General features: G+C 71.4%; 684 protein-coding genes, 1 tRNA gene, 3 pseudogenes and 2 riboswitches. Of the genes and pseudogenes, 315 read left to right on the forward strand and 373 right to left on the reverse strand.

What is annotated here, in order from left to right; all coding sequences use genetic code 11:
• Positions 1-18 precede the first annotated feature (18 nt).
• Together KBX46_RS00005 and KBX46_RS00010 are read right to left on the reverse strand one after the other, a co-directional pair.
• Positions 19-624, reverse strand: a complete 606-nt coding sequence (locus KBX46_RS00005; protein ID WP_210789394.1) for a DNA-binding response regulator — start codon at positions 622-624, stop codon at positions 19-21.
• The gene (locus tag KBX46_RS00010; protein WP_210789398.1) at positions 621-1,772 is read right to left on the reverse strand and encodes a histidine kinase; all 1,152 of its coding nucleotides are present in this window, start codon (positions 1,770-1,772) and stop codon (positions 621-623) included. The genes KBX46_RS00005 and KBX46_RS00010 overlap by 4 nt, the downstream gene beginning before the upstream one ends.
• Positions 1,773-1,904: 132 nt before the next feature.
• Between KBX46_RS00010 and KBX46_RS00015 the strand changes: the two genes are divergently transcribed.
• Together KBX46_RS00015 and KBX46_RS00020 are read left to right on the forward strand one after the other, a co-directional pair.
• The gene (locus KBX46_RS00015; RefSeq protein WP_247666771.1) at positions 1,905-2,777 is read left to right on the forward strand and encodes a hypothetical protein; all 873 of its coding nucleotides are present in this window, start codon (positions 1,905-1,907) and stop codon (positions 2,775-2,777) included.
• 186 nt (positions 2,778-2,963) lie between these two features.
• The gene (locus KBX46_RS00020) at positions 2,964-4,709 is read left to right on the forward strand and encodes a DEAD/DEAH box helicase (RefSeq protein WP_088948303.1); all 1,746 of its coding nucleotides are present in this window, start codon (positions 2,964-2,966) and stop codon (positions 4,707-4,709) included.
• 71 nt (positions 4,710-4,780) lie between these two features.
• Here the strand turns inward: KBX46_RS00020 and KBX46_RS00025 are convergent, their stop codons facing one another.
• The 4 genes from KBX46_RS00025 to KBX46_RS00040 all read right to left on the reverse strand — a co-directional run bounded on the left by KBX46_RS00025 (position 4,781) and on the right by KBX46_RS00040 (position 9,475).
• A complete protein-coding gene (locus KBX46_RS00025; protein ID WP_088948304.1) occupies positions 4,781-5,185 on the reverse strand; it encodes a DoxX family protein in 405 nt (134 codons plus the stop codon).
• A 133-nt stretch (positions 5,186-5,318) separates the two neighbouring features.
• Positions 5,319-7,649 carry an endopeptidase La gene (lon, locus tag KBX46_RS00030; RefSeq protein WP_210789401.1) on the reverse strand — a complete coding sequence of 777 codons (2,331 nt, stop codon included), beginning with the start codon at positions 7,647-7,649 and terminating at the stop codon, positions 5,319-5,321.
• Positions 7,650-7,790: 141 nt separating this feature from the next.
• Positions 7,791-8,660 (reverse strand): manganese catalase family protein, encoded by an 870-nt coding sequence (locus tag KBX46_RS00035; RefSeq protein WP_210789404.1) that lies wholly within the window; start codon positions 8,658-8,660, stop codon positions 7,791-7,793.
• Positions 8,661-8,743: 83 nt separating this feature from the next.
• Positions 8,744-9,475: a sensor histidine kinase KdpD gene (locus KBX46_RS00040; RefSeq protein ID WP_210789407.1), complete on the reverse strand. Its 732-nt coding sequence runs from the start codon at positions 9,473-9,475 to the stop codon at positions 8,744-8,746.
• 83 nt (positions 9,476-9,558) lie between these two features.
• Between KBX46_RS00040 and KBX46_RS00045 the strand changes: the two genes are divergently transcribed.
• Together KBX46_RS00045 and KBX46_RS00050 are read left to right on the forward strand one after the other, a co-directional pair.
• Positions 9,559-10,182 (forward strand): response regulator transcription factor, encoded by a 624-nt coding sequence (locus KBX46_RS00045; RefSeq protein ID WP_247666772.1) that lies wholly within the window; start codon positions 9,559-9,561, stop codon positions 10,180-10,182.
• A gap of 145 nt (positions 10,183-10,327) precedes the next feature.
• Positions 10,328-10,675 carry an Lsr2 family protein gene (locus KBX46_RS00050; RefSeq protein ID WP_088948309.1) on the forward strand — a complete coding sequence of 116 codons (348 nt, stop codon included), beginning with the start codon at positions 10,328-10,330 and terminating at the stop codon, positions 10,673-10,675.
• Between the two features lie 92 nt (positions 10,676-10,767).
• On the opposite strand, the gene KBX46_RS00055 is transcribed toward KBX46_RS00050, so the two are convergent.
• From KBX46_RS00055 to KBX46_RS00065, 3 genes are all read right to left on the reverse strand, one after another.
• The gene (locus tag KBX46_RS00055; RefSeq protein WP_210789413.1) at positions 10,768-12,027 is read right to left on the reverse strand and encodes a hypothetical protein; all 1,260 of its coding nucleotides are present in this window, start codon (positions 12,025-12,027) and stop codon (positions 10,768-10,770) included.
• A 294-nt stretch (positions 12,028-12,321) separates the two neighbouring features.
• The gene (locus KBX46_RS00060) at positions 12,322-13,203 is read right to left on the reverse strand and encodes a hypothetical protein (protein ID WP_210789416.1); all 882 of its coding nucleotides are present in this window, start codon (positions 13,201-13,203) and stop codon (positions 12,322-12,324) included.
• Positions 13,204-13,306: 103 nt separating this feature from the next.
• Positions 13,307-14,179 (reverse strand): phytanoyl-CoA dioxygenase family protein, encoded by an 873-nt coding sequence (locus KBX46_RS00065; protein WP_210789419.1) that lies wholly within the window; start codon positions 14,177-14,179, stop codon positions 13,307-13,309.
• Positions 14,180-14,359: 180 nt separating this feature from the next.
• On the opposite strand from KBX46_RS00065, the gene KBX46_RS00070 reads away from it, so the two are divergent.
• From KBX46_RS00070 to KBX46_RS00080, 3 genes are read left to right on the forward strand one after another with little or no spacing between them, the layout of a single operon-like run.
• Positions 14,360-15,496 carry an Asp23/Gls24 family envelope stress response protein gene (locus KBX46_RS00070; protein WP_210789422.1) on the forward strand — a complete coding sequence of 379 codons (1,137 nt, stop codon included), beginning with the start codon at positions 14,360-14,362 and terminating at the stop codon, positions 15,494-15,496.
• Positions 15,493-16,077 (forward strand): hypothetical protein, encoded by a 585-nt coding sequence (locus KBX46_RS00075; protein ID WP_210789424.1) that lies wholly within the window; start codon positions 15,493-15,495, stop codon positions 16,075-16,077. The genes KBX46_RS00070 and KBX46_RS00075 overlap by 4 nt, the downstream gene beginning before the upstream one ends.
• Positions 16,078-16,113: 36 nt before the next feature.
• Positions 16,114-16,839, forward strand: a complete 726-nt coding sequence (locus tag KBX46_RS00080) for a helical backbone metal receptor (protein WP_210789427.1) — start codon at positions 16,114-16,116, stop codon at positions 16,837-16,839.
• A 48-nt stretch (positions 16,840-16,887) separates the two neighbouring features.
• Here the strand turns inward: KBX46_RS00080 and KBX46_RS00085 are convergent, their stop codons facing one another.
• Positions 16,888-17,847, reverse strand: a complete 960-nt coding sequence (locus KBX46_RS00085) for a TerC/Alx family metal homeostasis membrane protein (RefSeq protein ID WP_210789436.1) — start codon at positions 17,845-17,847, stop codon at positions 16,888-16,890.
• A 263-nt stretch (positions 17,848-18,110) separates the two neighbouring features.
• Here KBX46_RS00085 and KBX46_RS00090 point away from each other — a divergent pair, with 263 nt between their 5' ends.
• Positions 18,111-18,503, forward strand: coding sequence for an FKBP-type peptidyl-prolyl cis-trans isomerase (locus KBX46_RS00090; RefSeq protein WP_088948315.1), 393 nt, complete (start codon positions 18,111-18,113; stop codon positions 18,501-18,503).
• Positions 18,504-18,558: 55 nt separating this feature from the next.
• Here KBX46_RS00090 and KBX46_RS00095 read toward each other — a convergent pair whose 3' ends face one another.
• Positions 18,559-18,945: an STAS domain-containing protein gene (locus tag KBX46_RS00095; protein WP_210789438.1), complete on the reverse strand. Its 387-nt coding sequence runs from the start codon at positions 18,943-18,945 to the stop codon at positions 18,559-18,561.
• Positions 18,946-19,128: 183 nt separating this feature from the next.
• On the opposite strand from KBX46_RS00095, the gene KBX46_RS00100 reads away from it, so the two are divergent.
• Positions 19,129-20,145, forward strand: coding sequence for an SMP-30/gluconolactonase/LRE family protein (locus tag KBX46_RS00100; protein WP_210789440.1), 1,017 nt, complete (start codon positions 19,129-19,131; stop codon positions 20,143-20,145).
• Between the two features lie 108 nt (positions 20,146-20,253).
• On the opposite strand, the gene KBX46_RS00105 is transcribed toward KBX46_RS00100, so the two are convergent.
• On the reverse strand, positions 20,254-21,504 hold the full coding sequence (locus tag KBX46_RS00105; RefSeq protein WP_371410013.1) for an Ig-like domain-containing protein: 1,251 nt from the start codon (positions 21,502-21,504) through the stop codon (positions 20,254-20,256).
• 866 nt (positions 21,505-22,370) lie between these two features.
• Between KBX46_RS00105 and KBX46_RS00110 the strand changes: the two genes are divergently transcribed.
• Together KBX46_RS00110 and KBX46_RS00115 are read left to right on the forward strand one after the other, a co-directional pair.
• A complete protein-coding gene (locus KBX46_RS00110; protein ID WP_210789444.1) occupies positions 22,371-23,327 on the forward strand; it encodes a sugar phosphate isomerase/epimerase in 957 nt (318 codons plus the stop codon).
• 22 nt (positions 23,328-23,349) lie between these two features.
• Positions 23,350-25,449, forward strand: coding sequence for a PQQ-dependent sugar dehydrogenase (locus KBX46_RS00115; RefSeq protein WP_210789446.1), 2,100 nt, complete (start codon positions 23,350-23,352; stop codon positions 25,447-25,449).
• A 118-nt stretch (positions 25,450-25,567) separates the two neighbouring features.
• Here the strand turns inward: KBX46_RS00115 and KBX46_RS00120 are convergent, their stop codons facing one another.
• The 4 genes from KBX46_RS00120 to pdhA all read right to left on the reverse strand — a co-directional run bounded on the left by KBX46_RS00120 (position 25,568) and on the right by pdhA (position 30,950).
• Positions 25,568-27,247, reverse strand: a complete 1,680-nt coding sequence (locus tag KBX46_RS00120) for a right-handed parallel beta-helix repeat-containing protein (protein WP_231927402.1) — start codon at positions 27,245-27,247, stop codon at positions 25,568-25,570.
• 162 nt (positions 27,248-27,409) lie between these two features.
• Positions 27,410-28,774 carry a dihydrolipoamide acetyltransferase family protein gene (locus KBX46_RS00125; protein ID WP_210789451.1) on the reverse strand — a complete coding sequence of 455 codons (1,365 nt, stop codon included), beginning with the start codon at positions 28,772-28,774 and terminating at the stop codon, positions 27,410-27,412.
• Positions 28,771-29,787: an alpha-ketoacid dehydrogenase subunit beta gene (locus KBX46_RS00130; RefSeq protein ID WP_199177261.1), complete on the reverse strand. Its 1,017-nt coding sequence runs from the start codon at positions 29,785-29,787 to the stop codon at positions 28,771-28,773. Before KBX46_RS00130 ends, KBX46_RS00125 begins: the two co-directional genes overlap by 4 nt.
• The gene (gene pdhA / locus KBX46_RS00135; protein ID WP_088948323.1) at positions 29,784-30,950 is read right to left on the reverse strand and encodes a pyruvate dehydrogenase (acetyl-transferring) E1 component subunit alpha; all 1,167 of its coding nucleotides are present in this window, start codon (positions 30,948-30,950) and stop codon (positions 29,784-29,786) included. Before pdhA ends, KBX46_RS00130 begins: the two co-directional genes overlap by 4 nt.
• A 106-nt stretch (positions 30,951-31,056) precedes the next feature.
• On the opposite strand from pdhA, the gene KBX46_RS00140 reads away from it, so the two are divergent.
• The gene (locus tag KBX46_RS00140; RefSeq protein WP_210789452.1) at positions 31,057-31,563 is read left to right on the forward strand and encodes an Lrp/AsnC family transcriptional regulator; all 507 of its coding nucleotides are present in this window, start codon (positions 31,057-31,059) and stop codon (positions 31,561-31,563) included.
• A gap of 4 nt (positions 31,564-31,567) precedes the next feature.
• Here KBX46_RS00140 and KBX46_RS00145 read toward each other — a convergent pair.
• The 3 genes and pseudogenes from KBX46_RS00145 to KBX46_RS00155 all read right to left on the reverse strand — a co-directional run.
• Positions 31,568-31,702 (reverse strand): annotated as a pseudogene (locus KBX46_RS00145) (ATP-dependent DNA ligase); the annotation flags it as partial.
• Positions 31,703-31,723: 21 nt separating this feature from the next.
• Entirely contained in the window at positions 31,724-32,050 is a 327-nt protein-coding gene (locus KBX46_RS00150) for a hypothetical protein (RefSeq protein WP_088948325.1), read from the reverse strand.
• Between the two features lie 198 nt (positions 32,051-32,248).
• On the reverse strand, positions 32,249-33,271 hold the full coding sequence (locus tag KBX46_RS00155; RefSeq protein ID WP_210790770.1) for a DNA polymerase domain-containing protein: 1,023 nt from the start codon (positions 33,269-33,271) through the stop codon (positions 32,249-32,251).
• Positions 33,272-33,329: 58 nt separating this feature from the next.
• On the opposite strand from KBX46_RS00155, the gene KBX46_RS00160 reads away from it, so the two are divergent.
• From KBX46_RS00160 to KBX46_RS00170, 3 genes are all read left to right on the forward strand, one after another.
• Positions 33,330-34,058 (forward strand): histidine phosphatase family protein, encoded by a 729-nt coding sequence (locus KBX46_RS00160; RefSeq protein WP_210789454.1) that lies wholly within the window; start codon positions 33,330-33,332, stop codon positions 34,056-34,058.
• On the forward strand, positions 34,042-34,911 hold the full coding sequence (locus KBX46_RS00165) for an NAD(P)H-hydrate dehydratase (RefSeq protein ID WP_088948327.1): 870 nt from the start codon (positions 34,042-34,044) through the stop codon (positions 34,909-34,911). The genes KBX46_RS00160 and KBX46_RS00165 overlap by 17 nt, the downstream gene beginning before the upstream one ends.
• 80 nt (positions 34,912-34,991) lie before the next feature.
• Complete coding sequence (locus KBX46_RS00170) at positions 34,992-35,492, forward strand: hemerythrin domain-containing protein (protein ID WP_099853849.1); 501 nt, start codon at positions 34,992-34,994, stop codon at positions 35,490-35,492.
• A 58-nt stretch (positions 35,493-35,550) separates the two neighbouring features.
• On the opposite strand, the gene KBX46_RS00175 is transcribed toward KBX46_RS00170, so the two are convergent.
• Positions 35,551-36,357 (reverse strand): SDR family oxidoreductase, encoded by an 807-nt coding sequence (locus tag KBX46_RS00175; RefSeq protein ID WP_210789456.1) that lies wholly within the window; start codon positions 36,355-36,357, stop codon positions 35,551-35,553.
• A 147-nt stretch (positions 36,358-36,504) separates the two neighbouring features.
• Positions 36,505-36,594, forward strand: a riboswitch (ZMP/ZTP riboswitch).
• Positions 36,595-36,613: 19 nt separating this feature from the next.
• Between KBX46_RS00175 and KBX46_RS00180 the strand changes: the two genes are divergently transcribed.
• Positions 36,614-38,050, forward strand: a complete 1,437-nt coding sequence (locus KBX46_RS00180) for a glycine hydroxymethyltransferase (RefSeq protein ID WP_099853853.1) — start codon at positions 36,614-36,616, stop codon at positions 38,048-38,050.
• Between the two features lie 133 nt (positions 38,051-38,183).
• On the opposite strand, the gene KBX46_RS00185 is transcribed toward KBX46_RS00180, so the two are convergent.
• The 6 genes from KBX46_RS00185 to KBX46_RS00210 form a co-directional block, all read right to left on the reverse strand.
• Entirely contained in the window at positions 38,184-38,444 is a 261-nt protein-coding gene (locus KBX46_RS00185) for a hypothetical protein (protein ID WP_088948331.1), read from the reverse strand.
• A gap of 67 nt (positions 38,445-38,511) precedes the next feature.
• Positions 38,512-39,840, reverse strand: coding sequence for an aminotransferase class I/II-fold pyridoxal phosphate-dependent enzyme (locus KBX46_RS00190; protein WP_210789459.1), 1,329 nt, complete (start codon positions 39,838-39,840; stop codon positions 38,512-38,514).
• 3 nt (positions 39,841-39,843) lie between these two features.
• Entirely contained in the window at positions 39,844-40,947 is a 1,104-nt protein-coding gene (locus KBX46_RS00195) for an alpha-hydroxy acid oxidase (protein ID WP_210789462.1), read from the reverse strand.
• Complete coding sequence (locus KBX46_RS00200; RefSeq protein WP_210789465.1) at positions 40,940-41,926, reverse strand: alpha/beta hydrolase; 987 nt, start codon at positions 41,924-41,926, stop codon at positions 40,940-40,942. The genes KBX46_RS00195 and KBX46_RS00200 overlap by 8 nt, the downstream gene beginning before the upstream one ends.
• A gap of 7 nt (positions 41,927-41,933) precedes the next feature.
• On the reverse strand, positions 41,934-43,145 hold the full coding sequence (locus KBX46_RS00205; protein ID WP_210789467.1) for a cytochrome P450: 1,212 nt from the start codon (positions 43,143-43,145) through the stop codon (positions 41,934-41,936).
• Positions 43,146-43,209: 64 nt separating this feature from the next.
• Positions 43,210-44,487, reverse strand: a complete 1,278-nt coding sequence (locus KBX46_RS00210) for an SGNH/GDSL hydrolase family protein (RefSeq protein ID WP_210790772.1) — start codon at positions 44,485-44,487, stop codon at positions 43,210-43,212.
• Positions 44,488-44,791: 304 nt separating this feature from the next.
• On the opposite strand from KBX46_RS00210, the gene KBX46_RS00215 reads away from it, so the two are divergent.
• From KBX46_RS00215 to KBX46_RS00230, 4 genes are all read left to right on the forward strand, one after another.
• Complete coding sequence (locus KBX46_RS00215) at positions 44,792-46,345, forward strand: AMP-binding protein (protein ID WP_210789470.1); 1,554 nt, start codon at positions 44,792-44,794, stop codon at positions 46,343-46,345.
• Positions 46,342-47,565, forward strand: a complete 1,224-nt coding sequence (locus KBX46_RS00220) for an MFS transporter (RefSeq protein WP_210789473.1) — start codon at positions 46,342-46,344, stop codon at positions 47,563-47,565. Before KBX46_RS00215 ends, KBX46_RS00220 begins: the two co-directional genes overlap by 4 nt.
• Before the next feature lie 54 nt (positions 47,566-47,619).
• On the forward strand, positions 47,620-48,024 hold the full coding sequence (locus tag KBX46_RS00225) for an MmcQ/YjbR family DNA-binding protein (protein WP_210789476.1): 405 nt from the start codon (positions 47,620-47,622) through the stop codon (positions 48,022-48,024).
• A 191-nt stretch (positions 48,025-48,215) separates the two neighbouring features.
• The gene (locus tag KBX46_RS00230; RefSeq protein WP_210789480.1) at positions 48,216-48,893 is read left to right on the forward strand and encodes an SGNH/GDSL hydrolase family protein; all 678 of its coding nucleotides are present in this window, start codon (positions 48,216-48,218) and stop codon (positions 48,891-48,893) included.
• 135 nt (positions 48,894-49,028) lie between these two features.
• On the opposite strand, the gene KBX46_RS00235 is transcribed toward KBX46_RS00230, so the two are convergent.
• The 12 genes from KBX46_RS00235 to KBX46_RS00290 form a co-directional block, all read right to left on the reverse strand.
• Positions 49,029-50,387: a hypothetical protein gene (locus KBX46_RS00235; RefSeq protein ID WP_210789482.1), complete on the reverse strand. Its 1,359-nt coding sequence runs from the start codon at positions 50,385-50,387 to the stop codon at positions 49,029-49,031.
• Positions 50,384-51,352, reverse strand: a complete 969-nt coding sequence (locus tag KBX46_RS00240) for an alpha-ketoacid dehydrogenase subunit beta (protein ID WP_210789484.1) — start codon at positions 51,350-51,352, stop codon at positions 50,384-50,386. Before KBX46_RS00240 ends, KBX46_RS00235 begins: the two co-directional genes overlap by 4 nt.
• Positions 51,353-51,407: 55 nt before the next feature.
• Complete coding sequence (locus KBX46_RS00245; RefSeq protein ID WP_210789489.1) at positions 51,408-52,379, reverse strand: thiamine pyrophosphate-dependent dehydrogenase E1 component subunit alpha; 972 nt, start codon at positions 52,377-52,379, stop codon at positions 51,408-51,410.
• Entirely contained in the window at positions 52,376-53,167 is a 792-nt protein-coding gene (locus tag KBX46_RS00250; RefSeq protein WP_088948342.1) for a DUF3050 domain-containing protein, read from the reverse strand. Before KBX46_RS00250 ends, KBX46_RS00245 begins: the two co-directional genes overlap by 4 nt.
• A 1-nt stretch (position 53,168) precedes the next feature.
• Positions 53,169-54,098 carry a phytanoyl-CoA dioxygenase family protein gene (locus tag KBX46_RS00255; RefSeq protein ID WP_210789492.1) on the reverse strand — a complete coding sequence of 310 codons (930 nt, stop codon included), beginning with the start codon at positions 54,096-54,098 and terminating at the stop codon, positions 53,169-53,171.
• Complete coding sequence (hppD, locus tag KBX46_RS00260) at positions 54,095-55,186, reverse strand: 4-hydroxyphenylpyruvate dioxygenase (RefSeq protein WP_210789495.1); 1,092 nt, start codon at positions 55,184-55,186, stop codon at positions 54,095-54,097. Before hppD ends, KBX46_RS00255 begins: the two co-directional genes overlap by 4 nt.
• Before the next feature lie 74 nt (positions 55,187-55,260).
• Positions 55,261-56,499, reverse strand: coding sequence for a beta-ketoacyl synthase (locus KBX46_RS00265; RefSeq protein WP_088948345.1), 1,239 nt, complete (start codon positions 56,497-56,499; stop codon positions 55,261-55,263).
• Positions 56,500-56,551: 52 nt separating this feature from the next.
• Positions 56,552-58,168 (reverse strand): class I adenylate-forming enzyme family protein, encoded by a 1,617-nt coding sequence (locus tag KBX46_RS00270; RefSeq protein ID WP_210789497.1) that lies wholly within the window; start codon positions 58,166-58,168, stop codon positions 56,552-56,554.
• The gene (locus tag KBX46_RS00275) at positions 58,165-58,656 is read right to left on the reverse strand and encodes a beta-ketoacyl synthase chain length factor (protein WP_210790774.1); all 492 of its coding nucleotides are present in this window, start codon (positions 58,654-58,656) and stop codon (positions 58,165-58,167) included. Before KBX46_RS00275 ends, KBX46_RS00270 begins: the two co-directional genes overlap by 4 nt.
• An 80-nt stretch (positions 58,657-58,736) precedes the next feature.
• Entirely contained in the window at positions 58,737-59,846 is a 1,110-nt protein-coding gene (locus KBX46_RS00280; protein ID WP_210789499.1) for a beta-ketoacyl synthase, read from the reverse strand.
• Positions 59,839-60,084 carry a hypothetical protein gene (locus KBX46_RS00285; protein WP_088948349.1) on the reverse strand — a complete coding sequence of 82 codons (246 nt, stop codon included), beginning with the start codon at positions 60,082-60,084 and terminating at the stop codon, positions 59,839-59,841. Before KBX46_RS00285 ends, KBX46_RS00280 begins: the two co-directional genes overlap by 8 nt.
• On the reverse strand, positions 60,084-60,350 hold the full coding sequence (locus KBX46_RS00290; protein ID WP_088948350.1) for an acyl carrier protein: 267 nt from the start codon (positions 60,348-60,350) through the stop codon (positions 60,084-60,086). The genes KBX46_RS00285 and KBX46_RS00290 overlap by 1 nt, the downstream gene beginning before the upstream one ends.
• Before the next feature lie 15 nt (positions 60,351-60,365).
• On the opposite strand from KBX46_RS00290, the gene KBX46_RS00295 reads away from it, so the two are divergent.
• Positions 60,366-61,121 (forward strand): 4'-phosphopantetheinyl transferase superfamily protein, encoded by a 756-nt coding sequence (locus tag KBX46_RS00295; protein ID WP_210789501.1) that lies wholly within the window; start codon positions 60,366-60,368, stop codon positions 61,119-61,121.
• Here the strand turns inward: KBX46_RS00295 and KBX46_RS00300 are convergent.
• From KBX46_RS00300 to KBX46_RS00345, 10 genes are all read right to left on the reverse strand, one after another.
• Positions 61,016-62,365 (reverse strand): class I adenylate-forming enzyme family protein, encoded by a 1,350-nt coding sequence (locus tag KBX46_RS00300; RefSeq protein WP_210789504.1) that lies wholly within the window; start codon positions 62,363-62,365, stop codon positions 61,016-61,018. The two genes, KBX46_RS00295 and KBX46_RS00300, sit on opposite strands and share 106 nt — an antisense overlap.
• A gap of 666 nt (positions 62,366-63,031) precedes the next feature.
• Positions 63,032-63,349 carry an antibiotic biosynthesis monooxygenase gene (locus KBX46_RS00305; protein WP_088948353.1) on the reverse strand — a complete coding sequence of 106 codons (318 nt, stop codon included), beginning with the start codon at positions 63,347-63,349 and terminating at the stop codon, positions 63,032-63,034.
• Positions 63,346-64,596, reverse strand: coding sequence for a beta-ketoacyl synthase N-terminal-like domain-containing protein (locus KBX46_RS00310; protein ID WP_210790776.1), 1,251 nt, complete (start codon positions 64,594-64,596; stop codon positions 63,346-63,348). Before KBX46_RS00310 ends, KBX46_RS00305 begins: the two co-directional genes overlap by 4 nt.
• A gap of 38 nt (positions 64,597-64,634) precedes the next feature.
• Positions 64,635-65,909, reverse strand: coding sequence for a beta-ketoacyl synthase (locus KBX46_RS00315; RefSeq protein ID WP_210789506.1), 1,275 nt, complete (start codon positions 65,907-65,909; stop codon positions 64,635-64,637).
• A complete protein-coding gene (locus KBX46_RS00320) occupies positions 65,906-66,310 on the reverse strand; it encodes a cupin domain-containing protein (RefSeq protein WP_088948355.1) in 405 nt (134 codons plus the stop codon). The genes KBX46_RS00315 and KBX46_RS00320 overlap by 4 nt, the downstream gene beginning before the upstream one ends.
• A complete protein-coding gene (locus KBX46_RS00325) occupies positions 66,303-67,058 on the reverse strand; it encodes an SRPBCC family protein (protein ID WP_088948356.1) in 756 nt (251 codons plus the stop codon). The genes KBX46_RS00320 and KBX46_RS00325 overlap by 8 nt, the downstream gene beginning before the upstream one ends.
• Positions 67,055-68,497 carry an acetyl/propionyl/methylcrotonyl-CoA carboxylase subunit alpha gene (locus tag KBX46_RS00330; RefSeq protein ID WP_210789509.1) on the reverse strand — a complete coding sequence of 481 codons (1,443 nt, stop codon included), beginning with the start codon at positions 68,495-68,497 and terminating at the stop codon, positions 67,055-67,057. The genes KBX46_RS00325 and KBX46_RS00330 overlap by 4 nt, the downstream gene beginning before the upstream one ends.
• Positions 68,498-68,516: 19 nt before the next feature.
• Entirely contained in the window at positions 68,517-69,050 is a 534-nt protein-coding gene (accB, locus tag KBX46_RS00335) for an acetyl-CoA carboxylase biotin carboxyl carrier protein (protein WP_210789512.1), read from the reverse strand.
• Positions 69,047-70,825: an acetyl-CoA carboxylase carboxyltransferase subunit alpha gene (locus KBX46_RS00340; RefSeq protein WP_210789515.1), complete on the reverse strand. Its 1,779-nt coding sequence runs from the start codon at positions 70,823-70,825 to the stop codon at positions 69,047-69,049. The genes accB and KBX46_RS00340 overlap by 4 nt, the downstream gene beginning before the upstream one ends.
• On the reverse strand, positions 70,822-71,160 hold the full coding sequence (locus KBX46_RS00345) for a TcmI family type II polyketide cyclase (protein WP_088948360.1): 339 nt from the start codon (positions 71,158-71,160) through the stop codon (positions 70,822-70,824). Before KBX46_RS00345 ends, KBX46_RS00340 begins: the two co-directional genes overlap by 4 nt.
• 435 nt (positions 71,161-71,595) lie before the next feature.
• Here KBX46_RS00345 and KBX46_RS00350 point away from each other — a divergent pair, with 435 nt between their 5' ends.
• From KBX46_RS00350 to KBX46_RS00370, 5 genes and pseudogenes are all read left to right on the forward strand, one after another.
• Positions 71,596-72,393, forward strand: a complete 798-nt coding sequence (locus tag KBX46_RS00350; RefSeq protein ID WP_210789517.1) for a BTAD domain-containing putative transcriptional regulator — start codon at positions 71,596-71,598, stop codon at positions 72,391-72,393.
• Between the two features lie 90 nt (positions 72,394-72,483).
• Positions 72,484-72,813, forward strand: a pseudogene (locus KBX46_RS00355) (TcmI family type II polyketide cyclase); the annotation flags it as partial.
• A gap of 139 nt (positions 72,814-72,952) precedes the next feature.
• A complete protein-coding gene (locus tag KBX46_RS00360; protein WP_210789526.1) occupies positions 72,953-74,302 on the forward strand; it encodes an NAD(P)/FAD-dependent oxidoreductase in 1,350 nt (449 codons plus the stop codon).
• Positions 74,303-74,643: 341 nt separating this feature from the next.
• Entirely contained in the window at positions 74,644-75,753 is a 1,110-nt protein-coding gene (locus KBX46_RS00365) for a hypothetical protein (protein WP_308159322.1), read from the forward strand.
• Between the two features lie 307 nt (positions 75,754-76,060).
• On the forward strand, positions 76,061-77,269 hold the full coding sequence (locus KBX46_RS00370; RefSeq protein WP_210789532.1) for a low temperature requirement protein A: 1,209 nt from the start codon (positions 76,061-76,063) through the stop codon (positions 77,267-77,269).
• Between the two features lie 30 nt (positions 77,270-77,299).
• Here KBX46_RS00370 and KBX46_RS33050 read toward each other — a convergent pair whose 3' ends face one another.
• Positions 77,300-78,055: an Asp/Glu racemase gene (locus tag KBX46_RS33050; protein WP_308159323.1), complete on the reverse strand. Its 756-nt coding sequence runs from the start codon at positions 78,053-78,055 to the stop codon at positions 77,300-77,302.
• Positions 78,052-78,879 carry a hypothetical protein gene (locus KBX46_RS00380; RefSeq protein WP_088948364.1) on the reverse strand — a complete coding sequence of 276 codons (828 nt, stop codon included), beginning with the start codon at positions 78,877-78,879 and terminating at the stop codon, positions 78,052-78,054. The genes KBX46_RS33050 and KBX46_RS00380 overlap by 4 nt, the downstream gene beginning before the upstream one ends.
• 253 nt (positions 78,880-79,132) lie before the next feature.
• Here KBX46_RS00380 and KBX46_RS00385 point away from each other — a divergent pair, with 253 nt between their 5' ends.
• Complete coding sequence (locus tag KBX46_RS00385) at positions 79,133-79,339, forward strand: hypothetical protein (RefSeq protein WP_007460667.1); 207 nt, start codon at positions 79,133-79,135, stop codon at positions 79,337-79,339.
• A 67-nt stretch (positions 79,340-79,406) separates the two neighbouring features.
• Here the strand turns inward: KBX46_RS00385 and KBX46_RS00390 are convergent, their stop codons facing one another.
• Positions 79,407-79,859 (reverse strand): hypothetical protein, encoded by a 453-nt coding sequence (locus KBX46_RS00390; RefSeq protein ID WP_210789535.1) that lies wholly within the window; start codon positions 79,857-79,859, stop codon positions 79,407-79,409.
• Between the two features lie 500 nt (positions 79,860-80,359).
• Between KBX46_RS00390 and KBX46_RS00395 the strand changes: the two genes are divergently transcribed.
• Positions 80,360-81,319, forward strand: a complete 960-nt coding sequence (locus KBX46_RS00395) for a TIGR03557 family F420-dependent LLM class oxidoreductase (protein WP_088948367.1) — start codon at positions 80,360-80,362, stop codon at positions 81,317-81,319.
• 148 nt (positions 81,320-81,467) lie between these two features.
• Here KBX46_RS00395 and KBX46_RS00400 read toward each other — a convergent pair whose 3' ends face one another.
• The 5 genes from KBX46_RS00400 to KBX46_RS00420 form a co-directional block, all read right to left on the reverse strand.
• The gene (locus KBX46_RS00400) at positions 81,468-82,985 is read right to left on the reverse strand and encodes a hypothetical protein (RefSeq protein WP_088948368.1); all 1,518 of its coding nucleotides are present in this window, start codon (positions 82,983-82,985) and stop codon (positions 81,468-81,470) included.
• Between the two features lie 173 nt (positions 82,986-83,158).
• The gene (locus tag KBX46_RS00405) at positions 83,159-85,255 is read right to left on the reverse strand and encodes an APC family permease (RefSeq protein WP_210789538.1); all 2,097 of its coding nucleotides are present in this window, start codon (positions 85,253-85,255) and stop codon (positions 83,159-83,161) included.
• Positions 85,256-85,342: 87 nt separating this feature from the next.
• Positions 85,343-85,744, reverse strand: a complete 402-nt coding sequence (locus KBX46_RS00410) for a hypothetical protein (RefSeq protein ID WP_210789540.1) — start codon at positions 85,742-85,744, stop codon at positions 85,343-85,345.
• A gap of 367 nt (positions 85,745-86,111) precedes the next feature.
• Positions 86,112-86,882, reverse strand: a complete 771-nt coding sequence (locus KBX46_RS00415) for a DUF5995 family protein (RefSeq protein ID WP_099857509.1) — start codon at positions 86,880-86,882, stop codon at positions 86,112-86,114.
• A gap of 136 nt (positions 86,883-87,018) precedes the next feature.
• Positions 87,019-89,913 carry a LuxR family transcriptional regulator gene (locus KBX46_RS00420; protein ID WP_210789542.1) on the reverse strand — a complete coding sequence of 965 codons (2,895 nt, stop codon included), beginning with the start codon at positions 89,911-89,913 and terminating at the stop codon, positions 87,019-87,021.
• 194 nt (positions 89,914-90,107) lie between these two features.
• On the opposite strand from KBX46_RS00420, the gene KBX46_RS00425 reads away from it, so the two are divergent.
• Entirely contained in the window at positions 90,108-92,408 is a 2,301-nt protein-coding gene (locus KBX46_RS00425; protein WP_210789544.1) for an adenylate/guanylate cyclase domain-containing protein, read from the forward strand.
• A gap of 109 nt (positions 92,409-92,517) precedes the next feature.
• On the opposite strand, the gene KBX46_RS00430 is transcribed toward KBX46_RS00425, so the two are convergent.
• The 6 genes from KBX46_RS00430 to paaK form a co-directional block, all read right to left on the reverse strand.
• On the reverse strand, positions 92,518-93,063 hold the full coding sequence (locus KBX46_RS00430; RefSeq protein ID WP_210789547.1) for a YciI family protein: 546 nt from the start codon (positions 93,061-93,063) through the stop codon (positions 92,518-92,520).
• A gap of 58 nt (positions 93,064-93,121) precedes the next feature.
• Positions 93,122-93,940 carry a class I SAM-dependent methyltransferase gene (locus tag KBX46_RS00435; protein WP_210789549.1) on the reverse strand — a complete coding sequence of 273 codons (819 nt, stop codon included), beginning with the start codon at positions 93,938-93,940 and terminating at the stop codon, positions 93,122-93,124.
• Between the two features lie 101 nt (positions 93,941-94,041).
• A complete protein-coding gene (locus KBX46_RS00440; RefSeq protein ID WP_210789551.1) occupies positions 94,042-94,656 on the reverse strand; it encodes a hypothetical protein in 615 nt (204 codons plus the stop codon).
• An 84-nt stretch (positions 94,657-94,740) separates the two neighbouring features.
• Positions 94,741-95,307, reverse strand: a complete 567-nt coding sequence (locus tag KBX46_RS00445; protein ID WP_210789553.1) for a dienelactone hydrolase family protein — start codon at positions 95,305-95,307, stop codon at positions 94,741-94,743.
• A gap of 55 nt (positions 95,308-95,362) precedes the next feature.
• Positions 95,363-96,469, reverse strand: coding sequence for a nucleotide disphospho-sugar-binding domain-containing protein (locus KBX46_RS00450; RefSeq protein ID WP_210789560.1), 1,107 nt, complete (start codon positions 96,467-96,469; stop codon positions 95,363-95,365).
• Positions 96,470-96,610: 141 nt separating this feature from the next.
• Positions 96,611-97,918, reverse strand: coding sequence for a phenylacetate--CoA ligase PaaK (gene paaK, locus KBX46_RS00455; RefSeq protein ID WP_210789563.1), 1,308 nt, complete (start codon positions 97,916-97,918; stop codon positions 96,611-96,613).
• 278 nt (positions 97,919-98,196) lie between these two features.
• On the opposite strand from paaK, the gene KBX46_RS00460 reads away from it, so the two are divergent.
• The 6 genes from KBX46_RS00460 (at position 98,197) to KBX46_RS00485 (ending at position 103,268) form a co-directional block, all read left to right on the forward strand.
• Positions 98,197-98,955, forward strand: coding sequence for a trans-aconitate 2-methyltransferase (locus tag KBX46_RS00460; protein WP_210789565.1), 759 nt, complete (start codon positions 98,197-98,199; stop codon positions 98,953-98,955).
• A gap of 32 nt (positions 98,956-98,987) precedes the next feature.
• Complete coding sequence (locus KBX46_RS00465; protein ID WP_210789567.1) at positions 98,988-99,464, forward strand: CrcB family protein; 477 nt, start codon at positions 98,988-98,990, stop codon at positions 99,462-99,464.
• Positions 99,461-99,823, forward strand: coding sequence for a fluoride efflux transporter CrcB (gene crcB, locus KBX46_RS00470; RefSeq protein WP_210789571.1), 363 nt, complete (start codon positions 99,461-99,463; stop codon positions 99,821-99,823). Before KBX46_RS00465 ends, crcB begins: the two co-directional genes overlap by 4 nt.
• A gap of 90 nt (positions 99,824-99,913) precedes the next feature.
• Positions 99,914-100,438 carry a PadR family transcriptional regulator gene (locus KBX46_RS00475; protein WP_099853936.1) on the forward strand — a complete coding sequence of 175 codons (525 nt, stop codon included), beginning with the start codon at positions 99,914-99,916 and terminating at the stop codon, positions 100,436-100,438.
• Complete coding sequence (locus KBX46_RS00480; RefSeq protein ID WP_210789574.1) at positions 100,435-101,115, forward strand: ABC transporter ATP-binding protein; 681 nt, start codon at positions 100,435-100,437, stop codon at positions 101,113-101,115. The genes KBX46_RS00475 and KBX46_RS00480 overlap by 4 nt, the downstream gene beginning before the upstream one ends.
• Positions 101,112-103,268: an FtsX-like permease family protein gene (locus KBX46_RS00485; RefSeq protein WP_210789576.1), complete on the forward strand. Its 2,157-nt coding sequence runs from the start codon at positions 101,112-101,114 to the stop codon at positions 103,266-103,268. Before KBX46_RS00480 ends, KBX46_RS00485 begins: the two co-directional genes overlap by 4 nt.
• On the opposite strand, the gene cobA is transcribed toward KBX46_RS00485, so the two are convergent.
• The 14 genes from cobA to KBX46_RS00555 all read right to left on the reverse strand — a co-directional run bounded on the left by cobA (position 103,269) and on the right by KBX46_RS00555 (position 120,392).
• Entirely contained in the window at positions 103,269-104,933 is a 1,665-nt protein-coding gene (gene cobA, locus KBX46_RS00490; RefSeq protein ID WP_210789579.1) for a uroporphyrinogen-III C-methyltransferase, read from the reverse strand.
• Entirely contained in the window at positions 104,930-105,526 is a 597-nt protein-coding gene (locus KBX46_RS00495; protein ID WP_210789582.1) for a precorrin-8X methylmutase, read from the reverse strand. Before KBX46_RS00495 ends, cobA begins: the two co-directional genes overlap by 4 nt.
• The gene (locus KBX46_RS33055; RefSeq protein WP_308159324.1) at positions 105,523-105,774 is read right to left on the reverse strand and encodes a 4Fe-4S dicluster domain-containing protein; all 252 of its coding nucleotides are present in this window, start codon (positions 105,772-105,774) and stop codon (positions 105,523-105,525) included. The genes KBX46_RS00495 and KBX46_RS33055 overlap by 4 nt, the downstream gene beginning before the upstream one ends.
• On the reverse strand, positions 105,762-107,489 hold the full coding sequence (cobJ, locus tag KBX46_RS00505; protein ID WP_210789584.1) for a precorrin-3B C(17)-methyltransferase: 1,728 nt from the start codon (positions 107,487-107,489) through the stop codon (positions 105,762-105,764). Before cobJ ends, KBX46_RS33055 begins: the two co-directional genes overlap by 13 nt.
• A complete protein-coding gene (gene cbiE / locus KBX46_RS00510) occupies positions 107,486-108,748 on the reverse strand; it encodes a precorrin-6y C5,15-methyltransferase (decarboxylating) subunit CbiE (protein WP_374224921.1) in 1,263 nt (420 codons plus the stop codon). The genes cobJ and cbiE overlap by 4 nt, the downstream gene beginning before the upstream one ends.
• Positions 108,736-109,887: a cobalt-precorrin-5B (C(1))-methyltransferase gene (locus KBX46_RS00515; protein ID WP_210789589.1), complete on the reverse strand. Its 1,152-nt coding sequence runs from the start codon at positions 109,885-109,887 to the stop codon at positions 108,736-108,738. Before KBX46_RS00515 ends, cbiE begins: the two co-directional genes overlap by 13 nt.
• Entirely contained in the window at positions 109,884-110,729 is an 846-nt protein-coding gene (cobM, locus tag KBX46_RS00520; protein WP_210789593.1) for a precorrin-4 C(11)-methyltransferase, read from the reverse strand. The genes KBX46_RS00515 and cobM overlap by 4 nt, the downstream gene beginning before the upstream one ends.
• Positions 110,726-111,505, reverse strand: coding sequence for a precorrin-2 C(20)-methyltransferase (gene cobI, locus KBX46_RS00525; protein WP_210789602.1), 780 nt, complete (start codon positions 111,503-111,505; stop codon positions 110,726-110,728). The genes cobM and cobI overlap by 4 nt, the downstream gene beginning before the upstream one ends.
• Positions 111,502-112,863 (reverse strand): cobyrinate a,c-diamide synthase, encoded by a 1,362-nt coding sequence (locus tag KBX46_RS00530; RefSeq protein ID WP_210789609.1) that lies wholly within the window; start codon positions 112,861-112,863, stop codon positions 111,502-111,504. Before KBX46_RS00530 ends, cobI begins: the two co-directional genes overlap by 4 nt.
• A complete protein-coding gene (gene cobO / locus KBX46_RS00535; protein ID WP_088951783.1) occupies positions 112,860-113,471 on the reverse strand; it encodes a cob(I)yrinic acid a,c-diamide adenosyltransferase in 612 nt (203 codons plus the stop codon). The genes KBX46_RS00530 and cobO overlap by 4 nt, the downstream gene beginning before the upstream one ends.
• Positions 113,472-113,526: 55 nt before the next feature.
• Positions 113,527-115,740 carry a magnesium chelatase subunit D family protein gene (locus KBX46_RS32975; protein WP_374224922.1) on the reverse strand — a complete coding sequence of 738 codons (2,214 nt, stop codon included), beginning with the start codon at positions 115,738-115,740 and terminating at the stop codon, positions 113,527-113,529.
• Positions 115,737-119,405 (reverse strand): cobaltochelatase subunit CobN, encoded by a 3,669-nt coding sequence (gene cobN, locus KBX46_RS00545; protein ID WP_210789610.1) that lies wholly within the window; start codon positions 119,403-119,405, stop codon positions 115,737-115,739. Before cobN ends, KBX46_RS32975 begins: the two co-directional genes overlap by 4 nt.
• Before the next feature lie 138 nt (positions 119,406-119,543).
• Entirely contained in the window at positions 119,544-119,693 is a 150-nt protein-coding gene (locus KBX46_RS00550) for a hypothetical protein (protein ID WP_210789613.1), read from the reverse strand.
• Between the two features lie 47 nt (positions 119,694-119,740).
• Positions 119,741-119,870, reverse strand: a riboswitch (cobalamin riboswitch).
• Positions 119,871-120,116: 246 nt separating this feature from the next.
• Positions 120,117-120,392: a hypothetical protein gene (locus tag KBX46_RS00555; protein WP_210789615.1), complete on the reverse strand. Its 276-nt coding sequence runs from the start codon at positions 120,390-120,392 to the stop codon at positions 120,117-120,119.
• Positions 120,393-120,546: 154 nt separating this feature from the next.
• Between KBX46_RS00555 and KBX46_RS00560 the strand changes: the two genes are divergently transcribed.
• Positions 120,547-121,440 carry a DUF5919 domain-containing protein gene (locus tag KBX46_RS00560; RefSeq protein WP_210789618.1) on the forward strand — a complete coding sequence of 298 codons (894 nt, stop codon included), beginning with the start codon at positions 120,547-120,549 and terminating at the stop codon, positions 121,438-121,440.
• The gene (locus tag KBX46_RS00565) at positions 121,437-122,243 is read left to right on the forward strand and encodes an inositol monophosphatase family protein (RefSeq protein WP_210789621.1); all 807 of its coding nucleotides are present in this window, start codon (positions 121,437-121,439) and stop codon (positions 122,241-122,243) included. The genes KBX46_RS00560 and KBX46_RS00565 overlap by 4 nt, the downstream gene beginning before the upstream one ends.
• Positions 122,244-122,296: 53 nt before the next feature.
• Here KBX46_RS00565 and KBX46_RS00570 read toward each other — a convergent pair whose 3' ends face one another.
• Positions 122,297-123,259: a hypothetical protein gene (locus KBX46_RS00570; RefSeq protein WP_210789625.1), complete on the reverse strand. Its 963-nt coding sequence runs from the start codon at positions 123,257-123,259 to the stop codon at positions 122,297-122,299.
• 8 nt (positions 123,260-123,267) lie between these two features.
• Complete coding sequence (locus KBX46_RS00575; protein ID WP_210789627.1) at positions 123,268-123,615, reverse strand: PadR family transcriptional regulator; 348 nt, start codon at positions 123,613-123,615, stop codon at positions 123,268-123,270.
• Between the two features lie 217 nt (positions 123,616-123,832).
• Between KBX46_RS00575 and KBX46_RS00580 the strand changes: the two genes are divergently transcribed.
• Positions 123,833-124,549, forward strand: a complete 717-nt coding sequence (locus KBX46_RS00580) for an MBL fold metallo-hydrolase (RefSeq protein WP_210789628.1) — start codon at positions 123,833-123,835, stop codon at positions 124,547-124,549.
• A 68-nt stretch (positions 124,550-124,617) separates the two neighbouring features.
• Here KBX46_RS00580 and KBX46_RS00585 read toward each other — a convergent pair whose 3' ends face one another.
• Complete coding sequence (locus KBX46_RS00585; RefSeq protein ID WP_210789630.1) at positions 124,618-125,577, reverse strand: helix-turn-helix transcriptional regulator; 960 nt, start codon at positions 125,575-125,577, stop codon at positions 124,618-124,620.
• A 59-nt stretch (positions 125,578-125,636) separates the two neighbouring features.
• On the opposite strand from KBX46_RS00585, the gene KBX46_RS00590 reads away from it, so the two are divergent.
• Positions 125,637-126,920, forward strand: a complete 1,284-nt coding sequence (locus KBX46_RS00590; RefSeq protein ID WP_210789632.1) for an MFS transporter — start codon at positions 125,637-125,639, stop codon at positions 126,918-126,920.
• 3 nt (positions 126,921-126,923) lie between these two features.
• Here the strand turns inward: KBX46_RS00590 and KBX46_RS00595 are convergent, their stop codons facing one another.
• Positions 126,924-127,259: a hypothetical protein gene (locus tag KBX46_RS00595; protein WP_179779303.1), complete on the reverse strand. Its 336-nt coding sequence runs from the start codon at positions 127,257-127,259 to the stop codon at positions 126,924-126,926.
• A 255-nt stretch (positions 127,260-127,514) separates the two neighbouring features.
• Here KBX46_RS00595 and KBX46_RS00600 point away from each other — a divergent pair, with 255 nt between their 5' ends.
• Together KBX46_RS00600 and KBX46_RS00605 are read left to right on the forward strand one after the other, a co-directional pair.
• Complete coding sequence (locus KBX46_RS00600) at positions 127,515-127,970, forward strand: RNA polymerase sigma factor (protein ID WP_374224923.1); 456 nt, start codon at positions 127,515-127,517, stop codon at positions 127,968-127,970.
• On the forward strand, positions 127,963-128,673 hold the full coding sequence (locus KBX46_RS00605; RefSeq protein ID WP_210789634.1) for a hypothetical protein: 711 nt from the start codon (positions 127,963-127,965) through the stop codon (positions 128,671-128,673). Before KBX46_RS00600 ends, KBX46_RS00605 begins: the two co-directional genes overlap by 8 nt.
• On the opposite strand, the gene KBX46_RS32255 is transcribed toward KBX46_RS00605, so the two are convergent.
• Positions 128,670-129,002 carry a hypothetical protein gene (locus tag KBX46_RS32255; RefSeq protein WP_247666775.1) on the reverse strand — a complete coding sequence of 111 codons (333 nt, stop codon included), beginning with the start codon at positions 129,000-129,002 and terminating at the stop codon, positions 128,670-128,672. The two genes, KBX46_RS00605 and KBX46_RS32255, sit on opposite strands and share 4 nt — an antisense overlap.
• Before the next feature lies 1 nt (position 129,003).
• Here KBX46_RS32255 and KBX46_RS32260 point away from each other — a divergent pair, with 1 nt between their 5' ends.
• Together KBX46_RS32260 and KBX46_RS00615 are read left to right on the forward strand one after the other, a co-directional pair.
• Positions 129,004-129,285 (forward strand): hypothetical protein, encoded by a 282-nt coding sequence (locus tag KBX46_RS32260; RefSeq protein WP_247666776.1) that lies wholly within the window; start codon positions 129,004-129,006, stop codon positions 129,283-129,285.
• A 33-nt stretch (positions 129,286-129,318) separates the two neighbouring features.
• Positions 129,319-129,987 carry a hypothetical protein gene (locus KBX46_RS00615; RefSeq protein ID WP_210789638.1) on the forward strand — a complete coding sequence of 223 codons (669 nt, stop codon included), beginning with the start codon at positions 129,319-129,321 and terminating at the stop codon, positions 129,985-129,987.
• Positions 129,988-130,129: 142 nt separating this feature from the next.
• Here the strand turns inward: KBX46_RS00615 and KBX46_RS00620 are convergent, their stop codons facing one another.
• Both KBX46_RS00620 and KBX46_RS00625 read right to left on the reverse strand, forming a co-directional pair.
• Positions 130,130-131,026 (reverse strand): aldo/keto reductase, encoded by an 897-nt coding sequence (locus KBX46_RS00620; RefSeq protein WP_210789641.1) that lies wholly within the window; start codon positions 131,024-131,026, stop codon positions 130,130-130,132.
• A gap of 73 nt (positions 131,027-131,099) precedes the next feature.
• Positions 131,100-132,362, reverse strand: coding sequence for an MFS transporter (locus KBX46_RS00625; protein WP_210789643.1), 1,263 nt, complete (start codon positions 132,360-132,362; stop codon positions 131,100-131,102).
• A 160-nt stretch (positions 132,363-132,522) separates the two neighbouring features.
• Between KBX46_RS00625 and KBX46_RS00630 the strand changes: the two genes are divergently transcribed.
• Positions 132,523-133,515: a LacI family DNA-binding transcriptional regulator gene (locus KBX46_RS00630; protein ID WP_088948400.1), complete on the forward strand. Its 993-nt coding sequence runs from the start codon at positions 132,523-132,525 to the stop codon at positions 133,513-133,515.
• Between the two features lie 87 nt (positions 133,516-133,602).
• A complete protein-coding gene (locus tag KBX46_RS00635; RefSeq protein WP_210789645.1) occupies positions 133,603-134,301 on the forward strand; it encodes an alpha/beta hydrolase in 699 nt (232 codons plus the stop codon).
• A gap of 42 nt (positions 134,302-134,343) precedes the next feature.
• On the opposite strand, the gene KBX46_RS00640 is transcribed toward KBX46_RS00635, so the two are convergent.
• Positions 134,344-135,468 carry an aromatic acid exporter family protein gene (locus KBX46_RS00640; protein WP_210789648.1) on the reverse strand — a complete coding sequence of 375 codons (1,125 nt, stop codon included), beginning with the start codon at positions 135,466-135,468 and terminating at the stop codon, positions 134,344-134,346.
• Between the two features lie 356 nt (positions 135,469-135,824).
• A complete protein-coding gene (locus KBX46_RS00645) occupies positions 135,825-136,292 on the reverse strand; it encodes an NUDIX domain-containing protein (RefSeq protein WP_210789651.1) in 468 nt (155 codons plus the stop codon).
• A 170-nt stretch (positions 136,293-136,462) separates the two neighbouring features.
• On the opposite strand from KBX46_RS00645, the gene KBX46_RS00650 reads away from it, so the two are divergent.
• The 16 genes from KBX46_RS00650 (at position 136,463) to KBX46_RS00725 (ending at position 150,926) form a co-directional block, all read left to right on the forward strand.
• On the forward strand, positions 136,463-137,251 hold the full coding sequence (locus KBX46_RS00650; protein ID WP_210789654.1) for a DUF3153 domain-containing protein: 789 nt from the start codon (positions 136,463-136,465) through the stop codon (positions 137,249-137,251).
• A gap of 146 nt (positions 137,252-137,397) precedes the next feature.
• Complete coding sequence (locus tag KBX46_RS00655; protein WP_210789656.1) at positions 137,398-137,742, forward strand: hypothetical protein; 345 nt, start codon at positions 137,398-137,400, stop codon at positions 137,740-137,742.
• Between the two features lie 10 nt (positions 137,743-137,752).
• A complete protein-coding gene (locus tag KBX46_RS00660) occupies positions 137,753-138,361 on the forward strand; it encodes a glycine zipper family protein (protein ID WP_141909605.1) in 609 nt (202 codons plus the stop codon).
• The gene (locus tag KBX46_RS00665) at positions 138,358-139,056 is read left to right on the forward strand and encodes a carboxypeptidase regulatory-like domain-containing protein (RefSeq protein WP_210789659.1); all 699 of its coding nucleotides are present in this window, start codon (positions 138,358-138,360) and stop codon (positions 139,054-139,056) included. The genes KBX46_RS00660 and KBX46_RS00665 overlap by 4 nt, the downstream gene beginning before the upstream one ends.
• Positions 139,057-139,079: 23 nt before the next feature.
• A complete protein-coding gene (locus KBX46_RS00670) occupies positions 139,080-140,339 on the forward strand; it encodes a phage tail sheath subtilisin-like domain-containing protein (protein WP_088948410.1) in 1,260 nt (419 codons plus the stop codon).
• A gap of 1 nt (position 140,340) precedes the next feature.
• Entirely contained in the window at positions 140,341-140,823 is a 483-nt protein-coding gene (locus KBX46_RS00675) for a phage tail protein (protein WP_030327509.1), read from the forward strand.
• Complete coding sequence (locus KBX46_RS00680) at positions 140,798-142,351, forward strand: hypothetical protein (RefSeq protein ID WP_210789662.1); 1,554 nt, start codon at positions 140,798-140,800, stop codon at positions 142,349-142,351. Before KBX46_RS00675 ends, KBX46_RS00680 begins: the two co-directional genes overlap by 26 nt.
• On the forward strand, positions 142,351-143,232 hold the full coding sequence (locus KBX46_RS00685; RefSeq protein ID WP_210789664.1) for a hypothetical protein: 882 nt from the start codon (positions 142,351-142,353) through the stop codon (positions 143,230-143,232). Before KBX46_RS00680 ends, KBX46_RS00685 begins: the two co-directional genes overlap by 1 nt.
• Complete coding sequence (locus tag KBX46_RS00690; RefSeq protein WP_210789667.1) at positions 143,229-144,821, forward strand: contractile injection system protein, VgrG/Pvc8 family; 1,593 nt, start codon at positions 143,229-143,231, stop codon at positions 144,819-144,821. Before KBX46_RS00685 ends, KBX46_RS00690 begins: the two co-directional genes overlap by 4 nt.
• Positions 144,821-145,159: a hypothetical protein gene (locus KBX46_RS00695; protein WP_210789669.1), complete on the forward strand. Its 339-nt coding sequence runs from the start codon at positions 144,821-144,823 to the stop codon at positions 145,157-145,159. The genes KBX46_RS00690 and KBX46_RS00695 overlap by 1 nt, the downstream gene beginning before the upstream one ends.
• Positions 145,156-145,590 (forward strand): GPW/gp25 family protein, encoded by a 435-nt coding sequence (locus KBX46_RS00700; protein ID WP_210789671.1) that lies wholly within the window; start codon positions 145,156-145,158, stop codon positions 145,588-145,590. Before KBX46_RS00695 ends, KBX46_RS00700 begins: the two co-directional genes overlap by 4 nt.
• On the forward strand, positions 145,587-148,229 hold the full coding sequence (locus KBX46_RS00705) for a putative baseplate assembly protein (protein WP_210789673.1): 2,643 nt from the start codon (positions 145,587-145,589) through the stop codon (positions 148,227-148,229). The genes KBX46_RS00700 and KBX46_RS00705 overlap by 4 nt, the downstream gene beginning before the upstream one ends.
• Positions 148,210-148,725: a phage tail protein gene (locus KBX46_RS00710; RefSeq protein WP_088948417.1), complete on the forward strand. Its 516-nt coding sequence runs from the start codon at positions 148,210-148,212 to the stop codon at positions 148,723-148,725. The genes KBX46_RS00705 and KBX46_RS00710 overlap by 20 nt, the downstream gene beginning before the upstream one ends.
• On the forward strand, positions 148,722-149,651 hold the full coding sequence (locus KBX46_RS00715) for a hypothetical protein (RefSeq protein WP_088948418.1): 930 nt from the start codon (positions 148,722-148,724) through the stop codon (positions 149,649-149,651). The genes KBX46_RS00710 and KBX46_RS00715 overlap by 4 nt, the downstream gene beginning before the upstream one ends.
• Positions 149,648-150,109, forward strand: a complete 462-nt coding sequence (locus tag KBX46_RS00720; protein WP_088948419.1) for a hypothetical protein — start codon at positions 149,648-149,650, stop codon at positions 150,107-150,109. The genes KBX46_RS00715 and KBX46_RS00720 overlap by 4 nt, the downstream gene beginning before the upstream one ends.
• 31 nt (positions 150,110-150,140) lie before the next feature.
• The gene (locus KBX46_RS00725) at positions 150,141-150,926 is read left to right on the forward strand and encodes a hypothetical protein (RefSeq protein ID WP_210789675.1); all 786 of its coding nucleotides are present in this window, start codon (positions 150,141-150,143) and stop codon (positions 150,924-150,926) included.
• Positions 150,927-150,977: 51 nt separating this feature from the next.
• Here the strand turns inward: KBX46_RS00725 and KBX46_RS00730 are convergent, their stop codons facing one another.
• The 6 genes from KBX46_RS00730 to KBX46_RS00755 are packed head-to-tail and all read right to left on the reverse strand — an operon-like array spanning position 150,978 to position 156,999.
• Positions 150,978-151,955, reverse strand: coding sequence for a PmoA family protein (locus KBX46_RS00730; RefSeq protein ID WP_210789677.1), 978 nt, complete (start codon positions 151,953-151,955; stop codon positions 150,978-150,980).
• Positions 151,952-152,602, reverse strand: coding sequence for a hypothetical protein (locus tag KBX46_RS00735; protein WP_210789680.1), 651 nt, complete (start codon positions 152,600-152,602; stop codon positions 151,952-151,954). The genes KBX46_RS00730 and KBX46_RS00735 overlap by 4 nt, the downstream gene beginning before the upstream one ends.
• The gene (locus KBX46_RS00740) at positions 152,586-153,485 is read right to left on the reverse strand and encodes a carbohydrate ABC transporter permease (protein WP_247666777.1); all 900 of its coding nucleotides are present in this window, start codon (positions 153,483-153,485) and stop codon (positions 152,586-152,588) included. The genes KBX46_RS00735 and KBX46_RS00740 overlap by 17 nt, the downstream gene beginning before the upstream one ends.
• Positions 153,485-154,468 (reverse strand): carbohydrate ABC transporter permease, encoded by a 984-nt coding sequence (locus KBX46_RS00745; protein ID WP_141909619.1) that lies wholly within the window; start codon positions 154,466-154,468, stop codon positions 153,485-153,487. The genes KBX46_RS00740 and KBX46_RS00745 overlap by 1 nt, the downstream gene beginning before the upstream one ends.
• Before the next feature lie 31 nt (positions 154,469-154,499).
• The gene (locus KBX46_RS00750) at positions 154,500-155,849 is read right to left on the reverse strand and encodes an ABC transporter substrate-binding protein (RefSeq protein WP_210789683.1); all 1,350 of its coding nucleotides are present in this window, start codon (positions 155,847-155,849) and stop codon (positions 154,500-154,502) included.
• Positions 155,850-155,868: 19 nt separating this feature from the next.
• Positions 155,869-156,999 (reverse strand): LacI family DNA-binding transcriptional regulator, encoded by a 1,131-nt coding sequence (locus tag KBX46_RS00755; RefSeq protein ID WP_210789685.1) that lies wholly within the window; start codon positions 156,997-156,999, stop codon positions 155,869-155,871.
• 237 nt (positions 157,000-157,236) lie between these two features.
• Between KBX46_RS00755 and KBX46_RS00760 the strand changes: the two genes are divergently transcribed.
• From KBX46_RS00760 to KBX46_RS00795, 8 genes are all read left to right on the forward strand, one after another.
• Positions 157,237-158,565 (forward strand): Gfo/Idh/MocA family protein, encoded by a 1,329-nt coding sequence (locus KBX46_RS00760; RefSeq protein ID WP_210789688.1) that lies wholly within the window; start codon positions 157,237-157,239, stop codon positions 158,563-158,565.
• 24 nt (positions 158,566-158,589) lie between these two features.
• Positions 158,590-160,023 (forward strand): glucuronate isomerase, encoded by a 1,434-nt coding sequence (gene uxaC / locus KBX46_RS00765; protein WP_210789691.1) that lies wholly within the window; start codon positions 158,590-158,592, stop codon positions 160,021-160,023.
• Positions 160,020-161,324, forward strand: coding sequence for an enolase C-terminal domain-like protein (locus KBX46_RS00770; RefSeq protein ID WP_210789694.1), 1,305 nt, complete (start codon positions 160,020-160,022; stop codon positions 161,322-161,324). The genes uxaC and KBX46_RS00770 overlap by 4 nt, the downstream gene beginning before the upstream one ends.
• Positions 161,315-162,808 (forward strand): mannitol dehydrogenase family protein, encoded by a 1,494-nt coding sequence (locus KBX46_RS00775; protein WP_210789697.1) that lies wholly within the window; start codon positions 161,315-161,317, stop codon positions 162,806-162,808. Before KBX46_RS00770 ends, KBX46_RS00775 begins: the two co-directional genes overlap by 10 nt.
• An 18-nt stretch (positions 162,809-162,826) precedes the next feature.
• Entirely contained in the window at positions 162,827-164,038 is a 1,212-nt protein-coding gene (locus KBX46_RS00780) for a Gfo/Idh/MocA family oxidoreductase (RefSeq protein ID WP_308159325.1), read from the forward strand.
• A 110-nt stretch (positions 164,039-164,148) separates the two neighbouring features.
• The gene (locus tag KBX46_RS00785) at positions 164,149-165,504 is read left to right on the forward strand and encodes a polysaccharide lyase family 1 protein (protein ID WP_210789700.1); all 1,356 of its coding nucleotides are present in this window, start codon (positions 164,149-164,151) and stop codon (positions 165,502-165,504) included.
• 82 nt (positions 165,505-165,586) lie between these two features.
• Positions 165,587-166,312 (forward strand): HD domain-containing protein, encoded by a 726-nt coding sequence (locus tag KBX46_RS00790; RefSeq protein ID WP_210789702.1) that lies wholly within the window; start codon positions 165,587-165,589, stop codon positions 166,310-166,312.
• Positions 166,313-166,497: 185 nt separating this feature from the next.
• Positions 166,498-167,991, forward strand: a complete 1,494-nt coding sequence (locus KBX46_RS00795; protein WP_210789704.1) for an FAD-binding oxidoreductase — start codon at positions 166,498-166,500, stop codon at positions 167,989-167,991.
• A 283-nt stretch (positions 167,992-168,274) separates the two neighbouring features.
• Here KBX46_RS00795 and KBX46_RS00800 read toward each other — a convergent pair whose 3' ends face one another.
• The 17 genes from KBX46_RS00800 to KBX46_RS00880 form a co-directional block, all read right to left on the reverse strand.
• Entirely contained in the window at positions 168,275-169,039 is a 765-nt protein-coding gene (locus KBX46_RS00800; protein WP_210789706.1) for a BTAD domain-containing putative transcriptional regulator, read from the reverse strand.
• A gap of 136 nt (positions 169,040-169,175) precedes the next feature.
• The gene (locus KBX46_RS00805; RefSeq protein ID WP_088948433.1) at positions 169,176-170,303 is read right to left on the reverse strand and encodes a hypothetical protein; all 1,128 of its coding nucleotides are present in this window, start codon (positions 170,301-170,303) and stop codon (positions 169,176-169,178) included.
• A gap of 13 nt (positions 170,304-170,316) precedes the next feature.
• A complete protein-coding gene (locus KBX46_RS00810; protein ID WP_210789708.1) occupies positions 170,317-172,662 on the reverse strand; it encodes a hypothetical protein in 2,346 nt (781 codons plus the stop codon).
• Positions 172,663-172,673: 11 nt separating this feature from the next.
• Positions 172,674-174,110, reverse strand: a complete 1,437-nt coding sequence (locus KBX46_RS00815) for a baseplate J/gp47 family protein (protein WP_210789710.1) — start codon at positions 174,108-174,110, stop codon at positions 172,674-172,676.
• Entirely contained in the window at positions 174,103-174,606 is a 504-nt protein-coding gene (locus KBX46_RS00820) for a hypothetical protein (protein WP_088948436.1), read from the reverse strand. The genes KBX46_RS00815 and KBX46_RS00820 overlap by 8 nt, the downstream gene beginning before the upstream one ends.
• Position 174,607: 1 nt before the next feature.
• Complete coding sequence (locus KBX46_RS00825) at positions 174,608-174,931, reverse strand: hypothetical protein (protein ID WP_210789712.1); 324 nt, start codon at positions 174,929-174,931, stop codon at positions 174,608-174,610.
• Between the two features lie 10 nt (positions 174,932-174,941).
• The gene (locus KBX46_RS00830; RefSeq protein ID WP_210789714.1) at positions 174,942-176,969 is read right to left on the reverse strand and encodes a hypothetical protein; all 2,028 of its coding nucleotides are present in this window, start codon (positions 176,967-176,969) and stop codon (positions 174,942-174,944) included.
• Positions 176,966-177,613, reverse strand: coding sequence for a hypothetical protein (locus tag KBX46_RS00835; protein WP_210789716.1), 648 nt, complete (start codon positions 177,611-177,613; stop codon positions 176,966-176,968). Before KBX46_RS00835 ends, KBX46_RS00830 begins: the two co-directional genes overlap by 4 nt.
• Positions 177,613-178,113: a hypothetical protein gene (locus tag KBX46_RS00840; RefSeq protein WP_053659787.1), complete on the reverse strand. Its 501-nt coding sequence runs from the start codon at positions 178,111-178,113 to the stop codon at positions 177,613-177,615. Before KBX46_RS00840 ends, KBX46_RS00835 begins: the two co-directional genes overlap by 1 nt.
• Before the next feature lie 2 nt (positions 178,114-178,115).
• Positions 178,116-179,600 (reverse strand): hypothetical protein, encoded by a 1,485-nt coding sequence (locus KBX46_RS00845; RefSeq protein ID WP_210789718.1) that lies wholly within the window; start codon positions 179,598-179,600, stop codon positions 178,116-178,118.
• Positions 179,597-182,815 carry a hypothetical protein gene (locus tag KBX46_RS00850; protein WP_210789721.1) on the reverse strand — a complete coding sequence of 1,073 codons (3,219 nt, stop codon included), beginning with the start codon at positions 182,813-182,815 and terminating at the stop codon, positions 179,597-179,599. Before KBX46_RS00850 ends, KBX46_RS00845 begins: the two co-directional genes overlap by 4 nt.
• 2 nt (positions 182,816-182,817) lie before the next feature.
• Positions 182,818-183,072, reverse strand: a complete 255-nt coding sequence (locus KBX46_RS00855; protein ID WP_088948443.1) for a hypothetical protein — start codon at positions 183,070-183,072, stop codon at positions 182,818-182,820.
• A gap of 46 nt (positions 183,073-183,118) precedes the next feature.
• A complete protein-coding gene (locus tag KBX46_RS00860; RefSeq protein ID WP_099854053.1) occupies positions 183,119-183,547 on the reverse strand; it encodes a hypothetical protein in 429 nt (142 codons plus the stop codon).
• A gap of 17 nt (positions 183,548-183,564) precedes the next feature.
• Positions 183,565-184,734 (reverse strand): hypothetical protein, encoded by a 1,170-nt coding sequence (locus tag KBX46_RS00865; RefSeq protein ID WP_088948445.1) that lies wholly within the window; start codon positions 184,732-184,734, stop codon positions 183,565-183,567.
• 39 nt (positions 184,735-184,773) lie between these two features.
• Positions 184,774-185,715, reverse strand: a complete 942-nt coding sequence (locus KBX46_RS00870) for a hypothetical protein (protein WP_210789723.1) — start codon at positions 185,713-185,715, stop codon at positions 184,774-184,776.
• Between the two features lie 322 nt (positions 185,716-186,037).
• Positions 186,038-186,409 carry a barstar family protein gene (locus KBX46_RS00875; protein ID WP_210789726.1) on the reverse strand — a complete coding sequence of 124 codons (372 nt, stop codon included), beginning with the start codon at positions 186,407-186,409 and terminating at the stop codon, positions 186,038-186,040.
• A gap of 73 nt (positions 186,410-186,482) precedes the next feature.
• The gene (locus KBX46_RS00880) at positions 186,483-186,932 is read right to left on the reverse strand and encodes a ribonuclease domain-containing protein (RefSeq protein WP_308159326.1); all 450 of its coding nucleotides are present in this window, start codon (positions 186,930-186,932) and stop codon (positions 186,483-186,485) included.
• 226 nt (positions 186,933-187,158) lie between these two features.
• Here KBX46_RS00880 and KBX46_RS00885 point away from each other — a divergent pair, with 226 nt between their 5' ends.
• From KBX46_RS00885 to KBX46_RS00900, 4 genes are all read left to right on the forward strand, one after another.
• Complete coding sequence (locus KBX46_RS00885; RefSeq protein ID WP_210789730.1) at positions 187,159-187,980, forward strand: hypothetical protein; 822 nt, start codon at positions 187,159-187,161, stop codon at positions 187,978-187,980.
• A gap of 76 nt (positions 187,981-188,056) precedes the next feature.
• Positions 188,057-188,320 (forward strand): hypothetical protein, encoded by a 264-nt coding sequence (locus KBX46_RS00890; protein WP_247666778.1) that lies wholly within the window; start codon positions 188,057-188,059, stop codon positions 188,318-188,320.
• 28 nt (positions 188,321-188,348) lie between these two features.
• Positions 188,349-188,636 (forward strand): hypothetical protein, encoded by a 288-nt coding sequence (locus KBX46_RS00895; RefSeq protein WP_210789733.1) that lies wholly within the window; start codon positions 188,349-188,351, stop codon positions 188,634-188,636.
• A 16-nt stretch (positions 188,637-188,652) separates the two neighbouring features.
• Positions 188,653-189,303 (forward strand): hypothetical protein, encoded by a 651-nt coding sequence (locus tag KBX46_RS00900; protein WP_210789736.1) that lies wholly within the window; start codon positions 188,653-188,655, stop codon positions 189,301-189,303.
• On the opposite strand, the gene KBX46_RS00905 is transcribed toward KBX46_RS00900, so the two are convergent.
• The 7 genes from KBX46_RS00905 to KBX46_RS00935 all read right to left on the reverse strand — a co-directional run bounded on the left by KBX46_RS00905 (position 189,300) and on the right by KBX46_RS00935 (position 195,990).
• Positions 189,300-190,319 (reverse strand): hypothetical protein, encoded by a 1,020-nt coding sequence (locus KBX46_RS00905; protein WP_210789739.1) that lies wholly within the window; start codon positions 190,317-190,319, stop codon positions 189,300-189,302. The genes KBX46_RS00900 and KBX46_RS00905 overlap by 4 nt on opposite strands.
• Positions 190,320-190,855: 536 nt before the next feature.
• Positions 190,856-191,092, reverse strand: a complete 237-nt coding sequence (locus KBX46_RS00910) for a hypothetical protein (protein ID WP_210789741.1) — start codon at positions 191,090-191,092, stop codon at positions 190,856-190,858.
• Between the two features lie 85 nt (positions 191,093-191,177).
• Positions 191,178-191,819 (reverse strand): hypothetical protein, encoded by a 642-nt coding sequence (locus KBX46_RS00915; protein WP_210789745.1) that lies wholly within the window; start codon positions 191,817-191,819, stop codon positions 191,178-191,180.
• A gap of 80 nt (positions 191,820-191,899) precedes the next feature.
• On the reverse strand, positions 191,900-192,241 hold the full coding sequence (locus KBX46_RS33060; RefSeq protein WP_210789747.1) for a DUF3024 domain-containing protein: 342 nt from the start codon (positions 192,239-192,241) through the stop codon (positions 191,900-191,902).
• Entirely contained in the window at positions 192,238-193,215 is a 978-nt protein-coding gene (locus KBX46_RS00925; RefSeq protein ID WP_210789750.1) for an endonuclease domain-containing protein, read from the reverse strand. The genes KBX46_RS33060 and KBX46_RS00925 overlap by 4 nt, the downstream gene beginning before the upstream one ends.
• A 190-nt stretch (positions 193,216-193,405) precedes the next feature.
• The gene (locus tag KBX46_RS00930) at positions 193,406-195,031 is read right to left on the reverse strand and encodes an ABC transporter permease (RefSeq protein WP_210789752.1); all 1,626 of its coding nucleotides are present in this window, start codon (positions 195,029-195,031) and stop codon (positions 193,406-193,408) included.
• The gene (locus KBX46_RS00935) at positions 195,028-195,990 is read right to left on the reverse strand and encodes an ABC transporter ATP-binding protein (protein WP_210789755.1); all 963 of its coding nucleotides are present in this window, start codon (positions 195,988-195,990) and stop codon (positions 195,028-195,030) included. The genes KBX46_RS00930 and KBX46_RS00935 overlap by 4 nt, the downstream gene beginning before the upstream one ends.
• Before the next feature lie 109 nt (positions 195,991-196,099).
• On the opposite strand from KBX46_RS00935, the gene KBX46_RS00940 reads away from it, so the two are divergent.
• Positions 196,100-196,921: a TetR family transcriptional regulator gene (locus KBX46_RS00940; protein ID WP_210789757.1), complete on the forward strand. Its 822-nt coding sequence runs from the start codon at positions 196,100-196,102 to the stop codon at positions 196,919-196,921.
• A gap of 45 nt (positions 196,922-196,966) precedes the next feature.
• On the opposite strand, the gene KBX46_RS00945 is transcribed toward KBX46_RS00940, so the two are convergent.
• Positions 196,967-198,745 (reverse strand): ABC transporter ATP-binding protein, encoded by a 1,779-nt coding sequence (locus KBX46_RS00945; RefSeq protein ID WP_210790794.1) that lies wholly within the window; start codon positions 198,743-198,745, stop codon positions 196,967-196,969.
• Between the two features lie 99 nt (positions 198,746-198,844).
• Here KBX46_RS00945 and KBX46_RS00950 point away from each other — a divergent pair, with 99 nt between their 5' ends.
• Both KBX46_RS00950 and KBX46_RS00955 read left to right on the forward strand, forming a co-directional pair.
• Positions 198,845-199,276, forward strand: a complete 432-nt coding sequence (locus KBX46_RS00950; protein ID WP_088948460.1) for a MarR family winged helix-turn-helix transcriptional regulator — start codon at positions 198,845-198,847, stop codon at positions 199,274-199,276.
• Positions 199,277-199,387: 111 nt separating this feature from the next.
• Positions 199,388-201,172 carry an N-acetylglutaminylglutamine amidotransferase gene (locus tag KBX46_RS00955; protein WP_210789759.1) on the forward strand — a complete coding sequence of 595 codons (1,785 nt, stop codon included), beginning with the start codon at positions 199,388-199,390 and terminating at the stop codon, positions 201,170-201,172.
• A 10-nt stretch (positions 201,173-201,182) separates the two neighbouring features.
• Here the strand turns inward: KBX46_RS00955 and KBX46_RS00960 are convergent, their stop codons facing one another.
• The 3 genes from KBX46_RS00960 to KBX46_RS00970 form a co-directional block, all read right to left on the reverse strand.
• Positions 201,183-202,316 carry a glutamate--cysteine ligase gene (locus KBX46_RS00960; protein WP_210789762.1) on the reverse strand — a complete coding sequence of 378 codons (1,134 nt, stop codon included), beginning with the start codon at positions 202,314-202,316 and terminating at the stop codon, positions 201,183-201,185.
• A 68-nt stretch (positions 202,317-202,384) separates the two neighbouring features.
• Positions 202,385-203,593, reverse strand: a complete 1,209-nt coding sequence (locus KBX46_RS00965) for an RNA polymerase sigma factor (RefSeq protein WP_210789765.1) — start codon at positions 203,591-203,593, stop codon at positions 202,385-202,387.
• Positions 203,594-203,595: 2 nt separating this feature from the next.
• Positions 203,596-203,952 carry a YciI family protein gene (locus tag KBX46_RS00970; RefSeq protein ID WP_210789769.1) on the reverse strand — a complete coding sequence of 119 codons (357 nt, stop codon included), beginning with the start codon at positions 203,950-203,952 and terminating at the stop codon, positions 203,596-203,598.
• A 291-nt stretch (positions 203,953-204,243) separates the two neighbouring features.
• Between KBX46_RS00970 and KBX46_RS00975 the strand changes: the two genes are divergently transcribed.
• Positions 204,244-205,566: a flavin monoamine oxidase family protein gene (locus KBX46_RS00975; protein WP_374224924.1), complete on the forward strand. Its 1,323-nt coding sequence runs from the start codon at positions 204,244-204,246 to the stop codon at positions 205,564-205,566.
• A 109-nt stretch (positions 205,567-205,675) separates the two neighbouring features.
• On the opposite strand, the gene KBX46_RS00980 is transcribed toward KBX46_RS00975, so the two are convergent.
• Both KBX46_RS00980 and KBX46_RS00985 read right to left on the reverse strand, forming a co-directional pair.
• Positions 205,676-208,312: a discoidin domain-containing protein gene (locus KBX46_RS00980; RefSeq protein WP_210789775.1), complete on the reverse strand. Its 2,637-nt coding sequence runs from the start codon at positions 208,310-208,312 to the stop codon at positions 205,676-205,678.
• A 230-nt stretch (positions 208,313-208,542) separates the two neighbouring features.
• Positions 208,543-209,742 carry an ROK family transcriptional regulator gene (locus KBX46_RS00985; protein WP_210789778.1) on the reverse strand — a complete coding sequence of 400 codons (1,200 nt, stop codon included), beginning with the start codon at positions 209,740-209,742 and terminating at the stop codon, positions 208,543-208,545.
• Between the two features lie 238 nt (positions 209,743-209,980).
• Between KBX46_RS00985 and KBX46_RS00990 the strand changes: the two genes are divergently transcribed.
• From KBX46_RS00990 to KBX46_RS01010, 5 genes are all read left to right on the forward strand, one after another.
• The gene (locus KBX46_RS00990; RefSeq protein ID WP_088948467.1) at positions 209,981-211,279 is read left to right on the forward strand and encodes an ABC transporter substrate-binding protein; all 1,299 of its coding nucleotides are present in this window, start codon (positions 209,981-209,983) and stop codon (positions 211,277-211,279) included.
• A 70-nt stretch (positions 211,280-211,349) separates the two neighbouring features.
• Positions 211,350-212,333, forward strand: coding sequence for a carbohydrate ABC transporter permease (locus KBX46_RS00995; protein WP_210789783.1), 984 nt, complete (start codon positions 211,350-211,352; stop codon positions 212,331-212,333).
• Positions 212,326-213,165: a carbohydrate ABC transporter permease gene (locus tag KBX46_RS01000; protein WP_088948469.1), complete on the forward strand. Its 840-nt coding sequence runs from the start codon at positions 212,326-212,328 to the stop codon at positions 213,163-213,165. Before KBX46_RS00995 ends, KBX46_RS01000 begins: the two co-directional genes overlap by 8 nt.
• 29 nt (positions 213,166-213,194) lie before the next feature.
• A complete protein-coding gene (locus KBX46_RS01005) occupies positions 213,195-214,571 on the forward strand; it encodes a GH1 family beta-glucosidase (RefSeq protein WP_210789785.1) in 1,377 nt (458 codons plus the stop codon).
• 105 nt (positions 214,572-214,676) lie between these two features.
• Complete coding sequence (locus KBX46_RS01010; protein WP_210789788.1) at positions 214,677-215,345, forward strand: TMEM175 family protein; 669 nt, start codon at positions 214,677-214,679, stop codon at positions 215,343-215,345.
• Here KBX46_RS01010 and KBX46_RS01015 read toward each other — a convergent pair.
• A complete protein-coding gene (locus KBX46_RS01015) occupies positions 215,332-215,919 on the reverse strand; it encodes an NTP transferase domain-containing protein (RefSeq protein ID WP_210789791.1) in 588 nt (195 codons plus the stop codon). The genes KBX46_RS01010 and KBX46_RS01015 overlap by 14 nt on opposite strands.
• Before the next feature lie 65 nt (positions 215,920-215,984).
• Between KBX46_RS01015 and KBX46_RS01020 the strand changes: the two genes are divergently transcribed.
• From KBX46_RS01020 to KBX46_RS01055, 8 genes are all read left to right on the forward strand, one after another.
• Positions 215,985-216,536 carry a 2Fe-2S iron-sulfur cluster-binding protein gene (locus tag KBX46_RS01020; protein WP_374224925.1) on the forward strand — a complete coding sequence of 184 codons (552 nt, stop codon included), beginning with the start codon at positions 215,985-215,987 and terminating at the stop codon, positions 216,534-216,536.
• Positions 216,533-217,516 (forward strand): xanthine dehydrogenase family protein subunit M, encoded by a 984-nt coding sequence (locus tag KBX46_RS32980; protein WP_210789794.1) that lies wholly within the window; start codon positions 216,533-216,535, stop codon positions 217,514-217,516. Before KBX46_RS01020 ends, KBX46_RS32980 begins: the two co-directional genes overlap by 4 nt.
• Positions 217,513-219,603, forward strand: coding sequence for a xanthine dehydrogenase family protein molybdopterin-binding subunit (locus KBX46_RS01030; RefSeq protein ID WP_210789797.1), 2,091 nt, complete (start codon positions 217,513-217,515; stop codon positions 219,601-219,603). Before KBX46_RS32980 ends, KBX46_RS01030 begins: the two co-directional genes overlap by 4 nt.
• A gap of 34 nt (positions 219,604-219,637) precedes the next feature.
• Positions 219,638-220,003, forward strand: coding sequence for a helix-turn-helix transcriptional regulator (locus tag KBX46_RS01035; RefSeq protein WP_210789800.1), 366 nt, complete (start codon positions 219,638-219,640; stop codon positions 220,001-220,003).
• Positions 220,003-220,644: an SRPBCC family protein gene (locus KBX46_RS01040; protein WP_141909660.1), complete on the forward strand. Its 642-nt coding sequence runs from the start codon at positions 220,003-220,005 to the stop codon at positions 220,642-220,644. The genes KBX46_RS01035 and KBX46_RS01040 overlap by 1 nt, the downstream gene beginning before the upstream one ends.
• Before the next feature lie 52 nt (positions 220,645-220,696).
• Positions 220,697-221,206 (forward strand): NUDIX domain-containing protein, encoded by a 510-nt coding sequence (locus tag KBX46_RS01045; protein ID WP_210789802.1) that lies wholly within the window; start codon positions 220,697-220,699, stop codon positions 221,204-221,206.
• A 53-nt stretch (positions 221,207-221,259) separates the two neighbouring features.
• Positions 221,260-221,697, forward strand: coding sequence for a hypothetical protein (locus KBX46_RS01050; protein ID WP_210789804.1), 438 nt, complete (start codon positions 221,260-221,262; stop codon positions 221,695-221,697).
• 110 nt (positions 221,698-221,807) lie between these two features.
• Positions 221,808-222,617: an SAM-dependent methyltransferase gene (locus tag KBX46_RS01055; RefSeq protein ID WP_210789806.1), complete on the forward strand. Its 810-nt coding sequence runs from the start codon at positions 221,808-221,810 to the stop codon at positions 222,615-222,617.
• A gap of 84 nt (positions 222,618-222,701) precedes the next feature.
• On the opposite strand, the gene KBX46_RS32985 is transcribed toward KBX46_RS01055, so the two are convergent.
• On the reverse strand, positions 222,702-224,147 hold the full coding sequence (locus KBX46_RS32985; RefSeq protein WP_210789808.1) for an ATP-binding protein: 1,446 nt from the start codon (positions 224,145-224,147) through the stop codon (positions 222,702-222,704).
• Positions 224,144-225,802, reverse strand: coding sequence for an FAD-dependent oxidoreductase (locus KBX46_RS01065; protein WP_210789810.1), 1,659 nt, complete (start codon positions 225,800-225,802; stop codon positions 224,144-224,146). The genes KBX46_RS32985 and KBX46_RS01065 overlap by 4 nt, the downstream gene beginning before the upstream one ends.
• A 182-nt stretch (positions 225,803-225,984) precedes the next feature.
• Here KBX46_RS01065 and KBX46_RS01070 point away from each other — a divergent pair, with 182 nt between their 5' ends.
• Together KBX46_RS01070 and smpB are read left to right on the forward strand one after the other, a co-directional pair.
• The gene (locus KBX46_RS01070; protein ID WP_247666780.1) at positions 225,985-228,210 is read left to right on the forward strand and encodes a hypothetical protein; all 2,226 of its coding nucleotides are present in this window, start codon (positions 225,985-225,987) and stop codon (positions 228,208-228,210) included.
• 25 nt (positions 228,211-228,235) lie between these two features.
• Positions 228,236-228,727 (forward strand): SsrA-binding protein SmpB, encoded by a 492-nt coding sequence (gene smpB, locus KBX46_RS01075; RefSeq protein ID WP_088948483.1) that lies wholly within the window; start codon positions 228,236-228,238, stop codon positions 228,725-228,727.
• Between the two features lie 15 nt (positions 228,728-228,742).
• Here smpB and KBX46_RS01080 read toward each other — a convergent pair whose 3' ends face one another.
• A complete protein-coding gene (locus KBX46_RS01080; RefSeq protein ID WP_210789814.1) occupies positions 228,743-229,609 on the reverse strand; it encodes an aldo/keto reductase family oxidoreductase in 867 nt (288 codons plus the stop codon).
• Between the two features lie 139 nt (positions 229,610-229,748).
• Here KBX46_RS01080 and KBX46_RS01085 point away from each other — a divergent pair, with 139 nt between their 5' ends.
• The 7 genes from KBX46_RS01085 (at position 229,749) to KBX46_RS01115 (ending at position 234,887) form a co-directional block, all read left to right on the forward strand.
• Positions 229,749-230,192, forward strand: a complete 444-nt coding sequence (locus KBX46_RS01085) for a helix-turn-helix domain-containing protein (protein ID WP_210789816.1) — start codon at positions 229,749-229,751, stop codon at positions 230,190-230,192.
• A gap of 134 nt (positions 230,193-230,326) precedes the next feature.
• Positions 230,327-230,749, forward strand: coding sequence for a molybdopterin-binding protein (locus KBX46_RS01090; RefSeq protein ID WP_088948486.1), 423 nt, complete (start codon positions 230,327-230,329; stop codon positions 230,747-230,749).
• Positions 230,746-231,531 (forward strand): molybdate ABC transporter substrate-binding protein, encoded by a 786-nt coding sequence (gene modA / locus KBX46_RS01095; protein ID WP_210789819.1) that lies wholly within the window; start codon positions 230,746-230,748, stop codon positions 231,529-231,531. The genes KBX46_RS01090 and modA overlap by 4 nt, the downstream gene beginning before the upstream one ends.
• Complete coding sequence (locus tag KBX46_RS01100; RefSeq protein ID WP_099854125.1) at positions 231,528-232,343, forward strand: ABC transporter permease; 816 nt, start codon at positions 231,528-231,530, stop codon at positions 232,341-232,343. Before modA ends, KBX46_RS01100 begins: the two co-directional genes overlap by 4 nt.
• Complete coding sequence (locus KBX46_RS01105; protein WP_210789822.1) at positions 232,340-233,407, forward strand: ABC transporter ATP-binding protein; 1,068 nt, start codon at positions 232,340-232,342, stop codon at positions 233,405-233,407. The genes KBX46_RS01100 and KBX46_RS01105 overlap by 4 nt, the downstream gene beginning before the upstream one ends.
• A gap of 153 nt (positions 233,408-233,560) precedes the next feature.
• A complete protein-coding gene (locus KBX46_RS01110) occupies positions 233,561-234,139 on the forward strand; it encodes a dihydrofolate reductase family protein (RefSeq protein WP_088948490.1) in 579 nt (192 codons plus the stop codon).
• 73 nt (positions 234,140-234,212) lie between these two features.
• Entirely contained in the window at positions 234,213-234,887 is a 675-nt protein-coding gene (locus KBX46_RS01115) for a cytidylate kinase family protein (RefSeq protein WP_210789824.1), read from the forward strand.
• Between the two features lie 68 nt (positions 234,888-234,955).
• On the opposite strand, the gene KBX46_RS01120 is transcribed toward KBX46_RS01115, so the two are convergent.
• From KBX46_RS01120 to KBX46_RS01135, 4 genes are all read right to left on the reverse strand, one after another.
• On the reverse strand, positions 234,956-235,369 hold the full coding sequence (locus KBX46_RS01120) for a type II toxin-antitoxin system Phd/YefM family antitoxin (RefSeq protein WP_210789826.1): 414 nt from the start codon (positions 235,367-235,369) through the stop codon (positions 234,956-234,958).
• Between the two features lie 39 nt (positions 235,370-235,408).
• The gene (locus KBX46_RS01125; RefSeq protein ID WP_099854131.1) at positions 235,409-235,981 is read right to left on the reverse strand and encodes a GNAT family N-acetyltransferase; all 573 of its coding nucleotides are present in this window, start codon (positions 235,979-235,981) and stop codon (positions 235,409-235,411) included.
• An 80-nt stretch (positions 235,982-236,061) separates the two neighbouring features.
• On the reverse strand, positions 236,062-236,502 hold the full coding sequence (locus KBX46_RS01130; protein ID WP_210789829.1) for a hypothetical protein: 441 nt from the start codon (positions 236,500-236,502) through the stop codon (positions 236,062-236,064).
• Between the two features lie 33 nt (positions 236,503-236,535).
• The gene (locus KBX46_RS01135; RefSeq protein ID WP_308159327.1) at positions 236,536-237,846 is read right to left on the reverse strand and encodes a hypothetical protein; all 1,311 of its coding nucleotides are present in this window, start codon (positions 237,844-237,846) and stop codon (positions 236,536-236,538) included.
• Positions 237,847-237,941: 95 nt separating this feature from the next.
• Here KBX46_RS01135 and KBX46_RS01140 point away from each other — a divergent pair, with 95 nt between their 5' ends.
• Complete coding sequence (locus KBX46_RS01140) at positions 237,942-239,501, forward strand: NAD(P)/FAD-dependent oxidoreductase (protein ID WP_210789832.1); 1,560 nt, start codon at positions 237,942-237,944, stop codon at positions 239,499-239,501.
• Positions 239,502-239,550: 49 nt separating this feature from the next.
• Here the strand turns inward: KBX46_RS01140 and KBX46_RS01145 are convergent, their stop codons facing one another.
• Positions 239,551-240,048 (reverse strand): YcxB family protein, encoded by a 498-nt coding sequence (locus KBX46_RS01145; protein ID WP_210789834.1) that lies wholly within the window; start codon positions 240,046-240,048, stop codon positions 239,551-239,553.
• A 131-nt stretch (positions 240,049-240,179) separates the two neighbouring features.
• Between KBX46_RS01145 and KBX46_RS01150 the strand changes: the two genes are divergently transcribed.
• Together KBX46_RS01150 and KBX46_RS01155 are read left to right on the forward strand one after the other, a co-directional pair.
• Positions 240,180-240,713: a DUF6817 domain-containing protein gene (locus KBX46_RS01150; protein ID WP_210789837.1), complete on the forward strand. Its 534-nt coding sequence runs from the start codon at positions 240,180-240,182 to the stop codon at positions 240,711-240,713.
• A gap of 80 nt (positions 240,714-240,793) precedes the next feature.
• Positions 240,794-241,165, forward strand: a complete 372-nt coding sequence (locus KBX46_RS01155) for a pantetheine-phosphate adenylyltransferase (protein ID WP_374224926.1) — start codon at positions 240,794-240,796, stop codon at positions 241,163-241,165.
• A 28-nt stretch (positions 241,166-241,193) separates the two neighbouring features.
• On the opposite strand, the gene KBX46_RS01160 is transcribed toward KBX46_RS01155, so the two are convergent.
• The 4 genes from KBX46_RS01160 to KBX46_RS01170 all read right to left on the reverse strand — a co-directional run bounded on the left by KBX46_RS01160 (position 241,194) and on the right by KBX46_RS01170 (position 244,980).
• Positions 241,194-242,009, reverse strand: a complete 816-nt coding sequence (locus KBX46_RS01160; protein WP_210789843.1) for a hypothetical protein — start codon at positions 242,007-242,009, stop codon at positions 241,194-241,196.
• A 97-nt stretch (positions 242,010-242,106) separates the two neighbouring features.
• Positions 242,107-242,331, reverse strand: a complete 225-nt coding sequence (locus KBX46_RS32280; protein WP_307871316.1) for a TetR/AcrR family transcriptional regulator C-terminal domain-containing protein — start codon at positions 242,329-242,331, stop codon at positions 242,107-242,109.
• Between the two features lie 114 nt (positions 242,332-242,445).
• Positions 242,446-244,284, reverse strand: a complete 1,839-nt coding sequence (locus KBX46_RS01165; protein ID WP_210789845.1) for a HEAT repeat domain-containing protein — start codon at positions 244,282-244,284, stop codon at positions 242,446-242,448.
• A gap of 87 nt (positions 244,285-244,371) precedes the next feature.
• A complete protein-coding gene (locus tag KBX46_RS01170; protein ID WP_210789847.1) occupies positions 244,372-244,980 on the reverse strand; it encodes a hypothetical protein in 609 nt (202 codons plus the stop codon).
• 122 nt (positions 244,981-245,102) lie between these two features.
• On the opposite strand from KBX46_RS01170, the gene KBX46_RS01175 reads away from it, so the two are divergent.
• Positions 245,103-245,486, forward strand: a complete 384-nt coding sequence (locus KBX46_RS01175) for a hypothetical protein (RefSeq protein ID WP_247666781.1) — start codon at positions 245,103-245,105, stop codon at positions 245,484-245,486.
• A gap of 5 nt (positions 245,487-245,491) precedes the next feature.
• Here KBX46_RS01175 and KBX46_RS01180 read toward each other — a convergent pair whose 3' ends face one another.
• Positions 245,492-247,006 carry a hypothetical protein gene (locus KBX46_RS01180; protein ID WP_247666782.1) on the reverse strand — a complete coding sequence of 505 codons (1,515 nt, stop codon included), beginning with the start codon at positions 247,004-247,006 and terminating at the stop codon, positions 245,492-245,494.
• Between the two features lie 76 nt (positions 247,007-247,082).
• Positions 247,083-247,928, reverse strand: a complete 846-nt coding sequence (locus KBX46_RS01185; RefSeq protein WP_307871317.1) for an SAM-dependent methyltransferase — start codon at positions 247,926-247,928, stop codon at positions 247,083-247,085.
• Positions 247,929-248,165: 237 nt separating this feature from the next.
• Here KBX46_RS01185 and KBX46_RS01190 point away from each other — a divergent pair, with 237 nt between their 5' ends.
• The 5 genes from KBX46_RS01190 (at position 248,166) to KBX46_RS01210 (ending at position 253,392) form a co-directional block, all read left to right on the forward strand.
• Positions 248,166-251,630: a ThuA domain-containing protein gene (locus tag KBX46_RS01190; RefSeq protein ID WP_210789851.1), complete on the forward strand. Its 3,465-nt coding sequence runs from the start codon at positions 248,166-248,168 to the stop codon at positions 251,628-251,630.
• A 69-nt stretch (positions 251,631-251,699) separates the two neighbouring features.
• On the forward strand, positions 251,700-252,020 hold the full coding sequence (locus KBX46_RS01195; RefSeq protein WP_210789853.1) for a hypothetical protein: 321 nt from the start codon (positions 251,700-251,702) through the stop codon (positions 252,018-252,020).
• 20 nt (positions 252,021-252,040) lie between these two features.
• Complete coding sequence (locus KBX46_RS01200) at positions 252,041-252,376, forward strand: HEAT repeat domain-containing protein (RefSeq protein WP_308159328.1); 336 nt, start codon at positions 252,041-252,043, stop codon at positions 252,374-252,376.
• A 97-nt stretch (positions 252,377-252,473) separates the two neighbouring features.
• Complete coding sequence (locus KBX46_RS01205) at positions 252,474-252,980, forward strand: GNAT family N-acetyltransferase (protein ID WP_210789856.1); 507 nt, start codon at positions 252,474-252,476, stop codon at positions 252,978-252,980.
• A 67-nt stretch (positions 252,981-253,047) separates the two neighbouring features.
• Positions 253,048-253,392 (forward strand): cupin domain-containing protein, encoded by a 345-nt coding sequence (locus KBX46_RS01210; RefSeq protein WP_210789858.1) that lies wholly within the window; start codon positions 253,048-253,050, stop codon positions 253,390-253,392.
• 120 nt (positions 253,393-253,512) lie between these two features.
• Here the strand turns inward: KBX46_RS01210 and KBX46_RS01215 are convergent.
• Positions 253,513-253,665: pseudogene (locus tag KBX46_RS01215) on the reverse strand (GNAT family N-acetyltransferase); the annotation flags it as partial.
• A gap of 99 nt (positions 253,666-253,764) precedes the next feature.
• On the opposite strand from KBX46_RS01215, the gene KBX46_RS01220 reads away from it, so the two are divergent.
• Both KBX46_RS01220 and KBX46_RS01225 read left to right on the forward strand, forming a co-directional pair.
• On the forward strand, positions 253,765-254,202 hold the full coding sequence (locus tag KBX46_RS01220) for a MarR family winged helix-turn-helix transcriptional regulator (protein WP_210789860.1): 438 nt from the start codon (positions 253,765-253,767) through the stop codon (positions 254,200-254,202).
• Entirely contained in the window at positions 254,189-254,710 is a 522-nt protein-coding gene (locus KBX46_RS01225; RefSeq protein WP_210789862.1) for a hypothetical protein, read from the forward strand. Before KBX46_RS01220 ends, KBX46_RS01225 begins: the two co-directional genes overlap by 14 nt.
• Here KBX46_RS01225 and KBX46_RS01230 read toward each other — a convergent pair.
• The 8 genes from KBX46_RS01230 to KBX46_RS01265 form a co-directional block, all read right to left on the reverse strand.
• Positions 254,707-255,891, reverse strand: a complete 1,185-nt coding sequence (locus KBX46_RS01230) for a hypothetical protein (RefSeq protein ID WP_210789864.1) — start codon at positions 255,889-255,891, stop codon at positions 254,707-254,709. The two genes, KBX46_RS01225 and KBX46_RS01230, sit on opposite strands and share 4 nt — an antisense overlap.
• Complete coding sequence (locus KBX46_RS01235) at positions 255,884-256,720, reverse strand: sugar phosphate isomerase/epimerase (protein WP_088951792.1); 837 nt, start codon at positions 256,718-256,720, stop codon at positions 255,884-255,886. Before KBX46_RS01235 ends, KBX46_RS01230 begins: the two co-directional genes overlap by 8 nt.
• 20 nt (positions 256,721-256,740) lie before the next feature.
• Positions 256,741-257,892 carry a dihydrodipicolinate synthase family protein gene (locus tag KBX46_RS01240; RefSeq protein ID WP_210789865.1) on the reverse strand — a complete coding sequence of 384 codons (1,152 nt, stop codon included), beginning with the start codon at positions 257,890-257,892 and terminating at the stop codon, positions 256,741-256,743.
• Positions 257,889-259,040 (reverse strand): Gfo/Idh/MocA family protein, encoded by a 1,152-nt coding sequence (locus tag KBX46_RS01245; RefSeq protein WP_210789867.1) that lies wholly within the window; start codon positions 259,038-259,040, stop codon positions 257,889-257,891. The genes KBX46_RS01240 and KBX46_RS01245 overlap by 4 nt, the downstream gene beginning before the upstream one ends.
• Positions 259,041-259,078: 38 nt before the next feature.
• Entirely contained in the window at positions 259,079-259,834 is a 756-nt protein-coding gene (locus KBX46_RS01250) for an ABC transporter ATP-binding protein (protein WP_247666864.1), read from the reverse strand.
• 43 nt (positions 259,835-259,877) lie between these two features.
• Positions 259,878-260,882, reverse strand: a complete 1,005-nt coding sequence (locus KBX46_RS01255) for an ABC transporter substrate-binding protein (protein ID WP_088948509.1) — start codon at positions 260,880-260,882, stop codon at positions 259,878-259,880.
• Between the two features lie 23 nt (positions 260,883-260,905).
• On the reverse strand, positions 260,906-261,877 hold the full coding sequence (locus KBX46_RS01260) for an ABC transporter permease (RefSeq protein ID WP_210789869.1): 972 nt from the start codon (positions 261,875-261,877) through the stop codon (positions 260,906-260,908).
• Positions 261,878-262,042: 165 nt separating this feature from the next.
• Positions 262,043-262,759, reverse strand: coding sequence for a cupin domain-containing protein (locus KBX46_RS01265; RefSeq protein WP_210789871.1), 717 nt, complete (start codon positions 262,757-262,759; stop codon positions 262,043-262,045).
• Between the two features lie 123 nt (positions 262,760-262,882).
• On the opposite strand from KBX46_RS01265, the gene KBX46_RS01270 reads away from it, so the two are divergent.
• Positions 262,883-263,956 carry a LacI family DNA-binding transcriptional regulator gene (locus KBX46_RS01270; RefSeq protein WP_210789873.1) on the forward strand — a complete coding sequence of 358 codons (1,074 nt, stop codon included), beginning with the start codon at positions 262,883-262,885 and terminating at the stop codon, positions 263,954-263,956.
• Positions 263,953-264,966, forward strand: coding sequence for a phosphotransferase (locus KBX46_RS01275; RefSeq protein ID WP_210789876.1), 1,014 nt, complete (start codon positions 263,953-263,955; stop codon positions 264,964-264,966). The genes KBX46_RS01270 and KBX46_RS01275 overlap by 4 nt, the downstream gene beginning before the upstream one ends.
• 51 nt (positions 264,967-265,017) lie before the next feature.
• Here KBX46_RS01275 and KBX46_RS01280 read toward each other — a convergent pair whose 3' ends face one another.
• The gene (locus tag KBX46_RS01280; protein ID WP_099854172.1) at positions 265,018-265,680 is read right to left on the reverse strand and encodes a fasciclin domain-containing protein; all 663 of its coding nucleotides are present in this window, start codon (positions 265,678-265,680) and stop codon (positions 265,018-265,020) included.
• 132 nt (positions 265,681-265,812) lie between these two features.
• On the opposite strand from KBX46_RS01280, the gene KBX46_RS01285 reads away from it, so the two are divergent.
• The gene (locus tag KBX46_RS01285) at positions 265,813-266,298 is read left to right on the forward strand and encodes a GNAT family N-acetyltransferase (protein ID WP_088948515.1); all 486 of its coding nucleotides are present in this window, start codon (positions 265,813-265,815) and stop codon (positions 266,296-266,298) included.
• A gap of 281 nt (positions 266,299-266,579) precedes the next feature.
• Here KBX46_RS01285 and KBX46_RS01290 read toward each other — a convergent pair whose 3' ends face one another.
• Positions 266,580-267,884, reverse strand: a complete 1,305-nt coding sequence (locus KBX46_RS01290) for an MFS transporter (RefSeq protein ID WP_210789878.1) — start codon at positions 267,882-267,884, stop codon at positions 266,580-266,582.
• Between the two features lie 105 nt (positions 267,885-267,989).
• Positions 267,990-268,550: an NADPH-dependent FMN reductase gene (locus KBX46_RS01295; protein ID WP_088948517.1), complete on the reverse strand. Its 561-nt coding sequence runs from the start codon at positions 268,548-268,550 to the stop codon at positions 267,990-267,992.
• Between the two features lie 138 nt (positions 268,551-268,688).
• Here KBX46_RS01295 and KBX46_RS01300 point away from each other — a divergent pair, with 138 nt between their 5' ends.
• The gene (locus KBX46_RS01300; RefSeq protein ID WP_210789881.1) at positions 268,689-269,162 is read left to right on the forward strand and encodes a MarR family winged helix-turn-helix transcriptional regulator; all 474 of its coding nucleotides are present in this window, start codon (positions 268,689-268,691) and stop codon (positions 269,160-269,162) included.
• A 10-nt stretch (positions 269,163-269,172) separates the two neighbouring features.
• Here KBX46_RS01300 and KBX46_RS01305 read toward each other — a convergent pair whose 3' ends face one another.
• The 6 genes from KBX46_RS01305 to KBX46_RS01330 all read right to left on the reverse strand — a co-directional run bounded on the left by KBX46_RS01305 (position 269,173) and on the right by KBX46_RS01330 (position 275,810).
• Positions 269,173-271,017 (reverse strand): IucA/IucC family siderophore biosynthesis protein, encoded by a 1,845-nt coding sequence (locus KBX46_RS01305; protein ID WP_210789884.1) that lies wholly within the window; start codon positions 271,015-271,017, stop codon positions 269,173-269,175.
• Positions 271,014-271,607, reverse strand: coding sequence for a GNAT family N-acetyltransferase (locus KBX46_RS01310; RefSeq protein WP_210789887.1), 594 nt, complete (start codon positions 271,605-271,607; stop codon positions 271,014-271,016). The genes KBX46_RS01305 and KBX46_RS01310 overlap by 4 nt, the downstream gene beginning before the upstream one ends.
• On the reverse strand, positions 271,604-272,881 hold the full coding sequence (locus tag KBX46_RS01315; RefSeq protein ID WP_210790803.1) for a lysine N(6)-hydroxylase/L-ornithine N(5)-oxygenase family protein: 1,278 nt from the start codon (positions 272,879-272,881) through the stop codon (positions 271,604-271,606). Before KBX46_RS01315 ends, KBX46_RS01310 begins: the two co-directional genes overlap by 4 nt.
• A 35-nt stretch (positions 272,882-272,916) precedes the next feature.
• Positions 272,917-274,455, reverse strand: coding sequence for an aspartate aminotransferase family protein (locus KBX46_RS01320; protein WP_210789890.1), 1,539 nt, complete (start codon positions 274,453-274,455; stop codon positions 272,917-272,919).
• Positions 274,456-274,552: 97 nt separating this feature from the next.
• A complete protein-coding gene (locus KBX46_RS01325; protein WP_210789893.1) occupies positions 274,553-274,774 on the reverse strand; it encodes a hypothetical protein in 222 nt (73 codons plus the stop codon).
• Between the two features lie 4 nt (positions 274,775-274,778).
• Positions 274,779-275,810: an ABC transporter substrate-binding protein gene (locus KBX46_RS01330; RefSeq protein ID WP_210789897.1), complete on the reverse strand. Its 1,032-nt coding sequence runs from the start codon at positions 275,808-275,810 to the stop codon at positions 274,779-274,781.
• A gap of 236 nt (positions 275,811-276,046) precedes the next feature.
• Here KBX46_RS01330 and KBX46_RS01335 point away from each other — a divergent pair, with 236 nt between their 5' ends.
• The 4 genes from KBX46_RS01335 to KBX46_RS01350 are packed head-to-tail and all read left to right on the forward strand — an operon-like array spanning position 276,047 to position 281,068.
• Positions 276,047-276,997: an iron chelate uptake ABC transporter family permease subunit gene (locus KBX46_RS01335; protein ID WP_088948522.1), complete on the forward strand. Its 951-nt coding sequence runs from the start codon at positions 276,047-276,049 to the stop codon at positions 276,995-276,997.
• The gene (locus KBX46_RS01340) at positions 276,994-278,022 is read left to right on the forward strand and encodes an iron chelate uptake ABC transporter family permease subunit (protein ID WP_210789900.1); all 1,029 of its coding nucleotides are present in this window, start codon (positions 276,994-276,996) and stop codon (positions 278,020-278,022) included. Before KBX46_RS01335 ends, KBX46_RS01340 begins: the two co-directional genes overlap by 4 nt.
• Positions 278,023-278,051: 29 nt before the next feature.
• A complete protein-coding gene (locus KBX46_RS01345; protein ID WP_141909701.1) occupies positions 278,052-278,876 on the forward strand; it encodes an ABC transporter ATP-binding protein in 825 nt (274 codons plus the stop codon).
• On the forward strand, positions 278,873-281,068 hold the full coding sequence (locus KBX46_RS01350) for a penicillin acylase family protein (RefSeq protein ID WP_210789903.1): 2,196 nt from the start codon (positions 278,873-278,875) through the stop codon (positions 281,066-281,068). The genes KBX46_RS01345 and KBX46_RS01350 overlap by 4 nt, the downstream gene beginning before the upstream one ends.
• Positions 281,069-281,101: 33 nt before the next feature.
• Here KBX46_RS01350 and KBX46_RS01355 read toward each other — a convergent pair whose 3' ends face one another.
• The 3 genes from KBX46_RS01355 to KBX46_RS01365 all read right to left on the reverse strand — a co-directional run bounded on the left by KBX46_RS01355 (position 281,102) and on the right by KBX46_RS01365 (position 283,757).
• Positions 281,102-281,719: a bifunctional 4-hydroxy-2-oxoglutarate aldolase/2-dehydro-3-deoxy-phosphogluconate aldolase gene (locus KBX46_RS01355; RefSeq protein WP_210789908.1), complete on the reverse strand. Its 618-nt coding sequence runs from the start codon at positions 281,717-281,719 to the stop codon at positions 281,102-281,104.
• 63 nt (positions 281,720-281,782) lie between these two features.
• The gene (locus KBX46_RS01360) at positions 281,783-282,808 is read right to left on the reverse strand and encodes a sugar kinase (RefSeq protein ID WP_210789911.1); all 1,026 of its coding nucleotides are present in this window, start codon (positions 282,806-282,808) and stop codon (positions 281,783-281,785) included.
• Between the two features lie 85 nt (positions 282,809-282,893).
• A complete protein-coding gene (locus KBX46_RS01365) occupies positions 282,894-283,757 on the reverse strand; it encodes a S1 family peptidase (protein ID WP_210789914.1) in 864 nt (287 codons plus the stop codon).
• A gap of 169 nt (positions 283,758-283,926) precedes the next feature.
• Here KBX46_RS01365 and KBX46_RS01370 point away from each other — a divergent pair, with 169 nt between their 5' ends.
• Positions 283,927-285,111, forward strand: a complete 1,185-nt coding sequence (locus KBX46_RS01370; RefSeq protein WP_210789917.1) for a low temperature requirement protein A — start codon at positions 283,927-283,929, stop codon at positions 285,109-285,111.
• 11 nt (positions 285,112-285,122) lie between these two features.
• Here the strand turns inward: KBX46_RS01370 and KBX46_RS01375 are convergent, their stop codons facing one another.
• Positions 285,123-285,695 (reverse strand): nucleosidase, encoded by a 573-nt coding sequence (locus KBX46_RS01375; RefSeq protein ID WP_088948530.1) that lies wholly within the window; start codon positions 285,693-285,695, stop codon positions 285,123-285,125.
• Between the two features lie 151 nt (positions 285,696-285,846).
• On the opposite strand from KBX46_RS01375, the gene KBX46_RS01380 reads away from it, so the two are divergent.
• Positions 285,847-286,281, forward strand: coding sequence for a Rieske (2Fe-2S) protein (locus tag KBX46_RS01380; protein WP_308159329.1), 435 nt, complete (start codon positions 285,847-285,849; stop codon positions 286,279-286,281).
• 7 nt (positions 286,282-286,288) lie between these two features.
• Here KBX46_RS01380 and KBX46_RS01385 read toward each other — a convergent pair whose 3' ends face one another.
• From KBX46_RS01385 to KBX46_RS01440, 12 genes are all read right to left on the reverse strand, one after another.
• Positions 286,289-288,994, reverse strand: a complete 2,706-nt coding sequence (locus tag KBX46_RS01385; RefSeq protein ID WP_210789920.1) for an Hsp70 family protein — start codon at positions 288,992-288,994, stop codon at positions 286,289-286,291.
• 104 nt (positions 288,995-289,098) lie between these two features.
• The gene (locus KBX46_RS01390; protein ID WP_210789922.1) at positions 289,099-289,557 is read right to left on the reverse strand and encodes a GNAT family N-acetyltransferase; all 459 of its coding nucleotides are present in this window, start codon (positions 289,555-289,557) and stop codon (positions 289,099-289,101) included.
• A gap of 10 nt (positions 289,558-289,567) precedes the next feature.
• Positions 289,568-290,119 (reverse strand): DinB family protein, encoded by a 552-nt coding sequence (locus KBX46_RS01395; protein WP_210789925.1) that lies wholly within the window; start codon positions 290,117-290,119, stop codon positions 289,568-289,570.
• Between the two features lie 146 nt (positions 290,120-290,265).
• On the reverse strand, positions 290,266-290,976 hold the full coding sequence (locus KBX46_RS01400; RefSeq protein ID WP_210789926.1) for a dihydrofolate reductase family protein: 711 nt from the start codon (positions 290,974-290,976) through the stop codon (positions 290,266-290,268).
• Positions 290,973-291,656: a GTP cyclohydrolase II gene (gene ribA, locus KBX46_RS01405; RefSeq protein WP_088948534.1), complete on the reverse strand. Its 684-nt coding sequence runs from the start codon at positions 291,654-291,656 to the stop codon at positions 290,973-290,975. The genes KBX46_RS01400 and ribA overlap by 4 nt, the downstream gene beginning before the upstream one ends.
• 57 nt (positions 291,657-291,713) lie before the next feature.
• On the reverse strand, positions 291,714-292,652 hold the full coding sequence (locus tag KBX46_RS01410; RefSeq protein WP_141909709.1) for a lysylphosphatidylglycerol synthase transmembrane domain-containing protein: 939 nt from the start codon (positions 292,650-292,652) through the stop codon (positions 291,714-291,716).
• 66 nt (positions 292,653-292,718) lie between these two features.
• On the reverse strand, positions 292,719-293,537 hold the full coding sequence (locus KBX46_RS01415) for a class I SAM-dependent methyltransferase (protein WP_210789929.1): 819 nt from the start codon (positions 293,535-293,537) through the stop codon (positions 292,719-292,721).
• On the reverse strand, positions 293,534-294,616 hold the full coding sequence (locus tag KBX46_RS01420; RefSeq protein ID WP_308159330.1) for a glycosyltransferase family 4 protein: 1,083 nt from the start codon (positions 294,614-294,616) through the stop codon (positions 293,534-293,536). Before KBX46_RS01420 ends, KBX46_RS01415 begins: the two co-directional genes overlap by 4 nt.
• Positions 294,613-295,011, reverse strand: coding sequence for a 6-carboxytetrahydropterin synthase (locus tag KBX46_RS01425; protein WP_088948537.1), 399 nt, complete (start codon positions 295,009-295,011; stop codon positions 294,613-294,615). Before KBX46_RS01425 ends, KBX46_RS01420 begins: the two co-directional genes overlap by 4 nt.
• Before the next feature lie 2 nt (positions 295,012-295,013).
• Entirely contained in the window at positions 295,014-295,997 is a 984-nt protein-coding gene (locus KBX46_RS01430) for a zinc-binding alcohol dehydrogenase (protein WP_088948538.1), read from the reverse strand.
• 138 nt (positions 295,998-296,135) lie between these two features.
• The gene (locus KBX46_RS01435; protein ID WP_210789932.1) at positions 296,136-297,116 is read right to left on the reverse strand and encodes a DUF2804 domain-containing protein; all 981 of its coding nucleotides are present in this window, start codon (positions 297,114-297,116) and stop codon (positions 296,136-296,138) included.
• 219 nt (positions 297,117-297,335) lie between these two features.
• Positions 297,336-298,304, reverse strand: a complete 969-nt coding sequence (locus KBX46_RS01440; protein ID WP_210789934.1) for an NADP-dependent oxidoreductase — start codon at positions 298,302-298,304, stop codon at positions 297,336-297,338.
• Positions 298,305-298,395: 91 nt separating this feature from the next.
• On the opposite strand from KBX46_RS01440, the gene KBX46_RS01445 reads away from it, so the two are divergent.
• On the forward strand, positions 298,396-298,995 hold the full coding sequence (locus tag KBX46_RS01445; RefSeq protein WP_210789937.1) for a TetR/AcrR family transcriptional regulator: 600 nt from the start codon (positions 298,396-298,398) through the stop codon (positions 298,993-298,995).
• A gap of 530 nt (positions 298,996-299,525) precedes the next feature.
• Entirely contained in the window at positions 299,526-300,851 is a 1,326-nt protein-coding gene (locus tag KBX46_RS01450) for a hypothetical protein (protein ID WP_210789940.1), read from the forward strand.
• A gap of 61 nt (positions 300,852-300,912) precedes the next feature.
• On the opposite strand, the gene KBX46_RS01455 is transcribed toward KBX46_RS01450, so the two are convergent.
• Complete coding sequence (locus KBX46_RS01455; protein ID WP_210789943.1) at positions 300,913-302,736, reverse strand: beta-galactosidase; 1,824 nt, start codon at positions 302,734-302,736, stop codon at positions 300,913-300,915.
• Positions 302,737-302,854: 118 nt separating this feature from the next.
• On the opposite strand from KBX46_RS01455, the gene KBX46_RS01460 reads away from it, so the two are divergent.
• From KBX46_RS01460 to KBX46_RS01485, 6 genes are all read left to right on the forward strand, one after another.
• Positions 302,855-303,832 (forward strand): LacI family DNA-binding transcriptional regulator, encoded by a 978-nt coding sequence (locus tag KBX46_RS01460; RefSeq protein ID WP_231927417.1) that lies wholly within the window; start codon positions 302,855-302,857, stop codon positions 303,830-303,832.
• 153 nt (positions 303,833-303,985) lie between these two features.
• Positions 303,986-305,308, forward strand: a complete 1,323-nt coding sequence (locus KBX46_RS01465; RefSeq protein ID WP_088948545.1) for a carbohydrate ABC transporter substrate-binding protein — start codon at positions 303,986-303,988, stop codon at positions 305,306-305,308.
• A gap of 70 nt (positions 305,309-305,378) precedes the next feature.
• Positions 305,379-306,353, forward strand: coding sequence for a sugar ABC transporter permease (locus KBX46_RS01470; protein WP_307871320.1), 975 nt, complete (start codon positions 305,379-305,381; stop codon positions 306,351-306,353).
• Positions 306,354-306,364: 11 nt separating this feature from the next.
• Positions 306,365-307,243 (forward strand): carbohydrate ABC transporter permease, encoded by an 879-nt coding sequence (locus KBX46_RS01475; RefSeq protein WP_088948546.1) that lies wholly within the window; start codon positions 306,365-306,367, stop codon positions 307,241-307,243.
• A 19-nt stretch (positions 307,244-307,262) separates the two neighbouring features.
• Positions 307,263-307,442 (forward strand): hypothetical protein, encoded by a 180-nt coding sequence (locus KBX46_RS01480; protein ID WP_099854229.1) that lies wholly within the window; start codon positions 307,263-307,265, stop codon positions 307,440-307,442.
• 153 nt (positions 307,443-307,595) lie between these two features.
• Positions 307,596-309,563, forward strand: coding sequence for a discoidin domain-containing protein (locus KBX46_RS01485; RefSeq protein WP_210789945.1), 1,968 nt, complete (start codon positions 307,596-307,598; stop codon positions 309,561-309,563).
• Between the two features lie 47 nt (positions 309,564-309,610).
• On the opposite strand, the gene KBX46_RS01490 is transcribed toward KBX46_RS01485, so the two are convergent.
• From KBX46_RS01490 to KBX46_RS01500, 3 genes are read right to left on the reverse strand one after another with little or no spacing between them, the layout of a single operon-like run.
• A complete protein-coding gene (locus KBX46_RS01490) occupies positions 309,611-311,350 on the reverse strand; it encodes a multicopper oxidase family protein (protein WP_210789947.1) in 1,740 nt (579 codons plus the stop codon).
• Positions 311,347-311,799 carry a DUF6220 domain-containing protein gene (locus KBX46_RS01495; RefSeq protein ID WP_210789948.1) on the reverse strand — a complete coding sequence of 151 codons (453 nt, stop codon included), beginning with the start codon at positions 311,797-311,799 and terminating at the stop codon, positions 311,347-311,349. The genes KBX46_RS01490 and KBX46_RS01495 overlap by 4 nt, the downstream gene beginning before the upstream one ends.
• A 9-nt stretch (positions 311,800-311,808) precedes the next feature.
• A complete protein-coding gene (locus KBX46_RS01500) occupies positions 311,809-312,798 on the reverse strand; it encodes a carboxymuconolactone decarboxylase family protein (RefSeq protein ID WP_210789950.1) in 990 nt (329 codons plus the stop codon).
• A 143-nt stretch (positions 312,799-312,941) separates the two neighbouring features.
• On the opposite strand from KBX46_RS01500, the gene KBX46_RS01505 reads away from it, so the two are divergent.
• Positions 312,942-314,072, forward strand: a complete 1,131-nt coding sequence (locus tag KBX46_RS01505) for a sensor histidine kinase (RefSeq protein WP_210789952.1) — start codon at positions 312,942-312,944, stop codon at positions 314,070-314,072.
• Positions 314,069-314,731 carry a response regulator transcription factor gene (locus KBX46_RS01510; protein WP_210789955.1) on the forward strand — a complete coding sequence of 221 codons (663 nt, stop codon included), beginning with the start codon at positions 314,069-314,071 and terminating at the stop codon, positions 314,729-314,731. Before KBX46_RS01505 ends, KBX46_RS01510 begins: the two co-directional genes overlap by 4 nt.
• A 73-nt stretch (positions 314,732-314,804) precedes the next feature.
• Here KBX46_RS01510 and KBX46_RS01515 read toward each other — a convergent pair whose 3' ends face one another.
• Positions 314,805-315,389, reverse strand: coding sequence for a helix-turn-helix domain-containing protein (locus KBX46_RS01515; RefSeq protein ID WP_141909729.1), 585 nt, complete (start codon positions 315,387-315,389; stop codon positions 314,805-314,807).
• Positions 315,390-315,459: 70 nt separating this feature from the next.
• On the opposite strand from KBX46_RS01515, the gene KBX46_RS01520 reads away from it, so the two are divergent.
• The 3 genes from KBX46_RS01520 (at position 315,460) to KBX46_RS01530 (ending at position 320,482) form a co-directional block, all read left to right on the forward strand.
• Positions 315,460-317,040 (forward strand): FAD-dependent oxidoreductase, encoded by a 1,581-nt coding sequence (locus tag KBX46_RS01520; protein ID WP_374224936.1) that lies wholly within the window; start codon positions 315,460-315,462, stop codon positions 317,038-317,040.
• Positions 317,041-317,320: 280 nt separating this feature from the next.
• Positions 317,321-318,904: a DivIVA domain-containing protein gene (locus tag KBX46_RS01525; protein WP_210789961.1), complete on the forward strand. Its 1,584-nt coding sequence runs from the start codon at positions 317,321-317,323 to the stop codon at positions 318,902-318,904.
• A 183-nt stretch (positions 318,905-319,087) separates the two neighbouring features.
• On the forward strand, positions 319,088-320,482 hold the full coding sequence (locus KBX46_RS01530; RefSeq protein ID WP_210789965.1) for an FAD-dependent oxidoreductase: 1,395 nt from the start codon (positions 319,088-319,090) through the stop codon (positions 320,480-320,482).
• Between the two features lie 27 nt (positions 320,483-320,509).
• Here KBX46_RS01530 and KBX46_RS01535 read toward each other — a convergent pair whose 3' ends face one another.
• Genes KBX46_RS01535 through KBX46_RS32825 form a run of 3 tightly spaced genes read right to left on the reverse strand, consistent with a single transcriptional unit; the run spans position 320,510 to position 323,130 of the window.
• Positions 320,510-321,277: a nucleotidyltransferase domain-containing protein gene (locus KBX46_RS01535; RefSeq protein ID WP_210789967.1), complete on the reverse strand. Its 768-nt coding sequence runs from the start codon at positions 321,275-321,277 to the stop codon at positions 320,510-320,512.
• Positions 321,278-321,313: 36 nt separating this feature from the next.
• Positions 321,314-322,654: a hypothetical protein gene (locus KBX46_RS01540; protein WP_210789971.1), complete on the reverse strand. Its 1,341-nt coding sequence runs from the start codon at positions 322,652-322,654 to the stop codon at positions 321,314-321,316.
• A gap of 5 nt (positions 322,655-322,659) precedes the next feature.
• Positions 322,660-323,130 (reverse strand): hypothetical protein, encoded by a 471-nt coding sequence (locus tag KBX46_RS32825; protein WP_210789973.1) that lies wholly within the window; start codon positions 323,128-323,130, stop codon positions 322,660-322,662.
• 123 nt (positions 323,131-323,253) lie between these two features.
• On the opposite strand from KBX46_RS32825, the gene KBX46_RS01550 reads away from it, so the two are divergent.
• Both KBX46_RS01550 and KBX46_RS01555 read left to right on the forward strand, forming a co-directional pair.
• Complete coding sequence (locus tag KBX46_RS01550; protein WP_210789976.1) at positions 323,254-324,096, forward strand: copper resistance protein CopC; 843 nt, start codon at positions 323,254-323,256, stop codon at positions 324,094-324,096.
• 245 nt (positions 324,097-324,341) lie between these two features.
• Positions 324,342-326,747, forward strand: a complete 2,406-nt coding sequence (locus KBX46_RS01555) for a ricin-type beta-trefoil lectin domain protein (RefSeq protein WP_210789985.1) — start codon at positions 324,342-324,344, stop codon at positions 326,745-326,747.
• Positions 326,748-326,861: 114 nt separating this feature from the next.
• Here the strand turns inward: KBX46_RS01555 and KBX46_RS01560 are convergent, their stop codons facing one another.
• Entirely contained in the window at positions 326,862-327,248 is a 387-nt protein-coding gene (locus tag KBX46_RS01560) for a DUF2267 domain-containing protein (RefSeq protein WP_210789987.1), read from the reverse strand.
• Between the two features lie 179 nt (positions 327,249-327,427).
• Here KBX46_RS01560 and KBX46_RS01565 point away from each other — a divergent pair, with 179 nt between their 5' ends.
• From KBX46_RS01565 to KBX46_RS01575, 3 genes are all read left to right on the forward strand, one after another.
• Positions 327,428-327,760: a nuclear transport factor 2 family protein gene (locus tag KBX46_RS01565; RefSeq protein ID WP_141909737.1), complete on the forward strand. Its 333-nt coding sequence runs from the start codon at positions 327,428-327,430 to the stop codon at positions 327,758-327,760.
• Positions 327,761-327,926: 166 nt separating this feature from the next.
• On the forward strand, positions 327,927-328,427 hold the full coding sequence (locus KBX46_RS01570; protein WP_247666784.1) for an ATP-binding protein: 501 nt from the start codon (positions 327,927-327,929) through the stop codon (positions 328,425-328,427).
• A 112-nt stretch (positions 328,428-328,539) separates the two neighbouring features.
• The gene (locus KBX46_RS01575; RefSeq protein ID WP_088948564.1) at positions 328,540-328,917 is read left to right on the forward strand and encodes a nuclear transport factor 2 family protein; all 378 of its coding nucleotides are present in this window, start codon (positions 328,540-328,542) and stop codon (positions 328,915-328,917) included.
• A 6-nt stretch (positions 328,918-328,923) separates the two neighbouring features.
• On the opposite strand, the gene KBX46_RS01580 is transcribed toward KBX46_RS01575, so the two are convergent.
• The 4 genes from KBX46_RS01580 to KBX46_RS01595 form a co-directional block, all read right to left on the reverse strand.
• Positions 328,924-329,445 carry an SUKH-4 family immunity protein gene (locus KBX46_RS01580; protein WP_141909738.1) on the reverse strand — a complete coding sequence of 174 codons (522 nt, stop codon included), beginning with the start codon at positions 329,443-329,445 and terminating at the stop codon, positions 328,924-328,926.
• A 199-nt stretch (positions 329,446-329,644) separates the two neighbouring features.
• Positions 329,645-330,115, reverse strand: coding sequence for a molybdenum cofactor biosysynthesis protein (locus KBX46_RS01585; protein ID WP_210789989.1), 471 nt, complete (start codon positions 330,113-330,115; stop codon positions 329,645-329,647).
• A 101-nt stretch (positions 330,116-330,216) separates the two neighbouring features.
• Positions 330,217-332,319 carry a PQQ-dependent sugar dehydrogenase gene (locus tag KBX46_RS01590; protein WP_308159331.1) on the reverse strand — a complete coding sequence of 701 codons (2,103 nt, stop codon included), beginning with the start codon at positions 332,317-332,319 and terminating at the stop codon, positions 330,217-330,219.
• A gap of 37 nt (positions 332,320-332,356) precedes the next feature.
• Positions 332,357-333,304: a LamG-like jellyroll fold domain-containing protein gene (locus KBX46_RS01595; RefSeq protein ID WP_210789991.1), complete on the reverse strand. Its 948-nt coding sequence runs from the start codon at positions 333,302-333,304 to the stop codon at positions 332,357-332,359.
• A 109-nt stretch (positions 333,305-333,413) separates the two neighbouring features.
• Between KBX46_RS01595 and KBX46_RS01600 the strand changes: the two genes are divergently transcribed.
• Entirely contained in the window at positions 333,414-334,472 is a 1,059-nt protein-coding gene (locus tag KBX46_RS01600; RefSeq protein WP_231927422.1) for a LacI family DNA-binding transcriptional regulator, read from the forward strand.
• A 41-nt stretch (positions 334,473-334,513) separates the two neighbouring features.
• On the opposite strand, the gene urtE is transcribed toward KBX46_RS01600, so the two are convergent.
• From urtE to KBX46_RS01630, 6 genes are all read right to left on the reverse strand, one after another.
• Positions 334,514-335,206: an urea ABC transporter ATP-binding subunit UrtE gene (gene urtE / locus KBX46_RS01605; protein ID WP_088948569.1), complete on the reverse strand. Its 693-nt coding sequence runs from the start codon at positions 335,204-335,206 to the stop codon at positions 334,514-334,516.
• Positions 335,206-335,982, reverse strand: a complete 777-nt coding sequence (gene urtD / locus KBX46_RS01610) for an urea ABC transporter ATP-binding protein UrtD (protein ID WP_088948570.1) — start codon at positions 335,980-335,982, stop codon at positions 335,206-335,208. The genes urtE and urtD overlap by 1 nt, the downstream gene beginning before the upstream one ends.
• Positions 335,979-337,166, reverse strand: a complete 1,188-nt coding sequence (gene urtC / locus KBX46_RS01615) for an urea ABC transporter permease subunit UrtC (RefSeq protein WP_210789994.1) — start codon at positions 337,164-337,166, stop codon at positions 335,979-335,981. Before urtC ends, urtD begins: the two co-directional genes overlap by 4 nt.
• A complete protein-coding gene (gene urtB / locus KBX46_RS01620; RefSeq protein WP_088948572.1) occupies positions 337,163-338,050 on the reverse strand; it encodes an urea ABC transporter permease subunit UrtB in 888 nt (295 codons plus the stop codon). Before urtB ends, urtC begins: the two co-directional genes overlap by 4 nt.
• 75 nt (positions 338,051-338,125) lie before the next feature.
• Entirely contained in the window at positions 338,126-339,370 is a 1,245-nt protein-coding gene (gene urtA, locus KBX46_RS01625; RefSeq protein ID WP_088948573.1) for an urea ABC transporter substrate-binding protein, read from the reverse strand.
• A gap of 422 nt (positions 339,371-339,792) precedes the next feature.
• Positions 339,793-340,875 (reverse strand): substrate-binding domain-containing protein, encoded by a 1,083-nt coding sequence (locus KBX46_RS01630; RefSeq protein WP_088948574.1) that lies wholly within the window; start codon positions 340,873-340,875, stop codon positions 339,793-339,795.
• A gap of 95 nt (positions 340,876-340,970) precedes the next feature.
• Here KBX46_RS01630 and KBX46_RS01635 point away from each other — a divergent pair, with 95 nt between their 5' ends.
• Positions 340,971-341,429 (forward strand): MarR family winged helix-turn-helix transcriptional regulator, encoded by a 459-nt coding sequence (locus KBX46_RS01635; protein WP_210789997.1) that lies wholly within the window; start codon positions 340,971-340,973, stop codon positions 341,427-341,429.
• Between the two features lie 6 nt (positions 341,430-341,435).
• Here KBX46_RS01635 and KBX46_RS01640 read toward each other — a convergent pair whose 3' ends face one another.
• The 7 genes from KBX46_RS01640 to KBX46_RS01670 form a co-directional block, all read right to left on the reverse strand.
• A complete protein-coding gene (locus tag KBX46_RS01640; RefSeq protein ID WP_210790000.1) occupies positions 341,436-341,810 on the reverse strand; it encodes a cupin domain-containing protein in 375 nt (124 codons plus the stop codon).
• 142 nt (positions 341,811-341,952) lie between these two features.
• On the reverse strand, positions 341,953-342,669 hold the full coding sequence (locus KBX46_RS01645; protein WP_210790003.1) for an urease accessory protein UreD: 717 nt from the start codon (positions 342,667-342,669) through the stop codon (positions 341,953-341,955).
• The gene (gene ureG, locus KBX46_RS01650) at positions 342,669-343,451 is read right to left on the reverse strand and encodes an urease accessory protein UreG (RefSeq protein WP_374223651.1); all 783 of its coding nucleotides are present in this window, start codon (positions 343,449-343,451) and stop codon (positions 342,669-342,671) included. Before ureG ends, KBX46_RS01645 begins: the two co-directional genes overlap by 1 nt.
• Positions 343,441-344,157 carry an urease accessory protein UreF gene (locus KBX46_RS01655; RefSeq protein ID WP_210790006.1) on the reverse strand — a complete coding sequence of 239 codons (717 nt, stop codon included), beginning with the start codon at positions 344,155-344,157 and terminating at the stop codon, positions 343,441-343,443. The genes ureG and KBX46_RS01655 overlap by 11 nt, the downstream gene beginning before the upstream one ends.
• The gene (locus tag KBX46_RS01660) at positions 344,157-345,860 is read right to left on the reverse strand and encodes an urease subunit alpha (RefSeq protein WP_210790013.1); all 1,704 of its coding nucleotides are present in this window, start codon (positions 345,858-345,860) and stop codon (positions 344,157-344,159) included. Before KBX46_RS01660 ends, KBX46_RS01655 begins: the two co-directional genes overlap by 1 nt.
• Positions 345,857-346,192, reverse strand: a complete 336-nt coding sequence (locus tag KBX46_RS01665) for an urease subunit beta (RefSeq protein WP_210790020.1) — start codon at positions 346,190-346,192, stop codon at positions 345,857-345,859. Before KBX46_RS01665 ends, KBX46_RS01660 begins: the two co-directional genes overlap by 4 nt.
• Positions 346,189-346,491, reverse strand: a complete 303-nt coding sequence (locus KBX46_RS01670) for an urease subunit gamma (RefSeq protein WP_088948581.1) — start codon at positions 346,489-346,491, stop codon at positions 346,189-346,191. Before KBX46_RS01670 ends, KBX46_RS01665 begins: the two co-directional genes overlap by 4 nt.
• A 325-nt stretch (positions 346,492-346,816) precedes the next feature.
• On the opposite strand from KBX46_RS01670, the gene KBX46_RS01675 reads away from it, so the two are divergent.
• Positions 346,817-347,221 carry a hypothetical protein gene (locus KBX46_RS01675; RefSeq protein WP_210790021.1) on the forward strand — a complete coding sequence of 135 codons (405 nt, stop codon included), beginning with the start codon at positions 346,817-346,819 and terminating at the stop codon, positions 347,219-347,221.
• A gap of 78 nt (positions 347,222-347,299) precedes the next feature.
• Here the strand turns inward: KBX46_RS01675 and KBX46_RS01680 are convergent, their stop codons facing one another.
• The gene (locus tag KBX46_RS01680) at positions 347,300-348,481 is read right to left on the reverse strand and encodes an LLM class flavin-dependent oxidoreductase (RefSeq protein WP_210790023.1); all 1,182 of its coding nucleotides are present in this window, start codon (positions 348,479-348,481) and stop codon (positions 347,300-347,302) included.
• A 190-nt stretch (positions 348,482-348,671) separates the two neighbouring features.
• Between KBX46_RS01680 and KBX46_RS01685 the strand changes: the two genes are divergently transcribed.
• From KBX46_RS01685 to KBX46_RS01710, 6 genes are read left to right on the forward strand one after another with little or no spacing between them, the layout of a single operon-like run.
• Positions 348,672-349,649, forward strand: a complete 978-nt coding sequence (locus KBX46_RS01685; RefSeq protein WP_210790026.1) for an aliphatic sulfonate ABC transporter substrate-binding protein — start codon at positions 348,672-348,674, stop codon at positions 349,647-349,649.
• Positions 349,646-350,479 carry an ABC transporter permease gene (locus tag KBX46_RS01690; RefSeq protein WP_210790029.1) on the forward strand — a complete coding sequence of 278 codons (834 nt, stop codon included), beginning with the start codon at positions 349,646-349,648 and terminating at the stop codon, positions 350,477-350,479. The genes KBX46_RS01685 and KBX46_RS01690 overlap by 4 nt, the downstream gene beginning before the upstream one ends.
• Positions 350,452-351,183, forward strand: a complete 732-nt coding sequence (locus tag KBX46_RS01695) for an ABC transporter ATP-binding protein (protein WP_210790032.1) — start codon at positions 350,452-350,454, stop codon at positions 351,181-351,183. Before KBX46_RS01690 ends, KBX46_RS01695 begins: the two co-directional genes overlap by 28 nt.
• A 14-nt stretch (positions 351,184-351,197) precedes the next feature.
• Positions 351,198-352,604 (forward strand): selenium-binding family protein, encoded by a 1,407-nt coding sequence (locus tag KBX46_RS01700; RefSeq protein WP_210790034.1) that lies wholly within the window; start codon positions 351,198-351,200, stop codon positions 352,602-352,604.
• Positions 352,601-353,230, forward strand: a complete 630-nt coding sequence (locus KBX46_RS01705; protein ID WP_210790036.1) for a hypothetical protein — start codon at positions 352,601-352,603, stop codon at positions 353,228-353,230. Before KBX46_RS01700 ends, KBX46_RS01705 begins: the two co-directional genes overlap by 4 nt.
• A 43-nt stretch (positions 353,231-353,273) precedes the next feature.
• Positions 353,274-354,290 (forward strand): methyltransferase, encoded by a 1,017-nt coding sequence (locus KBX46_RS01710; protein ID WP_210790038.1) that lies wholly within the window; start codon positions 353,274-353,276, stop codon positions 354,288-354,290.
• Positions 354,291-354,379: 89 nt separating this feature from the next.
• Here the strand turns inward: KBX46_RS01710 and KBX46_RS01715 are convergent, their stop codons facing one another.
• The gene (locus tag KBX46_RS01715) at positions 354,380-355,231 is read right to left on the reverse strand and encodes an alpha/beta fold hydrolase (protein ID WP_088948591.1); all 852 of its coding nucleotides are present in this window, start codon (positions 355,229-355,231) and stop codon (positions 354,380-354,382) included.
• A gap of 167 nt (positions 355,232-355,398) precedes the next feature.
• Between KBX46_RS01715 and KBX46_RS01720 the strand changes: the two genes are divergently transcribed.
• Together KBX46_RS01720 and KBX46_RS01725 are read left to right on the forward strand one after the other, a co-directional pair.
• Complete coding sequence (locus tag KBX46_RS01720; protein WP_210790040.1) at positions 355,399-355,719, forward strand: hypothetical protein; 321 nt, start codon at positions 355,399-355,401, stop codon at positions 355,717-355,719.
• On the forward strand, positions 355,713-356,000 hold the full coding sequence (locus KBX46_RS01725; protein WP_247666785.1) for a hypothetical protein: 288 nt from the start codon (positions 355,713-355,715) through the stop codon (positions 355,998-356,000). The genes KBX46_RS01720 and KBX46_RS01725 overlap by 7 nt, the downstream gene beginning before the upstream one ends.
• Positions 356,001-356,411: 411 nt before the next feature.
• On the opposite strand, the gene KBX46_RS01730 is transcribed toward KBX46_RS01725, so the two are convergent.
• The 4 genes from KBX46_RS01730 to KBX46_RS01745 all read right to left on the reverse strand — a co-directional run bounded on the left by KBX46_RS01730 (position 356,412) and on the right by KBX46_RS01745 (position 362,600).
• Entirely contained in the window at positions 356,412-358,799 is a 2,388-nt protein-coding gene (locus KBX46_RS01730) for a discoidin domain-containing protein (RefSeq protein ID WP_210790043.1), read from the reverse strand.
• 124 nt (positions 358,800-358,923) lie between these two features.
• Complete coding sequence (locus KBX46_RS01735; protein WP_210790045.1) at positions 358,924-359,976, reverse strand: NAD-dependent epimerase/dehydratase family protein; 1,053 nt, start codon at positions 359,974-359,976, stop codon at positions 358,924-358,926.
• Between the two features lie 245 nt (positions 359,977-360,221).
• Positions 360,222-362,075, reverse strand: coding sequence for an adenylyl cyclase (locus KBX46_RS01740; protein WP_210790047.1), 1,854 nt, complete (start codon positions 362,073-362,075; stop codon positions 360,222-360,224).
• Positions 362,076-362,327: 252 nt separating this feature from the next.
• On the reverse strand, positions 362,328-362,600 hold the full coding sequence (locus KBX46_RS01745) for a GlsB/YeaQ/YmgE family stress response membrane protein (protein WP_210790049.1): 273 nt from the start codon (positions 362,598-362,600) through the stop codon (positions 362,328-362,330).
• A gap of 121 nt (positions 362,601-362,721) precedes the next feature.
• Between KBX46_RS01745 and KBX46_RS01750 the strand changes: the two genes are divergently transcribed.
• Complete coding sequence (locus KBX46_RS01750) at positions 362,722-365,763, forward strand: BTAD domain-containing putative transcriptional regulator (RefSeq protein WP_247666786.1); 3,042 nt, start codon at positions 362,722-362,724, stop codon at positions 365,761-365,763.
• Positions 365,764-365,768: 5 nt separating this feature from the next.
• On the opposite strand, the gene KBX46_RS01755 is transcribed toward KBX46_RS01750, so the two are convergent.
• From KBX46_RS01755 to KBX46_RS01780, 6 genes are all read right to left on the reverse strand, one after another.
• Positions 365,769-366,323: a dihydrofolate reductase family protein gene (locus KBX46_RS01755; protein WP_210790051.1), complete on the reverse strand. Its 555-nt coding sequence runs from the start codon at positions 366,321-366,323 to the stop codon at positions 365,769-365,771.
• A 73-nt stretch (positions 366,324-366,396) separates the two neighbouring features.
• Entirely contained in the window at positions 366,397-366,975 is a 579-nt protein-coding gene (locus KBX46_RS01760) for a hypothetical protein (protein WP_210790053.1), read from the reverse strand.
• Positions 366,976-366,992: 17 nt separating this feature from the next.
• Positions 366,993-368,837: a prolyl oligopeptidase family serine peptidase gene (locus tag KBX46_RS01765; protein WP_210790056.1), complete on the reverse strand. Its 1,845-nt coding sequence runs from the start codon at positions 368,835-368,837 to the stop codon at positions 366,993-366,995.
• On the reverse strand, positions 368,838-370,616 hold the full coding sequence (locus tag KBX46_RS01770) for an N-acetylglutaminylglutamine amidotransferase (RefSeq protein ID WP_210790058.1): 1,779 nt from the start codon (positions 370,614-370,616) through the stop codon (positions 368,838-368,840).
• Between the two features lie 99 nt (positions 370,617-370,715).
• The gene (locus KBX46_RS01775; protein WP_210790060.1) at positions 370,716-373,385 is read right to left on the reverse strand and encodes a carboxylate--amine ligase/circularly permuted type 2 ATP-grasp protein; all 2,670 of its coding nucleotides are present in this window, start codon (positions 373,383-373,385) and stop codon (positions 370,716-370,718) included.
• A gap of 233 nt (positions 373,386-373,618) precedes the next feature.
• Positions 373,619-374,983: a cellulase family glycosylhydrolase gene (locus tag KBX46_RS01780; RefSeq protein WP_210790063.1), complete on the reverse strand. Its 1,365-nt coding sequence runs from the start codon at positions 374,981-374,983 to the stop codon at positions 373,619-373,621.
• 164 nt (positions 374,984-375,147) lie between these two features.
• Between KBX46_RS01780 and KBX46_RS01785 the strand changes: the two genes are divergently transcribed.
• Positions 375,148-376,125 carry an aldo/keto reductase gene (locus KBX46_RS01785; RefSeq protein WP_210790065.1) on the forward strand — a complete coding sequence of 326 codons (978 nt, stop codon included), beginning with the start codon at positions 375,148-375,150 and terminating at the stop codon, positions 376,123-376,125.
• Between the two features lie 22 nt (positions 376,126-376,147).
• Here KBX46_RS01785 and KBX46_RS01790 read toward each other — a convergent pair whose 3' ends face one another.
• Genes KBX46_RS01790 through KBX46_RS01800 form a run of 3 tightly spaced genes read right to left on the reverse strand, consistent with a single transcriptional unit; the run spans position 376,148 to position 379,228 of the window.
• Positions 376,148-376,891 (reverse strand): YqjF family protein, encoded by a 744-nt coding sequence (locus KBX46_RS01790; protein ID WP_210790068.1) that lies wholly within the window; start codon positions 376,889-376,891, stop codon positions 376,148-376,150.
• A 37-nt stretch (positions 376,892-376,928) separates the two neighbouring features.
• Complete coding sequence (locus tag KBX46_RS01795; protein ID WP_210790069.1) at positions 376,929-378,098, reverse strand: winged helix DNA-binding domain-containing protein; 1,170 nt, start codon at positions 378,096-378,098, stop codon at positions 376,929-376,931.
• Positions 378,095-379,228, reverse strand: a complete 1,134-nt coding sequence (locus KBX46_RS01800; RefSeq protein ID WP_210790071.1) for an epoxide hydrolase family protein — start codon at positions 379,226-379,228, stop codon at positions 378,095-378,097. The genes KBX46_RS01795 and KBX46_RS01800 overlap by 4 nt, the downstream gene beginning before the upstream one ends.
• Before the next feature lie 62 nt (positions 379,229-379,290).
• On the opposite strand from KBX46_RS01800, the gene KBX46_RS01805 reads away from it, so the two are divergent.
• The 4 genes from KBX46_RS01805 to KBX46_RS01820 all read left to right on the forward strand — a co-directional run bounded on the left by KBX46_RS01805 (position 379,291) and on the right by KBX46_RS01820 (position 382,857).
• A complete protein-coding gene (locus KBX46_RS01805) occupies positions 379,291-380,259 on the forward strand; it encodes a YafY family protein (RefSeq protein ID WP_210790073.1) in 969 nt (322 codons plus the stop codon).
• 94 nt (positions 380,260-380,353) lie between these two features.
• Positions 380,354-381,277, forward strand: coding sequence for an RNA polymerase sigma factor (locus KBX46_RS01810; protein ID WP_210790075.1), 924 nt, complete (start codon positions 380,354-380,356; stop codon positions 381,275-381,277).
• A gap of 113 nt (positions 381,278-381,390) precedes the next feature.
• Positions 381,391-382,275 (forward strand): alpha/beta fold hydrolase, encoded by an 885-nt coding sequence (locus KBX46_RS01815; protein ID WP_210790078.1) that lies wholly within the window; start codon positions 381,391-381,393, stop codon positions 382,273-382,275.
• Between the two features lie 120 nt (positions 382,276-382,395).
• Complete coding sequence (locus tag KBX46_RS01820; protein WP_099854338.1) at positions 382,396-382,857, forward strand: DUF5709 domain-containing protein; 462 nt, start codon at positions 382,396-382,398, stop codon at positions 382,855-382,857.
• A 60-nt stretch (positions 382,858-382,917) separates the two neighbouring features.
• On the opposite strand, the gene KBX46_RS01825 is transcribed toward KBX46_RS01820, so the two are convergent.
• From KBX46_RS01825 to KBX46_RS01850, 6 genes are all read right to left on the reverse strand, one after another.
• Complete coding sequence (locus KBX46_RS01825) at positions 382,918-384,498, reverse strand: DHA2 family efflux MFS transporter permease subunit (protein ID WP_210790081.1); 1,581 nt, start codon at positions 384,496-384,498, stop codon at positions 382,918-382,920.
• 180 nt (positions 384,499-384,678) lie between these two features.
• Positions 384,679-384,816: a hypothetical protein gene (locus KBX46_RS01830; RefSeq protein WP_210790085.1), complete on the reverse strand. Its 138-nt coding sequence runs from the start codon at positions 384,814-384,816 to the stop codon at positions 384,679-384,681.
• A gap of 367 nt (positions 384,817-385,183) precedes the next feature.
• Positions 385,184-386,434, reverse strand: a complete 1,251-nt coding sequence (locus KBX46_RS01835; protein ID WP_210790088.1) for an HNH endonuclease signature motif containing protein — start codon at positions 386,432-386,434, stop codon at positions 385,184-385,186.
• Between the two features lie 882 nt (positions 386,435-387,316).
• Entirely contained in the window at positions 387,317-387,892 is a 576-nt protein-coding gene (locus KBX46_RS01840) for a DinB family protein (protein ID WP_210790090.1), read from the reverse strand.
• A gap of 79 nt (positions 387,893-387,971) precedes the next feature.
• Positions 387,972-388,775 (reverse strand): IclR family transcriptional regulator C-terminal domain-containing protein, encoded by an 804-nt coding sequence (locus tag KBX46_RS01845; protein WP_088948609.1) that lies wholly within the window; start codon positions 388,773-388,775, stop codon positions 387,972-387,974.
• A 3-nt stretch (positions 388,776-388,778) separates the two neighbouring features.
• Positions 388,779-390,215, reverse strand: coding sequence for an amidohydrolase family protein (locus KBX46_RS01850; protein WP_210790092.1), 1,437 nt, complete (start codon positions 390,213-390,215; stop codon positions 388,779-388,781).
• A gap of 197 nt (positions 390,216-390,412) precedes the next feature.
• Between KBX46_RS01850 and KBX46_RS01855 the strand changes: the two genes are divergently transcribed.
• The 7 genes from KBX46_RS01855 to KBX46_RS01885 all read left to right on the forward strand — a co-directional run bounded on the left by KBX46_RS01855 (position 390,413) and on the right by KBX46_RS01885 (position 397,031).
• A complete protein-coding gene (locus tag KBX46_RS01855; RefSeq protein ID WP_210790094.1) occupies positions 390,413-391,549 on the forward strand; it encodes a CaiB/BaiF CoA-transferase family protein in 1,137 nt (378 codons plus the stop codon).
• Entirely contained in the window at positions 391,534-392,304 is a 771-nt protein-coding gene (locus tag KBX46_RS01860; protein ID WP_088951811.1) for a citryl-CoA lyase, read from the forward strand. The genes KBX46_RS01855 and KBX46_RS01860 overlap by 16 nt, the downstream gene beginning before the upstream one ends.
• 30 nt (positions 392,305-392,334) lie before the next feature.
• Positions 392,335-393,201, forward strand: a complete 867-nt coding sequence (locus KBX46_RS01865) for an extradiol ring-cleavage dioxygenase (RefSeq protein WP_088948612.1) — start codon at positions 392,335-392,337, stop codon at positions 393,199-393,201.
• Positions 393,198-393,560, forward strand: coding sequence for a hypothetical protein (locus KBX46_RS01870; protein WP_088948613.1), 363 nt, complete (start codon positions 393,198-393,200; stop codon positions 393,558-393,560). Before KBX46_RS01865 ends, KBX46_RS01870 begins: the two co-directional genes overlap by 4 nt.
• On the forward strand, positions 393,557-394,522 hold the full coding sequence (locus KBX46_RS01875; RefSeq protein ID WP_210790096.1) for a zinc-binding alcohol dehydrogenase family protein: 966 nt from the start codon (positions 393,557-393,559) through the stop codon (positions 394,520-394,522). The genes KBX46_RS01870 and KBX46_RS01875 overlap by 4 nt, the downstream gene beginning before the upstream one ends.
• Before the next feature lie 84 nt (positions 394,523-394,606).
• Positions 394,607-396,031, forward strand: a complete 1,425-nt coding sequence (locus KBX46_RS01880; protein WP_210790098.1) for an aldehyde dehydrogenase family protein — start codon at positions 394,607-394,609, stop codon at positions 396,029-396,031.
• A 166-nt stretch (positions 396,032-396,197) separates the two neighbouring features.
• On the forward strand, positions 396,198-397,031 hold the full coding sequence (locus KBX46_RS01885) for a helix-turn-helix transcriptional regulator (RefSeq protein WP_210790100.1): 834 nt from the start codon (positions 396,198-396,200) through the stop codon (positions 397,029-397,031).
• Here KBX46_RS01885 and KBX46_RS01890 read toward each other — a convergent pair.
• Entirely contained in the window at positions 397,009-397,842 is an 834-nt protein-coding gene (locus tag KBX46_RS01890) for an AraC family transcriptional regulator (RefSeq protein WP_210790103.1), read from the reverse strand. The genes KBX46_RS01885 and KBX46_RS01890 overlap by 23 nt on opposite strands.
• 50 nt (positions 397,843-397,892) lie before the next feature.
• Between KBX46_RS01890 and KBX46_RS01895 the strand changes: the two genes are divergently transcribed.
• The gene (locus tag KBX46_RS01895; protein WP_210790106.1) at positions 397,893-398,315 is read left to right on the forward strand and encodes a DUF2000 domain-containing protein; all 423 of its coding nucleotides are present in this window, start codon (positions 397,893-397,895) and stop codon (positions 398,313-398,315) included.
• A gap of 57 nt (positions 398,316-398,372) precedes the next feature.
• Here the strand turns inward: KBX46_RS01895 and KBX46_RS01900 are convergent, their stop codons facing one another.
• Both KBX46_RS01900 and KBX46_RS01905 read right to left on the reverse strand, forming a co-directional pair.
• Positions 398,373-400,904, reverse strand: a complete 2,532-nt coding sequence (locus tag KBX46_RS01900; RefSeq protein ID WP_210790109.1) for an FtsX-like permease family protein — start codon at positions 400,902-400,904, stop codon at positions 398,373-398,375.
• Positions 400,901-401,659 (reverse strand): ABC transporter ATP-binding protein, encoded by a 759-nt coding sequence (locus tag KBX46_RS01905; RefSeq protein ID WP_141909790.1) that lies wholly within the window; start codon positions 401,657-401,659, stop codon positions 400,901-400,903. The genes KBX46_RS01900 and KBX46_RS01905 overlap by 4 nt, the downstream gene beginning before the upstream one ends.
• Positions 401,660-401,805: 146 nt before the next feature.
• On the opposite strand from KBX46_RS01905, the gene KBX46_RS01910 reads away from it, so the two are divergent.
• The 3 genes from KBX46_RS01910 (at position 401,806) to sthA (ending at position 405,189) form a co-directional block, all read left to right on the forward strand.
• Positions 401,806-403,008: a sensor histidine kinase gene (locus KBX46_RS01910; protein WP_210790112.1), complete on the forward strand. Its 1,203-nt coding sequence runs from the start codon at positions 401,806-401,808 to the stop codon at positions 403,006-403,008.
• A complete protein-coding gene (locus tag KBX46_RS01915) occupies positions 403,005-403,643 on the forward strand; it encodes a response regulator transcription factor (protein WP_210790114.1) in 639 nt (212 codons plus the stop codon). The genes KBX46_RS01910 and KBX46_RS01915 overlap by 4 nt, the downstream gene beginning before the upstream one ends.
• A gap of 142 nt (positions 403,644-403,785) precedes the next feature.
• Positions 403,786-405,189 carry a Si-specific NAD(P)(+) transhydrogenase gene (gene sthA, locus KBX46_RS01920; protein WP_088948621.1) on the forward strand — a complete coding sequence of 468 codons (1,404 nt, stop codon included), beginning with the start codon at positions 403,786-403,788 and terminating at the stop codon, positions 405,187-405,189.
• On the opposite strand, the gene KBX46_RS01925 is transcribed toward sthA, so the two are convergent.
• Positions 405,186-405,593 (reverse strand): MerR family transcriptional regulator, encoded by a 408-nt coding sequence (locus tag KBX46_RS01925; protein WP_197699650.1) that lies wholly within the window; start codon positions 405,591-405,593, stop codon positions 405,186-405,188. The two genes, sthA and KBX46_RS01925, sit on opposite strands and share 4 nt — an antisense overlap.
• On the opposite strand from KBX46_RS01925, the gene KBX46_RS01930 reads away from it, so the two are divergent.
• Positions 405,580-406,317, forward strand: coding sequence for a methyltransferase domain-containing protein (locus KBX46_RS01930; RefSeq protein ID WP_308159332.1), 738 nt, complete (start codon positions 405,580-405,582; stop codon positions 406,315-406,317). The two genes, KBX46_RS01925 and KBX46_RS01930, sit on opposite strands and share 14 nt — an antisense overlap.
• Before the next feature lie 100 nt (positions 406,318-406,417).
• Positions 406,418-406,861: a hypothetical protein gene (locus tag KBX46_RS01935; protein ID WP_210790116.1), complete on the forward strand. Its 444-nt coding sequence runs from the start codon at positions 406,418-406,420 to the stop codon at positions 406,859-406,861.
• 140 nt (positions 406,862-407,001) lie between these two features.
• Here KBX46_RS01935 and KBX46_RS01940 read toward each other — a convergent pair whose 3' ends face one another.
• The 9 genes from KBX46_RS01940 to KBX46_RS01980 all read right to left on the reverse strand — a co-directional run bounded on the left by KBX46_RS01940 (position 407,002) and on the right by KBX46_RS01980 (position 419,177).
• Positions 407,002-408,384, reverse strand: coding sequence for an endo-1,4-beta-xylanase (locus KBX46_RS01940; RefSeq protein WP_141909794.1), 1,383 nt, complete (start codon positions 408,382-408,384; stop codon positions 407,002-407,004).
• A gap of 37 nt (positions 408,385-408,421) precedes the next feature.
• Positions 408,422-409,762, reverse strand: a complete 1,341-nt coding sequence (locus tag KBX46_RS01945; protein WP_210790117.1) for a PHB depolymerase family esterase — start codon at positions 409,760-409,762, stop codon at positions 408,422-408,424.
• 306 nt (positions 409,763-410,068) lie between these two features.
• Positions 410,069-412,204, reverse strand: a complete 2,136-nt coding sequence (locus tag KBX46_RS01950) for an alpha-glucuronidase (protein ID WP_308159333.1) — start codon at positions 412,202-412,204, stop codon at positions 410,069-410,071.
• Positions 412,201-412,398, reverse strand: coding sequence for a beta-galactosidase (locus KBX46_RS01955; RefSeq protein WP_210790119.1), 198 nt, complete (start codon positions 412,396-412,398; stop codon positions 412,201-412,203). The genes KBX46_RS01950 and KBX46_RS01955 overlap by 4 nt, the downstream gene beginning before the upstream one ends.
• Positions 412,395-413,084: a DUF624 domain-containing protein gene (locus tag KBX46_RS01960; RefSeq protein WP_210790121.1), complete on the reverse strand. Its 690-nt coding sequence runs from the start codon at positions 413,082-413,084 to the stop codon at positions 412,395-412,397. Before KBX46_RS01960 ends, KBX46_RS01955 begins: the two co-directional genes overlap by 4 nt.
• Before the next feature lie 117 nt (positions 413,085-413,201).
• On the reverse strand, positions 413,202-414,839 hold the full coding sequence (locus KBX46_RS01965) for an extracellular solute-binding protein (RefSeq protein ID WP_210790123.1): 1,638 nt from the start codon (positions 414,837-414,839) through the stop codon (positions 413,202-413,204).
• A gap of 55 nt (positions 414,840-414,894) precedes the next feature.
• Positions 414,895-415,806: a carbohydrate ABC transporter permease gene (locus KBX46_RS01970; RefSeq protein WP_088951816.1), complete on the reverse strand. Its 912-nt coding sequence runs from the start codon at positions 415,804-415,806 to the stop codon at positions 414,895-414,897.
• Positions 415,803-416,792, reverse strand: coding sequence for a sugar ABC transporter permease (locus tag KBX46_RS01975; RefSeq protein ID WP_210790125.1), 990 nt, complete (start codon positions 416,790-416,792; stop codon positions 415,803-415,805). Before KBX46_RS01975 ends, KBX46_RS01970 begins: the two co-directional genes overlap by 4 nt.
• Before the next feature lie 9 nt (positions 416,793-416,801).
• The gene (locus KBX46_RS01980) at positions 416,802-419,177 is read right to left on the reverse strand and encodes a glycoside hydrolase family 3 N-terminal domain-containing protein (RefSeq protein WP_210790128.1); all 2,376 of its coding nucleotides are present in this window, start codon (positions 419,175-419,177) and stop codon (positions 416,802-416,804) included.
• Between the two features lie 318 nt (positions 419,178-419,495).
• Between KBX46_RS01980 and KBX46_RS01985 the strand changes: the two genes are divergently transcribed.
• The 3 genes from KBX46_RS01985 (at position 419,496) to KBX46_RS01995 (ending at position 422,907) form a co-directional block, all read left to right on the forward strand.
• Positions 419,496-420,533 carry a LacI family DNA-binding transcriptional regulator gene (locus KBX46_RS01985; protein ID WP_210790130.1) on the forward strand — a complete coding sequence of 346 codons (1,038 nt, stop codon included), beginning with the start codon at positions 419,496-419,498 and terminating at the stop codon, positions 420,531-420,533.
• A gap of 22 nt (positions 420,534-420,555) precedes the next feature.
• The gene (locus KBX46_RS01990; protein WP_308159334.1) at positions 420,556-421,545 is read left to right on the forward strand and encodes an acetylxylan esterase; all 990 of its coding nucleotides are present in this window, start codon (positions 420,556-420,558) and stop codon (positions 421,543-421,545) included.
• 225 nt (positions 421,546-421,770) lie between these two features.
• Positions 421,771-422,907, forward strand: a complete 1,137-nt coding sequence (locus KBX46_RS01995) for a cellulose binding domain-containing protein (protein WP_210790133.1) — start codon at positions 421,771-421,773, stop codon at positions 422,905-422,907.
• A 219-nt stretch (positions 422,908-423,126) separates the two neighbouring features.
• Here the strand turns inward: KBX46_RS01995 and KBX46_RS02000 are convergent, their stop codons facing one another.
• From KBX46_RS02000 to KBX46_RS02055, 12 genes are all read right to left on the reverse strand, one after another.
• Positions 423,127-424,494, reverse strand: coding sequence for an endo-1,4-beta-xylanase (locus KBX46_RS02000; protein ID WP_210790136.1), 1,368 nt, complete (start codon positions 424,492-424,494; stop codon positions 423,127-423,129).
• Between the two features lie 375 nt (positions 424,495-424,869).
• Positions 424,870-425,334 carry a MaoC family dehydratase gene (locus tag KBX46_RS02005; RefSeq protein ID WP_210790139.1) on the reverse strand — a complete coding sequence of 155 codons (465 nt, stop codon included), beginning with the start codon at positions 425,332-425,334 and terminating at the stop codon, positions 424,870-424,872.
• A 17-nt stretch (positions 425,335-425,351) separates the two neighbouring features.
• Positions 425,352-426,500: an acyl-CoA dehydrogenase family protein gene (locus KBX46_RS02010; protein ID WP_210790143.1), complete on the reverse strand. Its 1,149-nt coding sequence runs from the start codon at positions 426,498-426,500 to the stop codon at positions 425,352-425,354.
• Between the two features lie 46 nt (positions 426,501-426,546).
• Complete coding sequence (locus KBX46_RS02015) at positions 426,547-429,369, reverse strand: AAA family ATPase (protein WP_210790146.1); 2,823 nt, start codon at positions 429,367-429,369, stop codon at positions 426,547-426,549.
• A 64-nt stretch (positions 429,370-429,433) separates the two neighbouring features.
• Positions 429,434-430,045 (reverse strand): TetR/AcrR family transcriptional regulator, encoded by a 612-nt coding sequence (locus tag KBX46_RS02020; RefSeq protein ID WP_088948637.1) that lies wholly within the window; start codon positions 430,043-430,045, stop codon positions 429,434-429,436.
• Positions 430,046-430,139: 94 nt separating this feature from the next.
• Positions 430,140-430,907 (reverse strand): SDR family oxidoreductase, encoded by a 768-nt coding sequence (locus tag KBX46_RS02025; protein WP_210790148.1) that lies wholly within the window; start codon positions 430,905-430,907, stop codon positions 430,140-430,142.
• A gap of 145 nt (positions 430,908-431,052) precedes the next feature.
• A complete protein-coding gene (locus KBX46_RS02030) occupies positions 431,053-432,339 on the reverse strand; it encodes an ABC transporter substrate-binding protein (RefSeq protein ID WP_088951818.1) in 1,287 nt (428 codons plus the stop codon).
• Positions 432,340-432,422: 83 nt separating this feature from the next.
• A complete protein-coding gene (locus KBX46_RS02035) occupies positions 432,423-433,520 on the reverse strand; it encodes a branched-chain amino acid ABC transporter permease (protein ID WP_210790151.1) in 1,098 nt (365 codons plus the stop codon).
• Positions 433,517-434,395, reverse strand: a complete 879-nt coding sequence (locus KBX46_RS02040) for a branched-chain amino acid ABC transporter permease (RefSeq protein WP_210790154.1) — start codon at positions 434,393-434,395, stop codon at positions 433,517-433,519. Before KBX46_RS02040 ends, KBX46_RS02035 begins: the two co-directional genes overlap by 4 nt.
• A 30-nt stretch (positions 434,396-434,425) precedes the next feature.
• Positions 434,426-435,157, reverse strand: a complete 732-nt coding sequence (locus KBX46_RS02045) for an ABC transporter ATP-binding protein (RefSeq protein WP_307871351.1) — start codon at positions 435,155-435,157, stop codon at positions 434,426-434,428.
• Positions 435,154-435,939: an ABC transporter ATP-binding protein gene (locus tag KBX46_RS02050; protein WP_088948641.1), complete on the reverse strand. Its 786-nt coding sequence runs from the start codon at positions 435,937-435,939 to the stop codon at positions 435,154-435,156. The genes KBX46_RS02045 and KBX46_RS02050 overlap by 4 nt, the downstream gene beginning before the upstream one ends.
• 136 nt (positions 435,940-436,075) lie before the next feature.
• Complete coding sequence (locus tag KBX46_RS02055) at positions 436,076-436,975, reverse strand: alpha/beta hydrolase (protein WP_210790157.1); 900 nt, start codon at positions 436,973-436,975, stop codon at positions 436,076-436,078.
• A gap of 183 nt (positions 436,976-437,158) precedes the next feature.
• On the opposite strand from KBX46_RS02055, the gene KBX46_RS02060 reads away from it, so the two are divergent.
• Positions 437,159-439,420, forward strand: coding sequence for a catalase (locus tag KBX46_RS02060; protein ID WP_210790159.1), 2,262 nt, complete (start codon positions 437,159-437,161; stop codon positions 439,418-439,420).
• A 471-nt stretch (positions 439,421-439,891) separates the two neighbouring features.
• On the forward strand, positions 439,892-440,284 hold the full coding sequence (locus KBX46_RS02065; protein WP_210790162.1) for a hypothetical protein: 393 nt from the start codon (positions 439,892-439,894) through the stop codon (positions 440,282-440,284).
• 74 nt (positions 440,285-440,358) lie between these two features.
• Here the strand turns inward: KBX46_RS02065 and KBX46_RS02070 are convergent, their stop codons facing one another.
• Both KBX46_RS02070 and KBX46_RS02075 read right to left on the reverse strand, forming a co-directional pair.
• On the reverse strand, positions 440,359-441,243 hold the full coding sequence (locus KBX46_RS02070) for a S41 family peptidase (protein ID WP_210790165.1): 885 nt from the start codon (positions 441,241-441,243) through the stop codon (positions 440,359-440,361).
• A 58-nt stretch (positions 441,244-441,301) separates the two neighbouring features.
• On the reverse strand, positions 441,302-442,174 hold the full coding sequence (locus KBX46_RS02075; RefSeq protein WP_088948646.1) for an LLM class F420-dependent oxidoreductase: 873 nt from the start codon (positions 442,172-442,174) through the stop codon (positions 441,302-441,304).
• A gap of 149 nt (positions 442,175-442,323) precedes the next feature.
• On the opposite strand from KBX46_RS02075, the gene KBX46_RS02080 reads away from it, so the two are divergent.
• From KBX46_RS02080 to KBX46_RS02090, 3 genes are read left to right on the forward strand one after another with little or no spacing between them, the layout of a single operon-like run.
• Entirely contained in the window at positions 442,324-443,403 is a 1,080-nt protein-coding gene (locus KBX46_RS02080; protein ID WP_308159335.1) for an acyltransferase, read from the forward strand.
• Positions 443,400-444,542 carry an alanine racemase gene (gene alr, locus KBX46_RS02085; RefSeq protein WP_210790168.1) on the forward strand — a complete coding sequence of 381 codons (1,143 nt, stop codon included), beginning with the start codon at positions 443,400-443,402 and terminating at the stop codon, positions 444,540-444,542. The genes KBX46_RS02080 and alr overlap by 4 nt, the downstream gene beginning before the upstream one ends.
• Entirely contained in the window at positions 444,539-445,558 is a 1,020-nt protein-coding gene (locus KBX46_RS02090; RefSeq protein WP_210790170.1) for a D-alanine--D-alanine ligase family protein, read from the forward strand. Before alr ends, KBX46_RS02090 begins: the two co-directional genes overlap by 4 nt.
• 18 nt (positions 445,559-445,576) lie before the next feature.
• Here the strand turns inward: KBX46_RS02090 and KBX46_RS02095 are convergent, their stop codons facing one another.
• From KBX46_RS02095 to KBX46_RS02110, 4 genes are read right to left on the reverse strand one after another with little or no spacing between them, the layout of a single operon-like run.
• Positions 445,577-446,080, reverse strand: coding sequence for a hypothetical protein (locus tag KBX46_RS02095; protein WP_307871353.1), 504 nt, complete (start codon positions 446,078-446,080; stop codon positions 445,577-445,579).
• Positions 446,077-447,537, reverse strand: coding sequence for a HAMP domain-containing sensor histidine kinase (locus tag KBX46_RS02100; protein WP_210790173.1), 1,461 nt, complete (start codon positions 447,535-447,537; stop codon positions 446,077-446,079). The genes KBX46_RS02095 and KBX46_RS02100 overlap by 4 nt, the downstream gene beginning before the upstream one ends.
• On the reverse strand, positions 447,534-448,229 hold the full coding sequence (locus KBX46_RS02105) for a response regulator transcription factor (protein ID WP_088948651.1): 696 nt from the start codon (positions 448,227-448,229) through the stop codon (positions 447,534-447,536). Before KBX46_RS02105 ends, KBX46_RS02100 begins: the two co-directional genes overlap by 4 nt.
• Before the next feature lie 16 nt (positions 448,230-448,245).
• Positions 448,246-449,229, reverse strand: coding sequence for a phosphatase PAP2 family protein (locus KBX46_RS02110; protein ID WP_210790176.1), 984 nt, complete (start codon positions 449,227-449,229; stop codon positions 448,246-448,248).
• Positions 449,230-449,497: 268 nt separating this feature from the next.
• Here KBX46_RS02110 and KBX46_RS02115 point away from each other — a divergent pair, with 268 nt between their 5' ends.
• Positions 449,498-450,004: a winged helix-turn-helix domain-containing protein gene (locus KBX46_RS02115; protein WP_141909820.1), complete on the forward strand. Its 507-nt coding sequence runs from the start codon at positions 449,498-449,500 to the stop codon at positions 450,002-450,004.
• 42 nt (positions 450,005-450,046) lie between these two features.
• Here KBX46_RS02115 and KBX46_RS02120 read toward each other — a convergent pair whose 3' ends face one another.
• Positions 450,047-451,147 carry a low specificity L-threonine aldolase gene (locus KBX46_RS02120; protein WP_210790178.1) on the reverse strand — a complete coding sequence of 367 codons (1,101 nt, stop codon included), beginning with the start codon at positions 451,145-451,147 and terminating at the stop codon, positions 450,047-450,049.
• A 148-nt stretch (positions 451,148-451,295) separates the two neighbouring features.
• Positions 451,296-455,621 carry a S8 family serine peptidase gene (locus tag KBX46_RS02125; protein WP_247666787.1) on the reverse strand — a complete coding sequence of 1,442 codons (4,326 nt, stop codon included), beginning with the start codon at positions 455,619-455,621 and terminating at the stop codon, positions 451,296-451,298.
• A gap of 285 nt (positions 455,622-455,906) precedes the next feature.
• On the opposite strand from KBX46_RS02125, the gene KBX46_RS02130 reads away from it, so the two are divergent.
• Positions 455,907-456,482, forward strand: a complete 576-nt coding sequence (locus KBX46_RS02130; RefSeq protein WP_141909823.1) for a winged helix-turn-helix domain-containing protein — start codon at positions 455,907-455,909, stop codon at positions 456,480-456,482.
• Between the two features lie 37 nt (positions 456,483-456,519).
• Here KBX46_RS02130 and KBX46_RS02135 read toward each other — a convergent pair whose 3' ends face one another.
• Positions 456,520-457,410 carry a diiron oxygenase gene (locus KBX46_RS02135; protein ID WP_210790183.1) on the reverse strand — a complete coding sequence of 297 codons (891 nt, stop codon included), beginning with the start codon at positions 457,408-457,410 and terminating at the stop codon, positions 456,520-456,522.
• A 48-nt stretch (positions 457,411-457,458) separates the two neighbouring features.
• Here KBX46_RS02135 and KBX46_RS02140 point away from each other — a divergent pair, with 48 nt between their 5' ends.
• From KBX46_RS02140 to KBX46_RS02175, 8 genes are all read left to right on the forward strand, one after another.
• Positions 457,459-458,187 (forward strand): TetR family transcriptional regulator, encoded by a 729-nt coding sequence (locus KBX46_RS02140; RefSeq protein WP_210790186.1) that lies wholly within the window; start codon positions 457,459-457,461, stop codon positions 458,185-458,187.
• The gene (locus KBX46_RS02145; protein ID WP_088948659.1) at positions 458,184-458,483 is read left to right on the forward strand and encodes a DUF4873 domain-containing protein; all 300 of its coding nucleotides are present in this window, start codon (positions 458,184-458,186) and stop codon (positions 458,481-458,483) included. Before KBX46_RS02140 ends, KBX46_RS02145 begins: the two co-directional genes overlap by 4 nt.
• Positions 458,484-459,977 (forward strand): NAD(P)/FAD-dependent oxidoreductase, encoded by a 1,494-nt coding sequence (locus KBX46_RS02150; protein ID WP_210790199.1) that lies wholly within the window; start codon positions 458,484-458,486, stop codon positions 459,975-459,977.
• On the forward strand, positions 459,967-460,839 hold the full coding sequence (locus KBX46_RS02155) for an SDR family oxidoreductase (protein ID WP_210790202.1): 873 nt from the start codon (positions 459,967-459,969) through the stop codon (positions 460,837-460,839). Before KBX46_RS02150 ends, KBX46_RS02155 begins: the two co-directional genes overlap by 11 nt.
• Positions 460,836-461,696, forward strand: coding sequence for an alpha/beta fold hydrolase (locus KBX46_RS02160; RefSeq protein ID WP_210790205.1), 861 nt, complete (start codon positions 460,836-460,838; stop codon positions 461,694-461,696). The genes KBX46_RS02155 and KBX46_RS02160 overlap by 4 nt, the downstream gene beginning before the upstream one ends.
• A 41-nt stretch (positions 461,697-461,737) precedes the next feature.
• Entirely contained in the window at positions 461,738-462,358 is a 621-nt protein-coding gene (locus KBX46_RS02165) for a TetR family transcriptional regulator (RefSeq protein WP_210790208.1), read from the forward strand.
• Positions 462,359-462,431: 73 nt separating this feature from the next.
• A complete protein-coding gene (locus KBX46_RS02170; RefSeq protein ID WP_088948664.1) occupies positions 462,432-464,012 on the forward strand; it encodes an MDR family MFS transporter in 1,581 nt (526 codons plus the stop codon).
• Between the two features lie 247 nt (positions 464,013-464,259).
• Positions 464,260-465,819, forward strand: coding sequence for an OFA family MFS transporter (locus KBX46_RS02175; RefSeq protein ID WP_088948665.1), 1,560 nt, complete (start codon positions 464,260-464,262; stop codon positions 465,817-465,819).
• A 78-nt stretch (positions 465,820-465,897) separates the two neighbouring features.
• Here KBX46_RS02175 and nrfD read toward each other — a convergent pair whose 3' ends face one another.
• The 4 genes from nrfD to KBX46_RS02195 form a co-directional block, all read right to left on the reverse strand.
• A complete protein-coding gene (gene nrfD, locus KBX46_RS02180; RefSeq protein WP_210790219.1) occupies positions 465,898-466,959 on the reverse strand; it encodes an NrfD/PsrC family molybdoenzyme membrane anchor subunit in 1,062 nt (353 codons plus the stop codon).
• On the reverse strand, positions 466,956-467,999 hold the full coding sequence (locus KBX46_RS02185) for a 4Fe-4S dicluster domain-containing protein (RefSeq protein WP_210790221.1): 1,044 nt from the start codon (positions 467,997-467,999) through the stop codon (positions 466,956-466,958). Before KBX46_RS02185 ends, nrfD begins: the two co-directional genes overlap by 4 nt.
• Positions 468,000-468,002: 3 nt before the next feature.
• Positions 468,003-471,278, reverse strand: a complete 3,276-nt coding sequence (gene fdh, locus KBX46_RS02190) for a formate dehydrogenase (protein ID WP_210790223.1) — start codon at positions 471,276-471,278, stop codon at positions 468,003-468,005.
• Between the two features lie 145 nt (positions 471,279-471,423).
• Entirely contained in the window at positions 471,424-472,221 is a 798-nt protein-coding gene (locus KBX46_RS02195; protein ID WP_210790225.1) for a PrsW family intramembrane metalloprotease, read from the reverse strand.
• A gap of 199 nt (positions 472,222-472,420) precedes the next feature.
• Here KBX46_RS02195 and KBX46_RS02200 point away from each other — a divergent pair, with 199 nt between their 5' ends.
• Positions 472,421-473,035: a permease-like cell division protein FtsX gene (locus KBX46_RS02200; protein ID WP_210790228.1), complete on the forward strand. Its 615-nt coding sequence runs from the start codon at positions 472,421-472,423 to the stop codon at positions 473,033-473,035.
• Positions 473,036-473,054: 19 nt separating this feature from the next.
• Here the strand turns inward: KBX46_RS02200 and KBX46_RS02205 are convergent, their stop codons facing one another.
• A complete protein-coding gene (locus tag KBX46_RS02205) occupies positions 473,055-473,474 on the reverse strand; it encodes an ASCH domain-containing protein (protein ID WP_210790231.1) in 420 nt (139 codons plus the stop codon).
• Positions 473,475-473,551: 77 nt separating this feature from the next.
• Here KBX46_RS02205 and KBX46_RS02210 point away from each other — a divergent pair, with 77 nt between their 5' ends.
• Positions 473,552-473,950, forward strand: coding sequence for an NUDIX domain-containing protein (locus KBX46_RS02210; protein ID WP_210790233.1), 399 nt, complete (start codon positions 473,552-473,554; stop codon positions 473,948-473,950).
• 2 nt (positions 473,951-473,952) lie between these two features.
• Here KBX46_RS02210 and KBX46_RS02215 read toward each other — a convergent pair whose 3' ends face one another.
• Positions 473,953-475,026: an XdhC family protein gene (locus tag KBX46_RS02215; RefSeq protein WP_210790235.1), complete on the reverse strand. Its 1,074-nt coding sequence runs from the start codon at positions 475,024-475,026 to the stop codon at positions 473,953-473,955.
• A gap of 118 nt (positions 475,027-475,144) precedes the next feature.
• Here KBX46_RS02215 and KBX46_RS02220 point away from each other — a divergent pair, with 118 nt between their 5' ends.
• Genes KBX46_RS02220 through KBX46_RS02255 form a run of 8 tightly spaced genes read left to right on the forward strand, consistent with a single transcriptional unit; the run spans position 475,145 to position 483,399 of the window.
• On the forward strand, positions 475,145-476,017 hold the full coding sequence (locus KBX46_RS02220; RefSeq protein WP_210790238.1) for a xanthine dehydrogenase family protein subunit M: 873 nt from the start codon (positions 475,145-475,147) through the stop codon (positions 476,015-476,017).
• A gap of 2 nt (positions 476,018-476,019) precedes the next feature.
• Complete coding sequence (locus tag KBX46_RS02225) at positions 476,020-476,568, forward strand: (2Fe-2S)-binding protein (protein WP_088948676.1); 549 nt, start codon at positions 476,020-476,022, stop codon at positions 476,566-476,568.
• Entirely contained in the window at positions 476,565-478,955 is a 2,391-nt protein-coding gene (locus tag KBX46_RS02230; protein WP_099854472.1) for an aerobic carbon-monoxide dehydrogenase large subunit, read from the forward strand. The genes KBX46_RS02225 and KBX46_RS02230 overlap by 4 nt, the downstream gene beginning before the upstream one ends.
• 10 nt (positions 478,956-478,965) lie before the next feature.
• The gene (locus KBX46_RS02235; protein WP_210790240.1) at positions 478,966-479,832 is read left to right on the forward strand and encodes an XdhC family protein; all 867 of its coding nucleotides are present in this window, start codon (positions 478,966-478,968) and stop codon (positions 479,830-479,832) included.
• 3 nt (positions 479,833-479,835) lie between these two features.
• Entirely contained in the window at positions 479,836-480,411 is a 576-nt protein-coding gene (locus KBX46_RS02240; RefSeq protein WP_210790243.1) for an NTP transferase domain-containing protein, read from the forward strand.
• Positions 480,408-481,277, forward strand: a complete 870-nt coding sequence (locus KBX46_RS02245) for a MoxR family ATPase (RefSeq protein WP_210790245.1) — start codon at positions 480,408-480,410, stop codon at positions 481,275-481,277. The genes KBX46_RS02240 and KBX46_RS02245 overlap by 4 nt, the downstream gene beginning before the upstream one ends.
• Positions 481,274-482,164, forward strand: coding sequence for an SRPBCC family protein (locus KBX46_RS02250; protein WP_210790248.1), 891 nt, complete (start codon positions 481,274-481,276; stop codon positions 482,162-482,164). The genes KBX46_RS02245 and KBX46_RS02250 overlap by 4 nt, the downstream gene beginning before the upstream one ends.
• Positions 482,161-483,399, forward strand: coding sequence for a VWA domain-containing protein (locus KBX46_RS02255; protein ID WP_210790251.1), 1,239 nt, complete (start codon positions 482,161-482,163; stop codon positions 483,397-483,399). Before KBX46_RS02250 ends, KBX46_RS02255 begins: the two co-directional genes overlap by 4 nt.
• Here the strand turns inward: KBX46_RS02255 and KBX46_RS02260 are convergent.
• Positions 483,324-484,280: a LysR family transcriptional regulator gene (locus KBX46_RS02260; protein WP_088948683.1), complete on the reverse strand. Its 957-nt coding sequence runs from the start codon at positions 484,278-484,280 to the stop codon at positions 483,324-483,326. The genes KBX46_RS02255 and KBX46_RS02260 overlap by 76 nt on opposite strands.
• A gap of 283 nt (positions 484,281-484,563) precedes the next feature.
• Here KBX46_RS02260 and KBX46_RS02265 point away from each other — a divergent pair.
• A tRNA-OTHER gene (locus tag KBX46_RS02265) sits at positions 484,564-484,626 on the forward strand.
• Between the two features lie 551 nt (positions 484,627-485,177).
• The gene (locus tag KBX46_RS02270) at positions 485,178-486,719 is read left to right on the forward strand and encodes a TROVE domain-containing protein (RefSeq protein WP_308159336.1); all 1,542 of its coding nucleotides are present in this window, start codon (positions 485,178-485,180) and stop codon (positions 486,717-486,719) included.
• A gap of 45 nt (positions 486,720-486,764) precedes the next feature.
• Here the strand turns inward: KBX46_RS02270 and KBX46_RS02275 are convergent, their stop codons facing one another.
• The 4 genes from KBX46_RS02275 to KBX46_RS02290 form a co-directional block, all read right to left on the reverse strand.
• Entirely contained in the window at positions 486,765-487,586 is an 822-nt protein-coding gene (locus tag KBX46_RS02275; protein ID WP_210790255.1) for an FkbM family methyltransferase, read from the reverse strand.
• 44 nt (positions 487,587-487,630) lie between these two features.
• Positions 487,631-489,289, reverse strand: coding sequence for a sulfatase-like hydrolase/transferase (locus KBX46_RS02280; RefSeq protein WP_247666788.1), 1,659 nt, complete (start codon positions 489,287-489,289; stop codon positions 487,631-487,633).
• A 98-nt stretch (positions 489,290-489,387) separates the two neighbouring features.
• Positions 489,388-490,257: a CDP-alcohol phosphatidyltransferase family protein gene (locus KBX46_RS02285; RefSeq protein WP_210790261.1), complete on the reverse strand. Its 870-nt coding sequence runs from the start codon at positions 490,255-490,257 to the stop codon at positions 489,388-489,390.
• Between the two features lie 186 nt (positions 490,258-490,443).
• A complete protein-coding gene (locus tag KBX46_RS02290) occupies positions 490,444-491,262 on the reverse strand; it encodes a helix-turn-helix domain-containing protein (protein ID WP_210790263.1) in 819 nt (272 codons plus the stop codon).
• 114 nt (positions 491,263-491,376) lie between these two features.
• On the opposite strand from KBX46_RS02290, the gene KBX46_RS02295 reads away from it, so the two are divergent.
• Positions 491,377-491,721 (forward strand): DUF1330 domain-containing protein, encoded by a 345-nt coding sequence (locus tag KBX46_RS02295; protein WP_210790267.1) that lies wholly within the window; start codon positions 491,377-491,379, stop codon positions 491,719-491,721.
• An 8-nt stretch (positions 491,722-491,729) separates the two neighbouring features.
• Here KBX46_RS02295 and map read toward each other — a convergent pair whose 3' ends face one another.
• The gene (map, locus tag KBX46_RS02300) at positions 491,730-492,503 is read right to left on the reverse strand and encodes a type I methionyl aminopeptidase (RefSeq protein WP_210790270.1); all 774 of its coding nucleotides are present in this window, start codon (positions 492,501-492,503) and stop codon (positions 491,730-491,732) included.
• 65 nt (positions 492,504-492,568) lie between these two features.
• Between map and KBX46_RS02305 the strand changes: the two genes are divergently transcribed.
• A complete protein-coding gene (locus KBX46_RS02305; protein ID WP_088948691.1) occupies positions 492,569-492,871 on the forward strand; it encodes a helix-turn-helix domain-containing protein in 303 nt (100 codons plus the stop codon).
• A gap of 119 nt (positions 492,872-492,990) precedes the next feature.
• Here the strand turns inward: KBX46_RS02305 and KBX46_RS02310 are convergent, their stop codons facing one another.
• Positions 492,991-493,743, reverse strand: a complete 753-nt coding sequence (locus KBX46_RS02310; RefSeq protein WP_210790273.1) for a glyoxalase — start codon at positions 493,741-493,743, stop codon at positions 492,991-492,993.
• Positions 493,744-493,911: 168 nt separating this feature from the next.
• Here KBX46_RS02310 and KBX46_RS02315 point away from each other — a divergent pair, with 168 nt between their 5' ends.
• From KBX46_RS02315 to KBX46_RS02330, 4 genes are read left to right on the forward strand one after another with little or no spacing between them, the layout of a single operon-like run.
• Positions 493,912-494,838, forward strand: a complete 927-nt coding sequence (locus tag KBX46_RS02315; RefSeq protein ID WP_210790275.1) for a hypothetical protein — start codon at positions 493,912-493,914, stop codon at positions 494,836-494,838.
• The gene (locus tag KBX46_RS02320; protein ID WP_210790278.1) at positions 494,835-495,287 is read left to right on the forward strand and encodes an ABA4-like family protein; all 453 of its coding nucleotides are present in this window, start codon (positions 494,835-494,837) and stop codon (positions 495,285-495,287) included. The genes KBX46_RS02315 and KBX46_RS02320 overlap by 4 nt, the downstream gene beginning before the upstream one ends.
• A gap of 4 nt (positions 495,288-495,291) precedes the next feature.
• Positions 495,292-496,572, forward strand: coding sequence for a histidine kinase (locus KBX46_RS02325; RefSeq protein WP_210790282.1), 1,281 nt, complete (start codon positions 495,292-495,294; stop codon positions 496,570-496,572).
• Positions 496,569-497,195, forward strand: coding sequence for a response regulator transcription factor (locus KBX46_RS02330; RefSeq protein ID WP_210790286.1), 627 nt, complete (start codon positions 496,569-496,571; stop codon positions 497,193-497,195). Before KBX46_RS02325 ends, KBX46_RS02330 begins: the two co-directional genes overlap by 4 nt.
• A gap of 2 nt (positions 497,196-497,197) precedes the next feature.
• Here the strand turns inward: KBX46_RS02330 and KBX46_RS02335 are convergent, their stop codons facing one another.
• On the reverse strand, positions 497,198-497,914 hold the full coding sequence (locus KBX46_RS02335) for a YoaK family protein (protein ID WP_210790289.1): 717 nt from the start codon (positions 497,912-497,914) through the stop codon (positions 497,198-497,200).
• Positions 497,915-497,984: 70 nt separating this feature from the next.
• Here KBX46_RS02335 and KBX46_RS02340 point away from each other — a divergent pair, with 70 nt between their 5' ends.
• Positions 497,985-498,665, forward strand: coding sequence for a GntR family transcriptional regulator (locus tag KBX46_RS02340; RefSeq protein WP_172862048.1), 681 nt, complete (start codon positions 497,985-497,987; stop codon positions 498,663-498,665).
• Here the strand turns inward: KBX46_RS02340 and KBX46_RS02345 are convergent.
• The 8 genes from KBX46_RS02345 to nhaA all read right to left on the reverse strand — a co-directional run bounded on the left by KBX46_RS02345 (position 498,662) and on the right by nhaA (position 509,385).
• A complete protein-coding gene (locus KBX46_RS02345) occupies positions 498,662-500,452 on the reverse strand; it encodes a gamma-glutamyltransferase family protein (RefSeq protein WP_210790293.1) in 1,791 nt (596 codons plus the stop codon). The two genes, KBX46_RS02340 and KBX46_RS02345, sit on opposite strands and share 4 nt — an antisense overlap.
• Complete coding sequence (locus KBX46_RS02350; protein WP_088948700.1) at positions 500,449-501,450, reverse strand: ABC transporter ATP-binding protein; 1,002 nt, start codon at positions 501,448-501,450, stop codon at positions 500,449-500,451. The genes KBX46_RS02345 and KBX46_RS02350 overlap by 4 nt, the downstream gene beginning before the upstream one ends.
• On the reverse strand, positions 501,447-502,466 hold the full coding sequence (locus tag KBX46_RS02355; protein WP_210790295.1) for an ABC transporter ATP-binding protein: 1,020 nt from the start codon (positions 502,464-502,466) through the stop codon (positions 501,447-501,449). The genes KBX46_RS02350 and KBX46_RS02355 overlap by 4 nt, the downstream gene beginning before the upstream one ends.
• On the reverse strand, positions 502,463-503,347 hold the full coding sequence (locus KBX46_RS02360) for an ABC transporter permease (protein WP_088948702.1): 885 nt from the start codon (positions 503,345-503,347) through the stop codon (positions 502,463-502,465). The genes KBX46_RS02355 and KBX46_RS02360 overlap by 4 nt, the downstream gene beginning before the upstream one ends.
• The gene (locus KBX46_RS02365; protein WP_088948703.1) at positions 503,344-504,300 is read right to left on the reverse strand and encodes an ABC transporter permease; all 957 of its coding nucleotides are present in this window, start codon (positions 504,298-504,300) and stop codon (positions 503,344-503,346) included. The genes KBX46_RS02360 and KBX46_RS02365 overlap by 4 nt, the downstream gene beginning before the upstream one ends.
• A gap of 6 nt (positions 504,301-504,306) precedes the next feature.
• Complete coding sequence (locus KBX46_RS02370) at positions 504,307-505,980, reverse strand: ABC transporter substrate-binding protein (RefSeq protein WP_210790297.1); 1,674 nt, start codon at positions 505,978-505,980, stop codon at positions 504,307-504,309.
• A gap of 147 nt (positions 505,981-506,127) precedes the next feature.
• Positions 506,128-507,327 (reverse strand): MFS transporter, encoded by a 1,200-nt coding sequence (locus tag KBX46_RS02375; RefSeq protein WP_210790300.1) that lies wholly within the window; start codon positions 507,325-507,327, stop codon positions 506,128-506,130.
• A gap of 123 nt (positions 507,328-507,450) precedes the next feature.
• The gene (gene nhaA, locus KBX46_RS02380; RefSeq protein WP_210790304.1) at positions 507,451-509,385 is read right to left on the reverse strand and encodes a Na+/H+ antiporter NhaA; all 1,935 of its coding nucleotides are present in this window, start codon (positions 509,383-509,385) and stop codon (positions 507,451-507,453) included.
• Positions 509,386-509,556: 171 nt separating this feature from the next.
• On the opposite strand from nhaA, the gene KBX46_RS02385 reads away from it, so the two are divergent.
• The 5 genes from KBX46_RS02385 to KBX46_RS02405 all read left to right on the forward strand — a co-directional run bounded on the left by KBX46_RS02385 (position 509,557) and on the right by KBX46_RS02405 (position 512,430).
• Entirely contained in the window at positions 509,557-509,955 is a 399-nt protein-coding gene (locus KBX46_RS02385; RefSeq protein WP_088951823.1) for a hypothetical protein, read from the forward strand.
• Positions 509,942-510,286, forward strand: coding sequence for a type VII secretion target (locus tag KBX46_RS02390; protein WP_210790305.1), 345 nt, complete (start codon positions 509,942-509,944; stop codon positions 510,284-510,286). The genes KBX46_RS02385 and KBX46_RS02390 overlap by 14 nt, the downstream gene beginning before the upstream one ends.
• Complete coding sequence (locus tag KBX46_RS33065; protein ID WP_210790308.1) at positions 510,283-511,476, forward strand: WXG100 family type VII secretion target; 1,194 nt, start codon at positions 510,283-510,285, stop codon at positions 511,474-511,476. Before KBX46_RS02390 ends, KBX46_RS33065 begins: the two co-directional genes overlap by 4 nt.
• On the forward strand, positions 511,476-511,820 hold the full coding sequence (locus KBX46_RS02400) for a hypothetical protein (RefSeq protein ID WP_210790313.1): 345 nt from the start codon (positions 511,476-511,478) through the stop codon (positions 511,818-511,820). The genes KBX46_RS33065 and KBX46_RS02400 overlap by 1 nt, the downstream gene beginning before the upstream one ends.
• 94 nt (positions 511,821-511,914) lie before the next feature.
• Positions 511,915-512,430 (forward strand): Uma2 family endonuclease, encoded by a 516-nt coding sequence (locus KBX46_RS02405; protein ID WP_308159337.1) that lies wholly within the window; start codon positions 511,915-511,917, stop codon positions 512,428-512,430.
• 75 nt (positions 512,431-512,505) lie between these two features.
• On the opposite strand, the gene KBX46_RS02410 is transcribed toward KBX46_RS02405, so the two are convergent.
• From KBX46_RS02410 to KBX46_RS02435, 6 genes are all read right to left on the reverse strand, one after another.
• Positions 512,506-518,481: a DUF4011 domain-containing protein gene (locus KBX46_RS02410; RefSeq protein ID WP_210790319.1), complete on the reverse strand. Its 5,976-nt coding sequence runs from the start codon at positions 518,479-518,481 to the stop codon at positions 512,506-512,508.
• Positions 518,482-518,567: 86 nt separating this feature from the next.
• Positions 518,568-519,032: a hypothetical protein gene (locus KBX46_RS02415; RefSeq protein ID WP_308159338.1), complete on the reverse strand. Its 465-nt coding sequence runs from the start codon at positions 519,030-519,032 to the stop codon at positions 518,568-518,570.
• Between the two features lie 2 nt (positions 519,033-519,034).
• The gene (locus KBX46_RS02420) at positions 519,035-519,490 is read right to left on the reverse strand and encodes a hypothetical protein (RefSeq protein WP_141909864.1); all 456 of its coding nucleotides are present in this window, start codon (positions 519,488-519,490) and stop codon (positions 519,035-519,037) included.
• A 94-nt stretch (positions 519,491-519,584) separates the two neighbouring features.
• The gene (locus tag KBX46_RS02425; protein ID WP_210790322.1) at positions 519,585-520,073 is read right to left on the reverse strand and encodes a hypothetical protein; all 489 of its coding nucleotides are present in this window, start codon (positions 520,071-520,073) and stop codon (positions 519,585-519,587) included.
• A gap of 4 nt (positions 520,074-520,077) precedes the next feature.
• Complete coding sequence (locus tag KBX46_RS02430; RefSeq protein ID WP_210790325.1) at positions 520,078-520,389, reverse strand: WXG100 family type VII secretion target; 312 nt, start codon at positions 520,387-520,389, stop codon at positions 520,078-520,080.
• Entirely contained in the window at positions 520,386-520,811 is a 426-nt protein-coding gene (locus KBX46_RS02435; protein WP_210790330.1) for a hypothetical protein, read from the reverse strand. The genes KBX46_RS02430 and KBX46_RS02435 overlap by 4 nt, the downstream gene beginning before the upstream one ends.
• A gap of 124 nt (positions 520,812-520,935) precedes the next feature.
• Here KBX46_RS02435 and KBX46_RS02440 point away from each other — a divergent pair, with 124 nt between their 5' ends.
• The 6 genes from KBX46_RS02440 (at position 520,936) to KBX46_RS02465 (ending at position 527,028) form a co-directional block, all read left to right on the forward strand.
• Complete coding sequence (locus tag KBX46_RS02440; protein ID WP_210790332.1) at positions 520,936-521,115, forward strand: DUF397 domain-containing protein; 180 nt, start codon at positions 520,936-520,938, stop codon at positions 521,113-521,115.
• A gap of 73 nt (positions 521,116-521,188) precedes the next feature.
• Positions 521,189-521,524, forward strand: coding sequence for a nucleotide pyrophosphohydrolase (locus tag KBX46_RS02445; protein WP_141909869.1), 336 nt, complete (start codon positions 521,189-521,191; stop codon positions 521,522-521,524).
• 212 nt (positions 521,525-521,736) lie between these two features.
• Positions 521,737-523,572 (forward strand): DUF2075 domain-containing protein, encoded by a 1,836-nt coding sequence (locus tag KBX46_RS02450; RefSeq protein WP_308159339.1) that lies wholly within the window; start codon positions 521,737-521,739, stop codon positions 523,570-523,572.
• A 239-nt stretch (positions 523,573-523,811) separates the two neighbouring features.
• Positions 523,812-524,288, forward strand: a complete 477-nt coding sequence (locus KBX46_RS02455; RefSeq protein ID WP_210790337.1) for a hypothetical protein — start codon at positions 523,812-523,814, stop codon at positions 524,286-524,288.
• A 40-nt stretch (positions 524,289-524,328) separates the two neighbouring features.
• On the forward strand, positions 524,329-526,131 hold the full coding sequence (locus tag KBX46_RS02460; RefSeq protein WP_210790340.1) for a glycoside hydrolase family 15 protein: 1,803 nt from the start codon (positions 524,329-524,331) through the stop codon (positions 526,129-526,131).
• 60 nt (positions 526,132-526,191) lie between these two features.
• On the forward strand, positions 526,192-527,028 hold the full coding sequence (locus KBX46_RS02465; protein WP_210790343.1) for an aldo/keto reductase: 837 nt from the start codon (positions 526,192-526,194) through the stop codon (positions 527,026-527,028).
• A gap of 157 nt (positions 527,029-527,185) precedes the next feature.
• Here the strand turns inward: KBX46_RS02465 and KBX46_RS02470 are convergent, their stop codons facing one another.
• Positions 527,186-528,103, reverse strand: a complete 918-nt coding sequence (locus KBX46_RS02470) for an AraC family transcriptional regulator (RefSeq protein ID WP_210790346.1) — start codon at positions 528,101-528,103, stop codon at positions 527,186-527,188.
• Positions 528,104-528,205: 102 nt separating this feature from the next.
• Here KBX46_RS02470 and KBX46_RS02475 point away from each other — a divergent pair, with 102 nt between their 5' ends.
• The 4 genes from KBX46_RS02475 to KBX46_RS02490 all read left to right on the forward strand — a co-directional run bounded on the left by KBX46_RS02475 (position 528,206) and on the right by KBX46_RS02490 (position 531,593).
• Positions 528,206-529,036, forward strand: a complete 831-nt coding sequence (locus KBX46_RS02475) for an NAD(P)H-binding protein (RefSeq protein WP_088951826.1) — start codon at positions 528,206-528,208, stop codon at positions 529,034-529,036.
• Positions 529,037-529,132: 96 nt separating this feature from the next.
• Positions 529,133-530,173 carry an SEC-C metal-binding domain-containing protein gene (locus tag KBX46_RS33070; RefSeq protein ID WP_210790349.1) on the forward strand — a complete coding sequence of 347 codons (1,041 nt, stop codon included), beginning with the start codon at positions 529,133-529,135 and terminating at the stop codon, positions 530,171-530,173.
• 45 nt (positions 530,174-530,218) lie between these two features.
• The gene (locus KBX46_RS02485; protein ID WP_210790352.1) at positions 530,219-530,968 is read left to right on the forward strand and encodes a hypothetical protein; all 750 of its coding nucleotides are present in this window, start codon (positions 530,219-530,221) and stop codon (positions 530,966-530,968) included.
• Between the two features lie 124 nt (positions 530,969-531,092).
• Positions 531,093-531,593, forward strand: a complete 501-nt coding sequence (locus KBX46_RS02490) for a DUF2231 domain-containing protein (protein WP_210790354.1) — start codon at positions 531,093-531,095, stop codon at positions 531,591-531,593.
• Between the two features lie 88 nt (positions 531,594-531,681).
• Here the strand turns inward: KBX46_RS02490 and KBX46_RS02495 are convergent, their stop codons facing one another.
• Positions 531,682-535,026, reverse strand: coding sequence for a S8 family peptidase (locus KBX46_RS02495; protein WP_210790357.1), 3,345 nt, complete (start codon positions 535,024-535,026; stop codon positions 531,682-531,684).
• Between the two features lie 241 nt (positions 535,027-535,267).
• On the opposite strand from KBX46_RS02495, the gene KBX46_RS02500 reads away from it, so the two are divergent.
• The 4 genes from KBX46_RS02500 to KBX46_RS02515 all read left to right on the forward strand — a co-directional run bounded on the left by KBX46_RS02500 (position 535,268) and on the right by KBX46_RS02515 (position 540,160).
• Positions 535,268-537,151 (forward strand): Xaa-Pro dipeptidyl-peptidase, encoded by a 1,884-nt coding sequence (locus KBX46_RS02500; protein ID WP_210790360.1) that lies wholly within the window; start codon positions 535,268-535,270, stop codon positions 537,149-537,151.
• Between the two features lie 520 nt (positions 537,152-537,671).
• Positions 537,672-538,331: a C39 family peptidase gene (locus KBX46_RS02505; RefSeq protein WP_210790363.1), complete on the forward strand. Its 660-nt coding sequence runs from the start codon at positions 537,672-537,674 to the stop codon at positions 538,329-538,331.
• A 244-nt stretch (positions 538,332-538,575) separates the two neighbouring features.
• Positions 538,576-539,469 carry a DUF1996 domain-containing protein gene (locus tag KBX46_RS02510; RefSeq protein ID WP_088948754.1) on the forward strand — a complete coding sequence of 298 codons (894 nt, stop codon included), beginning with the start codon at positions 538,576-538,578 and terminating at the stop codon, positions 539,467-539,469.
• Between the two features lie 73 nt (positions 539,470-539,542).
• Positions 539,543-540,160, forward strand: coding sequence for a DUF305 domain-containing protein (locus tag KBX46_RS02515; protein ID WP_210790366.1), 618 nt, complete (start codon positions 539,543-539,545; stop codon positions 540,158-540,160).
• Between the two features lie 21 nt (positions 540,161-540,181).
• Here KBX46_RS02515 and KBX46_RS02520 read toward each other — a convergent pair whose 3' ends face one another.
• Positions 540,182-540,916: an alpha/beta fold hydrolase gene (locus KBX46_RS02520; RefSeq protein WP_210790369.1), complete on the reverse strand. Its 735-nt coding sequence runs from the start codon at positions 540,914-540,916 to the stop codon at positions 540,182-540,184.
• Positions 540,909-541,541 carry a TetR/AcrR family transcriptional regulator gene (locus tag KBX46_RS02525; protein ID WP_210790373.1) on the reverse strand — a complete coding sequence of 211 codons (633 nt, stop codon included), beginning with the start codon at positions 541,539-541,541 and terminating at the stop codon, positions 540,909-540,911. The genes KBX46_RS02520 and KBX46_RS02525 overlap by 8 nt, the downstream gene beginning before the upstream one ends.
• 138 nt (positions 541,542-541,679) lie before the next feature.
• On the opposite strand from KBX46_RS02525, the gene KBX46_RS02530 reads away from it, so the two are divergent.
• Complete coding sequence (locus KBX46_RS02530; RefSeq protein WP_141909882.1) at positions 541,680-542,783, forward strand: aldo/keto reductase; 1,104 nt, start codon at positions 541,680-541,682, stop codon at positions 542,781-542,783.
• Here the strand turns inward: KBX46_RS02530 and KBX46_RS02535 are convergent.
• The 3 genes from KBX46_RS02535 to KBX46_RS02545 all read right to left on the reverse strand — a co-directional run bounded on the left by KBX46_RS02535 (position 542,738) and on the right by KBX46_RS02545 (position 546,055).
• Positions 542,738-543,727 carry a carboxylesterase gene (locus KBX46_RS02535; protein ID WP_210790376.1) on the reverse strand — a complete coding sequence of 330 codons (990 nt, stop codon included), beginning with the start codon at positions 543,725-543,727 and terminating at the stop codon, positions 542,738-542,740. The genes KBX46_RS02530 and KBX46_RS02535 overlap by 46 nt on opposite strands.
• A 76-nt stretch (positions 543,728-543,803) precedes the next feature.
• Complete coding sequence (locus KBX46_RS02540; RefSeq protein ID WP_210790378.1) at positions 543,804-544,700, reverse strand: acetyltransferase; 897 nt, start codon at positions 544,698-544,700, stop codon at positions 543,804-543,806.
• 158 nt (positions 544,701-544,858) lie between these two features.
• Positions 544,859-546,055: a low temperature requirement protein A gene (locus KBX46_RS02545; protein WP_210790381.1), complete on the reverse strand. Its 1,197-nt coding sequence runs from the start codon at positions 546,053-546,055 to the stop codon at positions 544,859-544,861.
• 476 nt (positions 546,056-546,531) lie between these two features.
• Between KBX46_RS02545 and KBX46_RS02550 the strand changes: the two genes are divergently transcribed.
• Positions 546,532-547,476, forward strand: coding sequence for a glycoside hydrolase family protein (locus KBX46_RS02550; protein WP_308159341.1), 945 nt, complete (start codon positions 546,532-546,534; stop codon positions 547,474-547,476).
• 1 nt (position 547,477) lies between these two features.
• On the opposite strand, the gene KBX46_RS02555 is transcribed toward KBX46_RS02550, so the two are convergent.
• Both KBX46_RS02555 and KBX46_RS02560 read right to left on the reverse strand, forming a co-directional pair.
• Entirely contained in the window at positions 547,478-548,371 is an 894-nt protein-coding gene (locus KBX46_RS02555) for an NAD(P)-dependent oxidoreductase (protein WP_210790385.1), read from the reverse strand.
• Between the two features lie 278 nt (positions 548,372-548,649).
• Complete coding sequence (locus KBX46_RS02560) at positions 548,650-548,811, reverse strand: hypothetical protein (protein WP_210790387.1); 162 nt, start codon at positions 548,809-548,811, stop codon at positions 548,650-548,652.
• Here KBX46_RS02560 and KBX46_RS02565 point away from each other — a divergent pair.
• The 4 genes from KBX46_RS02565 (at position 548,801) to KBX46_RS02580 (ending at position 552,562) form a co-directional block, all read left to right on the forward strand.
• Positions 548,801-550,981: a hypothetical protein gene (locus KBX46_RS02565; RefSeq protein ID WP_210790389.1), complete on the forward strand. Its 2,181-nt coding sequence runs from the start codon at positions 548,801-548,803 to the stop codon at positions 550,979-550,981. The two genes, KBX46_RS02560 and KBX46_RS02565, sit on opposite strands and share 11 nt — an antisense overlap.
• Positions 550,982-551,058: 77 nt before the next feature.
• On the forward strand, positions 551,059-551,799 hold the full coding sequence (locus tag KBX46_RS02570) for a hypothetical protein (protein WP_210790392.1): 741 nt from the start codon (positions 551,059-551,061) through the stop codon (positions 551,797-551,799).
• Between the two features lie 34 nt (positions 551,800-551,833).
• On the forward strand, positions 551,834-552,064 hold the full coding sequence (locus tag KBX46_RS02575; protein WP_088948765.1) for a hypothetical protein: 231 nt from the start codon (positions 551,834-551,836) through the stop codon (positions 552,062-552,064).
• Between the two features lie 78 nt (positions 552,065-552,142).
• Positions 552,143-552,562, forward strand: coding sequence for a PPOX class F420-dependent oxidoreductase (locus KBX46_RS02580; RefSeq protein ID WP_210790394.1), 420 nt, complete (start codon positions 552,143-552,145; stop codon positions 552,560-552,562).
• A gap of 51 nt (positions 552,563-552,613) precedes the next feature.
• Here KBX46_RS02580 and KBX46_RS02585 read toward each other — a convergent pair whose 3' ends face one another.
• Positions 552,614-553,495 carry a bile acid:sodium symporter family protein gene (locus KBX46_RS02585; RefSeq protein ID WP_210790397.1) on the reverse strand — a complete coding sequence of 294 codons (882 nt, stop codon included), beginning with the start codon at positions 553,493-553,495 and terminating at the stop codon, positions 552,614-552,616.
• A gap of 145 nt (positions 553,496-553,640) precedes the next feature.
• On the opposite strand from KBX46_RS02585, the gene KBX46_RS02590 reads away from it, so the two are divergent.
• Positions 553,641-554,984, forward strand: a complete 1,344-nt coding sequence (locus KBX46_RS02590) for a glycoside hydrolase family 18 protein (protein ID WP_210790400.1) — start codon at positions 553,641-553,643, stop codon at positions 554,982-554,984.
• 26 nt (positions 554,985-555,010) lie between these two features.
• Here the strand turns inward: KBX46_RS02590 and KBX46_RS02595 are convergent, their stop codons facing one another.
• Positions 555,011-555,391: a hypothetical protein gene (locus KBX46_RS02595; RefSeq protein ID WP_088948769.1), complete on the reverse strand. Its 381-nt coding sequence runs from the start codon at positions 555,389-555,391 to the stop codon at positions 555,011-555,013.
• A 166-nt stretch (positions 555,392-555,557) separates the two neighbouring features.
• On the opposite strand from KBX46_RS02595, the gene KBX46_RS02600 reads away from it, so the two are divergent.
• Entirely contained in the window at positions 555,558-558,359 is a 2,802-nt protein-coding gene (locus tag KBX46_RS02600; RefSeq protein WP_210790403.1) for a M14 family zinc carboxypeptidase, read from the forward strand.
• A 73-nt stretch (positions 558,360-558,432) separates the two neighbouring features.
• Here KBX46_RS02600 and KBX46_RS02605 read toward each other — a convergent pair whose 3' ends face one another.
• The 3 genes from KBX46_RS02605 to KBX46_RS02615 form a co-directional block, all read right to left on the reverse strand.
• A complete protein-coding gene (locus tag KBX46_RS02605) occupies positions 558,433-558,858 on the reverse strand; it encodes a hypothetical protein (protein ID WP_088948771.1) in 426 nt (141 codons plus the stop codon).
• A gap of 60 nt (positions 558,859-558,918) precedes the next feature.
• The gene (locus tag KBX46_RS02610; protein WP_210790406.1) at positions 558,919-561,084 is read right to left on the reverse strand and encodes a hypothetical protein; all 2,166 of its coding nucleotides are present in this window, start codon (positions 561,082-561,084) and stop codon (positions 558,919-558,921) included.
• Between the two features lie 291 nt (positions 561,085-561,375).
• Positions 561,376-563,442, reverse strand: coding sequence for a cellulose binding domain-containing protein (locus KBX46_RS02615; RefSeq protein ID WP_210790408.1), 2,067 nt, complete (start codon positions 563,440-563,442; stop codon positions 561,376-561,378).
• 369 nt (positions 563,443-563,811) lie between these two features.
• Between KBX46_RS02615 and KBX46_RS02620 the strand changes: the two genes are divergently transcribed.
• Positions 563,812-565,146: a PHB depolymerase family esterase gene (locus tag KBX46_RS02620; protein ID WP_210790411.1), complete on the forward strand. Its 1,335-nt coding sequence runs from the start codon at positions 563,812-563,814 to the stop codon at positions 565,144-565,146.
• 7 nt (positions 565,147-565,153) lie between these two features.
• Here KBX46_RS02620 and KBX46_RS02625 read toward each other — a convergent pair whose 3' ends face one another.
• The gene (locus KBX46_RS02625; protein ID WP_210790414.1) at positions 565,154-565,522 is read right to left on the reverse strand and encodes a hypothetical protein; all 369 of its coding nucleotides are present in this window, start codon (positions 565,520-565,522) and stop codon (positions 565,154-565,156) included.
• A 162-nt stretch (positions 565,523-565,684) separates the two neighbouring features.
• On the opposite strand from KBX46_RS02625, the gene KBX46_RS02630 reads away from it, so the two are divergent.
• Positions 565,685-566,392: a vancomycin high temperature exclusion protein gene (locus tag KBX46_RS02630; protein WP_210790417.1), complete on the forward strand. Its 708-nt coding sequence runs from the start codon at positions 565,685-565,687 to the stop codon at positions 566,390-566,392.
• Positions 566,393-566,398: 6 nt separating this feature from the next.
• On the opposite strand, the gene KBX46_RS02635 is transcribed toward KBX46_RS02630, so the two are convergent.
• From KBX46_RS02635 to KBX46_RS02650, 4 genes are read right to left on the reverse strand one after another with little or no spacing between them, the layout of a single operon-like run.
• Entirely contained in the window at positions 566,399-567,442 is a 1,044-nt protein-coding gene (locus KBX46_RS02635; RefSeq protein ID WP_088948778.1) for a LacI family DNA-binding transcriptional regulator, read from the reverse strand.
• A gap of 53 nt (positions 567,443-567,495) precedes the next feature.
• Positions 567,496-568,332, reverse strand: a complete 837-nt coding sequence (locus KBX46_RS02640) for a carbohydrate ABC transporter permease (RefSeq protein WP_088948779.1) — start codon at positions 568,330-568,332, stop codon at positions 567,496-567,498.
• Positions 568,329-569,327, reverse strand: coding sequence for a carbohydrate ABC transporter permease (locus KBX46_RS02645; RefSeq protein ID WP_210790421.1), 999 nt, complete (start codon positions 569,325-569,327; stop codon positions 568,329-568,331). Before KBX46_RS02645 ends, KBX46_RS02640 begins: the two co-directional genes overlap by 4 nt.
• A gap of 52 nt (positions 569,328-569,379) precedes the next feature.
• Positions 569,380-570,675: an extracellular solute-binding protein gene (locus tag KBX46_RS02650; protein WP_088948781.1), complete on the reverse strand. Its 1,296-nt coding sequence runs from the start codon at positions 570,673-570,675 to the stop codon at positions 569,380-569,382.
• Between the two features lie 252 nt (positions 570,676-570,927).
• Between KBX46_RS02650 and KBX46_RS02655 the strand changes: the two genes are divergently transcribed.
• The gene (locus KBX46_RS02655) at positions 570,928-572,553 is read left to right on the forward strand and encodes a glycoside hydrolase family 43 protein (protein ID WP_088948782.1); all 1,626 of its coding nucleotides are present in this window, start codon (positions 570,928-570,930) and stop codon (positions 572,551-572,553) included.
• A 48-nt stretch (positions 572,554-572,601) separates the two neighbouring features.
• Here KBX46_RS02655 and KBX46_RS02660 read toward each other — a convergent pair whose 3' ends face one another.
• Entirely contained in the window at positions 572,602-573,216 is a 615-nt protein-coding gene (locus tag KBX46_RS02660) for a hypothetical protein (protein WP_210790423.1), read from the reverse strand.
• A 280-nt stretch (positions 573,217-573,496) separates the two neighbouring features.
• On the opposite strand from KBX46_RS02660, the gene KBX46_RS02665 reads away from it, so the two are divergent.
• The 5 genes from KBX46_RS02665 (at position 573,497) to KBX46_RS02685 (ending at position 577,591) form a co-directional block, all read left to right on the forward strand.
• Entirely contained in the window at positions 573,497-574,699 is a 1,203-nt protein-coding gene (locus KBX46_RS02665; RefSeq protein WP_210790426.1) for a chitosanase, read from the forward strand.
• Positions 574,700-574,936: 237 nt separating this feature from the next.
• The gene (locus KBX46_RS02670) at positions 574,937-575,329 is read left to right on the forward strand and encodes a MerR family transcriptional regulator (RefSeq protein WP_088948784.1); all 393 of its coding nucleotides are present in this window, start codon (positions 574,937-574,939) and stop codon (positions 575,327-575,329) included.
• A complete protein-coding gene (gene trxA / locus KBX46_RS02675) occupies positions 575,299-575,646 on the forward strand; it encodes a thioredoxin (RefSeq protein ID WP_141909903.1) in 348 nt (115 codons plus the stop codon). Before KBX46_RS02670 ends, trxA begins: the two co-directional genes overlap by 31 nt.
• A 138-nt stretch (positions 575,647-575,784) precedes the next feature.
• A complete protein-coding gene (locus tag KBX46_RS02680) occupies positions 575,785-576,288 on the forward strand; it encodes an HAD domain-containing protein (RefSeq protein ID WP_088951830.1) in 504 nt (167 codons plus the stop codon).
• A gap of 52 nt (positions 576,289-576,340) precedes the next feature.
• Entirely contained in the window at positions 576,341-577,591 is a 1,251-nt protein-coding gene (locus tag KBX46_RS02685) for an HNH endonuclease signature motif containing protein (RefSeq protein WP_210790428.1), read from the forward strand.
• Positions 577,592-577,750: 159 nt separating this feature from the next.
• Here KBX46_RS02685 and KBX46_RS02690 read toward each other — a convergent pair whose 3' ends face one another.
• The 3 genes from KBX46_RS02690 to KBX46_RS02700 form a co-directional block, all read right to left on the reverse strand.
• Complete coding sequence (locus KBX46_RS02690) at positions 577,751-579,019, reverse strand: MFS transporter (RefSeq protein ID WP_308159342.1); 1,269 nt, start codon at positions 579,017-579,019, stop codon at positions 577,751-577,753.
• A 61-nt stretch (positions 579,020-579,080) separates the two neighbouring features.
• Complete coding sequence (locus tag KBX46_RS02695) at positions 579,081-579,947, reverse strand: oxidoreductase (protein ID WP_247666794.1); 867 nt, start codon at positions 579,945-579,947, stop codon at positions 579,081-579,083.
• Between the two features lie 478 nt (positions 579,948-580,425).
• Entirely contained in the window at positions 580,426-580,770 is a 345-nt protein-coding gene (locus KBX46_RS02700; protein ID WP_210790434.1) for a hypothetical protein, read from the reverse strand.
• Between the two features lie 289 nt (positions 580,771-581,059).
• Between KBX46_RS02700 and KBX46_RS02705 the strand changes: the two genes are divergently transcribed.
• The 3 genes from KBX46_RS02705 (at position 581,060) to KBX46_RS02715 (ending at position 584,342) form a co-directional block, all read left to right on the forward strand.
• Positions 581,060-581,584: a YfbM family protein gene (locus KBX46_RS02705; RefSeq protein ID WP_210790836.1), complete on the forward strand. Its 525-nt coding sequence runs from the start codon at positions 581,060-581,062 to the stop codon at positions 581,582-581,584.
• Positions 581,585-581,768: 184 nt separating this feature from the next.
• Positions 581,769-582,398, forward strand: coding sequence for a hypothetical protein (locus KBX46_RS02710; RefSeq protein ID WP_210790437.1), 630 nt, complete (start codon positions 581,769-581,771; stop codon positions 582,396-582,398).
• A 51-nt stretch (positions 582,399-582,449) separates the two neighbouring features.
• A complete protein-coding gene (locus tag KBX46_RS02715; protein ID WP_210790440.1) occupies positions 582,450-584,342 on the forward strand; it encodes an ABC transporter ATP-binding protein in 1,893 nt (630 codons plus the stop codon).
• 72 nt (positions 584,343-584,414) lie between these two features.
• Here KBX46_RS02715 and KBX46_RS02720 read toward each other — a convergent pair whose 3' ends face one another.
• From KBX46_RS02720 to KBX46_RS02735, 4 genes are all read right to left on the reverse strand, one after another.
• Positions 584,415-584,948 (reverse strand): PepSY domain-containing protein, encoded by a 534-nt coding sequence (locus tag KBX46_RS02720; protein ID WP_210790459.1) that lies wholly within the window; start codon positions 584,946-584,948, stop codon positions 584,415-584,417.
• A 106-nt stretch (positions 584,949-585,054) separates the two neighbouring features.
• Positions 585,055-585,609: a DUF5872 domain-containing protein gene (locus tag KBX46_RS02725; protein WP_088948790.1), complete on the reverse strand. Its 555-nt coding sequence runs from the start codon at positions 585,607-585,609 to the stop codon at positions 585,055-585,057.
• A 28-nt stretch (positions 585,610-585,637) separates the two neighbouring features.
• Positions 585,638-586,924, reverse strand: coding sequence for a HAMP domain-containing sensor histidine kinase (locus KBX46_RS02730; RefSeq protein ID WP_210790461.1), 1,287 nt, complete (start codon positions 586,922-586,924; stop codon positions 585,638-585,640).
• Positions 586,921-587,616 carry a response regulator transcription factor gene (locus tag KBX46_RS02735; RefSeq protein ID WP_210790463.1) on the reverse strand — a complete coding sequence of 232 codons (696 nt, stop codon included), beginning with the start codon at positions 587,614-587,616 and terminating at the stop codon, positions 586,921-586,923. The genes KBX46_RS02730 and KBX46_RS02735 overlap by 4 nt, the downstream gene beginning before the upstream one ends.
• 102 nt (positions 587,617-587,718) lie before the next feature.
• Between KBX46_RS02735 and KBX46_RS02740 the strand changes: the two genes are divergently transcribed.
• Positions 587,719-588,183 carry a septum formation initiator gene (locus KBX46_RS02740; RefSeq protein ID WP_088948793.1) on the forward strand — a complete coding sequence of 155 codons (465 nt, stop codon included), beginning with the start codon at positions 587,719-587,721 and terminating at the stop codon, positions 588,181-588,183.
• A 36-nt stretch (positions 588,184-588,219) separates the two neighbouring features.
• Here KBX46_RS02740 and KBX46_RS02745 read toward each other — a convergent pair whose 3' ends face one another.
• Positions 588,220-588,672 (reverse strand): MarR family winged helix-turn-helix transcriptional regulator, encoded by a 453-nt coding sequence (locus KBX46_RS02745; protein ID WP_210790465.1) that lies wholly within the window; start codon positions 588,670-588,672, stop codon positions 588,220-588,222.
• Between the two features lie 118 nt (positions 588,673-588,790).
• Between KBX46_RS02745 and KBX46_RS02750 the strand changes: the two genes are divergently transcribed.
• Complete coding sequence (locus tag KBX46_RS02750) at positions 588,791-589,087, forward strand: hypothetical protein (RefSeq protein ID WP_210790468.1); 297 nt, start codon at positions 588,791-588,793, stop codon at positions 589,085-589,087.
• Between the two features lie 13 nt (positions 589,088-589,100).
• Here KBX46_RS02750 and KBX46_RS02755 read toward each other — a convergent pair whose 3' ends face one another.
• Together KBX46_RS02755 and KBX46_RS02760 are read right to left on the reverse strand one after the other, a co-directional pair.
• On the reverse strand, positions 589,101-589,382 hold the full coding sequence (locus KBX46_RS02755; RefSeq protein ID WP_210790471.1) for a hypothetical protein: 282 nt from the start codon (positions 589,380-589,382) through the stop codon (positions 589,101-589,103).
• 145 nt (positions 589,383-589,527) lie between these two features.
• Positions 589,528-593,469: a ThuA domain-containing protein gene (locus tag KBX46_RS02760; protein WP_210790474.1), complete on the reverse strand. Its 3,942-nt coding sequence runs from the start codon at positions 593,467-593,469 to the stop codon at positions 589,528-589,530.
• 395 nt (positions 593,470-593,864) lie between these two features.
• On the opposite strand from KBX46_RS02760, the gene KBX46_RS02765 reads away from it, so the two are divergent.
• The gene (locus tag KBX46_RS02765; protein ID WP_210790477.1) at positions 593,865-594,167 is read left to right on the forward strand and encodes a DUF1540 domain-containing protein; all 303 of its coding nucleotides are present in this window, start codon (positions 593,865-593,867) and stop codon (positions 594,165-594,167) included.
• Positions 594,168-594,248: 81 nt separating this feature from the next.
• Here the strand turns inward: KBX46_RS02765 and KBX46_RS02770 are convergent, their stop codons facing one another.
• The 3 genes from KBX46_RS02770 to KBX46_RS02780 form a co-directional block, all read right to left on the reverse strand.
• Positions 594,249-595,709 (reverse strand): hypothetical protein, encoded by a 1,461-nt coding sequence (locus tag KBX46_RS02770; RefSeq protein ID WP_210790480.1) that lies wholly within the window; start codon positions 595,707-595,709, stop codon positions 594,249-594,251.
• Positions 595,706-597,562: a dynamin family protein gene (locus tag KBX46_RS02775; RefSeq protein WP_210790838.1), complete on the reverse strand. Its 1,857-nt coding sequence runs from the start codon at positions 597,560-597,562 to the stop codon at positions 595,706-595,708. The genes KBX46_RS02770 and KBX46_RS02775 overlap by 4 nt, the downstream gene beginning before the upstream one ends.
• Before the next feature lie 115 nt (positions 597,563-597,677).
• Positions 597,678-598,562: an IniB N-terminal domain-containing protein gene (locus KBX46_RS02780; RefSeq protein ID WP_210790483.1), complete on the reverse strand. Its 885-nt coding sequence runs from the start codon at positions 598,560-598,562 to the stop codon at positions 597,678-597,680.
• A gap of 297 nt (positions 598,563-598,859) precedes the next feature.
• Here KBX46_RS02780 and KBX46_RS02785 point away from each other — a divergent pair, with 297 nt between their 5' ends.
• The 6 genes from KBX46_RS02785 to KBX46_RS02810 all read left to right on the forward strand — a co-directional run bounded on the left by KBX46_RS02785 (position 598,860) and on the right by KBX46_RS02810 (position 606,280).
• Positions 598,860-600,125, forward strand: coding sequence for an Hsp70 family protein (locus KBX46_RS02785; protein WP_210790486.1), 1,266 nt, complete (start codon positions 598,860-598,862; stop codon positions 600,123-600,125).
• A gap of 5 nt (positions 600,126-600,130) precedes the next feature.
• On the forward strand, positions 600,131-602,695 hold the full coding sequence (locus tag KBX46_RS02790; protein WP_210790489.1) for a LuxR family transcriptional regulator: 2,565 nt from the start codon (positions 600,131-600,133) through the stop codon (positions 602,693-602,695).
• Between the two features lie 43 nt (positions 602,696-602,738).
• Complete coding sequence (locus KBX46_RS02795) at positions 602,739-604,661, forward strand: nitrate- and nitrite sensing domain-containing protein (RefSeq protein ID WP_210790492.1); 1,923 nt, start codon at positions 602,739-602,741, stop codon at positions 604,659-604,661.
• Complete coding sequence (locus tag KBX46_RS02800) at positions 604,658-605,107, forward strand: roadblock/LC7 domain-containing protein (protein ID WP_210790495.1); 450 nt, start codon at positions 604,658-604,660, stop codon at positions 605,105-605,107. The genes KBX46_RS02795 and KBX46_RS02800 overlap by 4 nt, the downstream gene beginning before the upstream one ends.
• Positions 605,085-605,465: a DUF742 domain-containing protein gene (locus KBX46_RS02805; protein ID WP_099854725.1), complete on the forward strand. Its 381-nt coding sequence runs from the start codon at positions 605,085-605,087 to the stop codon at positions 605,463-605,465. The genes KBX46_RS02800 and KBX46_RS02805 overlap by 23 nt, the downstream gene beginning before the upstream one ends.
• Before the next feature lie 74 nt (positions 605,466-605,539).
• On the forward strand, positions 605,540-606,280 hold the full coding sequence (locus KBX46_RS02810) for a cellulose binding domain-containing protein (protein ID WP_210790498.1): 741 nt from the start codon (positions 605,540-605,542) through the stop codon (positions 606,278-606,280).
• A gap of 10 nt (positions 606,281-606,290) precedes the next feature.
• Here the strand turns inward: KBX46_RS02810 and KBX46_RS02815 are convergent, their stop codons facing one another.
• The 4 genes from KBX46_RS02815 to KBX46_RS02830 all read right to left on the reverse strand — a co-directional run bounded on the left by KBX46_RS02815 (position 606,291) and on the right by KBX46_RS02830 (position 609,603).
• Complete coding sequence (locus KBX46_RS02815; protein ID WP_210790501.1) at positions 606,291-606,878, reverse strand: hypothetical protein; 588 nt, start codon at positions 606,876-606,878, stop codon at positions 606,291-606,293.
• Between the two features lie 123 nt (positions 606,879-607,001).
• Complete coding sequence (locus KBX46_RS02820) at positions 607,002-607,565, reverse strand: GerMN domain-containing protein (RefSeq protein ID WP_210790511.1); 564 nt, start codon at positions 607,563-607,565, stop codon at positions 607,002-607,004.
• Positions 607,562-608,917, reverse strand: a complete 1,356-nt coding sequence (locus KBX46_RS02825; RefSeq protein ID WP_210790513.1) for a cell wall metabolism sensor histidine kinase WalK — start codon at positions 608,915-608,917, stop codon at positions 607,562-607,564. Before KBX46_RS02825 ends, KBX46_RS02820 begins: the two co-directional genes overlap by 4 nt.
• A complete protein-coding gene (locus KBX46_RS02830) occupies positions 608,914-609,603 on the reverse strand; it encodes a response regulator transcription factor (RefSeq protein WP_210790515.1) in 690 nt (229 codons plus the stop codon). The genes KBX46_RS02825 and KBX46_RS02830 overlap by 4 nt, the downstream gene beginning before the upstream one ends.
• Before the next feature lie 152 nt (positions 609,604-609,755).
• Between KBX46_RS02830 and KBX46_RS02835 the strand changes: the two genes are divergently transcribed.
• From KBX46_RS02835 to helR, 4 genes are all read left to right on the forward strand, one after another.
• Positions 609,756-610,124 (forward strand): STAS domain-containing protein, encoded by a 369-nt coding sequence (locus KBX46_RS02835; protein ID WP_210790518.1) that lies wholly within the window; start codon positions 609,756-609,758, stop codon positions 610,122-610,124.
• Complete coding sequence (locus tag KBX46_RS02840; protein ID WP_210790522.1) at positions 610,121-610,717, forward strand: STAS domain-containing protein; 597 nt, start codon at positions 610,121-610,123, stop codon at positions 610,715-610,717. Before KBX46_RS02835 ends, KBX46_RS02840 begins: the two co-directional genes overlap by 4 nt.
• Before the next feature lie 74 nt (positions 610,718-610,791).
• Positions 610,792-611,172 carry a YccF domain-containing protein gene (locus KBX46_RS02845; protein ID WP_210790523.1) on the forward strand — a complete coding sequence of 127 codons (381 nt, stop codon included), beginning with the start codon at positions 610,792-610,794 and terminating at the stop codon, positions 611,170-611,172.
• A gap of 153 nt (positions 611,173-611,325) precedes the next feature.
• The gene (gene helR / locus KBX46_RS02850) at positions 611,326-613,455 is read left to right on the forward strand and encodes an RNA polymerase recycling motor ATPase HelR (protein ID WP_308159343.1); all 2,130 of its coding nucleotides are present in this window, start codon (positions 611,326-611,328) and stop codon (positions 613,453-613,455) included.
• Between the two features lie 76 nt (positions 613,456-613,531).
• Here the strand turns inward: helR and KBX46_RS02855 are convergent, their stop codons facing one another.
• Both KBX46_RS02855 and KBX46_RS32305 read right to left on the reverse strand, forming a co-directional pair.
• Complete coding sequence (locus tag KBX46_RS02855) at positions 613,532-615,604, reverse strand: PQQ-dependent sugar dehydrogenase (protein ID WP_088948814.1); 2,073 nt, start codon at positions 615,602-615,604, stop codon at positions 613,532-613,534.
• Between the two features lie 122 nt (positions 615,605-615,726).
• Positions 615,727-615,867, reverse strand: coding sequence for an RNA polymerase sigma factor (locus KBX46_RS32305; RefSeq protein ID WP_247666796.1), 141 nt, complete (start codon positions 615,865-615,867; stop codon positions 615,727-615,729).
• Between the two features lie 12 nt (positions 615,868-615,879).
• Between KBX46_RS32305 and KBX46_RS32310 the strand changes: the two genes are divergently transcribed.
• Positions 615,880-616,158, forward strand: a complete 279-nt coding sequence (locus KBX46_RS32310; RefSeq protein ID WP_247666797.1) for a hypothetical protein — start codon at positions 615,880-615,882, stop codon at positions 616,156-616,158.
• Here KBX46_RS32310 and KBX46_RS02865 read toward each other — a convergent pair.
• On the reverse strand, positions 616,155-616,859 hold the full coding sequence (locus tag KBX46_RS02865) for a hypothetical protein (protein WP_210790531.1): 705 nt from the start codon (positions 616,857-616,859) through the stop codon (positions 616,155-616,157). The genes KBX46_RS32310 and KBX46_RS02865 overlap by 4 nt on opposite strands.
• A 195-nt stretch (positions 616,860-617,054) precedes the next feature.
• Between KBX46_RS02865 and KBX46_RS02870 the strand changes: the two genes are divergently transcribed.
• Positions 617,055-617,852, forward strand: coding sequence for an SAM-dependent methyltransferase (locus tag KBX46_RS02870; protein ID WP_210790534.1), 798 nt, complete (start codon positions 617,055-617,057; stop codon positions 617,850-617,852).
• Positions 617,853-617,907: 55 nt separating this feature from the next.
• On the opposite strand, the gene KBX46_RS02875 is transcribed toward KBX46_RS02870, so the two are convergent.
• Positions 617,908-618,630 (reverse strand): cellulose binding domain-containing protein, encoded by a 723-nt coding sequence (locus KBX46_RS02875; protein ID WP_210790537.1) that lies wholly within the window; start codon positions 618,628-618,630, stop codon positions 617,908-617,910.
• A gap of 216 nt (positions 618,631-618,846) precedes the next feature.
• A complete protein-coding gene (locus tag KBX46_RS02880) occupies positions 618,847-619,944 on the reverse strand; it encodes a winged helix DNA-binding domain-containing protein (RefSeq protein WP_210790540.1) in 1,098 nt (365 codons plus the stop codon).
• Positions 619,945-620,263: 319 nt separating this feature from the next.
• Between KBX46_RS02880 and KBX46_RS02885 the strand changes: the two genes are divergently transcribed.
• On the forward strand, positions 620,264-625,726 hold the full coding sequence (locus tag KBX46_RS02885; protein WP_210790543.1) for a carboxyl transferase domain-containing protein: 5,463 nt from the start codon (positions 620,264-620,266) through the stop codon (positions 625,724-625,726).
• 29 nt (positions 625,727-625,755) lie between these two features.
• Here the strand turns inward: KBX46_RS02885 and KBX46_RS02890 are convergent, their stop codons facing one another.
• From KBX46_RS02890 to KBX46_RS02930, 9 genes are all read right to left on the reverse strand, one after another.
• Complete coding sequence (locus KBX46_RS02890; RefSeq protein WP_307871367.1) at positions 625,756-626,334, reverse strand: sigma-70 family RNA polymerase sigma factor; 579 nt, start codon at positions 626,332-626,334, stop codon at positions 625,756-625,758.
• Positions 626,335-626,530: 196 nt separating this feature from the next.
• Positions 626,531-628,381 carry an ABC transporter ATP-binding protein gene (locus KBX46_RS02895; protein WP_247666798.1) on the reverse strand — a complete coding sequence of 617 codons (1,851 nt, stop codon included), beginning with the start codon at positions 628,379-628,381 and terminating at the stop codon, positions 626,531-626,533.
• Positions 628,378-630,084, reverse strand: coding sequence for an ABC transporter ATP-binding protein (locus KBX46_RS02900; protein WP_210790548.1), 1,707 nt, complete (start codon positions 630,082-630,084; stop codon positions 628,378-628,380). The genes KBX46_RS02895 and KBX46_RS02900 overlap by 4 nt, the downstream gene beginning before the upstream one ends.
• 32 nt (positions 630,085-630,116) lie before the next feature.
• Positions 630,117-630,689, reverse strand: a complete 573-nt coding sequence (locus KBX46_RS02905; RefSeq protein WP_210790552.1) for a gluconokinase — start codon at positions 630,687-630,689, stop codon at positions 630,117-630,119.
• Positions 630,679-631,908 (reverse strand): D-mannonate dehydratase ManD, encoded by a 1,230-nt coding sequence (manD, locus tag KBX46_RS02910; RefSeq protein WP_088948824.1) that lies wholly within the window; start codon positions 631,906-631,908, stop codon positions 630,679-630,681. Before manD ends, KBX46_RS02905 begins: the two co-directional genes overlap by 11 nt.
• A 36-nt stretch (positions 631,909-631,944) precedes the next feature.
• Entirely contained in the window at positions 631,945-633,093 is a 1,149-nt protein-coding gene (gene dgoD / locus KBX46_RS02915; protein WP_210790554.1) for a galactonate dehydratase, read from the reverse strand.
• Between the two features lie 7 nt (positions 633,094-633,100).
• Positions 633,101-633,916, reverse strand: coding sequence for a carbohydrate ABC transporter permease (locus KBX46_RS02920; protein WP_088948826.1), 816 nt, complete (start codon positions 633,914-633,916; stop codon positions 633,101-633,103).
• The gene (locus KBX46_RS02925) at positions 633,913-634,863 is read right to left on the reverse strand and encodes a carbohydrate ABC transporter permease (protein WP_088948827.1); all 951 of its coding nucleotides are present in this window, start codon (positions 634,861-634,863) and stop codon (positions 633,913-633,915) included. Before KBX46_RS02925 ends, KBX46_RS02920 begins: the two co-directional genes overlap by 4 nt.
• A 74-nt stretch (positions 634,864-634,937) precedes the next feature.
• The gene (locus KBX46_RS02930; protein ID WP_307871366.1) at positions 634,938-636,224 is read right to left on the reverse strand and encodes a sugar ABC transporter substrate-binding protein; all 1,287 of its coding nucleotides are present in this window, start codon (positions 636,222-636,224) and stop codon (positions 634,938-634,940) included.
• Between the two features lie 135 nt (positions 636,225-636,359).
• Between KBX46_RS02930 and KBX46_RS02935 the strand changes: the two genes are divergently transcribed.
• Entirely contained in the window at positions 636,360-637,145 is a 786-nt protein-coding gene (locus KBX46_RS02935) for a FadR/GntR family transcriptional regulator (protein WP_088948829.1), read from the forward strand.
• Positions 637,146-637,254: 109 nt separating this feature from the next.
• On the opposite strand, the gene KBX46_RS02940 is transcribed toward KBX46_RS02935, so the two are convergent.
• From KBX46_RS02940 to KBX46_RS02990, 11 genes are all read right to left on the reverse strand, one after another.
• Positions 637,255-638,037 carry a hypothetical protein gene (locus KBX46_RS02940; protein ID WP_210790557.1) on the reverse strand — a complete coding sequence of 261 codons (783 nt, stop codon included), beginning with the start codon at positions 638,035-638,037 and terminating at the stop codon, positions 637,255-637,257.
• A gap of 138 nt (positions 638,038-638,175) precedes the next feature.
• Positions 638,176-638,973, reverse strand: a complete 798-nt coding sequence (locus KBX46_RS02945) for an SDR family NAD(P)-dependent oxidoreductase (protein WP_210790560.1) — start codon at positions 638,971-638,973, stop codon at positions 638,176-638,178.
• An 81-nt stretch (positions 638,974-639,054) separates the two neighbouring features.
• The gene (locus KBX46_RS02950; protein ID WP_210790563.1) at positions 639,055-640,359 is read right to left on the reverse strand and encodes an L-fuconate dehydratase; all 1,305 of its coding nucleotides are present in this window, start codon (positions 640,357-640,359) and stop codon (positions 639,055-639,057) included.
• On the reverse strand, positions 640,359-641,198 hold the full coding sequence (locus KBX46_RS02955) for a fumarylacetoacetate hydrolase family protein (protein ID WP_088948833.1): 840 nt from the start codon (positions 641,196-641,198) through the stop codon (positions 640,359-640,361). The genes KBX46_RS02950 and KBX46_RS02955 overlap by 1 nt, the downstream gene beginning before the upstream one ends.
• The gene (locus KBX46_RS02960) at positions 641,195-642,037 is read right to left on the reverse strand and encodes an amidohydrolase (RefSeq protein ID WP_210790566.1); all 843 of its coding nucleotides are present in this window, start codon (positions 642,035-642,037) and stop codon (positions 641,195-641,197) included. Before KBX46_RS02960 ends, KBX46_RS02955 begins: the two co-directional genes overlap by 4 nt.
• A complete protein-coding gene (locus KBX46_RS02965) occupies positions 642,034-643,011 on the reverse strand; it encodes an aldo/keto reductase (RefSeq protein WP_210790569.1) in 978 nt (325 codons plus the stop codon). Before KBX46_RS02965 ends, KBX46_RS02960 begins: the two co-directional genes overlap by 4 nt.
• On the reverse strand, positions 643,008-644,540 hold the full coding sequence (locus KBX46_RS02970) for a sugar ABC transporter ATP-binding protein (RefSeq protein ID WP_210790579.1): 1,533 nt from the start codon (positions 644,538-644,540) through the stop codon (positions 643,008-643,010). The genes KBX46_RS02965 and KBX46_RS02970 overlap by 4 nt, the downstream gene beginning before the upstream one ends.
• The gene (locus KBX46_RS02975) at positions 644,537-645,487 is read right to left on the reverse strand and encodes an ABC transporter permease (RefSeq protein WP_141909944.1); all 951 of its coding nucleotides are present in this window, start codon (positions 645,485-645,487) and stop codon (positions 644,537-644,539) included. The genes KBX46_RS02970 and KBX46_RS02975 overlap by 4 nt, the downstream gene beginning before the upstream one ends.
• Positions 645,484-646,557, reverse strand: coding sequence for an ABC transporter permease (locus tag KBX46_RS02980; protein WP_088948838.1), 1,074 nt, complete (start codon positions 646,555-646,557; stop codon positions 645,484-645,486). Before KBX46_RS02980 ends, KBX46_RS02975 begins: the two co-directional genes overlap by 4 nt.
• Positions 646,554-647,642, reverse strand: a complete 1,089-nt coding sequence (locus tag KBX46_RS02985) for a mandelate racemase/muconate lactonizing enzyme family protein (protein ID WP_210790582.1) — start codon at positions 647,640-647,642, stop codon at positions 646,554-646,556. The genes KBX46_RS02980 and KBX46_RS02985 overlap by 4 nt, the downstream gene beginning before the upstream one ends.
• Complete coding sequence (locus KBX46_RS02990) at positions 647,642-648,691, reverse strand: substrate-binding domain-containing protein (RefSeq protein WP_197699539.1); 1,050 nt, start codon at positions 648,689-648,691, stop codon at positions 647,642-647,644. The genes KBX46_RS02985 and KBX46_RS02990 overlap by 1 nt, the downstream gene beginning before the upstream one ends.
• A 123-nt stretch (positions 648,692-648,814) precedes the next feature.
• Here KBX46_RS02990 and KBX46_RS02995 point away from each other — a divergent pair, with 123 nt between their 5' ends.
• The 4 genes from KBX46_RS02995 to KBX46_RS03010 are packed head-to-tail and all read left to right on the forward strand — an operon-like array spanning position 648,815 to position 652,322.
• Positions 648,815-649,534, forward strand: coding sequence for a GntR family transcriptional regulator (locus KBX46_RS02995; protein WP_210790584.1), 720 nt, complete (start codon positions 648,815-648,817; stop codon positions 649,532-649,534).
• Between the two features lie 30 nt (positions 649,535-649,564).
• The gene (locus KBX46_RS03000) at positions 649,565-650,275 is read left to right on the forward strand and encodes a (Fe-S)-binding protein (protein ID WP_088948842.1); all 711 of its coding nucleotides are present in this window, start codon (positions 649,565-649,567) and stop codon (positions 650,273-650,275) included.
• Complete coding sequence (locus tag KBX46_RS03005) at positions 650,272-651,717, forward strand: LutB/LldF family L-lactate oxidation iron-sulfur protein (RefSeq protein WP_141909947.1); 1,446 nt, start codon at positions 650,272-650,274, stop codon at positions 651,715-651,717. The genes KBX46_RS03000 and KBX46_RS03005 overlap by 4 nt, the downstream gene beginning before the upstream one ends.
• Entirely contained in the window at positions 651,714-652,322 is a 609-nt protein-coding gene (locus KBX46_RS03010; protein WP_308159345.1) for an LUD domain-containing protein, read from the forward strand. The genes KBX46_RS03005 and KBX46_RS03010 overlap by 4 nt, the downstream gene beginning before the upstream one ends.
• Here KBX46_RS03010 and lspA read toward each other — a convergent pair.
• A complete protein-coding gene (gene lspA, locus KBX46_RS03015; RefSeq protein ID WP_210790612.1) occupies positions 652,311-652,811 on the reverse strand; it encodes a signal peptidase II in 501 nt (166 codons plus the stop codon). The genes KBX46_RS03010 and lspA overlap by 12 nt on opposite strands.
• A 92-nt stretch (positions 652,812-652,903) precedes the next feature.
• Here lspA and KBX46_RS03020 point away from each other — a divergent pair, with 92 nt between their 5' ends.
• The gene (locus KBX46_RS03020; RefSeq protein WP_210790615.1) at positions 652,904-654,832 is read left to right on the forward strand and encodes a copper resistance protein CopC; all 1,929 of its coding nucleotides are present in this window, start codon (positions 652,904-652,906) and stop codon (positions 654,830-654,832) included.
• Positions 654,833-654,893: 61 nt separating this feature from the next.
• Positions 654,894-655,037 (forward strand): hypothetical protein, encoded by a 144-nt coding sequence (locus KBX46_RS03025; RefSeq protein WP_210790617.1) that lies wholly within the window; start codon positions 654,894-654,896, stop codon positions 655,035-655,037.
• 23 nt (positions 655,038-655,060) lie between these two features.
• Here KBX46_RS03025 and KBX46_RS03030 read toward each other — a convergent pair whose 3' ends face one another.
• Both KBX46_RS03030 and KBX46_RS03035 read right to left on the reverse strand, forming a co-directional pair.
• Positions 655,061-656,194, reverse strand: a complete 1,134-nt coding sequence (locus KBX46_RS03030; RefSeq protein WP_099854819.1) for a cupin domain-containing protein — start codon at positions 656,192-656,194, stop codon at positions 655,061-655,063.
• Positions 656,195-656,207: 13 nt separating this feature from the next.
• The gene (locus tag KBX46_RS03035; RefSeq protein ID WP_210790620.1) at positions 656,208-656,561 is read right to left on the reverse strand and encodes a hypothetical protein; all 354 of its coding nucleotides are present in this window, start codon (positions 656,559-656,561) and stop codon (positions 656,208-656,210) included.
• A gap of 199 nt (positions 656,562-656,760) precedes the next feature.
• Between KBX46_RS03035 and KBX46_RS03040 the strand changes: the two genes are divergently transcribed.
• Positions 656,761-658,362 (forward strand): helix-turn-helix transcriptional regulator, encoded by a 1,602-nt coding sequence (locus tag KBX46_RS03040; protein WP_210790622.1) that lies wholly within the window; start codon positions 656,761-656,763, stop codon positions 658,360-658,362.
• A gap of 47 nt (positions 658,363-658,409) precedes the next feature.
• Here the strand turns inward: KBX46_RS03040 and KBX46_RS03045 are convergent, their stop codons facing one another.
• Positions 658,410-659,420, reverse strand: coding sequence for an aldo/keto reductase (locus KBX46_RS03045; protein WP_210790625.1), 1,011 nt, complete (start codon positions 659,418-659,420; stop codon positions 658,410-658,412).
• Positions 659,421-659,536: 116 nt separating this feature from the next.
• Between KBX46_RS03045 and KBX46_RS33075 the strand changes: the two genes are divergently transcribed.
• Entirely contained in the window at positions 659,537-660,145 is a 609-nt protein-coding gene (locus tag KBX46_RS33075; protein ID WP_088948863.1) for a TetR/AcrR family transcriptional regulator, read from the forward strand.
• Between the two features lie 30 nt (positions 660,146-660,175).
• Here the strand turns inward: KBX46_RS33075 and KBX46_RS03055 are convergent, their stop codons facing one another.
• Together KBX46_RS03055 and KBX46_RS03060 are read right to left on the reverse strand one after the other, a co-directional pair.
• Positions 660,176-660,805, reverse strand: coding sequence for a VOC family protein (locus tag KBX46_RS03055; RefSeq protein ID WP_141909955.1), 630 nt, complete (start codon positions 660,803-660,805; stop codon positions 660,176-660,178).
• Positions 660,806-660,930: 125 nt separating this feature from the next.
• A complete protein-coding gene (locus tag KBX46_RS03060; RefSeq protein WP_247666800.1) occupies positions 660,931-661,410 on the reverse strand; it encodes a MarR family winged helix-turn-helix transcriptional regulator in 480 nt (159 codons plus the stop codon).
• An 86-nt stretch (positions 661,411-661,496) separates the two neighbouring features.
• Between KBX46_RS03060 and KBX46_RS03065 the strand changes: the two genes are divergently transcribed.
• Positions 661,497-662,342: an SDR family oxidoreductase gene (locus KBX46_RS03065; protein ID WP_210790627.1), complete on the forward strand. Its 846-nt coding sequence runs from the start codon at positions 661,497-661,499 to the stop codon at positions 662,340-662,342.
• Positions 662,343-662,449: 107 nt separating this feature from the next.
• Here the strand turns inward: KBX46_RS03065 and KBX46_RS03070 are convergent, their stop codons facing one another.
• Entirely contained in the window at positions 662,450-663,484 is a 1,035-nt protein-coding gene (locus KBX46_RS03070; RefSeq protein ID WP_210790630.1) for a GlxA family transcriptional regulator, read from the reverse strand.
• 110 nt (positions 663,485-663,594) lie between these two features.
• On the opposite strand from KBX46_RS03070, the gene KBX46_RS03075 reads away from it, so the two are divergent.
• Positions 663,595-664,233 (forward strand): HD domain-containing protein, encoded by a 639-nt coding sequence (locus KBX46_RS03075; protein WP_088948865.1) that lies wholly within the window; start codon positions 663,595-663,597, stop codon positions 664,231-664,233.
• An 11-nt stretch (positions 664,234-664,244) separates the two neighbouring features.
• Here the strand turns inward: KBX46_RS03075 and KBX46_RS03080 are convergent, their stop codons facing one another.
• Together KBX46_RS03080 and KBX46_RS03085 are read right to left on the reverse strand one after the other, a co-directional pair.
• A complete protein-coding gene (locus KBX46_RS03080; protein ID WP_210790632.1) occupies positions 664,245-665,129 on the reverse strand; it encodes a pyridoxal-phosphate dependent enzyme in 885 nt (294 codons plus the stop codon).
• A gap of 64 nt (positions 665,130-665,193) precedes the next feature.
• Positions 665,194-665,727: a hypothetical protein gene (locus tag KBX46_RS03085; RefSeq protein ID WP_088948867.1), complete on the reverse strand. Its 534-nt coding sequence runs from the start codon at positions 665,725-665,727 to the stop codon at positions 665,194-665,196.
• A gap of 329 nt (positions 665,728-666,056) precedes the next feature.
• Here KBX46_RS03085 and KBX46_RS03090 point away from each other — a divergent pair, with 329 nt between their 5' ends.
• Together KBX46_RS03090 and KBX46_RS03095 are read left to right on the forward strand one after the other, a co-directional pair.
• The gene (locus KBX46_RS03090; RefSeq protein WP_088948868.1) at positions 666,057-667,271 is read left to right on the forward strand and encodes a hypothetical protein; all 1,215 of its coding nucleotides are present in this window, start codon (positions 666,057-666,059) and stop codon (positions 667,269-667,271) included.
• Positions 667,264-667,845, forward strand: a complete 582-nt coding sequence (locus tag KBX46_RS03095) for a hemerythrin domain-containing protein (protein ID WP_210790635.1) — start codon at positions 667,264-667,266, stop codon at positions 667,843-667,845. The genes KBX46_RS03090 and KBX46_RS03095 overlap by 8 nt, the downstream gene beginning before the upstream one ends.
• A gap of 104 nt (positions 667,846-667,949) precedes the next feature.
• Here the strand turns inward: KBX46_RS03095 and KBX46_RS03100 are convergent, their stop codons facing one another.
• Positions 667,950-668,663 carry a GAF and ANTAR domain-containing protein gene (locus tag KBX46_RS03100; protein ID WP_088948870.1) on the reverse strand — a complete coding sequence of 238 codons (714 nt, stop codon included), beginning with the start codon at positions 668,661-668,663 and terminating at the stop codon, positions 667,950-667,952.
• 207 nt (positions 668,664-668,870) lie between these two features.
• A complete protein-coding gene (locus KBX46_RS03105) occupies positions 668,871-669,998 on the reverse strand; it encodes a DUF4185 domain-containing protein (protein WP_210790637.1) in 1,128 nt (375 codons plus the stop codon).
• A gap of 230 nt (positions 669,999-670,228) precedes the next feature.
• On the opposite strand from KBX46_RS03105, the gene KBX46_RS03110 reads away from it, so the two are divergent.
• The 5 genes from KBX46_RS03110 (at position 670,229) to KBX46_RS03130 (ending at position 677,122) form a co-directional block, all read left to right on the forward strand.
• Positions 670,229-671,671: a VCBS repeat-containing protein gene (locus KBX46_RS03110; protein WP_210790639.1), complete on the forward strand. Its 1,443-nt coding sequence runs from the start codon at positions 670,229-670,231 to the stop codon at positions 671,669-671,671.
• A gap of 19 nt (positions 671,672-671,690) precedes the next feature.
• Positions 671,691-673,742, forward strand: coding sequence for an N-acetylmuramoyl-L-alanine amidase (locus KBX46_RS03115; protein ID WP_210790651.1), 2,052 nt, complete (start codon positions 671,691-671,693; stop codon positions 673,740-673,742).
• Positions 673,743-673,761: 19 nt separating this feature from the next.
• Positions 673,762-675,279 carry an FG-GAP-like repeat-containing protein gene (locus KBX46_RS03120; RefSeq protein WP_374224931.1) on the forward strand — a complete coding sequence of 506 codons (1,518 nt, stop codon included), beginning with the start codon at positions 673,762-673,764 and terminating at the stop codon, positions 675,277-675,279.
• A 15-nt stretch (positions 675,280-675,294) separates the two neighbouring features.
• Positions 675,295-676,287, forward strand: coding sequence for an alpha/beta hydrolase family protein (locus KBX46_RS03125; RefSeq protein ID WP_210790654.1), 993 nt, complete (start codon positions 675,295-675,297; stop codon positions 676,285-676,287).
• Between the two features lie 124 nt (positions 676,288-676,411).
• Complete coding sequence (locus KBX46_RS03130) at positions 676,412-677,122, forward strand: DNA alkylation repair protein (RefSeq protein WP_210790666.1); 711 nt, start codon at positions 676,412-676,414, stop codon at positions 677,120-677,122.
• A gap of 9 nt (positions 677,123-677,131) precedes the next feature.
• Here the strand turns inward: KBX46_RS03130 and KBX46_RS03135 are convergent, their stop codons facing one another.
• The gene (locus tag KBX46_RS03135; protein WP_210790669.1) at positions 677,132-679,408 is read right to left on the reverse strand and encodes an LLM class flavin-dependent oxidoreductase; all 2,277 of its coding nucleotides are present in this window, start codon (positions 679,406-679,408) and stop codon (positions 677,132-677,134) included.
• Between the two features lie 144 nt (positions 679,409-679,552).
• Between KBX46_RS03135 and KBX46_RS03140 the strand changes: the two genes are divergently transcribed.
• Positions 679,553-680,080, forward strand: a complete 528-nt coding sequence (locus KBX46_RS03140) for a MarR family winged helix-turn-helix transcriptional regulator (RefSeq protein ID WP_210790671.1) — start codon at positions 679,553-679,555, stop codon at positions 680,078-680,080.
• Positions 680,081-680,228: 148 nt separating this feature from the next.
• Positions 680,229-681,164, forward strand: a complete 936-nt coding sequence (locus KBX46_RS03145; RefSeq protein WP_210790673.1) for a hypothetical protein — start codon at positions 680,229-680,231, stop codon at positions 681,162-681,164.
• Positions 681,165-681,290: 126 nt separating this feature from the next.
• Here the strand turns inward: KBX46_RS03145 and KBX46_RS03150 are convergent, their stop codons facing one another.
• Positions 681,291-682,013 (reverse strand): alpha/beta fold hydrolase, encoded by a 723-nt coding sequence (locus KBX46_RS03150; RefSeq protein WP_247666801.1) that lies wholly within the window; start codon positions 682,011-682,013, stop codon positions 681,291-681,293.
• A gap of 323 nt (positions 682,014-682,336) precedes the next feature.
• On the opposite strand from KBX46_RS03150, the gene KBX46_RS03155 reads away from it, so the two are divergent.
• The 3 genes from KBX46_RS03155 (at position 682,337) to KBX46_RS03165 (ending at position 685,058) form a co-directional block, all read left to right on the forward strand.
• A complete protein-coding gene (locus tag KBX46_RS03155) occupies positions 682,337-683,287 on the forward strand; it encodes an NADP-dependent oxidoreductase (RefSeq protein WP_210790678.1) in 951 nt (316 codons plus the stop codon).
• 140 nt (positions 683,288-683,427) lie between these two features.
• Positions 683,428-683,844 carry a YciI family protein gene (locus tag KBX46_RS03160; RefSeq protein ID WP_210790681.1) on the forward strand — a complete coding sequence of 139 codons (417 nt, stop codon included), beginning with the start codon at positions 683,428-683,430 and terminating at the stop codon, positions 683,842-683,844.
• Entirely contained in the window at positions 683,844-685,058 is a 1,215-nt protein-coding gene (locus KBX46_RS03165; protein WP_210790683.1) for an RNA polymerase sigma factor, read from the forward strand. The genes KBX46_RS03160 and KBX46_RS03165 overlap by 1 nt, the downstream gene beginning before the upstream one ends.
• Before the next feature lie 25 nt (positions 685,059-685,083).
• Here KBX46_RS03165 and KBX46_RS03170 read toward each other — a convergent pair whose 3' ends face one another.
• The gene (locus KBX46_RS03170) at positions 685,084-685,392 is read right to left on the reverse strand and encodes a hypothetical protein (protein ID WP_210790685.1); all 309 of its coding nucleotides are present in this window, start codon (positions 685,390-685,392) and stop codon (positions 685,084-685,086) included.
• Between the two features lie 372 nt (positions 685,393-685,764).
• Positions 685,765-686,976 (reverse strand): MFS transporter, encoded by a 1,212-nt coding sequence (locus tag KBX46_RS03175; protein ID WP_210790686.1) that lies wholly within the window; start codon positions 686,974-686,976, stop codon positions 685,765-685,767.
• Positions 686,977-687,021: 45 nt separating this feature from the next.
• Here KBX46_RS03175 and KBX46_RS03180 point away from each other — a divergent pair, with 45 nt between their 5' ends.
• Together KBX46_RS03180 and KBX46_RS03185 are read left to right on the forward strand one after the other, a co-directional pair.
• Entirely contained in the window at positions 687,022-687,567 is a 546-nt protein-coding gene (locus KBX46_RS03180) for an ABATE domain-containing protein (protein WP_210790689.1), read from the forward strand.
• A gap of 122 nt (positions 687,568-687,689) precedes the next feature.
• Positions 687,690-689,144: an alkaline phosphatase PhoX gene (locus tag KBX46_RS03185; protein WP_210790691.1), complete on the forward strand. Its 1,455-nt coding sequence runs from the start codon at positions 687,690-687,692 to the stop codon at positions 689,142-689,144.
• Between the two features lie 63 nt (positions 689,145-689,207).
• Here KBX46_RS03185 and KBX46_RS03190 read toward each other — a convergent pair whose 3' ends face one another.
• The 3 genes from KBX46_RS03190 to KBX46_RS03200 form a co-directional block, all read right to left on the reverse strand.
• Positions 689,208-690,935 carry an IlvD/Edd family dehydratase gene (locus tag KBX46_RS03190; RefSeq protein WP_099854871.1) on the reverse strand — a complete coding sequence of 576 codons (1,728 nt, stop codon included), beginning with the start codon at positions 690,933-690,935 and terminating at the stop codon, positions 689,208-689,210.
• Between the two features lie 103 nt (positions 690,936-691,038).
• A complete protein-coding gene (locus KBX46_RS03195; RefSeq protein ID WP_210790692.1) occupies positions 691,039-692,556 on the reverse strand; it encodes an aldehyde dehydrogenase (NADP(+)) in 1,518 nt (505 codons plus the stop codon).
• Entirely contained in the window at positions 692,553-693,764 is a 1,212-nt protein-coding gene (locus KBX46_RS03200) for a fumarylacetoacetate hydrolase family protein (protein ID WP_210790694.1), read from the reverse strand. The genes KBX46_RS03195 and KBX46_RS03200 overlap by 4 nt, the downstream gene beginning before the upstream one ends.
• A 127-nt stretch (positions 693,765-693,891) precedes the next feature.
• Between KBX46_RS03200 and KBX46_RS03205 the strand changes: the two genes are divergently transcribed.
• Both KBX46_RS03205 and KBX46_RS03210 read left to right on the forward strand, forming a co-directional pair.
• On the forward strand, positions 693,892-694,803 hold the full coding sequence (locus tag KBX46_RS03205; protein WP_210790697.1) for an IclR family transcriptional regulator: 912 nt from the start codon (positions 693,892-693,894) through the stop codon (positions 694,801-694,803).
• Between the two features lie 47 nt (positions 694,804-694,850).
• Positions 694,851-695,795 (forward strand): acyltransferase domain-containing protein, encoded by a 945-nt coding sequence (locus KBX46_RS03210; RefSeq protein ID WP_210790699.1) that lies wholly within the window; start codon positions 694,851-694,853, stop codon positions 695,793-695,795.
• Between the two features lie 58 nt (positions 695,796-695,853).
• On the opposite strand, the gene KBX46_RS03215 is transcribed toward KBX46_RS03210, so the two are convergent.
• Entirely contained in the window at positions 695,854-696,372 is a 519-nt protein-coding gene (locus KBX46_RS03215; RefSeq protein ID WP_210790701.1) for a CGNR zinc finger domain-containing protein, read from the reverse strand.
• A gap of 110 nt (positions 696,373-696,482) precedes the next feature.
• Between KBX46_RS03215 and KBX46_RS03220 the strand changes: the two genes are divergently transcribed.
• From KBX46_RS03220 to KBX46_RS03255, 8 genes are all read left to right on the forward strand, one after another.
• A complete protein-coding gene (locus KBX46_RS03220) occupies positions 696,483-697,166 on the forward strand; it encodes a pyridoxamine 5'-phosphate oxidase family protein (protein WP_210790703.1) in 684 nt (227 codons plus the stop codon).
• Complete coding sequence (locus KBX46_RS03225; protein ID WP_210790705.1) at positions 697,156-697,638, forward strand: nuclear transport factor 2 family protein; 483 nt, start codon at positions 697,156-697,158, stop codon at positions 697,636-697,638. The genes KBX46_RS03220 and KBX46_RS03225 overlap by 11 nt, the downstream gene beginning before the upstream one ends.
• Before the next feature lie 38 nt (positions 697,639-697,676).
• Positions 697,677-698,432, forward strand: a complete 756-nt coding sequence (locus tag KBX46_RS03230; protein ID WP_210790707.1) for an MBL fold metallo-hydrolase — start codon at positions 697,677-697,679, stop codon at positions 698,430-698,432.
• An 80-nt stretch (positions 698,433-698,512) separates the two neighbouring features.
• Complete coding sequence (locus tag KBX46_RS03235; RefSeq protein ID WP_210790709.1) at positions 698,513-700,054, forward strand: phenylacetate--CoA ligase family protein; 1,542 nt, start codon at positions 698,513-698,515, stop codon at positions 700,052-700,054.
• Positions 700,051-700,497 carry a DUF4188 domain-containing protein gene (locus KBX46_RS03240; RefSeq protein ID WP_099854883.1) on the forward strand — a complete coding sequence of 149 codons (447 nt, stop codon included), beginning with the start codon at positions 700,051-700,053 and terminating at the stop codon, positions 700,495-700,497. The genes KBX46_RS03235 and KBX46_RS03240 overlap by 4 nt, the downstream gene beginning before the upstream one ends.
• Positions 700,494-701,579, forward strand: coding sequence for a hypothetical protein (locus KBX46_RS03245; RefSeq protein WP_210790711.1), 1,086 nt, complete (start codon positions 700,494-700,496; stop codon positions 701,577-701,579). Before KBX46_RS03240 ends, KBX46_RS03245 begins: the two co-directional genes overlap by 4 nt.
• Positions 701,576-702,469, forward strand: coding sequence for a hypothetical protein (locus KBX46_RS03250; protein ID WP_210790713.1), 894 nt, complete (start codon positions 701,576-701,578; stop codon positions 702,467-702,469). The genes KBX46_RS03245 and KBX46_RS03250 overlap by 4 nt, the downstream gene beginning before the upstream one ends.
• A 98-nt stretch (positions 702,470-702,567) precedes the next feature.
• Complete coding sequence (locus KBX46_RS03255; protein WP_210790715.1) at positions 702,568-703,572, forward strand: hypothetical protein; 1,005 nt, start codon at positions 702,568-702,570, stop codon at positions 703,570-703,572.
• 27 nt (positions 703,573-703,599) lie between these two features.
• Here KBX46_RS03255 and KBX46_RS03260 read toward each other — a convergent pair whose 3' ends face one another.
• Together KBX46_RS03260 and KBX46_RS03265 are read right to left on the reverse strand one after the other, a co-directional pair.
• Positions 703,600-704,034 carry a VOC family protein gene (locus KBX46_RS03260; RefSeq protein ID WP_210790717.1) on the reverse strand — a complete coding sequence of 145 codons (435 nt, stop codon included), beginning with the start codon at positions 704,032-704,034 and terminating at the stop codon, positions 703,600-703,602.
• Between the two features lie 721 nt (positions 704,035-704,755).
• Positions 704,756-704,965, reverse strand: coding sequence for a hypothetical protein (locus tag KBX46_RS03265; protein ID WP_210790719.1), 210 nt, complete (start codon positions 704,963-704,965; stop codon positions 704,756-704,758).
• Positions 704,966-705,059: 94 nt separating this feature from the next.
• Here KBX46_RS03265 and KBX46_RS03270 point away from each other — a divergent pair, with 94 nt between their 5' ends.
• The 5 genes from KBX46_RS03270 to KBX46_RS03290 all read left to right on the forward strand — a co-directional run bounded on the left by KBX46_RS03270 (position 705,060) and on the right by KBX46_RS03290 (position 708,933).
• A complete protein-coding gene (locus KBX46_RS03270) occupies positions 705,060-705,341 on the forward strand; it encodes a hypothetical protein (protein ID WP_210790721.1) in 282 nt (93 codons plus the stop codon).
• 83 nt (positions 705,342-705,424) lie between these two features.
• The gene (locus tag KBX46_RS03275; protein ID WP_210790722.1) at positions 705,425-706,663 is read left to right on the forward strand and encodes an MFS transporter; all 1,239 of its coding nucleotides are present in this window, start codon (positions 705,425-705,427) and stop codon (positions 706,661-706,663) included.
• A gap of 148 nt (positions 706,664-706,811) precedes the next feature.
• On the forward strand, positions 706,812-707,168 hold the full coding sequence (locus tag KBX46_RS03280) for a YciI family protein (RefSeq protein WP_210790724.1): 357 nt from the start codon (positions 706,812-706,814) through the stop codon (positions 707,166-707,168).
• On the forward strand, positions 707,165-708,430 hold the full coding sequence (locus KBX46_RS03285; protein ID WP_247666802.1) for an RNA polymerase sigma factor: 1,266 nt from the start codon (positions 707,165-707,167) through the stop codon (positions 708,428-708,430). The genes KBX46_RS03280 and KBX46_RS03285 overlap by 4 nt, the downstream gene beginning before the upstream one ends.
• Positions 708,427-708,933 carry an SRPBCC domain-containing protein gene (locus tag KBX46_RS03290; protein ID WP_210790726.1) on the forward strand — a complete coding sequence of 169 codons (507 nt, stop codon included), beginning with the start codon at positions 708,427-708,429 and terminating at the stop codon, positions 708,931-708,933. The genes KBX46_RS03285 and KBX46_RS03290 overlap by 4 nt, the downstream gene beginning before the upstream one ends.
• Positions 708,934-708,946: 13 nt before the next feature.
• Here KBX46_RS03290 and KBX46_RS03295 read toward each other — a convergent pair whose 3' ends face one another.
• Positions 708,947-709,162, reverse strand: coding sequence for a DNA-binding protein (locus KBX46_RS03295; RefSeq protein ID WP_307871467.1), 216 nt, complete (start codon positions 709,160-709,162; stop codon positions 708,947-708,949).
• Positions 709,163-709,202: 40 nt separating this feature from the next.
• Positions 709,203-709,595 (reverse strand): nuclear transport factor 2 family protein, encoded by a 393-nt coding sequence (locus KBX46_RS03300; RefSeq protein ID WP_088948906.1) that lies wholly within the window; start codon positions 709,593-709,595, stop codon positions 709,203-709,205.
• 157 nt (positions 709,596-709,752) lie between these two features.
• Between KBX46_RS03300 and KBX46_RS03305 the strand changes: the two genes are divergently transcribed.
• From KBX46_RS03305 to KBX46_RS03315, 3 genes are all read left to right on the forward strand, one after another.
• The gene (locus KBX46_RS03305; RefSeq protein ID WP_210790853.1) at positions 709,753-710,394 is read left to right on the forward strand and encodes a DNA alkylation repair protein; all 642 of its coding nucleotides are present in this window, start codon (positions 709,753-709,755) and stop codon (positions 710,392-710,394) included.
• A 158-nt stretch (positions 710,395-710,552) separates the two neighbouring features.
• Positions 710,553-711,491, forward strand: coding sequence for a phosphotransferase family protein (locus KBX46_RS03310; protein ID WP_210790728.1), 939 nt, complete (start codon positions 710,553-710,555; stop codon positions 711,489-711,491).
• An 86-nt stretch (positions 711,492-711,577) separates the two neighbouring features.
• A complete protein-coding gene (locus KBX46_RS03315; RefSeq protein ID WP_088948908.1) occupies positions 711,578-712,168 on the forward strand; it encodes a DinB family protein in 591 nt (196 codons plus the stop codon).
• A gap of 88 nt (positions 712,169-712,256) precedes the next feature.
• Here the strand turns inward: KBX46_RS03315 and KBX46_RS03320 are convergent, their stop codons facing one another.
• A complete protein-coding gene (locus KBX46_RS03320; protein ID WP_210790730.1) occupies positions 712,257-714,290 on the reverse strand; it encodes a hypothetical protein in 2,034 nt (677 codons plus the stop codon).
• 162 nt (positions 714,291-714,452) lie between these two features.
• Between KBX46_RS03320 and KBX46_RS03325 the strand changes: the two genes are divergently transcribed.
• Positions 714,453-714,893 carry a hypothetical protein gene (locus KBX46_RS03325; RefSeq protein WP_088948909.1) on the forward strand — a complete coding sequence of 147 codons (441 nt, stop codon included), beginning with the start codon at positions 714,453-714,455 and terminating at the stop codon, positions 714,891-714,893.
• Positions 714,894-715,022: 129 nt separating this feature from the next.
• Here KBX46_RS03325 and KBX46_RS03330 read toward each other — a convergent pair whose 3' ends face one another.
• Positions 715,023-715,310, reverse strand: a complete 288-nt coding sequence (locus KBX46_RS03330) for a hypothetical protein (protein ID WP_218906239.1) — start codon at positions 715,308-715,310, stop codon at positions 715,023-715,025.
• A gap of 51 nt (positions 715,311-715,361) precedes the next feature.
• Between KBX46_RS03330 and KBX46_RS03335 the strand changes: the two genes are divergently transcribed.
• The 4 genes from KBX46_RS03335 to KBX46_RS03350 all read left to right on the forward strand — a co-directional run bounded on the left by KBX46_RS03335 (position 715,362) and on the right by KBX46_RS03350 (position 719,811).
• Positions 715,362-715,868 carry a hypothetical protein gene (locus KBX46_RS03335; protein ID WP_210790732.1) on the forward strand — a complete coding sequence of 169 codons (507 nt, stop codon included), beginning with the start codon at positions 715,362-715,364 and terminating at the stop codon, positions 715,866-715,868.
• 326 nt (positions 715,869-716,194) lie between these two features.
• Complete coding sequence (locus tag KBX46_RS03340; protein ID WP_308159350.1) at positions 716,195-717,613, forward strand: family 43 glycosylhydrolase; 1,419 nt, start codon at positions 716,195-716,197, stop codon at positions 717,611-717,613.
• A 36-nt stretch (positions 717,614-717,649) separates the two neighbouring features.
• On the forward strand, positions 717,650-719,299 hold the full coding sequence (locus tag KBX46_RS03345) for an RICIN domain-containing protein (protein WP_210790736.1): 1,650 nt from the start codon (positions 717,650-717,652) through the stop codon (positions 719,297-719,299).
• Positions 719,300-719,457: 158 nt separating this feature from the next.
• Positions 719,458-719,811 carry a VOC family protein gene (locus KBX46_RS03350; protein WP_185755333.1) on the forward strand — a complete coding sequence of 118 codons (354 nt, stop codon included), beginning with the start codon at positions 719,458-719,460 and terminating at the stop codon, positions 719,809-719,811.
• Between the two features lie 75 nt (positions 719,812-719,886).
• On the opposite strand, the gene KBX46_RS03355 is transcribed toward KBX46_RS03350, so the two are convergent.
• The gene (locus KBX46_RS03355; protein ID WP_088948913.1) at positions 719,887-721,167 is read right to left on the reverse strand and encodes a GAF domain-containing protein; all 1,281 of its coding nucleotides are present in this window, start codon (positions 721,165-721,167) and stop codon (positions 719,887-719,889) included.
• A 244-nt stretch (positions 721,168-721,411) separates the two neighbouring features.
• Between KBX46_RS03355 and KBX46_RS03360 the strand changes: the two genes are divergently transcribed.
• Positions 721,412-722,293: a fructosamine kinase family protein gene (locus tag KBX46_RS03360; RefSeq protein ID WP_210790738.1), complete on the forward strand. Its 882-nt coding sequence runs from the start codon at positions 721,412-721,414 to the stop codon at positions 722,291-722,293.
• Between the two features lie 57 nt (positions 722,294-722,350).
• Here the strand turns inward: KBX46_RS03360 and KBX46_RS03365 are convergent, their stop codons facing one another.
• A complete protein-coding gene (locus tag KBX46_RS03365) occupies positions 722,351-722,539 on the reverse strand; it encodes a hypothetical protein (protein WP_210790740.1) in 189 nt (62 codons plus the stop codon).
• A gap of 159 nt (positions 722,540-722,698) precedes the next feature.
• Here KBX46_RS03365 and KBX46_RS32835 point away from each other — a divergent pair, with 159 nt between their 5' ends.
• Positions 722,699-722,830, forward strand: coding sequence for a hypothetical protein (locus KBX46_RS32835; protein WP_256439946.1), 132 nt, complete (start codon positions 722,699-722,701; stop codon positions 722,828-722,830).
• Between the two features lie 45 nt (positions 722,831-722,875).
• Here KBX46_RS32835 and KBX46_RS03370 read toward each other — a convergent pair whose 3' ends face one another.
• A complete protein-coding gene (locus KBX46_RS03370; RefSeq protein WP_210790743.1) occupies positions 722,876-723,754 on the reverse strand; it encodes a helix-turn-helix transcriptional regulator in 879 nt (292 codons plus the stop codon).
• Between the two features lie 247 nt (positions 723,755-724,001).
• Between KBX46_RS03370 and KBX46_RS03375 the strand changes: the two genes are divergently transcribed.
• Together KBX46_RS03375 and KBX46_RS03380 are read left to right on the forward strand one after the other, a co-directional pair.
• Complete coding sequence (locus tag KBX46_RS03375) at positions 724,002-724,886, forward strand: aldo/keto reductase (RefSeq protein WP_210790745.1); 885 nt, start codon at positions 724,002-724,004, stop codon at positions 724,884-724,886.
• An 80-nt stretch (positions 724,887-724,966) separates the two neighbouring features.
• Complete coding sequence (locus tag KBX46_RS03380; protein ID WP_210790752.1) at positions 724,967-725,950, forward strand: aldo/keto reductase; 984 nt, start codon at positions 724,967-724,969, stop codon at positions 725,948-725,950.
• Between the two features lie 135 nt (positions 725,951-726,085).
• On the opposite strand, the gene KBX46_RS03385 is transcribed toward KBX46_RS03380, so the two are convergent.
• Entirely contained in the window at positions 726,086-727,324 is a 1,239-nt protein-coding gene (locus KBX46_RS03385; protein ID WP_210790754.1) for a cellulose-binding domain-containing protein, read from the reverse strand.
• Between the two features lie 365 nt (positions 727,325-727,689).
• On the opposite strand from KBX46_RS03385, the gene KBX46_RS03390 reads away from it, so the two are divergent.
• Complete coding sequence (locus KBX46_RS03390) at positions 727,690-728,712, forward strand: zinc-dependent alcohol dehydrogenase family protein (protein WP_210790756.1); 1,023 nt, start codon at positions 727,690-727,692, stop codon at positions 728,710-728,712.
• Positions 728,713-728,781: 69 nt separating this feature from the next.
• Here the strand turns inward: KBX46_RS03390 and KBX46_RS03395 are convergent, their stop codons facing one another.
• Positions 728,782-731,262, reverse strand: coding sequence for a M14 family metallopeptidase (locus tag KBX46_RS03395; RefSeq protein WP_210790758.1), 2,481 nt, complete (start codon positions 731,260-731,262; stop codon positions 728,782-728,784).
• Between the two features lie 358 nt (positions 731,263-731,620).
• Here KBX46_RS03395 and KBX46_RS03400 point away from each other — a divergent pair, with 358 nt between their 5' ends.
• Complete coding sequence (locus KBX46_RS03400) at positions 731,621-732,706, forward strand: hypothetical protein (protein WP_210790760.1); 1,086 nt, start codon at positions 731,621-731,623, stop codon at positions 732,704-732,706.
• An 80-nt stretch (positions 732,707-732,786) separates the two neighbouring features.
• On the opposite strand, the gene KBX46_RS03405 is transcribed toward KBX46_RS03400, so the two are convergent.
• Positions 732,787-733,131: a DUF1801 domain-containing protein gene (locus KBX46_RS03405; RefSeq protein WP_088951848.1), complete on the reverse strand. Its 345-nt coding sequence runs from the start codon at positions 733,129-733,131 to the stop codon at positions 732,787-732,789.
• A 244-nt stretch (positions 733,132-733,375) separates the two neighbouring features.
• Between KBX46_RS03405 and KBX46_RS03410 the strand changes: the two genes are divergently transcribed.
• On the forward strand, positions 733,376-734,611 hold the full coding sequence (locus KBX46_RS03410; protein ID WP_308159351.1) for an MFS transporter: 1,236 nt from the start codon (positions 733,376-733,378) through the stop codon (positions 734,609-734,611).
• Between the two features lie 32 nt (positions 734,612-734,643).
• On the opposite strand, the gene KBX46_RS03415 is transcribed toward KBX46_RS03410, so the two are convergent.
• Complete coding sequence (locus KBX46_RS03415) at positions 734,644-735,555, reverse strand: GNAT family N-acetyltransferase (RefSeq protein WP_210790764.1); 912 nt, start codon at positions 735,553-735,555, stop codon at positions 734,644-734,646.
• A 70-nt stretch (positions 735,556-735,625) separates the two neighbouring features.
• Between KBX46_RS03415 and KBX46_RS03420 the strand changes: the two genes are divergently transcribed.
• Entirely contained in the window at positions 735,626-736,144 is a 519-nt protein-coding gene (locus tag KBX46_RS03420; RefSeq protein WP_210790766.1) for a polyketide cyclase, read from the forward strand.
• The last annotated feature ends 201 nt before the right edge of the window (positions 736,145-736,345 follow it).

Genomic DNA, 736,345 nt, shown 5'->3' on the forward strand with positions numbered 1-736,345 from the left:
GGTGGGGGGTGGGCTCCGTTAGAGCCAGCCGTTGTTTCGGGCGGTGCGGACGGCTTCGGCGCGGTCGGTCGCGCCTAGTTTCTGTACGGCGGCGGAGAGGTGGTTGCGGACGGTGCCGGTGGACAGGTGCACCCGGCGGGCGATCACCGCGACCGGCGCGCCGACCTCCGCCAGCCGTAGCGTCTCCAGCTCCCGCGGCGTCAGCGGGCACGCCGGCAGGGTCAACGCGTCGGCGGCGAGCGACGGGTCGACGTACCGTCCGCCGGCGTGCACCCGGCGGATCACGTCGGCGAGCGCGCCACCGGGCGAGCCCTTGGGCACGAAACCGCGCGCGCCGGCGGTCAGTGCATGACGCAGGTGCCCCGGGCGGCCGTGCCCGGTCAGCACGACCACCGCGCACTCAGGACGGACGCGAGCCAGCTCGGCGGCCACCGCAATGCCGTCCAGGCCGGGCATCTCCAGGTCCACCACCGCCACGTCCGGGTGGTGCGCGAGCGTCGCGGTGACCGCCGTGGGTCCGTCGGCGGCCTGGGCCACCACGTCGATGTCCGGTTCGAGGCCGAGCAGCGCGGCGACCGCGACCCGGATCAGGTCCTCGTCGTCGGCGAGCAGGACACGGATCACGACGGCACCGGCACTGTCGCCTCCAGGGTGAACACCCTGTCCTCCCGGCGGACCCGCAGCTCTCCCCCGACCGCGGCCAGCCGGTCGGCCAGGCCGCGCAGGCCGTGGCTGTGCTCGTCCGGGCCGCTGTCGTCGGCCCCGTCGTTGGCGATGGTCATCCTGGCCCCGTTCTCGTCCCGGTCGATGTGGATCCGGCACCACTCGGCCCGGCTGTGCCGCAGCACGTTGGTGCCCGCCTCGCGCAGCACCGCCGCCAGTTCGGTGGCGGCCGGCTGAGGCAGGTCGACGTGTGGCGGCACCGTGCAGCGCACCCCGCAGGAGCGCAGCACGTCTGCCACCGCGGTCAGTTGCTCGCCGAGGTCGACGGCCCGGTAGCCGTGCACGCTCTCGCGGACCTCGGTGAGCGCGGACGCGGCCAACCGTTGCACCTCGGCGGCCTCCCGCCCGGCCCGCTCCGGGTCGACCGGTGCGAGCCGCGCGGCGAGTTCGGCCTTCAGCGCGATCACGGTGAGGCTGTGCCCCAGCAGGTCGTGCACGTCACGGGCGAAGCGCAGCCGTTCCTCGGCGGCGGCCAGCCGGGCCTGGGCGGCCTGACCCTGCCGAGCCTCCACCAGCAGGTCCCAGAACCAGACCTGGAACCAGTTGACCGCTGCCACGCCCACCCCGATGCCACCGGTCACGGCCAGGGACCGCCCCACGGACCCGCCGGTCCACCAGGCCACCGCCGCCGACACGAGCAGCGCGCCGGCGGTGACCGCCAGCGCGCCCGGGAGGCGGACCAGCAAGGGGGCCATCCCGACCAGGGAGGCCCCGATCCACGCCCAGGTCGGCCAGGTCCCGGCCGCGACCGGGGCCACCAACGGCACGGTCAGCGCCGCCACGACGACCAGGCCGAGCTGGGCGCGACGTCGCCACCGTTGCGCGAGCCAGGGGGTCACCGCCGCGTACAGCACAGCGGTCTGGCTGGCCGCGAAGAGGAGGATCCCGACCGCGCCGAGCGCGACGCGGCCGGGGGACGGCTCCCGGGTCAGGCCGGCCGTGGGCAGCAGGACAGTCGCCCACACGCCGGTGGCCAGCGACAGCAGCGTCGCCCGCCGGGCCCGGTGCAGCCGGCGGTCCGCCCGGGGGGTCACCGCCTCGCTCGCCACGCACCGATCCTAGGACCGCCCGGCGCCCGGTCCACCCGTGCGAGATGTCACGGTTGGACCGTGCGATCCGCACGGGTTTCCGGTGACGGACGAGCCTGCCCACCGCGCCGGGACACCGGCAGTGTCAACGGCATGGAAAACACACGGGTGTACGCGGACAGCATGGTCGTACCGTCGCCTGCGCCGATGCCGGCAGCGCCCGGCACCGGCACGCGGCGGCTGTGGTGGCATCTCGCCGAGATGGCGCTGGCGATGGTCGTCGGGATGCTGCTGCTCGGGCCCCTGTGGGACGCGGCCGGCGCCCCGCTCGGGATCACCGGGACGCTGGACCGGCCGGACGTCGCCGCGCTGGTGATGGCCACGAACATGACGGTCGGAATGACGGTGTGGATGCGCTACCGGGCGCACCACTGGCGTGGGGTCGTCGAGATGGCCGCGGCGATGTACGTGCCGTTCCTGTTGGTGCTCGTACCGTTCTGGGCCGGCCGGCTCGATGGCGACGCCCTGATGCTCGGCGGTCACCTGCTGATGGTGCCGGCGATGGTGCTGGTGGCGGTGCGCCATCGGCACGAGACGCCGGTGTCGGTACGCCGGCACCCGACCATGGTGGCGCTGGCCCACCGCTGGCCGACTGGGCTGGCGCTGCTGGTGACGGTGGACATGTGGGTCGAGCCGAGGGTGCTCAACCCGTGGACGATGCTGGTGCTGCCCGGCGGGTACCTGCTGATCGGCGTGGTCCGACGCACCCTGCGCGGGCCGGGCGTGCTCGCCACCCAACTGGTCGGCCTGGTCGTCTGGGTCGCGCTGACGCTGGTCGCGGTCGCGGTGGGGGGTCAGACGGCCGCGTGGCTGGTGGCGCTCGGTTGGCTGGCGCACGCCGGGTGGGACCTGGCCCACCACCGCACCGGCCGGGTGGTGCCGCGCGGGTACGCCGAGTGGTGCGGCGTGTTCGACACGACACTGGCGGGCACCATGATCCTGGCGATCCTGACCGGCGCCGTCTGACGGCTCCGCCCGCCGGGCCGAACGGGCAGGATCTGCACAGGAACGGTGAAACTGCTGCCTCAGACGTCGCGGAGGCAGCAGTTTCAGCGTTGCTGCGCCGATCCTGTGGGGGTGTCCCGGGGCGCTGATCGCGCTCTTGTGGCGGTCGGCGCAGCGGCTTGGACGGCGTAATGAAAGGCTTGGCACATGAGTTCCGCACCTGCACAGCACGACGCACCGATCGACGCACCGATTGACGCCGCCCCCGCCGGCGCCGAAGAGGTGTACGCCTTCACCGAGCTCGGGCTGCGTCCCGAGCTGCTGGGCGCGCTGTCCGCCCTCGGCTACGAGGAGCCGACCCCGATCCAGCGGGAGGCGATCCCACCACTGCTGGAGGGCCGGGACCTGCTGGGCCAGGCGGCCACCGGCACCGGCAAGACGGCGGCGTTCGCGCTCCCGCTGCTGAACCTCATGACGGCGCACCGCCAGGGCGGTGACCCGGTGGCGCTGGTGTTGGTGCCGACCCGTGAGCTGGCGGTGCAGGTCTCCGAGGCGTTCCACCGCTACGGCAAGGACCTGGGCGCCCGGGTGCTGCCGATCTACGGTGGGCAGCCGATCGGGCGGCAGCTGCGGGCACTGGACAGCGGTGTCGACGTGGTGGTGGCCACCCCCGGGCGGGCCCTCGACCACATCGCCCGGGGCACGTTGCGCCTGGGCGGGCTCGCCACGGTGGTGCTCGACGAGGCCGACGAGATGCTCGACATGGGCTTCGCCGAGGACATCGAGGCGATCCTGGAGCACGCTCCGGCCGAGCGCCAGACTGTGCTCTTCTCGGCCACCATGCCGTCGCGCATCGACGGGATGGCCCGGCAGCACCTGCGCGAGCCGGTCCGGATCGAGATCGGTCGGGAGCCGACGGTCGCGGGCGAGGCGCCGCGGGTGCGGCAGAGCGCATACATCGTGACCCGCGCCCACAAGCCGGCCGCGTTGGGCCGGGTGCTGGACGTGGAGTCGCCCACCGCGGCGATCGTGTTCTGCCGCAGCCGGGAAGAGGTCGACCGGCTGACCGAGACGATGAACGGCCGGGGCTACCGCTCCGAGGCGCTGCACGGCGGCATGAGCCAGGAGCAGCGCGACCGGGTGATGGGCCGACTGCGGGCGGGCACCGCCGACCTGCTGGTGGCCACCGACGTGGCGGCCCGTGGGCTGGACATCGAGCAGCTCTCCCACGTCGTCAACTACGACGTGCCGTCCGCCCCGGAGTCGTACGTGCACCGGATCGGCCGGGTGGGTCGGGCCGGCCGCGAGGGCGTGGCGATCACCCTCGCCGAGCCGCGTGAGCACCGGATGCTCAAGACCATCGAGCGGGTGACCGGCCAGCGGATCACCATCGACAAGATCCCCACAGTGGCCGACATGCGGACCCGCCGGTTGGAGCTGACCCAGGCGGCGCTGCGGGAGAGCCTGCTCGAGGACGACCTCGACCCGTTCCGGGTCATCGTGGAGACGCTGACCGACGAGTTCGACCTGATGGAGGTCGCCCTCGCCGCCGTGAAGCTGGCCCACGAGGTGACGTCGCCGGGCTCCGACGACGAGGAGGAGATCCCGCAGGTCCCGGTACGCGGTCCCCGCGAGGGTCGACCGGAGACCGGCGGCCGGGGCGGCGACCGGCGGGGCGGGGGCCGGCCGCGCTCCGGCGGCGGCAACACCGTCCAGGTCTTCGTCGGCCTGGGCCGGCGCGCCGGGGTGCGCCCGCAGGACCTGGTCGGCGCGATCACCGGGGAAACGGGGATCCGTGGTCGGGACATCGGCTCGATCGAGATCGCCGACCGGTTCTCGCTGGTGGAGGTGCCGCAGGGGGTGGCCGACGAGGTGATCTCCGGTTTGCGCCAGAGCACGATCAAGGGCCGTAAGGCCACAGTGCGCCGCGACCGCGGGGGCGACGAGCGCTGAGCACGCCACCGGCGACCGCCGGAGCACGCCGCCGGCGACCGCCGAGGTACGACGGTCGCCGGCGCTGCGGATCAGAAGGAGTACGGCCCGAACCGGCCCCACGCCACCACGGCGGCGAGCACGAGCAGCACCGCGCAGGTGATCGCGCCTTGCAGCTCCGTACGACGTTGCTCCGCCGTGTCCTGCTTCTTCCTGTCGCGCAGGTGCACGAGGACGCCGCCGATCATGACGATGACCAGCCCGGTGGCGGCGAGCGGGGTGAGCACTGTGGCGATGCCGGTGAGTGGGGGCAGCACCAGCCCGAGGGCGGCCAGCAGCTCGACGGCACCGAGCGCCTTGACCTGGGTCGGCGGGACCGGGTCCACCCACCGCATCATCTCGCGCAGCTTGTCCTTGGGCTGGGTCAGCTTGGCGAAGCCGGCGCCGGCGAAGACTACGGCGAGCAGGATCTGGATGATCCAGAGCACCACGTTCACGGGGGTTCCTCCAGTGGGACGCCTCGCGGCGAAGAGGTAGTTGAAGATTCAAGCGAGACAGTAGACCTCTCCCCGCGTACGCAGAGGACCCCCGCCGTCTTCACAGACGGCGGGGGTCCTTGTGTTCGGAGCGTCAGGCCGCGAAGAGCGCCGGACCGTCCAGCGTCTTGACGTCGGCCGGGCGCAACGCCAGGGCGAGCACGTCGGCCACGTCGGCCAGGGTGTGCACGGTCAGCGCCTCGCGCACCTCGGTCGGCAGGTCGTCCAGGTCGGGCTCGTTGCGCGCCGGGATGATCACCTCAGTGAGGCCGGCCCGGTGCGCGGCGAGCAGTTTCTGCTTCACCCCGCCGATCGGCAGCACCCGACCGGACAGTGTCACCTCGCCGGTCATCCCGAACTCGGGGCGGACCGGGCGGCCGGTGACCAGCGAGGCCAGGGCCGTCACCATGGTGATGCCGGCGCTCGGGCCGTCCTTGGGCACCGCGCCCGCCGGGAAGTGGACGTGGATCCGGCGTCCGGCGAGGACGTTGGGGTCGATGCCGAACCGACGCCCGTTGGAGCGCAGGTACGACAGGGCGATGTGCGCCGACTCCTTCATCACGTCGCCGAGCTGGCCGGTCAGGGTCAGCCCCGGCTCGCCCTCCATGCTGGTCGCCTCGATGAAGAGCACGTCCCCACCGGCGCCGGTGACGGCGAGGCCGGTTGCCACGCCGGGCACGGCGGTGCGCTCGGCCGACTCCGGGGTGAACTTCGGTCGCCCCAGGTAACGGGTGAGGTTGTCGGTGTCGACGCGTACCGGCGACGGGTCGGTCGCCAGCGTCACCGCCACCTTGCGCAGGATCTTGGCGAGGCCACGTTCGAGCTGCCGGACACCGGCCTCCCGGGTGTACTCCCCCGCGATCAGCGCCAACGCCTCGTCGGCGATCTCCACCTCGTCGGCGGTCAGCCCGGCCCGCTCCCGCTGCCGGGGCAGCAGGTGGTCACGGGCGATGGCGACCTTCTCGTCCTCGGTGTAGCCGTCCAGCATGACCAGTTCCATCCGGTCCAGCAGCGGGCCGGGGATGGACTCCACCACGTTGGCGGTGGCCAGGAACAGCACGTCGGACAGGTCGAGGTCGACCTCCAGGTAGTGATCCCGGAAGGTGTGGTTCTGCGCCGGGTCGAGCACCTCCAGCAGGGCGGCGGCCGGGTCACCGGCGTAGCCGGCGGCCAGCTTGTCCACCTCGTCGAGGAGCACGACCGGGTTCATCGAGCCGGCCTCGCGCAGCGCGCGGACGATCCGACCGGGCAGCGCGCCGACGTAGGTGCGCCGGTGACCGCGGATCTCCGCCTCGTCGCGGACGCCACCGAGCGACACCCGGACGAAGTTACGCCCGAGCGCGCGCGCCACGGACTCGCCGAGGCTGGTCTTGCCGACCCCGGGAGGGCCGGCGAGGGCGAGCACCGCGCCGGAGCCGCGACCGCCGACCACGCCGAGGTTGCGCTCGGCACGACGGTTGCGCACGGCCAGGTACTCCAGGATGCGGTCCTTCACGTCGGCCAGGCCGGCGTGGTCGGCGTCGAGCACCGCCCGGGCCGCGGCCAGGTCGGTGTTGTCCTCGGTACGCGTGCCCCACGGCATTTCGAGCACGGTGTCCAGCCAGGTGCGGATCCAGCCCGCCTCAGGGGAGGCGTCGCTGGCCCGCTCCAGCTTGCCAACCTCGCGCATGGCCGCCTCGCGGACCTTCTCCGGCAGCTCGGCGGACTCGACCCGGGAGCGGTAGTCGGCTGAGCCGTCCGGCTCGTCCTCACCCAGCTCCTTACGGATCGCGGCGAGCTGCTGGCGCAGCAGGAACTCCCGCTGGGACTTCTCCAGCCCCTCGCGGACGTCACTGTTGATCTGCTCGGTGACCTCCTGCTCGGCCAGGTAGTCCTTCACCCAGCCGACCAGCAGCTCCAGCCGGGCGGTCACGTCCGGCGCGGTGAGCAGTTCGGTCTTCTGGTCCAGGGTCAGCCAGGGCGCGTAGCCGGCCGAGTCGGCGAGCTCGGACAGGTCGGTCATCCGCTCCACCGCGTCGATGACCTGCCAGGCACCCCGCTGCTGGAGCACGGAGGTCACCAGGGCGCGGTACTCGCGGGCGAGTTCCCGGGCGCGGCCGGCGGGAGCGGGTTCGTCGAGTTCGGAGGCCTCGACCCAGAGTGCGGCGCCGGGGCCGGGCACGCCGGAGCCGATCCGGGCCCGGGACAGGCCACGGATGACGGCGGCGGGCTCACCCTCGGGCAGCCGGCCGACCTTCTCGATGGTGGCGACCACGCCGACCGGGCCGTACTCGCCGTCGATGCGCGGCACGGCCAGCAGCTTGCGGTCGCCGGTGGCCCGGGCGGCGTCGATCGCGGCCTGGGTGGTCGGGTCGAGGGTCACCGGGATGACCATGCCGGGCAGCAGCACGGCGTCGGTCAGGGGAAGTACCGGAAGAGTTGCCATCGAACACCTGCTATCACGTTGAGTTGAGCGTGTCTGGCTCAAGTAACAAAGCGTTCCCCTTGTTCCGCTCTGTGACCCAGACCACTCTTCCGGCCGGTCCGTCGGGCCGCCCGAAACCGGCGGGCGACCCGACCGGACACGTCAGGTGAGCTTGCTCTTGACCGTGTTCACGACCGAGCCGGCCACACCCGGATTGGTGCCGTACAACCGCGGGTCCCCCGGCGGCAGCACCGGCTCCGGGGCGTTCGCCCGCGGGGCGTCGTCGTACCGGAACTCGCCCTTGCCATCCGGCGAGGGCCCGGACGCCCAGCGTCCCTCGGAGGAGTCGGTGCCCGAGGAGAAGCCCAGGTAGGTGTAGCCGTACTCCTCGGTGAACTCGCCGGAGTCCGGGAACGCCTCCGGCACCGGCATGTCCTCCAGGCCGTCCTCCTTGAGCTGCTCGATCGCCGCCAGCCACATGTTCTGGTGCATCGTGTCGCGGGCCAACAGGAAGCGCAGCATCTGCTTGACGCCCGGGTCGTCCGTCATGTTGAACAACCGGGCGACCTGGAGCCGACCCTGCGCCTCCGCCGTGACGTTGAGCTGGAAGTCAGCCAGCAGGTTGCCGCTGGCGGTGACGAACGAGCCGTTCCAGGGCACCCCGTTGGAGTCGGCGGGCAACGCCCCGCCACCACCATGGATGAAGTGCGCCGGGTTCGACCCCGCGAAGGTCGCCGCGCCCCCCGGATCCTCCGCGATCCCCTCGGTCATCGACAGCGGTGCGCTGTCCAGCAGCCGGGTGATCATCGTGACGATCATCTCGACGTGGCCCATCTCCTCGGTGCCGACGTCGAGCAGCAGGTCCTTGTACTTGCCGGGCAGCCGGCAGTTCCACCCCTGGAACAGGTACTGGTTGGCGACGGTCATCTCACCCCACTTGCCGCCCAGCACCTCCTGCAGGCGGCGGGCGAACGCGGCGTCCGGGCCGTCCGGCTTGGCTTCGAACTGCAGATCCTTCACATGGCTGAACATCTGACCCCCTCATGACGGGAACTGGTAGAGAGTGCCGTTCCCGCCTCGGTGACCCGACCGGGCCAACCCATGTCCCGGTGGGGTCAGCGCAGCGGGTGAACCGTCGGCAGCAGCACCTCCAGCGCCACGCCGCGCGGTCGCAGTCGGTGCACCCGCAGCGCTCCCCCGTCCGGCACGAGGAGTTGCCGCACGATCCACAGCCCCAGCCCGGACATCCCCACCGCCGGCGCCGGGCGGCGCAACGCGGACAGCAACGCGTCGTCGACCCGCCCCTCGTCGGTGACCAGGACGCTCAGGCCAGGCCCACGCACTGTGGCGTACAGCCCCACCTGCCCGTCCGGTGGCCCGTGCCGCAGCGCGTTCTCCACCAGGTTGACCAGCACCTGGCGGGTCCGTCCGGCCGGCACCGGGCAGGCGCCCGCCCGCCGGGTGGCCCGCGCACGCCGCCGACCGGCCGGCACCAACGCGGCGGCCTCGCGCAGGATGCCCGCCAGCGGGACGGCCGGCTCCGGCTGTGGAGCCAGCGCCAGCGCGCCGGTGCCGGCGGTCGCGTCGCGCAGCAGGCTCTGCAGGTGGACGGCCTGGTCGCGGGCCAACTCGCTGATCGCCCGCCGGTCGGCGCCGCTGAGCTCTCGCTGCTCGTCGGCCAGCGCGCGGGTCAGCGAGGTCAGGGTGCTGATCGGCGTACGAAACTCGTGGCACAACACCCGCAGCAGCAACTCCGAATCCGCCACCGGTGGTCGCATCTCGCCTGGAGTTGGCTCGATCCGGCGCAACCCTCGCAGCAGGCCCTGCAGACCGTGGCGTGCGCGCATCCACCCGACTCCCCTCGTTCGGTGCGTACCCGCATGATCGGTACCCGCTGGGGAACGGCGCAGACATGCCGGGAGCCTCCACCATGCGACTTGTCGTCGTGGACGATCACCCCCTCTTCGTCCGCGGCCTCGAACTGCTGCTCCCCATCACCACCGACGGCCGCGCCGAGGTGGTCGCCTCGACCGGCGACGCCGCAGCCGCCGCGGCGCTGGTCAGCCAGTGGCACCCCGATCTGGCCCTGGTCGACCTGCACATGCCCCCACCGGGAGGCATCCGGGCGGTGGGCGCGATCCGGCGGACCACCCCACGGGTACGGGTGGTCGCGATGTCCGGATCCGCCGACCCGGCCCCGGCGCTGGAGGCGCTGCGGGCCGGCGCCGAGGGGTTCCTGCCGAAGACCAGCGAACCGGAGGAACTGCTGCCCCCGCTGCTGGCCGTCCTCAAGGGGTGGGCGGTGCTGCCGGCCGAACTGCTGCACGCCATGCTGAGGCCGACCCGCGCCGCGGCGGTCGACCTGGACGGCGAGGAACGTCGGCTGCTGCGGGCGATCGCCGCCGGCCGCAACACCATCGAGATCGCCGACGAACTGCACGTCTCGGAGCGGACGGTGAAACGAATGACGGCCGCGTTGCTGCGCAAGTTGCGGGTGTCCAACCGGACGGAGGCAGCCGCCCTCGCCGGGCACGCCGGCCTCCTCGACGAATGAGACCGCTTCAGCGCGCGCGATTCACGGTTTTGCTCGGTAACAGAATCGCGACGCGCCGAATGAATGGGACGCATATTGTTGCGGATTACCGGGGTGATAGGTCAGACTTTGGACACATCCCGCCGCACACAGGGAGTAATCGGCAATGGCGAGAAAAGTAATCACGGTCCTGACCGACGACCTCGACGGTGGGAAGGCAGACCGGACGGTCGAGTTCAGTCTCGACGGCGTGGCCTACACGATCGACGTCTCGGACGAGAATGCCGGTGTCCTGCGCAAGGCTTTGGACCCGTACATCAATGCGGGTCGGCGGATCGGGCGTGGCCCGGTGGAGAGCGCCCGCACAGTCCGACGGCCGGGGCGACCCGCCGGCGCGGGAATGGATCGGGAGCAGAACCGAGCCATCCGGGAATGGGCCGTCAAGAACGGCTACAAGATTTCCGAACGAGGCCGGATCCCGGTCGAGGTCGTCGAGGCTTACAAGAGCCGCTGACGCAGGAGTTGCCGATGGGGCCACGCCGGAAACGGCGTGGCCCCATCGGTTTGTCCGGGCACCGAAACGACGCGGCGGCCGGTCACGCTGAATCAGTTGACGGTGATCCGCACCGAGTCGAACGCGGGCGTCTGGTTGGCCCGCTCCATCATCGGCAGGCGGTGCGAACCGTCGCCGGCCCAGACGGAGCACTGTGCCGTACCCGACTCCGGCAGGCCCGGGATCTGGATGGTCACCTCGTCAGGCTGGGCGCCACCGCGGCCGTCCTCGGTCGCGACGAAGAACGCGGGCACCTCCTGCGGCTCCGGCGGAGCGGTCAGGCTGTCCAGCATCCGGCATGCGGTGTGGAAGTGGCCCCGGACCAGGCCCTGGGCGTTGAGCAGCGAGCTCTCCACGTAGTAACCACCCTGACCGGCGGCGAGGAAGCGGTCCCGGACCAGGTTGCGGGTGCTGACCCGCAGGGTGAAGGCCTGGTTCTGGCCGACCTGCTGGGGGAACTGGGTGATCAGCAGTGACGGGTTGTTCGCGGCGGCGCCGACCTCACCGAACTCGGTGCTCACGCAGCGGTTGCCGTTCTGGAAGCCGTTGTGCGGCTGGAGCTGGCTCTCGTCACAGTCGTTGGCCAGCACGCCGAGCCCGGCGCCGGGGGCCGTGCCACCGTTGTTCCCGCCGTTGTTGCCACCGGGAGTGGTGGTGGGGCTGGTGGTGGGGGTGCCGCCACCGTTGTTGCCGCCGGAGTTGTTGGTCGGCTGCACCTGGCACTCGGCGAGCTGCGCGAGACCCTGCGGCCGGGGACCGACCCGGTCGATGGCCGTCGTGATCCGGTCCAGCACCGCGCGCCGCTTGCCGGCCAGCGGTTGGAGGATCGCGCTACGGATGAACGCCTCACCCTTGTTGCCCTCGGCGGCCAACCGGCGGTCCGCCTCGGCGATCTGGGCCTGCAACTGGGCGAGGTTGCGGTCCACCTCGGCCCGCGCCCGGTCCGGCACCTGCGGCAGTTTGGCCGCCACGTCCGGGCAGGCAATGGCTGTGCCGGTGCCCACCGTGCCGTCCTTACCGTCCTCACACTCGGGGACCGACTGCTGTCCGTCACCCCAGTGATTACGCACCCACCGACCGTTCTGCCAGGTGCGGCTGGTCGAACCGCCGCCCGTCGGCGCGGTCGCGCCCGGGCTCGGTTCCACGCACTGCCCAGCAGCCGGGCGCGGCTTATTTGTCCGCCGGTCCTGGGCCGACGAAATCTGGGTCACGGCGACGACTCCGCCGAAGACCGCGAGCGTGCCGACAACGGCCAGCAGACGCTTGCTCCGCGCGTTGCCGGATGACCGGCCCGCCCGTGTGGACCTGCGCATCGAATTGTTCTCCTTCTCGATCCGGTAGTGGATTCCTGGCCTCGGCGGACCGACGGATGTCAGATGGCACGCCACGGCGGCGAGCACCGTGACCTACCCGGTAATGCGTCGATGGCCGACGATGCCCTTTCCACACCGTCCCCCGGGTCCCGACGACGCGGATGGGAGATCCTGTTCATTCGCGCAGGAGTACGGGTGGGCGACGGGGAAGGTTCAACCGGCGCACAGGAAATTGCCACGACCCGGCATCGAGCCGACGCGGAGCGGAAAATCAGCAGGTGGAACGGGTGCCGATCAGTCGGCGCAGAGGTGGTCGAAGGCGAACCCGCCCACCAGTTCGTGGCGGCGCCCGCTCAGCGCGACGATCTGCGCGGTCAACTCGGCGCGCGGCACCAGGTCCGAGGCGACGTTCTCCCGCAGCCGTTCCCCGACGGCGACCGTGGCGAGATCCTCGGCCAACCGGGCCGCGTCGATGCCGCAGGAGAAGCGGTGCTCGGTCACCGAGACCCGCTCGACGAGGCACGCGTCGGGGCGGACCTGCACCCAACTCCACCCCTGCGCCGGCCCGTCCACCCAGCGCACGTGCAGCCCTCGCACGATCGGGTCGGCCACCCGCCCGGCCACGTACGCCTCGACGGCCGCCGCCCGGGTCAGCGCGCCGAGGTCGTTGACCGGTCCGGTACGGCCGTCGGGCAGCCGACCGAGGATGTCCCGGAAACTCACCGGGGCCGGGTCGTCCCCGGCAGCGGTCACGCCGGCGCCTCCCGCGGCGTAGGCGCGCGCGTCGATCACGTACTCCACCAGGCGGCGGCCATGCTCGGCCGCCCGCAACGTCGGCGACCCGATCCGCAGCACCGGCAGGCCGACGGCGGCGCTCACCGCGTCCTTCAGCCGCTCGACGCGCTGCTCGGCAGAGCCGGCGGGCGCGACGGGGCCGATCTCCACGGCGACGATCGCCCGGCCGGTGTCGGCCGCGTAGACCACGAAGTCGAAGCTGGCGCGGCTGGCCGAACTCCACTGGCTGCCGGTGACACCGGGCGGGCGGCCCTGGACCAGGTCACTGAGCCGGCGCCCCGGGTAGACCCGGTGGCCGGCGCGGGTGAGCAGCGGGTCGCGCCCATACTCGGCGGGCACCGCCCGCAGCCAGCCGCGGTCGTCGCTGCCGATGCTCGTCATCTGCCTGATCCATCCGCCGGTCGGTCGAGCCGGGCCGAGTCTAGGTGGTCGATCATGACCTGCACCTCGGCGGTGCGGCCGGTCCGGCGTACCCGGCCGACCGTTACTCGGCGGCGCCCATCACCAGGCCCTCGATGGTGTGCTTCTGCCGGATCGGCTCCAGCCGGTCCACGACCGGGCAGGGCAGGTGCTCCCGGACCAACGGCGGCAGGCTCTCCCAGTAGCCGCGGGTGACGGCCATGTCGTGGTGGGCGGCGTTTCCCGCTCCCGGGGCGTCGACGCCGAGCACCAGCACGGGGCGGGCGGACCGGGAGACGTTCGGGGTGCCGCGGTGGATGGTCAGCGCCGAGCGGGCCGAGATGTCCCCGCGCTGCGGGTACTTGCGCACCGCCCGCTGCTGGTAGCGCGGGTAGCGCTCCCGTGGCGGGAACATCTCGTGGTCGAAGTCGGCGCCGTGGTCCCACTGGGTGCCCGGGGCGATCTCGAACGGCCCCATCTCCTCCACCGTGTCGACGGTGGTCAGATTGAACGCCAACGAGGTGAGGCGCCGCTGCCTGCGGGTCTCCTCCGGCATCGGGAAGTCCCGGTGCCACGGTTGCATGGCAGCGCCGGGGAAGGGAATGTCGAAGCCCAGCTCGACGATCTCGTACTCCGGGCCCAGGACCGCCTGGCAGACCGACACCACCCAGGGCTGGGTGACCAGGTCGACGAAGCCCCGCAGCTGCTCCGGATGGATCTCCACGTACCAGCGCTGCGGGCCTCGTCCGACGGCACCGTCGGGCCGGGAGCGCGCCTCGTCGAACGCGGCGGCGACATCCTCGCCGACCTGGTCCACCCACGCCACGTCGAAGGCGCCCCGGCAGGCCGTGATGCCGTCGCGGTAGAGGTCGCCGAGCGCCTCGACCGGCACCTCGTCCGGGGCGACGGACGTGGGGTGGGCGGGCGACGCCGCTGGTGGGGCCGGGGAGACGCGCATCGGGGGCTCCTGGGGGTCGAAGCGTGGATTACAACGTTGTAGAAGCGTGTCAAGAACCAACAACCGGTGCCAGCGCTCGAGGCGAACGTGTGACGCAGGTCACGTCGAAGTCGTGTTCCACGGGTGCGCGGCGGGTGTATTCAGCCGGGTCGCCGGTAGCGGACCGGCCGGGAGGTCAGCATGTCGCGACAACAGCTCGGCACCCCCGCCGGGAGCGGTCTGGCCGCTGGCCAGCGTCAGGATGACCCGCGTCGCGTCCGCCGGCCCCGACTGGCCGGTGACCCGACCATCCGCCGGCGCCCTCGCGCTGATCGCGCGGGCCGACACCACCGGCTTCCTTCGCGGCCCGTCGCCATCCGCCCGACCGTCGGCACCACAGGGACCACACGCGTCATCCGGACCAGCAGCCCCACCACGCCTGCCGACGCGGGCCGGTATCCGACCAGTCGACGTCGTGCCGGGCCGGACCGCGGTGAGCCGGGCACCGTCACGGCGGCGGACGTCGCACGGATCGCGGTCGAAGCGGCCCGCCGGGTGTCCGGCGTGACCGGCGCCCACCCGACCGCCGTGCGTCTGGGCGGCGGGTCCGTGGGGCTCGACCTGCACCTGGTCACCTCGTACGGGCACAGCGTGCCCGCCGTGGCCGAGGCGGTCCGGGTGGCGGTCTCCGAGCGGGTGGCCGCCGGAACCGGCGTCGGCGTCACCGCGGTGACCATCACTGTGGACGACCTGCTCGTCCCCGGGGTGGACAGCGCTGAGGCAGGGCGGCCCGTCCGGCGGCCGGAGGCCGACATGCCGACGATCAACCGGGCCGCCACGGTGCTGCTGGCCGTCGCCCTGCTCGCCGGTGGTGTGCTGCTGGCCGTACAGGCGCTGCTGGTCACGCTGGGTCGCCCGGCGTCGCTGCTCGCGCGCACCGGCTGGTACGACGCGCTGACCAGCACTCGTTGGCACGACCTGGAGGTTCGCGCCGTGGCCGGCGGGGCCGTACTGCTGGGCCTGGTGATCCTGGCCGCCCAGCTGCGACGCTGGACACCGGCCCGGCTGCGGATCGACGAGCGGGACGGCTGGCACCTGCGGCGGCGGTGCCTGGAACGCCGGTTGACCGAGGCGGCCGCGACCGTGCCGGGTGTACGCCAAGCACGGGTGCGCATCCGGCGGGACGGTGACCAGTGGCGCCCCCGGGTGCGAGCCACCGGCGACCCGGCGGCCCGTTCGGAGGTCGAGTTCGCGGTGAGCCAGGAGCTGCGGCAGCTCGCCTCGCATCGTGTCGGCCGGATCGAGATCCGGCTGCTGCCCCGCCGGCGGCCGGCATGACGGACGCCGCCCACCGGCTGCTGTGGACCGTCGTCGCGCTGCTGCTGGTGGCGCTCGGAGCGACAGCTTTGGGGGCCAGCCTCGGCGCGCTGCCCGGCAGCGACCCGGGTGCGCCGCTGCTCGGGGCGGGGTTGCTGGACGCGTGGCGAGTGGCCGCGCCGTGGAGCACAGTGGCCGCGGCGGTCGCCGGAGCGCTGACTGCCCTCACCGGGCAGCGCCTGTTGGGCCGTGAGCTACGTCGGCCCCGCCAGGCACTGCACGGCATGCTGAGCCACCCCGGACGCCACCCGGGACGCACCCGCCTGGCTACCGACGTGCTCGTCGACGCACTGGAGCGCGACCTGACCGGCGACCCCGGGGTGCGCCGGGCCCGGGTGGTGCTCACCGGCATACCGGGACGTCCCGACGTGTGGATCCGGGTGGATATGGCGGCCGACGCCCGGGCCGACGCCATACGCGAGCACGTCGACGCCGCGGTCCGCCGGTTCGCGACGACCGCCGGCTGCACACCTGCGCACCTCGACGTGACCGCCCGCATCGAGCCCCGCCGGCCCGGACCGGGGTTGCCACGACGGGCATGATCGGTGCCGGGACCGGTGGCGGACGGAGGTGCGCGGGTGCGGGTGGTGTCGTTGGTGCCGTCACTGACCGAGGCGGTGGCGGTGACAGTGCCGGGAGTTCTGGTCGGGGCCACGGACTGGTGCAGCCACCCAGCCGGGCTCGACGTCGCCCGGGTCGGCGGCAGCAAGTACCCGGACCTGGACCGGGTGCGCGCCCTGCGGCCGGATCTGGTGCTGCTGAACGTGGAGGAGAACCGCCGCGACGACGCGGAAGCGCTGCGGGCGGCCGGCGTGCCGGTGCGGGTCACCTATCCGCGTACGGTCGCGGGCGCTCTGACCGAGCTGGGCGAGCTGCTCGCCGAGCTGGGGGCGCCGACCGAGCCGGCCTGGCTGCGCGACGCCCGGCGGGCGTGGGCCGAGCCGCCCCGGCTGGCCCCGCCCCGCCGGGCGGTGGTGCCGTTGTGGCGTCGGCCGTGGGTGGTGCTCGGCGGCGACACGTTCGCCGGTGACGTGCTGCGTCGGCTCGGTGTGGTCAACACCTACGACGAGCATCCCGAGCGCTATCCCCGTCCCACGCTTGCCGAGCTGCGCGAGCGGGAGCCTGAGCTGGTAGTGCTGCCCGACGAGCCGTACCGGTTCACGGCCGACGACGGGCCCGAAGCGTTCCCCGGCGTACCGTGCGCCCTGCTCTCCGGTCGGCACCTCACCTGGTACGGCCCCTCGCTGGTCGAGGCGCCCGCCCTGCTGGCCGAGCAGTTGTCCCGCCCGGTCGTGGTGGGCTGACCCGACGCGGGCCGGCGGCTCAACCGCCGGCTCCGGCGGCCTGGCGCCTCAGCGGCCGTTTCCGGGACGCCGCGCGGCCGGGATGCTGGCGCCGATGGAGACCGCCAGGGTCAGCACCACCACCGCGAGGGTCAACCAGACCGGCAGTTTGCCCACCGGCGTCTCAGCGAGGATGAGCTTCAGCCCCGCGAAGGCCAGCAGCAGTGCGAGCCCGTACCGCAGGTAACCGAAGTGTCGCAGCAGGCCGGCGAGGCAGAAGTAGAGGCTGCGCAGACCCAGGACGGCGAACGCGGTGGCCGTCCAGACCAGGAACGTGTTGGTGGTGATGGCGAGGATCGCCGCCACCGAGTCGATGGCGAACACCACGTCGGTGGCCTCGATCGCGACGAGGGCCACCAGCAGCAGCGTCGCCACCCGCCGGCCGGCGACCCGGGCGGTGAACCGGTCGCCGTGGTAGCGGGCGTCGGTGGGCACCAGCCGACGGAACAACCGGACCACGACGTTGCGGTCCGGGTCGACGTCCGGCTTTCCGCGTACGGCCAGCCGCCAACCGGTCCAGATCAGGAAGGCACCCAGCACGAACCCGGCCCAAGCGAGCCGGTCCAGCAGCTCGGCACCGGCGAAGATGAACAGCAGTCGGAAGAGAAGCGCCCCCACGACGCCCCAGAACAGCACCTTGTGCTGGTAGCCGGGCGGCACCTGGAAGTAGCCGAAGAGCAGGGCGAAGACGAAGACGTTGTCCACCGAGAGCGCCTTCTCCAACAGGTAACCGGAGAAGTAGGCGATGGCCGGGTCGCCGCCGAGGCCCCACCACACGACCAACCCGAACAGCAGGCCCGCGCCGATCCAGACGGCGCTCCACAGGATTGCCTCGCGCAGCTCGATGACGTGGTTGTCCCGGTGCAGGAGCACGTCCACGGTGAGCATCACCGCGATCACCGCGCTGACCGCCGCCCAGGCCCACAGCGGGACCGTGACCGTCGCCTCAGCCACCGACGCCCTCCGCATCGACCACGGTGCACCGCCCGCACCCCGCCGGCCGGCCGCTCCCGAGCCTAGGCGAACAGCCGGCCCTACGTCGGTGGTCGGTCGAAGTCCGGCGCCTCTGGTCGTACCGTCGAGGGGTTCGTCGTGGCCGTCGGCCCTGCCACCGGCGGCGCGGCGCGGTGGGCGATCGAGCAGGTGGCGGGTCCGCCGCACATCGGTGAGGGGCGATCCGGCAGGATCGACGGTGACCGGACACATCACCCAACACGGCAGGAGATCCCCGCATGAACCAGGCAGCAGGCGCCCGATCGGGCAAGCCCGAGGTGGGTCCGATCGAGGGTGCACCGCCGGCCGACCTCGTGATCGAGGACATCACCGTGGGCGACGGCCCGCAGGCCGAGGCAGGCCAGCTGGTCAGCGTGCACTACGTCGGGGTGTCGCACTCCACCGGCGGCGAGTTCGACTCGTCGTGGAACCGGGGTGAGGCGTTCGAGTTTCCGCTCGGCGGCGGTCAGGTCATCGCAGGTTGGGACCGGGGCGTCGTGGGCATGCGTGTCGGCGGCCGCCGCCGCCTGACCATCCCGCCGCACCTCGGGTACGGCGACCGGGGCGCGGCCGGCGTCATCGCGCCGGGCGAGACGCTGATCTTCATCGTCGACCTGCTCGGCGTGCGCTGACCGATTGTCCGGGGGTCGCCGGCTCACGCCGGCGGCCCTCGCGCCGCGCCTCGGGTCAGGCGACCAGCTGCAGGTGCGCGGTCGCGGGAAGCGGGCGGCGCGCCGCCTCGACCACCCGGGCCGGCTCCAGGATCGGCATCACGCGGTGCAGACCGGTCGCGCGCAGCACCCGCGCCACCACCGGGCTCGGGTCGACCAGGACCAGCTCGCCGCGGCGAGCCCGCACGCGCAGATGCGCGGCGAGCAGGGTGCGGATGCCGGCGGCGGAGAGCAGCCGCAGCTCGGACAGGTCCAACTGGAGGACCGGACGAGGCGGCGCGGACCACAGCGCGGAACGGAACGCCGCGACCGTGGCGATGTCGACCTCGCCGGCCACCCGCATGAGGACCATCCGGTCACCCACGCTGACCTGCACGTCGAGCCGGTCGCTGTGCTCTTCCATGCCCTGAAATCTAGCCCCCACCCCCGACAGTTTCGCCCCTCCGCGGAGTGATTCCGGGTACGCCCAGGGTCATACCCCGAGGTGCTGCCCATCCCCCTCAGGGTGGAGCCGGGGGGCGACCGTCGGCACGCCGCGCGAGCGGCGAAACGGGGACGGCCGACAGCGGCGGTGGAGAATAGGCGGATGCTGATCCCCCGGCCCCGGCCGCCCCGGCTGATCCGTCCCGTCCGCGAGCCGGCAACCGTCCCTCCGGCACTGACCGGGGCGTGGGCTCCCACCGACCGCCGGCTCGACCAGGCCGAGGTGCTGCCCCTCCCCGACGGCGCCGTCGGGCCCGAGGACGTGCTCATCGACCGCACCGGGCGGGTGATCAGCGGCGACGAGGAGGGTCGACTCTGGTGGTGGCCGGTCGACGCGCCGGCCGGCACCCGACCCCGGCTGCTGGCCGAGACCGGTGGCCGGCCGCTCGGCATCGAGCTGGACCCGTCCGGCGAGGCCCTGGTGGTCTGCGACGCGTACCGGGGGTTGCTGCGGGTCACGCCCGACGGCACGGTACGCGAACTGACCGGGACCACACATCCGGTGCACCTGGCCAACAACGCGACGGTGGGCCGCGACGGCACCATCTACTTCACCGACAGCTCCGACCGGTTCCCGGTGTCGCACTGGAAACGGGACCTGCTGGAGCACCGCCCCAACGGCCGGGTGCTGGCCTACCACCCGGGCAGCGGTCGCACCGAGGTGGTGGCCGACGGGTTGTACTTCCCCAACGGGATCGCGCTGACCCCGGACGAGTCGGCCCTGATGCTGGTGGAGACCAGCACCCACCGTCTGCTGCGCGTGGAGTTGGGCGGCGGTGTGCGGGTCCTGGCCGACCTGCCCGCGTACCCGGACAATCTCGCCGCGGTGGGCGACGGGACGTACTGGATCGCGCTGCCCAGCCCACGGGTGCCGATCGCCGAACGGTTGCTGCCGCACCCGCGACTGCGCCAGATCGCCGCGCTGCTGCCCGACGCGATGCAGCCACAGCCACGCCGCTACGGGCTGGTCGCGCTGGTCGACGGCGACGGCGGGGTCCGCCGGACGCTGCACGGTCCGAACGGGCACTACCGGATGATCACCGGGGTACGCCAGCACGGCGACTACCTGTGGCTGGGCAGCCTGATCGGGACCGGGGTGGCCCGCGTACCGCTGGGGTGATCGCTCCCACGCCCCTTGTCGGTGCGGCCCTTGCCTCGACGACGTCAAGGCGACGACGGGGCCGGTCCGCCAGGTGGCGGGCCGGCCCCGAAGGCTGGCGGCGGTGACTCAGCGACCGCTGACCGAGGGTGCCGGGGCGGGCGACCCGCCGGCCACCGCTCCCGGGTGCGCCGGGGCGACCGGCGCGGGCTTGAGCCCGGGCGGCACCGGCAGGGCGCTGCCCCGGACGAACTCGTCCCAGCTCACGTTCCACGCGGTCCAGCCGTTGCCCGGCTGCAACTCCACCTCGGTGCCCTTGACGGTGACCAGGTCACCGACCTGGGTCACCCCCATCAACCAGTCCGCCGCGGTGGCGGACACGTTGGCGCAGCCGTGCGAGACGTTGGTGTTGCCCTGGTCCCCCTCCGACCACGGGGCGGAGTGGATGAACTCGCCACCCCAGGTGTAGCGCTGGGCGTCGTCGACGTCGACCACGTACCCGCCGTTGGGCTCACCCCGGGTGTCGAAGGTGGTCCGTTGGTGCTTCTCCATGATCACCATCTTGCCGCTGGAGCTCGGGGTGCTCGGCTTACCCAGGCTGACCGGGATCCGGCGGACCTGCTTGCCGTCGCGCATCACCGTCATCTGCTTGGTGGCGTTGTCGATCTCCAGTGAGACCTGGCGTCCGATCTTGGAGGTCGCGGTCCGCTCGGAGTCGCCGACCCGGTCCTTCCCGATCGGCAGACCCTCCAGGCCGGCCCGCACGCTGATCGTGGTCCCCGGCTTCCAGAAATCGGGTGCCCGGTAATAGACCTGACTTCCGTCCTCGAGCCACGACCAGGTGCCCGGCTGCGGGGGATTCGTCTTCACGAACAACCGCCGCTGGACATCCGCTCTGGCCTCTTTCGGAATTCCCGGGTCGAAGGCGACGGTTACCGGCATCGCCGTGCCGTACGTCCGATTGCCGACGAAATAGAGAGTGCTGGTGATCTGCGGTTTGGCGGATTTCGCCATCGTGGTGAACGTGGTGGTGCGAGTGGTGGTGGCACCGGAGTCGCCGGTGGCGGTCACCTCGGCGGTGTAGGTCCGTCGCGGTTGCAGCGGCGCGCTCGGCACCCAGCCCGAGCCATCCTCGCGCGGCTCGGCGTTGACCTGCTTGCCCTTGTCGTCAGTGAGGCGTACGCCAGTGACCCGGCCGCCCTTGACCACGGTGCCCACCTCGGCGCTGACCGGCACGTCGCGGGTCTTGTCCCCCGGTGTCACGGCGAGCTCCGGCGGGGCGGCGTGCCCCTTGGCCGAACCGGTCGCCGACTCCCGGTTGGCGGTGCACCCACCCAGGACGAGTGGTGCGGCTGCGATGGTTACCGCCAACATCGTCAATCGCCGCCTAGACGTCATGTTCAGTCCCCCCGTTTTTGACTTCCCTCTGTCACATTCTCGCTTCTTCGACAGGGGCATCCACGGCATTCGCAAATAATCGGAGGCGCATTTATCGACGCATTTTCCGCCAATGTTCCGCTTGGCGGATGAGGCGTTCAAGCGACCCGTGTCACGCTCTTTGCTCTGCTTGAGCGACCGCCACACCGGCTGTCCGGATCAGGGCGTCTCGCCTGGCCCGGCCCGGTCCCGCCTGGTCCCGCCTGGGCCCGCCTGGGCCCGCCTGGGCGGAAGTGGCGCGAACGAGGCGTGCGAGGGTCGCACCCGTCATGATCGACTCGGTTTCATGGAAGTCGGGGTATCGGGACGTCCCGGACACCGCGACTTCCATGAACGCGAGTGGATCACACCCTGGGGCGGCGAGGCGCGGCGCGGCGCGACCCGGCGCGAACGACGCGACCCGGCGCGAACGACGCGACCCGGCGCGAACGACGCGACCCGGCGCGACCGGCGCGGCCCGGCGCGGCGCGGCGCGGCGCGGAAGTAGGAGGTCGCGGCAGGCGGCGCACCTCGGGGGCGGACTTTTGTCAGTTGGGGCGAAACTTCTGCCGATCACGACGAAGCTTTGCCTTCGTCCGGAGGCAAGGGTAGGGTCACGATCCAGATAGAGGGTTGCCCATTCGTCGATCAGCTCGCCGCCACCCTGCCGGGTCGCCGCGTTCCGCCCCCGAGGGGTCCGGGCCGCACCCGAGCACCGTCCCTCACCGTCCAGCCGGAGCCAGCCTCCGGCCGGTTCGGCGCGTCCGGGCGACGGCAGCCAGGTCGACTGCCGTAGACGGCATGCCAGCCGTCAGGAAGGGACCACCACCATGGATCAACAGATCAACCAACCGGAGCCGACAGCGGTGTCCGAGCCGGTCAGCCGCCGTGCGGTTCTGCGCGCCGCGACCGTTTCCGCCGCTGCCGTCGGCGCTGCCGGTATGTTCGCCGCTCCGGCCGCCGCCGCGCCCGCCGCGCAGTCCCACGGCCGGCGCCGGGTTCCGGTGGACCGGATCAGCATCCAGCTCTACACGCTGCGCGATCAACTCGCCGCCGACCTGCCCGGCACCCTGGACGCGCTGCGCCGGATCGGCTACCGGCGGGTGGAGCACGCCGGTTTCGTCGGACGCACCGCCGCGCAGTTCCGGGCGGCTCTCGACGAGGCCGGGCTGCGCGCCACCTCCGGGCACACCGGCATCCCGCAGCCGTTCGACGCCGCCACCTGGGAACAAGCCCTCGCCGACGCGAACGTCGTGGGGTGCAGGAAGATCGTCCACCCGTACTTCGGTCGGGACGCGAGCGGCCAGGCGATCCGGGACCCCAACGTCTACCGGGCCCTGGCGCGCGACCTGAACAAGGCCGGCCGGATGGCCGAACGTGCCGGGCTCGACTTCGGCTATCACAACCACCAACTGGAGTTCGTGCCGTTGACCGACGGCTCGACCGGGTTCGACATCCTCACCGGGCAGACCGATCCCCGACTGGTCCACTTCGAGCTCGACCTCTACTGGACCTGGCGGGGTGCGCACGACCCGGTCGACGTGATCCGGGCCAACCGCGGCCGGATCCGTCAGGTGCACGTCAAGGACCTCGACGTCGAGGGCGGTTTCGCCGACCTCGGCGACGGCCTCATCGACTTCGGTCGGATCTTCGCCCACGAGCGCGAGGCCGGCATCGAGGAGTACATCGTGGAGCGCGACGACGCAGGCACCCCGCCACGCTCCCCCGCCGACGCCCTGGACACCGCCCGGGTCGGCTTCGACTATCTCGCTTCACTCCGGTACTGAAAGCATCTCGGGGGACCACTTGATGAACAGGACCGCATTCGCGTCCGCCCTGCTGCTGGTGACGGCCGGCCTGGTCGTACCACCGTCAGCCGCGGCCGCCGCACCGGCCGCACCGCCGGACAGCAGCTTCCAGAAAGTGACACTGAACGACTTCCCGGGCGAGCCGATGAGCCTCGCCGTCCTGCCCGACCTGCGGGTGCTGCACACCTCCCGCACCGGCGAGGTCCGCATCCACGACCCGCGCACCGGGCTGAACACCCTCGCCGCTGACATCCCCGTGTACGAGCACGACGAGGAGGGGCTGCAGGGGGTCGCCATCGACCCGAACTTCGCCCAGAACAAGTGGGTCTACCTCTACTACTCGCCGCCGATGAACACACCGGTTGACGACCCGGCGACGCCCGACGTCAACGAGGGGGACGCGCCGGAGGTCGGCACGGAAGCCGACTGGCAGCGGTTCAAGGGCGCGCTGCGGCTGTCCCGGTTCAAGCTGGACGGGATGAGGCTGAACCTCGCCAGCGAGCAGCAGATCATCGACGTGCCCACCGACCGGGGCATCTGCTGCCACGTCGGCGGCCAGATCGACTTCGACAGCCTGGGCAACCTGTACCTGTCGACCGGTGACGACACCAACCCGTTCGCCTCCGACGGCTACATCCCGATCGACGAGCGGGCCGACCGTAACCCGGCGTACGACGCCCAGCGCACCTCGGCCAACACCAACGACCTGCGCGGCAAGCTGCTGCGTATCAAGGTGAAGGCCGGTGGTGGTTACACGGTGCCGGCCGGCAACCTGTTCAAGCCGGGCACGGCGAAGACCCGCCCGGAGATCTACGCGATGGGGCTGCGCAACGCGTTCCGGTTCGCCGTCGACCGGCGTACCAACGACGTGTACCTGGGCGACTACTCCCCCGACGCCTCCAACCCGAACCCGGAGCGCGGGCCGGCCGGGCACGGCCGCTGGATGCGGATCGACAAGCCGGCGAACTACGGCTGGCCGTACTGCGTCACGCCGACGATCGCCTACCGCGACTACGACTTCGCCACCGGTCAGTCCGGCGCCAAGTTCAACTGCAAGCGCCCGGTCAACGACTCACCCCACAACACGGGCAAGCGGATCCTGCCGCCGGTGGAGCAGCCGGAGGTCTGGTATCCCTCCGCCGCCTCCGGGGAGTTCCCGCAGCTGGGTTCCGGCGGCATCGGCCCGATGGGTGGCCCGGCGTACGACTACGACGGGACCAGCACGTCGCGTACCCGCTGGCCGGCCTACTACGACGGGGTGCCGCTGTTCTACGAGTGGACCCGCGACTACATCAAGGAGTTCCGCCTCGACGAGGACGGTGACGTCACCGACATCCGGCCGGTGGTGCCATCGCTGGTCGTGGACAACCCGATGGACATGGAGTTCGGCCCGGACGGCGCGCTCTACGTGCTGGAGTACGGCGACGGCTACTTCGCCGAGAACCCGGACGCCCAGCTGTCCCGGATCGACTTCGTCCGGGGCAACCGGACGCCGATCCCGAAGATCAGTGGCACCCCGACGGTCGGGCAGGCTCCGCTGACCGTCGCGTTCTCCAGCGCCGGCACCACCGACCCGGACGGTGACAGGCTCAGCTATGCGTGGGACTTCAACGCGGACGGCTCGGTGGACAGCACCGACCCCAACCCGACGTGGACGTTCCAGGAGAACGGCTCGTACACCCCGACGGTGAAGGTGACCGACCGCACCGGGCGCTCCGCCTCGGCGACCCTGCCGCTGGTGGTCGGGCCGACCGCGCCGATCATCGAGTTCGTCGCCCCGGTGGCCGGGCAGCCGTTCCAGTTCGGGCAGACCGTCGCGTACGAGGTGAAGGTCACCGACGACCTGCCGGTGGACTGCTCCCGGGTGAAGGTCACCTACGTGCTCGGGCACGACGAGCACGGGCACCCGCTCTCCACGGCGACCGGGTGCTCCGGGACGATTCCCACCTTCGTGGACGGTGGGCACAGCGGCGCGGACAACCTGACCGCGGTGTTCGTCGCCGAGTACACCGACGCGCCGACCGAGCCGGGTGTGCCGCCGCAGTCGGCCTCGGCCACTGTCGTACTGGACCCGGACCCGGTGGCGGGTCTGGCCGGCTGATCACCTCACGATGACAGCGGCGGCGACCCGAGTGATCCGGTCGCCGCCGCTCCTCGTTCCACCACCGACCGCAGGTCGAGGGCCGTTGCCCGGCTGACCTCCGCCGCCGGGTGGTCGCTCAGGTCCAGTCGCTGTCGACGTGGTTGTCCCGCCAGCGTCCGCCCACCGGCGGGGTGTCGAGCTGCATCCCCTCGTCGGCGTTGCCGGCGAGGTCGTTGTCCTCCACCCGGCTGCCCACGCAACTGCCCCGATCGGTGATCCACAGCCCGTGCGTCTGGGTCTGGTGGTCGTGGTTGTCCCAGATCCGGTTGCCGCGGATGGTCGCCGAGTCGAACGGCGCGTCGATGGTGATGCCGGCCCGCCGCTTCGGCGCGGCAGCCAGTTCGTATCCACATCCCGGTGGCGGGATGTCCCCGCTCCACGCGCTGAACGCGTCCGGGCGGACCGGGGCGAGGGTGAGTTCGTCGCCGGTGTTGCCGGCGACCATGGCGACGGACCGTCCGACCCGCAGCATCTTGCCCCGGTGCCCGTCGTGCGGCCAGTTGGCCGACCGGTCCACCACGGACCGCTCGCCGTAGCGCACGGCATCACCCGTCCCGCCGGTGCCTTCGGCGTACTGTCGCCCGTTGTTGCGGATCCGGTTGTTGAGCACCACCGCGTCGGTCATCTGGTGGTCGACCCGGACCGCGTCCAACCCGTTGCCCCAGATCTCGTTGCTCTCGATCACCACGTCCCGGATCGCGCCCTGGTAGCCGCGCCTGAGGTTGCGCGTGTGATAGCCGTGCTGGCCGTTGCCGCTGATCCGGTTGCCCCGGACGGTGTACGGGCCGGGGGTGTTGCCGATGCTGACCCCGTCGCGCAGGTTGCCGTCGATGACGCAGTCGGTGAGCAGCCCGCCCCGGCCGGCCACCGACGAGGTGCCCTGCGACGACACGTCGAAGCCGGTCTCCAGGTTGCCGGTCATCGTGCAGGCCGAGACGATCAGACCGTCGGCGCCCCAGTCGGAGATGCCGAACCGGTTGCCCTGACTGTGGCAGCCGATGATGCGGTAGCCGCGTGGCGGCTCCCAGTAGTCCTTCTGCAGCTCCAGGAAGATCCCGTTGGTGCCGTTGGCCAGGGCGGTGCAGTTGGCGATGGTCAGCCGCTCCACCGGGCCCCACCCGCCGATGCCGATCCCGATGCCGGCGCCGCCGATCTGCTCGCCGTTGTCGAGGCGACCACAGCCGACCACCACCACGCCGTCGATCAGGGAGTCCTGGAGGAAGTCGCAGCCCAACCCGGTGGCGGCGGTGTGGTGGATGTAGAGGTTGCGGAACACGCCCCGCACCATGTACTGGATACCGAGGCCCTTGGCCAGGTAGCTGTACTCGGCCATCGCGACCCCGGAGCCGTCGATCTGGAAGTCGGAGAAGGTGCAGTCGGCGATGTGCCGGTCCCGGTCGGCGCCGTGCTGCACCGTGGTCCAGAAGGCCAGCGGCGTCGGATCGGCCCGGTTGCCCTCGTTGCTGAGCATGAACCGGGTCGCCGCCGGGCCGGCCCCGATCAAGGAGACACCGCTGCGCCACACCGTCCCCGCGTCCCGGATCGAGTAGATGCCCGGCGGGCAGTAGATGACGCGGGCCCGCCCGTCCGAGGCGTAACCGGCGCCGAGACGTTCCACGAGGGCGGCCAGCGCCGGCTGGTCATTGGTTGCGCCGTCACCGGTCAGCCCGTATTCCAGCGCGTCGCAGTAGAGGGGCGCGCCCGCCGAGGCGGGTCGTCGTACCCGGACCGAGTTCAGTAGCAGCTCGTTCGCCACGGCCACAGGTGGCTCCCTTCGACGCGTGCGGTGCGTTCCGGCGGGGCCGACTTCCCGATGACACGGCCGGGAAACCCCCGGCCCGACGACGCACGCCGGGAAACCCCCGGCCCGGCGACGCACGCCGGGCAACCCCGGACATGGGCCGGGAGGTGTACGCCGTCAGACGGCGGCGATCAGCAACGCCGGGCGCTCCACGCAGTCGGCGACGTGGCGCAGGAAGCCACCGGCCACCCCGCCGTCGCAGACCCGGTGGTCGAAGGTGAGGCTGAGCTGGGTCACCTTGCGCACGGCGAGTTGCCCGTCGACCACCCATGGCTTGTCCACGATCCGCCCGACGCCGAGCAGTGCGGCCTCGGGGTGGTTGATGATCGGCGTGGAGCCGTCGACGCCGAACACCCCGTAGTTGTTCAGCGTGAACGTGCCTCCGGTCAGCCGGGCCGGCGGGAGGCTGCCGGCTCGCGCGGCGGCGGTGGTCGCCGCCAGTTCGGCGGCCAACTCGGCGGTGGTGAGCCGCTGGGCGTCGCGCAGCACCGGCACCAGCAGACCCCGGTCGGTCTGCGCGGCGATGCCGAGATGCACGCCGGCGGACTGGACGATCCGCTGCGCCTCGGTGTCGACCCGGGCGTTGAGCTGCGGGAACCGGCGTAGTCCGCTGAGGCAGATCCGGGCCAGCAGGGCCAGGATGCTCACCGGCGCGTCGGGAGTCGCCGCGTTGATCGCCGCGCGGGTCTCCAGCAGCCCCGTGGCGTCCACGTCGACCCAGATGGTCACCTCGGGGATCTCCCGCCGGCTGCGGGAGAGCTTGTCGGCGATGACCTTGCGTACGCCGGTGAGCGGGATGATGACGTCGCCGTCCCCGGCCGGGGCGAGCGCGACGTGCGGGTCGGGCACGGCGGCGAGCCGGGCTGCGGGCACGGCCAGCGCCGCCTCCACGTCGGCGCGGCGGATCACCCCGCCCGGTCCGGTGCCCCGCACAGTGGCGAGGTCGAGGCCCTGCTCGCGGGCCAGCCGCCGCACGATCGGCGAGATGACCAGGGCGGTCGCCGCGGCTGCGGCGGGATGACCGCCCGTGGTCGGACCGGTGTCGCCAACCACGTCGGACCCGCGAGCGGGACCGGCAGTGGCCGGTTCGGGAGCCAGCGACAGGCGGGGTCGACGCCGGCGCCGGGTGGCACCGCCGTGCCCGGTGCCGTAGCCGATCAGCACGTTGCCGGAGCCGGCCCGCTCCTCCTCGCGGTAGGTGGCGTGCCCGGCCGGCTCGTCGCCGCCGTCCAGGGGCGCGATGGTGATCAGCGGCTGGCCGACGGGGCGTACCTCACCGGCCGCGCCGTGCAGGGTGACGACCCGGCCGGCGTACGGGCAGGGCACGTCCACGACCGCCTTGGCGGTCTCCACCTCGACCACGCTCTGGTCGACGGTGACGATGTCGCCCACGGCGACCCGCCACTCGACGATCTCGGCCTCGCTCAGCCCCTCGCCCAGGTCGGGCAGGAGGAAGACCTGCGTGCGCTCGACGGTGGTCATGCCGCGCTGCCCTGCGCCGCCCAGCGCGGGTCCGGCTGGTCGTCCCACTGCAACCGGGCCACCGCGTCGAGCACCCGGTCCACGCCGGGCAGGTGGGTGTGCTCCAGCATCGGCGCCGGGTACGGGATGTCCAGCCCGGCGACCCGCAGCACCGGGGCGTGCAGCGCGTGGAAGCACCGCTCCTGCACCCGGGCCGCGATCTCCGCGCCGACACCCGCGAAGCCCTGCGCCTCCTGGATCACCACGCACCGGCCGGTCCGCCGGACCGAGGCGGCGATGGTCTCGTCGTCGAACGGCACGATGGTGCGGACGTCGACGACCTCCAGGTCCCAGCCCTCCTCGCGGGCGGCCTCGGCGGCCTCCAGCGCGACCGGCACCGCCGGCCCGTACGCCACCAGGGTCGCGTCGCGTCCCGGCCGACGCACGACGGCCCGCCCGAACGGCTCGGTCCGGGTCGGCAGGGCCGCCTCGGCGCTGCCGAAGTAGAGCTTCTTGGGCTCCATGAAGACCACCGGGTCGGGGTCGTCGATCGCCTCGCGCAGCAGCGAGTACGCGTCCTCGACGGTGGCCGGGGTGACCACCTTCAGCCCGGGGGTGTGCGCGTAGTACGCCTCGGACGAGTCGCAGTGGTGCTCGACCCCGCCGATGCCGCCGGCGTACGGCACCCGGATGACGATGGGCACGCTGAGCTTGCCCCGGGTGCGGTTGCGCAGCTTCGCCACGTGCGAGGCGATCTGCTCGAACGCCGGGTACGCGAACGCGTCGAACTGCATCTCGACGACCGGCCGCAGCCCGGACATGGCCAGGCCCACCGCGAAACCGACGATGCCGGCCTCGGCGAGCGGGGTGTCGAAGCACCGTTTCTCGCCGAAGCGGGCCTGGAGGCCGTCGGTGATCCGGAAGACGCCACCGAGTTGACCGACGTCCTCACCGAAGACGACGACCCGGTCGTCGGCGGCGAGGGCGTCGGCGAGCGCGGTGTTGAGCGCCTTCGCCATGGTGGTGGCCATCAGGCGTCACCCTCCTCGTCGCGAGCGGCGGCCAGCTCGGCGCGGACCTGCTCGCGCTGTTCGATCAGCTGCGGGGTGGGTTCGGCGTAGACGTGGTCGAAGAGGCTCATCGGGTCCACGGTGGGCTGCTCGTTCATCCGGGTCCGCAGGTCCGCCGCGTACGCCTCGGCCTGTTCGGCGACCTCGGCGACCGCCGCGTCATCGAGCACACCACGGGCGCGCAGGTAGGTCTCCAGGCGGGCGACCGGGTCCCGGTCACGCCAGGCGTCGACCTCGGCGCCGTCGCGGTAGCGGCTGGCGTCGTCGGCGTTGGTGTGCGCCTCCATCCGGTAGGTGTGCGCCTCGACGAGGAACGGCCCGTTGCCGGCGCGGGCGTGTGCGACCGCGCGGGTGAGGACGGCGAGCACGGCGACCGGGTCGTTGCCGTCGACCTGCTCGCTGGGTACGCCGTAGCCGACGCCCTTGTAGGCCAGCGACGGCGCGGCGGTCTGCCGGGACAGCGGGACGCTGATCGCGTACCGGTTGTTCTGCACGAAGAAGACCACCGGCGCCTTGAACACGGCCGCGAAGTTGATCCCCTCGTGGAAGTCACCCTCGCTGGTCGCGCCGTCACCGATGAACGCCAGCGCCACCGTGTCGCGCCCCTGGTACGCCTCGCCGTGCGCGAGGCCGGCGGCGTGCACGCACTGGGTGGCGAGTGGGGTGCACTGCGGTGCGGTGTGCACCTCGGTCGGGTCGTAGCCGCAGTGCCAGTCGCCGCGTAGCAGGGTGAGCACCTCGACCGGGTCGATGCCCCGGGCAACCAGCGCCATCGACTCGCGGTAGGTGGGGAAGACCCAGTCGGTGTCGCGGACCGCGAGAACCGCGCCGACCTGGCACGCCTCCTGGCCCCGCGAGGACGGGTAGACGGCCAGCCGGCCCTGCTTGGTCAGGGCGGTCGCCTGGGTGTCGAAGCGGCGGCCGAGCACCATCCGGCGGTACAGCTCGCGCAGCACCTCGACGGGCGGCTCCGGATAGTCGGTGCGGGCCGGCAGCGGCGTGCCGGTCGGGTCGAGCAGGCGGACGGGTTCGGTGTTCGGCAGCAGCGGGCGCGCCGGGTCGGGCGGGGTGGCCGCCCGACGGGTGCGCGGGGATGCCCTGCGGACCGCCTGGGGAGTGGTCGTCACGGCGGAACCTCCTGGGACGTGTGGTGAGCCTATGCTTCCGCCTGTTGGATGATTGACTCAAGATCCACGTAGAAGGCGGGACGGTTGGCATGGGGAGGGACCGGCAGTGAGCCAGGAGACCGCAGACGGCGCGGGCCGGGCGGCGGGATCGGGACGATCGGCCCGAGCCCTGGACGAGGTGGACCGACGGATCCTCGACGAGCTGGTCCGGGACGGTCGAACGTCGGTGCGCACCCTCGCCGAGCGGATCCACATCTCCCGCACCAACGCGTACGCGCGGGTGGAGCGGCTGCTGCGCGACGGGGTGATCACCGGCTTCCGGGCACAGGTGGCACCCGAGGCTGCCGGGCTGGGCACCTCGGCGTACGTCGCGTTGACGATCGAGCAGAACACCTGGCGGGAGGTGTCGGCCGAGCTGGCCCGGGTCCGCTACATCGAACACGCCGCGCTGCTCGGTGGCGACCACGACGTGCTCGCGCTGGTCCGCGCGCCGGACAACGCCGCGCTGCGGGATGTGGTGCTGGGCCGGGTGCAGAGCATCCCGGGGGTGTTGTCCACCCGCACCTGGTTGGTGTTCGAGGAGTTCGACGGGGCCGACAGCCCCTGGGCCTGAGCGCTCAGCGCTCCGGTGGGGCCTCCAGCCCGTCCCGGTCGGCCAGCTCCAGCAACGGCTCCAGCGAGTGCCGGTCGCCGTCCAGGCCGGCGTGCGGGTCGCCACGCTCGGCGAAGCGGGCCGGCATGCTGAGCACGTCGACGGCGAGGTTGCCGCTCGGTCAGGCGATCAGCAGCGCGCCGACCACAATCAGTGGCAGCCCGACGAAGAGGAAGATGCCGACCCCGGTGAGCACCCGCCCGCCGCCGGCAGTCTCGCGCTCCGATGCGGCGCCGAAGATGGCGCGCGGGCCCAGCATGCCGATCCGACTCATCGTCAGGTCACCCGTCACACCGAGGAGCCCGCCCACCACTATCAACGCGATGCCCAGCCGGTTGGTGTACTCGCCGCCGGCGACCGCCACCCAGATCGCTGCCGCGACCGCGACCAGCACCCCGGCGATCACGAACAACAGAAGCGCTTCCCGCAGACCTCGCACGATCGTCACATCGACACATCCCCACCGGTCGCCCCGGACACATTGTTCCGTATCGAACCGTCGTGGCGCTGCCCCCAAGCCGACAACTGTGGCTGGCGCACCGTGCTGGTGGTCGGCCGCTCCCCCTGACCCCGGCGCAGTGTTGCCCGCCGGAGTGGCCGCGCCGCGCGCCTTCGACGGGGGCCGACAGCCCCTGGGCCTGAGCGCTCAGCGCTCCGGTGGGGCCTCCAGCCCGTCCCGGTCGGCCAGCTCCAGCAACGGCTCCAGCGAGTGCCGGTCGCCGTCCAGGCCGGCGTGCGGGTCGCCACGCTCGGCGAAGCGGGCCGGCATGCTGAGCACGTCGAAGTCCTCCGGGCGAGCGTCGTCCAGCTCCGCCCACTCCAGCGGCGCCGACACCAGGGCCTGCGGTGTCGGCCGGATCGAGTACGCCGACGTCACCGTGTGGTCACGGGCCATCTGGTTGTAGTCGATGAAGACCGGCCGGTCGCGTTGGTCGCGCCACCAGGTGGTGGTGACCAGCTCCGGCAACCGGCGTTGCATCTCCCGACCCAGGGCGAGCACCGCCCGGCGACACTCACCGAAGCTCCACCGCGGCTCGATCGACAGGTAGACGTGCAGGCCCCGCCCACCGGTGGTCTTCGGGTAGCCGGTCATCCCCAGCTCGGCGAGGAACGCGTTGACCTCGCGGGCCACCGGCACCACCTGTTCGAAGCCGACGCCGGGCATCGGGTCGAGGTCGATGCGCAGCTGGTCGGGGCGTTCCACGTCGGAGGCGCTGACCGGCCACGGGTGGAAACGCAACGTGCCCAGGTTGGCCGCCCAGATCACCACGGCCAGCTCGCTCGGGGCGATCTCGTCGGCGGTACGGCCACTGGGGAAGGTGATGTGCGCGGTGCGTACCCACTCGGGCGCGCCTGCCGGCAGTCGTTTCTGGTAGAACGCGTCGCCCCGGTTGGTCTGTCGGGTCGCGATCGTCGCGCCCTCGAAGACCCCACGCGGCCAGCGCTCCAGCATCGTCGGCCGGTCCCGCAGGGCACGCAGGATGCCGTCACCGACCGCCAGGAAGTAGTGGACCACGTCCAGCTTGGTCAGCCCCCGCTCCGGGAAGTAGGGCTTGTCGGGGCTGGAGACGCGGACCAGCCGCTCCCCCACCTGGATCTCCTCGGCCGCCGTCGCCACGCCACCGAGGGTACGACCTGCCCCCACGCCGGACGCCCACCGAGCGGACATCGGCATGGCGGATCACCGGACACGGTTACCGTCGGTGGCGCCCGGGTAGGGGTGCCGCATGGCGGAACTGGCAACCCTCTGGATCGTCCGACACGGCGAGAGCACCGCGAACGTCGCGGCGACGCACGCCGAGGCGTCGGGCGCGGAGCTGATCGATCTGACCCACCGCGACGCCGACGTGCCGCTCTCCGCGACCGGCGAGGACCAGGCCCGGGCGACCGGCCGTTGGCTGGCCGAGCTGCCGGAGGCGAAGCGCCCGGACGTGGCGGTGGTGTCGCCGTACCTGCGCGCCGTGCAGACCTCCCGGCTGGCGCTGGCCGGCACCGACATTCCCGTCCACCGCGACGAGCGGCTGCGCGACCGGGAGCTGGGCATCCTCGACGGGCTGACCGGGCACGGGGTGCGGCGGCGGCACCCGGACGAGGCCGACCGTCGGGAGCGGTTGGGCAAGTTCTACTACCGGCCGCCGGGCGGCGAGTCGTGGACGGACGTGGCATTGCGGCTGCGGACGCTGCTGGGCGACCTGCGCCGTGACCACGAGGGTAGCCGGGTGCTGCTCTTCGGCCACGACGCGCTGGTCTTCCTGCTTCGCTATCTGGTGGAGGGGTTGACCGAGGATGAGCTGATGGCGCTCACCCGCCAGGAGGTGATCGCCAACTGTTCGATCACCGAGTGGTCGGCCGACGAGGGCCGACTGGCGCTCACCGCCTTCAACCGTGTCGAGCACCTGCGGCAGCAGGGCGCCCGGCCAACCAAGGAGGACGAGATCCATGCCGAGCCGGTCTGAGGTGAAGGTGATCACGCCGGGGCTGCTGCGGGACTGGGCACTGCCGGTGCCGGCCGGGGGCAAGGAGAGCCGCGGCACCGTGCTGGTCGTCGGCGGCTCCCGTTTCACCCCGGGCGCGGTGCTCCTCGCCGGGGTGGCCGCGTTGCGCGCCGGGGCCGGGGTGCTCCAGCTCGCCGCCGCCGAGTCCACCGCCGCCACGCTGAGCATCGAGGTGCCCGAGGCGCTGGTGGTCGGCTTGCCGGAGACCGCCGACGGCGCGGTCGCCGCCGACCGGGACGGCCAGCTCGGCGAGCTGGTCGCGCAGGCCGACGTGGTGGCCCTCGGCCCCGGGCTGAAGGCGATCGACGAGACCAACCGCCTGCTGAGCCTGGTCCTGGACGCGGCCCGGCCGCAGACGTCACTGGTGCTCGACGCGTACGCGCTCGGTGCCCTCAGCCACGCACCGGACCTGCTGGTCGGCTCGGGCCGGCCCGTGGTGCTCACGCCCAACGTCACCGAGGCCGGTCACCTGCTCGGGCGGGACCCGGGCGACGACCTGGACGCCGAGGCGGCCGAGCTGGCCGTCCGCTACGAGGCGGTCGTCTCGTTGTACGGGCACGTGGCCGCCCCCGACGGGCGGGGCTGGCGGGAGGAGAGCGGCGACGCCGGGCTGGGCACCTCCGGCAGCGGGGACGTGCTCGCCGGGTTGCTGGCGGGGCTGCTGTCCCGGGGAGCCGACCCGGCTCAGGCCGCCTGCTGGGGCTCGTTCGCGCACGCGGTGAGCGGTCAGCGGCTGATCCCCCGCTACGGCCGGATCGGCTTTCTGGCTCGGGAGTTGCTCGACGAGATCCCCCGCACCCTGGCGATGGTCTGAGGCGGTTTCACCTGTTTTCCGCGTTCGGCGTGGGGGTACCGGAACCCCACCAGCCGAGACTTTTCAGGGAGGTCATACCGGTGTCGACCGATGCCATCGTCCTGCTCAAAGAGGACCACAAGGAGATGCGCCGCCTGTTCAAGGCCTTCCAGGATGCCGAGGAGGGGCCTGCGAGCAAGCGGCAGAAGCTGGTCGGGCAGATCATCGAGGCCCTGACCGTGCACACCTACCTCGAGAACGAGGTGATGTACCCGGAGGTCCGCCGGCTGCTGCCCGACCTGGAGGACGACATCCTCGAGTCGTACGAGGAGCACCACGTGGCCGACGTGCTCTGCGCCGAGCTGGCCGCCATGGACGCGGACCACGAGCACTTCAACGCCAAGACGACGGTGCTGATCGAGAACGTGACGCACCACGTCGAGGAGGAGGAAGAAGAGTGGTTCCCCAAGGTCCGCGAGGCCCTGGGTCGTAAGCAGTTGCAGGAGATCGGCGAGAAGATGATCGCGCTGCGGGCGGACGCCCCTCGTACGCCCAGTGACCCGAAGGCGATCAAGAAGGCGATCGACGCGGTGACCGCCTGAGGCGCCTGCTCACACCGAAGGGCCCGGCACGATGCCGGGCCCTTCGTCGTGCACCGGGTCAGTCGCCCGAACCTGGCTCGGCCATCCGACGGTGTTGCTCGGCCTTGAGCTTGTCCGGAATGATCTTGCCGGCAGCGGTCTGCACCTTGTTCATCAGCGAACCCGCGGTGACCGTCTGATCGCCCTTCATCAGCGCCTCGAAGCCCTGCTCGGCGACCTTCGCCGGGTCGTCCTTGGAGCCCGAGCCGACCCGGGTGTCCTCCATGTCGGCCCGATCGAAGAACTCGGTGTCGGTCGGCCCGGGCATCAGCGAGGTCACCGTGACACCGGTGTCCTTCAACTCGTTGCGCAGCGCCTCGGCGAAGGACTGCACGAACGACTTCGAGGCGTTGTACACCGCCTGGAAGGGCCCCGGCATGGTCGAGGCGATCGACGAGGTGAACAGCACCCGGCCGGTGCCCCGCTCGACCATGCCGGGCAGCAACCGCTTCGCCAGGTGCACCGTCGAGCGGACGTTGAGGTCGACGATCTCCAACTCGTCGCGCAGGTCGGTACCGCCGACGAAGGCGCCGCCAGCGCCCCGGCCGGCGTTGAGCGCCAGGGCGTCCACCGGGCGACCGGCGGCGGCGATCGTGGACGCCAACTCCTCCACGCCCTGCTCACGGGCCAGGTCGACACGGACGGGCTGGACCTCCGGGCCTCCGTCGCGGCGCAGCTTCTCGGCCGCCGAGGAGATGCCGTCGTCTTCGGCGACCACGATGAGGTCGAAACCGTGCTCGGCGAACTGCACCGCCAGTTCGTACCCGATTCCGCTGGACGCCCCGGTCACCACGGCGAGCGGCCGGTCGGTGGACGGTGTGGTCATGATGGGTGACTCCTCTCGTGCGGGTGGCGGTCGTACCGGCAGGGGTGACCGCTCCCTACCGTGTGCCCCGACGTCGGCCGCCCAACCCTTCCGACGCGCGGCGTGCGGAGGTCGGCCCGGGACGGCCCCGGCCGGCCCGGTAGGATCGGACCGGGCCGTTACTGGCGCGTGGGGATGGACAACCATCGGGGAGCGGCCCCGTCATGAGGACGTTTGCCGAGCGCCTGGGCCTTCCCGCACGTCTGTTGGAGGTCGCATGTCGCGCAACGCCGAGTCCACCGCATTCCGTAGTGCCCTTGAGGTGATCCGGGCTGTCGAGCCGCGGGTGGCCGACGCCATCGGCGCCGAGCTGACCGACCAGCGGGAGTCGCTCAAGCTCATCGCCAGCGAGAACTACGCCTCCCCGGCGACCCTGCTGGCCATGGGCAACTGGTTCAGTGACAAGTACGCCGAGGGCACCGTCGGCCGCCGCTTCTACGCCGGCTGCCAGAACGTCGACACGGTCGAGGCGCTCGCCGCCGAGCACGCCCGGGAGCTGTTCGGCGCCGCGCACGCGTACGTGCAGCCGCACTCGGGCATCGACGCCAACCTGGTGGCTTTCTGGGCCGTGCTGGCCGACCGGGTGGAGTCCCCCGCCCTGAAGAAGGCGCAGGTCCGCCACGTCAACGACCTCACCGAGGCCGACTGGTTCACGCTTCGCCGTGAGCTGGGCAACCAGCGGATGCTCGGCATGTCGCTGGACGCGGGCGGCCACCTCACCCACGGGTTCCGGCCGAACATCTCCGGCAAGATGTTCGACCAGCGCAGCTACGGCACCGACCCGGCGACCGGTCTGATCGACTACGACCGGGTGGCCGAGGCGGCCCGGGAGTTCAAGCCGCTGATCCTTGTCGGCGGCTACTCGGCGTACCCGCGGAAGGTGAACTTCCGGATCCTGCGGGAGATCGCCGACTCGGTCGGCGCGACCTTCATGGTCGACATGGCGCACTTCGCGGGCCTGGTCGCCGGCAAGGTCTTCACCGGCGACTTCGACCCGGTGCCGCACGCTCACATCGTCACGACCACCACCCACAAGTCGCTGCGCGGCCCGCGCGGCGGCATGGTGCTCTGCCAGCCGGAGCTGGCCGACCAGGTGGACCGGGGCTGCCCGATGGTGCTCGGCGGTCCGCTGCCGCACGTGATGGCCGCGAAGGCGGTCGCCCTCGCGGAGGCACGCCGGCCCGACTTCGCCGACTACGCCCAGCGGATCGTGGACAACGCGCAGGCGCTCGCCGAGGGGCTGCTGCGGCGGGGCGCGAAGCTGGTCACCGGCGGCACCGACAACCACCTGGTGCTGATCGACGTGTCCGGCTACGGGCTCACCGGCCGGCAGGCCGAGCAGGCTCTCCTGGACTCGGGCATCGTCACCAACCGCAACTCGGTCCCGCAGGACCCGAACGGGGCCTGGTACACGTCCGGCATCCGGGTCGGCACGCCCGCCCTGACCACCCGAGGGCTCGGCACCGCCGAGATGGACCAGACCGCGGAGCTGATGCACACCGTGCTGACGCAGACCACCGCCGGCGCCAACGCCGACGGCACCCCGTCGAAGGCGAAGTACACCCTCGACCCCGCTCTGGCCGACAAGGTCGCCCGCCAGGCCACCGACCTGCTGGCCCCGCACCCCCTCTACCCGGCGATCGACCTGACCTGACCTGACCTGACCGGTCCCGGCCGCGTCGATCATGGAGTTGTGGTGCCCGAAACGGGCGGATGTACGGTGTTCGTCCACCACCACAACTCCATGATCGACGACGCGGGTGGGGCTCGGGGGGCATCGCAGGGGGTTAGTTCATGGGGCGCTTCAGGTGGTAGCGGTGGACCTCGGTGCTTCCCTGGACGTTGTTCACGTCCTCGGCGGCGGAGACCAGCTCCCATCCCTCCCGGCCGGCGCGGTTGAGGTGCGCGATGGCGGTGTCACCGAAGGCGGTGATGTCCTTACGGGACCCGTCCGGCGCGTACCAGACGAACGAGACATGGAAATTGCGGCCCTGTCCCTGATAGCGGCGGACGAGCAGGGCGTACTCCCAGGCAACCATGCGGCCTATTATGACCGTCCAACCAGGACGACGGCACGCGGGTCGTCGCGCATTGCCATCCGATGAACGCGCTGTGTCAACCCGCTCGGCGGGCCACCTCGTCGGTGATCAGGGCGGCCAGGCGGTCCAGCCCGACGTCGATCTGTGGTGGTGTCACCGCGCTGACCGACAGTCGCAACGCGCACACCGGCGCGGTGTCGTCGTAGAAGTGCGCCATCGGCGTCCACAGCACCCCGTAGTCGCGGGCCGAACGGTCCAGCAGCGCGTCGTCGACCGGAAACGGCACTGTCACCACCACGAAGAACCCGCCGGCCGGCACCGTCCAGCGCACCGCCGCCGGGCCGCCCGCCCGGCCCGGGAACCGCCGGCGCAGCCCGGTCACCAGATGGCGCAGATTCCGGGTGTACGCGGAACGCTCCCGGGTGTTCGCGGCCACCAGGCTGCACCCGTTCTCCAGCAGCCGGCCGCCGATCACCGCCTGCGCGATCGGTGACGTGTTCACCGTGACCATGCTCTTGATCATGGCGAGCTGGTCCGCGAGCGGGCCGACCCGGCCGTCCGACCCGGCCACCCGCTGGTCGGCGACCACGTAACCGACCCGCGCCCCGGGCAGCACGGTCTTCGCGAACGAGCCGAGGTAGACGACCCGACGCCCGGTGTCCAACGCCTTGAGGGTGGGCGGGCGCGGCCCGTCGGCGGAGTGGAACAGCCCGTACGGGTTGTCCTCCAGCAGCAGCAGGTCCTCCTCGGCGGCCAGCGTGAGCAGCCGTCGCCGGTCCTCCGCCGAGATGCTGACCCCGGACGGGTTGGCGAAGTCCGGCATCACGTAACAGGCACGCGGCCGGAGCCCCGCCGCCCGGGCCCGCCGCACCTGGGCCGACAGGTCGGCCAGGTCCACCCCGGACGGTCCGCCGGCAACCGGCCACACCGGCAGGTCGACCAGCCGGGCCGCCCCGGTCAGCCCGACGTAGGTCGGGGCGACCGCGAGCAGCACATCCTCTGGTCCGGCGCGCAACGCCCGCAGCACCAGGAACATCGCCTCCTGGCAGCCGACGGTCACCACGACGGCCTCCGGGTCGACGGTGATCCCCTCGTCGACCGCGAGGTTGCGGGCGATCAGGTGGTGCACGATGCCCTTGGTCCGGCCGTACTGCAGCAGCAGCCGCCGGGCCTGCTCGGACGAGTGACCCAGGTCGTCGGTGAGGTGCCTGTGGAACGTGTCCAGGTGCCGGTGCACCGCCGCGAGGTCGAAGAACTCCTCGTACGGCCTGCCGGCCGCCAGGGACACGGCAGCCGGGTAACGCTCGGACACCTCGTTGAGGAAGTTCATCGAGGTCAGCGCCGGATCACCCAGCGCGGGGTGCAGGTCCGCGACGGTCAGGTCGACCGGCTCAGTGGCAGTCACCGCTCAGCCCGCATCGAGCGTCCGCAGCGCGGTGGCCGCCGCGGGGTCGGCGCAGCCGGCCAGGGTGAGCGCGTCGGTCAGCTCGGCGGCGAGCAGCGTCAGCGCGTCCCGCGCGCCGCGTTCGCCGCCGGTGGCCAGCGCCCAGAGCAACGGCCGGCCGACCAGCACCCCGGCGGCGCCCAGCGCGAGCGCCCGCAGCACGTCGGTTCCGCTGCGGATGCCGCTGTCCAGCAGCACCTGACAGTCGCCGCCGACCGCGTCGACGACCTCCGGCAACATGGTGACACTGGCCGGCGCGCCGTCGAGTTGCCGGCCGCCATGGTTCGACACGACCAGCGCGTCCGCGCCCACCCGTACCGCCTCGACCGCGTCGCGGGGGTCCAGCACTCCCTTGACCACCAGCGGCAGGTCGACCTGCTCGCGTAGCCAGGCCAGGTCCGCCCAGCGCAGCGCCGGCGCGAACGAGGAGGCGGTGTGCGCGGCGAGCGCGGACACCCCGGGTGCGCCTGCGTGCGCCAGGGCGTCGCGCCCGTCGGGCAGGTTCGCGGCCACCACGTCGTCCGGCAGCCGGAAGGCGTTGCGCAGGTCCCGGGGACGCCGGCCGAGCACCGGGACGTCCACGGTGACCACCAGTGCCCGGCAACCGGCCGCGACGACCCGGGCCAGCAGGTCGCGGACGAGGGCCCGGTCGCGCAGCCAGTAGAGCTGGAACCACACGTCCGCGCCGACAGCGGTGACCTGTTCGAGAGGTGTGCTGCCCAGCGTGCTCGCCAGGTACGGGATCCCGGCCGCGCCGGCCGCCGAGGCGAGACCCAACTCCCCGTCCGGGTGCACCAGGCGCTGGTACGCCATCGGCGCCACCCCGACCGGCATGGCGTACGGGCGGCCGAGCAGCCGGACGCCGAGGTCGACGGTGTCCACCCCGCGCAGCATCCGGGGCAGCACGGCGACCCGGTCCAACGCGCGACGGTTGGCCGACACTGTCACTTCGGACGCGCTGCCGCAGTCGACGTAGTCCCACACGTCCTCCGGCAGCACCGTGCGGGCCCGCTCGGCGTAGTCGGTGAGCGACACGGCCGGCAGGTCGGTCAGCACCGGCTCAACCACCGCGCACCGCCGTGCCCGTCGGGTCGTCCGCCGGGTCGTCACGCCCGGGCGCCAGCCCGAACCGTTCCCGCAGGAACGCCGCCGCGTCGGCCTGCGCCCGCCGGCCGTCGGTGAAGACGCCCGGCATGGCGAAGAAGCCGTGGATCATCCCCGGGTAGTGCCGCACCCGGGTGGGTACGCCGGCGGCGGCCAGTCGCTCGGCGTACCGCTGCCCCTGCGCGCACAGCGGGTCCAGCTCGGCGGTGACCACCAGCGCCGGGGGCAGGCCGGTCAGGTCGTCGGCGAGCAGCGGCGACGCGAGGGGGTCCTGGGCGTGCGCCTCGTCGGTCAGGTAGTGCGTCCGGTACCAGGCCACCGAACGGCTGTTGAACAGCGTCGGGTCTTCGTCGGCCGGGCCGGTGGGCTCGCCGCTCTGGTCGGTGTTCGGATAGACCAGCAGCTGGGCGGCGAGCGTGGGCCCGTGCGCGCGGCTGAGCAGGGTGACCGCGGCGGCCAGGTTCCCGCCGGCGCTGTCCCCGCCCACCGCCAGCCGGTCCGGGTCAACGCCCAGCCGGTCGGCGTGCCCGGCGACCCAGCTGGCGGCCGCGTGGCAGTCGTGCACCGCCGCCGGGAAGGGATGTTCCGGGGCGAGCCGGTAGCCGACGGTGATCACCTGACAGGGCACGGCGTTGGCCAGTCGACGGCAGATACCGTCGGCGGTGTCGATGCTGCCGAGCGTCCACCCGCCGCCGAAGAAGTACAGCAGGGTGGGCAGCGGGCCCGACCCGGCCGGCCGGTACACCCGCAGCGGCAGCTCGCCGGCCGGGCCGAGCATCCGCTCGTCGCGTACCTCGGCCACCGGCTCGACCGCGCCGGAGCCGGCGCGGATCGCGGCCAGGTCCGCGGCGCGCGCCTCGGTCAGCGTCTGCGTGTACAGCGGCGGGGTGCCGGTCGCGGCGCGGGCCGCCCGGTATGCCGCCACCTCCGGGTGCGGGGCCATGTCGCTCCTATCCGCCGGTGCTGACGAGCAGCTTGTCGATGCCGCGCAGGAACAGGCTGCCGCTGTACGTCGGCGTCTCGGTGACGGTCAGCTCGGGGAACCGGGCGAACAGGCGGGGCAGCGCGAGGCGGCCCTCCAGTCGGGACACCGCCGCGCCGAGACAGAAGTGCAGACCCACCCCGAAGGCCAACGACGGCGGGCCGGGTCGGGTCGGGTCGAAGACGTCCGGGTCCGGAAACCGTGCCGGGTCGCGGTTGGCCGCCCCGATGATGATCAGCACGTTGTCGTCCCGGGCGACCGGCACATCACCCAGCACCATGTCGGCTGGCGCGGCACGGGCCAGGAAGTGCACGGGGCTCTCCAACCGCAGCACCTCGTCGACGCAGCCCGCGGTCAGCTTGTCGTCGGTGGGCATCGCCGCGACCGTCTCCGGGTGGGCCAGCAGCAACGGCATCCCGTTGCTGAACATGTAGACGGTGGTGACAAAGCTGGCGTTGAACAGCACGATCAGGTTGCTGACCAGCTCCTCCTCGGTCAGCTCCACCTCACCCGAGTCGAGGGCCTCCACCAGCCCACTCAGCAGGTCGTCCCCGGGCACCCTGCGGCGGTGCGCCAGCAGCTCCCGGTAGAAAACCCGCAGCTCCTCGGCCGCGGTGTTGGCGGCGGCCAGACGTTCCGGGGTCTTCCCGGCGACGTCCAGGAACTCGTCGATCCACTCCACCCGCTCGCGATACCACGCCAACTCCGCCACCGGGATGCCGATGAACTCGGCCATCACCAGCGCCGGGACCGGGTACGCGAAGTCCGCCACGAAGTCCACCACGGCGTTTCCGGCGTCGGCCATCCGGTCCAGCAGCTCGTCGACCACCCGCAGGATCACCGGTTCCAGCGCGCCCAACCGGCGCGGGGTGAAGGTGCGGGAGAACACGTGCCGCATCCGCGTGTGGTCGGGCGGGTTCACGAACATCATCGACGTCTGGAAGGTGCGCAGGATCTCCTGCTCCTGCCAGCCCGGCGGCGGCTGTTTGGTCCACTCCGGATCGCGCAGCAACCCGTCGACGAGGTCGTAGCCGACCGCCACCGCCGCCACCGTGCGGTGCTCGGCCCGGGCCGGGACCGCGCTGACCGGCCCGAGCTTGTGCAGGCCTGCGTACCACGGATACGGGTTCTGTCGGCCCTGCTCGCTGTACAGGCCGGTGAGCAACTCCTGCGCCGTCACGACGTGCTCCTCCCCAGGATGTCGGTGCCGGGGCGGCGAGGATCACCCGCCGCCCCGGCCGGTGTCACAGGCCGAGCAGCCGCAGCGGCACGGCGTTCGCCAGCGCCTGGTTGCCGGCGTCGTTCGGGTGGATGTGGTCACCCGAGTCGTACGCGGGCAGCAGCTGACTGGGTCGCGCCGGGTCGCGCAGCACCCGGTCGAAGTCGAGCAGCCCGTCGAACTCGCGGCTGCCGCGCAGGTACGTGTTCACCGCCTGCCGGGTGGCTTCCTTCTGCGGAGTCCACACGCCGGGCGCCCCGTGCCCCTCGTACGGGGTCAGCGTGGCCACCAGGCTGGTCAGCCCCCGCTGCTGGAGCTGCTGGTTGATCTGCCGCAGGGTGGCGATGATCGCCTCGGGTGAGTCGTTGGACATCCAGATGTCGTTGATGCCCAGGTGGGTGACGACAGTGCGCACCCCGGTCTGGGGAAAGACGTCCTCGTTGAGCCGGGCCGCCGCGTTCGGGCCGAGCTGGTAGTAGCCGGGGTAGTTGCCGTCGCCCGGCTCGGTGCCCTCGTGGTTGAGGCGGTTGCCGGCCAGGCTGAGGTTGAGCACGCCCGGGGTGCGCGGGTCCGGCCGGTCGGCGAGCAGCCGGTCGGAGAGCAGGTCGGGCCAGCGCCGGTTGGCGTTGACGGTGCTGCCGTTGCCGTCACCGATGGAGTCACTGAGCACCACCACCGCGCCCGGGGTGGCCCTGCGCTGCACGTCGATCCCGGAGAGGAAGAACCAGCAGCAGGTGGGGCGGGTGGTGAACCCGGTGCCCTCGGCGGCACCGGTCAGGTCGCCGGCGCCGATGAAGTTGGCCTGCTGCGACTGCCCGTGGAAGGTGGTCGGGCCGGTCGGCGTCGGGAAGTGCACTGTGACCACCAGGTCGCTGTCGTCCGCGACCGGGAACGTCAGCGGGTCGCTGAGCAGCTCCGCGCCCCGGTTCATGGTCGCCGAGGCGTTGCCGGTGAAGGTCAGCGGGCGCACCGAGGCCGGATCGATGTCGGAGAGGTCGTCGGCGGTGGCGGTGTTGGGTCGGGCGACGGTGGCCCGACCGACCGCTACCGCCTGCTCGCCGTAGAGGTTGCTCAGACGGACCCGCAGTGTCGGACCGCCCACCGAGACGTGCACGATCATCCGTACGCTCTGGTCGTTCAGACCGGTGTTGGTCAGCCCGACCGAGTTGCCCCGGGTGACCGCGGTGGCCCAGCTGCCCGCCCACTCGGAGCGGTCCGGTCGGGCGGCGGCGGTCCCGGACGGACCGGCGCTGGCGACGACCGCGGGTGTGCCTGTGACCAGCAGCGCGGCCGCGGCGGCGATGACGTGCCATCTCTTCGGGGTCGACATTGAACCTCCATCGTGTGGCAGCCCAGGGCCGTCCGCTGACGGCGCCCGCCTGGACGATGGTCCAGAAACCTAGCCGCCGCCGCTGACGGGCGTCAATCAACCTGATCGACGCGATCAAATGTCCGGCGGGCCTGTCGGATCGCCCCGTCGGCACGGTTCCGACCAACCGTTACCGGCCTAGGCTCGCAGGCGGCGGGCTCACCGGAGCGCGCGCCACCGTCGCGTCGCCACCGGGCGCTGCCCGGGGACCGCCGCTTTCTCGGATGGGGGCAGTCGGATGACTGACGGACCTGGGCACACCTACGTGGACCGAGTGCTGGATCTCTTCGCCGGCTTCGGTGACCGGGAGGCGCTGGTCGGCGGGGACCGCCGGCTCACCTACACCGAGGCCGCCGCGTTGGTGGGGACGATGGCCGCGACGCTGACCCGGCACGGCGTACGCCCCGGTGCGGCGGTGCTGGTGACAGTGGCGAACGCGGTCGAGGGCCCGTTGCTCCAGCTCGCGCTGCATCTCATCGGCTGCCGGACCATGTGGGTCGCCCCGGTGACCGCGCGCCGGGAGGTCGACGAGTTCATCCGCCTGGCCTGCCCGGACGCCCTCGTCTACGACGCCCGGGACCCGGCCGGTCTCGGCCCGGACCTTGCCGCCGCGCTGCCCGGCACACCGGTGTGCTGTCTCGGCCCGGGGGGTGCCGGCCCGGACCTCACCGCCGACGCCGACGCGGCGGAACTGCCGGCGACCGTGCCGGCGCCGGAGTCGTTCCTGCAGACCAGCGGCACCACCGGCAGCCCCAAGCTGGTGCACCACCGGGAGAGCTTCTACGCGCAGATCCTCACCCTGGCCGCCGACTTCCGCGGCGCCGGGTTCCCCCTGCTGCGGCACCTGTCGCACTCACCGATGTGGTTGGCCAGCGGGCAGATCACCACCCTGTTCAACCTGTTCACCGGCGGGGTGCTGTTCCTGCGCGACGACTGGGACCCGGTGGCCTTCGTGGACACCGTGCAGCGGGAGAGGATCAACTCCACCTTCGTCACCCCGCCGATGCTCTACGAGGTGCTGGACCACCCGGCGCTGGTCGGCGCGGACTTCAGCGCCATGTTCATGTTCAACGTGGGAGCGGGGCCCGCCGCGCCCGCCCGGCTGCGCCAGGCCATCGCGCGGTTCGGCCCGGTGCTGCGCATCGTGTACGGCCTCAGCGAAGCCGTGGTGATCACCGCGCTGCCCGGGTTGACCGATGACCCGGAGCACCCGGAGCGGCTGCGGTCCTGCGGTCGACCCTACGGCGACGTGCGGATCGAGATCCGCGACGACGACGGCACGGTGCTGCCGCCCGGGCGTGACGGCGAGGTGTGGGTGCAGACCCGACTGAGCTTCGCCGGCTACCACGGCCAACCCGAGCTGACCGCGCAGACGCTGGTCGACGGCTGGGTGCGTACCCGCGACATCGGGCACCTCGACGACGACGGTTACCTCTACCTGGTCGACCGCGCGCACGACATGATCGTCACGCACCGGCGGAACTGGGCGATCTTCTGCCGCCCCATCGAGGACGTGCTGGCCGGGCACCCCCAGGTGCGGGCCGCCGCCGTGATCGGCGTACCGGACGACACCGTCGGCGAGGTCCCGTACGCGTACGTCGTGGTCGCCCCGGACGCCACGGTCACCGGCGCGGAGCTGATCGACCTGGTGACCGCGGAACTCAACGAGATGTGGGCGCCGGCCGCTGTGGAGTTCGTCGAGGTGTTGCCGGTGAACCGGTCGGTCAAGGTGGACAAACGGGCGCTGCGCGAGCGGTACGCGGCGCGTCGGGCGGCGGCGGTCGGGGCGTGAACCCCCGCCGGCAACTGGTCGTCCTGGTCGGCGCGGACCTGATCTCCAACCTGGGCACCCGCATCTCGGTGGTGACCATCCCGTGGCTGGTGCTGGTCACCACCGGCAGCCCGACCAAGATGGGTTTGGTCGCGTTCGCCGAGACCCTGCCGTACCTGCTGTCCAGCGCGCTGGGCACACCCTGGGCGGACCGGATCGGCCTGCGCCGCACGTCCATCCTCTGTGACGCCGGCAGCGCGGTGGCCATGGTGGTCGTCGCGCTGACCCCGTGGTTGGGTTTCGGTTCGCTGGTGGCGCTGGTGGCGCTGGCCGGCGCGCTGCGCGGCATCGGGGACCGGGTGAAGCACGTGATGTTCCGGCCGGTCGCCGAGGCCGCCGGGGTGCCGCTGATCCGGCTGACATCGGCGTACGACGGGCTGAGCCGGGTGGTGACCCTCTTCGGCGCCGCCGTGGGCGGCGTGCTGATCGCCGCGTTCGGGGTGACCGAGGCGATCCTCATCGACGCGGCCAGCTTCGGTGTCTGCGCGCTGCTGATCGGTGTCCTGGTCCGGCCACCGGCCGCGCCGGCGAAACCCGCCGAGCCGGAGAGCTACCTGCGCGCGCTGCGTGCGGGATTCGGCTACCTGGGCCGGGACCGGCCGCTGCTCAGCATGCTGCTGGTCATCTCGGCGCTGAACATGGTGGCCAACGCCAGCGTGGCCGTCTACATCCCGGTCTGGGTCGCCCGGGAGCTGCACGGCCCCAGCGGGCTCGGTCTGGTGCTGGCGGCGTTCTCGGCGGGCGCGCTGCTGGGCAACGTGGTCTTCACCGCGCTCGGGCCGAGGCTGCCCCGCCGGCTGACGTTCCTGGTCGGGGCGCTGATCGCCGGCACACCCCGGCTGGTCGCACTGGCGATCAGTGACGAACTGCCGGTGGTGCTCCTGGTGACCTTCCTGTCCGGCATCGGCATAGCGGCGGTCAACCCGCTGCTCGGGGTGGCGCTCTACGAGCGGGTGCCGGCGGAGTTGCAGACCCGGGTGATCGGCATCGCCGGGTCGCTGGCCTTCGTCGGTCTGCCGGTCGGCGCGCTGCTCGGCGGCTGGTCGGTGGACGCGCTGGGTCTCACCCCGGCGCTGCTGACCATGGCGGTGGCGTGCCTGCTGGTCAGCGCGTACCCGCTGCTGACCCGGCCGTCCGAGCCGAGGACACCGACGCGGCCCACCCCCGCCGTCGCGCCCTGACAGTTGGGCTCGCACGAGCACACTGCGGCCCGCTGAGCGCGGTACCGTGTGGACATGCCGAGCTGGGAGGACGTCCGCCGGATCGCGCTCGCTCTGCCGGAGACCACCGAGCGTCCGTCGTACGACGGGTTGCCGGCCTGGCGGGTCCGGGACAAGCCGTTCGTCTGGGAGCGACCGCTGCGCCGCGCGGACCTCGACGCCCTCGGTGACGCCGCGCCCGAGGGCCCGCTGCTCGGCGTACGGGTGGCCGACCTCGGCGTCAAGGAAGCCCTGCTCGCCGACGACCCGTCGGTCTACCTCACCACCCCGCACTTCGACGGGTACCCGGCGGTGCTGGTCCGGCTCGACCGGATCAGCATGTCCGAGTTGACCGAGGTGGTCACCGAGGCGTGGTATTCCCGCGCCCCGAAACGCCTCGCCGCCGCCCACCGCGCCGATCAGGAGCCCACGAACGCCTAGACCGCGTCAGCGGGTGGCCGGGGCGGCGTGTTCGCTGCGGCAGCGGGGGCAGCGCAGGCGCGCTCCGACACCACCGCGCCGACGACGCCAACCCGACAGCGCCGCGAGGTGCTCGGCGGGCGTTGGGTTGATGGCACGGAGGGCGTCGGGCGGGCCTGGCCGGGCGGGCGGTGGTCGGCTAGCGTGCCGGAATGGCATCGACGTTGGCCGAATCGACTGATCCGTACTGCCTGCGTGCCGGCGAGGCCGCCGAGCTGCTGCGCGGGCACCCGTGGCGGCGATTCATCGCACTGGGCGACAGCGTGGTCGAGGGCAGCTGCGAGCCGACGCCCGGCTACTCGGACGTGCAGTGGGCCGACCGGGTCGCCAGCGAACTGGACGCCGCCCGCCCGGGTCTGGCGTACCTCAATCTCGGCCGCAGCGGGCTGCGCGCGCACCAGGTGCGAGCCGAGCAGCTCGCGCCGGCGCTGGCCTTCGCGCCCGACCTGGCGCTGGTGGTCTGCGGTGGCAACGACGCCTTCCGCCCGGCGTACGACGCGGACGCGGTCGACGCGGAGCTGACCGCGATGATCATTGCGCTGCGGGACGTCGGCGCGCACGTGATCACGGTGGGGATGTTCGACGTCTCGTACAGCCCGGCGGTCCCGGAGGCCCTGCGCCCCGGCCTGCGGGAGCGGATGCGCCGCCTGTCCGCGCGCACCGCGCGGCTCGCCGAGCGCCTGGGCACCGTCCACGTGCACCTGACCGATCACCCGCTGACGGCCGACCCGACCCTCTACAGCACCGACGGCCGACACGGCAGCGCCCGCAGCGACGCCATAGCAACGGCCGAAACCCTCCGCGCCCTCTCCCCCCACCGCCGCCCCTGACCGACCCCGCGCCCCCCGGTCCCCACCCGGTGATCAAGAGGTTTCGGTCACGACACGCCAGGTCCGGTGACGCAAACCTCTTGATCACCGGGGCGATCGCGTGGGGGGCGTGGTGGGCGTGGGGGGCGTGGGGGGTCAGTCCTTCAGGAGGACTCCGGTCATCAGGACGCCGTGGGCCAGGTTGAGGACTCCGTCGCAGCCGGGGTAGCCGACCCTCGCCAGGCCGCCGGAGGCGTGCCGGCCGAAGAGGTACGGGGCGAGGGAGTACGGCACCTCTGCCGTCACCGTCTCGCCCGTTTCGATCTGCACGAAGTCCATCGACACCCGGTCGGTCGGCAGGTACTCCTGAAGGATCGCGCCGCCCTGGTCGACGGCGGCCCGTACCCCGTCGGCCCAGTCCGTCGGGGTCAACTCGGGGCCGAGCAGCACGCCGTGCCCTGCGGAACCGTCGGCCGGTTTGGCCACCAGCTTCGCCTGGTCGGCGATCGCCCGGTCGAGCACCGCGGCGGTCAGCGGCACCGTGTACGGCACGTGCCGACGAATCAGCGTCTGGTCGTCGGCGGGCAGAGCGCCCATGTCCTCCCACAGCCACGCAAAGGTGATCTTGTTGCCGAGCAGCCAGGCCGCCGCCGAGACGAACATCGGCAGCGTGCCCGCCGCGAGGGCACCGGCCACCGCGTCCAGGCCGGCGGTCGGGGTGACCCGGTTGGGCACGAACAGCCGGAACAGCGCGTCGACCGGCGCGCCGTCGACCACCAGGCGACTGTCGGCGTCCAGGGTGGCGGTGGAGACCGGGGCGATGACCAGGTCGATGCCGAAGTCCCGGGCCCGTACGGCCAGTGGGTCGAGGATCCGGATGAACGTCTGCGGGTCGTCCAGACCGGGATAGTCGGAGTCGAAGTCCATCAGCAGCGCCACCCGGGCGCCGTCGGGCAACCGCAGCTCCTCGCGGATCGCCACGAACCGTTGGTCGAGCAGTGACGGTGCGGCCCGCGCCGACAGGTCGTCCAGGATGCCCTGGTCCTGGTAGAGCCGCGCGAAGCGCTGGATCACGGTGTCGGCGTCGAAGCCGCCACCGAGGCTGCTGTCGATGTTGTACTCGACGAACTTCGGCACCCCCGCCGAGAAGATCACGTCCGGCCGGTACGCGGCCAGCAGCGCCTCGCTCAGCGGCTCCGACTCGTCCAGCAGGCGGGTCTCCCCCGCCGGTACGTCGAGCAGCCGGCGCAGCTCACCCGCGGTGCCCGCCCGACGACGGCAGGCGTCGAGGATCAGTTGGGCGAGCCGGTCGCAGACCTCGTTCAGCTGCCGCCAGGCGTCGGCGGTCAGGACCGGGGGGCGGGCCAGCCGCCACTTCTTGTTGTAGGTGGCCCGGCCGTGGAAGACCTGCTCCCAGGCCGCCGCCCCACTGGTCACCATGGCTCGTCGGGCCGGCTCCGGCAGGTCGGTCCAGGCTCGGTCGGCCGCCGGCCACGCGTAGTTGGGGTCGATCATGATCCGTCCTTCATGGTCAGGTGGATGGCGGTGGCGAGCTGGTCCCGGGACGGTTGCACGGCCCGGTCCAACGCCGGCGCGAACGGCAGCACCGCCCCGTCCGGGCGGGTGACCCGGCGGGGAGGGGCGAGCAGTCGGACGCGCTCCACCACCGAGGCGATGATCTCGGCGGCCATGCCGCAGGAGCGGTTGGCGTCGTCGAGCACCACGAGCCGCCCGGTGCGCGCCACCGACTCGGTGAGGCCGTCGATGTCGAACGGGTACAGCGTGCGCGGGTCGAACACCTCCACCGAGACCTGGTCGGCCAGCTCCTCGGCCACCGCGAGCGCGTCGTGCACCAGGTGCCCGACCGCGACCACTGTGACGTCGTCGCCGAAGCGGTGGATCCGGCCCCGGCCCAGCGGCACCGGGGTCAGGTCCTCGACGTCCTCCCGCAGGTCCATCGCGCCAGCCGGGGCGAACACCACCACCGGGTCGTCGTGGCGGATCGCGGTGACCAGCAGCCCGTACGCGTCGGCCGGGGTGGCCGGCACGACGGTGACCACGCCGACGTGCGCGAAGAGGCTGTACGGCTGGTCGGAGTGCTGCCCGGCCCAGCCGGTGCGCGAGCCGGAGCCGGGGACCAGGTAGGTGACCGGGACGGCGCACTGCCCACCGGTCATCAGCGGGAACTTGTGGGCGTGGTTGACGATCTGCTCGAAGACCAGGAACAGCAGCGACGGGATCTGGAACTCGATCACCGGCCGCAGCCCGGCCAGCGCCGCGCCGGTGGCGAAGCTGGTGAACGCCTGCTCGGACAGCGGGGTGTCGCGTACCCGCTCGGTCCCGAAGCGCTTGGCCAGGCCGGTGGTCACCATCGACGCCCCGACCTGGACGTCCTCGCCGAGCAGGAACACCGCCTCGTCGCGGGTCAGCTCGTCGGCGAGTGCCCGGGTCAGCGCCCGGCGGTACGACAGTCGGGGCACCTCAGCCACCTCCGGTGCGGACGGTCATTCAGCCACCTCCGGTGCATGCGGTCATTCAGCCACCTCCGGTGCGGGCGGTCATGCCGCTGGCGTACAGGTAGGCCAGGGCATCGGCCGGGTCGGGTTGTGGGCTGGCCAGGGCGAAACGCACGGCCGCGTCGAGGGTTTCCTCGACCTCGGCGTCCACTGCGGCACGGTCGACGTCGGAGAGGCGCTCACCCTGGATACGCACCGGGTCGCGGGCCCGACCCCGGGTCACCTCGTCGGGCGGGCGGTAGTCGAGGCGTACCGCGTGCTCGAAGGTGTGGTGGACGTCGAAGCGGTAGGTACGGGCCTCGATCAGCTCGGGACCGCCGCCGGCGCGCATCCGGTCGACGGCGGCGGCCGCGGCGACGCGTACCGTCTCGGGGTCCTGGCCGTCGACCTGGGCGGCCGGGACGCCGAACGCGGCGGCCCGGCCGGTGATGCTGCCGGCCACCGCGCCGGCGACCGGCATGGTGGTGGCGTAGCCGTTGTTCTCGCAGACGAACAGCACCGGCACCCGCCAGAGCGCGGCCAGGTTGAACGCCTCCAGCAGCATCCCCTCGTTGACCGCGCCGTCGCCGAAGAAGCTCACCCCGACGGTGTCGCGCCCCCGACGGCGGTGGGCCCAGACCGCACCCGTGATGATCGCCCCGGAGGCCCCCACGATGGCGTTGGCGCCGAGCACGCCGAGGCTGAAGTCGGCGGCGTGCATCGAGCCACCCCGCCCGGCGTTGAGGCCGGTGACCCGACCGCACAGCTCGGCGAGCATCCGGGCCGGGTCCGCGCCCCGGGCCAGGACGTGCCCGTGTCCGCGATGGGTGCCGGCGATCACGTCGTCGGCACCCAGGGCGGCGCAGACGCCGGCGGCGATCCCCTCCTGACCGAGGTACGGGTGGATGCCGCCGACGATCTGCCCGCCGTGGACCAGCTCCACCGCCCGTTCCTCGAACCGGCGGATCAGCCGGACCGTGCGGTAGAGCCGGACCGGGTCGGCGTCGGTCACGCCGGTCCCTTGATGGCGGCGAGGATGTCGTCCCACAGTCGGGCCCGGGCGGTGAGGGCGGTGTTGACCGTGTCGGCGCACTCCTGCCACTTGGTGTCGTCGTCGCCGCACAGGTCGGCGAGCATCTGCATGGCCATCGGGGTGTGCTGTTCGCCGTCGACCTCGATGTGCCGCTCCAGGTAGTCGACGAACGTGTGCAGCCGGTTGCTGCGCTCGTTGACCGAGACGACCTGCGTGAACATGTCCGGGATGAGGTCCTCGCGACCGAACGCGAAGGCCGCCGCCTGGCAGTGCACCGGGGTCGACTCGATGATCCGCCAGGTGGTGGCGGCGAACCTCGCCGACGCGGCCGGCACCCCGGCCTCGGTGAGCGCGTCGGTCACCGGCCGGCCGGCGCGCAGCAGGTCGACGAGGGCGTTCACGGCGGTGGTGTCCGCGCCGGCCTCGACCATGCCCTGCACGTACAGCTCGAAGTGGCTGATGTAGCCGCCGCCCAGCTCGTCGCTCTCCTCGACCATGACGATGTCGTTGATGAGGCGGCGGCTGCCGGTCGGGCCGGTCGGGATCCACGGCACGGTGACGCAGGTCAGCTGCCGTTGCAACGACTTCAGCAGCGACATGAAGTCCCAGACCGCGAAGACGTGGTGCTGCATGAAGGTGACCAGCGCCTCATGGGTGTCCAGGTTGGCGTAGAGCGGGTGCTTGACCACCACGTCACGGCGGTCGGTCACCGCCTTTTCCAGCCGTTCGATGCCCGGGTGGGTCCTACCCCAGTCGTAGCGTGACATGTCAGCCTCCCTGTTGGGCGCGGTGGCGCCAGATGACCGGGCAGTAGTCGGGATCCGCGTAGTCGGGCCGCCCCTCGTGGGTGCGGCGGACCAGCACGTCGTGGTTGTACGCGGCGAGCGTGCCGTCGGAGAGCGGATACTCCCGCCAGGCGTTGTCGCCGTCCTGCAGGTGCAGCGAGATCGCCTGTCGGGGGCGACCGCTGCCGTTGGGGCCGCTGCCGTGGTAGGTGCGGCAGTGGTGGAAGCTCACGTGGCCCTTGGGGATCACCATGGGGATCTTGCGGATCTCCGCACCGTTGTACGCGGCGTTCTCGGCCAGCATCTCCTCCAGCTGGCTGCGGTCCCGGTCGGCGAAGTGCCGCACCACCGTGTCGTCGGCGCCGATCTCCTTCCACCGGTGCGAGCCGTCGACCATGGTGATGGTGCCCATCTCCTCCCCACAGTCGTGGAAGGGGATGAACGCGGTGAGCATCTTCTCCGACGACGAGGACGCCCAGTAGTGCTTGTCGAAGTGCCAGGGCACGATGTTGCTCGGCTCACCGTCGATCGGCGGCTTGTAGATCAGCGTGGACTGGAAGACCCGGATCTCGTCGGCCTGGGCGAGCCGGGCCGCCACCGCCCCGACCAGCGGCTTGCGCAGGATCGCGCCCAGCCCGTCGTGCTCGTGGTGGACGTAGTCGTTGTGCCGTTGCACCGGCCCCGACGACGGCTCCCAGTAGGCCAGCTTCGGGGGCCGCACCGGCAACCGCCGGTCCCGCTCACCGTCGTAGTAGCGCTGCGCGGCGGCGGCGAGGGCGTCCACCTCGTCGTCGGTGAACACCTTCTTCGACAGGTACCAGCCGTGCTCGGCGTAGTGCCGCACGTCGTCGTCGGACGGCAGCAGGGCCTGCTCCTCGGCGGTCAGCGTCGGTTCGTAGCCGGTCACGCTCACGCCCCCACCCCCTGTGGTGTGGCCGCCACAGCGGCCAACTCCCGTTCCTTGGCCTCGTAGAGCGCCTTGATGTTGCCGCTGCCGAAGCCCCGCGCGCCGCGCCGCTCGATCAGCTCCAAAAAGAGCGTGCGGCGTACGTGCATCGACTCGGCGAAGATCTGCAACAGCTGGCCGTCGTGGTCGGAGTCGACCAGCACGCCCAGCTCGCGCAGCCGGTCCAGTGGGGCGTCCACCCGACCGACCCGTGCCTCCAGGGAGTCGTAGTAGCTGCCGGGTGTGCCGGCGAAGCGCACCCCGCGCCGGCCCAACGCCTCGACCGCGGTGAGGATGTCGTCGGTGCGCAGCCCCAGGTGCTGCACTCCCCCGCCGGCGTGCTGGTCCAGGAACGCGTCGATCTGCCCCGGCCGCCGGGCCCGGTCCGGTTCCAGCAGCACCACGGTGACCCGCCCGGACGGGCTCTGCACCACCTTGGAGTTCATCCCCTGCCCGTCGACCTCGATGTGTTCCTCGAAGATCTCCGCGAAGTCGAACAGCTTCTCGAAGTGCCGGACCGTCTCGTCGAGCTGACCGGGCGGCACGCAGACCGCCAGGTGGTCGATCTCGGCGAGCACCGGCGGATGACCCTCCCCACCGGACGGTGCCGGTGTGATGACGCCGGGCAGGAACTCGGCCGGGTCGCCGCGGCGTTGCACCAGCCGGTGCCGCACGTCGGCGAAGCCGTCCACCTCGGCGGTCACCACCTCGGCGCTCGCACCGGTGACGGTGGTCGGTGGTGTCACCCCGGTCGCGCCGCGGCCCACCAGCTCGGCGTACGCGGACGCGACGTCGTCGACCTCGACCGCGACGACGGCGATGCCGTCACCGTGGCGCTGGACGTACCTCGCCGCCGGATGCTCGGCACTGAGCCCCGAGGTGAGCAGCAGTCGGATGTCGCCGTGACAGAGCAGCAGCGAGCGCTGCCCTTCCAGCCCGGTCTCCGGGCCACCCTGGCCACAGATCTCGAAGCCGACGGCGGTGCTGAAGTAGAAGGCCGCCTGTCGGGCGTCCCCCACGTAGAGTTCGATGTGGTCGATACCACGGATGTCCATGTCCCCTGAAACCCCTCCCACACGCTTCCCCCCGTGTTGCCGTCCGGGCGCGCCCGCCCGGGATGCCGCGTCGATCACCTCCTCGGCTCGGCGACGCGCGCGAGCAGCAGGCTCACGTTCTGACCGCCGAACCCGAACGAGTTGGTGACCGCGTACTCCGGGTCGGCCTTGCGGGGCGCGCCACGGATGTGGTCCGCCGGGCAGGCCGGGTCCGGGTCGTCGAGGTGGTACGTCGGCGGCAGCAGCCCCCGACCGAGCGCCAGCGCGGTGACCGCCGCCTCCAGGACCCCGGAGGCGCCGAGCAGGTGCCCGGTGAGCGCCTTGGTGGAGCTGACCGGCACCCCGCCGACGCCGAACACGTCGGCGAGGGCGGTGGTCTCCGCGATGTCACCGAGCTTCGTCGCGGTGCCGTGCGCGTTGACGTAGCCGACCGCCGCCGCGGGCACACCGGAGCTGCGCAGCGCGCGCCGGATGCACGCGGCCGCGCCGGCACCGTCCGGGCGGGGTGCGGTCGGGTGGTACGCGTCAGTGGTCGCGCCGTGGCCGGCCACTTCGGCGTACGCGGTGACGCCCCGCGCCGCGGCGTGCTCGGCGCGTTCCAGCACCAGCAGCGCGGCGCCCTCGGCCAGCACGAACCCGCTGCGGGAGGTGTCGAACGGCCGGCTCGCCCGGGCCGGGTCGTCGCCTGCTCTGGCCAGGGCGCGCGCGTTGCCGAAGGTGTCGGCGAAGGTCGGGAACAGCGGTGCCTCGCTGGCCCCGCAGAGCACCACGTCGACCTCTCCGGTGGCGATGAGCCGAACCCCGTCGGCGACCGCCTGGGCACCGGAGGCGCAGGCGGTGCCGACCGACGAGCTGTAGCCGCGGATGCCGTGCGCGATGGCGATCCGCGCCGCCGGCATGTTCGGCAGGATCCCGGTGAGCAGGTACGGGCTGACCGCCGCCCGACCCCGGGCGGCCCGGGCCAGCACCTGCGACTCCAGGGTCGCCATGCCACCGACACCGCCGACGATCACCCCGATCCGGTCGGGGTCGACGTCGCGGCCGACCTCGATGCCGGCGTCGGCGAGCGCGTCGGCGGCGGCGAGGAGTGCGAGCACCACGATCCGGTCCAGCACCCGGGTCTCCGGCCCGGACGCGACGGTGCGCGGGTCGATGTCGGGCAGCAGGCCGGCGACGTCCAACGACTCCCTGACCGGGTGCCCCTCGGGCGGGCGGGTCAGCCCGGAACGGCCGGTGGTCACCGCCTCGAAGGTCTCCTCGACGCCCCGCCCGACCGGGGTGAACAGACCCATCCCCGTGATCAGGGCGGTCACGCCGCCACTCCGCTTCGCTCCGCGCCGGCGCTGAGCTGCCTGATTCGCTCGCTCATGACGCCGCCTCGGTGAGGTAGCGCTCGCGCAGGACCACCTTGCGGACCTTGCCGGTCACCGTGACCGGGATGTCCGCGGAGCGCACCGGCACGACCCGGCGCAGCGTGCCGCCGACGTCCGCGCCCAGTGCGGCGCGGACCCGTTCGGTGCGGTCCTCGGCCTCGTCGGCGCCGGCGGCCAACTCCAGCAGCACGTCGGTGACCACACCGTCGGCCTCGGCGACGATCACCACAGTGCAGTCGGTGACGTCCGGGCAGGCGGCCAGGATGCGCTCCTCGGACAACGCGGTGAACAGGCGTCGGCCGTCACCGGCGTCGACCGAGTCCACCGCCCGGTCCAGGTGGTAGTAGCGCCCCTCGGCGTCGGTGCGGACCAGGTCGCCGGTCAGGTACCAGCCGCGCTGACGGAACCGGTACGTGGTGACCGAGTCGTTCCAGTAGCCACGGAACAGCGACGGCGAGTCGACGCCCAGGAAACCCACCTCGCCGGTCGGCACCGGTTCGCCGTCGGCGTCGAGCACCGCGACCCTGGTGAACTGGTACGGGCGGCCGATGCAGCGGCCGTACCGGTCGGTGTCGGCGCGGTGGGTGATGTGGAACATCGAGTGCCCCATCTCGCTGGAGCCCAGCCCGTCGATGAAGACCGAGCCGGGCACCCGCACCACGCCGTCGCGGGTGACCGTGTCCCGGGAGCCGACCGCGACCAGCCGCCGGATGTGCGGCTCGTGCGAGCAGTCGCCGGTGTTGAACCACAGCCGCACCGAGTCCAGGTCGTACCCGGACAGGTCGAAGCGGGCCAGCTCGGCCCAGGTGACCGAGAAGCCGAACACGCCGTCGGGGTGCCAACGTTGGATCGCGTCGAGCACCCGCTCACCGTCCTGTTCGGACAGCAGCAGCATCTGCGCGGAGTTGCCCAGCGCCTGGTTGACCATCAGCACGGTGGCGGTGTGCGGGGCGGGCAGCGCGTTGAGGATCCGGGTGGTGCCCTGCGCCTGGGGCATGGTGAGCAGGTGCCGGGTCGCGGCGAAGAGGCTGGCGTGCGAGTGCAGCACCGCCTTGGGCACCCCGGTCGTGCCGGAGGTGTGGGTGATCACGATCGGGTCGTCTGGGTGGTGCCGGTAGTGCGCAGGGGCGGCGGACGGGTCACCCGTACCGGCCTGCGCGGGGGTGCCGAGCAGGGGTACGCCCAGATCGTGCCCGGCCAGCAGCGCGGTGTGCGCGTCGTCGGCGAGCACACCGACGCCCCGCAGCCGACGGATGTACTCGGCGGCGATCTCCGGACGGAGCTTGCCGTTCATCAGCGCCGGAATCGCCCCGAGGCGGGCCAGCGCCAGGAAACTGAGCACCATGTCGGCGGCGGCGGTGGCCCAGACGGCGACCGGGTCGCGGGGACGTACCCCGCGCTCGTGCAGCCAGGCCGCACGAGCGGCGACGCGCTCGTCGAGCCGACCTAACGTGAGCGGCTCCTCGGCCGGGTGCCCGTCGACGGCCGTGTCGAAGGTCAACCCGGGGCCGTCCGGGTCGGCGCCGTGTGCAAGCACCCGGGCCAGGACGTTACCCGCGCCCACCTCGGTGTCGGCGGCCAACGCGCCCCGCAGTCCTCGTGTCCTCATGGTCGTCCTTCTCCCCCCAGCAGCACCGCGACCGCCTCGGTCGACGCGTCGGGCGCCTGTTCGATCAGGATCAGCAACACCTCGTCGGCGTCGCCGTCGTACCGCAGCAGGTCCGCCTCGGCGGTGCCGTCGGCGTACGGGTCACCGGTCGGGCTCAGGCAGACCACCGGGCCGCGCAGGCCCCAGCGGGCCGCGAGGTGCCCGGCGACGCTGTTGGGCACCGACTGGAAGAAGAACAGTGGGCCGATCCGCCCGCCGGCCTCCACAGTCGCCCGTACGTGCCCCGCGCTGGTGCGGTCGCCACTGGCGCTGACCAGCACGATCGCGGTCCGCCTCCCCGGGGGCACGCCGGCAACCCCGTACCCGCGCCCCAGACACCGCTCCGCCACCGCCGCCACGACCGGCGCGAACTGCGAGGACACGAACCCGGGGACTCCCGGTGCCGGCCCGTCGTCGCCCGCCTCGGGCCACCGCGCCTGCGCCAACACCCTCGTCCCCCGCTCCGCCGACCCCGCAACGACGGGTGCCGTCTCGGGTTCGTCGGGGCGGACGGTGGACGACCGCCCGGTCATGGCGCGCCGACCAGGAGGGCGGTGTTCGCGCCGCCGAACGCCGCGTTGAGGGTCAGCGCGTGCGTCGTGGTCGTCCGGCGAGGGTGGTCCCTGATGACGTCCAGGGGGCACGCCTCGTCCGGGGCCAGCCAGCCGGCGTTGACCGGCAGTTCGCCCTGCCGCAGCGCGAGCGCGGTGACCACCAGTTCGAGCAACCCGGACGCCTCCAGGGCGTGCCCGTGCACCGCCTTCGTGGAGCTGACCGGGACCTGCGCGGCGTGCGCGCCGAGAACCCTGCGCAGGGCTGCCGCCTCGGCGGCGTCACTCTGTGGGGTGCCGGTGGCGTTGGCGTTGACGTAACCGACGGCCTGCGGCGGCAGCCCGGCCCGGCGCAGCGCGGCGTCGACCGCACGGGCCAGGCCGGCGCCGGTCGGGTCCGGCTGGCACGGATGGAACGCGTCCCCGGCCCGCCCCCAGCCCACCACGGTGGCCAGTGGCTCGACGCCCCGCCGCCGCCCGGCGCTGGATTCCAGCACCACCGCGGCCACGCCGTCGCCGAGCAGCAGCCCGCGTCGGTGGGCGCTGAACGGGCGGACCGCCCCGTCCACCGCGAGGGCCCGGCCGGCGTCGAACAACGCGAACTGGTCCGGCTCCACCAGGTAACCGGCGGCGACCACCACCCGGTCGACGTCACCCCGGGCGATCAGGGTCGCCGCGTCGGCCACCGCTGTGCTCGCCGACACGCAGGCGCTGGTGTAGACCCGGGTGTGCCCCGAGAGCCCACACTCCGCGGCGAGCTGGGCGGCGAGCGCACCCGGGGTGGGGCCCGCTCCCGGTGCCGGTCCGCCGTGCACGGCGAGCAGCAGAGCGCACTGCTCGCGCTGCGCACCGGCCAGGCCGGCCGCGCGGCACGCCGCCTCGATCGCGGCGGCCAACTCGTCGCCGAGCGAACCGACCTCGGGCAGGGTTGCCGCCACGGTGACCCGGCGGGCGGCGGTGTCGAAGCGGCGTACCGCGCCGAACGCCGGCACCCCGGCCAGCACGCCGGCGAGCTGCGCCTCGGCGCCCCGACCAAGGGCACTGACCGCGTGTACGCCGGTGAGCTGGGTGACGCGCGGCTCAGCCATCTGCGGGGGTGGTCAGCGACGCCCGGAACACCGCCAGGGCGTCGTCGACGGTGCGGATGCCGGCCAGCTCGTCGTCGGTGAGGTCGAGCTGGCGGTCGAAGCGTTGCTCGACGAGGTGCACCAGCCAGGCCAGCTCCATCGAGCCGATCCGGTCGGGCACCTCGGCGGCCGGTTTCGTGGTGAGTTCGGCGAGCATCGTCAGCAGGTCAGCTCGCCCCAGGTCGGGCTGACCGTCCATCAGGCTTTGTCGCTCGTCGCCTCGGTCACCCGGTTGGCGACCATGGTGGTGAACTCGCCGACCGTCATCAGGGCCAACTGCTCCGACTCGTCGTCGGCGAACGTCACGCCGTACCGGTCCTCGACCCGGACGGACAGGTCGGCCAGGGCGAGCGACTCCAGGTCGACGCCGGCGGGGCCGAGCGTCGTGTCGTCGTCGAGCCCCTCGACGTCGTAGTTCATGTCGGCGAGCTGCTCGACGACGAAGGCGCGGACCTCGGCTCTCATGGATACCCTCTCTGCGTGGGTCAGCTGACGGCGTCCGGTCGGGACACCGCCTACGTGTGGGTCGGTCGGGATACCGGCGGTCAGCCGGATCCGGCCGCTGAGCTGCTGTGCCAGGCGGGACGCCTGCTGCTGGACCGCCCGAGGGCCGAGTTGGTGCTGACGTACGGCCCGGGTGGGCGGCCGCTCGTCCGGGCCAGCGATGACCCGGCCGGGTCGGTCGGGTTGCCGGTCAGCGTCAGCCGCACCGCCGGGCTGGTGGTGGTCGCCGCCCGCCGTGCCGGCGCAATCGGCGTGGACGTGGAGCGGGTGCGCCCGCTGCCCGCGCTCGCGCTGGCCCGCCGCTGGTTCCCGCCCGCCGAGCTGACCTGGTTGGCCGATCGGCCCGAAGCTGGCCGGGCGGTGGACTTCCTGCGGCTGTGGACTGCGAAGGAGGCGGTCGGCAAGGCGCTCGGGCAGGGCCTGCGCGGCGGCGGACTGCGCCGGGAGATGCCGCCCCCGGGGCTGCCGTGGCGACCGGTGCCCGGTGCCGAGACCCTGTGGGTCGGCCACCCGGAGTTGGGCGGTGACCTCGTCCTGGCGGTCGCGGTGCACGCCACCGGGCAGGTCGACGTCGAGGTGGTGCAGCCGACCGGTCACGGTGCCGTCGAGGTGGTGCAGCGGCCCGGTCACGGGGTGGCCGCCGTGCGCAGCGCGTCGGTCGAGCGGACCAGCTTGCCGGTGGTGGTGCGGGGCAACTGGTCGAGCAGGTGCAGCACCCTGGGCCGCTTGTAGCCGGCCAACCGCTCGGTGAGGAGCTTGTCCAGCGTCTCCTCCGACAGCGGGCCGTCGGGTTGGACGTACGCGGTGATGCCGTCGTCCCACACGACCACCGCCGCGGTGACCCCGGGCAGCTCGGCGACTGTCGCCTCCACCTCGGTCAGGTCGACCTTCATCCCGCCCACGGAAACCTGCGAGTCGAGTCGGCCGCGCACGGTGACCAGGCCGGTGGCGGGGTCGACGGTGCCGGCGTCGCGGGTGTGCAGCCAGCCGTCGGCCCAGCGGGTCGGGTCGCTCAGCCCCACGTACGGCGACGCCGGGCAGGACACCCACAGCTCGCCGTTGGTCTCGCGGACCTCGATGCCGGGCGCCGGGACGATCGACGGTCGGTGCGATCCGTGCAGGTCGGTGCCGATCACACCGACCTCGGTCATCCCGTACATGTTGCCCAGCGGCACGCCGTACCGGTCGGTGAACGCCTGGGCGACCGCGGCCGGCACCAGCTCGCCGCCGGTGGTCATCCGCTTGAGCTGCGGCAGCGGACCGGTGGGTCGGGTGGAGGCGAGCAGTCCGATGTGGAACGGCACGCCCAGCACGGTGGCGGGCGTCGCGCCGGCGCTGATCGCGGCCAGCACGGCGTCGCCGCTGAGCCGCTCCGGTGGCACCAGCTCGACCCCGGCGTGCAGGCCGTAGAGCAGGCCGCCGACCAGGCCGAGCACGTGCACCATCGAGGGCAGCAGGATGATCCGTTCGCCGGGCAGTGCCATCCCGTCGATCCGGGTGTAGCGGTGCACCTCGGCAACCAGGTCGGCGGCAGTGCGGCCGATCACCTTGGACGGTCCGGTGGAGCCGGAGCTGAGCTGGATCACGGCGTGGCCACTGACCGCCGGGCCGTCGGCGTACCGGGAGACGCCCTCGGTGACGTCGACGAAGATCCGCAGCGCGCCGCCGCCGCTGCGGACCGGCGCGACGACCACCTGCGGGGTGAGCCGGACCAGCGCGCGGTCCACCTCGTGATCGGTCAGTCGGTGGTCGAGCAGGATCGCCTGCGCCCCGGCGCGCCAGGTCGCCAGGAGGTTCACCACGTACGCCAGTGACGGCGGCAACCGCAGCGCGGCAGCGCCACCGGGGCGCAGTCCGGCCGCGACGAGACGGTCCTGCGCGGCGGTGACCAGCCGGTGCAGGGTGGCGCGGTCGATCGGCTCGGGCAAACGGAGACAAATGTCTGTCGGGCGGCCGGCGAACAGGACTTCGTCCACCCATCCTGGGTCGGTCGCCGTAGGATCTTCTGTCGTCACTGCCGTTCACCGCCCAGCATGAAATAGGGCAAATATGCCCATGACGTACGCTTGTCGGGGTGCTGCGGGGAACCATACGACGCCCCGCGCGGCCATTGCTAGATGCAAATGGCTGGATCAAAAGAGGCGGCCAGCCGGATTGCCGACAGCCCGTTCGACGGGCAGGATCAGGCGCGTGCCTCGGCAGATCGTCACCGTGGGATGACCCCTCGTACAACCGTCGTGCGGCCCCATCCGGACGGCCGATGGTGCCCCCCGGGTGAGCCCGACGAGGGTTGCGAGTCGCGCCACGCTGGTGGCTGCGCGGCCGCTGTGGGCGATCTCGGCGATGAGGATACGGGCCGGGAGCCCTCACGGTGGGCGGGGACATGACACCAGCCTGCCGCTCTTGCCGGCGACTACCGCCGCACACGCCGCCTCACCCGCGACAGCTGACAATCTTGGACAGTTTCCGTTACCCCGTAACGGAAACTGTCCAAGATCTACCCTGCCAGCTCTCCGTCACGCCGCTACCGACGTCGTCGGCACGGTCAGATCATTGGACGCACCAACGCCTCCGCTCATCGAGCCGTCCAGATACGCCGGCTGGCACAGGTGAGCGCGACCATCTCGGCGGCCCGAGGGCCGTCAGGCGAGCGCCGGCGTCTGCGCGTGGATGTGGAACCGCAGCGAGCGGGCGTCGGTGAAGCACTCCCGCATCGGGCGCACCAGGTCCCGGTGTTCCGGGCTGCGTTCCCAGCTCTCGAAGTCGGCCAGACTCGCCCACTCGCTGGTGATCAACCACTGCTCCGGGTCGGTCGACGAGCGGCACACCTGGTCGACCAGGTGCCCGGGCACGCCGCCGGCCACCAGATGCCGCACCTGCTCGTACGCAGCGAGGAACTGCTCGGTGCGCGGCACCGGCACCCGCACCAGAAAGACCACCCGGGCCCGCTGCTCACTCATGACGCCTCTCCCCTCATCGGTGCGGCACCCCGCAGGACCAGCGCGCTGTTGAACCCGTCGAAGCCCCGCGCGCACACCAGCGCGAGCCTGCTGCGCGGCCGGCGGTGCTCCCGCAGGAAGTCCAGCTCGCACCCGTCGGCCACGTCGTCCGGGCCCGCCGACGCCGGCAGCGTGTCGTGCGCGAAGGCGAGCAGCGCGGTCGCCACGTCCAACGCCGAGCCGCCCTGGTACGCCCGCCCGGTCAGCGACTTCTGGGTGGTCACCGGAGGCGGCCGGTCGGCGAACACCGCCCGCAGCGCCTCGGCCTCGCTGCGGTCGTAGCGGGGCACACCGAGCGCGTCGGGCAGCACCACGTCCACCCCGGCCGCCGCGACGCCCGCCCGGTCCAGGGCCAGCCGCATCGCCCGCGCGTACTGCGCCGGATCGCCGGCACTGTCCGCCGTGGTGTGCGCGGCGTCGTGGGTGGAGCCCCAACCGCTCACCTCGCCGTAGACCCGGGCTCCCCGGGCCAGCGCGTGCCCCAACTCCTCCACCACGAACACCGCTCCCCCCTCCGCCGGCAGGTAGCCGCTGGCCGTGGCGTCGAACGGCCGGTACGCCCGCTCCGGGTCGGCGACGTCGCTGAGCAGCCCGGAGCGCAACTGGCAGGCCAGCGCGTACGGGCTCAGCGGGCACTCGGTGGCCCCGGCGATCACGACCGGAGTGCCCCGGCGCACCGCGCGGGCCGCGTGCGCGAGGCTGTCCAGCCCGCCGGCCGCCTCCGCGACCAACACCCCGCTCGGGCCCTTGAACTGGTGGTGGATGGAGAGCTGCCCGACGCTCGCCGCGTAGAACCAGGCGATCGACTGGTACGCCCCGACCGTCCGCGACGACCCGCCCCACAACCGTTGCAGCTCCCGCTGGCCGAACAGGTTGCCTCCCGACGAGCTGGCCAGGGTCACCGCGTAGCCGTACGGGTCGGGGGCCCGCTCGGGCAGCCCGGCGTCGGCCAACGCCAGCCGGGTGGCGGCGAAGCCGAGGTGCGTCCACCGGTCGGTCTGCACCAGTTGTCGGCTGTCCGCGTAGGAGTCGGCGGTGAAGCCGGGCACCTCCCCGCCGAATCGGGTCGGGTAGCCGGACGGGTCGAACAGCGTGATCGGCCCGGTCCGGCGGGTGCCGGCCAGCACCGTACGCCAGTGGGCGTCCGCGCCGATGCCGCTGGGCGCCACCACACCGATGCCGGTCACCACCGCGCGGGCGGTGCTCACGCCGTCGCGGTGTGGGGCGCCCCGGTGCTGCGCGGTGCTCACGCCGCCACCGTTCCGGGCAGGCGGCGGAACACCATCGCCGACTGGAAGCCGCCGAACCCGCTGCCCACCGAGAGGGCCACGTCCACCGGGACCTCCCGCGCCTCGTTCGGCACGTAGTCCAGGTCGCACTCTGGGTCCCTGGTGCTCCAGTTCGCCGTCGGGGGCACCACGCCGAACTCGATGGCCAACGCGCACGCGGCCATCTCGATCGACCCGATCGCGCCGAGCGAGTGCCCGACCATCGACTTGATCGAGCTGATCGGCACCCGGTACGCGGCCTGGCCCAGCGCCCGCTTGAACGCGGCCGTCTCGTGCCTGTCGTTCTGCCGCGTGCCCGAGCCGTGCGCGCTGATGTAGGAGACCTGCTCGGGCAGGGTCCTGCCCTGCTTGAGCGCGTCGGTGACGGCCAGGCCCATCTCCAGCCCGTCGGGGCGTAGCCCGGTCATGTGGAAGCCGTTGCTGCGGCTGGAATAGCCGGACACCTCGCAGTAGATGTGCGCCCCTCGTCGCAGCGCGTGCCCGGCCTCCTCCAGCACCAGCACCGCCCCACCCTCGGCCAGCACGAACCCGTGCCGGTCGGCGTCGAACGGGCGGGAGGCGTGCGCCGGGTCGTCGTTGTCCGGGCTGGTCGCCTTGATCGCGTCGAACGAGGCGACGGTGACCGGCGAGATCGGCGAGTCGGCAGCCCCGGCCAGCATCACGTCCGCCTCACCGTCCACGATCATCTGGTGGGCGTAGCCGATCGCGTCGATGCCGGAGGTACACCCTGTCGACACGACCTGCGCCGGGCCGTGCAGCCCGTACCGGCAGGCCACGTCGGCGGCGAGGCTGCTGGGCACCAAGGCCTGATAGAGGTACGGGCCGCCGCGCGCCGCGTCGACCAACCAGCGGCTGCCGTGCTCGCTGACCGTGACGTACTCCTGTTCCAGCGCCATCGTCCCGCCCACGGCGGTGCCCAGCACCACCCCCGCCCGGTTCCGCTCGGCGTCGGTCAGCACCAACTGGGCGTCAGCGACCGCCTCCGCGGCGCAGGCCAGCGCGAACTGCACGTACCGGTCGGACCGGCGTCGCTCCGCCTCGGTGAGCCCCGCCGCGACCGGGTCGAAGTCGCACTCCGCCGCGATCTGGGACCGGAACGGCGACGGGTCGAAGAAGCTGATCCGCCGGGTGGCGGTCCGCCCCTCGGTGATGGTCTTCCAGAAGCGATCCCGGCTCGCGCCGCCCGGAGCGACCACCCCGACGCCGGTCACCACAGTGCGACGACCGGTCATGACCCGCCCCGCTGCTCGACCAACTCGGTGTCGACGTGCCCCAACTCGGGGCGGGGGGCGAGCGGGCCCAGGTGGAAGACCACCTCGGCCGGTTCGACGCCGGTGTTGCGCAGTCGGTGCCGCACGTTCACCGGGACGAACAGTCCCTCCCCGGCGGCCAGGAGCGTCGGCTGGTCGTCCAGGTCGACGGTGATCGCGCCACGCACCACGTACAGGAACTCCTCGCTGTACGGGTGGTAGTGCTCGGCGATCCGCTCCCCCGGCGCGAGCGCGGCCACCCCGAGGAAGCCCGAGGTGCTGCCGACGGTGCGGGGGCCGAGCAGCACCCGCAGCTCACCGCCGCGACGCCGGTCGGCAGGTACGTCCCGGGCGGCGATCGGCCGGGTGCTCAGGTCACTCATCGTCGGCCTCCGTCGTCTCGTCGGTGGCCGCCGGGCGACCCTGGTCGGCGCGCTGCCGGGCGATCCGCTCCACCCGGTCCTTGATCACTGCGAGTTGGATGACGCTGTTGGTGTTGATCCGCTCGGTCATCCCGGCGTTGTCGACAGGTGCGGTCGGCTTCATCGCGAAGTCCTGCGTCCAGGTCATCCGGGTGCCGCCGGCCTCCTCGGTGTAGCGCCAGTGGATGCGCATGTACTCGAACGGCCCGGTCTCCACCCGGTGTGCCCGCACCTGGCGGCTCACCGGGTCGGCGGTGCGCTCACTGACCCAGCTCCACGACACCCCGTTCTCGTCGGGGTACATGGTGAGCCGGAACCGCACCGTGTGCCCGTCGCGGTGCAGGATCTCCACCACCGCGTACTCGGTGAACAGCTCCGTCCAGTTCGCCACGTCGTTGGTGACCTCCCAGACCAGCGCGAGCGGCGCGTCGAGGACCACGCTGTTCTCGGTGTGCCCGGGTGGGTCGGCGCGGCGGGTGACCAGGTCGGCCACCGCCGGAATGCTGAGCTGCCCGGCCTGCTCGGGAATGGTCACCTGCCACCGGTCGGCGACGACCGCGGAGAGTTCCAGCAGGGCGAGGGAGTCCATGCCCAGCTCCTCCAGCGACGCGGCGGGCGCCCGGGCCGCGGCGTCGGCGTCCAGCCCGCAGTGCGCCACCAGGATGTCGGTGATCTCGGCGGTCATCGGGCGACCATGGGTGACGGTCATCGGGTCCTCCTGTGGGTTGCGTCGGGCTTTGCGGCGGGCGCGGGGCGCGGGGCGGGGGTGGCCGTCGGCCGTTGCGCGGGCGCGGCACCGGGCACGCCGAGCAGACGGTCGACCAGGCCCGTGGTGTAGCGGCCCTTGCGGAATGCGGCGTCGTCGAGCACCCGCCGGACGAACGGGATGGTGGTGTGCACGCCCGGCCCCGCGATGTCGAACTCGTCGAGGGCGCGCTCCAGCCGGTTGAGGGCCAGCTCCCGGTCGGGCGCCCAGACGATCACCTTCGCCAGCAGCGAGTCGTACCAGGGGCCGACCAGGTAGCCGGCGCTGGCGTGGGTGTCCACCCGGGTGAACGGTCCACCGGGTGGGGTGAAACGCTCCAAGCGGCCGGGAGTGGGAGCGAAACCGCGCTCGGGGTCCTCGGTGTTGACCCGGCACTCCACAGCGACACCGTGCAGGCGGATCTCCTCCTGCCGCCAGCGCAGCGGCACCCCGGCGGCGATGTGCAGCTGCTCGTGCACCAGGTCGATCCCGGTGACCATCTCGGTGACCGGATGCTCCACCTGGATCCGGCAGTTGATCTCCAGGAAGTGGAACCGTTCCTCGGCGTCGACCAGGAACTCCAACGTGCCGGCACCGACGAAGCCGACCTCAAGGGCACCCCGCAGCGCCGTCTCGGCGATGGTGTCAAGAACGGCGGCGGGCAGTGCCGGGGCGGGTGCCTCCTCCACCAGCTTCTGGTGCCGGCGTTGCACCGAACAGTCCCGGGTGCCCAGGTGCACGCCGTTGCCGTGGGAGTCGCAGAGAACCTGCACCTCCACGTGCCGCGCCTCGGTGAGGTACCGCTCGACGTACACCCGGTCGTCGCCGAAGGCGGCCTGGGCGGCGGCCCGGGTCCGGGTGTAGGCCCGACGCAGCTCGCCCGGGGTGTGCACCACCGTCATCCCCCGGCCACCACCCCCGGCGGCGGCCTTCACGATCACCGGGTAACCGACCGCCTCGGCCACCTCGGCCGCGGCTGCGGCGTTCGGCACCGGCGCGATGCTGCCCGGCGACAGGGGCAGACCGGCGCGGCTCATCAGCGCCCGCGCCGACGACTTGTCGGCCAATGCGGCCATCACCGCCGGCGGCGGGCCGATGAAGACCAACCCGTTGTCCGCGCAGATCTCGGCAAAGTCGGCGTCCTCGGACAGGAACCCGTAGCCCGGGTGCACGGCCTGCGCGCCCACCTGCCGGGCCGCCTCCACTATCGCCGCGGCGTTGAGGTAGCTGCGTCGGCTCGACGCCGGCCCGATCCGGATGGCCTGGTCGGCGAGTCGGACCGCCGCCGAGTCGGCGTCCGCGGCGGAGTAGACCACCGCCGTCCGTACGCCCAACTCCTTGCAGGCGCGCAGCACCCGCAGCGCGATCTCGCCCCGGTTGGCGATCAGGACGGTCTCGAACATGGTCAACAACCCCGCGCCGTCATGCCGGGTCCAGTTCGACCAGCGGCTGGTCGTACTCCACCGGCTGGCCGTCCTCGACGAGGACCGCGACCACCCGGCCGGCGCGGTCGGCGGTCACCTCGTTCATCAGCTTCATCGCCTCGACGATGGCGACCGGCTGGCCCGGGCGGACCAGGTCACCCACCGCGACGAACGGCCTCGCGCCGGGCTCCGGGGAGCGGTAGAAGGTGCCGACGATCGGCGCCCGCACCACGGCGCGCCCGGGCACCGACGGCCGGATCAGCGCCGCCGGTGGGCCGGGTGCCGGCGCGACCGGCAGCGCCGCCGCCTGAACCGGAGCAGGGAGTACGTCCGGTCGGGTCGCCTCTTCGGGGTGCCATTCGATTTCGAGCACCGCCGGCCCGCTGCGCAGCCGGACCCGGCGCACAGGGCCGGCCAGCTCGGCGATCAGGTGCTGTGCCTGCCGGCGCAGCCCGGCCAGTGCCTCCTCGCCGCCCACCTCGGTGTCGTCGGGCGCCTCGACTGTCGACACCGACCCGTCGCCGGCGGTCACCGGACACCTGCCCGGTTGACACCACGGGTCGTCCCGAACCGTCGGAAGCGCTGCCGACGGAGGCGGACCAGCATGGCGGGTGGCACGTCCAGCAGCGGCAGCAGGTTGGCCAGCAGGGCGGCCCGCAACCGGTGGGCGGTCTCCGCCGGGTCGTCGTGCGCGGCGGCCGACGGCTCCGGCACGACCTCGTCGACCACGCCGAGCCGGCACAGGTCGGGCGCGGTCAGTCGCAGCGCGCGAGCGGCCTGCGGCGCCGCGGACCGGTCCGGCCAGAGGATGGCCGCGCAGCCCTCGGGGCTGATCACCGAGTAGACGGCGTTCTCCAGCATCAGCACCCGGTCGGCGACCGCCAACGCCAGGGCGCCGCCGCTGCCGCCCTCTCCCGTGATGACCGCCAGCACAGGAGTGGGCAGCACGGTGAGGGTCAGGATGTTCTCCGCGATGGCCGCTGCCTGGCCCTGCTCCTCGGCGCTCACGCCCGGGTCGGCGCCGGGGGTGTCCACGAGAGTCACCACGGGCAGGCCGAGCCGGGCGGCCAGGCGCATCAGCCGCAACGCCTTGCGGTGCCCGGCCGGGCTGGCCATGCCGAAGTTGCGGGCGACCAGTTCGGCGGTGGTGTGCCCCTTCTGGTGGCCGATGACCATGACGTGCCGGCCGGCCAGCCGGGCCACACCGCCCACGATGGCCGGGCAGTCACCGCCGAGGCGGTCACCGTGCAGTTCCACGAACCCGTCGAAGACCGAGTCGAGGTAGTCCAGTGTGGTCGGTCGAGCGGGGTGACGCGCCATCCGGACGGTGTCCCAGGCGTCGCGTACCGCCGGCGTCTGGCCCGCCCCCGGAGTGGGTGACGGCGCCACGGCCGCCGCCGGGCCCGCTGGCCGCGCCAGGGCGGCATCGTCGTCGGCGAGGCGCTCGTGGCGCGACGCCGGCTCCTGCCGGGGTACGGGCGGGTGGCCGGCACGGGCCGCACGGCCGGCGCGGGTCGCGGCCAGCAGCGCCACCAGCCGCCCGCGCAGCGACCGACGCTGCACCACCATGTCGACCTGTCCGTGCCGGAGCAGGAAGTCGGCGGTCTGGAAACCCTCCGGCAGCGCCCGACCGGTGACCTGACGAATCACCCGGGGGCCGGCGAAGCCCATCCGCGCGCCGCTCTCGGCGAGCACCAGGTCGGTGTTGGTGGCGAACGACGCGGCCACCCCGCCGTAGGTCGGATCGGTGAGGACGCTCACGGTGAGCAGACCCGCTTCCCGCAGCGCGGCGATCGCCTGGCTGACGGTGGCCATCTGCATCAACGACAGCGCGCCCTCCTGCATCCGCGCCCCGCCCGAGGCGGTGACCAGGACGAGCGGGATGCGGTCGTCCAGCGCCCGCTCGGCGGTCCGGGTGATCAGCTCACCCACCGCGCAGCCCAGGCTGCCACCGAGGAAACGGAAGTCCATCACGGCCAGGGCGACCGGGTGCCCGCCGATGGTGGCCGTGGCACAGACGACCGCCTCGGCCAGGCCGGTGCTGGCCCGCGCGGCGGTGAGCCGGTGCGGGTACGGCAGCACGTCGACGAAGTCGATCGGGTCCGCCTCCGGCAGCAGGTCGGACAGGGGGCGCAACGATCCCGGGTCGACGAGTTGGCGCAGCCGTTCCGGTGCGCCGAGTCGGGCGTGCTCCCCGCACTCGGGGCAGACGTCCAGGTTGCGGCGCAACCGTTTGCGGTAGAGCAGGCTCGCGCAGCCCGCGCAGCGGGACCAGAGCTGCTCCTCGCGGCGCGCGATGGCCGTCACGACCGCCGTCCGGGGTCCGGGGCGTCGAAGCGGTAGAAGCACTGCGCCATGGCGTCGCGCGGCGAACGCCAGGTCGGCAGGTACGGCGAGACGTACGGGCGCAGGCGGTCGCTGACCCGGATGAACTCGGGGTGGCCACGGGCGGACTCCACCGCACCCTCCGCCGGCTGCTCGGTTTCGAGCAGGTGCACGTAGAGGTCGTGCAGGCGGTACAGCGAACGGTGCCGGACGCCGACCAGGCGCGGCAGCTCCGTAGCGTCCGACTCGGCGAAGATCTCGGCGACCCGCTCCTCGGCGGTCGGATCCACCTTCGCGACGATCAGCGATCGGTCCATACTGGGCCTCCCCCCACGGCGTCCGGCCGGCGACGGGTCGCCCCCGGACGCGCTGGACGACTGCCCACACGATGCGGCAATCCTCGTCACGGCGGCGTCACCGTGAAGGGATGATCAGCTACGCATGACGGTGACGCTGCGTTGACGCAACCTGTGTATCAGCTATGCGTCGAGCGCGCCCGGGACGACGGATCGATCAGATGTTTGCCCAGTTCAGAACCGATCTCAGGTTGACTGTCGCGAATAGAAGGCCCACGTCGGCGTTGACTCACCGTGACCGCTATTGATAATCTTCACGGTGGTCAGCCCGGCGGCCTCAGCGGGCGGGGCCGCGCCCGGCCCCGCCGTCAGCGGTGAGGTCGACAGTGGCGTCACGGGCAACCGATCCGGGACACAGCAGACAGTCGGGACATGCGTCCCGCAGGGGGTGCCGCCGTGACCGCTGATCCGTCCGTGCCGACCGCCGGAGAACCGCCCGAGGAGGGCGTCTCACTCCACCTGCTCGGCGGCTTCCGCCTGCTGCGCGACGCCGTACCGGTCGTGGTGCCGCGCGGGCTGCAACGGGTGATCGCGCTGATCGGGCTGCGCCCCGGCGCCACCCGCAGCCAGCTCGCGGGGCTGCTCTGGCCCGACGCCTCCGAGGAACGCGCGCTGTCCTCCCTGCGCACGGCGCTGTGGCGACTCCGTCAGGACCCGTGCTGCCCGATGACGATGGCCAGCGACACCGTACGACTCGGCACGGCGGTCCGGCTCGACGTGGACGACCTGGTCGGCACCGCCGCCCGGGTCCGCGACGGCGACGACCCCCGCACCGCCGCCGGGGCGCTCGCCGCCGGACGACACGACCTGCTCCCCGGATGGTACGACGACTGGGTGTTGCTGGACCGGGAGAGACTGCGCCAACTGCGCCTGCACATGCTCGAACAGGTCGCCGGGCACCACCTGACCGCGGGGCGACACGGCGAGGCCCTCGAAGCCGCGCTGGAGGCGATGGCCGCCGAACCGTTACGCGAGACACCGCACCGGCTGGTCGTCCGCATCCACCTCGCCGAGGGCAACGCCTTCGAAGCCGTCCACGCCTTCTACGTCTACCGGGACCTGCTGCGCAGGGAGTTGCGCCTGGAGCCGAGCCCGGCGATGTGCGCCCTGCTCGACGACACGCTCGCCCCGATCCGCCAGGCCAGCCGGGACGCCGTCACCGATCGCCCGTCACCGGCCGGCAGACGTACGTGACGGTGACGTGACAGGCCCTGCGGCACGGTGGGCGCACAGAGCACGTGGCGCCGGTCCGAGGGTCGGAAAGCCACCGGCGGAAGGGGTCCCATGAGTCGTCTACTGATCGTCAGCCGGATCATCCCGGGCGCGGAGGGGCGGGTCGCGCAGATCTTCGCCGAATCCGACGCCACCGAACTGCCCGGTCTGACCGGCGTCACACACCGATCCCTGTACTGCCTGCACGACCTGTGCGTACACCTGCTGGAGACCTCGGACGTCGACCCGGACGCCCTCGCGGCGGCCCGCAACCACCCGCTCTTCCAGCAGGTCAACGAGCGGCTCTCCGCGCACACGTCGCCGTACCTGCCGACCTGGCGCTCCCCCCGCGACGCCATCGCCAGCTGCTTCTACCGGTGGGACGCCACCGACGCGCCCGCCGCGCGCCCGACCAGCGCAGACGCGCCCGCAGCACGCCCAGCCAGCACCGACGCGCCCGCAGCACGCCCAGCCAGCGCCGGCGCTCCCGCAGCGCGCCCGGCCAGCACCGACACACCTGCCGCGCACCCGGCTGGCTGAGATGTCCGCCGCCCCACCACACGTACTGATCATCGGCGCCGGCACCGGCGGACTGTGCCTGGCGCACGGCCTGCGCCGGGCCGGGATCACCGTCGCCGTCTACGAACGGCACCGCGACCGCACCGACGGGCTGCTCGGTTACCGCGTCGGCATCGGCCCGACCGGTAGCCGGGCACTGCGCGAGTGCCTGCCGCCGGAACTGTTCGCCACCTTCCTGGCCACCTGCGCGCGGCCACCGCACTACTTCAACGTGGTCACCCAGGGACTGCGCCAGACCGCGTCGTTCGCGCTACGGCCCAGCGCCGACCCGGTGCACACCGAACACTCGGTGGCCCGGATGGTGCTGCGCCACGTGCTGCTGACCGGCCTGGACGACGTGGTGCACTTCGACAAGACCTTCACCCGGTACGAGCAGCGCGACGACGGCACGGTCACGGCGTACTTCGCCGACGGCACCAGCGCCACCGGCGACCTGCTGGTCGGGGCGGACGGCACACACTCGGCGGTACGCCGGCAGTACCTGCCGCACGCCGTCACCCGCGACGCCGGCACCATCAACATCGCCACCCGCATCCCACTGACCGCACACACCCGCGACCTCGTCCCGGAACGCGTCCGCCAGGGCATCTCACTGATCTTCGGCATCGGCGGGATAATGGGCGTGCTGCACGTCATGGACTTCAAGTGGGACGCCGAACGGGCGATCAAGCCCGGCGTCAGCGACGCGGACGCCGGGCTGCTGCGGCAGTGGCCCGGCCTGTCCGACGACACCACCACCGACAACATCAACCTGATCATCTGGAGTGCCGCCCGCCGGTTCCCCGCCGACGTGATGGAACGACGAGGCGAGGACCTCGTACGGGTCGCCCTGGAACTCACCACCAACTGGCACCCGAACCTGCGGGAGCTGCTCACCCGCGCGGACCCGGCCAGCGTCCTCCCGATCAACGTGTCGACGTCCGAACCGGTGCCTCCCTGGAAGAGCAGCACCGTCACCATGCTCGGGGACGCCATCCACACCATGACCCCCGGTCGCGGTGTCGGCGCGAACACCGCCCTGCGCGACGCCCGCCTGCTCTGCGAGCAGCTCACCCGGGCCACCACCGGAGACAAGACGCTGCTCCAGGCGGTGGCGGACTACGAGGCCGCCATGGCGCCGTACGGCTTCGCGCGGGTCGCCGAATCATTGAACCGCAGCGGCACCAGCGGGGACGACCGGATGTACCGACCGGTGGTGGGCCGGCTCGCGCTGCTCGGGGCACGCGGCTACTTCGGAGTGACCAGCCGGGTGCCGCGACTACGCCGCCGGTTCGTCGACGACTTCCACACCTACGAGGGCGATCAGGACTGACCCGGGCAACAGCCCGTCGACCCGGGTTCGGCGTTCCGCGCCGGGCCCGGGTCTCGTCGTGTCCGTGCTGACCTCGTCGAGTCGCTGGCTTTCGTCGCGGCGCTGGCTTCGTCCGCGTCGCCGGCTCCCGTCGAGCCTGGCTTTTTGTCCTGCTTGAGGCGACGCTGTGTCACTCGGCGGGCACCGGCTGATGTGGCCGGCCGATGCACAACGCCCCTGGCCGATCCTGTCTGTCGCCCGCAATACGCGTGTGCGAAGCTGCGGCGAGTTTTTCTCGTGACTTATCCAACGAGCTGAGAGGGAGGTTCGCCGTGGCGTGGTCTATCGGACACTCGCTGATAGTGGTACTGGCACTGTTGCTGGGACTGGCCGCCGGATGGTTGCTGCGCGGCCGGCGGGGCGTGCAAGGCAACTCGATTGTGGAAGGTGACCCCGTCGCCGGCCTGGCCGTGATCTCCACGCCGACGCCGGCGGCCACCACCGACGAGGTCCAGCCCGCAGCCGCCGTCGACCCGGCCCCGACCGCCGTCGCGGACGAGCCGGTGCCGGTGGACACGGTCAGCGCACCAGCCGCAGTGACCGCTACGGACGGTCCCACCCCGGTTCCCGTCCCGACCGAAACCCCGAGCACTATCGACCCGGCCGACATGGCGCTGACCGAGCCCCCGCCGCCCGTACCGGCCGCCGAGCAGCCCGACCCGGCCGAGCTGCGGTCGGAGCCCGTTGTGGAGTCGACCCCCGAACCGGTCGCGGTCGATGAGCAGCCCGCCCCGGCGGCCGTGGTCGCCCCCCGTAAGCCTGCGGACGACCTCCCGCACGTTGACAGCACGCCGCTCGACAGCACCCCGGCCGACGAGCCGGTCGCGGCCACGCCGGCCGACGATGCGGTCGCGACCGCCCCGGCCGACGAGCCCGTCGCGGCCAGCCCGGCCGACGAGCCCGTCGCCCGGGCCACGGTGGCCGATCCGGCGGAGGCACCGGTGACCACCGACGCGGTGGACGTGGACCCGGTGGACGCTCACCGGGTGGACGCGGAGCCGGCGGACGCGGACGCGGTGCACACCAACGCCGTGAGCACCGACGCTGACGCTGAGTCGGTGCGGGCGCCGGTGGCCACGCCTCCGGTCCGGCCGGCCGTGAGCGCGACCCCTCCGGTCCGTTCGACCGCCGACACCGCGATCAGCACCTACGAGGGCGACCCGACGGGCCCCGCCGACGACTTCCGCCGCATCCAGGGGATCGGCCCGAAGATGGCGGCGGCGTTGCAGGACGCCGGCGTGCGCACGTACGGCCAGCTCGGCGATTTGGACGAGCCGGCACTGCGCGACCTGATCCGTGCCGCCGGTCTGCGCGCCGCGCCTGGGCTGGCCAGCTGGCCGCAGCAGGCCCGTGTGCTCGCCGGAGCTGGTGAGGAGATGGCCGCGGTGTTGCCGAGCAGCAACCAGGCCTGACGCCCGAGACCGAGCCCTCGGCCCACCGTCCAACGCGACGGTAGGCCGGGGGCTCGTCCGTGCGGGTCGAAACACCGCAGGGCCGCACGCCGAACCGACGGACAAGGCGCACGGTGATCGACTCGCCTTGCAGGAAACCGCGCCAACGAACCCGCCCGGACACCCCGACTTACAGGAACCCGAGTCGATCAGCCCCGGTTGGGGGAAGGGCCGGCGAATTCGGGGCCGTGCCGTCGACCGATCGTTACCGTCCGGGGAGGTGGACCGGACGGGTCCGTCGAGTCGACCGGTTCCGCAGGAGAATCCCGTGAACCTCGCCGCGCCGGAGCCCGGGTCACCTGGGCCCCGCCGCCCTCCGGTGCGTGATCCGGCGGCCCCGCGCCGGGTGACACTTCTCGAACTCTTCTTCGACCTTGTGTACGTGGTCGCGTTGGCCCTCATCTCCCGCGGACTGGTCGACCAGCTCGACTGGCACCGGGCAGGTCAGGCACTGATCATGCTGGCCGCCGTCTGGTGGACCTGGGTGATCACCACCCTGGTCACCGACCTGTACAACCCGGAACGCACCGAGATCAAGCTGCTGATCAGCGCCGTGATGTTCGGCGCGCTGCTGATGACCACGGCGATCCCGGAGGCGTTCAAGGACCGCGGGCTCGTCTTCGCCGGCACCTACGTGGCGATCCACCTGGGGCGCGGGCTGTTCCTGATGCCGGCGGTACGCCGAGAACCGCAGACCCAGCGTCGGGCGGTACGCATCTTCATCTGGTTCGCGGTGTCCGCGATCCCGTGGATCGTCGGCGGGTTCGTCAGCGACGACGCCCGGCTGGTGTGCTGGGCCATCGCGCTCGCCATCGACTACATCGGTTTCCGCCTCGCGTACCCGGTGCCCGGGCTCGGGATGGTGCCGGAACCCCAGCGCAACGTGACGGCGGAGCACCTCTCCGAGCGCTACCAGCAGTTCTTCATCATCGCCCTCGGCGACGCGATCCTGATTATCGGCACCATGTTCAGCGCGCAGCACAGCGAGACGGAGAACATCGGCGCGTTCGCCGTGGCGTTCCTGACCACCCTGCTGCTCTGGCGGATCTACGTGCACAAGTCCGGTCAGCTCCTACCGATGGCCATCAAGGGATCGGCGTCGCCGAGCAAGTTCCTGTTCACCGCGCCGTACACCCATCTGTTGATGGTCGCCGGGGTGGTGACCACGGCCTCCGGGTTCCACCTCGTGCTGCTCGAACCGAGCGGCCGGACGCCACCGGCCTGGGCGGCGGTGATCCTCGGCGGTCCGGCACTCTTCCTGGCCGGACGGGCCTCCTTCGAGTACGAGGTGTTCAGCCGGGTGTCGTGGTCCCGCCCCGGCGGGGTGCTGGCGCTGCTCACCATCGCGCCCGCCGTGCTGTACCTGCCACCGGTGTTCGCCTCCCTCGGCGCCCTCCTGGTGCTGGCCGGCGTGGCGTATGCGGACTTCCGACGCAGTTACGGCAAGCCGCCGGAGGCTCCCAGCCCACCGCACTGAACCGGCCCAGCGCACTGAGCCAGCCCACGGTCAGCGGGCCGTCCCGGCCAGCAGGAGGCCGGCGTCCGGCACGTACGGCTCGACGCCCAGACCCGTCAGCAGTTGGTGCACCGTGGCGGTGGCCGCGGTGAGCACCGGGCGGCCGAGGCGGGCCTCCACCTGCGGCACCGCCGCCAACGACGGCAGCTGCACGCAGGCGGAGAGAACCACCGCGTCCACGTCGGTCACGTCCAGCCGGTCGGCCAGCTCCACCAGGCGGGACGTAGGGATGCGTCCCACCGCCACGTTGTCCGGCTCGCTCAGGCTCACCGCGTCGGTCACCTGCACGCCGTGCGCAGCAAGGTAGGCGGCGACGGTCGCGGTCAACGGCGGCAGGTACGGCGCGATCAGGGCCACCCGGCGGGCACCCAACGCCCACAGCCCGGTGACCAACGCGCCCGCGCTGGTCACCACCGGCATGTCGTGCCCGGCACGACCGGCCGCGCGGCCCAACCGCCGCTCGGCCCGCTCGTGCGCCCCGGCGCCCTCGCACATCACCGCCACCAGGCAGGCGTACGCGAGGACGTCGCAGCGGGCGTCGGCCAGTTCGGCGGCGCACCGGACGGCGGAGCGGTTCATCCGGGCCAGTTCGTCGAGGGTCACCTGGCGCAGCCGTACGCGGCTGGAGTGCGTGGTGAAGCGGACCGTCGGGTCGACGATCTCACGTCGGCGCAGCATCGCCGGGATCTCGGTCTCCATAGTGGTGTTCGAACTGGGCACCACCAGGCCGACCCGGTAGTCGCTCACACCAGCGCCCCGGCGTACCCCCGGACCTGCAACCGCTGCCGGGCGGTGCCGCCGAGGCGCACCTGCAGGCCGAGCGGCGCGGCCGCGCGGCGGACGTCGTCGAGGTGCAGCGACCCGTGCCGGTCCACGGTGAGCACGGGCGGCTCCTCCAGCTCACCCTCCGGCGCGTGGAAGGAGAGCAGGGTGACCGAGGTGGTGAGGTAGCCCGGGTACGCCGCGCGGGCCGCCGCCTCGTCCCGGTGCAGGAGCACCACCAGGTCGTCGAGGTGGGCGAAGTCGGCGGCGAGGCCCCCGGCCTTCCAGTGCGCCGGTTCCTCGGCCGTGCCGGTGAGATGGCGGGACCGGTTCGCCGAGGTGATGTAGAGGTGGTCCGACCCGGTCTCGGCGAGCGCCCGCTCGAAGAAGGCGTTGGACGGGCAGGTCAGGCCCGGGGCGATCACCTGGGTGGTTCGTACTCCCTGGTCGACCTGGACGAGGTGCTCGGGGAGCCGTTCCGCCGCCGGGCCCCGGAAGCCGAACGGCCCGGCGCCGTAGAGGGCGTCCATCAACGCCCGCACCCGACCGACCGGCAACCGGGGTGAGATCCGGGTCCAGTCGAACATCCCCGGGATCCGTCCGATCGCGGTGGTGATGCTGCCGACCTGGTGGACCGGACGCCCCTTGGCGAGGTTGACCCGGCCGACGGTGTCCGCGTCGGGACGCGTGACGATGACGTAGAAGTTGGCGAACGCCGCCGCGACGACCGCGCCGCCAGCCAGCGCGCGGGCCGCGACCGCGACGTCCTCGGGGCGGTCGATGTACAGGGGCGGTGACGGGGCGTCCATGAGTCCTCCTCGGCGGGGCGCTGAGGCAGTTCTACGTCCACCGGCCCGTACGACGGCGAGGTCGGTCGGCGATCCGATAGCCGATTCGCGTGACCCGGTGCGGGCGGCCGATGCGCGGGCGGTACTCAACGGCGGACGGCATCGGCCGGACGGACGATCCCCCGGGGGTCGTGGCGGGCAACCGTTAGCCGCGTGACCCGATTGGGTACAACGCCTGCACCTCAGATCCACCACATTCCCCCAGGAGGCAGCGATGCGCGGCACCTCGATACTCGGAGTCATCGTCGTGATCTGGTTGGTGATCGGCGCAATCGCCGGTGGCCAGCGAGGCTATTACAGCGGCGACGACACCAACTGCGCCGAGGCCGGCACCATCCTGGTCACCATCGTGGCCGGGCCCTTGAACTACATCGGCGCCAACCCCAAGGTCGACTGCAAGCTGCCCGAACCCTCTAAGTAGGTAGAACGCACTCCGGCCCGTGCCCCCTGACCGGGGCACGGGCCGGTGCACGTTCGGTAGGAACGGCTCAGTTGTTGTAGACAACCGAGTCGCAGCGGCCGTTGTAGTCCTCGGGCCTCGCGTAGCCCAGGCAGACGAAGACCTCAGTCCAGCGATACGAGGTGCCCGCGCCGGATTCCCACCGCAGCCGCACGCTTCCGGCGTTGCTGGTGTCGTCGACGGCGATCGCACCGGTGTACTGCTGTGCCCAGTAGACGTACACGCGCGCGGCGTACCCGTCGGCCTTCTTGTCGGTGACCGTGTTGGTGCGGTTCGTGTCCAGCCAGGCGTAGCCGGCGCTGTTGACGCAGAGGGTCGCCGTCGCGGTGGCTCCCGCACCGCCCGTCGGGCTCTGCACGTTGCCGGTGCCGGTGAGGCAGCCCTCCGCGTGGGCCGGTGACGCGACGGCGAGGGCGGCGCCGCCCCCGAGGGCAGCCGCCACCGCGAGGGCGCTGGCTCGGCGAGACAGTCGGTTGGTCATTCCCCTACCTCCAGGAGCTCAGTGTCGCGACCGGTCCGGCCGCCAACATCGATCGGGTACCTGTTCCGCCCAGCCGCTGGTCCCCCGTCGCACCGCGGTGGGTCAGGTCGCGCCGAGGTGCACGCGCCCTGTACCGACAGAAGTCTCGGGGCCCGACGGCGACCGACGAAAGAGATGACACCGGTTCCGAACAGGCGATCGATGGTTCGACCTGGTCACCGGCGTGTTCGGAGTTGTTCGACGGACGGTTCGCCCGCCCTCGCGCCGACGTCGTGACGCGCGGGCTCCGAACGCTGATCGACTCGAGTTCCTGAAGTCGCGGTGTCCGAGGCTCGGCGACAGCCCGATTTCCGAAAGCCCGAGTGGATCATGGGCTGCGGATGACCACACACCCCGTAGGCCGTCCTAGGAGGCTGGTTTGCAGGCCTGGGCGGCGTTTGTCGACGCCGAGGGCGGGAAGCCGACCCGGCGTCGACCGGCGGACGGAATCGGAGCGTGCCATGCAGATCGGCTACAAGCTGGCCTCGGAGGGCTACGGCCCCCAGGAGATCATCCGGCAGGCCGTCATGGCCGAGCAGGCCGGTTTCGACTTCGTCGAGATGAGCGACCACTTCCACCCCTGGCTCGACACGCAGGGCCACTCGTCGTTCACCTGGAGCGTGCTCGGCGCCATCGCGGCCAGGACCAGCACGCTACGGCTGGCCACCGGCGTCACCTGCCCGACCGTGCGCTACCACCCGGCGATCATCGCGCAGGCCGCGGCGACCATGGCACTGGTCTCCGACGGGCGGTTCACCCTCGGAGTGGGCGCCGGCGAGCGACTCAACGAGCACGTCGTCGGCCAGGGCTTCCCCAGCGTGCGGGGCCGACACGAACGGCTACGCGAGGCACTGGAAATCATCCGGCTGCTCTGGCAGGGCGGATACCAGTCGTACGAGGGCCGGCACCTGCAACTGGAGGACGCCCGGATCTTCGATCTGCCGGACACCCCACCGGTGATCGCGGTCGCGGCCAGCGGCGAGGCGTCGGCCCGGCTGGCCGCCGAACTCGGCGACGGGTTGTTCGCCACCGAGCCGGAGGCGTCCATCGTCGAGCACTACCGACGCGCGAACGGGTCGGGCCCACGCTACGCCGAGGTTCCGCTGGCCTGGGCCACCGACGAGCAGCAGGCGGTGCAGGCGGTGTTGCAGACCAGCCGGTGGATGGTCACCGGCTGGAAGGTGATGAGCGAGCTGCCGAACCCGGTCAACTTCGACGCGGCCAGCGCGTACGTCGAGGAGAAGCACATCCGCCAACTCTTCGCCATCGGCCCCGACCCGGAACCGCACGTCGCCAAGGTCCGGTCGTACGTCGAAGCCGGCTTCGACCACATCGTGCTGCAAAACGCCGGCCCCGACCCGGACGGCTTCCTCGACTTCTTCGCCGGCGACCTCGCCGGCCGTCTCCGGGCGATGAGCTGACGGCCGCCGCACCTGACACCACGACCGCTCCGAGCGCCGCACGACCCGAGCGGGACGCGCCGAGCCGCCCCGACTGATCGTCGGGGCGGCCGGTTGCGCGGGTCCGCTCAGCGCGGGTCGTGCGCAGGTCTGCTCAGCGCTGATCCGCTCAGCGGAAGCAGTGCGCGATCGGCGCCTGGCTGCCCTCGCAGTTGGTCGGCTCGTTCTCGACGACCACGCTCTCATCGTCGATCTTGACCTGGGCGTGCGAGGCGAAGATTCCACCGGGCTTCACCGTCGACGCGTTGTGGGTGACCTTGCTGGTGTAGATGGCCACCGAACCCGCCGTCGCGTAGATGCCGCCCCCCTTGGAGGCGGCGCCGACGGCCTCGTTGCGGGTCACGTCGCTGCCGCGTACCAGCAGGTTCGCCTTCTCGGCATAGATGCCGGCGCCGAGGCCGTGGGTGGTGTTGCCCTCGACCACGCTGTCGTCGAGTGGCGTCAGGCCCTTCACTGTCGAGATGCCGCCACCGTTGACGGTGGACGTGTTGCCGCGGATGGTCATCGTGCGCATCACCAGCACCGCGTCGGAGTTCGCGGCACCGCCGCCGACCTGCGCGGTGTTGTTCAGCAGCTCGGTGTCGGAGACCTTGGTCCGGGCCGAGAAGCTGGCCAGCCCACCGCCCTGGCTGGCGCTGTTCTGGGTGAACGAGACGCTCTCCACGTCGGCCGCGCCACGGTAGTTGCCGAGCCCGCCGCCGTACCCGTTGGCGCTGTTGCGGTGGAACTCGGATCGCTTCAGCGTCAGCACGCCACCGTTGAGCAGGCCCCCGCCCTTGCCCGCGGCGCCGGATGCGCTGTTGCCGATGAAGGTGGAGTCGGTGACCACCATGTTGCCGTCGTTGAAGATGCCTCCGCCGCCGCCCTCGGGGGACAGCGAGGTGCTCTGGGTGACGGTGACCCGCTCCACCACCGCTGTCGCGCCGTGCACCACGTGCACGCTGCCGCCCTCGATGGCCGAGCGGCCGTTGTGCAGTTCCACGTCGCGCAGGGTCAGCTCGCCGCCGTCGCGGACGGTGAAGAACCGGAACGCGGCGGCCTGGGCGTCCCGGGCGATGGTGGCTCCGGCGCCGTCGATCGTGATGGGCTGGTAGATCACCGGCAGGCCGGCGGTGTCGTCGGCCGGGTTGTGCGGCGGCGCCTCGGCGTCACCGGGGGTCTCCGCGGCGTCGGCCGCTTCCCGTGCGTCGCGGATTCCACCGTCGTACTGGTCGGTCTCGTGGAACGCCTCGGTGAGGGTGTAGCGGCACTTGGGCGCGAGCCGGAGTTCCGCGCCGCCCTCGGCGTTGGCCGTCACCAGCGCCGCCACCAGCTTCGCGGCGTCGCAGGGCACCGACACCACACCGCGCTTGCCGGTGCCCGGGGTGGCCGGACGGCCCCGCTCGGCACCGTCCTTGTCGCGCCCCTCCCCACGCTGGTCGTCGGCCCGGCGGTCGTCGTCGCTTCCGGCCGTCGCGCTCAGTCGGCCCAGACCGGGGAGGGAGAGGGCGCGGTCCGCGGCGGCGGCCACGCCGGCAACGCCGGCCGCTCCCACGACCAGGCTCCCCGCCAGGAAGCCGCTGGCGAGGAACCATCGGGACCGCCGTCTGGGTCGGGTCGCGCGGTCTCCTCCTGGGTACGTGGACATCAAGAATGCCTACCTTCCTGCCTGCCTGCCGTGACCGCGCGCCGATCCGGGCGCGGGGCGCTCGACGTACCGTCGACCACCAGACGTCACGATAAGTCCGCAATACGGACAAGAAGGTGTGAACGTGAATAGTGCCCTTATTCATCTTTGGAACCCACTAAAAGGGCAGCCGCTCACCCGCCGACGTGGATCCCCGGCCGACGCAGCGGGTCCCGCTCGGTCCGACGGATGATCTCCCGTACCACCGGCGGGGTGTCTCCACGGCCGAGGATGAGATAGCGCGCCAGGTGCGCGATCGGACTCCCCTCCGACCACTCGAAGTGCGCGTGCGGACGTACCCCGGTGGCGTCGCGCAGGGCCAGCAGGATCGCGGCGATCGCGTTGGGCGCGGCCGGGCTGCTGGCCCGCAGCACACGAAAGCCCCCCACCTCGATCCCGTGCACCTGCAGCACCTGGCTGAACCCCGACGGGTCGACCACGTCGATCTCCAGGAACAGCACGTCCGCGGCCCCGGGCACCGGGTTCATCCCCCGCTGCGCCCGTTCCTTGACCGTGTACTCCTTCACCGAGCCCTGCTGCCGCTTGTTCGCGATCAGGTGCAGCTGCCCGTCGTGGGCAAGCGACTCGGTGATGAACCGACGGGCCGGCTCATCGAACTCGATCCGCTCGGCACGCAACTCGGTGGTCCGGGTGACCCGGGAGACCAACGAGACCACGATGATGCCGAGGATGAACAGCGCGGAGATGGTGATCCCGTCCGGCTGCTCGACGACGTTCTCCAGCAGCGCGTACAGCAGCACCAGGGTCAGCCCCGTGAAGCCGATCGCGGCGGCGCGCTGGTGCCGTCGGGCCGCCGAGATCGTCACCGCCACCGCGCCGGAGACCATCATCGCCAGGATGCCGGTGGCGTACGCCCCGGCCTGGGCGTTGACGTCGGCCCGGAAGGCGATGGTGATGGCCACGCTGACCACCGTGTAGACGATCACCACCGGGCGCACCGCCCGCGCCCATTCCGGTGCCATTCCGTACGAGGGCAGGTAGCGCGGCACGATGTTGATCAGCCCGGCCATCGCCGAGGCGCCGGCGAACCAGAGGATGAGCACGCTGCTCACGTCGTAGACGGTGCCGAACGCCTCCCCCAGGTAGGTGTGGGCCAGGAACGCCAGCGCCCGCCCGTTCGCAGCGCCACCAGGGCGGAACTCCTCCTCCGGGATGAGCGCCGTGGTCACGAAGGTCGTCGAGATCAGGTACACCGACATGATCAGGGCAGCGGTGGTGAGCAGCCGACGGGTGTTGCGGATCCGGGCGGCGAGTCGGGCCTGCTTGTCCGGACCATCGGCCGAGATCAGGGGCATCATGCTGACCCCGGTCTCGAAACCGGACAGCCCCAGCACCAGCAGCGGGAACGCCAGCACGGCGGTGAGCAGCACACCGCCGGGCCCGCCACCGGTCTCGGTCAACGCGGCGGTCCAGTCCGACACGATGTTCGGGTCGCCGACGATCCGGACCACCGCGACCACGACGATCACCGCGTTGAGCACCAGGAAGACCGCGACCAGCGGGATGGCGACAACCACCGCCTCGCGGAACCCGAGCAGGAACACCCCGCCGAGGATGAGCAAAAGCGCGACGGTCACGACGACCGGCACCAGGGGGCCGTGCAGGGCGTCGGGCAGGTACGGGTTCTCCAGGAGGTGCACTGTGGCGTCGGCCGAGGAGAGGGTGATCGTGATGATCCAGGAGGTCGCCACGAAGCCCAGCAGCACCAGGACGAAGATCTTGCCCCGCCAGAACGGCAGCAGCCGTTCCAGCATGGCCACCGACCCCTGGCCGTGCGGGCTCTCGTGGGCCACCCGCCGGTACATCGGCAGCATGCCGAACAGGGTGAGCGCGACGATCAGGAGGGTCGCCAGCGGGGAGAGCGCGCCGGCCGCCACCGCCGCGATGCCCGGCAGGTACGACAGGGTGGAGAAGTAGTCCACGCCGGTCAGGCACATCACCTGCCACCAGGCGTGCCTGCGCTCCTGCCCCTCGGTCGCCTCCGGGCCGGGTGGCTGCACCTGATGCTGGAAGAGCCACCGGCGCAGTCGGCTCGCCGGCGGCCCCGAACGAACGGGTGTGGGCACGCGTTCGGGCACCACGACGCCGTGCCGGCCGCTCCGGTGCGGGCGGGCCGGGTCGCGGGCCGCCCGCAGCGCCGGGTCCGGCCCGTTCGGCGTGTGCCGGCGTCCACTCCAGCGTCGTGGTTTCGCCCGGTGCTCGTCACCCATCGTCCGTCCCACCCTCACAGGTCCTGATCCGACGGTAGGCGGTGGCCGGGGGTCCGGCCTGCGGAAACGGGGACGTGGACGGCCTGCTCAGGACAGGTCCGGGACGGCGAGCAGCCGGGCCAGCGCCGGCGGGTCGGTGACGGTCATCGTGGCCGCCGGGTGCCGTGGGCGACCGCCGGGTACCAGGGCCGGCACCGGTTCACCGAAGCGCAGACAGATCCCGCCGGCCGTGCTGGTGCCGAAGCTCGCGCCCCCGTCGGCCAACGACAGGTGCGGCCCGATCACCCGCCACCAGCGGTACGGGCCGCTCAACTCGACGGCGGTCACGTTGTCCCGGCGGGTCCGCAGCCGCCACGGCCCGTACCGGATCGTCAGGTCCCGGTCGGTCACGGCCACCCAGGCGGTCGCCGGGCGGACCCCCAGCAGCGCCAGCACCGGGCGGAACGTCGGATCGAAGCGGAACGGAAACCGCGTCGCGGCGTCGGTCATCGCGCACCGGGCCGGGCGGTGGGCCGCGACACCGGGCCACCCGGCCGCAGGGGCCCGGGCCGCGCCGGCCGGGGTCGGGCGGCGGGACGGTGCCGGGCCAGGACGGTCATGGCGCGGGCGTACCCGTTGCGCGCCCGCCGACACCACCTAATCTCGCGCCGTCGCCGCCCTCCCCCACCGCCGGCCGGCACCCCCCCCCGGGCCGGCCGACGGTGGCAGACGGTCGACACCCCCCGGGCCGACCGGCTGTTCTCCCCGGGGGCCGACCGAACGTCGGGCGACCACGCGGGGTGGGTGGAGCTGGTGGGACGCACCCCCGCGCTCCGCCGCCCCCCACGGGGCGGAGCGCGGGGGCCCCCCGTCCCGACTACTGCAGGAACGCCCCGAGGGGCGAGAGCAGCAGCCGGCCGAGCGCCGCGGCGTTGTCGTCCAACCGCATGCGCTCACACTCGCGGGCGTCCGGGTCGTGCCGGCACCGCCAGATCTTCTGCGCGTTACGCCAGGCGACATCGCGGGTGTACTCGACCAGTTCCCCCTGGTACCAGTCGTCGATGTCGCCGTTGAGCATGTCGATGAGCAGCTGCCACCGCTCCAGATAGCCGCGGCGCAGGCCGGGGATCTTGTCCGCGAAGATCTTGTTGATCTCCAGGTAGTCGTGGTGCTGGTCGCTGCCGTCGACCGGCTCCGACTCCAGGTGGTCGAACGTGGTCACCAGGGCGAACGGCAGGTCGAAGTTGATGTGCGCGTTCACCCCGGCCGCCGCCGAGGGCAACGGGCGGGCGTCCGGCCCACGCATCCGCTCGAAGAGACACGACCACGCCTTCGGCGTGCCCGGGCTGGAGTCGGTCCACAGCCGCATCGCGTCGAAATACCGCGCCGCGAACTCGACGTCGAGCCGGGAGAGGAACGCCGGGTCGACGAAGCGGTCGTCGTACAGCCCGTCCAGCACACTGCTGGTGATGGTCAGGTAGAGCCTGTTGAAGTCGGCCAGTGGGCAGCTGGCCTCCAACGGAGGCAACCGCACCAGCATGTCCTGAAGCTTGGTGAGGTGATCGACCACGGCCGGCACGTCCGCGGGATGGTCGGCCAGCAGGTCGACGATGTCCCGGTGCACGGGCCCCCAGACCGGTTCGGTCATCTCTCCTCCATCGTGGTCGGCGGCCTCCCCCGTGCCGTCGTCGACGCGGCCCAGCCTCTCAGCCGACACCCGTGCACCGGATCAGTAGAACGACGTATCCCGGCGCGCGCACGGGCCTACGTACGGCCGGGGTCGATCAGCCCCGGTGGTTGCGCAGCTGGATTGCGCTGGCCTGGACGCGGGTGCGGACCTGGAGCTTGTCGAAGATGTGCGACACGTGCACCCCGATGGTCCGCTCGCTGATGAACAGCCGCTGACCGATCTCCTTGTTGGTCAGCCCCTCGGCGACCAGCGCGAGCACTTCCCGCTCCCGTGCGGTGAGCGCGGCCAACTCGTCGTCGGACTCCTCGGTGGGCGCCCCGCGGGTGGCGCCGTTGGGCTCCCGCTGCTCCAGCGGCACCCGGGCCCGCCCGGCCAGCTCGCGGATCTCCGAGGTCAACGGCACCGCGCCCAGCCCCTGCGCCACTTGGTACGCCTCCCGCAACAGCTTGCCGGCGGTGGCCACCCGGCTGCGACGAGCCAGCAGCGCCTCGGCCTGCCGCAGCCGGGAGTACGCCGCCGGGTAGGGGTGATTGCGTCGGTCCCACTCGGCGGCCGACACGGCCCACAGCTCCGGGTCGCTGCCGTCGAGGCGGCTCACCTCGGCGGCGCAGAGCGCCAGGAAGCCCTCCACCACCGAGCGCACCGGTCGGGCCGCGCCGGCGCTCTTGCGGGCCACCCGGTCGGCGACGTCCCGCAACCGGCGTACGGCGGTCGGGTCCACGTCCACGGTGCGGCTGGCGTGCGCCTCCGCCTCGGCGCGCAGCCCGTGCCAGACCAGGGCGGACAGGATCATCACGTCGTCGGAGCGACTCTCGGTGAGGCCGCGCTGGACCGCCAGCCGCGCCACGTCGTGCCGGCCCTCCCACATGGCCAGCCCGGACCGCAGGGTGAGCAGCGGGATGACGTGGCGCGCCCCACCGCCGGCGAGCAGGGTCGCCACCGCGTCGAGGTCCCGACCGGCGGCCTCGATGTCCCCGTAGCCCACCGAGAGCCGGCACCGGGCGAGCAGCAACTCGACGGCGTCCGCGCCGGAGGGTCGGTGCCGCAGGGCCGCAGCGACCACCTTCTCCGCCTCGGCCCACTGCCCCACCCGGAACAGCCCGTTGATGGCGATGGCCAGCAGCCGGGTGCCCCAGGTGCGGCCCAGCCCCAGCTCGGCCACCCGCTCGGCGCCGCGCCGCGCCACCACCACGCCCTCTTCGAGGATGTTCAGCGGGCCGGTCAGCAGCTCCGCCAGGTGCAGGTAGGCGCAGGCCACGTCCTCGGGTTGGCCGGCGCGCTCGGCGGTGTCGAGGGCGTCGCGCATGACCGCCAGGCCTGCGTCCGGGTCTTCGAGACAGGCGTCGCTGAAGCCCAGCGCCGAGCTGGCCAGCACGACCTCGGTGGCGGAGCCCTCCACGTTCTCGGCCAGCGCCAGCGCCTCGCGTGCCCGCTCGCCGGCGTCGGCGTAGCGGCCCAGGTGCAGCAGCAGCTCGGCCAGGCGCGCGGCCGCGGCGGCGCGGTCGCGCGGGGAACAGTCCGCCGCCTTCAGCGCCCGCTGGTATTCCTCCTCGGCCAGCGCCGAGCGGCCGGCGGCGGCCAGGTAACGGGCCCGACGGATGTGCAGCGCGCAGCTCGGCTCGCCGCCCCGCAGCGCGGCCAATTCCTCCAGCAGGGCCAACGCGCGGGCGTGCTCCCCGCAGTGGTGGGCGGCCTCGGCGGCGTTCTCCAGCAGCTCGACGCGGTCCACCGTCAGCGGGCCCGGGTCGGCGGCCAGTTGCAGCGCCGCCGACCAGTGCCGGTGCGCCTCGGCGTAACCGTGCAGCCGCTCGGCCTCCTGCGCGGCGGCCACCGCCGCCGGCAACGCGCGCGCCGGTTCACCGGCCAGCCGCCAGTGGTGTGCCAGTCGCGCCTGGTGCAGCTCACCCGGCGCGGCGGTCAGCGCCTCGGCGTAGCGGCGGTGCAGCCCGGAACGCTCGGCCGGCAGCAACTCGTGCGCCAGCACCTCGGCGACGAGGCGGTGCCGCAGGCGGTAGCCGTCGTCGGCGCCGACCAGCAGCCGGTGTGCCACAGCGGCGCGGGCCGCGTCGATCAGCTCGTCCTCCGGCAGGCGCAGCACCTGGGCCAGCAGCCAGTGCTGCACCGGCTCGACACCGGCGGACACCGCGTGCACCACCGCGTGCGCGTGCTGGGGCAGCGCGTCGACCCGGTCGAGGAAGATCTCCCGCAGCGTCTCGGACAGACCGTCGCGGCCGTCGCGCAGGTCGCGGGCCAGCTCCTCGATGACGAACGGGTTGCCGCCGCTGCGCTGCCACACCTGCTCGGCCGCCTCGGCGGACAGCGTCCGGCCGACCACGGCGGCGGCGAGCTCCTCGGTGTCGGCCCGGCCCAGCGGCGCCAGGTCGAGCACCCGCACCGTGCGCAGCCGGCGCAGCTCGGTCAGCACCCGGCGCAGCGGGTGCGCGCCCTGCAACGACTCGGCGCGCACCGCCGCCAGCACCGAGAGCTGGAGGTCACCGAGCCCGGCCAACAGATAGAGCAGCAGCTGCCGGGTGCTGCGGTCGACCCACTGCAGGTCGTCGAGGATCAGCACCAGCGGTCGGCCCTCGGCGATCAGGTGCAGCCCGCGTGAGACCCGCTCCAGCAGCGCTCCCGCGCCGTCCGGGCCGGCGGTCTCGTCGGCGAACATCTGCAACAGCCCTCGCACCGCCGAGGAGGTGCGGGCACGCGTGGACAGGTCGGCGTCGAAGCGCCTCAGCGCCTGCAACAGCGGGTGCAGAGGCGACGCGTCGCCGATGTCCAGACAACTGCCGGTGAGCACCACGGCGCCCTGCTCACGCAGCCGGTCGCCGATCTCGCCCAGCAGCCGGGTCTTGCCCACACCGCTCTCGCCGGTCAGGAAGACGGCGGCGGTCTGCCCGAGCGCACCGTCACCGAGCAACGCGGACCGAACCGTCTGCACCAGCTCGGCCCGACCCACGAGCGGTGCGGTGTCCACATCGCTGGCCATGGCACGCAGCCTAATCACAGGGCCCCTCACCGTTCTACGGCCACACGTCGCTTGTGGTACTCCTCGCGTCGACTTTGCGACTAAAGGTTGCGGGTGGCCGACATACGTCGTTCGGCAGATCCCCCGTGAGCCCAGGAGTGCCAATCTCCGGAGGTCATCAGGCATGAGCGGGGAGAAGGGCCGGTGCGATACCCATGACCACCATCATCGTCGACGCGCAGCGGACCTCGACCCCGCACTGGCCGGTGCCCCAGGAGAGACGCACAGTCACTGTGCTCTTCGCCGACATCGTCGGCTCCACGGCGTTGGTGGACCGACTCGACCCGGAGGACGTCCGCGCGCTGCAACGGGCCTACTTCGACACCGTGGCCGGTGTGCTGCACCGCTGGCAGGGGGTGGTGGAGAAGTACGTCGGCGACGCGGTGATGGCGCTCTTCGGCGCCCGGCACTCGGACGGCTTCGACGCGTACCGGGCGGTGCGCGCCGGGCTTGAGATCCAGGCCGCGCTGGACCGCCGCCCGATGGTCGGCGACAGCAGACTGCGGGTCCGCGTCGGTGTCGCCACCGGCGAGGTCGTGGTCGACCTGGGCAGTGCCGTCAGTGGTGGGCACGGCGTGGCCAGCGGCGCGGTGATCACCACCGCAGCCCGCCTGCAGGAGTACGCGCCACCCGGCGCCGTCGCGCTCTGCGCGGCCACCGCCCGGGCCACCGCCGGCCTGATCACCCAGCGTCAGCTGACGCCGGTGTCGGTCGCCGGCCGGGTGCCGCCGATGCCGGTCTGGCACGCCGTCGGTCCGGTCCGTCCGGGCACCGACCGGCACGACGGCCCACTGATCGGTCGCCGCCGCGAGCTGGCCACGATCCGCGACCAGTTGAGCCGGGCCATCCGCGAGCAGGACCCGCGCTGGATCTCCCTGGTCGGCCCCACCGGCAGTGGGCGAAGCCGGCTGCTGCACGAGTTGACCCGTGGGCTGACCACGGTGGACGGGATGCCGGTGCGCTGGTGTGTGGCGACCTGCCAGCCGTACCCCGATCAGGTCATGGCGCCGGCCGCCGAGCTGCTCCGCGGCCTCGCCGGGGTGCGGCACGGCGACGGCCCGGCGGTGGTCCACGACCGGTTGGTGGCCGCCCTGGCGTCGCTGTTTCCGCCGGAGCGCGTCGCGGCGGCGATCCCGGCCCTGCAGCGGTTCCTGACCACCCCGGACGGCTCCTCGGCGGCGCTGGCGGGGGCGGCGATCTGCCGGGACGTCCTGCTGCGTCTGGCCGCGCACCAGCCGCTGATCGTCGCCGTGGACGACGTGGACCGGGCGGCGCCGGCAATGAGCCGTTTCCTGCACGCGCTGTTCAGCACGGCGACGGCGCGCGGATTGCCACTGGCCCTGATCACCCTGCACCAGCCGCAGTGGGCCGACACCCGGCCCAGCCCGGCCCGACGGGTGACGATCGGGCCGCTGGCCACGGTGCAGTCCGGGCGGCTGCTGCGCCACCTGCTCACCCGCGCCGGGCAACCGGTGACCCTCGCCGACCGGCTGCTGCACCTGGTGGGGGGCCGACCCGGGCACGCGGCCGCGTACGTGCGGTCGATCATGGACGGTGCCGACCGGATGACGCTCCCGCTGCCCGAGGCGGTCCGCCGGGCCGTCTGCGCGGAGCTGGACCACCTCGACGGTGAACGGCGGGCGGTGCTGATGGCCGCTGCCACCATCGGCGGTGTGATCTCCGGCGGTGCCGTCGACCGGGCCCTCAGTTGGGCACCCGGCCGGTCCGCGCCGGCCCTACGAGGGTTGGTCGCGGCCGGGCTGCTGCTCCCCCGGCGTGCCGACGGGTACGCGTTCGTCGCGCCCGCGCTGCGCCAGGTCGCCGCCGAACGCTTGCCCCGCGCGTTGCGGGCCGTCTTCGGCCGACGGGCCGCCGAAGCGCCGCCCCTCGACACCGTCCGCCCAGACGCCGCCCTTCCCCGTGACCACGCCGCGGCCGACCGTGCTGGGTCCGGCCGTGCTGCGGCCGAGCGGGCTGGGTCCGACCGCGCTGGGTCCGATCGGGCTGCCGTCAGCGGCTCGGGCGTGCGGCGCGCCGAGGTCGTGCCCCTCGACGTCGTTCGGGCCCGGGACGGCCGCCTCGACGTCGTCCTCGCGGTGCCGCCCTCCGGCCCCACCGACCCGCTGCGCCGAGGCCTCCCCAGCTCGACAATGGCCACCTCACCGACCGCGCCGACCGGCGGAGCCAACCGATCGTTGGGCTTCCGCCGGCTCCGGGCCGTTGCCTCGGCTGGCGACGTGCCTCCGACCCGAGTGTCCGCGACACCGAACAACGCGGGCGGTCACTGGCCTGCGGCCCCCGACCGGTCCCCGGCAACGATCCGCGCGGTGCCTGCCGTGCCGGGGCCGGCCGGACGCACAGCGGCTGCCGCTGTCGGGGCTCCGCCGGACGTGGTGCGCACCGGACCGCGCCCGCCGTTGATCCGCTGGCCGACCGGCCTGGCCGCCTCCGCCTGAGGGACCGGCGTCGTTGACGTTGGCAGCTGAGCAACTCGACACGCCGAGCACCCGTCTGCTGAGCTGCCACTGATCGGCACGACCGTCCCGAGCAGGTCTCGGGAGCGAGTCAGGACGGACGCCCGCCGAACTGCCAGCGGTGCACCTCGACGTCGGCGTACCGGTCCACGGTCAGGATGGCGCGCGCCGCGTCCGGGGTGGGTGCGCGGAGCAGCGCGGCGGTGCCGAGCCAGGTGTCGCCGTCGTCGGACAGCAGCGGCCCGTACGCGATCAGCTCGTCCGGGTCGCGCGGCACGGCCAGGTCGACGGCCGGCCCCGCGCCGAGGCCGAGCACCAGGTACCGGTCACCGCCCGTCCGACCACCGGGGAAGTCCCACATCGTGCGGCCCAGCGTGTTGCGCCACCGGCGCAGCAGCACATCCCGGTACACGCCGGCCTGGTAGTTCGGCTCGTCGAAGGCGAACGCCCGTGCGGCGGCCGGACCGGGCACGTCGACGATGTGCACGCTGCCGGTGGCCGTGTCACCGGACAGTGTCGGGCCTCGGGCGATCATTTCCGCCGCGTACCGGTCCATGTAGGTCCAGTGCTCGGCCAGCAACTCGTCGCGCAACGCGGCCGAGTCGGGCCGGTCGCGGTGATAGCACAGGAACTCCATGCCGCACATTGTCGACGCCGTGCCCGATCCACTGCCGGCCGGGCGCAGGCGAGTCGTCCTACGGCACGGACCCCGAGGCCAGCAGCGCCGCAGTGGGGAGCGCGAGCAGGCCGTCCGGGTCGCGGTAGGGGGCGGTCAGCTCGTCGTACGCGGCACGGATCCGCACGATCATGGCCGCCGGTTGGGTCTCCATCAGCAGGCCCGGCCTGCTTATGCCGTTGGCGGGGCCGCTCCACCACGCCTCGGGGTCGGTGCGATGCGCCCAGGTGATCGTGTCGCAGCGCACGTCGACGAGGCCGGCGGCGTCGAGCAACCCGGCGAACCCCTCGGGGGTACGGGGAAAGTCCCTCTCGGCGTCCACCCTCGGCACCGACGTCGGACGGTCGACCCCGGCGGCGTCGAAGACCTCGCCCCAGAGGCTCTGCGCCTCGGGCGGCGGGGCGGGCCAGATCGTCACCGCGATCCGACCGGCCGGCCGGACGACCCGTCGGAGCTCACCGATCGCGGCCAGCGGGTCACCCACGTGATTGATCACGAAGTTCGCCACGGCCGCGTCGAAGGACCCGGAGGAGAACGGCAGGCTGGGCAGCGCGGCGAGGCGGACCTCCTCGGCGGACGGGACGCGGCTGCGTGCCAACTCCACCATGCTGGGCTCGGCGTCGACGGCCACGACCCTGGCACCGCGAGCGCTCGCCAACCTGGCCACCGTCCCGGAGCCGGTGCCGGCGTCCAACACCCGGGTGCCCGCGCCGACGTTCGCGGCGTCCAACAGCGACGGGGCGGGATGGGCACAGAGCGCGGCGAGGCTGCGGTCGTACGCCGCCGCGCGCCCCGCCCAGCGCGACCGCTCATGATCGTCGAACGCCGTCGTCGTCATCGCCACACCCCGCTCAAGGATCTTGATGTGGCGCCACGATATCGAACAGGGTGCGTCCGGGGCGGCGCGCTCGCACAACCCGCAGGGAACGGCTCAGGGCCTCATCGCTGCGGAGGAATGGCGGCCCTGTCGCCCGCCGAGATCGTCGTCTCGGCGTCGGCGTCGGCGTCGGGCTTGGGGCGAACCCCTCGCCCGACGCTGGCGCGAGGCGGCCGCCACCGGACTTTGTGCCCCGTGACGAGGGGATGGGCCTGCGGTGCGCCGGCGCGGATCTGCTGCTGAAGCAGGTGCAGCGTCGGCCACCACTCGGGGTGGCTCTCCACCACCTCGTCGAGGATCGGGCTGTGTCGCAGCATCTCGGCCGGCCAGTGATGCCACGAGTGGGCGAAGTTGAAGGCGGGCAGCAGCGAGGCCATCTGAAGATTGCACTCGAGCACGTCGCCGAGCAGTTCCGCGAAGGTCAACAGCTTCGGCCGCTCCACGTCGTCTGGCGTGCAGGGCTTCCCGTCGAAGAAGTACGGCCGCGCCGACGGGTCCTGGAGCAGACGTTCGTGCCAGGAGCGAATGAGGTTGTTGACCTCGACAAGCGCGGTAGCCGAACCGATGCCGTTGTTGATGCGGCTCTGCCTGGCCACCTCCCGTGTCTGTAGCGCGGAGAAACACAGCGAGACCGCGACCAGCACCAGACCAACGACGCTCAGGACCGTTTCGTTCACGCCGGCAGCCCTTCGATTGCGAGAGTCCGTCTGTCCTCACGCTACGGTGGCGGCACAACCACTGACCGTGGCTGAACCTGACGCTCAGCAGGCGGCCAGGAAGGCCAGCACCCGCGGCCAGGTCGCCGCGGTGGCGTCCGGGGAGTGCTCGGCCAGGCCCGGGTCGGTGAACAGGTGCCCCACCCCGGGGTAGCGGAAGACCGTCAGGTCGGCAGCGGCGTCGGTGAGCGCCTGCTGCCACTCGTCGACCTCGTCCGGCGCGTCGTACGGGTCGGGGTCGGCGAGGTGCAGCTGCACCGGCAACCCGGCCCGGACCGCGTCGGGCGCGCCGCCGGTGCCGTGCAGCAGGAGCAGACCCGCGGCGTCAGGGCGCTCGGCCAGCAGCGCCCCGGCCACACCGGCGCCCATCGAGAAGCCGGCGAGCACCGTCTCCGGTGGGAGGTCGCGCAGCGCTGCCCGGGCCCGGTCGAGCACCACCTCCTGGCCAATCTTGTCGAGCAGCGCGAAGCCCTCCTCGACGATGTCGGTGGCCGGCACGCCGTACAGGTCGGGGGTGGTGACCTGATGGCCGGCGGCGCCCAACCGGTCGGCGGCGGCGCGCACGGCGGGTCGCAGGCCGTACACGGAATGGAACAGCACGACGTGTCGCATCACGTCATCCTGCCGCAGCCGACCGCGCGCCCGGCGCGGCCACGCGGGGCGAGCCTCAGACGAGTGCCGCCAGGCGCGCGACGAGGTCGGTGGGTGGCGGCATCGCGGCGATCTCCTGGCTGACCTGCCCGGCGGCGACGCGCAGGCCGTCGTCGGTGAGCAGCCGGGTCAGCGCCTGCGCGGTGATGTCCCGGGGGCGCAGGGCCAGGCCGGCGCCCCGACGGGCCACCAGCTCGGCGTTGTGCCGCCGGTCCCCCGGGCCCACTGTGGCCAGTTGGGGCAGGCCGGCGGCGAGGGCTCCGAGGGCGCTGCCCGCCCCGCCGTGGTGGACCAGCGCCGCGCTCGCCGGCAGCGCCTCGTCGAGCGGAATCCAGTCGACCACCCGCACGTTCGCGGGCAGCGACCGCGCCGACCGCTCGTCCGGGCGGACGAGCACGATCTCGGCGTCCACGTCGGCGGCGGCGGCCACCACGGCGGGCATCGGCCCCCGGTCACCGGGGCCGGTCAGGGTGCTGCGGGTGACCAGGATCCGGGGCCGGTCACCCGGCTCGCGCAGCCAGGCCGGCAGCTCGCCACCGCCGACGTAGGACGCGTAGCGCATCGGCCAACCGCCCTGCACGGCCACGCTGGGCGGGGCCACGGCGAGGGCGGCGACGGGTGGCGGCAGCTCACTCAGGCCGTGCCGGCGCAGCGCGCCGCCGAGTCGGGCCACTGTGGCGCCGACCAGGTCCCGGCCGTCGAACAGGGCGTTCTCCTGGCGTACGGCAGGCACGTCGAGCCGCGCGGCGGCCACCGCGCCGGCCACCGCGAACGGTTCGTGCAGCACCAGATCCGGCCGCCACCGGGTGGCAAGCGCGACCACCGGGTCCGTGAGCCGGTCGTTGAGCGCGCCGAACAGCAGGCCGGCGCCCCGGGTGCCTGCGGTGCCGGCCAGCTCGGCACGCGCGATCAGCGGATGGCGGGGGAAGACCCGCAACGCGATCCGGCCGAAGTCGAAGCCCGGTGCGATGTCGTGCACGGGCAGACCGGCGCCGGCGGCGGCCTGGCCACCACCCCCGGTGGCCAGCAGCACGTCGTGGCCGGCGTCGCGCAACGCGACGGCGAGCGGCACCAGCGGAAAGACATGCCCGACCAGGGGCGCGGAGACCACCAGCACACGCATGAGCAGGATCCTATGTCCACGACGCACCGGGAGTCAGGACTCTCGACGCCCTCGACCAACCAGTTGCCCCACAACCGGGGCAGCTCTACAGGAGACAGACCTGCGGCCCGGTCCAGGACGGGACCGGGTGTCGGCCGTGGGTCAGCCGGCCGCCCGCTGGTCGACGATGCGGCGCATCTTGCCCATCGACCGCTCCACGGCGTCCGGGGCGAGCACGTCGACCGCCACGCTCACACCGATGGTGTTCTTCACCAGCTGGACCAGCGTCGCACCGGCCCGTTCGGCGGCGTCCACACCAACCCCGGCCCGTCGTTCCACCCGCACGGTCAGCGTGTCCAACCGGCCCTGCCGATCGAGTACGCACTGGAAGTGCGGCGACAACGGCGGGGTCCGCAGGATCAGCTCCTCGATCTGGGTGGGGAAGATGTTCACCCCGCGCACGATCATCATGTCGTCCGTCCGACCGGTGATCTTCTCGATCCGGCGCATCGGGCGGGCGGTGCCGGGCAGCAGCCGGGTCAGGTCGCGGGTGCGGTAGCGCACGACCGGCATCGCCTCCTTGGTCAGCGAGGTCAGCACCAGCTCACCCCGCTCACCGTCGGGCAGCACGGCCCCGGTGACCGGGTCGATGATCTCGGGGTAGAAGTGGTCCTCCCAGACGTGCAGCCCGTCCTTGGTCTCGACGCACTCGGTGGCCACGCCGGGACCCATCACCTCGGAGAGCCCGTAGATGTCCACCGCGTGGATGTCCAGTCGCTGTTCCATCTCCCGGCGCATGTCCTCGGTCCACGGCTCCGCCCCGAAGATGCCCACCCGCAGCGAGGTGGCGCGCGGGTCGACGCCCTGGCGCTGCATCTCGTCCACGATGGCGAGCATGTAGCTGGGCGTGACCATGATGACCTCAGGTTCGAAGTCGCGGATCAGCATGACCTGACGCTCGGTCATGCCGCCGGAGACCGGGATGACGGTGCAGCCCAGCTCCTCGGCGCCGTAGTGCGCGCCCAGACCCCCGGTGAAGAGCCCGTAGCCGTACGCGACGTGCACCCGGTCGCCGGGACGGCCGCCGGAGGCGCGGATCGACCGGGCCATCAGTCGCGCCCAGGTGCGCAGGTCGTCGCGGGTGTAGCCGACCACCGTCGGTCGGCCGGTGGTGCCGGAGGAGGCGTGCAACCGGGACACCCGCTCCCGGGGGACGGCGAACATGCCGAACGGGTAGTTCTCCCGCAGCTCCGCCTTGCCGGTGAACGGGAAGCGGGCCAGGTCGTCGAGGTCCCGGCAGTCGTCGGGGTGCACCCCGGCCGCGTCGAACGCCCGGCGGTAGTGCGGCACGTTGTCGTACGCGTGCCGCAACGACCAGCGCAGCCGTTCGCGTTGCAGGTCACGCAGCTCGTCGATGCCGGCGCGCTCGATCGGCTCCAGCTCCTCCGCACGAGGGGTGCGGTCCTGCATCGCATGCCTCCTTGGCGCGGCGGTCCCGGTGGGGCTGCGGGTACCGTACGCCGCCGTCGCCCGGTCTGTCGGGGCGGTCAGCGGGCGGCTGGCAGCCGATGCAGGGCGTCGCCGCCCTGGTCGAGACGGCGGCCTGACCCGCTGACACGAGGACGCCGGGCCGGGCGGATGCCCGACCCGGCGTCACCCTGATCATCGCCCTGCCATCCTCTCGCAATTGCAACTTATGTGCAACAAGGTCTGGACAGTACGCCCGAACGGTAACTAGCCTTCCCATCATGAGTCCTTACATCACGGATGCGTGGGCCTGGCAGGAGAGCTGGGACCGTCAGCAGGAGGCCTACCTACCGGACCGGGAACACCGGTTCACCGCCATGCTCGACACCGTCGACGCGGTCCTCGACGGTCGGCCGCCACGAGTGCTCGACCTGGCCGGCGGCACCGGCAGCATCTCGCTGCGCACGCTGGCCCGCTTCCCCGGCGCCGAGGCGACCCTGCTGGATCTCGACCCGGCGCTGCTCGCCATCGCCCGCTCGTCGCTGGCCGACCGGGCCACCATCGTCACGGCCGACCTCGGCACCCCCGACTGGCGCGACGCGCTCCCCCACCGCGAGTACGACGCCGTCCTCACCGCCACCGCCCTGCACTGGCTGCCGGCCGAACGGCTCGGACAGCTCTACGCCGAACTGCGGGACGTGCTGCGACCGGGCGGGGTCTTCGTCAACGCCGACCACATGCCGGACGACAGCCTGCCGGAGCTGACCAAGCGGCTGATGGACCGGGCGAGGGACCGACGCAACGCCCGGTACGCGGCCGGCTCGTTGCTGTCCTGGTCGGACTGGTGGAAGCAGGCCGGGGCGGACCCGGTGCTGGCGCCTCTGGTCACCCAGCGGCAGGACATCTACCCGACCGGGCACAGCCCGGAGTGGAACCCGCCGGTCTCCTGGCACCTCGCCGCGCTCACCGCCGCCGGTTTCAGCGAGGTCGGCACGGTGTGGCGCGGTGGCGCTGACGCCGCGGTGGCGGCAGTTCGCTGACGCCGCCGTCGCCGGCACTACGCTGAAGAGCCGTGCCAGAGCCATCCGAGCCACGTAGCGACCCCGACGTCGACCTGCGCGTCCCCGCCGACCGCCGCGAGCTGACCGTGCGCCCCACGACGGTCCTCGCCGCGATCGCGGCCGGCGGGGTGCTCGGTGCGCTGGCCCGGGCCGGCCTGCAACACACCGCCCCGCACCCGCCGACCGGCTTCGGTTGGGCGACGTTCGCCATCAACACGTCCGGCTGCCTGCTGATCGGCGTGCTGATGGCGGTGCTCGGGCACCTCGGCGGCGGGCACCCCCTGGCTCGCCCATTCCTCGGGGTCGGCGTGCTCGGCGGGTTCACCACGTTCTCCGCCTACGCGGTCGACATCCAGCAGGCACTGGTCGCGGGCGCGCCGGGCACCGCGCTGGCGTACCTGGCGGCGACGGTGCTCGGGGCACTCGTCGCGGTCGCGCTGGGCGACGCCGTCACGGCGTCGCTGCTGAGGCGGCGGGCGGCCCGATGACCGTGCTGCTCATCGCCCTGGGCGCGGCCGTCGGCGCGCCGTTGCGTTACCTCACCGACCGGGCGGTCCAGACCCGGCACGACTCGGCGTTCCCCTGGGGCACGTTCACCGTCAACGTGGTCGGCTCACTGCTGCTCGGCGTGCTCGTCGGGTGGCCGGCCGGCCCGGCGCTCACCGCGCTGCTCGGCACCGGGTTCTGCGGCGCGCTGACCACCTACTCCACCTTCAGCTACGAGACGTTGCGGCTGGCGCAGGGCGGTCACCGGCTCCTCGCGCTGGCCAACGTCGTGGGCAGCGTCGCCGTGGGGCTCGCCGCGGCCGCCGCCGGCTACGCCCTGGCCCGCCTCCTGCTGGGCTGACCTCCGGAAAATGGCGCCCCGACCGGGGGACCCTCCGAGGACACACCGAGGGTATATACGCGAGGTATACCCTCGGTGTATTCTCCTCCCATGAGCGTGCCACTGACCCTTCTCGGCCTCCTCGAACGAGAGCCCAGCCACGGCTACGACCTGAAGCGCGACTACGACGCCTTCTTCGGCCGGGGCAAGCCACTGCCGTTCGGCCAGGTCTACTCCACCCTCAGCCGGCTGGCCCGCGACGGCAAGGTGGTGATCAGCGACGTCGCTCCCGGCTCCGGCCCCGACCGCAAGCGCTACATCATCACCGACGTCGGCGCGACGGAGGTCGAGCAGTGGCTGACCCAGCCGGTCGACCCGGAACCGCACCTGCAGACGGTGCTCTTCGCCAAGGTCGTGCTCGCGCTGATGCTGGACCGGCCGGCCGCCGAATACCTCGACACCCAGCGCAGCGCGCACCTGCACCGGATGCGTGAGCTGACCGAGATCAAGCGCGCCGGCGGCCTGGTCGACGCGCTGCTCGCCGACCACGGTCTCTACCACCTGGAGGCGGACCTCCGGTGGATCGAGATGACCGGCGCCCGGCTGGACGCCCTGCGGAAAGAGGTGCGGCCATGAGCGTCGTGATCGAAGCACGGGACGTGGCGTTCTCCTTCGGCCAGACGCCCGCCCTGCGCGGCGCGAGCGTCGCCGTTGACGCGGGCGAGATTGTCGCCATCATGGGCCCCAGCGGCTCGGGCAAGTCCACCCTGCTGCACTGCCTGGCCGGCATCCTCGTGCCCGACTCCGGCGAGATCCTCTTCGACGGAGCGCGGGTCGACGCCATGGCCGAGACCCAGCGCAGCGGCCTGCGCAGGGACCGCTTCGGCTTCGTGTTCCAGTTCGGCCAGCTCGTCCCCGAGCTGACCGCCGTGGAGAACGTCGCCCTGCCGCTCCTGCTCAGCGGCGTACACCGGAAGCAGGCGCTGCCGAAGGCGAAAGCCTGGTTCGCGCGCCTCGGCCTGGACGGCCTGGAGCAGCGCCGCTCGGGTGAGCTGTCAGGCGGGCAGGCACAACGGGTCGCCCTGGCCCGCGGTCTGGTCGCCGAGCCGCAGGTGCTCTTCGCCGACGAGCCGACCGGCGCGCTCGACTCGCTGACCGGCGAGCAGGTGATGGACCTGCTGGTCGGCGCCGCCCGCGAGCAGGGCACCACTGTCATCCTGGTGACCCACGAACCCCGGATCGCCGCGTACGCCGACCGTGAGGTCATGGTCCGCGACGGGCGCGTGAACGCGCCGGACCGGATCGCCTCATGATCCGCTTCGGGCTCCGCCTCGCTGTGGCCGGCGGTCGGGAGGCGCTCACCCGCCTGCTCGTCATCGCCGCCGCCGTCGCGGTCGGCAGCGGGCTGCTGCTGACCACCCTCGCCGGGGTCAACGCGGTCAACGCCCAGCTCACCCGGTACGCGTCGGTCTATCCCAACGCCTCGACGGGCGGCGATGCCGATCCTCTGTGGTGGTCGACGCGCGAGGACTACTTCCACGGCAAGCAGATCATTCGGATCGACGTTGCCCCGACCGGCCCGGACGCGCCCACCCCGACCGGCGTCCCGAGCACGCCGGGGCCCGGGGAGTACTACGCCTCGCCCGCGTTGCGGAAGCTGCTGGCCGCCCACCCCACCGACCAACTGGCTGACCGTTACCCGGGGCGCGACATCGGCACCGTCGGTCCGGCCGGATTGACCTCACCGGACACCCTGCTCGTCATCCGGGGCGGCAGCCCCGACGAGGTGGCCACATTGCCCCTTGCCAGACAGCTCACCACCGTCGGCGACACTCCCGCGCTGCCCGAGACGACGGTGAACCTCATCCTGAGCGTGATCGCAGGCGGGCTGCTGTTCCCGTTGCTGATCTTCGTCGGCACCGCCACCCGGCTCAACGCGGCCCGCCGGGAGCAGCGCTTCGCCGCGATGCGCCTGGTCGGCGCCACCCCGAAGCAGATCTCGGTGGTCGCGGCGGTGGAGGCGACCACCGCGGCCGTCGTCGGCACCGCCGTCGGCTTCGGCCTGTTCTACGCCTTCCGCGGCCCGATGGCTGGCATCCCGTTCACGGGCATGCCGTTCTTCCCCAGCGACATGTCGCTGGGCGTGCTGGACGCCCTGCTGGTGGCGCTCGGCGTTCCGGCCGGCGCGGCGGTGGCGGCCCAGGTCTCGCTGCGCCGGGTACGGATCTCGCCGCTGGGCGTGACCCGCCGGGTCACTCCCCGCGCCCCGCGGGCGTACCGGCTGATCCCGATCCTGCTCGGTGTCGCCGTGCTGTTCTTCGCCATCGGGTTCCGGCCCCCGACATCCGATGGCCAGGCCGCGGTGTTCCTTCCCGGCCTGCTGCTCATCATGACCGGCCTGATCCTCGCCGGCCCGTGGCTGACGATGGTCGGCGCCCGGGTGATGGCCCGGTTCGCCAACCGCCCCGCCACCCTCATCGCCGCGCGACGCCTCGCCGACAACCCGAAGGCCGGCTTCCGGGCGATCAGCGGCATCATGCTCGCGCTCTTCGTGACGAGCGTGGCCGTCGGCGTGATCACCACGATCGTCGCCAACCGCGGCCCGGCACCGGTCGGCTCGACCGAGGCGGGACAGGTGTCGCTCTACCTTCCTGAGGATGCACCGGCGACGCCTGACTCGCTCTTCACCGACCTACGCTCGATCACCGGCGTGCGGTCCGCGTTCGCGGTGCGCGAGAACCCGGACTGGATGAGCGCCAGCGAGCCCGGCCTGATCGCGTGCGCCGAGATCCCGAGCGCGTACGGCCGGTGCGCCGAGGGCGCCACCGTCGCCGAGGTGGCGACGGGTCTCATCCCCTTCCGGGAGTCGGCGTCGTCCACCAGGGTCTGGCCCGCCGCATCGGTTCCACTCGGCGAACTCCGACAGCTGCCGGTGATGTCGATCCTCGTCGACACTGACGGTTCCGCCGCCACCATCGAGCGCTCGCGCACCGCGCTCGAGACCGCCCTGCCGGCCTTCCGGGTGGCGCCGAACGTGCCCGGTGACTTCGAGTCGGAGTTCGCCAACACGCTGCGCGGCTGGGAACAACTGGCCAACGTCATCATCATCGCCAGCCTCGCGCTCGGCGGGTGCAGCCTCGCGGTCAGCGTGATCGGCGGGCTCACCGAGCGCAGACGCCCGTTCAGCCTGCTGCGTCTCAGCGGCGCGCCGGTGCGGGTCCTGCGTCGGGTGGTGGCGTTGGAGAGCGCCGTGCCGATGCTCGCCGTCGCCGCCGTCGCCATCGGGATGGGCCTCCTCGCCGCCCACCTGTTCCTGCGGGCACAGATGGGCTACACGCTGATCGCGCCGGAGCCACGCTTCTACGTGATCGTCGTCGTCGGGTTGGCCGCCTGCCTCGGTGTCATCGCCTCCACCCTGCCGCTGCTGGAACGGATCACCGGTCCGGAGACCGCCCGCAGCGAGTAGTCAGTCCGTGCGCCCGGTGGTCGCGAGAGCGACCACCGGGCCGAGGACGAAGACGGCGGGCGGACGAATGTCCTCCCGGGTGGCTACCGCGCCGATCTCGTCCAGCCGGGCGGGCACCGACCGCTGGTCGGCCTGCCCGGCGTCCTGCACGGCGAGCACCGGAGTCTCCGGGGCGCGGCCGTGCTCGATCAGCACCGACGCGATCTTGGCGATGGTGTCGACGGCCATCAGCAACACGACGGTGCCCCGGGCCCGCGCCAGCGCCGCCCAGTCGACGAGCGAGTCGGGGTGCCCGGGCGGCAGGTGTCCGGACACGACGGTGACGTCGTGCGCCACGCCGCGGTGCGTCACCGGCACGCCGGCCAGTGCCGGTGCGGCGAAGGCGCTGCTCACCCCGGGGACCACTGTCACCGGCACACCGGCCGCCGTGCAGGCCTGCACCTCCTCGTGGCCGCGTCCGAAGACGTACGGGTCGCCGCCCTTGAGCCGGACCACCCGCCGGCCGGCGCGGGCGTGCGACACCAGGGCCGCGTTGATCGCCTCCTGGGCCATCGACGGGCCACGGGGCACCTTGGCTGCGTCGACCACCAGCACGTCGGGGCGCAGTCCGGCGAGCAGCCCCTGCGGGGCCAACCGGTCGACCACCACCACGTCCGCCGCGTCGAGCAACGCCTTATCGCGTACCGTGATCAGGTCGTCGGGTCCGGGCCCACCGCCGACCACAGCGACCGAGCCGTGGTCGTGAGCGTGCCCGTGGTCGTGCCCGTGGTGATGGTGGTGGCCGACCGGGTCGTCGGGGTGGTCGTGCGGGCGTTGCGGGCGGCCCACCTTGTCGGCGAAGCCGGGCATCAGCACCCGGTACGCGCAGGTGTCGCAGTTCATCCGGATGTCGCCGCCCAGCGCCTCCGCGTAGCGTTCCCGCACCAGATCGGCGAGGGCGTCGCAGTCGCCGATCACCTCGGCCACCCGCACGTCGAGGTCGGGGTGGGCGGCGGCGAACTCCGCCGACTGGGCGACGATCCGGTCCGGCAGCACCCCGGCGAACAGGAAGTACGGCGCGACGACGATCCGCCGCGCGCCGAGGCGGCGCAACCGCTCCAGCACCGCCGGCACCGACGGAGACGCGAGGGAGACGAAGCCGGGCTCGACGCCCGCGTAGCCGCGACCCTCCCAGAGCAGCCGGGCGACCTTCGCGACCTCGGCGTTGGCGTCCGGGTCGGTGGAACCCCGCCCGATCAACGCGACCCACGTGCCGGCCCGGTCGACCGTGTCGGCCAGCCCCGTGCCGGCCGGGTGGGCACCGGCCAGCGCCGCGTCGATGCGCTCTTCGAGGGCCTCGTGCAGCAGCGGGTGCGGGCCGAGTGGGCGGCCGTAGCGGTAGCTCAGCCCGGGGTGACGTTCCTGCTCGCGGGCCATCGCGGCAGGGATGTCGCCCTTGCCGTGTCCGGCGGCGGTGAGCACCAGAGGCAGCGCCACCAGCGCCCGGTGCCCGCGCGCCACGAGCGCGCCGACCGCGTCGGTCAGCGGCGGGCGGGACAGCTCGATGAAGCCGCCCTCGACGTCGCCGACGTCACCGCGACGGCGGACCCGCTCGACGAGAGCGGCGAACTGGTCGACCCCGGCCGCACTGCGCGTACCGTGCCCGACGATGACCAACCCGGTCATGACTTCTCCTCGACGTAGAGCAGGGCGTTGAGGGCGGCGGCGGCAACCGCCGACCCGCCCTTCTCCCCCACGTTGGACACCCCGGGCAGGCCGCTGGCCCGCAGCGCCGCCTTCGACTCGGCGGCACCCACGAAGCCGACCGGCAGGCCGACGACCAGCGCCGGCGCGGCGTCCACTGTGAGTAGTTCGACAAGCGCGGTCGGCGCGCAGCCGACCACCCAGACCGCGCCCGGGCCGACCCGGGTCAGTGCGATCCGCACGGCCGCCGCCGAGCGGGTGATTCCGGCCGAGCGGCCCAGCTCGGCGGCGGCCGGCTCGGCGACCGGGCAGACCAGCTCCAGGCCGGCCCGGGTGATGCCGGCGGCGACCATCGCCACGTCGGTGACCACGGGCGCCCCGGCGCGCAGCGCTGCCAGGCCCGACTCCAGCGCCGCCTCGTCGCAGATCAGCTCGTCGACGTACGCGAGGTCGGCGCTGGCGTGCACCACCCGTTCGGTCATCGCTCGGCAGAGCGGCGACAGGTGCGACAGGTCGACCCGCTCGCGCAGGATGCGGTACGACTCAACCTCGATGGGATGCACCACCCGGCTCATCGGGCTCCTTCGCAGGGGTCGGGCTCGACGACGCGGATCGCGTCAGAGTCAACGACGACGCGGATCGCGTCAGGGTCAGTGACGACGCGGATCGCGTCGACCGGGCAGATCTCCAGGCACTCCAGGCAGCCGGTGCAGCGGTCGGCGCGGACGGTCAGGCCGCCGGGGACGGGCCGGATCGCGTGCGTGGGGCAGGTGAGCAGGCAGGCGCCGCACCCCTGGCAGGCGCCGATCGTCACGATCGCCACCGGTACCCCCGGGGTGTGACCATCCGGCCGGCGACCAGCCTCGTATCGCTGTTGCCGACCACGACGACGCTGTACATGTCGACCGCAGTCGGGTCCACCGTGGTCAGGGTGGCCAGGTGCACCCGCTCGCCGGGGCGGCTGGCGTTGCGTACCACCCCGACCGGGGTGTCCGGTGGCCGGTGCGCGGCGAGGATCCCGAGCGCCTTGCCGAGCTGCCAGTCGCGCGCCCGGCTGCGCGGGTTGTAGAACACCGTCACGAAGTCGCCCTCGGCGGCGGCAGTCACCCGCCGCTCGATGACCTCCCACGGTGTGTGCAGGTCGGACAGACTCACATAGGCGTGGTCGTGGCCGAGGGGCGCGCCGAGCAGTGCCCCGGCGGCGAGCGCGGCGGTCACCCCGGGAACACCCACCACGTCGATCCGCTCGTCGGCGTACTCCAGGGCGGGGCTGGCCATCGCGTACACCCCGGCGTCGCCGGACCCGACCAGCGCGACCGCCCGGCCGGCGACGGCCTCGGCGACGGCGGCACGGGCCCGTTCCTCCTCCGCGCCCAGCCCGCTGGACAGCACCCGGGTGCCCGGGCGGAGCACGTCGCGGACCTGGTCGAGGTACTGGTCCAGGCCGACCACCACGGCCGCGCGCCGCAGCTCGGCCACCGCGCGAGGGGTGCGCAGGTCGGCCGCGCCCGGCCCGAGCCCGACCACGGCGAGCCGGCCGCGCGGCGCGTGCCGGGCCACCGCCACTGTGGCCATCGCCGTCGCGGTCTTTCCCACCAGCAGCGTGGCGTCGTCCGGTCGGCCCGCCGGGCCGAGCAGCGCCGCCGCCTCCGACACGCTCGGCGTGCCGACCGCGGCGCGGACCACCTCGCTGGGATGCGGCACGTCGACGGTGGCCAGCCGCGTCGCCGGCCAGGTCACCAGGGGTACGCCGAGCGCGTCGGCGGTGCTCAGGATGCCCGCCTCGTCGGCTTTGACGTCGGCGCTGGCCAGACAGCGTAGGCTCGCCGGGTCGAGGCCGGCCTCGGCCAGCACCCGGTGCAGCAGCTCCCCCACCTCGGCGGCCGGTACGCCCCGACTCGCGCCCACGCCGGCGACCAGCGACGGTGGCCGCAGCACGGCGGTCCGCTCGTCGAGCGGCACCACCCGGTCGGTGACCAGCAGCCGGTAACCGCCGTCCCCGGCGTCCTCGTCGGTGGTCTGGACGTTCGGGGGCAGGGCGGGCAGCGGCCAGTCGGCGTCGGCGACCAGTCGGACCGGCACGCCGTCCAGGATGGCCCGGGACACCGCGGCGACCGCGCCCTGCACGGGCCAGCCGAGGGTGTCCAGCCCCGGCAGGTCGACCGCGTCGGTGGCGGTGGTGATCACCGGTCGGGCGTCCAGCACCGCGCCGACCTGCTCGGCGAGGTCGTTGCCGCCGCCGGCGTGCCCGCCGAGCAGCGCCACGGCGTGCCGGGCGGCCTCGTCGACGACCACCACGGCCGGGTCGCTGCGCTTGTCGGTGAGCAGCGGCGCGAGGATCCGCACCACCGCGCCGGTGGCCAGGAACGCGACAACCGCGTCGCACTCGGCCCAGGCGCCGCGCAGCGCGTCGGCCGCGCTCTCCCCCTCGACCAGTCGGGCGTGCGGCCAGGCGGTGGCCAGGGTGTCGGCGTGCCGGCGGCCGGCGGCGGTGGCCGCCACCAGACCGATCCGGGCGGGCGGGTTCTGGTCGGTCACGGGCGCTCCCCGGTGAGGACGACCACCGGGTTGGTGGCCGCGAGGCGGATCGACCCGCCGGGCAGGTCGGCGAGGCGGGCGGCGGAGAGCTGACTGCCCTCGACCGTGTAGCCGGCGGCGCGCAGCAGACCTACGGCCGGCGCGACCCGGTCCAGGGCGGCCAGGGTCAGCACCACCCGCTCGGGTTGGCGGGCCACGACGGCGGTGAGGGTGTCGGCGCCGCCACCGCCGACGAAGACCGCGTCGGGTTCGGGCAGGCCGGCCAGCGCCTGCGGGGCTCGACCGGTGACGAGCCGGACGTGCACGGCGTGCGCGGTCGCGTTGGCCCGGATGGTCGCGCCGGCCCCAGGGTCCTGTTCGACGGCGAGCACTGCCGCGCCGAGCAGCGCGCACTCGATGCCGACCGACCCGCTGCCCGCGCCGACGTCCCAGACCAGTCGGCCCAGTCGGGGTCGCAGCCGGGCGACGACGAGGGCACGCACCTCCGACTTGGTGATCATGGAGTCCCGGTGGGCGTACCGGGTCTCCGGCAGTGCCCACCCGCCGGCCGGGGCGGCAGCCGGCTGGTTGTCGGAGCGCATCCCGCCGGGTGCGACCCGATCGGGCGCGGCGTCGGTGGTCGCGACGGGTACGACGTCGGCGATGCTGAGCAGGACGTGCGGGTCGGCCCAGGTCTCGGCGGCGGCCTGCTCGGGGGTCACCTCGCGGATCCGTTCCGCGTCGGTGCCCAGGTGCTCGGCCACCAGCAGGCGGCGGGACCATCCGACCAGGCCGGCGCCCAGCTCGGCCGCACCGGCGCCGGGTGCGGTGAGCACCGCGACCAGCGGCAGCGCGCGGCAGGCGTTCAGGGCCGGTCGCGGGTCACGGCCGTGCGCGGTGACCACGGCGGCGCCGTCCCAGGGCAGGCCTGCGCGGGCGAACGCGGCGGCCACACTGGACACCGCCGGCACCACCCGCAGCGGCAGTCCGGCCGCGCGCAGCCGCCGGACGATGCCGAACAGGCCGGGATCTCCGCTGGCCAGCACGACGGCCGGCACCCCGGCGGCGACGGCCTCGGCCAGCCGGTGCACGGCGGGGGCGAGCGGCCCGAGGGTGACGGTGTCCGCGCCGGGCGGTACGGGCACCGCGGCCAGGTGCCGGGCGGCCCCGACGACCAGCCCGGCGGCGGTCAGCAGCGGCGCGAGCGCCGGGTGCGGTGGGGCGCCGGCGGCGTCCAGCCCGACCACTGTCACGCCGATCGCCGGCGTCATCGGGGCCACCGGCCGGACGAGGCGACGACGTGGGAGCCTGCGAAGTCGACCATCGCCACGTCCACGGTGACCGTCGGCCCGCCGAAGCGCCGCAGCACCTGGCGGACCCGCTGGCAGAGCAGGTCACCGGCCGGGGCGAGCAGCCCGGCGGCCTCCCACAGCTCGTACGCGTGCCGCCCGGTATTGGCCTCGGTAACGGCGGCGACGAGCGACGCGTCGCCACCAGCCTCGGCGGTCACAGCCCCGAGCAGGGACAGGTCCACCTTGGAACGCGTGTAGTGCGTCATCAGCACCCCGGCGGCGAGTTTGGCCAGCTTGCCGGCCATGCCGACGAAGACCACGCCGGTCATGCCGTCCTCCACAGCGGCGGTCACCGCGGCCCCGGTGAAGTCGCCGACCTCGACGAAGCAGACCTCGGGCAGGTCGGGCAGCAGCGCGCGGGCGGCCCGCTCGGTACGCCCACCGGTGCACAGCACCACAGTCGGCTCGCCCTGGGCGGCCATCACGTGCACGGCCTGCACGACGCTGGCCCGCCAGGACGCGGTGGAGAACGGGCGGACGATCCCGGTGGTGCCGAGGATCGAAATGCCGCCGAGGATGCCGAGCCGCCGGTTGGTGGTCTTGCGGGCCATGATCTCGCCCCGGGGCACGCTGATCACCACGCGTACGCCGACCTCGCTGAGGTCGACCACCTCGGCCACCGCGTCGCCGATCATCCGGCGGGGGGTGTCGTTGATGGCCGGGCCGCCGACGGTAAGCCCCAGACCGGGTTTGGTGACGGTGCCGACGCCGGCGCCACCGGCGAGCCGCAGACCGGGGACGTCGGTCCAGTCCACTGTGGCGGTCAGCTCGGCCCCGTGGGTGACGTCCGGGTCGTCGCCGGCGTCCTTGACCACCACCGCCTCGGCGCGCACCGGTGGGGTGCCGGTCACCTCGCAGCGCTCGACCGGGAAGCGCACCCGCCGACCGGCGGGCAGGCCGATCTCCACGTCCGGCTGGATCTCGCCGGTGACCAGCGCGGTGACCGCGGCCTTGGCCGCCGCCGTCGCGCAGGCGCCGGTGGTCCAGCCGGTACGCAGCGCTGTGGGACGCACCTTCGCGGTCCGTGGCAGGTCCGGCTCACGCAGCGGCGGCTCGGCGTACGTCATGGTGTGTGCCCCGGTGTGGCTGTCCCCCCGGTGCGGTCGCCGGCCTGGCGGCGCAGCTCGGCACGGGCGGCCGGCTCGGCCTTGCGGAAGGTGTGGAAGTGCCCGGGGTGGTACAGGTGCGAGCGGGTGCCCTCGGCGGCGAGGGCCGGCCCGACGAGGAACAGGGTGTGCTTCCACAGCTTGTGCTGCTTGACCGTCGCCTCCAGGGTGCCGACAGTGCAGCGCACCACCAGCTCGTCGGGCCAGGTCGCCTGGTACGCGACCACGGCCGGGGTGTCCTCCGGGTAGCCGCCGGCCAGCAGCTCGGCCTGCACCTGCCCGGAACGGGCAGCGGAGAGGAACAGCGCCATCGTGGTGCCGTGCCGGGCGAAGTCCCGCACCCGCTCGCCGGGCGGCATCGGGGTCTTGCCACCCTCCAGGCGGGTGAGGATCACCGACTGGGCCACCTCGGGCACTGTCAGCTCCCGCCCGACGATCGCCGCGACGGCGGTGAACGAGGAGACCCCGGGCACGATCTCCACGGCGAGGCCGAGCGCCCGGCACAGCTCCAGTTGCTCCTGCACCGCGCCCCACAGCGCCGGGTCGCCGGAGTGGATCCGCGCCACGGTCAGCCCCTGCTCGGCGGCACGCTGGTAGAGCGGCAGCACGCCCTCGATGGGCAGCTGCGACGAGTCGATCACCTCCGCGCCGGGGCGGGCGTGGTCGAGCACGTCGGCGTGCACCAGGCTGGCCGCCCAGATCACGATGTCCGCCTCGGCGATCACCCGGGCGGCCCGCACTGTCAGCAGGTCCGCCGCCCCCGGCCCGGCTCCGACGAACCACACCTTGCCGTCGCTGGTCACAGCTTTCCTCCTCGGTGGTCGCGGCGGGCCGGCACCAGCAGCGTCGACAGGTACGGCAGGTCGTGCTGGGCGTCGTCGACCGGGCCGATCCGTTCACCGGGCAGACCCAGGCTGCGCCCGAGCACCGCGTCGGGGAGCCGGCCCTGTCGGCGCAGCTCGGCGAGCAGTTCGGGGTGCCGCCGCCAGCCCTTGTAGGCGACCACGGTGCCCGGCCCGGCGAGGGCGTCGGCGAACAACGCCAGACCCGCGGTGGCGGGCAGCAGGGTCAGCGGTTCGCGTCCCTCACAGAGCGGGGTGCCGCTGCGCGCAGCGAGCTCCTGCATGGCGGTGACGCCCGGAACGGTGGTCACCCGCAGGCCCGGGCGCAGGGCGCGGACGCTCTGCGCCAGGTAACCGAAGGTGGAGTAGATGTTGGGGTCGCCGATGGTGGCGAACGCGAGGGACCGCGCCCCGGCGTCGACCGTCTCGACCACCACCCGGGCGGCGTCGTCCCAGGCGGCCGCCCGGCGGGCGGTCACCCCGCCCCGATCGTCCAGGGCGAACGGCAGTCGGCGCAGCCGGTCCACCGCGACGTGGGACCGCACTGTCGCCTCGGCCCGCCCGGCGTCCGCACCCGCCGTCGTCGCAGCGGCGGTCACCGTGGGTTCGACAGGGTCCGCCATCACGGGTACGAAGACGACGTCGGCCTCGCGCAGCACCCGCACCGCCTTGACGGTGAGCAGTTCCGGGTCGCCGGGGCCGACACCGACCCCGGTCAGCGTGGCGTCGGCGCTCATCGGCACGCCTCGACGAGCCGGCGGGCCGCGTCCGGGTGACCGGCCCAGTGGGTGTGCAGGTAGGAGGCGTGCACCCGACCGCTCACGAAGCCGTGCTCCGCGTCGTTCCAGCGCCACGCCGGCCGGTCGCCGTGCCCCGGGTCGGTGGTGGTGCGGTGGAACTCGTGGCCGCGTACCGGCTCGCCGGCACGGGCCACCGGGGAGTCGGTGACCGCCACGGCCTCGCGGTAGCCGAGGGTGAGCCGGCCGGTCATCCGGGCGGTGAGGTCCAGCCGCCCGCACATCGGTACGTCGTCCAGGGACCGCCCGAGGTAGAGCAGCCCTGCGCACTCGGCCACGATCGGCCCGTCGAAGTCGGCCAGCTCGGCGAGCAGCGTGGTGTTGCCGGCCAGCGCCTGGGCGTACGCCTCGGGGAAGCCGCCGCCGATGACCACCGCGCGGGTGCCGGCGGGCAGTGCCGGGTCGCGCAGCGGGTCGACGGTGAGCACGTCCGCGCCGGCGGCGGCGAGCAGTTCGGTGGTCTCCGCGTACGAGAAGGTGAAGGCCGGACCACCGGCGAGCGCGACCACTGGCCGCTCGGCGCCGGCCGGCCCGCCGACGGCGGTGACCGGGTCCCACGCGGGGGTGGTCAGCGGTGCGGCGGTGCGGGCCAGGTCGAGCACGGCGTCCAGGTCCACTGTGGCTTCGACCAGCTCGGCGAGCGCGGTGACGATCGCCAGGGACTCGGGGGCCCGCTCGGCGACCGGGACCAGCCCGAGGTGCCGGGCCGGCGCGGCCACCTCGGCGGCGCGGGTGACGGCTCCGAGCACCGGTACGCCCACCTCGGCGAGGGCCTCGCGCAGCAGGGTTTCGTGCCGGGGCGAGCCGACGCGGTTGAGGATCACCCCGCCGATGCGCACGGCCGGGTCGAAGGCGGCCATGCCGAGGGTGAGCGCGGCGGCCGAGCGGCCCTGGGCCGTGGTGTCCAACACCAGCAGCACGGGCGCCTCGATCAGCCGGGCGACGTGTGCGGTGGAGGCGTAGTCGCGGCGGCCGACGGCGCCGTCGTGCAAGCCCATGACGCCCTCCACCACGGCGATGTCGGCGGGTGTGGGGACGCTCGCGCCGTGGCGCAGCAGACCGGCGATCCGCTCGACGCCGACCAGGAACGGGTCGAGGTTGCGCCCGGGCCGGCCGGCGGCGAGGGCGTGGTAGCCGGGGTCGATGTAGTCGGGGCCGACCTTGTGCGGGCTGACCGTCAGGCCGCGACGGCGCAGTGCGGCGAGCAGCCCGGTGGCGATGGTCGTCTTGCCGTGGCCGCTGGCCGGTGCGGCGACGACGACCCGGGGCAGCGGCCACGGGTCGGTGGTCGTGGTCACCACTCGATGCCCTTCTGGCCCTTCTGGCCGGCGTCCATCGGGTGCTTGACCTTGGTCAGCTCGGCGACCAGGTCGGCGGCGGCGACCAGGCGCGGGTCGGCGTCCCGTCCGGTGATGACGACGTGCTGGAATCCGGGCCGGTCGGCCAGTGTGGCGACCACCTCGTCGACGTCCACCCAGCCCCACTTCATCGGGTAGGTGAACTCGTCCAGCACGTACAGCCCGTAGCGCTCGGCGGCCAGGTCGCGCTGGATCTGCCGCCAGCCCTCCAGGGCGTCGGCGGCGTGGTCGGCGTCGCCGCCGCGCTGGATCCAGGACCAGCCCTCACCCATCTTGTGCCAGGCGACCGGCGCGCCCTGGCCGGTGCGCTCGTGCACCTCGCCGAGCGCCCGGAAGGCGTTCTCCTCCCCCACCCGCCACTTGGCGCTCTTGACGAACTGGAACACGCCGATCGGCAGACCGGCCGTCCAGGCGCGCAACGCCAGGCCGAAGGCGGCTGTCGACTTTCCCTTCATCTGTCCGGTGTGGACGATCAGCAGCGGTCGGTGCCGTCGCTGCCGGGTCGTCAACCCGTCGGCGGGCACCACGCTCGGTTGTCCCTGTGGCATCAGCACGCTCCCCTTCGGGCGATCCTGCGGTTGCGGTCGGTCATCGGTGCCGTCGTCACGCCGCGACGGGAAGCGCGCTGCCGCGGGTGTCGGGGTGGGTGAGGGCGGCCAGCGGGTGGTGGGGGGCACCCAACTGGGTGGCCAGTCGACGCGCCAGGTTGAGGCGTACCGGGCCGGTCTCGCAGTCGACGACGACGCAGGGTGCACCGGTCGCCGCGAGCACCGCCGCGGCTGCCGCGGCGCGGTCCAGCGGGCGGTTGCCCGCCGTGGCCCGGCCGTCGGTGACGACGAGGACGAGCGGACGCCTCAACGGGTCGCGCAGGCGCTCCACCCGCAGCAGGTCGGCGGCCGCGAGCAGCCCCTCGGCCAGCGGCGTCCGCCCACCGGTGGGCAACTCGGCCAGCCGGGTCGAGGCGGCCAGCACCGACGAGGTGGCCGGCAGCAACGTCTGCGCCTCGGCGCCCCGGAAGGCGATCACCGCGACCTTGTCCCGCCGCTGGTAGGCGTCGGTGAGCAGGGCGAGCACCGCGTCCTTGACGGTGGTCATCCGCTGCCGGGCACCCATCGAGCCGCTGGCGTCCACCACGAACAGCACCAGGTTGCCCTCCCGCCCCTCCCGGACCGCCTCCCGCACGTCGTCCGGGCGCAACCGCAGCGGGCCGCTCAGCCGTCCCCGGGATGCCTGGTGCGGCGCGGCGGCGCGGACTGTCGCCGGCAGGTGCAGCGCCCCGACCCGGCCGGTCGGGACCCGGGCCCCAGTGGTGCGCCCCCGCCCGGTGCGGGCCCGCGAACGCCGGCCCGGCACGCCGTCACCGACACCGGGCGCGGTGAGCACCCGTGCCTTCAGCCCACCCCGGGGTACGGCCACCGACTGCCCGTCGGAGCCGCCGTTGCGCCCCTGGTCCGGGTCGTCTCCACCGTCCGCGGTGTGCCGGTCGCCGGGCTGAGCGTGCCCGCCGGGGTCGTCCGTCGGGCGCTGCGACGAGCCGCCGTCGTCAGCTCCGCTCGGCACCTCGGTCCGCCCGTCCGGGCCGGCGTCACCCTCGGCGGGCGCACTCTCGGCCGGGCCGGGTACACGCTGGTCGACCACGTCGCCGCCGCTCCCCCCACCGTCGGCCGGGCCGCCACCGCCTGATGGGCCGCCACCACCCGGGCCGTCGTCGTCCGGGCCCGGGTCGTCCGGTTCGTCGGGGTGGGCGTCCTGGGCACGCTGCAACGCCTCGTCCAGGCGCTTCTCGTCCAGCCCGGGGGTGTCGAACGGGTCGCGGCGGCGGCGGTGCGGCAGGGCCAGTCGGGCGGCCACCCGGACGTCGTCGATGCTCACCCGGTCCCGGCCGTGCCAGGCGGCGTGGGCCAGCGCGGTACGGGCGGTGACGATGTCGGCGCGCATCCCGTCCACGTCGAACGCGGCGCACACCTCGGCGATCTGCCGCAGCGCGGCGTCCGGAAGTCGTACCCTGGGAAGCCGGCGTCGGGCGTCGGCCACCTGACCGGCGATCTCCGCGTCGGCGTCGGCCCACCGGGCGGCGAAACCGGCCGGGTCGGCGTCGGCGGCGAGCCGGCGGCGGACCACCTCGACTCGGACCTCCGGGTCCCGGCTGGCGCCCACCTCGACCGTGAGCCCGAACCGGTCGAGCAGCTGCGGACGCAGCTCCCCCTCCTCCGGGTTCATCGTGCCGACCAGCAGGAACCGGGCCGCGTGGCTGACCGAGACGCCTTCGCGCTCGACGTGGCTGCGGCCCATCGCCGCCGCGTCCAGCAGCAGGTCCACGAGGTGGTCGTGCAACAGGTTGACCTCGTCGACGTAGAGCACCCCCCGGTGGGCGGCGGCGAGCAGACCCGGCTCGAAGGCGCGTACGCCCTCGCCGAGGGCCTTCTCCAGGTCCAGCGAGCCGACCACCCGGTCCTCGGCGGCGCCGACCGGCAGCTCCACCAGCCGGGCCGGACGCGTCTCGACGGCGGCACCGACCGGATGCGGCCCGTCCGGGCAGCCCGGGTCCGGCTCGGCCGGGTCACAACCGAAGCGGCAGCCGGCGACCCGGCGGACCGGCGGCAGCAGCGCGGCGAGGGCCCGAACGGCTGTGGACTTGGCGGTCCCCTTCTCACCCCGGACCAGCACACCGCCGATCGCCGGGGACACCGCGTTGAGCAGCAGCGCCAGCCGCATGTCGGCCATGCCAAGCACCGCACTGAACGGATAGATCGTCACTGCGCCCTCTTTCGTTCGCGACTGCGGGGCTCGCAAAACCGGCTCACTCCTCGCGCTCACACCCGGTCCTCCAGGTCGCCCTCACTGGCCAGGTACGTGTCGCGCAGCCGGTCCAGGGTGGCCGGCTCGGGTTTGGCCCACAGCCCCCGGTCGGCGGCCTCCAACAGGCGTTCGGTGATGCCCCGCAAAGCCCACGGGTTGGACTGCTCCAGGAACTCGCGGGTGGTGTCGTCGAACAGGTACGCGGCGGCCAGGTGCTCGTACATCCAGTCGTCGACCACGCCGGCGGTGGCGTCGTAGCCGAACAGGTAGTCCACTGTGGCGGCCAGCTCGAACGCGCCCTTGTAGCCGTGCCGGCGCATCGCGGCGATCCATTTCGGGTTGACCACCCGGGCCCGGAACACCCGCCGGGTCTCCTCGCCCAGCGTGCGGGTGCGCACGTCGTGTGGCATCGCCGAGTCACCCACGTACGCCTGCGGTGACGTGCCGGTGAGGTGACGGACCATCGCCACCATCCCGCCGTGGTACTGGAAGTAGTCGTCCGAGTCGACGATGTCGTGCTCGCGGGTGTCCTGGTTCTTCACCGCCACCGCGATCCGGGCGAAGGAGCGTTCCATGTCGGCGCGCGCCTCCCGCCCGTCCAGGCCCCGGCCGTAGGCGTAGCCGCCCCACACCGCGTACACCTCGGCCAGGTCGGCGTCGCTGCGCCAGGTCCGGGCGTCGATCAGGGGCAGCAGGCCCGCGCCGTACGCCCCGGGCTTCGAGCCGAAGATCCGGGCGGTCGCGCGCCGCTCGTCACCGTGCTCGGCGAGGTCCGCGGCGACGTGCGCCCGCAGGTAGTTCTCCTCGTCCGGCTCGTCCAGGGCGGCGACCCGCCGCACGGCATCGTCGAGCAGCGCCACCACGTGCGGAAACGCGTCGCGGAAGAACCCGGAGATGCGCACTGTCACGTCGATGCGCGGCCGGCCCAACTCGGCGGTCGGCACCACCTCGATGCCGGTGACGCGCCGGGACCGCTCGTCCCACACCGGCCGGCAACCCAGCAACGCGAGCACCTCGGCGATGTCGTCGCCCTGGGTGCGCATCGCGCTGGTGCCCCACACGGTCAAACCCACCGAGCGGGGGTACGCGCCGGTGTCGGCGAGGTGCCGGGCGAGCAGCGAGTCCGCGAGGGCCACCCCGACGTCCCAGGCGTTGCGGCTGGGGATGGCCTTGGGGTCCACGGAGTAGAAGTTGCGGCCGGTGGGCAGCACGTTGACCAGGCCCCGGGTGGGTGAACCGGACGGGCCGGGCGGCACGAACCGGCCGTCGAGCGCGCCGAGGGTGTTGGTCAGCTCGTCGGTGGTCCGCCCCAGCCGGGGCACCAGCTCGGTGGCGGCGAAGTGCAGCACGGCGGCGACGTCCGGGATCGGCTGGCCGGTCACCTCCGCGACCACCGCGCCGACGGCCTCGGCGTCCCAGCCGAGCGTCTCCATCCCGATGACCAACCGCCGGGCGAGGGCCTCGATCAGGTCGACGGCGTCGGCGGCGGTGCCGGCCGGCCCGTCCACCACGTCGGTCAGCGCCACCGGGAGGGCGATCCGCTGCCCGGGCGACGCGAGCAGCGCCTGCTCGTCAAGCCCGTACGCGACGGCGAGCGCCTGCCGCAGGCCGGGCAGGGCGCGGGCGCCACCCCAGATCTGGGGGGCGCGCAGCACCGCGAGGACCAGGTTGACCCGGGGTTCACCGGTGGGCGCGTCGGCGAGGATGTGCAGACCGTCACGGATCTGAACGTCCTTGACCTCGCAGAGGTACCCGTCCAGGTGCAGCACGAACTCGTCGAAGTCGTCCTCGTCGGGCATCGCCTCGGCGTGCAGGTCGTGGTGCAACTCGGCGGCGCGTACGAGGTCCCAGATCTGGGCCCGCACGGTGGGCACCTTGGCCGGGTCGAGGGCCTGTACCGTGGCGTACTCGTCGAGCAGTTGTTCCAGTTTGGCCAGGTCGCCGTAGGTCTCGGCGCGGGCCATCGGCGGCACCAGGTGGTCGATCACCACGGCGTGCGCCCGGCGCTTGGCCTGGGTGCCCTCACCGGGGTCGTTGACGATGAACGGGTAGACCAGCGGCAGGTCGGCGAGGACCGCGTCGGGCGCGCAGTCGGCGGCCAAACCGAGGCCCTTGCCGGGCAGCCATTCGAGGGTGCCGTGCTTGCCCATGTGCACCACGGCGTCCGCGCCGAAGCCGCCGTCGGCGACCGGCGCGGCCAGCCAGCGGTACGCGGCCAGATAGTGGTGACTCGGCGGCAGGTCCGGGTCGTGGTAGATGGCGATCGGGTTCTCCCCGAAGCCGCGGGGCGGCTGGATGAGCAGCACCACGTTGCCGAAGCGCAGCCCGGCGAGCACGATGTCGCCGCTCTCGGTGTAGAGCTGGCCGGGCGGCTCACCCCAGTGTTCCCGCATCCGTTCGCGCAGCTCGGTCGGGACCTGGTCGAACCACCGCCGGTACGTCTGCCCCGGTATCCGGGCCTCGGCGGCGGCCAACTGCTCCGGGGTGAGCCATTCCACGTCGTGACCGCCGGCGGCGATCAGCGCGTGGATCAGCGCGTCGCCGTCCTCGGGCGGTGGAGCGTCACCCAGGTCGTAACCCGCCTCGGCGAGTGCGGCGAACAGGCGGACCGCCGAGACCGGGGTGTCCAGCCCGACGGCGTTGCCGACCCGGGAGTGCTTGGTGGGGTACGAGCTGAGGACGACGGCGACCCGCTTGTCGGCGTTGGGCACGTACCGCAGCCGGGCGTGGCGCACGGCGATCCCGGCGACCCGGGCGGCCCGCTCGGCGTCGGCGGCATAGACCGAGAGCCCGTCGGCGTCGATCCGCTTGAACGAGAACGGCACGCTGACGATCCGGCCGTCGAACTCGGGGATGGCCACCTGCATCGCCGCGTCCAGCGGGGACAGTCCGGCGTCGCTGCCGGCCCACTGCTCACGGGTGCTGGTCAGGCAGAGCGCCTGGATGATCGGCACGTCCAGGGCGGCCAGGGCGCCCACGTCCCAGGCGTCCTCGTCGCCGCCCCCGGACGCGTCGGCGGCGACCGCGCCACCGGCCGCGAGCACGGTGACCAGCAGCGCGTCGCAGCGGGCGAAGAGCCCGAGCGGGCCTGCGCCCGTGGTCAGGCCCCGCAGCGAGCCACAGAAGATCGGCAGCGGGTTGCCGCCGGCTTTGTGGACCGCGTCCGCGAGGACGTCGATGAAACCGGTGTTGCCGGCGAGCGCGTGCGCCCGGTAGAAGACGATCCCCACTGTGGGCCGGTCCGGGTCGGCGGGGTGTTCGCCGTGCACGCCGTACGCGGGGGTCGGTGCGGGCGGGGCGAACCCCTCGCCGGTGAGCAGCACCGTGTCGCAGAGGAACCGGGCCAACTGCGCGAGGTTGTCCGGGCCGCCCTCCACCAGGTAGGCCAGCGCCTGGGTGACGACCCCGGACGGCACTGTGGAGATGGCCATCAGCTCCGCGTCGGGCAGCGTCTCGCCGCCCAGCACGACCGTCGGCACGCCGGTGGCGAGCACCGCGGCGAGGCCGTCCGGCCAGGCCTGTCGGCCGCCGAGCAGGCGTACGACGACGAGGTCGACCCCGTCGAGCAGGGCGGGCACCTCGTCGGCGGCGACACGGGCGGGGTTGGCCAGCCGGTAGTCGGCGCCGCTGGCGCGGGCGGCCAGCAGATCGGTGTCGGCGGTGGAGAGCAGCAGGATGCGCACGGCAGGCTCCGGAGAGTGACGCCCTGGCCGCCACGGAGGCGACCTGGACGAAGCGGGTGGGTGCGGCGTCAGCCGGCACGACGGCGCGACCGGCTTGCCGACGCGGGCGTCGGGGCCGGTCAGCGCCGGGCGCTCAGCTCAGCGGACCCGGTGGCCGATGCGGGCGACCTGGAGCACGCCGACGAGGCCGGCCCGGAGCATGCGGGTCCGGCCGGTCGTGGGTGCGGTGCGGTGCCCGCGATGCGGGTCATGACGATGATCGTCGATGAATGAGACGCCGTGCGTCATCGGGTCCTCCTCGGGTGTCCACGCCCTGGGGTACGTCCCGACGGCCGAAGTATCCTGGCTTCCGGATCGACGCTCTCCCCCGGCCTTCCAACCGCAGACACACGGCCGTGACTCACGAGGGGGGATCGCTCCCCGGTGACAGTGGCGGGACCGCGTCGGAATCGCACCGACTTCCTTCACTGCCGTCAGGCCGCGAATGCTGCCACACCGCCGCGCCGCCGGTCAACGCCGACCCCGTCGCCGCCCGGCCATGCTCACGACATTGACCTGGGAAAATATAGGCGCGGGGGTTGCCTGACACACGAGACGGCGAGCTGATTGGCCGGTGACGGAGTGACCCTGCAGAGGGAGCCGAGCGTCTGTGTGTGACTCCCTTTGGAGCTGATGCCGTAGACGATTCAGCACCGACGCGGTCCGCCTGGGTTACTCGTGCTCAGGGCGACGTGGTCGGCGGGCCAGCGACAGCCAGCCGAGAAAACGGACGTGCATTCTTGCGAAATCGGGGCGACCGCCGAGGATGTACAAGTCGTGGATGGCCTCGTTCATGCAAGACGCCAGGTAGAGGGCCAGCGCCAGCGAGTGGCCATAGAACTCGGCGACGAGATCGAGTTGCGCGCGGGAGCACGGCCACGCGGCGGCGCAGTTGCGGCACAGCCAGGCGGGACGCATGGGCAGGTGTGGGCGGGACCGGGGACTCACAACACGACCCTGCTCGCCGCAACCGCCGCCATCCATCAGAGTGGACGATTCCTCGGCGGATAATTTTCTTCCGCCCTCCGGATGTCCTTCCTACGCGGCCATCCGGCGACTGGATAGGCTGGCACTCAACCCTTGAGCAGGAAGGGAGCCATTCGTGAGCGTCCGGACGACTGCCGCGCTTACTATCTCCGACCTGCTGTGGGACGGCACCGACATGCTCGATGCCTTGGCGGCCCGCGACGTCGCTCAGGTGTTCCGGCTCGTCCAGCGGGCCACCCACGCCAGCCAAACCACCCTCGGTGTCGCCACCGGTCTCAGCCAGGCTCAGGTCAGCGAAATCACCAGTGGTGCCCGCCGGGTCAGCAGCATCGACGTCCTCACCCGCATCTGCACCGGCCTGTCGATGCCGCGCCACGCACGCATTACGCTCCTGCTCGGCGAACGCGACCAGATGCCGGCCGAACAGGACGTCAGCGGCCCGCAGGTCGCGAGGACTTCGCGGGACCAGTGCGCCGATGTCACCGCAATCTATTCCAGCCGGTCAGATTTCGTGGCGGAGCTGCCTCCGCACGTCCTCTTCGACAGTGCCACGGACATTCGTGCGTCCGGCCTGTCGCTCAACCTCATCTGTCAGCAGTACGCCGACAACCGCCTCCTGAAACTCCTCGCCGCCGGCACCCGCCTCCGGTGCCTGTTCCTTGATCCGGCCGGTGAGGCGATCAGGCGGCAGGAGCGTGAGGACGACTTTCCGGACGGACACCTAAGCGCTCTCACCGAACTCAACATCCAGAACCTGGCCCACCGCATTCGCGACCGACTCCCCGCAGGCACCCGAGACCACCTCACCATCGGCGTCTACGACGAGTCCGTTCGCGCCAACGTGCTCTTGATCGATGACCGGCTCTGCGTCGTTCAGCACTATCTACCGCGGATGCGCGGCGTCGACTGCCCGACGATGGTCATTGAACGCAGCGCCGGCCCCTCCGGCCTCTACCCGATATTCGACGAGATGTTCAGCTCGCTCTGGAATCGCAGCCGCAAGCTATGACCGACTACGCCCACTTCCTACCGCTCGCACAAGAGGCCGTCGACCTGGCGCACGACCTGATGCGGACACTGCAGCCCGGTGCGCTGACCTACAAGGGTGACCGCGACATGGCCTCCGAGGTGGACTACGCCATCGAGCGAGCGGTTCGCGAGCATCTGGCCGCCAAGGCGCCCGAAATCGGATTCCTCGGCGAGGAGTACGGCAGCAGCGGCGACACCAGCACACTGACCTGGGCACTTGATCCCGTCGACGGCACCGTCAACTTCGTCCACGGCTCACCCCTGTGCGCGATCTCCCTCGGCCTCATCCACGGCACAGACGCAGTCCTCGGTGTCATCGACCTCCCGTTCCTCGAGACCCGTTACCACGCGGCGAAGGGACACGGTGCGTATGCCAACAATCAACGCATTCACGCCAGCCGGATCACCGACCTCAAGGACGCCGTCGTCGCCATCGGCGACTACGCGGTCGGCGACGAGGCCGGCCGGAAGAACACCGAACGACTTGCTATCACCGAGCAGCTCACCCGGCACGTCCAACGGATACGCATGCACGGGTCCGCCGCAATCGACCTGGCGTGGTTGGCCCACGGCAGGATCGACGCGTTCATCATGCTCAACAACAAGCCCTGGGATACCGTCGCGGGCGTCGTGGTCGCACAAGAGGCGGGCGCCCGAGTGGCCGACATCGACGGCACACCCCACACCGTGCACGCAGTCGCTACGATCGGCGGCAACGAGCTGCTCCTACCTCCCGTCCTCACGCTCGTTCAACGAGCACTCGAACGTGCGGGGCCCGAATAGGTTCTGTCCCGCGGATCATGAGGGTCGCTCGTCAGGCCCTTCGGACCTGGTGTTCAGCGCATCAAGGGTTCATCGGGTGGTACCGACCGCACCTCGGGCCGGTGGCGACGGGCGAGGTGATTGACGCCGGCCGTGGTGGCAGCGATCATCGCGATGAGGATTGCCAGTGGTAGCGGCTGACCGTCGAAGTGCTGCATCGCCGTGTTGGAGAGCAGCGGGTCAGGGATGAGCCATCCGGCGATGAAGCTGGTGAGTCCGACGCCGATGATGAGGGCGGGCCGGTGGCGGCGGACTGCGACGGCGGCTCCGGCAGCGGCGATCGCGGCGACGAGGATCCCGGTGACCGCCGGTACGGCGTCGGGGACGTAGACGCCGTGGCGTCCCCATTCTCTGGTGCCTTTCCAGGCGAGGATCCCGAGTGGGACGAGGGCCCACCAGAACAGGCGCGGCCGGGGCGCGGTCCACCGCTCGCGGGCGGCGATCGCGAGCAGGACGAGGGTCAGGACCGGTGGGGCGTACGTGAAGAGTTGTTGGCCGAGGTTGATTCCCATGCCGGCACCGCTGAGCACGTCGGTGACGAACCAACCGACGGTGACCGTCAGGAATATTGCCTGCAGGGTGAGGGCGGTCCGGGTCGCGCCGCACAGCCAGGCGATCAGCGGTGCGAGGGGCAGCAGGCCGAGAACGATTATCTGCGGCCAACTGGCGACGATAGCCGGCATGTCGGTGGCGAGGACGGCGCCGGTGAACAGGTCCAGGGTGTGACCGGCGGGCTCGGTGCCGGCGGCGACGAGCAGGGCACTGAGTCCGGTGGTGAGGGCCGCAGTGGTGACGGGCGTCGTGAGTCGCAGCCGGATCGCCAGAGCGATGATGTTCAGTGTCTCGTGCCGGCTCGGGTGTCGGCGGCCGTGGTCGAGGTCGAGCAGCAGTCCGAGCAGTTCCTCGCCGCGGGCGGCGCGGTGCGTGGCCGGCAGCAGACGCAGCAGCCGTCGATATCGTCGCTCCAGGGTGCTCATTGCCGGGTTCATCCGCTGGTCCCAAGGCGCGGGGCGGTGCGGGCGGCACGCTTGCTGAGGCGCTCCTCGGCGAGCCGGACCGCGGTGGCCATCCGTTGGCTCTCAGCGCGGATAGCGTCTGCCCCCGTGTCGGTCAGTCTGTAGAAGCGGCGTAGCCGGCCCTTCTCCACCTCGTCGTGGTCGGGGGCGATGAGCCCTTGGGTGACGAGGCGGTCGAGGGCCCCGTAAAGGGTGCCGGCGCGTAACCGGATCCTGCCGTCGGTCATCTCGTCGACCTCTGTCACCAGGGCGTAGCCGTGGCGCGGTTGGTCGGCGAGAGCGGAGAGGATCAGGAACGTCTGCTCGCTGATATCCATGCACTATATATATCGTGGTGCGATATATACCGCAACCATTACCCGTGTTGGAGCGGCGGGATCGTCAGTACGACCACCTGGTGCTCGCACTGGCTGCGGCACCAGCGGCGGCGACCAGGGCCGGCCTCGTTCGGCGGGGCGGTGGCACGAGGCTCGGTCACCTAGGATCGGCGATCACTGGGCCAACGTCCGCGCTCGATATCGGAGGTCGATCACCATGGTCGCCCCGCAGTTCAGCCACCTGGCGGGCCGTGTCTGGCTCTGCCCGGGCGACCCGGACCCGGACGCGGTCCAGGCCGGCGTCGCCGTCGTGGCCGACGAGCGCGGCAGTGTGATGATCGACGCCGGGCAGAGCCCCGCGCACGCCCGCGAGATCCAGGCCGCGCTGACTGCCGCCGGGCTGCCGCAGCCACGCTGGCTCGTCTACACCCACCACCACTGGGACCACGTCTGGGGCGCCTGCGCCTGGCCCGGCGTGGAGATCGTCGGGCACGAGACGGCCGTGCCGCTGCTGCGCGCCGAAGCCGCCCGCCCGTGGAGTCACCGCTACCTGGACGAGCAGATCCGCCACAACCCCCGCCTCGGCCCGAGCTTCCGGGCCCGGGCACGCGCGGTGACCTCCTGGGAGGATTTCGCCATCCTGCCGCCGAGCCGGACCTTCGCCGACGTGGACGAGCTGGCGGTCGGAGTCGGGCTACGCCACGTCGGCGGCGGGCACGCACCGGACTCGACCGTCGTGCTGGTGCCCGACTCGGGCGTCATGCTGCTGGGCGACTGCTTCTACCCGCCGCCGGCGCACCTGCGCCGACCCGGAGACGGCCTCGACCTGGGCCTGGTCCGGCGACTGCTCGACGACACCTACCACTGGTACGTGTCCAGCCACGCCGAGCCGATGACGCTCGAGCAGGCCCGCTCAGCCGTCGAGGACGCCTGACCCCGGCGGCAGTACCTCGCCCGGCACGCGGGAGTGCGGGCCCTCTGCGCCGACACGCCGAGCCCTCGTCACGACGACGAGGCTCCGGCCACGAGCGCCCGGGCGGTGTCCGTCCACCAGTAGAGGACTTCCCGGCCCGACCGGCGCTTCTGGAGCAGACCGGCCTCCGTCAGCACGCGCAGGTGGCCACCGACCGTGCCGAGCGGCAGTCCGGTCGCGGCGACCACTGCCGTGGTGCTGACCGGTTCGGCGGCCTGCACCAGAACGCTGCTCCGCGCGTTCCCCAGCAGACGGCGCAGCGGATCCGGTGTGGTGGAGGCCACCCCGGTGAAGATCCCCGTCACCGGGTAGACGATTCCGAAGCGGCCGGGCAACCTCCAGGAGATCCAGCCTCCCCGGCAGTGGGCCGCGAAGAACGTCAACGTCCCGCCCCGTACGTCGGACGGTGGGTAGGGCCGCTCCTCGACCTGCAACCGGCCGTCGCCGAGCCACCGCATGCCCGGCCGCATGTCGTTGACGACCCCGGACCACCCGTCCCTGGCCAGGCGGGAGATCCGGGACACCACATCGGCACGCAGCACCGACTGCCGGCGCGGCCAGTCCGGCTCGATCGTGTGGCGCCAGACCCAGCGCAACAGCGCGGCCGTCCGGCTCGCCAACCCCGAACCGCGTAGTTCCGGGGCCAGCGGGGAGCGCACGTGGGCCAGGTCCTCACGAATTCGGTCGTCCGGCAACGACTCCAGCTCCACGAGCTCGTCGTCCAGCGTCATGTCCGGGCGGGCGGGCGGCACCGTCAGGAAGTCAGCCATCCAGGAGGACGAGATCGCGTGCGCCAGAATGGCCGCGGTCACCGGGTCGCCGTCGAGATAGCCACGGAAGGCATCGACATGCTGGTCCCGCCAGGCCCGGTGCCACGGAAGCGGCTGGGCCCGGCGGAGGATGTTCAGCGCCCCCAACGTCTCGGTGAGCTGTGAGGTGCCGAAACGCGCGTGCGCCATCACTTCGGCGTCGACCAGGAACACCGCCACGTTTCGCCTCCAGTCGAAACTCTAGGGCGGCAGCGCGGATCGCTGCAAGCTCCCTGGCCATGCACAGCGACAGCCAGCCATACGACCCGACGACCATGAGCGCGCGGAACTTCAAGGCCCTGTGGGCCGGTGCCGCGATCACCAACCTCGCTGACGGCGTTGTCAAGCTGGCCCTGCCGCTGGTGGCCGTCTCGATGACGGACTCCCCTGCGCTGGTTGCCGGCGCCACCCTGGCCAACACCCTGCCCTGGTTGTTGTTCTCACTGCCCGCTGGCGCGCTCGCCGACCGGGTGGACCGGCGACGCCTAATCATGATCATGGTCGCCGCGAGAGCCCTGGTCCTCGCCCTGCTCACCGGTGCCATCCTCGCGACCGGGCTCCCGCTGGCCGGCCTGTACGCGGGGGCGCTGCTCCTCGGCACCGCCGAGGTGTTCGCCGACACCACCCGGATGTCGGTGGTGCCGATGGTCGTGCCCCGCACTCGGATGGAGTCCGCGTTCGCGACGTTGACCGCGACCGAGACCGTGGCCAACGAGTTCGTCGGGCCACCTCTGGGCGGTCTGCTGGCCGCCGCCGGACTGGCCGTCGCGCTGGGCGCCGGCGGGGTGGGCTACGCAGGCGCGCTGCTCGCCCTGGCGGTCATGACCGGCCGGTACCGCAGCAACCGTCACCCCGGATCGGCGACGAGCGCGTCCGGCCTCAACAACGACATCTGGGAGGGCGTCCGATACGTGTGGCGGGAACGGGTCCTGCGAACCCTGCTGCTGGTGGCCGGCGCGGCGAGTGGATGCTGGGCGGCTTGGATGGCTGTCATCGTTGTCCATGCGGTCGCACCCGGACCCTTGGGCCTGACCAGCTCGGAGTATGGCCTGCTGATCGGCACGCTGGGAGTGGGCGGCGTCGTGGGAGCCTCCGCCGCTCCCGCTCTCACCCGCCGGCTGGGCCGGCGGGTCGTCCTGGCCGCGTCGATGGCCTGCTTCGCCGCGCTGCTGGCGGCCCCGGCGATCTCCTCGTCCGCCCGGCTGATCGCGGCGACGACCTTCCTGGGTGGCGCCGGCTCCGGCGCGTGGAACGTCACCTACAGCTCGCTGCGCGCGCTCGTCGTGCCCGAGGAGATGATGGGGCGCTACAGCGGGGTGAGCCGCCTGGCCAGTTGGGGAGCGATGCCGCTCGGGGCGCTGGTCGCCGGCCTCACCGCGGAGTTGGTCAGCGTACGGGCGGTCTTCTGGGGCGGAGCGGCTCTCTGCATTCTCGTGCTTGCCGTGACGTTACGAACGGTCACATCGCCCGATTTCCGACGGGTGGAAGCCCGCGCGGCCGCCTCTCAGCGAGCTGCGCCGTGAAGCTCAGCGGGCGTGGCGTTCCGGGTGGGCCCGGCTCCAGGTGCGCATCCGTTCCGGGTAGCCGGTGCGCGCCGCCTCGTACAGCGGCACCGCGTGCTTGCGGGCGATGGACCCCGCCGCCCGCGGCGTGCCGGTACGACGACGGATCCACTCGCCGTCGTGGGCGATCGCCACCACTGTGGTGTCCGTCGCGGTGGTCTCCGGCTCCAGGTAGAACTCCACCCCCCGCCGGCTGGCGACGAACTCCTCCAGCGCCGCGAGATCCTCGCGGGTCGCCTCCCGGTCCAGCTTCGTCGGGGTCGCCTCGGCACCCCGCGACCGGCGGTTGAACCAGCTCATGACCAGCTCCTCTCCTCGACGCCCCTCCAGTGCAGCACCGAATCCTGGCAATACGCTGCACGCCGGATGGGAGACAGCTGGCCCGCGTCAAAAGAGACGGGTGGAACCACCGGGGCGTACGCGGTGTCATGAGTGTGATCCGAACGGAGGCCCCCCCTGGACGACGACGCTCTCGTCACCCGCGCTCGGGCCGGTGACCTGGAGGCGTACGACCTCCTGGTCGCCCGGCACACCGCGTCCGCACACCGGACGGCGGTGCTGCTCGGCGCGGGATCGGACTCCGAGGACGTCATCCAGGAGGCGTTCGTGAAGGCGTACCGCAAGCTGTCCCGTTACCGGGGCGAGTCGTCCTTCCGATCGTGGCTGCTCGCGATCGTCGCCAACGAGACCCGCAACCTGCACCGGTCCCGCGGCCGGCGGGACGGGCTCGTCCTGCGGGCCGCGGCGGCGGACCCGACGGCCGAGATCGCCGAGGACGGGGCGGTCGACGCCGTTCTCGCCGGGGAGCGCCGCGCCTCACTGGTGCAGGCCCTGCGTCAGCTCCCGGTACGCGACCGCGAGGTGATCGTCTGCCGGTTCTTCCTCGACCTCAGCGAGGAGGAGACGGTGGCGGCACTGGGCTGGCCCCGGGGCACTGTGAAATCGCGCACGTCCCGGGCGCTGGCGAAGCTTCGCGGCCTGCTCGACCGGGAGGAGGTCCGGCATGGGTGACCTCGAACGGGAGTTGCGCGACCTCTCCGCCTGGCTGGAGACACCCGACGCGCCGGACGTGACCGCTCGCGTCCGCGTACGCCTCGACAGGCCGGCGCGCCGGTGGCGTCCGCTTGCCGCGGCGGCGCTCGTCGCCGTGGTCGTGGCGGTGGTGCCCCCGACCCGCGCCGCCGTCGCCGACGCTGTCACGGGGCTGCTGCGCTTCGCCGGTGTCAGCATCGCCACCACGCCTGCCCGCACGCTGCCCGGCGGCACGCCGTCGCCGTTGCCCGGCCAGCGGTCCATCACCCTGGACGAGGCCCAACGGGCGGTGCGGTTCCCGATCCGTCAACCCGCGAAGCTGGGCCCACCCGAGCGGGTGCTGGTCGCCGACCCCGACGCCACGGGCACCTGCCGGGTGGCGACGTTGCTCTACGACGGGGGCGCACTGCGCGTCGACGCGTTCGACGGTCGTCTCAATCTGGCCTTCCACAAGGAGGTCACCCCGCCCGGAGCGGACTGGGTCCAGGTCAACGGCGACTTCGCGATCTGGGTGGACGGGCCACACGTGCTGTCGTACGTGGACCGCGCGGGCGAGGTCCGCCAGGAGACCGCCCGACTGGCCGCCTCGACCCTGATCTGGCAGGAGGGCGACGTGAGCTACCGGCTGGAGGGTGCCGTCGGCAAGGCGGAGGCGATCGAGATCGCCCGCTCGCTGCGCTAGGTGTTCCAGGGAACCCGGCGGGCGCGGCCGGTGTCATGACGGTGCGACGAGTCGTCGACGCGTACCGGAAGGGGCGAGATGGGTTCCTGGGGCAGATGGGTGCTGGCATCATCGGTGGTCCTGCTGGCGGGGTGCACGACCACGACCAGTGGCGGGGCAGCCGCGCCGACGAGCTCTGCCGCCAGCACGGCGAGCGCCACGGCCGCCACGGCGAGCGCCGCGACCGGCTGCGCGGCGCGGGTCGAGACGGGGTCGCTGCCGGACTGGGCGGACGCCGGGTTCAGCGGGGACGCCCGGGTCCCGCACGTGTTCGGCGCGAAGGGTGACATCGTGGCGGTGGTGTTCGCCCATCCGCTGCGGCAGCACCGCAAGGACGGGTCGAACAACAAGATCCTGTGGGTGGCCCGGGCCGCCACGACATCGCCCGACCCGAGCGCACCGGCGACCCTGGTGATCACCGCGACGCTCGACGGCACCGACACCCGGGTCACCCGGGAAGTCGCCGGCGGGCCGGGTCCGTCGATCATCGACATGCCCCAGCCCGGTTGCTGGCGCCTCGACCTACGCTGGTCCGGGCACACCGACACGATGGACCTGGTCTACGCACCATGACGTCGTGCCCTGGCGCCGCCTAGGCTGCGGGGCGTGCTGAAGGACGCGAGGGCGGCGGCGGCCCGCAACAACGCCGAATGGTGCGACATCGTCTGCGGCAGCCACGGGCTGGCCGGGCGTACCGACGACGAGGCCTGGTCGGTCCCGCGCCGCTCACCCCCGTGGTATCCGGATGCGGTCACCCTGCGGCCAGGGGTCGACGCCGAGGCCCTGCTGGCGCGTATCGACGCGGGTCCCGGCGCATCGGTGAAGGACAGCTTCGCCGACCTCGACCTGTCCGGACACGGGTTCCGGGTGCTCTTCGACGCCCAGTGGATCCACCGGCCACCGTCGGCACCAGCTGCCGGCACACCGCTGGCCCCGGTCAGCACCCCGGACGAGTTGGCGGCCTGGGCAGCGGCACACGGCGGTGGGGAGCTGTTCCGCCCCGCGCTCCTGACCGATCCCCGGGTACGGGTGCTCGCCCGCCACGACGACAGCGGTGTGATCACCGGCGGCGCGGTGCTCAGTGGCGGCGACGGCGGGTACGGCGTCTCCAACCTGTTCGCCCGCACCGACGACCCCGAGGCCATCTGGTGGGCGGTGTGCGCCACCCTGCCCACCGCATCCCTGGTCGGCTACGAGGAAGCCCCGGACCTACCCCCAGCCCGACAAGCAGGCTTCCACCCGACGGGCCCCCTCCAGATCTGGCTCCACCCCTAACCCCCTCCGGCCCCCCCTTTCACACCGTTGATCATGAAGTTAGCGACATCGACACCGGCGTGTCGCGCCGCTAACTTCATGATCAACGGGGCAGGCCGGGTCGGGGGCAGGTGGAGGGGTCGGGGGCAGGTGGGGGTGGGGGTTAGGCCAGGTTCTTTAGGTCTTCGGGGGTCAGGGTCAGGGCTCCCGCCGCTATGTTCTGCTCCAGGTGGGTGGGGTCTGCGGTGCCGGGGATGGCCAGGACGTGTGGGCCCTGGTGCAGGGTCCAGGCGAGGCGTACCTGATGTGCGGTGACGCCATGGGCGCGGGCGACGGCCTCGACGGCCTCGCCCTGCGCGGCGCTCGCGCCCGCCTCCCGGCCGGTGCCGGCCAGCGCGAAGAACGGCACGTACGCGACGCCCCGTTCACCGCAGGCCCGGACGAACGCGTCCTGCTCGCGGTAGGCGTCCACCCCGTAGTTGTTCTGCACGCACACCACCGGCGCGATGCCCGCCACGTCGTCCAGCTGCTCGGGCCGGACGTTGGAGAGCCCGAGGTGTCGGATCAGCCCGGCGGCACGCAGGTCGGCGAGCGCACCGAACCTCTCCGCCAGCGGCACCGCACCGGGCCCTCGACCGAGGCGCAGGTTCACCACGTCGAGCTGGTCGCGGCCGAGCCGGCGCAGGTTCTCCTCCACCTGGTCACGCAACTGCGCCGGGGTGAGCGCCTCGGTGAAGCCCGCCTCCGGGTCGTACCCGAAACCGACCTTGGTGGCGATGACCAGGTCCTGCGGGTACGGGGCGAGCGCCGCGCGGATCAGCTCGGTGGCGTAGCGGGCCGGGCCGGTGCCGACCCGCAGGGTGCCGCCGGGTGAGACGTAGAAGGCGGCCGTGTCGATGTGGTTGACGCCCAGCTCCACGGCACGGCGCAGCAGGGCGACGGCCCGGTCACGGTCAGGGTTCGCGGTGATCCGCATGGAGCCGAAGCCCATCCGGTGCACGGTGCGGTCGCCCAGGGTCCAGGTGCCCGCCGCGGCGGCGGTGATCTCGTCGGTTGGCATCGGGCGACCCTAACCAGCCCGGGTACGCGGCGCAGTCGGCCGCGCACCCGATACCGCTCGGCGGTGAATGGGGTTAGTTTTTGTGTGCTGACGGAGCCGGTTCGACGGCGTGCGGCGGGCGCAGCACCCGCACCAACAGCAGGGTCGGCAGCAGCAGCAGCGGCACCACCAGCAGCGCGCGCAGGGTGCCGACATCGTCGCCGAGCAGCCCCAGCAGCGGCGGCCCACCCAGGAACGCGGTGTAGCCGATCACCGCGACCACGCTCACCCGCACCGGCGCGTGTGCCTCCTCGTCGGCCGCAGCGCTCATCCCGACCGGGAAGCCCAGCGACGCGCCGAGGCCCCAGAGCGCGACGCCGACGATGGCCACCGGCCCGGAGCCGGCCAGCACGGCCAGGCTGGCACCGACCACGGCGAGCCCGATGGTGCCGCTGAGCACCGGCACCCGACCCCACCGGTCCAGCGCGACGGTGCCCGCGGTGCGCCCGATGGTCATGCCCACGACGAAGACACCGAAGACCGCCGCGCCGGCGGCCTCACTCAGGTCCCGACCGTCCACGAACGCGACCGCCAGCCAGTCGTTGGCGGCGCCCTCGGTGAACGCCGCCACCAGCACGAACAGCCCGATCAGCAGGGTGCGCGGCTCCCGCCAGGCAGCGAGCTGGGCCCGGCGGCGGGCAGCCGGGGTGGCGTCGGCCGGGTCGGCGGCGTGGTCGCCGCCCAACGGCAGGAACGTCCGGGCCGCGAGTGCGGTGCCGATCAGTACGACCACCGCCACCCCGACGAGGTGCGCGCCCACCGACACGTCGAACCGGGCCGCCCCGGCGCCGAGTGCCGCGCCGGCCACCGACCCGAGGCTCCACGCGGCGTGGAAGCGGGGCATGACGGTACGCCTCAGGCGCCGTTCCACCGCCGCGCCCTCGACGTTCATCGCCACGTCACAGGCTCCGGAGCCGTAGCCGAATGCGACCAACCCGAGCGCGACGACGGCGAAGGAGCCGGCCATCGTTGCGCCCAGCCCCGCCACGGTGAGGCCGACCGCGACCAGCACGGTGGCCACTGTCACGGTGCGGGCCGCGCCCAGTCGCTGGGCGAGCAGGCCGGAGGTGGGCATGGCGAGCAGGGCGCCGACGCTCATCGCCAGCAGCAGCAACCCGAGCCGGCCTGCGGAGAGGTCCAACGCCTCGCGGACCGCCGGCACCCGGGAGAACCAACTGCCGACGGCCAGCCCGTTGAGGGTGAAGGTGACCGCCACGCCGTTGCGGGCGAGCAGCACCGCCCGTGACGGCGGCGGTGCGGTGTCCGGGGCAACGGGACGGCTGGTGGGGGCGCTCACGGGGTCAGGTCCTCTTCCTCGGGGTGATCTCCTCGCACGATCGCACACCTGAGAGCGCTACCACCACAACCGGCGACCGCCCCTTACCGACCCGGGACCGGCCGGGGCATGATGTGAGCAGGCGTTTGTCCGACCTCACGGGCCGCCGTGGGAGGCGACGATGACGGCAGCGGCACACCGACCGGCCACTCTCGAGGACGTAGCGCGGGTCGCCGGGGTGTCCCGGTCGACGGCGTCCCGGGTGATCGCCGGCACGGGCTTCGCCTCGCCGGCTGCCCGGGAACTGGTCACAGCGGCCGTCGACCAGCTCGGTTACGTGCCCAACCCGGCAGCCCGGGCGCTGGTCCGCGGCGGCGGTGGCGGCGTACGAATGGTCGTGGCTGTGCTGGGCACCAGCGCGGCGGTGCTGGACGACCCGTACGTGCACCGGGTGGTCGGTTCGGTCGCCCGGGTGTGCACGCCCTCCGGGGTCGGGGTGGCGCTGCACTGGTTGCCGCTCGACGACCCACGAGGCCTCGACCAGCTCGACGATCGCAGCGTGTGCGGGGTGATCCTGGTCAACACCACCGAGGACCTGCTGGAGTCAGTGCCCCGCTCGCTGCGCGGCAGGGTGGTCTCGATCGGCGTCGGCTCGGCGAGCGTGCCGTCGTTCGACGTCGACAACGGCGCCGGCTCCGAGGAGGTGCTGCGCCACCTGTACGCGACGGGTCGCCGCCGGATCGCCATGGTGACGGGCCCCCGGTGGCTGCCCTGCGCGCAGCGCCCCGTTCAGACGTACCGCCGTCTCATGAGCCAGGCCGGCCTGCCGGAGCGGGTGCTTCCCGGCGACTTCACGGCGGCGCGCGGCCGGGTGGCGGCGGGCGTGGCGCTGCGTCAGTGGCCGGACGTCGACGCGATCTACTCGATCAGTGACGACACCGCGCTCGGGGTGATGGCGGGCCTGCGGGACGCCGGTGTGCGGGTGCCCGACGACGTCGCGGTCGCCGGCTTCGACGACATCCCGCTGGCCGGGCTGACCGCCCCGGCGCTGACCACGGCGAGCCACCCGGTGGGGCGGATCGCCGCCGCCGCGGCCACCGCCCTGCTGGACGGACGTCCGTCCGCGCCGGTGACCCTCTTCCCGTCCGCCCTGGTGGCCCGGGCCAGCGCCTGAGTCGACGGCCAGCACCTCGGCGACGGTTAACCCAGGTCGGGGCGGGTAACCGCGTCGGACGTTTTCCTCGACTGCGAGGGGTGGCCTGTGCCCGACTCCGCGCCGCCGTACCGGACCCCGCAGGACCCCCGGCACGGCCGGTTGACCGCCCGCCGCCACGCGCCGGTGGTGCCGGGGCCGACCGGGCTCGTGCCCATGAATGGCCCCGACGGTGACCAGGTGGCGATGGCGTACGCCCCGGAGTCGGCCGCCGACGGATCGGTGTACCGGTTGGTGCTGCTCCTGCACGGTGCGGGCGGCTCGGCGCGGCAGGGGCTGGACCTGCTGCTGCCCGTCGCGGACGAGCACCAGCTGCTGCTGGTCGCCCCGCAGTCGTCGGCGGCCAGCTGGGACCTGATCGCTGGCGGCTTCGGCGCGGACGTGGCGCGGATCGACGGGCTGTTGGCGACCGTCTTCGACCGCTACCCGGTCCAGGAGGTGACGTTCGGTGGGTTCTCCGACGGCGCCTCGTACGCGCTGTCGCTGGGCCTGGCCAACGGCGACCTGGTCGACGCGGTGCTGGCCTTCTCCCCCGGTTTCGCCGCGCCACCGGTCACCCACGGTCACCCCCGGATCTTCATCTCGCACGGCGTCGACGACCGGGTGCTGCCCATCGACGTGTGCAGCCGCCGGCTCGTCCCGCACCTGCGCAGCCGTGGCTACGACGTCACCTACGAGGAGTTCCCCGGCGGTCACGAGATCCCGCCGCCGATCCGCGCTGCCGCCACCACCTGGCTGACCACCTGACCGGGCCGCGGCCAGGAGGCAGGGCGTCGGGCGCGGGCGCGGTCAGATCGCTGGGAGGCCGAGGGCTTCGTCCACCCGGGCGAGGACGGCGGCGTCGTCGTCGGGGTTGACGCCACGTAGCAGGTCGATGGCCGTGGCCCGGACCTGACCGATGATCATCGCCAGTGGGAGGGCCTGCGTCGAGCCGAAGAGCTGCCCGGCGGTGCGCACGGCGGCGAGCGCCGACTCGTCGGCTCGGGTGGCGTGCTGATCGGCGGTCTCGTCCTGCCCCGTCAGGTCGGCGGCGAGGGCAGCGCCGGCCTCGCGGACCGCCTCGGCCAACGACCGCAGTGCCGTGCCCAGTTCGGGTGGCGCCGGGGTGTGCGTCCGGCTGAGTGTCACACCGGCGCGGGCCAGAACCCGGACGTTGCGTACCGCGTAGTCGATCTGCCGGATCGACTCGTCGACCGACTTCAGCCGACCGATGTGCCGACGTCGACGGACGTTGAGCTGCAGCGCCTCGCCGGCGGCGAGCACTCCGTCGCGCAGGCCGTCGACCCGGGCGTCCATCCCCCGGGCCTGCGTCAGCGCGGCGACCGCCGCGGCCTCGTCGCGGTGGTCCAGGGCGTCGGCGATCCCGCCCAGCAGCCCGGCCAACTCGTCGAAGGTTCGCCGAACCTCGGCGACCAGCGGTGCGAGGGGCCGCCGGGCGTCGACCAGCAGACTGGCCGCGAGCGCGACCGCGCCACCGATCAGCGCGTCGACGAAGCGGAACGGCACCAGCGTGCCGTCCGGTGGTGCGACCACCACCAGGTAGAGCGCGGAGACCGCGGCCTGCACCAGCGTCACGCCGGTGGCGCCGAAGGCCACCGCGAGGAGCACGGTGAGCAGGATGACGGTGAAGACCGTCCAGGTGCTGCCGGGGCCGAGCGCCTGCACGACCAGGTCCGCGACGAGCACCCCGGCGGCGACCCCGAGGACGACCTCGACGGCCCGGCGGATGCGCTGGCCCCGGGCCTGACCGAGAACGATCAGCGCTGCGGCCGGCGCGAAGAAGGGCTGCGGGTGCCCGAGCAACCGGGTGGCGAGCAGCCAGGCCACCGTGGCCGCGACGGTTGCCTCCACCACCGGTCGCCAGCCGTGCCGCACACGCCCGCCAGCCGTCCGCAGACCGCTGAACCGCACCATCACCAATCTCCCCTTCACTGCGCCGACCGGATCTGACCGCGACCGGTCGGCACTCCGCCGCCACCCGCCACCGGTCGCCACCAGTTCGCGGCACCGCGCCGCCGGCGCTCGCTCTGGAGCTGATGTCGTGAACGCATCGCGGGCGCCTGATGTCGTAAGCGATTCAGCTCCAGAGCGCCAGCCCACCGCACCACGCCGCCGATCCACAGCACCACAGCCAACCCACGGCGCCTTCAAGACGAACTGGTCACCCTGCCGATCGGGGTCGGTGGACCCTGCAACCGGCTCGTCGTCGCGATGCCGGACGCCGCAACGCGGCTCACCCCGGGCCGGGCCGCCCTGCGCGGCATGGCCCGCTATGCGGACTGGAGCCCTCCGGCGGGTTGAACCGGCCCCGTGACCGCCCGGCCGGTCGTCATCGCGGCGTACTCGGGTGAGGCGAGAAACTGGGTCAGCACCTCGACGGCGCCCGGTGTCCAGGGGCGGCCGTCGAGCACCTCGTCGCCGGAAACGAAGACCATCGCCGCGCCCTCACCGAGCACCACGTCCTCCTGCCGGGCCCGGGTGCGGCCGAGGAAGTAGTGCTTCACCCGACCCAGCTCGGGAAACGGTTGCACGGCGATCGGGCGCAGCGGCCCGTCCGCGCGCAGGCCGGTCTCCTCCCACAGCTCCCGCTCGGCGGCCTGCTCCGGCGTCTCCCCCGGCTCGCCGTGGCCACCGGGCAGACCCCAGACGTCCGGGTGGTGCGGCGCGTTGCTGTCGCGCAGTTGCAGCAGCAGCCGACCGTCGGGGTCCACCAGGAGCACGCACGCGATAACGACCATCCGGTCAGCCTACGGCCGCCGAACAACTGACGTCGCCCCAAAGCTCCAGAATAGTCATTCGGGCTGTCGTCGGGCTCAAACAAATGCGACAGCGCGCCGGTACAATCGGCGACTGCCTTGTGACCGATCGCTGACTGCCGACTGTGAAAGCGATCACACACACTGAGCTCATGAACAGGAGAGTCAACCGCGGTAAGGCACTCCGCGTCGCGGTGTGTCTCATCTTTCTCGCCGCGCTGAGCAGTTGTATGCAGCTCAACATGGGCCTCACCGTCAACGCCAACGACACTGTCGACGGGCAACTGCTGCTGACGGCCGAGAAGTCCGTGCTCAGCGCCCGGAACAAGAACATCACGGCCGCCTTCGCGGAGCTGCGACAGAACATTCCGGCCCTGCCCCCCGGAGAGGAGACCGGGTACGAGGACAGCAAACTCTTCGGCTCCCAGATCAGTTATCGCAAGGCACCGCTGGCGGGGTTCGACACGGAGAGCGTGAAACTGGTCCGGGACGGCGACCTGTATCGCTTCACATTGCCGCTCGACCCGAAGAAATACGGCGGAATGGTTGCGCAGCAGAATCCGCAACAGCAGCAGGCCTTCCTCAAGCTCATGTCGTTCGAGATCTCGGTGACATTTCCCGGCCGGGTGATCGACAGCAATGGCACGGTGAACGGCCGGTCGGTCAGCTGGCGTGTCGACTCCAACCAGGACAAGCCGAGCGAGCTGCGGGCCGTCGCCGAGGCGCCACCCCGAACGTCTGCCTCGCCGGCCGCCGCCGGGGACGACAGCGGGTTCCCGTGGCTGTTGGTCGGCGGCGGCGCGCTCCTACTGCTGCTGCTCGCCGCGGTGGGCGTACTCCTGGTGCGCCGCCGGCAGGCCGCAACGCCGGCAGCGCCCGGCCCGACGCCGCCCGGTCCGACGTCGCCGGGCCCACCCGTCGGCGCCCCGGGGCCCGGCTGATCCACCTGGTGGCCGGCTCAGCCGGCCACGCCCGGCCCCGGCCGCCCCCGAGACGACGGCGACCGGCTCCGGTGTTTCCCACCAGGAGCACCGAACCTCACCACCACCACATCCCGGTCGCATCATCGCAGAAAAGGGGGATCGCCATGAACGATCTCTTCACCTGGGCAGCTCTGGGGACCATCGCCGGCGCGAGCGCCGCCACCCTGCTGGCCACCAACGTCATCGGCGGGCTGCTCGGCCCGAGCGGCGACAAGTTCCGCAAGTGGATCGCCATCGCCATCGCGCTGCTGCTCTCCTACGTGACAGCGGCATTCGCTGACGACGCCGGCGCCGAGAAGTGGGTCATCGCGTTCTTCAACGCCCTGGTCATCTTCTCCGCCGCGCTCGGCGTCAACCAGTTCCCGCCCGGCAACCGGCAGGCGACGCAGCCGTCGCCGACCCAGGTCGCACAGGGTCGTGAGCCCCGAGTCTTCCGTTCCTGGGTTTGAGGGTGACGTCATGGTCTTCGGAATCATCAGCGCGGCGGTCCAGGTCAGTCTTGGCGCCCTGTTCGGTTTCCTCGCCGGTGGCACGATCGGGCTGATGGTGGGCGCCGTCGTGGGCCTGCTGGTCGGCGCGGTCTTCGGCTGGGCGGTGGCGTCCGCCGGGGTGTACGCGCCGGACGCGCGCGGCATCTTCCTCTTCGTCGTCGACCACACCTGGAGCCTGCTCAACACGGTCGTCGGCGCCATCTACCTGGCCGTACACCTGATCTTCGGGCACTCGCTGGACCGGCCCACCTCACAGGGCAGCGGACGGGTCAGCGTGGTGGAGGGGGTCTCGCCCCGCTACGCCACCACCATCGGCACCGTCTGCGCCGGCTCCAGCTCCGGCATCCAGCGGCACGAGGACGTGCACATCTTCCAGGGTCGCCTGCTCGGGCCGCTCTACATCCCCCTCGTCCTGGCGAACTACGTGCTGTTCACCATCGCCCCGGTGTGGCTGCTCTACCACGACCACACCAACGCCCCGATCAACCGCTTCACCCGGTACTTCGAGATCGGCGTCTACCCGCACGTGTGGAACGAGGCCATCGCGTACCGGATCCAGGGGACGCCGCCGCGATGACCACTGACGGGCGCGGACCGATCGAGACGGCCACCGCCGAGCTGGTCGCCTGGGTGACCAGCGCGGCGGGGGAACCGGTCCCGGTCGGCCCGCCCCGCGCATGCGACGACGGGGACGGGCTCACCCTCTGGCCACTGGAGCTGCGCCCGGCCCGGCAGACCCGCTCCAGCGGCGCGGTCCGCGAGCCGTACCGGTTCACGGTCCGTTTCCTGCTCTGCGTGACCGGGCCGGCCGGGTTGCCCCGGCTGGACCGGGTGCTCACCGCCGCGACCAGTGACGGCAGCTATCCGGTCGTCCTGGAGGCCGGTGACCCACCGCTGTGGACGGCGTTCGGTTTGGCACCGCGCCCGGCGCTGCTGATCGACGTACCCGCGCAGGTGGACCACCCGACCCCGGCCGCGCCGCCGGTGCTGCAACCGCTGCGCCTGCGGCAACTGGGGGTGCGTGCCCTCGCCGGCCGGGTGGTCGGTCCCGAGGACCAACCACTGGCGGCGATGCGGGTCGAGCTACCCGGCACCGGGTCCGCCACCCGTACCGACCCCGACGGCCGGTTCCTGATCGTCGGCGTCCCGCACGACCCCGAGCACCCGGCTCCGGTCCGACTCCGGCTGACCGGGCGGGGCCTCGTCCTCACCGCCGACGTCGACCCCACCGAGGCCGACATCGTCATCGTCTGCGCGCCACCGACCCACTGACACCCACCCGCACAGGAGGACCGATGCCCAGCTACTTCTCCCCCGGCATCTATGTCGAGGAGGTCCCGAGCGGTGCCCGACCGATCGGCCCGGCGAGCACCAGCATCGCCGCGTTCGTCGGCATCGCACCGGACCGCTCCGCCCACCTGGGCAAAGCGGTGCCGGTCAACAACTGGACCGAGTTCCTGCGGCTCTTCGCCGGCGGTGAGCGGGTGGAGAGCACCCCGCTGGCCCGGGCGGTCTTCGGCTTCCTGGACAACGGGGGCGCCCGCTGCTGGGTGGTCAACGTGGGCGAGGGCGGCGCGATCACCGGCAGCGGGCAACGCCGTGGCGGTCTGCAACTGCTGGAGGCCGTCGACGAGATCTCCATCATCGCGGCGCCCGGCTTCCACGACGTGGTGTCGCACGAGGCGCTGCTCAGCATGGCCGAGCGCACCCGCACCATGGTCGCGATCTGCGACCCGGCACCGGACATCGACGACATCTCCGCGTTGACAAGGGTCGCCACGCCGTCGTCGGGAAAACCCCCCAAGCCCGCCGAGGGTACGGGCGGCGGCTCGGGCGGTCCCGGTGGCGGCTCGACCCAGCCGGGCGGCTCCGGTGGGCACGAGGGGGCGGCCTACCGGCCCCGGCAGTCCGAGTTCGGGGCCTTCTACTACCCCTGGCTGCGGGTCCGCGACCCGATCAGCGGCGAGTTGGAACTCACCCCGCCGAGCGGGCACCTGGCGGGCATCTGGGCCCGCACCGACGCCCTGCGCGGAGTGCACAAGGCACCGGCCAACGAACCCGTACGCGGCGCCGTCGACCTGGGCTACCTGGTCACCCGACCGGAACACGACGTGCTCAACCCCAAGGGCGTCAACGTGATCCGCTACTTCGCCGGTGAGGGCATCCGGGTCTGGGGTGCCCGTACGCTCGCCGCCGAGGCCAGCGAGTGGCGCTACCTCAACGTGCGGCGACTCAGCATCGCCATCGAACAGGCCATCGCCAACGGCACCCGGTGGATGGTGTTCGAGCCCAACGACTTCACCCTCTGGCGCTCGATCCGGCGTGACATCGGGGCGTTCCTCACCCGGGTGTGGCGCGACGGCGCGCTGCTCGGCCGCAGCCCCGAGGAGGCGTTCTTCGTCAAGTGCGACGAGGAGACCAACCCGCCGGACGTCCGCGACGCCGGCATGGTGATCGCCCACATCGGCATCGCCGTCGTCAAGCCCGCCGAGTTCGTGGTGTTCAAGCTGAGCCAGTGGGCCGGCGGCACCGAGACCGAGACGATCGGAGGCTGACATGCCCACCACCGCCACCCCGCAGCCCGGCGCCCCGGTCGACCCGTACCGGGCATACAACTTCCGGTTGCTCATCAACGGCGTCACCAACGGCCACTTCACCGAGATGACCGGGCTGGAGGTGAACATTCCCGGGCAGCCGTACCGGGAGCACGGCCTCGGTCGGATGCGGATGGTGCCCGGCCAGGCCGAGTACGAGCCGGTGACGCTGCACTTCGGCCTCACCGCCTCCCGCGAGCTGTGGGACTGGGTGAACGCCACCGCGCAGGGCACCCTCAACCGGCGCAACGTCTCGGTGGTGCTGCTCGACTCGGTCGGCACCGCCGAGGTGCTGCGCTGGAACCTGATCGACGCCTGGCCCACCCGGTGGCGTGGCGCGCACCTCAACACCCTCAGCCACGAGATCGCCATCGCCTCGTTGACCTTGCGCTACGAGGGACTGGAGCTGGAGACCGGCGGTGCCACCGCGCCGACACCCGCGTAGCTGGCTGGCTGGCCGGCTGCGCTCGGCCGCCGGGGCGGTGCAGCGCCTCGCCGGCCGGGTCGAGCCCACCGGCCACCTCCCGCAACGGCCGCCCCCGGACGCACCGACGGCCGCGCCACGCCGCTTCGGGGAACCCCCACGGCACTGGCTGGACCTGGTCGCCGCTCACGCCCCCGGTCTGCTCCGCGATCTGGACCTCGACGCGTCCCCGACCGACGGCGGGCAGATCCGGGGCCACGATGATCAGCAGGACGGCCCGGCGACGACCGCCGTGGCCCCGGAGGACGGGCCGGTCCGGTGGGCGGACGAGCCGACCCGGTGGGACACGACGGATCGACCCGGCACGCCCGCCGGGGAGGACACCGGGCGCTCCAACGGCACTGACGGATTCCGCGCCGACGGCACCCGTGGCGGGTTCGGCGACACCGCCGGCACCAGCCGGACCGCCGCGGTCACCCGGCCCGGTGGCCGGGGTTTTCGTGGGCTGTGGTCATCCGGAAGGCCGGGCACCTTCGGCGCACCGGGCGGCGCCGCCACGGCGGACGGCGTCGAACCCGTCGACGGCACTGGACGCGCAGGCATCCACGCAACGGTCGGCGACCTCGGACCGGCGGGCCGACACGACACGGCAGGCCAGCACGGCACCGATGGCACCGCGACCGGCAGCGACGGCAGGGCAATCGGCGTCGGTGGCTCGGCGACCGGCGTCGACGGCACGGCGACCGGGATCGGTGGCACGGCATCCGGCGTCGGCGGACCGCGCACGGTGGACGGAGCCGGCAGGTCGGGCGGATCCCGGTCAGCGGGCGGGACCCGGCCGTCAGACGGCGCGACTGACGGCCTGGCGAGCGGCAGCGCGATCCGCGGCGGCGGTGCGGTCGGCGGCGGTGCTTCCGACGCCGCGGTGCCTCCCGGAGGACCCGGCTGGGGCACGGCCTTCGCGCCCTCGGATCGGCGCGCGCCGGACCGGATGCGGGACGGTTGGCGCCTCGGCTCGCCGTTTCGACGAGGCCCGTCGACCGGGTCGGCCAGACCGTTCGGACCAGCGCCACGGGGTGACACCCCGGCCGTAGGCGGAGACGGGCTGCCCCGAGCGAGCGACCGTCCCCTCGCTCCTGAGGAGTTCCTGGACGGTCTCGATCCCTCCGGCCCCAACTCCACCGACGGCGGCACGGGGTGGGGCGGGCTCGCGGCGGTCGAGGCCGCCGACAACGGTCCGTGGCCGCCGCTACCCGGCGAACGGAGGTGGTCCGAACAGCACGCCGGCCCGCGCCCGGGACAGCACCGCGACCAGCGCGCCGGGCACCCGGGCGGGTGGCGTGACGGCGACTTCGGGGCCGGAGGCGGCGGGTCGACGCGCGATCCGGGTGGCGGAGGGTGGCCGGCGAGCAGGGCGTTCCGGTCGACCGAGCGGACCACCGACCCGTGGCCTGCGCTGCCCGACGACGGAACGTTGTGGACGGTGCCGGGTGACGCCCTGGACGCCGCCCAGCTCGGTCGACTGGACCGGGAACAGGCGGGCGACTGATGGAACGCGTCGCCTTCCTCATCGACTCCTCCGGGGAACGGGTGGACTGCCTGCTCAACCCGGAGACCGTGCAGGTGACCCGGCTCGCCGGCGTACGCCATCGGGGTGTCGCCGGCGGGCAGCTCACCGGGTCCGGGCTGGCTGACGACCCGCTGGTCTTCACCGGCGGGGGCCGCACCGAGCTCGTGCTCGACCTGCTCTTCGACGTCGACTTCGTCCAGGCGCAGGTCCGTCCCGCCGACGTGCGGGTGCTGACCCGTCCCCTGTGGATGCTGGCGGAGAACTCCGCAGCGGAGCACGGGTGGCTGCGACCACCGCTGGTCCGCCTGGTCTGGGGCAAGACGTGGAACGTGCCCGGTGTGATCATCGCGGTGGCGGAGCGGTTCGACGCGTTCACCGGCACCGGATCACCCCGACGCTCCTGGCTGCGGCTGAAGCTGGTCCGGGCCGCCGAGACGGCCGATCAGGCGGAGGCTGTCTTCGCCGAGGAGCTGGCCGCCGCGAGCACCCCGACCGCCGCACCGGGCGGCGCGGTGATCGCCGCCGGCGACGGTGCCGCCGAGCCGGGCCGTTCCGGCGTGCGCTTCGACCTGCTGGCCAACGACGCGCTCGGCTCGCCGCTGCGCTGGCGTCTGCTGGCCGAACACAACCGGATCACCGACCCGCTGTCGGTGCCGGCCGGCACCACGCTCGCCGTGCCACCACCCGGCGCGCCGAGCGGCGGATCGGTGGTGGGTGCGGTGACCGGCGCCGCGCGGGCGCTGGCCGGCGCGGTGGGCGCCGGCGCGTCGTTCGTCGGCGCCTCGATCGCCACCGCGCCCGCCGCCTGGGGCCCGACGGGCCCCACCGCCACCAGCACCAACCCGGGGGGTACGCCGTGACGAGCGTCGCGCCCCGGGCGTTGATCGTCGTGCTCGACGGCGTCGAGCTGGCCGGCGCGGCCCGTCAGCGGATCCGCTCGCTGCGGGTGGCCGCACGGCTCGACCAGCCCACCCAGGCCGAGTTGGTGCTCGCCACCAGCGCCGGGACCGGCGCGTTCGACCCGGCGGTCCGCCCCGGGACGACCCTCGACGTACGGCTGACCGATCACGTCGACGCCCTGTTCGGCGGGGAGGTGACCGCCGTGGAGGTCGAGTACGCCGCCGACGGCGCGGCGGTGCTGCGGCTGCGGGCGTACGACCCGCTGCACCGGTTGCGCAAGCGGCAGGGGTTGCGGGTCTTCACCTCGGTGACCGCCGCCGAGCTGGCCCGGGAGCTGTGCGGCGACGTGGGGCTGGAGGTGACGGCCGAGGTCGACGGCCCACGGCTGGAGCGGCTGATGCAGCACCGGCACAGCGATCTGGACCTGCTGCGCGAGGTGGCCGGTCGGGCCGGGCTGCACCTGGCCGCCGATGGTGACGGGGTCCGGCTGGTCACCCTCGCCGGTTACGGGGAGCCGGTCGCGTTGACCCTCGGCGCGGGCGTGCACACAGTGCGCCTGTCCACCAACGCCGACCAGGCCAGCGGTGCCAGCGTGGCCCTGGGCTGGCACCCGCAGCGGGCCGAGGTGATCAGCCAGCAGGCCGACGACGCGCGCTGCGGTCGACCCGCCGGCGACCGCCCGGACCCGGCCGACGTCGGCGCCGACGGGGTGCGCACCGCCGTCGACCAGCCCGGCCGCAGCGACGACGAGTTGGCGGCGCTGGCCCAGGCGCGACTGGACACCCGGGCGGCGGCGCTGGTCACTGCCGAGGGGGTGGCCGAGGGCGATCCAACGCTGCGGCCGGGCCGGCGGATCGCCCTGACCGGTGTGCCCGACCCGGTCGCCGGGGCGTACGTGCTGACCGAGGTGGTGCACACGGTGGACGGCAACGGGCACCTGACCCGGTTCTCCACAGTGCCGCCGGTCGCCCCACCGAACCCGGCCGGCGGGACTGTGGTCACCCTGGGCACCGTCACCGACGTCGGTGACCCGGACGGGCTGGGCCGGGTCCGCCTGACCCTGCCGGCGTACGGGGACCTGGACGCCGGCTGGCTCGCCGTGCTCTGCCCCGGCGCGGGCCGGGGAAAGGGCCTGGTGGCGCTTCCCGACCCGGACGACACCGTGCTGGTGGTGCTGCCCGGAGGCGAGCCGGCCTCGGGCATCGTGCTGGGTTCGCTGTTCGGCGCCGTCGAGCCGTACGACGCGGGCATCGACGACGGTCGGGCGCGGCGCTGGACGCTACGCACCGCCGGCGGGCAGTCGATCGTCGTCGACGACGTGCAGCGCAGCCTGCGGCTGGCCACCGAGGGCGGCAGCTATCTGGAACTGACCCCCGACCTGGCCACCCTGCACGCCGCGTCCGACCTGGTGATCTCCGCACCCGGCCGGGCCATGGTGGTGCGCGCCCGCAGCGTGGACTTCCTGCACGCCGAGTCGACCGAGGACCCGACGACCGCGGCGAGGCAGGCCCGTTCCCTCGCCCGCGCCCACCACGAAGGAGGCAGCTGATGCGCTGGATCCACAGTGACTCCGTGATCACCTGCGACCACGACGGCCGGGTCGACAACCGGCCCTCGCAGCAGTGGGTGACAGTGACCGCCGTACCCGTGCTCGTGGACGACGACCCGGAGGGCCGCGACATCGTGGCCTGCCCCAACTACGGCCCGACGATCAAGCCGTGCGGCAAGACGCTGAACGTCCGCGTCGGCTACAGCGACTGGCTGCGGGTCGACGGGCACCGAGTGGTGCTGTCACACCTGGAGGGGTTCACCGACGGCACGCCGCCGGGGCTGGTCCACCACACGGTGCGGGACCCGCGCCAGCGGTTCCTGGGGGCGGACCGATGAGGGCCTTCCGCTTCGTCGGCGCCGGCTTCGACGCCGGCCGGAGCGGCGGGTTGGCGCTCACCGCGGCCGGCGGCCTGGCGATGACCGAGGGCGACGAGAGCGTACGGCAGGCGTTGTTCCTGCTCCTGTCGACGACACCCGGCGAGCGGCTGATGCGACCCGGGTACGGCTCCCGGCTGCACCGATTGGTCTTCGCGCCCAACGACGACACCACGGCCGGCCTGGCCATCCACTACGTCCGGCAGGCCATCGCCCGCTGGGAGCCGCGGGTCGAGGTGATCGACGTGGACGCCGGGCCGGACCCGGACGACGCGTGGCGGCTGGTGATCCGACTGGACTACCGGGTGCGGGCCAGCCTGACCCCCGGGCAGCTGGTGTTCTCCATGGATCTGCTCCCGGTCGACGAACCCGCGCAGGGAGGACCCTCATGACGCTGCCCGTGCCGCACCTGGACGATCGCGGCTTTCTCGACCTGGTCACCGAGGCCCGGGAACGGATCCGGCAGTCCTGCCCGGAGTGGACCGACCTGTCGGCGCACGACCCCGGCATGGCGCTGGTGGAGGCGTTCGCGCACCTCACCGAAGTGATGATCTACCGGTTGAACCAGTTGCCGGAGAAGGCGTACGTCTCGTTTCTGAACCTGCTCGGGGTCTCCCGGCACGCGCCCACCGCGGCCTGGGCGGACGTCCGGTTCACCCGCAACGGCACCGACCGCGGCGCGGTGCGGGTCCCGGCCGGTCTGCGGGTCGCGGCGGCCCGGGGCGCCGACCCCCGGCCGGTCGTGTTCGTCACCACCGAACCGGCGCTGCTGCCCGCCGACGAGGAGTCGGTGACGGTCCGGATGCACCACTGCGAACCGGTCGAGGCGGAGCTGCTCGGCGTGGGCACCGGCCAGCCGGGTCAGGTGCTGCGGGCCGCCCACGCTCCGCTGACGCACACCGCCGAGGCGCTGGACCTGCTGCTCGGTGTGGAGGTGCCGTCCGGCACTGTGGAGCTGGGCGCGGCGGCCCGCGAACACGACGGCCGCACGTTCGAGATCTGGCGACCGGTGGACAGCTTCGCCGGGCTCGGGCCGCAGTCCAAGGCGTACCTGGTGGACCGCTGCTCGGGGACCGTCACCTTCGCCCCGGCCCTCGACCTGCGACCCCCCGCCGCGCCCGGCCAGCTCCCGGCGAGCGGGGCGACGGCGGTGACAGTGGCGGCCGTGCCGCCCGCCGGGCGACAGATCCGACTCTGGTACCGCGCCGGCGGCGGGCCCACCGGCAACGTGGCGGCGGGCACCCTGACCAGCCTGCGCGATCCGCTACCCGGCGTACGCGTCGACAACCCCACGCCGGCAGCCGGCGGCCGGGAGATGGAGGCGCTGGAATCGGTGCTGCTGCGCGGCCCGTACGAGTTCTTCGCGCAGCAGCGGGCCGTCACCGCCCGCGATTTCGAGGTGCTCGCCACCAGCTCCGGCGCGGTGGCGAGGGCCCGGGCGTTCACCCGCGCGGCGGTGTACAGCTTCGCCCGGCCCGGCGAGGTCGAGGTGGTGCTGGTCCCGTACGTGCCTGCGACGGCCCGCCCCGGTGGTCGGCTGCCGGTGGCGGTGCTGCGCGAGCACGAGGTGCCCGAGGCGCGGCGTCGGGTCGAGGCGGACCTGGAGGAACGCCGGATGGTCGGGATCCGGTCCCGGGCGACCTGGGCGCGCTTCAAGGCCGTGTCGGTACGGGCCCGGGTGGTGGTCCGGCGCGAGGAGGACGTGGACGCGGTCCGCAGCCGGATCCACGACCGGCTGCACCAGACGTTGAGCCCGCTGCCGACCGCGCTCAACCCGACCGGCTGGCCGTTCGGGGAGCCGCTGCGGGCGTCCAACGTCTACCGGCTGCTGGAGCACGCCGAGCCGGGCGTGCGCTACGTCGAGTCGGTGCGGTTCGTGGTCGACGAGGCGCCCGACGCGGAGGTCCGCGCCCTCGCCGTCGACCAGTACCAGCCCCGCACCTGGTACGCCGGTCGCGGCCCGGTGCTGTTCCGTTCCAGCAACGGCGGCGCGGGGTGGGAGCCGGCCGGCCGCTTCGACGGCGAGACGGTGCTGCGGGTGGCGCCCGCGCCCGCGCCGGTGCGGCCGGGCATCGTCGCGCGCCCCGGCTCGGTGGCCGTGGTGACGCTGCGCGCGTCCGGTGGCTCCCGGGTGCACCTGAGCACCGACCTGGGCGAGACCTGGTCGCTGCTCACCGACCTGGACTCGCGGATCTCCGACGTGGCCTGGCTGGACCGCGACGGCGCCGGCGCGCTGCTGGTGGCCACCGACACCGGCCTGTACGAGGTGTCGTTGCTGCCCGGCGCGGTGCCGTTGCAGATCCTGGTCGACCCGTCGGACGCCGACCGGGGGTTCTACGCGGTGCGCGCGTTCGTCTCGGAGCGCGGCGCGCCGGGTGTGGCGGTGGCGGCGCAGGCCAGTTTCGGGGTCTACCTGTCGACAGCGGGTGGCCGACCCGGCAGCTTCACCCATGTCGGTTTGTCCAACGTGGACAACCGGGTCCTCGCCGTGCAGTACGACGGCCCGGCGACCCTGCTGTGGAGCGGCGCCGGCGAGCCGGACCCGAAGAAGCCCGGCCAGGGATGCCACCGCACCCGGCTGTTCGAGTCCGACGTGAAGTGGCAGAGCATGCAGGCCGGCTGGATCGGCGGCACCTGCCGGGACCTGGCGTTCGCCGGGCCACTGGCGGTGGCGGCCACGCAGAGCGGCGGAGTGCTGCGGTTGGACACCCTGGCCGCGCAGCCGCAGTGGCAGTCGGTGTCGGTCAACTGCGGGCTGCCGCTGCGCGACCGGACCCGCTTCGTACCCGTCGACGCCATCGCCGTGAGCGGCCCGACGGCCGGCGGCGCGGCCGGCGGGCCCGGTGCGGCGGAGCGGCTGATCCTGGCCGGCGGCGAACGCGGCGTCTACCGCAGCGCCGGGGCCGTCGACTGGACGCCCAGCGCCAACCAGGCCACCGCCGACGTGGTGACCGTCCCGGATACCTGGCTGCTCTGCTCCGGCGAGCACGACATCGAGGTGGTGCGCCAGGATGCGACGCTCGGCGATTGAACGGCTGCTGCCCGCCGCCTACCAGCGGGCCTGTGTGCCCGGCAGCGTGCTGTGGACGCTGCTGGACGTGATGGAGGCGCTGCACGCCCCGGACGAGGCGATCCTCGCCGAGGTGGACGCCCTGTTCGACCCGTACCGGGCGCCGGACGGGCTGGTCGTGCGCCTGACGCGGTGGGTGGCGATGGACCACGTGGTGGCCTCGCCCCGGCCGGACACCCCCCTGCCGCTGCCGGTGGGTCGGCTGCGTGACCTGGTGGCCAACGCCGCTCTGCTGGCCCGGTGGCGCGGCACCCCGTACGGAATGCGCAGAGCCCTCGAACTGGCCACCGGGTTGCCGGGCTTCGCGATCGACGAACCCGACGAACAGCCCTTCCACGTCGTGGTGCGGGTGCCGGCGGCCGCCGCCGGCCAGCTCACCGTGATCACCCGCATCGTCGAGGCGGAGAAGCCCGCCTCGACCACCGTCGAGATCGTTCTCGAAGAGGAGTCGTCATGACCACCGAGTGGGCGGTCGTCGCCGCCGCCGAGCAGTTCACCCTCGACCCGCGCAACAGCGGCGAGCTGACATTCACCGTCTCCAACCCGGGCACCGCACCGGACACAGTGGTGTTCGACGTGGCCCCCGGCGACGGCTCCCAGCGGGCGTGGTTCACCGTCGCCGAGCCGCAGCGGGTGGTCCCCGGGCAGGGTTCGGTGTCGTTCCTGGTCAAGCTCGCCGTGCCCGCCGGCACCCCACCCCGGCGCTACGACATGACCGGCTTCGCGTATTCGGCGAACACCGCGCCGGAGGAGAGCTCCCGCTCCAGCGGTCGGGTCACCTACGAGGTGCGGGCGGTCGCGCCGCCACGGCGTACCCCGTGGTTGTGGATCGCCGCGGCGGTGGCGTTGGTGCTGGTGGTGGTGACAGTGGGGGTCGTCCTGCTGACCCGTGACGGCGAGCCGGCCCCCGGCGAGCCGCGGGTGGTCACCGTCGAGGCGGAGAGCCTGGTGGACGCCGCGGTGCTCAAGTCGCCGCAGAACAGCAAGGCGGCAGTGGGTGCGCAGCCCAACTGCTGCGGGGTGACCTGGTCCGGCGACAAGCAGCTGTTCTTCACGGGGCTGGCGATCGGCGATCAGGTCACCGTGACGGTGCAGATCCCGGCCGATGGCACCTGGCGGTTCGCCACGGTACGGACAACGGCCCCCGATTACGCCAACACCGTCTTCACCATCGACGGCAGCCAGGTCGGCGACACGTTCCTCGGCTTCACGCCGAAGGTGCAGAAGACGGAGTTCCTGGACGTCGGAACGATCCGGCTGGCGAGGGGGCCGCACCAGGTCACGCTGCTGGTGATTGGCAAGACACAGGGCACGAACTTCTACTTCGCCGGGGTCGACACCATCCGGTTCACCGAGGTCGTGGCGCAGGCCGTGACGCGATGAGCGGCCGGCAGAAGGCGCTGCTGGGGCTGTTCGCCGTCCTGCTGGTGGCGTTGTTCGTGGTCGCGGTCGGCGCGGGCGGTGGCGACCGGGGTGACCCGGGCGCCCGGCACGGGTTGGTCGACCGGTTGGGTGCGCTGGGCGCCGAGCGTGCCTCGGTGGACCCGGCCACGGTCAGCGCCGACTGCCTTGCCGAGGTCGGCCGGCTGGTCTTCTCCGGCGGTTGCGTGCTGCGGGTCGCCGACCCCGGCGGGTTACGCACCCTGGTGCTGCGTAGCGCGGCGCGGTTCACGGTCGTCGCGCCCGCTCCGGGCGACGCCGACCTGACCATCCGCGACGAGGTGGAGCCGGCACCGGACGGCACCGGCGCGGTGGCGAAGGTCGCCGTGGACCAGGCCACCGAGGTCGGTGTGCGCTGTCCCGGCCTGGGTTCCTGCACGGTCTTCGTGGCCGCATCCTGACCGGCTCGTTCCGATTCAAGAGGAGGCCGCCGTGGGTGACCTGCGCAAGCCGTTCCTGCTGCTGGCCATGCTCGCCATCGTCCTGGCGATCGGCGTGGAGCTGGGCGCCGGGCTGCTGCTCGGCGGCGCCGACGCCGGCGCGGCCCTCGCGGACAGCGCCGGAGCGTTGGACGTCGAACTCGACGACGTGTCCGGGGTCAGCGAGCCGTCCGGTCGGGGCACCGGCTATCTCGCGTTGATCGACGCGGTGGCGGTCTGGAGCACCGGGCTGTTCTGCCTGGCCCTGCTGCTGCCTGAACGCGTCCAGGGCCGGGTGCAGGGCGTCGCCGGCCTGATCTTCTCGATCATCCTGATCATCGTCGGGCTGGTCGCGCTGGTCATCGCGTTCGTCGAGCTGACGATCATGGTGTCGCTGTTCCTGGCCGCCCCGTTCGGCACACTGGCGTACCTGGCCCTGTGGGGGTTCTTCCCGGTCGGCGAGGCGGCGGTGCTGCTCGGGCTGGTGCTGCTGCTCAAGCTCGTCTGGGCCGGGCTGCTGGTGGCAGCCCAGCCGCGATTCCTGCAGAACAAGGGTCTCGTCCTGCTGATCCTCACCACACTGCTGTGCACTGTCGTGCTGGAGTTCCTGCACAACCTGGTGCCGGTGATCCTGGTCAGCATCGTCGACGACGTGGCGGCACTGGTCTTCGCGATCATCGCGATCATCTGGGGGCTGGTGCTGCTGATCGGCTCGATCCCGGCGATCGTCAAGGCCATCCGGGTCACCGCCGCCCTGCCAGCCCGCGCTAGTGCCACCACCCGCCCCTCGCCCCGTTGATCATGAAGTTGTTGCCCTGACACGCCGGGCGGAGTGGCAACAACTTCATGGTCAACGCGCGGTGTTGGCGAGGGCCGCGGCCTGGGCGCGGTTGAGGGTGCCGTCGGCGACCACCACCGCGTGCCGGCCGCGACGGTCGGTGCCGGCCGCGACGGTGACCGGCTCGTCGAACGCGAACGCCACCCCCACACCCGGGTACATGGCGGTCCGCGTGAACCACCGGTCGCCGTCGCCGAGACCGGTGAAGACCAGGGTGTACGCCCCACCGTCCGGCCCGGTGCCGCACAGCGCGACCCAGGGCTGGGCGGAGCCGTTGACCGCCTCCTCCCCCGTCGCCGTGGCGCTGAACACCGACGCCGGGGCGGCCGAGACGGCCCGCCAGAAGAACCCGCCGTATCCGGCGCCGCCGGGGCGGCCGTTGGTGGCCGGGCTACCCAGTCGCACGTCCTGCCGCGCCGGGGCACTCAGCGTGTAGTCCACCTCCAGCCGCCAAGCCGACGCACCGTCGCTCGGGTCAGCGGTGCTCGGTCCGTCGCCGCTCGGGTCACCGCCGCTCGGCCCCTCGCTGGTCAGCGGGACGGCACCGGTCAGCGCTACCGCGGTGAGCTGGCGGTGTTCGGTGAGCAGCACCGCGCCGTGCGGGTCGCGCCACTCCAGCCGGTGGGCCAGACGGTCGGCGGCCCGCTCCGACCAGCGGACGTGCGCGATCCGCCCGTGGTCGTCGCGCCAGGTGTAGCCGACGTCGCGCACGTAGGTGCGCCCACCCCAGAGGTTGGTGCCGTTGACGTCCTGCACGGCCAGGGAGGCCCCGAGGTGCCACACGTGGTCGGCGGGCAGCGCGTCGGTGACCACCGTGCCGCCCAGGGTGCTTACCGGGTGCAGGTACGGCCGGGGTCCGTGCCGCGCGTCCAACGCCGGGTCGAGCACGTACCGGGCCACCTCCGTCCCACCGACCAGCAGCCCGATCTGCTCGTCGGTCGTGGTGGCGTCGGCGGGCCCGGCGGCCCGGGCCGGAGGATCGGCGGTCATGGCAGCTCCGGGTGGGCGGGAACCGGTGCGGCGCCCGTCGCGAACCGCTGACGGCCGGCGACGGCGTGCAGGGCGGCCACTGTGTAACCGGCGAGGATCGGCACCGCGACCGGGGTGACCAGCACCGCGAGCAACCCGGCCAACGCGGTGACGCCGGTGAGCGCGGCCCAGCGGGTGGGCGCGTCGAGGCAGGCGCGGGCGGCGGACCGGGTCGCCGCCCGCCACCGCCCGCCCCCGTTGCCGCCCACCTCGACCACGACCAACCCGGCGTACCCGGCCAGGCCGGCCGCGACCAGTGCCGTCACCAGCAGCGCCGCCGGGCCGCCCGGCACCCGGCCGTTGGCCAGTGCCGCCAGGTCGGCGGCGATGAGCCCGGCCACGGTGAGCGCGAGCAGACTGACCGGCGCGCCGGGCAGCACCGAGCGCCCGAACCGGCGCACTGTCGTCCGCGCCGACGGCCAGCTGCCGGTACGCGTCCAGTCGTGCACCGCCGCGCTGGCCGTGCCGACCGCCGCCGCGGCGGTGACCAGTGGAACCGCCGCCAGCACCAGCAGGATGCCGAGCAGCGCCAGGTCGGCGGCGTCGCGGGCGACGTCGCGCCAGTCCCGCCGCTCGCCGGCCTCCTCGGGTTCAGCCCTTGATGCCACTGGTGTTGATCCCCTCGACGAGCATTCGCTGGAACGCGACGAAGAACAGGAACACCGGCAGCAGCGACAGCACCGACATGGCGAACATCGGCCCCACCGCGCTCTGGCTGGTCGAGTCGATGAACAGCGTCAACGCGACCGGCACCGTGTAGTCCTCCAGTTGGGACAGGAAGACCAGCTGCCGGAAGAAGTCGTTCCAGGTCCAGATGAACGAGAAGATCGCCGTGGTGACCAGCGCCGGGCGGCTCAGCGGCAGGATGATGTGCCGGAAGATGCCGTACGGGCCGGCGCCGTCGATGCGGGCCGCCTCGTCCAGCTCGCGCGGAACGCCGCGCATGAACTGCACCATCAGGAAGACGAAGAACGCCTCGGTGGCCAGGAACTGCGGGATGAGCAGTGGCAGGTAGGGCCAGTCGCCGCCGACCAGCCCCAACGTCCGGAACAGGATGTACTGCGGCACGATCAGGACGTGCTGCGGCAGCAGCAGCGTGCCGATCATGACGGCGAACCACATGCCGCGCAGCCGGAACCGCAGCCGCGCGAAAGCGTACGCGGCCAGCAGGCAGGAGAGCCCGTTGCCGACGACGGTGAGCAGGCTGACCATGGCGCTGTTGAGGAAGAGCCGGCCGAAGCTGACGTCGAAGTTGGACCACCCGGCGGTGTAGTTGCCCGGGGTGAACCGCTCGGGCAGCAGCCCGAGGTTGTTGACGATCTCCTCCTGGGACTTCACCGAGGTCCCGATCATCCAGAACAGCGGGTAGAGCACCACGGCGACGATCGCCACCAGGATGAGCAGCCGCAGCACCGGCCGGCCACCGGGCTTTCGGCGCGCGTTCGGCGGCGCTGTGGTCGGCGCCGCGCTCGTCGGGGTCACCGTCACCATCACCGGTCCTCGCCGTCGGAGTAGTGCACCCAGAACCGTCCGGTGCTGAAAAAGATCGCGGTGATCACCGCGATGGCGAGCAGGAACACCCAGGCCATCGCGGAGGCGTAGCCCATGTCGAGCTCGGTGAAGCCGGTGATGTAGAGGTTCAGCGTGTACATCAGGGTGGAGTCGACCGGGCCGCCGGTGCCGTTGCTGAGCACGAACGCCGCGGTGAAGCCCTGGAAGCCGTTGATGGTCTCCAGCACCAGGTTGAAGAAGATCACCGGAGAGAGCATCGGCAGGGTGACGTTGCGGAACTGGCGGAACCGGCCGGCGCCGTCGACGGAGGCGGCCTCGTACAGCTCGGTGGGCACCTGCTTGAGCCCGGCCAGGAAGATCACCATCGGTGCGCCGAACTGCCAGATAGCCAGCACCATCAACGTCTCAAGGGCCCAGTCCGGGTCGTTGACCCACGGCTTGCCCTGGATGCCGAAGAGGCTCAGCAGTGAGTTGAACGCGCCGTCACGGTTGAACATGTTGACCCAGACGATGGCCAACGCGACGCTGCCGCCAAGCAGCGACGGCAGGTAGAACAGCCCGCGGAACAGGCCCACGCCGCGCCATGCGCGGTTGAGCAGCAGCGCCACACCGAGCGCCGCGGCCAGCTTCAGCGGCACGGCGATCAGCGCGAAGGTCAGTGTCACCCGCACGGCGTGCCAGTACGACGGGTCGGCGGTGAACATCCGTTCGTAGTTGGCCAGCCCCACCCACTGGACCTCGGAGAAGGGGGTGAGGATGTCGTAGTTGGTGAAGCTCAGGTACAGCGACAGCAGCATGGGGACCGCCGTGACACCCATCAAGCCGATGAGCCACGGCGACAGGAAGACGTACCCCGCCAGACCTTCGCTGTGCCGGAAGCGCCCGGGCCCACGCCTTGCGGTGTGGGCCCGAACGGATCCGGGGCCGCGTCGGGTCGGGTCGGGCGCCGTGGTCAACGCCACGAACAGCTCCTCTCCTAGCCTGGTGAGGCGGTCAGGCGATGGCGGACTTGCACGCCTCGATGAACTGGGCGGCGGCCTCGGCGGGGGTGGCCCGGCCGTACTGTGCGTTCTCGGCGGCCTTGATCAGCTCGGACTTGACCTTGCTGTGCCCCTTGATCGGCACCTGCGGCGACTTGCCGAACTTCTGGGTCAGCTCCGCCTCCACGGCGATCGACTGCTTCATCGCCGGGTCAGTGGTGTCGTCGCTGACCACCCGGCGCAGGTCCAGGTTGGACGGCAGGCCGCGGTCGGTGCCGAGCAGCTTGACCGCCTCCTGGTCGTTGTTCAGGAAATTGATCACATCGACCGCGACGTCCTTGTTCTTGCTGCCCTTGAACACCGACCAGTACATCGAGGCCCGGGCCCACTGCGCGCTCGGGTCACCGGGGTAGGCGACCACGCCCAGCTCGTCCTTGGTGTTCTTCTTCAGGTCCGGCATCTGGTTGGCCCACACCCAGGAGGTGGCCGACTTACCGGTGACCACCAGCTGCTTGGTGATGTCGCTGGAGTTGCCCTCGTGGATGACGTCGGCGCTCGGGGTGGCCTTGCGGTCCCGGGCGCCCTTCCACAGGTCGAACCACCTGGTCACGTCCTCGGCGGTGAAGCCCAGCTCGGAGCCCTTGTAGAGGTCCTTGCCCTGCTGCCGAAGCCAGACCCAGAACGCCTTGTAGTCGGCGCTCGGGTCCTGCGTGCCGGGCACCTTGGTCTTGGCGGTGACCTGCTCGGCCCAGGCGATGTGCTCCTCCCACGACATTCCGGTGGTGGGCTCGGGCAGGTTGTTCCTGGTCAGCAGCGTCTTGTTGTAGACCAGGCCCTGGGTGTTCTCCCCGGCGGCCAGACCGGCGAGCTTGCCGTCGACCACGCCGTACTGCCAGAGGCTCTCGGGGAACTTGGAGGTGTCCAGCTTTCCGGACTTCTGGTAGGAGGTCAGGTCGAGCGTGGTGTTGCGGGACGCGTACTCGGCCAGGTAGTTGTCGTCGATCTGGAACAGGTCCGGCGGGTTGCCGCCGGCGGTGAGTGTGGCCAGCTTGTCGAAGTAGCCCTGGTTGGCCTGCCAGGTCTTCTCGAACGTCACGTTCGGGTGCTTCCTGGTGTAGAGCGCGAGGGCGTCCTCGGTCAGCTTGGCCCGGGCGTCGCCGCCCCACCAGAAGATGGAGAGCTTGACCGGGGCGTTCGGGTCGGCCGCGCCGCCGTCGTCGTCTCCGCAGGCGGCGGCTCCGAACATCAGCGGCGCGGCGACCGTCACGGCGAGCAGGCCGCGCAGCAGGCGCCGCCGAGGCAGCGCGGTACGGTGATTGCGCCCGGCAGGCGCGTTAGTGGTGGGGGGCGTTGCGGGGTGCATGTGCGCTCACTCCTCGGCATTAGGAGGCGACGGCGTCACCGGTGGCCGCGGTCGGGATGCCCGGGCCCGCAGGGCAATGCGGGTCCGGGCCAGGCGGCGCGGCCAGGGGACGTGCCGGTCGGGCGTACGGGCCCGGGCCGGTCGAGTCGCGGATGACCAGGTCGGTCTGGAGCATTACCTGTGCGGTGGTACGACGGACGCCGAGCGCCGTGCCGGCACCGAGCCCTCGCGCGCCGCGCGGTGATTCGGTGTCCTGTTGCAGCAGCATGTCGACGGCCGTCCGGCCGGCGGCCCCGGTGGGTGTGGCCACCGTCGTCAGTTTGGGGCGGGTGAGCCGGCTCAGGGCGATGTCGTCGACCCCGACGACGCTCACCTCCTCCGGCACCCGCACCCCGAGCGCGTCCAGCCCCTCGATGAGGCCGATCGCCATCAGGTCGTTGTAGGCGAGCACGGCCGACACACCGCTGCGCCGCACCTGCTCGGCGATGGCGGAGCCGCCGGTCTCGGTGGGCGCGTTCGGGCCGAGCACTGTCAGCTCCGCGCCACCCGCCCGGGCGGCCGTGCCGGCGGCGCGGCGCATCTCCCGGTTGGTCCACGAGCTGCGCGGGCCACCGAGCAACGCGATGCTGCGGTGCCCCAGGCCGATCAGGTGCTCGATCGCCGCCCGGGCACCCTGGCCGACGTCCATCAGCACGCAGGGCAGGCCGGTCACCTGTCGGTTGACGACCACCAGCGGCACCTCACGGCTGAGCTGTTCGATCAGGCTGTTGCTCATCCGAGGACTGCACAGCAGCACCCCGTCCACCTGCTTGGCCAGCGCGTGGACCAGCTCCTCCTCGACGGTCGGATCCTCGTTGGTGTCGGCCACGAAGACGTGGTAGTCGCGGTGCCGGGCCTGACTCTCCGCCGCCTTGATCAGTGGCGGGAAGAACGGGTTCGCGATGTCCGCGATGATCAGCCCGATGTTGTGCGTACGCCCGGTGATCAGCGCCCGGGCGGCCCGGTTGGGCCGGTAGCCCAGATCCTCCGCGCAGGCCAGCACCCGGACCCGGGTCTCCGGGTTGACCAGGTGCGGAGCGGAGAAGGTGCGGGACACGGTGGAGATGTGCACACCGGACGCCCGAGCGACGTCCCGGATGGTGACTGGCACGGCGGCCCCTTCGTCCGATGTGGTGGTGGTCACGTGGGTGTGGCCATTAATGCAAACGGTTGCGCCAGTGTCAACGGTGGATGGTTACGGCTTTGTTGCACCCACACTCCCCTTGGTGACTTGCAGGCCCGCAAACACGGATATTTGCCGCCGATTGCGTCACCCTCGTTGACGCAGTCGGATCGATCGTGATTACTTCACTGCAAACGTTTGCAGGATCACCGGGGAGGCGACCGCATGTCACCGAGAGTCGACGGCCGGGTCCGGTACGCCGTCGTGGGAACCGGCGCCCGGGCGGAGATGTTCGTCCGCGCCCTGGTGCTCGACCACGCCGACACCACCGAGCTGGTCGCGTTCGCCGACGTCAACCAGGCCCGGATGGACGCGCACAACCGCTGGCTGGCCGAGCTGGGCCACCGCCCGGTGCCCACGTACCCGGCGGGTGACTTCGCGGCCATGCTGGACAAGGAGCGGGTCGACGTCGTCCTGGTCACGAGCGTGGACGTCACCCACGACGAGTACGTGGTGGCCGCGCTGCGCGCCGGGCGGGAGGTCGTCACCGAGAAGCCGATGACCGTGGACGCGCCGCGCTGCCGGCGCATCCTGGACGCGGTCACCGAGACCGGCGGTCGGGTGACTGTCGCGTTCAACTACCGCTACAACCCGCTGCACGAACAGGTCCGCCGGCTGCTCGCCGAGGGCGCGGTCGGTGAGATCGGCTCGGTGCACTTCGAGTGGCTGCTCGACGTACGCCACGGCGCCGACTACTTCCGCCGCTGGCACCGCGACAAGGCCACGTCCGGCGGGCTGATGGTGCACAAGGCCAGCCACCACTTCGACCTGGTCAACTGGTGGCTGGCCGCCACCCCCGTCGAGGTGTACGCGGCGGGCCGGCTGTTCTTCTACGGCGAGGACGGCCGCCGGCACGGCTACGCCCGCGACTACGACCGGGCACACGGCTCCCCCGCCGCCGTCGACGACCCGTTCGCGCTGCGACTCGACGCCCACCCCCGGTTGCGTGAGCTGTACCTCGACGCCGAGGCCGAGGACGGCTACCAGCGCGACCGCAACGTGTTCGCCCCCGGCGTCAGCATCGAGGACGACATGGCGGTGCTCGCCCGCTACTCCACCGGCGCCACGATGACCTACCACCTCACCGCCTACGCGCCCTGGGAGGGTTACCGGGTGATGGTCAACGGCAGCCGGGGTCGGCTGGAGCTGGAAGTCACCGAGAACGACTTCGTCGACCGGGGCACCGCCGGAGCCGTCAAGGGCGCCGCCCTGCACGGCACCGAGGCGCCGGCCGAGGGCGGTGGTGCGACCCTCACCCTGCGCCCGTTCTGGCAACCGCCCCGACAGATCCCCGTCGAGGGTCGCAGCCGGCACGGCCACGGTGGCGCGGACGCCCGGATGACCGCTGTGCTCTTCGGGGGTCAACCCGACCCCCTGGAGCGCGCCGCGACCGCCCACGACGGCGCGTTGGCCCTGCTCACCGGCCTGGCGGCCAACCGGTCCTTCGAGACCGGTCAACCGGTCCGGGTCGCCGACCTGCTCACCCCCCGCTGACCTGGAGACGAGGAGCCCATCCCCGTGCCGACGTTCGACCACAACGACCTGCTCCTGCCGCCCGAACCGGGCCAGCGCGCGCTGGCCCGGGAGCTGTACGCCCTCGCAGCGGAGCAGCCCATCATCTCGCCGCACGGGCACGTCGACCCGGCCCTGCTGGCCGAGGACCGACCCTTCCCGGACCCGGCGCAGCTGCTCATCGTGCCCGACCACTACCTGACCCGGATGCTGCTCAGTCAGGGCGTCCCCCCGTCGGACCTGGGTGTGCCCACCCGTGACGGCAGCCCGGTGGAGACCGACGGGCGGGTGATCTGGCGACGCTTCGCCGCGCACTGGCACCTGTTCCGGGGCACCCCCTCGCGGCTCTGGTTGGAGCAGACCTTCCGCACCGTGTTCGGGGTGCACACCCCGCTCGGCCCGGCCACCGCCGACACCCTCTACGACGAGATCGCGGCCCGGCTCGCCGAACCGGACTTCCGGCCCCGGGCGCTGTTCGAGCGGTTCAACATCGAGGTGCTCGCCACCACCGAGTCGCCGCTGGACGACCTCGGCCAGCACGCCAAACTCGCCGCCGACGGCTGGGGCGGGCCGGGCGGCCGGGTCGTCACCACCTTCCGCCCGGACGACGTGGTGGACATGGAGTTCGACGGCTGGTCGACCAACGTGGAGCGGCTTGGTGAGCGGGCCGGCGAGGACACCGGCACGTACGCCGGTTACCTGGCCGCGCTGCGCGCCCGGCGCGCCGCGTTCATCGCCGCCGGCGCGACGTCCTCGGACCACGGCCACCCCACCGCGCGGACGCTGGACCTGACGCCGGCAGAGGCCGAGCGGCTGTACGACCGGGGCCGGCGCGGCGAGGCCGACGCCGCCGACGCCGAGGCGTTCCGGGCGCACATGCTTGTGGAGTTCGCCCGGATGTCACTCGACGACGGCCTGGTCATGCAGCTGCACCCCGGCGCGGTGCGCAACCACAACCGTTGGCTGCACGCCCGGCACGGCCGCGACGTCGGCGGCGACATCCCGCAGGCCACCGAGTACGTACACGCGCTCGCCCCGCTGCTGGAGCGCTACGGCAACGACCCGCGGCTGCGGTTGGTGCTCTACACCCTCGACGAGGACACGTTCACCCGGGAGCTGGCGCCCCTCGCGGGCGGATACGCCGCGCTGCTGCTCGGCGCGCCCTGGTGGTTCCTGGACTCCCCCGAGGTGCTGCGCCGGTTCCGGGAGACGGTCACCGAAACCGCGGGCTTCTACAACACCACCGGGTTCGTCGACGACACCCGGGCGTTCTGCTCCATCCCGGTACGCCACGACGTCGCCCGTCGGGTCGACGCCGGTTTCCTGGCCCGGCTGGTCGCCGAGCACCGGCTGCCGATGGACGAGGCCGCCGAGACCATCGTCGACCTGGCGTACCGGCTGCCCAAGCGGGTCTTCAACTTCGGAAAGGCCGACCAGTGACGGTGACCATCACCTCCGTCGAGGTGCACGACGTGCGGTTCCCGACCGCCGCCCGGGGCGACGGCTCCGACGCGATCAACCGCGGCGACTACTCGGCGACGTACGTGGAGCTGGGCACCGACGCCGGCCCGACCGGCGCGGGGTTCACCTTCACCAACGGCCGGGGCAACGAGATCACCTGCGCGGCGGTCCGCGCGCTCGCCCACCACGTGCGGGGGCGCACGATCGAGGAGATCACGGCCGAGCCGGTCGCGTTCTGGCGCTCGCTCAGCGCCGACGTGCAGCTGCGCTGGCTGGGCCCGGAGAAGGGCGTCATCCACATGGCGACCGGGGCGCTGGTCAACGCGGTGTGGGACCTGCGGGCCACGTTGGCCGGCAAGCCGATGTGGCGGTTCCTCGCCGAGCTGCCCACCGACGAGCTCGTGGCCAGCGTCGACTTCCGGCACATCACCGACGCGATCACCCCGGACGAGGCGGCGGCCATCCTGGACAAGGGATTAATCGGAGGGGATGGCCGGCTCGCGGAACTCAAGCAGAGTGGTTTCGCTTCGTACACCACTTCGGTCGGCTGGCTCGGCTACCCCGACGACAAGGTGCGGGCGCTGACCCGGCAGGCGTACCAGGACGGCTGGCGGGCGATGAAGATGAAGGTCGGCGGCCCGCTCGCCGACGACCTGCGGCGGGCCCGGATCATCCGGGAGGAGATCGGCCCGGACGCGCTGCTGATGATGGACGCCAACCAGGTCTGGGACGTCGACGAGGCGATCACCGCGATGGCCACGCTGGCCGAGGTCGACCCGTACTGGATCGAGGAACCCACCCACGCCGACGACATCCTCGGCCATGCCCGGATCGCCCGGGCGGTGACCGAGTTGACCGGCGGCCGGTGCCGGGTGGCCACCGGTGAGGTGGCCGCCAACCGGGTGATCTTCAAGCAGTTGTTGCAGGCCGACGCGATCGGCGTGATGCAGATCGACGCCTGCCGGGTCGGCGGCGTCAACGAGGTCCTCGCCGAGCTGCTGCTGGCGGCGAAGTTCGGGGTGCCGGTCTGCCCGCACGCCGGCGGTGTGGGCCTCTGCGAGTACGTCCAGCACCTGGCGATCTTCGACTACCTGCGGGTGGGCACCGGCCTGGACGGTCGGATGGTCGAGTACGTCGACCACCTGCACGAGCACTTCGTCGACCCGGTCCGGACCCGCGGTGGCCGCTACCTGCTGCCCGAGCGACCGGGATACAGCGCCACCATGAAGCCGGCGTCGATCGCCGAGTTCCGCTTCCCGGACGGCCCGGCATGGCGGTGACCGTCGGCGCCTCCCGGCTCGGCCTGGGCATGCTGCGCCACCTGCCCGCCGAGGCCCGCCCCCTGATCCGGCCGGGCACCGTGCCGACGGGCATCGTGCACCTCGGCCTGGGGGCGTTCCACCGGGCACACCAGGCCGTCTTCACCGAGGCGGCGGTCGGCGCGGCCGGCGGCGACTGGGGCATCATGGCCGTCGCCCCCCGCAGCACCGCGATGGTCGAGGCGATCGCCGCCCAGGACAACCTGTTCAGCGTCAGCACCCTCTCCGCCGCCGGCAGCGCCACCCGGGTGGTGGGCGCCCTGAGCGGCGTACGGCACGCTCCCCGCGACCCGGACGCCGTGGTGGCGTTGCTCGCCGACCCGGCGGTACGCGTGGTGACCCTGACCGTCACCGAGAAGGCGTACCAACTCGACCCGGTGACCGGTGAGCTGTCCCCGGACCCGGCGCTCGCCGCGGACCTGGCCGGCGGCCGACCACCGACCACGGTGCCGGGGCTGCTGCTGCGCGGGCTGGCCGCGCGGGCCGCCGCGGACGCCGGGCCGGTGGCACTGGTGAGCTGCGACAACCTCCCAGCCAACGGCCGGCGACTGCGCGGAATGCTCGACCAGGCGGTTGGGCGTGCCGACGGGGTGCCCGCCGGGCTGGTCGAGTGGGTGGCCGCGAACGTCAGCTGCCCGGGGACGATGGTGGACCGGATCGTGCCGGCCAGCACCCCGGAGACGATCGAGGCGGCACGGCGGGTGCTCGGCGTGACCGACCTGGCCGCGGTCGCCGCCGAACCGTACGCGCAGTGGGTGATCGAGGACGACTTCCCCGGCGGACGGCCCGGCTGGGAGCACGCCGGGGCGGTGCTCACCGACGACGCCGGCCCGTGGGAGCGGCTGAAACTGCGCACTCTCAACGGCGTGCACTCTGCCATCGCGTACCTCGGTGCGCTGGCCGGTCGGGAGACCATCGCCGAGGCGCTGGAGATCCCGCACCTGGCCGACGTGCTGCGCCGGCTGATCGCCGAGGACGTCGCGGCCAGCTTCACGCCGCCGGACGGGGTCCGGGTGGTCGACTACGGCGAGCAGGTCCTCGCCCGGTTCGGCAACCCGGCGATCCACCACCGCACCCTCCAGGTCGCGTTGGACGGCTCGCAGAAGCTGCCGCAACGCGTCCTGCACACCATCGCCGACCTGCGCGCGGCCGGCCGGTCCGCGCGCTGGGGCGCGCTGGTCGTGGCGTCCTGGTTGCGCTTCGCGCTGGGGTACGCCGACGACGGGCACCCGTTGCCGTTCCAGGACCCCCTCGCCGGGCCGATCCGCGCCGCGCTGGACGCCGGTGCGCAGAGCCCGGCGGGTGCCGTCGACGCGCTCTTCGCGCTGCGCGAGGTCATCCCGGTCGAGGTGGCCGAGGACGACGAGGTCCGCGCCGACGTGATCGCCTGGTTGACCGCGCTGCAACGACACGGCGTCGAGGCCACACTGGCCGGTGCCCGGTGAACGGGCCGACACTGGCCGGTGCGCGGTGAACGGGCCGACACCGGCCGGTCGGTGGTGAGCGGGGTGACGCCGCCCCGGGTGGCGGTGATCGGGGCGAACGGGCACGGCCGGTGGCACCGGCGGGTGATCGCCCCGCTGCACGCCGCCGGCCGGTTGCGGCTGGTCGCCCTGGTCGACGTCCGACCGGTGGAGGACGATCCGGCGGCGCCGGTGCCACCCGGGGTCGAGGTGTTCACCGACCACCGGGCGATGCTCGCCGCCACCCGGCCGGAGGTGGTGGTGATCTGCACGCCGCCGCACACCCACCTGGCGATCGCCCGGGACGCCCTGGCCACCGGCGCGGACCTGCTGTTGGAGAAACCGCCGGTGTTGTCGCTGGCCGAGCACGAGGAGCTGGCCTGGGCGCTGACCGCCGCCGGCCGGGTGGCGCAGGTCGGTTTCCAGGCGCTCGGCTCGGCGGCCCTGACCGCGCTGACCGACGCGCTGGCGGCGGGCCGGCTGGGCACGGTCACCGGCATCTCCACCGTCGCCGCGTGGCAACGGCCGGACGCCTACTACGCCCGCTCCCCGTGGGCCGGTCGGCGAAGCCTCGACGGCCGGCCGGTGCTGGACGGCGCGTTGGCCAACCCGCTCGCGCACGCGGTGATGCAGTGCCTGGCGGTCGCCGAGGCGCTCGGTGGGGCGACGCCCTGGCCGGTGGCGATCGAGGTGGAACGCTACCGGGTCCGCCCGATCGAGGTGGAGGACACCGCCGTGCTGCGGGTCCTGTTCCGCGCCGGTCCGCCGGTGCTGGTGGCGGTGACCCTGGCCGCCGAGGAGTTCGTGGCGGGTGAGGTGGTGGTGACCGGCACGGCGGGTCAGGCGGTGCTGGAGTACCCGACGGACCGCTTGCGGCTGCCCGGGGACGTGGTGACCCGCCGCGTCCCGGGGCGGGTGGGGTTGCTGGAGAACCTGCTGGCGCACCGGGACGACCCGGCGGCGGTGCCGCTGATCGCGCCGCTGGCCCGTACCGCGCCGTTCACCGCGCTGCTGGACGCGCTGCGGGTCGCCCCCGAGCCCCGGCTGCTCGACGGCGACCTGGTGACCGTCGTCGGTGAGGGCGGGGAACGGGTACGCCACCTGCGGGGCGTGGTCGACGTGCTGCGTCGGGCGGCCGAGCGGGGGGCGCTTCCGAGCGAACTGGCGGTGCCGTGGGCGGCGGCGGCGTATCGCGCCGAGTTGACCGGATAGGGGGCCCACGGCAACCGGAGTACAAACGCCGCCCGCACTCGGGGTGGTCACATCGGACACACCCCCGAATATCCGACTGCCCCTCCACCACCAGCGAATGGGAAGAGTCGATGCGCAGAATCCTCACCGGCGTTACGGTGATCGCCCTCCTGCTCGGTGCCAGCCCGGCCGCCGCCGCTGCGCGCCCCGACACCCCGGCCACCGACGGGCTCTCCTGGCTGGCCGGCCATCTCGGACGGCAGACCCTGCCCGAGCGGGACGGCTGGGCGGCCGAGGGCACCGGCACCACCGGCGGTTCGACGGCCGCACCCGACCGGACCCGGGTGGTGCACAGCCGGGCCGAGCTGGTCGTCGCCCTGGGCGGTGACAACGCCAGCAACGCCACCGACGCCACGCCGAAGCTCATCTACGTCGACGGCGCCATCGACGGTTTCGAAGGACCGGAGGGCACCGCGCTGAGCTGTGCCGACCTGGCCGACCCGGCGTACCGGTTGGACGCCTACCTGGCCGCGTACGACCCGGCGGTGTGGGGACGGGTGCCCCCGAGCGGGCCACTGGAAGAGGCCCGGGTGCGTTCGGTGACCAACCAGACCCGGCAGACCCAGATCAACGTCGGCCCGAACACGACGATCGTCGGGCTGCGCGGCGCCCGCCTGACCGGGCTCACCCTCATGATCGACCGGGCGTCGAACGTCATCGTCCGCAACCTGACCCTCGTCGACGCCCGGGACTGCTTCCCCGCCTGGTCACCGACCGACGGCGAGGCCGGCAACTGGAACAGCCAGTACGACCAGATCTCGGTACGCCGCAGCGAGAACGTCTGGGTCGACCACAACACCTTCACCGACGGCGACAACCCGGACAGCGCCCAACCCGTCTACTTCGGACGGCCCTACCAGGTGCACGACGGGTCACTGGACGTCACGCACACCGCCAGCCTCGTCACCGCCTCGTGGAACCGCTTCACCGGGCGGGACAAGCTGCTGCTGATCGGCTCGTCCAACACTGTCGGCCCGGACGTGGGCCGGTTGAAGGTCACTCTGCACCACAACCTCTTCGACGGCGTCCTGCAACGGCTGCCCCGGGTGCGCTTCGGTCAGGTCGACATCTACAACAACCACTACCGGCTCGGCGGGGACGACTTCCAGTACGCGCTGGGCGTCGGTGTCCAGTCGGCGATCTACGCGCAGAACAACTTCTTCACACTGGAAGCGCCGGTCGACCCGGCCGACCTGCTCTACGACTGGGGCGGCACCGCGCTGACCGAGCGGGGGTCCTGGGTGCGCCAGAGTGGCAGCCCGGCCCGGCCGGTCGACCTGCTGGCGGCGTACAACGCGACCCATGACCCGGACCTGGCCGCCGACGCGGGCTGGACGCCCACCCTGCGCCGCGACCCCGTCCTGCCGGCACCACTGGTCCCCCTCCTGGTGGGCCCCCTCGCCGGTGCCGACCGGCTGCCGATCTGACCGCTCGGCGCGCCCGCAACTCGCGGTCGGGTCGGCGACGTAGGGGCCCATCGATGTGGTGAAGATCGGCTATAAGTGACGCATGGACTTCCCGCCGCACCTGGGCAGCATGCCGATGCACGCGATCACCGAGATCCACGGCGAACCGGGCCTGCTGGAACGCTTCCGGTTGGAGGTCCAGCAGTTCGACGACGACGACCGGGAGCGGCTGAACGCCGCGCTGGACCTCGCCGCCGAGCTGCACCGCGACGACCGACGGGTCCGCGAGCCGTACCTGAATCACCTGCTGCGGGTGGCGATCCGGTTGATGCACCACTACCAGGTGCGCGACGTGGAGGTGATCGTCGCCGGCCTGCTGCACGACGCGGTGGAGGACCACCCGGCCGAGCTGGCCGGCGGTGAGCCGGGGGCCGACCCGACCGCTGCGGCGCTGGTCGCGCTCGCCGCGCGGTTCGGGCCGCGGGTGGCCACCCTGGTCGCCGCCGTCACCAACCCGGGGTACGACCCGGAGCGGGACCGCAACGCGCAGTACCGGGAGCACCTGGCGGTCAGCCTGGACCGGGAGCCCTGGGCCCGGGTGATCAAGGTGTCGGACTTCACCGACAATGGCGTGGGGGTGATCCACACGGTCGGGCCGAAGGTCGTCTCGTCGGCCCGGAAGTACCGGCCGCTGGTGCCACTCTTCCGGGACCTGATCGGCCGACCGGACACCCCGTTGTCGCCGGCGGTGAAGCGGCACATCTTCGGCCAGCTCGACCTTGCCGAGGAGCGGTTCAGCGCCATCCTCGACCAGCCCGCCCCGAACTGACGGCCCGTTCCCGAGCTGACCGCCGCCTCTGAGCTGACGGTCGCCGCATCACCCGACCGGGTTCCGCGACAAGTTCTCGGATCTTCGGCGAACCTCTCGCATTACGGTGAGTTTGCGCCAGATGAGAGGCATCAGCCCTCTTGGTCCCGATTTCTGGTGTGACCCCGATCGAGAGGATTCGGACCATGCGCGACCTTTCTCGTCGTGATCTGCTCAAGGCGACGGCCGTCGGCGCCGGAGCGGTCGCTCTTCCAAGCGTGATCGCCGGCAGCTCGGCGATCGCGGCCGACGGTCCCGGGTCGTCCTCCGGCGCCACGTACCCACCGGCGGAACTGACCGGGCGCATCGTCCGCCCCCAGAGCCCGAACTATGCGGAGGCCAGCCTCGGCTGGGACGAGCTGTTCGTGCGCTACCCCCTGGTCATCGTGTTCGCCCAGGAGACCCAGGACGTGGTCAACGCCCTCACCTGGGCGCGGCAACACGACGTCGCACTGCGGGTACGCAGCGGTCGCCACAGCCTCGAAGGCTGGTCGAACGTCGACAACGGCATCGTGATCGACGTCAGCGAGCTGAAGGACGTCCACATCGACGCCACCGCTCGCGTGGCGAAGCTTGGCGCGGGGCTCAACCAGTCGGAGGCGATCACCGCACTCGGGGAGTACGACTTCGCGGCGACGACCGGAACGGAGGGGACCGTCGGCCTGTCCGGCGCGACCCTCGGCGGCGGCTTCGGGTTCCTCACCCGCTATCTCGGCATGGCGTGCGACAACCTGATCGGTGCGGAGATCGTCGTCGCGGCCGGCGCCAACGGCGCGAAGGTGCTCGAGGTGGACCCGTGGAATTACCCGGACCTGCTCTGGGCCCTGCGCGGCGCCGGAAACGGCAACTTCGGGATCGTCACGTCGCTGACCTACAAGGTGGCCCCGCTGAAGAGCGTGGCCTACCTTCAGGCGACCTGGCCGGGCCTCGACAACCTGCACGAGGTCTTCGAAAACTGGCAGCGCACCGCGCCCTTCAGCGACCCCCGCCTCGGCACCCAGGTCGAGGTGCACCCGAACGAGATCCTGCTGTTCGCGGTGCTCGCCGAGGGATCGGAGGCCGAGACGAGGAAACTGCTGGAGCCCATCCTCTCGATCGGCGACCCCGAGGTCACAGTCCAGATCGGCGGCTGGAGCGAAACCTACTCCGGCTTCCAGATCCCGAGCGACGAAGAGCCGGCGAAGTGGAAGTTCTTCTCGCAGTTCACCAGGGAGCCCTTCCCGGCGAAGGCGATCAGTATCGTCCGCGAGTTCATGGAGAACTCCCCGTCGCCGGACAGCAACTTCTTCACCCAGGCCTTCGGGTCCGGAGCCCAACGACAGGAACCCTTCGGCGGCGCGGCCTTCCCGCACCGCGACGCGCTCTTCTACTCCGAGCCCGGCGCGGGCTGGGGCACCCGCGGCGAGCCCGACAGCGATGACGCCATCACCCCGATCGCCCAGACCTGGATCGCCGAGTTCAGCCAGGCGCTGCGGCCCTACGTGGACGGCGCCTACGTCAACGTGCCGAACATCGGCATGGCGGAGTGGGAGGAGGCCTACTGGGGCCGCAACTTCCCACGGCTGCGCAAGATCAAGGCAAAGTACGACCCGCACAACGTCTTCCAGTACGAGCAGAGCATCCCGCCCGCGACGCACTGACCAACCTGACCGGTCAGACCAGCCGGACTGGTAAGACCAGCCGGACTGGCCTGACCAGCGACGCGCGAGGCACACCACCCGCTCGGCTGGATCTCCTCCCACCCCAGCCGCCCCCTTTGCTCTGCACCCATGGACGCACCACTTACAGACCGTGAGCGTCGCATCCGTGGGTGCAGAGCAAAGGACGGATGTCCGGGGGCGCCGGGAGGCCGGCTGGGCGGAGTGTGGGCTGGTGGGACGCCGGTATGGGCCCTGCGGCCGGCCGGTCACGGAAAGGGGACGGTCACCCTGGGTGCAGGCCGGCGCGAACAAGACGCTCCAGCCACGGGGTCGGCGCGACCCCCAACTCGCGGCCCAGGTCGGCGCGGAACAGCTCGAACCGCCGTACCGCCTCGTTGATGTTGCGCTCCGCCAGGTGCACCGCGATCAGCGTGCGGGTGGCGCTCTCCCGCAGCGGCTCCAACTGCACAGCGGTCAACGCCACCTGCACCGCCTCGCTGTACCGGCCCTGCGCGGTGAGCCGCTCGGCGAGCGCCTCCAACGCGTACAGCTGGGTCTGGCGCAACCGTTCCCGCTCGGTCAGCACCCAGTCGTCGTACCAACCGGGCAGCAGCTCACCGGTCGCCAGCGCCGGCACACCGGGGCCGACGTCGACAGGTGACCCGCCGGCCAGCAGGGCGGTGGCCGCCGCGCCCAGGGTGGCCACGTCGCTGGTCACCCCGGCGGCCAGGGCCAGCCGGTCGTCCTCGTCCACCAGGGGTTCGGGAGTCACCCGGTGCAGCCGCCAGAGCATCGTGCGCAGGTTGGCCCGGGCCCGGTCCTCGTGCGAGCCGGGCCAGAGCGTGCCGGCGGCCTCCGAGCGGGCACACCGCTGGCGTACGCCGAGGTAGGCCAGCAGTCGGCGGGCGCCCTGCGGCACCGTCACCACCCGCCCGTCGCGTTCCAACCCGAACCCACCGAGCAGCCGCAACGCGTACCGGGGAGGCCGCCCCGCCTCGATCTCGGGTGCCGCGGTGCGAAGGTCGTGTGTAACCTCGTGAACAGCCATTCCTGCGCCTCTCGCACCCGATCGCCCCGTGGGACTTCACGGTCGGGTGTGGACGATCCCCGCGCCAGCGCAGTGTCGTCACACCGACCCGGCGAGCGGCGTGGATCAACCGTTCGCCGGATCCGGCACCGACCGTTCAGCGCAGCTTGCTCAGCGTCCGGGCGTACCCGGTCCACTCGGCGGCGTCGCCGACGTTCGCGCGCACCTGCGCCTCCTTCATGATGGCGAGCACCTGCTCCGTCGGAGCCTCGGCCAACTTGCCGAGCGTGCTGATCCCGGCGCGGGCCAGCGCTGCCCGGGCCTTGGTCGGCACCCCGCTGAGCATGGCGATGTCGGCGTCGCCGACGTTCTCCAGCTCACCCTCGATGCCGAGCGCGGCGGCGACCGCCGACTGGGCGCCAACGGTGGTCCGGACGATCACCGCCTCCCGCTCGCTCACCTCGCCGAGCATCGCGTCCACGCTCGGGTAGCTGGTGTCCGCCGGCAGCACCTTGAGTACGTCGCGGATCAGTCGGCCGTCGGCCACCTCCTCCTCGCCGAACGCGCGGATGAACTCCGACAACTTCACCTCGCGCGGGAAGCGCTGCCGGACGTCACCGTTCTCGGCGGCGTACCGCTGCAGGTAGGCCGCGCCCCGGACCTTCGGCCCGACGACCACGTCGACGCCGAGGGTCTCCACGGCGGGCAGCACGATGGTGCCGGCCTTGGTCTGCCAGATGCTGACCTTCTTGTCCATGAACATCGTGGTGCCCATGTACTTGCCGAAGTCCAGCGCGCCGATGTAGTTGGGGATCTGCTCGATCGCGTACGGGCCCGGGCTGACCTTGTTCTCGTGCACCGTCGAGTGCAGCCGGTTGATCTCCGCGCGGATCTCGTCGAGCAGCCGCCGCAGGCTGACCCGCATCGCCGCCATGCAGGAGAACGCCTTGGCCAGGTCGGTGCCGAGGTGGTCCAGGTCGTGTTCGATGCGGTGGAACCGCTCGTTGAAGCCCTGCTCCCCCGGGGTCTGCCCGGCCTGCACCACGTCCTCGCCGTCAACCCAGTCGCTGTGGGCGAAGGTGCGCGCGAACGGCGGCGGCGCGCAGCCCGGCTCCACGGCGGGGAACGACTCGGCGTAGCTGAACACCCGCTTCGCGGTGCCCACGTTCTCGTAGATCCAGGATGAGACCAGCACACTGGCGTCCGAGGCCGGAATGCCGTGCTTGGTGAACGCCTCGTACAGCTCGGTGACGGTCACCCCGTCGTAATTGATCTCGCTCGCCATTGTGGTGTCCCTCTCAGAGCTGGTCGTACACGCCGCGGTGCCGGCGCTGCTGGAAGGTGCGGAAGGTCCGGGCCACCGTCGGGCGCAGCGGCTCGGCGGTGCCGTCGGCGTCGAGGTCGACGTGGTCGCGGCGGATGCCGAACGTGTTGATCTCCACGCCGAGCGGGCAGACCCGGGTCAGCGCGTTCATCAGGCGCTCGTACTGCGCCAGGGTCAACGTCACCCCGTCGGGCAGCTCCACCCGGAACTCGTACGGGTCGGTCCGGCCGGTCCGCACGTAGGAGAGCGCCACCACGGCGACCAACCCGGCGTGGGTGGGCCGCAGCGCAGTCCGCGCGCCGACCGCCTTGATCTCCGCGGTGCCACCGCCGAGCCCCACGGTGTACCAGCGGAACCCGGTGGCCCGGCGCTCGGCCAGGTTCAGCCCGGCCTGCGGCAGCCCGATCACGCTGCACACCAGCAGGATCCGGTTGCCCGTCTCGACCAGCGGCAGCGCGGCGGCGAGGTGCTGCTCGCGCAGCAGCCCGACCAGGCGGGCCAGCCGGTCGCCGGCAGCCGGCTGGCCGGCGATCAATGCGCTGGCCAACGCGGCCGGCAGCTCGATGGTCTCCACCAGTTCGTCGGGGAGGCGGTTCAGCGCGGCGACCACCGGGGCCGGGTCCCGTACCGCGGGAAGGCCGGCGGCGGCCAGCACCTGGTCCACCGGCTGCCCGGCCGGCCGGGTCGGCACCGCCGCCCACCGGGTCCGGGCCGCCGCGTCGGTCAGCGGCGTCCACGCCGGCTCCCCCGCGCCGGTCCAGGCTGACGCGGCGGCGACCAGACCGGCGAGGAGCAGCGCGTTGCCGCCCGGGTCGCCCGGCGCGTGGAACTGCGCCTCGACCGGCGTGTCGGCCCCGACCGCGGCGCTCAGCGGCGCGGTCACCGCCAGCCCTCGGGTGGGCAGGTGCGACAGATACATCCTGGTGGTGCTGACCCGGTGTGTCGTCGGCAACCCGCACACCCGCCACAGCCAGGCCAGTTCCCCGTCGGCTGCCACAGTGGGCACGCCCTGCGCACGGGCGGCGGCGATCAGCGCCTCGGCGGTCCGGTCGGCGGTGACCGCTCGGGCGGTGTCCAGCACCCGGTTGCGCAGGTCGGTGGCCTGCGCGGGGGTCGGCCAGCTCACGTCGACGCCGAGGCCCAGCTCGTAGCGGCTGCCACCGGCGTCGTCCTGGGCCCGGGTCACCTGCCAGACGATGGACGAACCGAGCGCCCGGCAGACCCGACCGGCCCGGTCCAGGGCGGCGGCCAGCGGCGGTGCGACGCCGTGCGCGCTGTCGAAGGCGTACGACTGGCGCAGGCTGGCCCGCAGCGCGGTGACCTCGGCCAGCCGACTGGCCGGCAACGCCCGGCCGGCGTGCACTGTGTTGTTCGGCGGGGTGTTCGCGGGCAGCACCAGCCGGTCGCGGCGCAGTTGCGCGAGGAAGTTCGTGCGGTGCTGCGGATCGCCGGCGGCCACCAGCCGGATCGCCACCGCGAACCGGTCGTCGTCCTCGCGCACTGTGAACCGCGCCCCGCCGGGCAGGTCGGCGAAGAGCCCGGTGTTCGGGTCGGTGTCCGTGCCGGGCCCGTTGAGCAGCCGGCGCACCGCACCAGGGGTGGGCAGCAGGAACCGCCGGTAGAGACCGAGCCGGTGGGCGTACGCGGCGTCCGGCTCGCGGGCCGGCGGGGCCAGGCGGCGGGCGTACACCTCACCGGAGGCCGGCTCGTGCACCAGCTCGTCGACGAAGCGGGCCACCCCGATGTCCGCGCCGATCCGGTCCAGCGCGTCGCGGCGGGCGTGCGCGATGGTCCGGTACGCGTGCACCTCCCGGGCCGCGCGGCGCAGCCGGTGCTTCTCGTACGACATCAGGTAGAGCAGCCGGCCCAGGTTGCCCTCCAGCACGGCCAGCTCGATCAACCCGGTGAGCGCGGCACCGGTGACCGCCGTGGCGGCGGCGCCTTCGACGGCCCGCTCGGCCGTCACGGCGACGGGGAACGACGCGACCAACGGCTCGTCGGCGGTGTCCGGGGCGTACGCCGGCACCGACGCCCCGGCGGCCGACCAGGGCGCGAAGACCACCGGCGGCAGCACCCGCTGGCCCGCGCCGCCGGGGTCCACAGTGACGGTCACCCGTACGGTCTCCTCGGCCAGGTCGCGGCGCAGCACGACGGTGAGCAGCGGGTGGCGGCTGGTCCAGTCCACGACGGCGACGCCGGTGCCAACCAGTGGCACCACCACCCGCCGGACGGTGCCCGGGTACGGGCCTTCCAGCTGGTCGACGAGGTTACGTTCGACGGACGGGTCGGCGCCGTCCACGGGTACCCGGATGTCGGTCATCGGTCCCCCGCTCAGACGATCCGGAACGGCCGGGGGTCGTCCCGGTCGACGTAGACAGGCACCTGGTTCGCGGCGAGCACCGCGTTGTCGCCGACCGGCAGCCGCTGCACCCCGTCGCCGGTGGGCGCGCTGCCGGTCACCACCACCGCCGAGTCGGCCGGGAAGCGGACCAGCCGCAGTGCGCGGACGTCCGCGACGCCCGGCTCGTTCATCAGCGTCCAGATCACCTCGGCGGCGCGGACCGGCTCGCCGAAGGGCAGCTCGTCGACGTAGCGGCGCAACCGGGCGTGCAGGCGGGCCCGCAGCTCGGTGGCCGCTGTGGACGCGTTCACCGTCTCCTTCGAGCCGGTGGGCAGGGGCAGGCCCCGGATCACCAGATCGGCCTCGACACCGATGCCCACCTCGTCGGCACGGTCCACGGAGGCGAAGATGCCCACCGGGCGCAGGTCCTCGATGACCGACTCGACTGCGGCGTGCAGCCCGTCGGGGCCGTCCCAGATGGCCGCGGCGGTGGGCGCGACCAGCACCGTGACGTAGTACGGGTTGCCGAGGTCGCGTTCGGTGCTGAAGACCCGCTCGATGAAGTTGAAGTTGCCGAAGATGGACTGGTTGAGGTCCAGCCCACCGCGACCGTCGAAGACCTGCACCTGACGTACGCCGGGCACTGTCGCCACGGCCAGACCGATCGCCTCGGCTGTCCAGATGGAGCGGGGCGCGGCCAGCAGGAGCTGCCGGTAGCGCGCGTCGGGGACCTGCTGTTCGCCCCCGGTCAGCGCGACGGTGTGGGTGATCTCCACCAGTTCCTTGCCGGCGGCCTGCTCGGCGTCGTCCAGGTCGGCCAGCAGGGTGTCGGCCCGGTTCCAGCGGTCGATCTTCTGGCTGGGTTGCGCGGGGTCGAGGTTGTGCGCCGGGCCGGGATAGAACGCGGCGACGGCCGGCACCCGTTCGCCCACGGCGGCGGAGAGCACCACCGTCTCGTCCAGTGCCACGTGGTGCCCGCCGTGTGTGGACAGCCGCGCGCCCCGGGGCAGTGTGAGCTGGGTGCGCCCGGTGGGCAGGGCGGCCTTCAGCTTCAGCTTCACCGTGCCCTTCGCCGGCAGGTACGGGCGGGGTATGCCGAGTTCCTCGCCGAGGCGGGTCAACGCGTCGGCGGTCGCCGACACCACGTACGAGTTGTCGTAGACGGCACCGAGCGCCGCCCACAGTCGGGCGTCCTCCAGCGCGGCCAGTTCCAGGACCTTGCGGAGCACCGCTCCGCTGGTCAGGTCGATGTCGTCGCCGAAGAGCAGCCGGGCGGTGGCCAGCTTCTCGGCGAGCAACCGGGCGAAGGACTTCGGCACGAAGCCGCTCTCGACGATGCCGAAGCCGGTCGAGCCGGTGGCCCGAAGTGCGGCGGCGTCGACGGCCAAGACGTCGGCCAGCTCGGCCGGGAGGGTGGGATCAGACACTGGGCAGCTCCCCGAGATGCACCGAGAGCCGGTCGTCGGTGATGGTTTCGAACTGGACCTGTACCTGGAGGGTGCGGGACGCGCGCAGCGCGGCCTTCGCCGCGTCGTCGGTGCCGTTCGCGCCGAGTCGACCGTCGTCGAGGTTCACGTCGACGATCTTGCGGACGCGGGGGTCGCGGTCGAGCAGCGTGATGATGCCGATGCGCACCTGCTCGCGGATCAGGTTCGGCTCAATCTGCTCGGCGAGGGCGTTGAGACCGTCGAAGCCGAAGGTGGCGTCGAAGACGTTCGAGCCGCGCAGGGTGGTCAGGGCCACCGCGAGGCTCTGGGCCACGTTGTCTGTGCCGGCGACGAGGGCCAGCACCCGGCCGTTCGGGCCGTCGTCGAAGACGATGTCGCGGGCCAGGTCCACGCCGGGCATGGTGGGTTCGAAGGCGAGGCCCCAGCCGAGGTAGCGGCGCTGGGCGGCCTGCCGTTCCCGCTCGGTCCGGTCCATCTCAGACCGCCTTCAGCTTGCTCTGCCCGGCACTGGCGGACAGGCCGGGGGTGCTGCCGTCGGTGGCGCCGCTGAGCGAGTCCAGGGCCACTGCGACGTTGCCGACCTTGAGCTTCCCGGCGGCTCCGGTCGCCGAGGTCACCGTGCTGCACGGCTTGGTGGAGTTGCTGGTGGTGATGGTGCACCCTGCCACCGACTTGCCACTGATGCCGTCCAGCCGGACCACCGGCGCGTGGCTGACAGTCAGCTTGCCCTGCCCGGCCGGGATGACCGCCCCCTGATTGGGGCAGTGCACGTTGCTCGACGTGGTGAGCACGAAAGCCATGTCGCTCTCCTCAGTGGACGTTCATCGCGTTGCTGACCTGGACGTCGACGTCGTCGGCGGCGATGTTGACGGTGCCGCCGCTGATGTTCACCGCGCCGTTGCCCGCGTCCAGGTCGATCTGGGTGGCGGTGATGGTGATGGAGCCGTCCTGCTTCATCACGATCGACGACCCGCCGGCGGCGTGCTCGATGGTGATGCTGTCGGCCTCGTCGGCGCGGGCCGGGCGCTGACCGCGCCCCTGCAACTGGGCCCGACCCACCCGCACGGTCAGCTCACCCAGCTCGATGACCCGGTTGCCGTCGCCGTCGGTGAGGTCGTGCGCCACCTTGCCGTCGTGGTCGGCCGGCACCACCGTGTCGCCGACCGACGAGCGACTGTTGGTGGCCACCCCGACCGGCAGGGACAGCCACCAGTCCCCCGGCTGGGAGACCGGGGCGTGCCCGGTGGGCCAGAGCGCACCCACCTCCACCGGGTCGTCCGGCGCGCCGTTGCGGTAGGCCAGCGCCACCCGGGTGCCCGGGTAGCGGGGCAGGATGAGCCCGCAGCCACCCCAGGCGAACGGGGTCAGGTAGGTCACCCCGGGCAGCGGCGCGGGCTGTTCCCGGCGGACCGGCAGGCGGCGGGCGCCGTTGGGACGGCCGTCGGGGCGGGCCAGCCCCTCCCACACCGTCTCGGTCTGCGCCGGCGGTTCGACCGCGCCGGTGGCGTTGGTGGCCGCCGCGCGTACCTCGCCGATCTCCAGGCCACGCATCTCGCCCCGGGCCGCGCGGGCCGCCCGCCGCACCGCCTCGGCGGCAGCCACCCCGGGCGAGGACGCCGGACCGGCCGGCTCGGCCGCGCCCACGCCGGAGGCGTCACTCCAGCTGTCCCACGCCTGGGCGCCCGAGGTGACCTCGACGCCCTGCACCACGGTGACGAAACCGGCGGTACGCGACAGGGTGTGCCGGGCCGCGCTGAGGTAGAGCAGCTTCGCCCCAGCGCCCAACTCCCCGGTCGACGGGGCGAACGGGGCCGCGAACGAGCCGAGCAGTGCCGCTCCGACGCTGCCCAGCGTGGTGGCCTCGTCCACCGCCGGCGGGTCGAAGCGCACCAGGTCGCCGGGCTTCAGGTCGGGGCGGCCCTTGAGGGTCAGTGTCCACGCCCGACGGCGCGGAGCGGCGGTGCCGCCGGCCTCGGTGGCCGCGTACGGGTCGGTGTCCTGGCTGCCGTTCTCGGTGCAGGCGAGCAGGCCGGTGGCGAGGGTGAGCGGCTTGGGCTCCCCCTCCGGGTAGGGGATCGGCCGCTTGCCGACGTGCACGGTGCCGTCCCGGATCAGCAGCGTCCCCCGCCCGTACGCGTTGAGCGACTGCTGCAACGCGCCGCCGATCCGCTCCAGCGCGGCACGGTGGAGCAGCCCGGCGCCGAAGGCGACCCGCTCGTCGCCGGCCGCCTCGGTGGCGCCCCTGGTCATCGTGCCGTCCGGGTTCGCGCCCCAGGTGGCGATGTCCACTCTGGTCCGCTCGGCGACGGCCCGGATCGCGGCGCTGAAGTTCGCCGCCTCGAACCGCTCGGCGACCCGCTGACCCAGCCGGGCGTACGCCTGCTCGACGAGGGTCAGCTCGGTGTCGTACGTCCGCTCGCCGGTGAGCCGGCGTACCTTCGTCACCCGCAGCACGGCGACCAGCGCCTGGGTCAGCTCGGCCGGGGTCGGCCCGGCGTTGACGCCGACCAGGTTGGTGAAGAAGGCGCCGACCGAGGTGTTGGCGTCGCGCCAGTACAGGTGCAGTTTCGCCACCAGCGGTGGTTGGCCCTCGGCGGTGCGCAACAGGGCGAAGTGCTCGTCGATCAGCCCCTGCACGGTGATCGTGTACGCGCCGGGGCCCAGCCCGTCGGGCAGCGCGGCGTCGATGGCCGCGTAGTAGTCGGCGCTGGACAGTGTGAGCGCCGCGTCCTGGCTCAGCCCGGTCGGGGTCTCCCGGTGGAAGGTCAGGGTCCAACCGGCGTCGTTGCCGACCGCGCCCTGGCGGACCTGACCGGTCTGGAACGGCGTGAGCGTCATCGCAGCACCCTCCGCAGCTTCTTGTCGAGCAGATAGCGGTAGCGCAGCCGGCCGGGGCCCAGCTCGGATTCGACGCGCTGGGCGGGTGGGCGGCGACGCCAGACGAACTCGTTGATCGGTGGCGGCCCGAACTGGTCCGCCGCGCGGTCGGCGCGCCGCCAGGCCAGCGCGATGGACGAGCCGTAGTCGCCGGAGCCGCGTACCGTCCCGGCGTGCAGCAGCCAGCCGAGCACCACCACCTCGACGACGATCGGGGTGGACCCGGCGGCGACCGCCGGGCCGGCGTCGGGGCAGACCCGGCGCAGACCGGCGGCGAGCGGCACCGAACCGAGGATCCGGGTGCCCTGACGGACCACCAGTCGCAGCGGCACCCGCCCGACCAGCGCCGGTGGCGGGGGCACGGCCGGGGGCGCGGGCCGGGGCGCCAGGTCGTCGGCGGAGGTGCTGACCACCGCGAGGGGGTCGGTGTTCAGCCACTGCCGGGCCAGGCCCGTGGGCAGGATCAGCACCGCGTGGACACCGGCGCCCAGCTCGACGCGGTGCGGGAGGCCGGCGGTGAGGCTCTGCCGCACCTCGGTGAACCCGTCGGGCACCTCGACAGGTGTCTCCGGCAGCAGATAGCGGTCGATCGGGAACGGTGGCATCAGTTGCCCAACCCGTCGGCGAGCGCGCCGACTCCGATGCTGGCCACGTCGAGCAGCTTGCCGAGCAGGCTGGGACGGGGCACGTGGACGAGGGTGATGGTGGTGTCCAGGACGTCGCGGCGGGCGGCGGACGCGTTGAAGGTCAGCGACTGCACCTGCATGTCGGTGCGGATGGTCATCGAGGTGACCAGGATCAGTCCACCGAACTTCCCCCCGGAGTACGCGGCGAGGGCGGTGCCGCGTTTGCTCGCCTCGGCCATCGTCTCCAGGGCGAACTTCCAGGCGTAGCGTTCCGCGCCGACGAGGACCCCGGTCAGGGTGATGGTGTCGTCGTGGGTGGCCACGATGGCCTTGTGCGCGGTGGAGCCGATCGGCGGCAGGTGGTAGGTCTGCGCGAGGGAGATGGCGGTGACGGCCCAGAGCGGGATCGGCAGCACCCCGTCGCTGATGATCGCCGACGGCACCGTGCCGTACCGCATGAAGCTGCTGGTGATGGCCATGCTCAGCGCCCTCCGATGGGTGGCAGCGACACCGGCGTACCGGTGGCTTCGACGGCCAGGCCCAGGGCGCGCAGCGCCTGGGTGATCTCGCGGACCTCGCCGGCGGCGCTGGTGACGCGCAGCCGCAGCCGGCGGTCCTCCAGTGCCCGGCTGATCCGCGCGGGCCGGGTGGACGCGGAGCCGCGCCGGTTGATCCGGTCGATCTCGGCTGCGGCGTCCTCCATCCGGGAGATCGCGTCGAGGATCCGCGGGTCGGGGGTGAAACCGGGGTCGTCGCGTTGCAGCCGGGCGATGGCGTCGCGGAAGTCGGAGGCGTCGCGGCGCAGGTTGGTGACGAGGTTGTCGGTGAGCGCGCTGACTCCGCTGACACTCCTGGCCCGGTGCGACTTGTCGTCGATCAGCCACACCCAGCCGTCGTGGCCGATGCCGACCAGGTCGGTGCCGGCGACCTTGACGTTGGCGTCGGGGCCCTTGAGGAACAGCTCGATGCTACTCAGCGAGAACGCGGCGCCGTACTCGCCGAGCACGCCGCGGCCGTAGGTGACCATGTCGTGGCGCAGGTAGGCCCGGAAGCCGGGGCCGTCGTCGGCGCGGCCGCCCCGGTCGCGGAAGCGTCGCCACAGGGTCGCCAGGGCCTCCGGGTTGTGCACGGCCAACTGCTGGGTGAGCCAGATGTCGCCGCTGGCCACCACCGCGCGCAGCTCCGGGTCGGCGATGCGGGCCAGGGCCTCGGTGAGCCGGGCGTCGTTCATGTGCAGGCCCTTGGAGCGGGCCTTGCCGAGTTCACCCACTGCGGTCCGCAGCCGGGCGACGTCGTCGGGGGTGAACCGGCCGCCGAGCCGGGTCTCCAGGTCCGTGACGGCGGCCCGGCTGCCGCTCTCGGTTTCGGCGGCCACCGCCCGCCACAGCGCCTCCGGTTCCAGCTCGGCGGCGCGGCGCAACGCGGCCTGCTGGTCCGCCGGCATGGCCCGGAACGCGTCCTGGACCACTGCGGCGGGCTCGACGTGCCAGCCGGCCGCACTGGTACCGCCGGCGACCTCGAACTCGCGCAGCAGCGAGTCGGCGTACTGGGCTGCGTCGTCGGCCAGCCGCAGCGGCGCGTCCCCGACGATGCCCTCGCGCGGGCGGCTCAGTTCGCGCATCTCGGTGTTGAGCTGGTCGAAGCGCTCGCCGAGCGTCTCCAGCCGCACCCCCTCGGGCAGGGTGCCGCCCTCCAGCACGTGGTCGAGGATCGCGGCGATGTTGTCGCGCAGCACGGCGATGCGTTCCAGCCGGTTGAGCGCGTTGTTCAGGTGCAGGTCGCCGACGTCGTCGACGACGCGGCGGATGAGGTGCTCCAGCAGCCGCCGGGAACGCACGTCACCGGCCTCGCTGTGCGCGGCGATGGTTCGCATGAAGCGTTGCAGTCGTGGGTTGGCGTCGGCGGCGGCGTGCACGGCGGCGGCGTCGAGGAACCGGCCGGCACGGAACCGACGTGGCCCGGTCACGGCCGCACCACCGGGACGCGCGGACCCGCGGCGGCGCCACCGGGCTGTGAGTCCAGCACCATGAGGATGAACCGGGCGCCCTCCGGGCCACCGACAGCGCCGCTGAGCATCGCCTCGCGCTCCACGTACGCGAGCACCGGCTCCATCAGCTTCTGCACGACCCGTTCCAGCACCTCGTTGAGCAGGATCTCGGTGAGGAACCCCTGAAGCAGGTCACGGGACGCGGCTTCGACGATCTGCCGGGTGACCCGGCGTACCACGTACCCTCGGGCGGTGCGCAGCCCGGCGCGGACACCGAAGCGCAGGGCGACCCGGCCTCCGCGCACGGCCGCGCCGCCGATGGTGCCGGCCTCCGGGATCAGCGACAACGCGAGTCCGAGGTACGCGGCGAACAGCTCGACCTCAACCTCGGTGCGGGTGAGCACCAGCTCCGGGTCGAGCATCGATCCGTAGAGGCGCTCGCGCTGGTGCGCGTGTGCCACGTCGACGGCGGCGACGGCCACCCCGACCACGAAGCCCAGCGGCGGGCAGAGCAGCGACAGCGCGATGATCCCCACCATGACGCCGAACGCGCTCAGCGCCTCCCGGCCCAACTCGGTGTGGAACAGGCTGTCGACGCCGGTGGCGTAGTAGAGGTTGCCGCCGAAGAACTCGCCGATCTGCTGGTGGGTGACCAGGTGGATGCCCTGCAGCGCGAACTGTCCTCCGGGGATGGTGGCCGACGGGATGTGCTCGCTGATCCGGCTGGACCGGAACGCGAAGCGGGCGTCGGTGCGGGCACGGCCGAGCATCTCGGTGTTGTTGCGCCGCATGTCCTGCAGCACCCGCCACAGCTCGTCGCGGATCGCCGACCGGTTGCCGGCGAAGCGGGCCAGCACGTCGGGCAGGTCGGTGATCTGCTTGACCAGCGGGTCGATGCCCTCGGCCTCGCCGCGTTGGATGACCAGCGCCTGCTCGATCTCGGCGAGGGTCCAGAGCACCGCGTGCGAGTCGCGGATCCGGGTGGTGCCGTCACGTTCGACGATCTCGCCGGCCGCGCCGGGGCTGCTCAGCGCGGCCTCGGTGGCGAGGAACGCGCTGGAGATGGCGCGGGCGGCCCCGTACCAGGCGGTGGACGGGTTGGCCATGCTCACCGTGGCGAGGGTGCCGCCGCCGACGTCGGTGTGTTCGGCCGTCCACCGGGCGGCCTCGTGGCGGCGCAGCCGCTCGCGCAGGCCCTGGAGTTCGGCGTAGTCGGTGAGCTGGGACACGATCAACCGCTCGAAGATCGGCGCGTACCTGTCGAAGTGGGTGATCCGCGCCTCGATGCCGGTGCGCGAGCTGAGCAGCAGTTGCACGAGCATCGCCTGGCTGCCGACGACGAAGAGCTGCCCGACGGCGTCCTTGACCGCGCCGCTGAGCGCCTGGACGAAGTGCAGGTTCCAGGACGCGGACGTGTCGATCCAGCCGCCCTGGATGCGGGCGAAGTGCTCGGGTTGGCTGTAGCGGCGCATCACCAGTTGGGCGAGGTGATCCAGGCGGGGCACGACCCCGGCCAGGTGGCGCAGGAACTGCACGGCGGGCGAGGCGACCGGCCGGAAGTCCAGCGGGCCGAGCCCTCCGGAACCCTGCGGCACGGGTCGGGTGAACGCCTCGCGCTCCGAGGCGCCGACCAGCAGGCTGATCGCCGCGGCCCGGCCGCGCAGCATGGCGGCGGCCTGGAGGCAGAAGTTCGCCGGGTAGCGGCAGGCCTCGCCCATCTGGAGCCGAAACGCGATGTCGTCCATCAGTCGGCGCAGCTCGTCGCCGTCCGGGCCGAGCGCGGCCAGCTCCGGTTCGCCGTTGAACGGGGCGCAGGCCCGCATCTCGGAGTGTTCGCCGGTGACGGCCGGAAACCGTCGACCCTCGGCGCCGGGCGGGGCGCTGGGGCTGCTCGGGTCGAAGACGAACCCGCCCCGGCGGGCCCCGCCGCTGCCGTCCCCACCGGCGCCACCGCCGCCCGGCCCGGTGCCGGTGCCACCGGTGCCGGTGCCGGTGCCGCCGGGTCCGCTGCCACCGCCGGATCCGCTGCCCGCACCGGACCCGCTTTCACCCACCCCTGAACCGGTGCCGCCGCCCGTGCCGCCGCCGGGGAGCGCGTTCGGGTCCGACGGAGCGGCCGGACGCTGCTCGACGGTGATGGGCAGCAGGTTCGCCGTGCCGGTCCAGTGCAGCGTGGCGTCGGTCTCCGCATTGCCCACCAACAGCACGCTGGCGCCACCGAGGCGGACGATCACCAGGCAGGTCGGCGCCGGCCCGTCGGGCGGACCGACGATCTCGTTGACCCGCCGGAGCACCGCCGCGTCGACGGCCCGTTCGATATGCGCTCGGTACTCTTCCACGCTGGTGGTCTCGGCCCTCGGCCGGGCGATGCGCAACCGCTGCCGGGCGCCCTCGGCCATCTCGTCGTCCACCATGGCGATCAGGGCGGACCGGTCGGTGATCAGACGGCGTTCCACTGTGCCGGGTTGCGGGGTGGGCTGCACCGGCTGGACCTCGAAGTGCGGCTCCGGGTTCAGCACCGTGACCGTCTCACCGAAGGCGTCGAACGTGAAGAAGGACAGCGGCGTGGTGGTCACCATGACCAACCATGTCGGCTGATCGTTGAGGTCGAACACCCGGGCGATAACACCGTTCGGGGTGCCCGACGGCAGGTCACCGTGCTGGCGTGCCGCCTCGCGTTCCAACTCGGCGAAGTGGCTGGCCAGGTACCTGACCGGCCGTAGCAGCCACTGGTAGGTCACCGACGGCGGCTCGTCGCCGTCCACCGGCACCTCGGCGGCGTCCCCACCGTCGTCGTAGGACGGCACCCGGTAGACGGCCAGCAGGTGACGCATCCGCTGCCTGTCGAACACCTCGGCTGCCGGTCGGCTCAGCGGCGCGGCCACCCCGGCCGGAAGCCCCGGGTCCAGCCGCGCCGCCGTGATCACCTCGTCGATGCGCCGGCGTAGCCGGGCCTCGAAGGCCCGCCGGTCGTCCGGGGACACCCGCTCGCCGCCCGCGCCGGTCCAGCGGAACTCCGGCGGGTTGGGGCGTACCTCCAGGTAGCCGCCGCGGGGCGCGACCACCTCGCGGCGGGAGCGTTCCAGCGCGCGGGCCAGGGCCGCGCCGAGCGCGTCGGTCACCGCCGCCGGCCGCTCGGTCACCGACCGGGCGTCCAGCCGGATCCGCACCGGGACGTGCACCGAGATGGCCACCGTCAGACCTGCCCGTCCAGGTGGTCGGCGAGGCGGGCCAGCGCGAGGTCGGCGAGCGCGTCGGCGTCGACCGCGCCGCCGGCCACGACCACCTCGATCTCCACCGGGAAGTGGTACGCGATGACAGCGCGGTCGTCCTCGGCCACCTGCGCGGCCTCCGCCTCGCTGCCGGCCGCCGGCAACACCAACTCACCCGCGTGCACCAGGGCCAGCCCGGTACGGGTGACCCGGGCGGCACGGCCAGCACCGGTCGTCATCTGCTACCTCCGGTTGATCGTTGGCGGGCTGTCACGTCCTGCCCGGTCAGGGCAGCACGGACTGGTCGCCGGTCTTCGGGTCGACGGTGGCGGCCAGGCTGAAGCCGCTGAAGGTCGCGGCCGGGGCGCCGGAGATGGTGGCGGTGGTCGGCGTGGCGCTGGTGATCATGCAGTCACGCAGGACGAAGGACGAGAACGCCCAGTCGTCGCCGGTGTGCTCCAGCAGCGCGATGTCGAACAGGTCGCCGTCGAGGGCCAGCTTGGTGAGCCGGCCGGCGACGTCCCCGATCGCCTTGACGGTCATCGTGAAGTTCATCGACACCGGCGCGTGGATGACACCCAGGTGGGTGACCTCGCACGAGTGCAGGGCCTCGACGTTGAGCGAGAAGGACGGGCTGAACGAGTCGATGGGGCTGATCAGCACCGTCTCGGTGCCCTTGGTGTACTGCACCGCGAGGCGGGTCTTCCACTCCATGGTCTGGTTCCTCCGGGTCAGAACTTGGCCACGAGCGTGACCAGCAGGCGGCTCACGGCCGGGCCGTACGTGACGGTGACGACCAGGTCGACGGTGCGGTCGGCCCGGGCGGCGGTGACGATCGAGGTGTCGGTGGCGGTACGCGCGACCTCGGGGATGGTGAGGATGTCCAGCACCGGGATCTCGATGCGGTAGTCGTCGATCACCGACTGCCGCTTGAGTGGGCCGAGGATGCCGTCGACCTGGGTCTTCAGCAGCGTCATGCCCGGCTTGGTGATCCGCGCGTCGCCGACCAGCCCGATCAGGCCGGCGCGCAGCATGAACTCGATCGCATCGAGGGTGCGCACCAGGTCGACGTGCAGCAGGCTCGCGTCGGAGGTGAACAGCCTCCCGTCGGCGAAGTGCAGGCTCTCCCCGGTGATCAGCGTCGGGTCGATGATCGGCGTGAGGTTGGCCTCGGACAGGCCCTTGATCTCAGCCGGGCTGTACTGCTTGGCCACCGGGATGGCGACCCCGCGGATCTTCTTCAGCACGATGCTGTGGTGCACCGGCAGTCCGGCCACGGCGGCCATCGCGGCGGTGGCCGCGTCACCGTCCGCGCCCCGGGCGGCGATCATCACCATCCGGCTGGTGCTGCTCTTGAGCGGGTTCGCGGCTGTGGTGATGTCCGCGACGTAGGTGGGGCCCTTCTCGGTGGCCGGGTTGACCATGGCGAACCCGAGCCGCCGCTGGCCGGCCGCGGACATCGTCTCCACGTGCGCCTTGAGCGCGTGCAGCCCCGTGGGCGCGCCCGCACCGGCGGGGTTGCCGACGCCCGACTCGTTGGCCAGCGACACCATGGTCACGTCGTCGGCGGCCTCCAGACCGCCGAGCGCGGCGGCGTAGTCGTCGCCGGCGACCTTGACCCCGTACACCTTGGCCGGACGCGGGTCCTGCAGGAACGCCAGCTCCAGGGAGTTGTAGAGGGCGTTGCGCACCACGTTGCCGGCCTGCCGGCGGGCGAAGTTGGTGACCGCGTCGTCGAGAGTCTCGATCCGGACCGGCGTGTTCGCCGGCGCCGAGCCGCCGTCGGCCGTGGCCGGCGCCTTACCCACCACGGCGATGACGCCCGGTGAGCGCTGGGCCAGTGGCGCTGGTGGCGGCACGATCCGGACCTCGATGAACGGGAATGCTGCTGTCGGTGCCACGGGTCCTCCCGGACGAAGTTGCTGTTGCGGTCTGGGGTCTCAGGTCGTCACGGCGGCGAGGCCGATGCCGCTGCGGGCGAGCCACTGGCCGGCCCGGGCGAACCGGGCGGCCCGCTTCTGTGCGTCGGTGCCGGTGTCGCCGCCGGGCCAGCCGTCGTCGTCGAACGTCTCGACGGGGACCACCCAGACAGCGACCACCCGATGTCGTCGCCGGACGTCGTCCGGTGCGGGCACGTCCAGGCCCAACTCCTCGGCGCGGGCCCGCACGAGGCGGGTCTCGACGAGCAGGTCGGCCAGGGAGAAGCCCTGGTCGCGGATCAGCACGGCGGCGGCGAACGGCAGCGGACGCGGGGTCGGTGGGGCGGCTGGCGGCGCCGCGTAGCGCAGCTTCACCGTGGCCCCCGCGGCCTGCCCGCGCATCCGCGTCACCAGGTCGCCGGCGTTCGCCGCGCCGACACCCGCGAGCAACCGGTCCAGGTGCGCGTCGGTGAACGCGGCCGGCTGGTGCAACCCGGCCCGCAGGCGGGCCACCAGCCGGCTCCGGCGCTCGGTCTCCAGTTGCGCCGGGTCGGCCGGCAACGCGCCCAGGTCGGCGACGATCTGCGGATCCACGTCGAAGGCGGGCACCGCCACGTCGAGGTCCTCGACCCGGTCCCGGGCGGCGCTGGTCCGCACCACCAGGCTGCCCCGCCACAACGCGTCGATCCGCAGCGCCGCACCGCCGAGCCCGTGTAGGCGCACCCGCAGCTCGGTGCGGGTGGTGCCACCGGAGCCCAGCCACTCCCCCTCGGCCACCGTGACGGGAGCGGCGGCGAAGCCGAGGGTCAGCTCGTCGAAGACCGCCGCGTACGGTGGCGCGATCGGCATCGCCTCGGTGTCGTACGCGGCCTCGACCAGGTGCGCCAGGGACGCGTCATCGAAGAGCGCGGCGCGGGTGCCCGGATCGGCCAACCGCACCAGCACCCCGTCGACGAAGTCCACCGCACGGCCTCCCCGCTGCCTGCGCCGGTGCACAGTGCCCGGCTCGGCACGAGGATCGCGAAGGGCCCGTCACCGGACCGTCACCGCCACCGTCACCGTGGCCCGCCGCCGCCGCGACTGTCGGAAACTGAGCACCCGCACAGCTCTCCGCAGCCCTTGCCGTCCGTCCTCAACGGCGGCAGGGCGCGGCGCGGCCCGAGGAGGTCCTGCTCATGAGCGTGATACCTCACAGTCATATTGATGCCTCACAGTCATCACGCTCATCCGCGCATGCGCCTCCGACTGCCCCCACCCAGCGTGAGACACCCTCCGCGCGAGCCGGTTAGCGATCGGCGGGCGAAGCTCCGTGCAGGACCACACGGAGAGGATGTGGGGCGCTGGTGGCGAGATCGCCGAACACGGCGAGCAGCAGGGCGTACTGACCGGCCGGCTCGTCAACGAGCAACTCGCCGGCGTCAATGATCAGCAGGGTGAGCGGGCCGGCGTCCAGCCGGTCCCGGAGCACGTCGGCGAGGGCGTCCCAGGTGCTCCCCAGGTGCGCCGGCAGGGCCAGCGCACCGGCCAACGCGGCGAAGAGCGCGGGCCGGGTTCGAGCTGCTCCACCGGACAGCACCACCGCGCCGGGCAGCTCCGGGACGGCGCCGCGACAGACCGTCAACCAGTCGGGCAGCCGACCGTCGTCCTCGTCGTACATCAGGTTTCTCCTGGTCTGGCTTGTGCGACGACGCCGGGGGCCGGCCGGACGCAGCCGGCCGGCCCCCGGTCGGTCAGAGCCGGTAGAAGTCGGTGTAGTGGTTGGGTGAGAACCAGGTGACCCCGGTGCTGCGGTTCACCACGATCCGGTACGCGTCCCGGGCGGCGCCCTGGGTCCGCGGGTAGACGTCGTACTCGTAGTAGGTGGCGTTGGTCGGCAGTTGACCCTCGTAGTTGTAGAACCGGCCGCCGGCGAAGTTGGATTTGCCGCCGCTCCAGGAATACCAGCCGCGGCTGGTCGGGAAGCCCTTGGCGGACCAACCCGAGCGGGCGGTACGGGCGTCCGCACAGCGGCTGACATTGCAGGAGCTGTAGACCGCCGCCGAGGCAGAGTCGGTCAACCGCGGGGCCACCACGGACGGGCCGACCAGCGCGGCGGCGACCATGGTGAGGAGCAGGGCGAGAGTGGTGGTACGCCGGCGGATCGCGCCGAGCGTGGCCAACGGGGACACGAGGGTGGACACAGGCTGCCTCCAGACCATCCAGTCGATCGATCCGCGTCACTGTCGGATCGAGCCCAGTCTCACCGTTGCCGGTCGTCGGCGACAGCCCCGTCGCCCCAACTGCGCCACAATGCTCGGTGAACCCCGCACGACCCTCCGCCCTCGTGGGCCCTGACGGCGTGGCTACGGGCAAATCGGTCATCGGTTGTTAGCGTGAAACGCGGATCCGCGACCGTGGAGGGGTGCCATGACGGACGCCCCCGATGGGAGGCCGAGGCCCGCGGACCAGTGGCGACACCGGGGCGTTCGAGGGCTGACCATCGCCCGCGACGCGAGCGTCCGCGGTTGGCGGTGGTGGGCGCGGCACTGGGATCGACTGGTCGCCGCCCTCCAGGACGAGGCCCCCGTCGGCTCCGGCGCGGCCCCGCCGCTCTCCGGCCCCCTCGTGGAGCAGCGCGACGCGCCCCGGCTGATCGCGGTCCCGGCACGCGGATACGTGTACTCGTTCCACATCCGCGCCACCTTCGCCTGGTCGTCGTCGACGAGCCTGCGCTCCGAGGTACTGAGCTGGTACGTGCAGTACTTCCAGCCCAACGCGATCCAACGGCTGACCCGGCTCGCCGCCGACGCCGCCCGGAATCTGCCGCCGCATCGCGCCGCTGACCTGGAGGTGGCGTTGCGGCAGGCGCTCGCCGACGATCCGGAGTGGTCCTACGAGCGGGGTGACATCGTCATCACCTGCCGCCCCGATGCCGCCGTCCGGCTCGACGAGCGGATCATGCCGGCGCTCCAACCACACGTCGACCGACTGCTCGAACTGGAGTACCAGTTCGACGAGCAGGTGCGCAAAGCCCGGTACGCCGAGGAACTGAGCCGCCAGTGGGCGACGCTCCTGAACACCCACGCCGACGACCAGGACGTCGCCGACGCCCGCGACCACATGCTCACCACGCAGCGGGAAGCCGCCCGCTGGATCACCGAACTCCTACGCCGCCACGCCGAATATCCGGCAGACGCGGTGAGCAGCCCACTGATCCCGCCACAACAGAGCCGCCCCAGCCCCGACTAATCCCGCCCCCTCTCGCACCTTCCGGTCGCGTCAAGATCACTTAATGGTGAGTAGTTGTTTGGGGCTGTCGGCAACGGTGACCGCACGTCCCTCCCCCGGCGACCTGCTCGTCATCGACGGCCGAGCCTCGGTGCAATTCGCTGGGGATCGCACGCTGACTTTCCGCGTCGCCTCGGTGTCGGACCAGCCGACGTACCAAGGCTGGATCTGGTTGACCGGCTACGTCATCAACCGCCGCTGCAACGCGACCGCCAACGTGAGATCTACGTTCAAGCTGCCGGCCTGCGCCCGCCGCCGCGACGCGCCACACCGCATTCGAACTCCGCCGGCACTGCCGTAGCCGACCTTGAGACGGTATGAAGGTGGCCATGGAGTTGACCGTCGAAGTCCAGGCTCCGGACAGCCCTGGCACACGACATGCCGCGGACAGTTCGCGGATAGCCGAACTCGCCGCCGCGATCGCCGCTGTCAGCCGAGAGCTGCCCGCGCAGCTCGATCAGGAGACGGACCCTCCGCAGTGTTGGGACCTGGACGGCCTAGAGGTGACGTTCTGCCTAGATCTGCAAGCCGGGTCCGGGGTCGTGCTGGTCCGCGACGACGACCGCCATGCCGTGGCGGTGAAATGCACATACAAACGTGCGTCCAGATCCTCCTAGGAATCAGTCGAGCATCGTGAAACGGACGCGGCTCTGGGTGGGGATCCTCGGTCTCGTCGCCACCAGCTATCTGATCTTCGATCCGGTGCAGCGGATCGAGCTGGCCTGGGGCAAGCTGACGGAGTTCGGGCCGTACGCCCTCATCGCTCTCGCCGTGGTCAACCTGGGACGGGCGGCCACGCGTTCCGCCTTGGTCTTCATCGGTCCCTTGACCCTGGCCGCGATCGCGGCAGCGCTGGTTCTGCGGCCCGGCATCCGCCTGTCGCATCTGACGAACCTCAGCATCGCGGTTGCGTTCCTCGGCGCGGCCGCCCTGGTGGTGTCCGCGTCCGCCGAGGAGCGGTCCTGGGCCCGCGTGATGTGGACCGGGCGGGTGGCCGCGCCAGCGGCGCTACTCGGGGACCTGCGTGCGGTCGCGGTCCTCGGCGAGGTGCGACTCGACATGCTCGGCTCCGAGCCGGCCGGAAGGCCGGTCCTCACCGCAGTGACGCTCGGCGGTCGAGTGGTGGTCGACGTTCCCCGCGAATGGCGGATCCTCGCCAGGCCGCCAGCCCGTTCGCTGCTCATCGTGCGCGAGTCCGGCCGTCGAGCGGTCGCCGGCGGCGGCCCAGACTTGGAGGTACGGCTGCTCGGGTTGGGCGGTGCGCTCGAGCTCCGCCGCAGCTAGTCGCGCTGCGGGTGGACGTAGCTCAATCGCAACTGTTCCGCTGCCGGGGGCGGCTCCGGCAGCTCGTCGCTGACCTCGAGGAACAACGACAAGGCACGGTTCCGCTCGGCCTCGTGCTGCGGCGTCGCCGGAAGGTCGAGGTGAAGGCCCCGGACCATGTCGAAGCGGTGAAGGTCGTAGGCCACCGACATGGCCAGTCCCTGGCCGCGCGCGGCAGCGATCGCCGCCCGGTACGCGGCCACCGCCAGCAGTACGAGCACACCGGGCACCAGCAGCAGCCAGGTGTCGTTCGCGAACGCGACGAATCCCAAACCACTCATCACCAGGAAGGTGACCGCGAGGTTGGCCGACGCGTCCAGGCTGTCGGTATCAGAGTTGAACTCGTCGGCCACCTTCTGACTGAGGAACGGATAGAGCCTCGGCCACGACCTGAGCGTGTTGAGGGCATAGCGCTCACCCGCCACCCGTTCATTGCGCCGCAGAGCGTTGCCGAGCATCGTGGGGAGCACTGGCTCAGGTCCGGGCGGATACGACAGCAGCGCTGCCACGGCTCGCTCCGCCTGCAGATTGAGCTTTCGCGCCCGCCGTTGTTCACGGATCTGCTGCCTGATCGGCCGCTGGGCAAGATCGGCGTCACTGGGGTCCGGGATATCGGCGTTAGCGGCCCGGCGCAGCCGGTCCCGCCGCTTCGTATGCGCCGCGGTGGCCAGCCGGTAGGGCACGGCGCCCAGACGGCTGCGCCAGTAACCCTCGAGGATGCGAACCAGTCGGATCTGAAAGGGCTGGATCACGGTGGTGAGGGTGATGACCATGAGCGCGAAGACAAGCAGGCCACCCGCGTCGGTCCGGAAGCTAGCCTGCCCGAACGCTCGCAGCGTCAGCGGCGGCCCGGTGTTGGTGAATGCGCCAATCACGACGAGAACCCAGGTGTATGCCACGACGATCGCGTTCGGGAGCAGACCGACGATCAGCAGTCGGCCGAAATTCGCAGCGGTCGACGTGAACAGCGCGCCCAACCACACCGGACCTCACCTCACCCCTTCGCCGAAGGGAGCGGGATGATGCCGTCCATCATGAAGGTGGACGATCGACGCGGGATCGAGGTGCTGCGGATACACCAGCACCCGGTCGCACTCCCCACAGCCGAACGGAGCAACGAAAACCTGGTCCACGCCGGCCGACCGGTGCTGCGGGCAGCGAAGCCCGGAGTCGGCCCCGCTGATCGGGCGGCTTACCCACCGGCACCCTGCAGCCCGACACACATAAACGAACCGCTTGCGTGAGTTACCTTCGCCGCGAAGCTCCAGTCGATGCCCGAACCACGAGAGCAGCAGGCGGGAAATCACCAAGAACAGCGCTACCCATGATCTCACCTGGGTCCCTCCGGAGTGATCCGCTGATGACAGCGAGTGTGCCACCACCGCCTCGGCGGGGAAACGATCCGATCGGCTGACCGAACACCGGCGGACGTGGACATCGCCTGTCATCATCCCGACAGCCTGATTGCTGGCGACAGCAGCAGGCCGGTGCGCCTGCCCTGGGCTTACCCCCGTCAGGCGGTGATCGCACTACGGTGAGCGTTGACGACCCAAGCGTCCGGCAACGCGATCCACTTGTTGTCGCCCACCCGCACGACCGCACCGTCCAGCTTCGGCAGCAACGCTGGATCTTCCGTCGGGCAGAGCAGCCAGACACCCCCCGACACACCGCGCGCCGCGTCAGCCACCTCATGCAGCCGCTCCCATATCGGCTTCGGGCGGGCGTCGACTCGGGCGTGCAGGTGATCCACGAGTGTGCCGCAACGTTGACCGGTCGGGCGTCGAAGCGTCGGGCCAGCTCCTCCCGGGCCAGGTGATACCGGTTGAGGCGTACCGTCAGCGCCCGGAACCCACCCGCAGACCGCGCCCCGGCCAGGCGCTCCTCGGCGCGCATCGCGGCGGCCAGCTCCGGCGACTATGCAGTCCACCGGCTCGGCGTGGCCGTGACCGGCGGACGCCGCTGAATGATCGACACCGAGGACGAGGCCGCGCGGGGCGGCGGCGGAAGCAGGGTAGGGCCGCCTCTTGGCTGGAGAGCGCGGTGACACCCATCTGTCGGGATGCCGCCACATCGCAAGATGCAACGATCCCCCGAGCGAGCCGTTCGACCTGCCAGACCGCGTCCCGCCACACAGCGGCGGCTACGACCGTGGGCTCATCGCCGAGCAGCAGCAGGTTCTCCCAGACGATGGTGCGCCGCGCGTCGGACGTGGCCAGCCGGGCCAGTCCGTCCTCCCGGTCGATCGGGTGGCTGTGCGATCCGGGCCGCAGGTCGGCGGTCATCCGTAGCGCCACCGCGTGACTCTCCTTGAGGGCGTGCGCGTAGTCGACGTACGCGTCGAGCCGGCGCTCGTCCCAGCGGACGCTCTGGCTGCGCCGCCACCGGGCACGGTCGGCGAGCGAGGTGGCGAGGATCGTACCCAGTGTGCCGACCAGTACGCCGAGGAGCGCCGGAAGCTGCGTCAGAAGCGTGCTCACGCCGCCGAGGTTGCCAGCACCGAGCAACCCCGACCCCCCTACCCGACTTCCCCGAGAAAGTCCTCGCCTGGCCGGGCAAGTCAGCCCCAGAAAATGCCGGTTGGGTCGCGGCCTATCTCGTCGAGCAGGATGTTGACGGTGGCGGACTGCGGGGCAGCATCGTAGCGGTGGAAGCGGAGGTCACGGCCTGGATAACACAAGTCCCACGTGCCGGTCTTTTTCGTGTACCGGAGCCGTGCGATCGGCAGGCTCTTCCACTCCGGGCCGGCATTTGCCCCCCACGGCGGCCGTCGTTCGACGATCGTGAGGTGCCGGGCAGACTCCTCACACTCCACCCGCACCTGGTCTCGTACGCCCTTCGGCACCCGCTGATCGCACCACGCCCGCACCTGCGCCACGTCCTGCTCGGGAAGTCCACTCACTGAGCCAGCATCTCATCAGCTCGGAACGTCGCTCCTGCCCGACGGGTTGCCAGGATGTCCAGGGTTTCCTGGCGTACCTGATCGGCCTCGTGCACCAGCCGTCGGTGGGCGAAGCGGACCACCAGGATCCCGATGCTTGCCAACATTGCATCGCGGCGCAGGTCGATCTCACGCTGGCGTGGGTGGCCGTGGGTGGTGGCCCCGTCGAGTTCGATGTTGACCCGCTCCCGCTCGGCGAACATGTCGAGGTACACGGTGCGCCGCCCAAATCGGACCGGCATCTGTCGGCGGAACACCGGCATCCCCGGACCGGTGAACACGTGTTCGTGTCCCCAGATCTCCAGCGGGCTCCGGCAGCCGTCGGCGAGCCTCGTCAGGAGTGTCCGGAACGCCGCCCGGTCTGTCAGCCTCGGTGCGCTCCCCAGGGCCACTCGTAGCCGCTCGGGGGTCGTCAGCCATTCGTTGACCGCCCGGATCACGGGTGCCCGCCGCTCGGCGGGTGGCAATGCCGGCCACGAGTCGACGAGGGCCTGCTCCAGGCGGGTGACCGTCAGGCCCTGCCGCACCACCACGTGCGGCGGTGCGATGAGCAGGCCGCGTCGTCGATGCACGACCACCCCGGGCCGGGTGCGCAGATTGACGGACGTCGGTGTGCTCAGGTGTACGAGGTCGCCCACAGCCGGCGGACGCAGCCCCCATGCGCCGAGCGCGCTGACGTGACTGAGCGCGCCGCGGCCGCCCGCCCAGGCGAGGGCCGCGCGATGACCCAGAGCCGGGTCGAGCCGACTGAGGGCAGGGGCGCCGGGCCGGCCCCCGACGAGGTGTGCCGCCACGAACACCTCGGGCAGCACCCTCACCAACTCGCCGTTACGGCAAGCCGACTCCAACGTCCACGACGGCACCACCTGCCGGGCGGCTCCGAGCGTCACCAGCCCGCCGCCAAGCTCCATCAGATCCCGAAGCACCGAGTTCACACCACGGACCGTTCAGCCTCATCCCAACCCGAGGCAACCACGCCACCTACCCCTCTGTGGACAGCAGGCAACCTGTGGACGGCGACCGGACGCACCCGATCTGTGCTAGCCGAGATGATCGGTGGCAGTGGAGCAGTCCGATGCGCGGCGTGTCGAGCTGCTCAGCTGCCAACGATCAAGGCGAGCAGGCTCAGCTCGGCACGTCGCGGCGGCGGAAGCCGGCCACGCCGACGGCGAGCAGGGCCGCGGCCACCGCCGTCAGCACCACCAGCGGCAGCACCGCCGGGTCGACCGCGGGCACGGACGGCACATGGGTGTACGGCGAGACGTTGAGCGCGGCCTGGGGCAGCTCGAGCACCGCGCCGAGCTGCCCGAGGAGCAGGAAGATCAGCAGGGCTGTCCAGGAGAGCACCACGGACCAGCGGGGCAGCAGCCCGAACAGGGTGGTCACCACCCCGGCGACCACGAGCAGGGCGGGCAGTCGCAGCAGCGCGGCGCCGCCCAGCTCGACAGCCTTGCCGAGCGGGTCGTCGGTGACGAGGCCGTAGCCGAGGCCGGTGGTCACGCCGGCGAGCAGCAGCAACGCGACCGCGCCGAGCGCTGCGGCGAGGACCTGGGTGCCGAGCCAGCGGGTACGGCTGACCGCCGTGGCGAGGGCGGCTTCGAGGACGCCGTCGGTTTCGTCGCCGCGTACCCGGAGCAGGGCCTGCACCACGTACGCGCCGATGGTCAGCGCGAAGAGGCCGAGCATCGCGGCCAGGTACGCGTCGAGGAGGTTGGCTCCGCCGCCCATCGCGTTGATCGCCTCGGCGGCGGCCGGATTCTGGTCGATCATGGCGTTGAACTCGTCGCCGGCGATGCCCATGGAGAAGCCGAGTACGGCCACCCCGACCGCCCAGCCGAGGAGCGTGCCGCGTTGCATCCGCCAGGCCAGCCCGGCGGGGCTGAGCAGCCGTGGCGTGCCGCTCGCCGGTCCGCGTCGGGGCGTGATCAGCCCGGCGCCCAGGTCGCGGCGCTCCGCGAGGGCGTACGCGAGTGCCACACCGCCGAGCAGCAGCGCGACGGGTAGGGCGAGGACCCACCAGCGTTCGCCCTCGAAGGCCCGCACCTGGTTGCCCCAGCCGAGCGGGGAGATCCATGAGGGCCAGGCGCTCTGCACCCGGGTGCCGTCGGCGCTCTGCTCGCCGAGCACGTCGCCGGCGGCGCGCAGCACGAAGGAGAGCCCGACGGTGGCGGCGGCGAGCGCGTTGGCGCCCCGGGAGGTGACGGAGAGCTGGGCGGTGACGGCGGCGATCGCCGTGAAGGCGACCCCGACACCGCCGATCGCGGCGGCTGCGGCGAGGGAGCCGGCCAGCGGTAGGCCGGCGCCGATGAGGGCGAGCGCGAGCAGCCCGGCGGCCAGCACGTTGGCGGCGACGATGACGAGCAGTGCGGCGGTCAGCGGCGCGTACCGGCCGACCACGGAGGCGCCGAGCAGCTCCGCCCGGCCGGTCTCCTCGTTCTGGCGGGTGTGCCGGGTCACCGCGAAGGTGCTCAGCAGGGCGACGATCAGGGCCAGCGTCACGTAGGTTTCGGCGACCACCACCGCGCCGAGCTCGGTGCCGGCGATGGGGCCGTTGAAGGCGCGGGCGACCAGGCTGGACGCCGAGGTGGTGGCGTATCCCTGGCGGGCCGCCTGGTCCGGGTAGATGCCGGCGACGCTGGCCGCGAGGGCGTAGCCGAGCAGGGGTGTGCCGAGGACCCAGATCGCGAGGCGGATCCGGTCGCGGCGCAGCACGAGCCGAGCCAGCAGCGCGGTGTTGGTCAGCGCGCTCACCGGGCACCGGCCTGCGGGGCGCCGGCATCCGAGGCGGCACCGGCATCCGAAACGGCGGGAGCACCGGCGCCGGCGGCGGGGTTGTCGCCGTAGTGGCGCAGGAAGAGCTGCTCCAGGGTCGGTGGGGTGCTGGTGAGGGCGCGGACGCCGAAGCGGATGAGCTGGCCGAGCAGCGCGTCGAGGTGCGCGGGGTCGACCTCCAGGTGGGTACGCCCGTCGACCTCGTGCACGTCGTGCACGCCGGGCAGCGTGTCCAGGCCGGTGACCGGCCGGGCGGTCTCGACGGTCACTGCCGTGCGGGTGAGGTGGCGCAGCTCGGTGAGGGTGCCGGACTCGACGGTGCGGCCCTCGCGGATGATGCTGACCCGGTCGCAGAGGGCCTCGACCTCGGCGAGCACGTGGCTGGAGAGCAGCACTGTGGCGCCGGCCTGCTTGACCCGCCGGACCTCGTCCTGGAACACCGCCTCCATCAGCGGGTCGAGGCCGGAGGTCGGCTCGTCGAGCACGTACAGCTCCACGTTGGAGGCGAAGGCGGCGACGATGGCGACCTTCTGCCGGTTGCCCTTGGAGTACGTGCGGCAGCGGCGGGTCGGATCGAGGTCGAAGCGGTGGAGCAGCTCGTCGCGACGACGCCGGTCGAGGCCGCCGCGCAGCTTGCCGAGCAGGTCGATGGCCTCCCCGCCGGTGAGGTTGGGCCAGAGGTTGACGTCGCCGGGCACGTACGCCAGCCGGCGGTGCAGACGGACCGCGTCGCGCCACGGGTCGGCGCCGAGCACCTGGGCGTCGCCGGAGTCACTGTGGAGCAACCCGAGCAGGATCCGGATGGTAGTGGACTTGCCGGAGCCGTTGGGCCCGAGGAAGCCGTGCACCTCCCCCTGCTCGACCCGCAGATCCAGCCCGTCGAGTGCCCGGATCGCGCCGAACGTCTTGACCAGGTTGCCGATCGAGATGACGGGCATCGCCCCTCCTGCCGTTGGCTGCGTCGACCGACCTCACTGTACTGACCAACGGTCAGTAGAATCAACGGTGATCGTGCCCACCGGTCAGGACGTCGCTAGGCTGGCCGGCATGACCGCCGATCCCGCGGACGACACCCGCACCCGGATCCTGCGCGCCGCGCTCGACCTGTTCGCCGAGCACGGCTACCAACGCACCTCGCTGCGCCAGATCGGCGAGCGGCTGCGGCTGACCAAGACCGCGATCCTGTACCACTTCCCGGCCAAGGAGAACCTGCTCGCCGCCCTGGTCGAGCCGCTGGTGGCCGACCTGGAGGCGCTGCTCGACACGGCGCAGACGCAACCCACCGAGCGGGCCCGGTGGACGGTGCTGGAGGGGTGGGTCGACATCATGCTCGCCCATCGCCGACCGCTCGGCATGCTCTTCCACGACATCGCGCTGATCGGGCGGGGCGACACGTACCACCGGTTGATAGTGATCGCGATGCGGGCCAACGACCTCATCGCGGGACCGGACGCCGGGCGCCGGGAGCGGGTCCGGGCGGTGCAGGCGGTCGCGTCGTGCAGCGATCCGATCGTCTTCTTCACCGACGTGTCCGACGAGGTTCTGCGCGCCGACATGCTCGACGGCGTACGCCGACTGCTGACCGCACCGACCACGGACGCCGCAGGTCCGCCGGAAGCGGACCCGGCGGGCCCGGACGCGGGCCCCACGCACCCGCCGAGCCTGGCCCACGCGAGCCGGCCGGACGCGGCGCCGGGCGGCGGGGCGGCCGCCCGTCGGCGGCGGCCCGGTCGACCGCGGGCGCTGGGTCGGGAGCAGGTCGAGGCGGCCCGGCGGATGCACGCGGCGGGCACCCACTCGGTGGACGCCATCGCCGCCACGTTGGGTGTCTCCCGGGCCACCGTCTACCGCCATCTCGACGGGCAATAATGAGACAGTTTTAGCGACGGTTTCGAGACGGTTGTGAGCGGATGCTCAGGCCGCCAGGGTGGCGTAGCGGCCGTTGCGGTCCAGCAGACTGTCGTGGGTGCCGGCCTCGACGATCCGGCCGTGGTCGAGCACCGCGATCTGGTCGGCGTCGCGCACTGTGGAGAGCCGGTGCGCGATGGTGATGGTCGTCCGCCCCTCGGCCAGCACGTCGAACGCGCGTTGCACGGCACGCTCGGTCTCGGTGTCCAGCGCGCTGGTGGCCTCGTCGAGGACCAGGATGCGGGGGTCGCGTAGCAGCGTGCGGGCGATGGCGAGCCGCTGCTTCTCGCCGCCGGAGAAGCGGTGGCCGCGGGAGCCGACAGTGGTGTCGTACCCGTCGGGCAGCCCGGCGATCAGGTCGTGGATCTGGGCTGCGCGGGCGGCGTCCTCGATCTCGGCGTCGGTGGCGTCCGGTCGGGCGTAGCGCAGGTTCTCCCGGACGGTGGTGTGCAGCAGGTACGTCTCCTGGCTGACCACGCCGACGATCGCGGCCAGGTCGGCCAGTCGCAGGTCGCGCAGGTCGACGCCGTCGATGGTGACCCGGCCGCCGGTCGGGTCGTGCAGCCGGCTGACCAGTCCGGCGAGGGTGCTCTTGCCGGAGCCGGTCTCACCGACCAGGGCGAGGCTGGTGCCGGCGGGCACGTCCAGGGTGATCCCGGCGAGTGCCGCGGTGTCGCTGCCCGGGTAGCCGAAGGTGACGTCCTCCAGACGCAGGTGGCCGCGCACCCGGGCCGGGTCGAGGCGGACCGGCTCGGTGGGGTCGGCCACGTCGACGGGCAGGTCCAGGTATTCGAAGATCCGGGCGAACAGCGCCAGCGACGCGGTGAGCGAGACGCCAACGTTGAGCAGACCCATCAGCGGTCGGAACAGGCCGCCCTGCAGGGCGGTGAACGCCACCAGGGTGCCGATGCTCAGCGTGCCGGCGGTGCCGGGCAGGCCCGCGGCGAGGTAGATGACCGCCGGTACGGCGGCGAAGATGATGCTCATCGAGGCCATCCGCCAACGGCCGGCCAACTCGCTGCGCAGTTCCAGGTCGACCAGGCGGGCCGACGAGGCGGTGAACCGGTCGACCAGAGCGGGACCGGTGCCGAGGGTCTTGGCCAGTTGCACGCCGCTGATCGAGAGCCCCTCCTCGACGGTGACGTTGAGGTCGGCGAGTTCGCGTTGCCGTTCGGCGGTGATCTCGCGGCGCATCCGGGCGACACGGCGGGTCAGCCAGATGGCGGGCGGCAGCACCACGAGCGAGACGAGGGAGAGCTGCCAGGAGAGCGCGACCATGGCGACCGCTGTGGCGACCACAGTGGTGAGGTTGGACGCGACGGCGGTGGCGGTGGAGGTGACCACCGACTGCATGCCACCGATGTCGTTGGTGATCCGGGACTGCACCTCGCCCGTGCGGGTGCGGGTGAAGAAGCCGAGCGACTGGCGCTGGAGGTGACTGAAGACGTCGGTGCGCAGCCGGTGCATGACCTGCTGGCCGACCTGCGTGGAGATCCAGGTCTGTACGACGCCGAGGGCGGAGGTCACCGCGGCCACGGCGACCATGCCGACGACCAGCCAGACCAGCAGGGTCACGTCACCCTGGGGTAGGGCGCTGTCGATCACGGCGCGCAGCAGGAACGGGCTGGCCATCGCGATGATCGAGGAGAGCACGATGATCGCGGTGACGGCGGCGAGCGCGGGACGGTGGGGGGTGAACAGGCGGCCGATGCGACGCAGCGACACCTGGCGGGCCTGCGTCTTCTCTTCGGCGCTGACGGTGTGGTGGCCGCGGTCGCGGCCCATGGGGGTGCGTTCCAAGGGGCACTACCTTCCGGTCAGGGAAACATTACTGAGGTTACCTCAACATGAGGGAACAACCGCATCGGCTGCTACGGTATTCCGGTGATCGAGCACACGTCCGACGGCGCGGACGACGAGAGCCTGGCCGAGACGTTCTGGGCGGTGGCGTCCCGTCTGCGCCGGCAGACCCGGGAGTCGTTGGCGCCCTGGGACATCACCCCCAGCCAGTCCCGGGCGCTCGGTGTCCTGGGCCGGCACGGCGAGGTCCGCCCCGGCACGCTCGCCGAGCACCTGCACATCGCACCCCGCTCGGCGACCGAGGTCGTCGACGACCTCCAGACCCGTGGGCTCGTCGAGCGCCGGCCCGACCCGGCCGACCGACGGGCGACCCTGGTCGCGCTCACCGAGGAGGGCAACCGGGTCAGCGCCGCCATCCGGGCCGCCCGCCGGGCCGAGGCGGACCGCTTCTTCGGCCACCTGGACGACGCCGACCGAGCCGAACTGTCCCGCATCCTGCGCACCCTGCGCGCCTGACACCACGGGTTTACCCACACCGGGCGGGGGTAGCCAGCGGCCCCGTTCGGGGACGAGGTGACAGGAGGACGCTGTGTCGCTGGTGCCACACCTGATCCACCGCCCCGCCTGATGTGCGGGATCAGCGGGGAGGCCCGATTCGACGGTCGCTCCCCCGACGCGGCGGCGGTCACCCGGATGACCGAGGCGATGCGCTCGCGCGGCCCGGACGACGAGGGCCTGCTCACCGACGGCTGGGTGACCCTCGGGCACCGCCGGCTGACCATCATCGATCTGTCCGACGCGGGCGGGCAGCCGATGGTCCGCGACGACCTGGGCCTGGCGCTGGTCTTCAACGGCTGCATCTACAACTACCCCGAGCTGCGCGAGGAACTGCGGAACGCCGGCTACGCCTTCCACTCCACCAGCGACACCGAGGTCATCCTGGTCGCGTACGCGCACTGGGGTGAACGGTTCGTCGACCACCTGGTCGGCATGTTCGCGATCGGCCTGGTCGACCGGCCGCGGCGGCGGCTGATCCTGGCCCGCGACCGGCTCGGCATCAAACCGCTCTACCTGGCCGAGACACCTGGGCGGCTGCGGTTCGCCTCCACCCTGCCCGCGCTGCTGCGGGCCGGTGACGTCGACACCAGCATCGACCCGGTGGCGCTGCACCACTACCTGTCCTGGCACTCCATCGTGCCCGCGCCACGGACGGTGCTGCGCGGTGTGCGCAAGCTGCCGCCGGCCACCCTGCGGGTGATCGAGGCGGACGGGCGCAGCCGCGAGGAGGTGTACTGGCGACCCGACTACGTGCGGGAGCCCGCCGACGCGGGGATGGACGCCGCCGACTGGAAGGCCGCCATCGGAGACGCGCTGCGCGCGGCGGTACGCCGACGGCTGGTCGCCGACGTGCCGGTCGGCGTGCTGCTCTCCGGTGGACTGGACTCCAGCCTGATCGTGGCGCTGCTCGCCGAGGCCGGGCAGCAGCGCCTGCGGACGTTCAGCATCGGCTTCGACAGCCGCGACGGCGAGTCCGGCGACGAGTTCCACTACTCCGACCTGGTGGCCCGCGCGTACGACACCGACCACCAGCGGATCCGGCTGGCCGACGACGACCTGGTGCCCGCCGTACGGCGTGCCGTGCTGGCGATGACCGAGCCGATGGGCAGTCACGACGTGGTCGCCTTCCATCTGCTGTCCGAGCAGGTGGCGCAGCATGTGAAGGTGGCGCAGTCCGGGCAGGGCGCCGACGAGGTGTTCGCCGGCTACGGCTACCACCAGCCACTGGTCGAGGCGCCCCGGCACAGCGCCGCCGAAACGTTCGCCGCCGCGTTCTTCGACCGCGACCACGACGAGCTGCGGGGCATCGTCGGCCCGGCGTACGCGCTTGAGCACGACGCCAGCCGAGAGCTGCTCACCGAACACCTCGCCGCGCCCGGGGCACAGACCGCGCTGGACGCCGTGCTGCGCCTGGACACCCACCTGATGCTCCCCGACGACCCGGTCAAACGGGTGGACAGCATGAGCATGGCGTGGGGGTTGGAGGTGCGTACGCCCTTCCTCGACCAAGACCTGGTCACCCTGGCCGCGCACTGCCCGCCGGAACACAAGGTCGCCCAGAACGGCAAGGGCGTGCTCAAGGAGGTCGCCCGGGAGGTGCTGCCGGCCGAGGTGATCGACCGTCGCAAGGGCTACTTCCCGGTGCCGGCGCTGCGCAACGTGGACGGCCCGGTGCGGCACCTGGTCGCCGAGGCGTTGCAGGCGCCGGCCGCGCGCGAGCGAGGGCTGTTCCGCCCCGAGTACGTGGCACAGCTGCTCGCCGAACCGGACCGGGCCGAGGCGGCGGCCGGCAGCAACAAGCTGTGGCAGCTCGGCCTGCTGGAGCTGTGGCTACAGACCCACGACATCCACTGAACGCCGCCGATCAGCCGGCAGTCGTGCGGGCGGCCAGGTCGTCGACGACGGCGCGCAGGTCACCGGTGCGCTCCAACACCCGACGCTGACGGGTCGCGCCGGTGCCGTCGCGGCGCAGCCGGGCCAGTTGCGCCAACACGTACCCCAGGTCGCCGTGGCGCAGCAGGGCCGGGGCGATCACCGCCATCAACTCGTCGACGAGCGCCCAGGCGGGGCGGGTGCCGCCGGCGCGCAGGTCGATCAGTTCGCCGTCGAGGCCGTCGTGGGCGGCCCGCCAGTGGGCGGCGGCGACCAGACAGTCGCGCACGGGCGGCGCGGTCACCCCGGCGCGTACGTCGTCGGCGAGGGTGGCGACCAGTGACCGGACCAGCGCGGCGACCAGCACCGCGTCGTCCACGTCCGGGCAGACGTCGCCCACCCGGATCTCCACCGTCGGGTAGGCCGACGACGGGCGTGCGTACCAGTAGACCATCGCGGCGTCGAGCATGATGCCGGCGGCGATCAGCTCGTCGACGGTCCGGTCGTAGTCGGCGGCGGAGTCGAAGTACGGCGTCGGGCCGATGCTGGGCCACCGTTCCAGCTGCATGGACCGCCAGCTGGCGTGCCCGGTGTCGTACCCGTCGTGCAGCGGTGAGTTGGTGGTGATCGCCTGCACCACCGGCAGCCACGTCCGCAGGTGGTTGCAGACCTGCACGGCCAGTTCCCGGTCGGGCAGCCCGACGTGGACGTGACAGCCGCACACCGCCGGGTCGTGCGCCACCGGGCCGTACCGGCGCGACATCGCGTGGTAGCGCGGTTCGTCGGGGACCGTCCGGTGCGGCTCGGCCACCGGGGTGGCGCCGATCGCCACCAGCCGTGCCCCGGCTGCCGTGGCGGCCTCGGCGGCGGAGTGGCGCAGCGCCACCAGGTGCGCGCGCAGCTCGCTGAGGTCGGCACAGACCGGGGTGACCATCTCCACCATGCTGTGCCGGAACTCCTGGCGGCTCTGGTCCCGGGCGGAGCCGCGAAGCGCGGACAGCACCTGGTCGGCCACCGGCAGGTTGCGCCCGCTGTCCGGGTCGAGCAGCAGGAACTCCTCCTCGACGCCGAGCGTGAGGGTGGACAGGTCGGGCACGGTGCCGGCGGTCGCCGAACGGTACTTCATGGTTTCTCGCCCTCCACTGCTGCAGCCGGCGCCTCGGTTTCCCGGCCCGGCCCGACGGCAAACGCCGCTCAGGAGGTCGCCAGGGCCGCCGCGCGGGCGGTGAGGAAGGCCCGTTCGGCCGCGTTGTCCGTCAGGGCGACGGCTGTCCGGTACGCCTCGACGGCCTCCGCCTCCCGGCCGAGGCGGGCGAGCAGGTCGGCGCGGACCGCGTGGTGCACGTGGTAGCTGTCCAGGTCGAGCCGATCCACCTCGGCCAGCCCTGCGGCCGGCCCGGCCACCTCGGCGAGCGCGACGGCCCGGTTCAGCGCGACCACCGGGCTGGGGGCGACGACCGTCAGGTGGTCGTACAGCTGGAGGATCTGGCCCCAGTCGGTGTCGGCGCTTCGCGGCGCGGCGCTGTGCACGGCGGCGATCGCGGCCTGGATCTGGTACGGCCCGGGCCGGTCGCGGCGCAGGCAGCGGCGCACCAGCGCCTGCCCCTCGGTGATCAGCTCGGCGTCCCACCGGGCCCGGTCCTGGTTGGGCAGCGCCACCAGCTCACCTGCGGCGTTGGTCCGCGCGTTGCGGCGGGACTCGGTGAGCAGCATCAACGCGAGCAGACCGAGCGCCTCCGGCTCGTCCGGCATCAGCTCGACCAGCAGCCGGGTCAGCCGGATCGCCTCGACGCACAGCTCGGCGCGGACGAGCTGTCGCCCGGCGCTCGCCGTGTACCCCTCGTTGAAGATCAGGTAGAGCACCGCGAGCACCGCGTGCAGCCGGTCGGGCAGGTCGGCGTCGCGGGGCACGCGGTACGGGATCCGGGCGTTGCGGATCTTCGACTTGGCACGGACCAGCCGTTGCGCCATGGTCGCCTCGGGCACCAGGAAGGCCCGGGCGATCTCGGTGGTGCTCAGCCCACCGAGCAGGCGCAGGGTGAGCGCGACCCGGGCCGCCGGGGCGAGCGCCGGATGGCAACAGGTGAAGATCAGACGGAGTCGGTCGTCGCGCACGGGTCCCTCCTCGACGGGTCCGTCGGCGGCGAACAACAGGGCGGCCTGGGCGTGCCGGTCGACCCGGGACGCGTCGCGGCGAAGCCGGTCGATCGCCCGGTTCCGGGCCGTGGTGATGATCCAGCCGGCCGGACTGGGCGGCAGGCCGGTCGTCGGCCAGCGCGCCACCGCGACGACGAAAGCCTCCTGCACGGCCTCCTCGGCGAGGTCGATGTCGCCGAGGAGGCGAACCAGAACGGCGACCGCGCGCCCGTACTCCGCGCGGAACACCGCCTCCACATCCGGCACCGTCAGTCTCCGGCCCCCGCCTGGAAGGGGCGGACCTCGATCGGCAGCGTCGTGGCCAACGCATAGCGGCGGCCCACGTCCAGGGCGGCGTCCAGGTCGGCCACGTCGATGATCGTGATGCCGCCCAGGTACTCCTTGCCCTCGACGAACGGGCCGTCGGTGACCAGGACGTCGCCGTCGCGGGCGCGCAGCACAGTGGCGGTCTCCGGGCCGTGCAGTCCCTGGCCGAAGACCCACGAGCCGGTGGAGACCAACTCGGCGCGCAGCTCACCGAGCTGGCGCATCACCCCGGCCAGAAACTCCGGGTCCGGGGGCAGCTCACCCTGCGGCTGGTGAAGGCTGAGCAGGTACAGCGTCATCGTTCCTCCTCGCGGGGGGCCGGCCCGTCGCCGACCTCTCATCCTCCACACGATCGGCCGGGGCCCGGATCGACAGGCCGGCGGAAAGTTTCTCGGAGGCCGGCCCGGCCCCGGGGTCGGCGTGCCCTTTGCTCTGCACCCACGGATGCGACAGTCGGCGGCCCACCGAGGCGTCGCGTCGGTGGGTGCAGAGCAAAGGACGAAGGACAGGGGTACGGTCCGCCGCGGGCCGCGACCGGTGCCCGGTCGTCGCAACAGCCATGCCGGCGACGGTTGTGGGTAGACCCCGGTGTGGGCGACGGCATGCGGGTGGTCGTGGTCGGCGCCGGTTTCTCCGGTCTCGCGGCCGCGCTGGCGCTGACCCGTGCCGGTGCCCAGGTGCGGGTGTTGGAGGCCCGCGACCGGGTGGGAGGTCGGGTGTTGACCCGCTGGCTGCCCGAACTCACCCAGGTCGACCTGGGCGCGCAGTGGATCGGTCCGACGCAGGACCGGATGTACGCGCTGGTCGCCGAGCACGGGTTGGCCACCTTCGCGTCCGCGGCGGTCGGCGCGCCCACCCTGCTCTGGGCCGGCCAGCGCCGGGCCGAGCCGCCGGCAGACGTCGCCCGGGTGCTCAGCCTGCTCGACGAGTACGCCGCACGACTGGACCCGGCCGCGCCGTGGCGAGCGCCGGAGGCCGCGCAGTGGGACCGGACGATCCTCGGCGGCTGGCTGCGCTCCACGGCCGGTGACGGTGACACCGCCGACTACCTGGGGCGTCTGCTCGCCGGCGGGCTGCTGGCCAGCGGCGCGGACGAGCTGTCGCTGTTGCACCTGCTGTTCTACCTGCGCAGCGCCGGCGGGACCGCGCCCCTGCTGGGGATGGCGGGCGGCGCGCAGCAGGACCGGATCGTGGGCGGGCCGCCGGCGCTGGCCGAGCGGATGGCCGGTGCGCTGCCACCAGGGACGCTGATGTTGGCCGCACCGGTGCGGACCATCGAACAGAACGCTGACGGGGTGACGGCGTGGACCGACACCGGGCGCGTCGACGGCGACGCCCTGGTGGTCGCGCTGGCACCGGCACTGGCGGGCCGGATCCGGTACGCCCCACCGCTGCCCGCCCTCCGGGACGGCCTGACCCAGCGGATGCCGATGGGTTCGGCGCTGAAGGTGCACGCCGTCTACCCGGAACCGTTCTGGCGTGCCGACGGGCTGTCCGGGGTGTCCACCAGCTCCGCCGGTCCGCTCACCGAGACGGTCGACAACTCCACGCCGACCTCGCCGCTCGGGGTGCTCACCGGGTTCAGCTACGCCTCGGACGCCGCTGCGCTGCGCGGGATGTCCCCCGCACAGCGCCGGCGGTGCCTGCTGGACGCGTTCGCCGCCGTGGTCGGGCCACGGGCCGGTGACCCGATGGACCTCGTCGAGTACGACTGGTCGTCCGAAGAGTGGACGCGGGGCTGCTTCTCCGGTGCCCCCACCCCGGGGACCTGGATCGCGTACGGCCCGCATCTGCGGTCGCCGGTGGGGCGGGTGCACTGGGCGGGTACCGAGACGGCGACCCACTGGGCCGGCTATCTGGAGGGCGCGGTGCGGGCCGGTGAACGGGCCGCGGCCGAGGTGCTGGCCGATTGAGCGGCACGACCGAGCCGGCCCGGTCTCGGCGGGACCGGGCCGGCCACGGCCCTGGGTGCTACCCGGGCCGACCCGGTCACGGAGGACCGGGCCAGCGCGGGCGCCCCGGTCAGGGGTAGGTGGTCAGGTACACCTGCTGGTTGGCCGCGTTCGCGGTGCCACCGGCGTTGTTGATCACCCGGTTGATGGTGCCGACACCACCGAGCGAGACGGTGACCATGTTGGTGAAGCGCACGTTCGGGTTGTTGGGCACCTCGAAGGCCCTCTCCTCCACGACGGCGGGGTTCACGTTGAAGTAGCTGTAGCTGCCCAGCCCCCACGCCTGGTGGCTCGTCACCGAATCGGCGACCTTGTACGCGGCGTAGCCCCGGGTCGACCCGTTCATCCAGGCCGCCTGGTTGGGCGGGTCGTACGGCAGCTCGTTCTGGTAGAAGTACGTCCGGCCGCCGTTGCCGTTCCAGATGGTCTGGTACTTCTGGTAGTGCTCGACGAAGAGGCCGTACATGGTGACGTTGTCGCCGTTGACCGTGAGCCCGGTGTCGGCGGTGTTCAGCGTCCACCCGGTGGGTACGCCGCTGGCCGCGTGGTCGGCCCGCCACAGCCACATGTGGTCACCGATCACGTTGTCGCTGTTGACGGTCAACGTGTTGGTGGCCTTGCCGACGTGTGGGCCGCCGATGCGGAAGAACACGTCGTGCAGCGAGGTCGGGTTGCTGGCGTGGCTCGCGGACGAGCCGGACGGCCCGACCTCCATCAGCACCGGCGAGTTCGTCGTGCCGGCCTCGAACATCAGGCCGGCCACCTTGACGCCGTCCACATCGGCCACCCGCATCCCCACGCTGCCGTTGTCGGCCTGGATGGTGGCCAGACCGAGGCCGAGGACGACAGTGTCGGCGCGGTTGACCTGGATCGGTTCGGTGACGTGGTGCACGCCCGGGGTGAAGAGCAGGTGCCGGCCCTGGGCGAGGGCCGCGTTGATGGTGCCCGCGCTGGTGCCCGGCTGGACGACGTAGAACTGCGACAGCGAGATGGACGAGCCGGCCGGGGTCTTGTTGTACCAGCTGGTGCCGGTCGAGTTGGTGCGCAGCGCCGGCACGAAGACCCGGTACTCACCGGTGCCGTCGACGTAGAGGAACGGCTTCTCCCGCACCTGCGGGGTCTGGCCGATGACGGTGTGCGACGGGTTGGGGAAGCTCGGCGCGGGAGCGCCGTTGACGCCCTGGAAGACCATGTTCCACACCGAGCCGGTCCAGCCGTTGCCGAACTCGCTGTTGCGCGAGTACCACTGCTGCTGCGAGCCGGAGACGACCAGGCCGTCGACACGGGTGTCGGCCATCAGGCCGCCGCTGGACCAGCCGTCTCCGCCGTTCCAGAGCTGGATCTGGTTCTGCGCGCCGCGCAGGTGCATCCGTCGGTACGGCGCCGCCTGGGACACCGCCCAGCGCTCCACGGTCTGCCCGGCGGGCAGGGTGACCGACAGGTTCTCGGCGGCCCGCCAGAAGTTCTGCGTGGCGTTGCCGCCGAACCAGAACGCCTCGGTGCGGACGTGACCGTTGAGGTTGACGTCGTCCGGGCTCAGGCCGAGGCCGGCGACCTGGGTGAAGAAGCCGAGGTTGACGTCGGCGGTGTAGGTGCCGGGCTTGAACAGCACCGCGTAGCGCTGCGGGCCGAACTGGTTGGTCTCCTGCTGGGTGAAGAGGGTGTTCAGTCGACTCTGGATGGTCGACGTCGGGGTGCTCGGGTCGAAGACGAACGTGTTCGGCCCGAGGTTCGGGTTGCGCGGGTCGGTCGTGTCGACCGGTGGCTCGCCGGTCCCGCCGCCGGTGGTGTTCACCGCCAGCTCCCACAGCGAGTAGCCGTACGCGGAGCCTCGGGCGGTGCCGTACATCCGCAGGTACCGGCCGCTGCCGCTGACGGTCAGCGACTGCGTGCCGCCGGTGCCCGTGGTGGTCGAGTAGATGGTGGTCCAGGTGGCACCGTCGGCCGAGGTCTGGAGCTGGAACGCCCGGGCGTACGCGGCCTCCCAGGTGAGCACCACCCGGCAGATCGTGCGGGTGCTGCCCAGGTCGACGCGCAGCCACTGCGGGTCACTGGCGGCGCTGGCCCACCGGGTGCCGGTGTTGCCGTCGACCGCAGCGGATGCCGCGAGGCCGGCGTCCTGGGTGGACGAGGCGGTCGCCGGGCTGCCCTGCGCGACGTTGGTGCTGCCGCAGGTGGGCGTGCTGCCGCCGGTCTCGCCGTAGACCTGGAACTCCCAGAGCGAGTAGCCGTAGCCGGTGCCCCGGGCGGTGCCGTTCATCCGCACGTAGCGGCCGGCGCCGGTGACGGTGAGGTTCTGGGTGCCGCCCGTGCCGGCGGTGGTCGAGTAGATCGTTGTCCAGGTGGCGCCGTCGTCGGAGGTCTGGAGCTGGAAGGCGCGTCCGTAGGCGCCCTCCCAGAGCAGGTTCACCTGGCTGATGGTTGCCCGGGCGCCCAGGTCGACCTGGAGCCACTGCGGGTCGCTGAACGCGCTGGCCCAGCGGGTGCCGGTGTTGCCGTCGACCGCGGCGGAGGCCGGGGTGCCGGCGTTCTCGGTGGACGACGCGGTGGCGGGACGGCCCTGGGAGAGCAGGGTGGGTGCGGCCTGCGCGGGTGTGGTGGCACCGGCCGGGGTGAGCGCCGCGACCAGGGCCACGGTGAGCCCGACGATCAGGTGCCGGACGGCCCGTCGGGGACGCGGGCGTGCGGATATTGCACGAGATGTCATGACATCGCCTGTCGATAGGGGGTTACGGATGCCGGACGGGTGGGATCGGGTTGGGCCCCGTGGCGCCGTGGGTGGTGCCAGCGATGGGCGGCGCCGCGGACCGGAGAGCGCTCTCGAGTGAGTGTTGCGGCGAGATTGCGACGGCGTCAAGACATCGATCTATAACACCGTTATTTATCCCGAGCTTCGGGTTTTGTGTAATTTGCCGTCGCCGGCGCCGTCGTTCCGCCTCAGCGGCGGATGCCACCCTCGGTGAGGAAGCGGGCGATCGGCAGGGTGGCGGCGCCCAGCGCCACGGCGTCCACGCCGAGCCGGCACAACTCGATCGACGCCTGCTCGTACGGCTGGCGCAGCGCCTGCCGGCCGGCGGCCTCCCGGACGGCCGACAGCAGGTCGCCCAGCGCCATCGCAGCCCATCCGCCGAGCACCACCCGCTCCGGGTTGAACAGGTTGATCAGGTTGGCCACCCCGGCACCGAGGTAGCCGGCGGTGTCGTCCAGCACCCGCCGGGCGGTGGCCGAGGTCTCGGCGGCGGCGACCAGCGCGGCGATCTGGGACTCCTCGTCCTCGCCGGGCACCGGTCGACCCCGGCGCGCCTCCCGGTAGCGGTCGATGATCGCCTCGGCGCCCACGTACGCCTCCAGGCAGCCGCGCGCGCCGCACCGGCAGGCCCTGCCGCCGTACACGAGGGTGGTGTGCCCCCACTCCCCCGCGCTGCTGGACGCACCCCGGTAGGTGGCGCCGTTGGTCACCACCGACGCGCCGACCCCGGAGCCGACAAGCGCGAAGACGGCGTGCCGGGCGCCCCGGCCGGCGCCGAACCACATCTCGGCCTGGCCGAGGGTCTTGGCGCCGTTGTCGATGTGCAGCGGCAGATTGGTGCCGGCGCCGATCAGACGCTCCAGCGGCACCCGGTCCCAGCCGAGGGCCTGGGCGTGCACGACCGCCTCGGCGCCCTGCTCGACCACGCCCGAGACGCCGATGCCGACGCCGAGCACGTCGCCGGGGGCCACCTGCGCCTGGGCGGTCACCGCGTCGATGCCGGCCACCACGCGCCCGGCCACCAGGTCCGGCTCGGTCCGGGCCGGGTCGAGCGGGTACTCGATGCTGGCCAGCAGGGTCATCGCGAAGTCAAACAGCTCCACCCGGACCCGGGTCTCGCCGACGTCCACGCCGACCACGAAGGCGAACCGGGGTGCGATCCGCAGCAGCATGCTGGGCCGACCGCCGTCGGACTCGGCGGCGCCGGCCTCGGCGACCAGCCCCTCGTCGATCATGTCGGCCACCACGTTGCTGACCGCCGGCTGACTCAGGCCCGTGCTGCGCACCAGGTCCTGCCGGGTGAGAGGGCCGTCGAGGAAGAGCTTGGTCAGCAGGGCAGACCGGTTGCGCAGCCGCACACTGCGGTTGGTGGCACGCGCCAGCTCCACTCGTCACCTCGTTTCCTGTCGGCCGTTCGAGGCGACTGTAACCGCCTCGTGCTTGACGACCCACCGGCCAGCAACTTTAATGACGACATAATTTAAGCCGTGATGTAACTCCCGGGAAGCGCCGACGGACCCCGACGGCGCACCCCCGAACCCTGTCCGCAGCCGACCGCCCGTCGTCCCGACCCCTATCGGCGACGGAGGTCGGCGGACCCCCACCACGCACCGGAAGGGCTGACCCGTGTCGAGACGACACCTCGGGATATTCACCGCCGCCGTACTGGCCGCCGCCTCGCTGACCGCCTGCGGTGGCTCCGGCGACGACTCCGCCGCATCACCCAAGACCCTCACCTACTGGGCCAGCAACCAGGGCGCCAGCCTGGAGGCCGACAAGACGATCCTCCAGCCCGAGCTGGACAAGTTCGAGAAGCAGACCGGGATCAAGGTCACCGTCGAGGTGGTCCCGTGGTCGGACCTGCTCAACCGCCTGCTCGCGGCCGCCGCCTCCGGCAAGGGCCCGGACGTGGTCAACATCGGCAACACCTGGTCGGCCTCGTTGCAGGCCACCGGCGCGTTGGTCGAGTTCGACGACGCCGCCCTGCAGGCCGTCGGCGGCAAGGACCGGATCGTGCCGGCCGCGCTCGCCGCCGCGGGCGCCCCCGGCAAGCCGCCGGCCGCCGTGCCGCTCTACAGCATGGCGTACAGCCTGTACTACAACAAGAAGTCGTTCGCCGACGCCGGCATCACCGCACCGCCGACCACCTGGGAGCAGCTCGCCGAGTACGGCAAGAAGCTGAGCACCGGCGGCAAGTGGGGCCTGGCGATCGAGGGCGCCAACCCGTCGGAGAACGCCCACCACGCGTTCACCTTCAGCCAGCAGTACGGCGGTGAGTGGTTCGACTCGGCCGGCAAGCCGACCTTCGACACCCCGCAGAACGTCTCGGCGATCAAGCGCTACATCGACTTCATGGCCGCCGACAAGATCACCAACCCGAGCAACGCCGAGTACGCGCAGAACCAGTCGGTCTCCGACTTCGCCAACGGCAAGGCCGCCATGCTGCTGTGGCAGTCCGCCGGCTCGAACCTGAAGACGCAGAACATGCCGGCCGACGCGTACGGAGTGGCCCCGGTGCCGTTCCTGGCCAGCCCGCCGCCCGGCGGCAAGAAGGTCAACAGCATGGTCGCCGGGATCAACATGGCGGTCTTCAAGCACACCAAGAACAAGGACGGCGCGCTGAGCTTCGTCAAGTTCATGACCAGCGACGAGGAGCAGACCCTCCTCAACAAGACGTACGGCTCGCTGCCGGCGGTGAAGACCGCGGGCTCCGACCCGGCGTTCAGCGCCACGGAGCAGAAGACCATCCAGGAGACCCTGGTCACCACCGCGGCCCCGCTCCCGCAGGTGCCCGAGGAGAGCACCTTCGAGACCCTGGTCGGCACCGCGATGAAGGAGCTGTTCGCGGACGCGGCCAGCGGCAAGCCGGTCACCGAGGCGTCGGTGAAGGCGAAGCTGACCGACGCGCAGCAGAAGATGCGCTGACCCAGGCGTCACCGGTGGCCGTGGTCGGGCGCTGAGCCCGGCCACGGCCACCGCCTCCGAGAGGACCCCGATGGCAACCAGCACCACCGCGCCGGACGCCGACCGGCGCGAACCCCGGGCCGGGTCACCGGCCCGGAGGCCGGCCCGCCGGCCCCGCCGCTCACTCCTGCCGTACCTGCTGCTCGCACCGGCCATCGTGCTGGAACTCGCCATCCACGTCATCCCGATGGTGGTCGGCGTCTGGATGAGCATGCTGGAGCTGACCCAGTTCCACATTCGCGACTGGTCCACCGCACCCTTCATCGGGTTCGAGAACTACCGGGCGACGCTCGACCTGAACAGCGCCGCCGGCAAGGAACTGCTGCACTCGTTCTGGGTCACCCTGGCCTACAGCGTGCTCTCGGTCGGGTTCGCCTGGCTGCTCGGCATCTCGGCGGCCGTCGTGCTGCAACGGCCCTTCCGGGGGCGGGCGATCCTACGTGCGCTGTTCCTCACCCCGTACGCCCTGCCGGTCTACGCCGCGGTGATCACCTGGAGCTTCCTGCTGCAGCGCGACACCGGCCTGGTCAACCACGTCCTCGTCGACCAGCTCGGGCTGCTGGGCGAGCGGCCGTTCTGGTTGATCGGCGACAACAGCTTCTGGTCGCTGCTGGTGGTGTCGGTGTGGCGCAACTGGCCGTTCGCGTTCCTCTGCCTGATGGCGGGTCTGCAGAACGTGCCGGGCGAGATGTACGAGGCAGCCGCCATCGACGGCGCCGGGTTCTGGCGCCGGCTGCGCTCGGTCACCCTGCCGATGCTGCGGCCGGTGAACCTCGTGCTGCTGCTGGTGCTGTTCCTGTGGACGTTCAACGACTTCAACACCCCGTTCGTGCTCTTCGGCGGCTCCGCGCCGGAGCAGGCCGACCTCATCTCCATCCACATCTACCGCAGCTCCTTCAAGACCTGGGACTTCGGCTCCGGCTCGGCGATGTCCGTGGCGCTGCTGCTGTTCCTGCTGGTCGTCTCGGCCGTGTACCTGCTGATCACCAACCGTCGGAGGGACGACCATGCGTGAGACCGCCGGTGAGCGCTGGGGCCGGCGCATCGTGCTGACCCTGCTCACCCTCTTCGTCGTCATCCCGCTCTACGTGATGGTCACCTCCGCGGCGAAACCGTTGCAGGACGTGCAGAACGGCTTCACCTGGTGGCCCAGCCGACCGACGCTGCAACCGTTCGTGGACATGTGGAGCACCGTCCCGCTGGCCCGTTACCTGGTGAACAGCCTGGTGGTGTCGACCATCGCGGCGGTCTGCTCGGTGGTGGTGGCCATCTTCGCCGCGTTCGCGGTGAGCCGGTACCGGTTCCGCGGCCGGGGAGTCTTCTCGGTGACGGTGCTGTCCACCCAGATGTTCCCCGGCATCCTGTTCCTGCTGCCGCTGTTCCTCATCTACGTCAACCTGGGCAACGCGACCGGCATCGAGCTGTACGCCAGCCGTACCGGCCTGGTGATCACGTACCTGACCTTCTCGTTGCCGTTCTCAATCTGGATGCTGGTCGGCTACTTCGACTCGATTCCTCGCGGGCTGGACGAGGCGGCGCAGGTCGACGGCGCCGGTCCGCTGCGCACCCTGTTCCAGGTGATCCTGCCGGCCGCAGTGCCCGGCGTCGTCGCGGTCACCGTGTACGCGTTCATGACCGCCTGGGGTGAGGTGCTCTTCGCGTCGGTGATGACCGACGAGGGCAGCCGCACCCTGGCCGTCGGCCTCCAGGGCTACTCCACCCAGTTCAACGTCTACTGGAACCAGATCATGGCCGCCTCGCTGGTGGTCAGCATCCCGGTCGTCGTCGGCTTCCTGGCCCTTCAGCGCTACTTCGTCGCCGGCCTCACCGCCGGCGCGGTCAAGTGAGTCATCCAAACCCAGAGGAGATCCGTCCCGTGCCCGACCTGTCCAAGCTGCCACCCGACTTCCTCTGGGGCGTCGCCACGGCGGCGTACCAGATCGAGGGGGCCGTCGACGTCGACGGCCGGGCACCGTCCATCTGGGACACCTTCTCGGCGACCCCCGGCAACGTCGACAACGGCGACACCGGCGCGGTGGCCTGCGACCACTACCACCGGTGGCCCGAGGACTTCGCGTTGCTGCGCCGGCTCGGCGTGGACGCGTACCGTTTCTCGGTGGCCTGGCCCCGGGTGATGCCCGACGGTGTCGGGCGGGTCAACCCCGCCGGGCTGGACTTCTACGACCGGCTCGTCGACACGCTGCTCGCCGACGGGATCCGGCCGTTCGTCACCCTCTATCACTGGGATCTGCCGCAGGCGTTGCAGGACCGGGGCGGTTGGCCGGAGCGGTCCACAGCCGAGGCGTTCGCCGACTACGCGGCGGTGGTGGCCGCCCGCCTCGGTGACCGGGTCAGTGACTGGAACACGGTCAACGAGCCGCTCTGCGTGTGCTGGATCGGGCACCTGGAGGGGCGGATGGCCCCCGGCGAGCGGGACCTCACCCGCGCGGTGCACGCCTCGCACCACGTGCTGCTCGGGCACGGGCTGGCCACCCAGGCGATCCGCGCCAACGCCGCACGGCCGGCCTCGGTGGGCCTGGTGCTCAACCTCAGCCCGATCGAGGCGGCCACCGACCGGCCCGAGGACGTCGCGGCCGCCCGCCGGGCGGACGGGCACGTCAACCGGTGGTGGCTGGACCCGATCCACGGGCGGGGCTACCCCGCCGACATGATCGCCACCTACGGCGTCGAGCCACCGGTACGCGGCGACGACCTCGCGGTGATCGCCACGCCCACCGACTTCCTCGGGGTGAACTACTACTTCCGTCAACTGGTGGTCGACGACCCGACCGGCGCGGCACCGTACGCCCGGCAGGTGCCGGTGCCCGGCTCGGTGGAGACCGCGATGGGCTGGGAGATGTACCCGGCGGGGCTGGAGCGGCTGCTGGTCGACGTGCACGAGGAGTACCGGCCCGGTCGGATCATCGTCACCGAGAGCGGTTCGGCCTGGCCGGACGAGGTCACCGCGGACGGCAGGGTGGAGGACAAGGAGCGCACCGACCACCTGGAGCAGCACTTGGCGGCGTGCGCGTCGGCGGTGGCCCGGGGTGTGCCGCTGGACGGCTACTTCGTCTGGTCGCTGTTGGACAACTTCGAGTGGGCGTACGGCTATGACAAGCGCTTCGGGTTGGTGCACGTCGACTACCCGACCCAGACCCGGACGGTGAAGGCGAGCGGCCTGCGTTACGCCGAGCTGATCCGCGCGCACCAGCGTCTCGCCCGCACGACCGGGACGGCCGCACCGGTGGCCTGATCGGGGGCGGTGCGGTCGGCCGCCCGGGGTAACCCGGGCGGCCGTTCCCGTTCTAATCGGACGAAACCGCCACCTGCCGCCACGCCCGGTGGCTAGCCTGCGGCAATGTCCGCAGCACCCGACGAGGTCGAGCAGCCCGACGCCGGAGCGCGAGTGTCCGGCATCGACCGGATGACGGCGTTCAGCGACGGCGTCTTCGCCATCGTCATCACCCTGCTGGTCATCGAGTTGCGGGTGCCGGAATACCACGAGGGCGAGCTGCTGACCGGCCTGCTCGGCGAGGGTGCCTCCTACCTGGCCTTCGTGGTGTCCTTCGTCTACATCGGGGTGCTCTGGCTCAACCACCACGCGCTGCTGCGGCTGATCCGCGGCACCACGCTCACGCTGAGCTGGATCAACCTCGGCGTGCTCTTCGGCGCGGTGATCATTCCGTTCCCCACCGCGGTGCTGGCGTCGGCGTTCACCCACGGCGACACCGACGACCAACGCGCGGCCGTCGCCCTGTACGCGCTGTCCGCCGCGCTGATGTCGGCCCCCTGGCTGGTGTTCTTCGGCTACCTGCACCGGCACCCGGCGCTGCTGAGGCGTGGGGTCAGTCCCGAGTACGCGCGCACGCAGCGGCTGCGACCGGTCACCGGCCTGGTGCTCTACGGGCTCAGCGGTCTGCTCGGCTGGTTCGTCAACCCGCTGCTGGGCCTGATCGGCGTCATCGTCATGATCACCTATCACGCGGTGACCAGCGAGGGGTTGCCCCGCTGGCTCACCCGTCGGTGAGGGCGCGCAGCCGCAGCAGGTCGGCCGGGGTGTCCACGTCGAGCGGTGCGCCGACGTCGTCGCAGGGCACCTCGACCACCAGGTCCGGCCGGTCGCGCAGCAGGTCGCGGGCACCCCGGTCGCCGACGGCGTACCGGTCCAGCAGCGGCCAGGTCTCCCGAGTCAGGAGCACCGGGTGCCCCGGCCGACCGGCGTAGGTGGCGACCGCGACGAGCGCACCGGCGGCGTACGCGGTCCGCACCCGGCGGACCGCGACCGGGCTGAGCAGCGGCTGGTCGACGAGGACCACGACCGCGGCCGGTACGTCGGCCGGCAGGGAGGCCAGGCCCCGGCGCAGTGAGGATCCCAGCCCTTCGGGCCAGCCGTCGTGTCGGACCCGCACCGCGCCGGGCAGATCGGGCACGTCGTCGGCGCCGGCGCCGAGCACAACGTGCACGGGTGTGCAACCGCCGTCGCGGAGCAGCGTGAACCCGCGCCGCACCAGCGGCACCCCGTCCAGCTCGACCAGCGCCTTCGGACGGCCGTACCGCCGCCCCGCGCCGGCGGCCAGCAGCAGCCCTGCGGTCACCGGCATCACCCCCGTACGAACGGCTTTGCGTTATTCGCCCTCAGATGTACCGACAAAGCTAGTCTGGGCCGGTGCAGGGCGGACCCGAGAACGCGACGACGACCGACGAGCGGCACTCGTCCCGGGTGACGTTCGAGGTCAACGGCTCGTCCCGCGAGGCGACGCTGGACAATCGCACCACGCTGCTGGACGCGCTGCGCGAGCACCTCGACCTGACCGGGGCCAAGAAGGGCTGCGACCACGGCCAGTGCGGCTCCTGCACGGTGCTGCTCGACGGTCGCCGGGTGAAGAGCTGTCTGGTCTTCGCGGTCACACTGGACGGCCGTTCGGTGGTCAGCGTCGAAGGGCTGGCCGGGCCCGACGAGCTGTCCCCGTTGCAGGCCGCGTTCATCGCCCACGACGCGTTCCAGTGCGGCTACTGCACACCCGGGCAGCTCTGCTCCGCCCGCGGCATGCTCGACGAGGTCGCCCGAGGCTGGCCCAGCGCCGTCACCGACGACCTGAGCGCACCAGCCGAGCTGACCGACGCGGAGATCCGGGAACGGATGGCCGGCAACCTGTGCCGGTGTGCCGCGTACCCGCACATCGTCGCGGCCGTGCGCGAGACGGCGGCGTCCTCGTGAGGGCGTTCCGCTACCACCGGCCCGCCGACGTGGCGGAGGCGGTCGCCGTGCTGGCGGCCGAGCCGCAGGCCGCGTACCTGGGCGGCGGCACGAACCTGGTGGACCTGATGAAACTCGGGGTGCAACGCCCCGACGTGCTGGTCGACGTGACCCGGCTCCCGCTGGACACCGTCGAGGAGTTGCCCGACGGCGGGCTGCGGATCGGCGCGACCGTCCGCAACAGCGACCTCGCGGCCCACCCGGTGGTCCGCCGGAACTACCCGGTGCTGGCCCGCGCCCTGCTCGCCGCCGCCTCCGGACAGCTGCGCAACATGGCCACCACCGGCGGCAACCTGTTGCAGCGCACCCGCTGCGTCTACTTCCAGGACACCGGCAAGGCGTGCAACAAGCGTGAACCGGGCAGCGGTTGCGCCGCCCTGCACGGTCAGAACCGCGACCTGGCGGTGCTGGACTGGTCCGAGCAGTGCGTGGCCACCCACCCGTCCGACCTGGCCGTGGCGCTGGCCGCACTCGACACGGTGGTCGAGGTGCACGAGGCCGACGGGCCGCGCGACGTCCCGCTCACCGCCCTGTACCGCTCCCCCGGCACCCACCCGGAACGGGAGACCACCCTGGCCCGGGGCACGCTGATCACCGCCGTCCGGTTGCCACCGCTGCCGGCCGCGCGCCGCTCGACGTACCTCAAGGTGCGCGACCGGGCATCGTTCGCCTTCGCCGCCGGCTCGGTGGCCGCGGTTCTGGACCTCGACGGCGACGTGGTCCGCGACGTCCGGCTGGCGTACGGGGCGGTGGCGCACCGACCGTGGCGGGCGTATCGGGCCGAGGAGGAGCTGCGGGGCCGACCGTTCAGCCCCGAGCTGGCCGCCCGGGCCGCCGACGCGGAGCTGGCCGAGGCCCGCCCGTTGCGGCACAACGGTTTCAAGGTGCCGCTGACCCGGGCCATCACGGTGCGGGCGCTCAGCGAGCTGGCGTCGTCGTGAGCACCGACGCGGTCGGCCACGCGTACCCCCGGTTGGAGGGCCGCGAGAAGGTCACCGGCACGGCCCGCTACGCCGTGGAGTACCCGGTGGACGGGATCACCTACGGCTGGGCGGTGCCGTCGGCGGTGGTACGGGGCCGGATCACCCGGGTCGACACGTCGGAGGCGCTCGCGTCCCCGGGCGTGCTGGCCGTCCTGCACCACGGCAACGCGCCCCGCCTCGCGGCCGGCCCCGAGCCGGAGCTGTGGCTGTTGCAGGATCCGGCGGTGCACTACCGGGGGCAGTTCGTCGCCGTGGTGGTGGCCACCAGCCTGGAGGCGGCCCGCGAGGGCGCCCGGCTGGTCCGGATCGACTACGACGCCGCCCCGCACAGCACGGTGCTCACCGACGACCACCCCGGCCTGTACCAGCCGGACCACGTCAACCCCAGCTATCCGACGGACACCGCCGAGGGTGACTTCGACGCCGGGTACGCGGCAGCCCCGGTGCGGGTGGACGCCACGTACCGCACCCCGGCGTACCACAACAACCCGATGGAGCCGCACGCCACGACGGCGCAGTGGCGCGACGGACGGCTGCTGGTGCACGACTCCAACCAGGGCGCGTCGTCGGTGCGGGGCACCCTCGCCGAGCTGTTCGAGGTGTCCCCGGAGTCGGTGCGGGTCGTCACCGAACACGTCGGTGGCGGTTTCGGCAGCAAGGGGTACGCCAAGGCCGCTGTGGTGCTGACCGCCCTCGCGGCCCGGCACGTGGACCGACCGGTCAAACTGGCGCTGACCCGCCAACAGCTCTTCGGGCCGGTCGGCTACCGCACCCCCACCATCCAGCGGGTCCGCCTCGCCGCCGACGCCGACGGGCGACTCACCGCCATCTGCCACGACGCGATCAGCCAGACGTCGACCATCCGCGAGTTCGCCGAGCAGACGGCCGTCTACACCCGCAGCATGTACGCCGCACCCCACCGCCGCACGACCCACCGGCTGGTCCGCCTCGACGTGCCCACGCCGTTCTGGATGCGCGCCCCCGGCGAGTGCCCCGGCGCGTACGCCCTGGAGTCGGCGATGGACGAGCTGGCCATCGCCGTCGGCATCGACCCGGTGGAGCTGCGCATCCGCAACGACACGGAGGTCGACCCCGACCAGGGGCGGCCGTTCACCAGCCGCAACCTGGTGGCCTGCCTGCGCGAGGGTGCGCAGCGGTTCGGCTGGACGGACCGGGACCCGACGCCCCGCGCCCGGCGCGACGGGCGCTGGCTGATCGGCACTGGGGTGGCCGGGTCGAGCTACCCGGCCCGGGCCAGGCCGTCGTCGGCCAGGGCCACCGCCCGCCCCGACGGGAGCTTCCTGGTCCAGATCAACGCCACCGACATCGGCACCGGCGCCCGGACGGCGATCTGGCAGGTGGCCGCCGACGCGCTCGGGGTGCCACCGGAACGGGTGGAGATCCAGATCGGCGACACCGCTCTGCCGGCCGCGCCGGTGGCCGGGGGCTCGATGGGCACCGCCAGTTGGAGCTGGGCGGTGATCCGGGCCGGTCAGGCGCTGCGCGACAAGCTGCGGGACACCCCGGGCGGCGTACCGACGGACGAGGTGTCCGCCGATGCCGACACCACCGACGAGGTGGGCGGGCAGCCGGCGCTCCCCCGGTACGCGTACGGGGCGCAGTTCGCCGAGGTGAGGGTGGACGCGGACACCGGCGAGGTACGGCTGAACCGGATGCTCGGCGTGTTCGCGGCCGGCCGGGTGGTGAACCCGACGACGGCACGCAGCCAACTCATCGGCGGCATGACGATGGGGCTGTCGATGGCCCTGCACGAGGAGGGACTGCTCGACGAGCGGTACGGCGACTGGGTCAACCACGACCTGGCCACCTATCACATCACCGGCTGCGCGGACGTGGAGTCCATCGAGGCGTACTGGCTCGACGAGCACGACGACGAGCTGAACCCGGCCGGCGTGAAGGGCATCGGTGAGATCGGCATCGTCGGGGCGGCGGCGGCGATCGCCAACGCGGTGCACCACGCCACCGGCGTGCGGGTCAGGGACCTGCCGATCCGGTTGGACAAACTCGTAGGCGCATCAGCCTAGGCTTAAATAAGCGAGTGGTGATATAAAGGTCGTCGTGCACGCCTTCGACGTGCTGGGCGATCCGGTCCGGCGCCGCATCCTGGAGCTGCTCGCCGACGGCGAGCAGACCGCCGGCGCGGTCAGCGCGGTCATCCGCGACGAGTTCGGCATCTCCCAACCTGCCGTGTCCCAGCACCTCAAGGTGTTACGGGACAACGGCTTCGCCACCGTGCGGCCGGAGGGCACCCGGCGGTTGTACGCGGTCGACCCGCGCCCGCTGCGCGAGGTCGACGGCTGGCTGGAGCACTTCCGCCAGTTCTGGACCCCACCCCTGGCGGCACTCGCCACCGAGCTGGCCCGGGGCCGACGCGAGCGTCGGCTGCGTGGGCCCGCCGACCCACCCGACGAGAGGAACACCTGATGTTCGACGCGACCGAGCAGATCAACGCCGTGCAGCGGAAGGTCGGCAGCCGCACCCTGGAGGCCGGTGAGGCTCGGGTGACCACGATCAGCCAGACCTACCAGGCGACCGCCGAGGACCTGTGGGACGCCTGCACCAGCGCCGAGCGCATCCCGCGCTGGTTCCTGCCGATCACCGGTGACCTGCGGCTGGGCGGCACGTACCAGCTCCAGGGCAACGCCGGCGGCACCGTCGAGAGCTGCGAGCCGCCGCGCCGCTTCACCGCCACCTGGGAGATGGGCGGCGAGGTGAGCTGGATCGAGGTGCGGGTCACCCCGGTCGGCGACGAGCGGGCCCGCCTCGACCTGGACCACATCGCGCACGTCGACCAGGACCGGTGGGCCCAGTTCGGGCCGGGCGCGGTCGGTGTCGGCTGGGACCTCGGGCTGCTCGGCCTCGCCTCGCACCTGGCCGGCGACGGCAGCGGGATCACCCCGGAGCAGGGCGCCGAGTGGACCGCCTCCGCCGAGGGACGGCGGGCCATGGAGCTGAGCAGCCACCTGTGGGGTGAGGCAAGCATCGCCGCCGGCACCGACGCCGACGAGGCGAAGGCCGCCGCCGAGCGCACCACCGCCTTCTACACCGGCGCCCCGCAGGCCTGAGCGCGGGCGGCGGCGCGGCAGCAAGAGCGACGACCGGGGTAACGTGCTGCGGATGACCGGCACGCCGTACTCGCACTGCTCCTACTGCGGCGCCGCCTACCCGCCGGCCGCCGGGTGGCCGCGGGTCTGCGCGGCCTGCGGTGAGACGGTCTGGCGCAACCCCCTGCCCGTGGCGGTCGCGGTGCTGCCGGTCCGCACGGCCGAGGGCCTGGGCGTGGTGGTCGTCCGCCGGGACATCGAGCCGGCCCGCGGCCTGCTCGCGCTGCCCGGCGGCTTCATCGAGTACGGCGAGGAGTGGTCCGACGCCCTCGTCCGTGAGCTGCGGGAGGAAACCGGCCTGGTCGCCGCGGCCGAGGACGCGCGACTGTTCGCGGTGCACGGCGCCCCGGCGGGCGGCACGATGATGATCTTCGGGGTGCTGCCCGAGCGAGCGGCCGAGGATCTGCCACCGTCGACGCCGACCGAGGAGGCGACCGAGTGGCTGGTGCTCACCGACCTGGTCGAGCTGGCGTTCTCCACCCACACACGGGTCCTGGCCGAGTTCCTGACCGGCACCCCCTGAGTCACCGACGCTGCGCCGGGTCGTCCGACACGTTCGTGGGGGATGATGAGGACATGGTGCAGGCGTTCGCAGCCCACCCGCCCTGCGCGGTGTGCGGCCGACCCGCGACACACGTCGAACTCGTCGCCCCCGGTGCCAAGCCCGCCGACTGGGCCGACCGCTCGGCGCAGGAACGCGACGTGTTCGACGCCGCCCGACAGCGTCATGGCGACCAGCAGTGGTGGCTGATCTTCTCTGGCATCGAGGCCGGCAATGGCACCGGCGACCCGGTCGATCTGGCGAGAGCGACGCGGATCGCCGCCGCCTTCACCGAGCCGTACCGGTTCGCCGCCGTGACGACTGCCGGCTTCTACGATGACGCTGGCTTCTGCGGCCCCTGCGACGCACCGTACTGCCACCGCCACTGGAACGTCTCCAGCACCGGATACGGCACCTGCCCACACGGCCACGGCAAGAGCCTCGATCCATTCTGGTGGCCCGACGACCTCTGACCGTGGCCGTTGCCGCCATCAAGGGTTACGTCGATCCGCAGTATCAGCGAGCGCCGCCGCGCCGCTAGGCTACGGCCTCGACATCGCATGGCTGGTAAGGGGAGACGGACATGTCGCAGGACCACGCTGAGCAGCCGTTGGGAGGTTCGGCCGCCAAGCTGGACACGACGGTGCCGCACTCGGCACGGGTGTGGAACTACTGGCTCGGCGGTAAGGACAACTTCGCCCCGGATCGCGAGGTCGGCCAACAGGTACGGGCGGTCTTCCCGGAAATCGTCGAGGCGGCCCGGTATTCGCGCGCCTTTCTCGGACGAGCGGTAACGTATCTCGCCGCGGAGGCGGGGATCCGTCAGTTCCTCGACGTCGGTACCGGCCTACCCACGGCCGACAACACCCACGAGGTCGCCCAACGGATCACGCCGCAGGCGCGCGTCGTCTACGTCGACAACGACCCGATGGTTCTCGCGCACGCCCGGGTGCTGCTGACCAGCAGCCAGGAGGGTGCCACCCAGTATGTCGACGCCGACCTGCGCGACCCGGAGAAGATCGTCCAGGACGCTCGGGACACACTGGACTTCGGTGCGCCGATCGCGCTGATGCTGCTGGGCGTCATGGGTCACGTCGAGAAGCCGGCTGAGGCGCGGGCCATCGTCGACGCTCTGGTCTCGTCCCTACCATCGGGCAGCTTTCTGGCGATGTCCGACGGTACGGCTACCAGCGAGCGGGTCATCGAGTCGCATCGGCAGTACAACGAAAGCGGTGCCCTGCCGTACCACCTGCGCGAGGTCGCGGACTTCACGGCGTTCTTCGACGGCCTCGACCTGGTCGAGCCGGGTGTCGTGCCGCTGGGGCACTGGCGGACTGACAGCAGGCCCCCGGCCATGGTGGACGGCTACTGCGGGGTCGCCCGCGTGCTCTGACGCCTCTTCACCCCGTACGCCGTTCGGCGGGTCGCTTGAAGGTTGGTTGCTGGCGTCGGCCATGACCAGTTCCCCGACGCGCCTCTAGGTAGCCTGCGCGTCGCCCGGCACCTCGGTGATCGGCAGCAGGACCCGGAACGTGGTCCGTCCGGGCTCGGTCTCCACCCGAATGTCGCCGTGGTGCTTGTGCACCACGATCCGGTACGAGATGTCCAGCCCCAGGCCGGTGCCCGCGCCGACCGGCTTGGTGGTGAAGAACGGCTCGAAGATGCGCGGACGCACCTCGGGCGGGATACCCGGGCCGGTGTCGGTGACCTCCACCGCCAGCGAGTCACCGACACGTCCGGTGTGGACGGTCAGCACCCCCTTCTCCCCCATTGCGCCCAACGCGTTGTCGATCAGGTTGGTCCACACCTGGTTCAGCTCGGCCGCGTACGCCGGGATGGGCGGGATGCCGCGGTCGTACTCGCGGACCAGCTTGACCTCGGCGGGGATCTTCCCCTTGAACATCACCAGCGTGGCGTCGAGCAGGTCGTGCACGTCCACCACCCGGTGCGGCGCGCGGTCCAGCTGCGAGTACTGCTTGGCGGCGCCCACCAGGCCGGAAATCCGGGTGACCGCGTCACCGATCTCGCGCATCAGCAGCTCGGTGTCCACTGTGTAGGTGAGCCACCGCACCGCCGCCTCCAGGTCGGCGGATCCGACCGCAGCCTTCACCTCCGTCAGCCAGGCCGTGTCGAGCCCGCCCCCGACCAGGATCGGCGCCAGGTCCCAGGCGCCGCCGACGCCGTGCTCCTCCAACCAGTCGGTCAGGGTGTCCTCGGCGTCAGCCGTGGCCATCGGGGTCAACTTGGGCGCGGTGGCGACCCGGGCGACCGCCTCCTCCTGCAACGCGACGAGACCGTGCAGGGCCCTGCCGTCGAGCCGCCCGTCGGCGATCATCGCGAGCTTGTGCCGCATCCCGGCGACCCGGTCGCGCAGCACCGAGGTGGCCCGCACCGCCGCCGCCGCCGGGTTGTTCAGCTCGTGGGTCAGACCCGCCGAGAGCGAACCGAGCGCCAGCAGCCGCTCCCGTTCACCGACGATGGTCTGGGAGTCCCGCATACCGAAGAACAACCCCTCCAACAGGTGCATCGGCATCGGGAACCAGGACCGCAGGGCGTGAGCGAAATCCTCCGCCGGCAACACGAAGAAGTCCGCGTCGGTCACCGCCCGCAGGCTGTTGCGGTAGACCTGGTCGACCTGGTCACCGAGGTACGCCTGGACGGCTCCGCCGTACACGCCGCGCTGGTCGGTGCGGCTGACCTCGACGTCGTCACCACGCACCTGCCGACTCAGCGCCACCGCGCCGCGCACCAACACGAAGAAGCAGGTCGCGGGCTCGCCCTCGGCGTACACGAGGGTGCCACCGGCACGCTGCTCGACCCGGCCGCGCTCGGCCAACCAGTCGAGCTGGCCGTCGTCCAGGGCCTCGAACAGGAACAGGGTACGCAGCTGCTCGGGCGTCAACCGATCAGACTCCATGGTCATTGGGCCTCCAGGTAGCGGTGCACGAGCGAGACGGCCATCGCACCCTCGCCTACGGCCGAGGCGACCCGCTTGACCGACTCGGCGCGCACGTCACCGGCGGCGAACACCCCCGGCACGCTGGTCTCCAGGTGGTACGGGTCGCGCGACAACGACCAGCCCGCCGGCCGTCGTCCGCCGGCGAGCAGATCCGGGCCGGTGACGATGAAGCCGCGCGGGTCGCGGACCAGCACCCCGTCCAGCCAGTCGGTGCGCGGCTCCGCACCGATGAAGATGAACAGCCAGGACGTGTCGACCGAACGGGACTCCCCGGTCCGCGTGTCGCAGAGGGTGAGCCGTTCCAGGTGGTCCTCCCCGGACCCAGCGACCACGGCGGTGTACGGGTGCACGAAGATCCGGTCGATCCGTTCCAACTGGTCGATCAGGTAACGCGACATCGAGGCGGTCAGGTCCGCGCCGCGGATCAGCAGGTGCACCTTCGACGCGTACCGGGAGAAGTGCACCGCCGCCTGCCCGGCGGAGTTGGCCCCGCCGACGATGTAGACCTCCTGCTCGACGCAGCTCGGCGCCTCGGTGGCGGCCGCACCGTAGAACACCCCCCGGCCGGTGAAGTCGGCCAGCCCGGGGGCGTCGAGCACCCGGTACGACACGCCGGTGGCCAGCACCACTGTGTGCGCCGCGATCTCGGTGCCGTCGCCGAAGCGCAGCAGCCGGGCGCCCCCGGCCTCACTGAGACCGACGACCTCCCGGGCACTGAGCAGCTCGGCGCCGAACTTCACCGCCTGCCGCCGGGCCCGGTCGGTCAACTGCGCGCCGGAGACGCCGTCCGGGAAGCCCAGGTAGTTCTCGATCCGGCTGCTCTGCCCGGCCTGACCACCGGTGGCCCGCCGCTCGACGAGCACGGTCCGCAGCCCCTCCGACGCGCCGTACACCGCCGAGCCGAGGCCGGCCGGACCACCGCCGATCACCACCAGGTCGTAGAAGTCGCACGCCGGCACCACTGTCAACCCGGCCAGCGCGGCCAGCTCGGTTTCGTTGGGGGCGATCAGCGCCTTGCCCTCGGGGGTCACCACCAGCGGTACGTCCGCCTCGGTGGCGCCGGCCGCGTCGAGCAGGCGGACGCCCTCCGGGTCGTCCGACAGCAGCCAGCGGTACGGCACCAGGTTGCGGGCGAGGAAGTCGCGGACCTTGAACGACGGCGCCGACCAGCGGTGCCCGACGACCCGGATCTCGGCGCTGGCCGCGTCCGGGGTGACCGCCCACGCCTCCAAGAGCCCGTCCACCACCGGGTACAGCTTCTCCTCCGGCGGATGCCACGGCTTGAGCAGGTAGTGGTCCAGGTCGACCACGTTGATGGCCTCGATCGCGGCGTCGGTGTCCGCGTACGCGGTGAGCAGCACCCGGCGGGCGGCCGGGAAGATGTCCATCGCCGCCTCGAGGAACTCCACCCCGGTCATCTCCGGCATCCGGTGGTCGGCCAGCAGCAGCGCCACCTGTTCGCCGCGCAGTTTGACCTCTCGCAGCGCGTCCAGCGCCTCCGGCCCGGAGGAGGCCCGCAGCACCCGGTAGCGGTCGCCGTAGCGGCGCCGGACGTCCCGGGCCACCGCCCGGGACACCACGGGGTCGTCGTCGACGGTCAGGATCACCGGGTTCGCCATGGCGCCATGAAACCACCTGGCACGGGTCGACCGCACCAATGCGTGAGCTCCACCGCACGGTTGACCGGCCCGGGACCGGGTAAGCCGGTGAGCCGCACGGGCGCCCGAACACCGGCGACCCGCCCGGTTGCCGTGCACACCTCGGGGGGCCCATGGCGGACGCGACACCGACCGGACCGACGATGTCGGGCACGATCGTGGAGCTGCGGGTGCACGGCGTCTCCGGCGCGGGGGCGGACCAGGTGCTGGACCGGCCGTACGTGCACCAGGTCGCTGGGGACCGCAGCGGAGGGTTCTACCGACCGCGCCCCGGTTATCCGGACTCGACGGGGACGGACGGGGTGACGCTGGAGGCGTACCGCTGGAGCGACCTGCCGTCCGGCACGGCCGTGCGGACGCTGTCGTTGGTGTTCCTGTTGCCGTTCATGCTCTGCAACGTGGCGCTCTGGATGCGCCCGGCGAACACCGCTTCGAAGCTCGGCTTCATGGCGCTGTGCCGGGTGCTCGCCCTCACCCTCACCATGCTCTACGTGCTCTCCATCGTCGGGGTGGCGTTGGACCTGGTCGCCTGGCGCTGCATGGACACCCCGTCGTGCCTGGCCGGGCGGAGCTGGCTGTCCTGGCTCGGCGGACGCCCGACCGGGCTGCGCCTGGGTGTGCTGGCGTTGGTGCCGGTCGCCGCCATCGGGTTGGTCTGGTGGCTCGGCGCGCGCCCGGGCCACTCGTTCGACGCGTTCCGGACCCCGTCGACCCCGACCTCGAAGCACCAGTTGAGTGCGGTCGGCCAGTGGGACGGTGAGCCACTGGTGGGTCGGCTGCGCTCGGTCCACGTCGCGGCGGCGTTCGCCACCCTCGACGGCAGCCTGCTGGCCGCCCGTGTCAGCCAGCACCGCTCGTGGGTGATGGTGATCCTGCTGGCGGCCACCGGGGCGGTGCTGCTGACCTGCCTGGTCCTGCTCACCGTGGTGCCGAGCATCGACCGGACCGACCCGGCGCCCCGGGTGGACGCCTTCTTCCGCGGGCTGCGCACGATCGCCTGCGGTGTGACGGTCCTGGTTATCGTTCACGTCGTCATCAGTCCGGCCCCGTGGCCGCAGGACCGTGCGCTGCCGGGTTACGGCGCGATGGTGGCCTGGCTGTTCGTCAGCCAGATGATGCTGGTGACCGCCCTCGCCGCGCTGGTGATCTGGCGGCGGGGCGGCGGGCAGCACGGGGCGCCGCTGCGGGCGTTGGGAGCGCCGGTCTTCGTCACGATCGCGGCCGGACTCGCCGTGGCGTTCTCCGCCGAGCTGGTCTACCGGGTGGCGGACCTGCTTGATCGCGAGGGGACGACCGCGGACGGCCTGGAGACCAGCCCTCCCCTGCCGTACAAGTGGGCGATCTTCGGGTTTTTCATGGCGGTGGTGACCGCCCTGCTGGTGGCGGCTCTGGTCACCAGGCTGACCCGGCGCGGGCGGCGGCTGGCCGCCCAGGCGATCGTGGCCGCCGACTTTCCGCACGCGCCCGCGTCGGCGGCGGACCGGCTGCGTCGGGTCGAGCGGGCTATAGCCCGGGCCCGGTTCACCGAGCGGCTGGAACCGCTCTCCGTGGTGTACGCCGGGCTGGCGGCGCTCGGCCTGTCCACCAGCGTTCTCGGCCTGCTCCAGCTCATGCCGGGCGAGCTGGCGCAGCGCTACGTCGGGGTGCCCGAGGGCATGGTCAACTTCCTGATCGGGTCGGGCAGCTACGCGATCGCCGCGATCCTGCTCGGCCTGGTGATCGGCGGCCTCTTCGCCTACCGCACGGCCGGGTTCCGTCGCTACGTGGGTGTGCTCTGGGACCTGGGCACGTTCTGGCCCCGGGCGGCACACCCGTTCGCGCCGCCCTGTTATGCCGAGCGGGCCGTGCCGGAGTTGGCCAAGCGGATCTCCTACCTGGTGGAACAGGGTCACGGCGTGCTGCTGGCCGGGCACAGCCACGGCTCGGTGCTGCTCGCCGCCACGGTGCTGCAACTGCCCACCCAGATCACCGACCGGGTCGCCCTGCTGACCTACGGGTCGCCACTGGGTCGGTTGTACTCGCGGCTGTTCCCGGCGTACGCCGACGAGCCGGCGCTGCGGGAGATCGGCGAGCGGGTCGGCTGGCGCTGGATCAACCTGTGGCGCGACACCGACCCGATCGGCGGGTGGATCTTCGCCTCCCACCGGCCCGGGGAGGCGGAGACGCTGACCGGGCCGGCGGCGATGGTGGATCGCCGGTTGGTCGACCCGGAGGATGTGGTGCCGGCGCCCAGCGACAGCGTTCCCCCACCGATCCTGGGGCACTGGCCGTGTGAGTCGCAGGATGAATTCGCCGAGTCGGTGCGGGAGCTGACCGGGCGACTGCTCCCGGGGCGGCAAGCGACCGGCGGAGCCGGCCGGCCCGGCTGAGGCAGCGGCCGGATATCGTCGCGGGGTGAGCCCCTCCAAGCAGCCCGAACGCCGGTTGATCGCCTCGAACAAGAAGGCCCGGCACGAGTACACGGTGCTGCGAACGTACGAGGCGGGGATCGTGCTGGTCGGGACCGAGGTGAAGTCGCTGCGCGAGGGGCGGGCCTCGCTGGTGGACGCGTTCGCGCACGAGCGCGACGGTGAGATCGTGCTGTACGGCCTGCACATCGCCGAGTACACCTACGGCACCTGGACCAACCACGCTCCCCGCCGCAACCGCAAGCTGCTGCTGCACCGGGCCGAGATCGACCGGATCCTGGACAAGGTCCGCGAGGGTGGGGTGACCATGGTCCCGCTGTCGATGTACTTCGAGAACGGCTACGCCAAGGTCGAGCTGGCCCTGGCCAAGGGCAAGCGCTCCTACGACAAGCGGCAGACGTTGGCCGAGCGCGACGCCAACCGCGAGATCGCCCGCGAGCTGGGCCGGCACCTCAAGGGTCATCCCCGCCGGCCCTGACCTCCACCCTTCTCGCTAGCGGCCGATCTTGTCCAGCTCAGCGAGGTCGTCGTCGGAGAGTCGCAGTGCGGCGCCCGCGATGTTCTCGCGCAGGTGCGTCGTGGACGAGGTGCCCGGGATCAGCAGGATGTTCGGCGAACGCCGTAGCAGCCAGGCCAGAGCGACCGACATCGGTGCCGCCTCCAGCCGAGCGGCCACGGTCGAGAGCACCGAGGACTGCAGAGGACTGAAGCCGCCGAGAGGAAAGAACGGCACATAGGCGATGCCCTGCTGGGCGAGCGCGTCGATCAGCTCGTCGTCCTGGCGGTGCGCGAGGTTGTACATGTTCTGCACGCACACGATCGGCGCGATGGCCTGCGCCTCGGCGACCTGTTCCGGCGTCGCGTTGCTCACTCCGAGGTGCCGGATCAGGCCCTGCTGCTGAAGGCCGACGAGTGTCTCGAACGCCTCGGCGACCGAACCGGGCTGCGGGCCCGCGGCATCGCCGAGCCGGAGGTTGACAAGGTCGAGCACGTCGAGGCCGAGGGTCTCGAGGTTCTCGTGCACGGACCGGCGCAGGCTCTCCGGGTCACGGGCCGGTGGCCAGCCGCCCTGCTGGTCGCGGTTCGCGCCGACCTTGGTCACGATGTGCAGCGAATCGGGGTACGGGTGCAGCGCTTCCCGGATCAGCTGGTTGGTGACGTGCGGCCCGTAGGCCTCGGAGGTGTCGATGTGGGTGATGCCCAGCTCGACGGCCGCGCGAAGGACGGCGATTGCCCCGCCGTGGTCGGCCGGCGGTCCCATGACCCAGGGGCCGGCCAGCTGCATGGCGCCGTAGCCGAACCGGGTGACCGGCAGGTCTCCCAGCGTCCAGGTGCCGCCGGGAAGGGAGGTGGAGACCATGTTCGTACCTCTGGCTTTCGTGTCGCACTGAGCGGTGCTGGTGCATCGTCTACCTGCTCCACTATCGGGGTGTAACTTCACGGTGGGAAGTAGGCACCTGAAGGTGCGTAACGCCCCCAGCGGCGGGAGGAGCGGTCCGATGACAACGACGACGGCGGCGCGGAAGAGGGATCAGGCCAAGGCGGAATACGACGCCTTCCTGGCGCAGTGTCCGAGCCGCATGCTGCTCGACCGCATCGCGGACAAGTGGGTCACGTTGGTTCTGGCCGCGCTCCGCAGCGACGGTTCGCACCAGTTCGGCGCCGACTGCGCCGGCGAGCCACGGCCGATGCGGTACTCGGAGCTGTCGCGCCTCCTGGCCGGGGTCAGTCAGAAGATGCTGACCCAGACGCTGCGCTCCCTGGAACGCGACGGTCTTGTCACCCGCACCGTGGTGCCGACAGTGCCCGTCACCGTCACCTACGAGCTGACCGACCTCGGTGTCTCCCTGCACGAGGTGATACGCGGCCTCAAGGGCTGGGCCGAAACGCACATGGACGACGTGCTCGCCAACCGCGCGACGTACGACAACCAGGTCGCCTGAGCCGCTCCGCCTCCCCACGACGGAACCACGCAACACCCGGTCGCGCACCTACGGCCGGAGAAGCCCACGGGAGTACGCAGAAACAGCACAGTCCGGCCTTTCGTGCTCGCAGATGCGGCAGCTAGGGTGAGCCGGTGACGATGTTCCGGATCGGTGAGGCGGCCGACCTGCTCGGCGTCAGCAGCGACACCATTCGCCGCTGGGTCGATGCCGGGCGGCTGACGGCCGGGCGCGACGAGCACGGCCACCGGGTGATCGACGGGGTCGACCTGGCCGCGTTCGCCCGCGCCCAGGCCGCCGACCCGGACGCGGGCGCCGAGTTCTCCTCGGCCCGCAACCGGCTGCGCGGCATCGTCGTCGACGTCCGCAAGGACACGGTGATGGCCCAGGTCGACATCCAGGCCGGCCCGTTCCGCGTCGTGTCGCTGATGAGCCGGGAGGCGGTCGACGAGCTCGATCTGCGGGTCGGCTCGATGGCCGTCGCGGTGATCAAGTCGACAACGGTCGTGGTGGAGCGGGCCGCACCCGCCCCGAGCAGGGGAAGGTCGGGCGGATGAGCGCGCGGGCGACGCGTACGGCGATGGCCGTGGTCATGGCGTTGACCGTCGCCGGCTGCGGCGCGGGCGACGACCGGGCCTCCGGCAGCGCCGCGGACGGCCGGGGCACCGGCGCGGTGACGGTGTTCGCGGCCGCCTCGCTGACCGAGTCGTTCCGCCGGATCGGCAAGGACTTCGAGGCCGCCAACCCCGGCAGCACCGTGACCCTCAACGTCGCGGGCAGCTCAGCCCTGGCCAACCAGATCAACCAGGGTGCGCCGGCGGACGTGTTCGCCTCCGCCGCCCCGGCGAACATGGCCACGGTCACCGAGGCGGGCAACGCCGACGGCACGCCGACCACCTTCGCCCGCAACCAGTTGGTCATCGCGGTGCCCCGGGGCAACCCGGGAGGCGTGACCGGGCTGGCCGACCTGAGCAGGCGGGGCGTGAAGGTGGCGCTCTGCGCCAACCAGGTGCCCTGCGGTGCGGCGGCCCGCACCGCCCTGGACACGGCCGGCGTCGCGCTGACTCCGGTCACCCTGGAGCAGGACGTCAAGGGTGCGCTCGCCAAGGTGAAGCTCGGTGAGGTCGACGCGGCCCTGGTCTACCGCACCGACGCGCGAGCGGCGAGCGCCGACGTGACCGGGGTGGAGTTTCCCGAGTCGGCGCGGGCGGTCAACGACTACCCGATCGTCGCGCTGAAGGACGCGCCGAATCCGGCCGGCGCGCGGGCCTTCGTCGCGTACGTCCGCTCGGCGCCGGCGCAGGCGGTCCTCGCCGAGGCCGGTTTCCAGGCGCCATGAGCCAGCTCCTTGAGCACGCCGCGCCCCGACGGCGGGGGCGGGTGCCGATCGCGCTGCTGATCCCCGCCGGGTTGGGGCTGCTCTTCCTCGTCCTGCCGTTGGCCGGGCTGGTGATCCGGGCGCCGTGGACCACGCTGCCGCAGCGGCTCACCGAGCCGGGCGCGCTGACCGCTCTGCGGCTGTCGGTGCAGACCGCGACCCTGGCCACCGTGCTCTGCCTGCTGCTCGGGGTGCCCCTCGCCTGGGTGCTGGCCCGGGTCGAGTTCCCCGGCCGTCGACTGGTCCGCGCGCTGGTCACCGTGCCGCTGGTGCTGCCACCGGTGGTCGGCGGGGTGGCGCTGTTGCTGGTCTTCGGTCGGCGTGGGCTGCTCGGCGGCTGGCTCGACGCCACGTTCGGCATCACCCTGCCGTTCACCACAGCGGGTGTCGTGTTGGCCGAGTCGTTCGTGGCCATGCCGTTCCTGGTCATCGCCGTGGAGGGTGCGCTGCGCGCCGCCGACCACCGCTTCGAGGAGGCCGCCGCGACGCTGGGCGCGAGCCGATGGACCACCTTCACCCATGTCACGCTGCCCCTGGTGGCGCCCGGGTTGGCGGCCGGCGCGGTGCTCTGCTGGGCCCGGGCCCTCGGCGAGTTCGGCGCCACCATCACCTTCGCCGGCAACTATCCCGGGCGTACGCAGACCATGCCGCTGGCCGTCTACCTGGCGTTGGAGACCGACCTGGAGTCCGCGATCGTGCTCAGTCTGGTGCTGCTCGTCGTGTCGGTGGGCATCCTGGTGGCGTTGCGCGACCGGTGGATGAGCAGCGCATGAGCGGTGCACTGCTGGACGCCCGGCTCGTCGTCGACCGGGGCGCCTTCCGGCTCGACGTGCCGCTGCGGGTCGCGCCCGGCGAGGTGGTCGCGTTGCTCGGCCCGAACGGCGCCGGCAAGACCACCGCGCTGCGCGCGCTGGCGGGGCTGCATCCGCTCACCGCCGGTCACGTCACCCTCGACGCCATCGACCTGGACCGCCCGGCGACGCGCGGCTGGGTGCCCACCGAGCGCCGGCCGATCGGTGTGGTCTTCCAGGACTACCTGCTGTTTCCCCATCTCAGCGCACTGGACAACGTGGCCTTCGGGCCTCGCCGGCACGGCGTCGACCGGAAGACCGCCCGGGCCACGGCCCGACACTGGCTCGACCGGGTGGGGCTGGACGCCCAGGCGCACCGCCGCCCCAGACAGCTCTCCGGTGGTCAGGCACAGCGGGTGGCATTGGCTCGCGCGTTGGCCGTCGCGCCATCGCTGCTGCTGCTGGACGAGCCACTCGCCGCGCTGGACGCCCGCACCCGACTGGACACCCGCGCGGAGCTGCACCGCCACCTGTCCGCGCACCCGGGCGCGACGGTGCTGGTCACCCACGACCCGCTGGACGCCCTCGCGCTGGCCGACCGACTGGTCATCGTCGAGGGTGGTCGCGTGGTGCAGGAGGGTGACGGGCCGAGCGTCACCGCCCGCCCGCGCACCGACTACGTCGCCCGACTGGTCGGGCTCAACCTGTACCGGGGCAGGGCCGAAGGGCACGGGGTACGCGTCGCGCCGGATCTGACCCTCACCGTCGCCGACCGGTTGGACGGCGAGGCCTTCGTGGCGTTCCGTCCGGCGGCGGTGGCCCTGCACCCGTCCCGACCGGAGGGCAGCCCGCGCAACACCTGGGCGGGGACGGTGGCCGGCGTCCAGCGGCACGGCGACAACCTCCGGGTGCAGCTGGACGGGCCGATCGGGGTGGCCGCCGACGTCACGCCGGCCGCCGCCGCCCAGTTGCGACTGATTCCCGGTCAGCGGGTCTGGGTGGCGGTCAAGGCGGCCGAGACGCACGCCTACCCGGCCACCGGCTGACCGCCGGGCCACCAGCCCGCCCGGCTCATGAGGACACGGACGAGGAGTCAGCCGCGACGGTGGTGGGCCCGCTGTCGTTTCGTCCAGGACGGCCACCGCGGTCGCCATCTAGCCTGGACCCGGCAGCTCACCCGAGCATGAGGAGACAGCACAATGCGCAACCTGGTCTACACCGGTTTCATGTCGCTGGACGGCGTCGTGGACTCGCCCGGCGGCGGGCCGTCAGAGGAGCACCGCAGCGGTGGGTGGGTGTTCAAGGACCTCGAGTTCGTCCCGGAAGCCTGGTCGCTGAAGGGCGAGGAGCTCGCGGACACGACGGCGTTGATGTTCGGCCGTCGCAGCTACGAGGCGTTCGCGGCGGTCTGGCCCGGCTCCGAGGACCACGCCGACTACAAGGAACTGCCCAAGTACGTCGTGTCGACCTCGCTGTCCGACGACGCCATCGTCGACGGTTGGGGGCCGACCACGATCCTGCGCTCGACGGAGGACGTCGCCGCGCTCAAGGAGGGCGAAGGCGGCGCGATCTTCATCCACGGGAGCGCGGAGCTGGCTCGGCGGCTGTCCGACGCGGGCCTGATCGACCAGTACAACCTGCTCGTCTTCCCCGTGCTGCTCGGTGCCGGCAAGAGCCTGTTCGGCCGGGCCGACCGGGACAAGCACATGCTGACGCTGCGGGAATCGGAGAGCTACCCGAACGGGATCCTCAAGCTGGTCTACGACGTCAAGCGGTGATCCAGGTCGAGGGCGATCGCGCCACCGGCCCGGTCGCGCAGCTGCCGGGCGGTGCCGCCGGAGGAGCGCAGTGATGGAGCGGGGCACGCGTGAGCAGGTGCTCGGCCGGCTGGCCGAGGCCGTCGGGTCCGTCACGGTCGCACACCCGACGCGGGTGGCCGTCGACGGACCGCCCGCAGCCGGCAAGACCACCCTCGCCGACGAGCTGGCCGTCGTCCTGCGAGCACAGGGTCGCGACGTCATCCGGGCGACGATCGACGATTTCCTCTTTCCCCGGGCACAGCGCTATCCGCGTGGCGAGTACTCGGCCGAAGGCTGCTACTTCGACACGCACGACCACGGAGCGCTGAACCGGGTTCTGCTGGATCCGCTCGGGCCGAACGGAGATCGACGCTTCCAACCCGCGGTCTACGACCACACCACGGACGCTGTGCTGGCCCCGCCGGTCACGACTGCCGCAGCCGACGCCGTGCTGCTCTTCGACGGCGTCTTTCTCATGCGCCCGGAACTGATCGACCGGTGGGACCTGCGCGTCTTCGTGTCGACCGCGCTCGAATCGACAGTGGAACGTGCCGTGATCCGGGAGCGTCGGGTGTCGTCACAGGTCGACGTCGAGCGGCGCTGGCGGGAGCGTTACATCCCCGCCCAGCAGCTCTATTTCGCCACCGCCCGTCCGACCGATCACGCCGACATCATCATGCACAACGACGAGCCCCGACGGCCGCTCTGGGAGACCCGGACACGCTGACCGTGCTCCGGGTCCGGATGCCTGCAGACGCCGAACTGCCCGCCGTCAACCGGGCGGCGCGGAGGCGGTCAGTCGGCGAGCAGGTCGTGGTGTGCGGCGCGCAGCCGGGCCAGCGCCGGGTCGCTGCCGGGGACGATCCGGCGATCCAGCTCGGCCCACACCTCGGCCAGCGCCACGCGGACCGCACTCAGCTCGGCGGCGTGCCGCTGGCTGCTGCGTCGGTGCTGCTCGTCGAGGCGCCGGGCCCAGCCGGCGGTGACCGTGGCAAGCCGGTCGGCGTCGGCGCGGGCCTGCGCGGCGCTGCGGGCGGCGGAGGCGGGGACGATCGCGGCGACCGGGCGGGGATCGCCGTCGCGGGTGACGACGGTGACCGCGTCGGTCAGCTCGGCCAGCGCGACGAGCTGGCTGAACCGGGTGCGCGCCTCACGCAGCGGCACGGAACGCGGCGGGTCGGGATGAGGGGTGAGCGCGGGGACGGCCATGGATGCATGGTGTCGCCCGGGTACGACAGATTTGCGTCGTCAGTGGACGGTGGTCGGCGATCCGCTCGCCCCGGCCAGCCACTCGTCGGCCAGCACCGACCAGACTTCGAGGTCGATTCGTCCCTGCGGGCCGGGGATGACCTGGCGCAGCGTGCCGTCCAGGCGCAGGCCGAGTCGACGGGCGAGTGCCTTGCTGCGGGTGTTGTCGGCGTTGGTCCGCCACTCCACCCGCTGGATGCCACGCTCGCGCACCGCCCAGTCGACGATCCGGCGGACCGCCGGCGCCACCATGCCCTTTCCCTCGGCTGCCGGCTCCACCCAGCAGCCGACCTCGCAGACACCCCGGGTCACGTCGAACGACACGAGCATGACCCCGCCGACCAGCGTGCCGCGCCACCACAGCCCCCAGATGCCGCCACTGTCGCTGGCCCACCGGTCGGCGTACCGCTGCAACACGGCACGGGCCGACGCCAGGTCGGTGGCCACGAAGGTCGGCGACACCCAGGGCTGGATGTGCTCCCGGGCCCGGTCGAGATTGGCGAGGAACTCCTCGGCAAGCCAAGGGTCCAGCGGGCGCAGCTCGACCTCCTCGGTCAGCGGCAGGGCGAACACCGGGCCTCCCCGAAGGTGCGCTGGCAACGACGGGTAGCAGACTCGCACAGGGCCGCAGGCCGGCTGCGGGCCGGGGCCGCTCACTCCGGCAGATGGGTACGCAGGGCGGCGAACTGGGCCACTGTCAGGTAGGAGGGGTTGGCGGCCTGCGGTTGACGGAACACCTCCAGGTCGGCGAGTCGGTCATCGGCGCGCAACACCGTGCGGGGCACCCGGTCGCCGGCGGCGAGGATGGGCAGGTCCAGTGGCACCGACCACGGCTGTCCCCCAGCGCCTGGCTCGGCCGCCCCGGTGACCCGTCCGACACCCCACACCCCGTACGGCAGTCGCGCCCGGCTGCCGCTGGCCCAGAAGACCACCGGCTGCCCGGCGCGCATGAGCCGCGCCCGATAGCCGGGGCGTACGCACCAGCTCGTCACCAGTGGCTCGGCGGCGAACCGGGCGGTGAGGTCGACCAGGTCGGCGTTGCCCTTGATCAGCCAGGCACCCAGGTCGTCGAGGCGCACCCGTGGCTCGGTCATCCGCTCATCCTGCCCGGCAGACGGCCACCCCAATCAGATGATCATGTGGGTCCAGTAGCTGAGCCAGAGCACGAACAGGGCGCCCTGCACGACGGCGAGCGTCGCGGTCAGCCACACGTCGACGCTCGCGCGGCGGGCCCAGCGCGCCAGCACCAGAGCCACCGGGAAAGCGGCGAGCAGGTAGCGCAGCAGACTCTTGTACACCGCCGGGCCCATCGACAGGGGCACCAGCACCATGAGTACGCCGTACACCAGGTAGGGCAGCTCCCGGCGGCGGAACCCGGCGACCAGCACCGCCAACACGGCCACCGCGAACCACAGCCGCGCGGCGTCGCGCGGTTCCCCGGCCAGCCCGTGCAGCAGCACCGGCACCGGGTTCTGCACCCTGATTCCCCAGCCGGTCTCCTGGGCGTGCTGGTAGGCGAACCAGTCCCCGCCGCGCCACCGGCAGTACGCCATGAAGGTGAACCAACCGGCGGGCAGCAGCAGCAGCGGCCAGCCGATCCGCAGATAGCCGAGCAGGGCGCGCGGCCCGAGCCGCCAGTCGTGCTGGCGGAGCAGCACCAGGGCCAGCGGCAGCGCCACGAGCAGCCCGACGGAACGGCTCATCGCCAGGAAGTAGCCGAGCACGCCGACCAGCAACCAGCGGCGCCGCTCGGCGTAGTAGAACGCGGCCAGCGCGAGACAGACGAACAGCGACTCGGTCAGCGCCGCCTGGAACAGGAACGCGGTCGGCAGCAGCACCAGATACCGGGTGAACCGGCGGGCCGCGCCCGCGTCGCCGAGCAGGAGTTCGGCCAGCCGGTAGCCGTACCAGAGCGCCAGCAGGAACGCCACGTTGCTGATCACCAGCAGGGCCAGCGCGTTGTCGCCGCCGAGCACCGCGCCGAGGGGCCGGGCCAGGAACGGGTAGAGCAGCGGGAACCCGAAGTCCCGCCACGGCCCGGTCAGCGGCAGCTCGCTCAGCCGCAGGTAGAGCAGAGCGTCCCAGGCGAACCAGAAGGAGATCCACCGGTGCCCGGAGATCTCCCGCTGTTGCGTCCACATCAGCGCCTCGTCCGGCGGTGGTGCCCCGGGAATGCCGTCCCAGGCGTGCAGGGCCAGCAGCCCGAGCAGGGTCAGCACCACCTTCGCGCCGAGGAACAGACCGATGACGTACGCCCAGGGCTCCGGCACCCGGCGAGCCAGGCGGCCCGCGCCGCGGCCGGCCGTGGCCGTGCGGGCGGCCAGCGCCGCCGCGCCGCTGCGCCACCGGTGCATCCGCCCCGCTCCCCCACCTCCGTCGGCCCGCCCGCCGCCGCGCGGGGTGTCGCCCTTCTCGTTGTACGCCGCCGCACGCCGCACCGGAGCGAAAATGAACCACCATCAAGGGTGACATTACGCGCAGAACGGGTACGCGCCGCGCCTCAACCATGACGGTGGGCAGGGAGCGCGGCAGCATGAGCGAGCAGCACGGCACGGTGATCATCGGTGCGGGGCCGGCAGGGCTCACTGCGGCGTACGAGCTGCTGAGACACGGCCTGCCGGTGCAGGTGTTCGAGGCGGACGAGGTGGTCGGCGGGATCAGCCGGACCGTGGAGCGCGACGGGTGGCGGTTCGACATCGGCGGGCACCGGTTCTTCACGAAGGTGCCCCGGGTGGAGTCGTTCTGGCACGAGATCCTGCCCGACGAGGACTTCCTGACCCGACCCCGGATGAGCCGGATCTTCTACCGGGGCGCGCTGTTCAACTACCCGCTCAGCGCCATGAACGCCCTGCGCAACCTGGGGCTGCCCGAGGCGGCCCGCTGCCTCGGTTCGTACGCCCGGGCCCGCCTGCGCCCACCGAAAGATCAGTCGCACTTCGAGGGCTGGGTGTCGGCCCGATTCGGCTGGCGGCTGTACTCGATCTTCTTCAAGACGTACACCGAGAAGGTGTGGGGAATGCCGGCCGACCGGTTGCAGGCCGACTGGGCCGCGCAGCGGATCAAGAACCTGTCGCTGGCCACGGCGATCCGCAACGCGCTGCTGCCCAGCCGCCGGCGCACGGACGTGACCAGCCTGATCGAGGAGTTCCAGTACCCGAAGTACGGGCCGGGGATGATGTGGGAACGCTGCGCCGAGCAGGTCCGCAAGCGTGGCGGACAGCTGTCGACCGGCACCTGGGTGACCGCCGTGCATCGCGACCCGAAGCGACGGCGGGCGATCAGCGTGACGGTCGACGGCGCGGGCGGGCAGCGTACTCAACCGGCCGACGACGTGATCTCGTCGATGCCGATCTCGGAGCTGGTGTCCGCGCTGCGTCCGCCGGCACCGCCGGAGGTGCTGGCCTGCGCCGCCGACCTGCGCTACCGCGACTTCCTGACGGTCGCGCTGGTGGTGCCGGCGGAGTTCTCGTTCCCCGACAACTGGATCTACGTGCACGACCCGGGAGTGCGGGTGGGCCGGATCCAGAACTTCGGCTCCTGGTCGCCGTACCTCGTCAAGGACGGGCGCACCTGCCTCGGGCTGGAGTACTTCGTGTTCGAGGACGACGAGATGTGGCGTACCCCGGATGCCGACCTCGTGGCGTTGGCGACCGCGGAGCTGGAGCGGTTGGGGTTGGTCCGACCCGGTGTGGTGGAGGCCGGCTACGTCGTGCGCATGCCGAAGGCCTACCCGGTGTACGACGAGCGCTACCAGCACAACGTGGACGTCATCCGTGACTGGCTGGCCGAGGCGGTGCCGAACGTGCACCCGGTGGGCCGCAACGGCATGCACCGCTACAACAACCAGGACCACTCGATGCTGACCGCGATGCTCACGGCCGAGAACATCGCCACCGGCAGTACGCATGACGTCTGGTCGGTCAACGTCGAGCAGGACTACCACGAGGAGTCCTCCGGCGGCGACGGTCGACGGGGCACGGGCCGGGACGCGCCGGTGGTGCCCAGCCGGATCATCGCGGCTCCGATCAATGCGCCCGAGGGTGTCGGCGCCGCGGGGAGTGGCGATCGACCCAGGCAGGTGCCGCTGGGCTGACGCCGCCGGACCCTGCGCCGCGCCACACATCGGCGATCCCGACGGCAGTTCAGCGATGGTGAAGCAGGCCTCGCTCGGCCATGTGGGCTCGCAACGTCTCGGCATCCTCGGCCGACATCAACCAGCGTGGGATCACGGTGGCCGGCATCCGGCCGACGTACACGATCCAGAAGTCCGGAGTGTCCCTGACCTGGGCGACCCCGTCCCAGGCGATGCCGCCGGACTCCGAGCCGCTACGCATCATGATGTTGGCATCGGTGATGTCGTAGGCGCCCTCGACGGCATAGCCACTGGAACGGCGTCGGGCGCGCAACCGCACCCAGGGCCAGTAGAGCATCGACAGCACGCCACCCACGATCAGCGTCACCCACAGCGGCGAGATCTGCTCGCCCCACGAGAACCGCCGCGACAGTGCCAGACCGATCGCTCCGATCGCCGCCAGCGTCGCACCGATGTAGCTGAACCTGCGCAGCCGAACACTGGCGAGCGCAGCGGCCACCCGGCCCGGGTAGGCGGGATCGGCGGGGACGTCGAATCGGATGTGCACGTCAGAACGATAGTGCCCCGAACCACGTCCGGGTCTGGCGGACACCGAACGCCGGTGCTGGCCGGGATGCTGTGACATATCGCCCACAGCCAGGGCCACCGAAGCCGACAGCCGGTACCTACAGTCGGGCCATGAGCACCGACGAAGGCGCGCGGGCCTGGCTCCGCCAGCGCGGAGCGGAGCAGATCGCCCATCCCGGTGGCAACCTGTACGCCCACCTGTGTCGGGTCAGCGAACGACTCGCCGCGCTCGGCTGCGGCAGTGACGTGCAGGTCGCGGGCCTCACCCACGCCGTCTACGGCACCGACGGGTTCGACCTCGCCCTGCTCGATCGCGCCGATCGTGCGGTGCTGCGAGACCTCGTCGGCGCCGACGCGGAAGAGCTTGTCTACCTGTACGGCGCCTGCGACCGTGAACGCAGCTGGCGAAAGCTGGCACAGACCGGCCAGGTGTTCGACCGCTTCGTACATCAGGTGCGGACGCCGGATGCGGCTCAACTGCGGTCGCTCGTGGACCTGAGCATCGTCAACGAGTTGGACGTCATTGAGCAGGATCCTGCGGTGGCGGACCGGCACGGTACCTACTTCCGCGACCTGTTCGCCTCCTGGGCCCCACTGGCCTCCGAGGAGGTCATCCGCGATGCGCAGCGGGTCCTGCGGCCGTGACATCGACGGCACACACCCGCGTACCTGTCCGCGCCGTCTACCCCGGCAGCTTTGATCCCTTCACTCCCGGGCATACGAACGTGGTGAACCGGGCACGCGGCCTGTTCGACGAGGTGGTCGTGCTCGTCGCGGTCAACGGCACCAAGCATCCGACGATCAACGAGGAGGAGCGAGCGGCCGCTGTTCGGGCCATCCTGCCGGTGGAGTGGACCTCCGTCACCGTTGTGGCCTGGAGTGGATTGACCTCCGCCTACTGCCGAAGCCACGACGTGGGGGTGATCGTCCGCGGCGTGCGCAACACCACCGACCTTCAGACCGAGTGTCAGCTCGCCGCGATGAACCAGTCGCTGGGCGTCCCCACGGTATTTCTGCCCGCGCGGCCCGAACTGGCCGCGGTGTCCTCCACCGCGGTGCGGGCGCTGGGGCCGTTGCCCCCGTCCACGCGGCCGTAGGCAGCGAGACATCGGCGGACTCCAGGCATCACGGCAGGTGTGTGCAGTGTGCCACCGTGGCGTCGTCCGGGGCCTGAGCGGCGGCGGCACCGAGGCCGTCGGCTTCGGCCTGCCGGACGCGGCGGAGGACACCGGATGGGCCGTCGGCGGCGAGCATTTCCAGGATGCCCGGCCAGTCGGTGAGGCCGTACGGGCTGACGATACGGCTGGCACCGTTGCTGAGCAGCGCGGCACCGTTCAGGTCGGCGAGGGACCGGCTGCCGGTCACCGCCTCCCGGGCCGCGCGCGGGTCGTCCTTGGCGATCCAGTAGCCGCCGACCTGGTTCCGACGGGCCCGCAGCGCCTCGGCGCAGGAGTCGCGGACACGGTCGTACTCCAGGGTTCCCGGTGCAATGCCGTCCAGGGGCGCCGAGCAGTCACGCCGGGCGGTGACCTCACGGTCGTCGGTGATCACCTGAGGGCCGCCGTGGGCCGGGTCGAGGATGAGGAACGAGTCCGCGAGCAGCAGATAGTCAAGGCGGCCCCGGTACGCGCGCACCACCGCGACGGTGGCCTGCGGGCTGCGCGGGTCCCCGATGTCGCAGGTGTCGCCGTGCTCGGCGGCCACCTCGTCGATGGCCGCGGCGAGGACAGCCGTGAGGTCCTGCCCGTCGTCGCGCGACAGGTGGCCGAGCAGTGCTCCGCCGAGCCGCTGCGTGTACCAGGCGACCCCATGGAAGCAGAGTGATTCGGCCCCGGGGATGCCGGCACCGTCGAGCAGGACGACAGCGCCGGTAACCGCGCCGACGAAGTCCTCGTTCGACCGACCGGCCCGACCGGCGCTCGTCGCCAGGCCGACCTGCACTCGTGCGCTCCTGTCTGTGGGCGGGAGTGACTCAGAGGTATATCGCTCGACGACACACGTCGCGTCGGCGAGCCGCCGGCCGCAGAGCGGCGGAGGGTCACGTTCGGGGTCGGCCGGTGATGCCGTCCAGGACGGTGGTCAGGTTGTGGTGGAAGGTCTCCTCGGCATTGAGGTGGGCGCCGTCGATGACGAGTCGGGCCACGGTGGGGTACCTGCCAGTCTTCAACATACGGGTGAGGTAGGGGCCGAGGCTGGCCTGTAAGGCGGCTTCATCGGTGCCGGTGGAGCGGGCGGTGCGCCGGCTGACAGAGCCGGCACGCACAGACTGACAGCGGTCCGCACACCTACGACACCCAGATCACGCAGGGCACGCGACAGCCGCTGCCGGGCAAGGTGGCGCTCGATGGCCGGCGAGGACCCGGATTCACGAGGGCAGTTATTCGGCGATCTTCTGCCGGGCGGCGATGACGGCGGCGTACAGCGCTTCATCCGCGCGCATCTCGGCGTCGGCGCCGCCGCTATTGATCCCGAGTCGGTGCCGGCGTGCCACGAGGCGATCCAACCGGTCGAGTACGGGCCGCGCGTGCGACCCCATCGCGGCGAGGACCCTCAGCGCCTTGCGCCCCCACAGATCGTCGTACAGGTAATCCGGTAGAACCTCCAGCAGTTCAGCGGCTACCGCAGGACCCTCCTGAAGCCATAGTGCGCCGGCCGACGTCAACTGCCCGAAGCCGGGAGCCCGGAACAGGCTCCGCAACTGTTTGTGCTGGCGGGCGGTGAGCCCGCCGTGCTCGGCCAGCCAGGTCAGCAGCGCCGACGCAATCCCATCTCGGCCAGGTCGTTCCGGCCGGCCGGCGAGATACTGCTCGGCCACCGCCCGGTCCAATGTGACTCTGAGAAGGGCAAGTGTCGCACCTTGCGTCGGGTACTGCCGCAGCAGCGCTGCCGCGGCTGCGGCCGCTGGCCCGATCCGTCCCAGAACGTAGAACGCACAGTTCGGGGTGTCGTTCTCGGCCTCTTCGAGTCTGGCAGTAAGTTCCGGCAGCGCGGCAGCAGCAGCCGGACCGAACGCGGCCAGCACCCGCATCGGCAGGGCCGGCGCGCACGAATCCGGCAGCGCGGCCAAGATCTGCCGGGCGGCGGCCACCGGGGCCTGCGGATCAGCGCCCGCCCGAGCAACTGCCTTGAACGCTTCAGTCAGGCGCGGCTCGTCGCTGCCGGAGAGCATCAGCCGTACCAGATGCGGCACCGCCCGGTGGTCGCCGACGCTGCCCAGCGCGGTAGCGGCCACCGCACCGAGCTCAGGATCATCCAGCACTGCCGCGAGCTCGTCCGCGGCGAGACGGGACGCGGTCAATGAAGCCGCCAACGTGTGCAGCGCCGCAGACCGTACATCGGAGATTTCGTCCTGCAGGAGGTCGATCAGCATCGGCGTCACCCGCCCGGGCGCGGCGCGCCACTCACGCATCGCCGCGAGCGCCACCCGTACGCCTTCGAGCCGGACCTGTGGGCTCTCGGACCGGCTCGCCAACCGTTCCGCCCAGGCGTAGCAGTCCTGCTCCCGATCGAGGAGGGTCAGCGCCCGTGCCCAGCGCTCGCCGCCAGTCTGCTCGGTGCGGAATCCTGACCCGTTCAGGACTCCCGCGCAAGGTTCAAGATCGGCACGGATCGCATCGTCCAGCGCCGGCCAAGCCGCCGGGTTGTCCCTGCTGAACACTGCGACGTTGGCCAGTAGCCGGACTGCCGGAACGAGATCCGACCGCAAGCGTTCCAGGATGGCTCTATGGTGCGGGACCTCGTTCCAGGGGATGGCATCCACGAAGGCGATCCGGACGACCGGATCAGTCGAGGCCTCCAACGCCGACATGGCCCGATCAGGTTCAGCGGCGCCCACCAGTAACCTCGCCGCGGTGCGCCGCACCTGCGGATCCCCGTCGTTCAGGGCCGACTCAGCGGCATCTGCTACCAGGAGCCAGTGGGGGTTCCGGAAGCACAGCTCGCACAGCAACTCGAAGATGATCCGCCGGGCCGACAGGCGGTGGTCGGTCGTGAAGGTCAACAGGCGGCGGGTCACCGACCCGTCCCGGTCGGCCTCGACCCAATGCCAGATCTGTGACCGTACATCGCTGCCGGGAACAAGAACATCACCCGAGACGACGCCCGCTTCCAGCCATCCCCAGTCGCCCAACGGCGACACCAGCGCTGGGCCCTTCACTCTGCGAGGCGCGAGGCGCCCTTCCAGTACGTCATGAACCTGATAGTCCCTGACGAGCACTGCGGCACGCAACGCGTATCCGCTTCTCCGCACATCCAGATGTGTGCACCAACAAGTTGTCACGATGAACGGCGGATCTTGACGTATTCAAAGATGGTCGAAGAACCGAGTAGACCACGTCGCATTGGCCGTCGGGCCGAAGACCCATCCGTTCGGCCCGTCGTACGGCGCGGCGAGGATGTGCTCGGGCACGATGAGGTAACCGAGTCCGGCGAGTGCCTGCTCGATCCGTTGCCGGTCGTCGGGGTGCAGGAATGGTTTGTGCTCGCTCGGATTGGAAGCACCATAGGTGGCGAGGTCACCAAACTTGCTCACACTCACGGTCAAGGACAGCGGAATCCGCGTGCGCTTCGTACGACTGCGGCTGGCCTCGGCGGGAATCCAGATGCTGCCGAAACAGGCGGAGTCCTGGGCCAACCCCGAGTCGCACGTACAGCCGTAGGCCTCGCCCAACCGCCCTGCGAGCCGTTCAATCCGGCCCTGGGCCGCAGCGTGGTCGAAGTCCCGTGGCACCTCCAGACCATCACCGTCACCTCGGGCCACCCGCTCGTGCAACGCCGCCCGCATCGGCTCCGGCATGACGCCCTCCACCATGGCCCGGAGAACCGACTCCCGCCCGATGCCGCCCTCCACCGGCGCGACCGGCTCGTCCAGCGCCCGGAGTATCGACCACCAATCCGCGTCCACCATCGTCACGCGTGCACCTTAAGCGGCGGGCTACGGAGCAACCAACCGGTTTGGGCCCGCCGACCCACGACTGACGGGCACCGCGACACCGTTACAGTAGCTGCGGTTCGGGACATGGCGGGAGCGTGGGGATGAGCCTCGATATCTCAGTGTGGATACCGGACGGCGACGCCTACGCCGGTCGGGACGTTGTCGTGGATCCGCCGGGCACCAGCACTGGGGTAGGAGCTGAAGGTCTTCGCTATGAGCTGTGGGGTTCGGCAGCCGTTCGGCGTCTCGGCGCGACGTTCCTGCCGCAACTTGCCGACATCACTGTCGACAACCGTGGGCACCTTCAGGTCTCGCCCGGCCAGCTCGACGCCTTCGAGCAGGAGTGCGTACTCCTGGCAGAGACCGTCGAGCAACTATCCGCCGCGACTGGGTACGACGTAGACCGCATCCTCCATTACCTGGCCAACATGCGGCACGCGGTGGAGCGCGCCAAGGCGATACACGGCGGCATCATCATCTGGTAGCGGCATCAGGTCATCCGGTCCAGGATCTGCCGCATCTGATCGACCGGCAGGGCCGGGTTGGCTGCGGCGGCCTCGGCCAGTTCAGGATCATTGAGAAGCGCGACGATTCGCGGAGCCGGGAGGCGTGGGCTGCCGGCCATCGCCTGCCGCACGGTGACGTCAGGGTCGGTGCCCAACCGGTCGACGAGTTCGGGGTCGGCGTCCGGGTCGAGGGCGACGAGCCGTCGTACCGCCGGGTCGGGGTCGCCGGCGAAGCGGGCCAACCCATCGGTAGGAAACTGCGGAAGCTCACTCAACCGGTCCCGGCCGCAGCAGTGGTACTCGAGGAAAGAGCGCAGCAGCAGTGCTGGCGGTGCAGCCGGGTGGTGCTGGGCGAGCAGGACCCGGACACCCAAGTCGGGGTCGTCGGCCAGGACGGTGACAAGGTCCGCCGGCAACTCGGCGTTGCGGGCCGCCCGGCGGCGCAGCAACGGATTGACCGAACGCGCCCACCGCAGCGCATCGGTTACCTCCGGCGCGCCGCCGTCTGGATAGGGGATCCCCCGGCAGCGCACGTCCGCCGAGCCAAAGTGTCCGTCGCCCGGCGTAGTGGTCACGTCGATGTCGATGCTGGCCCGCTGCGGCTCGGTGAGGCCCGGATGCGTGGAGACCGCGGTTCGGACCTCGACCGCTGAGTCGGTGGCAAGCCTGACAAGCTGGTCGCTGCTCAGGTCGACGCGACCGGTGACTCCCTGCCGGACCGACGGGTCGGGATGGCGCAGCAGCGTCTCGACCACGTCCGGCGGGACACTCGGATTCGTGGCCATCACCCGCAGCGCAGCCGCGTCGCCGGTGGCGAGCACCTGATCGATCAGCGCCCGGGACAGTGGACGCTGCAGCACGTACCAGAATCCGTGAGAGTGCTGGTCCGGTAGATCCGCAGGCTCCATCACCTGCTGGCGGTGCGCGACGGACGCCGAGGCGGTCGCCCGCACCTCGGGTACCTCATCCTCCAGCAGCGCCTGGCGCGACCGCTCGTCCAGCCGGTACAGCGAACCGGCCGCGAACCGGCGCACACCCGACCGAGGGTGCGCGGCGGCCAGCCGAAGCAGACGCGGGTCGTACCCCATAGCGTCGAACAACTCACCGATCAACTCCTCGCGGGTGAACGGCACATCGGAGGGTGGACCGTCAAGCTCGGCCAACAACCTGACCAACACGTCGTCAGGCAGCGATGCCTGACCGGGCCGGCCGAACGCGCGCATTCTGACCCGCCATTCCGGGTCGGCCAGCAGTTGGGTACGCGCCAGAGGGTCGACCTGTGGGTGGGTGGCGAGCGCTCCGCGGACCCGGGGCGAGGGATGGTGCAGCATCGCATCCCGCACCGGCGGCGGCAGCTCGCGGCGGAGCCGTAGCCCCTCGCACACCTGCTCCGGCCACAGATCTACCAGTCGGAGCAGCACGTCGGTGGGCGCTGCAGGGTTCCTCGCCAGCCCGGCCGGCAGAGACGAACACCGATCGAACCATGCGTCGCCGATCATGAAATGCACCCTACGCCGACACCGACTGGATTAAGGGCTTGCCCCGGGTCCGGAAGACCCCAGCCTGTACGACCGGTCAGGGTTTGCGGGCCACCGCGCCGTAGATCGAGGCGTCAGCCAGCGCTGGCCGCTGCTCCGGCGGCACCTGCGGGCGCCACTCGGTGACCGGCACGATGCCCGGCTCGGCCAGCTCCAGGCCGGTGAAGAAGCGGGCGAACTCCGCACGGTCGCGGGGCACGGCGTCCTGCTTCATCCGGCCGGAGGCGAACTCGGCGTACATGCGCTCGACGATCTGGTTGGGGATGTGGTCGGTGGTGAAGTGGGTCAGCGCCAGCCAACTGCCTGACGGCAGCGCGTCGAGCAGCCGGGCGACGTGCTCGTGTGGGCGGTCGTCGTCGGTCAGGAAGTGCGTCACGGCGATCAGCACCAGGCCCACCGGCTGGGACAGGTCAAGTGTGGTGTGCAGTTGCGGGTCGGCGAGGATCTTCTCCGGGTCACGCAGGTCGGCGTCGAGGTAGGCGGTGGCGCCGGCCGGGTCGCTGGTCAACAGCGCCCGAGCGTGGACCAGCACCATCGGGTCGTTGTCGACGTAGACCACCCGGGACTCGGGCACGACAGACTGCGCCACCTCGTGGGTGTTCTCGGCGCTCGGTATGCCGGTGCCGATGTCGAGGAACTGCCGGATGCCGACCTCCTCGGTGAGGAACCGGACGGCCCGGCCGAGGAAGGCCCGGTTCTCCCGGGCAAGGGTGCGTACTCCCGGGTAGACGGCCGCGATCTGGTCCCCGGACTCCCGGTCGACAGCGAAGTTGTCCTTGCCGCCGAGCCAGTAGTTGTAGCGGCGAGCCGGATGCACCACAGTGGTGTCGACCCGGTCGGCACCCCGACCCTCGGATGATTCCGACGTGGATGGCACCGTCACGAGACCTCCCCAGGTCACCCGGCTGCATCGCCGTGTGGCACGACGCACGATCTGACCATGGTAGGTGCTGGACATGCGAGCGAGGGGCCCGTCCGGGCCTCGCCGACCGGCGGCGACACCGTAGGAAACCGCTTACCAGCACGCTATTGACGGTCATCACTGGCTGTCAGTACCGTGATGCGGGCAGCAAGAAAGCGCTTTCCGACCCTCACCGTCCAACAGGGAGCGAGCGCCCCCATGCCCCGACACCTCCGCGCGTTCTGCCTCATCCTGCTCACCATCGCCGCCGTGGTGAGCACCACCACCGCCCTGCCCGCCGAAGCCGCCCCACGCTTCCGGGTGCTGGTCTTCTCCAAGATCACCAACTTCTACCACGACTCGATCCCGGCCGGCATCGCCGCGATCCAGCAGCTCGGCGCCGCCCACAACTTCGAGGTCGTCGCCACCACCGACGCCGCCGCGTTCACCGACGCCAACCTCGCCACGTTCGACGCCCTGGTCTTCAACAACACCAACTCGCTCCCGACCTCGGGCGACCTGCTCAACGCCAGCCAGCGGGCCGCGCTGCAGACGTTCATCCGCAACGGCGGCGGCTGGGCCGGCCTGCACGCCGCCTCGGCGAGCGAGCGTGACTGGCCCTGGTACGAGGGCCTGGTCGGCACGATCTTCGACTACCACCCCGACTTCTCCTCCACCGGCGGCACCTTCCCCGGCCGGGTGAAGGTGCTCGACCGGGCGCACCCCTCCACCCGCAACCTGCCGGAGCTCTGGGAGCAGAGCGAGGAGTGGTACAACTGGCGGACCAACCCGACCGGCAACGTGCACACCCTCGCGCAGATCAAGGTGCGCGACGGGATCAACGGGCTGGACGAGGGCGTCGACCACGCGTACTCCTGGTGTCAGCGCTACGACGGCGGCCGGTCCTGGTTCACCGCCGGCGGGCACGCCAGCTCCCAGTTCAGCAGCGCGACGTTCCTGGAGCACCTGCGCTACGGCATCGAGTGGGCGGCCGGCGCTGTCGCCGGCGACTGCTCGGCCACCAGGACCAGCAACTTCGAGCGGGTGGGGCTGGTCACCGAGAACCTTGCCGACCCCTTCGAGTTGGCCGTCGGCCCGGACCGGAAGGTCTACTACATCCAGCGCACCGGCGCGCTGAAGGTGGTCAACTCCGACACCCTCCAGGTCACCACACTGCTGGACTTCGCCTACACCTCGGCGATGACCGACCAGTCCGACGGGCTGCTCGGGATGACCCTCGACCGCAACTTCGCGAGCAACGGCTGGATCTACCTGCTCTGGTCGGACAAGACCCTCAAACAGCTCAACCTGTCCCGGTTCACTGTCGCCAACAACAGCGTCGCGCTCTCCTCGGAGAAACGCCTGCTGGCCATCCCCACCTACCGGGGCGAGGGTCGGGCCAACTCGCACATGGGCGGTTCGCTGGCCATGGACGCGGCCGGGCGGCTCTACGCGGCGATCGGCGACAACACCGACCCGTTCGCCTCCAGCGGCTACACGCCCGTCGACGAGCGGGCCGGCCGCGCCGCCTGGGACGCCCAGGGCACCGCCGGCAACACCAACGACCTTCGCGGCAAGATCCTGCGGATCACCCCACAGGCCGACGGTACGTACACAGTGCCGAGCGGAAACCTCTTCCCGGCCGGCACCGCGAAGACCCGCCCGGAGATCTACGCGATGGGCATGCGCAACCCGTTCCGGATCACCGTCGAGCCGCAGACCAACGCGGTGCTGGTGGCCGACTACGGCCCGGACGCCCGCACCGCCGATCCCAACCGTGGCCCGGAGGGGACTGTCGAGTTCAACCGGATCACCGGTGCCGGCAACTACGGCTGGCCGTACTGCGTGGGCAACAACATCCCGTTCAACGACTACAACTTCGCCACCAGCACCTCCGGGGCGAAGTTCAACTGCGCCGCGCCGGTCAACAACTCGCCCAACAACACGGGCCTGACCACCCTGCCGGCGTCGAAGTCCGCGCTGGTCTGGTACGCGTACTCGGCCTCCACCCAGTTCCCCGAGGTCGGCACCGGCGGCGGCGGGCCGATGAGCGGCCCGGTCTACGACTACGACCCGGCCAACACCCGCACCACGAAGTTCCCCGAGTACTTCGAGGGCAAGTGGATCACCTATGAGCTGACCCGCAAATGGTTCAAGACGCTGTCGATCCACAAGACGGCGCAGACCTTCAGCAACGCGCGCTTCGGCCCCACCGCCGTGGGTGACCTCCAGTCGATCAACGGGATCTTCGGCAACATGAGCTGGATCCAGCCCTTCGAGGCAGAGTTCGGCCCGGACGGCTCGCTCTACGTCATCGACTTCGGCGAGGGCACCGGCAGCGGGCGCGGCGGCAGCAACGCCGGCGCGGGCATCTACCGCATCGACTACGTCGCCAACGGGCGGCCACCTGCCGTGAAGATCGCCGCCACCCCGGACAGCGGGCGCACCCCACTCGCCGTGACGTTCTCCTCGGCCGGGTCATCCGCCGGTGACGGTTCGGCGCTCAGCTACGCCTGGGACTTCACCAACGACGGCAGCACCGACTCCACAGCGGCCAACCCGAGCCACACCTACTCGACCGCCGGCAGGCACACCGCCCGGCTGACCGTCCGCAACAGCGGCAACGGGTTGACCGCCACCGCGGTCACCGAGGTGGTGGTCGGCAACACCCGGCCCACGGTGACCATCACCGTGCCGGACGGGGGCTTCTTCGACTTCGGCGACAAGATCCCATACACGGTGACCGTCACCGACCCAGAGGAGACCACCATCGACTGCTCGAAGGTCACCGTGCAGACGCAGCTCGGTCACGACTCGCACGCCCATCCGCTGGACGTCTACACCGGCTGCTCGGGGCTGCTCGCCACCGAGGCCGACGCCGGTGACGGGCACGGGCCAGGGCAGAACCTCTACACCGTGGTCACCGCGCAGTACACCGACGGCGGCGCGGCCGGCGGCGTACCGGCACTGACCGGCTCGACCCGGGCCCAGTTGCAGCCCAAGAGCAAGGAGGCCGAGCACTACACCGCCCAGTCCGGCATCATCGTGAACGACCGGGCGACCGCCCGCGCCGGCAAGCGGCTCGGCGAGGTCGACCACAACGACTGGGTGGCGTACGGGCCGGTGGACCTGCGCAACGTCGGCTCGGTGACGCTCGGCGTGACCAACGGCGGGCTCGGCGGCACCATCGAGCTGCGGACCGGCTCCCCCACCGGCACCCTGGTCGGCGCGGCCACCATCGGCTCGACCGGCGGGTGGGACAACCTGATGTCGCCCACCGTCACGCTCACCAACAAACCAGCCGGCACCACCACCCTGTACGCGAAGTTCGTCAACGCCGCCCAGGTCGGTGGCACCCCGGACCTGCTGTCGCTGGACTGGCTGCGGTTCAACGGCGCCGGGGTCAAACAGGAACCGGGCGGGACGCTCTCCCTCACGGCCAACCCGGCCAGCGGCACCGCGCCGCTGACCACCACGCTCACCGCCACCGCGACAGCGCCGTCCGGGCAGAGCATCACCGACTACGCATGGGACTTCGGTGACAACAGCACCATCACGCACGGGGCGACGCTGCGATCGACCGCCCACAGCTATCCCCGCAAGGGGACCTTCACCGCCCGGGTCACGACCACCTACACCAGCGGGGAGACCCGCTCGCTCAACCTGACCATCACGGTCAACTGATGATCGAGCGGTGGCGGGCAGGGATCGACCTGTCCGCCACCGCCGGGCCCAAGGCCAAGAGGGGTCTGCTTGCGAGTCGCCGAGCCTATCGGTCAGCAGGCGCTGCACGTCGGCGACGACCTGCTCGGCATCCCAGATCGCGGTGCGCAGCAACCGTTGCGATGGCGGCTGCCGGTATCCGGCCAGCCCCGCCAACTGCCAGCAGGTCCTGCGCTCGGCCTGCGACAACAAACCAGCCACGACGGCCCGCGCCGCCAGCCGTTGTTCGCTCCAGACCATCCTCGAACACCAACTGCCGCCGGGCAGGGTTACGCTGTGACTCACGGTCACTGCACGATCTTCGGCTTCCTCACACCATCGATGATCATGCAAGGAGCCGCGCTCAATTGAGGCACGGCACCGGAGACGACGTGGCGAACCAGTTCCAGAAAGCTATGCGGTTGATGCGCAGCAACGACGCACAGACCCAGGAGGACGGGTTCCACCAGCTGCGGCCCCACGTCGTGCAGCACCTCGACGAGCTGATCATCGAGTTCAACCGCGAGACTGCCCATGGCCTGCGCTGCTGGTTACTCGAACTGATCGGTGAAGCCCGCGCCGAACAAGCCCTGCCTGTGCTCATCGACCAGCTCCACGGCGACGACGAATCGCTGCGGTTCTGGGCTGTCAGAGGCCTCGAACGGCTCGACACCAAACAAGCACGTCGCGAGCTGTACCAGGCCCGCACTACCGGCTTGATCCCCTGACCCGCGAAGCCAGATCGCGAAGCGTCACTGGAGTACCGGGCCGTGCTTCTGAAGTGCTCGTGTTGGGCCTACTCGCAACGGTGGGTAGCCTGCCGGCATGGCGAAGGTTGTCACCTACCTGGAGATGAATACCGCCAAGGACCTGCGACCTGGGAAGGTGGTGCCGGACCTTTTCCTACGGCGCGTTGACGGTGGCCTGCCGCTCGTGCGTGCCACCACTGCTCAGGTCGGAGGCCCGTACGGGTGGCGGAGTGCATCTCGCACGAATGAAGAGTGGCAGGAGCTGATGCAGTGTCGTCCGCTGCGCCAATACTGGCTCATCGCTCTGAAGGACGAGACCGTGGGGGTCGCAAATTTGGAACCTCAGCCTCACGGAGATGTGGAGATCACCACCTTTGGGCTGATGCCCGAATATGTCGGGAGGGGTCTCGGTGGCCATGCGCTGACGCTGACCATCCGGCAAGCATGGGACAGTGAGGCCGTGGAGTCTCCGGCTGTACGCAGGGTTTGGCTGCACACATGCTCGTTGGACCATCCGAATGCACTACGCAACTATCAGCGACGCGGCTTGACTGCCTATCGCACGGAGGTCGAAGCCGAGTAATAGTCACGCCAACGAACCCGACTCGAAGACGATTCGCCTACTGTCGTTGCCGTACTAGGCTTCCGCCATGCTGATCATCGATGGCGCGGGCCGGTGGACCGCACCCGCCGGGGCCGCCAACGACTGGGTCGAACAGCTGAGAGTGCCGGACCTGTCGGTGGGGACGTACTGCATCCCGGCGGGCGGTTTCGACGCCCAGAGCCCGCACACCGAGGACGAGATCTACGTGGTCACCGCGGGGCGGGCCCGGATCGTGACCCCGGACGGTGCCGCCGAGGTGGGCCCGGGGTCGGTGATCTTCGTGCCGGCTGGCGAGGAGCACCGGTTCGACGAGGTGGCCGAGGACCTGGCGCTGCTGGTGGTGTTCGGCCCGGCGTACGGCTCGCGCGCTCCGGCTCCGCGAGCCGAGTAGGGCGGACGGGTCGCCAGCCCGGAGGTCGACGTCTGTCGTGAGTGGACCCAACGAGTGGGGAGGTGGCCACCCGAGGGCGAGCAGGTAGATGTCCAGGCGTCGGCCTGGCAGCCGCCCCGGTCAGTTGCGGGGCCAGACCTGGACCGGCACGTGCGGGAAGGCCACGGTCAGGAACTGTTCCGTGCGGCGGTCGCGCAACACGCAGTCCGGCCAGGTGTCCAGCACCTCCGGCAGGGTGCGGTGTCCAAGGGCCAGTTGGAGCAGGGCACCCGGTCGCCCTCCATTGTCGTGCCGTGTCTCCCGTGGGTTCAGATACGGGTTCGCCCTCCACAATGGTTGCACGCTCGAACCATCTGGTTGTACCGTCGAACCATGCAGCCTGGCGAGATCGACGCGGCGCAGGAGGCCCTGATGCGGTTCGTCCGCAACTTCGGCCTCCATCAGCCCGACCGGACTCCGTGCGGGCAGCCGCTGCCGGTCTCGGAGGCGCACGCCATGGTGGAGATCGCCCGGGAGGGGCAGATCCGGCAGGTGGAGCTGGCTCGCAGGCTGCGTCTGGAGAAGAGCACCGTCAGCCGCCTGGTCACCAACCTGGTCAACAGGGGCTGGTTGCACCGGGAGACAGCCGAGGGTGACGGTCGTGGCGTTCTGCTTCTGCTGACGGCCGCCGGCACCACTGCCGCCGCCCGGCAGGCCGAGGCCCGCCGGGACCGGCTCACCACCCTGCTCGATCGCGTCCCCGACGACCAGCGCGCGGCAGTGGTGCGTGCGCTCCAGACCCTCGCGGAGGCCACCAATGAACCGTCCTGACCGCCCTCGTGCCCATCGGGCCCTGCTCCTGGCGGTCGTCGCTGCCACCGCGCTCAGCGGCGGCTGCGCCGACGACCCGGCACCGTCGACACCGACGGCCAGCTCCAGCCGACAGGCCGACGTCGCCGAGCGAGGCGCGTCCGTCATGCCGTTCGATCTGGATCGCACCACGCACCGCTTCACCAAGACCGACACCGGTGGCGTGCAGACCGTGGTCGCCGACGACCGCCAGGACACCACCCAGATCACCCTTGTCCAGCGGCATCTGACCGCCGAGGTCGAGCGGTTCCGGCGTGGCGACTTCGGCGATCCCGCCCGCATCCATGGCACCGAAATGCCCGGCCTGGCAGCGCTTCAGGCACACGACGGGCGGATCACCATCGAGTACGCGACCACACCCGACGGCGCACAGGCCACCTACACCACCGACGACGCCGCGCTCCGCGATGCCCTGCACCACTGGTTCGACGCCCAGGTCAGCGACCACGGCGAGCACGCCACCCGCTAGGCGCCACCGTCGGCCGCCCGGGCCGCGTCTCCTCGCCGCCGCCAGAGCACGGTGCACCCCACGGCCAGGGCCAGCCCGAGCAGCGGCGCGACGCCGACCCCGGCGAGCGTGCAGGCCACCGCCAGCAACGCGGCCGGCACCCAACACCAGGCGGGCACGGTCCGCGGCACACGACCGCGCCGACGGGCCGCGGCTTCCACGGCCATCGGCACCACCAGCACCGGCAGCGCGGCGGCCAGGAGCGTCAACCAAGGCAGCACGAGGCGGTCGAAACGCGCCACCGCCAGCACCCCGCCGAGGACCGCGACGACCAGCATCGCCGTACGAGCCGGCACGCGGGGGGCCAGGCCACGGATCGCCAGCGCCCCGGAGTACGTGGTGGTCAACGCGGCGGCGAAGACCGCCACAGCGACGAACAGATTCGCGTACGCGGCCAGCCCCGAGCCGGCGGCCAGCAACGCGACCACGTCGGCCGAGCCGGTCCGCAGCCACAGCCCGGCGCCGGCGATCACCCCGAGCAGCGCGGGCCCGATCAGCAGCCCCACGCACCAGGCCAGGTCCCGCCGCCGGGCGAGGCCGACGCTGAAGTCCGGCGCGCGCAGCGCGAACACCGCCGCGTAGCCGATCAGCGCGGCGGCGTCGGCGAGCCCACCGGCGGCGAGGCGAACCGGCGCACCGGGTGGCGGCAGCACCGTCAGGCACCAGCCGACCAGGACCACCGCGCTGAGCGTGGTGAGCACGGCGACCCGGTTGCCGAGCCGGGCCGGCCCCCAGGAGACGGCCAGCACCGCCACCTCCAGCAGCACCGGCCCGGCCCAGCCCGGCAGGTCCGTCAGGGCGGCCAGGGAGGCCCCGCCGAGCCCGACGTTGAACCCGTTCCAGCCGACCATCGACACGGCCAGCACCGCCGCCAGCAGCAGCCGTGACGTGTTGCCCAGGTAGGCGGGCAGCACCGCGGTCAGCGTTCCACCGTCGCCGAGCGGCCGGCGCAGGCCGATCCGGCCCTGCCCCCAGAGCAGCGCCGTCATCAGCACCCCGCCGACCAGCAGCCCGGCGACCGGCATCGCGCCGCCGTGCCGGGCCGCCATCGCCGCGCCGAGCACCAGCGTGGCGGGCGCGGTGCCGATGCCCAACCACGCGCCGACCGCCGCCGGCCAACGCCGCTCGGCAGTCTCAGACAACGTGGCGCAGGTAGCCGGCTATCGCCGCGTCCAGCACTTCCGCGCCCGGCCGCGCCCACACCTCGGCGGAGAAGACCTCCACCTCGATCGGGCCGCCGTAGCCGGCCGCGTCGACCGCCTCGCGCAACCGGCGCAGCTCGATGCACCCGTCGCCGGGCAGCGCCCGCCCGAGCAGCACCCCCTCGGGCAGCGGTGTCACCCAGTCGCAGACCTGGAACGCGGCGATCCGGGAGCCCGCCCGCGCGATCTGCGCGTACACCGTGTCGTCCCACCAGACGTGGTACGCGTCCACGACCACGCCGACCACCGTCGGGTCGAACCGCTCGGCGATGTCCAGGGCCTGACCGAGGCTGGCGATCACGCAGCGGTCGGCGGCGAACATCGGGTGCAGCGGCTCGATCGCCAGGCGTACGCCGGCGGCCTCGGCGTGCGGGGCCAGCTCACCGATCGCGTCCGCGACCCGCTGCCGGGCACCGTCGATGTCCCTGCTGCCCGGCGGCAGCCCACCGGACACCAGCACCAGCTCCGGGGCGCCCAGCGTGGCCGCCTCCTCGATGGCCAGCAGGTTCTGCGCGCGCCAGTCGTCGGTGGAGAAGAAGCCGCCCCGGCACAGCGAGGTGACGGTGAGACCGGCGTCGCGGACCAGCTTCGCGGACCGGGCCAGCCCATGGTCGGCGACCGGCTCCCGCCACAGCCCGACGCCGGGCACCCCGGCGGCCACGCAGCCGGCCACCACGTCGGGCAGCGGCCACCGCTGGGCGGTCGCCTGGTTGAACGAGAAGCGCGCGAGGCTCTGTGGGCTTGTCGTTCGCGACTGCGGGGCTCGCAGGACCGGCTCACTCCTCGCGCTCACTGCTCCACCCCCGCCACCGTGAACAGCGCCCGGGCGCGGGAGGCGGCCAGGTCGGCGTCCGGCAACAGCCCCGCCGCGTCGGCCAGGGTGAGCAGCGTGGCCAGATGTGCCGGGGACCGGCCGGACTGCGCGCCGCCGACCATGGTGAAGTGGTCCTGGTGCCCGGCAAGCCAGGCCAGGAAGACGATCCCTGTCTTGTAATGCCAGGTCGGGGCCGCGAACAGGTGCCGGGCCAGCGGCACGGTCGGCGCGAAGATCTCGTCGTACGCGGCCAGGTCTCCCCGGTCCAGGGCGGCCAGCGCGGCGGCGGCGGCCGGTGCGATGGCCGCGAACACCCCGAGCAGCGCGTCGGAGTGCCCCACCTCGTCGCCCCGGATCAGCTCCGGGTAGTGGAAGTCGTCACCGGTGTAGAGGCGTACCCCGGCGGGCAGTCTGCGGCGCAACGCGACCTCCCGGCCGGCGTCGAGCAGCGACACCTTGATGCCGTCCACCTTCGACTGATGTGCCTTGATCAGCTCGACGACCGTGTCGGCGGCCAGGTCCAGGTCGACCGCACCCCAGTAGCCGGTCAACGCCGGGTCGAACATCGGGCCCAGCCAGTGCAGCACCACCGGCTCGTCGGCGGCGCTCAGCAGCTCGTCGTACACCCGGAAGTAGTCCTCCGGCCCGCGCGCCGCGGCGGCCAGGTGTCGGCTGCACATCAGCACCGGCCGGGCGCCGGCCGCGCGTACGTCGTCGAGCTGCTCCAGGTACGCGGCGGTGACCGCCGCCAGGGTGGCCGGGCCAGCGGGCAGCTGATCCGTGCCGACCCCCGCGACGATCAACCCGCCCGCCGCGCGGGCCTCGGCGGCACTGCGGCGGATCAGCTCCCGGGTCGCCGGGTAGTCCAACCCCATCCCCCGCTGGGCGGTGTCCATCGCCTCGGCGACCCCCAGCCCGTACGACCACAGGTGCCGCCGGAAGGCGAGGGTGGTGTCCCAGTCCACCGTCGCCGGGGCGCCCGGCACGTTCTCCGCGGTCGGGTCGGCGACGACGTGCGCTGCCGCGTACGCGATCCGGCTGGTCGCCGGCGCGGCCGGACGGGCGAAGCCGCTCCCCCCGGCCAGCCGGTGCCGTCGCGGGCCCGGCAACACCACCTCGGCGGTCATGAGCGCAGCTCCGGCACCTCGATGCGACCACCCTCGCGGGCGGAGCGCAGCCCCAGCTCGGCGAGCTGCACACCGCGTGCGCCGGCCAGGAAGTCCCACCGGAACGGCTCACCGGCCACGACGTGCCGCAGGTACGCCTCCCACTGCACCTTGAAACCGTTGTCGAACTCCTCGTTGTCGGGCACCTCGACCCACTGGGCCCGGAAGTCCTCGGTGGCCGGCAGGTCCGGGTTCCACACCGGCTTCGGGGTGACCGCCCGGTGCTGCACCCGACAGTTGCGCAGGCCGGCGATGGCGCTGCCCTCGGTGCCGTCGACCTGGAACTCCACCAGCTCGTCGCGGTACACCCGCACGGCCCAGGACGAGTTGATCTGCGCGATGATGCCGCCGTCGAGTTCGAAGATCCCGTACGCGGCGTCGTCGGCGGTCGCCTGGTAGACCTGACCGGTCTCGTCGACCCGTTGGGGCACGTGGGTGGCGGTCACGCAGGACACGGCGGTGACCCGGCCGAACAGTTCCTCCAGCACGTAGTGCCAGTGCGGGAACATGTCGGAGGTGATGCCGCCGCCGTCCTCGGTCCGGTAGTTCCACGACGGACGCTGAGCGGGCTGCCAGTCGCCCTCGAAGACCCAGTAGCCGAACTCACCGCGCACCGAGAGGATCTGACCGAAGAAGCCGCCGTCGATGAGGCGCTTGAGCTTGCGCAGGCCGGGCAGGAAGAGCTTGTCCTGCACGACACCGGTGCGTACCCCGGCCGCGTCCGCCGCCCGGGCCAGGTCGAGCGCGGCGGCGGTGTCCTCGGCCAGCGGCTTCTCCGTGTAGATGTGCTTGCCGGCCTCGATGGCCTGCCGGATCGCCTTCTCCCGCTGCTGGGTCACCTGGGCGTCGAAGTAGATCTCGACGTCGTCGCGGGCCAGCGCCGAGGTCAGGTCGGTGGTCCAGTCGGTCAGGCCGTGCCGCTCGGCGAGCTCCCGGAGTTTCGTCTCGTTGCGCCCGACCAGGACTGGCTCCGGCCAGATGGTCGTGCCGTCGGCCAGCGCCACGCCGCCGGATTCGCGGATGGCCAGCAGCGAGCGGACGAGGTGCTGGCGGTAGCCCATCCTTCCGGTCACTCCGTTGACGATGATGCCGATCGACCTGCGGGTCATGGTGTTCCTTCCGTCGTGCTGGTCGTGCCGATCCGCGCTCAGTGGTTGGCGGCCGCGCTGCCGAGCAACCCACGCAGGTCGGTGGCGAGGCGGTCGAAACGGGGGTCCGACATCACCTGCGCGTAGTCGCGGTGCGCCGGCAGCTCGACCGGAAAGGTGCGGATGATCCGGCCGGGCCGGGCGCTCATCACCACGACCCGGGTGCCGAGGAAGACCGCCTCGGCGATGGAGTGGGTGACCAGCACCACAGTGGTGTCGGTCTCCCGCCAGATCCGGTGCAGTTCGGCATTCATCTGCTCGCGGGTCAGCGCGTCCAGGGCGCCGAACGGCTCGTCCATCAGCAGCACCGGTGGGGAGTGCAGCAACGCACGGCAGAGCGCCACCCGCTGCTGCATGCCGCCGGACAACTCGTGCGGCAGGGCCTTCTCGAAGCCGGTCAGGCCGGTCATCTCGATCAGCTCGTCGGCCCGACGGGACGCCTGTGCCCGGTCCATGCCGCGCATCTCGGCCTGGAGCAGGATGTTGGCCCGGGCGCCACGCCACTCCAGCAGCGCGGCCTTCTGGAAGACGAAACCGATCTCCTTCTGTGGGCCGCGTACCGGGCGCTGCAACAGCGACACCGCACCGCTGGTCGGCTTGACCAACCCCGCGACGATCTTCAGCAGGGTGGACTTGCCGCAGCCGGACGGACCGACGATCGTCACGAACTCCCCGGGCTCGATGTCCAGTGAGACGTCGTCCAGCGCGGTGGTCTGCGACCGTCGGGAGGTGAACCGTACGGTCACCCCGGACATCCCGATTGCGGTGCCGGTGGCTGCCGGCGCGGCGGTCACGGCGTCACCCCTGCGCCGCGTACGAGGAGTCCCAGTACGCGTTGGGCGCCCCCGGGTCCTTCAGCTCCGCGTAACGGGACATCAGGTCGATGGTCTCGGTCCACTGGGCCTCGGTGTTCACTCCGGGCGGGCCTTCGGAGCCGAGCAGCGGCAGGTTGAGGGTGAGCTGCTTGGTGAGCACCTCGGGGGCGGGCTCGTTCTCGGCGAGGGCGACCATCGCGCTGACCGCTCCGGCCGGGTCACGTGCGGCGTCGGCCCAGGACTTCTGGGTGGCACGGACGAACTTGCGGGCCAGCTCCGGGTCCTTCTGCAGGGTCTGGGTGTTGGCGATCAGCCCGGTGCCGAGCAGGTTCATGCCGTAGTCGGCGAAGAGCAGCACGTCGACCTTCTTGCCGGTCTTGCTCTCGATGGTCGGCGCTTGGTCGTGGAAGAAGCCCATGATGGCGTCGACCTTGCCCTCGGCCAGGGCGGCGATCTTGCCGGCGGCGTCCACGTTCACGACCTTGACCTCGTCCTTCTTGACGCCGTTCTTCTCCAGCCAGGCCGGGAATGTGGCGTAGAGGGCGTCGCCGGGCGTGCCGCCCACGGTCTTGCCCTTGAGGTCGGCCGGGGTCTTGATGTTCTCCTCGGTGAAGAACTCCACCGAGGACGGGCCCTTCTCCAGGTACGCGCCGAGGCTGCGCACCGGCATCCCACTGGCCACCGACTTGAGCAGCACCGGGCTGTCCGCCCAGCCGAAGTCGGTCTGCTTCTGGGCGACCTGCTTGACCGTGTTGCCCGAGCCGTTGCCGGGCAGGATCTTCAGGTCGATGCCCTCGGCGGAGTAGTAGCCCTTCTGCAGGCCGTAGTAGAACGGCGCGTGCTCGCCGTAGGGCACCCAATTGAGGGTGAGGGTGACCTGTTTGCTGCCGTCGGCGCCGGTCTTGCCGGCGGAGTCGTCCCCACCGCAGCCGGTGGCGGCGAGGAGCAGGGCTGCGGTGGCCAGGATGGTGGTGGCGGTGCGTTTCATCGGTGCCTCCGTGATGGGGTCGGTCAGGAGGTGGTGAGGGACACGCCGGCGCGGCGGCTGGCATGCCACGGGATGAGCAGTGCCTCGGCGATCTCGACCAGGACGAACAGGACGATGCCGATGGCGGACATCAGGATCAGGTCGGCGAACAGCAGCGGGGCGTCGAGGTTGCCGTTGGCCAGCAACAGGACGTAGCCGAGCCCTTCGCTGGCGCCCACGAACTCACCGACCACGGCGCCGACCACCGCGAGGGTGACGGCCACCTTCAGGCCGGCCATCAGGTGCGGCAACGCGTTCGGGAAGCGGATCTTGCGGAAGGTGCGCCACGGCCCCGCGCCCATCGTGGCGGCGAGGTCGAGCAGCTCCGGGTCGGTGGAGCGCAGCCCGGCCACGCCGGAGATGACCACCGGGAAGAACGCGATGAGCACCGCCAGGATGATCTTCGGGGTGAGGCCGAGGCCGAACCAGACCACCAGGAGTGGCGCGATGGCGATCTTCGGGATGACCTGTGCGAACAGGACGATCGGATAGAGCGCCTTGTCGAGGGTGCGGGAGTAGGCGATGGCCACTGCGGTGGCCAGGCCCAGCGCGGCGGCCAGCACGAAGCCGAGCACCGTCTCGTAGAGGGTGACGAGGGTGTGTCGGGCCAGCTCGGACCACTGACCGGTCATCGTCTCCCAGACCTGGGCGGGTGTGGGCACCAGGTAGTTCGGGACGTACTCCTGCGCGGCCACGAACCACCACGCGGCGAAGACGACGGCGAGCACCAGCGCCGGACGCCAGAGCGAGTCGGCGAAGGCCGCCGCCCGGCGACCGAGCGTCGGTCGGGGTGGCCGGCCGCCGGTTCCGGGCGGTCGGCCCGCCACTGTGGACCGGCCCGGATCCTCGGCGGGTGTCGACGTTCCGGAGGCGAGCGAGGCCGCAGCCGCCGGATCACCGCCCGCCGCCTCGGCGGCGGCCTGCCGGCCCGCCGTGTCCAGAGAGTTCTCGGTCACGCGGAACCTCCTCGGGGCCCGGCACGGCACCCGTGGAGGGGGCCGTTCGGCGGATCAGGCAAACGCTTTCCTGGAGCGTAGGCGGCACCCTCACGCCGGGCAAGGCCTTTCCTCGATCTGTTTCCACCGATGCCTGGTGACCCACCGGCTGTCCCGAAGGGACGGTCAGACGGCCGCCGGGTAGGTGTCCAGCAGGCCGCACATGCCGAGCCGACCCCGCTCGACCGGCTCGTCCACCGCGTACACCCCGGCCTCGGCCAGGTGACGGGGGTCGCCTCGCTCCAGGGCGTCGAGCTGGCTGCCGGTGCTGGCGGCGGCCCGGCCCGCGCCGGCCTCCCATCGCTGCCCCCACCCCGCCAGCAGTGGCTGGCGCAGGGCGACCGCGGCGGCGTGGAAGGCGGCCAGCGCCGCAGGCCCGCCGGACCGCAGCGCCTGGAAGCCGGTCACCGCCAGATCCCGCCTGCGGTACGCGGCTCGCACGTCCGCGCCCGGCGCTCCCCCATCGGGTAGCGCGACCGCCGCGGCGTACGCGCCCGGATCGGCCAGCACATCGGGAGGGAAGGTCAGCACCGCGTCGCCGGCCTCGGGCAGGCCGCTGTTCTGCATGAGCACCACGATGCCCAGCCGCCCGGTATTGACCAGACGGTGCACGGTGCCCGGCTCGAACCAGACCACCACCCCCGGCCGCAGGGCTGTCTCCCGGAAGCCGCTGCTCGTCAGGGTCTGCACCGCGCCCTCGCCGTCGGTCACCACGTACCCCTCGGTGCAGCACAGGTGCACGTGCGGCGTGCCGCCGACCAGGCCATCCGGGGCGACGGTGTCGTAGACACGCAGCCGGGAGACCCCGACCCCGCCGGGCAGCGGGGCCGGCCCGTCAGGCATCGAAGGACTCGTCGGCGAAGCGATCGGACATGGCCGGGCCTCCCTGCGGGAAAGGGCTTTCTCTGCGGTACCGTGACGCTAGCCGGCACGGCGAATGCCGTCAACAGACCAAGGGGGCGGGCCATGGCGACTCTGTCCGATGTGGCACGTCGCGCGGGCGTCTCCCCCGCCACCGCCTCCCGCGTCATCAACGGCAGCAGCAAGCCGGTCACCGACGAGCTGCGTGAGCGGGTGCTCGCCGCCGTCGCCGAGTTGCAGTACGTGCCGAACGCCCATGCCCAGCTGCTGGCCCGCTCGCACCGCAGCGCCGTGGGTGTGATCGTGCACGACGTCTCCGACCCGTACTTCGCCGAGATCACCCGTGGGCTGCAACGCGTCGCCACCGACCAGGGGCGGCTGCTGATGATCTGCAACAGCTACCGGGACCCGGACCGTGAGCTGGAGTACGTGGAGCTGCTGCGCGGCCACCAGGTGGCGGCACTGATCCTGGCCGGCTCCGGCTACCACGACGAGGCGTTCACCCGGCAGCTCAACGAGAAGCTCGCCGCGTACGAGGCCACCGGCGGGCGGGTGGCGGTGATCGGCCGGCACGAGCACTCCGGCGACGCGGTGATGCCGGACAACCGGGCCGGCGGTTACCTCGCCGGGCGGGAGCTGTGCGGGCTGGGGCACCGGGCGATCGGGGTGGTCGCCGGCCCGCGGATCCTGACCACCACGACCGACCGGCTGGCCGGCCTCCGGCAGGCCCTCGCCGAGCAGGGCCGCGAGCTGCCGGAACGGCGCATCCGGTACGCGGAGTTCGACCGCGACGGCGGCGCGGAGGCCACTGCCCGACTGCTCGACGCCGACCCGGAGCTGACCGCGATCGTGGCGCTCAACGACTCGATGGCCATTGGCGGGCTCGCCACCCTCCGCGCGCGCGGGCTGGCCGTGCCGCAGCAGATCTCCGTGGTGGGTTTCGACGACATGCCGATCGCCCGGGATGTGACCCCGGCGCTGACCACCGTGCGACTGCCGCTGGTCGACATGGGGGTGCGCGCGATGTCCCTGGTGCTGGGTGCCGGGGCGCCGGCACCACGGGTCGAGGTGCTCCCCGCCGAGCTGGTTCGCCGCGACACCGCAGGTCCCGCCCCGCGTTCCTCCCCCGCCACCGCCGCGTCGGCGCCGCGTGCCCGACGGGGTGACGCGAAGTCGTGACCGGGGCCAGCCCCACCCAGCGTGCCCTCCGGCCGGACGAGGTGGCGTACCTGCTCCGCGCGTCGCTCGGGTCGCACGTCCAGGTCAGGGACTCCGGTCCACTGGACGGCGGCGGGTACGCGACCGTCTGGTGGGCGCTGCTCGACGACGACCGCCGGGTGGTGTTGAAGCTGGCCCCGCCGACCGGGACGCCACTGCTGCGCTACGAGCGCGGGCTCTGCGCGGCCGAGGCCCGCTACTTCCACCTCGTCGCCGAGCGTGCGCCGCAGGTGCCGGTGCCCGAGGTGCTGCACCACGGCACCGACCCGGCGTACGGCGAGTGGTTGGTCACCGCGATGCTGCCCGGCCGGTCGCTGGTCGACCTGGTCGAGGGTGGTGTCGACGACGGCCCGGCGCGATACGACCTCGGGGTCGCCCTCGCCGCGTTGCACCAGGTCACCGGCGACCGGTTCGGGTACGACGACGACCGTCCCGGCGCGTCGACCTGGCGGGCCGCGTTCACGGCGATGCTCGATGCGCTGCTCGCCGACGCGACCGACTGGAACGTCCGGCTTCCGGTCACCCCGGCACGCCTGCACGCGCTGGTGCAGCGGCACGCCGCCGTGCTGGACGAGGTGCGCCGGCCGGCATTGCTGCACTTCGACTGCTGGGACGGCAACGTGCTGGCCGCGCCCGACCCGGACGGCCGGTGGCGGCTGCGTGGCCTGGTGGACGGCGAACGGTTCCTCTATGGCGATCCACTGCTGGACCTGGTCTCGCCACTGCTCTTCCGGCGTGTGGAGGAGGAACCGGAGCATCCCCTGCTGCGTGGCTACCAGGCCACCGCCGCCGAGCCCCTGCTGCTGGACGCCTCCGCGCGCCGCCGGGTGGGTCTCTACCGGCTGCACCTGTACCTGCTGATGACTGTGGAAATGCCCAGCCGCGGCATGACCGTTAGCACCCACGCGGGGCGGCATGCCCGGGTGGCAGGTCTGCTCGACGAGGAGATCGCCGCGCTCGCCTCGGCCTGACGGCCGGCGCGGGTGGCGCCCGACGCGTGGTCGGACGCCACCCGCCCTCGGTCAGGGCAGGTCGATCGGGCGCAGCACCCGGTCCACCGAGTGCGCGATCTGCCGGTTGCCCTTGTTGACGTCGAAGGTGACGACGCGGGCGTCCCGGTCGTTGGTGTCGGCGTCGATCAGGCGCACCTGGCGGAAGAAGTACAGGTAGGTGCGCACGTCGACCTCGACGGTCGAGCCGAGCGCGGTGCTCAGGTCCGTGCCGTCGGCCCGGACCGCCGTCTTGCGATCGATGGTGGCGCCCGGCACCACGTGGTAGAGCAGCACCGATTCGACGGTGTCGATGCCCAGCCCGGCGACGGCGGAGAAGGCCGCGCTCTCGCTCGGCAGCTTCTTCGCCTCCGTGATCTCGCGTACCAACTGCTGGAAGGCCGCATCGGTGGGGATGAACGCGGTCAGTGCGACAGTGCCGTCGGTGAGCACCTTGACCGGCGAGTTCGGCTTGGCCTCCAGCACGGCCAGCACGGCCGCGGTCAGCACGTCGAAGTCCCGCGAGTTGCGGTCGAAGCCGCTGGTGTCCTTCGTGAGCACAGCGGCGAGTGAGGTCGTGCCGAGCGGCTTGGCCTTGCCGGTCGCCTGAGCGGCCGGCACAGCGATGGCCGTGGTGGCCAGCGCGGTGGCCATGGCGCCCACCGCCATCCTGGCGGCGAGTCGTGCGATCTTCATCAGCGGGCCTTTCGTCGAAGCGTCGGATCCGTGACGTCTCGTCACGACCCATGCTTCGCACCGGGACCGCTGCTCGGATGCACCCGGGGATAACCGATTGTCCGGGGCTCGTCGCGGGCTTAACCTCCCCCGGTGCTGATTCGGGAGTTCGTCGACCAGGACTGGTCGCAGGTGTGGCCGATCATCGAGGGGGTGATCGGGGCACAGGAGACCTTCACCTACGACCCGGCGATGACCGCCGAGCAGTCGTACGGCATGTGGGTCGAGGTGGCACCAGGTCGGACGGTCGTGGCGGTGGACGGCGAGCGGGTGCTCGGCACCGCGAAGATGGGCACCAACCGGCCCGGCCCGGGCGCGCACGTGTCGACCGCGAGCTTCATGGTCGCCGCCGACGCGCGGGGCCGGGGCGTGGGGACCGCGCTGTGCCGCGATGCCCTGACCTGGGCCCGCGAGCAGGGGTACGCCGGCATGCAGTTCAACGCAGTGGCGGAGAGCAACCGGTCGGCGGTGGAGTTGTACCGGCGGGAGGGCTTCGCGGTGGTCGGCACGGTGCCGGGCGCGTTCCGCCATCCCGCCCTCGGCCGGGTCGGGCTGCACGTCATGTACCAGGAGTTCTGAGAGGCCGAGTCTCGCGGACGCCCGAACGCGGCTGGCGATGGGATGTGCTGCTCGGTGCCTGTCGAGCTGCCCCATTCGTGGGGCGGGATCTCCCGGTCGGCGGTCGCCTCGGTCCGCGCCCGGCGGGGGCGGCATCCGGGAGAGGGCAGGCGGCCGGCCTGACCATGCGGGCGGGGCCGCGACCATGCGGCGGCTACGGGCGTGGCTGCCCCACTGACGGGGCAGCTCGACAGGCACCGCGGGACATGCCGCCCGGAGCACCGCCCAGGCGCGTTGCCGACTCACGCCGTCGAGGGATGGTCCGCCGGTGGCTGACCGACCCCGCCCCGCACGACTGCGGCAGGCGGACGACGCGGCTCGGAGCCGGCGCGGCGGACCGGGCTGAAGAGGCCACCGACGGCTACCAGCAGGCACCCCGCTCCGGCCGCGAGCGTGACGGCCGCGACGCCGAACCGGGCGGCGGCCCAGGTCAGCACGACTGCGCCAGCCGGACCGAGCGCGTAGTGCGTGCTCCAGAACGCCGACGTGACCCGGCCGAGCAGGTGGTCAGGGGTGATCTCCTGGCGCAGCGACATCGAGCAGATGCCGCCGACGCTGAGGCAGCACAGGTACACGGCGGTCAGCGCGGTGACAGCGGGCACGCTCGTCGCGATGCCGACGCCCGCCACCGCGAACCCGCAGACCGCGTGGGCGCCGATCCACGTCGCGCCGAATCCGCGCCGTCGACGCAGCGGGGCCACCAGCAGCGCGCCGGCGACTGTGCCCAGCGCAGCCAGGCCGAGCACCGTGCCGACGGTGCCCTCGGAGCCGCCGAGGTCGTGAGTGACGTGGTAGATCAGCACGTCGATGAAGCCGTAGGTCAGGAAGATGAACACCGACAGCAGGATGGTCAGCGCGCGTAGGACGGGCTGTCGCCACAGGAACCGCGCCCCGGCCAGGAACTCGGCCAGCGGCCGCTCCCGGGTCACCGTCGCGGCGCCGTCGGCCGGTGCGGACCGCAGTCGGATCATCCACAGTCCCGCCGCGGAGAGCGCGAAACTCGCCGCGTTGACGGCGATGGCGGTCGACGGGCCGAAGCGGGCCGACACCACGCCGGCGAGCAGCGGCCCGAGGACGGCCGCCGCCGCGTACGTCGCCTGCAACCGACCGTTGGCCTCGGTGAGCCGATCACGATCGACGAGGTTGCGGACCGCGGTGACGGCGGCGACCTGGAACACCATGCCGGCGGCCTCGCAGATCGGCAGCACGACGAAGAGCAGCCACACCTGCGGGCCCGCCAGCCACGCCAGCGGCACCAGGCCGTAGAGCACCAGGCGGGTCAGGTCCGCCGCGATCATCAGCGTGCGGCGGTCGTACCGGTCGACCAGAACCCCGCCGAAGATCCCGGCGGCGACGGACGCCGCGCCCGCGACGGCCGTGAGCAGGCCCATCTGCGCCACCGACCCGGTCGCCTGGAGCACCAGCAGCGGCACCGCCAGGTACGCGAACGAGTCGCCGGCCGCCGAGAGCGACTGCGCGACCCAGTACGTGCCGAAGGTGCGGTCCCGCCACAGCGGAGGCCGGTCTGCGCCGGCAGGTCGGCTCATGCGGCCGAGGGTAGTACGCGTCGCCGATCCGGTTGGCCCGCACATGCGGGCACGGCGGCGGCCGCGGGAAGGATCCCGCGGCCGCCGCCGGAAAGCCCGAAACGGTCAGCCCTTGCGCAGCGGAGCGAGCGCGGAGCTCCAGGCGACCACCTGATCGAGCGTGGTGGTCAGCGCGTCCTGCTGGAACTGGTTGGGCTTGAAGGTGCTGAAGTTCTCGAAGTCGGTGAAGAGCGACAGCGCGACCTGCGAACGCACGTCGGCCATCTGGAGCTCACCGGAGATCAGACGCAGGTGCTCCACGGCACGCGCCCCGCCGACCGAGCCGTAGCTGACGAAGCCGACGGCCTTGTTGTTCCACTCGGCGTAGAGGAAGTCGATCGCGTTCTTCAGGGCGCCCGAGGTGGAGTGGTTGTACTCGGGGGTGACGATGATGAACCCGTCGTACGAGGCGATCGTCTCGGCCCAGCGCAGCGTGTGCGGCTGGGAGTACTGACCCATCGAGGGCGGGTACGCCTCGTCGAGGTGCGGCAGCTGGTAGTCGAGCAGGTCGATCAGCTCGTACTCCGCGTCGGAGCGCTGCTTGGCGATCTCCAGCACCCAGCGGGCGACGGCTTCCCCGTTACGCCCCGGACGGGTGCTTCCGAGGATGATCCCGATCCTGGTCATGTGTGGTGCCCTTCCAGAGGTCCTTGCCTGACGGCCAGAACGCTAACCGGTGCTTGATTGGTCAAGCAAATACTCTGGTTATGGTCGTAGTCACACGGAGGGTAACCATTTGCTCAGTCAAACAAGTATGATATGAGGATGTCCAACCCCTCCGCGCCGACGCCGCAACCCCTCAACCCCGACGAGGAGGCCCTGGTCCGCGCTCTGGGCCAGGTGATGCACGTGTTGCCCCGTGCGATCGACGCAGACATGGTCGGTGACCGTCAGTTACCACTCACCGAGTACACCGCCCTGATGAACCTGTCGGAGGCATCGGACCGGCGGATGCGCATGCACGAGCTCGCAGCGCTGTGCCATCTCTCGCTCAGCGGCATGACCCGCACGATCATCCGGTTGGAGACGCAGGGCCTGGTCAAGCGGGAACGGTGCGAGGAGGACGCCCGCGGCTGGAACGCCGTCCTCACCGACGCCGGCTTCGCCCGCCTCCAGGAGTCCTGGCCCAGTCACCTGGCCGCCGTACGCCGCCGGTTCCTCCAGCACTTCGAGGGCTTCGACCTGGCCCAGTTGGCCCGTGCGTTCCAGCGGGCCGGCACGGCGGAGCCGACCCGCTGAGAGCTCGTGGTCAGCGGGTCGGCGCGTGGGCCGCCAGCGGGTTGACGAGGGTGCCGACGAACTGGAGAGCCGCCGACGGGTCGGCCAGATCGACCATCTGCTGGTTGTTGCGTAGCTGGAGCCGGTTGAGGCAGGACAACGTGAACTCCGGGGCGAACAGGTCGTAGTGGCGGACCCGCTCGGCCAGGTGCGGCACCCGGTCGAAGTAGTCGGCCGCGCAGGCCGCGACCGTACGCCAGAAGTCGTCCTCGGCGAGCACGCCGGCCTCGACCAGGACCGCGTTGAGGTGACGCAGGAAGCAGTCCACCACGTCGGTGAAGATGGTCAGCAGCTTGGTGTCGTCGGGCACGTCGACCCGGATCCGCTCCACCTCGGCGGGCAGCTCGACGTCGGCGCTCATCACCGCGATCTCCTCGGCGATGTCCTTGAAGATCACCCGCTCGACCGTGTCGTGCTCGTCGAGGACCAGGATGACGTTCTCGCCGTGCGGCATGAACGCCAGGTCGTGGGCGTAGAAGCTGTGCAGCAGCGGGGTCAGGTAGGCGTCCAGGTAGCGACGCAGCCAGACCTCGGGAGCCAACCCGGACCGGGCGATCAGCTCCGCCGCCAGCGAGCCGCCGTCGTTGTCCACGTGCAGCAGCGCGGCCATGGTGGACAGTCGCCGCCCCGGCGCCAGGTCGGGCACCGGGCTCTCGCGCCACAGGGCGGCCAACATCTTCCGGTACGGGGAGGTGCGGTCGGTCGCCGCCTCGTACTGCCGGTGCCGGTAACCCACAGCGGCCCGTTCCCGGATCATGGTCAGGCCGGTGCCGGTCAGCACCTCGTCGTTCGCGATCAGGTCGGCCAGCCAGTCGTTGATCGCCGGGGTGGCCGCCATGTACGCGGCCGACAACCCCCGCATGAAGCCCATGTTCAGCACCGACAGCGCGGTCTTCACGTAGTGCCGGCTCGGCTCGCTCACGTTGAAGAAGGTGCGGATGGACTGCTGGGCGAGGTACGCGTCCGGCCCGGGGCCGAGGTGCACCAGCCGACGTTCGGCCAGCTCCCCGGCGAAGGTGACCGCCAGCTTGTTCCACCACTGCCACGGGTGCGCGGGGATCAGGTGGTAGTCGGCGAGGTCGAGGCCCAGGTCGGCCATCGTGGCCGCGAACCGGGCTCGGGTCTGCGGGTCCAGCTCGCTCTCGATCAGCGCGTCGTAGTCGAGGTCGGCAGCGCTGCTGAACGTCGAGTGGTCCCGGTGCGCGGCGAGCCACTCCAGGCGTACCGCCTCGGCGGTCTCCGGGGCGTAGCGGTGGTACTCGTCGACGCCGAAGCCGAGCCGGCCGTTGTTGGCCACGAAGCAGGGGTGGCCCTCGGTCATCGACGTCTCGATGGTCTGGAAGTCCGCAGTGGCCAGCTCGGCGGCGGTGGGCGTGGCCTTGGCCAGCTTGTACGCGGTGCCGGCCAGCGTCGAGGTGATCTCCTCCAGGTAGACCGGGAGCACCCGCGCGGAGAGCCCGAGGGTGCCGCGCAGCTCGACGATGAAATCCACCGCGTCGGGTGGCAGCGGCGTGCCGTCGCGGTGCCTGGTGATGCTGTCGGCGTCGATCTGCCAGTGCGCCAGGGCGAGCACCCGCGCGGCGAAGCGGTAGGTGACGGTGCCGTCGTCGCTGCGGACCTCGTAGAACTGCCGGTCGTCGGGGCCCGGCACGGGCTCCGGTGCGAGCAGTCGTTCGTGGGTGAACTCGGCGAGCGCCTTGCGGACCAGCAGCCGGTTGGCCCGGGCCCAGCGCTGCGGGGTGAGGTGCCCGACCGGGTCTCCGGAAGCGGCGTGCCCGGCGGCGGGCGTCTGGGTGGGAACGGCGGTGGCGGTCACGCCGGGGCTCCTTCGGTTCGGGCGGCAGCGGCGGCGAGGTCGGCGGCCTGGAACTGGGCTCGGGTGCAGACGCTGAGCAGCGCGTCCTTCTCGGGCTTGGCGATCGGGCCGACGACCTCGAAGCCGACGGCGGCGTTCAGCGCGTGCACGGCCGTGTTGCGGACGTCCGGCTCGACCACCACCCGTCTGGTCGCGGGGTCGTCGAAGAGCCACGCCATGACGGTGCCGAGGACCGCCCGGGTGAAGCCGTGCACCGGAGTGCCGACGGGCGCGCAGAGGAAGTGCATGCCCACGTCACCGGGTTGGTGGTCGTAGAGGCCGGCCAGCTCGACGTGGGCCGGGTCGTAGCGCTCGGCGAGGAAGGCGGGACTCCCCCGCCACAGCCCGAGGTACGCGTCGTGGTGCGGGTGTTCGGCGATCCGCTGGTACTCCTCGGTCACCCGGGCCAGGTCGGCGTCCTGCATCAGCCAGAACGCCGCCTTCGGGTGGGTCACCCAGGTGTGCAGCAGCGCGGCGTCGGTGTCCAGGTCGAGCGTACGCAGGGCGAACTCGCCGAGCCGATCGTCGGAGCGGGCGAAGACGACGCTCACGACGTCACCCCGAACTCCTGGAAGGTGATGCTCTTCTCGATCGGGTAGTACTCCCGGCCGAGCAGCTCACGGATGATCCAGGAGTTGCGGTAGGGGCCCATGCCCAGGTCCGGTGAGGTGATGCTGTGCGTGTGGGTGCCCGAGTTCTGCAGGAAGATGCCCCGTCCGCTGTGGTCGATGCTGTAGTTGCGGGCCACGTCGAACCGGCCGTGCCCGTCCCAGCGGATCCGGTCACGCACCGGCGTGAGGAACTCCGGCACCCGGTAGTGGTAGCCGGTCGCCAGCACCAACCCCTCGGTACGCACTGTGAAGTCCCGCTCCTGCTCCACCTGACGCAGCCCGAGCGTGTACACCCCGTCCTGGTGGTCGGCCCCGACCAGCTCGGTGTTGGTGAGCAGGCGGGTGTTCACCGGTCCGTCGACGGTGTGCGCGTACAGCAGATCGAAGATCTCGTTGATCAGATCCGCGTTGATCCCCTTGAACAGGCCCTTCTGCTCGGTCTCCAGTCGGTAGCGGGTCGCCTCGGGCAGCGCGTGGAAGTAGTCCACGTAGTCCGGTGAGGTCATCTCCAGCGTCAGCTTGGTGTATTCGAGCGGGAAGAACCGCGGCGAACGGGTCACCCAGTTGAGCTGGTAGCCGTACCGGCCGATGTCACCGAGCAGGTCGTGGTAGATCTCGGCGGCGCTCTGCCCACTGCCCACCACGGTGATGCTGCGCTTGGTGCGCAGCGCCGCCCGGTGCTCCAGGTAACGGGAGTTGTGCGAGGCGTCCCCGGGCAGCGCGGCGACGGCGTCGGGCAGGTACGGCGGGGTGCCGGTGCCGAGCACCAGGTGCCGGGCCGCGTACTCGACGGTCTCTCCGGTGCCGGTGCTGGCCCGCACCACGTACCGGTCGTCGCCGGCGTCGTACTCCACAGTGGTCACGGTCTGACCGAAGCGCACGTTCGGCAGCTTCGCCGCCGCCCACCGGCAGTACGCGTCGTACTCGCTGCGCAGCGGGTAGAAGCTCTCCCGGATGTAGAACGGGTAGAGCCGGCCGATCTCCTTGAGGTAGTTGAGGAAGGAGTACGGCGACGTCGGGTCGGCGAGGCTGACCAGGTCGGCGATGAACGGGGTCTGCAGCCGCGCCGACTCCAGTAGCATGCCGGGGTGCCAGGCGAGGCTCGGGCGGGCCTCCAGGAACACCCCGTCCAGCTCGTCGATCGGCGCCGTGAGGCAGGCCAGGCCCAGGTTGTACGGGCCCAGCCCGATGGCGATGAAGTCGTGGGTGGACATCCGGCCCTCCAGGCCCAGATTGGAGTTCATCGGCATCAGCCGACGTGGCAGGTCAGGCCGGCGGTGACGTGGTCGTGCACGTAGCGGCCGGCGTGGGTGGCGATCAGGTCGAGGACGTGACCGACGTCTTCGACTGTGGTCGCCGGGTTGAGCAGGGTGAACTTCAAGAAGTGCCGGCCGTCGACCCGGGTCCCGGCGACCACGGCGAGGCCGGACGCCGCAAGGGCCTCCCGGGCGTGCAGGTTGGCCGCGTCGGCCAGGTCCCGGCCGGGGCCGGTGGGCAGGTAGCGGAAGACCACAGTGCTCAGCTCGGAGCGGGTCACCACCTCAAAGCGGGGGTCCTCGCTGACCAACTGCCAGGCGTCGGCGGCCCGGTCGACCACCTCGTCGAAGAGCGCGCCGAGCGCGTGCGGGCCCATCACCCGCAGTGTCAGCCAGAGCTTCAGCGCGTCGAAGCGGCGGGTGGTCTGCAGGCTCTTGTCGACCTGGTTGGGGATGCGCTGCTCCACCATCCGGGCCGGGTTGAGGTAGTCGGCGTGGTAGGTGGCGTGCCGCAGCACCCCCCGGTCGCGGACCAGCAGCGCGCTGGAGCTGACCGGCTGGAAGAACGACTTGTGGAAGTCGACGGTCACCGAGTCGGCCCGTTCGATGCCGTCGAGCAGGTGCCGGCGCGTCGGCGAGATCAGCAGACCGCACCCGTACGCGGCGTCCACGTGCAGCCAGACACCGGTCGCCGCGCAGATCCCGGCGAGCTCCGTCAACGGGTCGATGGAGCCGAAGTCGGTGGTGCCGGCGGTGGCGACGACCGCTATCACCACCAGCCCGGCCTGCCGGCAGCGCTCGATCTCCTCGCGGACGGCGGACGCCCGGATCCGTCGCCGGGCGTCGGTGGGCACGGCGATCACGGCGTCCGGGGCGAGGCCGAGCAGTTTGGCCGACTTCTGCACGCTGAAGTGACCGGCCGCGGAGGTGAGCACCCGCAGTCGGGGCAGCAGCTCCGCGCGGGCCGCCGGGCCGACCGCGTCGACGCACGCCTCCTCGCGGGCCAGCAGCAGCGCCTGGAGGTTGGACTGGCTGCCGCCGCTGGTGAAGACGCCGTCCGCGCTGGGGCCGAGGCCGATCCGCTCGGCGGTCCAGTCGATCAGCCGCCGCTCGATGAGGGTCGCCCCGGCGCTCTGGTCCCAGGTGTCCAGGGACGAGTTCACGGCGGTGAGCACCGCCTCGCCGAGCAGCGCCGGGATGGCCACCGGGCAGTTGAGGTGGGCGAGATAGCGGGGGTGGTGGAACCAGACGGCGTCGCGCAGGTAGACGTCCTCCAGCTCGTCCAGCGCGGCGCCGGCGTCGCCCAACGGCCGGTCCAGGTCCACCCGGTCGACCAGGGGGGCCAGCTCGGCAGGCGTGATCCCGGTGACGGGACGGTCCACGGTGGCCACCCGGCGGGCGACGCGGTCGACGCCGTCGGCGATCGCCCGCCGGTACTGCTCGACCGAGCCGTCGTGCAACAGTTGGGCCCGCGCGGCGGCGGGCGCCGGTGACGGCGCGGTGTTCTCGACGGGGTACGTCGGCACGGTCACTCGAAGTCCTTCCACGTTCTGGACGAGGGGCAGCCGGAACCACCCCGGCGCGGCGGTGCGCCTCGGGGTGGTGCTGCCTTTCGGATGGGTTCGCCACTCAGGCCGTGGCGCCGACCAGCGCCTCGGAGCGCAGGTCCTCCTCCGAGAACCCACAGCGCCAGTAGCCGGCGAAGGTCACCCGCCGACGGTCGAAGCCGCGCTCGCCGTCAGGTCCGCACCGCCGAAGGTCACCCGGACCAGCGAGGCGCCGACCCGACGGGCCCGTACGACGTGCGCGGCGAAGATGGAGGGCGACCGGTTCGACGGTGCTCGTACTCATGGCGTCAGCTGACCTTCTTCGCGTTCCGGATGGCGGTGGCGAGGTTTTCCAGCAGCGGCGCGGAGCCGGCGTACGAGAAGCGGGGCACCGCGTCCCAGGCGGTGACCTGGTTGGCCTTGACCGCCGGCAGTTGCTGCCAGGTCGGCTTGGCGGCGAGGTCCTTGGGCTGGAGGGCGGTGCTGCGGTTGTCCAGCAGGATCAGGTCGGCCGGGAACTTGCCGGTGTTCTCCCAGCTCAGCGCCTCGAAATAGTCGCCGGATTCGAGCTTGTTGGGCACCACGATGTCGACGCCCAGCTCGGCGAAGTACATCAGGTCGGTGCTGACCTTCGGGTTGGAGACGTAGAACAGGTCGGGGCTGCCGGAGCAGGCCATCACCTTGATGCCGGGGTTGGCCTTGACCGCCTGCCGGACCGCCTCGGCGGCGGCGTCGAAGCGGGTCTTCGCGTCGGTGACCTTCTTCGCGGACAGGTCCGCGCCGAGCGACTCGGCCAGCGCGGCGTAGCGCTCGATCGGCTTGGTCATCGGCACCCGGGCGGTGGTGATCGCCACACTGGGCGCGAGCGGGAGGATCTTGCTCTTGCTCTCGTCCGGCACGTACCAGAGGGCGTCCGGGTCGTACATGTGGGTGACCAGCAGCTCGGGGCGCAGCGCCGCGTACTTCTCCAGGCTGAACTCGCCCCACACGTTGCCGAGGATCTCGACGCTCTCGACGTTCAGGTCGCCGGCCTGGGGGTCGGCAGTGCCGTCGGCTCGCTTGGTTTCACCGAACACTCCGACGAGCTGCTTGTCGAGACCGAAATCGATCAGTGCCGCCGCCACGCCGGTGAAGGCCACGACGCGGGTCGGGCGGGCTGGGGTATCGACCTTCGTACCGCGGTCGTCGGTGAACGACCAGGGACCACTTCCGTTGCCGGCGGCGGGCTTCGCGGTGTCGTCCTTGCCGCAGGCGGCGAGCAGGGTGGCCAGCGTGGCGGCACCACCGGCGGCCAGCAGGCCACGGCGGGAGAGGCGACGTGCGGACAGGGCATCGGTCATGGTGTTGTCTTTCGATCAAGGGTCTGGCCGGGCTCGACCAGGGCAGCGGGGTTAGGTTAGCCTAACCTCGGTCATTGTCAACAGCGGTTCGCCGTGCCACCACAACTCCGGAGCCCACACTGGACGCCACAGCTACCGTCACCGAGGCGACACCGTCGGTGACGGACAGGAAATCGGCCGGGCCCCCGGCTCGGCGCGGTGCGCGGACGGCCCGCGCCGCCGGCCTGGTCGCCGCCGTGGCGCTGCTCGGGGTGATCGTGGTGCTCAGCATCGCGGTGGGAGCGAAATCCCTCCCGCTCGCCGACGTCTGGTCCGGGTTGCTGCACCGCGACGCCACCGAGTACGCCGTGGTGCACCGGATGCGCCTGCCGCGTACCCTGCTCGGGTTGCTTGCCGGCGCCGCGCTCGGCGTGGCCGGCGCGGTCATGCAGGCCCTCACCCGCAACCCCCTCGCCGACCCCGGGCTGCTCGGCATCAACGCCGGCGCGTCCGCGGCCGTCGCCACCGCCGCCGCGTTCCTGGGCGTCACCGCCATCGGCGGGTACGTCTGGTTCGCGCTGTTCGGCGCGGCCGTGGTGACCGCACTCGTCTACGCCGTCGGCGGCGGGCGTGGCGCCACCCCGGCCCGCCTCGCGCTGGCCGGCGCAGCCCTCAACGCCACCCTCTACTCGTACGTGAGCGCGGTGATGCTGCTGGACACGGCCTCGCTGGACCGCCTGCGGTTCTGGACGGTCGGTTCGCTGGCCAGCGCGGACTCCGCGACGGTGACCCGGGTGCTGCCGTTCATCCTGGTCGGCCTCCTGGTCGCGCTCGGCGCCGCCCGACCGCTGAACGCCCTCGCGCTCGGCGACGACGCCGCACGGGCCCTGGGTGCCCGACCCGGGCTGATCCGCGCCGCCGTGATCGTGGCGGTCACGCTGCTCTGCGGCGCCGCGACCGCCGCCTGCGGCCCGATCGTCTTCGTCGGGCTGCTGGTGCCACACCTGGTACGCGCCCTGACCGGCCCGGACCTGCGCTGGCTGCTGCCGTACTGCGCGGTGCTCGCGCCCGCCCTGCTGCTCGGCGCGGACGTGCTCGGCCGGGTGCTGGGCCGGCCCGGAGAACTCCAGGTCGGCATGGTGACCGCCGTGCTGGGCGGCCCGCTCTTCCTGTGGCTGGTCACCCGCGCGAAGGTGGCCCACCCGTGACAGTTCTGCGTACGTCCTGGGGACTTTCGGTGCGGTTCCGTCCCCGCGCGATGGCCATCGGTCTCGGCGCGGCAGTGCTCGCGGCCGGGTTGGGCCTGGTCGCCCTGGGCAGTGGTGACTATCCGATGGGCCCGACCGACGTGCTGCGCACCCTCGTGGGCGGCGGCACGCCGGCGGAGCAGTTCATCGTGCACGAGCTGCGACTGCCCCGACTGGTCACCGCCCTGCTGGTCGGGGCGGCGCTGTCGCTGGCCGGCACGGTGTTCCAGTCGCTGGTCCGTAACCCGCTGGGCAGCCCGGACATCCTCGGCTTCACCCAGGGCGCGTCGGCCGGCGCGCTGGTCGTGATCGTGCTCGGTGGCAGCAGCCTGGCGCTGGCCGGCGCCGCGGTCGTCGGTGGCCTCGCCACCGGCCTGGTGATCTACGCGCTCGCCTGGCGACGCGGGGTGCACGGGTTCCGGCTCATCCTGGTCGGCATCGGCATTTCCGCGATCCTGACCGGCGTCAACGGCTACCTGCTGACCCGGGCACCGCTGATGGATGCCGCCCGCGCGGTGCTCTGGCTCACCGGCAGCCTGGACGGGCGGGGCTGGGCCAACGCCGGGCCGCTGCTCGTCGTCCTGGTCGTGCTGGCGCCCGTGGTGCTCATCGGATGCGGCACGGCGCTGCGGATGATGGAGTTGGGTGACGACACGGCCAGTGCCCTGGGCGTGCCGGTACGCCGGCTGCTCCTGGTGCTGCTCGCGGCGGCTGTGCTGCTGGTCTCGTTCGCGGCGGCCGCCGCCGGGCCGGTGTCGTTCGTGGCGCTGGTCGCGCCGCACGTGACGAAGCGGCTGACCCGGGCGCCCGGCCCGAATCTGCTGCCGTCGATGGCCGTCGGTGCGGCGCTGCTGGTCGGCGCCGACCTGGTGGCCCAGCGCGCGTTTCCCGGGCACCAGCTTCCGGTCGGTGTGGTGACCGGAGTGATCGGCGGCGGCTATCTGGTCTGGCTGCTGGCGATGGAACGCCGGGCGGGCCGGCTGTGAACACCCGCGACGCCCTCGAAGGAGCACCCATGCACCCCGGCAGTTCCCGGCTCGGCGGCACCGCGCTGACCCTCGCCTACGACCAGCGCACCATCACCGAGAACCTGACCGTCGCTGTACCGGACAACTCGTTCACGGTGATCATCGGGCCGAACGCGTGCGGCAAGTCGACGCTGCTGCGCGCGCTGTCCCGGATGCTGCGCCCGAGCGCCGGCACCGTGCTGCTCGACGGGCGGGACATCCACGACCTGCCGGCCCGCAAGGTGGCCCGCACTCTCGGTCTGCTCCCCCAGTCGTCGATCGCGCCGGACGGGATCACCGCCGCCGAGCTGGTCGCCCGGGGTCGCTACCCCCACCAGGGGCTGCTGCGGCAGTGGTCGCGCGAGGACGAACGGGTGGTCGAGGAGTCGATGGCCGCGACCGGTGTCGACGACCTCGCCGACCGGTCGGTGGACGAGTTGTCCGGCGGGCAACGGCAGCGGGTGTGGATCGCCATGGCGCTGGCCCAGCAGACCCCGCTGCTGCTGCTCGACGAGCCGACCACGTACCTCGACATCGCCCACCAGATCGAGATCCTGGACCTCTGCGCCCGGTTGCACGAGGAGCAGGGGCGCACGCTGGTCGCGGTGCTGCACGACCTGAACCACGCGGCCCGCTACGCCACGCACCTGATCGCCATGCGCGACGGGCGCGTGGTGGCCGCCGGGGAACCGTCGTCGGTGGTCACCGCCGACCTGGTGGCGGAGGTGTTCGGGCTGCCCTGCCGGGTCATCGACGACCCGGAGACCGGCACCCCGCTGGTCGTGCCGGCGGCCCGGCGGCGCGCCACCACCCTCGCCCCGGAGCCGGCGTGAGCGAGCGCGGCGAGCCAACCAGCAAGCACAGCAGCGAGCAGACCGGCAGGCGCGGCGGCGCCCGGCGTTTCCGTGACCCGTGGGGCGTGCCGCACCTGCGTGCCGGCGACCCGCTCGCGTTGGCGGCGGCGCAGGGCCGGGTGACCGCGTACGACCGGGCCTGGCAGATCGAGGTGGAACGGCACCGCGCCCAGGGCACCAGCGCCGCGTTCCTCGGCGTCGACGCGCTCGACTGGGACCGGTTCGCCCGGCAGGTCCGGCTCGACGACACCGCACGCCGCTGCCATGCGGCGCTCGACCCGGCGACCGCCGAGTGGGTGAGCGCGTACGTGGCCGGGGTCAACGACGGTCTCGCCGCCGGGGCGGCCCGCGCGCCGGAGTTCGCCGCCACCGGGCTGACACCGGGCCGGTGGGAGCCGTGGACGCCGCTCGGGGTCTGGTTGGGCCACCACATCCTGTTCGCGGGCTTCCCCGGCAAGCTCTGGCGGGAGCACGTGGCGCGACAGCTCGGCCCGGAGGTGGTGGACGCGTTCGCCACCGACGGGCCGTCCGTCGCCGGCAGCAACGGTTGGCTGCTCGCCGCCGAACGCACCGGCACCGGCGCCGCGCTGCTCGCCGGGGATCCGCACCGGTTCTTCGAGGATCCGGGCGTCTACCAACAGATCCGGCTGGCCTGCCCGGAGTACGACGTGGTCGGGCTGGCGGTGCCCGGTGTGCCGGGCATCGCGCACTTCGGGCACACCGGGGCGGTGGCCTGGGCGATCACCAACGCGATGGCCGACTACCAGGACCTGTACGCCGAGCGGCTGCGCCGGGACGGCGACCAGGTGCAGGCCCTCGGCCCGGAGGGTTGGCGGCCCGCGCACTCCCACCTGGAGACGATCGAGGTGGCCGGGGCGGATCCGGTCGAGGTCGAGGTGGTGGAGACCGACCGAGGTCCGGTGATCGTCGGCGGGCCGGACGACGAGACGGCCATCAGCCTGCGCTACCCGCCCCGGGTCCGCGCGGAGCTGGGCTTCGCGACGCTGCCGGAGTTGCTGCGCGCCCGCACCGTGACCGATGTGGACCACGCGCTGCGGCACTGGGTGGAGCCGGTCAACGTGGTGCAGGCCGCGGACACCGGCGGCGGGCTGTTGCACCGGGTCGCCGGGGCGGTGCCGGTGCGGCATCCGGACAACGGGCAACGGGTGGTCCCCGGGTGGGACGCCGAGCACGCCTGGCAGGGCTGGTACGCGCCGATGCCCCGGGCCACGGTGGTCGGCCGGGCGGTGATGGCCAACGAGCGAGGGTTGGCGGCACCGCTCGGGGTCGAGTTCGCCCCGCCGCACCGGGCGCACCGGATCGCCGAGCTGCTCGACGCCGGTCACGACTGGACGGCCGACGGGCTGGCCGAGGTGCACACCGACACGTACCTGGGCTCGGCCGAGCCCCTGCTGGCGGTGCTGGAAGGGCTGACCGGGCTCGACCCGGCCACCGCGACGCTGCGTGAACGGCTGCGACGCTGGGACCGGCGGATGGCCGCCGACAGCACCGACGCGGCGCGGTTCGCCGTCCTGCGTGCCGCTGTCGTACGTCGGATCGCCGCCCATCCGGCGCTGGCCGCGTTGGCCGAGCCGCCCGCGTACCCGGAGGTGTTCGCGCCCTGGTTGGCGCTGACGCCGCGCGTCGGTTACGCGCTGGAGCACCTGCTCGGAGCGGCGTCGCTGCCCGGCGTGGACGTGGCGGCGCTGGTGCGTGCGGCGGCCGACGAGGTCGCCGGCGCGGCGGAAGACCCGGTGCGCTGGGGCGATCTGCACCGGCTGGCGACGTGGCGGGCGTTGCCCGACCCGGACGCCGGGCCGGGCCCTCGACTCGACGGCGATCACGACTGTGTGCTGGCCACCTCCAGCGTGCCCGGGGTCACCCACTGGTGCTTCCGGGGGCCGACGGCGCGCTTCGTCTGGGACCTGGCCCGACGCGAGGACAGCCGTTGGGTGGTCCCGCTGGGCACCTGTGGCGTGCCTGGCGACGCGCACCACGACGACCAGAGCCCCGCCTGGCTGTCCGGGGAGCTGCTGCCGGTGATCACCGAATGGGATCAGCTCGTCGAGGAGCGGGACGCCCACGATCGGAACGCGGACCGGCCGCCGCCCGGGATGCGCCAGGCAGCGGCCGATCTCGGTGGCGTCAGCGCAGGCCGAACGCCCGGCTGAACGCTGCCATGGCGCAAACCCGCCATCACCGGCTCACCTCGCGGGCACGCCGAGGGTGGTCAGCTCGGCCAACCGGTCCAGCTGCTCCGGGTCGGACAGGGCGGAACCGACCGCCACCACCCGTACGCCGGCTTGCAGGAACGCGCCGGCGTTGCCCGCGTCCAGGCCGCCGGTCGCCACGAACCGCAGCTGCGGCAGCGGACCGGCGACGGCCTTGAACCAGGCGGGCCCGAGAGAGATCGCGGGAAACGCCTTGAGCCAGGTGAGGCCGTGCCGCAGCGCCTGCTGGGCCTCGGTGGGGGTGGCCACACCGGGCAGGTGCGGCAGGCCACGCGCGGCGGCGGCGTCGGCGACCGCGAGGTCCAGGCCGGGCGCGACGGTGAACGCGGCACCCACGTCGGCCGAGGCGGCGACCTGCTCGACGTCGAGCACGGTGCCCGCGCCGACGATCCGCCCGCGCTCGGTGCCCGCCTGGACGGCGGCGCGCAGGGCCGGCACCGCCTCGGTGGTGGCCACCGGAACCTCCACCACGTCGATGCCGAGGTCCCAGGCCCGCTCAGCGAGCCGGACCGTCTCGGCGACCGGCAGGCCGCGCAGGATGGCCATCACCCGGGCACCGCCGAAGATGTGGTCGAAATCCGCTGTGGTCATGGTCCACTCCATCCGAGATCGCGGTGAGTCTGTTGGCTGCTGGCCCGATCGGAAACCGACCACTCAGACCCGAGCTGGCGCGCCGGTCAGATCGAGCGGCGACCAGGCCTCGTCGGGGGCGGCGAGCAGCCTCTCGAACCAGGCCCACGGCGGGACCGGGGCGTTGTCGCCGCTGCTGGTCAACGCCTGCGCCGCGACCAGGTGGCCGAGGCGCAACCGCCGCACGGGATCCAGGTCGCGCAGCAGCCCGGCCAGGTAGCCGGCGGCGAAGGCGTCGCCGGCGCCGACCGGCTCCACCACGGCCACCCGGGGAGCGGGCACGAAGACCGGCTCGGCGTCACGGCACATCGCTGTGGCACCGACCGCGCCGTCCTTGACCACCAGCGTCTCCGGGTCGGGCAACAACCGGCGTACGGCCAGCGGGTCGGTGGTGCCCCACAGCGTTTCCGCCTCGTCCTGGCCCACGAAGACCAGGTCGCAGCGGTTGGCGAGGTCACGCAGCACCGGCGCGGCCTGCTCGGCGGGCCGCAGCCGGGACCGGTGGTTGACGTCGAAGCTGACCAGCGAACCCGCCAGCGGGCGGGCGGTCACCGCGTGCTCGACCAACGCCCGGCAGGACGCGGAGAGCGCCGGGGTGATGCCGGACAGGTGCAGCACACGGGCGCCGGCCAGCCTCGGGTCGGCCAGCGTCTCCGGGGCCATCCGGGAGGCCGCCGACCCGGCCCGGTAGTAGTGCACGGCGGTGCCCTCCGGGCCCGGGTCCTTGACGTACAGACCGGTGGGGGCGGCCGGGTCCACGACGACCTGGTCGACCCGGACGCCAGCGGCGGCGACGTGCCGGACGACGGCCCGACCGAAGGGGTCGTCGCCGACCCGGCTCACCCAGGTCGCCCGGTGCCCCAGCCGGGCCAGGTAACCGGCCACGTTGGACTCCGCGCCACCCACCGAGACGGCGACCCGTTCGGCGTGCTCCAGCGGCTCACCCGGCGCGGGGCAGAGCACCACCATCGTCTCGCCGACCGCGACCACCTCGACCGGCGCAAGGCCGCCCGGGACGGACGCCAGGTCAGGTCGGTGGTCGGTCGGCATGGGCGCACACGTCCTCGCGGCGAGAGTCCTGGGCGCCGCCGAGCCTATGGTGTCCCGCGTGAGCCGGGCAACCCGGTGCCGAGGGTCAGGGCAACGTCAGCCCGTACGCGGCCAGCACCTCCGCGATCGGCTGGTAGTAGGTGGTGCCGCCGGAGGTGCAGTTGCCGCTGCCGCCGGAGAGGATGCCGAGGATGGCGCCGGTGGAGGCCACGTAGAGCGGTCCGCCGCTGTCCCCCGGCTCGGCGCAGATGTTGGTGCGGATCAAGCCGTAGATCACCCCGTTGGAGTAGTTGACGGTCTGGTTCAGACCGGTGACGGTGCCGCACCGCACCCCGGTGGTCACACCGCTGCGACACACCGCCTGACCGACGTACGCGTTGCCGGGACCGTTGATGGGCAGCAGTCCGGGGTAGGTGTAGACCGCGCTCGGATGCGCGATCCGGCCGGTGTAGCGGATCAGCCCGTAGTCGTTGCCGGGGAAGCTGGTGGCGGTGCGGGTGCCCAGCACTGTGGTCTGGGCGCTGTCGGCGTACCAGGTGCTGGCGGTGGTGGTGCAGTGCCCGGCGGTGATGACGTAGTAGGTGCTGCCGCTGCGCACGTTCGCGCCGAGCGAGCAGCGACCGCCGCCACCGCCGTAGATGCCCTGCCCGGCGGCGATCAGCGTGCGCAGGGTTCCGGGTTCGCGGCGCAGCAGCGCGCCGGCCCGGTCGGCCGTCGCCCGCAGCGCCCTCAGCTCGGCGGGGGTCACGGTGTCGTCGACGGTGAGGGTCATCCGGCCGGTGGCGGGGTCGAGGCCCCAGGCGGTGCCGGCGGTGCGTACCCCGGCCAACACGGCCGCCGGATCGGCGGCGGGCGCGGCGGCCCGGTCGGGGACGGCGGCCTGCGCCGCGCCGGGTGCGACGAGCAGGAGGACGGTCAGGACGAGGGCGACGAGCGGGGAGCGGCGCATCCAGGCCTCCGCAGAGATCGAGATAGATGGATGCCGTTCAGCATCGCCCGGCGTCCGACGCGGTGGCAACCTTCGGCCGTCCCCTTCCCCGACCCGCGAGAATCGCCGATCCGGGGACGGGTCGCGCCGACGCCGCCGATAATCCTCGGGAGACGGCGGGAGGCCGGGCATGACCACCGGAGGCACCGCGGCACTGGTACGCCGGCCGGACGGGTCGACCCGGGCCACGCTGCTGGAGTTGCTCTTCGACGTGGTCTTCGTGGCCTCGCTCGCGCTGACCTCGACGCTGCTGGCGGGACACCACTCCTGGTCGCGCGCGGCGATGGTGCTGCTGATGTTGACGGCGATCTGGTGGACCTGGTCGGTCACCTCCACCACGACCGAGTTCTACGACCCGCAGCAGCGGCCGATCCAGCTCATCCTGATGGTCGCCATGGTCGGGTCGGTGGGGATGGCGGCGTCGCTGCCGATGGTCTCCGACGGGCACGCGATGGTCTTCGCGATCTCGTACGTCGGCACGCACGTGATTCGCGGCATCGTCCTGGTCACGTCGTTGCACCGGCAACGACACCGGTCGGCCATGATCCGGGCCACCCGGTTCCTGTTCTGGTTCGTGGTGTCCGGCGTCTTTTGGATCGCCGGCGCGGTGTCCGGCACGGTCAACTGGGGCCTCTGGGCCATCGCCATCACGATCGACCTGGTCTCCGCAGCGGCCCGCTACCCGACTCCCCGGGTCGGTCGGGTGCCTCTCGACCAGTACGAGCGCACCACCGGGCACCTGGGCGAGCGGTACCAGCAGTTCGTCATCCTGGCCCTCGGCGACATCATCCTGGTGCCCACGCTGCAGGTCAGCAAGGGCGAGCTGGCCGGTCTGCGCGTCACCGCACTGTTCGGCGCATTCGCCATGATGCTGCTGCTCTGGCAGGTCTATGTCTTCCGGGCCGGCGAGTTGTTGGAGGCCGGGGCCGGGCCGAAGTCGGGCCGGCCAGCCCGGGTGGCTCCGTACACCCATCTGGTGATGCTGGTCGGCGTGGTCGGCACGGCGGCCTCGTTCGACCTGGTCGTCACCCGGCCGACCGGCACGACGCCGGTGGGGTGGCTCTTACTGATCATGGGTGGCCCGGCGCTGTTCGTGATCGGGCGCATCCTGTTCACCCTGCTGATATCAATGGTCGTGCCGTGGCGGCGAATGTTCTGGCTGCCCCTCCCGCTGCTGGCGCTGCCATGGGCCGGGAGTTGGCCACCGCTGCTGGTCACCGCGGCCGTGGCGCTCGGGCTCGCCGGTCACGTCCTGACTCCCGGAGCGGTCCGGGAGACCACACCGGGCCTGCGGATGCGGCGATCCGACGACTGACCTCCGCCGGGTCAGGCGATGTGTCGGCCGGCCCACTCGGCGAGGTCCCGGGCACACGCGTCCACCGACTCCTTCCAGGTCCGGGCCGCGCCCTCCCCCGCCTCGTCGCTGACCTGCTTGACCACTCGGCACGGCACACCGGCCTGCGCGGCGGCCCACGCCACCGCGTACCCCTCCATGTCGACCAGGTCGGCGCGCTGCGCCAACCGGTCCCGGGCGTCGTCGTCGGCCACGAACGTGTCACCGGTGGCCAGCACCGCGCCCTCGGTGGCCAGCGACAGTGGCGCCCCGTAGGTCTCGCCGGTGAGCGTCCGCAGCAGGTCGGTGTCCAGGTCGTGCTGGAGCACGGTGGCGACCTCGTGGATGCCGGCCCACCCGGGGCGCAACGCCCCGGCCGTGCCCAGGTTGAGCAGCAGGCGCGGTCGCGGCCCGGCGGCCAGCACCGCCGCCACCGCGCTGGCGGCGTTCACCTTGCCCATGCCGGTGAGCAGCACCGGCAGGTCAGGCGGCAGGTAGCGGGCCTCCTCCCCGACGGCGAGCACCACCAGCGGACGATCGGCGCGGACCGTACCCCGAAGATTCACCGGAGCATCGTACGAGCCGGCTCCTCGACCACCAACCGCACCCAGCCACCGCTCAGCGGGGACGCATCGCGCGTTCAGCCGGGTGCGGCAGGCTGAACCGGCGAGCAACCGGGCGACGGCGGTCCGGTCCGCCGACGGAGAGGTGACGACGGTGTACGACGGACAGGAGTTCCTGCGCGACAACCGCTGGTGCCTGAGCCGGCGCGGTCTGCTGACCGGGGCGGGCGCCCTCGGTGCCGCTGGGCTGCTGAGCGCCTGCGGCGCCGGTGACAGCCCGACGGGCGGTACGGCGTCCACTGCGCCCGGCACGGTGCTGGCCCGCACCGGGGACGTTCCGGTCGGTGGCGGCACGGTCGCCGGGGGCCTGCTGGTCGTCCAGCCGGAGGCCGGCACCTTCAAGGCCTACGACGCGACCTGCCCGCACCAGGGCGTCCGCGTCGGCGCACCCCGCGACGGGGTGATCACCTGCCCCGCGCACAACTCGACCTTCTCCGCCGGCGACGGTGCCCGACTGGGCGGCCCCGCCACGAAGGGCCTGACGGAGATCCCGGTCCGCGTCGACGGCACGAGCATCGTGCGCGCCTGACGTTCGGTCAGTCTTCAGCGAAGCGGTAGAGCACGAAGTCCTTCTCCGCGCCGCAGGCGATCACGTGGGTGTTCCACGAACAGGACGCGCTGCGGACGTCCTTCAGCTCGCCCAACTCGTCCACCTCACCGGACTCGGCCCACACACCGGCCAGTACGCGGTTGTCCGCGACCACACTGGGTGCCTTGGCGAAGACCAGCAGGTTGCCCTCGTCCAGCCGGACCGCCACACCGCCCCGGTCGGACAGCACCGGCTTGCCGGAGGCGTCGAAGAGGGTGACGGTCGGGTCCGGGTACTCCCGTTGGGCGAGCAGCCGCTCACCCAACGGGACCAGGTCGGTCACGCCAGGCGCCGACCAGCGGATCGCGGGCTCACCCTCGGTCGCCGCCACCACCTCGGTGCGCGCGGTGTCGTTGTTCGGCACCTGCAACAGGCAGGCCCGCCGCTCGCCGCAGGCCACCAGTCCCTTCGGGCGGTAGTCGTCGTTACCCGCCCGGTGCAGCACCACCGGCGCCGCGTCGGAACCCAGGTCGTACGACAGCAGCTGGTAACCGCCGTCGTTGCCGGCCACGTACAGGCGGTCCTCGTGCGCGACCACCAGGTCGTCCAGGTCGGCGACACTGCCCCAGCGGCGCAGCACCTTGCCGGACGCCATGTCGAGCAGCCGCACCGACCGGTCCGCGCCGACCTGGATGAGCTGCCGCCCCTTGCCCGTCCACGAGTTGCGGGGCGTGCCGTCGAGGAAGGCCGGGCCGCCCGCCGCCTTCGCGGTGCCCACCGGGCGGACCACTGTGCGGCTGCCGTCGAACTGGTCGCGGGGGGTGGGCTGGGCCCACTTCTGAGTGCCGTTGCTCAGGCGCAGGCCGACCAGTTGGGCGGCGGTCCGGTCCACGAGAACCGCCGTGTCGTCGGCGAAGTAGACGTTGTCGTCACCACGGACCGACCGCTGCCAGCGCTGTTCGCCCGTACGCGCGTCGAGCACGGCCAGCGGGCGCGGGGTGCTGTCGCCCGACGCGTCGGCGAGAACCGCGACCGCCCCCGGGACGGCGATGATCGCCTCCCAGTCGTCGGCCCGCGCGTCGGTCTGCTCGCGCCACAGCTCGTCGCCGGTTGCGGTGTCGACGGCCACCACCTCCAGCCGGTCGTCCGGCAGCGGGAACCCGAGGTAGGCCCGGTCGCCGAGCATCGCCGTCCACATGCCGGCCGGCCGCTCGGTCCCGGCCTTGGGCCGGGACAGTTCACGCAACGACCCGAACTCCAGATCCGGGTAGCGGTCACGGGTCAGGTAGATCGTCGCCGCGGCGCCCACCCCGACCAGGGCCAGCACCGCGCCGAGCACCACCCAGCGCGCCCGCCGCCAGCGCGGCCCACCCGCCAGCAGGGTCGGGGCCGCTGCGACCCAACCCGGCCCGGGAGGCGGGCCCGCCGGCGGGGTCGACCCCGGCCAGGGCTGCGACGGTACGACCGGCGCGGCGGCTCCGGCCGGTGCGGGCGGGCTAACGGGGCCCGGCGCGGGCGGGCTCACAGGGCCCGGCGCGGGCGGTGGTCCCGCGTACGCCGGGGCGGGCAGCGGCTTGCGCAGCGGCAGGTCGGTCAGTGCGCCCTCGGCCACCGGCAGCTCCGGCTGGTCCAGCACGGTTGGGGCGACCCCCAGCTCGGCGTGCAGCATCCGGGCCACCAGCGGGATCCGTGACGAGCCGCCGACGAGGAACAGCCCGGCGAGCTGGTCGGGGCTGAGACCGGCCGCGGCGATCACCTCCCGGGCCCGCTCCACCGCCCGACGCAGCAACGGCGTGGCCGCCCGCTCGACGTCCGCCCGGGTCAGCTGGACCGTATCGGCCACCCCCGGCACGGCGACCGGCGCGACAGTGGAGCGGGACAACGTCTCCTTCGCACCCCGTACCTCGTCCCAGAACCGCACCTGGTCGCGGCGCTGCGCCGGGTCCGCCGGCCGGGTCAACCGGGCCCACTGCGCGGCGTGCCGTTCACCGACCAGCTCACCGACCCGCCGCACCAGGGCCGCGTCGAGGTCCAGACCGCCCAGGTCGGGCAGGCCACCGTCGGCGACCACGCTGAAGCCGGAGTCACCCCACGGGTCGGCGCCCTCGTTGCGCAGCACCGCGACGTCGAGCGTGCCGCCACCGAAGTCGAACACCGCGATCGCGCCGCCGACCGGCACCGGACGATGCAGCACCTGCGTGTAGTAGCGGGCGGCGGCCACCGGCTCCCGCAGCAGCCGGGTGCCCGGCGGCGTCGGCCCGGCCAGGGTGTGCTCGGCCACCTGCGGCCACCCCGCCAGCAGCAGGGCGTCGGCGAGCACCTGCCGTCGCGTCGCGTCCCAGGCGGCCGGGCAGGTGAGAACGGCCGGGGGCAGGAAGCCGACGGTGCCCACTGCGGCCCGCGCGACCGACGCCAGCACCGCGGCGAGCAGGTCGGCCGGCGGGTACGAGCGGTCGCCGAGCACAATGGTCGGCTCGTCCACCCGGCGCTTCGGGTTCGCCTCGAACCGGGCCGGGTCCGCCTGCGCCAACCGCCGGGCGTCCCACCCGGTGTGCAGGGTGCCGTCCGGGTCGGCGTACACGGCGGAGGGGCTGAGCGGTTGACCGTCCATCAACAGCGGACGGGTGCGCCCGTCGGGCCAGCGCAGCACTGCGACGGTGTTGGACGTACCAAGGTCGACGCCGAGGGCGAAACCCTCGTGCTGGCCTGCCATCTGCCCGATACCTCCGCCGCGACGAGGGGAACTCGACCCCGCATCGTACGCAGGCCCCGCCGCCGGGCTGATCACTCGGTCAGGGGACGGTCGGGATCGTCCGCTCAGTGCGTGGAACGTTCGCCGACGACCTCCCCGTCGCTGCTCTCCCCGGTGGGGCGAAAGCCGAGCTTCAGGTAGAACTGCTCCGGGCCGTCCGCCCCCGGATGCCACGTCGTGAAGACGCGGTCGTGCCCTCGTCGGCGAGCCTCCGCACGCACGGCGTCCACCGCGAAGCGGCCGTACCCGCGGCCCTGGTGCTCGGCGGCGATGTTCAGCCGCCACAGGCCCGAGCGCAGGTCGTCCGGTCGGGCCGGGTCCCACACGATGTCGAAGAAGCCCATCAGGAAGCCGACGATCTCGTCACCCTCGACGATCAGACGTGGCCACGCGACCTCGGGCTGCGCGTACGCCTCGGCGAGGGACCAGGCGACCGGGGACGAGAACTTCTCCTGGTCCGGCCGCACACTCACCCGGCAGGCGGCTTCGACGTTGTCCGGGGTGATCTGCACGAGTCGCGGCACGCCGGCCACCTTATCCACCGACCCTCTCGTTGGTCGTTTGCACGTCGGCCGCTCGCAGGAGCCGGAGTTGACCGATCTCCGCGACGTTCTTCATCAGCTCGGCGTTGACCCAGCCGATCGTGTGCGTGACCGTGTGGTCGGTTTCGCCCGGCCAGGGGAACGTCGCGTTGCCGTCGAGGTCGGCGTCGCTGAAGTGGTCGAGCAGGCCCAGCCATTCGGTGCGCAGGCCCCGCAGCCACGCGACGCTCGGCTCGCCCGCGCCGGGCCAGACCACGGCCGTGCGCTGGCGCGGTGGCGCACCCCGGAGATGATCCATGGTCACCGTCCACCACCAGCCGATATGCCAGGTGAGCCAGCCGATCGTCGGCGCCGGGACCGGGTCGGGTTCGGTGTCGGCCCAGTCCGGCGTCCAGGTGCCGTCGGCGCTGCGCCGGACCGACCAGCAGTGCGGGGTCGGCTCCCAGAGGAAGTCGTCGGCTTCGAGTCGTTCGAGGTGGTACTCGAACAGCGCCCACGTCAGGTCGAACTGCCAGCGCAGGAGGGCAATGGACGTTACGGACATCCGAGGATTCTGTCGGGGCGCCGGCGTCGCCGTCGACAGATTAAGCACCCACCGGCCCGTGCGGGTGATGACTGTGCGGCATCAAGATGCCGCACAGTCATCACGCTCGCAGCGAGCACCCCGCCGGCGCGGGCCCAGCGCGACGATCAGGAGTCGGCGGCGCAGCGCGCGGAGAGGGCGTAGCGGAGCAGGACCACGTCGCCGATCTGGCGGGCCTCGGCCAGCCGGGCGCGGCGGCCCGGGTGCCAGGGGAAACGACCCTCGCCGACGAACCGGGGCGCCCGCCCGTCGCCGACGAAGAACGGAGCGACCACCAGGTGCAGCTCGTCGGCGAGACCGGCGGCGAGGAACTGGGCGTGCACCGTCCCGCCGCCCTCCACCATCAGCCGCTGCACACCCCGCGCGGCCAGGTCGGTCAACAGCCATCCAGGGTCGACCGGTTCGCCGGCGTCGATGACGGTGGCCAGGTGACCGAGGCGCTCCCGGGTCTTCTCGACCGCGTCGGTGGCGCAGTAGACGAGCCGGGTCGAATCACCGGCGGTGAAGAAGCGGGCGGTCGGGTCGAGATCACCCTGGGCGGTCAGCGTGACCTTGGTGGGTGATTCGGGTTGGCCGGACGCGGCCCGCTCCGCCCGCCGACTCGGCGAGCGCACCAGCAGCCGCGGGTCGTCGCGGCGGACGGTGCCGGCACCGACCAGGATCGCGTCGCAACTGGCCCGGACCGCATCGACCCGGTCCAGGTCGTCGTCGTTGGACAGCAGCAGGCGTTGCTCGGAGGCGTCGTCGATGTAGCCGTCGATCGAGGCCGCGCAGCTGAGCAGCACGTACGGTCGCGGGGGCTCCGGCTGGCAGCTCATCGGGGGCCAGCCCGGTCGGAGGTGCCACTCGTGAGCGCTTCCGCCGCCTCGGCCTCCGCCGCCTTGGCCGCCTTCGCCGCCAGGTAGTCGGCGTTGGCCGGGGAGAGGAACACGCTGGTGGGCACCCGCTCGGCGACGTCCACGCCCAGCTTCGTCAGCTGCTCGGCCTTGTCCGGGTTGCTGCTGAGCAGTCGGATCCGCGGCACGTCCAGCGTGGCCAGCATCTGCGCGGCAGCGGTGTAGTCCCGCTCGTCCTCGCCCCGGCCCAGCGCCACGTTGGCCTGGTAGGTGTCCAGCCCGGCGTCCTGCAACGCGTACGCGTCGAGTTTGGCGTACAGGCCGATGCCGCGACCCTCCTGGCGCAGGTAGAGCAGGAAACCGCCGGCTTCGGTGATCCGCTGCACCGCCTCGCGCAACTGCGGCCCGCAGTCGCAGCGTTGGCTGCCGAACACGTCGCCGGTCAGGCACTCGCTGTGCGGGCGGACCAACGGGGGCTCTCCCCCGGCGGCGAGCCGGTCCAGAGCGCCCGCCCAGTCGCCGAGACCGAGTGCGAGGTGCTCCCGGCCGTCCACCAGCCCCTTGAACGAGAACACCCGGACCGTCGTGGAGTAGCCGTCGGGAAACGTCAATGGCACCGTGACCTGCGTACGGATCGTGGCGACCGGCAATGCTTCGGGCATGGGACTCCTTTGTCCGGCGCCGCCGACGCGCGGCGACGCGTACGTCTCACAACCGACTCAACAGCCGCCGACGGGGGCGGCTTCCCGGGCGGCGGCCGGAACTCGATTGCGCCGGGCCAGCAGCACGGCCGCTCCGGGCAGGCTGGCGACCAGGATCAGTGCACCGTAGACGGTGGCGGTGGCGACGCCCTCGGCCGCGCTCAGGCCGGCCGCGCCGAACACCCACGCGGCCACCCCCTCGCGCGGGCCGAAGCCGGCGACGTTCAACGGCAGGCCCATGGCGAGCAGGGCGAGCAGCGTCAACGGCAGCAGTCGTGACAGCGGGGCGTCCGATCCGGCGGTACGTGCCGCCACCAGGAAGGTGGCCAGGTGACCGGCGACCATCACCGCGGAGGCGATCAGCACGCCGAGCCAGGTGCGCCGGGCCAGCAACCCGGACCGCACGTCCGCCACGGCGGTACGCATCGCCCGCGCCCAGCGCGAGGGGCCGGCGTTCGGCACGGCCCGGGCAAGCAGCACGGTGACCAGCCCGCCCGCGAGCAGCAGCCCGGCGGCGACCGGCAGGTACGGCCGCACCGGGGACGGGAAGGCCGCGAGCACCACCAGCGCGACGCCGACCAGCACCACCTGCCCGGCGGTGCGTTCCCAGACCACCGCGCGGATGCCCCGGCTGACGTCACCGGCGTCCCGGCCGTGGCGGACCGCCCGGTGCACGTCGCCGAGCACACCGCCGGGAAGGGTGGCGTTGAGGAACACGGCCCGGTAGCAGTGCGCCACGGCGGTGGCCAGCGGCAGCCGCACGCCCAGGCCACCGGCGACCAGGCTCCACCGCCACGCCGCGCAGACAGTGGTGAGCACCCCGATGACCAGCGCCGCAGCCAGCGCCGGCGCGTCGATCAGTCGCACCCCGGCGAGGAACGGGCCGGTGCCCACCTGCCACAACAGGACGGCGAGCAGACCCACCCCACCGACCACTCGTGCCCAGGCCCAGAACATCGGCGTCGGCCCTCCCCTTGAAGATCGTCCACTTGCCCTAGTCCACGTACCCAGGGTGAGAACGGTTCATCCGTCGGCGAGGAGGTCAGTGTGTTCGACCAGGACGGTGAGCCGCCCGGCCGCCGCGTCGGCCAGCCGACGCTGGGCGTACGCCTCGGCCGGGCCGGCCAGGTCGGGACGCTCTTCGCAGGCCGCGCCCAGCCAGCCCCGGAACCACTCGGCGGCCAGGTCGGCGTGCTCCGGGCCCAGCCGCCACGGGCTGGGCCGTTCCCGCACGTGCACGCCCCGCCGGGCGAACGCGGCGACGGTGGCGGTGACGGCGTCCGGGCCGAGCAGCCGCCGGCCGTCGACCGTACGCCGTTGGTGGTCGTTGAACGCGGCCTCGACCACCGCGTCCAGTGGATCGGCCGGGGTGAACCGGACCCGCCCGGTCACCGAGAGGGCGAAGAGGGTCGGCCGGCCCACACAGGCGGCCACCACCCGCTCGATCTCCTCGACGCTGAGCATGTCCAGCAGCGCGGACGCGGTGAACAGCGAAGCATCGGCCAGGTCGGCGGCGCTCAGCCGGGTGAGGTCACCGCAGCGGGTGCTCACGGTGACCGGGGCGCCGTCGGAGGCGGTCACCCCGGTCATGCCCTTGGCGGCGCGGGCCAGCAGGTCTGCGTCGCGGTCGTGCAGCACCCAGTGCTGCGGGCCGGGCAGGCGGGGTGCCACCCAGCGGCTCATCGAGCCGGTGCCGCTGCCCAGGTCGTGGATCACCGTCGGGGCGTCACCGGCCAGTCGAGGGCGAACGGCGTCCAGCAGGTCCTCGGCACGCGCCGCCGCGTCGGCCGGCTCCCGCAGTCGCAGCCAGTCGGCGAACGGCAGGGTCTCCTCGACGGTCATCCCGCCACCTCCTCCAGCGCGGCGGCCAGCAACGCGGTGGTCACCGGCCAGTCGGTCAGGGTGTCGCGCCGGGCCAGTGCGGCACGCCGCAGTCGGGCCCGCAGCGGGTCGTCGGTCAGCCAGCGGGTCAACGCGTTGGCCAGCGCGGCGGGGTCGTCCGGGGCGACGAGCAGGCCCGGCCGGTCACCGCCGGGCGCGTGGCCGAGCGCCTCCGGCAACCCGCCGACCTCGGTGGCCAGCACCGGCAGGCCGCGCGCCAGCGCCTCGGTGACGACCATGCCGTACGTCTCGCCCCGCGACGGCAGGACCAGCAGGTCGGCGTCGGCGTACGCGGCGTCCAGCGCCGCTGCGGTCAGCGGACCGACGAGGCGCACCCGCTCGGTGAGGCCGGCGCCCGTGAGCCGTTCCCGCAGCCGCCGGACGAGGTCCGGCTCCCGGGTCAGGGTGCCCGCGCACACCATCGTCCAGCGCAGCCCGACCAGCGTGGACAACGCGTCGACCAGCACGTCGTGCCCCTTGTGCTGGGTGACGGCCGCGACGCAGAGAAGCCGGTCGCCGGTGACCGAGCCGGGTGCCGGCGGTGCCGGCCGCACCCCGGGAGGCGCCGCCCGGATCCGGTCGGCGAGCGCCGGATGGCGCGCCACCAGGTGACGGCGGGTCCACTCGCTGGTGGTGACGACGGCCCGGGCGGTGGTCAGCGCCCGGGCCTCCGCCTCGTCGTCGAACGGCAGGTGCACGAGGACGACCAGGCGCAGCCGGCGGGCATGCGGCACGAGCAGGTCCGGCACTGTCGAGGCAATCAGGCCGTCGAGCAGCACCACGGCGTCGTCGGGCGTGGCGTCGAGCAGCTCGGTCAGCTTCGCCCGGTCGACCGGGTCGGGGGCCGGCCACGCGCCGGGCACCGGGTGCTCGCGCACCGACCAGCCGCGCTCACCGAGCCCCGCGCAGACCCGCCGGTCGTACGTGTTGCCACCGCTGGGAGTGGCCACGTCGTCGATGTCACCGGGCAGGACGACGTGCACCGTGCGGAAGGTCGTGTCCGACCCGCCGGTGGACGCCGTCCGACCGGCATCGATCACAGCGAACGCTCGTAGCTCGCCCAGGCGATGTGCGACTCGTGCAGGGTGACGGTGATGCCGGTGAGGTCACGCGCCCCCGCGCCCAGGTCACCGGCGTGGACCCGCTCGACCAGCCGGTCCGCGATGGTGCGGGCCAGCACCTCGGTGGTCGTGTTCACCCCGGCGAAGGCCGGCTCGTCGTCGAGGTTGCGGTAGGTCAGCTCGCCCAGCACGGCCCGCAGCTGCTCGGTGGCCAGGCCGATGTCGACCACGATTCCGTCGGCGTCCAGGTCGGGCCTGCGGAACGTCGCGTCCACCACGAAGGTGGCTCCGTGCAGACGCTGGGCCGGGCCGAACACGTCGCCCCGGAAACTGTGGGCGATCATCATGTGATCCCGAACGGTCACGCTGAACACTGTCACTCCCCGTCGTCGTAGGTGATGAGGTGGCAGAGCGCGGGCAGGTCGCCCGTGCTCAGTCTGGCAAGCACGTCGGGCAGCTCCGCGAACCGGGACGCACCGGTGATCAGGGCGTCGAAGGCCGGGTCGTCGAGCAGGTCGAGGGCGAGCGCCAGCCGGTCGGCGTAGCTGCGCCGCCCACGCCGGGCGGGCGCGACCATCCCGACCTGACTGCTGCGTACGCTCAACCGGCCGGAGTGGAACGCCCCACCCAGCGACACCTGCACCTGGCGGTCGCCGTACCAGCTCAGCTCGATGACAGTGCCCTCCGGCGCGAGCAGGTCCAGCGAGCGTTGCAGGCCGGCACTGGTGGCGCTGGCGTGCACCACCAGGTCCCGGTCGCCGGTCGCGTCGTCCGGTTGGGCGAACTCGACACCGAGCGCGCCGGCCACCCCGGCCCGCCGGGCGTCGGTGTCGACCAGCTCGACGTGCACGCCAGGAAAACGGGCGAGCAGCGCGGCGACACAGCAGCCCACCATGCCCGCACCCACGACGGTGACCCGGTCGCCGACCAGTGGTGCCGCGTCCCACAGCGCGTTGACGGCGGTCTCCACCGTGCCGGCGAGCACCGCCCGGGCCGGAGGCACCCCGTCCGGCACGGGCACCACGGCGGTGGCCGGCACGACGTACGCACTCTGGTGCGGGTGCAGGCAGAAGACCGTGCGCCCGAGCAGGTCCGGCGGGCCCTGCTCGACCACGCCGACACTGAGATAGCCGTACTTCACCGGGCCGGGGAAGTCACCCTCCTGAAAGGGCGCGCGCATGGCGGCGTGCTGGTCGGCGGGCACCCGGCCGGCGAAGACCAGCGTCTCGGTGCCCCGGCTGACCCCCGAGTACCGGGCTCGGACCAGCACCTCGTCGGGCCCCGGAGCGGGCAGCGTCACAGGCCGGATCTCCGCCGCGCCGGGCTCACGCACCCAGCAGGCGTACGCCTCGCGGTTCACCGTCGCGCACCTCACCTCTTACTCGAGGCCGCACCGAGCGGCCAGGCTTCCGTGCCCCTCCCGGGTTGTCGATCATAAACACGGAGCGGAGGTGTCCACAGTTCGAAGTGGTCCGATGACCGGCTGACCACGCAACTGCTACCAGCGGTTGCGCGCCTCCTCGGCCCAGCCGACGAGCCCGTCGAGGCTCACCTTCGTCCCGTCGTCCGTCTTCGCCCAGCCGGAGAAGTGCCCGAAACACTGGTGGGTCTCGTTCGCGACGACACCCAGGTTGGTGCGGGCAACCTTCTCGTGGAACGGCTGGAACTCGGCCTCGACCCGTTCCCCGCTGATCCGCCACGGGCGAAGCCAGTCCGACCGGTCGTAGGTCCAACGCAGCTCCTCGCCGATCTTGTGCAACCGGCCGTCGACGAAGAGGCCGTTCTCGGTGACCCCTGTGCCGTCAGTCCACTGACCGCCGAGCTGGATCGCCCGTCCCGGTGCCGCACCGGCGGCCCAGTTCCACGTGATCGCGTACGGCCATCTGCCGCGACCGTGGTCCAGCACGGCGAACGCGTCCGGCCCACCGATCTCGTACGTCTGGCCGTGCAGTTCCAGTGTGCCGAGGACAGGGCGGCCGACGTCCTTGACCGTGTACTGGAATCGCGTGGGGCTCCACGGCACGACGACGCCGAGCGACTCGTGGCCGGCCGGCAACGGCACGTCCACCTCCAGGCGTACTCCGGGGGCGCTCGCCGAGATGGCGGTGCCGTCCGGGCGCTGAGCGATCCGGATCGCCAGGCCACCGCCCTGTGCACGAACCTCGCCCACGCCGCTGTGCGGCGGTAGTACCGTCCCGCGAGCCAGCGGCACCACCACGTCGGCCTTCGTCTCGGTGCCGCTTGCCCGGTCGAGCACATAGACGCTGTGCACACCGGCGTAGTCCAGCGACGAGGCGACCAGCCCGATGATGTGCTGCGGCGTCACGATGCCCCAGTACTCCCACCGCTTGGTCCGGCCCCAGCCGCGCAGGTTCGCGGTGTGCAGCGGGCGGCGTGTCCAGCCGACGGCCGCGGGATTGAGCCGCCCGCCCGGTTGGCACAGCTCGACAGGTGAGGACAGTTCGCGTTCGTGGGTCACGAGGTGCACGATAGCCCCGCCACCCTCCCAGGCCCTCGACCACGGGCCGACACTGCGCGCCGGTCGCCGCGGTGGCAAAGGTGAGCGGGGCCTGGCTGTACAGCCAGCCTGACGGATAAGGCGTTCAGGCTGGGTCGAGCGAACTGAACTGGAACAACGCCACCGTGAACCTGACGCTCTCGGCGAACTGCGGCTCCAACCTCCGAATGGCGGTGTGATTCACATGGTGACGACGAGCTTGCCGGTCGTGTGCCGGCGGACGAAGTCGACGCAGGCCTGAGCGCCCTGGTCGAGGGTGTAGCGGCGGCCGATCGTGGCCGGTAGTTCTCCGCGGATTGCCAGTTCACCGACTTCCCGCATCCCACCCAACGCGCCGTCCATGTCCAGCACGAAGTGCAGACCGACGTCGTCGCGGCCGATCCACTCCTGCTGCGGTACCGGGTAGGTGATCGTGAGGAGCCGTCCGCCCGGGCGGATGGCGTCGGCCACTCCGGCAAGGTGGTCACTCGGCAGGGTCAGGTTGAAGGCGACGTCGACGTCGGAGGGGTACCCGGATTCCGCGTAACCGGTGGTCTCATCGGCGCCGAGAGCTCGCAGAATGGCGGCGTCCGTGGCGGTCGCCGTGGCGATCACCCGCGCCTTCGCGGCGGCCAGCAGCGGGATCACGGCGGTTCCGACGCCGCCGGTAGCGCCGACGACCAGGACGGTTTCGCCGGGCTGCACTCTGGCGACGGCCATAAGTGCCCGTGCGGTCAGGCCGACGGTGGGCAGCGCGGCCGCCTGCTCGATGTCGAGGCCAGCTGGGCGATGCGCCAGGAACGGGGTATCGGCCTCGAAGACCGCGTACTCGGCCAGCGAGCCGGTGCTCAGCGACGGCCGGGTCGCACCGACCATCGCCCGCAGCGCCCGCGGCACAGCCTGACCGAAGATCTCGTCGCCCACCTGATAGGCCGTCACGCCAGCGCCAACTTCGCTGACCGTGCCGGCGAAGTCGTTCCCGGGTACGTGCGGAAACCCCAGCGCCACGACGTCGCGGAAGTCCCCGCTGGGCAGCCGGACGTCCGCCGGGTTGATCGAGGCGGCGGCGATCCGGACCTGGATCTGCCCCGGCCCAGGCTGGGGCACCGGCACCTCCCCCACGGTGTATTGCTCGGGCGGCCCGTAGCCGGTCACGACAACTGCCTTCATGCGTTCCTCCATAAACGGACCGGGCGGTCATGTTGTCGGTCGCGAAGCTAGCAATAAACGGACCGCGCGGTCAACTTGTTAGGGTGGCAACGTGACCCCGACCCGCCCGTTGCGTGCCGACGCCGCCCGCAACCGACGGCTGCTACTGGCAGCCGCCGCCGATGAGTTCGCGGCGCGTGGCCTTGACGTCTCGGTCGCCGACATCGCCCGGCGGGCCGGTCTCGGCAAGGGCACTTTGTTCCGTCACTTCGCCACGAAGGATGACCTGCTCGCCGCGATCGTCCTCGATCGGATTGACGCGCTCAACGCCGTGGGCGAACGGTTGCTCGACGCGGCGGACCCGGGTGCCGCGCTGCTGGAGTTCCTCACCGTCGCTGCGGACCAACAACGGCAACGCGACCTGACGTTCCTACAGGAAGCCGGCGAACTGAACGCGGACGTCACCAGGGCCCGCGAGCAGATGTTCCGCTCCGTACACAAGCTTGTCGATCGGGCTCGTGAACACGGCTCCGTGCGGGCCGACGTCACCGGCGCCGACGTCATCCTGCTGATGTGTGCGCCCAACCACGTCACCAGCTACGTGCCGGACGCCTCGCCGGATCTGTGGCAGCGATACCTTGCCATCATCTTCGACGGCCTACGCCCAGAAGGCGCCCACCCGCTGCCCCACCCGCCGCCGCACGCTCTTTGACGCCGTCAAACAGCGTCTGACGAACAGTGCGGGCTCGCCCTCCACGGGGCGGGCGCACTGTTGCATCTCACCGATCGACTTCGGTCGAGGCTGCCTGCGCTGCGCCGAGGCGGTGCGGTGACGGCGCTGGGCCTGGGTCGCGACCCACCCCGGCGATGTTCAGTCTGTCGACCCAGGAGCGAACACTTGACGGACACATCGATGCACCCTAGGTTCATACGACATCAGACATAGGATGTCATAGGATGTGGTGCATGCGGCAGCTTCGGCTGCTCCTGACTTCTTTCCTCCCGATCGTCCCCTTCGCTGCTCGCCCCTAGCTCACTGGTCCAGCGCGGGCGGCCGGCCCGGCTCCACCTGCGGCCACGGCTCCATCGCGAACCCTGCACGAGACCGGCAGGACTCCCTCGTCATCAGCCGCTTCAGCTCCGCCGGGCTGGCGCGGCCCGACGCTGCCGACACCAGTCGTACAGCCACGGACACCGGCGTCCTTGGCGCCCAGGCATCCCCCCTTGAAGGAACAGGACCCCATGAAGCTGTCTGCCCTCGGCCGCATCGCTCTGGCCACAGGCATCGCCGTGCTGACCACCGCCGTGCTCCCCGGCACCCCCGCGGCCGCCGCACCGGTGAAGCGGAAGATCCTCCCCGTTCTGGTGGAGTTCAACGACGCTTCCTTCCAGTTTCCGGACAAGGTGAAGGCGTCCACGCCGGACACCTACTTCGGCGCGAAGAGCGACTCGGCCGCGTCGTACCTGTCGGAGTTGTCGCGTGGGCAGTACACGCTGGTGCCCGCCGTACCGGAGCAGTTCCTCGGCCCGATCAAGCTGGACCTCAGCGCCGCCGGCTGCCCGCAGGGCAAGATCAACCAGTTGACCCGGGAGGAGCTCACCAAGCGCGGCCTGGTCGCGGGCAAGGACTACGAGAGCCTGTCGATCGTCTTCCCGGCACAGAAGACGAACTGCCCCTGGGCCGGCCTCGCCACCCTCCCCGGCCCGACCACCTGGATCAACCTGTACGGCACCGCCAGCGGCATCGACGTGGTCGGCCACGAACTCGGACACAACCTGGGCTTCGGGCACCAGGGTCGCGTCAAGTGCACCGGCGGCAACCTGGGCGCGTGCAAGTCAGGGGGCGCCAGCCACACGACCATCATGGCCGGTGGGTACCGGCCGGCCGGCTTCTCCGCACCGGAGATGATCCGTGCCGGATGGCTCAACGGCGGGGCGTCTCTCAAGGTCACCAAGTCGGGGGTCTACACGCTGCGCTCCCTGCACGGCAAGGGCAGCGGAGTCCGGGCCCTGGACATCGCCCTGGGCGGCGACCGGCTCGTCATCGAGTACCGCCACGCGGCCGGCAACTTCGACGCGAAGCTCGAGGGCGTCCACGCCTACCGTGTCCCCAAGGACTCCTACGGTGCCTCGTCACTCATCGACACCACGACGGCGGACAAGACGGCCACCAACAACGCACCGACGAACGCGGACGCCATCACCAAACTGACGGACAAGGCGAGCAAGCTGTCCGTCGCCGTCGTCTCCTCCGGCGGCGGCCAGGCGAAGGTCAAGGTCGCGCTCAACGGCGATTCGCTCGCGGCCATCGACGCGACCCCCTCGAAGTCCGCGTCCCCGACCCCCAGCCCCACCCCCACCCCCACCCCCAGTGTGAGCGCAAGCGCGAGCACCGGCACGGAAGCCGTGACCGACGGCTCCGAGCCGGTCACCGAGCTCGGCTCCGAGGAGCTCACCGCCGGTGGCGGTCGCTCGACCGTCTTGCCGCTCGCCGCCGGCGGCGGTGCCGCAGTGCTCGCGGTCGGCCTGGGATTCCTGCTGGTGAAGCGTCGTCGCAAGCGCGCCTGAGCGACCTGTCGGGCCCCGGACGACCGCTCGCAGGCGGGCGACCCGGGGCCCGGTCAGACGGTCAGTCGAACTCCTCCACGTACTCCTCGGTGGGGCCCAGCTCAGGATGGTCGCGCAACTCCAGGACCGGGCCGAGCCGGTCGGTCTCCAGTACGACAACCGTGTTCTCGCCGGCGCGCAGCAGTGGCGCGGGGCAGTAGAGCGTCACCTGCGGGCCGATGTCCCAGTAGCGGCCGAGCAGGAATCCGTTGACCCAGACCAGGCCGTGCACCGACCCGGGCAGGGCGAGGAAGGTGTCGGCCGGCTTCTCGATGGACACCGTCGCCACCGCGAAGCCGGCACCGGTGCTGGCGGGTCCGGCAGAGGTGGCGCGGCGCAGGTCGTCCGGTGTCCACTCGGACAGGGCGATCGGCGAGCTGGTCCAGCCGTGCACGATCCGGCGGTCGACGAGCACCGGCCCGAGCAGGCCCTTGTGCTGACCGACCAGCGGGCCGTAGTTGATACGGCCCAGGTTCTCCACCAGGATCTCCAGGCGCACTGCCGCACCGGTGCCGCGAATCGGCAGCTCCGGATGCTCGGAGTCGGCGACACCGATCGGCACACCGTCGACGAGGACGATCGCCCGGTCGCGTACGTCGGTCAGGATGATGACGTGGTCACCCGTGGGGATCCTCGGGTGGGCGGTGAGCAGCACCATCCCGGCGTCCAGGCCGAGCTGCTCGAAGGTGGCCGGTCGTGCACCGGTCGACTCCGGGGTGGGCACGGCACGCACGCCGGCGATCAGGTCGGCGCGGTGGGTCAGCGGCACCTGTGCCGGCGGGAGCACCGGCATCCGCTCGGAAACTCGCAGCTGTCCGGTCGCGCCCAGTGCCGCGCGCATGGCGTGGAACTTGGCGGTCAGCGTGCCGTCCTCGGCGATTGGCGCGTCGGAGTCGTAGCTGGTGATGGTGGGCTGCAGCCGGCCTCGGTCCGCGTTGGCGCCGGCCCACAGGCCGAAGTTGGTGCCTCCGTGCGCCATGTAGAGGCTGACGCTTCCCCCCTCGTCGATGATGGCGTCGAGAGTCTTGACGGCGCTGTCCACCGCGCGGACGTGGTGTCGCTCGCCCCAGTGGTCGAACCAGCCGTTCCAGTACTCGGCGACCACGAACGGTTCGTCGGGCCGGCGCCGGGCGAACAGGCTACGGGCGGCTTCGGGCTTCGAGCCGAGGGTGGCCGCGGCCAGTGTTCCTGGCACCGTTCCGGCGTCGTGCATCAGTTCGGTGGGGCCGTCGGCGGTGAACAGCAGCTCGGTGATGCCGCGGTCGAGCAGGGCCGAGCGAATCCAGCGCAGGTACGCCTCGTCGTCGCCGTAGCTGCCGTACTCGTTCTCGACCTGCACCGCCACGACCGGCCCGCCGGCCTGCGTCTGCTGCCGTGCGATGCGGGGAATCAGCTCGTCGAACCAACGCTCGACCGGCCCGGTGAACGCCGGGTCGGAGCTGCGCAGGACCACGTCGCGGGCGGTTAGCCAGGCTGGCAGGCCACCGTTGGACCACTCCGCGCAGATGTACGGGCCGGGCCGCAGGACGACGTCGAGACCCTCTTCACCGGCGAGCGCGACGAACGCCTCAAGGTCGTGCCAGCCGTCGAAGCGGGGCGCGCGGTCGGCGAGCGGCTGGTGGAAGTTCCACGGCACGTACGTGTCGAGGGTGTTGAGACCGAGGTCGGCCAGCCGCCGGATCCGGTCGCGCCACAGCTCCGGGTGGACCCGGAAGTAGTGCAGGGCGCCGGAGAGGATGCGGTGGGGGACGCCGTGTCGGTGGAGCTGACGGTCGCTCCATCCGAGCGCGGGCGATGGCCTGTTCAACGGTGTCAGTGTGTTGCCCGGCCGGGTCGTCTCGATCATGGCGGAAGCCTATGTTACCCGTGCCATCCGTAACAATGGCGCTAGGATGCCGCCGTACCGGGTTCTCAGGAGGGCGGGGCGGATGACCGAGGCGACAATGCGTGGCAGGCAGCCGAGCATGGCTGACGTGGCACGCGCCGCCGGTGTGTCGGCGCAGACGGTCTCGCGCACGCTGCGCGACTCGCCGAACGTCAACGCGGAGACCCGGCGTCGCGTGCTCAACGCGGTCGAGCAGCTCAAATACCGGTACAACGGCGCTCCCCGACTGCTGTCCTCGGGTCGGAGCTTCACGCTGGGCCTGGTCCTGCTGCAGGCCGGCGGCTACTACTCGCGCTCGGCGGTGACCGCCGGGGTGGAGGCGGCGGCAGGTCAGGCGGGTTACTCGGTGAGCATCGCGACCCTCGCCGAGCTGGACACCGCGTTGATGGAGAAATCCCTGCTCAAGCTCTCCGACCAGGGCGTCGACGGCATCATCATCGCGGTCCCCCTGATCTCCGTGACCCAGCGGATGGAGGACATCACGCGGGACATTCCCACCGTCACGGTGGACGGCTCGCGCACCACCGGGGCGCGGGTGCTGGGCATCGACCAGCACGAGGCGGGGCGCACGGCCACCCAGCACCTGCTGGACGCGGGGCACCGCCAGGTGTGGCACGTGGCCGGGCCGGACGAGTGGATCGAGGCACGGCAGCGTCGGCAGGGCTGGCAGGAGTGCCTGGCGGCCGCCGGGATCGACGCGCCACCAGCGCTGGAGGGCGACTGGTCGCCCGAGTCGGGCTACCGCCAGGGGCAGATCCTCGCGATGATTCCCGAGGTCACCGCCGTCTTCGTCGCCAGTGACGAGATGGCCTTCGGCGTGATCAAGGCGCTGCGGGAGCGCGGGCGGTCGGTGCCGCAGGACGTGTCGATCGTGAGCGTGGACGACATCGAGCTGGCCGCGTACTGCCACCCGCCGCTCACCACCGTTCGGCAGGACTTCTACCGCTCCGGGGCGGCCGCTGTCGCACTCCTGCTCGGCACCGATGAGGACGGCGAAACGCTGACGCCGGCGACCCTGATAGTCCGGGAGTCGACTGCGGCGCCGCGGGCCCGCTGATCGTCACGCCGTCGACACATCGTTCTTGACGGCTCATGTTACGGGTGCCACAGTAACAACGCGCGGCCCGCCCCAGTGATCTAGCGGCCCGCGCCCCCGTGCACGCCGATCACTCCCGCACCGATGTGCGCCCCGCCCCGGAGGACCACCCCCATGTTGAGAAAACCCATCGTCCTTGCTGTCGTCGCGACGACAGCGCTCAGCCTGATCGCGGGCTGTTCCGGAGGCGACGACAACGCCGACGGCAAGAAGACCCTGAAGGTCGCGGCCTTCGAGGGCGGCTACGGCCGGGACATGTACGTCCAGGTCGTCGAGGCGTACAAGGCCAAGCACCCCGATGTGGACGTGCAGCTGCAGCTCTCGAAGACGCTTGAGGACGAGATCAGCCCGAACATGAAGGCCGGCAAGTTCCCGGACGTCGTGGTGCTGCCCCAGGGCCGCAAGGCCGCGCTCGCCGAGACGCTGGTCAAGGACAAGGCGCTGGAGGACCTCACCGGCGTCCTGGACATGACCGTGCCGGGCGAGCAGACCACGGTGCGGGCCAAGCTCGCCGACGGGATCGTCGGCAACCTCAGCACGAACCCGTACAACGACGACAAGACCTACCTGATGCCGATGTACTACGCGCCGACCGGCCTGGTCTACAACAAGGGTCTCTTCGCGCAGAAGGGGTGGCAGGTCCCCACCAGCTGGGACGACATGTTCAAGCTCGGCGACACCGCCAAGGCCGAGGGCATCGCGCTGTTCACCTACCCGACCGCGGGCTACCTCGACTCGTTCTTCTTCGCGCTGCTCGCCGACGTGGGCGGTGACCAGTTCTACAAGGACGCAATGACCTACTCCGACGGCGTCTGGAAGACCGCCCAGGCCCGCCAGGCCCTGGACATCACCGCCAAGCTGCTGAGCTACGCGGCGAAGACCACTGTGGGGTACGCGAACGAGCAGGACTTCACCAAGAACCAGCAGTCGCTCCTCGACAACAAGACGCTGTTCATGCCGAACGGCACGTGGGTCGTCGGTGAGATGAAGGACGCGCCGCGCGCCAACGGGTTCGAGTGGGCGATGGCTCCGCTGCCGGCGGTCACCGCAGGTGGCAAGCGCTATCTGACCACGATCGTCGAGTCGGCCTGGGTTCCGAGCGGAGCCCAGAACAAGGACGCCGCGAAGGACTTCGTCGCGTACCTCTACTCCGACGAGGCCGCCGGCATCTTCGCCAAGTCCAACGCGATCCAGCCGGTCAAGGGCATCGCCTCGACGCTGCCCGCCGAGATCGCCCCGTTCTACCAGCTCTACGAGGACCCGACCGTCACCGCTCTGGTTGGTGGCTTCGCCAGCACCGCGCCGGTCGAGGGCGTGAACATCAAGGGCACGCTCTTCGACACCGCGAACAGCATCATCAGCGGCGACAAGACCGTCGACCAGTGGCAGACCGCGCTGAACGACGCCAGCGAGAAGCTGCGGCAAGCGGGCAAGTGACGCCCCGGCGGCAGCCCGGGACCGGGCTGCCGCCGATCCCCTCCCCCGCGAGAACCAAGGACTGGTCACGGTGACGACGACCCTCACTCCACCACCCACGGGCACCAGCAGGCGTACGCCCAGCAGGTCCCCGGCGTCAGCGCGTGGCTCCGCCGCACGCGGCCGGCGCGGCGACGGTCGGTTCGTCGCCGCCTGCCTGCTGCCGGCGCTGGCACTGTTCGCGCTGTTCATGATCTGGCCGACCGTCAGCGTGTTCCGGATGTCGCTCTACAGCTGGAGCGGCTTCTCGGCGCAGATGCGGTTCGTCGGCCTGGACAACTTCGCCAAGCTCGTCGACGACGAGCAGTTCCTGCGCGCGTTCCAGAACACTGTCGCGCTGCTCGTGGTCGTGACCGTGGTGACGATGGGGATGGGCCTGTTCCTCGCGGCCGTCATGACCCGGCAGAAGCTGCGCGGCCACACCTTCTACCGGTTCGTGCTCTACATCCCGAACGTGCTCTCGGTCGTGGTCATCGCGGCCATCTTCTCGGCCGTATACGACCAGGAGAACGGCCTGCTCAACGGCACACTCCGGCTGCTCTCGCTGGACGGACTGCAACAGGTCTGGCTGGGCGACCAGAAGGTGGTGCTCTATTCGGTCGCGACCGCGATGCTGTGGCAGTCGCTGGGCTACTACATGGTCATCTACATGTCGAGCATGGCGAGCATCCCGGAGGAGTTGTACGAGGCCTCCGCGCTCGACGGCGCCTCGGCCAGCCGGCAGTTCTTCGCCGTCACGCTGCCGCTGATCTGGCAGAACCTGCGCACGACGTTGACCTTCTTCATCCTCAGCGCGGTCAACCTCAGCTTCGTGCTGGTTCGCGCGATGACCGGCGGCGGCCCGGACGGCGCCTCCGAGGTGCTGCTCAGCTACATGTACAAGCAGGCGTACACGAACTCGGCCTACGGCTACGGCATGGCCATCGGCGTGGTGATCTTCGCTTTCTCGTTCCTCGTGTCGCTCCTGGTGAGCCGCGCGACCCGGCGTGAGCCCCTCCAGTTCTAGAGGACAGTCCCATGACCACGATCAACAAATCCGGTCCACGGCCCGGCCGTGGCCTCACCCACCTGCTCGTCGGCGGGATCACGCTGCTCATCGTGATCCCGGTCGCCTGGGTGCTGGTGGCCTCACTCAAACGCAAGAGCGAGTTCTTCGGCAGCCCCTGGACCCTGCCCGAGGGCCTGCACCTGCAGAACTACGTCGACGCGTTCGGCGGTGCGCAGATGGGCCGCTACTTCGCCACGTCGGTCCTGGTCACGCTCCTCGGCCTGGTCTTCGTGCTGGCTGTCTCGGTGCCGGCGGCGTACGTCGTCGCCCGGTACGAGTTCCGCGGCAAGGGCATCGTCGAGGTGGCACTGCTGGCTGGGCTGTTCGTCAACGTCAACTACATCGTCGTGCCGATCTTCCTGATGCTGGTCGACTGGGACCGCGCGCTGGTCGACGTGTTTCCGGACGGGTTCTTCCTCGACAACCCGGCGATGCTCTCGCTGGTCTACGCGGCGACCTCGATCCCGTTCACGATCTATCTGCTGACCGCGTACTTTCGCTCGATTCCAGCGGAGTTCGAGGAGGCGGCGCTGCTGGACGGCGCGTCCCGGTTCCGGATCATGACGCGGGTGATGCTGCCGATGGCCCGGCCGGCGGTCACCACGGTGATCCTGTTCAACTTCCTGGCGTACTGGAACGACTTCGTCATCGCGCTGACCCTGCTGCCCGGCGAGGGCAAGACGTTGCAGGTCGGCCTGCTCAACCTGATGGCCGCGCAGAAGGCGGCCGCGGACCCCGGGCGGCTCTACGCCGGCATGGTCATCGTCATCGTGCCGGTGCTGCTTCTGTACGCGCTGATCCAGCGTCGCCTGATCCAGGGCATGGCTGCCGGCGGCGTCAAGGGCTGAGGCCCGAGAAAGGGATGTCATGAAGGAATCCACGCGTGCCACTCTGCTCATCGTCGCCCGGCTGCTGATCGCGCTCGTCTGCGTCGTCACCGTGGTGGTCGTTCGACCCACGGTCGGATGGGGCAACCTCGCGATCATGCTCGTGGCGCTCGCCGTGCTGATCGGTCTTCTCGCGGACTACAACCGAAAGTTCCGGTGACCCGGACCGGCGCCGGCCGACGAGCCCGCGGTCCCCCGGGCCCGTCGCTGGCCTCACCCCCGGTCGTACGCGCAGGACAGCTCCAAGGAAGTGAACTGCTCCCCACCACCCCCATGGTTAGGACTTCCGATGCGTTTGTTCAGGTCCTCGTTGGTGGCTTTGACCACGCTAGCCACCGCGATACTCGTCGCCGCGCCCCCCGCCGCGGCAGCCGCAACGAACTACTACGTCGACTGCTCCGCGAGCACTTCGGGCAGCGGCACCCAGGCCAGTCCCTGGAACAGCTTCACGCCGGTGAACGCCAGGACGTTCGCCGCCGGAGATCAGATCCTGATCCGGCGAGGCACGACCTGCGCCAACCAGCAACTCTTCCCCAAGGGTTCCGGCGCGGCCGGCGCACCGATCATCATTGACGCGTACGGCAGCGGCGCCAAGCCGGTGCTGGCCGGCAACGGCGCCGTCATCGACGTGGTCAAGCTCTACAACCAGCAGTACTGGGAGATCCGCAACCTGGACATCTCCAACAAGGGGTCGGCGATCGCCACCCGCCGTGGCGTGCACATCATCCGCGAGAACTCCGGCACCGGCACCTACTACCGGGTGACCGGGCTCAGCGTCCACGACGTCAACGGCAACCAGACCAAGAAGGACGACGACGCCAGCGCCGGCATCTTCTTCGAGGTCCTCGGCTACACCACGCAGACGAAGTTCGACGACGTGTTGATCAACAACAACACGATCGCCACCGTCGACCGCTACGGCATCCACTTCTGGACCCGCTGGATGGTCCGACCCGAGCTGGCCAACCCGAACTGCGGCTCCACCTGCGGAAACTGGCTTCCGCAGACCCGGGTCGTCGTACGCGGCAACACGGTCACCGACATCGGCGGCGACGCCATCGACGTGCACCACACCCAGAGCGCCCTGGTCGAGAACAACCGGGTGGACGGCTTCCGGGTCCGCGAGCCAGCGCAGTGCGCCGCCGGCATCTGGGGCTGGAACATCAACGACGCCCTGTTCCAGTTCAACGAGGTCAGCGGTGGCCGGAGCACCTGTGACGGCCAGGGCCTCGACCTGGACGAGGGCAACATCCGCACCATCTACCAGTACAACTACAGCCACGACAACGAGGGCGGCTTCATCCTGCTGTGCAACGGCGGGGGTTCCACCACCAAGGACAACATCGTGCGCTACAACATCAGCCAGAACGACCGCGGCCAGATCTTCGACCTGGTCTGCGGGAAGCTCACCAACACGAAGATCTACAACAACGTCTTCTACGTGGGCGAGGCAGCCCAGATCATCAACAACGGCAACGGCTCAGCCGGCGCCAATGTCGAGTTCTACAACAACATCTTCTACGTGACCACGACCCAGGCCAGCTACAACGCCGGCGCTCTGCTGTTCGACTCGAACGTGTTCTACGGCCAGCACCCGGCCGGCGAGCCCGCCGACTCGAACAAGATCACCGCGGATCCGCTGTTCGTCGCGCCGGGCACCGCCACCTCGATCAGTGACGCCGGTGGCTACCGGCTGCGCACCGGCTCACCGGCACTGGCGAGTGGCCAGGTCATGACCGCCCCGGGCAGCCGCGACTACTTCGGTGGCGCCGTCACCCAGGGATGCCGTCCCGACCGGGGCGCGCACCAGCTGAGCACGGTCTGCGTGCCCAGCGCCGGCGTCATCCCCCGCACCGGCTGGTCGCTGAAGTACACGGACAGCCAGGAGACCGCCGCCGAGAACGGGGCGGCCACCAACGCCTTCGACGGCAACCTCAGCACGATCTGGCACACCAGGTACACCGGCGGCAACGCCCCGATGCCCCACGAGATCCAGATCAATCTCGGTGCGAGCTACTCCGTCTCCGGAATCCGCTACCTGCCCCGGCAGGACAGCGGTGGCGGCGCCGCCAACGGGCGCATCGGCCAGTACGAGGTCTACGTCAGCACTGACGGCGTCAACTGGGGAACGGCCGTGGCCACCGGCACCTTCGCCAACAACGCCAGCCAGAAGGAGGTCCGGTTCACCGCCAAGACCGGGCAGTACCTGCGGCTGCGCGCCCTGAGCGAGGTCAACGGCAACCCGTGGACCACCGCCGCGGAGATCTACGCCCTCAACTGACCGGGCACAAACACCAGGGAGCCTCCGGCATCGCGCCGGAGGCTCCCTCACGAGTACATCAGGTGCAGCGTCATCCCGGCTTCGGCGTGCGCCAGGTTGTGGCAGTGGTTGGCCCACGTGCCGGGGTTGTCGGCCCGGAACGCCACCTCCCACACGTCGCCGGGGCGTACGTCGAAGGAGTCCAACCACAACGGGCTGCCCGTCGCCCGCCGGTCGTTGCGGGACAGCACCAGGACGTGATGGCCGTGCAGATGCCACGGGTGCACGATCTGGGACCGGTTGACGATCGTGAACTTCACGGCGTCACCGAGGCGTACGACCTGCGGTGGGATGTCCGGGTCGGCCGCGCCGTTGACGGTGTGGGCGTATCGCGGGAGCAGTCCCCGCAGGTCCAGGCCGCGGTCGAGAACGAGGGTGAACTCCCTGTCGAACCGGGACCACGGCACCGCGGAAGCGCCGCCGTAGGTGAGCGGATCCAACACCGGCCAGGCGGTGGTGGCCGCCGAGACCGGTCCGGTCGAGTAGACGGCCCGGCCATCGACGAACAGGGCGACCGGCGTGGCGGGCGCGGTGAACACCAGGTCGTAGCGTCCCCCGGCCGGGATCGACACGGCGGTGTCCACGAGCGGGGTCGGGCCGTGCAGGTCGGATCCGTCGATCGCGGCGACCCGGAACGGGGTGCCGGCCAACGCGTACCGGTGCGTCGTGCTGTCGGTGTTGATCAGCCTCAGCCGCACGGGCACCCCCGCCTCCACCGGCTCGGTTCTCGGCTCGGGCAGCGCGACACCGGCCAGGGTGTGCACCGGCACTGTGACGTCGACGCCGGTCACCGCCGTCGGGCGCACCACCAGGACACCGTAGAGGCCCATCCGCACGCCGACGTCGGAGACCGAATGCGTGTGGTACCAGTACGTGCCGACCTGGTCGGCACGGAACCGGTAGACGAACTCCTGCCCGGGCCGGACCGCCGCCTGGGTCACTCCGGGCACCCCGTCCTGGCTGTTCGGCACGTCGTACCCGTGCCAGTGCAGGGTGACGCCCTTGGCGATGTCCCGGTTGCGCAAGGTCACCTCGATGACGTCGCCGACGGTGGCCGTCAGCTCCGGCCCGGGGACCTGCGCGTTGAACGCCCACGCCGCGACGTCCCGGCCGCCCGCCCGCACCGTGGCGGTCGCGGCCGTCAGGGTGAACCGCCTGGTCGGTTCGCCGACGGTCCGCGCATCCCCGTATTCATGATCGTGGGGTACGCCGGGCGCTGCGGTCGGGGCGACGACCAGCCCGGTTCCGGTGACCAGCGCCGCGATCGCCACCCCGAGGGCCGCCCGGGACACCGTCCGGGACGGGCGCGCGCCGAGGGCGAGCCACGAGACCGCCGTTGCCGCCAGCACCCCGGCGACCGCCAGCAGTCCCACACCCGCCGACGCCGGATAGCCGTGCAGCAGCGTCACGAGCAGGGCGCTGCTCTGCGCGTACCCGGCGAAGAGGAGCGGGACCGCGACGGACCGGATGTCACCCGCGGCCCGCAGCAGCCGCGGCCCGGCGACGGCGACCGCCGCGAGCGACAGTGGGGCGGCGATGAGGACCTTCTCCGCCGCGAACCACCAGCCGGTCCGGGCGAGCGCGGTGATCGTGACCGCGCGGGCGAGCGTGGCGAGCAGCGCGAAGGCCGCCAGCCCCAGCGCGAGCGGGCGACGCCGAGCGGCGGACGCCGCGCCACCGCCCAGCCATCCGCCGGCCGCCAAAACCGCGATCACGAGGTCGGCCGCGAGCAGCGAGCCGGTGGTCATGCCGGCTCCCCCTCGAGAGCCGTCACGGGTGCGGCGTCGACCGGTTCCGGTCGGTCCAGCTGTCGCGCTGCCCTCAACACGCCGACCACGACGTGCACAGCGATGATTCCGTTGACCGCGTGCAGCCCGGCGATGGTCAGGCCGAGCGGCGTGCTGGCGCCGGCGGCGTCGGTGGACGCGTTCGCGAGCATGGCGATGAGCGCCTGCACGACGACGAGCCCGACAGGCAGGACCGCCAGTCCGATGATCCGGCCCGGCGCCTTCGCCAGCGCGGCGAACAGGGCGGTGAGCACTGTGAGAACGGGGATGACCGCCATGCCGTTGACGCTGTGCAGGGCGTACGCGCCGTCGCCGGCGGGCTTCGTGAACCCGCCCACGGCGGCGAAGACGAACTGCAGGGCGAACGAGACGAGCAACAGGATGCTGACGATGACGAATGCCTTGCGCATGGTGAGCTCCTAGAGGTGTGCCGAGGTCAGGGCCCGGGCGACGTGATCGGTGGCCGTGATCGCCCCGTACGCGACGAGCCGCACGAGGTCGGCGTCGGCGGGATGGGAGAGCCGCCAGAGGGCCACGTCGCCCACGCTGATCGCGCTGGGTGCGAACGCCGCCAGCAACGCGATCCGGGTCCCGACGCGGTCCGTTCCGGGTACGTCCCGGACCAGGTCGACGGCCCAGTCCGAGGGTCGGGCGGGGTAGCGGCCGTCCTCCCAGCGCACGGTTGCCGTGACGGTCTGGCGCGCCACGTCGCCCAGCAGGTCCCCGCACTGGACGGCGGCGTTCCTCAGGGCCGCGTACGCGACGCCGACCGGGCTCTCCCCCGCCCAGGCCGGTGGTTCCGTCATACCGGCGTCGAGCAGCGGGAGGCTGCGGCCGGGTTGCCTCGGTTCCCGGGCCGTCCTGGCGTAGAGCCGGCCCCCGACCGACCGCACCACTGAGGAGCGTTGCAGGCCGCCGGGCAGCAGATCGGGGTCGAGCAGCGCCGAGACGACCCGGTTGATGAAGTGGAAGACGAGCAGGGTGCCGGTGACCTCGGGGCCGTACCGACTGGTCCAGCCGGCGGCCATCGGGCTGCGGCTCGCCTCCGCCCAGGCGGCGAGCTCGGCGTGCCTCGGCTCGGACGGCGTCCCGCCACGGGCAATGACCTCGGCCACCTCGTGCTCACCCAGCGCGTGCAGCAGCATGACGTGGGCGTCGACGCAGAACCGGCAGCGGTTGGCCCGGGACACCGCCGACGCGACGATCTCGCGGTCGACCCGGGACCCGTCCCCGGCGAGCAGGGCCTCACGCATCAGCGACCAGGTCGCGGCCAGCACCTCCGGCACGGCCGCGAGCGCCTGGAAGGTGGGTGCCGGCCCGAGGAACTCGTCTCTCAGCTGCCGGTAGACCTCGCCGGTCAGACCGGTCGCCGTACTCGCTGGAGCGGGGGTGAAGAAGCGGTATGTCATGGGTTCGATGCTTGACCTGAGGGGTCGGAAAAGCGTCGTGCCACCGCAGGCACTTGGCTGGCCGCCGATACCGCGTCCGCAGTACGCCCACCTACCGCAGGCGGTGGATGCTCGCTGGTGGCGGCCCGTTCTACAGTGCGAGCATGCGTCGCGACCTGCCGTACGCCCTCAGCGGCCTCGCCCTCGGTGGCCTCCTGCTCGGCAATGCCGCGCTCGCGCCGGACGCCGCTCCGGTGCGGGTGGTCGACGTCTTGCTGGTCCTGGTCATGGCGGCGGGCCTGGCGGTATGCCGGCGTCGCCCGGTGGTGGCGTTGGGCGTGGTGACCGCCGCCATGCTGGCCCTGCACGTCCGGGTGCACCCTGGGGTGTCCGCGGCGTTCCCCGTCCTCGGCGTGGCGTACGTCGCCGCCTGGCGGGGGCACCGATCGGCCACCGCTTCGGCCAGTCTGGTCTTCCTCGGCGGCTTCCTGGCCCGCGACATCTCGGTCGCGCCCGCCGACCGGCCCGGGCAGCTGATCGTCGAGCGGACCGCCCTCCTGCTGGGCTGGTTTGTGGCGGCCAACGTCGCCGGGCTCGTCGCCCGGCAGCGTCGGGCGTACCTGGAACAGGTCGAACAACGGGCGATCGAGGCCGAACGCACCCGCGAGGAGATGGCGTTGCGTCGTGCCGGGGAGGAGCGCCTGCGCATCGCCCGGGATCTGCACGACTCGCTGACCCACAGCATCTCCGTGATCAAGGTCCAGGCCGGGATCGCCGTGCACCTGGCCCGCAAGCACGGCGAGGAACCGTCGGCCACGTTGCTGGCGATCCAGGAGGCCAGCGGCGCCGCGATGCGGGAACTGCGCACGACGCTCGACGTTCTCCGCTCCCCCACCGACGGAGACCCCGTCGGACTGGCCCGGGTGGACGAGCTTGCCGAGCGGACCCGGGCGGCCGGCGTACCGGTGCAGGTGACCGTCACCGGTCGGCCCCGGGACTTACCCGCCGAGGTCGACCAGGCCGGGTACCGCGTCGTCCAGGAGGCCCTGACCAACGTGGCCCGCCACGCCGGTCCCGCCACCGCGCAGATCCACGTCGAGTACGCCCCGGCGCAGCTGACCGTCTCGGTCGCCGACGACGGCCAGGCGTCGCCGGACCGGACGACGACACCCGGCGTGGGCCTGCGCGGCATGCGGGAACGGGTGACCGGGCTGGGCGGCACCCTGCGGGCCGCCGCCCGCGACGACCACGGATTCACGGTACGGGCGACGTTCCCCCTGGACGGCCCACCATGATTCGAGTCCTGCTCGTCGACGACCAGGCTCTGATGCGGGCCGGATTCCGGGCACTACTCGACGCCGAGGACGACCTGGAGGTGGTCGGCGAGGCCACCGACGGCACATCGGCCGTCCAACTGTCGCGACGCCTACGGCCGGACGTCGTGCTCATGGACGTGCAGATGCCGGGGCTCGACGGTATCGAGGCCACCCGGCGCATCGCCGCTGATCCCGACCTCGCCGCGGTCCGCGTCCTCATCCTCACCAACTACGGGCTCGACTCCTACGTGTTCGCCGCACTCCGCGCCGGCGCCAGCGGTTTCCTCCTGAAGGACGCCGACCCCGCCGACCTGTTGCAGGCCGTTGCCGTCGTGGCTCGCGGCGACGCGCTACTCGCCCCGGCCGTCACACGTACGCTCATCAGCGAGTTCGTGGCCGGCCCACCGCCGGCCGAGTCAGCGGCCGGACGCGAGGTGCTGACCGCGCGCGAACAGGAGATCGTCGAACTCGTCGCCCGAGGGCTGGGTAACGACGAGATCGCCCTGCGAATGGTGATCAGTCCGTTGACGGCGAAGACGCACGTCAACCGGGCGATGGCGAAGCTGCACTGCCGCGACCGCGCCCAGCTGGTCGTGTGGGCGTACGAGTCGGGGCTGATCACACCGCGTCGCCGGTGATCACCGGTCCGGTGGCGCAGACCATGGTCGCAAGCCCGCTGCCGCCCGGCCTGCCACCAGCGGGGCCAGCGCCTCAGCCCGCGGCGGGTCGGGCGCGAACGTGCAACCGCTCCCCCTGCGGCCCGAAGAGACTGAGGGCCTCGGCCGTGCCGGGGCCGGGGTTGAGGACGAGGTGCGGGACCCGGGTGTCGAACTCGGCCACCTCGCCCGGGGTCAGCATCAGGTCACGGTCGCCGAGCAGCAGGCGCAGTCGGCCGGACAGCACGTACAGCCACTCGTACCCCTCGTGGGCCTGCGGGGTTCGCTCCCCGGCGGACGGATCCGGCGGGAAGATCTGTTTGAACGCCTGCAGGCCGCCCGGTCGGCGGGTCAACGGCAGGAACGTGATGCCGTGGATGACGATCGGTTTGGGGCGTACGCGAGGGTCGCCGGTGGCCGGGGCGTCGACCAGTTCGTCCAGCGCCACCTGGTAGGCGCGGGCCAGCGGGAGCAGCAGCTCCAGGGTGGGCCGGCGGCTGCCGGATTCCAGCCGGGACAGGGTGCTCACCGAGATGCCGGTGAGGTCGGCGAGCTGGGTCAGCGTGATCGCGCGTTGGTTGCGCAGGGCACGCAGCCGGGGGCCGACAGCCGCCAGCGCGGCGGAGTCCTCGTTTGCCATAACGGCAAGGATAGTTGCCACCTGGCCGGGGGCGACGCATGGTGGGCTCAGCCGACAGAGTCAGAGGGAGATACCGGTGGAAGAGACATACGACGTGGTGGTGGTGGGCGGCGGCGCCGCTGGGCTCAGCGGAGCCCTGGCGCTGAGCCGGGCCCGCCGGTCGGTGCTGGTGATCGACTCCGGTGAGCCGCGCAACGCGCCGGCCGACCGGGTGCACAACTACCTGGGCCGGGAGGGGACGCCGCCGGGCGAGCTGCTCGAGGTCGGGCGGGCCGAGGTCGCCGGGTACGGCGGGCAGTTCCACACCGGGCGGGTGGAGGAGGTGACCCGCGACGACGACGGGTTCCGGCTCGGCCTCGACGGCGGGGGTTCGGTGCGCGCCCGTCGGCTGTTGGTGACCACCGGGCTGACCGACGAACTGCCCGACGTGCCCGGTCTGGCCCAGCGGTGGGGACGCGACGTGCTGCACTGCCCGTACTGCCACGGCTGGGAGGTCCGCGACCGGCGGATCGGCATCCTGGCGACCGGACCGTTCGCCGTGCACCAGGCCGAGATGTGGCGACAGTGGAGTGCCAACGTGCTGCTCCTGCTGCACGACGTCCCCGCACCGGACGCGGAGGCCGCCGAGCGGCTCGCCGCCCGGGGCATCGCGGTGGTCCCGGGCCCGATCGCCGAGATCGAGGTGACCGGGGACGCGCTGACCGGCGTACGGCTGGCCGACGGTCGGGTGGTGGCGCTCGACGCGGTGGTGGTCGCGACGCGGCTGACCCCCCGCTCCGGCCTGCTGGTGGGGCTGGGCCTGGCCCCGGAGGAGGTGACGATGGGCGAGCACGTCATCGGCGCCCAGATCCCCGCCGATCCCACCGGCGCGACGAGCGTCCCGGGCGTCTGGGTGGCGGGCAACGTGGCCGACATCCGTGGCCAGGTGATCACGTCCGCCGCGGCCGGCCTCACCGCCGGCGCGGCGATCAACGCCGACCTGATCGCCGAGGAGACCCGGGCTGCGGTCACCGCGTACCGCCAGGTGGTGGCCAGCGCGTTCGAGGAACCGGCGTGGGAGGAGCGCTACCAGTCCCGGCCGTCGGTTTGGAGTGGTCGGCCGAACCCGCAGTTGGTCGCCGAGGTCGCGGACCTGCGCCCGGGGCGCGCGCTGGACGTGGGCAGCGGGGAGGGCGCCGACGCGGTGTGGCTGGCCGAGCGCGGCTGGCAGGTCACGGCGGTGGACATCTCCACCACCGCACTGGACCGGGCCGCCGCGCACGCCGACACCGCCGGCGTCGGTGCTCGGATCGACTTCACGCACGCAGACCTGCGCGACAAGCCCCCCGCCGAGGAGGCGTACGACCTGGTGTCGGCGCAGTTCATGCACCTGCCGCCGGTGCAGCGACAGGAATTGTTCGCCCGGTTGGCCGCGGCGGTGGCGCCGGGCGGAGTTCTGCTGATCGTCGGGCACCACCCGTCGGATCTGTGGACGACGGCACGCCGGATGCACATGCCGGACATGATGTTCACCGCCGAGGACGTGGCCGCCACCCTGGACCCGTCTGACTGGGAGGTGCTGACAGCCGAGGCCCGCCCCCGCGCAGCCACCGACGAGAACGGCCAGCAGATAACAATCCACGACGCGGTGCTCGTAGCGCGCCGCCGCTAGACCGCAGTCGACGCGCGCGAAGCCCACTCCGTCGATCATGGAGTTGTGGTGCCGGAATGGTGCTGGTCCACGACCTTTGTCACCCACCACAACTCCATGATCGACGCGGGCGGGAGGTGAGCGGGGCGTGGGCGGGGGGCCGGCGGGCACTGAGACGTGAGAGGGGGTGGGGCGGGACTTCGCATGAGGTCGGCTCGGCGGTAGCGTTGCGCCACACTGACGGCCCGCGGGGCAGGCGACCGCCGACCCTCACGCCCCCCGATCGTACGGAGGATGGTGCATGTCCATTGGCGCTGAGCCGCGCGCAGGACGCGACGATGCGGCCTCGCGGCCACACTTCGAGCTCACCCTGCGCGGCTACGACAAACGCCAGGTGGACCGACACCTGGAGCAGCTCGACGGTCAGATCGCGATGCTCAGTGGGGAGCATGGGCGTTCCGCCGTTCGGGTCCGTGAACTGACCGCCGAGGTGCAGCGACTGCGTACCGAACTGGCCGACCTTCAGGAGCAACCGGTGCAGGTGGACCGCGCGACGATCCACGATCTGGGGCCGATGGTCGCCGAGATCATGACGCTCGCCGACAAGCAGGCCGCCATGATCATCGAGTCGGCGACCGACCGGGCGAACGAGCTGCGCAGCGAGTCGGAGCGCATCCTCGCCGACACCCGTGAGCGGGCCGCGCAGGCACGCCAGGACCTGGCCGAGGAGTTGGCGACCCGGCGTACCGAGCAGGAGCAGGCGCACGAGGAGCGGCGCACCCTGGCCGAGGCCGAGCTGACCGCGATCCGCGAGCACGCGGAGCAGCTGCGCGCCGACGGTGAGGCCGCCCACGAGCGCGCCCAGCACGAGGCGAAGCGGATCACCGAACAGAGCGCGCAGCAGCTCAACCAGACGCGGGTCGCCGCCGACGCGTTGATGAAGTCGGCGCGCACCCAGATCCAGCAGGAACTCCAGTCGGCCCGCGCGAAGAACCAGCAGGAGATGGCCCAGTGGCAGGCCAACGTGGAGCGCGAGGTCAACGAGCGACGGACCGCCGCGGAGCGGGACATCGCCGAGCAGCAGGCCGCCGCTGAGCAGGAGCTCGCCGAGCAGAGCAACGCGACCGAGCAGCAGATCGCCGCGCTGCTGGCCGAAGCGCAGCAGCACGTGACCGAGCTGCGCAACCGCGCCGACGAGCAGGCCGCCAGCCACCAGCAGCAGCTCACCGCCCTCCAGCAGGAGATCGAGGAGCGTCAGCAGGAGGCCGCCGCGCTGCACACCGAGCTGGAGACCGGCAGTCAGCAGCTCGCCGAGATCCGCGAGGAGGGCGAGACGCTGGAGAACGAGCTGTCGAGGATGCAGCAGCGGCTCAGTGAGGTCCGCCGGGACCTCACCGCCGAGAGCGCCCGGCTGGAGGAGGCCCGACGGGCCGGCGACTCCGCCGAACGGCACGCCAAGGAGGTCCGCGCCCGGGTGCAGCGGGAGGCGAAGCGGGTGGCCGACCTCGCCGCCGCAGCGGTGATGGCCGCGGCCGCCGGGGGTACGGAGACCGCCGAGTACCCGATGGTGGGGTCCCGTTCCGGTTTCGATCGCCCCAGCGCCGACCGCTCCCCCGCCGATCGGGTCGCTGAGGTGCGCAACGAAAGCGACCGGCCTGGTGACGACGAGTCCGCCGCCGATCAGTCCGGGAGTGAGCAGTCCGACGCCGAGCGCTCGCATCGGCCGACCAACCTCGACGAGTCGGTGAACACGCCCACCGACCGCCCGGCGGACGCGCCCACGGACGATGTCGAGCGGATCTTCACCCGGCCCGACGCCCCGACGCCCGTCCCGTTCCTGGCCTTCGGGCAGCCGGTCAGCGAGAACGGCGCCGCCCGGCACTGATGACGGTGACGGTTGTCCCGGGCCCCTGCGATCCCGCACGGCCCGGGACGACCTCGACGGCGGTCGACCCGGGGGGATTCTGGGCCGAACCGGGCCGGCATCTTCCGTGCAGCTGGCAGGCTGGGCTGGCCGCCGCGCACCAGCGGTGGCCGCCGGCCCGCCGGCGACCGAGAGGAGCACCCGGTGACCGACCGACCGGAGGAGTTCGACCTGCTCGTCGTGGGCGGCGGCAAGGCCGGGAAGACGTTGAGCATGGACGTCGCCCGATCCGGACAGCGGGTCGCCATGGTCGAACGCGGCATGATCGGCGGCAGCTGCATCAACGTCGCGTGCATCCCCACGAAGGCGCTGGTGACCAGCGCACGGGCGGCGCGCCTGCTGCGTGACGCGTCCGCGCTCGGCCTGGTGGTGGACGGCGGCGGGGTCGACGTGGACCTGTTGCGCGCGCACAAACAGGACGTCGTCGAGGGGATGGTCGCCGCCAACCGGCAGCAGTTCCTCGACTCCGGTCTGCACCTGGTGATCGGTGAGGCGAGGTTCGTCGGCCCCCGGACCGTACGGGTGTCGCTCGCCGACGGCGGTGAGCGGCTGTTGCGCGGCGACGACGTGGTGATCAACACGGGTACGCGTCCGCATCTGCCCTCGGTGCCCGGGATGGCCGAGGCCGGGGTGCTGACCAGCGACAGCCTGCTGCACCTGGACCGGCTGCCGGGCCGGCTGGTGGTGCTCGGCGGCGGCACCGTCGGGGTGGAGTTCGCGCAGATGTTCGCCTCGTTCGGCAGCGCGGTGACGCTGATCGAGGGCGGCCCGCGACTGCTCACCCGCGAGGACCCAGACGTGAGTGACGCGGTGATGCGCGTCTTCGTCGACGACGGCATCGACGTACGGGTGGGCGTCGCGGTCGCCCGGGTCGACCGTGACGTCGACGGCACGGTCCGGGTGACGCTGGACGACGGCAGCCTGGTGACCGGGGACGACGTGCTGGTGGCGGCCGGCCGGGCACCGGTCACCGACGGGCTCGGCCTGGACGCCGCCGGCGTACGCCTCAGCGAACGGGGCTTCGTGGAGGTCGACGAGCACCTGCGCACCAGCGCCGAGCGGACCTGGGCGGCCGGAGACGTCGCCGGCAGCCCGCAGTTCACCCACGTCTCGCTGGATGACTACCGGATCATCCGGGCGAACCTCGCTGGTGGACAGCGCAGCACCGCCGACCGGTTGATCCCGTACACCGTCTTCACCACCCCGGAGCTGGCCCGGGTAGGGCTCACCGAGACTGAGGCGCGCCGCGCCGGGTACGACGTCCAGGTCGCCCACCTGCCGGTCGCCGCCATCCCCCGGGCGCGCACCCTGCGCCAGACCAAGGGCATGTGGAAGGCGGTCATCGACGCCAGCACCGACCGGATCCTCGGCGCGGCGCTGCTCGGCGCCGAAGCCGGTGAGGTGATCACCTCGGTGCAGTTGGCCATGCTCGCCGGGATGCCGTGGACCGCTCTGCGCGACGCGGTCATCACCCACCCGACCATGACCGAGGGTCTCAACCTGCTCTTCGCCTCGTTGCAGCCCAGCCCGGTCCGCTGACCGTCTTCACGTTGGCGGCCGGTCCGGCTACACGGCGATCTCGTCGCGTACCCGTTGTTGGAAGGCTCGGGCCCGCGCCCCGGTGGGCGGCGGCCCGCCGTGCCGCGCGGCGATCGCCTGGCCGATCACCTCGGCCCGGTCACCGGCGTCGACCAGTCGTTGGCCGGCCGCCACCTTCGCGAGCCAGACGCCGTCGCGGTATCGCACCAGCGACCGGCACGCGCCGAGCACCGCGTCCTCCGTGCCGGGCGCGGGCTGGTCCCCCGGTGGTGTCGGCAGGGCCAGCCACCAGGACAGCGCCTCGATGAGCAGTCGACGTAGGTCGGCCGGGGTGAGGTCGGCGAAAACCTCCCCCGCTGGCGGCCCGAGCAGCGGCAGCCCACTCTGGTGCAGGATGCTGCGGTCCAGCCCGTACCAGAAGCGGCCGTCGGCGGCGGGCCGGTCGGCCGGGTCGAGGGTGCACCGGAAGGGCATGCCGGCACCGGTGTTGATTTCGAGCTCGAAACCGGGTTCCGGGGTGCCCGAGGCGGCCACTGCCCGGTCGTAGGCGACCAGCTCCAGCCCTCGCGCCGGGCAGGGCAGCGCCTCGTGCCGCAGCCGCGCCACCAGCGCCCGTTTGGCGGTGTCGGTGAGCGGACCGGCGCTGACCAGCGCCACGTCCACGTCACTGCGGCCGGCCTGGTACGCGCCGAGCCCCACCGAGCCGGCCGCGTACGCGCCGACCAGGTCGGCCCCGAGGACGTCGCGGGCGGCGGCGACCAGGTCATCGAGGTAGCGCTGAAGATCGGAGTCCACGGGCCATCATGACGCACGGGTCGCAACCAGGCGGGGCTACCCCGCGTAGAGCAGCAGCAGACCGGCGACGGTGTACGCGACCATGAGCGCCAGCAGCGGCAGCTGGCCGGCCACCGGCCGGGCCCGGGGGAACAGGTACAGGGCGCGGTCGTGGGCGAGCAGCGTGCCGAGCAGGTGCCCGAGGATGATGACGGTGATCTGGAGGGTGGCCACCCCGGACGGCGTGACCAGCCCGGTGTGCGGCTCCCAGCCGGCGGTGCCGAGCCAGTTGGCACCGGTGCCCAGCGGGTCGGAGAGCAGCGCGACGGTGCGCTGGCCCTCCAGGATCAGCAGCGAGTAGTAGTGCGCCACCACGTAACCCACCGCGATCGGCACGATCGAGTGGGCGATCTCGCCCGGCACGCCCCGGGCAGCGGTCGGGTCGGAGCGGCCGATGCGCGCGGCGGCTCCGGTGGCGGCGAGGTACGCCACCGCCACGGCGGCGACGACCAGGGTCAGCCCGGCGCTGCCGGTGACCGCCGGGTGCAGGCCGTTCTCCTGGCTGAACCGCAGCCAGCCGGGCGCGTTGGAGAGACTGTCGTACATGGTGGAGCCGAGCAGCACGGTCACCACGGCGACGAGGCCGGGGCGGGGCCGCAGCCCGGCGATCCCGTCGAGCGGGTTGCGCCACACCAGCACGCCGTCGGCTGCCCGGCCGACCGGGGCGAGCTGACCGATCAGGGCGCTGTACGTCTCGAACGGGTCGGCGTGGTCGAACCAGCCGGCGCCGAACACCGTCGCGCCAGCCAGCATGACCACCGCGTACGCGGCGAGCCAGGCGGTGATGACCGGCAGGGTGGCGCGGTCGGGTGCGACCAGTTCCAGCCAGACGAAGCCGAACAGGGTCGCGGCGGCCGGCCACCACCCGACGCCGGCCGGCAGTTCGCGGAGCCCTCGGCGCGGGTCGCGCCGCGCGGCCAGCGCCGCCAGCAGGTGAACGGTGCGCAGCGGGTTGACCGCTCGCCAGACCGGGCCGAGCAGCAGCGACAGCGGCGCCAGCCCGACCCAGAGCAGCACGTAGAGCGCGCCGGCCGTCGGGTTGTCCGCCGTGTCCGGCCCGCCCAGCAGACCCAGGCAGAACCAGGCGGCTGCGAGCAGGCCGAGCACCCGCAGCACCCACCGGAAGGTGGGCGCGTCGACGAGTCGGGCGAGCCATCCCGGCACCGGTCGGCCCCCGGTCGCGTCCCGGTCGAGTCGCGGCTCACGCCAGAGCAGGCCCAGGGCGAGGAACGTGACGACGAGGGTCAGCGCGCCGGCGACGACGAGCTGCGACAGCGTGATCGGCAGGTCCTGGCGACCACCGACGCCGTGTGCCAGCAGCGTGGGAGCGGCGGTCATGTCGCTCAGCGGACGACGAGCTGGAACAGCACCAGCTCGGTCTCGTGCGTCTCCACCTCGAACAGCCCGGTCTTGTCGGCCCGGAACTCCACCAACCCGGGGGTGCCGGCCGGCAGTCGAGCGCCCAGGTCGTAACCGTGCACGTGCAGTTCGTCGGACACGTCGGAGGTGACAGTGATCCGAACCAGCTCGCCCTTACCCACGGTGATTCGTCCGGTGGGCGGATCGACCCGCCGCTTCGCGATCGTCACGGTGATCTGCCGGTCCACGGCCGGGGTGCTGGCGGCGGCGCTCGGGGTGGCGCCGGCCGTCGGGGTCGGCGCGGTGGTGGCGCTCGGCGGCGCGGCGGACGTCGGTGCCGCCGAGGGGGTGGCGACGGAGGGATCGTCGTCCTGGCCGCACCCGACGAGGAGCAGGGCGGTGAGGGCGGCGGCGAGCGCGGCGGTAGTGCGGCCGGCGGGGGTACGGACGGACACGGGCGGACTCCGAACGACGCGAGGGGACGGGTGTCGGGTTGATCGTCGGGGATGAGAACTGTACGTCTTGTTCGGCGGCGGGGATATGACCATGATGAACCAATGCGATCGAGGCTCGTCACTATGCGTCACATCCTGAGCCGCACCCTGGCGGCCCTGGCCGCGACGGTGGTGGTGTCGCTGGTGCTGCCGGTCGCACCGGCGTCCGCGCACGGTCAGTTGGCGACCAGCACCCCGCTGACCGGCACCGTCGTGCGCGAGCCGCTGACACAGTTGGGGTTGTACTTCACCGAGAAACCGGCCTCCAACGCCCACTTCACCGTCACCGGGCCGGACGGGTCGCGAGTGGACAATGGTTGGTCGTTCGGCGAGCCGAAGCGCCTGGACAAGCCGGTCCAGGAGTACTTCATGGTCAACGGTGTGTTCGAGCCGCGGCTCTACCACACCGGCTTCCCGGCCATGGTGACCGTCGCCCACTGGCCGGCGAAGGGTCGCTACACCGCCAGCTATCTCTCTGTCGCCTCGGACGGTGAGGCGGTGCGGGGCAACGTCACCTTCGACTACCAGGGGCCGAGTACGCCAGCGCCAGCCGGTTGGGTGGTGCCCACGGCGGGGCCGGACGCGACACTGCTCGCCCAGGCCGAGGGCGAGGGGTCGGCGAGCCCTGGGGCGACCGGCGGCCCGGCGGACGCCACCGGCGTCCCGGCGAGCGATCCGGCTGGCGCCACGGAAGAGCGGCGGGGCGGCGGGTTCCCGCCCTGGTTGGTCCCGGCCCTGATCGTCGTCGTGGTGTCCGCGATCGTGCTGGTGGCGGCTCGCCGTCGGCCCGCCGCACGGGGAGGCGCCGCCGCGACCCGCCGACCGGTTAGCAGGGCGGGCAAGACGGCCAACGCGGGGAAGGCGGCGAACACGCCTCACAAGCCCGGCAACCGGGCTGGTGGCCGGGCCCGAGGCGGACGGCGATAGGCCGCCAAAACCCGCATACCTGCGCGTACCACCGCGAACTTTCGCACGGACACGAGGAACTTTTGATGCATCGAGGCGAAGCCATGGACACTCCAATCGAAACACCTTAATGTCTCGATCCATCCACCCGGTGTTTCCGCAACGTCACTCGTCGGCGTCGAGGACGTTACGGACCCGGGCCGACGGCCATCCTCACCGCTGCTCCGCGCCGGCCGTCGGACACTCCACCGCCTCTTGGAGGAACGATGGGCACACGCCTGCTACGCCGACTCCACAAACCCGCACTGGGTGCGCTGGCACTCGTCCTCACCGCCGGCCTCTGGGCCGCTCCGGCCACCGCCGCCCCCGCGCAGGAACCGGGTGTCACGCTGCGCGTCTTCGACGTGCAGGTGCCGCTGTCCACGCTCTGCACACTCAAACCCGCGCAGACCCCGAACGTGGACAAGCTGATGTCCACAATCAACTGGACCTCGGCGGCCGACTTCGGCTTCGAGGACAACTTCGTCTCGCAGGTGCTCGGCAACATCACCACCACCCAGGCCGGCAGCTACACGTTCCGGCTCAGCAGCGACGACGGGTCCAAGCTGGCGATCGACAACACCGTGGTGATCGACCACGACGGGTTGCACGGAGCGACCCCACCCAAGGAGGGCACCGTCACCCTCACCGCCGGGCTGCACCCGCTGCGCATCGACCACTTCGAGCGTGGCGGCGGGCAGCAGATCACCCTGGAGTGGAAGACGCCCGGTTCGTCGTCCTTCGTGGTCGTACCGAACTCGGCGCTGAGCACCGACGCCGGCGTCGTCCGGGTGACCGCACCGGGCCGCAAGGAGTGCGAGGGCATCGCCGACACTCCCGGCGACGGCCTGCCGCTGACCGGGGTGCACCCGGGCTACACGCTGACCAACCTGCGGCCCAGCGGCTTCCAGCCGAAGGTCACCGGGATGGACTGGTTGGCCGACGGGCGGCTGGTCGTCTCCACCTGGGGCGGCAGCGACCAGTCCGGCACGTCCCAGGACGGTGAGGTCTGGATCCTCGGTAACACCGGCGGCGCGACCACTCCGGGCGCCGTGACCACCAAGAAGATCGCCGGCGGGCTGAAGGAGCCGATGGGACTGAAGATCGTCGACGGGGTGGTCTACGTCTCGGAGAAGCAGCGGCTGACCCGGCTGGTCAACACCGGCGGCGACGAGGTGGCCGAGCGCCTGGAGACCGTCGCCACCTGGCCGTACGGGGGCAACTTCCACGAGTTCGCGTTCGGCCTGCTCTACCAGGACGGGTTCTTCTACCTGAACCTGTCGGTGTCGATCAACTCCGGCGGCGCCACCACCAACCCGCAGCCCGCCGCCAACCGGGGCAGCACCCTCAAAATCAACAAGGACACCGGCGCGGTCAGCTACGTCGCCGGCGGCCTGCGTACCCCGCACGGTATCGGCTGGGGCCCGGAGGGCGGCATCTTCGTCACCGACAACCAGGGCGGCTGGCTGCCCTCGTCGAAGCTGGTGCACGTCAAGCAGGGGCGGTTCTTCAACCACTACACGAACCCGGCTGGCCCGTTCGACACCAACCCGGTCACCCCGCCGGTGCTCTGGATGCCACAGAACGAGATCGCCAACTCGCCCAGCACCCCGCTGTACCTGACCACCGGCCGCTACGCTGGCCAGTTCGTCATCGGCGACGTGACGTACGGCGGCCTGCAACGGGCGAATGTGGAGAAGATCAACGGCGAATACCAGGGCGCCCTCTTCCGGCTCACCCAGGGCCTGGAGGCGGGCGTCTCCGAGGTGAACGTCGGCCCGGACGGCGCGATCTACGTCGGCGGGCTCGGCGCGGGCGGCAACTGGGGCCAGACCGGGAAGCTGTCGTACGGCCTGCAGAAGCTCACCCCGAACACCGCCACCACGTTCGAGATGCTCGCCATGCGCGCCACCACGACCGGCTTCGAGGTCGAGTACACCCAGCCCGTGTCGACGGCGACCGCCACCGACCTGGCCGCGCGGTACAAGCTCAAGCAGTGGAGGTACGTGGCGACCTCGAACTACGGCGGTCCGAAGATCGACGAGGAGACGCTGACCGTCACCTCGGCCACCCTCTCGTCGGACGGCAAGAAGGTCAGCCTCACGGTGCCCGGACGCAAGGCCGGCAGGGTGGTGCACCTGCGGTCACCGCGCCCGTTCACCTCCACCAGCGGGCAGTCACTGTGGAGCACCGAGGCGTGGTACACGCTCAACTCGATCCCCGGCAGTCCCCCGCCGCCGACCGGTGGGACCATCACCGGCGTCGGTGGCAAGTGCCTGGACGTCGACAACGCGGGCACCGCCGACGGCACGAAGATCCAGCTCTGGACCTGCAACGGCACCACCGCGCAGTCGTGGACGAAGGTCGGCGACACGTACCGGGTGCTGGGCAAGTGCCTGGACGTGGACAACGGCGGCACCGCCAACGGCACGAAGGTGCAGCTCTGGACCTGCAACGGCACCGCCGCGCAGGTCTGGCAGCCGCAGTCCGACGGGTCGATCCGCAACCCGCAGTCCGGCAAGGTCCTGGAGGCCGCCGGCGGTAGCAGCGCCGACCGCACCCAGATCCAGCTCGGCACGTACGCGGGCGGCGCCCACCAGAAGTGGGTGGTCAGTGCCGGGGTAACGGGCTGACGTCGGGCGAGGGGCGTGGTCCGACCTCCGGTCGGGCCGCGCCCGAACCGTGTGGCGCAGGGTCACCGGCGCGCCGGCCGTACGGCGCCAGCGCGGCGGTGAGGCTGCCGTCGGTCAGGGACCGTGCGGCAGCGGCTGCGCCAGCGCGCGGAGATCCGAGGGAAGCTGGGCCAGGGCGTCCTCGAACTCCCGGTGCCCGACCACCCGGTGCATCGTCTGAAGAACCGCCCGAGTGCCCCGCTCTGCGGTTGGACGGTCGATTCCGGCGCGGTCGGCGACCCGGCGGAGGAACTCGTCGTAGCCGAACGCCTCCGGCGGCTCGGCGGCCTTGACCAGCAACGGGCTCAGCTCGTCAGCCAGATGAGGGGCCAACGCGCCCGCCTCACCGCCGCTGAGCCGCTCGGTGAGGGTCCGCAGAACGGCCTCGGTCAGTGGGCGCGCCTGCTCCGGCGGGACGCCCGCCCGTGCCGCGACCTTGTCGACGAACCCCAGCTCGGCCATTCCCCCGCCCTTCGTCTCGGAGATGCGTGGCTACCCGGGCCCGTCGACGGCAAACCCGGCGGGCGCAGCCGGACGGGTCTGATGGTTGCTCCGCGCGGCGCAGTCGGAGTCTCGTACGGTGAGGTCGGACCGGGAACCCGACGGCTGCCCGACGGCGGCCCGTGCCGCAGGAGGAGCAGATGGCCGTCGACCTACCCGACGTGATCGACCGGTACTTCCGGGCCGTCAACGACCGGGACCTGGACGCCTTCGTCGCCTGCTTCGCGGACACCGCGAGCGTCGCCGACGAGGACCGGCTGTACGACGGACGGGCCTCCATCCGGGCGTGGCGGCAGAAGACGATGGATGCCCACTCCTACACGGCCGAGCCAGTACGTGTCACACCACAGGCCGGCGACTCGTACCTGGCTCTCACCCGGGTCTCCGGCGACTTCCCCGGCAGCCCGGTCGAGCTGCGGTACCGGTTCACGCTGCGCGACAACCTGATCGGCGCCCTGGACATCCGCCCGTAGCAGCGGTCGCTGCTCGGCGCCGACGCGGCCCCCTGACCGCCCGGTGCCGGATGCCTGGCCGGTCCGGCGCGCGACGTGATCAACCGCCGAACGGACGAGACGGCCCAGGGGTCGGCGGATGACATGATGTTGCGACAACGGCTGTGGCTACGGAAAAGGGTTGCTGGTGTCCGATGGCGCACGTCGAGGCGAACACGTCCACGGCACCCGGGCGGATCGTGGTGACGCTGACCGGCTGCCCGCGGCCGGAGGGCTGATGCCGGCCGAGCGGCGCGACACCGTGGTCGAGCAGAGCGTCCCCGCCCATGTCACGGACACCATGGCGTACCAGGTGGCGACCGACGTGCGAGCGCTGCGCGCGTTCGTCAGCGCCGGGGCGCTGGCCCGGGGCCTGCCGCCGCATCGGGTGGAGCTGCTGACACTGGCGGTCAGCGAGCTGGCCACCAACACCCTGCAGCACACCACCGGCGGCGGCCGGGTCCTGCTCTGGGCCGAGTCCGGCCAGTTGTTCTGCGACGTCGTCGACCGGGGGCCGGCGCGGGAGTTCGGCCAGGGAATGCCGTCCGCCGACTCGATCCGCGGCCGGGGCTGGCGATCGTGGAGCAGGTGTGCGACGAGGTCGCCGTGCTCACCGGCCCCGGGGAGACCGTCGTACGGATTCGCCTGAGCCTGTGAGCCGGGCGGCGATCCACGCCCGCTCGGGTCGCGTTGCCTGCCACAATGCGGACAGCCCGGGCCGACGGTGACCCCGGGTCGGACCCGACCGGGAGGACGGCACGATGCCGGACAGCGCACGCGAGGCAGAGCTGCTCGATGCCGAGCGCACCCTGCAGGCCGCCCAGAGGGCCGGCGACGTCGACGCTCTCGATCAGCTGCTGGTCGACCAGCTGATCGCCATCGGCCCGGACGGCCGTCCGCACACCAAGCAGGACGACCTGGCCGCGCACCGGGACCGCCGTTCGGTGGTGCAGGAGCTGGTCGAGGAGGAGCTGGACCTGCTCGTCGTGGGGAAGACCGGTGTGACGTTCTTCCTGGGCCGGGTGTCCGGTGTGTTCGAGGGGGCACCGTTCGCCGCTCGCCTGCGTTACACCCGGACCTGGGTCCACGACGACCCGCACGGCTGGCGGGTCCTCGCCGCGCACATCAGCCCGGTCTGACTCAGCTCAGTCCTCGTCCTCGTCGTCGAGCAGGCCCTGCTCGTCGAGGAACGCGAACCACCTGTCGTCCGCCGGGGTCAGGTCGGCGTAGCCCGGGCCGAGCAGGTAGTAGTCCACGAAGGATCCGAGGTCGGGGGCCAGCTCCTCGAACGCGTCGGACATGAACCACTCGGTGCCGTTGGGCGGGAAGTACCAGATCGCTCCCGTGCCACGGTCCATGAAGATCGGCTCGTCGCTGCGGGTGCCCACCACCAGCCAGCCCGCCCGGTCCTCGGGGATGGTGGAGAAGTCCGGCACGTAGTCGAGGTGGTACTGGATTCCGGCGAGGGTCGACGTGGACGCCAGCTCAAGCCGACCCGCCCGCAGGCCGTCGGCCACCAGCAGGAGATCGCGCAGGTCGGCCGGGAGGCTCGCCGGCACGACATCGATGGCGGCGCCCTCGCCGAACTCGGCGTACGCCAGGCTCGCCGGCTGGTCGGCCAGATCGGCTCGCAGCTCCTCGATGAGCTGCCGCAGCTCCGGATGCACTGCACCACCTCTGTTCGGATGAGGTCCTGTCCGGCAAAGCTCCCGGCTGCCCGAAGACCTGCGAGCCGATGTGCGGATTGGTTCTACCACGCGGCAGCTCGCCGGGGCGTCACCTCGCCGAATCCGCCAACCTGGCCGACACCACCTGTCCAAGATCTGATGGTGAGGGCGTCCGGGCCGCTGGCGTCGAGCCCTTTCCTCAGCTGACGACCGCGTCGACCGGGCCGACGCGCAGGGTGCCGTCGTTGAGGGGCGTGCAGCGGATGCCACCGGTGGTGCGCAGCGCCTTCCATGCTCCCGGGCCGACGGTGACGTCCATCCACGCGCAGGGCCGGGCCGCCCGGTTGACCCGCAGGCTGACCGGGCCGTTGCCGGAGTCCAGCACCAGCACCCTGCCGATCAGCTCGTCCACGGCGATCCCGGTGGTGAGGATGTTGCGCCGGACCTCCGCCAGGCCGATGCCGACCGGCAGCGACTCCTGGGCGATGACCGTGACGCTGGCGTCGCGGTGTGCCTGCTGGCCGAAGTACCGGTCGCCGACGATGCCGAGGCCGGCCCGGATCCGGACCACGTCGACCAGCTCACCGGGGGGAGCCGGGGCCGGGCCGTCGGCGGGCCGGCCCAGGAAGCGGTGCACGGGCGAGGCCAGCAACTCGACGATCTCCGGCATGGCTGGAAGTCTACGAAGCGGACCGGGTCGTCCGGGGCAGGTCGACGGATGACCCGGTGGGGACGGCGGCACGTTCGCCCCCGTCCCCACCGCGACACGGCTCAGGCCGGCGTGCCGGTCACGGTCAGGTTCCGTACCCGGCCGACGTTGTCGAACGAGCCGAAGCCCACCCGCCCCGAGCCGAACGTGGTGTCCTTCGCGGTCATCAGCGGGTCCCGGTTTCCGTCGACGTAGACGGCGATCTCACCCGTGGACGGCAGGTGCACCACCCGGACGCGGTGCCAGTCGGCATCGGTGATCGCCGGGTTGGCGCCCCGGGAGCGGCCGTTCCACTGGTGGTCGATGCGCTCCCGGTCGGCGTTGTCGACCTTGAAGATGCCGTTGTGCGGATAGATCGTGTTGTCTGTGGAGAGGTGGGCGTAGTAGAACTCGGTGTCCGAGCGCCAGCCGAAGACGATGATCACGTCGCGGTTGCTGACGTCCACCGGCGTGTCGAGGCGTACCCGGGCGTCGACCTGCACCGACGACCACGCCGGGCCGGCGGTCAGCACGGCGTACTCGAACGGCCGGCGCGGGCCCGGCCGGCTCTCCCCAGCCTCGGCGAGGATGACCTGGTCGCGGGTGAACTGCCACTTCGCCGGGGTCACCGGTGCCCAGTTCGACGCCCCGGCGGTGCGGCGCACTGTGGTGTCGCCGACGTCGCCGCTGGCGAACTCCGTCGTGCCCGTCACCTTCCAGATCTTCCCGTTGGCCTTCGCGACGAGGTAGAGCTCACCGGCGGCGTCGGTGCCGAAGCGCAGGTCCACCCGGTTGGGGTCGCCGGGCGCGCCGGGTCCGGAGAGGTCCCGCATCCGGACCGGACCGCCCGCCGCGTCGAAGAGCGCGAGTTGGTGGATCGGTGCCAGGCCGTGGCCGCGGCGCATCTCGTTCGCCTCGGTGTAGAGCACCCGGCCGTCGACCAGGTCACCGAAGACGTACTTGCCGCGCAGCGCGGGCAGCGTGCGCCCCCGGTAGACGAACCCGCCGGCCACCGCGACACCGACGTCGTCGGTGCAGTTCCAGCCCGGCGCGGGGTCATGGTCGTACGCGGCGACGGGGTAGGTGTAGCCGTACCGGTCGTCGTCGGCGGGCAGCGGGAGCAGCCGGTCGCAGGGGCTGGTGGCGGCCTTGTCGAAGACGAAGGAGCCCTCGCGCTCACTCCAGCCGAAGTTGTCGCCGGCGCGGACCTCGTAGATCGCCTCGACGGCGTGCTCACCGATGTGTCCGAGGTACATCCGGCCGGTCGCCCGGTCCCAGCTGAACCGGTGCGGATCACGGAAACCCACGGCGTAGATCTCGCCGAGCGCGCCGGTCTGGCCGACGAACGGGTTCCGCTGTGGGATGCCGTAGCGCCCGTTGGCGGAGTTGGTGCCCCGGGGGTCGATCCGCAACAGCTTGCCGTGCGGCAGCCCCAGGTTCTGCGGGTCGGTGTTGCGGGCGCCCTGGCCGCCGTCGCCGACGGCGAGGTACAGCAGGCCGTAGTCGCTGTCGTGACGCTTGGCCGTGGGGTTGAAGTTGATCTCCTGGATGCCGTGCACCTGGCCGCCGAAGCCGATGCGCAGCACCTCGCGGTGCGTACCGGCGAAGGTGGCGGCGGTCGGATCGGTCGCCGTCCACTCGGTGATGACCCCGTGGAAGAGCGTGTTGGGCTGGGCGTGGTCGGGTGTGGCGGTCGTCGTGGAGGCCAGCTCGGTGTGGATGGTGTAGAACCGTCCGTTGACGCCGAACTCCGGGTGGAAGGCGACGTAGCCGAAGCCCTGGCCCAGCCCACGACCGGAGAAGAACTGCGGCGCGAACGTCGCCGCCACGTCCAGGTAGACGTGCGGCACGCCGCCCTCGACCAGGTAGAGGTTGCCGTTGAGGTCGGGCACCGCCCGCCGGCCGGAGCCGTCGGGCAACTCCATCACCGTGTTGATCCGCGCGGTCCGCATGAGCCGCGCATCGGTCGGGGCGGGCGTGGGGTACGACTGCGGGAAGCTGGCGTACTCACTGAGGACCAGCCCGATCCGGGACTGGACCGGCATCTCGGGGATCGGGTCGTCAACGGCGTCGGCGGCCCGGGCGGGCGACGCGAGCAGTGTGGACAGGACCAGCACGAGGGCGGTGAGGCCGGCCGTCAGCGCGGGTCGGCGGGCACCTCGGGCGCGGCGGTGGAGGACGAGCACGCGTGTCTCCTTCTCGGTGGGACGGTGCCGAGGGTGGTCAGCGGGCCAGGTGGTGGTACTGCCTCCGCACGTCGCTCGCGGAGACCACGTTGTCGAGGAACATCAGGCCGTCCATGCGGCAGTCGCACGGGTTGCGCTCCAGGGTGTCCTGGGGGAAGCTCCCGCCGATCTTGATGCCGCGCGGGTCGGAGGCGGTGGTGACGTGTGGGCCCGGCCCGGACACCAGCCACGGGTCGTCGGTGCGGGTGTAGAAGCCATCGACCGGCTCGCCGTTGCGGTAGAGGGCGAGGGCGCCGGTGTCGAAGTCGAAGGTGGCGGCGAGGTGCACCCACTCCCCCACGGGCAACAGCTCGCGCCAGTCCTGGTTGGCGGCGAAGGTCTGCGAGTTGCCGCCGTCGAGTCGCCGCCCGAGCGCGACCAGGCGCAGCTCCCCGTCGACGTCGATCAGCTCCAGCAGGGCCCGCACGCCGTGGCCGTCGGAGTCGCCGGTCAGCACCCCGGCCAGCCCGATCGCGTTGTAGCGGTCGGCGGGGTCGGCGGTGGTGGAGTTGGGCAGCGGGCTGTCCATGTTGAGCTTGAACCAGCCCATCACGGTGGTGCCCGCGGTGGCGCTGAAGGCGCGCAGCGTCCGCACCCCGCTGGCCGACCAGGTGCCGGCCTTCCAGTCGTCGTTGCCAGCAACCGCCGGGTCGACCTGCCGGGTCTGCACCGCGTTGCGGCTGCCCCGGTAGGCGCGGTCCGGCACCCGCATCGCGGCACCGCCGTTGATCAGCTCGATCTCGGTGCCGGAGCGGCCCTGGTCGCGTTCCAGCGCCGGATCGCCGGGCACCGGGTGGTCGAAGTCGTACGCGGCGACCAGGTGTGCGCGCAGGGCCGGGTGGACGTCGTGCGAGATGCTCCGATCCGCCTGCGCGGGCGGCGCGGCGGCGCCGGTCAGTGCGCCGATCGCCAGGAGGGAAACGGCCGCTTGGCGGGCCCTGGACATGGCTGTCACCTCGTTTCGCGGCATGACTGATGCCGGTCACGTAAGCGCTTACGTAAGCGCTTACGTACCCTAGGCTCAGATGAATGGCGCTCGCAATAGATCGGGTGACATGGATGTTTCCGGAGGGTTGCGGATGCCCAGGGCCAACCAGCGGCCGCGCCTCGTGGACGTCGCCGAACACGCCGCCGTCTCGCTGGCGACCGCCTCCCGCGCCCTCGCCGGCCGTGAGGGGGTCAGCACCGAGGTGGCCGACCGGATCCGGCAGATCGCCCGTGAGCTGGGCTACGTCGCCAACCCGTACGCCCGCACCCTTGCCGGCGGGGCCAGCTCAACCGTGGGGCTGATCGTCCACCAGGTCGACGACCCGTACTTCGCCGAGATCGCCGCCGGCGTCATCCAGCTCGCCGCCGAGCAGGGGCTGCTGGTGCAGATCTGCCAGTCCGGCCGCGACCCCGGCTACGAGCTGCAACAGCTGCGGCACCTGATCGCCCAGCGGGTCGGCATCGTCCTGATCAGCGGTTCCGGCTACGACGACCCCCGCATGGAGGCCGCCGCCCGCGCCGAGCTGGCCGCCTTCCAGGACCACGGCGGACGGGCCGCCGCCATCGGACGGCACGCGCTCGGCATCGACGCCGTCCTGCCGGACAACGAGGCCGGCGGTCACGCGCTCGCCCAGCACCTGATGGACCTCGGCCATCAACGGATCGCGGTCGCCGCGGGCAGCGCCGGGCTCACCACTGTCGCGGACCGACTGGCCGGCGTGTCGTCGGCCCTGCGGCAGCGCGGGCGGTCCCCGGCCGACCTCGTCGTCGTGCACAGCGACTTCACCCGCGGTGGCGGGCGGGCCGCCGCCGAGCAGATCCTCAACGAGCACCCGGCAACGACGGCGATCATCGCGCTCAACGACGCGATGGCCATGGGTGTGTTGTCGACGTTGCGCTCCCGCCGGGTGCCGGTGCCCGCGCGGATGTCCGTCGTCGGCTTCGACGACGTCTCCGTGGCGGCCGACCTCGCGCCCAGCCTCACCACCATCCGCCTGCCGATGACCGAGATGGGCCGCACGGCGCTCACCCTCGCCCTCAAGCCCCGCTCGACCCGTCCCCGCCGCCGTCCCACCGGGCACCTGCTGGTCGTCCGCGACTCGACCGGGCCCGCGCCGACGACCTGACCGACGACCACGCTGCCCGAAGGGTCAGACGGCTCGGCGGGTCAGACTGCCAGGGCCGCCCGGACGTCCCGTTCCGCAGTGACACCACCGTCCCCCTGCGAGGTGACCCGGCCGGATTCCAGCACCTGGTAGCGGCTCGCCACCCGCAGCGCGAAGCCCAGGTGCTGCTCCACCAGCAGCACGCTGAACCCGGACTGCCGGGTCAGCTCGACGATCCGTTCCTGGATCTCCGCGACCACCGACGGCTGGATGCCCTCGGTCGGCTCGTCGAGCATCAGCAACCTCGGCCGGGTGATCAGCGCACGGGCGATGGCCAATTGCTGGCGCTGACCGCCGGAGAGCAGCCCGGCCCGGCGTCGCAGCAGCGGGCGCAGCGCCGGAAAGAGGTCCAGCACCTCAGCGGTCGCCACCGCGCCGTCGCGCCGACCGTCGGCGACCAGCCGCAGGTTCTCCGCGGCGGTCAGGTGCGGGAAGCACTGTTGACCCTGCGGGACGTACGCCATCCCCCGCGCCACCCGCTCGTGCGGCCCGAGGCGGGTGACGTTCTCGCCGTCCAGCTCGACGGTGCCGGCGCTCGGGCGCAGCAGGCCGGCCGCAACCCGCAGCAATGTGCTCTTGCCAGCGCCGTTGTGCCCGAGGACCGCGGCGACCCCGTCGGGCGGGACCGTGAGGTCGACCCCGTGCAGCACGCGGCTGCGCCCGTACCCGGCGTGCACCCCGCGCAGCGTCAGCATCATGCCTCCAGACCGGTGCGGGCCGACCCGGCGTCGACCGGGTGGCCAAGGTAGACCTCCTGCACACGCGGGTCCGCCTGGACCTGCGCCACCGTTCCCTCGCTGAGCACCCGGCCGGCGTGCAGCACTGTGACGCTGCGCGCGAACCGGCGCAGGAAGTCCATGTCGTGCTCGATCACGACGACTGTGCGGTCCCGGCTCACCGTCTCCAGCAGGACCCCGGTGGCGTCGCGTTCCTCGTGGCTCATGCCGGCGACCGGCTCGTCGAGCAGCAGCAGCCGCGCGTCCTGCACCAGCAGCATCCCGATCTCCAGCCACTGCTTCTGCCCGTGCGCGAGCGTCCCGGCGAGGTGCTCGGCCCGTTCGGCCAGACCGATGGTCTCCAGCGCCGCGGCCACCTCGTCGGGAACGCCGCGACGGCGGCGGGCCAGGGTCGCCCAGCCACGCCGGGCGCCGGCCGCGATGTCGAGGTTCTGCAGTACCGACAGCTCCTCGAAGACCGAGGACGTCTGGAAGGTACGCCCGACGCCCAGCCGGCTGATCCGGTGCACCGGGCGGCCCAGCAGTTCGTCGGCGCCGAAGCGGACCGAGCCGGTGGCCCGGACCAGGCCGGTGATCGCGTCGACCAGCGTGGTCTTGCCGGCGCCGTTCGGCCCGATCAGGAACCGGATGTCACCGGCGGGCACCTCCAGCGAGACGCCGTCGACGGCGGTGAAACCGTCGAAGCTGACCCGCACGTCACGGACGGACAACCCGTCCAGTCGGTCGCCGCTCATGCCGCCGGCACCTCCGTCCGCCCGGCGCGTCGTCGGCCCAGCGACAACCACCCGCGCCGCAGCGGCGGCGCGGCGACGTCGCGGCGGCGGGCCAACGCCCACAGCGACGCCAGGCCGCCGGGAAGGAACGCCACCACGACCACGAAGAGCAACCCCTGGAGGTACGTCCAGGTGCCCGGGAAACGCTCGGAGAGGGCGGTACGCGCCCAGGCCACCGCCACCGCGCCGAGCACCGGCCCGAGCAGCGTGGCCCGACCACCCACCGCGACGCCGATGACAAACTCGATCGACGGGACGATGCCGATCAGCGCGGGCGAGATGATGCCCACCGCGGGCACGAACAGCGCCCCGGCCAGGCCCGCCATCCCGGCCGCGACCACGTACGCGACCAGCTTGACCGAGGCCGGGTCGTAGCCGAGGAACCGGACGCGTTCCTCGCCGTCGCGGACCGCCACCAGCAGCTCGCCGTAGCGGCTGTGGATGAGTTGACGGGTCAGCGCGAGCAGGGCCAGCAGTGTGCCGGCGATGATGAAGTAGACCATCCGCTGGTTGACCGGGTCGTCCAGGTCGTAGCCGAAGAAGCCCTTGATGTCGGTGAGCCCGTTGGTGCCACCCGTGGTGCCCTGCTGGCCGATCAGCAGGATCACCATCGCGGCGGCGAGGGCCTGGCTGAGGATGGCGAAGTACGCGCCGCGCACACGGCGGCGGAACACCAGCGAGCCGAGCCCGAAGGCGACTGCCATCGGCAGCAGCACCGTCGCGGGCAGCGCGAACCACGGGCTGGCGAAGGGCCTCCACCACAGCGGCAGTTCGTCGAGCTGCCCGTACAGCTGCATGAAGTCCGGCATCCCGGCCGGGCCCGCGTCGGCGAGCTTGAGGTGCATGGCCATCGCGTAGCCGCCGAGGCCGAAGAAGACGCCCTGGCCGAGGGTGAGCATGCCGCCCCGGCCCCAGGCGATCCCGATGCCGACCGCGACCATGGCGACGCAGAGGTACTTGGCGAGCAGGGACAGCCGGAAGTCCGACAAGACCAGCGGCGCGACGGCGAACAGCAGCGCCGCGCCGAGTGCGAAGCCGGCCGCCGTCCGCAGTCGCGAGCGGCCCGCGGGCCGGCTCGGCGGTACGGCGCTGACGGGTGCCGGGTCGAGGGCGGTGTCGGGCGGCGCGGGGGTGACGGCTGTCATGCGAGGCTCCTGGTCCGCAGCGTGAACAGACCCTGTGGCCGCCACTGAAGGAACGCGACGATCGCCACGAACACGATCACCTTGGCGACGCTGAGGGTGGTGAGGTATTCCCCGGTGGCCTGGAGCACGCCGAGGGCGAAGGCGACGATCACGCTGCCCTTGAGCTGGCCGATCCCGCCGACCACGACGACCAGGAAGGCGTCGATGATCAGGTTGGTGCCCATGGTCGGGCCGATCGGGCCGAGCAGGGTGAGCGCCACCCCGGCGAGCCCGGCCAGGCCGGAGCCGACGAAGAAGGTGGTCCGGTCGACCCGGGAGGTCGCGATGCCGGACACCGCCGCGAGGTCGCGGTTCTGCACGACCGCGCGGATGCGACGCCCGAGTGGGGTGAGGCGCAGCGCCAGGGTGAGCGCCGCGACGGCGGCCAGCGCCAGGGCCAGGATGAACAGCCGGTTGTTGGCGATGGTCAACCCGCCGGGGAGCGCCACGTTGCCGGTCAGCAGCTCCGGCGCGCGGGTCTGCACGTTCGGGCTGCCGAAGACGTCGCGGGCCAGTTGTTGCAGCATCAGCGACACACCCCAGGTGACCAGCAGGGTGTCCAGTGGTCGGGCGTACAGCCGGCGGATGAGCAGCATCTCCAGCAGCGCGCCCATCGTGCCGGCGACCACGAACGCCACCGGTAGCGCGACGACCAGCGACCAACCGGCCCCGGTGATGCTCTGCTGCAGGACGTAGGTGGTGTACGCCCCGGCCATGATGAACTCACCGTGCGCCATGTTGATCACGTTCATCTGGCCGAAGGTCAGCGCGAGGCCGAGCGCGATGAGCAGCAGCACCGCGCCGATGCTGATGCCGGTGAAGAGTTGACCGAAGAGGACTGTCACGGTGGGTACTCCGAACTGCTGGTCGGGTGGCCCGGGCGGAGCGCGTCGTCGCGCAGCCCGCCCGGGCCGGCGTCGTCAGCTCAGGCCGCTCGCCCACGGATAGGTCTTGAGGTACGGGTCCGGCTGCACCGGCTTGCCGGAGTTCCACACCTCGGTGATCAGACCGTCCGCGCCGATCTTGCCGATCCGGGCGGTCTTGGCGATGTGCTGGGTCTTCCCGTCCACCGTGACCAGGCCCTCTGGCGCGTCGAAGGTGATCCCGTCCGAGGCGGCGCGGACCTTCTCCACGTCGAAGGCGCCGGCCTTCTCGACCATGGCCTTCCAGAGATACACGCCGACGTACGCGGCCTCCATCGGGTCGCTGGTGGGCTTGTCCGCACCGAACTTCGCCTTGTACGCGGCCACGAACTTCGAGTTCGCCGCTCCCGGGGTGGTCTGGTAGTAGTTCCAGGCGGTCAGCTGACCCTCCAGGTACTGGGTGCCGATGCCCTTGACCTCCTCCTCGGCGATCGAGACGGACACCACCGGCATCGCGGCAGCGGTCAGACCGGCGGACTTGTATTCCTTGAAGAAGGCCACGTTGCTGTCGCCGTTGAGTGTGTTGAAGACGGCATCGGCGCCGGACGACTTGACCTTGTTGACGATGGTGCCGAACTCGGTGGATCCGAGTGGGGCGTAATCCTCACCGAGGACCGTCATCCCGTTCGCGGTCGCGTACGCCTTGATGATTTTGTTGGCGGTGCGGGGAAAGACGTAGTCGCTGCCGACCAGATAGACCGACTTCGCACCCTGCGCCTTGAGGTAGTCGAGCCCGGGAACGATCTGCTGGTTGGTGGTCGCACCCGTGTAGAAGATGTAGGGAGACTGTTCGAGGCCTTCGTACTGCACCGGGTAGAACAACAACGCCTTGTTCTTCTCGAACACCGGCTTGACCGCTTTGCGACTGGCCGACGTCCAGCAGCCGAAGACGGCGGCGACCCGGTCCTCGGAGATGAGCTTCTCGGCCTTCTCCGCGAAGGTCGGCCAGTCCGAGGCGCCGTCCTCGCCGACCGGCTGGATCTTCTTGCCGAGGACGCCACCGGCCGCGTTGATCTCCTCGACGGCGAGCATGATGGAGTCGCGGACGGTGACCTCGCTGATCGCCATGGTGCCGGAGAGCGAGTTGAGCAGCCCCACCTTGACGGTGTCGCCGGAGATGTCGGCGGTGACGCCTGTCGCGCCACCCTCGTCGGTGGTCTTGCTGCCGCACGCGGTCATCGCGGCCGCGGCGACCAGGGTCATGGCGCCCGCCAGGATGCGGCGGCCCCGGAATAGTGACATCTACTCTCCCTGCGGTGCACTCAAGTGGCGAAAGGACGGTCGGTGCGGTCCGGTGGAGCTGACGTGGGCGATGCCGAGGTCGACGGGTGGACGCCGCTCAGGGCACCGGTTCGGATATGGGCACCGAAAGCGTCGACCGACGTGATTGCGCTCATGTTTCCCGGCCCTTAATTGGCTGTTTCCGCGCGGTCGATCCGACGCGCACGAAAAACGGCCGGCACCGTTGGGGAGGAAACGGTGCCGGCCGTTCGGAAAGACGCAGATTTGGTGTCACCACAATGGTCGACGGGCAATTCCGTCGATGGTGGGGACACAGTGGTGACATCTGACCCGAGGCCAGATACTTCACGCAGGAAGCATCTTAGGACGGGATCGGGTGGCGCTGTCAAGGGTCCGGGCGGGCCGGCTGGCGGCCCCTGGTCTCAGAGCTGGGCGAGCACGGTGAAGTCGAGCCCGTCGGCCTCGGCCAGATAGATGCGCTGACGGACGTGCCGTTGGCGTAGCAGCAACCGCCCGCGTGGCCCCTGGTAGGCCACCGTGTCAGCGGCCGTCTCGATGGCCCGCACGTCGAGGGTGCGCGCCTGGCCGATCAGCGCGGCGAGCAGCATCACGCCCTCGTAGCAGGACTCCCCGAGGCTGCCCAACGGCGGCGCCTCCACCCCGAAGCGACGGACGAACTCGCCGTGGAAGTCGAGGTTCTCCTGGGTGACCAGCCCGGCGAAGAAGCCCGCCGTGCTGTACAGCCGCCGGGTCGCACCGGCACCGCTGGCGAGCAGCATGTTCTCGTCCATCAGCGTGCTCAGCCGCAGGCACCGCTGATCGAGGCCGGATCGGGCGAACGCCCGGTTGAACCGCACCGCGTCCGCACCGACAAGCAGCATCAGCACCCCGTCGGCGTCACTGTGCTCGATGCGGCGCAGCACCTCGGTGAAGTCGTGCGCGTCCAACGGCAGGAAGTGCAGGCCCACCACCTGCCCACCGCCGCGCAACGCGTACCGCTGGGCCGCCCGCGCGGTACGACGCGGCCACACGTAGTCGTTGCCGACCACGAACCAGCGACGCACCCCCTGCTCTTCGGCGAGCAGCCGCATCGCGGGCCACAGTTGGGCATCCGGCGTCTCGCTGGTCAGGAAGACCCCCTCGGTGCGTTCACCACCCTCGTAGAGTGCGGTGTAGACGTACGGCACCCGGTGCGCGACGCGTGGCGCCAGCGCCTGGCGCACCGACGAGATGTGCCAACCCGTCACCCCCTGCACCGCCCCCACCGACACCAACGCCTCGACCTCGGCGGCCACCTCGGCCGGCGGTGCGCCGCCGTCGACCGGCACCAGCCGCACCTCCCGGCCCAGCACACCACCACATCGGTTGATCTCCTCGACCGCGAGCTGCGCGCACAGCTCGCAGGTGGGGCCGAACATGCCGGCCGGCCCGCGCATCGGGTAGACCAACGCGATGCTGACCACGGCACGGTCGACGGTCAGCCACGGCGGTGCCGGCGCGGACATGAGCACATGATTGCCCGGCCCACGACCGAAGGCCAGGACTCACCACGGACCGGGACACTCGCTACCATGACAGGGCCACCGGACCAGGGAGTTCCATGTCAGACGTGCCCGGGGCGCCAGCCGACCTGCTGCGCTCGCTCACCCGCGCCGAACGGCTGCTCTCTCGCCGGCTGGGCGCTGTCCTGGCCGAGGACGCGCTGAGCATCGAGGCATGGCGGGTGCTCTGCCTGCTCGCCGACGGCCAGGGCCACCCGATGAGCGAGGTGTCCGCCGAGGCGTCGCTGCCTCCCGGCACCCTCACCAAACTGGTCGACCAGCTCGTCGACCGTAACCTCGTCTTCCGCCGGATAGACCCGATGGACCGTCGGCGGATCCGCGCCTACCTCACGGCCCGCGGCCGTCGCGAGCACGATCGCCTCGATGAGCGGGTGCGGGCCAACCTCGCCGAGCTGGGCATGCCACAGGTCGACGATCTGACCGTTCAGCTCGCCGACCTGATCGGTCGTCTCGACCCGGCCCGCCGCCGCGTCGACGCGGTCGGCCCACACCGCTGACGAGGCTCAGTCGACCCTGGTGAGAAGCGGCTTGCCCTTCTCCACGACGTACGTGGCCAGTTCGACGGCGACGCCGTCGCCGACGTTGCGGGCCTGGTGGTGGACGCCGTACGGCACGGTCAGCGCGTCACCGACGTTGCACACCATCGGCGGCTGACCTTCGAGCGTGTACTCCAGAGACCCCTGGAGTACGCAGATGATTTCTTCGCCCGGGTGGAAGTGCTTGAACGGCGGCGAGTCCGGTGTGAACTCCACCCGACTCTGGACGACCTCACGTCCCGGGATGCTGAGGTCGTGCTTCTGGAGATCGACACGCCACAGCCCCGGCGCCGCCTCCACCGCCGTCGGACTGATGCCCTCGGGCCGATCTTTCCCACTCATCACGGCCTCCTGTGAGCCGTCGCGGAACGGCAGTCGCCCCGGTTGGCATGGCCTTCCGAGGATATGGGCCGCAGACCCGTCCCGGGCCGGGATGGGCGAACACGAAAGCCGACGACGTGCCGGGGTCGAGTGGGCGCTCGCGTCACACGGTGAGGCGGGCGCGCAGGGTGTGCGCGTCGGGAGCGGTGGCGGTCCACAGTGTCGCCGGGCCCCCGGCCAACGGCAGTCGGGCGACAGTCCCGTCGACCGCGGCCGGTTCGGCGGGCCGCGACGGGTCGACCACCAGCAGCGAGCCGGTGGCCGGTGCGCCGCCGAGCACCGCGGGGCCGGCCCAGCCGGGTGCGCGCGGCCCCACCGCCAGGGACTGGCGCAGCAGCGGCCGGCCCGCGTAGTCGACCTGCGTGTGCACGACGGCACCGCCCGGCGCCTCGCCGTACCGGCCACAGATCAGCTCGTCGCGCCAGCGCAGGCTCGCCCCGGCGGCCACCGCGACGCGGGACTCGGCGAGGTGCGCGCAGCCGGCCGCCGCGACCAGTTGTTCGGGGAGCCAGTGCAGCGTGGCACCGGCGTGCACCACCGCGGACACCGCCATCCGGGACACCGCGCCTGGCCGTCCCGGCAGGGCGATCGACGCCGCCACTGTGTGCACCCGCACCGCGGCGCCCGGTCCCACTTCGATCTCCAACCGCAGGTCGTCGCCGGCCAGCGGGCCGGCCGCCCCGCCGACGAGGTGCACAGTGGCGACACCACCGTCGGCCGGGGTCTGGCGCAGCAGGAGCGGCGTCTCGCCGTGCAGCTCGACCAGGACCGTGCCACCCCGGCCGTCGGCCCGGGCGACCAGCCGGGCGAGCGCCCGCATCAGACCGGCCCGGCCGGTACGGCGAGCGGGTGCAGGGCCGCGTGGTGGGCCAGCTCGTGCCGGATCCAGTCGGCGACCCGGCTCGCCGTCGGGTCTCCCACGATGGACAGGAAGAGGGTCGGAAGGTCGCCGCGTCGAGCCCGCGCGTCACGGTCCATCACGGCGAGGTCCGCGCCCACCATCGGAGCCAGGTCGGTCTTGTTGATCACGAGGAGGTCGGCGGCGGTGACCCCCGGGCCGCCCTTGCGGGGCACCTTGTCCCCGCCCGCCACGTCGACCACGAAGATCTGCCGGTCGACCAGGCCCCGGCTGAAGGTCGCGGTCAGGTTGTCTCCTCCGCTCTCCACGAGGACCAGGTCCAACGGGCCGACCGCCTCGGCCAGTTCGTCGACGGCGTCCAGATTGGCGCCGATGTCGTCGCGGATCGCGGTGTGCGGGCAGCAGCCGGTCTCCACCGCGCGGATCCGGGCCGGGTCCAGCACCCCGGCCCGCCGCAGGAAGTCGGCGTCCTCGGTGGTGTAGATGTCGTTGGTCACCACGCCGAGCCGCAACTCGTCGGCGAAGGCCCGGCAGAGCGCGGCCACCAGGGCCGTCTTGCCGGAACCGACCGGGCCGCCGATGCCGACCCGCAGAGCACGACCGGCGCGGGCCAGTGGAGGGTGCGGGTCGACCCCCGGCTCGGGATGGGTGTGCGGGACGGTCTCGTCGTGCAACGGGGCGGTCGGTGGTGGCGTGGTCGGGTCGACGGGCGCAGCGCTCGGCACAACAGTCTCAGGACGCAAAGAGACGCACCTCCCAGGTGGCATGGATTTCGGCATGGATGTCGGCGAGTGGAGCGGCGGCGGCCGGCAGCCGCTCCGGTGGGTCGTCGGCGGCGCGGGCCGCGTCGGCAGCCGTGCCGTCGCAGGCGTCGGCCAGGCCGACCAGCAGGGCCTGGACCTGGTACGGGTCGAGGCCGAGCAGGCGTACGCCGGCACTGGCCGCCCCGGTCACCGTCCCGTAGGCGGCGACAGTGGCGGTGTCGAGACGGGACAACCCCGCCGCGGCGCAGAGCAGCCCGAGCACCAGCGGCTGGTGTGCGCCGGCGGGCGTCGTGGGCAGATCGCCGAACGGAGCGTCCGGCCAGATGGCCCGCCCGGCGCGCAGCAGCGCTCGGCCCTGGCGGCGGGAGACGGTTCGCAACGTCGGCGCCGCGGTACGCGCGTCCAGCTCCGCGTCGAGCTGGGCCAGCGTGGTTGCCAGCGTGGCGGTCCCGGCGGATTCGGCCGCGCCGACGGTCCCGGGCACCGCGGCCCGGTGTGCGGCCGCCGCGAACGCCGCACCGACCAGCCCGGCGGTCGCCAACCGTCCGGCCAGGAACGCCTCCAACGAGGCCAGGTCGGTGACCCGGCCGGCGGCGACGGCCGCCTCCAGACCGCCGGAGTGCGCGTGCGCCCCGGCCGGAAAGCGTCCGTCGGCCAGCAGCAACAGCAGGCTCGGCGTGGCCATCAGAACAGGAAGTAGCGCTGGGCCATCGGCAACCGGGTCACCGGGTCCGGCTCGACCACCACACCATCGATCCGCACCGTGAAGGTGTCCGGCTCCACCTCGATGCGCGGCATCGCGTTGTTCTCCGGCAGGTCGGCCTTGCCCCGCGACCGCACGTCGCTCACCGGTACCACCCGGCGTCGCACGTCCAGCCGAAGCCCGGCGTCCAGTGCCGCCGGGGCCACGAACGCCAGGCTGGTGGCGGCCGCCGCGGCACCGTACGCCCCGAACATCGGCCGCGGCAGCATCGGCTGCGGCGTCGGGATCGAGGCGTTCGCGTCACCCATCTGGGCGTACGCGATCATGCCGCCCTTGAGCACCAGGTGCGGTCGTACGCCGAAGAACGCCGGGTCCCAGAGCACCAGGTCGGCGAGCTTGCCGGGTTCGACCGAGCCGACCTCGTGCTCCAGCCCGTTGGCCATCGCCGCGCAGATGGTGTACTTCGCGACGTACCGTCGGGCTCGGTGGTTGTCGGCGTCCCCGTCACCCGGCAGCGCGCCGACCCGCTCCTTCATCACGTGCGCGCTCTGCCAGGTCCGCAGGATCACCTCGCCGACCCGGCCCATCGCCTGCGCGTCGGAGCCGATGATGGAGATCGCGCCGAGGTCGTGCAGCAGATCCTCGGCGGCCATCGTGGACGGTCGGATCCGGCTCTCGGCGAAGGCCAGGTCCTCCGGCACGGACGGGTTGAGGTGGTGGCAGACCATCAACATGTCCAGGTGCTCGGCGAGGGTGTTGGCGGTGTACGGGCGGGTCGGGTTGGTCGACGACGGCAGCACGTTCGGTTCACTGGCCACAGTGATGATGTCCGGTGCGTGCCCGCCGCCAGCACCCTCGGTGTGGTACGAGTGGATCGCCCGTCCGCCGATCGCGCGCAGGGTGTCGGCGACGAACCCGGCCTCGTTGAGCGTGTCGGTGTGGATCGACACCTGGACCCCGGACTGGTCGGCCACCCGCAGGCAGGCGTCGATCGCCGCCGGTGTGGTGCCCCAGTCCTCGTGCAGCTTGAAACCGCCCGCACCGGCGCGCAACTGTTCCCAGAGCGCCTCGCTGGAGACGGTGTTGCCCTTGCCGAGCAGCAACACGTTGACCGGCATGGTGTCCAGCGCCTCGTGCATCCGGGCCAGGTGCCAGCCGTTCGGGGTGACAGTGGTCGCCCGGGTTCCCTCGGCCGGGCCGGTGCCGCCACCCACCAACGTGGTGACGCCGCTGGCCAGGGCCTCGGTGACGATCTGCGGGCAGATGAAGTGCACGTGGGTGTCGACCGCGCCGGCGGTGAGGATCCGCCCGTTGCCGGCGATCACCTCGGTCGACGGGCCGATGACCAGGTCGGGGTGGACGCCGGGCATGGTGTCCGGGTTGCCGGCCCGGCCGAGCGCCACGATGCGCCCGTCGCGCAGCCCCACGTCGGCCTTGACCACTCCCCAGTGGTCGAGCACCACGGCGCCGGTGATGACGGTGTCCAGTGCCCCCTCGGCGCGGGTGGCCCGCGACTGCCCCATCGACTCGCGGATCACCTTCCCGCCGCCGAAGACCGCCTCGTCACCACCGACGCAGTGGTCGGTCTCCACCTCGATGAGCAGGTTGGTGTCGGCCAGCCGGATCCGGTCGCCGGTCGTCGGCCCGTACAGGTCGATGTAGCGGTCCCGCCGCACGGCGCTCACTCCGGTGACCCGTCGGCCGTCGGCGGGTCCAGTGGGCCCGCACACGCGCCACGCAGCCCCGGCACGACGCGCGCGCCGCCGAACGGGACGAGGTCGACGCTGCGGCTGATGCCCGGCTCGAACCGGACCGAGGTGCCCGCCGGCACGGCGAGCCGCTGCCCCCAGGCGACGTCCCGGTCGAACGCCAGGGCCGGGTTGGCCTCGGCGAAGTGGTAGTGCGAGCCCACCTGCACCGGCCGGTCGGCGGTGTTGACCACGAGCAGCGTGGTTACCGGGCGGCCCGCGTTGATCTCGACCGGGCCGGGCGCCGGCAGGATCTCCCCCGGAATCACGGGATCGGGTGGTGCACCGTCACGAGCTTGGTGCCGTCCGGGAACGTCGCCTCCACCTGCACCTCCCTCAGCAGCTCGGGGATGCCGTCCTGGACGTCGTCGCGGCCCAGCACGCTCCGGCCGGCCGACATCAGGTCGACGACGGACCGGCCGTCGCGGGCCCCTTCGAGCAGGAACGCGGTGATCACCGCGACGGCTTCGGGGTAGTTGAGGCGCAGGCCGCGCTCGCGGCGGGCGCGGGCGACATCGGCCGCGACGTGGACGAGCAGGCGGTCCTGCTCATGCGGGCTGAGAAACACGGGCTTCTCCCGGTGGGGTGGGCGTGCCCGGCTCGCCATCGGCCCCGCAGGGGGCCGCACCGGGCAGCAGACACCCGGGGTACGAGCTGGAGTCACACGACCGCCGAGTCCCCGCCGACGGGGCGACCCGGGACTCCACCATCCCGGCCCGCGTGACGGGCAACCGGCAGTGTCTCGGTCGGATGCGGACCGCACCGCCCACCGCTGAGCCGACCGTAGAGGATCACCACCGGCCGGGGCAACAGTCGATCCGGGTTCGCGCCGGCCCACTTCTGGGTGCCGGTGCTCATTCCCCTCGCGTACGACCCCAGGGCATGATCGCCGGATGACGGCGACAAGGGGTACGCGCGCACTGCTCGGTGTTCTGTTCCTGGCGGCGGCCACGGTCGGGACGTGGCTGCTCTGGCTGGGCTGGGACACCGACTACACGGTCGATGCGGAGACCGGCGCGAGCAGCGGCCCGTACGAGGCGTGGCAGGTGGTCGGCTGTGTGCTGACGCTCGTCCTGCTGGCCGCGCTCGCCGCCACGCGACTCAGCCCGTGGCTGGTGGCGACGGTGATGACTGTCGCCTTCACGGCGGCCTGGGGGTGGCAGGCCGCCTCCACCGACGACACCGGCCTGTGGGCCGTCGGGGCGGTGCTGGTGCTGGTCGGGATGGCGGCCGGCAGCACGGCCGTGAGTCTCGTCGCGCGGCGGGTCGGCCGACGCGTCGCCGGCCGACCCAGCTAGCCGCCGCCCCGTCGCCGGCCGGGGCCCGCCCGCTCAGCGGGTCGCGAGGGGTGCCGCCGCTGGCCGGGGCCCGCCCGCTCAGCGGGCCGCGACGGGTGCCGCCGCCGGCCGGGGCACCCCGGCGAAGGGGATGTCGACGTTGTCCGTCGGCCCGGGCTGGCCGTCGGGGTGCCGCCACAGGCCACTGTCGCGCAGGATCGGCAGCACGCCCTCGCCGAACCAGTACGCCTCCTCCAGGTGCGGGTAGCCGGAGAGGATGAACTCGTCGATGCCGAGCGCGTGGTACTCGGCGATCCGGTCGGCGACCTCGCGGTGACTGCCGACCAGCGCGGTGCCGGCCCCGCCCCGGACCAGCCCGACGCCGGCCCACAGGTTGGGCGAGACCTCCAGGCTGTCGCGGGAACCGCCGTGCAGGTCGAGCATCCGGCGCTGCCCCTCGGACTCACTGCGGCGCAGCCCGTCCTGCACCGCCCGGATGTCGGCCTCGTCGACGCCGTTGAGCAGGCGGCGCGCCTGCGCCCACGCCTCATCAGAGGTGTCCCGGGCGATGACGTGCAGCCGGATGCCGAACCGCAGTTCGCGCCCGGCGTCGGCGGCCAGCGCCCGGACCCGGGTCAGCTTGTCGGCGACCTGGGCCGGCGGCTCGCCCCAGGTGAGGTAGACGTCGCTGTGCCGCACCGCCACGGGTAGGGCCGCTGCGGACGAGCCACCGAAGTAGACCGGCGGGACCGGGTCGGGCAGCCGGTGCAGCCGCGCCTGCTCGACGCGCAGGTGGGTGCCGGTGTGGTCGACCGTCTCACCCCGCCACAGCGCGCGCACCACGTGCAGGAACTCGTCGGCCCTCGCGTACCGGGCGTCCTTGTCCAGGAAGTCGCCGTACGCCCGCTGCTCCTGCGACTCGCCCCCGGTGACCACGTTGAGCAGCAGTCGGCCCCGGGACAGCCGCTGGAAGGTCGAGGCCATCTGGGCGGCCAGTGTCGGAGCCAGCAGCCCGGGTCGGAACGCGACCAGGAACTTGAGTCGCTCGGTCACCTCGGTGAGCATTGCGGTGCTCAGCCAGGCGTCCTCGCACCAGGCACCCGTCGGGGTGAGGGCGCCGACGAAGCCGAGCTGCTCGGCGGTGCGGGCGATCTGCCCGAGGTACGCGACGGTGGCCGGGCGGGCGCCTCCGGCAGCGCCGGTCGGTACGCCGTGGCCGCCCCCGACGATGTCCCGGCTGTCGCCGTTGGTGGGCAGGAACCAGTGGAAGGTGAGGGTCATCGCGGCTCTTTCCTCCAGTGCGCGGCGGGTGCGGGTACGGGTGCGCGCACCGCAGGCGGGCACCTCCTGAGGGGTGGGACGATCCCGCCGACAGCCTACCCATAAAACCTATCGGGTTAGTAGGCTACCGGCCACGGCGCCGACACCTGTCGATGCGTCCCGACCCGCATGCCCGACCCGAGGAGCCGCCATGCCCACCCCGCCGACGAGCCGTCCCCCGCATCGCCGCCTCCTGACGGCCGCCCTCACCACAGTGGCGCTGCTCGCCACGGCCGCGGTGAGCGCGTGCGGCGGGTCCGCCGATGCCGGCGGCACCGCCAGCAAACTCCGGATCGGCTACCAGCGCTTCGGCGGGCTGAGCCTGGTCAAGGCGCGCGGCGCGGCGCCGGATGTGGAGTGGTCGCTGTTCGAGAGCGGTCCGGCGCTCACCGAGGCGCTCAAGGCCGGCTCCATCGACATCGGACAGGTCGGCGAGGCACCACCCGTCTTCGCCGCGGCCGGGAAGATCCCGTTCTCCATCATCGGCACCTCGGCGCCGATCCCGCAGGGCGAGGCCGTGCTCGTCAAGGCCGATCGCGGTTACCGCACCTTCGCCGACCTCAAGGGAAAGACGGTGGCCCTGAACAAGGGGTCGAACGTGCACTGGCTGCTCGTCCAGCTGCTCAAGGCCAACAACATGACCCTGAAGGACATCCAGGTCAAGTACCTCAAGCCCGCGGAGGGGCGGCCCGCGTTCGACGGTGGCCAGGTCGACGCCTGGGTCATCTGGGACCCGTACTTCGCGCTGGCCGAGCAGCCGGGGGTCCAGGTGCTCGCCGACGCGACCGGGCTGGCCAGCAACCGCGAGTACGTCCTGGCCGCCCCGGACGCCGTCACGAAGCAGCCGGACGAGATCCGGGCCTTCCTCCAGCGCTACCGCGAGGTGACCGACTGGGGCATCGCCCACCCCGAGGAGCGGGCCAGCACGCTCGCGCCGGAGCTGAAGATCCCGCAGGACGTCACCGGTCGGGCCCTGGCCCGCAGCGCCAGACCCCTCGCCCCCGTCACCCCGGCCATCGGCGACGAACTTCAGGCGATCACCGACAGCTTCATCGCCCTGGATCTCATCCCGGGCCCGGTCGACATCCGGTCCCGGGTCGACAGCCGGTTCAGCGCGGTGTTCCAGTGAGCCGTACGACGCTGGCCGAGGCGCCCGCCGAGATCGCGGCGGCGCCGCCGGTCGCGCCCCGACGTCTTCGGCCGACACGACGGTGGTGGCGGTTGGCCAGCCCGGTGGCACTGGTCCTGGGCTGGGAGCTGGCCTCGCGGACCGGCCTGCTGGCACCGGAGAAGCTGCCCGCGCCGAGTGACGTCCTGGCCACCGGCTGGCGGCTGGGCCGGGACGGAACGCTCGGCGTCCATCTGCTGGACTCCCTCACCCGGGCCGGGGCGGGGCTGTTGATCGGCGGCGTCCTGGCCCTTGCCCTGGGCACCCTGGCCGGGCTGCTGCGGCTCGGTGACGACCTGGTCGACCCGCCGGTGCAGATGGCCCGGATGCTGCCGCACCTCGGGCTGGTCCCGTTGCTGATCATCTGGGTCGGCATCGGTGAGTCACTCAAGATCAGCCTGGTGGCTCTGGGCGCCTTCTTCCCCATCTACTTCAACACCTACGCCGGCATCCGGGACATCGACGAGCGGCTGGTGGAGGCGGCGCGCACCTGCGGTCTGGGGCAAGCCGCCCGACTGCGGCACGTGGTGCTGCCCGGCGCGCTGCCGGCCCTGTTCCTCGGGCTGCGCCTGGCGATCGGGGCGGCCTGGCTCAGCCTGGTCGTCGGCGAGCAGGTCAACGCCCAGACGGGGATCGGTTTTCTGATGATGGAGGCACGGGAGTTCAGCCAGACCGACGTGGTGGTGCTGGGGCTGCTCGTCTACGCACTGCTCGGGCTGATATCCGACAGTGCGTTGCGCGTCCTGGAGAGGAGGATGTTGACATGGCGTCGCGGACTGCGGGCCACCTGAACGACACCGCGCCGGTGCTGACCGCCCACGCGGTGCGCCGGGCGTTCGGGCCGACGGTCGTGCTGGCCGGGGTCGACCTCGCCATCGCACGCGGCGAGGTGGTGGCCCTGCTGGGCGGCAGCGGTTCCGGCAAGAGCACGCTCCTGCGGATTCTCGCCGGGCTCGACGGTGAGGCCAGTGGCACGAGCGTCGTGCACGGCACCGCCGCCGTGGTCTTCCAGGAACACCGGCTGCTGCCCTGGAAGCGGGTGGCGGACAACGTCGGGCTCGGCCTGTCCGGGCCGGACGCCCACGAGCGGATCCGGCGGGCGCTGGCCGAGGTCGGGCTCGCCGATCGGCACCGCGCCTGGCCGGCGGAGCTGTCCGGCGGGCAGGCGCAACGGGTGGCCGTCGCACGAGCACTGGTCCGCGAACCGGACGTGCTGCTGCTCGACGAGCCGTTCGGCGCCCTCGACGCGCTGACCCGCCTGCGGATGCAGATCCTGCTGCGCCGGCTGCGCGCCGAGCACGGCTTCGCGGCCCTGCTGGTCACCCACGACGTGGAGGAGGCGCTGTTGCTCGCCGACCGGATCCTGCTGCTCGACGAGGGCCGCATCGCCGCGCAGCTGCCCGTCGACCTGGCCCCCACCCGTACGCCCGACGACCCGGCCTTCGGCGCGCTGCGCCGCCACCTGCTCGACCGACTCGGCGTTCCCACCACCTGACGAGCGGAGCTGTGATGACCCGCTGGACCCCCGACCCCACGTTCTATCCCTCGCCTCGGGAGGCGGTGACCGCACCGGCCGAGAAGCTCGCCTACGTGGCCGCCTTCGACCGTACGGCCAGCCGCCCGGACGCCATCGTGGTGCTGGACACCGACCCGGACTCCCCCGACTACGGCCGGGTCGTGGGTTGGACCGACCTGCCCTACGTCGGCGACGAGCTGCACCACTTCGGCTGGAACGCGTGCAGCAGCGCGCTCTGTCCGACCGCCCCGCACCCGCACGTCGAGCGGCGCTACCTGATCGTTCCCGGCCTGCGGTCGTCGCGGATCCACGTGGTCGACACCCAACCCGACCCGCGTCAGCCGCAGGTGGTCAAGGTGATCGGCCCGGAGGAGCTGGCGAAGCGCGCCGGCTACTCGCGCCCGCACACAGTGCACTGTGGGCCGGACGGCATCTACCTCTCCGCTCTCGGGGGCGCGGACGGCGCGGAGGGTCCGGGAGGCATCGCCATCCTCGACCACACCACGTTCGAGGTACGCGGGGCGTGGGAGGCCGACCGGGGTCCACAGTTCCTGGCGTACGACCTGTGGTGGCACCTCACCCAGGACGTGCTGGTCACCAGCGAGTGGGGCACTCCGTCGATGATCGAGGACGGCATCATCGGCGAGTTGCTGCTGGGTCGACGCTACGGCCACGCCATCCACTTCTGGGACCTCGCGAAACGTCGGCACGTCCAGCGGGTCGACCTGGGCGATCAATATCAGATGCCGCTGGAGCTGCGCCCGGCGCACGACCCGTCGAAGTCGTACGGGTTCGTCGGGGTGGTGATCAGTGTCGAGGACCTCTCCGCCTCGGTCTGGCTGTGGCACCGCGACGGCGACGCCTGGGCGGTCACCAAGGTGATCGACATTCCGGCCGAGCCGGCGGACCCGGCGGATCTGCCCGACCTGCTCAAGCCGTTCGGGGCGGTGCCGCCACTGGTGACCGACATCGACCTGTCCGTCGACGACCGGTTCCTCTACGTCTCCTGCTGGGGCACCGGAGAGCTGCGCCAGTACGACGTCAGCGACCCGCTGCGTCCCGTACTGACCGGCTCCGTGCATCTCGGTGGGATCGTGCGTCGCACAGCGCACCCGTCCGCGCCGGACGAGGCCCTCGCCGGCGGCCCGCAGATGGTGGAGGTGAGCCGGGACGGGCGGCGGGTCTACGTCAGCAACTCGCTCTACGGCGCGTGGGACGACCAGTTCTACCCCGACGGGGTGGGTGCCTGGCTGGCCAAGCTCGACGTGGACGTCGAGGCCGGTGGGCTCACCCCGGACGAGCGGTTCTTTCCGCACGGGGATGAGTTCCGGGGCCTGCGGGTGCACCAGACCCGGTTGCAGGGCGGGGACGCGTCCTCCGACTCGTACTGCTTTCCGTGAGCGTCTCCACACTGGCGACGCTTGCCGCGCTCGGCGCGTTCCATGGTCTGAACCCGGCGATGGGTTGGCTGTTCGCGGTGGCCCGGGGCCTGCAGGAGCGCAGCCGGACGGCGTTGCTGCGCGCCCTGTCGCCGATCGCGGCCGGGCACCTCGCCTCGGTGGGGATCGTCGCGGCACTGGTCACCGCGACCCGTTCGGTGACGGCGAGCACCGCCCTCGCGGTGGTCGGCGGCGTGCTGCTGGTCGCGTTCGGTTTGTGGCGACTGCTCTCCGAGAGGCACTTCCGCTGGGCGGGGATGCGGCTGTCCGCGGCGCAGCTCGCCGGCTGGTCGTTCCTCATGTCGTCGGCCCACGGCGCGGGGCTGATGCTGTTGCCGGTGCTGGTGGCCGAGCCGGTGCCCGGGGGCCACTCCGGGCACCTGGCCAGCGCGCCGGTGGGTGCCCTGTCCGGGCTCGCCGCCGCCGGCGTGCACACAGTGGCGATGCTCGGCACCGCGCTGGCCATCGCGATTCTGGTCTACCAGGTGCTCGGGGTCGGTGTGCTGCGTCGGGCCTGGTTCAACGTCGACCGGCTCTGGGCCGGGGTGCTGGTCGCCGCCGGATTGGTCACGTTGCTCCGGGCGTGAACCGACCATCGTGGACGGAGCCGATCTGTGGTCTCATGGCGGCATGATCACTCCGACTCCCCTCATGCGTCTGGTGGCCGGTGTGTGGGGGTTCAAGACCCTCGCGGCCGGCGTCGAACTCGGTCTGTTCACCCGGCTCGCCGGGGGTCGGACGATGACCGCCGAGCAGGCCGCCGCCGAGTTCGGGCTGCCGGACCGGCCCGCGGACCTGTTGCTGGCCGCCAGTGCCTCGCTCGGCCTGCTGGAGAAGGCCGGCGACGGTTACCGCAACTCCGAGTTGGCCGAGCAGTTCCTGGTCGAGGGTCGCCCGTACTACTTCGGTGCGCAGATCCGTTACTCCGACCTGCGCACCTATCTGCCCTGGCACCGCATCGGCGAGGCCCTGCGCACGGATCGGCCGTTGACCTGGGACCCGGAGGCACAGCAGTCGATGTTCGACACCGCCGACCCGGAGATGCTGACGCAGTTCTGGGACGCGATGTTCTCCACGTCCAGCTTCACCGCCGCCGCGTTGGCCGACGCGTACGACTTCTCCGCGCACCGCCGCCTGCTCGACGTCGGGGGCGGGGCCGGGGCGTTCCCGATCGAGTTCTGCCGCCGCCTGCCCGAGTTGCGGGCCACCGTCCTGGATCTGCCGCACGTCTGCGTACGGGCACGGGAGCGGATCGCGGAGGCCGGCCTGACCGAGCGGATCGACGCGGTGGGCGGCGACTTCCTCGCCGACCCGGCGCTGCCGGACGGGCACGACGTCATCCTGCTCAGCATGATCCTGCACGACTGGGACGAGCCGACGAACCGGGCGCTGCTGGCCCGGTGCCACGCGGCGCTGCCGCCCGGCGGGGCGATCGTCGTCTGCGAACTCCTGCTCAACGACGAGCGGACCGGGCCGCCGGAGGCCGCACTGATGGGGATGAACATGCTGGTCGAGACCGAGGGTGGCCGCAACTACTCGGGCGCCGAGTACGCCGCCTGGCTCACCGATGCCGGTTTCGTCGACGTGCGTACCGTGCCGTTTGACGCCCCCGGTGCCAACGGCGCTGTGGTGGCCCGGCGGGCCTGACCGACGACGACACCCGGCCCCGGTGCGAACCGTGGGCCGGGTGTCGCGGCGCCTCACGGCGCTGGCGTCCGATCGGCTACCGGTACGGGTCAGGCGCGAGCCTTGACCGGCTGCTTCATGAAGTCCAGGATCGCCTTGTTGACGTCCTCGGCGTGTGTCCACGGGATGCCGTGCGGCGCGCCCTTGAGCGTGACGAGCTTGCCGGTCGGCATCATCGGCCCGAGCCGCTGGCCGGTCACCGGGTAGGGCAGCACCCGGTCCTGGTCACCCTGCACGATCAGCACCGGGATGTCGATCTTCGGCAGGTCGGGGCGGAAGTCCTCCTGCCAGGCGTCCACGCTGTCGTGGGTGCCCTTGGCGGAGGCCATCGCGCCGATCTGCCAGTGCGCCCGGTACGCCTCCTCGCTGACCCGCTTGCCCATGTTCTGGTCCGGGTTGAAGAACGCGTCGCAGAACGACGTCAGGTACGCGAAACGGTCCTTGATGATGGCGTCCTGGAAACCCTTGAAGAGGCTCCGGTCGACACCCTCCGGATTGTCGTTGGCCTTGGCCAGCATGGGTTGCAGCGGGCTGAGCACCACGGCCCGGCTCACGCGCTGGGAGCCGTAGTTGCCCAGGTAGCGAATGACCTCACCGGTGCCCATCGAGTGACCGACGAGGGTCACGTCGCTCAGGTTCAGCTCGGTCATCAGCACGTCCAGGTCCGCCGCGAACGTGTTGTAGTCGTACCCGAAGGTCGGCTGGGCGGAGTTGCCGTAACCGCGCCGATCGTAGGTGATCGTCCGGTATCCGGCGTTGAGCAGCTGGGTGGTCACCTTCTCCCAGGTCGCCCCGTTGAACGGGAAGCCGTGGATCAGCACCACCGGCTTACCGGAACCGTGGTCCTCGTAGTACAGGTCGATGGGCGCGGAGTTTTCCGTTCCCACGGTGATGAAAGGCATGTTTGTCTCCTGCTCCGGTATCGGGCTGTCGGACGTCAGCGCGCTTTCCCGCCGGGTCGGCGGATATGCCGGCCGTCGAAAGCACAGCGACCCCTCCAGCCATCGACAGATATCGACGCTCTCGATAGGGTCGGAGGTAGGAAAGTTTCGGCGTACGGGAGGTGGGCATGCCCCGACGAATCCGCACGACGATCGCCGCGTTGGCCCTCGGGTCAGCAACGGCCGCGCTGAGTGCCACGCCGGCCCACGCCGACCCGGTGGTGCCCCGGCACGCCGTCGTGGTGTGCCAGAGCGCCAGCTTCTACGCCAACTACGACTCCGCCGGCGGCCCCACCGGCCTCAAGCGCACCCTCGCCTACGGCAACAAGATCGGTCACACACCGGGCGCGCACCCGGTCTACAACGGGTGGGCGGCATCGTTCGACTTCGGCCCCAACGACTGGGGCTACCTGCGCGCCGAGTGCATCGGCGGGTACGACTCATGGTGACCCGGCGCCGGACACTCGCCGGTCTGCTCGCCGGGGTTCTCGCCGCGACAGTCGCGCTGCCGGCTTCCGCGCGGGCCGCCAACGGCACGATCGGGCAACGGGAGACGGTTTGCGCGAGCGACCTGTTCGTCCGCACCCAACCCGTCGGCGCCTGGATGGGCACCCTCTACCAGGGTCAGACGTTCCTGGTCGAAGGTCCCCGCAGCGGTGGCTACGTCTACGGCTTCGCCTACGGGCACATCAACCGCCGCGGCTGGGTGCAGGACGGCTGGTTCTGCTGACCCCCTGCCCGTCGGTGGACCAGCCCGCCGGGCTGACCCATGCCCGCTGGGCTGACCTTGCAAGCGGCGGCACGCGCGGCGTCGGCGTCGGCTTGCGCGATGTCGGACCGCCGAGATCAACACGGGTTTGCTGAAATCGGGGTGTCCCCGCCGCGTGGATACCCCGACTTCAAGGAACCCGAGCCGACCATCGCCGACATCCCGACAGGCGGAACGCTTTGACCGGATGCTGGACAGACCGCTCGGTCAGACCGCAGCACCACCCCAAACCCGACGGCCGAACTGCGGAACCGGTCATTGAGAACCCCAGCCGGGCGACAGGAGCGTGACGACCAGAGCACGGACGACCCGAGCACGGACGACCCGAGCCGGACGACTGCCGCTCCCCAGGCGGTCGTCCTGCTCGTCGGCTCAGCTCTGGTAGACCTCCAGGGTCGACAGTTGCCCGGCAGGCCAGCCGGTGTTGCCGGTGACCGTGATGCGCACGTACCGGGTCTGCGCGGCGGTGAAGGCGATGCTCACCTGGTTGCCGGTGGTCGGGTTGAAAGTACGCCCCGCCGAGCCGGCCAGTGTGCTGAAGCTGCCGCCGTCGCTGCTGCCCTGCACGGCCAGGGTCTGCGTGCGGCTGGCCCAGGCGGTGGCCGGGGGCAGCTTGAGCACCACCCGCCCGACCGTGCGCGTCGCACCGAGGTCGACCTGGACCCACTGCGGGAACGCGTTGTTGGCGCTCTCCCAGTAGCTGTTCGGGTCGCCGTCGACCACGTTGCCCGACCCGTAGCTCTGGACGTGGCTGCTCTCGCTGGTGGATCGGCCGCGGGCGAGGTCCGCGTTGGTCGGGGCGTCCGTCGTCACGGTGACCGTGTTGGACGCGCCGGACGTGTTGCCGGCGGCGTCGCGCGCGGTGACCGTGAAGGTGTACGCGGTGGACGGGTTGAGCCCGCTCACGGTCGCCGTGGTGCCCGTGACGGTGGCGACGACAGTGCCGCCCTGGCGCACCTGGTAACCGGTCACGCCGGTGTCGTCGGTCGACGCCGTCCACGCCAGCGACACGCTGGCTGACGTCCGGCCGGTGACCGTCAGGCCGCTCGGCGCGGTCGGCGGGTTGTCCGGTGTGGTGGTGGCCGCGTACACCTCGACCTGGGCGAGTTGGGCGGCCGGCCAGCCGGTGTTGCCGCCGATGCTGAGGCGGACGTAGCGGGCGGTCGTGGTCGGCAGCGTGCGGGTGACGGTGTTGCCGGTCGCCGGGTCGAAGGCGAACCCGGCGGCCGGGGTGATGGTGGCGAAGGAGCTGCCGTCGACGCTGCCCTGCACGGTGATGGTCTGGGTGCGCGCGCCCCATCCGGCGGGCAGCCGTAGCACCAGTCGGTTGACCTGGTGACTGGCGCCGAGGTCGACCTGCCACCAGTGCGGGAAGGCGCCGCCGCTGCTCTCCCAGTAGCTGCCGACGTTCGAGTCCACCGCGTTCGCCGCCGGGAACCCGCCGCCCTGGCTGCTCGCCGAGGTGGGCCGGCCGGCGGCCAGGTTCCCGCCGGTCGGTGGCGGCGTGCCGATCATCGGTGGCGTGGGACGGACCGCGGTGAGCGCCAGCTGCCCTTTGAGCATCCGACCGCCGTCGGCCGTGATCCGCAGGTAGTAGTCGGAGGAGCAGGCCACGCCGTCCTCGTCCAGGGCGCGGATGTTCGCGCCGGCCGGGGTGGTGGCCTGGGTCTCGGAGGTCTTCGCGATCTGGTTGCCCTCGTTGTACTCGTCGTACATGGACACGTAGAGGCCCTGGGAGCCAAGTCGGACCATGTTGTAGATGTGCCGCCAGTAGAAGTCGCCGTGCTTGCGGTGACCACCGGCGAGGTCCCCGGGCATCACGCAGGGCAGGTAGTCGATGCCGCGTGCCGCGCAGTCGGCCATGTCGCCGACGTTGACGTTGTTGTAGTACGAGTCGAGTTCCTCCACGGTCCTGGCCCGGTAGACCATCCACGGCGAGATCGCGTTGAACGCGTGGTAGACGTCGAGGAAGCCCGGACGGGAGTCCTCGATGCCCTGCCGCCACCAGGTGGGCACGCCACCGATGACGTAGCAGCCCTGCGCCTTGAACCAGTTGATGACCTCCAGGCAGGGCCCGGGGGTGAACGGTCGGCTGGGCTCGCTGAAACCGAAGCCCCAGATGCACACGACCGGCTTGCCGTTCTGCCGGGCGTACGCGGAGGACGCGACGTGCGCCGACATCTTCGTCGTCCAGTCGGTCTTGATGTCCGACTGGAAGGTCAACCAGTCGGTGACGTCGTACATGATGTAGAACTTGCGGCCGTAGCGCTCGGCGGCGGAGCGGACCTTCTGCGTCATCGCGTCGCGGGTCGGCCCCTCGTCGCCCGTCGGGTTGAACCGCTGCAACGCGGCGGTGTCGCAGCCATACTCCTGCATCCACCGGAAGTGGGTGTCCACCGTCTGCTGGTCGTAGGAGGAGAACAGGGTGGCCGGCTGGCCGTTGCCCAGGTTGGGGTACGCGGTGGGATAGGTGCGCGTGTACTCGCGCATGTCCGGCCAGGACTCGATGGTGGTGTTGGCGGGCGAGGGCGGCTGGAAACGGTCGCGGCTCCAGTGCCACCAACCGCCGATCGGCGCCGAGTCACCGGGGGCGCTGAACCAGCCCTGGTAGCCGACCGTCACCTTGCCGACCACGTCCCCGGGAGGACTGGCGGCGGAGGCGGGGCTGGCCAGGGTGGTGAGCAGCTCGGTGCTGGAGGCGGCGGCGAGGGCGGACCCCGCCATCACGGACGTGACGAACCTGCGGCGGGAGACCGCCATGACGACCACTCCTTCGGGACGGAAGGCATTGACGGTCATCGTGGCAGCAGCGGATGCCAGCCCGCAAGAGTTAGACTGATCGATGAAATTCCAGATCAGATGACGGGAATTTCACGCTGGGTCATCAGTGGGTCAGTGCCTGGTCCAGGGCGCGCACCGGGGACAGGATCCGGCTGCCGGCCTGCCAACGGCGGGCGTCGCGCACCGTCATCCGTACGCCCTCGGTGAAGCCGAGCTTCGGCCGCCAACCGAGCAGCTCGCGCGCCTTCCTGGTGTCCAGCGCCATGTTGCGCACCTCGCCCGGCCAGGGCAACGGCTCGTAGCGGGCCGTGTCGTCGACACCGGACGCCTCCCGGACGGTGTCGTACACGTCGTTGATGCTCGTCTGCTGGCCGGAACCGATGTTGACCATCCCCACCCCGCTGTGGTGGCAGGCGACGGCCACCGCCTCGGCGACGTCGCTGACGTGGATGAAGTCCCGGGTCTGTGTGCCGTCGTCGTAGATCACCGCCTGGCGGCCACCGAGCAGAGCATCCACCATCAGGGACACGACGCCGTAGTCGCCGCCCTCCTGCCGGGACCCGTAGACGTTGCCGAAGACCATCGACGTGTACGACAGGCCGTGCTGGCGTCCGTACCAGTCGAGATAGTGCACGCCGGCGGCCTTGCTGATGCCGTACGGGTCCACCGGTGCGATCGGGTGGTCCTCGCGGACCGGCAGGTCGTGGGCGGGGACGCTGCCGAAGATGGCGCTGCCGGCCGCATTGACCACCAGTCGTACGCCGCTGCGGGCGCACGCGTCCAGCACGTTGGCGGTGCCGAAGACGTTCACGTCGGCGTCGTACAGCGGTGAGCGGCGACCCACCGGAGCGTTCGCCTGCGCGGCGAGGTGCACCACGACGTCCGGCTGCCACTGGTGGATGACCTCGATGCCCTCCGGCGTACGGATGTCACCGGAGACGACGTCCGCATCGGTCAGACCGCCGCACACGGCGTCCGCCAGATTCTCGAGCCGGCCGGTGGAGAAGTTGTCGAGCACCCGGACCTGGCTGCCCATCAGCATCAGCCGGGCGACCACATGGCTTCCGATGAAGCCGGCACCTCCCGTGACCAGAACACGCCGGGGCGTCAGGTCGTTCGCCGGGTCGACCCCGACGGTAGTAACTGGCAGGTCCACCTGGAACTCCTTGGACGACAGAGCCTGTCGGCCCGCTTCGCACACCAAGACGGCCAGGCACGACAGTAACCCACCAAATAACCACGAAAGAGACTTTTCGCCTAATGCAGCGGAGCGGACATGAGGGTTCGTCGCGGCCACGGTCGGCCGGCAGCGTTCCCGCGCGGATTGGATCCGTTGACCGTTCCACAGCCGACGGGGCCGGAGCCATGCCGGCTCCGGCCCCGTTGGTACACCCGAGACCCTTACGAAGTCGGGTACTGCGCGAGGTAGACCGGCGCGCCCACCTTGGTCATGTCGGCCGCCTCGCCGACGCCGTTGACCACGTGGTCGATCGTGCCGGCGCTGAGGTTGACGGTCATGACGTGGTGCAGCTTCACGCCCGGCCGGTTCGGCACCTCGAAGCCGTTCTCGGTGTGGATCGACGGGTTGTTCTGGTTGAAGACGTACACCCCGCCGCCGTGCAGGGTGTGGTGACGCACCCGGTCACCGACCTTGTACCCGGCCCAGCCCTCGACCGCGCCGTTCATCCAGTCGGCCTGCGTCGGCGGGTCGTACGGCAGCTCGTTCTGGTACAGGATCGTGGTGCCGTGCTCGCCGTTCCAGACCGTGTTGTAGCGCTGGAAGTGCTCGACGAACAGGCCGGTCGCGGTCACGTGGTCGCCGTTGATGACGGCGCCGTAGCGACCGGTGTTCGTGCGCCAGCGGTCGGTGTCACCGTTGACACCCTCGGTGAAGCCCTCGACGCCGTGGTCACCGCGCCAGACCCAGGTGTGGTCGATGAGCACGTTGTCGCTGTTGACCTCCAGCGCGGTGTTCGTCCGGCCGATGTGCGGGCCGCCGACCCGGAAGTACACGTCGGACAGCGTGGTCGGGTTGTGCGGACTGCTGGCGTTGTGGCCGTGCTGGCGGCCCACCCGCAGCAGGACCGGCGACTCGACGAGACCAGCGTCGATCGTGACACCGGCGACGATCACGCCGGGGACACCGGCGACGTCGAGCGGGATGGCGCCGTTAACCGCGGTGAGCGTCGCGTGGCCGATTCCGAGCACCACGGTGCCGGGCCGCCGCACCTCGATGCTGCGGGCGATATCGTACGTGCCGGGGGTGAGCAGCAGGTGCTTCCCGCGCGCGAGTTGGGCGTTGATGACGCGTACCGGGTCGGACGGCTTGGCGACGAAGAAGTCGTCGATCCCGATCGTCCGTCCCGGCGTCATGCCGTCGGCCCAGGAGACTCCCCGGCTGTCGCGCTGCGCGGCGGGAACCCGCACGTTGTAGCGACCCTTGCCGTCGACGAAGAGGTACGGCTTCTCCCGGCTCAGCGGGGTGGTCTCCAGTGTGGTGTACGGCGGGTCGGGGAACGTGGCGTCGTCCGGCGCGCCCTCGACGCCCGCGAAGACCTGGTTCCACACCGCGTTGGACCAGCTGCCGACCTCACTGTTGCGGGTCAGCCACTGCTGTTGCGAGCCGTTGGTGGTGGCCGGCAGCCGCGAGTCGGCGATGAAGCCGCCGCTGGCGAACTGCGGGCCGGCCGTGCAGTAGTCCATCAGCGACAGACCGCCGCCGTTGATGTTCAACCGGCGCATCGACACCGCCTGGGACACCGCCCAGAAGTTCGCCGTCGACCGGCAACCGTCCTGGCCGGAGGCGTTGATGGTGAGCGACAGGTTGGACAGGGTGCGCCAGAAGTTGACCAGCGCGAGGCAGTTGCCGGTGCCGCCGTCGGCCAGGCAACGGTTGTAGACCTCGAGCTTGCCGTTCACCGTGACGTCGGTGGGCGAGGCGCCCAGACCGGACACCTCGGTGTAGTAGCCGACCTTGGCCTGCAACGGCTGCTCGGCCGTGCCGTACGTGCCCGGCTTGAACAGGTAGGCGTGCCGCTCGGTGCCCATCTCGTTGTCGACCTGCCGGGCGTGGGCCGCGTCCAGGGTCTGCTGGATCTCGGCGACCGGCATGCCCGGGTCGAAGATCGTCACGTTGGGGCCGAAGTCCGGTGAGCCGTGGGTCGGGCGACCGGCGGTGGCGGCGGTGCTGGTCACGGTGACGGCGGTGGTCACCAGCAGAGCAAGGGTGAGGGTACGTAGGGACGGGCTTGTCATGTAGTTCGTCCTCTCCGCTGGCCGGAGATGCTTCCGGCGCAGCTGGGGGCGGTGAGAGCGCTCTCTGACCCCTGCCGGCCGGAGGTTGGGCCGGGCCGGAAGGGGGTTGACATCTTTCTACCCGTTAATCCGGCCGCCCGCCATGACCACGGACGGCGAACTTGGTGCCGGTACCGGTCGGTCCATTTCGGAGTCCGGATACGGCGAGGCCCGCCCTCCTGAGGAGGGCGGGCCGGCACGAGGTGTGAGAGGTCAGCGCACCCGGCGCCGGCCGTAGGCACCGGCGACGATCGCCACGCCGACAGCGGCGAAGACGACCTGCAGGATCAGCTCGATCCAGTCGATCCCGCTGGTGTCGTCGACACCGAGGGCACCGGCGACGAGGGTGCCGAGGATCGCCGCGACCACACCGATGAGCAGGGTCAGCCAGATCGGGATGTTCTGCTTGCCCGGCACCACCAGCCGGCCCAGCACGCCGATGATCAGACCGATGATGATGGCGGCGAAGAAGCCGGTAATTTCCACGGGAGTCGTCCTTTGCGAGGGGAATGTCGTCGGCCTTTGATTGCCCCGGGCAACGAGCCGCGAAACACCCTCTGGATCTTCAATCTTGCGGTCGGCTTCAGGCCGCCTTACCGGCGTTAGGATGACCGCCGTGCAGTTCGGGGTGCTCGGGCCGCTCGCCGTGACCACGGACGCCGGCGAGCCGGTGGTGGTGCCCGGCACGAAGGTACGCGCGCTGCTGGCCGACCTGCTGGTCAACCGCAATCAGGTGGTCTCGGCGGACCGCCTCATCGACGATCTGTGGGGCGAGGACTGCCCCGCCAACCCCGCCGGCGCCCTCCAGGTGCGGGTGTCCCAGTTGCGCAAGGCGCTCAACGACGCCGAGCCGGGTGCCCGCGAGCTGGTTGAGTCCCGGCCGCCGGGCTATCTGCTGCGGGTCGACGCGGTCGACGTCGCCCGGTTCGACGAGCTGGCACGGTGCACCGACGTCGAGCGGTTGACCGATGCCCTCGCGTTGTGGCGCGGCGAGGCGTACGCCGACGTGGCCGACGCCGAGTTCGTCCGCGCGGAGGCCACCCGCCTCGCCGAGCAGCGCCTCGCCGTCCACGAACGGTTGGCCGAGGCCCGGCTGGCCCGGGGTGAACACGACCTGGTCGCCGCCGACCTCGCCGAGCTGGTCACCCGGCATCCGCTGCGTGAGGGCCTGCGGGCGGTGCAGCTCCGCGCGTTGTACGCGGCCGGCCGCCAGTCCGAGGCGTTGGACAGCTACGCCGACCTGCGGGAGCGGCTCGCCGAGGAGCTGGGCCTCGACCCCGGCCCCGAGCTGGTCGCCCTGCACCGCAGGATCCTCGAACAGGACGCCGCCCTCAGCGCGCCGCCGAAGGCCGCGGTCATCCGCACCAGCCTTCCCGCCCCGCTCGACGAGCTGGTCGGGCGGGCCGAGGCGCTGGCCGAGTTGAGCGAGCTGCTGTCCCGGCAGCGGTTGGTGACGCTGGTCGGGCCGGGTGGCGTCGGCAAGACCAGACTGGCCGTCGAGACGGCCCGCGTGCAGTCCCTTCCCGACGGAGTCCAGCTGGTCGAGCTGGCCCCGCTGCCCGCCGGTGACGCGCTCGTCGCCGAGCAGGTGCTCGCCGCTCTGGGCAGCTACGAGGCGGCCGGCACGAGCATGTCCCCCGCCGACCGGCTGGTGGCGACCCTGCGGCACCGACACCTGCTGCTCGTGCTGGACAACTGCGAACACGTCATCGACCCGGTCGCCGAGCTGGTCGCCCGGCTGCTGCGCGAGGTGCCCGGGCTGCGGGTGCTGGCCACCAGCAGGGAGCCACTCGGGCTGACCGGTGAACTGCTCTGGGAGGTACCCCCACTGCCCGTGCCGGATGACGGTGACCTGGGCACGGTCCGGCGCTCGGCGGCGGCCCGGTTGTTCGCCGCCCGCGCCGCCGCGCAGCAGCGCGGGTTCCGCCTCGACGGGCAGAGCGCCGCCGCGGTCGCGCAGCTCTGCCGCCGCCTCGACGGCCTGCCGCTCGCGCTGGAGCTGGCCGCGACCCGGGTGCGCGCGCTGGGCGTGCGCGGTGTGGTGGAACGGCTCGACGACCGCTTCCGGCTGCTCACCACCCAGCAGCGGGACGTGCCACCCCGGCAGCGGACGCTGACCGCGGTGATCGGTTGGAGCTGGGACCTCCTCGACGAGACCGACCGGATGGTGCTGGCCCGGCTGGCGGTGTTCCGGGACGGCTGCACCCCGGAGGCCGCCGAGTACGTCTGCGGGACCGACCTGGACACCCTCGCCCGGCTGGTGGACCGGTCGCTGGTGGTGCTCGACGACTCCGGCGCCAACCCGCGCTACCGGCTGCTCGAATCGGTCGCGGCGTTCTGCCTGGACCGACTGACCGACGCCGACGCCGTGCGCACCCGGCACGCCACCTACTACACGGAGCTGGCCGAGCGCGCCGACCCGGAGCTGCGCGGGGCCGACCAGCAGCGGTGGCTGGCGCTGCTGGACGCCGAGATGGCGAACCTGCGATCCGCGCTGGTGCACGGCGGAGGGCTGCGCCTGGCGGTCGCGCTGAGCTGGTACTGGCACCTGCGCGGCCGGCTCACCGAGGCGCGGCGAGCCCTGGCCGTGCCGGGCGACCCGGAACAGGAGACCCGGGCGGCCCCCTGGCGGGTCGGGTTCGCCCTGTCGCAGGGCGAGGCGACCGAGCCGGACGACGTACGCGCCGCGGTGGCCGCCGACCCGGGCGGCCACGCCGCGTGGTTCGCGGCCAACGCGGTGATCGAGCACGGCGACCTGGCCCTGGCGGCGGAGCTGCTGCCCACCGCCACCGTCGACAGGTGGACCGAGGCCGCGGTGCTCACCTCCCTGGCCCACATCGCGCACGCCAACGGTGACCAGGCCACCCTGGAGGACACCGCGACCCGCAGCGCCGCGCTCTTCGCCGACCTCGGCGACCGGTGGGGCCGGCTCCGCGCCACCGAGTGGGTGGGTGGCCTGGCCGACATGCGCGGCGAGCACGAGCGCGCCGCCGCGCTGCACCGCGAGGGGCTGCGCTGGGCCGAGGAGCTGGCGCTGTGGCCGCAGGTCTGCGCAGAGCTGTCCTGGCTGGCCTGGCTCGCCGTGCAGACCCGCGACTACGCCCAGGGTCGGGAGCTGGCCGAACGCGCGTACGCCCTGGCGGTCGAGCAGGGCTCGCCCGGTGCGCTGGTCTTCGCGGAGATGAGCCTCGGGCTGGCCGCCCGCCGCGACGGCAAGCTCGACCTGGCCGTTACCCACCTCAGCCACCTCGCCGACCTGGGCCGGGGCGAGAGTCAACCCGCGCTCTACCTGCCGATGGTCCTGGTGGAGCTGGGCTACGCCCTCGAGCAGGGCGGTGACCCGGATGCCGCGCTGGCCCTGCACATCGAGGCGTTCGAGGCCGCCGAGGCGATGACCACGATGCGCGACGCGGTCGGCCCCCTGGAGGGGATGGCCGCGGCGGTCCGCTCCCCCGAGGTGGCCGCCCGATTGCTGGGCGCCGCTGCCGCTGCCCGACTAGCCACGCAGTCCCCCGCCGCGCCGGCCGAACGCGACGACACCGACCGGACGACCGAACGCCTGCGGGCCGCACTCGGGCCGCAGCGGTTCGACGCGCTGCTCGCCGAGGGCGCGAAGCTGAGCCCGAGCGAGGCCCGGGCTCAGCTCTGATCTGGTCAGGCCGGCGTCTTCGGCGCGTACGAGGCGACGATCACGCCGCTCTTGTGCACCCGGGTGTCGACCAGGTCGAACGAGGCCTTGAAGTCGGTCAGCGGCACCGTCAGGTTGGCGCCGCCCTCCAGCACCGGGTGGATCCAGAACCGGACCTCGTCCACCAGGCCCGCCCGGATCAGCTGCGCGGTGACCGAGCCGAAGCCGTACTGGATGATGTTCCTGCCCTCCTGGGCCTTGAGCGCGCTGACCGCCTCGACCAGGTCGCCCTGGAGCACCTCCGTGTTGTTCCAGGTGGGGTCGGTCAGGGTGGTCGAGGCGACGTACTTCTTGACGTTGTTGAAGTACGCGGCGCCGGTGGTCGGGTCGCTCTCGTCCCTGGTCGGCCAGGCGGCGGACATGCCGTCGTAGGTGGCTCGGCCCATCAGCATCGCGTCGGCCTCGGTGGTCTGCGCCCCGGCGAGGCTGGCGGCCTCCTCGTCGAAGTACGGCATGGTCCACATGGGGTTCTCGATGACGCCGTCGAGGGTGATGTAGGTCGAGTTGATGAGCTTGCGCATCGGGATCTCCTGGTTGTCTGTCGTGCTCTCCGGTGACACCCAGAACTCTGCCAATGCCCGCTTACGATTCGCTTCAGGTGCCCTTACCGGCGTCCCCGGCCGCGCCTGGAGCCGCTTGCGCCAGCGGGTCGGTCAGCGGGATGGGCAGCGCCTGCGTGGCCACCGTGCCGCCGCCGGTCGAGTGCGCCGGCGCGGGGCGATCGCCGGTGCGGCTGTGCAGGCGTCCGTGCCCCGCCGGCCCGGCACGCCGGGTCACCTCGACGGTCACCATCCGCACCGGCAAGGGCGGCACGGTGAAACGCCCGACACCCCACCGCACCCAGATCGGAATCCGGCCGGCGTCCGCCTCCGCGCGCAACTTCTGCACCGTACGGGCCCGGTCGGTGTGGTCGACCTCCACGACGACCGGCGGGCCGTCCGGGCGGGCACACGCCACGTCCAGGACCGAGTGCCGTTGCTCCAGCGGCGGCGGCAACGGCAGCACGCTGGGGGCGCGCCGGTAGACCCGCCAGCCCTGGGCCTCGGCCCACCCCACCACCGAGTCGATCACCCGCGCGGTGACCTCGTCGGCGCTCAGGTCGACGAAGGTCAGGTCCGCCAGAGCGCGACCGAGGTCGGACGCCAACCGCTCGCCCTGCGCCGTGACCTCCACCGGCGCAGGATAACGCCTCAGCCGACGGTGGTCGTGGCCGCGGCGAGGTGCCGGGTCAGCCAGGCGGTGGTGGCCGTACGCGCCGCCTCGGCGTTGGCGCGCTTCAGGAAGTCGTGCCCCTCGCCGGCGAGCACCAGGTGCCCGTGCGGCACGTCCCGGGCGGCGAGGGCCTGCGCCACCTGCGCCGACTCGCCCGCCGGCACGTTGGTGTCGTTGGCGCCGTGGATGAGCATCACCGGCACGTCGAGCCGGTCGAGGTGGGTCATCGGCGAGAGGTCACGCAGCAGTTCCGCGTCGCGCTGCGGGTCGCCGTACTTGCTGACGGCGGCGGCGGCGATCCACGGCTCGGTGCCGGCGTAGAAGGTGTGGAAGTCGGAGATCCCGCACTCGGCGACCCCGGCGGCGAACAGCCCGGGGAAGTTCACCAGCACGGCGAGGACCAGGTAACCACCGTAGGAACGGCCCAGACAGCCGAGCTGGCCGGGCCGGGCGACGCCGCTGTCGACGAGGAAGTCCGCGCAGGCCGCCACGTCGGCGATCGCGCCGTACCGGCCGGCGAGGTTGTCGGCCGCGACGAAGGACCGGCCGAAGCCGGACGAGCCGCGCACGTTCGGCGCGAACACGGCGATGCCCTGCGCGACGAGAGCCTGGAACAACGGGTTGTAGCAGGGACGCTCCTGCGCCTCCGGGCCCCCGTGCAGACTGATGGCGGTCGGCCAGGGACCCGGCCCGACCGGGCGGTAGAGCCAGCCGGAGAGCGGCAACCCGTCGCGGGCACGCAGGTCGACGAGGTGCGGCGCGACCCCGCCGTCGCCGGTACGCGCCACACCGGTGTCCGGCCGCAGCGGGCGCAGCGCCCCGCACGTCGGGTCCACCAGCCAGACCTCCCGAGGCTGCACCGGCCCCTGCGCGGTGACGCAGAGCAGGTCACCGTCGGCGGCGAAGACGGCGTCGTCGAGCACCTCGCCCGGTGCCACCACGGCCCGCTGCACGCCGCTGGCGAGGTCGAGCAGGCTCATCTCACTGCGGCCACCGTAGGTGTTCCACAGCAGCGCGACCCGCCGCCCGTCGGCGCTCGGCACGGCCTGCTCCAACTCGGCGTCCGGTCGTCCGGCGAGCCGGGTCGGCGGCTGCTCCGGTCGGGTCAGGTCGACCCGCAGCAGCGCGGCGAGTTCCGAGAACGCGTCGGTGCGGGCCAGCACGCTGGTCCCGTCCGGGCCGAACCAGCCCTGGTCGGTGCTGCCCTGGCCGGTGTCCGGGAACAGTCGCCGTCGGACGCCTGTCGCCACGTCGAGCAGTTCCAGCCAGCGCGCGTTGCGCGGGCCGCGGCGCAGCAGGGCGATGCCGACGTCCGGAGCGACGTCCAGGAGCGTGAGCAGGTCACCCTCGGCGAGCACCCGCCGGTGCCCGGTGCCCGCGTCGACCAGGACGGCCCGGGCGTGCTCGTCGGTCTCGGTGATCATCAGGACCGCGCCCTCGGGCAGCCAGCCGGCCAACGCGGCGCTGCCACGGCCGAACCCGGCGACCTGGCGGCGTCGTGACCCGTCCGGGCGCAGCACCCACAGCTCGGTGCGGGGAGCGCCGCCGGGGGCGACGACGCAGGCCAGCCACTGCCCGTCCGGGGACCAGCTCAGCGCGAGCACCGGGTCGTCGCCGGTGGGCAGCGCGACAGCCTCGGCGGCGTCGACATCGCGGACCCAGACGCCCGGCGCGCCGGCCCGGTCGGAGAGGAACGCCACCCGGCGACCGTCGGGGGACGGCGCGGGCGCGTGGTCCTCGCCGGGAGGCAGCGGCGGTGCCGGCCGGTGCCCGACGGGTCGGGCCCGCCGGGCGGTGCGCGGCACCTCGGTCCGTACGCTCATCTAAACCCCGATCCGCTGCAACCAGAGCTCCAGCAACCCGAGCTGCCAGAGTGCGTTGGAACCCAGCGTGGTCCGCCGGGCATTGGGCGCGTCCAGCAACTCCTCCAGGTAGTCCTTGCGGAACAGGCCCCGCTCGCGGGCCGGCCGGGCGGTCAGCGCGTCGCGCACGTCGTCGAGCAGCGGGCCGGAGAGGTGCCGGATGGCGGGCACCGGAAAGTAGCCCTTCGGCCGGTCGATCACCGCGTCCGGGACGATGCCCCGGCTCGCCGCCTTCAGCACGCCCTTGCCGCCCTGCGCCAGCTTCATCCCGGGTGGGCAGGCGGCGGCCAGCTCGACGACCTCGTGGTCGAGAAACGGCACCCGGGCTTCCAGCCCCCAGGCCATCGTCATGTTGTCAACCCGTTTGACCGGGTCGTCGACCAGCATCACCAGGCTGTCCTGCCGCAGGGCCGCGTCCAGCGCGGTGTCCGCGCCCGGTGCGGCGAAGTGGGCGGCCACGAACTCCAGGCTCGCGTCGTGGTCGAGCATCCACTCGGGCGCCAGGTGCCCGCCGAGCGCGTCGTGACGACGGTCGAAGAACACCCGGGCGTACGCCTCGACGGCGTCCGCCCTGGCCACGTTGGCCATCGGCGGGTACCAGTCGTAGCCGGCCAGGATCTCGTCGGCGCCCTGCCCGGACTGGACCACCGTGATCCGCTGCGAGACCTCCTCGGACAGCAGGTGGAACGCGACGCAGTCGTGGCTGACCATCGGCTCGCTCATCGCGGCGATGGCGTCGTGCACGGCGGGGACGAACCGGCTCGCGCCGATGCGGATCTGGTGGTGGTCGGTGCCGAAGTGACGGGCCACCAGATCGGAGTAGTGGAACTCGTCCCCGCTCTCCCCCGCCGCCGCCTCGAAGCCGATGCTGAAGGTGGCCAGCCCGGTCTGGCCCTGCTCGGCCAGCAGGGCGACGATCAGGCTGGAGTCGAGGCCGCCGGAGAGCAGCACGCCGACCGGCACGTCGGCGACCATCCGTCGGCGTACGGCGGTGCGCAACGCCGCCATGAGCCGTTCCTGCCACTCGTCGGCGGACATCGGATCGGCCGCGGCCCGGGTGAACTCCGGCCGCCAGTACAGCGTGTCGGTGCTCCGGCCGGATGCGGTGATCACCCGCACGGTCGCCGGTGGGAGCTTGCGCACCCCGGCGAGGATCGTGCGCGGCGGGGGCACCACCGAGTGGAAGCTCATGTAGTGGTGCAGCGCCACCGGGTCGAGGTCGGTGTCCACGTCACCGGCGGCCAGCAACGCCGGCAGGGTGGAGGCGAAGCGGACCCGCCCCGGCCCCTCGGCCAGGTAGAGCGGCTTGATGCCGAGCCGGTCGCGGGCCAGCACGAGGGTGTGCGTGGCCATCTCCACCAGGGCGAATGCGAACATCCCGTAGAACCGTTCGACGCAGGCCGTCCCCCACCGGTGGTACGCCTTGAGGATCACCTCGGTGTCCGAGGTGGACCGGAAGGAGTAACCGGCGGCGATCAGCTCGTCGCGCAGCTCCCGGTAGTTGTAGATGCAGCCGTTGAAGACGACGGCCAGACCCAGCTCGTCGTCGACCATCGGCTGGGCGCCCGCGTCGGAGAGGTCGATGATGCGCAGCCGTCGGTGCACCAGGGCCGCCGGCCCCTGCTGCCACCGGCCCTCACCGTCCGGGCCACGGGAGGCCAGGGCGGGGAGCATCCGCTCGACGGCCGCCATGTCGGGTGGCGTCCCGTCGAAGCGGAACTCACCTCCGATACCGCACATGCCACGCACCTCTGTTCGGCTCGGGTCCGCTCGGGCCGCTGACGGGTCCAGGTTTGGCGGACCGGGTTGCGTCCCGATGACGGGCGGGTCAAGCGTGGGTTACACCGGCGGCCGTTCGTCTCCGCCGAGCAGCCAGGTGTCCTTGGACCCGCCGCCTCGGGACGAGTTGACGATCATGCTGCCGGCCGGCGCGACCCGGGTCAGCGCCACCGGCGCGACCTCGGCGGTGTCGCCGAGGAACACGAAGGCCCGCAGGTCGACGTGACGGGGGGCGAGAGCCGTGCCGTCGAAGACCGGGTGGGTGGTCAACGCGATCATCTCCTGGGCGATCCACCGGTGCGGGGCCGCGAGGATCTGCTCCCGGACGGCGTCCAGCTCCTCCGCCTCGGCCCGGGGGCCGATCACCACCCGGTCGCCGCCGTACCCGTCGACCGGCTTGAGCACCAACTCGTCGAGCCGGTCCAGCACCTCGGCCCGCTGCTCGGGCAGCCCGCACAGGTACGTGGGCACGTCCCCCAGCAGAGCCTTCTCGCCCAGGTAGTACTCGATCAGCCGGGGCACGTACGCGTACAGCGCCTTGTCGTCGCCGACACCGTTGCCCAGCGCGTTGGCCAACGTGAGCCGCCCGGCGTGCACCGCGGCGAGCAGCGGCCAGCCCAGCGGCACCCCGTCGGCGCCCGGCGCGTGCAGCAGCGCCTCCTCGTCCATCCGCAGGTAGATCACGTCCACCTCGCGGCGGCAGCCCTCGCGGACCAGCCGGACCCGGCCGTCCTCCACCAGCAGGTCGTTGGTCTCGGTCAGGGGCACGCCCATCTCGTCGGCGAGCAGCCGGTGCTCGAACCACGCGGGATCACCGGGACCGCTGCTGAGCACCACCACGGCGGGATCGTCGGCAGCCGCAGGCGCGGCGGCGACCAGCGCCCGGTACAGCATCGCCGGTGTCTCGTCGGCGGGCAGCAGATCGGCCGGCACGGGCAGCTCCGGCAGCACCGCCTGTGTCAACCGGCGGTTCTGCACCGCGTAGCCGATGCCGGAGGGCACCCGCAGGTTGTCCTCCAGCACGTACCAGCCGCCATCCGGGTCCCGGACGAGATCGGTGCCGGACACCTGGGCGCGGGTTCCCCGCCGGCCCATCAGCGCCCCGGTCGGGCGCAGACCGGGCGAGGACTCCACCACCCACGCCGGCACCACACCGTCGGCCACCACGGCCCGGTCCGCGTAGACGTCGGCCAGGAACGCGTCGAGGGCGCGGGCGCGCTGCACCAGGCCGGTGCGCAGGGTCCGCCAGTCGGCGGCGGGCACGACGCGCGGCACCAGGTCGACGGGGAAGAGCCGGGTGCTCGCCTCGCCGGCGACACTGAACGTCACACCGCGGGCCCGCTGCTCCTCGTCCCGGTCGTTCTCCCGTTGACGCAGACCGCCGGCGCCGAGGCCGCGCAGGGCGGCCAACAGCGGACGGTACGCGGGCTCCGGCCCGCCGGGCCCGAAGACCTCGTCGGACGAGTCGGTGTACGTGGGAAGGACGGGCAGCGGCGACACTCCGGGCAGTGGCCCCCGGATCCGGCCCCGGGTCTCGTCGAGGAGCAGGTCGACCACGTCGGCCAACCGGCCGCGCCGCTCGTACGCCCGCCGCTGCCGCGCGGCGGAGCTGCCGCGTTCCAGCGCGTGACGGGTCAGCTCGCTGACCTGCTCCCAGTCACCGGTCGCCTCCAACTGCGGACGCAGGTCGGTCACCAGGCGGCGGACCGCCTCGGCGGCCGGCACCGGCCGGGCCGAGCGGGGCAGGTCGAGCAGGTCACCCTCCAGCCCGGACCGGGCCGCCCGCCACACGGCGGCGCGCAACACCGGTGGCCGTACGCCGGTGCGCTCGACCCCGGCGCGCAGCGCCGCGACCTCCCGTCGGACGAGCGCCCGGAACAGGCCGGTGAGCAGGACGATGGTCTCCACGTCGGAGTTGGCGTCGGTGATCCGCAGCTCCACTGTGGGCACGTGGGCCGACGGCCGGACGTCGAAATAGATCATGGCAGGGTCGGTGATGGTCTCGGAGGAGATCAGCTCGGCGACCAGAGCCTCGTGGTCCGCGGCGCTGGTCACCTCGCCCGGGTCCCCCGCCGTGGGCCAGCGTTGCCAGACCAGCGACCGGACGCTGGCGTAACCACTGTCCTGACCCATCCAGTACGGCGAGCTGGTGGAGAGGGCGAGCAGGACCGGCAGCCACGGCTGAACCCGGCGGGTGACGGCCACCGCGAGATCCCGGTCGGACACCCCGACGTGCACCTGCGCGCCGCAGATCAACTGCTCCCGGGCGAGCAGTTGGTATTCGTCGAGCATCCGCCGGTAGCGGGAGGTGGGGGTGACGCTCGAGTCCCCGTCGGCGCGCAGCGGCACCGTACCGGCCGCCACGATGCCCAGCCCGGCCCGGTCCGCGACCCGGACGGCGAGCTGACGCAGCCTGGTCAGCTCGTCGCGGATCTCGTCGAGGGTGCGACAGACCGCGGTGTTGGTCTCCACCACGCTGCGGTGCAGTTCCGCGGTGAACGAGGTCGCCGGCAGCCGGTCGAGCAGTTCCCCGGCCCGGGGCACCAGCTCGCGGGTGTGCAGGTCGACGACGTGGAACTCCTCCTCCACGCCGATCGTGGCCAGGTCCGCCGGGTCACCGTCGTCCAGCGACGCGACCGGGTTGGTGCGGGGCGTGGGCAGCGTCCGGCCGTTGCCGGACCGGCCCATCGACCCGTCGAACGTCGGCACGTTCGTGGTGTTGTCGGCCATGGTCACCCCGGTTCGCGTGTCGGTGGTCTCGGCTGTCCGACGAGCGTTCCCAGGGTTGGTACCGGGGGTGTTTCCAGCGCGTTAAGGTGACGCGCCGTTCTGGCCGGGCTGCTCAGCGACGCGCAGCACGCTCCTGCCGGGTCGAGGGGCATGGTGATGTCGGGGTATCCCGTCGATCCGGATACCCCGACATCAGTGAACGCGTGTCGATCACGGCCTGGGAGCGGCCGGGATCACCTCATGTTGGCGACCACGAACGGCGCGTGGCCGTGCAGGTAGTTGTTCCACCCGCCGGTGACCGGCGCGCCGGGGCTGAGCAGGTTGGTGGTGTCGGTGCCGACGTCGAGCTTCCACGCGGTCCAGGAGATGCCGTTGGTCTTCATCCAGTCGATCCAGGACTGCGCCTCCGGCAGGCAGGATCGGCCGTCCAGGCCACCGTCGGCGTGGCTGGCGCCCCACTCCGTCACGAACAGCGCCAGGCCGGCGCGGATCGCCGCATCGCCCTTGGCCCGCAGCGACGCGCCGTGCGTGCACGAGTAGAAGTGCAGCGTGTACATCAGGTTGGTGCCGGTGACCGGGCTGGCCGCCGCGACGTCCACGTCCTGCGACCAGGTCGGCGTGCCGAGCACGACGATGTTGTCCGGGTCGGCGGCGCGGATCGCGGAGACCACCGCCTGGTGGTACGGCTTGATGACGTTGGTCCAGCTCACCTGCAACGGCTCGTTGTAGGGCTCCCAGATGACGTTGGGCAGGTGACCGTAGCGGCGGGCCAGGTCCCCGAAGAACGCCACCGCCTGGGACTGGTTGTTCTGCGCCTCGTGGGCGTGCCAGTCGACGATCACGTACACACCGGCGGTGACCGCGTTGTTGATGATGGTCTCCACCTGTGCACGCGCCTTGGCCGGGTCACTGAGGTACGCGCCCGCCGGCTCCACGCCCATCGCCGCGCGGATCACCTGGAGGTTCCAGTTGTCCCGCATCCAGGTCAGCGCGGAGAGGTTCTCGGCGTACGGGGCGGTTTCCCAGTTGAGCCACATGCTGCTGATGCCGCGCAGCTGCACCCGTGCGCCGGTCTTGTCGCACATCGTCGTGCCGCAGACCCGCAGCTGCCCGTACCGCTCGACCGGGGTGCCGGTGGTCGGTGGCGGGGTCGTGGGCGGTGGGGTCGTGGGCGGTGGCGTCGTCGGGGGCGGCGTGGTCGGGGGTGGGCCGCCGGCGCACGACGCGCCGTTCACTGTGCAGTTGACCGGGGTGCCGGAGCCGTTGACGAGGAAACCGAACGACGTGGAGGCGCCTGCGGCGAGGGTGCCGTTCCAGGACACGTTGGTGAAGGTGTAACGGCTGCCGGAGGTCGACTGCTGCGCGTTCCACGACTGGCTGACGGTCGAGGAGGACGGCAGGTCGAACTCGACCCGCCAGCTGGTGATCTGTGTGGAGGTGTCGTTGGTGACGGTGATCTGCCCCTGGTAGCCGTTGCCCCAGTTGTTCGTCACGGAGAACACGGCGGTCGCCGCGCTGGCCGGGGTGGCGGTGATGGCCACCCCACCGGCCAGCAGGCCGGCGACGGCCAGGGTCGTGACAAGTCTCAGTGCGCGCATGCGGAACCCGCTTCGGATCGACGGTGGTGGTCTGAGGCGGGGCGGCGCCTTCGCGCACAATATCGATCAACGCCAATGGAAGCAAGGCGGGGGCGTCAGGACCCGAGGCCGCTGAACCCCCGGGGCGGGTGCGGGCCGGCAGCGCTGGTCGTAGCGTGGGGCGCATGCGAACCACCACGCTGGGCAGCGCAGGTCCCGAGGTCGGCGTCATCGGCCTCGGGTGCATGGGCATGAGCCACGGATACGACATCAGCGGCCCCCGCGACGACGACACCTCGATCTCGGTCATCCACCAGGCTCTCGACCTGGGCGCCACCCTGATCGACACGTCCGACGTGTACGGGCCGTACACCAACGAGGAACTGGTCGGGCGGGCGCTGGCCGGCGGCCACCGGGAGCGAGCCGTCCTGGCGACGAAGGTCGGCCTGGTGGCGACCTCCCCCACCGGTGGTCCCGGCAACTCGCCGAAGATCGGCAACAACGGCCGTCCGGAGCACATCCGCGCGGCGATCGACGACAGCCTGCGCCGGCTCGGCACCGACCACGTCGACCTCTACCAGTTGCACCGCGTCGACCCGGAGGTGCCCATCGAGGACTCCTGGGGCGCGATGGCGAAGGTCGTGGCGGCGGGCAAGGCGCGGCAGATCGGGCTGTCCGAGGTGACGGTCGCCCAGATCAAGCGAGCCCAGGCGGTGCACCCGGTGGCGTCGGTGCAGTCCGAGTTGTCGCTGTGGACCCGCGACCCGCTGGCTGAGGTGCTGCCGTACTGCGCCGAGCAGGGCAGCGCCTTCCTGCCGTTCTCCCCGCTCGGTCGCGGTTTCCTCGCCGGCCGGTTCACCTCGTTCGACGACCTGCCCGCCGACGACTTCCGTCGTGGCCTGCCGCGTTTCCAGCAGGACGCGCTGCGCGCCAACCTCGCCATCGTCGCCCGGGTCCGGGAGATCGCGGACCGGGCCGGCGTCACGTCCGCGCAGGTCGCGCTCGCCTGGGTGGTCGCCCAGGGTGACCAGGTCATTCCGATCCCCGGGACCAAGACCCCGAAGTACCTGGCGGACAACTGCGCCGCCGGCGACGTCCGGCTCGGCGCCGAGGACCTGGCCGACCTGGACGCCCTGCCCGCACCCGAGGGCGGTCGCTACTGACAGCCCGGCGGCCCGGCTCCACTCAGCCGGGCCGCCGGACCGCCACGGGCGGGCCGAACCTGACCCCGACACCGGGCGAGTAGAGCACGCTGACCGGCGGGCCGACCGGTGCCGGCAGCCCGGCGGCGGCAATCAGCTCGTCGTCGAGGTGCAGCAACTCGGCCCGGTGCAGCGGCCAGCGCGGGTGCCAGTTCGGCAGGTGCAGCGTGCGCCCGTACGCCCGGGTGTGCAGCCCCCAGCGGGCGGTGACGAAATGCTCAAGGGGCGTCGGGTCGTCGACCTGCTCCCCCACCCGCACCACCATCCGGCTCGTCGTGCCCGCCGGGCCCGGCCAGCGTCGCCGGCACCGGTAGGTGAGGCGGTCACCGTCGCGGTCCATCCGCATCGACGACCAGAGGTACGGCAGCCGCAGCGTCGCCCGCGCCACCAGCACCGGCACCAGGCGGGACGCGTCGAGCGACCGGAACACGACGGCCCGCCGGCCGAGGTCGTCGACCGAGTAGAGCCGGACGTTGGTCTCCCAGAAGGTGCCGAAGTACGGCACACCGGGGCCCCGCCCGAAGCCCAGCCCCACCATCCGGAAGCCGATCAGCCCGACGTGGCTGACGCCGTCCAGCGTGTCCGGACGGGTTCCGGCCGGCAGCAGCGGTGCGACGAGCGTCGGGTCGACGGCCCAGTGCAGGAAGGTGAGGTCCTCCCAGCGCTGGCCGAGGACGGCCCAGGGGAACGACTGCCGGGGCGAGTGGTCGACCGGTTCGGGGTGCACGCTCTCATCCTCGCCCACGTCGTGCGCCGGCGTGGTCTCAGGCGTGCGGACCGACACTGACGGTGCCGATGGTCAGCGACGCCTTGCCGTCCAGGATCTCGCCGACCCGTTCGACCTCCTCCGCCAGCTCCCGTTGCCGGGCGGCGTCGAGTGTCCGCAACGGCTCGACAGTGACGCGGATCGAACGGCCGGAGCGGCGTTGATGCCACACCCCGGCGACCACCCCGTCCACCAGCAGCACCGGATAGTTGCCGGCCTGGCCACCGGCGAGCGCCCGTTCCGCGGCGGCACCGGGGAAGAGCCTTTCGCGGGGGTGGCAGCCGACCGCGTACGCGTCGAAGTAGGGCAGCAGTCGCAGCCCGGACGGCCGGTCGTCGGGGAACCCGGTGTCGTCGGCGGCCACCCAGGCCCGGGTGCCCTCCACTGTCACCTCGGCCAGGTCGAGCGAGTCGAACAGCGACGTCGCCCACCCCGGGGGCACCGCCATCCACCGGGCGAACTGCGCCGGAGTGGCCGGCCCGTACGCGTGCAGGTAACTGCGGACGAGTGCGGCCAGGGCGGCGGGACCGGGCATCGGCGCGAAGTCGGGCAGCCACCGGGCCGGGCTGGTGTACGTGCTGACCCGACCGCGATTCGGGCCGAAGCAGATCACTCCGCCCCGGGTGGCGGCGGTCATCGCGGCGATCCACCGGGGCCATTTGTCCTGGAACGCCTCCATGACCAGGTCACCCGCCCACGGGCCGGTGCGGGCGACGATCTCCTCGGTCAGCTCGGCGGTGGTCAGGTCGGCCTCGGCAACCGCCTCGGCGATGGCTGCGAGGACCTGCTCGGTCTGCCGGGGTGTCAGCAGGACCGCACTGCGCTCCCACGAGGGGGTCGGCAACGCGGTCAGCGCGCCGACCCACATCGGCAGGTCCGCTGCGGCGAGCAGGTGCACGGTGCCGCGCGGCCCACGGGTCTTGACCAGGGTGCGGTCCGTCCACAGTGCCCGGCGCACCAGGGCGCGGGTCGCGCCCGGCACCCGCAGCCCGATGGACAGCTCGGCGGCGGAGGCGATCTGGGCGTGCGCGCCGCAGATCGTCGACACCACGTCGGCGACGCGTGCGGCGTCCGGTGCCGCCTCCGGTGCCGTGTCCGCCGCCGGTGTGCGGAGCCGGTGCCGCCGTAGGCGTCGGGCGGACACCTGCGCCCAGCTCAGGTCGGTCATCGCAGGCCCTTGAAGAACGCGCGGATGTCCGCCGCGTGCGCCAGCGGCTCGTCCATGGCCACGAAGTGGCTGCCCGGGTTGCCCTGCGGCCAGTGGACGATGGTGTTGTCCCGCTCGGCGAGGCGGCGCATCAGCGCGGACCCGCCGCCGTACACACCGGACGGCACCCGCCGCTGGCCGGTGGGCCAGGCGAATCTGCCGTCGGCGGCGACGGTGAGTCGCTCGTACATGGGCCACGACGACGTTCCCGACGTGCCGGTGAACCAGTAGAGGCTCACGTTGGTGAGCAGGTGGTCCCGGTCGATGGCCTGCTCCGGCGTCGGCACCGTCATGGTGAACTCCTTGAACTTCTGCATCATCCAGGCCAGCAGCCCGACCGGCGAGTCGTTCCAGGCGTACGAGAACGTCTGCGGCGCCGCTCGCAGCAGGGCGTGATGGTCCACGCCACCGCTCATCCACTGCTGCATCTGCTCCCACTCGGCGCGTTCCGCCGCGCTCATCTCCGGCACGTCGGCGGCGGTCGGAAAGCCGAACCCACCGTCGATGTGTACGCCGACCACCTGCTCCGGCGCCACCGCCGCCACCCGCGGGGCGACGTACGCACCGAGGTCCCCGCCCTGGGTGCCGTAGCGGTGGTAGCCGAGGTTGGCCATCAGCTCGGCCCACATCCGGGCGAGCCGGTCGATCGTGAACCCGGCCGGCGGCGCCTGCGAGAAACCGTAGCCGGGCACCGACGGCACCACGAGGTGAAACGCCTGCGTGGGGTCCGCGCCGTGGGCGCGCGGGTCGGTCAGCGGGCCGATCAGCTCGGTGAACTCGACCACGGAGTTCGGCCAGCCGTGTGTCAGCAGCAACGGCAGCGCGTCCGGCTCCGGCGAGCGGACGTGCAGCAGGTGCACGTCCAAGCCGTCGATCTCGGTGACGAACTGGGGCAGGTCGTTGAGCCGCGCCTCGTGCGCCCGCCAGTCGTAACCGTTCGCCCAGTGTTCGGTCAGCTCGCGGAGGTAGTCCACCGGCACCCCGCGGCTCCAGCCGGTGCCGGGCAACGAGCGGGGCCACCGGGTGCGGGCGAGCCGGTCACTCAGGTCGTCCAGGTCCGACTGCGGTATGTCGATGCGAAATGGCGTCATGCCGGAAACGCTACGAGCCATATAGGACAGGTTTTGTCACACATCGCTGGCAAGCTGAGGTCATGTCCGACACCCCCGCCCGACTGCTGGGCCTGCTGTCGCTGTTGCAGACGCCGCGCGAGTGGCCCGGCAGCGAACTCGCCACCCGGCTCGGCGTCAGCCTGCGCACCATTCGCCGCGACGTGGAGCGACTGCGCGACCTCGGCTACCCGGTGCAGGCGACGATGGGGGCGATCGGCGGTTACCGCCTGGTGGCCGGCAAGGCGATGCCTCCGCTGTTGCTCGACGACGACGAGGCGGTGGCGATCGCTGTCGGTCTGCGCACCGCCGCCGGTCACGCGGTGGCCGGCATCGAAGAGGCCTCGGTACGGGCGCTGACAAAGCTCGAGCAGGTGCTGCCGTCCCGGCTGCGGCACCGCGTCAGCGCGCTGGGGGCGGCCACCGAACCGCTGCTCACCTGGGCGGGACCGACTGTCGACCCGGCGCACCTGAGCGCGCTGGCCGGCGCCGTCAACAACCGGGAGCAACTGCGGTTCACCTACCGCCGTCGCGACGGCGTGGACACCGAACGGCTCGTCGAGCCGTACAAGCTGGTGTCGGCGGGTCGACGCTGGTATCTGGTGGGCTACGACAACGACCGCGACGACTGGCGGATCTTCCGGGTCGACCGGATCACTGACCTGCGGCACACCCGGACCCGGTTCGCCGCCCGTCAACTGCCGGCGTCGGACGCCGCCTCGTTCATGACGGAGAAGCTGCTTGAGCTGACGCCCGTCTACCGGGCGGTGGTGACGCTGTACGCGCCGGTCGAGCGGATGGCGGGCCCGCTCGGTGGCGCCGGCGTCGATCTGGAGCCGATCGACGCGACCTCCTGCCTGTTGCGCAGCAACGCCGACACGCTGGAGTGGCTGGCGTGGCGCCTGCTGACTCTCGGTTGCGACGTGGAGGTGCACGAGCCGCCGGAGTTGATTGCGCACCTGCGGCAGCTCGGGGTCCGAGCCACCCGCGCCGCCAGCCCATCCACAGCGTAGGACGGCCGCCGAGCCGGGGCATCGGCCCGCCGACCCGCCGTACGCTTGGTCGAGCACAAGCGTACTAAATCGGTCTTTCGGGGAGGAACTGGGCGTGACGCAGAGCGACGCGGAGCTGGTCGCGCAGGCGCAGGCGGGAGACGCGGCGGCACTCGGAGCGCTGCTGGCCCGGCACGAGGCCGAGATGCGGGCCGTCGCGTTGAGCGTCCTCGGTTACGGACCGGACGCCGAGGACGCGGTGCAGGACGCCATGGTGGTGGCGCTGCGTCGCATCGGCGAGGTCCGCGACCCCGCCGCCGTCGGCGCGTGGCTGCGTGCCATCGTCCGCAACAACAGTCGGATGACCGTGCGCGGGCCCAGAGCCGTCCCGGTCGCCGAACCGGAGTGGTTCGCCCGCCCCGCCGACACACCCACCCCTGAGGAAGCACTGGACCGGGGCGCGATGCGCGACTGGGTGTGGCACGCCATCGGGCAGTTGTCCGAGCCGGACCGGCTGGTCACCCTGTTGCGCTACTTCAGCGACGCGTCGTCGTACGAGCAGATCGCGGCCATGTGCGGCGTGCCGGTCGGCACCGTCCGCAGCCGCCTCAGCCACGCCCGCCGCGCGCTCGCCGGCGGCCTCCGCGCGGCGGCGACCGCGGCGCACACCGACGTCACCGCGGCGACCGAATCGCGGTGGCGGGAGGGTCGCGACATGATCGCGACGGCGATGGGCGGCGACTTCGACCGGGTGGTTCGTGAGAGCTGGTGGCCGGACGCCGAGATGGTCGTGCCGGGCGGCCCGCGCGGCGGTCGTGACCTGGCGATCCAGGGCATGAACCGAGACCTGACAGCAGGGGTACGCCAACGGCTGCGCAACGTGGCCGCCAGCGGCGACGTGCTGATCTGGGAGACCGACCTGATCAGCCCGCCCGACGACCCGGAGCACTGCCCACCCGCGGCGCTGTGGTTGCAGGTGCTGCGCGAGGGGCGAGTGCGCCGCCTCACCCTCTTCCACCCCGTCCCGGCGCTGGTCTGAAGAAACTTCCCCGACCGAGCGAACTTTTCCTTCGGCCCGCGCATCTGGTCCGCGTCATGCGCCAGTTGCCGTGCCGGCATCCGCCGCACGGGTCTCGGAACGGGAGATACTTCATGGGTTCCACCAGCCACGACGTCAGCGCCCTCGCACCGGGCGCCCACACCTTCACCGTCGACGGCGTTCGGCAGGTCTACCACGTCGCCGGCACCGGCCCGGTCTGTGTGGCGCACTCCGGCGGCCCCGGCATCGAGTGGGCCTACCTGCGGGCGCCGAGCCTGGAAGAGCACTTCACGATGGTGTACGTCGAGCCGGTCGGCACCGGCGCCTCGGGGCGCCTCGACGACGCCGCCGACTACCGTCTCGACACGTACGTCCGGTTCCTGCACGCCGTCGTCGAGCACCTCGACGCACCCCGGGTCCACCTCCTCGGGCACTCGCACGGCGGTTTCGTCGTCCAGCGCTACGCCCTCGCACACCCGGACCGGGTCGCCGGTCTCGCCCTGTACGACACCTCACCCGTCACCGGCGCCGAGTTCTGGGCCGAGGCGATGGCCGGTCTGGCCGCGTACCCGCAGCGGCACCCGGACCGGCCGGAGGCGACGGCGGTTCCGGCCGCCTTCGGGCAGATCGGCGCGGCGACGGACGACGAGTCGTTGGGGGCCACCCTGCGTGCCGCCCTCCCGGTGTACTTCGCGGACTTCTGGGGCCGACAGGACGAGTTCGTCCCGTTCCAGGCCGCCGTACGCATCTGGTCGGCGCCGGCCGGCGCGCAGGACCCCACGCCCTTCGACGTACGGGACAACCTCGGCGAGATCACCGTGCCCGTCGTGGTGATCGTGGGGGCGTACGACTTCATCTGCGGCCCCCGCTGGGCCGAGCAGGCGCACGCGGGCCTCAAGGACTCACGGCTGGTCGTGCTGGAGCACAGCGGGCACTTCGGGCACATCGAGCAGCCGACGGAGTTCACCGAGGCCGTGGTGGGGCTGCTGAGCCGCTGACCCGGCACCGGCGTCGCAGCCCGAGGTCCGTTCGTCACAGCGGGCAGGCCTCGGGCTGCGCCGGCGTTGGACGGTCATAGGCTGGGCACTTTGGTGCACCGTGACGAAGAGGAGACCGCCGTGAGCCAGACCGAACGGATGGATTCCGTCGACGAGTGGAACGTGGCCGAGGACGACGGGGTCCTGGACGCCTCGGACACCCTGGACGACGACCGCGTCGGCGACCCCCTCGACACCGGCATCGTCGCCGAGGACCACTGGACGGCGGCGAACCGGTTCGGCACCACGCCGGCCGAGGAGCGGGCTGGCGAGTCCCTGGAGCAGTACCTCGCCCAGGAGGTGCCGGACGTCGACCCGTACGCCGAGGGCGGCGACGACGAGGACGAGCTGACCCGCCGGGGCTACGAGGCCGAGGCGCGCGCCGGCCGTCTCGTCGCGTACGACGAGGGCGTCCGCGAGGACGACGAGGCCGAGTCGGTGGCGTGGGACGCCGGGATCGACGCGGGTGCCGCCAGCGCCGAGGAGGCCGCGATCCACGTGGTCGAGGACCCCGACGGCCCCGGCGACGGCCCGCTGCGCTGACGACCGCCCGACAGCGCCGCGCTCACCATCCGTGGATGGTGAGCGCGGCGGGCGGGTTGTTCAGTGGATGACGACGGGCGTCTTGACCAGCTCGCCCTGCGGGTCGTCGAGCTGCGCCGGCTGACGTCGGCGCGGCAGCAGAGCCGCAGGGATGAACGTGAGCACGACCAGCGCGAACGCGACCCAGAACGTGGTGGCGAACGACTTGGCGGCGAAGTCGAGCCCTCGTTCGATGATGGACGGGTCCACCGGCATCTGCTGGAGCAGCTCCGGCCGCTGCTGGGAGGCGATGGCCAGCCCGGCCTCGGTGACCGGCTTGCCGCTCTCGTCCACCAGGCCGGGGATCGGCCGCGAGCCGTTCAGCTCGTTGGTGAGGATCACCGACATCACGGCGGCGCCGACCGACCCGCCGATCTGCTGGAGGATGTTGACCAGGGTGGAGCCGCGAGCCACGTCGTTGGCCGACAACGTCCGCAGCGCCGACGTCATGATCGGCATCATCGTGCCGCCCATGCCCAGGCCCATCACGAACAGCGACCCGCCGAGCAGCCAGTACGAGGTCTGCGGGTCGACCTGGGTGAAGCTGAAGAACCCGACGACGATGAGCCCCAGCGCGAACGGCACGGTGCGGCCGATCGGCACCCGGTCGGCCAACGTGCCGGCGATCGGCATGGTGATCATCGCGCCGATGCCCTGCGGGGCCATCAGCAGACCGGCCGCCAGCGTCGTCTCGCCGCGCACCTGGAGGAAGTAGCTCGGGAACAGCAGGCCGGCGCCCATGAACGCGATGATGAACACGAACAGCGTCAGCGACGCGATGGTCAGGCTGCGGTTGCGGAACAGCCGCAGGTCGAGCAGCGGGTGCCGGGGCTTGAACGAGTAGAGCACGAACGCCACCACCAGCGCGCCACCGACGAGCATCGGGGCCCACACCTTGGCCTCGGTGAAGGTGCCCGCCTCCGGCAGCGACGAGACGCCGTAGAGGAAGAGCGCCAGGCCCGGCGAGAGCATGAGCATGCCGACGAAGTCGAACGACTCGGACGGCTCGGGGGCGTCCTTCGGCAGCGCCATCTGCGCGTAGATCAGTGCGACGACGCCGATCGGCAGGTTGATCAGGAAGATCCAGTGCCAGCTCGCCGTGTCGATCAACCAGCCGCCGAGGATCGGGCCACCGATCGGCCCGAGCAGCATCGGGATGCCGAGGACGGCCATCAGTCGGCCGATCCGGTGCGGCCCCGCCGCGCGGGTCATGATGGTCATGCCCAGCGGCATGAGCATGCCGCCGCCGAGGCCCTGAAGCACGCGGTAGCCGATCAGCTCGCCGATCGTGTCTGCCGTGGCGCACAGACCCGAGCCGATGGTGAACAGGGCCAACGCCACCATGTAGAGGCGTTTGGTGCCGAACCGGTCGGCCGCCCAGCCGCTGAGCGGGATCACGGTGGCCAGGGCCAGGGTGTAGGCGGTCATCGTCCACGCGACGCGGGCGTACGACGCGTCGAACTCGCTCTGGAAGGTGGGCAGCGCCACGCTGACCACCGTCACGTCGAGGATCGACATGATCGCGCCGAGGACGACGACGCCCGCCACCTTGAGCACTGCGGCGTCGAGTTTGTCCGCTGTCGCGACGGATTGCTGTGTCACTGACTCTCCTGAAGTCGATTGAGCCGGCCAATGGTGGGCGGTGGCGGCGATGCCGCGCCGACCAGGCGCGGGGCGCGACGTGCCAGGACGACGACGCGCGCAGGCAGACTAACTGCCGGTTGTGACGATTCGCCGCCGGTTTTCGTGACCGCCGGGCCGCGTATCCGAACGGCCGTCCATTTACAGCCACTCGTCGGGGTGGCGACCAACCGCAGAACCACCGGCCGGACGGGCAGCGGCCCGGATCAGCCCGGCGAAGGCCAGGGATCGGCGGCGCGGCAGCCACGCGATCACCATCGTCACGCTCGGCGCGTCCACCACCGGATCGCGGCGAGTGCGGCACAGCGAGGCACGGCAGCACGGCAGCACGGCAGCACGGCGAGGCACGGCAGCACGGCAGCACGGCGGCCGCGTCGAGGGCAGCCCGGCACGGCGAGGCACGACGAGGCACGGCGAGGCACGACGAGGCACGACGAGGCACGGCGGCACGGCAGCACGGCGGCCGCGTCGAGGGCGGCCCGGCCCTCCACCAGCAGCACCGAGCCCGCCGGGGTCAGGGCGAGCCAGCGAGCGGATCCTGGTCCCGCGCCTCTCCTCGCCTCGGTCGCCGGGTGGAATCAGGACATGCTGTGCTGGCCACCCGGTCGGCCTACTGACCGGGGTGATCGTTATGTGCTCGTGGTGCTCACGTTCGTCGGTGGTAGTGGTTGCGACGGGGTAGTTGTTCGGGGTCGAGCCAGGCCGGTGGGACGAATTCGGGGTGGCCGTCGCCTGCCAGGCGCACGGTCCAGTCGCTGTGGTGCAGGTGCCGGTGATGGTGGCCGCAGAGCAGGACGGCGTTGGCGAGGCTGGTCTGGCCGCCGTCGGCCCAGTGCTCGATGTGGTGTGCGTCGCACCAGCGCGGTGGTCGATCGCAGCCCGGGAAGGCGCAGCCACCGTCCCGCAGCACCAGGGCTCGCCGGAGGGGGCCGGTGATGAGACGGCGTTGCCGGCCGATGTCGAGTGGCTGGCCGGCTCCGCTGAGGACGGCGGGAAGGATGCCGGCGTCGCAGGCGAGTCGGCGCACGGCCTCGGGGGTGAGGTGCAGGCCGGTGTCGAGAGTGCCGCTGCCCAGTTGCCGGGTCAACCCGTCGTAGCTGGTGGTGACGACGACCTGGGCGCAATCGCCGCCGTGCTCGGGCAGCTCGCCGGTGCGCAGGGCGAGGCGGCACACGTCACTGAGGGCGTCGTGCCGGCGCTGCGCGGGAGTGCGCTGGTCATCAGGGCCCGACGGTGCGCTCAGGGGGTTGATGGCGGCGCGGAGCAGCCCGGCGGCCTCGGTGTCGAGGATGCCGGTGAGTCGCAGACGGCCGTCGGTGAGGGTGGAGAGGGTGAGGTGGCGGTCGCGGGTGGCGCGGCGAGCTTCGGCATCCAGGGCGGCTTTGGCCGCGGCGTCGGCGATGTCGGGTGCGACGTGGTCGAGGATGCGGGTGCTGAGTTTGCGGAGAAGGGTGGGGTCGAATTGCCCGGCCCACTCGACGAGCACTCCGAGGGCCTTGTCAGCGGCCTCGGCACCGGCGGCGGTCTGCACGGTGTCGATCGTGTCGGTGATGACCCGGGCCTGCTCCACGGTGATGTGGCCATCGGCCAGTGCGTGGCGTACGCCAGGGTTGCCGGTGTCCAGGACGGCGGCGAGGTCGACGAGGCGGCGAGCGGCCGGGATGGTGAGGCGTAACCGTTCGCGGAGCCAGACCGCGGTGGATGAGGCACCCTGCGTGGTGGCGGTGCCTCGGCCGTCGAGCTCACGGATCAGGGCCAGCTGCACTGCGGCGAGTCGCTGCTCGATGCGGTACGCGGTGTCGAGCGCGGCGATCAGCTCACGCTCGGACAGTGCCCAGATGGCCGTGTCGGCGCAGGCCGCGATGGCATCCTCTGCCTGCGGCAACTCCTCGACCATGACCCAAGCCTAGAACAGGTGTACGACAACTCCAGTCATCATGATCGATTCGCGGCAGACCCGGCCAGGCGGCAAGCCGGCCGAGGAACGGAGACTCCGCGCCGACGGCCCCGCCGCCGTAGGCCGTGCCGACCCGTGGAGGATGCATCCGTGGCTCTGGTCGCGGGCCAACGACGGGATCCTGCAGTGGCGAGCCTGACCGCCCGCTACGCCAACGCGCATCCCTCTACCGGGCCAGCCCGGTCCTCGTCGCCGTCATCATCTGGCTGCCACGACCGGCAGAGGACACGACCGGCAGAGAACTAGGTCCTGTTTCATAGCTCGGGTCGGAGCCATTCGTTGATCGCAACGACGTCGAGGATTTAACAGCGGCGTAGCCACCAAGGATCATCCCCGGGCGTTTGGGGGTCGTGATAAGTACGTTTCAACAGGGCGTCATCCAGACGGTCGACAACGACTCGGAGCTCTCGCGCGGCATGGCCAGGCAGCATGGTGACTGCCTCCTCCAAGCGCAGACGGGCCCAGCCATCGCCACAACAGGAACAGGTGAACTCCGCTTCCCACGGCCTCCACCGACGCTGCCCGCCGTATGAATGAACGCCCCATACGCTGACTGCGGCTGCCACCATGCCCGGCAGCCACCGCTGCCCTTCCAGCAGGCGGACAGCAGCGTTCCCGGGACCGGAGAGTCCAGGAACATCCCGATAACGGGTCCACGGGCTTCGCGTGATCGGTACGGGGCGACGAAGCGATTGAGGCTGCCTACGAGGCACGGCCCCTTCTGTGGAAGGTCACGCCTCAGATCCTCTCACGAAGGTCAACAGGCACTTAGCCGGCCGGAGCGACGCCGCAGCCCTGGTAGCGAACCCTTCTGAAACACGCCTAGTTGCTGCGTTTGCCGGCGTCGAGGGCAGCCTGCTCCACTCGCTGGCGGTGGTCCAACCACCACGACTCGTCGGCGGGGGGCAGGTTGTCGTTGCTGGGCAGCAGCCCGGCCGCGCCGTCGATGAGTTCGCGCACGATGTCAGCGTGGCCGGCGTGCCGTTGGGTTTCCGCGATGACGTGAACCAGGACGTGGTGCAACGTGACCGCTGCGTCACCCCACCACGGCACGCGGCCGACCTCGTCCAGCGCGAGGGCTTCGATGGTGGTGTCGGCGTGGGCGATCGCGCGACGGTACACCCCGACGATCTCCTCGCGGGTCTCATCCGCGGTCGCCCACATGTCGGCATTGGCCTCCGCTCCGTCGCCGACGTACGGCAGCTCCTGGTCGAGCGGTCGGCCGAACACGACGCCGAAGTAGAGGATCTCCATGGCCGCCGCGTGCTTCACCAGACCGAGCAGGTTGGTCCCGGTCGGGGTCAACGGACGCCGAATATCGTATTCACCGAGCCCGTCGAGCTTCCACAGCAGCGTGTCGCGGCCGCCCCTCAAGTAACTGTGCAGGTCTGCCTTCATCGCGGCACTATGGCATCCGGCCGGGTGTCGGCGCCGCCCCGGACGATCCGCCGACCTCATGACCGGCAGGCCAGCGCACCTAGACGGTGACCACCGGCACGGCGGCGGTCAGCGCCCAGTCGTGCCCGATGTCGGCGGCGGCGCGCAGCAGCCTCGGCAGATGCTCTTCCCGCAGGGTCTCCAGCGAGGTCTCGGCCGCGTGCACTGTCACGTTGATGGCGGCGACGACACGTCCGTCGCCGTCGCGTACGCCGGTCGCGACGGACCGGATTCCCGGGGCCAGGTCCTGGTCGGCGAGGGCCCAGCCCTTCGCCCGCACCTCGCGCAGCACGGCGTCGAGGTCGCCCGGGGAGGGCTGCCAGCGTGGTGTGATGCCGGAGCGGGTCGGCTCGGCGAGCACGGCGGCCAGGGTTTCCGGTGGCAGTGCCGCGAGCAGCACCTTTCCCATCGAGGTCGCGGGAGCCGGGAAGCGGGTGCCGATGGTGACGCCGAGCGTCACGATCTTCGGGACGGCCACCCGGGCGACGTAGACGATGTCGCTGCCGTCCAGCTGTGCCATCGAGGTCGACTCGTTGGTCTGCGCGACCAGCTTCTCCATGTGCGGGCGGGCCACGTCCCACATGTTCAGCGCGTTGACGTACGCCATCCCCAGCTCCAGGACGCGCGGGGTGAGGGTGTGGCCACGGCCGACCGCGCGGACGTAGCCCAGCGATTCGAGCGTGATGAGGATGCGCCGGACGGTCGGCCGGGCGAGGCCGGTGGCGGCGGCGATCTCGCTGAGCGTCATCGACGGGCAGGCCGGACGGAAGGAGCGCAGGACGTCGAGGCCACGGGCGAGAGCCTCGATGAAGTCGGGCCCGGCGCCCCTTCCGTTGTCACTCATGTCCTAATGCTTCCATTGCGCCGAGCCGGCGTCCCACTCGGTGTACTGGTAGGGGTTCTCCAGGATCGCGGTCTCGGGGACGTCCGGGTTCATGCCCCGCTGCCACGCCTCCTCCCCCATCGTCTCGCGGAGGTGGTCGATGGTCGACGCCACCGCGGTCCGCGCGGCGGCGAGGTCGACGCCGACGAGGCGACCGTCCTGCTTGACGATTCGCCCACCGACCAGCACGGTGTGCACGTCGCCGCGCTGGGCCTGGAAGACGACGTGACCGTGCGGGTTCAGGATCGGGAACATCACCGGCGACGCGTCGTTCTTGATCAGAACCACGTCGGCCTGTCGGCCGGCGGTGAGGGCGCCGATCGTGGAGTCCATGCCGAGCGCGCGGGCGCCGCCTCGGGTGGCCCACTCGACGACCTGCTCGGCGCGCAGGTGACAGTGGGTGATGGTCTCCTGCTTGCTGTGCGCCTCCAGGTGCTCGCGGGAGCGGTCCGCGCCGAGCGTGCTCCGCATCGCCGAGAAGAGGTCGCCGCTCCACCACACGCTGGTGTCCATCGACAGCGACACAGGGATGTCGTGGTGGCGCAACTGCCAGGTGGGCGGGTAGCCCTGACCGGCGCTCTGCTCGCTCTCGGTGGAGACGGAGATGGAGCCGCCGGTCGCGGCGATCCGGTTGTACGAGTCGTGGGTGAGCGTCGCCGCGTGCACGTAGACCGTCGACGGGGTCATGAACCCGTTCTCGTGCATCAGCCGGATGCCGTCGTCGTTGGTGGCGCCCCAGACTCCGGCGTGGGTGGTCACCGCGGCGCCCAACTCCCGGGCCACCTCGAAGGCGGCCCGCTCCGGGAAGGCCGGGTCGCCGGTGACGTCGAACGCCATCTGGAAGCCGGCCAGCCTGCCGCCGTCGATGCGGCGGCGGTGGAAGTCGCGGAACTCCGGCGAGGTGGCCCACTGCCAGGGCCCCTGCTGGATGTTTCCGTAGGCGAGCACGAACCGTCCGTCGACCGCCTCCAGGGCGTCCACTGCCGCGTCGGCGTGCTCGGGCGTCTGGAGCCCGTGTGACCAGTCGACGGTGGTGGTGACACCCGCGTCGATCGCCTCGATGGCGCCGAGCAGGTTGCCGGCGTAGACGTCCTCGGGACGGAACAGCTTGCCGGATTCGAGGTAGTACCAGACGAAGTACTGGGTCAGGGTCCAGTCGGCGCCGTACCCACGCATGGCGGTCTGCCACATGTGCCGGTGGGTGTCGACCATGCCCGGCATCAGGATGCCGCCGGTGGCGTCGATCTCCAGGGCGTCGTCGGGCGCGGTGAGGCCGACGCCGACCTCCGCGATCCGGTCGCCGACGACCAGCACGTCGGCGCCGGGCAGCACCGTGTGGGCGTCGTCCATGGTGAGAACCAGGCCGTTTCGGAAGACCACCGGCCGGTCGGTTGCGCTCATCGCCACCCATTCCTTTCCGGGGTACGAGGGGAGTCCGGACTCTTGTCCGCTGTGCGGCCAGCCCGAGTGGCGCAAGTGTGGTCCCGGTCACGAGACGTGTCAAGAGCGTGTTTCCGCGCGATGAAGCACCGTTGACAGGCCCCCTGCGGTATCGCAAGCTGTGCGGGCGGACAGGTGTCCGCAGGACGGGCGGAAACATGGTGCAGCAATCGACGGGGCCACTGGCCGGCCTGCTCGTCGCGGACTTCTCCCGGATCCTCGCCGGGCCGTACGCGACGATGCTCCTGGCCGACCTGGGCGCACAGGTGATCAAAGTGGAGAGTCCCGGTGGCGACGACACCCGCACCTGGATGCCGCCCACCCGCGACGGCGTCTCGACGTACTACCTCGGCATCAACCGCAACAAGCGGTCGGTCGCCCTGGATCTCAAGGAGCCGGACGACGTGGCCGCCGCGCAGGAGCTGGCCCGCCGCGCCGACGTGATGATCGAGAACTTCCGGCCGGGCGGCCTCGCCCGGTTCGGCCTCGACTACGACAGCGTCGCCGCGAGCAACAACAGGATCGTGTACGCGAGCATCAGCGGTTTCGGCACCGGCGCGGGTAGGGACTTCCCCGGCTACGACCTGATGGTGCAGGCGATCTCGGGCCTGATGAGCCTCACCGGCGACCCGGACGGCTCGCCGTACCGGGCCGGGATCTCCGTCTTCGACGTCATGGCCGGGCTGCACGCGAACATCGGCATCCTCGCCGCGCTGCGCCACCGTGGCGAGACCGGGCGGGGTCAGCACGTCGAGGTCAACCTGCTCAGCTCGGCGCTGTCCGGGCTGGTCAACCACTCCAGCGGCTACGTCGCCGGCGGCACCGTCCCGTTCCGGATGGGCAACGCGCACCCCAGCCTCTTCCCGTACGAGCCGCTGCCCACCGCCGACGGCGAGCTGATCGTCATCGCCGGCAACGACGGGCAGTTCCGCAAGCTCTGCCAGGTGCTCGACCTGCCCGAGCTGCCCGACGACCCGCGCTTCGGGCGCAACCAGGACCGCACCGCCAACCGTGAGGAGCTCCGACCGCTGCTGGTGCAACGACTCGCCCAGCGGACCAAGGACGAGTGGTTCCGGGACCTGCTCGCCGCGGGCGTCCCCTGTGCGCCGATCAACACCATCGACGGCGGCGTGGCGCTCGCCGAGGAGCTGGGGCTCGACCCGGTCGTGGCCGTCGGTGACGTGCCCGGCGTCCGCAACCCCATCACCTTCTCCGACACCCCGGCGCGCTACGAGCTGCCGCCGCCGGGGCTCGACGAACACGGCGAGGAGATCCGCGCGTGGCTGAAGAACTGAGCTTTCCGACCGGGATCGGCACGTCCGACCCGACGAGCATCTCCCTGCTCGGGCAGGACCTGGCCGGCGATCTGATGGGCGAGGTCGGCTTCGGCGAGCTGGCGTACTGGCTGGTCGCCGGCCGCCGGCCCACCCGGGGTGAGGTGCGGGTCTTCGAGGCGGTGCTGGTGGCGCTCGCCGATCACGGCTTCACCCCGACGGCGATCGCGGCCCGGCTGACGTACCTGTCGGCGCCGGAGTCGTTGCAGGGCGCGCTCGCCGCCGGCCTGCTCGGCGGCGGCTCCCGCTTCCTCGGTGTCACCGAGGACTGTGGACGCTTCCTCGCCGACACCCTCGCGGGGGCCGGTGAGGTGACCGACTACGACGCGCTGGCGCTCGACGCGGTCACCCGGGCCAGGCAGGAGCGCCGACTGGTCCCCGGGCTCGGGCATCCGGTGCACAAGGAGCAGGACCCGCGCACGCCCGTGCTGATCCGGATCGCCACCGAGGAGGGTCTGCACGGCCCGCACCTGCGGCTGTTCGAGGCGATCGGGCGGGTGCACCCGCAGGTGCTCGGCCGGACCCTGCCCCTCAACGGCGCCGGGGTCTGCGGCGCGGCGCTCGCCGACCTCGGGCTCCCCGTCGAGATGCTGCGCGGTTTCGCCCTGCTGGCCCGCGCGGCGGGGCTGCTCGGGCACCTCGCCGAGGAGCGGCGCCGCCCGCTCGGCATGGACATCTACCGCACCGTGGACCGCAACGCCGTCTACGAGCCCTGATCCCCCTCTGCTGCCAGCGAAAGGAGCCCAATGGCCACCGTCGTCGCGGTCATCGCCTCCACCCACCACCCCTTCTACTACCGGGCCAGCACGGCCACCGGCGATGACCGGCCGCCGTTCGCCGACGAGTGGACCAGCAAGATCCTGGCCTTCCGGGAGACGTTGACCCGGGCCCGGCCCGACGTGCTGGTGATGGTCGGCTCCGACCACTTCCACCAGCTCTGGCTGGACAACATGCCGCAGTTCCTGGTCGGCAAGGCACCCTCGTACGACGCGAACTGGTACAACGAGGAACGCGAGTTCGGGCTGCCCCGGATGCTGCTCAAGGGCCAGGAGGACCTGTCCGGGCACATCCTGCGGGCCGGGCTCGACTCCGGTTTCGACCTCGCGTTCAGCAACGAGCTGCGCATCGACCACAGCATCACTTGCCCGATCATCACGCTGCGGCCCGAGGCCGACCTGCCGATCGTGCCGATCTACACGAACATCTTCGCGCCGCCGCTGCCGCAGCCGAAGCGCTTCGTGCAGCTCGGCGAGGCCATCCGGGAGATCGTCGAGTCGTGGCCCTCGCACCTGCGGGTGGCCGTCATCGGCACCGGTCACCTGTCGCTGGAGCTGGGCGGCCCCCGACAGTTCGGCCCGCACGGCCCGGACCCGGAGTTCGACCAGCGGGCCGTCGAGTGGATCGCCAACGGCGACCTGGACGGCTGCCTGCGCGAGGTCACGCTGGACAGCCTGCACTCGCCGGGCAACGCCACCCACGGCTTCATGGACTTCATGCTCATGATGGGCGTGGCCGGGGCCGGCGCGAAGGCCGACTACGTCGACACCCTCGATCTGTTCCACACCATGGAGGCCTACTTCACCTGGTACCCGAACGGAGCGCCGGCGGCATGAGCAAGTACCTGCTGAACAAGTTCCTCTTCATGGTCGACCGGGACCCCGAGCTGGTCGAGCGCTACCGCAGCGAGCCGCGCGAGCTGGTCACCTGGTGGGAGGCAGAGTGCGCCAACACCGTGCTGAACTGCCACACCGGCGAGGCGAGCACCTGGTTGCGCTTCGACGACGTGGAGCGGGAGGCGTTGGCCACCCACGACCACGTGAAGCTGTTCGAGTTGGGGGCACACCCGTTCCTCACCCTGACCCTCTTCATCGCCCTCTTCGAACGGGACAACACCGAGCCGCTGGAATACCAGAAGTCCTACGGCGCACGGCTGGCGCACTTCCCGATGCCCTACCCGGACATCGCGACGTGATCCGCGCGGCAGTGCTCAACGCCTGCGGCACACCGCCGACGATCACCGAGCGGCCGGCGCCCGTGCCGAACGACGGCGAGGTGGCGGTCACCGTCGAGGCCGTGCCGATCACCCCGCTGGACCTGCTCTGCGCCAGCGGCACCAGCTACTTCGGCGCGCCGAGCACCCCGTACGTGCCGGGTGTGCAGGGTCTCGGCCGGCTCGCCGACGGCTCGGCCGTCTGGTTCGGCACGTCGGCCGGGATGAGGTCCGGCGTCGACGGCAGCATGGCGACCACTGTCGCGGTGCCCTCCGCCGACGTGGTGGCGCTGCCGTCCGGCGTACCGCTGACCCTGCTCGCAGCCCTGGGTCTCTCCGCGGTGGCCGCCCACGCGGCGCTGACCCACGGCGGTGGCCTGACCGCCGGCGAGCAGGTCATCGTGCTCGGGGCCGGCGGCGTGGTCGGCCAGGCCGCCGTCCAGCTGGCCCTGCTCGGCGGCGCCCGCCGGGTCATCGCCGTGGCCCGCTCTGCCTCGGCACGGGCCCGCGCCGAGGAGCTCGGCGCGGCGGTCGCCATCCCGCTGCTGCCCGACGACGACGTCGCGTCGATGGCAGACCGACTCCGTGCGGTCGCCGACGGTCCGGTCGACCTCGTCCTCGACCCGGTCTTCGGTGTGCCTGCGGCGGCGGCCCTGCGGGTGCTGCGCCCCGGTGGCCGGCTGGTCAACCTGGGCAGCGCGGCGGGGGCAACCGCGCCGATCGAGTCCGCCGTGCTGCGCGGCGGCTCGCTGCGCCTGGTCGGCTACACCAACAACGGGCTGTCGACCGCGCAACGGGCGGCGGCGCTGGGCGTGGTGGCCGGGCATGCGGCGGCGGGGCGGCTCACCGTCGACCACGAGATCGTGCCGTTCGACTCGGTCGCGGACGCCTGGGCCCGGCAGGACGCCGGCATCGCCGCCGGGCGAATCGTGCTGGCGCTCTGACCGGGCCGGGCCCCAGCCAGGGACCGCGAGACCCTGGATAGAGCGCACCTGGTTGGGGTGCCGGGCCGGTGCGACGGTCGGTCCATGACAACTTCCACCTACGCCGTCACCGGCCACTGGATCGGTGGCGAGACCGTCGTCGGCTCCGCCGGCACCCTTCCCGTCGTGAACCCCGCCACCGGTGAGGTCGTCGCCGAGACCCCGGCCGGCACCGCCGATGACGTCGACAGTGCCGTCGCCGCCGCCCGGGCAGCCTTCCCGGCCTGGGCGGCGACCACGCCGCAGCACCGGGCGGACGTCCTGCGCAGCCTCGGCGCGGGCCTCGCCGCTCGCACGGAGGAGATAGCCCAGGCGATCACCGCCGAGATGGGCTCCCCGATCGGGATGTCCCGGACCGCCCAGGTCGCCTTCCCGGCCGCCGTGGTCGAGTCCATCGCCGGCCTGGCCGACGACTTCGCGTGGACCGAGGAGGTCGGCAACTCGCTGATCGTCCGTGAGCCCATCGGTGTGGTCGGTGCGATCACACCGTGGAACTTCCCGTTGCAGCAGATCGTCTCCAAGCTGGCGCCGGCGCTGCTCGCCGGCAACACGATGGTCTTCAAGCCGTCCGAGAACGCCCCGCTGACCGCGCGCATCCTCGCCGAGGTCGCCGCCGAGGCCGGCGTACCGGCCGGTGTGTTCAACGTCGTCTACGGCACCGGCGCGATCGTCGGGGAGGCGATCTCCGCCCACCCGGACATCGACATGATCTCCTTCACCGGCTCCACCCGGGCCGGGCAGCGGATCTCCTCGGTGGCCGCGGCGACCGTCAAGCGGGTCGCGCTGGAGCTGGGCGGCAAGGGTGCGAACATCATCCTCGACGACGCCGACCTGCCCGCCGCGGTCGAGCGGGGTCTCATGATGGCGTTCAGCAACGGCGGTCAGGTCTGCGGCGCGTGGCCGAGGATGCTGGTGCCCGCCTCCCGCCAGGACGAGGTCGTGGCGTTGGCCGTCGAGGCGGCGAAGCAGTACACCGTCGGCGACCCGAACGACGAGGCCACCCGGATCGGTCCGATGGCCTCCGAGGCACACCGGCAGAAGGTCGTCGGCTACATCGAGCGGGGCAGCGCCGACGGTGCCCGGCTGGTGTTCGGCGGGCCGGACCGGCCGGAGGGCCTGACGAACGGCGCCTACGTCCAGCCGACGATCTTCGCCGACGTCGACCCGTCCTCCGCGATCGCTCAGGAGGAGATCTTCGGGCCGGTGCTGACGATCATCCCGTACGCCGACGAGGAGGAGGCCGTGGCCATCGCCAACGGCACCCCGTACGGCCTGACCAGCGGTGTCTTCGGCGAGCCGGAGCACGCCCTCGCCGTGGCGCGGCGGCTGCGCGTGGGCCAGGTCGACGTGAACGCCGGGCACTGGAACCCGCTCGCGCCGTTCGGCGGCTACAAGCAGTCCGGCAACGGCCGCGAATTCGGCCGCTTCGGCCTGGAGGAGTTCCTGGAGACCAAGTCCATCCAGCGCTGACCGAACCGGACAACCCCCACCCCCGGGACGCACCGGCCCCGGCGTCCCGCTGGCCCGCCTGCCCCAGGATCCCGTGCGATCTTGGGGCAGGCGGAACACCGCCGCCGGGCTCGCCTGTTGCAGTGAAAAGGCCGGCCCCTGCCGGCACGCAGTGATCGGAGACACCGTGGACCGCGCCCAACTGGCCAGTTTCCTGCGCACCCGACGGGAGGCGCTCCAGCCCGAGGACGTGGGGTTGCCCCGGGGGCCGCGTCGGCGTACCGGTGGGCTGCGGCGCGAGGAAGTCGCCACGTTGAGCGGGATGTCCACCGACTACTACAGCCGGTTGGAGCAGCAGCGGGGGCCGCACCCGTCGGAGCAGATGCTCGCCGCCCTGGCCCGTGGCCTGCGGCTCTCCCTGACCGAACGCGACCACCTGTTCCAGCTCGCCGGCCACGCGATCCCCCACCGGGCGGTACGGGCCGACCACGTCAACCCGGGGATGATGCGCATCCTCGACCGGATGCACGACACCCCGGCCCAGGTGGTGAACCACCTCGGCGAGACCCTGGCGCAGACCGCGCCGGCCGTCGCCCTGCTCGGCGACGAGACCCGGTACGCCGGGCTGGCCCGCAGCGCGCACCACCGCTGGTTCATCGACCCGACCGCGCGGCAACTGCATCCGGCGGAGGACCACCGGATGCAGAGCCGCCTGCTCGTGGCGGACCTGCGGGCGTCGTACACCCGTGACGGGCGCGGCTCGCGGGCCGCCGCCCTCGTCGACGACCTGCTGGCCAGGAGCCCGGAGTTCGCGCAGCTGTGGCGCGAGCACCCGGTGCCTACCGGCTACTGCCCGTCGAAGCACTTCCTGCACCCGGAGGTCGGGGCGTTGGAGCTGCACTGCCAGACCCTGGTGGACCCCGACCACTCCCAGACGCTGCTGGTCTTCACCGCCGTGCCCGGCTCGGAGAGCGACGAGAAGCTGCGCCTGCTCGCCGTCATCGGCGGCCAGCTCGTCTGATCCCGGTGACCGGCCCGCCGAGGTAGCGGGCCGGGCTGACGCCCAGGTAACGCCGGAAGTGGCGGGTCAGATGCGCCTGGTCGAAGAATCCGGCAGCGACGGCGGCCTCGGCCGGTCGCTGCCCGGCGAGGAGCAGGCGACGGACCAGCTCGACCCGGCGGCCGGTCAGGTACGAGTGCGGCGGCACGCCGTGCACGTGGGTGAACGTCCGGACCAGGTGGGTCGGGTGGGCGTGCAGCAGCTCGGCGGCCTCGCCCAGCGTGACGCCCTCGACGGTGCGGGCGTCCAGCAGCTCCCGGAGTCGCACCGCGAGGCCGGGTCCGGCCGGCTGGCCCTCGACCGGAGGGCGCTGACGGAGCTGGCCGCGCAGCCGCTCCAGGATGAGCGCGAGCCGACTCTCGGCCTCGAACTCGTCCCCGGGTGCGGCGAGCACCTGGTGCAGGTGATGGATCCGGTCGCGTAGCTGCGGGTCGGCCAGGTCCGGTTCGTCGACCGCCCGGCCGACCAGCTCGGCACCGAGCGCCGAGGTGTCGAGATACAGGACCCGTTTACGGAACCCGCCCGGTGTGGCGGAGCTACCGTCGTGCGGCACGTACGGTGGCAGCAGGGTGACCGACGTGCGCAGCGCACCGTGCCGGTGCCGGTCCAGGTCGAAGCGGACCGCTCCGTCGTCGACGATCAGCAGCGTCCACTCGTCGTGGATGTGTCGGGGATAGGCGTGGTCCACGAAATGGGCGTGGAAGACCTCGGCGACCCCGGCTACCAGGGGTCGCCACGCGTTGACGTGCGAGCCCGCCGGGCGGGTGGCCACGCTAAGAACGTACAAGACCGGTCGGTCTCGGGGCGGGCAGGCTCGACGCCATGACCGAACCGATTCGCTTTCCCACCAAGATCGCTGTGCTGCTCCGTGACGACCTGGCGAGCTGGCAGCGGCTGAACGTCACCGCATTCCTGGTCAGCGGCATCGCGAATGCCCAGCCGGAGCTGCTCGGCGAGGAGTACCGCGACGCGGACGGCACCCGGTACCTGCCGATGTTTCGCCAGCCCGTGCTGGTCTTCGCCGGCGATCGGGCGACGCTGGTCGGCGCGCACTCGCGAGCCCTCTCCCGCGGGCTGCGGCTCGCGGTCTTCACGGCCGACCTGTTCGCCACCGGCAACGACCGGGACAACCGCGCGGCCGTGCAGGCGGTCGGTCGGGAGAAGCTCGACCTGGTGGGCCTGGCGCTGCACGCCCCGCGCAACGTGGCGGACAAGGTGCTCAAGGGCGCGTCGATGCACCCGTGACGCTGACCGTGGCACCACGGGTCGGCGCCCCACTCCGGCGCCGACCCGTGGCGGTGGTCAGCCGTCTGCCCCCAACGCCGCCACCGGGCTGACCCGCGACGCCCGCCGCGCCGGCAGCACTCCGGCCAACGCGGTCAGCACGACCAGCGTCACGAAGAGCCCGACCAGCGGCAGCACCGGCACGGTCAGCGGTGCGTTGATCCCGAGGGCGTGCACCGCCAACCAGGCGTACGGGACGCCGAGCAGCAGACCGATGGTCGCACCGATCACCCCGTACAGGCCGGACTCGACGGTCAACATGGTGCGCAGGCCGGTCCGGGACAGGCCGATCGCCCGCAGCAACCCGGACTCGCGGATCCGCTCCACCACCGACAGCGCGGTGGTGGAACCCACGCCGACGACCGCGATCAGCACGGTAAGGCTGACCAGACCGACAGCGATCCAGACCAGGGTGCGCACCAGGGCGTCGTTGCGGTCCCGTTCGTCGGCGAGCACCACGAGGCCCACCCCGTCGGTGCCGGCGATCGCCTGCCGCAGCGCCCGCACACCGGCGGTCCGACCGTCCTCGCCGGCTCCGGCCGCGTCGGCCAGCAGACCGGTGTACGCCGTGGGAACGCCGAGCCGGTCGAGGTCGCCCCGGTCGGCCAGGATGCCGACGTGCAGGGGGCCTTCGGCGGGGAGGACCGCGGCGACGCGTACGTCCACGGTCCGCCCGCCGAGGGCGAGCGTGGCGGTGTCGCCGACGTGCAGTCCGGCGTCCCGCGCGACCCAACCGGCGAGCACGATCCGACCCGGACCACGATCGGCCAGGGCACCCTGCGCCACGTCCAGGTCCCGGATCGTCGGCAACGCGGCCACGTCCAGGTCGCTCGTCGGGTAACCGGACTCGATGTCGCCGAGCTGATCACCGCCGCGCGTCAGGGTGACGTCGCCGACCCGCCGGTACGGCACCACCCGGGCCAGCGCCCCGTCCGCCGTCTTCGCCTGGGTCACGAGGGCCCCCGGCAGCGTCCCGCCGTTGCTGGTGACCTCGAAGTCGGTCGGCGCGGACAGCGCCACCTCGCGGTCGGCGAGGACCTGAAGCGACGCGCCGCCGATGACCACCCCGGAGATCAGGGTGACGCCGAGCGCGACGACGACGGAGACCGCTGCCGCCCGACGCGGTGCCCCACCGATCCCGCCGACCGACATCCGCCCGAGCGGTCCGAGCTGGCGCAGCGGCCAACCCACCACGGCCAGGACCGGCCGCACCAGCAGCGGCCCGAGGGCCACCAGCGCGAAGAACGCCAGCCCGCCGGACCCGACCAGCAGGAGCAGCGGCATCACAGGGTCGTACGTCGACTGGTCCGGCTCCGGCAACTGGCTGACCGTCACGACGGCGGCCAGCACCGCGCCGACTGCCAGGAGCAGCCCGAACACCAGGCGGAGCACCCCGATGCCGCGCCGGCCGGAGGTGGTGCTCGCCGTCCGCAGTGCCTCCAGCGGGGAGACCCGGGCGGCCGAGAGCGCCGGCGCCAGGACGGCCAGCACGGTGACCACGACGGCACCGATCACCACCACGCCCGCCGTCGCCAGTGGCAGACCCGGCGAGGAGACGGCCATGCCGGAGGCGCGCAGGATGGCCGGCAGCGCGTACCCGAGGGCGAGTGCGCTGGCCACCCCGATGACGCCGGCGACCAGCCCGGTCAGCGCCCCCTCGGCGGTCATCGCCCCCACCAGGGCGCCCCGGTCCGCGCCGACCGCACGCAGCAACGCGAGCTGCCGCATCCGCTGGGCGAAGACGATGCGGAAGGTCGAGGTGACCACCAGCGCCGCCGCGACGACAGCGATCGAGACGAACATGCCGACCAGGATGAAGAGCCTCCCGACCTCCTCGGCCGCCGCGTTGGCCTCCGCCTGGCGCACCTGCGCACCGGTCCGGATCGGCTGGCCGGCGACCGCCGCGACCACCTGTTGGCGGACGGTCTCCGTCGACGTGCCCGGCGCCACCCGCACGTCGACGCGCTCCAGGCCCGTCAGGCGTCCCCAGGACGTCACGACGGTGTCCGGGGCGTACGCGTCGTACCCGGCGTCGGCCGCGCTGTCGACCAACCCGGTCACGGTGAGCCGGGCGGGCGTGGTGAGTTCACCGCCCGTGCCGCTGGTCGTGGCGCCGACCGGCAGCCCGAGCCGCTCGGCGGTTCGCGGGGTGACCGCGATCTCGCCGGGGGCGTCGGGGTAGCTGCCCTCGACGACCCGGACCCTGGTCAGCGGGCCGGTGCCCGGATCGGCCTGGAGGTTCAGGTACCCCTCACCGATGGACACCCCGATCGACACCCGGCTCATCGCCTCGGCCACACCGGGCACGGCGCGGACGCGCTCCAGATCCGCCACAGTGGGTGGCGCGTGGTCGAAGTCGCCGATCACCAGGTCGGTGGCGGCCGGGGTGCCGCTCAGGTTGTCGCGCACGGTCCGTTCGGTGATCTGCTGCACCAGCACGGTGCCGAAGACGACGAAGGACGCGACCAGGATCGCCAGACCGGTCAGGATCAGCCGGCCGGGCCGCCGGGCCGCGGCGCTCGTCTGGGTACGCAGCACTGTCGCCCTCATGCGCGGGCCGCCAGATCACGCAGCGCGTCGGTGACCGAACCCTGGTCCGGCTTGTCGATCTCGCCGGCGATCCGACCGTCGGCGAGCAGCACCACCCGGTCGGCGTACGCGGCGGCGATCGGGTCGTGGGTCACCATGACGACGGTCTGACCGAGGTCGCGCACCGAGTCGCGCAGGATGGTGAGCACCTCCGCGCCGGAGCGGGAGTCGAGGTTGCCGGTCGGCTCGTCGGCGAAGACCACCTCGGGCCGTGCCACCAACGCCCGGGCCAGCGCCACGCGCTGCTGCTGACCGCCGGACAGCTCGCTCGGCCGGTGCTTCAGGCGGTCGCCGAGGCCCAGCAGGTCGACCAGGCGCGCCAGGAGTTCGGCGTCGGGCTGCCGGCCGGCGAGGTCAAGCGGCAGGGTGATGTTCTGCGCGGCGGTCAGCTGCGGCAGCAGGTTGAAGGACTGGAAGACGAACCCGATCCGCTCCCGGCGTACCCGGGTCAGCGTCCGGTCCGACTGGCCGGTCAGCTCCGTGCCGCCGAGCAGGACACGGCCGGAGGTGGCGGTGTCGAGGCCGGCGAGGCAGTGCATCAGGGTCGACTTGCCGGACCCGGACGAACCCATGATCGCGGTGAACTCGGCCCGACCGAAGCCGACCGAGACGCCGTCCAGGGCACGGACCGCGGTGTCCCCGCTGCCGTACACCTTCACCAGGTCGACGGCGGCGACGGCCGCTTGGCTGGTGTCCGGTGGGGCGTGGGTCGTCATTGTTCCTCCAGTGGCTGCGATGTGACCTGGGAAGCCTCGCCGCCACCGACGGGTCGGCGCATCGGCCCGGGGCCGGGTATCGCGGTCGCCGGGTCTGTCTTTCGGCCGATCTGCCACCTCCGTCCGGTTGGCTACGCTGGGTCATCATGAGCGCGCCGGATCTTCGACTGTGGTGGATACGTCTGGCCCAGGCTGCCGGGCTGGTGGCCTTTGGCCTGCTCGCTCTCTTCGACTTCGCGGCCAGCACGGCGGATGACCGCGGCATCGTCGGTCTCCTGCTCCTGCTGGTGCCGATGGGGTTGGCGGTGGCGACGGTGCCACTCTGGCTGCCGGTGCACCGGCCGGGTTCCCGCCGGCTGCCGGTGGCCGCGCTGGCACTGGCCACCGCCTCACTGGCCGTGACCGCGGGGGTGGTGCTCATCTCCGGAGGCGGTGGCATCCTGCCCGCCCGCACCTGGGGGCTCGCCGAGTCGGCGGGGCTGATCGGTGTGGTCTTCGTGGTGAGCCGCTGGGGCGCGCCCCGGCTCGCTCCGTGGGCGGCGGTGGCGGCCGGGCTCGCCGTCGCCGCGATGCCGCTGCGCGTCGGCACCGACAGCCTGCTGGTGATCTTCGGTCTGCTCCAGGTAATCGCCGCGGCGGGCGCCGCCGGGGTGGGGCTCTACCTGCGGATCGTGGCCGCCGGCCGGGAGCGGGCGATCGCGCTGGTCCGGGCCGAGCAGCGTGCCGAGTTCGCCCGCGATCTACACGACTTCATCGCCCACCACGTGACCGGCATCGTGGTGCAGGCGCAGGGCGCCCGGTTCGTCGCCGAACAGGACCCGCAACGCGTCATCATCGCCCTGGAGCAGATCGAGCGGGCCGGTGCGGAGACGATGGCCTCGATGCGGCGGATGGTCGGGATCCTGCGTAACCCGAACGCCCCGCCGGACGCGCCGCTGGCCCCACTGGCCGGGGTGAGCGAGTTGGAGCCACTGGTGACGGGGTTCAACGGGGCAGCGAACGCGCCAGCCCGGCTGCACGTCGACGGCGACCTGGGCGGACTGCCGGTGGAGGTCTCGACCTCGGCGTACCGGGTGGTGATGGAGGGGTTGACCAACACCCGCCAGCACGCGCCGGACGCCCGATCGGTGGACGTGGCAGTGCGACGTACCCCCGACTGGCTTCTGGTCCGGGTGGCCGACGACGGCACCACCGGGCGCACCGCGCCGGCCCGGGGGCACGGCTTCGGTCTGATCGGCCTCACCGAGCGGGTACGCGCCCTCGGTGGCACGATCACCGCCGGACCGGGCGTCGCCGGTGGGTGGGTGCTCGATGCGGCGTTCCCGCTGCGCACGGCGGTGGGGCGGTGATCCGGGTGTTGATCGCCGACGACCAGGCGATGGTCCGGACCGGCTTCGGCATGATCATCGGGTCGCAGTCGGACATGACGGTGGTCGGCGAAGCCGCCGACGGAGTCGCGGCCGTGGAACTGGCCCGGCGGCTGCGCCCGGACGTGGTGCTGCTGGACATCCGGATGCCCCGCCTCGACGGTCTGGAGGCACTGCGGCTGCTCGCGGGGCCGGGCGTCGCCGACCCGATCCGGGTGGTCGTGGTGACCACCTTCGACCTGGACGAGTACGTGCACACCGCGCTGTCCAACGGCGCCTGCGGCTTCCTGCTCAAGGACTCCGGCCCGGCGCTGCTCATCGAGGCGGTCCGCGCGGCCGTGTCCGGTGACGCGCTGATCAGCCCGTCCATCACTGTACGGCTGCTGGAGCACCTCAGCTCTCCCGCTCCGGCCCACGACGACGCCGGGCTGTCACCACGAGAACTCGACGTGGTGAAGCTCGTCGCCCGGGGCCTGACCAACGCCGAGATCGCCGCCCAGCTCTTCATCGCCGTCGGCACGGTCAAGACCCACCTGGCCAGCGTGCAGATGAAGCTCAAGGCCCGCAACCGGGTCGAGATCGCCGCCTGGGCCTGGGAACGACGCCTCGTCGGCTAGAGGCGCGCGATGGCTGGCGGGCCGAATGGGGTTGGGTGGTGACCGAACACCACCCGCCTGGCGGCCTCTGCACGGTGGCGGACGAATAACGCTCGACTCCGGGGTCTGGCGCGCGCCGCGACATATTGCGACGCTAACGCCTGTGTATGACTACGACCTGTTGGTGCTGGGCTCCGGACCCAGCGGTCAGAAGGCCGCGATCGCCGCCGCCAAGCTCGGCAGGCGGGTCGGCATCGTGGACCGCCGCGACATGATCGGTGGGGTGTGCATCAACACCGGCACCGTCCCCTCCAAGACCCTGCGCGAGGCCGTGCTCTACCTGACCGGGCTGAGCCAGCGCGACCTCTACGGCAGCAGCTACCGGGTCAAGGACGAGATCACGGTCAGCGACCTGGCGGCCCGGACGCAGCACGTGATCGCCCGGCAGACCGACGTCATCCGCAATCAACTGGCCCGCAACCGGGTCGCGATGATCACTGGCACCGGGCGCTTCGCGGACGCGCACACGATCTGGGTCGACGGCGGCTCCGGCCGCGAGTCCAGAGTGACCTTCGACAAGATCATTATTGCTGCCGGCACGCGCCCGGCCCGCCCGGACAGCGTCGACTTCGACGACCGGACGATCGTGGACTCCGACGGCGTCATCAACCTCCAGGCCGTGCCCCGCAGCATGGTCGTGGTCGGCGCCGGCGTGATCGGCATGGAGTACGCGTCGATGTTCGCCGCGCTCGGCACCAAGGTGACAGTCGTGGAACGCCGGGACCGGATGCTCGAGTTCTGCGACGAGGAGGTCGTCGAGTCGCTGAAGTACCACCTGCGCGACCTGTCCGTGGCGTTCCGCTTCGGCGAGGAGGTCGCCGCCGTGGAGAAGCACCAGACAGCGGCGCTCTGCATTCTCAAGAGCGGCAAGAAGATCGTCGCGGACACGGTCATGTACTCGGCCGGCCGGCAGGGCCAGACCGACGACCTCGCGCTGGAGGCGGCCGGGCTGGAAGCGGACCGACGCGGCCGGATCGCTGTCGACGCCAACTACCGCACCCCGGTCGACAACATCTACGCCGTCGGCGACGTGATTGGCTTTCCCGCCCTCGCGTCCACCTCGATGGAGCAGGGCCGGTTGGCCGCGCAGCACGCCTGCGGCGAGCCGATCCGGGAGATGCACGGGCTGCAACCGATCGGCATCTACACGATCCCGGAGATCAGCTTCGTCGGGCAGACCGAGGCGCAGCTCACCGACACCTCGACACCGTTCGAGGTCGGCATCGCGCGCTACCGGGAGCTGGCCCGGGGCCAGATCGTGGGCGACTCGTACGGCATGCTGAAACTGCTGGTCTCCCCCGACGACGGCCGACTGCTCGGGGTGCACGTGTTCGGCACCGCCGCCACCGAGATCGTCCACATCGGTCAGGCGGTGATGGGCTGCGGCGGCACGATCGACTACCTGATAGACGCGGTGTTCAACTACCCGACGCTGGCCGAGGCGTACAAGGTCGCCGCCCTGGACGCCTCCAACAAGATCCGCAACATAACCCGCATAGACGGCTAGTCACTGCCCCCGACCTCCACCAGCTCCGCCAACTGGCTGCGGTAGTTCGGGCAGGTCGAGATGTCCTCGTGTGAGCAGTTCAGCCCGGCCTCAAGCAGGTCGAGCGCCGACCGCAGCGCCGCCATCCTGGCCTGGAGCGCGCTGTGGTTGCGGCGCAGCACGTCCTTGCGGGCGGCCGGGTCGCCCGCGGCGAGGAACGCCCGGATGTCCGGCAGCGACAGGCCGGCCTGCTTCGCGCGCAGAATCGAGGCCACCCGGAACAGGTCGTCGCGGGTGTAGCGGCGACGACCGCCGGTGACCCGGGCGGGGCGGAGCAGGCCCACCGACTCCCAGTGCCGCAGTACGTGCGCCGGCAGGCCGAAGTGGTCGGCCACGTCGCCGATCGTCATCGTGCTTGACTTCATGTCGACATTAAGTCCGACCATGGCAAGCATGTCCAGTCTTCTAGCTGTCCTCGATGCCATCGAGAGCGAGCCTGCGGCCGTCAAACTACGTGCCCGTTCCTACGAGTTGCTCGGTGACCTCACTGGCCGAACCGTGGTCGACGCTGGCTGTGGCAGTGGCCGGGCCGTCGCCGAGCTGGCCGAGCGCGGAGCCCACGCGGTCGGCGTCGACCTCGACCCCGTGATGATCGCCGTGGCCCGCAAGCGCTGGCCTGCCGGCGAGTTCCATGTCGGCGACGCCACCGAACTGCCGCTCGAGACCGGATCGGCCAGCTACTACCGGGCGGACAAGGTGTTGCACGTGCTCGACGACCCGGCGCGGGCCGTGGCCGAGGCGCGGCGAGTGCTCGCACCGGGCGGCCGAGCCGTACTGATCGGCCAGGACTCGGACCTGATCGCCATCGACTCGGACGAGCCGGAAACCACCCGCCGGCTGATCCACGCGAAGGCCGACTCGCTCCCGTCGCCGCGCGTTGCCCGGCGGTATCGCAACCTGCTGCTCGACGCCGGCTTCACCGACCCGACCGTCGAGGTGCACACCGCCGTGTTCACCGACGACACCGCGCTGGACCTGGTGAAACGGATCACCGACGAGGAAACCTGGCTCGCCGGGCAGATCGAGCGCGCCCGCGCGAACCGGATCCTCGTCGTCGTGCCGATGTTCATCGTCGCCGCCCAGGCCTGACAGCGAACGGGGGTCGGCCTCGGTGAACTGCTCCTCGACCGATGTCGGTGCTGCCCGCTACCGTGCCGGCACTGTTGACCCGTGGAGGAAAGAGGCAGTGGTGGGCGCATCCGGGTGGAGCTACTTCGTCGAGTACCAGCCAGACCTGGACGCGGCGTTGGACGCCCTGCGGGACAGGGTTTTCGCGGAGGGCGAGTACTGGTGGGCCCGGGGTGAGACCCCCAACTCGGCGAGCGACTATCCGAACCGTCCGGCCACGATGGAGGAGTTGTTCAACGACGAGTGGGTGCAGGAGTCGGGCACCCACTCCATCCTCGACGTCTACCGGGTCCTCAACGAGGGCGAGAGGCCCGACTACGGCACGGTTGAGCCGGTGAGCGCCGCCGAGGCGCTGCGCAATGTCGGCACCGAGCGGCTCACCCGCGAGCACCTGGACGCCGTCAAGGGGCTGGCCGCACGGAGATGGTTCGGCCGCTGCGCGGTCCTGCACGACGGGCAGGGCAAGCCGGAGGAAATCTACTTCTGGGGCTTCTCCGGCGACTAACCAGAGCACCGGCGCACCACGCCCGGTGATCAAGAGGTTTGCGTCGTCTAGCCTGGCGTGTCGTGACGCAAACTTCTTGATCACCGAGGGCTGGGGGCCGGTGCGAGGTTCGGGATCGCCCCGCACCGGCCGGTGGGGCTTTAGCTGGCTGAGCAGGTTGGGGTCAGGGTGCCGGCGGTGCCGTTGGCCTGGAAGCCCCACTCGGTGAACTGGCCGGCGCCGACCTGGCCGTTGTAGGCGACGTTGGTCCAACTCGTCGAGCCCGTGCTACCACTGCGGTTGGCGTTCCAGGCGTTGGTGACCGTCGCGCCGGACGGCAACGCGATGCCGACCGTCCAGCCGTTGATGGCCGACGAGCCGGCCGTCACCTTCACTGTGGCCACGAAGCCACCCGTCCACTGGTTCACCGACACCGTCGCGGTGCATCCGCCCTGCCCCGGAGGCGGGGTCGTGGGCGGGTCGGTCGGCGGATCGGTCGGCGGATCGGTGGGCGGGTCCGTCGGCGTGGTGCCGTTGTTCAGTGCGGCGAGGACCGCGTCGTACGCCGGCTTCTTGGACCCGTTGCTGTTGAACAGCAGTGGCGTCTGCGACGCGCGCCACGAGTCACTGTCACGGATGCCCCACACGGTGATGCCGTTGCAGCGGGGCACCGCGAGGCAGTCCTCCACCACGCTGCGGTAGGTGGCCGCGGATGCGCCCTGGATGTCCAGTTCGGTGATCTGCACGTCCACACCCAGTGCCGCGAAGCTCGACAGGGTGGTGCGGTAGTTGCTCACGTACGGGGAGTCGTTGTTGAAGTGCGACTGGAAACCGACGCAGTCGATCGGCACACCACGGGCCTTGAAGTCGCGGACCATGTTGTACACGCCCTGCGTCTTGGCGTGCGTCCAGTTGTCCGTGTTGTAGTCGTTGTAACAGAGCTTGGCGTTCGGGTCGGCCGCACGCGCAGCCCGGAACGCCGCCTCGATCCAGTCGTTGCCCGTGCGCTGAAGGTTGGAGTCCCGGCGGCCACCGGAGCTGCCGTCCGCGAACGCCTCGTTCACCACGTCCCACGCCACGACCTGACCCCGGAAATGGGTCGCCACCTGCGTCACATGGTTGAGCATCGCCGACCGCAGAGCGGTGCCACTCATGCTCTCCATCCAGCCGGGCTGCTGGGAATGCCATGCCAGCGTGTGACCACGCACGTTCATGCCGCGGCTGCGCGCGTGGTTGACGATCTGGTCCGCCGCCCCGTAGCTGAACTGGCCCTGCTGCGGCTCGGTGGCGTTCATCTTCATTTCGTTCTCGGCCGTCACCATATTGAACTCACGGTTCAATATCGTCGTGTAGGCGCTGTCGGAGAGCTTGAATCCGGCCACGGCCGTACCGAAATAGCGGCCCTTCTCGGCGGCGGACGCGCCGAGCGTGGTCCCGGCGGCGGCGGGTGCCGTCGCGAACAGCGCCATGCCGGCGGCGAGCGCACCCGCGCCGGCCAGCGCGAGCGCGGCTCTCGATGCCGCCTTCCACTTCGTTCTTCTCATCGTGCGACTCCTTCTGTGGTGATGGGGTGGTGGGGAATCAGGACACCGAGCAGACGGCACCGTTCAGGGCGAACGACGAGGGCTTGCCGGTGCCGCCGGCATGGGTGGCCTGGAAGCCGATCTCGACCGACGCGTTCGGGGCGATGGCGGCGTTGTAGGAGACGTTGCGGGCGGTGACCGCACCGCTCGTCGGGGCGTACTGGGCGTTCCAGCCGCTGGTGATGACCTGTCCGCTGGGCAGCGTGAAGGCCAACGCCCACCCGTTCACGGCGGCCGTGCCGGTGTTGGTGATGGTCACGCTCGCGGTGAGCCCGTTGTTCCAGGCGTTGACCGTGTAGCCGACCCGGCAGGCGCCCGCGCTGGGCGGCGGAGTCGTCGGGGGCGGCGTGGTCGGAGGCGGCGTGGTCGGAGGCGGCGTGGTCGGAGGCGGAGTCGTCGGGGGCGGCGTGGTCGGCGGCGTGGTGCCGTCCAGCCCGAAGAAGCGGATCACCTGCGCGGCGTCGACCGGCAGGTTGTGCGAGACACCCTGCATGCTGATCGCCTCGACCGGCGACATCGCGCCGCTGCTGCCGTAGCGGGTGCGGGTGTAGCCGGACTGCGGGGTGTCGGTGAACGTCGGGGTCTGGCTCAGCCCGTGCACGTTGGTCCACTGCTTGACCTGCTCACCGAAGTTCGGGTAGCGCAGCGTCTCGTCGTTGGTGCCGTGCCAGATCTGCATCCGCGGTCGCTGGCCGGTGTAGCCCGGGTACGCCTCGCGGACGAGGTCACCCCACTGCTGTGGGGTCTTGATGAGCTGCCCGTTCGCGCACTGGCTGTTCCACTCGGAGCTGCCGCCGGTGGCGAAACAACCGAACGGCACCCCGGCGAAGGACGCGCCCGCCGCGAACACGTCCGGGTAGACGCCCAGCATGACGTTGGTCATCATCGCCCCGGAGGAGGTGCCGGTGGCGAAGATCCGCGCGGGGTCGGCCGAGTAGCGCTGCCGCACGTACTCGACCATCGACATGAGCCCTACCGGATCGCTGCCACCGCCACGACGTAACGCCTGCGGCGAGTAGACGTCCCAGCACTTGCTGCTGCGGGTGGCCGACGGGTAGATCACGATGAACCCGTACCGGTCCGCGAGGGATGCGTACTGGGTGCCCGAATGGAACGCCGGGCCCGTTCCGGTGCAGTAGTGCATGGCCAGGAGGATCGCCGGCCGGGTCGCCACCCGGTCCGGGACGTAGAGGTGCATCTGCAGGTTGGTGGGGTTGGTGCCGAAGTTGGTCACCTGCGTGAGCGTCGCCGCCGACGCCGGTGTGGGGAACGTCAACGCGGCGGCGGCCAGCGTCACGGCCGCCAGCACGACGCCAAGCGTCCTTGTCTTCAGTGTCATCGTCGCGATCCCTTGCGAAAAAGGCGCGTGGAAGGGGACTTAAGTCGAGGACTGCCCTTCGCCCGACCTTGACCGCGGCTCGCGTGACCATGCCAGCTTCAATCGAGACCACTCGATTGTCAAGAGTTCCGGAAACCTTTCGCCGCAACGCATCCGGCGGCCACCTGCGCTGCGATCGGTATCGACGGGCGTGAGAATCGGCGACTGGTGGCGAGTAATTATCGGGACGTTCTCGAAACGTACCGGGCCTACCGGAGACACCGCGGGAAGGCGCGACCCGATGGCCGCGCCTCTCCGTCGTGCCGATCAGTAGATGGTCCGCCCTCGCTCGTCGGGCACCCCGGATTTGCGGTGGAAGTACGTGTTGATCTGGTCGCGCCACTCGGTGGCACAGCGCACCTGCTCGTCGAGGCGCTCGGCCACCCTCTCGTACACGGCCGGGTCGATCATCCCGTTCAGGGTCTGCCACCGCCGTCGCATCGCCACCACCTCCTCGACACCGGCGAAGTGGGTGTCGTAGATGTGCTGGATGACTGTCGACCCGCTGTGCAGGACGTGCCCGTACGGCACGTGGTGGAAGAAGAGCAGCAGCTCGTCGGGGCAGCTCTGCGGCGACTCGTACACCTGGGCCCAGTACGGCGGGTACTGGCCGGCGAAGCCGGTGCCCGACGCATGGCTGCGGTCCACGCCCACACCGTCGCGGTCGGCGAAGTGGTAGGTGCCCCACCGCGTGTACTCGTACCCGTCGACGCCGGGACCGTAGTGATCCCCCGGGTTGACCATGAAGCCGACGCCCAGCGGCGCTGTGTAGCGCTCGTAGGTGCGCCACGAGTCGTCCATGATCTCGTGCAGGGTCCGCCCCACCAGCTCCGGTTCGGCGGTCGCCGACGGCGGGAAGGTCAGCGCGATCCACTCGTCGAGGACCGCCCGCGGATCCAGTCGCGGATCCCAGGCGAGCCGCCCGAACGTGTACAGGTTGGCCTGCGCCAACGGGTGCCCGGTCCAGAAGAGGTCATCGCCCACGTTGGCGACCGCGACCAGACCACCGCCCGCGCCCGACTCCCCCGCGGCGATGTCGGCGACCGTCCGCCCCCCGGGCCCCCACGGCGCGAACCGCAGCACCTCACCCCACCACGGTCCGAGGTGGCAGACGTGTCGCTGCTGACCGGTGTATTCCTGGGTGACCTGCAACTCCACCGCCAGCCGGGTGGCGGGCATCGCGGCGATCACCGGGGAGACCGGTTCCCGGGTCTGGAAGTCCACCGGCCCGAACTTCACCTGCACGACCACGTTGGTCCGGAAGCGCCCATCGAGCGGGGCGAAGTGGTCGTACGCGGCGCGCGCCCGGTCGGTGGACCGGTCCCGCCAGTCCTGGTGGTGGTTGTAGACGAACGCCCGCCAGTGCACCACTCCCCCGAGCGGGGCCAACGCCTCGGCCAGCACGTTCGCCCCGTCGGCGTGGTCCCGCCCGTAGGTGAACGGGCCGGGCTGCCCCTCCGAGTCGGCCTTCACCACGTAACCGCCGAAGTCCGGGATGCGCTCGTACACCCTCCGGGTGGTCGCCGCCCACCAGACCCGCACCGCCTCGTCCAAGGGGTCGGCGGTGGACAGGCCACCGAGCACCACGGGCGCGGCGAAGGTGATCGACAGGTGCACCCGGATGTTGTACGGCCGCAGCACGTCCGCGATCTCGGCCACGTCGCCGAGCCGGTCGGTGAGCAGCAGCGCCTCCGTCCGGGCCACGTTCACGTTGTTCACCGAGATCGCGTTGACACCGCTCGCGGCCAGCAGCCGCCCGTACTCCCGGACCCGGGCCAGGTCGCCGCGCGGGCGGCCGTCCTGCCAGAAGATCGAACCGCCCGCGTACCCCCGTTCGACCTGGCCCATCACCGGGTGCACGGCCACGTTGTCCCAGTGGTTCAGCATCCGCCGGCGCAGCGCCGGCCGGTGCCGCTCCGGCGGGCGGGCCGGATCGAAGGCCGCCGCGCAGAGCCGGACCACGTGGAACAGCCCGTACAGCAGGCCGGCGGGCGCGTCGGCCAGCACCACTGTCACCTCGCCGTCGCGGGCCAGCAGGAAACCCTCGTCGCCGAGCGGCTCACCGCCGATCCCGGTCAGCGCCGCCTCGGCTGCCGACCGCGCCGCCTGCACCGCCGGGCTGGGCAGCTCGTCGGCACCGCGCAGGGCGAGCACCAGGTCGACGTCGACGTCCCAGGAGGGTGAGTGCCACACCCGTCCGCCGTAGCGCGCACAGGCACGCGAGACCTCGTCCAGGACGGTGTCGACGAGCAGGCCGTCGCCGTGGACGAGGACGCGGCGCGCGCCGAGCGACCGGAACGCCTCCGGGGGCAGCCAGGCCGCGTGGACGTGCGGCTCGCGGGGTTCCATCGGTTCCTCGACGAACATCAGGTGCTCCAGGTGGACGGACTCCTCGGCGTTCACCCGTCCTCCCGCACGACGACGACACCGAACGCCGGCAGGCGCAGGGCCGAACCGGTCAGTTCCCGGTCACCGGTGACCAGGTCGATCCGGGCGCTGTCGAAGAGACGGTGGTCCTGCTTCCACACGTCCTCGGGCCACTGCTCCGGGTTGTAGTCGCCCCCGAAGGGCACCTTGGCGGTGACGGGCAGGCTCATGGGGTGAACTCCTTCCGGATCAGGTGGATCATCGGGTCACTGACGCGCAGGAACGCGAGGATCGCGACCGAGCCGAGCATCGCCAGCACCGCCTCGGAGAAGACCGCCGTGATCCCGGCCCCCGCGGCCAGCAGCAACGCCGTGCCGACGGTGACACCGGGGGTACGCACGAGGAAGTGCACGGCCAGCCGGAGCACGTCCCGGGTGCGGAAGTCGAACAGCGCGGTGATCACCAGGGCGTTGGCCGCGCAGAGCGTCACTCCCCCGGCGAGCAGGACCAGCGGCACGACCCACCAGCCCGCGAGGCCGACGGCACCCCGGTAGGCGAGGTTCAGGGCGAGCACGGTCAGCCACAGCAGCGTCGGCACCCAGACGCGCAGCGTGCCGGACAGGTTCGCCCGGTACCCGCGCCAGAACAGGGCGGCGGGCCGCAGGTCGGTCAGGTCGAGGCGCTGGTGGCGCAGGGCGTACAGGGCGGCGGAGATCGCCGGGCCGACCGGCAGGAGGAACAGCGCGACCAGTGGCAGGTTGCTGGGGTCACGACCCAGCAACAGCAGTGGGAGCAGGCCGGGCACTGTGGTGAGCAGAAGCAGCAACTCGACCACGAGCAGGATGTAGAGCCGGGAGGTGATCCGCGACAGCGGCCCGTCGCCGAACTGTCGCCAGACCTGGGCGGTGCCGCTCACTGTTGCTCCTTCCGGTCGGTCCCGACGACCGGCAGAGCGCGGTGGGTCACGCGCGTCGTACCGGCCGGGAGGTCCGGTCGGGCCGCGGGTGCGCCGCCCGACCGGATCTCCCGCTGATCAGCCGTTGTTCTTCTGGAACCGTTCGTACGCCTTGTTGACCACGTCGATGTACTGCTCGGAGTTCTTGGCCTTCAGCTCGGCCACGTACGCGTCCCACTCGGTGAGGGGCCGCTGGCCCAGAGCGAACTTGAGCGTGTTCTGGGTGACGAAGTCCTTCAACGGGGTCTCCCAGAGCGACACCTGCTCGCGCTCCTCGTCGGTCAACGGGGCGGGCGGGGGCACCACCCTGGGGGGACGGGCGTCCATCACCTTCTGGAACTCCAGCTCCTCCGGGGAGAAGAACCCACGCACCAGGTCTGGGCTGCCACCGTAGGCGAAGACGCCGTTCTGGAAGCCGAAGTCCTTCTGCAGGTGCTTGGGGGCCTTCGGGTTGAGGCCGAGGAAGTCGACTCCGGGGTTGAGCGTGCGCTTGCCGGACGCGTCCTTGGTGAAGGTCGTGCCCTCGATGCCCCAGCGGGCGAACTCCAAGCCGGCGTCGGAATACCACAGCCAGTCGATGAACTGCATCATGGCCACGAAGTTCTTGCTCTCCCGGGCCTTCGAGGAGATCATGATGCCGTTCTCCAGTCGGGGGAACGGGTTGACCTCGCCGGCCGGGCCGATCGGCAGCGGGATCTTGGCCATCTTCGCATTCGGCAGGGTCTTGGCCAGGTCGGGCCGGTGGTTGTTGACCAGCGTCTGCGCGTTGCCGGTGACCACGAAGGACTTGCCGTTGGCGAGCTTCTGGCGTGCCTGGTCGTCGGTCTGGGTGAAGCTCTCCGGGTCGAGCAGGCCCTCGGCGACGAGCTTGTGCAGGAACGTGACCATCTGCCGGTACTGCTCGGACGCCCCGGTGTAGTTGAACTTCTTCGCCGCCGGGTCCCAGGTGGCGTGCTGGTAGTCCCAGCCGGCCTGGGTGCCGTGGGCGGAGCCGAGGATGTTGAGCAGCGCGCCGGTCGGGTTGGGCTTGCTGAAGAGGTCGGAGTACGGGTAGACGTTCGGGTACTTGGCCTTCATCGCCTTGAGCACTGTGTACAAATCGTCCCAGGTCTTCGGGACCGCGAGGTTGAGCTCCTGCATGATGTCGGTGCGCACCAGCACCGTGTAGTCCTGCGTGGGCTTCTCGTGCATGCCGGGCAGCAGGTAGAACTTACCGTCGGACTGCCGCAGGTTGTCGATCTCCGGCTTGAGGTTCCACTTGGCGATCTTGTCCTTGAGGTTGGGCATCAGATCCAGGTAGTCGCTCACCGGGAGGACCGCCCCGGACGACACGAACGCGTTCTCCTGCGGGTGGTACGTCTTCGGGATGATCAGCGGAGCGTCACCGGCGCCGATGAGGAGGCTGCGCTTCTGCTCGTAGTCACTGAGTGGCACGGCGACCGGCTCGATCTTGACGTTGGTCCGCTTGGTCAGCTCGGACCAGAACAGCCAGTCCTCCTTGAGCGGATAGAAGGTGTGGTTGTTGTAGAGCGTGGAGAAGGAGAGCGCCTCGGTGGCCTTGAACTGGTCGCCGACGCCGTAGTTGGCCATCGCGCCGGCCCGGTTCTCGGAGAGGTCCTTCGACTCGCCGGGGTCCTCGGAACAGGCGGTGGTGAGGCTGAGCGCGAGCACACCCGCGGTGGCTATCGCCACCCGGCGCCACGTCTTGTGGAGCATGGCTCGTCCTTTCGGTGGTGGGGGTGAAGGAAGTGATGCGATGCAGCGCCCGGCGTCATCCCTTGACCGCGCCGAGCATCACGCCGGAGACGAAGTACCTCTGGACGAAGGGGTAGACCGCCAGGATGGGCAGAGTGGTGAGCACGATCGTCACGGCCTGGAGCGTGGCCGCGGCCTGCACGACGTCGGCGTCGGCGGCGCCGGACTGCTGTGCATCGGTGGCACCCGCGATGAGGTTGCGCAGGTACACGGTGACCGGCAGCAGATCCTGCTGGTCGATGTAGAGGAACGCGGTGAACCACGAGTTCCAGAACGAGACGGCGTAGAAGAGCACCATCGTCGCGATGATCGCCTTCGACAGCGGCAGCACGATCCGCAGCAGGATGCCGTAGGTGTTCAACCCGTCGACCGCCGCGGCCTCCTCCAACTCGGTCGGCAGGCTTTCGAAGAACGCCTTCATGACCAGCAGGTTGAAGACACTGATGGCGTTGGGGATCACCACGGCCCAGATGGTGTTCTTCATTCCCAGGCTGGTGACCAGCACGTAGTTGGGGATCAGGCCACCGGAGAAGAACATGGTGAAAAGCGCGATGCCGACGAGGACCCCGCGGCCCTTGAGCTGCGGCTTGGACAGCACGTACGCGTAGCACGTGGTCAGCACGATCGAGATGAGCGTGGCGACCACCGTGTACACCAGGGTGTTGCGGTAGTTCGTCCAGAACAGCGAGTCGGACATCACCAGCTTGTACGCGGTCACGTCGAACCCGCGCGGGACGATGCTCACCTTCCCGGCGAGGATGTACGCCTCCTCGCTGAGCGAGCGGGCCACGATGTTGAGGAACGGGTACAGCGTCACGATCACGACGCCGATGAGGACGACCGTGTTGACGATCCGGAAGATCCGGTAGCCCCGGCTGTCCACCGGCCCGCGCGTCTTCGGGGCCTCGCGCTTCGTACCGAGGGTCACCACAGGCTCGTCCCCACCGTGCGACGGGAGATGAGGTTCGCCGAAAGCACCAGGATCAGCCCGATCACCGCCTCGAAGAGACCGATGGCGGCCGCGTAGCTGAAGTTGCTGGACTGGAAGCCCATCCGGAACAGGTAGGTGGAGATCACGTCCGCGGTCGGGTACGTCAGCGGGTTGTAGAGCAGCAGGATCTTCTCGAACCCGACGGCCATGAAGCTGCCGATGTTGAGGATCAACAGGGTCACCATCGTGGGCCGGATGCCCGGCAACGTCACATGCCAGGTCTGCCGCAGCCGGCTGGCTCCGTCGATCCGGGCGGCCTCGTACAGGTCCTCGTCGATGGTGGTGAGGGCGGCGAGGTAGAGGATCGTTCCCCAGCCGACGGTCTGCCAGACCTCGGACGAGACGTAGATGGTGCGGAACCATTCCGCCTGCTGGAGGAACGCCACGGGATCGCCGCCGACGATCCGGACCAGCTGGTTGGCCGTGCCGTCGATCGAGGTCAACTGCATGACCATCGCCGCCACGATCACGATCGACAGGAAGTGCGGCAGGTACGACACCGACTGGACGAACCGCTTGAACCGGCGGGCACGCACCTCGTTGAGCAGCAGCGCCAGCACGATCGGCAGCGGGAAGCAGAACAGCAGGGTCAACGTCCCGAGCACCAGGGTGTTGGTGAAGACCTCCCAGAACGTCGGGTCGGTGAAGAACATCCGGAAGTACCGCAGCCCTACCCAGTACTCGCCGAAGATGCTGCCACCCGGCTTGAAACGACGGAACGCGATGATGTTCCCGAGCATCGGCAGGTAGCGGAAGACCAGGAAGAACAGCAGCGGAAGGATGGCCAGGGAGTAGAGCTGCCAGTCCCGGCGCAGCGCCTGCCGCCAGCTGCGGCGGCGGCGCGGCGAGCGCGGGGCAGGGCTGGGAGCCGCCGCCGAAGGCCGGGGCGGCGCCGGCGGCGGTGGCCGCAAGGTGGATGTCATCCTCGCCTCCTAGACGGACTGCGGAACGGCCACGAGGGGCTCGACCCGCACCGACGTGAACAGCTCCCGGTGGTGGCCGACCTGGCGCTCGGCTCCGGTCAGCAGCAGCGCCAAGGCCGCCGCCACATCACCGCTGGACCGGCCGAACCGCAGCTCGACCTCGCCGGGCTCGACGATCCGCCGACCGGACAGCCCGATGAACGACGCCACGTCGGCCGGTACGCCGAACGTCACGTGCGCCACCTCGCCGGGCTCCAACGGCAGTCGGGTGTAGCCGACCAGGCGGACCACCGGGCGGGTGGTCTGCGCGACCGGGTCGTGCAGGTAGAGCTGGACCACCTCGGTGCCGGCCCGGTCGCCGGTGTTGGCGACAGTGAACCGCACCCGCACCTCGCCGTCGGTCGGCCACGCCGCCGGCTGGTCGTGAGTGCCACCCGCCGGCTCGACAACCGTGGCGTCGGACCAGTCGAAGGTGGTGTAGCTCAGCCCGTGACCGAACGGGTAGGCCGGCGTCGGGTCGATCGAGGACACCTTGTTGCGCCGGCCGAGCGGGGGTGCCAGGTAGGTGCTCGGCAGTCCGCCGGCGTCCCGGGGCACACTCACCGGCAGCCGCCCGGACGGGTTGACCGCGCCGGTGAGCACCTCGGCGAGCGCCTGCCCGCCGAGCTGGCCGAGGAAGAACGCCTGCACGACGGCCGCCGCGGCGCCGAACTCCGGGCCGAGCGCGTAGGGGCGGCCGGTCATCAGCACCAGGACGACCGGGGTGCCGGTGGCGAGGACGGCACGGACCAGGTCGGCCTGCACACCGGGCAGTCGCAGGTCGGCGGCGTCGCACCCTTCGCCGGAGGTGCCCCGACCGAACATCCCCGCCCGGTCGCCGACGGCGAGCACGCACACGTCGGCGGCGGCAGCCGCGGCGACCGCAGCCGGGATGCCCGAGGTGTCCTCACCGGTGATGGTGCAGCCCTGCTCGTGGCTGAGCAGCGGGACGCGTCGGGCCAGCTCGTCGCGCAGCGAGGGGATGTCCAGGCCCAGCCCGAACTCGCTGTGGTGCACGCCGACGTGGTTGGGGAACGAGTAGCAGCCGAGCATGGCCATCGGGTCGTCGGCGACGGGGCCGACCAGGGCGACCCGGTTGCCCACGGGCAACGGGAGGACGCCGGTGTTGCGCAGCAGGACGACGGCCTCCCGGGCGAGGCGTACGGCGACGTCCTGGCTGGCCTCGTCGTCGAGACGCAGCGACGCCACGTCGTCGGGCAGTTCCTGCCAGCCCTCGTCGAGCAGACCGATCTCGATCTTCTGGATCAGCACCCGGCGCAGCGCGCCGTCGATCAACGCCTCGTCGACCTCGCCACGGCGCACGGCCTCCACCAGCGGGGTGCCGAAGGTGTCCACTGTGGGCAGCTCGACGTCGATCCCGGCCCGCAGGGCGAGCCTTGCCGCGTCGGCGGCGCCGTCGGCGACACCGTGCAGGGTCTCCAGGAAGCGTACGGAGAAGTAGTCGGCGACCACGGTGCCGGTGAAGCCCCACTCGTCGCGCAACAGCCCGGTCAGCAGCCCGTGGTCGGCGGCCACGGGCAGGCCGTCGATCTCGGCGTAGGAGTTCATCACCGAGCGGGCGCCGCCGTGGCGCAACGCCATCTCGAACGGCGGCAGGATGACGTCGGCCAACTCCCGGGGCCCCATCGGCACCGGCGCGAGGTTGCGTCCGCCACGGGAGGCGGAGTAACCGGCGAAGTGCTTCAGCGTGGCGACCACGCCGGCCCGCTCCAGGCCCCGCACGTACGCGGCACCGGTCGTCCCCACCAGGTAGGGATCCTCGCCGATCGTCTCCTCGGTGCGGCCCCAGCGGTAGTCGCGGGTGACGTCCAGGACCGGAGCGAGACCCTGGTGTACGCCGGCGGCGCGCATGGACCGTGCGATCCGGTCGGCCATCGCCTCGACCAGGTCGGGGTCGAAGGACGCGCCCCAGCTCAGCGGGGTCGGGTAGACGGTGGCCCGCCACGCGGCGAACCCGGTCAGGCATTCCTCGTGCACCTGCGCCGGGATGCCGAACCGACTGGCGGCCACGATCTGCGCCTGCGAGGCCGCCAGCGACCGGGCGCCGAGCACCGGGTCGACCGGCGCGGTGCCGAAGGGGCGGGTGAGTTGGCCCAGCCCGTGCTGGATGACGGTGCTCCACTGCGGCAGCTCGCTGATCATGTCGGACTGGTGTGGCGCCACACCCTCGCCGGAGGCCTCCGCGCCGACCCACACGCCGACGAGTTGGGCGATCTTCTCCTCCAGCGACATCTTCGGCAGGAGCGCGTCGGCCCGCTCGGCCGGCGTCAGCCGCGGATCGCGCCACGGCGCGGTGTCGCTGTCCCCGGGCAACTGACTACTCATGCCTTGACCCCTCAGCTCCGGACACGTCCCCGTGCCCTCGTGGAACCCGTTCCGTGGCGGACATTTTCACGATCCGAAACTTTCCGGAAATCCGCGCAACCTTTTCGGCAACCTAAGGTCCCCATCGATGTGTGTCAAGAGTCTCAATCGGACGTCCGACGGCCACATCCTGCACACAGTGACTCTGCCGACAGCACTCCGTGGCGCACGCGCCCCGTACGGGCCCACCTACGGTCGGACCGACTGTCGCACCGGCTGGTGTGGCCGACTGATCGTGTTAAGGTCTGCCGAAACTTTCGGATGCTGCTTGAGGTCGCGATGACAGAGCACCGCCCGCTCGACCCACCCGCCTCCACCACCATCGCGACCATCGCCAACGATGTCGGCGTCTCGGTCGCGACGGTGTCCAAGGTCCTCAACGGACGCGGCGATGTCGCTCCCGGCACCAGAGCCCGCGTGGAGGCGAGTCTCGACCGCCACCAGTACCAGCGCCGCGCCCGCCGGCCCTCGCCCGGCGGAGGACGCATCGAACTCGTCTTCCACGAGTTCGACACGGGATGGGCGATGGAGATCCTGCGAGGCGTGGAGGCGGTGACCACCGCGGCCGGCATCGGGTTGTCGGTCGCCCAACTCGACGGCGCGCACCGCCCGCCGGCCCGATGGCTGGAGGCGCTGCTCGCCGACCGGCCGTTGGGCGTGGTGTTCGTCCTCTCCCACCTGGCCGAGGCGCAACAACAGCACCTGCGGCGCCAGGGCATACCGTTCGTCGTCGTCGACACCGACAGCGCGACCTCGGCCTCCGTGCCCACCGTCGGCTCGAACAACTGGAACGGCGGCCTGCTCGCCGCCCGGCACCTGCTGGATCTGGGCCACCGGCGGATCGCCATCATCTCCGGGCCACCCGACGTGCTCTGCAGCCGCGCCCGCGCCGCCGGCTTCCAGTCGGCCCACGAGGAAGCGGGGATAACGGTCGACCGCGAGCTGGTCCGCTACGGCAGTTTCTCCGCCGGCGCCGGGCACGCCCACGGGCTGCAACTGCTACGCCAGCCGTCCCGACCGACGGCGATCTTCGCCGGGTCGGACATCCAGGCCATGGGGGTGCTCCGGGCCGCACGCCAGTGCGGCCTCCGAGTCCCCGAGGACCTTTCGGTGATCGGGTACGACAATCTGCCCGTCTCCGCCTGGACCGACCCGGCTCTCACCACGATCAACCAGCCGTTGCGCGACATGGCTGGCATCGCCACCCAGATGTTGCTCGACCTGACCCGGGGCAACGAGCCAGCGACCAGCCGCATCGACCTGGTGACCGAGTTGGTCGTCCGGGAGAGCACCGCACCCCCCGCCGACCCGCACTGATCCCGGCCCCCTGCGAGGACCCGTGTCTGACTCCGCCTTCATCCCCGACGAACTCCAGCGGTACGCCCCCGAGGTCGCCGAACCCGACGACTTCGACAGGTTCTGGCGGGACACGCTCGCCGAGGCGGCTGCCCGACCGGTGCTCGTCGACGTCCGGCCGGAACCCACCGACCTGCGACTGCTCGACTCGTGGGACATCACGTTCGCGGGCTTCGGCGGTGACCCCGTACGGGCCTGGTACACCCGCCCGGCCGGTCGACCCGAGCCGCTGCCCACCGTGGTCGAGTACGCCGGGTACGGTCGCGGCCGTGGCCTGCCGCACGAGCGGCTGACCTGGCCGGTGGCCGGCTACGCGCACCTGCTGATGGACAACCGGGGTCAGGCGGGTCAGTACGGCGCCGGGGACACCCCCGACCCGCACGGCGCGCCGGGCGGACCCTCGCCGGTCACCTGGGGCATCCACGACCCGCGTGACTACCACTTCCGCCGTCTGATCACCGACGCGGTGCGGGCGGTCGAGGCGGTCCGCGCCCTCCCGGGGGTCGACGTCGACCGGGTCACTGTGGTCGGTAACAGCCAGGGCGGCGGTCTGGCCCTGGCTGTGGCCGGTCTCGTCGCCGACCTGAGCGCGGTGCTGACCACCGCGCCGTTCCTCTGCGACATGCGACGGGCCGTCCAGCTCAGTGAACCCGCGCCGTACGGCGAGATCGCGCGTTACCTGGCCGTGCAGCGGGAGGCCGAGGAGTCCGTGTGGCGCACCCTGTCCTACGTCGACGGTGTGAACTTCGCACGACGCGCGACGGCGCCGGCGCACTTCGGGGTGGGCCGACGCGACACCGTCTGCCCGCCGCGCACGGCCTTTGCCGCCTACAACCACTACGGCGCAGGCAATGGGAGGCCGATCCGGCCGGAGCGGGAGATGCACGTCTACCCGTTCAACGGCCACGAGGGCGGCGAGGCTGTCCACGTCCGGCGGCAGCTGCGCTGGCTCGACTCGGTGCTCCAACCCTGACAGGTGTGGCGGCTCACCGTTGAGCCATAGTCGAGCGTTGATGCATTGCCGATGTTAGCGATAACACGCTATGGTGCGTCGGGCGGAGTGCAGGGCACACTCCCGCCCACCGCCCATCGGTCCGTCGCGCCAGATTCGACGGCCGGCGCCAGGTTCACCGCCACGACCACCAGTGAAGATGTCCGGGTTCCTGGTCGTTGCGCGCACCCCCACCAGGAGCAGCCCATGAGCAGTTCGACCCTCGACCGTCCCGTCCCTCCCCCACCCACCACCGGCGCGACGTCGCGACCTCGCCGGGCTCGCCGGCGGTGGGCCGTCCTGGCCGCCGTCGCCGCCATGGTCGCCGCCGTGCCGATCGCGACCACCCCCGCGAGCGCGGAGTCCAACGGCGGCGTACGCGTGATGCCCCTCGGCGACTCGATCACCGACGGGTTCAACGTTCCCGGCGGTTACCGGATCGAGCTCTGGCAACGGTTCACGACCGGCGGGTACCGCGTCGACTTCGTCGGCTCCCAGTTCAACGGTCCCGCCAGCCTCGGCGACCACGACCACCAGGGCCATTCCGGATGGACGATCGCGCAGATCGACGCCAACGTCGTCAACTGGTTGCGGGCCACGAATCCCCGGACCGTGCTGCTGCACATCGGCACCAACGACATGTACGGCGACACGTCGGGCGCCCCGGGCCGGCTTGCCGCACTAGTCGACAAGATCACCAACAACGCACCGAACGCGGACGTGTTCGTCGCGACGATCGTCCCGAAGTCCGGCGCGGACAACCAGGTCCGGGCGTACAACGCCGCGATTCCCGGGATCGTGCAGACCCGGGCCGCCGCCGGGAAGCGCGTCCACCTGGTCGACATGTACCGCGCATTGACGCTCAGCGACCTGGCCGACGGCGTGCACCCCAACGCCACGGGCTACCGCAAGATGGCCGCGGCCTGGTACGACGCGCTGCGGACCGTGCCCGGCAGCATCGGGGGCGACACACCTCCGACCACCACGCCTCCGACCACCACCCCACCGACCACGCCGCCCGCGTCGGACGCCTGCCGTGTCGCCTACACGGTCAACGCGTGGAACAACGGTCTCACCGCGTCCATCTCCGTGACCAACACGAGCAGCACGCCGGTCAACGGCTGGGCTCTGGCGTTCACGCTCCCGGGCGGGCAGAGCATCACCAGCGGTTGGAACGCCAGCTACACCCCGTCCAGCGGAGCGGTCACCGCCCGCAACGTCTCCTACAACGCGACGATCGCGCCGAACACCTCGGTCGACATCGGTTTCCAGGCGACCCACACAGGCAACGCCGGCCGACCGTCCGCGTTCACCCTCAACGGCACGGCCTGTACGACCGTCTGACACCCGTCGCGGTGCCGGGCAGCAGAGGCTCGGCACCGCGATGGGGAGCGCCCGCCATCGCCGACCCCTGGCGGGCGCTCCCCCGTCGCGCGGCCGACTACGTCGTCCACGTCGCCGTGTCCGCGGGATTGTGGACCTGGACGTCAGCGCTGTCCGCGAGTGCACAGACGACGGGGCGGCGACGGGATCCGTCGCCGCCCCATCAGCGTGTGGTGGTGCTCAGGAGGCGGTGCAGGAGCGCACCACCGGACGGGTCCAGGTGCCGTTGGCCATGGTGGTGAAGCCGAAGACGTTGCCGCTGCCGTTCGACCGCATGGTCATGACGTTGCCGCTGCTGTCCCAGGTCGGGCTGCCGTTCCAGGTGTTGGAGACCTTCTGGGGCGGGGTGACGGCGACCACGACGGTCCAGCTGCTCGCCCCGCTGACGGTCACCTGGCTGTTGAACCGGTCGCCCCATCGAGTGCTGTCCTGCAGCGTCGCGGTGCAACTGCCGCTGGGCGGGGTCGTCGGTGGGGTGGTGGGCGGAGTGGTCGGCGGGTCCGTCGGCGTGGTGCCGTTGTTCAACGCCGCGAGCACGGCGTCGTACGCCGCCTTCTTCTGACCGCTGCTGTTGAACAGCAACGGCGTCTGGGACGCCCGCCACGAGTCACTGTCGCGGATGCCCCACACCGTGACGCCATTGCAGCGGGCCACGGCCAGGCAGTCCTCCACCACACTGCGGTAGGTGGCCGCCGGGGCACCCTGGATGTCCAGCTCGGTGACCTGCACATCCACACCCAGTGCCGCGAAGCTCGACAGCGTGGTGCGGTAGTTGCTCACGTACGGGGAGTCGTTGTTGAAGTGCGACTGGAAACCGACGCAGTCGATCGGCACACCACGAGACTTGAAGTCGCGGACCATGTTGTACACAGCCTGCGTCTTGGCGTGCGTCCAGTTGTCGGTGTTGTAGTCGTTGTAACAGAGCTTCGCACCCGGATCAGCCGCACGCGCGGCCCGGAACGCCGCCTCGATCCAGTCGTTGCCCGTGCGCTGGAGGTTCGAGTTACGACGCGCACCGGAGGTGCCGTCCTCGAACGCCTCGTTCACCACGTCCCACGCCACGACCTGACCACGGAAATGGGTCGCCACCTGCGTCACGTGGTTGAGCATCGCCGACCGCAGCGCGCTGCCACTCATGCTCTCCATCCAGGGCGGCTGCTGCGAGTGCCACGCCAGGGTGTGACCACGCACGCTCATCCCCCGACTCCGCGCGTGGTTCACGATCTGCTCCGCGGCGCCGTAACTGAACCGACCCTGCTGCGGCTCCGTCGCGTCGATCTTCATCTCGTTCTCGGGCGTCACCGAATTGAACTCTCGGTTGAGGATCGTCGTGTAGTTGCCATCCGACAACCTGCTCGCCGCCACCGCCGTACCGAAATACCGGCCCTTCTCCGCAGCAGAAGCGCCAAGAGTCGTCCCGGCGCTCGCCGTGCCGGGCAGGAACGCGGCGCTCGTGGCGGCGAGCAGAGCCGCGGCGGCGAGAACGATCGCCGTACGCGCTCGGGGGCCCGTCCGTGGACGGGTGTCCCCCTGGCACCTTTCGGTCATGTCTCTTCCTTCCGTGAGGCCCGGGGCGGGGCAACTGACGCACCGCTCCGGCGGTGGTGGGTGCCGGGTCGGGACCGCGCACGGAAAAGGCGTCCGGGAAGAGGCGCCAACCCTGGGTCATCGACTCCGGTGGATGAGGAGTATGTCAGCGCCGTTCATCGACGAGCAAGAATTTCCGGAAGTTTAACGAGACATGGACCGCCCCGGTCATCAGACCAAGAGACTGCTGCCCAGGTGGCACCCCATGCCGCAGCACGGGGAGGTCGTGGTGCATCGACCCAGGACGGAGCGAGAGGAACCCGCCGCCGCAAGTTCCGGAACTTGTTCCGCAACGCCTACCCGCCGTACGGGCAGACCGACGTTCCCGCTAGATGATCACCGACCGGCGGCGGGGTAGAGCCGGCTCACGGTCTCGGCCACGCAGACGGGCTTGCCGCCGGTGTCGCTCTCCACGGTGACCGTCGCGACCATCTGCACACCGCCGCTGACCGGCGACACCTCGGCGATGACGACGGTGGCGCGCACGGCGGCGCCGACCCGGACCGGCGCGGGAAAACGCACCTTGTTCAGCCCGTAGTTGACCCCCATGGCCACCCCCTCGACCCGGTAGAGCCGGCCAGCCAGGGCCGGCAGCAGCGACAGGGTCAGGTAGCCGTGGGCGATCGTGCCGCCGAACGGCCCCGCTGCGGCCCGCTCCGGGTCGAGGTGGATCCACTGGTGGTCGTCGGTGGCGTCGGCGAAGAGGTCGACGCGGCTCTGCTCGATGGGCTGCCACGGGCCGGGCCCGATGGTCTCGCCGACAGCGGCGGCCAGCTCTTCGAACGAGCCGAAGACTCTCATGCCGGATCTCCTTGGAGCTAGAAGGCGTTGACGCCGGTGAGCGCGCGTCCGATGAGGAGTTGCTGGATCTGGCTGGTGCCCTCGTAGAGGGTGGCGACCCGGGCGTCGCGCAGGTACTTGCCGACCGGGTACTCGTCGATGTAGCCGTACCCACCGAAGACCTGGACCGCGTTGTTGGCCGCGCGGACGGCGGCCTCGCTGGCGAAGAGCTTGGCCATCGACGCCTCGGTGGCGAACGGCTGGTCGCGGTCGATCAGGTCGGCCACCTGCCACACCAGCAGCCGGGCGGCGGCGGTGTCCACCGCGATGGCGGCGAGGAGTTGCTGGACGAGCTGGTGCCCGGCGATCGGCTTGCCGAACTGGGTTCGCTGCCCGGCGTAGCCGACCGCCGCGTCGAGGCAGCCCTGGGCGATGCCGACGCACCCGGCGGCCACCGACATCCGTCCCTTGGCGAGGGTCGCCAGGGCCAGCCGAAACCCGCCGCCCTCGGCGCCGAGGCGGGCCGCGTCGGGCACGCGCACCTCGTCGAAGCCCAACTCGCCGGTGGCCTGGCCGCGCAGGCCCAGCTTGCCGTGGATCTCGCGTCGGGTCAGCCCCGGGCTGTCGGTGGGCACCAGGAACGCGGTGATGCCCCGGTGCCCGGGACCGCCGGTCCGGGCGAAGACCAGCGCGACGTCGGCGGTGGTGCCATTGGTGATGAACATCTTCGTGCCCGTGAGCAGCCAGTCGTCGCCGTCGCGGACCGCGCGGGTGCGCAGCGCGGCGGCGTCCGAGCCGCTGTCCGGCTCGGTCAGCGCGAAACAGCCGAGGGCGGTGCCGGCGCAGAGCCCGGACAGCCACTCGGCCCGCTGCTCGGCCGACCCGTGGGCGGCAATGGACTTCGCGACCAGGCCGAGGGAGACCGAGACGATGCCGCGCACCGCCGAGTCGCCCCGGCCGAGCTCCTCCAGGACCAGGCAGTACGCGAGGTGGTCGCCACCGGAGCCGCCGTCGGCCTCGGCGATGGTCAGCCCCAGGAAGCCCAGGTCACCGAGCTTGCCGACGATGGCGGGGTCGACCGACTCACGTCGATCCCAGGCGGCCGCGTGCGGCAACAGCTCCCGGTCGGCGAACTCGGCGGCCAGTTGGCGCACCGCCGCCTGCTCGGCGGAGAGAGTGAGCTCCATGACGCTTAAACTAGCGGTGATAGTTTACCGCGTCCAGACCGGACGATCACCGATCCGAGGCCAGCCCGACCTGCCGCTCGGTGGCGAACGCCCGCGCCAGCTCGGTACGCGAGCGGATGCCCAGCCGGTGGAAGACGTTGCGCAGGTGGTGGTCGACCGTACGGGTGGAGAGGAACATCCGGGCCGCGATCTCACGGTTGGTCGCCCCCTCCGCGACCAGCTCGGCGATCTTCAGTTGCTGGCCGGTCAGCAACCGCGCCGCCGGCAGGTCCGGCGGACCGACCGACTCCCCGGCCGCCCGCAGCTCGGTGGTCGCCTGCTCGGCCCAGCGACTCACCCCGAGCAGCGTGAACATCTCACGGGCCTGGTGCAGGTGCGTACGCGCGTCGCGCGGGCGTCGGCTGCGGCGCAGCTCCTGACCGAAGAGCAGCTCGGTGCGGGCACGTTCGAACGTGCCGGCCTCCGTCGGGTGCAGCCGCAGCGCCGTCTGGAACTCCTGCTCGGCCTCGGGACCGCCGCGCGGCGCGAGTAACGCGTGGCACCGGGCGGACAGGGCCCGGCGCAACGGGCTCGCGGTGCTGCTGGCCCACCTGTCGAACACGGCGAGCGCGGCCGTCGCCGCAGGTCGGCAGGGCAGGTGGGCTGCCGCCTCCACCAGGTAGGGGGTGGCCATCACCTGCACGAGAACCTGACCGCGCCCGGTGCCCAGCCGGGCCAGTGACGCCAGCCGGTTCGCGGCCTCGGCGTGCCGGCCGTCGACCAGGTCGAGCACCGCAAGGGCCCACCCGGCAAACGCGTGCGGACGGCTGCCCGGCGTCGGCGTCTCGCCCATCTCGCGGATGCGCCGCAGGCTGGTGTCCCGGTCGGCCCGCACGGCGGCGAGCACGGCGAGCATGCCGAGGTGGACGTTGGCGCAGTTGGCCTGACCGGTGGCACGGGCGACCCGCAGCCCGTCGCGGGAGGTTTCCGCCGCCGCCTCGTGCCGGCCCAACCAGTACTCGGCGACCGCCCGCAACTCCAGCGCCCGGGACAGCATGGACAGCTCACCCCGCTCCCGGGCCAGGGCGACGGCGCGATCGGCGAGCCGGTGTGCCGCGCCGTCCACGGCGACCACCAGGCCGGCCGCCGCGGCACAGCTCAGCGCGGTGGGGGTCAACGCCGACCCGGTCAGTCGGCCACCCAGCACGACGGCGCGACGCAGTGCGGGGCCGGCCCGCTCGTGATCGCCCCGCAGGGTCGCCGCCACCCCGCCGACCAGACTGCCCATCAGCTCCATGGATGGAGGATCGTTCGGCCGCCGCAACGCCGACGCCCGGCGGCCGACCTCGGCGTACCGGTACTGGTCGCCGGCGAAGCAGACCGCCTCGCCGGCCCGTACGAGCCCGGACATCGCCAGCGCGCGGTCGGTGCCGGCCACCGCTCCCGCCGAGGCCAGCAATCTGGCCGACGCGCGGGCGGCGGTGCCGCACCGCAGCTCCAACTCGCCGCGCAGCAGGTCGGCGCGACCCCGGACGGCCGGGTCCCGGTAGACCGCGCGGAGACGGTCGAGCAGGAGCCGGGCCACGTCGGGCTGGCCCCCGGTCCAGGCGTAGTGGGCGGCGGTCAGCAGGCGGGCGGCCGACTGGGTCGGCTGGTCGCTGAGGTCGGCGGCCCAGCGCAGCGCCGCCGAGGCGGTGGCCCAACCGTCGGCGCCGCCGGCTGCCGCCGCTTCCAGCTCGTCGGCGAGGGCGGGGTCGGCACCCGCCGCCGCGGCGGCGAGGTGCATCGCCCGGCGCAGCCGCTGCCCGTCGGCCACCAGCACGCCGGCGAGCAGTCGGTGCGCCGCGCGCCGCTCCGCGAGTGGGGCGCTGGCCGCGATCATCGTGCGCACCAGGGGCTGAGGAAAGGTGACGCCTCGCGGCTCGACGCGGACCAGGCCGGCCACCTCCGCCGGGGCGAGCGCCTCGATCTCGGACCCGGCGACTGCCGCGGCCCGGATCAGCGTGCCCGGCTCGCCGTCCTCGTCGAGCGCCGCGAGCAGCAGCATCCGTCGGGTGTCCGGTGGCAGCCGGTCCAGTCGGGCCCGGTACGCGCGGCCCAGAGCACCGTCCGCCGGTGGCGCGGCGGGTAGCGACTCCTCCCCCCGCCACTGGCCGGGACTGAGCACGTCGACGAGGTCCACCAGGGCCTGCGGGTTGCCGCCGCCGATCGCGGCCAGCGCGGCCACGACCGACTCGGCGGGCCGCTCGGGGAGCCGGTCGCCGCTGCCCCGCTCGATCAACGATCGGAGTCGGTCGGTGAGGACGGCGGCGCTCTCGTGCTCGGTCAGGGCGCGAAGCCGGTGTGCCGGTATCCCGTCGACAGTGGCGGTCACGTCCGCGGTGAGCAGGATGGCGATCGGCAGGTGGCGCAGCCGGCGGGCCACGAAGGCCAGCACCTGGGCGGTCTGCGGGTCACCCCGGTCGACGTCGTCCATCGTGGCGAGCAACGGACGGTCGCGGGCGGCAGCGGTGAGCAACCCGAGCACCGCCATCGACAGCGTCAGCCGGCGGTCGGCCGGGCAGCTCTCGCCGCCCAGCGCGCGCCGCAGCAGTCGACGCTGCTCGTCCGGGAGGACGGTGGCCCGGTCGAGCACGGGGTCGACCAGACGTTGCAGGCCGGCGTACGGCAGGGCGGCCTCCTCGGCTAGCCCGCTCCCGCCGAGCACGGTGCAGCCGTCGGCGTGCCGGTGGGCGTAGCCGACCAGCGCCGTCCGACCCGATCCGGGCTCACCGTGCAGCAGCAGGGCACCGCCGCCGTTGGGCATGCCGTCGAGGAGGCTCCGGACAGACCGGCACTCGTCGTCCCGGCCACGCAGCACGGTTAGTTGCACTCTCGATGCAGTAACCATGCATGTCAGTGTCACTCATCGGAAACCGAATGGAAAGAGGGGGCGATATCGGGCCGGACCGGAGTCAGTCGGCCGCGACCTCCGCCAACAGGGCCCCCACCGTCCGGGTCATCACCGCGCGGGCCTGGTCCACGCCCAGCCCGAGGCCGTAGCGCAGCATCGACCAGGCTGGCCACATGCTCGCGGCGATCAGGGCGTTGAGCAGTTGCTCCCGACCCCGACCAGCCTGGGCCAACTCGGCGGCGAAGAGTTCCTCGACCTCGTCGCGGACCCGGTCGATGTGCTTGAGGCGGTTGCGGTGCAGCTGGTCGGAGACCGGCTCGCGCATCTGCGCGGCACGCGCCGACGGCGTGATGAGCTGGAGCAGCCGGGCCCGCTGCCGGCAGTACGCGTCGACCCGCTTCGCCAGCGGCAACCCGGGCGAGACCGGCCGGTAGGCGGCGTCCTGCTGGCGGAGCACCTCCGCGCCGCTCGCCTCGAAGAGCGTCTCCATGTCCTTGAAGTTGGTCCAGAGCGTCCGCAGCGAGATGCCGGCCCGTTCGGCGATGCGCTCCCCGGTCGGGCGGAGGTCCCCCTCGCCGATGAGCGCGAGATGAGCCTCGACGATGGCCGCGCGGGTGCGCTCGGCCCGGGCGGTACGCCCGTCGACCCGGCTCGCGACCTCGACCCCGTCCATCCGCCCCCGCCCTCTCACCGCCACGGCGCCTCCTGACGCACCGCCGAGTCTAGACAGGCGGTGATCAGCGGTTCCGGGCCGACCGCCGGGGCTGTCATCCGGCTCGACCGGTCAGCGAGACGCCGCCGTCGCAGACGATGGTCTGCCCGGTGATCCAGCTGGCGTCGTCGGAGGCGAGGAAGGCGACAGCGCCCGCCACGTCCTGCGGCAGGCCGAGGCGGCCCAGCGGGTACCGTGCCGCGACCTCGTCCTCGCGACCCTCGTAGAGCGCGGCGGCGAAGCGGGTCTTCACCACGCCGGGTGCGACGGCATTGACCCGGACCGTCGGCCCCAGCTCCACGGCGAGACTGGCGGTGAGGTGGTTGAGCGCGGCTTTGCTCACACCGTAGAAGGCGATGCCGGGCGACGGCGTGAGACCGGCGATCGACGAGACGTTGACCACGCAGCCGCCGCGCTCGGTCATGCCGGCGGCACACACCTCCTGCACCCAGCCGAGTGTGGCGACGACGTTGACGTCCAGGATCTTGCGGGCCGCGGCCGGGTCCAGCCCGATCAGCGGACCGTGCACCGGGTTGATGCCGGTGTTGTTGACCAGCAGGTCCACCGGCCCGAACGCCTCACTGACCTGGCGCACCGCCTGGGCGCGATGCTCAGGGTCGTCGGAACGGCCGGGCACGGCGACGGCGTACGCCGACCCGCCCAGGGCCGCGACCGCCTCGGCGAGCGCCTCGGGATGTCGGGCGGTCAGCCCGACCCGGGCGCCTTCGGCGACGAGGCGTTGGGCGATGGCCAGGCCGATGCCCCGACTGGCGCCCGTCACGATGGCGACCCGTTCCGCGAGCCGACCCGAATATGCATTCACGGTGCAGATAGTAGGAGGACTGATCGGTGTCGGTCAACGTCCCGGACAGCCGGTCACGAGGCCCGGTCACCCGAGCGCGCACAGCCGTCCGACCGGGCGTGGTCACGCGAGACCACGCCCGGTCGGGCGTCGCTGGTGCGGGTGATCAGGAGACGGTCGGCACCCCGTTCGCCGGCGGCGCGGCCGGGGTGGCGGTGTACTCGTTGACCGGCCCGTCCGCCTCGTCGGTCTCGTACGCGGGCCCGAAGTAGGTCTGCACTCCCCCGGTCACCCGGCTCAGCCGCTGGCCGCCGTAGCCGGAGTGGTCCTTGGCGGAGAAGCGCAGCGGCACCAGCCCGGGGCCCTGGAAGCCGCCCTTCTGCACGGCGTCCAGCACCTTCTCCCGGGTGACGTCCTTGCCGGCGGCGAGCAGCACCTGCACGAAGAGGTAGCCGACCGACATGCCGTAGACGGTGTTGCCGTCGAACGGCGCGTCCCCGTTGTGCTCCTTGTTGATCTTCGTGAAGAGCTGCACCCACGGGTTCGCGGTGTCGTTCTGCATCGGCAGGTAGTTGGTGCCGACCATGCCCTCCAGCAGCGGGGCCGCGGCACCGAGCTGCTTGGCCAGAGTCGGGTGGTCGGCGCCGACGTTGGACACCAGCCACTGCGGCTTGAAGCCCAGCCGAGCGGCGGTGCCGACGGACAGCGCGGTGAAGCCGGGCACTGTGGCGAGCACGACGACCTGGCAACCAGCCGCCTTGAACGCGCCGATCTGCGGTGCCACGTTGGTGTTGCTGGTGACGTACGTCTGCTTGACCGCCACGGCCGACGCGCCGAGCACCTTCTCCACGCCGGCCAGGCTGTCCCGGCCGAAGTCGTCGTCCTGCCCGAGGAAGCAGACCTTCTGACCGGCCAGGTTCGTCTTCGCGTAGGTGGCGAGGATCTTGCCCTCCACCGTGTAGTCCGGGTTGAACCCGAACGTGCCGGGATACTTGTCCGGCTGGTCCCAGCTGCGGCTGCCGGAGGCGACGAAGAGGTCCGGGACCCGGTTGGTCTTCAGGAAGTCGAGCACGCCACTGTGCGTCGGTGTGCCGAGGCCGTTGAGGATCGCGAAGACCTTGTCCTGGAGGACGAGCTGACGGACCACCTGCTGGGTGTTCGCCGGGTTGTAGCCGTCGTCCATGACCTTGTAGGTGATCTTCCGACCGTGCACACCGCCGTTGGCGTTGACGTAGTCGAAGTACGCCTTCGTCGCCGGGGAGATCTTCGAGTAGCCGGCCGAGGCCGGCCCGGTGAGCGGCATGTGGGTGCCGACGACGATCTCGGTGTCGGTCACGCCCGGCACCGACGCCGCGCCGGGACCGGAGCCGTCGTCACCACTGCAACCAGCGGCGGCGGCCAACAGGGCAATGGTGCTGGCGATCGCGAGACCACGTTGTGCCAAACGGTGCATGGAGAACACCGACCTTTCTCGGTCCGGTTCGGGGGAACGGTGTGTGTGGTGGAACGCCCGGCCGGGGCCGGGCGCGGAGCAGCTCAGGAACGCCGGGCCCGCAGGCGCCGACCAAGACGGGACAGCAGCCCGTGGATGCCACCGGGTGCGGCGATCATGACCACGATCAGGGTGAGGCCGAAGATCGCCAGCGGCAGATTTCCCTCCAGCCGCTGCGCCACCGCGGGCGAGAGCGTGAGCATCTCGGTCGCGGAGTGGGTGAGGTCGGGCAGCGCGACCAGCAGGACGGCCCCCCAGAGCGCGCCGGTGAGCCGGCCGAGACCGCCGATCACGACGGCCATCAGCAGGAACAGCGACAGGGTCAACGAGAACGCCCCGGGCGAGACGCTCTGCGCGAGCACCGCCAGCAACGCTCCGCCGAGCCCGGCGGTGGCGGCACTGACCACGAATGCGAGGACCTGGGTGCGGGCCACGTGGATGCCGGCGAGGCGGGCAGCCACCTCGTCGTCCCGGACCGCCCGGAAGGTGCGCCCGTAGCGGCTGCGAATGAGGTTGGCCAGCAGCAGCAGCGCGAGCAGGGTGGCCGCACCGGTGACCCAGAGCTGCCACCGCTCGTAGGGGAAGTACGGGCCGAGCGACATCGGCGGTGGCTCCACCGGCACCGACAGCCCCTGCTCACCGTTGAAGACGCCGTCGAAGGTGACGGCCAACGCCGGCACGACGACGGCCACCGCCAGGGTGACCCCGGCCAGGTAGGGACCACGCAGCCGGGCCGCCGCCACGCCGACGACCGCGCCGATCGCGACCGTGCTGACGATCGCCGCGACCAGCGAGAGCGGCAACAGCCAACCGCCGGTCATCCCCCGGTCGGAGAACGCGTTCTGGCACAGCGCGACGGTGTACGCCCCGGTGGCCATCAACGCGCCGTGCCCGAGCGACAGTTGACCGTTGAGGCCGGTGAGGACGGTCAACCCGGCGGTCGCGCAGAGGTAGGCCGCCACGGTGGCGAGCTGGAAGTTGCGGAACGGCTCGACGGCGTAGCTGACCCCGACCAGCAGGAGCCCGACGACGAGCACGATCGCGAGGTGGCGCAGCAGTGTCGAGCCGCGTCGCCGGTCGACGGGTCGACCCGTCTCGACGAGCTGCTGTTTCGGCGGCAGGGCCGCCCTCGTGGCGCTCACACCCGCCTCGCCGCGACCGGGGCGAACAGCCCACCGGGCCGGACCAGCAGCACCGCCAGCAGCAGGACCAGCACCGCAAGCGGCGTGAGGTCACTGCCGGCGTAACCGCTCACGTAGGAGAGCAACAGACCCACCACCAGGCCACCGACCACCGCCCCCGGTGGGCTGTCCAGCCCACCGACCACCGCCGCGGTGAACGCGGAGACGAACACCAGGTCCATCGCGTGCGGGTGCAGGCCCAACTCGGTCGGGATGACCAGCATGGCGGCCAGCGCGCCCACCCCGGAGGCGAGCGCCCACCCGAGGGTCAACATGCCACCGACGTTGACCCCGAGCAGCCGGGACACCTCGGGGGCGAAGGCCGCCGCGCGCATCCGCAACCCCACCGGGGTACGGGCGAACATCCAGGCCAGCCCGCTGACCACCACCCCGATGGTGGCGAAGACGAACAGGTCGTACGGCGACAGCACGGCCAACCCGCCCACGGTGAGAGCGGACCGACTGAACGGCGCCTCGGCGGGGCGGAACTCGTTGCCGTACACCATGCCCAGCACCGCCTGGATCAACAGCACCAGACCGAGCGCGACGATCACGGGGTTGAGGTGTGAGGTGTGGTCGACGTGCCGCATGACGACGCGGTCCACCAGCGCACCGAGCAACAGGCCGGCGACGAGCGCGACCGCGAAGCCCAACCAGTAGGAACCGGTCGCGGCGGAGACGGTGTAGGCGACGTACGCGGCGGCGACGGCCATCGCCCCCTGGGCGAAGTTGACGACCCGCGCCGCCCGCCAGATGAGCACCAGGGCCAGCGCGAACGCGGCGTACACCGCGCCTCGGGACAGGCCGTCGATGGTGAGGAAGACGAAGCGGTCCAACAGTCCTCCCTCCGGGGGACGAGGTGGTGGTCAGAAACCGAGGTACGCGTGGCGCAGGTCGACGTCGTCACGCAGCTTCGCCGCCGGGGCGGCGATCACCACCCGGCCGAGGGACATCACGACGCCCTGGTCGGCGACGGCGAGCGCGCTGCGGACGTTCTGCTCGACCAGCAGCACGGTCAGGCCGGTGCGGTCGCGTAGCTGACGGAGCAGTGCCATCGTCCGGGCGACGACCCGCGGCGCCAGGCCGAGCGACGGCTCGTCGAGCAGCAGCAGCCGGGGCCGGCCGACGAGGGCCCGACCGAGCGCGAGCATCTGCCGTTCACCGCCGGAGAGCTGGTGGCCGAGGTGCTTGCGACGCCGGGCCAGCGGCTCGAAGAGGTCGTAGACCTCGTCGAGGGCGCGCCCGGCGTCGGCCCGGTCGCGTCGCCACAACCCGCCGAGGCGCAGGTTCTCGTCGACCGTCAGTTCGCTGATCACGCCCCGTCCCTCCGGCACGTGCGCCATACCGCGTCGGACGAGCTGCTCCACAGGCGTGCCGCGCAGGTCCTCCCCGGCGAGGAGCACCTGGCCGGCGACCGGGCGGATCATGCCGGAGAGCGCGCGCAGCAGTGTGGTCTTGCCGGCGCCGTTGGCGCCGACGACCGCGGCGATCGTGCCGGCCGGGACAGTGAGGTCGATGGCCTGCAACACGGGCGCGGCACCGTAACCGGCCACCAGCCCGCGCACCACGAGCAGGTCAGGTGTGCTGTCCGCGCTCACGGATAGGCCTCCTCGACGGCGGCGCCGAGGTAGGCGTCCGTCACCGCCGGGTCGTCGCGGATCTCGTCGGGGGTGCCGGCGGCGATCACCCGGCCGAAGTCGAGCACCACGAGCTCGTCGCAGACCGCCATCACCAGGTCCATGTGGTGCTCGACCAGCAGCACCGCACAGGGGTTGTCGTCGCGCCGGGGCAGCTGCCGGACCAGCTCGGCCAGCTCGGCGATGTCGTCGGCACCGAGGCCACCGGCGGGTTCGTCGAGCAGCAGCAGCCGGGGTCGCGCGGCGAGCGCACGGGCCAGGGCGACCCGCTGACGTACGGCGAAGGGCAGTGTGGTCGGTGCGGCCTCGGCATGCCCGGCGATCCCCAGGTCGTCGAGGATGTCCAGGGCGTCGCGGCGCAGTCGGCGCTCGTCGCGGTCGCTGGCCGGCAGCCCGAGCAGCGCCGGGACGAAGCCCGCCCGGGCGGTGTGGGAGGCCCCGGTCATCACGTTCTCCAGCACGGTCAGACCGGCGAAGAGCCCGGTCCCCTGGAGGGTTCGGGCGATGCCGAGCCGGGTCAGCCGGTGCGGCCGTGGCCGCAGCGGTCGACCGTCGAGGGTGAGCGAACCCGTCTCCGGTGCCACGAAGCCGCAGATCACGTTGAACAAGGTGGTCTTGCCGGCGCCGTTGGGCCCGATGACGCCCACCACCCGGTTGGGTGGCACGCGCAGTGAGACGTCGTCGAGGGCGGTGAGGCCGCCGAAACGGACGCCGATGTGGTGCAGTTCGAGGCCGCGCTCCATCACCCATCCCTCTGTCGTGGCGGGTGTTTATTTACACTCGCAGTGTACGTTTCTCGGGTATCGCGTCAAGACCTTCAATACCCGGCCCCACACGCGGACGGGGCGGTCGCCACCGGCGACCGCCCCGCGACCACGGTCAGGCGCTGGGACAGGTGTTGCGGTACTCCTGGATCTGCGAACCGCTCGGGCCGGGGCACAGGAACTGCTCGTAGCGGGTGTCGTCGTCGACGAACCGCTTCAACCAGGCCACCATCTGCCGGGCGGTCGGCGTGTTCGTCGTCTGCGGGAAGAAGTGACTCGCCCCGTTCAGCTCCAGGTACGCCTTCTCGGCCGAGGCCGGGATGCTGTTGTAGAACGGCACCGAGTGCGACGAGACCGGCGCCACGGAGTCGCTCTCCCCGCCGATGATCAGCGTGGGCACCCGCAGCTCGGACCAGCTCTTGTCCAGGTTCCACGGCGCGAGCGGCACCGCGGCCTGCAACGACGGCCGGGACGAGGCCGCCTCCAGGCTGCCCCCGCCACCCATGGAGTGACCGGCCACCGCGAGTCGACTGCTGTCGATCCGGGTACGCACCGAGCTGCGCTCGGTGAGGTAGTCCAGCGCGGCGAGGAGCTGCCGGCCACGGCTGTCCGGCTGGTCCAGCCGGCTGTTGGTCTCGATGCCGATCACCACGAACCCGTGCGAGGCGATCCGCGGTCCGAGCCAGCTGATGCTGGACCAGGAGGCGGTGTAGCCGGGCGAGATGGCGATGGCGCCGAAGGTGCCCTCGCTGGTGCTGGTCGGGTAGTAGATGACGCCGCCGCCGAAGCCGGTGACGCTCAGCGAGGACACGCTCTGTGAGGCCGTGGCGAACGGACCGCGACTGGCCTCCAGGATCGCGGTGGTCGGGGCGGGGCCCCGCTCGTACGGGCTCGCGGCCTGGGCGGCGCCGGACGATCCGGCCAGGACGCCGCCGGCGGCCAGTACGGCGGCCAGCGCGAACCGGGTCGCTCGGGCGGCGACGGAACGGGGACGGGTGGTGGTTGGTGACGACACGTCGGGCACTCCCTAGAGTCGAGGGATATCGACGTGCGTCAGTTTTGGCTTCTCCGCGCATCCACGCATCGGTGAAATCACCAGTCCCGGTGACGGATGCCGCATCCAGTTGTGTTTCGACCCTCTGACCTGGGGTAGCAGGGCAGACGCCTGCCCGACACGCACCACGGAGAGGTTCGTTCAGTGGATTCAAGCAAGCCCGCCGAGGCGGTCAAGAACGTTGTGAAGAGCGCCACGGGGAAGATCGCCGACGCCCTGTCCCCCGATGTTCCCGGCGCACCGGGCAGCGGGACGCCCACCGTCGAGGAGCCGACGACGCCACACGACCCGCTGCCGCCGAAGCCGGAGCAGGGGGCACCGCAGACGCGTACGCCGACCGGCGCCGAGACCGGCGCGCCAGCGATCGCGAACGGTCAGCAGGGCGCCTACCTCACGACCGCGAACGGGGCGCGGCTGCGCGACACCGATCACTCGCTCAAGGCCGGCCCGCGTGGCCCGGTGCTGCTCCAGGACCACCACCTGCGCGAGAAGATCATGCATTTCGACCACGAGCGCATCCCGGAGCGCGTGGTGCACGCCCGGGGCGCCGGTGCACACGGGGTGTTCACCGCGTACGGCACCGCCGAGGCGGTCACCAGGGCCGGCTTCCTCAAGAAGGGGCGCGAAACCGAGGTCTTCGTCCGGTTCTCCACGGTGCTCGGCTCGCGGGGATCGGCCGACACGGTCCGCGACACCCGTGGCTTCGCCACGAAGTTCTACACCGACGAGGGCACCTTCGACCTGGTCGGCAACAACATGCCGGTCTTCTTCATCCAGGACGCGATCAAGTTCCCGGACATCATCCACGCCGGCAAGCCGCACCCGGACCGGGAGATCCCCCAGGCGCAGAGTGCCCACGACACGTTCTGGGACTTCGTGTCGCTGCACACCGAGGCGCAGCACCACGCCATGTGGAACATGTCCGACCGAGGCATTCCGCGTTCGTACCGGACGATGGAAGGCTTCGGCGTGCACACCTTCCGCCTGGTCAACGAGGCCGGCGAGACGGTGCTGGCCAAGTTCCACTGGAAGCCCAAGCTGGGCGTGCACTCCCTGACCTGGGAGGAGGCGCAGATGCTGAACGGCATCGACCCGGACTTCCACCGGCGCGACCTCTACGACGCCATCGAGGCCGGCGCGTACCCGGAGTGGGAGCTCGGCATCCAGGTCTTTCCCGACACCGAGGATGAGACCTTCGCCGGCATCGACCTGCTGGACCCGACGAAGATCGTGCCGGAGGAGCTGGCGGAGGTGCAGCCGATCGGCCGGCTGGTGCTCAACCGGACGCCGACGAACTTCTTCGCCGAGACCGAGCAGGTCGCCTTCCACCTGGGTCACCTGCCGCCGGGCATCGACGTCACGAACGACCCGCTGCTGCAGGGCCGACTCTTCTCGTACCTCGACACGCAGCTGACCCGCCTCGGCGGGCCCAACTTCACGCAGATCCCGATCAACCGCCCGCACGCGGCCGTCAATGACATGCTGCGCGACGGTTTCCACCAGCACGCCGTGCACGCGGGCGTCGCCCCGTATCGGCCGAACTCGCTCGACGGCGGCAACCCGTTCCCCGCGGGGGACGCCGAGAACGCGTTCGTCGACGTGCCGGTCACGGTGGCCCAGGCGCCGAAGGTACGCGCGAACCCGGCCTCGTTCGACGACCACTACAGCCAGGTACGCCTGTTCTGGCTGAGCATGTCGCCGGTCGAGAAGGAGCACATCATCCGGGCGTACACCTTCGAGCTGGGCAAGTGCTACCACCAGGCGATCAAGGAGCGCCAGCTGCAGAGCCTCGCCAACATCGACCCGGTGTTGTGCGAGCAGGTCGCCACCGGTCTGGGCCTGCCCGCCCCGCAGCCCACAGTGCCGCTGGCCGATGTCGCGCCCAGCCCGGCGCTGTCGCAGGTCGGCCGGGAGTGGCCGGCGGACGGGCGGATGGTCGGGATCGTGGTCGACCCCGACGGTGACCTGGACGGCGTCGCCGAGGTGCGCCAGGCCGTGTTCGACGCCGGCATGGTGCCGCTGTTGATCGCCCCGCACGGCGGCATGGTCGGCGGCATGCCGGTCCAGCGCACCTTCGCCACCGGCCGGTCGGTCGAGTTCGACGCGGTCCTGCTGGCGGGAGCGCCAGCACCCGCGCCGGATGCCATCCCGGCCCGTGACGACAAGGCGGGCAGGCCGGGCCCGGCGGCCGTGGACCCCCGCGTGCTGCTCCTCGTCGAGGAGTGCTGGCGGCACGCCAAGGCGATCGGCGCCTGGGGCGCCGGCGTCACCGTGCTGGAGCAGGCCGGGGTGGCCGGCACTCCCGGCATCGTGGCGGCGGGCTCCGGCGCCGAGGCCCTGACGGCGGTGCAGCAGTTGATGGCCGCACACCGGGTGTGGGAACGGTTCCCGGCCTCGGTCGCCTGACCCGTCACCGAGTCGCCTGACCGATCACCGGCGAGGGCTGTCCTCCGCAGTACGGGAGGACAGCCCTCGTCCGTGCTCAGGCTGCGTCGCTGGACGCTCCGAGCACGTCCAGGCAGCGCCCGCCCAGCTGCACACTCCCATCCGGCCTCATCGTCCAGAGCTGGTTGCGGGCCCGGTCGTCCCGGCAGTCCGCGAGCTGGCCGGCCCGGACGGTGTCGGCCGTCGTTTACACAGTGGCGCCGTCGGGCGAGAGCACGGTCGGCTCCACCGTGGGCGGTGGCCGGATGCTGGCAGGCCGTGGTGCCATCCGACAGATACCATCCTGAAACTACCTCAATCGTCATCAGACACAGGTGGACGCCAGCTTCCAATTGATCCGCCGGCCTACGTCGCTTCAGGTGCTTGACGTGTCAATTTTCCGCAGGTAGTTTAAATTCGCATCTACAAGCATCTATCTAAAGCAGGTGAACCGTGCTGTTGAAATCCATCGCCATCGCCGTGGCCGCGTCCGTCGCAGGCGTGCTGGCCGCCGCCCCCACCGCCTCGGCGGCAGCACCCGGAGTGTCGATACAGGGCTGGGGGTCCGGGAACTGCCCGCAGGGCATGCTCTGCATCTGGCCCAACTGGAATCACCCGCCGCAGGGTCCCGTGGAGACGCCGTCTCTGACGACCAACAGCGAGTGGACCGGCAGCATCCAGGGATTCAACTTCTACAACGGCACAGGCCGCGACGCCGTAATATCCGGGTTCACTTTCGGCTCGTCGATTCCCTTCAAAAACTGCGCTCCTGCCGGCGGCACCGGGGGCGACCTGTATATACCGGTCAACGTGACGAAGGTGACCTGGCAGCTGACCCCCTGCTGATCCTCCACTGGGCCTTTCCGAGTACGGACTTGAAAACGCTCAGTGAGCCGACCGCGTGACGGACGCAGCCGCGCCTACGCGCCCGAGATGGCAGTGAGTGCCGTGTCGAGTGCCTGGTCCGCCGGGACCTGCACATCGGGGACCACTCCGACGCCTTCCCAGTTGGTGCCGGTGACGCTGTTGACGGTCCGGGCGGTCGGCACGGTCACGAGGATGTGTTCGGTGACCGCGTGGCGGGCCGTCGGATGCGCGCCGCCACGTGTCGTCTCACCGACGACGACGCTCCGGCCGTGCGCCTGCAGCGTGTACGCCACGTCCTCGCCCCCGGAGAACGTGATCGCGCTGGTGAGCACGTAGACCGGGCGGTCCGTGTAGCGCGGCGCGGGAAGGTGCGCGGTCGTCCAGAACTGGCGGGTGGCGCCGGTGGACCGCTCGTAGAAGTCGTTGAGGTGCACCTGATCGTCGGGGAAGAAGTAGCTGCACCACATCGCGGCTCCCTCGGGTGCTCCACCGGCGCATGCGCGCAGGTCCAGGATGAGCGCGGAGCTGAGGGCGACCAGTTGCATGGCCGCGCCGATCGCCTCGGCGCCTTCGTTCGCGTACGCGATGCGCCGCACGTCGATGAGCCCGACATTCCCGTCCAGGTGCTCGACCCGGCGGATGCCCTGGTTCTCCGCCCGGAGCAGCGCGAGGAAGGCGGCCCGTCCTCCGTCCTCGTCCGCTGGATCCAGCGACTGCGGCTGGTCGGACCACAGCAACCGCAGATGCTTGTCCGGGCACGCCTCTTGAAGGTGAGCGGTCACCGTCTCGCAGAGCGCCGGCCCGGCCAGGCCGTCGTACTCGCCCGCCGCGAGACGGCGCCGGATCGCGGCGTCGATGTCCACGACCTTCGCAGGAAAGACGTACCCTGCCTCGATCCGATCCAGGGCCTGTCCGATGATCTGTTCGTTGGTGAGCACGGCGGGCCACGCTAGACCGCGGACAGCCCCACGACCACCGAATTTCGCGCAGCGGGGATCAGCCGATGTCGGCCAACCGTGGCAGCACCTCGTCGCCGAGCCGCTGGGCGAACTCCACCGGGTGCCGATCCGGCGTGACCTGCACCTCGGTGACCCCGAGCGCGGCGTAGGCAGACACCTCGGCCAGGAACCCGTCGGTGTCGTCCAGTGGCGACCGGTCGGCGACCACCGTCTTCTCGATGGTGTCGTAGTCGCGGCCCTCGGTGGCACAGTGCCCGCGCAGGACATCCAGTTTGCGCGCGACGTCGTCGGTGCCGCCGCGACCGAACAGGTTGCAGGCGTCGGCGTACCGGGCCACCAGCAGGAGGGTCTTCTTCTCGCCCCCGCCACCGATCATGATGGGCGGGTGCGGTCGGCTCAACGGCTGCGGCGAGTTGATGGTCTCGGCGAGCTGGTAGTGCTGTCCGTTGAACGGGCCGTCGTCGGCGCTCCACATCTGCAGGCAGATGCGCAGCGTCTCCTCCAGCCGCTCGAACCGCTCGGCCACCGGAACGACCGGCACGCCGAGCCCGAGCTGCTCCCGCTCGTACCAGGACGCGCCGATGCCGAGGCGGGCCCGGCCGCCGGACAGCACGTCGAGGGTCGACACGGTCTTGGCGAGCAACCCCGGGTAGCGGTACATCACACCGGTGACCAGCACACCCAGCGTCATCCGCTGCGTCTTCGCCGCGACGTAGCCCAGCGTGGTGTACGCCTCCAGCATCGGCTCCTCGGCCGCGAACACCGCGTCCATCTGGAAGAAGTGGTCCATCACAGTGAACGACGCGACACCGGCCTGCTCGGCGGTGGTCGCCGCCTCCGCCAGGGTGGGTGCGATCGCGGCCGGGTCGGCCGGGGTGGAGTAGTTCCAGTAGTGCAGCCCGAGCTTCATGTTCGGCACCTCCGCAACGAGCCTAGTGCTCCTCGGCGTCACCGGCATGCGGCTCGGGGACCCCGCCGACCCGGCCCGCGCGACGTCCATTACCGGTTCATGACAATTCGTGGATCACCTGCGGATATCCGGCTGGCAGCTTCTGCTGGGTGATCCAACAGCTGTCTCCCACCAATCCCAGGCCCGCGGGACTGTCACAGCGGGCGGAGTGGGCCGACGCCGCGAAGGGCGCCTGCATCATTCTCGTCGTCCTGTGGCACGTCGTCGTCAAGGACTACCTGCAGATCGACTGGCACATCGGCGTACCGGTGCCGGGCCTGTGGGGCACGTTGGGTGAGCAGTTCCTGCCGCTGCGGATGCCGTTGTTCTTCACCATCTCCGGCGTCTTCGCGGCGAACGCCGCCCAGCGGCCCTGGCGGGTCGTCGCCCGCAGCCGGATCGCCGGGTTCCTCTACCTGTACGCCGTCTGGCTGCTGATCCACACCGCCATCCTCACCGCTGCCCCGCAGCTGCCGACCGACCGCGCCACCTCTGCCCTCGGCCTGCTGGAGCAGCTCACCATCACGCCGTCCAACCTCTGGTACCTGTACGCCCTGGCGGTGTACTTCACGATCGCCAAGGTGACCCGCCGGGCGCCCCGGGCGCTGGTGCTCGTACCCGCCGCTCTGCTGTCCGCCGTCGCCGCCGCCGGCCTGCTCGACACCCCGGGCAACCGCGCCGGTCTCTACCAGAACCTGGTCTTCTTCCTGGCCGGCCTGTACCTGCGGCCGCAGATCCAGCAGTGGGCCGCCACCGCCAGCCGGCGTCGGCTCGCGCTGACCTCCGGCGCCTATGTCCTCGCGCTCGCCGCGATGGCGGTGGCCGGCGCCCAGCAGTGGTTCGGCGTATGGACGGCCGTCTCGGTGGTGGCGGTCGCCTTCGGTGTGACCGCCGCCGCCCGACTGGCTCACTGGCCGGCGATCAGCAGACCGCTGGCTGGGCTCGGCCGCATCACCCTGCCGATCTACGTCGTCCACATGCCGGTTCTGGCCGTACTGCACCGGCTGTTGCTCGTACCGGTTTCCGGCCTGGGTGGGTCCGCTCAGGGCCTGCTCGTGCTCGGATATCCGATTCTGCTGACCGGTCTGGTGATCGGCCTGAGCCTGGCCGTCCACCGCGGGCTCCTGGCGCTTCGCGCGGGGTGGCTGTTCGCGCTGCCCGGGCCGCGACGGGTGGAGGTGGCCGGATGAGCGCCCTGGCCGAGGCGCTGGTCGACCTGGACGCGGTCGCCAGCAACGTGCGGGCCATCACGTCGGTCACCGGCACCAGCCTGATGGCGGTGGTGAAGGCGGACGGGTTCGGTCACGGCGCGGTGCGGGTGGCCCGTGCCGCGCTCCGCGCCGGCGCCACCTGGCTTGGGGTGACCTCGGTGACCGAGGCGCTGGCCCTGCGCGACGCGGGTGTGACAGCACCCACGTTGAGCTGGCTGCACGGGCCGAACGACGACTTCGGTACCTTGATCAAGAGTGGTGTCGACGTCGGTGTGTCGACGACGACGCACCTGCACGCCGTCGCCGACGCGGTCCACCTGCTCGGCGTGCCGGCGATGGTGCAGCTCAAGGCGGACACCGGCCTGTCCCGCAACGGAGCCGCCGGGGACGACTGGCCCGAGTTGGTCGCCTGGGCCCGCAAGTACGAACGGGAGGGCGGGATCCGGGTGCGCGGCGTGTGGTCCCACCTCGTCGACGCGGACCTGCCCGGCGCTCCCGAGTTGAGCCGACAGGTGGCCACCTTCGAGGAGGCCCTGCGGATCGCGCGGTCGGCCGGTCTCGAACCCGATCTCGTCCACCTGGCCAACTCGGCGGCCGCGCTGTCGGCGCCCCGGACCCGCTTCGACCTCTGCCGGATCGGGATCGCGTTGTACGGAGTCGACCCGTTCGGCGCCACCGGCCCGGGCGAGTTCGGCCTGCACGCCGCGATGACCCTGCGCACGAGCGTGATCAACGTCAAACGGGTGCCCACGGGCACGGGCGTCTCCTACGGGCCGGAACACGTGACCGGGGCGCCGACCACGCTGGCGCTGCTGCCGCTCGGTTACGCCGACGGGCTGCCCCGGGCCGCCGGAGGCCGCGCCGAGGTGTGGCTCGGCGGCCGGCGGTGCCCGATCGTCGGGCGCATCGCCATGGACCAGTGCGTGGTCGACGTCGGCGACCTTCCCGTGGCGATCGGCGACCCGGTCGTGGTGTTCGGTCCCGCCGAGGGTGACCAGAGCCCACCGACGGTCGTCGAGTGGGCCCGCTGGGCGGGCACCAACCCGCACGAGATCTTGACCGGCATCGGGGCCCGGGTGGCCCGCGACCACCTCCACGGAAGGGCACGGACCTCATGACGATCCGACTGGCAGTGCTGTACGGCGGGCAGAGCGGCGAGCACGACGTGTCCTGCCGCTCGGCGGCCAGCATCCTCGCCAACCTGGACCGGAAGCGGTACCAGGTCACCGAGGTGCTCATCGACCGCGACGGCGGGTGGCATGTCGGGGGACGCCCGACGCCGCTGCCTGCGGCGCTGCGTGTCCTGCGCGCCCAGGATGTGGTGTTCCCGGCCCTGCACGGCCCGTACGGCGAGGACGGCACAGTGGCGTCGCTGCTGGAATGGCTCGGCGTGCCGTACGTCGGCAACGGTGTCTTCGCCAGTGCCGCCGGAATGGACAAGGGTGTCACCAAGCGGCTGCTCGCCGCGGAGGGCCTGCGGGTCAGCCCGGGAGTGACACTGCGGCCGGGCGAGGAGCTGTCGCCCGACGACCGGCAACGACTGGACCTGCCGGTCTTCGTCAAGCCGGCTCGCGCCGGGTCCAGCCTGGGCGTCGTCAAGGTGGACGACTGGGCGGGAGTTCCCGCCGCTCTGGAACTGGCCCGACAGGTCGACCCGAAGGTGCTCATCGAGCAGGGGGCCCGGGGGCGGGAGATCGACGTGGCGGTCCTCCAACACCCGGACGGCCGGGTGCAGGCCGGCCCACCGCTGGAGATCCGGGTGACCGGTGCCGGTTTCTTCGACTACGACGCGAAGTACGACGGTGGGGCGGTCTTCGAGATCCCCGCCCCGCTCGACGCGGCCACCACCGAGGTGCTCCAGGACCGCGCGATCCGCGCCTTCCAGGCCCTCGACTGTCGCGGCCTGCTGCGGGTCGACTTCTTCCTGCCCGCCGAGGGGTCGTCGGAGCCCATCGTGAACGAGGTCAACACGTTCCCCGGTTTCACCGCCGCGTCGCAGTTCCCACAGATCTGGCAGAAGGCCGGCATCGGGTTCGCCGCCCTGATCGACATCCTGATCTCCGGCGCGCTGGTCGACCGGGACCGGACCAGCCACAGTGGGTTGCCCCGGCCACGAGCGGCCAACCTGGTCTGAGGCGGTGGCCGTGCCCGCTCACCTGATCGGGCACGGCCGGGGCGGTCGGGCGCCGTCGGACCCGACGATGGTGACCGGGGCGGAGCTGTCCGCGAAACCGTCCTGCTGGGCGGCGTCGACGACAGTGCAGATGATCTGGTCGGCCGCGTCGGCCGACAAGGTCCGCACGGCGGTGGTCGTGCGGACCGTGAGACCACCGGCCGGATCGGCCCCCGACGTCACAGTGACCGGGTCGAGCCCGGCCGGAACGTCGCTGGTGAAACCCTGGCGCCGCTCGTTCTCCTCCGGACCGGCGGCGAGCAGGGCGAGCGTGTCGGCGGGCGACGAGTCCACCTTCACCGGGCGCAGGACGAGCACGAGTTCGCCCCGCGCGAGCAGGTAGAGCCCCGTGCCCTGCGCCGGGCCGCTGACCGCCGGGCGACCCCTGATGACCTCGCTGGGCCGTACCCCACAACCAGGCGCGAGCAGCGCGAGCAGCAGTCCACCGGCGAGCAGCGCGCGGCCCGTCCGCCGGCCGGTCACCGGGCACCTCCGGTGTCCGCCGTGTCCCGGGGCAGGCGAAGCGTGAACACCGCGCCTCCGCCGGCGCCGTTGGCCGCGACGAGGCTCCCCCGCCACTCGCCGTGGCGGTGCAGGCGGGCGTTCTCCCAGGAGATGGCGAGGCCGAGGCCGCTTCCCTCGGAGCGGGTCCGCGCGGTGTCGGCCTTGTAGAAGCGGTCGAAGACGTGCGGCAGCACCTCCGGGTCCAGCCCCGGCCCCTCGTCGGTCACCTCGATCGTGATCCAGTCCCGGTCGGCGTCCAGGCGTACGGACACCGGCTCGGCACCGTGCCGGAAGGCGTTGCCGACCAGGTTGGCGACGATGACGTCGAGCCGACGGGGGTCGATTCGGGCCACCACTCCGGGTGGCAGCTCGGTTCGCACCCGGTCCAGCCAGCCCCGGATCCGCAGGGTCGCGGTCACCGCCGCGGCCACGTCCACGTCGTCCAGGGCGAGCCGAGCGGTGCCGGAGTCGAACCTGCTGACCTCGATGAGGTCGTTGACCAGCTGGGTGAGGTTCTGCGTCTCCTGGCTGACCAGCCGGGCGGCCCGCCCCGCGTCCCCGGGCAGGTGGTCCGCCTCCTCGTCCAGCACGTCGGTGACCGCCGTCATCGCGGCCAACGGCGTACGGAGCTCGTGCGAGACGTCGGCCACGAATCGGCGGGCGTCGGACTCCATCCGCCGCAGCTCACCGACCTGCCGCTCCAGCGTGCCCGCGGTGTCGTTGAAGGTGCGCGCCACGTCCGCCAGCTCGTCGGCTCCCCGAACCGCCAGCCGGGTGCTCAGATCGCCCTCACCGAGGCGGCGCGCCGCCCGGCCGAGGTCGCGGACGGGTCGCAGCACGCCGCGGGCGGACAGCAGGGCCAGCAGGACGGCGAGGATCAGGGACAGGCCGCCCGTCATCCACGCCCGGTTGGCGAGGCGGTCGATGCTCTGCTGCTCGGGCGCGAGGTTGCGCACCGAGTAGACCTCCAGCCCGGAGGCCCGGGACGTGCCGTCGGGCCGGTCGAGCTCCAGCTGGGTGCCGATGAGCAGCCAGGGCTGCCCGTCGAGCGAGACACGTTGCCAGGCGATCCTGCCGTCGCCGACCTCCTGCCGCAGCTCGGGGGTGAGCGGGTCGGCGAAATCGGAGCCGCCCCGCGACCGCATGTCCCGGTAGACGACCACCGCGAAGCCCTCCCGGTCGGAGAGACGCTGGGCCAACAGGTCCAGATCGCCCTGGGTCGGCGGAAGCTGGGCGATCGGGTAGATCTTGGTGATCTGGTCGGTCAGCGACATCACCGCGGCGTCCTGCGCCTGTTGGAGGATGACGGTCCGGGCCTGGAAGTAGCTGCCGCTGGCCACGACCGCCGTCGTGGTCACGCCCAGCAACGCGAACGCCAGGAGCAGCCGGACCCGCAGGCCCGAGACTCGGGCGCCGACCCAGCGCCACGGTGTCACAGCGGCCCGAACCGGTATCCGAAGCCGCGCACGGTCTGGATGAAGACCGGTGCCGACGAGTCAGCCTCGATCTTGGCGCGTACCCGCTGGACGCAGGCGTCCACGAGCCGCGAGTCACCGAGATAGCCGTGTTCCCACACCGCCTCCAGCAGTTGCTGGCGGCTGAGCACCTGACCTGGGGTGTGTGAGAGCTCCAGGAGCAGGCGCAGCTCCGTCGGGGCGAGGCTGACCGGCGCCCCGTCCTTGCTGACCACCAGCGCGGCCCGGTCGATGGTCAGCGCGCCGTGCTGTTCCAGGCCGGCCCGCTCGCCACCGGCACGCCGCGACTCGCCACCGGTCCGCCGGAGCACCGCGCGGATGCGTGCCTCCAGCACCCGGGCCTGCACGGGCTTGACCACGTAGTCGTCGGCGCCGGCCTCCAGGCCCGCCACCACGTCCATGTCGTCGTTGCGGGCGGTCAGCATGATGATCGGCAGGTCGCCGAGCTGCCGGATCCGGCGGCAGACCTCGAAGCCGTCCATGCCGGGCAGCATGAGATCGAGGACGACGACGTCGGCCGAGGTGGTGCGCAGCCGCTCCAGGCCCTGCTCCCCCGTCCCCACGGCGTGCACCGTGTGGCCCTGTCGCGTGAGCGCCAGCTGAAGCCCGTCGCGCACCGTCTGGTGGTCTTCGATCAGCAGGACCTGGGACATGTCGTCAAGTATCCCATCATGAGATCTTTTGGGGTTCGGCCACTGGTTGCGGTGGCCCGCCACGGCGCGCGGAGAGCGGGACCGCGAAATCGGCCGAACGCACCAGGAACACCACCGAACCCACCAGGAACACCGTGGACGCGCCGGCCGCCACGATGGCGACGAGCGCCCCACGCTGCACCGACGCGGCCAGGCCGGGCACGCCGACCACCAGTGCCCAGACCAGCACGACCAGCGCGAGCGCCGCCTCGGCCAACCTGCGCCACAGACCGCCACCGTCGGGCCCGCCGACCCTGTCGTGGTCGCCACGCCAACCGGCCAGCAAGGCCGCGGCCAGGCAGAACAACGCCACACCCAGCAGTAAGCCGCCGAGCGCGTCACTGAACCGGTGCCAGCCCGCGATCATCGTGGCCGCCGCGATCACCGAGACACCTGCCGCGCCCGGCACCACGAGCCAGCGTCGGGCCCACCCGGGCAGGACCAGCATGAACGCCAGCAGCAGTGTCGTCGCCGCCGCGACGTGGCCGCTGGGGAAGCTGTTGTGGGTGGTCGAACTCTCGACCTGGAGGTCCGGGCGGGGCAACGCCGACTTCACCGCACCGGCCACCACCACCGCGCAGAGGACCATGCCCACGCCGACGATGCCCGCCACCAGCCGGCGGCGGAGCACACCCACCAGCAGCATCGCGCCGAGCAGGGCAGCGAGCAGTGTCGGGCTGCCGAACGTGGCCAGCACGGTCTTGGCCGGACCCACCAGGACGGTCTGCTGCTCGTACCCCCCGCCACGCTCCGCCCTCGGTAGGAGCACTCCGTCCAGCCACTGACCGGGGTACGTCCGCACGAAGACGGTGGCGGTGAGGGTCAGGGCGAGCAGACAGCACAGCGCCACCGCGAGCAGCCGGAGACCGAGAGGCGCCGCCGCGTGGGCGTGCGGCAGCGGTCGCGCCGGCTGCGGACCGGGCGTCGACCGCCCGACGGGGTACGACGATCCGATGGACATGCCGACCATGCTCGCCCCGGCAGGTCCGTACGCCGTACTCGAATTGTCTTGGTTCTGTCACAACCGCCCCCGGCGCTTCCGGAAAGCGGATCGTCGGCGGTAGGGCCGGGTGGGCCCGGACGAGGCAGCGGGATTCACATGCCTGCATGCAACGATGTTTTACCCAGCCGAGATCAGCCACCACTAGGGTCAGGACGCCGATCGATGTCTGGTCGACGGTGCAGGACATCCATCCGGAGTGAGTTGGGGAACCGGAAGGGGTTGGGGAATGCAGGAAATTCCAGTCGCCAGCCTGGTCATCGGCATCGCGTCCTCGCCGGCCGAACGCCGACACCTGGCTCGGCTGCTCGGCGGCAGTGACGCCTTTCTGATCGTCTCGAACGTCGACCAGGCCCGAGAGTTCCTCGGGGTGATCGAGGCACCTCCGGTCGCGGCCCCGCAGGCCGTCGCCGTGCTCGCCGAGGTGGCGCCCAGCCCGCAGTCGCCGCCACCGGATCTGGCCGTCGACTCCGACCGCCGGGTGCTGCGGTGGCGCGACCAGGAGATCGACCTGACCCGGTTGGAGCACGACGTCCTGCTCTGCCTGGTGCACGCGCCCGGGCAGATCTGGACCTACGAGCGTCTGCACCTCGAGGTCTGGGGCAACCGGCACCTCGGCCGTAACTCCGACATGCACTCGGTGGTCCGCCGGGTGCGCGGCAAGCTCGCGCGTCTCAACGCCGCGACGACGATCCACTCGGTACGCGGGGTCGGCTTCCGCCTCGCCCCGATCTAGGACGTCGGCGGCCCGCGGGCCCCTCGTTCATCGGCGGGAGGATCAGCGGTCCTGGACGCGGCTGAGGAAGCGTGCGCCGATCTCGGTGACGTCCTCGGTGGTCCAGTCGAGAGCGGGATCGGCGACGGTGATCTCGGTCATCGCCATGCCGGGCACGTCCGTCTCCTGCCAGCCGGCGGCGAACCACACCTTCTCGTCCTCCGCGAGCGCCAGCGCGGCGTCATCGAGCGCCTGCGCCGGATGCGGCAGGAACAGGCGGAATCTCTGGGTGTGCGGAGGCTCCGGGTACACCAACGCGCCGGGCAGGGCGGCGAGCGCCGTGGCGACGGTCCGTGCGTGTCGCACGTACTCGGGGATGCGGGGCAACTCCCGGTCGAGACCGGCGAGCGCGCTCAGGGCGGCCGGCCACTGCTGGAACACCTGACCGCCGTAGCGGTGCCGCCAGACGCGGGCGTAGGAGGCGAGCTGCTCGGTGCCCGCGAGCGCCGCGCCGCTGAGACCGCCGATCGTCTTGTAGAACGAGACGTAGGTGCTGTCGGCGAGGTCGGCGATCTCGCTGAGGGTGTGCGCCAGATAGGGGGTGGATTCCCACAGTCGGGCGCCGTCGAGGTGGAGGCGGGCGCCGATGGAGTGCGCGGCGGCGGACGCGGCGGCGAGTTCGTCCCAGGTGGGGAGGACGAAGCCGGCGTCGCGCAGCGGGAGTTCGATGACGACGCTGCTCACGGGGTCGGCGAGCGCGCTGATCTCGGCGGCGGTGGGGTTTCGGGGTTCGGTGGTCGGCCAGGTGCTGCGCAGCCCGCTCAGGTTGGCGTAGGCATGCCGTTCGTGCACCTCCAGGTGGCCGAGCGGGTGGAGAGCCACCGTCGGGTGTCCGCTGTGCTCGGCGCCGTAACGCAGCGCGACCTGCTGTGCCATCGTGCCGGTCGGGAAGAAGACGGCGGCCTCGGTGCCCAACAGCTCCGCCACGCGTTCCTCCAGCGTGGTGACCGGGCCGTCGCCGTAGAAGTCGGGCTGGCCATCCAGGTCGCCGCCCGCGGCCAGGTCGGCGAGCCGCTCACGCATGGTCGCGGGCCGGCTGCCGGACAGGATTCGGTCGCAGGCGCGCTGGGCGGCCAGCCGACGCTGCCGTGTGTTGTGGGACATCGGCGGATCTTCGCACTTCAGCGCGCGAGGACCAATCAGTTTGCCGACGGCGGGCGAGCGGTGTCGGCCCGCGACGACCCTCCGGACGCGGTCCGGCCCGCCTGGTCGGTGACCAGGCGGGCCGGAGTTGTGCGCTACCGCTCAGACGTCAGCACTTGATGGGCGCCAACGCGAAGTTCTCCACCGTCGGAGCGGCGGTGGCGATCTTCGTCTGACGGGTCTGGGGCTTCCAGCCGTCCTTGGCGACGATCATGGTGAGCGGGTTGTTGCGGCGGTCCATCCAGTAGGCGTACCTGCCCTCGGCATCGGTGGCGAAGGTGTACGACGCCGCCCACGAGTCGACCTGGACGACCGCGCCGGTGAGCGGCGAGGTCGCACCCTGGCAGCTGGTGCCGGTGACCGTACCCATGAGCTTGCCCCAGGTCTTCGGGGGGTTCGCGGTCATGGTCACCGCGACCGGTGCCACCGAGTACGGGGTGTTCTCCGAGATCCCGACCGAGCCGGAGTAGGTGCCCGGCTGGTCCACGTTCGCCGTCATTCCGACGGTGACAGTGACCTTCGCGCCCGGCGCGAGGGTGGCCGACGACTTGTCGATGGTCATCCAGCTGACGTCGGCCGCCGACTCGGCGCACCCCTCGAAGCCCGGAAGCACCTCACTGTTGGCCGCCGCGTTGAAGCTGCCGGACGAACCGCCGATCTTGTAGAAGCCGCACGCCGCACCACCGCGGTAGCGGGCCGTGTTGGCGTTCGGCAGGTTGGACCACGAGCCGGCGGCCGGGTCGAAGGCGAAGCCGGCGTTGCTGATGGCCCCACCCTGCGAGCCACCGACGACGAGCAGCTTGCCGTTGGCGACGGCGTACGAGCTGGCCCAGTTGTCGGCCGGCGCGTCGGCGATCGCCGTCCAGGTGTTGGCACCCGGGTCGAAGGCGTAGCTGGACTTCTGCGAGGCGGAACCGTCGTTGCCGCCGGTGCAGTAGAGGATGCCGTCGATCCCGCCGCAGGAGGCGAAGGCCACCGACTTCGGGTAGTTGGCCATCGTCTCCCACGTGTTCCCGGCCGGGTCGTACCGGACGACGCTGTTCGACATCGGCAGGCACTCCGCGGTGGTGCAGCCACCGACGGCGTACAGCTTGCCGTCGACGACGGCCTGACCGGCCGCGGCCCGTGGCGCCGGGTTGTCGGCCAGCTCCGTCCAGGTGTTGGCCCCCGGGTCGTACGACCAGGTGGCGGAGTCCGGGCCGGCGTCGCCCCAGCCACCGGTAGCGATGATCTTCCCGTCCGCGACACCCACGGTCAGGGCGTTGCGGGCACCCGGAAGGTCGGCGATCGCCGTCCAGGCCTGGGCGGCCGGGTCGTAGGCGTAGGCCTTCGCGGTGGAGGCGCTACCGTCGCCACCACCGAGCGAGTACACCTTGCCGTCCAGGTGCACCACCCGGTTGTCCATGATCGCGGACGGGTAGTTGGCGATGTCGGTCCACGGTGCCGCGTTCGGGCCGACCCCGGCGACGGCGGCCTTGGCGAACTTGCCGGACGCCTTGGCGGCGAACGACGTCGGGGCGTTGAGCCGCTGCTCCGGCGCGCCACTGGCCCCGAGCACCTGTTGCCTGGTGACAGTGGACCCGTCCGCGCGGAGGAGTTCGAACCCGTTGTCCCGCTCGCTGAACTTCACCTCGACCGGCGCGCCGCCGGTGTTGGTCACCGTGAACGTCTTGCTGGCCTTGCCGTTGGGCATCTGGAGCGTCGCGCTCAACTGCGTCGGCGTCACCGACAGTCGACCGGCCGCGAGCTGGAAGTTCGCCACGGTCGCCCAGTCGGCCTCGACGTCGACCTGCTTGGTCTGGCTGACGTAGTTGCCGGCGCTGGCGGTGAACGGGTGCGTGCCGGTCACCGTCGAGTAGATCCAGTAGAAGCCGTCGGCCAGCCCCGGGTCGTCCGGGGTCGCCACGGTGACGGCCTTCTCGGCGGGCCGGTCCTTGCTGGTGACGGTAGCGCCGTTGACGTAGCTGTTGTCGTTCTTGTCGCGGACGTTACCGACGACCAGACCGCCGTCGACCGGCACGCAGGTGACCTGGCTGCCGATCAGCACGTTGTCGACCTCCCACCACCACTCGTACGAGGCGTCGTAGTAGCGGAACCGCACCTGCACCTGCGCCTGGCCGGCCGCCTGCGGGATCGGGATCTCGGTCACCTTCGGTCCCCGGACGTCGGTCTCCTGCCGGAGCAGGTTGGTCCAGGTGGTGCCACCGTCGATGCTCAGATCGACGTCGGCGGTGTCGTCGGCCAGCTGGTTGAAGTCCTGGTTGAACCGGACGACCGGGGCCGTCACACCGGTCAGGTCGACCACCGGGCTGACCAGCGAGGTGTCCTGGCTGCTGCCCGCGCCGTACGCGTCGCTGTCGATCATCGCGAAGTTGCCGGTGCCGCCGGTCAGGTTGCCCCGGTCGCCGTCGTCGGTGAACTTCCAGACCTGACCGCTGCCCGCGTTGTCCACGACGGTCCAGCCGGCCGGCGTGGTCGTGCCGTCGAAGGTCTCGTACTCACCGTCCGAGCCGAACGTGTATCCGGGGGCGGTGGTGCAGGTGGTGGTGTCCACCGGCACGGCGACGTTGGCGGTGACGTTGCCGGAACCGACCACGACCTCCTTGGTGACGGTCTGGTAGCCCGGGTACTGCGACTCGTACTTCAGGGTGTACGTCTGCCCGGCCGGCAGCGAGATGCTGTAACGGCCGTTCGACGGGGTGGTGTAGTCGTAGACGCCGGACACGCCCGTGACGGTCACCTTCGCGTACAACGGCCACCCGTGGCCGGAGCCGTCGGTGACCGCGCCGGTGACGTTGACACTCGGCACCGGCGTCAACGCGACGGTAAGCGTCGTGGTCGCGCCCTTGGTGACCGTCGCCGGCTTCGTGGTGCTGGCGTAGCCGAAGGCCGCCACGGCGACCTGGTAGTCACCGATGGGCAGCTGGGTCGAGAACTTGCCGTCCGCTCCGGTGGTCAGCTCACGGGCGCTCGGGCCGGTGAGGGTGAGGGTCGCGCCGGCGATCGGGGCGCCGGTGGCCGCGTCGGTGACCGTGCCGGCCAGGGTGCCGATGTCGCCGGTCGGAGCGGCGTTGAGCAACGCGAGTGCGTCGAGCCGGCCCTCTCCGTAGACGTTGTTGTCGGCCGCGGTGCCACCGCACTGGTCGTCGGCCTTGTCGACGGCCGCGCCGTTGAGCAGCGCGCGGGTCGCGTCCACGTCACCGATGAGCGACGGGGCCGCCGAGTACAGCAGCGCGATCGCGCCCGCGAGGTGCGGCGCGGCCATCGAGGTGCCGCTGATGCTGCCGTAGGAGTTGCCGGGAATGCTCGACCGGACGTTCACACCGGGGGCCGAGATGTTGGGCTTGATCTCGCCGTTCTGCCCGGTGCCCCGGGCGGAGAAGCCGGCGATGTTGTTGTTGACGTCGTACGCGCCGGTCGAGTAGTTGCTGGCGAGGCTGCCCGGCGAGCCGCTGGTCTGGCATGCCGGTCCGCTGTTGCCGTTGGACCAGACACCGAAGATCCCGGACGCGGTCCAGGCGTTGGTCACGTCCTCCATGAAGGGCTCGTTGGACGGGTCCCGGGTGCCCCAGGAGTTGTTGATGACGTTCGGTCGCTTGCTCGCGTCCGCGTTCTGGCCGTTGAGGTCCAGTGGTTCGAGCATCCACTGACCGGATTCGATCAGAGCGGCGTCGCTGGGGCAGCAACCGTTCGCCGAGATCCACCTGACCCCGGGGGCGACACCGATCTGGTTCGCGCCGTCGGATCCGGCCATGGTGCCCATCGTGTGCGTACCGTGGCCGTCGTCGTCGCAGGGGGCGGTCGCGCAGGTGCCGGCGGCGTCGAACCAGTTGTAGTTGTGGTCGAACGTCCCGTCGCCGTTGTTGCCGCGGTAGGAGTTCACCAGCGCCGGGTGGTCGAACTGGACACCGCTGTCGATGCTCGCGATCGTGATGCCCTCGCCCTTGACGCCGTACTGGGACCAGACGTCGTCGGCGTTGATGTTGGCGACGCCCCACTCGAGGGCGTTCACGGTCTTCTCGTCGGTGCCCTTGGTGGTCTCGGGCACCTTGTAGGCAACCGGGGCGTAGAGGCCCTCGACCTCCGAGTGGCCGGCGAACCTCTGCGCCATCGCGAGCGAGCCGCTGCTCACCTTGATCGCGTTGGTGGCCCAGAAGGTCTGGTACTTCGCGCCCGAGCTGTCGAGGTCGGCCCGAATCTTGCCCTGGCTCGCCGCGGCGGTCTTGCGCAGAGCGTCCGCAACAGCGGTGCCACGCTTCGACCAGTCCTTGATGGCGCTGGCCTTGCTGAGGTCCGCCCGGTCCTTGAACCGGATCCAGAAGTCCCCTTCACTCTTGGCCTGGAGCTGCCTGGCGAGCTCCGGTCGGATCTTGTCGCCGGTCGGGGCGCCCGCCCCCATCCCGCCGCCCGGCGCGGCCTGCGCGCCCGAGCCCATGGTGGCCAAGCATGTCGCGGCGAGGATCGTCGCCGCCCCGGCGCTCACCAGTGATCTGGCTGCGCGCCGCCATTGTGGACGTCTGAACATCGGTGCTGCCTCCCTCAGAACGACCCAGGGTGAAAATGGGCCATGGTGGACCTCCCCCATGCACCGCGCGGGTCACGCCGGTTGCCCGAGTGGACACTATGATCGAGAAGAAAGGACGATCAAGAACTTGCCGTGAGCAACTTGTCGCTAAGAGTTGCCCTGCTGGCGGCGCGCTTGCCAATCATTGTCAGGACCATGACGAGAGTTGGGCAGGGATGCCCATCGATCCCGGGCGGTGCTGTGGCCGAGGACGACGAGGCAACGTTGAACAGGGGTGATCCGGCCGACGAGCCGTTCCCGCTGCTGATCGCGGTGACCTCGTCGCCGGCCGAGCGCATCCGGCTCGCGGAGCGCCTCGACGGCATCGCGCCACTGCTGCTGGTGGCCGACCTCGACGAGCTACGCCGGCTGATCGCCGCCCCGCAGCAGGTGGCCGCCGCCGCGTCCGAGCCGCCGCCGGTCGCCGCCCTGGTGATCGACTCGTCCCGCTCCAGCGCCCGCTGCGGTGATCGCGAAATCGATCTCACCCGCCTGGAACACGACCTGTTGACCTGCCTGATCACCGAGCCGGCCCGGGTCTGGAGCTACGCGGAGTTGCACCGGTCGGTCTGGGGTGACGAGGGGCGCGAACGCAAGGCGGACGTGCAGTCGCTCGTGAAGCGGCTGCGCCGCAAGCTGCACGACCTCGGCACCGGGGCCACCATCGACGTCGTTCGAGGGGTGGGGCTCCGGCTGACCGACCACCAGCAGGCGCGGGTCGAACGGGCCTGACGGCACGAACGCCCCTGCCGCTCCACCGGGCGACGGGTCAGATCAGCCCGGCCCGCGCCCACAGCAGACGCCCCGGCCCGGCCACCAGGCCGACGCCCGCCAGGTTGGCGTGCACCCGCTCCGCCGACCAGCGCAGGGTGGCACGCCAGTGCGGATTGGCGCGGGCAGCGGCACGACCGACCGCCGGTGGGATGCCCACCGCCGCGTACGCGTCGGGATGGACCAGGCGGTTGGCGATCGTGTAGGCGGCGCGACCAACCAACAGCCGGGCGTACGCCATGCCCGCCGGGCCGGTGGCCTCGACGGCGGCGGCCAGTTCCTCACGGGCGAACCGGACGTGTCGCGCCTCCTCGGCCACGTGGATGCGGGAGACCATCCGGATGAGCGGCTGGAGCGACTCGTCCGCCATGATCTCGCGCTGGAACGCGTCGAGGATCTCCTCCGCGATGAGGATCGCGGCGTACATCCGGGGGCCGCTGGCGGTGGCCTTGAGGAAGCGCCCGAGGTGGTGGTCCACGGTGCTCGCGCGGTAGACCGGACAACCCATCGCCTCGATCAGCCGGCCAAACATGATGGAGTGCCGGCACTCGTCGGCGACCTCGGTCAACGCGTACTGGGCCTGCCGACTGGTCGGGTCGGCGCGGTAGTACTCCCGGATCAGCATCTGCATGAGGATCGTCTCGAACCACAGCCCGGCGCTGGCCGCGCTGGCCACCTCGTGCTTGGTGAGCTCGACGCGCTGCTCCTCGCTGAGCTGCTCCCACAGTGGCGTGCCGTAGAGGCTGCTGCGCTGCGGCGGGAGCCAGTAGGCGCCGGGGGTGTGCGAGGCGTCCCAGTCGATTTCGACTGTGGGGTCGTAGCTGGTCCGCAGTGAGGACGTGAGTAGTCGCTCGGCGACCGCCGCACGCCCGGTATCCGCCGCCTCCATGGCTCCTCCATATTGACGTGACGACCGGTAACTGTTACGAGTAGTAGCATGCAATCGCCGCTCACCGATGTCAATGCATCCGACCCGCCGGTCACGCCCCCCGACGGCGGTCCGAAGGCGAAGGGCAACGGCCGCCGGGACCGCTGGGCAGACCATCGTGAGCAACGGCGGCAGGAGTTGGTCGGGGCTGCCGTGCAGGCGCTGCTGCGGCACGGGCCGGACGTCGACATGGAACAGGTCGCCGCCACAGCAGGCGTCAGCAAACCGGTCCTGTACCGCTACTTCGCCGACAAGTCGCAGCTCTGGGTCGCGGTCAGCGAGGTGGTGGCGGCCCGGGTGGTCGACGCCATCGCGCCGGCGATCGAGCAGGTCCGCGAGGAGCGTGACCTGGTCGAGGCGACGATCGACGCGTACCTCGGGGTGATCGAGTCACAGCCCACGCTCTACCGGTTCCTGATGCGACAGTCCGGCCAACCCGGCATCCACCAGGTGGTCGCCGGCACCAGCCGACAGGTGGCCGCCGGGCTGGCCCGGGTGATCGGTGACCGCCTGCGGGCTCTGGGCCTGGACGCCGGCCCGGCGGAGCCGTGGGCGTACGGCCTGGTGGGTTTCGTGCAGGCGGTCGGCGACTGGTGGACCACGCACGGCCAGCCGATCAGCCGGGCCGCTCTCACCGACTACCTGACCGCTCTGCTGTGGAGCGGCATCGAGGGGGTACGGGCCAGCGCCGACCTGCCGCACGAGCTCACCCGCGCCCACGAGCGGATCGTGCCGTGAGCTACCACGGCCCGGCGGGTGTCGAGGGCACCTCGGTCCGGGTGCACCTCAGCGGGCGGTGGGAGCCGGTCGACGGCCGCTTCCACTGGGGTGGGCGGATCGAGCCCGAGCCACGGGTGGCCCACCTGCTGCGCTCCGGCCGACGCGACGTCGAGGTGCGCATCGCCGACCGCGTCCGGGCCGCCCGACTGGCCGAGGTCGACCCGTGGGGCGGCGTACGAATCACCGGCGTGGGCGATCCGCCCTGGCCGCCCGTGGCCGACCCGACTTCCGCGCCCGAGCACACGGAGGAGTGAATGGAGACAGACGTTGCCATCATCGGCGCCGGCTTCGGTGGCCTGGGCGCCGCCATCCGCCTCCAGCGGGCCGGCTTCACCGACTTCCTCGTCTTCGACCGGGGTGAGGACGTCGGCGGCACCTGGCGTGACAACACCTACCCGGGCTGCGCCTGCGACGTCCCGTCGCACCTCTACTCGTTCTCCTTCGCCCCCAACCCCCGCTGGTCGAACACGTTCTCCGGTCAGCCGGAGATCTGGGACTACCTGCGGGGCTGCGTCGACCGCTTCGGGATCCGCCCGAGGTTGCGGTTGCGCCACGAGGTGCACGAGGCGAGGTGGGACGACCAGCGCCAACGCTGGCTGCTGCGCACCTCCGGCGGCGACCACAGCGCCCGCGTCCTGATCTGTGCCGCCGGCCCGCTCAGTGACCCGTCGATCCCAGACCTGCCCGGGATCGACGGGTTCGCCGGCACGGTGTTCCACTCCGCCCGTTGGCGGCACGACCACGACCTGGCCGGCCGGCGCGTCGCGGTGATCGGCACCGGCGCCTCGGCCGTCCAGTTCGTGCCACAGATCCAGCCGACGGTCGAGAAGCTGACGCTCTTCCAGCGCACCCCTGCGTGGATCATGCCGAGGTTGTCGCGCCGGATCAGCGGTGTCGAGCAGGCCGCGTTCCGCACCGTGCCCGGCGCGCAACGGGCCGCCCGGGCAGGGCTCTATCTGGTACGCGAGGGCATGGGCCTGGGCTTCCTGCACCCGGCGGTCAACCGCCTCGCCTCGCGCCTGTCCCTGCGTACGCTGCGGCGTCAGGTCTCCGACCCGCACCTGCGGGACAAGCTCACTCCCCGCTACGCGATGGGCTGCAAGCGGGTGCTGATCTCCAACGACTACTGGCCGTCGCTCACCCGACCGAACGTCGACGTGGTCACCGCCGGCATCGCTCGGATCGTGCCGGACGGCCTCGTCACCGACGACGACGTCCATCACCCGGCGGACACGATCATTTTCGGCACCGGCTTCCACGTCACCGACTCCCCCGTCGTCCGACGCATCCACGGTCGGGGTGGGCGCAGCCTGGCAGATGCGTGGACCCCCAGCATGCACGCGTACCGGGGCACGACCATCGCTGGCTTCCCCAACCTGTTCTTCCTGCTCGGCCCGAACACCGGGCTCGGTCACACCTCCGTGGTGCTGATGATTGAGGCACAGCTGCACCTGGTGCTCGCGGCACTGCGTCACATGCGGGCCAAGGGCATCGGGGCCATCGAGCCCACCGGTGACGCGCAACGACGCTGGACCGAGCGGGTCGATCAGAAGATGACCGGCACCGTGTGGGAGACCGGCTGTCAGAGCTGGTATCTCGACAGCACCGGCCGCAACACCACCATCTGGCCGGGCTTCGCCACCAGCTTCCGGATGCGGCTGCGCCGGTTCCGACCGGCCGACTACCAGGTCGTCACGCCCGGGAACACCCCCAACGACGCGGAACGGGAGCACGCCGATGCGGTATGACCTGGCGGGCAGGACAGTGCTCATCACCGGCGCGGCGCGCGGCATTGGGGCGCAGATGGCCCGCGAGGCGGTCGCGCGGGGCGCCCAGGTCGCCGTCGTTGGTCTGGAGGGCGAGCTGCTCAAGCAGCTCGGTGCCGACCTCGACGCGCACTGGTACGAGTGTGACGTCACCGACCAGGCGGCGTTGGACGCGGCGGTGGCGTCCACTGTCGACCGCTTTGGTGGCATCGACGTTGTCGTGGCCAACGCGGGCATCGCGAACCTCGGCACCGTCGCCGTGGGGCCGGTCGACGCGCTGGTCCGTACCGTCGAGGTGAACCTCTGCGGCGCGATCCGCACGGTCAGCGCGGCGCTGCCGCACGTCACCGCCGCCCGTGGCCACGTTTTGATCATCTCGTCGGCCGCCGCTTTCACGGCGATGCCCGGGATGGCGGCCTACTGCGCGTCCAAGGCGGGTGTGGAGCAGTTCGCCAACGTGCTGCGCCTGGAGACCCGCTCACGCGGCGTCACCGTCGGCACGGCGCATCCGATCTGGATCGACACCGACCTGGTCCGCGACATCCGTGCCGACCTGGCGTCCTTCCGCGCCACGCTGCGCCGGTTGCCGTGGCCGCTGTCCACCGTCGTCCCGGTCGAGCAGTGCGTCGAGGCCCTGCTCCGCGGCATCGAGCGCCGCAAACGCAAGGTGTACGTGCCACGGTCGCTCGCCATGGTGCAGGCGCTGCGGCCGGTGGTGCTGAGCGGCCTATCGGACTCGTTGATCACCCACCTCGGTGGCCAGACCATGGTCGGCCAGATGGAAGACGAGGTACGCCAGCTCGGGCGTTCCTTCGGCAGGACCTCGGTGGGAGGGCAGTCATGAGCATTCATTTCCGACGTGCGGGCAGCGGCGAGCCCCTCCTGCTCATCCACGGCATCGGTCACCGCCATCAGGCGTGGGAGCCGGTGTTCGAGCGGCTCACCGCCCACCACGAGGTGATCGCGCTCGACCTGCCCGGATTCGGGAACTCTCCGGTGCCGGGCACCGGCATGCCCGCCGACATGGCCGCAACCGTGGCCGGGGTCCTGCCGGTCCTGACGGAGTGGGGGCTGGAGCGTCCGCACGTCGCCGGCTACAGCCTCGGTGGGGCGATCGCCCTGGAGCTTGCGGCGACGGGGGCGGCCGCCTCGGCCACCGCCTTCTCCCCCGCCGGTTTCTTCACCCCGGCTGAGCGCCGGCGGGCGCTGGCCATCCTCCGGATGCTGCGGGCCAACTCGTACCTGCCCACCCCGATCATGCGGGTCGCGCTGCGCTCGGCGTACCTACGGGCGTTGTGCTTCGCGCCGCTGATGGCCCGCCCGACCCTGCTGGACGTCGAGCGCGCGCTGGGTGACGCGCTCGCCCTGCGACGGGGGCTCGGCTTCAACGCCGTGGCCCGAGCCGCCCGCGACTATCGCTTCGACTGCCTTCGGCTGTCCGACCCGACGGTGCCGGTGACCATCGGCTGGGGCGACCGCGACCGGATCTTCGGCGTCCACCAGGCCGAGCGCGCCCGGGCGGGCCTGCCGGCGGCACGGGTGGTGACGCTGCCCAGGTGCGGGCACGTCCCGATGAGCGACGACCCGGACCTGGTCGCCGGGCTCATCCTGGAGACCACCGGCGCCGTGCCCCGCACCGAGCGACCGATCCGTCCGGCTCCGACCAGCATCGCGAGTCAGGAAGATCACTTCACACTCTAAAAACTTGCAGGCTGTGCAAGTTCGCTCCTAATCTCGCTCGCGTGACCGACACCGACCAAGCCGCGCCCGGGCGTCGCGACCGCAAGAAGGCGCAGACGCGGGCCGCGCTGACCGCCGCCGCGCTGCGGCTGGTCGCCGAACGCGGCCTGGAGCACGTGACGGTGGAGGAGATCAGCGAGGCCGCGGACGTGTCCTCGCGGACCTTCTTCAACTACTTCACTTGCAAGGACGAGGCACTCACCGACGATCCGGCGCTCGACGGCAACCCGGTCGTGGCGCGTCTGGCGGCCGCCCCTGCGCAGGTGCCGACATTGCAGGCCGTCCGACTGGCCCTCGACGAGGCGATCGACACGATCCAGGCCGACCGGGAGTTGTGGCGGCTGCGGCTGGCGGTCATCACCCAGAACCCCGCGCTGCTGCCCCGGCTGGTGTCCGGCAACATCGCGACGGAGCGAGCGATGGTCTCGGTCATCGCCACCCGCCTCGGCGTAGGCCCCGACCACGGCCTCCCGCCGCTCATCACCGCTGTCACCAGTGCTGCCTTCCACACCGCGATGCTGCGCTGGTCCGCCGGCGACGACACCCGCCCCCTGCGCGACTACGTGGACGAGGCGTTCGCCGCTATCGCCGCCGGGCTGCCGGATCCGCCGTCCCCCTCCTGATAAGCCACTGCCCGCCCCGCCGCACCAGCTGCGGGGCCAGTCACCCCGCCACAAACCCGCCGAGGGAGCGTCAATGACCACCACCGTCCCGCCCGCCGACACCGCCGAGGTCGGCACGCGCATGTCGCGTCGGGAGGTTCTCCAGGCCCTTTCCGGCCTGATGGTCGGCATGTTCGTGTCCATCCTCGCCTCCACGGTGGTGGCGAACGCGCTGCCGCGGATCATCGCGGATCTGAACGGCAGCCAGACCGTCTACACCTGGATCGTCACCAGCGAACTGCTCGCCATGACGGCGACGGTGCCGCTGTGGGGCAAGATGGCCGACCTGTACAGCAAGAAGCTGCTGATCCAACTCTCGCTGGGCCTGTTCGTGGTGGGTTCGCTCATCGCGGGCTTCACGCCGAACGTCGAGGTGCTGCTGCTCAGCCGTGTCGTCCAGGGCATCGGCGCCGGCGGCATGACGGCGCTGGCCACGATCGTCATGGCGGCGATGATCCCTCCCCGTGAGCTGGGCCGCTACGCCGGCATCTTCGGCGCGGTCTTCGGTGTGGGCACCATCGCCGGTCCGCTGATCGGTGGCCTGCTCGTGGACACGTCGTGGCTGGGCTGGCGGTGGTGCTTCCTGATCGGCGTCCCGTTCAGCATCATCTCCATCGCCCTGCTCCAGCGCACCCTGCACCTGCCGGTCATCCGTCGCAAGGCAAAGATCGACTGGCTGGGCGCCCTGCTCATCACCTCTGGTGTCTCCACGCTGCTGATCTGGTCGTCCCTGGCCGGGAACAAGTTCGAGTGGGCCTCCGGCTGGACGGCCCTGATGGTCGTCGGCGGTCTGGTCCTGCTGGCGCTGGCCGTGCTCGTCGAATCTCGCGCCGAGGAGCCGATCGTCCCGCTGGGCATCTTCCGCAACCGCACGGTCTCCCTGGCCACGATCGCCAGCGTGCTGGTCGGTGTCGCGCTGTTCGGCGGCACCGTCTTCCTGTCCCAGTACTTCCAGATCTCGCTGGGCAAGTCGCCCACCGTCGCGGGCCTGATGAGCCTCCCGATGATCTTCGGCCTGCTCGTCTCGTCGACGGTCGCCGGACAGCTCATCACCAAGTACGGCCGGTGGAAGGCATACCTGGTGGCCGGCGCCGCGGTGATGAGCGTCGGGATGCTGCTCCTGGGCACCATCGACGCCAACACCAGCGTCCTCGTGCTGTCGATCTACATGGCTGTGCTGGGCGTCGGCGTCGGCATGCTCATGCAGAACCTCGTGCTGGCCGCACAGAACGACGTACCGGCCCACGAACTCGGCGTCACCACCTCCGTGCTGACGTTCTTCCGCAGCATGGGCGGCGCCATCGGGGTCAGTGCCCTCGGCGCGGTCCTGGCGAACCGCGTGGCCTCGCTGACCGCCGAGCGGCTCGGCCCGGCGGCGACGGCCGGCGGTGGCTCCGCCGAGGTGCCCGACCTGTCCACCCTGCCCGAGCCCGTGCTGCGCATCGTGCAGGATGTGTACGGCATCGCCACCGCGGATCTCTTCCTGGTCGGCGCGCCGTTCGCGCTGCTCGCGCTGATCGTCGTGCTGTTCATCAGGGAGAAGCCGCTGCACACCCTCAGCGGGGAGGAACGACGCGTCCAGGAGGAGGCGGCCGCGAAGGCCGCGATCCACTGAGCGGTACGACAGCAGTCGGGGGCGGGCCGGTGGGCCCGCCCTCGTTCTGTTTCCACCTCCCGCCGCGTTTTTCGGTAATGACGTGGTGTGAACCAGCCGACACGTAACGTGAGGTGAAGCCGGTAATCGGCTGACGCCAGACGTGCGCCGGGCCGCCACTGCGGCGGCGCCGCTCGGCCAACTGCCGGGTCGGGACAGCTCGGCAACGTCGCGGCCTACTCAGCCGCAGGAGGTATGGACGATGCCCATGCTGTCGGTCTTCGATCCCCGGCACACTGTCGCTCCCCCGGGATACAGCCGCTGGCTCATCCCGACCGCGGCACTGGCGGTGCACGTCTGCATCGGCCAGGTCTACGCGACGAGTGTCTACAAGAACTCCCTCATCGCGCACTTCGACACCAGTCAGACGGCGATCGGCGCGATCTTCAGTATCGCCATCGTCATGCTGGGTTCGTCCGCGGCGGTGGGCGGCCGTTGGGTGGAGCGCAACGGGCCACGCCGGGCGATGTTCGTCTCGGCGTGCTTCTGGGCCGTCGGGTTCCTGGTCGGCGCGCTCGGCATCGCGACCCAGCAGCTGTGGCTGCTCTACCTCGGGTACGGCGTCATCGGCGGCATCGGGCTCGGCATCGGTTACATCTCGCCCGTCTCGACCCTGATCAAGTGGTTCCCGGACCGCCCCGGCCTGGCCACCGGTCTGGCCATCATGGGGTTCGGCGGTGGCGCCCTGGTCGCCGGCCCGCTCGCCCGCCAACTGCTCTCCCTCTACGACTCCGGCTACAACCCCAACAACCCGGCCGCCGTGGCGTCGGGCAGTGCCCTCGTGGCGCTCTTCGTCACGTTCGGCATCGGGTATTTCGTGATCATGATGTTCGGCCCGTTCAACGTCCGGGTTCCGGCACCGGACTGGCGGCCCGCCGGGTTCGACCCCGCGACAGTGGCCGCCCGACCTCTGGTGACGACGGCGAGCGTGTCGGCGTCGAACGCCGTGCGTACCCGGTCGTTCTGGTTGCTGTGGATCGTGCTGTTCTGCAACGTCACCGCGGGCATCGGCATCCTGGAGCAGGCAAGCCCGATGATCCAGGACTTCTTCCGGGACAACGGGACCGCCACGACTGTCTCGGTGTCGGCTGCGGCCGGTTTCGTGGGAGTGCTGTCGCTGTTCAACATGGCTGGGCGGTTCGTCTGGTCGACGACGTCCGACCTCATCGGCCGCAAGCCCATCTACATGATCTACCTCGGCGTCGGCATGGTGCTGTACGTGCTGCTCGCCGTGGCCGGCCACTCCGCGACCGCGGTCTTCGTGCTGATCGCCGCCGCGATCATCTCCTTCTACGGCGGTGGCTTCGCCACCATGCCCGCCTACCTGCGTGACCTGTTCGGCACCTTCCAGGTCGGGGCCATCCACGGCCGGATCCTGACCGCCTGGTCGGCCGCGGGTGTCGCCGGCCCGCTGATCGTCAACGGGATCCTCGACACGCAGGGCAAGCCCGGCACCCTCACCGCGGCGGCGTACCGGCCCGCGCTGTTCACCATGGTCGGCATCCTCGCCATCGGGTTCATCGCGAACCTGCTGGTGCGTTCCGTGCCCGAGCGGTTCCACGAACCGGACCGAGGGCCGACCTCGCCCGTGGCGAAGGCGACTGTCACCGAGCCGGTCGCTCTCGGACGGGACAGTCAACCGCCCGCGCCGCCGCGCGTCGGCAGCCAGACCGGGCGACTCTGGTTGTCGTGGCTGCTGGTCGCGGCGCTGCTCGGCTATGGCATCGTCCAGACCGCGATCACCGCCGCGAAGCTGTTCACCGGCTGACGCGCGACGACCAGACCTCTTGCATCACAACGGAAGGCGCCCCTTCACAGGGGCGCCTTCCGTTTCGCCAATCCGCGCTCAGGGCTGGGTGGTCGACCTGAGCCGCTCCCGTTGTGGCACCACCGTGTACTTCGGATCGCGTGCCGACACCCGTCCCGCCTCGAAGACACCGAACCGGGTGGCGACCGACGATGCCACGAGGGCGGCGCCGGAGATCGCCGACAGGACCCGGCTGCGTCGGCTGAGCAGGGCCGTGACGGTGCCCACGGCGAGCAGGGCACGTCCCGCCTTGACCAGCCGGCCGCTGCGGCCGTGCTGGTAGGGCTCGCTGGTGAGGCCCTGCCGCTCCAACTGGTGCCCTCCGCCGAACTCGACGGCCGCGGCGGCCAGGGCGAGTCGTCGCAGTGGGGCGGTCTCCGCGGCCGGTGCCGCGATCAGTCCCACCCCGGACGCGGCGGCGAGCGCGCTGCCGGCGAAGACGAACGGCAGCGACGGGTAGGCGTCGTGCCAGGACGGCACGGCCGTGTCGGCGAGCAGCACCCCGGTGTACGTCGCCAGCGCCGGCGCGGTGGCTGCGGCGGCGAGGCCGGCGACGTTGCCGATGGGCGGTGCGATCCGACGGGCGAGACCGAGCACACCGTGCTGCGGGAGCAGGGGCGCGAGCTCGGCGACCGCGGCCACGCCGGCCAGTGGCCCGAACGCGGCGAGGATCCAGGTGCCGACCGACATCGGCGAGGTCACCTTGGCGACCCGGAGCATGTGATGGAACCGGGCCGGCCGGCCGAGGTCGTGAACCAGCAGGTACGTGCTGGCCGCGACGCCGCCGAGGGCCGTCCAGCGGCCCACCTTGCGCAGCCCGGGTCGTCCGGTCAGTTGGGCGCCCGCGCCGATCAGCGCACTTCCCGCGGCGAGGCCTCCGGTGAACAGGTAGCCGGCGATGTCGTACTTCCACACCGGCGGCTTCAGGACCGGCCGGCCGTAGTAGGAGGCGAAGTCGGCCGGCGGCACCGTGAGCTGCTCACCGTCGCCGCCTCGTCTGCGGGGCTGCCGGTGACGCTTCCCGTCGGGCTGATCGAGGCCGGCCTGGAACTCGCGGAACCGGGCGCCGACCGGCTCGTTCGATGGTGTCTCGTCGGTCATTGCCGCCTACCCAGGAACGCGACCGCCGTGGCGACCGCCATCGTCATCGCCGCGAGACCGGCGCGCTTCCACATGGCCGGCAGGTCGCGGGTGGTCACGATCGGGTCCGGTGGCAGCCCGTACACCTCGGGTTCGTCCAGGAGCAGGAAGAACGCACCGTCCCCACCGACGCCGTCGTTCGGGTCGTGCCCGTACAGGCGGGCCTCCGGCACTCCCTGCTCGTGCAGCTTCGCCACCCGCGTGGCGGCCCGCTCCCGCAACTCGTCCAGAGCCCCGTACTGGATCGACTCCGTCGGGCACGCCTGCGCACACGCTGGCGTCATGCCCGCCCCGAGCCGGTCGTAGCACAGCGTGCACTTCCACGCCCGACCGTCGTCCTTGCGCTGATCGATAACGCCGTACGGACAGGCGGAGATGCAGTAACCGCAGCCGTTGCAGATGTCCTCCTGCACCACCACGGTGCCGAACTCCGTCCGGAACAACGAACCCGTCGGACAGACATCCAGACACGCCGCGTGCGTGCAGTGCTTGCACACGTCCGACATCATCAACCAGCGGAAATCCGTCCGCTCCTCCGCACCCGAACCCCTCCCCGGGGGCTGCGCCCCCGGCATCCCCAGAAACTCCGGACCGCCCGACATGCGGGCGGCCGCTGCGGGCGAGCCGGTGGGCAGTCCGGGGTCCGTGCCGGTGTCGGTGCTGGTACCCGCGCCGACCGCCGCCGTCACAGGGCTGATCGCCGGCCCGTCCGGGTCCCCCTCGAACGCTGGGGTCGCCCAGCCGGCCGAGCGGGGCTGCTCCACGAACGCGACGTGCCGCCACGAGTTCGCGGTCAGCGCGCCCGTGTTGTCGTACGACATGCCCAGCAGGTCGAGCCCACTCTCGGGGACGCCGTTCCACTCCTTGCAGGCCACCTCGCACGCTTTGCAGCCGATGCAGACGCTGGTGTCGGTGAAGAACCCCATCCGCGGCGGCGCGTCCTCGTAGCCGGCGTCCGGTGCAGGGTCCAGCGGCCCGTACAGGGCGTTGGCGTGGGGCATCGGTCAGGCCTCCTGGTCGCTGCTGCTGTCGGCGACATCGGTCGTGACCATCGGCGGGTATCGGTGGACGAGGTTTCCCGACCGCCGCCGGTAGTCGACGACGAGGTCCACCAGGTCCTGTCCTCTGGGGCGTCGTCCGGGCCGGACGTCGCACGTGCCGACCTTGCTTTCCTGAATCAGGACGTTGGGGTCGAGGGTGATGCCGAACAGGTCGTTGGCCGAGTCGCCGGTCACCAGGCCCTCGTAGCCGAAGTGGTAGGGCAGCCAGAGCTGGTGGATGATCCGGCCGTCCACTCGCAGCGGCGTCACCCGGTCGGTCACCAGCACCTTCGCCTCGACCGCCGCCCGGCTGGTGACCAGGTGGGCCCAACCCAGGTGACTCAACCCTCGCAGGGCCGCCAACTCCGGCGACACCTCGACGAACATCTCGGGTTGCAGCTCGGCCAGCGGTGACACCGTCCGGCTCATCCCGCCGGCGGTGTGGTGCTCGGTGAGCCGGCTGACAGTGAACACGTACGGGAACACCTGGCTGTGCTCCTGCGGCGGGCTCGGGTTGAGCGTGTTGATCGGGTGGGTGTAGACCTTGCGGGTCGGGTTGGCCTGCTGTCGGTAGAGCGGGTTGCGCACCGGCGACTCGACCGGCTCGTAGTGGGTGGGCATCGGCCCGTCGAGCACGCCGGTGGGCGCGTACAGCCAGCCCTTGCCGTCGCCCTGAAGGATGAACGGGTCGTCACCGGCGATGCCCGCCACACCCGAGGCGTCGTGCTCCGGTCGGTAGGACGGCGGTTTGGTCTTCTCGAAGTCCGGCACGTCGTAGCCGGTCCACTCGCTCTTGTCCGCGTCCCACCAGACGTAGCGTTTGCGCTCACTCCACGGGTTGCCGTCCGGGTCGGCGGACGCCCGGTTGTAGAGGATGCGCCGGTTCGCCGGCCACGCCCAGCCCCACTCGGGTGCCACCAGGGACTGCTCCGAGCCGGGTTTGCGGCGGGCGGCCTGGTTCACTCCGTCGGCGTACACCCCGGTGTAGATCCAGCACCCGCCGACGGTGGAGCCGTCGTCCTTCATCTCCGTGAATGACGCCAGCGGACGGCCGGTGGCCACGTCGTACCCGTTGATCTCGCGCAGCACCGCCTCGGCGCTCGGCTCGACGGTCGGGCCGTGCGTGGGGTAGTCCCAGGCAAGGTCGAGCAGCGCACGGTCGCGGGGCTTCGTCGACGTCGCCAGCCGTTCCCGGATGACGCGCCCGAGGTGGTAGAAGAACCAGAGCTCCGAGCGGGCGTCGCCTGGCGGCTCGACGGCCTTCTCCCGCCACTGCAACAGGCGCTGCGTCTGGGTGAACGTGCCCTCCTTCTCCACGTGCGAGGCGGCGGGCAGGAAGAACACCTCGGTGCGGCACTCCTCGGGCACGATCTCGCCGGTCTCGATCTCCGGCGCGTTCTTCCAGAACGTGGCGCTCTCGATCTCGAACAGGTCCCGGACCACGAGCCAGTCGAGGTTGGCCATGCCGAGACGCTGCGCCCGGCCGTGCGCCGAACCGACAGCTGGGTTCTGCCCGAGCAGGAAATAGCCCTTGATCTTGCCGTCGATCATGTCGAGCACCTGCTGGTAGGTGCCGTGGTCGCCGGTCATCCGCGGCAGGTAGCCGTAGCAGTAGTCGTTGTCGGCGGTGGCGGCGTCACCCCAGTACGCCTTGAGCAGGTTGACGCCGTAGGTGCGGGCGTTGCCCCAGAAGCCCTTCTGCCCCGGGTGCGCGATGCTGTCCACCCACTTGTCCAGGGTCGGGTGATTGGCGTGGTGCGGCATCGGCAGGTAGCCCGGCAGCAGGTTGAACAGCGTCGGAATGTCGGTGGAACCCTGGATGCTGGCGTGCCCGCGCAGGGCCATCACCCCACCACCCGGGCGGCCCACGTTGCCCAACAGGAGCTGGATGATCGCGCCGGTGCGGATGTACTGCACACCGACGCTGTGCTGCGTCCAGCCCACCGAGTAGACGAGCATGCCGGTCCGGTCCCGGCCGGAGTTCTCCGTCCACGCCCGGGCCAACTCCAGGAACTTGTCCTGCGGGACGCCACAGACCCGTTCCACCATCTCCGGGGTGTAGCGGGCGAAGTGCCGCTTGAGGATCTGGTACACACAGCGCGGGTGCTGCAACGTCTCGTCACGTTCGGTCTCGCCGCCGACCGGCGCGCCGTGCGACTCGTTCTCCAGCCCGGCCGCCGTCTCCCGCTGCGTCTCGCTGTCGCGGGTCGTCTGGTTCTGCGAGTGGCCCTCGTACCGCCAGCTGGCCTGGTCGTAGGTGGCGTTGTCGTCGTTGAAGCCGGAGAAGAGGCCGTGCATGTCCTCGGTGTCGGCGTACTCCTCGGTCACGATCGTCGCGGCGTTGGTGTAGGCGACGACGTACTCCCGGAAGTCCAGCTCGTTGTCCAGGATGTAGCGCACCACCCCGCCGAGCAGCGCGATGTCCGTGCCCGCCCGGATCGGCAGGTACGAGTCAGCCAGCGCGCTGGTGCGGGTGAAACGCGGGTCGACGTGGAAGACCTTCGCACCCCGACGCTTGGCCTCCATCACCCACTGGAAACCCACCGGGTGTGCCTCGGCCATGTTCGAACCCTGGATGACGATGACGTCGGAGTTCGACAGGTCCTGCTGGTACTGGGTGGCGCCGCCACGACCGAAGCTGGTCCCCAGACCGGGGACGGTGGAGGAGTGTCAAATACGGGCCTGGTTCTCGATCTGGAGTGCCCCCATCGCGGTGAACAACTTCTTGATGAGGTAGTTCTCCTCGTTGTCCAGCGTCGCCCCACCTAGGCTGGAGATGCCCAGCGTCCGGTTGAGCGGTCGACCCTCGGCGTCGACGTCCTCCCAGGTCTCGTCCCGGGCGGCCAGGACCCGATCGGCGATCATGTTCAGCGCCGTGTCGAGGTCGAGGTCCTCCCAATCGGTGCCGTACGGCCGGCGGTAGCGGACCTTGGTCTGCCGCAGCGGGCTGGTCACCAGGCTCTTGCTGGCCGAGCCCTTCGGGCAGAGCCGACCCCGCGAGATCGGGCTGTCCGGGTCGCCCTCGATCTGACTGACCTTCCCGTCCTTGACGAACACCCGCTGACCGCAGCCGACGGCGCAGTACGGGCACACCGAGCGGGCCATCGAGTCGGCGGTTTCGGTGCGAGCGGTGAGCGCTCGGGATCCATCGGACTTCGCTGCGGCACCCCGCCCCAACGGGTCGGTGCCGGTGAGCTGGCGGTAGACCGGCCAGCCCTCGATCCAGCTACGCACCCCCATTGCCGCACCTTCCCGACCAAGCACGCCAAATATGAACACTCTGACGTTAGATGAGGTGCCGGTCCGGTCGCAGCGGGATCACCAACAGTCATGCCTCCCCCGGCCTGATCGCGCAGGCCAGGAGAGGCATGAAGTACGGCGATGGTCAGTTCGGTTGGAGCTGACCGACGGGGTGCTCGCCGAAGGTCCGGTAACGGCGCAGCTCCCAGAACAGCCAGCCGATGCTGATGATCGCCAGCACGACGAAGACCAACGAGCCGGAGAACGTGTCCCAGAGGGTGTGCAGGACCACGACACCCAGGAACGTACCGATGAACCCGAAGAGCCGGCCGACGCTCGGGCTGGCCAACAGCGCCCACAACGCGCCGGCGGTGAGCCCGGTCCAGGCGGTGTGACCGGCGGGCGCGGTCAGACCACGGACGAACAGCGTCTGCTCCACCGCGCCGATGTTGCCCTGCGAGCTCAGCAGCGCGCTGAAGGCGTAGCCCATCGTCTCCAGCGCGGCGAACCCCATGCCGGCGGCGATGCCGATGATCAGCCCGTCGGAGGGCACCCGGCGACGACGCTGGGCCACCACCGTGAACAGCAGGACCACCGGGACGATCAGCTTCGCCGACTCCTCGATCAGCGCGACGAACAGCATCGGCAGGGTGCCGAGCCCGCGCAGGGTGTCGTACTCCAGCGTGCCGGCGACCACAGTGCCGATCACACCACCGAAGAACGCCGACGTCACCAGCACCGACGCCGGCACCTGCCATCGCCCGGTGCGAGCCTGCGCGAACGTCAGGAACGTCAGCGGCACCAGCGTCGACCCGAGCAGGATCAACGCCGGTACGAAATTCGGGTTCTTGGTGCTGACCAGGGTCCGCAGCACCGCCAGGTAAAGGATCAGCCCGACGACGAGCACTCCGACCCACGCCCACCGGCGCCAACGATCACCCATACGGCGCAGTCTGGCGGATCCAGGTTACGAAGAACAGCCACGGAGTTGAGATCCTGACGACGACGCAGGGGCACACTGCCTGCGTCTTGATCACCTACGATCTGCCCCCATGCGTCGCATAGCACGGTCCCTGGCACTCACACTCCTGCTGGTCCTGTCCACCTGCGCCTCGAAGCCTGAGGTTGCCGGGGACGTGGCGTTGACCGTCTTCCTGGACAACGACGCGACGGCGACGCAAAGAGAGGCCGTGCAGCAACGGCTCCGGTCGATGCCAAGTGTCGAAGGCGTGGCTCTCGAAACCCGCGAACAGGTGCACGAGCGCTTCAAGGTCGATTTCAAGGACCAACCCGACCTGCTGGCGGACCTCAAGCCGGAGTACGCGCCAGAGCTCGTCCACGCCACTGTCACCGACTCTCTGATCGCCGAAGCGATCGAGGCGGTGATGACCGAGGTCGACGGCGTCGATGAGGTGGCGCTCCGGATCGCCGACGTCGACCCCCGGCCTTCGTGGATCGGGATCATCGTTCGGTTGAAATCCTCGGCGACCAGCGAGCAACGGGCCGCCATCCAGGACGCCGTCCGTGGACTGCCACACGCGAAGTCGGTCGGTTTCGAGGACCGCGACGCCGCGTACGAGCGCCTACGCAAGCGGTGCCAGGGCAAGGGCGACCTCACCGCGCAGCTCAAACCGCCGATGCCGCACGAGTCGTGGCGGTTCGAGCATCCCCTCAACGGCACGGGATCCGGAGTGTCACATCTGATGGACCTCGACGGAGTAGACGGCATCAAACTGGTTCCCGTCGAGATGCTGTAACGCCCTGCATGCCGGCTGGTCAGACGACGTGCGCCAGCCGGAAGCGCTCGGCTACCACCAGGGTGTCGTCGTCGACGGTGAAGCCGGGGTCGCCCAACTCGCTTCGCACCTCAGCGCTGTGCCAGAACGCCTCGTGCCCCGCGCGCCACTGCGCCACCGACTCGTCACCCTCGCCCTCATCCAGGGCGTGTTGCAGGTCGACGTCGCCGAGCCGGACCACCCGTACGTCGGTCAGCTCGATGACCGCGACGCGCCGCCCGTCGGAGTCCACCACGGCGGACAGTTGACCCACCTCGGGCAGCGGCTCGTTCGCGCGCTCGTACCCGATCAGCAGGCCGGTCGTCGAGGTCTTCGCGCCGGAAACGATCGCGGCGACGAGGCTGTCGCGCAGCGGTCCCGGGAACGCGAACTCGGCCAGCGGAAGATCATCGAGTTCCATCAGCGGAGGGTACGCGATCCGGCGTCCCGCGAGGCGACGCCGTCGACAAGCTCGGGGCGACATGGCACGGTCCTCTGGTGGCAACCTATGGCGTCGCTCTCGTGCTGCTGGTCGATCCGTCGGGCGCGGTGCTGCTTCAGCACCGCGATGAGGACGCGCCCGCGTCGCCGGGTCAGTGGAGTCTGCCGGGTGGCCACATCGAGCCCGGTGAGTCACCGGAGGAGGCGGCCCGCCGCGAGCTGCTGGAGGAGACGGGCCTGACAGCGGGTGAACTCCACCCACTGTGGAGCGGCCCGCGCCCGTACGAGCCCGGCTTTCCCCACACCGTCACCGTTCACGTGTTTCGGGGCACCACCACGGCCCGGCAGGAGGACGTGGTTCTCGGTGAGGGGCAGGCCATGGTGTTCGTCCCTCGGGACCAGGTGCTCGACCGTGAGCTGGCGGTCTCCGCGGCGCTGGTCCTGCGCATGATCTAGCGTCAGGTGTGGTGGATCGGGGTCGCCAGGTCGCTGAGCGGCCGGCCCGAGCCGCCCCAGGCCTGCGCGGTGATCTCGGCGGCGATCGCCACGGCCGTCTCCTCGGGTGTCCGCGCACCCAGGTCCAGCCCGATCGGTGAGCAGAGCCGGGCCAGCGCGGTCTCGCTCACGCCTGCCTCGCGGAGCCGGCGCATCCGGTCGTCGTGTGCACGGCGGCTGCCCATCGCGCCGATGTAGCGGGCGGGTGTGCGCAGTGCGACCTGGAGCAGCGGCACGTCGAACTTGGGGTCGTGGGTCAGCACGCAGAGCACCGTGCGGTCGTCGACGGTCGTCGACTCCAGGTACGCGTGCGGCCACTGCACCACGAGGTCGTCCGCGTCCGGAAAGCGCGCGCGGGTGGCGAACACCGGGCGGGCGTCGCAGACCGTGACGTGGTAGCCGAGGAACCTGCCGATCCGGGCCATCGCGGCGGCGAAGTCGATCGCGCCGAAGATGATCATGCGGGGCGGCGGCACGTACGACTGGACGAACACCGCCACGTCGTCGCCACGCTGCTCCCCCCGCCGGCCCAGGTGGATCGTGCCGGTGGCACCGAGGGCGAGCATGCCCCGCGCCTGCCGGGCGGCCGCGTCGTCCAGGTCGGGTGCGCCGAGGCTGCCGGCGATCCGGTCGGGCCAGATCACCAGTTGGGCGTTCTCCACCGATGCGGTGGCGACCGGCCGGCCGTCGGAGATCGCGGCGAGCACCTCGTCGGTCTCGGTCATCGCGACGCCGGGCTGCACCAGGATCTGGATCGTGCCGCCGCAGGTCAGACCGACGTCGAACGCGTCGTCGTCGCTGACACCGAAGGTCTGGGTCTGGGCAGTTCCGGTCTCCAGCGCCGTCCGGCACATCTCGTAGACGGTGCCCTCGACGCAGCCACCGGAGATGCTGCCCAGCACCTCGCCGTGTGCCGAGACGGCCATCGCCGCCCCGGGTTGCCGGGGCGCGGACTGCCAGGTCCGCACGACGGTCGCGACGGCGAACGCGACGCCGGCCGAACGCCAGGTCGTCAGCCCGTCAACGATGTCCCGCATGGCCGCACGATCCGCGAGCCCGGGCCGCACCGTCAACGGCGACCTAAGCAACTGCTTAGGTCGCCGTTGACTTTGGTCACCGTCGGGCAGAGATTTTGCCGGACTGCGGAGGTACGACATGCAGGTGCCGGCACCGTTCGAGTACGAGCGAGCCACCAGTGTGGACCATGCGATCAGCCTTCTGGAGCATCGCGGCGGCACCGCCCGCCTGATCGCCGGCGGGCACAGCCTGCTGCCGATGATGAAGCTCCGGCTGGCCAACTTCGACTATCTGATCGACATCAACGACCTGCACGCCGAGCTGGGCTACGTCGAGACGGGCCCGGACGAGGTTCGCATCGGGGCGCTGACCCGCCACCGGGAGCTGCTCGAATCCCCCGTGCTGGGGGCGGCGTTCCCCATCTTCGCCGACGCCGAACGGGTGATCGCCGACCCGGTGGTGCGCAACCGGGGCACGCTGGGCGGCTCGCTCTGCCAGGCCGACCCGTCCGAGGACCTCTCGGCGGTGTGCACGACCCTGGACGCGCGGTGCGTGATCCGGGGTCCGGGCGGCGCGGAGAGGGTCGTGTCGATGGAGGACTTCCACGTCGGGCCGTACGAGACGGCCGTCGCGGACGACGAGATCCTGGTCGAGATCCGGCTACCCGTGCGGCCCGGCTGCGGCAGCGCGTACGCCAAGGTCGAGCGCCGGGCCGGCGACTGGGCCGTGGTGTCGGCCGGCGCGGCGGTGTGGCTCGTCGGCGGCGCGATCGTCGACGCCCGGGTCGGGCTCGCGGCGGTCGGCCCCAACACGACGGGCATCCCGGAGATCTCGGCCGCGTTGCGCGGGCAGGAACCCTCGGAGGGGCTCTACGAGCAGGCCGGGGCGATCGCGGCGCGCAGCTGCGACCCGGTGACCGACCAGCGCGGCAGCGCGGACTACAAGCGGCATCTGGCCGCCGAGCTGACCAGGCGGACCCTGCGCCGGGCCGTCGAACGGGCGAGGAGCTGAGCATGCAGGTCACCATGACCGTCAACGACGTCGAGGTCACCCGGGAGATCGAGGCCCGGCTGCTGCTGGTGCACTTCCTGCGCGACGTGCTCGGTCTGACCGGCACGCACTGGGGCTGCGACACCAGCAACTGCGGCACCTGCGTGGTCTGGTTGGACGGCGAGCCGGTGAAGTCGTGCACAGTGCTCGCGGCGATGGCCGGCGGCCACCAGGTGCGTACCGTCGAGGGTCTCGCCAAGGGCGCCGAGCTGGACCCGATCCAGCAGGGTTTCATGCAGTGCCACGGTCTCCAGTGCGGCTTCTGCACGCCGGGGATGATGATGACCGCGCGGGCGCTGCTCGACCGCAACCCCGACCCGAGTGAGACGGAGATCCGGGAGGCGATCTCGGGTCAGATCTGCCGGTGCACGGGTTACGCCACCATCGTCCGCTCGGTCCGCTGGGCCGCCGTGGCCGAGGCGCAGGCCGCGGCCCAGGTCACCGAGACCACCGAATCGACCGAGGCCGGCGAGATCGACAACGCCGGCCAGCCCGCGGAGGCCGTCGCATGACCACCGTGCACGAGCGCGTGGACACGTTCCACGACAACGACCAGAAACCCGTCGGGTACGGCCGGATGCTGCGCAAGGAGGACCCGCGCTTCCTGCGGGGTCGCGGCCGGTACGTCGACGACGTCCAACTGCCCGGCATGCTGCACCTCGCGATCCTCCGGTCGCCGGTGGCGCACGCCCGCATCGTCAGCATCGACACGAGCGCCGCCGAGGCGTCGCCCGGGGTGAAGGCGGTGGTGACCGGGGCTGCCCTGGCTGCGCAGAACCTGGCCTGGATGCCGACCCTCTCCAACGACGTGCAGGCCGTCCTCGCCACCGACAAGGTGCGTTTCCAGGGCCAGGAGGTCGCGTTCGTCGTCGCCGAGGACCGGTACGCGGCCCGCGACGCGCTGGAGCTGATCGACGTCGAGTACGACGTCCTCGACCCGGTGATCGACGCACGTCGAGCGTTGGAGCCGGACGCCCCGCTGATCCGCGACGACCTGGACGGCAAGACGAACAACCACTGCTTCGACTGGGAGACCGGCGACGAGGCGGCCACCGAGGCGGTCTTCGCCCGCGCCGACGTCGTGGTCAGCCAGGACCTCGTCTACCCCCGGGTGCACCCGGCGCCCATGGAGACGTGCGGGGCGGTCGCCGACTACGACGCCGTCGACGGCAAGCTGCGGCTCTGGTCGACCACCCAGGCGCCGCACGCGCACCGCACCCTCTACGCCATCGTGGCGGGCCTGCCCGAGCACAAGATCCAGGTGATCGCGCCGGACATCGGCGGCGGGTTCGGCAACAAGGTGCCGATCTACCCCGGGTACGTCTGCGCGATCGTCGCCTCGATCGTCACCGGCAAGCCGGTGAAGTGGATGGAGGACCGCTCGGAGAACCTGATCAGCACCGGTTTCGCCCGCGACTACATCATGCGCGGGGAGATCGCGGCGACCCGCGACGGTCGGATCCTCGGCATCCGCACCAACGTGCTGGCCGACCACGGCGCGTTCAACGGCACCGCCGCCCCGGTGAAGTACCCGGCCGGCTTCTTCGGGGTGTTCACCGGCAGCTACGACATCGAGGCCGCGTACTGCAAGATGACGGCGGTCTTCACCAACAAGGCGCCCGGCGGTGTCGCGTACGCGTGCTCGTTCCGGATCACCGAGGCGGTCTACCTGGTCGAGCGGATCGTCGACTGCCTCGCCGACGAACTCGGCATGGACCCGGCCGAGCTGCGGCTGAAGAACTTCATCCAGCCGGAGCAGTTCCCGTACACGACGAAGACCGGCTGGGTGTACGACTCGGGCAACTACGAGCCGACGATGCGGCTGGCGATGGAGATGGCCGGCTACGACGAGTTGCGCCGCGAGCAGGCGGAGAAGCGGGCCCGGGGCGAGCTGATGGGCATCGGCATCGCGTTCTTCACCGAGGCCGTCGGCGCCGGGCCGCGCAAGGACATGGACATTCTCGGGCTGGGCATGGCCGACGGCTGCGAGCTGCGCGTCCACCCGACCGGAAAGGCCGTGGTACGCCTCAGCGTCCAGTCGCAGGGTCAGGGGCACGAGACGACGTTCGCGCAGATCGTCGCCGAGGAGATCGGGATTCCACCGGCGGACATCGAGGTGCTGCACGGCGACACCGACAACACCCCGTTCGGCCTCGGCACGTACGGCAGCCGGTCGACGCCCGTCTCGGGCGCCGCTGCGGCCCTGGTGGCCCGGAAGGTCCGCGACAAGGCGCGGATCATCGCCTCGGGGATGCTGGAGGTGTCGGTGGCCGACCTGGAGTGGGAGAAGGGCGCGTTCCACGTCGCGGGCGACCCGGGCAGGTCCGTCACCATCCAGGACATCGCCATGCGCGCGCACGGCGCGGGTGACCTGCCCGAGGGCATCGAGGGTGGGTTGGAGGCGCAGATCTGCTACAACCCGTCGAACCTGACCTACCCGCACGGCGCGTACATCTGCGTGGTGGACATCGACCCCGGCACCGCGCAGGTGAAGGTCCGACGGTTCATCGCGGTCGACGACTGCGGCACCCGGATCAACCCGATGATCATCGAGGGGCAGGTGCACGGCGGGCTGACCGACGGGGTCGGCATGGCCCTGATGGAGATGATCGCGTTCGACGAGGACGGCAACTGCCTCGGTGCGTCCCTGATGGACTATCTGATCCCGACGTCACTGGAGGTGCCCGACTGGGAGACGGGGTTCACCGTGACGCCGTCGCCACACCACCCGATCGGCGCGAAGGGCGTGGGCGAGTCCGCGACGGTGGGATCGCCACCCGCGATCGTCAACGCGGTCATCGACGCCCTGAAGCCCTTCGGCGTACGCCATGCCGACATGCCGCTGACGCCGTCGCGGGTCTGGGACGCGATGCGCGGCCAGGCCCGGCCGCCGATCTGAGGGAGCCGAGATGACCACCATCGCGGAGCGCGCCCGGGAGCTGACCGACACCCGGGAGCCGTTCGTCCACGCCACAGTGGTCCGCGCTCAGGACCCGACGTCGGCCCGGCCGGGCGACGCCGCGGTGATCCGGTCCGACGGCTCGATCGAGGGCTTCGTGGGTGGGGTGTGCGCCGAGAGTTCGGTGCGCGCGGCGGCGCTCGACACCCTGCGCGACGGGACCGCCCTGCTGCTGCGGGTGCTGCCGGAGGGCGCGGTCCCGTTCCCGGACACGCCGGGGGCGCGGGTGGTGGTCAACCCGTGCCACTCCGGTGGGGCGATCGAGGTCTTCCTCCGACCGATGCTGCCGGCGCCGGCTCTGCGTGTCGTCGGCAGCACGCCGATCAGCGCGGCGGTGGCCAACCTCGCCGCGTTCCTCGACTTCGACGTCGTCACGGCCGACGACTGCACCGGCTGCACCGCTGTCGTCGTGGCCGGGTTGGGCAAGGGCGAGCAGGAGGCGATCCGGGCCGCGCTGGACGCCGGCGTCGGGTTCATCGCGCTGGTGGCCAGCGGCAGGCGCGGCGCGGCCCTGCTCGACGAGCTGGGGTTGACCGACGCGGAGCGTGCCCGCGTCCACTCGCCGGCGGGTGTGGACATCGGCGCGCGTACGCCGGCCGAGATCGCCCTGTCGATCATGGCTGAGGTGGTCCGGGCGATCCGGGTGGACGGGTTGGCCCCGGCCTCCGGCGCGCCGGCCGCTCGACCCCAGCAGGCCGTCGACCCGGTGTGTGGGATGACAGTGCTGGTCGGGCCGGAGACGCCGCATGCGCGGGTCGACGGGCAGGACTTCTGGTTCTGCTGCGCCGGCTGCCTCGCGAGTTACACGGCGGCGTAGCCCGTGTTCCTGACCGGCCTGGTGCTCGCCGCGGGCGCGTCGGTGCGCCTCGGCGAGGCGAAGCAACTGCTGCCGTACCGGGGGCGGACGCTGCTCGACGCCACTCTCGACCTGGCCCGCTCGTGCGGCTTCGACCAGCTGCTCGTCACACTGGGCGGCGCGGCGAGCGGCATCCGCGACCGGGTCGACCTGACCGGGTGCCAGGTCGTGGAGAACCCGGCGTTCAGCACAGGCTGCGGGTCGTCGGTCAGCACGGCCGCGCGGGCGGTGGACCCGCGCGCCGACGCGCTCGTGTTGCTCCTCGGTGACCAGCCCGGCGTCCGCGCCGCTGACGTCCGCCGGATCGCCGAGGCGGCCACCCCGCTGGCCGTCTGCCGGTACGCGAACGGGCTGGGCCACCCGTTCCGCTTCGGCCGGGCTGTCCTTCCCGAGCTGTACGACCTGCACGGCGACAAGGCCGTCTGGAAGCTGCTGCACTCCGGCCGCCACCCGGTGACCGAGGTGCCCGTAGACGGGCCGGTGCCGATCGACGTGGACACCCGGGCGGACTACGAGCGCCTGCTGGCGGGCGAGGCATGAGGGACGCCCTGGCCGTGCGGCACCGCCTCGACGCCGTCGACTACCTGGTCGACGACGGCCTGGCGATGGCCCTGTTCCTCGCGTTGCGCCTCGGTCGGCCACTGCTGCTGGAGGGTGAGCCGGGTGTCGGCAAGACCGCCGCCGCCAAGGCGTTGGCCCGCGCGCTGGAAACGCCGCTGATCCGGTTGCAGTGCTACGAGGGGCTGACCGCGAGCGAGGCGCTCTACGAGTGGAACTACCAGCGACAACTGCTGGCGATCCGGCTCGCCGAGGCACAACAGGCGCGGCTCACCGACGCGGACCTGTTCAGCGCCGAGTTCCTCCAGGAACGGCCGATCCTGCGGGCCGTACGCCACCGGGGGCCGGTCCCACCGGTGCTGCTGATCGACGAGATCGACCGGGCCGACGACGAGTTCGAGGCACTGCTGTTCGAGTTCCTCGGCGAGGCCGGCATCACGATCCCCGAGCTCGGCACGTTCACCGCCCGTACGCCGCCGGTCGTGGTGCTCACCTCCAACCGCAGCCGGGAGCTGCACGACGCGTTGCGTCGCCGCTGTCTGTACCACTGGATCGACTTTCCGGAGCCGGCCCGCGCCGTCGAGATCGTCCGCCGTGGCGTGCCGGGCGCCACCGAGCCGCTGATCCAGACGGCCGTCCAGTTCGTCGGCGGCGTACGCGGCCGCGAGTTGGAGAAGCCGCCCGGGATGGCGGAGACCATCGACTGGGTGGCCGCGCTGTCCGTGCTGGGCGTCGCCGGTCTCGCCGCCGACGACGTCGCGCTGACCATCGGCACCCTCGCCAAGACCCCCGACGACCGCGCCGTGGTCGCCGCCGCGCTCGGCGCCTACCAGGAGAGCCAGCTATGAAGATCACGAACGAGTTCGCGGTCGCTGTCCCGATCGACGAGGCGTGGGCGGTGCTCACCGATCTGGAGGGGATCGCGCCGTGCCTGCCGGGCGCCCAGTTGACCGGCGTCGACGGTGACGTCTACCGGGGCAGGGTGAAGGTCAAGGTCGGGCCGGTGATCTCGGAGTTCGCGGGTACCGCCCGGTTCGTCGAGAAGGACGACTCCGCCTACCGCGGGGTGATCGACGCGAAGGGCCGCGACGCCCGGTCGACGGGGAACGCGTCCGCGCTGGTCACCGCCCACCTACGGCCGGACGGCGACCGGACGCTGGTCAGCGTGGACACCGACCTGAAGATCGCCGGCAAGCTGGCCCAGTTCGGCAGCGGCATGATCAAGGAGGTGTCGGGCAAGTTGGTGGCCCAGTTCGTCGCCAACCTGGAGGCCAAGCTCGCGGCCGACCACTCGACCCCGGCCGTGCCGGCAGCACGCGCGGACTCCGAGCCCGTCGCGCCGTCGTCCGTAGCGCCCGAGGCGCTTCCCGCCGCGTCCGCGACAGCGGTCGCCACCACACCCAGGACCGCCGCCGTCGCGCCGTCACCGATCGAGCCGTCACCAGCCTCTTCGACGGCGGCGTCGTCGCCGAACTCGCCGTCGCTGCCGTCGGCCCCGGCGGCGTCGTCGGCATCGTCATCGTCATCGCCGTCAGCGTCGTCGGCATCGTCATCGTCGTCGTCGTCGACTGTCGAGTCACCCGACGGCTCCACCCGCGTGGCGGTGGCTGCCGAGCCGGAGGCGCTCGACCTGCTCAGCATCGCCGGCGGTTCGATCACCAAGCGCCTCGTACCCGTCGTCGTCGGTCTCGTCGCCGTGGGCGCGGTGATCGCCTGGCTGGCCTCGCGCCGGTGAGCCCGGGCGTGCTGCGCGGGGTCGACCGGGCCGCGTTCGCGGTGGCGCTCGCCGGCCGGCTGCGACGAGCCGGCGTCCCGGCCGGCCTCACCGACGTCGACGACTTCGTCCGGGCGCTCGCCGCCAGCCCACCCGACTCGATGTCGTCGCTCTACTGGACTGCCCGGATCTGCCTGGTCCGACGGCACGCCGACCTCGCCGCGTTCGACCGGGTCTTCGCGGCGATCTTCGCGGACCCCCCACCGCTGCCCCGGCCGTCGCGGTCCGCGTCCCCGCCTGACGCTCACGACGATGTGTACGTGCGTGTGCCCGCCGACACCGACGACTCGGATTCCGGCGGTGGCCTGCCGTGGGCGACGCTGCCGCCGGCCGTGGCGGAGACACCGGCACACGACACAGCGCTGCTGCTGCCCGAGCGGCGCCCCAGCGCCCTCAGCGGGCTCGCCGACCGCCCGTTCGACGCACTCGACAGCGCACAGGTCGCACAACTCGGCGACGCCCTGCGCGCTGCCGTCGCCGGCTGGCCGACCCGGCGTACCCGGCGGTTCGCCATCGGCGCGGCCGGTGCCCGGGTCGCGCTGCGGCCCACCATCGCCCGGGCCCGCCGCACCGGGTGGGAACCCGTCGAGGTCGTCCGCGAGCGACCGGTGCGACGGCCACGCCGGGTCGTGCTGCTCTGCGACGTCAGCGAGTCGATGCGGGCGCAGGCGACCGCGTACCTGCATCTGATGCGGGCGTTCGCGGTGGTCGCCGACGCGGAGGTCTTCGCGTTCGCGACGACGCTGACCCGGCTCACCGTGGTGCTGCGACACACGTCGGCGGCCGAGGCGGTCGCGCAGGCCAGCGCCGCCGTGACCGACCGGTACGGGGGCACCCGGATCGCCACGAACCTGCGCTCCCTGCTCACCTCCCACCACGCGGACGCCGTACGCGGGGCGGTGGTGGTGATCGGGTCGGACGGCTGGGACAGCGACCCGCCGGACGAACTGGCGGCCGTGATGGCCCGGCTGAGCCGCCGCGCGTACCGGATCGTCTGGTTGAATCCCCGCGCCGGCGCACCCGGCTTCACCCCCCGGGTCGGCGGCATGGCCGCCGCCCTCCCCTACTGCGACCGGATGCTGCCCGCCGGCACCTTCCAGGACCTGCTGGTCGTCGCCCGTCAACTCCAGAGCGTCACGTGCACCGACGGCCGGAAGTGGCCGACGCTGACGCCCGCGCCGCGCATCATCGCCTGAATCGCCCTCGGCGTCGACGAGAAGCGCGACAGCTCGTCGGCGGCCGACATCGCGTCGGGGGTGGCGAGCACCTGCGAATGCCACACCGCCTCCATCGTCGCGTTTGGTCCCGCCACCTGCGCGAGATGCCCCTGCCGGACGTCCGGCGCGACGGTGAAAGCGAGGGCCGGCGAGACGCCCTTGCCCCGCTTGGCCTCCCCCAGCGCCGCCGCGTGGCTCTGGAAGATCTGCTGCCGCTCGTCCGGCACGGCGAGGCGACGCAGCATCGCCGGCACCCCACCCAGATCCGTGGTGGCGGACGGCCCGAGCAGCCAGGTCTGCTCCCGCAGTTGCCCGGGGGACGCCGGCACACCGGCCAGCGGGTGCTCCGGGCCGACGACGAGGACGAGGCGGTAGTTCATCACCGGTCGGCTGGCCGTGGCGCTGTCGACCACCGGCGGTTGCGGGCCGATCGCGATGTCCACGGCGCGAGCCAGCAGCAGCGACCCGAAGGCACCCGGGCTGCGTACGCTCAGCTCGACGTCGAGATCGGCGGCCCGCTTGGCGAAGAGCTCGATAAGACCCGGCGCGGCGAACTCGGCGAACAGGCTCGACGCGGCGACCCGCAGCAGCCGCCGGCCACGCGTCGCGGCGCTCACCTCCCGGATCGTACGGTCCTGAAGGCCCAGCAGCTCCGCGGCGCGACTGGCCAGCCGCAGCCCACCAGGGGTGAAGGCGAGGCCACCCGCCGTCCGGGAGAAGAGCTTGTCGCCGAACTCCCTGCGCAACTGGGCGATGTGGAGCGACACGGCCGACTCGGAGACCTGCAGCTCCGCGGCGGCCTGCTTGACGGACCCCAGCCGGACCACCGCGACGTACGCGCGCAGCTGCGTCGGGGTCATCGGTGTCACCCACCTCCCGCGCGATCGCGTGGCTCGGCTCTCCGTCGAGACGAACCCCGATCATGCCCCGGTGACGTGTCCCACCGCCATCAGTGATTCACCCGAACGACGTGCTCGTCGTCGACGATCGGGGGCTCGACGCGGCGCGGGGCCCTCGCTGCGGTCGGGCTTGCCGCCCCGGCGGTGGGGTGAACGAACCCGTCCGGAGCCAGCGGAGGCCGCCAGGGCGCCGAAACAGCTTGTCCACGCGTCGGTGCGGGCCTATCGTCGTCAGGCGCCTTCCGGTGCGCAGGCAACGGCTACTTCCGCTCTCAACGGGGAGACGTGGGTTCGAATCCCACCGCCACCTTGGGTGGCGTCGACCAGCGGCCCAGGTCACCTTGGCCCGCAAGGGCCGGTCGCCGTCGCCGCTTCGATCTCGGGAGGCGCGCTCACGCCGCACGCCCGGTGCGACGGACACGGCTACTTCTTTGGCGAAGGCCCGGCAAGGGCCCGCGGTTCGAACCCGCGAAAACCGTGTCCACTTTTGATCTCGGGCGTGCGGCGTGACCAGGCGGGCACCACTGCCCTCCCGATCACAAGATCGCAAACTCCGTTGCCCGGCCGTCGGCGCCACCGCTAGCGTCATGACCGCACTTCCCGGTGCGCAGGTGACGGTTACATCTGGAGGGGTTCCGACCTCGGTGAAGGACCATCCGTCGCCGACCTCGATCTCGGGAAGCGCGACGACACCACACACCCGGTGCGCAGGCAACGGTTACTTCAGGGGTCCGCAGATGGGGGTTCGAGTCCTCCGCCACCTTCGGGTGAATAGTTCAACGGACAGAACGGCGGACTAGTCCGTGGCCGATTTTGATCTCGGGTGTGCGGTGGGGTGGCGTTTCCGAGCTGATTGACGTGGGGGACGTCATGGCCAAGTTCAACATCAAGCTGCGCAAGGGCCGCCAGCAGCCGGCGACCGCCCAGGGCGCGCCCGGCTTCGCCCGTGAGCCGCGCGTCGAACTCTTCCTGCTCGGTGTCTCCATCATGGTCGGCGAGGACACCTTCTACGAGGGCGCCACGGACCGGGACGCTCGCTTCCGAGACCTGGTCGCCACCGTCGCCGTAGCTGACCCGGACTGGTTCGCTCGCTTCGTACCGTGGCTTCGGTCCGTCGCCATGCTGCGCTCGGCGTCCGTGGTGGCGGCTGTCGAGGGCGCTCGCGCCCAGGTTGCCGCCCAGATTCCGGGTTCGCGGGCAGTCGTGGACGCCGCGTTGCAGCGTGCGGACGAGCCCGCAGAGGCTCTGGCGTACTGGCTGGCTCGCCATGGGCGGGCACTACCCAAGCCGGTGAAGCGGGGCATCGCCGACGCGGCGGTCCGGCTGTACACCGAGCGGAGTCTGCTCAAGTACGACTCCGTCGGCAGCCAGGTGCGCTTTGGCGATGTCATCGACCTGACGCACCCCACCGCGAAGGACGAGCGGCAGGGCGACCTGTTCCGGCACGCGCTGGATCGGCGGCACCGGCGGGACAACCCGCTGCCGGCGTCGCTCGGGATGCTGGCGGCCCGGGACGCGCTCATGGCGTTGCCCGTCGAGCAGCGCAGGGAGGTCACCGATCCGGCGGTGCTGGGCGCGGCCGGCATGACGTGGGAGGCCCTGGCGGGCTGGCGACAGAGCGCAATGGACGCCTCGGCATGGGAGTCCGTCATCCCGACCATGGGCTATTTGGCGTTGCTGCGCAACCTGCGCAACTTCGACCAGGTCGGGGTCAGCGACACCGTGGCGGAGACGGTGGCGGCCAAGCTCTCCGATCCGGGCCAGGTTGCCGCCTCTCGGGTGCTGCCGATGCGCTTCCTTTCGGCGTACAACGCGGCACCGAGTCTGCGGTGGGCGTACCCGCTGGAGAAGGCCTTGCAGCATGCCCTGGCCAACGTGCCTGCTCTGGGCGGGCGGACCCTCATCCTCATCGACACGTCGGGCTCGATGCAGAGCCCGTTCAGCAAGGACGGCACGCTGCTCTGCTGGGACGGCGCCACGGTGTTCGGCCTGGCGCTGGCCGCCCGGGCGCGGGCGGCCACGGTGGTGTCGTTCTCCAATGACAGTCGGGTGTTTCCGTCGTTGGCGGGCGAGTCGGTGCTCGCGGCGGTGCGGCGGTTCAAGGACGACGGCTACTTCTTCGGCATGGGCACCGACACCGAGAAGGCGGTGCGCAAGCACTACGACCGGCACGACCGGGTGGTCATCCTCACCGATGAGCAGGCCCATTGGCACAACGCGGCGGACGTGGCCGCAGCGGTGCCCGCTGAGGTTCCCGTGTACACCTGGAACCTGGCCGGATACCGGGTCGGGCACACGCCGACCGCAGCGAACCGGCACACCTTCGGCGGGTTGTCCGACGCCGCGTTCGCGATGATCCCGCTCATCGAGGATGGCGTTAACGAGCGGTGGCCCTTCTGAACGTCGGGACGCCGTGACGGCTCCTTTCCGGTACGCGGGCAGTGGCTACCGCCGCTTCGGATCGTCATGCGGCGGTGGCTGTCGCAACCCTCCCCGGGACACGCAGTACACGTCGCCGGCGTTGGTCCGGTGCGGCAGGTCGCGCAGGTGTGCTGCCACGTCGCTCGCGGGTAGCCACCTCTCGAAGGTCATCGACTTGTCGTCGCCCAGCGCCACGTCGAAACCGTCGAAGCCGAGCGCGGTCAGACGGTCGAGACACCGGTAGGCAACCGCACGTGCGATCGTGGTGAACTCGAACGACAGAGCGGGCAGCGGCCGGCTCAGACCGGCCAGCACCTCGTCCTCGAAACCCTCCACGTCGATCTTGGCGAAGCTCGGTACGCCGTACTCGTGGATCAGCGCGTCGACGGTGACCACCGGGACCTCGATGTCCCCGTCCCACACCTGGCCCTCCCAACCGCCCGCGCCGTGCGCCGCCCGGATGAAGTCGGACGAGGCGGTCGACACGGTGGGGTTGGCGGAGTTGACGTGCAGCCGTGTGCTCCCGGCGGCCGCGCCACATGCCCCTTCGACCAGCGTCACCTGGTCGTCGTCGGCGTAGATCGTCCGCAGGGCGCGCAGGCACAGCGGCTGCGGCTCCACGGCGACGACCCGGGCTCCGAGTCGACGGAAGCTGCCGATGTGGTCGCCCACGTGGGAGCCGATGTCGAAGACGAGGTCCCCCGAGGTGACGAACCGGGAGTAGAACGCGTCCATCCTCGCGTCCCGCTGTGGGTCGCCGTAGTAGACATCCAGCGACCGGTGCAGGAGGGACATGGCCGGATCGGCCCGGAGCGCAGCGATCCTGGCCTCGGTGGTAGCCGTCATCTGTCTGTCGTCCAGTCCGTGAGTGGGGCGCGAGGTGGCCGGGGTTACGGCCCGAAGGCGGTCAGGAACCGGTCCCGGAAGGTGTCCATCCGCCAGACCGGTGCCTGTGGCCCGGGCTTGAGCCCGTCCTGCCAGCCCCACCCGGCGATCCGGTCCAGGACGCCCCGGTCCCGGGTGATGATCGTGATCGGGACGTCGTGGCTGGCGTTCTCGCCGGTGACGACCGCGGCGGGCTGGTGGTCGCCGAGGAAGATGAACACGAGATCGTCGTCGCCGTAGGTCTGGACGTAGGAGACGAGCGTGCTCAGCGTGTACTGGATGGACTGCCGGTAGTCGGCCCGGATCTGGGCGGTGCTGCGCCGCCGCTCATCCTCCTCGCCGGCGGTGCCGCGGTAGATCGCCCCGTCGCCGACGGTGGCCCAGTCGACCAGTCGCGGGACGGGCGTCCACGGTGCGTGGCTCGACACCAGCGCGAGCTCCGTCATCACCGGGTTGCCGTCCTGTTTCGCCTGTTCAAGGCGCTGCCAGCTGGACAGCGTGAACTGGTCGGGCATCGTGCCGAAGCTGAACTTCGGACCGCGGTACCCGAGCGCCCTGGCGTCGTAGAACCGCTCGTAGCCGAAGAAGGAGCCCTCCGGCCACGCCCTGCTGACGGCGGGCATCACGCCGACGGTCTGCCAGTTGGCCCGTCGGAAGGCGCCGTTGAGGGTCATCCGGTCACTCGCCAGCAGGGTGCGGTGCCGCTGGTCGTTGTCGATCCACAGACCGGAGAGCAGGGTGTCGTGCGCGAGCCAACTGCCACCGCCGAACGTCGGCGAGGTGAGGAAGCCGGACTGCGCGGCGAATCCCGCCGCCTGCAACTGGCTGGTGCCGGTGTCGAGGACGGCGCCGACCTGCGGGGCGAACTCCGGGTCCTCGACGGCGTCCCGGCCATAGCTCTCCACGAAGGCGATGACCACGTTCTTGCCCCGCAGCGCGGTCAGCAGCTGGTCGCCCGGGGTGTCGGCGAACCGGTCGGCCTCGATCTGGGTGGAGAACGTCTTCCGGTCGTCGAGACGCAGGCGCACCTGGAACCCGTGGCCGTTGGCCAGGGTGGTCGCGGACGTGTCGGCAACCGGTACAGCCGGCACCACCCGCACGTCGAACGCCGCGCAGGCCACCCAGACGACCACCAGCGCCGCCACGATCCGGGTGGCCCCGGCGCGGTGCCCGATCACCAGCCGGCGCAGCCGCCGCACCGACAGCGTGACCAGGACCGGCAGGCCCACCGCCACCACCGCCAGGGCGATCGCGGCGCCGACGGCGGCGGGCCGACCGTACGACTCGCTGAGGAAGGCGAACGCCTCGTCCAGCAACGCCCAGTCGAGCACCAGGTCGAACGCCCGGCTGAGGGCGGCGGAGAACCCCAGGTCGAGCAACTTCAGCAGGCCGAGCAGACCGAGAGCCACGCCGGTGACCGTCGCGACCAGCCGGCTCCCGCGCGATGGCAGCGCGAGCAGGAGGGCCACGACCAGCAGCGCCTCCAGGGGGATCCGCACGAACGCCGCCGGGGTGAGGCGACCGAAGTCGTACGGTGCGGTGAGCACGAGCAGCACCAGCAGCGCGGCCAGGACGGTCACGAGTCGGGCCCGGATGGAGCGCTTCGGCCGACCCTCACCTGCGGTGTCGTCGTCGGCGGTAACGCCGGGGAGTTCGCCCCTCATCGCCTTCCGTCCCTGGCTCGGCAGCTCACGTACTCGTGTCAAGAGCGACAACCGAGGCATCCTTCCATGATCACTGAGGGGTGCGGCGTGCGGGCGGCTCAGACGCGGGCGGTCCCGCTGCGGGCCACTGCGACCCTCTGGCGCTCCTGCCAGGGCAGCCCGTCCGCCTTCCCCGCACACGACCCGCCCAGCACCGGGCCGGCGTTCTGGGTGCTGTGGCTGAGCTGGCTGCTCGCGTGGTCCACCGTGACCTGCGGGTCGTAGCTGAGGGTGCGGCGGAGGTGACGGGTCAGCCACAGCCACGTGACGTCGCGCCCGAAGGACTCGACGAGCAGCGCCAGCGACACCACCAGCATGGCGGTCGTCAGCGGCCCGGGCAGCGCGTCACCCATCGCCACCGTCAGCACCACGCCCTGGATCGCCGCGACGACCTTGCGCCAGTAGCGCGGCGGCAGCGACCCGCGCATCCATCCCAGCACCCAGCTCGCGGCCACGAAGACGTACCGCATCGCGCCGATCGCGAGCACCCAGCCGCCCACCGAGGGGGCGACATGGAGGCACAGCACCAGCACCAGGAACGAGTCGATCTCCATGTCGAAGCGCGCGCCGAGCTCGCTGGTCGTCCCGGTGCGTCGGGCCGTGTAGCCGTCCACCGCGTCGAGGACCAGCGCCACGGTGGTGAGGGTGACCATCAACGCGACCGGCGCCGGCCGGGTGAACGACTCCGCGGCCAGGGCCGTCACGCCGCCGACGAGGATCGCCCGGCTCAGAGTCACGCGGTCGGCCGGGCTCAGACCAGGCGTGGTCGACCGGGACATCCCCCGGCTGAGCAGGAGGCACAGGCCCACTCCGTAGGCCAGCCCCGCCAACCATCCCGCCGCGCCCAGACCGACTGTCCCCGCGAGCACCGCCAGCACGACGATCTGCACGATCAGCCCGACGAGCGGACCAGTTCGAACCGTTGACATCGTGCCTCCGCGAATCTGGTGTGTGACCCTGACCGTCATCACGGAAAATATGACCGATCGGTTCATTTTGAACGGGACTCACCATGTATACGGACGAACGTGCCCCGTCGGATGCGGATTAGTCGTAGACGGTGGGTGCAGCTCGTCGCCGCCGACGACGCCACGGACGCGACGACGGTGCCGAGGTCAGGCCACGCCGGCCGCGGGCGTGCCGAGGGCGTGGAGTGCGGCGGCGGTCACCGGGTCGGCCGGAAAGAAGGCCTCGACGGCCAGCCCCGAGACGGTGACGTCCAGCGGGGTGCCGAAGAGGGTGGTCGTGCTGATGAAGGCCAACTCCCGGTCGCCGTGGCGGTACCGCAGTGGGATGACGACACGCGACAGCTCGTCGCTGGTCGGTGCCCCGATGTCGTCGCCACTGGGATAGCCGCGAAGCTCGTCGAGCAGATCGGACAGGACCGGGTCGCTGGTCGCCGCGGCCTGTTGGCGCAACCGCGCGAGCAGGTGGGCCCGCCACTCGGGAAGGTTGAGGATTCGCGGGGCCATGCCGTCGGGGTGCAGGCTGAGCCGCAGCACGTTGACCGGTGGGGTGAGCAGGTGAGGTTTCGCGTCGGCGGTGAACAGGGCCACGGCGGGATTGGCCTCGACCAGCTGCCAGTGCTGGTCGATGAGCACCGCCGGGTACGGGCTGTGCCCGTCGAGAATCTGCCGTACGGCGGCCCGGAACGGGGCGAGTTGCGGGTCGGTCAACTCGTGGCTGGGGTAGGCGGGGGCGTAGCCGCCGGCGAGCAGCATCGTGTTGCGCTCGGCCAGCGGCAGGTCGAGCCGCTCCGCCAGCCGCAGGATCAGGTCCGGGCTCGGCCGGGATCGCCCGGTCTCCACGAAACTCAGATGCCGGGCCGACACACCCGCCTCGATCGACAGGTCGAGCTGACTCATTCCGCGGGTTCGACGCCAGTCGCGCAGCAACTCCCCCACCGGTCGGCCCGGCCTGGTCCTGGTCGTCACCCCCCGACCCTAGTGACCACACCGGGGGTACGCCCCATTACCTGCGACGTAATCGACAGCGCGCACCGACGCTCGCGATCATCTCCACGAAGCGTCCCCGACGATCGGAGAATCATGACCGCGTACGCGCTCGCTCATCTGCGTAGGGCACCCGTCCATGTCGAGGTGCTCGAATATCTGGAGCGTATCGATGCCACCCTGGCGCCCTTCGAAGGTCGGTTCATCGTCCACGGTGGGCCCGTCGAGGTGCTGGAAGGCAGTTGGCCGGGCGATCTTGTCGTCATCGAGTTTCCCGACTCGACCAGGGCCCGCTCCTGGTACGGCTCCGATGCGTACCAGGAGATCAAGCCGTTGCGGACGAGGCACCTGGCCGGCGACGTGATCCTCGTCGAGAGGGTCGACGCCGACCACAGCTCCGCGGAGATGGCTGCCGCGATCCGCCGGGCCGATGGTTCCTGAGGTCGGGATCAGGCCTTCGGCAGGGTGAGCACGTCGGCTCCGTCGTCGGTGATGGCGATCGTGTGCTCGCTGTGCGCCGTCCGGCAGCCGGTCACGCTGCGCAGCGTCCAGCCATCGGCGTCGGTGACGAGCTTGGCGGTGTCCGCCATGACCCAGGGCTCCAGCGCCAGCAGCAGGCCCGGGCGCAGCCGGTATCCGCGACCGGGCCGCCCGGTGTTGGAGACGTGCGGGTCCTGGTGCATGGTCGAGCCGACGCCGTGACCGCCGAACTCGGTGTTGACCGAGTATCCCGCCGCGGTGAGGACGGAGCCGATGGCATGGGAGATGTCACCGATGCGGGCGCCCGGGCCGGCGGCGGCGATCCCCGCGCTCAGTGCGCGCTCGGTCGCGTCGATCAGCGCGACGCTCTCCGGGGGCTGCACGTCGCCCACGATGAAGCTGATGGCGGAGTCGGCGACGACTCCACCCAGGGAGACGGCGAGGTCGAGCGACAGCAGGTCGCCGTCGGCGAGGGTGTAGTCGTGCGGCAGTCCGTGCAGCACGGCGTCGTTGACCGACGTGCAGATGTAGTGGCCGAACGGCCCACGCCCGAAGGACGGCTCATAGTCGACGTAGCAGGACTGCGCCCCGGCCTCCATGATCATGCTGCGTGCCCACGCGTCGATCTCCAGGAGGTTCGTGCCGACCGCGCTGCGGCTCTTCAGCGTCCGCAGGATGTCGGCGACCAGGGTGCCGGAATCCTTCGCTCGCAGCAGGTCGGTGGGGGTCAGGATCTCGATCATGCAGCGCCTTCCTCGCACTTCCAATAACTATCCCGGCCATATTATCCCGGTACTAGAATCGGGCCATGGTCAGGTTGCCGCTCACTCCCGAAGAGGTCGAACGCGGACAGCGGCTCGGCGCCCTGCTGCGTCGAGCCCGGGGGGACCGTTCGATGCTCCTCACCGCACTGGACGCGGGTGTCTCGCCGGAGACCCTCCGGAAGATCGAGTCCGGTCGCATCGCCACCCCCGCCTTCCCGACCATCGCCGCCATCGCTGACGTCCTCGGCCTCTCCCTGGACGCGGTGTGGTCGGAGATCAACCACTCCGACGAGGGGGCCGGGCTGCCAGGCTCAGGCCGCGACACGGTCGAGCGGTTGGCCTCGTAAGGTCCGACACGAGCCCAAGATCCGCACAAGAACAAGGAAAGTGCTGCCTCACTCGCCGCCGAGGCACCTACATCCCCGAAGTTGTGCAGATCTTGGTCGATGCGGCGCGTGTTGCGGCCTCAGGGCGCGGCGGGTCCCCACCACGGTTCCAGGACGGCCGGGTCGGCGACGAACTGCTCCACCTGCGTACGCTCCGGGTCGGTCAGGGTCAGCGCCTCGAGGCGGGCGCCCCACTCGGGGACGCGCTCCGCCTTCCCCAACGCCACCGACAGCTCGATCAGGGCGGCCAACGCCATCGCCTGCTCGACCACCGGCGCGTCGTCGGCGCGGCGGCGCATTCCGGAGTCGAGCGCCCGGTAGGCAGCTCGATCGTCCATCTTGAACTCGCGCAGGATCCGCGCGTTGTCGAGCACCCGCGCCAGGCCCTGCAACTCGGCCGACCCGCCGTACTCCAGGTCCTCCGGCTCGTCGCGCTGGATGAAGGTGATGGTGTTGCCCGACGGGTCGACGATGCTGAACCGCGACGCCCCGGCCCGGTAGCGGGTCATCCGGGGCAGACCCTTGACCAGCACCTTGCCGTAGCTGCGACGCATCGTCTCGGCGAACGTCGCGTGGTACGGCGCAACCGCGTCGACCATCACCAGGCAGCCGCCGGACGTCTCCTTCGCCGGGTCCAGCTCCTTGGGCGCGGGGCCGTAGTGCAGTTGGAACCCACTCCACTGCAAGGCCAGGTACACGTACGGCTTGAGCTGCTTGTAGGTCACCTCGAACCCGAGCGCCTGCCAGAACGCCAGGGTCTCCTCCGGCGCGGGGCAGGGCAGCAGCGGCAGTGTCGTCTCGTTCGGTCGGACGCGATCCTCTGTGGTCGTCACTGTTCGCTCCCCGTGTGGTCGGCAGACCGGCCATTGTGCCAGCGCGGGCGACGGTCCTCGGCGGGATTCGCCTCCTACCCAGGGAGGAGACCCCGCTCCGACCGCCGGCCACAACCGGGGCTCGCGGTCGGACGCGACCGGCGGGCACTGTCGCGACCATCTACAGACATGACAATCGATCTGCGCCGGGCGGCACGCTGGCACCGCCCACTGATGTTCCTCGTGTACGCGATGGCGGCGCTCGCCGTCGTCTGCGCGGTCGGCATCGTCGTCGACCCACGCGTCCTGGTCGGGGCGCCGATCTGGCTCAAGCCGTTCAAGTTCGCGGTGTCCTTCGTGCTGTACGGCGTGACCCTCGCGTGGATGCTCTCTTTGCTGCCCCGTCGGAGCCGGCTCGCGGAGCGGATGGCCACGCTCATCGTCGCCATCGCCGTGACCGAGAACGTGTGGATCGTCGGGCAGGTGGTGCGCGGGCAGACCAGCCATTTCAACGACAGCACCCCGCTGAACCTCATCCTCTTCGCGGCGATGGGCGCGGCGATCGGCGTGCTGTTCTTCGCGCACCTCGTCCTGGGGATCGTGGTGTTGATCCGCCGGATTCCCGACCTGGTTGCCCGCCGCGCGGTCGGCTGGGGTCTCGGCCTGTCACTGGTGGGCATGGTGGCGGCGGTGCCGATGGCACTGCCCGGTCAGGACCCGGGGATCGAGGGGGTCGCCGGGGCGCACAGCGTGGGTGTGCCGGACGGTGGGGCGGGTCTGCCACTGGTTGGATGGAGCACCATGGGCGGAGACCTGCGGATCGGGCACTTCGTGGGGTTGCACGCCCTCCAGGCCCTGCCGCTCCTGGCGATCCTGCTGAACCGGTTCGCGACGCGCTTGGACGAGCGCACCCGGGCACGGCTCGTGGTCGTGGCGGGCGCGGCGTACGGCGTACTCACTGTGATGTTGACCTGGCAGGCCCTGCGTGGGCAGGCGCTGCTGCGGCCGGACGCTGTCACCCTCGCCGCGGTCGCGGCCCTGGTGGTCGCGACGGCGACCGCCGCCGCCCTGGTGCTGGCCCGGCGGCGCCGCTCCGACCTGGCGTTGGCCGCATGACCGAGATGCTGTTCGTCCTGACGTTCGCGGTGGCCGCGCCGTTCTGGGCCATGATGATCCTGCTGCCGCGATGGTCCTGGACCGCCCGCGTCATCTCGTCGCCGCTGATCGTGCTGCCGGTGGTGGTGATCTACGCGCTGCTGGTGATCCCGGCGTTCGGCGACGTGCTGCCGGCCGTGGCGTCGCCGACCCTGACGGGGGTGCGCGACCTGCTCGGCACCTCCGACGGGGCGGCGGCGGGCTGGGCGCACATGATCGCGTTCGATCTGTTCGTCGGGCGCTGGGCATGGTTGGACAGCCGCGAACGGGGGGTGCCGGCGCTGGTGATGGCTCCGGTGCTGCTGCTGACCATCCTGTTCGGCCCGCTCGGCCTGGCCGCCTATCTCGCGGTCCGCACCCGGTGGCGGTTGCCGGAGGGCGCTGCCACCGTGCCACAGCACCTAGGCTGAGCCCGTGCGCTGGCTGGGTCGGCTGTTCAACACGCGCGACACGCTCGTGCGGCTCATGCTGCTCGACCTCGCCGGGGTGGGCTACCTGGTCTTCTGCACCCAGGCGGGGCGCACGCCGACGGTGACACAGTGGATTCTCGCGGTGGGCGCGTTCGCTGCGGCGCTGCTGCTGCACCGTCGGCCGGTCGCCAACATGGTGGTGCAGGCCGCGTTGCTGGCGGCGGCGATCGCCCTGCTCGACGACATCATGATCAATCAGGTCGGTGCCAGCTGGGCGTTGATCGAGATCACCATCGGGGCGTACCGCGCCCGCACCATCTGGTTGGCCGCCGGGCTGCTGGCCGTGGTCGACCTGACCAACACGATCGGCGATCCGGCCGACCGGGTCGCCGCCGGCGTCGTCGGCCTGGCCCTGGAGGTCGGCATCCCGTTGCTGCTCGGCCTGGTCATCCGCGCCAACTGGAATCTCGCCCGACAGGCCCAGGAACGCGCCGTCGCCGAGCAACGGCAGCACGAGTCGGAGAGCCGCGCGGCACGGGCCGACGAACGCAGCGCCATCGCCCGCGAGCTGCACGACGTCGTCGCGCACCACGTCGCGTCGATGGTGCTGCGGGTCGGCGTGGCCCGGCACGTGCTCACCGACCTGGACCCCCGGGTCGACGAGGTGTTCGACGACGTGCACGGCACGGGCACCGCGGCCCTGGGGGAGCTGCGCCGGCTGGTCGCGGTGCTGCGCGACCCCGACGGGGTACGCGGCGACGCGGCGCTGACCGCGATCGAGCCCTCCGCATTGCCGGCGGCGATCGGCGCGGCGATCGACAGGGCCCGTCAGGCCGGCATCACCGTGGAGGCCGACCTGGACCCGGCGATCGGCTCGCTCGACGCGGTGCGCGGCATGGCGGTGCTGCGGCTGACCCAGGAGGCACTGACCAACGTGGCCAAACACGCGGGTACGTCCGCGGTGGCGCACCTCGTCGTCGCCGTCCGCGACGGCGTCGTGCACTGGGAGGTCGCCGACACCGGTCGCGGCGGGGCGCCGGCGGGTGCGCCGACCGGCGGCGGCCTGTTGGCCGGTGTGCCGACCGGCGGCGGGCACGGCGTCACCGGGATGCGCGAGCGCGTCGAGGTCCTCGGCGGCCGGTTGGAGGCGGGCCCGTCCGGCACCGGGTGGCGGGTGCGCACCGCCCTGCCGGCCGTGGTGGCCGCCTCCGACCGGGCACCGGTCCGGTCGGTGCCCGGTGAACGCGGGGCCCCGGCCGACTCCCCCGCACCGGAGCCGGTGTGATCCGGGTGCTGCTGGTCGACGACCAGCACCTGATCCGGGCCGGGTTGCGGATGCTCTGTGCGGCCCAGCCCGACATCGAGGTCGTCGGGGAGGCCGACAACGGCCGCGAGGCGATCACACTCGCCGCCCGGCTCCTTCCCGACGTCGTCGTCATGGACCTGCGCATGCCCAGCGTCGACGGGATCACCGCGACCAGCCGGATCCTCGCCGCGCGACCAGCCGCCCGCATTCTGGTGCTGACCACGTTCGGCGACGACGACCACCTCTACCCCGCGCTGACCGCGGGCGCCTGCGGGTTCCTGCTCAAGGACGCGCCCCCGGCCGAGCTGCTCGACGGCATCCGCCGGGCGGCCGTCGGTGACAGCCCGTTCAGCCCGGAGGTGCTGCGACGCCTCGTGCAGCGCGCGGTGCACGCCCGCCCCGAGACACCACGGTCGTCGCAGGGCCTGACCGCCCGCGAGCAGGAGGTGCTGAACCTGGTCGCCGAGGGCCTGTCGAACACCGAGATCGGCGACCGCCTCCACATCGGCGTCACCACGGTCAAGACCCACATCACCAGCCTGATGACCAAGACCGACAGCCCCAACCGGGTTCGCCTGGCCCTGTTCGCCCGGGGCGTCTGACGTCAGGCCCGCATCCGGGCGGACACGCCGATGACGAGCACCAGCGGCACGATCAGCAGCGCCGGGGCGACGACCGGCAGGTGCAGGGCGACCAGTGCGCCGACGGCGGCGCCGACCATGAGGGCCAGCAACACCTGGGCCTTGGGGCGCAGGTTGCCCCACGGGCTGCGCGCGGCGACGCCGGCGATCAGGCTGGTGAGCGTGCCGGTCAGGTACGTCGACGACAGGCCGGGCACACCGAACCGTTGGATGGCACTGCTCTGCACGCCCAGCGCCACCGCCGACAGCATGAGCAGCGCGAGGTGGACACGCGCGTCGGCGGTGTGCAGCGTGACCTCCCAGACGACGAGGAACACGACGAACACCAGCAGCTCCAGGACGAGCGCCCAGGTGACCCGCCGGGGCCAGACCCTGTCGCCCGGTCGTGCCGAGCCGACGACGCGGGCACCGGCGAGGACACCGACGATGAAGCTGACGATGGCGCAGCCGGACGTCAGGGCCAGCTCGGCGTCACCTCGGCCCGCCGAGAGTCCGAGCAGGACCATGTTGCCGGTCATGACGCTGGCGAAGGCGCCGCCGAGGGACAGGAACCCGATGGCGTCGGCGCAACCGGTCAGGAAGGTGAGCACGACGACGAGCGCGTGCCGTCGACGCAGGAGGCGCGGGTCCTGCTGAGCCGCGGGGCGGGGCTGGATGACGTTGGGCACTGTGCTCGACACTGTCGGCCACCCTCCAAGGATTGTTCTTCGTATACACTTTGTCCGGACATGTTCACGGAGAGGCGACCAGGTGGCTGAAGATCTGCGGGACAAGCTCGGCGCGCAACACCTGCCGCTACGCGATCAGGTCCTCGCCGCCCTGCGCACCGCCATCATCGACGGCAACTACCTACCCGGTGAACGGCTCACCGAGGACCGGCTGGCGGAAGACTTCGGCGTCTCCCGCAACCCCGTCCGGGAGGCCCTGCGCGTCGCCGAGGCGGAAGGCTTCGTCGTGATCCTCCCCCGCCGGGGAGCGGTCGTCGCGTCACCGAGCAGCGGCACCATCGCCGACATGTTCGCCGTCCGCGTACGCCTGGAGACGCTGGCCGCCCGGCTGGCCGCCGAGCGGGCGACCGCCGCGGACGTGGTGGCCCTGCGTGCCCTGCTGGACGAGGGACGCGAGGCGACACAGCGGCAGGATCTGGCCCGGGTCGCCGAGCTGAACAGCACCCTGCACCTGCGCATCCTCCAGGTCAGCGGAAACCCCTGGCTGTCGTCGATCGCCAAGTCGCTCTACCTCCATGTCCAGTGGGTCTTCCGGCTCGGGGCGGCCGAACGCGCGCCACACTCGTGGGCCGAGCACATCCAGCTCGTCGACGCCATCGAGTCAGGCGACGGCGACCGCGCCGAGCGGGCCGCGCTCGACCACCTCGACGCGGCGTCCGCCGCGGCCCACGAGAACGCCGAGGGTGGCTACGCCAGGCCCTAACGCCCGCACGCGTAGCCCTGCATCCCCCGGGGGTTCGCCCCGGCGGAGAGCACGCCCGTCGCCGGGTCGCGGCTCACCGCGCAGAGCCGACCGAGGCTCCATGAGTCGGTGACCCGCACCTCGTGCCCGTACGCCCGCAGGGCGGCCAGCACGTCGTCGTCGAACCGGTCCTCCACCACCAGGACGCCGGGCTCCATGCCCCGTGGGTAGAACGACCCCGGCAGGCTGAGCGTGTGCCACGCCGGCGCGTCGATGGCCTCCTGGAGTGCCTGGCCGCCGACGAGGTGCCGCAGCAGGAACGGCAACTGCCACTGGTCCTGCTGGTCGCCGCCTGGCGTCCCGCAGGCCAGCACCGGCTCCCCGTCGCGGTGCACCATCGTCGGGCTCAGCGTCGTACGCGGCCGACGGCCGGGGGCCAACGACGAGGCCAGCCCCTCCTCCAGCCAGAACATCTGCAACCGGCTGCCCAGCGGGAAGCCGAGTTCCGGGATGGTGGGCGAACTCTGCAACCAGCCACCACTGGGGGTAGCGGAGATCATGTTTCCCCAGCGGTCGACCACGTCCACGTGGCAGGTGTCGCCCCGGGTCACGCCGTCCGACTGCACTGTCGGCTCCCCCGTCGTCGCATCCGTCGGGTCGGCACGACGGGCGGTGCCGGGTCGGACGTGGGCCGCCAGCCGTGGCTGCGCCCCGTCGGGACGCCCCGGCCGCAACTGCGCCGACGCGCGGTCACCGATCAGGGCTGCCCGCTCCCGCGCGTACTCCCGGGAGAGCAGCGCCTTGGCGGGCACCTCGACGTCGTCGCCGTACCAGGCCTCCCGGTCGGCGAAGGCGAGCTTGAGCGCCTCGACCTGGGCGTGCACACCCCGGGCGGTCGACGGGTCGTACGCGGTGGGGTCGTCGAGCGCGTCGAGGGTGGCCAGTGACTCCAGCAGCACCGGGCCCTGGCCCCAGAAACCGGTCTTCGCCACCGTGTAGCCGTGCCAGTCGAGGGTGGCGGGCGCCTCCCAGGTCGCCGAGTACGCGGCCAGGTCGTCACCGGTGATCAGCCCGGCGTTCGGCCGACCGCTGGAGTCCTGGAACGGCTGGCGGCTGAACGCGTCGATGGCCTCGGCGACGAAACCCGTACTCCAGGCGCGACGCGCGGCCTCGATCTGTGCCTCCCGGTCCGCGCCCGCCGCCTGGCCCGCCTCGACCAGCCTGCGCAGGGTGCCCGCGTACGCCGGGTTGGTGACCATCTCCCCGGCGGCGGGTGGCCGGCCGCCGCGCAGCCAGAGCGCGGCGGAGGTGGGCCAGTGTTCCTCGAACAGCGACCGCACGGCCGCCACGGTGTCACCGACCCGGCCCACCAGCGGGTGTCCGGCGCCGGCGTAGCCGATCGCCGGCTCCAGCACCTCGGCGAGGGTGAGCGTGCCGTGCTCGCGCAGCAGCAGGAGCCAGGCGTCCACCGCGCCGGGTACGGCCGCCGCGAGCGGCCCGGCCCCCGGGATGAGGTCCATGCCGAGCGACCGGAAGTGCGCGATGGTGGCACCGGCCGGCGCGGGCCCCTGCCCGCACAGCACCTTCGGCGTCGGGTCCGCCGCGGTGGCCACGATGGCGGGCACCTCGCCGCCCGGCCCGTTCAGGTGCGGCTCGACGACGTGCAGGACGAACCCGGCGGTGACCGCGGCGTCGAAGGCGTTGCCCCCGCGTTCGAGGATGCCCATCGCCGCCTGGCTGGCGAGCCAGTGCGTCGAGGAAACCATGCCGAAGGTGCCCTGGAGCGTGGGTCGGGTGGTGAACGTCATGACAACACCTCACTGGGATCTGCGGTGCGAACGTCGGGGCCGGTGCCGTCGGGCCGGACCAGGTGGCACGCGGCCATGCCGTCGCCGATGGCCGTCCGCGCCGGCACCTCCGTCGCGCACCTGTCGAACGCGAGCGGGCACCGGGTCCGGAACCGGCACCCGGACGGCGGGTCGAGCGCGGACGGCAGGTCGTCGCCGAGCAGCACCGGCTGACGCTCGCGTTGGCGCACCGGGTCGGCCACCGGCGCGGCGGACAGCAGCGCCTGCGTGTACGGGTGGGCGGGCCGGGCGAAGATCCGCTCGCGGCTGCCCTGCTCGACGAGTTGGCCCAGGTACATGACGGCGATGTCGTCGGCCAGGTACTCGACAGCGGACAGGTCGTGGGTGATGAACAGGCAGGCGAACCCGATGTCGCGTTGCAGGTCGGCGAGGAGGTTGAGCACCGACGCCTGCACGGACACGTCGAGTGCGCTGGTGGGTTCGTCGGCGATGAGCAGCATGGGCTCGGAGATCAGCGCCCGGGCGATGCTGACCCGTTGGCGTTGCCCGCCGGACAGCTCGTGGGGGTAGCGTCGTGCCACCTCGGCGCGCAGGCCCACCCGTTCGAGTTGGGGGGCGACGCGCGCGTCCCGGTCGCGCCGGGAGATCCGTTTGCCGGCCAGCCGCAGCGGCTCGGCCACGATGTCGCCCACCAGCATGCGCGGGTCCAGGGACCCGGCCGGGTCCTGAAAGACGATCGACACCGCGCCGCGATGGGGGCGCAGTCGCCGTCGGGACAGGTGCGTGACGTCCGTCCCGGCGATCCGGACCGTCCCGGCGGTCGGCTCGACGAGCCGCACCACGCATCGACCCACTGTCGACTTCCCGGAGCCGCTCTCCCCCACCAGGGCCGTGACCCGGCCCCTCGGGATCGTCAGGGACACCCCGTCCACGGCGCGGACCGGGCCGAAGTGCATCACCAGGTCCTCGATCTCCAGGGCGTTGGGCTGCGGCGTCATCGGGTCGCCTCCTGGGGTGCTGTTGTGCAGGGGTGCCAACAGGCCGCCACGTGGTCCGTGCCACCGACGCCCTCCAGAGGCGGGGCGGCCGCCCGGCACTGCTCGTCGGCGGCCGGGCACCGGTCCGCGAAGGTGCACGCGTCGGGTTGGGTCGACAGGACGGGCACCAGCCCGGGGATCTCGGTCAACCGGTCCGTGCCCGCGTGCCGGCCCGGCTGCGGTGACGCCGACAGGAGCCCGGCCGTGTACCGGTGCCTGGGGTGGGCGAACAGGTCGTCGACCGGTGCCCGCTCCACCACCCGTCCCGCGTACATGACGACGACGCGGTCGGCGATGTCGGCGATCACGCCAAGGTCGTGCGTGATGATGAGGATGCTCGTGCCGAGCCGGTCGCGCAGGTCCCGCAGCACCTGGAGGATGCCGGCCTGGACGGTGACGTCCAACGCCGTTGTCGGCTCGTCGGCCACCAGCACCTTCGGGCCGCAGGCCACCGCCATCGCGATCATCACGCGCTGGCGCATGCCACCGGAGAGCTGGTGCGGGTAGGTGTCGACCCGCTGCGCCGCGGACGGGATCCCGACGAGCGTCAGCAGCTCCACGGCCCGGGCCCGCGCGGCTCGTCGGGACATCCGTTCGTGGACCTGGAGCACCTCCCCGATCTGCCGCCCGACGGTGAGCACCGGGTTCAAGGACGTCATCGGCTCCTGGAAGATGTAGGCGATCTCCTGGCCGCGTACCCGGCGCAGCGCCGACTCGCGGGCACCGACCAGTTCGACGCCGTCGAGGCGTACCGAGCCGGTGACCCGGGCGCTGCCGGGCAGCAGGCCGGCGATGCTCATCGCGGTGACGCTCTTGCCGCACCCGGACTCGCCCACCATCCCGACGATCTCCCCGGAGGCGAGGTCCAGGCTGACCCCGTCCACCGCCGAGACGGTGCCGGTCTCGGTCGGGAACGACACCGAGAGGTCGCGGATCGCCAGGACGGGCCCGGCAGTGCCCGCGGGGGCCGTGGTCATCGGCGGTCTCCCTTCGGGTCGAGGGCGTCGCGCAGGGCGTCACCGAAGACATTGAACGCCAGCGCCAAGCCCATGATCACGACACCGGGAAGGACGGCGGCCCACGGTGCCCGGGCGGCGAACTGCTGGGCGGTGGCCAGCATCGTGCCCAGGCTGGGTGCCGGGGGTTGGATGCCGAGGCCGAGGAAGGACAGCACCGCCTCGCCGAGGATCGCGGCCGGGATCGCGACGGTGGCCTGCACCAGGATCACCGACGTCGCGTTCGGCAGGATGTGCCGGGCCAGCACCCACAGGTCACTCGCCCCGTCGACCACGGCCGCCGCGACGAAGTCCAGCGACTTGAGGCGCAGTGTGTCCGAGCGGACGACCCGGATCACCCCGGGGATCTGGGCGATGCCGATAGCCACCGCCGCGTTGCCGAGGCTGGCGCCCCGGATGGCCGCCAGCCCCACCGCCATGATCAGGAACGGAAACGCGAGCAGCAGGTCGGTGAAGCGCGAGATCACGGCGTCCCAGGCCCGGAAGTAGCCGGCCGCGAGCCCGAGTGGCACCCCGATGACCAGGGAGGTGGCCACCGCTAGGAGCCCCACCTGCAACGATGCCCGCGCACCGAGCATGATGCGGGAGAGGACGTCCCGGCCGAGGTCGTCGGTGCCGAGCACGTGCCCGGAGGTGCCGGGCGGTGCGAACGTACGGGCGAAGTCGGTCTGGTCGACGGAGTAGGGCGCGATCCACGGCGAGAGCAGCGCGGTGGCCGCCGCCAGCGCGAGCACGACGAAGCTCACCACGGCGAGTGGGTTGCGGCGCAACCGTCGCAGCACCCGTGCGCGCCGGGTGACGCTGACCGAGGTCTCCGCCATCGGTACGGTGAGGACGGTCATGCCGGATCTCCCGTCACCCTGATGCGGGGGTCGATGACCGAGTAGAGCAGGTCGACGAAAAAGTTGATCACGATGTAGGCCGTCGCGGTGAGCAGGACGACGGCCTGGATCACCGGGTAGTCCCGTTGGAACACCGCGTCGATGGTCATCTTGCCGAAGCCCGGCAGTCCGAAGATCTGCTCGGTGACGACCGCGCCCGAGATCAGGCCGCCGAGTTGGAGACCCACGACGGTGACCACCACGATGAGACTGTTGCGCAGTGCGTGCCGGGTGATGACGGCGCGCGGCCGCAGGCCCTTCGCCTTGGCCGTGCGCACGTAGTCGGAGGAGAGCGAGTCCAGCATCGCCGACCGGGTCTGCCGCATGATGATGGCGGCGAGGCCGGTGCCGAGGATCACCGCCGGCAGGACGATGTGGTGCAGGTTGTCCACGGGATCCTCCAGGATCGGCACGAAGCCGGAGGCGGGGAACAGCCCGGTCGCCACGGACAGGTAGAGGATCGCGAGCAGCCCGAGCCAGAAGTGCGGCACCGACAGACCCACCAGGGCCAGGCCGTTTGCGAGCCACTCCGCGGGCCGCCCGCGACGCACCGCCGCGAGCACGCCCGCGCCGACGCCGAGCGCCGAGGCGATGAGGATCGCCAGGACGGACAGCTCGACGGTCACCGGCAGGGCGGTCGTGAGCATCGACGACACCGGTGTACCGGTGCGGATCGACACCCCGAAGTCGCCCTGCGCCATGCGCTCCACGTACTGCGCGAACTGGACCGGCAGCGGCTGGTCCAACCCGTAGTGCCGACGGATGGCCTCCAGCGCCTCCGGCGAGCGGTCCTCCCCGGCCAGCGCGAGGGCCGGGTCACCGGGCAGGGCCCGCACGCCGACGAAGACCACGATCGTCGACAACAGCAGTGTCAACGCCGACTGCCAGGCGCGGGTGAGCAGGTAGCGGGCCACGGTGACCTACTTGGCGAAGCCGGCGAAGGCCGCCCGGAGCACACCGTCCGGGAAGACCTGCAGGCCCTGGAGCTGCTTGCTCACGGCGGTCAGGTTGCGCTGCCGGTAGAGGTAGATCAGGGCGTCGTCCTGCTGAAGCAGGGTGACCGCCTGCCCGTACAGCTTCTTGCGCTCCTCGACGTCGCCGGCCTGGCGGGCCTGGGTCAGCAGGGTGTCGAGCTGCGGGTTGCTGTAGCCGGCGACGTTCTGGCTCGCCTTGGTGCCAACGAAGTTCGTGATGTTGGCGTCCGGGTCGATCCGCCCGCTCCAGCCGAGTTGCAGCAGCTCGAAGTTGCCGCGGTCCTGCTCGTCGAGGAGCGACGAGTATTCCACCGGGTTGATCTTCAGGTCGAACCCGCCGTCCTTGACCATCGACTGGAGCGCCTGCGCGAGACGCAGCGTGTCGGGCGTGTTCGAGGCCAGCATCGTCACCGTGTACGGCGTCTGCACACCCGCCTCCGCCAGCAACTGCTTGGCCTTGGCGGGGTCGTGCGCCGGGCAGGTCTGCGCCTCCGCCGACGAGAACGCGCTCGCGGGCGAGATCGGTGAGCAGGCGACGGCGTGCAGACCGTTGAACACCGCGTCGACCAGAGCCTTGCGGTCGATGGCGTGCTCGAAGGCCTGCCGTACCTTGGCGTTCTGCGCGACCGGGCGGTTGATGGGCTTGGGCGCCGTGCCGATGCCGTCGACGTTGCCGATGTTGATCGTCAGACCCTGGTAGCCGAGCGACTGCGACTGCAGGACGGAGACCGCGGCGTCCTGGCGCAGGGCGGCGAAGTCCTGGGTGGAGACGCTGTCGGCGACCTGCACGTCGCCGGAGCGCAGGTTGGCGGCACGGATGCTCGCGTCGGTGAGGATTCGCCACGAGATGCTGTCGAGGTGCACCTTGCTCGCGTCGTAGTAGTTCGGGTCCTTCACCACCTCGATCGAGTTCTGTGGCACCCGCTTGGCGAACTTGAAGGGGCCGACGCAGACCGGCGCCGAGGCGAAGTCGTCACCCAGGCTCCGCAACGCCTGGGCACTCATGATCATGCCGGCGCGGTCGGCGAGGGCACCGAGCAGCGGCGCGAACGGCTGCTTCAGTCGAAGGACGACGGTCTGCGCGTCCGGGGTGTCGACGCCGTCGATGGGCCCGAGTTCGCTCTTGCGCGCCGACCGGGCGTTGGTGAGGTGGCGTTGCAGGGTGGCCTTCACCGCGGCCGAGTCGAACGGCGTCCCGTCCGCGAAGCGCACGCCCGGGCGCAGCGGGATGGTCACCGTCCGGCCGTCGCCGCTCGTGGTGGGCAGCGCGGTGGCGAGCTGCGGTACGACCTGCGCCTTCTCGTCGACGTCGTAGAGCTTCTGACACATGGCCTGGAAGACGTAGCGGGAGTAGAGGCTTCTCGACAGTGTCGGGTCCAGCGCGTCGGGCTCTGCGGAGAGGGCGATTTCCAACTTGCCACCCTGCTTCACGGCGGCGGGGTCTGCCGGCGTGCCGAAGGAATCCTGGCCGGCCGACTGGTTGTCGCCGGACGTGTCGCCACCGCTGTTCGACACCGGTGAGCAGGCAACGATCGTGCAGACAGCGACGGCCGCCGCCACTGCGGCCCGGAGCACGCGGTGGCGGGGCAGGCGCGTTTCGCTGGCGGAGAGGTTCGTCATGGAGAGCTCCTCAGGTGGGCGATTTGGGGAGCGTATGTTGTATACGATGACCGCCGCAAGACCTCCGTGAATGGCTTTCGGCAGCCCAGAAGACCGCTGACATCTCCTGCCGAGCGGGCGGCCAGCCGCCGGCCTTTCGTTGTCAGCTCAGGGCGCGGACCGGGTCGCGGGCGGGGCCGGGTCACGCCGCAGGAGGCTGAGCAGGACGACGACCGCGAGCACCGCCACCACCGCGCTGAAGACCTCGCCGGCGGGGCGCAGACCGATCGTCTGGATCAGCAGACCGACCCCGACCGCGGGCACGCCCAGCATGGCGAACAGGATGGCGAAGAACGTCGACACCGCCTCGGCCTGGTGCTGCGGCTCGGTCTTCATGGTGATCGTCGCGATGCCGTCGCCGACCGCCACCCCGGACGCGACCCCGATCAGCGCCGCACTGATGAGTAGCGTCGCCAGCAGCGCCATCCACATGCTGAACGCGAGCAGCCCGGCTCCCACGATCAGGCCGACGCAGGCGCTGGCCAGCGCGGCGCGCGAGGACAGCACGCGGGTCAGCAGCTGACCGAACGCGGCACCGGCGAAGGCCACGAAGACCACCAGCGCGGCCAGGGTGTGCGAGGTCTCGTGCAGGACCATGCCGAGGAAGAGCCCAGTTACCGACGTGAGCACCCCGAGCGCGGCGAAGCCCGCACCGGCGGTGATCGCCGAGCGGACGAAGGCGCCGCGAATGGCCGCGGGCACGTGCAACCGTTGCACCCGTAGGGTCACCGGTGAGCGCTCGCGGACCGTCTCCGGCACGCCCCGCAACGCGATGATCGCCAGCACCGCGAGGATCAGCACGATGACCCAGGGCAGCCTCAGCGGGTCGGGCGCCACGTCCGACACGATCCCGGCCAGCAGGGTGCCGGTGGCGAGACCACCCAGGTTCGCGAAGATCGACACAGTGGCGGCTCGTTTCGGATGCCGCCGGTCGATCAACTCCGCCAGCGCCGCGGTCGCCGCACCGATGATCAGCGCTGCGGACAGACCGGCGAGGATCCGACCGACGATGATCATCGCCAGGTCCACGGCGAACAGGAAGACGGCGTCCGCGGCGACGGAGAGCAGTAGCGCGGCGAGGATGACCGGACGTCGGCCGATCTGGTCGGAGAGCCGCCCGAAGACCAGCAGCCCGACGACCACGCCCAGCGCGTACAACGCGTAGACCACTGTCACCGTCAACGACGAGAAGCCGAACTGCATCTCGTAGAGCGGGTAGAGCGGGGTCGGCACGGTGGTGCCCACGAGCGTGATCCAGAAGGCGAACGCGACCCGTACCGCGCCGGACGTGGAACCGGAGCGTGTCACCCGTACAGCATGGGTCTTGACCTTGGCGGAGGTGCGGCATCGGCCCTAAACGCCCGCATCAGGTGGCGGCGGGGCAGGAGGGTTGGTGCGCTGCCGGCCGACACTCCCCCGCCTCGACCCCCGTCAGCTCGCCGGCCCGCCATTGGGGTGCCCGGGTTCCCGGGGGTGGTACTCGGGGCGCAGCTTCGCGCTGGCGAAGGCCGCCTTCACCGCCGCCGAGAGCGCCGTGATGTCGTACGCGCCGTAGTGCCGCCGGCCGTTGATGAAGAAGGTCGGGGTGCCCGTGACGCCACTGAGGTCGGCGGAGTCGGTGTCCTCGGCGACCCGGTCGACACCCATCCGCTTGACCATGTGCTCCCGGAACTGGTCGACGTCCAGGTCGAGTTGTTCGGCATAGCCGAGCACGTCGTCGGGGTTGAGGGCGTCCTGGTGGGCGAGCAGCAGGTCGTGCATCTCCCAGAACGCCCCCTGCTCGCCCGCCGCCTCGGCAGCCTCGGCGGCGAGTTGGGCGTGCGGGTGGACGTCGGTGAGCGGCAGGTGCCGCCAGACGTACCGGACGTTGGCGAAGTCGGCGAGCAGTTCCCGGACCACCGGCTCGGCCTGCCCGCAGTAGGGGCACTCGAAGTCGCCGTACTCCACGACCGTCACCGGCGCGTCGAGCGACCCGCGCATGTGGTCGCGCTCCGGGTCGACCGGCAGCATCAGGTCGACGATCCCCTCGGCGACACCGAGCAGCGCGCGCGCCCGCCGTGCCGGCGACAGTCGCCCGACCGAACGGAACACCAGCCAGGTGACGAGGGACGCCCCCAGTGTCGCGACGAGGATGCCGAGCTTCGCCTCATCCAGGGCGGGACCGCTGAGGGCATGGGTGGCGATGAGGAGCGCGACGGTGAACCCGATGCCGGAGATCGTGCCGACCCCCACGACGGCGACCCAGCCGACCGGTGGTCGGAACCGGTTGCCGCTGAGCCGGGCCACCAGCCAGGAGACACCCACGATCCCGGCCGGCTTGCCGACGACGTAGGCGACCACGACGCCGAGCGTGACCGGGGAGACCACCGCCCTGGCGAGAAGATCCCCGTCGATCACGATTCCGGCGTTGGCCAGTGCGAAGAGCGGCACGACCACGTAGCTCGCCCACGGGTGGTAGATGGTCTGCAGCCGCTCGTTCGGCGACAGCGCAGAGGTGAGCCCGGCTCGGGCCATCCGGGCCAGTTGCGGGGTGGGCTGTTCCCGGAAGAGGCGGAACTGGTCGCTCGCCCGCTGCAGGTCGTCGCGGCCGGGAGCGTAGGCGTAGGTCAGCAACCCCATCACCAGACCCACCACGACCGGGTCGACACCGGACTCCGAGACCGCGACCCAGGCCGCCGCCCCCAGCAGCGCGTAGACCGGCCCGAACCGCACACCCAGCGCCCGGACGAGCAGGACGACGCCGAAGATCCCCACCGCGGCGAGTAGCGCCGACAGCGAGGGATGATGCGGGTACGCGATTGCCAGCACCGCGATCGCGACCACGTCGTCGACGACGGCGACGGTCAGCAGGAACCCCCGCAGCCGATCCGAGAAGCGTGGCCCGAAGACGGCCAGCGCGCCGAGCGCGAGCGCCGTGTCCGTGGCCATCACCACTCCCCAGCCGGCGGCGGTGGTCTGCCCGACGTTGAACGCGAGATAGATCGCGATCGGCAGGAGCATGCCGCCGAAACCGGCCAGCATCGGCAACGCCAGTCGACGCCGCTCGCGCAGCTCGCCGATGTCGAACTCCCGGCGCAGTTCCAGCCCCGCGACCAGGAAGAAGAAGGTCATCAGGCCGCTGTTGACCCAGGTACGCAGGTCGTGTGACAGGGACCAGTCGCCGAGCCGAACCGAGAGCGAGGTGCCCCACACCGACTCGTACGACGACACGTGCACGTTGGCCCACACGAGCGCCGCCACCGCGGCGACCAGCACCACCCGGGCGCCGCCGGTCTCGGTGCGCAGGAACGAGCGCAGCGGAGCGTTGAACCGACCCTCCCAGGCGGTTCGGCTGGTCCATCCCCGGTGCGGGTTGTCGCTCGTCACGGAGACAATCTTCGTTGACCTGATCGTCGCGTGGTCCGGATTGGGGCACATGGCGACCGGCCGATACGAGCACCGGGTCGGGCGCGGGGCATACACGGAGCGCCACCAGTTGGTAACGTGCGGGTGATCACGCTGGCTGTCGTCGGCGGTGGTCCCCTGGGGAGGGTCGACATGTGGGCGGACGACGCTGCGCTCGACGCGGCCGGACACCGGCTCGACGAGTGGGAGTCGTCGCTCGCCGAACGGGCGGCACGGGCGAAGACGCTCTCGGCGAGGATGCAGGAGCTGACCGGCACCGCCCACAACAACGACCGGACGGTCGACGTCACCGTCGAATGCTCCGGCCTGCTGATCGGCCTGTGGCTCGACGAACGCATCCGGCAGCAACCCGCGGCGCGCACCGCCCAGCAGATCCTGGAGACCACCCGAGCGGCACGCACCGACCTGCTGCGCCAGGTCCGCGAGTTGACGGTGGAGTTCCTCGGCGACGACGCGAGCGCCAAGGCCATCATCGAGTCGTACCGCAGCCGGCTGGCTGGTGACGAGGGTTCGAGCGATGCCGACCGGTGACGGCATCCACGTCGACCCGGACGACCTGACCGCCCACGCCGCCCGCATCGACCGCTGCGCCGGCAGCCTCGACACGGCCCAACAGGCAGGCCAGCACGTCCGGTTGGGCGCCGACGCGTACGGTCAGCTCTGCGCGCTGATGCCGACACTGCTCGACGGCCTCCAGCGGACCCTGGTCGAGGGCATCGGCGCCGCCGCCGCGTCGGTGCGGGACACCGCCGGCAAGCTGCGGGTCGGAGCAGACCGCTACCGAGGTTCCGACGCCCACGCGAAGCAACTGCTCGACGGAGTACGGCAGCAGCACCTCGATGAGGTGCGGCGGCAGCCGTGACGTCCAACCCGCTCGTCGCCGCAGCAGCGGACACTCCACCCAGCGCATGGGCAGGCATCTGGATCTGCGAGGACATCGAACTCATCGCCCAGGGCGTACGCAACGGCAGTTGGATCGACGGCAGCCTCGGCGTGGTGAGCGCCAGCCTGGACGCCCTCGCCTTCGTCTCCGACCCGGTCGGCGCCCTGCTCCAGTACGGGATCGCGTGGCTCATCGAGCACGTCAAGCCGCTCAGTGAGGCGCTGGACTGGCTCGCCGGCGACCCGGCGCAGATCACCGCTCACGCCCAGACCTGGCGCAACGTCGCGGCATCGCTCCGCGAGGAAGCCGGCGCGCTGACCCGCGCCGTCCGCACCGACGTCGCCGGATGGGGCGGCAGCGCCGGCCCCGCCTACCGCGCCTGGGCCGCCGAACAACAGCAGGCCATCACCGGCCTCGCCCAGGGCGCCGACGCCATGGCCGCGATCACCGAAGGCGCCGCCGGCCTGGTGGCCGCCGTCCGGCTCCTGGTCCGCGACGCCATCGCCACCTGCGTGTCCCGTCTCATCGTGTACGCGGGCGAACTCGTCGTCACCGGCGGACTGGCCGCACCGCTGGTCGTGGAGCAGGTCACGACGCTGGTGGCGTCGTGGGGGGCGCGGATCGCACGGCTGTTGCGGGGGCTTCTGGCCAGCCTGCGGCGGTTGATCCCGGAGGTACGCCGACTCGGCGACCTGATCGACAAACTCAAGCAGGCGCTGGGTCGGCTCCAGAGAGGTGAATCTCCACCGAGCCGGAACACACCAGAGCCTGAGCCGCCTCGCGAGCCCCCCGGCCATGCGGTGACGGAGCAGCAACGAGTCCACGATCTCGGTATGGATCCCGCAACCGGAAGGTTTCGTCCGGGCGAGGCGGAGACGGCGGTCCGTTTGGAGCAAGAATTGGGTGTGAGGCTGCAGCGCGCAGCGGCGGACTCCTCTGCCGACTGGGTCGACGAGGCCGGACGAACCTACGATGCGGTGGGCAACTTTCCGGCCCAGTTCTTTGACCGGCAGTGGCCACAACTGCAGTATCAGATTGAGCGACATCTAGACAAAGCAGACCTGGTGCCGGTGGACGTCGCGAAGTTCACCCCGCAACAGGTGGCCCGTATCGAGCAGTTCATTACGGACCGGAGCCTCGGTCCGCGAGTATTCACCGTGGGGAAATAATGGCTGGCCTCATCGTGCTCAAACCCGGTGTCGACTGGACCGCAACCGGAGGGTTGTTCGACTGGACGCTGGAGTTCCTGATCTCCCGCCTATCAGACAGGCAGGCCGCCAACCACCTACAGGAGATCGTCGACAACAACCTCGGGTCGTTGTGGATCGACGACCTGCCCGCGGCAGCACAGCGGGAGATCGTCAGCCATTGGCGGAACGACCTGGTGACCGCTGGCGAACGGCAACTGCCGGAGACCGAGCACAAGGTCGACGTCATCCGCCATCTTCAGGAACTGGTGGATGCAACTTATTCAGCCGGGTTCCCCGGATCGAGCAATCCGGGTAGGCGCTGACGCTGCACGGTCCCATCACCGCAGGTGCTGGCCTGCGAACCGGTAGGATGCGCCCATGAGCTCAGAGGCGGTTGGCAGGTACATGCCCCCGGTCGTGACGCTCGATGACCTGACGGCGATGATGGCCGCAGACGAGAACCACCGGTACGAAATCAGCCCCGAGGGAGTCGTCTCGATCATGCCGCCGCCGGGCTACAACCACGCGATCATCGCGACCCGGCTCATGGTGTGGCTCGCTCAGGGCGGTGTCCCAGCGGAACACATCGCCCAGGCAGTCGGGCTACGCATACCGGGCCGTGACGGCGGCGTCGGCGGACGCATTCCCGACCTGGTCGTGTGGAGCAAGGCTCAGGCCGACGGTGTGTGGCTGCCGGTCGCCGACGTGCTCCTTGTTATCGAGATCGTTTCACCCGGCTCCGAGGGTGTCGATACAGTGACAAAGCGCAGTGAGTACGCCGCCGCGAGCATCCCGCAATACTGGGTGGTCGACCAGGACGCAGCGCAGACCGTCACCATGCACCGTCTCGAGGGCGACCAGTACGTCGCCCGTGCGACCATGCCGCTCGCCTGGGTCCTCAACACCCGACCCGACGAGCACGGCCTCGGCTGAAGCGGCCCAGACCTCGCTCATTCTGCCGCGACCGACTCAGGTGACGCCTGTTACCGATATGAGTGGTGACTCTCGTCAGCCTGGGGTTAGGCGGCCCTCCTGGTCGAAGCGGAGGCGACCGCTGGTCACGGCGACGTGCAGCCCGTACCGGAGTAGCTTGTCGATTTTCTCGGTGCGACGACGGTAGCCGAGCCGTTCCAGGCCGGCGCGCAGCAACCGTTCCTCGTCCATGCTCGGCATGCCCTGGAGTACGTGTACGAAGGCGTTGGCCACCTCCTCGGGTGGCACTTCCTCGAACGCGCGGTCGTTGCTCGCCTGCGTGACCCGGTACGCGCGGTACGTCTGCGGGTCGGTGCCTTCGGGCCAGGCGTACCGGCTCACTGTCGGGTGCGTGTAGAGCCGGCGGGAGTCGACGAGCGCCAGCACGGCGGTACGGCGGTCCTCCCGGGTGCGGAGGAAACCGAACCGGGCGAGGGCGAGGCGTGCGAGCCGGTGCTGCTCGATGGGCCCCTCAGCCTCGATGATCTCGCGGAGCGCGTTCCGCATCAGGTCACGTACGCGCCGGTCGGTGGCCAGGAGGTCGAGGTCGGCCTGGTCTCCGAGCGGGGTCGGAACGTACGGAACGAATGGGCTCACCGTGATGGTGTCTGCGGCCGAGGTCGCCGTGGTCGTGGCGGCCAGTGCGGTGACTGGTCCCGAGGATTCGCCCCGGAGCGGCTCCTCGTCCACCGCGAGGCGCGCCTGCGGCAACTCGGCGGTCGGTGTCGGGTGCGGCGGCTCCACGTCCGCTTCGGAGCGCGGCTGCGGCAGCTCGACGGCTTCGGGTGCCACTGCGGCCGGTGACGACTCGGGCTCGGCGGTCGTGGGGGCGTCGGCCCGGGTGACCGCTTCGTCGACCCGGTCGAGCAACGCCGATCGGTCGTGGATCCACGCCGGCAGCCAGAACCGCACGACCTCCGGCCAACCCATGATCGAGCGGAGGAGCGTGGGCGCCGAGTCCCGGTCGGCCACCGTCGGGCGTGCGCTCCAGTCCGGGCCGTCGAGCATGACGGCCACCTGCCACAGTGGTGAGCCTGGTCTGCGTACGGCGATGTCCACTGTGAAGTCGGAAAGGCCGTGCGAGGTACGGACCTCGTGGCCGCGGTCGCGCAGCGCCGCGGCCACCTCGTCGCGGATCCGGCTGCGCCGCTCGGTGCGGTCGGTGGCGAGGTCGCCCAGGCGCTCGGCGCCGGCGGCGGCCATCTCGCAGTACGCCCGCAGGTGCTGGGTGCCCAGCGCGGACGTGCGGGACAGGTCGATGTCGGACGGGTCGAAGGACGAGTAGAGGACGACCTGGCGGCGGGCGCGGGTGATGGCCACGTTGAGCCGCCGCTCGCCGCCGGCCTGGCTGAGCGGGCCGAAGTTCAGCGGGAGCTGGCCGGTTTCCAGGTTGGTGGAGAAGGCCAGGGAGAACAGGACGACGTCCCGTTCGTCGCCCTGCACGTTCTCCAGGTTCTTGACGAAGATCGGCTCCGCGACCGCGCCGGACAGGTGCTCACGGATGATCGGGTCGGGGCTCTCCTCCAGCAGGTTGAGGATGAGGTCCCGCTGCTGGATGTTGAAGGTGACCACGCCGACGGACTGGGTGGCGGTCGCCGGGTCGTGCAACCGACGGGTGATGTCCGCGAGGATCGCCCGCGCCTCGACCTCGTTGGTGCGGGATCCGCCCCGGTCGTACCGGCCCTCGACGCGCCGCCAGCTGACGCCCGCCGAGCTGGCGGCACCGGGCGACGGGAGGCTGGAGAGCTTGTTGTCGTAGTAGTAGCGGTTGGAGAAGGCGATGAGTGACTCGTCGTGACTGCGGTAGTGCCAGGAGAGCCACCGTTGCGGCAGTCCCGATTCGACGGCCTCGCTGAGAATGCTCTCCAGGTCCTCCGGCACCGGGCCGTTGCCCTCGTCGACCTCGTCCACGCTGTGGCTGGCCTGCATGATGCTGCTCGGCGGCATCTGCCGGGAGTCACCGACCACCACCACGGCGCTGCCCCGACCCATCGCGCCGATCGACTCCGCCACGCGGATCTGCGAGGCCTCATCAAAGATGACCAGGTCGAAACGTTGGCTCCCCGGCGCGAGGAAGTTCGCAGCGGAGGCGGGGCTGACCAGCACGCACGGGGTCAGTGCGAGCACCGCGTCCGCGTACTGCTCGAACAGTTCCCGGAAGGACCGCCCGCCCCGCTTACGGCGCAGCTCGGCCGCGAAGTCAGCGAAGCGACCACGCCGGTCGGCCGGGCTGAAGGGGCGGCGGCGGACCAGCACCGACGGCAGCTGCGTCGGTAGCGCGGACCGCAGCTCACCGGCGGCCGCCTCGAACTGGCTGATTTCGTCGTCGTGCAGTTCCGGGTCGAAGTACTGCAGGCCGCCGGCCCGTACCCGCTCGGCGAGGGACGCCGTCGCGACTCCCCGCCGGTAGACCTCCTCGGCGAGATGCGCGGGCACCTCGGCGCGCAGCAGCTGGTCCCGATAGTCGGTGAGACCGGCCGAGGCGAGCACGTCGGCGTGGGCCAGGACGGTCGCCCATCGGCGCAGTGGGAACAACTCCTCGGCCTGCACCTCGTGCAGCCAGGCCGCCCCGTCGCGCTGCCAGGCGTCGGTCCAGTGCGAACCGGCGGCCCACAGGATCAGCTCGGCCTCACCGGAGCGCAACACCCCGCGCCAGGCCCGCCACCGGGAGGCGAACCGGTCGAGGAGCACCGCGTGAACATCGGTGAATCCGCCGTGAAACAGCTCCCAGGCCTGCGGGTTCCGGGCCAGGAGCGTCCGGCCGACCCGGGTCGCCTCGATCGCCTCGGTCAGCCGCTCCTGCGCGTTGGGGTCTGTGGGCTGCCACTGCGACAGCCGCAGCCCGCCCACCGCGACGAAGTGCTGGTAGAGGGCCGCCGCATGCGCCTGGGCGGCCACCAGCCGGCCGGTGGCAACCTCCACCCGCTCGACGTCGAGCGTCGCACCGGCAACCAGGTGCACCGCCAGCCGATCCACGATGGCCTGTCGACGCTTGCGCTTACCGATCAGCTTCTTCGCCACCTCCTGGGCCTCACCGTGCCAGGCGGTCAGCTCCGGTCGAGCGAACACGTCCGGCCGGAAGGTGGCCAGCTCACCGGCGAAGCCCTGCCGGAAGGCCGCCAGGTCCGCCTGGAGCCGGGCCACCGCCTCGTCCCACCGTCGGTCGCTGGCGTGCAGGGTGGCCTGCCGGTCCGGCAGCAGTCCGCGTACGGCGAGCCAGGCGCCCGCCTGCAGCTCGCTCACGGTCTCCGGGGCGGGCAGCGTCCGCAGCAACTCGACCAGGTGCGGGTGGGCGGCGAGGTCGGCGCGGAGGCGTTCGAGCTCACCGGCGATCTCGGTGACCGCGGCACCGTGCAACCCGTCGAGGGTGCGGCAGCCGCTGATCGCCCACGGGTGCGCCGTCCGGAGTCGGGCCGATCGTGCGGCCGCCGGGAACTCCCGCAGGGACGTCTCGACCTGCGCGCGGGCCGGGGCGGGTGAGTGCAGGTAGGCCACCGGGATCGGGGCGACCGGGCCGCCCCCGTACGCCAGGGTCTGCTCGTAGGCCGACCAGAGCGACATCCCGACGGGGTTGGTGGTGTGCACCTGGGCCGGGTATTCGGTCAGTGGGGCGAGCCGCGTCCGGTAGGCCGTCTCGACGGCGGTCCACGTCCCGTCGCCGCCCTGGTCGTACTGGTCGAGCGCGTCGCGCAGCTGCTGGCGGATCGCGTTGAGGGACTGCTTGCGCCCGTGCAGGTCGAGCGCGAACGGGCCGAGACCGATCTGCTTGAGGCGGCGCTTTACCACCTCCAGGGCGGCCTGCTTCTCGGCGACGAACAGCACCGACCGGCCCGCGCTGACCGCCCGCGCGATCATGTTGGTGATGGTCTGGGACTTGCCGGTGCCCGGCGGGCCCTCCAGGACGAAGGAGTGGCCCCGCTCGGCGCGCACGATGGCCTGCATCTGCGACCCGTCGGCGGGGATGGGCAGGTGCAGGTCGGCCTCGTCGACAGCGATCTCGACGTCGTGCTCCGGGCGGGCAGGATCGTCGAACGTGGCGCCGGAAGACTCGACAAGGTGCCGGACGACCGGGTTCTCCATGAACCGGGGCCAGTGGTCGGTGAGGTCCCGCCACATCTGGAAGGTGGAGAACTGCAACAGTCGAAGGCTGGCGCTCTCGTCGGTCCGGTAGTTGAGCCGGTTGTCGAGCAGCCCGGTGTTGATCGCGGCCAGGGTCTTGGCGATGTCGATGCCGTGCTCGTCGAGGACCGGTCGCTCCAGCTCCGGGATCCGCACGCTGTGCTTCACCCGCAACCACTCGATGAGGCAGTAGTTCGGGCTGGCGACCTCGGTGCCGTCGATGACCATCGCGTACGGGCGACGGCCGCTGCCACCCTCGATGCGCACCGGCAGGAGGAACAGCGGCGCGTACGCCTCTCCCCCGGTCGTCTTCGTGTGCACCAGGGTGCCGATGGTCAGGTACAGGTAGTTGCTGCCGGTCTCCTGCTCCATCGTGCGCGCCTCACGCTGCAACGCGCGCATCGCGGTCTTGTAGCGGGCGTCGGTGACCGCGCCGTAGACCCGCCGGTCGGTACGCAGCTCCCGGGTCAGGATCTCGGCGTCGAGGTCCTGCGCCCGACGTGCCCCGGCCAGCTCGTGGACGTGACTGATGTCGTCCTGCGGAATGACCTGCACCTGACGGCCGTCGTGGATGAGGTCGTCGAGCAGGGCCAGCGCGCCCGCCGGCACGTGCAGGTCCAGGCCACGGCCACGCTTGGGCAGGTTGAGCAGCGGGTTACGCAGGCTCAGATCGAGCAGCGACTTCTTCCACTGCTGGATACGCGCCGGCGACCCGTCGGACTGCTGCGGCACCTCCTCGCCCTCATCGGCGAACTGGCGCAGCTTCGCGGCGGCGACGCCGGGCGGAAGGTCGAGGGACGCAGTTATCTTCGGCGTCGCCTCGGCGTCGACCGCGGCGGGCGCGATCAGTTCGTCGGCTGGCGGCAACGGGCGGATCCCCGAGCGATGGGCCAGGTGCACGTCGACGACGCCCTGCATGCGCTCGCCGTCGCCGCGGAAGTGGCCGAGCCCGACGCGTACCGCCTCGGTGAAGGTCGCCGACTGCGCGCCCGGCCCGATGCGGGTCAGCTCGACCGGCACGGCCCGGCCGGAATCCACCATCGAGATCAGCAGGTTGGTCTCGGTCACCGCGGCCGAGCCCAGCCGTTCCTCCTCCAGCAGGAAGCCACCGAAGGCATGCCCCGCGCTGATGAAGATGAGCGGGTGCAGCCCCGCCGCCTCCAGGCAGGCTGCGTACGTGACGGACAGGTCGAGGCAGTTGCCGAGCCGACCGTCGAGAACCGCCGCCGTCGTTCGTACCTTTTGACCGGTGTTCTCGAAGGACGCCGGCAGGGTCTGGTAGGTGATCTCGAGTTGGCGCAGCGCCTCGTACACCGCGCCGGCGATCAGGGCCGCCCGCTCCGAACCCTCCTGGTAGCCCTGCAGCGAGCCCGAGCCGGTCCGCGCGAGCAGGAGCTGGGCGGCTGCCCGCAGGACCGCCTCCACCGCCCGGGTGTTCGGCTGCACGAAGGCCGCCAGGCTGTCGTACAGGGCGGGGCTGTTGAACCATTCGTTGTGCGCCAGCACTCTGGACGGGGCGACCAGCCGCAGTGTCTGCTCCTGCGCCTGCACCCGGAGGGTGTAGTCGACCGGGAAAGCCTCGTCGGTGCGGTACAGCAGCTTGCGGTCGGGCGTGAAGTCGCGGAAGTCGTCCCAGCTCGTGCTGGCCCCGGGCCGCAACGGCGCAGCGAGAGTACGCGTCCACGGCTCGGTCAGCGCGCCGTCCGGGCCACGCAGTTCCAGCGTCAACGTGACATCGGTCAGCGGCACTGCACCTCGGTTGACGAGCGTGAGGTGACGCACCAACGGCACCCGGTTGTGCACCAGGGCGGCGTTGATCGCCGGCTGCACGATCAGCCCAACCTCGAGCTGATCGTCGTCGGCGGTGAACTGCGCGAAGACGCTGTCGGACATGGGCGTTTCTCCAGGTGGGAGACCAGGGAGGGCCAGCCTAGCGGTCAACCGACCGGTGGAGACGGCCCCGGCCGTACGACGGTCTGCTAGCCGCGCGCCCACTCCGGCGGTGGCACCACGGTGAGCTGCGGTTCACCCGAGATCGGCTCGAGAGCATGCACGACCCGGAGGTCTCCGTCGGCAGCGGCGTCCTCATCGGTCACGACGAGTCCGCTGCTCCCGTCGGCACTGACCAGCAGCCACCGGTCTGGATAGATGCTGCCGTCGTCGACCAGGGCCCGCACCCCGAAGGTACGCGCCAGGCGGACGGCGAGATCCCGCTCGTTCCGACCTGTGGCGTCGGCGAGTTCGGTGTCACCGGTGAGAATCCAGCCGAATCCCTCATCCTCGTCCGGCGGGGTGAACATGGCCACCGGACGTGGATCGTCCGCCGTCCGGTCTTCGATCCGACCGACGTACACGGCGTCGGGGGCGATGCCGTAATCCTGCTGCAGGTGCCGACGCAGCGCGTCCGCGGGCAACTCTTCCTCGAAGTGGATCTGGTACAGCACGTCTACCCCCGGTAGCTCTTGTGATGGCGGAACACGTCGAGTGCGCGCTCCTGCGCGGCCTCGGTCAGGAACGGGTTCCGGGCCATGGCCGCCTTGGCCTTCTCGATATCGCCACCAGCGGCAATGTACTCCTTGAGCGCGCCGTACTCGGCTCGGCCGAGTTGTTCGAGTCCGGGCCCCGCCTCGGGAAAGACCGTGCCGGTCGGCTCGACGGCGTAGGTGCGGCCGTTCACCTCGTACCGCTGACGGTCAGGGTCCCATTTGGCGCGGCCTGCCGCGATGTCGTCGAGGTCCTTGGCCACATCGGTACCAGGCAGAACCACTGTGTTGATCTCTTTGCTGGGGTTCTTGGGGCGGATGCTGTCGAGGTTGTGTCTCGGGTGCGGCGGCTTGAGCGGGATCTTGCCCGCCGGGCCGGGGATCGCCCGTCGGGTGGCGTCGGCGGCGTCATCGGCCACCTTCGGCCCTACCTCCTTGGCTTCCCGCATTGAGGCCGACGCGGCCTTGGCGATGATTCCGGAAGCGGCATCGCTGGCGCCCTTACGGCCGCGCCTACCCAAGGATCGCCTCCAGTGCCTGACCGATCAGGAAGTCGATGGCGATGTCGACCAACTTCTTGAAGACCGGGATCTCCAGCAGGGACGCACCGAATGTTGGGGCCGCCGTCGCGATGGCCTGCGCGATCGAGATGACCAACAGGGTGAGTTGCACAATGACGTTGATCTTCAGGGCAAGGACCACGAGGGCGCAGACCAGCAGGGCGGCGCCCACCGCGCGCGCCCCAAAGCCGAGATCCTGAAGAACCGCCGAGGCTGACTCAGGGTCCGCCCACTGGCCATGGAAGGCTTCCAGCGCCATGCCCTCGTTGCCGGCGAGCGCGGCTACAGCAGCGGTGCCGTCGGCTGCCACAGCGTCCGCCTCGGCACCGAACGCTATCCACGCCTGACCCAGCTCGAAGAGCCGTTCCTCGTCGCTCTCCGGCCATACATAGCCGAGTTCGTTCAGCAGTCCAGACAGTTCGCCGGGGATCTGAATGCCCATCGCCTCAGACCAGCCGTTCGAAGAGAGCAGCGTTGCGTGCTTCGACCTCGTCGTACGCCGTACTCATCCTGGCGAGCCCGTCACCGAAGCCGGCGAAGGCCGCGACCACCGACGAGACCGACTGCTCCGCGATCTGCTGGGCCGCTTGGTAGGACGCGCCGATCAGCCCGCCCACGTCGTCATCGCCGAAGATGTCGCCCATGCCGTCTGCGGTCGCCCGCAGCCGCTGCCACTGCTGCTCGAGCCGCTCGCCTGCTCGCTGCACGCCACCCGCTGCCTGCCGCAACTGCTCGGGGTCGACATCCAGGGGTCTCACCGTCGTGGTTCCCGCAGCAGGGCAACCACGTCCTGAAGTGCCTCGTTCATCTGGGCCATCTGCCGCAGCGAGCGATCCTGCACCTCCTGAAGGCCTCCCGCCAGGCTGTCCAGTTCCGCGGCCGGTAGCTCCGGCCGTTGGCTGTCGAGGTCGTCGAGGGCCGCGTTGACCGCCGCCCTGATGTGCTCCGTCAGATCCTGCGCCGGCAGCCGCATAAGCCTCGGGGCAACCACCAGCTCGTCAACGCGGCCGCCGCGAACCTCTGCCCGAACCAGGCCATCCAGCGCCTCGCCGTGGCCGCGGGGCTGTTCCTCGTCGTCAACTACAGCCTCACCGCGTGCGCGGGATCGCGTCGACTCCAGTGCCTGTCGCGTCTCGCTGAGCAGAGCGTCCAGACCGGTCAGATGAGCATCATTCGGCACAGCACCGCAAGATACCAGCCGAGCACCATCTGTGATGACCCACGGCGTTTGGGCAGGGTTAGATGCACTGGCCCTCGGCGAGGCACGAAGGACATGATCAAGAGAATCTCCGGGGAGATGCGCCATGACTGACCTGAGCGGCGCCTTCTGGTGCAAGAGCACCCCTAGCGGAGACAACGGCGGCGCCTGCGTCGAGGTCGCGACCGACATCCCCGACCTGGTCGCCGTACGCGATTCCGAGCATATTGACGGGCCGGCTCTTCGCTTCGAGCATCGCGCCTGGCTCTGTTCACAGCCGCCATGAAGTCGGCCGGCCTCCCCGACAAGTAGGCGGCAGCGCGGGCTGCTGGTACCTGGCATCTGCGATGCTCCCAGCCATGGATGACTTGACGAGCCGTGTGCGGGCGTTCGCGGAGGAGCGGGACTGGCAGCAGTTCCACACACCCAAGAACCTGGCTATGGCGCTCGCCGGTGAGGTCGGTGAGTTGATCGCCGAGTTCCAGTGGCTCACGGCCGAGCAGTCGGCGATCGTCATGTCCGACCCGGACGCGGGCAGCCGGGTGAGAGCTGAGATCGGCGATGTGATGATCTATCTGACTCGACTCGCCGACGTGCTCGGCGTCGACCTGGTAGAGGCAGCTCAGATGAAGCTCGAGGATTCGGCCCGCCGCTATCCGGTTGAGCAGGCTCGCGGCTCGGCGGCAAAGCGGTAGCCCAAGGCGACTCCATCATGGCGCTGAGTTGATCTCTTCGCTACAGTCCATGGCGTAGAAGCGCGTCACGACGGGCTTCCGGCGGCTGCCGGACATGCCCCCCATGCGCACGATCACTTCGTGCTGCCCGGGGGCAAGTGTTGTCAGCGTTCCGTACGTCCGCCGATGGTCTGCTGCGTTTGGCTGGCGCCGGCATGCTCGAAGACCGAATCGTGGAGCAGATCGGTCGCAATGTGAGCCCGGCAGAACGCCGCTCATGGTCGCGGAGCCTTGAGGTGCTGGGGCAGGATCTCGCTGACGCCGGCCTGGGTCAGGTCGAGATGTTGGTGGAGTACCAGTTGCCGCTGACGAGCAAGCGGGTGGACGTCATTCTCGCTGGGGCGGACCCGAAGACCACCGACGACTCTTACGTCGTCGTGGAGTTGAAGCAATGGTCCTACGCCGAGTCTTACGAAGGCTCTGAAAACCTGGTGGCGGTGCAGCACGCTCGTGGCCCACGGCTTCACCCTGGCGTCCAAGTCGGACTCTATTGCGAGTACCTGACCGACTTCCTTGGCATCCTCGCCGGTCAACGAAACCCGGTCCGTGGGGTTGCGTACCTGCACAACGCGGTCGACCGGGACATCAGCGACCTGTTCGACCGCCAGGCGACCGAGCAGAGCCGGATTTTCACCAAGCAACGGCGGGGTGAGTTTCTCGATTACCTACGCACCCACCTCGCACCGATCTCAGGGGCTGGCGCGGCGGACCGCTTCCTCTCCAGTTCCGTCCGGCCCAGTCGGCATCTGCTGCGGTACGCCGCGCAGGAGCTGAAGGACAGGTCGCACTTCACGCTGTTGGACGAGCAGCGTGTGGCGTACGAGCTGGTGCTGCACGCCGTGGAGCGGGCGCGCTCGGCGGACCGCAAGTCGGTCGTGGTCGTGTCCGGTGGACCGGGCAGTGGGAAGAGCGTGATCGCACTGTCAGTGCTCGGTGAGTTGGCGCGCCAGAACCGGTCCGTCATGCATGCAACGGGCTCGCGGTCGTTCACCCAGACGTTGCGTCGGTATGCCGGCAAGGGATCGACCCGGCTGAAGAATCTCTTCGGATACTTCAACAGCTTCATGTCCGCCGAACGCAACGGGCTGGACGTCCTGATCTGCGACGAGGCACACCGCATCCGGGAGAACTCCGTCAACCGGTTCACGCCGAAGGCTAAGCGGGAGAAAGCTCGTTCCCAGATCGACGAGCTTATCGCCGCGGCCCGGGTACCGGTGTTCCTGCTCGACGAGCACCAGGTGGTGAAGCCGGGCGAGTTGGGAAATGTCGAGGTCATCTCGTCGTACGCGAGGCAGCTCAACCTTGATATCGAAGTCGTTTCGCTGCACAGCCAGTTCCGCTGCGGGGGCAGCGAGGCGTACGAGCAATGGGTCGTTGACCTGCTCGACCTCGACGGCGGCGAGCCGTCGGTCTGGGTCGGCGACGGAAGGGTCGACCTGCGTCTGGTCGATTCGCCGGAGGAGATGGAAGCCTTCCTCGCCAGCAAACAGGCACCGGGCGTCAGCGCCAGGATGTCCGCCGGGTACTGCTGGCCGTGGAGCGATCCGCGTCCGGACGACAGCCTGGTGCCGGATGTGCAGCTCGGCGTTTGGTCGCGACCCTGGAATGTCAAGAGCGACCGCAGCGTCGGCGACGCGCCAGGCAGCGCGTTCTGGGCCACCGACCCGAACGGTTTCGGCCAGGTGGGCTGCGTCTACACGGCACAGGGCTTCGAGTACGACTGGTCTGGCGTCATCATCGGGCCGGACCTGGTTGCTCGGGACGGCCAACTGGTGACTCGACGCGACGAGTCGAAGGATCCAGCGTTCCGTAATCGCAAGTCGGTCAGCGACGCCGAGGCGGATCTGCTGATTCGAAACACTTACAAGGTGCTGTTGACCCGCGGGATGAAGGGCACAATCGTCTACTCCACGGATCCCGAGACGCGGGAGTACCTCGCCTCGATGGTCAAGGTGATCCGGCCGGTTGAGACGGTATACGCGACGCCCGTCGGAGGTGTCCTCGGCTGACGACCGGTTGGGCTCGGCACCCCGGCTCGCGCGAAGAGCGCTCGCCACCTGGTGGCAACAAGTCGAGGGACGTCTGGGCGAGCAGGTCAGCGTGACGGGTCCGGTGGCTTATGGTGAGAAACCGGGCGGTCCTCGAAGCCGGAGGAGGCGGGTGTCCGGTCCAGGCCGCGGGTTTCACGCTGTTCGACCGGAGGGTGGACCGATGACGGAGAACGCCCGCGACGTCGACGACTGTTGAGATGGACTGGGCCGGATGGGCGTTGTTCGGGTTGGTCGCCACCGCGGCGCTCACCGCGGCGATGATCACCGCTCAACTGGCCGGTCTCACTCGGCTCGACCTTCCCCTGGTGCTCGGGGCCTTCGTCACCGGGGATCCCGACCGGGCCCGGGTCGTCGGGTTCTTCCTCCACCTCTGCGCCGGGCAGGGTTTTGCCCTCGGCTACGCGGCCACGTTCGCGCTGTTGCACCGCGCGACCTGGTGGATCGGGGCGCTGTTGGGGATTGCGCACGTCGGGATCGCGCTGACGGTGATTCTGCCGCTGCTTCCTGGTGTCCACCCGCGCATGGCCTCGCAACGGGCGGGGCCGGCCAGCACGGCGGTGTTGGAGCCGCCCGGGCTGTTCGCCCTCAACTACGGCATCCAGACCCCGCTGGTCACGGTTGTCGTCCACGTCGTCTACGGGGTCTGCCTCGGGCTGCTCCTGCAAGCCAGGTGATCCGCAACCCGCTGGCGCGGCTCGTCGAGGAGCGATCTCCATGACTGGCGGGCCACCGATCAGCGACTACGGTCTGTTGGGCGACACGCGCACCGCCGCCCTGGTCGCGAGTGACGGCGGGATGGACTGGCTCTGCGTACCACGCTTCGACGGCGATCCCCTGTTCGGTCGGCTGGTCGGCGGCCCGGACGCCGGAACGTTCCGGGTCGGCCCGGCGCGGCCGGCCACGGTCGTCGAACGACGGTACCGGCAGCACACCGCCACGCTGGAGACCACCTGGGCGGTGGGCAACGGCCGGCTCCGCCTCACGGAGGCGATGGTGGCCGAGGTCAGCGGTCGTCTGCTGCCCACGTCGCTGATCGTGCGACGGCTGTCGGCCGAGCAGGCGGCGGTCGAGGCGGTGGTGGAGTTCGACCCCCGCCTTGGCGCACGGCACCGCCGGCCCCGGGCCCAGCACCGGCGCCAAGGGCTCGTGTGTGAGTGGGGGGCGCTTGCGGTCGCGCTGGACAGCACGCCCACGTTCAGAGTCGAACCGGGTCGGCCAACCTCGATCACGGTCCGGCCAGGTCATCCGGTCACCCTCGTACTGGCCGTGGCCCACCGCGAACCGCTGATCCACGTCGACCCGACAGTGGCCTGGGAGCTGCTCGTCGAGGACGAAGCTCGTTGGCGGGCCTGGACCGCGGAGATCGACGAGCGGTTGCCGTTCCGGGAACACGTCGTACGAAGCCTGCTCACCTTGCGGCTGCTGACCTACTCGCCCTCGGGAGCGCCGGTGGCCGCACCCACCACATCACTGCCCGAGGATCCCGGCGGGGGACGAAACTGGGACTACCGCTATGTCTGGCCCCGTGACGCCAGCATCGGCGTCAGCGCCTTCCTCAGCGTCGACAAGACCGACGAGGCTCGCGGTTTCCTCGCGTGGCTGTTGCACGCCAGCCGACTGCAAAGGCCACGCCTGCCGGCGCTGCTCACCCTGCACGGCAGGCGCGTGCCAGCGGAACGAGAATTGTCCGGTTGGCCCGGCTACCTCGACAGCCTTCCGGTGCGCATGGGCAACGGTGCCGCCGCTCAGCACCAGCTCGACGGCTACGGCTGGGTGATCGACGCCGCCTGGGCGTTCGCTCAGGCCGGACACCTCCTCCACGCCGAGACGTGGCGGGCGGTGCGCGGTTTCGCCGACGTGGTCGCCGACTGTTGGCAGGAACCCGATGCCGGCATCTGGGAGGTACGGGAGCCCGCCCAACACGTCCATTCCAAGCTCATGGGCTGGCTCGCCCTGGACCGTGCCCTGGCCATCGCCGACACGCACCACCTGCCGGACCGTCAACGACGCCGCTGGCAGGAAACCCGGGATGCCATCGCCGCCGAGGTCCGGACGCGCGGCTTCGACCCGACGGCGGGCAGCTACGTCCGCAGCTACGGCTCGCAGGATCTCGACGCGGCCCTGCTCGTCCTGCCGCTGTTGGGGATGGACCGGGCCGATTCACCCCGGGTACGGGGCACCATCGACGCCATTCGGGACCGGCTGTCCGCCGGCGGTCCACTGCTCTACCGCTACCCGCCCGGACGTGACGGCCTTCCCGGCACCGAGGGCGCGTTCCTGCCCTGCTCGTTCTGGCTCGTCCAGGGTCTTGCCCGCACCGGGCGTCGCGGCGAGGCTGTCGAGCTGTTCCAGGCCATGGTCGACCACGCCAGCCCACTCGGCCTCTACGCCGAAGAGGTGGACCCTACGACGGGTGCCCACCTCGGCAACTACCCCCAGACGCTGACCCACGCCGCGCTCGTCCAAGCCGCACTCGCCATCCGGGACGCCCCCACTGGTGATTCCGGATCTGCCTGAGGCACAGTCCTGGCGGCAGACACGGCCTGCGGGACAGCTCGCACGAGTAGGGTCCTGATCATGACGATTCCCCACCTGACGGCAGCCGACGGCACCACTCTGCCGGCGATCGGGCTCGGCACGTACCAACTGAACGGCTCGGCTGGTGTCGACGCGATCGGGCAGGCGATCAGGGCGGGTTACCGGTTGATCGACTCCGCGGTGAACTACGAGAACGAGGGCGCGGTCGGCCGGGCGGCTCGTGCGGCGGGTGACGTGCGCGACGAACTGGTCGTCACCTCGAAGCTGCCGGGGCGGCACCACCGCCACGACGAGGCGCTGACCACCATCGAGGAGAGCGTGTTCCGCACCGGCCTCGACCGGATCGACCTGTATCTGATCCACTGGCCGAACCCCACTGTCGACCTGTACGTGCAGGCGTGGCAGGCGCTGATCGAGGCCCGCGAGCGCGGCCTGGTCCGGCACATCGGCCTCTCCAACTTCCTGCCCGAGCACATCGACCGGCTGGTGGCCGAGACCGGGGTCGCCCCGGTGGTCAACCAGATCGAGGTGCATCCGTACTTCCCGCAGCAGGAGGCGCTCGACCATCACCGGGAGCACGGCATCCTCGTGCAGGGCTGGAGCCCGCTCGGCCACGGCAACGACCTGCTGCAGCACCCCGTGATCGTGGAGATCGCGACCGCCCACGGCGTCAGCCCGGCGCAGACCATCCTCGCCTGGCACGTGGCCCGCCAGGTGATCCCGCTGCCCAAGGCCGCCTCCCCGCAGCGGCAGGCCGAGAACCTGGACATATTCGGCATCAAGCTCACCGACGGTGAGGTCGAGGCCATCACCGCGCTGGGCCGCCCGGACGGGCGGCTCGCGGACCAGGACCCCGCGGTGTACGAGGAGTTCTGATCGCCCTCGACCATGCGCGACCAGCACCACGGAGCGTGAGGTCTGAGGGATCGGACGCGGTGATGAGCGTGATGACTGTGAGGCATCAATATGCCTGTGAGTCATCACGCTCATCACCACATCGGCCGGGAAATCCACGGCGCTCGAACGTCGCCGGTCAGGCCGCCTTTTCGCCGTCGCGGGCGAGCCGTCGGTGCCCGCTCGGGCTCATCCCGTGGACCCGTTTGAAGGCCGCGCTGAAGCCGAAGGCGTCCGCGTACCCGAGTTGGTGTGCCACGGCGGCGACGGTCGCCGTCGACTCGGCCAACATGTCCGCAGCCAGGGTCATCCGCCAGTCGGTCAGGTAGGTCAGCGGCGGCTCGCCCACCAACGCGGTGAACCGTTTGGCCAGTGTGGACCGTGAGACCCCGGCCTGCCCGGCCAGGCTCGCCAGGGTCCACGACCTGCCCGGGTCGTCGTGCATGGCCCGCAGCACCGGGCCGACGGTGTCGTCGCTCAGCGCGCGGTACCAGCCGGGAGCCTCGGCGTCGGGCTGGTCGAACCAGTCCCGCACCGTGCACACCAACAACCAGTCCAGGAGGCGGTCCAGCACGATCTGCCGGCCGGGCCGGCCCGCGTCGAGCTGTGCGTCCAGGTAGTCGCGCAGCGAGGCACAGTCGTGGTCGTCCGGCACGACGACCACCGGCGGCAGCGCGCCCAGCAGCCGCTGGGGCACCCGACCCCGGACGTGGTACACGCCGACCAGCAGCACCAGGCGCTCGGTGTGATCCGCGTCCACCGTCCCGGTCCGGCCGCGCCGCACGTCCCGAAGCTCGCCGGGGTGGAAGCTCGACCGCGGCTCGGCGGAGAACGTGAACGGCGTCGGCCCGCGTACGGCGGCGACCTCACCGACCCGCACCAGGCGGGGCTTGTCGCTCTCCGGGTGCGAGATCCAGCCCTCACCCCGCATGGGGACGCAGAGCGTCAGCGGTGCGCCGTCGGTGAACCGCAGTGCCCACGGCGGCGTCAGCTCCGATCGGCCGAAAGCCGCACCGTCGGCGTGCACGCCCCGCAACAGGGTGTCGAACGGGTCCATGGCCCGACGATAGAGCCCCGGCGACAGGGCGCGGACGATCGGACATGCGCGGCGTACGACAGCGCATGTCCTGCCGGCGGCCGGGCGAGTTGACTCGCGACCATGACGACGGACGCACCTTCGATACTCGTGATGGCCGGGACCGGCAAGACCGGTCGCCGGCTGGTACGGACGCTGCGGGCGACGGGCCGGCACGTCCGGGCGGCCTCCCGCTCCGGTGAGGTGCGGTTCGACTGGTCGCGGCCGGCCACCTGGCAGCCGGCGCTGGCGGGAGCTTCGGCGGTCTATCTGCTGGCTCCGGAGGACCCCGCGCTGGCGGCCGACTTCGTGACCCAGGCGGTCGACTCGGGTGTCGGCCGGTTCGTGGCGCTGTCCGGGCGCGGGATCGACCAGATCGGTGACTTCTCCCCCGGCATGGTCGCCGCCGAGGAGGCGGTGCGGAAATCCGGCGTCCAGTGGACGATTCTCCGGTCGAACAACTTCAGTCAGAACTTCAGCGAGGACCTGTGGCGCCAACCACTGCTCGACGGTCGGCTGGCCCTGCCGATGGGCGCCACCCCGGAGCCGTTCGTGGATGCGCAGGACATCGCCGACGTGGCCGCGACGCTGTTGACGTCGCCCGGTCACCACGAACAGGTGTACGACCTGTCCGGTCCTCGCGCGCTCACCTTCGCCGCGGCGGTGGCGATGATCGCCGAGGCGACCGGTCGCCCGATCCGCTACGTGCAGCTCACACCGGAGCAGTACCGGGCCGAACTTCTCGCCGAGGGCCTTCCGCCGGAGGTGGTCACGGCGATGGATGTCCTGTTCGCCGGGATGCGCGCGGGTCATCTCGCCGAGCCGGCCGACGGGGTGCGGCGGGTGCTCGGGCGTGACCCGCTCGACTTCGACACCTATGTCGCCCGGGCGGCGGCAGCCGGCGCGTGGTCATGACTGCGGGCGGCGCTGGTCGGAGCTGCGGGCGGTGTGAGAGCGGCGTAACAGGTGATCTGCCCGCATACCGAGAGCACCCCGACGTACCGTGAGATCGTGCCGACGAGAGACGTACTCACCAAGGCTGACCTCGCTGAACTTCGCCACTCAGCGCTCGGGACGGCCAACCCGCTCGGTGTCGCCGCCGACCTCGCCGAGGCGGCCGAGCAGGGCCGGCTGGAGGATCCGGACGACGCCGGGGACGCCCTGACCCTGGCCGCCGAGATCGCCGAGATCCGGGCCAGGCCCGATGCCGCCCTGCGGTACGCGGAGCAGGCTCTGGCGGCGTACCCGTCCGGGGACGATCCCCGGGCCGGCTTCGCCCGGGCGCTGCGGGCCCGGGCGCTGTTCCGGGCCGGCGGTCGGGACGACGAGGCGGTGGCGGAGCTGACCGCGCTGCGCCCGTTGCTGCTCACGCAGCCCGACGCTCCCGCCTACGTGAGTGCGGCGCTGGACGCGGGTGGTCGTTCGACGATCGCCGAGACGTGGCTGAGCGAGGCGGTCGACAGCCTGCTCAGCGAGCGCGCGACCGCGGCGTCCGGGCCGGCCAGCACCGCGATCGACCCGGTGGTGGATCTCGGTCCGCCGGAAGCGCCCGGTGTCGTCTTCTTCCTGCTGCAACAGCGGCACCGGGTACGCCGGAATCTCAACCTGCCGCACGACCGGCAGGACGACCTGGCGGACCGGTTGGAGACCCAGCTCGTGCGCCGGGCCGGGGAGCGCAGGGACGCCGAGTCGGACCTGCTCTTCTGGCCTCGGGCCGAGTTCGACCGGCTGCTCGCGGAGCACGCCGCGCTGAGCGAGGTGTACGGGTCGGACTGGGACGCGCACCGGGGCCGGCTGGAGAAGGAGCTGGTCCGGCTGAGGGGTGCCGGGCAGGCGGGGTTGGGCGTGTTCAGCGCCACAGTGGACGGGTTGAACGCGTTCGCCGGTCGACGTGACGGCGACCCGGCCGACGCGGCGGTCCGGGCGGGGTACGCGGCCGAGGTGCAGGCGCGACCCAGCGCGCGGATCGCCTGGCCGCCGGAGCGCAACGACGCCTGCTGGTGCGGCTCGGGTCTCAAGTACAAGAAGGACTGTCTGCCGCGCTCCCGGTAGCCGAGGGGGCATCGGCGCGGTCCCGGCTGCGACATAATCCCGTCCGTGGCGAAGGGAAGACGGCGAGCGATCCTTGGTGGAGCGGCGCTGCTGGTGGTGGCGCTGGTCGGCGTCGGCCTCTGGCAGTACGTCGACCGCCCGGACGACCCGACTCACCACAGTGCCGTGGCCGACGCCGCGGAGAAGGTCGACCGGGTGCTGTTCCGCTTCGAGTACGACCACCTCTACCAGGCCGACAAGTACGTGCACTCCGCCAGCCAGCACCCCGACGTCGCGGTCCTCTCGGTCACCGGCGAGACGCACTGGGAGACCGGCGTGACGTTGGTGCTGCGGGTGATGGGCCACGGGGTGGAGATCGGCGCGGACGGCTCGGTGATCGACGAACGTGACGAGCCGATCTGCTTTCGGCTTCAGTTCGGCCCGGACGACGACGACCGCGACGACGACATCGAATGCCCGGCCAATGATCCTCTCCAGGTCAGGCAGGACCCGTCGCTGGACGGGGTCGACGACCGCCTGAAGAGCGCTCTGGACGCCGTCGACCCGGACGAGTCCGCCGTCCGCGCGGCGATCGCCGACCTGAAGCTCGACCCTGCCATCACGCTGGAGGTGGCGGCGAAGAACGGCACCGTCGGTGTGGCGCTGCGGGCCGCGCAGTACGACTGCATCTTCGCCCGTGTCACCGAGAAGGGTGCCGAGCTCTGGCAGCCGGCGCACATCCAGTTGGCTCCCGGCGAGCTGCCCTGCGCCTCGTGGGTCGCCCTGAGCAGCAATTTCGGTAAAGGCCTGCGTTGAGCACCTCGTGACGCGGGGCCGGGTCGACGCCGTCGGCAATCTTGGGGGCTGACACGTCCCTTGGGTACCGTTAGCGTCCTTTCCTGGACGATCGACGTCCGGCCCGTGTCAGGAGGAGACGGCGATGTTCGAGGAGTTCATGGGCATCCCCGCCCACCCGCTGGTGCTGCACGCCGCTGTGGTGTTCGTGCCGCTGCTGGCCCTGCTGACGGTCGGCTACGCGCTCGTTCCGCTGATCCGGCCGCACACCCGTTGGGTGCTGGGGCTGCTCGCCGTGGGTGCGCCGCTCGCCGCCCTGCTGGCGAAGCTGTCCGGTGATGCCTTCTTCGAGCGCATGCGCGCCGCCAACCGGGTCACCCCGGAGTTCGCTCCGACGATCGAGGCGCACCAGGAGTTCGGCGACATCACGCTGTGGGCGACCATCGGGCTGGCGATAGTGGCGCTGGCCCTGGTCCGTTTCGTGCCGCCGAGGGGTGGCGAGGCGATCACCACCGACGGCGGGCGGTCCAGTCGGTTGCTGACTCCGGCGTTGCAGGTGTTGTCGCTGCTGGCCGCCGCCGTCACCGTGTACTACGTGATCCGCACCGGCGACTCTGGCGCGAAGGCGGTCTGGGAGGGTCAGTGAGCTGCCCCGTCGTGGGTGCCGGATCGACGCGGAGCTGCAAGCGGTGGTGCGGCCCGGCCGGAGCCGGGCCGCACCAGTGCGCGGACCGTCAGCCGGCGTTGTACGCCCGGATGATGGTCTGGTCGATGCCGCTGCCGCCGTTGGCGGCGGCCTTCACCCGCAGCGAGACGGGCTGTCCGGTGGCGGCCGTCGGCAGCGCGACCCAGTAGCTGCCGCCGGTGCCGGTAACCCGGGCCGACGTCCAGGTGGCACCGTCGTCCGTCGAGGTCCAGACCTGGAACGACGTCACCTTCTGCGCCTTGATTCCCCGCATCTGCCGGACGGCCAGCTCGGCCGTCCCGCCGGTGGCGTGGTTGAGGGTGTCCATCGGCAGCGCGTAGTCCACCGCCAGCAGGGGCAGCGGCACACTGCCGGTGCCGTCCGGTCCGGCGGACCGGAACGTCCACGACGTGTTGACCCTGGTCGAGATGGGCAGGATCAGGCTCGTGTCGACGTCGAGGGTCAGCCGGTAGTCGGCCATCTGCTGCGCAACGGTGACGTCGGCGAGCGGGCGGTCCCGCTCGTCGATCAGCTTGCCGTTGCGGTACACCGACAGCTTGCGGTTCACCCCGATCGAGCCGCCCTGGAGGCAGTCGGCCCGCTGGTGCTGGTCCGTCAGCGACACCAGGTCGATGTGCAGGTTGCCCCGGGTACGCGACGGCGCGGTGGCGCAGCTGGACTCGGCCCCGGCCGGGTCGTCGTACCAGCCGGAGTGCAGCGGCTGCCGCGCCCAGACCTTGCTCTGCCGACTGCCCGACTGGTAGCTGCGCGGCGCCTCCTGCGCCGACAGGCCACCGTAGACACCCTCGTCGGCCCACAGGTAGCCGGGTGAGAGGTAGTCGGTGCGGTACGGGGGCAGGTTGCCCTCGTGGGTCTGCGTCACCGGCACCCCGTCGGGCGTGAAGCCGCTGCGGATCAGCTGGGTGACCATTCCCTCCGAGTCCATCTGGTGGAAGCGCTCCTCGATCCGGGCGAGCTTCGCCTGTTCGGCTCCGCTCACTCGGAAGGCGGGGTCGGCCGGTACGCCGCCCGCGTACTCGTGCACCAGGTTGTAGCGGTACGGCCTGGCGGTGCCGGCCGGCGAGTCGAGGTTGACGGCCGCCCAGGTGCGCCGGGACCCGACGCCGGGTTTCGGCAGCGCGGTGGTGCGGACCGTCGTCTGGGCCCCGTACCCGCTGACCTGGTGCCACCAGGACAGCCCGTTCGGGGCGGTCTGGACGTTGGTGAGGTCGGTCCGGGTGGGCGTGGTGGGCACCCCGTCGACAGTCGCCGTCACCGGCCTGGCCCGCGCCGGGTCGAGCGTCACGCTTCGGGCACCGCGCACGTCCAGGTCGGGCTCGGCGGCGAGTGTCGTCTCCAGCACGTCACTGTCGACGTAGTAGGCGACGGATGAGCCGAGGATCGCGTACCGGCCGGCCGGCACCCGCAGCGTGAAGGTGTCGCCGGGCGTACCGCCCGCACCGCTGTAGTAGACCACCGGGTCGGTGAGGTTGGTGACCAGCAGGTTGATCCAACTCTCCGCGCCCTCCTTGAGGCCGGGCAGTGGCTTCGTCCGGATCGTCAGGTCATAGCTGGGCTGCTCGACGTAGAAGCTCACCGGCGTGGTCGAGACCAGCTTGTGCCCGGCGGTGCGGGCGGTGACGGTGGCCAGGTAGAAGCCCGGCCGGGCGGCCAGCGCCGCGCGGTTGATCCGCACTGTCGCGCCGGCGGTCGCGCCGCGCTTGAGCGTCACCCGACTCGCCGACAGCGACGCCGCGCCCCGCGGCACCGACTGACCGTCGTGGTTGACGACCGACACGTCGAGGTCCAGCACGGTCGTCGACTCACCGGTCCAGCTCAGCTTCGCCTCGCTGGTCCCGGACTGCGGGTACGCGAAGGTGCCGAGGTTGACGACCGGCTGGTTGCTGGTCGGGCCGCCGAGGGCCCGGGCCGCGTTGAGCCGGCCGGCACCGACGGCGTACGCGTCGACGCCGCTCAGCGGGTCGGCGGCACCGACGAGCGCGGCCTTGAGCTGCGCGCCGGTCCAGTCCGGGTGCCGCTGGGCGAGCAGCGCGGCGGCGCCCGCCACGTGTGGGCTGGCCATCGAGGTGCCGCTGATGGCCTCGTAGTACCTGTCGATCGGGTCCTGGAGGTTGGTGCCGGCGGCCCGCGCGGCGACGATGTCGACGCCGGGTGCGACCAGCTCCGGCTTGGCCACGTTGCTGGTGACCAGCGGCCCACGGCTGGAGAACTCGGCGAGCTTGTCGTTCCGGTCGACCGCGCCGACGGTCAGCGCGCTGGCGGCCGACCCCGGCGAGGAGATGGCCCCGCCGCTGTTGCCCGCGGCGATGACGAAGAGCGCGCCGGTGGACCTGCTCAGCCCGTCGACGGCCAGCGAGAGCGGGTCGTTGCCGTCGTCCGGGTCGCTGCCGCCGAGGCTCATGTTGATGACGTCGGCCCGGGTGGCGGCCCACTCCATGCCGGCGATGATCCCGGAGTCCGCACCGGAGCCGTGGTCGTCGAGGACCTTGCCGATCACCAGCTTGGCGTCGGGCGCCACGCCGCGACGCTGACCGTGCGCGGCCGCGCCGGTGCCGGCGATGGTCGACGCGACGTGCGTACCGTGGCCGTTGTGGTCGACGGCGTCACCGCCCTCGGCGGTGAAGTCGGCCCGGTCGGCGACCCGGCCGACCAGGTCCGGGTGGGTGAAGTCGGCACCGGTGTCCAGCACCGCGACAGTGGTCCCCCGGCCGGTCCAGCCAGCCTTCCAGGCGTCGGGCGCGGCGATCTGGCCGAGGTTGCGGTCCAGGCCGGCGTGCTGTCCGCCGCCGGTCAGGGCGGTGGCGCGGACCTTGCGGTCCAGCCAGACCTTCTTCGCGCCGGCGAGCAGCGAGTCGGTCGCCAGCTTCGCGGTGGCCGGGCTCTTCTTGGGTACGTGGCCGGCGACCGCGCCGATGCTGGGCAGCGACAGCACGTCACCGAGTGCGGCCACCCGGGCGGAAGCGGTGGCGGGCTGCACGATGACCGGCAGGTCCGTGGTGTTCTCGTCGTCGTACCCGTCGGCGATCAGCGCGGTGACGTCGAACAGGTCGGGGTCGAGGACCGGACCGGTCTGGGACGCGACGCGGGCGGGTACGACGTGCAGGTGACCGTCGGGGCCGCAGGTCTGCTGGATGACCGCGTTCTCGTCGGCCGGCCGCACCGTGGCCTTGGGGCATTCCGATCCGGTGCTCCGTACGGTCACCACGTCCCCGGTCAGCAGGGTGACGGTGTGCGTCTTCCCGTCGACAGAGGTCCTGGACGTGCCGGTCGTGCCGATTCCGCCTGGCCCGGCCGTGGCGGAGCCGCCCGGTAGGGCGGTCAGTGTCGTGGCCGTGACGGCGATGGCCAACAACCATCGCGTTTTCCTGAGCATGGTGCTCCTCGTCTAATGTGGACGAAACCGTCTCTTCGGGCGGCTTCCCGCAAGATCATATGCACGAGACTGTGATCTTCGGAGGCCCCGGAACGAGGAGTTTTCCGGCTCGCGAGAAGGATGCATCCCCGTCCGAGGGGATCGACGGGACGCCAGCGCCGTCCTAGCATGGCGACGAATGGATCTTCGAGATCGGCCCCTGCCGACCCCCGGCAACCAGCCCAACCGAAGGGAGACGCGCATGCGTCGACCCCGTCATCTGGCACTTCTGAGCATCGGTGTGTCCGGCGCTCTGGTGCTCAGCGCAGCCCCCACAGCAACGGCTGCCCCGCCCACCGCGACCACGCCCACCGGCATCGTGGTCAGCGACGGCATGACCCAACCGGTGTTCTCGCTCGCCGACGCTATCGAGGAGCGGGTGTTCGTCCAGACCCCGGTCGACACCGACCACGACGGTCGACCCGACCGGGTGGCGATCGACATCTCCCGACCACGGGAGACCGCCACGCAGGGCTTCAAGGTGCCGGTCATCTTCGAGCACAGCCCGTACCGCAAGGGCACCTGGGGTGACGTCCCGTACCCGAGCGTGCTGGTCGACGAGCTGCCGCAGAACGGTCTGACCGACCGTTCCGGACGGCGGACGCTCGACGTGGGCACCCAGCGCGCCCAGGCGAAGGCCAACCTGCCCGGCTCGCTGGACGACTACTACGTGCCCCGCGGGTACGCGGTGGTGCTCGGTCAGAGCGTCGGCACCGGCGACTCGGACGGCTGCCCCACCAGCGGCGACCAGGCCGAGACGCTCGGCACCAAGGCGGTCATCGACTGGCTCAACGGCCGGGCAAAGGGGTACGACGCGAACGGCGCCCCGGTCTCCGCCGGCTGGACCACCGGCGCGGTCGGCATGACCGGTGTCTCCTACAACGGGACGCTGCCCAACCAGGTGGCCACCACGGGGGTCAAGGGACTCAAGACCATCGTGCCGGTCTCCGCGATCAGCAGCTGGTACGACTATTACCGGGCCAACGGTCTGGTCGTCGCCCCCGGGACGTTCCAGGGCGAGGACCTCGACATCCTCGCCCAGTACACCGCCGGGCAGGCACGGGCCGAGGGGCAGTGCGCCGACGAACTGGCCGCCATCACCGAGGAGCAGGACCGGGTCACCGGCGACTACTCCGAATTCTGGCAGGACCGCGACTACCTCGACGCCCGCAACGTCAAGGCGAGCGTCTTCGTCGTTCACGGCCTCAACGACTGGAACGTGAAGACCGAGCACTTCGCCGGCTGGTGGGACCAGCTCGCGAAGCGCGACGTACCGCGCAAGATCTGGCTGCACCAGGGCGGCCACGGCGGCCCGGGCAGCAGCGCGTCGGTGACCCTGCCGAGCGGCCAGACGTGGACGTACAAGCAGACCGAGAACCGCTGGTTCGACTTCTGGCTGTGGAACGTGCGCAACGGCATCATGGACGAGCCGACCGCGGTGCTCCAGCGCGAGGACCGGGCCTACACCACGTACGCCAACTGGCCCGACCCGGCCGCGCGTGAGGTCGGCTTGCGGTTCGCAGCCACCGACGCCACCGCCCCGGGCACGCTCACCACGGGCAAGCCGCCGAAGGCCAAGGTCGAGCAGACCTTCGTCGACGAGGGGCGGACCATCCACCCGGACACCCTGGTGTCCAACCCGGACACGGCGAGCGCGAACCGACTCGCGTACCGCTCCCCCGAGCTGACGCAGAGCGTGCGCATCTCCGGCCGTCCGGAGATGCGGCTGCGGATGGCGATCGACAACAAGCCGGACGCGAACCTCACCGCGTACCTGGTCGACTACGGCCCGGCCGGGTCGACCGCCGCGCCGACAGTGGTGACGCGAGGTTGGATGGACCCGCAGAACCGCAAGAGCGCCGCACGCACCCAGCCGGTCAAGCAGGGCAAGCTGTACGACTACCGGTGGACCATGGAGCCGAAGGACTACGTCTTCCCGGCGGGCCACCGGATCGGCGTGGTCGTCTTCTCCAGCGACCAGGAGTACACCCTGCTGCCGTTGGGCGGCACCGAGCTGCGGGTCGCACCGAACGACAGCGAACTGCGGCTGCCGGTGGTCGGCGGGCGGAGCGTCCTCGGGTTCTGATCTAGACCTCGTGCCACAGGTGGGGCAGTCCGACGTGTTCGGGCTGCCCCATCCGCGTGTCCGGCGGTGTCCGGTATCCCCACCCCGGTCAAGATCCGCGCAACATCAGGGAACTTGCTGCCTCGGCGTGGTCTGAGGCAGCACTTTCCCGGAAAGTGCGCGGATCTTGGATTGTCGGCGCCCGGGGTTGCGGGGTGTGGTGTCCGGTTCGGCGGATCCGTCCGTGGGGCGGATGTCCGGTTTCGGCGTGGCTGTCCCGTGGTCGGGGCCACCCTGGCGGCGGAATCGTGGGCCCGGCGGGGTCGTTATACCTGGCATGCCACCGCGACTTTCGGGTCGTGAGGCGAGGGCGCACCGGCCGGGAACATCCGCTGGGCCGCCCCGGTTACATCCCCCGCAACGCCCGAGCAGATCCCCCCGTGGATCGCCGGCGTTCCCCCCAAGACTTTCCCGCACGGTCACCGTTCCCCCTTGTGTGTCGTGTCGTGCGGACACCCCCGATGCAGAGGAGCACGCCATCATGCGTACCGATCTGATTCGTAAGACCGCTCTGAGCGCTGCTGGCCTGGCCTTCACCGGCGGCGCGATCGTCGGACCGATCACCGCCGCGTACGCCGCGACCGATGCCAAGCCCACTACTCAGACGCAGTCTGATCGCAAGCCGTCGGGTGAGCGTCAGCTGGGCGTGCGCTACGAGGCGCAGCCGAACTTCTACTACTGCGGCCCTGCCGCCGCCCGTAACGCCCTTTCCGTGCAGGGCAAGGACATCAGCGTCGACGCCATGGCCAAGGAGATGGGCACCACCGAAGCCGGCACCAACTCGATCAACGACATCACCCCGGTGCTGAACAAGGAAACCGGCAAGAACGACGCGTACCGGTCCGTGGAGATCAGCACGCCCGCGGCCGACGATAAGCAGACCGACAAGCTGCGCGCCGACATCGTCAAGACCGTTGACGACGGCCGGGCCGTGGTCGCCAACATCGCCGGCACCACCACCGACACCGACGGTGGTATCCACTCGTTCGAGGGCGGGCACTACATCAGCGTCGTCGGCTACCGCGACAACGGCACCACCGTCAAGATCGCCGACTCCGCCGACCCGAACACCGCCTCCTACGAGGTCACCGTCGAACACCTCGCCGACTGGATCGCCACCCGCGGCTACGCCACCAGCTGACCGCGACCGACACACCGAAGGGCCGGACCCCACCACGGGGCCCGGCCCTTCGTCGTCTTTCATTTCCGCCAATTGCGGAGCGTATTGACAAGCTTCGACATCAGGGTGAGGCTTGACCTGCTGAGAGCGCTCTCTCGCACCCGGCCTCAACCGGCCACCACCAGTCTGGCCAGGGCAATCTCCGATGTCTTCGGCGGCGGCGCCGGAGCTTTCCCTGACCCGTCCCCCCGACAGGAGTCACACGATGGACAGGGCCGCACCCCTCTCCGGCACCCACCGCCGGCTGCGCCTCGCCACGGCGATCGGCGCACTGCTGGTGCTACTCGGCACGTACGTCGCCTCCACCACCGAGCGGGCCGACGCCGCCCCGGTCGCCAACGCCATCCGGGTTGCCGAGTTCCCCGCCGACTGCACCTACAGCCACCGGCTGCCGGACGACCCGATCATCTTTCCCGGGCTGCCCGGGGCCTCGCACATGCACAGCTTCTTCGGCGCCACGGTGACGAACGCCAACACCACCCTCCCTGACCTGGTCAACTCCCCCAGCACCTGCAACCCGCGGGTGGACGTCTCGTCCTACTGGGTGCCGACCCTGTACCGCGACAACGTGCCGGTGGAGCCGGCGATCGCCACGTTCTACTACCTGGGCGAGGGCGTACGCTCCGACGTCGTCGCGAACACCCAGCCGTTTCCGCTCGGGCTGCGACTCGTCGCCGGCAACGCGAAAGCCACCGGCTCGAACGACAGCATCGCCCGGTGGTCGTGCCTGCACGCCGGGCACGTGCCTCCGTCGAAGGACTTCGTCAACTGCCCGTCCGGCACGATGCTCGAGTCGTACCTGGACTTCCCGCAGTGCTGGAACGGCCGCGACCTGGACTCGCCGGACCACAAGAGCCACCTGGCGTACCCGGTGAACCAGGCCTGCCCGAGCACCCACCCGGTGCACGTGCCCAAGCTGCGGCAGGTGCTGCGATACCCGGTCACCGGCGACCCCTCGCGGATCCGGCTCGCCTCCGGGCCGGGCTACACCATGCACGGTGACTTCTTCAACGCCTGGCCGGTGGCGGAGATGGCCCGTCGGGTCCAGGACTGCATTCGTCCCGTCATCAAGTGCGGTCACGACGGCCGACCGATCTGAGCCGACAGGCTCCCACCACGGAGGCGGGTCCGGTCACGCCGGGCCCGCCGTCCGGGGGGCGAGAGGAGGCCGGATGCGAGCCCTCGTGAGCGCGTCCATGTCCCTGTTCCTCGCGGCGCTGCTCGTCACGGCCTGCGCCACCGGATCACCGACCACGACCGCACCGACCACGACCGCACAGTCGACCGCCGCACCCTCGACCGCCGGGCTGGCCGGCTCGGTGTCGCCCAGCGGCTCGGCCAGCCTGTTCAGCCCCACCGACATCGCGTGGCTTCAGCTGACGGTGGCGATGAACGAACGCCTTCTGCCGGTGCTGGACATGGTGCCGAGTCGCACCACCGACCCGGCGTGGCAGACCTTCGCCGCCCGGCTCGGCACGGCGCACCGCGCCGACCTCAGCACCGCCCGACGGCTGCTCGCCGAATCCGGCGCCCCGGCGACCAACCCGCACGAGGGCCACGACATGCCGGGCATGGTCACCGAGCAGGAGTTGACGACGTTGCGGTCGGTGACCGGTGTCGCGTTCGAACGATTGGCAGGCCAGCACGTACGAGCCCACCTGCAACAGGCGGTGCGGGTCGCCACCGCGGAGCAGCGGAACGGCGTGCACCCGGCGACGACCGCGTTGGCCGCGGAGGTGGTCCGGGCCGGCGACGCCGAGCTCACCCGACTCGACCGGTTGACCCCGTAGACCGCCACGCCGATCGTCCTCTCAGCTGGTCGCCAGCAGCCGGGCGATCGTTGCCGGCTCCGCCAGGTGCGGGAAGTGGCTACCGGGCAGCACGGTCACCACGACCTCCGGCAGGGTCTCCGTCAGCCAGGCCAGATAACGGGGTGGCGGCTCGGACGAGGTCACCCAGCGGTAGGGAATCCCGCGCTCACCGATGGACCGCAGATCACTGTGGCGCTCGGCGGCGATGTCCTCGTCGGAGCCGCGCAGGATCTCACCCCAGTAGCCCAGCAGCAGGTCCGGCCGGGGATCGGTCGCGGTGGTCACGATCTCGCGGGCCTCGGCCGGCAACGACTCGATGCCCATCCCGGCCAGCATGCCGTCCCACACCCGCCGCCAGTCCGGGCCGCGCAGTGTCGACTCCGCCTGGCGTACGGCCGCACCGAAGGGGCCGGGCAGCAGGATCTGGTCCAGATTCACCACGCCGCGCACCGGATAGCGGGCCGCGTACGTCGTGGCGACCACCGCGCCGACCGAATGTCCCACCACGATCGGCTGCGCGAGACCGGCGTCGGTCACCTGGTCGTGCAGGACCTCGGCAACCTCCGCCATCCGGTAGGACTCCCGACGTGGTGCGTCGCCGTGACCGGGCAGATCGAGGGCGAGGACCTGCCGGTCGGGGTCGATTGCCGCAAGCTCGCGTCGGACCGGGTCCCACTGTCGCCGGTCGTAGGTGAGGCCGTGCAGCAGCACCAACGGTGGTCGGTCGTCATTCATTGTCGCGCCTTTCCTGCTCTCCGCTCGTCCGGGCGCTGGCCCGAAGCGAGTCGATGGTGAGGTCGAGAGCCGCCTCGAGGTGATCGATCTTCCCGGTGGAGAGCAGTAGCAGGACGCCGCCCTGAATGCCGGCCAGCAGCGCCGCGGAGGCACGGTCGGCGTCCACGTCCGGGCCGATGTCCCCGGTCGACTGCATGTGGCGGATGCCCTCGGTGATGGCCGCCTGCCAGCGCCACATGAGCCCGGTCACGATCGCCTGCGCGCCCGGCGCGCGTCGGCCGGTCTGACCGAGCAGCCCGTTGAGCGGGCACTTCACGCCCTGCGCGAGGTAGCGCTCGATGAGCCGGTCACGCCACGCCAGCCAGGCTGGCCAGGACGTCAGGTTGCTGAGCATCGGCTCCTGGTCGATGAGCACCTGATCGGCCTCGTGCTGGGCCACCGCGAGCAGCAGGTCCTCCTTGCCGCCGGGGAAGTAGTGGAAGAGCTGTCCCTTGCTGGTGCTGGTGTGGGCCATCACGTCTTCGAGGCGTACCTCGTCGACGCCGCGCTCGCGGATCTCGGCGGCCGCGCCTGCGACGATCCGCGCCCGGGTGGCCTCGCCCTTGCGGGTCAACGCCCGTGTCATGAGACCCCCGTCACCGATCTGCGTTCGTACCTGCCGGTCCAACGCTAGCGCGGACTTTGGACTTGCAGGTCCATTTTTGCCGAGCAAAGGTCTGGGACGGCCCGCTCGGGGCCGACGCGCGATCGAGAGGACGCAACGATGAACCACTACTACCTGCTCGGGCGGTCCGGTCTGCGGGTGAGCCGGCTGGCGCTGGGCACCATGAACTTCGGCGTCGACGGGTTCCATGCCGCCTACGGCAAGACCGAGGAGGAGGCGGAGCCGATCTTCCGTCAGTATCTGGAGTCGGGGGGCAACTTCATCGACACGGCAGACTTCTACACCGCCGGGGAGAGCGAAAAGATCCTCGGCCGCCTGATCGACCGGGCCGGCGTCCGCGAACGGCTCGTGCTGACCAGCAAGGCCACCAACACCGTCGACCCGACCGACCCGAATGCCAGCGGCAACGGTCGCAAGCACATCACGCGGGCGGTGGAGGCCTCGCTACGGCGACTCGGCACCGACTACATCGACCTGTACCTGCTGCACACCTGGGACCGGATCACACCGGTCGAGGAGGTCGTGCACACCTTCGACGACCTGGTGCGGGCCGGCAAGATCCGGTACGCCGGGCTCTCCGACGTGCCGGCCTGGTACGCGGCCCGGGCGCAGAGCTACGCCGAGGCACACGGGCTGGCCCCAATGATCAACGTGCAGCTGCCGTACTCCCTGGTCACCCGGCACATCGAGGCGGAGTTCGTGACGATGGCCCAGACCCTGGGAATGGGTGTCACCGCGTGGAGCCCGATCGGTGGCGGCCTGCTCAGCGGCAAGTACCGCCGGACCAGCGAGGGTATGAGCGGCACCGGTCGGTTGACCAACCCCGACGCCGCGGGTCGGGAGATCAGCCCCGGCGACTGGCAGGTGATCGAGGCACTGGAGAGCGTGGCCGCCGATCTCGGGCGCAGCATGGCGCAGGTGGCGATCAACTGGGTGGCCACCCAACCCGCCGTCGCCTCGGTGGTCGTCGGGGCGAGCAGCCCCGAGCAGCTCGCCAGCAACTTCGGCGCGCTCGACTTCGAGATCCCGGCGGACGCCCGTCGGCGACTCGACGAGGCGAGCGCCCCGAACCTCGGGCTGGTCTACAGCATGTTCACCCCGCAGTACCAGTCCTGGGTGGTGAGCCCCGGCCTTGGCATCGGCGACAAGCCGGCCGGTTACGCCCCGCCGGTGTTCAACGGCGCCACCCCGCCCACCCGGTAGGGGAACGGTCCGGGGAGCGGCTCCCCCTCGTAGAGCGCGATGTACAGCCGGCGCAGCTCGGGCCCGTCGGCGCCGAGCACGGTGAGGTTGAGGGTGTTGTGGCCGACGCCCAACGCTTCCGGCAGGGTGCAGACCTGGAGCGGGATCGCGTTCGCGTCGGCGATGAGGCGCGGCACGCGCTCCGCCGCACCGAGGTCGACCACGCCGTCGAGGGGGCTGATCGCGACGGCCGCGGTCCGCAGACCGGTCCGTCGTGGCGGCTTCGGCAGAGTACGCGCGATGCTCAGGTACTGGGTGACGGCGGCGAGGGAGTAACCGCGCGACGTGACACGGTCCGGGAGGATGCGGCCCCCGTACAACATGATGAGCGGTCGGACCGCGAAGGCCGGCGCCTGCCGACGGTCCGGGCCGAAGAACGGCGACAGCAACAGCAGCTGCCGTACGACGGTGCCCGGCACCTGGGCCAGCCAGGCCGCCAGGACGGCACCGCCGGAGATCCCCACGACGCCCACCTCGTCTCCCAGGCCCTCGGCGACGGCCAACGCCCGCGCGGCGTACGTCGTCAGCTCGTCGGCCTGGACCCGGTGGTGGGCCCGCAGGTCGACGGTGCCGTGCTGCGGGGCGCGCGGAACCCAGACGTTGTAGCCGCGGTCGAAGAACTCCTCGGCCAGTTCGTCGTACTGGTCGGGCGCGAGGGTGTATCCGTGCAGCAGCAACACGGCCCTGCCGGTGCGGGAGCCGTGGCTCAGGAGACGGCTGCGCGACTCCGGCCGGACCTCCGGGTCAGCCGCCTCGGCGTCGATGACGGCCTCGGCGGCACGGACGGCGTTGTCGAAGTCGAGCGGCCGCGCCGGTGCGACCGGTGGCTCACGGCGCAGCGACCGCCACAGGCAGAGCGTGGCGACGGCCGCCACGACCAGCGCCAGTACGCCGACGATGAGCATGGCCCGATGCTGACAGGGCCAGCGGGCGGCGCCGGTGCGGGGGTGCGCCCCGGTGACAGGGCGCACCCCCGATCCGCTATTCCTGCTGGTCCGCCGGCGCGAAGATGACCCTGGTGCGCAACTGTCGGAACCCGGTCCGCTCCAGCTCGGCCAGCACCGCCACCCGACGCGCGTCCAGGTCGGCGATGACCTCCCGGGCGCCACCGTCGGCCAGCAGCCGGACCCCCTCGACCAACAGTTCTGGCCGGGCCGCCTCGTCGAGCAGACCGAGGTAGACGAGAAGTGGGTAGCAGGCGTCCCCGGCGGTGCCGACCAGACCCACCGGCTCTCCGGCGTCCAGCGCGACGCGCCATCCCTCCACTCCGTCCCCCAGCCAGCCCAGAGGGTCGGTGGCGAGGTCGACGCCGCTGACCACCCGTGCGGTCTCGACGCCGGTCAGCACGTCCGGCTCGTCGATCCTGGCGACCAGGGCGTTGGCCTCCGTCGCGTCGACCGGCGGACGGAAGTCGTACCGTCCGGAGGACGCCGGAAGGGGTGTGCCCGTCCAGGAGCACCGGAGCCGCTCCCCCCGCTCGACCAGGCCGGCGAGCCGGGCCGCGGCCATCGGCGCCTCCACCACGGCCCGCACCTCGGGGCGGCGCCGCCAGTGTGCCGGCAGCGCGGCGTAGTACAGGCCGGGGCCACCCAGCGCCTGGTGGGCGGCGTGCAGCAGTTCGGCGCCGACCTCGGGTTCGGCGTCCAGATCGAACCGGTCCAGCCAGGGCGCGCCGACGGCGCCCGGTGGGAGGAGCCAGGCGGCCCGACCGACCACCCGGCCGTCGCGCAGGGCGACCCAGGTGGTCTCGGGCCGATAGCCGCCACCGGCGACCCCGTCGGCGTAGCCGACCTGGCGCAGTTGGGGCAGCGGATCAGGCATGGAGTCGAACAGGTTTTCCTCGCCCGCGACGAGCGGACGGATGACCAGATCAGTCATGGCGTGGTCCTCCGGGAAGCGAGCGCCCCGGATCAGATCCGTGCGGACGCCGGAGCGCGGAGGGGGCGCAGAACATCGGACATTGTTCTGACCTCCCCTCGGCTCGACGGCGTGCCGGAAGAACATACGCCGATCGGTCGCCGGCCCGCAACGGGTTGTCACAGAGTCGGGTTGGTTCCCGACCCTCGCTTGTGGGCCCGCTGGTCGAAGACGGCGATGCCGGCCAGGATCACCGCTGCGAGGGCCGCCACGGCGACCGGCGGGAGAAACACCATCGGTACCGCCGCCAAGGCCAGCGTCACCGCACCGACGTACAGCACCCGACACCGCGGCGTGGTTCTGCTCGCCCGCTCCAGGCTGCTGCGCCCGATCAGGAACAGCACCGGGCCGCCGAAGATGATGACCACCAGAGCCCAGTCGATCGGCGGGTGCGGGTCCTCGATGACCTGTCCGAAGCCGACGGCGGTGCAGATGATGCCACCGACGATCAACAACAGGCTGTAGCTCGCCCACGGCGACAGCTGGACCCCCTCACCGCTCGGGGTCGAGGCATGGCCGGACCTGACGTGGTAGAAGTAGATCCGCCAGAACGAGACCACCGCCACGAACGAGGCGACGAGGACGATGGTCCCATCGGTCGAGAAGCCCGGAAAGCTGACCGCGGCGCCGGCTTCGAGCACCACCTCGGCGAGAGCGATCATGAAGAACTGGTTGTACCGCTCGGCGAGATGCGCCTCCGAGACGGTGACCCCCATGCTGTTGAGCTGTCTCCCGCCGATGCGGGGAAGGGGGTAGGTGGTGGCGGCGCCGATCATCTCGATGGCGAGCGCGATGGTCCAGAAGATGCCTCGACCGAGACCGCCGCTGATGCCGCCACTGATCCAGAGCACGCTGGTGACCAGGTGCCAGGTCAGCACCCGGAGCGCGAACGCGTGCACCGGGTGGCCCCGCAGGGCGAACGACAGGAACAGCGGTCGGCCGACCTGGATGACGACGTAGGTGCAGGCGAAGACGACGCCGCGCTGGCCGAAGGCCTGCGGCAACGTGACGGCCAGCACCAGCGTGCCGAACATCGTGGCCAGCAGGACGACTTGGAGATCGGGGCGTCGAGGGTCGTAGGTGCTCGCCAGCAGGGCGTTGAGCGACCAGATCATCCACATCGCCGTGAAGAACAGCACCGTCTGGCCCGCCTCGGACAGCAGCGTGTGCCGGACGATGGTCAGGTCGTCCGCGACCCGCCCGGCGAGACGGGCCAACGCGAAGACGTACACGATGTCGAACAGCAGTTCCAGGACGGTCGCCGAGTTCGGGCTCCTGCTGTCCCCGAGCCCACGGGACCCGATGCGCGTCAACACGGACGGCGGGACAGCTCAGCCGGCCAGGGCCGCCGACACGGGCGGGCCGAGGTGATGGCGGTGCTCGGCGATTCGACCCGTTGCCATCGCCCCCGAGCCCCCCTCACCGACCGCGTGATCCAGTTACGCGTACTTTATCCATCTTCTGGCCCGATTCTGCGGTGGATGGCGGATCTGGCCCGCTGCTCACCCGGGCAGAAACTGTTATCCCGGTACGGGCGTCCAGTCTCCTGAGGGGAAGGTGGTCGCAAGATCCGCCGCCACCACGGCATCGGACAGCGATGCGACCACACGGAGGAGTCGAGACGATGCGCGCAACAGGTCAGGGTGCAACGGACGCCGCGAAGGGGAATCGGGGCGTCCACGCGGACCCCCGACGCGGGCTGTCCGGCCGCCTCCCGACCGGCGCGAGGCGTCTGCTGTGGCCGCTCGCCGTGGCCGCCGTGGTAGTCCTCCTGGTGACCGGGGTGATCGTCGTGATCCAACCGACCGGGCCGACGCCCGCTCCCGCAGCGGCCCCGCAGTCCGTCGACGAGCCGCTGGGCGCCAACCCGGCGTCCAGCTCCGCCACCGCGACCACGCCCGCCGCCACGCCGAGCCCGACGGGAGCGACCCCGTCCCCGACCCTGACGCCGACGGCGAAGCCGACGACCGGGCGTACGGTCGCCCCGGCGGCACCCGTGGTGACCTCGAAACGCAAGGGTGTCGGGGTGTGGACCTTCGACGGCGTCAACCAGGCGCTGGCCAGCTCCGGGGCGAGCTGGTACTACACCTGGGACGTGGCCCACCAGGGCGTCACCAGCCCGAAGGGCGCCGAGTTCGTCCCGATGATCTGGGGGGCGAAGAGCGTCACCGCCACCAACCTGCAACAGGCCAGAAAGAACGGCAGTTACCTGCTCGGGTTCAACGAGCCGGACCTGAAGGGTCAGGCGGAGATGACCGTGGAGCAGGCGTTGGAACTGTGGCCGCAACTGGAGGCGACCGGCCTTCCGCTGGGCAGCCCCGCCGTGGCCTGGGGCGGTGACCGGCCGGGCGAGTGGCTCGACCGCTTCATGGCCGGCGCGAAGCAGCGCGGGTACCGCGTCGACTTCATCGCCCTGCACTGGTACGGCGGCGACTTCACCACCGCCAACGCCGTCAACCAGCTCAGGTCGTATCTCCAGGCGGTGCACGACCGCTACAAGCTGCCCGTCTGGCTCACCGAGTTCGCCCTGATCGACTTCTCCAACGGCGTTCGCTTCCCGACCCAGGCACAGCAGGCCGCGTTCCTCACCGCGGCGACCAGAATGCTGGGCGGCCTGTCCTGGCTTCAGCGGTACGCGTGGTTCGGCCTGCCGGCAACGGACAAGGATCAGACCGGGCTCTTCCGTACCGGCAGCGTGGCGACCGCCGTGGGCCGCGCCTACCAGGCGGCTCGCTGACCTAGAGCTGATCCACGTGGTCTCGCCAGGAGTGCTGCGGCTCGTAGCCCAGCACCCGGCGGGCCTTGTCGATGCTGAGCAGGGTCTCGTGCTCGCCCAGCTCCTTGCGGATCTCGACGCCCGGGTAGACCTCGGCCATCAGACTGGCGCTGGACCTGGTCATGACGGTGTCGGCGTTGGCGATGATGAACACGTCGGCGCCGGGCTGGTCGTGGGCGAGGGCCCGCTCGACCGCCTGGGCTCCGTCCCGGGCGTCGATGTAGCCCCACAGGTTCCACCGGCGCAGCAGCGGGTCGGCGTCGAAGGAGGGGAACGGGGCGTAGTCCTCGACGTCCATCACGTTGGAGAAGCGCAGACCCACCATGACCAGCGCCGGGTCCCAGCGGCAGAAGTGCCGCGCCATCTCCTCCTCCAGGGCCTTGTTCAACGAGTACGTCGACTCGGGGCGCGGCGCGTACTCCTCGTCGACCGGCGCGTACGGCGGTGGGGTGTCGAACGGCAGCCCGAGGACCGTCTCGCTGGACGCCCAGACGACCCGCCTGATCCCGGCCGCCCTGGCCGCGGCGAAGACGTTGTACGTGGCCGTGGAGTTGTTGGCGAACGTGGTCGCGTTCGGCATCAGCCCGGGGGCCGGGACCGCCGCCAGGTGCACGACCGCGTCGATACCGCCGGCATGCTCGTCGGCGCCTCCGGTGAACGCCTCCACCACCTGCCCGTAGTCGGTCAGATCGACCTGGAGGAATTCGCCGGTCACGTCGCGGGGGTCGCGGCCTCCGGCGCGGTCCACCGCCAGCACGTCGACGCCCACGGACCGCAGGTGGGCGACGACGGCACGGCCGAGCTTGCCGGTGGCCCCGGTGACGACGACGCGCGTGGGCAGTGCGGGATCGGTCATGACCACATCTTCTCCGGCGTGGAGCGGCAACCCGCACGCGGGTGGAGCACACCGGCTGTCAGCTGCCTTACATCGGGGACTGTCGATCTTAATCCATTGGTAGCTTAGCGAAGTTCGTCGATGCGGGGATCGAGACCGAACTGCTCAAAGCGCCTGCGTGCCGTGCGGCTACCGGTCGCGGTGACGTCCAGCGGCACCATGTCCACCCCGTCGGCGATCCGTCCACCGGAGCAACGCAGACCACGGGGAGGGCACATGCACCACCGCACGCCACCGCGTCATCGTACGAGAGCCTGGCTATCCAGCACCGCCGCGGCACTGATCATCGTCGCCGGCGCCGGAACACCAGCCACCGCAGCACCGGCAGCGCCGACCCCGGGGAAGATCGGGGCGCAGTGCGCACCGACCCACTCGGAGTGGCTGCGCTGCGTGACGGTCACCGCAGCACTCGACCGGGCACCGACCACCGGGCAGACCGCCCGGCTCACCGTCACCGTCGACGCCCGGGTGGCGATCGACGACCTGCGGGTACTGGTCACGCTTCCGTCGGCTCTGCGCCCGGCCGCGACCCCGGCCGGCTTCACCGCGGCCCGGGCCCTGTCGCGGGTGCCGTCCGACGCCGGCGAGGTCACCACACTGAGCACGACCGTCGACGCGGCACCCAGCCGTGTCCTGCGCTACCAGACCGACCTGATCGCCACGGCCACCGGCCCCACGGTGTTGCGGGTGCAGGCGACGTCCGCCGGCGGGCCCGTTCTCGGCAGCGACGAGGTCCACGTGCCGGTCACGATCGGCGCCACGGACCGCGAGTCCCGACTGGGCAAGGCCGAGGGTGACGCGGAGGCCGCACAGACTCCGGCCGGCACGCCGGTCGTCCGGGCCAACCCGTCGGTGCCCTACCGTCCCGCTAGCACCGCCGGACTGCCGGCGCCGCACAGCGACGACATCCGGTCGCCCGGTGCGGCGCCCGCCCAGGTCACCTGCGTCACGGGCAGCTTCGACTACAGCGACAACAACGGCGCCTGGCACCCGTCGAAGAACCTGCAGTACCAGGTGTGGGACGACGACTCGTTCGGCGACGACCTGCTCGCGGCCGGGCTCACCGACGGCGCTGGTGCCTATCGCGCCTGCTTCGGCAACGACGACGGCATCGGCGGTGGTGGTCAGGACGTGTACGTCCGCGCGGTCACCGAGGGCACGCAGTACAAGGTGGAGGACTCGGACGACGACGCGTACGCGTTCCGCAGCACCACCCGCGACAACCTGGGCAACGGCCGCACGTACGACTACGGACAACTGCACACCGCGGACACGACGCAGATGCCGGCGTTCCACGCGTATGACACCGCCGACGACGCGCTGGCCTGGACGCCGGGCGATTGCTGGGACATGCGCGACGAGAGCTGCCAGAACATCGACATCGAGTGGGAGCCGGGCTCGACCGAGGGCACCTACTACGACCCCGGCGACGACGAGGTACGGCTGCTCGCCGCCGACCCAGGCAATCCGTGGGTGGTGATCCACGAGCTCGGCCACGGTGTCATGGACGACGTCTACGAGGACAACTACCCGCAGATCGGCTCGGAGTGCAGCCCGCACTACGTCACCCGCCGGTCCGGCCCGGCCTGTGCCTGGTCCGAGGGCTTCGCCGACTGGTTCGGCGCCGCCGTGCTGGACAACCCCGACCTGCCCGGCCTCGGCAACATCGACACCGCGACCTGGGGCACCCCTGACTGGGACGACGGCGACCAGGTCGAGGGCCGCGTCGCTGGCGCGATCTGGGACCTGCTGGACACCGGCACCGAGGGCACCGACGCCTACCGCGACACGCTGACGAACGTCTGGGACACGTTCCTGGACCACCGGGTGACCAGCTTCGCCGCCTACTGGTCGGCACGCGGCCAGGACGGTCACGAGGTCGGCGACCAGGCGCTCGGATCGCTGTTCCAGAACACGATCGACTACGGGTTCCGTCGGGGGTTGACCGACGGCGCCGAGGTGACCGCCACGACGCCGCCGAACGACCAGAACTTCCGGTACGACACGCGGCACGAGGCATGGTCGGTCGTCGCGGTCCGCCCGCCGGCAGGCGCGGACGACGACGTGACGCTCTTCGACGACCGGGCACAGACCCAGCGGCTGGAGGAGAGCCTGCTCGGCGTCGACGTGACGGACTTCGTCGCGGTCGACTCCACAGCCGGGCGGCGCCCGCTCGGCGACTACTATCCGCGGATGCACCGGGTCAGCGGCACTGGGGCGTACACCATCGAGCTGGCCGACAGCGGCCAGACACTGGTCGACACCGCGAAGCGGCAGATGGGCGCGGGTGACGTGGCCGCTGTCTGGAACTCGTGCCTCACCGCCGGCCAGCAGGTGACGTTCACCGTCACGCCGGGCGACCCGAGCCAGGACGCCGAACTGTTCGTGGTGTCCTCGACGGCCGGTGCGCCGGCCACGTACGTACGGGACCGGGCCAGCGCGGCGACCGCGGCCGCGACCGGGGCGGGCCAGCCGGAGTCGCTCGCCTACACGGCACCGGCCGACGGCTGCGTGGGCGTGATCATCGTCAATCGAGCGGGCAGTGGCACCTACACACTGACCCGTTCTTGATCAGGTGAGGTTCCGGCGGGTACCCACAATCGGGTGCCCGCCGGAACCTGTACCCGCAGGGGGTACGTCGAACGGTGATGACCCGACGCCTACTGCTCAGTGCGGTCCTCCTCCTCGCCGCCTGCTCTGGCGGACCGGCAGTTCGGCCGCCGACCGGCACGGACACCGTGATCGCTGTGGTCGACCGGCGCGGCGGTTTCGCCGCCTCCGCCGAGCAGTGGGCGCTGCCGGCGCTCACTCTCTACGGCGACGGCACCGCCGTGACGCGGGGTGACGACCGGGGTGCGCTGCTGACGGGGCATCGCCGGACGCTCTCGACGGCACAGATCGACGCGCTGTTCCGGCGGGCGGACGACGCGGGCATACTCACGGACCGCGACTACCCGCAGGACGTCACTGACGCGGCCACACTCACCGTGCGGCTGACCACGACCGGCGACACGTACGAGACGACGGTCACGCAGCCGTCGCCCGGCGAGGGCGGTGACCGTGGTGAGGTGATCGCGTTCGCCGAGGCCGCGGCAGCCTCCGGTGTCGACGCCGGAGAGTACCTGCCGCAGCGGGCGGCGGTGCTGGTGGTCGCCGATTCCGAGGACAACTCCGACGTACGGCCCTGGCCCCTGGACGTGTCCCTCTCCGCGATGGACGGCGCACCCCGGCGGCCCTGCCACGTGGTCGACGGCGCGACGCTGGCACCGCTGCTGGCCGAAGCCGGCGCGGCGCGCGGCGAGACCCGATGGCAGGCTGAGGGACACCGGGTACGCCTGGTGGTCCGACCGCTGCTGCCGCACGAGCGGACCTGCGCGGACCTCGACTAGGCGGCATCACGGCACAACTTCGGGAGTCAGCGCGATGGGAATGATGGTGACCGCGAGGCGGATCGAGGCCACCGCGGATGAGGTCCGCTATGAATTCGGGTTCGAGGACAGGTTCGACCGGGTTCTCACGATCGATCCCAGAACCCTTGAAGCAGGTGTCGACGACGGCGAATTCAACTCGGCCGCCAGCGCGATCACCGTAAAGATCGTCAAGGCGTGGCGGTCCAGCGGCGAGTTCCCCGCCACGATGATGTACGCCAGTTGAGCGATCACATCCCACGGCGATCGGGACGGAGGGTGCGTAACGTGCAGGGGTAACCCTGACGCGACGAGGAGAGACTTCATGTCCAAGCCACCGCTGCCCGAGCCCGCGATCGCCATGCTCCAGAAGCCGAACCCCGCTGTCATGACCACACTTCGCAATGGTGGTCAGCCGGTGTCCGCTGCCACCTGGTACCTGTGGGAGGACGGCCGGATCCTGGTGAACATGGACGAGAGCCGCCGCCGGCTGGAGCACGTCCGCAACGACCCGCGGGTGTCCCTGACCGTGCTCGACGAGGCCGGCTGGTACACCCACGTCAGCATCATCGGGCACGTCGCCGAGCTGCGCTCGGACGAGGCCCTTGCCGACATCGACCGGCTGTCCCTGCACTACACCGGGAACCCGTATCCACGGCGGGAGCGCGCTCGGGTCAGCGCCCTGATCGAGATCGACCGCTGGCACGGCTGGGGCTCGCTCAAGGACAACAGCCAGGTCGGCTGACCAGCATCAGCCCGGCCGGCGGCACCGCCGGCCGGGCTGGCGGCACCCGGGTCAGGGCTGCACCGTGGCGGACCGGGCGCCGATGCGGGTCACCAGGTAGCCGAAGGCCGCCGCGGTGAAGAACATGACGATGCCGTAGACGGCGCCCGGGATCGCCATCTGGGTGCTGTTGAGCAACGCCGGGCTGAGCGCGATAGTGATGGCCAGGGTGCTGTTGTGGATGCCGATCTCGAACCCGGCTGCCGTCGCGGCGCTCCGCTCGACACCGGCGAGCCGCGGCACCCCGTACCCGATGGCGAGGCTCAGCAGGTTGAACGCGAGCACGGCCAGGCCGACCGAGACGAAGTAGTCGGCGATGTTCTCCCGTTCGCCGAGCACGGCCCCGGCGATCACCGCGACGAGCACGACGACGGAGAGGATCCGGACCGGCCGGTTCAGACGCTCGGCGACGTGCGGCAGCCGGGCCCGGATCAGCATGCCGATCGCGACCGGGACGAGCACGATGGCGAAGACCTGCACCACCTTGTCGAACTGCAACCCGATGCTCCTGCCGTCGGGCAGGAAGTACGCCGCCGACAGGTTGACCAGGATCGGCAGGGTGAACACGGCGAGCACCGAGTTGATGGCGGTCAGGGTGATGTTCAGGGCCACGTGGCCGCCGAACAGGTGGCTGTAGAGGTTGGCCGTCGTGCCGCCCGGCGAGGCGGCGAGCAGCATCATGCCGACGGCCAGTTCCGGTGCCAGGTCGAACGCGAGGACGAGGCAGAAGCAGAGCGCCGGCAGCACCAGCACCTGGCACACCAGGGCGATGACGGCGGCTCGTGGATGCTGGGCCACCCGGCGAAAGTCCGCGATGGTCAGTCCGAGACCCAGACCGAGCATGATGATGCCGAGGGCGATGGGCAGGCCGATCAGAGTCAGGGCGGAGTCCATGGCACAACATCGTTACCACCGGGTAACGCCGCAACAATCCCCCATGTGGCTGGACGCTCTTGACCCCGGACTGTGATCGGCTTAACTTCATCAATCAGATAAGTCTCTTTACTAATTCTGCTTGATGCCTCGTGGGAGTGTGCCGATGCGACCATTCCGCCACCGCCGTCTCACCGCCGTCGTCACACTGGCGGCCCTGCTGTTCACCGCCGCCCCGCCCAGCGCCGCCAGCGCGGGCGACAACCAGCAGCGCCGCACCGGTTACCACCGGGTCGGCTACTTCACCCAGTGGGGCATCTACGGCCGGGCCTTCCCGGTCAAGAAGCTCGACACGTCCGGGGCGGCGAGCCGCCTCACCCACGTCAACTACGCCTTCGGCAACGTCAGCGAGGACGGACGCTGCTACGTGGACGGCGGGCCGGGCGAGGGCGACGCCTGGGCCGACTACCAGCGACCCGTCCCCGCCGAGGAGAGCGTCGACGGCGTCGCGGACGCCCCTGGCCAGGCCCTCAACGGCAACTTCGGCCAGCTCGCCAAGCTGAAGGCCAAGCACCCCAAACTGAAGGTGCTGATCTCGCTGGGTGGCTGGAGCTGGTCGACGTACTTCTCGAACGCCGCCCGCACCGACGCCTCCCGCAAGGCGTTCGTCGCGTCCTGCATCGACCTCTACCTGAAGGGCAACCTGCCCGGCGGGGACGGCGCCGCCGGCGGCCCAGGTGCCGGGGCCGGCGTCTTCGATGGCATCGACCTCGACTGGGAGTGGCCCAACTGGGAGGGTGAGCCCGGCAACGTCATCCGCCCGGAGGACCGGGAGAACTTCACCAAGCTGCTCGCCGAGTTCCGCCGGCAACTCGACGCGTATGGGCGCACCACCCGGACGCACCACCCGCTGACCGCCTTCCTGCCGGCCAACCCGGCCACCATGGACGCCGGCTACGAGGGCCGCAAGATCTTCAAGTACCTGGACTTCGCCACCGTGCAGGGGTACGACTTCCACGGCGGCTGGGAGGCAGTGGCCAACCAGCAGTCAGCGCTGCGCGTACCGGCGGGATCGCCGGACAACCCGGACTTCTCCGTCGAGGTGGCCATCGACGGCTGGATCGCCCGCGGTGCGCCGCGCGACAAGCTCGTGCTCGGCATCCCGTACTACGGTCGGGGTTGGACCGGTGTCACCGGAGGCGGCAACGGCCTCTTCCAGCCGGCCACCGGGCCCGCGCCGGCCACCTTCGAGGCCGGCTACGAGGACTACAAAAAGCTCAAGACCCTGGCCGGCAACGGCTACACCGTGCACCGCGACCTCCGTGCCGGGCACGCCTGGCTGTTCGACGGCACGACGTTCTGGACGTACGACGACCCGGCGGTCGTGTTGCAGAAGACGCTCTACATCCGCCGTGCCGGCCTGGCCGGAGCGATGATCTGGTCGCTGGACGGCGACGACGACAACGCCACGCTGACCAGGACGATCGGTCTCGGCCTGACGACCTGGTAGGCGTACCCGCGACGCGCCGCCCGTGATCAACTGGTCGCGGGCGGCGCGCCCTGTCCGGGGGAAACCGCGCGCACGGCTGCCTCGATGAGCGCGGTGACCTCGTCCATGTCCCGAGCCCGGTGCACGTCCAGCTCGGCCGACCAGCCGTCCGGACGACTGAGCTGGACCGTGACGTCGTCGCGGCGATGGGTCAGCCAGCCGGCGATCGCCTGCACCAGCACCATGACGGTGCCAGCGTCGTCGGCCACCACCCGCAGCACCTCGGTGTCGCCCGCCGACGAGGTTGTGGTCACCTCGTCGCGCAGCCGGTCCTCCGCGCGCAACCAGGACGTCAGCGAACGCCGAGCATCGGCGGACGGAAGATCCGGGAAGACCGAGAGCGTGATCATCTCCAGAGACGCCGGCACTGTCTCCTCCTTCCGGGCGAGGTGGACCCCACCCCTCCATCCTGCCAGCCGGCCCCGGCGCGAGCATCCCGTGCAGTCACCGAAGTCGATCGAAGCTTGACCTGCGCATCGACGGTTCATAGGCTCCGGCCACTGCGAGGCTTTCCCCAGGAAGGGAACCCGAGACATGGCCCCATCGTCGCGTCCGTTCTGGACGGTCCCTCCGAAGCGGCTGGCGGGTGCCGCCACGATCGCGCTCCTGCTCGGCATGGCTCCCCTGCTCAGCGGCACGGCGACCGCGAGCCCCACCCGACCCTCCCCCTGCAGCAACGACCCGACCGCCCGGCTGAGCAGCGTGCCCGCCCCGGAGACCGTGCTCGGCTTCCCCCTCGGCGCGGGACAGGAGCGGGTCGTCACCAACGACGAGGTGCGGACGTACCTCGGGGCTGTGGACAGCGCCTCCAACCGGGTCGTCACCGGCGTGATGGCCACGAGCGTGCTCGGCCAGCCTCTGCCGTACGCGGTGGTGTCCAACGAACGCCACGTGCGGCCGTCCGCCCTGCGGAAGATCGCCGACGACGTACGGGACCTGCGCGACCCGCGCCAAACCAGCGCGCGGACGGCCGACCGGACGGCGAAGGACAGCCCGGCCATCGTCTGGGTCACCGCGAACGTGCACGGCGGTGAGAAGAGCGGCACCGACGCGGCGCTCAAGACGCTGTACGAGTTGGCGGCGGGCCTGTCCTGCGAGGTCGCCCGGCGCAACGACAACCTGGTCACCGTGATCGTTCCGACCCAGAACCCGGACGGCCGCGACGCGACGCGTCGGCAGAACGAGTTCGGCTTCGACATGAACCGGGACTGGTTCGCCCGCACCCAGCAGGAGACCGACGGCAAGCTCGAACTGCTGCGTCGCTACCCGCCGCAGGTGTTCATCGACGCGCACGAGATGGGTGGCCGGCAGTACTTCTTCCCGCCGAACGCCGACCCGATCCACCACGAGATCGCCGGCGAGGCGGTGGACTGGATCAACCGGATCGGCGAGGCCAACAAGGCCGGCTTCGGCTTCAACGGGGCCTGCGACGACACCGTCACCACCGAGTGCTACTTCAACTACGACACGTACGACATGTTCTTCATGGGCTACGGCGACACAGTGCCCACCACCGGTTTCGGTGCGGCCGGAATGACGTACGAGAAGGGCAGCGCGTCGGCGGTGGCCGACCGGGTCCAGCAGCAGTTCCACACCCAGTGGTCCACGCTGGGCTGGGCCGCCGCCAACAAGCGCGAGGTGCTCAGCGGCTACTTCGACATCTGGACCGACGCGCTCGCCCAGGGCAGGGCGGGCACCCTGGAGCCGAACGAGGTGGTGCAGCCCACCAACGAGGTCCAGTTCCCCGTGCCGGACATCAAGATCCGCTCGTACTTCCTGCTGCCGGACCGGCAGCTCGCCGACGTCCGCCAGCTCGTCGAGCGGCTGCGCCGGATGGACGTCGAGGTGTACGAGGTGCAGAAGCCGACCCGGGTGCCCACCGCGCGGGTCTTCGGCGGGCGGACCGCCACGAACGTGACAGTGCCCAAGGGCGCGTACTGGATCCCGATGGACCAGCCGCAGAAGCACTGGATCCAGGCCATCATGGGCGAGGACCCGTACGTTCCGTTCCCCTACTTCTACGACGTGTCGTCCTGGAGCAACCCGCTGCTGATGGGCGTCTCCACCATCTACACCGGCGACAACGTCCGACCGAAGGCGGAGCTGGTCCGGGAGATCTCCGGCGGACGGGGCTCGCTCGCGTGGCCGTGGGGTTCGTACACGTACCCGCTCGACTCGGCCGCCGCCGCGGAGTTCACCTTCCGCCTGCTCGGTCGCGGCGTTCCGCTGGTCCGTGACCTGAAGACCAGCCGCGTCGCCATCCCGGCGACCAAGCTGAGCCGCACCGTCGACGAGCTGGCCGAGTCGTTCGGGGTGACCCTCACCCCGGGCGGGCGGCCCACCGGCACCAGCCTGACCCTGCCCGACGTCGGGCTCTTCCAGGGCACCGGCATCTCCACCACCTCGGGTTCGCACGGCGAGGCCCGGTATGTGCTCGGCAAGCGGTGGGGGCTCGACCTCACGCCGGTCACCACTGCCGACATCAACGACAACACCGAGGCGTTCACCGGGCGTACCGTGCTGCTGGTCCCCGACGGCAGCAGCGCGACCGGCGGTCTGACAGCGACCGGGCAGGCCAACCTGCGCGACTGGATCGCCCAGGGCCACACCTACCTCGGGCTGCGCAACGAGGGCACCCGGGTGGCCCGCGCGGCCGGGCTCACCTCCACCACCGAGAAAACCAAACCGGCCGACTACCTGGTGATCGGCTCGCACCTGCGGGTCGACGTCGACACCAACAGCCCGGTCGCGCTGGGCCGCCCGGCGGAGGACTTCGAGTTCAACAACAGCGACCCGATCCTCAACCCGAGCACCACCGGGACGAACGTGCTCAGCTACCCGACGGGTGACACGTTCTGGGCCAACGGCTACACCGTCGGCGAGGACGCCCTGAAGGGCACGGCGGCAGTGGTCGACGAGCCGACCGGTGCAGGCCGGGCAGTGCTGTTCGCGTTCAATCCGCTCTTCCGGGCGTACAACGAGAATGGTCTGCACCTGGTCGCCAACGCGCTGCTCTACCCGGCGGGCGCCTCGGACGCCCGGCGTTCCGCCGGGGTCGACCCGGCGCGCGCCAGCGCCGCCGCCGCGCCGGTCACGCCGGACCTGGGCGGCGGTTGGCGGCCGATCACCATCCAGGTGGCGGCGGCGGACCTGCCGCGCGCTGAGGCGGTCGTCGAACGCTTCACCACGGACGCCAAGGCGTCCGCGAAGGACGGCTCGGCATACGTCGTGATCCCCAACCCGCAGGGCCTCCAGGTCGACGAGCACCCATTCGCGAGCGATCTGGTACGCGCGCTCCGCGATGCCAAGGTGCCGCTGCGGTCGGTGGTCGGCTGACCAACCCGGCACGACAGAGCGCCCGTCCCCGACACGGAGACGGGCGCTTTGTCGTGCGCGCTGTTGCTGGGAACTATGCGCCGAGCTGGCGGAAGATCTCACCACACACGTCGACGCAATGCGCCAGCACGACGTCGGCCGTCCGCACCCCGGCCGTGGTGAACAGGAAAACCTCGCGGTCGACGCGTTCGACCGACTCGGTCCATGGGGCGGCCGTCATCGCCTGCTCGAAGAGGTCGTTGCCCGGGCGGGACAGGCCGAAGACGGCCAGCTTCCCGTCGTCGAAGCTGAGCGTCCACTCCCGGCCGTCCTTCGTGGAGACTGCCAGATAGCCCGGCAGGTCCTCCAGTGCCGGGTCCTGCGGCAGGCGCGCGGCGGCCTCAGCCACCGCGGATGACCCGGCCAGCGCGTCACCGTCGAAGACGTCCCAGCCGTCGACGCGCTGCGGCTCGACACCGTCGACCGCATAGCCAGGGCGGGACCGTTGCCACCAACTCATGGTTCTCACTATCAGGTAAGGGGGGCCCGGTGTCGCCACCAGGCCCCCACACGGACGGGATCAGGGCCAGAACGAGCCGTTCGAGGGATAGATCTTGTACGGGATGCGCTTGGTGCGCAGGCAGTCGAGGAGATCCTGCGGGATGTCCAGCGAGCCGTTGGCGTGCGGCAGGAAGTGCCACGTCGCCTCGGCCACCTGCGCCGTGTCGAGCAGGTGCCGGTCCTGTTCGCACTGCTTCAGGTAGTGCCCAGGGTACGGCTTACCCGTCTTCACCTCGTGCAGCTTGCGCGGCGGGCCGGTCTCCAGGAAGTCCGGCTCCCGTGCCGACCCCGGCCTGGGTACGCCCGGGGTGGCGATCCGCCCGGCGTGATTGCGCACGCCCGGCACCCCCGCCATCACCACGTCGGCGAAGTAGTCCTCGCCAGCGGGCGCCCCCCGCAGCCACGGCGTCGGCGATGGCGGCGGCGTCACCGCGCTGGTCAACGCGTCCGCCAGCCGCCCGAGGCTGTTGTCGGCCCGGCGGGCCATCCGCAGGATGATGTCGTCGGCGAAGCCCGCGTCGGTGAGCCGGCCGTAGTTGCCGAGCAGAATGGCACGGATGGTCAGCGTCTTGACGCTGTCGGAGATCTTGTCGTACTTGGCGACAAAGTGGATCACCTTGTCGAGCCGGTGCAGGTACCGCGCGACGAACTTCGCGGCCTTGCCCGGGATCGCCACCGCGTCACCGGCGTACGGGACCAGGCCCAGGATGCTCAACCCGGCGCCGACCCAGTCCTGGTGGATGATCCCGGCGACGGTGTCGCGCAGGTCCGCCAGGCCGCCGAGCACCCAACCGACCACCGGGATCAGGCTCAGCCCGCCGGAGCACAGGTAGCCCGACAGCCACGCCATCGAGTCCCGCGGTGAGAAGTCCCCGGCGATCAGGCCGACCACGAAATCGGTCACGTACGTCCACTTGCTGACCCGCTCGTCCGGGATCAGCGGATCCAGGCCCTGGTCCTCGGCGTGCGCGAGTTCGTACCCGTCGGCGAGACCGTCCCCGTCGCTGTCGGCGCTGAGCGGGTTCGTCAGGTGCTCGTTGATCTCCGCCCCGTCGCTCAGACCGTCGCCGTCGCTGTCCGGGTTCGCGGGGTTGGTCTCGCTGTCGTCGACCTCCGTGGTGTCCGCGATGCCGTCACCGTCGGTGTCGGTGTCGGTCGGCGTGGTCTGCACCGGGTCGGCCGGCCCGCTGACCGGCGGCGGCGGGTTGTCCGCCACCAGCGGGTTGCGGCCCTGGGCCACCTCGGCCCCGTCGCGGAGGCCGTCGCCGTCGGAGTCCGCCTCGGTCGGCGAAGTGCCCAGCTCCTGCTCGCGCAGGTTGGACAGCCCGTCGCCGTCGACGTCCTCGGCGCCGTCGTTCGTCCCGTCACCGTCGGTGTCGGACCGGCCCGGCATGGTCCAGCCGGCGAGCTTGGTGATCTCGAACTTGTCGGTCAGGCCGTCGCCGTCGGAGTCGACCAGCAGCGGGCTGGACCCGAAGCGCAGCTCGACCACGTCGACCACGCCGTCGGAGTCGTGGTCGCCGCCGTAGGTGATGCCGAGGCGGGTCAGCACCTTGAAGCCGTTGGCCCAGGCGTCCGCCGACTGGATCGTCGCCGGCACCGGATTGGCCTTGACCAGCATGTCGTCGGCCTTGGCCAGGTTCACCTTCGCCGCAGCCAGATCCGCGAACGCTTCGGTCAGCCCCACCGGAGCGGGCGCGGGTGGTGGGCTGGCCCGGAACGGGCCGATGGTCGCCTCGGCGTCCTGGATCGCCGCGTCCGCCAGGAGGCGGGCCCCCGACAGGGTCTCCACCAGCGCGACCACATGGGCCTGCTCGGCCTCGCCGTTGGGCGGGCTGGCGCCGGTGAGCCGACTCTTGAGGAACGCCTCCAGGTGCTTGAGGTTGTCGAACGCCGCCGCGCCGTCGCCGGCGCTCTTGAGCCGGGCGCCGTCGAAGTACCGGCTGCCGACGTCCGCCAGCACCGGGTCGATCCGGCTGTCGCCCAGCCCGTCCCCCACGTACGGCCGCAGGGCCTGAGTCGACTCGGTGATGTAGACCTGAGCGTCGCTGGTGTAATCGGCGGTGGGGATCTTGGCGACCTCCACCTCCCAAAGGTGTCTACCTTCCGCCGACGCGGGCGTGGCGACCAGCGCCACCGGCACGGCGACCAGTGCCGCGACCACCGCGGCAAGACTCGAACGCAATCGTCTGCTGTGTCCCACTGACACCTCCGTCTATGTGTAACGACCAGGGATCAGGGGAATGCTATTCAAGGATGTGATTGCTTTCGGCCCCGCCAGAATTAGCCCCCAAATGGCCAATTATCAATATGTGGGTAACAAAAATCCGGGTGGCGGTCGGCGTGCCACGAAGCCCGCCACGACCGACGTCGCCCCGGACTGGCGCGGCCCCCTGCCCGCCGGCACCCTCGCCGGGATCGAGGCCGGGATCCGGCCGGCCCGACGAACGGGCCGGCCGGCCACCCGACTGCAGCGTCAGCCTGTCGCGCAGACGGTGCCGTTGAGGGTGAACGCCGTGGGCAGCACGTTCGGCCCGCTGTACGCGCCGACGAAGCCGGCGCTGACGCTGCCGCCGGCGGCGATCTGCCGGTTGTCGTCGGTGGGCGTGACCCGCACGGCGGTGCCGACCTGCTCCCAGGTGGCGCTCCAGCCGCTGCTCACCTGCTGCCAACCGGTGGGCCAGGTCCAGGTGAGCGTCCACCCGTTGATCGGACTGGTCCCGTTGTTGACGATCTCGACGCCGCCGATGTAGCCGTTGCCCCAGTCGCTGTTCGTGGTGAACCGGACGGTGCACGCGCTGGCGGCGGGGCCGCCGGTGGCGAAGGTGAGCGGCGGCGAGGACCAGGACACCCGGCCGGCGGTGTCCCGGGCCACCACGTTGACGGTGTACCTGCTGCCCGGCACGAGGTTGCCGACGGTGAACGAGGTGGCCGCCGTCTCGCCGAGCTGCTCGCTGAGCCCGCCGTTCTGCCGGTACACCTCGTACTTGGCGATCGGGCTGCCGCCCGGGGTCGCCGCCGGCCAGGAGATCGTCGCGGCCCGGTCGGTGACGCCGCTGACGGTGGGTTGGCCCGGTGCCGAGGGCCGCCCGGCGGTCGCGCCGGCCGGTCGCAGCACGAGCGTGGTCAACGAGTACGCCGGCAGCGTCCGGCTGGTGGCGGAGCCGGACTGGCCGGTGGCGATGCCGGTGGCGCCGTTGGCGAGGGTGGACACCGTCGGCGCGGCGGTCGACGGGGTGAACCCGGCATAGTCGATGGTGACCGGGTGGGCGTTGTCCGGGTCCTTGTTGACCAGCAGCACCGCGAGGTCACCGTTGCGCCGGCGGACCGCGTGCGCGCTGACCAGCGGCTCGTCGCTGCCGGCCCGCACGAACTGGTCACCGGCCTTGGCGAAGAGCTTCATCATGCTCAGCCCGTGGTACGGGGCGAACGGTGTGTTCAGCGGTGGTTCGCAGACCGAGCCGTCCTCGGTGCAGGCGCCACTGGAGAGCATGCCGAAGTCGCCGTAGTCGGTCTGCCCGGCGACCTCCGTGACGGTGCCGATGCCGTTGTGCACGTTCCACCAGTGGACGGTGAAGATGCCGTTCTCCAGGAGCTCGCTGTAGGCGTCGGCCAGGAAGAGCGCGGCCGGTTGGGTGGTCCGGCCGGCATCGACGTTCAACTCGGTGAAGCTGATGCCGATGCGGTCGGCGTTCGGGCCGGCGTAACGGTTGAGTTGCTGCCGCAGCAGGTAGGTCGCATCGGAGATGTGGCTGGTGCGGGCCAGCGAGTCGGCTGCGCTGCCGCCCGGGTACCAGTGCACGTCCACGAAATCGATCTTCGGGCCGGCGATGGAGAGGACGGTCTGGTTCCACGGGCCCGGGTCGCTGCCGGCGGTGATTCCGTCCGGCCAGTTGCCCGGCATGGTGAGCACCGCGCCGACCTTGATGCTCGGGTCGACCGCCTTCATGGCGTCGGCGTACTCGACGACCAGCCGCGCGTACTGTGTCGCGCTCTTGTCCGGGTGGTCGTCCGCCTCCCAGGCGGACCCGTAGTGGCCGTTGCCGTAGTTCTCGTTGCCGACCGTCCAGTACCGCGCGCCGTACCCCTTGGTCACGTTGGCGTAGCGCACCCAGTCGGCAGCCTCAGCGGGGGTGCCGGTGCCGTAGTTCGCGATGATCATCGGCTGTGCGCCGACCCGCTTCACGGCCGCCATGAACGTGTCGAAGTCGGTGTTCGGCGCGACGTAGCCGCCGGGCGCGGTGTGGTCCTTCCAGTGGTAGATGTCGGCGTACGAGCCGCCGGGGTAACGCATCATCTGCACGCCGGCGTCGCGGAGCAGGTCCGACGTCTCGGGGGTGCCGAGGTTCTGGTCCCAGATGGCGTGGTTGACGCCCAGCGCGGTGTCGGGCACGGTCGCCATCCCCGCCCGGGCGTCGACGGTGACGGCGACGGCGGCCGGGTCGGGTGCGGCGCTGGCGTTGGGTGGGTTGACGCCGGAGAGCGCGGTCGCGGCGAGCAGCAGGCTCGCCAGCAGCGTCGCGCGGCTTCTCGGGAGGTTCATGGGCGGATTTCCTTCGCGGTGAACGACGGTGAGTCGCCCAGCCGGACGGAGTGACGCGGTGGCGGGGCGGACTCGTGGACGGACAGGCCCCGGTGTCCCATCGCTCGTGCCCCGTCCCCCGGGATCCCTGGTCGGATCCCGGCTGCCCATTGGACGGGCGTCGGCCCCCGCAGGCGCGGCAGGCAATCGACGGCCAAGAATGTCACGGTCGGATCGAAGATCTCAAGGGGGCCCAACCGGAGCGGCACCGACGCAGACGCGGTGGACCCGCCCAAGACGTCATACGTTACATCTTGACGACCGGCATGTTATCGCTCACAGTCGATGCGAGGCGAGCAGCGTCCGTGCTCACGACCAGAGGAACCGCCGATGAGATCAAGGATCGCACTGCTGGCCGCCGCGCTGGCCACGGCCCTGGCGACGATGACGGCCGTGGTCACTGTCGCCACCCCGGCGTCGGCCGCGACGCTCACCCAGGTGACCAACTTCGGCACCAACCCCACGAACCTCCAGATGCACCTGTACGTGCCGGACCGGGTCGCGGCCCAGCCGGCCCTGCTCCTCGCGCTGCACTACTGCACCGGCAGTGGCCCGGCGGTGCACACCGGGTTCGGGCTCAGCACCCTGGCCGACCGCTACGGCTTCATCGTGATCTACCCGTCGGTGACCCGGAGCAGCAAGTGCTGGGACGTCTCCTCACCGCAGGCCCTCCGGCGTGACGGCGGCAGCGACCCCATCGGCCTCAAGTCCATGGTCGACCACGTCCGGAGTCGCTACCCGGTCGACGCGAACCGGATCGCCGTGGGCGGGTTCTCCTCCGGCGCCATGATGACCAACGTCATGCTCGGCCTCTACCCGGAGGTGTTCAACGCCGGATTCAGCTCCTCCGGTGTCCCGTTCGGATGCTTCGCCACCACCAACGGCGCGGAGTGGAACAGCGAGTGCTCCGGCGGGCGGATCGTCCGGACCCCGCAGCAGTGGGGTGACCTGGTCCGCAACGCGTACCCGGGATACATCGGCAAGCGTCCCCGGGTGCAGATCTGGCACGGCACCACGGACACCACGCTGAGCTACGTCAACTTCGGCGAACAGATCAAGCAGTGGACCAACGACCACGGCGTCTCGCAGACCCCCAGCTACACCGACTCCCCGCAGACCAGCGCCACCCGCACCCGCTACGGCGGCACCGGCGGCACGGCACCCGTCGAGGCGATCAGCTTCCAGGGGTACGGCCACTCCATCCCGTTCGACGCCGCCCAGGCCGTCCGCTTCCTCGGCCTCGACACCACGAGCCCCACCACCCCGCCGCCGGGCGGCACGGCCGGACCGCTGCGCAACGTCAACGCCGGCCGCTGCCTGGACGTCCCGTCCCGGTCGCAGACGAACGGCACCCAGGTGGCGTTGTGGGACTGCAACGGCGGCACCAACCAGCAGTGGACGCCGACCGCCACCAGGCAACTCCAGGTGTACGGCACGAAGTGCCTGGACGCCGAGGGCGCGGGCACCACGGCAGGCACCCGGGTGATCATCTGGGACTGCAACGGCGGCACCAACCAGCAGTGGAACCTCAACACCGATGGCACGGTCACCGGGGTGCAGTCCGGCCTGTGCCTCGCACCGAACGCCGCCGCGACCGCCAACGGCACCCAGGTGGTCCTGTCGACCTGCAACGGCGGCGCCAGCCAGCGGTGGACCCGAAGCTGAGGGGGTCTCAGCCGTCCAGGCGCAGCAGGTGACGGCCGGGAAACGGGCCGCCGTGCTCCTGCTCCCAGGTCGCCAGGTGCCGCTTCCTGTCCTGCACGGACGGGGCCAGGAAGTCGAAGTAGGTGAGGATGACCTCGCGCGCCTCGTCGACCGTGTACGTCGTACCCGACGGGACAGGCCCGAGGCTGTCCACCGTGACACCGGTCGGCGTGCAGCGCACGACGGCGGAGTTGCCCTCGTACTCCTCGTACGCGGAACGCCCGGACACCACGTCGTCGATGCACTGCAACAACTCCAGGCAGTCCGGGGCGTAGCTCTGGATGTCGCTGGTGAGTTGGGAGGCGAGGTCGCGGAAGCGCCGGTCACCGCTCGTCATGGTCGGCGCGCCGCGCGGTCCAGCTGTCCCCGGCATCGTCTGACATCCCGCAGCCTCCCCGTCCTGGCCCACGAAACCCTAGCAACGAAAGCCAGACCCGAAGGGCCGTGCTGGTCAGCCCCGGGCCGGACGTCGTGAGCACGGCCCGAATACTCTCTCGGCATGCGGGGACGGTCCGGTGCGCTCAGACGGTGGTACGGGAATCGCGGGCGCCTCGCTCGTCGTACCTTCGTGGCGGTGGTGGTCGGTGCGGTGCTGCTGACCGGCGGCACGGTGGCCAGCGTGGTGTGGATCCGCGACGCGGCCGACGGCCACATCTACAGCGAGGCAACCGTGCCGGATGCGCCCGTCGCCCTAGTGCTGGGGACCAAGGTGGACACCGACGGCAACCCGTCGCCGTTCCTCGCGGCCCGGTTGGAGATCGCGCGACGGCTCTTCGACGCCGGCAAGGTGCGGGCGATCCTGGTATCCGGTGACAACATGAACGCGGACTACAACGAGCCTGCCGCGATGCTGGGCTGGCTGGTCGACCGGGGCGTGCCGGCGCGCAAGGTCGTGCTCGACCACGCCGGTTTCGACACGTACGACTCGTGCGCGCGGGCTGAGCGGATCTTCGGGGTACGGCGCGCGACGGTCGTGACCCAGTCGTTCCATCTCCCCCGCGCGGTGGCACTGTGCAGGGGCCTCGGCATCGACGCCAGCGGAGTGGGTGACGAGACCGCGAGACGGTACGCGCAAACCTGGCGGGTCAGCTCGTCCCGGGAGAACGGCGCCTGTCTGAAGGCAGCAGTGGATCTGCTGTCCCGTCGGGACCCGGCGCACCTCGGCCGACGGGAGACGGGCGTCGACGACGCTCTCCGTGGCGGCTGAACGGTGTCACGACCGGGGCCGCCCCGACGAGGACTCTCGCGGCGGTGCGGCGCTGTCGCGCACGATGAGTTCGGTGGCCAGCTCGACCCGAGGGCTTTCGGTCTTCTCGCCGCCCGCGAGGCGCAGCACGGTCCGCGCGGCCAGCATGCCCATCTCCGCGAGGGGTTGACGAACGGTGGTCAGCGGCGGTGAACACCAGCGGACCTCCGGCAGGTCGTCGAAACCGACCACGCTGACGTCGTCGGGCACCCGCAGGCCGCGCTTGCGGACCGCCTCGTAGACGCCGAGGGCCATCTGGTCGCTGGAGGCGAAGATGGCGGTGGGCGGATCGGGCAGGGCCAGCAACTGTGTGCCCGCGCTGAACCCGGCTTCGTGATAGAAGTTGCCGGGTCGGATGAGGGCGTCGTCGATGGGGATGTCGGCGGCGCCGAGGGCGGCCCGGTAGCCGTCCATCCGGGCCCGGCTGCACATCAGGTGCGGTGGGCCGGCGATGAAGCCGATGCGGCGGTGGCCGAGGTTGATCAGGTACTGGTTGGCGCTCAGGGCGCCCGCCCAGTTGGTGGCGCCGATGGTGGGTGACTCCTGGGGGTCCACACCGGCGGGGTCGATGATGACCACCGGCAGGTGCAGGCGGCGCAGCTCGGCCTGCAACGGCGGGTTGACCATCGAGGTCACGAAGATGATGCCCTCGGTGGAACGCGTCCGCATGTTGTCGAGCCACTGCTTGGCCGAGGAGATGCGCCAGTGGATGGCCGACACGACGGTCCCGACGCCGCTGGTCTGACCGACGTCCTCCACCCCGCGGATGATCTCGACCGCCCACGGGCTGTCCAGGTCGTTGAAGACCAGGTCGATGAGGGCGGCGTCGGTGCGTCGGGCCGGTGACCGGCGGCGGTAGCCGTGCCGGTTGAGCAGCGCCTCGACGCGTTCCCGGGTGTCGGGGGCGACGTCGGAGCGACCGTTGATGACCCGGGAGACCGTGGGCACGGAGACACCGGCCAACCTCGCGATCATGGCGATGGTGACGTTTCGGCCGTTCTCCGTGCCCACGGTCCCCCCTTCGTCGTGCTGGAAGCGTCAGGTCTGCTCGCGGTGACCCGGTGTCATCCCTTGACGCTGCCGGTCAGGCCGCCGATCAGTTGGCGTTCGGCCACGGCGTAGAAGCCCAGGGCCGGCAGCATGGACAGCACGACGTACGCGAGCACCCGCGCGGTGTCGTCGGCGTACTGGCCCTGGAAGGCCTGCACCCCGACGGGGAGGGTCCACCAGCTCTGGTCGCTGAAGACGACCAGCGGGAGCATGAAGTTGTTCCAGCTGGTCACGATGGCCAGCACCGACACGGTGGCCAGGGCCGGACGGGCCATCGGCAGCAGGACCCGCCAGAAGAACCCGAACGAGCCGCAGCCGTCGAGGACGGCTGCCTCCTCGACCTCGGCCGGGATGGTACGGAAGAACTGCCGCAGGATGATGATGGTGATCGGCAGCCCGAAGGCGGCCTGGGGCAGGATGACACCCAGCGGGTTGTCCAGCAGGTTCATGCCCCGCAGCAGGACGAACAGCGGCAGGATGGCCACCGCGAACGGGAACATCAGGCCGATCGCGAACAGCGTCACCAGGAACTCGCGGCCCCGGAAGGCGTAGCGAGCGAAGACGAACGCGGCCATCGCCGCCGCGCCGACGACGATGACGGTGCTGCTCACGGCGATGAGCAGACTGTTGCCGAGCTGCCGCCAGAACACGCCGTTGCTCAGGATGTCGATGTAGTTCGGCACCCAGGGGTCGGGCCAGCCCAGCGGGTTGGTGGACAGCTGGCCGTTGTCCTTGAAGCCGCCGAGCACACCGAACCACACCGGCACGACGATGAGCGCGCCGACGGCGATGCAGACGAGGTGCAGCACGACGCTGCGGGTCCGCTGGGCACGGCTCGCCGTGGCGGTCATCGCTGGCCTCCCTGGTTGGTGATCGCGCCCGCGGTGTCACGACGCAGCACGATGCGTTGGTAGAACAGGGCGAAGACGAGGCTCAGCAGGAACATGACGATGCTGATGGCGCTCGCGTAGCCGACCTCGAAGCGGCGGAAGCCGAACTGGTACATCGTGACGGCCAGCGTCTCCGAGGAGTGGATCGGACCACCGCCGGTGAGCACCCAGACCATGTCGAACAGTTGGATGGTGCCGATGACGGACAGGAACACGCTGATCCGGATCGTCGGGCCGAGCAGGGGCAGGGTGACGTGCCGGAACGCCTGCCAGGCGGTGGCGCCGTCGGTGACCGCGGCCTCGGACAGCTCCTTGGGGATTCCCTGCCGGGCGGCCAGGAAGAGCATCATGTAGAGGCCGAAGTACTTCCAGGACACCACCAGGAAGACGGCGAACAGCACGGTGTCCGGGTCGGCGAAGACCGCGCCCGCGTCGGCGCCCAGCCACCGGGAGACACCCTCGCCCAACCCTCGGTTCGGTGAGAACACCAGGGTGAACAGGACGGCCGTGGTGACCTCGGAGAGCACGTACGGGGCGAAGAAGATCAGCCGGTAGATGGCCCGGCCGCGAATCGGCTGGTTGAGGAGCATGGCCAGGGCCAGCGCCACCGGCAGCTGCACGACCAGGGACAGCACCACCAGCACCAGGCCGCGCCTCAGGTCGCCGCGGAAGGTCGGGTCGCCGAAGGCGCGGGTGTAGTTGTCCAGCCCGATGAAGTTCTCCGGCAGACCGAAGCCGTTCCACTTGTAGAGGCTGGCGTAGCCGGCCACCACGATGGGGGCGAGGACAAGTAGCAGGAACAGCGCCAGGGCAGGCGCCAGGAACACGGCGAGGACGCCACCCCGGCCCGGCCGGGGCTGGCGGCCGCGCTGTCGCGCGGTGCCCGGCCCCGGTGCCGGCGGATCGGTCGCCGTGTCGCCGCGCCTTGTGTCCGACACGGTCGATGGCCTGGTCATGCCTGCTCCACTCGGGTTCTACGGCCGGCTACGGATGGGTGATGGATCACGGTCAGACGGTCTTTGCCACCTGCGTGATGTCCTTGAGAATCGCCGCCGGCGACTTCTTGCCGGCGATGATCTCGGCGACGCTGTCGTTGATCTGCTGCCCGAGCGCGGGCGCGTACGCCTGGTCGAGGTAGAGCTGGAAGCCGGTGTTCTTGGCCAGGGTCTCCGCGACGACCTTGTTGTTGGCGTCGCTGATCGCCGAGGTGGCGTCCTTCACCGTGGGCAGCACCGCGCCGGTCTGCGCGGACCGCTTCTGGTTGTCGGCGCTGAGCAGGAACTTCAGGAAGTCGATGGTGGCGGCCGGCGCGTCCTTGCCGACGGCGAAACCGTTGCCGCCACCGAAGACCTCGGTCGCGGATCCCTTGCCGCCGTCCACGGCCGGGAACGGGAAGAAGCCGAGCTTGTCGCCGAGGCCCTTCTTGCTGGTGGAGCTGGACGCCTGCACCGCAGGTGCCCACTGCCCCATCAGCTCCATGGCCGCGCCGCCGTTGCCCATCGTGGCGGCCTGCCCGTCGGGCGAGCCGAACTCGGCGCCCAGGAACCCCTTCTGGAACGGCTGCAGGTCGACGAGCTCCTTGAGCCGCTCGCCGGCGGCGGCGAGATCAGGGGTGTCGAAGTTCTTGTCGTCGACGGCCTTCTGCAACGCGCCCACGCCGCCGATGCGCATGGCGAGGTAGGACCAGTAGAAGTGGGCCGGCCACTTGTCCTTGCCGGCCAGGGCGACCGGGGTGATGCCGGCGGTCTTGAGCTTGCGGACCGCGTCGAGCAGGGCAGCCCACGTGGCGGGAGCCTCGGTGATGCCGGCACGGGTGAAGAGGTCCTTGTTGTACCAGAACCCGACCATGCCGATGTCGAACGGGATGCCGTAGACCTTGCCGTCGATCGTGTAGGGCTGCATGGCGGCGGGCAGGATGCCGCCGACCAGATCCTTCACGTCGTCGGTGAGGTCCTTGACCAGGCCCGCGTCCACCTGCTGCTTGAGCACGCCGCCACCCCAGGACTGGAACAGGTCCGGCGGGTCGCCGGCCTGGGTGGCGGTGGTGAGCTTGGCCTTGAAGGCCTCGTTCTCCAGCGGCTGGATCGTCAACGTGACGTTGCTGTGCGCGGTCTTGTACTCGTTGGCCATCGCGGCCCAGACCGGCAGCATCGGGTCGGTGTTCTGGATGTGCCACCAGTTGATGGTCTGCGGGGCGTTCGGGTCGCTGGATTTCTCGTCGCCGCTACAGGCGCTCAGCAGGTAGGCGCCGGCGCCGGCACCGGCGAGGCCGAGCAGCGTTCGGCGGGAAAGGTGTGTGGTCATGATCCATCCCTTCGGGGACTCACGGGGTGCTCGGACGCCGGCCGAGCCGGCGGGGTGGAACCTATGGATCTCCGGAACTTTCAAAGCTTCGCCGGTATTACCGGTCGATGGCCGGCACGCTACGAGCTGTTTCCGCAACGGTCAAGACCTCTGTCCTATTGCGAAAAGACCGGCTAGCGTAGTCACGACTTCCAGCGATCCGGGACCGCAAGTTTCCGGAAGTTCCAGACAGCCCCGTCCAGAGGAGCCATCGTGTCGACCGACATCGCTAACGTGGCGACCGCTACCCGGTCGATCCGCAATCCCGTCCTCGCCGGGTTCCACCCGGACCCGTCGATCCTGCGCGTCGGGGACGACTACTACCTGGCCACCTCGACGTTCGAGTGGTATCCGGGCGTGCGTGTGCACCATTCGCGTGATCTCGTGAACTGGCGCACCCTGGGCGGGGTCATCACCGACCGCCGGCTGCTCGACCTGCGAGGCTGCGGTGACTCCAACGGGGTGTGGGCGCCCGACCTGACGTACCACGACGGCCAGTTCCATCTCGTCTACAGCGACGTCGCCAGCTTTGCCAGCGGCTACTGGGACCCGCAGAACTTCCTGGTCACCGCCGAGGACATCACCGGCCCCTGGTCGGATCCGGTGAAGCTGCACGGGCGCGGTTTCGACGCCGCGCTGTTCCACGACGACGACGGCACCAGTTGGCTGCTGAGCATGAGCGCGGACTGGCGACCCGGTCGGGACCGCTTCGGCGGCATCGAGATCCAGCAGTACGACCGGGCCGCGCGCAGTCTGGTCGGCCGGCCGCGCATCCTGTTCACCGGCACCCCGGTCGGGGTCACCGAGGGCCCGCACATCTACCGGCACGACGGCTGGTACTGGCTGATCACCGCCGAGGGCGGCACCAGCTGGGAGCACCAGGTCACCGTGGCGCGGTCCCGGGAGCTGTTCGGGCCGTACGAGGTGGACCCGGACGGTCCGCTGCTCACCTCCGTCGGCCGCCCCGAACTGCGGTTGCAGAAGGCGGGTCACGGCAGCCTGGTCCGTACGCAGGACGGCGAGTGGTACCTCGCCCACCTGGTGGGCCGCCCCTACTCCCCGCTGGGCAGTTGTGTGCTCGGCCGGGAGACCGCGATCCAGCGGGTCGAGTGGCCGGCGGACGGCTGGCCGCAGATCGCCGGAGGGGTGCCGGCAGACGAGGTCGTCGCACCGGACCTGCCCGCGCACCCGTGGCCGGCGGAGCCCGACACCGACCACTTCGACGCCCCCGAGCTGGGTCTGTGCTGGTCGACACTGCGCCGGCCGGCCACCGCGGACTGGGTCGACCTGCACAGCCGCCCCTCACACCTTCGCATCCACGGCGGGCAGTCACCGGTCGGTCGACAGGCCCCCAGCCTGGTCGGGCGACGCGTCGGCGCGATGCACTGCTCCCTGGAGACCGTGCTGGAGTTCGACCCGGTCGACCACCGCCAGCTCGCCGGGATCACCGCCTACTACAACACCCTCAACTGGCACCACCTCTACCTGACCCGCGCCGACGACGGACGGACGGTGCTGGAGCTGCTCAGTTCCGACAACGGGCGGCGCACGCCGCACCCCGAGCTGACCGTCGACGCCAGCGGCGTGGACCGGGTCGGCCTGCGGGCCGTGTTCGACGGGCCGGTGGTGCGTTTCGACTACGACCTCGGCGCCGGTTGGCAGCGGCTACCGGTCGACCTGGACGCGACGATCCTTTCCGACGAGCACGCCGCGCTGATCATCGACGGTGAGCCGGCGGCGTGGGGTTTCACCGGGGCGTTCCTGGGCCTGTGGGTGCAGGACCTCGGCGGCGACGGCGCGTACGCCGACTTCGATCTGGCCACCTACCGCGAGCAGTGAGCACGCGGACGGCACCCGGTGGGTGCCGTCCGCGTTCCAGTCGTCGTCCTACTTCACCTGGGTGGCGACGGCGCGGAGCTGGCCGAGGGTGGCGCGGAAGCCGTGGCCGGACGCGGTCGGGTCCTCGTCGAGCAGGCCGCTGACGGCCATCGTCTGCGAGCGGGACACCGCGACGGCGTCGTCACCGGTCCCGGTCACGTCGAACACCCCGAAGTCGCCGCTGAGCGTGCGGAACGTCGGGGCCGCCGCGTCCTTGGCAAGGTAGAGCACCACGACCTGACCCGCCGTGAGCGTGGACATCTGGGCCATGTCCGCCACGCCGCGATCCAGGCTGGCGAGCGTGATCCGCGTCCCGGCACCGACTGCCGATCCGTTCGCCGCGCGCAGCATCTCGTCCACCCGGAACCCGGTCGCCTCGACCTCACCCCGTACCACCAGGTCCGCGGCCTCACTGAGCTGCCGCACCGTGCCGTACCCGCGCAGCTTGCCCTTGACCGCCGGGAGCGCGGCGCCGGTCGGCGTGGCCTCGGTCGGCGCGGCGGCGCTCGGCGCGCCGACCGGGTCGGCGGCGTCGGCGCTGCCGCAGGCGGACAACGCCGCCACAGCCAGCACGGCGGCGGCCGTGGCCCACAGAGACGGGGTACGGCGGAGGGGGACTGCCATGGAACGCTCCTTGCGTGTCGGTGCCGTCCCGGGTCGTCTCGCCCGGGACCGCGGCACTGCTGACGACATCCAACTGGGCGGGCCGGGCATCGAGCTCTCGGGTGTCTGTCAACGAGATGAACATGCGTCGTCACGGCCTGCGCTCGTCGATTGACGACGCACTAACGTACTGATATCTGTTAATACAGTTTCCTGATGCTCGCGGTGCCCGCCGGGGCCGAACCGCCGCGCCGGGCCACCGACCGGCCGGCGGCACGCCGCCCCTTCCCCGAGGAACACCATGGTTCACAAGAGAACAGCCGCCTACGTCGTGGGCGCCCTGCTGATGGGCGTCGCCGCGATCGGTTACGGTCTGCCGTCGGCCAGCGCCGCGACCGCCGGCCCGATCACCGGCCTCGGCGGGAAGTGCGTCGACGTGGCCGCCGCCAACTCGGCCAACGGCACGGCGGTCCAGCTCTACGACTGCAACGGCAGCGCGGCCCAGACGTGGACCGTCGGCAACACCGACAACTCGATCCGGGCACTCGGCAAGTGTCTCGACGTGACCGCCGCGTCGACCGCCAACGGCGCCAAGATCCAGTTGTACGACTGCAACGGCACCGGCGCGCAGACGTGGACCGCCAGCAACGGCACGCTCGTCAACACCGGCTCCGGCAAGTGCCTCGACGTCACCGACCGGAGCACCGCGAACGGCGCCCGGTTGCAGATCTGGACCTGCGGCGGCACCACCAACCAGCAGTGGACCCTGCCCGGCGGCGGCACCCCAACGCCCACCACCCCGACCGGGACCAACCTCGACGACCCGGCGAAGAAGGACGTCGCCATGCAGCTCGTCTCGGCTGCGGAAAACTCCTCGCTCGACTGGCGCGCGCAGTTCTCCTACATCGAGGACATCGGCGACGGGCGCGGCTACACCGCCGGCATCATCGGCTTCTGCTCCGGCACCGGCGACATGCTCGAACTGGTCGAGGCGTACACGCGCACCAAGCCGGGCAACGTGCTGGCCGGCTACCTGCCGGCGCTGCGCGCCGTCAACGGCACCCCCTCGCACTCCGGCCTAGACCCCAACTTCCCCCGCGACTGGCGGACCGCGGCCAACGACTCGGTGTTCCAAGCCGCACAGGAGGCCGAGCGGGACCGGGTCTACTTCAACCCATCGGTACGCGACGGCAAGAACGACCAGGTCCGGGCGCTCGGTCAGTTCGCCTACTACGACGCGGCGGTCATGCACGGGTACGAGGGGATGCGCCAGATCCGCAACCGCGCCCTCGCTCGGGCGAAGCCCCCGGCGCAGGGCGGCGACGAGCGGACCTGGCTCAACGCCTTCCTCGACGAGCGGGTCATCGAGATGAAGAAGGAAGCAGCCCACTCGGACACGTCCCGGGTCGACACGGCCCAGCGGGTGTTCCTCAACAACGGCAACTTCAACCTGAACACGCCGTTGGTGTTCGCCGTCTACGGCGACCAGTTCCGCATCGGCTAGCGCACAGAGACTCAGGGCGCCGCATCGCGGCGCCCTGAGCCATGCCTGGGACTGGGCCTGGGTTCGGGCCTGGGCCTGGGTTCGGGCCTGGGCCTGGGCTCGGGGCTGGGCCTGGGCTCGGGGCTGGGCCTGGGCTCGGGGCTGGGTCTGGGCTCGGGGCTGGGTTCGGGAGCAGCCTTGCCTTGACGCTGACGACAAGGTTTAGCCTGGTCGCGACAGGCTGGTCGAGGAGGTCTGATGCTGATCGGCGAGCTGGCGGAACGGGCCGGCACGAGCACCCGAACGCTGCGCTACTACGAAGCCCACGGGCTGGTACAACCGCAGCGCTCAGCGAACGGCTACCGCGTCTACGACGAGGCGGAGCTGCGGGTCGTCCGGGAGATCCGGGCGCTGCTCGACGTCGGCTTCGGCCTCGACGACGTCCGACCGTTCGTCGCCTGCCTGCGAGCGGGCAACGCGTCCGGTGACGTCTGTCCGGATTCCGTGCTGGTGCTGCGACGCAAGCTCGCCGAGGTCGACGACTACCTCGATCGGCTCGGAGCGGTCCGTCAGCAGTTGCACACCCAGCTCACCCACGCCATCGAGCACCGGGAGAAAACATGCCCCAGGAAACGAGCGTCAGCTCCCTGATCACCGTCACCGACGACACGTTCGCCGAGCTGGTGCTGGCCAGCGACCGGCCCGTCGTGGTCGACTTCTGGGCCGAGTGGTGCCCGCCGTGCAAGATGATCGAGAAGAGCCTCGTCGAGCTGGCACAGGAGTTCGGCGACCGGATGGTCATCGCCAAGCTCAACTCCGACGACAACCCGCAGGCCACGCGGCGCTACGCAGTCATGTCCCTGCCGACACTGCTGGTGTTCCGTGGGGGCGAGGTCGTCGGCTCGATCGTCGGGTCCAGGCCGAAACTCCACCTGCGGCAGAGCCTGACCATGCACGCCGGCCTGTGACCGTCACCGCTGTCGAATGCCGCCTCCTGCTGTTGAGCGTGGCGACGGTGGTCCGCGTCTGGCGGCACCGGTCCTCGCCGGGCGGGTGGTGGAGGCGATCGTCTCCCCTCCGTTTGAACACGGCGTCGTGACGTGCGAATAACCCGCCCCCTGCTGCTGCTCGACATCGACGGTGTCCTCAACCCGTACGGCAGTCCTCAACCGCCGGCCGGCTACACCGAGCACCGCCTGTTCCCCGGAGAGGAACCCGTCCGTGTCAACCCCGTACACGGCACCTGGATCACCGAAGCGAGTGCCGTCCTGGACATAGCCTGGGCCACGAGCTGGAACGATGAAGCAAACCAACTCCTCGCTCCGCTTCTGCACATCACTCCCCTGCCGGTGGTCACCATGCCGTGCACACCGTTCCACCCCAGCGAGAAAATCCCACTCATTGCCGCCTACGCCCAGCAACGGCCCGCAACATGGATTGACGACCTTCACTCGCCCGAAGCCCACGTCTGGGCCGCGAGGCGTACCAGCCCCACTTTGCTGATCACCACCGACCCGGCGATCGGCCTCACCCGCGATTCCATCGACCGCGTCATCACCTGGGCCAGGCCCTTCAACAACCCCCAGGAACCTCTCGGCTCCGCCTCATAGCGATCGATCATTGCCACTGAAAGTTGTCGTACACCTGTTCTAGTCTCTGGTCATGGTCGAGGAGTTGGCGCAGGCAGACGACGCGGTCGCTGCCTGCGTTGACGACGCCGCCTGGGCTCTCGCCGACGATGAGCTGGTCGCGGCGCTCGACGCCGCACACCGCCTGGAGCAACGTCTCGCCGCCGTGAAGCTGGCGTTGGTGCGCGAGGTGGACGGTCGGGGCACGGCGGTCGCGCAGGGCGCCTCCAGCACCGCGGTCTGGTTGCGCGAGCGACTGCGGTTGACCATTCCCGCAGCCCGCCGGTTGGTCGATCTCGCGGCGTGCGTCGACGCGGCCCCGACGGCCGTGCGGGGCGCGCTGGCGGCCGGCGCGGTCAGCATGGAGCAGGTGCGGGTCATCGCCGACACCGTCGCCACCGTGCAGACGGTCGCTGGGCCGGAGGTGGCCGACAAGGCCGTCGGTGTGCTGGTCGACTGGGCCGGCCAGTTCGACCCCACCCTGCTGCGCAAGCTCGGCACCCGCATCCTCGACCACGTCGCACCCGACATCGCCGACGCCGCCGCCCAGGCCGCACTGGAAGCCGACGCCCGCCGAGCCAACCGCGACCGCCACGTCACGATGTCGACGCTGACCGACGGCCGACTCCGACTCACCGGCATCCTCGACAGCGAAACCGCCGGCCTGCTGCGCGCCGCGATCGACCCGCTCACCGCCCCGTCCGGCCCCGACGACCAGCGCTGCGCCGGGCAACGCCGCCATGACGCCCTCGCTGACCTCTGCCGGCTCAGCCTGCGCACAAGGGAGCTACCCGAACACGGCGGCGACCCCGCACAAATCGTCGTCACCACCAGCTACGACGCCCTCGCGGGACAACTCGGCGCCGCCACCCTCGACACCGGCCTCCACCTCACCCCGGAAACAGTGCGCCGACTCGCCTGCGACGCCGCGATCCTGCCCGCCGTGCTCGGCGGCACCGGTCAGGTCCTCGACGTCGGCCGACAACGCCGCCTCATCACCGGCCCACTACGCCGGGCCCTCGTGTTACGCGACGGTGGCTGCGCCTTCCCCGGCTGCGACCGACCACCCCGCTGGTGCAACGCCCACCACATCCACCACTGGGCCGACGGCGGCCCCACCAACCTCAACAACGCCGTCCTACTCTGCGGCCACCACCACCGCCACCTCCACCACAACGACTGGACCGTCCAACTCGGCAACGACAACCACCCCGAATTCATACCGCCCGCCTGGCTCGACCCCGACCAACTCCCCCGCCGCAACCACTACCACCGACGGACATAGACACGACCAGCGGAGAGCAATCACTCCTGTCCGGGTGACGAGGCATGCCCTCGGGACGACTCCACAAGTGGTCGGTCGCGCCGATGCCCGACATCGGGCCCTTCTGCGCCGCCGTCGACGGGCACCACCCGCGCTGCTGCCACCCACGATCGCTGGTCTCTAGACGGCCTCCGCTGAGTGCGGACGCGTTCGCTCGCCCCACCAGACGACCGCCGGGGCGGCGAGCCCAACCGCGACGAAGATGCCGCCCATCAGCAGCCATCCGGGGGCACCCCAGGCGATGCAGAGCAGGCCCAGTAGGGAGGGTGCGGCGACGTTGGCCAGGCCCGTGCCGAGCCCGGAGATTCCCGTGTACTGCCCCTGCGCGTGCGCAGGTGCGAACCGGAACTGCAACTCGAGTGAGCCCGCCGCGTGCCACAGCTCGCCGACGGTGTGCGCGGCGACCCCCAGCGTCATCACCGTAACGGCGAGCCAGCCGGGCATCGCCGCCGTGGCGGCGATCAGGGCCATCCCGATCAGGAACGCCACCCCGGAGCGGCGCATGGCCCGACCGGCCGCTGGACTGGTATCGATCCCCCGGCTCGCTCTGACCTGGAGTGACGCCACGAGGGCGGTGTTGACCAGCACGGCCACTCCAACGAACCAGCGCGGCGCGTGGGTCTGCGAGACGATCCACACCGGCAGCGCGAAGACCAGCACCTGGCCCTGAATTCCCAGGATGGCGTCGAGCGCGGTGACTGCCAGATAGGGCTTGTCCTTCAGTGCGATCCAGCGCCCGGTCATCTGGGGCACTGGAATGGGCGGCAACGAGGGCAGCCGAGTGATGATCGCGGCGCACGCCAGGAAACTGATGGCGTTGCCGACGACCAGGGCCAGGTAGGCCGCACGGGTGTCCAGTTGCACCGCGGCGCCGGCGGCGAGGGCGCCACAACATCCGGCGAGGTTGGCGACCGAACGCAGATAGGCCCGGTACCGGGCCAGGTGCGTGCCGCCGAAGCCCCGCACCAGCGGACCGCGAGACGCCCCGCCGGCTGAGTGGGCGAGCTGGGTCAGGCAGACCAGGACGACGAACAGCCAGAACGTGTGCACGAAGGCCAGGGCGACCATGGTGGCGGCACGGATGATCAGAGTCAGCAGATAAATCTCGCGCGGCCCCCGCCGATCGGCGAGATGCCCCACCGGAATCCCGGCGAGCATCCCGACGAACGCTGCGATGCCCATGCCCAGAGCGACCTGCGCAAGGGGAAGCCCGACGGATCGGGTGAAGAAGAGCACGGCGCTGGCCATGAAGATGCCGCTTCCGAGCATGTTGACGAAGGTCGCGAAGGCCAGGACGCGCCGAGGGCCATGATCGGGGATGAGTCCTCGGGCGACGAGCCATGAGCTGTCGGGCGGCGGAATGGGAATGGGCGTTGTCGCTGCCTGCACAGGGACGGACCTTCCGTCGGAGGGTCGTGGGCTCGGGGCAGGGCCGCATTTTGCCGGGCCGCTACTCGAGGCTGGCCAAATCGTCCGGCGACAGGACCAGCGCCCCGGCGGCCAGGTTCTCGACCAGGTGGTCGGGGTTGCCGGTACCGGGGATGGCCAGCAGGTGCGGGCCGCGGCTGAGGGTCCACGCGATACGCACCTGTGCCGGCGTCGCGCCGTGCGTACGCGCGACGGCCTGCACTGCCGCGTTGGCGGCCACGCCGCCGGCCTCACGTCCGTCGCCAGCGATCGCGAAGAACGGCACGAACGCGACACCCTGATCGCCGCAGGTACGCACGAACTGGTCGTGCGTGCGTCGGGTGTCGACACCGTACGTGTTCTGCACGCAGACCACCGGGGCGATCGCCTGCGCCTGCTCGAGGTGATGGGGGCGAATGTTGGACAGGCCGAGATGCCGGATGAGACCGGCGTCGCGCAGCTCGGCCAGCGCGCCGAAGTGCTCCGCGACCGAGTCCAGTCCGTGCTGGCGCAGATTCACGACATCCAGATGGTCGCGGCCGAGTTGGCGCAGGTTCTCCTCGACCTGCCCGCGCAGCTGGTCCGGCCGGGCCAACGGCAGCCATTCCCCCGACGGGTCGCGGCCCGGCCCGACCTTGGTGGTGATGACCAGGTCATCGGCGTACGGCGACAGCGCACTATTGATCAACTCGTTGGCCGACCGCAGCGGCGAGAAGTAGAACGCCGCTGTGTCGATGTGGTTCACGCCGAGCTCGACCGCCCGGCGCAGCACTCCGATGGCCCGCGCGCGGTCGCTCGCCGCGCTGCCGTTGCCCGTCAGGCGCATCGCGCCGAATCCGATCCGGTTGACGGTCAGGTCGCCGAGGGTCCAGGTGCCAGCGGAACTCGCACTGATCATGTTCGTGGGCATTGGGCGAACTTAGCCACCGCCGCTGACCTGCGCAGTCGGTCGTCTGCCCGATACCGATTCCACAAAATCGTTGTTAGGTTATCTATCGTGGGAAGCGCTCCGCCGGCAGTGCAGTGACAGCCCGGATTTCATCTCGGTCCTGACCGCATCCGCGTTCCACACGTGACGACAAGCCGTCCGACGACGAGGGCCGGACCGTCCGCATTTGACGGATCGGTCTCCGAACGCGCCGCCAGGGACTTCGCCAAGCCAACTGCCTCCTCGCCCGGATATGACGAAGACCAGTTCGGTGGCCTCGGGCAGGCGAGCCTGGATGATCCTGACGAGGACTGGAGCCCGTTCGTCATCACGCGAACCACCTTCGAAGACGCCTGGGACTCCGCAAGCGAGTAGCCCGAGCCCTTACGCGCGCCTCGCGGCAGATCGGTGGAGCTGACCTCGGTCAGGCGCACGTTCAGACGTGCATCATCTGTCCTAGTCAGCGGCCTTCCAGCGCGTCGGCCTGGCTGCGCAGCTCTGTCGCAAGGTTGTCCCAATCGGGACCGTGCATGTACAGGCTGTCGGCCGCCTCGCGCATGAGCGCCGGCTGGTTCGGCCGCTGCAGGAGCACAAGCCGGTAAGCGAGATTGCGGACCCAGACCGGCAGAAGTCCGTCGACCAGGTTCGGGCAGAGTTCCCGCAGCATCGCGAGAATGGTCTCCGCGTCCGCGAAAGTCAGCTCTTCGACGAAGTAGTGCTCCTGGTGGTCCGGGCCGCACTGCAACGCAGGCCGGTACTCGTCGCCGTAGAGGCACCGCGCGTGCTCGGTCAGGGTGCTGTGCACGATCGCAGAGCCTACGGCTCCTCTGCTTACTCTCCGGCGCACCCGGCGCATTCGGAGACGCCTCGGTGCATCACGGACCCGGCTCAGGATCACACAAGGCGGCATCACGGCGCGGTGCCGCGACATGATTGATGCACGGATCTCAGCGCCCCCGGACGCCGGCGACCGGCGCCGACGGCACTCGGTGACGAGCACCTTGCGGTAGTACAGTGCGCCGCCACGTTGCCGGACACCTTTGCCTGCTGTTGGGGGAACTGTCGTAACCAGCGTTTAGCCTGCCGTGGTGAGTATGAACGGCAACTGGCTGCGCGTTTCCCCGGACGAACTGGAGCAGGCGAGGGCCGACCTCGGCTGGGCCTACGAACTCGCCATGACGCAACGGGACGACAACTCCGAACGCTGGGCTGCCACCGACAAGGCATGGGACGGGCTTGATTTCCTACTTGATCGGCTGGGCTTCGAGATTCCGCTGGTCTCGGGCGCGGAGCGGTTCGTGGAGTTGCCAGACGTCGAGCCCGACAGCGAGGAGATGTTCGATTTCCTGGAAAACCTCGAAGACGACTGGGGCTACGGGCCGCCTTCCTATCTGACACCGGCCCAAGTAGCGACGGCGGCCTCGGAACTGGCCGCGCTCACCGAAGACGGCCTCATTCGGGGCGTCGACCCGCAGGAGTTGAACCGGGCCGATATCTACCCCGAGCCCTGGGAAGGCCCCGGGAAACTTGCCTGGGTGGCCCACTATCTGCCAGGCGTCCAGAGCTTCTTCGCTGCAGCCGCCAGGGATGGTGCTGCGGTGATCTGCTGGCTTGACTGAGCAACGGCTGAGCCGCCACAGCGCCGGTAGGGGAAGGACCGCGTTTACGTCCAGTCAGTGAACACAAAATCCGGGGTGGTGGCGACCACCACGTCGCGCAAGCGGGTCACCAGTAACGGGACAGCGGGCGTGCGATATCTTTCGCGCGAAATCGAGACGGGGGCGGGACTCAATGACGCGCACGATGCCGACTGGCCCAACCATCGTCGGCGCGCTGACGTCGGCGATCCTGCTGTTCACGACCGGGTGCTCGGGGCAGTCCGACACTCCCGCGCCGGCAGCGGCCACGCAGTCGTCGGCCCCCGCTGCGGCGATGCGCATCGACAAGCCAGCCAAGCTCCTGGGCACCTGGACCGAATCCGTGGATCGGGGTTTCCACGACCGCGCCGAGCAGCAGATGGGCACCTTCAAGAAGCTGCTCGCCGCTGGGCCCACCAGCGCGATGGGCACCGCCTACGTCCGGGCCGAAGAGGTGTACTCCCGTGAGCGCGGGCTGCACATTCCCAGCGATGACCAGCGGGTCATCCTGATCAGCGCGGTGTCCGGCACGATCACCGACCCGACCGCGACACTGAACAAGACCTTCGCCGGGCTGCCGAAGGTCACCGGCGTGGGGCCGATCCAACCAGGCCCGCTGGGCGGGGCGGCCGGTTGCGGCATCCTCAAGGCCGAGACGGGCATCCCTGTCGACATCTGCGTGTGGAGTGACCAGCACACGCTCGGCATGGTGACCCTCGTCGGTTTCACCCGGACGGATGACCCGCGAGGTGTGTTCGGTCAGATCCGCGCCGAACTGGAACGCCCCGCGCGGTGACTTGACCTCAAGCTCGGGTGAGGTCCTAACCTCCGGTATCGGAGGTAAGGCATGAGCATGGAATTTACCGCGTGGACGTCTCTGCACCACGCGATGAACGCGCAGGAAGAACGACCACTGTCCCGTGTCACCCTGAAGCGCATCGTGGAGTTCGCGCGGCCGCACCGGGCCCTGATCGTCAGGTTCCTGCTGCTGAGCGTGGTGACGGCGGTCCTCACGGTGGCGGCACCCGTCCTCGCCGGACGGGTGGTGGAGGCCATCGTGGATGGCGCCGACAGCGGCGTCGTGATCCGGTTGGCGGTGCTGATCGCCGTGATCGCCCTGGCCGAAGCCGGCCTGGGTCTGGTGACGCGGTTCCATTCCGCCAGCATCGGTGAGGGGCTCATCGTCCAGCTGCGGACGGCCGTCTTCGACCACGTGCAGCGCATGCCGGTGGCGTTCTTCACCAGGACGCGCACCGGAGCGCTGGTCAGCCGCCTGAACAACGACGTGATCGGTGCGCAGCGGGCCTTCAGCGACACGCTGTCCGGGGTGGTCGGCAATGCGGTCACCCTGGCACTGACGCTGGCGGTGATGCTCAGCTTCTCGTGGCAGATCACGGTGCTGGCGCTCGTGCTGCTGCCCATCTTCGTTCTCCCGGCGCGTCGGATGGGTTCGAAGCTCGCCCAGTTGCAGCGTGAGGCGGCCGAGCACAACGCGGCCATGAGCACGCGGATGACGGAACGCTTCTCCGCGCCCGGCGCGACCCTGGTCAAGCTGTACGGGCGGCCGGCCGAGGAGTCGGCCGAGTTCGCGGCGCGGGCCCGTCGGGTGCGGGACGTCGGCATCCGTACCGCCATGCTCCAGTGGGTCTTCATCACCGCGCTCACCGTCGTCGGCTCGCTGGCGCTGGCCCTGGTCTACGGGCTGGGTGGTCTCTACGCACTCCGGGGCAGCCTGGATGCCGGCACCGTGGTCGCCCTCGCGCTGCTGCTGTCGCGCCTCTATGCGCCGTTGACCTCGCTGGCCAGCGCCCGGGTGGAGGTGATGAGCGCGCTGGTGAGCTTCGAGAGGGTGTTCGAGATCCTCGACATCAAGCCGCTGATCCTCGACCGGCCCGACGCCCGCCCGCTTCCCGACGGGCCGATCGCGGTGGAGTTCGACGACGTACGGTTCGGCTACCCTTCGGCGGACAAGGTGTCGCTCGCGTCTCTCGAAGATGTGGTGAAGCTCGATGCCCGCGGCGGCGAGGAAGTGCTGCACGGTGTGTCGTTCCGCGCCAAGGCAGGGCAGATGGTCGCCCTCGTCGGCTCCTCCGGGGCGGGCAAGTCGACGATCGCGCAGCTCGTCCCCCGCCTGTACGACGTCGAGGACGGCGCGGTGCGGCTCGCCGACGTCGACGTACGCGACCTGTCAGCCGAGTCGATCCGGACGGCGCTGGGCGTCGTCACCCAGGACGGGCATCTCTTCCACGAGAGCATCCGCGCCAACCTGGCGTTCGCTCAGCCGGACGCCACGGAGGACGAGATGTGGGAGGTGCTCCGGCGGGCCCGCCTCGACGACCTGATCCGCACACTTCCCGATGGGCTCGACACCGTCGTCGGTGAGCGCGGGTACCGGTTGTCGGGCGGGGAACGGCAACGGCTCACCATCGCGCGGCTGCTGCTGGCCCGTCCGCGCGTGGTCATCCTCGACGAGGCCACCGCGCATCTCGACTCCACCTCCGAGGCCGCGGTTCAGGAGGCTCTCGCCGAAGCCCTGACCGGCCGCACGAGCGTGGTCATCGCACACCGACTCTCCACCATCCGGGCGGCCGACCAGATCCTCGTCGTCGAAGACGGACGCATCGTCGAGCGTGGGCGACACGGCGACCTGCTCGACGCCGGCGGCCGGTATCAGGAGTTGTACCGCACCCAGTTCGACCAGGACCAGCCGACGGTGAAGGAGCAACGCGTCGCCATCTGAGGCACGCCTGCTCCACGACCAGCGCCGCCGCCCGCCCGGGGGATCCCCGTGACGGGCGGCGGCGCCGGACGGTCAGTCGTCGTCGTTGTCGTCGTTGTCGTCGTTGTCGTCGTCGTTGTCGTCGTCCTTGTCGTCGGCGTCATCGTCGCCGTCGACCGGCTCCTGCTCGGCCTTGACCACCGAACCGTTGTCCCGGTCGACGTCCACCTCGTGCTCGATGTCGCCAGCGACGATCTCGACGCTCCACACCGGTCGACCGTGCTCCTGCTCGGACTCGACCTCGACGATCTGACCGCCACCGGCCTTGGCGAGCGCGATCTCACCGGCACGCTTCTCGTCGACCGCGCTACCCGCCGGCGAGGTGCCAGCTGACGGCGTGCCGCTGGACGGCGTACCCGATGGGGTCTCGGCCGACGGCGTGCCGCTGGCCGACGGCGAACCGCTGGCCCCGGGCGCGTCCGTGGCCGTCGGCGCGACGGTCGCCGCGGCGAGCGTCGTGCCGCCGGTCCGCGAGTCGTTCGCGGCGTTGACGCCCAGCGCGATCCCGGCCACCGCCAGCACCGCCGAACCGCCGACCGTCGCCAGAAGCAGATTGGTGCGCTTCATGGTGGTGTCCACCTTTCCTCGGTTGTCGACTCCGAGGATCGGTCAAATCGGGATAGCAGCGCGCTGTCGGGACGCTAAGGCCAGGTTAAGGCGGTCGACGGACAAATCAACCGCGCCGGTTGAGTTCCGCTTCGAGCCGCTGGACGAGCGTCTTGCGGTCCTTGCTGGCACGCTCGTTGCGCAGTGCGGTCTTGAGCTGTCGCGTGTCGAGGCCCCGGACCAGCTTTGCCGCCTCGGCGACCGACATCTCGGTCATCCGGCCGGCCGTGGTGGCGTCTCGACGCGCTCGCTTGGCCGGGCCGGTGTTCGCGACGTACTGCCTGCCGGTGCGGGAGGCTTCGCGCTTCTTGGTGTCGGTCGCGCGCTTCTGGCTCTCCGACATCTCGTCCCAGGCCTTCTTGGGCAGGTAGCGGCTCGTCGTGTCGCCCTTGCGCGCCCGCGTGTCGCCCTCTTTCGTCTGCCACTTCTCGTTGCCCCAGCGCTGGAGCGACTTCTGCCGCTCGTCCTTTTCGCCGAGGAATCCCCCGCCGCGCTTCTTGTACTCCTGGGTGACCAGCTGCGACTTGCGCGCCGACCACTGTCCCGGCCGGCCGCCCTTGTCGGAGGACTTGATCTCTTCCTTGATCTGCTCTCTGAGCTCGGGTTTCGTGTACCGCGCCATGACTCGCAGCTACCCGGGACCGCAGCGGCTATGCCTGCCGCGGTGACGTCGGTGGTCCGAGCCGTAGCAGCACCTGTGCCCCGCCCCGCGGGCCGGTCCGCAACTCCAGGCGACCGCCGGCGGTCTGCGCGGCGCGGCGGGCGATGTCCAGGCCGAGGCCGGTCGAGCCGGCAGCGCTCGCGCCCCGGCGGACGGCGCCGGCCGGCATGCCCGGCCCCTCGTCGGCGACGCTCAGGACCACCTCCCCCGCGTCCGGGGCGAGCCGGACGGCGAACGGCGTTTCATCGGGGGTGTGCGCGAAGACGTTGCCGAGCAGAGCGTCCACGGCCGCCGCCAGGTCGTCGGCTGCCACACCGACCGGGAGAGGCCCAGGTGCCAGGTCGAGGGTGACGGCCCGGCCGGTGTCCTCGGCCAGCACAGACCAGAACGCGACCCGGTCGGCGACGATCGCCGCCGCGTCCGAGGCGGCCGGGCCCGCCGGTGAGTGCCGCCACCGGGCCTGCCGGATCAGCCCGGTGACCGCACGTTCGAGACCGTCGGCGGCGGCGGTGATCCGGGCCGCGTCCTCCGGGTCGCGCAGCGACTCCGCCTCCAGCCGCAACGCCGTCAGCGGTGTCCGCAACTGGTGGGACAGGTCGGCGACCTGCTCGCGTTCCTGGACGAGGAGCACCTGGATCCGGGTGGCGAGGTGGTTGAGCGCACCCGCGACCTCGCGCAGCTCGGGCGGGCCGGCCGGGGTGACCCGGGCGTCCAGCTCGGCGTTGGCGAGCCGGTGCGAGACGGCGGAGAGGTCGCTGATCGGCCGGACCAGGGTGCGTGCCAGCCGGTCGGCGACCAGCAGCCCGATCAGCACGAGGATCACGCCGAGCAGCGCGAGCACCAGCCAGGCCCGGGTGACCCCGGCGGTCAGTTCGTGCTGCGGCACCACGATCCGGATCACGCCGGTGCCGTCCGCCCGGCCCTGCACGGCGATGACCACCTCCCGGCCGGCCGCCGACTCCCCGGTGAGGCTCTGCCCGCGCGCGGCCAGGGCCACCGCCGGCGTACGGGGGGTCTGGGCGCCGAGCACCGTGCCGTCCGGCAGGAACACGCTCACCGGCCGCCCGGACTCCGCGGCGAGCTGCTCGACGGTGAGCCGGATGGTCGCCGCGTCGGCGGTGCCGACCACCGGCACGAGACTCTGCGCGTCGGCGGTGGCCCGAACGGTGGCCCGGTCCTCGGCGACAGTGCGGACCAGCAGCGCCAGCGGCACCAGGAAGGCGATGAGGGTCAGCACACTGACCGCGGCGACCAGCAACGCGAGCCGTGCCCTCACGGCTGCGCCGCCGGCGCTTCGAGACGCACCCCGACACCGCGCACGGTGTGCAGGTAGCGAGGCTGCTGGGCGTTCTCCCCCAACTTGCGACGCAACCAGGACAGGTGCACGTCGACGGTCTTGTCGGCACCCCCGTAGGGGATCTGCCAGACCTCGGTGAGCAGTTCACGTTTCGTGACCACCTGGCCGGGCCGGCCGGCGAGGTGGTGCAGCAGGTCGAACTCGCGCGGCGTCAGCTCGACCACCACCCCGTCCAGGGTGACCTGCCGGGACCGGGGATCGACGCGCAGCCCGCCGACGACGAGCGCCGGGTCCTGCGCGTCGGCACCGGAGGGCCCCCGCCGCAGCACCGCCCGGGCGCGAGCGTCGAGCTGCGCCGCCGTGAACGGCTTGACCAGGTAGTCGTCGGCACCGGCGTCGAGCACCCGTACGATCTCGGCCTCGTCGTCGCGCGCGGTGGCCACGATGACCGGCACCGAGCTGACCGCGCGCAGCATCCGCAGCAGCTCGCGTCCGTCCAGGTCGGGCAGGCCCAGGTCGAGTACGACGAGATCGGGACGGTCCTCCAGTGCGTCCCGGAGCCCGGCCATCGCGGTCGAGGCCGCGGCCACCGCATGGCCGCGTTCCCGCAGGGCACGGATCAGCGGGGTACGGATGGTCAGGTCGTCCTCGATGAGCAACAGGCGGGCCACAGCTGGCAGGCTAACCGCTACCGCTGTCAGCGAGGCGCACGTTAACCATGCCTTAGCGTCCGGATGTGCCAACGACAAGGACCGATCGGGGATAGTCAGAGCATGGGCCGTCGTTCGATTCTCGTCGCCGCCGGGTGGGTGGCCACCGTCGCCGTGGCGACCCTGATCGGGTTGGGCGCGATCCGGTTGGTGGGCGAGAGCCTCACCGGCACACCGGGTGGGGTGCGCAGCGAGGCCGAGATCGAACGGGCGCTCGCCTCGCCGGAGCCGGTGCCCACCGGCACGACGGGCACCGCCTCAGTCGGGCCGGGCACGGCCAGCCCCACGCCGAGCGCGAGCTCCGGGGTCCGCCGGGGGTTCGCCACCGACGGCGGCACGGCCGTGGCCGAGTGCGGTGCCGGTGGAGTGCGCCTCGTCTCCTGGGCGCCCGCGCAGGGCTACCGGGTCAGGGACGTGGACCGGGGCCCGGACGACGACGTCGAGGTCAAGTTTCGGGGGCCAACACGGGAGTACGAGTTGAAGGTGCGCTGCATCGGCTCGGAGCCGGTGGCCGTCGCCGACGACTGACGGCCCGGGAGCAGGTGAGGTGAGTGTCGCGGCGGTTCACCGGCTCTGCAGGGCGTCCACCAACCGCCTGAGCGTCGCGCGCGCATTCTCGAGATCGCTGAGGCTGAGGCCGGCTCGCTCTACGGCGTCCCGGCGGTCGGCGTCGGAGCGTTCCAGGAGGCCGGTGAGCGTGGCCAGCCCTGCCGTCGTGAGTGTCACCAGTGGCGCGCGGCGGTGATCGGGGTTGTCGTGCAACTCCACCATCCCGGCACGGGCCAGGTCGTCGACCACTCGCTGCACGCTCTGTCGAGCGAGGCCGAGTCTGCGCGCCGCGCTCGCGACGGTGCGGGCACCGTCGGAGAGCACGCTCATCACGTGCCATCGGGCGGCAGTTTGGCCCTCTTCTCGGGCGAGCTCCTCACTTGAGCGCCGGGACTCGCCTGCCAGTTCGTACACGTCTGCCACCAGCAGCCGATACGCGTCGACCCGGTCCTGTTTCCGTTCGGTCATCGGCAGCACCTTACCGCACGTTGACAGTCTACTACGGGAATGACAGCATGCTGTCATGATTCTTCGACTGTGGAGCGGGTGGACCGAACCCGCTCTCGCTGACGCCTACGATCGGCTGTTGACGCAGGACATCGCGCCCGCGATCCTCGCCCGGGGGGTGGCCGGGCTTCGGGAGCTTCGGGTTCTGCGTCGTTCCCCGCAGGAGCTGGACCCCACCGAGGGCAGCGAATTTCTCACCGCCATGACTTTCACGGACTTCGCCGCAGTGTCGGCCTTCACCGGCGGCGATCCGTCCGCCTCCGTTGTCCCGCCTGCCGCCCGCGATCTGCTCGGACGCTTCGATCGGCAGTCGCGGCACTATCTGACCCGAGCGGTGTTCCGCGCCGGTGATGGCCAGCCGCCAGGCGTCGGGTGAACACCCGACCACCTCACTGACCCAATGGCTGCTCGCGGTCGGCGTTCCGGCCGAGGGCGACCATCCGCAGGGTCTCCTCTCGCCGCCGCACCAGTAGCGCCCCGGCCAGGAAGGTCACCGGCGCGACGAGCACCAGCATCGCCCACTGAGCCGGCACCAGGGGGACGGTGTGTCCCATGTGCATGGTCGAGGTGACCCAACCGGCAAGGGCGCTGTCGATCACCAGGGCGAGGGCTGCCACGGGCAGCAGCATGACGACGATCCGTCGGCGTACCTCCGGAGTGAGCGTGGCCACCGCGATCACCATGGCCAACGCGGCAGCCGCCAGGCCCGCGACGTAGAGCCAGACAACCAGCTCACGGTATATGCAAGGACGACGAGCTGCATTGACGGACGTGGCCGGCACGAATCACCGTGCCGGCCACGTCAACGGTGGTGGTTCAGCTGGTGTAGGCCTCCACCTCCCAGAGCGAGTGGCCGTACCCGGTGCCCCGGGCGGTGCCGTTGATCCGCAGATAGCGGCCGTTGGCACCGAGCGCGGTGTGCTCGTCCACACCGCCGTCCGCGCCGGTCACCGTCTTCACCGTCGTCCAGGTGGTGCCGTCGTTAGAGGTCTGGATCTGGTACGCGCTGCTGTACGCCGTCTCCCAGCTCAGCTTGACCCGACCGATCGCGGTGGGACTGCCGAGGTCGACGCGGATCCACTGCGGGTCGGAGAACGTGCTCGACCAGCGGGTGGTGAGGCTGCCGTCCACCGCCTGGGCGCCGGACACGTCGGCCCCCTCGTTGCTGGAGGTCGACGTGGGTTTGTTGAGCAGCAGGTTGCCGCCGGTCGGGCCACCGGTGCCGCCGTACACCTCGAACTCGAACAGTGAGTAGCCCCAGGCGGTCCCCCGGGTGGTGCCCAGGAGTCGGACGTACCGGCCGGAGCCGCTGAGCCCGGTCAGGTCGTCCACCCCGCCGTCGCCGCCGGTCACCGTACGGATCGTGGTGAAGTTGACCCCGTCCGGCGAGGTCTGGATCTGGTAACCACTGCCGTACGCCGCCTCCCAGGTCAGCTTGACCCGGTTGAGCGAGTACGTGGCCCCAAGGTCCACGTCGATCCACTGCGGGTCACTGAAGGCGCTGCCCCACCGGGTTCCGGCCACGCCGTCGAACGCGTTGGCCGCGCCGTACGCGCCCTCGAAGCTGGACGCACGCGCCGGCTTGCCCCGGGCCAAGTTGGCGCCCGGCTCGGGGTCCGGGTCGGGGTCCGGGTCCGGCCCGGGACCGCCGGGGCTGGTGGAGAGCGTGAACTCGTCGATGTCGAACCACGGCCCAGCGCCCTTGAAGACCAGGAACAGGGTCCGGGTGCCGGTCGGGGCGGTGACCCCACCGGTGACCGTGGCGAAGTTGGCGTACCCACCGGTGGGGACCACGGTCGCCGAGCCGACCAGCGGCCCGGTGGGCGAGTCGACCCGCAGCTCCACCGTGCCGCCGCCACCGGCCGGTGCTCCGACCCGGGCGCTGAACGACTGGACGCCGGTCAGGTTGTAGGGGCGGAACGAGATCCAGTCGTTGTTGTCGATGTAACCGACCGCCGCGCCGCCGTGCCCCGCTGCCCCGGCGACGATCTGGACACCTGACGAGTCACCGAAGTGCTCGGCCTGGCGTACCCGTGGTTGCAGGACGGCCTGGGTGTGCGTGGTCAGCGGCGGCTGGCCCCCACCGCCCAGGTCGGTGTACTCGGCGTCGATGATGCCGAAGATGTTCGCCGCGGTGTCGTGCTCGCCGTCCGCCGAGGTCTGGATGACGCCGGAGCAGCCCTGCACGCTGCCGAGCTGGTGGCCGTGCGAGTCGTGGCCGAGGACGTAGTTCACCTTCACCCGGGCGCAGTTGATCGCACCGTCCTGGGCGTCGGTGACGGTGACCGAGAACGGCACGGCGTCCCCGAAGGCGAAGGTCTGCCCGTTCAACGGGGTGTTCACGGTGACCACCGGGGCGCTGTTGCCGACCGTGACCACCACGCTCGCGGTGGCCGTCTTGCCGGTGGTGTCCCGGACCGTCAACGTCGGGCTGCGGGTCCCGTTGGTGGTGTACGTGAAGCTCGGGTTGGCCGCTGTCGAGTCGGTGGTGCCGTTGTTGTCGAAGTCCCAGGCGTAGGTGAACGGGTCACCGTCCGGGTCGAGCGTGCCGGCCGAGGAGAAGGCCACGGTCAGCGGCGCGGTGCCGCTGGTCGGGGTGGCCGAGACCTTGGCGACGGGCGCTCGGCCCTCGCGGGCGTACTCGATGCGGTAGAGCGCCGAGTTGGCGTCGCCGTTGAACCAGCCGGTGCCGTAGTCGAGCACGTAGAGCGCGCCGTCCGGCCCGAACTCCATGTCCATGACCTGCGTGCCGGTCCACGGGAACGGGTTGATCTTCAGCGGTTGGCCGGACGCGTCGAGCTTGATGTTCTTGATCCAGCGGCGGCCGAACTCACCGGCGAAGTAGGTCCCGTCGTAGTACTCGGGGAACGCCACGGGCGAGGTGTTGTTTCGGTCGTACCGGTAGACCGGACCGCCCATCGGCGACAGGCCACCGCCGGTGAACTCGGGCGGCGAGCCGGAGCCGCCGTACGGCAGCCACGCCGAGACGGCCGGCGGCAGCTGGGTGATGCCGGTGTTGTTGGGCGAGTTGTTGACCGGCCCGCCGGCGCAGTTGAACTTCGGCCCGGACGGCCCGGACGGGAAGGTGTAGTCGTTGTACGCGTCGTTGCGGGCGGTGCAGTACGGCCAGCCGTAGAAGCCGGGCCGGTCGATCCGGGCGAACTCCACGTTGCCCGCCGGCCCCCGGTTCGGGTCGGCGGTGCCCGCGTCGGGACCGTAGTCACCGAGGTAGACGATGCCGGTGGCCTTGTCCACGCTCATCCGGAACGGGTTGCGGAAACCCATCGCGTAGACCTCCGGGCGGGTCCGCGCGGTGCCCGGGGCGAACATGTTGCCGGCCGGGATGGTGTAACCGCCGGCCGCGCTCGGCTTGATCCGGAGCACCTTGCCGCGCAGGTCGTTGCTGTTCGCCGAGGTGCGCTGCGCGTCGAACGCCGGGTTGCGCCCGGCCCGCTCGTCGATCGGGGTGAAGCCGGCCGAGTCGAACGGGTTGGTGTCGTCACCGGTGGACAGGTAGAGGTTGCCCGCCGCGTCGAAGTCCATGTCACCGCCGACGTGGCAGCACATGCCCCGGCTGGTCGGCACGTTGAGGATCAGCGTCTCGCTGGCCAGGTTGATGGTGTTGTCCGCGTTGACGGTGAACCGGGCGAGCCGGTTGACGCCTTCCCAGACGGCGAACTCGGCCGGCGTGCCGGTGGCCGGGGCGCCGCCACCGGGGGTGCTCAGTGGTGGGGCGAAGTAGGCGTACACCCAGCGGTTGGTGGCGAAGTTCGGGTCGGCCTTGATGCCCTGCAGACCCTCCTCGTCTCCGGTGTAGACCGGCAGGGTCGCGGCGATCTTGGTGTTGCCGGCGGCGTCGGTGTGCCGGATCACGCCGTTGCGGGAGGTGTGCAGCACGCCCCGGTCCGGCAGGACGGTCAGGCTCATCGGCTCACCGGTCTCGGCCGCGCCCTTGGCCAGCTCCACCTGCTGGAAGCTGCTGGTGACGGTGGAGCCACAGTCGGCGTCGACCTCCCCCGCCGCGGTCCTGATGCCACCGAGCAGGTGCTGACGGAAGCTCGCCTCGGTGTACGACGCGTCGGTGTGCCCCAGGCCCGTGTACCAGGCCCGGCCGCCGGAGTAGTTCTGGCACCAGGAGATCGGGTGGTCGGCGCCCATGCTCCCGCCGGTGTAGGTGCTCTCGTCCAGCGTGGCCAGCACGTGCACGTTGCCGCGGGGGTTGGTGCGGTAGTTGTACAGCTCGTCGAACCGGTTCCACCGCTGCGGCAACGTCGCGGTGGACGGGTGCACCTGGTCGGCGACCTTGACGGTGACGTTCTGCTCGGCGGGGTGCGAGGCGAAGTACGCCCCGACCAGCCCGCCGTACCAGGGCCAGTCGTACTCGGTGTCGGAGGCGGAGTGCACGCCGACGTAGCCGCCGCCGCCGGTGATGTAGCGCTCGAACGCGGCCTGCTGGGCGGCGTTGAGCACGTCGCCGGTGGTGGACAACCAGATCACCGCGGCGAACCGGTCGAGGTTGGCGTCGGTGAACTGGGCGGCGTCCTCGGTCGCCTCGACGGTGAAGCCGTTGGCGGCGCCGAGCTGCTGGATGGCGGTGATGCCCGGGGTGATTGATCCGTGCCGGAATCCGGCGGTCTTACTGAAGACCAGCACGGTGAACGGCGCGGCGCTGGCCGTGGGCGGCGCGGCGACGATGCCGCCGGCCACGAGGATCGTGCTCAGCGCGAGGCCGAGCCACGATCTCAGGGATCTGCGCACAGTGGGGTCCTTTCGCGGTGCGAGGGACGGCGTGCGCCGATCACGCCTGGCGGTGGTGGGACGAGACATGCGAATGCATCGTTGCGTCCGGATCACGGGCGCGTCAAGCACTCTCCCACCATCCGTGAGAGCGTTATCTCCGCAGGTCAGGGACGACCGTCGAGAGCTAGATCGAATAACGGTTTTCCGGCTGCGATCCGTGCGCGGAGGGCCCCCGAGGTGCGGTGGACGCGCTCGCGGCCCGACGCGTTCGGTAAATGACCGAAGCAGATCACAGCTGTTAGGCAAGCCTGGCCTATGCAAAATATCCCCGAAAGAGGTGACTGATGGGGATTTGTCCCGTCGGAGCCGGGTACTGGGATTGCCCGGCACCACCGACGGAAGCGAGATCGCTGATGACTGACATGCTGGAGATGCCGCGGGTTCACGAGTGCACCGTCACCGACTGCGGCTACAACCACGATGGCTGCCACGCGTTCGCCATCACCATCGGGCAGCAGAACGGGCACGAGAACGCCAACTGCGCCACGTTCATCGACACCTCGGCCAAGGGCGGGCTGGACCGGGTCATCGCCCAGGTCGGAGCCTGCAAGCGCAGCGACTGCCAACACAACGCCGAGTTGGAGTGCCACGCACCGTCCATCCGGGTCGGCCCGGGGCAGGACATCGCCGACTGCCAGACGTACCAACCGCGCTGAGCCCTGCGCGGACACCGATGGAGGCGGCCGAGACGGCCGCCCCCATCGCGCCTCAGATCACGCCAGGTACGACCGCCGCTCTCAGCGACCGCCCGCGACCAGCTCGGCGATCATTCCCTCGCAACTGCGGGCGACGACCTGCGCCCCGCGCCGCTGCGCCAGCGGAAGCAGTGGGTCCTCGGCCCGGTCCCGCCACCGCCACTGCGCGTCAGCGGCGACCTCCCAGAGCCGCTGCACGGTCGCCTCGTGCTCGACACCGAGCCGGGCGGCGAGGCCCACCCCGTTGCCCCCGACCAGTCGCTGCGCCTCGTCGGCCAGCTCCACGTCGAACCCGAGCCGGGTGTTGCGCAGCGCCACCAGCAGGCGCAGCTCCCGGAACTCGTGCGCACCGGCGAGGATCTGCTCGACCGCGCCGACCAGCTCGTCGGAACCCCGGGTGGGCTCGGCCCGCAGCAGCGTCTCCACCGCGGCCAGCGCGGACCGGGCCTTGAGCGTGTCTCGGCGATCGATGAAACAACGGGTCACCGACTCCCGCAGCTCGGTGAGGCCACTGCGCCGGATGAGTTCGGCGGAGAGCTTCACCCGACTGTCAAAGCCACTGCGGACCAGGGTGGCCGCCAGCCGGACACCGAAGATTCCGAACCGGTCCAGCAGCGCGCCGCGGACATCGGTCTCCAGCCGTACCGGCAGCTCGCCACGGAGGAAGCGCTCGGCGGAGATCAGGTGGGCGTCCAACTCCGCCCGGGGCACCGAGGCCAGCGTCGCGAGCGCCGCGAAGTCCGATTCGCCGAGCATCCGACCCGCCAGGCCGAGCATCCCGCTGCACGCCACCACGTTCACGCTGACTGCGCTCACCCGCGGATCGCGGTAGTGCCGCCGGGCGAGCTGACGCGCGCTGAGCAGACCGTCGATCCGACCTCCCCCGGTCTCGTCCGCCCGGGACAACACCATGATCACGTTGATCGGGGCGGCCTGCCCGACGGCGCCGTCCCGGCCCGCCTCCAGCATCCGCAGATCACTGTCGCGACCGTCACGGGTCAGGTACAACACCGCGTCCGAGTCCCGCAGCACCCGCTCCACCAACGGCATCCGGCCCTGCTCGACGTCGCCCGGGAGCGCCGGGGTGTCGATCAGCGTGACCTGCCGAAGCGCGCGCGTCGGCCACTGCACCACGATGTCGCGTACGTCCCCGGTGTCCCAGCCGAGATCCACCCGCAACCCGGTCGCCGACTTGACCACCGTCAGCTCCTGCGGGGGCTGACCGGCCGGGTAGGCGGTGGCACGCGGGGCAGGGCCGTCCTCGTACCAGGTGAACACACCGTCGGCCCTCTCGACCGGCGCGACCTCCTCGCCCATCAGCGCGTTGAGCACCGTCGACTTGCCGGACCGCCACGGCCCGGCGACAGCGATGCGCAGCGGTTGCTCCAACCGGGCCACCTGATTGCGCAACTGCCCCACGGCCCGGGGGTTGCCCTGATAGAGGTCGATGGCCTGGTGCAGCAACCCCCAGGCCGCCTCGTCCAGCCGCAGCCCCACTGTCATGTCTGCGGCTCCAACAGCAGGGGGGCCGAACGCGTGGCGGTCAACTGCTGGGCCTGCTCGTAGAGCGCGGCCAACCGGGTCATCTTCAGCCGGATCTCGCGCTGCCGCTGCTCGCGCAGGGAGGCGTCGGTGTCGGCCTCCTGCTTGGCGCTGCGGAACGACTGCACGATGGCCTCCTGAAGCTCCTCGGTCAGCCCCGTGAAGTGGTCACGCAGCATCCGCTGCACCTGCCGGACGGCGTCCCGGCAGTCCCGGGTGATCCGGACGAAGAAGTCGTCGACGTGGCGCTGGATCGCGGTCTTGACGGTCGCCTGGCGGCGTCGGAGCAACTGCTTGCTCTCGTCGCGGATGCTCTTGCCGCCGAAGAGCGCCCCGATGCCGACCGAGACCGGGTTGATCATCGGCATTCCGGCCAGGGTGGTCGCCAGGCCGAACATCAACATGCCGCCGTACGAGCCCTTCATGCCGGTGAACAGCTTCTGGCCGGTGGTGAACCTGTCGATCGTCGGCCGTTGCAACTCCGGCAGACGCCCGGCGATGTCGTCCGGCATGGACATGGACCAGGGTGGCAGGACGTCGTAGCCGTACCGGTTGAAGTTGGCGGCCACCCGGCGGGCGATCCAGTCGCAGCGCTGGATCAGCCACTCGTGGTTGGCCTCCGCCGCCTCGACCAGGCTCCGCTCCAACCAGTCCTGAAAGGTGTCCCAGGCGTCCAGCGGATCGGCGGTGTCGAACGCCTCGTCCACCGTGCGCAGGATCTGCCGGGTCCGGTCCCGAAGGTCGTACTCGATGTCGGAGAGCAGGTCGGCGATCTCGTCGTTGAGCGTGTTCTGCCAACGGGTGGAGCAGCGACGCAGCTCGTCGACCTCGCGCTGCGCGGCGTGCAGGCGGGAGATCGGCCCGGACTGCTCCTCGGCCTCCTGGGTCGCCAGCTCGGCGCGCAGCGGTGCGGCCAGCTGCTCCACCACCGTCCGGGCCACCGCCTGCACCGACGCCCGGGCCAGGTGGTCGGACTTGCCGGCCAGGTCCCGCTGTAGTCGGGCGATCAGCGCGGGGAAACCGGACTCGGCGTTGAGATCACGGTCGCCGGAGGCGGCGGCGCGCAGGCGTAGCGTCGCCGAGACCGGGATCAGCGCCGCCGGGACGCCGGCCTCGACGAGATGCTGCCGGTTGCGCTCGGCGACCGCACGCCAGTCCGCCACCAGATCGGTCTTGCTCTGCACCACGACCACGTTCGGGTGCGCGCGCATCACGTGCAGCAACATGTTCAGCTCGGCGACCGACAACTCCCGGGTGGAGTCCGAGACCAGCAGCACGGTGTCCGCGCGGGCGGGAGCCGCGACCGGGGCGGCACCGCCGACACCGGCGACCTCGTCGGTGCCCGGAGTGTCCACCAGCACCAGCCCGGCGCCGAGCAGGGCACGCGGCACCCCGATCTCGACGTACGCCGGACCGCCGCCCGCCCGACGCCCGATCATGCCGGCCACACCCGCGGCGACCTGGTTGAGCGCCACCGGGGTCCGCTCCACGGTCACCGTGGCGGCGCCGCCGACGGGACGACCCGATGCTGGTGGCGGGGCCTGAGCCACCGCGGCGGACGGGGCTTCGGCGTGCTGCACCACGGTCGGCAGGACTGTCGTGCGGCCGTCGCCCACCGGGCAGGCGGGGGCGTTGATGATCGCGTTGATCAGCTGGCTCTTGCCCTGGTTCGGCTCACCGATGACCAGGACCCGAAGCGTCGGGTCCAGCAGTTGGGCACGCTTCTGCCGCACCGTCTGGAGGAGGTCACCACGACCATGAGCACTGCACGTACGGGCGATCTCGTCCAGCACGTCCAACCAGATCCCGGCCATCACCGCACCAAGTGTGCGGATTTCGGCTCAATTATCAAGAGGGACCGGATGTGGAACCGGAGAGGGCCGGATCGCCCGAAGCGACCCGGCCTCCCGCTCCTACCGGAGATCCCTGTCAGAGCAGGCCGCCGGTGATACCCAGCAGGCCGTGGTCCGGCGAGGCGTGCGAGTCGCCCAGCACACCGTCGGTAGCGCCCCCGGTCACATCGCCGACCGCGCCGGTGACACCGGGAAGGAGGCTGTCCACCTGGTGCGTCACACCACCCACAGTGGACGGAACGTCGAGCGGCGGGACGACGCCACCGACAGCGCCGCCCGCGTGGCCCAGACCCAGCCCACCCAGGGTGTCGTCGACACCGAGGGAACCCACGACACCGTTGAGCTGACCGTGGGAGCCGGAGAGGACACCGCCGGTCAGGTCGCCGCCGAGCAGGCCCGGTTCGGTTGCGCCGAGGAGACCGCTCGGGTCGCCGGCCACGCCGGTGACGTTCCCCAGAACCGGGTCCGCGATGGCGTCCACCGGCTGCACCACGTCGGCGTCGAGGGTGTGCGCCACGTCGGAGACACCAGCCAGGTCGCTGTCCAACCCGTACGGACCGACGCCCAGGCCGATCCCCGGCAGCACGGTGATCCCGGCGGCGGCAGCCGACGGGTCGACCGCGATGGCGCCGAGCACACCGGCCTTGATGTCCACGCCGGTGGGAGAACTCGTGACGCTGATCTGCTGCGCCACGCTCTGCAACTGGCCCACCACGTCGGTGGTGTCGGTGACCAGCGGGTCGAACCCGAGCTGCCCCACGGCCGGCACCAGTGGGGTGAGGCCCTGCCCCGGCGCGTAGTCGACCACCAGCGGCACCACGTCCTGCACGTCCGCCGCGGTGATGTCGCTGAGCCCTGCGGCCCGCAACGCACCCTCGGGGTCGAGGTCGAAGGCCGACCGCGCGTCGGGGTTCGTCAACAGGTCGAGCACGAAGTCGTGGAGGGTCTGGTGCGAGTCCATGTGCCGGTTCTCCTCGGATCTGGCCGTCGGCAGGTGTCGTACATCGACAGTGACGCTATTGCCCGGCCCACCCCCGGGCATCGGGGCTCAGCCCGCATCCGGGCCGGTTGAACTAGGGGCTCCGCCGCCTCGTACGTTAGGGGGACAGGGGGAAACCGACCCGGCGAGATTAGGGTCCCGACCAGGGACTGATCTCTGGTACGAACGTAGGAGCCCGCGGGGTTCGCCGGGGGTGGGTCGTCGGCAGCACCGACGCCATCGCCATCGGCCGGCCAACTCACGGGGGGAGAAGAGACGATGCCGTACGTCCTGGGGATAGACATCGGAAGCACCAACACCGCCGCCGCGGTCGCACGGTCGCACGGCACGACCTGGACCCGCCCCGAGCCCGTCCCGCTGCAGGTCGGTTCCGCTCTCGTGCCGTCGGTGCTGTGCCTGTCCGAGGATGGCTCGCTGCACGTCGGCGAGCCCGCCACCGACGACGGCAGCCGCACCACACGCGACTTCGTGCACCGGATCGGCGATGACGTACCCCTGCTGCTCGGCGGCGAAACGTGCGCGCCGCAGACGCTCACCGCCGAACTGGCGGCGTGGGTGGTCGAGCGGGTCCACGCCCTGGAGGGCGGCCCGGCAGAGGCGATAGTGCTCAGCCACCCGGCGGGGTGGCGCCCCTACCGACGGGAGGTGCTGCACCGGGCGCTGTCCGGCTTCGGCCTGCGCAACGTGACGTTGCTTCCGCGCACGGTCACGGTCGCCGAGAGCCACGCGGCCCGCGGGTTCGCGGGCAGCACCGCTGTCGTCTACGCCCTGGGGGGCAACAGCTTCGAGGCTGCTCTCGTGCGTCGCACCCCGCGCGGCACCTACGAGACGTTCGGCACCCCACAGGGCCTTGACCCGATCGGCGGGGCCGACTTCGACGAGGCGCTGGCCGACCACACCCGTACCGCGCTGGCCCGGGAGTTGGCCACCAGCGCACGCCGCGGCACCCAGGCCGCGCTGCGCGGGCTGCGCGCCGAGTGTGACCGGGTCAAGCGGGTGCTGACCGTCGACCTGACGGCCGACGTGGTGCTGACCCTGCCGGGCGGCCCGGCGCGGATACCGGTGACCCGGGCCCAGTTCGAGGACATGATCCGCCCGACGGTGCAGGTCACCGTCGACCTCCTGCTGCGGGCCGTGCGCAGCGCCAACCTGACGCCGGGGCAGCTCGACGGTGTCCTGCTGGCGGGCGGGTCGACCCGCGTGCCACTCGTCACCGAGCTGATCAGCGCGGCCCTCCCGGTCCCCGTCGAGGTGGAACCGGACTCCCAGTTGACCGCCGCCACCGGTGCGGCGATGGCCGCGTGCCAGGTGGTGTCGCCGCGCCCCCGCCGACAGCCACCGGCCCGCGATCCATCCCCGGTCAGCGGTGCCGGTCGGGCCTCCGTCCCGGCCACCCGCCGCCCCCACCACGACACCACCGTCCCGGGCGATCCGCCACCGCGGCCCCCGGTCCGGGTCCTCCCACTGGACCTGCCGAAACCGTCCCGCCTGGCCTTGGCCCGCAGCCGGGGACGCGAAGGATGACCCCAATGATCATGAATGACATCGCCGAGACCGGGCTGACGCTGGACCGGGGGCCGCAGGTCCTGCTGGACACTGTCGGACAGGACCCGACCGGCCCGCTCAGCGTCGGCATCGCAGGCCCGGGCGGTCACGGGAAGACCGCGCTGCTCGCGGAGCTGGCGCGAGTCCATCAACGGGCCGGGATCACCGTGCGCACGACCGCCCCGGAGCCGGGCGAACCGGTCGACGCCGACACCCTGGTGCTGGTCGACGACGCGCACCTGCTCGACGACGCACGGATCGAGGTGCTGCTGGGTCTGGCCGCCACCCGTCGGCACCGACTGGTGGTCGCCCACCGCCCGTGGCCCCGGTCGGCGGCGCTCAGCGAGCTGGTCGACGCGCTCCGACGCGACGGGCAGGCCCTGCTCCTCACGCCGTTCACCCGGGAGCAGACCGCCGCCTACCTCGCCTCCACACCCGAGCTGGACAGCCGCGACGACCTGGTCGACTTCGTCCACACGCAGACCTGCGGCGTACCCCGGGATGTCGAGCGGCTGGCCCGCGGCCTGGCCGCCGCGGAGACCCCGACCGGCACGGTGGTCGACCCACCCCGGTCCGTCGTCGGCGAGTTCGGGCCGGACCTGGACGTCCAACCCGAAGCGGTACGACGGCTGCTGCTCGCCGTCGCGGCGGGCGGGACGCTGCCGGTGAGCATGCTCGGCGCCCTCCTGGGCCGGGAGCCGGCGGCGGTGGACGATCTGATCGCCACGACCAGGGCGGCCGGGCTGCTCGGTGCCGACGGCCGGCTCGCACCGATCGTCCGGCGGGCCGTCACGACGCTGAGCCCCACCACCGAGCGGACGGCGGTCTGGCGTCGGCTCACCGAGTTGCAGCTCGCCAGGGGTGGCGCGGTGCTGCCGTTGGTCCGGTCCCTGCTCGCGGTCGGCGCGCTCGGCGACTGCCCGGTCCCGACCCTGGCAGCGGCTGCGAACGAGGCTCTGGCCGACGAGCCGGCGTTCGCCGCCGACCTGTTCGCGGCCGCCACGGCGGCCGGACGGCCAGCAAGCGCCGAGCAGGCGCTCGCCGCCGCACTGGCCGGCAACCTCGACGACGCCCTACGGCTGGCGGACCGACTGCTGTCGACGGCCACTCCCCCCGATCGCCGCGAGGCGGCAGTGGTGGCCGCAACCGCCCTGGCGCACCGTGGGCACGTCGGTCGCAGCGTGGAGCTGTACCGGTGGTCGGGCACCGCGTCGGCGCTGGCGTTCGCCACCGTGGGCGGGTTCGCCACCGGCGACCTGAGCGCCGCCGCCGAGCCGCCGGCCGGTGATCCCGGCGGCGAGCCCCCGACCCTGCACGCCAGCGCTGCCCGGCTGATGGCCACCGGCGTCCGCGACAGCGTGACCGGCTCACCGACCGCCGCGCTCTCCGCGCTCGTGCAGGCCGCCGCGCTGCTGGAGCCGGACGGACGCGCGGCACTCCTACCGGACAGCCCGGCGGCGCTCGCCGCGCTGACGGCCGTGCACTGCGGCGAACTGGAGATCGCCGAGCAGGTGCTGCACCGTGCCCTGGCCGCCGGTGTCGGCGGCCCCCTGATGGCTCGTCGCCACCGGTTGTTGCAGGCCTGGATCCTGATGGTCCGGGGCGAGACGCACGCCGCGGCCGAACGTCTCGCCACGGTGACCCTCGACGGGCGGCCGTTGGAGTCGCGCGACCTGCTCTTCGCCGCCGCGATCCGGATGGGCGTCAGCCGGCGCAACAGCGACCTCGGTGCGCTCAAGCGCGGGTGGGGGCAGGCGCTGGAGGCGGTGGTCCGGCACCCCGTCGACCTGTTCACGCTGTTGCCACTGGGTGAGCTGGCCATCGCGGGCGCACGGCTCGGTGACCTGGCCCGCCTGGAGCCGTACCTGCTCCAGGGACGCGCCCTGCTGGGCCGCCTCGGCAATCCACCACTGTGGAGTGTCCCGCTGCACTGGAGCGGGCTGCACGCCGCCATCCTGACCGCCGAGCCGGCAGTCGCCGACGAACATGTCGCCGCGCTGCTCGCCGCCGCCGGTCACAGCCGGTACGCCGCAGTGGTCGCCGCCGCCGCGGAGAGCTGGGTGGAGGTGTTGCGGGGCGTCGTCGACCCGACCCGGGTGGAGGCCGCCGCCCGAGGGCTGCACGACACCGGACTGTGCTGGGACGGTGCTCGCCTCGCCGGTCAGGCCGCGATCCGCACCGCGGACCGGCGGGCGATGACCACCCTGCTGGAGTGCGCCCGCGCGCTCCAGGGGCGGCCACCCGGCGGCCACGGCGGGCAGACACCGACGACCGGCGCGAGCCCAGCGCGCGCGGCCGGCCCCACCCAGCAGGGGCTCAGCGACCGCGAGTACGAGGTCGCCGAGCTGGTGCTGGCCGGGTTGACCTACCGGGAGATCGGCGACCGGCTCTTCATCTCGGCGAAGACGGTGGAACACCACGTGGCGCGGATGCGCCACCGACTCAACTGTGCCAACCGCACCGAGCTGCTAGCCCTGCTGCGCACCATCGTCGCTGACCGGGCCAGCGACACGGCCGGACAGCCGTGGCCACAGCGGGCGACCCGATGAGGCACCCACGCGGCGGACGCCTCCGCACCGGGCGGGGCCGACCGTGACGCACGACGAGGTGCGACTGATCCGGGTCAGGCTGGTCGTGCTGTGCGCCGTCCTCGTCTCGCTCTGGTCCTACGCCGCCTACGTGGCCGGCCAGGACGCGGCCGACCTGCTGCGCGTGCGCGCCCTGGCGGACACCCTGGGCCAGCCCGCCGACCGGCTGATCCTGGGCCTGCAGGCCGAACGTCGGCTCACCGCCGAGCGGGTCGCCGCAGCCGCGCCGACGGCGCCCACGCTGGTCGCGGCGCGCGAGGGCACCGACCGGGCGGCCGCCGAGGTCCGCGCGTTCACCGAGGGCCGTGGCCTTCGACTGCTCAGCGCCGGTGACGTCCGCGACCGGGCCGGCGAGCTGGTCCGCCGGCTCGACGGCCTGGGCACGATCCGGTCCCAGGTGGACGCCGGGAGTCTCGACCTGGCCGAGGCCGTCGACGCGTACGACCAGGTCGTCGACGTCGCCTTCCGGGTGTACGGCCCGGAGTGGGGCGCGTACGAGAGCGCTCTGGCCGCCGACACCCGGGCGGTGATCGCGGTGGCCCGTGCCCGGGAGCTGCTCGCCCGGGAGGACACACTGGTCAGCGCGGCCCTGACCGGCGCTCGGCTCGGTGCCGACGAGCGGAGCCGGCTGATCGAGCTCGTCGGCGGCCAGCGGTACGCGCGCACCGAGGCGGCGGCAGGGCTGCCCGTGGACGGCCGCAGTGAGCACCAGCGCCTCGTGACCGGCCCCGACTTCGCGGGTCTGCTCGCCCTGGAGGCCCGACTGCTCGCGGCCGACACGGCGCTGACCGGGATCACCGTCCAGGCCTGGCGGGCCGCGGCGGACGCCGCCCTGGGCGCACTGCAGACGCTGGTGACGACCACCGCCCGCAGCAGTGCCGAGCGGGCCGCGCCGGGCGCCGCGGTGGCCGTCGCGCGTACCGGCGCCGTGGTGGGGCTCGGCCTCATCGTCGTGCTCGTGCTCCTGCTGGGTTGGGTGAGCACCGTCCGACGCCTGACCGAGGACCGGACCGGTTCGGACCACGACGCTCCGGCTCCGGCCGGTGATGCCACGGCGACGCCCGACGGCGCCAACCAGGAGTTGTTCCTGCGGCTCACCCGACGCAACCAGGTCCTGCTGCGCGATCAGCTCGGCCTGCTGGACGGGATGCAACGCCGGGAGCGGTCCGCCGAGGAGACAAACGAGCTGTTCCAGCTCGACCATCTCACCACCCGGATCCGACGAAACGTGGAGAAGCTGATCACGCTCGCCGGCGCGAGACCCGCCCGCCGCTGGCGACGGCCCGTGCCGCTGCTCGACGTGACGCGCGGCGCGGTCGCCGAGGTGCCGGACTACCACCGGGTCCTGATCGCGCCGCACTGGCCCTGGTCGCTCGCGGGCAACGCCGTCACGGACGTCGTCCACCTGCTGTCGGAGCTGATCGAGAACGCCCTCGCCTTCTCCGCTGCGGACACCACCGTACGGGTCAGGGGCGAGCACCGACCGCAGGGTTGCGCGGTCCTGGTCGTCGACGACGGGCCGGGTCTGGACACGTCCGCGCTGGCCGAGGCGAACCACCTGCTCGGCAACCCGCCACCGGACGGCCCACCTCCGGGTTCCGCGGGTCTGTACGCGGCCGCCGTCCTGGCCGGCCGATGCGGCGCACAGGTCTCGTTGCACCCGAGCCGGCGCGGTGGGACGGCCGCCACAGTGCTCCTACCGGCCGGGCTGGTCACACCGAACGTCACCGGCCGTGGAGCGGCCACCGCGCCACCCGGCACCCCCCACCCGCCGGCCCGCGACGCCGCCGACCCCTCCACCCCGAACGGCGACGGCGAGCTGCCGACGCGGACACGCCACACCGGACCGACCGGCCCGGAACCCGGCAGGACCAGCCTCGACACCGTCGAGTTCCCGGTCGCTAGAGCAACAAGGAGACACCCATGACGTCCGCAGTGGTCACCGACGACGACCTGACCGGCGCCCTGGACCGCCTGGTCGACCGAGTGCACGGCGCGGAGTTCGCCGTGGTGCTCTCCCCCGACGGGCTGTTCCTCGGCGGTTCCCAACAGGTCAAGGGCGAGCTCGCCGAGCAGCTCTCCGGCGTGGTCGCCGGTCTGATCGCGTTGGGGCTGGCCGCCACCCGGATCTGCGAAGCGGGCGGTCTGCGTCAGGTCGTGGTGCAGATGGCGCGAGCGTTCCTGTTCGTCGCCACCATTCCGAACGGCACCATCCTCACCGTGCGGATCGCCGGTGACGACGTCAAGGTCGGCGACATGGCGTACGAGGTGGCGCTCTTCGTCGGGCAGGCCGAGCGGCACCTGCCGATCCGTCTCGGGCCCGCCTCCTCGGCGACGATCGGGGATCCTGGTGCGCAGCACCGGCAGCGCTGACGAGGCGTGGTACGACGACGACGCCGGCCCGGTGGCCCGGCCGTACACGATGACCGGGGGGCGCACCGCGCCCACGGGCGACAAGTTCGACCTGATCTCACTGGTCGTCGCTCGCCGGGGGGTCACGCCGCCCACACCGCTCTTTCCCGAACAGGCGCGGATCGTCGAGCTGTGCCACGATCCGGTGTCGGTGGCCGAGGTGGGTGCCGAGCTGGACCTTCCACTGGGGACGGTGCGGGTGCTGCTCGGTGACCTGCTCACGGCCGGGCTGATCGAGACGCATGACCCGCCGATGCTGTCGGAGGTGCCGAACGAGGATCTGCTCAAGGCGATACTCGTCGGGCTCCGCGCCCTGTGACGGGGCAGATGCCATCCGCGATCCGCACGGATCGCGGGCGCGCATCCGGCGACGAACTGAAGGGGAGACAGGCAGTGCCGGCAACACCACCCCAGCCACGCCGTACCGTGGCGATCATCCTGCTGGACCGGATCGTGGCCTTCGGCACGACCGCGCGGCGGGTGCTCACCGGACGGGACGACGTCTCGCGGGCCACCTGTGTGGCCGTGGTCGCGGCGTTCGGGGTGCTGGTCGCGACGGCCGTCTCCGTCATCGGGTTGCTGCGTACGCCGGAGAAGCTGACGCCGGTGACCCTCGACGCGCCACCGTCCGTCGAGCAGGTGGGCACTCCATCGACCGGCACTCCCCGGGCGCAGGCACGGCCGGCGGCCAGCAGCCCGGCGGCGCCCGCTCCCCCACCGCCCGCGTCGGCCACCGCCGTCCCGACGACCGCAGGTGCGTCGACCCGGCCCACACCGACCGGTGCGACGGCTTCGCCCACCCCGACTCCCCTGAACGCCGACTTCGCCATCGCGGACAACGCCCTGCTCAGTTACGGTGCGGCCGTGACGATCAGCAACCCCGGGTCGGTGCCGGTGCCGCAGTGGACGTTGACCGTCACCCTGCCTCGGGAGTCGCTGCGGGTCAGCGCGGTCGAGGGCGCGCGGGTCAGCCGGGACGGTGCGGTGTGGACGTTCGTGCCGGACGGAAGCGCCGGTCAGGTGCCCGGCAGCACCTCGGTCCGGGTGACGTTCCGGGTCAACGGTTCACCGGCGGGTGCCGCCCCCGAGGCCTGCGCCATCGACGGGGCCGCCTGCACCGGCCTGCCGCACTGACCAGGTCGAGTCAGCGGGTCGAGTGCGGTACACCCGGCGTTCCGGCGACAGCCGGAAGCGCGGGCGCCAACGCCGCCAGGATGCACAGGCCGCCGATGGGGAGCAGGTTGAGCGTTACCGCCGGCGCCACGATGCCGACGACCAGCAGCGGAACGCTCCACCACGGCAGCCGCCGTCTGGCCACGAGCATGCCGGCGAGCACGACCAGGCCGAGGAAGAAGAACTGGGGTACGACGTCGTAGAAGGCCACCTCGATACCGGGGATGTCCTTGAAGTCCGCGCCGAGAGCCGACATCTCCGCACGGTCCGCGGCAAGGAGCCCTTCGACGATGTCGGCGCCGAACTGCACCATGGTCGCGGCCAGCCCGACCATGGTGAGGGCCACCACCCCGGTACGCCATGGGCTGCGGGGCAGCAGGCCGGCCAGGGCGAGCACGGCAGGGACGAAGCACACCATGCCCGCGAGGCCGACGAGATGCGCGGCCTGCCAGTCGAGCCCGGGGCCGTACACCCCGTCGGACCTACCCCACAGGCGTACGAGGCCGTAGGCCGCGATGCCGACCGGTCCGGCGATCACGAAGAGCGCAGCGCGTTTCATGCCAGCCATCATCTGGCCGGCGACACCCACCCGACCTCCGGGAAGCTCCCCTGCCCGGCCCTGGACTTCGTCTCAGGTCTTCCACTGAGCAGACCCTCGGTGCCGCCGGCGGTGTGAACGGGCTCACTGCTCCTTGATCAGTGGGGCGTAGGCAGCGCGGGTGAGCGGGTCGGCGGACAGCGAACCGTCGGCCCGGGGCACACCGAGCGGTCTGCCGTCGCGCAGGAAGGCCACTGTGGTGACGTCGTCGCGGCTGGTCAGGGTGCAGACGATCTGCCCGAAGGCGAGGACCTCGTCGCTGCGGCCGGCGTCGACGGCCGGCGCGTCCACCGCGACGAGAGCCTGCTTGCCGGTCACCGTCACACCAGCGGCGTTGACCGCTCCCGGCAGCGCGCTGGTCAGGTCGCTGTCACGTTCCTCCCCGGTGGGCCCGGCGAGCAGATGCCGCAGTTGGTCGGCCATGCTCGGCACACTGTCGACGCGCCGGACCACGGGGATGATCCAGTTGTCGCGTACGAGGCAGAGGGTTTCGACGACGTGGCCGGCCGGTGCGGTGGCGTCGGCGGGAACGGAGCTGTGGAACGGCCCACGCGGTGGCCGCACCGTTCGGGGACCGTCGTCGGTGGGGATGCCGCAACCGGTCAACAGCAGGACGAGCGCCAACGGGGCGAGACGGCGTCGGTTCACGGCAGGCTGCCCGGGAGCGCGACCCGGAAGCGTGCGCCGCCCCCGGGTCGGTCGACGACGGTGGCGTGCCCCTCGTGCGCGGCGGCGTGCTGGGCCACCAGCGCGAGCCCGAGCCCCGTGCCGTCACCTGCGCCACGGGTGTGGGCGGCCCGACCCCGGACGAAACGGTCGAAGATCGCCTCACGATCCTCCACGGGCACGCCCGGGCCATCATCGTCGACCTCGATGACGCCGGTGTCACCGTCGCGGCAGAGGCGGACGGCTGCGGGGCCGACGCCGTAGGTCACGGCGTTGTCGAGCAGGTTCGCCAGGACCTGGGCGATCCGCCGCCGCTCGACGTGCCAGGTCGGGGGGACGCCCGGTGCCAGGTGGACGAGGCTGACCGGCAGGTCGTACGCATGGCAGGCCTCCTCGGCCAGCTCCACCACGTCCACCGGGGCACGGTGTGCGGGCTGGTCGCTGCGGGCCAGGTCGATCAGGTCGTTGACCAGTCGCTGGAAACGGTCGATCTCGTCGGCGACGAGCCCGGCGGCAGTCGCCGTCCGGTCGTCCTGGTGTTCCCGACGACGGGCCAGGACGCTGGCCGCCGCAGCGAGGGTCTGCAGCGGTGAGCGCAGTTCGTGGCTGACGTCGGCGGCGAAGCGCCGGTCCCGTTCGATACGGCGGGCGAGCTGGTCGACCATCTGGTTGAACGAGGAGGAGAGGCGGGTCAGGTCGGGGTCGGTGGCCGGGTCCAGCCGGGCGGTGAAGTCACCGGCGGCGATCTTCTGGGCAGCGTCGGCGACCGCCGTCAGCGGCCGTAGTCCGTGTCGGGTGGCGTACCACCCGAGGGCGGCACCGGACCCGGCGACCAGCACCGCGACGGTGGTCAACGCCAGCGACAGAACCTGGAACGTCTGCTCCAACTCACGCATCGAGTTGACCTCGAAATATGCCGCCGACGAGGACAGCGGCACCCCCACCACCAGGGCGGGTTGCCCGGCGACGCGTACGCGCTGCACCGCCGGCTCCCCGGCGGCGACGATTCGACGCAACTCGGCGGGGATGGCGGCGGTGGTGTCCGGGTCCGCTGTGCGCGCGTACCACTCGCCGTTGAGGTGCAGCACCGGCCGCCGGCTCCCGCCGGTGTCCAGTGACCGGAGCACCTCCACCACGTCCGGACTGTCCGTGTCGAGCCCGGCGTGCACCACTGCGGCGTCGAAGTAGGCGGCCCGCAGTGCGATGCGTTCCCGGTCGTCGAGCAGGGATCGCCGGGTCAGTTCGTAGGAGACCAGGGCCATCGACGCGGAGAGCAGGAGCGCGCCGACCGCGAACGCGGCTGCCACCCGGGTACGCAGTCCGAGGCGTCTCATCGTTGCAGCTTGTAGCCCAGACCCCGCAGGGTCACCAGGTGACGGGGGTTCGCCGGGTCCGGCTCGATCTTCTGCCGCAGTCGGCCGACGTGCACGTCGACCAGCCGTTCGTCCCCGCTGTCGTACCCCCAGACCCGTTGCAGCAGCTGCTGACGGGACAGCACCCGGCCGGCGTGCTCGGCCAGCTCGCAGAGCAGGCGGAACTCGGTGCGGGTGACGGTGACCTGCTGACCGGCGCGGCGCACCTCCCCCGCCTCCGGACTGATCTCCAACTCGCCGAAGGCCACGGCCGGCACCGGATCCGGCGCCGACGCCGCCGCCAGCGGTCGGGCGCGCCGACGCAAGGCTCGCAGTCGGGCGGTCAGCTCCCTGATCGCCACGGGTTTGACGACGTAGTCGTCGGCGCCGGCTTCGAGAGCGGCCACGATGTCGTCGGTCCCGTCCCGGGCGCTGACGACCACGATCGGAACGTCGTCGTCACGGCGCAGTTGTCGGATGCACTCGAAGCCGTCGAGGCCGGGGAGCATCAGGTCGACGAGCACGTAGTCGGCCGGGTGGTGACGCTGGGCGCGCAGCCCCTCCTCCGCGGTAGCCGCGCCGAGGGCGTCGTAGCCCTCGTCCTCCAGTGCGAGCAGCAGCGCGAGCCGGATGCGGTCGTCGTCCTCGATCACCAGTACGGCCGTCATGCCGGAATCATCCTCGGCGGCCCGCCGAGCGGCCAACCGTGCTGCCCAGCTCGCGGTTTTGTCACACAACTGTCACAGAGCCTTGCAGCTATCGCCAACCCCGCCCGTAACGGTGGTGGTGGACCGAGGGGCTGACGGAGAGGGGCACGGCCATGACAACGCCGGTGATCCCGACGCGGTACACGCTGCCGCTGGTCGAGGTGCGCGTCACCGAACTCGACCTGGCCTGCCTACCGGAGGTCGGTGCGATGTTCGATCGGCTGCTCAGCCTGCGCCCCGTGCAGGTCGTGCTCGACCTCTCCGACTGCCGACACCTCGACGCCGCCGCCATCGGCCTGCTCCTCGACCTGCACCGAAGACTGGCTCGCGCCGACGCGGTCCTCACCGTGCGCAACCCGAACCCTCGGGTCCGCCGCATCCTGCACATCGCCCGCCTCGACCAGGTGCTGTCGATCGTCACCGACCCGGGCCGGGCGACGCGGACCGCGCCAGCCCAGGGCGTAGGAAGGACCCCAGCATGACCGTCGTCCCGGACGAGTACCTGATGACCCTGATCTGTGACACCTGTGGCGAGACCATCCGCGGCACCGCGTGCGTGCTACCCGACGCCGAGGTCGTCTGGACCCTGGTGGCCGAGCACGGCTGGACCGGCTCTCCGTTCGCCACCGGGCCGCACCGCTGCCCGCACTGCAGCCTGCTGCCACCCCCGCGCCGCGGGCCGGGCTCGTGCGACGACCACGGTCCCGGAGGCATCCTCGGCATCGACCACCTCGACGACGTCACCGTCATCGCCGCGACGGGCGACATCGACCTCGACACCGGCGACACGCTGCGCACGGCGCTGCGGCACGTGGCCGAGGTGGGCGGGCACGTGGTTGTCGACCTGAGCCGTGTGCACATCATCGACTCGACCGGGCTCGGTCTTCTCGTCCGCGCACACCGCGACGCGCGGGAACGCGGGGTCACGCTCTGCCTCGCCGCGCCGTCGCGATTCATCCGCACCGTCCTGCACACCATGCGCCTGGACGGAGCGTTCCCGATCTTCGAGAGCCTCGACGACGCCGTCGGCCAGTTGTCCGACGACGCCACGCGACGCCAGCACGTGGCCGGCTGACCGTGCACATGCTGCGGCGAGGAGGGGCGGGAGGGCAGCGCGGGCCGATTGCGAGCATCGCTCATGCTGGAGTGGTGATTCGTTTCGTACTGAACGTGCTGTGGCTCATCTTCGGCGGTGGCATCGTGCTGGCGGTCGGGTACGGCGTCGCCGCACTGATCTGCTTCGTCCTGGTCGTGACGATCCCGTTCGGGGTCGCGTCGCTCCGCCTCGCCGTCTATTCGCTGTGGCCCTTCGGCCGCACCCTGGTGCCGAAGCCCGGCGCGGGCGTCGCCTCCGGTCTGGCGAACATCCTCTGGCTGGTGCTGGCGGGCTGGTGGCTCGCGCTGTCCCACATCGTCGCCGGGGTCGCCCTCTGCGTGACGATCATCGGGATTCCGTTCGGCATCGCCAACTTCAAGCTCGTGCCGGCGGCGTTCTGGCCCCTCGGCCGCGAGGTCGTGGACTCGCCCTGAGCTTGGAAAATGGGGACACCTGGCCCCCTGCCACTTCTAACATATAGCGCACTGGGGGGCTTGCGGCAAGACCCGGTCCGTGCCGCAAAATCGTCGGCCGAGGCCAGAATCTGCCGAATTGGAAGTTCCCATTTGAATTCCTTGCCCACCTCCGTGTTCGATCTCCCCGATCACCTCTCCCCCAAGGCCGACCCGGCGCTGATCGGCCGCGACGAGCAGCATTTCGCGACGATGGCGGAGAGCCTTGATCAGCTGAACGCCGAGCTGTCCGAGCGCCTTGCCGCCGAGCGCAGGGCGCCCGGCGGCAAGGGCCGGCAGGCGATGGACCGGGACGAGGAGATCCGTCGGCTGACCGGCCGCCTGCGTGCGCTGAGTCGCTACGGTCTGGACCTGTGTCTCGGCCATGTGGTCGGTGCGGACAACCCCGAGCCCGTGTACGTCGGACGTCGCGGCCTCACCGACAGCGAGGGTCGGCGGTTGCTGCTCGACTGGCGCTCGCCCGCCGCCGAGCCGTTCTTCGGCGCGACCCACGCCAACCCGATGGGTCTGTCGAGCCGTCGCCGGTACCGGTGGACGCGCGGCCGGATCAGCGACTACTGGGATGAGGTCTTCACCCCGGACGGGTTCGTGGGGCACGCCGTCGCGCTCGACGACCAGTCCGCGTTCATCGCCAGCCTCGGCAGCGCCCGGTCGACCCGGATGCGGGACGTGCTCAGCACCATCCAGGCCGACCAGGACGCCATCATCCGAGCGGGATCGGCCGGGGCGCTCGTCGTGGACGGCGGTCCGGGCACCGGGAAGACCGTCGTCGCGCTGCACCGCACCGCCTACCTGCTCTATTCCGACCCTCGCCTGGGTCAGCGCCGGGGTGGCGTGCTCTTCGTCGGGCCGCACCAGCCCTACCTGGCCTATGTCGCCGACGTCCTGCCCAGCCTCGGCGAGGAGGACGTGCAGACCTGCACCCTGCGGAACCTCGTCGGCGAGGGTGCCGGGGCGACTGTCGAACCCGATCCGGACGTGGCCCGGTTGAAGTCCTCCGCGAAGCTGGTCAGTGCGATCGACGCGGCGGTCAGGTTCTACGAGGACCCACCGGTCAAACCGATGACGGTCACGACCGACGAGGCCGACATCTGGCTGGGTGCCGACGACTGGGCCGACGCGTTCCAGGCACCCGGGCCGGGCACCCCGCACAACGAGGCGCGAGACGAGATCTGGGAGGAGTTGCTCACGATCCTCGTGGACAGGTACGACGGCGACGAGCCGGACGACGTGGTCCGCAGGTCGCTGCTGCGCAACAGGGAGCTGCGCGCGACCGTCAACCGCGCCTGGCCCCTGCTCGACGCCGCCGACCTCGTGGGAGACCTGTGGTCGGTGCCCGCGTACCTGCGCACGTGTGCGCCCTGGCTCAGCCCGGCGGACGTCCGGAAACTGCAGCGCGACGACGCCCGGGCCTGGACCGTGTCCGACCTGCCGCTCCTGGACGCGGCACGGCGGCGCCTCGGTGAGGCGTCGCAGCGTCCGCGTCGGCACGACCCCGCCGCCGCCGCCGAACGCGAGCACCGGGCCCGGGTCGTCGACGAACTGCTCGCGGCCGACGCCTACGACGATGGCGAGGGCCTGCTGACGATGCTGCACCAGCCGGACCTTCGCGACGCCCTGGCCGACGAGTCCGCGCTCCCCGCCGCCGATCCGGATCTGCTGGCCGGCCCGTTCGCCCACATCGTCGTGGACGAGGCCCAGGAGCTGACCGACGCCGAGTGGCAGATGCTGCTGGCCCGCTGCCCGTCGCACAGCTTCACCATCGTCGGGGACCGCGCCCAGGCCCGGCACGGGTTCACCGAGTCGTGGCAGGAACGCCTGGAGCGCATCGGGCTCGACCGGATCACGCTGGCCACCCTGAGCATCAACTACCGGACCCCGGAGGAGGTCATGGCGGAAGCCGAGCCGGTCATCCGGGCTGTGCTCCCCGACGCCAACGTACCGACCTCCATCCGCAGCAACGGGCTGCCCGTCGTCCACGGATCGGCCGCCGAGCTGGGCGCGATCCTCGACGCCTGGCTCGGCGAGCACGCCGACGGGACCGCCTGCGTGATCGGCGATCCAACGTTCCCACCGACGTCCCGCGTCCGGTCGCTGAGCCCGGAGCAGGCCAAGGGTCTCGAGTTCGACCTGGTCGTCCTGGTCGACCCGGAGGCGTTCGGCACGGGCATCGAGGGGGCGGTCGACCGCTACGTCGCGATGACCCGGGCGACCCAGCAACTCGTGATCCTGACGATTTCCTGACGGCACGAGCTGTCTCCGCGGGGCCACCACTTGGGTGGCCCCGCGGAGACGTCGCTCACTGAACCGCTGCGGTCCCCTAGTTGCCGAGCGTGACGTGCAGGATCCGCTCGTTGCTGTTGTTCGGGGTGCTGTCCTTGTCACCGGTGTTGGTGGTGGTCAGCCAGAGCCCTCCGTCGGGAGCCGGCTCCACCGTCCGCAACCGACCGTAGGTGCCGCTGAAGTACGTCTGCACGTTCGTCAGACTGCTGCCGCTGATCACCGCGCGGTACATTCGGGCACCACGCGCGCAGGCCACGTAGAGCGCGTCCCGCACGATCGTGATGCCCGAGCACGACCCTTCGGCGGTGGGATAGGTACGCGCCGGCGCGATGAACCCGGCGGTGCCGCACGTGCCGCTGGTGCCCTCGCACGCCGGCCAGCCGTAGTTGCCGCCCCGGGTGATCAGGTTGGTCTCATCCATGACCGAGTTGCCGAACTCCTGCTCCCACAGCCGGCCCTGCGAGTCGAACGCCAGCCCCTGCGGGTTGCGGTGGCCGTAGCTCCACACGTAGTTGCCGAACGGGTTGTCGGAGGGAACGGTGCCATCCGGGTTGAGGCGCAGGATCTTGCCTTCGAGCGCGGCCCGGTCCTGTGCGTAGTTGCCGTTCTGCGCGTCACCCGTGCTGGCGTACAACTTGCCGTCCGGGCCGAACCGTAGGCGCCCACCGTCGTGGTATTTGTTGCGCCGGATGCCGCTGACCAGCACCTGCTCGCTGGCCGTGTTGAGTCGCCCGTTCTCCAACCTGATCCGCACGATCCGGTTGTCGCTGGGCGAGGTGTGCATGATGTACAACCAGCGGTCGCTGCTGTAGCTGGCCGAGATGGCGAGCCCGAGCAGGCCGCCCTCACCGTCGGTGCTCTGCACGTTCGGCACCGTGCCCAGGTTGGTCTTGGCGCCAGTGGTGGGGTTGAGCTGGATGATGTCGTGCGCGTCGCGGCGGTTGTAGAGCACATTGCCGTCGGGCAGCGTCACCAGCCCCCACGGGATGTCGGTGTCGGTGGTGACCTGGCGCACCCCGCACACCGGGTTGCCGCACGCCGCGCCGGTCGTCACTGTCGTCGTGCCGCTGCGCGAGGAGGCGTTGTCCTGGGCGTCCCGCGCCACCACGTAGTACTGGTACGCGGTGTTCGCGGCCAGCCCGCTGTCGGTGAACGTGGTCGCCGGCGGCGCGCCGGTGACCGTGCCGACCTTCACGCCGGCGCGGTGGATGTCGTACGCCCGGACCCCGATGTTGTCGCTCGACGCGGTCCACCGCAGTGTCACGGTGGTGCCCGACGCGGTGCCGGTGAGCTGTTGTGGCGCGGTCGGCGGCTGGGTGTCGGCCTGGCAGGGCGGCGGCGTGATCGAGACCGTGGTGCTCGCCTGGGACACGTTGCCGGCGGCGTCGCGGGCGTTGACGTACAGGCCCCAGGTCGCGCCGGCGACCACCGTGAGGGTGGTGGACAGCGTCGTGCCGCTCACCGATTTCATCAGCTGGCCGTCGTGGTAGACGTCGTAGAAGGCGACAGCGACGTTGTCCGTCGAGGCGTTCCACGCGAAGGTCACCGAGTTGCAGGTCAGGCCACTCACCCGCGGGCTGCCCGGCGCCGTGGGCGGCTGGCTGTCGCTGCTGCCCAGGGCAGTCGTCCACCGTTGGTTGGTCTGCCCGTTGCAGGTCCAGAGACCGACAGTGGTGCTGTTGGCGGTGCCCGCGCCGGTCACGTCCAGGCACAGGCCGGACTGGACGCCGACGATGGTCCCATTGGTGTTGATCCGAAAGCGCTGGTTGGCACCACCGTTGCAGCCGTTGATCTGCAGTGCGGCCGGCGCGGTGGTGTCCTGGCCGACCACGTCGAGACACATCGTCTCGTTGTAGACCCGCAGCTCACCGGCCGAGGTGAGGCTCCACGCCTGGTTGGCCTGACCGTTGCAGTCGTAGATGTTGATGCCGGCGCCGGCGGTCCGCACGTTGCCGACCACGTCCAGGCACCGGCCGCTGGCCACGCCGACCACCGTCGACGGTGCCGCTGCGGCGGCCGGCACGCCGACGGCCACGGTCAGCAGCGTCACCGCCGCCATCACCGCCGGCAACAGCCGCCGTCGTGGTTTGGTTCGCGCGATGACTCGCATCCGTCCTCCAGGATCAGGGCGTCGCCCAACGATAGACATCGACTATCAAAGATGCATTCGTCGCACAAGTCAAACGATGTCACTCGATCGGGGGCAAACCCGCAGAACGGCGTACGCTTCGCTCAGCCACCCTCCAACGACTCCCGCACGTGCCGACGAGCGTGATGGATCCGGGACTTCAGCGTGCCGACCGGAATGCCCAGTTGCCCGGCGATCTCCTGGTAGTCGAGCTGACACAGATCGCGGAGCACGAGAGCCGTCACCAGCTTGTCGGGATGAGCCGCACCCTGCGTGCGGCCGAGCCGACGCTGCCCGATCACAGTGGCTGCACGGATGCCGCCGACCGGACGGTCACCGTCGGCACCCTCGGTGGGATCGTCGCGCACTGGGCGCGATGCGGGGGCACGGAGACGTCGTTCAGCGAGGTCACCCTGGTCGCGGCCGACGGTTCGTTCGGCGTGTACGTGCAGGTCAAGCAGACCGACGGCGTGGACCGCACCGACGAGGTCCTCGGCACGCTGCGGGTGGACACGTCGGTGGTCACGCAACGCTAGTACCGTTCCCAGTTTCCGCTGCCGTCGGCCTTGCGCCACCGTCTGGTCTCGGTGTTGCCGTCGAGTTTTCGGACGGTGGCCTCCACGTTCTGGCCCACCACCCGGTACGAGACGAAGGTCATGACCCGGTCGCCGGTCGGGCTGGAGTCGTCTCCCAGGATGACCGGCCACGCGTACCGGTTCCGGCCGTTGTCCGCGAGCTGAACGGGCACGAGGGCCTGCCGCCGCGAGGCGTCGGGGTTGCCCAGTTCGACGAGGACCAGCGCGTCCTCGGTCGAAGGGGCGTTCGCCGGCTCCTCGACGATGAACTCGGCGTACACCGGCCGGGCACCGCCCGGCAGGATCCTGCACGGCACGTCGAGGCCGTTCGACCCGTTGCGGAACGACACGGAGTCGTCGGACTCACCGCAGAACCTCAGGTTACGGATCACCGCGTTGGGCCAGTTGGTCCGCCTGATCTCGCTTTCCTGAGTGGCCGGCCCGGAGGTGCGGGTGGCCGCAGCTTCCGGGGTGGAGCTACGGGTGGCCGGAGCACTCGGCCCGGAGCTGGTCGGCGCCGGAGCACCCGGTGTCGACGGGCTCGCGCTGCCAGCCGGAGAGCCGGCGGGTGCCGCCTCGCCGCCGACACGGTCGACGGATGACGTGCACCCGGTGACGATCGTGAGGGTGAGCACCACACCGGAAATCAGCTTGCCGCGCATGGCTGGTCCCTTTCTCCGCGGGTCTGTCACAGGGTTGGATACCCCGCCACGGGCATTGGTTCACGCGAAACTCCTACCGTCGAGCTGCTCTGGCAGACCGAACGCCCGGCGTCGACAGTGGACCGCCCGGGAGTACGATCCCGGTCACACCGCAGAGGTGATCTCCCGCCGACGACCCCTCGATAGGAGCCTGGCATGGCCGGCCCGGACGCCGAACTCACCGCGAAGCTTCAGCCCGACGTGCCGCACGCGGCCCGGATCTGGAACTACTGGATGGGCGGCAAGGACAACTTCCAGTCCGACCGGGCGGCCGGCGACGCGGTCGCCGAGGTCTACCCGGAGATCGTCCTCATGGCGCAGCAGTCGCGCCTGTTCCTGGTGCGGGCCGTGCGGTACCTGGCGGCCGAGGCGGGCATCCGGCAGTTCCTGGACATCGGCACCGGCCTGCCCACCATGCAGAACACGCACGCGGTCGCCCAGGGGGTCGCGCCCGACTCGCGGATCGTCTACGTGGACAACGACCCGATGGTGCTGGTGCACGCGCGGGCGCTGCTGGCCAGCACGACGTCCGAGGGTGTCACCACCTACGTACCCGCCGACTACCACGACCCGGAGAGGATCCTCGCCGAGGCGGCGCAGACGCTCGACTTCGACAAGCCCGTCGCGGTGATGTTCATGGGCGTGATGGGCTATGAGCCCGACCTCTCCGTGGTGCGCTCGATCGTCGAGCGGACCATGGACGCGATGCCCTCCGGCAGCTACCTCGTGCTCTGGGACGGCACCAACACCAGCCCGGCTGTCGTCTCCGGTGCGGAGCGACTGGCACAGAGCGGCGGCGTCCCGTACATCCTGCGCAGCCCGGCGGACCTGGACAGTTGCTTCTCCGGCCTGTCGAAGGTGGAGCCGGGCCTGGTGCCGATCCCCCTGTGGCGACCGGACGAGCCCGACGTCACCGCGATCGACGCCTACGGTGCGGTGGCCCGTAAACCCTGACCGACAGCACGCCGCCCCGCTCGCGCCAGCACGGCGGGAGCGGGGCGGACGTCGTTTACCGGGCGCAGGCCATCGTCAACCCGTCGGGCACCGCGCTGGTCGTCACCAGCATTCCGAACGTCGTCGCACCGTCCAGCGGTAGCGCCCCGTTGTGCGAGGCATTGCGGACCGTGACGTCGACACCGACGGTCTCGGCCACGCCACCCCAGGCGGTCTGGACGCGCTCGTCACCGGACCACCGCCAGGACACCAGCCACCGGTCCAGTGGTTGGGTCCCGGTGTTGCGGACCGTGACCGTGGCGACGAAGCCGTTGCCCCAGCGGGCGTCGATCGTGGCCGTCGCGCGGCAGGATGCCAGCGAGGCCGTCCGCGCCGACGCGTTCATGAACGGGTGCCGCCGACCGTCGACGTCGGTCAACCGGTACCAGTACTCCGTGTCCGGGGTCAGCCGGTCGACGGTGACCGAGCCGTCGCGCTCCGGCCCGGAGACGGCCACGGCAACCGGCGTCCGCCACTGTTGGGCGTCCTCACGGCTGGCGAAGAGGCTGACGGTCATCGGCGGGTCGTAGCCGCAGGGTGGGCGGAGGAAGATCGAGTACGAGATGGTGACGCTGGTGGTGGTGACCCCGGCGACGTTGGTGGTGATCGGCAACACGGGCGGGCAGGTGAGCGTCGGCGAGGGCGTCGGCGTGGCCGTGGGCGTGGGCTCTGTGGTGCCGCTCGCCCCGCCCCAGACGGCGAGCGCGACGGTCGTGACGGCGAGGAACATGCGAAGCATCGGTACCTCCGGTGGTTGCCGGGCACCGCTGACCGAGATCGCAGCCGGTGCCGTGCTCAGGATCCGGTCGCCGACGAGGACTGCCCGGCACGGGTGAACTGGCCACCTCGTGCGTCCTGTGGACCGGAGAGGGTGTGGTGCGCGCTGGCTCCCGAGCACGACCGAACCACATCATGGCAGTCGACAATCATCGATACAAGGCCGTTGGGGTTGGCCTCACCGGGGCGACGCGGCGACCCGCACCCGGTCGCTCTCCTTGTCGGAGAGGAACAGCGCCAGTGCCTGCCCCTGCTCGGCGACGGCGGTGCGGTCGGCCCGGGAGAAGCCGGTCAACGGGTTGACGGTCACCGTGCCCGCCTCGACGCTCCAGGTCGCGGCGACCCGGCCGTCGACCAGCACCACGCGCTCACCGGCCACGGACAGGCCGCGGTGGGCGTCGTCGATGATCCGGCTGCGGTCGTCGTAGCCGAGGATCGCGTTGTCGAACGCCGGGAGGAAGCGCACCGGAGCGGGTGTCTCGGGGTCGGGGCGTGGTGCGTCGGCGAGGTCGATCAGCTTTCGGCCGCGCTCGTCGCGGAAGGTGATCAGCTCGTCGCGCATCGCGGTCACCGCAGCCGGCAGCCCGGCGAGGCCGGACCAGGCGCGCACGTCGGCCGTGGCGGCCGGCCCGAACGCGGCCAGATAGCGCCGTACGAGGATCTGGCCGACGGAATCGGCGTCGTCCGGCGTCGGCGGGTGGACCTCCCGACCCAGCCACGCGGAGAGCAGGGCGTGTCGGGCGCCGCCCTTCATCCGCCACACTCCGCGCTGCGGCAGTTGGGTCAGCGGGACGAGGGCCATCGCCATCTCGCCCAGGGCCTGCGGGCCCGGTGTCGGCCAACGCTCGCCGAGCGCTCGCCCGATCTCTGGCATCGAGCGCGGCTCACCGTCGGCCAGCAGCGCCCGCGCCGCCGCGGCGAGCTCGTCGAGGCCAACCCCGTCCAACTCGCCGCGGTAGACCCCGAGCACCCGCTGGCACAGCATGGCCTGGTGCCGGGATCGCCAGGCCAGCGCGTCGTCGGCGACGAGCAGGTGCACGGTGCGGCGCATGAGATGGGTACGCACCACCTGTCGCTGGGTCAGCAGGGTCGAGAGCACCGCGGGGTCGAAGGTGCGCAGCCGCGACCAGAGCCCGACGAAGGGTTCCTGCGGTTCCTGCGCCTGCAGGCCGCCGAGGTGCGCGACGGCGTCGAGGACCGGAAGGTCGGCGCGATCGAGCAGCAACTGCCGGGCGAGCGTCGCGCGGTTGAGCGCCCGCGGGTCGAGAACGGTCACCTCCTCATTGTCAGGCCCGGGGGGACAGTCACTGACGACGCGGCCGGTCGACGGGGCGGGTCACCGGGAACGAGCCGTACGTCACGCCCGGCGCGAGCCTCCCGGTCGAGGTGACGGTGATCCGGGTGCCCGCCTGGGCTACCGTGGCGGTCGCGGGCTGCGGGGACACCAAAAACTTTTGTTCACTTCCTACAACTGAGAGACGGTTGGTTCGGTGGTTGCGCCATAGCGCTGGCAGCCGCCAGCCGGAAAGGTGATCACTGCTGGGAGCCGTCGTCTCGCGGCACGCAGTTCAAGGTCTAGCTAAGGGGTCAGTCGGGTGTTCAACCGTGTCGCCATCGTCAACCGTGGTGAAGCCGCCATGCGGCTCATCCACGCGGTCCGCGAGTTGGCCGCGGAGACCGGCAACCAGATCGAAACCGTCGCTCTCTACACCGACGTCGACCGCACCGCCACCTTCGTCCGCGAAGCGGACATCGCCTACGATCTCGGTTCCGCGTCTGCCCGCCCGTACCTCAATCTGGCGGTGCTGGAGCGCGCCCTGACGGAGACCGGGGCCGACGCCGCCTGGGTGGGCTGGGGTTTCGTCGCCGAGGATCCCGCGTTCGCGGAGCTGTGCGAGAAGATCGGCGTCACCTTCGTCGGGCCGAGCCCGGACGCCATGCGCCAGCTCGGCGACAAGATCGGCTCCAAGCTGATCGCCGAGGAGGTCGGCGTGCCGGTCGCGCCGTGGAGCCGTGGCGCCGTCGAGACCCTGGACGCCGCTCGCGCCTCGGCAGCCAAGATCGGCTACCCGCTGATGCTGAAGGCGACAGCGGGCGGCGGCGGGCGCGGCATCCGCGTGGTGCGCACCGAGGCCGAGCTCGTCGACGCGTACGAGCGGACCAGTCAGGAGGCCGCGCGGGCCTTCGGCAGTGGCATCGTGTTCCTGGAACGCCTGGTCACCGGGGCCCGGCACGTCGAGGTCCAGGTGATCGCCGACGGGCAGGGCACCGCATGGGCGCTCGGGGTGCGCGACTGCTCGGTGCAGCGACGCAACCAGAAGGTCATCGAGGAGTCGGCGTCGCCGGTGCTCGACCCGGCGCAGGCCGCCGAGCTCAAGACGTCGGCCGAGCGGCTGGCCATCGCGGTCGGCTACCGCGGCGCGGCGACCGTCGAGTTCCTGTACCACCCCGGCGACCGGCTGTTCGCGTTCCTGGAGGTCAACACCCGCCTCCAGGTCGAGCACCCGATCACCGAGTTGACCACCGGGTTCGACCTGGTCAAGGCGCAGCTGCACGTCGCCTCCGGTGGGCGGCTCGAGGGCGAGCCGCCGATGGAGCGCGGGCACGCCATCGAGGCCCGCCTGAACGCCGAGGATCCCGACCGCGACTTCGCGCCGTCGCCGGGGCGGATCGCGCGGCTGGACCTGCCCAGCGGCCCCGGCATCCGGGTGGACACCGGCGTCAGCGAGGGCGACACCATCCCGGCCGACTTCGACTCGATGATCGCGAAGATCATCGCGTACGGCCGCAACCGCGACGAGGCGCTCGGCAAGCTGCGTCGGGCGATGGCGAACACCACGGTGATCATCGAGGGTGGCGCGACCAACAAGAGCTTCGTGCTCGACCTGCTCGACCAGCCCGAGGTGATCGACGCCAGCGCCGACACCGGCTGGATCGACCGCGTCCGCGGTGAGGGCCGACTCGTCACGCACCGCCACTCCGCGGTCGCCCTGGCGGCCGCCGCCATCGAGTCGTACGAGGAGGAGGAGCGCGCCGAGCGGCAGCGGCTGCTGTCGACGGCGTCCGGTGGGCGCCCGCAGGTGCAGCACGCCAGCGGCCGACCGCTGGACCTCAAGCTGCGCGGTGTCGGCTACCGCACCCGCGTGGCACGGGTCGGCCCACACCGGTTCCGGGTCGGCATCGAGGCGGGCACCGTCGTCCGCACCGCCGACGTCGAACTCGACCGGTTCGACCGGCACACCGGCCAGATCGTCGTCAACGGCATCCGATACCGCCTGCTCACCGGCACGTACGGGCCGACCCACCTGGTCGAGGTGGACGGTGTGACGCACCGGGTCAGCCGCGACGAGGGCGGCGTCCTGCGCTCCCCGATGCCGGCACTCGTCGTCGCCACACCGCTGGAGGTCGGCGCCGAGGTCGAGGCGGGCGCTCCGGTGCTGGTGCTCGAAGCGATGAAGATGGAGACGGTGCTGCGCGCGCCGTTCAGGGCGCGGCTCAAGGAGTGCGCCGTCTCGGTGGGCAGCCAGGTCGAGGCGGGCGCGCCGCTGATGCGCCTGGAGCCGCTCGCGGACGACGCCGAGGAGACCACGGACGACCCGACCGCCGAGACCGTCGAACTGGACCTGCCGACCGCCTACGAGACCGTTCCGGCGGATGAGCGGGGCAGGCGCGGTCAGGAGGACCTGCGGGGTCTGCTGCTCGGCTTCGACGTCGACCCGCACGACGACCGTCGGGTGCTCGACGGCTATCTCGCCGCGCGGCGGGAGGCCGCCGAGGCCGGTCACCGGCCACTGGCCGCGGAACTCGACCTCATCGAGGTGTTCGCCGACCTCACCGAACTGAGCCGCAACCGGCCGACGGGTGAGGACGGCGGCGCCGCCCACGTGCACAGCGCGCGGGAGTACTTCCACACCTACCTGCAGAGCCTCGACGTCGAGCGGGCCGGGCTGCCGGACGCCTTCCAGACCAGGCTCGCCAAGGCACTCGGCCGGTACGGTGTCACCGACCTGGAACGCTCCCCCGCCCTCGAAGCCGCCGTCTTCCGGATCTTCCTCGCCCAGCAGCGCGCGTCCGCCGACGCCACGGTCATCGCGACCCTGCTGCGCGCCTGGCTGCGGGAGACCCCGCCGGACGAGAGTTTGCGCGAGCCCGCCGGCCTGGCGCTGGAGCGGCTGATCGCCGCGACGCAGGTCCGCTTCCCCGTGGTCGCCGACCTCGCCCGCGGCGTGGTGTTCGCCTGGTTCGCCCAGCCGCTGCTGCGCCGCAACCGCGCCCGGGTCTACGCCGAGGTCCGTGGGCACCTGCGGCACCTGGACGCGCACCCGGACGCGGCGGACCGCGCCGAGCGCATCGCCGAGATGGTACGCAGCACCGAGCCACTGGTCCGGCTGCTCGGCCAGCGGCTCGTCCGCGACCACCTCGACAACGCGGTCATGCTGGAGGTGCTGACCCGCCGGTACTACGGCAACAGGGCGCTCACCAGCGTGCGTACCCAGGAGGCCGCGGGCTGCACGTTCGTGGTCGCCGAGCGCGCCGATTCGAGCGTGGTCTCCGCCGCGGTGAGCTTCGACGCGTTGGGCGGTGCGCTGCGCGGGCTGGCCGAGCTGGCCGGCGACGAGGACTCCGTCGACGCCGACATCTACCTCGGCTGGGAGAACCAGCCGGAGGACTTCGACGCGATGGCGGCGGCGCTGGCCGAGGTCATCGCCGCGCACCCGCTGCCGCCTCAGGTCCGCCGGGTCACCACCACCGTCGCGGGTCGCGGCGGAGCGGTGATGCACCACCACTTCACCTTCCGGCCGTCGGGCACCCAGCTGACCGAGGACCGGCTGATCCGCGGCCTGCACCCGTACATCGCGCAGCGGATGCAGTTGGAGCGTCTGCACAAGTTCGACCTGACCCGGCTGCCGTCGTCGGACGAGGAGGTCTACCTCTTCCAGTGCGTGGCGCGCGAAAACCGGTCGGACGAGCGCCTCGTGGCGTTCGCGCAGGTGCGTGACCTGACCGAGCTTCGCGAGCAGGACGGCCGACTGGTCGCGCTGCCGACGACCGAGGACGCCATCGCCGCCTGCCTCGACTCGATCCGCCGCGCCCAGTCGCTGCGGCCGTCGAAGACGCGCTTCAACACCAACCGGATCGTGGTCTACGTCTGGCCGCCGAGCGAGCTCACCCGCGAGGAGATGGAGATGATCGCCGGGCGCGTGCGCCCGACGACTGCGGGGGCAGGGCTGGAGGAGATCCTGTTCATCGCGCGCCAGCGCGACCGCCGGACCGGCGAGCTGACCAAGATCGCCGTACGGATCTCGTTCGACGCCGCGGGCGGCGCGGAGCTGGCCGTCGGCGAGCCGCCGGTCGAGGCGATCGAGCCGCTCGACGAGTACCGGCTCAAGGTGTTGCGGGCGAGCAGCCGCAACACGGTGTACCCGTACGAGCTGACCGGCAGGCTCGGTGACTTCGTCGAGCACGACCTCGACGACGACCACGCGCTGCAGCCGGTGGACCGGCCGCGGGGGCGCAACAGCGCCGCGATCGTCGCCGGGGTGGTCACGACGCCGACCGAGCGCTACCCGCAGGGCGTCACCCGGGTGGTGCTGCTCGGCGACCCGACGAAGTCGCTGGGCGCCCTGTCCGAGCCGGAGTGCCGGCGCGTGATCGCCGCCCTGGACCTGGCGGAGCGGATGCACGTGCCGCTGGAGTGGTGGGCGCTGTCCGCCGGCGCCCGGATCTCGATGACGTCGGGCACGGAGAACATGGACTGGGTGGCCGCGGCGCTCAAGCGGATCGTCGAGTTCACCCAGGCCGGTGGTGAGATCAACATCGTGGTCGCGGGCATCAACGTCGGCGCGCAGCCGTACTGGAACGCCGAGGCGACGATGCTCATGCACACCAAGGGCATCCTGGTGATGACCCCGGACTCGGCGATGGTGCTCACCGGCAAGCAGTCGCTGGACTTCTCCGGTGGCGTGTCGGCCGAGGACAACTTCGGCATCGGCGGCTACGACCGGGTGATGGGCCCGAACGGGCAGGCACAGTACTGGGCGCCGAACCTGACGGCCGCCCGGGACGTGGTGATGGCGCACTACGACCACACGTACGTCGCGCCCGGCGAGGACGCGCCCCGGCGGGCGGTCACCACCGACCCGACCGACCGCGACATCTCCGACTTCCCACACGACGTGGCGGGCAGCGCCTTCGCCACCGTCGGGGAGATCTTCTCCGTCGAGGCCAACCCGGACCGCAAGAAGCCGTTCGACATCCGTACGGTGATGCGGGCGCTCTCCGATCAGGACCACCCGGTGCTGGAGCGCTGGGCGGGCATGGCCGACGCGGACACCGCGGTCGTGCAGGACATCCACCTCGGTGGCATCCCGGTCTGCCTGCTCGGCATCGAGTCCCGGTCGGTGCCGCGGCACGGCTTCCCGCCCACCGACGGTCCGGACACCTACACGGCGGGCACGCTGTTCCCCCGCTCGTCGAAGAAGGCAGCGCGGGCCATCAACGCGGCCAGCGGCAACCGGCCCCTCGTCGTGCTGGCGAACCTGTCGGGCTTCGACGGCTCACCGGAGTCGATGCGCAAGCTGCAACTGGAGTACGGGGCCGAGATCGGCCGGGCGATCGTGAACTTCCGGGGGCCCATCGTCTTCTGCGTGATCTCGCGCTACCACGGCGGTGCGTTCGTGGTGTTCTCGAAGGCGCTGAACCCGAACATGACAGTGCTCGCGCTGGAGGGCTCGTTCGCCTCGGTGCTCGGTGGCGCGCCCGCCGCCGCTGTGGTGTTCGCCGCCGACGTCAACGCCCGTACGGCGGCCGACCCCCGCGTGCGGGACCTGGAAGCCCGCGTCGGCGCCGCGGCCGGCACCGAACGCGCCGCGCTGACCGCGGAACTCGACGAGCTGCGCTCGTCGGTGCGCGCGGAGAAGCTGGGCGAGGTGGCGACCGAGTTCGACCGGGTGCACAACATCCAGCGCGCCGTGCAGGTCGGCTCGGTGGACGCCGTCATCCGCGCCGCAGAGCTGCGTCCGCGCATCATCGAGGCCATCGAGGCCCGCCTGGGGTGAGCGGACGGGATCGGGCGGGGGTCCCAGCCTCAGCTGGTTCGCCGCGTACGGCTCTGGTCGCCCTCGGCCTGCCAGGCGGCGACGAGGTCCTCCCTCGCCCGGGCGACCCGGGAGCGGATCGTGCCGATGGGGCACTGGCAGACGTCCGCGGCCTCGGCGTAGGAGAGGCCGAGCACGTGGGTGGCGACGAACGCCTCGCGACGCTCCCGGGTCAGGCCGGCGATCAACTGGTGCAGGGTCACGCCCTCGTCGGCCCCGGCGGCGATCGCGCCGGCTGACTCGGCCGCTGTCTGCCAGTCCGGCACCGACGCGATCCTCGGCCGGGCCACCGCCGTCCGGACATGGTCGACGGCGACGCGCCGGGCGATCGTGAACACCCACGTCCGGGCCGACGAGCGGCCGGCGAAGCCGGGCAGGTTGCGGAACGCCCGCAGGAACGTCTCCTGGGTCAGGTCGTCAGCCTCACCCGGCCCGGCGAGGTGCGACAGGAACCGCCAGACCTGGTCCTGGAGGGCCCGGATGAACGCGGTGGCGGCCTGCCGGTCACCCCGGCCAGCCTCCTTCGCCCAGCGGGTCACCTGGTCGTCGTCAGCGACGCCGTCTCGCACGGACCACCGTCCTGTGTGCCACGGGCGCTCCTTCATGGCGAGGTGCCGTCGTCGGGACGCCGCCGGTCAGCCGCGCATCCTGGTTGTCGCTGGCCGGTCCGGAAAAGTTCCCGGGCTCCCCCGTTCGGTCGACTTCCCGGTTGCGTACCGGCGGGCCGGGGGGCCACGGCGGGACGGCGCGCGCCTCGCCGGCCGCTCAACCCAGGACGGGCTGCTCCTCGATCTGCTCGGTGCTCCCGCGCCCCTGCGGCGGCACGGGGTCGGGCATGCGCCAGGACCGCCACAGCTGGCTGTAGCCGCCCCCGGCCGCCAGCAGCTCGGCGTGCGTGCCGTGCTCGGTGACACGCCCATGCTCCATCACGATGATGCGGTCGGCGGTGGCCGCCTGGCTCAGTCGGTGGGCGACGACCAGGGTGGTACGTCCCTCGGTGGCCGCCACGGCGGCGCGGTCGAGGTCACGCGCACCCGCGCTGCCCGCCTCCGCGGTGGCCTCGTCGAGGACCGCGACGGCGGGATCGGCGAGGACGAGGCGGGCCAGCGCGAGCTGCTGGGCCTGGGCCGCGGTGAGGTGCCGTCCACCCTCCCCCACCTCCGTGGCGAGGCCGTCCGGCAGGGTACGGAACCAGTGGGTGGCGCCGACGAGGTCGAGGGCGGCGGTCAGCTCGTCGTCGGTGGCGTCCGGGTCGGCCAGCCGCAGGTCGTCGGCGAGCGGCCCGGCGAAGACGTGCACCTCCTGGCTGATGAGGGCGATCTCGCGGCGCAGCCGGTGCTCGCCGAGCTCGGCCAGCGGCACGCCGCGCAGGGTCACCGACCCGTGGGTGGGCGCGATGATGCCGGCGATGATCCCGGCGAGCGTGCTCTTGCCCGCGCCGCTGGCGCCCACGAGGGCGACGCGCTCGCCCGGTGCGAGTCGGAGGTCGACGTCGCGCAACACGACCGGCCCGTCGTCGTAGCGGTGCTGCGCGACGGTCACCTCCAGTGCCGCCGGTTCGGGCCGCGCCGGCCGGGCGGGCTCCGGGCCGGCCGGGGTCGCGGTGTCCGGCAGCGCGGTGACCCCGACGAGCCGGGCGAGGCTGGCACCGGCCTGCAGCACGGAGTCCGACTCGAACAGCAGCAGGCCGATGGGGTTGAAGAGGCGGTGGAAGTAGAGCGCGGCGGTGGTGGCGGCTCCCACCGTGGCGAGGTCGTCGCGCACCAGCAGGAAGCCGGCGAGCAGCACGGCGGCCAGCCCCACGAACTCCGACCGGTTGATGCGCAGCCCGAACCGCGTGAACAGCCCGAAGATCTCCAGCGACAGGTCGCGGGCTACGCCGGAGCGCGCCGCGATCCGGGCGACGTGGGCGTCCTCCATCCGGTAGGCGCGCACGGTCGCCGCGCCGCGGAGCGCCTCGGCCGTCGCCTGCGCGCGTTCGCCAGTGGCCACCCGCTCAAGGGCGTAGTACGGGATCGACCGTTTGAGGTACCAGCGCAGCGCCAGCGCGTACGCCGGTGCGGCGACCAGGCCGGCGATGCCGAGCCGCCAGTCGAGGGCGAAGAGCCCCGCCGCGGTCAACACGACGGACAGCAGCGCGCCGAGGAAGGCCGGGCCGCTGGTGGCGATCACGTTCGTCACCACGGCCACGTCGTCGCCGGCGCGGGCAACCAGGTCCCCGGTGCCGGCTCGCTCCAGGGTGGCCGACGGCAGGTGCAGGGCGCGGTCGAGGACCCGCTCCCGGAGCCGGGCCAGCACCGTCTCGCCGAGGCGTGCGGCGACCGCGGCGCCGACCGCGGTGAGGAGGCCCGCGAGCACCGCGGCACCCGCGATCACGCCCGCCCAGGTCACGATCTGCGACGTGTCGGAGCCGGCGATGACGTCGTCCACGAGGCGACCGAGCACCCAGGGGGCGACGAGCCCGGTCGCGGACGCGGCCACCAGCAACGTGCCGGCGACGGCGCTGAGCCCCGGCAGGCGGGCCAGCTCGGTGCGGAGGGTGGCCCAGGTCTGTCCGGCGGTGGCCGTCGGCAGCAGTTGCCGGGGCTCGGCCCCGGTCATGGTCGGCTCGGTCATCGCAGGATCTCTTCCCGGTAGCGGGCGTCGCTGGCGAGCAACTGCTCGTGCGGCCCCTCGGCGATGACCCGGCCCCGGTCGAGCACGACGACCCGGTGTGTGACCCGCAGCAACGCCGGGCTGGTGGTGATCAGCACCGTGCCGTGGGTGTCCGCTCCGCGGGCCGAGGCCAGCCCTTCGGCGAGCAGGCCCTCGGTCACGGCGTCGACCGCCGTGGTGGGGTTGTGCAGCACCAGCACCGGAGGGTCGGCGACGAGCGCCCGGGCCAGCCCGATCCGCTGCCGCTGCCCGCCGGACAGGTTCGCCCCCCGTTCGGTGAGCTGGCGGTCGAAGCCGTGCGGGTGCGCGGCGAGCACGTCCTCGGCCGCCGCGGCCCGCATCGCGGCACGCAGGACCGTGTCGTCGACCTGGGCGCCGGCGCTGAGGTTGGCGCGCAGGGTGCCCTCGAACAGCGCCACGTCATGCTGCTCCACCAGGACCACGGCGCGCAGGGCGTCGATGTGCAGCTCTTCGGCGGGCACGCCGTCGACGTACAGCGTTCCCCGGCGGTCCGGTTGCGGCGCCCGGCCGGCCAGCACCGCGACCAGCGCCTCGGCGTCGCTCGGGTCGTAGGCGAGCACGCCCAGGATCTCGCCGGCGCGGACGTGCAGGCTGACACTGTCGAGGCCCGCGTGACTGACCCCGTCGAGGGTCAGCCGGGACGGGGTCGGCGCGGGCGGCCCGGCGTCGCCCGGCACCAGGACCGGTGCCGCGCCGAGGACCCGGGCGACCCGCCCCGCGGAGGCCCGGGCCATGGCGAACAGCTGTACGCAGTACCCGAGCGTCTGCACCGGCTCGGCGATGAACTGGGCCAGCCCGACGACGGCGACGAGTTCGCCGATGGTGAGCCGGCCCTGGAGCGCGAGCCAGCCCGCGACGCCGGCGACCGTCGCGAGGAACAGGCCGTTGACCATGGTGGTGAGCCCGAGGTGCAGGCCCTTGGTGGTGGCGGCACGCAGGGTGACGTCGAGCGCGTGGCGGCTGGCGCCCGCGTACCGGCGCGCGGCGTGGTCCTGCGCGCCGATACCGCGCAGCACGCGCAGGCCGGTGACGAGGTCGACGGCGAGCGCGGTGGTGGCCGCGAGGGCCTCCTGCTGCGACGAGCTGCGCCGGGTGAGCAGCGGTGCCATCCGTTGCAGGGCGAGGACCAGCAGGGGTACGCCGAGGAGCACACCGAGCCCGAGCGGGACGTCGACGACGAGCAGCGCGACGGCCGCGACCACGATGGCGGTGAACGCGGCGGCGGTGAGCCCGGCGACCCGCACGACCAGCGCGGACAGTTCGGCGTCGGAGGCCGTGACGGACAGCAGCTCTCCGTCGCGCATACCGGAGTGGTGTCCACGCGGGTCGAGGGCGCTCCGGGCGATCTCGACCCGCGTCGCGTGCGCCTCGTGCTCCACCGCGGCGTACGCCATCCGGGCACCGGTCCGGTAGGCGAAGGCCAGGACGGTGAACAGGGCGGCCAGCCCGGCGAGTGAGAGCAGCAGCGCGCGGACGTCACCGGTGGCGACCGCCCGGTCGATGACCACCCCGATGGCGACGGGGACGAGGGCTTCGGCGGCCTGGTGCGTGCACAGCAACGCGATGCCGAGCAGCACCCGGCCACGCTGTCGGCGCAGCGCGCGACGAAGCACCACGCCACCGCTGATCTCGGCGACTGACATGCGAGGCGGACTCCGTTATCGATTAGGGTTGGCTAACCTAACACGCTCCCTTGCGGGTCCGGACGGCGGTAGGGGTGCAGGCCGAGGCCGTCCACTGCCGCCGCCACCAGCGCCTCCGGGGTGAGCGCGACGTCGAGCACGAGCACCGACTCGTCCGGCTCCGCCGGCTCCAGCGTGGCGAGCTGGGATTCGAGCAGGCTCGCCGGCATGTAGTGCCCCTCGCGCAGGGCCATCCTGGCCCGGATGACCTCCGCCGATCCGGCGAGGTGCACGAAGTCCAACCGGAACGTGCCCTGGCGCAGCACGTCCCGGTACGACCGCTTGAGCGCCGAGCAGGCCAGCACCGTCGACCTGCCCTCCGCGCCGCGATCGGCGATCCACCCGGCGATGTCCCGCAGCCAGGGCCAGCGGGTGGTGTCGTCCAGCGGTACGCCCGAGCGCATGCGCGCCACGTTCGCCGGGGAGTGGAACTCGTCCGCCTCGGCGAACGCCAGCCCGGTGGCTGCGCCGATCCCCCGCGCCACGGTGGTCTTGCCGGCGCCGGAGACCCCCATCACCACGACGTGCCGGGTGGGCCGGGCGTCGCCCCGCCCCTCACCAGTCATGGATCGTGCCGTCCTTGAGCCTGTTGAACGGCAGGTAGGCCGGCTCGTACGGGAAGCGGGCCGCCACCTCCTCGTCGAGCTCCACCCCGAGACCCGGCTGATCGCCCGGGTGCAGGTAGCCGTCGGTGAAGGTGAACGACTGCCGGAACACCTCGTTGGCCAGCGGGGTGTGCTTCATGTACTCCTGGATGCCGAAGTTGTGGATGGCCAGGTCGAGGTGCAGGGCCGCGGCCATGCCCACCGGGGAGATGTCGGTGGGGCCGTGGATGCCGGACTTGATCTGGTACTGGGCGGCGAAGTCGAGCAGCTTGCGCATGGCGGTGATGCCACCGGTGTGGGTGACCGCGGACCGGACGTAGTCGATCAGCTGCTCGCGGATCAGGGTCTGGTAGTCCCAGACCGTGTTGAAGACCTCGCCGATGGCCAGCGGGGTGGTGGTGTGCTGGCGGACCAGCCGCAGGGCCTCCTGGTTCTCCGCCGGGGTGCAGTCCTCCAGCCAGAACAGGTCGTACGGTTCGAGGGCCTTGCCGAGCTTGGCGGCCTGGATCGGGGTCATCCGGTGGTGACCGTCGTGCAGCAGCGGCAACTCCGGGCCGAACTCACCGCGGACCGCCTCGAAGACCTCGGGCAGGTGGCGCAGATACGCGCGGGTGTCCCAGTCCTCCTCGACGGGCAGCGGGGTGCGCTGCGCGGGTTCGTAGTCGTAGCGCTGGCCGGTGGCGCTGGGCTGGGCGGCCACGCCGTACACCGCGTTGATCCCCGGCACCGAGGTCTGCACCCGGATCGACCGGAAGCCCTCGTCGAGGTGGCGGCGGATCGAGTCGAACAGCTCGGGAAGGTCCCGTCCCGACGCGTGCCCGTACGCCATGATGCCGGTGCGGGACGCGCCGCCCAGCAGTTGGTACAGCGGCATGCCCGCGGCCTTGGCCTTGATGTCCCACAGCGCGACGTCGACCGCCGCGATGGCCGCCATCGTGACCGGTCCACGACGCCAGTACGCCGAGCGGTACAGGAACTGCCAGGTGTCCTCGATCCGGTGCGGGTCCCGCCCCATCAGCAACGGGGCCACGTGGTCGCGCAGGTACGAGGCGACGGACAGCTCACGGCCGTTGAGCGTGGCGTCGCCCAGGCCGGTGATGCCCTCGTCGGTGGTGATCTTCAGGGTGACGAAGTTCCGGTCGGGGCTGGACACGATGATGTCTGCTGCGACGATCTTCACGGGGGTGCCTTTCGTTCCTTCAGGACCGGGGTTGTCTCACCATTCGGCGAACGAGCCGTCGGGGTGCCGCCAGGTCGGGCTACGCCAGGCGTGGCCCCGCTTGTCGGCCGTCCGCACCGCGTGCTCGTCGATCTCGATGCCGAGGCCGGGTGCGGTCAACCGCTGTACGTAGCCGTCGACGAAGGTCAGCGGGGTCTTGTCGAGGCAGTAGTCGAGCACCTCGGCGCCCTGGTTGTAGTGGATGCCGACGCTCTGCTCCTGGATCAGGAAGTTGGGCGTCGCGAAGCCGACCTGGAGGCAGGCGGCGAGGGCGATGGGCCCGAGCGGGCAGTGCGGGGCGAGCTGCACGTCGTACACCTCGGCCAACGTGGCGATCTTGCGCACCTCGGTGATGCCGCCGGCGTGCGCGAGGTCCGGCTGGGCCACGGCGATGCCGGCCTGCAGCACGGGGAGGAACTCCTGCCGGCTGTAGAGCCGCTCCCCGGTCGAGACCGGGGTGGTGGTGCAGCGGACGACCTCGCCGATCAGGTGCGAGTTCTCCGGCACCACCGGTTCTTCGAGGAAGAACGGCCGGTACGGCTCCAGGAGTGGGGCGACCCGCCGGACGTTGGCGAGGGTGGATCGCCCGTGGAAGTCGACAGCGACGTCGCGGTCGTCGCCGAGGACCTCGCGGGCGACGGCCACCCGCTGCACGACCGCGTCGAGTTCGGCAACCGAGGCGAGCGCGCCCATCCGCCCCGACGCGTTCATCTTCACCGCGGTCAGGCCCGCCTCGACCTGGGCGCTGATCTGGTCGCGAATCTCGGCGGGCTCGTCGCCACCGACCCAGCCGTAGACCCGGATCCGGTCCCGGACCGGCCCGCCGAGCAGTTGGTGCACCGGGGCGCCGTAGTGCTTTCCGGCGATGTCCCAGAGCGCCTGGTCCAGACCGGACACCGCACTGGCCAGGATCGGGCCGCCACGATAGAAGGAGCCCTTGGTCATCACCTGCCAGTGGTCCTCGATGCGCAGCGCGTCCCGACCGGTGAGCAGCTCGCTGAGCTGGTGGACGGCCGTGCGTACGGTCTCGGACCGGCCCTCGCAGGTCGCCTCGCCCCAGCCGACGATGCCGGACTCCGTCTCGACCCGGACGAACAGCCAGCGCGGCGCGACCAGGAAGGTCTCCACCTTTGCGATCTTCGTCATGGAGCTGTCAGCCCTTCGTGGCACCGGCGGTGAGGCCGGAAACGACGTACTTCTGCACGAACAGGGCGATCAGCATGATCGGCAGGGTGACCACTGTCGCGGCGGCCATCAGGCCGCCCCAGTCGATGCTGGCGTACCCGACGAAGTCGAAGATCGCCACGGGCAGCGTCTTCGTGTCGGAGCCGGAAAGCACCAGGGCGAACATGAAGTTGTTCCAGGAGAAGATGAACGAGAGGATGCCGGCCGTCGCGACGCCGGGCACCGACAGCGGCAGGGTGATCCGCCGGAACGCGCCGATGTGGGTCAGCCCGTCGACCAGCGCCGCCTCTTCCAACTCGGTCGGCAGGCCGTCGAAGTAGCCCATCATGATATAGACGATCAGCGGCAGCGACACGAACATGTGGCTCAGGATCAGCACGCTGAACCCGCCGACCAGCTTCAGGTTCGAGAAGACGTAGTACCAGGGCACCAGGAGCGAGACGCCCGGGATCACCCGGGCCATGAGCACGACCAGCGCCGACTTCTTCATGTTGAAGCGGCTCATCGAGTAGGCGGCGGGCACGCCCAGCAGGAGCGAGAGCGTGGTGGCCGCGAACGCCACCCAGAGGCTGTTGCCGATGAACTCGAGATAGTTGGCCTGCTGGAGGACGGTCTCGTAGTTCTTCAGGCTGGGTGAGAAGACGAACGCCTTGGCGGTGTCGTAGATGTCCACATTGGTCTTGAAGGACGCCGCGATCATCCAGAGCAGCGGCGCCATCAGCCCGAACACCACGACGACGAGAGCTGACGTGCGGAAGACGCGGTACGGCTTGCTCGGCTTCATCGGCCCAGCCCCTTCTTGCGATAGGTGAGGGCCCACATCACCCCGATGATGATCAGGAAGAAGATGATGAGGACGGTCGACGAGACGCCGTAGTCGTTGTAGTCGAAGCTGAGGCCGTAGGCGTACACGTTGAGGGTCTCGACCTCGTGGAACGACCCGCCGCCGCGCCCCTTGGTCGCGTAGAGGATGTCGAACGTCTTGAGCGCGTCGATGCCGCGCAGCAGGATGGCGACGATCACCGTGGGCATCAACAGCGGGAGGGTGACGTGCCGGAACCGCTGCCAGCTGCTGGCGCCGTCGATCCGGGCCGCCTCCTGGGGCTCGTCGGAGAGTGAGGTGAGCCCGGCGAGCAGGATCAGCACGACCATCGGTGTCCACTGCCAGATGTCGATGAACATCGTCGTTGGCAGGGCCGAGTTCTGGCCGGCCAGCCAGGGCTGTGGGCCGATGCCGATCCAGCCGAGCAACTGGTTCGCCATCCCGATGTTGGGGTCGAAGATGAGGCGCCACATCATGCCGACCGCGACCGGGGTGGCCACCAGCGGCAGGAGGATCGCGACGCGGACCCACTTCTCACCGCGGAAGGGCCGCCACAGCAGCAGGGCTATCGCCATGCCGAGAACGACCTCGAAGAACAGCACGACGCCGGTGAACAGGACCGTACGCCAGACCGCCGGCCAGAACCGGTCGGTGTCGGTGAGCACGTCGAGGTAGTTCTGGAACCCGATGAATTCGGATTCGGCACGCACCGAACCCTCGGCGTCGGTCAGGCTCAGATAGCCCGTCCACGCCACCGGAAAGATGATCAGCACGGCGACGAACGCCATGGCGGGTGCCGCGAAGAGCCACTTGCGATGTTTGTTGGCCCACTGCGACCAGGCCGACGACTCCGGGGACGCCATGGGGGCCTTGGGCGAATCGGTGCGGGGTGCGGTGACGGCTGACATTCAGATCTCCGGGTTCGGGGGCCAGGTCCCGGCGAGGCGGCGGAGCACGTCGGCTCCGCCGCCCGGCGCGTGGGTTACTTCGCCTCGTCGTCGAGGAACTTCTGGAACGCCGCGTTCGCCGCGTCCGCCGAGCTGGCGGCGTCCTTGCCGGTGATCGCGTCGACGATCGGCTGGCCGACGATCTCGCGCGCCTCAGCCACCTTGACCACCAGCGGGCGGTCGTGCCCGACACCGTTCGCGGTGCTGACCGTGTTGGCCTCGGCCAGGTCCTTCGGCAGGGTCGCGGTGCTCGCCGGGTTCGCCCAGACCGAGGTACGGGCACCGGGCACGCCCGCCGTCTGCTGCGCCAGCGCCTGCTCCTTGCCGGCCGCCCACTGGATGAACTTCCAGGCGTTGTCCTTGTTCTCCGAGCTGTCGTTCATGCCGAGCGCCCAGGAGGGGATGTTGTACGGCTTCGACCCGGCAGGGCCGGCCGGGAACGCGGCGAAGCCGACGGTGTCGACGACCTTCGACTTGGTGGGGTCGGTGGCGTTCTTGTAGAGCGAGTTGGCCTCGGTGTAGAAGGCGGCCTTGCCCTGCGTGAAGATCGCCATCGCCTCCGACCAGCTCATGTCGGTGCTGATGTTCTCCGGGCCGTGGTCCCGGAGCAGGCCGCCGTAGAAGGCGTACGCCTGCTTGGCCTGCTCGGTGTTGACAGTGGCCTTTCCGCTGCTGTCCACGAAGTCGCCACCGAAGCTGAAGAGGAAGCTGGAGAACTGGGTGACGGCGGCGGCCTTGCCGGTACGAGCGACGAAGCCGGCGACGCCGGGGTTGTCGGCCTCGATCTTCGCCGCCTGTGCCTTGAGTTCGTCGAGGCTCTTGGGCGGTGCGGTGAAGCCGGACTTGGTCAGCAGGTCCTTGCGGTAGTAGAGGACCTCCTGCTCGGTGATGATCGGCAGGCCGACCACCTTGTCCTCATAGGTCGTCGCCTGCACCGGCCCGGCCTGGAAGTCGCCGAACTCGAAGGCGCTGTCCGACTTGACCCTCTCGCTCAGGTCGGCGAGGTACTTGTTCTTGCCGAACTGCTTCCCCTCCTGCAGGGGCCGGTACATCATCACGTCGAGGTCGGTGGACCCGGCGTTCAGCTTGACGTTGTACTGGTCGGACAGTTGGTCCTCGCCGAGCTGGGTGACCTCAACCTTGAGGCCGGTCTGCTTCTCGAACTCCGGCAGGGCCTTCTTGATGTTCTCTGTCCAGACGTGGTTCACCAGCGTCACGCGGACGGTCTTCGAACCTTCGCCGCCATCGTCACCGCCGCAGGCGGTGAGGCTCATGGCGGTGACCACGGCCAGAGAAGTGCCGATTATCGATCGACGTCGCACGCTTGTCTCTCCTTCTGTCGTGGCCGCCGCCCTCGGAAGAGCCGCTACCTCGGTGTTACATCCGCTTAACATCGGGATGCTAGGCCGAATAGACGGATTACTTCAAGAGGTTGATGTAAATGATATGATCTTTGAGTGGAACCGTCCTCAGCAGAGGTTGCAGCCGCTCAGACCGCCCCCGCCGAGGCTGGGCTGCACGCCCGCGTCCTCGACCATCTGGGCACCGCCATCTGCGGCGGCGAGCTGGCACCCGGCGCGATCCTCAACATCGACGAACTGGTCGACAGGTACGCCGTCTCCCGCTCGGTCGTCCGCGAGGTGCTGCGCGTCCTGGCATCGATCGGGTTCATCGAGGCACGCCGCCGGGTGGGGGTGATGATCCTGCCGGCCAGCGCGTGGAACGTCTTCGACCCGCAGGTGATCCGCTGGCGGCTCGCCTCGGCTGGCCGGATGGCCCAGCTCCGGTCGATCACCGAGCTACGCACCGCCGTCGAGCCGCACGCGGCCTACCTGGCGGCCAACCGGATCGGCCACGACGAAGCGAGTGACCTGGTCGGGCTGGCGGCGAAGATGTGGGCGGCCGGCGAGGCCGGCGACGAGGAACGCTTCCTGCACCTCGACATCGAGTTCCACCGGCGCGTCCTGCTCGCCTCCGGCAACGAGATGTTCGTCCGGCTTCAGGATCTGGTCGCCGAGGTGCTCACCGGCCGGCACAAGCACCACCTCATGCCGCACCACCCGCACGAGCAGGCTCTCCAGATGCACGCGGACGTCGCCCAGGCGATCCAGCGACGCGACGGCGCACGCGCCCGGCAGGCGATGGTGCAGCTGATGGAGCAGGCGTTCGACGAGATGAAGTCACTGTGGGAGCAGACCTCGGTGCCCCCACGGAGCCCGGACCACGGCTCGACCAGCCGCTGATCGACTCGGTTTTCGTGAAGTCGCGGTGTCAGGTCGCCCCGGACACCGCGACTTCCGTGAAACCGAGTCGATCATGGGCCGGCGCCGGGTGGCGCCGACCGGATCGGTCTCAGCGCGCGGTGCCGCGACCCGATCGACCCGCACCGGCGGAGGGCCGGTGCGCGATGCGGGGAGCCCGCACGGCGGAGGCGTTGCCGGCGCCGGGGCGGTAGTCCCGTGCCGTGCTGGCCACCATCTCGTCGGGGTCGCGGGTGAGCTGCTGCCGGATGTGCGCCGGCACGACCTCGGACGTCGCCATCGCCAGGCGGACCTGCACCGACCGGTCGTCGACCAGGCGCTCCAGGTCGGCCTCGTCCAACTCCAACGAGCGGACCAGCGCGGCACGCACGTCGACCACCGGGTCCGCGGCGAGCGCGCTGCGCTGCGCGGCGGTGGTCCGCGGGTTGCGGGCGACCCCCTTGCGTACGCGGGCGGTGCGATCGGCCAGCAGGGTGTTGATCACGTCGAGGTCGTGGGTGTGGGTGGCGAGTCGTTCCCGTACCTCGGGTGAGACGTCGTCGGTCAGCTTGGCGGCCAGCTCGGGCTCCAGCTCCCGGCTCTCCGCGAGGAGGCCGCGCAGCTCCTTGTCCGATGCCTGCGCCATGGCCCGGCGGACCGACTCGTCGCAGGCCGGGTTGCTGGCGACCGCCCAGCGGATCCACCGGTCGTCGTCCTTGACGAGACGCAGGAGGTTGGCGATCGAGGTGGAAGGGTTCCTCGCCACGGCCTCCCGGACCTGACGATCCTGGTCCCTGGTGAGCGGTCGCAGGGCCTGCGCGGGCGCGTCGGCCCGAGCGGCGACCGCCTTGCGGACCACCGCCGACGGGTCGGACGCCAGGTCGATAAGGGTCATTTGTGGCGTTGTGGGGTCCTGTGCGAGGGCGAGCCGCGCGTCAGCATCGCCACCAATCGGACGGTGGGCGGTGGCGTCGGACCCGCTGTGACGGTCGGGCTCGCCGACGTCCTGCTGTTTCCCCATGACCCAATCATGTCACGCGCCCGATCCGGCACTGCGGGCCTGACCAGCGCCAGGTGGCACCTGGGCGGGTAGTCGCAGGCCGGACATGCCACCATCCACCGCCAGCGACGTCCCGGTCACCGACCCCGTGGTGGGCGACGCGAGGTAGACGACGGCGGCGGCCACCTCGTCGGCGGTCACCAGACGGCCGGTCGGCTGACGGGCGGCGAGCTGCCGCTTCTCCGCCGTCGGGTCGGCCGCGCCGGCCAGCAGGCGGGCCACCCATGGCGTGTCGACGGTGCCGGGGGCGACACAGTTGACCCGGATTCCCTCGGTCACCAGGTCGGCGGCCATGGCGAGGGTGAGGGCATGCACGGCACCCTTCGACGCCGAGTACAGGGCGCGTCGGGGCAGGCCGACGGTCGCCGCGATCGACGAGACGTTGACGATCGCCGCCGACGACGATCGACGCAGGTACGGCAGGGCGACAGCGCTGGTGCGGGCCACGCCGGTGACGTTGACGTCGAGCACCCTGCTCCACCGCTCGTCGTCGTCCTCCTCCACGGTGCCGACGGCGGAGATGCCGGCGTTGTTAACCAGGATGTCGATGCCCCCGAATGCCTCGGCGACCGAGGCGACGGCCCCGCTGAGCGAGGACCGGTCGGCCACGTCGGCCCGGACGCCGTGGACGTGCGGATCGTCGGGCAGGCCCGACAGGTCCAGGTCCAGGACGCCGACCCGGGCGCCAGCGGCCACGAACGCCCGTACGCAGGCGTTGCCGATCCCCGAGCCACCGCCGGTCACCACCGCCACGAGACCGTCACACCGCATGTTGCTCTCCCATTCCGAGTAGTCCTCCAGGTTGACGCACCGCCATCAGGAAGGCCGTGCGGTCGAGCAGGTCGAGGCTCGTCAGACCCATGCCGGCCCGTCGGGGTACGCGTACCTGGCGAGGCTCTCCGGACGCATCGCGGCGGAGAACCCGGGGGCGGTCGGCGCCACGTAGTGCCCGTCGGAGATCACCACCGGGTCGACGAAGTGCTCGTGCAGGTGGTCGACGTACTCGATGACCCGGTCACGGGTGGAGCCGGACACGGCCACGAAGTCGAACATGGACAGGTGCTGGACCAGCTCACAGAGGCCGACTCCCCCGGCGTGTGGGCACACCGGCACCCCGTACTTCGCGGCCAGCAACAGGATGGCGACGTTCTCGTTGACGCCACCCACCCGGCACGCGTCGATCTGCACGACGTCGACGGCGCCGGCCTGCAACAGCTGCTTGAACACCACCCGGTTCGCCACGTGCTCGCCGGTCGCGACCCGGATCGGCCCGCCACCGGGCGCGCTGGCCGACAGGGCGGACCGGATCGCCGCGTGGGCGAGCACGTCGTCGGGGCTGGTCGGCTCCTCGATCCACCACGGGTCGTACGGCGCCAGCTCCCGCATCCGGGTGACCGCCTCGGCGACGTCCCAGCGTTGGTTGGCGTCGACGGCGATCCGGATGTCCGGGCCGACCGTTTCGCGGGCGATGCGGAGGCGGCGCACGTCGTCGGCGGCGTCCGCGCCCACCTTCAGCTTGATCTGGGTGAACCCGTCGGCCACCGCCTGCTTGGCCAGCCGGATCACCTTCTCGTCCGGGTAGCCGAGCCAGCCGGGCGACGTCGTGTACGCGGGATATCCCCGCTCGATGAGCCGGACGATCCGCTGGGCCCGACCCGGCTGCGCCGCCCGCAGGATCTCCAGCGCCTCATCGGGGGTCAGCGCGTCGCTGAGGTACCGCCAGTCGACCAGGTCGACGATCTGCTCGGGGCTCAGGTCGGCCAGGTATCGCCAGACCGGTTTGCCCGCCCTCTTGGCGACCAGGTCCCACATCGCGTTGATCACCGCCGCCGTCGCCAGGTGCATCACCCCCTTCTCCGGGCCGAGCCAGCGCAACTGCGAGTCCTGGGTGAGCGAACGGGCGAACGCGCCGAGGTCGACGGTGTCCGGGTCGAGCCCGACCACGTACGGCACCAGCGCCTCGATCGCCGCGCGGCAGACCTCGTTGCCCCTCCCGATGGTGAAGGTGAACCCGTGCCCGTCCGGCCCGTCGTCGGTGCTCAGCACCAGGTACGCGGCCGAGTAGTCGGGGTCCGGATTCATCGCGTCGGAACCGTCCAGGTCACGCGAGGTCGGGAACCGCACGTCGTACGTGTCGACGGAGGTGATCACCGCCATCAGGCGCTCCCGAGCGTGCTGCGCTGCCGGCCGAGACCGTCGATCTCGACCTCCATCACGTCGCCCGCGGCCAGGTACGGGAACCGGCCGGAGAGCGCCACCCCCTGCGGGGTGCCGGTGTTGATGACGTCGCCCGGGTCCAGGACGGTGTACTGCGACAGGTGCCAGACCAGGTACGCCACGTCGAAGATCATGTCCTTGGTGCTGGAGTCCTGTCGGGGCTCACCGTTGACCCAGGAACGCAGCCGCAGCGCCTGCGGGTCCTCGATCTCGTCGGCGGTGACCAGCCACGGGCCGAGCGGCTGGAACGTCTCACAGGACTTGCCCTTCGACCACTGGCCTCCGGAGACGGCGAGCTGGAAGTCGCGCTCGGAGACGTCGTTGGACAGCGCGTACCCCGCGATGTGCCCGAGGGCGTCGGCCGGAGAGGCGAGGTAGCGGGCCCGGCGGCCGATCACGACGGCCAGTTCCACCTCCCAGTCGGTCTTCGTCGAGCCACGCGGGATCAGGACGTCGTCGTGGGGGCCGACGACGGTGTTGGGCGCCTTGTAGAAGATGATCGGAGCGGTCGGGGGCTCGGCCCCCGACTCGGCGGCGTGCGCGGCGTAGTTCTGCCCCACGCAGAGGACCACCCCGGGGCGGGCGACCGGCGCGCCGACCCGCTGGCCGGTGATGTCGACCTCGGGCAGGTCGGTGGCCTCCCGTGCCCGCTGGACGCCGTCGCCGGCAAGGAACTCCCCGTCGATGTCGGCGGTGAGCGACGAGAGGTCGAAGTGCCGTCCGTCGACGTACAGCACGGGACGCTCCCGCCCCACGGGCCCGACGCGCATGAATTTCACGAACCAACCTCCAGTGCATAGGTACGAGAGGCGGTGCCCGCCAGCACGGCGGTCCGCTCGTCGGTCGACAACTCAGCCAGGCAGGCGTCGAGCGCCGTCCACGCCTCGGCGTACGAGGCGACGAGGTCGCAGACGGGCCAGTCGGAGCCGGCCATCAGCCGTTGCGGGCCGAACAGCTCCAGCGCGGTGTCGACGTACGGCCGGATGTCGGCCACCCGCCACCCGGGGCCGGCCTCGGTGAGCAGTCCGGAGAGCTTCGCGACGACGTTGTCGCAGGCGGCCAGGTCGCGCACCGCGGCGCGCCACCCGGCGAGACCATCCGCGTCGATCCGCGGTTTGCCCAGATGGTCGAGGACGAAGGTGACACCGGGAGTGGCCCGGGCCGCCTCGGCGCAGGCGGGCAACTGCCCGAGGTGCACGACCAGGTCGAAGGTCAGCCCAGCGGCACCGATCGCCGCGAGGGCGGCACGCACGTCGGGACGGGCGAGGTGCCCTGGGTCGGCGACTGCCTGCACCTGGTCGCGGATGCCGACGAGCTTCGTCGCGCCGGGCAGGTCCCGGTAGCCGGCGAGGGTCGCGGGCAGGGCCGGGTCGGTGAGCGACGCCCAGCCGACCACGCCGGCGATCCGGGGGGTGGCGGCGGCGAGGGCGAGGAACTCGGCGGTCTCGGCGGCGTCGCAGCGGCCGGCCTCGACCAGCACGGTCGCCGTCACACCGGCCGCGTCGAGCCGGGGTACGAGGTCGGCGATGGTGTAGTCGCGCCGGATCGACTCCAGGCCCGGTGCGGCGAGCCAGGAATAGTCGGCGGTCCACAGGTGATGGTGAGCGTCGATGATCATGGCGTGGGCACCTCCTCCGGCAGCAGACCCTCGGCCTTCAGGTCCGCCCACAGCGCGCCGGGGACGTCCCACTCGAACATCGCCACGTTGTCGGCGATCTGCTCCGGGTCCTGGGCGCCGATCACCACGCTCGCGACCGCCGGGTGGCCGAGCGGGAACTGGATCGCCGCGGCACGCAGCGGCACACCGTGCCGCTCGCACACCGACCGGATCGCCATGGCCCGCCGCAGCAGCCCCGCGTCGGCCGGCCGGTAGTCGTAGTGGGCACCCGGCCTCGGGTCGGCCAACAGGCCCGAGTTGTAGACCCCGGCGGCGAGGACCGAGATCCCCTTCTGCTGGCACAGCGGCAGCAGCTCGTCGAGGCCGGACTGGTCGAGCAGCGTGTACCGGCCGGCGAGCATGAAGCAGTCGAAGTCGCCAGCGTGGGCCAGCTCGACCAGCGCCGGCGCCTGGTTCATCCCGGCGCCGACCGCGCCGATCTCACCGGCCTCGCGCAGCCGCGCCAGCTCCGGGTACGCCTCCGCCGCCGCCTCGGCGAGGTGGTCGTCCGGGTCGTGGATGTGCGCGATGTCGACCCGGTCCAGCCCCAACCGGGCCAGGCTCTCCTCGTGCGAGCGGCGCACCCCGGCGGCGGAGAAGTCGAACCTCGGCGCCAGGTCGGTCGACTCGGCCCAGAACCCCTGCCCATCGCCACCGCCGGGGACGAGCAGCCGACCCACCTTGGTGGAGAGGGTGAACTCGCCGCGCGGCTTGCCGGCGAGGACCGCCCCGGCCCGCCGTTCGGAGAGGCCGCAACCGTAGAGCGGGGCGGTGTCGAAGTAACGCAGCCCGAGGTCCCAGGCCGCCTCGACGGTGGCGTGGGCGATCTCGTCGCCGACGGCGGTGAAGAGGCCGCCGATCGGGGCGAGTCCCAGACCGAGCCGGGTCACCGCCACGTCCGTACGCCCCACTGTCACCTGGTCCGTGGCCCTCACGCCACCACCCCCTGCCCGTCGTGGATGAAGCGGATCACCGACTGGCTCATCCGGTCATAGTCGTGGTCGTTGTCCAACTCCCCGACGATGGCGAACTCCCGCATCACCGCGATCCGGTCGGCGAGGGTCACCATTTCCGGCAGGTCCGACGAGATCAGCAGGATCGCCATCCCCCGCGCAGCGAGACCGGCGATCAACTCGTGGAAGGCCGCCTTGGTGCGGACGTCGATGCCCACTGTGGGTTCGTCGATGATGAGCACGTCGCAGTCGGCGGCCAACCACTTGGCGAGGCTGACCTTCTGCTGGTTGCCGCCGGAGAGCTGGCCGGCGTGCTGGTCGGGCGAGGCGAGTCGGATGCCCAGCCGGTCCGCGTACTCGTCGACCAGGGATCGCTCCGCCCGGTCCCGGACCAGCCCGAGCCGGGCCAGCTTGCGCCACACCGTCACCGCCGTGTTGCGGGCGACGGTCTGGTCGAGGAAGAGGCCCTCCTCCTTGCGGTTCTCGGTGACGTATCCGATCCGGTGCCGGTGCAGAGCGTCGCCCACGTCCCGGATCCGGGCCGGGCGCCCGTGCACCCGCACCTCACCGGCGGTGATCCGGTCGAGGCCGAGGAGCGCCTTCGCCAGCTCGCTGCGGCCGGCACCGACCAGCCCGTACAGGCCGACGATCTCGCCGGGGCGTACGACGAGACTGACGTCGTGGTGGCCGGCGGTGGTCGCGACGTGATCCAGAGCCAGGGCCGGTTCGGTGTCCGCGTCGACTGTGCGCTCGGCGAGGTGCACCTGCTGGTACGCCCGGCCGACCATCAGGTCGACGATCTGCTCGCGGGTGTGGTCGGCGAGGGGTTCGGCCTCGGCGACGCTGCGCCCGTCGCGCAGCACTGTCACCGTGTCGGCGACCGCGAAGACCTCCTCCAGCTTGTGGCTGACCAGCACGGTTGCGTGACCCCGCTCGGACAGTCGGCGCACGATCCCGTAGAGCCGGTCGGCCTCGTCGTTGGTCAGCGAGGCGGTCGGTTCGTCGAGCAGCAGCACCGTCGAGTCGGCCGACAACGCCTTGGCGATCTCCACCAACTGCATCTGGGCCACCGAGAGCCGCGACACCGGCAGGTCGGGGTCCAGGTCGAGGTCGAGCAGGTCGAGGCACCGACGTGCCTCGACGCGCAGCGCCGCCCGGTCGAGCAGGCCAGCGCGCCGGGGCAGGTGTTGCAGGCAGATGTTCTCCGCGACGGTGAACGCCGGGATGAGGTTCCGCTCCTGGTGCACCACACCGATGCCGGCCCGCTGGGCGTCCTGCGGGTTGCCGAGCTGCACCGTACGCAGCTCGCCGTCCGGCCCGGGCAGCCGCAGGAGCCCACCGTCCGGCCGGTACACCCCGGTGAGGATCTTGATCAGGGTGCTCTTGCCGGCGCCGTTCTCGCCGAGCAACGCGTGCACGCTGCCGGCGGTCAGGGTAAGCGTCGCCTCGTCCAGGGCACGCACCCCGGGGAACGTCTTGACCAGGTTCTCCGCGGACAGCACGATGCTCATCGCTGACCTCCGGAGAGCTTGTCGCGGAACTGACCGAGCAGCACCGCGCCGAGGACGACCGCGCCGATGATGAGGTCCACCCACCGCCGGTTGATGTCGAACTGCGACTGGCTCACGTCGACCAGCCTTACCAGGAAGGCCGCGAGGACCGTGCCGGTCACGCTGATCATGCCGCCGGCCAGGGCCACTCCGCCGATGATCGGCGCGGCGAAGCTGGGCAGCAGCAGGTCGTCGCCGATCGAGGCGTTCACCGAGCCGAAGGCGGCCACAACGATCACGGCGGCGAACCCGGCCAGCAGCCCGGACAGGGTGTGGGCCAGCACCAGCGCCCGGTCGTTGGAGATGCCCGACAACCGGGCCGCGAACGGGTTGCCGCCGGAGGCGAGCAGGTGCCGCCCCGGCACGGTACGACGGAAGAAGAGCGCGACCGCGACCGCGATGGCGACCGCCAGCAGGAACACCACGGGCACTCCCGCCAGGGACGCCTGCCCGAACTCCCGCAGCCCGGGCGAGTAGCCCTGGTAGGTGCCGGTGCCGTTCACCCCGTACCGCAGCCCTTCGAGGATCGTCATGGTGGCGAGGGTGACGATGAACCCGTTGATCCGGGTGAAGATCACCAACAGGCCGTTGACCAGGCCGACGGTGGCGCCGAGGGCCAGCGCGGCGAGCACCGCGACCGGGGCCGGCAGACCAGCGTCGATCATCAGCCACCCCGAGGCCACCGCGCAGAACCCGGTGAGCACGCCCACCGAGAGGTTCATCTGACCGACGGCGAGCACCACCATCTGGGCCAGACCGATGACGATCGGCAGGGCGAGGAAGCGCAGGAACGCGTCCAACGTGCCGGCGGTGAGCAGGTTGAAGTCGGTGGCGACCGCGAGCGCCGCGAACCCGAGGGCGGCGATCACCGCGAGGGTGAACTCGTTGGTCCGGACCAGGCTCCTCATGATGTCGACACCGCCCTTCGCTCGGCGATCACGGCTCGCAGCCGGTCCAGCGACAGCGCCGCGAGCAGGACCAGTCCGATGTAGAGCTTCAGCTCCTCCAGGGAGAACTGGAGCAGGTTGAGGCCCTTGTAGATGACCTGGGTGAGGGTGGCGCCGAGCGCGGTGCCGAGGACGCTGACCGCGCCACCGGCGAGCAGTGTGCCGCCGAGCACCGGGGCCAGGAACGACGGCAGCAGGAACGACTCCCCGATGTTGGCGGAGAAGGCCCCGTTGTTGGCGGCCAGCAGGAACCCGGCCAGTGCGGCGAGCAGCCCGCTCACCGCGTGTGCGGCGACGATCCGACGGTGTGTGGGGATGCCGGACAGCTCGGCGGCGACCGTGTTGGAGCCCGTCATCAGGATCTCCCGACCCAGCCGGGCATGCCGGAACAGCAGCCCGACGCCGAGCGCCGCCGCGACCGCGATCGGCACGACCAGCGGGATCCGGGGTCCGCAGACATCCCCCATGCAGTAGTCGGCGAAGGTGTCGAAGCGCAGGGCGGACAGCCCGCTGGGCTGCACCGCGAACGACACCCCGCCGGTGGCCCACGTGTAGAGGATGGTGACCAGGCCCAGCAGCCCGAAGTCGAGCGCGAGGGTCACCACGAAGGAGTTGACGCCGGTCTTGGCGATGAGCAGGCCGGCGAGCGCGCCGATGCCCGCCCCGACGGCGAGGCCCACCAGCAGCCCGACCAGCAGGGGCACGCCGAGCCGGTCGTAGACCAGGCCCATCGCGAAGGTGGACAGCGCGGCCATCCGGCCGACCGCCATGTTCATGTGCCCGAGTGAGAGCACGGCGAGCTGGGCGAGACCGACCACGACGTACACGCTGATGTCGGCCTGTAGCGGCGCGAGGGTGAGCCGGGGGTCGAGGAATGCGGGGGTCAGCGACGAGAAGAGCACGACCAGCGCGGCGATGACGATGAGCAGGCCGAGTCGGGGGTTCGCCCAGACCGGCAGGACCCGGGTGGGAGGCCGGGCCTCGGCGGCCGGGGGCGCCGCCGGCGCCTCCGGCGCGGTTTCGGTCTTCACGCCACCCTCCTGTCCTCGATCGCGTCGCGGTCCCAGTCGATGCCGAGGCCGGCCTCGCCCGGGGCGAGCGCGTGGCCGTCGACGATCGCGACCTCGGTCCGGGTGATCGCGCGCAGTTGCGGGATGTGCTCGACGTAGCGGCTGTTGGGCACGGCCGCGCAGAGGCTCACGTGCAGCTCCATGAGGAAGTGCGGGCAGACCACCACGTTGCACGCCTCGGCCAGGTGCGCGACCTTCAGCCACGGGGTGATGCCACCGATCCGCGCGACGTCGACCTGGACGATGCCGGCGGCCTGGCGGCGCAGATACTCGGCGAACTGGCCGATGGAATACAGCGACTCCCCCACCGCGACGGGGATGCTGGTCGCGCGGGCGAGCAGCTCGTGCCCGGCGACGTCGTCGGCCGGCAACGGCTCCTCGAACCAGGCGACCTGGTGCGGTTCGAGCAGCCGGGCCCGGCGGATCGCCTCCGCGGCGGTCAGGGACTGGTTGGCGTCGACCATCACGTCGAAGTGGTCGCCCAGGGCCGCCCGGACCGCGCCGATCCGAGCCGCGTCCTCGGCCGGGTTCGGCTTGCCCACCTTGAGCTTGACGCCGGGCCAGCCGGCCGCCTGGGAGACCTTCGCGCCGGCGACCAGCTCGTCCTCGGTGAGGTGCAGCCAGCCGCCCTCCGTGTCGTACAACGGGATCCGGTCCTTGGCGCCGCCGGCGAGCACCCACAGGGGCAGGCCGGCGGCGCGGGCGCGCAGATCCCACAGCGCGGTGTCGACCGCGGCGAGCGCCAGCGAGGTGACGGCGCCGACGGTGGTGGCCCGGGTGACGGCGTGCAGGTCACGCCAGATCGCCTCCACCCGCGCGGCGTCGCGGCCGACCAGGTGTGGCAGCAGGTAGTCGCGCAGCAGCGCGAGCACCGCGGTGCCGCCGGTCCCGATCGTGTACGAGTAGCCCGTGCCGTGCCCGCCGTCGGCCGTGCGTACCTCGACGAAGACCGTCTCCTGCTTGAGGAACGACTGCACCGCGTCGGTGCGGACGGTCTCGACGGGGATGTCGACGAGGTACGCCTCGGCCTTCGTGATCTTCGACATCAGTTGCACTTGAGCAGGTCGCCGTCGAACTTCTTCCGCAGTGCCTCGGTGGTCGCGGTGCGGTCGGCCTCGTAGCCGTCCAGCTTGTCCCTGGTCACCACGAACGATCCGGAGTCGATCGTCACGCCGGGCTCGGAGATCGTGCAGCCACCGCTGAGCTTCATCAGCGCGTACGAGCCGACCCGGGCCTGGCCGACCGGGTTCTGCAGGACGGTGGCTGCCACCGATCCGCCCCGCAGTCCGTCGAGGACCGCCGGGTCGTCGTCGATGGCGATGACCTTGATGGGCAGCTTCGACTGGCGTACGCCCTCGGCGGAGGCGACCGCCGGGTTGTAGGCGGTGTTCACGATCGCCTGGATCTGACGGCCCTTGGCGGCGAGGAGGTCGGCCACCGCCTTCTGGGCGCTCTGGAGGTCCTTGTCGATGTCGGTGACGCTCTGGACGAGCACCACCTTGCCGCCGGTCTCGGCGACCGCCTTCTCCACGCCCTTGATCCGGCGCTGGGTGTTGGAGTCGACCTTGTTGCCGGTCAGGTGCACCAGGTTGCCCTGGCCACCCATGGCGTCAATGGCAGCCTTGGCGCCCTTGTACGCGGCGACCTCGACGTCGGTGGAGAGGCAGAAGTCGGCCTTGTTGGCCCCGGCGGGGCACGACGCCAGGGAGCCGACGGCGAAGCCCTGCCGCTTGAGGTCCTCGAAGGTGGAGTTGATGTTGTCCGGCGAGACGCCGAAGACGCCGAAGGCGTTGTAGCCCTGTGCGGCCAGGGACTTGAGCACGTCGTTCTGTTTGGTCTGGTCCCAGCCGGCCGTCTCGTTGAAGGTGACGTCGCCGAGTGAGAGCTCCGATTTCGCGGCGGCTCCGGCGTCCTTCCAGGGCTGGAAGTACGGATGCGAACCGCCGGGCACCAGCGCGACCTTGACCTGGGCTGGTTCCCGGCCGCCGGCTTCGGTGTCGGTGGTGTCGCTCTTCTTGGTGCAGGCCACTGTGGTCGTGGCGAGGGCCAGGACGGTGAGGCCCGAGCCGATCCGGGACAGCATTCTGCGCGACATGTTCGTCTCCTCGGGGCGGTGGTGGTGAGACGGCGGCGGAGGAACCTATTTCCTATAGGATGTTGCTTTGCTAGTGTGTACTCGCTCACGCCAGCACAGTCAAGGGGTTGCTTAGGAGACGAGATGGCCCAGCAGGAAGCACGCGAGGGTCGACTCCGTCCCGCCCGTCGGCTCACCCTCAGCGAGGACGTCTACGAGTCGATAAAGACCCTGGTGATGGACCACATCCTTCCCCCCGGGGAGCGGGTCAACATAGACGCCCTCGCCCGTGAGCTGGACGTCTCCCCCACACCGGTCCGCGAGGCCCTCGCCCGGTTGGAAGCCGACGGACTGGTCCGCAAGCGACCCCTGTCCGGCTACACCACCACGCCCCTGCTGAGCCGCGCCGAGTTCGACGACCTGTTCGACGTCCGCCTGCTGCTGGAGGGCGCCACCGCCGGCCGGGCCGCCACAAACGCCTCCACCGAGGAACGACAGCGGATCACCGCCGAGGCCGCGGCGAGCATCGATGTGCAGGCCGGCGACGGTTACCGCCGACACGCCGCCTTCACCGCGCTGGACGCGAGATTCCACGACCTGATCGCCGAGGTCGCTGGCAGCCCCCTGCTGCGCGACAGCGTCACGCGGCTGCACTCGCACCTGCACCTGCACCGGCTGTACTTTCCGGTCACCGGCGCTCCGGACACCAACACCGAGCACCAACGCATCGCCGCCGCCATCGCCGCGGGTGACTCCGAGGCGGCCGCCGTGGCGATGCGGGCCCACCTGACCGCCGCCCGGGAGCGCCACCTGCCCGCCTTCGACCAGCTCCCCGACCCCGGAACACCGCGCGACCCGGTGTGATCCCGCCCCCGACACACGTGAGGAGTCGCCATGCGCATCGCCCTCTTCATCACCTGCGTCAACGACGTCGCCTACCCGGCCACCGGCATCGCGGTCACCCGCATCCTGCGGCGGCTCGGCCACACCGTCGACTTCCCCACCCGCCAGACCTGTTGCGGGCAGATGCACGCCAACACGGGCTACCGCGCCGAGGCGATGCCGATGGTGCGCAACTACGTCGACGTCTTCGACGGCTACGACGCCGTCGTCGTGCCGTCCGGGTCGTGCACCGCGATGATCCGCGACCAGTACCCGCACCTGCACCCGCCCGCCGCGTCGGTGGCCGCCCGCACCTACGAGCTGTCCGAGCTGCTCGTCGACGTCCTCGGCGTCACCGACGTCGGCGCCGAGTTCCCCGAGACGGTCACCTACCACCCCACCTGCCACGGCCTGCGGATGCTGCGGTTGGGTGACCGGCCGCTGCAACTGTTGCGTCAGGTTCGCGGCATCCGGCTGGTGGAGCTGGCCGACGCCGAGGAGTGCTGCGGTTTCGGCGGCACGTTCGCCCTGAAGAACCCGGACGTCTCCACAGCGATGCTCACCGACAAGTGCGCCCGGGTCGGTGAGACCGGCGCGCAGGTGCTCGCCGCCGCCGACAACTCCTGCCTGGCGCACATCGGGGGCGGCCTGGACCGCCACCGGTCGGGCGTGCGGGCCGTGCACTACGCCGAGATCCTCGCCGCGACGGGAGCCGCCTCATGAACCGTCCGGTCGCACCGGCCACCGGCAGCGGACGCATCCGCACGCCACTGCCCTTCCCCACCGCGGCCAGACCGGCCGTCGCCGACACCCAACTGCGCGCCAACCTGCACCGCGCCACCCGCACCATCCGGGACAAACGCGCCCGGGTCGTCGACGAGGTACCCGACTGGGAGGCCCTCCGCGACACCGGCGCCGCGATCAAGGCGGACGTCCAACGCCGGTTGCCGGAGCTGCTGGAGCAGTTCGAGGCGTCCGCCACCGCTGCCGGCGCCACAGTGCACTGGGCCCGGGACGCGGCCGAGGCCTGCCGGATCGTGGTCGAGCTGACCCGGGCCACCGGGGCCGACGAGGTCGTGAAGGTCAAGTCGATGGCGACCCAGGAGATCGAGCTCAACGAGGCGCTGGAGGCGGCCGGGATCGCCGCGTACGAGACCGACCTGGCCGAGCTGATCGTGCAGCTCGGCGACGACACGCCCTCGCACATCCTGGTGCCGGCGATCCACTACAACCGGGCGCAGATCCGGGAGATCTTCCAGCGTCGAATGCCCGACGTGCCGGCCGACCTCAGTGACGAGCCGTCCGCGTTGGCCGAGGCGGCCCGCGCGCATCTGCGCCGACGTTTCCTTTCGGCCCGGGTGGCCGTGTCCGGCGCCAACTTCGCCATCGCCGACACCGGCACGTTGGTGGTCGTGGAGTCCGAGGGCAACGGGCGGATGTGCCTCACCCTCCCGGAGACGCTGATCAGCGTCGTGGGCGTCGAGAAGCTGCTGCCGACCTTCACCGACCTGGAGGTCTTCCTGCAACTGCTGCCGCGGTCGTCGACCGGTGAGCGGATGAACCCGTACACCTCGATGTGGACGGGCGTCACCCCCGGTGACGGGCCACAGGACGTGCACGTGGTGCTGGTCGACAATGGACGCTCTGCGGTGCTTGCCGACCCGGTCGGGCGGCCGGCGCTGTCGTGCATCCGCTGCTCCGCCTGCCTGAACGTCTGTCCCGTCTACGAGCGGGCCGGCGGGCACGCGTACGGCTCGGTGTATCCGGGCCCGATCGGGGCGATCCTGTCACCTCAGTTGACCGGCGTGGCCGACAACGCGTCCCTGCCGTACGCGTCGACCCTCTGCGGCGCCTGCTACGACGTGTGTCCCGTGAAAATCAACATTCCGGAGATCCTGGTCCACCTCCGCCAGCAGGCACCGCATCCGCTGGCCGAACGCGCCACCATGGGCGTCCTGTCGTGGGTGATGCGCAGCCCTCGGCGCTGGGCCGCTGCCCTGCGCCTTGCCCGGACCGGCGCGGGCCCCCTCGGGGCGTACCGCGAACGGCGCACTGGCGCTCGGACGCTGCGCCGGCTTCCCTGGCCCGTCTCCGCGTGGACCCGGTCGCGTGACCTGCCGCTGCCCGCGGCGCAGACCTTCCGAGAATGGTGGGGAAAGCAGTGACCGCACGTGACGAGATCCTGGCGCGGCTCCGCACGGCCCTGGCCGACGACCCGCCGCCCGTGGACGTGCCCCGCCGGTACCGCCGGGTCGGTGACCGCCCCGACCCGGTCGCGATCCTGGTCGACCGGCTGGAGGACTACCGGGCGGTCGTGCACCACGGCATCGGCTCTCTGCCCGGGCTGCTGGCCGAGGTGGACCGGCTAGCCGTGCCCGTCGACGTCCCCGCCGGCTGGCTGACCGGCTACGCCGGGCAGGTGCACCGCGACGCTCCCCCGCTGACACCGGCCGACCTCGACGCGATGGACGCGGTCCTGACCGGCTGCGCCGTGGCGGTCGCCGAGACGGGCACCATCATCCTCGACGCCGGCCCGGCACAGGGGCGACGAGCGCTCACCCTGGTGCCCGACCGACACATCTGCGTCGTCCGCGCCGACCAGGTCGTCGGCCTGCTGCCGGAGGCGCTGACCCGGCTGGACCCGCGCGCGGCACAGACCTGGATCTCGGGTCCGTCCGCGACCAGCGACATCGAGCTCAACCGGGTCGAGGGTGTGCACGGGCCGCGCCGGCTGGAGATCGTGCTGGTCGGCGGCACCTCAGGAGCGTGACGCCACCTGCTCGTCGCCTGACGGGGTCTCCTCCCGCAGCGGGATGCCCCGCAGGTTCAGCACCATGACGACTCCCACGCCGACCACCAGCGCGATGTCGGCGACGTTGCCGACGAAGAACCCCGCGTAGTCGATAAAGTCCACCACGTGCCCCCGGGCGAACCCCGGCTCGCGGAAGAGACGGTCCAGCAGGTGGGTCGTCGCGCCGCCGAGCACCAGCCCCAACGCCACCGCCCAGGCGCGCGACGTGACCCGCCGCGCCACGACCGTCACCGCGACCACCGCCGCGGCCGCGAACACCGCGAAGATCCAGGTGTACGCAGCGCCGATCGAGAACGCGGCACCCGGGTTGTAGACGAGTCGCAGTTGCAGCAGCTCACCGACGACGGTGATGGTCTGCCCGTCGGACAGCGCGGACTCGGCCCAGTACTTGGTGAGCTGATCCGCGGCGAGCACCACAGCAGCGATCAACACGACGGCGCGGAACATCCCGGAACCCTAGCCGCTCGACCTGGTTTTGCCATCTGAGGAAAAAGATCGCCACCTCTTGAAAAAAGTCTCACGGCGGTGAGGATATTCAAATGCGTCGTCTCCCTCAGACTTGCGGGCGGGTGGTCTCGGGCCTCCTCGCGCTCCTCCTCGCCTCGGCGGTCGCCCTCCTCGCGTCCGCCCAACCCGCCGCAGCTCACGGGACTCTCGCCATGTCCACTCCGGCAGGCGGCGCCACGGTGAACGAGCCGTTGACGTCGGTGCGGCTCTACTTCACCGAGAAGGCCGCCGCCAACGCGTTCTTCACCATCACCGCCCCGGGCGGCGTCCGGGTCGACGACGGCTGGTCGTACGGGGAGCCGAAGCCGCTGGACAAGCCGGTGCGGGAATACTTCCTGGTCAACGGGCAGTTCGAGCCACGGGAGTACACGACGGGGTTCCCCGCGGTGGTGCCTGTCTCCCACCTGCCGGCCAAGGGCCAGTACTCGGTGAGCTACCTGTCGGTCGCCTCGGACGGCGACACCGTGCGGGGCACGTTGACCTTCCGCTACAACGGGCGGGTGACGGCAGCGCCGCAGGGGTGGACTGCGCCGTCGACGCAGCCGGACCCGGCGCTGGTGGCCGCCACCGAGCAGCACGGATCATCCGGGCAGGGCTCAGCGGTTCCGACCGCCGCGGTCGAGCCGGCGGCCCCGCCGTCCGCGGCTGCGGCGGCGCCGCCGATCGGGTCGACCGATGCGAGCGGCCCCGGAGCACTGGCCTGGGTCGGCTGGGTGGTGGCGGTCGCGGCGGCCGGGGCGGTGGCCGGATTCGTCGTCTGGCGTCGCCGATCGGCGTCCACCGGCAAATCCACCGGCCGGGGCCGTACCTCGTCGGCGACCTCCGGTCGACGCGGCGGCGGCGCCCGTTCCACGACCAGGACCGGCGACGGCCGGACCGTCGGTTCCAAGCCCAGCGGCGGCAAGGTCGGCGGTGGCAAGGTCGGCGGTGGCAAGGTCGGCGGTGGCAGGGCCAACGGTGGCACGGTCGGCGCGGCGACGGTCGACCCCGGCACACGGGCCGACACGGACCTCGCCGCCGTGACACCTGGGTCCCGGCTGAGCAACACCCACCTGGCGCTGCTCGTCGGTGGGCTCGTGATCGCCCTGCTGGCCGGGTTCGGGCTGGCTCGCATCGGGACCGGCGACCAGAGCCCGGCGGGCGGCACCGCCCGTCCGCCCGCCGCAGGGCAGGCGGAGTCCGCGACCGACGGGCACCAACACCCGGCGGGCACCGGGCCGCACACGCATCGCGGTGACGGCGCGACGGGCGAGACGCTGGCGACCGGGACGACGGTCAGCGCCGGTGGGTACACCCTGCAACCGCTGGAGCGGTCCCAACCCCCCGGTGTACGCGCGGACTACCGGTTCCGCATCGTCGGGACCGACCGGCAGCCGGCGACGCGTTTCGCTGTCGTCCACGACAAGCCGTTGCACCTGATCGTGGTGGGCCGCGACCTGTCCGGCTACCAGCACCTGCACCCAACGATGGCACCGGACGGCACCTGGAGCGTCCCTGTGACGCTGGCCCGGCCTGGCGGCTACCGCGTCTATGCAGACTTCTCCGTCACCGCGACCAACGGCACGCAGGTCCCTCTCGTGCTGGGTGTCGACCACACCGTGCCCGGCGCGCACACCCCGACCGCGCTGCCGCCGGTGCAGGCCGAGACGACGGCCGGGCCGTACGCGGTGTCGATGAACGGCACCCCGACGGTGGGGGTGACGGCACCGATGCACTTCCAGGTCAGCGGCGCTCCGACCACGCCGGTGCAGTTGGAGCCGTACCTGGGCGCGTACGGGCACCTGGTCGTCGTCCGCGAGGGCGACCTCGGGTACGTGCACGTCCACCCCGAGCCGGAGCTGGTCGACGGGTCGGTCAAGTTCTGGCTGACCGCGCCGAGTTCGGGCCGGTACCGGGCGTTTTTCGACTTCCAGGTCGCCGGCAAGGTGCACACCGCCGAGTTCACGATCAACGTGCCCTGAGACCGGAACTTTCTCCCTGCTGCGGCCGACCATCCAGCCAGCAGCAATCATCGGCGTACCGGTGACCGTGGCGATCGGCTGGGCGCTTCCCCTGTTCGGGCTCGCCCTGCTCACTTTCCTCGTCATCGACGTCGTCGCCGGCGCGGTGTACCGACGCCGACGACCCGCCGAGGTTCCCACCTCTCCGGCACCCGTCGGAAGCTGATTCGCGAGGGCCGGTCACAGTGGTCAGACCACCGTCTGCTTTGTGGTCGGCAAGGCGTCGACCATCGACTTCTGCACGTTGATCGTGTCCGCGATGATCTCGTGGGGCGTGTTGGCCATCCACTGCATCACCGAGATGTCCTCGAAGCGCGGGTGCCGGAACATCTCCAGGAACACCAGCGGTTCGTCGCCGGTGTTCTCTATGTAGTGCCCGTACGCGAACGGCACGTAGCCCACGTCGCCGGCCTGGAAGTCGAACGTCCGGGCGGCGGCCTGGGCCGCGAAGACGCCCATCCGACCGGTGCCGGAGATGTAGTACTGCCACTCGTCGGTGGTGGGGTGCCAGTGCAGCTCGCGCATTCCCCCGGGCTCGACCTCGACGAGGGCGGCGGCGGTGGTCACGGACGCGGCGAAGTTGGTCGAGTCGGTGACCCGTACCGTCCCGCCGCGGAAGCGTTGCGGGGTCTGGGCGGTCATCCGGTGTTTGAAGCTGCGCGGGATGTCACCGGTGGGGCTGATCACCCGATCCTGTTGCAGGGGCGGCGGCACGTCGCCCTGGAAGATGTACTTCTCCCGCTCGGGCAGGTTCTCCATCTGTTCCATCGTCCAGCCGAAGTTCTTGGCCAGGACGTGCCGGGGCGTGTGGGCGAAGAAGTCGCTGAGCAGGAAGGTGTTGTTCTCCGAGAACGCCCCGTCGTTGAAGACGAGCAGGAACTGCGCGCCCTCGTCCAGCGCCTGGATGTTGTGCGGCACACCCTGCGGAAAGAACCACAGGTCGCCCTCCTTCACGTCCTCGATGAAGTTGCGTCCCTCGTGGTCGACCGCGCTGATCCGGCAACTGCCGCTGAGCATGTACGCCCACTCCGACTGCTGGTGCCAGTGGATCTCGCGGTATCCGCCCGGCTCCAGGCCGAATTGGACGCCGGCCATCTGGGTGGCGATCGGCAGATCCCGGGCGGTGACCTCGCGGGTCCAGCCACCCTTCTCCACCCGGGTGTGCGCCTGGGAGAACGAGAACTTCAGGTTGGGCACCAGTCGACTGTCGGTCGTCGGCGGCACCACCAGGTCGGGGTTCTGCCGCTCAAGTGCGATGTTGCGGCCGGGGATGGGCGGGCCGCCCTGGTCGCCGCGTCGCGGCTGGGGATCGCTGTTCGCCATGATCGCTGTCTCCTCACTCCGGTTGGGCCGGGTTGGGCGCGGACACGGATCCGCCTAGCAGGCGTGGCCGGGACGGCAGCCCCAGCAGGGTGCGCACGGAGGACCACCCGTACTGGACTGCGATCGCGGCGGGAACCGCCACCGCGGTCGCCACCACCACCAGACGGGTCCACGGTGGAGCGTGGCCACCGGCCCCGGTGCTGGCGAACACGACGAGAGCCAGCAGTACGACCCGGAGCCGGTGCACGCCCGGAAGCCCGGGCCACCCCGGCTGCTCGCGCCGATCGTTGGCTGTCGAACAGCAGTCGGGCCGACCCGTTGCGCTGCTCGGCAGCCAACCATCGAGGGGCGACGTGGAGTGAGCCATGCTTTCGATGATCGGGGCCGGTGCGGCGCCGTCGCATCACGTGATCGCGCCATTACGGCACGCCAAATCCGGGACGTCGTGGGCCATTCGGTGCAATCGCGCCGGTTCGTCGATCTGGTCGCCCGCCTCTGCCGCCATGGCTAGGCTCGGTCGCAGGACGGCATTTCGACGCGCCGGGTAACCACCGGGGAGAACGCCATTGTCCGAATCATCCTTCAACGCCGGAGCCATCCCGGCTGACGACATCGCCGCCGACGCCGAGCAACGACAACGGTGGCTGTTCGCCGCGGCGGATCAGCTCCGGCTCGACGGGCGCGGCCAGGCTGCCCTGCGCGTCCTCGCGGTGGAGATCGCCGCGAATGGCCGCGGTGAGCGACACCGCGCCCTGCTGCTCGGTCGCCTGGCACAGATCGCGGCGCTGGAGCCACCGTCGGTCGCCTTCGCGGGCCTACGGGAGTCGCTGAACCAACGGCTGGACGCTCCGAGCCGGGCCACTCTGCTCGCCGTCATCGCCACCGTCGCTGCCCGCACCGGGCATCCGGACGCCGATGCCCTGCTGCGCGAGGCGGGCACCGCGCACGCCACAGCGGGTGACTGGTCATCCGCCCGCCACCTCGCCCTCGGCCGGGCCGCCCGCGCGCTGTCGCACGGAGACCTGCCCGGCGCGCACGCCGTCCTGACGGCCATGGACCCGGACGCCAGGGCGGCCCGACGGGACGTCACCTCGGTCCGAGCCGAAGGAATCCTGGTGCAGCTCGGCCTCGGTCGGCACCAGGATGCCCGGACGGCGATCGGTCAGGCCTTCGACGACACCACCTCGACCGGTACGCCGTTGAGCGGCACCCTGACCGCCCTGGACTGCCTGCGCATGGTCGCGGTGGGCGAGTTGCCCGAGGCTGCCGCCCTCGCGGCCACCAGGCTCGGATCCGACTCGGTGGACATCAGTCAGGAGACACGTGCCCTGCTGGTCACGGTCATCGCGGAGGTGCACCACCGCCGGGGCGATCACCATGCGGCGCGCGCCATCCTGCGTACCTGCCTGACCCGGAGACGGTGGCCGGACAGTACGGTGTGGACTCCCGCTCTCTGCGTCGCCGTCCGCGATCCGGCCCTCAGCGAGCCGTCGAGCCTCCTCAACAGCATCGTCGCCGACCTGCACCGGTCAGTGCGGCCTCTCCTGCCGGTGCCGCAGTTCGGCCCCCGCCTGGTCCGCGTGGCAGTGGCCGCTGGCGACACGCAGGCCGCCCGCCGGGTCACCGAACTTGTCGCACTGGTGGCCACACGGACGCCGGTCCCGCTGTGGCAGGCACTGGCGGACCAGACCAGAGGGCTGCTCGATCGCGACCCCGACGCACTCCGCTCGGCGATCGCCGGGCTGCGCACCACCACCGCGTGGCCGGCCCTGGCCGACGCGTTGCTCGACCTCGCCAATAATCCCCGGCTGCATCCGACCGAGGCGTGGGACGCCGCGCACGAGGCGGCCGCCCTCTACGCCCGCAACGGCGCGCCGGGCGACCAGGCGACCGCCGACCGGAGATGCGCCGAACTCGCGGCCACCCCACGCCGTCGATCGTCGGTCGATAAGTCGTCCCGCACGGGCATCGACGCGCTCACGCCCGCCGAGGAGCGGGTGGCCGAGATGCTCGCCGCCGGTGCCACCAAGAAGGAAGCGGCCGGGCACCTCTTCGTCTCGTTCCACACGGTGGACACCCAGCTCCGGTCCATCTACCACAAGCTTGGCATCAACAACCGGATGGAGCTGGTGCGAGCCTGGGACCGGTACAGGTCGACAATCGGCTGATGACCGAGCCATCCGACGGTCTGGCGGTCAACTCCCTGACGTGGCCGTCACTTCTCGCTGTCGAGCAGGTCCATCATCGGCGCCGCATACCGCTGGCCGGAGGCAGCACCGGCCGGCACGGCACGCTCGATCTCGTCCAACGTCTCCTGATCCAGCGTCAGGTCGGCTGCTGACAACGACTCGGCCAGCCGATCCCGCCGCCGCGCACCTACCAGCGGCACGATCTGCTCACCCTGCGCGGCGACCCAGGCGATCGCCACCTGACTCGTGGTGGCCCCCAATCGCTGGGCGACCCGGCCGAGCGCGTCCACGAGGCGCAGGTTCGCGGCCAGGTGCTCGCCCTGGAACCGTGGGCTGTTCGCCCGGAAGTCCGTGCCGGTCAGCTCACGATCTGCCGACCAGTGCCCGCTGAGCAGACCTCGGGACAGCACACCGTAGGCGGTCAGGCCGATGCCCAGCTCGCGCAGCGCCGGCAGGATCGTGGCCTCCGGGCCACGCGACAGCAGCGAGTACTCGATCTGGACGTCACTGATCGGTGCCACCGCGGCAGCCCGACGGATGCTGTCCGCGCTCACCTCGGAGAGCCCGATGTGCCGGATGTAGCCGGCCTGCTGCATGTCGAGCAGCGCGCCCACGGTCTCCTCGACCGGCACCTGCGGGTTCAGCCGCGACGGCCGGTAGATGTCGATGTAGTCGGTGCCCAACCGGCGCAGCGAGTACGCCAGCCGGTCCTTCACCGCTGCCGCCGACACGTCGTACGGTGCCGCCTGGAACCCGCCGTCCGGTGTCCGGCGCGCGCCGAACTTGACGCTGATCACCAGCTCCTCTCGGCGGCGCTCCCGCAGCACACGGCCGATCAGCATCTCGTTGTGGCCCGACCCGTAGAAGTCGGCGGTGTCGACCAGGTTCACACCGGCGTCGATCGCCGCGTGCAGGGTTGCGACGCTCTCCGCCTCGTCGGCCGGCCCGTACAGGTCCGACATGCCCATCGCACCGAGGCCGATGATCGACACTTCCGGCCCGGAGGCACCCAACTGTCGCCGTCGTAGACCCGTCATGTTCCTCGTCTCCTTCGGTCGTCGTCGCGGTGCGTCCTGCTGTCGGGGCACCGTTGTGTACGCTGTGTCCATATAACCAGCACGAAGACACTCTGTCCATATAATTCGGAGGACCAGTGGCCCAGCTCACCCCGGATGCGAACACGCCACCCCGGCGTGGCCGTGGTCGCCGACCCGCCGACCAGGTACGCGCGGAGATCCTCACGGCCGCCGGTGATCTGCTGCTGGCCGAGGGCATGGCCGGCTTCACCATCGAGAAGGTCGCCGCCCAGGCCGGGGCCAGCCGGATGACGATCTACAAGTGGTGGCCCTCAAAGGGGGCACTCGCCCTGGACGGCTACTTCACCGTCGTCGCGCCCACGCTGGCCTTCACCGACACCGCCGACATCGTCGCCGACCTGACCAACCAGCTCGTCGCCTTCGTCCACCTCGTGCGCGACACCCCCGCCGGGCGGGTCATCGCCCACCTCATCGCGCAGGCGCAGACCGACCCCGAGCTGGCCGACGCCTATCGGCAGCGCTACTCGGGCCCCCGCCGGGCCCTCGCCGTGGAAGCCCTCACCCGGGCCATGGCCCGGGGGCAGCTACGCGCCGACATCGACCCCGAATCCGTGGTCGACCAGCTCTGGGGCGCCTGCTACCACCGGCTCCTCGTCCCCGACCTGCCGCTCACCGAGGACTTCGCCCGCACCCTGGTCGACAACCTCGTCCGTGGGCTGCGCTGACCGGCCGACCGCCACCTCGCGTTGCGGGGCTCACTCGGGTGGCGTGGCCCCCGACTGCTCGCTGACCATGTACGCCGCGTACCAGTCGGGCCAGTTCTCGTCCCGCTGGCCGGTGCGCTCCTCGTGCTCGCCGTGGGCGGCAGCCGCGCGTCGCATCGCGCTCGCCAGGTCGGTCGCCGAGCCGTACGACGTCAGCCCACTCTCGATCCGACCCGGAAGCCTGTTCGTGATCTCCTGCATCAGCCAGGTGTTGCCGTCCGGGTCGCGGAACGTGGCGCGCGAGACGTAGCTGCGCCGCTCCGGGTCCAGCCCGTCGACCGGGCCGGCCGGGCTGACGTGGAAGACCCCGCCGACCTCGACGCCGGCGGAGACCAGGGCGTTGCGGGTCGCCTCGATGTCGGACACGACCAGGTAGGCCATGGCCGAGCCGGGCGCCGCCGGCGTGAGCCCGGGGCCGAACTGCACGGAGCACCCGGAACCGTGCGGCGTCAGCTGGACGATGCCCGGCGGTGTCTGGTCGAGGCGCCACCCGAGGCGTACGTAGAACGCCTTCGCGCGGTCGACGTCCGACACCGGGATGACGATCACCTCCAGCTTCATGTCGACGCCCTCGACGCCCGACATGCCGCTCGCGTCGCCCTGAGCACTCTTCGGGCTCATCGCTGCCCCTTCCCGATCACCACGGAACCGCCTGCGTCTCTGCGGGATGCCGCGTTCCCGACATCAGCCGGACGACACCTTCGCGGCCCTACGCACCCCGACAGGGCGCGACGGGTGACGCCGTCTCAGCCCTCGGTGTCGTGACCGGTTGCCGGGAGGCTCGCCACGCCACGGCCCAGCGCGCTGCGGAAATCCTGATAGAGATCGGAGCCGAGCGTGTCGGAGAGTTTCTGCTCGATCAGGTTCACGATCCCGTCCGAGAGCTCCATGAACCTGAGGCCCCGATCGGTCGGCACGATCAGCTTCGCCCGCCGGTCGGCCGGGTCGGGCGTACGCCGGACGTAGCCCAGCCGCTCCAACTCGTCGAGGATCGCGCCCATCGTCTGCTTGTTGCGGCCTGCCAGGCGGGCGAGCTCGCCGGGGCGGGTGCCCTCCGCGTCCAGGTACGCGAGCACCGCGCCGTGGCGGGGTCGGACATCGTCGAACCCGTGCTCGGCGGAGCGCCGGAAGATCTCGCGCTGGACGCGCGCGGAGAGCTGCACGGCCAGGATGCCGAGGTCCGGGTCCTGCTCCTTGAGTGTGCTGCGCTTCATAAGTTGGTCCAATCATTGGACGGTACAGCTTTTGGACTATATGGTCGCTGACGTCGACCAGCGGCCCGACCGCGGTCTACCTGACCGGGAGGACGACCATGACCATTCTGATCACCGGAACAAACGGCACCGTGTCGAGGGAGGTGCTGCGGGAACTCGCCGGCGCGCAGCCGGTGCGCGCCCTCGTACGGGACATGTCCCGCACGCCCAGGCTCGACGGTGTCGACTACGTCGTCGGCGACCTGGACAGCCCCGCCACGCTGACCCCGGCGTTCGAGGGCGTGACGACCCTGTGGCTGCTGACGCCGATGGGCCCGACGGCGCCGAGCCAGAGCATGAACGCGGTGTGGGCCGCCCGGCAGGCCGGAGTGCGGCACATCGTCCGACTCTCCGCCATCGGTGCCGCACACGACGCGCCCACCCGCAACGGCCGCCTGCACGCGCTCTCCGACGCCGAGCTGCAGGAGTCGGGCATCCCCTGGACGATCCTGCGCCCGAGCCACTTCATGCAGAACCTGCTCGGCTCCAAGGCCGGAGAGCACCTCTACGGGCTCTTCGGCGAGGCGCGGGTCGGTGTGATCGACGCACGGGACATCGCCGCCACAGGGGCGGCGATCCTCGCCGCGCCCGGGCGGCACGAGAGCAGGATCTACACGCCCACCGGCCCGGAGAGCATCACCCTGCACCAGGCCGCCGACGACATCGCCCGTACGCTCGGACAGCCGGTGCGCTACGTACCGCAGAGCCCGGAAGAGGCACGCGACAACCTGCTCCGGGCGGGCCTCGACCAGTGGACGGCGGAGGTCCTCGCCGAGTACCGGGTCGCCTACGGCTCCGGTTGGGGCGACTTCACCAACGATCATGTCGAGAACGTCGTCGGCCGGGCGCCACGGAGCTTCGCCGAGTTCGCCAACGACCACCGCGAGCAGTTCGCCACGGCCTGACCCCCGTTCCACATCTCGGCGCGGTGCCCTTCGGCGCGACCCCACCGGAGGGCACCGCCACGTCGCACGCTGATCAGCGCGGGAGTGACGGGCAGCGGTCGCGCGGGTCACGGTTCGACGACGTCCTCGTCGTCCAGCACCGTCTCCGGGACACGTGCCGTCGTGCGGAACCGCTGCTGGTAGGCACGTGGCGACACTCCGACCCGGGCGAGGAACATCCGGCGCAACGTCTCCGGGCTGCCGATGCCGACCTGTTGGGCGCAGGCGGTGACCGACTGGCCCGCGTGCAGCAGGCGGATGGCCGCGTCGACCCGCACGCCCTCCACGTACTTGCTGGGGCTGCTGCCCAGCTCCTGCCGGAACAGCCGGGAGAGGTGACGCGGGCTGACATGAGCCCGGCTGGCGAGGGCGGTCACCGAGTGGTCGCCAGCCGGGTCCGCTGCCACCGCGTCGGTCACCTGTCGCAGCACCGGGGTGCCCGGTCGGGGCAGGGCCAGCGAGGGAGAGAACTGCGACTGACCGCCGGGCCGTTGCAGGAACACGACCAGTGACTGCGCGACCGACCGGGCGATCTCCTCGCCGTGGTCACGCTCCACCAGGGCCAGCGCGAGGTCGATGCCGGCGGACACCCCGGCGGACGTGAAGATCGTCCCGTCCTGCACGAAGATGGCATCGGGCTCCACCCGCACCCTCGGGAACGCGGCAGCGAGCAGTCGAGCGTGCTGCCAGTGCGTCGTCGCGCGCCGGCCGTCCAGCAGGCCGGCGCCGGCCAGCACGAAGGCGCCGGTGCAGACCGAGGCCGTACGAGCGGCCCGGCGGGACAGAGCCGTCGCGGCGGCGGTGAGTTCAGCACTGATCGGGTTCGTCGGGAGCGCATCGCCGCCGACCACGAGGGTGGTCCCGACGTCGGTCGCCGAAGCGACGTCGCCGTCCACGGGGACGCGCATACCCGTCGAGGCGCGCACCGCGGCGCCGTCGCTGGAGCGCACCTCCAGCTCGTACCGTGCGCCGAACCTGGCGGCCTCCGCGAATACCTCGAACGGCCCGGCCAGGTCGAGTAGCTTCATCCCGTCGAAGACCAGAGCCGTCACCCGGTGCGGCTCTGCCGCCGGACTGCCCACAGCGTGGCCCCCTTCACCCATGTCCCGATCTGAGGGAAGCATGGCAGATGGGACGGGGCGCTGGCCGGTCCGCTCGGGTGACGCTTGACGCATCGGAGCCCGGCCGGGCTCCCGGACCGACAGGAACCTCCATGAGCCAGACGATCGCCGGCATCGAGATCCCCGACTCACGGCTCGCCAACGACGCCACCGAGCTCGTCCGCCAGGCCACCGACGACCTGCTGTTCCATCACTCCCGGCGGGTCTTCGTCTTCGGCTCGCTCCAGGGTCGGCGGCTCGGCCTGAAGGCCGACCCCGAGCTGCTCTACGTGGGCGCGATGTTCCATGACCTGGGGCTGACCGAACGCTACCGCCGCGACGATCAGCGCTTCGAACTCGACGGCGCGGACGAGGCACGCCGCTTCCTCCGGTCGAACGGCATCGGCGAGCGCGAGGCGCGGCTCGTGTGGGAGGGCATCGCCCTGCACACCACACCGGAGGTCCCGTACCGCCTGGAGCCCGAGGTCGCCCTCGTCACCGCCGGGGTCGAGACGGACGTGCTCGGCATCGGCTACCACGAGTTGTCGCCCGCCGACATCGCGGCGGTCACCACGGCGCACCCGCGGCCGAACTTCAAGCGAGCCATCGTCGACGCGTTCGCCGACGGCTTCCGGCACCGGCCGGACACCACCTTCGGCACCGTCAACGGTGACGTGCTGGAGCACCGGGTGCCCGGCTACCGCCACATCGACTTCGTCCGGGTCATCGAGGAGTCCGCCTGGCCCGAATGAGACCCGGGGACCTAGACCTGCGGGTGGCCGAAGAGGCCGGGAAGGCCGCCGGTGTGCAGAAAGATCACCCGGTCGCCGTGCGGGAAGCTGCCGGCCAGCAGCGCAGCCATCGCCCGACCGGTGTACGTCGGGTCCAGGAAGACCCCCTCGTCGCGCGCGGTCGTCTCCAACGCCGCCCGCGCCGTGTCGGTGAGCGTGCGGTACCCGGCGCCCACCTGGGAGCCGTCGATCCGCAGCGCGTCCGGCTCGACCTCGCCGACGAGCAGCCCGGCGACAGTCGCGCGCGGGTCGGGCACGGCGCCGACACTCACGCCGACAACCCGCTCGGCGCCCAGTTCCTGCACGAGGCCGGCCATCGTCCCACCGGAGCCGAGCGCCACCACGACCTCGGCCGAGTCGATGTCCGGCACCTGGGCGCGCAGCTCCCGAGCGCAGTCCACGTAACCCTGGGTGGACGCGGGCGAGGTGCCGCCGAACGGGATGAGGTACGCGGATCGGCTCTCCGCCTCGTGCGCCACCACCTCGGCGAGCGGTCGGTGCCCGCCCCAGACGATCTCGGCGCCGGCGAGCCCGTCGAGCAGCAGGTTGCCGCGCTGCTCGTCCGGGGGCGGGCCGTCGAGCACCAGCACGCAGGCGAGGCCGAGCCGGGCGGCTGCGGCGGCGGTGAGGCGGGCGTGGTTGCTCTGCGGTGCGCCGGAGGTGATCACGGTGGTGGCGCCGACTGCGAGCGCCTCGGCGCAGGTGTACTGCAACTTGCGGATCTTGTTGCCGCCACCGCCGAGGCCGTTGAGGTCGTCACGCTTGAACCAGAGCTCGGCCAGGCCCAGCCGGGCGGCGAGCCGGGGCGCGGCCTCCAGCGGAGTCGGCCAGGTGCCGAGGGAAACGGGGGCGATCATCCGTGCAGCTAATCACTCCACTGCCCCGCCCGCAGCACCTCGGCCGACAGTGGCAGGTGACGCGTCAGCCCCGACGCACCGCGGCACGCGGCAGCGGGCCGACGTCCGAGTGGCGACCGGGCCGGAGTGCCGCGTGCCGCTGTCCAGGTCCGGCGCCGTCGCGGGCGGCGAGCACATCCGCCACCGCGCCGGTGGCGAACCCGTAGATGGACTTGTGCACCATGTCGATGGCGAGTTCCGCACGTGGCCAGGTCAGCGGGGGCGCCCCCACACCGGTGGCGTTCTCCAGGATCTGGTCGCTGGTCAGGCGCACCGCCGTGAACATCCCCGAGGCCCAGGTGCCGCGCAGGCCGGCCTGGGCCATGACACTTCGCAGCACGCCGACCAGCGCGCCCTGCCCGTAGTGCATCGCCAGGTTCTGCCACCGCGGCTGCTGCCCCGGACGTTCCGGCAGGCCAGTCAGCCGTGCCAGCACCCGGGCCGGCACGTACGAGTCGGGTCGGCCTGTCACCCGTTGCTCGACCTTCTCGGCAGCCGTCATCACCGCCGCCCCCACCAGACCTGCCACCAGTCCCTGCCACACCGCTCTCTTCAGCATGGTGGACGCCCTACCCAGTGGACGGGTACTCACACCCGTCTCCAGCCTCGCGTGGCCGCCGGATCCAGGTCCCGGAGGACGGGTTTGGTTTGTGCCCGCTTGCCGTGGGTAGCGTGATTTTCGGGTCAAGACACGCGCCCTTCGATGGTCATCCCTGCCTCGCGCCCACACGCGGCGGGTGGGCACCCTCGTCGATGGCGGAGGCAACGTGTGACGGACCGGATTCCTCTTCCGCAGCCACCACTCCACGGCCGTGTCCTCAGCGCGGCCCGGGTGGCGCCGCACCCTGCCCTCCGCGTATGTCCCACCTCCCCCGACAAAGGAGAGAGATGTTCAACCCCCTGGACCACAAAGGAATCCCGCTCGACGGTCAGATCCGCAACTGGCGTGAACTGAACGTCGAGCCGATCGACCCGGAGGCGGTCGACCCGTACACCCGGTGCCGGATCATCACGATGAACGGCATCGAGGTCGAGGCGATCAACTTCCAGCACCAGTTCGCCCGGAACTGCCCGGACCAGGAGGTCCGCCGGCAGCTCGCCTACGTCCGGTACGTGGAGAGCCAGCAGCAGAGGGTGGTGAACTGGCTGCTTCCCGGCGTCGCCAGCGTGCTCGAGACGACGCTCGGCTACGAACAGGTGGCCGTCGACCTCACCGCCTGGGTGGCCCGACACGAACCCGACCCCTACCTCAAGCAGGCGTACGAGTTCGGCGTGCTGGAGGACTTCGACCACCTGTACCGCTACGCCAACCTCTACGAGATGGTCGAACGGCGTAAGGCGGAGAAGATCGTCAACGGTCTCACCGAGGTCATGCCGGGTCGGCCGACCATTCAGGAGCACCGGCACCCCTTCGACGAGGTTCGCACCCCGTACGACCGCAACTCGGTGGACCCGCGCTCGAAGCTGCACGCGTTGACGATCCTCTCGGCGGAGCAGCAGGTGATGTTCTACTACATGAACGTCGGCCCGCAGTACATGGAACCGATCGCGCGCCAGCTCTACCAGGAGATCAGCCTCATCGAGCAGGAGCACGTCACCCACTACGAGTCCCTGCTGGACCCGGGCGAGAACTGGTGGGAGCGACTGCTCACCCACGAGTACAACGAGTGCTGGCTCTACTACTCCTTCCTGCAACAGGAGAGCGACCCCCGGATCAAGGCAGTCTGGGAGCTGCACCTGCAGATGGAGCTGGCTCACCTCCAGCAGGCCGCCGACCTGTTGCGCCGGCACGACGGCCGGGAACCCGAGGAGATCGTCGGCACGGCCGGGTTGCCGGAGCCGCTGACCTTCGAGCCCAACAAGGACTACCTGCGCCACCTGCTGGCCACCCAGATGGATCTCACCAAACTCGGCGAGGGCTACGTCCGTGAGGCCCACGAGCGTTTCGAGTGGATGCAGGAGCAACTGCACGACGGCCAGAAGCCGCCGAGCGAGCAGGTCATCGACATGCACCGGGAACGCTTCGGCGACGAGTACCGAATGGAGACCGAGGGGCCGCACCCGATCGAGGCGCTGCGCGCCGAAGGAGGCAGCCATGCCTGACGCCGACGCTCCGACCACGCCCGGGCCCGAGGAGGACGTGGTCGACCTGCTGCTCGCGCAGCACGCCCAGATCGAGCAGCTCTTCCTGCTGGTCATCGGCAGCACCGGCGACACCCGGCGGGACGCCTTCGACGATCTGGTCAAGCTCCTCGCCGCGCACGAGACCGCCGAGGAGGAGGTCGTCCACCCGCTCGCCCGGACGCTGCCCGGTGGGGGTGGGGACGCGATGGTCGACGACCGGCTCGACGAGGAGCGGCAGGCGAAGGAGACCCTGCAAACCCTGATCAAGGGCGGTGTGGACGCCGACGGCTTCGACACCGGGATCGTCCTGCTGCGCGACGCCGTACTCACGCACGCCCGTTACGAGGAACGCTACGAGTTCCCCCAGCTGCGCCAGCACGTCCCGGTCGACCGGCTGCGCAGCCTCGCCACCGCCGTGCGGGCGGCGGAGGCGTCCGCGCCGACGCGGCCGCATCCCAGCGCCCAGTCCGCGAAGGGCAACCTGGCCGCCGGTCCGGTACTGGCGGTCATCGACCGGGTACGCGACGCGGTGCGCAAGCCGTCGGAGAGCTGACCGGAATCAGGCGGGCGGTGATCCGGTCCGCGTGATCTGCCGACAGGGCCACCCGCCTCGTGCGGGTGGCCCTGTCGGTGAGCATCGTGCAGTCGCGGCGTGGCTCACCCGCGCTTCTTTCCGACAGCCTGGGCGACAAGGGCCTCCGCGACCTCGCGCACCTTGCGGTTGGTGTCCTGGGAGATCTTCGACAGCAGCGCGAACGCCTCCTCCGACGAGCACCGCCGGTCCCCCATGATGATCCCTTTGGCCTGCTCGATCACGGCTCGGCTGCGCATCGCCTCCTGCATCTGCGCTGCCAGTGTGGCGGCGTTCTCGTACAGGTGCGCGTTGGCCAGGGCCACCGCCGCGTACGCGGCGAAGCCTTCCGCGTTCGCGATCGAGGACGAATCGAAGGCGTTCGGCGAGTCGCTGTAGACGTTGAGCGCGCCCACCACCGACCCCTGGATGGGAAGCCCGATCGAGAGAGAGCTCTGCACCCCGGCGGCGCGGGCCTTCTCCGCCCATGCGGGCCAGCGATCTTCGGTGGTCATGTCCGGCACCGAGATGGTGTCACCGCTGGCGGACGCATCGAGGCACGGGCCGCGGTGCTCCTCGTACTGCCACTCGTCCAACTTACGGGCCAACTCGCCGGTGAACGCCCCGGTCGAACCGACCTGCCCCCGAACCAGGGTGACGGTCACCTCCCTGGTCCCGGGAATGCTCCGGTTGGCGAGTTCGGCGATCCGGCCCAGCATGTCGTCGAGGCTGATCTCGTCGAGTCTGACCCGGCTCAGCTCGGCCAACGCGTCAGCGGGTTGCATCGTCGGCTGCGTCATCGCCGTAGGCCCTCCTCGATCAGCGTCCGCCAAAATGCGACATTCCGGGATGGCCGGCACCCCGTCAACTGCGCTCCGGGGCGTTCGTCGTCAATCTTGGTCCTACCCCCTGACTCACCCACTCACACCCCGCCCGGAACGTGGCGGGCCGCGTTCCCGCCGATCAGCTCAGGCAGGTCGGGCCGGGAGCGCCAGGTCAGCGCCTCGTCACACCGAGCCGGCGAACTGGCTGACGTGGTAGGCGGTGCTGCGGCCGTCCGGCGTACGCGTCCACTTGGAGACCATCAGGTGAAGATCGTTGGCGTTGCGGCTCGACCAGGGATGGATGAACCCACCGTAGAGAGCCGGCTCCTGCCAGCTCGTCACCTGGATCTTCTCCGCCGTCCACGCCCGGTCCGGTCCGGACGCGGTCCGGGTGACCAGGCACCCGTTCTGGCAGTTTAGGTATGACATCACCCAGGTCCCGTCGGCCAGGCGGCGCACCGATGGTTCACCGAAACGGCCGGTGAGGATGGGTGTGCAGGGCCGGCCCCAGCCCCAGTTGGTGCCGTTCCAGCCCCAGCCCTCGTACGACTCGGGGTAGAACAGCCGGTCCCAGCGGACGCGGCGCAGCATCATCGGGCCGTCCTGCCGCCCCGCGCGCACCGAGAAGACGTAGACGTGATCGCCGTCGCGCTGCATGGTCCACATCTGGAACGGGTCCCTGTTGTCCGGGCTGTTCCACCACTTGAGCGGCGTACGGACGAAGTCGTTGCCGTTGTCGGAGAACGCCAGCCCCGCGTAGCGGGACTTCCACTGCGGCCCGGCCGGGCCGGCGGAGTTCCAGTTCTCGATGCTCATGTAGGAGATGACCTGCCGGTCGGTCTCCGGGAAGCTGATGCCGTCGTTGGGGATGACTGTCACCTCCGGCAGCCCGTCGATGCCGATGCCGTGGTGGCCGTTGTGCATCAGCTCGGGCGCGCGCCCGTTGCCGGCCACCCGCGCCGCGCTGTCGAAGACCACTCCACCCGCCGCGGCGGGGTGGACGGCTGAACGCAGCATCACCGGTGAGCGCCAGTCGTTCGGCACGGGCGGTCCCTCGGGCCACGGTGTGTCGAAGGTGTCGCCGAAGAGGTAGCCGATCGAGCCGTTCTCCAGCACGTACGGGATGCCCAGATCGGTGCCGGCCACCCGCCAGCGGCTGGAGGTGTCGAGGTCGGCGCCGGTCAACCGCTTCTTCCACACCGCGGCCTGGGCCGGCGCTGCCGTTGTCAGGACCGTGCCGACGGCACCGAGCGCGCCGGCCGCACCTATCGCGGCGGCGCGACCGAGCAGCGAGCGACGTCGCACACCCATGGCTGTCCCCTCCGGTCGGATCGATGCCCTCGACACCGGTTGCGGGCGAGTAAACCCGCGACAATCGTCGGTGTCAATACCTGCCCGCCCTGACCCGTGCAATGAAGGAATTCTTCATGACGCATTGACATCGATCATCGCCCTGATGACACTCTCAGCATTCGATACGGGTGTCCGAGGCGGTTCGCGACGCCACCAGGATGGCCGCTCGAGCCCCTGGGAGGAGCAGCGTGAGACGTACTCTCCTGGCCCTGCTGGTCGCCCTCGGCACCGCCGCGGCGACGGTCATGGCGGCGCCCGCGCAGGCCGACCCGGTCGGCACCCTGGCCTGCACCTCCATCCCGGCCAACCGCGACCCCGCGGTGACCCTGGTCGTCTACCGGGTCGCCCGCGCGCACAACGCCAACGACAAGGTGACGCTGTCCGCCTTCGAGGCGGGCTGGGTCGAGTCACACATGAACAACCTGCCGTGTGGCGACAAGTCGTCGCTCGGGGTCTTCCAGCAGCGCTGGGACTACGGCTGGGGAACGCCAGAGCAGATCATGGACCCGGTCTACGCCAGCACCCAGTACGTCACCCGGGCGATCGTCTGCGACCGCAACAACCCGGGGTTCAGCGCCGGCCAGGTCGCCCAGTGCGTCCAACGGTCGGGTTTTCCCGACCGGTACGACCAGGCGGCCGCCACGGCGCGGGCCCAGCTCAACGAGGCGGCCCGGACCCACGCCATCGCCGGCGGATCCGCCACCGACGTCACCGGCGACGGCCGCGACGACATCGTCGGCTTCACCCAGAACGCCCTCGCCGACGTCTACGTGGCCACCTCCACCGGCGGCTCGTTCGCCGGCACCTCGGTGAAGTGGAACGAGTTCTTCTCCATCGGTGGCGAGACCGCCTCCACCGGCGACGTCAACGGCGACGGCCGGGACGACATCGTCACCTTCGCCCACAGCAACACCGGCGACGTGTACGTCGCGCTGTCCACCGGCACTTCGTTCGGCGGCGAAGGGAAGTGGCACGACTGGTTCGCACCGGGTGCGGAGATCGGCGCGGTCGGCGACGTCGACGGTGACGGGCGCGACGACATCGTCGCGTTCACCCACAACCCCGCCGGAGACGTGTACGTCGCGCTGTCCACCGGCACCGGCTTCGGCCCCGGCCTCAAGTGGCACGAGTACTTCAGCCCGTTCGGCGAGTTTCCCGCGCTCGGTGACGTCAACGGCGACGGCCGCGACGACCTCGTCACCTTCACCCAGGGCCCCGCCACCGCCAGCGACGTCATCGTCGCCCTGTCGAACGGCAGCTCGTTCGGCGCCGCGCAGAAGTGGCACGACCTGTTCGCCGTCGGCGCCGAACTGCCCCGCGTCGGTGACATCAACGGCGACGGCCGCGACGACATCGTCACCTTCACCTGCAACGCCGACGCCGACGTGTATGCCGCCACCTCCACCGGCACCGGCTTCGCCGGGACGACAGTGAAGTGGAACGACTACTTCTGCCTGGCCGGCGAGTTCCCCTACCTCGGTGACGCCGACGGGGACGGCAGGGACGACCTCATCGTCTTCACCAAGGGCGGCACCAACGACGTCCACGTCGCACGCTCCACCGGCACCGGTTTCCTCGGCGCCACCAGATGGCACGACTTCTTCGGCCTCAACGGCGAGACAACGCTGTGACCCGCGGATTGGAGACCCCATGCGGCTGACCAGGCGCAGGTGCGCCCTCATTCTGGCGGCGGTACTCGCCGGGCAGGTCGCGACCGCGCCGGCCGACGCGGCCCGGCCGGTGGCGCCCGGCCCGCTCGCTGCGGACTTCGCCCGGGCCTCCGCCGAGTTCGACGTGCCCCGCGACCTGCTGGTCGCCGTGGGCTACGGCGAGACCCGACTGGACGGGCACGGCGGCCTGCCCAGCCAGGCCAACGGATTCGGCGTCATGCATCTCGTCAGCAACCCCACCCAGCACAGCCTGGAACGGGCGGCCACGCTCACCGGCGAGCCGGTCGACCGGCTGCGCTCGGTCACCTCCGCCAACATTCGCGGAGGCGCCGCGGTGCTGCGTGACCTGGCCGACAGCGAGGGACTGACCGCCGGTGCGCGCGACCGGCTCTCCGCCTGGTACCCGGTGGTGGCGCGCTACAGCGCCGCCACCGACGACTCGACGGCCCGGCTCTACGCCGACCACGTCTACGACCTGCTGCGGACCGGCATCGCGGCCACCACCGTCCGGGTCGCCGCGCAGCCGGTGCGCCCCGAACTGGGCCGGTACGCGTCGATCACCCCGGCCGGCGCCGGCCCGAACGTCGCCGCGGCGGCGGTGCCGGAGTACGGGCCGGCCCGCTGGGTCTCCGCCTACGGCGGCAACTACCAGGCCGGCCGGTCGTCACGGATCACCACCGTCGTGGTGCACGTGACCCAGGGGTCGTACGCCGGCACGGTGAGCTGGTTCCAGAACCCGTCGGCGGGGGTGAGCGCGCACTACGTGGTGAAGTCCAGCAACGGTGAGATCACCCAGATGGTGCGCGAGGGAGACACGGCCTACCACGCGCGCTCTGCCAACCCCTACGCGGTGGGCATCGAGCACGAGGGATTCGTGGACAACCCGGCCTGGTTCACCGACGCCATGTACCGGTCGTCGGCCGCGCTGACCCGCTACCTCTGCGAGAAGTACGGGCTGCCGAAGACCCGCGCGGCGATCAGGGGGCACAACGAGATGCCCGGCAACGACCACACCGATCCCGGTCCGAACTGGAACTGGAACTACTACATCTCCCTGGTCAACCCCGGCGGCTCGGGAGGCCGCTACCTGGCGGGGTCACCGACGGACTTCACCGGCGACGGCCGGGACGACGTCGTGAGCTTCACGCAGGGCAGCCTCAACGACGTCTACGTGGCCACCTCCACCGGCAGCGCGTTCACCGGTACGTCCGTCAAGTGGAACGACTTCTTCGGCCTCAACGGGGAAACCCTGCTGTCCGGGGACTTCAACGGCGACGGGCGCGACGACATCGTGGCCTTCACCCACGGCTCGCTCGCCGACGTGTACGTGGCCCTCTCCACCGGCACCAGCTTCGGCGGCGGCCTGAAGTGGCATGACTGGTTCGCGCCGGGCGCGGAGGTCGGTGCGGTCGGCGATGTCGACGGCGACGGACGCGACGACATCATCGCGTTCACCCACGACACGAACGCCGACGTCTACGTGGCGCTCTCCACCGGCACAGGCTTCGGCCCCGGCCTCAAATGGCACGACTACTTCTCCATCCCCGGCGAGTTTCCTGCCCTCGGCGATGTCAACGGTGACGGCCGCGACGACATCATCACCTTCACCCAGGGGCCGCTCACGGCGTCGGACGTGATCGTCTCCCTGTCCACAGGAAGCGGATTCGGCGCGCCCCAGAAGTGGCACGACCTGTTCGCCGTCGGCACCGAACAACCCCGCGTCGGCGACATCAACGGCGACGGCCGCGACGACATCGTCACCTTCACCTGCAACGCCGACGCCGACGTCTACGCCGCCGTCTCCAACGGCACCTCGTTCGTCGGCACCACAGTCAAGTGGAACGACCTCTTCTGCCTGCCCGGCGAGTTCCCCTACCTGGGTGACTACAACGGCGACGGCAAGGACGACATCGTCGCCTTCACCAAGGGCAGCTTCAACGACGTCCACGTCGGCCTCTCCACCGGCACCACCTTCCTCGGCGCCACCAAATGGCACGACTTCTTCGGCCTCAACGGCGAAACCACCCTCTGAGTACGTCAGGAGTCCCGCCATGTCCCGGCCTTCGCGTACCCCCGTCCTCCGCGCCCTGGTCGCGCTTCTCACCCTGGCCATGGCGGTCCTGACCGCCGTGGTGGTGTCACCCTCGCCAGCGATGGCCGCACCGAACTTCAAAGCGCCGTTCCCGTGCGGGCAACGCTGGACCTACGACCACCACAGCGCGGAGGTGCGGCAGGCGTTGGACTTCGTGCGCGCCGACGGCGGCGCCACCGGAGGCACCCCCCAGGTGGCGTCCGCAGCGGGTGTGGCCCGGCACTACTCCCAGCCCAGCGGGGCCGGTAACTACATCGTCGTCGACCACGGTGGGGGCTGGACGACCTACCACTTCCATCTCAGCGCCTACTCGGTTGCCAATGGCGCGTACGTGCAGCAGGGACAGCAGATCGGCATCACCGGCAGCACCGGCAACTCGTCTGGGCCGCACGTCCACTACGAGCAGCTCTACAACGGAGTCGGACAGACGATCGTCATCAACGGCGTCTCGCTGGCTCCCTACCCGGCCCAGTACAACCAGAAGTACCTGGTCAGTGACAACTGCGGCGCTCCGTCGGGCGGCCGCTACCTGGCCGGCTCACCGACGGACTTCACCGGCGATGGTCGCGACGACATCGTCGCCTTCACCCGCGGCTCACTCAACGACGTGTACGTGTCGGCGTCCACCGGCTCCTCGTTCGCGGGGACGTCGGTGAAGTGGAACGACTTCTTCGGGCTCAACGACGAGACGCTGCTGTCCGGGGACTTCAACGGCGACGGGCGCGACGACATCGTGGCCTTCACCCACGGCTCGCTCGCCGACGTGTACGTGGCACTGTCGAACGGGTCGTCGTTCGCGGGCGCCACGAAGTGGCACGACTGGTTCGCCCCGAACGCCGAGGTGGCCGCGGTGGGGGACGTCAACGGCGACGGACGCGACGACATCGTCGCCTTCACCCACGACGGCGCCGGGGACGTGTACGTCGCGTTGTCCTCCGGTTCGTCGTTCGCTGGAACGGCGCTCAAGTGGCACGAGTACTTCTCGATCGCCGGGGAGTATCCGGCCCTCGGCGACGTCGACGGCGACGGACGCGACGACATCATCACCTTCACCCAGGGGCCGCTCACGGCGTCGGACGTGATCGTCGCCCTGTCCACGGGAACCTCGTTCGGGGCGGCACAGACCTGGCACGACCTGTTCGCGGTCGGCACCGAACAGCCCCGCGTCGGCGACATCAACGGCGACGGACGCGACGACATCGTCACCTTCACCTGCAACGCCGACGCCGACGTCTACGCCGCCGTCTCCACCGGCACCTCGTTCGTCGGCACCACCGTCAAGTGGAACGACCTCTTCTGCCTGCCCGGCGAGTTCCCCTACCTCGGTGACTACAACGGCGACGGCAAGGACGACATCGTCGCCTTCACCAAGGGCAGCTTCAACGACGTCCACGTCGGCCTCTCCACCGGCACCACCTTCCTCGGCGCCACCAAATGGCACGACTTCTTCGGCCTGCCCAACGAGACCACCTTCTGACCCAGGGAGACTCCAATGCTCGACGTACCCCCGTCCGCGTCGATCAGCCGGCGCCGGCTGATCGGTGGCTCCGCGGCGGTGGCCGCCGCCGGGCTGTTCGCCGGCGCCCTCGCCGCACCGTCCGCCGCCATGGCCGCCACCGACGGGTACGGCCTGCGCATCGTCGACCGTAACGAGAACGGTGGCCGCCTCCAGTACTACCGCTTCGCCACGGACGCCATCGAGTGGGACCCGGGCGTCAACGTGCTGCTGCCTGACGGGTACCACACCAGCGGCAAGCGGTACCCCGTGCTGTACCTGCTGCACGGTGGCAACGCCGACTTCCGCACCTTCCACCTCCAGGACAACATCATCGGTCTGACCGCCGGCCGGGAGGTCATCGTCGTCATGCCGGACGCGTCGACCGGCTGGTACTGCAATCCGGTGAACAGCTTCGTGGGACCGCGCAACTGGGAGACCTTCCACATCGCCCAGTTGCTGCCGTGGATCGACGCGAACTTCCGTACCTTCGCCGAGTACAACGGACGCGCGGTGGCCGGCTTCTCGATGGGCGGCTTCGGCGCGTTGAAGTACGCGGCCAAGTACTACGGCCACTTCTGCTCGGTCAGCTCGCACTCCGGGCCGGCCAGCCTGCGTCGGGACTTCGGGCTCGTCGTGCACTGGGCCAACGCCACCTCGGCCGCGCTGGACCTCGGCGGCGGCACCGTCTACGGGATCCCGCTGTGGGACGAGGCGCGGGTCAGCGCCGACAACCCGGTCCAGCGAATCCCGAGTTTCCAGAACAAGCGGATCTTCCTGGCGGCCGGCACGTCACCCGACCCGATCAACTGGTTCGACACCGTCAACGAAACCCAGGTGCTCGCCGGTCAGCGCGAGTTCCGCGCCGCACTCGCCCGGGCCGGTATCCCGCACGAGTGGCGCGAGGTGCCCGGCGGGCACTTCTTCCGCCACGACCTGTTCGTCCAGGACCTCAACGGGATGCTCGGCCGGCTACGCCGCGCCGGCTGAGGTGGCCAGCGGCGGCTCGCTGTGCATGCTGGGCTCGCGGCGGCTCGCTGTGCATGCTGGGCTCGCGGCGGCTCGCTGTGGACGCGGCGTCGTGGTCACTGACCGGCACGGTAGCTTGCTGGTCATGGCCACGAGCGTCGACGTCCGTCTAGACCTCGCCAGCCGTGCCGACCCGGGTCGCGCCGAGGCGTCGAGCCGTTTCCTGCAGATGGTCCCCGGCGGTTACGGCGAGGGCGACCGGGCCATCGGCGTGTCCGTGCCGGACCAGCGCAAGGTGGCCGGCAGATACTGGCGCGACCTCTCCCTGGCCGAGACAACGACGCTGCTGCACTCCGACGTGCACGAGGAGAGGCTGACGTCGCTGCTCATCCTGGTCCGCAAGTTCACCAGGGGCCACGAGCAGGAACGGGGCGAGATCTACCGCCTCGTCCTGGCCAACACCGACCGCATCAACAACTGGGACCTGGTCGACTCGTCGGCGCCGTACATCGTCGGCCCCTGGCTCGTCGACAAGGAGCGCGGTGTCCTGGACCGGCTGGCCGGGTCTGACCTGGTGTGGGACCGGCGCATCGCCGTCATGGCGACTTTCGCCTTCATCAAGGCCGACGACTTCGAATGGACCTTCCGGCTCAGCGACCGGCTCCTCCAGGATCCGCACGACCTCGTCCGCAAGGCGGTGGGGTGGATGCTGCGTGAGGTGGGCAACCGGGACAGAGCGGCGGAGGAGGAGTTCCTGCTCCGCCGCTACCACGCCATGCCCCGGGTCATGCTGCGGTACGCGATCGAGAAGTTCGAACCGCAGCGACGGAGGGAGTACCTGTCCGGCACGCTCTAGACGACCGGGTCAGCCCGGTGTCGCCGGCGAGATCGGGAAGTTCCGGTTGAAGACGTTGTCCGGGTCGTACGTGGCCTTGATCGCGCGCAGTCGGCTCAGCGTGGGCTCGGGCCAGGCATCCAGCAGTCGAGCCGGGTCGGTGTCGGACTCGAAGCTGAGGTACATGCCGTCGAGATGCGCGTACAGCTCGGCCCACAGCTTGTCGAGTTGCGGCCTGCGGTCCGGGACCGTGGCGGCGAGCACCGAGAAGTTCTGCTCCCGGTGCGGGTACGCGGTCGCGTCGCGAGCGACGTCGTTGACCGCCGCGCCGACGGACCGGAGCTGCATGATCATCACGTCGCCGGAACGGATCATGTTTTCCATGAGGTCGGCTGCCTCCGGTGTGACGTGGTGCAACAGCCCGCTGCGGGTGTCCCGCAGACCCTGACCTCGATGGTCGTTGCCGGGGGGCACGACGATCGCCGGGTACGGCACGAGTTGCGCCTGCTGATCGAGAATCGGGCCGATCTCCAGGAACGGGCTCAGCGCGGACTGCGCCGCCTGGATGTCGTCACCGGCGTACACGAGGGTGACCTGGGCCATCGGGGGGTTTCCACGGCGGCCCGGGAAGAGGGACAGGAAGCTCGTCAGGTCCCGCGGCGCGTCCTCCACGAGCCGGCCCCAACGGTGCAGCAGTTGGGCGGTGTCGGTGGCGTCCGCGACGAGGTGGGCGTAGACGACTTTGTCGACCTCGTACGCGTCCAGTTCGAGGGCGGTGACGACGCCGAAGTTGCCACCGGCGCCACGGACGGCCCAGAACAGATCAGCATGGTGCTCGTCGTCCACCCGGAGCAGGCGGCTGTCGGCGGTGACGATCTCGGCGGCGACGACGTGGTCGATGGTCAGGCCGTGCCGGCGCGCCAGATAGCCGACGCCTCCGGTGGTGGCGAGGCCACCGACGCCCACGTCACCGTAGTCACCCGAGCTCATCGCCAGGCCGTACGGGGCGAGCGCCTGGGCCACCTCCCCCCAGCGGGCGCCCGGCTCCAGCCGGATCCGGCGAGTCGCCCGGTCCAGCACCTCGACCCGGTTCATCCTCGACATGTCGATGACGATCCCGCCGTCGTTCGTCGACCGGCCGCTGATGCCGTGCCCGCCGCTGCGCACGGACAACGGGACGTCCTGGGTCCGCGCGTACGACACGGCATCGACCACCTCGGCGGCGGTCTGCGGCCGGATCACCAGGGCCGGTGACCCCTGCCAGCTGTAGGTGTGGCGCACACCCTCGTACTCCGGATGGCCGGGCTCGACGGCGCCGGTGGTCAGCGATGCGGGCAGCGCGTCGTAGTCGAGGCCCGGGTGCCGCTCGGACCGGGCGGCGACCGCGTGGGTCGGTCCGGTGCCGGACGCGGTTCCCGCCCGCTCCCTGGCGACCGCCTCCCGCAGCGCGGGGGCGACCTCCTGCCCGAGGGTCTGGATCAGTCGCGGGTCGTCCCGGCCGATCAGGAAGGTGCTGAAACCCTCTTCCAGGACCAGCGGGAGGAGTTGTTCGACCCACTGCTCCGCGGGGCCCTGGAGGAAGCCACGGCTGCGCGACGAGACGTCGACGGTGAACAGATTGAGCAGTCGCCGGATCTCCCGAGGGTCACGCCCCGCCCCGACCGCTGCCTCGTCGATGAGCCGGTTGGCGGTCACCCGGTCCGGGGACCGCAGGTATTCCAGGGTCGGCAGCCAGCCGTTGGCCTTCTGACCGGTCAACGCCAGCATCTTCGGCTGGTACGCGCCGAGCCAGATGTCGATGTCGTGGGCCGGCGCGGGGCCGCGCCGCATGCCGGGGATCGGGTAGTACTTCCCGTCCCGCCGCAGCGGCCCGGGGGCCTCGGCGTCCCAGACCCCCCGCAGGACGTCGATCGCCTCGCGCAGCGCCTCGACACCCTGCCCCGCCGTCAGCCGACGAGCGCCCATGCCCTCGATTCCGTCCCAGAACGCGCCGGCGCCGAGGCCCAGCTCGAAACGACCGTGGGACAGCCGGTCCAGGCTCGCCGCCGCCCTGGCCAGGACGGCCGGCGGGCGCAGCGGGAGGCTGAGGACGTTTCCCGAGATCCGCAGTCGTTCGGTGCGGGCCGCGACCCAGCTCAGCAGGGTCCAGGTGTCGAGGAACTCGGCGTTGTACGGATGGTCCTGGAAGGTGGTGAGGTCCAGTCCCGCCGCTTCGGTCAGCTCAGCGAGCGCCACCACGTGGTCGGGGTCCTGAGCGGTGGGCGTCAGAAACGTGCCGAAGAGAAGTTCGTGCCCGTAATCAGACATTTCGTCAGCATCTCCGTGGTCATGTTGCCAGAATATAATCTGCACAGCAGATCGTATGTCCCACAACGCACTTGCCCACTGGCTGATTCCTCGGTGCACAGGAACTTCGGTTTGATCAACACATCGCCTGCTAGCGTCCGGTGCATGTCCGCCACCGACGCGTGCGAGCTGCCGGCCGACCGCAGGCGCGGTTCGACCTTCGGCTGGTCACTGGGTGTCGTGCTGCGCCGCTGGCACGAGTACGTCGAGGAGACACTGAGCGACCTGCCGCATCGCAGCCGGGGCTACCACATCCTGGCCGTCGTCGTACACGAGGACGTGCCCACTCAGGGCGCGCTGGCCGCGCGCCTTTCCATCGACCGCAGCGTCCTGACGTACGTCATCGACGACCTGGAGAACGCCGGTCTCATCGAACGGAAGCTCGACCCTCAGGACCGGCGCGCCCGCCGGGTCGTGGCCACCGACCGCGGGCGTGCGGCACTCGCCGAGGCCGAGCGACGGGTCGCCCACGCCGAGGACCACGTGCTGGGCGGGCTGCCCGAGGATCAGCGCGACGCCTTCCGCGACTTCGCCGCCCGCGCCGCCGAGGCGATCCACGCCGCCGCGCCCGCCACGGACCCCTGCGTCGCCGTGCGGAGCGTCCTTCCGCAGACCGAACAGTCAGACGAGTAGGCCGCCGGGCCGCCCGCCGAGGTCGTCGCCCGCGACATCGCCCTCGGCGCGCTCGCTTGTGGATCGGCGACGAACCTCACCCGAGCGAGGGAGTGCGTTCCCCTGCCGGCGGGGGCCGTCCGCGCGCTGGTCCCGCGAGGATCGACGCATGACGACATCGGCACCGGCCGTCCGCGAGGCGGGCCATGGCCTGACGTACGCAGTGCTCGGCTGGGCCGTGGCATACGGGGGTTTGCGTCTGGCATGGACCGTCGGTGAAGCGCCGGAGTTCGGGCGGTTCGGGACGGACCTGCTGGGTTTCACCGGCTGGTGGTCGGTGGCGATGTGCGTCGCGGCGGGTGTCCTGGCGGTTGCTCTGGACCGGCTGGTGGTGTGGCGGCCAGTGCTCGCGGCAATCGCCTGGGCGACCGCCGGGGCGCTGGTCGCCGCAGCCGCGATCCTGCTGCCGGAGCTGGTGGGCTTCCTGCTGTTCACGGTCGGCCCGTACTTCGACCCGCTCGCGTTCGCCAGCCGGCTCGGCTGTGTCACCGGAGCGGTCCTGCTCGGCCTGGCCACCGCCCGCTATCAGCGGCGCACCCGGGGCGACTGTCCGGACTGCTGCCGGACCGTCCGACCGGGTCTGCGGCGCTCGACACCAGCGCGGTGGGCGCGGTGGGCCGCGTACGCCGCGGTGACCGGCCTCGTCGCCCGATTCGCGGCCCAGGCCGTGGTGGGATTCGACGGTCTCACCGACGACGCCACAATGGTCGGGCTGATGATCGGCATGGTGCTGGCCGGGGTGTTGTTGCCGCTGGCGCTGGTGCACCACTGGGGTGAGGTCTGGCCGGGATGGGTGCCGCTGCTCGCCGGCCGCACGATCCCTCGTCTGCTGTTGCTGGTGCCCGGCTTCGGCCTCGGGACGGGCATCGTGGCCTACTTCGGCATGGGGATGGTGCAGGTGGTGTCGGGATCGGAGAGCGAGTTCTCCGACGCGTTCCTCTGGGTGGCGATGTCGGCGTACAGCATCCTGGGGCTCGGCCTCGTGGCGGCGTCCAGCGACTACCACCTGCGCACCCGCAGGCCGTGCGGTGCCTGCGGCCGGTGACCGTTCGGTCGACGGGCACCGCGGGAACGGCCCCGCCGCGCTGCGAACAGGCGGCAGGGCCGTGCGTCGAGATCGTCGATGACGTCGTGTGCGTGATCCGTCAGGGCGTGACGGAACGGCTCGGGCTCAGGACGTTCCCCGTACCGCCTCGATGATGGTCTCGGCGACCTCGCCGGGCTGGGACGCCGTCATCGCGTGGGAGGCGCCGACGATTTCCCGGACGCCGCGGGCGTCGGCCCGCTCGGCCATGAAGCGGTGCGCCGCGACCGGGATGTTGTGGTCCTGGTCGCCGAAGACGAACCAGCTGGGCAACAACTTCCACGCCGGTGTCGTCGACGCCAGGCCCTCGCCGAGCGCCTGCTCGGTCACCGGCCGCTGCGTCCGGGCCATCAACGCCGCCACGTTGCCGGACACGTCCTGGACGAACTGTTTGTGGTAGGCGTTCTGGGCGATGGCCACCTCGTTGCCGCCGGTCGCCACCGGGTAGGAAACCAGGGTGTCGGCGAGCGTGCTGCCGGGGAACTTGCCGGACAGCGCCAGCGCCGACTCACCCGTCTCCGGGGCGAAGGCATTGACGTAGACCAGGGCACGCACCATCGGGTCGTCGGCCGCCGCCTCGGTGATGACCATTCCAGCGTACGAGTGGCCGACGAGCAGGACCGGTCCGCCGATGCCTCGTACCACGTCCCGCAGGTATGCGGCATCTCCGGCGACGCTGCGCAGCGGGTTGGCGGCGGCCACCACGTTGTAGGCCGCACCGAGCCGCTCGATCACACCGTTCCAGCTCGCCGACTCGGCGAACGCGCCGTGAACGAGGACAACGGTGACGTCTTGGTCTGACACGGCCATCGGCTCCTTTGCCTGAGGACGGGCTCGGGTGGACGCCTCGTCCGACTACGTGGGCGCGGCTGATTACCCACCCTGCGACCAGGAAACGTCGCGTTCAGGTCGGCGTCCTGACCGACGTGCTCGGCCTCGGCCCCGGCCTGGAACACGATGAGCTGGGTGAGATCCTCGGCGTCCACCGCGCGGGGACTTCAGGAACGAGTTCCTGCGGGTCCAGTTCGACGGGATGAAGAATCGACCCGAGACCACGAACGGCACGGTCGCCCTGGCCGCACTGACCGGACTCAAGCTCCCATCGGACGAACTCTTGTGGAAAGGATCCGAGCATGCGAGCGATCACCGTGCGAGACCGTGACGCGGGCGTCAATGGGCTCACCCTGACCGACATGCCATACCCGCACGCCGCGGAGAACGACGTCATCGTGCGCGTACACGCCGCAGGGTTCACTCCCGGAGAGCTCGGCTGGCCGGCAACGTGGACCGACCGCGCCGGCCACGACCGGACACCCAGCATTCCCGGCCACGAGCTGTCCGGCGTCGTGGTCGAACTCGGCTACGGGACCACCGGCCTCAGCGTGGGCCAGCGGGTGTTCGGCCTGACCGACTGGGCCCGCAACGGGTCCCTGGCCGAGTACACCGCGGTGGAGGCCCGCAACCTGGCCCCTCTCCCGGCCGACATCGACCACACCGTGGCCGCCGCGCTGCCCATCTCCGGGCTGACCGCATGGCAGGCACTGTTCGACCACGCCCACCTCACGACCGGCCAGACCGTCCTCATCCACGGCGCGGCGGGCGGTGTCGGCTCGATCGCCGTCCAACTCGCCCGGGAGGTGGGCGCCCGGGTGATCGGCACCGGCCGAGCCGACGACCGTGCTGCCACCCTCGCCCTCGGCGCGCAGACCTTCGTCGACCTGGACGCCGACGATCTGCGGCAGGTCGGCGAGGTGGACGTGGTGCTCGACGTCATCGGCGGCGACATCCTCACGCAGTCGACCGAACTGGTACGCCCGGGCGGGACACTGGTCACCATCGCCATGCCGCCCACGGTGCAACCCAGGGACGGGCGAGCCATCTTCTTCGTCGTCGAACCTGATCGCGTCCGGCTGGCCGACCTCGCCCAGCGCCTCCGTACCGGACGGCTCAACCCCGTCGTCGGCGCCGTACGACCACTGGCCGAGACGGCCGCCGCGTTCGCCCGCCACCGTCGTACACCCGGCAAGACGATCATCCAGGTCGCGGACGAACAGTTGCCCGCCGCCGACGGCTTTCGCGGTTGAGGACGGGACACGGATCGCAGGAAGGGGCAGGCTGCGTCCCGGCGAGAGATTATTCAGGGGCCGTGTCGATCCGCAGGCCGCTCGTTCGACGTGGGGGTGCGAGGCCCGCCGGGCGGCCCCGCCCGACGAAGGAGAACGCGATGGCGCAGTACATGCTGATCATGCGGGGCACCGACGAGACCAACGCGGCCGTGATGGCCAACGTCGACGAGCTGATGACCGCGACCCGCCTGTTCATCGAGGAGGCGGCCAAGGCCGGCGTCTACGTCGCCGCCGAGGGGTTGGACGATCCGAGCCAGGGCGTCGTGGTGCACTTCGGCGACGAGGCACCGGTGGTCACCGACGGGCCGTACGGGGAGACCAAGGAGTTGTTCGGTGGCTTCTTCCTGCTCGACGTCGCCACGATTCAGGAGGCTGTCGAGTGGGCCAAGCGGGTTCCCTCGGTTCCCGGATCCAAGATCGAGATCCGTCGGGTGCCCGGTGAGGACGAGGTCCCGCAGGACAGCGGGAAGTTCGTCACGGAAGGGACCTCGCACGGGAGCAGCGGCCGGGTCTGATGGGTACGGCCGACATCGAGGCCGTCTGGCGGATCGAGTCGGCCCGGATCGTCGCCGCGCTGACCCGGTTCACCGGCGATTTCGGGCTGGCCGAGGACGCGGCCCAGGAGGCGGTGGCCGAGGCGCTGGTGTCCTGGCCGCGTGCCTCTCCGGCCAATCCGGGCGGCTGGCTGATGGCCACGGCCCGGCGGCGGGCGATCGACGCGATCCGCCGCCGGGCCGCCCTACGGGACCGTTACGCCCTGCTGGCCGCCGAACCCGCGGTCGACGCGGAGATCGACCCCGACCGGATCGACGACGACATCCTGGCGCTGATGTTCGTCAGCTGCCACCCGGTGCTCTCCCCGGAGACCCGGGTGGCGCTGACCCTGCGCGTGGTCGGCGGCCTGTCCACCGAGGAGATCGCCCGCGCGTTCCTCGTACCCGTGCCGACCGTGCAGGCCCGAATCACCCGGGGCAAGAAGACGATCGCGGCGGCCCGGGTGCCGTTCGAGCTGCCGGCCCCCGATGAGCGCCGGGAACGGCTGGGTGGTGTGCTCAGCGTCCTCTACGTGATCTTCACCGAGGGTTCGACGGCCACGTCCGGCGACCGGCTGCTGCGCCCCGACGTCGCGTACGAGGCGATCCGGCTGGCCCGCACGCTCGCCGCGCTGCAGCCGGACGAGCCGGAGGTGCACGGCCTGCTCGCGCTGTGCGAGCTGACGGCCGCGCGCTTCCCGGCCCGCACCGCCGCGGACGGCACGCCGGTCCTGCTCGAGGATCAGGACCGCCGACTGTGGGACCGCGCGGCGATCCGCCGCGGACTGGCGGCGTTCGCCAGGGCATCGACCCGTCGCCTCGGCCCCTATGGTCTGCAGGCCGCCATCGCGGCCACCCACGCGTCGGCGCCCTCCGTCGAGGAGACCGACTGGGACCGGATCGTGCTGCTCTACGAGGCACTCGGTCGGGTCGCGCCCTCCCCGGTGGTCGAGCTCAACCGGGCCGTCGCCGTGGCCATGGCCTCGGGGCCGGCGCAGGCCCTGTCCATCGTGGACGAGCTGGTCGCCTCGAGCCGACTGGCCGGGTCGTACCTGGTCCCGACCGTACGCGGGGAGCTGCTGAGCCGTCTCGGCCGCCGACCCGAGGCGCGCGCCGAACTGGAGCTGGCCGCTTGGCTCTGTGCCAACCAGCGCGAGCGCGCAGTGCTGCTCCGCAAGGCGGCCGCGCTGAGCTGACTCCGCAGCCCTTCACGCCGCGCCGTCACCCACCGGGGCGGCTGCTCGTCAGCCAACCGGTGAGCTGCTGGCTGGTCTCCGCTCCGAGCGCCGCCGCCGCTCGTGCGGCCAGGGTGACGAGCTCAGCGTGCTCCGTCCCCGTCACCTGCAAGGGTGGCTGAGGGACACGGTGCGAGGCTGTCCGTGTCGCGTCACGGGTGATCCGGGTGGCGTCGGCCGTGCCCCGCTCGGCCAGGCGTGGGTCCGCGTCGACGGCCAGGATCAGCGCGGCGCGCAACTCGACGCCGACACCCCGGCCGCGCAGGAGCCGGTAACCGGCCCGGCGCAACTCCACCCGGCCATCCCCGGGCCACCGCCCGTACCAACGGCGCGTCATCGTCAAGGCACGCGGCGACCTCGGCGTCCTGCCCCGCGCGGACCAGCCCGGTCAATGCCACCGCCCGCACCTCGGCCCGAGCCGATCGAGCCAGACGCTTCAGGGCGTCGAGCCGGCGGGTCCACACCGCCTCACGGCACGCCGCTTCCGCCGCCCGCGCCCGAACCCGCACATCCGGATCCGACTCGGCAAGCTCCCGATCATGGCGACATCCTGCCCCAGCCGACCAGCCCGACCGAACCCCATTTCCGGCCGAGCAGCGAACCGAGGCGGACGGCAACTCCACCGGGTCGGGCCCGTGCCACCAGCCCTGCCAGGCGGCACCTTCCGCTACCGACGGCGGAGCAGTACGCCGCCCGCTGTCCCCGCGACAATCGGAAAGGCGGCGACCAGCAGCAGTTGGGCGCTCACCGGCAGGTGGGAGGCGAGACCCAGGAGACCGGCACCGATCGCGGAAGCCGCCACCTTCAGTCCGGCGCCGATGGTGAAGACCTGCGTACGGGTCGTCTCGGTGGCCAACTGGTTCCGGGCCAGGAACAGCGCTGCGGCGCACGGCCCGGTGAAGAGCCCGGACAGCGCAAACAACGCTGCGGTCAGCGGTAGGGAGTGCACGGCGGCCGCCAGCGCGAGGGGTACGCCGACCGCGGCCATGGCCCAGACCGTCACAACCGGCGCGCGGGAGGCCGGCATCGGCCTCCAGGCCCAGAGCAGGGAGCCCACGAACGCACCTGCGGCGATCACGCCGAGCAGCAGGCCAGCGCGCGTGGGTTCGTGCGCGGCGGCAGCCAGGGTGGTGGCGACCACGGCGAGACCGCCCAGGCCCAGTTGACCGAAGCTGGTCGCGAGGGTGAGCACTCGCAGGGCCGGATCGCGTGCGACCGCGCGGGTGCCGTGGAACAGGCCAGCCGTTCGTGTCCGCGCCGCCACGGTGTCGGAGGTGGGCAGATGCAGGGAGGCGACGCCGAGTGCGCCGAGTCCGGCGGTGATCGCGAGCGCGAGGATGGCGGTGCTCGGGCCGGCTGCCGCCGCGACCAGCCCGACCGCCGCCGGCCCGGCCATGCCGGCGACGTTGTAGAACAGCGAGTCCAGCGCGAAGGCACGAGCCTCGTGCCCGGGTCCCGCCAGCTCGCCCAACCGGCTGGTCAGCCCGCCGGTCACCGCCGGTCCGCAGCACCCCGCCACCACGAGGACGAGGTAGGTCTGCCACAGCGGCGCGTGACCGAGCAGGGCGACCGGCGCCGCGAGGGCCCCGGCGAAGACGGTGATCGCTCCGGCGAGCACGGCCGCCGGCCGTCGCGACCGGTCCACCAGCGCACCGACCAGGGGCGCGGCCACCACGTGTGGAATCAGCAGGGTCGCGACCAGCGTTCCGCCGACGGCGGCGCTGTCCGCCCGGTCCAGGGCGAGGAGCACCAGTGCCACCCGTGCGCCCTCGTCGGCGGTACGCGCCAGTAGCGCTGCGGCCAGGTAGTGGGCCAGCCGTGCGCCGTGCCGGCGGGTGCCGGGATCGGTTGCCGTCACCTGTTGGACCGGTGATGCCATCGGATCACTCTTGCATCGCGTCGCGTCACCGGTCAAGATGGTGACGTGAGATTCGAGTTCATTGCCGACCGGCCGGTACTGGACTTCCTTCCCACGCTCGCCGAGCGCGGCCACACCGACATCGAGCAGCTGACGGCCCCGCAGGATCTCGCGGACTGGGCCGTTCAGGCTGGCGTCGTCGAGCAACCCCCTCATGTGGACGATGCGGCTCTGCGGCAAGCCAAGGATCTCCGCGAGGCGATGTTCCGCCTGGTCCGAGCCCTGATCGACGGCACCGACGCGGCCCCGGCCGATCGCGAGCTGGTCAATGATGCCGCGGCTGGACCGCTACCCGAGCTGCGCCTGGACGTCGACGGGGTGCACCGGACGGGCGACACCGACGCCGTCCTGACGGTCCTCGCGCGCGACTGCCTGGAGTTGCACGCCAGCGACGACCGTCACGCCCTCCGGTGGTGCGCCGACGAGCACTGCACCCGAGCGTTCGTCGACCGGTCGCGAGGCTCGCGGCGACGCTGGTGCGGCATGCGCGGCTGCGGAGATCGCGCCAAGGCCGCCGCGTACCGCCGTCGACGGCGAACCTCGGCCCCCTGAGGGCAGCGGCCCCGATTCTTCACCCCGATGTCACCGAGCGATCCGGTCGGCGACGTTTCGGTGTCCGCCCGCAGGAGTTGGCTGCCAGTCGTCGCACTTGTCCTGACCAGGAGCTGATCGCCGTGCCTTCTTCTCGTCGTACCTTCCTCGCTGGCAGCGCCGCCGCCGGCGTTGGCCTTGCCGTCGCCGGCGGCCTGCCGTCGCTGGCCCAGGCCAGCCCGGGCCGGCCGCACCCGCCGGTCAAGTCCGGTCCCGTGCCCTTCCCGCCGCTCGTGGACGACCCGAAGGGAATCCTGGCCCTGCCCGAGGGCTTCAGCTACACAGTGGTCACCCGGACCGGCGTGACCCGGCTCGACCGTGGCCAGGGCATGACCCCGGCCGACCACGACGGCATGGCCGTCTACGACGCCGGCAACGGCCGCTACACCCTGATCCAGAACCACGAGATCGACCCCGGCGCGGAGTTCGGCGTGCCGCACGTCAAGGGAACGGTGTACGACCCGGGCGCCGTCGACGCCGGCGGATGCACCGTGATCAGGACCGACCGTGCGGGCCGCAACCTGGGTGAGTTCGTCGCCCTCTCCGGCACCATCTCCAACTGCGCCGGCGGGCCCACCCCCTGGGGGACCTGGCTCACCTGCGAGGAGACCGAGGACCGGGCCGGCGACGAGTGGGAAGAGGGCGGCCGGTCCGGCGTCTACCAGAAGGACCACGGCTACGTCTTCGAGGTCTGGGCCGACGGCAGCGCCGACCCGAGGCCGATCAAGTGCCTGGGTCGCTACTCCCACGAGGCCCTGGCGGTCGACAAGGACCGCACCCACATCTACCTCTCCGAAGACGCCGACGGGCCCAACGGCCTCTTCTACCGCTGGTCGGCGCCGCGCGGCGTCAAGGTCGGTCCCGGCGTGCTCACCCGGCTCGCGCCCAACGCCGGCGTCCTCGCCGCGATGCAGATCATCATGGACGACGGTTCGGTGCTGCCGGACGTCGCCTACCTGACCTCCGCGCAGCTGGGTCGCCCCTTCCCCGTCCGGTGGATCGAGGTGCCGGACCGCGACGCGCGGGACAGGTCCGTACGCGAGCAGTTCACCGATGGCCAGGTCACCCGCGGGCGCAAGTTCGAGGGTGTGTGGGGCACCGACGAGGGCGTGTACGTGGTCAACTCGTACGCCTGGGACGAGGGTGACCTGCCGGCGGACGCGGCACCGCACGACGGCATGGTCTGGTTCTACGACTACAAGGCCCAGACCATCCAGCTGGTGACGTACTTCCCGCACCAGAGCGCCTCCGAGGAGGGGACGCCGGTCAGGTACAACGACATCACCTTCGACGGCCCGGACAACGTGACCGTCACCCCGTGGGGAAGTCTCGTCCTCGCCGAGGACGGCAAGGGCACCTCCCACGTGCTCAGCGCGGTCCCGGGCGGCCCGACCTACGCGATCGCCCGCAACCAGCTCAACGACTCGGAGTTCTGCGGGCCGACCTTCACCGCCGACGGCAGGGTGCTCTTCGTCAACATGCAGGACCCCGGCCTCACCCTGGCCATCACCGGCCCGTGGGAGAAGTACCTGGGCTGAGCCCGGATTCGGATCGATCGGTGGGGGGCGGGCGGACCGCCTGACCCCCACCGCGTCCACACCTCAGTGCGAGTGACGGGGCACGGCACTGCCGCTGCCGCCGACGAGGAAGTCCAGGTCCGCGCCCTGGTCGGCCTGCAGGACGTGCTCGCTGTACAGCCGTACCCATCCCCGGTCGGCCACCGGCGGCGGCGGCCGCCACGCGGCCCGGCGCTGGACAAGCTCGGTGTCGTCGACCAGGAGTTCCAGGCTCCGCGACGGGACGTCGACGCGGATCAGGTCGCCGGTGCGCACCAGCGCGAGCGGGCCGCCCACGGCCGCCTCCGGGGCCACGTGCAGGATGCAGGTGCCGTAGCCGGTGCCGCTCATGCGGGCGTCGGAGATCCGCACCATGTCCGTGATGCCGGCCGCGAGCAGCCGTCGTGGCATCGGCACGTTGCCCACCTCCGGGAAACCGGGGTAGCCGCGCGGCCCTGCGTTGCGGACCACGAGCACCGTGTCGGGGGTGACGTCCAGGTCCGGGTCGTCGGCGGCGACGACATAGTCTTCGATCCGGTCGAAGACGAGCGCGGGACCGGTGTGTGTGAGGAGCTGGGCGGAGGCGGCGGACACCTTCAGCACCGCCCCGGACGGCGCGAGCGAGCCGCGCAGCACCACGGTGCCGGAGCCGGCGGGCTGGAACGGCTCGGCCAGGGTGCCGATGACCTCCCGGTTCCAGCACTGGGCGCCGGTGATGTTGTCGGCCACGCTCCTGCCGCTGACGGTGACGTGGTCCATGTTCAGCAGCGGGGCGATCTCCGCCATCACCGCCGGAACGCCGCCCGCGTAGGCGAAGTCCTCCATGAGGTACGCCCCGGACGGCATGAGGTTGACGAGCATCGGCACGTCGGCGGTGAGGGTGTCGAAGTCCTCCAGGGACAGGGGGACGCCGAGGCGTCCGGCGATGGCGAGCAGGTGTACGACGGCATTGGTGGAACCGCCGATCGCGGCGTTGACCCGGATGGCGTTCTCGAACGCCTGGCGGGTGAGCACCGTGGACAGCCGTTGGTCCTGTTGGACCATGGCGACGATCCGGCGGCCGGCGGCGTGTGCGAGCGCGTACCTGCGGGAGTCGACAGCCGGCACGGCGGCGGCCCCCGGGAGTTGCACGCCCAGCGCCTCGGTCACGCAGGCCATCGTGGAGGCGGTCCCCATGGTCATGCAGTGGCCCCGGCTGCGGGACATGCCGACCTCCGCCTCGGCGCAGTCGGCCGCGCTCATCCGGCCCGCCCGCATCTCCTCGGTGAAGCGCCAGACGACGGTGCCCGAGCCGATGTCCTGGCCGCGGAACTTGCCGTTGAGCATCGGGCCGCCGGTCATCATCAGAGTCGGCAGGTCGACGCTCGCCGCCCCCATCAGCAGACCAGGCGTGGTCTTGTCGCAGCCGGAGAGCAGGACGACCCCGTCGAGCGGGTTGGCCCGGACCGACTCCTCCAACTCCATCGCCAGCAGGTTGCGGTAGAGCATGGTGGTGGGTCGCATCAGGGGCTCGCCCAGGCTCATCGCGGGGAACTCCAGGGGCAGGCCGCCGCTCTCCCACACGCCCCGCTTCACCGATTCGGCCAGGTCCCGCAGGTGGGCGTTGCAGGGTGTCAGCTCCGACCAGGTGGTGGCGATGCCGATCACCGGACGACCGTCGAAGACGTCGTCCGCGAACCCCTGGTTGCGCATCCAGGACCGGTGGATGAACCCGTTGCGGCCCTCCGCACCGAACCACTGCCCGCTGCGCAGCGGTGGATTCGTCGTCGACATCGGCACACCTTCCTGTCGTCGTCCCGCCCGGCGTCTGCGAGCCGGCGGGTCTGGCTGGTGACATCGGGACCAGGGGCACGTGCGGGAGCGACCGACGGCGCGGCTACTCCCCCTTCGGTTCCAATTTCCCGTCGACTCGGCGCGGAATGGCGGTGTACGCGTCCCGAAGCTCGTCGGGGAGGATCCACTCCGGGGCGTCCTGCCACGCCAGCGGACGGAGGAACCGTCGGATCGACGTGGCGCCCACCGAGGTGTGCACGGCGTTGGTCGACGGCCAGGGCCCGCCGTGGTGCTGAGCCCACGACACGCGGACACCGGTGGGATAGCCGTCGAAGACGATCCGACCCGAGCGGGCGGCGAGCACGTCGACCAGCCCGCGCACGGCATCTGCGTCATCGTCGTGTCCACGATGGACGGAACCGGTCAGTGACGGCGGGACGGTCGCCAGCACGGCGTCGAGTTCGGCGACGTCGCGATACCGGACCACGACCATGAGCGGTCCGAAGCACTCGCCGGCGATCTCGGCGGTGAGTCCCGGCAGGTCGACCTCCAGCAGGGTCGGCGCGACGGTGAAGCCCTCGCCGGTCTCGACCTGGGGCCGGGCCGAGACACGCGCACCGGCCTGCTCGAAAGCCGTCGCGCCGCTCTCATAGGCGTCCCGGATGCGCTCGTTCAACAGGACCGTGCCGCCCGCCGAGGCGACCCTCCCCCGCAGCCTGTCGACCAGGTGCTCACCGCCCGGATCCGCCGGGATGAACGCCAGACCAGGCTTGGTGCACAGCTGACCACCCGAGGCCGTGAAGGAGGCGAACAGCCCTTCGACGATCGCGTCTGCCCGGTCGGCGGCCGCGCCGGGCAGGACGACGATCGGGTTGACGCTGCTCAGCTCGGCGTAGAGGGGAATCGGGTCGGGTCGTTCGTCGATGGCCGCCTGGATGGCCCGGGCGGCGCCGACGGAGCCCGTCAACGCGACCGCGCGGATCGCGGGGTGGCGCACCAGCGACCGGCCGGACTGCTCCCCGTACACGGTGGTGATCACGCCGTCGGGCCCGCCCAGGTCGCGAATGGCCGACCCGATCGCGTCGGCGGAGGCGTGCGACGTCAGCGGGTGCGACGGGTGGGCCTTCAGGACCGTGGGACAACCCGCGGCGAGCGCGGAGGCGGTGTCGCCTCCGGCGACCGAGAAGGCGAAGGGGAAGTTGCTGGCTCCGAAGACGGCGACCGGCCCGAGGGGCACGAGCATCCGCCGCAGGTCGGGGCCGGGCCCGATGGGGGTGTCGGCGGCGTGGTCGATGGCCGCCTCGACGTACCCGCCGTCGCGCAGGACGTCGCCGAACATCCGGAACTGGAGAGCCGACCGGGTGAGCTCCGTTTCGAGCCGCGCCTGGCTCAAGCCGGTCTCCGCCTCCGCGACGGCGACCAGGTCCGCGCGACGGGACTCCAGGGACTCGGCGATGCGGTCCAGCATCTCCGCCCTGCCGATTCTGCCCAGGCCGGAGAGCCACTGCGCGGCACGGGACGCCTGGCCGGCGACAACCTCCAGCCGAGACTCGTCCGTCTCGTTGAGATCGGTCGCGCGACGCCGACCGTCGCGCGGATCGACAGTGTTGACCACGTTCACAGCAGCCCTCTCCTCCCCAGATTGCCCATCAGATCGCGGACGCCGAAGTGCCAGGGCTCGCACTCCTCCGCGTGCCACACCCGGTTGACCAGGGTGCCGAGTGCCGGACAGCTGATCCGTACGACGTCGTCGACCTTGTGGGTGAAGCCCTCACCGGCGCCGTCGCGGTCCTGGATGGGCGCGAACATCGTGCCGAGCATCAGGGCGGCACCGTCGGGATAGCTGTGGTGCGGGCCGATCAACTGCCGCACGAGGTCCTCCGGGTCCCGCGACATCCGGGTCATCTCGGAGACCGCCTCCAGGAGGAAGCCGTCCAACCCGCGGACCTCCAGGCTGACCTCGAGTTCGCGGACCCGATCCATGCCGAACCGGTCGTCGAAGAGCCGGATCAGGGGGCCGAGGGCACACGAGGCGTTGTTGTCCTTCGCCAGCGGAAGCAACAGCGCCGACCGGCCCTCCACATCCCGCAGGTTCACGTCGTTGCCGAGGGTGGCTCCGACGATCCGGCCACTGGACTGGACGATGAGCGTGACCTCGGGCTCCGGGTTGTTCCAGGTCGACGCGGCCAGCACGCCGACCGGAACGGCGGTGCCGACGGCGGACAGGATCTGACCCTTGGTGAAGATCTCGGCGTCCGGGCCGATCCCCACCTCCAGGTACTGACTCCACATGCCCTCGGCCACCAGCAGATCCTTGAGCCGCTCCGCCTCCGCCGAGCCCGGAGCCAGGCTGTGCAGGTCGACACCGACGTCGGCGAGCATTCGGCGTCGGATGTCCCCCGCGAGCGCCAGGTCTCCCCGGGCCCGTTCCTCGATGACGCGTTCGATCATCGAGACGGGAAAGGTCACGCCGGCGGCCTTGAGCACCTGAAGGTCGACCGGGGCGAGCAGCCAGGGCCGCGTACGGTCGCGGGTCTCGGCCTCGGTATTGGCCAGTATCTCCCCGAGGTCACCCACCCGCGGCCCGTCGAGCCCGGCCACCGTCGCGGCGGGGTCGGGAAGCTCGCAGATGTCCCGGACGGTCGGGAACCGCCGGCTGATGTCGAAGACATCGCCGTTTCGGACGGTCACGGGCGAGGGTCCGTCGACGGACGGGTCCCAGATCCGGCCGACGAGGACGCTGTCGTCGGCGTCGTCCGGCAGCGCCTCGACGGCGGTGCCGGCCCAGCCCGCGCCCGGGGTCGTGCGCCGGGGCCGTGGCACCGTCATGAGCCGCTCCCCAGGTCGAAGAAGGATTGCTCGCCCCGGGGCGGATGTCACAGACGGCGTCCTGGTACATCCGGAGTGGATACGAGTCAGCGTCAGGCGTATGAAATTGCAACGATCGTAGCGCCATGTGCAACGCTGTCAAGCGCTGGTTGCGCATAGCATGACCCTCATTGCGTATTATGCAATCGAAGTGGCGGTGATGCTCCGCCGCGCGGAGGGAGACAGGGCCTTGGCGCAATCGATTCGCCGTGCGATCGACCTCGTCCGTCGGTCGGCGGAGCACCCGCTGTCGCTCACGGAGGCGGCGGACGTGCTCGGCGTCCACAAGTCCACGGCCCTGCGCATCCTCCAGACACTGGAGTCCGCGCGCTTCGTGCGCCGGACCGGCGCGGGCACCTATGTGCTCGGCAGTGGCGTGATCGAGCTGTCCGAGCTCGCGCTCGGCTCGATGGACCTGCGCCAGTTCGCCGCCGCACACCTGCGTGCGTTGCAACGCCAGACCAGCCACACCGTGCACCTGGCGCAACTGACCGGTGACGAGATCATCTACATCGACAAGGTGGACAGCCCGGCGTTCGACGCCGTCAAGCTGCCGTCCCGGGTGGGCCGCGCGGTGTCGATCTATGCGAGCGCCGTCGGCAAGACGATCCTGGCCTACCTACCCCAGGATGAGCGCGACCGCCTCCTGTCCCCCGTCGTCTTCGAGCGGTTCACCGACACCACCTTCGCCGACCCCGAGTCGCTCGCGACCGAGTTGGCCCGAATCCGGGAGCAGGGCTGGGCCACGGACAACGGCGAACACGACGCGTACGTGATGTGTGTCGCCGCACCGGTCAGGGATTCACGAGGGCAGGTCATCGCCGCCGCCTCGATGACGGCGATCGAGGTCATCGCGAGCCTCGACCAGTTGAAGAGCGCCCTTCCGCTCCTGCTGAGGACCGCGGACCAGATCTCGTCCGAACTGGGCTACACACCTCCGTCACCCGCGAGCACTGACGGCTCGGTCGACGACGACCGCCTGACGAACACAACCAGCTGAGGAAAGAGGGCACGAGGACGGCCCCGGCGACCGTTAGAATCGCCGCCGTGGAGCTGGACGAGACCGCCGCCCGACTCGGGGTGCCCGTCGAGGACGTCGAACGCGTACACCAACTCGCCGGTGACCGGCCGTCGGCGCCGCTGCCCGACAAGGCCGACGCGCGCGCGATCCTCGGCCGGCTCGCGGTGCGACCGGACGACACCACCGAGATCATGGCCGGCTGGGCCGACTCCGACTCACCACACTGGACCCCGGAGCTACGCTGGCTGCTCGACCGGTCGATCGCTCTGGTCCGCGCCGACCTCGGCGGCTACGGCTGGCTGTCGCCGGGGCCGGAGTTGCCGCGCGAGCGGGGCCCGGCGTGGCGGCATCTCTACGTGTACGCGTACCTGGCCCTGGTCGACGTCGTCACGGCGTACCACCGCGATCACGGCATCGCCGACGCCGTGTCCTGGGTGACCCTGGCGGACCTGGGCCGCAACCTCGCTGTCGACCGGCGGATGCGCGGCGAGGGCTGGCCGGTGATGCAGAGCTGGCTGACCCTGCACGCGCGCGGTGGCCTGTTCGAGCTGGGGCGGTTGCAGCACCAGCGCGGTGTCAGCGCCATCGACCTGCACATCCCCGAGTCGGGACCGCTGACCCCGGAGGCGGTCGCGGCGTCGCTCGACGAGGCCCGCGCGTTCTTCCCCCGCCACTTTCCTGACGAGCACTACACGGCTTTCGCCTGCGGCTCCTGGCTGCTCGACCCGCAGCTGCGGGAATACCTGCCCGAGGACTCCAACATCGTCCGGTTCCAGCGGAGGTTCGAGCTGGAGCCCTACGACGAGCAGGAGGGGCCCGACGCCGACGTGGAGGTGCTGCGGTTCGCGTTCCGCAGCCTCACCACGCCGCTCGACGAGCTGCCACGCGGCAGCGTGCTCCAGCGCGCGATCGTCGATCACCTGAAGGCCGGCCGGCACTGGCAGTGGCGCCGCGGTCGCTTCCCGATCTGACCAGTCCCTGGCCGCCGACGAGAGCGCAGCCGACGAGAGCCACCGACGCCCCGCGTGCTCAGGTGACGCGATGCCGTTGGTAGTGCCGGGCCGCTTTGGCGCGAGAGCCGCAACCGTCCATTGAGCACCAGCGTCGGGTGCCGTTTCGCGACGTGTCGTAGAAGTGCAGGACGCAGGCGGGGTTGCCGCAGGCACGGATGCGGCTGGGTTGCTGGCGAAGCAACTCCAGGTAGTTGACGGCCGCCTGCCAGGACGGAAGCCATTCGGTGTCCACGTCATGGTGCTCCTGCACGGCCCCCTGCCTGAGCGTGTAGCGCGAGGCGCCGCGGGCGAGGATCGCGTTGACCTCCCGTTCGGCGTCCTCGCCGGGCTGCTCCAGGACGCGACGCAGCGCCGCGCGCGCCTCGCGCAGCGGCATCTCCACCGACGCGGGCTCCCCCGGCAGTCGGTGCTCGGCGAGCCAGTCTCGCAGCCCGTCGGGCTCGTCGAACAGGTCGACCATGCGGCCCCGCTCGACCCACTGGGTGTTGACCAGGTCCAGTGCGAGGGGCTCGCCCACCAGCGGCCGACGTGTCATGGCGCCAACCTTACCACCGTTCGCCGTTTGACAGGTTAGGCAGGGCGGCGTACCTTCTAACCGGCTAACTAAGCCAAGGGGGTTAGACCCGAGTTCGGAGGGCGTCCGCCATGCCACATCGCTACCTACAGGAACTGACCAGCGCCTCAGTGGTCGCCGCGCAACAGCGCTACGGCAGCCGCCCCGCCATCGCGCGCATGGTCGCCGGCTGGGACACGGACGCGATGCTCGGCGCCGACGAGACCGCCTTCATCGCCGAACGCGACAACTTCTACCTCGCCACCGTCGGCGAGAACGGCTGGCCGTATCTGCAGCACCGCGGTGGGCCGCCCGGCTTCCTGCGCGTTCTCGACCCCACCGACGGGCACAGCGTGCTCGGCTGGGCCGATCTGCGCGGCAACCGGCAGTACCTGTCCGTCGGCAACCTCGGCGCCTCGCCGCGGGTATCGGTGCTGCTCATGGACTACGCCCACCAGCAGCGACTCAAGATCATCGGCACGGCCCGCGTTACCGACGTCCGGGACCGGGCATCCGAGGGCCTGATGGAGAGGCTGTCCGTGCCCGGGCAGCCGGGCAAGGTGGAACGCCTGATCACCGTCGACGTGCACGGCTACGACTGGAACTGCCCGCAACACATCACGCCCCGCTTCGGTGAGGCGGAACTCGCGGACGCGCTCGCGCCGATACGCGACGAACTGACACGCCTGCGCGCGGACAACCACGCCCTACGCGCACAACTGCACGGCCACGCCCTACCCGACGATCAGCGAGACAGGGACAGCCATGAGCACTGACGCCCCCGACCCGAACGCGCCGCCGCGGCACCCGTTGCCGCCGTTCGACGCCGAAACCGCACGAATCAAGGTGCAGGCCGCCGAAGACGCCTGGAACACCCGCGACCCGCAGCGCGTGGCCGCCGCCTACACACCCGACAGCATCTGGCGCAACCGGTCGACATTCCTCACCGGCCGCCACGAGATCGAAGCGTTCCTGACCGACAAGTGGGAACGCGAACTCGACTACGTGCTCCGTAAACAACTGTGGGCGTTCCACGAAAACCGTATCGCCGTGCGGTTCCAGTACGAGTGGCACGACGCCGCCGGCCAATGGTGGCGCAGCTACGGCAACGAACAGTGGGAGTTCGACGAGCGCGGCTACATGGCCCGCCGGGAGGCCAGCATCAACGACGTCCCCATCTCCGCCGAGGAGCGCCGCATCCATGGGCGGAGGCCCCCGGGCGACGACGCCGACATACCGCTGCGGTGACGACCGCCGGCACCACAGCAAGACCAGGGAGAAAAACCATGAACAAGCTGACCGTACGCTCCCTCGGCGGCCCGACGGCAGTGTTCGACTACGCCGGCTCGCGCGTCGTGTTGGACCCGACCTTCGACGATCCGCGGACGTACCAGAACGGCCCCGTGACGGCGACCAAGCTCACCGGCCCGAGCGCAGCGCCCGAGGACCTCGGCCAGGTCGACGTGGTGCTCGTGTCGCACGAGCACCACATCGACAACCTGGACATCTCCGGGCGGGAGTTCGCCCGCCGGGCCCCACGGGTGTTCACCACCGCCGCTGGGGCACCGAATCTCGGCGCCGGTGCGGTCGGCCTCCGGCCGTTCGCGCACGCCGAGACCGGCGACATCCGCGTCACAGCGGTTCCAGCGCTGCACGGAACGCCGGAGATCGGGGTGCACAACGGCCCCGTGGTCGGCTTCGTGCTGGAGGCGACCGACTGGCCAACGGTCTACGTCAGCGGTGACAACGCCTCCCTCGACGTCGTGGCCGTCGTCGCGGAGCAGTTTCCGGCGATCGAGATCGCATTCCTCAATCTCGGCGCGGCCCGGATCGCCGTACGCGGAGACGGGTTCCTCACCTTGACGGCTGACCTGGCGGCCCGAGCGGCGGCCCTGCTCGGCGCCCGGGCGGTGATCCCTGTTCACCAGGACGGCTGGGGGCACTACACCCAGGATGCCGACGACGTCGTACGGGCCTTCGAGGAGGCCGGCGTGCGGAATCTGCTCGTCGACCTGCGTCCCGGCGACTCGACGACCGTCTGACGAAGAGTCCACAACGTACTCAACGACGCCTGAGTACCCGCCGTCAGGCGCCTGCCCCGGCGGCTCGATAGCGTTGCCGCGTGGTCACATTCCTGCGCCGGTGGACGCTGCGATCCTCGAGCTTCGCTCTGACCTGGCTCTACACGCTCTACCGGATCCATCCGGCGGTGTGGCGGCTCACGGCACGTCAATACCGCCCGTACATGGGTCACTTCGCCCGACTGCACGCCTGGATGACGTGCCAGTTCGCCGCGATCGACGTCCCCGCGTACGACGACTTCCTGCGCCGTGGCAACTGGCGGTTCCGGTGGTTCGACCTGTCGTCGTACCCCCCGACCGACAAGCGGTCGTACGTGCAGGCGTACCCGGAGGCGCAGCGTTGTCGGCACGGTGAGATCGAGATCGCCGGCAGCGTGGTCGACGAGTCGTCGGGCTCGTCCGGGCAACCGTTCAACTGGATCCGCAGCCGCCGTGAGCTGCGATCGGTGCACAAGAACCTGGCCGGCTACGCGACAATGGTGTTCCCGTCGAAGCGGCGGTTCGTCATCAACGCATACTCGATGGGCGCCTGGGCCACCGGCACCAACACCGGCATTGCCATGTCCACCATCGCGATGGTGAAGAACACCGGGCCAGACCTCCAGAAGATCGCGGACACCCTGCGCTACTTCGGGCCCGGCTTCGACTACATCGTGACCGCGTACCCGCCGTTCCTCAAGCACCTGCGCGACAAGCTCGACGCCGAGGACTTCCCGTGGGCCGACTACCGCATCAGCGGTCTCGTCGGCGGCGAGGGGATGACCGAGGCGCTGCGCGACTACCTCCAGGAACGTTTCCTGAAGGTGCGCTCCGGCTACGGGGCCAGCGACCTCACCATCGGCATCGCCGGGGAGAGCGACTTCAGCGTCTGGGTGCGTCGACGACTGCGGACCGACGCCGCACTGCGGGCCACCCTGCTCGGCGCCGACGAGCACCGGCTGCCGATGATCTTCCAGTACAACCCGCTGGAGACCTACCTGGAGACCACTGCGGACAACGAGGTGCTCTGCACCATCAACTCGACGGCGGTGCTCAATCCCCGGGTCCGCTACAACATCGGCGACGAGGGCCGGCTGATCTCGTACCCCGATGTCGTGGCCGCGATCACCGACCCCGCCGCGCGGGCCGCCGCGGACCGCGCCTGGCAGGTCGACCGGATGCGGCTGCCGCTGCTGTTCCTGTACGGCCGCAAGGACAGCACGATCTCCTACATGGGCGCCAACATCTATCCGCAGGACGTCGAGTACGGCCTCTACACCGGCAACCCTCAGGCGCACCTGCTGCAGAGTTTCTGCCTCCAGGTGGTCGAGCAGGCCGACCTGGAGAGTCGACCGGTGGTCAACCTGCAACTTCGCGACGGCGTGGCCCTCGGCCCCGACGAGCGGCGAGCCCTCGTCCACACCTGCCGTGCGGGGGTGCTGCGTCACCTCGCCGAGGTCAGTCGGGACTTCGCCGAGTCCCTCGCCGAGGACCCGTCCGCAGCCGACCTGCGGGTGGAGATCCACGAGTACGGCACCGGCCCGTTCGCCGGCGCCGGCTCCACGATCAAGAACGTCTACCTGGTGAGGGGCGTGCCGGCATGAGGACCACCGACTTCTCCGCGGCTCCCCCGGTGGGCCAGGCGACCGCCATGTTCGTCGGAGCTACCCGCTATCGGGGGCCGCGCTCGATCTTCACCCTCACCCGGACGTGGTTCCGGATGGTCCGGCAGATGAGACGGATGAAGGGGTACCGCTGGCACACCGTGTATTACCAGTTTCCCTTCACGCTCGGCACCATCGCCTTCTTCAGCGACCGCGACGCACTGCTGACGTTCGCCCGCAGCCGCCACCACCGCGACCTCATGTGCTGGGTGACCGATCACGGCACCACGAACGCGACCGGTGGATACATCCGCCTGTACAACGCCGAGCCCGAGGGCTACAGCAACGGCATCTGGCGCGCCGAGTCGGACGGCATGGCGCACATACCGACCTTCACCCCGCTCTCCACCGAGACGGCCGGCCCACCGGTGCACCGCGGATGAGACTGGATCCGGTGCGGTCCCGGGCCGACCTGCGGGCGTTCGTCGACTTCCCGCTGCGGCTGCACCCGAGCGACCGGTACGTACCCCTGCTGTCGTCGGTCATCGCGGCCCACCGCCGCACCGCCGACCTGTTCCTGGTCCGCGACCGCCACGGTGTGGTCGTGGGGCGGACCAGCATGCACCGCAGTGCCGCCTTCGACGCCAAGGTGGGCCCCCGACAGCTGTTCGGGCACACCGAGTTCGTCGAGGACGACGACGTCTTCGCCGCCATCATGGACGCGGTCGAGACCAGGGCCGACGGTCGGCCACTGTTCGGGCCGGTGGCACTGCTGCCCAACCAGACCGGCGGCGTGATCACCTCCGGCTTCGCCGACCGCGGCTTCGTGGACTCCGCGTGGAACCCCGCCTACTACCCGCACATGTACGAACGGCACGGCTTCCACCGTCGCTTCGAGGCCGACACCTGGCTGGTCGACGTCCACGGCACGGCCGTCGCGGACCAGGACCACGGTTTCGTCTTCGACGACGCCCGGATCGCCGCCGAACAGCTCGTCGTCCGGCACGGCTCCCGGTGGCGTCTACGCGGCCAACTGCCGATCCTGCGGCGAATGCTCAACGCGAGCTTCGCGCAACTCGGCTACTACACCGACATCTCCGCCGAGCAGTTGGCGGAGCAGACCGACGGTCTCGCGTTCCTACTGGACGAGGCGCTGCTCCTCTGGCTGGAGAAGGCCGGCAGGCCGGTCGCGTTCGTCGTCACCGTGCCGGACATCTCCGAATACCTCATGCGCGTCGGTGGCCGGCTCGGTATACCCAACCAGCTCCGGCTGCTCGCCACCCGCCGCCGCTACCGCAGCGACGCCGTCCTCATCATCAAGGGCACCGTGCCCGACGAGCAGGGCAAGGGGTACCTCACGCTGCTGTCCAGGGAGCTGCACCGCAACCTCGCCAACTTTGGCTACCGCACGCTGCGCAGCACCTTCGTCGAACGGACGAACATCGCCTCGGCCGCCCAGTACCGACGGGCCGGCGGCCGGCCACTGCACGGGTACACCTTCTACGAGAGGGCGGCGGTCGCGTGAGCTGGGTCGAGCGGTTGCGGGCCAACGAGGCGATCTGCCGCCGGGCGCCGAGCGCGCACAACACGCAGCCCTGGCGACCGGAATACCACCCGGACGAGATCACCATCGGCGTCGATCCTGCCCGCAGCCTGCCCGACTCCGACCCGACCGGGCGCGACCTGGCCCTCGGCATCGGCGCGTTCGTCGAGACGTGCCTCATCGTCTCCGCCGAACTCGGTCTCACCATCACCGCGGCCCCCGGCCCTCGACTGGTCCCCGCGGCGGACCGCTACGCGACTCCCTTCACCATCGCCGACGTCGAGTCCCGCCGGGTCGCCCGTGGCCCGTACGCGCCCGGGTGCGTCGACGCCGCCGTCATCGCCGAACTGGGCCCCGGCATCGCGCACGTTCCGGCCCGGGATCTCGTGTCGGACCTGGTGGTCGCCGACCGATGGCTCTTCGGCACGCCGGCCGTCGCGGTCGAGCTGCGTGACTGGCTGCGGCTGAGCCCGACCCACCCTCGCTACCACCTCGACGGACTCACCGACCGGGCGCTCGCCCTGTCCTGGTTCGAGGCACGGTTCCTGTCCGCCGCGCTTCGCGCGTACCCGGTCACCCGCCGGCTGGGCCTCCCGGCGCTGCTGGCCGCCAGCGGCCGCGGTCTGTTGCGCTACGACGGCAGCGTCCTGGTGTTGCTCGCCGACGACGGCGACCGTGTCGCCGCAGGCCGGCGTCTGCTGCGTACGTGGTTGACGCTCGCCCGGCACGGCCTGTCGGTCCATCCACTCAGCCAACTCGTCGACTGCCCGGCGACCGCCAGCCGGCTGGCCGAGCGGGTGGGCGGCGAACCGCTCGCAGTGTTCCGCGTCGGCCGGCCCCTCGCCGAGCCGGTCCGCTCGGCGCGACACTAGCGCCCCTCCCGGCCCGGTCACCTCGCCCTGCCGTACACAATCGGGTTGTCCTGTGCGGGCGCAGGCGTGACCATGGTCGGCATGGCGGGAGCTCGCGGGTGAGATCGCCACTTCAGGGCGGGCTGCCGCTGCGGGACGCGGTGGTGGGCGCCGTCGTGGAGATCGCCTGCGACGAGTCGGGATTCTCGGGCACCAACCTGCTGCACTCGACCGCTCCGGTGATCACGCACGCGAGTGTCGACCTGATGGTCGACGAGGCCGTCGCGCTCATCACCGAGCTGCGGTCGGGGTTCCGGTTCTCACCACACGAGCTCAAGTCCGGGCGGTTCCTGCGCGGCTCGGGTGCCGACGAAGCCCTGGAGTGGTTCCTGACCGCGCTGACCGGTCGCGCGCACGTCCACCTGATCGACAAGGAGTTCTTCCTCGTCACCCGGATCGTCGAGTTCCTGCTGGCCGAGCCGTCGTACGCGGCCGGCACCCGGCTGGCCCTCGACCAGCGGCCGACCGCTCTCGCCCTCTACACGGCCAGACACTCGGCCGGCAGCGACTGGGGCGCCTTCCTGGCGGCGTTCGTCGACCTCGTCCGGATGAAGCGGCGGGTGCCGGTGCGGCAGTCGGTACAGCGGTTCTTCCAGGCCCGGGACTTGCTGCTGCACCACAGGCTCGGCGCGGCGGCCGACGCCGTCCTCGACGGGCTCGACCCGGGCCATGTGCGGGCCGTGGTGGCCCGGCTCGACGACGACCGGTCGGTGCCCCCACCGCTGGAACCGCTGCTGCCGGCGCTGGCGGAAACGGTCCTGTCCTGGAGCGGCGGCCAGCGGCAGGTGCTGGTGACCCACGACGAGCAGAGTGCCCTGACGGCCGATCGACTGACCCGCCTCCAGCGGATGATGGCCGGCGGCGGCGCACCGTCGGCGGCAGCCGACACGACCTGGGCTCTGCCGGATGGAGTGTCACCCCTGGCTGGGCTCGTCATGGTCGACTCCCGTGACGATCCGCGCGTCCAGGTCGCGGACCTCCTCGCGGGGGTGGCACGGCGCAGGCCCGGGATCATCGGCGACGCTCTCCGTCAGCCGCCGCCACCGCGCGATCCCGTGGTGTGACGCCTGACCGACGCGTCCCCGGCGCTCTCAGTCGAGACAGAACTCGTTGCCCTCGACGTCCTGCATGACGAGGCACGACTCGTTCTCGCCGTCGGCCCGCAGCAGTTGCACACGTGCCGCGCCGAGGGGGATCAGTCGCGCGCATTCCGCCTCCAGTGCGGCCAGGCGCTCCTCACCCACCAGCCCTGTGCCGACCCGCACGTCGAGGTGCACCCGGTTCTTGACGACCTTGCCTTCGGGAACGCGCTGGAAGAACAGTCGAGGGCCCACGCCCGAGGGATCGACGCACGCGAACGCGGCACCCTGACGCTCGGGCGGCAGCGTGCGATCGACCTCCTCCCACGAGGCGAACCCCTCCGGCGGGGGCGGCACGACGTAGCCCAGCACCTCGCACCAGAAACGAGCGACGCGCTCAGTTTCCGTGCAGTCGAAGGTGATCTGGACCTGCCTTACCGTCGCCATCGGTCCACCATAGAGGGTGCGTCGTCATCAGTGGACGGGCCTCTGACCAGGTGCGGCGCGACGGAAGGTGTAGCCCGCGTTTTCCGGGGGCAAGCAACGCAGATGGACCGCACGACAGGGAGCGAGGAGCGACCGCTCGGCCAGCGGTGCCGGACCGGTGACTCGGACCGGGCACGGCTGGCGACACGGCTCCCTGTGCGATGCGCCTGAGGCACAGCCTGCCCGCGGTCGCGCTCGGTGCGGTGGCACTGGGCGTGGCTCTCGGCGCTGACCCCGCTCGCGCTGACTCGACGTCGTCACTGCCGGTGCCAGTGCCAGTGCCGACCGGTCCCCACCCCGCGACGGCCGCCACTTCACCGAATCTCATCGAGGCGTTGTTGCCCGACGTGGTCGAGTCGCCGCTGTCCATCCCCCTGCCGCTGCCGTCAATCACTCCCCTGCCGCTGCCGTCAGCCACTCCCCTGTCGCTGCCGTCAGCCATCCCCCTGCCTTCGACGTCGGCCAGGCTTCCGGCCGCCAAACCGACCCGGCGAACAGGCGTGCCGTCGTCGTCCTCGCCGCCCACCGCCCCCGTCCCGTCCGCCTCGGCTTCGCGGGCTGCCTCGCCACCGTCGCCGTCGGCACCGCCAGCACCGTCGACCTCCGGGACGGCGACGGTGTCCCGGGACAACCCCCACGGCAGCGTCGAACGCCGCGCGCGGGATCGGGCCCAGAGGGCGGGTCACACGCAGGTGTCGATGATCGCGGTCCCCGCGCCGACGCCGCGCCCACCGGCTCGCCCCGAGCCGGGGCTGCCCGCGTTCGTGCTGGCTGTCGCGTCCACACCCACCGGCGTCGGCGCCAGCGGTGTCGATGTGCCGACGTCGACAGCTGAACATCCGCCACCCATCTCGCCGCTGTCCCGGGGGCTCACTGTCGCCGCCGTCGACATGCGCGCCACCAGCCGGCCCGTGGAGCGGGGCCCTCCGCCGCCGCGGCAACCCCTGATCAGTCAGCCGCGTCCACGACGTTGATCAGGAGAGACCATGGAAATAGCCGTTGTCTGGATCCCCGCCAATATCGAACCGTCGGAGCCCGCCGTCGCGATGTGTCTCGCACACCTTCGTCGACACGACTACCGGTTGAAGGGAATCGTCCGGGCACCCTGGGAGACCGTCGAGCAGCAGATGATCGACGGTGAAGTGGATGTGGTCGTGATCGCCGACCCCGCCCACCTTCCGCCGGACCGGTCACCCCGGATCGAGGTAGCCACTTCGGCGTCGACGACTCACGAGGACCGATCGGCTCTCGACCCGCAACTTGGCTGAACCGACCAAGCGCCCCGTCCACAACGGACGGGGCGCTTGGTCGTGGTGCTCCCGCCGCACGCGCCCCTATAGTGAGTTCCATTATGAGACTTACTGCCTTCTGGCGCTGGTGGGGCGCCAGCACGACCAGTCACCTCGGTTCGGCGATCGGTGGGATCGCCCTGCCGCTCACCGCGCTGAACGTGCTGCACGCCTCGGCCCTCGAAATGGGTCTGATCACGGCGGCCGGCTACCTCGCGTACCTGCTGATCAGCCTGCCGGCGGGGGTGATCGTGCAGCGCGTGCCGCTGCGCGGCACGCAGGTCGCCCTGGACCTGATCCGGGCCCTCGCCATCGCGTCCGTGCCCCTGGCCTGGTGGTTCGACGCCCTGACGGTGGCCCAACTGATCGTGGTCGCCCTGGTCGTGAGCTTCGCCAACGTGCTGTTCGACGTGGCGAACCAGACCTTCCTGCCGGAGATCGTTCCGGCCGCGCAGTTGCAGGCGCGCAACAGCCTCAACTCCGGCACCTATGCCGCCACCCAGCTCGGCGGGCCGTCCCTGGGCGGGCTCGCGGTGCAGTTGCTGGGCGCGGTGCCGACGCTGTTCGTGGACGCCGTCAGCTACCTGATCTCCGCCGTGCTGCTGCGCACCCTTCCGGCCCGGCGTCTGCTGCGCCCGGCCGAGCGGCCACCGATGGTCACGATGATCCGCGAGGGCTGGCACTTCGTGCTCCGACACCCGATCATCGGACCCTCCATGTGGGACGCCACCGCGACGAACTTCGTCTGCGGCGGGATGCTCGCGCTCTTCCCGTACTACCTGGTACGCGAGCTGCACGCGTCGCCACTCATGGTCGGGCTGCTGCTCGCCGCCGACGGGCTCGGCACACTCGTCGGCGCCGCGCTGACAACCCGGTTCACCGACCGGGTCGGCACCGCACGCGGCCTGGTCATCGCGGCCGTCGTCGGGGTGGCCGGGGCGCTCGTCATTCCGCTGGGCAGCGGCACCGCCGCCTATCTCGCCTTCGCCGTCGGGAACCTCGTCTTCGCCGGCTCCTCGGTGGTGCTCAGCGTGACCACCCGCACCTACCGGATGCTCGCCAGCCCGCCGGACCTCCTGTCGCGGGTGATCGCCACGGTCAAGTTCGTCTCCTGGGGCGCCATCCCGCTCGGCAGCCTGCTTGCCGGCCTCCTGGCCGGGCCACTCGGCGCGCGTACCACGCTGTTGATCTTCGGTGCCCTCACCGTACTGTCTCCCATCATCTACCTGTCGACCCCGATCCGGCGGCTGCGCGACCTGCCGCTCGACGCCGCTGCGGAGCCCGTCGAAGCCCGGGTGTGAACCGCGCGACAGAGCGGTGAACCGGCGGGCACCGCCGCCGGCCTTCCACCCGGCAAAATTGGTCCCCTCGTTTGTCGATCGGCGATCAGGTTGACTCGTCGGTTAGGTAGGCGGGCCCGGCGGGGCTCCACACGATGGGATGCGCGACATGGCGAAGTACCTGATCCTCATCCACGGCGACGAACGGCAGTGGGCCGCGATGTCACAGCAGGAGATGCGGAAGCGCGACGAGGCCCACGGCGCCTTCTGCGCCGCAGCCGGTCCGGCCGTCCTCGACGGCCAGCAGTTGGAGCCGGCTGCCGTCGCGACCACACTGCGCACCGACCCGCACGGTCGGGTGGCCATCACGGACGGGCCGTTCCTGGAGACCAAGGAGGCGGTGGGCGGCTACTACCTGATCGAAGCCCCCGACCTCGACGAGGTGATCAGCCTGGCCTCGCGGCTGTACGAGGTCTCCGCCGGGCACAGCGGGGTGGAGATCCGTCCGGTGGTCGATCACGGATGAGCGCCGAGGTGGTCGCGGCGGTCGCGCAGGCGCACCGCCGCGACTGGACCCAGTTGCTGGCCGCGACGGCACGCCTGACCCGGGACCTCGATCTCGCGGAGGAGTGCACCCAGGACGCCTACGCCCAGGCGCTGCGGGTCTGGCCGCAGATCGGCATCCCCGATCGTCCCGGTGCGTGGCTGACAACCACCGCCCGCAACCGGGCGCTGGATGTGCTGCGCCGCGAGTCGGCGTTGCGTCGGGCTCTACCGCAGCTGGTGACCGACCAGTCGGTGCCCGGCCCCGAGGACGGCCTCGATGACGACCGGCTCCGACTCGTCTTCACCTGCTCTCATCCGGCCCTGTCCCGCGACGCCCAGGTCGCGCTGACACTGCGGCTGGTGTGCGGGCTGTCCACGGCGGAAGTGGCCCGCGCGTTCCTGGTGCCGGAGCCCACAATGGCCGCACGGATCACCCGGGCCAAGAAGAAGATCACCACGGCCCGTATCCCGTACCGTGTGCCGTCGCCCGACCACCTCGCCGGGCGGGTCAGCGCCGTCCTCGAAGTCGTCCATCTGATCTTCACCACCGGCCACACGGCGCCGAGCGGCGGGCACCTTGTCCGCCGTGACCTGGTCGACAGCGCGATCAACCTCGCTCGCATGCTGCACCTGCTCATGCCGACCGACACGGAGATCACCGGCCTGCTCGCGCTGCTGCTGCTCATCCATGCGCGTGACGACAGTCGCCTGTCGGCCACCGGTCGGCTGCAACTGCTCTCGGAGCAGGACCGCGGGCGTTGGGACACCCGGCTGATCAGCGAGGGGGTCGCCCTGGTGACCGTCGCGCTGCGTCGCAGGCCGCCGACACGGTACGCCGTCGAGGCCGCGATCGCCGCCGTGCACGCCGAGGCGCCGACCTGGCAGGACACCGACTGGGCGGAGATCGTCGGGCTGTACGACGTCCTGCTCCAGCTCTGGCCCTCGCCGGTGGTCGAGCTCAACCGTGCCGTGGCCGTGGGTCTGCGCGACGGCCCGCAGGCCGGTCTCGACGCACTGACGCCACTGCTCGCCGAACCGGTCCTGGCCACCTACGGCTACCTCAGCGCCGCCCGTGGTGACTTCCTGCGCCAACTCAACCGCTGGGCGCCGGCGGCGGACGCCTACCAGGAGGCCCTGGCCCACACCGACAACAAGGTCGAACGCGCCTTCCTCAGCGAACGGCTCGACGACGTCCAGCGCCAGGCGTCGGCGACGATCACCTTCGAGGAGGCGTACCGGTGACAGGTGGTCGGGCCGAGCCCGTCGCGGTGTCCCGGCGGATCGCCGCGCCAGCGGCCGACATCTTCCGGATCCTCGCGGATCCTCGGCGACACACCGATCTCGACGGCTCCGGGATGCTGCGGGGTGCCGTATCGGACGCGGTGGTCGCCGCCGTCGGCGACGTCTTCGTGATGAGGATGCACTACTCGCGGTATGGCGACTACGAGATGAACAACCACGTCGTCGAGTACGAGGTGAACCGGCGCATCGGCTGGACACCGGAGCCGGGCCGAGGCCACCCGGACACCGCACCCGGCGCCACTGCTCAGGCGCGATGGGGACACCGGTGGACCTACGAGCTGACGCCCGACGGCCCGGACGCGACCATCGTGACCGAAATCTATGACTGCTCCCAGCTGCCGGCCGACGAGCAGGCGGCGATGGACGGCGGGCGCGGCTGGATCACGAGCATGACCGAGACGCTGGAACGGCTGGAGGCGCTCTGCGCCAACCCGCCCGACTGAGCCAGCGGCCCTTCTACGAAGCCGCGAAGGCCAACCCTTGCTCGGCCAGCGCGGCGGCCAGGATGTCGACCGCCTTCGGGCCCACCCCGTGCATGGCCAGCAGATCGCCGCGGCTGTGGGTGGCCACCTGGGCGAGCGTGGTGATGCCGGCTTCGAGCAGGGCACTGGTGGCTGGTCGCCCGATCGGCGGCAGGCCACCGATCTGCGCGGGCACGTCTCGGGTACTCACGGAATCACGATAGTCCGCCCCCAGCCACCGGGGCCTCGGGTCACGAACCGTCCGGAGGGTTGGCCGGCTGCTGTCCCGGCCAGAACGGCCACTCCTCGAACGACCGGCAACGTCCGTCCTCGGCGAACCGCATGACCCACAGGTCGCGGTACTCCTGCTCGACCGGGTCGCCGTAGCGGACCTCGTGACGCGACACGGCAGTGTCACCGTCGACCGCGACGATCTCGCTGGTCATCCGGAACACCTCGTCGGGGCCCTTGCGCTGTTTCTCCCACATCTGGGCGATGGCCGGCAGACCGACGACAGGTGTCCAGTACGGCCCCTGCTGGTAGCTCGCATCCTCGGTGAAGAGAGTTACCAGGGCATCCGTGCCGGGCGTCCGCCACAGCCGCTCGTACGCGGTGAGCCATTCGTTGACGTGCGTCCTGTCCATGGACATCACTGTGCCATTCGACGGGCCACGCGCGGCAGGAACCGACCAGCCGCAGGTCATCACCGGTCCACTGCGTCGTAAGGTGCATCTCACACCCGAAGAGCTGGAGGCTGCGGTGACCGCGACGACGCCGACCGACACGGTGCTGGCCGAGGTGATGGCCGAACTGGCCGCGCTGGAGGACCACCGGACACGCGAGGTGAACGCGAAACACGGTGACGACCACGGTGTGCACCTCGGCAAGGTTCGTGCGGTCGCCAAGCGGCTGAAGACGCAGCAGGAACTCGCCCGCCAGCTCTGGAGGACCGGCGACACCGCGGCGAGACTGCTGTCGCTCCTGATCTGCCGTCCCAGGGCGTTCGAGCGTGCCGAGCTGGACGTCATGCTGCGCGAGGCACGCGCGCCCAAGGTGCACGACTGGCTCGTGAACTACGTGGTGAAGAAGAGCCCGCACGCCGAGGAGCTGCGCCTGGCCTGGTGTGCCGACCCGGACCCGGTGGTCGCGAGCGCCGGCTGGGCGCTGACCACCGAGCGGGTGACGAAGAAACCCGAGAGCCTCGACCTGCCGGGGCTGCTCGACGTCATCGAGAGCGAGATGAAGGACGCGCCGGATCGCCTCCAGTGGGCGATGAACCACTGCCTGGCCCAGATCGGGATCGAGCACGCCGCGCACCGCGCTCGCGCGATCGGCATCGGCGAACGTCTGGCGGTGCTCAAGGACTACCCGACATCCCCGGGCTGCACGTCTCCGTACGCGCCCACCTGGATCAACGAGATGGTGCGCCGCGCGCACACCTGACCAGTGCGCCGATCGAGCGCATGGTGGTGGCGGCGCGGGGAGGGCCCGGACCTCCCCGCGCCGTAGCTGTGCCAGGCCACCCCCGGGGTACTGCGCCCGCAGAGCGGCCACCTCGACGAGCAGCGTCCGACCCGACGACAGTTAGCGATGGCAACCTGATGCACAGCCCGACCGACGTCGAACCGACCCGACTCCTGCACCAGTGGACGGGCGGCGAGGCTCCCCGGCTGCTGGGGCGGGGAATGGAGGGTGCCGTCTACGACATCGGCCAGGAGCGGATCGCCAAGGTGTGGTTCGACGGGTCGGAGGCCGCCTTGCAGCGGGTTCGGGTGTTCTACGACGCGCTGGCCGGGAAACCTCTGCGGGTCGCGGTCCCACGGATCCACGAGGTCCACCTGATCGAGGGTCGCTGCGTCACCGTCGAGCAACGGCTGGCCGGCAGAACCATGACCGAAGCGCGGAAAGAGGGTCGCCTCACCCTCGACGAGGCCAGGTCGGCGTTCGTCGACGTGTTGGCCCAACTGGGGGCAAGCGGGCCCCTGCCCGAGGCGCGGAAGCTGTCGGTCCTGGACGAGACGATGCCGCTCTACGAGACGGACGACGCTTTCCCTGACGCGCTTTACGCACTGGCCACGCGTCGCGTCGCCCGATTCCGACAGGTCCTCGGCCCGGCGGTCGAGGACCTCGACAGGAAGCTGGACGCGTTGCAGGACCGGCTGCGGGACGTCGACAGCGGACGACGCTCGGTCGTCCACGGCGACATGATCCCCGGCAACATCCTCGTGAACGACGCCGGCGGCCCTGCCGCCGTACTCGACTGGGGCTTCCTCACGACCGAGGGTGACCCGGTTTTCGACGCCTCCGTCGCGGCCTCGATCTTCGACATGTACGGCCAGCATGCCCTGGACACCGAACGTGGCCTCTACGCGCAGATCGAGGAGCGCCTGGGCTACCCGCGGCAGGCGCTTCTCGTCTACCGCGCGGCCTACTCGCTGATCACCGCGAACGCCTACGACGCCGAGGGCGGGGACGGTCACTTCGCGTGGTGTGTCGCGGCCCTGAACCGGCCCGACGTCGTCCGGACGCTCCTGGGCTGAGCACCACCGCCGGACGCACCCGCCCCCTTCTGATCTTGCAAACGTCGTCCCCCACGGTGTCGCAGCCCTGAGGAAGACTGGCGGTCATGGCTGACTTGAGCGATGCGAAAGCTGCGCTGCACCTCTACCTGAAGGAAAATCGCGACGACCTGATCTGGAAGCTCGACGGGCTAAGCGAACGCGATGCGAGAATGCCCCGCACCGCGACCGGCACCAACCTGCTGGGCATCATCAAGCACTGCCTCAATGTCGAAGCCGGCTACTTCGGGCCAACCTTCGGGCGCGAGTTCCCGACGCCGGAGGAACTCGTCCCCATGCAGGCGTTCGACGAGGACCCACAGGCAGACTGGTACGCGAGCGAGGACGAGACGAAGGACGGCCTGATCGATCTGTATCGCCGGGTCGGGGTGTTCGCCGACCAGACGATCGACCAGCTGCCGCTCGACGCGCCGGGGCAGGTGCCGTGGTGGCGCCCAGGCCGGCAGGACGTGACGCTGCAGCGGATCATCATCCACGTGACCTGCGACCTCGCCCGTCACGCAGGGCATGCCGACATCATCCGCGAGCAGCACGACTCGGCGATCGGCCTGCGGCAGGACAACACCAACATCCCGGACGACTACGACTGGTCGGCTTACGTCGCCAAGCTGACGAAGCTCGCGGACCGCTTCGCCTAGGGCACCCACGAACGCGCCGCCCGCCGCGGATCTGCGGCGGGCGGCGCGTGACGTCAAAGGTTCGCGCCCCGCGGGGCGGCAGAGCGGGTCACGGGCAGGGCGTCCGCGCGCAGACGTCGATGACCTTGCCGGTGAGCAGGAAGGCGGCCTTCTGTCTCTGGGCTCCGGCCTGGGCCCGTGGGAACTCGTGCGGATCCTCCCCGTACTCCGGCCCGGCCGGGGCGAGGTTCGTCGGCGGCGGCGCGTACGCCGCGCCGCTGTTCCAGATCACGAGCGCCGAGCCCGTGTACGGGTAGCGGCGGATCGGCGCGATGCCCCAGTACGGACGCACGTCCGATGACCAGCCGTCGGCGAGCGCGGGGGTCTGCAGGCGAGCCCCGATGGTGCGCGCCTGGACCTCCGCCGCGGCGGGCGAGACCTGCTGGTCACCGAAGGCCACGTGCATCAGGACCTGGTGCGGTGGGGTGCCGGGCAATGGTCGGTCGGTCATGTGCTGGGCGTACCCGTTGGCCTCGGACCGGTCCCACAACATCTGCAGCAGCGCGAGGATCAGCTGTTGGTCGACCTTGTCCGGGTAGTAGCCGTCCATGACCGACTGGAACGGGGCGAAGTCCACGCTGCGTTGCAGCAGCGTGGAGTAGTTCATCGCCGGTACGCCGAGCACCGAGCGTGTCCAGTCCTGGGCGATGGCGGTGAGGGCACCACCGTTGATGCCACCCTGGCTGTTGCCGTCGTAGTGCAGCCCACCGGCCAGGTTGATCAGCGGTCGTGCGGTGGCGTCTCGGAACGCCGGGTGGGCGGCGAACCCGCCCGGGTGGATCATCGCGCGGCCCAGGAACAGGAAGTTCAGGAAGCTCTGCTGCAACCGGTCCGCCACGGCGGGAAAGGCGCTGAGGTCGGTGAAGGCACCGGCCACGTAGGGGACGTCACCGGCGGCCATGCCGATCCAACTTGTCGCGCAGAAGGTGAAGTTGTGGGTGTTCGACATCGTCCTGACGTTGCCGGCGTTGATCTCGGTCGGCTTGCCGAGCAGGCCATGGCCGTAGAGCGACAGGTGTGCCGGCTTCGCGGCGGAGGCGCTGCGCGGGATGTTGCAGACGAAGTCCGCCGCGATCGTCGCGCCGGACGGCGTGGGCAGGGCGTTCGGCGTCTGTGGCGTCCCGGTGCCGCCAGCGGGCCCGTAGTGAAGCCGGGAGCCCGGCCCGCCGTCGCCGGTCAGATAGGACGGTACGCCGATGGTGCCGGTCACCTGCCGGGCGATCAGCGGCTCCTGCTCCGGTGGGTAGTCGGTCACCTGGGTGACGGTGAACGACGGTGCGGCTCGACGGAGGCTGGCGAACGCGCTGTCGCGGACCGCCAGCATCCGCCCGGTCAGACCCTGCCGGCTGGCCACCGTGAAGTCCCAGGCCAGGTAGAGGCTGTGCCGCTTGACCCCGGTGCGGGTCAGGTCGGCGAGGATCCGTTTCATCTGCGGCGCACGGCTGTCCCGATGGCTGAGGCCGGCACCGGTCACGTACGCCCTGAACGCCTTCGGTGCCGGGATCGACGCCCCGTTGCCGTCGCGCATGCCGCGCAGGCCGACGACGTAGCGGGTGCCCTCGGTCAGCGCCACCGCAGGTCGGATGATCAGCACCTGCCGGTCGGTCTGGCCGGTCGCGTGGGCGTCCAGCTCGGCCCAGTACGGCGTGCGCTCACCGGTCCGCGCGTTGATCAGCACGATCGGCGCGTCCGGCGCCAGCGAGCGGCCGATGTCGGTGACCGGCGCGATCCCGGTCGTCGTGGCGTCGAGGCCGGGCACGCGCACCAGGATCGGCGAGCCCGGGCTGAACCCGTCCTGCCGGTTCCATTCCGTCGGGTCGATCGGGGTTCCCTGCACGTTGGCGGGCATCGCGGCGGTCGCGAGCCGCACCCGCTTACCGGTGGGGCTGGTCCGGTCCGGCACGGTGAAGTAGTCGTTCGGGAAGGGCAGCAGGCAGGCCGTCGGGTCGATCGGGTCGCAGGCCTGCTGCCCGGTCGGTGCAGGAGTGGCGGGCGGTGCCGCAGCGGCCGACGCCCCGAACAGGACGGTGCCCGCGGTCACCAGCACGGACACGGCGAGACGGAGCCCTCTGATTGTGGTCACACGCATCTCCTTCGACGCAGGTGGTGTTCTTCCTACGCTCGTGAAGGAATCTCAGCAACCAGCACGACGCCCGTGGATGAGCAGGCCCCCTGAAGGAGCAGTGCGACCGCGCCGAGGGCTCCGTCTGTCATTGGTCGGGGGCTGACAGGCTAGTTTGCTCGGATGAGTCTTCTCGATGACGTTGCGCGGCGTGACAACTGGCGATGCTGGGTGTGCGACGAGCCGGTCGACGCTGACATGTCGGTGAACGACCCGCGTGGGCCCAGCGTCGACAGCCGCACCGCCGACAAGAAGGCCAAGGTCGTCGAGCGGCTTGCGCACCGCGCCTGCAACACCCGCAAGGGCGCCGTCAAGGTGGTCATCGCCTGGCCGGACCGTCTGCACGTGGTGGAGCCCGCGCCGCTGATCACCGTCGCCGAGAGGCTTGAGCGCAAGGGCGGCCGGGAGTTGGTGGCCCGTTGCCCGAGCAGGAAGGACGCCCAGGAGGCGGCGGACTGGTTGGTCGACCGGTTTTCCCGGCTGGTGCCCGGGCTGCCGGTGACCGCGAGCGTCGACGCGGGCGGCGGCCAGTATCTCGTCGCTCTGGCCACCGGCCGCCGCTGACTGGCGACCTGGCCGGCGGAACGTCACCGGCCAGGACCGCCCCGCCACGGGTACGGCAATGCGTCCGGACGCTGTCCGGACGCATTGGCATCGGCAGGTCGCTGACCGGCCGGTGGGTAGCAGTCTTGCTCAGAAAGGGGGTGCGTCCTGGCCCATCAGCGCCAGCACGACGCCTCCCTTTCCGCTCTTGAGGCCCTGAACGACGACCTTGCCGGTGCTGCCGTCGGGCAGCTCCAACGTGAAGGTCTTCCCGACCGCGTTCTTGGGGCCGTTGCCGGCGCTGTTGGCAGGTCGGAAGTCACCTGCCCACGGCGGGACCCCGCCCCTGCGGGCGGGCTCGGCGAAGAGAGCGGCGGTGCCGGGGGTCCTGGTGCCATCCGACGAAAGGAGCACTGAGGCGCTGCGAAAGGTAGCCATATGCGGCAAGGATATCCCGGACCGCGCCCATTTGCGCCACCGCGGCTCCCCGTGACGCGCCTGGTGCGCAAAGGGCACTATCAGCGGATGGGCGACCAACCGAAAAGTGTGCGTGCACGGGTGCGCCACCTGGCGGACCGTTCCTACGTCGTGCTGATCGACGGGCCCGATGGCGAGGTGGAGGTCGGTCGTACCCGCCGGACGCGTGAGGTGCTGTCCATGGCGCGAGCCGGGGCCGCACGTGCGCTTGGTGTGCCGGAGGGTGGTTTCGACCTCAACGACATCGCCCTCACGTTTGCCCGACCGCCCTACGGGACGGACGGGCAGTGGGTCCGCGTCGTCGCGGCGGAGGACCCCGACGACCCTTCCGGGGCCAGCGAGATCGGCTTGCTGGGCAGGGCGTACTGGTTCGATCACGAGGCCGCGTGGTTCGTGACGGTGACCGGCTCTGGCACCGGTCTCCATCCCAGCGAGCACCTCGACTTCGCCCCGTCGGTGACCGACGAAGAGGTCGCCGCGTTCGACGAGTACATCTCGGGCGCCAACCAGACACCTTGACACCTGTCGATGTTAGCGCCAACACTGAGACCGCAACCTGGGCGCAACGCCACCGTCATATCTCGCGATTCACTCGCGCATCGACCCCGGCGGGGCGCCGCAGGCTGGCGGCGCCGTCACCTGGACGTCGCGGCCGGTTCCGGCCCCACGTGCTGCTCGGCGTCGACCTGATCGGCCACGACGCCACCGGCCGGCACCACCTGCGTCGATGAGTCGCTCACCAACCGTACGGAGGACAGATGCCGCTGCCACTCCACCCACGCGATCCGCTTGCCCGCCCGGCAACCGGCCGGGGGCCTGCCGGCCGCCGACGCCTACGGTCGGTCGTGGCCGCGGTGTTGGTGGTGCTCGCCGTGGCAGCTGGCCTGCCGGCGGCCGGGCCGGCGCACGCCGCACCGGCGGTCAACTACACCAACCCGCTGGTGAACCAGAGGGCCGACCCGCACATCGTCCGGCACACCGACGGCTACTACTACATGACCGCGACGGTGCCGCAGTACGACCGGATCGTGCTGCGACGTGCGACCACCCTCCAGGGCCTGGCCACGGCGGCGGAAACCACGATCTGGAACCGGCACACCAGCGGCGAGATGGGCGCCCACATCTGGGCGCCGGAGATCCATTTCATCAACAACCGGTGGTACGTCTACTTCGCCGCGGGCCGCACCGATGACGTGTGGCGGATCCGCATGTACGTGTTGGAGAACTCCAGCGCGAATCCGCTGACCGGGTCGTGGACCGAACGTGGTCGGATCACGACACCGTGGGACACCTTCAGCCTGGACGCGTCGACCTTCGTCGCCAACGGGGTGCGTTATCTGACCTGGGCGCAGCAGGAGCCGGGCATCTCCAACAACTCCAACGTCTACCTCGCCCGGATGGGTGCCAACCCGTGGCAGATCACCGGCACGGTGACGCGGCTCGTCGTGCCGACGTACGACTGGGAGACCCGCGGCTACCGGGTCGCCGAGGGACCGGCGGTGATCCAACGCAACGGCCGCATCTTCCTGACCTACTCGGCCAGCGCCACGGACGCCAACTACTGCCTCGGGATGCTGACCGCCTCGGCCACCGCCAACCTGCTCGACGCCGCCGCCTGGAGCAAGAGCCCCAACCCGGTGTTCGCCAGCAACGCCGCCACCGGTCAGTACGGCCCCGGCCACAACTCGTTTACGGTCTCCGAGGATGGGCAGAGCGACATCCTGGTCTATCACGACCGCAACTACCGTGACATCAGCGGCGATCCGCTCAACGATCCGAACCGGCGGACGAGGCTGCAGAAGCTGTACTGGAACGCCGACGGCACCCCGAACTTCGGCATCCCGGTGCCCGACGGGGCCACACCGGTGCGGCTGCGTTCACACGATCTGACCAGCAGCTACATCCGGCACTACGACTATCGGGCCCGGGTCGAGCCCAACGTGGCCAACCTGGCCGACTCGCAGTTCCGCATCGTCAGCGGCCTCGCCGGGGGCGGGACGGTGTCGTTGGAGTCGACCAACTTCCCGGGGTACTACCTGCGTCACCGTGGCTACGCCCTGTACGTCGAACGGAGCGACGGCTCGTCGCTCTTCGGCGGCGACGCGAGCTTCCACCGCCAATCCGGCCTGGCTGCCAGCACCGGGGTCTCCCTGGAGTCACAGAACTTCCCCGGCCGGTACGTGCGCCACCGCGACGGACTGCTCTACCTGGAAGCGGTGAGCACGAGCGCCGAGCGAGCCTCCGCCACCTTCCACCTGGAATAGCCGCGGGACCACTCCCCCATCGAGCCAGGAGTACCGATGACCCCCACCACCACGAGACCGTCCAGCCACGGCTCGATCCGCCGCGGCCGGCGTACCGGCCTCGTTCTGGCCATGATCACCGCGCTGGTCGGCGCCGCCGGCGCTGTGCTGGTCGGCGCGCCGCCGGCAGAGGCGGCCACCATCGACACCAACGCCTACTACGTCCTGGTCAACCGGCACAGCGGCAAGGTCCTCGACGTCCGGGACACCTCGACGGCAGACGGCGCGGTGATCCAACAGTGGTCCCGCAACGACGGCGAATGGCAACAGTTCCAGTTCGTCTCGTCCGGCAGCGGCTACTACCGCCTCAAGGCTCGACACAGCGGCAAGGTCGTCGACCTCTGGGAGTGGAACACCGCCGACGGCGCCGAGTACCGCCAGTGGCCGGATCTCAACGCCACCAACCAGCAGTTCCAGGTGCTCGACTCCGACGGCGGCCATGTCCGGCTGATCAACCGCCACTCCGCCAAGGCACTCGAGGTCTGGGAGCGGTCCACCGCCGACGGCGGCCGCATCAGCCAGTACACCGATCAGAACGGTGCCAACCAGCAGTGGCAGATGGTCCAGGTGGGCGGGGGCAGCACGCCACCCGGCTGTGGCAGCGGGTCGACCAACGCCGAGGCCGTGCTGAGCGGGAGCACCTGGACGGCCCGTAACGGCTCGTCGACGGTCTATTCGGGTACGAGCATGTTGTCGGCCATGCAGGCGGCGGTCAATTCACTGTCGGCTGGTCGGACGTCGAAGCAGCGGGTCGTGGTCCGCGGCTCCGGGTCGATGAGCGCGGGTTCACGGTTGTCGCTGCCGTCGTACACGACGCTGGCGGTGTGCGGCACGATCAACGTGACCGGATCGGGCTCGGGCGACCAGGCGCCGGTCTACTCGCGGGGAACCACGGATGTCGAGGTGCAGAACCTGACGCTGACCGGGTCGCCGTTGTACGGCATCTTCATGCGCAACGTGAACAACCTGACCCTCGGGCAGATCGACATGCGGCTCTCCGCCGGCCTCGGAGTACGCATCGACAACCACGGCGGCGATCGGTCGGTCAAGGTGCGCAACGTCCGCATCGACACCGTGTACGTGTCAGGCACCGGCACGCACGGGGTGGAGACGTACGGCGTGGACGGTCTGACCATCGGAACTGTCACGGCGCGGAACACCCGGGACTCCGGCCTGCTGCTCAACGACACGATCAACGCCACTGTCGGCACGGTCGACGCGCAGGGCGCCGGTGCCGGCACCGGGTACGCGGCTTTCCGGATGGCCAACCGCAACGGCCGGGTGGGCAGCTCGTACCCGACCAACATCCGGGTCGGAAATGTGATCGCGTCCGGGGGTGGCCGCGGGATCTTCTGCGTCTCCGAGTCCGGTGGCGCGGTCATCGACCGGGTGACGATCTCGAACACGGGGAACAACTCGATCCTGGTGGAGAACTGCTACAACGTCGTCATCGCCGGGGTGTCCGGGACGGTGACGGGCGGCGGCGAGATCAGGATCGCGTCGCGGACGGAGTTCCCGATCTCCTCGGGCATCCGGTTGCAGAACCTGACCGTCAGCGGCACCAACATCACCCAGAGTCCCTGCGGTGGCGCGAACAACACCATCAGCAACGTCACCCGGGTCAACTCGACGCTGACCTGGTGTTGAGAGGCTGGCCGCCGCGTACTCGATGAAGGGCGGTGGGTCCGCGCACGTTGCGGGCCCACCGCGGCGCTGCCTCCCGACTCCCCGCGCGGCGATGAGCAGTTATGGACGCACGACGCAGGATGATGAGCGGATTCCACAACTCGAAGCAGGAGGTCCGCGTGCGCGTCGTCCGCGTCCTGGCCAACCTTCCGGTGCCTGACATCAGCGCCGCCAAGGGCTTCTACAGCGACTACCTCGGGTTGAGCAACGAGGAGTTCAACCTGGGCTGGGTGGCCCGCTACACCTCGCCCGACAGCGGCGCGAGCGTGCAACTCGTCTCCGGCGACGCGTCCGCACCCGAGGATTCGGTCATCTCGGTGCAGGTGGATGACGTGGACGGCGCCTACGCGGAGGCACAGCGCCTCGGTTACGCGATCGTGCACCCGCTGACCACTGAGCCCTGGGGAGTGCGGCGGTTCTTCGTCCGCGCTCCGGACGGCAACGTCATCAACGTGGCAGCCCATAGTTCCTGACCAGGGACCAGGGACCAGGGACCAGGGACCAGGGCGGCGGCCGGGCCAGCCAGGTGCCGGCTGTCGCAGACCTCGTCAGCGGTTGAGGTAGGCGGCCAGGCCGCCGAGTTCCTCGCTGGCGATGAACACCGAGCGCACGTTGAGAAGGGCCTCCTCGACGTGCGCGGTACAGCCCCATGCCGAGTCACCCCACGAATCAGCGATCTTGATCTCGGCGGGTGCGGTGCAGCCGGGAGCATCGCCGAGCTGGCAGTGCTCCGGGTGTGGCAGTGCAGCCTGCGCGGCTGCGGCGGCACGCATCCGCGCGGCGAGTTCCGCGGAGGCGGCAGCACGCTGCTCGGCCTCGGCGCGCAGTTCCCGTTCCACGCGTAGCACCCTGGCCAGCTCGTCGTGAGCCGCCCTGGCGCGTGCTTCGGCGGCCGTCTTCGCCTGTTCGATGTGGTGGCGTTCGATGGCCAGGGCCGCGGTGCCGGCGAAGACCCGGGTGAGAGCGAGGTCCGAGTCCTGTGGGACGCGCGGGGTGCGGTGGTACATGGCGAACGTGCCCAGCAGGCCGCCGTCGCGAGCCAGGATGGGAGTGGACCAGCAGGCCGCCAGACCTGCCCGGTCGGCCAGATCCCGAAAGTCGTTCCAGAACGGGTCGGTGGTGATGTCGGTGACGATCACCGGTTCCCGGCGGTGGGCGGCGGTGCCGCAGGAGCCGACGCCTTCGCCGGTGGCGATGCCGTCGATGGCCTGGTTGTAGAAGGCGGGCAGGCTGGGGGCGGCGCCGTGGCGCAGGTGCCGGCCGTCGGCATCGGCGAGCAGCACCGAGACGAGCACCTCCTGCGGTGCCAGATTCTCGATACAGCGGGCCATCCCGTCAAGCACCTCAGTCAGGGGCGCCTGGCGGGCGATCTGCTCCAGCAGGGCGCGGTGTTCGGTCATCAACCGTTGGGCGTGCTTGACCTGGGTGGTCTCCACGCCGAGCACGCGGATCCCGGTCACCGTACCGGCTGCGTCTCGACGCGGCTCGTAGGAGACATCGAAGAAGGCCTCCCGGGCCTGCGGGCCGATGCCCAGCACGACCCGGACGTCACGGCCGACGTATGCCTCGCCGGTGCGGTAGACCTGATCCAGCAGAGCGATGAAGCCCTGATCGGCCAGCTCGGGCATCACGTCCACGAGAGCGACCCCGGTGCGGACCCGTTCCTGACCGATGGTCTCGAAGAAGGCCCGGTTCGCCGTCTCCACCACATGCGCCGGGCCGGTCAACGACGCGAAGACGGCCGTGGACTGCCCGAACAACGCCCGCAGATCCTCCTCAGCCGCTCCTCGCCCGGCAACCGCCGGATCCGCGGCAGGCACCGCCGTCATGTCGTGGTCCGCCTCTCCTCGGTTGCGTGGATGGTCCGTGACCCACTGGCCGGCGACGGAGGCCAACCACCGCCGTCGGTCACGTGTTCGCACCACCAACCTACGGGACACCGCTGCGGTGTCCACAGGACCGTGGCCGCCTACGCTGACATCGACGTGAAGGCCGGGCCGACAACGGTTCCTGGTGGCCGCCGGGGGCGTGCAGCCGCAGGCAGGGGTGCACGCAGATGAGAGGTGTGTCCTGATGAGCTCGACGACGACGCTGCTGGAACGCCTGCTCCAGGCCGGGATGAGCGAGGTCGTCACAGTGGAGCCGGTAGCGGGCGGGCTCGCTGCGCTCGCGGGCATCGCCACCCGTCGGGACGCCTCGTCGGTGTTCGTCAAGGGCTTCGCCGACGCGCCCGCCGAGGGGGTCTTCGTCGCGGAAGCCGAGGGGCTGGCCGCCCTACGCGAACTCGGCGGCATGGCCACACCCGAGGTGCTCCTGGCGGACCCGGAACTGCTCGTGTTGTCGGTGCTGCGCCCGAGGCCGCACACCGAGAGCTTCTGGGAGCAGCTGGCGCACCTGCTCGCCCGCATGCACACGAGCACGACCCATCCTCGCTTCGGATGGCACCACGACAACTGGCTGGGCCGCCGCCGCCAGGTCAATACGTGGCATGACGACGGGTTTGCGTTCTTCGCAGAGCACCGGCTGCTTCGGTGGCTCGGGGAGCCCCGCGCCGAGGCGGCGCTCGACGCGGCTGACCGGGCGGCATTGGAGCGGCTGTGTGACCGACTGCCGGACCTGCTGCCGGACCGGCCCGCGTGCCTGACACACGGTGACCTGTGGACGCAGAACATCATGGCCACCCCGGACGGGCAGCCCGCGTTGATCGACCCGGCCGTGTCGTACATGTGGGCCGAGGTCGACCTCGCCCATGTGTGGTCCACCTCGCCCCCGCCCGAGGCGCAACGGTTCTTCCAGGTCTATGCGGACCTGACCTCGCTGGACGACGGCTGGCAGGCCCGCATGCCGGTCGTCCAGCTGCGACAACACCTCGCCGTGCTGGCCCAGTTCGACGACGACTGGGGTGCTGGCGAGCAGATCCGCGCCACCCTTGCCCCGTTCCGGACGCGATCCTGACCAGAGGCCCGGCAGTTGACCGCCGCAACCGCGCGAGCGGCCGCGTCGGAGCGGGTCTCACCGACGAGCGTCGTCATCATCGCCGCCCCGACCGCGACCAGGGCGACGCCCACGGACGTTGACGGCGGCCACCAGGGTGACGATCGCAGCGGTCAACTGCAGCACACCACCGAGCAGATCGACCAGGCTGGAGATGGCGCCAGCGTCGGGAACAAGGTGCATCGCGGCCTCCGGGTTCGTGCCCACCGTCCGCTTCCTGCGGAAGGCCCTCCCCCGGGCCCAGCGGTAACCGCTTGGACGCCGCTGCCATTGTGGCACCCTCCCGCACAGCAGAGGAAGGTGTGCACCAGATCGACATCTGCTCATACCAGGCGGTCACCGCCTCTGCACAAGCTCCGCCGCCCTGTGGGGGGTGCTGTCGCCGCCTGCCCGGGTGCGACGATCGGGGAGGGCCTGGCCGTGCGCGGTGAGGAGGTCGCCGACGTCGAGCCCGACGTCGCGGGCTGGCTGCGCCGGATCGGCCTGCTCACCCGATGACCCGCCGGAGAACGCCACCAACCCGAGGGCGAGGTCATCGGCCGCTCATCCGTTGGTCCCGGTCGCGACGCCTTCCCGCGTCGCGGCCCAGGTGGCGAGCAACTCCAGGCCGTCACCGGAACTGGTGCCCGGCTCGGCGGAGTAGGTCAGGACCGTCAGAGACTCGTCGCCGGACAACTCGAGCACTTCGAAGGCCAGGTCCAGGTCCCCGATGGCGGGGTGGCGGAAACGCTTCGTGCCGTGACGGTGCACGTAGACATCCTGGGCGGCCCACCAGGCGCGGAAGGACTCGCTGCGCATGGACAGCTGGCCGATCAGGTTCATCAGTTGCTGGTCCTCGGAGTGCTGCGCGGCCGCGATGCGCAGCGCGGCGACGGCGGAGCGGGCCACCTGCGCCCAGTCCGGGTAGAACGCCTGAGCGTGCGGGTCCAGGAAGATGAACCGCATCGAGTTCACCGGCAGCGCCGTGTCAACGGCGAACATGGGCGCGTAGAGGGCCATGCCCAGCGGGTTGGCGGCCAGGATGTCGAAGCGGTGGTTGCGGAGGAACGCCGGCACGCCGGTCATCGAGTGCAGCACCCGGCGGACTGCCGGCCGGATCTCGGTGACCTTGTCGCGGCGGGCGCGGGTCCGGGCGGGCCGGGAGCCGGAGGCGCGGGCGAGGTGGTGCAGGTGGGCGGTCTCGGTGTCGTCGAGCTGTAGCGCGCGGGCAATGGCGTCCAGGACGCTGTCGGACACGCCCGCGAGGTTGCCACGCTCCAGGCGGGTGTAGTACTCGACGCTGACGCCGGCCAGCGCGGCCACCTCGCCGCGGCGCAGCCCGGCGACGCGCCGGTTGCCGTACGCGGGGATGCCGGCCTGCTCGGGGCTGACCTTGGCCCGGCGGGAGGTGAGGAACGCCCGGACCTCGCTGCGCTTGTCCATGTTTTCCAGGTTAGGCACGCCGCCCGGCAGGAGGGGGACCCTGCCAGTACCCGTTTGAGCAGGGGCTCCCCGGAAACCTGACTGCGGTGTGTGCTTGCTGGGGACAGGACCGACCGACGGGGCCAGATCGAGGGGATGTTGTGGCAGACGAGACGACGACCAGCTGCTCGGGCGATGAGCTGCCGCCGGACGTCCTCCCCAAGATCGACGCCGCCTGTCACGCCCGGAACTGAAAGGAAACGTTTCCATGCCAACCCCGCACCTGACGTTGAACAACGGCGTCGAGATTCCCGCCGTCGGACTCGGCGTCTTCCAGACGCCTCCGCAGGAGACCCGCTCCGCGGTCGAGGCGGCGCTCGCCACGGGCTACCGACACATCGACACCGCGGCCGCGTACGGCAATGAGCGTGAGGTCGGCGAGGCGATTGCCAGCTCGGGCGTCGACCGTTCCGAGGTGTTCGTCGAGACCAAGATCTGGATCAGTGACTACGGGTACGACCAGACGCTGCACGGCTTCGAGAAGAGCGCCGCCAAGCTGGGCGTCGAGCAGATCGACCTGCTGATCCTGCACCAGGCGTTGCCGTCGGAGTTCGACCGGACCCTGGATGCGTACCGGGCTCTGGAGAAGCTGCTGGCCGACGGCAAGGTCCGCGCCATTGGCGTCAGCAACTTCATGGTCGACCACCTGACCGCACTGCTCGACACCGCGACTGTCGTGCCCGCGGTGAACCAGATCGAGGTGCACCCCTACTTCGCGCAGCGCGAGGTGCAGGCCTTCGGCGCACAGCACGGCATCCTCTCGCAGGCCTGGTCGCCGATCGGTGGCATCACCTTCTACCGCGACGGGGAGCACACCAGCACGTTGCAGGATCCAGTGATCGAGGGCATCGCGAAGGCGCACGGCAAGACCCCGGCGCAGGTGATGATGCGCTGGCACGTGCAGCAGGGCCGCTCGGCGATTCCGAAGTCGACGAAGCCCGTGCGGATCGCGGAGAACTTCGACGTTTTCGACTTCGCGCTCACCACCGAAGAGCTCGCCGCCATCGACGCCCTGGACACTGGCAAGCGCGGGGGCCCTGAACCTGCTGACATCACCCTCGCCACCTTCGGCAGGCCGATCCCCGAAGCCTGAATCCACCCCGAGCCCGCTGTCCCGCAGGCCCACGCGTGGGCAGCCGGCTATCCACTTCGATGAACGACAGGGAGAGCAGCATGCGTACGGTAAAGCTAGGTGAGCTCGAGGTTGCCCGCATCGGGCTCGGTGCGATGGGGATGTCGCATGGTTACAGCGGCGCCGGCAGCGACGATGCCGAATCGATCCGCACCATCCACCGGGCTCTCGAGCTTGGTGTCACCCTGATCGACACTGCGGAGATCTACGGCCCGTACGTCAACGAGGAACTCGTCGGCCGCGCTCTGCAGGGTCGCCGCGACCAGGTCGTGCTGGCCACCAAGTTCGGTCTCATCTCCCACGATGGCCGCGTTGCCGGAGGGCTGGACAGCAGCCCGGACAACATCCGCAGCGCGGTCGAGGGCTCACTCAAGCGCCTCGGCACCGATCACATCGACCTGTACTACCAGCACCGCGTCGACCCGAGCACCCCGATCGAGGACACCATGGGCGCCCTCGCGGCCCTGGTGCAGGAAGGCAAGATCCGCTACGTCGGCCTGTCCGAGGCCTGGGTCGACACCATCCGCCGCGCTCACGCCGTACACCCGGTCACGGCCCTGCAGTCGGAGTACTCGCTGTGGACGCGTGATCAGGAACAGATCCTTCCCGTGCTGCGCGAGCTGGGCATCGGTCTGGTGGCGTACTCCCCACTCGGCCGCGGTTTCCTCACCGGCGCCCTACGCACTCCGGCCGACGTCGAGCGCCTCGACGACAGCGACTTCCGCAAGAACCACCCGCGCTTCACCGGGGAGAACTTCCAGCGCAACCTGGGTATCGCCGACCAGGTGCAGGCGGTCGCCGACCAGGTGGGTGCGACCTCAGCCCAGGTCGCCCTGGCCTGGCTGCTGGCGCAGGGCGACGACGTCGTCCCGATCCCTGGCACCAAGCGGGTCAGTCGGGTCGAGGAGAACGCCGCTGCGGACACCGTCACTCTCACACCCGTTCAGGTGGCGACCCTCACCGCGCTGCCCGTTGCCGAGGGCGGTCACCACACCGACGAGCAGATGCGGATGATCGAACGCTGAGGCTCGACCAGACAGCCGGAGATGATCAAGGGTGTGTCACATCCATCGCGACACACCCTTGATCATCTGCCGGGACGCGACGGTTCGCCGCCAACAGTTCACCGCTGACGGTTCACCGCGCAGGATCTCGACGGGTCAGCAGCCGATGCGACTGGACCCGACCGCGACGTCGTCGTACCAGAGGGTGTCGGCCCCGCCGCCGTAGCTCTCCCAGCCCAGCTTCAGGTCGGTGAGTTGCGGTCGCCAGGTGCGGTTGTACCACTGGCCGTCGATGTCGTGCGTCGGGACGCCGTCCGCGGTCAGTCCGGTGACAGCGGTGCCGTCCAGCCACGTACGAAGCTGACCGGCCGAGCCGTCCACCATGAACTCCACACAGGCCCACCGGTTGACCGGTAGTGGCAGGCTCTGCGCCACCCCCGCCGGGCTCTGCTCGGGCAGGGTCGCGTCGTCGGAGGCGCGGTTCCACTGCAGGGCGCCGTTCTGGCCGCCCAACCGCAGGTCCTTGTTGCCGTCGGCGGCGTCGGCCATCGTCACCATCGTGGTGTGATCGGTGGGCTGGGCGGTGGTGTGCCGCACCCAGATCCGTCCGTACCGCACACTGCCGACGCCGCCGAGGTTCTTCGTCGACCTGATGAAGACGTGGTTGCAGTACCCGGCTGCGCCGTTGATCCGGACCGCCCGGCTGCCGCTGTGCGTGGTGGTCGTGTCGATGGTGGCCGTGCCGGCTCCGGAGCAGTCCGGGCTCACCACGGCCCAGTCACCGGACGGCGTCGAGCCGGTCTGGTTCTCGAAGCCGTCGCAGAGCACCGCCCCGGCGCATCCGACCGGCGGCTCGGTGGTCGGCGGAGGTGTCGTGGGCGGGGGCGTCGTGGGCGGAGGTGTCGTGGGCGGGGGCGTCGTGGGCGGAGGTGTCGTGGGCGGGGGCGTCGTCGGCGGAGGCGTCGTCGGCGCAGCACCGTTGCACGGCACTCCGTTCAGGCTGAACCCGGTCGGCGCGCCACCGCCGGTGCCGAACGTGCCCTGCACGCCGAACTCGGTCGCGCCGCCGGCCGGGATGCTGCCGTTGTACGACGCGTTGCGGGCGGTCACCGTCGATCCGGACTGGCTGACCGTGGCGTTCCAACCGTTCGTGACGCGCTCGTCCCCGGCGTACGTCCAGGTGACGGTCCAACTGGACACAGCGGTGTCGCCCGGGGCGACCTTGATGTTGGCGGTGAATCCGCCGGACCACTGGTTGGGCGTGTAGTCGACCCGGCAGCCCTGGGCGGCTGCGGCCGGGCCCGTGAGCAGGGCTGCGCCGGTCACGGTCACGGCGGCGGCCAGCGCGGCGACGACCACCAGGGTCGGAGCGGGGCGGGCACGGAAGATCGTCATGAAGGGTCCTTCTGCCATCGAGCTGAGCGGAGGCGACGCGGCGGCGCGCGTCCGGGACGGACGCGGCGCGCGACAGCGCGCCCTGGGTGCGGCGCGGCGGTGCGCCACAGCGGCTGGTCGGCGCGTACGACCGAAGTGCCCGGCTCGGGGTGGACCTGTCAGCCGCCGACGGCCCGGTCGCCCGGACCACGGCGGTGCCCATCCTCAATCTATTTACCGCTCTCGATTTAATCAAGCGTCGGCAAGGCGGTGGTGGTGAGCGTCGTCCCGAATGTGCCCGGGAGGCGGCATCATCACGGCCCGCCCGGGTAGTTGGACGGGTAACAACAGGCCGAACGTGTCCGGCCCCTGGGAAGGAAGAACTTGTGCGTGGTGTCGTGATGCACGCTCCCGGCGACGTCCGGGTCGAGACGCGGGAGGATCCCAGGATCCTGCTCCCGACCGACGCGATCATCCGGGTCTCCGCGACCTGTGTCTGCGGTTCGGACCTGTGGCCGTACCGGGGGGTCGAGCCGGTCAAGGGACCGTCGCCGATGGGCCACGAGTACGTCGGCATCGTCGAGGAGGTGGGCGGCGAGGTCCGCACCATCAGGCCGGGCCAGTTCGTCGTCGGCTCCTTCTTCGCCTCCGACAACACCTGCCCGATCTGCCGTGCCGGTTACCAGTCCTCATGCGTGCACCGTGAGCCGGTCGGCGGGCTCGGCGCCCAGGCCGAGCACCTGCGCGTACCCCTGGCCGACGGCACCCTGGTCGCGACGCCGGAGATTCCCTCGGACGACCTGATCCCGGGTTTCCTGGCGGCCTCCGACGTGCTCGGCACGGGATGGTTCGGTGCCGTGGCGGCCGAGGTCGGCCCCGGCAAGACCGTCGCGGTGGTCGGCGACGGTGCGGTCGGTCTGCTCGCCGTGCTGGCCGCGAAGCGGCTCGGCGCGGAACGGATCATCGCGATGAGCCGGCACGAGCCGCGCCAGAAGCTCGCCGCGGACTACGGGGCGACCCACATCGTCACCGAGCGCGGCGACGAGGGCGTGGCCCGCATCAAGGACCTCACCGACGGTCTCGGGGCACACTCCGTCATCGAGGCGGTCGGCACCCAGGAGTCGATGATGCAGGCCATCCGGGCCACCCGGGCCGGTGGTCACGTCGGGTACGTCGGCGTGGCTCACGACGTCGAACTGCCCGGGGAGGAGCTGTTCTTCTCCCACGTACACCTGCACGGCGGGCCCGCCCCGGTGCGCCGGTTCCTGCCCGAGCTGATCGACCTGATCGCGACCCGGCAGATCGACCCCGGCAAGGTCTTCGACCTCACCCTTCCCCTCGACGAGGCCGCCGAAGGGTACCGGGCGATGGACGAGCGCCGCGCCATCAAGGTCCTTCTCAACCCCTGACCATCCCCGTCGTTGCCCCGTCGGCGCGGTTGGACCACACCGACGGGGCAACGATCCTCGGGAAGGGCGCTACTTCTTGGCGATGGTGATCGTCGCCGTGCGGTAGTTGTTGCGCTTGTCCGTCTTCGTCGGGTCGTAGTTCTTCTCGATGTTGCCGGCGCTGTCGACCGAGAACCAGCGGAACGTCGTCGTCTCGGTCACGTGGAACACCTGCCCCGGCTCGCGGAACTCGGTGGCCGCGTAACGGGGCGACTCAAGGGTGGGCCGGCTGCCGTCGGTCGTGTAGTAGATGGTGGCCGGCTCGCTGGTCTCGAAGCGCACGTCGACGGGCCCGCGGTACTTCCCGTCGCCGGGGACCAGCCGGGACGTCGGGTCCTTCTTGTCCTTGCCCCAGTCCGCCGCGACCCGGAACATCTCCATGATCCCGTTGGCGTACTCCATCGTTTCGGCGTGGCCACTGACCAGCTCTGGGTTTCCCGTCCACTCGGGTTGGAACGAACCGCCCTGCCAGTTGCCAGTTGCGGGGTTGTAGACGGAGCCGCCGACCTCCCAGCCGAACGCGTAGATGCCGTAGGTGTAGTACAGGTCCTCGCGCACGTTGCCCGCTGAGGAGTAGAGGACGTCCGACGAGCCGCCGACGTTCTCCGGCGTGACGACGGTTTCCCGGTGCGCCTTGACCTGCGACAGGATCCGAGCGGCCGACTGCCAGTAGAACGCCTCGTCACCCAGCGGCGGGCGCGGCGTGGTGATCCGTCCGTCCGCGATGTAGGCGCCGGGCTGCCAGAACAGCTGACCGCCGTTGGAGTGCACCGACATCATGAACTTGATGTTCGAGTACTTCTCGACCAGCCAGATGATGTTCTTCGACTCGGGCTCGGACAGCTCCTCCGGCCCCTGGTAGGTGCCACTGACGCAGTTGGTCGACCCTCCCGCGTAGCCGTCGTGGCCCGACCCGACCCGGTAGTTCCGGTTCAGGTCGACGCCCCACGAGTTCCGCTGCGCCGGATCGGCGCTCGCGTCCGGGCAGTGGTTCGTCATGTTCTTACGCTGCGAGGCGAAGTTGTAGAAGCTGTAGTTCGCCCCGTCGGGGTTGTTGGACAGGATGAAGAAGATGTCGGTGTTCTCGACGATCTTCTTCGTCTCCCGGTCCGACCGGTAGTTGTGCACCAGGCGCTCGGCCGACTCCAGGCTGGTCGTCGCCGGCACCCACTCGCGGGCGTGGTCCTGCGCCTGGATCAGGACACCAGGCTTCTTGCCGTCACGGTGCTTGCCGATCCGCAGGACCGGGATCGTCGCGGGGCCCCGCGGCACCTCACCCTCCGGTGCTCCGACGCGCTTCTGGTCCAGGAAGTCGGTCAGCGCGACCGGGCCGGCCGTCGGCGCGACGATGCCGCTGCCCTCGTTGGTGCGGTACGGGTGCGCCCGGTCGATGAGGCCCGCGGACCGGGTCCGCAACGCGTCCGCCACCTGGGTGGCCGTACTCGCCGGCGCCCCGGCAGCGTCCGTGGCGAGCAGGACGCGAACCGCCTTGCCCGTGACCTCCACCGCGAGCGGGAGGTTCGCGTCGGGCCGGTCCACGAACTCCACTGTGATGTCGTTGCCGCCCTCGTGGCCCCACGCCGCGGAGGTTACGACGACCGCCGCCTGCCCGGTGCCGCCGAGCTGAGCCTGCGCCTTGCGTTGGTACCCGTTGGTCTGGTTCGGCAGGTAGACGATCTCGGCGATGTCCGGGTACTGGCGGGCGATCTCCTTGGCGCGACTGTAGAGCTGCTGCGGGTGCTTGTAGCCGTCCACGAAGTCCGACTTGTAGGACGGGTTCGCCGTCAGCGGCGGCGGGGCGTTCTCCAACCAGTTCGAGACCACACCGGTGGTGACCCCACCAGTGGAGCTCGTCACCTGGATCCTGGTCGGGCGGGTGTCGAGCTTGAACAGGTTCCGGTGGAACATGTACTGCCCGGAGTCGACGAACCGGCTCATCGTCCGGGCGAAGCCGAACGGGGTGCCCTTGCCCGAGTCGTTCTCGACCTGCATCCCGACGATCGGGTCCGCCTGCTGACCCTCGGTGGTCCGTGCCTCGACGTACAGGAAGCCCTGGCCCTTCGTGGTGAACCAGTCGGCGCGGGCGATGCGTACCGTCGCCTGGTGGTTCGACGGCTCGACAGCCCGCGCGCCAGCGGCGTCGACGGCGATGCCGCCGTCGGCCTGGTCGCTCCAGGCGAAGCCGGCCTCGTCGGCGAGCACCTCGACGCCCATCGCCGTGAGTTCGGTGACCTGCTCGGCGGTCACCACCGCCTCGCCTTCGATGCCGGTCGGCACGCGTCGGAGGCCGTGCTCAAGGTCGAAGCCGGCGGCGGCCACCTTGTCCAGCATGTCGGCGCCGGTCAGCCTGATCTGTACGAGGCGTACCGACTCGCGATCCTCAGGTTGGGATCGGCTGGTGGCGGCTGACGGCCCGGTGGGATCGGCGCCCGCAGGCCCGGTTGCCACGAGGATGCTACCCACCAGGGCGGGCAGCGCCAGAAGCGCGATGCGCCGTTGTATGTGCCGCATTCCCCCTCCTTCTATTTACGACGGGTGGTTGAGGTGGTGGCAGGACTCCGTGCTCGTCGACGATCGTCGTTGCGAGAAGGACGGGAGGACGGGAGCCGGCTGGGTCCGGTGAGCGTATGTGCGTTTGCGGCCGCAGTGGATCGCCTCGATCGAATTTGAGCATTCCTTGAGGCGATCAACACCGCGGACGGCGCGAACGTGTCCACGGTGGGCGGCGCCTGCCACGAACGCGACTCGCCGTCGCGCGGTTCGCCCGGTGGCGGAGACCCGACACCGGAGCGCGAGGTAGCCGACTGTGACCACTGCATCACTGCGCGCACACTCCTCATCGACATGTTCCCGTCGACTGGAGGAACACATGCGTCTCCGATCGTTCGTCACCGCCGCGCTGGCCGCCGTACTGGCGGCCAGCGCGCTCGCGCCAGTGACCCCGGCAGCGGCGGCCACCGCCGACCGCTGGGGGTTCGCGTACGTCAAGGACCCCACAGTGCCGGTCTGGACCGTGCTGGACACCAGCCGGCAGTGGGGTAGCTGGAAGACCGCGTTCCCCGCCGCGTGGGCCGACGGTGTCAAGCTCGCGCCCGGCCGGTTCCAGGTCCGTTTCCCGCAGGTGGGGGCCAGCTCGCGCGGGGTGCCGCACGTGACCCCGGTGAACCGGACCGGGCACTACTGCGAGGTGGTCCGCTGGTTCCAGTCCGGCGCCGACGAGATCGTCGACGTGCAGTGCCACAAGCCCGGCGGCACGCGCGAGGACACCCCGTTCACAGTGCTCTGGACGACCAGCTCCGGCGTGCTGGCGGCCGGCACCTCCCACGCGTACGCGCAGTGGGGCGGCGGCGTGGTGGTGCAGTCGTACAACTCCACCGGCGTGGTGAACACCGTCGGCCCGCTGGGCGTCGGCCAGTATCTGGTGCGGCTGCCCGGGGTGGGTCTGGCCGGGCTGCTCGCCGGCAACGTGCAGGTCACCGCGGTGCAGCCGAACGCCGGCCCTCGCCGGTGCAAGGTCTACTCCTGGAACGCGGTCGGCACCGACGTGCAGGTGTACGTCTTCTGCTACAACCAGGCCGGTGCGCTCACCAACACCGACTTCGCCCTCTCGTACCACCGCCGTCGGCCGGTGATTGGCTCCCTCGGCCCGCCGTCGTACTTCGGTTACCTGGGTACCGCCGTCGGTGGGCCCACCAACGACAACTCGGTGCTCGGCGTCGGAGCGAACACGGTGGCACCGCTGGCCCCCGCCGGCCGCTACCTGGCGACCTTCCCGCAGATCGGCATCAAGGAGACCCACGCCCAGGTGATCGCGCAGGGTGCGGGTAGCAACTACTGCCACCTCACCCAACCCTGGACGTACACCACCAACGCCGACGTCGACGTGATCTGCTTCGACAACGCCGGCGTGGTCACCCCGCACCGGTTCCTGGCCACCTTCACCTCGCGGCTCTGACGCCGCCGGCACCGGCGGTGGCAGCCCTCAGGCCACCGCCGGTGACCGCGTCCGTCACCCCCGCGCGGAGGTGTACGCAGCTACAGGGCAGCCGTGGTCTCTTTGAGGATGCCGGCAAGCGCGTCGTAGTCGACGGTCTGCCCGTCCTTGATGTCGACGGCTTTGCGTTCACCCTTGCCCAGGGATCGGAGGAAACCCTTGACCTCGGGAACGTCCGTCGCGTTGAACACCATGAAGGAGATCTTGTCCTTGGCCACCGAGATGACGGCCGCGTAGTGCCCGTTCTTGAGGTAGTGCGGCTTGCCGTACTGCAGTCGCTCCTCGACATCAGGAATGGTCTGGACGACCATCGCGCGCAGCTTCTCGCACACGTCGATCTGCCACGGCTGCGTCTTGTTGATGTACTGGGTGACGTCGTCACTCATGGCCATCTCCTTATTGTCGTTGCCAAAGGATGGTCGACCCGCGACGCTTCACCCGCAGCCCGACCCGACCTGATCCGGTCGCCGCCGGAGCCGCCCCTGCCCGGGCAGGATCGTACGACGAATCCGCACCTCGGAGGGGCCCCGTGACCCTGGGATGTCGGCCCCGCCGCACCGGTCGGGTGCAGCGGCTCCGGAGCCCTGGATTACGGTGACCAGGAAAGGTGGGTGGATCATGGTGCCGCAGGTGTCACCGCGAAGGGCCTGGGCCGTGCTCGTCGCACTCTCCCTCGCCGCGTTCGCGTTCATCACGACCGAGCTGCTGCCCGTCGGGCTGCTGACCCACATCGCGCCCGACCTCGACCGGTCCCGCTCGCAGGTGGGTCTGCTCGTCAGCGGGTACGCCATCGTGGTCGTGCTGGCGTCCGTGCCTCTGGCCCGGCTGACCCAGCGGATACCCCGACGCCAACTGCTCGGCGTCACGATGCTCCTGTTCGCCGCCGCGAACGCCCTGGCCGCGCTCGCGTCGACGTACGCGGTGCTGGCCGGCTCCCGCGTCGTGACGGCGCTCGCCCAGGCGCTGTTCTGGTCCATCGCCACGGCAACCGTGACCGGCCCCTTCCCGGCCGCGGTGCGCGGCCGGGTGGTCGCGCTGTTCGCGACCGGAGCGACGCTCGCCCCCGTGCTCGGCGTACCCCTCGGCACCTGGCTCGGGCAGCAGGCCGGCTGGCGTACGGCCTTCGGGGCGCTGGCCGGAGTCGGGCTGGCGATCGCCGTCGCGGTGTTCATCCTCCTTCCCTCCTATCCCCCGGCTGCTGGCGGCGCCGCCCGTGGCACCGCACCCGACGGGCGGCGCTTCGTCCTCCTGCTGGTCGCGACCGCCCTCGGCATCGGCGGCTTCATGACCCTGCAGACCTACGTCACACCGTTCCTGCTCGACGTCACCGGCTTCGCCGACTCGGTGCTGGCACCACTGCTGTTCGTCTCCGGCGCGGCCGGCGTCATCGGCACCCTGGCCGCCGCCCGCACCCTGGACAGCCGGCCGACCGCCTCCCTGCTGACACCGCTGAGCATCGGCACGGCCTCCCTGTTCGGCCTGTACGCGCTCGGCGCGCTCCGACCCGGCGTGGTCGCACTCCTCGCCGGCGTCGGCCTGGCCTACGCGGCGTTCGGCTCCGCCGTGCAGAGCCGCATGCTGCAACTGGCCCCGGGCAGCACCGACATCGCGTCGGCCGGCGTCAGCACGGCCTTCAACGCCGGCATCGCCGGCGGTTCGCTGCTCGGCGGCGGCCTCCTGCCCACCCTCGGACCGCGCCCGCTGGCGCTCGCCGGCGGGCTGCTGACGCTGGCCGCCTTCGCGCTGCTCGCCGTGGACGCGTGGCGGAGCCGCACCGTCGGGTCAGCGTCGGCCTCCGCCCCCGGCAGCCCGGCGGCCGGGCGGGAGATCACGCCGGCCCGGACGGGAACGGCGTTACACGACTGACAGAGCGCGGCACGGATCGCGCTCTGCTCTCGTCATCCGTTGGTGAAAGGGACGAACTGGGCGACCTCGCGCATCCGCAGTCCTTCATAGAGTCTGCGGGGCACCGGATAGGCGCTGTCGCCGCGCGGGCCGACAACTGCCTGAGTGGCACCCAGACCACGTGCGACGCGCAGCATCTCCGCGCACAAGGCTCGGGCCAGCCCACGCTCGGTGTGGGTCGGCGCGGTCCCGACCGGCTCGAACAGGACCGACCCGGACTGCGGGTCAAGCCATCCCAGACCGAAGGCGGCGAGCGAACCGTCAGCCGCTTCGGCGACCAGGTCCAGATCTGCGCGGTAGACCGGCGTGCCCATGACCGCCAGGTGCTTGTCGACCGAGTAACTTGAGCCGCGCTCGTCACCGGTCACCGGCAGGTTGAGCATCTGCTTGATGCGTGCCGGGTCCCAACAACGACGATGGACCTCGACCCGTTCCGTCACCTCGTCAGGATGAACCCGGCGAATGGAAAAGCCGTCGGGGACGCGATGCGCCTGCAGGTCGGTGAGGTCGTCGAGACTCCGCCACAACTGCGCGAACCACGGCCCGTCGGCTTGGCGGAAGCCCTGATCGACCAGCGCACTGACGATCTCGGCCTGCTGGAGTGACACCTCCACCGTGACGCGGGGTGCCACCTCCAAGACGTCGTTGATGGCGTTCGCGAGTTGACGAGTGGGCATCCCCGGCGCGAGGTGCAGGGCAACTGTCGCCTGTTCTGCGGCCGACTCCGGCAGCCAGATGTCGGCGAACCCCCGAAGCGGGTCACCCCATTCAAGGGAGAGGTCGGGGGCCGTACTGCCGTCGCCGTGGGCAGAGGCCCACGCGACATTGCCGACGTGCAGCCGCTGCTGCGGAGTCCAGGTTCGTCCGACACAGCCCAGGCGCGCGGAGAGGTCAGCGGTATTCACCTCAGCAGTCCGCCAGATACGCCTTGTTCAGGTCAAGCTCAGGCGCGCGGCTATGACGGACCATAGGTGAATGATCGGTGACCGGTGGGGCGTGACCGACAGCGAGACGCTGCGTACCTATCCCTGTGATGACCTCGTCGTCGCACCCGCCCTACAAGCCTGGCGCGGAGTGTCGATCGCGGTGCCAGCCGCAGCAGTGTGGCCGTGGGTAGCCCAACTGAGGCTTGCGCCCTACTCGTACGACTGGATCGACAACCGCGGCCGGCGCTCACCTCGACAGTTGCAGGGCCTACCCGAGCCCCAGGTCGGGGAAGCATTCACCACCGCCGGCGGAAGGAAACTAGGCAGGATCGTCTCGGTCGACCCCGGCAAACAGCTGACGAGCACCATCATGGGCGCCTTCATGTCCTACGTCCTTGTGCCTGAGGGGCACGACACGACGCGCTTGCTGCTCAAAGTCGTCATGCGGACGAGCCGCTGGGCCGCACCCGGCCTGTCCATCGGCGACCTGGTCATGGCTCGACGACAGTTGCTGAACCTGAAGGAACTGGCCGAGCACGGCCAGCACCACAGACCCACCACGAAATGAGCTCCGGCGAACGTTGATCGACAGTCCCGGCCGGCTGCTGCGCGTCGCCCGCCCCGCATTCTGGGACACGCAGATCGCGGCTACCTATTGACTGGTGGTACGACCGCAGCCCGGCCAGGCTTGGTCGAGGTGACCGGTGGGGTCGCTCTCATCGCGGCTGCCCACCGCAGGTTGGTGTGGCTCTCATCTGGCGTGCGCCCC

The sequence above is a fragment of the Micromonospora sp. C81 genome, from assembly GCF_018070425.1.
Taxonomy (GTDB): domain Bacteria; phylum Actinomycetota; class Actinomycetes; order Mycobacteriales; family Micromonosporaceae; genus Micromonospora; species Micromonospora zamorensis.

Bases quoted from the DNA above. Each gene is read 5' to 3' on its own strand.
- KBX46_RS00015 (WP_247666771.1), top strand. From the start codon at position 1,905: ATGGAAAACACACGGGTGTACGCGGACAGCATGGTCGTACCGTCGCCT.
- KBX46_RS00020 (WP_088948303.1), top strand. From the start codon at position 2,964: ATGAGTTCCGCACCTGCACAGCACGACGCACCGATCGACGCACCGATT.
- lon (WP_210789401.1), bottom strand. From the start codon at position 7,649: ATGGCAACTCTTCCGGTACTTCCCCTGACCGACGCCGTGCTGCTGCCC.
- KBX46_RS00035 (WP_210789404.1), bottom strand. From the start codon at position 8,660: ATGTTCAGCCATGTGAAGGATCTGCAGTTCGAAGCCAAGCCGGACGGC.
- KBX46_RS00040 (WP_210789407.1), bottom strand. From the start codon at position 9,475: ATGCGCGCACGCCACGGTCTGCAGGGCCTGCTGCGAGGGTTGCGCCGG.
- KBX46_RS00045 (WP_247666772.1), top strand. From the start codon at position 9,559: ATGCGACTTGTCGTCGTGGACGATCACCCCCTCTTCGTCCGCGGCCTC.
- KBX46_RS00050 (WP_088948309.1), top strand. From the start codon at position 10,328: ATGGCGAGAAAAGTAATCACGGTCCTGACCGACGACCTCGACGGTGGG.
- KBX46_RS00055 (WP_210789413.1), bottom strand. From the start codon at position 12,027: ATGCGCAGGTCCACACGGGCGGGCCGGTCATCCGGCAACGCGCGGAGC.
- KBX46_RS00060 (WP_210789416.1), bottom strand. From the start codon at position 13,203: ATGACGAGCATCGGCAGCGACGACCGCGGCTGGCTGCGGGCGGTGCCC.
- KBX46_RS00065 (WP_210789419.1), bottom strand. From the start codon at position 14,179: ATGCGCGTCTCCCCGGCCCCACCAGCGGCGTCGCCCGCCCACCCCACG.
- KBX46_RS00070 (WP_210789422.1), top strand. From the start codon at position 14,360: ATGTCGCGACAACAGCTCGGCACCCCCGCCGGGAGCGGTCTGGCCGCT.
- KBX46_RS00075 (WP_210789424.1), top strand. From the start codon at position 15,493: ATGACGGACGCCGCCCACCGGCTGCTGTGGACCGTCGTCGCGCTGCTG.
- KBX46_RS00085 (WP_210789436.1), bottom strand. From the start codon at position 17,847: ATGCGGAGGGCGTCGGTGGCTGAGGCGACGGTCACGGTCCCGCTGTGG.
- KBX46_RS00090 (WP_088948315.1), top strand. From the start codon at position 18,111: ATGAACCAGGCAGCAGGCGCCCGATCGGGCAAGCCCGAGGTGGGTCCG.
- KBX46_RS00095 (WP_210789438.1), bottom strand. From the start codon at position 18,945: ATGGAAGAGCACAGCGACCGGCTCGACGTGCAGGTCAGCGTGGGTGAC.
- KBX46_RS00100 (WP_210789440.1), top strand. From the start codon at position 19,129: ATGCTGATCCCCCGGCCCCGGCCGCCCCGGCTGATCCGTCCCGTCCGC.
- KBX46_RS00110 (WP_210789444.1), top strand. From the start codon at position 22,371: ATGGATCAACAGATCAACCAACCGGAGCCGACAGCGGTGTCCGAGCCG.
- KBX46_RS00115 (WP_210789446.1), top strand. From the start codon at position 23,350: ATGAACAGGACCGCATTCGCGTCCGCCCTGCTGCTGGTGACGGCCGGC.
- KBX46_RS00125 (WP_210789451.1), bottom strand. From the start codon at position 28,774: ATGACCACCGTCGAGCGCACGCAGGTCTTCCTCCTGCCCGACCTGGGC.
- KBX46_RS00155 (WP_210790770.1), bottom strand. From the start codon at position 33,271: ATGTCCGCTCGGTGGGCGTCCGGCGTGGGGGCAGGTCGTACCCTCGGT.
- KBX46_RS00160 (WP_210789454.1), top strand. From the start codon at position 33,330: ATGGCGGAACTGGCAACCCTCTGGATCGTCCGACACGGCGAGAGCACC.
- KBX46_RS00165 (WP_088948327.1), top strand. From the start codon at position 34,042: ATGCCGAGCCGGTCTGAGGTGAAGGTGATCACGCCGGGGCTGCTGCGG.
- KBX46_RS00175 (WP_210789456.1), bottom strand. From the start codon at position 36,357: ATGACCACACCGTCCACCGACCGGCCGCTCGCCGTGGTGACCGGGGCG.
- KBX46_RS00180 (WP_099853853.1), top strand. From the start codon at position 36,614: ATGTCGCGCAACGCCGAGTCCACCGCATTCCGTAGTGCCCTTGAGGTG.
- KBX46_RS00200 (WP_210789465.1), bottom strand. From the start codon at position 41,926: ATGGCCCCGCACCCGGAGGTGGCGGCATACCGGGCGGCCCGCGCCGCG.
- KBX46_RS00215 (WP_210789470.1), top strand. From the start codon at position 44,792: ATGACTGACGGACCTGGGCACACCTACGTGGACCGAGTGCTGGATCTC.
- KBX46_RS00225 (WP_210789476.1), top strand. From the start codon at position 47,620: ATGCCGAGCTGGGAGGACGTCCGCCGGATCGCGCTCGCTCTGCCGGAG.
- KBX46_RS00230 (WP_210789480.1), top strand. From the start codon at position 48,216: ATGGCATCGACGTTGGCCGAATCGACTGATCCGTACTGCCTGCGTGCC.
- KBX46_RS00235 (WP_210789482.1), bottom strand. From the start codon at position 50,387: ATGATCGACCCCAACTACGCGTGGCCGGCGGCCGACCGAGCCTGGACC.
- KBX46_RS00250 (WP_088948342.1), bottom strand. From the start codon at position 53,167: ATGTCACGCTACGACTGGGGTAGGACCCACCCGGGCATCGAACGGCTG.
- hppD (WP_210789495.1), bottom strand. From the start codon at position 55,186: ATGGACATCCGTGGTATCGACCACATCGAACTCTACGTGGGGGACGCC.
- KBX46_RS00270 (WP_210789497.1), bottom strand. From the start codon at position 58,168: ATGAGGACACGAGGACTGCGGGGCGCGTTGGCCGCCGACACCGAGGTG.
- KBX46_RS00280 (WP_210789499.1), bottom strand. From the start codon at position 59,846: ATGGCTGAGCCGCGCGTCACCCAGCTCACCGGCGTACACGCGGTCAGT.
- KBX46_RS00285 (WP_088948349.1), bottom strand. From the start codon at position 60,084: ATGGACGGTCAGCCCGACCTGGGGCGAGCTGACCTGCTGACGATGCTC.
- KBX46_RS00290 (WP_088948350.1), bottom strand. From the start codon at position 60,350: ATGAGAGCCGAGGTCCGCGCCTTCGTCGTCGAGCAGCTCGCCGACATG.
- KBX46_RS00305 (WP_088948353.1), bottom strand. From the start codon at position 63,349: ATGAGTGAGCAGCGGGCCCGGGTGGTCTTTCTGGTGCGGGTGCCGGTG.
- KBX46_RS00315 (WP_210789506.1), bottom strand. From the start codon at position 65,909: ATGACCGGTCGTCGCACTGTGGTGACCGGCGTCGGGGTGGTCGCTCCG.
- KBX46_RS00320 (WP_088948355.1), bottom strand. From the start codon at position 66,310: ATGAGTGACCTGAGCACCCGGCCGATCGCCGCCCGGGACGTACCTGCC.
- KBX46_RS00325 (WP_088948356.1), bottom strand. From the start codon at position 67,058: ATGACCGTCACCCATGGTCGCCCGATGACCGCCGAGATCACCGACATC.
- KBX46_RS00330 (WP_210789509.1), bottom strand. From the start codon at position 68,497: ATGTTCGAGACCGTCCTGATCGCCAACCGGGGCGAGATCGCGCTGCGG.
- KBX46_RS00345 (WP_088948360.1), bottom strand. From the start codon at position 71,160: ATGGACCGATCGCTGATCGTCGCGAAGGTGGATCCGACCGCCGAGGAG.
- KBX46_RS00360 (WP_210789526.1), top strand. From the start codon at position 72,953: ATGTCCGCCGCCCCACCACACGTACTGATCATCGGCGCCGGCACCGGC.
- KBX46_RS00380 (WP_088948364.1), bottom strand. From the start codon at position 78,879: ATGGACGCCCCGTCACCGCCCCTGTACATCGACCGCCCCGAGGACGTC.
- KBX46_RS00385 (WP_007460667.1), top strand. From the start codon at position 79,133: ATGCGCGGCACCTCGATACTCGGAGTCATCGTCGTGATCTGGTTGGTG.
- KBX46_RS00390 (WP_210789535.1), bottom strand. From the start codon at position 79,859: ATGACCAACCGACTGTCTCGCCGAGCCAGCGCCCTCGCGGTGGCGGCT.
- KBX46_RS00395 (WP_088948367.1), top strand. From the start codon at position 80,360: ATGCAGATCGGCTACAAGCTGGCCTCGGAGGGCTACGGCCCCCAGGAG.
- KBX46_RS00400 (WP_088948368.1), bottom strand. From the start codon at position 82,985: ATGTCCACGTACCCAGGAGGAGACCGCGCGACCCGACCCAGACGGCGG.
- KBX46_RS00405 (WP_210789538.1), bottom strand. From the start codon at position 85,255: ATGGGTGACGAGCACCGGGCGAAACCACGACGCTGGAGTGGACGCCGG.
- KBX46_RS00410 (WP_210789540.1), bottom strand. From the start codon at position 85,744: ATGACCGACGCCGCGACGCGGTTTCCGTTCCGCTTCGATCCGACGTTC.
- KBX46_RS00415 (WP_099857509.1), bottom strand. From the start codon at position 86,882: ATGACCGAACCGGTCTGGGGGCCCGTGCACCGGGACATCGTCGACCTG.
- KBX46_RS00420 (WP_210789542.1), bottom strand. From the start codon at position 89,913: ATGGCCAGCGATGTGGACACCGCACCGCTCGTGGGTCGGGCCGAGCTG.
- KBX46_RS00425 (WP_210789544.1), top strand. From the start codon at position 90,108: ATGACCACCATCATCGTCGACGCGCAGCGGACCTCGACCCCGCACTGG.
- KBX46_RS00430 (WP_210789547.1), bottom strand. From the start codon at position 93,063: ATGGAGTTCCTGTGCTATCACCGCGACCGGCCCGACTCGGCCGCGTTG.
- KBX46_RS00435 (WP_210789549.1), bottom strand. From the start codon at position 93,940: ATGACGACGACGGCGTTCGACGATCATGAGCGGTCGCGCTGGGCGGGG.
- KBX46_RS00445 (WP_210789553.1), bottom strand. From the start codon at position 95,307: ATGCGACACGTCGTGCTGTTCCATTCCGTGTACGGCCTGCGACCCGCC.
- KBX46_RS00450 (WP_210789560.1), bottom strand. From the start codon at position 96,469: ATGCGTGTGCTGGTGGTCTCCGCGCCCCTGGTCGGGCATGTCTTTCCG.
- paaK (WP_210789563.1), bottom strand. From the start codon at position 97,918: ATGCAGGACCGCACCCCTCGTGCGGAGGAGCTGGAGCCGATCGAGCGC.
- KBX46_RS00460 (WP_210789565.1), top strand. From the start codon at position 98,197: ATGAGTCCTTACATCACGGATGCGTGGGCCTGGCAGGAGAGCTGGGAC.
- crcB (WP_210789571.1), top strand. From the start codon at position 99,461: ATGACCGTGCTGCTCATCGCCCTGGGCGCGGCCGTCGGCGCGCCGTTG.
- KBX46_RS00475 (WP_099853936.1), top strand. From the start codon at position 99,914: ATGAGCGTGCCACTGACCCTTCTCGGCCTCCTCGAACGAGAGCCCAGC.
- KBX46_RS00480 (WP_210789574.1), top strand. From the start codon at position 100,435: ATGAGCGTCGTGATCGAAGCACGGGACGTGGCGTTCTCCTTCGGCCAG.
- KBX46_RS00485 (WP_210789576.1), top strand. From the start codon at position 101,112: ATGATCCGCTTCGGGCTCCGCCTCGCTGTGGCCGGCGGTCGGGAGGCG.
- cobA (WP_210789579.1), bottom strand. From the start codon at position 104,933: ATGACCGGGTTGGTCATCGTCGGGCACGGTACGCGCAGTGCGGCCGGG.
- KBX46_RS00495 (WP_210789582.1), bottom strand. From the start codon at position 105,526: ATGAGCCGGGTGGTGCATCCCATCGAGGTTGAGTCGTACCGCATCCTG.
- KBX46_RS00515 (WP_210789589.1), bottom strand. From the start codon at position 109,887: ATGACGTACGCCGAGCCGCCGCTGCGTGAGCCGGACCTGCCACGGACC.
- cobI (WP_210789602.1), bottom strand. From the start codon at position 111,505: ATGAGCGCCGACGCCACGCTGACCGGGGTCGGTGTCGGCCCCGGCGAC.
- cobO (WP_088951783.1), bottom strand. From the start codon at position 113,471: ATGCCACAGGGACAACCGAGCGTGGTGCCCGCCGACGGGTTGACGACC.
- KBX46_RS00550 (WP_210789613.1), bottom strand. From the start codon at position 119,693: ATGACGCACGGCGTCTCATTCATCGACGATCATCGTCATGACCCGCAT.
- KBX46_RS00565 (WP_210789621.1), top strand. From the start codon at position 121,437: ATGACCGACTACGCCCACTTCCTACCGCTCGCACAAGAGGCCGTCGAC.
- KBX46_RS00570 (WP_210789625.1), bottom strand. From the start codon at position 123,259: ATGAGCACCCTGGAGCGACGATATCGACGGCTGCTGCGTCTGCTGCCG.
- KBX46_RS00575 (WP_210789627.1), bottom strand. From the start codon at position 123,615: ATGGATATCAGCGAGCAGACGTTCCTGATCCTCTCCGCTCTCGCCGAC.
- KBX46_RS00580 (WP_210789628.1), top strand. From the start codon at position 123,833: ATGGTCGCCCCGCAGTTCAGCCACCTGGCGGGCCGTGTCTGGCTCTGC.
- KBX46_RS00590 (WP_210789632.1), top strand. From the start codon at position 125,637: ATGCACAGCGACAGCCAGCCATACGACCCGACGACCATGAGCGCGCGG.
- KBX46_RS00595 (WP_179779303.1), bottom strand. From the start codon at position 127,259: ATGAGCTGGTTCAACCGCCGGTCGCGGGGTGCCGAGGCGACCCCGACG.
- KBX46_RS00605 (WP_210789634.1), top strand. From the start codon at position 127,963: ATGGGTGACCTCGAACGGGAGTTGCGCGACCTCTCCGCCTGGCTGGAG.
- KBX46_RS32255 (WP_247666775.1), bottom strand. From the start codon at position 129,002: ATGTCACCCTTCGCGCCGAACACGTGCGGGACCCGGGCGTCCCCGCTG.
- KBX46_RS00620 (WP_210789641.1), bottom strand. From the start codon at position 131,026: ATGCCAACCGACGAGATCACCGCCGCCGCGGCGGGCACCTGGACCCTG.
- KBX46_RS00630 (WP_088948400.1), top strand. From the start codon at position 132,523: ATGACGGCAGCGGCACACCGACCGGCCACTCTCGAGGACGTAGCGCGG.
- KBX46_RS00640 (WP_210789648.1), bottom strand. From the start codon at position 135,468: ATGGTGCGGTTCAGCGGTCTGCGGACGGCTGGCGGGCGTGTGCGGCAC.
- KBX46_RS00645 (WP_210789651.1), bottom strand. From the start codon at position 136,292: ATGGTCGTTATCGCGTGCGTGCTCCTGGTGGACCCCGACGGTCGGCTG.
- KBX46_RS00650 (WP_210789654.1), top strand. From the start codon at position 136,463: ATGAACAGGAGAGTCAACCGCGGTAAGGCACTCCGCGTCGCGGTGTGT.
- KBX46_RS00655 (WP_210789656.1), top strand. From the start codon at position 137,398: ATGAACGATCTCTTCACCTGGGCAGCTCTGGGGACCATCGCCGGCGCG.
- KBX46_RS00660 (WP_141909605.1), top strand. From the start codon at position 137,753: ATGGTCTTCGGAATCATCAGCGCGGCGGTCCAGGTCAGTCTTGGCGCC.
- KBX46_RS00665 (WP_210789659.1), top strand. From the start codon at position 138,358: ATGACCACTGACGGGCGCGGACCGATCGAGACGGCCACCGCCGAGCTG.
- KBX46_RS00670 (WP_088948410.1), top strand. From the start codon at position 139,080: ATGCCCAGCTACTTCTCCCCCGGCATCTATGTCGAGGAGGTCCCGAGC.
- KBX46_RS00675 (WP_030327509.1), top strand. From the start codon at position 140,341: ATGCCCACCACCGCCACCCCGCAGCCCGGCGCCCCGGTCGACCCGTAC.
- KBX46_RS00685 (WP_210789664.1), top strand. From the start codon at position 142,351: ATGGAACGCGTCGCCTTCCTCATCGACTCCTCCGGGGAACGGGTGGAC.
- KBX46_RS00695 (WP_210789669.1), top strand. From the start codon at position 144,821: ATGCGCTGGATCCACAGTGACTCCGTGATCACCTGCGACCACGACGGC.
- KBX46_RS00700 (WP_210789671.1), top strand. From the start codon at position 145,156: ATGAGGGCCTTCCGCTTCGTCGGCGCCGGCTTCGACGCCGGCCGGAGC.
- KBX46_RS00705 (WP_210789673.1), top strand. From the start codon at position 145,587: ATGACGCTGCCCGTGCCGCACCTGGACGATCGCGGCTTTCTCGACCTG.
- KBX46_RS00710 (WP_088948417.1), top strand. From the start codon at position 148,210: ATGCGACGCTCGGCGATTGAACGGCTGCTGCCCGCCGCCTACCAGCGG.
- KBX46_RS00715 (WP_088948418.1), top strand. From the start codon at position 148,722: ATGACCACCGAGTGGGCGGTCGTCGCCGCCGCCGAGCAGTTCACCCTC.
- KBX46_RS00720 (WP_088948419.1), top strand. From the start codon at position 149,648: ATGAGCGGCCGGCAGAAGGCGCTGCTGGGGCTGTTCGCCGTCCTGCTG.
- KBX46_RS00730 (WP_210789677.1), bottom strand. From the start codon at position 151,955: ATGACCGCCGATCCTCCGGCCCGGGCCGCCGGGCCCGCCGACGCCACC.
- KBX46_RS00740 (WP_247666777.1), bottom strand. From the start codon at position 153,485: ATGGTGACGGTGACCCCGACGAGCGCGGCGCCGACCACAGCGCCGCCG.
- KBX46_RS00750 (WP_210789683.1), bottom strand. From the start codon at position 155,849: ATGCACCCCGCAACGCCCCCCACCACTAACGCGCCTGCCGGGCGCAAT.
- KBX46_RS00760 (WP_210789688.1), top strand. From the start codon at position 157,237: ATGTCACCGAGAGTCGACGGCCGGGTCCGGTACGCCGTCGTGGGAACC.
- KBX46_RS00775 (WP_210789697.1), top strand. From the start codon at position 161,315: ATGGCGGTGACCGTCGGCGCCTCCCGGCTCGGCCTGGGCATGCTGCGC.
- KBX46_RS00785 (WP_210789700.1), top strand. From the start codon at position 164,149: ATGCGCAGAATCCTCACCGGCGTTACGGTGATCGCCCTCCTGCTCGGT.
- KBX46_RS00790 (WP_210789702.1), top strand. From the start codon at position 165,587: ATGGACTTCCCGCCGCACCTGGGCAGCATGCCGATGCACGCGATCACC.
- KBX46_RS00795 (WP_210789704.1), top strand. From the start codon at position 166,498: ATGCGCGACCTTTCTCGTCGTGATCTGCTCAAGGCGACGGCCGTCGGC.
- KBX46_RS00800 (WP_210789706.1), bottom strand. From the start codon at position 169,039: ATGGCTGTTCACGAGGTTACACACGACCTTCGCACCGCGGCACCCGAG.
- KBX46_RS00805 (WP_088948433.1), bottom strand. From the start codon at position 170,303: ATGGCGAGCGAGATCAATTACGACGGGGTGACCGTCACCGAGCTGTAC.
- KBX46_RS00810 (WP_210789708.1), bottom strand. From the start codon at position 172,662: ATGACCGACATCCGGGTACCCGTGGACGGCGCCGACCCGTCCGTCGAA.
- KBX46_RS00820 (WP_088948436.1), bottom strand. From the start codon at position 174,606: ATGGACCGGACCGAGCGGGAACGGCAGGCCGCCCAGCGCCGCTACCTC.
- KBX46_RS00825 (WP_210789712.1), bottom strand. From the start codon at position 174,931: ATGGCTTTCGTGCTCACCACGTCGAGCAACGTGCACTGCCCCAATCAG.
- KBX46_RS00830 (WP_210789714.1), bottom strand. From the start codon at position 176,969: ATGACGCTCACGCCGTTCCAGACCGGTCAGGTCCGCCAGGGCGCGGTC.
- KBX46_RS00835 (WP_210789716.1), bottom strand. From the start codon at position 177,613: ATGCCACCGTTCCCGATCGACCGCTATCTGCTGCCGGAGACACCTGTC.
- KBX46_RS00840 (WP_053659787.1), bottom strand. From the start codon at position 178,113: ATGGCCATCACCAGCAGCTTCATGCGGTACGGCACGGTGCCGTCGGCG.
- KBX46_RS00855 (WP_088948443.1), bottom strand. From the start codon at position 183,072: ATGACGACCGGTGCTGGCCGTGCCGCCCGGGTCACCCGTACCGGGCTG.
- KBX46_RS00860 (WP_099854053.1), bottom strand. From the start codon at position 183,547: ATGGAGTGGAAGACCCGCCTCGCGGTGCAGTACACCAAGGGCACCGAG.
- KBX46_RS00875 (WP_210789726.1), bottom strand. From the start codon at position 186,409: ATGTACGACGAGGACGACGGTCGGCTGCCCGACTGGTTGACGGTCTGT.
- KBX46_RS00885 (WP_210789730.1), top strand. From the start codon at position 187,159: ATGACGGACGCCCCCGATGGGAGGCCGAGGCCCGCGGACCAGTGGCGA.
- KBX46_RS00895 (WP_210789733.1), top strand. From the start codon at position 188,349: ATGGAGTTGACCGTCGAAGTCCAGGCTCCGGACAGCCCTGGCACACGA.
- KBX46_RS00935 (WP_210789755.1), bottom strand. From the start codon at position 195,990: ATGCCCGTCATCTCGATCGGCAACCTGGTCAAGACGTTCGGCGCGATC.
- KBX46_RS00940 (WP_210789757.1), top strand. From the start codon at position 196,100: ATGACCGCCGATCCCGCGGACGACACCCGCACCCGGATCCTGCGCGCC.
- KBX46_RS00945 (WP_210790794.1), bottom strand. From the start codon at position 198,745: ATGGGCCGCGACCGCGGCCACCACACCGTCAGCGCCGAAGAGAAGACG.
- KBX46_RS00955 (WP_210789759.1), top strand. From the start codon at position 199,388: ATGTGCGGGATCAGCGGGGAGGCCCGATTCGACGGTCGCTCCCCCGAC.
- KBX46_RS00960 (WP_210789762.1), bottom strand. From the start codon at position 202,316: ATGAAGTACCGTTCGGCGACCGCCGGCACCGTGCCCGACCTGTCCACC.
- KBX46_RS00970 (WP_210789769.1), bottom strand. From the start codon at position 203,952: ATGACGCTGTACCTGCTCAGCCTTCACCAGCCGCAGGGTGAGCTGCCC.
- KBX46_RS00980 (WP_210789775.1), bottom strand. From the start codon at position 208,312: ATGACATCTCGTGCAATATCCGCACGCCCGCGTCCCCGACGGGCCGTC.
- KBX46_RS00995 (WP_210789783.1), top strand. From the start codon at position 211,350: ATGGCAACCAGCACCACCGCGCCGGACGCCGACCGGCGCGAACCCCGG.
- KBX46_RS01000 (WP_088948469.1), top strand. From the start codon at position 212,326: ATGCGTGAGACCGCCGGTGAGCGCTGGGGCCGGCGCATCGTGCTGACC.
- KBX46_RS01010 (WP_210789788.1), top strand. From the start codon at position 214,677: ATGTCCGCAGCACCCGACGAGGTCGAGCAGCCCGACGCCGGAGCGCGA.
- KBX46_RS01015 (WP_210789791.1), bottom strand. From the start codon at position 215,919: ATGCCGGTGACCGCAGGGCTGCTGCTGGCCGCCGGCGCGGGGCGGCGG.
- KBX46_RS01040 (WP_141909660.1), top strand. From the start codon at position 220,003: ATGTTCGACGCGACCGAGCAGATCAACGCCGTGCAGCGGAAGGTCGGC.
- KBX46_RS01045 (WP_210789802.1), top strand. From the start codon at position 220,697: ATGACCGGCACGCCGTACTCGCACTGCTCCTACTGCGGCGCCGCCTAC.
- KBX46_RS01050 (WP_210789804.1), top strand. From the start codon at position 221,260: ATGGTGCAGGCGTTCGCAGCCCACCCGCCCTGCGCGGTGTGCGGCCGA.
- KBX46_RS01055 (WP_210789806.1), top strand. From the start codon at position 221,808: ATGTCGCAGGACCACGCTGAGCAGCCGTTGGGAGGTTCGGCCGCCAAG.
- KBX46_RS32985 (WP_210789808.1), bottom strand. From the start codon at position 224,147: ATGACCATGGAGTCTGATCGGTTGACGCCCGAGCAGCTGCGTACCCTG.
- KBX46_RS01065 (WP_210789810.1), bottom strand. From the start codon at position 225,802: ATGGCGAACCCGGTGATCCTGACCGTCGACGACGACCCCGTGGTGTCC.
- KBX46_RS01070 (WP_247666780.1), top strand. From the start codon at position 225,985: ATGTCGGGCACGATCGTGGAGCTGCGGGTGCACGGCGTCTCCGGCGCG.
- KBX46_RS01080 (WP_210789814.1), bottom strand. From the start codon at position 229,609: ATGGTCTCCACCTCCCTTCCCGGCGGCACCTGGACGCTGGGAGACCTG.
- KBX46_RS01085 (WP_210789816.1), top strand. From the start codon at position 229,749: ATGACAACGACGACGGCGGCGCGGAAGAGGGATCAGGCCAAGGCGGAA.
- modA (WP_210789819.1), top strand. From the start codon at position 230,746: ATGAGCGCGCGGGCGACGCGTACGGCGATGGCCGTGGTCATGGCGTTG.
- KBX46_RS01100 (WP_099854125.1), top strand. From the start codon at position 231,528: ATGAGCCAGCTCCTTGAGCACGCCGCGCCCCGACGGCGGGGGCGGGTG.
- KBX46_RS01105 (WP_210789822.1), top strand. From the start codon at position 232,340: ATGAGCGGTGCACTGCTGGACGCCCGGCTCGTCGTCGACCGGGGCGCC.
- KBX46_RS01110 (WP_088948490.1), top strand. From the start codon at position 233,561: ATGCGCAACCTGGTCTACACCGGTTTCATGTCGCTGGACGGCGTCGTG.
- KBX46_RS01115 (WP_210789824.1), top strand. From the start codon at position 234,213: ATGGAGCGGGGCACGCGTGAGCAGGTGCTCGGCCGGCTGGCCGAGGCC.
- KBX46_RS01120 (WP_210789826.1), bottom strand. From the start codon at position 235,369: ATGGCCGTCCCCGCGCTCACCCCTCATCCCGACCCGCCGCGTTCCGTG.
- KBX46_RS01130 (WP_210789829.1), bottom strand. From the start codon at position 236,502: ATGACCGAGCCACGGGTGCGCCTCGACGACCTGGGTGCCTGGCTGATC.
- KBX46_RS01140 (WP_210789832.1), top strand. From the start codon at position 237,942: ATGAGCGAGCAGCACGGCACGGTGATCATCGGTGCGGGGCCGGCAGGG.
- KBX46_RS01150 (WP_210789837.1), top strand. From the start codon at position 240,180: ATGAGCACCGACGAAGGCGCGCGGGCCTGGCTCCGCCAGCGCGGAGCG.
- KBX46_RS01175 (WP_247666781.1), top strand. From the start codon at position 245,103: ATGAGCCTCGATATCTCAGTGTGGATACCGGACGGCGACGCCTACGCC.
- KBX46_RS01180 (WP_247666782.1), bottom strand. From the start codon at position 247,006: ATGATCGGCGACGCATGGTTCGATCGGTGTTCGTCTCTGCCGGCCGGG.
- KBX46_RS01190 (WP_210789851.1), top strand. From the start codon at position 248,166: ATGCCCCGACACCTCCGCGCGTTCTGCCTCATCCTGCTCACCATCGCC.
- KBX46_RS01205 (WP_210789856.1), top strand. From the start codon at position 252,474: ATGGCGAAGGTTGTCACCTACCTGGAGATGAATACCGCCAAGGACCTG.
- KBX46_RS01210 (WP_210789858.1), top strand. From the start codon at position 253,048: ATGCTGATCATCGATGGCGCGGGCCGGTGGACCGCACCCGCCGGGGCC.
- KBX46_RS01220 (WP_210789860.1), top strand. From the start codon at position 253,765: ATGCAGCCTGGCGAGATCGACGCGGCGCAGGAGGCCCTGATGCGGTTC.
- KBX46_RS01225 (WP_210789862.1), top strand. From the start codon at position 254,189: ATGAACCGTCCTGACCGCCCTCGTGCCCATCGGGCCCTGCTCCTGGCG.
- KBX46_RS01240 (WP_210789865.1), bottom strand. From the start codon at position 257,892: ATGACCGCCGAGGTGGTGTTGCCGGGCCCGCGACGGCACCGGCTGGCC.
- KBX46_RS01245 (WP_210789867.1), bottom strand. From the start codon at position 259,040: ATGACCCGCAGGTCGATCGGCATCATCGTCAACGGAGTGACCGGAAGG.
- KBX46_RS01250 (WP_247666864.1), bottom strand. From the start codon at position 259,834: ATGTCCGGGGTGACCGTACGGTTCACCTCCCGACGGTCGCAGACCACC.
- KBX46_RS01255 (WP_088948509.1), bottom strand. From the start codon at position 260,882: ATGAAACGCACCGCCACCACCATCCTGGCCACCGCAGCCCTGCTCCTC.
- KBX46_RS01265 (WP_210789871.1), bottom strand. From the start codon at position 262,759: ATGCCTGACGGGCCGGCCCCGCTGCCCGGCGGGGTCGGGGTCTCCCGG.
- KBX46_RS01270 (WP_210789873.1), top strand. From the start codon at position 262,883: ATGGCGACTCTGTCCGATGTGGCACGTCGCGCGGGCGTCTCCCCCGCC.
- KBX46_RS01280 (WP_099854172.1), bottom strand. From the start codon at position 265,680: ATGAAGATCGCACGACTCGCCGCCAGGATGGCGGTGGGCGCCATGGCC.
- KBX46_RS01290 (WP_210789878.1), bottom strand. From the start codon at position 267,884: ATGAGCCGACCTGCCGGCGCAGACCGGCCTCCGCTGTGGCGGGACCGC.
- KBX46_RS01295 (WP_088948517.1), bottom strand. From the start codon at position 268,550: ATGACCAGGATCGGGATCATCCTCGGAAGCACCCGTCCGGGGCGTAAC.
- KBX46_RS01300 (WP_210789881.1), top strand. From the start codon at position 268,689: ATGTCCAACCCCTCCGCGCCGACGCCGCAACCCCTCAACCCCGACGAG.
- KBX46_RS01315 (WP_210790803.1), bottom strand. From the start codon at position 272,881: ATGTCCACCCACGACTTCATCGCCATCGGGCTGGGCCCGTACAACCTG.
- KBX46_RS01325 (WP_210789893.1), bottom strand. From the start codon at position 274,774: ATGAGTACGAGCACCGTCGAACCGGTCGCCCTCCATCTTCGCCGCGCA.
- KBX46_RS01330 (WP_210789897.1), bottom strand. From the start codon at position 275,810: ATGACCGATGCCCTGTCCGCACGTCGCCTCTCCCGCCGTGGCCTGCTG.
- KBX46_RS01345 (WP_141909701.1), top strand. From the start codon at position 278,052: ATGCACCCCGGCAGTTCCCGGCTCGGCGGCACCGCGCTGACCCTCGCC.
- KBX46_RS01355 (WP_210789908.1), bottom strand. From the start codon at position 281,719: ATGACCACAGCGGATTTCGACCACATCTTCGGCGGTGCCCGGGTGATG.
- KBX46_RS01360 (WP_210789911.1), bottom strand. From the start codon at position 282,808: ATGCCGACCGACCACCGACCTGACCTGGCGTCCGTCCCGGGCGGCCTT.
- KBX46_RS01365 (WP_210789914.1), bottom strand. From the start codon at position 283,757: ATGCGCCGCTCCCCGCTCGTCGCCCTCGTCCTGACCGTCCTCCTGCTC.
- KBX46_RS01370 (WP_210789917.1), top strand. From the start codon at position 283,927: ATGACCACCGGAGGCACCGCGGCACTGGTACGCCGGCCGGACGGGTCG.
- KBX46_RS01385 (WP_210789920.1), bottom strand. From the start codon at position 288,994: ATGGCAGGCCAGCACGAGGGTTTCGCCCTCGGCGTCGACCTTGGTACG.
- KBX46_RS01395 (WP_210789925.1), bottom strand. From the start codon at position 290,119: ATGTCCGTAACGTCCATTGCCCTCCTGCGCTGGCAGTTCGACCTGACG.
- KBX46_RS01400 (WP_210789926.1), bottom strand. From the start codon at position 290,976: ATGAGCTGCCAGCCGGAGCCCCCGCGACCGTACGTGCTGCTCAGCTGC.
- ribA (WP_088948534.1), bottom strand. From the start codon at position 291,656: ATGCCCGAAGCATTGCCGGTCGCCACGATCCGTACGCAGGTCACGGTG.
- KBX46_RS01410 (WP_141909709.1), bottom strand. From the start codon at position 292,652: ATGTTCTGGGCCTGGGCACGAGTGGTCGGTGGGGTGGGTCTGCTCGCC.
- KBX46_RS01415 (WP_210789929.1), bottom strand. From the start codon at position 293,537: ATGACCGTCGAGGAGACCCTGCCGTTCGCCGACTGGCTGCGACTGCGG.
- KBX46_RS01440 (WP_210789934.1), bottom strand. From the start codon at position 298,304: ATGAAGGCAGTTGTCGTGACCGGCTACGGGCCGCCCGAGCAATACACC.
- KBX46_RS01450 (WP_210789940.1), top strand. From the start codon at position 299,526: ATGAAGCTGTCTGCCCTCGGCCGCATCGCTCTGGCCACAGGCATCGCC.
- KBX46_RS01455 (WP_210789943.1), bottom strand. From the start codon at position 302,736: ATGATCGAGACGACCCGGCCGGGCAACACACTGACACCGTTGAACAGG.
- KBX46_RS01460 (WP_231927417.1), top strand. From the start codon at position 302,855: ATGGCTGACGTGGCACGCGCCGCCGGTGTGTCGGCGCAGACGGTCTCG.
- KBX46_RS01465 (WP_088948545.1), top strand. From the start codon at position 303,986: ATGTTGAGAAAACCCATCGTCCTTGCTGTCGTCGCGACGACAGCGCTC.
- KBX46_RS01475 (WP_088948546.1), top strand. From the start codon at position 306,365: ATGACCACGATCAACAAATCCGGTCCACGGCCCGGCCGTGGCCTCACC.
- KBX46_RS01480 (WP_099854229.1), top strand. From the start codon at position 307,263: ATGAAGGAATCCACGCGTGCCACTCTGCTCATCGTCGCCCGGCTGCTG.
- KBX46_RS01490 (WP_210789947.1), bottom strand. From the start codon at position 311,350: ATGACCACCGGCTCGCTGCTCGCGGCCGACCTCGTGATCGCGGTTTTG.
- KBX46_RS01495 (WP_210789948.1), bottom strand. From the start codon at position 311,799: ATGCGCAAGGCATTCGTCATCGTCAGCATCCTGTTGCTCGTCTCGTTC.
- KBX46_RS01500 (WP_210789950.1), bottom strand. From the start codon at position 312,798: ATGACATACCGCTTCTTCACCCCCGCTCCAGCGAGTACGGCGACCGGT.
- KBX46_RS01505 (WP_210789952.1), top strand. From the start codon at position 312,942: ATGCGTCGCGACCTGCCGTACGCCCTCAGCGGCCTCGCCCTCGGTGGC.
- KBX46_RS01510 (WP_210789955.1), top strand. From the start codon at position 314,069: ATGATTCGAGTCCTGCTCGTCGACGACCAGGCTCTGATGCGGGCCGGA.
- KBX46_RS01515 (WP_141909729.1), bottom strand. From the start codon at position 315,389: ATGGCAAACGAGGACTCCGCCGCGCTGGCGGCTGTCGGCCCCCGGCTG.
- KBX46_RS01525 (WP_210789961.1), top strand. From the start codon at position 317,321: ATGTCCATTGGCGCTGAGCCGCGCGCAGGACGCGACGATGCGGCCTCG.
- KBX46_RS01540 (WP_210789971.1), bottom strand. From the start codon at position 322,654: ATGACCGCCGCTCCCACGCTGCTGGCACACGGCGTCGGTGGTCGCCAG.
- KBX46_RS01550 (WP_210789976.1), top strand. From the start codon at position 323,254: ATGCGTCACATCCTGAGCCGCACCCTGGCGGCCCTGGCCGCGACGGTG.
- KBX46_RS01555 (WP_210789985.1), top strand. From the start codon at position 324,342: ATGGGCACACGCCTGCTACGCCGACTCCACAAACCCGCACTGGGTGCG.
- KBX46_RS01560 (WP_210789987.1), bottom strand. From the start codon at position 327,248: ATGGCCGAGCTGGGGTTCGTCGACAAGGTCGCGGCACGGGCGGGCGTC.
- KBX46_RS01565 (WP_141909737.1), top strand. From the start codon at position 327,428: ATGGCCGTCGACCTACCCGACGTGATCGACCGGTACTTCCGGGCCGTC.
- KBX46_RS01575 (WP_088948564.1), top strand. From the start codon at position 328,540: ATGCCGGACAGCGCACGCGAGGCAGAGCTGCTCGATGCCGAGCGCACC.
- KBX46_RS01585 (WP_210789989.1), bottom strand. From the start codon at position 330,115: ATGCCGGAGATCGTCGAGTTGCTGGCCTCGCCCGTGCACCGCTTCCTG.
- KBX46_RS01595 (WP_210789991.1), bottom strand. From the start codon at position 333,304: ATGTCCAGGGCCCGCCAAGCGGCCGTTTCCCTCCTGGCGATCGGCGCA.
- KBX46_RS01600 (WP_231927422.1), top strand. From the start codon at position 333,414: ATGGATGTTTCCGGAGGGTTGCGGATGCCCAGGGCCAACCAGCGGCCG.
- urtE (WP_088948569.1), bottom strand. From the start codon at position 335,206: ATGCTGACGCTGCGCGGGGTGCACGCCGGGTACGGGCGCAGCCGCGTG.
- urtD (WP_088948570.1), bottom strand. From the start codon at position 335,982: ATGAGCGGCGACCGACTGGACGGGTTGTCCGTCCGTGACGTGCGGGTC.
- urtC (WP_210789994.1), bottom strand. From the start codon at position 337,166: ATGACAGCCGTCACCCCCGCGCCGCCCGACACCGCCCTCGACCCGGCA.
- urtA (WP_088948573.1), bottom strand. From the start codon at position 339,370: ATGTCACTATTCCGGGGCCGCCGCATCCTGGCGGGCGCCATGACCCTG.
- KBX46_RS01630 (WP_088948574.1), bottom strand. From the start codon at position 340,875: ATGTCCGCGCCGGCACCGCCGTGGCTGACCGTCGACCGTGCCGTGGTC.
- KBX46_RS01635 (WP_210789997.1), top strand. From the start codon at position 340,971: ATGTCAGACGTGCCCGGGGCGCCAGCCGACCTGCTGCGCTCGCTCACC.
- KBX46_RS01640 (WP_210790000.1), bottom strand. From the start codon at position 341,810: ATGAGTGGGAAAGATCGGCCCGAGGGCATCAGTCCGACGGCGGTGGAG.
- KBX46_RS01645 (WP_210790003.1), bottom strand. From the start codon at position 342,669: ATGCGGGCGCTCGCCCGGCTGGTCGCCCGGGCCGACGGCCGGGGTGGC.
- KBX46_RS01655 (WP_210790006.1), bottom strand. From the start codon at position 344,157: ATGGCCACGCCGAGCCTGCTGTTGCTGCTGGCCGACGGACGCTTTCCG.
- KBX46_RS01675 (WP_210790021.1), top strand. From the start codon at position 346,817: ATGACGGCGACAAGGGGTACGCGCGCACTGCTCGGTGTTCTGTTCCTG.
- KBX46_RS01680 (WP_210790023.1), bottom strand. From the start codon at position 348,481: ATGACCCTCACCTTCCACTGGTTCCTGCCCACCAACGGCGACAGCCGG.
- KBX46_RS01685 (WP_210790026.1), top strand. From the start codon at position 348,672: ATGCCCACCCCGCCGACGAGCCGTCCCCCGCATCGCCGCCTCCTGACG.
- KBX46_RS01695 (WP_210790032.1), top strand. From the start codon at position 350,452: ATGGCGTCGCGGACTGCGGGCCACCTGAACGACACCGCGCCGGTGCTG.
- KBX46_RS01700 (WP_210790034.1), top strand. From the start codon at position 351,198: ATGACCCGCTGGACCCCCGACCCCACGTTCTATCCCTCGCCTCGGGAG.
- KBX46_RS01710 (WP_210790038.1), top strand. From the start codon at position 353,274: ATGATCACTCCGACTCCCCTCATGCGTCTGGTGGCCGGTGTGTGGGGG.
- KBX46_RS01715 (WP_088948591.1), bottom strand. From the start codon at position 355,231: ATGCCTTTCATCACCGTGGGAACGGAAAACTCCGCGCCCATCGACCTG.
- KBX46_RS01720 (WP_210790040.1), top strand. From the start codon at position 355,399: ATGCCCCGACGAATCCGCACGACGATCGCCGCGTTGGCCCTCGGGTCA.
- KBX46_RS01725 (WP_247666785.1), top strand. From the start codon at position 355,713: ATGGTGACCCGGCGCCGGACACTCGCCGGTCTGCTCGCCGGGGTTCTC.
- KBX46_RS01730 (WP_210790043.1), bottom strand. From the start codon at position 358,799: ATGGCGGTCTCCCGCCGCAGGTTCGTCACGTCCGTGATGGCGGGGTCC.
- KBX46_RS01740 (WP_210790047.1), bottom strand. From the start codon at position 362,075: ATGACAAGCCCGTCCCTACGTACCCTCACCCTTGCTCTGCTGGTGACC.
- KBX46_RS01750 (WP_247666786.1), top strand. From the start codon at position 362,722: ATGACCGCCGTGCAGTTCGGGGTGCTCGGGCCGCTCGCCGTGACCACG.
- KBX46_RS01755 (WP_210790051.1), bottom strand. From the start codon at position 366,323: ATGCGCAAGCTCATCAACTCGACCTACATCACCCTCGACGGCGTCATC.
- KBX46_RS01765 (WP_210790056.1), bottom strand. From the start codon at position 368,837: ATGAGCGTACGGACCGAGGTGCCGCGCACCGCCCGGCGGGCCCGACCC.
- KBX46_RS01770 (WP_210790058.1), bottom strand. From the start codon at position 370,616: ATGTGCGGTATCGGAGGTGAGTTCCGCTTCGACGGGACGCCACCCGAC.
- KBX46_RS01775 (WP_210790060.1), bottom strand. From the start codon at position 373,385: ATGGCCGACAACACCACGAACGTGCCGACGTTCGACGGGTCGATGGGC.
- KBX46_RS01780 (WP_210790063.1), bottom strand. From the start codon at position 374,983: ATGCGCGCACTGAGACTTGTCACGACCCTGGCCGTCGCCGGCCTGCTG.
- KBX46_RS01785 (WP_210790065.1), top strand. From the start codon at position 375,148: ATGCGAACCACCACGCTGGGCAGCGCAGGTCCCGAGGTCGGCGTCATC.
- KBX46_RS01795 (WP_210790069.1), bottom strand. From the start codon at position 378,098: ATGACCGACCTGAGCTGGGCGCAGGTGTCCGCCCGACGCCTACGGCGG.
- KBX46_RS01800 (WP_210790071.1), bottom strand. From the start codon at position 379,228: ATGACGCCATTTCGCATCGACATACCGCAGTCGGACCTGGACGACCTG.
- KBX46_RS01805 (WP_210790073.1), top strand. From the start codon at position 379,291: ATGTCCGACACCCCCGCCCGACTGCTGGGCCTGCTGTCGCTGTTGCAG.
- KBX46_RS01815 (WP_210790078.1), top strand. From the start codon at position 381,391: ATGGGTTCCACCAGCCACGACGTCAGCGCCCTCGCACCGGGCGCCCAC.
- KBX46_RS01835 (WP_210790088.1), bottom strand. From the start codon at position 386,434: ATGGTCGAGGAGTTGCCGCAGGCAGAGGATGCCATCGCGGCCTGCGCC.
- KBX46_RS01840 (WP_210790090.1), bottom strand. From the start codon at position 387,892: ATGAAGGCAGACCTGCACAGTTACTTGAGGGGCGGCCGCGACACGCTG.
- KBX46_RS01845 (WP_088948609.1), bottom strand. From the start codon at position 388,775: ATGAGTGACAACGGAAGGGGCGCCGGGCCCGACTTCATCGAGGCTCTC.
- KBX46_RS01850 (WP_210790092.1), bottom strand. From the start codon at position 390,215: ATGAGCGCAACCGACCGGCCGGTGGTCTTCCGAAACGGCCTGGTTCTC.
- KBX46_RS01855 (WP_210790094.1), top strand. From the start codon at position 390,413: ATGGTGCAGCAATCGACGGGGCCACTGGCCGGCCTGCTCGTCGCGGAC.
- KBX46_RS01865 (WP_088948612.1), top strand. From the start codon at position 392,335: ATGGCCACCGTCGTCGCGGTCATCGCCTCCACCCACCACCCCTTCTAC.
- KBX46_RS01870 (WP_088948613.1), top strand. From the start codon at position 393,198: ATGAGCAAGTACCTGCTGAACAAGTTCCTCTTCATGGTCGACCGGGAC.
- KBX46_RS01880 (WP_210790098.1), top strand. From the start codon at position 394,607: ATGACAACTTCCACCTACGCCGTCACCGGCCACTGGATCGGTGGCGAG.
- KBX46_RS01895 (WP_210790106.1), top strand. From the start codon at position 397,893: ATGACCGAACCGATTCGCTTTCCCACCAAGATCGCTGTGCTGCTCCGT.
- KBX46_RS01900 (WP_210790109.1), bottom strand. From the start codon at position 400,904: ATGAGGGCGACAGTGCTGCGTACCCAGACGAGCGCCGCGGCCCGGCGG.
- KBX46_RS01905 (WP_141909790.1), bottom strand. From the start codon at position 401,659: ATGACGACCCACGCCCCACCGGACACCAGCCAAGCGGCCGTCGCCGCC.
- KBX46_RS01910 (WP_210790112.1), top strand. From the start codon at position 401,806: ATGAGCGCGCCGGATCTTCGACTGTGGTGGATACGTCTGGCCCAGGCT.
- KBX46_RS01925 (WP_197699650.1), bottom strand. From the start codon at position 405,593: ATGAAGTCAAGCACGATGACGATCGGCGACGTGGCCGACCACTTCGGC.
- KBX46_RS01940 (WP_141909794.1), bottom strand. From the start codon at position 408,384: ATGAGAAGAACGAAGTGGAAGGCGGCATCGAGAGCCGCGCTCGCGCTG.
- KBX46_RS01945 (WP_210790117.1), bottom strand. From the start codon at position 409,762: ATGACACTGAAGACAAGGACGCTTGGCGTCGTGCTGGCGGCCGTGACG.
- KBX46_RS01955 (WP_210790119.1), bottom strand. From the start codon at position 412,398: ATGAGCCTGCCCGTCACCGCCAAGGTGCCCTTCGGGGGCGACTACAAC.
- KBX46_RS01965 (WP_210790123.1), bottom strand. From the start codon at position 414,839: ATGCTCCACAAGACGTGGCGCCGGGTGGCGATAGCCACCGCGGGTGTG.
- KBX46_RS01975 (WP_210790125.1), bottom strand. From the start codon at position 416,792: ATGACATCCACCTTGCGGCCACCGCCGCCGGCGCCGCCCCGGCCTTCG.
- KBX46_RS01980 (WP_210790128.1), bottom strand. From the start codon at position 419,177: ATGAGTAGTCAGTTGCCCGGGGACAGCGACACCGCGCCGTGGCGCGAT.
- KBX46_RS01985 (WP_210790130.1), top strand. From the start codon at position 419,496: ATGACAGAGCACCGCCCGCTCGACCCACCCGCCTCCACCACCATCGCG.
- KBX46_RS01995 (WP_210790133.1), top strand. From the start codon at position 421,771: ATGAGCAGTTCGACCCTCGACCGTCCCGTCCCTCCCCCACCCACCACC.
- KBX46_RS02000 (WP_210790136.1), bottom strand. From the start codon at position 424,494: ATGACCGAAAGGTGCCAGGGGGACACCCGTCCACGGACGGGCCCCCGA.
- KBX46_RS02005 (WP_210790139.1), bottom strand. From the start codon at position 425,334: ATGAGAGTCTTCGGCTCGTTCGAAGAGCTGGCCGCCGCTGTCGGCGAG.
- KBX46_RS02010 (WP_210790143.1), bottom strand. From the start codon at position 426,500: ATGGAGCTCACTCTCTCCGCCGAGCAGGCGGCGGTGCGCCAACTGGCC.
- KBX46_RS02015 (WP_210790146.1), bottom strand. From the start codon at position 429,369: ATGGTTACTGCATCGAGAGTGCAACTAACCGTGCTGCGTGGCCGGGAC.
- KBX46_RS02020 (WP_088948637.1), bottom strand. From the start codon at position 430,045: ATGGACGGGGTCGAGGTCGCGAGCCGGGTCGACGGGCGTACCGCCCGG.
- KBX46_RS02030 (WP_088951818.1), bottom strand. From the start codon at position 432,339: ATGCACCGTTTGGCACAACGTGGTCTCGCGATCGCCAGCACCATTGCC.
- KBX46_RS02050 (WP_088948641.1), bottom strand. From the start codon at position 435,939: ATGGAGCGCGGCCTCGAACTGCACCACATCGGCGTCCGTTTCGGCGGC.
- KBX46_RS02075 (WP_088948646.1), bottom strand. From the start codon at position 442,174: ATGAAGCTCGGGCTGCACTACTGGAACTACTCCACCCCGGCCGACCCG.
- alr (WP_210790168.1), top strand. From the start codon at position 443,400: ATGAGCGCCCTGGCCGAGGCGCTGGTCGACCTGGACGCGGTCGCCAGC.
- KBX46_RS02090 (WP_210790170.1), top strand. From the start codon at position 444,539: ATGACGATCCGACTGGCAGTGCTGTACGGCGGGCAGAGCGGCGAGCAC.
- KBX46_RS02105 (WP_088948651.1), bottom strand. From the start codon at position 448,229: ATGTCCCAGGTCCTGCTGATCGAAGACCACCAGACGGTGCGCGACGGG.
- KBX46_RS02110 (WP_210790176.1), bottom strand. From the start codon at position 449,229: ATGTCCATCGGATCGTCGTACCCCGTCGGGCGGTCGACGCCCGGTCCG.
- KBX46_RS02115 (WP_141909820.1), top strand. From the start codon at position 449,498: ATGCAGGAAATTCCAGTCGCCAGCCTGGTCATCGGCATCGCGTCCTCG.
- KBX46_RS02120 (WP_210790178.1), bottom strand. From the start codon at position 451,147: ATGTCCCACAACACACGGCAGCGTCGGCTGGCCGCCCAGCGCGCCTGC.
- KBX46_RS02125 (WP_247666787.1), bottom strand. From the start codon at position 455,621: ATGGGCTCGGGCGCGCAGGCCGCGCCGGGCGGCGGGATGGGGGCGGGC.
- KBX46_RS02130 (WP_141909823.1), top strand. From the start codon at position 455,907: ATGACGAGAGTTGGGCAGGGATGCCCATCGATCCCGGGCGGTGCTGTG.
- KBX46_RS02135 (WP_210790183.1), bottom strand. From the start codon at position 457,410: ATGGAGGCGGCGGATACCGGGCGTGCGGCGGTCGCCGAGCGACTACTC.
- KBX46_RS02140 (WP_210790186.1), top strand. From the start codon at position 457,459: ATGCAATCGCCGCTCACCGATGTCAATGCATCCGACCCGCCGGTCACG.
- KBX46_RS02150 (WP_210790199.1), top strand. From the start codon at position 458,484: ATGGAGACAGACGTTGCCATCATCGGCGCCGGCTTCGGTGGCCTGGGC.
- KBX46_RS02155 (WP_210790202.1), top strand. From the start codon at position 459,967: ATGCGGTATGACCTGGCGGGCAGGACAGTGCTCATCACCGGCGCGGCG.
- KBX46_RS02160 (WP_210790205.1), top strand. From the start codon at position 460,836: ATGAGCATTCATTTCCGACGTGCGGGCAGCGGCGAGCCCCTCCTGCTC.
- KBX46_RS02170 (WP_088948664.1), top strand. From the start codon at position 462,432: ATGACCACCACCGTCCCGCCCGCCGACACCGCCGAGGTCGGCACGCGC.
- KBX46_RS02175 (WP_088948665.1), top strand. From the start codon at position 464,260: ATGCTGTCGGTCTTCGATCCCCGGCACACTGTCGCTCCCCCGGGATAC.
- nrfD (WP_210790219.1), bottom strand. From the start codon at position 466,959: ATGACCGACGAGACACCATCGAACGAGCCGGTCGGCGCCCGGTTCCGC.
- KBX46_RS02185 (WP_210790221.1), bottom strand. From the start codon at position 467,999: ATGCCCCACGCCAACGCCCTGTACGGGCCGCTGGACCCTGCACCGGAC.
- KBX46_RS02195 (WP_210790225.1), bottom strand. From the start codon at position 472,221: ATGGGTGATCGTTGGCGCCGGTGGGCGTGGGTCGGAGTGCTCGTCGTC.
- KBX46_RS02205 (WP_210790231.1), bottom strand. From the start codon at position 473,474: ATGGAACTCGATGATCTTCCGCTGGCCGAGTTCGCGTTCCCGGGACCG.
- KBX46_RS02215 (WP_210790235.1), bottom strand. From the start codon at position 475,026: ATGCGGGACATCGTTGACGGGCTGACGACCTGGCGTTCGGCCGGCGTC.
- KBX46_RS02220 (WP_210790238.1), top strand. From the start codon at position 475,145: ATGCAGGTGCCGGCACCGTTCGAGTACGAGCGAGCCACCAGTGTGGAC.
- KBX46_RS02225 (WP_088948676.1), top strand. From the start codon at position 476,020: ATGCAGGTCACCATGACCGTCAACGACGTCGAGGTCACCCGGGAGATC.
- KBX46_RS02230 (WP_099854472.1), top strand. From the start codon at position 476,565: ATGACCACCGTGCACGAGCGCGTGGACACGTTCCACGACAACGACCAG.
- KBX46_RS02235 (WP_210790240.1), top strand. From the start codon at position 478,966: ATGACCACCATCGCGGAGCGCGCCCGGGAGCTGACCGACACCCGGGAG.
- KBX46_RS02245 (WP_210790245.1), top strand. From the start codon at position 480,408: ATGAGGGACGCCCTGGCCGTGCGGCACCGCCTCGACGCCGTCGACTAC.
- KBX46_RS02250 (WP_210790248.1), top strand. From the start codon at position 481,274: ATGAAGATCACGAACGAGTTCGCGGTCGCTGTCCCGATCGACGAGGCG.
- KBX46_RS02260 (WP_088948683.1), bottom strand. From the start codon at position 484,280: ATGACCCCGACGCAGCTGCGCGCGTACGTCGCGGTGGTCCGGCTGGGG.
- KBX46_RS02275 (WP_210790255.1), bottom strand. From the start codon at position 487,586: ATGACGGCTACCACCGAGGCCAGGATCGCTGCGCTCCGGGCCGATCCG.
- KBX46_RS02280 (WP_247666788.1), bottom strand. From the start codon at position 489,289: ATGAGGGGCGAACTCCCCGGCGTTACCGCCGACGACGACACCGCAGGT.
- KBX46_RS02285 (WP_210790261.1), bottom strand. From the start codon at position 490,257: ATGTCAACGGTTCGAACTGGTCCGCTCGTCGGGCTGATCGTGCAGATC.
- KBX46_RS02295 (WP_210790267.1), top strand. From the start codon at position 491,377: ATGACCGCGTACGCGCTCGCTCATCTGCGTAGGGCACCCGTCCATGTC.
- map (WP_210790270.1), bottom strand. From the start codon at position 492,503: ATGATCGAGATCCTGACCCCCACCGACCTGCTGCGAGCGAAGGATTCC.
- KBX46_RS02305 (WP_088948691.1), top strand. From the start codon at position 492,569: ATGGTCAGGTTGCCGCTCACTCCCGAAGAGGTCGAACGCGGACAGCGG.
- KBX46_RS02315 (WP_210790275.1), top strand. From the start codon at position 493,912: ATGACAATCGATCTGCGCCGGGCGGCACGCTGGCACCGCCCACTGATG.
- KBX46_RS02320 (WP_210790278.1), top strand. From the start codon at position 494,835: ATGACCGAGATGCTGTTCGTCCTGACGTTCGCGGTGGCCGCGCCGTTC.
- KBX46_RS02345 (WP_210790293.1), bottom strand. From the start codon at position 500,452: ATGACGTTCACCACCCGACCCACGCTCCAGGGCACCTTCGGCATGGTT.
- KBX46_RS02350 (WP_088948700.1), bottom strand. From the start codon at position 501,450: ATGACGCCGCAGCCCAACGCCCTGGAGATCGAGGACCTGGTGATGCAC.
- KBX46_RS02355 (WP_210790295.1), bottom strand. From the start codon at position 502,466: ATGACCACGGCCCCCGCGGGCACTGCCGGGCCCGTCCTGGCGATCCGC.
- KBX46_RS02360 (WP_088948702.1), bottom strand. From the start codon at position 503,347: ATGACCGTCCTCACCGTACCGATGGCGGAGACCTCGGTCAGCGTCACC.
- KBX46_RS02370 (WP_210790297.1), bottom strand. From the start codon at position 505,980: ATGACGAACCTCTCCGCCAGCGAAACGCGCCTGCCCCGCCACCGCGTG.
- KBX46_RS02385 (WP_088951823.1), top strand. From the start codon at position 509,557: ATGTGGGCGGACGACGCTGCGCTCGACGCGGCCGGACACCGGCTCGAC.
- KBX46_RS02390 (WP_210790305.1), top strand. From the start codon at position 509,942: ATGCCGACCGGTGACGGCATCCACGTCGACCCGGACGACCTGACCGCC.
- KBX46_RS02400 (WP_210790313.1), top strand. From the start codon at position 511,476: ATGGCTGGCCTCATCGTGCTCAAACCCGGTGTCGACTGGACCGCAACC.
- KBX46_RS02410 (WP_210790319.1), bottom strand. From the start codon at position 518,481: ATGTCCGACAGCGTCTTCGCGCAGTTCACCGCCGACGACGATCAGCTC.
- KBX46_RS02425 (WP_210790322.1), bottom strand. From the start codon at position 520,073: ATGGGCATTCAGATCCCCGGCGAACTGTCTGGACTGCTGAACGAACTC.
- KBX46_RS02440 (WP_210790332.1), top strand. From the start codon at position 520,936: ATGACTGACCTGAGCGGCGCCTTCTGGTGCAAGAGCACCCCTAGCGGA.
- KBX46_RS02445 (WP_141909869.1), top strand. From the start codon at position 521,189: ATGGATGACTTGACGAGCCGTGTGCGGGCGTTCGCGGAGGAGCGGGAC.
- KBX46_RS02455 (WP_210790337.1), top strand. From the start codon at position 523,812: ATGGACTGGGCCGGATGGGCGTTGTTCGGGTTGGTCGCCACCGCGGCG.
- KBX46_RS02460 (WP_210790340.1), top strand. From the start codon at position 524,329: ATGACTGGCGGGCCACCGATCAGCGACTACGGTCTGTTGGGCGACACG.
- KBX46_RS02465 (WP_210790343.1), top strand. From the start codon at position 526,192: ATGACGATTCCCCACCTGACGGCAGCCGACGGCACCACTCTGCCGGCG.
- KBX46_RS02470 (WP_210790346.1), bottom strand. From the start codon at position 528,103: ATGGACCCGTTCGACACCCTGTTGCGGGGCGTGCACGCCGACGGTGCG.
- KBX46_RS02475 (WP_088951826.1), top strand. From the start codon at position 528,206: ATGACGACGGACGCACCTTCGATACTCGTGATGGCCGGGACCGGCAAG.
- KBX46_RS02490 (WP_210790354.1), top strand. From the start codon at position 531,093: ATGTTCGAGGAGTTCATGGGCATCCCCGCCCACCCGCTGGTGCTGCAC.
- KBX46_RS02495 (WP_210790357.1), bottom strand. From the start codon at position 535,026: ATGCTCAGGAAAACGCGATGGTTGTTGGCCATCGCCGTCACGGCCACG.
- KBX46_RS02500 (WP_210790360.1), top strand. From the start codon at position 535,268: ATGCGTCGACCCCGTCATCTGGCACTTCTGAGCATCGGTGTGTCCGGC.
- KBX46_RS02505 (WP_210790363.1), top strand. From the start codon at position 537,672: ATGCGTACCGATCTGATTCGTAAGACCGCTCTGAGCGCTGCTGGCCTG.
- KBX46_RS02510 (WP_088948754.1), top strand. From the start codon at position 538,576: ATGGACAGGGCCGCACCCCTCTCCGGCACCCACCGCCGGCTGCGCCTC.
- KBX46_RS02515 (WP_210790366.1), top strand. From the start codon at position 539,543: ATGCGAGCCCTCGTGAGCGCGTCCATGTCCCTGTTCCTCGCGGCGCTG.
- KBX46_RS02520 (WP_210790369.1), bottom strand. From the start codon at position 540,916: ATGAATGACGACCGACCACCGTTGGTGCTGCTGCACGGCCTCACCTAC.
- KBX46_RS02525 (WP_210790373.1), bottom strand. From the start codon at position 541,541: ATGACACGGGCGTTGACCCGCAAGGGCGAGGCCACCCGGGCGCGGATC.
- KBX46_RS02530 (WP_141909882.1), top strand. From the start codon at position 541,680: ATGAACCACTACTACCTGCTCGGGCGGTCCGGTCTGCGGGTGAGCCGG.
- KBX46_RS02535 (WP_210790376.1), bottom strand. From the start codon at position 543,727: ATGCTCATCGTCGGCGTACTGGCGCTGGTCGTGGCGGCCGTCGCCACG.
- KBX46_RS02540 (WP_210790378.1), bottom strand. From the start codon at position 544,700: ATGACTGATCTGGTCATCCGTCCGCTCGTCGCGGGCGAGGAAAACCTG.
- KBX46_RS02555 (WP_210790385.1), bottom strand. From the start codon at position 548,371: ATGACCGATCCCGCACTGCCCACGCGCGTCGTCGTCACCGGGGCCACC.
- KBX46_RS02570 (WP_210790392.1), top strand. From the start codon at position 551,059: ATGACCCGACGCCTACTGCTCAGTGCGGTCCTCCTCCTCGCCGCCTGC.
- KBX46_RS02575 (WP_088948765.1), top strand. From the start codon at position 551,834: ATGGGAATGATGGTGACCGCGAGGCGGATCGAGGCCACCGCGGATGAG.
- KBX46_RS02580 (WP_210790394.1), top strand. From the start codon at position 552,143: ATGTCCAAGCCACCGCTGCCCGAGCCCGCGATCGCCATGCTCCAGAAG.
- KBX46_RS02585 (WP_210790397.1), bottom strand. From the start codon at position 553,495: ATGGACTCCGCCCTGACTCTGATCGGCCTGCCCATCGCCCTCGGCATC.
- KBX46_RS02590 (WP_210790400.1), top strand. From the start codon at position 553,641: ATGCGACCATTCCGCCACCGCCGTCTCACCGCCGTCGTCACACTGGCG.
- KBX46_RS02600 (WP_210790403.1), top strand. From the start codon at position 555,558: ATGGCCCCATCGTCGCGTCCGTTCTGGACGGTCCCTCCGAAGCGGCTG.
- KBX46_RS02605 (WP_088948771.1), bottom strand. From the start codon at position 558,858: ATGAGTTGGTGGCAACGGTCCCGCCCTGGCTATGCGGTCGACGGTGTC.
- KBX46_RS02615 (WP_210790408.1), bottom strand. From the start codon at position 563,442: ATGAACCTCCCGAGAAGCCGCGCGACGCTGCTGGCGAGCCTGCTGCTC.
- KBX46_RS02620 (WP_210790411.1), top strand. From the start codon at position 563,812: ATGAGATCAAGGATCGCACTGCTGGCCGCCGCGCTGGCCACGGCCCTG.
- KBX46_RS02625 (WP_210790414.1), bottom strand. From the start codon at position 565,522: ATGACGAGCGGTGACCGGCGCTTCCGCGACCTCGCCTCCCAACTCACC.
- KBX46_RS02630 (WP_210790417.1), top strand. From the start codon at position 565,685: ATGCGGGGACGGTCCGGTGCGCTCAGACGGTGGTACGGGAATCGCGGG.
- KBX46_RS02640 (WP_088948779.1), bottom strand. From the start codon at position 568,332: ATGACCGCCACGGCGAGCCGTGCCCAGCGGACCCGCAGCGTCGTGCTG.
- KBX46_RS02645 (WP_210790421.1), bottom strand. From the start codon at position 569,327: ATGACCAGGCCATCGACCGTGTCGGACACAAGGCGCGGCGACACGGCG.
- KBX46_RS02650 (WP_088948781.1), bottom strand. From the start codon at position 570,675: ATGACCACACACCTTTCCCGCCGAACGCTGCTCGGCCTCGCCGGTGCC.
- KBX46_RS02660 (WP_210790423.1), bottom strand. From the start codon at position 573,216: ATGGCAGTCCCCCTCCGCCGTACCCCGTCTCTGTGGGCCACGGCCGCC.
- KBX46_RS02665 (WP_210790426.1), top strand. From the start codon at position 573,497: ATGGTTCACAAGAGAACAGCCGCCTACGTCGTGGGCGCCCTGCTGATG.
- KBX46_RS02670 (WP_088948784.1), top strand. From the start codon at position 574,937: ATGCTGATCGGCGAGCTGGCGGAACGGGCCGGCACGAGCACCCGAACG.
- trxA (WP_141909903.1), top strand. From the start codon at position 575,299: ATGCCCCAGGAAACGAGCGTCAGCTCCCTGATCACCGTCACCGACGAC.
- KBX46_RS02685 (WP_210790428.1), top strand. From the start codon at position 576,341: ATGGTCGAGGAGTTGGCGCAGGCAGACGACGCGGTCGCTGCCTGCGTT.
- KBX46_RS02695 (WP_247666794.1), bottom strand. From the start codon at position 579,947: ATGCCCACGAACATGATCAGTGCGAGTTCCGCTGGCACCTGGACCCTC.
- KBX46_RS02705 (WP_210790836.1), top strand. From the start codon at position 581,060: ATGAACGGCAACTGGCTGCGCGTTTCCCCGGACGAACTGGAGCAGGCG.
- KBX46_RS02710 (WP_210790437.1), top strand. From the start codon at position 581,769: ATGCCGACTGGCCCAACCATCGTCGGCGCGCTGACGTCGGCGATCCTG.
- KBX46_RS02715 (WP_210790440.1), top strand. From the start codon at position 582,450: ATGAGCATGGAATTTACCGCGTGGACGTCTCTGCACCACGCGATGAAC.
- KBX46_RS02720 (WP_210790459.1), bottom strand. From the start codon at position 584,948: ATGAAGCGCACCAATCTGCTTCTGGCGACGGTCGGCGGTTCGGCGGTG.
- KBX46_RS02725 (WP_088948790.1), bottom strand. From the start codon at position 585,609: ATGGCGCGGTACACGAAACCCGAGCTCAGAGAGCAGATCAAGGAAGAG.
- KBX46_RS02740 (WP_088948793.1), top strand. From the start codon at position 587,719: ATGGGCCGTCGTTCGATTCTCGTCGCCGCCGGGTGGGTGGCCACCGTC.
- KBX46_RS02745 (WP_210790465.1), bottom strand. From the start codon at position 588,672: ATGACCGAACGGAAACAGGACCGGGTCGACGCGTATCGGCTGCTGGTG.
- KBX46_RS02765 (WP_210790477.1), top strand. From the start codon at position 593,865: ATGACTGACATGCTGGAGATGCCGCGGGTTCACGAGTGCACCGTCACC.
- KBX46_RS02770 (WP_210790480.1), bottom strand. From the start codon at position 595,709: ATGACAGTGGGGCTGCGGCTGGACGAGGCGGCCTGGGGGTTGCTGCAC.
- KBX46_RS02775 (WP_210790838.1), bottom strand. From the start codon at position 597,562: ATGGCCGGGATCTGGTTGGACGTGCTGGACGAGATCGCCCGTACGTGC.
- KBX46_RS02780 (WP_210790483.1), bottom strand. From the start codon at position 598,562: ATGGACTCGCACCAGACCCTCCACGACTTCGTGCTCGACCTGTTGACG.
- KBX46_RS02785 (WP_210790486.1), top strand. From the start codon at position 598,860: ATGCCGTACGTCCTGGGGATAGACATCGGAAGCACCAACACCGCCGCC.
- KBX46_RS02790 (WP_210790489.1), top strand. From the start codon at position 600,131: ATGATCATGAATGACATCGCCGAGACCGGGCTGACGCTGGACCGGGGG.
- KBX46_RS02800 (WP_210790495.1), top strand. From the start codon at position 604,658: ATGACGTCCGCAGTGGTCACCGACGACGACCTGACCGGCGCCCTGGAC.
- KBX46_RS02815 (WP_210790501.1), bottom strand. From the start codon at position 606,878: ATGAAACGCGCTGCGCTCTTCGTGATCGCCGGACCGGTCGGCATCGCG.
- KBX46_RS02825 (WP_210790513.1), bottom strand. From the start codon at position 608,917: ATGAGACGCCTCGGACTGCGTACCCGGGTGGCAGCCGCGTTCGCGGTC.
- KBX46_RS02830 (WP_210790515.1), bottom strand. From the start codon at position 609,603: ATGACGGCCGTACTGGTGATCGAGGACGACGACCGCATCCGGCTCGCG.
- KBX46_RS02835 (WP_210790518.1), top strand. From the start codon at position 609,756: ATGACAACGCCGGTGATCCCGACGCGGTACACGCTGCCGCTGGTCGAG.
- KBX46_RS02840 (WP_210790522.1), top strand. From the start codon at position 610,121: ATGACCGTCGTCCCGGACGAGTACCTGATGACCCTGATCTGTGACACC.
- KBX46_RS02855 (WP_088948814.1), bottom strand. From the start codon at position 615,604: ATGCGAGTCATCGCGCGAACCAAACCACGACGGCGGCTGTTGCCGGCG.
- KBX46_RS32310 (WP_247666797.1), top strand. From the start codon at position 615,880: ATGAGCCGCACCCTGCGTGCGGCCGAGCCGACGCTGCCCGATCACAGT.
- KBX46_RS02865 (WP_210790531.1), bottom strand. From the start codon at position 616,859: ATGCGCGGCAAGCTGATTTCCGGTGTGGTGCTCACCCTCACGATCGTC.
- KBX46_RS02870 (WP_210790534.1), top strand. From the start codon at position 617,055: ATGGCCGGCCCGGACGCCGAACTCACCGCGAAGCTTCAGCCCGACGTG.
- KBX46_RS02875 (WP_210790537.1), bottom strand. From the start codon at position 618,630: ATGCTTCGCATGTTCCTCGCCGTCACGACCGTCGCGCTCGCCGTCTGG.
- KBX46_RS02895 (WP_247666798.1), bottom strand. From the start codon at position 628,381: ATGACCGAGCCGACCATGACCGGGGCCGAGCCCCGGCAACTGCTGCCG.
- KBX46_RS02900 (WP_210790548.1), bottom strand. From the start codon at position 630,084: ATGTCAGTCGCCGAGATCAGCGGTGGCGTGGTGCTTCGTCGCGCGCTG.
- KBX46_RS02905 (WP_210790552.1), bottom strand. From the start codon at position 630,689: ATGACTGGTGAGGGGCGGGGCGACGCCCGGCCCACCCGGCACGTCGTG.
- dgoD (WP_210790554.1), bottom strand. From the start codon at position 633,093: ATGACGAAGATCGCAAAGGTGGAGACCTTCCTGGTCGCGCCGCGCTGG.
- KBX46_RS02920 (WP_088948826.1), bottom strand. From the start codon at position 633,916: ATGAAGCCGAGCAAGCCGTACCGCGTCTTCCGCACGTCAGCTCTCGTC.
- KBX46_RS02925 (WP_088948827.1), bottom strand. From the start codon at position 634,863: ATGTCAGCCGTCACCGCACCCCGCACCGATTCGCCCAAGGCCCCCATG.
- KBX46_RS02940 (WP_210790557.1), bottom strand. From the start codon at position 638,037: ATGACCCTTATCGACCTGGCGTCCGACCCGTCGGCGGTGGTCCGCAAG.
- KBX46_RS02945 (WP_210790560.1), bottom strand. From the start codon at position 638,973: ATGCGGTGTGACGGTCTCGTGGCGGTGGTGACCGGCGGTGGCTCGGGG.
- KBX46_RS02950 (WP_210790563.1), bottom strand. From the start codon at position 640,359: ATGGCGGTGATCACCTCCGTCGACACGTACGACGTGCGGTTCCCGACC.
- KBX46_RS02960 (WP_210790566.1), bottom strand. From the start codon at position 642,037: ATGATCATCGACGCTCACCATCACCTGTGGACCGCCGACTATTCCTGG.
- KBX46_RS02970 (WP_210790579.1), bottom strand. From the start codon at position 644,540: ATGAGCATCGTGCTGTCCGCGGAGAACCTGGTCAAGACGTTCCCCGGG.
- KBX46_RS02975 (WP_141909944.1), bottom strand. From the start codon at position 645,487: ATGAGGAGCCTGGTCCGGACCAACGAGTTCACCCTCGCGGTGATCGCC.
- KBX46_RS02985 (WP_210790582.1), bottom strand. From the start codon at position 647,642: ATGTCGAAGATCACGAAGGCCGAGGCGTACCTCGTCGACATCCCCGTC.
- KBX46_RS02990 (WP_197699539.1), bottom strand. From the start codon at position 648,691: ATGTCGCGCAGAATGCTGTCCCGGATCGGCTCGGGCCTCACCGTCCTG.
- KBX46_RS02995 (WP_210790584.1), top strand. From the start codon at position 648,815: ATGGCCCAGCAGGAAGCACGCGAGGGTCGACTCCGTCCCGCCCGTCGG.
- KBX46_RS03000 (WP_088948842.1), top strand. From the start codon at position 649,565: ATGCGCATCGCCCTCTTCATCACCTGCGTCAACGACGTCGCCTACCCG.
- KBX46_RS03005 (WP_141909947.1), top strand. From the start codon at position 650,272: ATGAACCGTCCGGTCGCACCGGCCACCGGCAGCGGACGCATCCGCACG.
- lspA (WP_210790612.1), bottom strand. From the start codon at position 652,811: ATGTTCCGCGCCGTCGTGTTGATCGCTGCTGTGGTGCTCGCCGCGGAT.
- KBX46_RS03020 (WP_210790615.1), top strand. From the start codon at position 652,904: ATGCGTCGTCTCCCTCAGACTTGCGGGCGGGTGGTCTCGGGCCTCCTC.
- KBX46_RS03030 (WP_099854819.1), bottom strand. From the start codon at position 656,194: ATGGCGAACAGCGATCCCCAGCCGCGACGCGGCGACCAGGGCGGCCCG.
- KBX46_RS03035 (WP_210790620.1), bottom strand. From the start codon at position 656,561: ATGGCTCACTCCACGTCGCCCCTCGATGGTTGGCTGCCGAGCAGCGCA.
- KBX46_RS03045 (WP_210790625.1), bottom strand. From the start codon at position 659,420: ATGACGGGTCTACGACGGCGACAGTTGGGTGCCTCCGGGCCGGAAGTG.
- KBX46_RS03055 (WP_141909955.1), bottom strand. From the start codon at position 660,805: ATGAGCCCGAAGAGTGCTCAGGGCGACGCGAGCGGCATGTCGGGCGTC.
- KBX46_RS03065 (WP_210790627.1), top strand. From the start codon at position 661,497: ATGACCATTCTGATCACCGGAACAAACGGCACCGTGTCGAGGGAGGTG.
- KBX46_RS03070 (WP_210790630.1), bottom strand. From the start codon at position 663,484: ATGGGTGAAGGGGGCCACGCTGTGGGCAGTCCGGCGGCAGAGCCGCAC.
- KBX46_RS03075 (WP_088948865.1), top strand. From the start codon at position 663,595: ATGAGCCAGACGATCGCCGGCATCGAGATCCCCGACTCACGGCTCGCC.
- KBX46_RS03080 (WP_210790632.1), bottom strand. From the start codon at position 665,129: ATGATCGCCCCCGTTTCCCTCGGCACCTGGCCGACTCCGCTGGAGGCC.
- KBX46_RS03085 (WP_088948867.1), bottom strand. From the start codon at position 665,727: ATGCTGAAGAGAGCGGTGTGGCAGGGACTGGTGGCAGGTCTGGTGGGG.
- KBX46_RS03090 (WP_088948868.1), top strand. From the start codon at position 666,057: ATGTTCAACCCCCTGGACCACAAAGGAATCCCGCTCGACGGTCAGATC.
- KBX46_RS03095 (WP_210790635.1), top strand. From the start codon at position 667,264: ATGCCTGACGCCGACGCTCCGACCACGCCCGGGCCCGAGGAGGACGTG.
- KBX46_RS03100 (WP_088948870.1), bottom strand. From the start codon at position 668,663: ATGACGCAGCCGACGATGCAACCCGCTGACGCGTTGGCCGAGCTGAGC.
- KBX46_RS03105 (WP_210790637.1), bottom strand. From the start codon at position 669,998: ATGGGTGTGCGACGTCGCTCGCTGCTCGGTCGCGCCGCCGCGATAGGT.
- KBX46_RS03115 (WP_210790651.1), top strand. From the start codon at position 671,691: ATGCGGCTGACCAGGCGCAGGTGCGCCCTCATTCTGGCGGCGGTACTC.
- KBX46_RS03120 (WP_374224931.1), top strand. From the start codon at position 673,762: ATGTCCCGGCCTTCGCGTACCCCCGTCCTCCGCGCCCTGGTCGCGCTT.
- KBX46_RS03125 (WP_210790654.1), top strand. From the start codon at position 675,295: ATGCTCGACGTACCCCCGTCCGCGTCGATCAGCCGGCGCCGGCTGATC.
- KBX46_RS03130 (WP_210790666.1), top strand. From the start codon at position 676,412: ATGGCCACGAGCGTCGACGTCCGTCTAGACCTCGCCAGCCGTGCCGAC.
- KBX46_RS03135 (WP_210790669.1), bottom strand. From the start codon at position 679,408: ATGTCTGATTACGGGCACGAACTTCTCTTCGGCACGTTTCTGACGCCC.
- KBX46_RS03140 (WP_210790671.1), top strand. From the start codon at position 679,553: ATGTCCGCCACCGACGCGTGCGAGCTGCCGGCCGACCGCAGGCGCGGT.
- KBX46_RS03145 (WP_210790673.1), top strand. From the start codon at position 680,229: ATGACGACATCGGCACCGGCCGTCCGCGAGGCGGGCCATGGCCTGACG.
- KBX46_RS03150 (WP_247666801.1), bottom strand. From the start codon at position 682,013: ATGGCCGTGTCAGACCAAGACGTCACCGTTGTCCTCGTTCACGGCGCG.
- KBX46_RS03155 (WP_210790678.1), top strand. From the start codon at position 682,337: ATGCGAGCGATCACCGTGCGAGACCGTGACGCGGGCGTCAATGGGCTC.
- KBX46_RS03160 (WP_210790681.1), top strand. From the start codon at position 683,428: ATGGCGCAGTACATGCTGATCATGCGGGGCACCGACGAGACCAACGCG.
- KBX46_RS03165 (WP_210790683.1), top strand. From the start codon at position 683,844: ATGGGTACGGCCGACATCGAGGCCGTCTGGCGGATCGAGTCGGCCCGG.
- KBX46_RS03175 (WP_210790686.1), bottom strand. From the start codon at position 686,976: ATGGCATCACCGGTCCAACAGGTGACGGCAACCGATCCCGGCACCCGC.
- KBX46_RS03190 (WP_099854871.1), bottom strand. From the start codon at position 690,935: ATGTCGACGACGAATCCACCGCTGCGCAGCGGGCAGTGGTTCGGTGCG.
- KBX46_RS03200 (WP_210790694.1), bottom strand. From the start codon at position 693,764: ATGACGGTGCCACGGCCCCGGCGCACGACCCCGGGCGCGGGCTGGGCC.
- KBX46_RS03215 (WP_210790701.1), bottom strand. From the start codon at position 696,372: ATGACACGTCGGCCGCTGGTGGGCGAGCCCCTCGCACTGGACCTGGTC.
- KBX46_RS03220 (WP_210790703.1), top strand. From the start codon at position 696,483: ATGCCACATCGCTACCTACAGGAACTGACCAGCGCCTCAGTGGTCGCC.
- KBX46_RS03225 (WP_210790705.1), top strand. From the start codon at position 697,156: ATGAGCACTGACGCCCCCGACCCGAACGCGCCGCCGCGGCACCCGTTG.
- KBX46_RS03230 (WP_210790707.1), top strand. From the start codon at position 697,677: ATGAACAAGCTGACCGTACGCTCCCTCGGCGGCCCGACGGCAGTGTTC.
- KBX46_RS03240 (WP_099854883.1), top strand. From the start codon at position 700,051: ATGAGGACCACCGACTTCTCCGCGGCTCCCCCGGTGGGCCAGGCGACC.
- KBX46_RS03245 (WP_210790711.1), top strand. From the start codon at position 700,494: ATGAGACTGGATCCGGTGCGGTCCCGGGCCGACCTGCGGGCGTTCGTC.
- KBX46_RS03260 (WP_210790717.1), bottom strand. From the start codon at position 704,034: ATGGCGACGGTAAGGCAGGTCCAGATCACCTTCGACTGCACGGAAACT.
- KBX46_RS03265 (WP_210790719.1), bottom strand. From the start codon at position 704,965: ATGTCGACGGCGGCGACAGTGAGCCCCCGGGACAGCGGCGAGATGGGT.
- KBX46_RS03270 (WP_210790721.1), top strand. From the start codon at position 705,060: ATGGAAATAGCCGTTGTCTGGATCCCCGCCAATATCGAACCGTCGGAG.
- KBX46_RS03275 (WP_210790722.1), top strand. From the start codon at position 705,425: ATGAGACTTACTGCCTTCTGGCGCTGGTGGGGCGCCAGCACGACCAGT.
- KBX46_RS03280 (WP_210790724.1), top strand. From the start codon at position 706,812: ATGGCGAAGTACCTGATCCTCATCCACGGCGACGAACGGCAGTGGGCC.
- KBX46_RS03285 (WP_247666802.1), top strand. From the start codon at position 707,165: ATGAGCGCCGAGGTGGTCGCGGCGGTCGCGCAGGCGCACCGCCGCGAC.
- KBX46_RS03300 (WP_088948906.1), bottom strand. From the start codon at position 709,595: ATGGACAGGACGCACGTCAACGAATGGCTCACCGCGTACGAGCGGCTG.
- KBX46_RS03305 (WP_210790853.1), top strand. From the start codon at position 709,753: ATGGCCGAACTGGCCGCGCTGGAGGACCACCGGACACGCGAGGTGAAC.
- KBX46_RS03310 (WP_210790728.1), top strand. From the start codon at position 710,553: ATGCACAGCCCGACCGACGTCGAACCGACCCGACTCCTGCACCAGTGG.
- KBX46_RS03315 (WP_088948908.1), top strand. From the start codon at position 711,578: ATGGCTGACTTGAGCGATGCGAAAGCTGCGCTGCACCTCTACCTGAAG.
- KBX46_RS03325 (WP_088948909.1), top strand. From the start codon at position 714,453: ATGAGTCTTCTCGATGACGTTGCGCGGCGTGACAACTGGCGATGCTGG.
- KBX46_RS03330 (WP_218906239.1), bottom strand. From the start codon at position 715,310: ATGGCTACCTTTCGCAGCGCCTCAGTGCTCCTTTCGTCGGATGGCACC.
- KBX46_RS03345 (WP_210790736.1), top strand. From the start codon at position 717,650: ATGACCCCCACCACCACGAGACCGTCCAGCCACGGCTCGATCCGCCGC.
- KBX46_RS03355 (WP_088948913.1), bottom strand. From the start codon at position 721,167: ATGACGGCGGTGCCTGCCGCGGATCCGGCGGTTGCCGGGCGAGGAGCG.
- KBX46_RS03360 (WP_210790738.1), top strand. From the start codon at position 721,412: ATGAGCTCGACGACGACGCTGCTGGAACGCCTGCTCCAGGCCGGGATG.
- KBX46_RS03370 (WP_210790743.1), bottom strand. From the start codon at position 723,754: ATGGACAAGCGCAGCGAGGTCCGGGCGTTCCTCACCTCCCGCCGGGCC.
- KBX46_RS03375 (WP_210790745.1), top strand. From the start codon at position 724,002: ATGCCAACCCCGCACCTGACGTTGAACAACGGCGTCGAGATTCCCGCC.
- KBX46_RS03380 (WP_210790752.1), top strand. From the start codon at position 724,967: ATGCGTACGGTAAAGCTAGGTGAGCTCGAGGTTGCCCGCATCGGGCTC.
- KBX46_RS03385 (WP_210790754.1), bottom strand. From the start codon at position 727,324: ATGACGATCTTCCGTGCCCGCCCCGCTCCGACCCTGGTGGTCGTCGCC.
- KBX46_RS03395 (WP_210790758.1), bottom strand. From the start codon at position 731,262: ATGCGGCACATACAACGGCGCATCGCGCTTCTGGCGCTGCCCGCCCTG.
- KBX46_RS03400 (WP_210790760.1), top strand. From the start codon at position 731,621: ATGCGTCTCCGATCGTTCGTCACCGCCGCGCTGGCCGCCGTACTGGCG.
- KBX46_RS03405 (WP_088951848.1), bottom strand. From the start codon at position 733,131: ATGAGTGACGACGTCACCCAGTACATCAACAAGACGCAGCCGTGGCAG.
- KBX46_RS03420 (WP_210790766.1), top strand. From the start codon at position 735,626: ATGATCGGTGACCGGTGGGGCGTGACCGACAGCGAGACGCTGCGTACC.